Genomic DNA, 904,760 nt, shown 5'->3' on the forward strand with positions numbered 1-904,760 from the left:
CGGCATCTTTCGCGGCAGCGCGGAAGCCATCGCACCGGGCCAATGGGATCTGGTGCTCGAAGGCGCCGCGGCGGGGCAGCGGCTGTTTCTGTCCAAGAACCGCGTGTTGTTGAACTAGCGAGGCCGGATCATGCAGCCGACGCGGGATTTTTCACACTATGTCCGCCATCTCGGATCGGGCTTGTCGCATATCGATCTGGCGGTGGAGGGCGTCAGTTGCGCCGGCTGCATGTCCAAGATCGAGCGCGGGCTTTCCGCGCTGCCGGATGTGACACTGGCGCGCGTCAACCTGACCGACCGTCGGGTGGCGTTGGAATGGAAGGAGGGCGCGCTCGACCCGGCCCGTTTCATCGACCGGCTGGCCGAGCTTGGTTACAAGGCCTATCCGTTCGAGCCGGTCCGCGCCGAAGCTGACGAGACCGAGCAGGCGAGCTTCCTGCTGCGCTGTCTCGGCGTCGCCGCCTTTGCCGCGATGAACATCATGATGCTGTCGATCCCGGTGTGGTCCGGCAACGTCTCAGACATGATCCCGGAGCAGCGCGATTTCTTCCACTGGCTGTCGGCGCTGATCGCCTTGCCGGCCGCAGCCTATTCGGGGCAGCCGTTCTTCAGGTCCGCGCTTCGCGTGTTGCGGGCGCGCACGACCAACATGGACGTGCCGATCTCGATCGGTATCGTGCTGGCGCTCGCGATGTCGGTGATGGAGACGATTCACCACGCCGAACATGCCTACTTCGACGCCGCGCTGATGCTGCTCGCCTTCCTGCTGGCCGGCCGCTATCTCGATCAGAGCATGCGCCGCAAGACGCGGGCGGTCGCCGGAAACCTCGCCGCGCTGAAGGCGGAAACCGCGACGAAGTTCGTTGGCGCGGATGAAATCAGCGTCGTGCCGATTGCCGCCGTGCAGACCGGTGACATCGTCCTGCTGCGTCCGGGCGAGCGCTCCGCCGTCGACGGCGCCGTGGTCGAGGGGCAGTCCAAGATCGACCAGAGCCTGATCACCGGCGAGACCTTGCCCGCAAAGGCGGGGCCGGGCACGGCCGTCTATGCGGGCACGCTCAATCTGTCGGGCGCCTTGCGGGTAAGGGTGTCGGCGGCGTCCGAAGGCACGCTGCTGGCGGAGATCAGCCGGCTGCTCGACAACGCCGTACAGTCGCGCTCCCGCTACGTGCAACTCGCCGACCGCGCGTCGCAGCTTTATGCGCCCGTCGTGCATGCGGCGGCGCTTCTGACCATGCTGGGCTGGGCGGCCTACGGCGCGACCTGGCACGACGCCATCGTCACCGCGATCTCCGTTCTGATCATCACCTGTCCCTGTGCGCTCGGACTGGCGATCCCGGCGGTGCAGACCGTGGTCTCGGGCGCCATGTTCCGGACCGGTGTGCTGCTCAATTCCGGCGATGCCATCGAGCGGCTGGCCAGTGTCGATCGCGTCGTATTCGACAAGACGGGCACGCTGACCTTGCCGGAGCTCGATGTCACGAATGCCGTCGATGCTCCGAAAGACGTGTTCGAACTCGCCGGGCGGCTCGCACTGGCCAGCCATCATCCGGTCGCCGCCGCAGTGGCGCGGGCCTCCGGCGCAAAGGCGCCATTGGCCGGGGTCGAGGAGATAGCAGGCGAGGGCGTGCGCGGCTTCGTCAACGGGCTCGAAGTGCGGTTGGGCAGGCCGTCGTTTTGCGGCGCGGACCAGATCGCCAACGACATCCTGTGCAGGGATCCCGAGGCTTCCGTCGTCGCCTTCCGCCATGGCGAAACGCGGCACGTCTTTGCGGTGCGGCAGCGCCTGCGCACCGATGCGGCCGGCGCCGTTGCCACGCTTCTCAAGGCCGGGATTGAAGTCGAGATTCTGTCCGGCGATCGAGAGCCTGCGGTACGCCATGCGGCCGGGACGCTCGGCATTCATGAATGGCGCGCAGGCGTCACGCCGGCGGACAAGATTGCCCGCATCGAGGAATTGAAGCGGCGGGGCGTCAAGATCCTGATGGTCGGCGATGGCATGAACGACGCGCCGGCGCTTGCTGCCGCGCACGTCTCGATGTCACCGGTCAGCGCCACCCATTTGAGCCAGGCGACCGCCGATCTGGTGTTCCTCGGCAATCGCCTCGCGCCCGTCGTCAAGGCAATCGGCTTCTCGCGGAAGGCACTGCTTCTGATGCGGCAAAACCTGTGGCTGGCTGCGGGCTACAACCTGCTCGCCGTGCCGCTCGCGATCGCAGGCCTCGCAACGCCGCTGGTCGCCGCCGCCGCGATGTCCGGTTCGTCACTGCTGGTGATCTTGAACGCGCTGCGCGCGCATCGCGGCGCGAGGGAGTTTTGCTGATGGAAGTTCTGGTGTTTCTCGTACCCTTGGCATTGACGCTCGGCGCCCTCGGCCTGATGGGCTTTCTCTGGTCGCTCAAGAACGGCCAGTACGACGACCTCGAGGGAGCAGGCTGGCGCGCGATTGCCGATGACGAGCCTGCGCATCCGAACTATTGCCGTCCAGCGGGGCCGGATGTCGGCAAAACGAGTGGGTGAGAAACTGCGGCGTTTGCACTGCACAATGGTGAATGCTGTCCGTAGCGGGTGAAGTTGTCGTATTTTTGTAGCTCGTGATCTGTCGCCTTCGTTGTTGAGTTTCGGAGGAGCCGGAAGGCGTGGACGGTTTCCTCCGGGTTGGTCATGCCACGGATATTGCTGCCGGGTTAGCCCTCCTGGTCGGTTTCTTTGTTCGACTTGAAGCCCGTTTCTCCGCCCCGACCCGCGCTATCTCGACGGCGGCGCGCGCAGGGGCGGTCAAGGACGCGCGCTTGCGCGCCCGCAAGGGCTTGTCCTTGACGGCTCCGAGCACGCTGCCAGGCTGAGGCGCGTCGGGGCTGATCTGGTGTCCGTCGGCGGCAAACGTCGCCAATCGGTGCGGGCCAAGGAACACGCTCGCGGTGCCATCGGGATACTCATGGACCCGCACCAGGGCTTTGACGAAGTGGGGCCTGAGCCGGCTCTCCGGCAGCTGCAGCCGCCGACCGTTCCATGCGATCGTATTGTCGTTGGCGACGGTTCGGTCTTCGATCACGCACAGCGCTTCGCGCCAAGCCTCGTGGCGATCGGCGACGAACGCCGTGCCCGGCTGTTCGGCCTTGATCGCAAACGCCGCGTTATGCTCGGCCATGTAATGCGCCCTCAGCCACGCATTGGCGGCTTCGACCGTCCTGATCCCGGCGAGCCGCAGGTCCTTCGGCAGCCGGCCCTGCAGCGTGCCGAACATCCGCTCGGAGCGCCCGCGCGCCTCCGGCGAATAGGCTGCGATATGCTCGATCCCAAGATGCGATAAAGCCCGTCCCACCTGGGTTTGTTGCGTCTTCGAGACCTTCTCGCCAGCCTTCGGGGTGTAGAAATAATGGCTGCCGCGATCGGTGTAGAGCGCGCAGAACAGGCCGCGCCCGCCAATCACTTCGCCCAAGGCCTGGAACGTCGACGCCGTGCCTTCTTCCTCGACCAGAAACATCGAGTAGATCTCGCTCGTCGCATCGTCCAGCGTGACGATCAGGTCCATCGCCGGCAGACCTTCGATCCAGGCGTGGCGCGACCCGTCCTGATGCAGCAGCATGCCCGGAAGCGGCCGGCGCGGACGCTTCTTGCGGTGCGCCGAACGCTTCGGCGCCTTCCGCACCAAGCCCGCCGCGTGCAAGGCCAGCTTCGTCACCGTGTAGCCAAGCACATAGCCATGCCGCTTTTGCAGCTGCTCGTGGAAGTGCTTCACCGTGAAGTCCGCGTACCTGTCCCGGAACAGCCCCAGCATCCGCTCAAGCTCTTCCTCCGGCGCGCGCCGCGGCGATCGCCGCCCCATACGGAGGTCGACAAGCCCGTCATCGCCCTCCGCCTCATAGCGTTCCGCCCAACGTTGAAACGTCCGCACGTTGATCCCGAGAAGCTCAGCCGCGGCCACCTGCGTCAGTTCCTTCGCCTCCGTCCGATCCAGCAAATCCGAAAACCGCATCCGTCGTACACCCTCGTGAATGGATGCCGTGCCCATCGTGCCCCCTTTGTTCCAGGGCACCAAAAACACGACACTTCACGAGCTACAAACACACGACAGATCACGCGCTACTGACAGCACAATGGTGAATGCTTGGCAGGCTTTCACAATTCGCGCACTCTTCCGCACGAGTCGGTCATGACATCGGGGATGCGCATGGACGTCGCGGAAGTCGTTGTTGTCGTCTTGCTGGCGATTTGGGGCCCGCCGCTGCTGTTCGTGGCGTTTTTGCTGCGGCCAATCAAAATAGCCGGCTCACGACCCAAACGATGAGGAACAGCCAACCGGCCATCGCAAGCACGATGGCGATCAAGTAACTCACCTTCCTCCACGTATAGCGCACCGGCGGTCCTCAAGAACAAAGCCGCCAAGCGGAATATATTCGCTTGACGGCCCTGCCGGGTGTGGGCCCGGACTCTTGGGGAATTGTCCGGTGCGCAATCCATATCCCGGTTCGAGAACGGCGCAACCGAACTCGCAATTTAACCTAACCGGTCAACCTTACCGTCCGCGATGCGTTGACTTTGGGTCCGCGACGATCGTGACTCAACCGTGACTTGGTAATGGTCGGAATCGTGTGGGGTGGCAACCGACCTTGGCCGGCCCTAAAGTCAGGTCATGAAAGACACTGCGGATCCGAATCTGTCCCTCTGGAAGAAGGGACTCGGCGTCGTCCCGGCCTGGGTTTGGGAGCGGACCGAACTCGAAACCCTCGTCCTGGCCGACAATGGACTATCGGATCTTTCGGACCGCATTGGAGGTCTAAAGAAGCTGCGTATGCTCGATCTCGGTCACAACAAGTTTGCGGGGCTGCCTGACGCATTGGGCGGCCTCAGTGGCCTAACCGACTTTCTCTATTTGCACGACAACAGACTGACCGCGCTGCCTCAGTCGCTTCGGCAACTTGCGAAGCTGCGCTACCTAAACCTCAGCGAGAACGCATTCGAGACGATCCCTGAGGTTGTCACGCATATGGAGAGCCTGATTGAGCTTCGGGTGACCGACAACAGGCTTACCTCGATCCCCGACAGCCTTGGACGGCTGTCTCGCCTGCGGGAACTTCACCTCCGGAACAACAAGCTCATGTCGCTGCCGGACAGCATCGGCCTGTTATCGGAGTTGAGGCAGCTAGACCTGCGGGGGAATCCGCTGAGATACCTTCCCGCCAGCGTGGCGGCCCTACCTCGCCTGGATAAGCTGGATTTGCGGTGGGTCGAGACGCTCGCGCCCCAAGCATGGTTCTCAGACCTTGAGGCACGCGGCTGCGCCATCTACCGCTAAGGAAGCTCGGCGCGGTTCCCCACCTATCTCTCGCACAGTCCGGTTGGCGGCTGTCTTCGAGAAATCAACGGTGGCGTAAGATCGACGGCAATCGGTTAAAGCGGGGCGCGCGGTTTGGCGGAAGGGGTGGGATTCGAACCCACGGTACCCTTGCAGGCACGCCGGTTTTCAAGACCGGTGCCTTAAACCACTCGGCCACCCTTCCAATCCAATAGATTCAACCGCTTAACGGACGGCGGCACCGAACGCAATATGAACATGGACCCAATTTGGACCCAACCGCTCATTTCCCCAGGAGCCCCGATGCAAATTTCTCAATGGCATCGGTGAGGTTGGCGTCAGCCGCCTTGGTTCGCTTCCGCTTGGCGTAGTTGCGCAGCAGGATGGCAGGGTCATCACCGATCCGCTGCGCCACGGTGTGCACGGGAATGCCGGCATCGAGCAGCGCGGTTGCGTGAATGCCTCTCAATCGTGGAAGCGGGTCGCGCCGAAACCGAGGTTACCCGCCCGCCTGGCGAACTCTTTGGAGAAGTTGCGCGGGTTGCGCGGCGTGGTGAAATCGAACTCGCCCTTTTCCGGCGGTGCTGGAAACATGAGGGCGCCGGCTGGCAGGCGTATAGGCTCAGCTCGACGTCGTCGGGGATACCCACCTGGATGCGCTGGTGCCGTTCCCATTCCGCCACCAGCATCGATACGGTGACCCCATCGAGTGAGATTGTGCGCAGCCCTCACGCTGTTTTTGGCGGCAAATCGGCTCCGATGACGTGGGGAGCTGCTGTGATCTCCATGAGGTCAGCTCTCCAGGAAGCAGAACTGGGTCGGTTTCGGCCTCGTTCTTTATGCTGAATGCGAGCGCAATGGATGCCATCAGCACCAACAGGCCTCCTGCAATCATTAGCCAGGCGAGCAATTCCAATAATGGCATTGCGGTCCCCCCGCATTCATGTCCGGCGGTGTCCATAGATCGTTACAGGCACTCACTCTGCAATGACCGACAGAATTGCTTCGAGATAGTCGCGATGAATGGTGGTTGGTGACTTGTTTCCGTCGAGCAGGACGCGGGCGCAATTTACGTAGACGCTGCTCTGCCCGACGATAGTGCCCGTCTTGTCAGCAAGTCGCGGACAGCGTGATGCGCCGAGTGCGCTTAGTTGAACACGATCGCCAATCGAAAAATCTGACGTCATGGTGCCGATCCAGACTGCATGGGATCAGGCAATAGTGCTTGATCCGTGAGGCTGCTTTCCAGAATCGCTCAGTCGTTCAGTTCAAAGCCCATGCCAACTGATATGTCTAAATATTTAGTTAAAGCCGGGTTGCTTGCTCCCTGTTCACGCTGGCGGGTCTATTCCACGGGCCGCATGGTCCGGCGCCGTTTCATACGATCCAAAGCGCGAACGACTTCCTCTGTATCGAGAACGGCCAATAGCCGGTGCACCGTTTGAGCGGCGTCGCGCGGCCCTGGTGCGATGTATTCGGCAAGGATGCGCCTGGCATCCTCAGTTGCCTTCAATACGGTGTCCTCATCCGGAGTATTCATGGTGCACGCCTCTATTGTGCGGGCCCAAAAGCGCGAAATGAATTTCTTTTCTATTCTCGTTTTAGAAGGAGCAAACGGACCCTCTTTGCTGCTGCGCCAGGATCATTAGACATCGTGGTCCACTATCGGAATTGTCGTCTGTGAACTGATGGACATATGAGCAAGATTCTTCGCGTACTTCATGCTCGTTCAGCAATTGACAGCTTCTTTGGTTACTAAATCATTGGGAAAAAGTGGCAAGGCGTCCCAGTTCTGGACGCCGAATACCTAACAATTTAAAGCCAGCCAAGCGTAAGCCCTTCAAGGGTGCCTCCAATGCGGTTCACTCCAGAACCTCATACTCGAACGCCACGCCTTCGGGATCGTTTCCTCAAACCATTTTTTCGCACGAGAGGAGGTTGAACCATGCAGGAGTGCCAGCCTCACTCTTTAGCTGACAATCTCCCTGATCTTGATGCCCCGCAAGCTCTCGATGCAGTCAGCTACCAAATGCAAGAACTCTTGCCGCTTTATGCTTTTCACCTGACGCCCTTCCATATTGATGAGAATGAACCTCGCCATTTCGTAGGCGACTTCAAACTGCGATTTGCCGGTAACCTCAACGTCTATTCTCTCAGCCATTTCGCTCTCCGCTAGTTGTAATTGGAAGGCAGCCGTTCACTCCAGAACCCTCATACTCAAAGGCAACGCCTTCGGGGTCGTTTTCCTCAAACCATTTTTCAGCGGCGTCCACATCGGCGAAGACCTTGATGTGCTCAGGATCGCCAACCTGTTTGCTGGTGTTGACGTATACAAAAACGGTCATTGGTCTCTCTTCAGCTTGCGCTTGCCCCAACGATGACTTTTGCGCTCGGGATCAAAAACCCGTTCGACGTGACGGTTCAATGCCCGCATGACGCCGATCCGGGCCAACATCGTAGGGCCGCCGGTCTCTGCAACGAGGATCAAGCGCCTCCATGGCAGCCTGCCATTCGGGCGCGGAGTGTCCGCCTTCGGCAGCTTCGTGATGTAGTTGGCGGCGTCCCTCAGGGTGAGAAGCCACCGGCCATTCGGAAGCGGTATTGGATCCTCAAACGAAGTCGACCGAGGCAATAGGATTACTCAGACAATGATCTTGGGTGTTCCACACCAGCACCGCCTATTCCTAGCGGCCCGCCAACTCGTTCACGGTTTGTGCTAAAGCCGTATAATGAAAAACGCCCATGAAATCGAGATCCTGTTCAGGCGGCTTCGCCTGTACGACCAGCTCGGGCGCCGCGCCGAGGGACTCGTCCGAACGATCCAGAGGGTAATGAAGGAACGCTATGGACCTAGATCACGTCCGTTCGGAAATCGAGCACATGCGCGTCCAAGTCGGAAGGCAACGTAAGGAAATCCTGCATCTTCAGCGCGCCGGCATTTCGACTGCATCGGTTGAGCTTTTGCTGGGCAGGATGCTGGGAAGATCGACGGCCTTTGTGACGAGCGGGACCGGCTGAAGAAGGAGCAGGGCGGTCCGATGAAGGGGCGCGTGCTCGGCGGCCGGCTGGTGATGGCAGAGACGCTACGATGGTACGACGAGGAGGCGGAGAGCTCGCCGTGGATCAAGGCGCTTGCTGAATTGCGCCAGCGAGCCACGCGCGAGGGCTACTGCTATCAGCACGTCCAGGCGATCACTGTTGCGATCGACCAGTACGCTGAGAAGGCACTGGGCAACCGCGACTACTTTCTCAACAAGCCGTATGGCGTCGGCTAAGCGAAATGCGGTGCCCGCCCGTGTCAACGAGCGGCATCCGTTCCCTTTGGGCGGGCAGCCTCTTTGGCTCGCTCGGCTTGCCACGCATCATAGGCCGGGGTGCCACGTCTCGGGGGCGCGTCGGCTGGCAGCCCGCCCATCCACGCTGGCATGTCCGCAACGGGGTTGCTGCCGGGAGGCGATCGAGGGCGCGGCTGACGCGCCGCTCCCGCAACTGGCAGTACGAGCTAATCAATTGGAGTGGACGCTTGTCTAGCCGAACGCCGCAGCCAAAAGGCTCGAGCACAGGAGCATGAAGCTGGCCGTCGTCAGGACAAGAAATCCGTTGGAGACAATGTCGTGGTTGCGCATGATACACCTACCACTCTGATGCTCGTCCGAATTTGTTAAAGCTTTCCGAAACCCTGGTCGGAACTACCGAGCTATTTCTCTGTCTGAGGCCCGGGCGGATTACCCGAACCCCGTGGCCGTCAAGACTCAAGCTCTGGAACGATAGCCTTCAAATGCATGGGCTAAGAAAATGCCTGCGCTCACCAGGCCCATCACCGCTGTAACCGTCTCGATCATCGCACAAATCCTTTGCGCCCCTGCAATCCACAGAACGACTCCACCGTTGCACAGTCAAAAAGATTCACAGGCTGGAATCGCAGATCGGTCGTGAGTGATGATTTGGTGCAACAGATTGCCTGAAAGCGGCACAGGACGGATGCGACGAAGGGCGCATACACAGTGAATCGAGGCGCTGCGCCCGTAAATCAACGGAAATGCAAAGCAACCATTCATTCACCACGCGGGAGCGGACCCCATTTCCGCCGTGTTCCGGTTGCGATATCTTCACGACGTGATGCGGAGGTGGGCCGCATCGTGGGGGTAAGGCCGCAACGCTTCAACGTAGGCAGTCGGCCGCTGAAAATGGTAATTGGGGACGATGGGGATTCGACGGCCAAAAACGATCGTCCTGGCGGCGCGTGGTACCGTTGCCGTGGCAACGTGCCTTCTCCTTGCCAACTGCGCCTCGTCCGACAAATTCGCCAGCCGCGTCGATCCCAAATATGGCGTCTCCTCGAGCCCCCGCGTGGTGGGGTTCGGTGAGCCCGTGCCGAAGGGCGGGGGAACCTACCGCATCGGCAAACCCTACACCGTCGCCGGCCGGGTCTACGTGCCGGAAGAGGATCCGAACTATCGCGCCGAGGGCATGGCCTCCTGGTATGGCGACGACTTCCACGGCCGGCTGACCGCCAATGGCGAAGTCTTCGACATGACCTCGCTGACGGCGGCCCATCCGACGCTCCCGATCCCGAGCTACGCCCGCGTCACCAACGTCCGGAACGGCAAATCGCTGATTGTGCGGGTCAACGACCGCGGCCCCTATCACGGCAACCGGCTCATCGACGTCTCGAACAAGGCCGCGGAACTGCTTGAATTCAAAGCCAATGGCGTCGCTCGTGTGCGGGTTGAATATGTCGGCCGGGCACCGCTGGAGGGTTCCGACGACCGGCAACTCCTCGCCACGCTCCGGACCGGCGAGCCTGCGCCGTCCCCGTCCACGGTCCGGGTCGCTTCGGCCCGTCCGTTTGTGCCCGAGATATCGTCGTCTGCGGGCCGAATCCGGGGCGAGGTTCCGATGCCGGAGGGACGACCCTACAGCCTCGGCAATAGCTCGGCCGACTACGCCTCGATCAACGCCACGTCGGAAATGTCCGCCTCCAGCCGTTCGCGCGGCCGCGCCGCGGAAAACCCGCGCGCCGTGTCCTACGAGAATGATGCCCGCTATGCGGCGCCGAGCCAGGCTTACCTGCCGGCCGATTCGCGGGGTCCAAGCGAAGTGCTCAGCGGGCGAGGGCTTTACTAGCCCTTCAGGAAGTCGATCAGGGCTGTGTTGACCTCGTCGGGCCGCTCCTGCTGAATCCAGTGACCGGCCCCGTCGAGAATGAGCTTTTGCCGCAAGTTCGGCAGCACGCGCTCCATCTCGTCGACCAGCTTGGCGCCGATCAACCCGGTAATGACGCCATCCTTCGATCCCGCGATGAACAGCGATGGTTGGTGGATTTGCGCGCCCTGCCACGGCGCGGTCAGTTCCCAATTGCGGTCGATGTTGCGATACCAGTTGAGCCCGCCGCGAAAGCCGGCCTCCTGGTAGACGGCCGCGAAATAGGCGAGGTCGGCCTCGGTCAGCCAGTTCGGCAACGGCCGATTCGGATCGGCGCCCGCGAGGAATCCCTTGCCCGCCTGAACATATTGATGGGCTGCCGGATCGGAGAACCCGCGCCCGGCCAGCACGATTCGCATGGTCGCCGCGACATCGCGTTCGAACTCGGCCTCCGCCACGCCCGGCGCCTGAAAGTACTGCCAGTAGAAATTGGTGATGCCGCTTTTCCGCAAGGTTTCGAGCGGAAGGCCGCGTCCGCGGGAAGGGGGTGGAACGCTGAGGCCCGCAACCCTGGTGAAGATATCGGGACGGAACATCGCGGCATGCCAGGCGACCGGCGCTCCCCAATCGTGCCCGACAATGACGGCCTGCTTTTCGCCAAGTGTGGCCACCAGCGCGACCATGTCGCCGACATTGTGGAATATGGTGTAGGCGCCGACGTCGGCTGGCGCGCTGGTCCGGCCGAACCCGCGCATGTCGGGGACAACGACATGGAAACCGGCTTCCGCGATGGCTCCGATCTGGTGGCGCCAGGAATAGGATAGTTCGGGCCAGCCATGGCAGAGCAGCACCAGCGGACCCTGACCCTGCTCAGCGATAAAGAAATCCAGCCCGTTGGCGGAAATGGTGCGTGAGGATGGCATCGCGTTTCCGCCCTGTTTTTCGTATCTTGTCGGGAAATTGCAGCATCCCCACGATACGTTCCTTCGTCCGGGGTCGCAATCCGATCGACGCGGCGGCGAGTCCAAAAGGCAAGTCCAAAACCTGTGTTGTTTGCGATACTTCCAACTGTTAGAACGCAGGGATTCAGGACATCGCCGATGGCAGCAGAGACCTCCGTTTCCCGCAAATCCGACGCCGCGGCCATCATCCCGTGGCGCGGCCTGATGGCCGCTGTACTCGCGCTTGCGGTCGGCTGGGGCGGGATGGTGTACGCCGCCAACAACAGCGTACAGGGCGCGCCGAAGAAGGAAGATGGCGGCTTTGACGGCGACGCGCCGACTGCGATCCTGGTCGAGGCTTCCAGCGGCAGCGTGCTGTTCGAGAAGAACGCCGACGAATTGCGGGCGCCGTCCAGCATGATGAAGCTGATGACAGTCGAGGTGGTCTTCAACGCCATCAAGGAAGGCAAGATAAAGCTGACGGACGAATATCGGATCAGCGAGAATGCCTGGCGCAAGGGCGGCGCGCCGGCCGGCGGCTCGACCATGTTTGCCATTCTCAACAGCAAGGTGTCGGTAGACGATCTGTTGAAGGGCGCGATCATCCAGAGCGGCAATGATTCCTGCATTGCGCTCGCCGAAGGCATGGCCGGCAACGAGCGGATCTTTGCCGCCGACTTCATGACCAAGCGAGCCCGCGAACTGGGCCTGACGAAGTCCACCTTCGGCAACTCCAACGGCTTGCCCGACCCCGCCAACAGGATGACGGTGCGGGAGCTGGCAAAGCTCGCCCGCCACCTGATCCTGACCTATCCCGACATGTACAAATTGTTCGGCGAGCGGGAGTTCACCTGGAACAAGATCCGGCAGCAGAACCGCAATCCGCTTCTGAACTCGCTCAACGGCGCCGACGGGCTAAAGACCGGCTACACCAAGGAGGGCGGCTACGGCATGGTCGGTTCCGCCGTGCAGAACGATACGCGGCTGATCGTCGTGATCAACGGGCTCGAGGATCCCGACGATCGCGCCTCTGAGGCCAAGAAGATGCTGGAATGGGGCTTTCGCAATTTCGAGACGCGCACGCTGTTCGCGGCTAACCAGCAGGTCGGCTATGCCAAGGTGTTTGGCGGCGAAAGCCGCTCGGTGAAGCTTGCAAGCCCCGAGCCGATCAAGGTGATGGTGCCGAAGAACGGCAGCGAAAAACTGATCGCGCGCATTGTTTATAATGGCCCCGTGCGGGCGCCGGTGCAGGCCGGCCAGCCGGTCGGGGTCGTCAGGGTGTGGCGCGGCGCAAATATCGCCGTGGAGTCGCCGGTCTATGCCGCGGAAGCGGTCGGCACCGGCTCGACCATGCGCCGCGCGATCGACGGCGCCAGCGAGCTCGTCATCGGCATGTTCCGCGCGAGCGCAGAGAAGCTCTGAGCATGAACCAGGCAACGCTGCAGCGGCCCTCCGGACGCGGGAAGTTCATCACGTTTGAAGGCGGCGAGGGCTCCGGAAAGTCCACGCAAATCAAGAAACTCGCCGAGCGCCTTGCGGCCGCAAAGCTGCGCGCCATCGTTACCCGCGAGCCGGGCGGTTCGCCGGGCGCGGAAATCATGCGGCATCTCGTGCTGTCGGGAATGGGCAAGCTGCTCGGACCGGATGCGGAGACGCTGCTGTTCGCTGCCGCCCGCGACGATCACGTTCGTACCGTCATCCAGCCCGCGCTTGGCCAGGGAACATGGGTGCTGTGCGACCGTTTCGCGGATTCGACTCGCGCCTATCAGGGCAGTCTGGGGCGGGTCTCGCCGATCGTGCTCAACGCCATGCAGCGCGTCACCATCGGCGATCTCAAGCCGGACCTGACCATCATTCTGGATATCCCGGTTGAAGTAGGTCTACAGCGCGCGGCCGCTCGCCGCGGCAGCGGCGTGCCTGACCGGTTCGAGTCGGAAGATCTGCAGTTTCATCAGGATCTGCGCGACGCCTACCGGCAGATCGCCGCCGAAGACCCGCAGCGCTGCGTGCTGATCGACGCCAATGCCGATGCCGACACGGTTGCTGCCCGCGTCTGGACTGCACTGCGTGAACATGTGTTCGCGGTCCCGAGCCCGGCAGGTACGGCATGAGCGCACGCAAGACCGAGCAGGAAGCGGCGGTCAGGCATCCCCGCGAAACAGCCGATCTGTTCGGCCACCGCGAGGCCGAGATGGCGCTGCTCAATGCCTATCGCAGCGGGCGCATTCCGCATGCCTGGCTGATCGGCGGTCCGCAGGGCATCGGCAAGGCGACGCTGGCCTATCGCATGGCCCGCTTCGTGCTGGCCAATTCCAATCCCATGTCGCCGTCCGTGCAGCGCGCCGAGACGCTTGCGCTCGCTCCGGGTGATCCCGTCGCACGCCAGATCACCGCCGGCGCGCATGGCGGGCTGCTGGTGCTCGAACGCGGTCTCAACGATCGCGGCGTGATGCGGACCGTGATTACCGTCGACGAGACGCGGGAGACGATTTCGTTCTTCGGCTCGACCGCGGCGGTGGACGGCTGGCGGGTCTGTATCGTCGACACCGTCGACGAGCTCAATCCGAACGCCGCCAACGCGCTGCTCAAGATCCTCGAAGAGCCGCCGCAACGATCGCTGTTCCTGCTCGTCAGTCATTCGCCGGCGCGGGCGCTCCCGACGATCCTGTCCCGTTGCCGCAAGCTGCCGCTGCGGCCGCTCGCGACCGGCGACGTCATTCGCGCGGCCGCGAAGGCCGCTGACATCGCACCCGATGATCCGGCGCTATCTGAGGCGGCCGACGCCGCGGAGGGGAGCGTGTCCCGCGCGCTGACGCTGCTCGGCGGCGACGCGCTGAAGCTGCAGCAGCGGACCGCGGCGCTGCTGGCGACGCTGCCGCAGGTCGATCCGCGCGAGCTGCATGCGCTGGGCGATGCACTGGGCACCAGCGACCGGGTGGCGCTGGCGGCTTTCATCGACGGCGTCGATCGCTGGATCGGCGAAAAGCTGCGCACTGACGACGCCAACGCAAATCTGCCCCGCCTTGCACGGCTGGCTGAGGTATGGGAAAAGATCGTCCGCGCCGCGCGCGACACCGAATCCTACAATCTGGAGCGAAAACCGCTGGTTTTCTCGGTGTTCGGGATGCTCGCGGAAGCGACACGGTAACCATCCACCTGACAATAATCTCGACAATCGTTGTGTTGAACTAAAGGAATTCGTGGTGGCGAAGGCTGGAAAGAAAGCTTCAAAAAAGCGCAAGGCGAAGAAGCCTCGTAAAGCGCTGCCCGCCCGCGCCGGCAAGAAGGCCGCGGGGAAAAAGCGTGTTGCCAAGAAAGGTACGACCAAGACAAAGCGCGCGGTGAAGAAAGCCGGCAAGGCCGCGAAGAAGGCTGCAAAGAAAGTCGCGCCGAAGTCACCCAAGAAGGCTGCGAAGAAAGCCGCCACGAAGTCGGACAAGAAATCCGCAAAGAAATCCGCGAGCAAAACGACGAAGGCGCGCGCGGCAACGTCGCAGGAAGCCAACCCCGCCGTACCGGCAGCCTCCGTAGCTGAACGTGCAAAGCCAACCAAGCCGCGCGCGAAGCCGGCTGCTGCCGCCCGGCCGGCGGTGGCTGCCGAGCGCAACACCTACTTCATCACCACCGCAATCGCTTATCCCAACGGCATTCCGCATATCGGCCACGCCTACGAGGCGATCGCGACCGATGCGCTGGCGCGGTTTCAGCGGCTCAACGGCAAGGATGTGTTCTTTCTCACCGGTACCGACGAGCACGGCCTGAAGATGGTGCAGACCGCCGAGGGCGAGGGAATGAGCGTCGCTGATCTCGCCGCGCGCAATGCCGGCCGGTTCAAGGAAATGGACGAGCGGCTCAACGTGTCGTTCGACCGTTTCATCCGCACCACGGAGCCTGACCATCATCGCTCGGTCCAGGTGGTCTGGAACAGGATGCAGGAGAACGGCGACATCTATATCGACACCTATGCCGGCTGGTATTCGGTGCGCGACGAGGCCTATTACGCCGAGGAGGAAACCGTCGTCGGCGAGGACAATGTGCGCCGCGGCCCGCAGGGCTCGCCGGTCGAGTGGGTCGAGGAGAAGAGCTACTTCTTCAAGCTCTCCGCCTATCAGGACCGGCTGCTGGCGCTGTACGAGAGCCAACCGGACTTCATCGGACCGGATTCACGCCGCAACGAAGTGATCAGCTTCGTCAAAGGCGGCCTGAAAGATCTGTCGATCTCGCGCACGACGTTCGATTGGGGCGTCAAGGTACCGAACGATCCCGAGCACGTGATGTATGTCTGGGTCGATGCACTGACCAACTACATCACCGGCGTCGGCTTTCCCGACGAGAGCAATCCGAACTGGCGCTACTGGCCCGCGGACGTGCACGTCATCGGCAAGGACATCATCCGCTTCCACGCGGTGTACTGGCCGGCGTTTTTGATGTCGGCCGGCATTCCCGTGCAGAAGCGGGTTTATGCGCACGGCTTCCTGTTCAGCAGGGGCGAGAAGATGTCGAAGTCGGTCGGCAACGTCGTCGACCCCTTCAATCTGGCCGATCAATATGGCGTCGACCAGATGCGCTATTTCTTCCTGCGCGAGGTCCCGTTCGGGCAGGATGGCAACTACAACCACGAGGCTATTGTCGCACGCATCAATGCCGACCTCGCCAACGATCTCGGCAATCTCGCGCAGCGCTCGCTGTCGATGATCGCAAAACAGTTCGGCGGCGTGCTGCCCGAGCCCGGCGAGTTCACCGACAACGACAAGGAGATCCTGGCGGAAGCAGATGCCATGCTGGCGGCGTCGCGGACCGCGATGGCGACGCAACAGATCCATCAGTGGCTGAACGCGGTGTGGTCTGTGGTCGCGGAAGCCAATCGCTATTTCGCGGGCGAGGCGCCGTGGGCGCTGGCCAAGACCGACCCTGACAGGCAGAAAACCGTATTGTACGTGACGGCGGAAGTCGTGCGGCAGGTCGCCATCCTGACCCAGCCGGTGATGCCGGATGCCTCAAGCAAGCTGCTCGACAGTCTCGGCGTTCCCCAGGACGCACGCGACTTCGCAGCGCTCGGCACGCGGATCAAGGCCGGCGCAACGCTACCGCCGCCGGTCGGCGTATTTCCGCGCTACGTCGAACCAAAGGCGGATTAAGCCGTTTGCAAGCCATGCTCGTCGACAGCCATTGCCACCTCGACTTTCCGGATTTTGCGGAGGATCTCGACGCCATCGTCGCGCGCGCCGAGACGGCGGGTATCGGCCGCATCGTCACCATCTCGACCCGGGTGAAGCGGCTCGGCGGGCTGCTGACCATCGCCGAGCGGTTTCCCAACGTCTATTGCTCGGTCGGCACCCATCCGCACCAGGCCGATGAGGAAGACGGCATTCCTGCCAGCGAGTTGATCGAACTGACCAGGCATCCGAAGGTCGTGGCGCTGGGCGAGGCAGGGCTGGATTATTTCTATGAGCACGGCTCGCGCGAGGCGCAGGAACGCGGCTTTCGCGCGCATATCGCGGCGGCACGGGCGACAGGATTGCCGCTGGTGATCCATACCCGCGAGGCGGATGACGATTGCGGCCGCATCCTCGAAGACGAGATCGCCAAGGGACCGTTTCGCGCGGTGCTGCATTGCTACACAGGTGGGCGGGAACTGGCGATGAAGGCGATTGCGCTGGGGCTGTCGATTTCATTCACGGGCATCCTGACGTTCAAGAAGTCCGAGGCGTTGCGCGAACTCGCGGCCGAACTCCCGGCCGATCGCATCATGGTCGAAACCGACTCGCCTTATCTCGCGCCCGGAAAGTTTCGCGGCAAGCGCAACGAGCCGTCCTACGTGGTCGAAATCGCAAAAGTGCTGGCAGAGACGCGCGGCGTCTCGCTGGAGGAGATCTCGCGACAGACGACGGAAAACTTCTTTCGCCTGTTCTCCAAGGTCCCGGCGCCAAAGGCCGCGGCATGACGGTGACGCTGACGATCCTTGGCTGCGGCTCCTCCGCCGGCGTACCGCGCCCGGCGCTCGGCTGGGGTGCCTGCGATCCCAACAATCCAAAGAACCGCCGCCGCCGCTGCTCGCTGCTCGTCGAGCGCAACGGCGCGCACGGCACCACGCGGATCGTGATCGATACCTCGCCAGATCTGCGCGAGCAGTTGATCGACGCCGAGGTCGATCATATCGACGCGGTGTACCTGACCCATGAACATGCCGACCAGACCCATGGCATCGACGATCTGCGTTCGGTCGTGCTGCACCAGCGCCGGCGCATTCCCGTCTACTTCAACCAGTCGACCGCCAAAGACATGATGGCGCGGTTCTCCTATTGCTTCATCGCGCCCGAGGGCAGCGACTACCCGCCGATTCTGACGCGGCATTCGATCGAAGCGGGCCAGAGTCATGAGACCGAAGGGAAGGGCGGACCGGTGAAACTTTCCGCCTTCCTGGTCCACCACGGCAGGATTCCCGCGCTGGGCTTCCGGGTCGGGGCCGCCGCCTACACGCCCGACCTCCACGATATTCCTGAGGAAAGCTGGCCGGCGCTGGAAAACCTCGACCTCTGGATCGTGGACGGACTGCGCTATGCCGGCCACCCCAGCCATTTCAGCGTCAGCGACGCGCTTGGCTGGATCGAACGCTTCAAGCCGAAGCGCGCCGTCATCACCAACATGCATTCCGACCTCGATTACGAGGTGCTGCGCCAGAGCCTGCCGGCCGGCGTGATCCCAGCCTATGACGGGATGAGGCTGGAGCTCGGCTAAGGACCCGCAGCGCTGGATCTCGGCAACCGTGGCAGGGTCCGGCACGATCGAGCGCAGGTCCACGTCGCGGGCCCCAGTTCGCTTGTCGCGGCTGATGACTTCGACCAAGAGGTGACACGGCAGGGCCTTCCGCCGGACACCATGCTGGCCTATGACGGCATCAGGCTGGTGCTGGAGAACCCAGACCAAGCCCGCCGGTCGCGCCGCAAACCCAATCGCAGGTCGCGGAGGAATTTCGATGATTGGCCTGTTCTTTGAAGTGCAGACAAGGCCCGGGCACCGCAATCAATATCTCGATCTTGCGGCCTCGCTGAAGCCTGATCTCGAGGCGATGGGTGGCTGCCGCTTCATCGATCGCTTCAGGAGTTTGACGCGGGAGAACCTGCTGCTGTCCTACCAGATCTGGCAGGACGAGGCAGTTTTGACGGCGTGGCGGGCCCACGCTCGCCATCATGATGTCCAGACCATCGGCCGCGAAAGGGTTTTTTCGGATTATCGCATCCGCGTCGCCCAGGTGATTCACGAGGCAAGGCCCGGACAACCGGTCTGGCAGCCCGAACGGCGCACGCCCTATAATGATCCCGCAAGGCGCAAGCCGACTTATGTCCTTGCATCGGAATCGGGGAGCGCTACGTTGGCGGCCGAGACCGGATGGCGCCGTGACGCTTTCGTGAGCGTCTATCGTGAGGGGCATTTTGCGCACCTCGTCGATCTACCGGACGATCGCGCCGGCATCGAATTCGGCCCCCGCCTGTTTGCCGATCCGACAACCGAATATTTTCGCATTTTCGAGGTCATGCGCGACTACGGAATGTACGAACGCGCCGAGGCGCCGCAATATTACCCCCCGGTCACGCCTCGCTCGCACTGACGGTCAGGCCGAAATCGCCTTCGCCGAATCCACCTGGTTGCGCAGCATGAATTTTTGGATCTTGCCTGTAGACGTCTTCGGGATAACTCCGAACACCACCGCCTTCGGTGTCTTGAATCCCGACATGTGGGTGCGGCAGAAGGCGATGATCTCGGCCTCCGTCGCCCTGGCGCCTTCCTTCAATTCGACGAAGGCGCAGGGCACCTCGCCCCATTTGGGATCGGGCTTTGCGACCACGGCCGCGAACAGCACGGCCGGGTGCTTGTAGAGGACGTCCTCGACTTCGACGGAGGAGATGTTCTCGCCGCCTGATATGATGATGTCCTTGGAACGGTCCTTGATGATGATGTAGCCGTGCTCGTCGAGCACGCCGAGATCGCCGGTGTGAAACCAGCCGCCGGCGAAGGCTTCTTGCGTTGCCTTCTCGTTCTTCAGATAGCCCTTCATCACGATATTGCCGCGGAACATGACCTCGCCGACGGTCTCGCCATCGCGCGGCACTTCCTGCATGGTTTCGGGATCGAGCACGGTCACCGCTTCCTCCAGCGGGTAGGGCACGCCCTGGCGCCGTTTCAGCTGGGCGCGCTGGTCGGCGGGCAGTTCGTCCCACCCCGGCTGCTCGGCGCAGACGGAGGCGGGGCCATAAACCTCGGTCAGCCCGTAGACATGCGTCAGCTTGATGCCAATGCTTTCGGCGCCTTCAAGCACGGCGACCGGCGGCGCGGCGCCCGCGATCAGTCCAATCACGGGGCGCGAGGCTTTGCCCTTCGGGGCGCCGGGCGCGTTGATCAGCGTGTTGTAGACGATCGGCGCGCCGCACATGTGGGTGACGCCGTGCTTCGGGATCAGTTCGAAGATTTTTGCCGGATCGACCTTGCGCAGGCAGACATTGGTGCCAGCCGAGGCCGCGACCGTCCACGGAAAGCACCAGCCGTTGCAGTGGAACATCGGCAGCGTCCACAGATACACCGGATGCTGGCCGAGATTGCCCGCCAGAATATTGCTGACGGCATTGAGATAAGCGCCGCGGTGATGGGTAACGACCCCCTTGGGGTTGCCCGTGGTGCCCGAGGTATAGCTCAGCGCAATCGCGTCCCATTCATCGCCGGGCGACCTTGCGACGAAGCCCGGATCGCCCTGCGCAACCGCCGCCTCATATTCGAGTTCGCCGATCCGCTTGCCGCCTGCAAAGGCAGCGTCGTCGACATCGACGACAAACGGTTTCGGTCCCTTCATCAGCGTCAGCGCTTCGGAGATCACGCCGGAAAATTCCGGATCGACGAGAATGATTTTCGCGCCGCCATGGTCGAGTTGGAAAGCGATCGAGGGCGCATCGAGCCGGATGTTCAGTGCATTCAGCACCGCGCCCGCCATCGGGACCGCAAAATGCACCTCGTTCATGGCCGGGATGTTCGGCAGCATTGCCGCGACCGTGTCGCCGTTTCCGATACCACGCCCGGCGAGCCAGGACGCAAAGCGTCGGCAGCGCTCGTAGGTCTCGGCCCAGGTGAAACTGCGGCCTTCATAGACCGTGCTGATGTGATCGGGGTAAACGGCGGCGCTGCGTGCGAGGAAACTCAGCGGCGTCAGCGGCACGTAATTCGCCGGCGTCTTGTCCAATCCGATCGAATACTGGTTCTGGGCTGCGCTCATCGGCTGTGTCCCATCTGAAAAGTTAGACTTACAAGAACCCGATGGAAATCCACGGGAAGATCGCCACGATAATCAGGCCGACCATCAGCGCCAGCAGATAGCCCCAGATCGGCCGGATACCCTCGGCCGGGTCGACGCGTCCGATGGCGCAGGCGGCATAATAGCCCACTCCGAAGGGCGGCGCGAATAGCCCGATACCCATCGCGAGAATAACGATCATCGCATAATGGACCTCGTGGACGCCCACGGCGCGGGCGATCGGAAACAGCAACGGCCCGAACAGCACGATCGCCGGAATCCCCTCGAGCACGCTGCCGAGGATCGTGAACGCCACAATCGACATGGCGATGAACGTCGCCGAACCACCGGGCAGGCCGGTCATGGCGGCCGCCAGCGTCCGCGAAAAGCCTGATTGTGTGAGGCCCCAGGCCATGCCGGTGGCGCAGCCGATGATCAGCAGGATCGCGCCCGACAGGCACGCGGTCTCGACCAACATTGGCATGATCCGTCGCCAGTCGAAATTGCGATAGATCAAGAGGCCGTAAATTAGGTAGCCGACGATGGAGGCATAGACGATGCCGATCGTGGAAACTTCGGTCGCGGTCGCAATGCCCTCGACCACGGCGTAGCGGATCACGAACGGCAGCGCGATGGCGGGCAGGGCGATGGCAAACGCGCGGACGACCTCGCCGGCGCTTGCCCGCGTGACATGACGCAGGTCCTCGCCCCGGTAACGCCACCACACCAGCGCCGACAATGTGATCGCCAGCACCAGGCCGGGCAACAGGCCGCCGGTGAACAGCGCCGCGATCGAGACGCCGGTGACCGAGCCGATGGTGATCAGCACGAGACTTGGCGGAATGGTCTCGGTCTGTGCGCCGGTCGCGGAGAGGAGGGCGACCAGATCGCCCGGCTTGGCGCCCCGCGCCTTCATTTCCGGAAACAGCACCGGCGCCACGGCGGCCATGTCGGCGGCCTTCGAGCCTGAGATGCCCGATACCAGATACATCGCCCCGACCAGCACGTAATGCAGCCCGCCGCGGACATGGCCCAGCAGGCTCGCCAGGAACGCCACCATGGCGCGCGCCATGCCGGTCATCTCGATCAGCAGGCCGAGAAATACGAACAGCGGCACCGACAGCAGGATCAGGTGGCTCATGCCCTCGTCCATGCGGCCGACCAGCACCATCAGCGGCGTGCCCGTGGTCAGCGCCAGATAGCCGTAAGTCGCAAGCCCGAACCCGAACGCAATCGGAACGCCGGCAAAGACGCAGAAGCCGGCGACGCCGACAAAGAAGATGATCAGATTGAGATTGCCGAGCGGCTTCAGCGAGCCCCTGAGCAGCCAGAAGATCGCGATGATCAGCGCAACAGACAGAATAGCGCCCAGCATCGTGCGAAAGTTGCTTGCGCGGGCCAGCCGCAGGAAGGCAAACAGCGCCATCAGCGCAATGCCGACCGGCAGCGCCGCGGCCCGCCAGATATTGCTGATCTGCAGCGCCGGCGTCGTGATGTAGCTTTCCTCGTAGGCGTATTCGTAAGCCGGCCAGGCGATCAGGACCAGAAACGCCAGCGCGGCTACGGTCGCCACCAGATCGAGATAAGCGCGCATGGCGGGCTTCGCGCTGGCGACCACCGCCGTCATCCGCATATGCTCGGCGCGGCGGAATGCGACCGCGGCGCCCAGCATCGCAAGCCACAGGAACAGGATCGACGCCAGCTCGTCTGACCAGATCAGCGGCCGGTGCAGCGCATAGCGCGCTACCACGCCGGCAAACAGGATGATGATTTCGGCGACGACGAGCAGCGCCGCCGGGATCTCGACCAGCATTCCCAGCGCATGTTCGATCGACGCGAGACGAGATCGGCGGCGAGGGGGCCGAGCCGCCTCGCCGCCAACAGCTTCGGTCATTCCGGCATGAGCCATGACGGCCTTCAGATGCTTAGGACAGCTTGCCGACGGACTTTTCCAGCAGCTCCCAGGCCTGATCGCCGTATTTACCCTTCCATTCCGCGTAGAAGCCGGCGGAGCGGAGCTTGTCGCGGAACGGCGTCACGTTGGGCTGGTTGAAGGTCAGGCCCTTGCCGGCCAGCTCCTGCTGCAGCCCGGCGTTCAGCTTGGCGACGTCCTCACGCTCCTTGACGGCCGCCGCGTTAATATTCTTGGCGACGATGGTCCTGACATCCTCAGGCAGCTTTTCCCAGGCGCGACGGTTCGCCAGGAACCAGAATCCGTCCCACATATGGTTGGTCAGCGAACAGAATTTCTGCACTTCATAGAGCTTCGCCGTCGAGATGATTGCTAGCGGATTTTCCTGGCCCTCGACGATCTTGGTCTGCAGCGCGGAGTAAACTTCGCTGAAATTGATCGAGGCGGGCGCCGCATCGAATGCCTTGAACATCGAGGTCCAGAGCGGCGACACCGGCACGCGGATCTTGAAGCCCTTGAGGTCATCCGGGCCGTTGATCGGCTTGGTCGACGACGTGGTCTGCCGGAACCCATTGTCCCAGATCTTGTCCATCACCACGAGGTTCGCCTTGGTGATCTCGCCACGGATATGGGCGCCCAGGCCCCCGTCCATGGCCTTCCAGACCGTATCGTAATCAGGGAACGCAAAGCCGATGCCGCTGATCGACGCCGCCGGCACCAGCGTCGCCAGAATCAGGCCCGACAGCGTGAAGAATTCGACACCGCCCGAGCGAATTTGGCTCAGCATGTCGGTATCGGAACCGAGCTGGTTGTTCGGGAAAATCTGCAGATCGAACCGGCCGTTGGTCTCGGCCTTGATCGCCGCCGCCATTTCCTTGGCGCGGGCGTTCATGGGATGTCCGTCAGGAAGGTTATTGGCGTACTTGTAGGTAAATTCGGCGGTCTGGGCCCGCGCCACCAGCGGCGCGCCGATGCCGCCCAAAACCGCTGACGCAGCGGATGCCTTGAGAAGCGTGCGTCGTGAAAAACTCATCTGGGGGTCTCCCTTGGGGTTATTGTTTTTGCGATGACCCGATGTCGCGAGTCATCTGCGTACTCGCGCGCTTATTGCAGCGTCCGCACGCGGCGGCAACACAGGCTTTGGCGGATCAGGATTGCCCGGGGCCAAACGAACGCCCATACAGCCGCCGGGCTGGCTTGGTTTGCCAGAAGGTTCGCCTAAATATCTGATCTAATTGTAGATATAGATATTCCATAATATACCTTATGCGAATTACAGATATCCAGGCGCTGTCCGGCCGAGGATCAGGAGGCTCTCTTCAACCAGTCTCTGCACCGGATTCTCGATCAGGTATCCAGCGGCAAGACGCGCCGAGATGAAGCAAACGACGATTACGAGCGAGCGGCGACCGACCCGGAAAAGCTCGTTGAGTTCGCGGTAGACGGCAACGGCGCGGCCGGCGAAATAGCGATGAAATGCCTCGTTCAGCTCCTTGGCATTTGCGTCGAGCGCATCGTCATCCGGGATATGGGCGAGATCCTTTTCCCGGAACGGAAACGGATCGAGCGAAAGAGCTGCGCGAGACGGTCGACGCGGATTTCGATCAATGCTCCGCGTTTTCCGTTGCCATGGCGTCATGAGTCCAGATATGCGGCCTGCCCTGCACGCAGCATTTTGCTGGACTCTAGATTGACCTCAGTGCCCCCATCTTGCGCCACGTCAAGGCGGAGCGCCGCCTGGGCGCCGTTCAGGCCTTTTCCACGTCTCCGCCCGCCTCCAGCCAGCCCTTGAAGCCGCCGAGATTGCGCACGTTGGAATAACCCATTTCCTTGAGGGTCTTGCCGACGAGCGCTGAGCGTCCACCTGAAGCACAATACGCGATTACCGTCTTGGCGCGGTCGAAGGCTGCGTCGTGCATCGCCGAGGCGGGATCGGCGCGGAACTCGACAAGACCGCGCGGCACGGCAAGGGCGCCGGGCACCTTGCCCGAGGTTGCCACCTCCGCAGGCTCCCGAACGTCGAGGAACAGCACGTCAGCCCTCCCCAGCAATCCCTTGGCTTCATCCGGACTGATGCGCGGTACTTCGGCATCAGCTTCAGCAAGCATCGCCTGGACTGTTTTCATTCTGTCTCCTCCCTGGACGCGCAAAGCGCGATCAGCCGCGACCGCACAATTGCGGCCACGGTGTATAGCTTCTTGGATTGGATTTCGTTCGATCGAAATCCTTGAGGAGTCCGCCATTTTTTCGTGACGCCGCTGTGGCGCGAGCCGCACGCCGAGCGATGTTCGTTGCGGTAGTAAAATGAGGTAGTAAAATTAGCCGTCCGTCCCGGTCAGGCCCAATTGCATCTCGGCGGGCGTCGGGAGGATAGCACGACGGTCGGAGAGAACAACCCGGTTACGTCCCTGCCCCTTGGCCTGATAAAGCGCGGCGTCGGCGGCGGCAACCAGCGCATCGCCTCTCGCGACATGGAGCGGCATTGCCGCAACGCCGATCGACGCCGTGATGTGGTTCAGCGGCGCGCCGTTGGGGATCGAGACTTCCATGGCGCGTACCGCTTCCAGCACCGCGAGCCCGCGCGACTGCGCCACGTCCACGCTGGCGCCCGGCAGCAACATCAGGAACTCCTCGCCTCCGAAGCGGCCGACGATGTCGGTCTTGCGGATGGTTTTCAGCAGCACCTGGCCGAGTTCACGCAAGACGGCGTCTCCCGCCTCGTGGCCATAGGTGTCGTTGATCCGCTTGAAGTGATCCACGTCGAGAATGGCCACCGCCACCGGCTCACCGCTGCGGGCGGCACGGCCGGTCTCGCGTGTCAGCGCGTCCTCGAGGAAGCGGCGGTTGTAAAGCCCCGTAAGCTGATCGCGGATCGCCTGGCTGCGCAATTGCTCGCGCAGGTCCAGATTGGCGAGCGCAAGCGACACCTGCTCGGCCAGCATGGTGGCGAGTTGATCGGCGCCCTCGGCAAAGGCCGGGCCGCAGGCTTCGCGATACAGCAGTCCCATGAGATTGTTTTGCGCGACCAGCGGCTGGCAGACGTACCCGCTGCCGAATCCACTGCCATGGGTCTCCCGACAAGCGGCGTGACCGCACACGAGCCCCTGGCTGGCAGGCGAAATCGGGAACGTGGTGCCTCGCCGCAATGCCCAGCAATCTTCCAGCGGGAACGACGTCACAGCCGACGTCAGTTCGCCCCAATGCGGGCCGCGCGTCACGGCGTCGCGCGTTTCGTTCATCAGGTAGAGCGCCCCCGCCTCCTCCGGGAACAGGAAGCCGGCATAGTTCTGGACCGCTGCGAAAATTTCATTCGGCGCCTGGCACGATTGCAGGACGCCACTGAGTTCGGTCAACAATACGATCTCCTTGGCGCGGATTTCCGCAGCCTGGAGCGACGACGTCAGCCTGGCATTCGACTCCTGCAGCTCGCGTGCATGCTCGCGGCGCTCGGCGTCCATCTGCATCGCGTCGGTCTTGTCCTGGACCACCCAGAGAATCTCGCCGGCCGCCAATGGCTTGCCATAAGCTTCGATCAGCAGGGCCGACCCGTCCTTTTGGCGCAGATGCAGTTCGGCCTCGGTCGCCATGGCGCTGTCGCGGATCGTCGTCAACGCTGCGCCGAATGCTGTGCTGTCGGCCTCCGTCGCCAGCAGCGAGTCGACCGAATTTTCCGGCAACTCGTCCGATGACGCGCCACAGAGCTCGGCCATCCGCCGGTTGCCGCGGAGGATGCGGCGCCCTTCGGTAAACAGGATTCCGGCGAGCGGATTGTCGACCAGCGCGCGCTGCTCGGCGTCGAGCGCGCTGAGATTGCCCGACAGCTGGCGTGAACGCAGGCCAATGATGGCGAGCAGTGCGATCAGCAGGCTGATAATAACGCCGCTCGCCAGCACCAGATTGGGCACCAGACGATCGACTTCATAGATCGACCCCGGACGCGCGCTGAACACCACGCGCCAGACCCGTTCTCCCACGACAAGCGACCGGTCGGCGGTAATGCCGGCCGACCAGGCGACCTGCGAGACCAGGTTCAGATTGGGCTCAAGGCTGTTGTACATCAGCGTCGCGGCGCCCGACGGATCTTCCGGTTCGCCACTCAACGTGCCTTCCGTCTGCTTGGCGTAGCCGCGGTCGACGATCTGCACCTGCATTTGCTGCAGCGTCCACGGATCGAGAACGCCACGCATCAGATCGTTCATGCGATAGACCGAGGCCACGAAACCGCGCAACGCGGCGACGCGCTGCGAGATTGTTTGAGCCGGCTCTGCGGTACGGTAGATCGGGGCGCGAAGGATGAAGCCAAGGCCGCCTGACATATCCTGCACCAGCTTGACCGGCGGGGTCGCGACGATCCGGCCGGTTTCAGCCGCGCGGCGCAGCGAATCGAGTTGGGCTGGATTGGCGCCGGCATCGAAACCAAGGGCATCCTCGTTGCCTCGCATCGGTTCGACAAACTCAACGATGTTGTAGGACGCACGTTTGCCCGGCGGACGCACCGTGAACTCCGGCTGGACGCCAGCATCGACGCTGGCGTCTCCGCGCATTTCCGCCACGAATGCATCCAGCCCATCCGGCCCTACCTGGCGCAGGGATTGCAGCGCCTGGAAGCCGGGATAGCGGCGCGAGAGATCGAGCACATCGATATAGCGGCGGAACTGGGCGCGATCGACCTTCCCGCCGATAGAGGCGTAAAGCCCCTGCATGCTGACCAGCACTTCGGCATGGGTGCGCAGGCGATCGCCGACGGCGGTCGAGATGTCGGCTGCATCGGCGCTGAAGCGGCGTTGCGTGTCGGCTGCGATCATCCGTTCCGACAGCAGCCGCGCTGCAAATGTCGCCGCGAGACCGGAAATCAGGATCGCGCTTGCAGCGGCAATCGTCCGCCCCTTTGCTGATGCCAGCACGCCGCGCAATACCGTCATTTCTGCAAATTCCTTAACCATGCATAGCGCCATGCCGGGCGCGAAAATTACCCTCCAGATATCCGATGAGAATTGAGATTCAGTTTCGGCACCTTGGTTAGCTTTGTGTTGGCGCAGTCCAAACCATTCGCACTATCTCCCCTTGAATCGAGCCTTCCGCCGCTCCAGAAACGCTGCGACGCCTTCCTTGTGGTCCTCCGTCATACTCGCCAGTGCAAACTGGTCGACGTCCATATGGCCAGCAAGATCATCGAGCGCGTGCGCGAGGCGATTGACCGTCAGCTTGGTCATGGCGACCGACAGCGGCGGCTGCGCGGCGACCTTGGCGGCCAGCGCCATCGCGGCGTCGAACGCTTTGCCGGGCTCCGCCACCTCCTCCACCAGCCGCCATTCGTAGGCTTCAGTGGCCGAGATGCGCTGGTCGGCCAGGATGACCGCCTGTTTGGTGCGGGCCGGCCCGATCAGGTGCAGCATCCGCGGCACGCTCTGCCAGCTCATGTTCATGCCGAGCCCGATCTCGGGCACGCGCATATGGGCATCTCTGGCCATCACCCGGAAATCCAGCGCGACCGCAAGCGCCACGCCGCCGCCGACGCAGAATCCCTCTATGGCGGCGATGGTGATCTGCTCCATCTCCTGCCAGGCCCGCGTCAGCCGCGGTCCAAGTTTCAGGTGCCGGCGCAGCGCGCCGAGATCCATGGACTTGCGAGACCGGCCTTCCGGGTCCTTCAGGTCGAAACCCGCGGTGAATGATTTGGCGGCGCCGGTCAGCACCACCACCGAGGTCTCGCCATCATCCTCAAAGCTTCGGGCGGCGTCCGTGAGCTGGCGCATCGCCTCCGGCGACATCGCATTGATGCCATCGCCACGGTCGAAGCGCACGACCGCGATGCGGCCATCCGGCCCCAGGCCCTTCTCGATCTTTACAAAATCAGCCAACGCATTGCCTCCCTGCCCGTCATTTTTCCGAAGTCTAGCTCAGAAATAAATTTGGCGGACCGGTATCCTTCGCCGGTTCCCATTCGTCCTGTTCGAGAAAACCGCATCCGCATCGCGTGGAGCGGATCGAACATGGAGCATTTTACGCATGGGACCGTCATATCGCTGGGTGATCGTAGGCGCGGGCGCGCTGATGACGTGCGTCGGCATCGGCGCAATGTTCTCGCTCGCCGTGTATCTGGAGCCGATGTCTGCGGAAACGGGCTGGTCACGCGCCGGAATCTCGGGCGCGATGACCATCGACTTTCTGACGATGGGAATAGCCGGCTTCGCGTGGGGGGCCGTCAACGACCGGTTTGGGACGCGTCCTGTCGTCTTGAGCGGCGCCCTGCGCCTGGGCCTGGGACTGTTTCTCGCCAGCCGCTCGACCTCACTGATCGGATTTCAGCTCACCTACGGCATTCTCGTCGGCCTCGCCGCGGGCGCTTTCTTCGCGCCGATGATCGCGGCCGCGACGGTTTGGTTCGACAACAACCGCAGCCTTGCAGTCTCGCTGGTTTCGGCAGGGATGGGCGTCGCGCCGATGACCATATCGCCATTCGCGCGCTGGCTGATCTCGACCTACGATTGGCGTACCGCGATGATGACCGTGGGCCTGATGGCGTGGGCGCTGTTGATACCGGCGGCGCTACTCGTGCGACGGGCTCCCGAACCGGCTCCATCGGGTTCGCCGGCGATGAACGTGCCGGGTGAATCGAGAGCCGGATGGTCCGTCGGCGGCGCACTGCGCTCGCCGCAGTTCCTGGTGCTGGCGTTGACATTCTTCGCCTGCTGCGCCGCGCATTCAGGACCGATCTTCCACATGGTCAGCTACGCGATGCTCTGCGGCATCCCGGCGATGACCGCGGTCAGCATTTATAGCGTCGAAGGCCTGTCCGGGCTGGGAGGCCGCCTCCTCCTTGGCATCCTCGCCGATCGGCTCGGTGCGAAGCGGGTTCTTATCGGCGGGCTGCTGGTGCAGGCGTTGGCGATCGGGACCTATCTCTACGTGAGCAAGCTAGGCGAATTCTATGCGCTCGCGATCGTGTTTGGGACGGCTTATGGCGGCGTGATGCCGCTCTATGCGGTGCTGGCGCGCGAATATTTCGGTCCCCGTATCATGGGAACAGTGTTTGGCGCCGCCACCATGGTATCGAGCCTTGGCATGGCCCTCGGCCCCTGGGCCGGCGGTATGATCTTCGATAGCTTCCACGACTACCGGTGGCTCTACATCGGCGCGCTCAGCGTCGGGCTCGGCGCGATGGCGATGGCGCTCGCCTTTCCGCCGCTACCTTCGAAAGCTCGCGAAAGGCTGCAGCCGGCATGAGCGCCGGCCTACAGGTGGCCCGTGCGATGGTGCTCCGGCTTGCCGCCGGGCACCGGGAAACGGATGGTGGTGCCGAGCGTGATCCAGTTGGCGTTCTCACCCGAAATGTTGCGGCCGTAGATCAGGTCGACCGAGAAAATCTCGTTCGGCCGGTAACGCACGCCGGTCTGAAACCGCGGCTGGACCACGCTCGGCGTATCCGATTGGCCCGCCTGCCCAAAGGCTTCGATGGTCCACTGCAAGGTTTCCGTGAACTTCCAGTCGAAGCCGATCCCGTAGGCCAGATAATGGCGATCGACGCTGCGGTCCCACAGCCAGCCGCCGTTGAAATTGAGGCGCATGTTTTCGTTGAGGCGGAACGTCGCCGGGATGACGGCAAAGGCCGTGAGGTTTTCGCCCGTCAAGGCATCGAAGGAGCCGCCGGCGTAAATGGAAAAACCGAGTTTTCCGATACCGGTCGGCGCGATATTCATCTTGGCTTTCGGCTGGATCGTGGTGCTCCACTCGCGGTCGCTGCGCGCGCGGTTGGTGAGCATGCTGAGTTCGACCGGCTTGAACGGGTTGACCACACAGGACGGGTTCGCCACGGCCGAAAAATCGGTGTTGGACGCGGCCGACAGCCAGCTCTCGATCTTGCATGATCCGGCTTCGGAAATGTCGGCGGCGTCGACCGCATAGGCGCCGTTGGCCGCCCGCGCCTCTCCGGCCGGAAGCCAGGCCGAAATGGCCGCCGCAACCGCTATTGCCGTGCACCCTGCCCTGCTCCCCATCGGCAAATGCTAGCAGAGTCTCTGCCTCGACATAGCCCGGATTTTGCGCCTATCCTGCTGCCATGAGCGACCATAATCACGATCACCATGACCACCACCACCACGATCACGACCATTCCGAGCTGTCGGAGACCGAACTGCGCGTGCGTGCGCTGGAATCGATCCTGATCGAGAAAGGCTATGTCGATCCGGCGTCCCTCGATCTCCTGATCGACCTCTACGAGAAGAAGATCGGACCGCGCAACGGCATCCGCGTGGTCGCGAAGGCCTGGAGCGATCCAGCCTATCGCGAACGGCTGATGAAGGACGCGACCGCGGCGATCGCCGAACTCGACTATTCCGGCCGCCAGGGCGAGCATATGGTGGTGGTCGAGAACACGCCCGAGCAGCACAACATGGTCGTGTGCACATTGTGCTCCTGCTATCCGCATCCGGTGCTGGGACTGCCCCCGGTCTGGTACAAGTCCGCGCCCTACCGCTCGCGCGCCGTCTCCGATCCGCGCGGCGTGCTGAAGGATTTCGGCGTGACGCTGCCGGACACCACCAAAATCCGGGTCTGGGACTCCACGGCCGAGATCCGCTACCTCGTGCTTCCGATGCGGCCTAAGGGCACCGAGGGCTGGAGCGCCGAGCAACTCGCCGAACTCGTGACCCGCGACAGCATGATCGGCACCGGCCTGCCGAAACAGCCGGGCGAGATCGCCTGATGGACGGCGCACATGACATGGGCGGCGCCAAGGGCTTTGGCCCGGTCGTGCCCGAGCCGAACGAGCCGGTGTTTCACGGTGACTGGGAGCGCCGCGCCTTTGCGCTGACGGTCGCGATGGCGCGTCCGGGTGGCTGGAACATCGACATGTCGCGGTTTGCGCGCGAGAACCGGCCGCCGGAGGATTATCTCAGCAAGAGTTATTTCCAGATCTGGCTGGCCGGGCTGGAAACGCTGATGATCGAGCGCGGGCTGGTGACGCGCGAGGAAATCGAGGCCGGCAAGGTGCTGTCGCCGCCAAAGCCCGGCGTCACGCCGATCGCGCCAAATGAGGTCACGCCGGCGATCCGGCGCGGCGGCCCGACCGAACGCGAGCCGAAAGCCCCCGCGATGTTTGCAGTCGGCGAGACCGTGCGGATGAAGGACATCCACCCGGTGACACATACCCGGTTGCCGCAATACGTCCGCGGCCATCTCGGCGCCATCGAGCTCAATCACGGCTGCCACGTCTTCCCCGACAGCAACTCGCTCGGCAAGGGCGAGGACCCGCAGTGGCTCTACACCGTGCGGTTCGACGGGCCGGAGCTATGGGGCAAGGATACCGACCCCACGCTCCGCGTCTCCGTCGATGCCTGGGAACGCTATCTGGAGCGCGTGTGATGAATTTGACTCCGCAGCAGGCGATGCGGGCGGCCGTCGCCGTCCCCGGCGTGCCCCGTGATGAGGACGGACCGGTGTTTCGCGAGCCATGGGAGGCGCGCGCCTTCGCCATGGCGCTGGCGCTGCATGAAGCCGGCGTCTTCACCTGGAAGGAATGGGCTGAGACGCTGGGCACGCAAATCAAGCGCGCGCAGGCCGAAGGCGATCCCGACACCGGCGAGACCTATTACCGGCACTGGCTCGCCACGCTGGAAACGCTCGTCGCCGCCAAGGGCGTCGCGACATCGGATCTGTTGCATCGCTACCGCGACGCCTGGGACCACGCCGCCGACCGCACGCCACACGGTGCGCCGATCGAGCTGGCGCCTCAAGATTTCGGGAAGTAGCTTTCCATCACCCCACGGTGTCATACCCGCGAAAGCGGGTATCCAGTAGTGTGCCGAGTATGAACGACAGCTTGGAGGTGGAAGTCCTCTATCCAGCCTGATGGCGGCGAAGGATTAGCGAAGCGCAAGGGCGTCATCGCGAGGTGGGGTCTGAAGACAGCGTGGAGCAAAGCCGCGGCCCGATGGACAAACACCGGATAACGAGGCCTACCCGGCCGGACGAGCGAGCTACTGATCGCGAAGTCCACAGTCATCAAGGACCGGGGTGGTAGATCCGGCGGGCGTGCGGTGAAGGCGGTCGGTCTTACCTCGGGAGATCTGCGCTGTGTCCCGGTAACGGGACTGAGGTCGTCGCAAGGCGGCCTGACCGCAGTGCAGAAGTCAGCAGAGGGCATAGTGGGCGGCAGCGCGCCGCCGAAGGCCTGAACGGTGGAAGTGGTTAGTAGAACGGCGATCTCGTGCGAGCCATGCGGCAGAAGAATCAGGTCGAGCTGAACTTGGGCACCGGGGCGGAGGGTGAAGCCCGAAGCGCCGCCGCCCGAGAGCCCGAAGCCTGCACGGCGGAAGCCTGTCTCGAACACCCGGCGGTCGCAGGGCCGTCGATGGAAGCAGTTCTCGAGCGTGAGAATCTGAAGAAAGCGTTGGCGCAAGTGAAGCGCAACAAGGGTGCGGCGGGCGTTGACGGTATGAGTGTCGATGCTATGCCGGCCTACCTGAAAGAGCACTGGCTCACGATCCGGGCTCAGCTGCTTGACGGCACTTACAAGCCGCAGCCGGTGCGGCGGGTGGAGATACCGAAGGCGTCGGGCGGCCTGCGGCCGCTCGGCATCCCGACGGTGCTCGACCGCTTCATCCAGCAGGCGGTAATGCAGGTGCTGCAAGTTGACTGGGACGGAACGTTCTCCGAGACGAGCTTCGGCTTCCGGCCGAAGCACTCGGCGCATCAGGCGGTGGAGCAGGCGCAGGCGTATATTGCGTCCGGCTATGCCGTCGTCGTGGATATTGACCTGGAGAAGTTCTTCGACCGGGTCAACCACGACATCCTGATGGGGCTTGTTGCCAAGCGGGTTGCTGACAAGCGCGTCCTGAAGCTCATCCGCGCGTTCCTGAATGCGGGTGTGCTGGAGGGAGGGCTGGTCAGTCCGACGGAGGAGGGTACGCCGCAGGGTGGGCCGCTCTCGCCGCTGTTGTCGAACCTGATGCTGGACGTGCTGGACAAGGAACTGGAGAAGCGCGGTCATCGCTTCGTGCGCTACGCCGACGACTGCAACATCTATGTGCGCAGTCAACGCGCGGGCGAGCGGGTGATGGCCGGGCTCGAACGGTTCCTCGAAAAGCGCCTCAAGCTCAAGGTCAACAAGGCCAAGAGTGCGGTCGCCAAGCCGAGCGTCCGCAAGTTCCTGGGCTTCAGCTTTACAAGCGAGCCGCTGCCGCGACGGCGCATTGCGCCGCAGGCCGTCGCCCGCTTCAAGGCGAAAGTTCGGGAGCTGACGCGGCGCACGGGCGGGAAAAGCCTCGCGCAGGGCATCAAGGAGCTGTCCGTCTACCTGATCGGGTGGCGCGGCTACTTCGGCTTCTGCCAAACCCCGTCGGTGTTGCGCGCACTTGACGAATGGATCAGGCGGCGGTTGCGCGCCGTCGCCTGGAAGCAATGGAAGCGTGGACCTGCTCGCTTCGCTGAGTTGCGACGCCGCGGCGTCGGCCGGGTCCTGGCGGCAAAAGCTGCCAGCAGCCCACGGGGCCCTTGGCGGCTCAGCAACAGCCCCGCGCTCAACATGGCTTTGCCAATTGCTCTCTTCGGTTCGCTCGGCTTGGCTTCCATCGCGGCACGGCGGCCCGCATGATCTGCCGAACCGCCGTATACGGACCCGTACGTACGGTGGTGTGGGAGGGGAGGAGTCGCGAGACTCCCCCCTATCCCGATCGCCGAGGCTTATCGGCTCAAGCGCAGGTCTCTGGAATACTGGATCGCCCGCCCCAGTGCGCAACTGCGCACAAGGCGGGCGATGACGAAATGAATGTGCGGCGCGTAACGCGCTACGCCGCCGCGTATTCCCGCCAGCCCTTCGCCCGTAGCGCGCAAGCCGGGCATTCGCCGCAGCCATAACCCCAGTCATGCTGCGCACCGCGCTCGCCGAGATAACAGGTGTGGGAGTGCTCGCGGATCAGGTCGACCAGCCCTGCCCCGCCGAGCTCATGCGCCAGCTTCCAGGTCGAGGCCTTGTCGAGCCACATCAGCGGCGTATGCAGCTCAAAATTCTTCGCCATGCCGAGATTGAGCGCCGACTGCAGCGCCTTGATGGTCTCGTCGCGGCAATCCGGATAGCCGGAGTAATCGGTCTCGCACATGCCGCCGACGATGTGCCGGATGCCACGCCGGTACGCCAGCGCCGCCGCGAAGGTCAGAAACACCAGGTTGCGGCCGGGCACGAAGGTATTGGGCAGTCCGTCCTCGCCCATGGCAATGGCGACATCGCGCGTGAGCGCGGTGTCGGAAATCTCGGCCAGTGTCGGGATTTCCAGCGTATGGCTCTCGCCGAGCTTTGCGGCCCAATCCGGCCGCAACGATTTCAGGCCGGACAGCAGGCTGTCGCGGCAAGCAAGTTCGATCGCGTGGCGTTGGCCATAGCTGAAGCCGAGCATTTCGACGCGCGGAAAGCGTTGCAGCGCCCAGGCCAGGCAGGTGGTGGAATCCTGCCCGCCGGAAAACAGCACCAGCGCGGTTTCGGATTGAAATTGGTCGTTCATCAGGTGCCCTTAGCACCGCAAGCCGCTCCCGCCAACCAGGGCGGCGATGCCGGCGGACAGCCGGCGCAATCGCGTTGGCGCTGCGGCCGGCCGCGTCGTGGTCCTACATCACGCCGCGAACGCTTCGTTGATCTTGGCCTTCAGCGTCTCTGCGCTAAACGGCTTGACGATATACGCGTTGACGCCGGATTCTTTCGCCGCTTGGGTGTTCGCGGCGTTCCAGGTGGCGGTGACGATGATGAAGCGAGTCTTTTTGAGTTTCCGATCCGCTCGAACTTCTTTCAGGAGTTCGTAACCGGTCATCGGCTCCATGCTCCAATCCGAAATCACCAGCTCGTATTCCTTCTCGCGCATCTTCGTCAGCGCCGACGGGCCGTCTTTGGCCTCGTCAACGTCGCTGAACCCGAGTTTTCTCAGCAGAGCCTGTAGAATAAGCGCGGTCGCGTTATGATCCTCGACCACCAGGATCGACATCGACGGTTCCACGGTTACTCCCTCATCCTGGCCCGCGGTAATGCACTCGGAGGTATGCAGGTGATGAATCCGTTACATCCGGTTCAACCTGTATTGGACCTCGTCGCGCACGCAGGCACTCAAAATCGTGACGCTTTGTTAACTATATGGCGATCTAATACTACCACTAACGGTAGCCTCTGCGGAGCGGCGAGTAAATCGTAATTCCACCCTTAAGGAACCGCGAACGGTCGCCTCACCCATCAGATGCACGCTGGGCCGCTGGCGGGCGCCGATCGCAACAGGCGAGGAAGGCGGCATTTTCAGATGAGCGGACGTATTCGAACGCGATTGCTCGTCCTCGTCACGGCAGCCGCGCTGCCGTTGCTCATCCTCGCGGCGATTTTTCTCTGGGACCGATTCAACGAGGATTACGTCAGCAACCGGACCGCGGCCATTCGGGCAGCGCGCACGGCGGCGGCGCGCGTCGATGACCACATCAACGACGTGAATACCTTGTTGCTCGTTATCGGCAGAATGATTTCCACCAATCCGGCGGATGCCGAAAAGAACGATGTGATTCTTTCCAAGGTAAAGACCGATCTGCCGTCCTATTTGAACAACGTTCTGCTGTTCGACCTGGCAGGCAACAACATCGGAACGTCGCAGTGGCCTGTCGAGGATCGAAGCAAGCTTTCCGGAATCGGGCGGAGCTACTTCAAACCGGCGCGCGAAGGAAAGCTCACGATAAGCGAGCCGATCGTAAGCCGGTTGAACTCCGAGTGGGTTGCCGTTGTGGCGCGTCCGGTTCTTGACGATGCCGGCTCGGTACGGGCCGTCATCGTCACGGGTATGAGACTGGCGCGCATCGCCGAAATCGTGGGTTCGGCAAAGCTGCCGAGCGGAAGCATCGTCAGGGTTCTAAACGAGAATGGTATCGTCATTGGACGCACCGATCGTCCTGATTTGACCGGGCGTGACCTGAGTAACGATGCGACCGTGCGCGATCACCTCGGCCGTGGGCAGACAGGCGATGAGGCGATTTGGTACGATGGCAAGTCGCGCGCCACGGCAACCGTCACAGCACAAATCGTTCCCTGGATTGTGACGGTCGGCCTGCCCGGCGTGCAACAGTCCAGCGCCTTCCAGCATACGCTGTGGGCATTTATCCTGACCTTGCTGGCGGTCGTGTCGGTATATCTGCTGGCCTGGTTTCTTTCATCGGGAATCGTCCGCCCGATACGGCAACTGCAGCACGACGCCGCCACCTTCGGTTCCGGAAAGACCGAACACCGTTCGGCTGTGAAGGCCAAGGGCGAATTGGGCGAGCTGGTGAATGGCTTCAACAATATGGCGGCTTCCCTGCAGCAGCAATCGGTTGATCTGAAGCGGGCAAACACGCGGCTCGATGCCGCCATGACCAATATGTCGCAAGGCCTCTGCATGTTCGATGCGGACAAGAGGCTGGTGATCTCAAACGATCGCTTCCGGCAAATGTACAATTTGACGAAGGAACAGGTCGAGCCCGGCACGCCGCTGGCCCAACTTCTACAATCTCACGTAAAGAACGGTGAGAACAGCGAGATGTCGGTCGAAGAGCACACCAAGAGAATGCCGACGTTGCCGACCGAGGTCTTCACGCTTGCCGATGGTCGCGCGATTTTCATCCGGCGGACGCCGACGCCGAATGGCGGCTGGGTAGCTACGCATGAAGACATCACCGAGCAGAAGCGCGTTGAGGCGATGTTGGTCGAAAAAGCCCGCGAAGCGGAGCAGGCAACGCTTGCCAAGTCCGAATTCCTGAGCGCCATGAGTCATGAGATCCGAACGCCGCTCAACGGTGTGATCGGCATGACAGGGCTGCTGCTGGACACCAACCTCGATCCGCGGCAGCGCAGCTATGCAGAGATGGTGAGGCAATCGGGAGAAGCCCTGCTCTGCGTGATCAACGATGTCCTGGATTTTTCCAAAATCGAGGCCGGCAAGGTAGAGCTCGAAATCATCGACTTCGATCTGTACGACGTTGTCGAAGGCGTCACCGGGGTGGTGGCCGTAGCTGCCGCCGCCAAGGGGTTGGAATTGGCGAGCCTGATCGATCACGATCTCCCCGGGGCATTTCGTGGCGATCCATACCGCTTGCGCCAGGTTCTCACGAACCTGGCCGCCAATGCGGTCAAGTTCACGGAGCACGGCGAGGTGGTGCTGCGCGCCCGGCTGCAGACGAAGAATGACGATGGCGCAACCATCCGCTTCGAGGTCCGCGACACGGGAATCGGCATCTCGCCGGAACAGCAATCTCACCTCTTCGACGCATTTACTCAGGCCGACCTTTCGACAACGCGCAAATACGGAGGGACCGGACTCGGCCTGGCCATCTGCACGCGGCTCGTGGAACTGATGGGCGGCGAGATCGGCGTGGAAAGCGAACCGGGAAAAGGCAGCACTTTCTGGTTTTCCGTGCCGCTCGCCAGCGCATCGCTGCCAGCCCCGCGGCAGTACATGGATCTCCGCGGCTTGCGCGTGCTTGCCGTCGACGACAACGCGGTCAACCGGGCGATCTTGCATGAGCATATCGTCGGCTGGCATATGCGCAACGGCAGCGCGGAATCCGGCGCCCGCGCCCTGGAAATGCTACGCGCCGCCTGCGCCCGCGGCGAGCCGTACGATGTAGCGATCATCGACATGCAGATGCCGGGCATGGACGGGCCGGCACTTTCGCGGGCCATCAAGGCCGATCCCGCCATTGCCGGCACCCGGCTGGTCCTCCTGACATCGATCAGCCAAGGCGGCTCCGCGCCGAACCTTGGCGAATTGTTCGATGCATGTCTCACCAAGCCGGCGCGGCAATCCGTTCTGTATAATTGTCTGATGGAGGTCATGGCGGGGTCTGATCTTGCCGGCAAGGAACTTTTTCAGGTCGCAATCCCCGACGGCACTCGCGGACAAACCACCGGGCCGGCAGCACGACGAGATGCACGCATCCTGGTCGCCGAGGACAGTATCGTGAACCAGCAAGTAGCGATCGGCATGCTCGCGGCGCTCGGCTACCGTGCCGATGTCGTGGCGAACGGCCTCGAAGCTGTTGAAGCTGTCGGCCGGATCCCCTATGCGGCGATCGTGATGGATTGCCAGATGCCGGAGATGGATGGCTACGAGGCGACCCGGGCGATCCGGCTGCGCGAAGGATCCGGTCGGCATACGCCGATCATCGCGTTGACAGCCGACGTCATGAAGGACGCGCGCGCCAAGAGCCTGTCTGCGGGGATGGACGACCACATCACCAAGCCGCTGAAACGTGCCGAACTCGCCGCCGCGCTCGAACGATCGCTGCCAAAACTTGCCGTGGTCGAATCTCCGCCTCTCGCGGCGCAGATGCAATCCGATGACGTGATCGATCGCACCGTGCTGGATGGACTGCGCGCGCTGGAGAGCGCTGGGGCGCCCGGCCTTGTCGAAAAGCTGCTGGACAGCTTCCTCGAGGAAACCCCGCGTCTATTGGCTGATCTGCGGCAAGCAGCACAGATGGGCGACGCGGTGCGTCTGACCAGGCTCACCCACAAGCTGAAGGGGAGCGTTGCCAATCTGGGTGCCAACGGCATGGTTCGGGCCTGCATCGAACTGGAAACGCGTGGAGGAAATGGCGATACGGGTATCGCAACGCAACTGGTCGCGGAGATCGATCGGCAGTTCGATCTGGTCAGCACTATGCTGCGATCTGAAGTTGCAAAGGTGTGAGCCATGCGCGTTCTCGTCGCAGAAGATGATACGACGGCACGGCTGATCATCGAGGCTGCCGTAACCTCGCTGGGCCATGAATGCATCGTGGCGACGAACGGTGAGGAAGCATGGCGTTTGTTTGAGACGGCCGACGTGGAGGTCGTCATCAGCGACCGCATGATGCCAGGAATGGACGGTATTGAACTGTGCCGCCTGGTTCGAACGGCCAGCAAGGACACCTACACTTATTTCATCTTCCTGACGATCTTCGACGAAAGGCCGGACGTCATAAGCGGCATGGAGGCCGGCGCGGACGATTACCTCATCAAACCTCTCGATCCCGGCGAATTGAAGCTGCGTCTGCATGTCGCCTCGCGGGTCACGGCGCTTCATCGGCAATTATTCCGGCAGGCGGCAGAGCTCGAGCAGCTCAATCATCGGCTTTTCGAGCAGTCGCGCACGGATTCGCTGACCGGGCTGGGCAGCCGCCTCAAGCTGAACGAGGATCTCGACGCGATCTACACACAGGCGGAGCGCTATGGGCGCAACTATTGCGCAATCATGTGCGACGTCGATCACTTCAAAGCTTACAACGATAGTGAGGGCCATCCTGCCGGCGACAAGGTGCTCCAGGTTGTGGCACGAACAATGTTGAACCTGTGCCGTGCCAGCGACCAAATCTATCGCTATGGCGGAGAGGAATTTCTGATCCTGTTGCCCGAACAGGATATCAAGGCTGGATTGGTCGCGGCTCGCCGCTTTCGTCAGGGGGTCGAGGAAATGGCGATCCCGCACGATGGCAATCCCGGGAGCGGGATCGTGACCATCAGCGCCGGGGTAGCGTTTTTCTCGGGCCCCGAAAACAAGTCGATAGAGGCTTGGCTAAAGGAGGCTGATGCCGCGCTCTATCGCGCAAAACAAGCAGGGCGCAACCGCGTCGAGGCGCATGAGCCACCATCGGCGATGCCCGAGCCACCGAGCCAGCCTTCGCTCGCAGGCATCGGAACTTCGTAACGCAACGGTCCTCCAGATTGTCGAATCGGGGCCGGGGCGTGCCGCCCTCCTGGCTGGCCCAATCGGTGGAAATCGAGCTATTTCCGCCCGTTCCGCTGGGATCGCTGCGCCGCTTGCGGCATAAAGCGGCTCGTTCTCCCAAGCGACGGAAATCCCATGACCCCTTCCCGCGATATTTCCCGCCTCATCGAGATCATGGCGGCGCTGCGCACGCCGGTAACGGGCTGCCCGTGGGACCTCGAGCAGAACTTTGCGACGATCGTGCCCTATACCATCGAGGAGGCCTATGAGGTGGCCGACGCGATCACGCGCGGCGACTTCGATGATCTCCGCGAGGAACTGGGCGATCTCCTGCTGCAGGTCGTCTATCACGCCCGCATGGCGGAAGAACAAGACGCCTTTGCCTTCGGCGACGTGGTCGAGGCGATCACAAGGAAGATGATCCGCCGCCATCCGCATGTGTTCGCCGACAAGGATGGCAATATCGCTCCCGCCGGCGTCAAGAGCGCCTGGGAGCGCATCAAGGCCGAAGAAAAGGCCGAGCGTACGGCACGGCGGCCGCCGGAAGAGACGGCGCACAAATCGCTGCTATCGAGCGTCAAGGCGGGCCAACCTGCGTTGACGCGGGCGATGGAATTGCAGCGCAAGGCCTCCACCGTCGGCTTCGACTGGAACGATCCGCGCGCGGTGCTCAGCAAGATCCGCGAAGAGGCAGATGAAATCGAGGCGGCCCTCGACCGCAACGATGCCGACGAACTCGCGGAAGAAACTGGCGACCTTCTGTTTGCGTTGGTCAACCTGGCGCGCCATGTCGGCGCCGATCCCGAGACAGCGCTGCGCGGCACAAACGCGAAATTCGAGCGTCGCTTCGCTTATATCGAGCGCGCGCTGGCAGCGAAGGGACGTTCGCTGGAGGACGCGTCGCTGGAAGAGATGGACGCGTTGTGGAACGAGGCCAAGGGCTCGGAGCGGCCGGTGGTGATTGAATCGACGCAGGTCAAAAGCGATCGCTGACTTCTCGCGACCCTGAGAGCATGCACCAGCGCGGCATCACGCCACGCGCGGCACGGCGTCGAACCTGGACACCACGATGTCGCGCTTGGTCTCGTCGACGCGGACGGTCATGTCGAAGCGGCCGTCGTGCAGTTCCTTGTTGAGCACCTCGGCATTGCGATGCAGCCAGCTGATGCCGGCTCCGTCGGAGGCATCGATCGACAGATCGAGCGTTGTGCGTGTTGCCGCCAGCCGATCCTCGATCGCGGTCAGCAGCTCATTGATCCCCTCGCCTGATACGGCGGACACCAGGAAACACGGCCGCTCCGGCGGACGGCGCGTGGCGATGTTGCGCAGGTTCTCGCGCTCCTCGGGATCGAAGCGATCGATCTTGTTCCAGACTTCGAGAATGCGGGCGCCGGAGTCGGGATCGATGCCGAGCTGACGCAGCACGGCGTCGACGTCACGCTCCTGCGCCTCTGCGTCTTCATGCGAGATGTCGCGGACGTGCAGAATGATATCGGCCTCCAGCACCTCTTCCAGCGTGGCGCGAAACGCGGCGACGAGCTGTGTCGGCAGGTTGGAAATGAATCCGACGGTATCCGACAGCATCGCCTTGCCGCCATGCGGCAGGCTCAGCGCGCGCAAGGTGGGGTCGAGCGTCGCAAACAGCATGTCGGCCGCCTGCACATCGGCGCGTGTGAGCCGGTTGAACAGCGTCGACTTGCCGGCGTTGGTGTAGCCTACCAGCGCTACCACGCGGTACGGCACCCGCTGGCGGCCGGCGCGATGCAGCCGCCGCGTCGCCTGTACCTTCTTGAGCTCGTTCTCCAGCCGCGTGATGCGGTCGCCGATCAGGCGGCGGTCGGCTTCGATCTGGGTCTCGCCGGGGCCGCCCATGAATCCAAAACCGCCGCGCTGGCGCTCCAGATGGGTCCAGGACCGCACCAGGCGGCTGCGCTGGTAATTCAGATGCGCAAGCTCGACCTGCAGCGCGCCTTCCTTGGTCTTGGCGCGGCGGCCGAAGATTTCCAGGATCAGGCCGGTGCGGTCGAGAACCTTGGCATTCCACGCCTTCTCGAGATTGCGCTGCTGGATCGGCGACAGCGCGCAATCCATCACCACCAGCTCGATGTCGTGGCCCGCGATCAGGCCGGTGATCTCCTCGACCTTGCCCTTGCCGAGATAGGTCGCAGGCCTGATCTGGCTGATCGGCGCAATCAGCGCGTCTGATATCGTGAGGTCGATGGCGCGCGCCAGGCCCGTCGCTTCCTCGAGCCGGGCCTCGGAATCGCGCACAACATCGCTCGCCTGCGCATCGGCGTCGCCGCGGCGCATGCGCAGATAAGGGCCGATGACGATCACCCGCCCGCTTTGCTTACCCTCCGCCGACCGCGGACGGTCGGCGCTCCCTTCACGGTTGAGGGGTTCCAATCAGTTCACTCTCAAGCCGGGGCATCCTCGCCGCCTTCGAACAACTGAATCGGAGCTCCCGGCATGATGGTCGAGATCGCGTGCTTGTAGACAAGCTGCGAATGACCGTCGCGCCGAAGCAGCAAGCAGAAGTTGTCAAACCAGGTAACAATCCCCTGCAGCTTCACTCCGTTGACCAGAAAGATCGTTAGTGGCGTTTTTGTTTTACGAACGTGATTTAGGAAGGTGTCTTGTAGATTTTGTGCGCGGTCTGCCGCCATTGTTTTTATCCCGCCGTCTCGTGCTTCTTTTTTGTTAAGCCGGTTGTTGCTCTCTCACGGAGCCTGCCCCGACTCGCCGGCGTCCCCTGAGATCCCCCTCCGGTCGGCTCGGCAGGACGATTAGAGGGTACGCGCGGTTTTAAGGCAAGCCGGTTCGCGTTCCGCTTAGCAGGAACCCAGTGGCCATTCTCCGTAAAAGTGCGGAAAGAGATAAATATTCCAAAGCAAGTGCATGGATCGGCTCAAAGCGAGCGAGATGAGCCGAAGGGTCCGGCGTAGCGAACAAGCGATTCACTTAAGACTTCAGCCAACCCCGAGCGCCTTGAGCTTGCGGTGTAGCGCCGAACGCTCCATGCCGACGAATTCGGCGGTGCGCGAAATGTTGCCCGAGAACCGGCTGATCTGCGCGATCAGATAGTCACGCTCGAACACTTCCCGCGCCTCACGCAGCGGCAGCCCCATGATGTGCTCGCCATTGTTGCTGGTCGGCATCGCCGGCACCATCGAGCCCACATCCTGCGGCAGCATGTCAGCGGTGATGATCGCTTCAGGACCGCCACCGGCCAGAATCATGACGCGCTCGACATTGTTGCGGAGCTGGCGGACGTTGCCGGGCCACACATGCGACTGCAATACCGCCATCGCATCCTGGCCGATCTGCCGCTTCGGCAAGCCGGTTGCCGCCGAGATCTGGTCCATGAAATAGTCGATCAGTTCCGGAATGTCCTCGCGGCGTTCCGACAGCGGGGGGACGCGGATCGGCACCACCGACAGCCGGTGGTAGAGATCCTCGCGGAAACGCCCTTCCGCGATCTCTTCCTCCAGGTTGCGCGCCGTCGAGGAGATGATGCGGACGTCGACATGAATCTTGCCGGTGCCGCCCGAGCGCTGAAAGGTCTGATCGACCAGCACGCGCAGGATCTTGTTCTGGGTCTCGCGCGGCATGTCTGCGATTTCATCGATGAACAGCGTGCCGCCGTGCGCCTCTTCCAGCGCGCCGGGCTTGCGTGGATGTTCGCCATTCGACTGCTCGATACCGAACAATTCGACCTCCATCCGCTCCGGCGTGATCGCCGCGGCGTTGATGACGACGAACGGTCCTTCTGCACGGCTGGATGCATTGTGCAGCGTCCGCGCTGCCAGTTCCTTGCCCGAACCGGAGGGGCCGACGATCAGGATGCGGCTGTTGGCCTTGGCCGCCCGGTCGATGGTCTGGCGCAGCTGGTTCATGCAGGCGGAGCGGCCGGTGAGAACGCTGGCGGTGGGAGCCAGTTGCTTGAGTTCCTTTACCTCGCGCTTGAGCCGCGAGGTCTCCAGCGCCCGCGTCGCCACCAGGATCAGTCGGTCGGACTTGAACGGCTTTTCGATGAAGTCATAGGCGCCGCGCTTGATCGCAGCCACCGCGGTTTCGATGTTGCCGTGGCCGGAGATCATCACCACGGGAACGTCGGCATGATCCTTCTTGATCTGCTCGAGCAATTGCAGGCCGTCGAGCTTGGAGCCCTGCAGCCAGATGTCGAGAAACACCAGATGCGGGCGGCGGTTGGCGATCTCGCCGAGCGCCGAATCGCTGTCGCGCGCCGTCCGGGTATTGAAGCCCTCGTCCTCCAGGATGCCCGCAACGAGGTCACGAATATCGGCTTCGTCGTCGACAATCAGAATGTCACTGGCCATGGGTTACACCTGTCTTGTCAGTTGCCGGTTGCGGCTTCGGTTTTTGTTTCATGATTGGTCGCGGCTGCCGCCTCATTGGTTTCGCCTGACGGCGCTTTTGTTTCGTCAATCTGCGGTTTGGCTTCCGCCTTCGGCGCATGGCCTGACACGGCGAACCGCAGCCGCATCCAGGCGCCGCGTTGCCCGGGCCGGAAATCGGAGGCATCCTTGAGTTCGATGCGGCCGCCATGGTCTTCCAGCACGCGCCCGACGATGGCGAGCCCGAGCCCGGTGCCCTTCTGGCGCGTCGTCACATAGGGCTCCAGCAGCCGCGCCCGGCTCACCTTCGGCAGACCGATACCGTTGTCGATCACGTCGATGACGATGTCGTCGTTTTCGCGCGCGGCGATCACATCGATGCGCCCCTTGCCGAGTTCTTCCGGCGGCACCTGCTCGATCGCTTCCGTCGCGTTCTTGATGATGTTGGTCAGCGCCTGCGAAATCAGCCGGCGGTCGAACTGCGCGCGCATCGGATCCTGCTTGATATCGGCCTCGATATCGAGATCGGGATGCCCGACCTTCATCAGGAATACCGCCTGCCGCACGGTGTCGGCGACGTCCTCGCCTTCCATGACCGGTTTTGGCATCCGTGCGAAGCGGGAGAATTCATCGACCATTCGCCTGATATCATCGACCTGCCGCACGATGGTGTCGGTACATTGTTCGAAGATGCCCTTGTCTTCGGTGATGACCTTGCCGAATTTACGGCGAATGCGCTCGGCCGAAAGCTGGATCGGCGTCAGCGGGTTCTTGATTTCGTGGGCGATGCGGCGCGCAACGTCGCCCCACGCCGATGTCCGCTGCGCAGAGACGAGCTCCGTGATGTCGTCGAGCGTGATGATGTAGCTGTCGCGCGACTGGCTGGTCTGCTCGGCGCTGACGCGAACCGACAGGTTGCGCTCATGGCCGTCGCGCGAGATCGTGATCTGGCCCTGCACCAGCCGCTGCGTGCCCTCGCGCGCGGTTTTCATCATGTCGTCGAGCTCTGGCAGCACGTCCGACAGCGGATGGTCCAGCGTCTCGGACTCGGCATGGCCGATAAGCTTCTCGGCCGAACGGTTCAGAATGCCGACGCTGCCGGAGGCGTCGACGCCGATGATGCCGGCACTGGCCGACGACAGCACCGCCTCGATGAATCGCCGGCGGCTGTCGATCAGGTCCGAGGCGTTCACCAGTTCATCACGCTGGGTGCGCAATTCGGCCGTCATCTTGTTGAAGGTCTCGCCGAGCTGCGCGAGGTCACCTTCAGACTTGTGCACCGGCACCTGGACATGCAGATCGCCGGTCGAAACGATATTGGCGGCGCTCATCAAATTGCGGATCGGCGACACCAGCCAGTTGGCGAAATTCAGCCCGATCAGCACCGACGCCATCAGGATGGTGAGCGCGATCACCGCAAACATCAGCGCGAAGGCGACCTGGATGCCGAGTCGGCGGGATTCGATCTGGGCATATTCGGCGACGCTGGCCTCGGTCTGCTTGAGCTGCGCGACTACGCGCGGATCGAGCAGCCGCGCCACATACAGGAAAGTATCGTTGAAGGCGTGCAGCCTGATCACCGCCGCCACGTAGTTCGCGTCGGGGAAGACCGCAATCTGCGGCTCTTCTTCATTGACGTTGCTGAGAAAGTCCTGCGGCGGCGTCGTGAACTCCTGCTTGATGCCGGTTTGCGCCGTCTCCAGGATGGTGCGATCCTTGTCGATCAGCATGGCTCCCGGCAAATTCCGGGATGTGGCGCTCATCGTCAGCAATTCGCGAAACGACCGGCGGTCCTGGTCAAACAGCGGCCTCGCACGGGCAATGTCGTTGGCCATCCCCAGGATATCGCCGCGGATCAGCTGCGCATGTTCATAGGTGTAGGCTCTGGCAACGATCAGCGAATTCTGCATCACCTCGCGCGTCGGACCCGAGAACAGCCGGTCCAGGCCACGGTCGATGGTCACGTTGGCGACGATCGCGACCAGGACCGCCGGCAGCACGGCGATGATCGAGAACAGGCTGACGATCTGGACGTGCAGCCGTGCCGCGGCCCGGCCACGCCGCCGCGCCTGAATCACCAGCCAAACTTCGCGGACGATGATGCCGACCAGCAGCAGGATGGTCGCCGCATTGATCAGCAGGAACGAATAGACAACTTGGCGGGTCGGCTCGATCGGCGTCAGGCCGCTCAGCACCATGAAGGTCAGGAAGGCCGACAGCAGCGCGATCGCGACCGCAAACGGCGCCACCCACTTCCGCAGGATTCCCCCTCCGGATTCGGCAAGCGACGGGTCGAACGGTGGTGCCGAGGTCGTTTCTGCGGTGGTCATTCCGACAATCAGTGATCTGAAAGGGCTTGTGCCCGCCTGCCGCGGACTGATGCTTTCATATCACAATGTTGCCGAATTGCGACAATTCCGCGACCACCCGACCGCTAAAGCGATCGATCCCCAGCCGTCCACCCGTCTTCATTGCGGAAGGAGGCGCGCGCAATCCCTAGCCGCCGCTCCGGTAGACCTGAATATCGAGATCCCTGATCTTCTTCCGCAGCGTGTTGCGGTTGAGGCCGAGCAGGTCGGCCGCGCGGATCTGGTTGCCGCGCGTGGCCGCCAGCGCCGCGGTGAGCAGCGGCACCTCGATCTCCTTGAGGATGCGGTGGTAGAGGCCCGGCGGCGGCACGCCGTTCGGGAAGCCGGAGAAGTGCGAGGACAGGTAGGCTTCGACCGCGCCCCCGAGGTTTTCCACGCCCATCGGGGCATTGCTGCCCGACGTGACCGCCGGCGGCGCCAGTTCGCCATCGATCACCGAGGCCGTAATGACGTCCTGCGGATAAAGCGCAGCCAGCCGGCGCGCGAGGTTTTCAAGCTCGCGTACGTTGCCGGGCCAGCGGTGCTGCTTGAGCCGCTCCAGCGCCAGCGTGTCGAGTTTTTTGGGCGGCAAACCGTCCTTTTCGGCAAGCGCGAAGAAATGCCGGATCAGATCAGGCAGATCCTCGATTCGCTCCCGCAACGGAGGCAGGCGCAACGGCACCACGTTCAGGCGGAAGAACAAATCTTCCCGGAACAGGCCCTGCTGGATCAGGATGCGCAAATCCTTGTTGCTCGCCGCCACGATCCGCACGTCGGTCTTGATCGGCGTACGGCCGCCGACGGTGGTGTATTCGCCCTGCTGCAGCACGCGTAGCAACCGCGTCTGCGCCTCCATCGGCATGTCGCCGATTTCGTCGAGAAACAGCGTGCCGCCTTCGGCCTGTTCGAATCGGCCGGAAGCGCGGGTATTGGCGCCGGTGAACGCGCCGCGCTCATGGCCGAACAATTCGGATTCGATCAGGTCGCGCGGGATCGCCGCCATGTTGACGGCGACGAACGGGCCGTTGCGGCGCTTGCCGTAGTCATGGAGCGCGCGCGCGACCAGTTCCTTGCCGGTGCCGGACTCGCCGGAGATCATCACCGTGAGGTCGGTCTGCATCAGCCGCGCCAGCACCCGGTAGATTTCCTGCATCGCCGGCGAACGCCCCACCAGGGGGATCGAATCGAATTCGGAATCGTCCGCCGCACTCGCCACCCGTTCCTTCGGCTCGGCCAGCGCGCGGCCGACGATGGTGATGAGCTCCTTCAGGTCGAACGGCTTCGGCAGATATTCATAGGCGCCGCGCTCCGAGGCCCGGATCGCCGTCATGAAGGTATTCTGCGCGCTCATGACGATGACGGGCAGGTTCGGCCGCATCTTCTTGATTCGCGGCAAGAGATCGAACGCGTTCTCGTCGGGCATCACCACGTCGGTGATCACGAGATCGCCCTCGCCCTGGCTTACCCAGCGCCACAGCGTCGCGGCGTTCCCGGTCAGGCGAACTTCATATCCGGCGCGCGAAAGCGCCTGGTTGAGAACCGTGCGGATGGCGGTATCGTCATCGGCAACGAGAATGCTACCTGCGGGCATCGTTATTCCTCATCTTGCGTCCTGTGAGGCAGGCGGCAGCGTACCCGGAACGCCGTCGCGGTTGCTTTGGTCGAACTGTTTGGTGGGATTGAACATCGGCATCAGCACGCGGAACGTGGTCTTCCGCGGCTGGGATTCGCATTCGATGATGCCGCCGTGATCGCCGACGATCTTGGCAACCAGCGCCAGGCCGAGCCCGCTGCCGGTTTGCTTCGTCGTCACGAAGGGATCGAACAGGTTCGGCAGCAGGTCTTCCGGCACGCCGGAGCCGTTATCCTTGACGCAGAATTCGAGCGGCAGCGACACCCGCGATTTCTTGCCCGGCACCGACAGGCGGACGCCGGGACGGAAGGCGGTGGTGAGCTGGATTTCGGCGTCCGAGCCGAGATCGGCCACCGCTTCGGCGGCATTCTTCACGAGATTGAGGAACACCTGGATGAGCTGGTCCTGATTGGCCAGCACCGGCGGCAACGACGGATCGTAGTCCTCGATGAAGCGGATGTTGCGGGCGAAGCCGGACTGCGCCAGCCGTTTGACGTGGTCGAGCACGGAATGGATGTTGACCGCACCACGCGCCACCGGGCGATCGTCGCCGAACACCTCCATGCGGTCGACCAGGGTGACGATGCGGTCGGCCTCGTCGCAGATCAGCCGGGTCAGCATGCGGTCTTCGGATGAGGCCGCCTGCTCCAGCAACTGCGCTGCGCCGCGGATGCCGGACAGCGGGTTCTTGATTTCATGCGCCAGCATCGCCGCCAGCGCGATCACCGAGCGAGCCGCGCTTCGATGCGTCAATTGCCGGTCCATCTTGTCGGCGATGGTGCGCTCCTGCAGCATCACGACGATGTGGCCGGGCCGTTCGGTGAGCGGGGCGACGTGCAGGTCGACCTGGCGGTCGCCGCCGATGCGGGGCGTACCGAGATCAACCTTGTATTCGTTGACCGGCGAGCCGCTCGAGCGCACCTGGTCGATCAGCGCCAGCAGCGGGCTGCCGAACGGCACCAACTCCTTCAGCGACTGCCGGCGCAAAAATTGCGTCGAAATCTCGAAGAACGATTCGGCGGCGATATTGGCGTCGACGATGCGGCCGTCGGGCGCCACCAGCAGCACCGGGTTGGGCAGCGCGTTGAGAATGGCCTCACTGTCGGTGGGCACGGCGCGGCGGTGTTCTGCGACTGAACTCATGCAGCAGCACTCCATGCAAAATCGTCGAACGCGTCCTGGAGCGAGCGATGCACGCGATGCGGATCCTCGGCCGTCAGAATCCTTTGCCGCCAGCCCTTCAACGTCTCGGCCGGCGCGCGGCTGCACTGGGCTGCGGTCTCCAGGGCCCAGCCGAGATGTTTTCGCGCATGCTTGAGCCCGATGCGCAGCCCGTAATGGCTGCAGACTTCGTCGTAGAGCGCGCGCACATGCGCGAGTTGTTCGGTGAGCGACGGCACAGTCTCCGCCTGTCCGGTTTCGAGCCGGCGGCCGATCTGCCCGGGCAGCCAAGGCTGGCCCTGCGCGCCGCGTCCGATCATCACGCCGTCCGCTCCTGATACTTCCAGCGCCTGCACCGCCTTCTCGAATGAAGTGATGTCGCCGTTGACGACAAGTGGCACGGAAACCGCGTCCCTCACCGCGCGCACGGCCCCCCAATCGGCTGTGCCCTTGTAGAACTGGCAGCGCGTGCGTCCGTGCACGGTAATCATCCGCACGCCGGCGCCTTCTGCGCGGCGCGCCAGTTCGGGCGCGTTGAGCGAATGATCGTCCCAGCCGAGCCGCATCTTCAGCGTCACCGGCACTTTCACCGCCGCGATCGTCGCTTCGATCAGCTTGAGCGCATGATCGAGATCGCGCATCAGCGCCGAGCCGGACTGGCCGCCGGTGACATGACGTGCCGGACAGCCCATGTTGATATCAATGATGTCGGCGCCGGCCGCTTCCGCAACCCGTGCGCCCTCCGCCATCCAATGCGCCTCGCACCCCGCGAGCTGAACGACGTGCGAGCCGATGCCGGCTGCCTCGCAGCGCAGAAGCGACATCGGCCGGCCGTGCACGAGTTCGTCGCTGGCGGTCATCTCTGAGACGACCAGTCCGGCGCCGAGGGTGGCGGCAAGACGTCGAAAGGGAGCGTCGGTGACGCCGGACATCGGCGCCAGAAGAACCCGGTTGGCGACAGCAATTTCGCCTATTTTCAACGGCTTAGAGCGTGAACTTTCCGGGCCGGTCACGGCGTTCTCATGGTTAGGGCGGCGGCGTCATTGCAACCGTCGGCGCATATTGTGAGCACAAATCTTGGGCAGTCAAGCTTCTTGCCTACACTTTAGACAGATCTATCATTTGTGCAAGTGCACTGCAACAAAAACCGCTTTTCCCACAGGTGATGGGAATCACTCTGTTTTCCGTATTCGGCATGGTAAGGGCTGTGCGCCAGGCGCGGCCTGACGCCCCCTCCTCAACCCCGATTCGTTCGTATTTGAGTCCAGATGCCCAGACCTGAGCGTACCGCAGCCATCCTCGTCGCAGCCGGACGCGGGCTTCGCGCCGGCGCCGGTGGGCCCAAGCAATACCGTGAGATCGGCGGGCAAACGGTCATCTTCCGCGCCATGGAGGCGTTCTGCCGGCATCCGGACGTGTTTGCCGTACAACCGGTGGTGAATCCCGATGATGCCGTCATCTTCAATGCGGCCGTCGCAGGACTGCGTCACCAGCCCCCCACCAATGGCGGTGCGACGCGTCAGGCTTCCGTGCATGCCGGTCTCGAGGCGCTGGCGGCGGAGAAGCCCGACATCGTCCTGATCCACGACGCCGCACGGCCCTTCGTAACGCCTGCGGTGATTTCGCGCGCGATCGACGCCGCCGGCCGCACCGGCGCGGCGGTCCCTGCGATTCCGGTCACAGACACGATTAAGCAGATCAGCGAAACCGGCGACGTCGAGGCGACGCCTGAACGCGCACGGCTGCGAATCGCGCAAACACCACAGGCGTTTCGCTTCGATGTGATTCTCGATGCCCATCGCCGCGCTGCGCGCGACGGCCGCAGCGATTTCACCGACGATGCGGCGCTCGCCGAATGGGCGGGATTGACGGTAGCAACCTTTGAAGGCGATCCTGCAAACATGAAACTGACCACATCAGAAGATTTCGTCCGCGAGGAAGCCCGCCTCGCCGCCCAGCTCGACGACATCAGGACCGGCACAGGCTATGACGTGCACGCCTTCGGCGACGGCGATCATCTGATGCTCTGCGGCGTCCGTGTGCCGCACACACGCGGCTTTCTCGCCCATTCTGACGGCGACGTCGGCCTGCATGCCCTGGTCGACGCCATCCTCGGCGCGCTGGCGGACGGCGATATCGGTTCGCACTTTCCGCCGAGCGATCCGCAGTGGAAGGGCGCCCCATCCGATAAGTTTCTCAAATATGCCGTCGACCGCGTCACCGCGCGCGGCGGCCGGATCGCCAATCTCGAAGTCACGATGATCTGCGAGCGACCGAAGATCGGCCCGCTGCGCGATACCATGCGCGCGCGAATTGCCGAGATCGCCGGGCTCAGCATCTCACGCGTTGCCGTCAAGGCAACGACCAGCGAACGGCTCGGCTTTACCGGCCGCGAGGAAGGCATCGCCGCGACCGCGAGCGCCACCATCCGCCTGCCCTGGAGCGAGTAAGCCATGAGCGGCAGCGACGCCCGCGCCCTCTCCCGCTCGCTGCTCGACCTATGCCGGATGCGCAAGTTGACGATCGCGACGGCGGAGTCCTGTACCGGGGGCTTGGTCGCCGGCGCGCTCACCGACATTCCCGGCTCGTCAGACGTGATCGACCGCGGCTTCGTCACCTACTCCAACGACGCCAAGCGCGCGATGCTCGGCGTCAAGGCCTCAACGCTTGCGACCTTCGGCGCGGTCAGCAAGGAAACCGCGACCGCGATGGCGATCGGCGCCCTTGAAAAGGCCGGCGTCGATCTCGCGGTATCCATTACCGGCATCGCCGGCCCCGGCGGCGCTACGCCGGGTAAGCCGGTCGGCCTCGTCCATTTCGCGGTCGCCTCGCGCGACGGAAAGATCCTGCACCGCGAATTCCGTTTTGGAGCCATTGGCCGCACCACCGTGCGCCAGCGCTCCGTGGTGGAGGCGCTGCGCATGCTGATGGAACTGGCGCGCGGACCGCAGCCGCCCGTCAAGCCGCGACGTGAAACGATGAGCCGGCTGCGCCCACGGGTAGCGCGAACGCCACGGCGCAGCGCCGTCAAGCGGCGTCGGCCGACGCGGACTTAATCAGCCCTGCGCAGCCAAAGCCTTGGCGCGCGTTTCGCTCAGCGAGCTTACCGGCGTCAATGCTTCCGGGCTGATCGAAAGCTCGATGATGGCAGGAAGCCCGCTCGCCACGGCTTCGTCGAAAGCGCGCGCGAAATCCTCGGTCCGCTCGACACGGGCGCCGAAGCCGCCGCAGGCGCGCGCAAGCGCCGCGAAGTCGGGGTTGGCGAGATCGGTGCCGGAGACACGGCCGGGATAGGTCCGCTCTTGATGCATCCGGATCGTTCCGTACATGCCGTTGTTGCAGACAATCACAATCAGCGGCAGCCGGTTTTCGACTGCGGTCATGAACTCCAGCCCGGTCATCTGGAAGCAGCCGTCGCCGGCGAACGCGATGACCGTGCGCTCGGGATGCTGCAGCTTGGCGGCCACCGCCGCGGGCAGGCCATAGCCCATCGAACCCGAGGTCGGCGCCAGTTCGGTGCGAAATTGCCGGTAGCGCCAGAACCGATGCACCCAGACGGCATAATTGCCGGCGCCGTTGCAGATGATGGTGTCGTGAGGCAAGCGATCGCTCAAACCGCGCACGATCTGCGAGAGTTGCACATCGCCGGGCGAGCGCGTGGGCTCGGTGAAGGCCAGATAGTCGGCATGCGCCGCTTTGACATAGTCGGCGCGCGATCGATGCTTCGGCTCCAGCCGCTTGATCGCGGCCGCAAATTCCGCGCTGCTCGCGACCACGCCGAACGTCGGCGAATAGACGCGGCCGATCTCTTCAGGATCAGGATAGATGTGAACCAGCGGCTGCCTTGGCTTCGGAATATCGAACATCGTGTAGCCGGATGTGGTGGCTTCCCCCAGCCTCGCGCCAAGCGCGATCACCAGATCGCTGTTACGGATCCGGTCGGCGATCTTTGCGTCAAGGCCAATGCCGACATGGCCGCCATAGCAGGGATGCAGATTGTCGAAATAGTCCTGACAGCGGAACGAAACGCCGACCGGCACTTCATGCGCCGACGCAAACGCCTCGAGATCGCGGCGTGCCTGCTCGCTCCATCCGCCACCACCGACGATCAGGAACGGCTTCTTCGCCTCCGAAAGCAGCGCATGGAACTGCCGCAGGGCGCCGTCATCAGGCGCGACAGGAAGCGGATTGTAGGGCGGCGCATCCGGCACCTCGGCGGTGTCGGTGAGCATGTCCTCGGGCAGCGCCAGCACGACCGGGCCGGGACGGCCCGAGGTCGCGGTGAAGAAGGCGCGCGAGATGAATTCCGGAATCCGCCGCGCGTCATCGATCTGGGCGACCCATTTCGCCATCGGGCCGAACATCAGTCGATAGTCGATTTCCTGGAACGCTTCGCGCTCCATCATGTCGCGCCCGACCTGGCCGAGGAGCAGAATCAGCGGCGTCGAGTCCTGGAACGCGACATGGACACCGGCGGACGCATTGGTGGCGCCGGGCCCGCGGGTGGCAAACGCAATACCCGGGCGGCCCGTCAGCTTGCCATAGGCATCCGCCATCATGGCGGCCCCGCCTTCATGCCGGGCGTTGATGAACCGCACGCGCTGGCTCTGGTACATGCCGTCGAGCGCGGCCAGAAAGCTCTCGCCGGGCACGCCGAACACGGTGTCGGCGCCGTGCAAGGCCAGTTGCTCGATGAGAATATGCCCACCGGTTCGAAGATTTGCGTCCATCGCCTCGCCCTTCCGTTATGGGATTACGGATTTGAACCCGGCTTAAAGAATGGCGTCGGCACCAGCAACCGGTTTTCCTGCAAGGTCAGATATGCCGACCGTCATTTTCCTTGTTCCTGTTGTTGCTCTTTCGGTGCCACCCTCGCCTCCACCCCGGTCACGGCTTCATAGGCCTTGATGACGGCGGTGCAGGACTCGCCGTCGTGCCCCAGCAGCGCCGCCTGCCGGTAGGTCTGATGCACCGCCTCCGCCATGAAGCCCGGCAGGCCCGCCTCCTCCAGCCAGCGCGCGTAATAGCGGACGTCCTTGCGGGCGTTCGCCAGCGACATCAGCGGGGTGAAGTCGCCATCGAGTGTGGCCTGGCCGTAGAGATCGAGCATGCCGCTCTTGGCGCCGGCGGCCGAGATGATGCCGATTACCTGGGAAAGATCGAGCCCGTCCTTGGCGGCAAGCGCAAACCCCTCGCACCATGCCGCCACATTGGCGAAGGCGATGTAGTTGTGAATAACTTTTAGGCGGATGGCGTGCCCCAGCGGGCCGATGTGGAAGATATTTTCGGCATAAAGCTCGAAATAGGGCCTGAGGTCGTCGAGCAGGTCGCGCTCGCCGCCAAACAGCACGTTGACCTTGCCGATATCGGCGTGTTTCGGGGTTCGCGTCATCGGCGCTTCGGCGTAGCGCCCGCCGGCCGCCCGCACCATGCGGTCGAGCTTCGCGACCATTTGCGGACTGCCGGTGGTGTGATCCACGATGATGAACCCTGGCGCCGGACCGGCGAGCAGCCCGTCGCGACATATCATCAGCGCTTCGACGTCCTCGGCTTCATTGACGCAAATCATGATGATGCGGCAGTTGTCGCGAATTTCCTGAAGGCCGGTAGCGATGGTCGCGCCAAACGATTTGGCGGCGGCCACGGCGGCCGGGTTGAGGTCATAGGCGGTAACCGCCACGCCCTTGGCGACCAGATTCTTCACCAAACCCCGTCCCATTCCGCCGAGGCCGATAAAGCCAACGCGCTCGAGTGTCGTCATCTCCGGCCTTCCCTGTGATTTGACGGTCCCTTGGAATCGCTGTCATTCGGATGATGGCAGTATCGCTCTGCCGCCAGCCTTTTCTGCTCGGCTACCATGCCCGCAGGCTGTCCGACAACCTGATTGGTCCATTGCACCACCAGTCTTATTTGGATATGCCTGCCTGCTGATTGGCGTGGATCGCAACGGCGGCTTCCGCCGGTGACGCCATCTCGGACAGGACCAACTGGTGAAATTCAAATCCCTCGAGCGCGGTCCTTCATTGCCGGAGGAGATTGTCGCCAGCCTGACCAGCGCCCTGTTCGCGGGCGAGCTTCGGCCCGGCGATCGCCTGCCGTCCGAACAAGCGCTGGCGACCGAATTCGGCGTGGCGCGGACGGTGGTGAGAGAGGCGATCTCGCAGCTCAAGTATGACGGCATCGTCCAGAGCCGCGTCGGCGTCGGTGCCTTCATCGCCCAACCGCAAGAACGCACCGCTTTTCGCATCAGTCCCGCCTGCTTCCAGAAGCGCAAGGAGCTGCTGAAGCTGTTGCGCCTGCGCAATGGCGTCGTCATCGAGGCCGCGGCGGATGCGGCGCTGGCGCGCTCCAACCGCGACATCGCCCGCATGGAGGCCATTCTCAAGGAAATGCGGGAGGCGATCGGCGATCACAAGCATGGCGCCGAGCGTCATTTCGAGGCCGAACGTCAACTCATCCACGTCATCGCCAAGGTCGCTGACAATGAGCACGCGCTCAATTTCATCGTGATGATCGACAGCCAGATTGCCGAGAAACTTCGCTCGGTCGCCGTCAAGAACACCAAGGCGACCGAACTCGCCGCGGTTGCGATCGAGGAGCAGGCGCGCCTGGTCGAGGCCATCAAGCGCGGCGATCCCGGCGCGGCGCGCGACAAGGCCCGCAAACATTATGACAACGCCGCGCAGCGCCTGGCCGATCGCGCCGATCTGGCCGACGTCTAGCCGGCCCTGACCGGACCCGCACCACCTTTCCCATAAACCGCATCCGCCCGCTTTTCGAACGCGGCGGCAAAACGCTGGAACGCGGTGTCGAACATCGTGCCCATCAGCATCGCCAGCATCCGGCTTCTGAATTCGTAGGACAGGAAGAATCCGACGTCGCAGTCGGTTTCGGATTTCGGCTCGAACGTCCAGCGGTTTTCGAGATTGCTGAACGGGCCCTTCAGATATTCGACCGTGATCTTCAGGTTCGGCCGGTCCAGCGTCACTCGGCTGGTGAAGGTTTCCCGCACCAGCTTGAACGACACGGTCATGTCGGCGACGATGATTTCAGTGCCGTCTCCCCGCGACGTGCGCTGGCGTATTCGCAGCGACTGGCACAGCGGCACGAATTCCGGATAGCGCTCGATATCGGCGACCAGATCGAACATCTGCGACGCGGTATGATGAACCCGGCGCTTGCTGGAAAAGCGCGGCATCAGTGGATACTCGCCCGGTTCTGCCTGAGCGCGATTTCGCTCAGATAGTCGTTCGCCTGCGTCCGGTGGGTGAAGCAGACCAGCGATTGATCGGCGCGCAGTCCTTCAAAATAGCTCAACAGCTTCGGCCGCTGTTGCCGGCGATAGGTCCAGACATAGCGAAAAAATTCGAAGTCGATCTTTTCCGGGCAGCCTTCGGCCATTTCCGGGCGGACTTGGCCATAGCTGCTGGCGATCCGCTTCATGACGCCGAACATGCAGCTGCTGCGCGGCAGGTCGAACCAGATCACGGTGTCGCTGACCTGGCGGCGCAATTCGCCCGCGCCGTGCCTGGTGTAGTTGCCGTCGATGACCCATTGCGGCTGGCGCACGACCGCGGCCACGCGTTCTCCGAACTCGGCCTTGTCGGATTCGACCCAGCCCGGTTTCCAGTACAGCGCATCCAGCGAGACGAAGGGAATGCCTGTCATCTCCGACAGCCGTCGAGCAAATGTCGACTTGCCGGACCCCGACGATCCCATCACAAGAACGCGTTGCATTGGTTCGACCCGAGGCTAGCGGGCTTGCGCTAGGCGCGCCGCCTGCAGCTTGGCAAAATCCTCGCCTGCATGGTGCGAGGAACGCGTCAGCGGGCTCGCCGACACCATCAGAAAACCCTTGGTGTAGGCGACCTTCTCATACCCTGAGAATTCATCCGGGGTCACGTAACGCATGACGGCGTGATGCTTGCGGGTCGGCTGCAGATATTGCCCAATGGTCAGGAAATCGACCTCGGCCGAGCGCAGATCGTCCATCACCTGCAGCACCTCATGCCGCTCCTCGCCAAGGCCGACCATGATGCCTGATTTGGTGAAGATGGTGGGATCGATCTCCTTGACCCGCTGCAACAGCCGGATCGAATGGAAATAGCGCGCGCCCGGGCGCACCGTGAGATAGCGCGCCGGCACGGTTTCGAGATTGTGGTTGAATACGTCGGGCTTGGCCGCCGCGACCACCTCCAGCGCACCTTCCTTGCGCAGGAAGTCGGGGGTCAGGATTTCGATGGTCGTGGTCGGGCACCGCGCGCGGATCGCGCGGATCGTTTGGGCAAAATGCTCCGCGCCGCCGTCGACAAGATCGTCGCGGTCGACCGAGGTGACCACCACATGCGACAGTCCGAGCTTGAAGGTGGCTTCCGCAACATGCTCCGGCTCGGCGGCCTCGAGGGCGCCGGGCATGCCGGTCTTGACGTTGCAGAACGCGCAAGCCCGCGTGCAGGTGTCCCCCATGATCATGAAGGTGGCGTGCTTCTTGTCCCAGCACTCGCCGATGTTCGGGCAGCCGGCCTCCTCGCATACCGTGACGAGGCCGTTCTCTTTCACGATTCTGCGGGTGTCGGCGTAGCCCCGCGTATTCGGCGCGCGCACCCTGATCCAGTCCGGTTTCGGCGGCGACAGTGCATCCGGCCGGTTCACCTTTTCGGGGTGACGCGGGCGAACCTGGTTTACGGAGACGGTATCGACGAGGACGACCATTTTAAGTCCGGATATTGCGAGAAACACTAGCTAATCGGTGCCGCCGGTGGCTGCAACCCCGATTGCGGAAGACCACAATCCAGTTGCGGAAGACTCGCTGAGGCTAGCAGAAACATGCAAGATATTGGCAGTTTTCACCTGTTCCGCCGTGATTCCCACCTCAAAATGGTTCAAAACCCGAAGCCGGCCGATGCCGCCGCCCCTCGCCTCGGCAAGCCGCTGAAACGCTCGTTCTTTGGCCGTAGCGTGCACGAAGTGGCGCCCGACCTGCTCGGGGCGACGCTGCTGGTAGACGGCGTCGGCGGCATCATCGTCGAGGTCGAGGCCTATCATCATCTGGACCCGGCCGCGCACTCGTTTCGCGGCCCCACGCCGCGCAACCGCGTGATGTTCGGCCCGCCAGGTTTTGCCTATGTCTACCGCTCCTATGGCATCCACTGGTGCGCCAATTTCGTCTGCGAGGCGGAAGGCTCGGCCAGCGCCGTGCTGATCCGCGCGCTGCGGCCGACCCATGGAATAGCGGCGATGCGCCGCCGCCGCGGCCTGCAGGACGAGCGCGCGCTGTGCTCGGGCCCGGGCAAGCTGTGTGAGGCGCTCGGCATCACCATCAAACACAGCGAACTGCCGCTGGATACGCCTCCGATCGCGCTGCATGCGCGGATCGGCAAGGCCGACATCATCGCTGGCGTACGGATCGGAATTACAAAAGCGGTCGACCTGCCGTGGCGATATGGATTGAAGGGATCGAGGTTTCTGAGCAAGCCGTTTTGACGGGGGGCTTGTGTCAACATCAATAGCTGTTATGCCGCGATCTCAGGCTTCGGGGTCGGTGATCTTCACTCTGGAGGAACGAATGGATGTGCAGCGGATCGCAGCCTTTTCACACGGAACGAACGGGGGCAATCCTGCCGGCGTCGTGCTCTGCGAAGCGCTTCCTCCTGCCGACCAGATGCTGACGATCGCGGCAGAGGTCGGATATTCAGAGACGGTGTTCGCTGCACCGAGCGAGGACGGCTGGCGGGTGCGCTACTTCGCACCAGAGATCGAGGTGCCGTTCTGCGGCCACGCGACGATCGCGCTCGGGGCAGCGCTCGCTCTTGCCCACGGCGACGGCACCTTCACGCTCCAACTTAACGACACCCGGATCACGGTAACAGGATGGCGGAAGAATCCCGCGCTTATGGCGGCGCTGCAATCACCGCGCACGCGCAGCGAGCAGGCTCAGCGGGAACTGGTTGAGGCTGCGCTCGGCCTTTTCTCGTACACCGTTGCTGATCTCGACCCACGCCTGCCTCCCGCGATCGCCGAGGCTGGTGCTCGGCATCTCGTCCTGGCCCTGACCAGCCGGCAAAAGCTGGCCGCGATGCACTATGACCTAGAGCGAGGGCGGCGGTTCATGATGGCAGCCGGGATCGTCACCATCAGTCTCGTCCAAGCGGAAACCAACACGCTCTTCCACGCCCGTAATCCATTCGCAGCAGGAGGCGTCTACGAGGACGCCGCGACGGGAGCCGCGGCGGCGGCCCTCGCAGGATATCTGCGGGATCTTGGATGGCCTCATGGTGGTATGATCGATATCCTTCAGGGGGAGGACATGGGTGTGCCGTCGCGTCTACGAGCCGAGATCACCTCTGAACCCGGTGCGAGCATTCGGGTGTCCGGGGCGGCTCGGCAGATGTAGCCAACTGGTCGGAGTATGTAGATTCGGAGACATCCGCTGCGGCAGGAACTCTACTGTCGTAGATGCTAATGGAGGAAATGCTCGTTGATCAAGTTGCGGCGACAGTGGTCATTGCATTCGAATCAACAGGGTCCGGCGCAGTCTCCAATTTCCGTTCGAGCCTCATCAATCATCAGGCCGTCATTTGAAAGGACCACCATGTCGCGTCCCGCCCGGTTGGCTCTGCTTTTCCCGCTGGCCTGTATCGCCGCCTGCAGCCTGGCCCTGTCGGCCGTGCCCTCGCGGGCTGCGCCGGAGGGGCGCATCCATGAGCTGGCGCAGCAGGAAAAGGCCCCGCTGCTCGATACGCTGCGCGATCTCGTGAACATCGAATCCGGCAGCAAGGACGCCGAGGGCCTGGCCCGGCTGGCAGCGTTGATCGGCGAACGCCTGACCCGGCTGGGCGGCAAGGTCGAGGTCATCGAACCGGCTGACATCTACCGGATGGACGACACGCCGGAGAAGCCGGGCGCCATGGTGCACGCCGAATTCAAGGGGACCGGAGCCAAGAAGATCATGCTGATCGCCCACATGGACACCGTCTACCTGCGCGGCATGCTGAAGGATCAACCCTTCCGCATCGACGGCGAGCGCGCCTATGGGCTCGCCATCGCCGACGACAAGCAGGGAGTAGCACTGATCCTGCACACGGTTGCGATGCTGCAATCACTGAAGTTCAGGGATTACGGCACGCTGACCGTGCTGATCAACGGCGACGAGGAGATCAGCTCGCCGGGCTCGCGCAGCACCATCACCCGCATGGCGGGCGAACAGGACGCGGTGTTCTCCTACGAAGGCGGCGGCGAGGACGGCCGCCTGCGCCTGGCCACCAGCGGCATCGGCGCGGCGTACCTGACGGTGGGCGGCAAGGCCTCGCACGCTGGTGCTGCGCCGGACAAAGGCGTGAACGCGCTGGTCGAGCTGTCCCACCAGGTGCTGCAATTGAGCGACCTGTCACGGCGCGACCAGGGCGTGAGCCTGAACTGGACGGTCTCGCAGGCCGGCACCAACCGCAACGTGATCCCGGCACAGGCCACCGCGCAAGGCGACGCAAGGGCGCTGAAGGTGTCCGATTTCACTGAGCTGGAGGCCACGCTGCAGCAACGCGTCAGGACGCAGCGGATCCCCGACGCCAAGGTGCAGCTCCGGTTCGAGATGCGCCGCCCGCCGCTGGAAGCCACGCCCGCCTCGCGCCGCCTGGCTGCCCACGGCGCCGCCATCTACGGGGAATTGGGGTTGCCATTGAAGGTGATCGACGTGGCCTCTGGCGGCGGTACCGACGCCGCGTTCGCCGCCCTCAAGACCACGGCCCCCGTCATCGAGGGCTTCGGCCTGAGCGGCTACGGTGCCCACTCGAACGACGCCGAGTATGTGAAGCTGGAGACGATCGTGCCGCGCCTTTATTTGTCGACGCGCATGATCATGGATCTGTCGCAGGACAAGGTGAAATAAGACCAGTGCTGCGAGTAGCCCGCATGAGCGGAGCGATATGCGGGACAGACCAAGCCCCGGATGTCGCTTCGCTCATCCGGACTACGTGCTACTCGAAGTTCCCTTAGCAAGCCCTTCAGCTTGAACAAGTAACGATGCGGCAACGACGAGCATCGCTTCTTCAACAATCGCAACATCGACTCAATCCTGCCACGACACGCTCACGTTGAACACGTAAGTGTGGTCTGCTGTTTCGCTTTGCGCAGCGAAGTGCTCACAAATTGTGCTGCGTCCAACGTGCGGAACACGCAGAGTGGTGAATTTGCGCAGACGAAGGAGCCACCAAACAGCAGAAACTTCAAAAGAAAAGGAGCTGTACGATGGCGGGCGTGTTTCCTGTTCAAGGATTTGGATTCCTCTCCAACTACAATGGTGCATTCGTCGCCAGTTCCGCGCTGGCCGCCATGCAGGCGATTGCGGGCACCAATGCAAACTCGATCGAACTCGCTCCGCGGCTGTTTATGCAAACCAGGACGTCGAATGACGTCTTCGCCGATCCCAACAAGACCGAGAGCGACGCCAATATTCTGCAGGCCATTGCAAATGCGCAGGCGCTCGGGCTTTCGGTCACGCTGAAGCCCATGGTCTCGGCCCTCGATGGCTCGCTTGCATACGTCCTCAATCCGAGCGATCCCGCCGCCTTCTTTGCTTCCTACAAGAACCAAATGGTTCATATGGCTGAAATCGCCGAACAAGCAGACGTCAGCATGCTTGTGATCGGCAATGAGCTGGGCAAGCTCTCCGGCCCTGAAAACCGAAGTTATTGGGTCGACCTCATCGATTCCGTACGCGCCGTGTTCCACGGCGAGATCACCTATGCAGCCGCAACCGACGAAGCCATCAATGTCAGCTTTTGGGACAAGGTTGATGTCATCGGAATCAATGCTTATCCGCCGCTGACGACGAAAACGGACCCGACCGTCGAGGAGATGGTCAATGCGTGGAACAGCATGTCCACCGACGACTACTGGGCGAAGGTGATGAACCACATGTCGCCGGTCGATTTCTTCCATTCCCTTGCCTTGCAGTACGACAAGCAGGTGTTCTTCACCGAAACCGGCTACCGCAGTGTCGACGGAACCAATATCAGTCCGGGCGGCTGGGCCGACAGCACGACGCAAGATGTCCAGGAGCAATACGATGCCTTCAACGCCTTCTTTCAGGTGTGGGGATCGGAAGGCGGAAGCTGGTTCAGAGGCGCGTCGATCTGGAACTGGGATACGAACAACAAGTATTCGCCGATCGGCTATTCGCCCGAAGGCAAGCCAGCACAGGGGTTGATTACTGAATGGTATGGAGGTCAGCACCAGCCGCCCGGTCAAACCCTAACGGGTTCTCCCTCCGTCGATTTGATGGATGTCGGCAGCGGCAATGACGTGCTGTCGGGCGGGGTCGGCAACGATACCATCAAGTCAGACGGGGGCGACGACACCATTACCGGCGGCCCCGATACAATTCCGAAACTCACGGAGACCACCGTCACGGTGACGGGCTACAGCTCCGTCGTCGACGGCGTCGGCGCCAAAATGCAGCTCCTAATCAACGGGCAGCAGATCGGCAACACAGTCGAATTCCACGGCGCGACCGACCCATCGGGCTTCCAGACCTTCACATTCACATTCGCCAACCCGGCTACCGTCTCCAGTCTCGATCTCGCCTTCATTAACGACGTCGCTAACGCCAATGGCGACCGCAACCTCTACATCAAGGATATCACCGTCAATGGCGAACACCTTGCCGTCTCCGATGGCGTCAATCCAAGTTCGCCGGGAACCTGGAATCTCTATCAGAACAAGTCCATCCACTACGACATGACCGGTCACCAGGACCTGTTCTTCGGCGCCTCGACCGATGACGATAGCCTTGAAGGAGGCACGGGCAAGGATGTGATAAACGGCGGCGCCGGGGCAGACGTGATCCAGGGCGGCGCGGGCAACGACACCATCACCGGCGGCCCCGGCGCGGATGTGATCCACGGCGGGGCGGACGACGATACGATCAACAGCGGCGCCGGCATCGCGACCGCAACCGATCAGCTCTATGGCGACGACGGCAATGACATCATCAAGGCTGGCAGCGGCGACACCGGCGCCCTACTCGACGGCGGCGCTGGCAAGGATCAGTTGTATGGCAGCTGGGCGGCGAACGTCATGAACGGCGACGACGGCAATGATTATTTGTCCAGCGGCGGCGGACTGGATGTCATGCATGGCAACGCCGGTGACGATCAGCTAAAGGGCGGCGCCGCGGCGACCAGGATGTACGGCGACGATGGCAACGATAGTTTGCAGGGCGTCACCGGCAACGAGTTCCTGTACGGTGGCAGCGGCAACGACCGGCTGACCGGCGGCGCCGGAAACGATTATCTGGCCGGCGGGACGGGCAACGATACGTTTGTGTTCGCCCCTGGCTTCGGCAAGGACACCGTTGCCGACTTCCAGAATACCGATGGCGTGCAGGACATCATTCAGTTCGACAAGACCGTGTTTGCCGACTTCAGCGCGCTCCAATCGCACATGGCCGAGGTTGGCACCAGCGTCGTGATTACGATCGACGCCAACCACACGGTCGAGATTCAGAACAAGACAATGAGCCAACTCCACGCCAGCGATTTCCTGTTCGTCTAACCGGGCAAGCGCCCGGTGCCGACAACCATCGCGCGGTTAGACCGCGCGATGGCAGATAGCAAGTAGCTGATCGCGTCGTAGAAGCGTTCGGCGGCGGCGAATTCGAATACCGTGATGGAGACATGGTCCAGCATCGAGCCATCCTTCGATGATGACTCAAGCTACTTCAGCCGTCATTGCGAGCGCAGCGAAGATCCACATCTCGGCATAACGGATAGATGGATTGCTTCGCTTCGCTCGCAATGACGGGGATAATTCCGCGCCTCGCGTCAGTCAGGCGTCCGTCAGGACGCCATCTTCAAACGCTCCAGCGCTTCCTGCAGCTTGGCCTTGCGCGCCACCGCCGCCTCGCGCTTTTCCTTTTCTTCTTCGACGATCTCCTCGGGCGCGTTCGCCACGAATTTCTCGTTGCCGAGTTTGGCGTCGACGCGCTTGATGTCGGCGTCGGCCTTGACGATTTCCTTGTCGAGCCGCGTCTTTTCCGCGGAAAGGTCGATCACGCCTTTCAGCGGCAGCGCCACCACCTCGCCGCGCACCAGCAACTGCACCGCGCCCTCCGGCGGGCGATCGGCAAAGGAGATATCCGCCAGACGCGCCAGGCGTTTCACGGTGTCGTTCCAGCGCTGCGCGCGCTCCTTGGTCTCGGGGGATGTTCCCGACAGCACCAGCGGGATCAACGTGGCCGGCGGAATGTTCATTTCCGAGCGCACCGAACGGATCGCAGTGACGAGATCGACCACCCAGCCGATTTCGGCTTCCGCGGCGGGATCGCTGAAATCGCCGGCGTCGAGCGCGGCCATGACCGGCGCGATCAGCGGATCGCCGGGACCCGCCATCGCCACCGCAGCGATCTGCTCGGCCGTGATCGAACTCGCCTTGCGCGGCCATTCGGCGAGCACCAGCAGGCCCTCGCGCTTGGCCGTCACCGCCCAGAGTTCCTCGGTGATGAACGGCATGAACGGATGCAGCAGTTTCAGGATCTCGTCCCGCGCCCAGGCGGTCATGGCGCGGGTCTCGGCCTTGGCCGCCCCCTCCTCGCCCATCAACACGGGCTTTGCGAGTTCGACATACCAGTCGCAATAGACGTTCCAGACGAAGCGATAGATCGTGTTGGCCGCATCGTTGAAGCGATAGCCCTCGATCGCCTCGGTCACCTCGCGCGTGGCGCGCGAAGTCTCGTGCGCGATCCAGCGGTTCAGGATCTCTTTCGCCGCGGTCGGATCGAAGCCCGCTGGCTGCTCACAGCCGTTCATCTCGGCAAAGCGGCAGGCATTCCACAGCTTGGTCGCGAAATTCCGATTGGTTTCGACGAGTTGCGGCGACAGCTTGATGTCGTGGCTGTGGGCCGCGCCGCGCGCCAGCGCAAAACGCAGCGCGTCGGCGCCAAAGTCGTCGATGACGCCCAGGGGGTCGATGACGTTGCCTTTCGACTTCGACATCTTCGCGCCCTTTTCGTCGCGAACCAGGCGGTGGATGTAGACGGTCGAGAACGGCGCCTCCTTCATGAAGTGCAGGCCCATCATCATCATCCGGGCGACCCAGAAGAAGATGATGTCCCATCCCGTGACGAGGACGTTGGTCGGATAATAGCGCTTCACCTCCGGCGTTTCGTCCGGCCAGCCGAGCGTCGAGAACGGCCACAGTCCCGAGGAGAACCAGGTATCAAGCACGTCCTCGTCTCGCGTGATGAAGCCCTCGCGCCTGGCAGGGTCCTGCGCCATCTCGCGCCCCTGCTCTTCCGTGATGACTTCCTGTTCGACATAGTAACCGAGCGCGTTGCCGACCGCTTCCTCTTCGGTCTCGGCGACGAACACCTTGCCGTCGGGGCCGTACCACGCGGGAATCTGGTGGCCCCACCAGAGCTGGCGCGAGATGCACCAGGGCTGGATGTTCTCCATCCATTCGAAATAGGTCTTTTCCCAATTCCTGGGCACGAAGGTGGTCGCGCCCGAGCGCACGGCCGCGATCGCCGGCTGCGCCATGGTTTTGGCGTCGACATACCACTGGTCGGTCAGATAGGGCTCAAGGACCACGCCGGAGCGGTCGCCATGCGGCACCATATGCGTATTCGGCTCGACCTTTTCCAGGAAGCCGAAATCCTCCAGCCGGGTGACGAGCTTCTTGCGCGCGGCGAAGCGTTCGACGTTGTTCAGCTCTTCGGCCAGTTGCTCCGAACCTTCCGGCAAGCCGCGCAAATAATCCTCGTTGCCCACGAGGTTCATGCAGCCTTCCTGATCAAACACGTTGATCCGCGGCAGGCCATGCCGCTTGCCGACCTCGAAGTCGTTGAAGTCGTGCGCCGGCGTAATCTTGACCGCGCCCGAACCCTTCTCGGGATCGGCGTAGTCGTCGCCGATGATCGGGATGCGGCGGCCGACCAGCGGCAGGATCACATGCTGGCCGATCAGATGTCCGAGGCGTTCGTTGTCCGGATGGACCGCAACGGCGGTGTCGCCGAGCATCGTCTCGGGCCGCGTCGTCGCCACGACGACAAAAGTCGAGGCATCATCGGGGCTAAACGTCTTGCCCTCGATCGGATAGCGCAGGTACCAGAGACTGCCCTTGACCTCGATCTGCTGCACTTCGAGGTCGGAGACCGCGGTAAGCAGTTTCGTATCCCAGTTCACCAGCCGCTTGTCTTTGTAAATCAACCCTGCGCGGTGCAACTCGACGAACACCTTCACGACCGCGCGCGAAAGGCCCTCGTCCATCGTAAAGCGCTCGCGTGACCAGTCGCAGGAAGCGCCGAGACGCTTGAGTTGATTGACGATGGTGTCGCCACTCTCCGCCTTCCACTGCCAGACGCGCTCGAGGAATTTGGCGCGGCCCAGGTCGCGGCGGCCCGGCTCCTGCCGTTCCATCAATTGCCGTTCGACCACCATCTGGGTCGCGATACCGGCATGGTCGGTGCCGGGCTGCCACAGCACATCGCGGCCGCGCATGCGCTCGAAGCGGCAGAGGATGTCCTGCAGCGTGTTGTTCAGCGCGTGGCCCATATGCAGCGAGCCCGTCACGTTCGGCGGCGGGATCACGATGGCGAACGGCGCGGCGTCTTTTCGTTCCGGGCGGCCGGCTTTGAACGCGCCGCTCTCCTCCCAGATCCGGGACATGCGGCTTTCGATATCGGCGGGCTGGTAGTTTTTCTCGATCATGGCACTGCAATTGGGATGTAGGGGGCGGTCTTGAGCAGATCCGTCGCCGGTCCGCTCAAAGAATGTAAATCAAATCAACGTGGTAGCGCCCGGTTTGGATGCGATGGCGCCGGGCCGCGCCCTAGAAAGCCGCCACAGCGTCTCAAGTCAACCTGACAACTCCGGTTCAGGGCAGCGGGAGCCCGCGGTAACGCCGGTTTGAAGGTACGAATAGGTCCACGATCGACGCCTGCCGAGGCGGCCTCGATGCTGCCTCGCCCCAGCCTTGGCGCGACCTTTGGGACTAGCGCCCGCCGCGCGAAACCCGTTCGATTTCGGCCTTGACGATCCGCTCCACCAATCCCGGCAAATTGTCGTCGAGCCAGGATTTCAGCATGGGCCGCAGCATTTCCTTGACCAGATCTTCCAGCGTCCGCGCATTGTTGCTCAGCACGGTATTGGCCAGCGAATTGAAGGCAGATTCCACGGCGGAGACGGTCGAATGCGATAACATTGGTCGCGCTGGCGCGGCCTCGAACGGCGGCTCATAGGCCGGCTGGCGACGTGACGCCTTGGCTTCGGTGAATTCGAGGTCGTCCTGCGGTTCGACCTTGTTGAATGTTGCCGCGGCAGGGGCTGGTGCAGGCTCCGGCAATGCCATCTCGTCGGTGAGTTCGAAAACATCGGCCTCGGGCTGCGCCGGCCTGATGTCCGCCTCGGGCGTCGCCGCATCGAGGCTCGCCAGCATCGCGTCGATGTCATCCTGGTTGTTGCTGGCGGGGGGTTCGGGCGCAGGCGGCGGTGGTGGCGGCGGGGCTGGCTTCGGCGCGGCAACCGGCTTCGGGGCCGGCGCAATCGCCGATGGCGGGATATCTTTCATGACGGCCGGCTTTGCGGCAGCCGCCGGGCTCGCCGGCTTTTCGGCAGCCGCAGGCTTAGCCTCGTCGTCGGCAATGATGCGACGGATCGACGCCAGAATCTCCTCCATCGAGGGCTCTTGGACCTTTGCAGGTTGCGTCATTTCCGACTCCACATCGAAACCATTTTACATCAAAGCCACGAAGGAATTGCCGGTTCCGGATATCGAGGCCGGGATTTTCATCGCACAAGCCCGACTTGTCCCCAGATCCAGCCTGCCCGCTGCATCGCGCGCAGGTCCTGCTCCCCTCAAGGCGTCCCCGACGCGCGTCCCTGCGATGCAAAGACGCGGGCCACGAATCGCTCAGCTCGCCACAGAAACGGTACGTCATGGCCACAATTGATTGCAAGCAAAGCGCCCGGCGCTTCAGGCGCCGGGCGACGATTTCATCCCGCCTGTGCGGAAATAGACTCGGAGATCAGCGGCCGTCGGGTGTGCGAACGCCGGCCCAGCTATCGCGCACCTGATGATAGTGCACGCTGGGATCGTAGACCGTGGTCGGCAGGTTGAGCACCAGCGGCGACAGCCGCCCGATCGTGTTCAGAACCGAGTACGACGCAACCACGCGATCGTGCTGCGCGGTGACGAGCGCGACGCGCGCATTCACCAGCGCCTGCTGGGCGTTCAGCACGTCGAGCGTGGTGCGCTGTCCGGCCTTGGCCTCCTCGCGCACGCCGTTCAACGCGATTTCGGACGCCTGCACCTGCGATTGCGCGGAGGCGACCTGCGCCTTGCCGGCGACGAGCTGTCCCCATGCGGTGACCACGTTGGCACGAGTCTGGTCACGGGTCTGGTCGAGAACGAGGCGCTGCTGTGCCACCGTTTCCTTGGACTGGCGGATCAGCGCGTATTCGGCGCCGCCCTGATAGATCGGCACCGAAAGCTGCGTGATCGCCGACGCACCGAACGACCTGTATTGTATCAGGCTCTGCTCATAGGACTGCTGCACCGAGGCCTGAAGCGTGACGGTCGGCAACAGCGCGCCTTCGGCCACCTTGACCTGGAGGTAGCTGACATCGATGCCGAACATCGCTGCGGTGACGTTCGGATTTTGCGTCAGGCCGAGCTCGACGGCGGCCGGCAGCGTTCCCGGCAGGAAGCGATCGACCGGCGAGCCCGGCGCAAGCGCTTGCGGCTCGTTGCCGATGATGCGGCGGAAGTTCGATCGCGTCGTCGTCAGATTGGCTTCCGCGGTCAGGAGCTGCGTCTTGCCGGCGGCGAGCTGCGCTTCCGACTGCGCAACGTCGGTGCGCGTGACTTCGCCGACATTGAAGCGGTCGCGCGTCTGTTTCAGCGTCTGCTCCAGCACGCGAACGTTGCTCTTCTGCACCTCGACGATCGCCGAATCACGCAGATAGTCCATGTAGGTCGTGGCGGCGCTGAGCAAGACGGTCTGTTCGAGTGCACGCAAAGCTTCGCGCGCGCCGGAAACCTGCCCCTCAGCCGCTCTGGTCCTGTTCGCGGTCTGCTGGCCGTTATAGAGCGTCTGCGTGATGGTGGCGCCGACGCTGCGCGGCGGATTGGAGCCATGAATATTGGTGTGAAGGACCGCGGTGGGGGTGCCGCCCTGCGTGCTCAGCGTATCCGTATATTGGTAGCCCGCGCTCGCCGTGACCGCGACCTTCGGGCGGTAGCCCGACAGCGCCTGCGGCACGTTCTCGTCGGTGAAGCGCACCTGCGCGCGCTGCGCATTGAGCTGCGGATTGTTCTGATAGGCGCGCACCAGCGCCGCCTCTATCGTGTCGGCCAAGACGGGCGTCGAGCCCATGCACGCTAATAGAAGGACCGAAGCCGCAGCCCCGGCAAATTCCTTCACCCCACGCATCCCAAGCAATCCAATCATTTTTGATCGCCCGACCCATGACCATGATCACACATGATCATTAACCGAACGTCGCTTCACTCGAAGTGAGTCCCAGCTCACCTTATTCTGCACGTGGGCCGGACGAAACTACCCCGTAAGGATAGCCCGTCGAAACTCTTCACGTGGGGCAATCCGGCCACACTTCTGATTTCGAAGAGGATTTAGACGGCGACGAAGGGCGAATATTGGGCGTGGAAAGGGCTGAAACGCTAGAAAACGAAGGCCGGAACAAGTTCCATGCCGGGCAGCACCGGGGCAGCGGCATCGAACAGCGTCCGGTGACCGAAATCGCCATGCGCAGCGGTCACGATGGTAGCCCGTGCCGGCCGCGACATTGCAAAAACGCCCACCAACCGGCCGCCACTGCGCAATTGCCCGTAGAGCTGTTCCGGCACGATCTCGGTCGCGCCGTTCAGCACGATGACATCGTAAGGCGCGCCCGCCGCGTCGCCATCGGCCGGCGCCGCGGTGCGGACGGTGACGTTTCCACAGCCATTGCGGGCCAGGCTAGCCTGCGCCTTCGCCGCCAGCGCCGAATCGCTCTCGGTTGCGGTCACCTGGGGAGCGAATTGGGCGATCACGGCGGCGGCGTATCCGGTGGCGCAGCCGACCACCAGGACGCGGTCGCTCTGCTTGATGTCAGCCGCCTGCAGCATCTTCGCCAGCACGGCCGGCTTGATCAGGAACCGCTTCGCCGAGTTGCCGTCGCTGACGTCGAGATCGAGGTCCAGATAGGCCAGAGCCTGCTTGTTTTCGGGAACGAAGGCCTCGCGCGGCACCGCCAGCATGGCATCGAGAATTCGGATATCGGTCACGTCGCTCGGACGCACCTGACCATCGACCATTTTCTGGCGCGCGGTCGCGGTGGCGGAACTTTGCATTGGCGAGACCCCTAAAAGTCGAGCGGCGTCGCCACCCGGAGAGCTAGAACCGGGTGATCTTTGGTACAGGCCCCGCCAAAACGCAAGATCGCGATGATGCGTGGTCAGATGCTCGACTGCGTTTCTTGAGCGGATGACCATTCCTTGGCCTTTAGGTCTTGGTCTCGGTGTTCCGGATAGCTGCGTACTGCGCCGCCTCTTCAGCGTGGTCAATGAACTTGCCGTCACGGTCGAACAGCAGCGTGAACTTTCCAGCCTTGATGGCCGCCATGGTCTCTTCGTCGTATGAGAAGAGGCCTCCGAGAGCGTGCTCGTACAGTCGGCCGCGCAGTCCGTAATCCAGTTCGATAAGTTCTGGTTTCGGAGGTAGGTCCGAAGTGAGGCGGCACATCTCAATAGCCGGATCAATTTCAATATTAAAAACTGGTCGATCTTTCAGATGCATATTCAACCAAGTCATCTCAACGAACAGTTCGCGGAACTGAGGCTCAGAGACTGGTCCAGTAATTCTTTGCAACTGTCTTTCCATTAAACCAAGCACGCCTCCACAATCGTCGAAGACGGCGAGCAGGCCGACATCGTCAAGCCGAAGGAGCATCGTCTGTCCAATGAAGTTGTCGGCAAAGTCAAACCGGTGGTGTGCTGAAAACGTGGGCTTCACAGGAAGCACCAGCGTTCCACCAAAATTGTCGCGGTGTACCTCATAACCAGCGTAGAAGCACCTCGCAAACGTGTGGGTGTAGTGAAGTTGCTCCCACTGGTAGAAGTCACCAATCTTTTGTTGGCCCTTCCGCGCATCCAGATGGAAGCGCATCGTGCGGTCTTTCAGATGGGTTTTTATGAAAATCAATCTCATCCAAACCGCCAGTGCCAGCGGATGGCCTTTGAGGAGCTTGACTAGTCCATCAAGGCCCGCGCCAACAGCCTGACTGACTGGCGTTTCGACTTCATCACCCATGAGGGTGTTGCACTCGGTGCAGCATGGGACTGTGAACCTGTCGTACCGCACGGTGGCTTTGTTGAACAGCGTGATGGATTTGTCGAACAGGTCTAAACGGCGCAGCAGCCACTCAGGAAACACGTGTTCGTTGTTAAACGGCTTCTCTCCGGGTCTCGCGCCGCAGATGAAGCAGCAGTCCCCAAGGCAAATATCGTCCAAAAATCGCTGCAGGCCAAAGTAGATTATCTTGCCAGTTGCATCGACGACTGTGTCGTCGGCATGTCTCGTCCACATTTAGACCACACCGATCTCATCCTCGAACAACTGCATAACTTTGCTCGGAGTTGTCTTTAGCGCCTTCGACAACTTTAGAAGTATCGCAATTGTGGGAGATTTCAGCCCGCGCTCGATTTGGCTGACGTAAGTGCGATGGATAGATGCCCGCTCAGCCAATTCCTCCTGCGACAGCCCGGCTGCTTGCCTGAGGCTTGAAATGACTTTCCCCAGTTTGGAATTGATTTTGTCCACATCGTCATAGTCCGAACTTGAACACTAAAGTTCCACAGACTATAGTATTCACGGCTGTTCAGTCGGGGCGGCTTATCCGGAGGGCTGGCTAACCGTGACCAAGACGCGACCGAATGATGTGCCGCTGCCTCCACCGGAGCAGTTTTTCCTGACCCGGTTGGAGGCCTGCCGGGTGGCGCGCATCGGCCTCAACGCTTTCGACAACGCGGTGAAGGACGGTCGCCTCGTGGTTCGTCGCAACGGCACCCGCATCATCGTCACACGCTCCAATCTGTACCGCTTCATGGGCGTGCCCAGCGAAAGTTTGCCTTCCACGCGGAAGACGCGCGCCCCGGCAGCCCCCGGCCCCGGCGCTGGTTGGTGACCATTTTTTCTGTGTTTTGGAAGGCCATCAAGGGCAACGACCTGAAGAAACAGGCGTTCTAGGGCGAAGTCTGGCGCGCGGTCGCAAAACCGGACATAGGCTAAGACCCTGAGAGCATGCGGCGCGGCCGCAAGAGAACTGGAACCGAGAGCTGAAACCGCGGTCATCTTTGGTACAAGCTTCGGCAAAACGCAACATGCCGGCGCCCGGCGCCGAACCGCTCCGGTAGCGGGGGGAAAAGCCGCCTACTCGATCGCCACGGCGAGCCGGGCGATCAGCCGCGCGACTTCATCCAGGTGCTCGGCATCATGCGCTTCAACGGCTTGCGCGAGCCGAACCAGGCATTCGTCGTCACTCATGGCGGGAATGTCGCTTGGAACGATCGAAGGTACCGCGCGGATCAGGTCGGTCGCAATGGCTGGCATCGAATCAGCTCCCGTGAAACCCAGCGTGATGGAGCCTCCGGACCGATTGAGTCGAATTGGCGGCCCCGTCCGTCACGCCTGATATGACGAAATAGCCCGTGCCGGGTTCCGCCTGCCGCTTGCCCCGGACGCGAAAACGACGACAAATCATTGTGAGGCAGGGACTTTCCCGCCCCGCTTCTAGCCGGAGCGCAGCCAGCGATTTGGTCCTTTGCAAGCCCGAAAGGCTTTGTTATACGCTCCCCGCTCGCGAACCTTGTTTCGCCTGTTCCTCGGTAGCTCAGCGGTAGAGCATTCGACTGTTAATCGAATGGTCGCTGGTTCGAATCCAGCCCGGGGAGCCAAACGATTTCAACCACCTAGACCGAAACTTCCTCCTCGAATCTCCGCTTAATTTCCTGCCCTGCACACTCTGGCGGGGCGGGTCATGGACACGGACACCATCGGCCTTTTCGTCACGTTGATCGCGCTGGCTGCGCTTTTCATTGCAGCGAAACGGCAGCGGCGTTAGCCGACGCCATAGGGCTGACGCCATAGGGCTTGTTGAGAAAGTAATCGCGGTTGATCTTGCGATGGCTGGAACCGCGGACCAGCCAAGGCGTCGAATCTTCACTTCCGGCCGATGCCCCCAACGCTCTGACCGGAAGGAGACCTCCCAAGGTTGGCGGCCCAGGTCGAACTCCTGGGGCCGTTTAGAGTTCGCTGGATCGTGGAATGGCCCTGCATTTCAGCCGCGTTGCTCCCGCGACAGAGGAACTAGAGATTTGGAGCGCGAGTGAGCTCGGCTACTCATTTGTAATCAGCAATGAGAGCAGGAGTGGCCCTGGGCTCCATGGGCAGCCCGGCTTTGTAGCTTCTTGGCGTTCCATCAATTTCAACAGGCCGGCCATCAGGATAGGCGGATCACCATTCAGGACGTTTGCCGAAGCCGAGACGGCCTGTAAGGCCATGCTGGTGCACCTGATCAAATAGCCTCGGATTGGATATTCCAGGGCGCGGAGATGGCAGAGCGTACATTCTGGAATGAACCGGGCTGGCCAGCGTTCCAGAATTAACCCGCAACACGGACATCAAGCTTAACACGCGAGTTTAATTGCGGCCGATCTAAATAGGTCTAGCGTGGCTGCAAGTCACGCAGATTGGCCGCCCCCCAGTTTGGCCTGCGTACTGCGCGATCAGGGGTCGCTTCGTGCCCAAGAGGCGGCCCCGCCCCCATTTTTGAAAAAAGCTTTTCCTTGCCCTGGTCGACTCTGTTTGAGGATCCAATACCGCTTCCGAATGTCCGGTGGCTTCTCACCTTGAGGGACGCCGCCAACCACATCACGGAGTTGCCGAAGGCCGAACACTTCGCGCCCGAATGGCAGGCGCTCGGGTCGCTGTAGACCGTAAGACGCTGCCAACTAAAATACGGCCCCAGCGGGGGGCTCGGGCTGGGGCCGTAAGTGAGATGCGTCTCCTGTGCCGAGAAACAAACTGGCTTCGGCACATCCCCTTGATAGCTAATGGCAGGCTGCCTCGTATTTGCGCTTTAGGGTGTCCAGTCGGATATTTTGGGGTGCCCCATTAGTGGCCCGCCAGCATTGAACCGACGGAACTTGGGAACTTCCTTCGGGAACTTCCTTGCAGGCGAACACCTTCACCATACAACCAGGGGATTGATATTTAATTTTGAAAATTTAAATATATTCCCTTGACTCGTTATATAATAACTGAGACGGTTCCATTATAATAAATCGTTAAAAAACTGGGGTGTCCCGCCATGGGCAACGTATTTAAAATTCTGACCGCAGGCTTGCTCGCCGGTCTCGCGCATTCACCGGCCAATGCAGCGCTGGTGAGCTTCACCGGCGACGGCAATTTTTCCAACGTCACGAATTGCAGCGGCGGCAGCCCCGGCTGTTCCATTACCAATAACGGCAATGTGCTCAACATGTCGGGCGCATCCAACTATCAGAACAAGCCGAGCACGCTGACCATCACGGACATCGTCGGCACCAACGTCCCGACCAATGCGAACGATTACGTCATCGGCAAGATCACCTGGGTGAACCTGGCCACCTACAACACCGACCAGAACTTCAACGTCAAATACACTTTCTCGCTGAACTTCACCTCGCCGAGTAATGCGTTCGATGCTCAGGTGTTCAACCTGAACATCCAGCAGACGACCAACCCGTCGCCTGACAACGTGTTCAACATCACCCAGGCAACGCTCAACAACCTTGGTCCGTTCACCCTCAATGGCGTTACGGTTTCCGACATTCACTTCGTTGAATATGGCGATGGATGGTACGACGGAAGCAAATGGGTGAATCCCGAGGGCGGAACGTCGACGCTCAAGATCATGGCAGACTTCAAGGACGTGATAGCGGCTCCCCCGGTCCCGGAACCGTCGACCTGGGCGATGATGATCCTCGGCTTCGCCGGCGTCGGCTTCATGGCCTATCGCCGCAAGCGGAATGGAAGCGCTCTCACGGCCGCCTGATCTCACGCGCTGAAAACAATTCGAAAGCCGCTCCCTGATCCGGGGGCGGCTTTTGTTTGTCGGCATCTTTGTCGCCTTATCGCGCCGCAATCGCGGCAATAAACAGCGCGCAGGCCGCCGTGGACGAGACCGTCCGCACGTGGTTCCACAACGTCCAGTTCGTCAGATAGCGCGCCCACAGCGAGGACGCCTCGTGGCTTGCGGGTTCGGCCGCGGCAAGCGCGTTGTTCAGGGGCACGTTGAAGATCATCGTGACGACGAACATGCCGAGCACATAGAGCGCGCCGCCGGCCACCATCGCGATCGCGCCGGGCTCGCCCCAGCGCAACAGCGCAGTCACCGCCAGCGCGGCGCTCGCCGCCGTCGTCGCCAGGAAGATCGGCAGGAACAACGACTGGACGATCGCGATGTTGATCGCATTCATCGCCGCGATGCCTGCCGCCTGCCCGATGCGGCCCAGCGCCGTCATGATGAAGGCTGAAAACGCGAAATAGAGACCGGCGAGCAGGCCGCAGCCAACAGCTGAAAACCACAGCAGGCCAGTAATCAACATCTGCAGCATGATCATGCCCTCCAGACACCGGTCGCCGCGGTTCGGCGGGCATAATCGGCAAAGTCCCGCGCGGGACGGCCGAGCGCCTGTTCGACGCCGTGCGCGACATCGGAATTGCGCCCGTCGAGCACGACGGCGAATAGTTCCAGCATGAGCTCGATGACATCGTCGGGCGCATGGGGCCGCATGCGGGCTGCAAAATCTTCCGGCGCGACCTGCCGGTACTCGACCGGCCGACCCGCAGCGGCGGCGATCTCCGCGACGGCCTGCGCAAACGTCAGCGCGCGCGGCCCCGTCACCTCATAGGCCTTGCCGGCATGACGCCGATCCGTCAGGGCGGCGACGACCACCTCGGCGATGTCATCGGCGTCGATGAACGGTTCGGGTACGGCCCCCGCCGGCAAGGCGATCTCGCCGGCCAGCACGCCGTCGAGCAGATAGCCTTCGGAGAAATTCTGGTCGAACCAGCTTGCGCGCACAATGTTCCAGGGAACGCCGGATTGCTGCAACGCCGCCTCCGCCCGTTGCGCCCCCGGCTCGCCGCGGCCCGACAGCAATACGACGCGTTCGAGTCCGTTCTCACGCGCCAGCCGGCTGACCTCCGCGATCGCATCGGCAGCGCCTTCGACCGCAATATCCGGCTGGTAGGTGACGTAGGCCGTCGAGACGCCGGCAAGCGCGGCCGGCCATGTCTCGGGCCGGCTCCAGTCGAACGGAATGGGCGTCGAACGCGACACCGGCAGCGTTGGGACGCCGCTCGCCCTTAGCAGCGCATTGACGCGCGCCCCGGTCTTGCCGGCGCCGCCGATAATCAGGATCGGAAGTTCTGACATGATCATCCTTTCGGAACATAATACGAGGATATCTCGTATTTGCCAAACCCGATAAACTCTCGTATTGATGACGTCAAGCCGCTTTTATGTGAGAGTGCCCGATGCCGAGAGGAAAAGCCGGACAGAAAGCCGCCGAAGCAGGCGCGTCCGCGTTGGCGCGCCTCGTCCCGACCCAGCAGCGCAGCCGGGAGCGGTTCGAGAAAATTCTCGCATGTGCGGCCGAACTGATGGCTGAAAAAGGCAGCGAAGCCTTCCGCATGAGCGACGTCGTCGAGCGCAGCGGTGTGCCGTTCGGCTCGCTCTACCAATACTTTCCGGACAAGACCGCGATCATCGGCACGCTGGCGGAGCGCTACAACGCGGTTGGCCGCGATTGCGTCCGGCGCGACCTCGCCGCGGTCAGGAATGCGAGGGATCTGCATCCGGCTTTGTGTCGCATTACCGACAGCTATTATCAGATGTTCATGGACGTGCCGGTCATGCGCGACATCTGGCAAGCGACGCAGGCTGACCGTTCCTTGCAAAAACTCGACGAGGAGGATGGTGTCTATCTCGCCGGGCTGCTCGGCGACGCGCTGCGGCGTATCGCACCCGACGCGCCCGCAACCGCCCTCGCCTCGTTTTCCCAACTGATCATGACGCTGATCGCAGCAACTGTCCGCCACGCGATCACGCAGAACGCGAAGGAAGCCGTCCGCATCCTCACTCTGTTCAAGCGGATGCTGCCGAAGAATCTGGCCGCGCTGGAAATGTAAGGAAGCGGCCGAGACTTACTGCTCGAATACCGCCGCACAAGCCGGGCTCAGGTTCGGGCGCCGGCCGAGCCGCTCGCGATCAGGGTGAGCAGAAAACCGAACGCCGAAGCCCGGCGATAACGATGGAGCAGTGCCGCGCTTCGCGCAAACCTTGCCTTCATGGCCGCGTCTCCCTGAATCCTGCCCGCCCTGACAAGGCAGGCGTTATCCATGCGAATACGCGAACTAAATTTTGCAAGAAGTGATTTTTCTCACACTGGACCCCGCCTGCGCGGGGTAAGTGTTTTCTCGGGGAACTCAACACTTCAATAACCAGCTTTGCCGCGGTCGCCGAATCGTTAAAATTCGAGCGATCCGCTCAACCTGGAAAAAAAATACTTTTGCGACCATCGCCTCCGGAACCCCGGAGAGCGCGATGAGCGAAGCTGAATACAATTTGCTGCTGGACGTCGTTCAAACGGCTATTGCGCCAGCCCCGGAGGATGATTTCGTGGTCCAGACCCAGCGCTCTTATCCGTCGCCGCGTGCCGCCAACGATAACCGGGCCCCTTGGCCGTTGGTTCCGTTTCCTGATGGCTGGTACGCCGCCTGCTGATCGCGGCTGGCCTCCTGCGGCCTCTCATATAATCGGTCTAAGCCATTGATTATATGGATGGAGGCCACGACCAGAATTGAACTGGTGTACACGGTTTTGCAGACCGTTGCGTAACCACTCCGCCACGTGGCCCCATCGGGCGAACTCATATACGCCCTGCCCCGGATAGGCAACCAAGCAGCGCTGGTCCTGTGCCGTACTGGTTAGCAAACAGAGCCCGGATTGTGCAGCCCGGCCCGGCCATCAGTCGGCGGACGTATCGCCGAGACGGTTGTTCCGAAGGCCCAGCTTGGCCGTCCTTGCGCGAATGCCCCCGACCGTCCGCTTCATTTCGAGCGCAATGGCTCTCGGCGGCTTGCCGCTACCGATCAATGATCGCAACAGGGCATCGTCTTCCGCAGTCCATTCAGCACCACTCAGTTGAAAGCGATCTTCGCGGCTGGCTTCCGCGGCTTGCGGCGCAAACCTCACCCAATCCAGCGTCTCATGGAAAATGACAACGGATCCACAGAACGATCGCCCGCCCCTCGGACAAGGCGGCGGATTTGAGATGTCCCGCGCTGAACGTCGCCGGCAAGAATGCGTTCAGAGCGGGCCAGATGTCTCTGGCGATCGCATTGACGACATGCACATACAGCGACACGAACGGGCACGAAGCGATGGCGCCGACGGCAGCAATCTGCCAAAGCGGCAGTCTTCGCCCAGCTAGCTTGCTCACTAACTGGGTGACAAGGCCGGTCAGGCACCAGGGCACAATGGCGAGCGAGAGGACATAGACGGTCGCGCCGGCGCCTCCCATGATGGCTTTGTACGGCCCGAGAACGGCCGAAAGCATCGCCAGCACGATCGGAACACCGCAGAAGAAAACGAGATCGATCAATGCCTGTTTCGACAGGCGCAAATGCGCAACCAATTCCATCCCGTTGCTCCGCTTGCATCCGACGCACCCTCATAGGGCGGACGAAAGAATGGAGCAACCTTCAGTCGCGCACGTCACGAGACGTCACCGAGTCTCAGATCGGAACATCCGACCTGCCATTTGGCGCGTCCCGTCATCGACAGCTCGGTGACGGCCGTGCGACCTAGAATACCCAGCTTATGGCCGCAACGACGAATGGCGCGGCCATCGCCAGGACCGGCCGCAGCCGGAACATCAGGCGGCGAGACTGCTACCTGCGGCAATTTTCTTTTTGAGCGTCTCGCAGACGCTGCGGACCTCGGATGTCATCAGCGAACAATCCTCGATCTGCAGGAAGTAGCGCTTGCCTTCCTCGCGATAATTCGCCGCCAACTCCTTGATCTCGCTCACCGTGGCGTGAACGCCGGCAACCATCGCCTCACATTTCCTGGCGGCCTCGGTCAGTTCGGCACCGAGGGCTTCAATCTCTTTCACTGCCGCGTCGTACTCGCGGACCACGGCTTCGGCTGAGAGCTTGCCGACCTGGTTGACCCCTTCCTTGTGCTCGACGTAATCGGGCATCGGGCCTTTCGGCAACGGACGATCGTGGCTCTCGGACACTCCTCGGAGGACGGGCCCTCGCCGAGTTCTGTTGATTATGTCGCCAATTTCACCTTCGAGTTCATCAGCGCTGAGTAATGGAGAGCGCGTGAGAATTTCTGTGCTTAAAGTCATCGACTAAGCTCCAAATTGTTACGCGGAGGTAAGGAATTTATCACCGTCAAGAGCCGTGTCACCACTGTCCACAGCTGTTTCCGGGCAAACTAGGATTACCTATGTCTTGATGCCGACATTGGAACCTGGCGGGTAACGGTGCAACACTGGACACCCAGCGAGACACACGCATCTCGTCGGCAGCCCTCTGGTTGAAAGGCCGGAAGTCAGCCCCGCTTGCGCCGCCGATAATCCCGCTTTTTTGGCTTCGGCGCGAGTTCCGGCATTTCGGCCTGCACTTCCCGATACCGCGCCAGCATACGGTCAAAGCTTGCGTTGAGCGTTTCCGCGATTTCAGGCCGCTTTTCGAGCCCGGCCAGCAGCAGGCCGGCGGCCTCGATGGTGGAAAGACCGTCGCCGCGCGGCTCCTTGCGGAGCTTGCCGTAACGCGACGGGCGTTTCGGGCCCAGAATGACCCGCTGGCACTTCAGCATCCACGCATTGCGCCACCACAGCGCCTTGGCCTGGCTCCAGGTTCCGTCGAGCAGAACGATGCCTTCGATATCGGAGAGGATGGCGCGCTGGTGCGGCTCCACTTCGCCCTTGCGGTCGATCGCGACGATCTCGGCATCGGTATCGAGATCGGCGACCTTGGCGGAGCCGAGATAAAGCACCGCCCAGCGAGAGGGATCATCGACCTTCCGTCCCAACGCCTTGGAGAGGCTTGGCCAGGACAGGCCGATTTTGACGACAGCATCCTCAAAATGCATCGCCGTCAGCCGCGCCGTGCCGAGCGCCCTGTCCTGCTCCTGCGGGTGCTGCAGGATCAGCAGCGAGATGCGGCTTTTGACCGGCGTAACGCTGTCGCAGATGCAGAGCGGCAGCGGCTTGCCGCAATGCGGACAGTCCGGGATCGCCTCTTCGGCGACGCCGGACTTGGCGACGCCGGACCTGGGATTGGCTTGTTCTGACATCCGCCCGCTATACGCTTCGTGGCCAGTAATTCAACTATTCGGCGGGCGCGGCGACCGCGGCCGGCCGGGATCGCTGCCGCAGCCGATCGATCAGGAGATAGATCACCGGCGTGGTATAGAGCGTCAGGATCTGCGAAACGAACAGGCCGCCGATGATGGTGATGCCGAGCGGCCGGCGCAGTTCGGTGCCGGGGCCGGTGGCAATGACCAGCGGGATGCCGGCAAACAGCGCCGCCATCGTCGTCATCAGGATCGGCCGGAAGCGGACGCGGCACGCCTCGAAGATCGCGTCCGCCGACGACAGGCCGCGGGTGCGCTCGGCGTCGAGCGCGAAATCCACCATCATGATGCCGTTCTTCTTGACGATGCCGATCAACAGGATGATGCCGACAAAGGCGATCACGGTGAGCGGCGTATTCGTCACCTGCAGCGCCAGCAGCGCGCCGAGCCCTGCCGACGGCAGGGTCGAGATGATCGTGATCGGATGGGCGAGACTTTCATAGAGCACGCCGAGCACGATATACATCGCCACCAGCGCGCCCAGGATCAGCAGCGGCTGCCGCCCGCTGGTCTTGTTGAAATCGCCGGCATTGCCATCAAAACTGCCGCGGATGCCTTCCGGCATATGCAATTCCTCGACCGCGCGCTGAATGTTCGAGGTCGCGACCTCCAGCGGCACATCGGGCAAGAGGTTGAACGAGACCGTCGTTGAGGGAAACGACTGCGAGTGAAATACCGCAAGCGGCGACAGGCCGCGCTGGTAGCGCACCACGGCCGATAGCGGCACCTGGGCGTCGTTGGCGCCGGCCACGAAGATGCGCTCCAGATTGGACGGATCAGCCTGGAATTTCGGATCGATTTCCAGCACCACCATGTACTGGTTGCGCTGGGTATAGATGATCGAGATCTGGCGCTGCGCGAACGCGTTGTTCAGGGCGTTGTCGATGTCCTGGACGCGAACGCCGAGGCTGGATGCGGTCTTGCGGTCGATCACCAGCGACAATTGCAGCCCGCCGGGGTCGCGGTCGCTGGAAATGTCGGTGATGCCCTCCACCGTCTCCATACGCTTGGCGACCAGCGGCGCCCATTTTTGCAACAGTTCGAGGTCGGTGCTCGACAGCGTATATTGATAGTCGGAATCGCTCTGCCGTCCGCCGGTACGGATGTCCTGCGCGGCGAACATGAACAGGCGGATGCCGGCTACCCGGTAGAGGTTCCTGCGCAGGCGATCGATCACCTGCGCGGTCGATAGGCCCGCCCGCTCCTCCGGCGGCTTCAGGCTGATGAACATCACGCCCCGATTGGACCCTCCGCCGCCCGGACCGCCGGGGCCGCCAAGCGAAGAACCGACGCCGGCCACCGCCGGATCGGCCATCACGATATCGGCCAGTTGCTGCTGCAGCCCGAGCATCGCCTGGAACGAGGTGTCGGGGGATGCGCGCGTCGCGCCGATCACGAACCCGCTGTCATCGGTCGGGAAGTAGCCCTTCGGCGTCTTGATATAGAGCACCACCGTCAGCGCGATGGTGGCAAAGAACACGAGTAGCGTGAGGAACGGGAACCCCAGCACCGCCCGCAGCGTCCAGGTGTAAAAAGCGACGATGCGCGACAGCGTGCCCTCGACTAGGCGATCGAACCAGGTCGCCCGATCCGACGTCGCCTCCTTGATGTAGTGCGCGCAGATCATCGGCGTGATCGTGAGCGAGACCACGGTCGACACCACGATGGCGAAAGTCAGCGTCAGCGAGAACTCGCGCAACAGCCGGCCGACGATGCCGTCCATGAAGATCAGCGGCGTAAAAGCTGCGATCAGGGACAGGCTGATCGACAGCACGGTAAAGCCGATCTGCTTGGCGCCCTCGAGCGCAGCCGGATAAGGCGCCATGCCGTGTTCGAGGTTGCGGTACATGTTCTCGATCATGACGATGGCGTCGTCGACCACGAAGCCGACGGAAATAGCGAGCGCCATCAGCGACAGGTTGTCGATCGAGAATCCGGCCAGCCACATCCCGGCGCAGGTGCCGGCCAGCGCCAGCGGCACCGAGACGCCGGCGGCAATCGTCGGCGTCAGCCGCCGCAGGAATGCGAACACCACCACCATCACCAGGAACGCAGTCGCCAGCAGCGTGTACTGCATGTCGAGCACGCTGGCGCGGATGGTGCCGGTGCGGTCGACCAGGGTCGATATCTCCACCCCGCCGGGCAGCCACTGCTTCAGTTCCGGCAACAGTGCCCTCACCCGGTCCACGGTGTCGATCACGTTGGCGTCGCCCTGCTTGGTGATCTGGATCAGGACCGCCGGCTGCTTGTTGAACCAGGCGATCGAGCGGCTGTTGCGGACGGAATCCTCGACGTCGGCGACGTCGGCCAGGCGAACGAAATTGCCGGCCGAACTCTTGACGATGATGTCGCGGAATTCGGCCGCGGTGCGCATCTGCCTGTTGGTCGAAATCGTCTCGCTTTGGCGGCCGCCGTTGAAGATGCCGACCGGGCCGAGCGGATTGGCGTTGATGATCGCGAGCCGCACGTCGTCGGTCGCGATCCCGGCATTCGACAGCGCCACTGGATTCAGCGCAATACGTACCGCCGGCTGGTCGGCGCCGGTGACGTTGACTTCGCCGACGCCCGGAACCTGCGAGATGCGCTGCGCGATCACGGTGTCGGCGACGTCGTACATTGCGCTGGTCGTCAGCGTCTTCGACGTCAGCGCCAGCACGAACACCGGCGCCGCTGCGGGATTTGCTTTGCGGAATCGCGGCAGCGACGGCAGATCGCTCGGCAGGTCCGCCAGTGAGGCGTTGATCGCCGCCTGCACGTCACGCGCGGCGCGGTCGATGTCGCGGCCGATCGAGAATTGCAACTGGATGCTGGTGGTGCCGAGCGAGCTGGTCGAGGTGATCTGGTCGAGGCCGGAAATCTGGCCGAGCCGGCGTTCCAAGGGGGCTGCGACCGTCGACGCCATCACGGAAGGATCCGCGCCGGGTCGGGTAGCGGACACCCGGATCATCGGGAAGTCGACATTGGGCACCGCCGAGACTGGCAAAAAGATATAGGCAACCATGCCGACCAGAAAGAGCCCGATCGCCAGCAGCGTGGTGCCAACCGGCCGCCGAATGAAGGGCTCCGAGATCGATGCCATCTATTGCATCCCCTCGGTGGCGCCGGCAACCGTCGGCCCTGGAGGCCCTGGGTCCGGCACAGCCTTCTCGATTTTGCGATTGATCCGATCAAGCGCCAGATAGATCACGGGCGTCGTATAGAGCGTCAGCAACTGGCTCAACAGCAATCCGCCGATGATGGAAATACCGAGCGGGAAGCGCAACTCGGCGCCGGTACCGCTTTCGATCGCCAGCGGCAGCGCGCCGAACAACGCGGCCAGTGTCGTCATCATGATCGGCCGGAAACGCAACAGGCAGGCCTGCACGATCGCGTCATACGGCGACATGCCCTGATGCCGCTCCGCCTCCAGCGCGAAGTCGATCATCATGATCGCGTTCTTCTTGACGATACCCATCAACAGAATGATGCCGATCAGGCCGATCACCGACAGGTCCTGCCCGAACAGCATCAGCGCCAGAATGGCGCCGACGCCGGCGGATGGCAGCGTCGAGAGAATGGTGATCGGGTGGATGTAGCTCTCGTAGAGCACGCCGAGAACGATGTAGATGGTGACGATCGCCGCCAGAATGAGCCATGGCTGCCCGGCCAGTGATTTCGAGAACTCGGCCGCGTCGCCCGCATAGACGCCGACGATGCTGCCGGGCATGCCGATACTGGTCTCGATCTTCTTGACCGCGTCGACGGCATCGCCCAGCGCCTCGCCAGGCGCGAGGTTGAAACTGAGCGAGACGGCTGGAAATTGCGCGAGATGCGAAATCGCCAGCGGCGCGGTGGTGCGGGTCAGCGTCGCCACCGCCGACAGCGGCACCTGGGCGCCGGGCGCGCCTGCGGTTGTACTCGCGGCCCCCGGCAGATAGAGCTTTGACAGGATTGACGGATCGCGCTGGTACATCGGCATCGCCTCCAGCACCACGCGATACTGGTTGGCCTGGCCGTAGATCGTCGAAATCTGCCGCTGCGCGAAGGCGTCGTTGAGCGTGTCGTTGACCGCCTGGATGTTGACGCCGAGCTGGCCGGCGCGCTGCCGATTGATGTCGAGCGCGGCGCGCAAGCCGCCCTCCTGCGCTTCCGAGGAGACGTCGCGGAACAGCGGATCCCGGCGCATTTCGGCAATGAGCTTCTGCGACCACAGCGTGACCTGCGCCGCATCGGTGCCGGTCAGCGTATACTGGTACTGCGAGCGGCTCGACTGGGTCGAGATCTGCACGTCCTGCACCGGCTGGAAATAGATGGTCATGCCGGGGATCGACGTGGTGCGTTGTTTCAGCCGGTCGACCACAACGGAAACATCATCGTGCCGCTCGCCGCGCGGCCTGAGCGTCATCACCAGACGTCCGACATTGGTGGTCGGATTGACGGACCCGGCGCCGATCACGGAGACCACGCCGACCACATCCGGATCGGCCTTGATCGCAGCCGCCGCCGTCGCCTGCCGGCTCTGCATCTCCGCAAAGGACACGTCGGGGCCGGCCTCGGTCACCGCCGTGATCGAAGCGGTGTCCTGCAACGGCAAGAAGCCCTTCGGCGCGATTACATACATGAAGAGGGTCGCTGCGATGGTGGCGAACGTCACCGCGAGCGTCGCGCGCTGGCGCTGCAGCACCCACAGCAGCGTGCGGTGGTAGAAGGTGACCATGCGGTCGATGAAGCGGCTGACCGCGGCGAGCCCCGGGACCGTCATCTCTTCACCGACATGCTTCAACAGCCGCGAACACATCATCGGCGTCAGTGTCAGCGACACGATCGCCGAGGTCACGACCGCAATCGTCAGCGTCAGCGCGAATTCGCGGAACATGCGTCCGACCAGCCCGGACATGAACAATAGCGGGATGAAGACCGCGATCAGCGACACCGTCAGCGAGATCACGGTGAAGCCGATTTCGCTGGCGCCCTTCAGCGAGGCCTCCATCACGGATTCGCCGTTCTCCATGTGGCGGACGATGTTCTCGATCATCACGATGGCGTCGTCGACCACGAATCCGGTACCGATCGTCAGCGCCATCAGCGACAGATTGTCGAGGCTGAATCCCGAAAAATACATGATGCCGAAGCTCGTGATCAGCGACAGCGGCAGCGCCACGCCCGCGATCAGGGTCGCGCGCAGCGACCGCAAGAACAGCAGCACCACCAGCGTCACCAGCACCACGGAAAGGATCAAGGTGAACTGGACGTCGTGCACCGAGGCGCGAATGGTAACGGTGCGGTCGGAGACGATCGTCAGGTTGACGCCGGCCGGGATCGCGCGCTGCACCTTGGGAATTTCCGCGCGGATCTGCTTGACCACCTCGATCACATTGGCGCCGGGTTGCCGCTGGATATCGATGATCACGGCCGGCGTGCCCTGATACCAGCCGCCCGTCCGGTCGTTCTCCAGCCCGTCGACGATGATGGCCACATCGCCAATGGTGACCGGCGATCCGTTGCGATAGGCGATGATGATGGGTTTGTAGGCCTCCGCCACCGCGATCTGGTCATTGGCGGCGATGGTGTAGGCCTGCTGCGCGCCGTCGAGCGATCCCTTCGGCCCCGACACATTGGCGCCCGCGATGGCGTTGCGCAGGTCCTCCATCGAGATGCCGTAGGCGGCGAGCCGCGCCAGATCGGCCTGCACCCTCACCGCGGGCTTGAGCCCGCCGAGGATTGCAACGCGCCCGACGCCGGAGATCTGGCTGAGCCGCTGGCCCAGAATCGTGTCGGCGATATCGCTCATGGCGCGCAGCGAAATCGTCTCCGACGTCAGCGCCAGTGTCAGAACCGGTGCATCGGCCGGGTTCACCTTGGCGTAGGTCGGCGGATACGGCAGATTTTTCGGCAAGATTCCGGCGGCGGCGTTGATCGCGGCCTGCACGTCCTGGGTAGCGCCATCGATGTCGCGGTTGAGGTCGAACTGCAGCGAGATCTGGCTGACGCCGAACGAAGAGGTCGACTGCATCGACGACAGCGACGGAATCTGTCCGAGCTGGCGTTCCAGCGGCGCCGTGATCAGGGATGCGATCACGTCGGGGCTCGCGCCCGGCAGTTGCGTCGTCACCTGCACTGTCGGGAAATCGACCTGTGGCAGCGCCGATACCGGCAGCGCCCAATAGCCGAGCGCGCCGCCGATCATCAGCGCGATCCCCAATAGCGAGGTCGCGATCGGCCGGCGGATGAACGGTTCGGAGACGCTCATGGTTGCGTGCTCACTTGCGAATTCATTTTCAGGCGTGTGGCGCGTCGATCATGGCTGCGACTTCGCAGCGCCGCCCGACGGCGCGGCTGGTGCCGGGCCGGTTTGTCCCTTCTGGTCGCCCTCGCCGCGGTCGCGCTTGCCGCGGTGTTCGCCGTCCTTGCCCGGACCTTCCTTACCTTGCCCCTCTTTGGCCTGGCCGTCCTTGGCCTGACCACTCTCTTTACCTGGGCCTGCCTTGGCGTCCGGCGAACGGCTGCGCTTGCGTGGCGCCAAATCGGCGGTCGGCGCCCGGTCGTCGGTGCCGATCAGAACCTTGGCGCCGTCGGACAGATTGGCAAAGCCTGTCGTCACGACGCGGTCGGAGACCGAAAGCCCGCTGGTGATGACAGCGTCGTTTTCGTTCTGCTGCGTCACCACGACCGGCTTGGCGGTCGCGACATTGTCGGGGCCGATCACATAGCTGAACGTGCCGACAGGGCCGCGCTGCACGGCCGACGACGGCACCACGATCGCCTTTTCCAGCGTTTCAACCTTCAGCCGCACATTGACGAACTGTCCGGGCCAGAGCTGGAATTTGGCGTTCGGAAACTCGGCTTTCAGCTTCAGCGTGCCCGTGGTCGGATCGACCTGGTTGTCGATGCCCTTGAGGCTACCTGTATCCACGACGGTGACGCCATCATTGCCGAACACGTCCACCGCCAGCACGCCGTTGGCGGCGGCGGCGTTGACCCGCACGATCTGCTGCTGCGGCAGGCTGAACTGCACCGCGATCGGCTGCAACTGGGTGATGATGACGAGGCCGGTTACATCAGCCGCGCGGATGATGTTGCCCTGGTCGACCTGGCGCAGACCGACGCGCCCCGTCAGCGGCGCGATGACCTTGGTATAGCCGAGCATCGCGCGCGCATTGTCGATCACGGCCTGGTCGGCCTGCACCAGCGCTTCCTGCTGGGCGACCACCGCGCGCTGCGTATCGGCCTGCTGCTTGGAGCCGGCATTCGACGCGGCAAGCTGCTGATAGCGCGCCAGATCAAGCTTCTGGTTGGCAAGCAGCGCCTCATCCTGCGCCTTCTTGGCCACCGCCTGATCGTACTGCGCCTGATAGATCACGGGATCGATCTCGGCCAGCACGTCGCCTTGCTTGACGTCCTGGCCTTCGACGAAATTCACCTTGATCAGTTTGCCGTCGACCTGAGCACGCACGATAACGTTGTTCAACGCGCGGACCGAGCCCACCGCGTCGAGATAGACCGGGACATCCTGCGTGCGCGGCGTTGCTGCCAACACCGGCACCGGAAGGTCGGGGCGCGCGCCGGGGCCATTGCGGCCCGTCTGTTTCTGCTGAAACGCGTTCCAGCCGAGATAGCCGAGGCCGCCCAGGATCAGCAGCGTGATCGTCAGCGATACGAGGCGGCGGCCAATGCCCCGCGCCACACGCTTGCCCGCCGCTTTGGCGTCCTTCACTTCCGGCTTAAAGAGCATCGACCAGCCTTTCCATCCTGGGCTCCCAGCCGCCCCCCAGCGCCTGATAGAGGCTGACGATCGCGAGCAGCCGGGCCAGTTGGGCCTGCGATAGCGCGTCTTCAGCTTGAAATAGTGTCAGTTGCGTATTTAGCACAGTCACGATGTCGGCAGTGCCGGCCCGTAGCTGCTGCTCGGACAATTGAAACGCCCGCCGCGAGGCCGCCACCACCTCGCGCTGCAGCCGCAGCTTCTCCGTGGTCTGGCGGATCGACATCAAGGCGTTGTCGACATCGGCAAAGGCCTGGACCACCGTCTTGCGGTAGGTCTGCAGCAACTCATCCTGCCGCGCCTTGGTGAACTCGAAATTGCCCAAAATCCTGCCACCATCGAAGATCGGCTGGGTCAGGCTGCCGACCATGCTGAAGAACGCGGCATGGGGCTGAAACAGCGACGTCAGCGCCGAGCTTTGATAACCGCCCTGCCCGGTCAGTTGAATGCTCGGAAAGAACTGCGCGCGGGCGTTGCCGACATTGGCGGTCGCCGAGGCCAGCTGGGCTTCCTGGCGGCGGATGTCCGGACGCTGCGTTAGCAATTCCGACGGCAGGCCGGGCGTGACGCGCGGCGCGGCGATCTGGTTCAGCGATCCGCCGGTCACGCGCACCGCTTCCGGCGGGCGCGATACAAGCGTCGCCAGCGCGTTGAGGTTCTGGTCGAGCGTCTGCCGCAGCGGCGGCACCAGCGCGCGTTGGTTCGCCACCACGCTTTCCTGTTGCGCGACATCGAGGTCGGTGCCGGTGCCGGCCTTGAAGCGGTCCTTGATGGCGTTGAGGATGCGCTCGGCGCTGGCGATGTTCCGCTGCGCGGTGCGAATTCGGTCCTGCGCGGCCAACACCTGGAAATAGGCGTTTGCAACTGTGGTCAGCGTGGTCAGCGCGACGACGTCGCGATCGAAGCGGTTGGCGACCGCGGTCTCTTCCGCGGCTTGCGCGGCGTCGCGGTTTTTGCCCCAGAAGTCCAGCTCGTAACTGGCGCTCAGCGAGGCCGAATAGTTGACCACCTCACGGCCGCCAATGCTCAGGCCGCTGGCGCTCGATCCGGAGGTGCGGGAATAGCTCTCCGAGCCGCTGCCGCTGAGAGTGGGCAACAGCGCCGCTCCGGCGATTCGCGCCTGCGCATCGGCCTGTTTGAACCGCGCGGTGGCGGCGGCAATGTCCAGATTGACGGTCTGCGCCTCCTCCATCAAGCCCGTCAGCTCCCGCGAACGGAAGCCGCGCCACCAGTCGAGCGTCGGCGGCGCGTTGGCAGGCTTCGAAAGCCGGGCTGCCTTGTAACCCTCGGGCACGTCGAGCGCGGGATCGGGAAGGTCCTTGGTCAGGATGCAGCCGGAGGAGCTGGCAACGAGGCCAAGCACCGCAAGCGACCGCGCCAGCCGCCTGCCGCCGGAGACGAGAGCAGGCCAACCTTCCATCGCAGCAGTTGCAGTTCGCTGGGTCACACCCGTTCTCCACCGGGCAAATCCCGGCCCGGCGCATAACGAGCGCTTCTCCTGATGGCCTGCGATACGTTCACGGGGTGATGCTTCCGTTGGGACCTCGGGAATCATACTAGCCTTGGGACTGGGGCGCGGACAGCCCTGCGCGGCGCTGCGCCGAGCGTCGGTTCGGGTGCGCAAAACAGGCAGTAAATCGCTCGCTTTCCCTTGTTTTATAGGGCTTGGAGCGACGTGGGGACGCGGCAGGACCGCCGAAATCTTACCAAGATTTCATGCGATTTTCCTTCCGTTTTCCCCCTGTTCTGACGTCCCGCATCGTCCCGTCCTGCAGCGAATCCCGCGCCTGTGGCCGATTTGAAACCCCGGGAACAGCCCCCCGTATCTGGCAGCGTGCCATGGAGGGCCAAAAATGCGGGTTGCGGTGGTCGGGACGGGAATCAGCGGCAATGCCGCCGCCTGGACCTTGTCGAAACATTATCCGGCGAGCTCAGGCCCGGCGGCCACAGCCACACCGTCAGCATCGACTATGACGGCACTCAGCTTGCGGTCGACATCGGCTTCATCGTCTACAACGAACTGAACTATCCCGACCTGAAGGCGCTGTTCGCCTATCTCGGCGTCGAGACCATCGAAAGCTGCATGAGCTTTGCGGTGACGGCGGACACCGGCCGCTTCGAGTGGAAAGGCGGCGGCAACAACTGGTTCGAGACCGCGCGCGGATTGTTCGCGCAAGCCAGCAACCTGCTGTCGCCCTCCTATCTCTGGATGCTGCGCGACATCATCACCTTCAACCAGCAGAGCCTATTTCTGCTATCGCGCTGATGGCGAACTGGCGCTGCTGATTTACGAAGTGCGCAACACTTTTGGCGACATCCATCCTTACGTCCTGCCGGTGACACCAGGCGAAATCAGCGACGCCGGCGTGCGGCAGCAGCACGACAAACTGTTCTACGTCTCGCCCTTAATCGGGATGGCGATGCGCTACCATTTTCGCGTGCTGCCGCCGGGCGAGCGCGTGCAGTTGCGAATTCTGGAAACCGGCCGCGACGGTCCCGTCCTCGCTGCAACTTTCAATGGTCGTTGTCGCGCGCTCAACACCAAGGAGTTGCTGCGCGCGTTTTTCGCCCTCCCGCTGGTAACGATGAAGATCATGGCGGCGATCCACTGGGAGGCGCTGCGGCTCTGGCTGAAGGGTGCGCGGCTGGTGCCGCGGAAGGACGCGGCCCTCAATACCGGCTTGGCGAGCGGGAAAAGCAACGATTATACTTCGCCGACGTTGTCCACCCCGTGCCAAGGATTGAAGCAGGGTCGATCGACCATGCGAGGCCGGGTAAACCGCCATTCGATGGATCGCCCATGTCCGAGTTGATTTCGGTCACATCGGAAACCGTAGACGCGACGTTTCCGGAATTGCCGCGCCTGGTCCGGCTGGCGCTGGGCTTTGGTTCAAAGCTGCAACACGGCACGCTCGACGTAACGCTGGCCGATGGCCGCATGGTCCGGCTCGGCGGCAACGGTCCCGGACCCGCCGCGGCCATGACAATCTATGATTACGGCTTCGCCTCGCGGCTGCTGCGCGGCGGCGACATCGGTATCGCAGAAGCCTATTTGCGCGGCGAATGGGACACGCCCGACCTCACGCAATTCCTCTATCTGTTCTGCGTCAATCAGGACTGGATGCAGACCATGCTGGTCGGCAACCCGCTGACACGCGCTTTCCAGGCCGTCAGGCATTGGCTCAACCGCAATACGAAGCGGCAGGCCCGCCGCAACATCTATGCGCATTACGACATCGGCAACGCCTTCTATTCGGCGTGGCTCGATCCCAGCATGACCTATTCGTCGGCCCTGTTCGAGGACGATACCCCCGACTTAACCGCAGCCCAGCACAACAAATACCGCCGGCTGGCCGAGGCTATCGATCTGCGGCCCGGTCAGAAGCTTTTGGAGATCGGCTGCGGATGGGGCGGCTTTGCCGAATACGCAGCCAAGACGTTCGGCGCCAAAGTCGTCGGGCTCACCATCAGCAAGGAGCAGCGCGATTTCGCGCAGGCGCGCATTCAAAACGCCGGGCTCAGTGACAAGGTCGAGATCAAGCTGCAGGATTATCGCGACGAGCGCGATCGCTATGACCGCATCGCCTCGATCGAGATGATCGAGGCGGTCGGCGAGCAATTCTGGCCGAAATATTTTTCACAGTTGCGCGACCGCCTGCTGCCCGGTGGGCTGGCCGGCATCCAGGCGATCACGATCCAGGACAGCCTGTTCCAGACCTATCGCCGCGAAGTCGATTTCATCCAGCGCTACGTGTTTCCGGGCGGCATGCTGCCCTCGCCGCAGATCCTGAAAACGCTCGGCGAGCGCTTCGGCGTTCCCGTCATCCGCGAGCGCATTTTCGGGCAAGATTATGCCAGGACGCTTGCGATCTGGCGAAGCAATTTCCGCGCGGCCTGGCCCAACCTGACACCGTCAGGCTTCGACGACCGTTTCCGGCGGCTTTGGGAATACTATCTCGCTTATTGCGAGGCGGGGTTCCTGTCCGGAAATATCGACGTGCGTCAGGTGGTGTTTGCGAAATCGAGCTAACCGCCCTGCCCCAACGCTGGCTTGTATGCCCTGCGGCGGTCCTTTAGGGTCGCCCAACGATTGGGCAAACAACCGGCAATTTCAAAACATGGCCTTCAACAAAGACGTCATCGAAGCGATCGGCAACACGCCCCTCATCAAGCTCAACCGCGCTTCCGAGCTGACCGGCTGCACCATTCTCGGCAAGGCCGAATTCATGAACCCCGGCCAGTCGGTCAAGGACCGCGCGGGCAAATGGATGATCCTGGAGGCCGAGAAACGTGGCGACCTCAAGCCCGGCGGGCTGGTGGTGGAATCGACCGCGGGCAATACCGGTATCGGTCTCGCCGTCGTCGCCAACGCGCGCGGTTACCGGACCTTGATCCTGATCCCGGAAACGCAGAGCAAGGAAAAGAAGGACATGCTGCGGCTGTGCGGCGCCGAGCTGATCGAAGTACCGGCGCTGCCCTATTCCAATCCGAACAACTATCAGCATGTCGGGCGGCGGCTGGCCGCCCAGCTTCGCAAGACCGAGCCGAACGGCGTCTTGTTCGCCGACCAGTGGAACAATCTCGACAATGCCAAGGCGCATTACGAGTCCACTGGACCGGAGATCTGGGAGCAGACCGGCGGCAAGATCGACGGCTTCATCTGCTCGGTCGGCACCGGCGGCACCCTGGCCGGCGCCAGCCGCTATCTAAAGGAAAAGCACCCGGGTATCGTCAACGCCTGCGCCGATCCGCACGGCTTTGCGATGTACGAGCTGTTCAAGCACGGCACCGCCAAATCGACGCCGGGCGACTCGATCACCGAAGGCATCGGGCTCGGCCGCGTCACCCCGATCATCGAGACCGCTGTTGTCGACGACGCTTTCCTGATTTCGGACGAGGAAGCCGTAACGGTGATCTACGAATTGCTCGAGCACGAAGGCCTGTGCCTCGGCGGCTCGACCGGCATCAACGTGGCCGGCGCGATCCGGCTTGCGAAGCAGCTCGGGCCCGGCAAAACCATCGTCACCATCCTCGCCGACTCCGGCAACCGCTATCAGTCAAAGCTGTTCAATCCGGAATTCATGCGCTCGAAGAACCTGCCGGTGCCGGCATGGCTGGAAAAGCGCACCCAGATCGACGTGCCGTTCGAGAAGGTTTAGGAGGCGAATTGCGAGTAGCGAATGGAAATCCCCTATTCGCTATTCGCCACTCACCATTCGCCCACTGCCCTAATGCCGCAAAATCTGGCTCAGGAACAGCTTGGTCCGCGCGTGCTGCGGGTTGGCGAAGAATTCCTGCGGCGTGTTTGACTCGATCACCTGCCCCGCGTCCATGAACACGACGCGGTTGGCAACTTCGCGGGCAAATCCCATTTCGTGGGTGACGACCAGCATGGTCATGCCTTCCCTGGCGAGATCGACCATGGTGTCGAGCACTTCCTTGACCATTTCGGGATCGAGCGCCGAGGTCGGCTCGTCGAACAGCATCACCTTCGGGTTCATGGTCAGCGCGCGAGCGATCGCGACGCGCTGCTGCTGACCGCCCGACATCTGGCCCGGATATTTGTTGGCCTGATGCGGGATCTTGACCCGCTCCAAAAATTTCATCGCGGTCGCTTCGGCATCCTTTTTCGGAATGTTGCGCACCCAGATCGGCGCCAGCGTGCAGTTCTCCAGCACGGTCAGATGCGGAAACAGGTTAAAACTCTGGAACACCATGCCGACCTCGCGCCGGACTTCGTCCACGCGCCGCAGGTTCGGACCCAATTCGATGCCCTCGACGACGATCTGACCTTCCTGGAATTCCTCCAGCGCGTTGATGCAGCGGATCAGGGTCGACTTGCCCGAGCCCGAAGGACCGCAGATCACGATGCGCTCACCCTTGGAGACATCGAGGTTGATGTCGCGCAGGACGTGAAACTCGCCGTACCATTTATTGAGGCCCTGTATGCCAACGATCGAGTCTGTGCTCATGGTCCCACACTCAGTTGCGGCGATGCGCGTTCAGCCTGTTCTCGACGAACAGGGAGTAACGCGACATGCCAAAGCAGAAGACGAAATAGATGATCCCGGTGAACGCAAAACCGGTGAACAACGTGGTCGGCGTCGACCAGTTTGGATCGGAAAACGACGCGCGCAACGATCCCAACAGATCGAACAGCGCGACGATCGAAACCAGCGAGGTGTCCTTGAACAGGCTGATGAAGCTGTTGACGAGGTTGGGGATGACGTGGCGCAACGCCTGCGGCATCACGACCAGCGCCGTGGTCTTGCCCCAGGACAGGCCGAGCGCGCTCGCCGCCTCACCCTGCCCGCGCGGGATCGCTTGCAGGCCGCCGCGGATGTTTTCGGCCTGGTAGGCGCCGGTAAACAGCGCGATCCCGATCAGGGCGCGCACCAATCCGTCGATGGTGAAACCGGTCGGGACGAACAGCGGCAACATATAGGTTGCGAAGAACAGCACCGTGATCAGCGGAACTCCGCGCCAGAACTCGATGAAGGAGATCGAGAAAATCCGGATCAGCGGAATCGACGAACGCCGCCCGAGCGCGAGCGCAATGCCGACCGGCATCGACGCGACGATGCCGGTAACCGACACCACGAGCGTTACCAGCAGGCCGCCCCACAGCCGCGTGTCGACGACAGGCAATCCGCCCCGGTCGAGCCCCATCACCGCGATGACGATGCCGATACCGGCGAAAATCGCAAGACAATTGACCAGCAGACGTAAACCGTCGCGTTTGCCGGCGCCCAACCAGAACACCAAAGCGGAAGCGATAATGGTGGTAAGCACAAAATCCGCCCACACCGGACGGCCAAAGGCCTGGATCTGGTCGCGCAGCCAGGTCAGCGGCAGCAGTACCCATCCAATCAGCGTGCTCACCAGCACGATCAGTTTTCCGAGCAGCCACAGCAACGGCCCGATCACAGCCGTCGTCTCGCCCGCGGCCGCGAGCTTGCGCCCGCCGTCGCCAATGCTGTCGTTGAAGCCCGACAGAATGCCGGCTGTCCAGCTCACGCCAAGCCCGCCCAGCCCGCCGCCATGCAGCAGGAAGAAGGCTATGACGGGCAATGCGCCAAAGAAAAGCCCGGCATTGAGGCCCTTGGCCGGCAGCCGCGGAATCAGCAGCGGCAGCAGCAGGATAGCCGCAAGAATGAAGGTCAGGTCAACCCGCCACCGTTCCTGTTCCGGATAGAATCCGTAAATGAACTGCGAGAACTTCGCTTGAATGAACGGCCAGCAGGCGCCGACCACATGCCCGGCATTTTCAGCGAGACAGGCGGTGCGATCCTTGCCGGTCCAGACGGCATCCACCAGCAGGAACCGCAGCGAGGGCACGAAGATGAACCAGAGCAGCAGCGCGCTGACGATCGTGATCAGGATGTTGGTCGGCGAATTGAACAGGCGCGTGCGCAGGAAGCCGACAAAGCCCGTAGTCTTCACCGGTGCTGGGCGTTCGGCGACGAGGTCCTGGCGGACAAAGCCGGATGGTGTGGTGCCGCTCATCAGCCCATACTCCGGCTGATACGCCAACTGTAGAAACTCATGATCGCGCTCGTCACCAGCGAAATCAGCAGATAGACGCCCATGGTAATGCCGATGATCTCGATCGCCTGCCCGGTCTGGCTCAGCGTCGTGCCTGCGAACACCGACACCAGGTCGGGATAACCGATCCCAACCGCCAGCGAAGAGTTTTTGGTCAGGTTGAGATACTGGTTGGTCAGCGGCGGCAGGATCACGCGCAGCGCCTGCGGGATCACGATCAGCCGCAGCACCGAACCGCGCTGCAGGCCGAGCGAGGAGCCGGCTTCCATCTGCCCCTTATGCACGGACAGAATGCCGGCCCGCACGATCTCGGCGATAAAGGCCGCCGTGTAGGTGGATAGCGCCAGCGTCAGCGCGACGAATTCAGGAATGACCCGCGAGCCGCCGGCGAAGTTGAAGCCTTTGAGTACCGGCACTTCAAACGTGACGGGTAGACCAAAGATCAGCGCGCTGGCCAGCGGCAGGCCGACGATCATGCCGAGCGCATAGGGCCAGACCTTGATCACCTTGCCGCTCTGGAATAGTTGCCGGCGGGAGTAACGCCACAGCACAATCGCCGCCACGATCGCCAACAACAGCGCAACCACAAACGGCTCGAACCCGGGCGTGCCGATCGGCTTCGGAATCACCAGACCGCGGTTACTCAGGAAGAAACTGTCAAAAACCGAGATGCTCTGCCGCGGATTGGGCAATGCGGCGAGCACGGCGAGATACCAGAACAGGATCTGGAACAAGAGCGGCAGGTTGCGGATCAGTTCGACGTAGCCGCCCGAAATCCGCGACAGCAGCCAGTTCGGCGACAGCCGGCCAAGGGCGACAAGGAATCCGATCAGCGTCGCAAAGAAGATGCCGATGACCGAGACCAGCAGCGTGTTGAGCAAGCCGACCAGAAAGACGCGCGTGTAGGGATCGGATCCCGAATACGGGATCAGGCTCTGGCTGACGTCAAAGCCCGCATTGTTGGCAAGGAAGCCGAAGCCCGCGGTGATCCGCTGCGCCTGCAGATTGGCGCGGGCATTGGCGACGATCTCGTAGGCAATCCAGGACAGCGCCGCGACGAACAGGATCTGGACGACAAAGCCGCTCCAGCCTGCACTTCCACCGAGCAGCCGCTGCAGTTTGGCAACAAACTGCGACGGTGGTTTTCGGGGTTCGATGGCCATCGCAGCCGCCCTCGTGCCGGCGATCAGCGGATCGGCGGCGCGTACTGGATACCGCCCTTGTTCCACAGCGCGTTGAGGCCCCGGGCAATTCCGAGCTTGGAGCCGGAGCCGACGTTGCGGTCGAAGGCCTCGCCGTAATTGCCGACGGCCTTCACGATCCGCGACACCCAATCCTTGGTCAGGCCGAGCTGTTCACCGAGATTGCCGTCGGTCCCGAACACCCGTTTCATCTCCGGTTTGTCCGATTTGGCCATCTCATCGACGTTCTTCTGGGTAACGCCGAGTTCTTCGGCGGTGACCATTGCGAACAGCGTCCACTTCACGATGTCAAACCACTGGTCGTCGCCATGGCGCACCATCGGGCCCAGCGGCTCCTTCGAAATGACTTCCGGAAGCACGACGTGATCGGCCGGGTTGGCAAGCTTCAAACGGTCGGCATAGAGGCCGGACACGTCGGTGGTGAAGACGTCGCAGCGTCCGGACTCGTAAGCCTTGACGGCTTCGTCGTTGGTACCGAACGCGATCACCTCGTACTTCATGTTGTTGCCTTTGAAGTAGTCGGCGAGGTTCTGCTCGGTCGTGGTGCCGGTCTGCACGCAAACGGACGCGCTGTTCAGTTCCAACGCCGAATTCACCTTGAGCGACTTCTTCACCATAAAGCCCTGACCGTCATAATAGGTGACGCCGGTGAAGTTGGCGCCCAGCGACGTATCGCGCGACAGCGTCCAGGTGGTGTTGCGGGACAGCACGTCGATTTCGCCGGATTGCAGCGCCGTGAAGCGGTCCTTGGCCGACAGCGGCACGAACTTGATCTTGGAGGCGTCGTTGAAAATGGCCGCCGCGATCGCCCGGCAAACATCGACGTCGAGCCCGGTCCAGTTACCCTTGTCGTCCGGAGACGAGAAACCCGGCAGGCCCTGGCCGACGCCGCAGGACAACATGCCCCGGTCCTTGACCGCCTTGAGGGTTTGCGCCGAGGCGGCCTGGGCCGAGAGACCGGCGGCCAGGGCAAGGGTAACAACCAGAGATACGCGTTTCATGAGCAAGGCCTTTCAAGGGGATCGTCGGGGACCGTTTTTTAGGCAACGCCTCACGTTGTGGGCCAACCTGCTGATCCCCCGCTGAAAAGCGTCATCCTGACCGTGCATTTGACGTGCCATTCCGGTCAGGCCATGGATCTGATATCGCGGCAGGCCCCTCAACTTGCAGCGACTGTTAGTTGGCGCGTATCTCAGAACGACTGGCGTGCCGGGTCAAGGGGTTGACTGCCGTCTTGTGTGTCTTGTTATTAACGGACCCGGCCTCGCCCCGCCTCCCGGCGGTGTTTTCGCGATCAAGTTGTGGCTGCGGCATAACGTCTTGGATAATGCAAACGCATGAGCTTTTCGAACGACGGCCCGTCCAACCCGCAAAAAGCCGAAACCCGACTGGTCACCGCCGGCCGCGACACCAAGGGACAACGGGGGTTCGTCAACCCGGCGGTCTTCCACGGTTCGACCGTGCTCTATCCAACTGCCGAGGACCTGCACGCCCACCGCGCCGAATTCTCCTACGGGCGTCACGGCTCTCCGACCACGCGCGCGCTGCAGGACGTGCTGATGTCGCTGGAAGGCCCTCAATGCGCCGGCGTCGGGCTGACGCCGTCGGGACTCGCCGCCATCACCACCACCCTGCTCTCGGTGCTGAAGGCCGGCGACCATCTGCTGGTGACCGACAACGTCTACCGCCCCTCGCGCAATTTCTGCAACGGCATGCTGGCCCGCTACGGCGTCGAGGTCGGCTATTTCGATCCGCTGGTCGGCGCTGGAATTGAAAAGCTGTTCAAGCCCAACACCAGGGCGGTGCTGGTCGAGGCGCCCGGCTCGCAGTCGTTTGAAATGAGCGACATTCCCGCCATTGCCGAAGTCGCGCATGCAAAGGGTGCGCTCGTCATCGACGACAACACCTGGGCGACGCCGTTGTTTCACCGCTCGCTCGACCAGGGCGTCGACATCAGCATGCAGGCCGCCACCAAATATATCGGCGGCCATTCCGACATCATGTTCGGCACGATTTCGGCGAACGCCAAGGCGTGGCCGCTGATTGCCGAGGGCATCCGCCTGCTCGGCGTCTGCGCCGGGCCCGACGACGTGTTCCTGGCGCTGCGCGGCACCCGCACGCTTTCGGTGCGGCTCGCGCAGCATTATCGCGCGGGCCTCGAAATGGCGCGCTGGCTCGCCGACCGTGCCGAAGTGCTGCAGGTCTTGCATCCGGCGCTCGAAAGCCACCCGGGTCATGCGATCTGGAAGCGCGACTTCACCGGCGCCTCCGGCCTGTTCAGCATCGTGTTGAAGCCGGTGCCGCAGAAGGCGGTCGACGCCCTGCTCGATACCGTGAAGCTGTTCGGCATGGGCTTTTCGTGGGGCGGCTTCGAAAGCCTCATCATTCCGTTCGACTGCAATGAATATCGCACCGCGACCAAATGGTCCCCCGGCGGGCCGACGCTGCGGCTCCACATCGGCCTGGAGAATGTCGACGACCTCAAGGCCGATCTCGAGCGTGGTTTTGCGGCGCTGAACGCCGCCGCTTAAGCGGGCACCTCACGCGGCCCGATTTCCGGCCCTGGCCGCGCCCGCCATCTCCGCCGCGAGCAACAAAGCCGCCCGGCTGGCGCCAATCGAGGCGACGCCCTGGCCTGCGATGTCATAGGCCGTGCCATGCGCCGGCGTGCAGATCGGAAACGGGAAGCCGCCCAGGATCGTCACCCCGCGATCGAAGCCCATCAGCTTCATCGCGATCTGGCCCTGGTCGTGGTACATCGTCAGCACCGCATCAAAGGCGCCGTTCTTGGCGCGCAGGAAAACCGTGTCGGCCGGAAACGGCCCTTCCACGGCTATTCCTTCGGCCCGGCCGGCCATCACGGCGGGTTCGATCACATCGATCTCCTCGCGGCCGAAATTGCCGCCGTCGCCGGCATGCGGGTTGAGCCCGGCCACCGCGATGCGGGGCTCGGCAAAGCCGGCCCGCCGCATGCAGGCATCAGTCAGTTTCAGCGCGCGATGGATGCGTTCGACGGAGAGCCGTGAGGCCACGTCCCTGAGCGCGATGTGCGAGGTGACGCGGGCATTCCAGAGCCTGTCGAGCACGTTGAATTCGCTGGCCGGCGTTTTCAGGCCGGCGATCTCGGCGGAGAACGCAATCTCGTCGTCATACTCCGCACGCGCGAGCCGCATCGCCTTCTTGTTGAACGGCGTGAAGCAGACCGCATCCGCCTGCCCATCGCGCGCCAGCGTGAGCGCGCGACGATAGTTCTCCAGCGCGAACGCGCCGCCGGCCCGGCTGGCGACACCACGGTCGATGGTCGCGGGATCGAGATGGCCAAGATCGATAAAGGCGGCGTCCCCGGCGATGGATCGAGGGTCCGCCGCCGGCGCCACATTCGGCAGGTCCACCTTGACACCGGCCACACGCGCGCCTTCGTCAAAAACGCGGCGGTCCCCGATCACGATCAGGCGTGCGCGGGAGCGGATTTCGTCGAGGCAGGTGAGCTTCGCGGTCAGCTCCGGGCTGATGCCGGCGGGGTCTCCCATTGCCAGCGCAATCAGCGGCTTGCCGAGGCTGTGCACGTTCATATGATCCTCACCTTTTCATGAGCGGCTTCGTCCGGCTTTCGCAGCAGGCGCGCGATCTGCAGGGCGAGCGGAAGCGCCAACAACGCCACCCCGGCCAGGACGAGGGTTGTTACCAGCGGGTTCGCAAAGAATATCCCGAGCGATCCCTTCGACATCAGCATGGCCTGCCGAAAGGCGTCCTCGGCCTTGTCGCCGATCACGATCGCAAGCACCAACGGGGCCAGCGGATAGTGCAGCTTCTTGAACAGATAGCCGACGACACCGAAGCCGAGCATCAAGACGACGTCGAGATAGGAATTCGAGACCGAATAGGCGCCGACGACGCAGATGATGACGATCAGGGGTGCGATGACGGCGAAGGGAATGCGCATCAGGGCGGCAAACACCGGAACGGTGAGCAGCACGAGCGCAACCGCAACGATGTTGCCGACATACATCGAGGCGATCAGCCCCCAGACGAAATCCTTCTGATCGACGAACAGCATCGGTCCGGGGTTCAATCCCCAGATCATCAGCCCGCCCATCATGACGGCGGCCGTCGCCGAGCCGGGAATGCCGAGCGAGAGCATCGGCAATAGCGCGCTGGTGCCCGCGGCATGATCAGCGGTCTCCGGCGCGATGATGCCCTCGGCCTCGCCGCTGCCGAAACGCGCGCCATGGCGCGAGAAGCGCTTGGCGATGCCATAGCTCATGAAGGAAGCGGCGGTCGGACCGCCCGGCGTAATGCCCATCCAGCAGCCAATGGCGGCACTGCGCAGCAGCGCAACGCCGTGGTGCGGCAAACGGGCCAGCGCTCGGAACACTTCCTTCCAATCGACCCTCGACGATACCGCGCGGGCCTGGAACTCCTCCTCCACCGCAATCAGCAATTCGCCGATGCCGAACAGCCCCATGACGGCGACGACGAAGCTGACGCCCTTCACCAGCTCGTCGATACCCATGGTGAGCCGCACGCTGCCCGAGACCGTATCGATGCCGATCGCAGCGATGGCAAAACCGATCGCGAGCGCCACCAATGTCTTGACCGGCGCCGCACCGCCCATGCCGACGAAACTGGAGAAGGCGAGGAAATAGACCGCGAAGTATTCGGGTGGTCCGAAGGCGAGCGCCACCTGCGCTACCCAGGACGCCAGAAACGTAATCAGAATCACGCCAACAAGCGCGCCGAACGCCGCCGAGCCGAAGGCAGTGGCCAGCGCCGTCGTCGGCCGGCCGTCGCGCGCCATCGGATAGCCGTCGAAGGTGGTGGCAACCGACGAAGGTTCGCCCGGGATGTTAAACAGGATCGACGTCACCGAGCCGCCGAACAGCGCGCCCCAATACATGCTCGAAAGCAGGATGATCGCCGACACCGGCTGCATGCCGAAGGTCAGCGGCAGCAACAGCGACACCCCGTTCGGCGCACCCAGGCCCGGCAGAACGCCGACGAGAATGCCGAGCAGGACGCCGATCACCATCAGCGTCAGGTGCGGAACGGTGACCGCGATGGTGAAACCATGCAGCAGCGATTGAAGGTTTTCCATCGCCCGTCCCTTCAGAAACCGAACGCGGCGCCGAGCGCGCCGTGCGGCAGCGACACCTGGAACATGCGCTCGAACACGACGTAAAGCGCAAGCGGCGTAGCCACGGCGATGACAAGCGCGCGAACAACCGATTGCCGTTTCGGCAGCGCCAGTACCGCGAAAACATAGCCCGCCGATGCGACGTACATCCCAACCATGGGAATGACGGCAACGAAAATCGCGGCAGGAATGAACAACCCGGCGAGGCGGCCCAACTCGGATGCCGTCACGGCCACCCTGACAATTGCGAGGGTGCCACGTCCGAGCGCGCCCTGCCCCATGTTGTAAAGGCTGCCGAGCGCGATGATGATTCCGGTCAGGAAAGGAAACGTGCCGGCATCGACGCCGGCGCTCGACCAGCCGATGCCGTTGTCGATGCTGGATACGACAACCACGACGCCGAAGATTCCGGTCAGCGCCGCCGTGGATATCTCAAGCGCACGTCGTGATATCATCGCGGCCCGCCCTACTTCACCAGCCAACCCTGTTCGCCCGCGACCTGCTTGACGTGTTCGAGATCCTGCTTGATGAAATCGTCGAACGCAGCGCCGGTCAGGAAGGTGTCGACCTGCGAGGTCTTCTCGATGTAGTCCTTCCATTCGGATGTCGCCTGCACCTTCTTCATCAGATCGATGTAGAACGCCGCCTGCTCCGGGCTGACCTTGCCGGGCAGCCACACGGTTCGCGGCTGCTCATATTGCGAGATCGCCAGCCCCTGTTCGACGCAGGTCGGCACGTCGCTCCAGCCCTCGGTAGTGGTGACCTTCGGCCCCTGCGGCAGCCGCTTCGGGCTGAAGGCACAGAGCGGGCGCTGGGTACTGCCGCGCCATTGCCCAAGGCTCTCGGAGGGATTGTTGACGTGGGCATCGATATGGCCACCGGCCAGTTGCACGGCAGCCTCGGCGCCGCTCTTGAAGGGGATGTAGGTGAATTTGACGCGCGCCGCCTTCTCGATCATCCGCGTCAGTACCTCGTCGGTATCCTTGGACTGCGCGCCACCCATCTTGAATTCGGTCGCGGCCGCCGCCTTGAGGAAGTCGCCCGCTGTCTTGTAGGGCGCGTCCTGTTTCACCCACAGCAGGAATTCGTCCTGCGCCATGGCGGCAATCGGGGTCAGATCGGTGTAGTTGAAGGCGACCCTGGAGACGAGCGGTTGCTGCCACGCGTTCGAGGTGCCGAAGATCACCTTGTAGGGATCGCCGGCGGACGCCTTGCCGTAGACATAGCCTTCCGCGCCGCTGCCGCCGCCCTTGTTGACGACCACGACCGGCTGATCGGTCAGTTTGTATTTGGTGACGATGCTCTGGACCGCGCGCGCGAGATTGTCGGTGCCGCCGCCCGGCCCCGCGGTGGCGACGAACTCGATCGGCTTCTGCGGCTGCCATGCGGCGGCTGGAATCGCGCCCGCGAGCATGAGCCCCGTCGTGGACAGCAGGAGTTTTGCAGCGATCTTCATGGTTTCCTCCGGGTGGGCATTTTTTGTTTCGTTGGTATTTTCGTTTTCTTGTCAGGCGACCAGATCCTTGCGGCCGGCCGAGGCGGCAACGATCGCGCCCTCCCGCTCGAACGTGTCGATCTGGGCCTGGTCGAAACCATGTTCGCGCAGCACCTCGCGCGTATGCTCGCCATAGACGGGCGCGCCCGAACGCACCTTGCCGGGCGTCGCCGAGAATTTGACCGGCAGCCCGATCGTCTTCACCGGTCCGAGCGTCGAATGCTCGATCTCGACCACCATGTCGCGTGCGAGTGTCTGCGGATCGTTCAGCGCTTCCAGCATGTCGTGAACCGGGCCGCAGGGCACGCCCTTCTCGTCAAGTGCCGCCAGCCAATGCGCCCGCGTCTGCTTGCGGAAGCGGGCGCTCAGTTCGGATTCGAGCTCCTTCAAATGCGCCATGCGATCGGAGCCGTTGACGAAGCGCGGGTCGGAGGCCAGTTCCTGCGCGCCTAGCGCTTCCAGCATCAGCAGCCAATGCTTCTTGTTGGCGCCGCCGACCACGAGCCAGCCGTCGGACGCCTCGAACGCTTGATACGGCGCGTTGAGCGGATGGGCCGAGCCCATGGCGCGCGGCGCCACATTGCTGGCGAGCGCAATCGTCGACTGCCAATAGGTCTGAACCAGCGCCGCCTCGTAGAGCGATGTCTCCACCCATTGCCCTTCGCCGGTCTTGAGCCGGTGCGAATAGGCGGCCAGGATGCCCATGCTGGCCAGGAGTCCGGCCGTGATATCGGACAGCGGCGGACCGCATTTGACCGGCGGACCGTCCGGCCGTTCGCCGGTGAAACTCATGATCCCGCTCATCGCCTGGGCGACCAGATCGAAGCCGCGGCGATGCTTGTATGGCCCGGTGCGGCCGAAACCGGACAGCGAGCAATAGATCAGCGCCGGAAAATCCTTGTGCAGATCCTCATAGCCGAAGCCGAGCCGCTCCATCGCGCCCGGCGCGAAATTCTCGACCAGCACGTCGGCGCCTGATATCAGCCGCCGCAGCACTTCCTTGCCGCCCGCGGTCTTCAGGTCGAGCACGATGCCGCGCTTGTTGCGGTTCATCATCAGGAAGGAAGCCGCCTCGTCACCGATCTTTGGCGGCACCGAATGCCGCGTGTCGTCGCCATTCGGCGATTTCTCGATCTTGATGACGTCAGCGCCCATGTCGGCGAGCATCAGGGTGCAGGTCGGCCCCGCCATCACGTGGGTGAGATCGATGACCTTGAGACCGGCAAGCGGTCCTGAACGCTGTGTCTTGTCGTTTTGAACGGACATGCGGGCTCCTATTGGCCACGCCATTGCGGCGCGCGCTTGGTGAGAAACGCGTCGAGCCCTTCGTGGAAATCCTGGCTGGTGTAGCACATCAGAATCAGGTCCTCGCCCTCCTCGCGCGTCAGCCGTTTCTGCAACCGTGCGACCGCCTGCTTGGTCGCGCTCAAAGTCAGCGGCGCGTTGCCGGCAACGAGCCTTGCGACCTCATCGGCGCGCGTGTCGAGCGCGGCCAGATCATCGACGACTTCGTTAAGCAGCCCCACGGCGGCCGCCTCCCCGGCTTCGACAAGACGTGCGGTAAAGATCAGATCCTTGACACGCGCCGGGCCGATCAATGCGGTAATGCGGCTGACATTCGACATCGACAGGCAATTGCCGAGCGTGCGCGCGATCGGAAACCCCATCCGCGTGCTCTTCGTGCCGATCCGCAGATCGCAACTGGCCGCGATGCCAGCGCCGCCGCCGGTACAGGCGCCGTTGATGGCGGCAATGGTCGGCACCCGGCATGTTTCGAGAATGCCGAGCACGCGGTCGATGCGGCTCTCATAGTCGAGCGCGTCCTGCGGCGTCTTGAAGGCACGGAACTGGTTGATGTCGGTGCCTGCGGCAAACGCCTTGTCGCCGGCCCCCCGCAGCAGCAGCACCTTGATTGCATGGTCGCGGTTGGCGAGTTCGCATATCTCGGCGAGCCGCTCATACATCTCGAATGTGAAGGCGTTGCGCGCCTGCGGCCGGTTGAAGGTTACCCGGCCGATGCCGTCATCATCGACGGTAAACAGGAGGTCGCCCTCCCGCACCGTTACTCCCTGATCCATGTCACCCGGCCCTTTCTTAATTGATCTTAACTAATTCTGAATGCAAAAATACGATTTATCAAGCTGGAACTCGTCAGAATACGGTGATATAGCCATTTTTGCATTCAAATTGGATTTTTAACGGCGATGCTGCACGAGGAAGTGGTAGGCCGCGTCCGCACCATGCTGCTCGATGGCGAGATTCCGCCGGGCGCGCGGATTCCCGAGCGCGACCTCTGTGAAAAGCTGCAGATTTCGCGTACGCCGCTGCGCGAAGCCCTCAAGGTGCTGGCCGCCGAGGGCCTGGTCCAGTTGCTGCCGAACCGCGGCTCGCGCGCTGCCAGGCTGACCGACAAGGACATGCGCGACCTGTTCGAGGTGTGCCAAGGGCTTGAAGCGCTGGCCGGCGAGCTTGCCTGCGAGCGCATCACCGATGCCGAGATCGCCGACGTCGCCGCCGCCCACGCCGCGATGGTGCGGCACTACGGGGATCGCGACCTCCTGCAGTACTACCGCTGCAACCGCCACATCCACGAGGCGATCATCGCCGCGGCCGGCAACCCGGTGCTGTCTGGCCTCTACGATTCCGTCACGGCCCGCATTCGCCGCGCGCGCTACGTCACGCCAATGACGCCGCAGCGCTGGGCGCTGGCGGTGCAGGAGCACGAAGCGATCCTCAACGCGCTACAACGCCGCGACGGCGTGGGGTTGTCGCATATCCTGCGCGCCCATCTGCGCCACAAGCGCGACGAGGTGTTGCAGGCAGGCTTCGCGGAGATCGAGCCTCAAGATCAGGCGCGCGCCTCGTAGCCGCGCCAGGCCGGATGCCGATCGGCATCCGCATCACACGTCCATCTCCATTGGCGAATTCGACCGCTGACACGCCTGCACCGAGCGGTTCAGGGCTTTTGCGGAGTGGTTTTCTCAAAACGATAACCACCCGTTCACCATGACGGCGAAACCCGCGGTCCAACGCGGCAAAAATTTCACGCCTCAAGTTCCCTTATACCTTTGATGCCTAGTCATACCTCCGGGGATGGCTGTCGTTACCGTGCAGTTGGGGCATCCCTGCGTAAGAGTAGTAAAGCGTATGAATATCGCACGTGTCGTCGTTCTGATCATCGCCTTGAGTGCCGGCGGTGTCGCCGCCTATCTCGCCCGTGGCACGGAAGATAAATCGCCCGTGGCCGAACCGGTCGCGCAGTTGCCGACGGCGGAGATTCTGGTCGCGAAGTCCGACATCGGGCTCGGCCAGCCGGTCAAGCCTGAAGACCTGCAATGGCAGACCTGGCCGGCTTCGGCCGCCGGCAGCAATCTGGTCAACCGCGCCAGCAGGGCCGAGGCCATCAAGGAAATCGCCGGTTCGATCGCACGCTCTCCCTTCATCGCGGGCGAGCCGATCCGTGAGCAGAAGCTGGTCAATGCCAACGGCTCCGGCTTCATGGCGGCCATCCTGCCGACCGGCATGCGGGCGATCTCGACCGAAATCTCGCCGGAAACCGGCGCCGGCGGCTTCATCCTGCCCAACGACCGCGTCGACGTCATTCTCACCAAGCGCGAAAAGACTCCGGGGAGCAGCGGAGGCGACGCCGTCCAATCCGAAATCATTCTCTCCAACATCCGCGTGCTGGCGATCGATCAGGCGCCGAAGGAAAAAGAGGGCATCAACACCCTCGTCGGCCGCACCGTCACGCTCGAACTGAAGCCCGAGCAGGCCGAGACGCTGGCGCGCGCGCGCCAGAGCGGCACGCTGGCGCTCGCACTGCGCAGCATCACGGACGTCAACGCGGCCGAAGGCCGTTCCGAAGATCAGGTTCAAAAACGAAGCGTGAGCGTCAACGTGGTTCGCTACGGGGTCGCCAATCCAACGACGGCACAGAAGTGACCGAAAGGACGTCCGAGATGAAGTTTGGGGAAAATCAGTCAGCGATGCGAACCGTAGCGGCGCGCACCCTGTTATTGTCGGCCGCCGCCGCGCTGACGCTCGCTCCGCTGCTGCCCGTCGTCGCCGCCGAGTCCGACAAGGATCCCGTGACGACCTCCGCCATCGGCCCGGTCAAGATGCGCTTCCTGGCGCTCGGCATCGGCAAGTCGGTGGTCGTCGACCTGCCGCGCGACGTGAAGGATGTGCTGGTTGCCGACCCGAAGATCGCCAACGCCGTCGTTCGTTCCTCGCAACGCGCCTATATCATCGGCGGCGCGGTCGGTCAGACCAACGTCGTGTTTTTCGATGCCGAAGGCCAGCAGGTCGCCTCCTACGACATCGCGGTCAAGCGTGACCTCAACGGTGTGCGCGCCGCGCTGAAGCAGACCCTGCCCGGCATCCAGATCGAGGGCGTCGGCGACAGCGTCGTCCTGACCGGCTCCGTATCCTCTCCAGTCGAGGCCCAGCAAGCCGGCGAGATCGCGGCGCGGCTGGTCGGCGGCGCCGAAAAGGTTGTCAACTCGGTCGTCGTCCGCGGCCGCGACCAGGTGATGCTCAAGGTCACCGTCGCGGAAGTGCGGCGGGACATCGTCAAGCAATTGGGTGTCGATCTCAGTGCCAGCATGAACTACGGCACCGCGGCGGTCGTTTTCAACAATAGCAATCCGTTCACCGCCAACAGTGCTCCGCTCGTCTCCGGCAACGGCTTGGCTGCGGCGGCCTTGAACAAAGCTGGTCTGCCATCGGTCACCGCGACCCTGCGCGCGATGGAGAGCGCGGGCGTGGTGCGGACGCTGGCGGAGCCAAACCTGACGGCGATCTCCGGCGAGTCCGCGACATTCATTTCAGGCGGCGAATTTCCCATTCCGACCGGCGTAACCTGCCAAACGTCGACGACGGGTGTGATCGGACAGTGCGTCCAGACGGTCAGCTTCAAGAAATTCGGCATCTCGCTCAACTTCACCCCGGTGGTGCTAACCGAGGGACGGATCAGCCTGAGGGTGATGACCGAAGTGTCGGAAGTCTCGACCGAAAACGCTTTGCAGGGCGGTGCCGGCGGAACAACGATTCCCTCGATCAAGACGCGTCGCGCGGAAACCACGCTGGAAATTCCGTCCGGCGGCTCGGTCGCGATGGCGGGACTGATCCAGGAACAAACCAAACAGGCCATCAACGGATTGCCCGGCGCGGACCAGATACCGATTCTTGGAGGGCTTTTCAGAAGCCAGGACTACGTCAACCATCAGACCGAGCTGATGGTCATCGTGACGCCCTATGTCGTCCGCGCGGTGGCACAGAAGGAATTGTCGCGGCCCGATGACGGCTTTGCGCCGGCATCCGATTCGCAGTCCGCTTTGCTCGGGCGCATCAACCGGATCTACGGGGTCGCCGCCCGCGTCGATCCCGTCGCCGGGATGCAGGGCAATTTCGGCTTCATCATTGATTGAGACGCAGGACTGTTCACCGAGTGGGGACGAGGACAGAACGATGACAACGAAAATTCCGCTCCATCGCGCCAAGGCCTTGCCGACGCTTGGCGCCCTGCTCGGCCTTTCGGCGGCGCTCGGCGCCTGCGTGCCGCACACCACGGAAATCGTCACCTCCAGCGTTGATTACCGCCACCGTCATCCGATCGCGGTGACCGAAGCCGACCGCTCGATCGTGGTGTTCGTCGGTCATGCCCGCGGCGGCCTCTCCGGGTCGCAACGCACCGACGTCATGGGACTGGCGCAGACCTGGGTGCGTGAAGGCACCGGCGCTGTTATCGCCGATGTCCCGATCGATACGCCGAACGCGCGCGCGGCCGCGGCGTCGTTCCGGGAAATCCAGTCGGTGCTGATGGCGGGCGGCGTGCCCTCGCGCGCCATCACGCTGCGTCACTACCGCCCCGACGATCCCCGTACGCTGCCGACGATCCGGCTCAGCTATCCGAAGATTACAGCCGTGGCCGGACCTTGCGGCCTGTGGCCGCAAGACCTCGGACCGAACATCGACAATGTCGCTTACAGTGAAAATCGCCCGTACCACAATTTCGGCTGCGCCACCCAGCGCAACCTTGCTGCGATGATCGACAATCCTGCCGATCTCGAACAGCCGCGCCCCGAGAGCCCCGCCTATACGCCACGGCGCGATATCGCCTTTGAAAAATACCGCAAGGGCGTTCCGACAGCGACCACCTATCCCGAAGCCGACAAGGCCAAACTCAGCGATTCAGGCAAATGATCAGCCGCGTCTTTCAAAACTCAGACGATCAACTCGACGACACGCCGGCGCAGCCCGAGGAATACATCTCGCCGGCGCCACGCGTATCGGTCCAGGCCTTTTGCGCCAGCGTCGCGATCGCAACCGCCGTGCGCGCGGCGAGCGAAGACCGCCGTCTCGGCAAGGCCCACCTTTCGGTTCACATGGGCGGCCTGGCCGCCGCCATCGAGGCCTACCACACGGCGCCGACTCCGAACGTCATTTTGCTGGAGACCGAAGCCGGCAGGGACATCCTCGAAGGGCTCGATGAACTTGCGACCGTCTGCGACGCAGGAACCCGCGTCGTCGTGATCGGCAACGCCAACGATGTCACGCCCTATCGTGAACTGGTGCGGCGCGGCGTTAGCGACTACGTGACCGGGCCGGTCCAACCGATCGACGTGGTGCGCGCAATCTGCGGTCTTTACGCGGCCTCAGAGGCTGTGGCCGTCGGCCGCATCATCGCCGTGGTCGGCGCCAAGGGCGGCGTCGGCGCCTCCACCGTCGCGCACAACGTGGCCTGGGCGATCGCCCGCGATCTCGCGCTCGATTCCGTCGTGATCGATCTCGACCTTGCCTTCGGCACCGCCAGCCTCGATTACAACCAGGATCCCGTTCAAGGCATCGCCAACGCGGTCTTTCAGCCGGAACGTCCGGACTCCGCCTTCATGGAGCGCCTGCTGGCGAAATGCACCGACCGCCTCGACCTGCTGGCGGCGCCCGCATCATTGGACCAGGTCTATGATTTCGGCGCCGATGCGTTCGATGCGATCTTCGATACGATGCGCATGACCACCCCCTGCATCGTGCTCGACGTCCCCCATCAATGGTCGGCGTGGACCAAGCGCACGCTGGTCGGCGCTGACGACATTCTGATCGTCGCCGAGCCAGATCTCGCCAACATGCGCAACGCCAAGAACATGCTGAACGTGCTGAAGGCGGCGCGGCCCAACGACCGGCCACCGCTCTATTGCCTCAACCAGGTCGGCATGCACAAGCGTCCGGAGATCTCCACGCGCGAATTCGCCAAGGCGATCGAGAGCCAGCCGATCGCGGCCATTCCGTTCGACTCGAAGATGTTCGGCACCGCCGCCAACAACGGCCAGATGATCGCGCAGATATCCGCCAAGCATCGCACCACCCAGATGTTCCTGCAGATGGCGCAGCGCCTGACCGGCCATGCCGTGACCAAGCGATCCCGGACTTCGTTCCTGGCGCCGATCCTCAAGAAACTGCAAGGCACGAAGGCTCGCAGGGCCTGAGCAAGAGCGGCAGCGACCGGGGCCGTTGCCGACTTTTAGCGTTTCCGTTGCGATGGAATCGGAACGGGGCTCTAGATTTCTGATTTGACGCGTTTTCTTGACGCTTCGCTGGAAAACACTCTAGTCGGTGCGTCCGGCGGCCGCGATCGGCATCTTCGCGACTTCGGCTCGCGCATTCTCTTTTTCCTTGCGCGACAATATCTGCTTCAACAGCGCGACATTGGCTGCAGCCTCGGCGGGCGGCAGATCGGCCTTCACGATCTTTTCGGCATCGGCGAAACGGCCCTGCAGGCCAACCACCAGCGCCAGGTTGGCACGTACGCGCGGATCGGTCGGCGCAAGGCCGTGGGCGCGGCGCAGCGTCTCCTCGGCCTTTGGCAGCTCTTTCGAGAGCACGTAGGACAGTCCGAGATTGGACAGCACCGACGGCTGGCCGGGCACGATCTTCAGCGCGCTCGAATAATATTGCCGTGCCTCCTCGTAGCGGCCGAGCTGGTCCAGTGTCGCTCCCTGCGCCGAGAGCAGCCGCCAATCGGGATCGTCGGGGCTGTGGGCACGGCCGAGCACGTCGAAGGCCTGCTGGAAATTGCCGTTGTCCGCCAGCGCGCGGCCGTAGGCGGCGAGCAGCAGCTTGTTGCCGGGATGGGCGATGGTGGCCTGTTCGAGCACCGCAACCGCCTGCGCCCGCTGTCCTGACGCGCGCAGCGCCTTGCCGTATTTCAGCGCGGCGTCAGCATCCTTCGGATTGGCGCGATAGCGTTCCTGGTAGAGCTCGGCGTCGCGGCGCGGATCGCTGGCGCGGCCGGTGTCGGCCTTCTCGTCGATCGAGCCGGTAATGTCCGATAGTCCCGAGGTCTGGCAAGCGCCAAGCCCCAACGCCAGGATCAGGGTCGATGTGCACGCAAGAAGTCGCGCAACGCGGGATGGATAGAGCAACTTCTGTCGCATGTAGCTGGACTCACGGCGGGCAACTGTCCAGGAACACTCACAGCTTAACCCTAAGTTCAGGTTAAGTTCGCCCACTTTTGCGGTAATCGGTGACCTTTGCGGCCCGCTACGCACCGGCCAGGCGCTGGCGCTCCGCCCGCGCCATCCCCCACCCGCGCCGCCGAGCGACCTAGTCGACGAATTGCGCGCCGAGCTCGTAGCCGATCCGCCAGGCCAGCCGGCACTGGCGCGGCCTGCCCTCCGAGAAGATCACCGTAAATTCGGAAGGAATTTCGGGATATTCGGCGATGATCTTCACCCCGCCATCCGACACGTCGGAAATCATGCAATCGCGCGGCAACCCTCCGGTCGCGAACTGTATTTTTGCAAAGCTTCTGCACGCCCGTCGTTCGCTGCTGCGGCGATTCGCATACATGTCGATCCCTGGCCTTGTTAGATGTGATCCACCCGTTGGTGCACCAGCTTTACCGAAGAATTGTTGGAATTGGCCTATCGCAACGGCTCGCAATATAACGGTCGCGTTCGAATTCCGTTTACCGAACCTGGCGTCCTGGCTGAAGGCCGAGCTCATCGAACGTGCCCGCGCGGCGCAATTTTCGGCAAATTAAAGGGTTGATCCCCCCTCGTGAGGCGATAGCCTGATCCCTCGACTCGATTTGACGGAAATGAAAAGCGCATGGGAAGTCTGGTTCTGCTCGACCTGATGGGCGGCGTCGCGTTGCTGCTGTGGGGCCTGCACATGGTCCACAGCGGAATCCTGCGCGCGTTCGGACCGAACCTGCGGCTGTTGCTGGCGAAGGCGCTGAGCAACCGCTTCACCGCCTTTGGCGCCGGCCTTGGTCTCACCGCCCTGCTCCAAAGCAGCACCGCCACAGCGCTGATCACCAGTTCGTTTACGTCGGAGGGGCTCGTCAGCCTGGTGCCCGCGCTCGCCATCATGCTCGGCGCCAATGTCGGCACCACGCTGATCGTGCAGATCCTGTCGTTCAACATCTCAGCCGTCGCGCCCGTGCTGTTCATCATCGGTCTGGTCGCCTTCCGCAGCGGGCCTCGCTCGCGGGTCAAGGACATCGGCCGCGTCTTTATCGGGCTCGGCCTGATGCTGCTGGCGCTGCACATCCTGCTCAATACGCTGGCGCCAGCGGAGAATGCTCCGGGCGTGCGCGTGTTCATGAACGCCATCACCGGCGATCCCGTGCTCTGCATACTGTTCGCCGCGATCGTGACCTGGCTGGTGCATTCCAGCGTCGCCAGCGTGCTGCTGGTGATGTCGCTCGCCTATGCGCATTTCGTCACGCCTTACGCGGCGCTGGCGCTCGTCCTCGGCGCCAATCTCGGCAGCGCCATCAATCCGATCGTCGAGGGCGCGCGGCGCGACAATCCCGCGAGCTACCGCCTGCCGCTGGGTAACCTCGTCAACCGGCTTGCCGGCATCCTGCTGGTGGCGCCGTTCCTGCAGCCGATCGCGGACCTTCTGATTTCGTGGCAACCGGATGCAGCCAAGGCAACCGCCCTGTTCCACATCGCCTTCAACGTCGTGACCGCACTTCTCTTCATCGGCCTGCTCGACGGCATGGCGCGGCTGCTGAAGGCGTTGCTGCCCGAACGTGTCAAGGAGGCCGACGCGTCAGGGCCGCGCTATCTCGACGAGAGCGCGCTGGAGACGCCGTCGCTCGCGCTGGCCGATGCCGCCCGCGAGACCCTGCATATGGGCGACCACGTCGAAATCATGCTGCGCAAGGTGATGGCGGCGATGATGACCAACGACCGGGCGCTGGTCGACCAGGTCTCGCAGATGGACAACAGCGTCGACAGCCTCGATGAGGCGATCAAGCTCTATGTCACGAAACTCACCCGCGGCAGTCTCGACGAGCGCGAGGGTCAGCGGGCGATGGAGATCGTCTCATTCGCCATCAACCTCGAGCATATCGGCGACATCATCGACAAGAACCTGAGCGAGCTCGCGACCAAGAAGATCAAGCGCCGGTTCCAGTTCTCGGCCGAGGGCGCCGAAGAGCTTTTCGCCTTCCATAAGCGCACGATGGATTCGCTTCGGATCGCGTTCGGCGTATTCATGTCCGGAGACGTCAACGAGGCGCGAAAACTTCTGGCGGAGAAAGCCGCGCTGCGTAATGCCGAACTGGCCGCGACCGAACGGCACCTCGACCGCCTGCGCGAAGGCCGGCCCGAAACCATCGAGACCACCTCGCTTCATCTCGACGTGCTGCGCGACCTCCGGCGCATCCACTCGCACATCTGCTCGGTCGCCTACCCCGTGCTGGATGCCGCCGGCGAACTCGCCGCCTATCGCTCGACTGAGAGCGATCTGGCGGCACTGCCGGCGCCGGTGCACGGCCGGCCCTGATCAGCGATCCAGCGTCTTCGACGCCTTGCCGCGATGCTTGACGATCAGCATGATGTTTCTGATGTAGATGATCGTGGCCATCGACTGGCCGACGATGATCACAGGCTCGCGTTTGGCAATGCCGTAGATCAGCGTCATCAGCCCGCCTCCCATCGAGAAGAACCAGAACGCAATCGGTATCACGCTTCGTCCGGCGCGCTCGCTCGATATCCACTGCACCAGGAAGCGCGCGGTGAACAGCAATTGCGCGACCAGGCCGAAAGCCAGCCAGAAGTCGAACCTGGCAACGAAGACGTCGTAGAGATAATCGCCGAGCGCCTGCCCGAACTGGATGAACATCAGAAAACCTCGGTGACAGCGGGCGTGGACTTCTTGCGGCGGATCAACCACCACACGCCGGCGAGATCCATGATCCCGATCCATAGGCGGTCGAAGAAGCCGTAATTTGATACGCCGGAATGGCGCGGACGGTCCACAACGTCGACATAGGCAATGTCGAAGCCTTCACGGCGCACGAGCGCCGGCAGGAAGCGATGCAGCCCGTCGAAGTATGGCATCGAAAGGAACACCTCGCGCGGAAACGCCTTCAGCCCGCAGCCGGTGTCGCGGGTACCGTCACTCAGAATCGCCTTGCGCACGCCGTTGGCGATTTTCGACTGCAGCTTCTTGAAACCGGTGTCCTTGCGCCCGACCCGCTGGCCCGCCACGAGACCCACGCGGCCGCCGCCGCTTTCGACCGCCGAGATCAAGTCGGGCAGGAACGCCGGATTATTCTGACCGTCGCCGTCGAGCGTGGCCACGATGGCGCCGCGCGCGGCCCGCACCCCGCTGCGCACCGCCGCCGATTGCCCGCAAGAGTTGGCATGTTTCAGTTGCCGAAGCTGATTGTGCTGCTTCATCAGATCAGCCAGCCGTTTGGCGGTCGCATCCGTCGAGCCATCATTGACATAGATGATCTCGTAGACCCAGCGGCCGTCGAGTGCGTCAATGATTTCCGCAACCAGCGGCGCGACGTTCTCCGCTTCGTTGCGCACCGGCACAACGATGGAAACGGCGACAGCACCTCTGTCGGAAGTAGTCAAATCGGCACTCATCTGGTTGGTTTGGAAAGGCCGGAACCGGGCATATCGGCCGCCTGGCGGCGTCCGCTTTTATGGGGCGAAAGCGCCGCGGGCAACCCTTTTGAGGCGCCCGGACGAGGGCCCTACAAGGGACACAATGGTGCCGTCGCGCTGGATCGCAAACCCGAGCCGGCGGGCCGCAAACCAGTAACGCACGAACATCGCGCCGATGATCCCGACCAATGCGCCGGCGACCACGTCGCTTGGATGGTGGGCCAGCAGCACCAGGCGCGTAGCTGCGATGACGACGGCATAAACGGCCATCGCCATCCGCGTCCCGGGCCAGATGGCCGACACTGCAAAGGCCAGCGCGAAGGCGGTGGTGGCGTGCCCCGAAGGAAAACTGAAATAGGCCGGGGTTCCCGCGAAATGCGAGAAGTTGAAGACGTTGGCCTCACCGCCGACAAACGGGCGGCCGCGACCGACGCTCACCTTGATCACTTCGGTGACGAGAACGGGTACCAGCACCGCGCAGAACAGGAACTGCACGCGCGTTCCCAATCCAAGCAGCAGCGAACGTTGCATTCCCTTCACGGCCGGCGAGACGATCGCAACTATGATCAGCAGCCCGGCCAGCACCGACAGCACATATTCGTCCTTGCCGAAATCGGTGAGAATGCGAACCCACCACAGCGAGGGGGTGCCGCGCGGCGGCATCTGGCCGATTTCCCACGCATCGAACGCGTACATCAGCACGATGATCGTGGCGCCGAGACCGGCTGTAGTCCACAACACATGACGCGCCGCCCGTCGCGCAGCCTCGGCACGCCGCGAATGCGATGGCGAGCGTACAAGTTGAGCGAGCGACAACCACGCCAGCGTCGCGAAGCGCGAAGCATAATTCCTCGAAGGGTCGACAGCAGGAGGCGCAGCCATCTTACTCCGTGCCTTCCGAGCGGAAGATGGCGATCGAGATCGCCTTGCCCTGCGAGATGTTATGACCCTCGATCCGCTTCGCCACGTTGTAGCGCAGCCCGATCGCTTCGGCGCGCTGGACGAAGGCGCGCTCCGTGCGCGATTCAATGAGCGCGAAACGGCAACTGCCCTGCCCGAGGAAATCGGCCGCGCCCGATCCGTCGGTGAGCAGCGTCGCGGTGCCGGTCATGAAGACAAGGCTGGGCTCGTGAAAGCCGGCTGCCGCGGCCTTCGGTCCGACGCAGACCACGTTGCGGAGCGCACGCGCGATCTCGGCGCTTGGAAATAATGTCGTCAGCGACGGCATCACGATGCCGTAGATTCCGACCGCCAGAAACATCGCCGCGACCACCGCATTCAGCAGCGAGCGCTCGGCGCGGCTGTCCTCGAACATCCACCACGCGATCAGGCCGAAGATCATCGCCGCCGCGAGGAAGGGCCAGGCCGGAAAGGCCGGGTAATGCGTCAGCTTGATGGCTCCGATGACGGCGATCACGGCTGCTCCCGCCGGAATGACAAACCACCAGGCCGCCCCGCGCCTCAGCCAGGATCGCGACAGCACGCGGCGCTCCAGCGCGCCGGCGGTAAGGATCGCAATCGCCGGATACAGCGGCAGCACGTAATGCGGCAGCTTGGTCAGCACCAGTTCGAACACGATCCAGGACGGCACCAGCCACGCCAAGAGATATTGCGCGCCGGGCTCACGCCGCGCGCGCCACACGGCCGGCGCCGCCATCCCGGCCAGCGCCGCCCCCGGCCAGAACGTGACCCAGAACAGCAGCAGATAGAGGCCGGGCGGCGCGCCATGGGATTCCTGCGCGCCGAGCTTGCTCAGCATGTCGCCGCCGAGCGAGTTGGAGAAGAATGCCTCGCCCGCGCGCCAGAAGATGGCAACGAACCATGGCAGTACCAGCACCAGCGTCCACATCAGCCCCCAGACCGGGCGCAGCCGCCACAGCCATGCCGCCGAGCGGTCGAGGATCGCGAGCGCAAGGATAGTCAGTCCGACGAACATCAGGATCAGCGGGCCCTTGAGCAGAATGCCGCCGGCCAGCGCCGTCCAGAAGATCGCGGGCGGGCTCCAGGACGGATGCACCGGATCCTCGCCGCGCTGCCAGGACAGATAGACCCGCGCCATCGCCCCCATCGCGGCAACCACAGTCAACAGCAGCATCGCGTCGGTTTTGGCGAGCCGGGCTTCGGCGCCGAGCAGGACGGAACTGCACATCATCAGCGCCGCCAGCGCGGCCCCGCGCCGCGTGACGAAGGCGAGCGCCGCCCAGTAGGTCAACAGAACCGCGCCGATGGCGCCGATCAGGGAGGGAATCCGGTAGAGCCAGATGCGCAACTGCGCCCGCGGCAGGCCGAGCGACGAGGCGGTTTCGACCACGGCGGCCTGTAACCAATAGATGCCCACCGGCTTCTTGTAGCGGACGTCGTCCTGGAAGCGGATGTCGACGAAATCGCCACTTTCGACCATCTGCTTGGTCGCCTGCGCGAACCGCGCCTCGTCGCGATCGATCGCGGGAATATTGAAGAAGCCAGGCAGGAACAGCACGATGCCGCAGAGCAGCAGGAACACAATGGCGCGAAAATGGCTCGCGGTCGCGTAATCGAACGCCGCGGCCAGCCTGCGGCTGGAATGCGTAGGTTTTACAGGCTGTTGGCCCGCTCCGAAGCGTGGGGGTTGCAAGGTTTCAACCATCTTGTTCGCATACGATGAAACCGCACTGCAAACAACACCACAGATTTGCCCTATCTGGCTGTCCCCGGACGCTTTTTCGTCACTGTACCCGGATCACCACGGTGTCGGCCGCCCCCGTCGCATCGATCACCGTGAGCCGGGCAAAGCCCGGCCCGGGCGGATCGACCAGGCGCTGGCGCCGGCTGTCGATCTCGCCGACCGAGGTACCGTTCAGCATGATGGTCAGCGGCAGAACGCCGCCGGCCACCTTGACCGGCATCGGCGCGGCCTGCCCGCCGGCGGAACGATCGACGTCGATCCGCGAGCCGTTCAGGGGAAACTGGATGCGCGGCACCTGATCGCTGCCGGTCCGGATCAGTTCGCCGACGGGGCGGAAGCGCCGCAGCGGCAGCGGCAGTTTGGCGTTGCTGGCGATCAGCGCGCCCTTAGGCGGCTTCGGCAGCGCCACCGGGATCTTTCCGGTGCGCGCAAAGGCGTCGAACAGGATCGGGGCTGCGGCAGTGCGGCCGACCAGGCCCGGCACCGGCGCGCCGTCGGGCCGCCCGACCCACACGCCGATCGTGACGCGACCGTCGAAACCGACCGACCACGCGTCGCGATAGCCGTAGCTGGTGCCGGTCTTGAACGCGATCTTGTTGTGAACGCCGTTTTCCGGCGGCGGCGTCCCAAGCAGCACATTGCCGACCTGCCAGGCCGCGGCCTGGTCCATCAGCCGCAGCGGCTCACGGTCGTCTTTCGCCAGCATGATCTCGCGCAGCGGCCGCGCCGCGCCGACCCGCGCCAGCCCGGCATAGAGCTGTGCCAGATCCTGCAAGCTGACGCCGACGCCGCCCAGGCCCATCGCAAGGCCGGGCGCTTCATCCTTCGGCAGTACCAGGTTGCCGCCGGCCTGCTTCAGCCGCGACGACAACCGGCTGGAGCCGACGCGGTCGAGCAGCGCAATCGCCGGCACGTTCAATGAAAGCTGCAGGGCCTTGCGCACCGGCACCGTGCCCTGGAATGTCATGTCGAAATTTTCCGGCGCATAGGAGCCGAACCGAATGGGACGGTCGTCGATCAGGCTTTCCGGGTGCACAAAGCCGTCCTCGAAGGCGAGGCCGTAGATGAACGGTTTCAGCGTCGAGCCCGGCGAGCGCACCGCGCGGGTCATGTCAACTTGGCCAGCACGGCGCTCGTCGAAATAATCGGATGAGCCGACGCGGGCCAGCACGTCGCCGCTTTCATTGTCGACCGCGATGATGGCGACCGAAATATTCGGCCCCTGCGCCACCGCGCGGTCGCGCGCCAGCGCCTCCAGCGTTTTCTGCAAGGCCGAATCCAGCGTCAGCTTGATCTGCGGCGTATCCTTCACCGTCGCCATCGCGGCATCGGAGGAATGCGGCGCGAGGATCGGCATCGGCTTGCGTAGCCGCGGCACTGTCACCGCCCTCGCCTGCGCCGCGTCCCCTTTCGACACGACGCCATCCTCGACCATCCGGGCCAGCACGCGGTCGCGCGCGGCGTGGGCGACTTGCGGATAACGATCGAGCCGGCGGTGTTCCGGCGACTGCGGCAGCGCGACCAAAAGCGCTGCTTCCGCGAGCGAAAGCCGCTTCGGCTCCTTGCCGAAATAGGCGATGGATGCGGCGCGGATGCCTTCGAGATTGCCACCGAATGGCGCCAGCGCCAGATAGAGATCGAGAATTTCGTCCTTGCTGAGTTGCCGCTCGATCTGGACCGCGCGCACCATCTGCCGCAGTTTTGCGTACACCGAGCGCTCGCGCCGCGGCTCCATCAGCCGCGCCAGCTGCATCGTAATCGTCGAGCCGCCGGAGACGATGTGGCCGCTGCTGCCGAATTGCAGCGCCGCGCGCCCGAGCGCCAGCGGATCGACGCCGCCATGCGACCAGAATCGGCGGTCTTCATACGCCAGCAGCAGCTTGAGATATCCGGGGTCGACTGCCGTCTTCGCATCGACCGGCAGGCGCCAGCGACCATCGGCCATCGCATAGGCGCGCAGCAATTTGCCGTTGCGATCGACGATCGTGGTGGAAACCTTGCGCGCCTCCTCCAGCGGCAACGGCCCGAGCGATACGACCCAGGCTGAGAAGGTGGCAGAGACGACGAGGAGCGTGACCGCAACGGCCGACGCAATACGGAGAAGGCCTCGCTTCCGACCGCCGTCATGGCCGGGCTTGTCCCGGCCATCCACGTTCTTGTCCATCGCAGCCAAGGGCGTGGATGCCCGGGTCAAGCCCGGGCATGACGACTGAGAGTCTTTTCTGCCTGGCGCACTCATTTCGCCGCGCGCACCTCGACCGTGCCGGTGCCGGTGCGGCCGTAGCGCGAGGGGTTGTACATGTCCTCGACATAGGCCTGCGGCAGCACGTATTTGCCCGGCGATACCGCCCGCACGATGTAGGCCACCGTGAACACCGACTTGTCGTCGTTGGCGCGATCGATCGCCGCGGTGAAGCGGTCATCGCGGAACTCGGTATGCTCCGGCTCCTCGCCGTCCTCGATCCAGTCCAGCGTGCCCGAGTCACCCGACGACACCAGCCGCGGGTTGTCGATCTCGAGGCCGGCCGGCAGATAATCGGCCACCATGATGTGCCCGTATTCCGGCTTGGCCTCGGTGATCTTCAACACGACCGCAAAGCGGTCGTTCTGCTTGGCCTTGCTGACGTCGGCCGGCTTGCCGTCGAGCGTGAAGTAATTGCGCTCGATCTTGAAGCCGTTCGACGCCGCCGGCTCCGGGGTAACGGGCGAGCCCGAGACCGAGACCACCGCCTGCACCGGCGCGTCGCCGGTATTGGTGATCTTGACCGGCTTGCCGGCCACCGCCTCCGCCTTGTAGCTGCGATAGAGCGCGGCCTTCACTGGCGATCCATCGACATCCAGCGCCAGCGTCTCCTTCGACAGCGCACGCGCGGCCAGCACCAGCCAGGCGTTCTCCTGCGTCGAGGTGTATGGCGAAAGTCCCCGCGCCACTTCGACCCGCTGGACGGCCTGCGTCAGCGTCGCCCGCGGCGCGTTGCCTTCGCTCGCGAGCGAAACCAGCGCCGCCGCATCGCGCAGCACGGAGCCGTAGTCGACGCGGCCGAACTCGAGCACGGGTTTGGGCGCCAGCGCATCGAGTGCCGCGCCATAGACCCGCTCCGCCCGCGTCTTGTCGCCGACCAACGCCAGTGCGGCCGCGAGCTGCGATTTCGCAATCGGGGTGGCGAGATTGGCGAGCTTGGTGTCGGCGAGATAGCGCAGGTCGCCGATCGGCGCGGCACCATTGCGGGCGAGCACGTAGAGGCCGTAGGCGAGATCGCGGCCGCCGTCCTTTTCCGGCTCGTTGGCGTTGACCACGGAGTTACGGATGCGGTCGAGCGCGTTCTTGAACAGCACGTCCGGCACCGCAAAGCCCTTTTCGCGGGCGCGGGTCAGGAAGTCGGTCACGTAAGCGTCGAGCCAGGCGTCGTCGCCGCCGGCCGACCACAGGCCGAACGATCCGTTCGAGCCCTGCCGTGCCAACAGCCGTTCGATGGCATCCTTGATGCGCTGGTCAACCGCGGTATCCATCGCCAGATGCGCGCCCGCCGCGAGGTCGTTGACATAGAGCAGCGGCATCGCGCGGCTGGTGATCTGCTCGGAACAGCCATGCGGATAGCGATCGAGCGCCTTCAGAATGGTCGCCGCATCGAGCGCGGTGGACAGGCCGACCGACAGCGAGACGCTGCCGGTGCCTGACACCAGGTCGGAGAACATGTCCGACGTCAGCGTCAGGCTCTCGCCTTTTGCCAATGTCCGGATCGAGCGGCGCGCCAGCACCTGCGTAGCCGCCTTGATGTCGAGCGCATAGCGCCGCGCCAGCGTCAGGCCGTTCGGCCCCTTGATGTCGACGTCGAGATTGGCCGTGCCGGCGCCGCCGGCATCGAGCACCAGCGCCATCGAGGTCCGCTGCTTGGCAGCGAGATTGACGGTGGTCGTCGGATTACCCGTCACCTTTACCGGGCCCGATGTCTTGACGCTGATGCTGTAATCGCCGGCCGCGCCCTCGACATTGTCGAGATCGAAACTCATCGTGCCCTTGTCGCCGTTGAGCAGGAAGCGCGGCAGCGTCGCCGTCAGCACCACGGGGTCGCGCACGGTAACGTCGATGGTGGCCCGGCCGAGCTTGCTCGAATTCCACGCCACCGCCATGACGCGGGCCGTGCCGGCGAATTCCGGAATATCAAAACTGATTTCCGCGGTGCCGTCGTCGCCGACCGTGACGATCCCTGAATAGAGCGCCAGCGGTTTTTGCGTCGGTGGCGACCCCTGCAGCTCGGCGCCCGCGGAATCGCCGCCGGTCCGGATCTGACCGCGTGTACCCTGCATGCCGTCGATCAACTGCCCGTAGAGGTCGCGGATTTCGGACGTGAGCCGGCGCTGGCCGAGATAGTAGTCGTCCGGCGCCGGCGGCTTGTAATTGGTCAGATTGAGAATGCCGACGTCGACCGCAGCGACGACGATCTTGGCGTCCTCGCCGGGATTGAGCCCGCCGAGTTTGACCGGGATCTTCAACGCGGTGCCGGGCCGAACCAGCGGCGGCGGCGAGAGCGCGACCTGCAGCGTGCGCATCTTCTTGTCGATGCCGAACCATTTTAGCCCAATCGCCCGTCCCGGCATCCGCAACGCCGCCGCATCGAGGGGACGGCGCAGCGTCGCCAGCACGTAAGCACCGGTGCCCCAGTCCTTGCCGACCGTCAGCTTGACCTGCTGGGTGCCTTCCTTGACGTCGATGGTCTGCGTCGTCAGCAGGCGGTCGCCGAGCACGTTGATGGTGAGCTTGCCGGCGGTACGGGCATTGACCGACACCACCATGGTGTCGCCGGACGCATATTCCGGCTTGTCGATCGAGGTCTCCAGCAAATCAGGCGTATCGGCGCTGCCGTCGGAGTACCAGCCGACGTCGAACTGCACTGACGTCACAGGTCCGTCCGCCTCGGTCGATTTGACGTCGAGGCGATAGCGGCCCGGCTGCGGCGCGAGCGACACCCGCGCCGCCTTGTCGGCTGCAAGCGTCAGGTCGCCATCGGCGACGCGCTTGGTCGACTTGACCGGCTCGTACTCCCAGGACGAGTTCTGGCGATACCATTGATAGCGCGACTCCATCTTCAGGAGTTCGTAGCGCAAGCCATCGCGCGGCAGTTGCTTGCCGTCGGGACCGACGAACACGACGTCGAACTCGGCCTTGTCGCCCTCGGCCACGCTCTTGTCAGCGAATAGCGGCTTGATGCCGATCAGCGCCGCCTGCGGCGCCACGGGGAGCACCAGCTTGCGCTCGACGGCGCGGCCGCCGGTCTCCACCATGCGGATGAATATCTGCGCTTCCTGCGGACGGGTCGAGGCCGGCGCCTTGGCCAGCGACACCGGGAAGGTCGCCACGCCATTGGCATCAGCCTCAGGCAGGTTCTCGATCGGGGTGCGCTCGTTGGAGGCGGTTTCCTCATCCGCCACGCCGAACTGGTAGCCGGGATAGCCCGGCCGCCCGGAGGCTGCGGGAGCGACCAGCATGTCGCCCTCGAGCTGCAGGCCCGAGGCCGGGGCGCCATAGAGGAACTTGCCGGCGACCTTAAGCTCAACCGGAGTCTCAGCCTTGATCATCTTCTCCTTGGCCGAGACGTCGAATTCGATCCGTTCGGGGATGTAGTCCTCGACCATGAAGGTGGTCTCGCCGACGGACGAGCCCTTGGGGTCGGTAAAGGCTCGCACCCTCCACGTCCCGGTCGGGACCGCGGAATTGAGCGGCAGGACAAGAGACCGCCCGCCCGCGCCCTGATCCGGCAGCACAGCGCGGCGGAATTCGACGCCATCGGGCCGCTCGATCACCAGCGTCAGCGGTCCGCCGGCCATCGCGTTGCCCTGCCCGTCGCGCAGCAGCGCGGTCAGATAGACGGTTTCGTTTGAGCGGTAGACCCCGCGCTCGGCATAGACGAAGGCGTCGGCGCCTGCCGGCACCACCCGCCCCGACACGCCGCGGTCGGTGAGGTCGAAGGCATTGGTCTTCAGGCTGAGGAAGGCATAGTCCGCCTTGTCGCTCATGACCGTCAGCAGCGCCGGCGAAAGCCCGCCCTCGCCGCGCGCCAGCCCCACCTCGAACAGCACGTGGCCGGCATCGTCGGTCTTGCGGGTGGCGAGGATCTCGTTGTTGCGCGCGACCAGCCGCACGTCGGCCTTCGCGACGGCTTCCGTCGAGGCCAGCGAATTGACGAACACATGGATGCCGTCATTACCGGAAAACGCCGTCAGGCCCATGTCGGAGACGATGAACCATTGCGTCGCCAGCGAGCCGTCATCGTCGCCGCTGCCGGGGCCTTTTGCCGACGCCGTCATCACATAGACGCCCGGCTGCAGGTCACCCAGCGCCTGGTCGACCGGGAACGCCGTCACGACGTCCTGGTTCAGCGTGGTCGCGGTCGCAAGTTCGCCGGACCAGACCTTGACGCCGCGCTCATTGCCCAAATCCGAGAGCTGGTAGCTGGAGAGCGTCTTCTGGAAATCGCTGTCGACCACCGTGTTGATCAGATTGCGGTCGCCGATCCGGAACACGTTGACGTTCACCGACGGCGTATTGACGCTGACCAGCGGGATGCCGCGCTGGCCGGTGCGCGGCAGCACATAGGCGCGGCCCGTGAAGCGCACGAACGGCTTGCGGTCGCGCACATAGATGTTGAACTCGGCCGATTTCGGCAGGCTCTCCTTGACGGTCGATGGCAGGCCGGCGCGCAGATTGATATTGTAGCGTTCACCGTGTTTCAGCCCGTCGACGCAGAGCTGCTTGCCCTCACTGGTCAGCGCCGGCTTGTCGGTGCCGGCCAGCGCCAGGAACGGCGCGAAGTCGACCCGCTTGGCGAGGTCTTCGGAGAACTGGAAACAGGCGCGCGGCGAAGCCCCGTCTGAATCCACGGTATAATCCAGCAGGCGGAAACCGTGCTGGTCGCGCAGTTTCTCGTACTGGCCGCGGACCTCGGCGACCTCGCGCATGTCGAGCGACAGCCGCAAGCTATCCAGCGCCGGACGCCACAGCTTGCGTTCGGACATCGCCCGGCCGAGCACGGCCAGCGCATCGGCCTCCTCGGCCTGGTTGCCAGCGCGCTGATAGGCGATGTAGGCCGCGGTCGAGGCGCGCTCGTACAGGAAGGTCTGTTCGCTGGAACTGGCGGAGCGGATCTGGAAGATGGTTTTGGCGAGTTTTAGCCAGTTGGCGCTGTCTTCGGGCGTGGTGGCGGCGATCTGGCCGAGGATCTGCAGGCCGACGCGGAAGTCGGCGCGCCTGAAGGCGGCGTCGGCGTCGTTACGCAGGGTCGCGGCGGATTTGGCGACCGGCCCCGCCTCGCTCTTGATCTGGGCTTCCAGCTTGACGGCCGAATCGGCCAGTTCGTCGCGCTTGAACGCCTTGTCCGCGGCCCCTGCCGCCGTCAGGCCAAGCGCCAGTGTGGCGCAAATCACTGTGGCGCGAACCAAACCGATCATGATGGGCTCCTTGCCGCGGACATCAGCCGCGTAACGTCAAAAAGTGCGCGAAAAGGTGACGGACTGATGGCAGTGGTTTCGGCTTGCGAAAAGGTCGCATGCATGGCGCTGGCAGTCCAAACGGTCCCGGCCGCACCGCCCGGCGGGGGTGCCGGCGGCTGGCCTTATGTCAGGGCGGACCATTGGCTTTAGCCCACCGTCTGCCTTAGTCGCGAACCCAAAGAAATCGGTTCGACCGTCTTGGCGGGAAAGCGGATTTTTCATATTGGCAGTGTTAGATAAGGAAGGCCTATACAAGGCGGATACCAAGGGTGGCTACCCGCCCGGACGGTCCCATAGCTCAACTGGATAGAGTAACGGATTTCTACTCCGTGGGTTGCAGGTTCGAATCCTGCTGGGATCGCCATTATCGCTCAGCGGCGGCGATTGGGACATGTCCATCGCGCGCCCCGCAACCGTAGCCCGGACGAGCAAAGCTCACATCCGGGTTTCCTGCCTCTCGCTCCGCTCATGCGGGCTTACGTTTGCAGTTTTGGCGCGGTCATTCCGGGAGGCGGATGCACGATCCCATTAATATAAGTAATTCGAAGACGATGCATCTGATGTTGCACGGATAGCACTGCACGTCCCAAAAGTGGAACCACGATCGATCTTCGCGCGCGCTGTATCGCACCGACACTAGCCGACGACCCGACAAGGGCGCACCTTGATGCGCGGGGAGAGTTCAGGAAGGGGCATCACGATGGTGGCGAGAGCAGCGCACGGCAGAACCAAACGACGTCCGTCAGCCTCAAGGAAGCCACGCCGTGAAGGGGCCGCAAAGCTCGCCAGACGGCTGGCCGAGGTGCAGGCACTGCGCAAGCAGGTTCAGAAAGCCGAAGCTGCCCGACTTTAGTGATCGCCTATGCTGCGTGCCTGATCCGAAAGTCGTCGATCCGCTTGCCGGACTTTAGTTGTGCGGCCAGCCAGCGGGGCTTCTTGCCGCGTCCCGCCCAGGTCTCCGACGGCCGGTCCGGATTCCGATATTTCGGAACGACCGGAGGATAGGGCCGGCGCTCCGTCGACGACTTGGCACCCGAAGACTTGGCACCTGAAGACTTGGCACCCGAAGACTTGGCACCTGAAGACTTGGCACCCGAAAACTTGGCATCGTCAGTTGCATGTTGAGTTTCAATTCCGCGCTGGAGTCTCCTCAAGCGGTTTTCAAGCACGCTCTTTTCCGCCGTCAGTGCCGCAGCAAGCCTGGCGGCAATTTCCTCATGGAGCGCCCACAATTCGTCGGTGGACATCGACTTGAAGTCATTCCGGTTCATGACGGTCCCCAATCATGATTCGAAGTTTTGAGCTCTCATCGTCGGCCGATAACTCATAACAAGGCCGATTCAAAACGCTCTATTGCATCAGGTTAGATGGAGTCGTGCTTCCACGGAAGAAATATGCGTTGTGCAACGCAAGCTTGACCGAAGAAATTTTCCTAATTCCGATAACACAACCCAAGATTGACCGCATCATCCAGCCGCCGCGGAGGAACCCGTGGCGCGGACTTCGCCGCGCATCGCTCCGCTCAGGAGAATAATTTGTGCATTAAAGGCCAAGGAAAACCGACGCGGCACGGGTGACGATTGGCGGTTTGGGCTTATAATGCCGGCCGGAAATTGCTTCCGTTGCCTGACAAAGGATGCGGATCGTCATGCCAAAAAAGGGAATTACCGGCCACGACGAATGGGTCGTCACGGAAGCGCTGGCAACGGCACTGATCGCGCTTGAGCAACTCGAGCCGACCCAGCAATCGCGCCAGCAGATGGACGACATCAGGAAACTTCTGGCAGCCAATTGTCAGCCCGGAACCCTTAACCTGCATCTCGCCCAGGCAAAGTGCCGGCTAAACCCCCACGCCGATCGCGCCGTCATCTATCGAGAGTATGGATTTGAGGATCGGGAAGTCTGAAAAGCGGGCTCGTGGTCAGCGTAGCGGGAAGCGTAGCCGGATGAGCCAACAGTTCGCGCGTATGCGCGCCACAGTGACGAGCGCAAATTGCGCTCGCACAGTAGTGACGAACGCAATTGCGTGCGCAGTGAGAGGCTCCGCGACATCCGGGATCCTGTTTGCTATGTCCCGCATGTCGCTCCGCTCATGCGGGCTACTTGCTCACAGTATTGGGAGGATTTCAGGATGAAGTTGCCACATGCGCCCGCCTGCGCAACGGCTTTGACGCTCATGGCGGCGACGATTGCCCTGACCTCACCTGCCCGTGCCCAGACCTACGATCCGAGCTATCCCGTTTGCCTGCAGGTCTACCAAGGCGGCATCGCGGACTTCTATTTCGAGTGCCGCTATCAAACGATGGCGCAGTGTATGGCGTCGGCCTCGGGCCGCTCCGCCCAATGCGTGGTCAATCCATATTACGGCGGGCCGAAGTCCGGGCGCAGCAAGCGGCAAAAGCGGTCACAGGAGTATTGAAGCGTGCAAGCGTAGCCCGGACGAGCGGCCTCGCCGCCGCCCCACCCGCCCGATCGTCCCGCTCATCACCAGCCGTAAGTGCCGAGCGCGAGCGGCCTCGATGGGGCCTTGGCGGTTCGCGTCGTGTCGGGCCTCAGGCAGCGCCGGGCTGCTTCGATCTCGGCGTCGCTCGCGCCTTTGCCGCGGGCCCACTGCTCGGCGGCGGACGCACTGTATTGCGCCACGTAGTAGCGCACGACAGGGCATGAAATTCGACGCAAAACACCAGACTGTTCGCCCGCAAAGCCAGCGCTTGGCGTTCCCAGGCAGAGCGCCAGCACACACATCCAACGTAAATGCATTTGATTCCCCTCTACACACCAAGAGAGGCTGGCTTTCACCGGCGCATCAAGCCCGATTGTGAGTTCCGCATACGGAACTGGCGGAGCTGTGCTTAAGCCGCAACTGCACCCTCCAGATCCCGGCTGTTTCGCCCGTGGAACCCGGCTTTATGCGATGATTAAAATTGATTGTTTACGAAGAAGACCGAACCTGATTGCCGCCTGAGCGTAATTCGCTAGCCTCGGCCTGCCAGGGGCCTGGCTCGAACTGCTGGAAACTCCGATGGAATGCGAACGCCGATCTATTGCGAGGACGACGATTTCGAAAGACGCGCGGCTATTCTTTGACGCGCAGCGCGGTGTCTTCACTTGCCGCGTTCAGGACGTCACGAATTCCGGGGCCGGAATCGAACTCCACGCCCTCAATTTGCTGCCGCTGGATTTCGAATTGAGCTTCGACAATTTTCATACCGTTCGCGAATGCCGCGTGATCTGGCGGCAAGGCGATTTCGTCGGCGTTGCGTTTCAAAACTGATCGATCTGAATCCAGGCCCAATCAGGAGATCGCTGGCCGATACGGACGGCTTGCCGGAAATCTTCAACTCCTCGACGCCGTCTTCCGCCTTCAATATTCAATCAATCCGGCCTGCAGTTTTGTTGCTATCTGGCAAGTGCGGAATCCGAGGCAAGGCGGCCACCGATTCCGACGGAAAGCGGTCACCGATTCCGATCGAAAGCGGCCAGCCAATCCGAACGAAGGCGGCCACCCTGTTGATAGGGTGAGACGGGGCGCGTTGTCGGCAATCTGAACGGGGCAAGGTCCTCCTTTTGCGGTCCACGCAATGGGAGGTCTGATGCCCGCCGAGAGATTGCCGATGCGGAAGATTCGAGAAGTTCTGCGCCTGAAGTATGCCTGTGGGGCGAGCGATCGGGTGATCTCCCGATCGGTCGGGATCGGCCGCACGGCGATCGCGGAGTATGTCCGCCGCGCCGCGGTGATCGGCATCACCTGGCCGATACCGGAGGAGCTCGACGACACCGCGCTGGAGCGCAAGCTGTTTGCGCCGGCTGGCTATAACCCACCGCGATCGAAGCCGCTTCCGGAGTGGGGACAGATCCATGCCGAGCTGCGCCGCCGCGGCGTGACGCTGGCGCTGCTGTGGGAGGAATACCGCGGTCATCATCCCGACGGCTACGGATACAGCCGGTTCTGCGACCTCTACGTCGAATGGCGCCACGGGGTCACGGCGACCATGCGACAGACCCACGCGGCCGGCGAAAAGCTGTTCGTGGACTTCGCCGGCGATACCATGCCGGTGTTCGACGGGCTCACCGGGGAGGTGCGCGCCGCCAAGATCTTCGTCGCGGTCATGGGAGCGTCGAATTACACCTTTGCCCAAGCCCGGTTCAGCGAGACGCTGCCCGACTGGATCGGCGCCCATGTGGATGCGCTTAGCTTCCTGGGCGGGGTGCCGAAGGCGCTCGTCTGCGACAATCTGAAGGCCGGGGTGACGGTGGTGAGCCGCTACGAGCCGGGCGTCAACCGGACCTACCAGGATCTCGCCGCCCATTACGGCACCACCATTATGCCGGCCCGGCCGCGCAAGCCGCGCGATAAGGCCAAGGTCGAGGCGGCGGTTCTTATCGTCCAGCGATGGATTTTGGCCCGGCTGCGCAACCGGCGCTTCTTCTCGCTCGCCGAGTTGAACGTCGCGATCCGCATCCTGGTCGACGAACTCAACGCCCGCCTGATGCGCAAGCTCGGTGCCAGCCGCCGCGAGTTCTTCAACACCATCGATCGTCCGGCGCTGATGCCGCTGCCGGCCGAGCCCTATCAGTACGCCGAATGGCGTCGTGCCCGCGTGGCACCGGATTACCACGTCGAAGTTCAGGGACACTTCTACTCGGTGCCATCCCGCCTGATCCGCCAGGTCGTCGAGGTGCGGGCCACCGAGGCTACCATCGAGGTGTTCCATCGCGGCACCCGCATCGCCAGCCACGCCCGCTCGGGCGTGAAGCGCCGCCACACCACGATCCCCGAGCACATGCCGAGCGCGCATCGCCGATACGCCTTCTGGACGCCGGCGCGTCTGCTGGCCGCCGCCGAGCAGATCGGTCCGTCCACGATCGCGCTGTGCGAGGCGATCATGCGGACAAAGCCGCATCCCGAGCAGGGCTTCCGATCCTGTCTCGGCATCCTGCGGTTGGAAAAGACCTATGGGACGCAACGTCTCGAAGCCGCATGCCGCCGTGGGATCAGCATCGGCTCAGCGAGCTATCGGTCGATCGCCTCGATCCTCAAGACCGGCCTGGACAAGGCCTTCCTTCCCGACACCACCCCCGACGCCGATCCCATCCAGCACGGCAACATCCGTGGCCGCGGCTACTACCACTGACCAGCAACAAGGAGACCTTATGCTCAGCAACCACACCCACGAACGTCTCGCCGCTCTCGGGCTCGCCGGCATGGCCAAGGCCTTCGATGATCAGCAACGCCAACCGGACGTCACCGCGCTGACCTTCGAGCAGCGCCTCGGCCTGATGATCGATCGCGAAGCAACCGAGCGAGAGAACAAAAGGCTCATCGTGCGCCTGAAGTTCGCCTCGCTACGGCAGACCGCAATCGTCGAAGATGTCGATCTGCGCGCTCCGCGCGGCATCGACCGCGCCTTCTTTGCCAAGCTCGTCGATGGCGATTGGATCGGCCGCAAGCAAAATTTGCTCATCACCGGGCCGACCGGCGTCGGCAAGAGCTGGATCGCCTGCGCGCTCGGCCACAAGGCATGCCGCGATAATCGATCGGTCTTATACCATCGCCTGCCAAGGCTGTTCGAAGCTCTGGCCCTTGCCCGCGGCGACGGACGCTACGCGCGGCTCCTTAAGACGCTATCGAGGGTCGATTTACTCATCCTGGATGATTGGGGCCTTGCCCCGCTTACTGGCGAGCAGCGCCGCGATCTCCTCGAAGTCGTCGACGATCGCCACCAGCGTGGATCGACCATCATCACCAGCCAGGTGCCGATCGAGCATTGGCACGAGGTCATCGCCGACCCGACCATCGCCGATGCCGTCCTCGATCGCCTCGTCCACAACGCTCACCGCCTCATCCTCAAAGGAGACAGCATGCGAAAAATAGCTGCCCAACGTGCCAATCTTGACGCCGCCAAGAAAAGCTGACCCAACTCCTCACGCCGGCAACGACACCCCGGCCGCCTTCGTCGGAACAGGTGGCCGCATTCGATCGGACCGCATGGTCGCGTTCAATCGGAATCCCTGGCCGCAATCCCCGGAATCCGCAGCAAGCGCAAGACGCCCCCGTACGGCAGCGGACTCGGGGAACCGCCCGCGGGTAAACAAAACACCCTTGGGGCGATGGAACTAACATCGAAACCCGGCGTCGAATCTCGATGGTTCCGTTTCCTCCGGAACACGACCCAAGCAAGTTGACCGTTCTGGCGCGTCCCTTCTGCGCCGGACCGTTCGGGGTCCATGACGGGAGTTCAGCATGTCCTGGGATCGTCCGTTCGCTCAGCCTGTCCCACTTCCGGAGGGGCCGCCTGCGCAAACCTTGCGAGACGCCGCCGCCTACATCAGGAAGCTTCCTCAGCCAGAACGCGATTGTCAGGAATGGCGGCTTGCCGTCCAGATGCTGATTGATGCCGCCGAAGATCGCGGACCCATGCTGTTTGCCCGCATGGGAATTGTCCGAGCCCTGGAAGCGTACGTCGAAAGGACACTTAATCCCGAGCGCCAAAGTCCAGGCCAGGATCGAAGTCAAGGCAATCTGAAGTGCGACCGTGACGCCAGCATCTGAATCCAGATCGACATCGTCAGCGATGTTGCCGAAACGCCTGACGGCTTTCCAAGCCGAACAGCCGGAAGCTCACGCGGATTGGCACCCTGCAGCAGATCGGCGCAGCACGCCCGCACGCTTCATGGCCAATTGGCGGATTGGCCGAAGTATGAGCACGCCGCAACGGCCGGCTGCAAATCTTCTTAGGCTACCTGCCTGATTCGAAAATCGTCGATCCGCTTGCCGGACTTCAATTTTGCAGCAAGCCAACGCGGCGTCTTCCCTCGTCCCGCCCAAGTTTCGGACGGCCGGTCCGGATTCCGAAACTTCGGAACGACGGTTGGATATGGGCGCTTCCTTGTCGACGAACTCTCGCGCTCAGCTTCGACGCCCCCCTTAAGTTGCTTCAGGCGATTTTCGAGTACGCGCTTCTCCGCAAGCAGCGAGGCGGCAAGCCTGGAGGCGATTTCTTCGTGGAGTGCCCACAGCTCATCCGTGGACATCGATTTGAAGTCATTCCGGTTCACGACCGTCCCCAATCATGATTCGATGTACCTTTCATCGTTGGCAGAAAACTTGAGCAGAATAAGGCCGATTCAGAACCTCTTTCGGGCCGAAAAGTTCCAGTCGGCTGGCTTCGTCTCACAACACAACCATCACGAATTTTCTTGATGGCGTACCTCAATTTCCTCTTACAACCGGTGATAGATTGGCCGCGCGACGCGCGAGGCATGTTGACGATCAGAAGTTAAGCGCCTCTCGTTGACGGTTCCCTAATCGTGCGACCGCATTTCGATCCGCCGTTCGCGCATCATCCCGTGTATGCGAGTTCGCTGCGCGGCGGCGAAGCACATATTATTCTCGTTATTCTCGCCGTGCGATATTTCATCCGGGTTACCCAATTCGACGCAATGCCGCCCTACCCCCGCCACGTCAGCGCCAAACTCGAACAGGAACGTGCGCATGGAACCTCCGGCGGGCGCTAAGCCCGCCCGCAACAGAATGTTGGCGTCATGGCAGGGTATCGCCACCGCAATGGCCGCGGTGCTTCCAGGCTGCCGTTTGCGGCGCTGGCGCTGGCGCTGACCTCGTCGCACGCATGCGCCGACACCTTTCAGGAAAAGTGGATGGGGCGGATCGCTCGGCCGCCTGCAGACGATCAGGAAGCCTCCGTCTACTGGGGGGACAGGTGGGACGCGCGCGGCAAGCGCTTCAAGGCCAACGAGGTCTCTTGCGCGCATCGCACCGAGGCGTTTGGCACCATCTTCGTCGTCACCAATCTCGAGAACGGCAAGAAGATCCGCTGCCCGGTGCAGGACCGCGGCCCGTTCGCACGCGGCCGGGTTCTCGACTTCTCGCTCGGCGCCGCGCGCCAGATCGGCTGCGATGGCTTGTGCCGCGTCACCGTGCGTCGCGCCGGTTACGAGTAGCAAGCGTATTCCAGCTTGCCCCCAGGCTGTAGCCTAAACTTGGCGGCTGCCGGGTGACAGCGTTCGCGCAAGAATCCGATAGTGAGGTGCCCACAATAGCCGAGCGCTCGTCTCCCTGGGGTAGTGAAGGGGCGGCGCCCGGCTATTCGGGCCGCGCGGCGGTGCGGCTTGATAAGGAACTCATTTTTAACTTAAAGAGAATTTAAAAGGCCATTGAATTATAACGATTTATAGCCGCAGTCGATTGGTGACGCTGGCATCCGGGGCTTTAGAGGAACCGAAAAAGGGGCAAAACGGGCCGAATGCTCCCTCGGGCCTGACTGGCGGCCCATTGCCGGCGTTGGGCCCTGGCACCCCTGCAGACCAAATGTCAGCATCGGTTTTCACGCACGCGAAGCCAAAAAGGGAAAGGGCGATGGGCGGGATCGGCCGCAAGATCATCTACGTCATGCTCGTGATTGTGGTGCTGCCGATCATCTGGCAATTTTCTCGGATCGCTTTGATCGTCGGCACGCAGGCCCAATGATCGCGTGCCGCATGGTGCTTTTCCGAGTGTGACTGTGCCGATGATGAGGGTCGAGCGGCAAAAAGCGACCCGGCCACCGCGATGATGCGATGAGGAGTAGACGAGGCCCGGAGTGCCTAGGAGTCCGGGCCTCGTGGCCTCCAGTGGTAGCATTCGTCGTGATGAACGAACGCCCTGCCCCCCGCTGCAAGCGACGTCGTTATAGATGCGCCGTGCTCGCGCAGCCAATCCGTATGAGTACGGTGCGGGACTCCTGTGCATATTCCCTGCGTGAGTCCCGTACGCGCGATCGCAACACTCTGCCCGGCCGCCATTGCGAGTTCGTAGATCCTGGGGGTGGCAGGTAGTCAGGGGTAAGTTGAGTTTGCGACCACCCACTCACCCAGAGGATCTACAAGGCCTGTGCAACGGCAAGCGCAGCGTTCTACCGCTTATCGAACGGAATATACTGATGATACTCTTTTGGCACCGAGTTCCGGTAGCGCGCGGGGACGGTGCCACGATCGAGCGAACGGTCGATCTCCTGCTGCCGGGTCATCCTGGCCGGCTTCTTTTTCTTCGGCGCTGCCTTCTCCTTTTCAGGAGCCGTGTTTTGAGCAGCCGTGTTTTCAGGAGCCTTGTTTTCAGGAGCCTTGGCTTCCGGCGCGGCAGTGGACGTTGCCGGTGGCGCGGTTCCGTCGCCCGGCGCACCCTGCGCCAGCGCGACGCCGGCCGGCAGGAATACCAGGGCCGCCGCCGACGCGGCCACCACAACACGCGACAGTTTTTGCATCGGAAGCTCCGGTTCTGGCCAGCGCCGTTTCCAGCCCGACCCTATTACGTCCGCAGCCGTCCGCACACCGGGATTTTGGCGACGCGGATGGGCATGGACTGGGTATGCTTGGCCCGGCTGCAGGTCGTGAAGACGAAGGCCAGCCTGCTGCACTGCCAGTCCGGACCGAGAGCGGCGCTGGCGGCTGGCTCGGGATAGGAGACGCCCATCACAACGAAGCCCATGAAGGCCAGCGCGACGATGGCGACGGCGAGGACGAGGTTCTTGCGGGTCCACCAATTATGGGGCATGGCGGTCGCTCCTGTTTGAGAAGCCCGGAAGATAGGGTCGTCCTCTGCCAGCTTGTGTGAACGGCTTCACAGTATAAAGATTTTTAATAGAGCCCTATCGGCGCAGGAATGGAGGTATGGAATGGGTATAACTTCCTCAAACCCGTTGCGCGCGAAGAGACCTTGATCGAGACTTGCTGTTCGGGGCGAGCGCGTGTGCGGGGCGTGCGATGGACAAGCAGGAAACGGGCTACGACTACATCAGGTACAAGCAATTGCTGGCGGAAGCGGTCGACGAGACCAGGCGGCGCGAGCTGATCGAGATCATGATCAGGGAAAATGCCCGCGACAGGCTGGAGGCGCAGCGGATCGCGGATCGGGTCGCGATGACGGCAATGACGGTCGCACGCGTTCTCGGCCCACGGTAGCCGTCGCGATCGCTTCTAGAGCATGATCCGGACCCGAGGGGCCGCGTTAGCGCAAAAGTGGGTGCCGGTTTTCCCACGCGCCAACCGCGGAACGCGTTTGCACGGAGATCACGCTCAAATCAAAGAGATGGAGTGAGACGACGATTCGAAGAAGCGTCATCTCGCTGCAGCGGTCACTTTTCCGAAGCGAGCATCGCCAGCGAGCCGACCAGGCCAATCAGCGCACAGGCGAGAAGCCCATATTGCAGGATCGCCAGCGCCCGGCTTGGGGCTTCGGTCGCCCCGTTGCCATCTCGTAGAGCAGCCAGGCCGAGGTAATCCCGCTCATCAGCATCAGTTTGGGCCATTTGCTGTTCACGCAAGTCTCCCCTGCTCTTCCGGCCCCCCTTCGACGCTGGTATTTTGCCGCGGGTTCACTTACCAAAGGCGCCATTCCGCGCGCCGCGCGCGCCCAACCCCCGAGAGTGAAAGCGACAAGGCCTCGTCTATGAGTGGATTCAAGGAACCGAGCTTCGCGGACCGCCAAAAGGCTGCGATGCAGGCGCGACAGGACATTTTGAACAAATTTCGCGCCAAGCCGGGACTCGACGATCCCGAGGTGAAGCGCCGCCAGGCCGAGCGCGAGGCCCAGGCGGCCGCGCGCGCCAAGGCAAGAGAGGCCAAGGAAGCGGCAAAGGCGGAACAGAAACGCCTTGAGGCCGAGGCCGCCGCGGTGGAGGCCGCCAGGATCGCGCGTGAGAAGGAAGAAGAGGCCGCCAGGCAGGCGGCGCTGGAGGCCGAGCAGAAGGCCAAGCGCGACGCGCGTTACGCCGCGCGCAAAGGCAAGGGCAAGAAGAAGTAGGCAAGAGAGAGCGGGCAAGATGCGCGCCGCCGTCTCTTGCCGATGAGGGATCAAGCCTTCCCGTCATTCCGGGCTGGTGCGAGAGCGCCAGACCCAGATGCCTCCAGACCCCCGATGCATAATGGCGCATTGGGGAATCTTGAACCTCCGGAGCCGATGTTAAGCATCACTCGCTTGCGCAAACGCTTTGCGTTTGTCGCAGGGAATGACGGTGCGGCTCAGTTCTTTTTCATGCCGTCGTCTTTTTTCATGCCGTCTTTCATCATGCCATCGTGCTTCATGCCGTCCTTCTTCATCATGCCGTCGTCTTTCTTCATCGCGTCCTTGGACATCGATTCCTTCTTCATGCCGTCGTCCTTGCCCATCTTGTCCTGAGCGAAGACGGCGGGCGCGAACGCAAGGCCGAGCGAAACGAGCGCGGCAGACAGGCCGAGGCCGATACGGGTCGTGATGGTCATGGGGTGGTCGTCCTTTGGGTTTAAGTTGGCTTCTCGAAAGCGACGTCTGCCGCTTCCCCCAACGACGATGCTGCGGCCGGGTTTGTTACCAGCCACACCCCAAAGTTCTTCCCTGGTCACGGATAGTTGAAACGGGCAAATTGATGGCGACTAACGCTCCGCGAGTGTGCAGGTTGGACGTATTATTGTCGGAGTCTTCTGCGAACGGCTGTTCCCGGGGTGTGCGCCGCAGCGATATCAGGTTTTGGTCTCAGGACCGGAATCTGGGCTTGCCGCCACGGGCCGCCTCGACCTATCACACAGCCTCGAACTATCAGACTAGAGATACTTCGGACGAAGACCGGCTAACATGGGCTGAAGCCGGTCGGGATCGCCGACCCAAGAACCAATTGCAGGGGGATAAACCATGCTCACACGCCGTCATGTCATCGCATCCGCACTTGCCGCGCCCGCCGTCCTTCGTTTCGGCACCGGCACCGCCCATGCCGCCACGACACTGAAAATCTCGCACCAATTCCCAGGCGGCACCATCGACAAGGGTGATTTCCGCGACCGGCTCTGCCGCATGTTCGCCGCCGAAGTCACCAAGCGCTCCGGCGGCGAGATCGCCGCCGAGATCTATCCGAACTCCTCGCTGATCAAGACCAACGCGCAGTTCTCGGCGATGCGCAAAGGCGCGCTCGATATCAGCCTCTATCCGATGCCCTACGCCGGCGGTGAATTGCCGGAGACCAATATCGGCCTGATGCCGGGCCTGGTTGCGACCTACGATCAGGGCCTGCGCTGGAAAAAGGAGCCGGTCGGCAAGGCGCTGACCGACTTCCTCGCCGACAAGGGCATCATTCTGCTGACCTGGGTCTGGCAGGCCGGGGGCGTCGCCAGCCGTTCCAAGCCGATCGTCGCCCCCGAAGATGCCAAGGGGCTGAAGGTGCGCGGCGGCTCGCGCGAGATGGACATGGTGCTGCAGACCGCGGGCGCTGCCGTGCTGTCGGTGCCGTCGAACGAAATCTACGCCGCGATGCAGACCGGCGCCTGTGACGCCGGCATCACCTCCTCCACCAGCCTGATCTCGTTCCGCCTCGAAGAGGTCGCGAAGGCACTGACCTCGGGCGCCGGCGCCTCCTATTGGTTCATGTTGGAGCCGCTGATGATGTCGAAGGCAATCTTCGACAAGCTGCCCAAGAACCAGCAGGACATCATCCTGTCCGTCGGCAGCGAACTGGAAGCGTTCGGCCGCAAGGGCGCGCAGGACGACGATATCGAGGTCGCCAAGGTTTATGAGAAGGCCGGCGCCAAGGTCAGTAAGCTCGACGTGGCGACCGTCAACAAGTGGCGGGATATTGCGCGCGATACCGCCTGGAAGGACTACAGCGCCAAGACGGCGACCTCAGCCAATTTGCTGAAGCTTGCAAGCGACGTCGCCGCATGATGCATGGTCCGCTTCCGGATCAACAAGACCATTCCGAGGCCGTCACGGGCAATCCGCTCGTGGCGGCGCTCGGCCAGGCGCTGGCGCTGTGCAACAACGTCATCGTGGTCTTCGCCGCCGTCGCGCTGATCGCGGCCTGCGTGATCCTCAGTTACAGCGTGCTCGGCCGCGCCCTCTTCCACAGCGCCAATTACTGGCAGGACGAAGCCGCGGTGTTTCTGCTCGTCGGCGCCACCTTCATGACCGCTGCCTATGTGCAGGGCCAGCGCGGCCATATCGGCATCGAGGCCTTTGTCGGGCTGATGTCGCCGCTCGCCAACCGCATCCGGCTGTGGCTGGTCGATGTGGCAAGCCTCTTGTTCTGCGCCTTCTTTGCCTGGAAATCCTGGACGCTGGCGCATGAGGCTTACGTCGACGGCCAGGTGTCGAACTCGATGTGGTCGCCCCCGCTTGCGATCCCCTACGTGCTGATGGCGTCAGGCATGACGCTGTTGTGCCTTCAAATCCTGTTGCAGATCATTATTCCCTTTGCCGGTGCTTCACGTCGATGAGCGTTCTTGGAATTGGTATCAGTTACGGCGTTGCGACCTTGCTTGCGATGTTTTCCGGCATGCCCATCGCGTTTGCGCTGGGCGCGGTCGCCGTCGCCTTCATGGCCATCTACATGCCGACGGCCTCCCTCGATACGGTCACGCAGAACGTCTACGAGGAAATGGCTTCGATCACGCTGCTGTCGATCCCGCTGTTCATCCTCAAGGGGGCGGCGATCGGCAAATCCCGCGCCGGCCAGGATCTCTATTCGGCGCTGCATGCCTGGCTGCATCGCGTGCCCGGCGGCCTCGGCGTCGCCAACGTCTTCGCCTGCGCGCTGTTTGCGGCGATGGCGGGCTCCTCGCCGGCGACCTGCTCGGCGATCGGTTCGGCCGGCATCCCCGAGATGCGCAAGCGCGGCTATTCCGGCGGCTTTGCCGCCGGCATCATCGCCGCCGGCGGCACCCTCGGCATTCTGCTGCCGCCGTCCATCACCATGATCCTGTTCGCGGTCGCCGCGGAGAAATCGCTGGGCCGGCTGTTCCTCGCCGGCATCGGCCCGGGGCTGTTGCTGGTGACGCTGTTCGGCATCTACGCGGTATTCCGCTTCCGCAAGGAATATGCGGTGGCGAAGACACTCTACGAAAAGACCGGAACGGAATCCGCAATACTGCAGCGCGACGAGTTCACGATGGCCGAGCGCTTCACCATGCTGCCGCGGGTGATCCCGTTCGTGCTGCTGCTCACCGGCGTGATGATCGCACTCTACGGCGGCTACGCGACGCCATCGGAAACCGCAGGGCTTGGCGGCCTGCTCGCGCTGGTGCTGATCGCGGTGATCTACAGCGTTTGGCGGCCGAGCGATCTGTCGCCGATCCTGAAATCCACCATCCGCGAATCCACCATGCTGATGATGATCATCGGCATGTCGCTACTCTATTCCTACGTGATGAGCTATCTGCACATCTCGCAATCGGCGGCCGAAGCCATCGTCGCCATGCATCTGCCGCGCTGGGAATTGCTGGCCGCCATCCTGCTGATGGTGGTGGTGCTCGGCTTCTTCCTGCCCCCGGTGTCGATCATCCTGATGACCGCGCCGATCATCCTGCCGCCGCTGCGCGCCGCCAATTTCGACATCATCTGGTTCGGCGTGGTCATGACCATCGTGATGGAGATGGGGCTGATCCATCCACCGGTCGGGTTGAACATCTTCGTCATCCGCAACGTCGCACCCGATATTCCCCTGAGCGAGGTAATCTGGGGCACCCTGCCCTTCGTGCTGCTGATGATGCTGGCGGTGCTGCTGCTGTGCTTCTTCCCGGGGATTTCGACCTGGCTGCCGGACCTGGTGATGGGCTCGGACGGGGGACGGTGAGATGGGCGAATGGTAGCGAATGGCGAATAGACGCCTCTACTCGCTACTCGCCATTCGCTATTCGCCGCTTCGGCCGGAACGCGGCACCATCGATCCGCCACCCACGACCTGCAGCAGGTCGGTCCGCACCGCCTCGATATGCTGCTCCAGAAACCGGCAAGCCTCATCGATCTGCTTGGCCCGGCATAGCGCGATCAGATGGGCGTGTTCTTTTTCGGCCGTCCCCATCGCCTTGGTATTGGAGAGCTGCAGGCGCGTGTAGCGGTCGCTGGTCTGCAGCAACGCGATGACGATCGCCTTGGTGCGCGGCCGCCGTGCGTGAACGTACAGCGCCATATGAAAATCGGCATTGAGCTGGCCCCACTCACTAACGTTGCCCGCCTTGATCGCCTTCTCGAAACGCTTCTGGATGTCGTCCAGCCCGGCAAAGTCTTGTTCCGTAAAGTGCGGCGCCGACTGCGCCAAAAGCCGCGGCTCCATGATCCCGCGCAGATCGAACACGTCGTTGATTTCGTCCAGCGACAACTCCGAGACGATTGCACCCTTTTGCGGGACGATACGCACCAGCCCTTCGGCCTCGAGCTGAAACAGCGCTTCGCGCACGGGAATGCGGCTCACGCCATAGGCATCGCCCAGCGCGTCCTGCCGAAGCTGCGAGCCGGCAGGATAAGTCCCGTCGAGAATCGACTGCCGGAGCTGATCGACGATCGCAGCCGACAGCGTCCGGTGCTTCAGAGGGCCCTTCATTTGATCTTCCGTCGTCATGGCCGGCCTTTCCGATCGAGGCGGCCCCAATTTCGCATGTTGAAGTGGTCCCGACCCAGCAAAAGCTAAGCGACCCCGCAAATCTCATTTGACAATATTGTATAAATTATACATTTTTGAAGTGCACGATAAATCTCAGGGGTAGCGGGGCTCTTTATGATCGAGCAGACGATTGCGGATGCGCCGGCGCTCAGCGCCCGGCGGATCGTTGTCAATGCTTCTAGCCTCCTGCTCGCTTTTGAGCGCATCGCCTTGATGGGCTTGATGTATCTGCTGACGGCCTTGATCCTGGTGAACGTCGTCACCCGCTATTCGCACTTCCCGATCTACTGGATCGACGAATCGGCCGTTTATTGCGTGGTCTGGCTGACCTTCATCGGCGCCTCCGCCATGACGCGGCTGCGGCTCGATTTCGCGGTCACCATGATGACCGAGCGCCTCTCGGCGCGGAATCAGAAGATCGCGAAGGTGATCGCGACGGGCATGGTCGTGGTGTTCGGCGTAGCCCTGATCGCCACCTGCTTCCTCTGGATGGATCCGATCGGTCTCGCCCGCGCCGGCTTCGATGCGCGCAAGCTCGCCGCCGAGACCTTCAACTTTCTCTACACCGAGCGCACGCAGACGCTGAACTGGCCGACCTGGGCCGTCTACCTGACGCTGCCGATCTTCGCGGTGTCGATGACCGTTCACGGGCTGGCTAACCTGCTGGAGGATCTCGAACTGGTCCCGCGAACCCCGCCGAAGGGCTTTCAGCTCTCCGAACTCGACGGGGTCAACTGATGCTCACCTCGGCCGCCTTTATCGCGATCATGCTGGTCGGGGTGCCGATCGGGTTGTGTCTTTGCCTTGCCGGCTTCGTCTACATCATCGCATCGGGCAATCCGGTGCTGTTCCAGTCCTACCCGCTGCAGCTGTTCGGCGGCGTCGACAGCTACGGCCTGATCGCCATACCGCTGTTCATCCTGATCGGCGAGATCATGAATGGCGGCGGCATTACGCGGCGCATCGTCGACATGGCGATGGCGTTTGTCGGCTCGCTGAAGGGCGGGCTGGCCTACGTCAATATCCTCGCCAACATGTTCATCTCCTCCATCCTCGGCTCGGCAACCGCGCAAGTCGCGATCATGGCGCAGATCATGGTGCCGGAGATGGAAAAGAAGGGCTACGACAAGACTTTCGCCGCCGGCCTCACCGCCTATGGCGGCATGCTCGGGCCGATCATTCCGCCATCGGTGATGTTCGTCGTCTACAGCGTGCTGGCGCAGGTGTCGGTCAGCGACATGCTGATTGCCGGCATCGTGCCGGGCGTGATTCTGACCGCGATGTTCTGCGTGGTCATCGCGCTGATGGGATACGTCTACAACTATCCCAAGGCCGACTATCAGACGCCGCGGCAGCGGGTGGCGACGATCCTGCGGACGTCGCCGACCCTGCTGATCCCGATCGTGATCGTCGGCAGCATCCTGGGCGGCCTCGCCAACGCGACGGAGTCAGCCGCCGTCGGCGCGGTGGCGGCGGCGCTGGTCGGAAAATACTGGACCAAGGAGTTCAAGTTCTCGCAATTGCCGCAGATGATGCTGCGCGCCGGAATCTACTCGGCCATCGTGCTGTTCCTGGTTGCCGCGGCAGCCGTGTTCTCCTGGGTGCTGATCTTCGGCAAGGTGCCGCAGGAGACGGCTGGCTGGATCCAGTCGGTCGCCAAGGATCCGGTCAGCTTCATGCTGATCTGCAACGTGATCCTGCTGGTGATCGGCACGGTCATCGACGGCATTCCCGGCCTGATCATGACGGTGCCGATTCTGCTGCCGGTCGCGACCGACATCTATCACATCGATCCGCGCCAGTTCGGCGTCGTCGTGGTGATCAATCTGGTGCTTGGATTGCTGTCACCTCCGGTCGGTCTCTGCTTCTTCGTCGCCGCGGCTGTCACCGGGGCCAAGCCCGGAAAGATGTTCATGGTGACGCTGCCGTTCTTCGTCATCAGCTGCGTCCTGCTGGTGCTGCTCTCGCTCTATCCGTCCCTCTCCCTCGTCCTCATCAAGTAGCCCCCCAAACTCTTCAGGAGCCTTGCCATGTCCCTATCGCGTCGCCGCTTCCTTGCCGCCAGCGCAGCCGTGCCGCTGTTCGCGCCGTCGCTGGCGCTTGCCCAGGCCAAGGAATTTCGCCTTGGTCTGATCACGCCCAATGGCCATTCCTGGAACAAGGCGGCGCTGAAACTCGGCGACGATCTCAAGGCGGCCACCAACGGCCGCCTGACCATGACGGTGTTTCACTCCGGCCAGCTCGGCAATGAACCTGCGATGATGCAGCAATTGCAGTCCGGCGCGCTCGACATGGGCTTCATCCAGGCCGCCGAGCTTGGTTCGCGCGTGCCGCATATCGCCGCGATCAATGCGCCCTACATCGTACGCTCGACGCCGTCGGTCGCGAAATTCGTCCGCCATCCCGCAGCCATCAAGCTGTTCGACGTGCTGCCGCAGGAAACCGGAACGATCGGATTGGGCTGGGGCATCACCGGCATGCGCGCGGTCTTCTCGTCGAAAGACCTGACGAGCCTTGCCGACATCAAGGGCATGAAGCTGCGCATCAACCCGACGCCGGTCTATCGCGATTTTTATTCGTCGCTCGGCGCGGCGCCGACGCCGATCCCGACGCCCCAGGTGTTCGACGCCATGGCGAACGGCCAGGTCGATGGCCTCGAGGCGGATCTGGAATTTTCCTGGAACCAGCGCTTCGACAAGGTTTCAAAAGTCATCCTGCAGATGAATGCTGTCTTCATGCCGATGGCAGCCGTCGTCTCCGGCCGCGTCTGGCAGTCGTTGCCGGCGGCCGACCGGGAGCTGATCGCCAAGACCGTCAAGTCGACGCTCGACGCACAGATCGACGAACTGGCCGGCAACGAACCCAAGCTGGTCGAGAACTTCAAGAACGCGCCGATCCCGATCCGCCAGGTCGACGCCAAGGATACCGAGGCGGTCATCGCCGAGTTCGACAAGCTCTGGCTGCCCAAGGCACCCGTACTCGCCGAGCTGCGCAAGGTCGGCGCGACGCTCTGATCTCATCCAACGTTTTCAAGCCAAAGCCCGGCCGATTCGACCATCCGCCGGCACAATTCCAATCGGAGCCAAACAATGAGCCCACGCATTTCCTGGGAAGGCGTCTTCCCGGCCGTTACCACGCAATTCAATGACGATCTGTCGCTCAATATCGACGCAACGGCGAGGGTCATGGACGGCCTGATCCGCGACGGCGTTTCAGGACTGATCGTCTGCGGCTCCGTCGGCGAGAACACCTCGCTGGAGCGCAAGGAAAAGATCGCCATCATGGAGACGGCCAAGTCGGTCTCGGCCGGCCGGGTGCCCGTGCTATGCGGCATCGCCGAGTTCACCACCGCCTTCGCCGTCGAGACCGCCAAGGAAGCCGCCCGCGTCGGCATCGACGGCGTGATGGTGATGCCCGCACTGGTCTATTCGTCCAAGCCGCACGAAACCGCCGCGCACTTCCGCTCGGTTGCCAGCGCGACTGATTTGCCCGTGATGCTTTACAACAATCCGCCGATCTACAAGAATGACGTGACGCCGGACATTCTCGCGACGCTTGCCGACGTCGAAACCGTCGTCTGCTTCAAGGATTCCTCCGGCGACACGCGGCGCTTCATCGACACCCGCAACATGGTCGGCGATCGCTTCGTCCTGTTCGCCGGCCTCGACGACGTCATTGTCGAGAGCGTCGCCATGGGCGCCGTCGGCTGGGTGTCCGGCATGTCGAATGCCTTCCCGCGCGAGGGGGAGACCCTCTTCCGTCTCGCCAAGGCGGGACGCTATGCCGAAGCCATGCCGCTGTACGAATGGTTCATGCCGCTCTTGCACCTCGATGCCCGTCCGGATCTCGTCCAGTGCATCAAGCTTTGCGAGCACATCATGGGCCGCGGCACCGCCCTGACCCGTCCGCCGCGCCTTGCGCTGCTGCCAAACGAGAAGGCAGAGGTGGAAGCCATGATGGCCAAGGCGCTGAAGAACCGGCCGCTGCTGCCGAACGTTGGCCTCAAGGCCGCGTAAGCGGCCTACTTCGCGGCCCGCATCTTCGCGTTCAACGCTGCCGCCACGCGGCTGACCGGCGGCCGGCCGATCAGGCCGCTCACGACATTGGTGGCCGCGACCAGTTTTGCCATATCGACGCCGGTCGCGACGCCCAAGCCTTCGAGCATGTAGACTACATCCTCGGTTGCGACGTTCCCCGTCGCGCCGGGGGCGTAGGGGCAGCCGCCGAGGCCGCCGGCGGCTGAATCGATCACGCGGCAACCCTCCTCCATCCCGGCATAGAGATTGGCGAGTGCCTGGCCGTAGGTGTCGTGGAAGTGCATCGCCAGATTGGCCATTGGCACGTGGCCTGCCACTGCGCGCAAAAGCTGCCGCGCCTTCAACGGCGTGCCGACGCCGATGGTGTCGCCGAGCGAGATTTCGTAGCAGCCGAGGTCCCACAGCACCTTGGCGACATCGACCACCGCCTGCGGCTTGATCTCGCCCTCATAGGGGCAGCCGAGCACGGTGGAAATATAGCCGCGCACCCTGACGCCGTCGGCCCTGGCGCGGGCCAGCACCGGCTTGAACCGCTCGATCGATTCCGCGATCGAGCAATTGATATTGGCGCGCGAAAAACTTTCCGACGCCGCGGCAAATACCGCGATCAGTTTGGCGCCAGCGGCCTGTGAGGCCTCGTAGCCTTTCTCGTTCGGCACCAGCACCGGCAATTCGCAATTCGCCTGGTGGCTGACGCCGCGCAGCACCTCGGCCGATCCGACCATTTGCGGGATCGCTTTGGGTGACACGAACGCGCCGACCTCGACGGTGCGGAGGCCCGCAGCGATCAACGCCTCGATGAACGCGATCCGGTCGGCGACGCTGATCGGCGTCTTCTCGTTCTGCAGCCCGTCGCGCGGGCCGACTTCAACGATATGGACGCGATCGCTCATGACACCGCCGCAGGCTCAACTTCGGCGAGTTCGACACCTTCGCCAACGATATCGCCGACCTTGCACTTGATCTTCTTCAACACACCCGCGAAGGGCGCGCGCAAGGTCTGCTCCATCTTCATGACTTCCAGCGTCAGGATCGCCGCCCCCTTTTCCAGCGTTGCGCCCTCCTGGGCCAGCAGCGCCACCACGGTGCCGGGTAGCGGCGCCACAATCTTGTCTTCGCCGACCTGCTCCTCGGTCTCGCCGCCGAACGGATCAACCCAGTGCAGGTCGAAGCGGCCATGGCGGGTGCGCAAATAAAGCTCATGGCCCTCGATCACGGCAGTGACGCGCGATTTCATGCCGTCGATTGTCAGGTCGAAACCGCCGCCATCCGCAGGCGAGGTCGTGAAAACGAACCGGTGCTTGCCGATCGATATCGTCGACGCTCCATTGCCATATCGCAGCGTCACCTTGGTTTCGGCGCCCAGCCCCTGGCGGAACGAAAATACCCGCTGGCGCTGGCCCACCGGCATCCAGCCAAAAGTCTGCCACGGAGAATGCGCTTCCTTGCGCGCCGACTTCTGTTCGTCGTTCACGATGGCGGCCACCGCGGCGCAGAGCTCGAGATCGCCCAACGCGTGGGACGCTTCCGTCAGCTTCTTCAATTCGCGCTCGATGAAGCCGGTATCGATGGTGTTGGCGCGCACCTGCGGGTGCGTCACCAGCGCCGACAGGAACGGGATGTTGGTGACGATGCCGCGGACGTCAGTCTCTTCCAGCCCGCGGTTGAGCCGCTCGATCGCGGCCTGACGGGTCGGCGCCCAGGCGATCACTTTTGCCAGCATGGCGTCGTAATAGGGCGACACCGCATCGCCCTCGCGGTAGCCGGCATCGATCCGCAGGCCGTCGACGGCGTCCGGTGTGCGCCAGGTCTTGATCCGGCCCACCGAAGGCATGAAATTCTTCTGCGGATTTTCGGCGTAAACGCGCGCCTCGATGGCGTGGCCGTTCAGCCTGATCTCGTCCTGCTTAAGCGGCAGCTTCTCGCCGAACGCCACCCGCAACTGCCATTCAACGAGGTCGACGCCGGTAATCAGCTCGGTCACGGGATGCTCGACCTGCAGGCGGGTGTTCATTTCGATGAAGAACACCTCCTTGCCGTCGGAAACGAACTCGATGGTGCCGGCGCCGACATAGTTGACGGCACCAGCCGCCTTGCGCGCGGCGGCGCAGACCGCTTCGCGCTGCGCGGCATCAAGCGTCGGCGACGGCGCTTCCTCGATCACCTTCTGGTGCCGCCGCTGCAGCGTGCATTCGCGCTCCCAGAGCGAGAGCAGATTGCCATGGCTGTCGCCGATGATCTGCACTTCGATATGCCGCGGGTTTTGCACGAATTTTTCGATCAGCATCCGGTCGTCGCCGAATGCCGCCTTGGCCTCGCGCTTGGCGCTGACGATCGCCGCGGCAATCTCTCCGGCCGAATTGACCACGCGCATGCCGCGCCCGCCGCCGCCGGCGGAAGCCTTCACCAGCACGGGAAAGCCGATCTTGTCGGCGGCCTTCGCAAGCGTTGCCTCGTCCTGCGCCTCGCCGTGATAGCCCGGCACCAGCGGCACGCCGGCCTTTTCCATCAGCGCTTTCGAGCCCGATTTCGAGCCCATCGCGGTCATCATCGCGGCGGTCGGTCCGACGAATACCAGGCCGGCGTCGAGACACGCCTGTGCAAACTCGGCGTTCTCAGACAGAAAGCCGTAGCCGGGATGCACCGCCTCGGCGCCGGTCTGGCGCGCGGCTTCGATCACGCGTTCGATATTGAGATAGCTATCGCGCGCCCGCGCCGGCCCGAGCAATACGGCCTCATCGGCCATGGCGACGTGCATGGCGTCACGGTCGGATTCCGAATAGACGGCAACGGTGCGCAAGCCCATGGCGCGGGCCGAGCGGATCACGCGGCAGGCGATCTCGCCGCGGTTGGCGATCAGAAGGGTGCGAAAACGCCGGTAAAGTTTCGAGCGGTCCATCATCACATCCTGAACAGGCCGAATTTCGTCGGTTCGATCGGCGCATTCGCTGCTGCTGACAATCCAAGACCGAGCACCAGCCGCGTGTCGGCGGGATCGATCACGCCGTCGTCCCACAGCCGCGCGGTGGCGTAGTAGGGATTGCCCTGATGTTCATATTGCGCACGGATCGGCGCACGGAATTTTTCTTCCTCTTCCGCCGACCAGGTCTCGCCCTTGGCTTCGATATTGTCGCGGCGGACCTGGCTGAGCACCATCGAAGCCTGCTCGCCTCCCATCACCGAGATGCGGGCATTTGGCCACAACCAGAGAAAGCGCGGACTATAGGAGCGCCCGCACATGCCGTAATTGCCGGCGCCATAGGAGCCGCCGATCACGACGGTGAATTTCGGCACGCCGGCGGTCGCCACCGCCGTCACCAGCTTGGCGCCGTCGCGCGCGATGCCGCCGGCCTCGTATTTCTTGCCGACCATGAAGCCGGTGATGTTCTGCAAAAACACCAGCGGAATATTGCGCTGGCAGCACAGTTCGATGAAATGCGCGCCCTTCAAGGAACTCTCGCTGAACAGGATGCCGTTGTTGGCGATGATGCCGACAGGGTAGCCCCAGATATGGGCGAAGCCGCAGATCAGCGTAGTGCCGTAGAGCTTCTTGAACTCGTCAAACTCCGAGCCGTCGACGATCCGCGCAATGATATCATGGACGTCGAACGGCTTGCGGCCGTCGGCGGAGACCACGCCGTAGATTTCCTCGGCCGGAAATAGCGGCTCCCGCGGCTCGCGCGTGTTCAGCGCAGCCCGCGTCGGCTGTTTCAGCGTGGCGACGATGCGCCGGGCGATCCCGATCGCGTGCGCGTCGTTCTGCGCATAGTGATCGGTGACGCCGGAATGCCGGGAATGCACGTCCGCGCCGCCGAGTTCTTCGGCGGAAACCACCTCGCCCGTCGCGGCCTTCACCAGCGGCGGCCCGCCGAGGAAGATGGTGCCCTGGTTGCGCACGATGATGCTCTCGTCCGACATCGCCGGCACATAAGCGCCACCGGCGGTGCAGGAGCCCATCACGATCGCGATCTGTGGAATGCCCATGGAGGACATCTGTGCCTGGTTATAAAAGATGCGGCCGAAATGCCGCTCGTCCGGAAAGATCTCCTCCTGCATCGGCAGGAACGCGCCGCCGGAATCGACCATGTAGACGCAGGGCAGATTGTTCTGCCGCGCAATGTCCTGCGCCCGCAGATGCTTCTTCACGGTCATCGGATAATAGGTGCCGCCCTTGATGGTGGCGTCATTGGCGACGATGACGCATTCGCGCCCCGATATGCGCCCCACCCCGGTGATGACACTGGCGGAATGGACGTCGCCGCCATAGAGGCCGTTGGCGGCGAGCGGCGACAGTTCGAGAAAGGCGGTGCCGGGATCGACCAGCAGATCGACCCGCTCGCGCGCCAGCATCTTGCCGCGCGCCGTATGCCGCTTGCGGGAAGCCTCGCCGCCCCCGCCGGACACGACCTTGAGGTTCTCGCGCAGTTCAGCCACCAGGCCGCGCATCACGTCGGCGTTGCGGGCAAACTCGGACGACGTTGGATCGATGGTGGAATGAAGCGGCATGATCGACGTTTCTTTGGATGCTGGAGTGTCCTGGGTGGCTTCAAGGCGATCGGGACAGGGCACTCAAATGGATATCGTAGCCTGTACCATCTTGGCCTCGATGTGAAGTTCAGGCGGTCTTTTCAAACAGTTCCCGCCCGATCAGCATGCGGCGGATTTCGCTGGTGCCGGCGCCGATCTCGTAAAGTTTGGCGTCGCGCAGCAGCCGCCCGGTCGGATAGTCGTTGATATAGCCGTTGCCGCCCAAAAGCTGGATGGCGTCGAGCGCGCATTGGGTGGCCTTTTCCGCCGCATAGAGAATGGCGCCGGCAGCGTCCTCGCGCGTGGTCTCGCCGCGGTCGCAAGCCTTTGCCACCGCGTACACATAGGCGCGCGAGGCGTTCATCGTGGTGTACATGTCGGCGATCTTGCCCTGCACCAGTTGGAAGCTGCCGATCGGCTCGCCGAACTGCTTGCGCTCGTGCACGTAGGGCAGCACCACGTCCATGCAGGCCTGCATGATGCCGATCGGGCCCGCCGCCAGCACCGCGCGCTCATAATCGAGGCCGCTCATCAGCACATTGACGCCGCGGCCGACCTCGCTCAGCACGTTCTCCTCGGGCACCTCGCAATCCTCGAACACCAGTTCGCAGGTGTCGGAGCCGCGCATGCCGAGCTTGTCGAGCTTCTGCGCGGTGGAAAATCCTTTCATGCCCTTTTCGATGATGAAGGCGGTCATGCCGCGCGGGCCGGCGTTGGCGTCGGTTTTGGCATAGACCACCAGCGTATCGGCCTCCGGGCCGTTGGTGATCCACATCTTGTTGCCGTTGAGCACGAAGCGGTCGCCCTTCTTGTCGGCGCGGGTCTTCATCGAGACCACGTCGCTTCCAGCGCCGGGTTCGGACATCGCCAGCGAACCGACATGCTCGCCGGAGATCAGCTTTGGCAGGTATTTCCGCTTCTGCGCCTCGTTGCCGTTGCGGCGGATCTGGTTGACGCAGAGGTTGGAATGCGCGCCGTAGGACAGGCCGACCGCGGCCGAGGCCCGCGACATTTCTTCCAGTGCGATGCAGTGCTCGAGATAGCCGAGGCCAGACCCGCCATATTCCTCCTCGACGGTGATGCCGTGCAGGCCGAGCGCGCCGATCCTGGGCCAGAGATCCCTGGGGAACTGGTTGCTGCGGTCGATTTCGGCGGCGCGCGGCGCGATTTCGTTCTGCGAAAACGCATGTACCGTCTCGCGGATCGCATCCGCGGTCTCGCCGAGATCGAAGTTCAGAAGCAACGCCCTGTTTGAGGCCATCATCTCCCCCGGTGTCATTCTTGGAATTAAACGATCATACGTTTTTTTAACTTACCTGCAAGCGGAACCTATTAGAGCTCAGAGGAGGGGTACAGACGATTGAAACTACTATCATTTCGTGTCAGAGTTATACGATCGACCGCTCGTTTCCAGAGCGGCTAAATACCCACCCTCGGAGGCCCCATGGCGCGGACGATCGGCTCGCACGGCCCCACGACGATGGAGGCGATCCGCAAAGCCGGGCTGCGCCTGATCTTCGAGCACGGCTACGCGGCCATGAGCCTGCGCCAGCTCGCGGCCGAGGTCGGCATCCAGTCGGGCTCGCTTTACAATCATATCAGCACCAAGCAGGAATTGCTGTTCGAGCTGATACGCGACCACATCAACGAATTGCTGCGCCAGCTCGATCGCGCCCTGCAGGGGAAGCAGGGACCGGCCGACAAGCTCCGCGCTTTCGTCGCTTTCCACGTCAGCTACCACATGACCAGAAAGCGCGAAGTCTTCATCGCCAATTCCGAGTTGCGCAGCCTGGAGCCGAAGAATTACGAAGAGATCGTGGCGCTGCGCGGCGCCTATGAGCAGCGGCTGGCGGAAATTCTTGCCGAGGGCGTCGCCGAAGGTGAATTCGAGGTCGTGGATGTCCAGGTGGCGACATTCGCGATCCTAGCCCTGTTGACCGGCCTCACCACCTGGTACCGGCCCGGCGGGCGGCTCACCAAGGAGGCGATCGTCGCCGCCCACGAAAAGCTGGTGCTGTCGAGCGTCGCCCCCGGCGCAACACCCAACCGGGCTCAAGCCAAACGCGCGGCCTCCCCTGACGTCGCCACGCCCGGCAGGCTGGAGCGTTGATGAGATGCCCAGGAGGAGCCTATGACGGAACGCCAGCCCCTCGACGACATCGACCTGAAGATACTGTCCGAGTTGCAGAGGGATGGGCGCATCCGCAACAACGAGCTGGCTGAGCGGGTCGGCCTTTCGGAGCCTCCGTGCCGGCGGCGCGTTCGCGCGCTCCGCGAGCGCGGCTATGTCAGCGCCATCAGGGCCACGCTCGACGAAACGCTGCTTGGCTACGAAGTCATTTCCTTTGTCCTGATCCAGTTACAGAGCCAAGCCCAGGCCCCGCTGCAGGCGTTCGAAAGATCGATCGCGGCGGTGCCGCTGGTCCTGCAGTCCTGGCGGATTTCGGGCGATGCCGACTATCTGCTCAAATGCGTGGCGCGAAACGTCGAGGGCATGCACCAGCAGCTTCTGCAGTTTGCTGCCATGCCTGAGGTCCGCAACATCAAAACCTTCCCGGTGCTTGGCGTCGCCAAGGACGCGCCGCTGCCGTTATCGAGCGATCCGGCCGCCCCGGTGCGGTAGCCCTCGCCCGCAACTCCCCGCGTCGAGCGGCTGGAAAGCACGCCGGTTAGGCTAGTGGGTCCAGGGCTCGACGCGCTTGAAGGCAAAATTGTCGGCGTAGGCTACCGACCGCTGCACCGAATCCTTGGGCTCGATCACCTGATAGGCAATGCCCTTGCGCTCGCAATAGGCGATCGCGTCTTCCTTGGTGTCGAACTGCAGGGTGAGCTGCTGCTTCATGTCGCCCGACGAGGTCCAGCCCATCAGCGGCTCGACCGCCCGGGGCTGCTCGGGCTCATAATCAAGCTGCCATTCCCGGGTCTTGGCCCTGCCCGATTGCATCGCGTTTTTGGCGGGCTTAAAAATGCGTGCAGTCATGGATGGTTGGATCCTCAAGCGATATGCGACATGGTAGCGGTTGGTGGAAACGGCCGGGATAGTATAGATACACCTTTCAGGAAATTTGATCGGTGATTCCGTAAAACCCGAATGTACCATTTCCGTACCGGTATAGTCATTATGCCGTACTGTGACAATCTAGGGCTATCCGGCGCCCGGGACCCCGCCTTGCGGCGCCATCTTCCCGAAAGTCTCACTGCGAAGCGGCATCCATGAAAATCAACGCCACCCTGCCCGACAAAGGACGCGATCTCCGGCTCGACCTGTTTCGCGGGGTTGCGAACTGGGCGATCTATCTGGACCACATCCCCGACAACGTCGTGAACTGGATCACCACCCGCAATTACGGGTTCAGCGACGCCGCCGACCTGTTCGTTTTCATTTCCGGGTATACCGCCTCTTTCGTCTATGCCCGGATGATGCTGGAACGCGGCTTCATCGTCGGCGCCACGCGGCTGACCAAGCGGGTCTGGCAGCTCTATGTCGCCCACATCATCCTGTTCGTGATCTATATCGCCTCGATCAGCTATCTGGCGCTGCGCTTCGGCGATTCCGAGCTGGTCAACGAGTTCAACGTCGTCGGCCTGGTCGACAACGCAACCGAAACGCTGCGGCAGGGTCTGTTCCTGAAGTTCAAGCCGGTCAACCTCGACGTGCTGCCGCTCTACATCGTGCTGATGGGACTGTTCCCGCCGGTATTGTGGATCATGCTGCGCCAACCCAACTGGACCATGCTGGCCGCCATCGCGCTGTGGCTGGTGTCGCGGCAGACCGGCTGGAACCTGCCCGCGTACCCGCAGGGTACCTGGTACTTCAACCCGTTCGCCTGGCAGGTGCTCTTCGTGTTCGGCGCATGGTGCGCGCTCGGCGGCGCACGGAAGAATCTGGCCATCATCAACGCGCCGGCCACGCTGTATTTCTGTATCGCCTACATGGTCCTGGCGCTGGTCATGACCATGGCCGGCAAGTTTCCGGCGTTCGGCGAGATGTTCCCGCAGTGGCTGTATTCGACGTTCAACCCGAACGACAAGACCAACCTCGCGCCCTATCGCTTCCTGCACTTCGTGGTGATCGTGATCCTGGTCATCCGTTTCGTGCCAAAGGAATGGCCGGGCCTGGAGTGGAGGATCTTCGATCCGCTGATCGTCTGCGGTCAGCAATCACTGGCCGTGTTCTGCGTCGGCGTGTTCCTGTCGTTCGTCGGGCATTTCGAACTGTCGATGAGCTCGGGCTCGCTGTTCGCGCAGATCTTCGTCAGCGTGACCGGCATCGCGATCATGACCATCGTCGCCTACTACATTTCCTGGTCGAAGCGTCAGGACAAGCCGATCAAGCCGCCGGCGCCGAAAGCCGCCTGAGCGGCTCACGGCTGGTCTCGGGCAACAGGGTTCAGGCCGGTTGCGCGGTCGAGGCCACCAGCGTCCGCACATCGGTGTAGATATTGACCAGCGGCGCGACCACCTTGTGCATGGCGGCCTTCGAGACGATCGTGTCGTGGATGACGAGATGATCGACGCCCGTGGTCAGAAAGCAGTTCACGGCATCCTGCGGCGTTTCCACGATCGGCTCGCCCTTGATGTTGAATGAGGTGTTGATCAGCACGGGAACGCCGGTCAGCGCCTCGAATTCCTTCAGCAGCCGGTAAAGCATCGGGTTGGTCGCTTCGCGCACGGTCTGAACGCGCGCGGTGCCGTCGACATGCACGATCGCCGGGATTTTGTCCCGCCATTCGGGGCGGACCGGCTTCGCAATCAGCATGAAGGGCGAATCCTCCTCGCCCTCGAATATTTCCTTCATGCGCTCAGCCAGCACGATCGGCGCGAACGGGCGGAACGCCTGCCGGTGCTTGACGCGGCTGTTCAGGATGTCCTTCATCTCGGGCTTGCGCGGATCCGCAATCAGGCTGCGGTTGCCGAGCGCGCGCGGTCCAAATTCGGACCGGTCCTGAAACCAGCCGATCACCTTCTGCTCGGCGAGCAGCTTGGCGGTGTCGCGGCAGACATTGTCGCTGCGTTTCGCCTCGACCTGGATCCGCACCAGAAATTTCTGCAATTCCTTGGCGGCGTCCTGATCGCTGTAGCGCCTGCCGACGTAGGAATGGTCCATCACGAAGGACCGGCGTTGCTTCAGAATTTCGAGCCAGCCGTAATAGGCGCAGCCGATCGCAATCCCGTCATCGCCCGCCGCGGGCTGGATCCAGACGTTATCGAATCCGGCTTCGCGGGCGACCCGCCCGTTCGCGACGCAGTTCAGCGCGACGCCGCCGGCCATGCAGAGGTTCTTCGCGCCGGTGGTTTCGCGCAGCCAGCGGGCGCGGGCAAGCAGCACGTTTTCGGTGTCGTCCTGCGTGCGCCAGGCCAGATCCTCCCAGTGCCGCATCGCGGGGCTCTTTTCCCAGTTGCTGCCGGGTTCGAACACGTACGGCTGCTTGAAGTCGGCGGTCCAGTGCGGCACGTGCAGCTTGCCGTCGTGCAGTTCGAGCAAATGCTTGACCTGATCGCGGCGGCCATAGGGCGCCAGCCCCATCAGCTCGCCGCATTTGTTCCAGTCGCCGAAAATGTAGGTGGAGGCGCGGCTGTAGAGCGCGCCGAGCCCGGGCATGGTGTAGAACTCGTCGCTGAGGAAACCGCGGTCCGGCTCCATCCAGACCTTCTTCAGACACTCCAGCTTCGTGCCGCTGAATGTGTAATAGCTCTCCGACTCCCGCGCGAGTGGCGTAGCAACATCGGTGGCGGGAAAGGGCTCCATCACGTCGGAGCGATAGCTGCCGACGCCGTCGACGATCATCACGACGCCATCCTCGAACGGCGACACCGCGAACGCGCTGTAGGCGTGCGCCAGATGGTGGGAGATCGTGACCACCTTTTCCTGCCGCGACAGATACAGCGGGTGCTTGGCGGCGTCGCCGCGTTCGAATTCCGGGAGAAAGCCCGGAGCGTCGAAATAGACCAGCCGCTCCTCCATTTCCTGGACCGGCAGGATGTAGCAATTGCGCACGACCAGATCGACGTCGTCGAGCGTAATGCCTTCGGCTTCGAGGCAATAGTCGATCACTTCCTTGTAGAAGCCTGACGCGTGCTTGGCCCGCGTGATCCGCTCCTTGGCGATCGCAAAGGCGATGGCGCCGTCGCGCAACAGGCAGGCGCTGACATCATGGTCATAGGTGTTCAGGCCAAGGACATAAGTGTGTTTTTTGGGCATGGGGACTCGTTAAGGCGAGGTGGTCTTATGCTGAAAAAATGGAAATCGTGTCGAGATCAAGTTGCCGGCGTGGCCTTGCCGTAGCTTCTCTCGAAATTCTGCAGCGCACAATCATCGGCGTTCAGCATGCATTCAGGAAGATGAACGGCGCAACGCAAAAACCCTCGACAAACCGGCTGTAACTTGACCTTACCTGCCCTTCTTAATAAAGTCCCGAAAGCCCGAAAGAACCTTAGTAAAAATATTATCTTAGCGCATCTGAACCGAAAGCTGTCTCGCGCGTCTAAGTGAGACAGTGCCGAAGTCCAGGTGTTTCGGAAGTGACCGGGAGATCCTCGAATGGCTAAACGCTACAACGTCCTGACTCGCTGCCTCGCAGCGTTGGCTTTGTTCTTCGTCTACTTCGTCAGCACGTCTGTTGTCCTGGTAGGCGCGACGACCTCGCCGGCACAGGCATACCGAGGCGGCAGAGGCTTTTATGGCGGCCGTGGTTATGGTCGAGGCTATGGCAGAGGCTGGGGCCGCGGTCGCGGCTATGGCTTCTATGGCGGCCCCGTTGTCGTCGCCCCGGGTCCGCGCTGCTGGTGGACCCCCTATGGCGTTCGCCGCTGCCGCTGGTGACATAGGCTTGATCGCCGTCGCATAACGCGGCAGCAAACACGAACCAGGCGTGCCGGGCGACCGGCGCGCCTTTTTCTTTTGGGTCAATTGATTCTGCCTTGGGCTAGCTGGCTTGGGTTAGCTGGCCAGGCGCGGGATCAGCTTGAGCGCATTGCCGCGCTCGATCGCCGCGACCTGTTCTTCCGTAAACACACCCGCCTCGCGCAAGCCCTTCACGTGATCGATGCCGGTCCGGTACGGGAAATCCGTTCCGAACACCATCTGCGACGGCGGAATGATCGCCGCCAGCGCCGACATCGCGCCGCGGTTGGAGGTCTGCGCGGTGTCGTAGAAGAACCGCTTGAGTTCGGTGAGCGTGCCGTCAGGCACCGTCTCCTTGGCCTTCGGCACCAGCAGCGGATGGCGGACGAAGCGCTCGATCAGGAACGGCATCGTCCCGCCGGCGTGCGAGAAGATCCAGCGGATGTCGGGAAACCGCCGTGCATTGCCGGAGAAAACGATGTCGGCGATGGTGCGCGTCGTGTCTGTGCCGAACTCGATCATGACGGGCGGCTGCGTCGGCGCCAGGTTCACGCAGCAATTGGCCGCGGTCGGATGGGTGTAGACCAGCGCCTTGCGGCGGTTGAGTTCCTCCATGACAGGCAGGAATAGCGGATCGCCAAGCCACTTGTCGCCATAGCTCGTCATCAAGGCGATGCCGTCGGCCTTGAGCGTATCGAGCGCATAGGTCAGTTCACGCAGGCTGCCTTCGGCGTCGATGAGCGGCAGCATGGCGAAATTGCCAAACCGTCCGGGATAATCCGCAACCAGTTTTGCGCCATACTCATTCGACTCGCGGCAGAGCTTTCGCGCCGCATCGCCCTTGGTGAAATTGACCGCGGGCGTGGTGACGGAAAGCATCGCAGTGGCGATGCCGGCCTTGTCCATGTCGGCCAGCGATTTCTCGATGCTCCAGTTCTTCATCAAGGGATCGCCAAAACCGCTGTCGTTCGACGCGGTCACGTAGGTCGGCGGCGATAGATGATGGTGGACGTCAATCCGGAACGGCTTTGTGTCGGCGCTTTGTGCCGTTGCCCGGCTGCTACCTGCCGCCGTCGTCAACGCCAACGCGCCGGCACCGAGCATGAAGCCGCGCCGGCTTGGGTTGGAGAGCGACGGACTTGACTGGCCACAGCAGAAGCACCCCCGCAGCGAGGGCGTACGCAAATCCGTCATTCGTTCTCTCCCCGTTTGTTTGTTGTTGTCGCATAGCCTTCAGCCGTCGAGAATGGCGACCGCCGCGGGTCCAGCCTGCGGATGCCCGCTCGATCTTCACCGGAAAGCACGACACCATGAATCCGGTCGACGGCAATTGCTCGAGATTGTGCAGCTTCTCGATGTGGCAATAGCCGATGTGGCGGCCGGCCTTGTGGCCTTCCCAGATCAGGCTGGCATCCCCAGTCTCGGCGTATTTCTTCGCCGTGTAGACGAACGGCGCATCCCAACTCCAGCCGTCGATGCCGGTCAGCCGCACGCCGCGCTCCAGCAGATACATCGTCGCCTCGTAGCCCATGCCGCAGCCCGACGTGACGTAATCGGGCCTTCCGTACTTGACGCCGGCGCTGGTGTTGACCACGACGATTTCCAGTGGCGACAGCGTATGCCCGATGCGCTTCAGTTCTGCCTCGACATCCTTGGCGGTCGCAACATAGCCGTCCGGAAGATGCCGGAAGTCGAGCTTCACGCCCGGCTGAAAACACCATTCCAGCGGCACCTCGTCGATGGTCCAGGCGCGCTCGCCGCGATTCATGGTGGGATGGAAGTGCCAGGGCGCATCCAGGTGGGTGCCGTTGTGGGTGGAGAGCGATACCTGCTCCACCGCCCAGCCCTGGCCATCAGGCAGATCTTCCGCCTTCAGCCCGTCGAAGAACTGCAGCATCCGCGGCAGCCCCTGCTGGTGATCGATATACTGGATGGTCGGGTGATTTCCCGGCGGATCGGCCGGCACGTCGTTTTGCAGGGGAACGGAGATATCGATCAACTTGCGCGCCATGGCGTTTCCTCGCTGGTGTTCTTGTTTTGCCGACCTGTGCGGAAGCGGCTACTGCCGCTCTACCCGGTTCTTCAACGTGCCGATCTTTTCGACTTCGAGTTCGATGGTATCGCCGTGCTCGAGATACCAGCCGAGTTCGAGCCCGCAGCCGTTGCCGACAGTGCCGGATCCGATGAACTCGCCGGGCATCAGGGTCTCGTCCTTGCTGACATGGGCGATGATCTCCTCGAACGAGAATAGCATGCCTTCGGTCATGCCCTGCGAGCGCATCTTGCCGTTGACGCGTGCTTCCATCTTCAATTTGTAGGGATCGCCAATCTCGTCCGGCGTGACGATCCACGGCCCCATCACATTGCCGCCGTCGAAACTCTTGCCTTTCGCCGGGCCCAGCCGCCCCTCCATCTCGATGCGCTGGGCGTCGCGCGCGGAAAAGTCGTTGAAGATGGTATAGCCGAAGATGTGATCCCTGGCCTTGGCGGCGGTGACGTTGGCGCCCTTGTTTTTGGTGATGACGCCGAATTCGAGTTCGTAATCCATCACCTGGCTGTAGCGCGGCCATTTCACCGTGGTGTTGGTGCCTCGCACGCTGAAGCGGTTGGTGATGTAGTAGATCGGTTGCTTGCGATAGACCTCCGGCAATTCGCCGAGCGGTTCGGCCTCGATCCGCGCCAGCTCCGCCATGTCGTTCTTGGCGCGCGCGGCAAGCTTGAGCTGCCCGCGCGGGGCTTGCAGGATGTGCAGCGGAAACGACATGCCGTCCCGCATCTGCCGCGGCTCCGGGACCGGCGCGAGGATCTCGGCTGTCTCGGTCTTTGCCGACAACGTCTCGTCCTTGCCGTGCTTGTCGAACACCTTGGCCGCCTGTTCGAGTGCGCCCTCGCCGGCGTCGATCAATGCCAGCATCGATGCGAAGGCCGGATTGGCGCTTCCGCTTCGGTTGGCGGCGGCTGCGAGATCGAACAGAAGGGTATCGCCCGTATGCACGATTCCGATCTTTTCCTGTCCGCCGGATTTGAATGTCGCGAGTTTCACTGGATCACCCCTTGTTTTCCGATGAAATATATGATCAAAAAAAATATCGATAAACAAGACAGAAAAATGTGAGTGGGGAAAACACCGTGAAAAAGGCTCTTGCCGCCCTTGCGGTCAGCGTGGCGCTGACCGGCACCGCTTTTGCCCAGGCCAAGATCCAGGTCGGCTGCACGGCGACCTCGGACTGCGCTTCCGCGATGGTGGCGATCGACGAAGGCATCTTCAAAAAGCACGGGCTTGAGGTCGAGATGACGCCTGTTGGCATCAACTCGAATATCCCGGCGGCGATCCTGTCGAATTCGATCCAGATCGGCGGACCGACCTCGACCGTGTTCCTGCAAGCGGCCGACGGCGGCCTCGATCTCGTTGCAATTGCCGGTGCAACCGTGATGAGCCCGGTGTCCAACGGCAACATCACCGCCTTCGTCCGCAACGGCATCACCATCAAGGAGCCGAAGGATTTCGTCGGCAAGAAAGTCGGCGCGCCCGGGCTGAACGCCTTCCTGCACGTGCTGTTCGTGAAATGGCTGGTGGAGAAAGGCGTCGATCCCAAGAGCGTCAATTTCGTCGAAGTCACCTTCCCGACCATGGCCGACATCATCAAATCAGGCGGCGTCGACGCCGTACTGACGGCCGAGCCGTTCGTGACTCGCATGACCAATGCCGGATTGGGCTCGGTCGGCGCGCGCTATGCCGTCGAACTGGCGCGCACCGATCCCATCATCTTCTATGCGGCGTCGCGCGAATGGGCGGAAAAGAATACCGCGGCGATCAAGAAATTCCGCGATGCGCTCGCCGAATCCGCCGTCATCGTCAACAACGACCGCGAGAAGGCGTCGACCTCGATTTCAAAATTCACCAAGCAGCCGATCGAACTGGTCAAGGCGACGCCACCGAACCGCTCCGAGCCGGTGCTGAAGCCTGAGCAACTCGCCTGGTGGATCGAAGTGATGTCGACGCAAAAGATGCTGCAATCCAAGCTCGATACTTCGAAGCTGGTCTTGAAGTAGAGGGTTTCGCGATGCCGGCCTCCGAGCGCCAACCGAACCGACCGGTGACCGAGGCCGCCACGCTGACCGAGCGCGCGGCCATGCTGGTCGAGCAGGATATCCTGGCCGGTCATCTGGCGCCGGGATCGCGGCTTGGCATTGTGGATCTCGTGCAGCGCTACGAGATCGGCGCCACGCCATTACGCGAAGGCCTGTCGCGGCTGATGTCGCGCGGGCTGATCGTCGGCACCGGACAGCGCGGCTTTCGCGTGGCTGACATCAGCCGCGAGGACCTGCTCGACATCACCACCATGCGCACCGCGATCGAGGTCGAGGCCATCAGGCTCGCCATCGTCAATGGCGACGATGCCTGGGAGGCGGGCATCGTCAGTGCGCTGCACCAGATGCGCCGCCACATCGAGCGCACCGGCGATGAATTCCGCGAGGGTGCGGAGGATTTCGACCGGCTGCACAAGGGCTTTCATACCGCGTTGCTTGCCGCCTGCGGCTCAAAGCGCCTGCTCGCGGCCCATTCCGATCTCTACGACCAGGCGTACCGATATCGCCGCGTGATGATGCGCTCCTTCGACAGCGGCAAGAAATTCGTGCGCGCGCATCAATTGCTGGCCGATCGGGTCATCGGACGCGACGTTCAGGGGTCGCAAGCGATGCTATCGGCGCATCTGCGCTCGACCATGGACTTCGTCTATCCCTCAGGCAGCGAGAGCTGACATCATGGCAAGCGCCGCAAAACGCCTCGAAGCCGTATCCGGCGCTGTTGCGCCGCAGATTGCGTTTGACGGGGTCACGCTCGTACTCGGCGGCAAGACCATCATCGAAAATCTGAACCTTGGCGTGCGGCCCGGCGAATTCCTCTGCATCGTCGGCGCCTCCGGCTGCGGCAAGACCACAGCGCTGCGTCTGGCGGCGGGGCTCTACCAGCCGACCGGCGGCAAGGTGAATTTCGACGGCCAGCCGATCCGCGAGCCGCGCCGCGAGATCGCGATCGTGTTCCAGGATTACGGCAAGGCACTGCTGCCGTGGCGCACCGCGTCGGGCAACGTTTCGCTGGCGCTGGAAGCGGGCGGCATGCCGTCGGCCGAGCGCCCTGCCCGCGTCGAGGAGTTATTGCGCACCGTCGGCCTCCCCGGCCACGCCGGCAAATATCCGTCCGAGATGTCAGGCGGCATGCAGCAACGCCTGCAGATCGCCCGCTGCCTGGCGCAGGAGCCGAAGACGCTTCTAATGGACGAGCCGTTCGGCGCGCTGGATGCGATGACACGGCAGGGTTTACAGGACGAGGTGCTGTCGCTGGTGGCGGCCAGCGGCGCCACCGTGATCTTCGTGACCCACGACCTCGACGAGGCGATCTATCTCGGCGACCGCATCATCGGCCTGTTGCCGCATCCGGGACGGATCGGCATCGAACTGACCGTCAACCTGCCGCGCCCGCGCGATCAATTGTCGACCCGCGAGCATCCGGAATTCCTGCGGCTGCGGCGGCAATTGTTCGACTTCATCAAGGCGACCGAGCAGTGACGGCCAATTCCGCCAAGGCGCTGGCGCTGCCGCTCGCCTTGCTGGTCACGTTCGAAGTGTGGGCGCGCGCCACTCATCTGCAGAGCGACAGCCTTGCGCCGCCGAGCGAGATTGTCATGGCGCTCTTTGGCGCCTTCGCCGATCTCTCGATCCTGGCGGCCACGCGCGACACGCTGTTTTCGGCCTTTGCCGGGCTCGCGATCGGCACGATCATCGGCCTTGCGCTCGGCATTGCCTTCGGAATTTCGGATACGCTCAACCGGCTGATGGAAGTCACGGTCGAGGCGATCAGGCCGATCCCCTCGATTGCGCTGCTGCCGATCGCACTGATTGCGCTTGGTTTCGGCTACCGCATGGAAATCGTAATCGTGGCGTTCGCCTGCGTCTGGCCGATTCTGATCCTGTCGCGCGCCGCCGTGCGCAGCATCGAGCCGCGGCTGATGGAGGTGGCGCGGGCGTTACGCTTGGCCCCGGCGCAGCGGGTCTGGAAGATCATCATCCCGGCCGCGCTGCCGCGGATCTTCGTCGCCTTTCGGCTGTCGGCCGGCATTGCCCTGATCGTCGCCGTGACGGTCGAAATCGCCATCAACCCGCTCGGCCTCGGCGCCGGCATCATGCTGGCGCAGCAGGCGCTGCGTCCCGACCTGATGCTGGCCTATCTGGTCTGGATCGGCATCATCGGCTACGCGCTGAACATCCTCCTGACCGTGGCCCAACAGCGCCTGTTCGGCCGCGCCGCGTTGAGCGGAGACGGCCAATGAAGCGGGCTGCCATCATCTGGCGGGTGGCGAGTTTTGCGGTCGCAGCCGGCTTCATTGCGCTCTGGCAATTGATCGCCAGTTTGAAACTGGTTTCGCCGGTATTCCTGCCGGGGCCTGATAGGGCCTGGGCCGCGCTGGTGCGCGGATTTTCCTCCGGCGATCTCTGGAGCAAGCTCGCGGGCACGCTCGAACACATGGCCTGTGGCTGGCTCGCCGCCTCCATTGCCGGCATCGCGATCGGCGCGATCATCGGATCGTCGCGCACGATGCGGACCTATGTCGCACCCTCACTGGAGTTTTTACGGCCGCTGCCGGTCTCGGCGATCATTCCGGTTGCGATCGCCATGCTTGGATTGACGCAGGCGATGGCGCTGTTCGTGATCGCCTTCGGCGCGATCTGGCCGATCATGCTGGCGACCATCCATGGGTTTGCGGCGGTCGAGCCCCGGCTCTACGAGGTGGCGCGATCGCTGCAGATGTCGCGCCTCGCCGTGATCTCAAAGATCGCGCTGCCCTCCGCCAGCCCCGACATTCTCGCCGGCATGCGCCTCAGCCTGACAGTGGCGCTGATTCTCTCGGTGGTCTGCGAAATCCTGGCCGGCCTCGACGGGCTCGGCCACTGGGTGCTGCTCTCGGCCCGCGCGTTCCGCTCGGCCGACCTGTTCGCCGGCGTCATCCTGCTTGGCGTCACCGGCTACGTGACGTCGGTGGCGATGTCGCTTGCCGAGCATCGGCTGTTGGCGTGGCAGGCTTCGCAGCGGTGAGGTAACCGCTACGGCTGCGAAGCATTCTCCGACATGCGTTCCGGCATCCGTTCAAGCCAGGCCGAGCTCTTCTTTGTCCTGACCGCATCCCTGCGAACGTGGCCCATCCAACGCCAGGCGGCCTTGAGGCTGAAGGTGACCAGCACCTCGTGGTGCCGCATCCCCTTGCCGCCCTTGACCAGCCCGAGATCGCGGATGACGCAGTACGTCCCGCTGCTCATGCGGGCGAACTTCGCACCTTGAAAATGATTGCGCACACGCGACAACATGCGTGCAGCATGCACCACGCGTCGATTCCGTCAATCTTGACGACCGCCGAATCGACCTCGCAGCGTGCGAAGCCGTCAAAGCGTTGCGTTGTTGCCGCGCTCGCCGATGCGATACACCTGACCGGTTGGAACTCGCACGCGGCTCAACACCTCGCGGCGATCGCTCATCCGCGTGCTCGATGGCTCGTGCTGCGCAAAGCATTCAAGAATCTGGATACGGATTTCCTCCGCGAGCGGACCCTCGACCCGGCGCATGCGATTCCAGAGGCGGATGATCTCCCGTTGCTTCTCGACGTCCATTGGTCACCTCCGAAGAACGACCAAAGAGAACATACCGAGAACAATATTGCAAGCCCACTAAGTTGCAACGTCTACAAACAAAGGCTGAGAATCTTCAGTCGGCAACTCTCAGTCGCGCGCGCTTTAGGCCTTGCGGCGGTTGCCTGCTTTGAATCCTTCGGCGAACTCTTTGGCGAACCCTTCGGCTTCTTGGGACGCTCATAGTCGCCTGCGATCACCATGGCCCAATACATGCGGCCGGTCTTCGCGCTTTTCACGCTGGCTACACCGACGCGCGTGGCGCCGGGCAGCAGCAGGTTTTTTCGGTGCCCTGACGAATTGATCCACTGGTCGAGGGTTTTGGGAAAGCCGTCATAGCCGTACGCAATGTTCTCCGCGGCTCGGCCGGCCCCCGCCGGGCTGACACGCGAATTGAATCGGCCGAGGACATCGTGATCCAGTTGGTCCTTTGCCGCCATCGCCTGGGCTTGATCGTGTGCAATCCGTGTGAGAGCAGCATCCAGGGTTACGCGCTTCTTGTGTCCGCAAAATCTGCCAGAATATGCGAACGGGCGGCTCAGACCAACCGCCCGTCGCTGGATCTGAGCCCGTTCGCGCTCAAAGGCCTTGAGAGCCTGTCGGGGAGCGAGGGACAGATCCGGTGTCTTCCTCAACCCGAACAGTTGCATGGGCTGCGAGCCCGAACCGAGCAAGGAAGGGAGTGGATGATGGCACAAAATGAGGTCGTTGTCGTCGGTGTTGATGTGGCCAAGGACAAGGTGGATGCATGCATTCGCTCGCTGTCTCAACGGCAGACGTTCCCGAGCACCGCAGAGGGGCGGCACGCATTGATCCGCTGGCTTCGCAAACACAAGGTCGGCAAGGCAGCCATGGAGGCTTCCGGCGGTTATGAGCAGGACTGGGCCAAGGCGCTGCGCGAGGCCCGCATCGAAGTCCGGATCGTTGACCCGAAGCGGGTGCGCAGCTTCGCCCGCTCGGCCGGACGCCTCGCCAAGAACGATCCGATCGATGCGGAGATGATCGCCTGGTTCGCCGAGACCTTCACCGACGCGCCGGGCCAGGCCTTCGACGCGGCACGCGAGAGGCTGGTCAAGATCGTCAATGCGCGCCAGGGACTGCTCGATCTGCAGACCAGCTTGAAAAACAGTGGCGAGCATTCTGTGCCGGACGTCGTGCAGAAAATGCAGGCGCGGCTCTTGAAGAAGATTGCCGTCGAAGTCGCCAAGCTCGAGACCGCGATCTCCGCCATGGTCAAAGCGACGGCGCATTTTGCCGAGCTCGCCGAGATCATCGAGAGCGTGCCGGGACTTGGTAAGATCACGTCCGCCGGACTGATCGCGACGATGCCGGAACTGGGCCAGGTGAACGACAATATCGCCGCGGCCTTGCTGGGGGTAGCACCTTACGATGACGATAGCGGCCAACGGCGGGGCAACCGCCACATCAAGGGCGGGCGCCGCAAGGCCCGCAACCTCTTCTACATGCCTTGCATGGGAGCTGCGACCCAGCACAACCCCGTGCTCAAGGCGTTCTATGATCGCCTGATCGCCAAGGGAAAGGAGCCGAAGGTTGCGCTCACCGCCTGTATGCGCAAGCTCATCGTCATCCTCAACACCATGATCGCGCGACGCCAAAAATGGGACGCCAACCGTTACAAACCGAGCGACCCCGCTCGGCTTCCGCCGAGCGCATGCCCAGCCTAACGACCGGTGAGCGGACGGGGTCAAGGCCGTCAGCCGCCGGAGGCGGTGGCGCGTAGCGCCAGCCTTGAGCCCGGCCGATCACAGGTCTACGTGTAAAAACACAGTTGCTCCCCGTGCTTGAGCCGAAAATCAGAAATCATCTGCGCGGGATTGGCCGCGGCCGTTCGGCTCAGGACTGTGGTGGCAAGACAAAGCGCCAGCCCCAGCAAAAGAGCCTGCCGCGCCAAAATGGCTGTCTTCCTGCCCGTCACAAGTATTCCCCTGCCCCTTCCCAATTGAGACCGCTGGCAAGATTCAATCCGAAAAATACGCAGCAAGTCATTGAAATTATTGGTCGGGGCAACAGGATTCGAACCTGTGACCTGCAGTACCCAAACCAATTGCATTTGCATTCTATCGGTGATGCTGACACGCGCTGCAAGGGTTAAGTGCCTGAAATTTAAGAGTTCCACCTCGTCAGCTCATTCGCTCGAATGCAAACAGTGTCACGATTTAGGTGCCCCCGGGCACCTAAGTTCTGGGGGACGATCGCGCTAGGGTCCAGACTCAATTGACTAAAGCCAGAATGCCACGGCGGCAACGAGGCACAGGGCTGAGAAGTAGTTCCGAGCGAGTTTGTCGTAGCGCGTTGCGATGCGCCTGAAACCAACCGCCTCGCCAATGGGGAGATGTTCTTTTCCGAGGGCCGTTAGCGTGCCTGCTCGCGGCGCCGGTGAAGCGTCCGAGACCGGTCGCGAGCAGCGGCTCGCACAACCGCGGGCCACCGATCATTTCGACCGCCATGGGGTCATCCGCGGTATCCAGCGCGGGACGGCGGCGCGGAACGCCTCGTACTCTCTCCCAAACGTCCGCTCGAGCGTGGGTTCTTCGTACGCCACGACGAAGACGTGGAAGGCGAGCCAGAGCAGCGCGCCGTAGACGATGAGGCGCCAATCGCCCATCAGCACCGCTTGACCCAGGATGATGGCAACGACCGCGATGTATATTGGATTACGCACATAACGGTAGAGACCGGTCACCACGAGATTCCGGGTCGGCGCGATGGGCGCGGGGGTGCCGAGACCCTGCAGCGCGAAACGCGCAAATGCGTCAACGAGCCCAGGCACGCCTGCGAGAATCATTATCGCGCCGATGCCGCGCGTCAGCTCCAGACCAAGGAACGGCGGCCGGAGTTGCCAACCCGTGATCGACCATGGAACGAGCCCCGCCAGCGTACATGGGGCGACCACGAAGAAAACCGCCGAGCCCAGGACGGCAATGGTTCGTTGCACAGCGGTTCCCGACACTCGCTGCGAGCTCATTCCAACCTCCCCTTCATGGTTTCCCGTCTAGAGCAGTCGGCATACGGAAGACGGATGCTGGCCTGATTGTAGGGGAGACGTTCAAAAATCCAAGGCATCCGGCCCCATCTTATAACCGCTGTATTGCGCGCACTCAGGGTATTGCGCCTCCCACGCGCCGCCTCGTCTCTTGTTCAGCAGCCACCCTTCTTCCCTAAGGTTGGAGGGGATCAACCGCACTTCGTCCCAAGACGCGCCTTTCCGTCTTCGACGACCGCTTGATGCTCGCAGACGTCACAAGCGAAGAAATGTGACCGACCTTCCTTCCAAACGGGCATCGTCGCTTCCTCGACGGCTTTCGACCAGACAAACTGCCATGACATAAACCGATACCGGCCAAACTGGGCCGAAAGAAACGATTGCTTCAGACGATCATTCCAATATGACTTCGAAGTCATATACTTCTGAGTCGCACTCTATGCAGGCTTCCTTCCGCATGTCCCTTGACCATTTCAAATCCATCGACTCCGTCGGGCTGCGGCTTCGCCACCTTCGCGAGTTAGTCGGCCTTACTCAGCTTGATGTTGCGGAACGCCTAAAAGTCGGGCAAACCGTCATATCTAGGATTGAGAAGCGATCCGATCTGCTCCTCTCGACAATCCGATCCTACCTGATCGCGATTGGCGGCTCATTGGATATGCGCGCAGTCTTGGAGACGGGCGCGATCGTTCAACTTGATGCAATCGCGTCGAAACTGAGCGAAGCCGATCCGTCATCAGACCAGCAGCTGACCTTGCCCGGTTTCCCAGCTCCGTCCGAGGCACCGAATAGAGACGTAGTTTTTAGCATCCACCCCGAACATGCAGACAAAATCTTGAAAGGCGAAAAGACAGTTGAGTTACGGCGTCGATTTGCGGAGGAGTTTGAGCCCGGCGGATTGGCCATGATCTATACGACCAGCCCCGTGAAGGCCCTGACTGGCGTGGCCAAAATCCTCGACGTAGAACGACTCAAACTCCCAACGCTCTGGAAGGAGCACAAGGAGAAGTTTTGCGTTCAGAAAAACGATTTCGACAGCTACTTTGCTGGACTTGAACGCGGCTACGCGATCCATTTGAACGAAGCGCAGCCGTTGCCACGTCCGATTTATCTCGACGAGTTAAGAGTTCGATGCGGCTTCGCTCCCCCTCAATCATTCCAGTACGCATCAGCCTCGCTCCGCGGTCTGGTGAGTTATGAGCGGGCACAAGGTCCTAATTGATACCAACGTCATCATTGAGCTTGAGGACCACAAAGAGGTCTCGCCTATCTTTGCGCGTTTTCTCCAGCTGTGTGCGCAGCATGGAGTCAGGGTATTCGTCCACGAGCGAGCCCTCGCTGACATAGAGCGCGACAAAAACGCCGAACGTCGCGCTGTCACCCGAAGCAAGATAAAGAAATTCGAGTTGTTGAGCGGGATCAAAACTCCTCCTCAAGACGAGCTTGTTGCGCGGTACGGCACAATCAATAAAGAGAACGACGAGGTCGACGTCGCCCTGTTGTACGCGCTCGAACTGGGCGCAGTCGATTTCCTTGTCTCTCAGGATCAGGGCATACACAGCAGGGCGCGCAGGAGAGAGCCCGGCCTAGCGGATCGCGTCCTAGTCGTCGCGGACGCACTGCAGTGGCTTGAAACCACTTTCGAAGCCCTCCCCGTGCGATTGCCTTTGATTGAAGAGGTGCCTGCACATGCGATCGCCCCCGACGACGACATTTTCGAAAGCCTCCGTGAGGGCTACCCCGATTTTGACGGCTGGTGGAAAACCAAATGTGTCGGCGAACACCGTCCGTGTTGGGTTGTCACGATCAACAACGAATTAGCCGGATTGATCGTTCGCAAGACCGAAACTCACGATCAGGCAAAAACAAAATTCGCCGGTAACAGGATTCTCAAGATTTGTACGTTCAAGGTCAAACCTCAATTCAGAGGTGAGAAGCTAGGCGAACTTCTGCTCAAACAGGCTCTTTGGTTCGCGCAGAAAAATCAGTTCGACCTCGTTTATGTGACGACGTTTGAAAACCAGACCTCCCTGATCAGCGTCTTGGAATATTTCGGTTTCGAGAACACGGGCGCCAACGCGCGCGGTGAGCTTGTGTTCGAAAAGCCGCTTCCGCGCACCATCTTGAACGCGGCAGAGGGAGAGGACCTGTTCGATCTCGCGGGCAAAAACTATCCAAGATTTGTCGCGCGTCCACCTGCAGAAGCCTTCTGCATCCCGATACAGGGCCAATACCACGACACTCTCTTTCCCGAACTTGCGATGCCTGATCAGCCGGACTTCTTCGGTACGGCGGGGTCGGTCGGGGGAGCACGGACACCCGGCAACACGATCCGAAAGGTCTACCTCTGCCGTGCAAAATCGCAGGCAGTCGGACCGGGATCGATAATCCTGTTCTACCGATCAAATTCCCCTGGCTATCGGATTTCTCAATGCATCACGAGCGTAGGGATCGTAGAGCGCGTATCCCACGCCGAGTCTGTAGAGGACCTCGTCAGGCTCACGGCGAAGCGATCCGCATACACAACGGAGCAACTCTCGGCGATTGCAGATGCAAGCAGCACTCCCGTGAAAGTCATAGATTTCTTGCTAATGGGTCATTTCGAGCCCGCTATTCCGTTCGAGGAGCTACTAGCAACCCGCGTTCTAAGAGGCCCGCCTCAGTCGATTACGCGGCTGGATGAGGAACGCTTTGCGAAAGTGCGCGAGCGCATGAACTTTGGGTTTGATGTCTGACAAAACAACGGGGCACGCCAGGTTGTTTCTCTATGGTTGCTTACTTCGACTTGGCGCGTCGGCCACCTGAAAGAGGCTTCGGAGGTCTTTCACCCCGAGAGGGCACTCGAAAAAATTCCGAAATCGGGATTGAAAGCGCCTCTGCAAGCCTATCGAGCACAGACACGGTCGGATTTTCGATCCCGCGCTCCAAGCTGCTCACATAAGTGCGATCTACCTGGGCATCCACGGCAAGCTTTTCTTGTGAAAGCCCGCGATCGACGCGATGCCTCCGCAAATTCCAAGCAACGAGTCGCCGCCCATCCATGAAGAGAAGCGAACATTTGGCTGTTTATAAAACCACGGTCCATAGTCGACATATTTCTTTGGATAGACTTCACTGTTTTGTGGCTGCGTCGATTCTCAGCCCGCGTTTCCGGCAAGAAGCCGGGTTCACTCGCGACCGTTCTTGGCTGCCGTCGAGAGCCCTAAATCGGTTGCGCAATTAGGAAACTGGGATGAACGAACCAGAACCGGATACCGCGCCGGGCGTGAGGCAAATGGTGTCGATCAGTGAGGTCTTGAAACGGCTGCCCGTGAGCCGAGCCACGCTGCACCGGATGGTCAAAGAGAAACGTTTTCCACAGGCGCATGAACTGTCGCCTATGCGGGTGGGCTTCTTCCTAGACGAGGTGATCGCTTGGCAAGACGCCCTCGTCCAAAAGCGAAATCAGCCAACAGAGGAGACACTCACGACAGGTCAAACCTAGAAAAAGGTGCCCGAGAGGTGCCCCGAATACTGCCGTGCGAAAAACAGGACTGTAAGTGATTGTAAATAAAGGGTTTTGGTCGGGGCAGCTGGATTCGAACCAACGACCTGCAGTACCCAAAACTGCCGCGCTACCAGGCTGCGCTATACCCCGATCTGTGCTGGGAATGCGTCGATACACGCTTAAACCGCGGCCATCAAGGCGATCTGAAGGGCTCAGCGCTTATTGAAGAGCGGGTGCGCCACCCGGTCGCCGGGTTGAATTCCATACTTTTGCGCTGTGCCCGCGATCACTTCGAGCACACCCTTGGCCAATCCCCCCGAGGAGATGATTTTGGTGGAAAGCGGCTCAGTATTTTCGGCGATGCGCAGGATGCGGCCGTCGGCGCGGATGAAGATCATGTCGAGCGAGATGTAGGTGTTCTTCATCCACATCGAAATCTGCTGCTCCGGCGAGAAATCGAACAGCATGCCTTTGCCATCGGGCAGTTCCTTCCGGTACATCAGCCCCGTCGTCTTCTCCTCCTCCGTCGTCGCCATCTCGACCGAGAACACCTGCACGCCCGATTTGGTGACGATTTCGAGCGGCTGAACGCTCGCCGCCCGCGCGGGCGGATTGGCGTAGACGAAGACGAACATGGCGGATGCCGCGGCCAGCGACCTCATCAGTCGACCGCCGATCCGAAGCCGCGCAACCATCAAAGCGAAATTCATCAAAGCACTCATGCCGGATATCTGGGAATTGCCTGGGAACCCTAACCCGACGATTGCGGCAAATGCCAGAGGACGCCACGCGGGTGCGCGGCGTCCGGCTCACGTTTCCGTCAGCAGCGCGGCAAGAATTAGTGCGACGACAACGCCGACGGGCCGGTCTCGGGATGGATCTCGGCCGCCATCATGCCCTTGGACCCGGGCCCGAAGCGCACCAGCACATACTGGCCGGGCCGCAGCTCGGTCATGCCGAAGCGGCGCAGCGTTTCCATGTGGACGAAAATGTCAGGCGTGCCCTCGCCGCAGGTCAGGAAGCCGAAACCGCGCAGCCGGTTGAACCATTTGACCTGGGCCCGCTCCAGCCCGCTGGTCGGCGTGACGCTGACATGGGTGCGGGGGGGAAGCATCTGCGCCGGATGGATCGCGGTGGACTCGTCCATCGAGACGATCCGGAACGCCTGATAGCCCTTGGCGCGCTGCACGCATTCGACCACCAGCCGCGCGCCTTCATAGGCGGTCTGATAGCCGTCGCGCCTGAGCACGGTGACATGCAGCAGCACATCGGGCCAGCCATTGTCCGGAACGATGAAGCCATAACCCTTGGAAGCGTCAAACCATTTGATGACGCCGGATATTTCGACAAGGTTGGCCGCGGCATCGCCGAGCCCCGACAACGCATCCACCGCCGGATCGCGCTGCGCGCCGGTTGTGTATTCACCTGGTCCAAGTCTGTTTTGCCCCGTCCCGCCTGACGGTGGCCCCCCGAGCTTCTTGGACCCAAATTCGTCCGACCCCATGACCCCGGACCTCACACTTCAAAATCGGTCCACTGTCGCCGTCGCGGACCGGAACACGCGCCCTACCATGACCATCACGATAACGCAGCGCGAATCTCTCGAATCAAAGATAACACTACCGACTGCGGCGCATAGCTAAAAAAAACAAAATTGCGGGGGCTATGAACAGGCTTGCACAACCGCGAATCAATTGGCGATCAATTGCCTACGAAAGGTCCGAGCGTTTCCCCGATGTCGTAACGGATCACCAGATCAGCGACATCGTCCTGTTCTGTCGGCTCATTGTTGATAATGACCAGCTTCGCGCCGCAGTTCCTGGCCATCAGCGGAAAACCTGCGGCAGGCCAAACGACTAGCGACGATCCGATCGCCAGGAACAGGTCGCATTGCTGGGCCAGTTCGGTGGCGCGGCGCATCGCGTCTTCCGGCATCGCCTGTCCGAACGAGATCGTCGCCGTCTTCACCGGCTCCTCGCAGATGGTGCAGTCAGGCGCGCTGCCGGTCTCTTCGAAACACGCCTTTACCCAAGGAAGATCATAGGCATGTCCGCAGCCGATGCAGCGGGCATAGGTGGTATTGCCATGCAGCTCGACGACGTCATCGGCCTTGAAGCCCGACGCCTGATGCAGATTGTCGATGTTCTGGGTGATGATCGCAGGCGTCTTGCCGGCCTTGTAGAGCGAGGCCAGCGCGCGATGCCCGCGGCTGGGCCTGGCCGCTGCAAAGGTCTCTTCCATTGCAAAGCGCCGCCGCCAGGCCTCGGCCCGCGCGTCGGCGCTGGAAACGAATTCGTCGAACGCGATCGGGCGGTTACGGGTCCACAGGCCGCCGGGCGAGCGGAAATCCGGAATGCCGCATTCGGTGGAAATGCCGGCTCCGGTAAAGGGAACGATACACGCCGCTTCGGCGATCATGTTGCCGAGCCGCTCGACGCCGCTGCGCAAATCCTTGGCGATCACCGCTGACTCCGAAACTGTTGGGCCGCGCGGACTATAGCACGGCCGTTCGGATTGCCAGATCGATGCGCCCTGCCCGGCGGGCAGCATGCGCATCTTCAGGACGGTCGTATCAAGCCACCTTGGGCACGCGTATCAGGCCGCCCTGATCATGCTGCTTTGGCGACCTGTTCCTTCGGCTCTTTGGCTTCTTCGGTCTTCTTCGCCTTGGGCGCGGGTGCGCTTTCCGCCTTCTTTACCGGCTTGCCGTATTGGGCCAGTTTTTCCAGTTCGGCTTCGAGCTCGGCGCGGCGTGCAGCGACCTTCTCGAACAGCTTGTCGGTGGCGTTCTCGCGCAGGCTTGCGAGTTCTTCGATACCAAGTGAATCCAGATCGATCTTTGCCATTGGAACCTCCCGTTTGATCTTTCGCTAACGGGAACCCGCATGAGCGACAAGAATGCGCCACAGCTTATCCACCGCCTTCGCTTCGCAATGGCCGGCGATCACAATGCAGCAACCTCGCTTCCGCATTCACGCCCCATTCGCGCGCGCCAATGATGGCGGGCGCGAATCAAACATGACACGGACGGGCGATGACGGAGAAGGAAGAAAGACTCGCGCGCGACCGCGCCGAAATCGCAGCGCGCGTCGCGAGCTTCAGGGAAACCCAGCAGAAATTTGAACGCGAGCGCGAGGAGTATTACGAGACGACCTTGGCCAATGCGCTGAACGGATCCAGCCGGCCCTCGTTCTGGCGTTGAGGCGGAACTGCAGAAGCTTGCTTCGCTGTCATCGCGGAAAGAGGTCAGGTGGAACCGCAAAAGAATTTCGCCAGGAACTTTGCGATAGCGGGAACGAAGCCGATGTCTCGACTTTTTTTCAAGTGCCGTAACCTTGCGAGAGGTGAAAGCACGAGTGACCCCGTCCACATTTTCGAATGTGGGCGGGGTTTTTCGTGAGCAGACGGTCTGCGGCCACACGTGATCGCGAGCCATGCGATCGAGCGGGTCTGATCATCGGATTACGCGGGAACTAACCCGGCCCTTGCGGAGTTTATTTCCGGGGAGAGGTGCGTCATGCCCGTGTGGTTGGAAATTCTGATCAATGTGATGGGTTATGCGGGCTTCATCGCCATCGCAACCTATCACCGATCGCCAAGCAACAAATTGCCGGACCGTTGAGCGCCGAGCCGTCGGTTTGCCCGCGTTGTGAAGCCATCCCTATCGCAACCTCAATTCCACACAACGCGATTTGGGTTTTAACCTAACCGAGTAGGGTTATCCGCGTTTCCGCAAGGGAAGCGTTGCGGCGGCGGTCGCCGCGTCCGCTTCGGTTATCCGCAGCACCGCGTGCCCGAGATGAAGCGCAGCAACCCAGCCCCGATCACGGCGGCCGAAAAAAAGACTCCTTTTGTTCTGCTGGAACGAACAGGGGGCGCATTTTCCGGTGCGGTCTCCCCGTTAACATACCGTTACCTCGCCGCCTCCTCCCTCAGCCATCCGATCGATCCCGCGCGGATTTGCCGTCCCTCATCCCGCCATGTCCGATCCCGTGCCGAACGTCGAACCTTTTTGGCGCCATCCGTACTCATCTAAAAAGGTGCTGCGATGACCCAAGCCGACCACTATCGAGAGCAGTCCAACAGAGCCCGCCAGCTCGCCGAGGCCGTCAAGGATCCGGAAGCCTCGAAGAAGCTGATTGAGATGGCTGAAGAGTTTCGCCTCTACGCCGAGCGGCTGGAAGAGACGCACTAGGCTATTTCGGTGCCGACTGACGTTGCGTGGGGCCTTCAGGTTTTCGTTTTTGCGCGTGCGCCTGACGCGACCGCGTGTCCTCCGGATCAGGCTTTCGCTCGAAAACGCCATAAGTTTTTTGACGCCGGTCATGGAAACTTAAGCCTCCATTTACCGAACCTCCCTGAAATGCTGCGCCGTTAACCCAACCTCTTTACAAAGCGTAAATAGCCGCCTGACAGGGTTTGGCCCAGGAGGGTCAATCCATGGTCATTTATCCAGTACCGGTTGAAGTGACGCAGGCCAGAATACAACTCGTCGTCGATCAGAACGCCAAGGCGCCACCGACGACGATCAACCAGGATCTTCAGGCCGTCTATCACGCCAAGGCAGCCGCCGTGGAAGCGGCCCTTGCGGACGTGCCGCCCGATGAACCGTCCCTGCTGGACGTCAAGGTTTGACCTGACGGGAAATACCAATCTTGCGCCGAGGGCCAGACTGCGTCCGGCGCTTCGCTCTCACGCTCGCCATGCAAGCTGTTGCGCGTGCACCACGCCGAGCGTCAGCAGGCCACCTATGCCGGCGAGCACCACCAACCCTGCGAACCAGATCCATTGCGGCCTCTCCTTGTAAGCGAGGAAGGCGGAGCAAATCGTACACACAATCGCCGGCATATTCGCGACCAATAAACCCATGCCAGCATTTCAACCTCCCGAAGTGAAGCGGATGTGCAGAAGGGCTAGCGCCCCATTCCGATGAAATCGGAACGGGACTCTAGCATCCATCGCAATGGCTTTCCGTGCACCATCGGGTTCTGGCAGTCGACATGCACGTCATGCGAGATGCAGCCCGGCTCCTTGCGGGAGCGCTCAACATGCTCCAGGCACGAGCGGAGCACATCGTCGAAAGTCTCCTCGCGCGCCAAAATGCTGCCAGTTACGAGAATCATGCCGAGCCCCGTCCGCGTCCACCAACCGCCTGTCCTCGGAAAGGCTCCGGTCATTGCGCATCGAGGCAGGCAGATGCTTCGTTAATGCAACAGGCGCGGTACGACAACCGATACCGCCAGCAATACGCCGAGGCTGCTCACCACGGACAATTTCATCAGAGCCGTCCTGGCGTCGGTAATCGGAAGCACGAAAAAGAAAATCATCGCGAGAATGAGCACGCCGTAAAGCAAGTACATGGTTGATCCCTCCGTTGGCGCCACGATGGAGGGAGAGCCCAATCGCGTATGTGTGAGGGATCACGCTGGTGACGCAGCGCTCGAGCTCGGCAAAAGACATCGGCCTGAAAACAAGGCCGCGCCCGAACGCGATTGAATTGCAAGTCGGCTCCGGGGGCCGCAACTCCAATAAATCTTGCAATTTTACGCTTTTGGTTGTCTTGACAGCAACTTGGGAGTGCCACGCTATTTCCGTCAAAATTCGAGAGAAAATGAATGCTTGGAAAGTTTCTGCGCAACGAGTCCGCCGCCACCGCAATCGAATACAGCCTCATCGCCGGATTTATAGCCCTGGCCATTATCGCTGGCGTCGGAATGACCGGCGAAAGGCTCCTCGCACTGCTCGGAAGTCTCCTGACTGCGTTGACGGGCTAGGTTACGACTAAAATCCTGGAAAGGATGGGGATGCGAGACCGGCCCCTTTTCTGGACGGTCGAAAAAGCCGTAGTCGTTGAATTTCAGCGCGACGGCGTTACGCAGCCGGAGAGGTTACGACAGCGGCTGTCGCAAGCGCAGCAACGGTATCTCGGGCCATAGTAGTAACCGTTGTTGTAGACATTGGCCCCAAAGCAAGAAGAACAGCGCCGTAACGCATGGCACGCAACACCCTGCCCCTTCCTGCATTTTGCTGCTATTGAGTGCCCCGAGCGCCAATCCAAAGCAAAATCTCTGACTGTTCTCAGGAGGACAACAAACATGCGCTATCTCCACACCATGCTGCGCGTCCGCAATCTCGACACCGCGATGAAGTTTTACCGGGATGCGCTGGGGCTGAAGGAAGTACGCCGGGTCGACAACGACAAGGGCCGGTTCACGCTGGTGTTCCTGTGCGCGCCCGAGGACGAAGGCCTGTTCAAGGCTGCTCCCCAGAACCGCGGCGCGCCGCTGGTCGAACTCACCTACAATTGGGACGAGGAGAAATACGGCGAGGACCGCCATTTCGGCCACCTCGCCTACGAGGTCGACGACATCTACGCCACCTGCGACCGCCTGATGAAGGCCGGCATCACCATCAACCGGCCGCCGCGCGACGGCAATATGGCCTTCGTGCGCTCGCCGGATCTGCATTCGATCGAGCTCTTGCAGAAGGGCGAACCGAAGCCGCCGGCGGAGCCGTGGGCCTCCATGCCGAACACCGGCCACTGGTAGGCCGCGTGCCTATTCCGGTGATCATTCTGCTGTGGCTGTTCTTCGGCCGCTGACCGGCCGAAATAGCCACGCGTTAGGCGAAGACGGGCTCTGTCGCACTGCGGCGGAGCCTGATTTTTGCAGGTCGTGTTTTTGCAGGTCTTGTTTTAGGTCTTGTTTTTGTAAGTCTTGAGCCCGCGCGAAGTGCGCGCTTTTTCGTCAATCTTCAGCTATTAACGGCCAATCGGAAGATCAGCGGGAGAGACAACGCGTGACCGACAACAAGAAACAACAACTCACGATCTGGGGCCGGGCCAATTCGGTCAACGTGCAAAAAGTGCTGTGGTGCTTAGCCGAGCTCGATCTCGCCTATGAGCGCATCGACGCCGGCATGCAATTCGGCAAGAACAACGAGGCGCCCTACCTGGCGATGAATCCGAACGGCCGCGTGCCGACGCTGGTGGACGGCGATTACGTGCTGTGGGAATCCAATTCCGTGATGCGCTATCTCTGCATGGCCTATGGCGCGAATTCGCCAATCTACCCCTCACAACCGAAAGCACGCGCCGGCGTCGATCGCTGGCTCGACTGGACGCTGTCAACGCTGCAGCCGGTCGACCGGCCGGTGTTCTGGGCGCTGGTGCGGACGCCGGTCGAAAAGCGCGATATGGTCGCGATCCAGAAGGATGTCGACGCCGAGGCGGTGGTGTGGCGAATCGTCGAGGCGCAACTGGCGACGCGGCGTTTCATCGAAGGCGATCAGTTTACGGTCGCCGATATCGCGCTCGGCGCCTATGCGCGGCGCTGGCTCGGCGTCGAAGGCGTCACCAAGCCGAAACTGCCGAACCTCGATCGCTGGTTTGCGCAGTTCGCGGCCCGCCCCGGCTTTACGCAGTTCATCGCGCCGCCGATGACGTAAGCGCTTTGAATCTCGTCGTGCCCGAGGCAAAAGCGCGAAGCGCGTCTTCGCGCAGATGTTCCAGGCATGACGAAAGTTGCGACGCTTGTCAGCGCGAGCCGCTGGACACGCCGGCGCCGACGCTCACCGCGCCACCGATTTTCATGCAAGTGTTGGTGCCTTCGATCTTGACGAAGCCCGCGCCGTACTCCGCGCAGGCGTTGGCCGAATTTGAGCGCTTCAGCGGAAGCTGCTTGCCCGAAATTGCCGTGTCGGGCTTTTGGGAGCGGGGCTGCTCGGCGGCCGCGGCAACCGACGGCAACACCACGGCAATCATTACAAGGAGGGATTTTCGCATCCCGCCTTTTATCGCCGCTTGCGGATCGATGCCAGATTAGCGGACGAACTTGACGCCGACCGATTTGCCGCGGCGCCAGACCACTTCGCAGCGGCGTCCGGTCCTGGCGTCGCGCGAAAACGCCAGCCGCAACTTTGTCGGCAGCGAGTTGGGGTCGCCGATCGTGACCTTCGCCCCCGTTGCGGACAGATCCTGCACCACGCACTGCCGCGCGGCAAAACCGCCCTCGAGCGTGATCCACCCGGGCTGACTCAATGATTTGCGCGATTCGCGCTTTTTGCTCGATAGCAAGGCCATGTCGGAACTTCCCCCGACACCAATCCTACGCCCTGCGGCTTTAAAATCCGTTGCATCCCGCTATCGCCCCTGGGCGTCGAAGGAGCCGAAAGACGCCATTTTCGAGCGACTTGCCCACCCGGCCAAACGCCACTATACGTTCGCCCGTCGCCGCCTCCATGGAACATGGACGGCAGGCGGCCAACACGGCCTATCAAGCACATAACGCATTGATTTTCCGGTTGTTTTTGCTCCCTTCGTCTATCGGTTAGGACGCCACCCTTTCACGGTGGAGAGAGCGGTTCGATTCCGCTAGGGAGCGCCATCACGTTCCAAACACTTTCAAAGCCCAAGGCCACCATTTTCAAGGCTTAAGGGAACCATTTTCCCAGCCCAAGTTCCATCCGCTGCATAAGTCCGGAAAACGGACATCAGTGCGTAAGAGTGAGGGACAGGAAAATGGATATGGCCGCTATTGCAATCACAACATGCGTCGCGCTTTACCTCGCACTCCGCCTGACGTTGCGGGTCTACTTTCCGCCAGATACCTGATCACGCCTCCTCGCGAGGCTCGGGGATCATTTGTGCGGGGACTGAAAATTGCCAACCTCCCCAAGGTCGTTGACCCGCCAGCGGCCTCTCAAAAACAAGCTCGCGACAAAACAGGGATATCCTGACGTTTCCGCTGTTGCCGGCGGCTTGATTGCGCCGGCCGGTGCATCAGGGGGGACTTTACTCTCCTTCAGGCCGCGCCTCTGCGCGACCGCCCGCGAGCACGCCATTTCCTGGCGATCAGATAAGAGGGACAGCCAAGAAAGAGCCCAACGTCGCCGATGTATATCGCGACCAAGAGCGTGAATTCGAGCGGCGCGCTGGCAAGCGAGACAGGGGTCGAGCCCGAAATGGCATGCGGTGTTCCTCTCAAAACCATGGCAAGCAGCTGACTTCCTGCAAAGAGACCTATCGGTAAGCCGATTCCCCGCGCGACGCGGCCCTTCCCAGCGGGCAGCTTTCGCCCCGGCCTCGCTCGCGCTCTTCAATGGGGCGCGTGTTTCCGGCTGCGCGATATCTATCACAAGGCAGCAGCACCGACAGCCCCCCGCTGAAGGAACGCTCGATCGCACGCACAACGGGAAGATTGTGTATTCATTATAGGGCGCCTTCGCATTTAATATCACATCCCAAACGGGCTAATTAAATAAACGCCAACGGATTGCAGTAGACGCGAATACACCTAGAGCGAGCGCCCATAGTCAGACGCAAGAAAGCTATAAAACAACCTACAATCGCTTAAATATATTTCTGGTGCGGTACGATGGTAGAGTTAAACTCCTTTATTAAATTTTAATGAATGCTATAACTCGGGAAAAGCTGGCAAAGAAAGCCGGCAGGGAATATTTGAATTTCGGTTTATTGGCAGGAGTAGGCGATGAAAAATCTTCATAAGGCGATGGTCGTAATTTCAATCTCGGCGGCGGCCATGGTCAGCGTTTCGGCGGCTCGCGCCGACATTGTTTCGAGCACCGCGTCGAGCTGGCAAACCAGCAGCACATCGTGGAACGTCGACACCAACAACGACAACGTCAGCAGCTTCACTGCCCATGTGGGTACCGAACTCATCAACATTTCCACAGTCGGTATCGTGGACACGGGAAGCGGGAACGCAACGGCCACGCCGGGGACTAAAGATACTCTCTTCACATCGATAACGTTCGACCCCACCAACAACGTGTTCACGTCGTTTTCCTTCCAGGGGCAACTCGCCATCCTTGGCGATATCTTTGTCGAGGTGAATGACAACTTCGGCAATACCTTCACCTTCACCAACGTCCCCAAGAGCTCAGTCTTCGGACCGTTTGGGGCGGCCGCCGTTGCGGGCACCGGCCAGTACATCGACAAGGTCAAGGTCTATACTACGCTCCCCGAAAACTTTAACTCCATCAAGCTGGTCGATTTCGGCAACTACACGGTAGCCGGCGCGGTGCCGGAGCCGTCGACCTGGGCAATGATGATGCTCGGCTTCTTCGGCGTCGGCTTCCTGGCTTATCGGCGGAAGAATCAAGGCAGCGTTCGCCTGGCCTAGCTCTGCACGTCATATTGTTGGCTGTGGGCAGGCCGCCGGCAGGCGGCCTCTCTACGGTCAACGAATTCTGATGCGTTGCACTACCGTCCGATACACGTGCCCTCCGGCCCCGGCATCGTCCTGGGAGGATCGTATGCATCGAGACCCCCGCGCGAAAGAATTGGCTAATCTTAAAGAAGCGCTCGCGAACTTCGAGCACCAGCTTGATGCATTCGAAGCCCGGGTCGGATACCGATCGAAGGCCCCTCGAGTTCAGTGTCTGGCGTCGATCGATCCTCATCTGGCGTCGACCAATCCTCAAATTGCGTTTGCCAGTGCGGTCGTCGCGGCGATGAAGAATCGTCTGACCGAAGGCCGTGCCATGGCCAGCATGCGGCAAGGCGAACTCTCCCAGCGCCGCTAGACGCGACTTTCCTTTACGCCTTAGCAAGGTCGCTTCGGTTCGCGCGCCGCCCGCGGTCGAATACCACTGGCGCGCCGCCGCCGTTCGGCCGATCGGCGGCCATGGCGCTCCCACGACGTCAGGGCCATTTCCTGCACACACAGCACTTTTCCGCCCGCACAACTCGAACTATTTCCTTTATGATGCGGTTGAGTGATTGAGTATCTTCCCGCAAGGGCCTGAACCTCTCACACGTTCACGGAAAAAATGCGCAGCTACACGCTAAAGGAAAAGGCGAAGATAACCGCTGGCGCGGTGGCGGCGCTCGTCATCGTAGCATGGCTTGCGATTTTCGCGTTGGCGTTGTTGTCGGGGTGATTAATCAACGCGGCTGGCGACGATCACGGAACTTTGTTCTACTTCCGCGAAGACGTCAGGAACTTTGTTCTCCTCCGGAGAACTACGGAAGAACAAGAAACCGCAGGTACGCGAATCCATGAACGACAATCTCTCACGCGCCGATGGCGCGCGTGTTCTTGCCGATCTGCACGCGCTGCGCGCAATCGGCACGTACAAGACCGGTGTCCACAAGCCGACGTTTTCGGAACCGCATCTGCGTTCCCTGCAGTGGCTGGTGCAGCGCCTTCCCGAGGCCGGCCTCATGGGCGAGATCGACGGCATCGGCAATGTCCTCGGCACCAGCACGAAGCCCGGGCCGAAGCTGCTGGCAGGGTCGCATCTCGAAAGCCAGAACCACGCGGGCTGGCTCGATGGACCGCTCGGCGTGGTCTATGCGCTCGAAGCTGCCCGCGTCATCAATTCCGATCCGAACACGAACGGCGCGGTAGAAGTTGCGTCCTGGTGCGACGAGGAAGGGCACTTCGGACACTTCCTCGGCAGCCGCTCCTATGTCGGCGGCGTCACCGAATCCGATATCGATGCGGCTTGTGACCGCAACAGCGGCAAGGGCATGCGTGACGCACTGCGCGACGCCGGCCTCGCCGGCCGCGGCCGCGCGCGCTACGAACGCGGCCGGCATATCGGATATCTCGAAGCCCATATCGAACAGGGCGAGACGCTCGAAAGCAGCGGCTTCGGAATCGGAGTAGTCACGTCCATCGTCGGGATCTGGCAATACCGCATCACGTTTACGGGCGAACAGAACCACGCCGGCACCACGCGGATGGCCATTCGCAGGGACGCAGGCCTCGCGCTCGCCAGATTTTGCGTCGAGATCGACGAGCGCTTCCCCGCGGCCTGCGGCCCACGCACGGTGTGGACCACCGGCCGCATCACCCTCGATCCCGGCGCGCCCAGCATCATCCCCGGCGCGGCGGAAATGCTGTTCCAGATTCGCGACGACGATCCGGCCGTGATTGCGCGGCTGGAGGATCTCCTCCGCAGCATCGCCGCGGAGGTCGACAAGCAGGGCCGCTGCAGCGTCGCGGTGGAGCGCATTCGCACCGGTGCCCCCGCGCTGATGGATGGATCCTTCCAGCAGGCTATCGAACAGGCCAGCGCAGCCTTTGCCGGCGGCAGGTCACTGCGCATGCCGAGCGGCGCCGGCCACGACGCCCAGATTCTCGCGACCGTGATGCCGGCAGGCATGCTGTTCGTGCCCTCGATCGGCGGCATCTCTCACCACTGGACCGAAAACACCGCCGACGCCGACATCGTCACGGGGGCCGAGGTCTTTGTCGAAGCGTGCCGGCTGCTGTTGGCGCGGTGAGACCGAAGGACGACATGGCTGCTGGCACGAAGCCGACTTATTCGATCAGGGATATTCCACCGAGCGTATGGGTCCTCGGTTTCGTCTCGATGCTGATGGACGTCTCGTCGGAGATGATCCACGCCCTGCTCCCGATCTACCTGGTTTCGGTGCTTGGCGCGTCGATGGTGACGGTCGGAATCATCGAAGGCATCGCCGAGGCGACCGCCTCCATTACAAAAATATTCTCAGGCGCGCTCTCGGACTGGCTCGGCAAGCGCAAATGGCTCGCGGCCGCCGGCTACGGTCTCGCGGCTTTCACCAAGCCGGTCTTTCCGCTGGCGCCAACCATCGCCTGGCTGGTGGCGGCGCGTTTCGTCGACCGGATCGGTAAGGGCATTCGCGGCGCCCCCCGTGACGCGCTGGTGGCGGACCTCTCGCCGGCCGAGCTGCGCGGCGCGAGTTTTGGATTGCGCCAATCGCTGGACACGATCGGCGCCTTCACAGGCCCCCTGCTCGCCATTGCCCTGATGTGGTGGACATCAGACAACTTCAAGGCCGTGTTCTGGGTTGCCGTGATTCCCGCCTTCCTGGCGCTGGCGTTGATCGTCTTCGCCGTGCGTGAGCCCGAGCGGCCGGGGGAGCTGCGCACCGTGCGCAATCCGATCAGCCTGCCCGAGATCAAAAACCTGGGGGCTGCCTATTGGTGGGTAGTGGCGGTGGCGAGTGTGTTCACGCTGGCGCGCTTCAGCGAGGCGTTCCTGGTTCTGCGTGCCCGGAATGTCGGACTGCCGATCATGCTCGTGCCTGCCGTGCTGGTGGCCATGAACGTCGTCTATGCCGTCGCGGCCTATCCCGCCGGCGTCATCTCGGATCGCATCAGCCGCACCGCCGTGCTGGCGGGCGGCATGCTGTTGCTGGTTGCCGCTGATATCGCGTTGGCCCTGCTGCCGTCGCTCGGCGGGGTTGCGCTGGGCGTCGTTCTCTGGGGTCTGCACATGGGCCTGACGCAGGGGTTGCTGGCCGCGCTCGTGGCGGACACCGCGCCGGCCGAGTTGCGCGGCACGGCTTTTGGATTCTTCAATCTGCTCGGCGGTCTGGCGATGCTCGCAGCCAGCATCATTGCCGGCAGCCTCTGGGACATCGCGGGGCCGCAGGGAACATTCCTGGCCGGCGCAGGGTTCGCACTGGTCGCGCTGGCGGGGTTGCTGATGGTCCATGGCAAGATCGGCAGCAAGGCCGCATAGCCGGAGGCCCGGATTTCGAAATTAGGCTTGGCGACAACGAGTCGCGTTCGGCTTTTCTTGCAAACAACTGAATTTGCGGCCATTTGAACGTCTGACGAGGTAAAGTGTTCCCCAGATGTTGTTGCTTCAGGCCCTCCCCACATCGATCGGCGTTGCCGCCATTGCGCCGGCGTTGCTGGTGCTCTGGCTCGTCATTGCCGCCGACGAGCGCCCCGGCCCGCCCACGCGGGTATGGCTCGCTTTCATACTCGGGGCCGCCAGCATTTCCTTATTGGGAATTGCGCGCGCCCCGTTTGCCGCGATCCTTGCGGTGCCGGGAAACCCCTGGATGACGCAGGCCCTGCGTTCGATCTTCGGCGTCGCCGCACCCGAGGAGATCGTAAAAGTCCTCGTGATCATTGCGGTGTCGGTGCGGCGGCGTATGTTTGCGGACCCGATGGATACCGTGGTCTACGGCGCGGCCGCCGGCCTCGGCTTCGCGGCTTACGAAAACCTCGCTTATCTCGTGCAGCACTCTGACATGTGGCGATCGCTGGCCGCGTTGCGCAGCGTGCTGACGGTACCGTTTCATGGGGCGCTCGGCATTATCGCAGGCGCCTATATCGCGATCGCGCGAGCCGGAACGGCGCTGGGCGCACACCGCCATCATCGCGACTGGGCCCGTATCTCGAGCTGGTGTCTGGCGCTGTTCGCGCCGGTCGCATTGCATGCCGCATTCGATTTTCCGCTGCTGACATTGCAGAAGCATCCGGATCTCGGCCCCACCACGCGAATGCTGCTCGGCGCAGCCAGCCTGCTGATCGGATTCAGTTCAATCGGATTTGCCATTCGGCTGGTGCGGCGCGTCGGCCGCCACCATGCGCCGCGCACCGAGATCGCGCGTGAGCGGCTGAGCCAGTTGCGGCGAATGTGGGCCCTGCTGCTCGTGGGCAGCGGTGCGGGCTTTGCCGGCGCGGCTTTCGTGCTGACCTCGCTCCATCACTGGTTCGTCAATCCCGACCGCAACGCCTCGCTGCTTCTGATTCCACTCGGCCTGACCTCCATTCTGATCGGCTTGGCGTTGTTGCTGGCGACGTCGGCGGTTTATGTGTTCGGCCGTAACCGCATCAGGACGTCCTCGGAGGGATTTTCGTCCGCGCCCGAGCCGGGCTGAACGTCACCCCTTCGTCGTTGATCTCGCTCAAGGCCTGCGAACAAATTTTACCCGCGGGCGGCGTACGGGCTATATTGGACACTCCATCGGCGCGGCAGGCATCGGGAGTTTCCAATGACCCTTCCCCAGGATATCCCGCCAGACATCGGCAAGCTGCAGTCTGAGATGAACGCCGCGGTGAAGGCGCACTGGAAAGCCTTCCTGTTCGAAGGCATCGTGCTCGCTTTGCTCGGCCTCGCTGCGATGATCGTGCCGCCGCTGGCGAGCCTCGCCGTCACCATCTTCCTCGGCTGGATGTTTCTGATCAGCGGCATTGCCGGGCTGTTCGTCACCTATTGGGCGCGGCAGATGCCGGGCTTCTGGTGGTCCTTGTTTTCCGCGGCGCTCGCCGTTCTCGCCGGCGGGATTCTGCTGGCGCGGCCGGTGCAGGGCATCCTCACGCTCACCATCGTGGTCGGCGCGTATTTTCTGGCCGAAGGCGTCGTCACCATCATGTACGCGCTGGAGCACCGCCGCGAGTTGTCGGGGCGCTGGTCCTGGCTGCTGATTTCAGGGGTGATGGACCTGTTGATCGCGTTCATCATCGTCGCAGGCCTGCCGGGTTCGGCGGAATGGGCGATCGGCCTGCTGGTCGGGATCAACCTCGTGCTCGGCGGCGCATCGCTGGTCGGAATGGCGCTCGCCGCGCGCCAATCCTGACGCCGCCGATTATGGGATGACAAGCCCTGATAGCTGCGCTATAGAACCGGCCATGATCATGATCGCCACCAGCAGCTTTTGGTATTTTAGCTACGACAGCTCGCTGGCGGTGGGAGGATCGCGCTCAATCTGACGAATTGAAGCATAAAGTCCGAACAGCCGCCAAACCTGGCGGCTTTTTTATTGGCCGGCAGGTTCCCAACGAACAGGAGCCACAGCCGTGTTGAGCACCACCGACGATCTTCGAATTAGCGAACTGAAAGAGCTGAGTACGCCGCAAGAGGTGATGCGTGAGATACCACGCACCTTGACCGCGACGCGGGTGGTGATGGCGGCGCGCAACGCCATCCACGCCATCCTGAACGGCACCGACGACCGCCTGCTGGTCGTCGTCGGCCCCTGCTCGGTCCACGATCCCGTGGCCGCCGTCGAGTATGCCGAGCGGCTCGCCGCCCTGCGGGAAAAGCTCGCCGACCGCCTCGAAATCGTGATGCGCGTCTATTTCGAGAAGCCGCGCACCACGGTCGGATGGAAGGGGCTGATCAACGATCCCAATCTCGACGGCAGCTTCGATATCAACCGGGGCCTCAGGCTTGCCCGCAACGTGCTTTCGGCCGTGAACAATCTCGGCCTCCCCGCCGGGACCGAATTCCTCGACATGACGACGCCGCAATACATCGCCGACCTGATCGCATGGGCGGCGATCGGCGCGCGCACGACGGAGAGCCAGATCCATCGCGAGCTGGCTTCCGGGCTGTCGTGCCCGGTCGGCTTCAAGAACGGCACCGACGGCAATGTCCGCATCGCCGCCGACGCCGTGAAGTCGGCCTCGCATCCGCACCATTTCATGGCGGTGACCAAGGGCGGCCGCTCGGCGATTGCGGCAACGACCGGCAACGAGGACTGCCACATCATCCTGCGCGGCGGCCACACGCCGAACTACGACCGGGACAGCGTCGATGCCGCGTGCCTCGAACTTGCCCGTGCCGGCGTGGCGCCGCGGCTCATGATCGACAGCAGCCATGCCAACAGCAGCAAGAAGCCGGAGAACCAACCGCTGGTCGTCGCCGATATCGCCCAGCAGATCTCGAACGGCGAGCAGCGCATCGCCGGTGTCATGATCGAGAGCAATCTGGTCGCCGGCCGCCAGGACGTGGTGCCGGGCAAGCCTTTGACCTACGGACAGAGCATCACCGACGGCTGCATCGACTGGGAGACGACGGTATCCACGCTGAACGTGCTGGCCGATGCGGTGGAGACGCGAAGGAATGCGCAGTCGCAGGAATTTCGCGAGCGGACAGCCTAGCGTGCAGGACGAATGAACGTGAAGCAGGGTACGCATTTGCGCGCCCTGCTCCAGTTCCCATGGAAGCCGCGCTGTAGCGCCGATACGGAGACCCGGCGGTCGTTCTTGTGTGAAATGATGTGGTCCCTCCCTCATGTTACCTCTTGCAAAACGCATCAGCGCCCCTGACAAATTTCGTTCATCGGCCAAAAAACTTTCAACACTATCTGCCAAAGCAGAAATTCTTTCTCGCTCTGCGTGTCATGCGATCTGGCCTTCTCGCGCGCCACTGCCGCTTCGATACCCGATCGGTTTGTGAAACCTCCACGCGTTCATAATTCGTGAATTGTGTTTGCTCTTGATAGGATCATGGTGCGGGCAATCGATCAGGTCGCGTGTGGCTGACTCTAACGTGCAGCCAATGGATGCCTCGTTACGCATCTCGCACTACTCGCTCGACAACGCAGCGACACGCAAGGATTCGAGCCGAGCTGACACGGTTCCAAAGGGTATCAGTCAGCCCCACCTGGCATCTTTTCCACGACACGTCCGCGCGGCTGCTTGAACCCGTTCCCGATGGTGCGGCATCGTCATTAGCTACTCATCGAAGTTTCGGGCTTGGTACGCAGGCAGTTGCAGCGATCGGCGTTGGTGGTGAATGACCACATTTCGCCGTCAGGGTTCTGCGACGTCGCGACGCCACGATGGCCGCCAATGTCTCCTCTCCGGGAGGAAAAGACATTATGAAGCGTTCGCCTGTCTTCTTCCTGGTGGCGGCTGCGAGCTTCGTCGTCATATGGCTGGCTGCCGGGTTTGTTCTGGATGCCGATCTGCATTTTGCAAAGCCGGATGCCACTACACCAACAGCCGTACCTTCCAAGGCCCTAGCTCCCGAGCCTTTCAAAACGACGCACACCGCTAGCCCAATGTCGACCAGGATACTTGCACTGGATCGGGCCAAGCATCTCGATTTTTGGACCTCCGTTCTGAAATATAAAAAGCAGGCCTGCAATGTTGTCGTTCGGACCAGGTATCAAGGCAGAACCGAATCTGGGGTCGATAGCTGGAGCATTGGCTGTCGGGACGGCAACAAATATTCGATAAGTATTAACCCGGACGCGCAGGGCCCTGAAGCGGAGTTTCCGTTTGCACTCTGCTTTGGAAACGCTTTCACCCGAACTGCTGAATAGCGCCGGGTCAATGAGGTGCATTTCGGCGTTTCCGACATCGCCTTTTCATGCCAGCGCAATCCGCTGCGGCGGCGCCTCGTCGCCCAACGCACGAGAATGATCATGACGATGACCCGATCGCGGCGCGAAACGGTGGTTTTCAAGCACCCATTCCGGATCGCAAGTATCGAACGACTATTACCGGCGGGCTCATATGAGGTTATTACCAACGAAGAGTCGATGGAAGGCTCGTCATTTCCGTCCTATCGGCCCGTCACCACTATGATGATGGTGCCTGCGTCGGCGCCCCGCAGCTCTTTCGAGATGGTAACGATCAGTTCGCTAGATCTGTCCCATTCTCGGCAGCCGATGCGATGGCGCCCCGATAGTGACGCACCTTTCGACCTCGACAAGCATCGCGGTAGAGTTGCGCCGAACACTGACACTTGCCAGACGCCGGCGGAGATCGAACGCAATGCCAAGGTGTTGCGCGGTCGGCATCTGCAACTTCAACCCGAGCTGCTCGCGACACCTGCGAAGCCATTGGTTGGCGCGCTACCGGAGCTGAAAGAGCCTGGCCGGGACCTGCGCATCGATGCTTGCCGCGGCATCGCGCTCTGGTTCATCTATCTCGACCATATCCCCAACAACATCGGAAGCTGGCTGACGCTGCGGAATTACGGCTTCAGCGATAGTGCGGAAGTGTTCATGTTCGTCTCGGGTGTGACCTGCGCGCTGGCCTACGGCAAGGCACGTTCGCGCGACGGCTGGACCGGCGTGATCAGTCGTACGCTATGGCGAAGCTGGGACATATATGTCGCATTTCTGCTGCTCACGCTGGCTTGCGCCATCATGGTTTACCTCGCAGGCGGCGGCAGGGTTGCCGACGAGAGCAATACGCGCATTTTATTGGAACATCCCGGTGCGACGCTCGCGCATGCGGTGATCCTGCAATACCGCCCAGTCAATGCCGACGTCTTGCCGATCTTCGTGGTTTATCACCTTCTTTTCGCGCCGCTATTGTGGCTGCTGCTGCGAGCGCCGAACCTGACGCTCGGCGCCTCGTTGTTGCTCTATGCGCTGGTGCACGTCTTCGGCTGGACCGTTCCGGCATGGCCAAACAACGTCTGGTTCTTCAATCCGCTAGCCTGGCAGTTGCCGGTTGTGCTTGGCGCGTGGTGTGTCACGGGGGGCAAGAGATTCTGGCCGTTGGTGACGTCGCGCACGGCGCTTGTACTTGCCGTTCTCTATTTGGCTTTTAGTCTGATGATCGCATTGAGTTGGAGCATCAAACCACCGGAAGCGCTGGTCCCACAAGTGCTGCCGAAGCTACTTTATCAGGTGAACAAATCGGATCTCGATCCGTTGCGATTGCTGCATTTTTTTGCCCTTGCTATTTTGGTGGTAAGGCTCATACCTCGTAATTGGCCAGGATTGATGACGCCGGTGATGCGCGGGGCGATCCGCTGTGGCGAGAACTCCCTGGCAATTTATTGCCTTGGCGTTCTGCTGGCGCTTGCCAGCCACATAGCGCTGCTCAATATCTCAGATGCGCTTGCGATGCAGATCGCGCTTAGCCTCGCTGGCATCATGGTGTTGATCGCGGCCGCAGCGCTGCTTAACTCGATTAGGGTCAAACCCAAGTAGCAAACAACCGTTGGTTTGAAGACGACGATTTCTGATGGCAATGAGGGCTGTAATCTTGATCCGGAGCGTGGAGGCATAAATCCGGGTTATTTCTCCTCCGAATGGATGATTACCCAGGCAAGCCCACGTCGTACACTTCGTGAAAATCGACGAGCCTGTGGCGTACTTCACATTAGAAAACAGCACTTCGGAATATTGCCTTGTCAGGGCTGCTGTCTCGAACGAGGTCCACATGAAACCACTTCCGGGCACCCTGAATGCAGACGACCTTCGTGCCTACCGCCGGCAGACCGGCGGCTTATACCTGTCCTATCTGGCCGCCATCATCGTCGCGGTTGGCCTTACTTTCACGAACAGGCCCGCAAGCGAACTCAGAGCGTCGAACGAAATCCAGATGGCGCGCTTGAAGGGCTCATCAGCATCTATCAACGTTCCGGCTGCGGCCAAGCCTGTTGCGAAGCCGTAAGCAGCCTCGGGGCCGGCATCATTTAATTTTTTTGGAAACAGCGCGATGATTAAACCGATCATTCGATTACTCCTGATTTCAGCCCTGTTCGCTCCAACCCTGGCATTTGCCGACGCCGGGCAGGCTCACGTTCAATTTTGCTGGGCGATGGGAAAGTTCGACCATACCATCTACTTCGCCGAAGTTGAGAACCGAGAAGACCGGCAGGTAAGCTTCGATGAGTTGCTTGAGATTTCAGGCATCGACCACCACGCGGTGAAATGCAGCACTTCCGACTCTGCAACGCATCGCTTGGCGCGCGCGAAATTATTGAAAGATTGGCGCGAGTCCGAGTTCGAGATCGTGAACACCACGTTCTTGTCGGATCTCGATTACTAGCTGCGGTGACGACGACCTCGAAGGCGACCGGAGAAAGGCCGCTCCCCTTATCTTCCGATCGTCACGCCCGCGGTTGAACGCAAGGCGTCCTTGAGGCTCGTGGCCTTCATGTCGTCGAGCACTTCCCGCGTCAGGACGGTGGTTTGCCCGGGGATGTTGGGGATCGGTTCGCTCGCCCGTGGCGACGAAAGGCGATTGGCTTTATATGGCGCCGCTGGGTCGATATAGGAATCGCGGTCGGCTTTCCGCGTCCGCTCGGCATGTTGCTTCAAACCTGACGCACGCCGGGCTGCCGCAAGCGTGTCCATGGATCGAGCCGAAATAGCCGGCCCCTGAACTAACGCCGGCGCATGGCGCGGCTGTCCGGCAGCGACGGCAAGGGCGCCGTCGCAGAAACAGACGGCGACAACCGCGATCATTCGCAACGTTCCAGCGGGCATGCGACCTCCCATGTCCGATTTGAGTATGCGCCTAGCAGCCGCGGCAGATGCTCTTGATCTTGCGGTCGAGGGCTGCGTTTTCCTTGCTCAGCGGATCGTTCGGATCGCTCAGATTCTTCTCGTTGGGCACGTCGCTGGCGCGTGGCTGGCGATGACCGACCGGCGCCTGGATCACCCCTCCGCCGCCGGCGTTTCCACTTCCGCCCGAATTCTTCGAAACGGACGAGGACCCTTGCGCGAACGCATCTGCCCCGCCGATCAGAACCATCAGCGCCATCAAGAGGATTGTTTTTCGCATGTTGGTTCTCCCGTCTTTCTGTTTCTTCCTATCGCACTGGCGCGTCGATCGTTGCGCAATTGCGGCGTCCCTGGGCGGCGCAGTCCTGCGCCTTTCGTACATCGGCCATGGTGGCGAGTAACCAGATTCCGGCGGCCACCAGCACCAGGAAGAAGGCGAGCAGCACGGCGTTTTCGATGCCGCGATGGCCCTCATCTTCCGGCGGCTCCCGTTTGCCCTCGCCGTCCTCCGCCATCGCAGGTCACGGCTTTGGCGGGTAGAGGTGAACGTCGCCGCAATAGTCGATGATACGATACTGCATTTCCAAGGATAGATCACATTCCCTGGAACTTGCATGCGACAAATAATTCGGGCCAATCGGCGACTTTCCGTGGCCGCCGGGAATATCGAGCACATAATCCGGCTGGCACAGGCCGGAGACGCGGCCCCGCAAACGGCGCATCAGTTCCTGGCCCTCCGCGATCGTGGTGCGCAGATGCGCGGTTCCCGGCGCCAGATCGCCATGATGCAGGTAATACGGTTTGATCCGATTTTCGACAAAAGCCCTCATCAGCGCTTCCAGGACATTAACATCGTCATTGACGCCGCGGAGCAGCACCGTCTGGCTGACCAGAGGAATGCCGGCATCGGCCAGCCGCGCGCAGGCCAGGCGCGCCTCATCAGACAATTCGCGCGGATGATTGGCATGAACGGCGATCCAGGTCGTCGCGCCGTCAACGCGCAGCGCTTGGACCATGTCCTCATCGATGCGCGCAGGCGCCGCCACCGGCACGCGGGTATGGATGCGGACGATTCTGACGTGATCGATGGCTGCGAGGTCCGTCATGATCTCGGCCAGCCGCCGTGGCGACAACATCAGCGGATCGCCGCCGGTCAGGATGACTTCCCAGATTTCATGGTGACCGCGGATATAGTCCAGCGCGTCGCGATAGGCCGCATCCGACAGCGCCGTTGCCTTGCCCGGCCCAACCATCTCGCGGCGGAAGCAGAACCGGCAATATACTGCGCAGACATGCACCAGCTTGAACAGCACGCGATCGGGATAGCGGTGGACGATGCCGGGGACCGGCGAATGCGCGTCGTCGCCGATCGGATCAGCGTTTTCGCCGGATACGCTCACCAGTTCCAGCGCGTTCGGAATGAATTGCCGCGCGATCGGATCGTCTGGGTTTTCAGTGTCGATCAGGCCGGCGATATCGGGCGTCACGGCGATCGCATAGCGCGCGGCGACCCGTTCGAGGTCGGCGAGATCGGCCACCTTCGCCAACCCGCGCTCGACGAGATCGGCGGGCTGCCGCAGCGTTGCCGCCAGTTTCGGATCTATCCTGTTCATGTCTCTCCTGCCGGTGGCGTCCACACCACCTGATCGACCCGCAGCGCGCCGCTGGCCAGCATCACCAGCCGGTCGAAACCGAGGGCGACCCCGCTCGACGGCGGCATCGCGGCAACCGCTGCGAGAAAATCCTCATCCAGCGGATAGCGCTCGCCATAGCGGCGCTCCTTCTCGTCCATATCAGCGGCGAAACGGCGGCGCTGTTCGGCGGCGTCGGTCAATTCGCCAAATCCATTGGCGAGCTCGACGCCGCAGGCATAGACCTCAAAACGCTCGGCGACCCGTGGATCGGCCGCCTTCGCCCGCGCCAATGCAGCCTCCGGCGCCGGATATTCGAACAAGACGGTCAAACGCCCCTGCCCCAGGTTCGGTTCGACATGCTCGACCAGCACCTTGCTGAAAATGTCCGACCAGGTGTCGTCGTCCGTGACCCGCACCCGCGCGCCTGCGGCGGCCGCAAGCGCCGCGCGATCGCCCTCGCCGTTCGCGATCGTGGCCAGGAGATCGATTCCAGCAAAGCGCTCGAATGCCTGCGCCACCGTCAACAGTTCCGGCTCGGCGAAGGGATCGGCCGTTCGGCCCCGAAACGAGAACCGGCCGATACCGGTCGCCTGCGCCGCATGTGCGATCACGACGACGGTATCGGCCATAACGGCCTCATAGCTTGCGTCGGCGCGGTACCATTCCAGCATCGTGAATTCGGGCAGATGCAGATCGCCGCGCTCGCGGTCGCGGAACACGCGCGCGAACTCGAATATCTTGGCTTCACCGGCGGCGAGCAGTTTTTTGGCGGCGAACTCCGGCGACGTCCGCAAGTAGCGTGTCGCGCGGGTGCCGTCGCCGCTTGTCAGCTCGGTGCGAGGGGCATGCAGATGCGTCTCGTTGCCCGGCGAGACCTGCAGGATGCCGGTCTCGACCTCGGTAAAACCCTGCTCGTCGAACCAGCCCCGCACCGCGCGGGCGATCGCGCTTCGCGCCATCAGGAACGGCTTCCGGTCGGCGTGGCAGCCGGGCGACCACCATGGCGAGACCTGGTCGGTACCGACCATCAGCAATCCTTAGCTGGCCGGCGCAGAGCATTCTCCGGCAAGCCTGAAAAGGCACTCAAGGAATCGGCAAATACCATTGAAATCGTTCGACTTTCTCTGTGACGCCGCCTTGAGGCGGCAACATCCCGCGCTTAATCCATTCTGTCATGGCGAAACCCGCTCACCTTGTCCATTCCACCCGACAGCCGCGGCCCGAGTGCTGGACCTTGTGGCCGGCTCCACAGTCCAATGGCCAGAATTTGCAACAGGATACGAGCATGTCTGGCGGCCTGCTGGGAAGAACTGCAATCCTTTTGTTAGTCGGCCTCGTCACGATGGCGTCAGCCAGCGCGGATGGTCCCGGCCGGAACTTCAAGCATTTGACGGAGGAGATCTTCACCTCGCCCGATCGCGCCGACCACAATTGCGAAGGCGGTCAAGTTACCGGACCGGCGCTCTCAACAAGCGGCCAGAATCGGACCGCTTATGGCCTCAGCCTGTCCGTTCGAAATGGCCGTAAAACGCTGGCATCGACGGGCAAAATCAGTATGTTGCAGCCCGAAACCGCCCGATCGGCCCCACGGACGCCCATGTCCGGTTTGGCCGAGGGCCAGAAATTCAGGAAAACAGCTTTGAAAGTCATCGCCAGTTCTATTCGCAAGGGCAACATCATCGAGCAGGACGGCCGGCTTTACGTCGTCCTCACCGCCGAAAACATCCATCCCGGCAAGGGAACTCCGGTCAGCCAGATCGAAATGCGCCGGATTGGCGATGGCGTGAAGATTTCGGAACGCTACAAGACCACCGACCAGGTCGAGAAGGCGACCGTCGAGGATCACAATTTCAATTATCTGTATGAAGACGCCGACGGCTTCCATTTCATGAATGCCGAGACCTACGACCAGGTCCAGGTCTCAAAGGAAATCGTCGGCTCGTCCGCGCCCTATCTGCAGGAGAACATGACCGTGAAGCTGTCGCTTCACGACATGAATCCGGTCGCGATCCAGCTCCCGCAGCGCGCGACGCTGGAAGTCGTGGAAACCGAGCCGGTCACCAAGGGACAGACCGCGTCTTCCTCCTACAAACCTGCTATCCTCTCCAACGGCGTTCGCACCGCAGTGCCGCCGCACATCGGAACGGGAACGCGGATCGTGGTCATGACCGAGGACGGCTCCTACGTCGAGCGCGCAAAGGATTAAGATCGCGCGCTATAGCGTTTTCAAGCGAAGTGGGCGCCGGTTCGCGTGAAGAAAACGCGTCAAAACTAGAAATTGGAGTTTCGGTTCAATCAGAACCGAAACTCTGGAATTAAGGGGCACGCCGGGGGGCGATTGCATTGAATACGATGGCTGTCCGCTTACTCAGGCGTTGGCTGGCAGTCCTTTGTTTGCTCCCGGCCGGGCTCACTGCAGCCGCCGACGAGTTCCGGACGCCGTCGATCACGGCCGTCCGCGTCGAATGGCGGGCGGTTCTCGATCAGCTGCGCACCGAGATTGCCACCCAACCGGGGATCGCTTCCCGATTTACGTTCGGCCAGCGGCGCGTGCCGGCGTGGGATCCGCGCTCGACGCCTGCGCTGGTGCAACTGAACGCCATCAACGCAAGCCTGTTCGCCGGGATCGGACGCAGTCCGGTGCCGGTGCTGTTGCCATTCGATACCGCCAGCTACCTCGACGACCAGGCCGACGGCACATTGCTGCCGCTGTCACGCTACCAGGCCGATTTCCACCCCGCAGACCTTTTTCACACCGGTCCGGCCGGCTACGACGCGGTGTTCTCGCTGCTATCAGGCGCAGGCGCGGGTCTGCCGTCGCGGATCTTCGCCAGGCCGGTCGAAGTGCAGATCACGGGTTCGATCCTCGTCTACGACCTCGCCGATCCGCTCGGCGGCAAGGGCGAGCCGGTCAAGGCGCTGGCGGCGCAATTCCCCGACCTGCGCCGCTTCATCCGCGAAGGCTATGTTCGCTACGCCTTCACCCGCTTCGGCGTGCCCTATGTGGTGTCGATCCAGTGCCTCGATTCAGCGCCGCGGCCGCGCCGGCTGGCCTGCCGCGAGGCCTATCCTATAGCCGAGCGCTTCCTGAAAGCGTTGCGCATTGCGGGCGGGCAACCGGCGCGGCCGCGCCACGACATTTCGCCCGAGATCGTTGAACGGCCGACGGCGGTTTCGCCCGACTTCAGCTATTACCCGGGCGGCGACATCGTCGCCCGCAGCAGCGTGCGTCGGCGCGGCGGACGCCCCGATTTCGCCGCCTATTCGCAAATCCGTTTTCCGCTCGAGAAAGCGCCGACCGCCATCCGCTCGCAATCCTTGGGCAGCAAAAAATCCGAGGGGGGCCGCGGCATCTATCCGTGGCGGGACAATTTTTGCGAAGCCCGCAGCTTCCAGGTCGGGCAATGCGCCACCGGCTTCGGGCATCAGGGCCAGGACATCCGTCCTGCGCCCTGCCCGCCGAACAGCAACAGCGAAAGCAGCTGCCATCCGAGGAAGCAGGCTGTCGTGGCCGTCCGCGACGGCATCCTGATCCGCTCACTGAAGCAGCAGGCGGCAACGCTGCAGATCAACACCCGCAACGAGCACATCCGCTTCCGCTACATGCACATGAATCCGTCAGCGATGGATGCCGACGGCATTCTCAACGGACGCCGGGTCGCCGAGGGCGAAAAGATCGGCGTCGTGTCCAACTATCTCGATTTCCCCAACGGCACCTCCTACCACCTTCACTTCGACGTGCAGGTGTTCACGCGCGACGGCTGGATCTGGGTCAATCCCTACACCACCCTGATCGCGTCCTATGAACGGCTGATCCGCGGCCGCGGCCGCGAGATCGGCACCGAACCTCCGTCCGTCGCCGCCGTGGTGCAGGCGCTGCCGGTGGATGTGCTGCGCCATGGTGCCCGGGGAGGCCGCCGCGAAAACTAGCGACATTGGCGATAGTCTTGGCAATTACTCGATTTGAGCTCGCCGTCTGGCGGCCTGTTCTATGAGTTCCCCGAGCCGCGTGGAGAGAGGGGAAGCATAGGCATTGGCGCGCCGGATGACGGCAATCCGGCGCTGAAGCCGCAGGCCGCCCACGTTCAGCATTTCGAGGCCGATGCGTTTCAACCCGCGAAGGGCGTCCTCCTGACAGACCGGCGTGAACTAGGAATCTCCAGCCGAAAAAGCCAATCAGGCATCGTGGATGCAAGGCGGCCGATTGTTCAAGGATTCGCGATGAGCAACGGCTGCACGTTTGCGCCGCCAGCCATCAGGGGATTCGACGGCTCGAAGTGCTCGCGCAGCTCTCGCTTCCGGACGAGCGCGCGCGCAACAACAAAGGCTTCCTTCAGGCTTCTGGCTCGCCGGAGCGCAACGTTGAAAAAGGCATCGCCGAAATAGGTCCACTTGGCCTTGTCCTGGCAGCCGAACGATGGACGGTCGGCATCGGCCGCGGTGATGACCAGGACATCGGGGTTAGCGAGACGAGGGATAAAGACTCCGGAATAGCAGGCCGAGATAACCACCACCTTGTGTCGTACGCTCGTGCGCGCCAACATATCGGCGAGATTGGACGGCGTGAGCGTTTGGGTCAGTCGCCCCGCTTTCACTGCAAGACCGGCGCGGGAGCCATGCGAGGTCAGAATCAAAAACAGAACGTCGTTCTCGGTGTCCATTCCATTAGCTGCTACTCGCAACGACATGGTCAGGGCCTCGATCGTTGCGCCTCCGCCTTTCTTCGAATTGTATTGCACGTTGACTGGGCCGCTCCCGAAACGGCCCGCCACGACCTGTGCTGCGCCGGTCGCCTCGCGTCTAAACACGCCTTGATCGCCGAAAAGGCCAAAGGACACCACGCTCACCCTGGGAGCGTCCTCAACCGCGTGCGTCGGCGAAACCGACGCCACGACCGTCAAAACAAGCGCGATGAGCGGTGCGCCGAGCCGGCTGATCCAGGAGTTGGACGTCATTGCGAACCTTGTCTCGTCAGCGCCACCATAGCATAGCGGCCCAATCCGCGACACGCGCTGGTGGCCAACCATCCGGCCTTCATCAAGCCCAGACCAATCGGCATCCTGTTCCGCGCGAGTGAGTCCGCGTCCTGAATTCTATGATGCCGCCGCGCCTACAGCCTTTTGCCGCGCTGGTGGCGTCCAGCGGAAGGCGGCGCCGAACCTGTTCCAGACATTGATCGACGCCACCGCCGACGTGAGATAGGCGAGCTCTTTCTCGGAAAACTCCGCGCTCGCCGCTGCATAGACCTCGTCGCTGACGCCCTCGCTGAGCAAGGTCAGCGCCTCCGTCCAGGCCAGCGCGGCACGCTCGCGCGCGGAAAACTGCGGCGCCTCGCGCCAGACCACCACCAGATTGAGCTTGTCGGTGGGCACGCCGAGCTTCTCGCCCTCCAGGATGTGATACTGCACGCAGAAGGCACAGCCGTTGATCTGCGAGGCGCGCAGCTTGATCAGTTCGAGCAGTTGCTTGTCCATGCCGGCCTTGCCCGCGACCTGGCTGAGCGCCAGCACGGCGTCGTAGGCGTCCGGCGTCAGCGCCATGAAGTCTTTGTATTCTTTCCGGGCGTGTGACATCTCTGGTGCCTCATGTTATCAGTGCTCTGATTTATTATAAGAGCACTGATATGTTGTGCAAGGCACTGCGGAACACCACGGCACGGTCGCGAAATGCACCGGCGAAAAAATTGCGAGAAAAATCGCAAGGATGGCGAAAGCCGTCGGCCGGAAGTGTCGGCCGGCAGTCGCAGCAAACGTCCGCCGAAAATTCCGCGCCCCAACTGCCGCCGCCGCCCGGCGAAGGCAAACGCGGCGAGCAGGGCTATCTCGCCTATCTGCTGCGCCAGGCCCAGGCCGCGACGCGGCTGGCGATGGAGCGGTCGCTGGCCGACCTGGGCGTCACCTCGCCGCAATTCGTGGTGCTGACGATGCTCAAGGCCTATCCCGGCCTGTCCGGCGCAGACGTCGCGCGGGTGGCGATGCTGACGCCGCAGACCGTCGGCGTCATCATCCGCAATCTCGAGCGTGACGGCGCCATCACGAAGACCCCGCATCCCGTTCATGGCCGGATGCTCCAGTGGATGGTGACGACGCGGGGCGCTGCTTTGCTCGACAGGTGCAAGCGACACGCGCAAATGATCGAGCAACGGCTGACGGCCGGGCTGTCCGCCAGGGACCAGACCATGATCCGTCGCTGGCTGGCCAAAATCTCCGCGGATTTGTGAGTGAATCGCCGGTTCCCGCGGCGTCTTGGCTTTTGGCGCAGGCCCGCCGGGCCGCTAGAATGCGGGCATGAAACAGCCCGATTCTCTGACGAACCCGACCCGCCGCGCCCTGTTGCAAGGCGGCATCGGTGCCGGCGCCCTGCTCGCGGCGCGGCTTCCCGCGTTTGCCGCCCCGCCCGGCTTCGACCAATGGCGCGACAATTTTCGTTCGCGCGCACTTGCAAAAGGCATTTCGGACGCGACCTGGACGCGGGTGATGGGCCGCATCGAGCCCGACATGAGCGTGTTCCGGCAGATGCAGAAGCAGCCGGAATTCCACGAGCAGATCTGGCAATACATCAACCGTCGCGTCTCGGACTGGCGCATCATCAACGGCCGCGAAGCCCTGAAGAAGCACGAGGCGCTGTTCGCCCGGATCGAGCAGGATTTTGGCGTCGAGCGCGGCACGCTGCTGGCGCTGTGGGGCGTTGAATCGGCCTATGGCGATCCGCTGGTGCAGCAGAACCATATGCGCCCCATTTTTCCAGCGCTCGCCGCACTCGCCTGGAACGAGCCGCGCCGCCGCGCCTATTGGGAAACCGAACTGATCAACGCGCTGAAGATCGTCGACCGCGGCTGGGGTACGCCGGAGGAAATGCGCGGCTCCTGGGCCGGCGCGATGGGCCATACGCAATGGATGCCGGAAGTCTGGCTCAATGTCGGCATGGATTACGACAAGGACGGCCGCGTCTCGCCGTTCGGCAAGCCCGACGATGCGCTCGGCTCAAGCGCGCGCTTTCTGCTCAACCGCGGCAAGTATCACCGCGGCGAGCATTGGGGCTATGAGGTCAACGCGTCCGGCGCGGCGTCGAGCGGCAACCGGACCTACGCGGCATGGACCAGCGCCGGCGTGACACGCGCCGACGGCAAGCCATTCCCGCAGCCGAATGCGTCGGCGCAAATGTGGGTGCCGGTCGCCGGCGGGCCTTCGTTCCTGCTGGGTCCGAATTTCTATTCGGTGAAAAGCTACAACCCGTCGATGAACTACGCGCTGGCGATCTGCCATCTCGGCGACCGCATCCTGGGCGCGCCGCCGTTCATCCACCCATTCCCCGGCTCCGAACGCGCGCTGACGCTTGCGGAGGTGCAGGAGGTGCAGACCCGGCTGACAAAAGCCGGCTTCGACACCGGCGGCACCGACGGCCGCGTCGGCAACGACACGATGAAGGCGGTGAAGGACTATCAGACCAAGATGGGATTGTTGCCGGCCGACGGCTATGGCGGGCTGAAGGTGCTGACGCGGTTGCGGCAGGGCGGTTAGTTCACCGTAGCGACCAGCCCCATCGTCATTGCGAGCGAGGCGATCGCCTCGGTCTATCCGCAGTCCGTGGTGCAGACCTGCATCGTGCACCTGACGTCGCCGCACTGCTGTCGAAATAGCAACCTGCTCGCGCCAATGCGCAGACGCGCTTCGGTCCAACTTTTGCCGGCATACGCAACGTATGGTTAACCCGCAAGCGATCGTTCTTACATCCGCCAGACGTCGCTTGCAGACGGCTCTCCGAAGGGCGCGTTCGCGCCCGCTTCCACAACGATGCGTCACCATGCCGGTGCGATCGGTTCGCTATCGAGCCCGCAGGGGGTTATACGAATGTTCAACTTTAGGGGACAAAAAATGAAAAGACTACTTCTAGCTGCTGTGGCCCTTTCGGTCGCGACTGCGGCCTCGGCCGCCGACATGCAGGCGCGGCCCTACACCAAGGCGCCCCCGGCAGCGGTGGTTGCGGCATATAATTGGTCCGGCTTCTATATCGGCGCGATGGGTGGCTATGGCTGGGACAGCGGGAACAGCAGCGGCGGGTTCGGCGGCGGCACTATCGGCTATAACTGGCAATTCCCAGGCAGTCAGTTTGTTTTCGGTATCGAAGTCGACGCCGCCGGCGCCAGCATCAAGGACAGCCTCACCGCAGACATCGGCGGGGGTGTCCTGGCCACGGAGGAGCTCAAGATCAACTCGTTCGGCAGCGTGACCGGCCGCGCGGGCTTCGCGATGGATGCGGCCCTCATCTACGCCAAGGGCGGTTTTGCGTGGGCCAACAGAAAGGACTCCGTTTCAGTGCCAGGGCTCGGCGCGTTTTCGGATAGCCAGTCTCATACGGGATACACCCTCGGCGGCGGCCTCGAATACCTGTTCACGCCGAACTGGTCGGCCAAGGGCGAATACATGTACACCAGCCTCGGCAGCAAGACCTACAATCTGGGCGGCGACCTGTTTGACTCCGGCACCATCGACTTCCACACCATCAAGGTCGGCGTGAACTATCACTTCAGGTGAGACGACTCGTGTCGCTGCGTAGATGGGGTAACGGGCCCCGGCCCGCCTTCCAAGCAAGCCGCGCTTGCTACGGCGCTGTTGGGTAGCGCGCTTCGCGCGGCTTGCTTGGAAGGCGGGCGGTCGTCCCTCACATTGATGGTGTTACGGAGTCAGAGGGATGAGCCTCGCTCCAAGCATCGAGGAGAGACGACCATGAACCACTATGCCGGAATCGACGTGTCATTGGAATGCTCGAGCGTGTGTGTTGTTGACGCAAGCGGCAAGATTTTGCGCGAGGCCAGGGTGGCCAGCGAGCCGGAGGCGCTGATCGCCTGGTTCCGGCAGTCTGGCTTTGAGTTTGAGCGGATCGGGCTGGAAGCCGGGCCCTTGTCGCAATGGCTGTTTGCGGGGATGAAGGCGGCCGGCCTCGCCGTTGAGCTGCTCGAGACGCGGCACGTGCGGAAGGCGTTCGAGGCGATGCCGGTCAAGTCGGATCGCAACGATGCACGCGGGATTGCGCAACTGATGCGGCTGGGCTGGTTCCGGCCGGTGCACTGCAAATCGATCAGTGCGCAAGAGACCCGATCGCTGTTGACCGCCCGCAAGCTGGTGCAATCGAAGCTTCTCGACGTCGAGAACAGCCTGCGCGGGATCCTGCGCGGTTTTGGCCTCAAGGTTGGCAAGACGACCGGGCAGACTTTCGCGGGACGGATCGAGGAACTCGTGGACGGCCATCCGCACCTGCAAATGATCGCCAAGGCGCTGCTGGCGGTGCGAGCGGTGCTGCGGACCGAGTTCGCAGCTTTCGAGAAGCATACCCGCAGGATGGTGCGGTCCGATACGCAGGCACGGCTGCTGACGTCAGTCCCGGCGGTCGGCCCGATCGTGGCGCTGACCTATGCCAGCGCAATCGACGATCCGACCCGGTTCAAATCGTCGAAGCAGGCAGGAGCCCATTTCGGGTTGACCCCGAAGAAGCATCAATCCGGTGAGACCGACTACACCGGCCGGATCAGCAAGATCGGTGACGCCTCGGTGCGCACGGCGCTCTATGAGGCTGCCAACGTCATGCTGACCAAGCCGCTCAAGGGCTGTTCGCAATTGAAGAGCTGGGCCATGCGGATCAAAAAGCGCGCCGGCATGAGCAAAGCCAAGGTGGCGTTGGCGCGCCGGCTCGCGGTGATCATGCACCGCATGCTCGCCGACGGAACACCCTTCAACGCCGCTGCGGCGGCAGCCTAACAGGGAGAAACAGCAGTTTTCGGGCGGGTCACGACACCAGGCCTTCTCGAAGCGAAGTCCCTTCGCCGGGACGATGGATCAGGTCAGGCCGTTGCCCACCAGGTCGCCTCGTGAGCACGCTCAACGTAGATTGGTCGACCTATCCTCTTCCAACCCCATCAGGTGGCGGCCCTGCGCCGACCCCGTACAGAAGCGAGACCCCGGCGGGCGGACAACGCAAAGGGATTGACTAATCGAGGCCCGTTACAGAAGCGTGGGCAAAGCGCAAGCGTGCCCACCATTCAGCATGACGCTCTTCGAGAGATGGTGGGCACGGCGCTAACGCGCCTTTGCCCACCCACGGATTTACGAAAAACTCAGATCACCTCGAGCACCAGCTCCATCGTCATCAGCACCGGATTGTCGCCGCGCATCAGCCGTCCCTCGGCGATGCCGCCGAGATAATCGACCAGCGCGATATCGAGCTCTGCCTGCAGCGTGCCGTCAGCGCCGGGCGCAATGGTGCCGGCCTTGATCGCAAGCTCGGTCGCAAACGGCACGACGGTCCGGCCATCGGTGAAATGCGCGCCGATCGTGGAGCCGACGCCGCCGTGAATCCGCGCGCGCAAAATTCCGTGCTGCCGGCAGAAGGTCTCCAGCGCCGCAGCAAAATCCTGATTCGGCCGCAGCCGCAGCGCGAACGCCCGGCTCTCGGCCTTCACATCGGTACCGGCGAGCGCGACCGGACCGAACAGTTTGAAATTGGTCTCGGGATCGGGTTCGGCCGTGAAGATCGCGCCGTCGATGCCGAACGCTTCCACCGCGAACGATTCGGCGACGATGCTCTCCTCGGGAAGAATGTGGCCGCCGTGCAGATGTCCGTCAGTCTCGGTCCACAGCCCGTGGCAATGAAAGAACGGCGCGCCGTCACGCTCGCCGAGCGTCATCGCGCCGAGCTTCAGCCGCGTGATGCCGGAGGGTCGGAACGTGTCGCTGTAGAACGCCGCATTGTCGCCGGTCTTCGACAGCGCCGGCATCACATAGGCAAAGGGCCCAAGCGCCCCTCCCCGCATGCTCAATACGCCGCCGGAAAATCCGGCTTCGGCAAAGCCGCGGCGCGCGGCCTCGAGCAGCGGCAGGCCGGCGGCAAGCCTGAATGAAAACGCCCGCCCCCGCCCCTCGACCCATTGGATGCGTTCAGGCGCAGGCGGCCCGGGCTGCGCGATGCTGCGCATCGCCTCAGCTACCCGTCTTGGATATGAGCTCAAGCAACCCTCGCGCCTCGAGTTCGTCGCGGACCAGCCGCTTCGGAATCTTGCCGTAGCCGGATTTCGGCAACGCGTCCCAGAAGAAGAAGCGCTTCGGCATCTTGTAACGCGGCACCTTCGGCGCCAGGAACGCGGCCAGCTCCGCCTCGCTCACCGCGGCTGCGCCCTCGCGCGCGACGCAGACGGCGACGCCAACCTCGCCCCAGAACGGGTCGGGCACGCCGAGTACGGCGACCTCGCCGATCGCCGGGTGCGTGAGAATCTTCTCCTCGACCTCGCGCGGATAGATGTTGGAGCCGCCCGAGATGTACATGTCCGAGGCGCGGCCGGTGATGTAGACGAATCCCTCCTCGTCCATGTGGCCGAGATCGCCGGTACGAAACCAGCCGTCGCGAAATGCCTTCGCGTTGGCCTCGGGGTTGTCGTAATAGCCGGCAAACACGGCGGGACCGATCACGCAGATTTCGCCGGTTTCGAACGGTTTCAGCTCGCGCCCGTCGTCGCCCTGGATCGAGACCTGCATGCCCGTGCGCTCGAAGCCGCAGGTGCCAATGCGGGCCTGCGGACCGTCCTCGGCGTCGTGCAGACTGGCCGGCATCACCGTGATGTTGCCGGTGACCTCGCCGAGACCGAAATATTGCACCAAAACCTTGCCGAGCTTGCCCAGCGCCGCCTTCTGATCCTCGCGGTACATCGGCGCACCGGCGTAGATCACAAAGCGCAGCGAGGAATGATCGAACTTATCGACCGCGGGATGCTCGACCATCATCTTCAGAATGGTGGGCACGGTAAAAATGTTGCTGACGCGATGCGCCTCGATCAGCCGGAACGCTTCGGCGATGTCGAATTTTTCCGAGGGCAGCAGGATGGTCGGCACGCCGCGCGCGGCCTGCACGAGCTGGTGCACGCCGGCGCCATGCGACAGCGGCGCGACCACCAGCGAGGCATCCGTCTCCGTCGTGCCCGGCATCAGGTCGGCGAGATGATTCGTCACTACAAAGGCCATCTGGCCATGGGTGAGAACGGCTGCCTTGGAGCGGCCGGTGGTGCCGGAGGTGAAGAAGAACCAGCAGGGATCGTCGTAGTCGACCGCGGCGTTATCGATCCTGGCGCCGGCCTGCGACGCGATCACCTCGCTCACCGCCCTTTCGCCAAACGTCCCCTCGCCGATCCGCCAGATGAATTCCAGCGCGGGGTTGGCGGCGGCCTTGGCGTGATCAGGAAAATCGCCATGGCACAAAAACGCCTTCGCGCCGGAAGCGGTGGCGAGATAGGCGACCTCGTCCGGCATCAGGCGGAAATTGGTCGGCACCCAGACCGCGCCCAGCCGAAACGCCGCGAACATCGACCAGAACATCTCGTCGCAATTCTTGGAATGGACCAGGACGCGGTCGCCCTTGACCACACCCCGCGCGGTGAGGCCCGCCGCCAGCGCCGAGACGTGGCCGTCGATCGCGCGCCAGGTCCAGGATCTGTCGCCCCAGATGAAGCCCGTGCGGTCGCCGTGCCGCCGGGCATTCTGGGTCAGCATATGCGAAAGGTTCATCACCCGGCGCGACATCCGCGCCAGGCCGCCGCGCGGGGTGGGATCAGTCACGGTTTCAGTCACAGGGAATCAACCATCACGCTTGGAAAAACAGACATGGAACACCTCATCGCAACGATAGCAGAAAGCCTGCCGCCTGCTCAAATCCGCAGGTCCGGGCATGATAGTCTGATGGCCGGCGGCCGGCATCACCATGGTCCAGCCACGCATTTCCGTCCATTAGCCGCGCGCGAATGATTTAGAGGAACAAAATGGTTACCCGCCGAGAATTGATATTGTCAGGCACAGCCGCCGTGCTGGCCGTTACCTTGCCGCACCACGCGTTCGCGGCTGACGACCCCGCCGGCATTCTCACCGCCATCTACAGCCGCGCTGCCAAGGGCAAGGGCGACCGGACCATTCGCTATGATTTCGTCCACGAGCCCGGCAGATGGAAGATCGACGAGATCAACGGTGTGGTCGACGGCGAGGCGTGGTCGCTCCGCGCCATCATCACCGACTTCCTCAAATACTAGAACCTTGAGCGATGGCCTGCCGATCCTGCGACCGGCAGGCTATCATCGTAAATTACTGCGGATGGTTGGCCAGTTCCTGGTCGCTCAAGCGCCAATCCTGCCAAAGCTGAAGCGCACCCACCAGGACCACGATTGCACCGAGGGCGACATGCCAGGCCCGAAGGATGTCGTCACCGGAGTAGCCGAGGACGAACGGCGAGGCCATCAGCCAGAGGCCGAGCGCGATCTCGCCTATCTCCTCCCAGCGCTGCAGTGCGACATATTCGAGCTGGGCCAGACCGAAGACCAGCATGCCGACCACGAACGTGTTGAGGATCATGGTGCTGCGTTCGGCGTCCATTACGTCGTGGCTGGAGAAAGGAAACCACGGCGACACCACGATCAGCAGGCCAAGCAGCATGCCGAACCAGTCTTCCCACGTGCGATGTTTGCTGAAGAAACCAAAGCCCGACATTGCAGACCTCCCCTTGAAAAGAGGCATACGTCGGCGGCCGCGATCACAGCATTACCGATATCGAACGAGACTCGGCCGCCTTGGCGCCGTATGTCATTCAAAAGACGTAGGAACCCCGCCCCCCGTTGCAAGACCCGGCCTGCAAAGATCCCGCGAGGGCGCCCCCCAGGCACCCAACCCTATTGCGCCGCACCGAGCCGCTTCAGGCTATCGCTCGCCGTGCTCAACCCCGGACTGATCTCCAGCGCCTTACGGAAATCGGCAATCGCGCCGGCCTTGTCGCCGAGCCGCATCTTGGCCTGGCCACGATTGTTCCAGGAATAGGCGTCGGCCGGATCGTATTGCAGCGCCTTGTCGTAATCGGCCAGACCGGCTCTGGTGTCGCCCTGGAACAGTTTGATCATCCCCCGATTGCGCCAGCCCCGCGCGTCCGTCGGCGCCAGCTTGATCACCTCGCCGTAGTCGGCTGCGGCACGGTCGAGCTGCTCGCTGTCGCGATAGGCGTTGCCGCGATTGATGTAGGCCAGAACGTCGGGCCTGAGCTTGATCTCCATGGTGTAATCCGCCACCGCACGGGCCATGTCACGCTTGCGGTGATAGGCGTAGCCGCGATTGCCATAGGCTATCGCAAGCGATGGATTGTGCTCGATGGCGGCGCTGAAATCGGCGATCGCGCGGTCGAGGTCGCCCTTGTTGACCCAGGCGTCGCCGCGATTGTTGTAGGCCAGCGCGAACGCCGGGTTAATGCTGATGGCTTCGTCGTAGTCGGCTATCGCACGATCGAGATCGCGCTTGAAGGCGTAGACGCGGCCGCGGTTGGTGAGTGCGCAGGCCGAGAACGGATCGAGCCGGATCGACTCGTTGAGGTCGGAAAGCGCCGCATCGTACTGCCGCTTCTCGGTCAGGCCGTGCCCGCGGAAGCAGTACGCCGCCGCAAGCTTGCTGCCGGTTTCGCGTTTGGCATCGATGACCGCGCTGCACGCGGCCACCTTGTCGTCCGGGGGCGTGGTCACGCCGATGCAGGTTTGCCAGCTCTGGTCGGCTTCGGCGAACGCGGCGGGCGATTGCGCTGATATCGCCGCGACACCCAGCAATGCAGCGGTCAGGCAGGTCAAAACACGCATATCAGCCAATCCCCGGCGAGCCAGTTCGCTCTTCGTCGCCGGTTTGCATCGTTGGGTTCATGTCCCTAAATGAAAGGGTGAATCATCCAGGAATCATTGGCATGGCCGCCGTCCGCGACAACAAGGCTCAAAACCGCTTCGAACTCGATGTCGAGGGCGCGGTGGCGTTTGCGAACTATCACGTCGCGCCTGCGGCGGTCATCATCACCCATACCGAAACGCCCCGCGCGCTGCGTGGCCGCGGCATCGCTTCGGAATTGGTCAGGGGCGCGCTCGAGCTGATCCGCGCCGACGGCCGCAAGGTCATCGCCGGCTGCGGCTTTGTCGTGGACTATCTGCGCAGAAACCCGGAATTTGCCGATCTGATGGGGTAAGCGAGCGCATTCCCCGCAAACTCGCCGTCGTCCCTGCGAACGCACATCGGCGCTAAAATAGTGTTGCGGGTCGGAATCGTTTGTGATTCCAGCGTGTCATGAGGCACGAATCACTGGTGAATGAGGACTGGGCGAACGTTGTCGCCCGGCTTGGCGGGGTGGAAACGCTTGAAGTTACGGCGCGTAAGACGAGAGCGTTTTTGCGTCCGCGTGAGATCACCAATGCGGTGGATTTGCTGAGATTGATCTTGGCTTACTGTCTGGGCGAGCGCGGATTGCGCTCGACCGTTGCATGGGCGACATCGGTAGGTCTTGTCGATATTTCCAACGTGGCTCTGCTATATCGACTGCGTCAGTGCGGGGACTGGTTCGCAATGCTGGTGGGTCAGGTACTTGCGGCCACTGCCCCGTCAGCGAGCCGGGGACGAATGATCCGCATCATCGATGCCACTTCGGTGCCGAAGAAAGGATCGGAGGCCAGGAAGAAGAACAAGGTGTGGCGCATCCACAGCGCGTTCGATCTGCCGCAGGAACGCTTTGGCCACTTCGAACTGACCGATCAGCGGGCGGGCGAGACGCTCGACCGGATACCGGCGGTGGCTGGAGAGATCCGCCTTGCCGATCGCGCCTATTTGCAACCGGACCGCATGGCGACCCTGCTCGAAGCCGGAGCGGACCTCGTGATCCGGGCCGGCTGGAAGAGCGCGCGCTGGCTCGATGCCGAAGGTGAGGTGTTCGATCTCCTCGCCGCGTTGCGCAAGGCGGCAGTCCGCGGGCTGATCGATCGGCCGATCTGGGTAAAACGCAAGCGCGGCGCACCTCTCGCCTTGCGTCTGGTCGCCATCAAGAAGCCGGTGCAGGCGGCTGCCGACGCGCGACGCAAGGCGCGCCGCGACGCACAGCGAGGCGGTCACCAACTCTCGAAGCAAACGCTCGAGGCCGCCGAATGGGTGATCCTGATCACCTCACTCAAGCCCAAGGACTTCGCAACCGCCGATGTCCTGGCCCTATATCGCCTTCGATGGCGGATCGAACTCGGCTTCAAACGATTGAAGAGTCTGATCGGCCTGAAGGGACCGCCAGGAACCGATGAAGGCTCCGCCAGACCCCACGTTCTGGCTCATCTATTGGCCATTCTGCTGCTCGAGCCGTTCATCGACGAACTCGAGGTCTCTCCCCGCTTGGCCGAAGCCGCCTGACGCCGCCTGGCGCTTGGCGTCTGCTTCAGAATCTCGTCGCCTCGCTGCTTCAGGCGATTATCCCACAGCCCACAATCGCCTGCCTGCGCCGGTCAAAGTCGGCGCTCCAGCGCCATCTTCGCGAACCCCCAAGAAAACGCACGTATCAAACAATGATCCAACTACCTTAGCGCCTATGTGCGAACGCAGGGACCCATACTCCGTGCAGTTAATTTTGTGCTCGATCAAAGACAACGTGGGCGATACCCTCGCCTATCATTGCCTTCCGTGGTTATGGGCCCCTGCTTTCGCAGGGGCGACGGCGGTGGATGTGGTACTCTCAAACAATCCGGATCGACATATCCGGCAGGCCCTCGAGCTTGCACAACAGCACGTCGCCCTTCACCACCGGGCCGACATTTTCCGGCGTGCCCGAATAGATGATGTCGCCCGGCTTGAGTTCGAAGGCTTCCGAAAGCTTGGCGATCTGCTCCGCCACGCTCCAGATCATGTTGCGCAGATCGGAGTTCTGCTTGACCGTGCCGTTCACCGCCAGCGAAATCGCGCCCTTGGTGAAATGGCCGGTCTTGGCTGCGGGGTGAATCGGCCCGAGCACGGCGGAACGATCGAAGCTCTTGCCGATTTCCCATGGCTTCTTCTCGTCACCCATCGCGCGCTGCAGATCGCGCCGTGTCATGTCGAGGCCGAGCGCATAGCCGTAGACGTGGTCGAGCGCCTGCTCCGGCGAGATATTGGTACCGCCCGATTTCAGCGCTGCTACCAGTTCGACCTCGTAATGATAGTTCTTGGTGAGCGAGGGATAGGGATGATCGCCGACACTACCGATGGCGACATTCTGGATCGCGTCGGTCGGCTTCTGAAAGAAGAACGGCGGCTCGCGATTGGGGTCCGAACCCATTTCGCGCGCATGCGCGGCATAATTTCGCCCGATGCAGTAGATCCGCCGCACCGGAAACACATCGGTCTCACCCACGATCGGGATGGTCGTCGTGCCAACCGGAAAAATCGATTTCGGACCAGCCTGCGCCGCGGCCGTGCCGGCCTCCACGCCAGCACCGGCCAGCGCCAGCGCGCCCGTTGCCAGGATGGTCCTGCGATCGACATTGCTCATCGGCGTTCTCCTTGTTTTGCTTAGTGTCGTTGTCCGCCTGTACTACAGCGTTTTCTCCACGAAGTGGATACCGTTTGCGCGTTGTTGCATTGCAATCGCACAAAAAAGGAAGGCCCGCGTCGCCGCGGGCCTTCGCATGTGTGAACCGAGCGAAGCGTCAGTGCTTGATATCCGGCGGCAGCTTGCCGCCATTGGCAGCCAGCTTGGCCATGACCTGCTTGTGCAGCCAGATATTCATGCTCGCGGAATCGTTGCTGTCGCCGGTATAGCCGAGCTCCTTGGCGAGCTCCTTGCGCGCGGCGAAGCTGGAATCGATGTCGAGCGCCTTCATCAGGTCGACGATCGAAGTGCGCCACTCCAGCTTTTCGCCCTTGGCCTTCACCGCCTGGTCGAGGATGGGAGCGACGTCAACGGTAGCGGCTGCCGGTGCGGCGGCGCCCCCGGACGATCCAGCGCCCGCGGCCGCACCGCCGCCGGCCGGCGCGGCGTCCGCCTTGCTGCCGAAGATCGCGCTCATGATTTTTCCGAAAATGCTCATCGTTCGCTCCCAATAATCTGAGGATGGGGTGAGTTTTTTGGCGGCACTGTTTGGCCGGCAGCACCACGCCGGGATCGTTTGCAAATCTAACCAGCCGGATAAAGCTTGCCAATGAAACATTCACCGAAGCGTGAGTGCTATTGTCGCTGTTTGGCGGTAGGCTGCAAGAACAGTTCGCGACATGGCCAGTTCCACCACCCTGTCTTCGCGTCCGGCCCGATCGTGATCTTTTTTGGAGACGGCACGTTTGCGCCCTCCCGCCGGCGCGAAATGCGGCTGCCGAAGGGAGAAAGCAACCATGGCCACTTCATATCAAGGCAATGTCACATCACTGACGCAAAGCGGAAGAGACGCCGCTGCTGCGCCAGTCATCCGAACGATCGGCCTCGCCGAGCTCGGCCGCGCGTTGCGACGCGGCTGGGAAGATTTCAAGGCCGTGCCAACGCACGCCATCATCCTGTGCGTGATCTATCCTGTGCTCGGGCTGGTGCTGGCCCGCGCCGTTCTCGGCTATTCCGTCATACCGCTGTTGTTTCCGCTGGCCGCCGGCTTCGCCCTGATCGGTCCGTTCGCGGCGCTCGGCCTCTATGAAATGAGCCGCCGCCGCGAGCGTGGTGAACAGGCAACCGCCTGGGATGCGCTCGAGGTGCTGCGCTCGCCGTCATTTGGCGCGATGCTTGGCCTCGGCGTGCTGCTGCTGGCGCTTTTCGTGACCTGGGTGGCCACGGCGCAGGCAATCTACATCGCTGCGTTCGGCTATGAGGGCGCGACCGGCATTTCCGATTTCGCCTCGCGCGTGCTGACGACATCGCAAGGTTGGTGGCTGATCGTGGTCGGCTGCGGCGTCGGCTTCCTGTTCGCCCTCGTCGCGCTCTGTATCAGCGTGGTGTCATTCCCGCTGATGCTCGATCGCCATGCCAGCGCCGGCGATGCGATGGTGACCTCGCTGCGCGCGGTCGCACGCAATCCGGCGCCGATGGCGGCCTGGGGATTGATCGTCGCGGTGCTCCTGGTGGCGGGAACGTTGCCGTTCTTCCTCGGCCTTGCCGTCGTCATCCCCCTGCTCGGGCACGCCACTTGGCATCTCTATCGGGAGACGATCGAGCCGGAACTCAATCCGCAGCCGCTTCCGCCCCGCGCGCACCGCGAACGCAAGCCTGCGGCCGATTTCCCGGCCAATCTGTTCCCCTGGCGGCGCAAGGATGGCGCATAAGCCTGCACGGAACCCGATCGATCACACCGCCGGCCGACCCGACCGGCGGTGTCGTCGTTCACTGCTCACTAACGATGAATTGAGCATCTTCAGCGGAAAGGCATTGAAGGCCACGACATCAGCCTTGTTTTGGCCGATCTTGCTTCGAACATTCGACGTGACGTTGACACTAACCATCGATGATGCATCGATCGTGGAGCGAACGGCACGATGATCTCTCGCCTTTATCTGCGCGCTCTGACCCTGGGCGCCCTGTTGCTGACTTCTGCGGCGCCCGCGCTTGCAGCGCCCTGCGGCACGGGACCGTTCGAAACGTGGCTGGAAGATTTCAAGAAGGAAGCAGCCGCCAAAGGGATCTCGGCGTCCGCCATACAAGCCGGCCTGACCGGCGTCACCCTCGACAAGAGCGTGCTGGCCCGCGACCATTCGCAGAAGGTCTTCAGCCAGACGTTTGAGGAATTCTCCGGCCGCATGGTTCCGCCCCGGCTGACCCGCGGCGCCAACATGCTCAAGCAATATGGCTCGGTGCTCGGCCGCATCGAACAGGCGTATGGCGTGCCCGGCGAAGTGCTGGTGGCGATCTGGGGCCTGGAAACTGATTTTGGCGTCAACATCGGAAAATTCCCGACGCTGCGCTCGCTGGCGACGCTGGCCTATGATTGCCGCCGCACCGACCTGTTCAAGGCCGAGTTGATGGATGCGCTGCGCATCGTCGAGCGCGGCGATATCGCGCCACAGGATTTGCGCGGCGCATGGGCGGGCGAAATCGGCCAGACCCAGTTCATGCCGTCGTCCTACATCAAGTTCGCGGTCGATTTCGACAGCAACGGACGCCGCGATCTCCTGCGTAGCCCCCCGGACGTGCTGGCCTCCACCGCCAACTTCCTCGCCAGCCACGGCTGGCAACGCGGCAAGGACTGGGAGCCCGGCAGCGCCAATTTCGCGGCGATCAAGGAGTGGAACAAGAGCGAGGTCTACGCCAAAACCATCGCCTATTTCGCGACGCAGCTTTCGCGGGCGCCTTAGCAAGAACTCAAAGGGCCGGCCATAGCGACCGGCCCTTTGTCACATGGTCTATTTCGCTGTGCTTGCTTGCATCGCCTTGCTCAGATGCGCGGCGCAGACACCCGCCTTGCCGCCGAGCAGCGCATCCTGCGCAGCCGCGATTTCCTTCTGGGCGACGATCTTCCCCTCGCCGTCCGCCATGTTCTCGATCATCGTTTCAGTCTTGCTCAGATTGTCGCCGCTGCAGCCCGCTTTGACTCGCGCGGCGTCGGCGGGAGAGACGGCGTATGCCAGGGCTGCTATCGCAGTGGCTGCGAGTAATTTCTTGAGCATGGTAACTCCCTTTTTTGTTTTTGGACAGACGGCGTCATTGCCGCCTGCAAAAGCGATTGTTCGCCGAAGCGGGAGAACTTCAGAATGAACTTCGCGCGAGGTTGTGAGCGCAGCACGCAGAGGCCTTATGCGGAATCATGCTTTTTCATTACGGACCTGTAACGAGGGGAGCGCGGCGTGCGACGATCATCTTCAGTCGCGTTACCAATCATTCCACCGCAACGATAGTCGACAGCGGCAAGCGCACTTTCGCGTCAACGCACACGACGAGGCCGTTTGAGCCGGGCCTACCTCGTGCATGACACGCCGCCAACGCACCGCGCACATGGTCCGTTACGCGTGGGCCGTTTTGACATACTGGCCTGTCAGACACATTCGCCGTCGCTGTCGAGCCTTGAATTCAGTGGTTCGCCAACTGTAATAATGAATATTAATTCATTACTAAACGATGGATTGCATGCGATTCTCGCATAACAAAGTTTCAAAAATACCGTACTTTGAAGCACATTTCGTGCGCGCCCGGCGCCTGGGGCTTTCTGCAGAGCCTTCCTGATCGCCACTTGGCAGACGGCAAGGGTCAACTCTTGAAATTTCAAAAGCCCACAAATTCACTGCATAACTCGCGTGAGGGGGCGCGCTGGCCAAGACGCGGGCCGCCTGATCCAACAGCCATGCGCAAAGGTTAAGCGGACCCTACCGTAGTCATGCGTTTTAGGATTAGCTGCATCGCAACATCGGAACTTCTGCACTGCGGTATCTAAGTCTATATTCATTTCAACGATGAAGCGGCCCTCCAAGGACTGAATCGTAACTGCAAGGAGATTACAATGTTACTCTCGCTCATCCGCATGATCCAGGCGTTCCGGGATTATCAGCGCAATGTCAGCGAACTGTCCCAGCTCAGCGATCGCGAACTGGCCGATATCGGCCTCGATCGTTCGGACATTCCGCGCGTTGCCGCCGGGACCTATGCCGGCTGATCTCTGTTCAGCCGCCTGACGAACGGATAACGCCCGCCCCGCTGCGGGCGTTGTCGTTTCTGGCCTTAGTTTGACGCGTTTTCTTCAAGCAAACCGGCATCCACCCACGGATCAAGTCCGAGGGCATGCTTCGCTCGAAAACGCTATGATAGGTGCGCTTCGCTTGAAAACGCGCTAACCCTGCGCGCATGATTTCCTCCACTCCCCAAACTGACACCGTCCATGTGATTGGCGGCGGCCTTGCCGGCTCGGAAGCCGCCTGGCAGGTCGCCAATGCCGGCATCCGCGTCGTCCTGCACGAGATGCGCCCGTTGCGGATGACCGAGGCCCACCGCACCGAAGGCCTGGCCGAGCTCGTCTGCTCCAACTCGTTCCGCTCCGACGACGCCGCCAACAACGCCGTCGGCCTGCTGCATGCCGAGATGCGCCGGCTGGGCTCGCTGATCATGCGCTGCGCCGACGCCAACCAGGTGCCCGCGGGCGGGGCGCTGGCGGTCGACCGCGACGGGTTTTCCGCAGCCGTCACCCGGACCCTGCACGACCATCCCCTGATCGAGATCGCCCGCTCCGAAATCGCTGGCCTGCCGCCGGCGGAATGGGGCAACGTGATCGTCGCGACCGGCCCCCTCACCTCGGCGCCGCTGGCGGACGCTATTCGCGAGCTGACGGATGAGAACGCGTTGGCGTTCTTCGATGCGATCGCGCCGATCGTGCACAAGGATTCCATCGACATGTCGGTGGCATGGTTTCAGTCGCGCTACGACAAGGTCGGGCCGGGCGGCAGCGGCGCGGACTACATCAACTGCCCGATGACGAAAGAGCAGTATGACGCGTTCGTCGCAGCGCTGCTGGCCGGCGACAAGGTGGATTTCAAGGACTGGGAGACCAACACGCCCTATTTCGACGGCTGCCTGCCGGTCGAGGTCATGGCCGAACGTGGCCCTGAAACCCTGCGGCATGGACCGATGAAGCCGGTCGGGTTGACCAATCCGCACAATCCGACGGTCAAGCCCTACGCCATTGTGCAGCTGCGCCAGGACAACAAGCTCGGCACGCTCTACAACATCGTCGGCTTCCAGACCAAACTGAACTACGGCGCGCAGCAGCGCGTGTTCCGCACCATTCCGGGCCTCGAGAACGCCGAATTCGCCCGGCTCGGCGGCCTGCACCGCAACACCTTCCTGAACTCGCCAAAACTCCTCGATGGGCAGTTGCGCTTGCGCGCGCAGCCAAGGCTGCGCTTCGCCGGCCAGATGACAGGCTGTGAGGGCTATGTGGAATCCGCCAGCATCGGCCTGATCGCAGGCCTCTACGCCGCGGCGAACGCCCGGGCGCAGTCGCTCGAACCACCGCCCGTGACCACGGCGCTGGGCTCGCTGCTCGGACATATCACGGGGGGCCACATCGAGACGTCGGAGGCCGGAACGCGGTCATTCCAGCCGATGAACATCAATTTCGGCCTATTCCCGCCGCTTGCGAGCTTGCCTACCAAGAAAGCGGACGGCACAAGGCTGCGCGGCAACGAGAAGTCGGTGGCAAAAAAGCAGGCGCTCAGCGCCCGGGCGCTGGCCGATCTTGATCGCTGGATCGCCGAGCATCTGCGCATAGCAGCGGCGGCGTAACACCATGAGCTTGCCCAAAGACGACGCCGCCACCCTGTCGGCGCGCTGGACCGAAGGCGTGCTGTTGAAGCGCGACGTGTTCTCGACCGTCGAACGCGGCCGCTTTCGCGATGATGCCAGTGAGCTTGACGCGGTGCTGCGCCGGCTCGATCAGGTGCCGCTGTGGTCCTATCCGCTCGCCCGCCATCTGTTCGCCCGCGAGCGCCGCGCGCTGGCGCTAGCGCGCGATCTCGACGTCGGCCCAAAGCTGCTCTGGGCCGGCCGAAGAGCGCTGGTGCGCGGCTTTATCGATGGTGTCGCACTGCATCTGGCAAAACCCCATGGCGACCTCGCCTATTTCCGATCCGCCAAACTCGCGCTTCGCAAGCTGCACCGCGCCGGCATCTGCCATAATGATCTCGCCAAGGAGCAGAACTGGCTCCGTGGCAGCGACGGCCGGGCCTATGTTACCGATTTTCAGCTTGCCGCCTGTTTCAAGACAAGAAGCCGCCTGTTCCGGATCGCGGCCTATGAGGACCTGCGTCATCTGCTGAAGCACAAGCGCAGCTACGCGCCACAGGCGCTGACGCCGATGGAGCGCAAGATTCTCGCGCGCAAATCCTTTGTCGCCAGCATCTGGCTCAAGACCGGCAAGAAGGTCTACCAGGCCATCACCCGCGGCCTGTTCAACTTCACCGATCGCGAAGGTGGCGGCCGCCGGCTGGTCAACGACGCGCCTGTGCTGATCGAGCTGATCAGGAAGAACCCTGAAGTGCGCGACACCGCCATTGTCGCTTTCGCCGACCGCCGCACCGGCGTCGGACTGTACGCCTTTGTCGAGGCCGACAAGGTCGCGCTGGAAAAGCAGTTGCGCAGCGAACTTTCGTCCGCCAAGGGCGTCAAGCCGCCGGAGCATATCCAGGTGGTGCATGCCCTGCCGCGCGATGCCGCCGGCAAACCGCGCACGGAAATATTGCAGCTCGTCGCCATGAACCAGCTCGACCTGATCGGGCCGCTGATCACGAGCGAGATCGACCGCGCGTTCATGAAAGACATTCTGGAGTCACGGAAGAATTTGCGGGACCGATTCAATTTTGAGTCCGCGGATATGGATAGGCCGTCAACTTGACGTTTGCTGTCGTCACCCGCCAACGGGTCGCGCGAATGCGCGCCCGATGACAGGCTCCGGCGGGTGACCCAGCAGAGACTTTGGAGATAAATCGAGGGGCCGCGGCGATCGGGATAGGGGGGGAGTCTCGCGACTCCTCCCCTCCCACACCACCGTACGTACGGGTCCGTATACGGCGGTTCGGCAGATCATGCGGGCCGCCGTGCCGCGATGGAAGCCAAGCCGAGCGAACCGAAGAGAGCAATTGGCAAAGCCATGTTGAGCGCGGGGCTGTTGCTGAGCCGCCAAGGGCCCCGTGGGCTGCTGGCAGCTTTTGCCGCCAGGACCCGGCCGACGCCGCGGCGTCGCAACTCAGCGAAGCGAGCAGGTCCACGCTTCCATTGCTTCCAGGCGACGGCGCGCAACCGCCGCCTGATCCATTCGTCAAGTGCGCGCAACACCGACGGGGTTTGGCAGAAGCCGAAGTAGCCGCGCCACCCGATCAGGTAGACGGACAGCTCCTTGATGCCCTGCGCGAGGCTTTTCCCGCCCGTGCGCCGCGTCAGCTCCCGAACTTTCGCCTTGAAGCGGGCGACGGCCTGCGGCGCAATGCGCCGTCGCGGCAGCGGCTCGCTTGTAAAGCTGAAGCCCAGGAACTTGCGGACGCTCGGCTTGGCGACCGCACTCTTGGCCTTGTTGACCTTGAGCTTGAGGCGCTTTTCGAGGAACCGTTCGAGCCCGGCCATCACCCGCTCGCCCGCGCGTTGACTGCGCACATAGATGTTGCAGTCGTCGGCGTAGCGCACGAAGCGATGACCGCGCTTCTCCAGTTCCTTGTCCAGCACGTCCAGCATCAGGTTCGACAACAGCGGCGAGAGCGGCCCACCCTGCGGCGTACCCTCCTCCGTCGGACTGACCAGCCCTCCCTCCAGCACACCCGCATTCAGGAACGCGCGGATGAGCTTCAGGACGCGCTTGTCAGCAACCCGCTTGGCAACAAGCCCCATCAGGATGTCGTGGTTGACCCGGTCGAAGAACTTCTCCAGGTCAATATCCACGACGACGGCATAGCCGGACGCAATATACGCCTGCGCCTGCTCCACCGCCTGATGCGCCGAGTGCTTCGGCCGGAAGCCGAAGCTCGTCTCGGAGAACGTTCCGTCCCAGTCAACTTGCAGCACCTGCATTACCGCCTGCTGGATGAAGCGGTCGAGCACCGTCGGGATGCCGAGCGGCCGCAGGCCGCCCGACGCCTTCGGTATCTCCACCCGCCGCACCGGCTGCGGCTTGTAAGTGCCGTCAAGCAGCTGAGCCCGGATCGTGAGCCAGTGCTCTTTCAGGTAGGCCGGCATAGCATCGACACTCATACCGTCAACGCCCGCCGCACCCTTGTTGCGCTTCACTTGCGCCAACGCTTTCTTCAGATTCTCACGCTCGAGAACTGCTTCCATCGACGGCCCTGCGACCGCCGGGTGTTCGAGACAGGCTTCCGCCGTGCAGGCTTCGGGCTCTCGGGCGGCGGCGCTTCGGGCTTCACCCTCCGCCCCGGTGCCCAAGTTCAGCTCGACCTGATTCTTCTGCCGCATGGCTCGCACGAGATCGCCGTTCTACTAACCACTTCCACCGTTCAGGCCTTCGGCGGCGCGCTGCCGCCCACTATGCCCTCTGCTGACTTCTGCACTGCGGTCAGGCCGCCTTGCGACGACCTCAGTCCCGTTACCGGGACACAGCGCAGATCTCCCGAGGTAAGACCGACCGCCTTCACCGCACGCCCGCCGGATCTACCACCCCGGTCCTTGATGACTGTGGACTTCGCGATCAGTAGCTCGCTCGTCCGGCCGGGTAGGCCTCGTTATCCGGTGTTTGTCCATCGGGCCGCGGCTTTGCTCCACGCTGTCTTCAGACCCCACCTCGCGATGACGCCCTTGCGCTTCGCTAATCCTTCGCCGCCATCAGGCTGGATAGAGGACTTCCACCTCCAAGCTGTCGTTCATACTCGGCACACTACTGGATCGCCCGGTCAAGCCGGGCGATGACGATGCATGAACGAGCGCATCCCTACCCGCCGAATTGTCGTGATCTCGACGCCCGCCACAACGTCCACAAGGTCCGCAGCCGCGATGTCGCCTGCGGCACGAAGGGATCGAAGTCAGCGCGTGACATGCGCTTCAGGTCGCGGCGGACCAGCGCCAGCGGAAGGAACACCGGCCGCGCCTGTGGCGGCACATGTATGAGCAGATCGAAGGCCGTGCCGAGATGCTTTAGGGCGTCCCCCGCCAACTGATCGATCGCGGCACGCGACCGCGGCGTCTGCTTGCCCGAAAAAACTTCTTCCATCCCGCTGCCGTGTTGCTGCAGCAATTGCAGCGGCAGGAATAGCTGACGCCGCGCGGCATCGAGCGGCAGCGCCGCGATCACCTGCGCCATGCCCTGGGCCAGCCCGGCATGGCGCGCGAGATGGTCGATCACGGCCGACGGCTGTGCCGCGATCCGCGCGCCGAGCGAGAACAGCGCCGAGGAGGTTTCGGTGACATAGCCCTCCAGCGCCGCCATCGACGGCATCGGATCGTTGTAGAGGTCGAACTGATGCTCCTCGATCAGCCGCGACAGCGGTTCGGCCGGCAGGCGGAATTCGCTGATCGTCTGCAGGAGTTCGGCCGCGACCGGATTGCCCTCGACGCCGCCATGGCCGTCGCCTTCCAGCATGTCGGTCCACCATTGCAGCCGCATTTCGCCCGGCAGCGGCTGGCTGACCAGCTCGCGCACGCGCGATATCTCGACATTGAAGGCGTAGACCGACAGCAGCGAGCGGCGTTGCGCCGCCGGCAGGAACAGCGTCGACGCATAGCGGGCGAAGTCGTACGTGCGCACCAGATCGGCGCAGAACGCGGCGGACTCCTTCGACGTCGCCGCCGCGCTCATGGCACTGCGATCAGCGCCGCCGCGACCCGCCGGCGCTCGCCCAGCATGATGTTGTAGGTGCGGATCGCAGGCCCCGTCTGCATCGCATCGAGCACCACCCGCACGGCGCGCAGCGCCTCGCGAAGGCCCCGCGGCGGCATCCAGACTTCCGTGCCGGTGCCGACGATCAGCGTGTCGATGGAATTGGCGGCCTTGAACACGCGCGAGAGCGAATATTCGTCGATCTCGGCAGGCTTCGTCACCTGCCAGGCCCAGATCGCATCCGGCAGGCACAGCAGCGAGCCACGATGCGACATGTCGGCGAAGGCGAAGCCGCCCTTGCCGTAGGCTTCGATCGGCGCCGACCTCGGAAGATGGGGAGCGTCCGAGGATGTGGTTGCTCGATTTGGCATGATCTTTTTCCGAAAACCGGTTCCCACCCTCGGGTCAAGCCCGAGGGCGTGCTTTTCGGACCGTGCCCTACTTCTTCGCAGGCTTATCCGGCGCGTCGCGATGCTCACCGACGCCGAGATAGATCAGGATCGGCGCGGCGATGAAGATCGAAGTGTAGGTGCCGACCAGCACCACGCCGAACATCATGACCGCCGTGAAGCTGTGGATCGCGTGGCCGCCGAACACCAGCAGCGCGAGCAAGGCCAGCGTCACCGTGACGTGGGTGATGATCGAGCGCGACAATGTCGAATTGATGGATTCGTTCAAAAGCTGCGGCATCGGCATTTTCTTGTAGCGCCGCAGCATTTCCCGGATGCGGTCGTAGATCACGACCGTGTCGTTCAGGGAGTAGCCGAGGATGGTCAATAGCGCCGCGATGCTGGTGAGATCGAAGTCGACCTGGGAAATCGACATGAAGCCGATCGTCAGCACGATGTCGTGGACGTTGGCGATCATGGCGCCCAATGCGAACTGCCATTCGAACCGGAACCAGAGATAGATCAGGATCGCGATGATCGCGAGCATCAGGCCGATCATGCCATAGGCCAGCAGTTCGCCCGAAACGCGCGGTCCCACCACCTCGACACGGCGGTAGTCGACGCTGTCGCCGAGCGCGCCGCGAATCTTCTGCACGGCCGCCTGCTGCGCGGCGTCGCCACCCGGCTGCTCGGCCACCCGGATCAGCACGTCGTTCGGACCGCCGAACTGCTGCAACTGGATGTCGCCGAGCCCGAGCGTGCTCAGTGTCGCGCGCATCGCGCCGATATCGGCGGGGCCGGACTTGTTCTGCACTTCCAGCAGCGTGCCGCCCCTGAAATCGATGCCGAAATTCAGCCCGTGGGTGAAGAACAGCACGATCGCGAGGATCGAGAGCGCCGCCGAGATCGGAAAGCTGATGCGGCGAAATCGCGTGAAATCGAAATGCGTGTCGTCGGGGACGATGCGCAACGGCGGCAAGAGATCGAGCACCGCAACCACGGTCAGCACGACAATCAGAATGCCAAGCCCAATGAGAACGTAGTGAGTCACGAACCAGATTCCTAGATCGGCACGGTTTTGGGCCGCTTCCACCGCACCCAGCCGGCGACGATCAGGCTGGTGAGAGTAAAGGCGGTGAAGACCGTGGTGATGATGCCGATGCCGAGTGTAACGGCGAAGCCGCGGACGGGGCCGGTGCCGATATAGAACAGCACCGCGGCGGCGATGAAGGTGGTGATGTTGGAGTCCAGAATGGTCGACAGCGCCCGCCGGAACCCGGCGTCGATCGCCGAGATCGCGTTGCGGCCGCCGCGCAATTCCTCGCGGATGCGCTCATAGATCAGCACGTTGGAGTCGACCGCGATGCCGACCGTCAGCACGATGCCGGCGATGCCGGGCAGCGTCAGCGTGGCGTTCAGGAGCGACAACAGGCCGAAGATCATGGCGACGTTGATGGCGACGGCGATATTGGCGAACACGCCGAACAGGCGGTAGGTCACCAGCATGAACACGATGACCATGATCGAACCGACATAGGCCGCAAGTTCACCCTTTTCGATCGAGTCCTGACCGAGGCCCGGACCGACGGTGCGTTCTTCCACCACGGTCAGCGGCGCCGGCAGCGCACCGGCGCGCAGCAAGATCGCGAGATCGTTGGCGGCCTGAACGGTAAAGCTGCCGGAGATTTGCCCCGAGCCGCCGGTGATCGGCTCGCGGATCACGGGCGCTGAAATCACTTCATTGTCGAGCACGATCGCAAAGGGCAGACCGACGTTTTCTGACGTCGCCTGGGCAAACTTGCGCGAGCCCGAACTGTTGAACTTGAAGCTGACGATCGGCTCGTTCGTGCGCTGGTCGAAGCCTGGCTGGGCGTCGATCAGGTCGCCGCCTGACACCAGCACCTGCTGCTTGATGACATAGGGGACCTTCGGCGAGGTCGAACTCATCAGCACTTCGGATCCCGCCGGCACCCGGCCCTGCTGGGCCTGGTCGGGCGACACCGAGGTGTCGACCATGCGGAATTCCATCTGCGCAGTCTTGCCCAGCAGCTCCTTCAGGTGTGTCGGATCCTGCAGGCCCGGCACCTGCACCAGGATGCGGTCGGTACCTTGCCGCTGGATGATCGGCTCGACCGTACCAAGCTCATTGACGCGCTTCTCGACGATCTGGATCGATTGCTCGATGGTCCGACGGAGAAGGTCGGTGATCGCGGCCTGCGGCACCGAGAGGCGGATCAGTCCGCCGCCGGCATCGGAAACCTCCAGGCTACGCTGGCCGCTCGAGCCGACTAGGCCGCCGAGCGGCTGCGACAGCTCTCGCAGTTTGCTGAGAGACGCCTGCTGGTCGCTATCCTTGACGCGCACTTCGACGGCGTCGCCGCGGATGGCCAAGCCGGTATAGCCGATCTTGGCGTCGCGCAGCACCCGCCGTGAGTCGTCGCGGATCTGCTCGAGCTTCTTCTTTTTCACGTAGTTGGAATCGACTTCGAGCAGCAGGTACGAACCGCCCTGCAAATCCAGCCCAAGCACGATGTGGCGTTGCGCCCACGCCGGCCAGGTCTTCACCCGCTCCTGGGAAAAAAAGTTCGGAACCGCGCACAGGCAGACCACAAGCGCGGTCAGAATGATCGCCAGCGCCTTCCACCGCGTGAAATACAACATCGAGTAGACCCGTCAGATCCAGGAAAATGCGCCGCGGGAAGCGGCGCGGAAAAACTCAGCTCGCCGACGTCTCGTCCTTGGCCTCGCTCTTTTCCTTGGCCGGCTCGCCCTTGGCGCGGACGCCCGAAATCATCTGCCGCATCTGCCGCACGCGGACGCCGTCCGAAATCTCGAACTCGATCTGGTCCTCGTCGACCACCTTGGTCACCTTGCCGACCAGGCCGCCCGAGGTCACCACGGTGTCGCCACGGCGGATGTTTTTAACCAGTTCCTGATGATCCTTCACCTTCTTCTGCTGCGGACGCAGAATCAGGAAGTACATGATCACGAAGATCAGCGCGAACGGCAGCAACGACATCAACATGCTGTTGGCATCGCCGCCGGCCGCAGCCTGGGCGTACGCAGGGGTAATCAGCATTCGAACAATCCTCGTGAGACGGAAAAGAACCGGCCATGCCTGAGCTTAGCGCCTTGGGCAAATCGCCGGTCCCGGGCAAATTCGCGCGGACTATAGCGGCGGCGGGCCCAATTGCAACGTGGCCAAGCCTCTCATTTAGGCCGCTTGCGGGACCTTCCAAGGCCCGTTAAGGCTGCGCGGTCAGGAACTGCAAAAATGTCGAAAAAAGCCAAGAAAACTGCGGCTCAAACAGTGGCCCGCGCGGCTCCCAAAGCGGCCTCGCGAGCCGTTGCAAAAACCGCGACAAAACGTCCGGCAAACAGCCTCAACGGCGCCACCGCCGAGCGGATCGCCACGGCGCTGGAAGCCATCGCCGGCCACCTCTCCGCAGCCTCCCCGGCGGCCGGAAATGGTGAGTCGTTCGGCTCCGCCGACGCCTTTGTCTGGCATCCGGACGGACGCCTGTCGCCGGTGCCGCGCGTCAGCCGCGTCGACCTCGGCCTGCTCAAAGGCATCGACCGGATGCGCGACATCCTGATCGAAAACACCGAGCGCTTTGCCGACGGGCTGCCGGCCAACAACGCGCTGCTGTGGGGCGCGCGCGGCATGGGCAAGTCGTCGCTGGTGAAGGCAACTCACGCCAATATCAACATCGACCGCAAGCCGGCCGACCGGCTGAAGCTGATCGAGATCCACCGCGAGGATATCGAAAGCCTGCCCGGCCTGATGGATCTGCTGCGCAGCTCCGATTTCCGCTTCATCGTGTTCTGCGACGACCTCTCCTTCGACGGCAACGACGCCTCCTACAAATCGCTGAAGGCGGTGCTGGAAGGCGGTATCGAGGGACGTCCCGACAACGTCATCCTCTACGCCACCTCGAACCGGCGGCACCTTTTGGCGCGCGAGATGATCGAGAACGAACGCTCGACCGCGATCAACCCGGGCGAAGCGGTCGAGGAGAAGGTGTCGCTGTCGGACCGTTTTGGTCTCTGGCTCGGCTTCCATCGCTGCAGCCAGGACGAATATCTGGCGATGGTGCGCGGCTATTGTGGCCATTACGGCATCAAGATCGCCGACGACGAGCTGGAGCGCGAGGCGCTGGAATGGTCGACCACCCGCGGCTCCCGCTCGGGCCGCGTCGCCTGGCAGTTCACGCAGGAACTGGCAGGACGGCTGGGTGTGAGGCTTTCGGGGAAGTAGGCGTTTCGCGACTGCCGTCGCCACGCTCTCCGCTCGTCATCCCCCCGCGAAGGCGGGGGACCCAGTACGCCGCGGCTTCGCGGTCAATCGCAAGTACTCTGGAATACTGGATCGCCCGCTTTCGCGGGCGACGACAGGGTGCTTGTGGGTCTAGTGCAAGCGGCCGCTACGGCCTCACGCCCCGTTCAGGAATTGAAGCGGGTCAACCGGAGAAGATCCCTTGCGGATCTCGAAGTGGAGCTGCGGCGACCCCACCTCGCCCGATTGACCCGATTTGGCAATGATCTGGCCGCGCTTGATCGTATCCCCGCGCTTCACCATCAGTTCACTCGCATGGGCATATGCGGTGACATAACCGTTGGAGTGCCGCACCAGAACCAGATTGCCGTAACCCTTGAGCTCGTTGCCGGAATAGGCGACCACGCCGTCTTCGGCGGCTTTCACCGGCGTGCCTTCCGGCACCGCCAAGTTGATTCCGTCATTCGATTTGCCGTTGGTCTTGGCGCCGTAGCTCGTGATCACCTTGCCGCGCACCGGCCAGCGGAAGGTCGGCAGCGCGCCGGTGGCTTCGCTGGGCTTGATGGAAGCTTGCTCGACGACAGGCTTTTCCTCCGCGACATTCGTGGTGGCGGAGGCCAGCCGCGCGGCCTGCGGCGGACCGCCGGCGGCGGCCATCTTGGTGGCCGGCGCCGCAACCGGGGCGACCGGCTGGGCAGGTGCTGCGGCGACGACGGGCTGCGCCACCGGCGCAACGGCCGCGGACTTCGAACCGGGCACGGTGAGCTTCATGCCGAGGCTGAGCTTGGCGGACTGATCGAGATTGTTGGCCTTGGCGAGTTCGGCAACCGGGACATGATTCCGGCGCGCGATGCTCATCAGCGTATCGCCACGATTGACGATATGGACGCTCGACGGTGCGGCCGCAGCGGCAACCGGCTTGGTGGCCGCCGGCGCGGCCGCAGCCACCGCCGTCTGCCGCGGAATGATCAGTTGCTGGCCGGGCGACAGCACGCGCGGGCCCTTGTAGCCATTGGCCTGCAGGATCGCGGCCGATGAAACGTTGTAGCGCTTGGCCAGAATGTCGAGCGTGTCGCTGGTGCCGACGATGATCGTGGTGCCGTTCTGTGCAGCCGGGCGCGCGGCTGCGACTGAGCGCGGCGGTACCGTGGCGGTGGTCTCGATCGGCGGTTGGGACGGCGGTGCATAGGACGAAATCCCGCGCCCTCCTCCCGACACTCCGCCCGAACTGGCCGGATAAGCGGGCGGCGCAGCGACGGCGGCCGGCGGCAAGGCCTGGGACTGGAATTGCGGCGCGGATGCCTGCGGCCGGGCGTATTGCGGCAGTTCGCGGCGTTCTGCGGCGGGCGAGCGCACCGAACCGGTGGCTTCGGGCTGCGAGGCAAAGGGATTGGAGAACGAGCTATCGGAAAAGCGCGTCTGCATATCGGCGCTGCAGCCGGCAAAGCCGACCGACATCAGCGCCAGTACCGCGACCTGCGGCATCCGACGCGAGCGAAGCAACTCGGCGACACGGGACATGGTTACTCACTCGTACGCAACAAAATACTGTTTTGAGTAAACACGTACCGAGTAAATAACCGCTTAACCCTTGGAATAAGATGTTGGCGGGAACCGCCAATCCGGGATTCTACAGTTCGCGCGCAATTCCCGGCAGGGCCGGGACGAAGCGGACATCGACCAATTCCTTGCGCTCGAACCCGCTGCCCGTCCTGGTCACCCTGACCAGCGTCTGGGTGCCGTGATGCGGGCCGACCGGTGCGATCAGGATGCCGCCGGGCTCGAGCCGCTCCAGCAGCTTTTCCGGGATTTGCTCCATCGCGGCGGTGACGATGATGCGGTCAAAATCGCCGGCGCCCGGTGGTATGTCGAAGCCGTCGCCGTTCATCACCTCGATATTGTGATAGCCGAGCGCTTCGAGCCGGTCGCGGGCCGTGTCAGCCAGTGTCCGGTAGCGCTCGATGGTGAGGACGTGCGCGCATAACCGCGACAGCACCGCGGCCTGATAGCCGGAGCCGGTGCCGATCTCGAGTACCTTGTGGTGCTTCTGCAGCTGCAGCTGCTCGGTCATGTAGGCGACCACGAAGGGCTGGCTGATGGTCTGCCCGCAGGCGATGCCGAGCGCACTGTCGCGATAGGCATGCCCGCGATCGCCAGCCGCCACGAAAACCTCCCGCGGCACCTCTTCCATGGTGCGCAGCACGGCCTGGTCGCTGATCCCCCGCCGCCGCAGGGTGAGCTGAAACATCATCTTCTCGGGCGGTTCTTGCGACATTGCGGTCTCGCGGCGGGGCACAGGCCTCGCCGAGATGTAATAGCCTCCGCGCACTTAAGGAAGAATTTCCTCAATATTTTGGTTCCAGACAGCGGAACCGCTGTCCACCCCCGGCGTTGGGGCAGCGGCAAATCCGTCGCCGGTGGCTTTGCTTCCAAAAGCGTGCCGGTTCATGTCGACGTTGCGCCCAGGGGTGTTTTTTGCGAACCTCAAAGCCTTGGAAGGGCAAGGATTCCCCTCATGATGGCGACACGGCCGGCGGGCTGTTCTGTATTCCTCGTTGAAGACGAGGTGATGATCCGGATGATGGTCGCTGACATGCTGGAAGAGCTGGGCCACAGCGTAGCTGCCGAGGCCGGCGAAATCGGCGAAGCGGTCAAGCTGGTGCAATCGACCGAATTCGATCTCGCCATTCTCGACGTCAACGTCAACGGCAAGGTGATCACGCCGGTGGCCGAGCTGATCACGGCGCGCAACCGCCCGTTCATCTTTGCGACCGGCTACGGCTCTTCCGGCCTGCCGCAGGAATATCGCGACCGCCCCGCCCTGCAGAAGCCGTTCCAGCTGGAGACGCTGGCGCAGGTCATCGCCGCCACGATGAAGAGCGCGACGGTTTAGGTGTTTTCCGCGCGCTCGGCCGTCATCATCCGCGTACGCGGATGATCCAGTATCCCAGGACCTGTGATTGAACCGAGAGGCCGCGGCGTACTGGATACCCGCTTTCGCGGGTATGACGAATTTGGCTGCGGCCACTACTTCAACGTCGTCGTCAGCTCTTCCGAAAATGCCTCGTCAGTCCGATCGAGCCGCAGCGGCGTGACCGATACGTAGCGGGCCGCGAGCGCCGCAAGATCGGTGCCTTCGGCCGGCGTATCCATCATCGCGGCGCGCTCGAAGCCGATCCAGAAGTAGGGATTGCCGCGGCCGTCGTGGCGCTTGTCGACCTTGAGGAAGCCGAGGTTGCGCTTGCCCTGCCGCGTCACGCGGACACCTTTGACCTGATCGGCCGTGCAGGCAGGGAAATTGACGTTGATCACCGTGTTCTTCGGCACGCCCGCCTCGATTACCTTGCGCAGGATATCCGGACCGAATTTCAGCGCGGTGTCCCACAGCGGCGCGTGGCGGGTCTCGATCGAAAATTCCTGGCTGAGCGCGAACGACGGGATGCCCAGGATCGTGCCTTCAAGGGCGCCGGCGATGGTGCCGGAATAGACCACGTCCTCGGCGACGTTGCGGCCCTTGTTGACGCCGGACAACACGAGATCGGGCATCTTCTCGCCGAGGATATGGCGCGAGCCCATGATCACGCAATCGGTCGGCGTGCCGCGCACCGCGAAATGGCGCGGACCGACTTCCCGCAGCCGCAACGGATCGTTCAGCGACAACGAATGCGAGACGCCGGACTGATCGAGCTCCGGCGCCACGATCCAGACGTCGTCGGACAGCGCGCGGGCGATCTCCTCGACGATCTTCAACCCCGGCGCATGGATGCCGTCGTCGTTGGTGCAGAGAATTCGCATCCGTCAAAATGCCTTCTGGTTCAGGTCGAGGCAGGCTCCTGCCTTTGGGCGTCGTCTTATCCGGCTATCGCGGCTGAGGCAAACCGGCCCATTTCCTCATGTTTTCTTCATCCAGACACGCCAGGGGCGCGCGAATTTGGCGCCGCCGTCGATTTTCATCTGCAGGTCTGGCGACTCCTGCTTTGGCGTTTCAAACTTTGGCGCTTCCGGATTCGCAGCCGGCAGAGGTGGCTCGACCGACTCGATCGCTGGAACCGGCGGCACAACTACCGACGTCGATACCGCCTGCTCCCGCGGATGTCGCGTTCGCGCAACCGCCAGCCCCTTGTCGAAATCCGCGGCGTTGAGCCACTCCTTGGCGCGCATGCGCCCGATCAGCTCATCGTCCCAAAGGCGCGCCGCTTCGATATCGAAGGCGCCCATCAATCTCTGGTCGATCAACTGCATCCCATGGCCGGTAACAGCCCATTGCCTCCCGATCCAAAAGATGTCGCGATGCAATGCCATTTTTGCTTTGCGTTATTTGTCCCGCTCGATCGTCTTGAGCCCGCCCATATAGGGCTGCAGCACGTCGGGTACCGCGATGGAGCCGTCTTCCTGCTGATAGGTTTCCATGACCGCAATCAGCGCGCGGCCGACCGCCGTGCCGGATCCGTTGAGCGTATGAACGAAACGCGGCTTGCCGTCGGGCCCGCGCGAACGCGCATCCATGCGGCGCGCCTGGAAGTCGCCGCACACCGAGCAACTCGAGATTTCGCGATAGGCGCCGCCCTCGCCCTGACTCGAAAATTGTCCCGGCATCCAGACCTCGATGTCGTAGGTTTTTTGCGCGGAAAAGCCCATGTCGCCGGAGCACAGCGTCATTACGCGGTAGTGCAGGTCGAGCCGGCGCAATACCTCCTCGGCGCAAGACAGCATGCGCTCATGCTCGTCACGGCTGGTCTCCGGCGTCGCGATCGAGACCAGTTCGACTTTTGTAAATTGATGCTGCCGGATCATGCCGCGGGTATCGCGGCCCGCAGCGCCCGCTTCGGCACGGAAGCATGGCGTCAGCGCGGTCAGCCGCATCGGCAGTTCTTTTTCATCGACGATGGATTCGCGAACGAGGTTGGTCAGCGAGACTTCGGCGGTGGGGATGAGACCGAGGCGCTCAGTTTTCAACCGCTCGTCCGGAGCCACCAGCAGTTCGCCCTTGATGGCCCAGAACTGGTCGTCCTCGAATTTCGGCAATTGGCCCGTGCCGAACATCACGTCGTTGCGCACCAGTAGTGGCGGATTGACCTCGGTGTAGCCATGCTCGCCCGTGTGGAGATCGAGCATGAACTGGCCGATCGCGCGCTCCAACCGTGCGAGACCTTTCTTCAACACGACGAAACGTGCGCCGGATAATTTCGCCGCCGCCTCGAAATCCATGTAGCCGAGCGCGCCGCCGAGATCGTCATGCGGTTTCGGCGTGAAGGCATAGTTGCGGATCTTGCCATAGACGTGGCGCTGCACATTGCCGTGCTCGTCTGCGCCTTCGGGCACGTCGTCGAGCGGCAGGTTCGGAATCGCGGCGAGTTCTTTCGCCAGCTCCTCATCCGCGGTCTTCGCGGCCAGCTCGAGCTCCGGCATCGTGGTCTTGAGCTCGGCGACTTCCGCCATCAGTCTGTTGGCACGCACGTCGTCCTTGGCCTTCTTGGCCTCGCCGATTTCTTTCGACGCCGCATTACGCCGGGCCTGCGCCTGCTCCGACGCCAGGATCGCCGCACGGCGTTTTTCGTCGATCGCCAGCAGCCCAGCCGACAGCGGCGCCAGCCCGCGGCGCTTCAGTCCGGCGTCGAACGCCTGGGGGTTGTCGCGGATCGATTTGATGTCGTGCATGGGCGGTCAGTCCTGGGGCGCTTGCGTCGAATGACACAGATCACGTTGACATTTAACGTTCATGTTGGCGCATCCCGTACCACATCCGTCGTCGCCCGCGAAAGCGGGCGATCCAGTATTCCAGAGACGCCAGTGCTGAATCGGGGAGGCCTCGGCGTACTGGATTCCCCCCTTTCGCGGGGAATGACGGCCGATTGCGGGGCGAGAACGGCGCCCTATTCCGCCGGGTTGGCTTCCGGGGGCGGACTGGCGGGTGGAGGCGTGGTCGAGGCCTGCGCGGCGGCGGCCTTCTTTTCCACCATGCGGACGGCGATGATCGCGCCCTCGTAGAGCGCCAGCAGCGGTATCGCGAGCGAGGCCTGGCTGATCACGTCGGGCGGCGTCAGAACGGCTGCGATCACGAACGCGATGACGATGAAATAGCGCCGCTTCTCACGCAGCATCTGCGAGGTGACGATGCCGATCCGCCCCAGCAAGGTCAGGATCACCGGAAGCTGGAACGCGATGCCGAAGGCGAAGATCAGCGACATCATCAGCGACAGATATTCGCCGACCTTCGGCAACAACTGGATCTGCGCGCTCTCCTCGCCGCCCATCTGCTGCATGCCGAGCGAGAATCGCACCAGCATCGGCAGCACCACGAAATAGACCAGCAGTGAGCCCAGCACGAAGAAGAACGGCGTTGCGATCAGATACGGCAGGAACGCGCCGCGCTCGTGCTTGTAGAGGCCAGGCGCCACGAATTTGTAGATCTGCGTCGCCACGATCGGGAACGAGATGAAGCCGGCGCCGAACAGCGCAAGCTTCAATTGCGTCAGGAAATATTCCAGCAGCGCGGTGTAGATGAATTTGGAGTTCTCGGCGCCCGCCACCCAGACGAACGGCCAGACCAGCACGTTGTATATCTGCTTTGCGAAGAAGAAGCAGAAGATGAAAGCAATGCCAAAGCCCAGCAGCGCCTTGATCAGCCGCGAGCGCAGCTCGATCAAATGATCCATCAATGGCGCCTTGCTGGCCTCGATGTCCTCGATGGTCATGACGCTTTGGCGTCCTTGAGAACGTCAGGCACAGCCGGCGCGACATCCTGCGCCGCCGCCTGAACTTCGCGTGTGATCGCGAGCGGCTCCGAGGCCGCCGCATGCGCCTCAGCCTCGGCGAAGGTTTCCGGCGTTGGCGCCGCGGGCGTGGTCGGTGTTACGGGCTCGCCGATCGCGGACGCCACCTGTGCATCTACGGGCTTGTCGGCGGCAGGCTTGTCTATGTCGCCGATCTGCAGGGCGTCGCCGACATCCTTCTGCAGCGAGGTCATGAGGTTGCCGGGCGACAGCGCTGTCGCGGTGTCCTTGACCTCGTCAAAGCTCTTCTTGAGGTCGGCCATTTCGGCCTCGCGCATGGCTTCCTGGAACTGGCCCTGGAATTCGGCGGCCATCTTGCGCGCCTTGCCCATCCATTGCCCGACCATGCGCAGCACGCCCGGCAGCTCTTTCGGGCCGATGGCGATCAGCGCGACAACCGCGATGACGACCAGTTCACTCCACCCGATGTCGAACATGAATTCTTCCGCTCGCGCGAGACGTCCGCGCCCAAATCCCTATTTAGCAAGATTTGGGGCTGGCCGCGCCTTTTCTCAAACCGGCTTTCAACCGATGTCCGGCTCAGACAGCCTTGCTGCCGACATCCGTTCGTGCCGCCGTCGGCGCCGGCGTCGCATTGTGATCGATGGTCTTCACCGGCTCGGCGGGCTTTTCGGCCTCCTTGGTATCGTCCTGCATGCCCTTCTTGAAGGCCTTGATGCCCTGCGCGACATCGCCCATCAGGTCCGAAATCTTGCCGCGGCCGAACAACAGCAGGACCACTGCGATCACGACGATCCAGTGCCAAATGCTAAGCGAACCCATCCTGCAACCCTCCAAAAGAGACGGCCGGCTTCCGGCCAAGCTTTGGCGGAAGGTAGGCCCGGCGGGTGTCAAAAACAAGGACCCACGCCGCGGCAAATCGCTGTCACGGCTACGTATTATGGCTATTGTTAACCCCGCTTGCGGGACTAGCCGGCTGAGCCCTCAGAACCAGCTCCACCGCTCTCTTCGGGCTCGGCGGCCGGCGCCAGCAGGAGTTCCAGAGTATCGCCGGCGTCGAGCGGATCCTCGTCCTCACGCAGCGCCGCGTCGTCCGATGGCGTCGGAACACTGAAGCCGGAAGGCAGCCGCGAATCCAGTAGTCCCGTACCCTTCAGCTCTTCCAGCCCTGGCAGGTCGCCCAGCGCCTCCAGGCTGAACTGCGACAGGAATGCTTCCGTCGTGCCGAAGGTCAGCGGCCGGCCCGGTGTCTTGCGGCGGCCACGGGGGCGGATCCAGCCGGTTTCCAGCAGCACGTCCAGCGTTCCCTTGGACGTGATCACGCCGCGGATCTCCTCGATCTCGGCACGCGTCACCGGCTGGTGATAGGCGATGATCGCGAGCACCTCGATGGCCGCACGCGACAGGCGCCGCGTCTCCGTGCTTTCGCGCGTCATCAGCCACGACAGATCGCCGGCGGTGCGGAACGTCCATTTGTTGGCGACACGCACGAGGTTGACGCCGCGCGGGGCATATTCCGCCTGCAGTTGCGCCAGCGCCGCCTTGACGTCGACGCCATCGGGCATGCGCTTGGCCAGCGCCGCTTGATCGATCGGCTCGGCGGAGGCAAACAGCAGCGCTTCGAGAAGCCGCAATTCCTCGGGCCGCGCCGCTTGGTCGGTCGTTTGGTCGACGGAATGATCCTCGGCATCTTCCATGCGTTTTTCCGCCAGGCTTGCCATGGCTAGGTCTCCTTCCACTTACTCGACCGTCATATCCGGCGCGGGCATCGCTGCCTGCGGCGGACGCTTACGAAAATACAGCGGCGCGAACGCCTCTTTCTGGTTCAATTCCATCTCGCCTTCGCGCACCAGTTCGAGCGCCGCGGCAAAGCTCGACGCAAACACCGTCGCCTTCTGCGAGGGATCGACAATGTAGCTGAGCAGGTAATCGTCGAGGCAGCTCCAATCCTCGGCATCGGCCATGCCGACCAGCCGCTCCAGCGAGGCGCGTGCTTCGGCAAGCGACCACACCGTGCGCTTGGCCAGATGCACGGTCGCCAGCACGCGCTGCTGGCGCTGCACGGCATAGGCGGTGAGCAGGTCGAACAGGGTGGCGGTGAATTTGGGATGCTTGATTTCGGCGATCGATTCCGGATTGCCGCGCGGAAAGATATCGCGTTGGAACTGCGGCCGGTTCATCAGCCGGTTGGCGGCTTCGCGGATGGCCTCGAGCCGGCGCAGCCGGTTGGCGAGCGCGGTTGCCATTTCTTCCGCGCTCGGTCCGTCCGGCGTCGGCGGTTCGGGCAGCAGCAGGCGCGATTTCAGGTATGCAAGCCAGGCGGCCATCACGAGATAGTCGGCCGCGAGCTCAAGGCGGATCTTTCGCGCGGCCTCGATGAACGTCAGATACTGATCGGCCAGCGCCAGGATCGAAATCTTGGCGAGATCGACCTTCTGCTGCCGCGCCAGCGTGAGCAGCAGGTCGAGCGGGCCCTCATACCCCTCGACGTCGACCACCAGCGCCGCCTCGCCGTCGGTGATCTCGGCGGGCCGTCCGGTTTCAAACGATAGAATCTCAGCCGTCATGCCGTTCCTACCCGATCCATCAACGTCTCAAGTTCAGCCCGCGCCGCCTGCCGATCCGAGGGTTCTGGCTGCTTTCGCAAGGCCAGTGCCCGCCTGGCGCGATCCAGCGCTTCGTCAGCCAGTTCCGGCGCTTCGCGCGCCACGTCGCGCATCTCGTCGAGCTTGCCGTTGCAATGCAGGACCAGGTCGCAGCCGGCGTTGACGATGGCGCGGGTCCGCTCGGCGATCGATCCCGCCAATGCATTCATGGACACGTCATCACTCATCAACAAGCCTTGGAACCCAATTACGCCGCGAATCACCTGCCGGATGATTGTCGCAGAAGTCGTCGCGGGTTGGGCGGGGTCTAATGCGCTAAACACAACATGTGCGGTCATCGCCATCGGCAGGTCCGCCAGCGGTTGAAAGGCGGCGAAATCTGTCTTTTCGAGCTCTTCCCGCGACGTATCAACGGTTGGGAGCCGGAAATGGCTATCTGCTGTGGCCCGGCCGTGGCCGGGAATGTGCTTCAGCACGGGCAGGACGCCGCCCTGCTCCAGCCCCTCGGTGATGGCGCGGGCGATCGCTGCGACCTTGCCCGGCTCGGTTCCATAGGCCCGGTTGCCGATCACGGCGTCAGCCCCGGCCACCGGGACGTCCGCCAAGGGCAGGCAATCGACTGATATCCCGAGGTCGATCAGGTCAGCCGCGATCAGACGCGAGCTCAGCCGCGCAGCCTTGAGCCCCAGCGCCCTGTCGAGGTCGTAGAGCGCCCCGAAGGTCGCGCCGGGCGGATAGACCGGCCAATGCGGCGGCCCCAGCCGGGCCACCCGCCCGCCTTCCTGGTCGATCAGGACCGGGGCATCCGCCTCGCCCAGACAATTCCGCAATTCCTCAACCAGCGCAGATACTTGATCTGGCGTCTCGACATTGCGCTTGAACAGGATGAAGCCCCATGGGCGCTCAGCACCGATGAATTCGCGCTCCGAAGCGCTGAGTTCCAGTCCCGATACGCCCGTGATGAATGCGCGGCTGCTCATGGGGGCCGATTAGGCCCCTCAGAGCTCCGGGGTCAAGGAAACCGGAGATAATTCTACGGGATAAAGCACTGTCCCCCGGCGGCCTTCAGCTCGGTGCAGAACTGGACGGCCTCCTGCCGCGTGCGGTATGGCCCAACCATCGCTCGATACTTGGTCTTCCCGTCGGCCAGATCCACCCGCTTGATCACCGGCGAACGGGAACCGAGCACTGACGCGTACTTGCCCTGCGCCACGCGGAACGACTCCCTGGCGGCGGATTCGCTGTCCTGCGACGTCACCGATACCAGAAAACTGCCGCCACCCTCGGAAGCTCCAGCCGGCGCGGTTTGCGTCGGGTTAGTCGCAGCCACGCGGGTCTGCGGCTCCGATTCGGACGCCTGAGGCGCGAGCGACATCGGCGCATTGGCGCTGGCATTGGCTGATGCCGGGTTACGCGCCGGCGGGGCGGCGGGAGCCGCGGCCGGGGCAGCGGCGCTTCGCGTCTGCGGCTTCGGCGGCGGCGCGCTGGCGCCTGCCGGGATGCCGCCATTGTCGGCTGGATCGCCCTTGACGGCGAGCGTCCTGACTCTGCGCGGCTCGTTGTTCGGCATCGTGCCGTTGGCGGCCGCAGGCATCGGCGCCGACGGCGAAACACTAGAGGCCGGCGGCGGGTTGGCGTTCTGGTTCAGCGGCGGAAACACCACGCGGGGCGCCCCCGAGCGGGAATTGACGTCGACCGGCGTCTCTTCGCGCGACACCAGCTTTTCGCCGCCATCGCCCGGCAGCATGCGGTCAGGGTTCTTGGCGGCGCTTGCGTCGGACTGCGCCGGCACCACCTTGGTCGGGCTGTTGTCGGCCCTGATGATCGGCGGCTCACCTGAGCGGGGCGAACCGACGAAGGTGCGATAGGCAAAGGCAGCCCCCGTCCCGACCACGGCCAGCGCCAGCACGGCGGCAACCGTCATCAGGCCGCTCGAGCGCTTCTTCGGCGCGGGCTCTTCCTCATATTCGCCCTGGTAGGCGTAGGGATCGTCCGGATAGGCCGGGTCGCGCTGATAGTCGTGCTCGCCGGTTTCGAGCCGCCCATACAGAGCATCGTCGTAGCGCGACGGGTCGTGCTGCGGCTCATCGGCGTATTGCTGCGGAGCCTCGTCATAGTCCTGCGCGGGCGCCTGATAGCCCTGCGCGGGCGCCTGCGGCGGCTGGGCTGCATAGCGGTGCAAGGGATGCACCGGCGCCGGTTGCTGGTACTCCGGCTCGTCATCGTATTTCTGATCGTATTCTTGCGGCAGAGGCGGCGGCGGCAGCGGGGTTTCGTGGCGCGCGCGCTGCATCCATGCCGGCGGGCTCGGAGGAGCCTCGGGCTCCTCTTCCGGCAGATCATACTCCTGCTGTGGACGCACGTTGGCCCGCGACTGCAGCGGGCGCGGCGCGGGTTTGGCCGGGGCCCCCAACGGATCATTCTGCCCGATCAGCCTTGCGAGCTCCGCAAGCGGATCACTCTCGCCGCGAGCTTCGTCGGCGGAGGGAAAAGGTCGGTCCTGATATCGATTAGCCATCGTGATGATGCATCCCCTACGGGACAGCGCCAACCCGCCATGTCAAACAAACCATGACGAGCGTGGCCCCTGCCAGATACCCCACGAACCCCCATTCGTGAAGGCCTTCGCCCCTGCCTACCGCATCTCGGTCGGAGCGTGGACGCCGAGAACGGCTAAGCCCGATGCCAGAACCGAGACGACGCCCTGGACCATAGCCAGTCGCGCCCTCGTGATCTCTGCATCATTAGTTATAATGAAGCGTAAATAGGGCAAATCCCGCCCTTTCGTCCATAACGCGTGAAATTCACTGGCCAAATCATATAGATAAAAGGCGATTCGGTGGGGCTCATGCGCCACCGCCGCCGACTCGACCATTCTGGGGTAGAGCGCCAGCCGTTTCAAGAGGTCGAGTTCCACCGGGTCAGTCAATCGCTCCACCGGGGCGTCCACCAGCCAGGCGGTCCGGGCCGCATCGTCCTCGGGCAGCTCCGGAACCACCTCGCGGGCATTCTTGAAAATCGAATGGCCGCGGGCATGCCCGTACTGGACGTAGAAGACGGGGTTGTCCTTCGATTGTTCGCGCACCTTGGCGAGGTCGAAATCGAGCACCGCGTCGTTCTTGCGGAACAGCATCATGAACCGCACCGCGTCCGAGCCGACCTCGTCGACCACTTCGCGCAGCGTGACGAAATCGCCGGAGCGTTTCGACATCCGCACCTGTTCACCGGCGCGGAGCAGCCGGACGAGCTGCACGACCTTGACGTCGAGCGCGGCCTTGCCGTCGCTGACGCCCTTCACCGCCGCCTGCATGCGCTTGATGTAGCCGCCATGATCGGCGCCGAACACGTCGATCATGTCGAGGAAGCCGCGATCGACCTTGTTCTTGTGGTAGGCGATGTCAGAAGCGAAATAGGTGTAGGAGCCGTCCGACTTGATCAGCGGACGATCGACGTCATCGCCATAGGCGGTGGCGCGGAACAGCGTCTGGACCCGGTCCTCGTAATCCTCGACCGGTTTGCCTTTCGGCGGCGGCAGGCGGCCCTCGTAGATGTCGCCCTTGGCGCGCAGGAAATCGATGGTCTCGGTGACCTTGTTGTTGCCGGTCTCGAGCAGCGACCGCTCCGAGAAGAACACCTCGTGCGTGATGTTGAGCGCCGCGAGATCGCCCTTGATCATGTCCATCATCATGGCGATCGACTTGGCGCGCACGATCGGCAGCCATGCGGTTTCCGGCATCGCCTTGAGCTTGTCGCCATGCTCGGCCGCGAGCGCCTGCCCGACCGGCACGAGGTAATCGCCGGGATAGAGTCCCTCCGGAATCTCGCCGATGTTTTCGCCGAGCGCTTCGAGGTAGCGCAGGAATGCCGAGCGCGCCAGCACATCGACCTGCGCGCCGGCATCGTTGATGTAGTATTCGCGCGTGACGTCGTAGCCGGCAAAGTCAAGCAGACCGCACAGCGCGTCGCCGAACACCGCACCGCGGCAATGGCCGACATGCATCGGCCCGGTCGGATTGGCCGAGACGTATTCGACATTGACCTTGGCGGCGTGGCCAATCGCGCTTTTGCCGTAGGCCGCGCCTTCGCGCAGCATCGTGAGCAATTCGGCCGTCCAGACCTGCGGCTTCAAGGTGAGATTGATGAAGCCGGGACCAGCGACTTCGACGGAAGCCACCAGATCGTCCGCGCGCAATTTTTCCGCGATCTTGTCGGCGAGATCGCGCGGTTTTGCCTTCGCGTCCTTGGCGAGCACCATCGCGGCATTGGTCGCCATGTCGCCATGGCTGGCATCGCGCGGCGGCTCGACCACGACGCGGGAGAAATCGATGCCAGCGGGCCATTGGCCCTCGGCGGCCAGCGTCGCGCAGATCGCGTGCACGCGCGCGAGCACATCGGAAAACAGGTGTTGTGAAGCTGGCTTGTCGGACATGGCCGCCGCCTAACGCAAATCCGGGGTCGAGTCAAAAAGCCTTTGGTGCTCGATTAAGGCGAAACGGTCGGTCATTCCGGCGATGAAATTGCCGATCCGGCGGGCGCGTTCCCCCTCGCTCTCACGTTCGGTGCCCTCGACCCATTCGGGCGGCAGGTCGCCCGGGGAGGCCTGGTAGCGCGCGAACAGGTCGAACAGGATCCCTTCCGCCTCGCCCATCACCCGCATGACGCGGTGGTGGCGGTACATGTGTTGTTTCAGGAACGCCTTGATCGCGGCCTCCTCCTCCGCGACTGCGGGCGGAAAGGCGATCAGCGGCTGATGGTGGTGGCGGACATCATGCGCCGATTGCGGCTTCCCCGCCGCAAGCCGCCTGCCCGCCTCCGACATGACCGCCCCGATCATGTAGGAAATCAGCTCGCGCACCAGTTCCGCGCCACGCCTGGCATCGTCAAGATTGGGATAATGCCGGTCGATTTCGGCGATGATCGCTGCGGTGAGCGGCATCACCTTGAGATCGTCGACGCCAAACAGGCCGGCGCGCAGGCCGTCGTCGATATCGTGGGCGTCGTAGGCAATGTCGTCGGCGAAGGCTGCGACCTGCGCCTCCAGCGAGGCGTAGCTCCATAGCTCCAGATCGAATTTTTGATTGAAGTCGGCGATACCGACGGGAATGCCACTTTCGCGGTATGGCCCGGCCGGGGCCCCGCCCCGCTCGGTCAGCGGGCCGTTGTGCTTGACGATGCCCTCGAGGGTTTCCCAAGTCAGGTTCAGCCCGTCGAATTCGGGATAGCGGTGCTCCAGCGAGGTAATGACCCGGAGCGCCTGCGCGTTGTGGTCGAAGCCGCCATGGGCGGCGAGGCATTTGTCGAGTGCCCGCTCGCCGGCATGGCCGAACGGGGGATGGCCGAGGTCATGGGCCAGCGCCAGCGTTTCCGTGAGGTCCTCGTCGAGGCCGAGCTGGCGTGCCAGCGCACGCGCGATTTGCGCCACTTCCAGCGAATGGGTCAGCCGCGTGCGGTAATGGTCGCCCTCGTGGAACACGAACACCTGCGTCTTGTGCTTGAGGCGGCGGAACGCGGTGGAATGGATCACCCGGTCGCAATCGCGCCGGAACGGGCTGCGGGTTCGGCTCGGCGGCTCCGCAAACAGCCGGCCACGGCTGGAATCGGGGTCGCAGCCATAAGGCGCGCGGGGGGCAGCCATTCCGACCGACACGGTTTTTTAGTCCTTATCCATTTGATTCCGCGAGATTACGCACTTAACTATGTCTGAGGCACCATACCAAATGAATTGGGTATGACGCCCCCGGAGACCATGCCATGAGCACTGCCATCACCGTCAGCGAGCGGGCCGCCCGCCGCATCGGCGAAATCCTCAAGAGCGAAGGCGACGGCGCCATGCTGCGCATTTCCGTCGAGGGCGGCGGCTGCTCCGGCTTCCAGTACAAATTCGACGTCGACCATGCCAAGGCCGAGGACGATCTGGTGATCGCGCGCGAGAGCGCGGTGGTGCTGGTCGATCCGGCCTCGGTGCCGTTTCTCGCCGGTTCCGAAGTCGATTTCGTCGACGATCTGATCGGTGCCTCGTTCCGCGTGGTCAACCCGAATGCCACGGCGTCGTGTGGTTGCGGGACCAGTTTTTCGGTCTGATTTCGGTCTAGGAACAGGCCGACTTCTTCCTCCAACCGTGATCGTCATATCCCGCAAAGGCGGGGTATCCAGTACGCTGCGGCTTATCGATCACCCGCCTTTGCGGGTGATGACAGCTGTGGCCACTGAGACATCTACGCCTCCCGCGCGTAGCGCGGCAGATCGGCTTTCAGCATCTCCAGCACGGCATCGCGCATCGGATCGCGGGTGCCGCGGGTGAAGGCTGCCGCCAGCGGCAGCTTGTTCATGTCGGAGGCGGCAAGGCGGATGAAGCGGACGCCGCGCGTTGCCATTCGCGAGGTCCAGCGCGGGACGATGGCGACGCCCAATCCTGCGGAGACCAGATTGACGATGGTCTGCTTCTCGTCGGCGATTTGCGCGACGCGGGCCTCACACCCGGCTTCTGCGAACAGTTTCATGGTGAGATCATGACTGTGCGGACGCGAGCGGCGTTCGGGCACGATCAGCGGCTGATTTTCGAGATCGGCGATGGTCACGCGCTTGCGCGACGCCAGCGGATGACGCTCGGCAACCGCGACGACGGCGGTCTCGTGCAGCAGGAACAGGAACTCCAGCCGCTTGTCGGGCCGCTCCGGCGGGCGCACGAAGGCGAGATCGAGCCGGCCGGACAACAGACGCGGCAGCAGGCGGACCGTCTTTTCCTCGACCAGTTGCACGGTGACGTCGGGTTGGCGCTTGCGGAAATCATGGAGCAGCCGCGGCAGCAGGCCAGCGGCGGCGCTGTCGATGGCGCCGATGCGAATGATCGCGGCCCGCTTGCGGCCGCGCGTGCGAAATCGGCCGGCGAGCGCATCGGCCTGCACCAATAGCGCCCGCGCTTCCTTTAGCAGCACGGCGCCGTCGTCGGTCAGCGCGACGCTTCGCGTCGTGCGTGTCATCAGCCGCGTGCCGAGATCGTCTTCGAGCAGCCGGATGAACCGCCCGAGCGCCGACGGCAGCATGTCCAGCCGCTGAGCTGCCCTGCCAAAGTGCAATTCCTCGGCCGCCGCCACGAAGCAGCGCAATTGGTGTAGATCCATTCGTCCTCCCGGAGGGGATTATATCAATTTTTTGTATAAACGTGAGGCAATTGCCTCTCGCCCGCCACGGCCGCAAGCTGCATTCAGGCCTTCAAAGGCTGCGAAAAACCACAGGGAAGAGACATGCGTGAATATTCAATCGCGGCGATTCCGGCCGATGGGATCGGCCCCGAGGTCATCGCCGCCGGCGTCACCGCACTCGAGAACCTCCAGAAGCGCTTGGGCGACGTGAAGTTCAATGTCGAAACGTTTGACTGGGGTTCCGCCTATTACCGCAAGCATGGCGTGATGATGCCTGCGGATGCGCTCACCACGCTGAAGAAATTCGATGCGATCTATTTCGGCGCGGTCGGCGCGCCCGATGTGCCCGATCACATCACGCTGTGGGGCCTGCGCCTGCCGATCTGCCAGGGTTTTGACCAATACGCCAATGTCCGGCCGACCCGAATCCTGCCCGGCATCACCTCGCCGCTGCGCCATGCCGGCCCCGGCGACCTCGACTGGGTGATCGTCCGCGAAAATTCCGAGGGCGAATATGCCGGTTGCGGCGGGCGGGTGCATCGCGGCCTGCCGGAGGAAGTCGGCACCGAAGTCGCGGTCTTCACCCGCGTCGGCGTTCAGCGCATCATGCGCTACGCCTTCAAGCTGGCGCAGTCACGCCCGCGAAAATTCCTCACCGTGGTTACAAAATCGAATGCGCAGCGGCACGGCATGGTGATGTGGGACGAGATCGCCGACGAGGTCTCGAAAGAATTCCCTGATGTCAGCTGGGACAAGATGCTGGTCGATGCGATGACGGTGCGGATGACGCTGAAGCCGCAGAGCCTCGACACCATCGTCGCGACCAACCTTCACGCCGATATCCTGTCCGACCTCGCCGGCGCGCTGGCTGGCAGCCTCGGCGTGGCGCCGACCGCGAACATCGATCCCGAGCGGCGCTTTCCATCGATGTTCGAGCCCATTCACGGCTCGGCGTTCGACATCACCGGCAAGGGCATCGCCAATCCGGTCGCGAGTTTCTGGACGGCATCGCAGATGCTCGATCATCTCGGCGAGGCGGAAGCCTCGGCGCGGCTGATGCGCGCTGTGGAGAAGGTGACCGGCGCCGGCATCACGACGCCCGATGTCGGCGGCACCGCGACGACAAAGGATGTCACAGAGGCCGTCGCGGAAGCGATCCATAGCTCAAACGTGTGACCGCCTGTCACTTGAAGGCCGGATCGATCGTGGAAAAAAAGCCCACGACAAAATCAGAAAAGAATTTTGGGAAGCGCACATGCAAATGATGAAGACTGCCACCATCACGCTCGCGTTCGCCATGATCAGTTCCGCGAGCCTGGCGCAGAACTATCCGACCCGGCCCCTCACGCTGCTGGTCCCCTTCGCCGCCGGCGGCGCCACCGACACAGTGGCGCGGGTCACCGCGCAGACGATGTCGAAACTCCTCGGCCAGCCCATCATCATCGAGAACGCAACCGGGGCCGGCGGCACCATCGCAGCCACGCGCGCCTCGCGTGCGGAACCCGATGGCTATACGCTGATGATCCACCACATCGGCATCTCCACGGCCGCCACGCTGTACCGCAAGCTCGCCTACGACACCAAGACCGCGTTCGCGCCTGTTGGACTCGTCACCAACGCGCCGATGACGATCATCGGCCGGCCCGATCTGCCACCGAATACGCTCGCCGAACTGGTCACCTACATCAAGGCCAATGGCGACAAGATGACCTTTGGCAATGCGGGCCTTGGCGCCGCGTCGCATCTCTGCGGCATGCTGTTCATGACGGCGGTCGGCAGAGAAATCCTCACCGTGCCCTACAAGGGCAATGCGCCCATCATGAACGATCTGATCGGCAAGCAGATCGACCTCTCCTGCGACCAGACCACCAACACGACAGCGCCGATCGCCTCAAAGCTGATCAAGAGCTACGCCATCACGACGAAGACCCGTCTCGCCTCCATGCCGGATCTTCCAGCCGCCGATGAAGCCGGACTGAAGGGGTTTGAAGTCGGCGCCTGGCACGGCATCTATGCGCCGAAGGGAACGCCCGACGACATCATTCAGAAGCTGTCCAAGACATTGCAGGAGGCGTTGCGCGATCCCGACCTGGTGAAACGGTTCAACGACATCAACACCGAACCTGTGCCGCAGGATCAGGCCACGCCCGAAGCGCTGAAGGCACAATTGATCAGCGAGGTCGACCGCTGGGCGCCGATCATCAAGGCGGCCAATCAGTTTGCGGATTGAGGAGAAACGGTCCGCTCGCGCGCCCCGCCGCTGAGCGGGCCGCGCGTGATGTCAGTCGTTGGTTTGTTATCAGCAACTACAAGCAACACGCCGCGCCGCCCAACTCGCCGGTTCGCTGGGCCTGAATGGGCGGACACGGTATCGACCCGTAAGAACAGAACACGCAACAATCGCCCGCCTTCGGCTTCAGCGTTGTGCCACAGCCCGTGCATTCATAGAAAAACTGGCAGGCATCGGTGGGCATCGTCTCCGTTTTCGAAACGGCGCAGTGCGGACATGTGATCGTCGATTCAAGAATCATGGCATCAACTCTTCGGCGCGGACGGATAGCCGGCGTTGGTCGTCGCCGACATCAACCGGCTCACATCGGTTTTGGCATCGTCATAGACGATCGTTGCCGTCTTTTCTTTGAACGACACGGCAACCTTGGCGACGCCGGGAACAGCTTGCAAGCTGCTCTTGACGATGGAAGGGCATGCGGCGCAGTCCATGTTGCTCACCGCCAGGATGATCGTTCTGTCTTCGGCCAATGCTGCCGGCGAAGCGATGATGCCGATTGCAAACGCTGTGCGGGCGAACACCTTATGCATGGCAATTCTCCGTTTACGAATTGAGAAAGAGTGGCGCGATGAGGTCGAGGCCAAACGCGGCGGCGACGAGGATCGTCGCCAGGACGAGCGCCGTTTTGACGATGCGATCCGAAACCGGGCGCGCGCACGCTTCCAAATCGGCGCAGGCGCGCGTTGAAGGTCGGTAGACCAGCCAATAGCCGTATCCGAGCAGCATGAGCGTCGCAGCGATGAAGAAGGGCTGATAGGGGGCGATCCGGGTGAAATTCCCGATCCATGCGCCGCTAACGCCAAGACCGAACAGGACCAGCGGGAGGATACAGCAGGAGGACGCTGCCAGCGCGCCAAGTAGGCCGCCCGCGGCCACCAGACTTTGCCGCCGTCGGTTATCGTCAAAGTGATCAACTTCGTTGAATTTCATGGGCTAAAGCATGCATCCTGTAGTCACTACAGGATCAAGGACAATAACATGCCCCCCATCACGTCTTCGCGAGCCGAAAATCTTTCAATCGGCGAGCTGTCCCGGCTTAGCGGCGTGAACATTGAGACCATCCGCTACTACGAGCGGATCAAGATGCTGCCGACGCCACCCCGAACGGCGAGCGGCCGGCGGGTTTACGGTCCAGCCGAAAAACGGGCATTGGGTTTCATCCGGCGTTCTCGCGAGCTCGGCTTCACGCTGGAGGAGATCCGGGCCTTGCTCGCCTTGAGCGGACCGGAGCGCGCCTGCTGTGCCGACGTACACAAGATCGCAAGCGCCCATCTGAAAAACGTTCGCAGCAAACTTGCGGACCTCGTTAAGCTCGAGTCCGTTTTGGCGGAAACGGTTGCGCAATGCAGTGACGGAACGAGCCCCGATTGCCCGGTGCTCGATATTCTGGATGCAGACAGGTAAGGCGACCTAACTCCTATGTCGGAGCCGTCGGCCTGACATTCCATTCAACTCGCTGTTGGCTTCTCATCGTTGGTCGGGTCTCTTGCTAGCTGGAGGTCGATGTCAATGACCCGCAGAGTAGTGCATGATCAGCGAGGTTGATCGCTGGGCCCCGATCATCCGCGCGGTCAATGATCCAACGGTGATCGTTCGTCTACTTCAAACCGTATTGGGATTTACCGACCAGAAGGTCGTTCCGAAATGCTGCCTTCGCGGTTGCACCGAAAGAACCCGAGCCCTTCCACGTGGCCACGTACGTTGTCGAGCGGCCGGCGGTGACTGAGGAGGTTTGGATTCCGGCGCAACCGATGTCCCGTTCGATCTGGAAGTATGACATCCCGTCTTTCATGGCATTAAACTTTTCCAAATTGACAAGGCAAGGCGGCGCTCCGCTCGTCTTCGCCATCGCCTGCGTATAAGCGGGCTTCGATGCATCCTTATTGCCGAGGCCGCTGGCCAATCCCACGACGATGATGCCGATAGCGACGTAAAGGAACTTCCTCATGGAAATTCTCCCTTTTCCCCATCGTATAGAGCGTGAAAAGCTAATCAGGGCTCAACCGTCGCAAAGTTGCGACACGCGTGGTGAGTAACTTCCACCCGCAATCCTTAAAGTTGTAGGGAATAGGCTGACCCTTGCCGAGTTCCTGGTCTCACCGCCCCGCGCCGAACAGCGCCCCGCGCATTGCCGTGCGCAATCTGCGCCGCGATCTTTGGCGGGCAACTGCGCGAGCCACGCCCGATAGCCGGCCACGATGTCGCCATAGCTCTGCCAGCGCTCGTTGATCCAGGTATCGGAGCCGAGCAGGAAACGGTCGGATAGCGCTCGAACAGCGCACGCCATTCGTCGGTCAGCTTGCCGGAATCGAGCCGCGCCTCACGGCACTAGAGTGGCGGAGGCGCGTCTGGGTGTAAGGTATCTTACGTACCGGGCGTTCTGACGACCAGTTTTATGTTCAAGAGGTTGACGCCCTTGAACGGGTTTGGCGCACTTTCGATGGTGCCCGTGCCCGTAGCGTTCGCATAGGCACCCGTGCCCGAGAGGATTGTATATTCGCCGTTTGACCGGCCGTCCTTGACCGCGCCGGTGTAACGCGCCGTGATCGAGCCGTCCTCGAACGTGTAGGTGCTGTAGCCGTAGAAGGGGCCCGAGCCTTTGAGCAGATCTGAGGAATTAACGAACTCTTTCACCCCGATACGGCCGTCCTTGAAGACGGCGACGCCGAACAGTCTGCCGGACGCGACGGTCTGGCCTTCGATGTTTGCAGCTTCTGTTATTTTGTAGTCGATCGGCTTGGTAACGAGCTTGAATTCGAGTACCTGCTCTCCGGCTAGAGCGGTCGACGCCGCAATGGCCAGAGCCACGCTAGAAAGGAAAATGGCGAGAGACTTGCGCATGTGCTCCTCCTGCGTTCGCTGGATTTAAAATGTGGGATGCTTGCCGTGCCTCGCCAGCGGCTGACATTCTTGGGATCGTCCAGCATGCAGGCTCGGACACAACTGTAGGTCTTGGCGACGGAAGAAAGGTTCAGCGCTTGATCTCGTGATCTTCACCAGCCGGAGGGCGGTCCCAAGTAGCAATTCCATGCCAATTCCAAGCGCGCCAGCGCAAATTCTGATGCTTTGTCAGAAACCGGAGCATGATCGCCGTCAAAGGCCCAGGAAACCTCCGGGAACCTCCTGCGCCCCCATTTTCGGCGATGTAACCCGCCTTCCGCGTGGGAACTGCCGCGCCCATCGTCGTCCCACAGAACGTCGCTTCAAATCACCTCGAAATTTCGCTTCGACGATATCCCCGGATACGAGCTTTTGGCTGCGAGTTTACGGATTGAGGCGACCTTCACGCCTCGCGCTCAGCGCCCGGCGCCGAACAGCGCCTTCGCATTGTCGTTAGCAATCTGTGCGGCGATCTCTGGCGGCAACTGCGCGAGCCAGGCCCGGTAGCCGGCCATGATCTCGCCGTAACGCTCCCAGCGTTCATTGATCCAGGTGTCGGAGCCGAGCAGGAAGCGATCCGGGTAACGCTCAAACAGCGCGCGCCATTCCACCGTCAGCTTGCCGCTGCCGTCCACAATGCCGCTGCGGTAGGACAGTTCGCCCCACAGCTTTGGATATTTTGACAGCATTTCGGCAACGCGGTCGATCGACAAGCCAAAGCCGGTATGGGCCCAGATGATGCGGGCGCGCGGATTGTGCCGCATCAGGATTTCGACGGCGACATCGTCGGCATGGGCGTGCAGATAAAGGTCGTTGGCGACGGCGAAGTCGACGGTCTTCTTGACCCATTCGCCTTCGGCTGCCTTGCCAGAGATGTGAAACTCGCCGATACCGCGGTAATAGCCGCGCTTGAACTCCTCCTGCACGAGGTCGAAGATGAAGGGATCGCCGAACCAGGTCTGGATGTCCGCGCGCACGCGGTAGGGCCGGATGAAGGGGACGATCTGCAGGCCCGGCGCCTTCGCATCCATCAGGGCGTGCGTGCCGGCGTTGGGACGGCTGGTCGCGAGGATGCCGGTGACGCGATGTTCTTTGAACAGCGCCAGCACCTCATCGACGCTGTAATAGGGCTTCGGCTCCCAATTGTAGTGCATATGGGCGTCGAAGATTTCGATCGGCTCGTCGGCGCGGGCCGGGCTGGCGATGAACGCCAGCGCGATCAGGACAGCTGCGCCCCGCGCAGCCGACCGCATCGCACGCCCGAACGGCATCATTCGGCGGCGACCACGTGCGGCCGCTCGCCCTCGCCGGTCTCGGCCAGTTGCGGTTCGAGCTTGCGCCGCAGGCGGCGGTCGATGCGGTCGAGATAGATGTAGATCACCGGTGTGATGTACAACGTCAGCAGTTGCGACAGGCAGAGGCCGCCGACCACGGCGATGCCGAGCGGCTGGCGCAGTTCGGCGCCGGCGCCCGCGCCGAGCGCAATCGGCAGCGTGCCGAAGATCGCAGCGAACGTCGTCATCATGATCGGGCGGAAACGCAATAGCGCCGCTTCCCGGATCGCGTGCTCGGCGCTCAAGCCGACGCGGCGGCGCTCCAGGGCAAAGTCCACCATCATGATCGCGTTCTTCTTGACGATGCCGACCAGCATCACGATGCCGATCATGGCGATGACCGACATCTCCATTCCGAACAGCATCAGGGTGAGGATCGCGCCGATGCCAGCCGACGGCAGGCCCGAGATGATGGTGATCGGATGGATGAAGCTCTCGTAGAGGATGCCGAGAATGACGAAGGCGGCGAACACGGCCGCGAGGATCAGGACGCCCTGCCCGCGCAACGAATCCTGGAACACCTGCGCGGTGCCGGAGAAGCCGGTGGCGATCGTCGCCGGCAGGTTCGACGCCTGTTCGAGTTCGGTGATCTTGTCGACCGCATAGCCCAGCGAATTGCCGGGCGCGAGGTTGAAGGAGATCGTCACCGCCGGCTGCTGCGCCTGGTGGTTGATCTGCAGCGGACCGACGGTCGGAACCAGTTTTGCCACCGCCGACAGCGGGATGGTCTGGTTGTTCTGCGTCTTCATGTAGAGCTTGGAGAGATCCGACGGATCGACCCGGAACTGCGGCTGCACTTCCAGGATGATCTGGTAGTCGTTCGACGGCATGTAGATGGTGCCGACCTGGCGCGAGCCATAGGCGTTGTAGAGCTGGTTGCGCACCTGATCGACGGTGACGCCGTAGACCGCGGCCTTTTCGCGGTCGATGTCGACCGTCATCTGCGGGTTCTTGATGTAGAGGTCGGTGGTGACGTCGAGCAGGCCCGGCAGCTTCTCGATCTTGTCGCGCATCTCGGGCGCCAAACGATAGAGCGATTCGGTGTCGCCGCTCTGCATCACGTATTGATACTGGCTCTTGGAAATCCGGCCGCCGATATTGAGGTTCTGGATTGGCTGGAAGAACGCCTGCATGCCGGGGATCTGCCGGGCCCTTTCGCGCAGCCGCCCGATGATCCGATTGAGATGGTCGCGCTCCTTTTTCGGCTTCAGCGCGATGAACAGGCGGCCGTAATTCGCCGTCGTGTTGGGGCCGCCGGCTCCGACGGTGGAGTTGATGTATTCGATCGCGGGATCGGTTTTCAGCACGTCGACCAGCGCCTGCTGCCGGTCCTTCATCGCCTCGAAGGAAGTATCGGTGGCGGCTTCGGTCACGCCGATCAGGAAGCCGGTGTCTTCCTGCGGGAAGAAGCCCTTCGGCACGATCATGTAGAGATAGATGGTGCCGCCAAGCGTCGCCAGCGTCACCATCAGCATCAGGAATTTGCGGGCCAGCACGACATCGAGCGTCCATTCATAGGCGCGCAGCCAGGACTCGAACATTGCCTCGAAGATTCGGAGCACGATGTTCGGCTTCTTGGTCGCGTCATGGGCCCGCAGCACGCGCGCGCACAGCATCGGCGTCAGCGTCAGCGACACGAATCCGGAAACAATGATCGCGACCGACACCGTCACCGCGAATTCGCGGAACACGCGGCCGACGATGCCGCCCATCAGAAGCACCGGAATGAACACGGCGATCAGCGAGAACGTGATCGAGATGATGGTGAAGCCGATTTCGCGGGCGCCCTTCAGCGCCGCCTCGAACGGCCGCATGCCGTGCTCGATGTGGCGGACGATGTTCTCCAGCATCACGATGGCGTCGTCGACCACGAAGCCGACCGACAGCGTCAGCGCCAGCAGCGTCATGTTGTTGATGGAATAATCGAGCGCGTACATCACCGCGCAGGTGCCGAACAGCGAGATCGGCACCGCCAGCGCCGGAATGAAGGTCGCGGACGCCGAGCGCAGGAACAGGAAGATGACCAGGATCACCAGCGCGATTGCGATCAGCAGCGTCTCTTCGACGTCGGCCACCGCCTGACGGATGGAGACCGAGCGGTCCATCAGGACGTTGATCGAGACCGATGGCGGGATCTGCGCCCGCAGCGCCGGGAATTTCGCCAGGATGGAGTCCACCACCGCTACCGTGTTGGCGTCCGGCTGTTTCTGGATGCCGAGCACGATGGCGCGCTCGCCGTTCAGCCAGCTCGCGATCCGCTCGTTCTCGACACTGTCGTAGATCCGCGCGACCTCGTCGAGCTTGACCGGGAAACCGTTGCGCCAGGCCACCACGATCTGGCGATAGTCCATCGCCTTGTCCATCTGGCCCGAGGCCTGCAGCGCCACGTCCTGTTTCGGCCCGTTCAGCGTGCCGACCGGGGTCGAGGAATTGGCGCGGGACACCGCCGCCCTGATGTCCTCGAGCGACAGCCCGCGCGCCGCAGCGGCCTCAGGGTCCGCCTGGACGCGAATGGCAAATTTTCTGCGCGCCGTAGACACTGACCTGGGCGACGCCCGGAATCTGCGAGAGCGTCTGGCCGATGGTGATGTCGCCATATTCGTGGACCGCCGATAGCGGCAGCGTCGACGAGTTGAGCACGACGAACAGCACCGGGAAATCGGCCGGGTTCACTTTGCGGAAGCTCGGCGGGATGATCATCTCGACCGGCAACCGGCGCTGCGCAATCGTCAGCGCGGTCTGCACGTCGAGCGCCGCGGCATCGATGTTGCGGTTGAGATCGAACTGGATGGTGATGGTGCTGGTGCCCTGCGACGAGTTCGACGACATCGAGGAGATGCCGGCAACCGTCGAGAGCTGGCGCTCGATGACGCCGGCGACCGAGGCCGCCATGGTGTCCGCGCTCGCGCCCGGCAGCGTCGCGGTCACGGCAATGGTCGGAAAATCGACCCGCGGCAGCGCCGAAACCGGCAGCAGGCGGAAACCGAAGATGCCGAACGCGATGATCGACGCCGTGATCAGCGTCGTCATGACCGGCCGGCGGATGCAGAGTTCGGAGAGCGTCATCGGTTACGCCCCGGCCTTCTTAGCCCGCGGCTCGACCCGCGATCCGTCCGACAGCAGCAATTGGCCGTCCGTCACGACGCTCTCGTCGCCAGCGAGTCCTTCGGAAATCACCGACATGCCCTGCGCGGTGCGGTCGACCTTGACCGGCTGGACCTTGGCCGTGCCGTCCTTGACCACGAAGACGAAATTGCCGCTCTGGCTGCGCTGCACGGCGACCGTCGGCACCACGACCGAATCCTCGGTGCGGATGACGAGCTTGGTCGCAACCAGGGTGCCCGGCCACAACGTCTCGTTCTCGTTGGCCATGATGCCGCGCACGGTGACCATGCCGGTGGCCATATCCACGGTGTTTTCGACCATCGCGACTTTGCCGCTCTCGGAGCGCTGATGGCCGGGAATGGTCGCGGTCACGCCCGAGACGCCCTTGGCCATGGCCTCGCGCAGGTCCACCAGCACGCGCTGCGGAACAGAGAAGGTCACATAGACCGGCGCCATCTGGTTGATGACTGCAAGCGCGGTGGTATCGGCCGGCCGCACGAAATTGCCGACCTTCACATTGGCGGCGCTGATGCGCCCTGCAAACGGCGCGCGGATCGTGGTGTAGCTTTTCTGGACCTTCAGATTGTCGAGGGCGGCCTGATCGGCCTTGATGGTGCCGGTCAGGATGTCGGACTGCGTCCTGGCGTTGTCGACATTGACCTGCGTGGTGGCGCCCTTGGCGACGAGATCGTTGAAGCGGCGGAGGTCGCGTTGCGCGCCCTCGAGCTGCGCCTGGTCCTTGGCGAGCACGCCCTCGGCCTGCTCGATCTGGGCGTCGATCTGGCGGCTGTCCAGCGTGAACAGCAGATCGCCTTCGCTGACCTTGGCGCCGTCCTCGAAATGAACCGCAACGATGGTGGTCTCCAGCCGCGACTTCAGCGCCACGCTGGAGATCGGCGTCACCATTCCGATCGCATCGACATCGACGGGCATGGATTTGCGCTCCGCCTTGGCCAGTTCGACGGAAACCATCCGCTGCCGCTGCGGGCCCTGGGCGTTGCTGCTGCCGCCCATCCACGAGGAGCGGGTGATAAAGCCGGCCGCCGTGGCAATGGCGATGGCGCCGACAAGAACTATCAAGGTACGCTTTTTCATAGTTTTTCACGCCCGCCAGCCCGAAAGGACGGAACGGTTCTCCTCTGCCCCTTGACGGCGACTTTTGCGCCTTATTTCTAAACGGTTATCACAGCCTTCCTGCACATGGTATGCCACTGCTGGAAAATGTGTAGTTACTTCTTGTTCGAGCACGAAAAGCCGGGATTTCCCGGGATAAGCTCCAGCCTGGGTCTCCTCATGCGTATTGCCACGTGGAACGTCAATTCGATCCGGCAGCGGCTCGACCATCTCCTGACCTGGCTCAAGGAGTGCTCGCCGGACGTCGTCTGCCTGCAGGAAATCAAATGCGTCGACGAGGCGTTCCCACGGCTGGAGATCGAGGCGCTCGGCTACAACGTCGTCACCCACGGCCAGAAGACCTTCAATGGCGTCGCACTCTTGTCGAAACTGCCATTCGACGAGACCAAATTGGGTCTGGCCGGCGACGACGAGGACGCCCACGCCAGGTTCCTCGAAGGCGTGGTGACGCTGAAGACCGGCGTGATGCGCATCGCCTGCCTCTATCTGCCCAACGGAAACCCGCCGGACACGGACAAATATCCCTATAAACTCAAATGGATGTCGCGCCTTCTTGAGTATTCGAAGGAGCGCCTTAAGGCGGAAGAACCGCTGGTGCTCGCAGGCGACTTCAACGTCATTCCGGCCGCTCGCGACGTCTATAACCCCACGGCCTGGGCCAGCGACGCGCTGTTCCGCCCCGAGACGCGCGAGGCCTTCCAGTCGCTGCTCGGCCTCGGGCTGACGGACGCGTTGCGCGCGGTGACCGACGAGCCGAACCTCTACACGTTCTGGGACTACCAGGCGGGCGCCTGGCAGAAGAACTGGGGCCTTCGAATCGACCACCTCCTGCTGTCGCCGCAAGCCAGCGACCGCCTGACCCATGTCGGCGTCGACAGCTATGTGCGGGCCTGGGAGAAGCCGTCCGACCACGTGCCGGTGTGGGCGGATTTCGACCTGGAGACGGCTTGAGCGCCACCGGCGCGGCGGCGGTGGCGATTCGGGATGCTGCACCGACGATGCCGTCGCGGCCTGCCGTGTCCTGAGGGAATCGATTTCCCGCTTATGCGTTGCCGATCACCGCAACGATCCGGCGATTCTGAATGCGTGGCTGGCCAACAAGCAGCCGGAAATCGTGGCCGCGTGGGCCGTGCAGAAAGGCAACTCGCTGCTGCTCGCCATCGAGGGCGATGCCGTCCTCGGGGTGGGATCGGTGACGGACCCAGGCGAGATCACGCTGAACTATGTGGCACCCGATGCACGATTTCGCGGCGTCAGCCGTGCCTTGCTGAAGGCGCTCGAAGCCAGGGCGGTGGCGCGAGGCAACACGCGTTGCACGCTCACCAGCACCGAGACGGCGCATCGCTTCTATCAGTCGGCTGGTTATGTTGACGACGGAGTGCCGACAGGCAAGTTCGGCACGCGCGCTGGCTATCCGATGTCGAAGCAGCTTGTCGCTGCGCCATAGCAAGGGTGGGCAAAGCGGAAGCGTGCGCACCATTGATGCCAATGATTTCGGAGTGATGGTGGGCACGGCGCAGGAGCGCCTTTGCCACCCTACGGCTGCTGCTACGCAGCCGTCAGTCCTTCTTGCCCTGCACCCAGTGCTCGAGCATCTGCAACGCCACGGCGCGGTCCTCGTCGGAGGCCTTGGTGAAAGCGCGGTTATAGCTTTCGCGGATCCAGCTCTCGTCGGGGGCGGCGTTGTCGCGCGCCAGCGTCAGCCACATCAGGCCGCGCGCCGCCTGCCGCGGCAGCCGGTCGCCGTTGAACAGCATCTGGCCGAGCATGGCCTGCGCCTGATGCTGGCCCTTCTGGGCGGCCAGACCAAGCCAGCGCGCGCCATAGCGGAAATCATCCCGCGAGGCGTCCGGCGTCTTCAGGTAAAGCCGCGCCAGATCGTATTGCGCGTCGGCGTTGCCGAAATAGGACGCGGCATAGGAGAACATCTCCCGGGCGCGATCGGTATCCGGCTTGATCTTGGAATTCGGGATGCCGTTGAGGTAGTAGCGTCCCAGCGCCACGAACGCGTTGGCGACGATCGTCGCCTGCGGCGCCGACGGGCTGTCCTCCGCATGCGCGTTGGCGATGCGGCTGAAATATTCGAAGGCGCGCAGGTCATCCTGGATGACGCCATCGCCATCGGCATACATCCGGCCGAGCTTCCACTGCGCCACGGGATGGCCGCCCTCGGCGGCGTATTGCAGCGAGTTCAGAGAGGGCGCGGCAACCGCAGTTGCTGTCGCAGTCGCCGCTGCCGGCGGGACCTTCTTCAGGGCCTGGGCCGTGACGGCTTGCGCGGCGGCGGGCTGGCTCCCCATGGGCAGCGTGGCGTCCGGCTTCACCGGCGCGCCATCAAATGCGAATCCGGGAGCCGCCACCGGCGTGGCCCCTAGCATCAACGCAAATATGATACGCCTAGATGTCCGCATAACACTGTTTCTCGTGCGCACCGCCAGGATGGGTCACAGCCCCGTCCACCGCCGGCCCAACCTGTTGGGCATATTTCCACAGCGCACCCGACGCATGGTTAGTCTGTCGAGGCGCCCATTTGGTTTTACGTTCGGCGAGTTCGGCGTCGGTCAATTTTACGTTAAGGAATCCAGCCTCGGCGTCGATCTCGATAATGTCACCATTCTGCAACAGGGCGATCGGTCCGCCCACAGCTGCCTCCGGTCCGACATGGCCGATGCAGAAGCCGCGGGTGGCGCCCGAGAACCGGCCGTCGGTGATCAGGGCGACCTTGCCGCCCATCCCCTGCCCGGTCAGCGCCGCCGTGGTCGAGAGCATCTCCCGCATGCCGGGACCGCCGCGCGGCCCCTCGTAGCGGATCACGATGACCTCGCCCTCTTTGTAGGTCCGCTTCTGGACCGACTCGAAGGCGTCCTCTTCGCGATCAAAGCAGCGCGCCGGACCGGTAAATTTCAGCTTCGACATGCCCGCGACCTTCACGATCGCACCCTCCGGCGCGAGATTACCCTTCAGCCCGACAACGCCTCCCGTGACGGTGATCGGGTTGTCGGCGGACCGCACCACATCCTGGTGCGGATTCCATTTCACGCTCTTGAGGTTTTCGGCGATCGTACGGCCCGTGACGGTGATGCAATCTCCGTGGAGGTGGCCATTGTCGAGCAGCGTCTTCATCAGAAGCGGTATGCCGCCAACCTCGAACATGTCTTTGGCAACATAACGGCCCCCCGGCTTCAAATCCGCGACATACGGTGTCTTTTTGAAGATTTCGGCGACATCGAATAAGTCAAACTTAATGCCGCACTCGTGCGCGATGGCCGGCAGGTGCAGCGCAGCATTGGTCGATCCGCCGGAGGCGGCAACGACGGCGGCGGCGTTTTCCAGCGCGCGTCGGGTGACGATATCGCGCGGCCGGATGTTGGCTGCGATCAGCTCCAGGATCTTCTCGCCGGCGGCGGCGCAAAACGCGTCGCGAATCTCGTAAGGCGCTGGCGCCCCGGCCGAATAGGGCAGCGCCAGCCCGATCGCCTCGGACACCGTCGCCATGGTGTTAGCAGTGAATTGTGCGCCGCACGCCCCGGCCGAGGGACAGGCCACCCGCTCGATTTCGTCGAGGTCGGCATCCGACATTTCGCCGACCGAATGCTTGCCCACGGCCTCGAACATGTCCTGCACCGTGACCTGCTGGCCACGGAAATTGCCCGGCAGGATCGAGCCGCCATAAATGAAGATCGAGGGTACGTTGAGTCGAACCATCGCCATCATCATGCCCGGCAGCGATTTGTCGCAGCCGGCAAGCCCGACCAAGGCGTCATAGGCATGGCCGCGAACGGTCAGTTCGACCGAGTCGGCGATGCACTCGCGGGACGGCAGCGACGAGCGCATGCCGTCATGGCCCATGGCGATGCCGTCGGTAACGGTAATGGTGCAGAATTCGCGCGGGGTGCCGCCGGCAGCCGCGACGCCCTTCTTGACCGCCTGCGCCTGGCGCATCAGCGAGATATTGCAGGGCGCGGCCTCGTTCCAGCAGGACGCGACGCCGACGAAAGGCTGGTGGATCTGCTGGGTGGTCAGCCCCATCGCGTAGAGATAGGACCGATGGGGGGCGCGTTCCGGCCCCTCCGTCACGTGACGGCTCGGCAACCTCTTCTTGATGTCGGTCTTGGCGTCCATCCGCGAAACCTGTTTCCCCAGCCATCTCCTTGTCGGTCGCGGGAGCAATTTCCCGTCACCTTCGCCGACGCTGAGGCCAATCAGCTATGAAAGAAATGGTTTCATGGAGGGGTGTGGCTAAAAAGCGGCGCAAGCAAGAGACGGGCGGGGTGGTTAACCAAATGTTCGCTTACTGTTGCGGTCACGCAACAATCGTGGCCCGGCGGCAACCATTGTTTGGGTTTATCGAGCCGCCAGCGGGCCCCCCTCCGGGCGTCGATTTCGGGAGCCCGCGCCTCGGCCGGTCACAACCTCAGGGCGATCGATAGAGAGTTTGCTCGATGCAGATTCGCCTCATCACTCGGCCAAACTGAATTTGGCAAGCATCGGCGAGAATCTTGTCGTGCGTTCGTCAACATCGGTGCTCATCGCTTTCTGTCTCCGATGGGTTGCTGCGCAGCACTGCGCGGCAATCCAGCCTTCGCGGCGAGCGGCTGGCGGCTCATGTGGCCGAAATCTCGTTCGAGGCTTGCACCTCGGCGAAGCGGCGCACGCGGGCGCGGCTCGCGTAGTATTCAAAGGCGTGCTGTGTGATTGCTTCGTAGGCGCGCTGTATGATTGCGGCGCAACATGCGAGCGAATTAGCACCTCTGAATGGTGCGCGGCACCTGCCTCGATTGACACGCCGCGCTGTTCTGGAGGTAAGTACGGAGTGCGTTCGGAGCGATGCGACGCGGCTCGCGACATGGATCGAGCGGCGAGTGTGAGAGGAAGGCGGATCAGTTGTCGACGCGGTCACGCCTGTCCTCCTGGTTGTGCTCATCGGCCATCCTTGGCGGCGCCTGTCTCGCGCCAGCGGCGACGTCGTTGCCGGCCGCGGCGCAATCCACCGACTGGACCGGTGCCGCATCCAGCAATTGGTTCGACGCAAGCAACTGGACGAACGGCGTTCCGGTCGCTGGCGGAGGAGCGGCAGCCGTCGACGCGACTGCACCCAATGCTCCAGTGGTGAATGCGCCCGGCGCTGCCGCGGACGTCATTGCGGTCGGCGTCGGCGCCCTGGGCGCGCTCACCATGACGGGCGGCGGTACGCTGAGCAGTGTCGATGGCTATGTCGGCTACACCTTGGGGTCTCATGGCACGGTGACGGTAACCGGTCCCGGATCCAACTGGAGCAATTCCCAGGACCTTTACGTCGGCTACTTCGGCACAGGGACGCTCACCATGGAGGGCGGTGGGACGGTGAGCAGCCTCTATGGCTATGTCGGCTGGGTTCCCGGCTCCGAGGGCACGGTGACGGTGACCGGCGCCGGCTCCACCTGGACCAACAGCCAAAATCTCTTCGTCGGCGGTGCCGGCACGGGCACGCTCACCATCGCGGACGGCGCAACGGTGAGCAGCGTGAACGGCTATGTCGGCTCCATCAATATCGGCGGCGGAACCGTAACGGTGACCGGCACGGGATCCACCTGGACCAATTCCGGAAATCTCTTCGTCGGGGATGACGGCACGGGCACGCTCACCATCGCGAATGGCGGAACGGTGAGCAATATGGACGGCTATATCGGCCGCAACGCCTTCTCTTATGGCACGGTGACGGTGACCGGCGCCGGCTCCACCTGGATCAATTCCGGAAATCTCCTTGTCGGGGATGGCGGCACCGGCACGCTTGCCATCGCGAATGGCGGAATGGTGAGCAATACGGACGGCTATCTCGGCCGCAGCGCTGCGTCCCATGGCACGGTGACGGTGACCGGCGCCGGCTCCACCTGGACCAACAGCGGAAATCTCGTCATTGGCGATGCCGGCACAGGCACGCTGACCATCGCGGCCGGCGGCCGGGCGAGCGGCGCAATCGGAATTGTCGGCAACGATACCGGCTCCCACGGTACGGTGACGGTGACAGGCACCGGCTCCACCTGGACCAACGGCGGAAATCTCTTCGTCGGCAACGCCGGCACGGGCGCGCTTACCATCGCGGACGGCGGCCGGGTGAGCAACGCGATCGGTTTCGTCGGTTTCGGCGCCGGTTCGCAGGGGTCCGTGACGGTGACGAACGCCGGCTCGGCCTGGAGCAACAGTTCCTCCCTCACGATCGGCGGCGGCGGCACGGGCGTACTCGCCATCGAGAATGGCGGAGCCGTGAGCAACACGTCCGCAATTGTCGGGTCGGCCAACGGCTCGCAAGGGAGCGTGACGGTGACGGGCGTTGGCTCCACCTGGACCAATTCCTCACAGCTCTCGATCGGCTACTTCGGCGTCGGGTTGCTCGCTGTCGCAAGCGGGGGGAAGGTCAGCAGCACATATGGGATGCTCGGCGACTTTGCCGGCGCGCAGGGCACGGCCACGGTCACGGGCGCCGGCTCTGCCTGGGCCAATTCTCTGGACCTTTACGTCGGCAACGCCGGTACGGGTTCGCTCGCGGTCTCGAATGGCGGCACGGTGAGCAATGCGAACGGCTACGTCGGTTACGACACCGGCTCGCAAGGCACGGTGACAGTGACGGGTCCGGGCTCGGCCTGGAACACCAGTGCCTCCCTCACAATTGGCGTCAGCGGCACTGGCGTGCTCGCCATCGACAACGGTGGATCCGTGAGCAGCGCGTCCGCCATCATCGGATCGGCCATCGGCTCGCAAGGAACCGTGGCGGTGACGGGCGCCGGCTCGACATGGACCAATTCCGGGGACCTGTATCTCGGATTCGACGGCATCGGAACGCTCAGCGTCGCGGAGGGTGCGACGGTGCACGCCAGCACCGTGCATGTGGCGAGCCAAGCCGGCTCGCGTGGCACGCTGAACATCGGCGCGGCGGCAGGCAGTCCGGCGGCGGCCGCCGGCACGCTCGACGCGGCAAGCGTCGCGTTCGGCGCTGGCATCGGCACGATCAACTTCAATCATACGTCCGCCAACTACGTGTTCGGGTCGACGATGACCGGCAACGGCAGCGTCAATGTGCTGTCCGGCACCACCATCCTGACGGCTGCCAACAGCTACACGGGTCCCACGACTGTCAACGGCGCCACGCTCATCGTGAACGGCTCGATCGCCTCGTCACCGCTGACGGTGGATGGCGGCGGTCTTGTCGGGGGCACCGGTTTTCTTGGCGCAACGACCATCGGTGCCGGGACGCTCTCGCCCGGCAACTCGATCGGCACCATCACGGTGCAGGGCAACCTCGTGCTGTCGGCGGCCTCGACCTACCTGGTCGAGATCGCGCCGACGAGTGCCGATCGCACCGATGTCACGGGCGCGGCGCAGCTCGCCGGTGCCTTGCGTGTGGTCGCAGCGCCCGGAACCTACGCGCCGGGCACCACCTACACGATTCTCACGGCGACCGGCGGCATCGCCGGCACGTTCGACAGCGTGACTTCCAACCTCACGTCGTCCGCCTTCATGGCGCCGACCGTGTCCTACAATGCCGACCACGTGTTCTTCACCCTCGCACGCACGGCGAGCTTCGCGAGCGTCGGCTGGACGCGCAACCAGATTGCCACCGGCACCGGCGTCGATTCGCTGGGCTTCGGCAATCCCATCTTCAATACGGTGCTCTACGGCACGGCCGCGCAGGCACGGCAGGCGTTCGATGCGCTCTCGGGCGAGTTGCATGCGAGTACGGCGGGCGTGCTCGTCGACGAATCGCGCGATCTGCGCGACGCGGTGCTCGGCCGCTTGCGCCAGGCGTCCTTCGACAACGCGGCAGGCGGGACGGCGTCGCGTGCCGCCCGCCCGGCGGCCCTTGCGGGGACGGAGACGCACGCGTCCGGCCTGACCTTCTGGGCGCAGGGATTCGGCGCGCGCGGTCGCATCGACGGCGACGGCAATGCGGCAACGGCCGGTCGCCGCCACGCTGGCGCCGTCGCGGGGTTCGACGGCGCTGTTGATGACTGGCGCTTCGGCTTCGCGGCGGGCTATTCGGACTCCGCGGTCGGCGTGGACGCGCGCGCGAGTTCGGCATCGATCGGCAGCGGCCACGCGGCGCTCTACGGCGCGGGCAGTGCCGGCGCCTGGAACATGCGTGCCGGCATGGCCTATTCGTACCACCAGATCGACACCACCCGCACCGTCGCGTTTCCGGGCTTGGTCGAACGCACCACGGCCGCCTATCACGGCGGCACCACCCAGGTGTTTGGCGAGATCGGCTACGGCGTCGGGCTCGGCCCGGTCGCGCTCGAGCCGTTCGCAGGGGCTGCCTGGGTGCAGGCGAGGACAAGCGGTTTCACGGAGAAGGGCGGCATCGCGGCGCTCACGGGTGCGCGCGACCGCGAAGAGGCGGGCTTCGCGACGCTTGGCGCGCGGCTCGCCACCAGCGTCGCGGTCAGGGGAATGATGCTGGCGCCGCGCCTCTCCGCCGCCTGGCAGCACGCGCTCGGCGACGTGACGCCGGTCACCACCCTCGCCTTCACGAGCGGAGGGACTGCCTTCGAGATCGCGGGCGCGCCGCTCGCGCGCGACAGCGCGCTCCTCGAAGCCGGCGCTGACCTGTATCTCAATGCGCAAACCACGCTCGGCATTCTCTACCAGGGCCAGGTCGCACGCAACGCCGAAGAACACGCCGTTCGAGGCCGCCTCGCCGTGAGATTTTGACACGTTCGGTCAGTCCAAAGCAGTGCAGCGGATTCCTGCGCCCGTTCGAAGTCTGCCAGGACCAAGCCCCTAGCGTTGCGCCACCGCGCAGGGGGCAATCGTCGCGATCAGGGATGCAATACAACTCGAACGACATCCCTGCAGCATCTGATCGTCCGATCGCCATGCCGCGGCTGCGCGCACCAAATACAGCGCCTGACATTTATCGTGTTCGAAAGGGATCGCGTCATTTTTGTGCGGCCGGCACTTTTTGTGCCAGCTTTCGTCACGTGAGGGCGCGGCCCGCGACACGCGCAGTCCGCGGACTTATCGTTCATACGCAAGACAGAACAACGCTGTGCGCAATTTGTCGCACGTTTTGATCGCCACCGAAATTGAGGCGCGTGCTGAAGGATCGACCGCACGGATGCCTTACGCGTCACCATATTGCCCCTAGCCTGCGCAAATCCGCCGCTTGCACGTCCAGTCACGGACCCGTTTTGCTGTTCTTCCTTCGATGCGGGTAAGGAGTCACGCCTCACGTCTTGCCCGCGCGCATCACTTCACGATTCCCAAAATCCGTAGTGGTCGTTTGTAGTTCGTGAGGCCTCTGAGTAAGAGGTTTGAATAATGGCACGCTTCAATCTGAACGGCTTCCTCGACAATAGCCGCTTCGAGGATTTCTTCGCGAGGTTCGGCGGCGGCAGCGCCGACCATGATCATCTGAACGGGACGACGAGCAACAACACCTTGTTCGGCGGCGCCAGCGAAGACACGCTCGCCGGCATGGCGGGCAACGACACGCTCAACGGCGGCTCCGGCGCCGACAAGCTCTGGGGCGGCTCGGGGAACGACAACCTCGCGGGCGGCACCGGCGCCGATCTTCTCGTCGGCGGCTTCGGTGCCGACCGAATGGACGGCGGCGCCGGCAACGACGTGTTGCTGAGCCGCTCAGACGCCGGCGAGATGGTCGCGGCCCAGGACGGCACGACGCAGATCTTCGCGACAGAAACCGCAGCGTTCAAGGCCGTCAACGATACGCTGACCGGCGGCGCCGGCGGCGACACCTTCCGCTTCGAAGGCATGGTGAACGCCAAGGACGAGATCGTCGCCAAGCACGTCAATGCCGACGGCACCATCGACTGGGTCGGCGTGACCGGCGAGAACGGCGCCACGCACGACCACTGGGTCGACGGCTTCGGCAACGACGTGATCCGCGACTTCAACCGCGCCCAGGGCGACAAGATCGAAATCTCGGCGCACACCGCCGAGGTCAAATCGATCGAGTACAAGGACAGCAACGGCGACGGCAAGAACGACTACAGCGTGATCACCGTCATCAGCCAGCAAGGCAATGCCGGCGCGCATGACGAGGATCTGCTCGGCACCATCACCGTCTACGGCAACCTGGTGAAGCAAAGCGATATCGCCGTTACCCAGACGGTGTACGGCGCTTACGAGAAGGTCGGCGAACTCAACGGCGCGCACTTCGAACTGGAGGACGACGGCGTGCTGGCCGGTGGCGGCACCGACGGCGGCCACCACAACGAAGCGACCGCGATGGCCAACATGGCCATACACGGTTAAGCCGGAAGGTAAGCCTCAATCAGTTGCAAGGGGCGGCCTCCCGGCCCTTGCTGCCTGGAGTTCGGTTCTGACTGTTTCAGGATCGGCTCCAGGTTTTGCTTTGACGCGTTCTCTTTACGCGATTTCGTCCGCGGTCGAAGGGCGATGCCACGCGCCGCTATCGATGGCGTAAGTCTTAAAATTCCTTATTCGCACGACTGCGCGCGCGATACCGGGAACTTTTTTTGGTTCCATTCGCCTCATTTTGCGCGGGTTTGTTGCCTTGAAGTGACAATTGCGCCTCGGGCGTTGTGGCATCTTTCGAACAGGTCAGGACCACGCGCATCATGCGATCTCTCGGTTTTGACGGTGTTTATGACGTGGGTTTCGCAAGGGGACCATGGAATGAACCGGTGCTTGCGCTCGCTGTCTTGTTTTTTCACGCTAGCTGGGCTCGCCCTCTTCTCGACGGACGCGACCGCGCGGGCCAGCCATAAGCCACACGCCCACAAGGCGCACGACGCGACCAAGAAGTCGCACGCGGGGAAGGAAGCTCGCCCCCATCGCGCCGCGCTCGGAAAAAAACGGCACGCCAAACACACTTCCGCACAACGCAAGCCGAAGCCGTCGAAGGCTTCGCCTGATCCCCGGGAGGCGGCCGCTCCGCTGACGGGCGATCTTGCGCTGGTGAAGGAAGCCATCGATCTCGCACGCAAGTCAAAGACCGAAGAGGCGACGGACATCAGGAACAGGATCGCGGATCCGGCAGCGCAAAAGCTCATCGAATGGTTCATCCTGCGCCACCCGGCGACGACAGCGGCTTTCAGCCGCTACGCGGCGTTCATCGCCGCCAATCCGCAATGGCCGAGCACCGCGTTGCTGCGCCGGCGCGCGGAGGCGCGGCTGTGGGAGCAGCGCAGCGATGCGGCGACGGTTCGCGGCTTCACCGGCGACCGGCCCGCGACTGCCAAGGGCAAGCTGGCGCTGGCGCGCGTGCTGCTCGCAGAGGGCGATCGGGACGGCGCGGCCAGGCTGGCGCGCGACGCATGGCGATCAGATGAATTGTCGGAGCGCCTGGAGACCGACGTGCTCGAGACGTTCCGCGACCTACTCAATCGCGACGACCACCGTGCGCGCATGGACAGGCGTATCGGCGCCAAGGATCTCGCCGGCGCGAAGCGCGCCGCGCAGCGCCTTGGTGACGACGAGCTTGCGATCGTGAAGGCTTGTGCCGCGGTCAGGGGAAAAGCGGACAAGGCGAAGGATGCGCTCGACGATGTCGCGGTCGAGGCGCGGCAGGATCTCGGCTATACCCTTTGCCGCATCCAGTGGTTGCTCGCCCAGAACAAAATTGACGACGCCGCCCGCCTGATGGTGGCGGCGTCACCGGAGACCATGGCGCTGCAGGACACCGATCAATGGTGGCGCGAGCGGCGCACGCTCGCCCGCAAGCTGCTCGACGACGGCAAGTTCCAGACCGCCTACGATGTGATCCGTCCCGCCGCGGCGCCGGCCAATGAATATTACCGGGCCGACGTCCACTTCATGTGCGGCTGGATCGCACTCCGCTACCTCGACAATCCCAAAGCCGCGGCCATGCATTTCGCCCACATCGACGACGGCGCGACCAATCCGATCGTGCTGGCGCGGGCGAACTACTGGCGTGGACGCGCGGCCGAAGCCCTTGGCCAGACGGATGCGATGGGTGCGAGCTATGAAGCGGCCGCCCGCTACCCGACCGCCTATTACGGCCAGTTGGCGCGCGCCAGGCTTGGCCGTGACCAGATCGAACTGCGCGCGCCCTCGCCTGTTCTCGCGTCGTCCGCCGATGCTTCGGCCACGGACGAACGCGTGCGCGCCGCCGAGATGCTCTACGAGATCGGCGAACGCGATGTCGTGCTCTATTTTGCCGCCGATCTCGGCGAACAAAGCACCGACGTGGCGCTGCTCGAAGCGCTCGGCGAGCTCACCGGCCGCCGCAACGATGGCCGCGCGATGCTGCAGGTCGGAAAACCCGCGCTCGGCCGCGGGCTGGCGCTCGACCATTACGCGTTTCCCACCATCGGGATTCCTCCGCATCGCCAGGTCGCGCCCGAGATCGAGCGCAGCGTCATCTATTCGGTGGCGCGCACGGAGAGCGCATTCGACCAGCGCGACAAGTCGGCGGCGAATGCGGTCGGCCTGATGCAGGTGACGCCGGAAGCGGGACGCGATACCGCCAAGCGCTTTGGCGTCAGCTATGACTGGGACCGGATGGTTTCCGACCCGGTCTACAACACGCAGATGGGCGCCGCCGAACTGAGCGCGCTGCTGAGCGAATACAAGGGCAATCACATCATGACCTTTGCCGGCTACAATGCCGGCCGGGGCCGGGTGCGGGACTGGGTCAAGGCCTATGGCGATCCGCGTGATCCCAAGGTCGATGCGGTCGACTGGGTCGAGCGGATTCCGTTTTCCGAAACGCGGAACTATGTCCAGCGGGTGATAGAGAATTTAGCGGTGTACCGCGTGCGGTTCGAGGGCAGCACGGCGGTGGCGGCGAAGACCGACGCGCTCGCTGTTACACAGGAGACGAACGCGGCGCCAGTGCCGGCGGCGAGCGCGGCGCAATAGGTTCACCGCATCGATAGGCCATGTGCGGCCTGCCGAATAGCAGATGCGCCGGCCGGTCAGCGGACTGCAACCTCACGCATCCCCGTTTCCTTTATCGTTGGCATCCACAGTCTTGCTAGCACCGGGATGACCAGCAGGCTGCAGATCGGGGACAGCAGCATCCCGCCAACGATGACGCACGCCAGTGGCTGCTGAACCTGCGAACCGATCCCTGTCGAGATGGCCGCCGGGACCAGGCCGATACACGCCGATAGCCCTGTCATGAAGATTTGCCGCATCCTTGTTTCGGAAGCGCGGATGATGGCGTCCTCCGTCCCCATACCTTCCTCGATGTCCCGGCGGATATAGGACATCAGCAGGATGCCATCCATCGCCGAGACGCCGAACAGCGAGATGAAGCCAACCGCGGCCGAGACGCTGAAATTCAGGCCGCCGATATAGAGCCCGAGAATTCCGCCGGCCACCGCGAACGGAATGCCCGACAGCGCCAGCAGGCTGTCCCGTATCGAATTGAACAGGCTGTAGAGTAGCATCAGGATCAGAAGCAGGCTCAACGGCACAATCAGCGCGAGCCGCTTCTTTGCGTCAACCAGAGCGCCGTATTCGCCCGACCATTCGAGCGAATAGCCCTGTGGGAGCGGAACGTTCTTCTGAACCCGCTCCTGGGCCTCGACCACGGTCGAACCGAGATCGCGGTCGCGGACGCTATACTTCAGCGGGATAAAACGCTGGCTGTTCTCGCGGTAGATATAAGCCGCGCCGCTGACGAGCTTGATCTCGCCAAGATCGCCAAGCCGAATATAGGCAGTCGGTGTCTTCGAATCCGAGTTTGGAAGTGCTACCGGAATCGCGCGAATGGCGTCGACATCCATGCGGTATGCCGGTGCCAGGCGGACCGTTAGCGCGAAGATCATCTCCCCTTCATAGACCTTGGAAACTTCCTGGCCGCCGATCGCGGCCTGAACCACGGAATTGATGTCGCTGATCGAGAAACCGTAGCGCGCGGTCTTGGCGCGATCGATCTGGACGATCAAATTGGGCTGGCCGAGCAGATTGAAGCTGGCGGGATCGGCGACGCCGCGGACTCCCGCGAGTTCGGTTTTCACCGACTTGGACAGCCGCTCCAGCTCATTGAGGTCCCTGCCGAAGATCTTGATCGAATTCTCGCCCTTCACGCCGGAGACGGCCTCCTCGATATTATCCTGGATGTACTGCGAGAAGTTGAAATCGACGCCGACGAATTCCCGGTTGAGCTTCTCGCTCATCTGCTTGACCATCTGCTCCTTGGTCAGCCCCGATGGCCACGTGTCGGCCGGCTTGAGCGGAACGAAGAACTCGGCGAGAAACGAGCCGTCGGGATCGGTGCCTTCTTCACCGCGTCCCTGCTCGGAAAACACGGTCTGGACCGGGGGGTAGCTCGATATGATGGCACGGATCTTGGCCACTGTTTCCATCCCGGCCTCGAGCGTGATGGTCGGCGGCATCACGGCGCGGATCCAGAGGTTGCCCTCCTCCAGCTTGGGCAGAAACTCGGTGCCGAGCCGGAACCCGAGACTGAGGCACAGCACGAGAAACACTGCGGCGATGGCTGCGGCGCGGCGATAGTTGCGGACCGCGCGCACCAGAACGGGCTGGTAGAGCTTGCGGATGTGGCGAACCACGAAGGTTTCGACTTCCTGGACATGGGCCGGCAGCAGAATTGAGGCCAGCACCGGTGTTATCGTGAAGGTCGCGATCACGGCGCCGAGCAATGCATAGGCGTAAGTCCGCGCCATCGGCCCGAAGATCTGGCCTTCCACACCCTGCATCGTGAAGAGCGGCAGAAACGCTGCGATGGTGATGATGACCGAAAAGAAGATCGCCTTGTCGACCTCGACCGCGCCGGTCAGGATCCAGTTAAGTTTGTCGCTGAGCGTGGCGCTGCGTCCCGGCGGCAGCCGTGGCGAGTGATGGGCGATCTGGCGGAAGATATTTTCCACCATGATGACGGTGCCGTCGACGATGATGCCAAGATCGATAGCCCCGACCGACAACAGGTTCGCGGACTCGCCCCGCATCACCGTGATCATCACCGCAAGCAACAGCGCCACCGGAATTGTGGCAGCGACGATCAACGCGCAGCGGAGGTCGCCGAGAAACACCCACTGGATAAGAAAGATCAGCGCTACTCCGAACAGCAAATTATGCAGAACGGTCTGCACCGTGATCGCAACGAGATCGCCGCGGTCATAGAATGGCACGATCTTGACGCCGGCCGGCAGCGATCCGTCGGAGTTGATACGCTCCACCGCAGCGCGTACGCGCTTGACCACGTCCATGGTGCGTTCGAGTTTCTGCATCAGGACGATGCCGGTAACGACGTCGGTCCTGTCGTCACGGCCGGCGAGACCGAGCCGGGGCGCGTAGCCGATCTGGACCTTGGCTACGTCGGACACCAGTACCGGCACGCCGCCCTGCTGGGTCAATACGATATTGCCGATATCGTCCATCGAGGTGACGACGCCGATGCTGCGGACGTTGACCGATTGTTCGCCGATCGCGATGGTGCGGCCGCCGACATTGGAATTGCTCGCCGAAATCGCGGTCATGATCTGCGGCAGCGTCAACCCATAGGCCATCATGCGGTCGAGATTGATCTCGGCCTGGAATTCCCTGGTCTTTCCGCCGAGCACTGCGACGTCGGCGACACCCGGCACGATGCGCAGCTTGCGTTCGACCACCCAGTCCTGCAGCGTCTTGAGCTTCATGACGTCCATGCCCGGAGGCCCGGTAAGCTCGTAGCGAAAGATTTCGCTGATGCCTCCGGCGGGCGAGATCACCGGCAGCACGCCGGCCGGCAGAACCGCATCCTTCAGCCGGTTGATGGTCTGCTGACGAACGAAATGATAGTCGCGGCCGTATTCGAACTGCAGACGGATAAAACCGAGCCCGTAGACGGTGTTGGAGCGGATGAACTTCAGGCCCGGCGTGCTGGCGACCGCGATCTCGATCGGAATCGTGATGTAGCGCTCCACTTCTTCGGGGGATTGGCCCTGCTGCTGGGCGATGATCTCGATGATCGGCGGCGCCGGATCGGGATAGGCCTCGATGTTCAGGGCCAGGAAAGCAACGCTGCCGAGACCGAGAAAGGCCACGAACGCGACCATCACCAAAAGCCGCCGCGAGAGGCAGAATGCGATCAGACTACGCAGCATCAATCGCCCCGTATCGCCGACTCATTGGCGCCACTCGTTGTCAACGAAGATCGCCCCTCGCGCGACCACCAATTCTCCGAAATCGAGACCGCTGCGAATCTGCGTCAAACCGTCCTGCTGGATACCGATGTCGACCACGCGGCGTTTGAACAGCCTCGGCTCGGTCTCGACCCAGACGGTGGCAACGTCCCCCTCGCGGATCACCGCGTCCGTTGGCACCGCCGGGCTCGTCGATCCATCGCCGATGCTGATCTTGAACATCGCGAACATCTCGGCCTTGAGCAAACCATCGGCATTCTCGATCTCGGTTCGGACGACAACACGGCGCGTCGTCAAGTCTGAAGCCGAGTTGATGGCGTTGATGCGGGCTTTGAAGATCCTGTCCGGCACAGCAGAAACCCTGGCCTCGATCTCCTGGCCGATACGCACCTGCGCGATATCCTGCTCGAAGATCTGGGCCTTCAACCACATCGTCGAGAGATCGGCGATCGTATACAGTGCCTCGCCCGAATCGGCCTTGACATATTGTCCTGGTCCTACCTTGCGTGAAACGATGGTGCCGCTGATCGGCGCCGTGATCGTGGTCACGCGGCTGAGCGTACCGCTCTGCTCGAGTTTCAGGATTTCCGCATCGGTACGGCCGAGAATCCGCAGCCGGACGCGCGCGGCTTCGAACGCCGTGTCAGCCGACCGCAGGTCATTTTCGGCGCCGGCAAGCTGCGCCTCGGCCTGCTGCAGATCCTTGAATGGGGCAGCCTTGCCTTCATGCAGACCGCGAACGCGCTGCTCGAGGATCTGTGCCAAATTGTGTTGGGAGCTCGCTTTGCGTTTTGCGGCCTGTGCTGCGATGAAGTCGTTCTGCTGGACGAATTGCTCAGGGCTGTCGATTTCCAGCAGCGGATCACCCCTCTTGACCTGATCGCCGAGCCTGGCAATCAAACGGGTAACCCGGCCGGAGAATGGCGACAGAACGATCGTGCTGGCATCCTCATTGTATCCGATCTGACCGATTGCCGACGTTTGCGCGCGGAACGCATAAGTCCCGACCTTCACGATCTGCAGCTGATGCATTTGATCCGGGACGACACGCAAAAAGTCGGCCCCCTTCATGGGGCCTTCAGCCACGGCGAACGATGCCATCAATGTCCCACCGAACAGCGGGGCAAGCAGCCGAAACAAAAGCGCTTTCGCGGTCATTGACATGCCCTAAACAATACCTCTGTCGCGCAACCCAAGACAAAGAAAATCGCGCAGCCGCGCCCCGCAGCTCTACGCGCCCGCCGGCCAAGAAGCCCCCACAAGCCGCGCGATACAATGGGGGATCAAGGCATGCGGGCCGAGCGCAGCCAGGGACCACGAAGTTCATATCGCGCGGAATGCCCATCCCCCGGTCATTGGTGCCAATTTTGGCGTGTCCGGTCAGGGGGAATCTTGGAAATGCGGCTGTCCGGTTTCGGCCGTTCACTCTACCTTGACGTTGGCGGCCTTGATCATCGGCCACCATTTTGCAATTTCGGCCTTCTGCCAGGCGCCCAGCGCTTCAGGCGTGAGCTTGTCCTTTGGCGGCATCTGTAGCCCGAGATTTTCGAGCTGCTTGCGCACCGCCGGATCGTTCAGGGCATCGACGGCCACGGCGTTGAGCTTTGCGACGACGTCCTTTGGCGTGTCCTTGGGCACCCAGAGGCCGGACCACAACGTCATGTGAAATCCGGGCAGTCCCGCTTCGTCGACGGTCGGGATGTCAGAGGCGGACTCGACGCGCTTGCTGTCGGTGATGGCATAGGCGCGGATGTTGCCGGCGCGCACCTGCCCGATCGAGTTCGAAGTCTGGTCGACGATCAGATCGATCTGGCCGGCGACGAGATCGTTCATCGCCGGGCCAGTGCCGCGATACGGCACGTACTGCAGCTTGATGCCGGTGATGTTTTCGAAATAGAGCCCGGCGATATGGGTTCCGGAGCCGGCGCCCGCAGTGCCCGCCGTCGGGGCGGCGGGCTGCGCCTTCAGCCACGCCAGAAATTCCTTCAGCGACGTTGCCGGGACCGCCTTCTTGCTGACGATGATCATCGGGTTGCTCGGCAGCAACGCGACCGGTTCGAGATCGGAGACGAGATCGTAGCCGAGCTTGTAGATCGCGCCGTTGGCGACGTGGGTGCCGAGATGGCCGAAGCTGATCGTGTAGCCGTCAGGCGGCGAACGCACCGCGCGGCCGACGCCGATCGAGCCGCCGGCTCCCGTCACGTTCTCGACCAACACCTGCTCGCCGAGCGTGACCTTCATGCGCTCGGCGAGAATCCGCGCCATCGCATCCGACGGACCGCCGGCGGAGAACGGCACGATGATGGTCAGGGGACGCGAGGGAAAATTCTGCGCGACCGCGGCACTGCCGAACGCCAACACTGCAGTCGCGGCCAGAATGATCTTTCGCATCTCGTGCTCCCATCACATTCCGCCGCGCGATTGTCAGAGTTTTGCGTAGTCGATCGGTTGGTGTCGATCGAGCGTACGCGTGACCGGCGGCAGCGGATATTTAAGCCCTGTCGCGCAATTGAACAGCATGACGCGATCGTTTTTCGTCACGCGGCCGTCGGCAAGGCTTTGCTGGTAGGCAGCATACGTCGCCGCCCCTTCCGGACACAACAGCAGGCCCTCTTCGCGCGCCACCTCGTTGAGCGCAGCAGAAATCTTCTCGTCCGACACCGCGATCGCAAATCCCTTGCTCTCGCGGACCGCGCGCAGGATCAGAAAATCTCCGACCGCCTGCGGCACGCGGATGCCGGACGCGATGGTGTGCGCGTCTTCCCAGCGCGGCGCGTGCTCGGTGCCTGCTTCAAAAGCACGCACCATCGGCGCGCAGCCGGATGCCTGCACCGCGACCATCCGCGGCCGCTTCGAACCGATGAGGCCGATCGCTTCCAGTTCGGCAAAGGCTTTCCACATGCCGATCAGGCCGGTGCCGCCGCCGGTCGGATAGAAGATCACGTCAGGCATCTCCCAGCCGAGCTGTTCGGCGAGCTCCAGCCCCATCGTCTTCTTGCCTTCGATCCGGTACGGCTCCTTCAAGGTCGAGGTATCGAACCAGCCCGCCTTGGCCTTGCCCTCGCCGACGATCTTGCCGCAATCGTCGATCAAGCCATTGACGCGATAGACGGTGGCGCCCTGCAGTTCGATCTCGCTGACATTTACCTCGGGCGTGTCGGCCGGGCAGAAGATCGTGGTCTTGATACCGCAGGAAGTCGCATAGGCCGCCAGCGCTGCGCCGGCATTGCCGTTGGTCGGCATCGCCATGTGCTTGATGCCGAGCGCCTTGCCCATCGACACCGCCATCACGAGGCCGCGGGCCTTGAACGAGCCCGTCGGCAGGCGGCCCTCGTCCTTGACGATGATCTCACCACCGCCGAGCTTCTTGGCGAGTTTCGGCAGCCGGATCAGCGGCGTCATGACTTCGCCGAGGCTGACGATGTCGGTGACCTTCCGCACCGGCAGCAGTTCGCGGTAGCGCCACATGTCCGTAGGGCGCTCCGCGAGCGCGTCCTTGGTCAGCGCCTTCTTCACGCCCGCGAGGTCATAGCGCACCAATAGCGGCTTGCCGGCTTTCGAGAGATTGTGGATCTGGTCGGCAGCGTAGTGATCGCCTTCCATCGCGCATTCGAGATGGGTCACGAACGTCGGGCGTTCGATGGTCAGATTGTCGTTGTCTTTCATGATTGCTCTTTCGTTTCTTGTTGGGCGCGACCGGTGGGATCACGCCTTACATGTTCAGCACGCGCCCATAAGCATCCAGCACGGCTTCCTTCATCATCTCCGACAGGGTCGGATGCGGGAACACCGTGTGCATCAATTCTTCTTCCGTGGTCTCCAGGTTCATGGCGACCACATAGCCCTGGATCAGCTCGGTTACCTCCGCGCCGATCATGTGCGCGCCGAGCAACTGGCCGGTCTTCTTGTCGAAGATCACCTTGACCAGTCCCTGATCCTCGCCAAGCGCAATCGCCTTGCCGTTGCCGACGAAGGGGAAACGGCCGACGCGGATTTCCCGGCCGCCCTCTTTCGCTCTCGCCTCGGTCAGGCCGACGGACGCGACTTGCGGGTTGCAATAGGTGCAGCCGGGAATGAGGTCCTTGTCCATGGCATGCGGGTGCAGGCCCTTGATCGCCTCGATGCAGACCACGCCTTCATGCTCGGCCTTGTGGGCGAGCATCGGCGGTCCCGCGACGTCGCCGATGGCGTAGATGCCGGGCACGTTGGTCTTGCCGTAGCCGTCGATCACGACAACGCCGCGATCGGTCTTGACGCCGACCTTCTCCAGCCCAAGACCTTCGATATTGCCGACCACGCCGACCGCGGAGATCACCCGCTCGAACTCGACCGTTTGCGGCTTCTTGCCGTCGTCGATGGTGGCGACAACGCTGTCGGCCTTTTTCTCCAGTTTTGTCACTTTGGTGTCGGAGAGGATCTTGATGCCCTGCTTCTCGAATCGTTTTCGCGCCAGCCCCGCGATCTCCGCGTCCTCGACCGGGAGGATCTGCGGCAGCACCTCGACCACGGTGACGTCGGCGCCCATGGTGTGGAAGAACGAGGCGAACTCGATGCCGATCGCCCCGGAGCCGACCACCAGCAGCGATTTCGGCATCCGCTCCGGCACCATCGCCTCGAAATAGGTCCAGACCAGCTTCTTGTCGGGCTCGAGTCCCGGCAGCACGCGCGGCCGCGCCCCGGTGGCGATGATGATGTGCTTGGCCTGATAGGCGCCCTCGCCCAGCACGCCCTTCGGCGCCTCAACGGCGGATTTCTTTACGGTGACCTTGCCGGGCGCGTCGATCGAAGCGTCGCCCCAGATCACCGTGACCTTGTTCTTCTTCATCAGGAAGCCGACGCCGTCATTCAGCCGCTTCGAGACACCGCGCGAGCGTTGCACCACGGCCTTCGGGTCGAACGACACCTTCTCCGCGGAGAGCCCGTAATCCTTGGCGTGCTGCATGTAGTGGTAGATCTCGGCCGAGCGTAACAGCGCTTTGGTCGGGATGCAGCCCCAGTTCAGGCAGATGCCGCCGAGATAGGATTTCTCGATGATCGCGGTCTTGAAGCCAAGCTGGGCGGCGCGGATCGCGGTGACGTAGCCGCCGGGGCCGGAGCCGATGATGATGACGTCGAAGGATGTGTCGGCCATTGGCTACTCGCTCGTTTTCATCGGGCGACCATCACGGTTCTCCAGTCATTGCGAGGAGCCCTTGCGACGAAGCAATCCACATTGTCGCCGGTGAGATGGATTGCTTCGCTGCGCTCGCAATGACGGCTATCACACCATCATCATCACGGGGTTTTCGATCAACTGTTTGAACGCGCCGATCAGTTCGGCGCCGAGCGCGCCGTCGATGGCGCGGTGATCGCAGGACAGCGTCACGCTCATCATCTGCGCGATCTCGATCTTGCCACCGCGCACCATCGGGCGCTCCTCGCTGGTGCCGACGGCCAGGATCGTTGCTTGTGGCGGATTGATCACGGCGGTGAAGTGGTTGATGCCGTACATGCCGAGGTTCGACACCGCCGTGGTGCCGCCCTGATATTCCTCCGGCTTCAGCTTGCGCGCCCGCGCGCGCGCCGCAAAGTCCTTCATCTCGGATGAGATGGTCGAGAGCGTCTTGGTTTCGGCCTTGCGGATGATCGGCGTGATCAAACCGCCCGGCATCGCCACGGCGACACCGATATCGGAATGCTTGTGCTTGAGCATGCCGCCTTCGGTCCAGCTTACATTGCAATTCGGAATTTTTTGCAGCGCGATCGCCATGGCCTTGATGACGAAGTCGTTGACCGAGAGCTTGTAGAGCGGCTTCTTTTCCTTGTCCTTGGGAGCTGCGGCATTGATCTCCTCGCGGGCGACCAGGAGCTTGCCGATGTCGCAGTCCATCGTCAGATAGAAAACCGGCACGGTCTGCACCGATGCGGTGAGCCTTTGCGCGATGGTACGGCGCATGCCGTCATGCGGCACGACCTCGTAGGAGCCTTCCTCGAACAAAGCGAGGATCTGCTTGTCGGACATCCCGGGCGCAAGGCCCGGACCCGCCGCGGGTGCAGCGGCCGGGGCTTTCAGACCCTTGCCGGATTTCGCGCCCTCGACGTCGCGCGCGACGACGCGGCCGTGCGGGCCGGAGCCATTGATGCGCGACAGGTCAATGCCGGCGTCCTTGGCGAGGCGGCGGGCGAGCGGCGACGAGAAGATGCGGCCGTGACCGTTGGCCTGCGAAGCGGAAGCCGCCGCCTGCGGCGCGGCAGCCTGCGTCGGCCCGGTCGCTGCGGGTTTTGGCGCGGGCGCGGCGGCAGGTGCCGGCGCCGGTTTCGCGGCGGAGGCTTCGGCGGCCTTTGGTGCGGGCGCGGCCCCTGCTCCGGCGCCGGCCGCCTTCACGTCCTCGCCATCGCCGGCCATGACCGCGATGATATCGTTGACCGGGACATCCTGCGTGCCTTCCGGCACCAGGATTTTCGCGATCGTACCCTCGTCGACGGCTTCAACTTCCATAGTCGCCTTGTCGGTCTCGATTTCCGCGATCACGTCGCCGGACTTGACCTTGTCGCCCTCTTTCTTGAGCCACTTGGCAAGGTTGCCCTTTTCCATCGTGGGCGACAGCGCGGGCATCAAAATGTTGATCGGCATTGTCAGTGACCTTGTTGCGACCGGGGCGTGGTAGAGCCCGTATCGGTCGGCCGGTTGATTTCGGCTTCGAACATCTCGACGATGCGCGCGAGCGCCTCGTCCTCGGTGTATTCGGTCTCGCGCGCATAGGCGCGGGCGGCATGGCGGGCGATATCGACCAGCAGCAGGCCCCACATGTCAGGCTCTTCGAAGGCGCGCTGGAACGCGATCGAGAGGCCGCCGTCGACCACGAAGGCGCGCAGGACTTCGGTGGCATCCTCGCGGCCAATGACGTCGGGCGGCAGTGGCTGTTCCTTGGGGCCGGCCATGGAGCTTACCGATAGGAAACGGCTTTGGCGGCCGCGACCACCTCGGCCACGTTGGGCAATGCGAGCTTCTCCAGGTTTGCCGCATAGGGCATCGGCACGTCCTTGCCGGAGACCCGCGCGACCGGCGCATCGAGATAGTCGAAGGCGTGCTCCATGATGCGGGCGGCGATCTCGGCGCCGACGCCGCTCTGCTGCCAGCCCTCTTCCACCGTCACCGCGCGGCCGGTCTTCTTGACGGATGCCACGATGGTCTCGGTGTCCATCGGGCGCAGCGTGCGCAGATCGATCACCTCGGCTTCGATGCCTTCCTTGGCCAGTTCATCGGCGGCCTTCAACGCGTAGGTCATGCCGTTCGACCACGAGATCAGCGTCACGTCCTTGCCCGACCGCACGATCCGCGCCTTGCCGATCGGGATCACGTAATCGTCGAGCTTCGGCACCTCGCCGGTGTGGCCGTACAAGACCTCGTTTTCGAGGAAGATGACCGGGTTGGGATCGCGGATCGCGGCCTTCAAGAGCCCCTTATAGTCGGCGGCCGAGAACGGCGCGATCACCTTCAACCCCGGAATCTGCGAGTACCAGGCCGAGTAATCCTGGCTGTGCTGAGCGGCGACGCGGGCTGCGGCACCGTTCGGTCCGCGGAACACGATCGAACAGCCCATCTGGCCGCCCGACATGTACAGCGTCTTGGCCGCTGAGTTGATGATCTGGTCGATCGCCTGCATGGCGAAGTTGAACGTCATGAATTCGACGATCGGCTTCAGTCCCGACATCGCTGCACCAACGCCGACGCCGGCAAAGCCATGCTCGGTGATCGGGGTATCGATCACGCGCCGCGCGCCGAATTCCTGCAGCAGCCCTTGCGTGACCTTGTAGGCGCCCTGATATTCCGCGACCTCTTCGCCCATCACGAACACGTCGCCGTCGCGCCGCATCTCCTCGGCCATCGCGTCGCGCAGCGCTTCGCGGATGGTCTGGGTGATCATCTCGGTGCCGGCAGGGACTTCCGGATCGGGTTCGGCGACGGCGGCCGGCGGCGCCTTTGCCTCGGCCTTCGGCTGGGGCGCCTCCGCCTTGGCTTCGGCGGGCGGCGCTGATTCCGCGGCCTTCGCCGCTGGCGCGGGTGCGGCTGCCTTGCCGAGATCGGCGGCGCTCTCGCCGTCGGCCAGTATGGTCGCGATCGGCGTATTGACCGCGACGTCGGCGGTGCCTTCGGGGATCAGTATCTTGCCGAGCGTGCCCTCATCGGTCGCCTCGACCTCCATCGTCGCCTTGTCGGTCTCGATCTCGGCGATGACATCGCCCGACTTGATCGTCTCGCCTTCCTTCTTCAGCCACTTCGCAAGGTTGCCCTTTTCCATGGTGGGCGACAACGCAGGCATCAGCACTTGAATGGGCATATCAGCTCCCGAAATCACTCTTAGTTTGTTCTGCGCGTGTCTTGAAATTTAGCGGTAGATGTCGGTCCAAAGCTCCGATGGATCGGGCTCTGGATCGCGCTGGGCGAAATCCGCCGACGCGTTGACGATCTCGCGCACCTCGGCGTCGATGGCCTTCAATTCCTGCTCGGTGACCTTGGCGGCCAACAGCCGGTTGCGCACCTGCTCGATCGGATCCTGATCGGTGCGGATCTTCTCGACCTCTTCCCGGGTCCGGTACTTCGCCGGGTCCGACATCGAGTGGCCGCGGTAGCGATAGGTCTGCATTTCCAGGATGAACGGCCCCTTGCCCGCGCGGCACCAGGCGACCGCCTCGTCGCCCGCAGCCTTGACGGCGCGGACATCCATGCCGTCGACCTGCTGGCCCGGAATGTTGAAGGAGGCGCCGCGCTTGGAAAAATCGGTCAGGGCCGAAGAGCGCGTCACCGACGTACCCATGGCGTAGCGGTTGTTCTCGATCACGTAGATCACGGGAAGCTTCCACAGTTCCGCCATGTTGAAGCTCTCGTAGACCTGGCCCTGGTTGGAAGCGCCGTCGCCGAAATAGGCGAGGCTGACGAAATCATTGCCGCGATAGCGGTTGGCGAAAGCAAGCCCCGTCCCGAGCGAGACCTGGGCACCGACGATGCCGTGACCGCCGTAGAAATTCTTTTCCATGCTGAACATGTGCATGGAGCCGCCCTTGCCCTTGGAATAGCCGCCACGGCGTCCGGTGAGTTCGGCCATCACGCCGTTGGCTTCCATCCCGCAGGCCAGCATGTGGCCGTGGTCACGGTATCCGGTTATGACCTGATCGCCCTGCTTGAGGGCCATCTGCATGCCAACCACCACGGCCTCCTGGCCGATATACAGATGGCAGAAACCGCCGATCGCACCCATGCCGTAGAGCTGGCCGGCCTTCTCCTCGAAGCGGCGGATCAAGAGCATGTCCCGCAGCGCCGCAAGTTCCTGCGCCTTGGTGAACTCTGGTGGGGACCCGTTTGCCTTCTCCTGCCCTGTTTCCTTCGCGACGACGCTTTTCTTGGGTGCAGCCATGGCAATTCCGGGTGAGAGAGACGGATCAGCCCCTCTCTAACCCAACTCAAACCGCCGTGAAAGGATTGCGTGCGCTGGAGAAAATATTGCTATGCCGCACTGCAGCGCAGCGAGACATTTTCGAAATTGATTTCGCTGTTTTTTGAAATTTGCGGACCGGCGTGCTCGCATCCTCTGGACGGCGGCGCCGTTCGCGACAGCGGTTTGAAAATCAGTTCGGCTTGATGGTCCGGACCAGATCGCGCGGATTGGCGTAGTCGAGTTGGAAGCGCGCGCGCTCGTCGAGTATGTCGGGATCGACCCGGTTCGACCGCAACAGCGACACCCGCTGCTCGCCCTGCGCCCGCTCCCGCTTCAGCCGCGCCAGTTCGGAAGTCAGCGCGACGATCTCCTGATCGAGTTCCTGGCGCGCGTTCAGCCCGTATTTGCCGGTATAGGCGTTGACGCCGAAATAGCCGACCATCAGCGCCGCCATCGTATAGAGGGCGAGGCCTGTCAATATGGATTTTAGGCGCGTGCGGGAGACCATGCGCCAAGATGCGACGGTCAGGTTAATGAAATCCTAAGAGCACGAGTGTGGGCGATGAGGGCACCGCTCTCTCGCATTGCGAGCGATCTACCTACCGTTCTGCTTCTCGATGAACGCGGCAAAGGCGCCGATGTATTGCTGCAGCACCTTCTGCACCGCTTCCTTGGTGAGCTGGCCCTTGTCGTCGAACGCGTCGCCGATGCCGTTGAGATAGATTTCGGGCTGGCCGAGGATCGGGCCGGCAATACCGGGCAGGATGTTCTGCAGATGCTTGGCCGCGTTGACACCGCCGAGCGCGCCCGGGGAGTTGCTGATGATGCCGACCGGCTTGCCGAGGAACGAGCTCTTGCCGTAGGGGCGCGAGCCGACGTCGATGGCGTTCTTCAACACGCCGGGGATCGAGCGGTTGTATTCGGGCGTGATGAACAGCACACCGTTCGACTGCTGCAGCTTTTCGCGGAACGCCAGCCAGTCGGCCGGGGGATTGGCTTCCAGATCCTGGTTGAAGAAGGAAATGCTTTCGAGCGTGGTCACGTCGAGCTTCAGCGAGGCCGGCGCCAGTTTTGCGAGCGCATTGGCGATCTTGAGCGAAAAGCTCTCCTTGCGAAGAGAACCTACGATCGTGACGATGGTGTGGGTGGCCATTGGATGTCCCTTGTGAAGCAAAAGCGCCTGCCCTCCCTTACGCCAGATCGACGAAAAGATGCAAGTGCATCAACTTATCTTTATGACCGGCTCGGGAGAATTCCTTGCTGTCCCTCACGGTTTGCACGCCAAGCAAAAAAAACAGGCCGCCTAAGGGCGGCCTGTTCGCGCAGACAAACACGGGCTTATCAGCCCTTGTTCGGATTGATCAGGAATTTCTCGCCGGTGGAGCGCTTGTTGTAGATCGCGATGTTGGGGAGTTGCAGCGTCTCCTGCAACGACACCACCTGCGTGTAGTGGCTGGCAAAGGTGGTCTTGAGTTCGGAAGCGACGCGCTGGCGCAAGCGGCCGATTTCGGCGGGGCCGATCTTCTGCAGGAACGGCGTCAGGAGCCAGCCGCCGACCCCCCAGGTCAATCCGAACGCCCGGCTCAATTCGGTCGGACGGTTATCGAGGCTGCCGTAGATATAGACCTGCTTGTACACGTTGGAGCCATAGCGGCTGTATTCCTTGGAGGTCTTGTTGGCCGCGCTCTCCATGCAGGTGAGGATTTGGCCCGCGAGCTTGCCGCCGCCGATGGCGTCGAACGCAATTGTGGCGCCGGTTTCCACCAGCGCGTTGGTCAGATCGTCCATGAAGCTATCTGCGGTGGAATCGACGACATGCTTGGCGCCGATCTTGTGCAGGATATCGGCCTGCTCCTTGCTGCGCACGATGTTGACGAGGCCGATGCCGTCCTTGATGCAGATCTTGTTGAGCATCTGGCCGAGATTCGACGCGGCGGCGGTGTGCACCAGCGCCTTGTGATTTTCGCGCCGCATGGTTTCGGTCATGCCGAGCGCGGTTAGCGGATTGACGAACCATGACGCGCCGTCGGCGGGCGTGGTGCCTGATGGCAGCTCCATGACGTCCCTCACCTTCATGGTGCGGTACTGCGAGTACATCGCGCCGCCGATCATCGAGACATTCTTGCCCATCAGCGCCTTGGCGGCATCCGAGGATCCGGTCCTGATCACGACGCCGGCGCCCTCGTTGCCGACCGGCAGCGACTGGTCGAGCCGCGCCGCCATCATCCGCAGCGCCGCTTCCGGCATCTTTGCCGTGACCACGGGCGCGTCCTGGGTACCGGAAACCTTGGCGGTCGACATGTCGGCCGGGCCGATCAGGAGCCCGAGATCGGACGGGTTGATCGGCGTCGCCTCGACCCGGACCACGACTTCGTCGTCGGCCGGCTCGGGAGTCGGGACATCCACCAGCGACAGTTCGAGTTCGCCGCTCTTCTTGAGCAGCGAACGCAGTTGCAGCCCGCTTTTGCCGTCACTCATCGCAATCCTCCCCCGTTTGTGTTGGTTATATCTGGATGCGCGGACGCGTTACGCCAGAGCCTTGAGCGCCGCCTTGCCGGCATATTTCGCCTGCTCGCCGAGCTGCTGTTCGATGCGCAGGAGCTGGTTGTACTTGGCGGTGCGGTCGGAGCGCGCGAGCGAGCCGGTTTTGATCTGGCCACAATTGGTTGCGACCGCAAGGTCGGCGATGGTGGAGTCCTCGGTTTCGCCGGAGCGGTGCGACATCACGGAGGTGTAGCCGTATTTGTGGGCCAGTTCGACGGCGGCGAGCGTTTCCGTCAGCGTGCCGATCTGGTTGACCTTGATCAGGATCGAGTTGGCGCGGCCGTTCTTGATGCCGTCGGCAAGGCGCGTGACGTTGGTGACGAACAGGTCGTCGCCGACGAGCTGGCACTTCTTGCCGATGAGATCGGTCAATTCCTTCCAGCCTTCCATGTCGTCTTCGGACATGCCGTCCTCGACAGTGACGATCGGATAGCGCGAGACGAGATCGGCGAGATATTTCGCCTGTTCCGAGCGGGAGCGGGTTTTGTTCTCGCCGCCATAGACGTAATTGCCGTCCTTGAAAAACTCGGTCGCCGCGCAATCGAGCCCGAGCATCACGTCGTCGCCTGCCTTGTAGCCGGCCTTGCCGATCGCGCTCACCACGAAGTCGAGGGCTGCATCCGCCGACGGGATATTCGGCGCAAAACCGCCCTCGTCGCCGACATTGGTGTTGTGGCCGGCTTTCTTCAGTTCACTGCGCAGCGTATGGAAAATTTCCGAGCCGCAGCGCAACGCCTCGGCGAAGGTCGCGGCGCCCACCGGCAGGATCATGAATTCCTGGAAGTCGATCGGGTTGTCGGCATGCACGCCGCCATTGATGATGTTCATCATCGGCACCGGCAGCGTCCGCGCCGAGGTGCCGCCGACATAGCGATAGAGCGGCATGTCGAAGGACTCCGCCGCCGCCTTGGCGCACGCCAGCGAGACGCCGAGGATGGCGTTGGCCCCTAGCCTGCTCTTGTTTGGCGTGCCGTCGAGATCGATCATGATCTGGTCGATCTGGATCTGCTCCTCGACGGCCTGGTCGCTCAGCGCCTCGAAGATTTCGCCGTTGACGGCCTCGACCGCCTTCTGCACGCCCTTGCCGAGATAACGCTTCTGGTCGCCGTCCCGCAGTTCGACCGCCTCATGCGCGCCGGTCGAGGCGCCAGAGGGAACCGCCGCGCGGCCGATCGAGCCGTCTTCCAGCACCACATCGACTTCAACGGTGGGATTGCCCCGGCTATCGAGAATTTCACGGCCAATGATGTCGACGATGGCGGTCATGTCTAAACTTTCCTGGGAATGGTGGGTCAGGCTTCGGGGGCGTCTTACACGGCGCGCAAGCAAATGTGAACGCTTTGGCTGCGGCCTTTTCCGGACCATGGAGCCGGGTCAGGATAGACTGCTCCAAGGTTGATATCAGCGTCCAAACCTTCACATTGATAGAACGGGGTAACGCGATGAATCGCCGCAAGTTTCTTGGAACCGCCGCCATTGGTATCCTCGCCGCGCCCGCCCTGCTGCGAAGGGCCGCCGCCGCCCAGGAAGGCCCGTTCCGCGTCAAATATTATCCGCTCGACTCCGGCGTGGGGGTGCATGACGTGACACCGGCCCCCGACGGCGCGGTCTGGTTCACCGGACAGCGCAACGGAACATTGGGACGGCTGGATCCGCGGGATGGTTCGTCCAAACTGATCAGTCTCGGCAAAGGCGCGGCGCCCCATAACGTCACCATTGGCCCGGACGGCGCACCGTGGATCACTGAGGGCGGACAGAATGCGATTGCGCGCGTCGACCCCGGCGATCACAAGGTGACGCTATTTCGACTGCCCGAAAAGGCGGCTTATGCCAACCTGAACACCGGCGTGTTCGACAAAGGCGGCATCTACTGGTTCACCGGCCAATCCGGCATCTATGGCCGACTCGACCCGAAATCGGGTGACATGGCCATATTCAAGGCGCCCCGTGGTGTCGGGCCTTACGGCATCACGGTCACCCCGAAGGGCGAGGTCTGGTACGCCTCGCTCGCGGGAAATTACGTTGCGCGGATCGATCCGACGAGCGGCGAGGCGACCGTGTTTGAGCCGCCTACGCCCAAGCAGGGCGCGCGCCGCGTGTGGTCGGATTCGAAGGGCCGGATCTGGGTCAGCGAATGGAACAGCGGCAACGTGTCGGTGCACGATCCCGCTGACGGCTCCTGGAAGGCTTGGAAACTGCCGGGCACAAGCCCGCGCGCCTATGCGGTCTACGTCGACGACAAGGACAAGGTCTGGCTGACTGATTTCTCGGCCAATGTGATCGTGCGCTTCGATCCCGTGACCGAAAAGTTCAACGCGTTCCCGAGTGACAAATCGGGCGCGAATGTGCGCCAGCTCGACGGCCGGCCCGGCGAAACCTGGGGCGGCGAATCCGGCAACGACCGCCTCGTCATGATTCAGACGACGGCGCCTGCGTGAGATTGCTTGCCGTTCTGCTGCTGTTGCCCGTTCTACTGCCCGCCTCCGCCACCGCGGAGGAAAAAGGCGCGCAAGCGTTCGCGCCCTGCCGCGCCTGCCACAGCCTCGACCCGGCCGAGCGCAACCTGCCCGGCCCCAATCTGTCCGGCGTGATCGGACGTGCGATCGGCGGTGACGCTGCGTTCGACTATTCGCCGGTGCTGCGCAAGGCGCGCGACGAGGGCCTGCGCTGGGACGCAGAGCGGCTCGCGACCTTCCTCGCCGATCCTGCAGGCATGTTTCCGGGATTGTGGATGTCGATGCGCGGGATCGAGGATGCCAGCGAACGGCAGGCGCTGGTGCGGTATCTCACGGATCCCCGATCCCGCTAGCAGTTGACGGCCACGCTGGTTGCGTCCATGTCAGCCATCGCAAAGGACGATCAGATGGCCAAAAAATCATTGCAGAAATCATTGCAACTCGGCCGCGCCGTGGAATGGCCGGACAGCCCGGAAAAGGCGCAGCTCGACCGCGTGCCCAATCCGCAGGCGGATACCAATTATCTGGTCCGCTTCACCGCGCCGGAATTCACCTCGATCTGTCCGGTGACGGGCCAGCCTGATTTCGCGCATCTGATGATCGACTATGTGCCGGGCCAGTGGCTGCTGGAATCCAAATCGCTGAAACTCTATGTCGCCAGCTTCCGCAATCACGGCGCCTTCCACGAGGATTGCACGGTCATGATCGGCAAGCGGATCGCGGCCGAGATCAAGCCGAAATGGCTTCGCATCGGCGGCTACTGGTATCCGCGCGGCGGCATCCCGATCGACGTGTTCTGGCAGACCGGCAGATTGCCGAAGGGCATGTGGATCCCCGACCAGGGCGTCGCGCCGTATCGCGGGCGGGGTTAGGCACGCCAACGTTCGTGCATGGCTTGAACGCCTGCCGCGCGCGGAACTTTCAGAAGACGCCTCTAGTGAGGCTCAATAGAGAAATAGACGGCCGCGACAATGATGATTGCATACATCGCAGGCGCAGAAAATTCGCGGCTGAGAAAAAAACTCTCGAACGATTGACGCCACAGATTGGTCAACTGCCGGGCACAGATTGTCCGCATGTTCCCAACATCAAGTTCCTGAGGCCGCCATGATTGCTCGGAAAACCGCCCGCTTCCTCCTGAAATATGCATCGAGCGATCCGCTCAGGCTTGCCGATATCGTGCACCGCCGCGCGATCGAGCAGTTCCGAACGCCGCCGACGGGCGTCGCGACCACGCGCTTCAGCGGCGTGCATTACGAGATCGACATGTCGTTGCATCGCATGATGAAGAAGTATTTCTTCCATACCCACGAAATGTTTCTTGAACGCATCTTCAAGCGCTGCCTCGCTGCCGGCAAGACCTTCGTCGATATCGGCGCCAATTGCGGCTACTGGTCGGCCTATGCCTTGTCGCTCGTGGGCCAAAGCGGAGAGGTGCACGCCTTCGAGCCGGTGCCGCAATATTTCACCTTTGTCCGACGGCTCGCGGAGCTCAATCCCGATTATCGGATCGTCGCCAATCAGATTGCCTGCGGCGCGCGGCCCGGCGCCTTCCCGATGGCCGTCGTCGCGCCGCGCGCGGAGAATTTCGACAATTACGATACCAATATCGGGTCGAGTTCACTTGCTGCCGGCTTCCTCGACCACGCCAGCGAGCTCACGGAAAATATCACCGTTGAGGTTATCGCCTTCGATGATTATGTACGCGAGCGGAAAATCGATCTCGATCGCGTCGGCCTTATCAAGATCGACGTCGAAGGTTTCGAGGCTGCGGTCTTCGACGGCATGCAAGGCGTGCTGGCAAAGAGCGGTCGCAAAGTGCCGATCCTGTGCGAGGTCCTCACCGATCTGAATCGTCCCGAGCCGCTGGACGGCAGACGGATCATTGAACGCCTCGAGGATTGTGGCTACCGCTGCCTCGATGCCACGCATTTGCGACCGATCGATCGCGATGCGCTTGGTTTTGAGGAGAACATTCTCTGCCTCTGACACTCAACTATCTTTCATCAAACTTGCATCAATCCGGCTGCGTGCTGGTGGCGCGGGTGATGTTCAGAGCTTCGCGGGCTCAATGCCCGCTCAGCACCAGCGTCTTGATCGGCAGCAGCAGGGCCTGAATCCGCAACAGCATCGCGTGCACAAGTCCGACGGCGTCGACGACATGCAACCCGAAGCTCTTGAACGAACCGATTTCCCCTGACGAGATCAGTTCGTGATTGCTGGTGTAGGCGTTGGCGATACAACTGCTGCCGGGCGTCACGCCCTCCAGCCCGCCCTTGTAGATCGGCTCCATGAAAACGAGAATGGTGCCCGGACGCAGAACCTGCTGCGCCTCAACCAGTTGCTCGCCGCCCCTGAACTGACCGGCCGCGATGTAGTCCTGGACATTGGTCACCACCATCGGGATGACCGTCCAAGGCTTGGAAATGCAGGTCGCTTCGGCCACCATTCCGACCTTCATGACCTGGGCCTCGATCTGCCCAAACCCTGCCATGAGAGTACGCCGACCCGCCGCCTCCGGAATCAGAACGCCGGCCGACCGTATCATCGGATTGACGATATCGCCCGGCTTGAGCGCGAACTGCTCGACCCGCCCGTCGACACCAGCGCGAATAACGGTCTTGTCCAGATCGACCTGCGCTTCGGCCAGCGCCGCCTCCGCGCTCGCCTTCTCCGCCGGCAGAAGCGCGCTGAGCCGCGTCGTCACGGATTGTTTGGAAGCGGTAGCGGCGTCGAGAGAACCCTGGCGACCCGCGGCGGCCACTTCGAGCTTTTCGATGTCGCGTTGCGGAACAATGCCGGGGTTGCGCTTCTGCAATTCGCGTTTGGTGTCGAGTTCGTCGGTTGCCTGCTGCAGCGCGCCTTTGGCTTCCTGAAGCTGGCCTTCCGCCTTCATGATGTCGGCCTGCGCCGCCAGCATGGCGGCATCGATTTCGGCGATCTTGCGCCTGGCGGTCAGTAGCGACGCTTCCTGCTTGGCGCTGTCGAGCCTGAAAAGCACGTCACCTTTCTTGACGGGCGCGCTGACATCGAGGCCAACTTCCGCCACCCGGCCGGTTATTTCGGGCACAATCGGAATGGTCCGATAGAACAACGTCGCCGACGAGGTCGACGGATGATAGTAGAAGATCATCGTGATCAGCGAGACCGTGAGCATCAGGCAGGCGATGATGCCAAATCGCAGTTCGAACCAGACCGAATAGAGCGTGATTTCGTGGCCGACGCGCTTTCCCTGCCGATAGCGGCGATAGAGATAGTCCGGAAAAATCGTCACCAGCGAGCAGAGGAGCAGCTCAAGCATGGCTGTGCACCTCGCTCTTGGCGCCACCCGCCTTTTCGATGCGGGCCTTGGCCTCGTCGGCGTGCGCCGCGTCTCCAACTTGCGGCTCGGTTGGGTCCTGTTCAGGCGGAACGCCGGCCATCTTTTCGACCGATCCGGCAATCCTGCGCAGCGGCGTGCTGAAGTCCGGCAGGTCGATCATGGCGAGGAACAGACCGATCACCCAGAACAGGTGGTTGTGCGTGAACAGCGACAGCAGGCCCAGCACGGCCACAATTTCAAACTGGAACTTCTGCGACTTGTGGGCCATCCGCTCCGGCAGCGAGTGCAGGTGCAAATAGAAGTTACCGACCGCGAGAACGGCGACGATCAGAAAAATGCCGACGACGACCATCATAACGTCGGTGTCACCCGGTGCGGTGATGAAGGAAGGCAGGTGATGCGGCGCGCTGGGGTGAATCGGCTCGCTCAAGGCAACCCTCCGTTCACAACGGGACTAACGCACTGGGGCGGTCAACCCGTTTAATCTTTACACAATGTGGAAGCTTGGCAAGCATTAAGGCGCGTCCTGCGACGTGAGAGAGGTTGATCTCGATCGTTCTCCTTGAACCAGACGGCGCCTGCGGCCGACCACCGCACATGCACAATGCCTTCTCCGCCATTCTCGGGCTGATGGCCCCGCTCTGTTTCGCCGCCACAATCTCGAGCGCGACCGCCGCACCGCCGGCAAAAGCGGCTGAAGACCGCTACATCGCCGCGCGCGACGCCGCGATCGAGAAAATTTCGGCGATCTACGATGCCGGAAACACCGACGATGCTGCCCGGAAGGCCGAGGAAGCAGCGAGCGCCGATCTCGCGGCGCAGATGCGCGCCATTCTCAACGAAGCCGCGCGTGAGGGCTTTGGCCCGCCCAAGCTCCACATCGACACTTTCAACAGGGGCGACGAGGGTTTCGGCATGCTCGACGGGCTGCGCTTCGAAGCCGTGGTCGGGAGGAACGGCGAAAAGGCCGGCCAGGACGGCGCCGACGGGAAGTATGTCGAGCCACGGGCGCATATCATCGTCACGACGCAAACGCTGTTCGAACGATGGCTGCACGCCCACAAGGAGTGGTGGAACAACAACGTCAAGAACGTGCCGCAGCAGATCGGCGCGGCGCTGAAGGACGAGAGTTTCTATACTCAGGCGGTATCCAGCGGCTCCGCGGTGGTGAATTTCAATTCGCTGCCCATCGCAAAGCCTGCCGGCGCGACCTTCGCGTATGGGATGCTGGCGGGCCGAACCCAGTCGGACATTCCCAACGCCGCCGACACCGTCTTCGTCGCTGCGATCACCAATGGCAAGGTGTACGTCGCCTACGGATCGATCGATCCTAAGGTGCAAGTTCCCGCCTGCATCGCCATCCGAACCAGCTACAACAAAAAGGCCGAACAGCCCGAAGACGATCTCCGCTTCGAGAAAATCGACAGGAAGACCTACGACAAATTGGGAAAACTGCGCCAGAAAGGCGAAGACGGATACAAGCGCTGCTTCACGCTGAATGCGCCAAAGCAGGCTTCGTTTGCCGAGGCGACCCGACAGGCGCAGGCGCTGCTTTCTGCGGCACTCAATACGCGCTGAGCAGGTCGACCTTGGCATTGGCGAGGATCAGGCGTCGCGCCAGCAGAGCGGAAAGATTGCGCATGATCTTCATCGCGATCTGCGGATGGAGCCGGCGGTAGTCGGCGAAACTGTCGAGCGGCAGTTCAAGGCATTTCACGGCCGTGTCCGCCCAGACATCGGCGCTGCGATGCCGTTCGATAATCGCCATCTCGCCGAATTCCATGCCGGGCCCGAGCGACGCCAGCCGCACCCCGCTCGGCAGCTTCACGCTCACCATTCCGCTTTGCAGGAAAAACAGCGAATTGGCGGGCTCGCCTGCGCTGATGATGCGCTGGCCAGCTTCATAGCGGCGCATGGTCGACAGCTCGGCGAGTGCCGCGATTTCCTCCGGTGCCAGTTCGGCCAGCAGCGCCTGCTCACCGAGATGGCTGGTTTCCTTTGACGAGGTGAAACCGCCATAACGATAGATCACCTGATCCTCCGCCCACTCGATGCCTTCGTCGAGAAGCGCGAAACGGCGCAGCCTTTGCGGTACGGCGGTACGCGCACGAATCTCCGTCCATACCGCCGATGTGGCCTCCAGGCCGGTCAGGATCGCGGTGACGCCGGCGTTGCCAAGCATGGCGAGGTTCTCGCTGAGCAACTGTGCGCCCGCCGCGGTCAGGTCCGGCACCCGCCGAAAATCGAGAATTAGCAGCGCCGCGTTCGGCGGCTCGCCGGCCAGCCGCCGTGTTACATAGTCGATCGCGGCAAAATTCAGCGCGCCGACCAGTTCGATCACGCGGATATCGCGGTGGCGTTCGTCGAGGATCTGCTGCTCGTGCGGCTGGCGGCTGCGGCGAGATGAAATGCCGAAAATGTCGTAATCGGCAATGACGCAGGTGCGGACATCGGCGCTGCGGTTGAGCATATGCAGGTCGAAGCGCGACGACAGCGCTTCGCATACTTTCAAGCCACGCACGCTGTTGCCATGGCTGTCGAGGCATGGCGAAAACGTACCAAGCCCCATCTGCGACGGAAGTGCAGCCACGATGCCGCCCCCGACGCCGCTCTTGGCGGGGATGCCGACGCGGTAGATCCATTCGCCGGCGTAATCATACATGCCCGAACTGGTCATGACCGAGAGCGTGCGCGCCACGATGTTGGGTGAAATGACGGGAACGCCCGTCACCGGATTGACGCCGCGATTGGCGAGCGTCGCTGCCATCACCGCAAGATCGCGCGCGGTGACCAGGATGGCGCATTGCCGGAAGTAGGTGTCGAGCACCGCATCGACGTCGTCCTGCAGCACCAGATAATTCCGCAACAGCCAGGCGATCGCGCGATTGCGGTTGCCGGTCAGCGCTTCGGATGCGTGCACGGCATCGTCGACGCCAAGCTCGCGCCCGGCAAACTGGCTGAGCTTCTCGCGGATGCGCTCGAACGCGTGAGCGCCGTCCGCTTGATGGATCAGGCCTGAGCAGGCGATCGCGCCGGCATTGACCATCGGGTTGAACGGCCGGTTATCGTTGGTCAGGCGGATCGAATTGAATGCCTCGCCGCTCGGCTCGACGCCGATTGCGGCCGCGACGCGATCCTCGCCAACCATGTCGAGCGCAAGCGCAAACACGAAGGCTTTTGAGACCGATTGAATGGTGAAGGGCACGGCGCTGTTGCCGACCTCATAGACATGGCCATCGATGGTGACGAGGCCGATGCCGAAATGCGCGGGGTTTGCACGCTTCAGCTCCGGAATGTAATCGGCAACCGCGCCGGAATTGTCCGATTTGAATTCCTCGTAGCAGGCTGTCAGGAAACGCTGCAACGGAGGCTCGTTGGCATAACCGGTATTGCGAGCGGCTATATTGTCTTTGGCCGGGTGGCTAATCTGGGCGTCCACGTTCTCACCTTAAATGGCAAGAATCGAAGCAATCCCCGTGCCATGGGTGGCTACCTGACCTCGGCGCCTGAACCCGGTCACACGCAGCAGATGTGCGTCATCCTGCCGCTAGCCCACCATTTCCTGCTATTCGAGCCGGATTTACGCCATGGTCGATCGGCCGGGGGAAATCAGCGCTGCCAGGTTTGCGGCGCGCTACGGCGTGAGCAATCAGCATGACCAAGGAAACGACACCCCTGTGGGTATGGCTGTCGGTTGCCCTGTTGGCGATCGGCACCCTCGCCTATGTGACGACAGTCTATCTCGTCGAATACGTCATCGGGTTTTTCTAGCTGCAGGCTACGTCGCCGCGTCCGCCGGCCGCGTCTGGCGCAGCAGCCTTGCGCAGACAAAGCCGAGCGCGATCATGATGGCGGCTGCGGTAAGCAAGGTCGGGACCTTGCCGGCATGCTGGATGCCGAAACCGTAGGCGATCGGGCCGATGGTCTGGCCCATGAAGAAAAAGAACGCGTGCAGCGACAGCGCGGTCGCGCGCGCTTCCCCCGACAATTCGCTGGCGAATACCTGCAGGCTGCCGTGGATCATGTAGAACCCCCAGCCCATGAACATCAGGCTGAGCGTTTGCAGCTTCCATTCCGGCCCCATCGCCACCGCGATGAGTTGCACGCCAACCAGCGCCGCGCCGCCGATCATCATGCCGTTGACGCCGATCCTCGGCAGAAGCCGCGACACTGTCATGGTGTAGAACAGCCCGCCGACGGCGAAGCCCGCGATGACGATGCCGGCGATCGACAGCGAGGTTTCGCCGAACTCGAACAGGAAGGCCGCGATGAAGGGAAACAGGCCGAGCACGCAGCAGCCTTCGATGAACACGGCCCCATAGCAGATGCGCGCATTCGGATTCGTGAAAATCGTGCGATAGCCTTTCAGGAGGACTGACAGACTCGTGCGCGGCGGACGCGTCAGCGCGGCACCGCGAAACCCGGCGGCCACCGCGAGCGAAGCCAACACGACAAGCACGCCGAGCACGGCGAGCACGCCGCGCCAGCCGAGAACGTCTCCGATCAGGCCGGACGCGGAAGCCCCGAGCAGATTGCCGGTCATCGCGCCCGCCAGCGTGCGACCGATCGCGACCTGGCGTTTTTCCGGGCCGACGAGATCGCTGGTCAGGCTGAGTGAGACCGGGAATACGCCGCCGGAGCCGATGCCGGCGAGAATCCGGCTTGCAAACAGCAGCGGGAACGAGGTTGCCATCGCGCCGAGAATGTTGGCAAGCCCGAGCAGCACCAGGCACACGATCATCAGCCGGGCCTTGCCGAACATGTCGGCCATGGCGCCAAGCACAGGCTGGATGATGGCAAAGGTGAAGGCGAAGACGGCGGCGAAGCTGGCGGCGGTGGCGATGCTGACGGAAAAATCCTCGGCCACGTGCGGCAGCACCGGATCCAGCGCGCGGGCGGACAGGGCTGCCGAAAAGGTCGCGAGTGCAATGATATTGAGCGCCGGCGGCATGGCGCTGGTGGCGCTCACGGCGCAGCGTGCTTGGCAAGTGCGTCGAACGCCATCAGCCTCTTCACCAACGCTTCGAACTCGCGCAGCGGCACCATGTTGGGCCCGTCCGACGGCGCGCGATCGGGATCGGGATGGGTCTCGATGAACACGCCGGCGACGCCGACCGCGACCGCCGCCCGCGCCAGCACGGGAACGAATTCGCGCTGGCCCCCGGATGAAGTGCCCTTCCCGCCCGGCTGCTGCACCGAATGGGTGGCGTCGAAAATAACGGGCGCGCCGGTGGTTTGCGCCATGATCGGCAGCGCGCGCATGTCGGAGACAAGCGTGTTGTAGCCGAACGAGGCGCCGCGTTCGGTCACCAGCACATTTGGATTGCCGCCGCCGGTGACCTTGGTGACGACGTTCGCCATTTCCCATGGCGCGAGGAACTGGCCCTTCTTGACGTTGACGACCTTGCCGGTCGCCGCCGCTGCCAGCAGCAGATCCGTCTGCCGGCACAGGAAGGCCGGAATCTGCAACACGTCGACCGCCTGTGCGGCTTCCGCGCATTGCGAGGGCTCGTGCACGTCGGTCAGCACGGGCAAACCGAGCGAAGAGCGGATCTCGGCGAAGATTGGCAAGGCCTGCGCCAGGCCAATGCCGCGACCGGCTGAGCCTGAGGTGCGGTTGGCCTTGTCGAAGGAGGTCTTGTAGACGAGGCCAATCTTAAGGCGGCCCGCGATCTCCTTCAGCGCGGTCGCCACTTCAAGGGCGTGCGCACGGCTCTCAAGTGCGCAAGGGCCGGCAATGATCGAAATCGGCAAGGTATTGCCGAATTTGACCGGGCCGACCGAGACGACCGGGGCTGCATCGAGTTTCGCGTTCAAGGGATTTTCCTTCGTATCTGACGCGGACCATGCCGGTCCGCGACCTCAGGATCAACCCCGTTTAACCCCAAAATATCAGGGTTGCGCCGGCGGCTATTTTACCGCGGAGAACGCCGTCGGCACCAGCAGCTGGCTGACGATGTTGTCGATGATCTGGCCGTCCTCCTCGCTCTTGGCGCGGCCGGCGATCCAATCCGGATCGGACTGGAATGCGGTCCATTTCTTCTCGCGATCGGCAAGCGAGTCCCAGGCGACGAAATAGGTCAGTTCCTGATTGGAGGTGCCGATCAGCGTGGTGTAGAAGCCGGCCTGCTTGATGCCGTGCTTGTCCCATAGTTTCAGCGTCAGCGTATCGAACCGCTTCATCAGCGCCGGCAGACGGCCCGGCAGACAGCGATAGACGCGCATTTCCATGATCATCGGTGGCACTCCCTTTATTGTTTTTGCAGTTCAGGGAGCGGTTTGTCGCAACAATTGGCGCATTCGTCAAAGGTGCAGGCAAAGGCGCGCTCTTCGCGCCGTGTCTCGAATGTTGGGCACGCTTCCGCCTTCGCTCGTTGAGCTACGGCGGACAAGTCGCTTTGCCCACTCTACGATTCTCGCAGCCTCAGGAAAACCGCTGCCATGCGGCTTGCCGGGAGACGCCGAGCGCTTTGCCGATCGCCTCCCACGTCACATCGCGTTTGCGCAGGGCGTCGACGTGGCTGTTGAGCATCTCGCCGGCGCTATCGGCGATCGCCGCCGTTCGCCCGAGGAGACCGATCAGGTCCTCGTCGGGATATTGATCCCAGTCGGTGCTCTGCACCGGTACCGGTCCGCCGCCCAGACACTGGTTGCAGACCGCGACGCATTCGTCGCAAATGAAGACGGTGGGCCCAGCGATCAGGGCTTTCACGCTCGCGGAATCCTTACCGCAGAACGAGCAGTACAAGGACTGCTGCGACGCTTTTTCAGCCCGCTTCACCGCCATGGCGCTAGCCCCTCCTGTCAAGGAAGGCTTGACAATACTCGGGCGGGAACCCTTGTCAAGGAACCCTTGACAACTACACCAACCGGCTCTGCACCACCGCCGCCTGAATGAACGATGCAAACAGCGGATGCGGTTCGAACGGCCGCGACTTCAGCTCGGGGTGGAATTGCACGCCGATGAACCAGGGATGGTCCTCGTATTCGACGATCTCCGGCAGCACGCCGTCGGGCGACAGGCCTGAGAAGCGCAGCCCGTGCTGTTCGAGCCGGTCCTTGTAAGCGGTGTTGACTTCGTAGCGGTGGCGATGACGTTCCGAAATCTCGGTCGCGCCGCCATAGACTGCCGATACCCGGCTGCCGCGTTTCAGCGTTGCGGGATACGCGCCGAGGCGCATGGTGCCACCGAGGTCGCCCGACTTCGACCGCTTCTCCAGCTCGTTGCCGCGCAGCCATTCCGTCATCAGGCCGACCAGCGGCTCCCTGGTCGGGCCGAATTCGGTGGAGTTCGCTTCCTCGATGCCGACGAGATTGCGCGCGGCCTCGATGACCGCCATCTGCATGCCGAAGCAGATGCCGAAATACGGCACGTCGCGCACGCGGGCGAACTGCGCCGCGCGGATCTTGCCTTCGGCACCGCGCTGGCCGAAGCCGCCGGGCACCAGGATGCCGTTGACGTGTTCGAGGAACGGCGCGGGATCTTCGTTCTCGAACACCTCGCTCTCGATCCAGTCGAGATTGACCTTCACCTTGTTGGCGATGCCGCCATGGGAGAGCGCCTCGATCAGCGATTTGTAGGCGTCCTTCATGCCGGTGTACTTGCCGACGATGGCAATGGTCACCGCGCCTTCGGGGTTGCGCACGCGCTCGTTGATGACGTTCCAGCTCTGCAGCGCCGGCGGAATTTTCGGCGTGATGCCGAATGCAGCCAGCACCTCGTCGTCGAGACCGGCGGCGTGATAGGCCTCAGGGACCGCGTAGATGTTGTCGACATCCCTCGCCTCGATCACGGCGCTTTCGCGCACGTTGCAGAACAGGCCGAGCTTGCGCCGCTCTTCCTTCGGGATTTCGCGGTCGGTACGGCACAGCAAAATATCCGGCTGGATGCCGATCGAGCGCAGTTCCTTCACCGAGTGCTGGGTCGGCTTGGTCTTCAGTTCGCCGGCGCTTGGAATGAACGGCAGCAGCGTCAAATGAATATAGACGGCGTGATCCCGCGGCAGTTCGTTCTTGAGCTGACGGATCGCCTCGAAGAACGGCAGGCCCTCGATGTCACCGACGGTGCCGCCGATCTCGACCAGCACGAAATCATATTCGTCATTGCCGGAAAGAACGAATTCCTTGATCGCGTTGGTGACGTGGGGAACGACTTGAATCGTCGCGCCGAGATAATCGCCGCGGCGTTCCTTGGTGATGATGTCCTGATAGATGCGCCCGGTGGTGATGTTGTCGGCCTTGGTGGCCGGCCGCCCGGTGAAGCGCTCGTAATGGCCGAGATCGAGATCGGTCTCGGCGCCGTCATCGGTCACGAACACTTCGCCGTGCTGATACGGCGACATCGTTCCGGGATCGAGGTTGAGATAGGGGTCGAGTTTGCGGAGACGGACCTTGTACCCGCGAGCCTGCAGCAGGGCACCGAGTGCCGCCGAAGCCAAACCCTTTCCGAGCGAAGAAACCACGCCGCCGGTGATGAATATGTACCGCGCCATGGGACTCAACCTTTAAGGCCACTGGCCCGATTCGCCAAAACGAATCGCATGCACGGGCGAACATTCTGCCGGGCTGTGGGTGACGAGAATTTTAAAGCGATATCAGAGCATTGATGGGAAGTTCTGATGCAGGACGGTAGAGGCCGTCCTGCATAGCCACCCTGCTTTATTGCGAACGCGGGGCCTGCGGGCCCGACTGGCCCTGCTGTTCATCCACCTTCTTGAGCGTATCGAGCACGCCGCCGGAGGTCGGCGGAGCGACCGGCGTGGCGCCACCCGGCTGGGATTGCGTCGCCGGCGCGGTGCCGAGGATCGAGGCCGGCTTGCGGTCGACGCCGGCGAGCCAGGCCAGCGCCATGCTGGTCAGGAAGAAAATCCCTGCCAGGATCGCCGTAGTCCGCGTCAAGAGATTGGCGGTGCCGCGGCTCGACATGAAGCCGGCGCCGCCGCCCATGCCGAGGCCGCCGCCTTCGGATTTCTGCAGCAACACGGTGCCAATCAGCACCGAGACGATCATGAGGTGAACAACGATAATGACGGTCTGCATCTTAAAAACCTTCCGTCACAAGCTGACAGCGCCGGGCTTCGGCTGCACCAAGAGCTTGCGGGTTTTCCTGAAGTTGCGCGGTGTTACACGATCGGACGGGGCATTGTCACCCCCAACCGCAGCCCCGGAGATAATTGCCGCAGGGGCGATGGCAAGGCTGTCCCCAGCTCCCGACCGACTTCGAATCCAGAGGCTTGAGGTTGCGCCAATTTCTCTTATAATAGACATATGGATACTATAATAGACGATCTCAGCGCCCGGCTCGCCCACCGCCTGCGGCTCGAGCGCGACAGCCGCGGCTGGTCCCTGGCCGATCTCGCCGAGCGCTCCGGGGTTTCCAAGGCCACCATCAGCAAGATCGAGCGCGCCGAGGTCAGCCCGACCGCAGTCGTGCTGGTTCGGCTCGCCAGCGCCTTCGACCTCACCCTCGCCGGCCTGATGCTGCGCGCCGAAAGCCAGCAAGGGCGTCTTTCGCGCTACGCGGAACAGCCGGTGTGGCGCGATCCCGAAACCGGCTATCTGCGCCGCCAGGTGTTCGTCCGGCCCGATCATCCCATCGAAATCATCAGGGTCGAAATGCCGGCAAAGCAGCGCGTGACGCTACCGACGTCATCCTACGCCCATATCCGCCAGGCCCTATGGGTGCTGTCGGGCGCGCTCGTGATCATTGAAGGCGGCGAACGCCACGAACTCGGCACCGGCGACTGCCTCGGATTCGGTCCGCCGGCGGAAGTGACCTTCGCCAACGAAACCAATTCGCCCTGCACCTACGTCGTTGCCCTTGCCCGGAGCTAGCCTTCGATGTCGGAGATCGAAATCAGGAGCTCTCCGGCTGACCCGACGAGCCCGGCAAACGCCGCTCCCACCGGCCACAATGGCGGCCCGCCGCTCGACGAAGAGCATCGGCCCGAATGGGGCGACGGGGGAATCGGAAACTACTTTTATTGGAAGGCGGCGCATCGCGCGGCCTGGAAGAACCCCTCGCCCGGCATCGTCGCGTTTCGCATCAGGAAGGCCGAGCGGCTTGGGCTCACCTACGAAGAATACACATTGGAAATTCTCGAACGCGGCCGTCACCTGCAGATCGAGGATGTCGAACGGATTGCAGAGATCAAGCAGCGGCGGGCCGCCCATGCGGCTACCGATCGGAACAACCCGGAAGGCCACTTCATTCGCCCGGAGCCATTATTGATGCCGGATATCCAGATCAGAGCATTGCAATCCTCGCCCGATACCTGCGCGATGCTCAGTGAAATGTTGGTCGAAGCCGTCGCAAATGGCGGATCGGTCAGCTTCATGCACCCCCTTCCATTGCAGGAGGCCAAAGCATTTTGGCGCGACTCGCTTGGCTCGGCCGACCGCGGCGAGCGGATCGTTCTGGGCGCCTTTGATGGCGCAGAGCTGATCGGGACCGTAACCCTCCTGCTCAAGCTCTCGCAGAACCAACCGCATCGCGCCGAGATCGCTAAAATGCTGACACGCCTCAGTCACCGTCACCGCGGCGTCGCCACGGCGCTGCTACGCGAAGCCGAACGAGCGGCGATCAAGCACGGGCGCTGGCTACTGGTGCTCGACACCGCCGAAGACGAGGGCGCAGCCGGACTCTACGAGCGGGTGGGATTTAAGCTCGCCGGATTGATCCCGGATTACGCCTTCAAGCCTTACGGTGGGCTCACGGGCACGCTGATCTACTGGAAGCGATTGCAGGCAGGCGTACCCGTTTGAGCTAGCACGCCTCCGCAATCGCCAGAAAATCCACAGCCTTCAGGCTGGCGCCGCCGACCAGCGCGCCGTTGACGTCGGCGACCGCCATCAATTCCGCCGCGTTGGAGGGTTTCACCGAGCCGCCGTAGAGAATCCGGATCTTGCCACCTTCAGCCTTAAATCGGCTGGTGAGAACACCGCGGATAAAGCGGTGAACTTGCTCGACATCTCCAGGCGTCGGCGTCAACCCGGTGCCGATCGCCCAGACCGGCTCATAGGCCACCACCAGATTGGCCGCCGTCGCGCCGTCCGGTAGCGAACCCGCAAGCTGGCTGCCGCAGACATCCAGCGTCTGGCCGGCATCGCGCTGCTTCTGGGTCTCGCCGATGCAGACGATGGCCGATAGCCCCGCCCGCCAGGCCGCTTCCGCCTTCTGCCGGACCACCGCGTCGGTCTCGCCATGGTCGGCACGCCGCTCCGAATGCCCGACGATAATGGCGCTGGCGCCGGCATCCGCCAGCATTTCCGCCGCGAGATCGCCGGTATGAGCGCCCGACGCCTTGGCGTGGCAATCCTGGGCGCCGATGGCCAGCTTTGAGCCGAGCGCCTTGTCGGCGAAACCCGCGATCAGGGTTGCCGGGGGGCAAACCAGCAGGTCGGCCTTGCCGGCCAGCGCGCCTGCTCCCGCGATCATGGCCTCGAACTCGACCAGGGAGGATTTCAGTCCGTTCATCTTCCAGTTGCCGGCGATCAGCGGCCGGATGGCGTCGGTCATGTCAATTATCCCGCAAATGTCAGCGTTGCAGATGCGCTAGCAGAGGCGCGCCGCCAGTTCCAGATACCGGTTGGGCGGTCCCCAAGCCGTTAACCGCTTCAAATGGCCCACGCTGCCGAGGTTGCGAGGGGGGCCTTGCCACTTTATGATGCGTTTTCAACTCGGTGACGCCCTGTTGCGGAAGTCGATCCTGAACGGAATCGAATTTTCTTAAGGGCACGAGCCGGTTCCCCTCTCCTGCAAAAACAAGTTGGACCTATGCTTCGAGGAATTCGGAAAGCCTCATCAAACTGGCTCGGCAAGGCTGTGATGGCCGTTGTGATGGGCGTTTTGATTGTCAGTTTCGCAGTTTGGGGCATTGCCGACATCTTCAAGGGGTTCGGCCAGTCGTCGCTCGCCAAGATCGGCAAGACCGAGATTTCGACCGAGCAATTCCGCCAGATCTATACCGAAAAGCTGCAGCAGCTCGGCCGCAGTTTCGGCCGCCCGCTGACCTCTGAACAGGCCCGCGCCTTCGGGCTCGATCGGCAGGTGCTGCAACAGACCATCGCCGAAGCCGCGCTGGACGAGGAAGCCCGGCGCATGGGGCTCGCCCAGTCCCAGGAAGAAACCATGCGGCTGATCTACAGCGATCCCAATTTCAGGGGGTTGGGCGGCAAGTTCGACCCGCAGCGCTTCCAGGCCACGATCCGCCAGTTCGGCTACACCGAACAACGCTATCTCGCCGAACAGCGGCGCGTCGGGCTGCGGCGTCAGATCGCCGGCGCCGTCTCGGCCGGGATCGAGCCGCCGAAGGTCTTGATCGACGCCATGACCCGTTTCCAGAACGAGCAGCGCTCGATCGAGTACGTCAAACTCGACGCCGCGCAGGCCGGCACGATCGACCCGCCCTCGCCCGAGGCGCTGGCGGCCTATTTCGAGGACCGCAAGGCCCAGTTCCGCGCACCCGAATATCGCAAATTGTCCTTTGTCGTGATCAGTCCCGAAGAGATCGGCAAATGGACCGAGGTCACCGACGAGGATGCGAAGAAGATCTTCGAGCAGCGTCGCGACCAGATCGGCACGCCGGAAAAGCGCGAAGTGTCGCAGATGTTTTTTCCGAACGAAGGCGAAGCGCTGGCCGCGCGCGGCCGCATCACGTCGGGAACATCGTTCGACGACGTCGCCAAGGAGCGCAATCTCAACCTGGCCGACGTCGACCTCGGCATGATCGCAAAGAACGCAATCATCGATCCCGCGATTGCGGATGCAGCGTTCGCGCTGCCATCGGGCGAAATCAGCCAGCCCTTGCAGGGGCGCTTTGGCGTGGCGCTGGTCAAGATCGGCAAGATCGAGCCCGGCACGACGCCCAGTTTTGAAAGCGTCGCCGCCCAGGTGAAGAAGGAGATCGCGACCGAACGCGCGCGCGCCAAGGTCAGTGAAATCCAGAACAAGATGGAAGACGAGCGCTCTGGCGGCGCCAATGTGGTCGAGGCCTCGCAGAAGCTCGGCCTGACCGCGATCACGATCGACGCCGTCGATCGTTCCGGCCGCACGCCCGACGGCCAGCCGGTGGCCAACATTCCGCGCGGCCTCGATGTGGTCTCGCAGGCCTTCAACAGCGACGTCGGCGTCGACAACGAACCGATCCAGTTTGCCGGCGGCTATGTCTGGTACGACGTGCTCGGCGTCACGCCCTCGCGCGAGCGCCCGCTCGACGAGGTCCGCAGCCAGGTCGAGGCGAAATGGCGCGAAGACCAGATTTCCAGCAAGCTGCGCACGAAGGCAACCGAGATGGTGCAGAAGGTCGAGCAAGGCGGCACGCTCGCGGCCGAAGCGGCTGCGGTCGGCTCGAAGGTCGAGACCGCGACCGGCTTCCGCCGCGACGCCTCGCTCTCGGGCGTCCCTTCGGCCGCGATCACGGCCGCATTCCGGACCGCCAAGGACGGCGTCGGGCAGACGCCGGGCGCCGGCGGCAGCGAGTGGATCGTGTTCCGCGTCACCGACGTGACCGTGCCGCCGGTCGACGCCGCCTCCGATGAGCTGAAGAAACTGAAGGACGTGTTGCAGCGCGGCCTGACCGACGAACAGGTGGCGCAATACGTGACGAAGATCGAATCCGAGATCGGTACCTCCATCAACCAGGCCGCCTTCGCGCAGGTGACGGGCGCTAACAACTGAGCATGATCGGCCGGGACTGCCGGCATGCTTCAAGAAGACACCCAATCCTGAAAGCCCAAGCGATGGACGACCTCAAATCTATCATCGGAAAAGTCGCCACCGGCGCGACGCTGTCGCGTGAAGAGGCGTCCTCCGCCTTCGACAGCATGATGTCCGGCGAGGCCACGCCCTCGCAGATGGGCGGGCTGTTGATGGCGCTGCGGGTGCGCGGCGAAACCGTCGACGAGATCACCGGCGCGGTGTCGGCAATGCGCGGCAAGATGCTGCGGGTCAACGCGCCCGCGGACGCCGTCGACGTGGTCGGCACCGGCGGCGACGGTTCCGGTTCGGTCAACGTCTCGACCTGCGCGGCCTTCATTGTTGCGGGCGCCGGCGTGCCCGTCGCCAAGCATGGCAACCGCGCGCTGTCGTCGCGCTCGGGCGCGGCCGACGTGCTGGCTTCGCTCGGCGTCAAGATCGATCTGACACCCGATCAGGTCGGCCGCTGCGTGGCCGAGGCCGGCATCGGCTTCATGTTCGCGCCTGCGCATCATCCGGCCATGAAGAACGTCGGCCCGACCCGGGTCGAGCTCGCCACCCGCACGATCTTCAATTTGCTCGGACCGCTCTCCAATCCGGCCGGCGTGAAGCGGCAGATGGTCGGTGTGTTCTCGCGGCACTGGGTGCAGCCCTTGGCGCAGGTGCTGAAAAATCTCGGCTCCGAATCTGTGTGGGTCGTGCACGGCTCCGACGGGCTCGATGAAATCACCCTCACCGGGCCAAGTTTCGTCGCCAGCCTCGACAACGGCAAGATCACCACTTTCGAGGTGACGCCGGAGGACGCGGGCCTTACCTGTTGCAGTGGCGACGCGCTCAAGGGTGGCGATGCCGATGCCAACGCGGTGGCGCTGCAAAACGTGCTCAACGGCAAGCCCAGCCCCTATCGCGACGTCGCGCTGTTGAACGGCGCGGCAGCGTTGATCGTGGCCGGCCGCGCCAAGGATCTGAAGGAAGGCGTCGCGATCGGCGCCAAATCGCTCGACAGCGGCGCGGCGGCGGCCCGGCTGAAACACCTGATCGCGGTCTCACGCGGCTGATCCGAGGGGCGGTAAGAGATGTCCGATATCCTGACCAAGATCGAGGCCTACAAGCGCGAGGAAATCGCCGCGGCCAAGCGGGCGCATCCGTTGTCCGAGGTCGAAACCCGCGCCAGGGCGGCATCGCCGCCGCGCGGTTTTCAGCGCGCGATCCGCGACAAGCTTTCGCGCGGCGACTATGCGCTGATCGCGGAAGTGAAGAAGGCATCGCCCTCGAAGGGACTGATCCGCGCCGATTTCGATCCTCCGGCGCTTGCCAAGGCCTATGAGGCCGGCGGCGCGGCCTGCCTGTCGATCCTGACCGACGCGCCCTCGTTCCAGGGCCACCTCGACTACATGGTCGCGGCGCGCGCGGCGACCAACTTGCCGGTGCTGCGCAAGGATTTCCTGTTCGACACCTATCAGGTGCTGGAAGCGCGTGCCCATAACGCGGACTGCATCCTGATCATCATGGCCGCGCTCGACGACGCCATCGCCAGGGATCTGGAGGACACGGCCATTGCGTTTGGCATGGACGTGCTGATCGAGATCCACGACCGCGCCGAGCTCGATCGCGCGCTGAAACTTCGCTCGCCGATGATCGGCGTCAACAATCGCAACTTGCGGACCTTCGAGACCACGCTGGCGACCAGCGAGGCGCTGGCGCCGCTGATTCCGAAAGACCGCCTGATGGTCGGCGAAAGCGGCATATTTGCGCCTGAGGACCTGGCGCGGCTCGAGCGCGTCGGCATGTCGACCTTCCTGGTCGGCGAAAGCCTGATGCGGCAGGCCGACGTGACGGCCGCGACCCGCGCGCTGCTGACGCGCGCCGATAGCCCGCGCGCGACCGGGACCGGCTGAGAGATGGCCGGCAAGGCATCCAAAGACAGGGCTTCCAAAGGCGGCTCCGCCCTCACCCATATCGATGCGTCGGGCGAAGCGCGGATGGTCGACGTCTCGGCCAAGGCGGCGACCGAGCGCACGGCCGTTGCCGAGGGGCGCGTGGTCATGGCCAAGGCGACGCTTGATTTGATTGTCTCCGGCAACGCCAAGAAGGGTGACGTGCTGGGCGCGGCCCGCATCGCCGGCATCATGGCGGCCAAGCGCACATCGGAACTGATCCCGTTGTGCCACCCGCTGGCGCTGTCGAAGGTCACCCTCGACATCACGCCCGACAAAAAACTGCCCGGCTGCATCGTCCGCGCCACCGTCAAGGTCACCGGCCCTACGGGGGTCGAGATGGAAGCGCTGACGGCGGTGTCGGTCGCCTGCCTCACGATCTACGACATGATCAAGGCGGTCGAGCGCGGCGTTCGTATCGAAGGCATCCATCTCATCGAGAAGATCGGCGGCAAATCCGGCCATTATCGCGCTGAGCCTTGAGTCCGGCGACCGCGTTGCCGTCGTCACGCTTGTGTGACCGGCGCGGCGAGGAATGCGCTCCGAGCGCGCGGGGTTGTTTCCTTCAGGACCTTCACAAGGAGGAAACCGATGTCGATCTACGGGCTTGTTGGCGCGGTGGTTGCGTTGGCCGTGATCTCGGCGCCTGCCATGACTCCTGCAACGGCACAGCAGGTGATTTACGAGCCCGGCTATTGCGCATTCTTCTATCCGAACGCCAATTGCCAGAACATAGGTCCGGGCAATCCCTATACCGACCCGCGGCGGTTCAACCAGGGCTACGTGACGCCGGACGGCTCCCCAGCGGCGCGGATCATCGTGAAGAAGCACGCGCATAGATCCCGGACGTCCATGCAGTGACGACAGCGCCGGTTTCGTAAAGCCTGCAGCTCTCGCAACCTCTGCAACCGATCGGCGGACCGTCAACATCCGTTCGCCCGATTTTTGCGGTCACGCCAAGCCGGTTCCATCGTCGAACGGCGCTCCCCTGTGATTGCCGGCGGAACCCTCTACCACCGGCTAACGCTAACGCTTCATTAACCAGACTTGCTAACGTCACATCCATTTGGCTGCGGTATCGAAGTTATGAACCCGGGGGTTGTGAGAACTTCGCTTCCGGCAGTTCATTTCCCGGCAGCGATTGCGTTCAAATGGCTTCAACCGGCACCACCTCATTCAGGATTGCATCCACCTTTCGCGGCGGCCCGATCCGCTGGTTGATCCTGGGCGGCACGCTCCTGATCGCCGCCATCGCCATCGGCGCGACCGTCATGGCCGGCAATTTCCGCGAGCGCGCGCTGCGCAACAGCGAACGCGAGCTTGAAAACACCGTGCTGCTGCTGGCCCGTCATTTCGACCAGCAGCTCGAAGACTTCCAGGTCGTCCAGAAGGACCTGATCGCGTTCATGCGTTCCAGCGGGATCGCAACCGTCGAGAACTACAAGCGCCGGATGTCCGGCCATGACATCCATCTGATGCTGAAATCCAAGATCGACGCGTTGTCCTATGTCGGCGGCATCAACATCTTCGACGCCGACGGCAATTTGATCAACGCATCGGCCGTCTGGCCGGCGCCACCGGTCAACTCGGCAGACCGCGCCTTCTTCAGGACCTTCAAATCCGGCGCGCAATCGCCGGAGATGCTGGTCGAGCCGGTTTACAGCCGCATCACCGGCGCCTGGACCACGGTGATCGCGCGCAAGGTCACCGGGCCGAAGGGCGAATTCCTCGGCGTCATCGGCCGCGGCATCGAACCCGTCAACTTCGAAAAATTCTTCGCGACGGTAGCGCTCGGACCCGGCGCCTCCATCGCCATGTTCCACAGCGACGGCACGCTGCTCGCCCGCTACCCGCACGTCGCCGATATGATCGGCAGGAACTTCAAGAACGGCCCGGCCGCCCAGCGGCAGGCGTTCGAGCTGGCCCACAGCACGTCGCGCCTCACCAGCCCGATCGATGGCGAGGACCGGCTGATCTCGTCACGCGCGCTGACGAATTTTCCGCTTCTAATCATCGCTTCGACGACGATATCGGTCGCACTGGCCGATTGGCGCGAGCAGATCGCAATCCTGATCACGGTCACCGGACTTTCGGTGCTCGCGATCGCCATCCTGTTGTTCGTGGTCGTCCGCAAGCTGTCGCATCAGCACCGCGCGTCCAAGCAGCGGCTGTCGCTGGAGAAGCAGCGCCTCGACACCGCCGTCAACAACATGACGCAGGGCCTCCTGCTGTTCGACTCGAAGCAGCATCTCATCATCTGCAACCGGCGATATCTCGAAATGTACGGCCTCTCGGCCGAAATCGTGAAGCCGGGTTGCAGCTTCCGCGAGGTGATCGCCCACCGCAAGGAAACCGGCTCGTTCGTCGGCGACATCGATCAATACGTCGAGGTGGTGATGCGCGACATCGCCCATCGTAACGCCATGGTCATCTCGACGCCCGACGGACGCTCGATTCAGATCGTCAACGAGCCGGTGCCGGACGGCGGATGGCTGGCAACGCATGAAGACATCACCGAGCGCCGCCGCGCTGAGGAACGCATCACCCACCTCGCCCATTACGACGCGCTGACCGATCTGCCGAACCGCACCCTGTTCCACGAACGGCTCAAGCGCGAACTGTCCCACGCCGCGCCGGACCGGCAACTGGCGGTGCTCTATATCGACATCGACGAATTCAAGAGCGTCAACGATTCGCTCGGCCACATGATCGGCGACGAGCTTCTTAAATCGGTCGCGTCGAGCATCGCCGCCTGCGCGCGCAAGACCGACTTCGTGGCCCGGCTCGGCGGCGACGAGTTCGCCATCGTGCAGACCGGGATCGAGGATACCGACGACGTGATGATGCTCGTCAGCCGCATCTTCCAGGCGATCCGCTCGCCCTATCAATGCCTCGGCCATCAGGTGACCACCGACGCCAGCATCGGCATCGCGCTGGCGCCGCGGGACGGTTCCGATATCGACCAGATTCTGAAGAACGCTGATCTGGCAATGTACGCGGCCAAGGCCGCCGGCCGCCGCACCTATCGTTTCTTCGAAACGGACATGGAGGCCGAGGTCCGCGCCCGCCGCAGCCTGGAAATGGATTTGCGCCAGGCGCTCGTCGACGGCGGCTTCGAGGTCTACTATCAGCCCTGCCTCGACCTGCAGACCAACGCGATCACCGGCTGCGAGGCGCTGGTGCGCTGGCGCCATCCGCAGCGCGGCATGATTTCGCCCGCCGAGTTCATCCCGCTTGCCGAGGATACCGGCCTGATCAACCAGCTCGGCGAGTGGGTGCTGACCACGGCCTGCAGAGAAGCGGCGAGTTGGCCCGGCAATATCCGGCTTGCGGTCAACGTCTCGCCGGTCCAGTTCAGGAGCGGCATGCTGGCGCTGAAGGTGATGGCGGCGCTGGCCGCATCCGGCCTCGCCGCGAGCCGGCTGGAGCTCGAGATCACCGAGGCCGTGCTCATCAGGGACGACGAGGCGGCGCTGGCCGTTCTGCACGACCTCCGCGCCATCGGGGTCCGCATTGCGCTCGACGATTTCGGCACCGGCTATTCCTCGCTGAGCTACCTGCAGCGCTTTCCGTTTGACAAGATCAAGATCGACCGCTGCTTCATTACCGGCATCGCCGAGCCGGAAGGATCGTCCAGCATCGTGCAGGCCGTGGTGACCATCGCCGCCGACCGCCACATGACGACGACGGCCGAAGGCGTCGAGACTGAGCAGCAACGCGAATTGCTGCGCGAGCTCGGCTGTTCGGAAATGCAGGGCTACCTGTTCAGCCCACCGAAACCGGCGGCCGAGATCAGGCCGCTGCTGTTTGCGGACCGGGAGAAACCCGACTTGGGACAACCGAGCCGGGCGCGCAGACGCAAGCCGGTGGCGAGGACTGCGTAGGCGCTCGCTGCGTTTTTGCGTGACGCTTCCTGCAACTATCATTGCGAGAGAAGCCTCCTCCTCGTCGTCCCTGCCTGGTGCGCAATTGCGCACGTGTTGAATAAAATCGCGCAAACGCGCAGCGATTGGGGCTACAGAAGCGGGGCGGACGCGGCCCACACAGCCATCTAGCAGTCCGGACCAGAGCGCCGTCAACGAGCACAGTCATCGAAAGAGATAAGTGCACCGTAATACCAATCGCCAAATCCAGACCTACCCGGCCACCCTCCGCCAAATGAATACCAATGGCGAACGGACGCCTGCCGAAGTGGTTCCATGACCAACTATGGCGATTATGTGAGTAGGCCGAAATGCGCACCGGTGGATCAAAACAAGCGCACTCCGGATTCGGCGGTAGTGAAGCGGCAGAGGCGCAGAGGCCATTCCCCTCCGTCTTTCGCTGAGACAGCTTTTCCACTTGGGGTTCCATTTAGGTGCCTCTCCAGGTCGGCGAGCGCTTGCCGGAACGTCGTCTTGATTGAGGCGTTGCTTTAGGACCTCCACTCAGAGGAGAGGAACATGAGAAAGCTGACACTGACATTGCTCGCCGGCGCCGGTGCACTCATAGCCTCGAGTGCATATGCGGCCGATGAGATTCAAACTGGAGGCGGTTCCCCCCTCCTTCATCAGGCACGGGTAATCTGTGACGACGCCGGCCGATGCTGGAATACCCGGAGTCGCGCGATCGTCAGAGACGGTTACTATGCAGCTCCGCGATACTATGACGACTACGATCGCGGCTACTATCGCAGGCCGGGCGTAGGCGTTTATGGGCCGGGGTTCAGCTTCGGCATCGGCCGAGACTGGTAAAGCCATCAGCATCCACCGAGCGATTCTATTTCGCTCGGTGGATCGCTGCTCGTAACGAGGCACAGAGAGGGTCAGCGCGCGACCGTCCTGCAGCTACCGGCGAACTCGCAGTTCGGCAAGGCGGATGAGGGTCACCACCATCACTTGACCGATGAAACCTCATCTCCAAAGATTGCTCATGCGACATAGCGTGCGACATAGCGTGCGCGATATTGGCGTGGCTTGGCTAACAACCGTCGGGGTCAGTGGAGAATGTGAACGCGCGCAGCGAACCAGGTAAACTTGCCGTCGTGTTTGGCGGGACAGGCTTTCTTGGCCGCCGAGCAGTCCGCCATCTACGCAGGCGCGAGTTTTCCGTTCGCGTTGCGTCGAGACATCCCGATCGAGGCCGGGAGCTGTTCGGTTCCGACGATTCCCGGATTGAATCGATCGAAGTGAACATACATAGCGAGCCATCAATCGCCAGAGCTGTTGCCGGCGCTTATGGCGTGGTGAATGCAGTTAGTCTTTATGTCGAGCGCGGACGGGAGACGTTTCATTCCGTACATGTCGAAGCTGCTCACCGCATAGCGGCGCAGGCGCAACAAGCTGGAATCGAGCGGCTCGTACACGTTTCCGGAATCGGCTCGGATGCGACCTCGTCATCGCTCTACATTCGCAAACGCGGCGAGGGCGAGCTGGCAGTCCGGGAAGCGTTTGCTGGCGCGATCGTTGTTCGTCCGGCGGTAATGTTCGGCCCTGATGACACATTTATTACCACTATAATCGCGCTCCTCCGGCGCTTCCCCATTTATCCAATATTCGGACAAGGACTGACGAGATTGCAGCCGGCCTACGTGGAAGACGTGGCAGAAGCGATTGCGCAGGTACTGCAAGGGTCTGAAACGGGTGCCACGCTCGAGTGCGGCGGCCCGCGCGTCTACTCTTATAAGGAACTCGTCCAAGCCCTCGCGCGCGAAGCCGGAGCTAAGCCTGTTCTTCTTCCCGTTCCCTTCGCCGCCTGGCATGCATTGTCGCGGATTTTAGCAATATTGCCGAACCCGCCAATTACTCGTCATCAGGTCGCGCTTATGCAAGTCGACAATACGCAATCGCCGGAAATGCCGGGGTTTGAACGGCTCGGAATTTCACCGCGTGCGGTCGAGGAAATAGTCAAGACCATGCTGAGAGGCCGCTAAACAGGGCGAACGCGCCCGACCCCACATTAAATCGCCCGGACTAGATTCGATCGCGTAGACCTTTAACGCCTTCGCCTTGGGCGCAATGCTCGCAACAGTAAAATGTGCCGGCCTTCTCGAGACCATGCCCGACGATTCGGATTCCGCAATGATCGCAGGTTGGTGCGAGCGCATGAATGGCGCATTCGAAGCTATCAAAGGTATGCGCCTTGCCGCTCATCGTGACCTGAAACGCCTTGTCGTAGTCATTGCCGCAGGTTTCACATGTAGCCATGATGGGTCCACCTTCGCCGATATGTCGCAGATGTATATTGAAGTCTGCCAATGGGCATCCGGTTCCGACCGCGGAGGCCGCCAAACTTCGGTCAGAGGAAGCGAGAGCAAAATACGATGCGCGCCTCAACTAATTCGAAGCAACGTCGGATGGGAATACCAACCTATATTGGCCGCAGATCTTACGCTACGTCGGCTATTTCAGCGTATCGGATGGTTATACCTTCGATCGCGTCGCCATTTCTGAGATTGATTTGGTTGATATAGGTCAATCGCCGGGAAAACGTTTGTCAACCGGCTGCCCCGCGCTGGTCGGTTGATCGGCGGATCGCGAGACACTTGTGAAGATGGCTGACACAGCAATAAGCCAGCACCGGCCGCCGTGATTGAAGCCAAGAACTGAATATCCGGCCGTTGTGCGGGATCGTGCGCGACTGCTGCTGCTTCATATTGAAGTCTTGCATTGCAGGCGCAGCTCGGGAGGTCATTGAAACGCCCGCAGGCGTCGTGACGCATACAGGCAGCATCCAAAGCATCAACGGGCCGAGTTCCTGGTCGGCTACCCGGGCCACAGTAATTCCCATGAAATAACAACCCGTCCTGATCGATGTGATGGCCGTCGCCGCCAATCGATTGCCTGCTATGAAATTCCCCAGAGCGCGCTTCCGCCATTGCGGTTAAGACAACACAGGCGCAAAGGACGAAAACCACGCACGAACGCTCCAACCGGAAATACATTGCATAAGGCCCTGTCATGCTTGAGCCATCCAAAATTGCGACCGATTGGAAAATCCATTGAAAGTATAATGTTCAGGGCGCGCTCCAGTTCCAGATGGAGTAGCGTTAGAGCGACCGCTTCGCTGATTTCTGGCACGCTGGCGGCGGCAAGGCGGCCTGGTCTTTCCGGCAGGTCACGTCGCAGCCCACTTTGGACTATTGACCTCCGGATGCCAGACCGCCGCTTTATCGCTCGATCGTGCCTATACGGCGAATCTTCTTTTGCAGAAGCATGACTCCGTAGAGCAGCGCCTCGGCGGTGGGCGGACAGCCCGGCACATAGATATCGACTGGAATGATCCGATCGCATCCGCGGACGACGGAATACGAGTAGTGATAGTAACCGCCGCCGTTGGCGCAGGATCCCATCGAGATCACGTAGCGCGGCTCCGGCATCTGGTCGTACACCTTGCGCAAGGCCGGCGCCATTTTGTTGCACAATGTACCGGCGACAATCATCACGTCGGACTGGCGCGGCGAGGCACGCGGTGCAAAGCCGAAGCGTTCGGCGTCGTAGCGCGGCATTGCCATCTGCATCATTTCGATCGCGCAGCAGGCGAGACCGAATGTCATCCACATCAGCGAGCCGCTGCGCGCCCAGGTAATCAGGTTCTCCGCGCTCGTGACCAGAAAGCCCCGGTCCGACAGCTCGTGGTCCAGTTCGCGAAAGAAACGGCCGTCCCCGCCGACTTGCGGGTCGGCATAGCGATGGATGGTCCCGACGGGCGCGGTCATCGTCATGGCTGGATGTCCGCCTTGCACTATGAGTTGACTATTGCCCATGCGGATCTCCTGCCGGCCCGGCACTGCCGATGCACGACCCAATTCAATGGGCAAATCGCGCAAAGGCGAGAAGCAGCGCCAACACTACGGCTCCCACCAACCCTGCGATAAAGATGGCGCGGCGCAGGGGAGTGCGGAGAATGATCTCGCCGCCTCTGGCCTTCTCGGCCGGATAAGGCGCTGTCGGCTGCTGTTCGTTCCTTTCGGTCATCGCTGGATCGGCTCGTTTTCCATGCATCTGGTTGTCTCGCGACAAATGCACGCCTCTCGCGCCCTGTGGGCCAAACCAATGCAAGACGAAAGGTTCCTGGCCGCCCGCCTCCAAAAATGTCGCGGGCGGTCGCGCCTGCGGAACCGGCGATGGTGCCGGGCGTTTCACCGATGGCTCCGGCAAATGAAACGAGGCGCGCAATGGCCGACGCTGCGCTCCGCAATTTCACGATCAATTTTGGACCGCAGCATCCGGCAGCGCATGGGGTGCTGCGCCTGGTGCCTGGAACTTGACGGTGAGGTGGTCGAGCGTGTCGATCCCCATATCGGCCTGCTCCATCGCGGCACCGAAAAGTTGATCGAGCACAAAACCTATCTGCAGGCGTTGCCCTACTTCGACCGGCTCGACTATGTCGCGCCGATGAATCAGGAGCATGCGTTCTGCCTGGCGACCGAAAAGCTGCTTGGCATCGCCGTTCCCAGACGCGGTCAACTCATCCGCGTGCTCTATTGCGAAATCGGCAGGCTGCTCTCGCACCTGCTCAACGTCACCACACAGGCAATGGACGTCGGCGCACTGACCCCGCCACTATGGGGTTTCGAAGAGCGCGAAAAACTCATGGTGTTCTACGAGCGCGCTTCCGGTGCACGCATGCACGCCAACTATTTTCGTGTCGGCGGCGTGCATCAGGATTTGCCGCCCCGCCTGGTCGACGACATCTGGGCGTTCTGCGATCCGTTTTTGCAGGTGTGCGACGATCTCGAGGGGTTGCTGACCAACAATCGCATTTTCAAACAGCGCAATGTCGGGATTGGCGTGGTCAAGCTCGCCGATGCGTGGGCCTGGGGATTCTCCGGCGTGATGGTGCGCGGCTCCGGGGCGGCATGGGACCTGCGCAAGGCGCAGCCCTATGAATGCTATCCCGAGTTTGATTTCGACATCCCGATCGGCAAGCATGGCGACTGCTATGATCGCTACCTCGTGCGCATGGAAGAGATGCGTCAGTCGGTACGGATCATGAAACAATGCATCGAAAAGCTTCGCGAGCCCGGCGGACAAGGGCTGGTTGCCGCCGGCGACAACAAGGTCGTTCCGCCGCGACGGGCCGAAATGAAACGTTCGATGGAGGCGATCATCGAACACTTCAAGCTCTATACCGAAGGGCACCGCGTCCCGGCCGGCGAAGTCTATGCCGCCGTCGAAGCGCCCAAAGGCGAATTCGGCGTCTACCTCGTCTCCGACGGCACCAACCAGCCCTACAGATGCAAGATCCGCGCGCCCTCCTTCGCGCATCTTTCGGCGATGGACTTTCTGACGCGCGGCCACATGCTGGCCGACGTTTCCGCCATCATCGGATCGCTCGATATCGTGTTCGGGGAGATCGATCGATAAGCGCTGGAAGAGAGACACAAGCGCCGCGAAGCGGTTCGCGCCGCCACGTTGCAGGACCAATTTGAGGACGGAGGGACGCCATGCCCCACATTCAGACAGGCAATCAGATAGTCACGCAGATCACCGTCATTGAGGCAGAGCCGGAAAAGCAGAATGAGGCGCTGTCACTGATGGCAGAGCGAGCACGCTTCATGGCGCGCCAGCCGGGCTTTGTCTCAATCAGCCTGCACCGAAGCCTCGACGGTCGGCGCATCGTCAACTACATCCAGTGGCAAAATCGCGAGCTGCTGCATTCCGCCCACCAATCGCCGGACTTTCGCAAGGCCTGGCGCAAGTTCGACGACTTGACCGATCAAATCGATCCCCACCTCTACGAAGTTGCCGAGGTTCTGGACGCTCGCTGAACATGGCCCAATTCACGCTTCCCAAGAACTCGAAGATCACCGCAGGTAAGATGTGGGCTCGTCCAGCGGGCGCGCGGAACCCACGCGAGTACTGCGTCTATCGCTGGAATCCCGACGACGGGAAGAACCCGCGCATGGACACCTACTTCGTCGATCTCGACGATTGCGGGCCGATGGTGCTCGACGCGCTGATCTGGATCAAGAACGTCATCGATCCGACCCTCACCTTCCGTCGCTCATGCCGTGAGGGCATCTGCGGCTCGTGCTCGATGAACATCGACGGCACCAACACGCTCGCCTGCACCATGGCGACGGACGAGATCAAGGGCGTGGTTCGGGTCTATCCGCTGCCGCATCTGCCGGTAATCAAGGATCTCGTTCCCGATCTCAACAACTTCTACGCCCAGTACGCTTCGATCGAGCCGTGGCTCAAGACCGTCACACCGACGCCGGAAAAGGAATGGAAGCAATCGCCCAACGACCGCGCCAATCTCGACGGCCTCTACGAATGCATTCTCTGCGCTTGCTGCAGTACCGCGTGTCCCAGCTATTGGTGGACCAGCGAGCGCTTCCTCGGGCCGGCCGCCCTGCTGCAAGCGCACCGCTGGATCATGGACAGCCGCGACGAGGCGAGCGGCGAGCGGCTCGATGATCTTGAGGACCCGTTCCGGCTCTACCGCTGCCACACCATCATGAACTGCGCCAAGGTCTGCCCGAAGGACCTCAATCCCGCCAAGGCCATCGCGGAGATAAAAAAGCTCCTCGTCGAGCGACAAATGTGACCGCACTGCGTGTCCTTGGTCCAGATTTCGAGGTCGGCGATCGTAGGGATGGTTCGTTGCAACCAGGCGGCGGATTACGCCTGCGGCTAATCCGCCCTACGCTTGCTAGAGTCGCGCCTTCTGTGCGAGCGGAATCCGAAACGTCCTGAAGCCTTCGATGTCGGGAAACCACGCGGCGGCTTCGCGCGAAGCCAGCGTCAGGACCGCGGCCGGGACTTCGCCGCTGATCAGCCGCTCGACCGCGCCGGCTTTTGCTTCGCTGAACTGGACTTCCGCGGCGCCTGCCGCCATCAGCGCGGCGCTGACGCTGCCGCTCGCTGCGGACTGCTTCTCCTCGATCGCAATGCTCTTGTTGTTCAGGTCGGACAACGAATTGATCTCCGGACGCGCCAGGACCAGCGCCACCAGATTGTCGCGGTTGTCTGGCGATGCCGCCTTGTCGGTATCGCCGGCCTCACCGGGCCCTACTGCCACAGTGTCCGATTTGTTGGCCGCTTCCCGTCCCGTCCCGATGGCGGTGACGAGATCGGCCATTCCCGTCGCTTCCACAACCTGCTGCTGAATGGTGCGGGGCGCCGAAGCGGGAGCAGCGCCGGCCGTGGCAGGCGACGCGGCGATGTCGGGCGAAGCTGGCGCCGCGGCAATCTCGAGCGTAGCAGGCGGCGGCAGGGCGACCTCGGACTTCACCTCGGACTTGACCTCGGATTTGGAGGGCTCCACGGGCTGCGACGCGGCAATGGAGGCTCCCTGCGCCGGCTCTGGCCTGTCGGCGCTACCCAATTTGCGCTCCGGCGTTTGCGTTCCTGCGACGGCCTTCTCCACGGCTTTTTCAGGAGTCACTGTCGCCGTGGCCGCCGGAATTTCCTTACCCGTTGGTTGAGGTGCGGAATTGGGGGCGGCGATCTTTTTGGTGTGCGACGCCTTGTTCGGCGCCCTGCTATTCGACGCCGCCTTGCCGGCGTGCGGCGCGGTGCGGGAAACCGGTGCGGGCTGCCTTGCCACGCGTGGGCGGGCCGCTTGTTCAACTCTTTCTGTTTCCGCCTCGGCCGGCGCCAAGACATTGGTCTCGCGTTCCTCGCGATGCCGCGCAGACAATGCTTGATAAGACCAGGCCATATAGGATTGACACGCACGGTTGCACGGCAGCCCGTCGATATAAACGACGCCGGGTGAATCGAGCGGATTTGCTTGCAGGGCTCCACTTGAACCGAGGAACAGGATCAGGGTCAGCAAAGTCCAATTTCTCGACATGACTACTCCGTTTGAACGCGCAGGGAGCGGGAACCGGCCTGGGAAAGATCTCGCGCGCGAGCTACGGTTGGGTCAGAGGCGGAGTTTCAAAAAAAAGACCCATTCTACTTTGCATGGGGTTGTTTTCGAGATTTTGCGTCTGGGCCTCGCGGTGTGCCGAAGACATCTGCAGTAAGCGGGCGAAATCTCCCGCGTAGATCCGGATGGAGCGCAGCGCAATCCGGGATCAGCTCGACAGGTTGCGCGACCGCACCCGGATTTCGCTGCGCTCCATCCGGGATCTACAGGCTGCGCGTGCGCGTTGCCGTTGTTGGCTGCGACTAGTTCGGCACCGCCCGCTTCGCAGCCGCCGGCGCGTTCGCATTCACCGTCACGCCGCGCAGCAGATTGAACGCCGCGTTCAGCGCCTTGTCGTCCTTCTCGTTCGGCGGAACCCAGGCTTGCGAGCCGGCCTGCTCGGCGCCGTCGGCGGCGAGGTGGCCGCGCATCGAGGCTTCGCCCTTCAGTTCGGCGCGGGTCTTCAATTCGTCCGGCACGTCCTGCAGCACCTCGACGTCGGGCGCGATGCCCTGGGCCTGGATCGAACGGCCCGACGGCGTGAAGTAGCGCGCCGTGGTCAGCGCCAGCGCGCCATTGCCTGATCCGAGCGGGATGATGGTCTGCACCGAGCCCTTGCCGAAGGTGCGCGTGCCGATCAGGGTGGCGCGCTTGTGGTCGCGCAAGGCGCCCGCCACGATCTCGGAGGCGGAGGCCGAGCCGCCATTGATCAGCACGACCAGCGGCTTGCCCTTGGTGATGTCGCCGCCGCGCGCGGTGAAGCGCTGGGTTTCCTCCGCGGTGCGGCCGCGGGTCGAGACCACTTCACCCCGGTTCATGAAGGCGCTCGACACCGACACCGCTTGGTCGAGCAATCCGCCCGGATTGTTGCGGAGATCGACGACATAGCCCGCGAGCTTGTCGGCGGGGATCTCCTTGGCGATGCTGGCGATGGCCTTTTTCAGGCCCTCGGTGGTCTGCTCGTTGAAGCGGGTGATCCTGATATAGCCGATGTCGCCGCTGTCGGTCTTGTAACGGACCGGGCGCACCCGGATGATCTCGCGGATGATGGCAACATCGATCGGCGCGGCCGAACCCTTGCGCGCGACCTTCAGCTTTATCTTGCTGTTGGCCGGGCCCTTCATCCGGCTTACCGCCTGTTCGAGGGTCATGCCCTGGATGGCCTCGTCATCGATCTGGGTGATCACGTCGCCCGACAGCATGCCGGCCTTGGCCGCGGGCGTATCGTCGATCGGCGTGACCACCTTGACGAGGCCGTCTTCCATCGTGACCTCAATGCCGAGCCCGCCGAACTCGCCATGGGTGGTCTCCTGCATGTCGCTCCAGCCCTTCTCATTCATGTAGCGCGAATGAGGATCGAGCGCGGAGATCATGCCGTTGATGGCGCCTTCCATCAGCTTGGAATCGTCGGGCTTCTCGACGTAGCTGGTCTTGATCCGCTCGAACACATTGCCGAACAAATTGAGCTGGGTGTAGGCGTCGGAACGGGCCGCAGCCTTTGCCGCCGCCACCAGATTCGCGCCCTGCGGTGCCATCACGACAAAGGTCAGACACGCGCCCGTCACCGTGCCGAGAAGAAAGGCAAAATTCCTGCGCATCGTGGGGCGTCCCTTTTCCCTTGCGGACGCCCGCGATTTCAGTGAATCGGCGCCCCTGTCCCGGCGCCACCAACTCACAATGGCTTTTTGGTCGGATCAAGGCACGCCGGCCCCCGGGCCATTACGGCTTTTTATCGGCTTCCGGCTTGCCCGGTAGCCCGATGAGCGGAGCGATACCCGGAGCCCCATTTTACCCCGCATCGCTACGCTCATGCGGGCTACGGATTCGAAGTCGACTAATCGGCTTCCTGCAGCCTGTTTTGCCAGGTGGAGGGCCGGGTTCCAAAACCACGCTTGGCGCAGGTGCCCAGCCAGTAGCCGAATTGCGGCGGAAGGTTGCGGAATGGGCCCTCCACGCCGAGCTATGAGCAGGTCGATTCCACGACCACGAGGCCGGCGCCGCCTTCTTTTACTTTGCGGCGCCCTCGGCGGATTTGGCTTTTGGCTTGGCCGGCGGCGCCTTGGCCACCGCCTTCGGCGGCGCGCTGTCGCTGCGCACCGTTCCCCAGGGGTCCGAACTCTTCTGTTCCGGGATGTTGCCGAGCGACCGCCGGTAGGCTTTCTCGGCTTCCTTCTCGGCCGCGATTTCCGACGGTGTCTTGACCTTGTCGGGATCACCGTATTTCGGAACACTATTCTGAGCCCAGACGGGCCCCGCCAGCGCGACGATCACGACGGTAGCGCGCAAAATTCCGCCCAGGATTTTCATGCCATCACTCCCCCATTTCGACCCAAGGCTCTAATTTTTGACGCGTCTTCCTGATGCGAACCGGCGTCCAGGTCGCCCGAAAGCGCTATAGCACAGCTCGCGCACCGGCTTAAGCGCCGGATCGGGCCGAATTCGGTCCAGCCCGTTGCCGATACCTGACCAGTTTTGTAAACGATGGCCATGAATTTGCCGCCAGCGCCCTCCTCCGCCGACGTTTTGCTGTTCGACCTCGGCCGTGTCGTGCTCGACATCAGCTTCGATCAGGTAATGGCGAACTGGGCGCAGCACGCGGGCTGCGCGCCCGCCGACCTCGCCGGGCGTTTTGTCGTCAACGACAGTTTCAAGCATCACGAGATCGGCCAGATCGATGACGCCGCGTTCTTTGCGAGCCTGCGCCAGTCGCTCGGCATCGGCATCACCGACGCGCAGTTCCTGGAAGGCTGGAACGCGATCTTCACCGGCGAGATGCCGGGCATTGCGCCTTTGCTGGCCGGCGCCGCCAAACGCATGCCGCTCTATGCTTTCTCCAACACCAATCCGGCCCATGTCGCGCATTTCTCGCAGGCCTATGCCGACGTGCTCAGCCATTTCCGCCAGATATTCCTGTCCTCGAGCATCGGTTTGCGCAAACCCGACGCGGAAGCCTATGATCATGTGGTAAAAGCGATCGGCGTGCCGGCGTCGCGAATCCTGTTCTTCGACGACTCGGCTGCCAATATCGAAGGGGCGCGGGCTCGCGGCCTTTGTGCCATCCACGTGACATCGACGGATGACGTGGCAAGGGCAGTGACCGCACTCGAAGTCTAGCCTTTTCCGTTCCGATGGAAATCGGAACGGGGCTCCAGGTTTTTGATTTGACGCGTTTTCTTGACGCGAACCGGTTTCCACCTCGCTGGAAAACGCTCTAGGAGGTCTGCCCGTGGCCTTGATGCCTGTCGCCGATGCGCTTGCTGCGATCCTTGCCGGCGCCGAACCGTTGCCAGAGGAGATGGTGGCGCTCGATGCCGCCTATCATCGCGTGCTGGCGCGCGACGTCGCGGCACGGCGGACGCAACCGCCGCAGGCGATGTCGGCGATGGACGGCTATGCGGTGCGCGCGGCGGATGCCGCCGACCTCAGCGCGCGGCTGAAGGTGATCGGCGAGGTCGCGGCCGGCCGCCCGTTCGAGCGCAAGGTCGGCCGAGGCGAAGCGGTGCGGATCTTCACCGGCGGCGTGATCCCTGATGGCGCCGATGCCGTCATCATCCAGGAAGACACCGGCGTCGACGGCGATCATATCACCATCACGGACGCCGCCGTTTCTGGCCGGCATATCCGGCCCGCCGGCGTCGATTTCAGTGAAGGCGACGTCTTGCTCAAGCGAGGGCGCCGGCTCGCCGACCGCGATTTGTCGCTCGCCGCCGGCATGAACTATCCGGAGCTAGCGGTGCACCGCCGCCCAAAGGTCGCCGTGCTTGCGACCGGCGACGAGCTGGTGATGCCGGGGTCGACCCCGGGCCCGGGCCAGATCGTCTATTCGAACGGCTACGGAATCCGTGCGCTGGCGCGCGCCGAGGGCGCCGAGGTCCTCGATCTCGGGATCGCCGCCGACACGGTCGCCGCCACCGCGCAAGGCATCCGCCGCGCCCGCGAGCTTGAAGCAGATATCCTGATCACCATGGGCGGGGCCTCGGTCGGCGACCATGACCTGGTCAAGCGGTCGCTGGAGGCCGAGGGCACGGCGATGGCGTTCTGGCGCATAGCGATGCGGCCGGGCAAGCCGATGATGCATGGCAGGCTGGGTGCAATGCGGGTGATCGGCCTGCCCGGCAATCCCGTCTCCTCCTATGTCTGCGGCTTCCTGTTTCTGGTGCCGTTGATTCGTGCATTATCGGGCCGCGACACCGTCCATCATCCGCGCGAAGGCGCCGAACTGGGGCGCGATCTCGCCGCCAACGACCAGCGCGAGGACTATCTTCGGGCCCGCCTAGAAGCGCGCGAAGACGGCACCCTGATCGCGGTTCCGGTGAACCACCAGGACTCATCGCTATTGGGGAATCTCGCTGCGGCACGGGCACTTGTGATACGTCCGCCGTTCGCGCCGGCTGCGGCAAAGGGTTCGCGTTGCGAGCTGCTCCGGCTGCCGGAATGACGCCCTGAACGGCACGTTTAAGGGTGTCTTCAGCCGAAGCCGCAATGCGTTCACTTGAAATTAAGTGGTTGCGGAACACATATCGAACATATAGTGTCCGTTCATGATTTGTTTCGACTGCTAGTGTCCATGGTTGGGAGTTTTGACGACTCCCGCGATGGACCCTGGAGATTCGGGACCGAAAGACGACGCCAACCGGGGGATTGCTCGCGATGCTTACGCGCAAACAGTATGAACTTCTGCGTTTCATCAATGAACGGTTGAAGGAAGCCGGCGTACCGCCCTCCTTCGACGAGATGAAGGACGCGCTCGACCTGCGCTCGAAATCCGGAATCCACCGTCTCATTACGGCACTGGAGGAGCGCGGCTTCATCCGCCGCCTGCCCAACCGCGCCCGCGCCATCGAAGTCATCAAGCTGCCGGAGCTGGCTGCCGCCGGCAACGGCCGCCGCGGCTTCACGCCGAGCGTCATCGAAGGCACGCTCGGCAAGCGCACGGTGAGCGCGCCGGCCACCGAGGACGACGGCAACCGCCCGGTCGCCGTGCCCGTGATGGGCCGGATCGCCGCCGGTACGCCGATCGAGGCGCTGCAGACCCGCAGCCACACCATCAGCGTGCCGCCCGATATGCTCGGCTCCGGCGAGCATTACGCGCTCGAAGTGCGCGGCGATTCCATGGTGGATGCCGGCATTCTCGACGGCGACATGGCGCTGATCCAGCGCAACGAGACCGCCGACACCGGCGACATCGTGGTGGCGCTGATCGACGAGGAGGAAGCCACCCTGAAGCGCTTCCGCCGCCGCGGCGCCTCGATTGCGCTGGAGCCCGCCAACACCGCCTATGAAGTGCGCATCCTGCCGCCGAACCGGGTCCGGATTCAGGGCAAGCTGATCGGGCTGTACCGAAAATATTGAACCGTCGGGTTGCAGACACGACCGCGACAACAGCCCCGGCCTTCGGCCGGGGTTTTTTGCGGCATGCCGGGAACCAAACTGTGTTAGCGCGTTTGTGATTTAGACGCAGCGCGCCGGTCGCAGAAATGCCCAGAAGCAAGAAAACGCTCTGCGCCAAGTCAGCTCTGATAGAGGCCTGTGCCTCCTTCCAGACACGGGGCGCTATCTCAAACGAGGGAGCCATCCGATGTGTGACTATAGCCTGCACGCTGTGGCGACGCGGCCTGCCAAGGTCGGCGAGACGCTGATCACCACGACATTCCGCGGTACGTCCACCCGCGGCTTCGCGTCGGAACGCGAGCCCGCAGTAGCGGTCTGCATGCTTCCCGGCACCGAACTGGCGTTCGCCGAAGACGTCAAATACGACAACCGGTGGATCTGGACGCGGACCACCGACTGGCGGGTCGGCAAGTTCAACCAGATCGAACCGGAAGTATCCGACCGTCATCATGACGCGATCGAATTTCCGGACGGAAGCCATGTGCTGGTGACGCAGCTTTGCGAAGGCCAGCGCGCAACCGTGCTGCAATTGCCGGTAACCGAGGGCGAACGTGCGCCGAAGGTGACGGAAGCGCCACCGGCCGAATCCATCGTGACCGGATAGAATACGATCCACATGCGATCCGCCGGTTCAGGCCGGCGGATCGCGGTGATATGGTTTTTTGAGAAACTCGGCACCGGGGCGGTCGGTGGTCAACAAAGTCACATGGCAAAGAGCCGGACGCGTCACGGAGCCCGGACGGTACATGTTCCGGTACGGCTGGCTCACCATCACGGCTGAAGATCTCGCGATCTGGCAGCAATTCCCCGAGGCGTCGTTCACGCTGGTCAACCTCCCGTCGTCTCCCGACGCGCCGGAGGAATTCCACCTCGGCGCGTTCGAAATACCAGCCAGTCGCTCAAGTCCCTCGGTCGACGAGCACTGAAGGTCGTCTACTCCTCCGCCTGAAGGTCTGCCTCGGCCGGCGTGGCGTCGACCGCGCGAGGCGGCACAACACGCGGCGCAAGAACGGTGGCGTCTGCCTCGCGCTCCTCGGCTGCGGCCGGCGACCACGGACGGTCAATGCCCCTCGGTTTGGCCGCTTCGACGACAAACCCCTCTCGGCTGCGTTGCAACGCCATTGCGCCCTGCCGCCGCAGCCGGTCGGCATCGATGACCGAAGCCGCGCATGACGCGGGTGCCTGCCGTAGCGTCACAATGAGCGCCGCGCGCTCGCAATCGTCCGACAGCGCCTCGGGCCTGAGCGCCTGCGCGACCAGGCCGCCAGCGGATTGCATCACGCAGCCAAGGTCGTCGCATGAGACGCCTGCGGTGAGCGACGCATCGGCCGCCGTACGCGCGTCCGCATCCGCCGCCAGCCACTCCTTCAGCAGGAAGACATCGCGGGAGCCTTTGGCCGCATGCATCAGATGGAGCTGGCCGTCCTGGCCGCGGACGCCGACATGGCGGCCGTCGGCAGAGATCAGAATATCCGGCTGCGGCACCCTCGCCGCCCACAGCGCCGCCGATAGCACCAGTACGGCGCCCGACCAGCGCAACGGCGTGCGCAGCAGGCCGAGCAGGATGATGCCGAGACTGGCGGCAATCAGCGGGCCGATGCCGAACGCCGGCACCCGCCCGACCGCGCCGGGCAACGCCGCGACCCATTGCGTCACCGCGATCATCCAGTCGATGCCTGTGCCCATGATCATCCAGAACAGGCGATCGAAACCGAACGGCATCGCGACGAGGCCGAGCAGGCCCGCCGGCATCACCACGGCTGAAACCACCGGCATCGCCGCCAGATTGGCGAGCACGCCGTAGGGCGTGACCCGGTGGAAATGAAAGGCCGCGTAAGGCATGGTTGCGAGCCCCGCCACCAGCGAGGCCAGCAGCAGCATCGTGAGCTCGCGGCCGCCCCACAGCGCCGCACGCGCGGTTGCGGTATGATCTGCGGTTGCAAGCAGACGCGGCATGCCGATCTGCACCAGCGCCACCAGGCCCAGCGTGGCGGCAAACGACATCTGGAAACTCGGATGCACCAGCGCTTCCGGCGCGACCGTCAGCACGATCAGGGCCGCGACCGCGAGCGTGCGAAACGTAACCGCCCGGCGATCGACCATGACCGCGATCAGCACCACCGCCGTCATGAAGAAGGAGCGCTGCGTCGCGACCTCCGCCCCCGACAGCAACAGATAGAACGCGGCGGCTGCGAGCGCCGCCGCCGCCGACCATTTCTTGATGGCGTAGCCGACGGTGAGCGTTGGAAACAACGCCAGCAGCGCCCGCACCGCGAAGAACACGACGCCGGCGACGACGGCCATGTGATAGCCGGAGATCGAAAGCACATGGCCCAGACCTGAGATGAACATCGCGTCGTTCACCGGCTGAGAGATCGCGTCGCGCCGCCCGGTCAACAGCGCGGTAGCAATCGCGCGCTTGTCGCCGTCCAGCGCGGTCCTGATCCGCGCGTCGATGGTGTCGCGCAGGCCCTGCATGAACGCCGAATAGCGCAGGCGCAGCCCGCCGCCGGTGGCAGGCGGCTCCGCGGCCTTGATCGCGCCCATCACGAAGCCGGAAGCGCCGATGCCGGCGAAGAACATGTCGCGGCTGAAATCGTAGCTGCCCGGCCGCACCGGGATGAGCGGCGGCAACAGCCGCGCCTTCAATTCGACAAAGCTGCCAACCTCGGGCGCCGTGCCCTTCTTCACCGACAGCCGCACGCGTTCGAGCTTTATCGTCCCGCGCGCGCTTTCCATGGTGACGACGCGCAGGACAAAGCGGTCGGTACGCTCGCGGATGTCGCGGGTCTCGACAAAACCGGTCAGCGATACCGAAAACATCGGCCGCGCCAGCACACCATGCGCGATCCGCGCCGTCTTCCAGGTCGCGATCGCAAAGCCGGCCGCGACCGCCGCAATCATGACGGCGATGGGAAAGAATTTTTGCCGCCGCAACAGAACCGCCACCGCGCATAGCGCGATGGCGACGACGGCGGCGGCTGAGAGCACCGGTTCATGGTCGGCGGCGAAATAGAGCGCAATCCCGGTGCCGAACGCCACCGGCACCCAGGGCAGCAGCCGCCCGGCGCCAGCTTCCGCACGCACCCACGCGCGCAAAGTTTCGATCAACGGCGGCCAGAACGCAGGACGCGACGGCGCAAGGCCGCCGATAGGCGCCGTCGCGCGCGGCGGCCAGGTCCCGGCATAGCCCCGCTTCCGGCCTGACGTGTCGCCCTGCTCCGCCACGTGGTTACACCTTACGATCTCGTGGAGAGCACAAGACTACCGGACGGTGTATTGCGGCCGCTAGCGGAACGGATGCAGAAACCTGAAGAAATGCACCACGGCTGGCGCTACAGTGCTGCACGAGAATCTTGAGCGCGAGCCACCGTATGAAACTTGCTGCCTGCCTTTCAGTTGCTGTCGCGATAGCAGCCCCGGCATCCGCTGCGGCGGCAGAGCAATGCCGCTTCATCGAGGCGAGAGCCGAACGCGAGGCCTGCTATCAGCGGCAGGAGACCGCGCGGGCCGCGCGGCAAAAGGCCAATGAGGCCCACCAGGCCGCACAGCAAAAGCCGTACGAGCCCTTGACCCAAGAAGATGCACAGCTCGCCAAATCCATGCGAGGCATCTGTCGGGGGTGCTAGGCGGCCGGCGCCAGACTCTGCGCAAACCCATCGGCGCAGCGTGTCGATGAAGGGCGGCCAGGCGCTGACGCTGATCCGCGCAGCCGTCACGCTCAAGACAACGCCCGTCGCGGCCGACCGCTACCCGATAGCGGTCGGCCGACGGGGCGACTAACTCCCATCCTCAGCCGGCGCCGTGATGCCAGCGATCGTGCCACCAGGTGCTGAAATCACGATCCGTCATCAGCTCCCAGACAGCAAACAGGATCACCAGAAGGCCCGACAACACGCTGCTCACCGTAGCTGCGCCCGGCTCGTAGCCGACCGTCCACGGTGCTACCATGAGCGCCAGACCCAGAAGCATCTCTCCCCATTCCTCCAGGTAGGAAGGAATGACAAATGCCTCGACGGCAAACAGGATGACGCCCAACCCGAGTGCGATGGTTAGCCAGACGGCTGCCCCGGCCATGCCCAGGACAAACGGCGAAACGACCAGCCATGCACCCACCACCAGGCTGGCAACGTCCTGCCAGTGTTGAATGCGCATGATACTCACCTCCCCTCTCCCATGGATATGGTGGCGCGGCACTCAAAGCGTATCCGTCCAGCCTGCGTTGTGTTGCCGCTGCTCCGGGCCCCGGAGCCACCGCCCAATTCCGGCAGCCCACCCCTGGAAAGCGCTCTTGCAAGTGCGCCGCAGCAGGATGCACACTGTGTGCGCATGACCAGGTGTCAACGTCTACAGCTCTCGGCTCGACTGGAATTAACGGTTGCGCTCAGAACGAGAGGAGAATGACGCCATGCGAGAAATCGAAATTCACGACTATGCGCGGCAGTTGCTGGAAGCACATGGCGCCAAGGCCATTGCGGAAGCCGCTCAGAACGCCATCGAACTCGAGGCAAAAGGCGAAGTCGAACTGGCCAGAACCTGGCGACATATCGAAGACGCGATGAAGATCATGCGCGGGCCCCACCAGAGCTGAGGCTACCGGCGCGGCAACGCAGAACGTGGCCCGGACCCGTCGCAAGCCGCTTCACCGCGGCTGAATGGCAACACGACCTCCAAGATGCGGCTCTCCATAACAGGAGTGAAGCCATGTTTCCGAAGTGTGCGACAGCCGAAGATCTCGTGAAGGCGATCAAGGACGAGGAGGTGCAGATGATCGATCTGCGCTTCACCGACTTGCCTGGGGTGTGGCAGCATTTTTCCGTCCCACCCAGTGCAGCAAGTATCGATGCTCTCAGCGAAGGCATTGGATTCGACGGTTCATCCATCCGCGGCTTCCAGGAAATTCAGGAAAGCGACATGCTGGTCGTGCCGGACCCGACCACGGCCTTCCTCGACCCGTATTCCCCTGCATCGACCCTGGTCCTGATCTGCAACATCAGGGACCCCGTGACCGGTCAACCCTATAGCCGTGATTGCCGTTACATCGCCCAGAAGGCCGAAACCAACCTGAGGGGCTCTGGCCTTGCCGATACAAGTTACTTCGGCCCGGAGGCGGAGTTCTTCGTGTTCGACGACGTGCGCTACGGACAGGGCATCAATTACGCCTTCCACGAGATCGATTCCAGCGAAGGCAGTTGGAATACCGGCAAGGAGGAAACGCCGAATCTGGGCCACAAGCCGCGCCCGAAGGAGGGATATTTTCCCGTTCCCCCGACCGACAGCATGCAGGCGCTCCGCACCGAAATGGTGCTGACGATGGAACGGCTGGGGATTGCGATCGAAGCCCATCACCATGAAGTCGCGACCGGCGGCCAGAACGAGATCGACATGCGCTTCACGACGCTCACCCGCATGGCCGACAATCTGATGATGTACAAATACGTGGTGAAGAACACCGCCCGCGAGCATGGCATGACCGCAACGTTTATGCCGAAGCCGCTGTTCGAGGACAACGCCTCGGGGATGCACGTTCACCAGTCCCTGTGGAAGGGCGAGACCAACCTGTTCTACGACAAGGGCGACTATGCCGAGTTGAGCCAGCTCGGCCGCTACTACATCGGTGGCCTGCTGACCCACGCCTGGGCGTTGTGCGGGCTTTGCGCGCCCACCACGAACTCCTACCGGCGTCTGGTGCCCGGCTATGAGGCTCCGATCAATCTGGTCTATTCCCAGCGCAACCGCTCAGCCTGCTGCCGGATTCCGATGTATTCGCCGAACCCGCGGGCAAAGCGGGTTGAGTTTCGCTCGCCGGATCCCTCCTGCAACCCCTATCTGGCCTTTGCCGCGATGCTGATGGCCGGTCTCGACGGCATCACCAGCCGGATCGATCCGGGCAGCCCGATCGACAAGAACCTCTATGACCTGCCGCCCGCCGAGGCGAAGGACGTGAAGTCGACACCGGGATCGCTGGATCAGGCGCTTGATGCGCTCGAGCGCGATCACGCCTTCCTGCTCCGCGGCGATGTGTTCACCGCCGACGTGATAGAGACCTGGCTCGACTACAAGCGGAGGAAAGAGGTCGATCCGATCCGGCTGCGCCCTCATCCATACGAGTTCCATTTATATTACGACATCTAGGGCGTGAACTCATCCGCAGGCATGGGCGGATTTCGGCTTCGGCGGGTCCGGAAAAGCGCCAAGAAAAGGACTCCTGCCGCGCTGCAATTGCCATTGCTACTCGCTCAGCTTCGGCGGCGAGCCGAGGCGCTGTGGCTTCGGGGTGGAACCTATCGCAACATGACACGTTCTCTCCGCCAATGAGCAGCGCCGTTGCCCCGGCGCAGCGAGCGCCGAGGCCGAGGCGTTGCGCTGGTCGGAGGAAATGCTCATGAGACTCACCCTTTCGGTCATCAAGGCTGACATAGGCTCCGTCGGCGGCCACACGAAACCGTCTACACGCATGATGGCGGCTGTCGAGGGCGCGGTCGCGAAGGCGATCTGCGATGGCCTGCTGATCGACGGTTTCATCTGCCACACCGGCGACGACATTGCGATCATCATGACGCACACACGGGGCGAAGGGAGCTCCGAGGTGCATCAACTTGCCTGGAAGGCGTTCCTCGCGGCCACCTCGGTAGCGAAAACCTCCGGGCTTTATGGCGCCGGCCAAGATCTTCTCGTCGACGCACCGTCTGGAAACGTCCGCGGCGCCGGCCCGGGCGTCGCCGAGCTCAGCTTCGACCACAGCCTCTCGGGCACGAGACCCGCGGAGTCCTTCATGGTGTTCGCCGCCGACAAATGCGGTCCCGGCGCCTACAACCTGCCGCTCTACCTCGCATTTGCCGATCCCATGTATTGCGCCGGGCTGATGCTGCCCCCGATGATCCAGGGCTTCCGTTTCCATGTCATCGACATGGACAATACGGCTGGCGACAGCGTGATCGAACTCGACGCGCCCGCGGACAGCTACCACATCGCCGCGCTGCTCCGCGACAACGAGCGCTTTGGCATTGATCGCATCACTTCCCGCAAATATGGCGAGGCCGTCGTCGCTGTTTCGGCGCAGCGTCTTCACGCGATCGCAGGCAAGTACACCGGCAAGGATGATCCGGTCGCGATCGTCAGGAACCAGGGGATTTTCCCGGCGCCGGAAGAAATCATCTCGCCGTTTGCCAAGGCACACTTCGTGGGCGGCGATGCGCGCGGCTCGCACGTGATGCCTCTTATGCCCGTGCCGCTTAACACGCCGGTGACCGGCATGTACTGCCTGCCGATCGTTTCCTGCGCCGGCTTTTCGATCGACAAGGATGGCCGCTTCTCGGAGTCCTATACCGATTTCTTCGACAACCCGGCGTGGGACGAGGTCCGTCGCCGCGCCCAGAGCAAAGCTATCGAGATGCGCAGCCAAGGCTGGTCTGGTGCAGCGATGCTGCCCTATTCCGAGTTGGAGTATGGCGGCTTCCGCGACACCGTGTCCGCGCTTTTGAAGCGCTTCCAGCTGCGCGAGGAGCGCAAGCCGGAAGCGGCCGAGTAATACGGCGTCACGATCGGACCGCCTGCAGGCGGGTCATCCCAGTCTGTGCCGCTATTCACGAACCATGGCCCACCGCAGGTGCTAGGCATGCCAATCTTGGGAGGTCGGTATGGCAAGAAAACGCATCGGCATTCTCACGGGCGGCGGCGACGTCCCCGGCCTCAACGCCGTCATCAAGAGCGTGACATATCGCGGCAGTGAGGACGACATCGAGGTCGTCGGCCTCCGTCGTGGCTGGGAGGCCCTCACCCACCTGAACCTCGAGGCCCCTGCCAGCAAGGCCCATTACATCATCCCACTGAACCGTGCGAACACGCGCGTCATCGACCGGCGCGGCGGCACCGTGCTGCACTCGAGCCGTACCAATCCGTCCAGGATGAAAAAGCTGCCCGATCATCTCGTCGCGAAGGACTTTCCAGTCTCCTCGAGTACCAACGACGGCATCGCAACCAGGACGTGGGACCTCACGGGCCAGGTGCTGGCGAACCTCTCGGGGCTCGGCATCGAACATCTGATCGCCATCGGCGGCGACGACACGCTCAGTTACGCGGCAAGGCTCAACGAGCTCGGCGTCAGGATCATCGCCATCCCGAAGACGATGGACAATGACGTCCGAAATACCGAGTACTGCATCGGCTTCTCGACCGCGATCACCCGCGCCAGCGACGCCATCCAGCGGCAACGCACCACAATCGGCTCGCACGAGCGAATCGGCATTTTCCGCGTCTTTGGCCGCGATGCCGGATTTACGGCGCTCTTCAGCGCATACGCGACCTCGATACGGTGCGTCATACCGGAGTACAGGATCAATCTCGACAAGCTGATCCAGTTGCTCCTCGAGGACAAGCGCACCAACCCGAGCAACTACGCGCTGGTCGTGCTCAGCGAGGGGGCCGCGTGGGAGGGCTACAAGGTACAGGAATATGGCGAGCCTGATGCCTATGGTCACCGCAAGAAGGCGAGCGTGGCGGAATCGCTTGCTGATGAAATCAAGCGGCGTGTTGGCGAGGAGACGATCACCTCCGACCTCACCTACGATCTGCGATCGGGCGATCCGGACTTCATGGACAAGCTGGTGGCCCTGACCTTTGGCAATATGGCCTACGACGCCATCCTGGAAGGAAAGACCGGCCTCATGTCGGCGCTGGTGGAGGGGCGCTATGAACTGGTCCCCATCCCCGACGCCAAGCTCGGGCCGCGCAAGCTGGACGTCGCCAGCACGTACAACACGGAGCGCTACCGTCCCATCTACGCCAACAAGCGCGGGCTGCCGATTTTTCTCAACCTCGCGTCATAAGGTGGCGGGCCTACGGCTCGATCAGCGGGGTCTTGGACGAGACATGATGGCTGGCGATCTTCCAGTCGCCGTCCTCGCGAACGATCACCCAGGTGATTTTGACCGACAGCGGCGAGGCCTCTTCGCCGAGATCGAAATTCGCGATCCCGGCGAAATTGATCAGATCGGAGCTGACCTGTGCGGTCCTCACATCGGTGAACTGCACCGTCGGTGCACGCCAGCGTGGAAGCGCATTGAAATAGGCCGCAACGCCTTCATTGCCGCGGTAGAGCGTGGGGTTCGATCCGTAAAAGAACGCGTGTCGCGAATAAAGCGCAGCAAGCGCGTTCGCGTCGAGCTTGCCGAACGCCACCGACCATTTCTCGATGATGGCGGATACCGCATCGTCGGCCGCGCTTTGCACCGCTGGTCTATCCCTTCCCGCCGACTTCCTTCGCAAACGTATCGCGCAGGCCGATGGTGCGGTTGAACACCGGTTTGCCGGGCGCCGAATCCCTGTCGCGCACGAAATAGCCCTGCCGCTCGAACTGCATCACCTCGCCGGAATTATCAGCGGCGACCGACGGCTCGATCCGGGCGTCGGGCAAAATTTCCAGCGACTCCGGATTGAGATCGGCGGCGAAATTCGCGGCGTTCGGGCTGGGGTTCGAGAACAACTGATTATAGACGCGGATTTCCGCCGGCACCGACTGCGCGGCCGACAGCCAGTGCATGGTGGCCTTGACCTTGCGTCCATCGGGCGCGTTGCCGCCTTTGGTGGCGGGATCGTAGGTGCATCGGAGTTCGACCACTTCGCCCGCATCGTTCTTGATCACGCCGGTGCATTTGACGAAATAGGCGTAGCGCAGCCGCACCTCATTGCCGGGCGACAGGCGGAAGAATTTTTTCGGCGGGTTCTCCATGAAGTCGTCGCGCTCGATATAGAGTTCGCGGCCGAACGAAATCTTTCGCGCGCCTGCCTCAGGATCGTCCGGATGATTGATGGCCTCGAGCTCCTCGACCTGGCCTTCCGGATAATTCTCGATCACGACCTTCAGGGGGCGCAGCACCGCCATCCGCCGCTGCGCCGTCTTATTGAGGTGCTCGCGAATGCAGAATTCCAGCATGCCGACATCGACCACGCTGTTGGCTTTCGCCACACCGATGCGCTTGACGAATTCGCGCACCGCCGCCGGCGGCACGCCGCGCCGCTTCAGCCCCGCAATGGTCGGCATCCGCGGGTCATCCCAACCCGAGACGTGACCGTCACGCACAAGCTGCGTCAGCACGCGCTTGGACAGCAGCGTATAGGTCAGGTTCAGCCGGGCGAATTCGTACTGGCGCGGTTTTGATGGCACCGGCAGCTTGTCGAGCAGCCATTCATAAAGCGGCCGGTGATCCTCGAATTCCAGCGTGCAGATCGAATGCGTGATGCCTTCGATGGCGTCCGACTGGCCGTGGGCATAGTCGTAGCTCGGATAGATCGACCATTTGGCGCCGGTGCGCGGGTGCTCGGCATGCAGGATGCGATAGAGCACGGGGTCGCGCAGGTTGATATTGCCCGCGGCCATGTCGATTTTGGCGCGCAGCACGCGGGTGCCGTTCGGAAATTCGCCAGCCTTCATGCGGCGAAACAAATCGAGGTTTTCGTCTACCGCGCGGTCACGGAAAGGCGAGTTCTTGCCGGGTTCCGTCAGCGTGCCGCGGTTGATGCGGATTTCCTCCTGCGACTGGTCGTCGACATAGGCATCACCGGCCTTGATCAGGCCCTCCGCCCAGTCGTACAGGCGCTCGAAATAGTCGGAGGCATAATAGAGATCGGTTCCCCAGTCATAGCCGAGCCAGTGCACATCGGCCTGGATGGAATCGATATATTCCTGCTCTTCCTTGGTCGGGTTGGTGTCGTCGAAGCGCAGATGGCACTTGCCGGCAAATTCCTGCGCGATGCCGAAATTGAGGGCAATCGACTTGGCATGGCCGATGTGCAGATAGCCGTTCGGCTCCGGCGGGAATCGGGTCACGATCCGGCTGTGCTTGTTGGAGGAGAGATCGGCCTGCACGATGTCGCGGATGAAATCGCGCCCCGCCTCTGCCGCTACCGGTTCTGTGGTCATCCTGAGTTCCTGTTAGGGATTGGCGAACCTTCTGCCAAATTCGCCTCGGTGAGCCAAGCCTACTTTGCCAATGGCTAAGGCTTTAGTTATGCACCGTTCCTGCTATACACCACCGCCAATTCACCTCAGCCCGCTCGGTAAATGACTGATTCCGTGGTCACACGCTTCGCCCCCTCGCCCACCGGCTTCCTCCACATCGGGGGAGCCCGGACCGCGCTGTTCAACTGGCTCTACGCCAAGAAAACTGGCGGCAAGATGCTGCTGCGGATCGAGGATACCGATCGCGAGCGCTCCACAGAACCGGCGATTGCGGCGATTCTGGACGGGTTGAAATGGCTCGGGCTCGGTTGGGACGGCGACGTCATCTACCAGTTCAGCCGCGCCGCCCGCCACCGCGAGGTCGCCGAGCAACTCCTGGCCAGCGGCAAGGCCTACCGCTGCTATGCCACGGCGGAGGAGCTGACCGCGATGCGCGAGAAAGCGCGCGCCGAGGGCCGCACCCGGCTTTATGACGGGCTATGGCGAGACCGCGATCCGGCAGAGGCGCCTGAAGGCATGAAGCCGACCATCCGCCTCAAGGCGCCGCAGACCGGCGAGACCGTGATCGAGGACCAGGTTCAGGGCCGCGTGGTCTGGCAGAACGAGAACCTCGACGATCTCGTGCTGCTGCGTGGCGACGGCAACCCGACCTACATGCTGGCGGTCGTGGTCGACGACCACGACATGGGCGTCACCCATGTCATCCGCGGCGACGACCATCTGATCAACGCCGCGCGCCAGAAGCAGATCTACGACGCGCTCGGCTGGGACATTCCCAACATGTCCCACATCCCGCTGATCCACGGGCCCGACGGCTCGAAGCTTTCAAAACGCCACGGCGCGCTCGGCGTCGATGCCTACCGCGCCATGGGATATCTGCCGGCGGCGCTGCGCAATTATCTGGTCCGGCTCGGCTGGAGCCATGGCGACCAGGAAATCTTCTCGACGCAGGAAATGATCGACGCGTTCGATCTGCCAGCGATCGGACGCTCCGCGGCGCGGTTCGATTTCGCGAAACTTGAGAACCTCAACGGCCACTACATCCGCCAGGCCGACGACCACGAGTTGGTGTCCCAGTTCGAGAGCGTGCTGGATTACGTCCCCGACGGCGCCGAACTGAAGGCAAAACTCAACGACACGACGCGCGGCCAACTACTTCGCGCTATGCCGAGCCTGAAGGAGCGCGCCAAGACGCTGATCGAGCTGATCTCGGGCGCCTACTTCATCTTCGCCGACCGTCCGCTTCAGGTCGAGCCGAAGGCCGCCGCGCTGCTGACGCCGGAGACCCGCAACCTGATCGGCCAACTCCGGACGGCGCTCGAGGCCGTCACCGACTGGCGCGCCGAAACCGCGGAAGCCGCCATGCGGAATTTCGCAGAGCAAAATAACCTCAAGCTTGGCGCCGTCGCCCAGCCACTCCGGGTGGCGCTGACCGGACGCACGACTTCGCCGGGTATTTTCGATGTTTTGGCGGTGCTGGGGCGGGAGGAATGCCTGGCCCGTCTGGCCGATCAGGTGGCCAGCTAGCCCCTACCATATGGGGGGCTGCGGCCATCTTGCAGTGCACAGGGCAATAAGCTACGCCTTTGGCGCCGCTTCTAGACAATCCGGCTTCCCTGCTGCCGCCGCGAAAATGGCACCAGGGTCGGCGCGGTTTTTCGTAACGATTTCATCGGGGATTCACGATGGACGCAAAATCCAGCAACAAGACTGCAACGCTTACGGTCGGTAACAAGACCTACGATTTCCCGATCCTCAGCGGCACGGTGGGGCCAGATGTCATCGACATCGCCAAGCTCTACGCCCAGGCCGGGATGTTCACCTACGACCCCGGCTTCACCTCTACCGGCAGCTGCCAGTCGAAAATCACCTATATCGACGGCGATGCCGGCATCCTCGAATACCGCGGCTACCCGATCGAGCAGCTTGCCGAGCACGGCGACTTCCTGGAGACCTGCTACCTGCTGCTGTACGGAGAACTGCCGACCAAGGCGCAGAAGCAAGACTTCGACTCGCGCGTCACCCGCCACACCATGGTGCACGAGCAGATGGCCCGCTTCTTCCAGGGCTTCCGTCGTGACGCGCATCCGATGGCCGTCATGGTCGGTTGCGTCGGCGCGCTCGCGGCGTTCTATCACGACTCCACCGACATCAACGATCCGCAGCAGCGCATGATCGCCTCGATGCGGATGATCGCGAAGATCCCGACGCTGGCGGCGATGGCCTACAAATACACCATCGGCCAGCCCTTCATCTATCCGAAGAACGCGCTCTCGTTTGCCGAGAACTTCCTGCACATGTGCTTCGCGGTGCCCTGCGAGGAATACAAGATCAATCCGGTGCTGGCTGACGCGCTGGACAAGATCTTCATCCTGCACGCCGACCACGAGCAGAACGCCTCGACCTCGACGGTGCGTATCGCCGGCTCCTCCGGCGCCAACCCGTTCGCCTGCATTGCTGCCGGCATCGCCTGCCTGTGGGGCCCGGCCCATGGCGGGGCCAACGAAGCAGCCCTCGCGATGCTCGCGGACATCGGTTCGGTCGACAACATCCCGGAATTCATCGCCAAGGTGAAGGACAAGAACAGCGAAGTCCGCCTGATGGGCTTTGGCCACCGCGTCTACAAGAACTACGATCCGCGCGCCAAGATCATGCAGAAGATGTGTCACGCCGTGCTGGCCGAGACCGGCCACGGCAACGATCCGATGCTGAACGTCGCAATGGAACTGGAAAGGATCGCGCTCTCCGATCAGTACTTCATCGATCGCAAGCTCTATCCGAACGTCGACTTCTATTCGGGCATCACGCTGAAGGCGATGGGCTTCCCGACCTCGATGTTCACCGTGCTGTTCGCGGTCGCCCGCACCGTCGGCTGGATCAGCCAGTGGAGCGAGATGATCGAGGACCCGCAGCAGAAGATCGGCCGTCCGCGCCAGCTCTACACCGGCGTCGCGCGCCGCGATTACGTGGCGATGGACGAGCGGAAGTAAGCGACGTCGGGCATGCGACAGATTGGAAGCCGGATGCGGTAGTCGCGTCCGGCTTTCTGCTTTTGTGGATGGGTGGAATGAAGCGATACCCATCGCCGTCGCAGGCTCGCATTGATGGGTATCGCTTCGCTCCACCCATCGAACTCTAACTTCCCCGCCGCGCCTGCCACATCGTCGCCAGCACGATGTCGGCGGCACGCGCGCTCGGCGGCTGGTTGCCGGTCGACATGATCCCGTCGATTTTGCCGAAGGCCTCGAGTTGCTTTCGACGCAGGTCGCTGTCGCTCAACACATCGCGTAGCGCGGCGGCGAGCTTTTCCGGGGTGCAGTTTTCCTGCAGGAATTCAGGAATAACGTTCTCGCCGATCACGAGATTGGCCAATATCACCGAGTTCACCTTGATGGCCCGGCGCAATATCCAGGCCTCCACCGAGCCGGTCCGGTAGGCCGTCACCATTGGCACGCCGGCCAGCGCCAGCTCCAGCGTCACGGTGCCCGATTTGGCGAGCGCCGCATGCGCAATCCGGAACTTGGCCCGCTTCTCCTGCTCGCCGATCACGACCTGGGGCTGCACCGGCCAGGTCTTCACCGCGTCGACAACCGCCTCTTGCAGATGCGGCATGGTCGGCAGCACCAGTTCGAAAGTCACGCCCTGCTCCTGCAGCCGCGCCACCGCCTGGCCGAACACCGCCATGTGGTGTCGGATTTCGCTGCGCCGGCTGCCCGGCAGCACCAGCAGCACCGGCGGCGACTGCGCCCGCCGCGCAGCTTCATCGGGGTTCGGGCGCAGCGAGGCCAGTTGCTCGGTCAAGGGATGGCCGACATAGCTGCAGGGCGGCCCGTGCAGCCTGCGATAGGCCTCGGGTTCGAACGGCAGCAGCGCCAGCACGTGATCGACATATTTCAGCATCGTGCGCGCCCGCCCGGGCCGCCACGCCCAGACCGAGGGCGACACATAGTCGACGATCGGCAGCCGGGGATCCTTGGCGCGGACGCGTTTGGCAACGCGGTGGGTGAAGTCCGGGCTGTCGATGATGACGAGAATATCCGGCGCGGCTTCCGTCACCGCAATGGCAGTTTCCTTGATCAGTCCGAGGATTTTTGGCAGGTCCTTGACGACGGCCGCAAGCCCGATGATCGAGAGCTCTTCGATCGGAAACAGCGACTCCAGGCCTTCGCGCGCCATCGCGCGGCCGCCGACGCCTTCGAACCGCACCCCGTCGCCAAGGCGCTGGCGCAGCACTTTCATCAAATTGGCGCCGAGGCGATCGCCGGACTCTTCCGTCGCGATCAGAAATACCCTCCGCTCCATCCCGGCGGTGGCGCGAGACGGCGTCACGCTGATAAGCCCTGGATGAACAGGCCGGACCTGTCTGCAAGTTCGATCATGGCTTGCGAGTCCGCGGCGATTGTATTGCCGGCAATCACGGCGATGCCGGCAAGCCCGGCCCGGGCTGCGCCCTCGATGGTTTTAGCGCCCACGGTCGGCAGGTCGAAGCGCAAATCCTGCCCGCTCTTCGGCGCCTTCACCAGCACGCCGCGGCCGGACCTGGCGCGAATGCGCCCGGCCTCGCGCAGCCGCGCCACGCGCGCGAGCAGCCCATCGGTGCCCTCGATGTCCTCGACCGCCACCACATGCCCGTCGATCACGACCACGGCCTGGCCGATATCGAAGGGCCCAAGCGCGCCGAGCACCTCCCGCCCCTTGGCGATATCCGCCTCAGCAGCGGCATCGGGCGCGGCGCGGGCGATGTTTCCCTCCGGCATCAGAATTTCCGGGGCGACATCCCGGATGCCGACCATCCGAAAGCCGTCTCGTTCGAGGATGCGGCCGATCCCCGACAGCAGATGATCGTCACCGCCGCGGAACGCAGCCCAGACGCGGCCGAGGACGCGGATCGTTCCCCAGTCCAGCCTGATTTCCGACAGCGCCGGGCGCAGCAGCGTGCCGATAAAAATCAGGTCGCGGCAGCCCTCACTGCGAAACAGCTTTGTCGCGCGGCCGAGTTGCCCGACCGAGATCCAGTGATGGCGGAAACGTCCGACGCGGGCCGGATCGCAGGCGCCGCGCAGCGCGAACAGCACCGGCGCGATCCCGCGCCGGCTAAGCGAATCCGCCACCGCGAACGGCATGGCACCACCGCCTGCGATGACGCCGACGGGCGATGAAATGTCAGAAGCCGCTGAGATCATGGCTGCGGCGATCCCGTCATCAATGCCTGTTGCCGTCGTCGGCGGGAAGGCAGAGCGCGCGGTGCTTGCCTTGCGCGATGAAAGCGAGGATTTCGGCGATCGCCGGATCGTCTGCGGCGAGCGGCTGCACCGCGTTCAGCCGTTCGGCAAAGATGCCGGGACCGTGAAACAGCTTTTGGTAGAACGCGCGCACCGTCGCCAGCCGCTCCTTGGTGAACTTGCGGCGCTTCATGCCGATGATGTTCAACCCTTCGAGGCTTGCATACTGACCGTTGGCGAGCCCGAATGGAATGATGTCGCCGCGCACGCCGCAGACGCCGCCGACCATTACCTGCGGCCCGATCCGGGTGAACTGGTGAACGGCCGATAGCCCGCCGATGAAGACGAAATCGCCGATCTCGCAGTGACCACCGAGCGTGGCGGAGGTTGCAAAAATCACGTCATTGCCGACCTGGCAATCATGCCCGACATGGCTGCAATTCATGAAGTAGCCGCGCTCGCCGACCCGCGTCACGCCGCCGCCGGCAACCGTGCCGGCGTTCATGGTGACGGATTCGCGAATGGTGCAGCCGGCGCCGATCTCGAGCCGGGTCAGTTCGCCCTTGTAGCTCAGCGATTGCGGCGGGGTGCCGAGCGAGACGAACGGATAGATCGTGCAGCCGGCTCCGATCGTGGTCTGCGCGGTAACGTGAACATGCGCGATCAGGTTGCAGTTGGCGCCGATAACGACGTTGCGGCCGATAACGCAATAGGGACCGATTATTGTCCCCTCGCCGATCACAGCGCCATCCTCAACCCGCGCGGTTGGATCGATCGTACCCATCAAGCAGCCCAGCCCATCCGTTGCACGCGAATATCCCGCATTTTCCGGTGGTTAGCGCGGCGTATCAAAGCTGTCCAGTGACGTATGGTTACGTCGTGTGTCGAATGGTCCGGCTGAAAATTCACCTGCCGCCGGGCCGACTCCCGTGCCGTCGCTAGATCATACTGCCGGGCAGGAAGCAGCGGATCGAAATACCGGACGCCCCTCTTACGGGCCAGACCATGGTACGGCCGAAGCGATTTGGCACGGTGATGACGGCATCGTCGGGCACGTCGATCCACTGGCCCTCGAGCCGGACGCGATAGTGACCGTCCTTCGATTCCCAATCGACGTCGGAAATGACGGAGCCGTCGGCGTCCGAACAGCATGGCCCCTTCCCGCTTCTGAGGCTGTCGAACCAGGGCTTGAGCGGAGAGTTGGCGTAGCGGCCATCATCACGGGCCGTTGCGCTTCCTGCGAGAACGGCGGCTGAGATAATCAGCGCGGCGGCGGTTCTGAGAATCTTCATGCGGCCCGTCTCCCACGGGAACTACAAGCCTGTGGGTGGGCGGAAGTTCCTTTGCGGTGGAGCGATTCGGGTCACCTGATCGCGCAGAGTTGATATGCGAAGGCCGAGCGATGCCGATCAGTCGACAATCCGACATGGCCGCGTTTGACCAACTTCCGGGCAAGACATGTTCTCGCGATGGCTGATACCGCGCATGTGACGGTAACCGCGCATTCCGCGTAGGCACCTGCCCGTGGACCTGCTCTAGCTGCCCGCCAGTGCGATCCATTCGCCGGGCTGCACGCGCGCGATCAGGACGGCCGGGCCCGAGGCGCTGGTCTTGTAGACGAGCGCCTCGCCTTCGCGGATATCGGCAATTTCCTTTCCGAAGGCATCGGCGACGTTGGTCTTGTGCGTTACCGCCAGATTATTGAGGCCGGTCTTGGGCGGCGCGTTCACCAGATCGCGCACGGCACGTCCGACCTTGGCGTTCTTGCCGTCCGGGTTAGCCATCGAACTGCCCGCGCCGCTGTCGGTCAATGCGTCCACCGGAGAGACGTCCTTGCCGCCAAGCAGCCTGCCGGTCTCAACGGCGCGATTGAGCTGGCTCACATAGACTTCGCCGATCGGCACACCGAGCTTCTTCAGCGCTTCGCCAAGCTCACGCGCGATGTTGCGGCCTTTTTCGCTCAATTGCCGTTGCGCGGTCATGTCGTCGAGCTTGAAGGGATAAACATCCTTCTGGCTGTCGTCGGTGGCACCATGTCGAAATACGAGGACGTAACCACCGCCCTTGAGCGACGATACCAGACCGTCCAGATCAGCCGCGTAACTTTGCGGCGACATCGCCAGAAAAATGATCAAACATGAAATGATGGATGCAAGCCTGTTCACGGACGCCTCCGTTGAAAAAGCGTGGGCCCCAAACCGGACCTATTCGGCAAATTTCGTCAATCGACCCCGGCGTGGGTTCCACTACCAGCGATTGAGCAAAAGACATCAGGAAGACGTCGGTTGTGTGGCGAATGAATTCAATCCGATTCAATCCGTCAGCATCGCGCCGACGTCGGCCTCCGCGACCACGCTGCCATTCACCTTGGCGTCGCCGTGAAACCACCACATCGCCTTGCGGCGGCCGATCGAGCGCATGTGGTACTCGATGGTGTCGCCGGGCATCACGGGCTTGCGGAATTTGCACTTGTCGATGGTGAGGAAATAAACCGCGCGCGGCTTCTCGGTGCCCTCGACCGACTTGATGCCGATGACGCCGGCGGTCTGCGCCATCGCCTCGATCATCATCACGCCGGGATAGACCGGACGCTCGGGAAAATGGCCGAGAAACGGCGGCTCGTTGAAGGTAACGTTCTTGATGCCGATCCCGCTGTAATCAGTCCGGATCTTGATCACCCGGTCGATCAGAAGCATCGGATAACGGTGCGGGAGCGTCTTGAGGATCTCGTTGATATCCACGAGCTCAAATCTGACTGGTGCTTCCTCCATCACTCCCGCCCCTCGCCTTTCGGATCGGCCGTGCCGCCCTGCACCAGTCGCTCCACCGCAATAATCTCCCTGAACCACTGCTTGGTCGGTTTGGCAAAGTGACCGCCCCAGCGGCCATTGGGCGGTATGTCGTCCTTGACCGCGCTCATGGCCGTTACCTGGGCGCCGTCGCCGATCTTGAGGTGGTTGTTGATGCCCACCTTCGCGCCCAGCGCGACGTTGTCACCGATCGTCAGGCTGCCCGCGAGCCCGATCTGGGCCGCGAGCAGGCAGTGCCTGCCGATGGTCACATTGTGGCCGATCTGGACCTGATTGTCGATTTTGGTGCCCTCTCCGATCACCGTATCCCGCAGGCTGCCGCGGTCGATGGTGGTGCCGGCGCCGACCTCGACATTGTTCTGGATCAGGACGCGGCCGGTCTGCGGCACCTTGATGTGGCCCTCGGGGCCGAAGAAGATGAAACCGTAGCCGTCCTGCCCGATGCTGCAGGCAGGATGGATCAGGACGTTGTTGCCGATCAGGGAGAACTGGATCGCGGTGCGGGCGCCGACATTGCAGTCGCGGCCGATCTTGACGTCGGCGCCGATCACCGCGCCGGCGCCGATCACGGTCCCGGCGCCGATCTCGACCCTGGGGCCGATCACCGCCAGTGGATCGACGATGACGCCGTCCTCCAGATGGGCGGACGGATCGATGATGGCCGAGGGCGCGATGCCGTCATTGTCGAACCAGGATTGCGGCCGAAGCGCATCGGCGTGCCATTCGCGCGCCAGCTTGACGAAGGCGCGGAACGGCTGGGTGGCCCGCAGCACGGCCACATGGGCGGGCACCTGGGCCTCGAAGCGCGGGCTGACCAGGCAGGCGCCAGCCTTGGTCGCCTTGAGCTGATCGGCGTATTTGAGGTTGTCGAAAAACGCCAGATGCATGGGACCGGCTTCGTCGAGCGAAGCGAGGCCCCTGATCACCAGGCCGCCGCGAGCGGGGTCGACCAATACCGCTCCCGTCAACGCGGCCAGTTCGGCGAGCGTCGAGGAAGGGTGTTGCTTGAAGAATATCGGCTGCGCCATTCCATCCGTCGCAGTCCGGCAGGCAATCACGCCGGACGTCCGGCTCCGAACAAACGGAGCCGAACCATGTTTTTATTTCCGGGGCGTTCTCGCTACGCGGACCTTACATCCGTTTCGCATCAAGACGCCTTAGAACGATGTGCCGCCGCCAAACTTGAATTGCTGCACGCGGTCAAACTGACCCTTCGTAAGCGGAACCGCATAGTCGAAGCGCAGCGGTCCGAACGGCGAAGCCCAGATGATGCCGACGCCCACCGAGGTGCGGACCACGTTGCCGTCGTCATACTGCAGTCCCAGACAGGTTCCCGGAGTGGCCCCCGTCGTCGCTGTCGCCTGGGTCGGCTTGATACAACCGGGCACGTTGACCTCACCCGTCGCCGCCCACGACGTCGGCCCCTTGTAGTCGAACAGTCCACCGGCGTCGGCATAGACCGAACCCTTGAGCCCGACTTCCTTCGGCAGGAACCAGAACGGCATCTGCAATTCGAACGAAGCGCCCCAGTACTTGGTGCCGCCGAGCGCGTCACGCGTGCCGAACGGGTTGATATCGCGCGGACCGATGCCGTTCGGCGCAAAGCCGCGAACGAGGTTCGGACCCATCTGGAAGTGATCGAGCATGCGCAGCTCGCTGCCGCCGAACTGGTTCAGCATGCCGCCCTGGAGATGGATCAGGCCGACGATATCGGCGACCAGGGGGGTGTAGTACTTCGCGTCGATCGCGGACTTGATGTACTTCACGTCGCCGCCGACGCCGGCGAAGTCCTGCTTCCAGTCGACCAGCAAGCCGTCGGTCGGGTTCTTGTTGTTGTCCAGCGTGTTGTAGTTCAGCGAGTAGCCGACCGACGAGGTCAACGCCTTGCCGCTCTGCAGTTCCCTGCGGACCGGCAGCGAGGCTTCGCCGTCGCTGTAGCACCACAGGCCGATGCCGGAGGCGTCAGTCGCCGGAGCCGGCAGAACCCCACCGACCGAGTTCACAAACGCCGGTGACGGGTTGAATGCGAGCAGCCCATTGTTCGGATTGTTGTTACAGTTCGCGAGTTGGTTCGGCAGCGAGATTTCCTGCTGATAGATCGAGTAGCGCAACTGAAGCGCGAGATCTTCCCGCAAGGTGAAGCCGAGCCGCGGGCTGAAGCCGAGCGTCTTGGTGCCGTAAGCAATATAGCTGTTGGCCAATTGCTCGCGATAGAACAAGTCGAGGCCGAGCGCGACGCGATAGTCGAACAGATAGGGGTCGACGAACGACAGCGAACCGCCGCGCGCGTACTGACCGTAGGTCACGGCCGCCTTCGCATACAGGCCACGGCCGAGGAAGTTGCGCTCGGAAATGCTGACTTCGGCCAGCGCACCGTCGGTGGTCGAATAGCCGCCCGACACCGAGAAGTCGCCGGTCGACTTCTCTTCGAGATCGACAACCAGAATCACGCGATCGGTCGACGAGCCGGGCTCGGTCAGGATCTTCACGCTCTTGAAGAAGTCGAGGTTCTTCAGCCGGCGCTCGGCACGATCGACCAGAGCGCGGTTGTAGGCGTCGCCTTCGGACAGGTCGAACTCGCGGCGAATCACGTAATCGCGGGTGCGGGTGTTGCCGCGGACGTTGATGCGCTCGATATAGGTTCGCGGCCCCTCATCGATGGCGAACACGATCGAAACGGTGTGCGCTTCGAAATTGCGATCGCCGCGCGGGCGCACCACGGCAAAGGCGTAGCCGCGCCGCGATGCCTCGATCTGCATTTCCTCGACGGATTTCTCAAGCGCCTCGGCATTGTAGACGGAGCCAACGCTAACGCGCGAGAAGCTGCGCATCGAGGCGGTATCGAGGGTTGCGATGGAGGTCTGGAAGTCGACGGAGGCCACGCGATATTGCTGCCCCTCCTCGATCTTGAAGGTGACGAGGAAGCCCTTCTTGTCGGGGTCATACTCGGTCAGCGCGGCGATCACCTGCACGTCGGCGTAACCGTTCTTGAGGTAGAAGCGGCGAATCAGGTCGCGGTCGGCCTCGACCCGGTCGGGATCGTAGACGTCGGCGCCGCCGAGGAAGCTCAGAAGGTTGGATTCGCGCGTCTTGATGACGTCCTTCAGGCGATAGGACGAATAGGCGACGTTGCCGACGAACTCGATCGACCTGACGCCGGTCTTGGTGCCCTCGGTGACCGTGAAGATCAGGTCGACGCGATTGTTGGGCTGCTCGATGATTTCAGGGGTCACACGCACGTCATAGCGGCCTGAGCGGCGGTAGATTTCGGCGATGCGCTGGGCGTCGGACTGAACCATCGGGCGCGAGAATGTGCCGCGCGGCTTGGACTGGATTTCAGCCGAAAGCTGCTCGTCCTTGACCTTCTTGTTGCCTTCGAAGGCGATGCGCCCGATCACGGCGTTTTCGACCACGGTCACGACCAGCCGGCCGCCCACCTGATTGATTCGCACGTCCTGGAACAGGCCGGTCTCGATCAGGGCCTTGAGGCCGTCGTCGATCTGGGCCTGCCCGAGCCGGCCGCCGGGGCCTGGCTTGAAATAGGAACGGATGGTCTCGACCTCGACGCGCCGGTTCCCCTCGACGGATATAGACGCCACCGTCTGCGCCGCAGCCGGCACAGACATAAGCGCGCCCCCCATCGGCACGGCAACCATGATCAGAGCGCCCAGCAGAGCCCCCCGCACTCGCATTCCCAACATCATGCGCAACGCGCCCTCGTCATTGCATGCCGGCCCGTACCCCTACGAACCGGCAGATTCCCAAAGTTGCACTGCTTGTAGCCAATTTCGAGAGGGCGGCAAACCAGACATCGCGGTGCGATTCCATTTTCATTCCAAGACGTTGCCAATGGGCAACGTCACAAAAAAGCCTCTTCTACGATCTCCCGAACAGCCCCTTGAGCCACGGCACCTGATGGAAGTCATTATAGAAGGCGAAGACCATCAACATCAGCACCAAAATCAGCCCGACTCGGAACCCGTATTCCTGGGACTTTTCCGACAAAGGACGCCCCCGGAGCACCTCGGCCGTGTAGAACAAAAGATGGCCGCCATCGAGCAACGGCACCGGGAACAGATTCAGCAGTCCGATCGAAATGGACAGCACCGCTGCCAGATGAAGCAACGGAATCAGTCCCAGCGTGGCCACCTGACCCGAAATCTGCGCGATCCGAATCGGCCCGCCGATCTGGTCCGCGCTCGCCCGTCCGGTAAAGATGTTGCCGATATAGGAGAGCGTCTGGTCGACGACGAACCAGGTTTCCTTGATTCCCAGCCAAAGCGCGGTGGCCGGATCGACCTTCTCGGTCGTCACTTCGCCCGGCGAGGTTGCGCGGGTGATGCCGAGAATCCCGAGGCGCTGTGTGTTCCCAAAGGGATCCTTCACCTCGCGCAGTTCCGGCGTGCCCTTCAATTGCAGCGTGGAATCACCGCGTTTGACGGTGAAGGTCAGGGTGTCGCCGGCACGAACGCTGACGGAGCGCTGCATGTCGGAGAAGCTGCCGATCTTCTTGCCGTCGATTGCGGTGACGATGTCGCCAACCTGAAAGCCTGCCCGCTCGGCGGCGCTGCTGGCTTCGATCTTGTCGACGCGCGCCGTCGTGCTCGGTTTGCCGAAGAAGGTGAAGAGACAGGTGAAGATGACGATCGCCAGAATGAAATTCGCGATCGGACCGGCGGCAACGATGGCCGCCCGCGCGCCGACTTTCTTGTGATGGAAACTGCCCGCCCGCTCCTCTTCAGTCATGCCGGCGAGCGATTCGGCTGATGCGGGCGTCGACGCTTCCGATTCGTCGCCGAAGAACTTCACATAGCCGCCAAGCGGGATCGCGGAAATCTTCCAGCGCGTGCCATGACGGTCGTTGAAGCCGACAAGTTCCGGCCCGAAACCGAGCGAGAACGTTAACACCTTCACGCCCGCCCATCGGGCGACCAGGAAGTGGCCGAGCTCATGGAAGAACACGACGATGGTCAGGACAAACAAAAAGGGAATGATGTAGCCAACGAGCCCGTGGCCCAACGTATTGAAACTATGTAGAAAAAACTCTGACATCAGGTTCCCCTCGACAAGAGCCAAAGGCTCCGTCCCCAACCCTCTAGGATGCCTTTAACGGCAATTTGAGGCAATAGGGAGGCGGCTCGGTTTCGCGCGTTATGGTCAACAGCAATCGCGTCGTCGGCCGAGCTCAAAGGTGCAAGGTTCCCGGCGCGAATCCAGTCGTTGACGGTGGCTTCGACAAGGCGTGCGATCGACCCGAATCTGATCTTTCCGGCAATGAACGCCGCCACCGCCACCTCATTGGCAGCGTTGAATACCGTGGTCGCACCACGTCCCGTACGTAACGCTTCGTAGGCCAGCCGCAAGCCCGGGAACCGCCCGAAATCCGGCGCCTCGAAGGTGAGCTGTCCGATTTTGGCGAGATCGAGCCTCGCCGACGGGCCAACGATTCGTTCCGGCCATCCGAGGCAGTGCGCAATCGGAATGCGCATGTCGGGCGCGCCGAGCTGCGCCACCACGGAGCGATCGGAGAATTCGACCATACCGTGGATGATCGACTGCGGATGGACAAGAACGTCGATTTCGTCGGCCGAGAGCGCGAAAAGGTAGGACGCCTCGATGACTTCGAGTCCCTTGTTCATCATCGACGCCGAATCGATGGTGATCTTCTGGCCCATGCTCCAGTTCGGATGCTTCAAGGCCTGTTCCAGCGTCGCCTGCTCGATGTCGGCCGGCGCCCAGGTGCGGAACGGCCCGCCCGAAGCGGTGATGATCACGCGCACCAGCTCCTCGCGATTGCCGGAAGAGAGCGCCTGAAACAACGCGTTGTGCTCGGAATCCGCCGGCAGGATGCAGGCGCCGGCTTTCGCCGCGCGCTGCATGAAGAAATCGCCGGCACAAACCAGGCATTCCTTGTTGGCGAGCGCCACGGCCGCGCCACGGTCGACCGCGGCGAGCGCCGGCTTCAACCCGGCCGCACCGCTCACCGCCGCCATTACCCAGTCGGCGGGACGCGCGGCGGCCTCGATGATCGCGCTTTCGCCGGCGCCGCATTCGATGCCCGTGCCTGCCAGGGCGTCCTTCAGTTCGCCAAGCCGCGCCGGGTCGGCAATCGCCGCGAATCGCGCGCCGAATTCTTTCGCGAGCTTGGCCAGCGCTTCGACATTGGAATTCGCGGTCAGCGCCTCGACGGAATAGCGATCCCGCGCGCCGCGCAGCAGATCCATGGTGCTGTCGCCGATCGAACCAGTGGCGCCCAGCACCGTGACCGTGCGCGCGGCTGCCGCCACGGGCTTGTTGTTACGCAATGGAACTGCGCTCATCGTTTCACCAAACCATAAGACCGCGGCCGACGCCATCGGCGCCGCCCCGCAGAAGACCGAAAAGAGCCGCCACGACGACGGCTGCGATAAATCCATCCAGGCGATCCATTAGCCCGCCGTGGCCGGGAATAATGTGACTTGAGTCCTTTACGCCAAAACGCCGCTTCACGGCGGATTCGAAGAGATCGCCGAGCTGCGAAACGACCGAAAGGGCTCCGGAAAGCATCAATAACGGCCCGATTTTGCCCAGATCGAACGCGGCAAATCCGCACGCCACGGCGAGGCTCGCGGCCAACCCGCCGACGGCGCCCGCCCAGGTCTTTTTCGGGCTGACGCGCGGCCACAGTTTCGGCCCGCCAATGCCGCGGCCGGCGAAATAGCCGCCGCTGTCGGTCACCCATACTATCAGCAGCACGAACATCAGCGCGGCGAATCCCTTGACGGGATCGAGACGCACCAGCACCGAGGCGATCTCGGCCGCTGCCGCGTACAAAAATCCCGCCGCCGCCCAGCTTCGCCGCTCCGGCGCGATCGACACCACCGCAACGAAGCCGACGCCGAGCACGATCAGCGCGGCATCGAGCCGGCCAATCGCAAAACAAAGCCCGGCGATAGCAAGCGCGGCCACACCGGGCACCGTCACGCGAGTAGCACCGGCGAGACCGACGATCGCGAGCCATTCGACGAACAGGCCGATGGCAGCCAGCGTCACCAGCGCAGCCCACAGCCAGCCGCCCGCATAGGCGATCGCGACCGCAAGCGGAATCAGCACGGCGGCGGCGGCGATGCGCATTGAGAGATTGCGCGAATCGGGCGGGCTTGCTGCCGCCGGCGCGGCCTCGCGTTCGGTCACGATCCGGTTTTCGCGGCCAGACCGCCGAAACGGCGTTCCCGTCTGGCGTATTCGGCAATGGCGCTTTCCAGCGCGGCCTTGTCGAAATCCGGCCAGTGGATCGGCACGAACACGAGTTCGCTATAGGCCGCCTGCCACATCAGGAAGTTCGACAGCCGCTGCTCGCCGCTGGTGCGGATGATCAGGTCAGGATCGGGAATGTCGGGCGCATCGAGATAGCGGCCGAGCGTATCGGCGTCGATCGATGCCGGATCGCGCTTGCCCTCCGCCACTTCGCGCGCCAGCCGTCGCGCGGCGCCCGCGATCTCCTGGCGCGATCCGTAGTTGAAGGCGACCACGAGATTGAGCTTGGTGTTGGCCCTGGTCAGTTCCTCGGCTTCGTTCAGGAGCGTGCAGATATCGGGCTCCAGCCCTTCCCGCTCCCCGATCACGCGCACCCGCACGCCGTCGCGATGCAGCGTTGCCAGATCGTTGCGGATGAAGCGGCGGAGCAGTCCGAACAGGTCGCCGATTTCGGTCGCCGGCCGCGACCAGTTCTCTGAGCTGAACGAAAAGATCGTGAGGTAAAGCACGCCGAGTTCATGGGCGGCGCGAACCACGCGGCGCAGCGCCTCGACGCCGCGGCGGTGGCCTTCGGCACGCGGCAAGCCGCGCGCTGCCGCCCAGCGCCCGTTTCCGTCCATGATGATCGCCACATGCAACGGGACGGATCGATCCGGTCCTTCCGTGGCGGGGGCGGCGGCGTTCGGCATTATCTGAATTCCAGACCAATCTCGATTCTTGGACGTTGCCGTCAAACGGTGAGGATTTCCTTTTCCTTCGCCGCAAGCAACTGATCGATTTCCGCAATCGTTCCGTCGGTCGCCTTTTGCACCTCGTTGGCGAGCCGCTCCTGATCGTCTTCGGAAATCTCGTGATTCTTCTCGAGCTTCTTGACGATATCCAGCCCGTCGCGACGGACATGGCGGACCGCAACCTTGGCGGCTTCGGCATATTTATGCGCGACTTTCACCAGTTCCTTGCGCCGCTCCTCGTTGAGTTCGGGAATTCGCAAGCGCAGCACCTGCCCTTCGGTCGCCGGCGACAGGCCGAGGTTGGAATCGACGATCGCCTTTTCGACGGCCTTCACCATCGACTTGTCCCATACCTGCACGGAAAGCAGGCGCGGCTCGGGCACGCTGACGGTCGCGAGCTGGTTGAGGGGCATGTGGGAGCCGTAAGCCTCGACCTGCACCGGCTCCAGCATGGACGCCGCCGCGCGGCCGGTCCGCAGGCCGCCCAGCTCATGCTTGAGCGAGTGAGTCGCGCCCTGCATGCGGCGCTTCAATTCGTTGATGTCAAAACCGGGCGTGGGCATAACACTCTCCCCTCCTTGGAAACCAGCCGCCGGCGCCTTAAAGCCCGCGGTTCGAAGCAGCACTGGCGCATTAGCCAGCGACCACCGTGCCGTGGCCGGTCCCGCGCAGGATCGCGCCGATCGAACCCGGCTCGGCGATCGAGAATACGATGATAGGCAGTGACGTCTCGCGGGCAAGCGCGAATGCGGTCGCATCCATCACCTTGTAGTCGCCGGCGATCGCCTGCGAATGCGTCAGGCGATCGAAACGCTTGGCCTGCGGGTCCTTTTTGGGGTCGGCGCTGTAAACGCCGTCGACATTGGTGGCCTTGAGCACCGCCTGCGCCCCGATCTCGGCTGCCCGCAACACCGCTGTGGTGTCGGTGGTGAAGAACGGGTTGCCAGTTCCGCCGCCAAGCAGCACGATTCGCCCGTCGGCGAGGTATTTGTGCGCTGCACTGCGGGTGAACAGCTCGGAAATCTCGGGCATCACGAACGCCGACAGGGTCCGCGCCGGCGTCCCCTTGCGCTCGATCGCCGCCTCGAGCGCCAGGCAGTTCATCATGGTGGCGAGCATGCCCATGGTGTCGCCGGTCGGGCGCGACACGCCGCGCGAGGAGACTTCCACGCCGCGAACGATGTTGCCGCCGCCGATCACGACGGCCACCTCGACGCCGAGCTTCTTGGCCGCGATCAGATCGTCGGCGATGCGGTCAACGGTAGGCTGGTCGATACCGAAGAAGTGGCTGCCGGCGAGATACTCGCCCGAGAGCTTGATCACGACGCGACGATAGACCGGCTCAGCCATTGCTTATCGCTTCCTTGTCCCGCGCAGGTGACTTCCGGCGCAATTGCGCTGAAAGATTTTGACCGCAGCGGTTACTTCTTGCCGCTGGCGGCTGCGACCTCGGCTGCGAAATCGGATTCCTGCTTTTCGATTCCCTCGCCGAGAGCATAGCGCACAAATCCGGCAATCTTCACCGGCGCACCGATCTTGCCTTCGGCTTCCTTCACCGCCTGCGCGACCGACTTGCCCTTTTCGTCATGGATGAACGCCTGCTCCAGCAGGCAGACTTCCTTGTAATAGGTCTTCAGGCCAGACTCGACGATCTTCTCGATCACGTTCTCCGGCTTGCCCTGCTGGCGATACTTGTCGGCCAGCACGTCCTTTTCGCGCGTCACGATCGCCGGGTCGAGGCCGGACGGATCCAGCGCCTGCGGATTGGTCGCGGCCACGTGCATCGCAAGCTGACGGCCGAGATGGGCGAGCTCATCGGTCTTGCCGGCCGATTCGAGCGCGACCAGCACGCCCATCTTGCCGGCCCCGTCGGTCACGGCGCCGTGGACATAGCTCGACACCACGCCCTTGCCGACTTCGAGCGAAGCCGCACGGCGCAGCGACATGTTCTCGCCGATCGTCGCGATCGCGTCCGAAATCGCGGTCTCGACCGTGACGTCACCGACCTTGGCGGCCTTGATCTTCTCGACGTCGGCGCCGTTGTGCAACGCGACCTGGGCGATCATCTTGACGAGGCCCTGGAACTGCTCGTTGCGCGCAACGAAATCGGTCTCCGAGTTGACCTCGACCACGACGCCCTTGACGCCTGAGGTCACCACGCCGATCAGGCCTTCCGCCGCGACGCGGCCGGCCTTCTTGGCAGCCTTCGACAGGCCCTTCTTGCGCAGCCAATCCTGCGCGGCCGTCATGTCGCCGTTGGTTTCGGTCAGCGCTGCCTTGCAGTCCATCATGCCTGCGCCGGTCGACTCGCGCAGTTCCTTGACCATCGCCGCAGTGATCGTTGCCATCGTCGAATATCCTTCTTGCCTGTTAGCCGCGGGCGCGGCGCGCGCTTTGCGCCGGGCCGCCGTCAGCTTCAGGGAATGTCGTAATCTTTAGGAGCGGAACCGGTGGCCGGAAGACCCGGCCACGCGGCGTACCAATTATTCCGCTTCCGCGGTCAGCGTCTTGGCCTGGGCAACCCAGGCATCGGCGCGGCTCGGAAGACCAACCTCTTCACCGATCTTGTGCGCGGTATCGTGGTCGAGCTCGGCAAGCTGCCAGTAGTGGAAGATGCCGAGGTCGTTGAGCTTCTTCTCGATCGCACCCGATACGCCGGTGAGCTTCTTGAGGTTGTCGGCGGTGCCACGCGGACCGGCCAGACCCTGGAAGCCGGTCGGCTGCGCAGCTGCCGGAATTTCCTCGCGGGCCGGCTGAACGGCGGCGCCAATGTCGATGCCGTGGTCGCCCTGCGCGCGCGAGATGCCGTCGATGGCGGCGCGGGCAATCAGGTCGCAATACAGCGAAATGGCGCGGCCGGCGTCGTCATTGCCCGGCACCACGAAGGTGATGCCCTTGGGGTCGGAATTGGTGTCGACGATCGCGGCAACGGGAATGTTCAGCCGCTGCGCTTCCTGGATCGCGATGTCTTCCTTGTTGGTGTCGATCACGAAGATCATGTCGGGAAGACCGCCCATGTCCTTGATGCCGCCGAGCGAGCGGTCGAGCTTGTCGCGCTCGCGCTGCAGGGTCAGCCGCTCCTTCTTGGTGTAGGAGTTGGCTTCGCCGGACGAGAGCACCTCATCGAGATGACGCAGGCGCTTGATCGAGCCCGAAATCGTTTTCCAGTTGGTCAGCGTGCCGCCGAGCCAGCGCGAATTGACGAAATACTGCGCGGAGCGCTTCGCAGCCTCGGCAACACCGTCCTGCGCCTGGCGCTTGGTGCCGACGAACAGGATGCGGCCGCCCTTGGCGACGGTGTCGGATACCGCCTGCAGCGCGCGATGCAGCATCGGCACGGTCTGGGCGAGATCGATGATGTGGATGTTGTTGCGGGCGCCGAAAATGAACTCCGCCATTTTCGGATTCCAGCGGTGCGATTGGTGGCCAAAGTGCACGCCAGCTTCAAGCAGCTGACGCATAGAAAAATCGGGTAGCGACATAGTGATGATTCTCCGGTTGGTTCCTCCGGAAACGTGTGAGCAAACGAGCCTTATGGCCCGGCTGCCACCGGACGGCCTTTTGAGCCATGTTTCCGTGTGAGATGGCGCGCTGTATAGCCGGATTCCAACCAGAAGCAAGGAAATAAGGCCGGATTTTCGGCCTTCCAGATCACCGATTCAGGGCCGCTCGGGCCAGATCCGGAGATCTGGCCCGTTAACAATCAGCACCGAGCACCCGGAGGGCATTTCCGGGCGGCGGCCGCCGGAGCCGGCGCCGGACGCGGCGGAGGCGCAGCCATCCGAGCCTGCGGCGGTGGCGCGGCCATGCGAGGGGGTGGCGGGGGCGGCGCGGCCATACGCGGTGGCGGTGGTGCCGCCATCCTTGGTGGAGGCGACGGCGCAGCCATCCTGGCTGGGGGCGGCGCGGCCATTCGCGGCGGTGGAGCCGTTATACGGGGCGGTGGTGGGGACGGTGAAGCCACGCGGGCGGCGGGCGGCGGTGTAGGCCTTGCCACGTTTGCCGCGGAAGGCGGCGGCGCTCGCCGAAGTTCGGGCTGCAACTGGGGTTTCGGAGCTACAGCCGCGGCCGGCCTCCGAGGCGCGGCGGTGGTGCTGGGTGCAAGGCCGGAAACGCCCGGTTTCGGCGGAACAACCGGAACTGTGGGGGCCGTGGCCCCGATGGCGGGCCTGGCGCCAGTAGCAGCCGGAGCCACCGATCCCGGCGGCGTCGCGCGCGGCGCAGGCCTCGCGTTCGGATTGACGGCGGCACTCGGGGCCGGCGGCGCGCCCTTGGCGCCGGGAACCGGCAGGGCATTGGTCCTCGGCAAGGGCTGTGTCGTCGTCAGCCCGGCCGGCGCATTCACCGGTTGCCTCGCATTCGGCACCCCGGTCTGCCCCGCTCCGGGCAAACCAGCTCTCGCGGCGGGATTGATCGTGGCGCTCGGCGGTACCGGCGCTTTGCCCTGCTGGATCAGCGTAGCCCGCTGCGCCACGGCAGGCGGCAGCCCAGGCGCAGCGCCACCCCGCCCCGGCGCAACCGTTCCGGCCGGTAAGCCCGCGGCTCCGACAGGCCTGGCGCCAGGTCCGGCCGCGGGCGCAGCCGGCGGCCGGTTGATCACGTTGTTGATGACGGTCGTGTTGTGGATGTTGGCAAAGATGATGTTGTTCGGCGGCGGCGCCACATAGCGCGGAGGCCGCACATAGACCGGTATCGGCACAAAGATCGGCTGCGGCAGGATGAACAGCCCGATCGGTGGCGGCGGCGGTTCCAGCACCACGAAATCGTCCGGCGGCGGCGGCAGGTAATAGACCGGCGCCGGTGGCGGCGGGACAAAATCGAACTCGGGATCGCCGAAGGCCAGCACGGGACGATCGACATAGATGAACTCTTCCGGCGGCGGCGGCGGCACGTCGTAGTCGATGACGTCAAATGTCGGCGGCGGCTCGATCGGCGCGGTGAGAATGGCGAGACGACGGCGCGCATCGGCCGCATGAGGCCCGTTCGGGTAGCGCCGCAGATACGACCAATAGGCGTTCGGGGTATCGGCGCGGTAAGTGCGGCGCCACGTGATGGCTTCGCGCCGCGCCGCCGCGATCGCCCTCACCCGCTTGGCCATCGGATCGTCGGGATAAGCGCCGAGAAAATCCTCATAGCCCTGCAGCGTGTCGCGCTCCAGCACCTGCGCGTAGGCGTCCTGCACACCGAGTTCGCGGATCGGCTTGCTGCGGACGGCGGCGACCTGATCCGCCGACGGCTGCGCCGGCGCATCCGGTGCGCGCTCGAAGAACGTGAAGGCCGCGTCGACCTTCTGGCTGTCCCAAGGCACCTGCGCGCCCTTGCTGGCTTCGTTCACGCGAAGCCGCAGGCGATTGAAGACTTCCGGCAGCGGCAAGCCGCCGGTCCGGATCATCTCGGCCAGCGACTGGGCGTAGATGCCATACGGCCCCTGCTCGGCCGGCGCCACGGTTCCGGGCGCGGCGTTGAACGCGATCAGCATATGCGGGTCCGCCTCGACCAGCGCGAGACCGCTTGCGATCTGGCCGCTGACGAACGGCTGCTGCCGCGCCGCGTCCAGCACGACAATTCCGGCCTTCAGCGGCAGCGAGGCGAGTTGACGGATGTAGTCACCGGTCCGCAGCGCCTCGATCGGAACGTCGGAATCGCGGTTGATCGCGGAATCGACCGGCACGAAATAGTTCTCGCCAGCCAATTGCAGCCCGTAACCGGCCAGATACACCATCGCGACCGTGTCCGGCCCCGAGCTTTCGGCTTTCTGGATGAAGTCGCGAAAACTCTTGCGCAGTGTGTCGCCATCGAGATCGCGGGCGCCGATCACGTCGAAGCCGGCCGCCTGCAAGGTCTGCGCGATCAAGCCGGCATCGTTTGCCGCCGTCGCCAGCGGCGATTTCGCATAGGCGGCGTTGCCGACCACCAGCGCGATGCGCTTTTCCGGCTGCTGCGCGGCGGCGGTGTTCAAATGTCCAGCCAGTCCGGACATCACGACCAGACACATCGAGAAGATCGACAAACTTCTTGCTAACCGCATGGTTTCCACCCTGTCGCCGCCCAAGCGCCGCATGGAACGCGCGTTAAGATGAACATGTCTTGAACAATTGCGCTCTCAGCAAGGCATTGCGCGGTCAAATCGCGCCTTGTGTCCCCGCTCCGCCCGGTTCCTGCACCGAAATTCACATTGTCGCGGTCGCCTGGCGGGCGTATCCTCTTGTCTTAATCGTGTTCGCCCGCATCGTGAGGCGACTGCGCGAGTTCCTCCCGGTGTGCGGATTGCCCAGCAATGGAGGAACTGCCATGACCGTTTCCCCGACCTTGCAAAAATATCTGGATCAGAGCGTCACTTACGACCTGATCCCCCACGCCCCTACCATGTCATCGACGCGCACAGCCGAGGCTTGCCACGTGCCGGGCGAGGCGCTGGCCAAGGCCGTCGTGCTGCGCCGTGACGGCGGTTACATGATGGCCGTTCTTCCGGCCTCCCATCACCTGCATCTGTCGGCGCTGAAAAGTCAGCTCGGCCACAAGGTTGATCTGGCGAGCGAAGAAGAAATCGAGCGCCTGTTCGAGGACTGTGACCGCGGGGCCGTACCGCCGCTCGGTGAATGCTACGGGCTGGACGTTATCATCGACGACAGCATCGATGCGCAGCGGCACGTCTATATGGAAAGCGGCGATCACGCCACGCTGATCCGCATGGAAGGCGAGCAATTCGCGCGACTGACGGCGAAGGCCTGGCGCGGCCACTTCAGCACGCACGATTGAAGCCGCTCGATCCCGTCGGCGGCCCGCGTCGATTTCGACGCGGGCGTTATTGCTCGTTAGCGCGAGGGCTGCCGCGCGTCAGTGATGGGCCGCAACGCTCTTCACGTACTCGGACACCAAATCACCTGATGTAGCATGGCTAGAATGGCTGATGTCACCCAGGCTGATCATGCCGACCATCCGCTTGCTCTTGTTGATCACCGGTAACCTGCGGACCTTCAGCGTCTCCATGTGATGCACCGCTTTCGCAAGATCATCGTCCTCCCGGCAGCAGTGGATGCCGTCGGTCATGACGTCGCGCGCCTTGGCGCGGCTGGCATCGAAACCGTTGCCAGCAAGCCCTTTGCAGACGATGTCGCGATCGGTCACCATTCCGACCAGCTTGTCGTCCTCTCCGATCGGAATGCAGCCGATATCGTGCGCTCGCATCAGTTTGGCGATTTCAGTGATGGGCGTGTCGGGGCTGACCCAGTCGACGCCCTTGTGCATTGCGTCTTTGACTTTCATGGCGGATCTCCGTTGCTGCGATTTCAGGTGGAATTCACGTGATGCAGAACAGTTCCCCCTTTGGCGCGATTATACGACGGATCGGGCACGACGGCATCGCAAAAAAGCAATGATAATTTCTTGAAATTGGCGTTGGCGTCGTTGCGCGCGGCTTGAAGCGGCCCGCGCGCAACGCTGTCGCAAGTCAGAACAGATCAGAAGAAACCAAGCTTCTTCGGGCTGTAGCTGACCAGGAGGTTCTTGGTCTGCTGGTAATGATCCAGCATCATCTTGTGGGTCTCCCGGCCGACACCCGATTGCTTGTAACCGCCGAACGCGGCGTGCGCCGGATAGGCATGGTAGCAATTGGTCCAGACCCGACCCGCCTGGATGGCGCGGCCGAAGCGGTACAGCCGGCTCGCATCCCGGCTCCAGATACCGGCGCCGAGGCCGTAGAGCGTGTCGTTGGCGATCGAGAGCGCCTCGTCGTCATCCTTGAAGGTTGTGACCGAAACCACGGGCCCGAAAATCTCCTCCTGGAACACCCGCATCTTGTTGTTGCCCCGGAACACCGTCGGCTTGACGTAGAAGCCGCCGGAAAGGTCGCCCGGCAGTTCGTTGCGCGCGCCGCCGGTCAGCACCTGCGCGCCCTCCTCGCGGCCGATGTCGATATAGGACAGGATCTTCTGCATCTGCTCGGAGGACGCCTGCGCGCCGATCATGGTGGCCGGATCGAGCGGATCGCCCTGGACGATAGCCTCGACGCGTTTCAAGGCCCGTTCCATGAAGCGGTCGAAGATCTTTTCGTGGATCAGTGCGCGGCTCGGACAGGTGCAGACCTCGCCCTGGTTGAACGCGAACATGACGAAGCCTTCGATCGCCTTGTCGAAGAAATCGTCATCCTCGGCCAAGACGTCATCGAAGAAGATGTTGGGCGACTTGCCGCCGAGTTCGAGCGTCACCGGAATCAGGTTCTGGCTGGCATACTGCATGATCAGCCGGCCCGTCGACGTCTCGCCGGTGAAGGCGATCTTGGAAATGCGCGGCGATGAGGCCAGAGGCTTGCCGGCCTCGAGGCCAAAGCCGTTGACGATATTCAGCACGCCCGGCGGCAAAAGGTCGCCGATCAGGCCTGCCCACACCATGATCGCCGCCGGGGTCTGTTCGGCCGGTTTCAGCACGACGCAGTTTCCGGCGGCCAGCGCCGGCGCCAGCTTCCAGCACGCCATCAGCAGCGGAAAGTTCCACGGAATGATCTGGCCGACGACGCCGAGCGGCTCGTGGAAATGATAGGCGACGGTGTCGTGGTCGATTTCGGAAAGGCCGCCTTCCTGGGCGCGGATGGCGCCGGCGAAGTAGCGGAAATGATCGATGGCGAGCGGCACGTCGGCCGCGGTGGTCTCGCGGATCGGCTTGCCGTTGTCCCAGGTCTCGGCGAGCGCGAGCAAGTCGAGGTTTTCCTCCATGCGGTCGGCGATGCGGTTCAGGATCAGCGCGCGCTCGGCGACGCTGGTGCGGCCCCAGGCTTCCTTGGCGGCGTGGGCGGCGTCGAGCGCGTCTTCGATGTCGTTGGCATCGGAGCGCGCGATCTCGCAAAGCAGCCGGCCGTTCACCGGCGAGAAATTCTCGAAATAGCGGCCCGAGCGCGGCTCGGCCCATTTTCCGTTGATGTAGTTCCCGTATCGCCTTTCGAACGGGGCCTTCGCAGTTCGTGAAAATTCGACCTTGTTCATGGCTGTTCCTCGCTATGGCGTCGCTGGATGCGGCGCTCGGGAAAACCATGGCGAAGGCGGGCTTTACTGTCTGCCCGTCGAATCCTGATCGCGGGCGCGTGTGTCGCAGAACTGCGACAGTGGATCGGACAAACCGTCAATGCGCGCGATTGAGCTCCAGGCGCCGCAGCTTTCGGTGCAGCGTGGCGCGGCTGATGCCCAGCGCCTCGGCTGCGGCCGAAACGTTGCCGTCGCTGCGCGCCAGAGCCCGTTGGACGGCTGCCCGCTCGGCCTGGTCGAGATCTCGCGCCGGGCTGGACGCGCCGCCGAGCAGATCCGCCGCCGGCAACGGCTTCTTGAGAAAATTCCGCGTCACGCCAAGCGCCACGCGCGCCGACCGCGTCGCGCCGATGACGAGGTCGTCGGCATCGACCGCGATGAACCCGCCGCCGCCACGGTTAATATCGGGCGCGAACAGAAAGCGAGCGTTCGGAAACGCGAGCCGGAAGTTCTCCATCTCGATCCGGCGGGCGGCATCGCCGACGGCGACCGCAATGAGATTGACGAAACCTTCCGTGAGGTCGGCGCGGCAAGATGATACGTCGAGGGCTGCGGCCAGCCTGCCCTCGTGATCGTAGATCGGCGCCGACGTGCAGCTCAGAAGCGTGTTGCGCGCGTAGAAATGCTGGTCGCGATGGACGGTGAGCGCGCGTTGCTCGGCCAGACACGTTCCGATGCCGTTGGTGCCCTCGCACTCCTCGCTCCAGACCGTTGCGGTCCACAAGCCCCACGCCTTGAACGTCTCGTTATCGGACGCGGCGCCACGCCGGTCGACCGGCACGCCGTTGCGGTCGGCCAGCAGCACGCAGCAGCCGACGCCGCCGACCGCGAGAAACAGCCGGTCGAGGTTGGATTGCGCGGCCCGGAGCAGCGGCTCGATTTGCTGCCGCGCCAATTCGAATTCGGCCTGGCTCAACCGGCGCGGCAGGTTGCATTCGGCGGGGTCGAGGCGATGAAAATTGGATGACCGGCGCCAGGACGCGACGACGGCGGATGTTGCGGCCGAGCCACGCGCGACCGTCGCCTGCACCTGATCGGCATGGTGTTTGGTGGTCTGCGCCACGCTCATTCCTCCCGCGCAGCAAGATATTCGGCCCGGGGCGGTGGGCGAATTGATCCAGATCAAGCGCGCGCGACGTTACCTCGCCCCGCTTCCCCGTCTCAAGCCGGCAACGAAATGATGCTGACATGTTTTGGCAGCATGCCCTGATAGACTTTAGTCGGCTTGGTAACGGGACGGATCAATGTCGCGCGCGCAGCGCCTGCTCGATCTCATTCAGCTTTTGCGTGGCTATCGGCGTCCGGTCAGCGGCGCGGTACTGGCCGAGGCGCTCGGGATTTCGCTGCGCACGCTCTACCGCGACATCGAAACACTCAATGCGCAGGGCGCGCGGATCGATGCCGAGGCGGCGATACGTCGGGCCTCCTGATCGGGCCGGGAAAAGCATCGCCACCGGCGATGCCGAACTGCCGGTCATTCGCCAGGCGATCCGGACCGAGCGCAAGTTGCGCATCTTCTATCAGGACGGCAGCGGACGCAGTTCAAAGCGCAACATCTGGCCTTTTGCGCTGGGCTTTTTCGAACGGGAGCTCGGCGGCCCTTCGGGTTTCCGCAGCGCCGCACTCCCTGGCTTGCGGACTAATCTGCCAATTGCAGCTCCGCGAGCATCGTTCTCGCGGCCGGCTCGTCCATCGGAATAAATTCGCCCGGCCCGAGATTATCGCTTCCGGACGTTGCGACAGCCGCAACCGCCACGCCGGCCAATCCCCCGACCAGTGACATTCCCGACACCGCATCATGCCTCGCGCTCGACTTGACGAGAAAGAAATAGGTACGGCCAGGCGCCGTGGTGAAGTCACGCCTGGTCTCGCCCGGAAACAGCGTTTCGCTCGCGACAAGCTGATGCGGACCTGCCGGGAGATCGGCATAGGCGTAGGTGCCTACCAGCACCTTGCCCATCGGCCTGCCATCCACCCTCACCTCACAGGCACAAATGGCCATGGATAGCCCGTCGCGCTTTTTTTGAAGCACCACCACTCGGGACTGCCCCGGTTTCGGCGGCCCGATCTTTTGCGAGATCGCCGCATAGTCGGTTCCGACCTTGGCTGTCATGCAGCCCGACAACAGCAACGCACCCGACAGCAACGCAATTCCACGCCCCAACATAACGCCCCCAAAACTTTCCCCTGAAAGGGCATAGCCGGGAACACGGTGAGGTTGCAATAGAACTTCGTTTGGTTTGGAGGCTCAGATGAATTGGAGCGGCACCAGAGAACCGCGAGGGAACGGATGACGGCGAGAATTTGCAGCTTCTTCCCTGGCGTGACCACGCCCAACACTGTGCTGGGCGCGGCGGCGCGCGCGTCGCGCCCCGTCCAGTCTGGTCAACTCAACAGCTCAACCTTGCCGGTTGCAAGCCGGTAGATGCCGCCGACCACTTTGAGCTTGTTCTGCTCGACGGCTGCGTTGAGGATCGGTGCGGCCGATTTCAGCTTAGCGACGTTATCAATCACGTTCTGGCGGATGGCGTTGTCGAGCGCATTTCCGCTCTGCTGTGCTGACGCCTTCACCGAGGGCGCAATCGCGGCCACGAGAGACGGAATGTGTCCCGGCGGCGGCTTGTTGTCCTTCAGAGATTTGATCGTCGCGTCGACCGCACCGCAATTGTCGTGACCAAGCACCAGGATCAGCGGCGTGCCAAGCACGGCGACGGTGTATTCCATGCTGGCAACCGTATCATCATTAGCGAAATTGCCGGCCACGCGGCAGACGAACAAGTCACCGCGAGCGCTATCGAAGGCATATTCGGGCGCTATGCGCGAATCCGCACAGCTCAGAACGGCCGCGTAAGGGTTCTGACCTCCAACCAATACTTCCCTTTCATGCTTGAAGTCGTGACGCCGCGATGTGCCGTCAACATAGCGCGCATTTCCTTCCATCAATTTCTTGAGGGCGGCATCCGGCGACAACACGTTCTGCGGCTTAGGAGGGGTCTTCGTATCCTTGGCGTTAGCTGCGTCGGCGAGCATCAGCCCAAGCGCCGAGGCCGCGAAAAGAACTACGGAACGCCGCGAGGGCGCCGTCGGATGAAGCTGATTTGAGACGCATTTTTCGCACATTGCACTTTTCCTTTGCGGCTTGCGGCGTCCGTGTCGCCGACGCCTGATCCGACACAACGGCTATGATTGCGCGGCGAAACTTTCAGGTTGGTTAAGCTTTGGCTCTATAGGCCGCCGTAACAGACGCGAGGAATCCCGCGCACGATCAACGATTGGCGGAGGCGAATTCTCTGCCCGACTTCGCGAAGATGTTGGCGTGCGCCATATCCAGGCGTTGGTTATAGCGTCTGCACGTCGACCACGCCGGCGACTGCCTTGATCGCGCCGGCGATCTGCGGCGAGACCTTGAAGCGGCCCGGCAGTTTCATTTCCACCTCGGTCTGCAGGTCGAGCATCATGACCACCGAGACGTCGCCATCGGCGCCGCCCGATGGCGCGGGCGCAGGCTTTGCCGGCAAGCCTTTGGCCGGACCGTTTGGCGCTGATGCTTCCGGCATGTTGAGCCGCCGCGCGATCGAATCCAGCGGTTTGGTGTCGCGAACGAAGATGCGCAGGCCCTTTTGGGTTTTGGCCGCTGCATCATCCAGCGGCTCGGCATGCAGCACCCGCGCTCGCACGTCCTCGCCCTGCAACTCCGCGCCGAGCTGCAGCAATACGGCAGCCCCCGGCTCCAGCACGTCGCGGTATTGCGCGAGCCCCTCCGAAAACAGCACCGCCTCGAAATGGCCGGTCGGGTCGGATAGCCCCATGATGCCCATCTTGTTGCCGGTCTTGGTGCGCCGTTCCATCCGCGACACGACAGTGGCCGCGACCTTGCCCGCGGTCGCGCCGGTCTTGACGGCGCGCGAGAATTCCGCCCAGGACTGCACCCGCAGCCGCTTCAACACGGTCGCATAGTCGTCGAGCGGATGGCCGGACAGGAAAAAACCGACGGCGTCGTATTCACGGCGGAGTTTTTCGGCCGGCAGCCAGGGCTCGATCTGCGGCAGCATGATGGTCGGCGCGTCGGCAGCATTGCCGAACATGTCGTTCTGACCGATCGTTGCCGCCTCATGGCTGCGCTGGCAGGCGGCGAGAACGGCATCGGCGCCGGCAAAGACACGGGCGCGGTTGGATTCGAGCGTGTCGAATGCGCCGGCCGCGGCCAGGCTTTCGATGATGCGCTTGTTGATCGCGCGCGGATTGACCCGCGCCGCAAAGTCCGCGAGCGAGGTGAAGGCGCCCTTCTTGCGCTCCTCCACGATCTGCTCGACCGCCTGGATGCCGACACCCTTCAGCGCGGCCAGCGCATAATAGATCGTGTTCTCGCCGACCTCGAAGGTGGCGCCCGAACGGTTGATATTCGGCGCCTCGACCTTGATGCCGAGCCGCTGCGCCTCGGCGCGAAATTCCGACAGCTTGTCGGTGTTGTTGAGTTCGAGCGTCATCGACGCCGCCAGGAACTCCACCGGGTAATGCGCCTTCATATAGGCGGTGTGATAGGACACCAGCGCGTAAGCCGCAGCGTGGCTCTTGTTGAAGCCGTAGTCGGCGAATTTTGCGAGCAGTTCGAAGATCGTATCGGCCTGCCCCTTCGGCACGCCGTTCTTGACCGCGCCGGCGACGAAGATCGCGCGCTGCTTTTCCATCTCGGCGCGGATCTTCTTGCCCATCGCGCGGCGCAGCAGGTCGGCGTCGCCGAGCGAATAGCCGGCCATCACCTGCGCGATCTGCATCACCTGTTCCTGATAGATGATGACGCCGAACGTCTCCTTCAGGATCGGCTCCAGGATCGGATGCAGATATTCCGGCTCCTCATCGCCGTGCTTGCGCGCGCAATAGGTCGGGATGTTGGCCATCGGACCCGGGCGATACAGCGCCACCAGCGCGATGATGTCCTCGAAGCGGTCGGGGCGCATGTCGATCAGCGCCCGCCGCATACCCTGGCTTTCCACCTGGAACACGCCGACCACATCGCCCCGCGCCAGCATCTGGTAACTCGGCGCATCGTCGATCGGCAGCGTCGGCAGATCGACCTGGATGTCGCGCTGCCTGAGCAGCTTTACCGCGACGTCGAGCACGGTAAGCGTCTTCAGGCCGAGGAAGTCGAACTTCACGAGCCCCGCCGGCTCGACCCATTTCATGTTGAACTGGGTCACCGGCATGTCGGATTTGGGATCGCGGTAGAGCGGCACCAGTTCGCTCAACGGGCGATCGCCGATCACGATGCCGGCGGCGTGGGTCGAGGCGTGGCGCGTCAGCCCTTCGAGGCGCTGGGCGATGTCGAAGGCGCGCGCCACCACCGGATCCTCGTCGCGGAACGCCTGCAGCTTCGGTTCACTCTCGATCGCCTGCGCCAGCGTCACCGGCGCAGCCGGATTTTGCGGCACCAGTTTGGTCAGTTTATCGACCTGCCCGTACGGCATCTGCAGCACGCGGCCGACGTCGCGCAGCACGCCGCGCGCCTGAAGGGTGCCGAAGGTGATGATCTGCGCTACCTGATCGCGGCCGTAGCGCTCCTGCACGTAGTCGATCACCTCGCCTCGGCGGTCTTGGCAGAAGTCGATGTCGAAGTCCGGCATCGACACGCGTTCGGGGTTGAGGAAGCGCTCGAACAGCAGGCCGAAGCGGATCGGATCGAGATCGGTGATGGTCAGCGAATAGGCGACCAGCGAACCGGCGCCGGAGCCGCGGCCCGGACCGACCGGAATGTCGTGGGCCTTGGCCCATTTGATGAAGTCCGAGACGATCAGGAAATAGCCCGCATAGTTCATGCGGTTGATCACGTCGATCTCGAAGGCGAGACGCTTTTGGTATTCCTCTTCCGTGGTGCCGGGCGACAGGCCGTGAACCTGCAGGCGCCTTGCGAGCCCCTCCTCGGCCTGGCGCTTCAGCTCCGCCGCCTCCTCAGCTGCCGCATCGGAGCCTGAGCCGGCGCCGACCGTGAATCGCGGCAGAATCGGCTTTCGCGTCTTCGGGCGAAACGAACAGCGCTCCGCAATCTCGACCGTGGAGGCCAGCGCCTCCGGAATATCGGCGAACAGCACCGCCATCTCGGCGCGGGTCTTGAAGCGGTGATCGGGCGTGAGTTGGTCGCGATCGGTCTCGGCGATCAGCTTGCCGCCGGCAATGCACAACAGCGCATCGTGGGCTTCGTAATCGTCATTCGATGCGAAATACGGCTCGTTGGTCGCGACCAGCGGCAATCCCTTGGCATAGGCGAGATCGATCAGGCCGGTCTCGACGCGGCGCTCCTTGTCGATGCCGTGGCGCTGCAATTCGACATAGAGGCGATCGCCGAACAGATTCGCCAGCCGGTCGCAACGCCCTGCCGCGAGCGCGGTGTGATCGGCATGCAGCGCCAGCGAGATCGGGCCGTCGGGGCCGCCGGTCAGCGCGATCAAATCCTCGGCATCGCCTTCCAGCCATTCGAGCTTGATATGCGGGGATTGATGCACCGGCGTCTCCAGAAACGCCCGCGAGTTCAGCCGCATCAGGCTGCGGTAGCCGCGCTCCCGCGCCGCCAGCAGCACGATTCGCGACGGCACTGCTGCCATCGCGTTGCGCGCGTTCGGGTCCTGGTCGCCGAAATCGACGGCGAGTTCGCAGCCGACGATCGGCTGGATGCCGTAGCCGGCCATCTTGTCGGAGAATTCCAGCGCCCCGAACATGTTGTCGGTGTCGGTCAGCGCCAGCGCGGGCTGGCGGTCGGCCTTCGCCAATTCGCCGAGCTTGGCGATCTTGATCGAGCCCTTCAGCAGCGAATACGCCGAATGAACGTGGAGATGAACGAATCCGGCACTGGACATGGTCGCTTAACGGGCTCTTGCATCATGATGGGGAGCGATCATCGGCCGCTGGTGCACGCCGACTCGCCGCCGCAATGGTGATGCCTTGGCCCTGCCGAGTCCACGCGGAACGCGCGATGCGCGCCCGCCATCCGGCTTTTCCCCAACCCGTCCGCGGAACGGCCTGGATCAGGTTTCCGATCCCGCCTCAAAGCTGCGGAATCACCTGCGCCCAGACCGCAATCATCGCGACAAACAGCGTAATCGACGCCAGCGCCGCCGCTTCTTCCACAAACATCCGCAACATCGTCCGACTCCCTACGATATGAGAACATATGAGGAACATTGTTCCTTTTTTGTTCCGGGAGTCAAGGGCCGGTAGTGGGGCAGTTTGAAGAATGACCCCGAAAGAAATCGCTTGGTTAATGGAGGTCGGTAAGATGGGACTGGAGCATCGGCGACCTGCCCTCCGCAACGTCGATGATCGACTTGGCGAGCTGGTTGGGGTCCCTTAGGGCGTTTTGGGTGGCTCGTCCTGCCGACTTTCTGTCTGTGGACGTTCAATAAGTTCGTATGAGGGAACGTGGGTGGCCTCCAACCACGATTCCAGCGCAGCGCCGCAGACTGCGCAGATCGCGTCACCCGTTTGCGGTACCAAGAACTTCTCTTCAGTGCGTCTGTACTCGGCGCCGCAATTGCATTGAACAATTGTCGCCATCCCCGAAATATGCGCCCGGAACCGCCCGTTTTCCAGCCCGGAATTTTTCCATAGCCAAACTGACGCACGACCCAAGGGCCTGCGGGCGGCTATTTTTGCGGACAATCGCGATCGCTAAGCGGCTTCCCGCCCCCAACAAAAAGCCCCGGGACATGCCCGGGGCTTTCGTTGTTAGCAAGGTCGCTGCGAGATCAGTACTTCGCGATGACCGGGCCGCCGAACTTGTAGTTCAGGCGGGCGGTGACGAGATCGACGTCCTGACGGACGCGCTCGGCGCTGAAGAAACCGCCGCCCGGCGCGGTGAAGGTGTAGGTACGGTCCTGCATGAACAGGTGATTGTACTCTACGCCAACCGACCAGTTCGGGGCGAAGGCGTATTCGAGGCCGGCGCCAATCGTGCCGCCCCAGCGGGTGTCGTCGCCGGTGACGCCAGCGAGCGCGCCTCCAACGGTGTTGATGCGGTAGCTGTTCGAGGTCACGGCAGCACCGCCCTTGACGTAGAGCAGGACGTTGTTGACGGCATAGCCGACCTGACCGGTGAACAGGCCGAACGCATCGACGTTCGTGTGGTTGCGGAAGCCGGGGAACACCAGGCTCGTGTTGCTGCCCGAGAAGTCCGCCCAGTTGCCCTGGGCTTCAAGGCCGAACACCCAGGTGCCAGCCTGCCAGCGGTAGCCGACCTGACCGCCGACGGTGCCGCCGGTCGCGTCATGAGAGCCCTCGGGGCCAACCAAAATGTTCGGCGCAACCGAATCCCAGGAGTTGCGGCTCGAACCCCAGCCGCCGTTCGCACCGATGTAGAACCCGGTCCAGTCATACACAGCAGCGACCATCGGGGGCGCCTTGGTGTAAGGACGCGCAGCGAGATCCGCAGCAACAGCCGGCGCAGCCGCGCCGAGCGCGATCAGACTGGCCGTAACAAGCAAAAGCTTCTTCATTCTTTTTATTCCCGTTCCTTTTTGACAGCCCCCAAGGCCGTGGCATGCTCATAGCATTGTTCGCTTGATTTGCTGTAACCTCGCTGCAACAGCGCACACCAAATGGCCTCAGTGTGAACGTAAGTTAATGTTGTGCTGCAGGCGTTTTTTCGAAACTTTGCACCGGAACCCGCCGCAAAAAATGCACATTCAGCTTTGCGGCGGTATTACACGGCGGAACGGCTTGACGAGCGCGCGCCGGTGCGGCTTGTGTCGATGAAAAGGGAACCGGCAAAGCGCGGCACTACGATCAGGAGATTCGAAATGCATAAAGCGATTCTAGCCGTACTGGCCGCAACCGGATTGGCCGCACTTGGCGTCGCGCCTGCCGAAGCGGTCGGCACCCGATATCCGTTCTGCCTTCAGGGAGACGAGTATCCGGGGCTTAGCTACTGCACTTTCACAAGCTACGAGCAGTGCCAGGCGACCGCTTCGGGACGCTTTCTCTATTGCATCGCCAATCCTTATTATGTCGGCGAGAGCGAACCGCCGCCCTCCGCGTATCGCCCGCTGCGGGGCCGCGCGCTGCCGCCCGCCCCCGGCCCCGGCAGATACTGAGCGCCCACCGAGGGCGCATTGCGCCGCGCATCCGCACGCCGAAGCGACATCCAACGCGCGAACGTGATTTGACGCGGGCGTGGGTGGATCGTCTGCTTAGCCACCGAAGATTGCAGTTAGGATTCCTGGGGCTACCGGCGGAGGATGCATGCGAAGGGCGTGGCTGGCGCTGATGGCGGTCGGTGCGGTGTCGGCAGCGTTTGCGGTGCCGGCCGTGGCGCGCGAGTTTCCCTACTGCATCAAGGGCTGCGATTTCGGCGCCGGTGCCGGCGATTGCAGTTTTTCGTCGCTGCCGCAGTGCCAGGCGACCGCCTCCGGGCGAGATGCGAGTTGCGCTGCAAACCCCTATTTCAACGCCAAGGCGGACATGCAGACCGATCGCAGCCGCCAATCCCGAAGGAGATTCTGATGCGCATTCTGGCTTTGGCAATTTTGGCAATCGGAGCCGCCTCGGCGGCGGCACCGGCGCAGGCGCAGACTTACGATCCCCGCTATCCGGTGTGCCTGCATGTTTATGGCAGGGTCAGCTATTACGAATGTACCTATACCTCGCTGCCACAATGCAACATGTCAGCGTCGGGCCGCTCGGCGCAATGCGTGATCAATCCGTATTTCGCACATGCTCAAGACCCCTCGGCACGCCGCTACAAGCGCTACCGCAACGGCTACTGAGCGTCGGTCCATCTCTTTGATGTGAGCATGATCTCCGCGCAAACGCGTTTTCGCGTTTGTCGCGAGGGAAAACAGGATCCGCTTCCTTCGCGACAAACGCCAAGCATTTGCGCGGAGAGCATGCGCTACTCCAGTTCGACGACCCGGCCGTCGACCAGCGACACCCGCCGGTCCATCCGGCCGGCCAGTTCCATGTTATGGGTGGCGATCAGCATCGCGACCTGCGTCGCCTTCACGAGTTGCATCAGCGCATTGAAGACGTGATCGGCGGTGTGCGGATCGAGATTTCCGGTCGGCTCGTCGGCCAATAGCGCCCGCGGCGCATTGGCGACCGCGCGCGCGATGGCGACGCGCTGCTGTTCGCCGCCGGATAGCTCGGCCGGCCGGTGCGTGATGCGGTCGCCGAGGCCGAGATAGGCCAGAATCTCCTCCGAGCGCTTGATCGTCTCGGCGCGTTTGAGGCCGCAGATCATCTGCGGCAGCATCACGTTTTCGAGCGCGGTGAATTCCGGCAGCAGCCGATGCGACTGATAGACGAAGCCGATGTCGGAGCGCCGGATTTGGGTGCGATCGATGTCTGATAATTGCGAGGTCGGCGTGCCCGCGACATAGACCTCACCATCATCGGGGCTTTCGAGCAGGCCTGCGATGTGCAGCAATGTCGACTTGCCCGAACCCGACGGCGCCACCAGCGCCACCGACTGCCCGGCCCACAGCGCGAGCTTGGCGCCGTTGAGAATGGTCAACGTCGCCTCGCCCTGCCGGTACTCACGTTTTATCTCGTGGAGATAGATAACCGGTACGTCTTCTGCCTCCTCGGCCATCGCGTCCTCACTCGTACCGCAGCGCGTCGACGGGATCGAGGCGTGCGGCGCGCCAGGACGGATAGAGCGTCGCCAGGAACGACAGCGTCAGCGCCATGATCACGACCGCGGTCGTCTCGCCGAAATCGACCTCGGCCGGCAGCCGGGAGAGAAAGTAGAGTTCCGGCGAGAACAATTCGGTGTTGGTCATCCAGGACAGAAACTGCCGGATCGATTCGATATTCAGGCAGATCAGCATGCCGACGAAGAAGCCGGTCAGCGTGCCGACCACGCCGATCGCAGCGCCCGTGATCAGGAATATCCGCATGATCGAGCCCTGCGAGGCGCCCATGGTGCGCAGGATCGCGATGTCCTGCCCCTTGTCCTTGACCAGCATGATCAGGCCGGAAACGATGTTCAGCGCGGCAACCAGCACGATCATGGTCAGGATCAAAAACATCACGTTGCGCTCGACCTGAAGCGCGTTGAAGAAGGTCGAATTGCGCTGACGCCAGTCGACCAGGAACACCGGCCGCCCCGCGGCCTCCGTTACGCTCTTGCGGAACGCGTCGATTCGATCGGGGTTGGTGGTGAATACCTCGATCGCGGTCACGTCGTCCTTGCGGTTGAAATAGGCCTGCGATTCCGGCAGCGGCATGAACACGAAGCTGGCGTCATATTCCGACATGCCGATCTCGAACACGGCCGCCACCTTGTAAGGTTTGATGCGCGGCGTGGTTCCCATCGGGGTCACCGCGCCCTTGGGCGCGACCAGCGTGATGGTGTCGCCGGCATGCAGCGACAATTGATCGGCGAGCCGGCGTCCGATGATGACGCCCTGCCCCTCGTCAAACCCTTCCATCGTGCCTTGCTTGATGTTCTTGGCGATCGAGGTGAGGTTGTTCAGGTCCGCGGACCGCATGCCGCGCACCAGCACGCCGGCGGCGTTGAAGGCCGAGGACGCCAGCGCCTGACCGTCCACGACCGGCGCGGCAAGGCGGATGCCGTCGACCTGGCTGATGCGCTCGGCGACGTCCTGCCAGTCGGTCAGCGGCGATTCCAGCGGCTGCACCAGCAAATGCCCATTCAGCCCGAGGATCTTGTCCAGGAGTTCCTTGCGGAAGCCGTTCATTACAGCCATCACGATGATCAGCGTAGCGACGCCGAGCATGATGCCGAGGAACGAAAAGCCGGCGATGACCGAAATGAAGCCTTCCTTGCGACGCGCGCGCAGGTAACGTCCGGACAACAGCCATTCGAAGGGCGCAAAAGGCGGGGTTCGGGCTGTGTCGTTCATGGTCTCATCCATTACTCGATAATCCCATGATTCGGGCCAAATGTGGCCTTAATGGCCAACATTACAAGCGCGGTGGATATCTTATCCCGCTATCTTTGCCACCACTTCCGCCGGGCTGAGATTCTCGCGCGAACCGTCGCTGCGCCGCTTGATCTCGAGCTTGCCTTCGGCGAGGCCCTTCGGCCCGACCAGAATCTGCCAGGGGATACCAATCAGGTCAGCGGCCGCGAATTTCGCGCCGGCGCGCTGGTCGGTATCGTCATAGAGCACGTCGACGCCCTTGGCCTGAAGTTCCCGATAAAGCTTCTCGCAGGCGCCATCGACGGCCGCATCCCCCTGCTTCAGGTTCAGGATCACAGCCGTGAACGGCGCCACCGCCTCCGGCCATTTGATGCCGGCATCGTCGTGGCAGGCCTCGATGATGGCGCCAACCAGACGCGAGACGCCGACGCCGTAGGAGCCGCCATGGATCGGCACGTCGACGCCATCAGGGCCGGCGACCAACGCCTTCATTGCCTCAGAATATTTGGTGCCGAAATAGAAGATCTGGCCGACCTCGATGCCGCGCGTATTGACGCGCTTGTCGGCGGGCACTTCGCGTTCGTAACGCGCAGCATCATGGACGTCCTCGGTCGCGGCATAGACCGATGTCCATTGCTTGATGATGTCGGTGAGATTGCCGTCATAATCGACATCATCGGGCGGGATCGGCAGATTGAGCACGTCGCTGTTGCAGAACACGCCGGATTCGCCGGTTTCCGCGAGCACGATGAATTCGTGGCTGAGATCGCCGCCGATCGGGCCGGTCTCGGCGCGCATCGGAATCGCCTTCAATCCCATCCGCGCAAAAGTGCGCAGGTAAGCCACGAACATCCGGTTATAGGACCGGCGCGCCGCCGCCTCGTCGATGTCGAAGGAGTAAGCGTCCTTCATCAGGAATTCGCGGCCGCGCATCACGCCGAAACGCGGGCGCTGCTCGTCGCGGAACTTCCACTGGATGTGATAGAGATTGAGCGGCAGGCTCTTGTAGGATTTGACGTAAGCGCGAAAGATCTCGGTGATCATTTCCTCATTGGTCGGCCCGTACAGCAATTCGCGCTTGTGGCGATCGGCGATGCGCAGCATCTCCGGACCATAGGCGTCGTAGCGGCCGCTCTCGCGCCAGAGGTCGGCAAGCTGCAGCGTCGGCATCAACAGTTCCAGTGCACCGGCGCGGTCCTGTTCCTCGCGAACGATCCGCTCGATCTTCTTCAAAACCCGAAAGCCCAGCGGCAGCCAGGCGTAGATGCCGGCCGCTTCCTGCCGCATCATGCCCGCGCGCAACATCAGCCGATGCGAGACGATCTCCGCCTCTTTCGGGTTCTCTTTCAGGATGGGTAGAAAAAACCGCGACAACCGCATGGGACAACTCAAGGAATCAGTGGGATACCGGAAGAGGTGCAGTGAAACCGGATCGGGTGCGAAAATACAAGGCCGGGGCCGGTGAAAAGCGGCCGAAAAGGCGGATTTTCGGCCCGTTTTTGGACCTCGTGGTGCTCGTATCTTCACAACGGCGTCATACCCCCCGCGAAGGCGGGTAGCGGCAGTTCGCAGGATGGCTGGAGCGCAGCGATACTCATCGATGCCGGCAGCACGGGCTCGATCGATAATGGGTTTCGCTTCGAGCCACCGCACTGATGAGACCGATGACCGTCGATCCCCTCGGGCCCTGCCCAATCCAGACTGCGAAGAACGCCCCTCTCTTACTTCTTCATGCCGGAATGATCGTGCTTCATGTCCCCGCCCGCGGGCGCCTGCGCGCCAACGCCCTGCACGTCGAGCGACAGCGCGACCTTGCCCGCCTTCTCGAATTCGAGCGTGACCGGCACCTTGTCGCCCTGCTTGAAGGGCTGCTTGAGATCCATCAGCATCAGGTGGTAGCCACCCGGCGCCAGCTTGACGGTCTTGCCGGGCTCGATCACGAGGCTCTTGTCGAGCGGGCGCATGGTCATGACGCCATTGTTCATCGCCATCTCGTGAATTTCGACCTTGCCCGCGATATCGCCGGCCCCGCTGATCAGCCGGTCCGGCGCCGCGCCCTTGTTCTCGATCGTGAGAAAGCCACCCGCAATCTTCGCGCCGCCGGGCGTCGCCCGGCTCCAGGGCTGCGTGATGACGAGATCGCCGGCCTTGACTTCCTGGGCTGGCGCGGGCGCGCTCAGGAGTGCAAACAGGGTGGCGAGGGCGAAGAATTGCAGAACGGGTTTCATCGTATGTCTTTCGATTGATGAAGTATGGCCGGCACAGCGGACGACGGGCCCGCTGTTGCCTTAACTTGAGAACGCAACGTTAATATTCACAATATCGGGAGTATCTTTATTTGCTCGCGACTTTTTGCTGAACCAGCCATTTTTCGAGGTCCGGTATTTCGGCCGAGCCTTCGATCGTGGTGACCGTTCCGTCCCGCGCGATCAGCAGCGTGCGCGGGATATCACCTTGCCAGGCCGGGTCGATCTCGAATCGGAGGCGTTCGACGAAACCGTCGCTGAAAATCCAGTTCTCCGCCGCCCCCAGCCCGGCCTTCTCCAGCATCGCGCGCGTCGCAGCCGGAAGATTCGGGACGAGATCGGCGCTGATCGTCACCACGTCGAGTTCGGAATGGTCCTTCATGAATTGTCCGAGCAGCGGCAATTCGACCTTGCAAGGACCACAGGTGACGCCCCAGAAATGCACCAGCGTCGGACGCCCCTTGTGCGAACGCAGCATTTCCTGCCAGCTTCCCCGCACGAACGGCTTGAGTTCGGACGGCGTCTCGCCGGCCGGCGCGGCGGCGAGAGATGCAATGAGGAATATCGCGGCGAGCAGCAGTCGCTTCATGATCCGTCTCCGATTGGCAGAAGGCGATAGCCGTCGGCCTTGGTCATCCAGGAAAGGAAGGTCTTCTGTCCGTTGCTGACCAGCAGCGGGTGGTCGGACGTATCCGTCGTCGTGGCGATGGTGACCGGCGTTGACCAGCTCTTGCCCTCGTCATGCGAGGTCATCGCGTTGACCGAGGTCTTCTCGCCGTCGAACTCCTTCCAGACCATGGTGGCGCCGTGCGGGCCGGCAAGAACATACGGCCGCGTGGGGTTGCGGTCGGATCGGCCGAGCGGAAGCGGATCGGAGAACGTGCGGCCTTGGTCGTCCGAGCGGGCATAGAACAGCCCCTTGCGGACCTTGCCGTTGGTGTACCAGCTCACGTGATAGGTGCCTGCAGGCGAGATCGAAAGACTGGGCCCATGATGCGGGCAGGCCGAAATCTGCCAATCATCGTTGCTGACGCGGCGAACCTCGCTTGGCGTCGCCGGATCAGCGAATGTCATGACCGCGTGATCCCGCACGCCGCCTTCGAAGATGTTTCTGAACACCACCACGGGACGGCCGGAGCCTGCGAATGCCAGACCGAGCCGGCAGCATTCGCAGGTGTTGTCGCTCGCCAACTGCGCCTCGGAGTAAGTCGCGCCGCCGTCTTTCGATGACGCAAAGAACAGCCCTGCGCCTTCGTACTTCTTGCCCTCCTGCTGCGCGGGGACCCGGTTGCGCTTGTCGATCCAGGCCGCAAACACCGATCCGTCAGCATCGAGGCCGAGCGCCGCGAAACGCTGGCTCTCGTTGCTCGCTGTGATCGGCCGCAACTCGGCAAAGCTCTGGCCGCCATCGGCCGACCGGGTGGCAAGCACCTGGCCGTTGAACGCCTTGTCCCTGAAGATCGAAAACGCCAGCGCGATGCCGCCGTTTTTCTCGACGACGATCTGGGGACGCGCATCCGGGCCCCAATCGAGATTGAGCTTTTCCTTGGTCACCTGAACCGGCGCCGAAAAGCTGCGCCCCTCATCCTTCGAACTCGCCACCGATATCCGGCCGCCCGCCATCCAGGCGAGCCACAGCGTGCCATCTGAGGCGAAGGCCGGCGTCACTTTCGACGCACAGCGCAAGTCGACCTCCTCGCACGCCGCTTCCGAGGCATGCTGATGATGGTTCATTTGCGCATGCGCTGCGGTTTGGCAAAGCGAGAAAGCGAGCGTCGCGAGCAAACTCATTCGCAGCATGGCCTTACTCCTCCTGCAGTGTTGTCCGATCATTTGAACGCCAACTTCATTCCGGCGATGAACGCGCGCGGCGAACCGGCGTAGATCGAATTGGGCGTACCCGCCAGAGCGATCGCTCCGTCCTGGACTCCCGTAGCTTGCACCGTATTCGGAATATTGTTCGCCGAAGCTACATAGGTCCGGTCAAACACGTTTCTAACTTCAAAATAGACGTTCAGTGACTTGAAGTAGTCGGATTGGAGATCCGTCTTGTAGTGCACGTTGAGATTGACCAATTCGTAGCCGGGCGCCTTCAGCAAATTGGCGTTGTCCATGTAGAACGAGTCCTTCCACTGCACCTCGACGAACGCACCGAGACCTGCCAGGGGCCCCCACATCTGGTCATAGCCAAGCCGCGCCGTCAGCTCATGCGGCGAGATGCCGGGAATCTTGTTGCCTGCGCGATTGAAGCTGAAGACCGTCCCGGCCACGCCGGGGCTTCTGAGGTCTTCCGTATACTCGGTGTAAAATTGATCGAGATAGGTATACGCCGCCGTGAACCGCCAGCCCGGATAGAATTTCCAGTCAACGGCTAGCTCGACCCCGCGATGCTCGGACCGCGGCGCGTTGAATGTATAATTGACTCCTGATTTCTGCGTCGCCTGCGTAACCAGCTCGTTCCTGAAGAATTCGTAGAAGCCGGTCGCGCTGAATTTGAGCGCCTGGTTTGGAGTCCAATCGAAGCCGAGGTCGTAGCCCAAATTCTTCTGCGTCTGGAGTTGCGTGTTGTTGCCAGATGTACCGTCCGAAAGGACGAAGAGATTCCCTATCTGTGGCGTGCCATAACCGGTGGCGACACGCCCGCGGAACTGCCATTCACTGTTCGGCTTGTAGAGCAACGCGAACTCGGGCGCAGTATTCTGGAATTGCCGGTCGGCAAGTATCGGCACTCCAGGCGTCGCGATTGGGACATTGACCGTGTTGTAGAAGTAGGAGGTGCTGATCCCCTTCAGATGAGTGGCTTCCCATCCGATTCCGGCCACCGCCGTCAGGTCCGGCGTCAGCTTGAGTTCTTCGCGCGCGCGAACGCCATAGTTCGACGTATCGTTGAAAGCGTTGCTCGCCAGAAGACCGAGCCTCGCGTTGCCGCCCGGCATGACGTTGCGGTTGTCGCTTGACGCCGTCAGCGTGTTGTAGAATGCGCCGAAATACGTTGTCGATTCCAGCCCAAATATCTCACCGCGCTTGGTTACGTCGCTCATGTAGTTGTAGGACGGAAAATCGCCGATCGAGCTGGTTGCTCCCGTTGGCTGGCTGATGTTGCGATCGTCGAACACGAACTGGTTGCGCCAGGTCGTCGTATTGTCGAAATCATGCTCCCAGCGGCCGCCGACGATGGTGCGGCGATCCTCGCGGCCAAGTCCGGCCTGCACGGCGGTGACCGAACTCTTAAGACCGTTGAAGCCGTTGTTGAAGAGCGACACCGATCCGCAGCCCGTCACACCCGCCATGTCGCAGCCCTGTTGGAACGGGTTTTGATAGTACTGGTTGAGCGACAACCGGGTCGGAAGGCGGGTGTCGAGATTGTTGTTAATGAATTTGAGGGTAAAGCGATCGTCGGGTGTGGCCTGCAAGGTCCCCAAGAAGTTCACGGTCTGGGTATTGAACCAGCTATTCTGGATAAATCCGTCACCCCGCGCGTCGCTGGTAAACAGCGAGTACTCGAAATTGCCGACCTTCTTGCCTGCGGCGAGGTAGTTGTTGAGATAGCCAAAGCTGCCGCCCTCGACGCCGTACTCGACCCCATCGATGGTGCGGCCCGAGCGGGTGCGGAAATTGAGCGCGCCGCCGGTGGCGTAATTGCCGAACAGCGCTGACGACGGCCCCCGGATGACGTCGATCGCGCCATAGGCCTTGGGATCGATCAGGTCGCTGCGGGAAAGCCCGTCCGGCTGGGTGACCGGAAAACCGTCGTCGAAGATCACGAGGTTGCGGATACCAAAACCGTTGCGGGCGTTGGAGCCGCGGATCGAGATGCCGATGTCGCGGGGTCCATTGCCCTGCTTTACCGATATGCCGGGGCTCTCGCGCAGCACGTCGGCCACGGAGAACGCCGGCCGGTTGTCGAACTGGCTGCGATCGACGGTCGTCGCGATCTGGCCGTTGGGCGCCTGGTAAAGGAGCGCGCGCGCCACGCTCGGGGTGATGCCCGCTGTTAGTGACGCGGCAGGCGCGGGGTTGGCCGAAGACGGCCGCGCCTGCGTCCGGGCTGACGAGCGCACGGCCGGCTTTCGGGCCAGCGGTCTGGCCGCTGTGACGCGTGGCGCCTCGACGGTCACCGCCGGCAGCGCCGTTTGAGCGTCTGCGGTCGACGGCATGAGCGAGAGCGCGCTGCCGAGCACAGCTAAGCTCGCGCCACCCAAGGCATGATAACGATACATAAGATATTCCTGACGCCAGCTCTCTGGCCGGCTTGAATGACTGCACCAACCGGCACGGCTGTCGCCGCACCGATCATTGGGTGTTCCAGGTCGTCAGGAAATGGCGGGAGGGGCGCGCGCCTGCGCGTGCGAACCGGCGCGAGCGTTCGTCAGCCGGAAGGCAAAATCGAGCCAGGCCACCCGCTCGGCAACCCGATCGACGGCGACGGCCGCGATCTGCGGCACATCGACCGGTGCGCCGGTCTGCAGCACGCTGCAAACCGAACAGCACCCGTCATGGGCGCGGTGGCCGGTCTGATCGGTCTGCCCTGAACCGGGCGCCGCATTGCCGTGGCAGATGACGGCGCCGGCGAGCGGATCGGAGGCCGCGATGCTCACCGCCCAGCATGCGCCGATCGGTGCAAAAATCTGCACCACCAGGGCAATCAGGACTATGGGCAGAAATTTCTTCAGCCGTCGCATCGCAAACCATCCGACTCGGACCTAATCACCATGAGAGTCCGAAGTCGAGAACAGGTTCCCGGAACTATGTTGCAGCTTCAAGGAGTAAACTTGGCGGAAAGCGATGCATTTTACGCCGCGGGCAAGGCACCCTACCCTGATACCAAGCCTCGGGGGTATTGCAGGTAAATCCACAACCATCAGTAGCAACTTCCCAATCATTTCGCAGACTGCTGGAATTTTGAACTAACGTTGCCGAAAATGGTGACAAGACGAAAAAGATGGTCTACCAATTCGGGCTCAGGCTGGCCGAGAGGCTCAAGCTTGGTGGTCCAAGTCTCGGGAGGAGCCCTGACGCGCACAAGCAGCGTCGCCTCGACAATCAAGATCAAATCTAAGTTTTCGAGGAAATTAAGGGTCGACACAATTTTTGAGCAGGGCTCCGGGCCCTGCTCTTTTTTTCGAGTCTTGTTTCACGACTCTTTTCTTCCGACTCTTTCCAATCACATGGCCGCCTCATCCAATCCGATCGAGCGAAGTTTTGAAATCGCCGGCGCGCGTTGCGAAGATCTGACGCCGCTGGTCTATCGCCGACTGTTCGATGCGCACCCCGAGGCGCAAACGATGTTCCGCACCGAGGGCAGCGAACTCGTCAAGGGTTCGATGCTGGCGCTCACCATCGACGCGATCCTGGACTTTGCCGGAGCGCGCACCGGCCATTTCCGCCTGATCGAATGCGAAGTGGCTTCGCATGATGCTTACGGCACGCCCCGCACCTTGTTCGTCGCGTTCTTCGGCATCATCGCGCAGGCGCTGCGGGAAGTTTTGGCAGACGACTGGTCTGCCGAAATCGATGCGGCATGGCAGCAATTGCTCGGCGAGATCGAGCGCCTCGTTGCAGCGCAAGAGCGCCAGGATTCTCCGGATCGGGGATAACCGGCTACAAAAAATTTCCAGACACGACCGTTGCAAGCCGCTAGCTCGACCGGTGGACATTCGCACCGAGTGTGAGAGACTGCCTCGTTCAGCGGTGCGTGCAATCGACGCCGTCGGCGATAACAAATGACAAACGAGGGAGCGAGCGATGTCCGGGACTGAGAAATCCTCAACGACAAGGCGTAATCTTCTTCAAGCGGCGGCGACTGGCGGCGCGGCAACCGCCCTGCTCGGCGGACTGGGCATCAACCCGGCGCTGGCGGCAGCGGCACGATCGGAGAAACCGCTAAAGGCGGCATTCTCCAATGCAGGCCTGCAGGCCACCTGGTGCGCCCAAGGCAAGCAGGCGGCCGAATGGTGGGGCAAGCTGTTCAACGTAGAGGTCACCTGGTTCGACGGCCAACTCGACGCGGTTAAGCAGCGCGCCGCGATCGACAACATGGCCTCACAAAAATGGGACTTCGTCGCCATCCAGGCGTTCGGCATCGGCACGCTGACCCAGCCGGTGCAGAAGATGATCGACGCCGGCACGCCCGTGATCGACATGGACACGCTGATCGCGCCGCTCGACCAGATCAAGGTCCATTCGTTCCTGGCGCCCGACAATGAATTCATGGGCGCTTCGGTGACGCAGGCGCTCTGCAACGCCATGGGCGGCAAGGGCAAGATCATCATGACGCAAGGCGCGCTCGGCCATACCGGCGCGCAAGGCCGCGCCAAGGGTTTCGAGTCCGTCGTGAAGCAATTTCCCAACATCGAGGTGCTCGACACCCAGCCGGCCGATTGGGACGTCTCGAAGACAGCTCGGCTATGGGAGACCTATCTGACGAAGCATCCGCAAATCGACGCGGCGTTCTTCCACAATGACGACATGGCGCTGGCCGCCTACAACATCATGAAGGCGCGCAACCGCACCAACATCCTGATCGGCGGCGTCGACGCCATGCCGCCGGCGATCCAGGCGGTAAGCGAAAGCCGCATGTTCGCGACCGTCCGTAACCCTTCCTGCCGCATCCATGGCGGCGCCATCATCGCCGGCGTCGCCGCGGTGACCGGAGGCGAGAAGAGCGGACAGGGCATTCCGAAGCATGTAATCACGGACGGCCCGGTGGTGACGAAAGCCAATGCGGCCGGCATGCAATGGATGGAGGATCACTTTCTGATCTGATCCAGCATGTCCAGGGGACTTAAGCCCATCCTCGCACTACACGACATCACGAAGGCCTTTGGCGGAGTCGAGGCGCTTCGTGGGGTCGATTTTGCGCTCACCGCCGGCGAGATCCATGGTCTCGTCGGCGAGAACGGCGCGGGCAAAAGCACGCTGATGAAGATCATCGCCGGTGTGCATGCGGATTTTTCCGGCCGGTTCGTGCTGGACGGAAAAGAAACCCGCTTTCGGTCGGTGCGCGACGCGCATGCGGCCGGTATCGCCATGGTCCATCAGGAACTTAGCGTTGCGCCCGACCTGACGGTGGCCGAGAACGTGTTTCTGGGCAACCAGCCGACCAACCGTTTGGGCCTCGTCCAGTGGCGGCGGATGGCGCGCGAAGCGGGCGAACAATTGAAGCGGTTCGGCATCGACGTCGATCCGATGTCGCGGCTCGGCGACCTGCCGATCGGGCTGCAGCAGTTGATCGAGATCGCCCGCGTGCTGTTCTCGGGCGCCCGCATCGTCATCCTCGACGAGCCGACCTCGGCACTGTCGCCGCCGGAAGTGGAGCGGCTGTTCGCGACGCTGAAACGTTTGCGGGACGAAGGCACCAGCATCGTCTTCATTTCGCATTTCATCGAGGACATCCTGCGCGTCTCCGACACCGTGACGGTGTTCCGCAACGGCAGGAAGGTCGCGGAGACGGCCGCGTCGGAGACGAACAAGCCCGCGCTGATCGAGGCGATGATCGGCAAGGGCCGCGAGGCGCTGGAGGAAACCTACATCCACGACATCATGCTGCCGCCGCCGACCGATCAGCCAGTGGTGCTGAATGCAAACGGGCTGACGCTGGCCGGCCGCCTGCGCGAAGTTTCGTTTGAGTCCCGCGCCGGCGAGGTGCTCGGCATCTACGGCTTCATGGGATGCGGGCAGCTCGAACTGGCCCGTATCCTGTTCGGTAAAATAAAGCCCGATCTCGGCACGCTCGCGGTCGCAGGCAACCAAAAGGCCTTTCGCAGCACGGCGGACGCCAGGCGCTCCGGGATCGCCTTCGTGCCCGAGAGCCGGCGCGACATGCTGTTCCACCAGGAGCCGGTCTACAAGAACGTCTCGATCAGCATCCTCGATCGCATTTCGTCGCTGCTGCTCAAGCCGTCGCGCGAGCGCGCGATCGCGACCCGGCAGGTCGAGCAGTTGCGGATCAGGCCCGCCGTCGTCGATCTCGACCTCGGCATGCTCTCCGGCGGCAACCAGCAGAAGGTGGCGCTGGCAAAATGGCTGAGCTACCCGCCCCGGCTCCTGGTGCTGTGCGAGCCGACCCGTGGCATGGATGTCGGCGCCAAGAACGACGTCATCCACATCATCCGCGATCTGCGCGCCAAGGGGCTCGCCATCATCGTGCTCTCCACCGAGCCCGAGACGGTGCTGTCGCTCGCCGACCGCGTCATCGTGCTCAAGCGCGGCGCTGTCGTGCGGGAGTTTGCCAACGAACGGATCAGCAAGGATCGCCTCTTGGAAGCGGCGTGAGGAGACCGACATGACTTCAGGTCAAAGCGTGACAGTCGCCGCGGATCGCAAACGCCCGCACCGGCTCGCCGCGATGATGCGCTCCCAGATGCGCAACATCGCGCCGTTCCTGACGCTGATCTGCCTGTTCGGCTTCTTCGCTGCCGCCAGCCCCTCGTTTGCGACGCTCGACAATCTCGGCAACATCCTCACCCAGATTTCGGTCACCGGCATTATCGCCGTCGGCCTCACCTTCGTGATTCTCTGCGCCGAGATCGATCTCTCGATCGCCGCCATCGCCAACGTCACCGGCATCGCCGTCGCTTATTTCACGCTGCAGGAATCCTACGTCAACATCGCCAACGTGCCGATGCCCGGATGGGCCGCGATCCTGCTGGCGCTGGCGCTGTGCGCCCTGCTCGGCCTCGTCAACGCCTTTGGGCTGACGGTCATCGGCATCCCCTCCTTCATCATGACGCTGGCGATGATGCAGATCGCGGCCGGCATCTCGGCGCTGCTGGTGCGCGGGCAGATCGCCTACAAGGTGCCCCCGCTTGTCACGACGCTGGGCTCGACGTCGATCGGCGGCATTCCCTGGATCGTGATCGTTGCAGCGCTAATGCTGCTCGGCGGCCATCTGGTGCTGACCTACACCCGCTTCGGCCGCTACGTCTACATGGTCGGCGGAAACCGCGAGGCGGCGGAATATTCCGGCCTCAACGTCAAGCTGATCCTCGGCAGCGTCATGGTCATCTCCGCCGTGTGCGCCGGCATCGGCGGCATGCTCGGCGTGGCTCATTTCGGCAGCGCGCAGCAGAACGAGTTCGACACCTATCTGCTTGATTCCATCGCCGCCGTCGTGGTCGGCGGCACCAGTCTCTTTGGTGGCCGCGGCGGCATCGGCAACACCATCGTCGGCCTGTTCGTGCTCGGCGTCCTCAACAACGGGCTTGATCACGTCAACATCGACAGTTTTTTGAAAATCCTGATCCGCGGCCTCATCCTGCTCACCGCGCTGATCATCAACGTCTATGCGCAGCGATTGCGCGAGCGGACTGCCGTTTAAGGCCGCCCGCCGAGACCGACATGCAGCGCCACTTTTCAGGTCAGCCCGCCCTCGAGAAACTTCAGCACGCGGCCGTCGATCAACAGCAGCGCGCTGCCGATCACCAGTGCGCCCGCGATTTCACGCGGCGAAATCTGCTCGCCGAGCACGAGCGAGCCGAGGAGGATGGCTGTGACCGGCACAAGCAGCGTCACCAGCATGACATTGGTGGCGCCGGAGCGCCGCAGGATCTGGAAGAAAACAATATAGGCCAGCGCCGTCGACAAGCCGGCAAGACCGAGCACCGCGAACCATGTCACCGCGCCCGGCATTGGCAATTGCCAGGGACGCTCGAAAATGCCGGCGACGAGGGTCATCATCAGGCTCGATGCGATCAATTGAAACGTGGCGGTGGCAAGCGGCGGCGAATCCGATAGCGCGCGCCGCGCTATCAGCGCGGAGATGCCGTAGCTCAGCGCCGCCGCGAGACACAGCAGGACGCCGAGCCCCTGCCCGCTGGCAAAGTCCAGGCCGCTGCCGCGGAGGATCACGACGCCGACAAGGCCGACGATCACACCGGCCACACGCCTGATGACGAGCTTCTCCTCGCCCGCCGCCGTCATCACCGCCACCGTGAACAGCGGCGTGGTGGCATTGAGGATCGAAGCCAGCCCGCTCGGGATGTACAACTGTCCGGTGACGATCAGCGAGAACGGCAGCACATTGTTGAACAAGGCGACGAGGAAGAATGGCCGCCAGCCCATCCACCCCTTCGGAAACGGCAGTCGCTGCACGCAAAGCACCGGCAGCAGGATCATGGCGGCCAGCAGCACGCGCAACAGCACGAGCGTGAACGGCGGCAATTCCCTCAGCACCACGCCGTTGAAGAAGAACGACCCGCCCCACAGGATCGAGAGCAGGCCGAGCAGCGACCAGTCGCGCGTGTCAATCGAGGCGTCTTTTGTGCTCATGGCGGCTCAAATCAGGAGGCTACGGCTCTATTCCGCGGCGCCGGACTTTGCCACCCGATTTCCGGACATCGGTGGCTATTTCGGCCGCGACACGATCTCGATCATCCTGCCCTCGTCGTCGTCGGGCATCTGAGCTTTCGCCTTTGCATAAGCTTCGACCGCCGCGTGCCCGATCAGCGGTGCGTCAGCAAGCAGGCTCTCGGCCAATTTCACGGCATAAACTGCATCCTTATGACGGAGCGCTGACGTGAACGACGCGCCGGAGAAGTCGCGCGCTACCATTCGCTTGGAGTGACGGATCACCTGCGGGCTTGCTACCGCGCCGGTCGCGAGCGCTTCAGCCACGAGGTTCCTGTCGAGGCCGGCCTGCTCGGCGATCGCGATGCCTTCGGCGAGGCTCGCGATCTGCACCGCGCCCATCAGATTGTTGATCAGCTTGAAGACGGTGCCGGTGCCGACGGCGCCGAAATGCCTGATCACATCGCCGATCGGTGAGAGATAGGGTTTTGCGCGATCGAGATCAGCCGCATCCGCGCCGACGAGCAAGGTCAATTTCCCGCTGGCCGCCGCTTGCGGCAGGCCGGTGACGGGGCAGTCGATGTAGGTAAGCCCACGGCCGCGCAGTTCGCGCGCCATGTCGAGCGCGTGCTGGTGCGAGACGGTTGAGCATTCGATCGCGAGGCATCCCGCCTTCATCCTTGCGGCGGCGCCATCCTTGCCGAGCCAGACGGACCGCGACGCCTCGTCATCGGCAACCATGGTCACGACGGCATCAGCGCCATCGGCGGCATCAGCCGGTGACGAAGTCCAGCGCGCGCCGCGCGCGATCAGGTCTTTGCCCTTGGTCTTGCTGCGATTCCACACCGCAACGTCAAAACCTGCATCGAGATAGCGGCCCGCCATGCCGTGGCCCATGCGGCCGAGCCCGATGAAGGCGACTTTGGTCATGGATTAATCCACATCCTCGACCTGGCCGGGGGCGGTGCCGAACGCACGCTGCGCCAGCGTCGCGGCCATGAACTCGTCGAGGTCGCCGTCGAGCACACCCGATGTATCGGAGGTCTGCACGCCGGTGCGCAGGTCCTTCACCATCTGGTAGGGCTGCAGCACGTAGGAGCGGATCTGGTGGCCCCAGCCGATATCGGTCTTGGCGGCCTGATCGGCGGCGGCCTGCTCCTCGCGCCGCTTCAGTTCGATTTCGTAGAGCCGCGCGCGCAGCATGTCCCAGGCTTGCGCACGGTTCTTGTGCTGCGAACGGCCGGCCTGGCAGACCACCGCGACGCCGGTCGGAATATGCGTCAGCCGTACCGCGGATTCGGTCTTGTTAACGTGTTGGCCGCCGGCGCCGCCCGAGCGCATGGTGTCGGTGCGCACGTCGGACTCGGCGATGTCGATCTTGATGCTGTTATCGACCACCGGAAAAATCGCCACTGACGAGAACGACGTGTGCCGGCGCGCGTTGGAATCGAACGGCGAGATCCGCACCAGGCGGTGCACGCCCGCTTCCGTCTTCAGCCAGCCATAGGCATTGTGCCCGCTGATCTGGATGGTGGCGGATTTGATGCCGGCTTCTTCGCCGGGAGTCTCTTCGAGATACTCGATCTTGAAGCCATGCTCCTCCGCCCAGCGCGTATACATGCGCAAGAGCATCGCGGCCCAGTCCTGGCTTTCGGTGCCGCCGGCGCCGGCATGCACCTCGAGGTAGGAGTCGAACCGGTCGGCTTCGCCCGACAGCAGCGCTTCCAGCTCGCGGCGCGCGACTTCCTTCTTCAGGGCCTTTAGCGCGTTCTCGGCCTCGACCACCACGCCTTCATCGTTCTCGGCCTCGCCGAGCGCGATCATCTCGACATTGTCGTCGAGTTCGCGCTCGACCTTGCCGATGCCCTCGAGCGCATCCACCAGCGAGGTGCGCTCCTGCATCAGCTTCTGGGCCTTCTGGGGATCGTTCCAGAGATTGGGATCTTCGGCGAGCTTGTTCAGCTCGGCGAGCCGAGCCGTTGATTTCTCGACGTCAAAGATGCCTCCTCAGCAGCCCGACTGACTGCTTGATCTCTTCTACGAGGCGTTCGACTTCGGCGCGCATGGTCTCTTCTGTCTGCGGTCGGAACCGCTACTGGATTACGTGAGAGGGATGTAGCGGCCTGCGCCGCAAAGCGCAATCCGCAAACCAGCCGCTAGTAAAGCCGGCCGGTTCCGGGACGCATGATGTTGCCGGCGTCGGGCGGGACTTCCTGCTGCACGCGTCCATCCTGGTCGGCGGCGCCCATGACGGAGTAATTGTCCGGCGGCGCGGTGCCGGGCTTGAAGGCTTCCAGGATGGTGCGGCCGCCCTCGCCTTGACCGGGGCGCATGCCGCTCTTGGCATCGATGCGGACCAGCCTGATGCCGGCGGGTATCTTGAACGGCGTCGCCGGCTTGTCGGCGAGCGCGAGCTTCATGAAATCTCTGACGATCGGCGCAGCGGTATGGCCGCCCTGCGCGGCCCTGCCTAGAGTACGGGGCTTGTCATAGCCAAGATAGAGACCGACGACGAGATCCGGCGAAAAGCCGATGAACCAGACATCTTTTCCGTCGCTGGTGGTGCCGGTCTTGCCGGCGATCGGCTTGCCGACCTCGCGCATGACCGACGCCGTGCCGCCCTGCACCACCCCCTCCAGCATCGAGGTGATCTGGTAGGCCGTCATCGAATCGAGCACCTGCTCCCTGCGGTCGACAAGCTGGGGCTCGGGCTGATTCTTCCAGCCGCCCGGCGCGTCGCAGCCGCGGCACTCGCGCGCATCATGTTTGAAAATCGTTCGTCCGTAGCGGTCCTGGATGCGGTCGATCAGGGTCGGCTTCACCCGCCGGCCGCCATTGGCGAACATAGAATACGCCGTGACCATCCGCATGACAGTGGTTTCGCCTGCGCCGAGCGAATAGGAAAGATAGTTCGGCAACTCCTCATAGACGCCGAAGCGTTTGGCATATTCACCGATCAAGGGCATGCCGACATCCTGCGCCAACCGCACCGTCACGGTGTTGACCGACCATTTGAGGGCTTCGCGCAGCGTAATGGGGCCGCGATAACTGCCAACCGAAAAGTTCTCCGGACGCCAGACGCCGGCGCCCTGCCCCTGATCGATCTCGATCGGCCCGTCGATCATGATGGTCGCCGGGGTGTAGCCATTGTCCATTGCCGCCGAATAGACCAGCGGCTTGAACGTAGATCCCGGCTGTCGATAGGCCTGCGTCGCGCGATTGAACTGGCTCTGGTCGAACGAGAAGCCACCCACCATCGCAAGCACGCGGCCGGTCAACGGATCCATCGCGACCATGGCGCCAGATACTTCAGGCAATTGCCGCAGACGATACTGGCCTTCGACCGGGTTGCCATCCTTGATCAGCGGATCGGCGTAGATCACGTCGCCCGGCGAAAGAATTTGCGAGACCGCGCCCGGCGCCTTGCCGCGGGCTGAGGCGGAAGCCGCCCTCGCCCAGCGGACACCTTCCAGCGTGATGAGGCCGGTTTGCCGGTCCTTGGAGATCGTGCCTCCCAGTTCGCGGCTCGGCTGGAATCCGATGCGGGCCGACTGGTCAGAGGTCTCGAGTACCACGGCCATCCGCCACGGCGAGATGTCGCTGAGCGATTTGACTTCGGCGAGCTTGACGCCCCAGTCACCGGAAATGTCGAGCTTGCTCATAGCTCCGCGCCAACCCTGGGCCTCGTCAAAATTCACCAGGCCGGCGGCCATGGTCTTGCGCGCCATCACCTGCAGCTTCGGATCGAGCGTGGTGCGGACCGACAGCCCGCCTTCATAGAGCTTCTTTTCGCCGTAGCGCTCGAAGATGTCACGCCGGACTTCCTCGGCAAAATACTCGCCGGCAAAGGTATGCGCGGCGTTGGACCGGCTGGTCACGGTCAGCGGCTCCTTGCGGGCCTTGTCGGCATCGGCCTGCTTGATCCAGCCGTTTTCCAGCAGGCGGTCGATCACGTAATTGCGCCGCTCGATCGATCGATCGCGGTTGCGCACCGGATGCAACGTGCCCGGCGCTTTCGGAAGCGCTGCAAGATACGCGGCCTCCGCAACCGTTAATTCGTTCACCGATTTGTCGAAATAGACCAGCGACGCTGCGGCGATGCCGTAGGCACCGAGGCCGAGATAGATTTCATTGAGATAGAGTTCGAGGATGCGATCCTTCGAATAGGCGCGCTCGATGCGCATCGCCAGCAGGGCTTCCTTGATCTTGCGCGTGAACGAGACCTCGTTGGTCAGAAGGAAGTTCTTTGCGACCTGCTGGGTGATCGTCGAGGCGCCCTGCGGACGCTTGTTGGAGCCGAAGTTCTGCGCAAACACCACGGCCGCGCGCGCCATGCCCGTGAAGTCGATGCCGCCGTGCTCGTAGAAGTTCTTGTCCTCGGCCGCGAGGAACGCGTTGGTGACGAGTTTTGGCATCGCCTGGATCGGCAGATAGAGGCGCCGCTCCTTGGAATACTCGCCGAGCAGCGCACCATCGGATGCGTGGACGCGCGTCATTACCGGCGGCTCGTAATCCTGAAGTTGCGAATAGTCCGGCAAGTCCCTGGAGAAATGCCAGATCGCGCCCGCGACACCGGCCACGCCGACCAGGAACACGACGGTCCCGGCGGTAAACAGGAAACCCAAAAACCGGACCACAAAGCGCATTAGCGAAGTTCCATTCCAACCCTGGCACCGTAACAGCCGGCGCTTGTCCTCGTGTCCATCGGACATTTCCTCTCCCGCGACACGGATCGCTCAGATCCGCCGGGCCCAAACATTTTTATAGCGCGATGTCCGAAGATGCGCCTTGAGGTTGTGAACACTTCGTGCGGATCAGTAAAGCCCGCCGGTTCCGGGACGCATGATATTGCCGCCGGCGTCGGGCTGATACCCTTGCTGATACCCTTGCGGGTATCCCTGCTGCGGCATCCGGCCGTCCGCATCGGCCACGCCGATGACCGAATAGTTATCCGGTGGCGCGGTGCCCGGCTTGAAGGCTTCCAGAAGGCCGCCACTGCCCGGACCGGCGCGCATGCCGCTCTTGGGGTCGACGCGAACGAGCTTGATGCCGGCGGGCACCTTGAAGGGAATCGCGGGCTTGTCGGCGAGCGCGAGCTTCAGGAAGTCCTTGGCGATCGGCGCGGCCAGATGACCGCCGGTCATGCCGCGGCCGAGATTGCGCGGCTTGTCGAAACCGACATAGATGCCGACCACGAGGTCCGGCGAGAAGCCGATGAACCAGGCGTCCTTTTCATCGTTGGTGGTGCCGGTCTTGCCGGCGATCGGCTTGCCGACTTCCTTGACCACTGTCGCGGTGCCGGCCTGCACCACATATTCCATCATCGAGGTGATCTGGTAGGCCGTCATCGGATCGAGCACCTGCTCCCGGCGGTCCACGAGCTGCGGCTCGGCCTGATTCTTCCAGCCGCCGGGCGCGTCGCAACCGCGGCATTCGCGGGCGTCATGCTTGAAGATGGTGTGGCCGTAGCGGTCCTGAATACGGTCGATCAGCGTCGGCTTCACGCGGCGGCCACCATTGGCGAACATCGAATAGGCCGTCACCATCCGCATGACCGTGGTTTCGCCGGCGCCGAGCGCATAGGACAGATAGTTCGGCAGGTCGTCGTAGACGCCGAACCGCTTTGAATATTCGCCGATCAAGGGCATGCCGATGTCCTGGGCCAGCCGCACGGTCACGGTGTTCAGCGAATTCCGCAGCGCGTTACGCAGCGTGACCGGCCCATTGTATTTTCCCGACGAATAGTTTTCCGGACGCCAGACGCCGGCGCCCTGCCCCTGGTCGATTTCAATGGGCGCGTCGACCACGATGGTCGACGGCGTATAGCCATTGTCCATCGCCGCCGAATAGACCAACGGCTTGAACGACGAGCCCGGCTGCCGATAGGCCTGGGTGGCGCGGTTGAACTGGCTCTGGTCGAACGAGAAGCCGCCGACCATCGCCAGCACGCGGCCGGTCCATGGATCCATCGCGACCATGGCGCCGGACACTTCAGGCAATTGCCGCAGGCGATACTGGCCTTCGACCGGCTTGCCGTCCTTGTCGAACAGCGGGTCGGCATAGATCACGTCACCCGCCGACAGCACCTGCGCCACCGAGGTCGGAGTCTTGCCTCTCGCAGGACCCGAGGCCGCCTTGGCCCAACGCACGCCGTCGAGCGTGATGATGCCGGTCTGCCTGGCCTTGCTAACCGCGCCGCCGAGTTCGCGGCCCGGCTGGAAGCCGATCCGCGCCGACTGATCGGACGTCTCCAGCACCACGGCCATCCGCCACGGCGCGATATCGCCGAGCGATTTGACATCGGCGAGCTTGACGCCCCAATCGCCTGATATGTCGAGCTTTGAGGGCGCACCGCGCCAGCCGCTCGCCTCGTCATATCTCACGAGCCCGGCGACCATGGTCTTGCGCGCCATCACCTGCATCTTCGGGTCGAGCGTGGCGCGGACCGACAATCCGCCTTCGTACAGTTTCTTTTCGCCGTAGCGCTCGAAAATGTCGCGCCGGACTTCCTCGGCGAAATATTCGCCGGCAAAGATATGTGCGCCGTTGCCGCGGCTGGTGACGTTGAGCTGTTCCTTGCGGGCCTTGTCGGCGTCGGTCTGCTTGATCCAGCCGTTTTCCAGCAGGCGATCCACCACGTAGTTGCGCCGCTCGACCGCGCGATCGCGGTTGCGCACCGGATGCAGCGCCGCGGGCGCCTTGGGCAGCGCCGCCAGATAGGAAGCTTCCGCGATCGTGAGTTCGTTCACCGATTTGTCGAAATAGACCAGCGAGGCGGCCGCGATGCCGTAGGCGCCGAGGCCGAGATAGATTTCATTGAGATAGAGTTCGAGGATACGGTCCTTGGAATAGGCGCGCTCGATGCGCATCGCCAGCAAGGCTTCCTTGATCTTGCGGGTGAAGGAAACCTCGTTGGTCAAAAGGAAGTTCTTCGCGACCTGCTGGGTGATCGTCGAGGCGCCCTGCGGCCGGCGGTTGGAGCCAAAGTTCTGCGCATACACCACGGCAGCGCGCGCCATGCCGGTGAAGTCGATGCCGCCATGCTCGTAGAAGTTCTTGTCCTCAGCGGCGAGGAAGGCGTTGATGACGAGCTTTGGCACCGCCTGGATCGGTACATAGAGGCGGCGCTCCTTGGAATATTCTCCGAGCAGCGCACCGTCGGACGCATGGACGCGCGTCATTACCGGCGGTTCGTAATCCTGAAGCTGGGAGTAGTCGGGCAAGTCCTTGGAAAAATGCCAGATCGCGCCCGCGACGCCGGCCACGCCGACCAGGAACACGACGGTCCCGGCGGCGAACAGGAAACCCAAAAACCGGACCAGAAAGCGCATTGTCGAAGTTCCGTTCCAACCCTGTGCGCCGAAATCTGCGGCGTCTATCCTAATACGGCAATCCCACCGAACGAGTTGCCGCCACGCGGTCGAACAATAAAAGGTCCGGCGGACAATATTGACCGATTCCGAAGACCAGCAGTCGATTTTCTATACCGTTGCCGCTGTGGCCAAACTAGGGCTTGGGCCACCGGACGGCACGCTTTTCAGCCGGCGCTTACGTAATGCGCACTGGACTTTTCACTTGCCCGGTCCGGCAGTTGCCAGCCGTTTGGCTAAAAACGTATCAATTGCCTGCGCTATCGATCCGACCGTCCGGTTCCGCCAGTTTTCCGACACCAGACGCTCGAGGTCGCCCTTGTTCGAGACGTAGCCGAGCTCGACCAGGACCGAGGGGACGTCGGGGGCCTTCAGGACCCGAAAACCGGCCGATTTCAGCGGATGCTTGTGCATCCGCACCGTGGTCTTCATTTCGCCCATCAGGATCCGCGCGAACCGGTTTGAGAAGGTTTTGGTTTCCCGCTGCACCAGGTCGATCAGGATATCAGCGACTTCGGTCGGCTCGTCGGCAAGACTAACCCCGCCGATCGCGTCCGACTTGTTTTCAGTGTCCGCCAGCCGCTCGGCCTCGGAGTCGGAGGCCTTATCCGACAGCGTATAGATGGTGGCGCCCTGGGCGTCGCCCTCGCCACGCCGCAGGGCGTCGGCGTGGATCGAGACGAACAGCGCCGCCGATTCGCTGCGCGCGATCTTCACGCGGTCGCCGAGGGGAATGAAAGTGTCGTCCGTCCGGGTCATCACGACGCGATACTTGCCCGACTTCTCGATCCGATCGCGCAGCGCGAGGCCAAAGCCCAGCACCAGATTCTTTTCCATGATGTCGCCGCCGCCGGCCTGGGTACCGTTGTCGACGCCGCCATGACCGGGATCGATCACCACCACCGGCCTTTTGTCTGGCGGCGACAGAGGCGCGGCGGGCGCGTCCGCCCGCGCAACCGCGGCGTTGGCCTCGGCGATCGCAGGCCGTAGTTCGGGACGGCTTTCGGGCGCCAGCGACTGGACAAAGGCGGTGCGGTCCACCTCTTCGAATTCGAGCACCAGCCGCGGCGGCTGGCCGTTGGCCGCCTCCAGCACATAGGATTTGGCGATCTTGGCAGGCCCGGTCAGGTCGAACACGATCCGCGATCCGCCCGGCATGACGAGACCGTAGCGGTACGCCTTGACCAGTCCCCTCCCTGTGACACCGACCCCGGCCGGAAGCTGAAAACTGACTTGGGGAAGATCGACGATCACGCGATAGGGGTCCGCCAAGGTAAAGGCCCGAAACTGGATCGGCTTGTCGAGATCGAGGATGAAACGGGTCTGTTTGGCATCGCCCGCCAGGCGAGCGTCAGACGCGACCGGGAAATTCGATACCCCCGCCGGGCTCGGAATGGCGGCCGGTCCTTGATAAAGCGGTGTTTGATAGGCGGGCGGCGCTTGATAAGCCGGCGCCTGGGCCACGCTGGGGCCAATCATCCTGGTGCACAGCAATGCTGCGGCGCACAAAAGGCCACATCCCAGCAAAACAAGGTGATTTGCGCGGCTCGCCAACGATTCGGTGCCTCCGGAGGAGCCTTCCCTTACCGCATTAGAACCGCAGGGTTAATCGGACCTTAAGGCCTAATCGGCGAAAAGGAGCAAGTGTTGCCGCGCTGCGACGCTCGGTGGAGGGTTCCCTTGCGCTTCCCTTGCACGCAGCCTCCAATCCACGTATGTACGAGGTGCTGACGGCTAATACTCCCGGTTGTGTCGCGTTCAGCCTCCCGGTGCAGCGCTGGAGCCTTCCAAGTCGAAGGAACCTGCGTCTTTCCCGATCCCTCCACAGCCAGCGCCGCGCGCGGCTGACACGGAGTGGCGGTTTCGAGCCCGAGCGGCGTCCGGTCCCAGGTACCTTTTCCAGGGACGGTTTGAGACACGGCAAAACTGATTGTCCGGACCCAAAACGGTCCGATATGCGATGGCCGGCGGGCGTTTAGGCGCCGCACCGGGCCTTCAGCGATAGATGCGGCGGTATCCTTTTCCGCCAACATGTTTAGACGGGCCGACGCTTGATGCGCCAGACTGTGTTGCCGACCAGGATCCACGGAACGATCGCGCCGACGCGAGGCGAAAGCTTCGCACGTCGCCTCGCTCTGGTGGCTCCCCGTTCGGCGCGGCGCCAAGAAGTGCGTTTTGGCCTTCCCCTCACCCCCGAATCAGGTGGACCGTCGCGTCACCGGGCCGCGCAATTTGCGCGCGCCATGCACCGCGCCCGCCGCCGTCAAGAGTTCCAAAATGCCCAACAAGATGTTGATCGACGCCACTCACCCGGAAGAGACCCGGGTCGTTGTGGTCCGCGGCAACCGCGTCGAAGAGTTTGATTTCGAGACCGCCCAACGCAAGCAGCTTCGCGGCAATATCTATCTCGCCAAGGTCACGCGCGTAGAACCGTCGCTGCAGGCGGCGTTCATCGAGTATGGCGGCAACCGCCACGGCTTCCTGGCCTTCAGCGAAATCCATCCGGACTACTATCAGATCCCGGTCGCCGACCGTCAGGCGCTGATCGAGGCCGACGAGCGCGCCCATCGCGAGGCCGAGGAAGAGAGCGAGAACCGATCCTCCAGCCGCCACCGCGGCCGCTCGCGTCACCGCAATGCGCGCCGCCGCGGCCATGGCGACCGCGTCCAGAGCGGCGTCGTCGAGAACGCCGGCCAGGATCCCGCACAGGCGGCCCAGCCCTATGAAGGCGAGGCGCATCAGCACGAAGGCGCGTATGCCGGCGAAGCGCATCCGCACGATGCCGAGCATCACGATGAGCATCATGAGGATACGGCGCATCACGACCACGATGCGCATGATCACGAGACGCATGGTCACGATCACGACCATTCGCATGATCACGATCCTCACCACGACCACGATCACGATGCGCAAGGTCCTGACGAACGGGCAGATGCCGCGGGCGCAGCGCCGGTCGCAGAATTGGAATCCGGCGCGCCTGCCATGGCGCCCGTCGAAGCGGCCGCCCCCGAGGCTGCGACTGAACAAGCTCATACTGAACACGCTCATGATGAGCATCATGACGAGGAACAGGCGCGCGAAAACGCTGCCCATGCCGACGACGCGCCGCATATCGAGCACGCCGGCGAAGGCTACGCCGTTGCTTCTTCCGACGAGCTCGCCCCGGCCTCCGAACGCGACGACGGTCACGACGATGAGGACGACGCCGAGGACGCCGAAGAGGAAGTCGTCGAATCCGTCGGTGGCGACGACGTGCTGGAGGAAGTACCGGAACGCCCGTTCCGCCCGCGCCGCCAGTACAAGATCCAGGAAGTCATCAAGCGCCGCCAGGTGATGCTGGTTCAGGTCGTCAAGGAAGAGCGCGGCAACAAGGGTGCGGCGCTGACGACCTACCTGTCGCTGGCCGGCCGCTATGCGGTGCTGATGCCCAACACCGCCCGCGGCGGCGGCATCAGCCGCAAGATCACCTCGGCCCAGGACCGCTCGCGGCTGAAGGAAGTGGTGCAGGATCTCGACGTGCCGGAAGGCATGGGCATCATCCTGCGCACTGCCGGCGCCTCCCGCACCAAGCCGGAGATCAAGCGCGACTTCGAATATCTGATCCGGATGTGGGAAACCGTCCGTGACATGACGCTGAAGTCGCAGGCCCCCACCCTCGTCTACGAGGAAGGCTCGCTGATCAAGCGCTCGCTGCGCGACCTCTACAACAAGGAAATCGACGAAATCCAGGTTGCCGGCGAAGCCGGCTACCAGGAAGCGCGCGACTTCATGAAGATGCTGATGCCCTCGAACGTGCGGGCGGTCAGGCAGTATCGCGACGGCCAGCCGCTGTTTTCGCGGATGGGCGTCGAGAGCCAGTTGGACGCGATGTTCTCGCCGACCGTGCAGCTTCGTTCCGGCGGCTACATCGTCATCAACCAGACCGAGGCGCTGGTCTCGATCGACGTTAACTCCGGCCGCTCGACCCGCGAGCATCATATCGAGGACACCGCGCTCAAGACCAATCTGGAGGCTGCCGAGGAAGTCGCGCGGCAATTGCGCCTGCGCGATCTTGCGGGCCTGATCGTCATCGACTTCATCGACATGGACGAGAAGCGCAACAACCGCGCGGTCGAGCGCAAGCTCTCAGACTGTCTGCGGCAGGATCGCGCGCGCATCCAGGTCGGACGGATCTCGCATTTCGGCCTTCTGGAAATGTCGCGCCAGCGCATCCGTGCCAGCGTGCTGGAGAGTTCGACCGAGCCCTGCGCGCAATGCGGCGGCTCTGGTCATGTGCGCTCGGTCTCGTCGGTCGCACTGCAATTGCTGCGCGGCATCGAAGAGATTTTGATGAAGGGCGCGACCCACAATCTGGTGGTGCGCACCCGCACCGATGTCGCGCTCTATGTGCTGAACCACAAGCGCGGCCATCTGCGCGACCTCGAAAACGCCTTCAAGGTTACGCTCGCGGTGAGCGCCGATCCAACCGTCGCCGGCCAGCAGTCGTTCATCATCGACCGCGGCGAGCAGGTGCACACGCTGGAAGCCGCCAAGGCGTTGCTGGCGGCGCAGGCTGCCGCCTTCCCGCCGCAGGTCGAGGAAGCCTATGACGACGACGAGGCGTTCGATATCGAAACCGAATCCGAGGTCGAAACCGAGGAGACCGAAGGGTTGATCGACGAGGCCGCCGAGGCGGCGGCGGGCGAAGGCGAAGGCGACGGCCACCGCCGCAAGCGGCGCCGCCGCCGGCGCGGCCGTGGCGAGTCCCGTGAAGTTGGCGCCCCGCGCGAGGACGGTGACGCGATGCGCGTCGCGGGCGAGGCCGTCGAAGGCGCGACCGCCGAGGACGGCGAAGCCGACGAGGACGAAGGCGACGAGCAGCCCGGCATCGCCCGCGGCGACCAGCCTGCCAGTGGCGAGCGGCGCCCGCGCCGTCGCGGCCGTCGCGGCGGACGACGCCGGCGCGGTGCCGAGCTGGAAGACGGCCTTGCCGGATCGATCGCGGACGAACTCGGGCCGACCTCGGCTCCCGAAGCGACCAGCGCGGTTGCCGATTTCGACGGCGGCGCATCCGAGCCCGCACCGTCGCTGGTGCAGGCCGACGTTCCGCACGAACCGATCTCGCAGCCTGCGGAGATGCAACCTGCGGCCTACGCGCAGCCTGAGCCGGTTGCGAGCGCGGCTGCGTCAACCGCTGAAGAAGCCGGGCAAGAGGCCGAGCGGGCCGCGGCACGGCGGCGTTCGACCGTGCGCGAGAAAGTCAGCTTCGTGAGCAGCGCTCCGGCTGAACCGGCGCCCTCCGTGAGCCAAAGCGCGCCAGAGCCGGTCGCGTCTCCCGCACCCGCTCCGGCCGAACCAGCGCCGGCCGCATCGGGCGAAGCCGCGCCACGCAAGGCGGGCTGGTGGTCGCGGCGTTTCGGCAGCGGCGAGTAAGCAAATCGAACCAAAAAGAAACCGCCCGGCAAAACCGGGCGGTTTTTTATTCGCAATTTCGATTGGATCCGGAGGGCCTCAGCCCGTCGTGATCGCGGTCTCCACGTCGGTCGGATCGATCTGCTTGTTCAGATTGGCGATCAGCCTGTCGTGATCGAGTTCACCCTCCCACCACGACACCACCACGCAGGCAACGCCGTTGCCGCACAGATTGGTCAGCGCGCGGCACTCGCTCATGAACTTGTCGATGCCGAGGACGATGGCCATGCCCGGCACCAGCCGCGGATCGACCACGGCGAGGGTCGCGGCCAGCGTGATGAAGCCCGCCCCGGTGATGCCGGAGGCGCCCTTCGAGGTCAGCATCGCGACCAGCAGGATGGTCAGTTGCTGGCTGAAGGAGAGATCGAAGCCGAGCGCCTGCGCGATGAACAGGGTCGCCAGCGTCATGTAGATATTGGTGCCGTCGAGGTTGAACGAGTAGCCGGTCGGCACCACCAGGCCCACCACCGATTTGGAGCAGCCGAGCCGCTCGAGCTTTTCCATCAAGGACGGCAGCGCGCTTTCCGAGGACGACGTGCCGAGCACGATCAAAAGCTCGTCCTTGATGTAGGCCAGGAACTTGAAGATCGAGAAACCGACGAACCGCGCGATCACGCCGAGCACCACGAACACGAACAGCGCGGCGGTGACGTAGAAGGTCGCGATCAGCCCGATCAGGTTCAGGATCGCGCCGGTCCCGAATTTGCCGATCGTGAACGCCATCGCGCCGAACGCGCCGATCGGGGCGGCCTTCATCACGATGGCGATGACGCCGAACACCGCATGCGCGGCGTCGTCGATAAAGGCGCGGATGGTATGGCCGCGCTCGCCGAGGCCCATCAGCGCAAAACCGAACAGGATCGAGAATAGCAGGACCTGGAGGATTTCGCCCTGTGCGAACGCGCCAACGACCGTATCGGGAATGATGTGCAGGAAGAAATCGACGCTCTTCTGCGCTTCAGCCTGCTTGGCGAAGCCGGCCACTTTCGTCGCATCGGCCATGCCGCCGCCGAAACCCGCGCCGGGCCTGACCAGATTGCCGACGAGCAGACCGATCACCAGCGCAAAGGTGGAGACGACCTCGAAATAGACCAGCGCCTTGACGCCGATCCGTCCCACCTTCTTGGCATCTTGTATATGGGCGATTCCGGATACCACGGTGCAGAAGATGATCGGCGCGATCACCATCTTGATCAGCTTGATGAAGCCGTCGCCAAGCGCCTTGATCCAGTCGTTGGTCGCGAGCGCAGGCCACAGCCAGCCGAACAGCGCGCCGAGCACGATCGCAATCAAGACCTGAACGTAGAGAATCCGGTACCAGGGCTTTGCCGCACTCACCGGTGCTTCAGCCGCAATCGTTGCCGCCATGACGCTTACTCCCTCAGAGATCGCGGACTGGTCGCGCATGTGCCAATCCGTCGCACACAGCCAAAATACTTTGGGCGAGCGGAGTCAATGGGGTTGGCGGACGCGGCCGCTTAGCCGCGCGGGTCGAATATCCGACGAATCGCCGGCACGAGGGCAGCGCCTAGCGCATTCTTGATCAAGGACGCCGCGATGAATGGCGCAATGCCGACCAGCCACGCCTTTACGACGCCGAGTTTCATTCCGAACGCAAGCCAACCAAATCCGGCGGCGAGAATGAGAATGTGTCCGAGCGCCATCGCAACGAACAGCCTGAGCACTGATCGGTCCCAGCCGCGCTCGCTCAGCCATCCCGTCGCGAAGGCCGCCGCCAAGAAGCCGAAGAGATATCCGGCCGTCGGACCGATCAACGGCGCAAGGCCGCCGACCGGACCTGCGAATACCGGAAATCCAATAGCCCCCTCGGCCAGATAGACCATGAGCGTAGCGCTGCCGAGCCGCCAGCCATAGGCCGCACCGATCACCAGCACAACGAGCGTCTGCAGCGTCATCGGCACGTAGGGCAACGGCAGACTGACCTTCGCCGACAAGGTCAGCAGCGCCGTTCCCAGCGCGACCAGGATCACGCTGCGCATCAGGCCGGACGATCCATCAGCACGATGCGGCCACAGCAGGGCGGCGAGCGGGAAATGCGACGGCGCGACGGTTTCAGGCATGGTTCTGACGGACACGGATGGCTCCCGATTGTTGATAGGTTAAGGATGGGGTGGGTGATAGGCCGGAGGTACTATCGCAGCCAGCGCGCGATGCGCGTTACGGCCTCGCGCATCTCGTCAGCCGAGCGCGCGTAGGAGAAGCGAATGAAGCTGCGGCCATGGATCGGATCGAAATCGACGCCGGGCGTCGCCGCCACATGCACCTTCTCAAGCATGCGGCCGGCAAATTCGAAACTGTCGGAGGTAAAATCCGATACATCAGCGTAGAGGTAGAAGGCGCCATCGGCGGGCAGGAACCTGGTGAGACCGGCCTTCGGCAGTCCCTCGATCAGGATGCGGCGGTTCTCCTGATAGCCGCGCTTGATCGCCTCCATCTCTTCGCGGCCCTCGAAGGCCGCTTCGGCCGCGATCTGCGACAGCGTCGGCACCGAGATCGACAGGTTCTGCTGCAGCCGTTCGATCGGCCGCACCAAGGGCTCCGGCACCACCATCCAGCCGACCCGCCAGCCGGTCATGCAGAAATATTTCGAGAACGAATTGATCACGAGCGCATGCGGCGAAAGCTCGGCCGCCGTCACCGCCGGAAACGCGTAGTCGAGGCCGTGATAGATCTCGTCGGAGATGAAACGGATGCCCGCGCCTTCTGCCGCATTGATCAGGCCGGTGAGCGCCTCGCGCGACATCATCGTTCCCGTCGGATTGGCGGGGCTGCCGACCAGCACGCCCTTCAGCGGCGTCTTGCGATGCGCAGCCAGCAAAGCCTCGCCCGTCAACGCATGACGCGTCGCGCTCGATGTCTCGATCAGCACCGGCTCGCAGCCGAGCGCGGTCAGGATATGCCGGTATGGCGGATAGCCCGGCACCGTGACCGCCACCCGGTCGCCCGGCTCGAACATCGACAGGAACGCCAGAATGAATCCGCCGGACGAGCCGGTCGTGATCACGATGCGTTCGGGATCGACCGCGCAGCCGTAAGTATCGCGGTAGTGTTTTGCAATCCGCGTGCGCAGCGTGGGAATGCCGAGCGCGGACGTGTAATCGATCCGCGCCGCGTCGAGCGCGGCATGCGCGGCCGCGATCGCGACCTTGGGGGCTGACGCCGCCGGCTGCCCCACTTCCATGTGAATGACATGGCCGCCGGCCGCCTCGATGCGGGCCGCGGCCGCCATCACGTCCATCACCATGAAGGGCGGAACGTCGCTCCGTGCCGAGGGCGTCAGCAGCGCTGTCGCACGGTCTCTAAGTGTCGATTCCAGCATCGATATCTGCTATTTGCACGGGCGCGCGCCGAATTCAGGTTCCCGAACCGGTTACCGCCCCAGACTGGCCGTATTCGGTGGCTTGTTATAGCTTTTTCCAGCGAAGTGATACCGGCTCGGGCGAAAGAAACGCGTTGAAACCACAAACTGGGACCCGCTTCTGGTCTGGTCGGAAACCGCATCCGGGAAATCCGGACGCATCACCAATCGCCAAAGATCGCTCATGCTGCTCCGCATCGCCTTCCGCAAGAAACCACTGAAATTGACTGCGCTGATGACGGCCGCAGCCTTTGCCGTTGCGCCAATGGCCGCGCGGGCGCAGGAAAACAAGGGGCCGCCGGTACTCCGCGACACCGAGACGGAACAATTGCTGCGTGAATATACCCGGCCGATCCTGCGCGCTGCCGGTCTGGAAAAACAGAACATCCAGATGGTGATCATCAACCAGGGCGTCTTCAACGCCTTCGTTGCCGACGGCCGCCGCATCTTCGTGAACTACGGTGCGATCCTGCAGTCGGAGACGCCGAACCAGATCATCGGCGTGATGGCGCATGAAACCGGCCACCTTGCCGGCGGCCATCTCGCCAAGATGCGCGAGCAGATGGCGCAGGCCCAGACGCAGATGATCATTGCCATGCTGCTCGGCGCCGGCGCGATGGTGGCGGGCGCGAAGACCGGCGGCAGCAACAGCGGGCTGTCCAACGCCGGCGCCGCCATGTTCTCCGCTCCGGGAGAAATGATCCGCCGCAACCTGCTCTCCTACGTGCGCCAGCAGGAGGAAAACGCCGACAAGGCCGGCGTAAAATTCCTGACCACCACCGGCCAGTCCGCCCGGGGCATGTACGAGACCTTCAAGCGCTTCACCGACGAAAGCCTGTTCGCCGCACGCGGCACAGATCCTTACGTTCAATCGCATCCGATGCCGGCCGAGCGCGTCAACGCGCTGCAAGAGCTGGCACGGTCGAGCCCCTATTGGGACAAGAAGGACGACCCTGCCCTGCAGCTCCGTCACGACATGGTGCGCGCCAAGATCTCGGCCTTCATGGAGCGGCAGGAAACCGTGTACCGGCGCTATCCGATGTCCAACAACAGCCTGCCTGCACGCTATGCCCACGCGATCGCGACCTATCTGCACGGCGACCTGCGCAGCGCACTCGCCCAGATCGACGCCCTGATCCAGCAGCAGCCCAACAATGCCTATTTCCACGAGGTGCGCGGCCAGGCGCTGCTGGAGGGCGGCAAGCCGCAGGAAGCGATTGCGCCGCTGCGCAAGGCGGTCCAGCTCTCCAATAATTCGCCGCTCATCGAGATGCTGCTTGGCCAGGCGCTGGTGGCAACCGGCAACAACGCCTACACCGATGAGGCGATCGCCATCCTGCGCGCGGCCGTGGCGCGCGAGAGCGAAGCGCCGATCGGCTACACCCAGCTCGCAATGGCCTATGGCCGAAAAGGCGACTACGCGCAGGCCGATCTGGCGTCGGCCCAGGCCGCCTACCTTCGCGGCGACACCAAGACGGCGCGCGATCTTGCATCGCGCGCGAAAACGCGCTTCGCGATCGGGACGCCGGGATGGGTCAAGGCTGACGACATTGTGAGCGCCAAGCCGCTGCCGGGCCAGAAGAGCAACTAGAAATAAGCCATGTTCCGCTATAATCGGACCTGACCACCGAGAACCGAGATATCTCCAGGAGCCGGCCTTCAGCAGAATTGCCCGGGAACCGCCGCACAAGGATTTACCGATGCCCTCGTTCCGTATTCTCATCCCCGCATTGTTCGCTCTCGCGTTCTGCGGCGCGCCGATGTCCGCTTCCGCGCAGAGCTTCACCGACACCCAGCGCGGCGACATCGAGACCATCGTCCGCAACTACCTGATCGCGCATCCTGAAGTGCTCGAAGAAGCGATGACCGAACTCAGCAAGCGTCAGGCCGCGGCGGAATCCGCCAAGCACGAAGCCGGCGTGGCCAACAACGCGGATGCGATCTTCAACTCGCCGCGCGGCGTGACGCTCGGCAACAAGGACGGCGACGTCACCTTCGTCGAATTCTTCGACTACAATTGCGGCTACTGCAAGCGCGCGATGGCCGACATGATGGAGCTGATGAAGGCCGATCCAAAGCTCAAAGTCGTGCTCAAGGAATTTCCGGTGCTGAGCGCGGGCTCGGTCGAAGCCGCCCAGGTCGGCGTCGCGGTGCGCATGCAGGATCCGACCGGAAAGAAATATCTCGACTTCCACCAGAAGCTGCTCACCGGCCGCGGCGCCGCCGACAAGGCGCGTGCGATGGCGGTTGCCAAGGAGGTCGGCCTCGACATGGCGAAGCTGGAGAAGGACCTTTCGAGCGCCGAAGTGCGCAACACGCTCGAGGAGAATTTCAAGCTCGCTGAAGCGATGGGCATGAACGGCACGCCGAGCTACGTGATCGGCAAGCAGGTCGTGATCGGCGCGGTTGGCGTGGAAAGCCTGCGGGAAAAGATCAGCAACGCCCGCTGCGGCAAGGCGACGTGCTGAAGCGGGCTGCACGCATTGCGATGATAAGGCCGGTTCAACAGCCGGCCTTTTTCTTTGGGCATTCTGCGGCGCAACAGTTCATCCCGCGTTCACAAAACAATGCCGCCCGGAACCGCTAAAATACAGGAACATCAGGCAATTCCTTTCGTTGTCGGCGCGGGCAATGCAGACACGTGAGGAGACATTCAATGAGTAATCGCTTTTTGATTTCGGTCGCGACTGCGGCCCTGATCGCCGGAACCGGCTTTGCGAATGCGCAAGGTACCGGAATGGGTCGCGAGGCACCGTCGGCCGGTTCCACGACGCAGCAGAGCGCGCCTTCTTCTGAGCGCGGTGGTCCCTCGTCGGGCACGATGCAGCGCGATCGCGATAGCGGCGGCAAGTCCGACATGAAGGGCGCCGAGTCCGGGCAGAAGTCGATGGGCGCTGAAAAGAACCAGCGTGCCGAAGACCAAAAGAAGGGCGGCAAGGACATGAAGGCCGAGGGTAAGGAAGACCGCGGCGGCATGAAGGGCGAGCAAAAGGGACAGACGACCGGCCAGGGCACGATGCAACGTGATCAAAGCACGACCCAGCAGCGCGACCAAACCACGACCCAGGGCCGCGAGCAGACTACGCCGCAGAAGGACCAGAAGGCCCAGGGCCAGCAGGACCGCATGCAGACCCAGACGCAGGGCGGAGCCGCGGGCCAAAGCACGACCACGACGGGCCAGGCCGGCGCGGCCGGGAAGCTCTCGACCGAGCAGCGCACCCAGATCACCAGCGTGATCAAGGAACAGCGCGTTTCGCCGGTGACGAACGTGAACTTCTCGATTTCGGTCGGCACTCGCGTACCGCGCGACGTAGCCTTCCACACGCTGCCTGAGCGGGTGGTGACGATCTATCCGGAATGGCGCAGGTATAAGTTTATCCTCGTCAAGGAGCAGATCGTGATCGTGGATCCGAACACCTACGAGATCGTGGCGATTCTGGAATCCTGACAACAGGCTTTTCGCAAGTATCAGGGCGGGCAGGAATGCCCGCCCTTTTTGCGACCCTGGGCACCACCCAACGAGATACCCGGCTTCACTTCTGCAGAAGCAGCCGCACCAGTTCGGCCTGGCGACGTGAACCTGTCTTGTCAAAGATGCTGGATAAATGGCTGCGCGCCGTTCCGACGGTGATACCTAACCTGTCGGCGGCTGCCTGGCGGCCATCACCCTTGACGATCTCAAGCGCGAACGCTGCCTCTGCCGGAGTGAGGCCGAAACGTTGTCGTAAGTCCTCGACGCGCGCCTGGATTTCCTCTTCGGGATCGGAGACGAGCACGATCGCGACTGCACGCTGCGAGAAAGTCCAGGGGATGATGGCCGTTGCCGTATCCTGCTTTACCGGCGTCACGACAACATCAAGCGGCAACCGCGCTCCGCGCGCCAGCGCGACTTCGCCGCCAGAACCGGTTACGGCACTGGCATCGCCAGCGCATGACTTGATCAGCCCGCGCAACGCTCGCCCGCCGTCAGCGTCGGATGCCGACAAACCGCCCGCTTCGAGCCGCAGGCCATCGCGACTATCGAGCAGCGCACGAGCCGCGCGATTGACAAAGATCGCCCGCGCCTCCGCATCGACAAGCAGGAAGCCCTGTTGCAACCTGTCGAGACCGATCAGCGCGCTCTCGTTCGTGACCGTCAGGCGATACATCCGCCGTTGCAGCGCGACCGCGCGAACGAGGTGTTGCGCCAGCGCCGCGAACAGTCGCTTCTGGCGACTGTCGAATGGCGTGCGGTTCAGCAATCCGTAGCTCGTGAAGATCCCGGAAGCGGCACCATCGACAAGCAAATTGGTGGTGAGAGGCTCGGTGTCGTAGCCAGCGGGCCGCCACCATTCGTGATAGAACGCGGTGCCGGTGAATTCTTCCTGCGTGATGAAATCGCCGCAGGTGAAAACCTTGCCGGGCGGCTGGCCAATGCCGAGCGGCAAGAGCGGGTTACGGGGGGCCCAGTCGAAAAGGCTGCGCGTCAGTTCGGGATCGACACGAGGCGCGAGCAGGTCTAGGAGCCCGATCGCCGGATCGTAAACTCCGAACATGACCTGCGGTCCGCCGACGACGTCACCAATCCTGTTCAGGATGTCTGGCCACAGTTGAGTGTCGAGCGCGGCCTCGTAAATCGACCCGACAAGGTCCAGCACCTGGTCCTCGCCGGAGAGTCCCCCCACAGACATCAGTTTACCCCAAGCTCCGTTTCAAATTCTGGTCCAGGTCCGACCCGTGCTGCAAGAGCCGATTGTGGGCATTCTGCACAATGTTGCCCCGAGGCCTCACCTGGCAACAATCGGCAACGTTCATGCGGAGCCTCCTGCTTTCGTTCGCCGCATCTGACGAACGTCAGATGCGGCCGACGCACGACTTGGCCAAGGTCGCATCCAGGCAGATCGACGCAATGGCCGTCGTCAGCCGTGGAGGCCCGTATGTTTGATAGCCAGCGTCACGAATTCCCTATCCGGATCGGTGGCGCGCCACGCTGCACCGACTGCCGGACGCGCCTGCTTGCTAGCAGCATCCTGTCAGCCCGAACGTTGCCGTGGCTAGCGCTAGTCGCCGGCGTCGTGGCGGGTGCGTCGTTCGGCGCAGGCTTTGCCTCCGCCGCGGCATCGCAGCCGCGGTCGCCACCGCCAGCGCGCCGATGCCGTCGGCGCCCGGCAAGACGGCATGGCAGATCCGCGGCTCCACGTTCCAGAGCCAATACGGCCTCGGCGTCGGTTTTGCCTACCGCCTTCGTACCAGCATGCCGCTCAATGTCGTCCGCGGCTACGGCAATGGCGGCGGCAAGGAACACACCGCCTATGTCGGGTTCGGCGGCGAGTTCTGATCAATGACGCCCGATTGTTGCCCGAAAGACGCACACTGGTGGATTCGGCCCGAAGCATCGCCAGACACAGCCGCGCCTCCGTCGAACGTCAGATGCCGCGACGGCGGGACTTCGCCAAGCTCAAGCCATAACAGGTGAATTACGCAGCCACGCCTGGCTTGCGAAATTTTTTTCAAGGGGCGGCACATGAATATGAATTGGCGGACGTCGCGGATTGCATTTGTCGTGGTCTGCGGACTGGGGACTTGGCTGGCTGAACCGCGCGCCGCCGTCGCTGGATGCGCCTCGGGCGCTGCGGCGATTACGAATCTTCTCAGCGACCCAGCCTGTCAGGCTATTGCCTCTGGCACCAACAGCACGGCGGTTGGCGGGGTCGCCGCCGCATATGGCAACAATGTAACCTCAATGGGGGCCAACAGTGGCCCCAGTCTATTCGCGCCTTTGGTGGACGGAGCTACTTCGCTCGGGACCTACAGCAACCGTGGCGCCGACCCTGGTGCCTACTCGACAGCAATCGGCGCGGGCGATACGTCCGCTGTCGCGCCCCAATCTACTGGAGCTTTCAGCGTCGCTATCGGCGGCGGCAGTGTACTTGGCGGGATGGGCGCTGTGGCGGGGGGCACAGGTTCTGTTGCGATAGGGAACCAGAGCCAGACATCGAATAGCTTCGCGATCGCCGTGGGCGAGGCTGCGACCGCCAGCGGCCAACAGGCCACGGCAGTCGGCACCGGCGCCCAGGCGACAGGTCTTTTTAGCAGTGCGTTTGGTACCAATGCGGCGGCCACCGCAGGTGGTGCGACAGCGATAGGCAGCAACGCCACTGCGGGTTTCACGAATTCGACTGCCATCGGCAATGGCGCGACCACCACCGCTGTCAATCAGATTGCGGTTGGGACGGCATCGAACACTTATACGATGTCCGGCATCACCTCGGCGGCTAGCACCGCGGCCCAAACAGGACCGACCAAGATCGTGACCACCGACGCCTTCGGCAATCTCGCGGCGGCGAACTTTTCCCAGCAGGACATTTCAACGTTGCAGTCCAACGTTGGCGGCTTGCAGCAGAATGTCAGCCTGTTGCAACAGAATGTCGGCGTGTTGCAGACGCAGATGCGACAGGGATTTGAAGGCACCGCCATTGCCATCGCGCTGGGCGGGGCGGCGCTGCCATCGGACAAGCGGTTTGCGATCTCGACCAACTGGGGCAATTTCCGCGGGCAAAATGCCGTCGGCGTAGCTGCCCAGCTCCGCCTGACCAACTATGCCGTAGCGAACGTCGGCATCGGCGGCGGCTTTGCGCAGGGTGGCATCGGCAGCCGCGCAGGCGTAACGTTCGCCTGGTAATGCCTGGAAATCGTCGCCACCTTCAAATCCTCCTGCTGGTTGCGGCAATTTGCGCGAGCTTTGGCGCAAGCCAAGCGCAAGTCCAGAAACAGAAGCCCGCGCCGGTGGAATCGGCGGCGCCAAAGCCGGCGCAAATTGACCGCAATGGCGTTCTGGTTCTGGTGCGATCCGCGTTGCTCGCCCTCGATCAGGCCAACAAGACCGGCAACTACACGGTGCTGCGCGACCTCGGCGCGCCTGGCTTTCAGGTCAATACCGCCGCACGTCTGAGCGAAATTTTCGTCAAACAGCGCAACGACAATCTTGATTTGTCAGGTGTTGCCGTCATCGAACCCCAGCTCAGCCTGCTGCCGCAGATTGAAGCGAACGGCTTGATGCGGATGGCCGGGTTTTTCCCGTCCGTGCCGTCGCAGGTCAATTTCGAACTCGCGTTCGCGCCGGTGAACGGGCAATGGCGGCTGTTTGGCATCTCCGTTTCGATCGGCCAAATGGCGCCAGCCGCGCCTGACAGTTCACCCGCCCCGTCCACGCCGCCCCCCGTGGCGCTCGCGCCGACGCAAGCCCCGCCGAGCGCTCAAAAACAACCGCCCACCAATGGTGCCAAGCATCCGGGGGCGAAGCCTGCGCCGGCGGCCAAGCTCAGTGCGGATGACAAGCCCGCTGGCGGAGAGCAACCGAAGTAAGGCGAACCGCGGATGTCGGGCGCACCCGCCGTTGGTCCGCGGCATGTTCCCGTCTGATTCCGCGCGGAACGGAGGGAACGCCTCCTTCAACATTGGTTAATCAGCGATTTCCGTAGGTTCCATGCGGGTTTTTACGAACCGGATGAGGTATTTGGGCGGCATTCCGGCAGGCCTAAAGGCTTCCCCTGCGGCTCGTTGTTACCTATAACCCCGCGACCTGCCCGCCCCCCATTTTGCTGGAATCTGGATGGCCCAAGCTTCTGCCACAACGATCTATGTGCTCAACGGCCCGAACCTCAACATGCTGGGGACGCGCGAGCCCGAAACCTACGGCCATGCCTCGCTCGCCGATGTCGAAAAGCTGTGCGCGGAAACCGCCGCGCAATTCGGCCTGAAGGCCGATTGCCGCCAGTCCAACCGCGAGGGCGAGCTGATCGACTTCATCCACGAGGCACACGCCAGGAAGGCGGCCGGCATCATCATCAACGCCGGCGGCTATTCGCACACCTCGATCGCGTTGCACGACGCGCTGGTCGCCGTGAAAATCCCGACGGTGGAAGTGCATATCAGCAACATCCACGCTCGCGAGAGCTTCCGTCATCACTCCTACACGGCCATGGCCGCCTTTGCATCGCTCTGCGGCTTCGGCATCGACGGCTACCGGCTCGCCATCAATGGTCTTGCCGCCAAACTCGGCGCCAAGGCCAAAGCCTGACTTCAAAACCTGACGTCGACCGACACCAAGCCTGACGCCTAAGCCGTCACCCACACCGAGAATTCCGGATCAAGAGCATGGCCCGCCAGCCCGACAACAAGTCAGCGGACAAATCAGCCGCAAATCTGAAGAGCGATGACAGCGCGCTCATTCGCGAACTCGCGCTGTTGCTGGATGAGACCAGCCTGACCGAGATCGAGATCGAGCGCGCCGGCTTGCGGGTGCGGGTCGCGCGCAACGTCACCGTGTCGGCAGCGATGCCGGCGAGCTTCCAGCCGGCGGCGGCTGCCGCGGCAGTAGCCGTCCCCGCGGCGGGTGCCGATCTGGCCAAGCATCCGGGCGTGGTTCCCTCGCCAATGGTCGGTACCGCTTATTGGGCGCCCGAGCCCGGCGCCAAGCCGTTCATCGACGTCGGCACCAAGGTATCGGCCGGGCAAACGCTGCTGATCATCGAAGCGATGAAGACGATGAACCAGATTCCATCGCCGCGCGCGGGCACGGTGACGCAAATTCTCGTCGAGGACGGCCAGCCGGTCGAATTCGGCGAGCCGTTGGTCATTATTGAGTAGATGGCGAATGGCGAGTAGCGAATAGCGAATGGTTTTTCTGCACTAACCATTCGCCACTCGCCATTCGCTACTCGCCTGCGGGAGCCGCATGTTCGACAAGATTCTGATAGCCAATCGCGGCGAGATCGCGCTCCGCGTCCTGCGCGCGTGCAAGGAGCTCGGTATCTCCACTGTCGCGGTGCATTCCACTGCGGACGCCGACGCCATGCACGTGCGGCTCGCCGACGAAAGCGTGTGCATCGGGCCGCCGCCGTCCAAAGACTCCTATCTCAACGTCCCCGCGCTGCTCGCGGCCTGCGAGATCACCGGCGCGGATGCCGTGCATCCCGGCTATGGCTTCCTGTCGGAGAACGCCCGCTTCGCCGAAATCCTCGCCGAGCACAATCTGCATTTCATCGGCCCGAAGGCCGAACACATCCGCCTGATGGGCGACAAGATCGAGGCCAAGAAGACCGCCAAGCGACTCGGCATCCCCGTCGTTCCGGGCTCCGATGGCGCGGTCTCGCCCGACGATGACGCGCTCGCGATCGGCAAGGCGATCGGCTTCCCCGTGCTGGTGAAGGCGGCCGCCGGCGGCGGCGGACGCGGCATGAAGGTGGCGCGCTCGGCCGACGATTTGATGATGGCGTTGTCTACCGCGTCCAACGAAGCCAAGTCGGCGTTCGGCGACGCATCGGTCTATCTCGAAAAATACCTGCAGAAGCCGCGCCACATCGAGATCCAGATTCTCGGCGACGGCCGCGGCGGCGCGATCCATCTCGGCGAGCGCGACTGCTCGCTGCAGCGCCGTCACCAGAAGGTCTGGGAAGAAGGCCCCTCGCCGGTTCTCGCTGCCGCCGCCCGTGCCAGGATCGGCGAAACCTGCGCCAAGGCGATGCGGGACATGAAATATCTCGGCGTCGGCACCATCGAATTTCTCTATGAGGATGGCGAGTTCTATTTCATCGAGATGAACACCCGCATCCAGGTCGAGCACCCCGTCACCGAGAGCATCACCGACATCGACCTCGTGCTGGAGCAGATCCGCATCGCCGCCGGGGGCGACCTGCCTGCGAAGCAGGAAGAGATCGCCATCATCGGGCATGCCATCGAATGCCGCGTCAATGCGGAAAACCCGCAGACCTTCCGCCCGTCGCCCGGCAGGATCACGCAATTCCACCCGCCCGGCGGGCTCGGCGTGCGGATCGATTCGGCCGTCTATCAGGGCTACGTCATTCCGCCCTATTATGATTCGCTGGTCGGCAAGCTCATCGTGCACGGCAAGACCCGCGCCGAATGCCTGATGCGGCTGCGCCGGGCGCTCGACGAGATGGTGGTCGACGGCATCGAAACCACCCTTCCGCTGTTCCGGGCGCTGGTCCGGGAGGCCGACATTATCAACGGCGACTACCACATCCATTGGCTCGAGCAGTACCTTGCCGGCCAGCCGGTGGACGGCAAGACCTGAGCAAAAAACTCCTGAAATATTCGACAGCGCATGGAACCGATGGTTCCATCGCACGTTAGAGTGCAAAAGGGGTTGCCGGGGGCGCTTGTTCGTTTGTTTATGACGCGAGATCACCGTGACCGCTGATGCCCAGCGCAAGCGCGCCGTGGGGCACATCCTGCTGCTTGCGGCGGGGCTCCTGGTGTTGACCGCCATCAGCGCCGGTTCGGTCCATCTCGTGAACAAGGCGCGCGAGGACGCGCGCAAAGTTCTGCACACCTTGGAGGTTGAAAACCAGATATCGCTCGTCCAACTGCAGTTGCGGCGTGCCGAAAGCGCGCAGCGCGGCTACCTCGCGACGTTGCGGCCTGATTTTCGGACCGACTTTGAGCAAGCCCTGTCCGAACTGACGCCGGCGCTGACGCGGTTGAGCCAGCTCATCAGCGATGATCCGGTTCAAAGGGCGCTCATCAACGAGATGATGCCGCTCTACGACCAGCGGATCGAGGAATTTCGAACGACCATTGAACTGGCCCGGTCGCAGCGCATGAGCGACGCCACCAAGATCGTGCGCGAGGGCATCGGGCGCGACACCATGAAACATATCGACGGTCTCGCGGTGCGGATGCGGGCGGAGGAAGATCGTCTGTTTGTCGAGCGCACGACCAACGCCGATCGCAGCCAGACGCTGGCGGCCTCGATCACCGGCATCGGCTCGGGTTTCGTCGTGGTCCTGGCCGGCATCGCGATCTTCCTGGTCCGACGTTCGTCGCTCGCACGCGACCAGGCCGACGCCCGGCTGCGCGACAGTCATCTCAACCTCGAGGCCACGATTGACGAGCGCACCGCTGACCTGCGCGAAGCCAATGACGAAATCCAGCGCTTCGCCTACATCGTCAGCCACGATCTGCGCTCGCCGCTGGTGAACATCATGGGCTTCACCAGCGAGCTGGAGGAATTGCGCGGCGATATCTTCAAACGGATCGCAGCGCTTTCCCGCGAGCAGTCCGCCGCACCATCAGCCCCGGAAAACGCCACCGATACCGCCGAACCCGTACTCGAAGGCTCCGACAAGCAGCTCTCGGAAGATTTCTCCGAGGCGCTCAGCTTCATCAAATCGTCGATCGGCAAGATGGACCGGCTGATATCGGCGATCCTCAATCTCACCCGCGAGGGGCGGCGCGAGTTCGAGCCGGTCTGGATCGACACCAGGGAGCTGATCGAGGGCATCGTGGCGACCGTGGCGCATCAGGCCGCGGAAGCCCAGGCCGAGATCCGGATCGACGCGCTGCCGAATATCGTCAGCGATCGCCTTGCGCTGGAGCAGATCTTCTCCAATCTGATCGACAATGCGCTCAAATACCTCAAGACCGGGGTCCCCGGCGAAATCGCGGTGCGCGGCCGCACCAAGCTCGGCTTTGCGATTTTCGAATTATCGGACAATGGGCGTGGTATCGATCCCAAGGACCATCAGCGCATTTTCGAGCTGTTCCGCCGCGCGGGAACCCAGGACAAGCCTGGACAAGGCATCGGCCTTGCCCATGTCCGCGCCTTGGTGCGTCGCCTGGGAGGAACCATGTCGGTCGCGTCGGAACTTTACCAGGGCAGCACGTTCACGATCACGCTGCCTATCAATTGGCCAGTGGGTAATCGGAACACACGGACATGAGTAATCCAGTCACCATCATCATGATCGAGGACGATGAGGGCCATGCCCGCCTGATCGAGCGGAATATACGCCGATCCGGTGTCAACAATGAGATAATGCCGTTCACCAGCGGTACAGCCGCCCTGGACTACCTGTTTGGCAAGGACGGGACGGGTCTCGACCACAAGGGCAGCGCCCTCCTGATCCTGCTCGATCTCAATTTGCCCGACACGACCGGCATCGACATTCTGAAGCGGGTCAAGGAAAACAGATATCTCAAAACCACGCCGGTGGTGGTGCTGACCACGACCGACGATTCTCACGAGATCAAGCGCTGCTACGAACTCGGTTGCAACGTGTACATTACCAAGCCTGTGAACTACGAAAGCTTCGCCAACGCCATTCGCCAGCTCGGCCTGTTCTTTTCCGTCATTCAGGTACCTCCAGCCGCCACATGAACAAAGCGACGACCCTTTTGTATATCGATGACGACGAGGCCCTCGCCCGGCTGGTCGACCGCGGCCTGACGCGGGCCGGTTTCAAGGTTGTCCATGCTGCGGGTGGCGACCAGGGATTGGCGCGGCTGGCGCAAGGCGGCATCGATGTCGTGGCGCTCGACCAGTACATGCCCGGGCTCGACGGGCTGGAAACGCTGGAACGGATCATGGCGATCCCGGACGCGCCGCCGGTGGTGTTCGTCACGGCGTCGCAGGATTCGGCGATCGCCGTCACGGCGCTGAAGGCCGGCGCCGCCGACTATCTGGTCAAGGACACGCAGGGCGATTTCATTCCGCTGCTTCAGGTCGCCGTCAACGGCGCGCTGCGGCAGTCCGAACTTCAGCGCGCTCGCGACGAGGCCGAAGCCGAGGTTCACCGTTCGCGCGACCGCTATGCGGCGCTCGCCGCCGAACGCGAAGTGCTGCTGCGCGAAGTCAACCACCGTGTCGGCAACTCGTTGCAGATCATCGCCTCGCTGCTACATTTGCAGGCCAATTCGGCCACCCAGGACGATGTCAAGGCGGCGCTCACCAACGCGATGGGCCGCGTCGCCGCGGTCGCCCAGGTGCATCGCCGCCTCTACACCTCGCATGATCTCAAGAGCGTGTTGCTGAACCAGTATCTCGAAGCCCTGCTGGAAGACCTCCGGCGTTCGGCCGAGGGCAACAAGATGTCGCGGCTGACGCTCGAGGCCGAACCGATCGAGATCGACCCGGACCGTGCGGTGGCGATCGGCATCATCGTCAACGAGCTGGTGATGAACGCCGTCAAATACGCCTATCCCGACGGCGCCGGTCCCATTCACGTCGAGCTAAAGCCTGAGGGCGACGACCTCGTGGTCGCGATTGCGGACAACGGCGTCGGCCTCAACGCCAAGGCCGATCCGCGCTCCACCGGCATGGGGCAACGTATCGTGAGCGCGATGGCCGCCAAGCTGGACGCCAGCGCCGAGCGCGATCCGGACCATCACGGCACCAGGATCGTGCTGCGCTTCCGCCGCATCCCGGCGGCGGCGCCGAAACCGACCAACGCAGCAGTGGGCTGAAGCCCTCGGGTTGGGCGCGTCCATCCTCCCTCGATAGCCGCATTACCTGCATCGTAAGCTGTAAGGCGACGAGCTGCGCCTAGCGATCAAACGAGGTTATTACCGGCGTAGATTTTAAAAACCTTTTATTTTCATATTCTTACATTACAAAATTGCATGATTTTTCACTGATTAAACTTGCATTTTGGCGGTTTTGGCCTATTTTGCCTCCCATGACAAAGCTCAAAGAGCTTAAAACCCACCTGAAGCCGGGTGAGGCGTACCGGCGCGCGGACTTGGCCCGCTGGTCGACGTCGGTTGACCGGCACATCAAGCAACTGGTCGAAAGTGGCGTGCTCAAGAAGCTTTCCGGCGGACTTTATATTTACCCGAAAGAGACGGCATTCGGCCCGGCGCCCGCAAGCGACAAGGATATCGTAAGCGCCTTTCTCAAGGATCATCGCTTCCTGCTGGCGTCGCCGAATGCCTACAACAGTCTCGGTGTCGGCACGACGCAGCTCTATGACAGGACGGTCGTCTACAATCACAAACGGCACGGCGAATTTCAGCTTGGCGGCCGCAAATATGCGTTCCGCGTGAAACCGCGTTTTCCGAAGTCACTGACGACGGAGTTCCTGCTCGTCGATCTCGTCAACAACCTCGACCAGCTTGCCGAGACAAAGAATGATGTCTTGAAGCGCGTGATGGAGCGTGCGGTGGCGGCCGACAAGCCGCGCCTGCGTCGCGCCGTTCGCGAATACGGAAACGAAAGAACGAAGCGATTGTTCGAACACGCGCGGGAGAGCGCGTGAATTCCAACATGCCGCGCGAATATTTGCACGACCACCCGCAGTTCGCGGATCTAATCCGGATCGTCGCGGACGAAAAGGGTATTGATCCGGCGCTGGTCGAAAAGGACTATTGGATCGTGCACTGCCTCCATGGCCTCCAGCAACTTGGATTTGCATTTCAGTTGAAGGGCGGCACGTCGCTTTCAAAGGGTCATCAAGCTATCAACCGGTTTTCGGAGGACATTGATATCCTTATCGAGCCTCCGCCTGGTCACGACGTGAAAACGGGGCGTAATCAAAACAAGCCGGCACACATCCAGACAAGAAAGGATTTCTACGACTGGCTCGCGCAGACGATCAAGATTGACGGCATTTTGAAGGTCGAGCGCGATACGGCTTTTGATGACACGCCGAACCATCGAAGCGCGGGCATCAGACTGAACTACGAAAGCGTGACCGACGCGCTGGAGGGGCTGCGCGAAGGTGTCCTGCTTGAAGTCGGCTTCGATACTGTCGCTCCCAACACGCCGAAGGACATCGGCGCCTGGGCCTACGACTACGCCGCCGACAAGGTGGACATCATCGACAACCGGGCGAAAGCTGTTCTGTGCTACGATACCGGTTATACCTTCGTCGAAAAACTTCAGACTGTCTCTACCAAGTTCCGCAAACAGCAGGCCGGCGATGGCGACCCCATAGAGTTCATGCGTCATTACTACGATATCTGGAGTCTGCTGAAGCGCGCAGAAGTTCAGACGTTCATCGGCACTGAGGCCTACAAGGCTCACAAGCAGATGCGCTTCCGGCAAGATGACAATCAGAACATCGCCGAAAACGAGGCCTTCATTCTCAACAACGCTGCAACGCGCGCGCTCTACGCCAAGGCCTATGAAGATAGCGGTGCGCTCTACTATGCCGACAGACCGGCCTTCGCAGAGATGATGGCCGAGATCGGAAAGTGGATCAGCCGACTTTAGGACGCCTCCCTCGACGCCTCCGCTTCGATCGCACGCGCAGCCGCGACAAGAACGTCCGCCGCTTCGATCGCGCGTCGCGGGCTCAACCTGCTTCGCACGGCGGAGAGCGTAATCGCTGCGGCAGGCTGGCCGTCCGGCGTCCGGATCCAGGCCGAAAGCGACTTCGTCCCCTGCACGAGACCGACGTCACGGAGATTGTAGCCCCGGCGGCGCGCGAGCTGGACCTGTCCGAGTACGGTGGCCGTACCGGTCCGGTAGGCGCCAAATCGTGTTTCGTTGGCGAGCACGATCCTGCGCGCCTCCGCAGCAGGCATGGCGGCCAGTATCGCCACCCCCGCGCTGCTCACGCCGAGCGGACGCCGCACACCGACCTCAATCGACAACACCTGGATCGGATAGCTGCCGATGCGGCGCGCCACGCATAAGGTGTCGAGCCCGGTGCGCACCGTCAGGAACAAGGTATCGCCAAGTTGCGCCGACACCGCCGCGAGATGTGGCTCTGCTGCAATCAGCAGTGGCGAACGCGAGGGACGCGCCAGCGCCAGTTCGGGCACCTGGCGGCCGACGACGTAATTGCCTGTCCGCTCGCTGCGCTCGACAATTCCCTCCTCGATCAGCACATGCACGATGCGATGTACCGTAGGGCGCGCGAGCGAGGTCGCCTGCACGACTTCCGCCAGAGGTACGCCTCTTTCCCCGCCAATCGCGAGCGTCCGCAGCACGGTCAACGCGCGACGGATCGCCTGCCCGCCCTGAAGCGGGTGCCTGCGCGCCCTTAACCGACCGTTTGTCATATGCGTTGTCCGCTGTCCACAATGTGGACAAAAACACCACAATTTGGTCGACAGCGGAAGGGCCGTGCGCAAGATCGCGGCGCGGAACAAGACATGCGCGTGCCGCTGGGACGGGGCTCGCGCAAAGCAAGAATCTGGCGGGACATATGCCCGCTTTTCGGGAGAATGCGATGAAATTTTTCGCGATCGCAGGCGTCGCTGTATCGGCACTCTTCACGGTGGCGTTGAACACACCGGCCGACGCCCAGCAATGGCCGGCGCGGCAGGTACGCCTGATCGTCCCCTATCCGGCAGGCGGCAATGTCGACAGCGCGGCGCGCGTTATCGCCGACAGGCTGCAGGCGAAGCTGGGTCAGCCATTCATCGTGGAGAACAAGGCCGGTGCCGGCGGCCTGATCGCCGGCGAGGCGTTCGCGAAAATGCCTGCCGACGGCTACGCCTTGTTCGTCGGCGCCAACGGCCCGGTGCTGTTCGCGCCCGAGATCGCCAAGCGCGACGCCTATAACTGGAAACGGGATTTCGTCCCGATCACCTCGATCACGATGACGCCGCTGGTGCTCGAAGTGCATCCGTCGGTGGCGGCCAAGGATCTGAAGGAGTTCATCGAGCTTGCCCGCCGCGATCCCGGCAAGCTGACGATGGCTTCTCCCGGCCAAGGCACCACCAACCATCTGCTCAGCGAGCTGATGCAATCGACGCTCGGCCTGGAATGGCTGACGGTGCACTACCGCGGCAACGCCCCTGCGCTCAACGACCTGATCGGCGGACAGGTGCAATTCGCGCTGGACCAGATCTCGGTCGGACTGCCCTCCATCAAGAGCGGCATGCTGCGTGCGCTTGCCGTCACCGGCAGCCACCGCGCCTCCTGGCTTCCTGATGTCCCCACCTTCACCGAACTCGGCTACAAGGAATTTGACGGCCAGACCTTCACCGGCCTGTTCGCGCCCGCCCGCACGCCGCCCGAGGTCGTGACCAAGCTCCACGATACGCTCGCGGAGATCCTGAAAGATCCCGCCATCGTCGAGAAGTTCAACGCGCTCGGCGCCGAGGCCGTCTCGATGACACCCGCGGAGTTCACGAGCTACCTCGAGCGCGAGGATGCCAAGTGGATTCCCGTGGTCCGCAAGGCCAACATCAAGGCTGACTGAGGCGCATCCCGATGCGGATCGATCCTGCATATCTCGACGCTGAAACGGCCTACCGGCTGATCACCGGCGTCGTGGTGCCTCGCCCGATCGCCTGGATCACCAGCCTGTCGGCCACCGGCGTGCTCAACCTCGCCCCGTTCTCCGCCTTTACCTTCGTTTCGCCGAAGCCGCCGATGCTGGCCATCAGCGTCGGCCGCAAGGGTGGAATCTACAAGGATACCGCGCAGAACATCCTCAACAACGAGGAGTATGTCGTTCACATCGCGGATTCGAGCCTGATGACGGCGGTGCATGAGAGCTCAACCGAGCATCCGCCAGATGTCAGCGAGGTCGAGGAATTGCGGCTGTCGACGCTGCCGGGAGAACTCATCAAGGTGCCGCGTCTCGCTGCAGCGCCGGTTGCGATGGAATGCCGTTTCCGGCAGTGCCTCGAATTCGGTGAGACCCGCAGCCGGCTCATCGTCGGCGAGGTGCTGGTCTTCCATATCAGGGATGGATTGCTGAACAACGGCAAAATCGAAACCGAGGCGCTCGATCCGATCGCCCGTATCGCGGGTCCGCGTTACGCCACGCTCGGCGAGATCGTCACCCTGAAACCCGTGTTCCAGACCTCGAAAACTGAATCCTGAAGCGTCGAAAGGCGCGCCGTCGCCCGCGTGAGCGGCGCTGATCCGGAGATCCACCGCATGCATCTCTTAAGTTATCTCGCAAACGGCGAGCCGCGCTTCGGCGCGGCCGTTGCCGGCGGCGTGGTTGACCTTACCCAACGGCTCGGACCGAAATGTCCTGACCTTCGGACCCTGATCGCCAAGGAGGGCCTGGAAGTTGCGCGCCAAATGGTCGCCAGCCTCAAGCCAAGCCATGCGCTCGACGATCTTGTGCTGCTGCCGCCGATTCCCAATCCGGAAAAACTCTGGTGCATCGGCGTCAACTACAAGGACCGCAACGCCGAGTACAAGGACAATTCGGACCTGCCGAAATATCCGAGCCTGTTTGTCCGCAATCCCTCCTCGGTCGTCGGCTCCAACCAGCCGATCGAGAAGCCGAAAATCTCTGAACAGCTCGATTATGAGGGCGAGCTCGTGATCGTGATCGGCAAGGAAGGACGGCACATCCCCCGCGAGCGCGCCTGGGACCACATCTTCGGCATGACGCTGTGCAATGAGGGCAGCGTCCGCGACTGGCTGCACCACGGCAAGTTCAACGTTACGCAAGGCAAGAATTTCGATCGCTCGGGCAGCATCGGGCCGTGGATCGTCACGTCGGACGAATGCGATCCGCGCGGGCCTCATGACATTATCACCCGCGTCAATGGCGAGGTACGCCAGAGCGATTCCACCGAGCGGCTGATGTTCCCGTTCGATTTCCTGATCGCCTACCTCTCCACCTTTGCCACCCTCAAACCCGGCGACATGATCGCGACCGGCACGCCGACCGGCGCCGGCGCTCGTTTCACGCCGCCGCGCTGGCTCAAGCCAGGCGACGTCGTCGAGGTGGAATCCGCTGGGATCGGCATCCTTCGCAATACCGTGGCGGAGGAGCAGTAGCCGATGCTCGATCAACAAACCGTCGAACGGCTGGCGCAGCGCCTGGATGAGGCCGAACGCAGCAAGTCGCTGATTACCGCGTTCACGCGCGAATATCCTGATCTCACGATCGAGGACGCCTACGCCATCCAGCGCGCCTGGACGAAGCTGCAGCTCTCCCGCGGCCGCGTCGTTCGGGGGCACAAGATCGGCCTGACATCGAAAGCAATGCAGAACGCCGTCGGCATTTCCGAGCCGGACTACGGCGTGCTGTTCGCCGACATGTTCTACCCCGACGCGTCGCCGATCCCGTTCGACCGCTTCCACGCGCCGCGGATCGAGGTCGAACTGGCCTTCGTTCTGAAGACACCGCTGAAGGGCCCCGACTGCACGCTGTTCGACGTTCTCAATGCCACCGACTACGTCACGCCGGCGCTGGAAATCCTGGAAACCCGGATGCACCGCATCGATCCCGTGACCAAGGCGCCGCGCAAGGTGATGGACACGATTTCCGACAACGCCGCGAATGCGGCGCTGGTCGTCGGTGGCCGGCCCATTCGGCCGCTCGATTTCGACCTGCGCTGGATCGGCGCGCTGTTGTTTCGCAACGGCCAGATCGAAGAGACCGGCATCGCTGCCGGGGTACTCAATCATCCCGCCAACGGCGTGGCCTGGCTCGCCGACCGGCTGGCCGCCCAGGGCGAGCACCTCGAAGCCGGCGAAGTGGTGCTGGCGGGGTCGTTTACCCGGCCGGTCGATATCGCCAGGGGCGACACGTTTCATGCCGACTACGGCCAGTTCGGATCGGTGTCCTGCCAGTTCGTCTGAACAAGAAAGCGTCCCAGGGAGAGAAGCGATGACAAGGCGCAAGAGCATTCATATCGGCGAATTCAAGCACGCCAATCCAATTCCGAACGCCTGCCGCATCGGCAATGTCCTGATGTCCGGAGTCATCCTTGGCCGCGACCCAGCGACCGGCAAGATGCCGGAAAAGATCGAAGACCAGTGCGCCAACATGTTCGGCCACATGAAGGCGATCGTGGAGGCCGGCGGCGGGACCACTGACGACATCATCAAAATGACCGTATGGCTGCAGGACCGCACGCAGCGCGCACCTGTCAATACCGAGTGGCTGAAGATGTTTCCCGATGAGCATTCCCGCCCCGCTCGTCATGCCCTGCAGATGGACATGGAGAACGGCGCGCTCGTGCAATGCGACTTTACGGCCGTGATCGGCTGACCCCGCTCGAACAAGGAACCCGACATGCCGACCTATCTTCCCTTCGATCCGAACCCGCGCCGTCCTTCAAAACTGCCGCCGCCAAAGAGCATCGACAGCCAGTTTCACGTGCTGGGTCCGTTGGACAAATATCCGGTGCGGCCCGGCGCCGCCTACCAGATGCCGACCGCGACCTGGGAAGCGGCACTTCGCGTCCACAAGGCGCTCGGCATCGAGCGCGGCATCATCGTGCAGACCACGACCTATGGCGCCGATCATTCCGTGGTCCTCGACGGCCTCGCCGCGATGGGACCGAACTACCGCGGTTGCGCCAACGCGCTGGTGTTTGCCGAAGCCGACGATGCCTATCTCGCCAAACTTCACGACGCCGGCGTGCGCGGCGCCCGCTTCAGTTTCCGGCAGGAACTGGGCGCGGTGCTCTCGGACAAGGATTTTGCGCGCGCGATCGCGCGCATTCGCGAACTCGGCTGGTACGCAAAAATCCAGCCGGAGAAGGACGGCATCGTCTCGAGCGTTGCCAAATACGAAGATCTCGACGTACCCGTGCTGATCGACCACATGGCCCGCCCTGACCCTGTGCGCGGCAAGGAAGATCCGAATTTGCAAAAGATGCTGGAGCTGCTGTCGAAGGGCAATTTCTGGGTCATGCTGTCGCTCGGGGAAAAGACGTCGAAAAAAGGCCCGCCCTGGGACGACGTCATTCCGATCGCGCGCGCCTATATCGACGCCGCCCCCGACCGCTGCGTGTGGGCAAGCGACTGGCCGCATCCGGTTTCGGTGGTGCAGCCGCCCAATGACGCCGACCTGCTCGAACTGCTCTATCGCTACGTTGCTGACGAGGCCGAACTGCGGAAGATCCTGGTGAGCAATCCGGCCAAGCTGTTCGGCTACGAGAACTAGGGCGTGGCGCTCATAAGCGCGTAGCCAGATACGAGATGCCTTCCGCTTTCGGCGGCACAGCGGACATAGCCCGAATTGCTGCTGGCTCGACCCGATCGCGAATGACCCATTGCGGATGTTAGCTGCTGCGCCGACCGCTTTTCCGCGCAAAGAGGATCAGGAGAGGATACGTCAGAGCGAGAGCGAAGATAACGTCGAACAAGTAGAGCAAAAGCGTGAATTCTCGACTAAACGGTGCACTGGCCCCGAAAAGAGTAAACGTTTGCGCGTAGGAGAATAGTATCGGCAGGTTGAGGACGATTGCGATCGAATGACCGACCCAACCATCTCCGCAGGTGAAGCTCTGCAGGCCCTCGGTCCAACTGCACCCAGTTGATTTCAATAGAATGGGATAAGCGACAAGCTCTAGGAGTGCCACGATAACGGCAAATCCCAAGATGCATAAGCAAATCAGGCACACACCTCGAAATGTCGTGAGCATTGCCGACCTTGCCATCCACTAAGAGTACCAATGTTGATATCGACTTGCGACCGTGGCTAGTTGGCTTACGAAGCGACAGTGAGATGCTGGTAAACGGACCCTTTCACGGGGTGAGCTTCCGCTTCTGTGAAGGTTTGCGGACGCCGGCCCCGTGCCCGCGGCGCCACCTTCATGGGGCCGGCATCCGAAAACCTTCACAATAGCGGACATCGATTGAGGCTCACCAATCAATCTCGATTTACAAGTACGCGCCCCAGGGCGCTCGATCACACCACCCGCAGCCACGGCATCACGATCAGCAGCAGGCCCGCAAAATAGATCACGCCGAAAATCAGGCCGAACTTCCAGAAATCGCCCTTCCCGATATAGCCGCTGCCGTAATACATCGGCGCCGGTCCCGTCGCATAGGGCGAGATCACGCCCATCAGGCCGAGCGAATAGACGCAGAGCAGCGTCAGCGTCGGCATCGACAGTCCGGGAATGCTGCTGCCGACCGCCAGCACCACCGGCAACACCGCCGCCGCATGCGAGGTGATGCTGGAAAAGAAATAGTGGACCCAGAAGAAGAACGAGACGAGCAGGATCATCCCGACCGTCGGACCGAGGCCAGCCAGCTCCTTGGCGTAGCCTTCCGCCACCCATTTGATGAAGCCGATTTCGTTCAGGCCCGATGACAGCGTCAACAGCGAGGTGAAATAGAAGAACACTTCCCACGCGCTCTTTTCGCGAACGATGTCCTCGAACTCAATCACTCCGGTCAACAGCATCAGCGAGATCACGACAAAGACCACCATGGTCGCGTTGATGAAGTTCGACCCTACTAGCGGCAGGCTGATGGTGGGATTGGAACCGCAGATCCACAGGAACATCGCCAGCAGCACCAGCGCAGCCATGATCCATTCGTTGCGCGACAGCGGCCCCATCGTCTTGAGCTCGTTCGAACTCCATTCGACGATTTCGGGGCTTTCCTTCACCTCCGGCCGGCAGATCATGTAACTCAACAGCGGCACCAGGATCAGAAGCAGGATACCGAGCGGCGCAAAGCCGATGAACCATTGCGACCAGCCGACGTCGACGCCTGCGATCTTCCTGGCGATGGAGAGCGCGGCCGCATTCGGCGCCAGCGCGGTCAGGAACAGCGAGCTCGTCACCGCGGTGGTCGCAAACGCCGTCCACATCACATAGGTGCCGATCCTGCCCGCCGTCGGCCCCGGTTCGGAGCCGTAGATGCGCGGGATGTTGCTGACGATCGGATAGATGGTGCCGCCGCTACGTGCGGTGTTGGACGGCGTCGCCGGCGCCAGCACGAGGTCGGAGAAGGCGACCGCATAGCCGAGCCCGATGGTTCGGCGGCCGAGACTATGCACCAGCAGAAGCGCGAGCCGGCGGCCGAGCCCGCTCTTGCGGTAGCCGATCGAGAACACGAAGGCGCCGACGATCAGCCACACCGTGCTTTCGGAAAAGCCGCCCAGCATCCAGCGCAGCGCCTTGTTGGGGTCGTGCTCGACATATCCCGAGATCCCCGCGAACGTCAGACCGATCACGCCGACGGCGCCCACCGGCATCGATTCCAGGATGAGTGCGGCGATCACGGCCGCAAAGATCGCAAAATAATGCCACTGATTGGCGTTGAGGCCGGCTGGAACCGGCACGAGATAGAGCGCCAGCCAGATCAATAGCGGTACAACGGTCTTCCAGGTGATTTTCACGCGTCCCTCTTTTCCTCCCGGCGCTCTCCGGCCGTCCGGGACGCACCGTCTTTTTTTTACGTACGTAGCATAGGCCCTCGGCCTCCTGCTATCCTCCCACGCATGACATCGCGCGAGTCAGCCGTTTCCGAAATCACCCCCGAAGTGCTGCTGCGGGCCTATGCCTGCGGCATCTTCCCGATGGCCGAGAGCGCCGGCGACCCGACGCTGTTCTGGGTCGAGCCGGAAATGCGCGGCGTGATTCCGCTCGAGGGCTTCCGCATCGCCTCACGGCTGGCCCGCACCGTGCGCTCGGATACCTTCAGCGTTACCGTCGACACCGCCTTCAAGGCAGTCATCGCGGGCTGCGCGGCGCCGCAGCCGGGCCGCGACGACACCTGGATCAACAAGCGCATCAGGGATCTCTATATCGGGCTCCACGAGCTCGGCCATTGCCACAGCGTCGAGGTCTGGCAGGACGGCGACCTCGTCGGCGGCCTCTACGGCGTCAACCTGGGGCGCGCCTTCTTCGGGGAGAGCATGTTCCATCGCGCCCGTGATGCGTCGAAAGTGGCGCTGGTGCATCTGGTGGCGCGGCTGATCGCAGGCGGGTTCGAGCTGCTCGACACCCAATATGTCACCGAGCATCTGCGCAGCTTCGGTGCGGTCGAAATTCCAAGGCGCCGCTATCGCATGCTGCTCGACAAGGCGATCGCGGGCGAGCCTGCGGATTTTATGTGGTTACCGTCCTGCATCAGCGGCGCGGACGCGCTCGCGATTATTGCACGCAGCCCGTAGCCTAATTCCCGAACAATCCGCCAAACAGTCCACCCGGCCGCTGCTGCGGCGGAGGCGGCGGTGGAGGAGCCTGTTGCGGCTGCGGCTGGAATTGCGGCTGCGGCGGCTGACCTGGCGGGCGCGGCGCCGCCTGCTTCGGCTGCGGCGGACGTTTTGCGGCCGGCGGCGGCGCAGCCTTCGCGGGATCCGGCTGTGCGCTGACGATGGTCTGGTCGGGGCCTTTGCAGTCGGTCAGCCAGATGTCGTAGACCGGGTGCTCGACGCCATGAAGGCCGGGGCTTGCCGCGTACATCCAGCCCGAGAATATCCGCTTCACCTCGCCCTGCAGCGTGATCTCGTCGACCTCGACAAAGGCGTCGGTGTTGGCGGCTTCCGTCGACGGCCGCGTGTAGCAGGCACTGGTCTTCACGCGCAGCGCGCCGAACTGCACGGTCTCGCCAATATCCTCGTCGAAATTGATGATGCGGCCGGTGATCTTGTCGAGGCCGGAGAAGCTCGCCTTCTTGTTGGTGATCTTGGTGGCTGGCGGCTCGGACACGACCTCGTCGCCGGGCTGCAGGGTCGCTGGCGATTGCGGCACGCCCTTGGCTGGTGGCGGTTGGCGCTGGCCCGGCGGCGCATTGGCGACGCCCGGCTGGCCCGGCTGCGGCGGCTGAACCGCAACACCCGGCTGCGTGCCCTGGGGAGCAACGGTCGTTCCCGGCGGCGGCGGCAGCGGCTGCGACTGGAAGCTTCCCGGCGGCGGCGCGCCCTGCCCCGGCGGCGGACGGTTCGGGGTCGGCAGCAGGCGGCCGCGCGGCAGTTCCGGCACTTCCTCGTCGTCGTCGGGGAATGGTTGCTGCTGCTGATTACCGCGCGGAATGGCGCCCGGCGGCCGCAGCGGCGGATCGGAAAAGATATTGCCGATCTGCGCCTGCGCCGGCGGCACAAGCGAGGTCGTAGTGGCGGCGATCAGGGCCGCAAGACCGGTCAGGGCAATGGTTCGAAGCATCTCGCGGCTTTTACAGGCGAATCGGGCTCGCGACATAGTACAGACTTATCCGCCGCTCGCGTCCCATCCGGTTAACACGGCGAATACGGCGCGGAAAGGGCGGCTTGCCCCCTTCCCGCCGCACTCGACCGTGGCCCCGAAAGGCGGAAACCGGCTTTCGATAGTCGCGCCATGATCTCGATCATGGCCCCGAAAGGCGGAAATCGGCTTTCGATAGCCACGCCATGATCTAGTCACGCCCCGTTTCAGATGAAATAGTCGCTCCGGTTCGCGCGAGGTGCCCATCCTTGGCGCGAAAACCACCAAAATCCGGGATAACCGGAGGAGCGAGAGGAAACCTTAAGACATGCCCGATCGAATTCGCCTCGATGGCCGGGTTGCCGTCGTGACCGGCGCGGCCGGCGTCATCGGAACCGCGACCATTCGCCTGCTGGCCGAACGCGGCGCCCGCATCGTCGCCGTCGACCGCAGGGAGCAGGATCTTGCGGCCGCCATCAAGGACCTGCCCGCCTCCGCCGAAGCGCTCGCGGTGACGGCGGACGTCACAAGCGAGGACGAAGTCGCGGAATATGTCCGCGCCACCGTCGACAGGTTCGGCACGATCGATGCCTTCTACAACAACGCCGGCATCGAGGGCGACATCAAGCCGATCCCGGAATATTCGCTGGAGAGTTTTCGGCGCGTGCTCGACGTCAACGTGGTCGGCGTCTTTCTCGGCATGAAGCATGTGCTGCCGGTGATGCTGAAACAGAACAAGGGCAGCATCATCAACACCGCCTCGATTGCCGGCTTGATCGGCTCGCCGATGATCGCCGTCTACAGCGCCAGCAAGCACGCGGTGATCGGGCTGACCAAGAGCGCCGCCTGGGAATGCACCGGCACCGGCGTGCGGGTCAATTGCATCTGCCCCGGCCTGATCGACAGCCGGATGCTGAGCACAATCCTGGAGGGCCGCAATCCCTGCAATGAGCCGCCGCCGAACGAGAAGATCGTCGACCGGATTCCGGCGCGGCGGCTCGGACAGGCGTCCGAAGTCGCCTCCGTCGTGGCGTTCCTGGCCTCCGACGAGGCGAGCTACGTCTCAGGCTCCGCCTACACCGTCGACGGCGGCCGCACTGCAGCCTAGCGTCGTCATTCCGGGATGGTCCGAAGGACCAGACCTCAGATGTGCAATTGCACATCGGGGAATCTCGAGATTCCGGGTTCGCATCTTCGATGCCCCCCGGAATGACATACCCAGAAACAGAGGTTCATTCCCAGTCATGCCCGTCACGCTCGATCCCGATGCCGCCGCCGTCTACAAGGCTTTTCAGGAGGCGGGCCGTCCCGCCTATGAGACACTGACCGCACCGGAAGCGCGCGAGTACTATCTCAACGCCCGATTCGTCAGTAATCCCGAGCCGCCACAACTTGAAGCGATCGACACGCTGTCGATCCCCGCTGCCCACGGCGCGATCCCGGCCCGCATCTACACGCCGAAGACGCTGCGCGAGACGAATGGTCTCGCGCCATGTCTCGTGTTCTTCCATGGCGGCGGCTGGGTGATCGGCAATCTCGAGTCCCACGATGTGGTCTGCCAAATGCTCGCCCATGAAGGCGAGTTGATCGTGATCTCGGTCGATTACCGTCTCGCGCCCGAGCACAAATTCCCCGCCGCCGTCGATGATTCCATCACCGCGACGAAATGGATTGCCGCCAATGCGAAACAGCTCGGCATCGACGCCACGCACCTGCTGGTCGGCGGCGACAGTGCCGGCGGCAATCTCGCCGCCGTCGTGGCACTCGCCGCACGCGACGGCGACGGCCCAAAACTCGCCGGCCAGGTATTGGTCTATCCCGCCACCGACTTTGCGATGAGCCATCCATCGCACAGCGAACCCGAGACCAGCATTTTGCTGACGCACTCCGTGATCAAATGGTTCTGCAACCATTATCTGAGCGGCGCGGCAGACATCGATCACTGGAAGGCCTCGCCCGCGCGCGCGAAAACGCTCGCAGGCTTGCCGCCGGCCTATGTGCTGACGGCGGGCGCCGATCCGCTGCGCGATGAGGGCGCCGAATATGCCGCGCGGCTCAAGGAAGCCGGCGTGCCCATGACCTACCGCCACTTCCCCGGCCAGTTCCACGGCTTCTTCACCATGGGCAAACTGCTGCAGCAGGCCAATATCGCGGTCAGCGAAATCGCCGGCTGGCTGAAGGCGCTGAAATAACGCACATTGCAGATTGCGACCTGAACCCGTGAATTTCTCTCGCGCTTATCCGAGGCCGTTGTGATCGAACCCATCCTTGTATTCGGGATACCCGTCGACTTCATCCTGTTTGCGTTGATGCTGCTTGGCGTCGCGCTGTTCCATCACAAGACGCTTCAGGTCGCACTTAGCGGCCTTGCCGCGATCATCGTCTACAAATTGGTCTTCACCGGCTTCAAGCACGGTGCGGGCCTGGCCGGCCTCGGCCACCACATGGCGCACGAGTGGGTCACGCTGGGCAATCTGTTCCTGCTCCTGATGGGCTTTGCGCTGCTGTCCCGGCATTTCGAGGAGAGCCGGATTCCGGACGAGATGCCGGCGCTGTTGCCGGACGACTGGAAGGGCGGCGTTGTCCTGCTCGTCCTGGTGTTCGTGCTGTCGAGCTTCCTCGACAATATCGCCGCCGCCTTGATCGGCGGCACCGTTGCGCGGCACGTGTTCCAGGGCAAGGTTCACATCGGCTATCTCGCTGCGATCGTCGCGGCCTCCAACGCCGGCGGATCGGGCAGCGTCGTCGGCGACACCACGACCACCATGATGTGGATCGCCGGTGTCAGCCCCCTCGCCGTGGTGGAAGCTTATATCGCGGCGGTCGTTGCGATGCTGATCTTTGCCGTGCCGGCCTCCATTCAGCAACAGCGTTACTCGCCAATCCAGAAGGATCCGTCGAAAGGCCTGAAGATCGACCCGGTGAGGGTCTTCATCGTTGCGGCCATCCTGATTGCCGCGCTCGCCGCGAACATCATCGCCAACGTCAAGTTCCCGGCCCTGCTCGACGTCCTCCCCGTCCTCGGCATTGCCGTCTGGGCCGCCATTCTGCTGACGGCGGGATTGCGCGCGCCGGACTGGAAGGTGATGCCGGAAACCTTCAAGGGTACCGTCTTCCTGCTCGCGCTCGTCACCGCGGCCTCGTTGATGCCGGTGGAGAAGCTGCCGGCCGCTTCATGGCCGACTGCGCTCGGCCTCGGCTTTGTCTCCGCCGTGTTCGACAACATTCCCCTCACCGCGCTGGCGTTGAAACAAGGCGGCTACGACTGGGGCTATCTGGCCTATGCCGTCGGCTTCGGCGGATCGATGATCTGGTTCGGTTCGTCGGCGGGCGTCGCGCTGTCGAACATGTATCCGGAAGCCAAATCCGTCGGCCGCTGGATCAGCCAGGGCTGGCCGGTGGCTTTGGCCTATGTCGTCGGATTTTTCGTGATGCTGGCGGTGCTGGGCTGGCACCCTGACAAGCCGGTTTAGCGCGCCCGCATCCACGCCGCGCAAAATATCCAGAGCGCGCAACTTCCTGAAGAGGCACAACTGAGCGCTGCCGTCTCAGCCCATGTGCACCGCAGGTGATGGCCGGCCCCTCGCCGGCCATCACCCAGTGACGGCGCTGTACCGACTCAAGCCGCAATGTTATCCAAGTTTCGTACTAGCTTTCACACACAACGATCGGCCGGATGATTCGGCATACGATCGCAAGGAGAGAGCCCATGGCATTTTTCAAGCGCGAGCTCGGTCCGATCGAGCGCTTCGAGAATGCGCTGAAGGAAAAGTTGGCAGCGCGGCAGAAGTTGGCCGAGCGATTGGGCGTCGCCGAAGCGGAACTTGCAGAAAAGCGCACCGCCGCCGAACGGTTGGCGGTAGCCGGTGCCGCCAACGCGCGGCTCGATCGCGCGGAAGCGGCCATGCGCGCCGTCGAGGACCGCACCAAGACAATGCGCGCCGAACTGCTGGAATTCGACGAGCAGGTCGCTTCAGCCGAACGCGCGCTGGCTGATGCCAAAGCCCAGCGCGACCGCGATGCGATGGCTGACCAGATCGAAGCGATGGCTGCAGCCATCGAACGGGCGGCGCCGGGATTTGATACCGGCGCCACCGCCTTGGCCGACGCCGTCACCAAGAGTGCGATGTCGATACCGGAAGCGACCAGGTTTTCGAGCAACGTCGATGCCGTGCGCCGCGAAGTTCTCGCGGCGGCAGACTTGATCTGTTGGGAGCTGCGATCCGCAGCCGTACGCACCCGCGCGGGCAACGCCAACCTCGCCAGCCTCACGCTATCAGAGTCGGAGCAAACGCCATCGGCGGAGATCGGTCGGCAGTTGATTTACACCCTCCATCCCCTGCTTTGGCGTGAGGGCGACGAGGTGCGCAGGGTTCCGGCCTTTGCGCTGGTCGGGTTGCCCAAAACGCTGCTGCCGGTCGCGCTGCAGCATCAGCATGTGGATCATCTCAACGCCCGCCGCGTGCAGACCCTGATGCATCTTCACGGCAGCGCAGGACTCGGCGAACCCGAGTCTGACGATCCGCAGCTCGTCGATCTCGATGCCTTGCTCGCGGAGGAGACGCCGAGCACGCAAGCCGACGTTGCGTGAATTCAATCAACGGCGCTCGGTCGTTGAGCGGCGGACGTCCACCAAGCGCTGAACCAACGCTCCTGGCGAGCATTATCCGGGTTCATGACCCCGGGTTTCGGCGATGTGGCTGCCGGGCGAAGGCGACCTTCTGTTTATCGCGGCCACGACGTCGCGGCGGCTCGCCGCGGAATCGGCCCGCGATCGCCAGGCTGTCGCGCTGACGGATCTCGATGCGCGTCACCGGCAAGCAGCGGCGCTCCCTCCGCGTGAGGAGCTACCCTGCCCGTGCCACGCATACCGGAAAAGTTCTTTCGGAAATCGGGTGGCCGCCACGCCTCTTTCCTGCGACCCCAAGCATCGCGAAGCAAGGCCATTCCTGCTGGAGAGACCAATGAAATCCGAAAGCGCACAGCGCAACGCTGCGACCGACAAGGACTCGGCAACTCGAAATCCATTCGGCGTCATGGACGTGCCGCATCCCAACGACGATGACGTGACGCAGTTCGCCCGCAACACAGCGCCGGAGGAATCTGCCACCGACGAGAATGCAAAGCCGTGGAGCGCTCACGATACCGGTCACCCGCACGGCACCATCGAAGGTCAGTGGTCGAGCCGCTGGAAAGGCGCTGCTGATCCCACCATACCGGGCGATACCCCGGATAAATGGAAACAGGGCCAGGGCGAGGCGAGAATCGTCGGAGACCGCGTGTACCTGCTATTCGATTGGGATTCCGGCGCGCGCAGGGGACTCATCGACGCACGGCGCGAGGGTCCGCGCCGCCTGGTCGGCAAATATATCAACCTGAACAACCCGGAGATCACCGTCCCCTGGGTCGGCCTGGTGATGAGCGACCAGCGAATAGACGGTTACTTCGCGCAAGGCCGGGTGGATTTTCGGAGATAATTTTTTCCCGAAACATCTACCCTGCCCTAGCCGCGCGGCGCAGCGATTGCGGGGGCTGGCCGAAGGCGCGGATGAAGGCGCGGCGCATCCGCTCCGGATCGCGGAAGCCGGTGGTTTGCGCGACACGCTCGATCGCCTCGCTGGAGGACTGCACACGCTGCCGCGCCACCTCGATGCGCAACCGCTCCACCGCTTTTGATGGTGTAGTGCCGGTCTCCGCCATGAAGGCGCGGGTGAAATGCCGCGAGCTCATGCCGGCCTGCTCGGCAAGGTCCTCGACGGTGAGCGGCGCATCGAGATGCTCGCGCGCCCAGGCCAATAGCGGCCCGAAGCGGCCGTTCGGCGCTTTCAATTCCAGCAGCGAAGAGAACTGCGACTGGCCGCCGCTGCGGCGGTGATAGAGCACCAGTTGCTTGGCGGATTTCTGCGCGATCTCGTCGCCATAGTCTTCGGCGATCATCGCCAGCGACAGATCGATGCCGGCCGAGATCCCGGCCGAGGTCCAGATGTCGCCGTCGCGCACGAAGATGCGGTCGGGCTCCAGCTTCACCTGCGGATAGGCTTTGAGAAAATGCCGCGTGCGCTGCCAATGCGTGGTGGCGCGGCGGCCGTCGAGCAGGCCGGCCTCGGCGAGGATGTAGGCGCCGGAGCAGACGCTGGCGATGCGGACGCCACGCTTGGCAATAGCGCGCACGAAGCCGAGCGTCTTCTCGCAGGTCGCCGCCTGCCGCACGCCCTCACCGCCCGCGACGATCAGCGTAGTGATCCCGCCCGACGGCTTTAATCCGCGCGCCACTATCTCGACGCCCGACGACGAGCGCACCGGCCCTGGCGTCACCGCCAGAACCCGGATCGCCGGCGCGCCCTCGGCAAAGCGCGCCGCGATCTCGAACACCGAAATCGGACCGGCGGCGTCGAGCAACTGGAAATCCGGAAACACGAGAACGCCGATCATGCTGCTGGCCCGTTTTCGGTTGATGTCCTAAAATGAGGGAAAAATGCCATTTCGGACACGAAGCGACCATGTCAGGATACCTCCCGTCAAGCCAAATTTTCCGGAGGTCACGATGTCCGCGCCGTCTCCAACGCCCACGCTGCTTCAGATCGGTCTCGTACTGTTCCCAAAGGTCACCCAGCTCGACTTCACCGGTCCATTGCAGGTGTTCTCCAGCCTGCCCGGCGCCAAGGTGCATTTGGTATGGAAACGGATCGAACCGGTCACGAGCGATTCCGTGCTGATGCTGACGCCGACCACGACCTTTGCCGACTGCCCGCAACTCGACGTCATTTGCGTGCCCGGTGGCTTCGGCACCGACGACATGATCAACGACGAGGAAATGCTGGCCTTCCTGCGCCAGCAAGCGCCCGGCGCGAAATACATCACCTCGGTCTGCACGGGATCGCTGGTGCTGGGCGCGGCCGGACTGCTGAAAGGCTACCGCGCGGCGACGCACTGGACGGCGATGGATTTTCTTTCGGCCTTCGGCGCAATCCCGACCAAGACGCGCGTCTGCGTCGACCGAAACCGCGTTACCGGCGGCGGCGTCACTGCAGGGATTGATTTTGCCCTGACGCTGGTCTCGCTGCTGCACGACAGGCGGACTGCGGAAGCGATCCAGCTCCGGCTCGAATACAACCCGGCGCCCCCGTTCAATTCCGGCTCACCCGACACCGCGCCGCCGGAAGTCTTAGCCTTCATGAAAGACAGGATTGCGCCGGCGCAAATCCGCCGCGGCGAAATGATCGATCGAGCCGCCGCGCGGATGGGGTGATGCTGTCGCATCTGTGAGTCAGCGAGATCGCGATATCCCAGTCGTGTCCCGGACGCGGCGCGGCACGAAGTGACGCGACGCAGAGCCGGGACCCATCTGCGTGTAGGTCCCGGCTCTGCGGTGCACCGCTGAAGGGCGCTGCACCGCGTCCGGGACACGCGACTGTCGCCACAAAAGAAAAAGGCCGCCTGGTTTCCCAGACGACCTTTCCTGTCTCACGACAGCACCACATTGACGGGCGATTTCAGAACCTCTGCACCGGGGGCCTATCTCCCAGCCGTATTCTGATCGGGTGCCGCTGCTCGTCGGGGCAGTCGCGAACTGGAGCCCGACACCGACGCGATGGTTTCCCATCTCCGTAAGATGTCCCTATTGAGCCGCGATAACGCGATCAGCGCAAGACGGCCGTGATAGATGTCCCCGCTGTTACCGTTGTCCACAGGTCTGGAGTAAGATCAAATCAGCCTCTTGGCGCATACAGACGGCCGACTTTCTGGTCATGGTTGCGACGCCTCCTTGCGGGCAAGCTGCGCGAAAACGACAGCGTGCACGATCAGGAACATCGGCACCAGGACCGTCGGAATCAGCGACCACGGCAGCCCCTGCACGCCCGCCGAGCCAACGCCAGCGTGGATGATCTGCAGCGGCGAGCCATTCGCCGAGGTGATTCCGAGTGCAAGCGCGACCACGAGATCGAGCATCCCGAACGCATTCCAGCCCCAGACCAGCGCTTTGCCTTGCCCGCGTAGTGCGAGCCATGCCACCGGCAACGCGAGCGCGCCGGTGATGATGTCGCCCCACCCCGCTGAGTATGGAAATGGCCCGGCAAGCCGGCCTTCGGCCGCGAGGAGCAGGAAGAACCCTCCGCCCAGGCGCCAGACGTTGAGACCGATCAGGAAGGACATTGGCATCCCGAGCAGCGCGGCGCGCACCGATGGAGAGATCGAAGCCGCAACGGCAGCCGCGACCAGTGGAGACGCGATGACCGTACCGATCATCACCGGTCCCACCGTCTTTGAGCCAAGGAACAGGTTCGCGGCTGCGAGCGCGGCGGCCAGGCCCGTCCAAAGACCGGCACCGACCGAAAGGGCAAGACGTTGTGATGTGCTGATCGGCATCGCGCCGGTGAGCGCATTGATGCTGACGATGATCGCGGCAACGAGAACGATGATTCCGATGAAGTCGAGCATGACGTCTCTCCTTTATGTGTAGTTACACCTGTTGGAGCGAACGAAGTGCCGGACGTAAGCCCGGTTCGTCTCACTCCAAATTCCGGGAACCCAAAAGCTTCAACGCGGCCTGGCCGTCGGCGCCGAGCAGCTTGCCGACATGCGCCTGCGCCTTCGACCAATAGGGAAATCCGCGGCGAACGAGACCGCGTCCCTGTGTGGTGATCTCGATCATGCGTGCGCGCGGATCCTGGCCGGCGCTGATCGAAATCCAGCCCTTGCCTTCCAAGAGCGTCAGGTTGCGGCTCAATGTGGTGCGCTCCATCCCGAGCAGACCCGCCAGCTTGCCGATCGGCATTTCACCGCGGAGCATCAACTGCGACAGGATGGTGAACTGCGTGACGCGAACGCCTGACCCCTGCATATGGGAATCGTAGAGCCGGGTGATCTTCCGCGCGGCCTGCCGCGACGCGAGGCAGAAGCAGCCGCCTGCGGCCATGTAGTCGGAATCGTGATCGGACGATTGTTTCATTGTCATGAGTGTATATACACCTATAATGCCCGACAAGATGGCGGCAGCAAAAGCGGAGTAAACTTATCGAGAGTTCAGCTTCCCGGCGTCCAGGCCTGATAATCGCCGGTGGCCTTGGGGCGGCGGCCGCTGACCAGCGTCGAGCCGGAGGGGCGATAGGCCGCGGGCGTGCCGGTCAGGTTGGGAACATGCGGCTTTTCCCATTCCCGCGGCGTGTAGCTCTCCTCGGTCGGGGCAACATCGACGGTGTGATGCAGCCAGCCATGCCATGACGGCGGCACCCGACTCGCCTCGGCATACCCATTATAGATCACCCAGCGCCGCTCGAAGCCGAGCGTCGGATCGATCTTGCGGCCTTTGGTGCGATAGTAGCGGTTGCCCTGCTCGTCCAGGCCGACCAGTTCGCCGAATCGCCACGTCCACAATTGCGTGCCGAACGTCTGACCGCTCCACCAGGTGAAAAATTTCAGCAGAAACAGCTTCATGAGGGCTCGGCCGGTTCGAGATGTCGTGCCGCTCTGATGCCACCGGAGCGCCGGATTGTCCAGACAAAGGCTGATATTGCAGCCCTGCCGGACCGGTCCTTGCACGGCCCGATCGCGCCCGCGCATGGTCGCGGAACCGGCGCAATCCGTTCACTCCGCGTACAGTTCCGGTCTGACAGGTTCGGCTTGCGCGCAATCAATACGCGGGCTCGGGAACGTCCGCCCGCTGAACGGGTTAGGGCCTATATCCCGCAAATGGAGCCAACAATGATCAACCTGAAAGTTTTGAGTACAGCGGCGGCAATTGCGCTTGTGTTGCCGATAGTCGCGTCGAGCATCAGCCCCGTCCAGGCGCAGGATTCCGGCAGAGGCGGCGCGGCGGCCGGTGGCGGCGGTGCCAGGGGCGGCGGCGGCGGTGCAGCTATTGGCGGTGGCGGTGGCTCTAGAGGCGGTGGTGGCGGCGCCGTCGCACCCGGCGGTGGTGGCGGCTTTAGAGGTGGCGGCATGGCCGTTGCACCCGGCGGCGGTAGCGGCTTCAGAACTGGCGGGGCGGCCGTTGCACCCAGCGGTGATCGCGGCTTCAGATCCGGCGCCGTTGCCGGCACTGGCGTTGGCGGAGGTCCCGTCGCGGGCGGCGCGTACTCAGGCGGCGGCCGCTATTACGGCGGCGGCTATCGGCACCACCGTGGCGGCGGTTTCTGGCCGGGCTTCGCGATCGGGGCTGGCGTCGGGTCGGCCTATGGCTATTACGACAACAGCCCCTACTACTACGATGACTCGGCCGGCTATTACGACGACAGCGTAGTCGCCGAGGCACCGCCGGCCGGTGATGATTCTGTGGCGTATTGCATGCAGAGGTACAAATCCTACGATCCGGCGTCAGGAACCTATCTTGGCTATGACGGACAACGGCATCCCTGCCCGGTCCAATAGCGCGATATCTTGAGTTCGAAGGGCGGCGCATTCCCCTGCGCCGTCCTTTCGTTTGCGAAATTGCGCGCGCAGCGCCACCGTCACCCCGCCGAGCGTGAACACCTGCGCCGCGATCTCGCGCAGACCGAGCGGCTCGCGCAGCATGGCGCCGCCGCAAGCACCCCGATGACGGGGACCAGCAAGGTTCCAATCGAGGCGGTGGCCGCCGGCAGCCGCTCGAGCGCGGCAAACCAGCACATAGCACAGGCAGAACTGGATCAGCGTCGTATAGAGCAGCGACGCCCAGCCGACATATGACATCGCGGCCGGTTGCGGCTGCTCGACCGCAAGCCGCCAGCGCCGCGGCGCCGACGATGCCGCACAGGCCGCGCGAGGACAATGGCCGCCATTCCGTCAGCAAATGTTTCATGATCGGGAGTTGAGGCCCCACCCGACCGACGTAACCGCGAACATGATGAGCCCGAGCGGCGACAACCGGTCGCGGCCCGCGTGATGGATTGGCGGCATGGCGGGCTTAGATCCGGAACCGGGAGCGCATTTGTTCTCGTTCTGACACAGCGAAACGCAATTGCCCTCAACAACTTTTATGTGCACTCTATCATACAGACGACCTGTCGGCGTTTCGACTTAATCGTCAGATGGGATGTGCTGGTCACCTGGCCGCCGCCCGAGGAAGAAGGGATCATCGTGCCGCGCGTTCTCGTGGTCGATGACGACCCGATGGTATGCGTCGCCATCGAGGTTTGTCTGACGCGCAAGGGTTTCGAGGTCACCGTTGCCGACGGTGGTGAAGCGGGAATGCGCGCACTCGAATCCTCCGATTTCGACGTCATGCTGGTCGACGTATTCGTGCCGCATATGCGCGGCTTCGAATCGATCCGGATGTTTCACGAGCGCAGGCCGGACCTGCCGATCGTCGCGATGTCGGGCTACGCCTTCGCCAACACCGAACGTGCACCGGATTTCCTGCGGATGACCATCGAGCTCGGCGCGGCATGCTGCCTGCGCAAACCCTTTACGCCGGACGCGCTGTTGACCTCGGTCAATCAGTGCATCACCACACCGAAAGCTTCCGCGCGCCACTCAAAATAATGAAGTAAGCAACTGGCAATGCCCTCGCAGCGTATCATCCTTGGAATTGGCCTCGCTATCCTCCTCGTTATCGGCGCTGCCTCGATCGGTTTGGACCTCAAGTCGCGGTCCGATAGCGCTTCCGTCGACCGTGCGCTTGGAATACTCGCGAAACTCTCCGACATGCGCCCGCAGCTGCGCCGGGCGGAAAGCGCGGCGCGCGCCTTCGCACTTACCGGCGATCAGCAATTCGCCAAGGAATACCGCGAGGCCAGCGACGCGATCCTGCTGGCGGTCGCGGCACTGATTGAAGCCGTCAAGGCCAATCCCACCGAAAGGCAGTTGATCGAAGAGACCAAAGCGCTGGTGGAGCGCCAGATTGAAATCAATGGCGAGTTAATCAGGCTCCGGACCACGGGAGACAACGCCGCCGTCGCGGCGCTCGTCGGTCAGGAGGACCGGGCGGCCACGGCCGCGATCGCCGGAAATCTCGAAAAGGCGGTGGGCGGAAGAGCGTCGGCTGCTCTTCGCGAGGCGCGCCGAATCCGAAACCAACGGGACGTTCCTGCTGGCGATTGATCTCGCCGGCGTAGCGCTGATCCTGATCCTCGCCACCGTGCTGACGCTGTCGACCCGCCGCTCGCGCCGGGAACTGCAGGATTCGCTGAGCGCCACCCAGGCCACCAACGAGGCGCTGGAGGCCGCAGTCGCCGAGCGCACCGAGCATCTGGTCGCCGCGCATGACGAACTCAGGCTTTCGGCCGCGGTCCTGCGCAGCACCTTTCACAGCATGGCGGAGGCGGTGCTCGTCATCGACACCAAGGGGGAGGTTTTGCTCTCCAACCCGGCCGCCGAGAAGATGCTGCGCTACCGGCCGGGCATGACGGTCGAGTTGCTGCGCTCGCTCAGCACGGTTTTTCATGCCGACGGCGTCACCCCGCTGCTGGTCCAGGACATGCCCGCGTCGCGGGCGCTGCGCGGCGAAGCGTTCGATGCGATCGAAATCGTGGTGCGCCCCGTCAGCGGCAATCCTCCCGCTCATCTCGTGATCAGCGGCCGGCCGCTGCGCGATGCCTCGGGCGCCATCAGCGGCGCAGCGCTGGTCTACCACGACGCCACCGCCTCGCGCGAAACCGAGCATAAGCTGCAGCAGGCGCAGAAGCTCGACGCCATCGGCAAGCTCACCGGCGGCGTCGCGCACGACTTCAACAACATGCTGACCGTAATCACCGGCACCACCGAGTCCCTGGTCGCAGGCCTGAAGGATCAGCCGGCGCTGCAAAAGACCGCCGAGTTGATCGACCAGGCGGCGGAACGCTGCAGCGAACTGATCCAGCATCTGCTCGCCTTTGCCCGCCGCCAGCCGCTGCAGCCACGCAACGTCGACATCAACGCCACCGTGCTCGATATCGCCAAACTGCTTCGGCCGACGCTCGGCGAGCAGGTCGAGGTCAATTCGATCCTCGAGCAGGAAGTGGCGACCGCCCATATCGACCCCTCGCAGCTCGCCAACTCCCTGCTCAACATGGCGATCAATGCCCGCGACGCGATGCCGAACGGCGGCAAGCTCTTGCTGGAGACGCGCAACGTCGTGCTCGATGAAGCCTATGCGCAGGCCAATCCAGATGTGAAGCCCGGCCCCTATGTGATGCTCGCCGTCAGCGACACCGGCGCCGGCATGCCTCAGGACGTGCTCGACAAGGTGTTCGAGCCGTTCTTCACCACCAAGGAAGTCGGTAAGGGCTCAGGCCTCGGCCTGAGCATGGTCTACGGCTTCGTCAAACAGTCCGGCGGACACATCCGGATCTACAGCGAGGTCGGCCACGGCACTACGATCAAACTCTATCTGCCGCCCGCCCGCGGCCAGGTCGAGGCGGCGCCAGCCGCCGTCGCCGCGCCGCTGCCGCACGGCAACGAGACCGTCCTGGTGGTGGAAGACGACGCGCTGGTGCGCAACTTCGTCGCTGCGCAGTTGCAGAGCCTTGGCTACCGCACGGTGGCCGCCCGCCAATGGACCGGCGGCGATGGTCATGATCGACAACGGCGAGAGGTTCGACCTCTTGTTCACCGATGTCATCATGCCGGGCAGCATGTCCGGGCGCGAACTGGCGGAGAAGGTGTTGAAGCTGCGGCCCGGCATCAAGGTGCTCTACACGTCAGGCTATACCGACAACGCGATCGTTCACCAGGGCCGCCTCGACCCCGGCGTGCTGCTGCTGACCAAGCCGTATCGGAAATCACAATTGGCGAACATGGTCCGCCGCGCGTTGTCGGGGTAGAGGGATTCTGGGGAAGAGGCAATTCTGGGATGAGCCAATGGCCGACGTGATATACAAGCGCTGCTATTTCGATTGGGGCGGACGATGCGCCTATTGCGACGTTGCACTCTCCCGGCAAAAGACGGGCGGCAAGGTCAAGGCCAGCATCGACCATTTCATCCCGCTCGCAAAGGGAGGTCCGAGTAGCAGGAGCAATCGCGTGCTGTCCTGCTACCCCTGCAATCTCGCCAAGGGCGACACCGATCCGCGCGAGACGAATCAATGGTCCCATGTCGAACAGCGGCTTGCCGAGATCGCCGCTTCGCCGCTCATCAGTCACCGGCGCCTCAAGGAGCTTATTCCCGAACTGGTGAAACGAGTCGCCATCTAGGGCAGGATCGAGGGAATCCGTGTCGGGCCGCCATTCTCGAACCACCCTTCCCCGCCCCTCACTACGAGCCCGACCCGCCCGCCACGATCTTCTCGTTCAGTTTCTGATCGACAGTCTGCACCGTGCGGTCGATCTCGGCATTGGGCGCGCCAAGCTCATGCGAAATCAACTTCACCAGAAGGTCGACCCGCTCGATGAAGGGCGCTCCAGCAGCAACCGCGCGCGCCGCAGATGACGGCTTGAGCAGGCTTTCCGCCGCCTTGGCATATTTCTCGAAAGGCACCTGATCCGCCGGGTCAGCGCCCAGACGGCGGGCGATGCCGTCGACATGGTCATAGATCGACTGCGAGAGTTTCAGGTCGCCGTGCACGGCGTCGCGGATCGACTGCGGCTCGTGCGGCGTGATGCAGCGGTAATTCCCGGTCAGCAGCATCGACCATTTGGCCAGCGGAACGAACAGCGAGTCGAACACCTTGAGTTTTACCGGAACGTCCTTGCCGTCCAGCGTCACCGCGTCGATATCGGCTTCGAGCTCGCGAAGCATCTTGTTGTGCTGCTCGTCTGCAAATGCCGCGGCCTTGAAGTTGGTCGGCAGGCCGACGTGAAGGACGTTCGCCGCCTCTTCCGGCGGACGGAAGGCCTGCGGATCGGGCGAGCACAGCGACACCAGTCCCGGCTTGAACCGCTCCCATACCGATGCATTGGTATAGGCCTCCTCCAGGTCCATGTCCGCCAGCGCCGGGATGCGCTTGAGATAGGGCAGCGGCGGCATGTTCATGATCGAAAGACAAGGAAGCCCCGCCGTAGCGATCTTGATCATCAGAACCCGGATCGTGTGGTTGGTGTATTGCGGCTCTTGCATCGCAAGGCCGACCAGCTCGTAACGGGAAAGGTCGACTTCGGCGGGCGTGGTCGCGTCCAGTTTGCCGGGCAGATCGCGCGAGAAGATCGCGCGGTGCACCGCCTCGTCGCGCAGCTTGATGCGAACTTCGGTACCGTCGCGATTGATAAGGTCCGCCGTCTTCCTCCGGCAAACCAGGGTCACGTTGTGGCCCGCCATCAAAAGCTTCGTCGCCAGCAAGGAACCGTAGGAGGCTCCAAGGATCAAAATGTTGCGCGCCATACTCTCTCTTTCACGTATTATACCAGATACAGGTATACCAGAATTACTCCGCCCGATGCCTACTGCAAATGGCGGGGTATTACAATCACACAACGGGTTCTCAATTTCGTCCTCTACGCATGCTATCGTATTCACCGCACTTGGTGGCACTCCAACGCCATCATGCTTTGCGCTTCGCCTGTTACGACCGCCGGCCCCAGCACCGCAAAGATGGGATTGTTGCGGCAGACGTCTGTGACGCTGCGGAAGAGCGCCCCCCTCTTCCCAAGAGCGCGCTTCACTAGTCTCGACCTAAAGAGGGTCCATACGGCGAAGCGATCGATCGCCGCGTTCCGATTCAATCGATCCGGCTCTAGACCGGTCTCCCCCAGGCTCCTGCCACCTTTCGCCGATCACGACGATTGACTGGACTGGTGCGCGGCGGCGCCCCAGCCTGTGCTCCGAAGTTGTACGAATGGTCTCCTTGAACTTCGATTCCTCGGTCGACGCCACGAACGAACCGGCCTGCCCGCCGCCGGTTTGGCCAGATCCGATTTGCGGCCAGCAGCGGCCGTTCTCACGTTACAATCTTATTGATACTTGAACGCTGGCTCACATCGATAGCTTGCAAGTTCTCGGGCAAATGCTGCATTGCAAAGCGTGAATTAGCGTGTTTCCGCTAAAAATTTCCGATCCTCATTGAAGCCTCCTTAAGTCGACTGCATCAACCTGTATCGGGAAAATTATGCAATTGCGCGCAGGAGAGGTCATGAGCCTTGGAAATATCTGCAGCCGCATCGGCCGAATTCCACACCAATGGTCGCAGGATCAAGTTGGTCAGCGCCAAAACCGCGGCCATCTATTTCGTCACTTCATTCGTGATGAATCGGGCAGCTATGTGATCCTCTCTGCGTTGATGATGCCCGTCCTGGTTGGTGCCGCCAGCCTTGGCACCGAGGTCGGGTGGTGGCTCTACAAGCACAAGAACATGCAGAGCGCGGCAGATTCTGGCGCGGTGAGCGCAGCGACCGCTGGCAGCAACCTGATGGCTGAAGCCAATGCGGTCACCGCAACCTATGGCTACGCAAATGCGGTGAACAATGTCACCATAACCGTCAACCAGCCACCGAAGACGGGCAACTATGCTTCGAACGGGCAGGCCGTTGAAGTCATCGTCAGCCAGCCGCAGCAACGGCTCTTGTCCTCGCTATTCGGATCCGATCCCGTGCTCATCACGGCGCGCGCGGTGGCCCTACAAAATTCCGGATCGGGCTGTGTGCTAGCCCTCAACTCGACTGCCAGCCCTGCTGTGAATGTAAGCGGCAGCAATAAGCTTAATTTGATCAACTGCAATCTCTACAGCAACTCAAGCGCAAGTCCATCGCTGAACGTCAGCGGCAGTGCCACGGTTTCTGCCAATCAGGTCGGCGTAGTTGGCGACGTGTCGGGGGCGGGCAACATCACGGCAACCAACGGCATCCGCACTCATGTGCAGCCGATCGCTGATCCCTACGCGAACGTATCCCCACCCTCGCAGCCGAGTTGCACCAGCGCCAAGATCACCGTGAACGCCAATGGCAAGACCAACTACCTCAGCCCGGGTTGTTATCGCGGCGATATCACCGTTAATGCAGGAGCGACGCTAAACCTGGACCCTGGGATTTACTACTTGGACGGAGCGAACCTGAGCGTGGCGGGCAATGCCACGATCACGGGTACAGGCGTGACCCTGGTCTTTACAGGTTCGGGCAGCAGCTGGGGCACAGCTTCGATCGGCAGCAATGCGATCATTGATCTGACGGCGCCAACCTCAGGAACGACGCAAGGCATTGTCCTGTATGGCGACCGCAAAATGCCCGCAGGTACGGCCTTCAATCTGACGGGCGGCGGCACGCAGAATTTCGGTGGCGCCATTTACCTGCCAAAAGCGAACCTAAGCTTCAGCGGCGGAAATGGCACGACCACCTCCTGCACAAAAATCATCGCCGATACTGTCACCTTCACCGGCATGTCAAATGTTCAGGTCAATTGCTCCGCGCTTGGCACCGCGGCCATCGGCACACTGACCGCGCAACTGGTTCAATGAGGTTGCCTCACATGAGCGCTCGAAACTCGTCATGCCATACCCGATTCCGACCATTTGGCACACTTCATCGCCTTTTTCGAAACGCCCTGCGCGGTACAGGCGGCGCCGCGGCGATCGAATTCGCAATCATGATCCCGCTATTCTCCCTGATGGTGGTCTCGGTGACGGATATCGGTCTCGCCGTCTACCGCAAGATGCAAGTTGAGAATGTTGCGCAGGCTGGGGCTCAGTACGCCATTGCGCGCGGCTTTAACAAGACCGGCATCTCCAACGCCGTGACCAGCGCCACGAATTCCTCCGCGATCTCTGCATCACCCGAGCCGGTTCAGTTTTGTGGCTGCCCGACGAGCACAGGGGTCAGCACCGTGAGCTGCGGTACAGTCTGCTCGAGCGGCGCAGTGGCCGGAACATATGCCAAAGTTTCGGCGCAGGCGACGTATTATACGCTCATCAATTATCAGATCGTTGCTAGCACCTACGGCTTCAACGCGCAGTCCACGGCGAGGCTGCAGTGAAGCTCACAACGATATGGCGCGACAATCGCGGAACTACAGCGCTCGAATTCGCGTTGACCGCTCCGGTTTTCTTACTGTTCATATTTGGAATCATCGAGTTTGGGCTGCTGTTGTGGACCCAGATCGGCCTGCAACACGGGGCCGAAATGGCGGCGCGCTGTGCAAGCGTCGATTCCACGCTTTGCCCTAATAGCAATCCAGGCGCTATTACCAGCTACGCTGCCCAGCAAGCGTTCGGCCTCACTCTCCCTTCACAGACTTTCACCTACTCGACGCCGGCTTGTGGCAATCAGGTAAGTGCAAGCCATGCCTTTCAGTTTCCGGCAGTTCTCAATCTCTCGCCCTTAACGCTAACCGCGCAAGCATGCTTTCCAAGTTAGGTTCGTTCGCGCGGCCCCCGGGCCGAGAGCGGACCGGTCCACGATGGTGCAGCCTGACTGACGCAAGGGAGCAATTGCTTCTACGACCTTGTCGCCAGCACCACGCCGGCCAGTGTGAACACCAGCGCCACGATCTGCGTCAGCCCGAGCGGCTCGCCGAGCGCGATCGCGGATGCGACGACGCCGATGACAGGCACCGCCATGGTGCCGATCGCGGCGACCGAGGCCGGCAGGCGCGCGAGTGCCGCAAACCAGCTCACATAAGCGATGCAGAACTGGATTACCGTCGAATAAATCAGCAACCACCAGCCGAGCTGCGTCACGTCATCGATATGCGAGGTCTCGATGGCGAAGCCGATGATGACGATCGGGAAACAACCAAGACCGATCTGCCAGGCCGCGGCCGGGATCGGCGGCAGCGGCACCGGCAGCTTCTTCGCCAGCACGGTGCCGAGCGCAAAGCCGAGCGCGCCGCCGAGCGCCATCACCATGCCCGGCAGTTTTGCAGCCGTCGCGCTAAAGCCGTTACCGCCCATGATGGCGGCAAGCCCGGCGAATGCCATCACTAGCGCCACCGTGCGCAAAATGGTCGGCCGCTCGCCGAGCACCGGCCAGGCCAAAAGCGAGGCCCATACCGGCATGGTGTAGGCGATCAGCGCCGCCTCGCTCGCCGGCAGCCACAGCAGGGCCAGCCCCATCAGCACCATCCAGCCCGTGACGTTGAGCAGCGCCGCCAGCATCAGCCGCGGCCACAAATGCCGCTCGACATTCAGGCTCTGGGAGCGCGCCAGCGCCAGCACCGCCAAGAGCGCAGCGCCGATCACGCCGGTCGTGCCGCGCAGCGTCAGCGGCGGCAGCTCGCTCAGCAGATATTTCGTGACGGGCCAGTTAAAACCCCAGCCCACCGAGGTGATCGCGAGGAACATCAGACCCGCGGGTGCAATCCGCCCGGTCGCAGTCGGTTTTGATTCTGTCATGGAGCCCGGCAAAGGGTGGAATCGGCCCTCACCTTGCCGCCTATCGACGCGTCAGACCACGGGCGCGCGGACATGCCAGACCTGCCGCGTCCAGGGAGAGACGGTAAAATGGGCACGCTCTGGCGGCCGGACGTGAAGCGGCTCAGGTGGACAGATCTGGCGCTAATCTCCCGACGCAAAGCGTTGCAACCCGCCGATCATCTCGCGGGATTTGATGGTTGCCATCCCATGTTGAAATTCATTGAGCAACGCGTCACGTACAGCGAGCGGCCACTGTTCGTAACAAGACATTCTGTCACTGCGCATGGCTGCTTGCGGAAGCGTCGAGAGTTTGTGGGCCATGGCCAGCGCCTCGGCCAGCGCCTGGCCGGACGGGACCAGCCGATTGACCAGGCCCATGCGGTGAGCGTCCTCGCCGGAAACGCCCCTGCCCGTCAGGATCATATCCAGCGCATGACATCCGCGAAGGTTTGCGGATGCCGGCCCCTCAGTGGCGGCTCTCATTGGGAAAGTCGGGCTGCCAGTCGCGTGCTTCCCACGCCGCCTTCGTCACGGCGCCGATGCTGCCGAACGAAGCCGTATCCACCATCATGGCACGCGCGAGCCGCAGGCTGCGCGCCTCGCAAATGGCCCGCTGCTTTGGATCCTCGATCAGTTCGAAATCGGCATTGTGCGCCAGCCCGAGAATGCGGCGGATGATTTTTGCGGCCGAAAATCCCACGGTGTCGCCGAACAGCCGCTCCATATAGGCCTGCCGCTCGGCCTCCAGACGCGCCGCACCGGCCGCGCCGGGAAACAGCGTCTGGGGGTAGGCGTCGCCGTGGGCTTCCGTCCGCCAGAGCTCGAGGAACTCGCGGGCGAACTCCGTCCAGACGTTTTCGATCGTTTCCAGCACCCAGACCTCAAACAGCCGCCGTCCGCCCGGCGAACGTTCATGACCGGCGGAGGCCAGATAGCTCATCAGGAGATTGGCGATGACGGCACCGATATCGAACCCCATCGGTCCGTAGAACGCGAATTCGGGATCGATCACGACAGTCGAGCCTTCCGTCACCATGATCGAGCCGGTGTGGAGGTCGCCGTGGATCAGCGCTTCCGGCGCGTTCAGGAACTTGTGCTTGAGGCGCGAAATCGCGGCGTGCAGGTCGAGGTCTTCGCGGAAAGCGGCCGCTGTCGCATCGAGCCAAGGCTGCGTCCAGCGGTTCTGCTCGGCCACGCGGTAAGGATCGGTGAAGATCAGGTCTTCGGTGATCTTGCACAGCGCATGGTTGCCTGCGAATGCCGCGATCTCCTCCTTCTTCCTGGCAGCAGGAAGCGCGAGGTCGGAAGAGAAAAACAGCGTGCGCGCCAGAAAGGTCGCGATGTCCCCGACAAAGCGCGGGTAGAGCATGCCGTCAATCAGCCCCTTGCGCATGATGATATGAGGCTCGATCAACTCCATGACGACGAGCGCGAGCCCCTCGTTGTGGTGCAGCACCGCGGGCACCAGCCCGGGCGCCAGCCGCGCCTGATGCGTCAGCGCCAGATATTCGTAATGCGAGCGCGACAGCGGCAGCGGCCAGCTCTCGCCGACGAGGCGTACGTAAGGCAGCGCCTGCTTGACGGCGATGCCGCCCGCGGCCCCTTTGACGATGAACACGAGATTGAGATTGCCGTCGCCGACCTCGCTGATCGACCAGGAAGCGGGAGCGCCGCCAAGCCGGGCCGCGACCGACGGAAGCCTCGCGAGGTAACCCCGCAGATCGGCTTCATGAAGAATTCGATATTCGTCCTGCCGTGGACCAGCCGACGATCGCTGCTGTGAACTCATCCCCTCTGCCCCCCCTGCCGGTGCGGGAGGCGCGGTTCACTCCCGTTCCAGGAAATTCGATCCGATATTGGCCTTTTTCTTGACCGGATCATAATCGCAAAAGACGCTATCGGCGACCAGCGTGTAGCTCGGCAGGATCGTGTCCTTGTCGAGCTTGACCGAACTCACGCCGATGACGGCGGTCTGCTTGCCGACGGTCCATTTGAATGGGGTGGTGCTCTGCGCCCTCTCACAGGCCGCTACCGCGTCGGCGAAGACCGAGCCCTCGACAAAAGCTTTCACCGTCCGAAGCTGCCCCAGCGTCTTCCAGTTCATATAGAACGATCCCGCAAGGCCGGCCGCGAGCAGGACCACGAGCGCCATCAGGATGCGTTGAACGGTCATTTCTCTCCCCCGCCAGATCGAAACCCTAAAACGGCAGCCCCATCAGCTTCGACAGCCGCTCGATGTTCAGATAGCCTTGGTGATACGCCCACATACCGATGCCGAAAACCACGGCCGAGATCAGCGTGGTCCACAGCAGCTTCCAGCCCATCCGCGCCATCACTGGCGCCCCGGGATCGGTGCCGGGCGCGCCCTCGCCGTCCTCGTGCTGGCTGCGGACGCCGAACGGCAGCGTCACGAACAGCACGACCCACCAGAGCACGAAGTAGATCGCCAGAGATGTGGAGACGCTGTAAGCCATGGGGTTCAGGCCTGTTCGATTTCGACCAGCGCGCCCGAAAAATCCTTCGGGTGGAAAAACAGCACCGGCTTGCCGTGGGCGCCGATCTTCGGCACGCCGTCGCCGAGGACGCGCGCGCCCTCGCTGACAAGCTTGTCGCGTGCCGCGATGATGTCGGGCACGTCATAGCAGATGTGATGGATGCCACCGTCGGCGTTGCGCTCGACGAATTTCGCAATCGGCGAGGCCTCGCCGAGCGGCTGGATGAACTCGATCTTGGTGTTGGGCAGGGTCACGAATACCGTGATGACGCCATGCTCCGGCAGCGCCACCGCGCCGGAGATTTCAGCCCCGAACGCGCCGCCATAGATCCTGGCAGCCTTTTCCGCATCCTTGACCGCGATCGCAACATGATTGAGCCGGCCCAGCATGACACTCCACTCCCTGCTTCCTGCATCTTCCCGGCATGTCCGCTCGGTCAGAAAATGCTTTTACCTCAAACCGTCAGAACATGAACGAGGCAAATCGGCTTCTTGCCCCACTGCTCGTTGATGACGGCCCGCACCGCGCGGCGCACCGATTCCGCCGTGGCGTCCGCATCGCGCCGCCGCGCCCGCGGCAGGTTTTCCACCGTGGAAACCACCGTATCGAACACGATTTCGTCGATCACCTCGCCGGCCGCATTCTTCTCGGGGACGCCGACGAGATCAACCTCGGGATCGTCGGCCAGTTCGCCCTTGTCGGTCACGGCGATCGCCACAAAGGCGCAGCCGGCAAACCCCATCCGCCGCCGCTCGACCACGGCGCGGGACTTGGAATCCTCCAGGATATTGCCGTCCTTGTAGAGCCGCCCCGACGGTAGTTCGTCGATGATGCCGGGATCGCCGGGCCCGAGCTTGACCAGATCGCCATTGCGGCAGGTCAACACCTTCGGCACGCCGGCGGTGCGCGCCAGACGGGCGTGCTCGGAGAGGTGCAGCGCCTCGCCATGGACGGGGATCAGGATCTGCGGGCGCACCCATGAGATCATGTCGCGCAGTTCGTCGCGGCGCGGATGGCCAGAGACGTGGACGAGATCGGTGCGGTCGGTGATGACCTCGATGCCCTGCACCACCAGCCCGTTGATGATCGCGCCGACCGCCTTCTCATTGCCGGGGATGGTGCGCGAGGAAAAGATCACGCTGTCGCCCTTGTTCAGCGTCACCTGCGGATGGTCGTTATTGGCGATCCGAGCCAGCGCCGCCCGCGGCTCGCCCTGGCTGCCGGTGCACAGCGCCAGCACCTTGTCCGGCGGGAAATGCCCGTAATAATCGGCGCCACGGAAATTCTGCACGCCGTCGAGATAGCCGGTCTCGCGGGCGACCTGCACCACGCGCTCCATGGCGCGGCCGACCACCACCACCTCGCGATCGGCGGCTTTGGCGGCATCCGCCACCGCTTTCACGCGCGCGACGTTGGAGGCGAAGGTCGTGACGGCGACCCGGCCCTTGGCCGCCTTCACCAGCTTGGCGATGGTGGCGGCAACCTCGGTTTCGGAGGGCGAGCGCCCTTCCCGCACCGCGTTGGTGGAATCCCCGACCAGCGCCAGCACGCCAGCATCGCCAAGTTCGCGCAGCCGCCGCTCATCGGTCGGCAGGCCGATGATCGGCGTCGGGTCGATCTTCCAGTCGCCGGTGTGGAGCACCGTGCCGGCGTGAGTGTGGATCGCCAGCGCATGCGATTCCGGAATCGAATGGGCGACGGGGATGAACTCGACGGTGAACGGCCCAAGTTCGACGCGGCCGCCCGACGGCACCACGGTGACGGGGATCTTCGGCGGGTTGCGCTCGGCGGCGCATTTGGCCTCGAACAAAGCGGCGCTGAACTTGGTCGCATAGACCTTGCATTGCAGCTTCGGCCAGAGGTCGATAATCGCGCCGAAATGATCCTCATGAGCATGCGTCAGCACGAGGCCCATCAGGTTCTTGCGCTCCTTCTCCAGGAAGCGGATGTCGGGCATGATGAGGTCGATGCCCGGCAGATGCTCCTCGTCGCCGAAGGAGACGCCGAGATCGACCGCGAGCCAGGAGCGCTGATTGCGGTTGCCGAGCCCGTAGATCGACAGGTTCATGCCGATCTCACCGACGCCGCCGAGCGGCGCAAAGGTCAGTTCATCCGGCCGCGCCATCAGGCCGCTCCCACTGACGCCGCGGCGCCGAAATAGACTTCGCCCGCGGTGACGGCCGCGCGCTTGCCCTCGGCTGTACGAACGATCAGGCAGCCGGATTCATCGATGGTATCGAACGCGCCTTCGACGGTTGCGGTTCCCGTCCGGATCGCAACCCGCTCGCCGAGGCCAAAGGCGCGCTCCAGCCACAGTTTTCGGATGTCGGCAAAGCCGCGGCCACTGTCCCAGATGCCGCGGAATTCGACCCAGGCGTCCGAGAGCGCCGCGAATAGTTCTTCCGCGCCGATCTGAACGCCGAGCGCAGCCAGCGAGGTCGCCGGCGTCGGCGTGCCCTCGGGCGCGGCAATGACGTTGGTGCCGATGCCGACCACCACGGCCAGGCGATTGCCGGCCACGGCCTCGGCCTCCAGCAGGATGCCCGCAAGCTTCTGCCCATCCGCCATGACGTCGTTGGGCCATTTCAGGGCGTATTTTATCGGGCCCGCCCCGGCCCGCCGCAGATTGGCTTCGATGCTGAGCTTCTGCAGCGCGCTTTCCAGCGAAAGCCCCGCGGCAAAGCCTAGCGTCGCCGCAACCGCCGGCGACACGTCCATGACTTCGAGAATGCTGCTGGCAAGGTTACCGCGGGGCGCGACCCAGGGGCGTTGCCGGCGGCCGCGGCCGGCCGCTTGTTCCGTTGTCACAAACCAGGTTGGGCCGCGCTCGCCATCGCGGGCGCGTGACATGGCTTCGGCGTTGGTCGAACCGATCTGGTCGAAGGCGGCGAGACCGTAGCCCGCCGATCTGGCTTTGGGGCCGAGCGTGAAGGTCATCCTAGAACAGCGACTTCGCCGCCGCCGTGGCGACGCTGACCAGCGGCCCCGGATAGACGAAGAAGAAGGTGTTGAAGATACCGGCCACCGCCAGCACCGTGCGCAGTTCGATGCGCATCGGCTCGATCTGGCCGGCCGGCTCGTCGAAATACATCACCTTGATGATGGTGAGATAATAGAACGCGCCCACGACGCTGGTCAGCACGCCGATGACGGCAAGCGTGAACAGGCCCGCCTTGATTGCGGCCACGAAGACGTACCATTTGGCAAAGAAGCCCGCGAGCGGCGGAATGCCGGCCAGCGAGAACAGCAGCATGGCGAAAAAGAAAGCCAGCATCGGATTGGTGCGCGACAGGCCTGAGAAATCGCTGATCTGCTCCATCGGCTGACCATCGCGCTTCATGGAAAGGATGACCGCGAAGGTGCCGAGCGTCATCGCGACATAGATCGCGATATAGACCAGCACGCCCTGCGCGCCCTCCACCGTGCCGGAGGCGAGCCCGACCAGCGCAAAGCCCATATGGCCGATCGATGAATAGGCCATCAGGCGCTTGATGTTCTTCTGCCCGATGGCGGCGAACGAACCCAGCGCCATCGAGGCGATGGCGACGAAGACGAGGATCTGCTGCCATTGCGGGACGATGCCGGGAAACGCGGTCAACGTCACGCGGGTGAACACCGCAAGGGCTGCGACCTTCGGGGCGGAGGCAAAGAAGGCCGTGACGGGCGTCGGCGCGCCTTCATAGACGTCGGGCGTCCACATGTGGAACGGCACGGCGGACACCTTGAAGCAGAGCCCGGCCAGCAGGAATACGAGGCCGAACACGATGCCGACGCTACCGGTCTTCACTGCGGCGGCGATGCCGGCAAAATCGACCGTGCCGGTGAAGCCGTAGATCAGCGAGGCGCCGTACAGCAGCATGCCCGAGGACAGCGCGCCGAGCACAAAATACTTCAGGCCGGCCTCGGTGGACTTGGCGTTATCGCGGTTAGAGGTGGCGACCACGTAGAGCGCAAGCGACATCAGCTCGAGGCCGAGATAGAGCATGATCAGGTCGGCGGCCGAGATCAGCACCATCATGCCGAGGGTGGAGAGCAGTACCAGGATCGAATACTCGAAAATCCGCCGCGACGGGTCGGATAAAAACTCCGTCGACAGGATCAGCGTCACCGCCGAGCCGATGATCGCAAGGATCTTCAGGAAGCGCGCAAAATCATCGACGATGAAGCTGCCGCCGAAGGTCGTGAGCTTGCCGGCCGGCAGCATCAGTACCAGCCCACCAGTCACGACCAACAGCACCACCGCAAGCGTGGTGACGAGCCTGGTCGTCCCCTCGCCGCGATAGGCACCCAGCATCAGCAGCGCCATGGCGCCGACGGCCAGCACCAGCTCCGGCAGCACCGGCAGCAACTGATAACCTGCACTCGAGAAGCTCATGGCGGTGGCCTTACTGGACGACCAGCGCAGCTGCCTTCACGGCAGTCACGGCGGCATTGTAATTGTTGACGAGTTGCTGGACCGAGGCCGCCGACATGTCGAGCACCGGCTTCGGATAGACGCCGAACAGGATGGTCAGCGCGACCAGCGGGAACAGCGTCAGGCTCTCGCGGAACGTCAGGTCCTTGATGCTGGCGAGCGACGGCTTGGTCAGCGCACCGAACACCACCTTGCGATAGAGCCACAGCGCATAGGCCGCCGACAGGATCACCCCGAGCGTGGCAAAGGTCGCCGTCGGGATCGAGACCTTGAAGGTGCCGACCAGCGTCATGAATTCGCCGACGAAGCCGCTAGTGCCGGGCAACCCGACATTGGCCATGGTGAACACCATAAACACCAGCGCGTAGAGCGGCATCCGGTTGACAAGGCCGCCATAGGCCGTGATCTCGCGGGTGTGCATGCGGTCGTAGACGATGCCGACGCACAGGAACAGGGCGCCCGAAACGATGCCATGCGACACCATCTGGAACACGCCGCCGGCCACGCCCTGCGTGGTGCCAGCGAAGATGCCCATGGTGACGAAGCCCATGTGAGCCACTGACGAATAGGCGATCAGCTTCTTGATGTCTTCCTGCATCAAGGCCACCAGCGAGGTGTAGACGATGGCGATCACCGACAGCGAGAAGATCAGCGGCGCAAAATCCTGCGATGCCAGCGGAAACATCGGCAGCGAGAACCGCAGGAAGCCGTAGCCGCCCATCTTCAGGAGGATCGCGGCCAGGATCACCGAGCCCGCCGTCGGCGCCTCGACGTGCGCATCGGGAAGCCAGGTGTGCACCGGCCACATCGGCATCTTCACGGCGAACGAAGCAAAGAACGCCAGCCACGCCCAGGTCTGCAACGAGCGCGGCACGGCGGTGTGCATCAAGGTCGGGATGTCGGTGGTGCCGGCATTCCAGTACAGCGCCATGATCGCCAGCAGCATCAAAACCGAGCCGAGCAGCGTGTAGAGGAAGAACTTGAATGACGCGTAGACCCGGCGCGGGCCGCCCCAGACGCCGATGATCAGGAACATCGGAATCAGGCCGCCCTCGAAGAACAGGTAGAACAGCACGAGGTCGAGCGCCGAAAACGTGCCGACCATCAGCGTTTCCAAGAGCAGGAACGCCATCATGTATTCGCGCACGCGCATCGTGACCGATTTCCAGCTCGCGATGATGCAGAACGGCATCAGGGCGGTGGTCAGGATCACGAACGGCAGCGAAATGCCGTCGACGCCCATGTGATAGGTGATGCCGCTGGCGAGCCAGTTCGCCTTTTCGACGAACTGGAAGTCCGGGTTGGCGGCGTCGAAACGCCAGACCAGGATCAGCGACACCGCAAAGGTGACCAGCGTGGTCCACAGCGCGATCCAGCGCGCATTGCGCCGCGCGGCCTCGTCGTCACCGCGGGTGAAATAGATCGCCAGCGCGCCGATGACCGGCAGGAAGGTGACGACGGAAAGAATCGGCCAGGTTGTCATCACTGGGCCCCCAAGCCGAACATGAACCAGGTGATCAGCCCCGCGACCCCGATCAGCATCGCAAAAGCATAGTGATAGAGGTACCCGGTCTGGATCTTCACGACATTGCGGGTGACATCGAGCACGCGCGCCGAAACGCCATCCGGGCCGAAGCCGTCGATGACCATGCCATCGCCCTTCTTCCACAGGAAGCGGCCGAGCCACTTCGCCGGGCGGACGAAGATGAACTCATAGAGCTCGTCGAAATACCATTTGTTGAGCAGGAACTGGTAGAGCATCTGGTGCTGGTTGGCGAGTTCGACCGGCAGATACGGCCGGCGGATGTAGAACAGCCACGACACCAGGAAGCCCACCACCATCATCACCGTCGGCAGGAACGCGACGATCGGCGAGATGTGGTGCATCTCGTCGATGATGTGCGGGTGCATCTTGAGCGACTCGCGGAAGAACTCTTCCACGCCATGGCCCGCGAACACTTCCTTGAACGGGTAGCCGGCCAGGATGGAGCCTGCGGCGAGGATGCCGATCGGGACCAGCATCCACATCGGCGCTTCATGTGCCGCGTCGTAATGGTGCTGGTCGTGCGGCTCACCGTGGAACGTCTTGAAGATCAGGCGCCACGAATAGAATGACGTCAGGCCCGCTGCGACCACCGTCATCGCGAAGCCGTAATACGCGAACGGGTTATGCGCGACATAGGCGGACTCGATGATCGCGTCCTTGGAGAAATAGCCGGCCGTGAGCGGGAAGCCGGTCAGCGCCAGGGTGCCGATCACCATCACGCTGTAGGTGTAGGGGATCTTGTCCTTTAAGCCCCCCATGTTGCGGATGTCCTGCTCGTGATGCATCGCGTAGATCACCGAGCCGGAACCCAAAAACAGCAGCGCCTTGAAGAAGGCATGCGTGAACAGATGGAACATGCCGACCGAATAGGCCCCTGCCCCCATCGCCACGAACATGTAGCCGAGCTGCGAACAGGTCGAATAGGCGACGATGCGCTTGATGTCGTTCTGCACGAGGCCGACGGTCGCGGCAAAGAACGCGGTGGTGGCGCCGAAGAACATGACGACGGCCTGCGCGTTGGGCGCCAGTTCAAACAGCGGCGACAGCCGCGCCACCATGAACACGCCGGCCGTCACCATGGTCGCGGCGTGGATCAGCGCGGAAACCGGCGTCGGGCCTTCCATCGCGTCCGGCAACCAGGTGTGCAGCAGGAACTGGGCCGATTTGCCCATCGCGCCCATGAACAGCAACAGGCAGGTCAGCGTCAGCGCATCGGCATGCCAGCCGAAGAAGTTGATGGTCTTGCCCGACAGCCCCGGCGCACCGGCGAAGATCGTCTCGAAATCGGTCGTGTTGAGCAGCATGAAGATGGCGAAGATGCCGAGCGCGAAACCGAAATCGCCGACGCGGTTGACGATGAAGGCCTTGATCGCCGCCGCGTTCGCCGAGGGCTTGTGGTACCAGAAGCCGATCAGGAGATAGCTGGCGAGACCGACGCCCTCCCAGCCGAAGAACAGCTGGACCAGGTTGTCCGCGGTCACCAGCATCAGCATCGCGAAGGTGAACAGCGACAGATAGGCAAAGAACCGGGGCCGATACGGATCCTCGTCCATGTAGCCGATGGAATAGAGGTGCACGAGGGAAGAGATGGTGTTGACCACCACCAGCATCACGGCGGTCAACGTGTCGACGCGCAGCGCCCACGCCACCTGCAGATCGCCGGAATTGATCCACGGGAACAGCGCAATCCGGGCGTCGTGGTGCATGAAGCCGACATCGACCAGCGTCACCCAGGATAATGCCGCGGAAACGAATAGTAGGCCGGTCGTGATCAATTCCGCCGCGCGCGAGCCCTGCGCCGGCGGCTCGGAAACGTGATGGTCGTCATGGCCGTGGTCATCATGAGCATGATCGTCATGGGCATCAGCCGCATGGGCGCGAGCTCCATGCCCGTCGTGATGATGTTTGACCTCATCGCCGCTCGGGTTGCGCTCATGCGCGCCGAAGATCGCGATCAGGCCGGCCAGAATGGCGCCGAGCAGCGGCAGAAAGACAATTGCCTGAACCATAGCTGCTTTAGCCCTTCATCAAATTAACGTCTTCAACCGCGATCGAACCGCGGTTGCGGAAATAGACCACGAGTACAGCCAGACCGATCGCAGCTTCAGCCGCCGCGACCGTCAGCACCAGGAGCGCGAACACCTGGCCAACGATGTCGCCGAGGAAGGTCGAGAACGCCACCAGGTTGATGTTGACCGCGAGCAGGATCAGCTCGATCGACATCAGGATGACGATGATGTTCTTGCGGTTCAGGAAGATGCCGAGAATCCCGATCGTGAACAGGATGGCGGCGACCGCGAGATAGTGCCCCAGACCGATCGTCATTTCACCCACTCCGCCGCGTCCGCGTCCTGCAGCCCCTGCCCCGACGCCACCTTGCGCACGGCCATCGCGAGCTCCGGCGTCCGCGCGTTCTGCACGTTGATGTCCTGCCGCTTGACCTTCGCCTTGTGGCGCAGCGTCAGCACGATCGCGCCGATCATGGCGACCAGCAGCACCATGCCGGCGATCTGGAAGTAATGGATGTACTTCGTGTAGAGCACCAGCCCGAGCGCCTCGGTGTTGCTGACATTGGTCGGGATCGCCGCCGTGATCTGCTTGGCGGTATCGGGCTTCATGACCCATCCGCCCGCTACCAGCAGCAGCTCGGCGAGGAAGATGCCACCGATCACAAGGCCGATCGGCAGATATTCCAGAAAACCCTCTTGCAGCTCGGTGAAATCGACGTCGAGCATCATGATCACGAACAGGAACAGTACTGCGACCGCGCCGACATAGACCACGATCAGCATCATGCCGAGGAACTCGGCACCCATCAGGATGAACAGGCCGGACGCGTTGACGAACGCCAGGATCAGGAACAACACGGAGTGCACGGGATTGCGCGAGGCAATCACCATGACCGCCGACGCCACGCAGACGCCGGCGAACAGATAGAAGAACAGCGCGGGAAGGATCATGCGAATGTTCCCCCCGTCATTCTCCGATGCGCAATTGCGCATCGGAGATGGTCCGAAGAACCAGACCCGGAATCTCGAGATTCCGGGTCGCTTCGCGTGCCCCGGAATGACCTGGAAATTTGAATCATGCCCTCACCTCACCGGTACGGCGCGTCGAGTTCGATTGCTTTCGCAATCTCGCGCTCCCAGCGGTCGCCATTGGCGAGCAGTTTCGCCTTGTCATAATAGAGTTCCTCGCGGGTCTCGGTCGCGAATTCGAAATTCGGTCCCTCGACGATGGCATCGACCGGGCAGGCTTCCTGGCACAGGCCGCAATAGATGCATTTCACCATATCGATGTCGTAGCGCACCGTGCGGCGGGTGCCGTCGTTGCGGCGCGGGCCGGCCTCGATCGTGATCGCCTGCGCCGGGCAGATCGCCTCGCACAGCTTGCAGGCGATGCAGCGCTCCTCGCCGTTCGGATAACGGCGCAGCGCATGCTCGCCGCGGAAGCGCGGCGAGATCGCTCCCTTCTCGAAGGGATAGTTCAGCGTCGGCTTCGGCTTGAAGAAATAGCGCATGGCGAGAAAGAACGCCGATACGAATTCGCTCAGCAGAAGCGCCCGGGCGGTTGCGTTGACGTTGACACTCATGACGGCCTCACTTCGGCGCGATGCCGGCGAATTGCAGCACGCCGGCCACAATCACCACCATCGCCAGCGACAACGGCAGGAACACTTTCCAGCCTAGCCGCATCAGTTGATCGTAGCGGTAGCGCGGCACGATCGCCTTCGCCATCGCGAACATGAAGAACATGAAGAACACTTTCAGCGCGAACCACACCACACCTGGGATCCAGGTGAACGGCGGCAGCGCCACCGGCGGCAACCAGCCACCGAGGAACATGATCGTCGCCAACGCGCACATCGTGGTGATCGCGACATATTCGCCGAGCATGAACAGCAGATACGGCGTCGAGCCGTATTCGACCATGAAGCCGGCGACCAGTTCGGATTCAGCTTCCACCAGATCGAACGGCGGACGGTTGGTCTCGGCCAGCGCCGAGACGTAGAACACCACGAACATCGGGAACAGCGGCCACACATACCAGTTCAGGATGGTGAGCTGCGGCAGCCCGATCAGGCTGGCGAAGCCACGGGCATTCTGCGCTTCCACCACGGCCGAGAGATTGAGCGAGCCGGCGCACAGCAGCACCGTGATGATGACGAAGCCGATCGAGACTTCGTAGGAGACCATCTGTGCCGCGGAGCGGAGCGCCGCCAGGAACGGATATTTCGAGTTCGACGACCAGCCGGCCATGATGATGCCGTAGATCGACAGCGACGAGATCGCGAAGATGTAGAGCACGCCGACGTTGATGTCGGAGATGACCCAGCCGAGATCCATCGGGATCACCGCCCAGGCCGCCAGCGCCAGCACGCAGGACACCAGCGGCGCCAGCAGGAACACGCCCTTGTTGGAGCCGGATGGGATGATCGGCTCCTTCAGCACGAACTTCAGCAAGTCCGCGAAGGATTGCAAAAGGCCCCATGGGCCCACGACGTTGGGACCCCTGCGGATCTGCACCGCTGCCCAGATCTTGCGATCGGCGAGCAGGATGTAGGCGATCGCGACCAAGAGCACGACGAGCAGCAGAACGCTCTGCGCGACCATCACGATCAGCGGCCAGAGAAAACCGGTCCAGAACGAGCTTGCGAAGAATTCAGCCATCAGGTCACGCTCACTCCGCTGCCGTCAGCATTTTCCCGGACGCTAGCCGGGAACATTCCGCCATCACCGCCGAGGCCCGCGCGATCGGGTTGGTCAGATAGAAATCCTCAACCGAACTCTTGAACGGGGTCTTGTCGACCTTGCCGCTCTTCTTGCCCGCCAGCGCCTTGACGTCACTGGCCTTGCCGGGCTCGATCTGGTCGATCCGCATCAGATGCGGCACGGCCTTGAACAGGGCCTGGCGCAACGCCCCGAGGGAATCATAGGGCAGCCTCTTGCCGAGAACGTCCGACAACGCCCGGACGATCGCCCAGTCCTCGCGCGCCTCGCCCGGCGGGAACGCCGCGCGGCTGGCGATCTGCGCCCTGCCCTCGGTGTTGACGTAGAGGCCGGATTTTTCGGTATAGGCCGCGCCCGGCAAGATGACGTCAGCGCGATGCGCGCCGCGGTCGCCATGGGTGCCGATATAGACCACAAACGTGCCGTCGGGCACTTTTACTTCATCCGCGCCGAGCAGGAACAGCACGTCGAGCGTGCCGAAGGTCGTCATCTGCGCCAGGCTGAGGCCGCCCTTATCAGGCGCAAAGCCGATGTCGAGCGCGCCCGCGCGCGAGGCGGTGTCCTGCAGCACGGCAAAGCCGTTCCAGCCGTCCTTCAGCGCGCCGACACCCGCCGCGACCTTGGCCGCCAGCGCCAGCACCGCCGCGCCGTCATGCCGCGAAAGCGAGCCGGCGCCGACCAGCACGATCGGGTTCTTGGCGCCCTTCAGCACCTCGGTGAAGGAATGCTTGCCGCTCGCGAGTTCGCTGAGCGTATCGGTGCCCGCGCCGAGATAGTCGTAATCGTAGGTGAGATCGGCCTTGGCGCCGATCAGGCCGACCTTGAGCTGGCCGGTGCGCCAGCGCTTGCGGATGCGCGCGTTGAGGACGGCGGCTTCCTTGCGCGGGTTGGCGCCGATGATCAGGAGCGCATCGGCCTGCTCGATCCCGGCAATGGTCGGATTGAAGATCCAGGTCGCCCGTCCCGCCTTGGCGTCAAAGGCGTCGCCGCCCTGCACGGCCAGATTGGTCGAACCGTACTGGCCCAGGAGATCCTTGAACGCGAACATCTCCTCGACCGCGGCCAGATCGCCGGCGATGGCGCCGATCCGCTTGCCGTCGCTCAACCTGACCTTGGCCGATATCGCCGCAAAAGCTTCCTGCCATGACGCGGCGCGGAACTTGCCGTTGTCCCTGATGTAGGGCCGGTCGAGCCGCTGCGTGCGCAGGCCGTCGACGACGTGGCGGGTCTTGTCGGAAATCCATTCCTCGTTCACGGCCTCGTTGATGCGCGGCAGGATGCGCATCACCTCGCGGCCGCGGGTATCGACGCGGATCGCGGAGCCGACACCGTCCATGACGTCCACCGACTGCGTCTTGCCCAGCTCCCACGGACGCGCGGCGAAGGCGTAGGGTTTCGAGGTCAGCGCGCCGACGGGGCAGATATCGACGAGGTTGCCCTGCAGTTCCGAGGACAGCGCCTGCTCCAGGTAGGTCGTGATCTCCATGTCCTCGCCGCGGCCGGTGGCACCCATTTCCGGGACGCCGGCGACTTCGGCGGAGAAGCGGACGCAGCGCGTGCACTGGATGCAGCGGTTCATCGAGGTCTTGACCAGCGCGCCGAGATACTTGTCTTCCACGGCTCGCTTGTTCTCGGCGAAGCGCGAGGTATCGACGCCGTAGCCCATCGCCTGGTCCTGCAGATCGCACTCGCCGCCCTGGTCGCAGATCGGGCAATCCAGCGGGTGGTTGATCAGCAGAAACTCCATCACGCCTTCGCGCGCCTTCTTCACCATCGGCGAACGCGTCGAAATTTCCGGCGGCTCGCCCTTCGGGCCGGGCCGGCAGTCACGCACGCCCCAGGCACAGCTCGCGACCGGCTTCGGGCCGCCCTTGATCTCGACGAGGCACATACGGCAATTGCCGGCGATCGACAGCCGCTCGTGGTAGCAGAAGCGCGGAATTTCGGCGCCCGCGGCCTCGCAGGCCTGCAGCAGCGTGAATTCCGCAGGCACATCGATCTCTTTGCCGTCGATGATCAGTTTGGTCATTGCTTCTACTCCGCCGCGACCATGTTCACGGGATCGCGGACGCCGATATCGTCGATATCGGCCTTGTGCGAATACTGGTCGATGCGCGCCTCGATCTCGTGACGGAAATGCGCGATCAGGCCCTGGATCGGCCAGGCCGCGGCGTCGCCGAGCGCGCAGATGGTGTGGCCCTCGACCTGTTTGGTCACTTCCAGCAGCATGTCGATTTCGCGCTTGTGGGCGCGGCCTTCGGCCATGCGGGTCAGCACGCGCCACATCCACCCCGTGCCTTCGCGGCACGGCGTGCACTGGCCGCAGCTCTCGTGCTTGTAGAAATAGGAGATGCGCGCGATCGCCCGGATCAGGTCGGTCGACTTGTCCATCACGATCACGGCGGCGGTACCGAGGCCGGAGCGCAGCTTGCCGAGGCTGTCGAAGTCCATCGGCGTGTCGATAATCTGCTCGGCCGGCACCATGCGCACCGACGAGCCGCCGGGGATCACGGCCTTCAGGTTGTCCCAGCCGCCGCGAATGCCGCCGCAATGCCGCTCGATTAGCTCGCGGAACGGAATCCCCATCGCCTCTTCGACGTTGCAGGGCCGCTCGACATGGCCGGAGACACAAAACAGCTTTGTGCCCACATTGTTCGGCCGTCCGATCGCGGCGAACCACGCCGCGCCACGTCGCAGGATGTCGGGAGCAACCGCAATGGATTCGACGTTGTTGACGGTGGTCGGGCAGCCATAGAGGCCGACATTGGCCGGGAACGGCGGTTTCAGCCGGGGCTGGCCCTTCTTGCCTTCAAGGCTCTCCAGGAGCGCGGTCTCTTCGCCGCAGATATAGGCGCCGGCGCCGTGCGCGACATAGATGTCGAACGGCCAGCCATTAAGGTTGTCCTTGCCGACCAGCTTGGCGTCATAGGCCTGATCGATCGCGGCCTGCAGATGCTCGCGCTCGCGGATGAACTCGCCGCGCACATAGATGTAGCAGGCATGCGCGCCCATCGCGAAGCTCGCCAGCAGGCAGCCTTCCACGAGCAGATGCGGATCGTGCCGCATGATCTCGCGGTCCTTGCAGGTGCCGGGTTCGGATTCGTCGGCGTTGACCACGAGATAGCTCGGCCGCCCGTCGGTGGATTCCTTGGGCATGAACGACCATTTCAGCCCGGTCGGGAATCCGGCCCCGCCGCGGCCGCGGAGCCCTGAGGCCTTCATCTCGTTGATGATCCAGTCGCGGCCCTTGTCGATGATCGCCTTGGTGCCGTCCCACGCGCCACGGCGGCGCGCGCCTTCAAGCCCCCAATCGTGGAGGCCGTAGAGGTTCTTGAAGATGCGATCCTTGTCGTCGAGCATGACTTGAAGCTTCCTAGCGGATCAACGATTGGATTGCGCGTAAGCGAGGCCCGCGGCGCATCCGCCGAAGGTCAGCGCCCACAGCAGGCTGGATTCGAGCGTTGCGCTCAGCGCGTAGCGCTGCAGCAGAAAAATGAACGCGGCCGCCGCGACGGCGTGCATGCCGATATAGCGCCAGTTCTTCATCGCGCTGACCCTTCCCTGCCCGATCACGGGCAATGTGCCGTTACGCGTCATGTGGTTTCCTTCAGCGTCGTCGGCCCGCCCACCGGCGCCGAGAACTGACGGTCGATCTGCGGTCCCGGCTTCGGCGGCTTGCCTGACGCAAAACCGTCCAGCACCTTGCCAAAGTTTTCCTTGGTCAGGTCCTCGTAGGTGTCCTTCCAGATGAGCACCATCGGCGCGTTCACGCAGGCGCCCAGGCACTCGACCTCTTCCCAGCTGAAATTGCCGTCCTTCGAGAGATGGAACGGCTCGTGATGGATGCGGCTCTGGCACACCTTGATGATGTCCTCGGCGCCGCGCAGGCGGCACGGCGTAGTGCCGCAGACCTGCACATGGGCCTTCTTGCCGACCGGCTGAAGCTGGAACATGGTGTAGAAGGTCGCCACTTCCAGCACGCGGATGTAGGGCATTTCGAGGAGGTCGGCGACGGCGCGGATCGCGGCTTCCGACACCCATCCCTCATGCTGTTCCTGCACGCGCCACAGGATCGCAATTACCGCTGACGCCTGCCGTCCCGGCGGATACTTCTCGATCTGCGCTTTCGCCCAGGCGAGATTCTCATCCGTGAACGTGAAGCTCGCGGGCTGCAATTCCTTCGGGGCGAGGCGGCGGACGGACATCGTTCAGTCTCTCATTGCACGCGGTGCGCGGTCTTCGCATTGAGCGCATCGATCCGGGCGAGCCAGAATGCGCTTGCGGTGCCGAACACGTTGTAGCCGACATGGGTTGAAACCTTGATCCGGTCGAGGATCGAAAGATCGGTCACGGTTTCAAGGCGATGGCTGCGCGGATCGTAGACGATCAGCTTCAGCGGGGTCTGATCGAGGATGTAGCGCGACACGGTGTGCGCGGGGTCGTTGCCATGCTCCTCGCACAGCAACACGCTGTCGGCCTGCATCAGCCGCGCGCCGCCCTTCATGGCCTCGATCTCGACGCCTTCGACGTCGAGCTTGATCAGATATTTGCCGCCGGGCGCGATCTTGCCGTCGTCCAGCAGGTTGTCGAGCGCAATGACCGGCACTTCCTCGCCGGCCGACTGGTCGCCGGCGATGCTGAAGGCCTCATGCTTGGTGCCGGACAGACGCGCGGTGCCGCGCGCAGCGCCGATCGCGCATTTCATGGCCTCGAATCGATTGCGGTTGATCCTGGCGTTGTTGGCAAGTTTTGGAAAATTCTGCCCCGACGGCTCGATCGCGATCGCCTTGTGCGAACCGAACGGCTTGCTCGATACCAGGACCGACCAGTAGCCGTAATTGGCGCCGCAATCGAGCAGCGTGTAGTCGACGTCGGCGGAGTCCTGAAACAGCAGTTCGAGTTCGTTCTCGTAACTGTAGGTGCGGTTGAGCAGCTTGCTCCAGTAGCCGTCGCCGTAGGGAAATTCGAAGACGGCGTCGGGATTGAGTTTGATCTGGATGCCGCGCTCCGGAAGCGTCGTGCGCAACAGGTTCGCGCACATGTTGTAGCCGCGGTGCGAAAAGTTCGACGCCACCTTTGATCCCAGCACCAGCGCAACCGCGGCCAAACGCTCCCACGCGTTCGCGCCTACGAGCGCGCCCGAAGCCCGGTCAAACTGGATGGGCGCCTGCGCCATCACCGATCGACCTCTCCAAACACGATGTCGAGCGAGCCGAGAATCGCCGAGACGTCGGCGAGCAGATGGCCGCGGCAGATGAAATCCATCGCCTGCAGATGGGCAAAGCCCGGCGCGCGGATTTTGCACTTGTAGGGCTTGTTGCTGCCGTCCGAGACCAGATAGACGCCGAACTCGCCCTTCGGCGCTTCGACCGCGGCATAGACCTCGCCGGCCGGCACGTGCACGCCCTCGGTATAGAGCTTGAAGTGATGGATGAGGGCTTCCATCGAGCGCTTCATCTCGCCGCGGCGGGGCGGCGCGATCTTGTTGTCCTCGACGACGACCGGGCCCTGCCCGTCCGGCGCGCGCAATTTCGCGATGCACTGCTTCATGATGCGCACGGACTGGCGCATCTCTTCCATGCGGATGCAGTAGCGGTCGTAGCAGTCGCCGTTCTTGCCGATCGGAATGTCGAAATCCATCTCGGCGTAGCATTCGTAGGGCTGCGCCTTGCGCAGGTCCCAGGCCGCGCCCGAGCCGCGCACCATCACGCCGGAGAAGCCCCACTCCCAGGCCTGCTGCAGCGTCACCACGCCGATATCGACGTTGCGCTGCTTGAAGATCCGGTTGCCGGTCAGAAGCGTTTCGAGATCAGCGACGACCTGCAGGAACGGGTCGCACCACGCCTCGATGTCGTCGATCAGTTTTGGCGGCAGGTCCTGATGCACGCCGCCGACGCGGAAATAGGCCGCATGCATGCGCGAGCCGGAGGCGCGCTCATAGAACACCATCAGCTTTTCGCGCTCTTCAAAGCCCCACAGCGGCGGAGTCAAGGCGCCGACGTCCATCGCCTGCGTGGTGACGTTGAGAAGATGCGACAGGATGCGGCCGATCTCGCAATAGAGCACGCGGATCAACTGGCCGCGGCGCGGCACGGTGATGCCGAGCAGCTTCTCGGCTGCGAGACAAAACGCATGCTCCTGATTCATCGGCGCTACGTAATCGAGCCGGTCGAAATACGGGATCGCCTGCAGATAGGTCTTCTGCTCGATCAGCTTTTCGGTGCCGCGATGCAGCAGGCCGATATGCGGATCGACGCGCTCGACAACTTCGCCGTCGAGCTCTAGCACCAGGCGCAACACACCATGCGCGGCCGGATGCTGCGGCCCAAAGTTGATGGTAAAATTGCGAAGGTTTTGCGGTTGTTCGTTCATGGTCAGGCCTTCGGTTCAGCCTTCTCATCGCCGGGCAGCGGATAGTCCGCGCCTTCCCATGGCGAGAGGAAATCGAATTTGCGGAATTCCTGGTTGAGGCGAACGGGCTCGTAGAGCACCCGCTTCTCCTGGTCGTCGTAGCGCACCTCGACGAAGCCGGTGAGCGGGAAATCCTTGCGCAGCGGATGGCCGTCGAAACCGTAATCGGTCAGCAGGCGGCGCATGTCGGGATGGCCGGTGAAGATCACGCCGTAGAGATCGTAGGCCTCGCGCTCGAACCAGTCGGCGCCGGGAAACACGTCGATGATCGACGGCACTTGCGTGGTCTCGTCCGCTTCGGCGCGCACGCGAATGCGCTCGTTCAGCGTCGGCGACAGCAGATGATAGACCACGTCGAAGCGTTTCTCTCGGCTGGGATAGTCCACAGCCGTGACGTCGGTGAAGTTGACGAAACGCAGCGAAGGATCGTCGCGCAGGTACTTCATGACCTCGACGATCTTGCCGGCCTCGACCGTAATGGTGAGTTGGTTGAACGCGACCGAATGGGCGCTGGCCGCGCCGCCAAGCGCGCTAACAATCGTCTGCCCAAGAGCGTCGAGCTTACCGTCGTCCATTGCCAAAAACCTTAGCGTTCGATGGTCCCGATGCGCCGGATCTTCTTCTGCAGCAGCAGCACGCCGTAGAGCAGCGCCTCCGCCGTCGGCGGGCATCCGGGCACGTAGATGTCGATCGGCACGATGCGGTCGCAGCCGCGCACGACCGAGTAGGAATAGTGATAGTAGCCGCCGCCGTTGGCGCACGACCCCATCGAGATGACGTAGCGCGGCTCGGGCATCTGGTCGTAAACCTTGCGCAGCGCCGGCGCCATCTTGTTGGTCAGCGTGCCCGCGACGATCATCACATCGGACTGCCGCGGCGAGGCGCGCGGCGCAAACCCGAAGCGCTCGATGTCGTAGCGCGGCATCGACACCTGCATCATCTCGACCGCGCAGCAGGCGAGACCGAACGTCATCCACATCAGCGAGCCCGTGCGCGCCCAGGTGATCAGGTCGTCGGCGGCGGCAACGAAGAAACCCTTGTCCGAGAGCTCGTGGTTGACCTCGAGGAAATACGGATCATTGGCGCCGACCGGCCTGCCGGTGGCGGGATCGAGAATACCCTTCGGCGCCGGCGCGATCACCGGCGAAGACGCGGAAGTTACTGTCTGGCTCAATCCCATTCGAGCGCGCCTTTCTTCCACTCATAAGCAAAGCCGACCGTGAGGACGGCGAGAAACACCATCATTGACCAGAAGCCGGTGGCGCCGAGCTTGCCGAACGCGACCGCCCACGGGAACAGGAACGCCACTTCGAGGTCGAAAATGATGAAGAGGATCGCCACCAGATAGAAGCGGACGTCGAACTTCATGCGGGCGTCGTCGAATGCGTTGAATCCGCATTCATAGGCGGAGAGCTTTTCCGGGTCCGGCTGCTGGAACGCGACCAGGAACGGGGCGATCAGGAGCGCCAGACCGATCAGGCTCGCCACCCCGATAAACACCACAAGTGGAAGGTAATTTTGCAGGATGCCGGTCATCGGCGGTGCCTTTTCCTGCGGATTTGGCCGCAGATTCGTTGATTGGAATTATTCTTGGCTTAGCGCAGCGCAACAAAGGGCGCAAGACAAGCCGACTTGAGGGGTCCGCCCGCGTTTGACGCATCCGCAGAACCCGAAAAAGTGTTGCGTTCCTGCCTCGCTCGACCAACGCGCGCCAGGCCGCAAGGTGCCGAATTTCAGTTCAAATCCTTTTCATCCGCGAGCATCCGGGCAGCCGTGTCGGTCAGGCGATCGATCTGGTCCAGGAGCACCTTGAGCTCGTCCTTGCTGAGCTGTTCCAGGAGGCGCCGGTTGCGTTCCTGCGCGCCCGCCACAATGGTGTCATGCGCCGCCAGCCCGGCCTTGGTCAGGCAGACCAGCGTCTCCCGGTTGTCCCGCGGATTGGCCTCCTTGGCGACCAGCTTGCGCGTGACCAGTTCCGCCAACGCGCGGCTGATCTGCCCCTTGTCCATGCCGACCGCTTCCGCGAGCCGGATGACGCTCATCGGCGGCCGACGCCCCAGCGAGGCCACCAGGCCGAACTCCACCGAGGACAGCTCCGCCAGCCGCTTGTAGCGCAGGATCGCACCGCGCTTGAGCAGATTGGCCAGCACCATCAGCCGCGACGACATCATCACGGTGATCGGCGCGAGCTCCGCATCGTTTGCTGCCGCGGGCGGAGACGCGGCCTGCTTTCCCGATTTATGGCTCATAGAAAACCTCTGCCAACAAAGTAGGCCGGTGCCAAGCTCGCCGGCGATGGCGATCGAACAAGGCAATCGACCGATACGATATGACGATACGATATGACGATCGTTGACATTGTCATCGATTTACATTTCACTGCAGCTTCAAACGACCGCGACGCCAAAAGCCGCGGCGGGAGGAAACGGCATGACCATCACGCAGCGGGATCGCGAGCTCGGGACCGGCTATGCCATGAAGCCGTCCACGACCCGGACCGAGCTGACCTCGGTCGGGCGCGGCACGCCGATGGGCGAATTGCTCCGGCGCTATTGGCACCCCGTAGGCCTTATCGGCGACGCCTCCGATATCCCCAGAAAACTACGCGTACTCGGCGAAGATCTCGTGCTGTTTCGCGACAGGCACGCCCGGGTCGGCCTGCTGCACGCCCGCTGCTGCCATCGCGGCACCACGCTCTATTACGGCAAGGTCGAGGAAGACGGCATCCGCTGCTGCTATCACGGCTGGAAGTTCGACACCGAGGGCCATTGCCTCGAACAGCCGTGCGAGCCCGAGGGCGGCCGGTTCAAGGACAAGGTGAGGCAGCCCTGGTACCCCGTGCAGGAGCGTTATGGGCTGATCTTCGCCTATCTCGGACCGGCCGAGAAGAAGCCGGCGCTGCCGCGCTACGAATGCCTGGAAAAGATGGACGACGGCGAATTCGTCGAGGCGGATGATTCTTCCATCGGCGGCGGCGGCCCGACGGTCATTCCCTGCAACTGGCTGCAGCATTTCGAAAACGTGGTCGACCCCTACCACGTCCCGGTGCTGCACGGATCGTTCTCGGGGCCGCAATTCACCAACATGATGGCCTCGATGCCGGAGGTGAAGTTCGAGACCTCGCCGCGCGGCGTCACTGTACGCTCGATCCGCCATCAGGACGACGGCAAGGTGTTTTACCGGGTGACGGAAGCCGCCCTCCCTACGCTGCGCGTGGTGCCCAATCCGCGGGTCGCGCAGTTCGCCCGCGTCGAGTCGATCGGCTGGACGCTGCCGATCGACGATACGTCCTTCCGCATCTATGTCGCGGGCCGGGTGAAGAACTCGGGCGACATCGGACGGATGCGCTCCAAATTCAACGGAAAATTCTGGTGGGACATGACCGAGCGGGAGCACCAGCAATTCCCCGGCGATTACGAGGCGCAGGTCGGCCAGGGCCCGGTGACGCTGCATTCGGAAGAGCACTTTGGCCAGAGCGACCGCGGCATCCTGATGATCCGGCGGATGCTGGGCGATCAGCTCGAAGCCATGGCCGCGGGCCGCGATCCGATCGGCGTCTCCTTTGATTCAAACGCGCCGCCGGTCGAATTCGAGGCGGGGAATTTCATTCGCGAGGCGTGAGACGTTCGGCAAAACAACATCCAGGGGGAAAGCATGGTCGATCTCGCGCCGCAGGCGGCTGTTCAAGCGGCGGCCGCCGCAAGGCCCTCGATCCGGCGCTATTACGTGCTTGGCCTGCTGACTGTCATCTATGCGCTGAACTTCCTCGACCGCACCATTTTCAACGTCCTGATCGAGCCGATCAAAAAGGAATTTGCGCTCAGCGACACCACGATGGGCCTATTGGCGGGTTTTGGCTTCGTGCTGTTCTATTCGTTGCTTGGCATCCCGATCGCGCGCCTCGCCGACCGCTTCAACCGCCGCAACATCGTAGCCGTTGCGCTGGCGTTCTGGAGTGCGATGACGGTCTTTTGTGGCATGGCGCAAAGCGTGGCGACGCTGGCGCTCGCTCGCATCGGCGTCGGCATCGGCGAATCCGGCGGCACACCCGCCTCGCAGTCGATCATTGCCGATCTCTTCAGCAAGAACGAACGCCCGCGCGCGCTCGGTGTCTACGCCATCGGCACTTATCTTGGCGTATTCCTCGGCTATTTCATCGGCGGCTATATCAACCAGTACTGACGGCTGGCGGATGGCATTCTATACCGCCGGGCTCCCCGGCCTCGCGCTCGCCGCGGTGCTGTGGCTGACGATATCAGAGCCGAAGCGCGGGGCGATGGCCGAGACGTTCACGCCGGAGCCGATCGGGCCGACGCTCGGCTTCCTGGCCTCGCAGCGGACGTTCGTCATTTTGCTCGCAGGCTTTTGTCTCACGACCTACACCAACTACGCGACCTCGGCCTGGATTCCGCCGTTCCTGGCGCGTGTGCATCATCTCTCCAGCGCCGAGATCGGCACCTATGCCGGCACCTTCAAGGGGCTGTGCGGCATCGCCGGCACGCTGCTCGGCGGGTTCGTGGTGGCCCAGATCGGCCGCCGCGACGATCGCTGGAAATTGTGGGCGCCAGCGATGACGTCGGGCCTCGCAGGACCTGTGTTTGCGCTGTGCATGCTGACATCCGATTTCACCACCATGGTCGCCACGCTGGCCGCGACCTCGTTCCTGGTCGGCTTTCATCTCGGCCCGATCTTTGCGATCGCGCAAACCGTTGCAAAACCGAGCATGCGGGCGCTGGCATCCGCCATCATGCTACTGACGGCCGCCGGATTCGGCCAGGGCGTCGGCCCGCTGGCGGTCGGCATGCTCAACGACGCCCTGAAGAACGATTTTGGCGCCCAAGCCGTGCGATATTCGCTGCTATCGGCTGCGGTCACGACCACCCTCGGGGCCCTGTTGTTTATCTGGGCGGCACGGTCGATACGGGGCGATATCCAGCGGGCGAGCTAAACCACAGCGGCTCGCCGCCGGCGGTTCCCCATTTGCTTTTAGTATTTGTTTTGATCCCGACCCGCGTCCCGGCGGCCCGCATCGCTGTCGGTCGCACGATCCGTATGTGATCTACATCACGGATGCTTTGGCAGAAAGCGGGCGAAATACCGGCCGAATGAAACCATTTTGCCGAAACCGCGAAACCATCTTGAAACACACGGGGCGTACATCCCTAGCCAACACAGGACGTCAAAGGCGTCCGGGAGGCATCACATGAACCACTCAATTCATTCAGCGGATCGCAGTACCCACCTGAAGATCGTGGTCGTCGCGTTGGTGGCGGGTATCGCGGTTGCAGCTTTCGGCATTTCCGCCCGGACCGGCGCGGATTACAGCCAGACGGCGCAGGTCGTGAAGGCCGGCAAGGCGGTGGTCGTCACCAGTTCGAGCACCTCGACGGTGCGCTAAACGGTATCGATCTTATTGGAATAAAAACGGCCGCCTTCGGGCGGCCTTTTTGTTTGCGGCTGGTCGTGAAGAGATCGGTATCAAGCCATCCGAAAAATGGCGCGAGAGACGGGACTCGAACCCGCGACCTCCGCCGTGACAGGGCGGCGCTCTAACCAACTGAGCTACTCCCGCGGATGCCGTAATCATGTTCTGATCCGCGCAGAAACGAGGGCATAAAGGGCCGCTCCCGCTTAGTCAAGGACGTTGCGAATCCCTGCGCCAGACGGGGGTTTCTGCGATTGTGATGCAAATAACGCCCTGTTTTCAGGCAAAACAGCGTAGGCAGCAATCGCCAGAATCGTTTATGGCCTGATATGTATGGGTTTCTTGAAGCCCTCCCCCGCTCTGGTTGCACGGACTCTTAGGGTTTCAAGTCACCACGCAAGGCATTTTCCGGCGCGGACCGGTTTCACAAACGCGCTCAAAGCCATTCAACCAACGAGGAGGGCCAGATATGGCGAAGAAAGCAGCGACCCCAGCCACCATCACACTCAAGCATCTGGCGGCAGCGCTGGCCGAGGAACATGACCTGTCGAAGAAGGCCGCCGAGGCGATCCTGACCGACATGGTCGGCAAGATCGCAAAACACCTGAAGAAGGGCGAGCGGATCCGTATCGTGGGGCTCGGCATCCTCCAGGTCCGCAAGCGCGCCGCCCGCACCGGGCGCAACCCGGCCACGGGCGAGCCGATCCAGATCAAGGCCAGCAAGAAGGTCGCCTTCCGCGCGGCCAAGGAACTCAAGGAAGCCGTTTGATCCGACGCGTCTCCCGATCCGACCAAAAGCGCCATCCCGGCGGGGACCCGGAATGGCGCTTTTCTGTTATAGAGCGCTTCCCTTGCTCATCTTTTTGCGGATCGTCATGCCGGCCTCGCCCATCACCTTCACCCACGATGTCACCGAGCGCTTCCTGCGCTATGTCGTGATCGACACCCAGTCCGATCCGGCGTCGCCGACCTGCCCTTCCACGGCGAAGCAGAAGAATCTGGGCCGCCTGCTGGCTTCGGAGTTGCTGGCGATGGGGCTGAAAGACGCCCATCTCGACGAGCACGGCTACGTCTATGCGACGATCCCGGCCAATACCGACAAAAAGGTCCCGGTGATCTGTTTCTGCTCGCACATGGACACTTCACCTGATTGCAGCGGCGCCAACGTCAAGCCGCAGATCGTGAAGAATTATCAGGGCGGCGACATCGTGCTGCCGGCCGATCCTACGCAGGTGATCCGCTCAGCCGACCATCCCGCGCTCGCCGACCAGATCGGGCACGACATCATCACGACCGACGGCACCACGCTGCTTGGGGCCGACAACAAGGCCGGCCTCGCTGAGATCATGGATGCGGTGCGGTTCCTGATTCAAAATCCGCAGATCAAGCATGGCACCATCAAGATCCTGTTCACGCCCGATGAGGAGATCGGCCGCGGCGTCGACAAGGTCGACCTGAAAAAACTCGGCGCCGACTTCGCCTATACGATGGACGGCGAAACCGCCGGGAATATCGAGGACGAAACCTTTTCGGCCGACGGCGCCACCATCACCATCGAGGGCGTCTCGACTCATCCCGGCTTTGCCAAGGGCAAGATGGAACACGCGATGAAGATCGCGGCGGCCATCATCGACCGTCTGCCCAGGGACACCTGCTCGCCTGAGACGACTGAAGGCAAGGAAGGCTTTCTGCATCCGGTTGGCATTTCCGGTGCACTTGAGAAGGCCACCATCGGCTTCATCGTCCGCGACTTCACCGACGAAGGGCTGCAGCAAAAGGAAGCCCTGCTCGAAGGCATCGTCAAAGAGGTGATGAAGGATTATCCGCACTCGACGTACCGGATGGACGTCAAGGCGCAATACCGCAACATGAAGCAGGTGATCGATCACCACCCCGAAACCGTCGACTACGCCATCGAGGCGATCAAGCGCGCAGGGCTAACTCCGGTGCGAAGCTCGATCCGCGGCGGCACCGACGGCTCGCGGCTGTCGTTCATGGGCGTGCCCTGCCCCAACATCTTCGCCGGCGAACACGCCTTCCACTCGCGACTGGAATGGGTCAGCCGCCAGGACATGGAAAAGGCGGCGGAGACGATCGTACATCTGGCGATGATCTGGGAAGAGCGGGCTTAGGTTCTCACAAAACCGCGAAAACAACCCCATGCAAAGTAGAATTCCGGCTCGCAAGGCGCCGCCGAGCCTATCCGGCGTGCGCGGTCACGATCCAGACCGACGCCGGCAACAGCACCGCGTCGCCCTTGGCGAACGGCGTCAGCGCCTCGCGGATCGAATTGGCGGCGGCCTTGCGGAGTTCTTCCGGCTGACCCTCCAGCGCGCGGCTCACCGGGCCGATCTCCAATGCGCCCCGCACCGCCCCATCGAGGCCGCGGCCGATCGCGGAATCCAGCAGCAGCGGACAAGCCTCCATCTCGACGCCGGTAAAGCCGGCCTCGCCAAGGATCCGGCGCACGCGCGCCTCCGAGGCGAACGCAAACGGCCCGGGATCTTCCGGCCCCTGCTGCGGCAGTTTCGGCACGTGTTTGTAAGCGGCAGCAAGCGGCGCCATGAAGAACGGGTTTTCGCGCGGCTCGCGCCAGCAGGCGAACGCAATCCGGCCCGAGGGCCGCAGCGCTTTCCGCATATTGGCAAACGACAGCGCGGGATCGGCAAAGAACATCACGCCGAAGCGCGAGGCGAGCACGTCGAAACTGGCGGGCTCAAACGGATAGACGGTAGCGTCCGCCAGCGCGAATTCGACCGGCAAATCCTTCGGCGCGCTCTGCCGCGCCCGCTCCAGCATCGGGCCGGATACGTCGATGCCGAGCACATGGCCTGATGGTGCGACCTCTCGCGCGAATGCGATCGCCGTGGCGCCGCTGCCGCAGCCGACATCGATGACGCGCTCGCCCGGCTTCAGCTTCGCCCGATCGATCACGAGATTGGCGACCGGCCCGAGCACGACGTCCTGCTCCGCCTGCCGCGCGGCCCAACGCTGTCCGGCAGGACCGTTCCAGTAGGCGACCTGGTCGGCGTTTTGATCGTGGCCTTGGCTGGCGTCCATTTGCGCGGTCCTTTTTGGTCGTTTTGGAGTGTTCAGGCTTTCGGGACCAGTCCACCTACGCTCTTCGAGCTTCAGCGAGACAGCCTTCGCCCTGCGCGCGGAACGTATGTGGCATGGCTGCCCCGAAGGCTGGCCTGCCGAGCCGAAGCCCGCCGGGCGAAGGCTGGTAGGCGGCGACGGATTCGAACTGCCGATCTCCTCAGTATAAACGAGGGTACGAAAGTTTTCATCACATGTCATCCCGGCACACCAATGTGTGCATCATCGGGAGATGCAGGCATGAGCAACATCATCGATTTCCAAAGAGCATCCGCGCGCCGCCGACGCCGATCACAAGGAAAGCGCAACCGACGGCGGCTCGCAGTTCATGCCGAACGACCGAGGCGCTAACGCGGAATTAATCCCATCAGCCTATTATCTCAGGCAGTTCTAGCTGGGTGCCGCGTAAAGAAGCCGTCGCGGATCCAGCGATGGCTCCTTTTTTGTTCACTCATTTGAGAGTAATGCGCGTGACAGAGACATCGGAAAAGCAGAGCCTAACTGAACAACCCGAACCTACGGCACCGACCAAGAAATCGAGCCGGAAATCGATCCTGGCGCTGTCGGTGCTCGCTCTCGGAATAAACTCTACTGCGGCCGTCTATACGATGTCGCCTTCCGGCTTTGCTCTGCCGAATATCAGCGATTTTGCTCTGCCTGATATCAGCAGCTTGGCAGAACTGCTTCCGCACCAGAAAGCTTCCGATCCGATACCGGATCCGGCTGTCGCCGCATTGAAGGATATTCAGTCGGCCCAGCGGCAACACGTTGCCTCGCTGCAAGAGAATAACGTCTTGTTGCAGCAAAACACAGCTCTTCTTCAGCAGGATTCAATTGCGCTTGCTTCTCTAAGACAGAGCGTCGTGGATGAGCAAGTCGGTGTGAAGAAGATATCCGCTCAGATAGCGGATGAGCATGAAGACGTGAAGAAAATCTCTGCGAAGATCTCCACGCTCATAGCGAAGGTCGACTCGCTGCAAAATGCAATAACTCCGGAAGTAACTTCCTCCATTGCAACAAGGCGCGCTCATAACCGGCTATCCCGAGTAGTGCGCAAAAAGATCGCTCGGCAGCCTAAACCTGTGGGGCCTGTTTCGCTTGGAGGAGCCCCCCTAAGTCTCCCAGCCACCACGCCAACCCCACAAGGCTGAAGAACAAGAGCGAGGCGTGGGGCTTCGGTTCCGCGTCTGGACAGTCCACCTACGCTCTTCGAGCTTCGGCGCGACAGCCTTCGCCCCGCGCGCGGAACATATGTGGCGACACTGCCGCGAAGGCTGGCTTGCCTAGCCGTAGCCCGCCGGGCGAAGGCTGGTAGGCGGCGACAGATTCGAACTGCCGACCCTCTCGGTGTAAACGAGATGCTCTAACCAGCTGAGCTAGCCGCCCTTGAGCCGCCTGTTTAGCCCTGCGGCCCCGTTCGGCGCAAGGGTTCGATACTGCAAATGGCCGGGTCGCGCTAATCGCCCGATCGCCCGGGTAACGCCTTGATATCGTTGATCCAGGGTGCGGCGGACTTGCACCAGATTTGCCGCATGGGCCTGAGCTGGCCGCGCTGGCGGATGCTGCCCCATCGGATGCCCCAGTCGTCCGGCCCGCCCTCGCCGCTGGTGAACAGCGGGGAACCACAGCCCTCGCAAAAATGCTGGAAGCGCGTGCGGCCGTTGTCGCCGGTCTTTGCGTAAATCTTCGCCGGCGCGCCCGTCATCCGGACCTGCTCGGCCGAACAGATCACCGTGACCCGGTACGGTGAGCCCGTCAGGTTCTGGCAATCGGTGCAGTGACAGATCGACACTTTCTTCGGATCGATGTCGGCCCGATAGGTCACCCGCCCGCAATGGCATTGCCCGTCGATTTCCATCCCTTCAACTCCGCTTGCCCGCAAAAACGAAAACGGCGCCCGAAGGCGCCGTTTTATCACTTTCAAACAGGATCGATCACTGGTGACTGATCGGGATCAGTGGTGACTGATCGGGATCAGTGGGCCGTCAGGCCACCGGCCGCTTCGTCGGCACCGTCAGGCTTGACCGGCACCTTGGTGTCCTCTTCCCAGACGATCGGCACCGGTGCACGGACCAGCGCCTTGGCGACGACGTCATCCAGCCTTGCGACCGGGATGATGTCCATGCCGCCCTTGATCGCATCGGAAATCTCCGTGAGATCCTTGGCGTTGTCCTCGGGGATCAGCACCGTCTTGATGCCGCCGCGGGCGGCAGCCAGGAGCTTCTCCTTCAGACCGCCGATCGGCAGAACTCTGCCGCGCAGCGTGATCTCGCCGGTCATCGCGACATCGTGGCGAACCGGAATGCCGGTCATAACCGAGATGATCGCGGTCGCCATCGCCACACCCGCCGACGGTCCGTCCTTCGGGGTTGCCCCTTCCGGCACGTGGACGTGGATGTCGCGCCGGTCGAACAGCGGCGGCTCGATGCCGTAGTTGATCGCCCGCGAGCGGACGTAGGACGCCGCCGCCGAGATCGACTCCTTCATCACGTCGCGCAAATTGCCCGTAACCGTCATCTTGCCCTTGCCGGGCATCATGACGCCTTCGATGGTCAGCAGCTCACCGCCGACATCGGTCCAGGCCAGGCCGGTGACGATACCGACCTGCGGCTCGCTCTCGATCTCGCCGAAGCGGTATTTTGGCACGCCGAGGAAGTCCTCCAGGGTCTTCTCGGTGACCTTGACCGACTTCTTCTTGGAGATCATCAGCTCCTTCACCGCCTTGCGGGCGAGTGTGGAGAGCTCACGCTCCAGATTACGCACGCCCGCTTCGCGGGTGTAGCGGCGGATCATCAAGAGCAGCGCATCGTCGTCGATCGACCATTCCTTGGAATCGAGGCCATGCTTGGCGATGGCGTTCGGGATCAGGTGCTTGCGCGCGATCTCGACCTTCTCGTTCTCGGTGTAGCCGGCGATCCGGATGATCTCCATGCGGTCCATCAAGGGACCTGGAATATTCAGCGTATTCGCGGTCGTGATGAACATGACGTTCGACAGGTCGTAGTCGACCTCCAGATAGTGATCGTTGAAGGTCGAGTTCTGCTCGGGGTCGAGAACCTCAAGCAGCGCCGACGACGGATCGCCGCGGAAATCGGCGCCCATCTTGTCGATCTCGTCCAAGAGGAACAGCGGGTTCGAGGTCTTCGCCTTGCGCATCGACTGGATGATCTTGCCGGGCATCGAGCCGATATAGGTGCGGCGGTGACCACGGATTTCGGCTTCATCCCGCACGCCGCCGAGCGAGACGCGCACGAATTCGCGCCCCGTCGCCTTCGCGATCGACTTGCCGAGCGAGGTCTTACCAACGCCGGGAGGTCCGACCAGGCACAGGATCGGTCCGGTCAGCTTGTTGGCGCGGGACTGCACCGCGAGATACTCGACGATGCGATCCTTGACCTTCTCGAGCCCGTAATGGTCGGCGTCCAGCACCGCTTGCGCAGCCTCCAGATCCTTCTTGACCTTGGACTTCTTGTTCCACGGAATCGACAGCAGCCAGTCGAGATAGTTGCGCACGACAGTCGCTTCCGCAGACATCGGCGACATCTGACGCAGCTTCTTCAATTCGTGCTGCGCCTTCTCCCGCGCTTCCTTGGAAAGCTTGGTCTTGGCAATCTTCTCTTCCAGATCGGCAAGCTCGTCACGACCTTCGTCGTCGCCGAGCTCCTTCTGGATCGCCTTCATCTGCTCGTTCAGGTAATATTCGCGCTGGGTCTTCTCCATCTGGCGCTTGACGCGCGAGCGGATGCGCTTCTCGACCTGCAGCACCGAGATTTCGCTCTCCATCAGGCCCAGCACCTTCTCCAGGCGCTGCGTGACGGACAACGTCTCCAGGATGCCCTGGCGATCGGCGATCTTGACGGCGAGATGCTGCGCGACCTGATCGCTCAGCTTGGCGAAGTCAGTGATCGCCTGAACCACGCCGACGACTTCGGCGGAGATCTTCTTGTTCAGCTTCACATAGCTTTCGAAGTCGGACACGACCGAGCGCGCCAGGGCTTCGGCTTCAACCGAGTTGGCGTCGGTGTCAGCGAGCGCGACCGCGCTTGCTTCGTAATATTCGCTGCGGTCGGTGTATTTCTGCACGCGCGCGCGCTCGAGCCCTTCGACCAGCACCTTCACGGTGCCATCGGGGAGCTTCAGGAGCTGCAGCACGCTGGCAAGCGTACCGACCTCATAGATCGAATCCGGGCTCGGATCATCGTCGGACGCGTTCTTCTGCGTAGCCAGCAGGATCAACGCGTCGTTCTTCATCACCTCCTCGAGGGCGCGGATCGATTTCTCGCGGCCGACGAACAGCGGCACGATCATGTGCGGAAAAACGACGATGTCGCGGAGCGGCAGCACCGGATAGGAGTGGCTTTCGCCGAGAACGATGGTTGGCCGGGTTTTTGGAGTCGTCATGGCCTATTCCTTTTGTTTTGCCCCCTTGCACGCAGTCCGCTTCGCTTGCGCAACCGCCACAAGGTGCCGGGAGTTCCGGGTCGCTCGGCCGCTTTCGCTGCCGCCTCTCACCGGATGATATTGCGACGAATCTCGAACGTGATTTCCGCCACCATTCGCATTAGGTGGCTATCGGGTATGGGGGTGTCAAGTCACGGAAAAATGCCCACAAATTGGGGCTAAACGCGTGCAAAACGCTGACGCAACAACGGCCGCCGGGAACGTCCGGCAGTCGTCCTTATCGAGGTAGTCCAAGCGAGGTATGGCGAGGCGCGATCAGGCGCTGGCGCTGCTCTCGACGGCCCGGTCCGAACGGTCCGCATAGATGTAGAGCGGACGGGCGGTTCCCTCGACCACTTCGCGCGAGATCACAACCTCTTCGACGCCTTCCAGGCCCGGAAGATCGAACATGGTCTCGAGCAGGATGCTTTCGAGGATCGAACGCAGTCCGCGCGCGCCGGTCTTGCGCTCGATCGCCTTGCGGGCGACCGCGCCAAGCGCCTCGTCGGCGAAGGTGAGTTCGATGTTCTCCATTTCGAACAGCCGCTGGTATTGTTTCACCAGCGCATTCTTCGGATCGGTCAGGATCTTCTTCAGCGAGGCCTCGTCGAGGTCCTCCAGCGTCGCAACCACAGGCAGGCGGCCGACGAATTCCGGGATCAGGCCGTACTTCAGGAGATCTTCCGGCTCGACATGGCGGAAGATCTCGCCGGTGCGGCGATCTTCGGGCGCCAGAACCTGGGCGGCGAAACCGATCGAGGTCGAACGTCCGCGCGCGGAGATGATCTTCTCAAGGCCAGAGAAGGCGCCGCCGCAGATGAACAGGATGTTTGTCGTGTCGACCTGCAGGAACTCCTGCTGCGGATGCTTGCGGCCGCCCTGCGGAGGCACGGAGGCGACCGTGCCTTCCATGATCTTCAAGAGGGCCTGCTGCACGCCCTCACCCGATACGTCGCGGGTGATCGACGGATTGTCGGACTTGCGGCTGATCTTGTCGATTTCGTCGATATAGACGATGCCGCGCTGCGCGCGCTCGACATTGTAGTCGGCCGACTGCAGCAGTTTCAGGATGATGTTCTCGACGTCCTCGCCGACGTAACCGGCTTCGGTCAGCGTCGTCGCATCCGCCATCGTGAACGGCACGTCGAGAATCCGCGCCAGCGTCTGCGCCAGCAGCGTCTTGCCCGAACCGGTCGGACCGATCAGCAGGATGTTCGACTTCGCGAGTTCGACGTCGTTGTGCTTGGTCTGGTGATTGAGGCGCTTGTAGTGGTTGTGAACAGCCACCGAGAGCACCTTCTTGGCATGGTTCTGGCCGATCACGTAATCGTCCAGTACCTTGCAGATTTCCTTCGGCGTCGGGATGCCGTCGCGCGACTTCACCAGCGAAGATTTGTTCTCCTCGCGGATGATGTCCATGCAGAGTTCGACGCACTCGTCGCAGATGAATACGGTTGGACCCGCGATGAGTTTGCGGACTTCGTGCTGGCTCTTTCCACAGAACGAGCAATACAGCGTGTTCTTGGAGTCGCTCGTGCCAACCTTACTCATTCTTGTCTCCGTCCGCCGTTCGATCCATTACCCGATCGACCCATTCCGGCACTCACACCGGACCTCAAGGTAGATAGAGCAAATTCCGTACCAGAAAAGACCCTAACTCAATTACGCACCGTGCGAATCACGGTTTCTAGAATCCCCCGCGATCTTAACCTATCCCACACAGCCAACCATGCTGACACCCGACTATCAAGAATTCGCTAATCGGGGCCGGAATGGCTACCCGTGACAATACCGTGATTTGTGGCGTTCGCACGGGGAGAAGTTGACGAAATCGACCGAGCGTTGCGCAACTGCCACGCAGCAAAACCGGCACGAAAGCGGAACTTTCTGTCCATGCGGGGGCATGGACAGGCCGCCGGCGGCCACATTTTGCCGATTCAACTCAACCAGCCGTTAAGGTCAACGCGAAAGACGCTATCCCGTGTCCTTACGGGGTCCTTACCGTCACCGCCGCCTCTTCGGGACGCTTGTCGATCACCTTGTCGACGATGCCGAAGTCGCGAGCCATATCGGCGGTCAGGAATTTGTCGCGCTCAAGCGCGTCCTCGATTGCCTTGTAGGTCTGGCCGGTGTGCTTCACGTAGATTTCGTTGAGGCGCTTCTTGAGATTCAGGATCTCCTGCGCGTGCAGCATGATGTCGGTGGCCTGGCCCTGGAAGCCGCCGGACGGCTGATGCACCATGATGCGCGAATTCGGCAGCGAGAAGCGCATGTCCTTTTCGCCGGCGGCAAGCAGGAGCGAACCCATCGAGGCCGCCTGCCCTGTGCACAGCGTCGAAACTGCAGGGCGAATGAACTGCATGGTGTCGTAGATCGCAAGCCCCGATGTCACCACGCCGCCGGGCGAGTTGATGTACATCGAGATTTCCTTCTTCGGATTGTCGGCTTCCAGGAACAGAAGCTGCGCGACAACCAGCGTCGACATGCCGTCTTCGACCGGACCGGTCACGAAGATGATGCGCTCTTTCAGAAGGCGCGAGAAAATGTCGTAGGCGCGTTCGCCGCGGTTGGTCTGCTCGACCACCATGGGCACGAGGTTCATGTAGGTTTCAACGGGATCGCGCATTAGTCACCCAAGGGTTAGTAGAGGGTTAGGTAGAGAGCAGCGGAGGCGAACATCCATCGGCAAGGCAGGCCAGTCGGCATGATTGCCGCGCGCGGACGAACGTCCCGTGATGCAGGACTTCAACTCAGAACTCGCGGGTAAGCGAGCCACTCACAGATATGAGCCAATTTCCCGGCGACAAGACCGGACCATTGCGAGCCGAACTCGACGAGTTCAAGCTGATTCGCAGGCGATCTCATAGCGACCGATGCCGCAGCCCAGCCGCTTTCGCCGTTCATCATTAACGTCAGCCTGACCAAGCCGGTCAGGCTGCGCTCTTTTCGTCGTCTTCCTTGAACAGGTCCTCGCGCGAGACCTTCTTCTCGGTCACGTTGGCGAGTTCGAGGATGAAATCGACCACCTTGTCTTCATAAATCGGCGCACGAAGCTGGGCCAGCGCATTGGCATTGTTGCGATAGTAGTCCCAGACTTCCTTCTCGCGACCCGGCATCGATCGCGCACGCTCGATCACCGCGCGGCCGACTTCGTCATCGGTCACGGTGATCTTGTTCCTTTCGCCGATCTCCGACAGCACGAGGCCGAGCCGGACGCGGCGGTCGGCGATCTTCTGGTACTCTTCCTTCGCCGCCTCTTCGGTGGTGTCCTCGTCGGCAAAGGTTTTCCCTGAGGATTCCATCTCGGCCTTGATCGAGTTCCACATCAGGTTGAACTCTTCCTCGATCAGCGACGGCGGCGCCTCGAATTTGTGGCTGTCGTCGAGACGGTCGAGCAGCGCCCGCTTGACGCGCTGGCGCGTGGCCCCTGCGAACTCGGCGACCAGCCGCTCACGCGCGGCTTCCTTCAGCTTGTCGAGCGACTCAAGGCCGAGCGTTTTTGCAAACTCGTCGTCGATCTTGGTTTCACCGGGCGCTTCGATCAGGGTTGCCGTGGTTTCGAACTCGGCCGGCTGGCCGGCGAGCTTCTCGCTGGCGTAGTTCTTCGGGAACGACACTTTCAGCGTCTTGGTCTCGCCCGCACCGATACCGACGAGTTGTTCCTCAAAACCCGGAATGAACTGGCCGGCGCCGATCACGACAGGGATGCCTTCGCCGGTGCCGCCGTCGAACAGTTCGCCGTTGATGCTACCCTTGAAGCTGATGGTGACGCGATCGCCGGTCTCGGCCTTGGCGCCCTCGGCCTTCGCGGCATAGGGACGGTTCTGGTCGGCGATGCGCTTGATGGCCTCATCGACCTCGGCATCGGTCACCTCGACCACCGGCTTCTCCACCGAGAAGGTCTTGAAATCGACGAGCTGGATGGTGGGCACCACCTCGATCGCGACCGTGTAGGTCAGGTCGGTCTTGCCGGCGAGCAGCTCCTCGACCTCTTTTTGCTCGGTCGGCATGGTGATCTTGGGCTCGGTCGCGAGACGAAAACCGCGATCGGTGAAGATCTGCGTGTTGGTGTCGCGGATGGTCTGATCGATGGTCTCCGCCATGACAGAGCGGCCGTACACCTTCTTCAGATGGCTCACCGGCACCTTGCCGGGACGGAAGCCGTTGAGCTTCACCTTGTCCTTGAGGTCGACCAGCTTGGCGTCCGCCTTGGCATCGAGATCCGATGCGGGAACGCTGATCTTGAACTCGTGCTTCAATCCCTCGGCGAGGGTTTCGGTGACCTGCATGGTGTCAATCTTCTTCCGCTTGCGCCGGGCCAGAGCGGCCCGGCAGTGTCAAATGTTCGAGGCGTAGCCTTGCAGCCTGCGCCGGTGGTTCGGCGGACCTTGACTCCCCCGACGGGGAGACCGGCCCTCCAGTATTCGTCATGCAAACGCTTGGATAGAGCGCTTGGTGCGGGCGGAGGGACTCGAACCCCCACAACTTTCGTCACTGGAACCTAAATCCAGCGCGTCTACCAGTTCCGCCACGCCCGCGTGAAAAGCATCCATACCCGGCCGCGATGCCGCGGGCGGCGGGCTTATAACATGAGCCTACACCTCCGCAGCAAAAAAATGGCCGTTTTTGACAGCGCCGAGGCAAGGCGTCACAGCTAGGACAGATACAACAAAAAATGGTCCGGGTCGGTCCGATGGCAAGCCCCGAATTCCCGCTGAATCGACGCGAACTGATGGCCGGTTTGGGGGCGGCTGCGCTGGCCCCGATATGGCCTGTGGCAGGCCGGGCCCAAGGTAGTCCCCAAGGTAATCCTCAAGGCCGGCCCTCGCTGGCATTGCAGGCCAAGCCCGACAGCCTCGCACTCCACCAGGGAAGTGCGGCCACGCCAATCTGGTCGCTGCAAGGGCCTGAACTCACCTTCAAGCGCGGCGATACCGTCGCGGTCGACTTTGGCAATGGGCTGCCGGTGCCCGCCGTCCTCAACTGGCGAGGGATCGATGGCGCCCCGGCAACCGAACCGCTGACGGGCCGGCCTCCGCTCGCGGCCGGCGGCAAGGACGCCGCGCAACTGCCGCTGCACCACGCCGGGACCTTCCTCTGCGAATCCGGGCTGCTTGGCGATGGTCAGGCTCAACCATCACGACCACGGCCATTGATCGTCCGGGAAACCGAGCCTGTCGCTGTCGACCGCGACGAGGTTCTCCTGATCGAGGACTGGCGGGTGAGACCGAATGGAACCGCGATGGCACCGGGGACCGATCCCGGGGACACCGTGCCAGTCCATACGATTAACGGCCAGACTTCGCTCGATTTCTCAGCGAGAACCAATGAACGGGTCAGGCTCCGGATCATCAACGGCTGCCAACGCTCTGTTCTTGCGATCAAATTGGAAGGACTTGATGTTCGGGTTGTGGCCATCGACGGCCAGCCATCCGAGCCGTTCCAGGCCCGCAACGGCGCGCTGGTGCTGGCGCCGGGCGGCCGGGTCGATGCGTTTATCGATGTGACGAACCCAGCGGGCAGCGTGTCCCCGATCCTCCTCCATGACGGCAAGGAAGCTCGCCCGATCGGCAAACTCACCGTCTCCACTGAAGCACCGATACGTCCCGCGCTCCTGCCCTCGGCCCCGCCATTGCCCTCCAACGGCCTCCCCGAACGGCTCGACCTCAAGAACGCCACCCGGGTCGAACTGCCGCTTGGCGGACCATCGGGGGACTGGGTGACGTCGGCCAAATTCGTCGCCACCGCCGCGCCCGCCTTCCGCGTCAAAACCGGCCGCACCGTCGTGCTGGCGCTCACCAACCGCGCCGCCATCGCCACCGTCTTCCATCTGCACGGCCACCATTTCCGGCTGCTGGACCGGCTCGACGACGGCTGGAAGCCGTTCTGGCTGGATACGCTGGCGATCGAGCCTGGCCAGACCCAGCGCATCGCCTTCTTGGCCGAATATGCCGGGCGCTATTTGATCGAATCCGTCGCCACCGACTGGGCAGCGCCGCGGCTGGTGCGGTGGTACGCTGTCGAGTGAGGAGCACGCCATGAGCAAACCGGTTCCCGCCATCCGCAGCGTCAAGGCGCGAGGCCTCGTCGTGCCGCTCGCGCGCCCCGTCAAGAACGCCTTTGGCGTGATCGATGTCGGCCCGCTGGTCCTGATCGATGTCGAGACCGATCAGGGCGTTGCCGGCCGCGCCTACATTTTTGCCTACAGCAAGCTGACGCTGAAGCCGCTGGTCCATCTAATTGAAGAAATTGGGCGAGAGCTGATCGGCAAGCCGCTCGCGCCCTACGACCTGATGGCGGCGATGGACGCAAAATTCCGCCTGCTCGGCTGGCAGGGCCTTGTCGGCATGGCGGTGTCCGGCCTCGACATGGCCTATTGGGACACGCTCGGCCGGATCGCCGGTCGGCCGGTGGCCGAATTGCTCGGCGGCGCGCCGAAGCCGATCAGGGCCTATGACAGCTATGGCGTGGTCGATCCTGTGGCCGACGAGAAGGCGCTGCGCCGTTCGCTGGAGCAGGGTTTTCGCGGCATCAAGATCAAGGTCGGCGACGGCGATGCCGCCAACGACGAACGGATGGTCAGGAGCGTGCGCGCCCTCATCGGTCCCGATGTCGCGCTGATGATCGACTTCAACCAGTCGCTCAATCCCGCTGAAGCCACGCGCCGGATCGCCCGCCTCGAACCCTACGATCTGCACTGGATCGAGGAGCCCGTGCCGCAGGAAAACCTGTCAGGCCACGCCAAAGTGCGCGAGACCTCGCCGACGCCGATTCAGGCCGGCGAAAACTGGTGGTTCCCGCGCGGCTTTGCGGAGGCGATCGAAGCCGGCGCCAGCGACTTCATCATGCCCGACCTGATGAAGTGCGGCGGCGTCACCGGCTGGCTGCAGGTCGCAGCGCAAGCGGAGGCCGCCAACATTCCGATGTCGAGCCATCTGTTTGCGGAGGCCAGCGCCCATATGCTGGCAGTGACGCCGACCGCGCACTGGCTCGAATTCCTCGATTTCGCCAGCGTGATCCTCGCCCACCCCGCCGAGATCGTCGATGGCACGGTGACAGCAAGAGGGCCTGGGCTCGGGCTGAAGTGGGATGAGACGGCGGTGGCGAAATATCTGGTGACGTAGCCGTACGGATTTAATACTCAATCCCAAATTCATCATAGAGTCGTCGGAACACCGCCGGCAGCACTTCCGACAAATCTTCCGCGATCAGGCCCGGCCCCGCCTCGCGCGCGGCCTCGCCGTGCATCCACACCCCGATACTGGCGGCCTCGAACGTCGGCACGCCTTGCGCCAGCATCCCCGCGATCATACCGGCCAGCACGTCGCCGGCGCCGGCGGTGGCGAGCCAGGGCGGCGCGTTGGAGGCTATGGTGGCGCGTCCATCCGGCGAAGCCACCACCGTATCCGGTCCCTTCAGCAGCACCACCGCGCCGGAACGTCCGGCGGCGTCGCGCACCCGCTCCAGTTTGGAGCGGCCGGGATGCTTGTTGCTGATATCACTGAACAGGCGCGGAAACTCGCCCTCATGCGGGGTCAGGACGACGTGGGCGTCCTTGGCAGCCTTGATCGATTCAAACAACCGCTCGGGCGCCTCGGCAAAACTCGTCAGCGCGTCGGCGTCGAGCACGAGGCCGCGTTTCGCTGCGAGCGCCGTGTGGACGAAATCGCGCGTGCGGGCGCTGACGCCGGCACCCGGCCCGAGCACAATTGAATTGAGCCGCTTGTCGTCGAGCAGTTCGGCAAACTGGATCACATTGTCGATCGCGCGCACCATGACCGCCGTCAGCGCCGCGGCATTCACTGCGAGTGCCTCGCGCGGCGAGGCCACGGTCACGAGCCCTGCTCCCGCCCGCAACGCGCCGCGCGCCGCCAGCCGCGCCGCGCCGGTCGATGCCAGTTCCCCTGACAGCACGATCGCGTGGCCGCGGGCATATTTGTGGCCGTCGATGTCAGGCACGGGAAAGGATTTTTGCCAGGTCGGCGGCACATTCTCGAATGTGTGCGGCGCGATCTCCTCGAGCACCTGCGCATCGATGCCGATATCGGCGACGCGGACACGGCCGCAATGCTTGCGACCCGGCATCAACAGATGCGCCGGCTTGCGGCGGAAGAACGTCACGGTCTCCACGGCGTTGATCGCAGCGCCCATCACCGCGCCCGAGGTGCCGTTGATCCCGCTCGGCAGGTCGACGGCGAGCACCGGCGCGCCGTTGGCGTTGACCGCCTCGATCATCTCGAGCGGGTCGCCCTTGACGGGCCGATTGAGGCCTGCGCCGAACAGCGCATCGATGATCAAGGCCGGCTTGCCGATCGCTTGCGGGTTGAACGGCAGCACCGGATATTTCCAGCCACGCGCGGCGAGCGCGGCATCGCCCTGCAGGCTGTCGCGCTCGCATAGCAGGATGACCGAGACGTCACGGCCACGCGCCGCCAGTTCGGCCGCCGCGACAAAACCGTCGCCGCCATTGTTGCCGCCGCCGGCGACGACCACGATCGGCCCCTCCTCGACCAGATCCATCGCGGCCTCGGCCACGGCTTGCCCCGCGCTCAGCATCAGCGCGAAGCCGGGCGTGCCGGCGGTGATCGTCAGCCGGTCGGCACGCTCCATCTCAGTGGTGGTCAAAACTTCCATGCCGAATCCCCGATCCGTCAGCCTTTTCTGGAGGCATATCGCCGTCATATCGCGGCCCGCGTCGCCCCGCCTGCACACGAATTGATCGGTTTGCCTATTTTGCAGGCTTCGCTATCGTGCAGCGTCCGGCTCAACCTCTTTCACTTGCCTGTTAAAAGTCTGATAACGTTCCGAAATCAGCCTCATTAACAACTTGGCATAGACCCTGCTTTTGAGGAAGCCGGTTAGAAAACCGAGCTTATGATCGTCGCAGTCCGCGTCAATTATGAGCAACCCGGCTTTGCCGGATGCAAGGATCAAACCAGACGGCGCCAGGGGAAAATCACCAGGCTGCGACATCGAACCATCTACACTCTGAATTTGGAAATGCCCGGGAGGCGCTCAGTGAAGAAGATTGAAGCCATCATCAAGCCATTCAAGCTCGACGAGGTGAAAGAGGCGCTTCAGGAAGTCGGACTGCAGGGTATCACGGTGACCGAAGCCAAGGGTTTCGGCCGGCAGAAGGGACACGCCGAACTCTATCGCGGTGCGGAATACATCGTCGACTTCCTGCCCAAGGTGAAAATCGAGATCGTGATCGGCGACGACCTGGTCGAGAAGGCGATCGACGCGATCCGCCGCGCCGCCCAGACCGGGCGCATCGGCGATGGCAAAATCTTCGTCTCCAACATCGAGGAAGCGATCCGGATCAGAACCGGAGAATCCGGGCTGGACGCTATCTAAGCCGGGTGCTATCCCGAATTTTGCGACTGAAAAACAAGAAAAGGGCTGCCTCTGCGGCCTGATTTCGTTCGCGATACCTCCACAGATCGTTTGCGAAGTCTCGTTGTCGCTCAAATTCCTGGAAACCGTCCCGCAGCCAAAAGGGGTATTCATGAAGACCGCCAAAGACGTCCTGAAATCGATCAAGGACAACGACGTCAAATACGTCGACCTGCGCTTCACCGATCCGCGCGGCAAGTGGCAGCACGTCACCTTCGACGTCAGCATGATCGAAGAGGATACCTTCGCCGAAGGCCAGATGTTCGACGGCTCCTCGATCGCCGGCTGGAAGGCGATCAATGAATCCGACATGTGCCTGATGCCCGACCCGGTGACCGCGACGATCGACCCGTTCTTCGCCGAGACCACCATGGTCATCGTCTGCGACGTGCTTGAGCCGACCACCGGCGAGCCCTACAACCGCGACCCCCGCGGCATCGCCAAGAAGGCCGAGGCGATGGTGAAATCGTCGGGTGTCGGCGACACCGTGTTCTTCGGCCCCGAGGCCGAGTTCTTCGTATTCGATGACGTGCGCTACCAGACCACGCCCTACAACACCGGCTTCAAGCTCGACTCCTCCGAACTGCCGATCAATTCGGACACCGAATATGAGGGCGGCAATCTCGGTCACCGCATCCGCACCAAGGCCGGCTACTTCCCCGTGCCGCCGCAGGACTCCGTGCAGGACATGCGCTCGGAAATGCTCGGCGCCATGGCCAAGATGGGCGTCAAGGTCGAAAAGCATCACCACGAGGTCGCTTCCGCCCAGCACGAGCTCGGCATGAAGTTCGACACCATGACGCTGATGGCCGACCAGATGCAGATCTACAAATACTGCATCCACCAGGTCGCCCACATCTACGGCAAGACTGCCACGTTCATGCCGAAGCCGGTCTACGGCGACAACGGCTCGGGCATGCACTGCCACCAGTCGATCTGGAAGGACGGCAAGCCGGTGTTCGCCGGCAACAAATATGCCGACCTCTCGGAGACCTGCCTCCACTACATCGGCGGCATCATCAAGCACGCCAAGGCGATCAACGCCTTCACCAACCCGTCGACCAACTCCTACAAGCGTCTGGTCCCGGGCTATGAAGCCCCGGTGCTGCTCGCCTACTCCGCGCGCAACCGCTCGGCCTCCTGCCGCATTCCCTATACGGCAAACCCGAAGGCCAAGCGCGTCGAAGTCCGCTTCCCCGACCCGATGGCCAATCCCTATCTCGGCTTCGCCGCGATGCTGATGGCCGGCCTCGACGGCGTCAAGAACAAGATCGATCCGGGCCCCGCGATGGACAAGGACCTCTACGACCTGCCGAAGGAAGAGCTGAAGCAGATCCCCACCGTGTGCGGCAGCTTGCGCGAGGCTTTGGAAAATCTCGACAAGGACCGCGCCTTCCTCAAGAATGGCGGCGTGTTCGACGACGACTTCATCGACAGCTTCATCGAGCTGAAGATGACCGAGGTCGAGCGCTTCGAGATGACCCCGCACCCGGTCGAGTTCGACATGTACTATTCGCAGTGATCTCGCGCGGCGTTCCCGCCGCCGGTATCACCGTCCAACGATGCGAAAGGCGCTCCTTGCGGGGCGCCTTTTGTTTTTGCGAAGGAAAGTCAGGCGTTTCGGCCGCCTGGTTCGTGCCGCAAATTCCGCTCATGTGGCCCGCCAGCGATCGATGGACCATGTTTCCACGGCCCGCCGCCGACCAGCACATCCACGATTTGCCGCCTGTAAGGCCATTATGGCCCGGGAAACGAGACTTGGAACAGGAACATCGCAACGCCGCTGCGCGTTGAGGGGGTCCATCAGAATGCGTCGATGGAGGGACGCCCATGAACAAAGCAACGCTGAATAGAACAACGTTGAATAGTCTCGCAACCGCATGCGCCGCTCTGGCGCTCGCTATCGCCATGGCTCCGGCCACGGCTCAGGACCGGACGAGGGTCGGCACGCTCTCCTGCAACATATCGCCCGGTGTCGGCCTCGTCGTCGGGGGGCAGCGGCAACTGAGCTGCATCTATGCGTCCGCGAGAGGCAGGGCCCGCGAGGCCTATGAGGGCACCGTCAGCACGCTTGGCCTCGATATAGGTGCCACGACCGGCGGCCAACTGGCCTGGGCGGTTTTTGCGCCGACCACGCTGCCCCGGGCGGCATTGGCGGGAACCTTTACGGGTGCGACCGCCGGCGGCACAGTCGGCGCCGGAGCGAGTGCCAATGTCCTGGTTGGAGGCCCGGACCGCCGGGTCATCATGCAGCCGGTATCCGTGCAGGCGCAGACGGGCGTGAATATTGCCGCAGGCGTATCCACAATGGAGCTGCGGCCGGCCGCTGCACCCGCACGCCGCATGGTCCGGTGACGACATCATCGCTGGTGAACTTGTGGTAACCTCGACAAGGACCGCGCCTTCCTCAAGAACGGCGGCGTGTTCGACGACGACTTCATCGAGCTGAAGATGACCGAAGTCGAGCGCTTCGAAATGACCCCGCACCCGGTCGGGTTCGAGATGTATTATTCGCAGTGATGCTTCCGGCGGGGTTCCCCGCCGGCGTCACTGCGCGACAAATGCAAAAGGCGCTCCCGATAGGGCGCTTTTTTTGTGGCGGCCACTTCCGCCCACGCTCAAAGCAATCCGGGTTCCCGCGATCTTGTGGTTCCCGAATCCCAGTGAAATCAAAACTTCTCCTAAATCGTGGCGGCGATTGTCGCTTTTAGACCTCGCTGGCGCGGTAATGATGGACGCGAACAATAAGAGGCGGCATCAACCAAATGGCGACAAAAGATGGTTTCCAGCCGGATCGTTCTCCTATCTTTCTCTCCGAGTATGCGGAAAAAACCGAGCCGCTGGATATCGGGAAGACTTGGAACATAGCGGTTATCTCGTCGCGAATCCTCAAGGCGAGTATTTGGGCTGTAACGGCGACGGCGATCGCTATCGCGATCCTATCGGTGGGAGATCCAGTCGCGCTCGTTGAGAACGTCACTGCTACGTGGGTCGAAAAACCGGCGCTTCAGCCTGACGCCGATCCGTCGCCGCCGGCAATTCAATCGATCGCCGGCACTCAGGATTTGCCGACGACGACAAGCGACGCGCCGGCGCGCGACGACATTGCTGCAGCTTCTGAACCTGCCGATCAGAATCAAACCGAGATCGGCCAGCCGCCAGCCGAAGCCTTGTTGAAGGAATTCGAAGCCTGGGCGGCCAAGCAAGATTCACGGGCACAGGCCGAGCCCGTACAGCCCGCGCAAGCTGCCCCAGCGCAGGTTGCGCAAGATGCCCCAGTTCAGGCCCAGCCAACGAAAAAACATCGACGGGCCCGGTCCGTCCACAATTCGCGAGCAGAGATCCGAACCCAGCGAAATCATCGAGCAAGGGTCCGGGAAGAGCAAAATGCACGGGTCGAGGTCCCGGCCGTACCGGACGCCCGAGCACAGGAGCAGCCAGTGCAAAATGCCCAGACACCATCGCTCCTGCAAAGCTTGGGTTTGCGTTAATGCAGCGTCACCGCAATCGCGCTTCGCCACGACCTCCGATGCAGCAAGCGTAGATCCTATGGGGTGGCAGGTGGTCAGGTCAGGGGTAAGCTGAGTTTGCAACCACCCACTCACCCAGAGGATCCACGATGCGCACAGATCACACTGACACACCCGCCGGCTGCGAGTATGGCACGGTTTACATTGCTTTCGAACTGAGCAAGGCGAAATGGCAGCTAGGCATCATGATGCCTGGCGGCGAGAAGATGAGCCGTTACCGGATTGATGGAGGCGACCTGGCGGCGCTGTCGGGTTTGCTGGTCAAGGCTCGGGCGAAGGCGGAGCAGGCGGGGAAGCCGGTTCGTATTCTGTCCTGCTATGAAGCGGGTCTCGACGGTCATTGGCTGCACCGCTGGCTGGCCGACAACGGGGTCCTCAATTACGAGATCGATGCGTCGAGCATCGAGGTGAACCGGCGGGCACGGCGTGCCAAGACCGATCGGATCGACCTGGCGCAGTTGATGCGCTCGTTTCTGGCTCACCAGCGCGGCGAACCGCGGGTTTGCAGCATGGTTCGGGTTCCCACGCCTGAGGACGAGGATCGCAAACGGCGCACGCGCGAGCGCGAGCGGCTGCTGAAGGAGCGCACCGGGCACAGCAACCGGATCAAGGGGCTGCTGCATGGCCAGGGCATCCGCGATGCCATGCCCTTGAAGCCGGGTTTTTTGTCGGGTCTGGATGCGATGCGTACCGGCGATGGGCGCGTTCTGCCGCCCCGGCTGAAGGACGAGATCCATCGCGAGCATGAGCGGCTGGTCTTGGTGCACAAGCAGATCAAGGCGCTCGAGGCAGCGAATGCAGCCGCGCATCGGGCACCGGCCAAGGACTCGGTCGAGGCAAAGGCGGTTCAGCTTGCCCAACTCAAGGCGATTGGCCCGCACATCGCCCAGCTTCTGGCCAACGAGGTCTTCTACCGTGACTTCAAGAACCGGCGTCAGGTCGGCAGTTGCGTCGGACTGACCGACACACCCTACGACAGCGGCGCCCGCCGGCGACAACAGGGCATCAGCAAGGCCGGCAACCATCGCGCGCGAACGACCGCCATCGAGCTCGCCTGGCTGTGGCTGACGCATCAGCCCGATAGCGAGCTGAGCCGCTGGTTCCGCGAGCGGGTTGGCAACCTCAAGGGCCGCATCCGCAAGATCGCCATCGTGGCGCTGGCGCGCAAGCTGATGGTGGCGCTGTGGCGCTATCTGGAAACCGGCCTCGTGCCGACCGGCGCGGTGATGCGCCCAAGCCTTTAACGGACGCCGGTGCGCCAATGACGGCCGACGTGACCCAGGACAGACGCGTGACCGAACCCGGGCTTGGGTCTTCGGATTCCGCTTTCGTAGATGGGTCCCGTCTCTTCTGGGCCTTACCTTCACCCGTGCATGAAAGATTGGGGTCCGGGTCACCACACCCGACCGGATACAAGTTGATGCGGTGTCTGCCGCATAACAACGACACGGCCCAGTCCAGGATATCGCGTCGCCCCGCTCACGACGCGCACCAAAACGTTCCGATCCGAAAGCCTCGCGCCAGCCGTGCCGCCGTCAAGGTCGCTACGCGCCGCCTCCGGCGGTGGCCTGTGGCCAACCTTGACCGCGGCCGCGCCTGGCGCAGCGATCAATCATCGGAACGAAACCGCCACTGCGAGCGCAGCGCGCTCCACGACAACGACCAGGAGCAACACATGCCCTGATCAATCATTCCCCTTGACAACTACAACCCCATACAAGCCCGGGTGAGCGCAGCGACACCCGGGGCCACGTCGAAAGAATGCCGCATATCGCGGAGCCTCTCATCACTACGCGAGCGCAATTGCGCTCGTCGCGCGGCGACGCCCTCTGAACTAGAGGGCGGGAAGTTCCAGCAAACCTCGGGCAATTCATGTCGCGAGATCGTGAAGTCATGTTCAGTCGTCGTCACCCGCGAAAGCGGGTGACCCAGTATCCCAGAGGCAGCAGTGTTTGACCGAGAGGCCGCGGCGTACTGGATCCCCCGCCTTCGCGGGGATGACGGCGGTGTGTTGCGTCGCTATCTCCACGTCATTGCGAGCGCAGCGAAGCAATCCATTGTCACCTCGTACGCGGAAAGATGGATTGCTTCGCTGCGCTCGCAATGACGCCGAGGCCAGCCGAGATGGCCTAGCCCGGCTTCGGCGGATTTTCCCGCAGGAAGCGCTCCAGATCCTCCTGCACGGAATACGGCAGCGGGATCGGATCGCCCATGCGGTCGATCGCGCGGTCGAGGCAGAGGCGCACCATGCGCGCGAGTTCGGCCTTGCGGTATGGCTTGGTGAGAAGCAGTACGCCCTCGCCGAGGCGCCCGCTTGAATCGAATGCACCGAACGTGTGGCCCGAGGTGTAGAGCACCCGGAGCGGCCGGCGCAGTTCGGCGACCGTTTGCGCGAGCTGCCGGCCGTTCATGGCGCCGGGCATGACGATGTCGGTGAACAGGAGATCGAACGCCACGCCGGAATTCACCAATTCGAGCGCCTCAGCCGCGTTGGAAGCGGTAATGACCTTGTAGCCGAGACTTTCGAGCCGGCCGGTAACGTGCGCCCGCACCACATCGTCATCCTCGACGCACAGGATGGTTTCCGATCCGCCGCGCGGTTCGTCATCATCAGGCGGCGAGGCGTCGCCCGCCGGAAATAAGTCCACAGGCTCGATGTCGGCCTTCGGCAGATAGATGCGGAAGCAGGCGCCCTCGCCCTCCTCACCGTCGACCACGACGCTGCCGCCGGATTGCTTGGCAAATCCGAACACCATGCTGAGGCCAAGTCCGGTGCCGGTGCCGAACTGCTTGGTCGAAAAGAACGGCTCGAAAATCCTGTCGCGGATGGCAGAAGGAATGCCGGCGCCGCTATCGATGACCTCGATGGCGACGTAGTCGCCCGCGCCGAGATCGTCCACCTCGGCATCGCATGCATCGCGCGAGAAATTGCCCGTCCTGAACAGCAGCCTTCCGCCCTCGGCCATGGCGTCGCGGGCGTTGATGGCGAGATTGACCAGCGCCGAGGTGAGCTGGCTGCGATCGACCAGGGCCGGCCAGGCCTGGTCGCTCAACGCGGTCTCGATCTCGATCTGCCTTCCGAGCGTCGGCGCCAGCAGCTTGACCACCTCCTCGATCAGGGCATTGACGTCGGTCTCGAGCGGCCGCAGCGGCTGCTTCCTGGCAAAGGCCAGCAGGTTCGCCGTGAGCTGGGATGCCCGGTCGGCGGCGTCATTGATCAACTTGGCGATCGACGCCAGCGCCGGATCATGCTTGACGCCGTCGGCCAGAATCTCGATCGTGCCCGTGATCACGGTGAGCATGTTGTTGAAGTCGTGGGCGATGCCGCCGGTCAATTGCCCGACCGTTTCCATCTTCTGCGCCTGGAACAATTGCTCTTCCGCGGCGCGCTTGGCGGTGATGTCCCTGACGAAGGCGTTGATGATGTAGCCGTCATTGCGGCGCAACGCTGTCAGCGACACTTCGGCGAAGAATTCGCGTCCGTCCTTGTGCAGCAGCGGCGTTTCGTAACGCCCGCCCGTGGCATCGCCCGTTGCCTCGCTCAGGAAGCGGTCGACCCATTGCCGGTGCACAGGGCGTCGCGCTTCCGGAAAGACCAGCTCTTCCACGCTCCTGCCGACCGCCTCCGCGCGCGTCCATCCCATCAGAGCTTCGGCGTGCGGGCTCCAGTTGAGGATGACGCAGTGTTCGTCGGTCTGGACGAAGGCATCGAGCGCGCTTTCGATGATGGCCTGCGCCATTCTCTCGCGATCGGCGAGCGCCTGATAGGCCCGCGCCTGCTCCGTTCCCTCGCAAGCCATCGCGGCCTCGGGTGCCGAGGCCGGTGGCTTGAGCAGAACATTGGTGATGCCGACGGCAAGCGCGCTCGCGAGCGCCGCCGCAATTCCACCACCGGCCAGCGCTGCGCTGATGATCGACATCAACGCCGCGCGCGGAGGTGCTTCGGCAACGAAATAATAGGCGAATGCGCCAACCATGCACGACGTCACGACGACGAGCAAAACCATCGCGAGCGCGAGGCGGCTTGATATCTCCATAGCCTCCCCCGGTCTCGAAGTGATGAACAAGCACCGGCTTTTTCAGGCCATATCGGTTGCAGCGCAATGCTGCAGCGTCTTCTCGTTGCTTACCCAACTTCAGATTTGAGAGCCCACACTTTCGAGCCCCGTAAAAGTACGGAGAATGCTTGGTACGGGTCGCCCTTATGATTCGTCCAGAAAGTCGCCGGTTGTGTATTTGACCAACGATTCCTTTCAGTTGCAATCACTTTCGGGCGAATTCCAGCCCTCGAGGATACCGGCATCACACCCCGAAGATTTTAGCGTAGCGTGCCTTGATCGCCTCGCTCTCAGCCTGCACCTGGGCAGGATCGGCCTTGAGCAGCTTCAGGCTGGAAAGCGGACCCTTCTCCTTGACCTGCCGGTGGAACGAGCGGTGCGCGAAGACATCGACCAGCATCTGCTGGACCTCGGCGCTGAAGAAGAAGCTCTGGAAAAGCCTTGCCGCATTCGGATTGGGCGCGTCGCGGAAAATACCCGAGGGAACGATGATCAGCGGCGAGCCTTCGGCCGGATAGATCACCTCGACCGGTTTGCCCTGATCCTTCAGCAGCACCAGATTGTAGTCGTTGCTGTCGGCCATGACGGCGCGTTCACCGAGCAGGATCTTCTTGGGCGCCAGCCTACGCCGCCCGCTTGTGCGTCTTGAGCGCTTCGCCGAACGCTTCGAACAGCTTTCGGTTGATCGGGTTGCGCTGCGGGTCGTACTCGGCGTGCCACTGGACACCGAGTGCAAAACTCGCGGCGTCCGCGATCCGGATCGCCTCGATAGTGCCGTCTTCGGCGATGCCTTCGATCACGACTCGCGCGCCGGGTTCGAGGATGCCCTGCCCGTGCAGCGAATTCACCCGGATGGTTTCGCAGCCGAGCAGGCTGGCAAACGCGCCGCCCGGCGTGAGGTGCACGTCGTGGCGGTCGGCAAACACGACTGTCGGATCGGGATGGATTTCGCCGTTCTCCAGCCGCGGCATGCGGTGGTTCATCCGGCCGGGGATCTCGCGGATTTCCGGGTGCAGCGAGCCGCCGAAGGCGACGTTCATCTCCTGCAGGCCGCGGCAGATGCCGAAGATCGGCACGCCGCGGGCGACGCAGGCCTCCGTCAGCGCCAGCGCGATGTCGTCGCGGTGGATGTCGTAGGGCTCGTGCCTCTCATGCGGCTCGGTCTTGAAACGGGTGGGATGAACATTGGCGCGGGCGCCGGTCAGGATCACCCCGTCGACGACGTCGAGCAGCGCGCCGATGTCGGTAATTTCGGGCGAGCCTGCAAACATCAGCGGCAGCGCCCCCGCCACGTCGGTGACCGCACGCAAATTGCGCTCTCCGACCATCTGGGTCTGGAAACGATTTTCAACGCGATAGGCGTTCCCGATCACACCGACCACGGGCCGTCTCATCGCAAGAATTCCGCTGTCATCGTCCTGTGCAAGGATCTTCTGGGTTGGGCCATGATTGCGGAAGATAATGCCTGCGTGGGCGCCGCGGATCAATATCCGCAGAGCGGCAGCGGAGCTGCCCTGCTATTTCCGCGTGAAAGCCTCCCGGGCGTCGATCCCGTCGATTCCGGGCAAACCCGCGGCGCGGAGCGCCGTGGCCGCCAAATCGCCGGCGCCACTCAGCCATGGCAATTTCGCCTGGATTCCGCGCGTCACCGGCTCGCCCAGCGCACCGCCGAAATCGAGCGGCCAGTATCCGTTCGGCACCACTTCGGCCGAGATGCCTTGGAGGCGATAACCCTTGCCGAGCACCGCCTCGGCGTCGCCGGGCGGCACCAGCTTCGCGCGGCCGGGCGTGGCCGGATCCGCAAAGGCTATCAGCACCGGGATCAGTTCGTCCTTCAGCGGCACGACACCGGTCATCCGGCTCATCTCGCTGAACGGCACGCGCTTGCCGGCCGCCGCCGCATAGGCGCGCAAAGCCACGTAGTTCATGTCGTCAAGGACGAGCTTGTTGTTGTCGACATGCGCGAGCAGCGCGACGAGGTTCTTGCCCTGCCCGAGATCGACGAAAACGGCGTCACCCAACGTGCGGGTCTGGCCGCGGCGGGTGTAGCTGCGATCCGGATGGACGGCCATCACACCCGAGGCCGATTTGCGCCCCTCCGGCGTCTCGACCTCGAGCGTCAGGCGATATTTGTGGGCCGGCCGGTTGATTCTGATCTGGTCGCCGATCACCAGCGCCGCCAGCAGCGCAAGCGGGCCGAACCATTTGAAATTCATCTCACCCTCGCCGGTCCGCCCTATCAGATCTATGCACCGCTTGGCATACCGGACGCGGCAGCGTCAAACCGGCGCGCGCTCGCCCGCTTGATCCCGGCGGCGTTTTGGCGAAAGACTGGCCGGGCAATAATTTCGCGAGAAGGAATCAACGTGACAGGTTCGGCTGACAATCGCCTTCAGGCCCGCAACGATCTGGCGTGGGCGATATCGGTCGGCGGCATCGGCGTCGTGCTGTTCGCCGCCCTGCTCGCGTTCACCTGGCAGTTCGCCGCGACGCTGTTTCTGATATTTTCCGGCGTCCTGCTCGGCGTCGCCCTCAACGCCATGAGCAACCTGCTCGGGCGCGTCGTGCGGCTGCCGCATGCGCTGCGGCTGACGGTGGTCTGCCTGGTGGTCGCGGGCATGCTGTCGGGCATTGTCTTTCTCGGCGGCACCACGATCGCCCAGCAGACCACGGCATTGAGCAACACGCTCAAATCGCAGCTCGTCAACGTCAAGGGTTTTCTGGAAAGAAACGGCATCGACACCAGCTTCTTCGACTTCGGCACCCTTTCCTCGCCGTCGGATGATGCCGCACCTGCAGCCGCAACGCCGACGCCCCACGCGCTTCCGAGCGCCGGCACCATCGCGGCCAGCGGCGGCGCCATCTTCAGTCAGAGCCTGAAACTGATCCTGGGCACCGCCAGCGCGGTCGGAAACTTCTTCATCGTGCTGTTTCTGGGAATAGCCTTTGCGACCCAGCCCGGCGTTTACCGCGATGGCCTATTGTTCATGGCGCCGGCCAGACATCGCACGCGCGCGATCATGATCATCGACCGGATCGGCGAGACGCTGGAGCGCTGGCTGATCGCGCAGATCATCACCATGGTCGCGGTGTTTCTGGTGACCTGGATCGGGCTTTCAATCATTGGCATCCAGAGCTCGTTCATCCTGGGCATCCAGGCAGGACTGCTCGCCTTCATCCCGACGGTCGGCGCGATCCTCGGCGGCCTGATCGTGGTGCTGGCCAGCGTCGCCTCGGGATGGGTCGCAGCCCTCTCCGCCTTCATCCTGTTTCTCGGCGTGCACGCGCTGGAAAGCTACGTACTGACCCCGATCATCCAGCGCCAGGCGCTGGATATTCCGCCGGCGACGCTGTTTGCGTTCCAGATCCTGCTCGGCGTCGTCTTCGGCATCTGGGGGCTGGCGCTCGCGCTGCCCCTGATGGCGATCGCCAAGGTGATGATCGACCATTTCAAGGCGGAAGCGGCGCCTGCCGCCATCACGACGGCCTGAACGATATCAGCCGGCTGTCGTCAGCACCGTCTCGGTATGCTCGACCTCGGGCGGCGAAGCAAAATACTGCCCGACGAGGGCGCGCCAGGCGGTGAAATCTTCCGAGCCGCGAAAATCCACGGTGTGGTTTTCCAGCGTCTCCCATTGCGCCATCAGCCGGTAGCGCTGCGGCTTCTCGATCGATTTGTGCAGCTCAAAACCCTTGCCGCCCTTGGCGCGCAGGAACAGCGGACGCGCCTTGGCAACGGCGGCCTCAAAATCCTTCTCGGTGCCGGGCTTGACGTCGATCTGTGCGATTTCGGTGATCATCGGAGTTACGCCTTCTCATGAGAATTCGCGTGTCTAGCCCAGTCGCCCGTAAAGCAAAAGACATATGCGACGCTTGTGCGTTGCTGCGACGCACGCTGGCCGTTGGCGACATCAAGCATGAGGAAATCGCGCGCGCGACATGCTCTCGCCTCAACCCTGGTTTGGTGTAGGCTCGCGCCAAACAATGAGCGGCAAGCTCGCGGCCACGGGGAGAGAAACCATGAACCTCAATCGGATCCTGTTCTCCTTCACCCTGGCCGCGGCGGCGGGCGTGCTCACGCTGGCGGCGCCATCGCGCGCCCAGCAGCCGGCGGCGGTCGCAATCGACAATGATGACATCGGCGGCGTGGTAACCGGACCCAACGGCCCGGAAGCCGGCGTCTGGGTGATCGCGGAGACCACCGAGTTGCCGACGAAATTCGCCAAGATCGTCGTCACCGACGATCAGGGCCGTTACGTGATCCCGGACCTGCCGCCGAATGTGAACTACGCCATCTGGGTGCGCGGCTACGGGCTGGTGGATTCGCCCAAGCTGCGCGCCAAGCCCGGCCAGCAGGTCAATCTCGCGGCGGTGCCGGCGCCGAACGATGCGGCGGCGGCTCATTATTATTCGGCGATCTACTGGTACACGCTGATGAAGATCCCGCCGGCGAAGGAATTCGGCGGGACTACCGATATCCCGAAGGAGATCACGCAGGATATCTGGCGCCAGCGTATGAACAATGTCGACTGCATCGGCTGCCATCAGCTTGGCCAGGAATCCACGCGCACGATCCCGGGCGCGTTCGGCGAATTCAAATCGGGCGAGGAAGCCTGGATGCGCCGCGTCTCCTCAGGCCAGACCGGCGAATGGATGGTGAACCGGCTCGCGGGCCAGCTCGGCGGCGTGCCGTTCAAATATTTCGGCGACTGGACCGACCGGGTCGCCAAGGGCGAACTGCCGAAATCCAAACCGCCGCGGCCGGCAGGCATCGAGCGCAACGTCGTCGTCACGTCATGGGAATGGGCGACGGAGAAGCACTTCGTCCACGACCTGATTTCATCGGACCGGCGCAATCCGACGGTCAACGCCTACGGGCCGCTGTACGGCGCGAATGAATACTCGTCCGACGACATGCCGATCCTCGATCCGAAGACGCACAAGGTGACGTTCTCCAGGATGCCGGTCGCCGATCCCAGTGCGCCGGAGTCGTTCGGCCCTCCGCTTCATGGCACTGCCGTCCTCAATCCGGTCAGCCCCTCGGCCTATTGGGGTGAGGAGAAGATCTGGAGCCAGCGGGCCAACAATCACAACAGCATGTTGGACAAGAAGGGTCGTCTGTGGCTGGCGGCGGCGGTGCGCGGCATCGAAAATCCGGCCTACTGCCGCAAAGGGTCGGATCATCCGTCGGCCAAGGCCTTCCCGCTCGAACGCTCCGGCCGGCAAGTGACGGTGTTCGATCCAAAAACCCAGAAATACAGCTTCATCGATACCTGCTTCGGCACCCATCATCCGCAATTCGGCTACGACGCCGACGACACGCTTTGGCTGTCGGGGACCGGTCCGGTGGCCGGCTGGATCAACACCAGGCTATGGGACGAGACAGGCGATGCCGTCAAAGCGCAGGGCTGGGCGCCGTTCGTGCTCGATACCAACGGCAACGGCAAGGTCGACGAATACACCGAGCCGGGCGCGCCAGCGCAGGCGGACAAGGACATGCGGATCGCGGGCTCGGGCCCCTACGCCGTGATGCCGCATCCGACCGACGGCTCGGTCTGGTACACCGTCAACGTGTTCGTCGGCCAGCCCGGCTTGATGCGCTTCGATCCCAAGACCAAACTGTCGGAGTTTTATGCCATTCCGAAGGAAGGCATCGGCGTTCGCGGCGGTGACATCGACAAGAACGGCGTGCTTTGGGGCTCGGGCTCGAACGGCAGCCTGATCCGCTTCGATCGCAGCAAATGCAAGGCGCCGCTGAGCGGGCCGAACGCGACCGGCAACCATTGCCCGGAGGGCTTCTCCTACTTCAAATATCCGGGCCCCGGCTTCGAAGGCTTCGAGAGCTCGAGCGCCGAGGCGAGCTACTACACCTGGGTCGATCACCACAACACGGTCGGCCTCGGCGAAAACATTCCGATCTCCACCGCCAACCTCAACGACGGCTTCGTTGCCCTCAAGGACGGGCAGATGGTGATGCTGCGCATTCCTTATCCGCTCGGATTCTTTGCCAAGGGCCTCGATGGGCGCATTGACGATCCGGGCGCGGGCTGGAAGGGCCGTGGGCTGTGGAGTTCGAGCGGCGACCGCACACCCTGGTTGATGGAAGGCGGCAAAGGCTCAAAGCCGCGGGCGGTGCATATTCAGGTGCGGCCCGATCCGCTGGCGAAGTGAAGATCGCACCCAGCGGATGTCCGGCCGCGTCAGCGGCCACCAGCCGGGCCGTCGTCCTTGGAGACGCCGCTTCGCGCACTTAGGCCGCGCCGCCGGCGGCCTCATCGCGGGTTGGGATGGCCGTCGAGGCGAAGCTGATAGACAAAATAGGTCGGCGTGCAAAATCCGATCTTTCCGCTCTTCAGAACGTTCAGACTCTGCGGGCTGACGTTGAACTTCGCAGCCGTCAAAAGATCCGGCATCTCCTGGCAGATGTAATCTTCCCGGCAAAACCGCGAGGGCGAACACACGTTCAGCAGGCCACGGCCGACGCCGACGGCAAACGCCGCGCTGTCGAAATAGCCCTTGGCCATCTGTTCAAAGCCCTTGCCGCCGACGATCGCGCAGATTTCGTCGGGTATCCTTCCCGGCTGGATCGCCGCGAGCCTGGATTCCTCGGGTTTGCACGGACGGGTGACGCGGCCGAGCGGCACGCCGATCTTGGCCGGGCGGCAATTGTAGTCGTAGCCGCTCAATTTCCCTTCCGGCATCTTGTAGATCAACTCGTCCCGGCTCACCCGGTCGTTGAACGAGCGCAGGCTGAAGCTCAGCAATTCCCTCGTTCCGCCACTCGCGGTCGAATCATCGATCACGTTCGCGCGGCAGGTCAGGCCCGCGTAGGTGTGCTGCGGGGCGGGCGTGCATTGGCCGAGATGGAAGGACGCCGAAGCGTTCGTCACCACCGCCTGGCAACTGAGATTGCGCGAGGCGTTGCAGCTCCACTTGGCGGGACCGGCGATGTCAGCGCTCAGCGGACATGGCATGTTGTCGCCGGCAGTCGAGTAGGCCGGGATCGCGCCCTGCCAGGCTGCGGCGGGCGCGGAGGGGTGCGGGCGGAATCGGTTCGGCGGCTGGCCCTGCGAAACCCTCTCCAGATAGTTCTGCCGGCGCGCAAGCTCCGCATGGACGTGCGGCGAGAACGGTAATTGCAGCTTGTTGCCGTCAAGCGCGGCCTTGACGGCATCGGCGCTGCTGCCGAAATCAAACCGGTCCACGCCGAGGAAATGAAACCCGGCCGTCGACGAGGATTGATGGCAGCCCATGCAGGACGACGTGTTCAGACGTTCGAGCAGGCCGGCGCCGGATTGCACGAAGGACGCCGCCGGAATTGCGGCCGTGGTGACGATGTGGTCCGCCTGCTCTTTCCTGACCAGGAGATCGAACGGCCGGTTCGCCACGCGCGAACTCCCAGCGGTGGAAAAGGAGAGCGCAACGTCGGCCAAAAGGCTCTCCGGCAGCTTGAACACGCCGTTGTCGATCTCGGCCATATGGCTCGATAGATATTCCAGGAGCTGTTTCTGTCTGGCAGTATCTTTCAGGATCGCCTGCACGTCCGGGGTGTTTTCCAGTTTCGTCGGCTCGAATTTGCCGCCCCTGAGTCCGAATATCCGCATCCAGTAGATGGCCTGGCCTGCGAACTTGCGGTTCTCCACGTTTTCGAGATCGGACGGAAAGCGTACGACTTGCGCGTTGATTTCCATCTGTTTGAACGTCAGCTTCGAAAAATCCAGGGGGCCCTGCAAGAGGCGGGTTGCAGTGGCCGACGCATCGTCCTTGTCGATGCCGTCGATGCGCCAGAGCGAGGCGACGTCCTGGCAGTTCTTCCCGTCGTCGCCGTAGCTGAAGACCATGTTCACGGTGAACGGCATGCGGGACGCGTAGGTCTTGCCGTTCATCGTCACGTCGTAACCGAGCCGGTAGATGAAGCGCAGCTCGCCGCAATGGGCGGGATCGAAGTCGCGGCGGTCCATGCGGTTGACCACGCCCGACAACAGGAACAGGCCGTCGGGTGAGCCGAGCCATTTTTCGTTGAACACCCGGGCGACGTTGCCGTTCAGTCGCAGGGGCTTTCCCGCATTGGTCCTGGCCGACTTCGGATCGTAGGTCCTCAGGATTTCCTTTTCCCAGTCGATGCCGAGACCAGAGATGATGCGACCGATGTCGGCGGACATCAGGGATGCGAACTGGGCGTAGGTCTCCTTGAAGCCCGTCAGATCGCTCGCGCGCGTCCGGCCCGCCCCGACCGGCGGCAGCGGCAGTTTCTCGGCCGCGTGAATCCTCCTGAACAGGTCCACCAACGACAGCGACGATGAATTGTCATGATCGAGCGCCGCGAGCAGGATGGCCTGGTCGATCAGCGTCGTGACCGGGGCGGAAGCCCGCGGCGTCTGGGCGAAGCAAAGCGGGGCTGCGAGAATCAGCAGGCAGAATATCGAAACGGCACGCATCCGCTATTGGTACTATGGCAGGAGATGTTTTACAATTTAGCAGCCAGGGCGGAGCGTCGATGAAGTCTTTTGGAATCCTGTTGCTGATGCTGACGGCCGCCTACTCCCGTCGGCCAGATCGAGCCCGACGCAAGCAAAGTCGCGGTGCTCATGAACAGGAATTTGGCGAGCCTGATGAATCCTCTGGCCGTCGCCAGGGATGTTCCGGGGCGCTAAACTAGCCGAACAGCAGCACCGTGCCGGCGATCATCAGCGCACAGCCGATGAATAGGATGGCAGGCCAGCGCATTCTGCGCTGATCATAACGCCCCTGCGCACGACGCTCCGTGATGAGCGCCCTCTCGAATTCTTCCGAGGTCGAGAACATGCAGCCAAAACCGCCGCGGGCTGACGCTGCGGCCGCTTCGAGCGACAGCAGGGCGGCGTGCGGGTTTCGTCTGCGAGGTGAATCCATGGCGCAGATGATATGGACGGAATGGTAAACGGGAGGTTACCGCGCGATCTTCCTCCGCAGACCAATTCAAAAGTATTGAATTAATCTCCGGAGGTATCGTCCTGTTTGCACGCAATATTCCGGAAAGCCGGCATTTTCCTTATCCGCCCCTCCGAAGCATCCCTAGCTAGTCCATCTTGATGTTGGCGGCTTCGATGACCTTTTTCCACCGCGCCGTCTCGGACGCGATGTAGGCAGTAAACGGTTCGGGCTCCAGCGCCACGGCGACGGCCCCGAGTTCGGCCATCTTCTGCACCGTCTCCGGCTGCTGCATGAAGGCCCTGATCTCCGTCGACAGCTTTTCGACGATCGGCTTCGGCGTCGCGGCCGGGACGAAGAAGCCGTGCCAGGCGACAGCCTCGAACCCCGGCAGATACTCGGCGACAGTCGGGAGATGAGGATCGAACGACGCACGCTTGGGCGTTGCGGCGGCGATCAGCGCAAGCTTGCCGTCCTTGGCTTGCGGCAACAGCAGTGGCACGTTGTCGAAGGCAAGGTCGATCTGGCCGCTGATCAGGTCCGTCAGCATCGTGCTCGAACCCTTGTAAGGCACATGCACCATCTTGGTGCCGGTCATCTGCTGGAACAGTTCGGCCGCCAGATGCTGCGAGGTGCCTACTCCGGCGGAACCGAACGAGACCTTGTCCGGATTGGCCTTCAGGTAGGCGATCAGGTCCGGCACGGTCCGCGCCGCGATCTTGTCGGGGTTCACGACCAGAACGTTGGGCACGACGCTGATCTGGACAATCGACTGCAGATCCTTGTCGGGCTGATAGCTGAGCTTTTGACCATACAGCGACGGGTTGATCGCAAGCGCCGATGTGCTGGCGAGGCCGAGAGTGAGCCCATCCGGCGCCGCCCGCGCCAGCCGCGTCACGCCGACGATGCTGCCGGCCCCGCCGACATTTTCGACCACGAACGGCTTGCCCAGCTTCGCCTGAAGATGATTGGCGACCATGCGCGCGAAGATATCCGCGCTGCCGCCGGCGGCGAAGGGAACGATCACCGACACCTGCCTGGAAGGATACGCATCCTCCGCTTTCGAGGGAGCCGCCGCCAGCAGCATCGCCGACGCAACAACAAGCCATATTGATTTCATCGAGGTTTCCTCTGTTTGCTGTCTATTATTGTTTTGGTGCCGTGGGTCGTAGCCGGGTGGCTAGAACGCCGTCTCGTACATCGTCAAGATTTCGTCCCGGCTCAAATCGCGCGGGTTGTTGTCGAGCAGGCGGCGAATGGCATGGGCCTCGTCCGCCATGACGCCGAGATCGTCCTTGGGAACGCCGAGCGCGGACAACCGCATCTCGATGCCGAGATCGGCGCAGAAGCGATAGGTGGCATCGAACGCAGCCGCCGGAACGTTGCGCTCCGGCAGGCCGAGCGCATGCAGCACCGCGATCGTCTTCGTCGAGGCCGCCGGCATGTTGAACGCCAGCGTATGCGGAAAGATCACCGCGCAGGCGAGGCCATGCGCCACATGATGCCGCGTGCCGAGCGGATAGGCCACGGCGTGCCCGGCCGTCGTATTCACCGGGCCGAGGCAATAGCCGCCATAGAGTGACGCCAGCGAAAGACCCGCGCGCGCTTCGCGATCACTGCCGTCGGTCACCGCGCGCCGCAGATAGCGTCCGACCAGCCGCGCGCCTTCGATCGCGTAGAGGTCGATCGCAGGATGCGCCTTGCGGCTGGTATAGGCCTCGACGCAATGCGCCAGCGCGTCGACACCGGTGGCCGCGGTGACATCTTGCGGCACAGTCATGGTGAGGTCAGGATCGACGACGGCGATATCGGCCAGCATGAAGCGGCTCTGCACCGCAAGCTTGTTGCGGCTGGCCGGATCGGTCACGAGCGCGCGGGTGCCGGCTTCGCTGCCGGTCCCCGAAGTGGTCGGAATTTGCATCAGCGCCACGCTGCGGCCCGCAACCTTCTCGGCGCCCACGATGTCGGCAAAGGCCGTATCGCCGGTGCAGAGGACGGCCACCAGCTTGGCGAGGTCCATCGCGCTGCCGCCGCCGAAACCGACGATGAGGTCGGGCGCAATATCGCGCGCCATCGCCACCGCCTTTTCGAGGTTGGGCAGATCCGGCTCGGGCTTCACGTCGCCGAATACCTTGACCACTCCGGGCAGTGCCAGCTGATCGACGCGGCGCGCGTTGAAGGGATCCGAAATCACCAATGGCCGCCGTGCGCCGATCCGCTCCGCGAAGCGAGCCGCGGCGGCAATCGTCCCGCATCCGAACTCGACGGCATTGGGACGAAGGATCTCGATCGGCGTGAAGGAATTGGTCATCGGACGTCCGGTGTCATTGCTTTGGAACTGCGGAGGTGCCGGCGGCCAGGCGCTCGGCGTAGTCGATGGCCTCGATCAGGCTGTGTTCGTTGGCAATGCCCTTGCCTGCGATGTCGAAGGCGGTGCCGTGATCGACGGAGGTGCGGATGATCGGCAAGCCCAGCGTGATGTTGACGCCGGAAAGTTCTTGCCAGCGGCCGGTCGCGGGATCGACCTGGAAGCCGAGCAGCTTTACCGGAATGTGCCCCTGGTCGTGATACATCGCGACGACGGCATCGAACTGGCCGGCGCGCAGCTTGACGAAGATGGTGTCGCCCGGCACCGGCCCGACGACGTCGAGGCCATCATCAACGGCTTTAGCGATGGTCGGCGCCGAGACGTCGATATCCTGCCGCCCGAACAAACCTCCCTCGCCCGCATGCGGATTGAGCGCCGCAACGGCGATCCTGGGGCGCGCGATGCCGAGCCGGCGCAGCGCGTCATTGGTGAGATCGATCACCTGACGGAGCCGCTCAGGGGTCAACCGCTTCGGCACGTCCTCCAGCGCCACATGGGTCGAGACATGGCTGACGCGCATGTTGCCATGGGCCAGCAGCATCACCGAGCCGCGCACGCCGGTGAGATGCGCCAGCATCTCGGTATGTCCGGGATAGTGGTAACCTGCCTTGTTGAGCGCCTCCTTGTTCAGTGGCGCCGTGACGATGGCCGCGGTCCGGCCGGCCTGTGTCAGCCGCACGCCCTGCTCGATCGACTTGAACGCAAACCGTCCGCCATCGGCACTCAGCACGCCCGGACGGATCGGCGCACCTTCGGCGTCGGCCTGCAGAAAACAGAGATTGGGCCAATCGCGATCTTCGGCGCTCACCTGCGGTATAGGGAGGCCGGCGCCGAGTGCGGCCTTTGCGTCGTTCAACGCGGCGCCGCTGCCGATAATCAGCAGGCGCAGATCGCCCTTTGCGATCCTGTCCTGCAATCCGATGCAGGCCTTGATGATGATCTCCGGTCCGATCCCCGCCGGATCGCCCATGGTGATTGCCAGATGGCGAGAGGTCATGTCGGTTTCCCTGTGTTGAGCAATTGATTGTCCCGGAGCAGATCGCGCCACAGCTCCCTTGTACCAAATGCTCCGGATTTTGAGATCACGTCGACGCCGGCCCAGCGGCCGCCCTGCAAAATCGAGCGTGGCAACCCCGGCACGAGACGCCCGGCGACCTGCAACGCCTGCGCACCGAGCGCGACGCAGACGGCCTTCAGGGTCTCGCCGCCGGCGACGATCAACGTGCCGGGAGGATCAAGCGCTCCGATCAGCGTGGTCATTTCACGCGCGATCCGACGTGCCGCCTCTGCGCGCGACAATCTCCCGGAAAGCGAAAATTTCACCAGCGCCACGCCGTCATCGGCAAGCTTGCGGTGCACCCGCGCTGCACCCCCGGCGTCGCCTTCGGCAAGCGCCATGGTGGCTGCGCCGCATGCCTCAAGCTGGGACGCGGTGACGACCTGATCGGACCCGAACAATCCCAGCACCGGCTTCTTCAAATGGCGCGGCACATCGGCACGGCTGCCGCGTGCCAGTGCACCGGCCAGTCCGCCGCTCCCGCACCACAGGACAGGTGCGGCCAGGCGTCGTCCCATCTCGACCACGCGATCGAGATCGCGGTCGCTTTCGGCATCGAAAACTTGAACGCCGCCATGAGACAGCGTGTCGAACCGGCCCTGCCGGGCGTCGATGTTCTCGGCTTTGAGTTGCGCCAGAAGGTCTTTACCGACCGGATACCAGTCGCCCTCCGGTGTGCGGGCGAATTGCTGGCCGTCGCGGGTGCGGCGTCCCTGATAGTCGAAGGCCGGCGCGATGACGCAGGACGCCCAATGGCCGCTGCGCAGGCAAGCGCCGAGTTCCGCTGCCCATGCCCCGCGCAGCAGGCTGTCGACTTTCTTGTAAGCGATCGTGCCTTCGTGCAGCAGCGGCGCCAGCCGCCCGACGATCCCGGCGCTCTCAGCCCTTGCGAGCTCGCGTGTGCCGCTGTCGATCGCAAGGCTCGGCGCGCTGTTCGCCGAAAGTGCCTCCCGCCAGGTCACATCGAACGGGCCGCACAGCCCGACGAACTCGGCCGCCGTGTCGAGCGCACCAGTCAGGTCGTCGGCAAGAAGGCGAATGCTCGTCATCGTCATGCCGCTCCAGCGCTGCCGGTTCCACCGCGCTCGCCCACGAAGATCTTGCCCGGATTCATCAGGCCGTCGGGGTCGAGCAGTTGCTTGAGGCCGCGCATCAGGTCGATATCGAGCGGATCGGCCACGCGCGCGAGCCGGCCGCGATTGGTGATGCCGATGCCGTGCTCGGCGCTGATGGCGCCGCCCTGCGCCGCGGTCTCGTCGTCGACAATCTCATTGATCCGCGCCACGAGCACGGCGGTCGCAGCAGGGTCACGGCAGCGATCGCGGTCGATCAGGGCGACCACGTGAATATTGCCATCGCCGATATGGCCATGCATCACCACGCGCGCATGCGGAACGGCTGCCATGATCCTGGTCTCGACATTGGTAGCGAACGCGGCCTGGTTCTCCAGTGGAACCACGCTGTCATGCGACACCACGTAGCCGCTGCGCTTGTTGCCTTCGGACACGCTGTGCCGCACCGCCCAGATCGCCTTAGCCTGGGCAAGGCTCGATGCCAGCACGGCATCCTCGGCCAGGCCTGCATCCATCGCCTCCGAAAGCACGGCGGCGAGCGGTTCGTTGAGGTCGATCCCGGTCAGCGTGTCGGTCAGTTCGACGATCAGGTACCACGGCGTGGTGAGCGCGAAGGGAATGGCGACTTGCGGCACGGTCGCGGCGATCGCCTCGATCTGGCTGCGTGACATGATTTCGAGGCTGCCGAGCCGGTCCCCGACGGCGCCGCGCAGCCGCTGCATGATCTGCAGGGCCTGCTCGACATCATGCAATTTGAGCAGCGCCAGAGCCGAGCTGCGCGGCGGCGCGAACAGCTTCAGCACCGCCGCGGTGACGATACCGAGCGTTCCTTCGGCGCCGATGAAGAGTTGCTTGAGCGCGTAGCCGGTGTTGTCCTTGCGCAGCGCGCGCAGGCCGTTGAAGATGCGTCCGTCCGGCAATACCACTTCCAGCCCGAGCACCAGATCCCGCATCGGTCCGTAGCGCAGCACCGCCGTGCCGCCCGCATTGGTCGAGATGTTGCCGCCGATCTGGCAGGAGCCCTCGGCCCCGAGGCTCAACGGAAAATAGCGGTCCGCCGCCGTGGCCGCGGCTTGCACCTCGGCGAGGATGCAGCCTGCCTCTACCGTGATGGTATTGGCGAGCGGGCTCACGTCGCGCACGCGCCGCATGCGGTCAAGCCGGATCACGACATTGCCCGCGCCGTCGTCCGGCGTGGCAGCGCCGCACATGCCGGTGTTGCCGCCTTGCGGCACAATTGAGAGCCGATTGTTGGCGCAATAGCGGACGACCGCCGCCACCTCGGCGGTCGAGCCGGGCTTCACGACCGCAACGGCGCGACCGCGATAGCGTCCGCGCCAGTCCACCACATAGGGCTCCTGATCGCCGGCGGAATCGATGACGTAATTGTCGCCGACGATATCAGCCAATCCAGCAAGCACATCCTGGAAGGATTCGGACATCGGATCGCCTCGTCGCCGGCGCCGCGCTAGGCGACCGCCGCGGCATTCGCGCCGGCGCTCGCAAGCAGCTCTTTCAAATATGAAGCCGGCAGAGACTCCAGCGGTGGCCGGAGACGTTGCCATCCGGCATGGCCGGTGCGCTGCGCAACCAGCGCCTTCAGCGATGCCATCTGCGAGAAACGTGAGACAAGCTCGCGGGCCTTCACGATACGTGCCTGCGCGGCCGCGAGCTCGGCGTCATCGTCGCCCTTGCCGAAATGCCGATAGACATGGGCAAGGTCGCGCGCGACGAGATTGGAGGTCGCGGTGATGCACCCCGCACCGCCCTTGCGCAGCAGCGGCAAGAGCAGCGGATCCGCGCCGGTCAGCACCGCAAAGCCCGGAAAGCGATCGACCATTGCGGTCATATTGGCGAAGTCGCCGGAGGAATCCTTGATGCCGACGAAGGTCGTCGGATAGGCCACGCGCAGCCGCTCGATCAATGCATGCGAGATCGGCTGCATCGACATCTGGGGAATGTGGTAGAGCACGATCTTGAGCCGCGCATCGCCAAGCCGCTGCACGACCTCGCTGTAGGAGGCATAGATACCGTCATCGGTGACACCCTTGTAGTAGAATGGCGGCAGCATCACCACGGTATCGACGCCGACGGAGAGCGCGTGACGCGTCAGCGCCACCGTTTCGCTGAGCGCTGCGACGCCGGTTCCGGGCAGCAGCCGGCTCGGCGCGATGCCGTCCTGCACCACCGCCTCGAGCAGCGCGGTGCGTTCGGCAGCCGAGAAGGAGTTGGCCTCGCCGGTGGTGCCGAGCAGCGCGATGCCATCGCAGCCCTCGCTCAGGAGATAGCGGCAATGCGCGACAAAGCGCGCGTGATCGGGGGCGAGCTCGGCGTCGAGCGGCGTCAGCGCCGCACTGAACACGCCATGAGGATGCAGGGACGATGTTGACAAACTTCCTCCGATCGTCGAAAAGGCATTGTTCGGAATGCGAACATTTGTTGTATTTTATGTATCTTCGTAGGACCGGGCCTGCGCCACGTCAAGGGCCGCCGGCCGTCGTTATTGCAAAGCAGGCATCGAGATGGCCAAGGCACCCAAAGCAGCCGCCAAGCGCGCGTCACCGACACTGCCGAAGAATCCCAAGAATTACGTTGCATCCGTCGGCAAGGCCTTCGCGGTGCTGCAGAGCTTTTCCAGCGAGGCCTATGAATTGACGCTCAGCGAGATTGCCGCGCGCGCCAGTCTCGATCGCGGAACGGCGTTCCGCCTGATCCAAACCCTGATTGAACTCGGCTATCTCCAGACCATTCCGCAGAGCCGCCGGTTCCGGCTCGGCGTCGCCTGTCTCGATCTTGGCTACACGGTGCTATCGGGCGGAACGCTGCGCGCTTTGGCCGAGCCATTGCTGCGCGACCTCGTGCCATCAGTGAGCGACGCGGCGTCGCTCGGCGCACTCGACGGCGGCGACGTGATCTATCTCGCTCGCCTCGGCACCGGCCTCGACCGCCACAAGATGGACCGCCGGCCTGGCACGCGTATTCCAGCTTACAGTGCAGCCCTCGGCCATATCATGTTGGCGCATCTGCCGCGCGACGAGCAAATCCGCCGGCTGGAATTGCGGCCGCGAATCAAATTGTCGGAGCGAACGCTGACCGAGCTCGACGCCCTGCTCGACCGGCTCGACCTGGTCAGGCAGCAGGGCTACGCGGTCTCCGACGGCGAAAATGCCTACGGTCTCCGCACGCTGGCAGCGCCGATCTTCAGCGCGCAAGGCTCGGTAACTGCCGGTTTGAGCGTGACGGTCGATGCGACACGTATGGATATGGCCGCCTTCCGCGACCAGGCCCTGCCCCAACTGATGCGTGTCGCGGCTGTCGTGCAAGAACTCGCGATCAAGGCTGGCCTGTCGCACTAGCGACGCGCTTCGTTAGGTCGCCGCCGGCACCTGGCGTTGCGAAGCCGCGCGGCCGGCGGTCTTGCGCCGCCATTTCTCCAGCGACAGCGGCAGCTCTTCGGCGGCCTCGACCCGGTTACGGCCGCCGCGCTTGGCCTGATAGAGCGCGGTATCGGCCGCCGCCAGCAACACGTCGAGCTCCGTGCCCGCCGGTCCGCCGGCGACGCCGATGCTGACGGTAGTATCGACCGGACCTTCCTCGCAGGCGATGTTGGACGCCTCGAACGCCTCGCGCACGCGCTCGGCCACGATCACGCCCTCTTCCAGCGGACACGCCAGCAATGCCGCGAACTCCTCGCCGCCGATCCGCCCCGAGAGATCGCTGATGCGCAAATTGCTGACCACGACGGTGGAGAACAATTTGAGGATCTCGTCGCCCGCCGGATGGCCGAAGCGGTCGTTGATGCTCTTGAAATGATCGATATCGAAAATCATCACCGTCACCGGCTGCCCCGCGGCGGCCTCGCGTTCGATCACCCGGTTGCTGGCTTCCGTGAAACCGCGGCGGTTCAACATTCCGCTTAAGGGATCTACCGAAGCCGCGGTCTTGTGCACCGTCACGGCGCGGTCCGACACCAGCATGAAGATGACGAACACGGTGCCGATCGCATACAGCACCAGTTCGATCGAGAACGCCGTCACCCAGATGCTGCTGGTGAAGGTTTCGTCATGCGGGCGCAGCAGACTGCCGAGCATAATCGGCAGCGCCAGCACGCAACCATGCATCACGGGCACGACAATCGTCGGCCAGCGCTTCTGCATCGTCCGCCGCCGCTCGCTCCACAATTCGGAAGCCGTCAGCCCCGCATAGATCGCGACGATCGCCGCACCGACGATCAGCCGCATGGCCGGATTCAACGATGGCACAGCCAGCACCATGCCGATCCAGGTGATCGCGCCAAACAACAACCCCGGCAGATTGGGCTTACGGCCGAGGAATACGCGCGCGGCGTTCCAGACCATGCCGCAGGCCACGAAGCCGAGCGCATGCAGCGCCAGCAACAGCGGCTCGCCGAGTGCGGCGCCGCCGATGGTCCAGATCGCCACCGACGATGCGCCAAGCAGATAGGCCGTCCCCCACCACTTCAAGGCTGGAATGTTTTCCTGCTTGCCGAACAGCAGCAGCATGGCCCCGAGCATGCCTGCGACCATCGTGGCAAACAGGTATAGCGTGGAAGTATCGAACGACATGGGCTCACCCGAACGCGTGTGATGCAACTTGTTCGGCGCACTCTGAAATGCAATTTCGCGCCAGCGCATCGTGGACACTAAGAAGCCCGTGTTCCAATTTCGTTTGTGCGGGTAAGCAAGTTTTCACGAAAATCCGTGGTAACCCATCACTAAATAGTAAGCAAAAAGGGCGCCCGATCGGGCGCCCTTTTTCGTTTCGCGAATGCAGCAAGCGCTGCAAATTTTAGCGAAGCAATTAGCGCTTCGAGAACTGGAACGACTTGCGCGCTTTCGCACGGCCGTACTTCTTGCGCTCCACGGTGCGGGAGTCGCGGGTCAGGAAGCCGCCCTTCTTCAGGACGCCGCGCAGATCCGGCTCGAAGTTCGTCAAAGCCTTCGAGATGCCGTGACGCACGGCACCCGCCTGGCCCGACAGACCACCACCGGCGACGGTGCAGATGACGTCGTACTGGCCGGCGCGCGCGGCTGCGACCAGCGGCTGCTGGATCAGCATCCGCAGCACCGGGCGGGCAAAATAGACCTCGACTTCGCGGGTGTTGACCACGATCTTGCCGGCGCCCGGCTTGATCCAGACGCGGGCGACCGCGTCCTTGCGCTTGCCGGTGGCATAGGCGCGGCCGTACTTGTCGACCTTCTTGACGTATTTCGGCGCTTCCGGAGCGGCCGTCTTCAGCGACGCCAACTGGTCGAGAGACTGCATGGTATCCGACATCTTATGCGGCCCTCATGTTCTTGCGGTTCATCGAAGCAATATCAACCTTCTCGGGCTGCTGGGCTTCATGGGGATGTTCGGCACCGGGGTAAACGCGCAGATTGCCCATCTGCACGCGGCCAAGCGGACCGCGCGGGATCATGCGCTCGATGGCCTTCTCGACCACGCGCTCGGGGAAACGACCCTCGAGGATCGACTTTGCGGTACGTTCCTTGATGCCGCCGATGAAGCCGGTGTGCTTGTAGTAGACCTTGTTGTCGCGCTTGCGGCCGGTCAGCACGACATGCGCCGCGTTGATGATGACGACGTTGTCGCCGCAATCGACGTGGGGCGTGTAGGTCGGGAGGTGCTTGCCGCGCAGGCGCATGGCGACGAGCGTGGCGAGCCGGCCGACCACCAGACCCTTGGCGTCGATCAGCACCCACTTCTTCGTCACCTCGGCGGGCTTTGCCGAATAGGTTTTCATGTGAGGAAATCCGTGAAAATGGAAATCGGCGCCAGATGCGCCGAACTGGCGGGTTTCTAGAGAACGGCGCCGTTTCCGTCAACGCCAATTCGCACAAATTACTCTAGCAAAAACAAACGCTTGAAAATATGGTGCGATATTACCGTTAGAAACCCTACGTATTTGGAATGGAGTAGGTCGCCGTCACATGGGCGATCGGATCGGGCGACGAACCCGACAGCAGGTTCACCTCGCCGACCGCCAGCCGTTTGCCGAGCTTCAGCAGCTTCGCCGCGGCCAGCACATCCTGACCTGGCAGCCCCTTGCGCAGGAAATTGATGTTGAGATTGGTCGTTACCGCCAGCCCCACCGGGCCGATCGCCGAGAGCAGCACCACATACATCGCGAAATCAGCCATCGCCATCAGCGTCGGCCCCGACACCGTGCCGCCCGGACGCAGCATACGCTCGTCATAGCGCCGCCGCAGCAGGCAGGTCTCGCCGTCGGCGCTCTCGATGGTGATGTCGCCATCGCTGAAGGCCTGGGGAAATTCCTCGCGGAGGAACTTCTCCAGCTCGGCGACGCTCATTTTCGGTGCCGCCATGCCGCCCCTGCCCTCGATTCAGGGTGCCTGTTACATTAGATTGTCATCAAAGCCCAAATGAAAATCTCGGAGTGGAAACCTCGGAAATGCCCGCCCAGACTGCTCGCGCACCTACGCCACAACCTCCGATCCTGCTGCAGGAAAATGTCGGCAGTATCCGCCTGCTCACCCTCAACCGGCCGGCCGCGCGCAACAGCCTGTCGGAGGGCCTGATCGCCCAGCTGCACGGCGCGCTGAAGCAAATTCACGACGACAACAGCGTCCGCGCCGTCGTCATTGCGGCCAACGGCCCGGCCTTCTCCGCGGGCCACGACATGAAGGAGCTGACCGCGCGCCGCAGCGACCCCGATCGCGGCCGGGCCTATTTCGGGCAGATCATGAACGCCTGCAGTGCGATGATGCAGGCAGTCGTGCTTCTGCCGAAGCCCGTCGTCGCCGCCGTGCAGGGCATCGCGACCGCCGCCGGCTGCCAGCTCGTGGCAAGCTGCGATCTCGCGGTCGCTTCCGAGGCCGCCGGCTTCGCCACTCCCGGCGTCGATATCGGCCTGTTCTGTTCGACGCCCATGGTGGCGCTGTCGCGCAACATCCCGCGCAAGCAGGCGATGGAGATGCTGCTCACGGGCGAGCCGATTTCGGCGGCGACGGCGAAGAGTATCGGCCTCGTCAACCGCGTCGTCGCCGCCGGCACCGAGCGCGATGCGGCGATCGCGCTGGCGCAGAAGGTCGCGCTCAAATCCGCCTACACCGTCAAGCTCGGCAAGGAGGCGTTCTATCGGCAGGCCGAAATGAGCCTTGCCGACGCCTATCGCTATACGGCGGAAGTGATGACCGAAAACATGATGGCGCGCGACGCCGAGGAAGGCATCGGCGCCTTCATCGAGAAGCGCGAGCCGAAGTGGCAGGATAAGTGACGACGCAGTTTCTGCGTCGTCATTCCGGGGCGATGCGCAGCATCGAACTATGGTGCGCAATTGTGCACCTGAGAATCTCGAGGTTCCCCGATGCGCAATTGCGCATCTGAGGTCTGGTGCTAGCGCACCGTCCCGGAACGACGAACTGGAAATCAAATGAACCACGACGCCTACGACGACAACTACATCCGCAGCATTCTCAACGGCGTGAAGTCGATCGCGATGGTCGGCGCCTCGCCCGTCAATGTGCGGCCGAGCTACTTCGCCTTCAAATATCTGGCGCAGCGCGGCTATGACATGATTCCGGTCAACCCCGGCCATGTCGGCAAAAGCCTGCTCGGCAAGCCCTTCGTCGCCTCGCTGTCGGATATCGGCCGTCCTGTCGACATGATCGACATCTTCCGCAGTTCGGCGCACATCATGCCCGTTGTCGACGAGGCCCTGACATTGTCGCCGCCACCGAAGGTGATCTGGATGCAGCTCGGCGCGCGCGACGACGCGGCCGCCGAAAAAGCCGAAGCGGCCGGCCTCAAGGTTGTGATGAACCGCTGCCCGAAGATCGAATATGGGCGGCTGTCGTCTGAAATTTCATGGATGGGAGTCAATTCGCGCACGCTGAGCTCGAAGCGCGCGCCGATTCCGACCCAAGGCATGCGGCTGTCGCTGAACCGGACGAGCCTCGGCGGCGGCGCGACCGCAGCATCGGATCGCGCCGCAAAGAACAAAAGCGAGCCGACGTGACGCAATGAGAAACAATTATTTCGAAGACGCGGCCTGACGAAGCAAACCCGCTTCCAATCCGCCAGATGTGAAGCCTCGCCTTGACGGCGGACGCGGCTGCGATCAGCATCTTCGACGCATTTTCGAGCCAGCTCAAGAACAAGCCCAAGAACAAGCCAAAGAACAGGACGCAAAGAATGACCGACCGTCTCCCGGGATTTTCGACCCTTGCCGTGCATGCCGGTGCGCAGCCCGATCCCACCACCGGCGCACGGGTGACGCCGATCTATCAAACCACGTCCTTTGTGTTCAACGATGCCGACCATGCCGCCTCGCTGTTCGGGCTGCAGGCGTTCGGCAACATCTATACCCGCATCGGCAACCCCACTACCGCCGTGCTGGAAGAGCGCATCGCGGCGCTGGAAGGCGGCACCGCGGCGCTCGCGGTCGCCTCGGGCCACGCGGCGCAGGTCGTGGTGCTGCAGCAGTTGCTGATGCCGGGCGACGAATTCATCGCCGCGCGAAAACTCTACGGCGGCTCGATCAACCAGTTCACGCACGCGTTCAAGAGCTTTGGCTGGAACGTGGCGTGGGCCGATCCCGACGATATCGGCAGTTTCGAGCGCGCCGTGACGCCGCGCACCAAGGCGATCTTCATCGAATCGATCGCCAACCCCGCCGGCAGCATCACCGACATCGAGGCGATTGCGGAAGTGGCCCGCAAGGCCGGCGTGCCGCTGATCGTCGACAACACGCTGGCGACGCCGTATCTGATCCGGCCGATCGACCACGGCGCCGATATCGTCGTGCATTCGCTGACCAAATTTCTCGGCGGCCACGGCAATTCGCTCGGCGGCATCATCGTCGACGGCGGCACCTTCGACTGGTCGAAGGACAACAAATACCCGATGCTCAACGAGCCGCGGCCGGAATATCACGGCATCAGGATACAGGAGACGTTTGGCAATTTCGCCTTCGCGATTGCCTGCCGCGTGCTGGGCCTGCGCGACCTCGGCCCGGCAATCTCGCCGTTCAACGCCTTCATGATCCTGACCGGCATCGAGACGCTGCCGCTGCGCATGCAGCGGCATTGCGAAAATGCCAAGGCGGTCGCGGAATTTCTTGCCGGCCATTCCGCGGTGGCGTCGGTGAACTATGCGGGGCTTGCCAGCGACAAGTACAACAAGCTCGCGCGCAAATACGCGCCGAAGGGCGCCGGTGCGGTATTCACCTTCAGCCTGCGGGGCGGCTACGACGCCGGCGTCAACCTGGTGTCGAACCTGAAACTGTTCTCGCATCTGGCCAATGTCGGCGACACCCGTTCGCTGGTAATTCACCCCGCCTCGACCACCCACAGCCAGCTCGACGACGCCGCCAAGGTGAAATCCGGCGCTGCGCCCGATGTGGTGCGGCTGTCGATCGGCATCGAGGACAAGGAAGACCTGATCGCGGATCTCGAGCAGGCGCTGACGTAAGGGACGCTCGACCCGTAACGCGAGCACACGTTGTGTAGCCCACAAAAAGTCGTCATACCCGCGAAGGCGGGTATCCAGTACGCCGCGGCTTCTCGGGCCAAGCCCGACTTTCTCTGGAATACTGGATCGCCCGCCTTCGCGGGCGACGACGACCGAGTGGCGTGTTGGACTCCGGCCGCCATCAGCCCCCTTCACAAGCCTCTCGTTAACGCTCGTTCCGGCATAAAGTGGCGCTGAGCCGCCCTCGATGATTCGGAGCTGACGATGCTGCGCTGGATGACGCCATTTCTGACCGCGATTTTCGCGATCGGCACCGCCGCCGCCGGCGACACCTCCGCCACCAAAAGCCCCGAGGTCCCCGCCGTCATCAAGCGCGCCGACAGCACCCCTGCCCGCAAGAGTGCTGCGGTTCGAGCCGCCAGCCAATTGCCGCCTGGCCTCCCGCGACCGCACTACAAGTACCGGACGACCGTTGCACCTGCCGCGGCGCCGCTCTATGTGCGTCGCGGCCGCACGCTGGTGGTCGAGGAAGAGGATCCCGACGTGCTGTTCACGCCGGTGGGCGTTGTGCCCTACGCGCCGCGCGTCTACGGCACGCCGCTGCTGCCGGGGTCATCGACGTTACCCGGCTACTACGGTACCAACCATTCCTACAGCTATGACGGCCCCTATTACGGCGGGCCGTCCTATGGCCCGTATTGGAACCGTCTGCCGTACGCTTGCGGCGTGTACGGATACTGCTAAACGCGCGTTAGACCATAACGGAGACGGACGACCGACGTGGCAGGGGCACCGCGGAAAGCCAGCAAAACGGGCGCTGCCAATGCGACCACGGCGGATCTCGTTGCCGTCCTCGTCGCCGTCACCGACGGCGAGCCCAAGATCATGACCATCGCCAACGACGGCGCGCTGCCGAGCGGCCCGTTCGAATTTGCGCACCGTTCGCTGCAGACGGGATTGCGGGCATGGGTCGAGGCGCAGACCGGCCATCCGCTCGGCTATGTCGAGCAGCTCTACACGTTCGCCGATCGCGGGCGGGCCGGAGGTACCAAGTCGCCGCATTCGATCTCGATCAGCTATCTGGGCCTCACCCGCGAAGACAAGGTCGGCCAGGGTTTTGAGGCGCATTGGTCCGGCTGGTACGAATATTTCCCGTGGGAGGACCACCGTGCCGGCCTCCCCGCGGCGCTGGCGAAGACATTGGCATCGCGACTGCGGGCGTGGGCAAAGTCCGCATCCACCGCCGGCCTGCAGCGCGAACGCTGGCAGCGCGTCGCCATCACCTTTGGCCTCGACGAGCGCGAATGGAACGAGGAACTGGTGCTGCAGCGCTATGAACTGCTGTACGAGGCGGGCCTGATCCCTGAAGCCGTGCGCGACGGGGCAAGCGCCACTGCTGTCATTCCCGGCCGGCCGATGAGTGGAGATCATCGCCGCATTCTCGCCACCGGAATTGCAAGGCTGCGCGCCAAGATCAAATACCGTCCCGTGGTGTTCGAGCTGATGCCGGCGGAATTCACCCTGCTGCAACTGCAACGCAGCGTTGAGGCGCTTGCAGGCCGGCTGGTGCACAAGCAGAATTTTCGCCGCCTGATCGAGCAGCAGCAACTCGTTGAAGAAACTGGCGCAATCGCCGCCGATACCGTCGGCCGCCCGGCCAAATTGTTCCAGTTCCGCCATGCCGTGCTGGCGGAACGGGCGGTCGTCGGCACCAAGCTCCCGCTTTCGCGCACTTGACATCGATTATGCTCAGGATAAGTATAAGCCAATATATACTCAAGGAGAGTATAAATGGCGAACTTCAGCTCCACCGCAATCGCGCGTTCCGCAGAGCTTTACGACCGGGTCAAACGGGTCATTCCGCCGCCTGAATGGGCGGTTTTCGCCGAGGACGTCGACGCCATCCTCGAACTGAAGCGAAGCCGCAACGCCGTCGTCCTCGCGCACAACTACCAGACGCCTGAAATTTTCCACGGCGTCGCCGACATCGTCGGCGACAGCCTGCTGCTGGCGCGCGAAGCCACCAAGGTCGATGCCGACATCATCGTGCTGGCCGGTGTGCACTTCATGGCCGAGACGGCCAAGCTGTTGAACCCGGAAAAGACCGTGCTGATCCCCGACCTTGCGGCGGGTTGTTCGCTGGCCGACTCCATCACCCCGCAGGACGTGCGGCTGATGCGGCAGCGCTATCCCGGCGTTCCCGTCGTCACCTATGTCAACACTTCGTCGGCGGTGAAGGCAGAGTCCGACATCTGCTGCACCTCGGGCAATGCCCTGAAGGTCGTGGAGTCGCTCGGCGTCGAGCGCGTGATCATGCTGCCGGATGAATACCTCGCGCAGAACATCGCCGAGCAGACGGACGTGAAGATCATCGCATGGAAGGGCCATTGCGAGGTGCACGAGCTGTTTACGGCGTCCGACGTCCGGCAACTGCGCGAAAATCACCCTGACGTGACCATCCTGGCGCATCCGGAGTGTCCGCCGGAAGTGGTCGCGGAAGCCGATTTCTCCGGCTCCACGGCGGCGATGTCGGACTTCGTCGGCCAAAAACGCCCGCCCCGGGTCGTGCTGCTGACGGAATGCTCCATGAGCGACAACGTTTCGGTGCTCCACCCCGACGTGGAGTTCATCCGGCCCTGCAATCTGTGCCCGCACATGAAGCGGATCACGCTGAAGAACATCCGCCACGCGCTGGAGACCGGCCGGCACGAGGTGACGATCGATCCCGCCATCGCTGTATCAGCCCGTCGCGCCGTCGAGAGGATGCTGGCGATATGAGCCCGGAAATTTCAGCGCTCAACAACCGTCCCGTCATCATCGGCGGCGGCGCCGCCGGATTGATGACGGCGCTGCAGATGGCGCCGGAACCGGTGTTGCTGCTGTCGAAGGCGCCGCTTGGCGCGGAGGCGTCGAGCCTGTGGGCGCAAGGCGGGCTTGCCGCGGCGATGGGCGGGGATGACGACCCTGCCCTGCATCTGGCCGATACGCTGGCGGCAGGCGCAGGCCTGTGCGACGAGGCCGTCGCGTCCCGGATCGTTCATGCGGCCCCTGCGGCCGTCGAGCATATCGCGAGGCTTGGCGTCGCCTTTGACCGCAGGCCCGATGGCGGCTGGCGGCTTGGCCTGGAGGCCGCGCACGGCCGCAACCGGATCGTGCACGCCACCGGCGACGGCACCGGGCGCGAGATCATGCGTGCGCTAATCGCAGCGGTGCGCCGCTGTCCGTCGGTCACGCTGCTGGAGGGCGTCGAGGCGCGGAGCCTGATTGTCGAGGACAACGCCATCAAGGGCGTGCTCGCGGTGAACGCGCAGGGGCCGCTCGTGATCGATACCGGCCGCGTCGTGATCGCCACAGGCGGCATCGGCGGGCTGTTTTTGGACAGCACCAACCCTTCCGGCTGCTTCGGCCAGGGGCTGGCGCTCGCGGCACGCGCGGGCGCAAAACTCTCCGATCTCGAGTTCGTCCAGTTTCACCCGACCGCCTTCGACGGGCCGTCGCGCCCGATGCCGCTGGTCACCGAAGCCGTGCGTGGCGATGGCGCAATCCTGATCGACGACACCGGGCAACGCTTCATGGCGAACCAGGCCGGCGCCGAGCTTGCGCCGCGCGATATCGTCGCGCGCGCGGTCTGGCGCCGCCGCGCCGAGGGACATCGCGTCTTGCTCGATGCGCGGAAACATCCCGGAGCGGAATTTGCAAAACGCTATCCCGTCATTTCCGCCTTCTGCAAAATGGCAGGGATCGATCCCGCGACCGATCCGATACCGGTCCGGCCGGCGGTGCACTACCACATGGGCGGAATATCGGTGGATATCGAAGGCCGCAGCACCGTGGACGGGCTTTGGGCCTGCGGCGAGGTCAGCCACACCGGGCTGCATGGCGCCAACCGGCTCGCCAGCAATTCGCTGATGGAAGCGATCGTCTGTGCGCAATGGGTCGCGCAAAGCGTCCAGGGCGCGAGCCGCGGCCCGCTGAAAACGCGCGTTGCGAATTCGCCTCCACCCGCGTCCGATCCTTCGGCTGTGCGGCCGATCCTGTCGCAAGGCCTCGGCGTGCTCCGCGACCGGCACGGCATCGAACGGGCGATCCGCGGCCTCTATCCAATCGCGAGCGGCAGCAGTGCAGCTTCCGATCCCGCGCTGGTTGGACTGATGATCGCGGTCGCTGCCTGGCGGCGCGAGGAAAGCCGCGGCGGGCATTTCCGCAGCGATTTTCCGGACGCCCTGCCCTCGGCGGTGCCGTCTACCACCTCGCTTACGGAGGCGCTCGACTTCGCGCGCAACGTCTTTGAAACCGGATCTATGTCTGTCGGGAGTGCCCAGCCGTGACGCTTACGCCGCTTCTGCCCCTCATGTACGAACCGCTGGTTCGAACCGCCCTGCTCGAAGATTTAGGCCGCGCCGGCGACATCACGGCCGATGCGATCGTGCCGGCCGACCGGCAAGCCTCGCTGGTGCTGCGCGCGCGCCAGCCCGGCGTCGTCGCCGGGCTCGACATCGCGCGCTGTGCCTTTCAGCTCGTGAATCCTGCCATCCAGCTCACCGCCGAACGGCCTGACGGGAGCGTGGTGGCGCCGGGAGATCTGATCGCCGCGATCGAGGGGCCGGCGCGTGCGCTACTGACCGGTGAACGAACGGCGCTGAATTTTCTCTGCCATCTCAGCGGCGTGGCCACCGCGACGGCCTCGCTGGTGTCGGCAGCACAAGGCACCAGGGCGCGCATCGTCTGCACCCGCAAGACTACGCCCGGACTACGGGCGCTGGAAAAATACGCGGTGCGCGCCGGCGGCGGCAGCAATCACCGTTTTGGCCTCGACGACGCCATCCTGATCAAGGACAACCACATCGCGCTGGCCGGCGATGTCAGAACCGCGATCGAGCGCGCGAAAGCTCATGCCGGCCATCTCGTCAAGATCGAGATCGAGGTCGACACGCTGGCCCAGCTTGAACAGGTTCTCGCGATCGGCGTGGATGCCGTCCTGCTCGACAACATGACGGTCGAGCAACTGCGGCAGGCGGTGGCGATGACCGGCGGCCGGGCGATCATGGAAGCTTCCGGCCGCATCACCGCCGAGACCGCCAGGGCGATCGCCGCCACCGGCGTCGATCTGATTTCCGCGGGCTGGCTGACGCACAGCTCCGCCGCGCTCGATATCGGGCTCGACTATCTCGGACTCAATCGGCAGGCAGCGTAGCGCGGCGAACTACTCGGCCGCGCGCATTGCCGCCTTCTCCTCGCGCATCAGGCGGTTGTTGCGCTGGACCACCGAATAGGTCGCCAGCGCAAACAGGATCACCAGGCCCTGGATCGAGAGCGCTTCCATCGACGGATTGAGGCCGATCGCGCTCAGGAACGCCGAGCCCTTGACCTCGGTGACCGTGATGATCGCCTGTTCCTGGAACTCCTGCACGGCCTCGCCGATGAACTTGATCGCCATCACGAACAGGAACGCCGAGGTGATGATGAACAGCGGCCGCAGCGGAAGTTTTCGCGCAATCAGGTTGATGAAATAGAACAGCACGGCAAGGCCCGCGGTCGCGGCGGCCAGGCCCGCGAACAGGCCAGCGCTCCAGCCGCCTTCGGTCGTCGCCAGCGCATTGATGAACAGCACGGTTTCGGCGCCCTCGCGGAACACCGCGAGGAAGGCCAGCGCGCCGACCGCCCACACCGTGTCCTGCGACAGCGCTGAATCGGCCTTGTGCGCGAGATACTCCTGCCAGCCGCGCGGATCCTGCTTCACCATCAGCCAGCCGCTGACATAGAGCATCAGGGCGGCGGCGACGAGAATGATGATGCCTTCGAGGACATCGCTGTGCTCGCCCGAATTGAGCACCGCAAACAGCCAGGCGGCGATAATGCTGGCGCCGACGGCCGCGAGCGCGCCGCCATACAGCGCCTGAATGCGATGCGTCGCGCCGGCTTTGGTCAGGTAGCCCGCCAGCGCTGCGATCACCAGCATGGCTTCGAGCCCCTCACGGAGCAGAATGACGGCGGCCTGGATGAATGCTGAGGACATGGAACGAACCTGTTTTGGCTCGTTTTATCGCGCAGTCCATCCAAGTAAAGCGGTCCGGCCCCACACAAACGCGTCAAGGGCGGCGTGCAACAGGAAATCCCTGCAAATCGGGCGCTTTCCGGATTGGCGGCAGATTAGAATCGCTCAATTTCAGCCGGGTTGCTCGAGCGGCATTACCAGCTTCTGCGGGTCGTGCTCGGTGCGCCGCGCAGCCAGACGTTCGGCCTGCAAGACCGCAAGCGTCAGCACCACGATGGCTGTGGCCTGATGCGCCAACGCGAGATCGATCGGCGCTTGGTGCAGCAGCGTGAGGATGCCGAGCGCAGCCTGCAGGCTGATCGCCGCCGCCAGCGACCAGGCACCGCCGATCACGGCTGTACCGGCCCGTGACCTCACGCTATCGATCGCATGAAGGATCGCCAGCGCCAGTAGCGCATAGGCGGTCATGCGGTGCTCGAACTGCACGGTGAGCGTGTTGTCGAACAGATTGCGCCACCACGGCTCCTCGAAGAACAGCCGCGCTGCGGATGGAATGAAGGCGCCGTCGATCTCGGGCCAGGTGTTGTACACCCTCCCCGCCCGCAGGCCCGCAACCAGCGCGCCGAAATAAAGCTGGACGAAAGTCAGGGCGAGCAAAGCCACCCCGGAGACCTTCAGCCGCCCGGGGACAACGGACTGCGGACGCGCGGTCATCCGCCGCAGCGTCCAGACGATTGAGGCAAAAATGATCAGGGCCAGCACCAGATGCGTCGCCAGCCGATACTGTGAGACCTCGGTCCGTTGCGCGAGGCCCGACGCGACCATCCACCAGCCGACTGCGCCCTGCAGCGCGCCGAGGGCGAAGATCATCCATAGCCGCCGCTTCAGCTCAGCGCCCAGCGCGCCACACCACAGGAAGTACAGGAACGGCAAAAGATAGACCGCGCCGATCACGCGCCCGAGCAGGCGGTGGCTCCATTCCCACCAGAAGATGGTCTTGAACTCCGAAAGGCTCATGCCGGCGTTGAGTTCGCGGTATTGCGGGATGGCCTTGTAGCCCTCGAACGCCTGCACCCATTGCGCCTCGTTGAGCGGCGGCAGCGTGCCGGTAACCGGCTTCCACTCCACGATCGACAATCCGGATTCCGTCAGCCGCGTGGCGCCGCCGACCAGCACCATGACCGCGATCAGCACGGCGACCGCGATCAGCCACCATCTGACGGCGACGGCATGCGGCGCCTGCTGTGCGGAACTACCGGTCATAAAACCCGTCTTGAAATCCGTCTTGAAAGCTATCCTGGCTCGCCCCGAAGGCGCGCTTGATTGAATTGGCGCGCCCCTTATAGTCCGCCCCTTCCCGCGCGCAACCCGCCACGAGCCTGACATATCCGCCATGACGATACGCACCCGCAAATTCTTCGGAACCATCGCACTTCTGGTGCTGGTCGTGGTGTGGTCGCTGCTCGGAATGACCATCGCCCAGACGCCGTGGCTGGCCAATTCCGGCCTGCTGCAGGCGATCTTCTATGTCGTGGCGGGGCTCGGATGGGTGCTGCCGGCGATGCCGATCGTCAGCTGGATGTCGCGGCCGGACCGCGCTGCTTAGAATAGGGCGTGTACTCTAAAGCAGACGTGCCTTGTCACTCGCGAATTTCGTCCCATGACCCAGAACGGACCTCGTGTTGCACAGCTCAGTATCTACGGAAATCCCCGAGATTTTGAGAATTTTTCTTCACACGCGCCGTTCAATTAGCCATCGGTTCACTGCCTGATGGAAATTCAGGGGACCGGGGACCGTCATGTGTGTCTTAACGTACTTGAAGCCAGCCCGTTGCAGGGTTCGATTTGGACCGACGTTAAATGCGTTCGGCTCGCAGAACAATTGCTTGATCTCCAGCATCTGAAAATAGATATCGACGCTTTGGCGGACGCACTTTTCGCCGACCCCCCGCTGCCGCTGCGCGGGCTCCGTCACGTGTAGATGCATATTTGCCTGCGTGCCGAATACGATCTTGTCGCAGCTTGAGAAGCCAATTGGGCGACCATCCGCCAACCAAATGAGGTAAAAACCTCTCCGTTCTGCAAGCGGAAGACCATACAGAGACTTGAACAAGGATCCCCAAACATCCCTTGGAGGAAGGCGCGTTGGATCAACCCCAAGCATCTCCAAATGCTCGGGCGTCGATGAATGGAAATAATCGATAACAAGTGACGTTTCCTCATGCCGCATTTCGCGAACATGTAGCTCCATTGGGTTCCTCCTGCCTCTCGTCAGAGAAATGTTGCTCTCGCTCCACGCCAGTTAGGGACCGCAACTCGCGCAAATCAAATTCGGCTATTCCACCAGATTAGCCAAGGCCGAAATCCTGTGCCAAGCGGCTGTCCATGCACAAAGGAGACGTCCTAAAGGCACTCCGGGTTTATGAACTCACACCCTAAACCCAATTATCCCGGGTCGGCCTGACCGACGGAAACATGATTCCTGACAGCATCACGCGCATCATGCGCAGCGAGCCGTGCCGTCCGTCCCAGGCGATCCGCGGCAGCGCATGCAGGTTGGTATATCCCTTGGCCTCGACGACCCCCGGAATCGTCGATACCGCGCTGGCGAAACCTGCCTCCTGCGCCATGACGACATGCTCGCGGCGCCAGGATTGCCGGTCGCCGAACGGATAGGCGAAATGCCTGACGTCGCGGCGCAAGGCGGTCTCCGCGACCGCCTTGCCCATTGTCATTTCGCGTTGCGCGTCGGCCGCTTTCAGATTGGACAGCGCGGGATAGTTCACCGTTGCGCTGCCGATCGTCACCAGCGGATCAGCGGCGAGCTTCGCCAGATCGTCCCAATCCATCGACGCAGCGCGCGACAGCGCCGCGAGATCGACGGAGTAGCGCGTGCAGAGGTCGTGAATCGCGAACGAAAGATCCGGCGGCGGCAGCGTCCGCAGCCAGCTCGTCAGAAATTCGAAAGTGTCATATTTCTCCGGCGTGCTGCCTGTTGCGAAACGCCGCTCCTTGCGGTCGATCACCAGGCTGATGCGATCCTCGCGCGCGATCATGTCTTCCAGCGCGAGCCACCAGGCTTCGCCGAGCCCGTCCGGAAACCCTGTCGGCAGGTATACGGTGAACGGCACGCCATGTTTCGCCAGCACGGGATAGGCCTGCGTGATGACATCCTTGCAGCCGCCGTCGAAGGTCAGGCAGGCAAATCGGTTGGCCTTCGGCAGCGTGACCGCCCGCTGGCACACTTCGTCCATCGTGATCAGATCGAAGTTCCAGCGCTTCAGCGCACGGATCGTCCGGTCGAGAAATTGCGGCGTGATTTCACGCCATCGGTTCGGCTGAAACGGCCGGGAATTGCGCGGACGCACGCGCTCAAACCGCAAAATGACCCCGGCGCTGCCGGTCTCCCGCTGCTTCAGCCTGAAGTAGCCGCTAAAATAAGCGAGCTCCATCCCGGCCCGCCGCAAAATTCCGATATCCGACGCCAACGTCCCGCCCTCAATCATACGGTCGCGCTGCCCCCGCCGCGCACCGATTGTATTACCCTTTGTTGACATTTCCCTGCGAAGGTCGGCTCCCTGCGAAGGCCGGCCTAAGCCGAAAATTGTAAACAATTTCATATAGCACGGGCTCTGCGATGACCATAGCTGCCGCGATTGAAGACCGGACGGCGGATGCTGGAACGTGGTCGAAGGCGAACCGCATCGCCGGCATCGACATCGTCCGCGATCTCGCCGCCGCGGAAGGCATCTGGCGCAGCCTGGAACGCGCGCAAACCTCTTTCACGCCGTATCAGCGGTTCGACTTCCTCAGCCCCTGGCAGCGGCAGGTCGGCGAGCGCGAAGGCCTCATTCCCTTTATCGTGATCGCCTACGACGCGGAACGCCGTCCATTGGCCCTGCTCCCGCTCGTGCTCAGGCACGCCTACGGCGCGCGTTGCGCCAGTTTCATGGGCGGCAAGCATTCCACCTTCAACATGGCGCTGTTCGACCGCGATTTCGCCGCAAGCGCAACGCAAGCCGATCTCGAAGGCCTGATATCGGCGATATCGCAGCGATCCGAAGCCGACGTCCTCACACTGCATCAGCAACCGGTTCGCTGGCGTGATCTGCGCAATCCGCTTGCCTTGCTGCCACATCAGCCGTCCGCCAATGATTGCCCGCTCTTGGTGATGGAGCCCGGTGCCGCGCCCGCAGCGCTGGTCAGCAACTCGTTCCGGCGCCGCCTCAAGGGCAAGGAACGCAAACTGCAGTCCCTGCCCGGCTACCGCAGTCACGTCGCGTCGTCACAGGCTGACATCACGCGGCTGCTCGACTGGTTCTTCCGCGTCAAGCCGCTGCGGATGGCCGAACAGAAGCTGCCGAACGTCTTCGCCGATCCCGGCATCGAGGATTTCATCCGCGGCGCCTGCACCGCGCCGCTCGCGGGCGGCAAGCATGCCATCGATATCCACGCGCTGGAATGCGACGAGGAAGTGATCGCAATCTTTGCCGGCGTCGCCGACGGCCACCGGTTCTCGATGTTGTTCAATACCTACGCGATGTCAGCGAATTCGAAGTACAGCCCCGGCCTGATCCTGATGCGCGACATCATCGATCACTATGCCGCACAGGGTTATCGCGCCCTCGACCTCGGGATCGGATCGGACGACTACAAGCGGCTGTTCTGCAAGAGCGACGAACCGATCTTCGACAGCTTCATCCCGCTCAGCCAGCGCGGCAAGCTCGCCGCCAGCGTCATGTCGGGCCTCAACCGCACCAAGCGGCTGGTGAAGCACAATCCGGCGCTGTTCGAAATGGCGCAAAAGCTGCGCAGCGCGTTCGGCTAGATCTGCATCAGAAATGTAGGGTGGCAAAGGCGCGCTTGCGCCGTGCCCACCATCTATCCGATTTCAAGTCGTTGAATGGTGGGCACGCTTCGCTTTTGCCCACCCTCATATGAGGGCTTTTGAGTCAAGCATCCCGACGGGGCTTGGATGTGATTTTTACGTTCGGTGGAGCGGCGGCGCGCGGAGCCATGCGTAGCGCAGCGTGCCGCCGCGGTCGGTGCGCTCAGGGAGTGGCTTCCGGCGATTTATGCAGCAGCTCACTGCATCACCTCATATCCGGTCGGACCGCTGTCGTCCGTACCCACATTCCGCATGCATGCGGCAAGGAAGCCACGAGGATGAGACCCATCTACGAAACAGCCTGTTTGCTGGCCCAAGGGTGGCACGGTCATCATCCATCCCGCGCTGACCGCGGCAGATGCCGCGACGCTGACGCGTTCGTTGAAGGGGTTACACCTTTATCGTCTTGAGCACCGCGCCGTCGGGCACGAGGCCGGTCGTGAGATAGCGCCAGAGCGCCACCACCAGCTTGCGCGCCAGGGCGACGATGGCGACGCGCTTGATGCGCTTGCCGGCATCGAGCGTGCGCTTGCGGTACTCCAGCGTCAGCTTGCTGTCCGGCTGATGCCGCAGCCACAGCCAGGCCAGTTCGATCGCGGCACAGCGGGCGCGTGGATTGCCCGCCTTGCTGATGCCCTGGTCGCGATCGATCCCGCCGCTCTGCCAAGGACTGGGCGTCAGACCGAAATAGCTCCCGACCTCGCGCCGGTTGCGGAAGTCCTTGTAGAACACCTCGCTGGTCAGCGTCGTCGCGAACGCCGGACCGAGGCATTTGAGGCGGCGCAACAGCTCGCTGCGTTCGGCCATCTGCGCCGCCGCGGGGGTTGGATCCGCCTGGGCCGGTGTCTTGGCGAGCGCATCGAGACGCTCCCGCACCAGCATCAGCCGCGCGTGCTCGTGCCTGATCTCGCTCAGCATCTGCGGCGGCACCGCCTGGCCTTGCCAATCCCGCTGCATCGCCAGCCAGCCCAGCCAGCCGCGCCGGCGCGGGTTCCCGATCGCCATGCCCAACAGCCGCAGCAGCGCCTTGATCCGGTTGGTGTGCCCGGTTTGCTCCTTGACCAGCCGGTCGCGTTCGCGGCTGCCGCGGCGGGCATCCTCCTGCTCGGCAGAAGGCACCCGGACAATCCGCACCACCCGCGGCTCGCCGCGTAGAAACGCCATCAGCGTGCGCAGCATCCGCTCGCCATCGATCCGGTCGGTCTTCACGCGCCGAGCCCGCTGATCCACCGCAATGCTCGCAGGGTCAAACACGTAGTTCGTGATCCCGGCCGCCAGCAGAAGCCGGTGCAGCCAGAACCCGTCGTAGCCCGCTTCGTAGCAGCTCACCACCGCCGGAACCGCTCCCAGCGCCCGGGCCGCCCGTTCCCGAACCCGATCGATCAGCGCCAGCAGGTCGGCATGATCGCCACTCTCCAGCTTATGGTGGGATATCTTATCCTTGTCCGGACTGTGCAGCGTCACCAGCCAGCTCTTCTGGCTCAGTTCGATCGCAACGAAAATTGTGCCACAATGGCCGGCGGTGGGCGTGCCTACGGTCGATGCTTGCATCTGACTCTCCGATGGTTCGAGTGTGGAAACCCAAACCTACCGGAAGGGCTCGCTCACCGCCCCATGGAATCTACGAATCCTATTACGCCGCTACCACGCGCGGGCCCGGCTCGACCGCGTGTGAATTCTGGCACGGCTTGCTCAGCATCGTCACTTCGGAGAAGCCGACCGCCCTGAGCTGGTCGCACATCAGCGCGCGCGCGTCCTGCGCCATCGAGGCTTCGGGCACCACGACCGCCCGCGCCTGTGACGTCAGCAATTCGGCCGGCAGATCGGAGGCCGTGCCGGCATCCAGCAGCACATGGTCGTAGACCCGCAGCAGCGCGTCGATCGCGAGCGTCAACCGCGGCGATTGGAGCTGCGCGCGGTCGAAACCCGGGCGTCCGGCGCTAACCAGATGAACGCGCGACAGCCGGTCCTTCGTGATGATTTGCGAAAACGACGCCTCGCCCTGCATCAGTTCGGCAAGCCCGGGCGCGACCGGATCGGCCGTCGCCGCGGCAATCGTCGGCAAGGATGCCACGAGATCGACGACCACGACTTTCGCCTGCTGCGCCATCAGCCGCGCCAGCGTCAGTGCGGTTAGCGTGATGCTCTCGCTCGATGCCGTGCCGAGCACGGTCACTTTGCGCACGCCTGCCCCGACCAGGACATCCGCCAGCTGCTCGATTTCACCTATTTCCACCACGGAATCCATCCGGGGGGAATCTACCCTGGGCTCGATCAGCACCGGCTCGGAAATGTCGTCGGTTTCGACGGTTGGCGCTGCGGGAAGCTCGGGCGCGATCGCCGGCGCGCGCACCGGTTCCGGCAGAGAAGCCGAGACAAAGGTGGGCGCAGCCTCAGGCTCAATTTCCCGCGAAAACGCAACCGCGGCCCGCGGCGCGGTCATGCGCAAGAGTTCGCCGGTCGCAATCGCACCGGAGGTGAGCAGCAACGTCGCCAGCGTCGCGATCAGCACGATCGGCAGCTTCTTCGGATAGGCCGGCGTGTTGGAGACGGTGGCACGCGAAATGATGCGGCCATCGGCCGGCGCCGCCTCGATGCTCTCGCGGGCGCTGGCCTCGCGGTATTTGGCGAGATAGGATTCCAGCAGGTCGCGCTGCGCCTTGGCCTCGCGCTCGAGCGCACGAAGCTGCACATCCTGACCGTTGCTGGAGGACGCCTGCTTCTTCAACTGATCGAGGCTGTTCATCAGGCCTTCGACCCGGCCGCCGGCGAGGCGCGCGTCATTCTCGAACGAGCGCGAGATCTTGCTCGCCTCCTCGCGCAACTGACGATCGATATCGGCGAGCTGCGCCTTCAGTTCCTTGATGCGGGGATGGCCGCCGAGCAGGGTCGACGACTGCTCGGCCAACTGTGCGCGCAGCGTCACCTGCTGCTCGGACATGCGCCGGATCGAATCGGAATTGAGCACTTCGGTCGCCTCGATCGGCCTGCCGCCCTGAAGCATCTCCTTGATCAGCCGCGCCCTTGATTCCAAATCCGATTTCAGTGCGCGGGCGTTGTTTAACTGTGTATTGAGCTCGCCCATCTGCTGGTTGGAGAGCGTGGTGTTGTTGGTGCCGACAAACAGGCTCGACTTGGAGCGGAAATCCTCGACGCGAGACTCGTCTTCGGCCACCTTCTTGCGCAGTCTTTCGATTTCACCCGACAGCCACTGGCCTGCCGACTTAGCCTGCTGCTGCCGCGCATCCTGCTGCAACACCAGATAGCCTTCCGCGATCGAGTTGGCGACGCGCGCGGCAAGTTCAGGATCGCGCGACTGGAATTCGATGACGATGACGCGGGACTTGTCGACGGCATAGGCCGTGAAGCGATCGTAATAGGCTTCCAGGACACGCTCTTCCGGCGTCAGCGAGAGCGGGTCGCGTCCGATGCCGACCAGGGCCAGCATTGATTTCAGCGGCGAAAACCCCTGCAGCACCGGATCGAATTCGGGGCGCTCGGCAAGCTTGTTCTTCTTGATGATCTCACGGGCCAGGTCACGCGACTGCACCAGCTGCACCTGACTGGTCACGGCTTCCGCATCGAGCGCGCTGCGCTCCTCGTTGCGCTCGCCGGTCGGACGCAGGAACACGTTCTCGCGGCCATCCACCAGGATGCGCGCTTCCGACTTGAACCGGGGGGTGATCATGTTGACCGCGGCGAGCGACGCCACCAGCGCCAGCACCGTCGGGACGATGATCAAGCTTCGCTTGCGCATCAGCGCCTGGCCGAGCGCATGCAGATCGAGATCGCCGGATTCGGAAGCGGCGACGGGCTTCGGCGCCGAAGGCGCGGGCCTTGCCATCGCCCGCTGCACTACCGGCTTGTCCTTGCCTGCACGCCAGAACGCCAAACGCATCGCAAACTCCCGCGGACGCAACTGCTGGTCCACTCGACCTGACTGACTACACTTCATTATGGTTGCCGCTGGGTTAACTTGCCCTGTTCGAGCCCAGAAATGGCGGCCCGTGCACGCCCGGTCATTTTTTGTTAACCATCAAAGCCCTTAATCGCGGCAGACTTTTTCAGGACTCCCGTAATGCGTGGCGTATTTTTCCCAACTCCATGTCTGGTTGCTGCGCTGGCGCTTGCGGGCTGCATGGGACGGGCCACGCCGGCCGCGTTCACATCTGAAGGCGGTCTCGATGCCTCTCGTTGACGGTCAGCCGCTTCGGATCCTGCACGCCACGCGCGCGCCGGTCGGCGGCATTTTCCGCCATATCCTCGATCTCGCCAACGGCCAGGCCGACCGCGGCCATCACGTCGGCATCATCGCCGACAGTCTCACCGGCGGCGAGCGCGCCGAGCAGGCGCTGGCGGAAATCGCCCCGCGTCTCAAGCTCGGCGTTCACCGCACGGCCATTCGCCGCGAGCCGCTGCCGACCGACATGCTCGTCTGGGCCCGATTCCAGCGCATGATCGGCCAACTGAAGCCGGACGTGCTGCACGGTCACGGCGCCAAGGCCGGCGCCTACATGCGTTTGCGGACCGCTTCCCGCGACAGGATCCGGGTCTACACCCCCCATGGCGGCTCGCTGCACTATCCGCTGTCGACGCTGAAGGGCAGCATCTATGCCCGTGTCGAACGCGCGCTGATGAACGATACCGACCTGTTCCTGTTCGAAAGCGCGTTTGCGCGCGACACCTATCAGCGCACCATCGGCACACCGAAGGGGCTGGTGCGATGCGTGTTCAACGGCGTCACCGCCAATGAATTCGACGCGGTCGTGAAGGCCGATGACGCCACCGACCTGATCTATGTCGGCGAGTTCCGGCATATCAAGGGCGCCGACCTCCTGATCGACGCGGTGGCGCGGCTGCGCGCCGGCGGCCGTCCGGTGACGCTCACGCTCGCCGGCGACGGCGAGGAAAGCGAAAGCCTCAAAGCCAAGGTGCAACAGCTCGGCCTCGGCGAGGCCGTGCGGTTCATCGGCCACGTCAAGGCGCGCTACGGCTTCTCCAAGGGCTCGCTGCTGGTGGTTCCCTCCCGCGGCGACTCGATGCCCTATGTGGTGATCGAGGCGGCGGCTGCAGGGATTCCAATGGTCGCCGCCAATATCGGCGGCATCCCCGAGATTTTCGGCCCGCACGGCAATGCCTTGTTCGCTCCCAGCAACGCCGCCGCCATGGCCGACGCCATCCAAACCGCGCTGAAGGATCCGGCAGCGGCGACGGCGCGGGCGAAATCGCTGCGCGAGCGAATCTTCATGCATTTTTCGCAGAAGGCGATGGTCGAGGGTGTCTTTGCCGGTTACCGCGACGCGTTTGCCAATCGTTAACCGTTCTTTACCAACGTAACCGTTTCTTCCGATTTGTCCCGTAAGCCGTTTGTGTGGGGAATTCCGCACCGGCAGGCACGTTCCTATGTGCATGCTCCAGAACGGACGTGGACCAGTGGAACCGATTAACGCACGCTCGATGTTCGACTCCGCGGCAACGGCCGCGATGACCGCCACCGCCGATCGCCCGCAGATCGAACGGCGCCGCAGGCTTACCCCGGCCGCTATTGCCGTCAGCAACCAGAAAGTCGGCCGCGCCTATTCGCCGATCGTGATCGCGGGCGCGGTTCGCGTCATCGATTTTGCGATGCTCAGCGCGATCGGCGTCGCGCTTTATTTCGGATATGTCGTCCCCCTCTCCGGCTTCTACTGGGAATTTCTCGCGGCGATCTTCGGCGTGGCCGCAACGGCCGTGATCTGCTTCCAGGCCGCCGACATCTACCAGGTGCAGCTATTCCGCGGCCATCTTCGCCAGATGACCCGGATGATTTCATCCTGGGCGTTCGTGTTCCTGCTGTTCATCGGCGCATCCTTCATCGTCAAGCTCGGCAGCGAAATTTCGCGGCTCTGGCTTGCGGCGTTTTTCTTCAGCGGCATTGCGGCGCTGGTGACCGGGCGGGTGTTCCTGCGCTCGCTGGTACGCAGTTGGGCCCGTCAGGGCCGGCTCGATCGCCGCACCATTATCGTGGGCGCGGACGAGAACGGCGAGCAACTCGTCCAGGCGCTCAAGACCCAGGATGATTCCGACATCGAAGTGCTCGGCGTGTTCGACGACCGCAACGACGACCGCGCGCTGGATACCTGCGCCGGCAGCCCCAAGCTCGGCAAGGTCGACGACATCGTCGAATTCGCGCGCCGCACCCGCATCGACCTCGTGCTGTTCGCGCTGCCGATCTCGGCCGAGACCCGCATTCTCGAGATGCTGAAGAAACTGTGGGTGCTGCCGGTCGATATCCGGCTTTCAGCCCATACCAACAAGCTGCGCTTCCGCCCCCGCTCCTATTCCTATCTCGGCGAGGTGCCCACCCTCGACGTGTTCGAGGCGCCGATCACCGATTGGGACCTGGTGATGAAGTGGCTGTTCGACCACGTCGTCGGCTTCGTGATCCTGGTGCTGGCGCTGCCGGTGATGGGACTGGTCGCGCTCGCGGTCAGGCTCGACAGCCCCGGGCCGGCGCTGTTCCGCCAGAAAAGATTCGGCTTCAACAACGAGCGCATCGACGTCTTCAAGTTTCGCTCGATGTACCACCATCAGGCCGACCCGACCGCCTCCAAGGTCGTGACAAAAAATGATCCGCGCGTCACCCGCGTCGGGCGCTTCATCCGCAAGACCAGCCTCGACGAACTGCCGCAGCTCTTCAACGTCGTGTTCAAGAGCAACCTCTCGCTGGTCGGCCCCCGCCCCCACGCCGTGCAGGGCAAGTTGCAGAGCCGGCTGTTCGACGAGGCCGTCGACGGTTATTTCGCGCGCCACCGCGTCAAGCCGGGGATCACCGGCTGGGCCCAGATCAACGGCTGGCGCGGCGAAGTCGATACCGACGAGAAGATCCAGAAGCGCGTCGAGTTCGATCTCTACTACATCGAGAACTGGTCGGTGCTGTTCGACCTCTACATTCTGCTCAAGACGCCGCTGGCGCTGATGACCAAGAGCGAGAACGCGTATTGAGTTGAGGGAAGCCCCACCCGTCATTGCGAGCGGAGCGAAGCAATCCATCGCGCCGCACTGGGATAGATGGATTGCTTCGTCGCTATCGCTCCCTTGCGCAAACGCTTCACGTTTGTCGCAGGCAATGACGAGGCTAGAAGTTCGATTGTTTTGTTGCGTTGCGTGAGTGTGTAATGGCGTATGCGGCGACAGCCGGGGGATCGCTCCCATCGATGACGGCCGCGCCCGGCGTGCTCGCGCTTCAGCGCGCGCTGGTATGGCTGGTCGGTGCATGCGGCGCCATCGTCTTCATCGAACCCAGCCCTTACGAATTGGCGACGCTTGCCGCCGCGCTGGTCTTCTTCGCAACGGGGTTACGGATGCGGCTGGTGTTTGTGCCGCTGTTGTTGCTCCTGTTGCTGATTAACATCGGCTACAGCATCGCCGCGGTCGCGGTGATGGACCGGCCCAACGTCCCTAACTGGATCGCGACCTCCTGGTACATGGCGGTCACGGTCATCTTCTTTGCGATGGTCATCTCCGAGGATGCCGCGGCGCGGCTGGACATGCTTCGGCGCGGCCTCGTCGTCGGCGCCGTGATTGCGGCGCTCGCCGGGATCGCGGGTTATTTCAATCTCGTCCCCGGCGGGCGTGATCTGCTGACGCTGTACGACCGCGCCCGCGGCACCTTCAAGGATCCGAACGTATACGGTGCGTTCCTGATCCTGCCGGCGCTGTTCGCGCTGCAAAGCATCGTCTCGGACAAGTTCGGCAAATCGCTGCGCAGCGCCATCGCGTTCGGCATCATGTCGCTGGCGATCCTGCTGGCGTTCTCGCGCGCCGCGTGGGGCATGCTCGTCATCACCTCCGCCGTCATGCTGGCGCTGATGGTGCTGACCAGCCGCTCGCAGTCGCAGCGGTCGCGCATCATCATCATGGCGCTGGTCGTGGTGGTGCTCGCAGCCGCGCTGGTCGCGGTGCTGCTGTCGTTCGATTCGATCGCGCAGCTATTCAAGCAGCGCGCCAGTTTCGACCAGAGCTACGATGAGGGCCGTTTCGGCCGTTTCGGCCGCCATATCCTCGGCGCGGAGATGGCGCTCGGGCTGCCATTCGGCATCGGGCCGCTGCAGTTCAACCGCTACTTTCCCGAAGACACCCACAACTCCTACCTGAACGCATTCATGTCGGGCGGCTGGCTATCCGGCGTCTGCTATCCGGCGCTGGTCTTCGTCACGGTGCTGACGAGCTTCCGGTATGTCTTCGTCCGCGTGCCCTGGCAGCCGACCTATCTGGCAATCTTCGCGGCCTTCCTCGGCACTGTCGGCGAGAGTTTCATCATCGACACCGACCATTGGCGGCATTTTTGGATGATGCTGGGCACCATGTGGGGCATGTTCGTCGCCGCCGAACGCTGGAAGGCGGGCGCCGATTCAGGGTTCAAGGCACCGCGCGGCATGGCCTAGCCGTCACGCCGCGCGGCTGTGCAGCTCCTACTTTTCAGCCGCAAACGTCAGGCCGGCATGATCGACCAGGCGCGTGATCAGCTTGTGCTGCATCGCCGCCCCCGGCGTCCAGATGCCGGCGGGCACATCCGGCATATCGCGCAGCAGGCAGATTGCGCACTCCGAAATCATCTTTGACGTCGAGCCGTAGCCGGGATCGCGATCGCCCTTGACTACCGCGCGGGCCTGACGGCCATCCGGGGCAATCGCCACGAACAGCAGATCATACATGCCGTTCTCGCGTTCTTCCTTCGATGGGCCCTCGCCGGGCTTCGGCCCGCCGGAGCCCATTTTTTCCGCGGTATTGGCCGTGGCGATGGCCTTGGCTTTGGCCTCGCCCTGTTCGCCGGGACCGGTCAGCATCATTTCGTCGTAGACAAAGTCCTTCCCGTACGGAAAGCCCATCAGAAGGTTGGAGCGATGAACGTTGCGTGTGTTGATCGTCGCCATCACGAACGGGGTCGTCCAGGACTCGAGCTCCTGGTCGAACGCCGGCCGGTTGCCCGGCGGCTGTTTCGGGCCTTCGAAACCCGGCGTCAGCGCGAACGGGCTCCTCAATAGCGGCACCATGCTTGGATCATTCGCCGCGGCTGCGAAAGTAGCCCGCATGCTGGCGGCAGTGCCGCCGGAAAACGTACCGCGCATGTCGCGGACGCGACCCTTGACGCGGCTGGCCGGCGCTCCGAATATCTTCTTTGCTTCCTCCTGCGCGCAAAACACGCCGAGTTCGAACGGTAGGGAATCGAAGCCGCAGGAAAACACGACCCGCGCGCCCGACGATTTCGCCGCCGCTTCGTGCGCCTCGATCATCCGGCGCATCCAGACCGGCTCGCCGCAGAGATCGAAATAGTCCGCGCCAGAGTCAGTGCACGCCGCGACGAGGTCGGAACCATAGAGTTGATACGGACCGACGGTCGAGATGATGGACTTGGCCTGCGCCACCATCGCTTTCAGCGAGGCTGGATCGCTGGCATCGGCCACGATCAGCGGCGTATCGGCCGGCGCGCCGATCGCGTCGCGAACGGAGGCGAGCTTGTCCTTGCTGCGGCCGGCCATCGCCCATTTGAGGGTGGCGTCGCCCTTGTAATGCGTCGCGAGATATTCGGCGACGAGCTGGCCGGTGAAGCCGGTGGCGCCATAGACGACGATATCGAATTTCGACGAAGACATACCTGAATTTCCTTTAGTACTTCTCGTCATTGCGAGCGGAGCGAAACAATCCATCTCTCCTGTTGCAGCAGCATGGATTGCTTCGCGCCGCTCGCAATGACGGTTTCCTTTTGCTTTCGCAAGCCTATTTCTTCGCGTAGGACACGCCCATCCCGGCGCGAACGTCGGCCTGGATGCCATAGGGCGCGATCGGATAGCGCAAACCGTTCTTGGCAAGCTGCTTCATACCGACAACGGCCTTGGCAAGATGCTCAGGCTTCAGCGCCATCAGCATCTCTTCGTCGGGCACGCCGCCATAGCGCCGCTCGGCAAAGCACGGCAGCGAGAGCGACGGCTCGCCGGTCTTGAGCGCCCTGCCCCAGGAATCCGCGCACGCCGTCTCGCCGACCACGCCCCATTCGAACTTCCTGTAGCCGGTATATTGCAGGCCGTTGATCAGGATAATCATCTGCCCGGGCGTAGCGTAGACCAGGCAGATGTCGGGCGGGTTGAGCCGGCCGCTGGTGAGCGGGCTCACCGCCATTGCCTGGTACCGGCCGAAGGGCACGACGTCGAGCGCTTCCTGGCGCTTGCGCGCATCCTCGGCCGTGCCGTGCCAGACGCCGACATAGTTTTCGCCGGCGAGAAACTTTTCGTCCTGCGGCGCCAGCCCGATGACCGCGCGGCATTGCGCGCCGACGAGATCGTCACCGGTGATGCCGACTGTCCAGCCGAGCCGCGAGGCCATGCTGACGATCTGGTCGGTGGTATGCACTGCCGAGGGACGGCGGATCTTCGGGATTGCGGTCATCTCCTCGACGCGGGCAAACATCTTGATGCCGATCACCGTCGTCTTCAGGCGAAGCAGACTGTTGAGGTCGGCCACCATGCCGGCCAAATCGAACGCTTCCGGCGTCTGCTGTTGCATGGCGTCAACTCCCAAATCGGCGCGGTGAACAAGCGCGTTGCTTCGATTGTAGCGCGGATGCCTCTCCGCTTCTACTTCGCCGCCGGACCCGGCAGCAACTCATCGATCTTGCCGGTGGCCCAGTACGCAATGAGACCCATCCATTCGCGTATCGCGAGGTCGGTGCGCGCCAGCCCTTCGACGGCGACGTTTGAAAGCGCCATCAGGTCATCGCGGCCGCCGACGCGCCAATCGACGGGATAGGGCTCCACCGCAAATCCCGCTTTTCGGAACAAGCCGACCGATCGCGGCATATGAAAAGCAGAGGTCACCAGCACCCATCGTTCGCCGTCCCTCGGCTTGACCAGCGCCTTGGAGAACTCGGCATTCTCCTTGGTGTTGCGCGATCCCCGTTCCATGATCAGACGCGACTTGTCGACGCCGAGGCTTTCGAAGATAGCGCCGGCGAAATCGGCTTCCCTGGCATCGTTGGAGACGAGGTTCGCGCTGCCGCCGGAAAACAGCACGCGCGTGTTCGGATATCGCCTCGCCAGCGCGGCGGCCGCGATGATCCGGTCCGGCGCGCCCCGAACCACCGGCGTATTGTGCGCGACGGAGAGATCGGCCTCGATCGAGGCGCCGAGCACGATGATGCCGTCAGGCGCGCCGCGGGCGGCGTCCCATGATGGGAAGCGCTGCTCCAGCGGATAGAGCAAAGCTTTTCCGAGTGGCGACAGCCCGCAGATCACGAGCAGCAGCACGGCCGCTATCACGAGCTTGCGGCCGAGCGATGCAAAGCGCGTCACCATCAGAATGGCGCCGACGAACCCGATGGCGATCAGAAAATTCGTCGGCAACAGCAGGTAGCCGAGCGTTTTGGAGAGAACAAAAAACAAGGGGAAGCCTCGGAATTGACCGAACTCGTCATACGCGGGCTTGACCCGCGTATCCATCTATCTTCACAAAAGCCTTGTTTGAAAAGTGATGGATTGCCGGGTCAAGCCCGGCAATGACAAATAGACTACAACATCGCCGGCAAGAAAGCCCTCCTCATGCCCCACCATCACCTGGATTCCAGCCCCGAAACCTGCCACTGGGGCTTCTTTGAAGCCAAATTGAAACCCGTCTTGACCATCGCCAGCGGTGACGAAGTCACCATCGACACCGTGAGCGGCGGCCCGGATGTCGTGCCGGACCGCAGCAGGTTTCATGTTCCTCCCGAGCTTGCCGACATTCACGCCCGGAGCGAGCGCATGGTGCCGGGCCACATTCTCACCGGCCCGGTTGCGGTTGCCGGCGCTGAACCCGGCGACGTGCTGGAGGTCGACATTCTCGATGTCCAGCTCCGGCAGGACTGGGGCTACAATCTGATCCGTCCGCTATCGGGCACCCTGCCCGACGATTTCCACGAGACGCGGATCCTGAACATTCCGCTCGACCGCGAGCGGATGGTGGGCCGGATGCCATGGGGCCTCGATCTGCCGCTCAAGCCATTCTTCGGCGTGATGGGCGTGGCGCCGCCAGCCGCCTGGGGCCGCATCACCTCGCTGATCCCGCGCGCGATGGGCGGCAACCTCGACAACAAGGAATTGGGCGCCGGCGCCAAACTGTATCTGCCGGTATTCGTGCCGGGCGCGCTGTTCTCCTGCGGTGACGGCCACGGCGTGCAGGGCGATGGCGAAGTCTGCGTCACCGCGATCGAGACCGCGCTGCAGGGCCGATTTCGCCTGACGCTGCGCAAGGATCTGCAGCTCGGCTATCCCCGTGCGGAAACGCCTGATCATTACATGACGATGGCGATGGACCCCGATCTCGATCAATGCGTGGTGCGTGCGTTGCGCGACATGATCGTGCTGCTGGGCGAAAAGCGCAATCTGTCACGCGAAGACGCCTACACGCTGTGCAGCCTTGCCGCCGACCTTCGCGTGACGCAAACCGTCAACGGCTCCAAGGGCATTCACTGCATGATCGCGAAGACGGTCGTACACGGCTGACGCCGCGTTCAATATTCCGAACGCAACTGCAGCCTGGCGTGAAACACGACGCTGGTTTTTCCGACCAGCGCCGTTCCATTCACTTCCGCCGCGTCGGCGGAATAGGCGCCGGTAAAGCCGCAGGTGACTTCGCGCCCGCCGAACAGCGGCAGGCTGCCTGCGGACTTCGTGTGCTCGTTGGTGATCAATTCGCCGCGCCATTTGCCGTGATCGGCGCGATAGGACCCCGTGTAATAGAAATATGAGTCGCCGCCGGCGATCTTGCCGTCGTGCAGCACGATCACGCCGTTGGCCCGGCCGTGCCCGCCGTCCGTCATCTCGATCTGGATGGTGTAGAGACCGTTCGTTACCGTCATTGCGCCCTTGCCGTCGTCCCCCGACATCATCGGCATTCCCTGCGGCGCGAGGCAATCAAGAAATGGGCGCGCGGTGGATCGTTTCGCCGCGGCGGCGAACGCTACCCAGGGCCTTCCGGGAGCCCTGCGCAACAGGTGTGCAGCCAGTCCACAGACCCAGCCCCGGGTTTTTAACTGCTTTTTCAATCGGATAGGAAACTATCCACAAGCCGTTTGACTCATGTGTGCAAAACTAAATAGAGTCGAAATAGTAACTTTTCAGTACATCGTTTAAAAGTTAGCGTTCCCCATGGCTACTGAAAAAGCCGAAACCGACCGCGTTCCCGTTACGTTGGCGCTCTCGACCATCAATTATCTCGAAAGACTGGTGAGACAGGGCACCCACGGCACCAGCGTTCCCGGCGTCGCAAGGACTTTGATCGAGGAAGGCATTCGGCTCGCCATCAAGGACGGGCTGCTTGCGATCCGCGACAACGGAAAGGCGTCCTGACGGGAATTTTCGGAACGCGGCGGTTCACACAGAATGTGGAACCGAGAAACATGCTTACGAATCTACCGACCTGGACCACCGATCGCATCGAATTGCTGAAGAGTCATTTTGAAGCCGGCCTCACCTGCCGCGAGATCGCAGCCAGCATCGGCGTCAGCCGCAACGCGGTGATCGGCAAACTTGCCCGCCTCCAGTTGACGCGCGGCCCGGCCCGTGCCGAACCGCGCCCGACCAAGGCCGCCCGAGAGCGCTCCCGAAAGTCCATTCCGCGCCTGCAATATCAGATACTGCAGGCCGTCTATGAAAACGCGCAGCCGCTCCAGGAGGAGCCGATCGCAAGCGAACGCCGCTGCTCGCTGTACGAACTCAGCAACGAACGCTGTCGTTGGCCGATCAGCACGCCCGGCGCTGAGGATTTCTGCTTTTGCGGCAATACGCCGGTGGAAGGCATGCCGTATTGCTCCGGGCATACCCGCCTCGCCTACCGTCCGGGCTCGCGCCAGCGCGTGGTGCGAGGACAAGGCAACCGGTTCGCGTGAAGAAAACGCCTTAACACAGGAGCCTCCGTTCTGATTCAATCAGAACCGATCGGCCCTAGCCGAGCCGCCAGCCGACCTCTTCCGTAAAGCTCTTGTAAAACTCCGGCGTGTAGGCCTTTTCCGGGGCCTGCCGCACCCGTTCGTCGAGCTTGTGGGCGTCGTCGCCGACGAGAATACGCCAACGCTCGGCCTTGACGCCGTCGAGGATGATCTTTGCCGCGGCCGCCGCCGTGGTCGGCGCCTCGTCGCGGAAGGTGCGCGCGCGGTCGAGCGCGATCTGCTGAATATCGGCGTCCGACATCGGCGCGGTGTCGATGCCCATGCCCTTCAGGCGCTGCCGCGTCGCCAGGATTTCATTCGGGCTCAGTTCTTCGGATTCCGATCCGCTCTGGATCTTGCGCGAATTGGAGACGATCGACGTGCCGATATGCCCGGGCATCACGACCGAGCATTTGATGTGCGGGGCGTTGAGCCGCAGGTCGGTCATCAACGCTTCGGTAAACCCTTTCACCGCGAACTTGGCGGCGCTGTAGGCGGTGTGCGACGCGCCCAACCCGACCGACGCCCAGAAGCCGTTGACGCTCGATGTGTTGACGATGTGGGCCTCGTCCGCCTTCAGCATCAGCGGCAGGAAGGTTCGGACGCCGAGATAGACGCCGCCCCAGCAGATGTTGAAGGTGCGCTCCCACTGCTCGCGCGTGTTGGTGAACAGGCTGCCGCCGCCGCCGATGCCGGCATTGTTGAACAAGAGATGGATCTTGTCGGTTGCCTGCTGCTCGATCAGCTCATCGCGAAAACGCTGGAGATGAGCCTCAATCGAGACGTCAGCGACATGCGTGGTGACGCGCAACCCCTGCGGAAGTTTTTCTGCCTCGCACATGCGCTTGGTCTCGGCCATCGCCTCCAGGGAAACGTCGCACATCGCGACGTTGCAGCCTTCGGCCACGAGCTGGCGCGCGAGTTCGCGGCCCATGCCCGTGCCGCCTCCGGTGATCACGGCAAACTTTCCGGCAAAGTCCTTCATTGAGATCGTTACCTCGGTTTTCGTTTTTGAATTGGAGCTCATGCCAACGGAGCCCGTGCGTAACTGGACAGTAGCAGGTGAGAACCGCGGGTAAAGCGCAGCGACGTTTCGTCCGGCGGAATTACTCCGCCGCTTCGGTTTGACGGTCCGACGCACCCAATCCCTCCAGCGCCTTGCTGATGGCGGCCTGTTGCGCGGGCGATGCTTCCGGCATCGGTGCGCGGGAGAATGTCGTGGGCAGGCCCTGCAGCGATTGCGCATAGCGCGTGCACGCGGGCAGATTGTCCGAGACGATCGCGTTCCACAACGTCAGCAGTTTTTGGTGCAGCTCCAGCGCGCGAACATGGTTGCCCGCCTTGACCCCGTTCCAGAGTTCGACGGAAGCGTGCGGCGCGGCGCTCAGGATCGCCGCGATCGAACCGTGCGCGCCGAGCGCGTAGGACGGATACATCAGCGCGTCGACGGCGCTGTAGATCAATTTGTCCGGCGCCATCATCATGAGATCGGCAAACAGCTTCAGATCGCCCGCGCTCTGCTTGACGCCGACGACCAGCGGCACCTCGTTCATGATGCGGGTCAAAAGCGCCGGTGAGAGATAGGACCACGGCACCACGTTGTAGATGATGATGGGCATGCCGGTTTCGTCAGCCATGCGGCGGAAATGATCGACCATCGCCTGCTCGTCCGGCTTGAACAGATAATGCACCGGTGTCACCTGAAGTGCTGCGACGTTCATGTCGCGCACCAGTTTGCCGCGGCGGATCGCGTCGCGGGTGGAATCGACGATGATGCCGGCGATGACGGGTACGCGCCCATTGGCGGCTTCCACCGTCGCCGCCACCAGGTCGCGATACTCCTCATGGTCGAGCGTATGCCCCTCGCCGGTCGACCCGCCCGCCGCCATGCCATGGCTGCCGGCGCCGATCAACCAGTCGACCTGGGGAGCAATCAGGTTGAAATCGATCTCGCCGTCTTTCCGGAACGGCGTCGTCATCGGCGGTATCACGCCGGTGGGACGTGTTTTCATGGGCTGGCCCTCGCGTTTCGATTCCCTGATAACGGGTGTATCCCCGTCTTTCCCGACATGCCCGCCGGTTGCGGCAAGCCTATTGAATGCCAGGATCGCGATCCAGTTGCGGAATTGACAGGGCTGGGCATCTGAAACGCCGTGCAAGTTCCCGCGTGCGGCACAGCCAGGTCCGGCGCGACGCATATTCGCTGGATTCACCGCAGGCGAGCATGTTGGGGCGGTAATTGTAGAAGCACATTTGCGGCGGTCGGTCCCCGATGCAGCGGCGAACGGGTGCGGCAGTCTGACCTCGCAGCCAACAACCGTTAGTTGATTAACCATTTACATCCCGTGAAGTTGTATTTCAGAATCAATACTATCTTCACGTTTCATCGTTATTCGGGTCTCAGCTGAATACGGGACCCGTATGGCCAAAGACGTAGTTGAGCTTGTGAGCTCCCGGTATGGCGTTCGCAACCTTGCGCGTCGATTTGGAGCTACAGCTCGAAAGGGCCTGCGGCCCAAATCAAGTCACGATTTTCCCGAGCACGGCCGCATTCCGCCGATGACTTCCCCACCGCTCGCACCGACGGACGGCGCACCGATCGTTTCCTCGTTCGACCCGCGGCTCGAAAGCCTGCGTGGCCTCGCGGCGCTGATGGTGTGCGTGCACCACGGGATGAGGGTGTTCGCCGACAATGCGAGTCTTGTTGCCATGGACGCGCTGCTGTTTGCCTTCAATTCGGCGGCGGCGGTAATCTTCTTTTTCGTGCTGAGCGGTTACCTGCTCGGCCGCGCGTTGGAGCGCGACGGCGCATTCGTGGCCTATCTGGTACGACGGCTGTTCCGGTTGCTCCCGCCCTTCGTGGTCGTGGTGCTGTTCACTTTCGCCTGCGAGCGGCTCTTCCGTATCGAGCCCGTCCCGTCCGGCTTGATGCCGGGCTTCCAGCGCATGTTCTGGCCGCAGCCGACCTGGGATGCGCTGTGGGACAACCTGCTGCTCAGGTCGGCCACGGTGAACGGTCCGACATGGACGCTCCTTGTGGAACTGCTGGGCGCCCTGATGCTGCCATTTGTGGTTGCCGCGCACGTCAGAATCGGGCCGCGGTGGCGCTGGGCGCTGTTCATCGCGACCACGACGCTGCTCGCGATCAGCCCTTACCACACGCTGTTGTGGTTCTATTTCGGCTATTTTCTCGCCAAGGAGGTTGGAGTGTTGCTGACGGAATGGCGGCAGCTTGCCGCAGTCACGTTCGTCGTCGGCCTGATCGGCCTCGAGATGGCCGGCACCAATTCCGAATTCTATACGATCGGCATCGTCATCCCGTCAGCGATCGCAGCGGCGCTCATGATCGGCGCGGTGGCGGCATCGCGCGAGCTGCTGCAGTGGACGATGGTTGCGCCGCTGCGGTTCCTCGGACGAATCTCGTACAGCCTCTATTTGGTGCACTGGCCGATCTTCTACGTCTGCGCCTTACTCGCTATAATTTGCCGCCCGATCGTGCCGACCCATACCTGGGGGAATCTGGTCGTGACGGTGACGTCCGCGATCGTCGCGATCGGCCTCGCCGCGCTGTCATATCGATTTGTCGAAGCGCCGTCGATCAGAGCGGGCAAGTCGGTGTCGCATGTCCTGGCGCGGACATGGACGAGGATTGGGCGACCGCAAGCCGAGGCGGCTGAAGCGGCGGCCGGGCCTGGCAGGTCAAGCGAGGCCTTTAAGGGCGACATTGCGAAGGAGATCGTCGCCAAGATACGGAAGCCCATCGCCTCATGCGGACGAATGGGCCAGCAAACAGAAACTTTAGGGAATCAGTAGGCTAAATGGTCGGAGCGAGAGGATTTGAACCTCCGACCCCTAGTCTCCCAGACTAGTGCGCTAACCGGGCTGCGCCACGCTCCGATGCCGTTCCATTAGCTGCGATCAGCGCCCGGCGCAAGACGCGCGAACGGCCTCATTGAGGCGACAGCCGGACAGTTCCCCTGCCCCGCGCCTCAGCCGTCCTTCAGGGCGGTGTCCAGCAATTGCCGGCAGGCGACCAGGTCCTGCAGCACCCGTTCCAATCGTTCGCGGTCTGCGTCGGAGGGTCCGGGCTTGCCCTTGGCGAACGGCAGCAAAATGCCGTCCTCGTCGGTATCGGCAAAGCGGTAGTCGATTTCTTTCTCTTCGGTCTCGTAATCCTCGTCGTCGGCATCGACGGTCCGGGTCTCGCCCTCCTCCGGCTCCTGCAGGCTGAGACCGATCGCCTCCTCGACCGCGCCGAAGGTGACGGCGGAAGTCTGGTCGGCAAGACCTTGCACCGATTTGATGCCGTGCTCTTTGAGGATCCGCTGCACGCCGCGGATGGTGTAGCCCTCGCCGTACAGTAGCCGGCGGATGCCCTTGAGCAGGTCGACATCGTCGGGGCGGTAATAGCGCCGCCCGCCGCTTCGCTTCATCGGCTTGATTTGGGCGAACCGCGTCTCCCAAAACCGCAGCACGTGCTGGGGAATGTCGAGCTCTTCAGCGACTTCGCTGATGGTACGGAACGCATCCGGCGCTTTGTCCAAATGCTCGCTCCTCTCAACTCGTGTTGTTTGTGAAGACGATTACGCGGTCTTGCTACGCGGCCTGCATACGCGGTCGTGGTACCCGGTCTTACTATTCAGCCTTGCTTTCGCCATTGCCAACCGCATGACCGTTGATGCGCTGCTTGAGAATGGCCGACGGCTTGAACACCATCACACGGCGCGGCGAGATTGGCACTTCGGTACCGGTCTTCGGGTTACGTCCGATCCGCTGACCCTTCTTGCGCACCATGAAGGAGCCGAACGACGACAGCTTCACCGTCTCGCCCTTCTCCAGACAATCGGTGATCTCTTTCAAAACGAGTTCGACAAACGCCGACGACTCCGTACGCGACAAGCCTACCTTCTGGTAAACCGCCTCGCACAAATCGACACGTGTGACTGTTTTTCCGGTCCCGGTCATCGCCTGCCCCGCACTCTCGGCGAACAATTTATTCCCTGAAATTAGGAGGTTAGCACGCAATGGTCAACAGTGAGCATCATGCAGAAGCATGGAACACGCTGCAATTTTAATCGGTATTTTTACGCAGGGCTTACCAGCGCACGAGCGCGGATCCCCAGGTGAAGCCGCCGCCCATGGCCTCAAACAGCACCAAATCGCCTTTCTTCACGCGCCCGTCCTTGACGGCAACCGCGAGCGCCAGCGGGATCGACGCCGCCGACGTATTGCCGTGCTGATCGACGGTCAGCACCACTTTCTGCGGCGCAATATGAAGTTTGTGCGCTGAAGCATCGATGATTCGCTTGTTGGCCTGATGCGGGATGAACCAGTCGATGTCATCGGCCGTCAGACCGGTGGCGTTGAAGGCATCGACGATCACGTCGGTGATCATGCCGACCGCGTGCTTGAACACCTCGCGGCCTTCCATCCGCAAAAGGCCAACGGTCTGGGTTGAGGACGGACCGCCATCGACATAGAGCTTCGACTTGTGGCGGCCGTCGGAACGCAAATGCGTCGTCAGCACGCCGCGGTCGCTCGATTTGCCCTGCTCCGTCTGCGCCTCCAGCACGACCGCGCCGGCGCCATCGCCGAACAGCACGCAGGTGCCGCGGTCGTTCCAGTCCAGAATCCGCGAAAAGGTCTCGGCGCCGATCACCAGCGCACGTTTGTAGGTGCCTGTGCGCAGGAAATTATCGGCGGTTGCCAGCGCGAAGACGAAGCCGGAACAGACCGCCTGCAGGTCGAAAGCAGCGCCGTGGTTGATGCCGAGGGCCTCCTGCACCGCGACCGCAGTGGCCGGAAACGTGTTGTCCGGCGTCGAAGTCGCCAGCACGATCAGGTCGATCGCCTGGGCGTCGAGCCTCGCATGATGCAGCGCGGCGCGTGCAGCCTTGATCGCCAGATGCGAGGTGAACTCGCCCTCGGCGGCGACGTGGCGCTCGCGGATGCCCGTGCGCTGCACGATCCACTCGTCGGACGTATCAATGCGGCTCGCCAATTCGGCATTGGTCAGAATCCGCTCCGGCAAATATGAGCCGCAGCCGAGCACGACCGAACGTATTGCAGTCACGAGCCAACCTCCTGCGCGATCTGCGCCTGTACCAGCGCACTGATCTTGGTGAGGAGATCGCAGCGGACCATCTCATAGCCAACATCAACTGCGTAGGCAAAGCCTTCGGCGTTGATTCCGCCGTGGCTCTTGACAACCACACCTTTCAGTCCAAGCAGCACACCACCATTGGATTTGTTCGGGTCGAGCTTGTCCCGGAGCGCCTTGAAGGCGCTGCGGGCGAACAAATAGCCAATCTTGGATTGCCAGCTGCTCGCCATCGCATTGCGCAGAAAATCGGCCATCTGGCGCGCGGTACCTTCCGCGGCCTTCAATGCGATGTTGCCGCTGAAACCTTCCGAGACGATCACGTCAGCCGCGCCCGCACCGATCCCGTCACCCTCGACGAAGCCGATATAGTCGAGCTCCGGAAGATTCATCGCGCGCAACTGTTCCGACGCCTTGCGAATCTCCTCGCCGCCCTTGACCTCCTCCACACCGATATTGAGCAATCCCACGGTCGGACGCTTCAGGCCGAACAGCACGCTCGCCATCGCGCTGCCCATGATCGCGAGCGATACCAAATGATGTGCGTCGCCGCCGATGCTGGCGCCGAGATCGAGGACGACGGAATCGCCGCGCGCCGTCGGCCATACGCCGGCGATGGCCGGCCGGTCGATGCCGGGCATGGTGTGCAGATGGAAGCGCGCCATCGCCATCAGCGCGCCGGTATTGCCGGCGGAAACCACCGCGTCGGCATCGCCCTTCTTCACCGCGTCGATCGCAAGCCACATCGACGAGTTCTTGCGGCCGCGGCGCAGCGCCTTGCTCGGCTTGTCGTGCATGCTCACGGTGACGTCGGTATGGACCACACGAGAGACCTTTTTCAGCGCCGGATAATTCGCAAGCTGCTCGTCGATCAGCTTGCTGTCGCCATAGAGCAGGAATTCGCTGTCGGGATGACGTTTCAAAGAGATGGCGGCGCCGGGAATGACGACCGATGCGCCGACATCGCCACCCATGGCGTCAAGCGCGATTCGAACCTTTTGCGGCATGAACGTCCCGGAAACCTGATCTCTTGCGGCCCTCGTAGAGCGCGGCCGCGCACTGGAAAGGCACCGCCAAAGCGGTGCTCGGCAAGACGCATCCCCGCGCCTCCGCCGGGCCGCGACAATAGCGTGTCCCCGTCCCGACACAACCTCTTGACCACGGTCTTTTGGCGAAAAGGCAAGCGCTGTGGCCCGAAATCCAGAAGGTAAAATATCCCGATATAATTCAATATCTTACGCGAGATTCCTGGCGGGATATGACAACCACTTCGAACCGATTGCAGCTTCGCCGGCCACTTTAACCGCCGGCTACTTGCCCTTGGGCTTCCCGGTGCCGGACTTTTTCGGTTCTGCCTTCAACGCCTTGAGCGCCGCGAACGGGTGATCCTCGGGATCGGCGGCTTCAACCACCGGCTCAAATACGGCGCCGGGTTTGCGCGGATATGGATCGACCGCGAGATACAATGCGTCGGTGGCGACCCGGCCGAGATCGATCAGGCCGTTCTCGATCGGCTCGGGCGGATCGGGCGTCTCCTCGTCGCCTTGCTCGGCCTCATCGACCAGCGCGGCCATCTGCGGGATCTGCTCGGGCGGCGCGAAGATCAGATCGATCGGCTCATCGATGTCGTTCTCGATCTCCTCCAGCGTCACCACGCAGGTCTGTCCGACCCGCGCCCGCACGTGGCCGGCCACCTGGAAGCGGCCACCGCTCTTTGGCGTGACGTCGAACGAGGCCTGCACCGAAAGCACCTCACGCAGGCCTCCAACATCGGCCACCGCGTTGCGAATGGCCTGATCGGCCTCGAGGTCGCGATGCAGGCCCGTCTCCGGTATCTGCGCCACCGCGACGGGGACGCGCCACGGGTCGGGCTTCTCTGTCGTGCCAGTCTTGGTCATTGCTGCGCGCCATTCTCCGGCAAGGAAAACTCTGGCAAGGGAAACTTGGCCGAACCGCTCACCAGCGCCGCCTCGTCGATTCTGTCGAGAGCGGCCATCGCCGCCTTGGCATAGGCGGCAAGCAGGCGGGCCTTTTCGATGTTCTCGCCGTTCAGGATATTCTTGCACATCGCCTGCGCCAGTGCCTCGCGGCCCTCCGTCAGCGCCATGTCATAGGCCGCCGTCCGGCCATAGAAGGCCTCGCCGAAGGCCTGCATGCGCTTCGGCACCGTGAGGTCGCCAACCCCCATCTCGCGCAGATTATCGTCCATATCGTTACAAAAATGGTCGAACAGCCCCTGCGACAGGGCCGTGCCGCCCTCCGCCGATTTCAGGCACCGCAAGAACAGCCACAAATGCAGCAGAAGCAGGTCAAAACGGCCGTTAACCGTGTCCGGAACCCCAAAGTCCCGATAAAACAACGGTTCTCGCGCCTGCGTCACGATCATGCCATAGATGGCCTCGATGGTGCCGCGCAACGGCGTCCGGGGTTTCCTGAAGTGATTGAACGGCCAAAGCATCGTGGGTTCCGCAAGCGAGCCCTCCAGATTCTTTGTCCGGGGCCCGCGCATGTTGCATTCAAGCGTGCTGCCCGGTACGTCAACGCACCGCGCGATGCAAGAGGACGGGCTAATTCCTGAGATGACCGAGATGAGCCACCTGAGCACCTGCGTGCCCTCGCCGCGCCGCCTGACCGTGCGCCGGCGCGGTTTTCGCGCGGCTGCAGCCGTGGCACTGATTTGCGCAGCGCTGGGCGGATGCACCGGCGAGCAGTTCCAGAAGGGCTATATCCTGCCGCCCAACGCACTGGAGCAGATTCCGATCGGGGCCAGCCAGGATCAGGTGCTGATCGTGATGGGAACGCCGTCGACGGTCGCGACCCTGAACGGCGAGGTGTTCTATTACATCTCGCAACGCTCCGAGCGCAAAGTCGCGTTCATGAATCAGCAGGTCGTCGACCAGCGCGTGATCGCGATCTATTTCGACAAGAATCGCCAGGTGCAGCGGCTTGCCAATTACGGATTGCAGGACGGCAAGATCTTCGACTTCATCAGCCGCACCACGCCGACTTCCGGCCAGGAACTCAGCTACCTGACGCCGTTGTTCAAGCTCTTGAGCTTCAACTAGAGCTCAGTTCCGCCACGCGGAAATCCTGCCCAAGTCGCCCGCTTGCCCTGCACGCGCGCGCTGCCTACGCTTCCCGCAAATAATGATTCAGCAGGGAGTGAACTTGTGACGATTAAAGCTATTTCTCGACGCCGCGTTTTGACCGGAGCTGCGGCCGTTTCAGCGGCGGCAATCTTGCCTCGTGCGAGCTACGGCTCCGACTGGCGGCCGACCGAGACCGTGCGTCTCATCGTGCCGGCGGCGGCTGGCGGCAGCACTGATGTGATGGGACGATTGCTGGCCGCGCATCTGCAGACCGCGTGGGGCCAGTCAGCGGTGGTGGAAAACCGCTCGGGTGGCGGCGGCACCATCGGCACCGCCGAAGTCGTGCGGGGCAAGGCGGACGGCCACGTCATCCTGGTCGGCAATCCCGGCCCGAACGCGATCGCCTACAGCATCTTCCGCAACATGCCCTACAAGGCCGACCAGTTGCAGCCGGTCAGCAACATGATCCGGATTCCGAACATCGTGTCGGCGCATCCCTCGACCGGCATCAAGTCGATCCCGGAACTCATCGCCTATATCAAGGCCAATCCCGACAAACTGACCTACGCCTCCTCCGGCGTCGGACAGAGCCCTCACCTCACCGGCGCCTGGTTCCTGCAGCTCACCGGCCTGAAGATGGTGCATGTGCCGTTCCGCGGCGCGGGTCCGGCGCTGCAGGCGGCGCTGGCCGGCGATATCCAGATTCTGTTCGACAACCTCTATCCCTCACTGCCGCAGACCCAGGACGGCAAGCTGAACGCGCTCTGCGTCACCACGACCGAGCGCAGCGCGCTGGCGCCGAACATTCCGACCATGCGCGAGAGCGCGCCCGAACTTTCGAAATTCGACGTCTCCTCCTGGTTCGGAATCTTCCTGCCGAAAGCGACGCCCGCTCCCGCCGTCGAATCGCTCAACAAGGAGATCAAGGCGATGCTGGCGCGCGAGGAGATCAAGAAAACCATCGCCAACATGGGCGCCACCGCCGACTGGGGCACGCCGCAGCAATTCTCCGATTTCGTGCAGGCCGAGACGGCGAAATTCGGCGAGATCATCAAGCGCGAAGGCCTGCAGATGGACGTGAATTGAGGGGGCGCGCGAAGACGCGTGCCTAGCACTACGATGACTTGTTGATCTTCTTGACCTTGGCATCGGTGGCTTCAATTGACAAAGCCAGTTCCAGGATGGCCTGGGACAGCAGTTCGATGGCCTCCTTCTGATCCTGCGACTTGGAGGCGCGGAGTGCATAATTCCGGGCAGATGAGAGCGACATAGATTGATCTCCGTGTTGTCCGCGTACAGCGAACGAGATTCATGCCAAGCAAAAACCCCGCGGCTCGCACCGCGGGGTTTTTCTTTTCGTTGAGCTTATCGCCGCTCAGTGCGCCAGGATTGCCAGCAGTAGCAGCGCCACGATGTTGGTGATCTTGATCATCGGGTTGACGGCGGGACCGGCCGTATCCTTGTAGGGATCGCCGACGGTGTCGCCGGTTACCGCCGCCTTATGGGCGTCGGAACCCTTGCCGCCGAAATGGCCGTCCTCGATGTACTTCTTGGCGTTGTCCCAGGCGCCGCCGCCCGAGGTCATCGAGATCGCGACGAACAGGCCGGTCACGATCACGCCGAGCAGCATCGCGCCGACGGCGGAGAACGCCGCCGACTTGCCGGCCGCGCCGCCGCCCGCGATCGCGTAGATCACGAAATAGACGAAGATCGGCGACAGCACCGGCAGCAGCGACGGGATGATCATTTCCTTGATCGCCGCCTTGGTCAGCAGGTCGACGGCCTTGCCGTAATCAGGCTTGTCGGTGCCCTGCATGATACCGGGCTTCTCGCGGAACTGGCGACGCACTTCCTCGACGATCGCTCCGGCTGCGCGGCCGACCGCGGTCATGCCCATCGCGCCGAACAGATACGGCAGCAGGCCGCCGAACAGCAGGCCAACCACGACGTAGGGGTTGTTGAGCGAGAAGTCGGGCAGCACGCCCTGGAAGTACGGATGCTTCGTGGAGTTGGCGATGAAGAACTTGAGGTCTTCATTGTAGGCCGCGAACAGCACCAGCGCGCCGAGACCGGCGGAGCCGATCGCGTAGCCCTTGGTGACCGCCTTGGTGGTGTTGCCGACCGCGTCGAGCGCGTCGGTCGACTTGCGGACTTCCTTCGGCAGGCCGGCCATTTCGGCAATGCCGCCGGCATTGTCGGTAACCGGGCCGAAGGCATCGAGGGCGACGATCATGCCGGCCAGCGCCAGCATCGTCGTGGTCGCAATCGCGATGCCGAACAGGCCGGCAAGGCTGTAGGTGATGAGGATACCGGCGATGATGACGATCGCGGGCATCGCGGTCGATTCCATCGAGATCGCCAGACCCTGGATCACGTTGGTGCCGTGGCCGGTGACCGAGGACGATGCGATCGACTTCACCGGACGATACTCGGTGCCGGTGTAGTATTCGGTGATCCAGATGATCAAGCCGGTGACGGCGAGGCCGACGACGCCGCACTCGAACAGCGCCATGCCGGTGTATTTCACGCCCTCCAGCGAGCCGAAACCGATCAGCCAATTGATGACGGCGGCAACGCCGAGCAGCGACAGCACGCCGGTCGCGATCAGGCCCTTGTAAAGCGCGCCCATGATGGACTGGCTGGCGCCGAGCTTGACGAAGAAAGTGCCGATGATCGAGGTGATGATGCAGACGCCGCCGATGGCGAGCGGCAGGGTCATCATGTTCACCAGCAGCGGCGAAGTCGCGAAGAAGATCGCGGCGAGCACCATGGTCGCGACCGCGGTCACCGCATAGGTCTCGAACAGGTCGGCCGCCATGCCGGCGCAGTCGCCGACGTTGTCGCCGACGTTGTCGGCGATGGTCGCCGGGTTGCGCGGATCGTCCTCGGGAATGCCGGCTTCGACCTTGCCGACGAGGTCGCCGCCGACGTCAGCGCCCTTGGTGAAGATGCCGCCGCCGAGACGGGCGAAGATCGAGATCAGCGAGGCGCCGAAGCCGAGCGCCACCAGCGCATCAACGACGACGCGGTCGTTGGCCTTCAGCCCTATGCCGTGGGTGAGAACGGCGAAATAGATGGTGACGCCGAGCAGCGCGAGACCGGCAACGAGAAGACCGGTGATCGCACCCGCCTTGAAGGCGAGCTCAAGGCCACCCGCCAGCGAGGTGGTCGCGGCCTGGGCGGTGCGCACGTTGGCGCGAACCGAGACGTTCATGCCGATAAAGCCCGCAGCGCCCGACAGCACCGCGCCGATCAGGAAGCCGATCGCAACCAGCGTGCCGAGGAAGTAGGCCAGAAGGGCGAAAATCACGACGCCGACCATGCCGATCGTCATGTACTGGCGCTTGAGATAAGCCTGCGCGCCTTCGGCCACCGCAGCGGCGATTTCCTGCATGCGCGGGTTGCCGGCATCCGATTTCAGAACGGAAGACGTCGCCCAGATGGCGTAAACGATCGAAAGCGCTCCGCAGAGCACAATCACCCATAATGCTGTCATAGAAGTTGCCTCAGATGCTGGTTTTCCGCCCCACGCCATCCCGCGAGCGCGGCCGGCGCATATTATGGAGGCCTTCCCTGCCCAAAAGGGTGACCTCAAATCGGCGGGACCATGCCAAAATCGCCTCCCCGGCGCAACGCCGCGGGGGCCAGAATCCGTCGATTTTTGAAAGGATTCACCGCTAACCGGGCCTGCCAACTTGTCGCCCGCGCGGCGGCGGACGCTGGCCCTGAGGTTGGGGCTGGGCCCAAAATACAAGAACCCGCCCAATCCAATCAGGATCGAGCGGGCTCACTAGCCATTCCAGTACATCCGTGAAACGACCGTTTCGAGGCCTTAGACGAGCGACAGGTTTTCCGCGCTCACCTTGCCCCGCATCTTGTCGGTCTTGAGTTCGAACTGAACCTTCTGACCTTCGGCCAGTCCGCCGAGGCCGGCGCGCTCGACGGCCGAGATGTGCACGAACACATCCTTGCTGCCATCGCTCGGCTCAATGAAACCGAAACCCTTTTGTCCGTTAAACCACTTCACTGTTCCCGTAGCCATTTTCTCTTCTCCAAAGCACATAGGCTTTCATTCCGCACGGCGATCGCACGGATTCAAATCCAATATCGACGATGTCTCTGGAAGAAGCTCCTTAAGGAGCGCGTTCGAAAAGGCACGACGGTAATCGAATGGCAATACACCTATAGGTTTTTCGCCGAAATAGCAATGGCCGGCGGGAAATAAAGGCCGACGGCGTTAACGACCCCACCTTCAAAAATGGCTGTAAGACAGCCGTTCCAGCACGATTTCCCTGCCTTGCCCGTCGATGAACTTCGGAACCGCGTCTCCCGCGACTACCGTTCCTATGGAACTCGCGACGACGCCGGCAAGCTTTGCAGCTTGCGCGAACGCCTCGACGCGGTCTTCCGGTAACGTGCACAGGATCTCGTAATCATCGCCACCGGCGATCAGTGTCTCCAGTCCGACAACGCCGCGCGACACCAGATCCTGCGCCGCGCCGGACAACGGGATCGACACGAGATCAATCACCGCGGATACGCCGGACACGCCGCAGAGCTTGGTGAGATCGCCGGCAAGGCCATCCGACACATCCATCGCCGCGCTGGCATAGCCGCGAACGATCTCAGCCATGGCCACGCGCGGCTGCGGCACCCGATAGCGTCCGATCAGTGCCTCGCGCGCGGCCTTGTCGGATGCGGCCGCATGCACCTTCCCGCCGTGCAGGATGGCAAGCCCCAGCGCGGCGTCGCCGATCGTGCCCGTCACAATCACGCGCTCGCCGACCTTTGCCCCGCTGCGATGAATCATCTTGCCCGGCGGCACGCGGCCGAAGGCGGTAACCGAGACCATCAGCGGCCCGGGCGTAGAGACGGTGTCGCCCCCCAGCAGCGGACAATTGAACTGCGCGGCGTCCTCGCCAAGCGCCGCCGCGAACGGCTTTAGCCAGGCCTCGTCAGCGTTGCGCAGCGCCAGCGTCAGCACGAAGCCGGCCGGCGCGGCCCCTTTTGCCGCGAGATCGCTGAGGTTCACCCGCAGCGCCTTGCGCGCGACCGTATCGGGGGGATCGTCGGGCAGGAAGTGCACGCCCTCGACGATGGCGTCCACCGTCACCACGACGTCGTTGCCGTCAGGCTTCAGCGCCGCGGCGTCGTCGTCGAGATGAAAGGCGCCCGGGTCAGTTGCAAGCGGCCGGAAATAGCGCGCGATCAGCGAGTCTTCGCCGGACGCGGGTTTTCCGCTAGCCACGCGCGAACTCGTCGGCGCGGAACTGGCGCGCAATCTGGTCGAGCACGGCGTTGACCATCCCGGTCTCGTCCTTCTCCACAAAGGCGTGCGCGACGTCGACATATTCGGACACGACCACGCGGCCTGGCACATCTTTGCGATGCTCCAGCTCGTAGGAGCCTGCCCGCAGCACCGCGCGCAAAATCGCGTCAATCCGCTTCAGCGGCCAGCCTTTCTGGAGCGCATCGTCGATCAAGGGATCGAGCCTGGCCTGGTCGCGCACCACGCCGGCCACCACATCCTTGAAGAACGCGGCTTCCGCCGGCAGATATTTGTCGCCTTCAACCTCGTTGCCGAGCCAGTGGCTTTCGAACTCGGCGAAGATGTCGTTGATCCCGGCGCCGGCGATATCCATCTGGTAGAGCGCCTGTACGGCGGCAAGCCGCGCCGCGCCACGGCGGTTGGCTTTCTTGTCCGGACTTTTCGCTGGCTTCTTCTGATCTGCCATCGCCTAAGCCTTCGTCAGCCGGCGCTTGATCCGCAGCATCGCCAGCGCGGCGCGCGCGGCGTCGCCGCCCTTGTTCAACTCGCTGGCGCGCGCCCTCGCCCAGGCCTGTGCGTCGGTATTGACGGTTATGATGCCGTTGCCGAGCGGGAAGCCTCTGGCGACCGCGAGATCCATCAGCGCGCGCGAGGATTCGATCGAGACGATTTCGAAATGGATGGTGTCGCCGCGCACCACGCAGCCGAGCGCGATTGCCGCATCATAAGGCTTGCCGTTCTTTTCGGCAGCATCGAGCGCGATCGCGATCGCCGCCGGAATTTCCAGCGCGCCGGGCACCGTGATGACGTCGTGCGTCACGCCGGCAGCCTTCAGCTCGGCAACCGCGCCTTCCATCAACGCATCCTGGATGTCGTCATAGAACCGCGCCTCGACGATCAGCGCGCGCGCGCCTGAAATGTCGGTCTGGTCTTTTAGAGGGGCGCGCCGCGCGTCTGCCATCTTTCAATCCGTTTCACTCAGGTACTGGCGAGCTATGTAGTCGCCGCGAGCGGCTAAGCCAAGCACGAACTCGGTACATCGTCATTCCGGGATGGTCCGAAGGACCAGACCTCAGGGGTGCAATTGCACCCCCGGGGAATCTCGAGATTCCACAATGTGCAACTGCACATTGGGGTTCGATGCTAACGCATCGCCCCGGAATGACGGCTGTGCCGTCACTTCATTTCCGACAGCCGCGCCGCATAGCGGGCCATCAGATCGACCTCGATATTGACCTCGCTGCCGGCGCGCCAGCCGCTGAGCGTGGTGACGCTGAGCGTATGGGGAATGATCAGCACCGAAAACGTGACATCCTCGACCGTATTCACGGTCAGCGACACGCCATCCAGCGTCACCGAGCCCTTGGCGGCGATGAAACGCGCCAGCTCCCGCGTGGTGCGCAGTTCGAACCGCGCCATGTCGGGCAGATCGTCACGCTTGACGATGGTCGCAATGCCATCGGCATGTCCCGCGACAATATGGCCGCCGAGTTCGTCGCCGATCTTCAGCGCGCGCTCGAGGTTGAGTTTGGTGCCTTTGACCCAACGCTTTGCGGTGGTCATGCCGAGCGTCTCGGCGGCGGCGTCAACGTCGAACCAGGTCTTGCCGCTTTCGATACCGGAAGCGACCACGGTCAGGCAGACGCCGTTGCAGGCGATCGATGCGCCGTCAGCAATCGTCGTCTGGTCGTAACGGCAGATGATCCGCATGCGGTGCAACTGGCCCTGCGCCGTTGGCGTGAGGCTCGCGATCTCGCCGATGTCGGTGACAATTCCGGTAAACATTTTCCACCACCGTCATGGCCGGGCTTGTGCCGGCCATCCAGGTCTTCCTTTTTCATTCCGCCGCCAAGACGTGGATGCCCGGGACATTTATCGCGAAGACGTGCTTCGCACTCTTGCCCGGGCATGACGAGCTTAGACAGCGCGCTCACAAATAGTCAGTGTGTCTCTTTGCAGCGTTTCGCTAGCACGTGTCTTGAAGGCAGGCGACCCGGTGATTGCCGACAGCGGCAATGCGTCCAGCGCGGGAATGCCGTCCGTCCCAACCTTATCAGGCCCACGCAACAGCCAGATTTCATCCACCAGGCCGCTGGCGGCAAAGGACGAGGCGACCCGCGAGCCGCCTTCCACCATCAGCCTCGTAATGCCCTTGTCGGACAGCGCGCGCAGCACTGCCGGCAGATCGAGCCCCGGCGGCTGCGCGGTAGCCGCAACGCGCATCACCTGCGCTCCGGCCGCGCCGAGCTTCATGGCCGCGGGGGCCTCGGCGAAGTCCGACGTCATGACCCAGAGCGGCGTCTGGCGAGCGGACTGGACCAGCTTGCTGGTCCCGGGCAGCCGCAGCGCGCGATCCAGCACCACCCGCACCGGCGACCGCGCTTCCATGTCAGGCAGGCGGCAGGTCAGAACCGGATCGTCCGCCAGCACGGTGCCGATGCCGACCAGGATGGCGTCGCATTGCGCGCGCAACAGATGCACCCGCGTCCTGGCCGCCTCGCCCGTGATCGCGACCGGCTTGTGGCCGGCGGCGGCGATCTTGTCGTCGGCGGACACCGCGAGCTTGAGGATGACATGCGGTCGCCTGTCGCGGATGCGGCGGATGTGTCCGGCGTGATCGTGCGCAGCTTCCGCGGCACAAAGGCCGACATCGACTGAAATCCCGGCCGCGCGCAGCTTGGCATGCCCCTGCCCGGCCACTTCAGGGTTGGGGTCTTCAATCGCCGACACCACGCGCGCGATGCCTGACGCGATCACCGCATCGACGCAAGGCGGCGATTTGCCGAAATGCGAACAGGGCTCGAGCGTCACATAGAGCGTGGCGCCCCGCGCGGCCTCGCCCGCCCGCCTGAGTGCCTCCGGCTCAGCATGAGGCCGGCCGCCGGGTTGGGTCCAGCCGCGGCCGATGATGATGCCGTCTTTCACCACGACTGCACCGACGGCCGGGTTCGGCCAGGTACGGCCCAGCCCGCGCCGGCCGAGCGACAGCGCAAGCTGCATGAAGCGCTGATCCGCGGCTTTGGCCTCTTTGGATTTCTGCGCGTACTGGTCTTCCAGAATGCGGAAGATCATTTGCGTAACGTGGCGACCCGTGCGGCGTCTTCCGCGGAGAGTTCGCCGAGCACGGCCTCAAAATCCTTGGCCTCGCGGAAATTGCGGTACACCGACGCGAAGCGCACATAGGCGACGTCGTCGAGCTGGCGCAGATGCTCCATCACGATCTCGCCGATCGCCTCCGAGGATACTTCCGCCTCGCCGCCGCTTTCGAGCTCGCGCACGATTGCAGAAACCATCTTCTCGACCCTTTCAGGATCGACCGGCCGCTTGCGCAAACTGATCTGCAGCGAGCGGACCAGCTTGTCGCGATCGAACGGCACCCGGCGGCCGTTGCGCTTGATCACGGTCAGCTCGCGCAACTGCACCCGCTCGAAGGTCGTGAAGCGGAAGTTGCAGGCGATGCACACCCGCCGCCGCCGGATCACGGCCGAATCCTCGGTCGGACGCGAGTCCTTCACCTGCGTATCGAGACTGTTGCAGCTGGGACAGCGCATCCAATGAAGCCTTTACTGCAAGAACTTACTGATAAATCGGGAAGCGGTCGGTGAGCGCCTTGACGCGCTCCTTGATCGCGGCTTCGACCAGCGGCGCCTTGCCGTCCTCCGACTGCGCCAGTGCGTTGAGCACTTCGGCGATCATGCCGCCGACCTGCTGGAATTCGGCAACGCCGAAGCCGCGCGTGGTCGCCGCCGGCGTGCCGAGACGCAGGCCGGAGGTCACGAACGGCTTTTCGGGATCGAAGGGGATACCGTTCTTGTTGCAGGTGATCGCGGCGCGCACCAGCGCCTTTTCCGAGACGTTGCCCTTCAGGCCTTTCGGCCGCAGGTCGACCAGCATCAGATGGTTATCTGTGCCACCCGAGACGATGTCGAAACCGTGGCCGCGCAGCGTTTCCGCCAGGGCCTTGGCGTTTTCGACGACGTTCTTCGCATAGACCTTGAAGTCGGGGCGCAACGCTTCGGCAAACGCCACCGCCTTGGCCGCGATCACATGCATCAGCGGGCCACCCTGCAGGCCCGGGAAGATCGCCGAATTCAGCTTCTTGGCGATCGTCTCGTCATTGCAGAGGATCAGGCCGCCACGCGGGCCGCGCAGCGACTTATGCGTGGTGGTGGTGGTGACGTGGGCATGCGGCACCGGTGAGGCATGGACGCCGCCGGCGACGAGGCCGGCGAAATGCGCCATGTCGACCAAAAGATACGCGCCGACAGAGTCGGCGATCTCGCGGAAGCGCTTGAAGTCCCAGGCGCGCGAATAGGCCGATCCACCGGCGATGATCAGCTTCGGCTTCACCTGCTCGGCCTGCTTCGCCACCTCGTCCATGTCGATGATCTGGTCCTCACGCCGCACCGTGTAGTGCGCGGCCTTGAACCACTTGCCGGACATGTTGACGGGCGAGCCGTGGGTGAGATGGCCGCCGGCGGCGAGGTCGAGACCCATAAAAGTGTCGCCGGGCTGCAGCAGCGCCAGAAACGCCGCCTGGTTCATCTGGCTGCCGGAGTTCGGCTGCACGTTGGCAAACTGCGCGCCGAACAGCTTTTTGGCGCGCTCGATCGCCAGCGTCTCGGCGACGTCGACCCATTCGCAGCCGCCGTAGTAGCGCGCACCCGGATACCCTTCCGCATACTTGTTCGTCATCACCGAACCCTGCGCTTCCAGCACGGCCCGGCTGACGATGTTTTCCGAGGCAATCAGCTCGATCTCGTGCCGCTGACGGCCGAGTTCGCCCTTGATCGCGGCAGCGATTTCCGGATCGGCCTCGGCGAGCGTGGCCGTGAAGAACGAGTCGGGCGCGGAGGCGGTTTTGGAGCTGGAGGACGAGGAGGTCATTGGGCGAAATATCTCCACCGCCGCAGGCCCTTAGGGGCGAAACGGTCGGCTATGTGTGGCGGTCGAAAGAAGTGCTTGCGAGATACCACATCGGCCGGAATTGGCCAAGCGCTTGCGGTACAGGGCTGATATTTATGCAAGATATGGTGGGAATGAAGCCCCCTCCCTCGTCGCCCCGGCCTTGAGCCGGGGCCCATACCCCCGGGAAGGTCATTGGGAGACGAAGGCGTCGGCCAGGGCGCCCCTTCCCACGGCCGCGGCGTATGGGTTCCGGCTCGCGCTTCGCTTGGCCGGAACGACGGGAAGCTACGCAAACCGGTACGCCCCGCCCTTTTCGATGCTCCGCTGGAACGCCGGCCGGGCGTGCATCCGTCCCAGCCAGGCCGCGAGGTTCGGGTATGGCTCCAATTTCCCGAACACTTTTGCCATCTCGCCGACAAAGCTCATCTGGATGTCGGCGCCGGTCAGGGACGCCCCGACAAAGAACTCCCGCCCCTTTAGCGCGCCGTCGACGTAGCCGAGATGGTTGGCAAGCTCGCTGTCGATACGCGGATGCAGCGGCGCGCCCGCTTCCTTCAGCCGGGACACGTAGAGGTTCAGCATCAGCGGCAGCATCGCCGAGCCTTCCGAATAATGCAGCCACTCGTTGTAGGCCTCATGGTCCGCGCTTCCCGGCGCCGGCATCATCGCCCCCTTGCCGTAACGGCGGATGATGTAGTCGACGATGGCGCCGGATTCGGCGATCGTCGTGTCGCCGTCGGTGATGACGGGCGATTTGCCAAGCGGATGAACCTCCTTCAACTCCGGCGGCGCGAGCCGGGTCTCGGCGTTGCGCTGATAGCGCTTCATCTCATAGGGCGTGGCCAGTTCCTCCAGCAGCCACAAAATCCGCTGCGAGCGAGAGTCGTTGAGGTGATGAAGCGTGAGCATGGGGGGTTTCCTCTCGTTGTCCTTGGCTAGCACGATTTTCTTGAGAGTGTCACTGCGCGCGAAGCGTTCAGCGAATTGAAGGCCGACGTGAACAGACTTGCGACGGAAGACTACGACGATCAATCATTTGTTTATTCGGCGAAGCGCAATTAGCAGCGTGCGCCGGGCGTGTGGTCCGGCATCATTGAAATTTGCCGTAAGTGATCCAGTTCACAGTGCAATGCCTCGGCTGGGTCCATAAACGCCTGGGGCTGATTGATGGATTTCGCAAATGCCTGAATCACGCTCACATTGCGAACAAAAGGCTAGATCGAAGCGCTGGCTGACAACGGCCTTCCTGATCTACGGAGTGATGGTCGGCCTGCTCGGTTTCTTTATCGTATTTCCAGATATGAAGAACCACGGGACGCAAGGCGAAGGCGCGCCCGTCCAAACTGCAGCGAAGGCGGTCAGATATGAGGCCGTGATCGCCAACTGGAGCCGGTTTCGCAACAAGGACGCGAGGGCGGACGCGCGATAACGCGAGCCGGGTTCAATCGAGAAGCAGGCGGCCGACAGGTTCGGCGCTGCCGCTACCGCCGCGCACAACAACGATCTCGCCGCTGGCCGGCGAAATCGTCGTCAGCGCCGCGATGTTCGCGCCGTGCGTCACGACAAGCAGGTTTGATGGCCCGTTCCATTTGGCGATGAGCGCGCGGGCGCCTCCGGTGAGCCCTTCCCTCTGATCGCGCAGCACGACCACATTGCCAAAGGTCGCTTCCGTCTCGACGGGTCCGAGGTTGAGCAGTGCGGCCGTGTCCGTGCAGCGGCACCATGGCGAGCTCAGGATTTTTCCGAATGCAATTCCTTCCCGCTTGAGCCGCGCGCCGATTTTTGCCGCGTCCACCCGCCCCTTGTCGCTGAGGTTGCGTTGCGTGGCACAATCATCGACACGGAATCCCGGCGGATCGCCGGCGCCACCCGGCGCATCGGCATGGCGCATCAGGGCGACGTGGCCGCCGGCCTGCAACGCCTTCCAGGCATTGGCCGCGTCATCGGCACAGGCGACGTCCACCGTGCTGCAGAAGCCGAGAAGGACCGTGAAGATGACGAAGCGCACGCGGCGCATGGCGGCCTCCATCAGAAATACGCGATCAGACGGCCGGCGCAGATCGCGCCGAGCCACAGCACGAGCGAGATCAGCGCCGTGGCCTTGGCGCCGCCGGAGGCTTCGTTGCGCCAGCTTTCAACATGACGCCATGGGCCTGCATGTGCGATCACGACGTTGACCAGCGCCGCCGCCATCAGCAGCAGCTTGCTCTGAAACGCCGGGTTTTTCACGACATGCGACGCATCAGCGCTAAACAGCAAAAATCCCATGCTGATCGCGAGCACAAAGCCTGCGCGCGACAACGGCAACAATAATTGCGCCATCGGCGAAATCGCAATCGCGCGCCCGAACCCCAGCATTCTCAAATCGAGCGCCAGGATCGACCCCACCAGCACGACGAAGCCGATGATGTGCAGGATCTCGACTGCGGGATAAAGCGCGGGTGATGAGCGCATCGTGTGCCCCAGCGCGCTTTCCTGCAAGGTCAGGAATATCGATGGGGCCGCCTGGTGCTCCACGCTGCCCTACCGCAATTCGATGCGCTTGCCGTCGAGAACGATGTACTCGATGCGCGCCTCGTCGGGCTTGCTGGTATGGGGATAGCCGAACACCGTGCAGGTCTTGCCCGGGGCGATCAGGTCTGCGGTTGCGCCCCGCGCCTGCATGCGTGAGGGCGGCGCCAGGACGAAGTGCCAGAGCTTGCCGTCGACCTCCATCTGGATCTCGCAGTGCGGGTTCTCGAAGGTCGATTTCAGGATCTTGCCGGTGACGGTGAACGATTTCGACGTATCGTATCCGCCCCAGCCGTGATGGGCGATGGCTGTGGCCGGGGCAAGGCTGGCTGCCAGCGACAGGAACACGCGACGGGAGATTGAGGTCATGGCGAGCCTCCTTGGAGCGGCAGTCGTGCCCTAATGAGTTTCCCATTCCTTTTTCCAGAATCCCTCATTGGGCATCGTGCCGGCCGGATCAGACGAGAATTCCGGTTTAACGCGATTGAGGAAGTACATATTCACCAGACCCTTGTGCTTCACCTCCACAGCGCCGCGGGGTTCCGTCTCGAACCGCCCCTTGATGTGGTGCCAGGTCGCTTCAGAAATCGTGATGCGGCCCGGAACGCCGGCGGCTTCGACACGCTCCGCAACGTTCACCGTGTTCCCCCAGATATCGTAGGTAAATTTGTGTTTGCCGACGACGCCGGCAATAACTGGTCCGGTATTGATACCGATCCTCGCCAGCCAGGCCGGCAGGTGCAGCTTCTCCCGTTGCCGGTTCAGCTTGGTCAAGTGATCAAGTATCTGCAGCGCACACAACGCGGCGTCGATCGGGTGCGAGCGATTGTGCTCCGGCACGCCGCCCACGGCGAGATATGCATCGCCGATCGTCTTTAGCTTTTCCAGACGATGCTTTGCCATGATATCGTCGAATCTGGTGAAGTGCTGGTCGAGCTGATCGATGACGCTCGCGGGCTCCATTGTTTCGACGATGCGGGTGAAGCCGCTGAAATCAATAAAGATGACGGTCGCAGAGTCAAAGAAGCGCGGCTGAACACGCTGGCTCGCCTTGAGCTCGGCCGCGATGGATGGCGGCAGGATGTTCAGGAGCAGTCGCTCCGATTCACCTTTCTCGGCTACTGCTCGGTCGCGCGCCAGCTCCAACTGGCGCAGCATCTCGTTGCGCTCAATCAACTGCCGACGCAATTCCAAGTGCACCATAGTTTGCCGTGACAATCGCCGTAAGGCTTCCCGTTGCTCGAAACTGAGTTCGCGCGACTTGAAGTCAACCACGCACAAAGTGCCCAAGGCATAGCCATCTTGGGTAATGAGCGGGACACCGCAATAGAAACGGAGTTTCAAACCGGTCGTCACCAGCGGGCTGGCGTTGAATCTCTGATCGCTGACGAGATCGGGAGCGTACACGATATCGTTGTTGCAGATCGTGACCTGGCAAATCGAGATTTCTCGGGGACACTCGGAAAGATCTGGAGGGAGACCGTATTTTGCCTTCATCCACTGGCGCGATGGATCGATGAAGCTGATCAGCGCGGCCGGGCAACCGCAAATCTGCGCCGCCAGTTCGGTGATTTCGTCGAAGCCGATTTCCGGAAGCGTATCGAGAATGGCGTAGCTTTTCAGCGCGTCAAGCCGCTCAGGCTCATTGGCTGGAATAGCTACGTCCATGACAAGCCCCTCACGCCAGATCAGATCAAGATATGGCGGAGCGTACGTGGCAGGCAAGCCCCCTTCAGGAGGACCTGAGTGCGCGCCGGGTCAGACTCAGCGCGCAGCAGGACGGCGTGCGTTTCTTACAGCCCCGTATATCCCGCCTTCACCGGATCGTTGCTGCCATCGAGCTGGCGCAAATAGGTCAGCCCGCACACCGTCAGCCGGTGCGGATCCGTCTCGCCCGCTTCCACCAACGTGGTGAGATATTCCGTGACCTTGACGCGCGCTTCGTCGTTGGCCGCGGCAGTGCGGTTCACAAGCAGATCATAGGTCTGCATGATGCGGTCGATCGCGGCTTCCATGGATTTCTCCTGAGTTGCGTGATGCGGGTGATGCGGTCAGGCCGGTATGCGCGCTTCGAATTCGGCGATTGCCTTGTTGGCGAGCCGGAGCCTGTTGAATTCGCCCTGCTGGAACATCTTCACGATGATTGAGAGCAACCGCTCGTCCGTGACGAGGCTGTCGGCAATGGCGCCGGTCTTGCGGAGGTAGTACGACGCGATGGCATAGGCATCGCCCACCACCTCGAAGTTCATGACCTGAATTCCGCGCTCGACCAACATGCCTCACCTGTTCCGTGACAGGCCCGACAATGCGCGAGGTCCGGGATGGTTCCATCCTTTTTTGGAAACCGGGCCTTTTGGCAGCAAAAACAGGACGTTTCGGCCCGTTTCACCCCAAAATCGGCAACTCGCTCTCGGGATCGAAGAAATGCAGGCGGCCAGCCTGCGCCGACAGGCGAACCTGATCGCAGCGCGCAATCGCGGTTTCCGCGGGCACGCGTGCGGCGGTGACGCTGGCGCCGCCTACCCTTGTCTCCAGCAAAATTTCCGAGCCGAGCTGTTCGATGACCTCGACGCGGGCGTCGAAACCAAGGCCCGGGGCGCCATTGCCGAGCACGAGGTGCTCCGGCCGCACGCCCAGGATCACGCGGCGACCGCTGTGGGCTGCGAGCGCCGACGCGTCCGCAGGCCCGATCGTAAGCCGCAGGCCTTCTGCCTCGACTGACGTCACACCCGCTGCACTGCGCACGCTGACGTCGATAAAATTCATCGCAGGCGCGCCGATGAAGCCCGCGACGAACTTGTTGGCCGGCTTGCCGTAGACCTGCAGCGGCGTGCCGATCTGCTGAACCCTGCCGTCGCGCATGATCACGACGCGGTCGCCCAAGGTCATGGCCTCGACCTGGTCATGGGTCACGAACACCGACGTGGTCGGAATTTCCGCATGCAGGCGCTTGATCTCGATGCGCATCTGCGCGCGCAGCTTGGCATCCAGGTTCGACAGCGGCTCGTCGAACAAAAACACCTGCGGATTGCGCACGATGCAGCGGCCGAGCGCGACGCGCTGCTGCTGGCCGCCCGAGAGCTGCCTGGGCTTGCGCTGAAGCAAATCATGCAGCCCGAGCATGCCGGCGGCGCGGTCGATCGCCGCCTTGATCTCGGCTTCCGCTGTCTTCTTGTTGCGCAGGCCGAACGCCAGATTGTCGTAGACGCTCATGTGCTGGTAGAGCGCGTAGTTCTGGAACACCATGGCGACGTCGCGGTCGCGCGGCGGCAGATGGTTGACCAGCTTGCCGCCGATCCGGATGTCGCCGCTGGTGATGTCTTCCAGCCCTGCGATCATGCGCAGCGTCGTCGACTTGCCGCAGCCGGACGGGCCGACCAGCGCCACGAACTCCTTGTCGGCAATCTCGAGATCGACGTCCTTCACGGCGTGGAACAGCGAGCCATAATGCTTGTTGAGCTTGCTGAGTGATATTGCTGCCATTGCCCCGCCGCACCCGAACCTGAAGCCTTTTCAAAAAGCCCGCCGCGCGCTGACGCGGCGGGCTTCGCGTTCTCGATTATTGTGCGGCCTTGCTCACCAGCGGCGCGCCCTCGGCCAACACTTTTGCGATGTCCTCGCGCTTGCCGGTGACGGCCTTGGTGACCGCGTCGTTGAACGCCTTGTGCACGGCGGGCCATTGCGGGAAGTAATAGGCGCCGCGCACCTTGTCGGGAGAATCCAGCACTGACTCTTTCAAGAGCTTCATGAACTGATCCTGCTCGGCGATCTTCGGCCAGAACGAGGTGTTGGGCGGCGGCGCGCCGGTCGCCTTCCAGAGCTTCATCTGGCCTTCCTCGTCGAGCATCATCGCTTCCAGCATCTGCTTGGCGAGCTTCTTGCGCTCGGGCGCGATCGATTTCGGGATCGCCCAGCCCCAGATATCGTCCCAAGCGAACGGCCTGGTGCGGTTGGGGCCGAGCGGAAAGCGCGCGGCGGCGATCTTGCCCGCGATCTTCGACTTGGCGGGGTCGTTGAAGGTGCCCCACCACAGCGTGTCCGCCACGGTGAAGGCGGCATCGCCGGACATGAAGATCGCGTTGGCCTCGTTGCGGTCATAGGCCGGCATGCCGCGCGGCACGATCTTGTGGGTGTTGATCGCGTCCCACCAATATTCGACGGTCTGCTGCATGCAGGGCTCGGTCAGGCCCGACTTCCAGCCGGCTTCCGCAAGCTTCTTGTTGTCGCGCTCGTAGGCCGGCATCAGCACGTCGCAATTGTTGCCCCACATCGACCAGAGCCAGCTGAACCAGGTGTGGTTCATCGCCATGCCGGCGACAAAGCCGAACTTGACCTTGCCGTCCGCCTGCAGCTTCTTGCTCATGGTGACGAGCTGTTCCAGCGTCTTCGGCACCTCCTCCGGCTTGACGAGATCGGAGCGGTAGAAGAACACGCTGAACGTCTGGCCCATCGGCACGACGGTGTTCTTGCCTTCCGCATTGGCAAACACGACCGGGGCCATGCTCCACTTGTCGGCGTATTTATTGGCCTCGACGTCGTCCATCGGCTCCAGCAGATGCGCCCAGGTCTGTCCCCAGTCGTCATTGTGCCAGATGACATCGTACTGGTCGGCGTTCGAGGTCAGCGAGGCCGTCATTTTCTCGACATAGACGCCGTAGGAATTCGGCACCTTGACGATCTTGACGCCGTTCTTGGCGCCCCAGGCCTCGAACATCGCGATCGAAGCGTCCTGGATCGGGCTCGGCTGGTAGCCGATCCGCAGCTCTTTCACCTGAGCGGCAGCGCTGCTGGTCGCGGCCACCAAGGCCGCGGTCGCCGCCATCAACCATCTCGCCAGTCCCTGCATCGCCTCTCCTCCTCGTTTTTGTCGTTGTGTCGTGCCTCGGTCTTTCCTCGCCTAAATTCTCAAACCCCGGATCACGTATTTCTGTCCGAACAGCGCGATCAAAAACGCCGGCACCAGCGCCATGACCGCGGTCGCCGCCATCAGATTCCAGCGCAGCCCCATCTCGGTGACGAATTGCGCCATGACAACCGTGATCATCGGGACGCGGTTGCCGGTCAGGATCAGCGCAAACAAAAACTCGTTCCAGGTGAACAGCCAGCATAGCACGGCGAGCGCGGAAATCGCCGGCAGCGCCGACGGCACGGCGACGCGGATGAAGGCGCCCCACTCGTGTGCAGCCGTCGATCATGGCGGCGTATTCCATCGACGGGTCGATGCCGTCGAAAAAGCCCTTCATAAGCCACGAGAAGAAGCAGATGTGCACGGCGACGTGCGGCAGCAGCAGCCCGGTATAGGTGTCGTAGATGCCCCAGCTCTGCGTCACGAAATACAGCGGCAAGACCCAGGAGATATAGGGCACGCAGCGGAACACATAGATCGTTCCGAACCAGATCCGCGAGGCCGGCCCGGTGAAGCGCGACAGCATGTAGCCGCTCGATACGGTGACAAGCAGCGAGAACACGGTCGCGAGTGTGGCGATCAGTGCGCTGTTGAGGAAGGCTTCGACAATTCTTTCTTCGCGCAGCACCTCGGCGAAATTGCCGAGCGTAAACTCCGTGCCGCGATGGACATAATAGACGCCAGATTCCGGCCGCAGCGAAGTCAGGACCAGCCACAGCACCGGAAAGGCGAACGCGAAGCAGATGAAAGCGAGCGCCAGCGCGAACAGCGCCTTGCGGCCGATCGGCGGCAGCCACGGCAGGAATTCGGAGCGGCTCACCATGGGCATCGGGTCAGGCCTTTGCGATGCGGTCGACGAGGCGATAGAGCACCACGCCGATCACGAGGATGATCAGCCCGCCGATGATCGCCGCCGCCGAACCACGGCCGAGATCGAGGTTGAGGAAGGCGTGGACGTAAGCATAGAGGCTGAACAGTTCAGTCGAGCGTCCCGGCCCGCCGCCGGTCAGCGTCCACACGATATCGAAGGTGCGGAAGGCGTCGATGGCGCGGATCACCACGCAGACCACGATGACAGGGCGCAGCATCGGCAGCGTCAGGAAGCGAAACACGCGCCAGGTCGTGGTGCCGTCGATGGCGGCGGCCTCGAACGGCTCCTTCGGCAGGCTCTGCAGGCCCGCAAGCAGCAGCAGCGTGAACCACGGCGTCCACAGCCAGATGTCGGTCAGAAGGATGATGCCGAACGCGCTCCAGCGCTGCACCAGCCAGGGCTGCCCCTCCAGGCCAATAGCTTCCAGCACCACATTCACGATGCCGAATTGGTCGTTGAATATCCAGCGGATCATGATCGCGGCGATCACAGGCGCCACCATCAGCGGTACCAGCAGGATGGTCTGCACCAGCTTCTGGCCGCGGAACGGACGGTTGAGCAAGAGCGCCAGCGCAAGGCCCGCCACCAGCGCGCCGGCGACGCTGAGCACCATGAACAGGAAGGTGTTCGGCAGCACCACATAGAGGAACGCCGGATCCGAAATTACCGCGGCGTAGTGGTCGAAGCCGATCCAGGTCTTCTTGGGATTATAGAGCGCCCAGTTGCGAAAGCTGGCGTTGGCGCCGATCACGATCGGCACGACCTGAAACAGCAGCAGCAACAGCGCAGCCGGCGCGATCAGGAGCAGCACGAAGCGCTGTTGCTCGCCGAACATGGGACGCCGCGATGCCGACAAGCCCGTTTTCCCCATTTGGGCATCAGGCCGTCACGACTCTTGTGGCCGGTACGCGCGTGAAGCCTTTATATTTTCATGGATTATGGGCGGGGCGTCGGAGGCTAGTCAATCCGGATTGTGCAAGCGGCACAATCGGATTGGTGCAAGAGCACAATCGGATTGTGAAACAGGCAAGCGATCGGACAGGCGCTTATTCAAAGGCATCAACTTGAGGTTTGCAAAAAGCAAAACGCACCGGACCCGGAGAACCGGGGCCGATGCGTCTCGAGCAGGGCTTACTGCCTTGCCAGTTCATTGTCCGCTGTTGGCTTGCCGGTCTTCTCGTTCATGATCCGAGAGGTCGGATCATGATCTGGCCGGCTTGGCCGCTAGACGAACGAAATTCTCAGAGCCGATACAGGATCTGGTCGGTCCAGAACCGCTCGAGGCGGTGCAGCGACTTGTTCAGGGTCGCGAACTCCTCGTTCGAGATGCCGCCGACCTGCTCCACCGTCTTGACGTGCTTCTGATAGAGCGCATCGACGATCTTGCGGATTTCCTGGCCCTGCGCGGTCAGGCGAATGCGGACCGAACGGCGATCGACGCGGGAGCGCTGATGATCGAGGAAGCCGAGTTCGACGAGCTTCTTGAGGTTATAGGAGACGTTGGAGCCGAGATAGTAACCGCGCGTGCGCAGCTCGCCCGCGGTCAGCTCCTTGTCGCCGATGTTATAGAGCAGCAATGCCTGCACCGAATTGATGTCGGCGCGGCCGCGGCGATCGAATTCGTCCTTGATGACGTCGAGCAGCCGGCGGTGAAGCCGCTCCACCAAAGTCAATGCTTCCAGATAGAGCGGCTGCACCGGAGTTTGACCGGCAGAGCGTTCAGCGGTTTCCACCGCCGTTGCAACGGCTTTGATCATGACACTTCCCCTGTCGTCGTTTTTCGACTTATTTCGACGAAACTTCTGTCCCGCCTGATAGCTTCAACTTAAGGGGGCGGTTTGAAGATCCGCTTAAATAAGAGAATAAAGAGATCATGAATTTAACAGAGTGAATTGTCGATTAAGCCCGGTGGATCAAGGCTTTTTGCAATATTTCATTGACGGTGAGAGCGCGTTGTTCACGCTTCGTCTGCATGCCCTGTCGCATTCGGAAACAGGTGCGTCTGAAATCGAAACGCTCGCGTAAGGTGTGTGGTGGAACCCTTTACGGCCCTTAACGGTGACTGAAGCGTTACCGGGAAAATTTCGGAAAATTGCAGGGGATCGCGTCGCGGTTTCTGCACGGAAGGAATTATGGCGGGAAACTGACGCGTTGTACTTCTCCTTCTCTCCGCAAGAGCAGGGCGAGGGAGCCCGTCGGGGTAAGCGTCCTACGGCGGGCGTTCACGCGCAGCCATCCAGGCGAGCGCCAGATACGCCGCCAGCATCACAGCCTCGATCCCCACCACCGTCAGGCTGCCGCCGTAGATGCCGGGAAACATCAGTTCGATCACCGCCATCGACACCACGGTGGTGAGCCACACCACCGCGCCCCAGGGCGTCGCGAGCCACAGGCCAACGGCGGCGACCAGTTCGATGACGGCGAAATAGACGGTCGCGGTCTGCCAGGCCATCGACTGGTTCTCGAACGCCTCCTCCTCGCCGCCGATGAAACCCGTCACCTGTGCCCAGTGGTACAGGCCCTTCAGGATCGAGATGACGGCCATGATGCGCAGGAACAGCACCAGCCGCCGCGTCCAGACATTGTCGTCGGGCTCGATCCGCTCCGACGACATCGCCGCCATCGACATGGCCTTGTCCCGCCCCTGATCGCGCGCTGACGTGTCAGACATGGCAGTTGTCCTGGGAGCACACCTGGAAGCCGACCTCGGAATCGGGACTCAATGCGGGCTGGAATGGCCTCATGGCCTGATGTCTTGGCCCGCCCGGACGGCAAAATCAATTGCTGATGAGATAGATCAAGGCTCGGTGACGAGCGGCGAGCAAGGTGCTAGAATTGGAACAAATCGAAATCTACCCGCCGCCTCCAGGAGTACCCATCACATGGCGATCAAGTTCGGGCGTCCGATCGAAATGCGCGACGCGCCGCAGCGGCCGACCGCCCTCGCCTCCACCCCGCTGGACCTGATCATCCGCCCGCGCCGCAACCGCAAGGCGGAATGGGCCCGGCGGCTGGTGCGCGAAAACGTGCTCACCACCAACGACCTGATCTGGCCGATGTTCGTGGTCGACGGAAGCAACACGCGCACGCCGGTGGCCTCGATGCCCGGCGTCGACCGCCTCACCGTCGATCAGGCGGTGCGTGATGCCGAGCGCGCGATGAAGCTCGATATCCCCTGCATCGCGCTGTTCCCCTATACCGAGCCGTCCCTGCGCGACGAGAACGGTTCCGAAGCGCTCAACCCGAACAATCTGGTCTGCCAGTCGGTGCGCGCGATCAAGAAGGAGTTTCCTGATCTCGGCGTGCTCTGCGACGTCGCACTCGATCCCTTCACCAGCCACGGCCATGACGGGCTGATCGAGGGCGGCAAGATCCTCAACGACGAGACGGTGGCGGTGCTGGTGCGGCAGGCGCTGGTGCAGGCCGAAGCCGGCTGCGACGTCATTGCCCCCTCCGACATGATGGACGGCCGCGTCGGCGCCATCCGCGAGGCGCTGGACGAGGCCGGTTTCCTCGACGTGCAAATCATGTCCTATGCCGCGAAATACGCGTCCGCCTTCTACGGCCCGTTCCGCGACGCCATTGGTTCCGCGAAGACGCTGACCGGCGACAAGCGCACCTACCAGATGGACAGCGCCAATTCCGACGAAGCGTTGCGCGAGGTCGAACTCGACATCGCCGAGGGCGCCGACATGGTGATGGTGAAGCCCGGCATGCCCTATCTCGATATCGTGCGGCGGGTGAAGGACACGTTTTCGATGCCGACATTCGTCTACCAGGTATCCGGCGAATACGCGATGATCGCGGGCGCCGCGAATAATGGCTGGATCGACGGCGAGCGCGCGATGATGGAAAGCCTGCTCGGCTTCAAGCGCGCCGGCGCGGACGGGATTTTGACGTATTTTGCTCCGAAGGCGGCGGAGAAGCTGAAGGCTCAAGGGTAACCCACCGGCCCCTCCGCGGCATTGCCTGCGACAAACGCGAAGCGTTTGCGCAAGGGAGCGAAAGCGACGACGCAATCCAGCCATCCGTTATGCCGCGCGATGGATTGCTTCGCTTCGCTCGCAATGACGGGGTGAGAGCGCCCTCAAATCACCCCGAATATTGCAGCGTGTTAATGGTCGCAGGCCCTTGGCGAGTGCGCGGCCGGTTCCCATGTTCCGTTCGGGAAATTCGGCCTGGAGGACGGACCATGTCTTATAGCGGCTCTGGCAATACCGGCGGCGGCTCTTCAAGTGCTGGCGGCGCTTCGAGTGCTGGCGGCGCCTGGCGGAACGACGGTGGGGTGCCGCCGCATGCGTTCGATCCCGATCTGCAGCCGGAACTGTTTCGCGGCGTGCTGACTCGGCGCGTGTTTGCGTTCCTGATCGACCTCATCGTGCTGTCGGTTCCTGTCATCCTTGGCTACATCTTCATTGCCGTGTTTGGCGTGATCACGCTCGGGCTCGGCTGGATGCTGTTCTGGCTGGCGTGGCCGGCTACCATCGTGTGGGCGATCGTCTATTACGGCTCCTCGATCGGCGGCCCGCATTCGGCCACCATGGGCATGCGCGCAATGGATCTGGAGGTCCGCACCTGGTACGGCGCCCCGGGCTATTTCGTGCTCGGCGCCTGCCATGCCGTGTTGTACTGGGTCTCGATCTCGTTCCTGACGCCGCTGGTGCTGCTGGTCGGCCTGTTCAACGGCCGCCGCCGGCTGTTGCACGACATCGTGCTGGGAACCGTGGTCATCAACAGCTCGATTCGTACTCAGGTAGCGCCTTCGGCACGCAGCAGCTACTGAGCGAGCAGCAAACTGTAATTGACCGTCAGCCCGCGGGGCGCGATGTTAGAGCTGATCCGGCCCCGAAATGAATCGGGGTCGGGCCGGCGCTTTGTCGTTTTGAGGCGTTTTCTTAACGCCAAAACGCTATGGTCGATTGTTTCGGAGGCCTGACGACCCGACGTGACCCAGCACTCGCGTGACACCCCGCAATTCTACCTGACGGCGCCCTCGCCTTGCCCCTATCTGCCGGGCCGGCACGAGCGCAAGGTGTTCACGCATCTGGTCGGCGACAAGGCCGGCGACCTCAACGACCTCCTGACCCATGGCGGCTTCCGCCGCAGCCAGTCGATCGCCTACCGCCCGGCCTGCGACCAGTGCCGCGCCTGCGTTTCCGTGCGCGTGATCGCCAACGAATTCCGCCCCTCGCGCAACTTCAAGAAGGTCCTGGCGCGCAATGCCGACATCGTCGGCGAACAGCGCAGCGCCGTGCCGACGTCGGAGCAGTATTCGGTGTTCCGCGCCTATCTCGACAGTCGGCACCGCCACGGCGGCATGGCCGACATGACCGTGCTCGACTACGCGATGATGGTGGAAGACAGCCATGTCGAGACCCGCATCATCGAATACCGCAAGCGCGGCGTCGATACCGGCATCACCGGCCGTGGCGAGGAGCTGATCGCGGTGGCGCTGACGGACGTGCTCAGCGACGGGCTGTCGATGGTGTATTCGTTCTTCGAGCCGTCGCAGCACAGCCGCTCGCTCGGCACCTTCATGATCCTCGATCACATCACCCGCGCCCGCCGGCTGGGCCTGCCTTACGTCTATCTCGGCTACTGGATCGAAGGCTCCAAGAAGATGGACTACAAGGGCCGCTTCCTGCCGCAGCAGCGGCTGGCGCCGTCGGGCTGGCTTCGGGTCGACGCATCGGGCGAAATGCTGTCCGAACCGCAGGATTAGGCAAAGCCTGCAATCACCCACCACTTGTCATCACCCGCGAAGTGCAGGTGAACCAGTATTCCAGAGACGGCAATGATTGAATCGAGAGGCCGCGGCGAACGCCCGGTCAAGCCGGGCGATGACAGTGTTTTGTGGGCTTATCCAAAGAACGTCTCGAACAAGAGCTTCACGTTCAGCGCGACGATGATGCCCGCGACGATCCACGCCACCGCGGCGACCGAACGGGAGATCGCGAACTTGCCCATCTTGCGCCGGTCGGAAACGAATTTCACCAGCGGGATCACCGCGAATGGCAATTGCATGGACAGGATGACCTGGCTGAAAACCAGCAACTGGCTGGTGCCGCGCTCGCCGTAAAACGCCGTGACGATCACGACCGGCACGATCGCAATGCCGCGCGTCAGCAGCCGCCGCGCCCAGCTTGGCAGCCGCAGATGCAGAAAGCCTTCCATCACGATCTGGCCGGCCAAGGTCGCCGTGACCGTCGAGTTCAGGCCGGAGGCCAGCAGCGCGACCGCGAACAGGGTCGAGGCAATGCCGAGGCCGAGCAGCGGCGACAGCAGCTCAAACGCTTGGCCGATCTCGGCCACTTCCGTGCGGCCGGTCGCATGGAAGGTGGCGGCGGCGACGATCAGGATCGCGCCGTTGATGAACAACGCCAGCATCAAGGCGATGGTCGAATCCGTCGTCGCCCATTTGATCGCCTCGCGGCGGCCCTTGTCGTTGCGTTCATAGGCGCGGGTCTGCACGATCGAGGAGTGCAGATAGAGGTTATGCGGCATCACGGTGGCGCCGATGATGCCGATGGCGATGTAGAGCATCTCGGGATTGGTGACGATCTCGGTCGACGGCATAAAGCCCTTCAGCACCCCGGCCACCGGCGGGGCGGCAGCCACGATCTGAATGCCAAAGCAGACCGCGATGACGATCAGGAGCGAGATGACGAAGGCTTCGAGGAAACGGAAACCCTTGTTCATCAACAGCAGCAGCAGGAAGGCATCGAGCGCGGTAATCAGCGCGCCGCCGATCAGGGGAATGCCGAACAGAAGTTTTAGCGCGATCGCGGTGCCGATCACTTCGGCCAGATCGCAGGCGATGATGGCGGCCTCGCAGGCCACCCAGAGCAGGAAGTTGACGGGTCGGGAAAAGCTGGCACGGCAGGCCTGCGCGAGGTCGCGGTCGGTGACGATGCCGAGCCGCGCGGCGAGCGCCTGCAACAGGATCGCCATCAGGTTCGACAGCAGGATGACCGAGAGCAGCGTGTAGCCGAACTTCGACCCGCCCGCGAGATCGGTCGCCCAGTTGCCCGGGTCCATGTAGCCGACAGAGACCAGGTAGCCGGGGCCAAGGAAGGCCAGCAACCGGCGCGACCAATGCCCGCCAAAGGGCACCGAGATGGTCGAGTTGACTTCAGGCAGGCTGCGCTGGGCGCCAGCGGCGGCATCGGCGCGCCAACCGGCAGCAGTCGTGTCGGTCATCGGTCCACTCTCAATCGCGGTCTTCGGGCCCAATGCGGGCGTTCGGGCGTCCATTTCGACAAAATGGCTGATATCCAACTTTATTGCAACTCATTTGCAACTGCATCTAGCAATCAGGTGCAATTGCATCTGGCCAATCACGAAAATGATACCGGCACCCAGTTGTAAAGTACTGAGGAAGTGCTTTATGCTGAGAGCATGATCAAAATCCCGGTCGAAACGCCCACGGCCACGCTGCGATACGCCCTCGCTCCCGACGAGGCCGGCATCGCCGCCATCGAGGCGACCTTTGTCGCCTACGACCGGATGATGGCGATCCTCGCGGAGGTTGCGCCTGTCGGTGCCAACCTCGTCTCGCTTCATGCCCAGGCCTACGAAAAGATCCGCACCGAGACCGGCCTGCCGGCCCGCCTGGTGACGCTCGGCCTGCGCGACCGCGCCGGCTATGTGGCTGATGCGCCGGTCCGCAGGATTCCGCTCGACGACAAGTTGTTTGCGATCAAGGGCCCAACTTCACTGACCATTAGCACTGTTCAGGGACGCGTCTTGGTTCCGTTCGACGTCCCCGGCTATGTTGCCGGCTGGGAGAGTCCCTTCCCGGCTCACTTGGTCTCAGACGGCCACGCCTACGAAATCCAGATCGCCGTCAAATCGAAATCAGTACAACCGGAGGAGAAGACCATGCTTCACGAAGGCATCCTTGCACGTATGGGCCGGCTTCTTGCCGCCATCGCCAGCCAGACCATCGACAATGCCGAGAACAGCAACAAGGTCGCGCTGGTCAAGCAGGCGATCCGCGAGATCGATGCCGGCGCCGACGAAGCGCGTTATGCGCTCGGCAAATCGCGCGCCGAGGAATTCCGCCTCAAGCGGCGGCGCGAGGAGTTGGACGCCGAAGTTTCGGCGTTAACGGAAAAAATCCGTCTCGCAATTGCGGAAAATCGCGAGGATCTGGCGCGTGCCGGCGTCGCACGGCAAATTGATCTGGAGTCGCAGACCATTGCGCTCGAACGCGCGATGGATTTCGTCGAACTCGAAATCGATGAGCAGACCAAGGCCTTGCAGGCGATGCTTGGCGCGCGACGTGAAGCCGAAACCCGTCTCGCCGATCTCGAGGCGAGCCTCGTGCAGCAGGCGCCGCTTGAACCCGGCCGGGCAGTTCCCACGACTAAAACAATGAGTGCCGACCGGGCCATGGCGGCGATCGCACGCGTCACCGGCGTGCCCGCTTCCAGCGTGCTCGGCGACAAGGAGCTCGACGAGCTCGACCGGTTGCATCGCGAAAAGGAAATCGCGGCGCGGCTTGAAAGGATCAAATCGCAACAATGAGTGCCCTGACCGACCTCCTGCTGGCGCCGGACGTGCGGCCCTTCACTGTGGCTGCGGCAATCATGATGACGCTCGGCGGAATCGAATTGCTGACGACGCTGGTCGGATTTTCGATCAGCGAACTCCTGGGCAAGGATCTCGCGGTCGAGGCCGACAGCGACAGCGGCCTCGGCGGCATGTTTTTATGGATCAACGCGGGTCGCCTGCCGCTGTTGATCCTGATCATCCTCACGCTCGGCGTGTTCTCGATCGCGGGATTCTTCCTCCAAGGCCTCGCGCACGGTGTGGGGATCTCGGTACCGGTCTCGATCGCGGCACTCGCCGCTGCGGCCTGCAGTATTCCGGCAATCCGGGTCACCAGCCGCGGCATCGCCCGCATCATCCCGCGCGACGAGACCTATGTGGTGAACGAGGCCGACTTTATCGGTCACGTCGCCGAAGTTTCGATCGGGCCGCTCGACCAGGGACTGCCCGGCCGCGTCCGTCTCAAGGATGTCTTCGGCAACTGGCACTCGCTCGTCGCACGCGCCAGTCCTAAGTCAACGCCGCTTCCGGTCGGCGCCAGCGTGCTGCTGGTCGACCGTGACGCCAAGAGCTTCATCGCCATTTCCGCACCCGCCGACCTCATTGCGCAACAACGTTCAGACAGGGCTTAAACATGTGGGAACTTGCAGTACCCGTCGCTATCGGCGTTCTCGCCATTCTCGTTATCGGCCTCTTGCTTGCAAAACTTTATCGCCGTTCGACGCGTGACGAAGCCTATGTCCGCACCGGCCTCGGCGGCCAGAAAGTCGTGCTCGACGGCGGCTCGCTCGTGCTTCCGGTTTTTCACTCCACGGCCGCGGTCAACCTGAAGACGCTGCGGCTCGAGGTCGCCCGCGGCGGCCCCGACTCGCTGATCACCAAGGACCGCATGCGCGTTGACATCGGCGCCGAATTCTATCTCCGCGTCAAACCCGATAGCTCATCGATCGCGCTCGCCGCGCAGACGCTGGGCAGCCGCACCAACAATGCCGGCGAACTGCGCGAGCTGATCGAGGCCAAATTCGTCGACGGCCTGCGCTCGGTGGCCGCCACCATGAATCTCGAGGAGCTGCAGGAGCAGCGCGCCACCTTCGTGAAATCGGTGCAGGAGGCAGTCGGCGCCGATATCCAGAACAACGGCCTCGAGCTCGAGTCAGTGTCGCTGACGCGGCTCGACCAGAGCGACATCAAGCATTTCAACCCGAGCAATTTCTTCGACGCGCACGGCCTGACGACGCTGACCAAGATCACAAGGGAACGCGAGCAGGAGCGTAACCAGATCGTCCGCACCACCGAGGTGAATATCGCGCAGCAGGACCTCGTCGCCCGCCAGACTACGCTGACGATCGAAGCCACCAAGCGCGAGGCGGAACTGGCACAGCAGCGCGACATCGCCAACAAGACCGCCGCGATGCGCGCGCAGACCGCGCAGGTCGAGCAGACCGCGGTGCAGAACGAGGCCGAATACCGCATTCAGCAGGAGCTGGCGGTTGCCAACAAGCAGACTGAAGCGAACCAGTTGCGCGATACCCGAAAGATCGAAGCTGATTTGGCGGTGAAGCGCCGCAACACCGAAATGGAACGCGACCTGCAGATCGTCGCCCAGGAAAGCGCGATCGCGGTCGCCACCAAGAGCAAGGAGCAATCGGAGGCGCAGACGGTAGCCGAGACCGCACGTGCGCTGGCGATCGCGGCCGAGGAAAAGGTCACGACCGCACGCGCCACCGAAATCGCCGAGCGCGACAAGATCATCAACGTGATCGCGGCGCGAAAGGCGGCCGAAACCGAGGCGATGCCAATCACTGTCATGGCGGAGGCAGAAAATCAGGCAGCCAACAACAAGGCTGAAGCCATCAATGTACTGGCACAGGCGGATGCCAATGCGGCCACCACCCGGGCCGCCGGCGTCAAGGCGCTCGGTCAGGCCGAGGCGGAGGTCGCCACGCTCAAGGCCGAGGCGCGCAACAAGCTCAGCCAGGAAATGATCGACTACGATCTCAGTCTCGCCCGCATCAACATCATTCCGAGTGCGCTGGCCGAGGCGGTCAAGCCGATCGAGAAGATTTCCGACATCCGGATCTTCGACACCGGCGGCATGCTCGGCCGCGGCGGCGGCAATGGCGCCATGAATGGACACGGCAACGGTCTTGGCCTTGGCGATGGCCTTGCGGCGCAATTGCTGTCGGTCTCGGCGTTCAAGCCGATCATCGACAAGATCCTCGCCGAGGGCGGCTTCGCCGCCGGCCCTGATGCACTGACCAGCCTGACCAACGCACTGGCCGCGCAGCAATTGGCAAGTCCCACCGAGCCGCCTGCCGCGCTTGATGTAGATGAAGATGACGTGGTGACGCCGCCCGCGACGATCTCGGGAACGGGCAAGGCGACGCTCGGCCCCAAATCCTGATCAGACCGGCTGATCCGCCGAACTGAAATCGAAACAGGCCCGCCGCAGTTCACGCGGCGGGCTTTTTGTTGCGCAGTTTCCTCCCGCCCCTTGTCGGGAAACGGGTGGGTTCGATCGTCCTGCAGTCAGACAATGAGGCGAGAATCGAATCTCAGGGAATTTTGCCAAGGAATCCTGCCATGTCCGCCGCCGACACGCCTCTTCTGCCCGCAACGTTCAATCGCCTGGCCTGGTCCAATCTCGCCGCGCAATCGGCCGAGCAGATTGCGCTTGCCGCAGCGCCGATCGTCGCGGTGCTGCTGCTCGGCGTCGGCGAAGGCCAGACCGGCCTGTTGCAGACCGCGCTGACGCTGCCCTTCATCCTGTTCGCGATCCCCGCCGGCCTGCTCGCCGACCGCATCTCACGGCGCTGGGTGATGGCGGGCTCCGAGGCGCTGCGGGCGGCGGCGCTGGCCGGCATTCTGCTGCTGCTCTGGCTGGGCCAAATGACGCTGCCGCTGCTTTCCCTGCTCGGCTTCATCGCGGTCTGCGGAACGGTCGCTTACAGCGTCGCGGCACCCGCTTTGGTGCCGTCGCTGGTGACCTCGCAACAACTGCCCGCAGCGAATGCACGGATCGAACTCGCACGAACGGTGGCCTTTGCAAGCGGACCGGCGCTTGGCGGCGTGCTGGTCGGATGGGTTGGCGCGGCTCCCGCGTTCGGATTCGCCGCTGCGCTATCCGTCGTCGCGGTTGTGCTGCTGTCCGGCATCTATGAGCCGGCGCGCGCGCCTGCAGCGCGCCGCCATCCGCTGCAGGAGATCAAGGAAGGCGCCGCGTTCGTGCTGCATCACCCGTTGCTGCGGCCGGTGTTCATCACGCAGTTCATCTTCAACACCGCGTCGTTCCTGCTGCTTGCGGTGTTCGTGCCCTACGCGGTGCGCCATCTCGGCCTGTCAGCCACCGGCGTCGGCGCGACGCTTGCGATGTATGGCGTCGGCATGGTGGTTGGCGCACTCGCGGCCACGCGGGTGATGAAACGGCTGGCCTTCGGCACCGTGATCGGGCTCGGACCCGTCACCGGCTTCGTCGCCGCGGCCGTGATGGCGCTGACCACGATCGTGCCAACGCCGCTACTGGCGGGCCTAAGCTTCTTCCTGCTCGGCGTCGGCCCGATCCTGTGGGTGATTTCGACCACGACGCTGCGGCAATCGGTAACGCCGCCATCGCTCTTGGGTCGTGTCTCCGCCATCAACATCATGAGCTACGGCGCCCGCCCGCTCGGCTCCGCGCTCGGCGCCATCGTCGGCGGCCTCTACAGCGCCGAAGCCTGCCTCTATCTCGCGGCCATCATCTTCGCCGCGCAGGCGCTGGTAATCCTGCTGTCGCCGGCAGTCTCGCTGGCGCGGCAGCCGGACATGGTCGGCGAGCCGGCCCGCTGTTAGCCATCATAGTGGGACGGAAGCAATCTATTCTCTCTGTGGCGGGATGGATTGCTTCGCTTCGCCCGCAATCACGGTAAAAACGAACAATTTATTCCAAAGCCGCTCCGGCCCACTGGCGCTTTTTCAATCCGCTTTATATGATGACCATCATCTTCTTGAAAGCGGAACCTGCCATGACCGACCAGACCGCCGCGATCGATGCCAGCCCCCGTACCGAGGCCTCCTCGACCGTCCTGCAGATCGCCGTGCTGGCAGGCCTTGCCGCGACCGGTACGCTCGCCACCAACATCCTGCTGCCGTCGCTGCCGCAGATGGCTGTGTCGCTGAACGTCACAAGCGCGGCGGTGACCTCGGCAATCACGATTTTCCTGGCCGTGTTCGCCGTCGGTCAGCTTGCGGTCGGGCCGATCTCTGACCGTTACGGCCGCCGTTGGCCGGTGCTGATCGGATTCACCGTCTTCTTTGCCGGCAGCGTCTGGTGTGCGCTGGCGGCCGACCTGACCAGCCTCCTGATCGGGCCGCGTCATCCAGGCGGCGGGCGCCTGCGCCACGTCGGTGCTGTCCCGCGCGATCGCCCGCGACATGTTTTCGGGCGCCGCATTGGCGCGCGCGATGGCGCTGATCATGATCGCGATGGCGGCCGCACCCGGCTTCTCGCCGCTGCTCGGCGGCGCGCTCGACCACGCTTTCGGCTGGCGCTCCGAGTTTGTCCTGGTCGCCGCCTTTGCCGCGCTCGGCGCGTTGGCCTATGGGACGGTGTTAGGCGAGACCCATCACGCCACGCGCACCCCGCTCGATCCGCTCGCCATCGCCAGAAACTATTTTGGCCTGATCGCCGACCGCCGCTTCCTGGTGCCGGCTGCAACCGTCAGCCTGATCATGGGCGGGCTGTTCTCGATGTTCTCGGCTGCACCGCGCATCCTGATCGAGGCGATGCACCTCACGCCGATCCAGTTGGGCCTGTTCTTCGCAGGCACTGTCTTGATCGTGTTCGCCGCCGGCATGCTCGCGACCAGGCTGGCCCCGCGCTACGGGCTCGCCCGCTCGATCCGGGGCGGGCTGTTGGCGGCCTTAACCGGCAGCATCGCGATGCTGCTGGTCGCATTGTACAGCCCCACTCTCCTTTCGTATCTGGGTGCGCTGAGCGTGTTCCTGCTCGGCATGGGCATCGTCAATCCATTGGGGACCGCGCAGGCACTCTTGTGTCCGCAAAATCTGCCAGAATATGCGAACGGGCGGCTCAGACCAACCGCCCGTCGCTGGATCTGAGCCCGTTCGCGCTCAAAGGCCTTGAGAGCCTGTCGGGGAGCGAGGGACAGATCCGGTGTCTTCCTCAACCCGAACAGTTGCATGGGCTGCGAGCCCGAACCGAGCAAGGAAGGGAGTGGATGATGGCACAAAATGAGGTCGTTGTCGTCGGTGTTGATGTGGCCAAGGACAAGGTGGATGCATGCATTCGCTCGCTGTCTCAACGGCAGACGTTCCCGAGCACCGCAGAGGGGCGGCACGCATTGATCCGCTGGCTTCGCAAACACAAGGTCGGCAAGGCAGCCATGGAGGCTTCCGGCGGTTATGAGCAGGACTGGGCCAAGGCGCTGCGCGAGGCCCGCATCGAAGTCCGGATCGTTGACCCGAAGCGGGTGCGCAGCTTCGCCCGCTCGGCCGGACGCCTCGCCAAGAACGATCCGATCGATGCGGAGATGATCGCCTGGTTCGCCGAGACCTTCACCGACGCGCCGGGCCAGGCCTTCGACGCGGCACGCGAGAGGCTGGTCAAGATCGTCAATGCGCGCCAGGGACTGCTCGATCTGCAGACCAGCTTGAAAAACAGTGGCGAGCATTCTGTGCCGGACGTCGTGCAGAAAATGCAGGCGCGGCTCTTGAAGAAGATTGCCGTCGAAGTCGCCAAGCTCGAGACCGCGATCTCCGCCATGGTCAAAGCGACGGCGCATTTTGCCGAGCTCGCCGAGATCATCGAGAGCGTGCCGGGACTTGGTAAGATCACGTCCGCCGGACTGATCGCGACGATGCCGGAACTGGGCCAGGTGAACGACAATATCGCCGCGGCCTTGCTGGGGGTAGCACCTTACGATGACGATAGCGGCCAACGGCGGGGCAACCGCCACATCAAGGGCGGGCGCCGCAAGGCCCGCAACCTCTTCTACATGCCTTGCATGGGAGCTGCGACCCAGCACAACCCCGTGCTCAAGGCGTTCTATGATCGCCTGATCGCCAAGGGAAAGGAGCCGAAGGTTGCGCTCACCGCCTGTATGCGCAAGCTCATCGTCATCCTCAACACCATGATCGCGCGACGCCAAAAATGGGACGCCAACCGTTACAAACCGAGCGACCCCGCTCGGCTTCCGCCGAGCGCATGCCCAGCCTAACGACCGGTGAGCGGACGGGGTCAAGGCCGTCAGCCGCCGGAGGCGGTGGCGCGTAGCGCCAGCCTTGAGCCCGGCCGATCACAGGTCTACGTGTAAAAACACAGTTGCTCCCCGTTCGGCGACAAAGCGGGCGCGGCATCCGCGCTGGTCGGCTTCTGGCAGATGATGACGGCCGCTATCGGCGTCTGGCTCGCGGCGACGATCTCGCACGAGGCGCTGTTCGCGCTCGGCGTGGTGCTGACGGTGTTCTCGCTGCTGGCCGTGGGCCTGTACACGCTGCGGGCGAAGGCCGGCAACGCCGCCTAACCCGCCAGATAACGCTCGTACTTCCCCGCGACGACTTCATCCGCGGCAATGTCCGGATCAAGCGTATACAGATCCTGCGCGCGGCCGATGCCGCGCAGCGCATAGCGGCCGGTGGACACCAGATAGTTTCGTCCGGCGGCATCGAGGCCCGCGCGGAAGGCCGAGGACATCAGCAATTCGCGATCGACCGAGCGGCACATCGAGGCGATGCGGCTGACCTCGTTGACGGCCGGGCCCACCACGGTGAAGTCGAGCCGGTCATCGCTGCCGATATTGCCGTAGAAGACCTCGCCGACATGCAGGCCGACATGGGCTGACGTCACCGGCCGGCCTTCGGCGGTGCGGCGGGCGGTGAGCGCCTTCATGTTGCGGCGGAAGCGATGTTCGGCGCGTAGCGCGGCGCGCTTTGCCTTCGCCATGTTGTCATGGGTGAACATCGCCAGCACGCCGTCGCCGATCAGCTTCATCACCTCGCCGCCGGCATCATGGATGGCGTCGATCGAGGCCTGCGCATAGTCGTTGAGGAACGGGATGATCTCGCCGGGTTCGATGCTCTCGCTGATCGCGGTCGAGCCGCGCAGGTCGGAGAACCACAGCACCGCGTTGATACGCTCGGTAACGCCGCGCGCAATCCGCCCGCGCAAGACCTGTTCGGCGGTATCGCGTCCGAGATAGACCCGGCCCAGCGTCTTGGTGATATCGGCCTGCGCGGCGGATTTGATCGCCAGTCCCAGCACCGGCACGAGATCGCGTAGCGCCGCCAGCCCCTGCGCGCCAAATCCCTCGTCGCGCCGGGTCACCCAATAGGAGTAGACGCAATCCATCTGGCCCATGGTGCCCGCCTCGCCGAACTGATGCACATAGGCCACTAGATGCTTGTGGCCCTTTTCGGCGAGTTCGTTCACGAACTTGAACCTGTGAGTCCCGCCATCGGCGAGGTCGATCGGCAGTTCCTCATGACCGTTTTCGAGCATGTGGTAGAAGATCGAGCTGCGCCAGGCCTGCGCGGCTTCGCCCTCATTGGTCGAGCCATACTCGAAGACGTCGCTTTCGTTGGTCTCGGCGTCGTTCCAGCGAAAGCCGCGGCCCTCGAAAATCGGGTGCAGCGTATCGATGAAGACCATCCCGCGCGATACCGGGAGGCCTTCGGCGCAGCAGCGTTCGCAGAAACCGCGGATCAGGTCATTTTCGGGCAGGCCTGTGAGGCCCTGGCTGACCAGCCAGTTCATCAGGCGTAGACGGGGCGTGAGTTCCATTGGATGATTATGCCGCGCAATGATGACGGGCGAAAGCCTCGCGCCCTTCAACGTTTTGCGCGCGTAATGGCCTCGCCGTCCTCCTTGACGAAGGATTGGACGGGGTTGTCGAGCAGATCAAGCACCAGCTCCGACGGCCGGCACAGCCGCACGCCCTTCGCCGTCACCACGATCGGCCGGTTGATGAGGATCGGGTGTGCCATCATGAAGTCGATCAGCTCGTCGTCGCTCCATTTGGGATCGGCGAGGCCTAGCTCGGTGTACGGCGTGCCCTTTTCGCGCAGCAGCTCGCGCGGGGAAATGCCGAGCGCCTTGATCAATTCGACCAGCCGGGCGCGGCTTGGCGGCGTCTTCAGGTACTCAATCACCTCGGGCTCCTCGCCGCTCTGCCGGATCATCGCCAGCGTGTTGCGCGACGTGCCGCAGGCGGGGTTGTGATAGATGGTCACGGTCATAGCCGGGCTTCCCTGGTCTTTGCCACCTCGCCTGCCCCACGCAGCAACCAGTTCATGAAGATCAGCGCCACGACCGCACCGCAGAGTTCGGCCGCGATAAAGCCGGGAAGATCGGCGGGGCGAATGCCCGAAAACGTATTGGTCATCGAGCGCGCGATGGCAACAGCGGGATTGGCAAACGAGGTCGAGGCCGTGAACCAGTACGCTGCCGTGATATAGAGGCCGACCAGCCAGGGCACCGCGGCGCGGTTGAACCTGATGCCGGCGAGGATGGTCGCCACCAGGCCGAAGGCGGCGATGCCCTCGGCGAACCATTGTGCGCCGCCAGTTCGCATTTTCAGCGAGGCGTCGATCAACGGCAGCGCGAACATCGCATGCGCGATCATGGTTCCGGCGATTCCGCCGGCCACTTGCACGGCAACGTAACCCAGCGCATCGCGCGGCGTCAGTTCGCCTCTCAAGGCAAAGACCAGCGATACCGCGGGATTGAAATGCGCGCCCGAGATGGGCCCGAGAATGGTGATGAGGACCACGAGGATCGCACCCGTCGGCAGCGTATTGCCGAGCAGCGCCAGCGCGACGTCTTTGGTCAAAGTCTCGGCCATGATGCCGGAGCCGACCACGGTCGCAACCAATAGCGCGGTGCCGAGGGCTTCGGCAGCGAGCCGGCGTGTGAGGTCAAAATTCTGCATGATGTTTCTGGCAGGCGTTATGGACCATATCCCTTATGCCGATTCCTTTGGCGACCATCACGAACTCAACCCCGACGTTGACGCCCAGCCATCGCCTTGGTGGTCGGATTGGCGCTGTTCGGGGCAACCTTCTGGCATTCCTCTTTCCGGCGTGCTGTATCAGGTCGCCGTATCACGGGCTGCCTCGGTCCGATCCAGAGCTGCTCTTTCATCGGCTTCTCCCGGACGTCTTGTGGTTTTCTTCACACCTTGGAACACATCCGCTGATGGGCCGTCGCAATCGCCGAAAGGTCCGACGCAGCATCGCGTTGCAGACCTGCGGCCGCCTTGCGCTCGGAGTAGCGGTCCGTCAAGGTCGTAACGTGGGGCCGGAGCAGGACCGTGAAGCGAACGAGCTCTTCGACGACGTCGACGATCCGTTCGTAGTAGCTCGATGACTTCATCCGGCCGGTCTCGTCGAACTCCTGGAATGCCTTTGGGACGCTCGACTGGTTCGGAACGGTGAACATCCGGAGCCAGCGCCCCAGCAGCCGCAGCGTGTTCACGGCATTGAAAGACTGCGAGCCGCCGCAAACCTGCATGACCGCCAGCGTTCGGCCCTGGGTCGGCCGCATCCCGCCCATGTTGAGCGGCAGGTGATCGATCTGCGCCTTCATGACACCTGTGATTTGGCCGTGCCGCTCCGGACTGCACCAGATTTGCCCCTCCGACCATATCGACAGCTCACGCAGCTCCTGCACCGCCGGATGATCGTCGCCCTTGAACTGATCCGGCAACGGGAGGTCTGATGGGTCAAAGATGCGCGGTTCGGCTCCAAAGAAGCGGACGAGACGGGCCGCCTCTTCGATAACCAGACGCGAATAGGAGCGCTCTCGCAGCGACCCGTAGAGAAGCAGGATGCGCGGCGAATGCCGGCGGTCGGCAGCGAGGCCGCTCGCCTGGCTTTGCGGCACGTGGCGCCTGTCCAGGGCGGGCAGGAAGTCGGGATCGAATAGTGTACGAACTCTCATACGCGTTCAGCCGTTGATATGGGAGCCAAAGGAACGAGCGCTGTTTCCGCTCCACGGACCGTTGCGGGTACGCTCAGACATCGGCCCTCCCCCTCGGCCTAGTAGGCTGGCAACACGGCGTGAGGTCTTCGATGACCGGCGCACAAATTTCCGGCCGCCCGTCGCAACAATCCCGGAGCATGAACAGCACGACATCCTGCAGACGGCTCAGATCGGCGCGATAGACGATCGAGCGGCTGAACCGCTGCGCCGAGACCAGCCCCGCGCGCGACAGCACCGACAAATGCGAGGACATGGTGTTTTGCGGGACCGCGAGCGCCTTGGCGATGTCGCCAGCCGAAAGCCCGTCCGGCTCGTGTCTGACCAGCAAGCGGAACACATCGAGGCGGGTCGATTGGGCGAGTGCCGCAAGCGCAGCAATGGCGTCCGTTGTTTCCATATATCTAGAATTAGCGATATATAGGCGCCTGTCAAGTCGACGCGGTGATATTTCCGTAATTCTAGAAATATAGTTGACATCGTAGGCGAAGCCTGAAATGTTGCTTCCATGAAACTCGACGACGCCGCCGCCCATCTCGAAGCGCTGGGCAATCCGACCCGGCTCAAGATCTACCGCGCGCTGATCCGCGCGGGAGGCGCGGGGCTTGCGGTTGGGCGTCTGCAGGAGAAACTGAAGATCGCGCCCTCCACCCTCTCCCACCACATCAAGGCGCTGGTGGTGGTCGGCCTTGTGACCCAGGTGCGCGACGCGACCACGCTGATCTGCCACGCCAACTACCAAGTGATGCGGGAGCTGGTGGGTTTTCTGGTCGCGGAATGCTGCACTGAAAGCGCCGAGACCGCCCATGCCAAGACCATCAATGCCAAAACTGCTGCATAGCGCGCCGCGTTTTTTTGGACCGTTATTTCGATATTTCTAGTTTTATGGGAGAACGCCATGAGCAAAGTCAAGACCGTCGCAATCATCGGAGGCGGGCCGGTCGGCCTCGCCGCCGCCGCCCATGTTCTGGAACGCGGCCTGCAGCCGATCGTGCTGGAAGCCGGCGGCACTGTCGGCCACACCATGCGGCAATGGGGCCATGTTCAATTGTTCTCGCCCTGGGAGTACAACATCGACAAGGCCGCAGCGCGGCTGCTGGCGACGACGGGCTGGAATTCTCCCGAGCCCGACCAGTACCCGACCGGCGCGGAGATGGTTGAGCGCTACCTCGAACCGCTTGCGGTCCACGCCGCGCTCAAGCCGCACATCCACACCTCGAGCCGCGTCACCGGCATCAGCCGTATCGGCTTCGACAAGCTGAAAACAAAAGGCCGCGAGGCTGCGCCGTTCGAAATCCGGTACCAGAACGGGCAAGGTCCGAAACTCGTCAAGGCCGATGCGATCATCGATGCCTCCGGCACCTGGCATTCACCGAATCCGGCAGGCGCCAATGGCCTTGCCGCCATCGGCGAGCAAGAGGTCGCGGACCGGATCGCTTACGGCATGCCTGATGTGCTCGGCAGAGACCGCGCTCGCTATGCCGGCATGACGGTCGCGGTGCTGGGATCAGGACATTCCGCGATCGGTACCCTGACCGATCTGGCGCAGCTCGCGGAACAGGTGCCGGGGACCCGGCCGGTTTGGCTGTTGCGCGGCAGCGATCCCGCCAAGGCCTTTGGTGGCGGCGCCAATGACAAGCTGGTCGCCCGCGGCGAACTCGGCGCCGCCTTCGCCGCATTGGTAACGGCAGGCCGGATCAAGCTGGAAAGCGGCTTTCGCGTTTCGCATCTCATCGCCGACGGCCCCCGCCTCGTCGTGGGCGCCCTCTCCGCCTGCCCGACCCGGCGGGTCATCGTCGACGAACTAATCGTCGCGACAGGCTTCCGGCCGGACCTCGACTTTGCGCGCGAGTTGCGCATCCGGCTCGATCCGGCGATCGAATGCCCGGTCGCGCTGGCACCGCTGATCGATCCCAACGAGCATAGCTGCGGCACAGTGCGGCCGCACGGCGCGCGCGAACTGGCGCAGGATGAACCCCGCTTCTACTTCGCGGGCATGAAATCCTACGGTCGCGCGCCGACCTTCCTGATGCTCACGGGATACGAGCAGGTGCGCTCGATTGCCGCCGACATCGCCGGCGACCGCGAGGCCGCGGAGCGCGTCGAACTGGTGCTGCCCGAGACCGGCGTCTGCAGCCGGTCACTCGCGCCAGATGCCAGCAATTGTTGCGGCGGCCCTGCGTTATCGGATGTTGACGCGTGTTGCGTCGCGGATGAGAAAGCAAAGCAGGACGGCAAGACGGGGTGCGGCTGCGCCTCCTGATCAATAGGGAGTGAACGGAATTTTTTTGGAAGGCCGATCCGTCATTGTCGCGATGTGCCTGGGGCAGCTCGGCAGCCTGCTCCCGCACGTCGTCGTGCCTTCGATTCTTGCCGCGTTCCTGATTCCGGAATGGCATCTAAGCGGCGCGCAAGCCGGCCTGCTGGCGGGCTCGGGTGCGGCAGGTTACATGCTGACTGTGCCGTTTTTGGCGACGCTCACCGACCGTATCGACGCGTGCAAGATCCTGATTGCAGGCTCCGCGCTCAGCGCGCTCGGCACGCTGCTGTTCGGCATGTTCGCCACCGGCCTCTGGTCGGGCGCGCTCTTCAATGCGATCGCCGGCGTGGGCTTTGCGGGCGCCTATATGCCGGGCCTCAAGGCGCTGACGGATCGTCTCGCGCCGGGCGATTCATCCCGCGCGATCACCCTTTACACGTCGAGCTTCTCGTTCGGGGTCGGCCTGTCGTTTCTGGTTTCGCAACTTGTCGCGGAAGCCTGGGGTTGGCGCAGCGCATTTTTCGTCACCGCCGCCGGGCCGCTCATCATGCTCACCGTCTGCTTCCTGTTGCGGCCTGTTGAACCGAAACCAGCGTCGGGGCGCCTGCTGGATTTCGCGCCGGTGTTCCGAAATCGACAAGCGATGGGGTTCGTCCTCGGCTACGGCGCGCATTGTTTCGAGCTCTACGGCATCAGAACCTGGATCGTAGCGTTCTGGACCTTTGTCTCGCTAAGAAATTCAGACGCCTCGATCCTGACGCCGATCGTGGTCAGCGTCGTGTTTTCGCTGCTCGCGATGCCCGCGAGCATTCTCGGCAATGAATTCGCACTCCGGTTCGGCCGCCACCGCGCCGTCACAGCGGTGATGTTCTCCTCCGCCGCCGGAGCGCTTCTGATCGGCGTATGCGCCGACAGGTCACCCTGGCTGCTGCTGCCTTTGATGCTGATCTATGCCATCACGGTTCCTGCCGATTCCGGCGCCTTGACCTCGGGCATGTCGATGGCTGCGGACCCGCAATATCGCGGCGCCACCATGGCGATGCATTCGACGGTCGGCTTCAGCCTGTCTGCGCTTGGCGCGTGGGCGGTCGGCGTAGCGCTGGACGCCACAGGCGGGCCGCAGAATTCATCGGCCTGGATGGCCGCATTTTTGGTGCTGGCGGCGGGGATCCTGCTTGGACCGCTGGCGCTATTCTGGTCGAGAAAAGAGACGCCACAGCCGTGAACCGAACTCAGCTTTCCATTATTGTCGCGCTCGGCACCACGCAGACCCTGGCCTGGGCTTCGAGCTACTATCTGCCTGCGATCCTCGCCGATCCCATCGCGCGCGATCTCGGCGTATCGTCGAACTGGGTCTTCGCCGCTTTTTCCGCTTCGCTTGTCATCTCGGCTATGCTCGGGCCGCGCATCGGCCGGCAGATCGATCTGGTCGGCGGCCGGTCCGTGTTGTCGCTTTCCAACCTCGTGCTGGCCGCGGGGCTGGCGTTGCTCGGCCTCACCTATTCGATACCGGTCCTGCTCGTGGCCTGGCTCCTGCTCGGAATCGGCATGGGCGCGGGCCTTTACGACGCTGCCTTCGGCGCCCTCGGCCGCATCTACGGCGACGCGGCGCGGCGCTCGATCACCGGCATCACCCTGATCGCCGGCTTCGCCTCGACCGTCGGATGGCCGCTGACCGCGTGGGGGCTGGAGACGATCGGCTGGCGCAACACCTGCTTTGCGTGGGCGGCTGCGCACATCCTGATCGGTCTGCCGATCAACTGGCTGATGCTGCCGCCGGTCGCGGGCGCAAAGGCCGCGGTTGCCGCCGCGGTCAAGCCACACATCCCGCTCGACCGCACCATGATCCTGTTGGCGTTTGCCTTTGCCGCGGCGTGGTGCGTCACCGGCGCAATGGCCGCGCATTTGCCGCGGATTCTGGAAGCCGCCGGCGCGACATCGCTGCAGGCTGTCGCGGCCGGTGCGCTGATCGGTCCGTCGCAGGTGGCGGCGCGCATCTTCGAGGCAAGTTTTCTCTCACGATATCACCCGCTGGTGTCGGGACGGCTGGCCTGCCTCACCCATCCGATCGGCGCGGCCATCATTGGACTATTGGGTGGCGGCGCGGCGAGCGTGTTCGCCGTCTTTCACGGCACGGGCAACGGCATTTTGACCATTGCGCGCGGCACCATGCCGCTTGCGATCTTCGGCCCGCAGAACTACGCCTATCGCCTCGGGATCATCGGCGCCCCGGCACGGATCGCGCAGGCCGGCGCCCCGCTGGCGTTCAGCCTGCTGATCGACGTCATGGGTAGCCGCATCCTGATCGTGTCCTCTGCGCTCAGCATCTCCGCGCTGCTGGCGCTGTTGCTGCTGCGCACACCGCCACCTCGAAGCGTGACGAAAGAAGGGGACGTCTGAATGATCACCCGCATCAATCCGCCTGAACTCGGCTCGCCGCCGGGCTATTCGCAGCTCTACGGTCCGGATTTCCTGATCGAGATCGAGCCCATCGCCGCTGCGTGAGCATCACGCTTTCAAAGGTTCCTGACCTCCGACGTTGCGATCCAGATCCCGGCGAACACCGCGACAAGCCCGAGCACGAGATTCGGCGTGATCGGCTCTCCGACCAACTGCGTGGCAAGCAGCCCCGCCGCGAGCGGATTGACGGTCATGGTGCTGGCGACGCGCGTCGGCGACGCCCGTTCCAGCGCCAGCACCCACAGGATGAACGCTAGCGCACCGCCGGCAACGCCAAGATAAATCCCGGCGATCCATTGCGGCGTGCTGAACTGGCTCAATGCCACCACGCTCCCCGTCAGTGACCCGACCAGGATCAGCGCCGCGGCGCCCGTTCCCATGCCGACCGTGAGGAAGCCAAGCGCGCTCGATCGCTGGATGAAGGGACGAGACCAGACGTTGTAGAACGCCATGCACAGGACTGCCGCGGTCATGATCAGTTCGCCGCGCCAGGCTCCCGGCGGCGCGGCCGACAATCCCGTCGCAAGCGCGGCGGCGACACCGAGTACCGCGACGCAGACCCCGATCGACTTCCGTTTCGTCAGCGGCTCGATGCCGAGCAACGCGCCGACCACCATCGTGTGCAGCGGCAGCGTCGCCAGCGCGAGGCTGGCGCGCGCCGCGGTCGTGTAGGACATCGCGATGTTGTAGAGAACGAAGAACACGCCGAAGAAGCAAAAGCCCAGCGCGGCGACGGCCGGCAAATCCCGCTGTTGCGGCCATCGCGCCTTCAGCGACAGCGCCGCCGGCAGCACGCAGCAAAAGCCGATTGCCCAGCGCAGGATCGCAAGCGTGATCGGATCGGTGTTGCCGGCAAGATAGCGCGTGATCGCCGCTGCGGTCCCGCCGAGACAACTCGAGACCAGCGCGATCGTGACCCCAACCCATTCGCCCACGCCGTCTCTCCGCATTCAACGCGCCATCGGCTGCAGCGCTTGGCTGAACATATGGTCGCGACCGCGCAGCGCGCGAGTAAAAAGCGTTTGTCGCGCGAATCTTTCTGCTTGATGGCGACAACTGTCAGCATGGCGGCAACAAGCAGGCCAGGCGATGCATCTTGCGCCCGAGGCCATGCCAGGCATAACCTGAACGCGGGGATATCGCAGCCTCCCCGTCAAATGGCGATCCCATTCAAGCGCTGCTCGCTTTTCTGTGGAGCGGGCACATGGATGGAACGACACTCGAACTGCCGCTGTTTCTTCTCGCGACCTTTGCCGGCGCGCTGGTCGCTGGCCTCTCCGGCTTCGCCTTCGGCCTCGTCGTCTCTGCGATCTGGCTCTACTTCCTTACTCCCCTGCAAACGGCGACGCTGATCATCGCATTCGGGCTGATCGTGCAGGGCTATTCGGTCTGGAAGCTGCGCGGCGCGCTGGACTGGCGGCGACTCTGGCCGTTCATGGCCGGCGCCGCGCTCGGCGTTCCCGTCGGCGTCGGTATCCTGACCTGGGCGAACCCCGCCCATGTGCGCATGGGCGTTGGCGCTTTCCTGGTGCTCTACAGCCTCTATGCGCTGCTGCGGCCGGCCATCCCAGCGGTGAAAGCGGACGGCGCCGCGGCCGACGCGGGTGTCGGCTTCCTCAACGGCGTGCTCGGCGGCATCACCGGGCTTGCCGGAATTCTCGTGATCATCTGGTGCGGCTTGCGCGGCTGGTCCAAGGACGTGCAGCGCGCGGTGTTTCAGCCGGTGGCGGTTGCGATCTTCGTCATGAGCGCGTTGTGGATCGGCGCCAGGGGCGCGATCACGCCTGAGGTGATCAAGCTGTTCCTGGTCGGATTGCCGGCCCTGTTCGCCGGCACCTGGCTTGGGCTGAAACTGTTCGGGCGGCTCGACGAGGCCGCATTCCGGAAAATCGTGCTGGTGCTGCTTCTGACGTCGGGCGCCCTGCTGGTCGTCTAGGCAAGGCATTCGCGAGCAATATCGCACGGATCGACGCGGCACCGGTCACATCAGCGCATTATCGCGTCAATCCATTCCTAAATTTCAATCAATTGCGTCGTTCCTGCATAGCAGGCCGTCAAGAAATTTTTGCCATAAGATGGTACCGGAACCCGGGTTTCGGTGGTTTTGGGCTCCGGTAGATTGGTGCTTCCAGGCTCTGGAATTGGTAATGCAAGAAGCGATCCGCTTACGTGAATTGGAAGCCGAGTGCCGTCAGCGCGCGCTGAACGAGCCGGGCAAGAAATGGTACTGGCTCGCGCAGGCCGCCAAATACCAGGTGCAGGCAAACCAGAAACTCGCCTTTCACTCGGAAGAGGCCAACGCGCCCGATTCTCCGGAGATCAAGCTGGCGCAATGGTCGCACGTTCGGGATGAGCGACGCGTGATGGAGCCCCTCCCCGACGGACGGCGATCGCCGTGGTAGTCGCGCGACCCGCGTTGGTCATGATCTGACAACCCCCTCAACGCTGAAACCGAAGAACACGTATCCAACCTGCATTGATCAATTGAAGGTGAACGCAAGGTTCGTTTCTACGGATGTCCCGCGGGATTGCGCTTGAAATAAAGGCTTTCGCGCCATCTCGTGACACAGTTGCAGTTGGCGGCGCCTGAACACGTTGACAGTCCACACCAGTGTGGCTGAATACGTCTATGGGGGTTTGCGATCCCCCCACGAGGCGACATGCCCAAGTATCGCGTCCCGGTTTCCCGGAGGCGCATACGCATGCCCGAATACCTGCCGTTACTCAAAAAAATCCGTCAACGCTCGGCCGCGCTGCGCCATGGCTCGCGGGAACATTTCCGTGTGCGACCGAACGTCGGGCGCAAGAAGGAGAACGCCATGAAACAATCCCTTACGCTACTCGCGCTCGGCACAGCGCTGCTGCTGTCACACGCCGCCCGCGCCGATGCTATCGACTGGAAGAAGGTAGACGCCGCCCTCGGGAAGACCGCCACGGTAAGCGGCGAAGTGCATCGTTACGGGCTGCCGCGATCCGATCTGCACGTCACGCTGGACGGCGTCGCAATCAAGCCGGCGCTGGCGCTCGGAGGATGGATCGCCTTCGCGCCCATGCAGGGAGAGGCTATGTTGATGGGCGACCTGGTGCTGCTGGATACAGAAATCACGCCCGTCATGACCAAATTGCTGGACAGCGGGCTGGACATCACTGCGATCCACAATCACGTGCTGCGTGGCTCTCCTGCGACCTTCTACATGCACGTGGCCGGACACGGCGACCCCGAGAAGATGGCAAGCGCCATCCGCGCGGCGCTTTCGTCGGCAAGCAAGACGCCCTTTGATCCGCCGGCCACCACCGCCACCGCAGCGCCGGCCATCGACCTCGACACCGCAAAAATCGACGAGGCGATGGGCGCCAAGGGTACCGTCAATGGCGGCGTCTACCAGTACGGCATCCCCCGCCGCGATCCGGCCAGGGAAGGCGGTATGGCCGTCAACGGCGCGTTGGGCGGCGCTAACGCCATCAACTTCCAACCCACGGGCAACGGCAAGGCGGCCATCACCGGCGACTTCCTGGTGACGCCCAATGAGGTCAATCCGCTGATCCGGGCCTTGCGTGCCGGCAGCATCGAGGTGACGGCCATCCATAGCCACATGCTCGACGAGGAGCCGCGTATGTTCTTCATCCACTTCTGGGCCAACGACGATGCCTTGAGGCTGGCACACGGCGTTCGCGCAGCCCTCGACAAGACGGCGGTTGCGCAGCACTGAACATTCGCGCCGCGCTAGCCCTGCTCCTCCGGCTGGTGCTAGCCGTGCTCGTGCGGGCAGGTCTCCACCTCAATGGTCACGTGGCTCAACCCGTGCAAGCCGCCGAGCCGACGCTTGTAGGTCGCCGGCGGCAGCGGGTGATCGGAGATGACCGAAATCACTGCGGCGCGATGCCCGGGGCCGACCTGCCACAGATGCAGATCGGTGACACGATCACCCCTGGTCTCGAGCCGGTCGCGGATCACCATTTCGAGATTCTTGTCCGCGTTGACGTCGAGCAGAACGGCGCCGGAGGCGCGCAGCAACCCGTAGGCCCAGTTCGCGATCACGAGGCTGCCGATGATTCCCACCGCCGGATCAGCCCACACCCATTGCGCGTACATCGCCACCAGCAACGCCGCGATGGCCAGGATCGAGGTCGCGGCGTCGGCCATCACATGGACATAGGCAGCCCGCAGATTGTTCCGGAAAGCCACCCGACGACGATCTCGCCGACCATCATGACAGTGGTCAGCGCCACCACGAACCAGATCCGACGCTCGTGACGGTCATGGCGGGAACCCAGGAACACGTGATCGTGAGTCCACTGATCGATGGAATGTGAGTGCATGGTCCTTCCTCGGCAAACATCGGACGATACCGCTCGCCCGAGTATAAACCCTGCCCGCGCGCGCATTAAGCCGTCAGGGGGATGATTCCTCCGGCGGCTTGATATGGCGGAACGAGAACAAGAGCGCGAGGTCGTAGGCGATCTTGAGCGTGCCGCAGACCACCAGCGGTAGCCCGGTAAACGACGTCATCAGCAGTGCGCCCGAGATCGCCGGGCTGATCGCGGATGCAAGGCTGCGCGGCACGGCGGTGACGCTGGCAGCCGCCGGCCGTTCGGCCGGCGTCACCACGGCCATGACGTAGGAGGTGCGGGTCGGCACGTCCATCTGCGAGAGCGCCGAGCGCAACAGCAGCAACCCGAGCGCCAGATAGAGGTTCGGCGAGAACGCCGCCAGGATCAGGAAGATGCTGGAGGGAATATGCGTGAACACCATGGTGTTGACGAGGCCCGCGCGTTTGGCGATCCAGGCCGCGACCGGATAGGAGAAGGCGCTCAGGGTGCTCGACCAGAAGAAAAACAATCCGGCCGCTGATAGCGACAGGTCGAAGCGCTCGAACAGCCAGAGCACCAGCAGCGACTGCGCGACGAAACCGCCCGCGAAGGCATCGATGCTGAACAGCGCCGCCAGCTTGTAGACGGTGCCGCGCGACGGGCCGAGCGGCGTCTGCGGCGCCCTCTCCTCGCCGCGGGTGTGCGGCACGTAGCGATAGAGCGCGGCGCAGGCGATGCCGAGCGCGGCATAGGCATAGAACATCAGGCGGAACGCGGCGAGGTTGGTGCTACCGCCCGCGACAAGGAGATCGGGCAATGTAGCCGCCAGCGAACCCGTCGCGGTGCAGAGCGCGCCAATCAGGCTATAGCGCGCGAACACCTGCGTGCGGCGCTCATCGGCAGCACTATGCGCCAGCACCGCATGCTCGAGCGGCACCAGCACGCCGAGATCGCCGCCGGATGGATTGATGGTGCCGATGAACGCGACCAGCGCGATCAGCACAAAATGCTCGACGCCGGGAAAGGCTATGCCGGTGGCTGCCATCAGGCCCGCGCCCGCGATCAGCAGCGGCCGCAGATCGTGGCGCGGCGCGATCCAGCCTGTGATCAGGGTCAGCAGCGCGGTTCCCAATAGCGACGCCGTCGCGACAATGCCGACCGCGACGGCGTCGTAACCGAGCGCGGTCATGTAGGCTGGCAAGATGATGACTGCAAAACCGTCGCCAAAGCCGCGCAGGCCACGGGCGACATAGAGCAGCGAGATCAGGGCGGACCCGGTCGACGCCTTCGGTTCGGTCACGACATCAGTCATCCCCGGCATCCTCACGGCAAAGTGGTGATCGTTACTTGATCGAAGCGCGTCACGCTGTCCGCCTTGGTCCATAGCGCAATACCGCCTGCATCCCTGAACGTATCGTCCTTGACCTCGAACAGGACCGCTCCGTCATAGCTCACCGTGAAGCGGTCGCCTTCGGCCCGCAGGGCGAGAACGTGCCATTCATTCGAGGTCACGCGAATGTTTGACGTGCCGAGCTGCTGCCGCCGGCCGGCGACGACGCGATAGAAGCGAACATTATTCTCAAGCGCGTTGGCCCGGGCGACGTAGTAATTGTCAGGGTCCGCAAGCCGCACGACAATGCCGCCGGCCTGGTCGATCCTGCCTGCAACGGGCTTGAAGCGCACCTGCATGATGAGATTCTTCGCCGAAAAGCTTTCGTGGAGAGCGAGCGGAAAGCGGTAATCGGTGCGGTCGGTACTCTGCTGCTCGATGGCGCGGCCCGCCTTGGCGGTCGGGTCGGCGACAACACTCCATTTGCCCTCCGCGCCGAGGCCGGTCCGCGCAAACGAGAATCCGGCCGGCGGGGAACCTATAGTCATGCGGTCGATGGCAATCATGAGGGCTTCTCCCGCCGTGGACGCCGGGAATCCAGCGCATGCCAAGGCGGCCGCGGCGAGCGCGACGCGCAGTGTTGACCTGATGGAACAAAAAAATATCGGCCCTGAACCATCCATGTGCGCTCCTCCCGACAGGTCGGGTGTGCGCAGAGCTTGGACGGTGGGCCGTCTGACGGGGAGCCTGCTTTGTCCCCGGTGAATAGACTAGGCCCGATTGTGGACACGCGCAAGCACAAGGCGCGAGACCTGTCAGTAGCGCGTGATCTGTCGTGTGTTTGTAGCTCGTGAAGTGTCGTGTTTTTGGTGCCCTGGAACAAAGGGGGCACGATGGGCACGGCATCCATTCACGAGGGTGTACGACGGATGCGGTTTTCGGATTTGCTGGATCGGACGGAGGCGAAGGAACTGACGCAGGCGGCCGCGGCTGAGCTTCTCGGGATCAACGTGCGGACGTTTCAACGTTGGGCGGAACGCTATGAGGCGGAGGGCGATGACGGGCTTGTCGACCTCCGTATGGGGCGGCGATCGCCGCGGCGCGCGCCGGAGGAAGAGCTTGAGCGGATGCTGGGGCTGTTCCGGGACAGGTACGCGGACTTCACGGTGAAGCACTTCCACGAGCAGCTGCAAAAGCGGCATGGCTATGTGCTTGGCTACACGGTGACGAAGCTGGCCTTGCACGCGGCGGGCTTGGTGCGGAAGGCGCCGAAGCGTTCGGCGCACCGCAAGAAGCGTCCGCGCCGGCCGCTTCCGGGCATGCTGCTGCATCAGGACGGGTCGCGCCACGCCTGGATCGAAGGTCTGCCGGCGATGGACCTGATCGTCACGCTGGACGATGCGACGAGCGAGATCTACTCGATGTTTCTGGTCGAGGAAGAAGGCACGGCGTCGACGTTCCAGGCCTTGGGCGAAGTGATTGGCGGGCGCGGCCTGTTCTGCGCGCTCTACACCGATCGCGGCAGCCATTATTTCTACACCCCGAAGGCTGGCGAGAAGGTCTCGAAGACGCAACAAACCCAGGTGGGACGGGCTTTATCGCATCTTGGGATCGAGCATATCGCAGCCTATTCGCCGGAGGCGCGCGGGCGCTCCGAGCGGATGTTCGGCACGCTGCAGGGCCGGCTGCCGAAGGACCTGCGGCTCGCCGGGATCAGGACGGTCGAAGCCGCCAATGCGTGGCTGAGGGCGCATTACATGGCCGAGCATAACGCGGCGTTTGCGATCAAGGCCGAACAGCCGGGCACGGCGTTCGTCGCCGATCGCCACGAGGCTTGGCGCGAAGCGCTGTGCGTGATCGAAGACCGAACCGTCGCCAACGACAATACGATCGCATGGAACGGTCGGCGGCTGCAGCTGCCGGAGAGCCGGCTCAGGCCCCACTTCGTCAAAGCCCTGGTGCGGGTCCATGAGTATCCCGATGGCACCGCGAGCGTGTTCCTTGGCCCGCACCGATTGGCGACGTTTGCCGCCGACGGACACCAGATCAGCCCCGACGCGCCTCAGCCTGGCAGCGTGCTCGGAGCCGTCAAGGACAAGCCCTTGCGGGCGCGCAAGCGCGCGTCCTTGACCGCCCCTGCGCGCGCCGCCGTCGAGATAGCGCGGGTCGGGGCGGAGAAACGGGCTTCAAGTCGAACAAAGAAACCGACCAGGAGGGCTAACCCGGCAGCAATATCCGTGGCATGACCAACCCGGAGGAAACCGTCCACGCCTTCCGGCTCCTCCGAAACTCAACAACGAAGGCGACAGATCACGAGCTACAAAAATACGACAACTTCACCCGCTACGGACAGCACAAGGCGCGAGACCCCGTTGACAGTGAAAGCGGCAAGCAGTTAATTCGGCCCATGGGGATGTTGCGATCTCCCCACGAGGCGACATGCCCAAGTATCGCGTCCCGTTTCTTTTGACGAGGGCGCAGCCATGTCATCCTACACCACGATATCTCCCGACAAGCTTATCCGATTGATCGGCACGGCGAACACGCCTGCGCTGATCGACGTTCGGACCGACGAGGATTTCGCTGCCGACCAGCGGCTGATCCCCGGCGCGGTCAGGCGCAACCATGAGCAAGCCGCCGAATGGGGCGAGGAGTTTTCAGGCCGCTCGGCCATCGTCGTCTGCCTGCGCGGCCAGAAACTCGCGCAAGGCACCGCGGCCTGGCTGCGGCATCTGCACGTTTCGGCCGAAGCACTCGAAGGCGGCTTCGAAGGCTGGAAGGCGGCCAAACTGCCGCTGGTGCCGGCCGCAAAACTCCCGGCGCGCGACGCGCAGGGCCGCACCGTCTGGGTGACCCGCGCGCGGCCGAAGATCGATCGCATTGCCTGCCCGTGGCTGATCCGCAGGTTCGTCGACCCGAACGCGGTGTTCCTGTTCGTCACGCCGCCGGAAGTGCTAGGGGTCAGCGAGCGATTCAACGCCGCGCCCTTCGATGTCGAGAACGTATTCTGGAGCCACCGCGGCGAACTCTGCACCTTCGACGTGATGATCGAGGAATTCGGCCTGGCCACGCCGCCTTTGCTGCGGCTGGCGACGATGGTCCGGGGCGCCGACACCGCGCGGCTCGATCTGTCGCCGGAAGCGCCCGGCCTGCTCGCCGCTTCGCTCGGCCTGTCGCGCATGTTCGACGACGATCTCGAGCAGCTCGAGGCCGGCATGACGCTGTACGACGCGTTCTATCGCTGGTGCCGCGACGCGACTGGCGAGACGCACAATTGGCCGACCAACAAGGCGAAATCGTAATGGATGCGACGATCGACAAGGCGGCCGGGGCCGGCGCCGCCCGCGACCTCGGTCACGGCATCAGCTTCGGTGAAGCGTTCCGGGTCTGGCTGCGGGTCGCCGTATTGAGTTTCGGCGGCCCGGCCGGGCAGATCGCGGTGATGCACCGCATCCTGGTCGAGGAGAAGAACTGGATCTCCGAGAGCCGGTTTTTGCATGCGCTGAACTATTGCATGCTGCTGCCGGGGCCGGAGGCGCAGCAGCTTGCGACCTATATCGGCTGGCTGCTGCACCGGACCGCCGGTGGCATCATGGCCGGCGGCCTGTTCATCCTGCCCGGCATCATCGCCATCATGGGACTGAGCTACATCTACGCGGCCTACGGCAACGTCGGCTTTGTCGAAGCGGTGTTCTTCGGGCTGAAGGCCGCGGTGCTCGCCATCGTGGTCCATGCGGTCGTTCGCGTCGGCAAGCGCGCGCTGCGCAATCGCGTCATGATTGCGCTCGCGGCAATTGCCTTTGTCGCGATCTTCTTTTTCGACGTCCCGTTCCCGATCATCATCATCGCGGCTGGCGTGATCGGCTATCTCGGTGCGCGCAGCGGACGGCCGGAATTTGCGGCGATCGAACACGGTGGCGGCGGCGAGAAGTCGGCCGCGGCCGACAGCCTGCTCGGCGAGGAATTGCCCGACCACGTCCGCCCGAGCGTCGGCCGCGCGCTGCGCGTAAGCTCGGTGTGGCTGTTGCTGTGGGTGGTCCCGGTGGCGGCGCTGCTGATCGGGCTCGGCCAGGCCAATGTGTTCAGCCAGATCGCGCTGTTCTTTTCAAAGATGGCGATGGTGACGTTCGGCGGCGCCTATGCGGTGCTGGCCTATGTCGCGCAGCAGGCGGTGGAACATTATCACTGGCTGCAGCCGCGCGAGATGCTCGACGGCCTCGGCATGGCCGAGACCACGCCGGGTCCGCTGATCATGGTGCTGCAGTTCGTGGGCTTCATGGCCGCCTACCGCGATCCCGGCACGCTGTCGCCGATGCTGGCTGCCACGCTTGGCGGCTTGCTCGCGACCTGGGTCACCTTCATCCCCTGCTTCCTCTGGATCTTCTTAGGCGCGCCCTATATCGAGACGCTGCGCGGCAACAAGGGGCTCGCCGGCGCGCTCTCGGCGATCACCGCCGCCGTGGTCGGCGTGATCCTGAACCTTTCGATCTGGTTCGGATTGCACACGCTGTTCCGGCAGACCACGCCGGTTCGCTCGTTCGGGCTATCGTTCGACATGCCGGTGTGGGGAAGCCTCGATATTGCAGCCTTCGCGCTGGCGGCGGCCGCGGCGACGGCGATCTTCCGCTTCAATATCGGGATGTTGTGGGTGCTGGCGGGGTCGTGCGCGGCGGGGGTGATGATGCGGTTTGCGGGGTGGGCTTGAGCGTAGCCGCGATCTCGTAGAATGGGTGGAGCGCAGCGATACCCATCAATACCGGTTTGTGACGGTGATGGGTATCGCTTCGCTCCACCCATCCTACATTCCCTACACCCGTTCCGCCGGCGCCAGCTTGCACACCTCCGCGGCGGCTTCGATCTGCAGCGTGGAATGGTGGATGTTGAAGCGGTGCGAGAGCTCCTCGCAGACGCCGTGCAGAAAGGCGTCGTCGGTGCCGCCGGGCCGCACCAGATGCGCGGTCAGCGCGGTCTCGTTGGTGCTCATCGCCCAGATGTGGAGGTCATGCACTTCCGTGATACCCTCCAGCCCGGCGAGATAATCCCTCACCTTCGCAAGCTCGATGCCGCGCGGCACGCCGTCGAGCGCGAGGCTGACGCTGTCGCGCGCCAGCTCCCATCCGCTCCAGATCACCACGGCGGCGATCACGAGGCTGATCGCGGGATCGAGCCACAGCCATCCCGTCATCATGATGATGAGAGCCGCAACCACCACGCCGAGCGAGACGCCCGCATCCGCCGCCATGTGCAGATAGGCACCGCGAATATTGAGGTCGCCGTGGCGGCCGCGCATGAACAATAGCGCGGTGAAGCCGTTGATCGCGACGCCGAGCGCCGCAACCACCACGACCGTCCAGCCCGCGACCGGCGCAGGGCTGTAGAGCCGGTTGACCGCCTCGACGACGATGCCGCCGACCGCGACCAACAGCAGACCGGCGTTGAACAGGGCCGCCAGGATCGAAGCGCGACGATAGCCGTAGGTGTGCCGCTGCGTCGGTTGCTTCTGCGCCAGCCATGCCGCGCCCCATGCCAGCAGCAGCGCGATCACGTCGGAGAGATTGTGAACGGCGTCCGAAATCAGCGCCAATGAATTGGCGGCGTAGCCGAAGATCAGTTCCGCAATAACGAAGGCGGTATTGAGGGCGGCGCCGATGGCAAAGGCCCAGCCGAAGCTATCGGGCGCATGGCTGTGGCCGACGTGACCATGGGAATGATCATGCGCGTGGGAATGGGAGTGATGAGAGTGATCGTGCGCCATTCCGCCTCGATACTTTCGATGGCGACTTATATAGCGCGTGGAATTTCGAATACTATTACAGGCGGGAATCGTAGGCTGGGCAAAGCGAAGCGTGCCCACCATTCTCGATGAACATGCCGATAGATGGTGGGCACGGCGTTAGCGCGCCTTTGCCCACCCTACCATCTGTCCCTACTCCACCCCGCGCAAAAACTTGTTCGACTTCGGCAGGCCGTGCGCGAGGCGGCCGGCGTCGGCGCGGTTGCCGCGCCAGTCGGACAATTCCTTGGCGCTCATGCTCTGCTCGCGGCCGGCGGAATCCTTCCAGGTCAACCCCGCCTTGAGCTCGAAAACGGCGACATCAGACAGCTTGGCGCTGGAATACTTTTGCAGCCGAACGCCGCGGCCGCGGGCCATCTCGGGCACCTGGTCGAGCGGGAACAGCACCATCTTGTGGTTGGTGCCGATCGCAGCAACGGTGTCACCGTGCACGGTCGCGATCGCGCAGGCCTCGTTCGGCATGGTGACATTGAGCACCTGCTTGCCCTTGCGGGTGTTGCCGACGCAATCTTCTTCCTTGACGACAAAGCCCTGCCCTTCGCTGCTCGCGATCAGGAACTTGCGTTCGCCCTTGTTGACGAACAGCGAGACGATCGCGGCGTCCTGCTCCATGTCGATGAACATGCGGATCGGTTCGCCATGACCGCGGCCGCCCGGCAGTTTTGCGACATCGAGCGAATAGAATTTGCCGTTGGTGGCAAACAGCAGCAGCTTTGAGGTGGTCTCGGCGAAAAACGCATGGTCGAGCTTGTCGTCGGTTTTGAAGGCAAGCCCCGAGATATCCTCGACGTGGCCCTTGAGCGTACGCACCCAGCCCTTTTCGGAGATCACGACCGTGCACGGCTCGCGCTCGACGAAAGCTTCCTCGATCGCGGCGAGATCGTGCTCGGGGGCGTCGGCGAATTGCGTGCGGCGCTTGCCGAGCGGCGTCTTCGGTCCAAAAAGGTCGCGGACTTTTCGGACCTGCTCGCCGACCTTGGACCATTGTTCGGTCTCGGAACCGAGCAGCGACTTGATGCCCTTCAATTCGTTGCGGAGGTTCTTGTCCTCGGTGCGGATTTCGAATTCCTCGAGCTTGCGCAAGGAGCGCAGGCGCATGTTGAGGATGGCATCGGCCTGGATTTCCGTGAGCTTGAACGCCTTGATCAGCGCCGGCTTCGGCTCGTCCTCGGTGCGGATGATCTTGATCACCTTGTCGATGTTCAGATAGGCGATCAGGTAACCGCCGAGCACTTCGAGTCGGTTCTCGATCTGCGTCTTGCGGTAGTTCGAGCGACGCACCAGCACGTCGCGCAGATGGTCGAGCCATTCGCGCAAACATTCCGCAAGCCCCACCACTTTGGGGATCTTGCCCTTGATCAGCACGTTGAGGTTCAGCGAAATCTTGCTCTCGAGCTCAGTGAGCCGGAACAGCGATTCCATCATCAGCGCGGGATCGACCGCGCGGGATTTCGGTTCGATCACGAGGCGAACGTCTTCGGCCGATTCGTCCCTGACGTCGCCGACCAGCGGCAGCTTCTTCTCGTTCAGGAGCTCGGCGATCTTCTCGACCAGCCGCGACTTCTGCACCAGCCACGGAATCTCGGTGATCACGACGATCCAGGTGCCGCGCGCGCCCTCTTCCTGGGTCCACTTGGCGCGGGTGCGGAACGAGCCGCGTCCGGTCATGTAGGCTTCGGCGATGCTTTCCTTGGAGTCGACGATGATGCCGCCGGTCGGGAAATCCGGGCCCTTGACCCATTTCAGCAGCGACTTCGACTTGGCGTCGGGCTTGTCGATCAGATGCAGGGCGGCGTCGCACAGTTCGGCCGCGTTGTGCGGCGGGATCGAGGTGGCCATGCCGACCGCGATGCCCTGCGCGCCGTTGGCGAGCAGGTTCGGGAAGCCGCCGGGCAGAACCACCGGCTCCTTGCTCTGGCCGTCGTAGTTCGGGCGGAATTCGACGCCGTCCTCGTCGATGCCTTCCAGCAGCAGCCGCGCGACATCGGTCATGCGCGCTTCGGTGTAGCGGTAGGCGGCGGGATTATCGCCGTCGATATTGCCGAAATTGCCCTGGCCGTCGACCAGCGGATAGCGCGAGGCGAAATCCTGCGCCAGACGCACCATGGCGTCGTAGATCGCCTGGTCGCCATGTGGATGGAACGAGCCCATCACGTCGCCGACGATCTTGGCCGATTTCTTGAACGGCGTCCCGGGGTCGAGCCGCAGCAGGCGCATGCCGTAGAGGATGCGCCGGTGCACCGGCTTCAGCCCGTCGCGGGCGTCCGGCAAGGCGCGGTGCATGATGGTCGAGAGCGCGTAGGCGAGATAGCGCTCTTCCAGCGCATCGCGCAGCATCACCTCGTGGATTTCGGCCGGTTCTTCCGGCGGCAGCTGTCGTTTTCCCATGGGGAGGCGTTAAACTTTTCGGCTGAATCGGGCAAGAATTGAATCAGGGCAGCCGTCGCCCCTGCGAACGCAGGGGCCCATAACCACAGGGGTTTGCGGCAAAAAATGGCACGGGCCGCAGTGCCATGGATGGGCCGCGGCGTATGGGTGCCTGCTTTCGCAGGAAGAGGATGGAGCGGTTCAGGCCGACGAACTGATTCGCGCCCGATTCCGCGTCACCGCGTTGATGAACCCGTCCCGGGCGTCGGAATGGCGCTGCCCGCGCGGTTCCAACACGTGGCGAAGCAGGAACAGCCCGGTCAGCCGAAAACCGTCCTGCAGGTCCTGATCCGACCAGCTATTCGCCCCGCCCTCGCCCTCGCGCAGAAAGGCCGGCAGCCGCAGCAGTCGGTCCCGATACGGCTCGCCGGCCCGCCGCGACACCGCGCCGCCGGATTTTGGGGAGACGTAGATCAGGTCGGCGGTCTCGCCGGTGGCGGCGCAGTTTTCCAGATCGAGGCCGAAGCCGAGCTCGGCCAGCATCGCGAGCTCGAACCTGATGAGATGAGCGGCGGCAACGCCGGCATCGTCAAAATCGTCCAGCGTGCGGTCGAGCATCTCAAAAATGTCCTCGTGGGGGTCGCGCTCCGGCAACAACCGCACCAGCGAAGCCAGATGGGTGACGCCATAGGTCGCGTGCGCCGACGCCAGCAGGGTGGCCGCGCGCAAGCGCGTGCCCTCAACGGCGTAATATCCGAGATGCTCGTCGAGCCGCGCCCGCCACACCGTGGTGACGCTGTTGCCCGGCTGCAGCAACGGCCGCATCCGCTTGCCCGCACCGCCGCGCACCAGCCCGAGATGACGGCCATGCTCGCGCGTCAGCAGCTCGACAATGGCAGAGGATTCGCCATGCCGCCGCACGCCCAGCACGATGCCTTCGTCGGTCCATTCCATGGGCGGAGTTTACAGGATTTCGGAACATGTAGGGTGGGCAAAGCGCAGCGCGCGCACCGACGATCAACAAACTGTGTCGCCTGGGATGGTGGGCACGGCGTCAAAGAGCGCCTTTGCCCACCCTTCTGTAACGGGCCTCGATTAGTCAATCCCTTTGCGTTGTCCGCCCGCCGGGGTCTCGCTTCTGTACGGGGTCGGCGCAGGGCCGCCACCTGATGGGGTTGGAAGAGGATAGGTCGACCAATCTACGTTGAGCGTGCTCACGAGGCGACCTGGTGGGCAACGGCCTGACCTGATCCATCGTCCCGGCGAAGGGACTTCGCTTCGAGAAGGCCTGGTGTCGTGACCCGCCCGAAAACTGCTGTTTCTCCCTGTTAGGCTGCCGCCGCAGCGGCGTTTAAAGGGTGTTCCGTCGGCGAGCATGCGGTGCATGATCACCGCGAGCCGGCGCGCCAACGCCACCTTGGCTTTGCTCATGCCGGCGCGCTTTTTGATCCGCATGGCCCAGCTCTTCAATTGCGAACAGCCCTTGAGCGGCTTGGTCAGCATGACGTTGGCAGCCTCATAGAGCGCTGTGCGCACCGAGGCGTCACCGATCTTGCTGATCCGGCCGGTGTAGTCGGTCTCACCGGATTGATGCTTCTTCGGGGTCAACCCGAAATGGGCTCCTGCCTGCTTCGACGATTTGAACCGGGTCGGATCGTCGATTGCGCTGGCATAGGTCAGCGCCACGATCGGGCCGACCGCCGGGACTGACGTCAGCAGCCGTGCCTGCGTATCGGACCGCACCATCCTGCGGGTTTGCTTCTCGAAAGCTGCGAACTCGGTCCGCAGCACCGCTCGCACCGCCAGCAGCGCCTTGGCGATCATTTGCAGGTGCGGATGGCCGTCCACGAGTTCCTCGATCCGTCCCGCGAAAGTCTGCCCGGTCGTCTTGCCAACCTTGAGGCCAAAACCGCGCAGGATCCCGCGCAGGCTGTTCTCGACGTCGAGAAGCTTCGATTGCACCAGCTTGCGGGCGGTCAACAGCGATCGGGTCTCTTGCGCACTGATCGATTTGCAGTGCACCGGTCGGAACCAGCCCAGCCGCATCAGTTGCGCAATCCCGCGTGCATCGTTGCGATCCGACTTGACCGGCATCGCCTCGAACGCCTTCCGCACGTGCCGCGTCTCCAGCCGCTCAACGGCGAGGCCGGCCGCCTTCATCCCCGCAAACAGCCATTGCGACAAGGGCCCGGCTTCCAGCCCGATCCGCTCAAACTCAAAGCCAGACTGCCGGAACCAGGCGATCAGCGCCTCCGGCTCGCTGGCCACCCTGGCCTCGCGCAAAATCTTGCCGCTTGCGTCAACAACACACACGCTCGAGCATTCCAATGACACGTCGATTCCGGCATAGTGGTTCATGGTCGTCTCTCCTTGATGCTTGGAGCGAGGCTCATCCCTCTGACTCCGTAACACCATCAATGTGAGGGACGACCGCCCGCCTTCCAAGCAAGCCGCGCGAAGCGCGCTACCCAACAGCGCCGTAGCAAGCGCGGCTTGCTTGGAAGGCGGGCCGGGGCCCGTTACCCCATCTACGCAGCCCTGGCGATCACGCGTCGAACCATCCCACCGCATCGCCGGTGAAGGAGAAGTACAGCCCCGCCGCGGTCAGCGCGCAGGAGACCACCTCGATGCCGCTGTCGAACTCCAGGCCCTTCTCGCCGATCACCTGCACCAGGGAAATCACCGAGAGCACCAGCGCCGCGGCCAGCACCCAGCGCGGCCAGTTCTTGCGGCGTTGGGCGGCGAGCCAGACGAAATAAACCAGGAGCAGGATCAGCCCGCCCGCCATCACGGTCGCCACGTTGATCATCTGCGCCGTCATGTCGGCCTTCGGCGTGCGGTCCTGAAACGCCACCGACACCGCATCCAGCGTCAGCGACAGATACAGCAAGACCTCAAACCACAGCACGTTCCTGGGTGTATTCATCCGGCTTATTATTCCTTGGGGAATTCCAGCCCCATTTCCCGGTAGCGGTCGGGGTCGTCGCCCCAGTTCTCGCGCACCTTGACGAACAGGAACAGGTGCACGGGCACGCCCAGGATCTCGGCGATCTCCTTGCGCGAATCCGCGCCGATCGACTTGATGGTGGCGCCGCCCTTGCCGAGCACGATCTTGCGCTGGCTCTCGCGCTCGACAAAGATCGTCTGCTCGATCCGCACCGACTTGTCCTTGCGCTCGGTCCAGGTGTCGGTCTCGACCGTCGATTGATACGGCAGCTCCTGGTGGAGCTGGCGGTAGATCTTTTCGCGGGTGATTTCGGCTGCCAGATGCCGCAGCGGCGCATCCGACATCTGGTCCTCGGGGTAATGAAACGGTCCCGGCGGCACGCTCTTCGCCAGCGTCTTGCGCAAATCGGCGACGCCATCGCCCGACAGCGCCGAGATCATGAAGGTGTGTTCGAATTTCATGCGCTCATTGGCGGCCTGCGCCAGCGCCAAGAGCTTCTCGCGCGGGATCAGGTCGATCTTGTTCAGCACCAGGATTTTCGGGTGTTGGACCGTCGCAAGCTTGTTGAGGATCGCATCGGCCTCCTCGTCGATGCCGGCCTTGGCATCCAGCAGCACGCAGACGAGGTCGGCGTCATGGGCCCCGCTCCAGGCAGTCGAAACCATGGCGCGGTCGAGCCGGCGCTTCGGCAAGAAGATGCCGGGCGTATCGACCAGGATGATCTGCGCATTGTCCTCGATCACGATGCCGCGGATCAGGGCGCGGGTCGTCTGCACCTTGCGCGACACGATGGTGACCTTGGAGCCGACCAGCGCGTTGACCAGCGTGGACTTGCCGACATTGGGCGCGCCGATCAGCGCCACGAAGCCGCAAGCGGTCTCGGCGGGCACGGCAGCGGGTGACGATTCAACTATCATTGCCGCCGACGCCTTCGCGTTCGATCATCACGGAGGCCGCGACCTTCTCGGCGGCGCGCTTGGAGCCGCCGACGCCTTCGGCGGGCGCCAGTCCCGGCAGATCGACGGCGACGCGGAACTGCGGGTCGTGGTGCGGCCCGGTGCGCTCGATCTCGCGATAGACCGGCGTCGGCAATCCCTTGCTCTGGGCCCATTCCTGCAGCACCGTCTTGGGATCACGCAGCGGCCGGCGCGGCTTGCGCATCCGCTCCAGCCAGTTGCGCTCGACGAATTGCGACGCCGCCGCATAGCCGCCGTCGAGATAGATCGCCCCGATCACGGCCTCGCAGATATCGCCGAGCACGGATTTGCGTAGGCGCGCGCCCGCCCCTGCGCCTACCGCGCCGAGCTTGATGTCATCGAGCAATCCCAATGATTTTGCGACGTCGGCGCAGCTTTCCTTGCGCACGAGATCGGCGAGCCGCTTCGACAATTCGCCCTCGTCGGCCCGCGGATAGGCCCGATACAGCATGTCGGAGATGATCAGCCCGAGCACATGATCGCCGAGGAATTCCAGCCGCTGATAGCTGTCCGCGCGATGACGCGTGGCGGGCTTCAAGGCCGAGACATGGGTAAAAGCGGTCGTCAGCAGCGCGGGATCGGAAAATTTGTAGCCGATGCGTCCCTCGATCGCGGCCGCGGCCGCCTTGGCCCCAGCCTTGCCGCGCTTCTTTTTCGGCGCAGCGACGCCGGCGGCTTCGGCCTGCTGGCCCGGCTCGCCCGAGGTCGATGTGTCAGGAATGGTCGCTGTCTCGTCGATCATCGCACGATTGTGAATAAACGATTCCAGCGCACGGCGGTCGGCCAGCGCCAGAACATCCAGGCATGTTCGCCCTCGGCAATGGAGAAGAAGATCATCTGCGCCCGGCCGACGATGTTCTCGAACGGCACATAGCCGACCTGCGACAGCACGCGGCTGTCGGTCGAGTTGTCGCGGTTGTCGCCCATCATGAAGAAGTGGCCGGCGGGCACGGTGTAGACGTTGGTGTTGTCGTAGAAGCCGTTGTCGACGCAATCGAGCGATTCATAGCTGACGCCGTTGGGCAGCGTCTCCTTCCAGCGCTTGACGCGCGCGGTGGCGTCGGAGCCGCAAGGGTCCTCGCCGATGAAGTCGGAAAGCCGCTCGCGCTTGACCGGCTTGTCGTTGATGTAGAGCAGGCCTTCCCGCATCTGGATGCGGTCACCCGGCAGGCCGATCACGCGCTTGATGTAATCGGTGGAGTCGTCCTTGGGCAGGCGGAACACCACGATATCGCCCCGGTTCGGCTCCGAGCCGAAGATGCGGCCCGAGAACAGCGGCGGCGACAACGGAATGGAGTAGTGGCTGTAACCGTAGGAATATTTCGAGACGAACAGGTAGTCACCCACCAGCAGCGTCGCCTTCATCGATCCTGAGGGGATGTTGAACGGCTGGAACAGGAAGGTGCGGATCACGAGCGCGATCAGGAGAGCGTGGATGACGACGCGGATGGTTTCACCCAAGCCGCTTTCAGATTTTGTGCTGGAGGTCACGCTCATCGCTTTCCCAATTCCCGCAGGCCTTTGCCCGCACGGTGGCAGAACGTTTTCCGCACGCGAATCGCCTGGTACGTTCGCGTCAGGAAAATGGTCTCGATACTGATGTTGAAGGCCTATTCCGGCGCTACCCTGAATCGGCCCTGGCTCGAACACGTCGTTCGCGGCGTTTTAGACGGTTGTTCGTGAGCGCGCAATCAAGCGCCTCGTCAAAACTTTATAATCCATTGATATGTCAATGATTTTTAGTTTTGTCCCGCTTCTCCGGCGCAAACGCCTGCGCGGCTCATGATTTGCCGGGAACGACCGCCGAAATTATGACGAAGGCCTGTGCCATCGGCCAGTCGTCGGTGATCGACAGATCGATCCGCGCCTCGAACCCCTCCGGCGTCAGCGCCTCCAGCCGGGCCAGCGCGCCGCCGGTGAGTTTCATGGTCGGACGGCCGCCCGGCAGGTTCACTACCCCCATGTCCCGCCACCAGACGCCGCGCCGGATCCCGGTGCCGAGCGCCTTGGAACAGGCCTCCTTGGCAGCGAATCGCTTGGCGTAGGTCGCGACCACCATCTTTTCGCTATTGGCGCGGCGCGCCGCTTTGGCGCGCTCGGCGTCGGTGAAGATGCGGTCGAGGAAGCGGTCGCCATGGCGTTCGATCACCCTGGCGACCCTTGTGATGTCGATCAGGTCGGAGCCGATGCCGATGATCATGGCCGGCCCGCGATTTTCTGGCGGCCGCGGTCCATCGCCGCCCGCATCTGCAGCACGGTCTCGCCAAGGCCGACAAACAGCGCCTCCCCCATCATGAAATAGCCGATGTTGAGTTCGGCGATCTCGGGCAGTGCTGATATCGTCTCGGCCGTCTGGTAGTCGAGGCCGTGGCCGGCATGGACCTCCAGCCCCGCTGCGCGCGCCAAGGCGGCCCCCTCCACGATCCGCCCTGCCATTCCGCCTCGGCCTTTGCGGTGTGGCCATCGACGACGGCGTCGCACCAGCCGCCGGTATGGATCTCGATCACGGGCGCGCGCAATCTTGCCGCCATCTCGATCTGTTGCGGGTCGGCGGCGATGAACAGTGACACCCGGATGCCGGCATCGTTGAGCCGCGCGATGAACGGTGCCAGCGCATTGTGCTGGCCGACCACATCCAATCCGCCCTCGGTAGTGAGTTCCTCGCGCCGTTCCGGCACCAGGCACACCGCGTGGGGTTTTGTTGCGAGCGAGATCCGCAGCATGTCCTCGGTGGCCGCCATCTCGAAATTCAGCGGCTTCGATATCTCGGCCTTCAGGCGGGCCATGTCACTGTCGCGGATATGGCGACGGTCCTCACGCAGGTGCGCGGTGATACCGTCGGCGCCGGCCTCGATCGCGGCGAGCGCCGCGCGCACCGGATCCGGCCGCTCGCCGCGGCGTGCATTGCGCAAGGTGGCGACGTGGTCGACATTGACGCCGAGGCGTAGCGGAGGAGCTTTTGACATATTCCGACTCTCGAACCGAGAAATCCAATCGTCATGCGCGGGCTCGACCCGCGCATCCATCTTCTTGAGAACGATGGGTTGCCGGGTCAAGCCCGGCAACGACAGATCGGCTACCCATTGACGCGCTCAACCTTGGCCACGACGGCCTTGGCGCGCAATTGGGCGATAATTGCACTGAGATGCTTGAGGTCATAGACCTCGAGATCGATGGTCAGTTCGGTGAAATCAGGCGAGCGGCGCGACATGCTGATATTGTCGATATTGCCGTCATGCTCGGCGATCACGGTGGCGACCTGGGCGAGGCTGCCGGGCTCGTTGACGTTATGGACCAGGATCCGCGCCGGGAAACGCTGCGGCATGGTCTCGTCGATATCCCAGCGGACGTCGAGCCAGCGCTCCGGCTCCTCCTCGAAATCCTTCAGCGCCGGCGACTGGATCGGATAGATCGTGATCCCCTCGCCCGGCGTGACGATGCCGACGATGCGGTCGCCCGGCACCGCGCCGCCGTTCGGCGCGAACTTCACCGGCAGATCGGAATTGATGCCGCGCACCGGGATGACGGACGCGCTGCGCGCCGGATGCGGCGGCGATTTCAGCTTCAATTTGACCGCGAGGCTCTTCTTGGCCCCGTAGCGCACCATCCGCTCTTCCTTGTAGTCCGGATACATGGCGCGGGCGACGTCGGAAGCCTTGAGTTCACCACGCCCGACGGAGGCCATCACGTCCTCGATCGAGGCGCGCGCCAGCCGGGGAAGCGCGCCCTTCAGCTTATCGTCGGCGTATTCGATCTTGGCGCGGGCAAACAGGCGATCGATGATGCGGCGGCCGAGGCCGGCATATTGATCGCGTACCGCGGTGCGCGTGGCGCGCCGGATCGCGGCGCGGGCCTTGCCCGTGACCGCAAGCGATTCCCAGGCCGAGGGCGGCGCCGACTGGGCGACCGAGGTCAAAACCTCGACCTCGTCGCCGTTCTGCAGCTCGGACGACAAAGGCGCGAACTTGCCGTTGATCTTGCAGCCGACCGCCGAGTTGCCGACATCGGTATGCACGGCATAGGCGAAGTCGATCACATTGGCCTGGCGCGGCAGCGCGATCAGCTTGCCCTTGGGCGTGAAGCAGAACACTTGGTCGTGGAACAGCTCGAGCTTGGTGTGCTCCAGAAACTCTTCCGGATTGGCGCTTTCGGACAGGATGCCGACGGTATGGCGGAGCCAGGCAAAGGCGTTGGATTCGTGCTTGAGCCGCTCGGTCGGCGAGCCCACGCCTTCCTTGTAGAACGCGTGGGCGGCGATGCCGAATTCCGCGATCTGGTTCATTTCCTCGGTGCGGATCTGCAGCTCGACGCGCTGATTGCCGGGGCCGATCACGGTGGTGTGGAGCGAACGGTAATCGTTCTGCTTCGGCGTCGAGATGTAGTCCTTGAAGCGGCCGGGCACCACCGGCCAGGTTGTGTGCACCACGCCGAGCGCGGCGTAGCAGTCCTCGACGTCGCTCAGGATGATGCGAAAGCCGTAGATGTCGGACAATTGTTCGAAACCGACCGATTTGCGCTCCATCTTGGTCCAGATCGAAAACGGCTGCTTGCGGCGGCCATAGACGCGCGCAGTGATGCCGTTCTTCTGCAAATTCTTGGAGAGCTGGCTTTCGATTTCGCCGATCAGATTGCGGTTGCGGTCGGCGAGCGCGTCGAGCCGCTGCTTCACCACCGCATAGGCTTCAGGATCGAGCACGTGGAAGGATAGATCTTCCAGTTCCTCGCGCATCTCATGCATACCCATGCGACCGGCGAGCGGCGCATAGATGTCGAGTGTCTCTTCCGCAATGCGACGGCGCGAGGCCGGCGGCACGAATTCCAGCGTGCGCATGTTGTGCAGGCGGTCGGCGAGCTTGATCAGGAGCACGCGGACGTCGTCGGCGATCGCCAGCAAAAGCTTGCGCAGGTTCTCGGCCTGCTTGGCCTCGCGCGAGACCAGCTCCAGCCGCTTCAGCTTGGTGAGGCCTTCGACCAGCGCGCCGATCTCGTGGCCGAAGACGTTGTCGATCTCGGCCCGCGTCGCCTCGGTGTCCTCGATGGTGTCGTGCAGCAGGGCAGCGACGATGGTGGCGTCATCGAGCTTGAGGTTGGTCAGGATCGCCGCCACCTCGAGCGGATGCGAGAAATAGGGATCGCCGGATGCCCGGGTTTGCGTGCCATGCGCCTTCATGGCGTAGACATAGGCCCGGTTGAGCAGGTCTTCGTTGGTATCGGGATTGTACGAACGGACGCGTTCGACCAGGTCGTATTGCCGCATCATGCGCGAGCGCGATTTCGGCTTCTCCGTCACAGGCGAGGTCGGCGCGACCGCGACCTGGCCGGTTGCGGCCTGCATTTGCCGGGAACTGCGGCGCCAATACGCCATCCAATTACTGCCTTCTTCCACCAGACCCGGACGGGTCCCGCCGTTACGTATCTAATGCGTTTTCGAACGGCGATGCACGCCGCTCGGGCCCGAAACGGTTCAATTTCGCTTGGGCCAGCGCCCACCCCGGTGACCCGCCGGTCAGGCGAGTCAGCCGATTTCTGCCGCGCCGGCCAAGGACGCATTGTAACCGCAAAATTGTCAACAAAAGCAAAGGCCCGGACGGATGTCCGGGCCTTTGGCAGATCAGGGAGTTTGGGACGACCCGGGATGTTCCCGGATTACTCGTCCTCTTCGGGCTGCTCTTCCGGCGGCGCCAGGCCTTCCAGGCCCTTGAGGAGCTCTTCCTCGGTCATGCGCTCGACCGCGACCTCGGTGTCGTCGGCATCGACGCTGGCGCCGGCCGAGCCGATCAAAGGCACGGTATCGGGCTCTGGCTCGTCGACTTCGACGAATTTCTGCAGGGAATGAACCAGTTCCTCGCGCAGGTCTTCCGGGGAAATAGTGGAATCGGCGATTTCCCGCAGCGAAACGACCGGGTTCTTGTCGTTATCCCGATCAACCGTGAGTTGCGACCCGGACGAAATCATTCGGGCGCGATGCGCCGCCAGCAACACCAGGTCGAACCGGTTGTCGACCTTGTCAATGCAATCTTCCACGGTGACGCGCGCCATAGACTGTCGCTCCGTTATCTGGGGGCCAAATATGTCTGATATGGGCGCTAGTTATAGCGGTAAAGGGCGTTTCGCAAGACTAAATTTGTGATTTGCCTTCCCAATGGGCTCTGATAACCCACCCTGGGGGCCAAAACAGGCCGGAGCGTCCAGACGCGGCAGGGTTGCCGTACGGGACAAGTAAATCTCTTCATTGCACTGTCAAAAGTATAGGTTTTTCGCCCTCGCCTCACCATAATTGCAGTGGTGACTGTCGTGGGGCACGATTCACTGAACTTTAGGCAACAGAACTGGAAAGTGCGCGCGGTCGATGGCCGCTGCGCTAGAAAAGCTAACAACAACGTGAGAACCATTTGATGTCACCCGCTTCCAACAAGATTGCGCTATTCATCGACGGCGCCAACCTCTACGCAACGGCCAAGACGCTCGGCTTCGACATCGATTACAAACGCCTTCTCAAGGAATTTCAGAGCCGAGGGACGCTGTTGCGTGCGTTCTACTACACGGCGATCATCGAGGATCAGGAATACTCCTCGATCCGTCCGCTGATCGATTGGCTCGACTACAACGGCTACACCGTCGTCACCAAGGCGACCAAGGAATTCATCGACGCTTCCGGCCGGCGCAAGGTGAAGGGCAACATGGACATCGAACTCGCCGTCGATGCCATGGAACTTGCCGAGCATGTCGACCAGATTGTGCTGTTCTCGGGCGACGGCGATTTCCGCTCGCTGGTCGAAGCGGTGCAACGTCGGGGTGTTCGCGTCACGGTCGTTTCGACCATTTCGAGCCAGCCGCCGATGATCGCCGACGAACTGCGCCGCCAAGCCGACGTCTTCACCGACCTCGTCGAGCTGCAATCAAAACTGGGCCGCGATCCGTCCGAACGCCCTGCACCGCGCGAACCGCGTCATCACGCTCCGCAATTCCTGCAGCGCGCGACCACCATGGCGCCGCGGACCGCCGGCGACGACGAATTCGACGATTGAGAATGAGCCAGCACGCTGCTAGAGCCTCGGTTCTGATTGAAACAGAACCGGGGCTTTTTGTTTGACGCGCTTTCTTGACGCGACCCGGCATCGATCCCGGATCTAGGTCCGTGGCCGGCTTTCGCTCGAAAACGCTTTGGACACATGGCTAGCCTCCTCGCCCCTGCTTCTATCGAACCCGGCCGCAATTGCCCGCTCTGCCCGAGGCTCGCCGAATTTCGTGCGCAGGCGCGCGCAAAAGAGCCGGATTGGCACAATGCACCGGTCGCTTCGTTCGGCGATGCCAACGCGCAACTGTTGATTGTCGGGCTGGCGCCAGGCCTGCAGGGCGCCAACCGCACCGGACGCCCGTTCACCGGCGATTACGCCGGCGACCTGCTGTATGCGACCCTGCTCGAATACGGCTTTGCCAAAGGCGTCTATCAGGCACGTCCCGACGACGGACTGAAGCTGGTCGATTGCCGGATCAGCAACGCGGTGCGCTGCGTGCCGCCGCAGAACAAGCCGCTGCCTGTCGAGATCAACACCTGTCGGCAATTCCTGGTCGCGACCATTGCGACCATGCCGAAGCTTCGCGCGATCGTGGCGCTCGGGCGGATCGCCCATGAATCGACATTGAAGGCGCTCGGGCTTCGCAATGGCGCCGCCCCCTTTGCGCACGGCGCCGTGCACAAGGCCGACACCATCAAGCTCTACGACAGCTATCACTGCTCGCGCTACAATACGAATACGCGGGTACTTACGCCGGAAATGTTTCGAAACGTGTTCGCGAAGGTGCGGAAGGATCTGGATTCGTAGATTCGAGGGTGGGCAAAGCGTAAGCGTGCCTACCAATATCCGCGGTGATCTGAATGGTGGGCAGGCTTCGCTTTGCCCGCCCTACACATCAACAACTCAAGCCGGATTTTCCCTCAGCCACGCCAGCACATCGCCGGCATTCCGGTCCGGCGGAAACACCGGATAGAAGACGTGCGTGATACGGCCGCTATCGATGATCAACGCCAGCCGCTTGATCAGCGTCAGTCCGGCCACCTGCATGGTCGGCAGCTTCAGGGCGCGGGTCAGCGCCAGCTTCTCGTCCGACAGAACCGGGAACGGCAAATGCAGCCGTGACGCCATCTCGGTCTGGTAGACATTGTCCTGCGTCGAGAGGCCGAACACGTGGTTCGCGCCGGCGGCCTTCAGCTCCGCAAACAGGTCACGGAACGAGCAGGTTTGCGGCGTGCAGCCGCGTGCGCCGGGAATCATGTCCCAGTCGTCGACCAGGCTGATCTTGCCGGGCTCGCCGGTGCGGGGATAGGCGAATACGACGGTGCGGCCAGAAAGCGCTGATAGCATCACCGAGTTGTCGTCGGTGGCGAGGAGCGTGACCGGTGGGATCATCATGCCGACGAGATGCGCCGCCGCGCCGTCATCCGTCGGCGCCGGGATCTTGCTCCAATCGACTTCGAGCAGGTTTTTCTGGTTCATGGACACCATTCTCCATCAGCCGTCATTGCGAGCCAACGGGTCGCGCGAATGCGCGCCCGATGACAGGCTCCGCGAAGCAATCCATACTTCCTCGCAGCACAATGGATTGCTTCGCTTCGCTCGCAATGACGGATAAACCTTTCTATCCCCGCGCCCGCATCAGGCGGCTTTTTTCCCGGCCCCAGTCGCGTTTCTTTTCGCTCTCGCGCTTGTCGTGCAGCTTCTTGCCTTTGGCGATCGCCAGCAAGAGCTTGGCGCGCCCGCGTTCGTTGAAATACAGCTTGAGCGGAATCAGCGTCATGCCTTCGCGATCGACCGCGCCCATCAGCTTGTTGATCTGCTTTCGGTGCAGCAAGAGCTTGCGTGGCCGTTTCGGCTCATGGTTGAAGCGGTTGGCCTGCAGATATTCCGGAATATTGGCGTTGATCAGCCAGATCTCGCCGTCCTTGGAATCCGCGTAGGATTCGGCAATCGTGGTCTTGCCGTTGCGGATCGACTTCACTTCCGTGCCGGTCAGCGCAATGCCGGTTTCGATGGTGTCCTCGATCGCGTAGTTGAACCGGGCCTTGCGGTTTTCGGCGACAACCTTGATCGGGCGCTCGTTCTTCTCGGCCACGTTAGCCCTTCTTGAGGAGATCTCGGATCTCGGTCAGCAGTTCCACCTCGCGCGTCGGCTTCGGCGGCGCCGGCGCGGCTTCGTCCTTGCGCTTCAGCCGGTTTATGGCGCGAATGACGATGAATAGCACGAAAGCTATGATGAGGAAGTTCAGCGTCAGCGTCAGGAAATTGCCCCAAGCCAGTACGGCACCCTGCTTTTTGGCGTCGGCCAGATTGGTCGCCGTCACCGACTTCGACAAGCCTGTGAAATAGTTGGAGAAGTCAAGACCGCCGGTGATTGCGCCGATGATCGGCATGATCACATCGCCGACCAGCGAGGTCACGATCGCGCCGAAGGCCGCACCGATGATGACGCCGACGGCGAGGTCGACGACGTTACCCTTCATCGCAAATTCGCGGAATTCCTTCAGCATGTTGGCTTTCCCTCTTCGTTCTTCAGGCGAAGTGAGTCGCAGCCCTTAATTGATCAGACCGGCATGCACCATGGCGCTGCGCACGGCGACCCGCGTCGGCTCGGATACCGGCACCATCGGCAGCCGCAGCTTCTCGTCGATCTTGCCGAGCAGCGAGAGCGCGTATTTCACCGGCGCCGGATTGCTTTCGATGAAGAGGTTGTTGTGCAGCGGCATCAGCTTGTCATGCAGCTTGAGCGCGGTGGCATGGTCGCCCTTCTGCCATGCCATGTGGAATTCAGAACAGAGCCGTGGCGCGACGTTGGACGTAACCGAGATGCAGCCATGGCCGCCATGCGCCATGTAGCCAAGGATGGTGGCGTCCTCGCCCGACAATTGGTTGAAGTCCTCGCCCATCGCCGCGCGCTGCTGCGACACCCGCACCATGCTGGCGGTCGCATCCTTCACGCCGGCGATGTTCTTCAATTCGAACAGCCGCGTCATGGTCTCGACCGACATGTCGATCACCGAACGGCCGGGGATGTTGTAGATGATGATCGGAATACCGATCGCGTCGTTGATCGCCTTGAAGTGCTGGTACATGCCTTCCTGGGTCGGCTTGTTATAGTACGGCGTCACCACCAGCACGGCATCCGCGCCTGCCTTCTCCGCGTGCTCGGCGAGCTCGACGGCCTCCTTGGTTGAATTGGAGCCCGCGCCTGCGATGATGGGCGCCCGCCCCTTGGCCTCGTCGATGCACCATTCGACGACGCGCTTGTGCTCGTCATGGCTCAAAGTGGGGCTTTCGCCGGTCGTGCCCACCGGCACCAGGCCGTGGGTGCCCTCAGCGATTTGCCAGCTCACCAGGCCGCGAAAGGCGGCCTCGTCGAGCGAGCCGTTCTTGAACGGCGTGACCAAGGCGGTGAACGAGCCCCGGAATTTTGTCTTGGCTGCCATGGGCTTCCTCCAAACGCTTAAGAAACGGCACGACCGAAACTGGATTTCAATTCATATCGGGTCTGGCGATCAGGCGAAAGGGCTGTGCCGTATGGCGCTAGCGCTTTGTTTCGACGCTCTTTCTTAGGCTTGACCGAGCCGCCCTCCTCGACAAGGCGACAGCCGCGATTTTGCCGCGGTGATGGCGCAAACAGGTCCGGACGCGACGTTTTAGCATTTTGTCCACATATTCAATCAAATAGATCTAAGGCTCGAGCGATTGAATGATTCGCCGCCGCAGAGGAAAGCCGTGATCCCTTCCGCCCGCGCCGCCGCCTTGCGATCGACCGCGCTGGCCACGAGCCTGGCGCTGGCCGTGCTGGCTGCGTTCCCCCTGGCTGCCTGGGCCAAGCCAAAAGTTCCCCTGCCGAAGCCGCGGCCGATCGCCCGCAACGTCGCTCCCAAGTCGACTGCGCAGTCCGCGCCACATACCAGCGCAGCACCAGCAGCCCACGCCGCGGCGGCCCCTGCGGCGCCGGCCGCGCCCGCTCCTGCGCCGCCAGTTCTCGCGCCTGCGACCCGCCAGCATGCCGCCTTGCCGCCCCCGCGCAAGCACGTGGCGCCGGCAGCGGTAGCCTCGACGTCCTCGACGTCGCAGGCCGACAAGGACGCGCTGGAGAACGTCATCGAACTGATGCGCAAGCAGAAGCCGGGGGACGCCGCGCAGGCGCAGGCCGCGATATCGGATCCGGTCGCCCGCAAGCTTGCGGAATGGCTGATCCTGCGCAGCGACAACAATGGCGCCTCCGTGGAGCGCTACCGCGCGTTTGTTTCGGCCAATCCGAGCTGGCCATCGCAGACCTTTCTGCGCCGGCGCATCGAAGCCACCCTTTGGGACGACCGCCGCGACGACGCCACGGTGTGGGCGTGGTTCGGAAACGAATCGCCGATTTCGGCCAAGGGCAAGTTCGCGCTGGCGAAGGCCATGCTCGCGCGCGGCGATCGCAACAATGCCGAACGGCTGGTCCGCGAGGCCTGGCGCAATGACGGCATGTCGGAGGACACCGAGACCGCAGCGCTCGATATGTTCGGCCCATTGCTGACGGCAGGCGACCACAAGGCGCGGATGGACACGCTGCTTTACGGCACCGAGCAGGAAGCCGGCGGCATGCGCGCCGCCAAGCGGCTCGGTTCGGGCCACGTCGCGCTGGCCAAGGCGCGGATCGCGGCCAACAAGAAATCCTCCAACCTCAAGTCGCTGCTCGATGCGGTGCCGCAGGAGCTGCACAGCGATCCCGGCTATATGTTCGCCAGGATCCAGTGGCTGCGCCGCGAAGAGAAATTCCACGAGGCCGCACGGCTCATGCTGGCCGTGCCGAAAGATCCGAACCGCCTGCACAATCTCAACGAATGGTGGATCGAACGGCGCCTCCTTGCGCGCAAGATGCTGGACGTCGGCGAACACCGCACCGCCTATCTGATTGCGCGCGACGCCGCACTTCCATCCCGCGACATCTACAAGACCGAGCAGGAATTCACCGCGGGCTGGATCGCCCTGCGCTTCCTGAAGGATCCGGCGGTCGCCGCCCAGCACTTCGCGCGCATCGGTGTCGGCAGCGCGAACCCGACTGCGCTGGCGCGCGCCGGCTATTGGCAGGGCCGTGCGGCGGAAGCGGCGGGCCGCGCCCAGGAGGCCCGCGCCGCCTACAGCCGGGCAGCCGAGCAATCGACCAGCTATTACGGCCAACTGGCGCGCGCCAAGCTCGGCCTGCCGCAGCTCCAATTGAACGGCGTCCCGAGCGGCCGCGGCCGCGGGGCTGAACGGCTGGAGATCGTCCGCGCCGTGCAATTGCTCTATGAACTCGACGAGCGCGAGCTCGCGATCCCGATTTTCGCCGACATGGGCGAGAATGGCGATCCCGATGCCCTGGTCGGCCTCGGCGAACTCACCTCGCGCCATAGCGACGCCCGCGGCATGCTGCTGCTCGGCAAGGCCGCGCTCAACCGCGGCCTGCCGTTCGATCACTACGCCTATCCGGTCAACGGCATTCCGTCGTTCAAGCAGATCGGCCCCGAGGTGGAGCCCAGCGTCGTCTATGCGATTGCGCGGCAGGAAAGCGCCTTCAACCCGGCCGTGGTCTCGCCGGCGCAGGCCTACGGACTGATGCAGGTGACGCCGGACGCCGGACGCTACGTCTGCAAACGGGCCGGCGTCAGCTTCGACCTCAACCGGATGAAGACCGACTCGGTCTACAACGCCATGCTTGGCGCCGCCGAGCTCGGCGGGCTGCTCGAGGACTACCGCGGCTCCTACATCCTGACCTTCGCCGGCTATAATGCCGGTCGCGGCAGCGTCAAGAAATGGATCGAGCGTTACGGCGATCCGCGCGATCCCAAGGTCGACGCGGTCGATTGGGTCGAGCAGATCCCGTTCTCCGAGACGCGGAACTACGTGCAGCGGATCATGGAGAACCTGCAGGTCTATCGCGCGCGGTTCGGCGGCGGGACCAGGCTCCAGATCGAAGCCGACCTGCATCGCGGCGCCAGCGTCGAATAGCGATTTTCCGGCAAAAGCCGGCCTGAGCTGAATTCCGGCGACAGTCCGCAAGTCCGGACGGCGGCGGCACCTTTCACAACCGCTTCTTCAAGCGTCGAAAGACGGCCTTCCTCCGTGCCTTCCTCGAACCAGCGCCCGCAATGAAAAACCCCCGGCGGTTGCCTGCCGGGGGTTCTCCTTAGTGTTTCAAGTCTTTCGGGATCAGAAGTTACGCTGAGCGCGAACGTTCAGGAAGACGGTGCTCTGGTCCTTGAACTCGTACACGGTGGTCGGCTTGGGAGCTGTGGCAGCCAGGACGGCAGCGCCCGTGAACTTCTGATCGAGGAAGAACGCACCGACTTCAGCCGAGAACGTCAGGTTCTTGACGGGAGTCCAGCGGGTGACCACACCAACCTGGGCAAAGTTGAAGTCCGGGTTGCAGGAATAGTCTGCAGACACGACCTTGCCAGTGTTGTAGTTGGCGCACCAGGCACCCTTCGCCGAGGTGATGTCCAGAGCGTTGCCGCCGTAGCGGACCTGACCATAGCTGCCCCAGAGGCTGGTCGACCAGTAGGGATCCCAGTTGTGGTTGAACGCACCACGGATACCCCAGGCATCCACCAGCTTGATGCCGTCGGTGGCACCGGGCAGGTACACACCGTCAGCGGTCTGGCCGAAGCCGACGCTCTGGTAAGCGCCCAGACGACCGGTCGAACCGAACATCACGAAGCTCGGCGAAGCGCCGCTCGTGGAGACCACCGACTTGGTGGAGCCCTTGGCGTAGGTGGCGTCGATCTTGAAGTCGTCGCCCGGACCGGTCGGCAGGTTCTTGATCTGCAACGCAGCCATCACCGCACCGCCCCACTTGTCTTCGGGGTGACCGGAGATTTCCGACAGAGCCGTCGGAACGCCGCCGGCGCCAAGGATGTTGTAGGAAGCGTTCACGAGGTGCGCCAAACCACCAATCTGGAACAGACCCCAGGCCTGGTCGACGCGGATGTTGCCGACGATGTCGGGAGCATGCACGCCGCCGTAGGATTGAGCGCCCGCCGTGGCGAAGCCGCTCGGAAGAACGCTGAGGTTCAGCACAGCGGTGCGGTCGTACACGGTCGGTTCATCCAGACCGATGGTGCCCGACACGCCGTTGCCGAACTGCGCGGTGTACTGGATGTTGTTGACGCCGGTGACGTAGTCCGGACCGCCCATCAAGAACGAGTTGTTGTTGCCCGGATAGCCGTTCCAGGGGGTTGCGAAGGCCGAAACCGACTTACCGAAGGTGAAGCCAGCGAACTGCAGGAAGATCTGGTCGACCGCGACATAGCCAGCGCCAGCTTGATCAAGCAGGTTCGTGTTGTTGCCCAGGTTGGTCGCGAGCACGTTCGGATTGAAGCTGTTGTTGCCGAGCGTGCTGAACTGGATGTTGGCCTGACCGAAGGTGCGGACAACGCCGTATTCAGTGGCGGTACGGGTATCAACCGTCAGCGCCAGACGAGAACGGGCCGCGAAGTAATCGCGGTAGCGGTTGCCCTGACCGATATCGCCGCTCCACGCCGGGCCGCCGTAAATGCCGCCGTTGAACGTGGTGTCGATGCGCAGATAACCACCCAGCTTGATGCAGGTGTCGGTGCCCGGGATATAGAAGAAACCCGCGCCATACAGGGAGCAGATCCTCACGTACTCGACCGCTTTGGCCTTGACGGGAAGATCGGCCGCCTGGGCTCCACTCATGGCGATCAGACCCGCCGCTGAGCCGAGAATAAGGCTCTTAACCATCTTCATGTTAAACCTCCAAGTTGCTCTGTAGGGAAGGTTCCGGATCCGCTGGGTGAATCACCCTAAGGTTGGTTCCCTTGTCCCCTGAAACCCGCTTAGTCGCTTCGCGCCTTCGGACACTCCCGCATGAACGCGAGGGACTTAAGCGAACCACCTAAAACGGGACGACCTCGGGATGCCCCCCTCCGTCGCCCGATCACAATTACCGAGGACTTCTGCACACGCAACAAAGGAACCGCCTCGAACGGCCCGACTCCGCCCCTTTTCCGAAGGGTGTTGCACAAATAACACGCGTTTGTGATTGAAGTTTCTTCGCAAGGCGCTGTTTCTATTCGGTATTTTCGAATAGCTCTGATTGACACCGCGATTTCGGTGTGGGCACCGCAACAACCGGCTCGCGCCCGCCAACGCGCCTTCTTTCAGCATCGAATCGAGGCCGAGGCCGCCGAATCCGCCGCGAGCGATTACGCACCTATTATAGAGTGAGCTCATCGGAGACAGGCGCAGGCCGCGACGGGCGTCTCCCCCTCTCCGGACGCCCAACCAGGGCAAAAAACCGGCGAAAAAGGATGGAAGCCCGGTATTTCGCGAGATCGGAAGGCCTTTTTATAGAGCGCCGAAACTTGGCACTTGCGCGCGGCGTCTGGAACCGTGACTCGCGGAATCGAATCGGCCCACCGGTGCCATCGAATCAATTTCACGCGATTTCGACGCGCCGCGCGGAAAAACTCCCCGCGGAGGTCAGGTCTCGCGTCACGCGCGCCGTGCCGATTGCTGAGTCGTCTGCGCGTCATCGAGACCGCAGAGCCCGGAAACATGCGTCTAAACGCGCGATACGGGATATCGGCCGTTCGTGAGGATTGCGTGCGAAGCGCCGGCGCCTCCAAATGGCCTCGGCGTAATCTGAATCTGCCGCTTGCGGCTGGCCCTCGCGTCAGGCATATCCGCGCAGATGGAGCTGTGGCCGAGTGGCTGAAGGCGGCGGTTTGCTAAACCGTTATAGGGTTGTAAAGCCCTATCGAGGGTTCGAATCCCTCCGGCTCCGCCATCCCGCTCCTTGTCCAGACCGGAGACATGGGTAACAGGTGATGCCTGCCGCCGCACACCGGGCCATTGCGCCATTTGCGGCGATGGATCGTCTCTTGCGGGTTGGAAGCCATCCGATCGGCATCACCTCTGCAACACGCCGCGGAGCGCAAGATGAAGAAGGAAGAACTCGAGGCGATCCTTGGCGATGGCGACAACACGCCCGATCTCGGTCCGATCGAAGAACATCTTTATGCCGTAGCGACGGAGCCGAAGCTGCCGGATTTCGCGGTCGGCATGTGCGTGGCGAGAATCGAGGAATCTGCGCCGGCATTGCGCGCCGTTCTGCTGCGGGCTGCGGATGGCGAGGCATTGTCGGACGATGAAAGCCTGCTGCTGTTCCGCGGGCTGCATATCCTGGGCGGCGCACGTGACCGGGAAGCGTGCCAGCCGCTCCTGCGCCTGCTGCGGCGCCCCTTTGAGGAGCTCGACGATCTCATCGGCGATACCGTCGCTGAAAGCCTGGCCAACATCGTCACCGGCGTGTTCGATGACGATGTCGACGCCCTGTTCGCCTTGATCATCGACAGCTCGATCGATGGATTCATCCGTGAAGCATTGTTCGGCGCGGCGACTTTCCTGGCATGGGAGGGCCGCATCGAGCGCGATCGGTATCGGGGATTTCTTGTCCGGTTCCATGAGGAGCGGCCGGCCGAAGACGGCGATCAGGCCTGGGCGGGCTGGCTGCAGGCGATTGCCCTGCTCGGCCTGCGCGACCTGGTGCCGCTCGTCGACAATGCCTTTCGTGAAGACCGCATACCCGAGGAATGGATTGATCGTCGCCAGTTCGACGACGACATTGCCGGAGCCGAATACGCGCCCGACGACATCGAACGGCTCACGCAATACAACCTCGGTTACATCGAGGACGTGCTGGTATCACTGGATTGGACGCGCGGCACCGAAGACGTCTTCGACGAGGACGGCGAGGAAGCCCCGTGGACCGATTTCGCGTATCCGAACGAGCCGGTCAGGAACCCCTGGCGTAACGTCGGACGTAACGATCCATGTCCGTGCGGGAGCGGCAAGAAGTTCAAGAAATGCTGCCTTGCTGTGGGCGAGCCGCCGGCCTGACGCCGGCCGCTCCGGGCCTCAATGCGCGGTCATCCACGCACGCGCTTCGCGCTGTGCGGTGGCGATTTCGGCGTCCGACATCATCGCGGCGACTTCGCGGCGCATGGAGATCGCATCCGCGCGTCCCTTCAGCGCGGCGAGGTTGAACCATTTGTGGGCCGCGACGAGGTTCACCACCCCGGAACGGCCGCTCGCCCAGTAAAGGCCGCGCTCGAACAGCACGTCCGGGATCGCTGTCGCTTCCACCGGAATTGCCTTATCCAGATCAAACTGCCCCTGAAACATCTGTAGCTCCCCTTTTTATCGTTGCCGCCCTCCCCCGAGCGCGGCCCCTGTCCACTGTTAAACCCTGTCATCCGCAACGCCGTTTACCGGTCTGTTGTTGGGATGATCATGACCGATCAAATTTGAAGGGCAGTTTAAGGTTCGCGATGAACGGGATGTAAACGCGCGCATCGTGCCGTCGAACGCGAAATTGCAGAAATGCCTGCGGCACAGGGAGAAGTTACCAATCGTGAAATTCGGTTTACCCTGCGGTTTCGCAGAACGATAACCATTGCCGCAAGGTCGGGGTCGCCACTATTCGTCACCGGGCAGGCCGTAACGCGCCGCGCGATGACGGGTTCCAACCAATGATCGGGCGTCGAGCAGTTGCTACGACCATTCGGGAGTTCACGGCGCGGCCGATACCGAATTCGCGAACGACGACACGCCCGGAACAACAGGCGGAAGCAAGACAACCGACGCCTGCGAACGATCAACGATGAATCGGGGAAAACTTGGTGCCGGACGCCTGATGCGTCGGCTATCGGAGCGCTCCGGTGAAAGCGGGCGTTCCAGGGAACGAGGGCGTTCCCGGGGGAACGAGGGCGTCGGCGAACACGTCAGGACCAGATTTCATGGCCGGGCTTTTGGCCCGGTGAAATTGCGGGCGTTAAGGACACCCGCACCGAACGAAGAAAAACTTGTTTCTTCTGCCGGACCGGTTTTGAAAGAGCGAAGCTTTTAGAAAGAACGCTCTTCCGAAATACGATCCAGCCGTTTGACCTGATGTCTCGCCGACACCCTCTTTTCGTCGACCAGAGCCTTCAGACTTTTATCCGGGGCTCTAATGACGTGCCGGCATCAAGTCGCCGGCAATCTTGGAGAAGCGAAGTTACTTCTTCTTCTTGGCGACCTTGCGGGTCTTCTTCGCAGTCTTCTTCACTGCGCTCTTCGCCTTCTTTGCCTTCTTAGCTTTCTTGGCCATGTTGCCCTCCTAATGTTAGTGAGATGGCTTAATCGCTGCGTGCACTCGGGAATCGAGATGCACTACATCCCGAATACACCAACGCATTCAAAAAAACAGCGTCCCGCTTAAGGAAGTGTTGACGCAGCAATGTGAGAGCGCGCGAAGTACTTCATTCGACGGCACAACGACAAGCGCGCGCGCCGATGCAAAAAGTGCCGCAACGACCGACATCGGCGCTTGTCAATAGTGAAGGAAGCGCCTGTGCCGCAGCACTTTCTTTAATTCCCTCATGCGACGATCAACGCGCGATCAGTGTCGTTGCGACTCAATGATGCCGCAAAAAGGCCGTGCGCTCGGACTCTGAGTCGCAGAGTTTGGCAATAAAAAAATTTTCGTGGTCACAGCGTTGGCGTCTCGTCGGCGCTCGCCAAAACCGAACTTCCAGGCGAATCGCGACCACCGATTCGGACGCACGCTTTTGGTCGCGATGTGAATATCGGATCGCGATGAACGAGAGATGCGCGCTCGCGCGCATCTCTCGTGGCGTCATCGACGACGAGAGTCGTCCCGTTACGGGACGCTTTAGATACCGAGCTTCGCCTTCAGGAGATCATTCACAGCCTGCGGATTGGCCTTGCCGCCGGACTGCTTCATCACCTGGCCGACGAACCAGCCGGCGAGTTGCGGCCTGGCTTTCGCCTGCGCGACCTTGTCCGGATTGGCCGCGATGATGTCGTCGATGACCTTCTCGATCGCGCCCAAATCCGTGACCTGCTTCATGCCGCGTGCTTCGACCAGCTCGCGCGGGTCGCCGCCTTCCGTCCAGACGATCTCGAACAGGTCTTTTGCGATCTTGCCTGATATCGTGCCCTCGCCGATCAGGTCGACGATCGCAGCCAGTTGCGCCGCCGACACCGGCGAGTCCGTGATGCCATGGCCTTCCTTGTTGAGACGGCCGAACAGCTCGTTGATCACCCAATTGGCCGCGAGCTTGCCGTCGCGCGCCTTGTCGGCAAGACCTGCCAGCACGGTTTCGTAGAACTCCGCGCTCTCGCGCTCGGCCACCAGCACGCCGGCATCGTAAGGCGACAGGCCGAGGCTCTCGATGAAGCGCGCCTTCTTCTGGTCCGGCAGTTCCGGCAGCTTCGACTTGAGCTCGTCGACATAGCCTTGCGTGAACTCGAGCGGCAGCAGGTCCGGATCCGGAAAATAGCGATAGTCATGCGCTTCTTCCTTGGAGCGCATCGAGCGCGTCTCGCCCTTGTTCGGGTCGAACAGCCGCGTTTCCTGGTCGATCGTGCCGCCATCCTCGATGATCTCGATCTGGCGCCGCGCCTCGTACTCGATCGCCTGGCCGATGAAGGTGATCGAGTTCATGTTCTTGATCTCGCAGCGGGTGCCGAGCGGCCCGCCGGGCTTGCGCACGGAAACGTTCACATCGGCGCGCAGCGAGCCCTTCTCCATGTCACCGTCGCAGGTGCCGAGATAGCGCAGGATCGAACGCAGCTTCGTTACATAGGCCTTGGCCTGTTCGGCATCGCGGATGTCCGGTTTTGATACGATCTCCATCAGCGCCACACCGCAGCGGTTGAGATCGACACAGGACATGGTCGGCGACTGGTCGTGCAGCGATTTGCCGGCATCCTGTTCCAGATGCAGCCGCTCGATCCCGATCGTCGCGGTCTTGCCGCCGTCCAGTTCGACCACGACCTCGCCTTCGCCCACGATCGGCGACTTGTACTGGCTGATCTGGTAGCCCTGCGGCGAATCCGGATAGAAATAATTCTTGCGGTCGAACACCGAGCGCAGGTTGATCTGCGCGTTGAGGCCGAGACCGGTGCGCACCGCCTGACGGACGCACTCTTCATTGATCACGGGCAGCATGCCCGGCATCGCGGCGTCGACCAGCGAGACATGGCTGTTCGGCTCGCCGCCGAATTCGGTCGAGGCGCCCGAGAACAGCTTTGACTTCGAGGTGACCTGGGCGTGAACCTCCAGCCCGATGACGACTTCCCAGTCGCCGGTCTGGCCCTTGATCAGTTTTCCCGGTTTGACTGACACGTTCATCGATGCAGGCTTCCGAACAGGTTGAGATGTGGGACGGCTTGGGCTTCGCGCAACGGATGGCGTCAGTCAAGCCGCGGAAATCGGCGTCCGGATGGTCAGAGACCGCGACAGAACGCCTGGTGCAGGCGGCCCGGCCCACGCCGCTGCACAATATCTCCTGAAGACTTCATTCGCCGCAGCATTGACGCGCAGTAGAATTGTACCGTAGAGGTTGCATGAGGTGGGGGATGAAATGCTTCGTGTTTTGTTTGTAGCGGCCGTCGCCGTCAGTCTTGCGTCGTGTGCAACTCCTTACGCCCAGCAGGGCCTGACTGGCGGCTTCGACGTCCAGGAACTGAGACCGGACGTCTTTCGCGTGAGCTTCCAAGGCAACGGCTACACCACACGCGAGACTGTTCAGGTCTATTGGCTTTATCGCTGCGCCCAACTGGCCATCGAAAAGGGTTTTAACGGATTTGAGATCCTGTCGGACATGCAATTCGTCATGCGGCGTCCGCCGGCGGACGATCGCCAAGGTCCAAGGCTGAGCAGCTCGGTGGCATCGCTCCGCACCAGTATTCCCGTGTCGGCGGACGAAGTCTCCCAGGCCGCGGCGTGGCGGCCCAAGGGCGACCTCGCCAGCCGCTCGGTTGAACCGATCAGGATGGCGCGGGGCGGCGGCGCCCCGATCTTCATCTATACCGGCGGCGGGGCGGCGATCCCCAAACCGGCGATCGAGGGCGATGTGCACTTCCTTGCGACGCCGGTCGTGTCGGCACCGCCAAAAGTGTTCAATGCCAAGGAGTTGCTCAGCCAGCTGGAGCCGCTCGTCAAGGCCGAGAAATGCGGCGTCGGCAATGTGTGTCCGCACGTGCATGAGTATTTGCTGCCGAAAGGAAAGCTGCGGTAACGGCCGGTAGCGACCGGCCGTTCACCGCGCCGAACCGGCACTGAGCAGCGCGGACACGATCCGCTCCCATTCGGCTTCCAGAGAATCCTTTGCCACCGGCTGGCCGGCCTGGCGGTACCAGTAGCCGGCATTGCCAAGATCGCCTTCCACCCGGTGCAGGTAGGCATGCACCCAGGCCGAATTCACGTCACTCTCGTCCTGCACGATCTTGTGCGCACGATCCCAGTCGCCCTTGGCGGCCCACCATAACGCAGCCAGCGGTGGTTCCAGGCCAGGCGCCGGCGCAGCGTCCGCGAGAGTGGCGCGGAAATCCGCCATCGCTACCACCACCTCTGTGGCGTGAACCGGCCGGCCGCCTGCTCCACGACTTCGCCGAGCGAGAACAGCGTCTCCTCGTCGAACGGACGGCCGATTAGTTGCAGGCCGAGCGGCAGGCCTTGTGCGTCCTTGCCGGCCGGCACCGCGATGCCCGGCAGTCCCGCCATGTTCACCGTCACCGTAAAAATGTCGTTGAGATACATCTCGACCGGATCGGCGCCGCCCTTCTCGCCGACGCCAAAGGCCGCCGACGGCGTCGCCGGCGTCAGGATCGCGCTGACGCCTTTTGCAAAACAGTCCTCAAAATCCTTCTTGATCAGGGTGCGGACTTTTTGCGCGCGCAGGTAATAGGCGTCGTAATAACCGGCCGACAACACATAGGTGCCGATCATGACGCGGCGGCGCACTTCGTCGCCAAAGCCTTCGGCGCGGGTGTTCTCATACAGTTCGCCGATCGAGCGGCCGGGCACGCGCAGGCCGTAGCGCACGCCATCGTAGCGCGCGAGGTTGGACGAGGCTTCCGCCGGCGCCACGATGTAATAGGCCGGCAGCGCGTATTTGGTATGCGGCAGCGACACCTCGACCAGTTCGGCACCGGCTGCCTTCAGCCACGCCGCGCCTTCGGCCCAGAGCTTTTCGATTTCCGCCGGCATGCCGTCGAGGCGGTACTCCTTCGGGATGCCGATCTTCATGCCCTTGACGGATTTCCCAATCGCGGCCTCGTAGTCCGGCACCGCGCGATCGACGGACGTCGTATCCTTCGGGTCATGCCCCGCCATCGAGCGCATCAGGATCGCGGCATCGCGCGTGGTGCGCGCGATCGGCCCTGCCTGGTCGAGCGAGGACGCGAACGCCACGATGCCCCAGCGCGAGCAGCGGCCATAGGTCGGCTTGACGCCGACGGTCGCGGTGAAGGCTGCAGGCTGGCGGATGGAGCCGCCTGTGTCGGTCGCGGTCGCGCCCATGCAGAGCAGCGCCGCCACGGCGGAAGCCGATCCGCCCGACGAGCCGCCCGGCACCAGCGTGGTGTTGGAACCTTCGCGCCGCCATGGATTGACCACCGGGCCGAAGCACGAGGTCTCGTTCGACGAGCCCATCGCGAACTCGTCGTTGTTGAGCTTGCCGAGCATCACCGCGCCGTCGCGCCAAAGCTGCGAGGTCACGGTGGATTCGTAAGGCGGCACGAAATTGCCGAGGATCTTCGAGCACGCAGTGGTGCGCACGTCTTTCGTCGCGAAAAGGTCCTTGATGCCGAGCGGAATACCGGCGAGCGGCCCACCCTCGCCCTTGGCGATCTTCGCGTCGATCGCGCGCGCCATGGCGCGCGCCTGATCCGGCGTTTCCAGCACGAAGGCGTTGAGCGAACGCGCCGCCTCGATTGCCGCGAGATGCGCATCCGTCAGTTCCAGCGAGGTGAAAGACTTGCTCGCGAGGCCGGCTTTGGCCTCGGCGATCGTCATCGATGTCAGGTCGGTCATTTATTGATCGGGCTGCAGAAGAAGGGAGAGAGCGTCTTGTCGTTGGCGGGATTATTCGATTCCTGGGCGCGCGCCTTGTCGGCGGCCTCGAGCTGGTCGAGCACGGCGTCAACAGCCTTGTCGGGATCGGCGGCCTTGCCCTGCCGCGCCATCGCGTCGAGGTAGTTCATGTAGGCCTGATAGGCCTTTTCATCGTCGCAGAGCAGACACATCGGACTTCCGATCTCTAGAAAGAATTACTCGACCACCTTCGGCACCAGGAAGAAATGGTTTTGCGTTTCCGGCGCATTCCCAACGATGTCGTCGGGGATCTCGCCGTCATTGACCACGTCGGCCCGCTTCTTCATTTCCATCGGGGTCACCGAGGTCATCGGTTCGACGCCGTCGACGTTCACCTCCGAAAGCTGCTCCACGAAAGCCAGCATGGCGTTCAGCTCGCCCTGCAGATGGGGAACTTCGGCCTCGGTGACCGCAATTCGCGCGAGCTGCGCGATGCGGCGGACGGTGGCAGCATCAACGGACATAAATATAGGCCTCAAATGGAGAATTCGCATCTGCCGTATAGCAGACGCGGCTTTTGCGCCGCAACCGCGGGAACAGGCGGAGCCGGCTTGGGGACCCGCCTTTTGGAGATCAAAAGTCGACCCGGCCCCGACGCACCAGATTTTGAGCGCCTAGCGCCCGTTTCCTGCGCAAACCAGCCCTGACGAAACCATTTTTGCCGCCTTACGTAGTCGTCTTGAAACAGTCGGGGGATGTAGTCGCGGCCAGAAGATCGGGAGGCCGTGTCATGTCCATCCAAAATGACAGCGCCGGATCGGAAAGCTGGGATCCTGCCCTCTGGTCCATCGGGACCGTGCTTGGCGTCGCGATCGTCTACCTCGCCTGCTTAACCTGACCAACGGGAGGGAGAGCCATGTCTCAGGCCCAGGCTAAAATCCTGCAGGAAAAGGCGGAAATGTTCGAGCGCCGCGCGGAAAGCGCGACCGATCCGATCTCAAAGCAGCACTACAAGGAGATGGCGGCGCATTACAGGTCGCTGGCGGTTGAACATCTTGAGGTCCATCGCGACGAACCGGCACACTAGCCCGGAGGCCCCGCGCATCTTATGCGGTGGCCGGTTCGGCCGAGAGCTTTCAGCCCAAGCCGCAGCCACCCTCGCGTCGCCAACAGACGCCAAAAAACCAACGTGACTTCCTGCAGCAGCCCCACACCTCGAGAATTTGAGATTTGTGTCGTCTCCGGTATCGTGGACCTCGGATTTCGAGGCTGACCGGTCAGTCGCTCGCCGTGACAAACAAGAAGACCAAAAGAACCCGGAGGGCGCAGGATGGATTTCATTGAAGCCAACGGCGTCGGGCTGCGCTGCGAGCTGAGCGGCGAAGGCGACCGCACGCTGGTGCTGGTTCACGAAATGGGCGGCTCGCTGGAGAGCTGGGACGAGGTCGCGCCAAGGTTCGCGAAATCGCGTCGCGTGCTGCGCTACGACACCCGTGGCGCCGGATTGTCGCAGAAGGTGCGCGGCGAGCTTACCCTCGATACGATGGCCGACGACATCGCAGCCCTGCTCGATCATTTTGGGATCGCCGGCAAGGTCGCGCTGGCAGGGATCGCCGTCGGCGGTGCGATCGCCCTGCACTTCGCAGCCCGATACAGCGAGCGCACCAGCGCCGTTGCGGTCGGCAGCCCGGCTACCGGCATCGCAGCGGAGCGTCGTGCGGCGGCGCTGGAGCGCCTCGTACGAATCGAAGCCGCCGGCATGGCGGTCGCGGTCGAGGATTCGATGTTGAACGGCTACGCGCCGGAGTTTCGCGGCGACATCAAACGGTTCGAGCGCTTCCGAACGCGATGGCTCGGCAACGATCCCTCAAGCTATGCGACGATCTGGCGAATGCTGGCCGCAGCCGACATGCAGGACGAACTCGCTCGCCTGACTTGCCCGGTCCTCGTGATCGGCGGCAGCCTGGATCGCGTACGCCCGCCGCCGCTGGCGCAAGGCGTGGCCAAAGCCATCCCCGGTGCCCGCTACGTCGAAATCCGCACCGGGCACTACATGGCGGTGCAAACGCCCGATCTGCTCTCCGATTGCATCGACGAGTTCCTGCGATCGGTCGACGCCTGATCGAACCTGACTATTCCCCAACAGTCCCAAGGTCTTCCCATATGAACCCGCAACCAGCAGCGCAGATTCCCGGCGTCTATCATCGCAGGATCGGGGACATTGTCGTCACCACTATCAGTGACGGCTATCTGGACGGCACCCTCGAGGTGATGCGCAATGTCGATGTCGAGAAGGCCCGCCACATTCTGACCGACGCGTTCCGTCCGGCGCGGCGAACCAGCGTCAACACCTTCCTGATCCACTCAAAAGGGCGCACCGCGATCGTCGACACCGGATCGGGCAACTATTTGCAGCCCACCGCCGGCTTCGTTCAGCGCAACCTCGCTTCCGCCGGGATCGATCCGACGACGATCGATACGGTGTTGCTGACCCACATGCATCCGGATCATTCCGCCGGCCTGACCGACATGTCGAACGGGCAGCTGCTGTTTCCGAACGCGGAACTTGTGATGCACGAGAACGAGCTGGCGCATTGGTTCGACGACGGCGCGATGGCGAAGGTCGACGAGCGATCGGCACAACTCTATTTTCTGGCCGGTCGTGAACAGGTCGCGCCCTACAAGAACCGGACGCGATTGTTCAGGGAGGGTGAGGTGTTTCCCGGCGTGACCGCGGTGCCGAGCCTCGGGCATACGCCGGGCCACACCGCCTATCTCGTCGCATCGGGCAACGATCAGTTGATGATCTGGGGCGACACGGTGCACGTGCCGGAGGTGCAAACCGCCTTTCCCGAAGCCGGCATGGCCTTCGACACCGATCTCGCCGCAGCCGCGGCCGCGCGAAAGCGCATGTTCGATCGCGTCTCCGCCGACGGTATTCTCATAGCCGGGATGCACCTGCATTTCCCGGCGTTCTCGCGGCTGGCACGGCGAGGCGAAGCCTACGCGCTTTATCCCGAGGCCTGGGTTCACGCGCTGTAGCGGCTCAAAGCCGGCACCGCGCTATCCGCCCAACGCGCCGAGCCGCGCCAGCGCGGCGCCCGCAAGCGCACGGGTCAGCTCTGCCGCCGGCATCTCGCGGCCCATCCGCACCGCCTGGCCGGCCCAGAGATTGGTGAAATCGACCTTGCCGAGCTTTTCGGCCGCCGCCTTCAGCGGCCCCAGCGCCGTGGCGGCGTGCGGGAACGCCGGCGCGTCCGGCGAGATTGGGCCAACCTCGCGCATGACGCGGTTGGCGACGCCCCTTGCAGGCCGCCCGGTCATAACATTGGTGATGACGGTGGAATCGTCATGCGCCTGCGCCAGCGCCGTGCGCGCAGGTCCGATCACCTTCGATTCCGGGCAGCGCAGATAGGCGCTGCCGATCTGCACGCCGGATGCGCCCAGCGCGAACGCTGCCGCGATGCCGCGCCCGTCGGCAATACCGCCGGCTGCGATCACCGGCACCCTCACCGCATCGACCACCTGCGGCACCAACGCAAACGTGCCGGGCTGCTGGGCGATATTGTCGGTCAGGAACATGCCGCGATGGCCGCCCGCCTCGGCGCCTTGCGCGATGATGACGTCGGCGCCGTTCTCCTCCAGCCAGATCGCTTCCTTCACGATCGTCGCCGACGACATCACGATGCAGCCGGCCGCCTTGACGCGCTTGACCAGCGCCGCATCCGGCAAGCCGAAATGGAAGCTCACCACTTCCGGCTTCAACTCCTCGACGACAGCGCACATCGCCTCATCGAACGGCGCGCGGTTGGCGGCGTTGACGGGTGCGGCGGGATCGAGCGCCAATTCTTTGTAGTAAGACCCGAGCCTGGCCTTCCATCCGGCTTCGCGCGCCGGATCGGCATCGACCGCCTTGTGACAGAAGAAGTTCATGTTGACGGGTGCCGTAACCCGCTGGCGGATGATGCTGACCTGCTCGCGGGCTTTCTCGGCCGAAATCATCGCGCAGGGCAGCGAACCCAGCGCCCCGCCCTGCGCCGCCGCGATCACCAGTTCGGCGTCCATGATGCCGGCCATCGGCGCCAGCACGATCGGAAATTCGGTCTTGAAGAGGTCGATGATCCGGCGGTCTGGCCACATGGTTCTGCTCGCTTGAATGAATTGAAGGGACGTAAAGATCAGGCAGCGAAGGAGTTCCGCCGCCCGCCCAGTATCTGCTCTGCCTCGGTGACGATCCTGTCAACGATCTCGGCCGCTGGCGGGATATCATGGATCAGCCCGACTGCTTCACCTGCGATGACGGCGGCGATATCGAAATCGCCTTGCGGCCTTCGCCGCCGCATATTCGGCCGCGACCGCTTTGACATTCTGCAGCAGTTCGACCTCGCGTCCCATCCAGCGCCGCGCATGATCATTGATCAGGCAACGGCCGGTAAACGGCGCCGGCCAGACATTGTTGCGCGAGAGGTCGAAGATGATACCGCGGACGCTGTTGCCGCTGGTCGCGGCACAGATGCGCCGTTTCGCTTCCTCTGGGCCGTCGCATTCCTGACTGGCATAGAAGCGCGTGCCGAGCAGCACGCCGGAAGCCCCCAGCATCATCATCGCGGCGAGCCCGCGGCCATCGCCGATGCCGCCGGCGGCCGCCACCGGCACCCGGCCGGCTGCGAGATCGACGATCGCCGGCACGATATCGATGGTGGTGCGCGACGCACCATGGCCGCCGGCCTCGGTTCCCTGTGCGATCAGGATGTCGGCACCTGCATCGAGCGCCTGCCGCGCCATCGCCTCGTCCTGCACCTGGCAGATCAGGAGCGCGCCCGACGATTTGATGCGCGGTGCGAACGGCTTTGGATCGCCGAACGAAAGCATGATCGCACGCGGACCCGCTTCAAGCGCGACGTCCAGCAGAGCCGGCTGCCTCGCAAGGCTCCAGGTGATGAAGCCGATGCCGAAGCGATCGGATGCATCGGCAAGCTTGGCCGTCTCCTGCTCGAGCCAGGCTCTGTCGCCGTAGCCGCCGCCGAGAATCCCGAACCCGCCGGCGGCGCTAACCGCCGATGTGAGCCGTGCGCCGGCAATGACGTCCATCGGCGCCGACACGATCGGGTGCCGGATGCCCAAACGTGCGGTCAACGGCGTGGAGATTGGCATGTCCATTCCCTGCAATCTGGACAGCGACGTTATGCCGAACTATCATTCTCTAAAAATGAATACTAGAGAATGCAGACATCTCGAAAATGAAACGGTATGCCCCATGGAGTTGAGCGATCTCCTGACCTTCTCCACCGTTGCACGGCTGGGCGGCATCACCCGCGCCGCCGACGAACTCAACACGGTGCAGTCCAACGTCACGCAACGGGTCAAGGCGCTGGAGGCCGAGATCGGCACCGCGTTGTTCGAGCGGCACAGCCGCGGCATGACGCTGACCGGCGCCGGCCGCCGCCTGCTGCCCTATGCGCAGCGGATGGCGGCGTTGTCTCGTGAGGCGCTGCTGGCCGCGCGCGACGATGGCGAGCCGAAGGGGCCGCTCGCGATCGGCTCGATGGAGACGACGGCGGCAGTGCGCCTGCCTTCCCTGCTCGCCGAATTCCATCGCCGCTTCCCGGCGGTGCGATTGAGCTTGCGGACGTCGACGACGGCCGAACTGGTGGCGGGCGTGCTCAACGGCACGTTTGACGGCGCATTCGTCGCAGGTCCCATCGATCATGCCGAACTCGATGCGACGGTCGCCTTCCGCGAAGAACTGGTGCTGGTCACTGCGCGGCGATGGGTGAGCCTCGCCGCCCTGCGGGCGGGCACGCCGGAGTCGGGGCCGACCGCGCTTGTGTTCCGCACCGGCTGCACGTACCGCCAGCGCCTCGAGCAGGTTTTTTCGGAATTCGGCTGGCCGTCGTCCGCGCGGTTCGAACTCGGCACGCTCGACGGCATGATCGGCTGCGTTGCCGCCGACATGGGCGTGACGATGCTGCCGCGCGCCGTGGTCGGGCGGAACGACACGGTCAGCATTCACACGCTGAACCCGGCGCAGTCCAAGGTCGAGACGCTCTTCATCACCCGCCGCACGGCCCATCAATACAGCGCCCTGCAGGGTTTTGCGTCCTGCCTGGGCAGCAATGGCGAGGTTATTGCCGCCTGACATACCAGCGTGCAGCGCGACCACGGCATTCAACCAACAAAGATACGTTCGACCAGCCAGTAGGTGCCGATCGCCGCCACCGCCAGCGAGGCGATGCGCGGGGTCAGCCGCGCGCCGCGACCACGCGACAGCCACAGCAGCGCCGGCAGGAAGGCGGCAACGAAAATCAGCTGCCCGATCTCGACCCCCACATTGAAACCCACCAGCCCACGCACCAGTGTCGCCCCCTTAAGGCCGAGCTCGCCAAGTACGGAGGCAAACCCGAAGCCGTGCACAAGGCCGAAACCGAAACTCCAGATCCACCGCCTCCTGTCGGGCTCGGCCGCGAAAAGATTCTCCAGCGCGACCCAAACAATCGTAGCCGCAATCAGCGGCTCGATAATGCGGTCGGGAATCGTCACAATGCCCAACGCCGCGACCGACAGCGTCACGCTGTGAGCCAATGTGAAGGCCGTGACGATGCGCACTACCGACCACGCCCCCCGCGCGGTGGCCAGCAGCGCGACCAGGAACAGCAGATGGTCATAGCCGGTCAGAATGTGCTCGATGCCGAGCTTGACGAAGTCGAACCAGCCCGTCGCGACGGTGCGGTCAATGTCCACCGTGACGGACCTCGATTCCTCCCCGAAGATCACCTGTCGCTCGCCGCTCGGCGTGCGGAGATTGCCGAGGGTCTGGTAGTGCTCGCCCAGAAAGGCGCGCCAGTCCTCCGTGATGTCGAGACGGCCATGGGAAGAGTCGCAGGTGAAGTCGATCTCGATTGTTGCGCGGGTCTCGTTGGTGCCGGCGCCGCCAATGCGCACTCGTCCGGCCCGGCAGCGTCCGCCATCGAGGTCCACCGTGACGCTCCTGCGCGCCGCTTCGGCCGCCACTTCTGCCGCTCCACGGTCGGCATTGGCGGCGGCGGTGAGGATCTCCGCCGAGGCCGCCGGCAATTCAGGCAAGGCCAGCGAGAGCGCGTAGAGCATCCGGCCGCCGGTGAATTCGATGCGCGATAGTCCTGTGGTGGTTACGTGCGCAAGCGCGCTGCAGCAGCCAATAAGCGTCAACCAGAGGAGTGCCCATGGCGCAAGCCTCATCGTCACGGTGCGCCTCCCGCCCGCTCCCATTCTTCGACAACGAAGGCCGGCAACAGTGCGATCTCCTGACGCCCGTCGAGCCTCGCATAGTGCGACAGGCCCATCGGATTGGTGCCACCGAACGAAATCGCGAACACCGAAGCGCCGGGTCCGCTGACAACGACGCGCAGCCGGGGTGGCGCGAGACCGAACTGCGCCACGCCGGCCCGAGCGACTTCCGCTTCGGTCAGGACGCGGTCCGGTCCCGAGTTTCGTAGAAGCTTGAGCGCACTGTCGAGGCGCGTCTCGAAGGTCGCAGCGGGTGCTCCCTGCGTCGCGCGCCAGCCGGCTTGCGTGCGCACAAAATGCCAATGGCCGTGCGAGGCGATCACATCGACCTCCCGCACGTCCTCGACCGGAATCGTCATCAGCCCCTTCGGCACGAAGGGCTCGAGCCCTGGACCGCCGCGTCCGCCGGTAAACGCCAGCGCCGCGAGGAAACCGGTAGCGCCGAGCGCGGCAACTGCCCAGGCCAGCCGGTTCATCGCCGCCACCACCACATCGCGCTGCCGGCGAATGCTATGAGCCCGGGAATAAGCAGCACCGTGACCAGGAAGATACCGCGCATCTGTTCACCGGTGAGCGAGACCGTTGGAAGCACTTCGACGGGCGGTTTCATCGCCGGCGCTCTTTCCTCACGCGTGAGCCACGCGAGTCCGGCCAGCACGGCGTCGGAGTTGGCCAGATAGGGAAAGAAGGAATTGGAGGCGAAATCGGCATCGCCCACGACAATCATGCGGAAGGCCGCTGCCGATCCTTGCGATCGTCCCTCGGCGGCGAGCGCGATCATCTGTGATGCACGCGGGCCGGACTTGGCGCTTGTCCGTTCCCCGATACGATTTGCGATGACATAGCTGTCCGCGCTGCTAGCGGCTAGAGGCGTCACTTTGACGCCCGGCGCCGGCAAGACCTCCAGCGGCCGCGCGCCGGGATAGAACGATAGCGCCAGCCCACGTGTAGCAGGATGGGAACCGTAGCGCGATACGGCAATCATCTGCTCGTCGATGAAGTAGTGCTCGGTCGGATCGACGATCACGCCGTCACGCACTGCGATGCCGGCGCTCGCAAAGAGAGCCGCGATGCTCTCGTCGAGGGCATAGTCCGGTTCGATCAGGAACATGGCAGAACCGCCGCGCTCCAGATAACTGCGCAGCACGTCAGTTTCGCCGGGGCCGTAGCGGGTTCGCGGGTTGGCTTCGACCATCGCCGCACAATCGTCCGGGATCGGCTGGCCCGTGGCAAAAGAAACCTTGCGGGCGACCAGGCCGAGCTTCTCGATGGCAAGCCTCAGGCGGCCGAGACCGTGCTGTTCCATCAGCACCACACCGGTGCCGGAGGCGTCGTGGCTATGATTGTGGGCACCTTCGAAATGCGTGTGGAACTCGAAATTGTCGATGTCGTATTCGCCATGGCCCGAGGCGAAGCAGATCACGACCTCACGGGTCCGCAGCAGCCGCAACACACCAAGCGCGACCTCCCGATCGTCGGTGGTAATTACTTCGATGCGGCGTTCGCCAAGCCGCAGCACGGCGGAATTGTAGGTCCGCACGCCCTGGCTGCTGGCCAGCGCCGGATTCTGGTCTGCGTCGATCAACTGCACGCGAAAATTCCCGTTCTGCCGCTCGAGCTGCCGCAGCATCGCGCCTAGTGCGCGCGCCCCCGGGTTCTGCTTCTGATAGAAATAGACCACCTCGATGGGTTCGCTGAGCCTGCGCACGACCTCGCGCGCCTCCACCGACGGCGTGAAGGCTTTTTCGTGGGTGAGATCGAGATGGGCGTCGTGCCGAAACAGCGCCACATTGGCGAGGATCGTGACCGCCACGGCGGCAGCGGCGACAAACGTAGCAGAGGCGATGCGGCTGGCGAAAGCAAGCCGCGCCGGCACCTTCAGCCCGGCTGCAAACAGCACAGCCAGTGCGAAAACTACTCCGGCAAACCAGCCCAGATTGATCCAGTCGAGCGCTTGCAGCGGCTCGAGCAGATTGTGAAGAAAGCTCGTGTCCTCGGCCGGCAGGTCGTTCGAGCCTTGCTGGTCGCTCATCGTTGCGCGAGCCCCCAGGCGGTGAGGAACAGCGCAAGCATGCTCGCGGTGACGAAATAGCCGATGTCCGACAGGAACACTGAGCCGCTGACCATCGGTTTGAAATGGCCGATCAGGGAGAGGTTGATCGCAAAGCTGTCGAAGGGCGGCGGCAGCAGATAGGACACCGAATCGGCAAACCAAAGCATCAGGAACGCGCCGATCGACAACGCCGCGGCCACGACCTGGCTCTCGGTAATGCTCGACATCAGGAGACCGACGGCGACTAGCAGCGAGGCGTGGAGCGCGAGCGCCAGATAGCCGGCATAGATCGGTCCCCAATCCGGCTCGCCGTAGCGGTCGAGGATGACGGCGTAAATAAGCGTTAGCGCGAAAATTCCGAGCACGAGCGCCAGCGTGGCGGCATATTTTGCCAGCACGACCGAGAGTTCGTGAACCGGCGCCGTGAGCAGCAACTCCAGCGTTTCTGATCGCCGCTCCTCGGCGAAGGTGCGCATGGTCAGCACCGGCACAAGCAGGATCGACAGCACATACATCTGGTGAAAGATATATTGCAGGTTTGCCACTTTGGTGACGAACAGCGTCAGGCTGAACGTATAGCCCAGCACCAGCAGGAATACGGCCGCAACGGTATAACCGATCGGCGACGTCAGCGTCGCGTTCAGCTCCTTGGCGAACAGGATGCGCAGCGTTCTCATGTCAGCGACAAAAACCAGCTTTCGAGGTCCGGAGTGTCCGTGATCGCCCGGACCCCCAGCAATCGGCCGTCGAGCATCACCGCTACCCGGTCTGAGGTCTTCTCCACCTCGCTCAGGATATGCGAACTCATGAGCACGGTGTGGCGCCCGGCAAGCGAGCGGATCAGCTCCCTCATTTCGATGATCTGGCGTGGATCGAGCCCGTTGGTCGGCTCATCCAGGATGAGGATGTCGGGATCGTGGATCAGAGCCTGGGCGAGAGCGGTCCGCTGCCGATAGCCGCGCGACAGCGCCCGCGTCGGCTTGTTCACCACGGCGCCCAACGCGAGCCGGTCGATAACCCGCTCCGTGGCGGCCGCGACTGCCCGATCGGACAGCCCGCGAAGCCGGCCCATGAACGCAAGGAATTCACCAACGCGCATCTGTCGGTAGAGAGGCGCCGATTCCGGCACATAGCCGATAATCCGTCGCACCGCGAGTGAATCGCGCACAGTGTCGAGCCCTGCCACCGTGAGCCGCCCCGCAGAGGGCAGCAGATAGCCCGCGAGCAGTCGCATGAAAGTGGTCTTGCCGGAGCCGTTCGGCCCAAGCAAACCGAACACCTCGCCGCGGCGGATATCGAGCGTCAGCTGGTCGAGCGCCGTGACGGAGCCGTAGCGTTTGGTGACGCCGACAGCCGAGATGGCGGGAATATCCGTCGCTCGGGTTGGCGCATCACCCGGCGGCGCCGCGTCGATTGACGAGATGGTCATGCAGCGTCCCGAAACAGCAGCGCCTGCCTTGCAGACAAGCTTGCTGCTGCGTCGGCCTCGGCGGGCTCGCCTGGAAGTCTGGCGCGGGCGCTCTACGTGCGAGAGCTCGCGCCGGTTCAACTCTCAATCGTAGAATTCGGGCGCTTTCTTCGTCGCCTTGAAAATCTCCGGATCGTGCCCGTAGAAAATTTGCGCGTTATTGGCGTCGCGCACCAACCGAATGCGCTGATAGCTGCGATAGGCGTCGCCCGGATTCACGGTGCCCGGTATCGGCGGGATGAGGTTCTTGTCCAGGTTTTCCTTGAGATAGACCACGTCGCTCGTGAGGATCACCGTGCCGGTCTTGGGCAGCTTCACGGTCACGAACTGGCTGCCCGGGGTATGGCCGGGCGCACGCATGACGCGCACCGAACCATCGTCGAACAGATCGAGGTCACCGTTGAGACGGATGATGTTCATTTTCTTGGTGTCGGCGAAATCGCCGGGAATGTAATAGACGGAGAAGCCGACATCCGGCCACCAGGCGGCCTTCAGTTCGTCGTCCTGGGCCACGAGCGTGGCATTTGGAAACTGGCCGACGTTGCCGCCGTGATCGAGGTGCAAGTGCCCGACCACCACATATTTGATGTCGTCGGTCTTGAGGCCGATTTTGGCGAGCTGCGCCGGAATCGCATCATCCTTCGTCATCTTGAGGCCGAAGCCCTTTGCGAGCGGTCCCCACCATCCCTCGGGATCGGTTATCGTCTTGTCGTTGTTTCCGGTATCGATAATGACGTTGCCCTTGGGATGTTTGAGCACGTAGAAGCTCACCGGTGCCCAGTCGATATTGCCTTGGCCACCCATCTGCAGAGCCGCCTTCGGGAAGCCGCCCAACGAGCCGGATGAGAAGACGTAAAGTTTCGGGCCATCCTGTGCGGGCGCCGGCGCGGCAACTGCCGCAAGGCCGAGCGCGATAGCTAGACTCAAGACAACATGCTTCATCGTCATAGCGTGTCCTCCTTCGCCTTCATTTTACGGGCTGTCTATGCAGCCACGAAGCGTCGCCCCGACGCGGTCGAGGCCGGCCGCCCGAGAATAGATTGGGCCCCACCAAAAGCAAGTTGGGAATGCCATTTGAGAACAGGCCCCTCTCGGTCAACGCCGCTTTTTGCCGGCCTTTTTCTTAGCCTTCAGCACCTCCGCCCGACTGTGATAGGCCTTCGCCACATTTCAAAAAAACTTGGGAAACCTCGGCGTCTGAAGCGGACCGCGCCATCCCGCCGACATAGCAGGCAAGAAAAGCGCCTCGGTCGAAGGCGGATAAATCCGACTTCGATCGGGAGACGTAAAGTGGGCGCTTTGCCTGACAGGCATACCGCGTGTTAAGCGGGGTGATGCCCGCCCCTATCCTCCCCTTGATCGATGCCGTCACCCACTGGCCCGAACGCGGCGCCCTCGTCGGCCTCGATCTCGGCACCAAGACCATCGGCGTTGCCGTGTCCGATCCCGACCGCCGCCTGGCGACCGGCGTCGAGACGATCCAGCGCAAGGCCTTCAAGGCCGATGCGGCGCGGCTGCTGGCGATATCGGGCGAACGCAACGCAGTCGGCTTCGTGCTCGGCCTGCCCATCAACATGGACGGCAGCGAGGGTCCGCGCGCGCAATCGACCCGGGCCTTTGCCCGTAATTTTTCCAACCTCACGGGACTCGCCATCGCGCTATGGGACGAACGGCTCTCGACGGCGGCCGTCGAGCGCGAGCTGATCGGAATGGACGTGTCCCGCGCCCGCCGCGCCGAGGTGATCGACGAGCATGCAGCCATGTTCATCCTGCAGGGCGCGCTGGACCGGCTTTCGAAGCTGCGCGGGGACGCTTAAGCGATGGCGGTCGTCATTGCGGCGCTGCTGCCGGTGTTCTTGCTGATCGTGCTCGGCTTCATCTTGAAGCGGACCCTGATACGGCCCGAGACGCAGTGGCATGGGCTGGAACGGCTAACTTACTACGTGCTGCTCCCGGTCTTTCTGGTACAGACGCTGGTCAAGGCCGATCTGAGCACGGTGCCAGTTGGCGGCGTCGGAGGCGCCCTGCTGCTATCGGCGCTCGCGATGTCGCTGCTCTGTCTTGCACTACGCCCCCTGCTCGCTCGCGCCGCCGTTGACGGTCCCGCCTTTAGCTCGATGTTCCAGGCCGCGACACGCTGGCAGACCTATGTCGCACTCGCCGTGTCCGGCAGCCTGTTCGGCAATCTCGGGCTGGCGCTGGCATCCGTCGCGATGATCGCCATCGTCCCGCTGGTCAACGTGCTCAGTATTGCGGTGCTTGCCCATTACGCCTCGCCGGAAAAGCGTCCGGCCGCGTCAATTGTCATGACGGTGGTGCGCAATCCCCTGATTTGGGCCTGCGCGATCGGGCTGGCGCTCAACGTCACCCACATTCCGCTGCCCAGGCTTTGGCACGAGGTGGCGGACGCGCTCGGGCGTTCCTCCCTCGCCATCGGCCTCCTGGTAACCGGCGCCGGCCTGCATCTCGAAGGCCTGTTCAGGCCCAGCCTCGCCGCCAGCGTCGCCGTGTTCCTCAAGCTGGTGCTCATGCCGGTGATCGCCGTCGCACTGGCGTTGCAATTTGGAATTGCCGATTCCAACCTCGCCGTCGTGACGATTTGTTCAGCGGTACCCACAGCATCAAGCTCCTATGTGCTGGCGCGGCAAATGGGCGGCGACGCACCGCTGCTGGCGCAGATCATCACGCTGCAGACGATTCTGGCGGCGGTGACGATGCCGGTTGCGATTGCGCTCGCTGCGATGTGCTAGCCCGATCCGGCCAGCCAAAACGTCTGAATCGTCGCGGCCAGATTATTGATGCCGTGCAGGACGATCGTCAGCCAGGTCGAATTGGTGCGATAACGCAGATAGCCCAGCAACAGGCCGATAGAAAACACCTCGCCAAAGCAGAACCAGTCATACTGCAGATGCAGCGAGGTCCAGGCCAGCGACGACAGGAAGATGGCGCCGGCGACGCCGAGCCTTGATTCCGACCAGCCACGATAGAGGAAGCCGCGTGCAAATATCTCTTCCCACATCGGCGCGGCGACGCAGAACGCGATCACGAGCAGCCATAGCGCGCCGTCGGCTTGCGCGGATTTCAGCACCTCGCCCATGAAGCCCGGTGTCACCTCGCGCCCGAGCGCCCGCGACAGCAGGTCCCAGCCGCCGACAAGGATGACCAGCGCCGCGACGCCGATGAAGAAATTGCGCCATGAGGTCCAGCGCAGCGCCAGATAATCGGTGAAAGATATCCGCGTTGGACGGATCGCGATCCACGTCGCCAGCAGCACGGCGGGCAATCCCAGGATGACCGAGAGCGAGATGGTCAGACCGCCGCCGACGACATGGATCGCTTCGGCGACGTCGAACGATCCGCCCTTCCGCAACACAAAGTAGACGATGACCGCGACCTGGCCGAGGAACATCCCGACAAAGATGAACAAGCCCCACAGCGCGGTGCCCCAGAACTTCCAGACGCGCGGCGGCCGCTGATCGGGAATCGCTTGTGGAACTGCAACGGCGCTTGCGGGAGTGAGGGAATCCATCAGATGGCTTTCATTGGTGAGACCATTCTCTCTTTGTCATGCTGGCCGTGACGGCGGGTGCGACGTATTCACGGCAGCGCGCGCTCCAGCAGGCCTCTTATATCGTCATTGGCCAGATCGACCGCGCCGTACATGCCGGCGTGATTCCCGGCAAGGCGCGTGGCTGCGAACAACTGCGCATGCCGCGGCGACACGGCATTGAGCGCTGCAGAAGCCGCTAGCAGCGCCAGCTTTTCGACCGCCAGCCGCGCCACACGTTCGCTGTCCGGCCGGCGGAACGCCTTGCCGATGAAGGTGATCACCTCACCCGCGCCCGGCAATCCGAGCGTCTCACCGGTCAGTTCATGCACGATGCTGGACGCCACTTCCGGATCGCGCGACAGCGCGCGGAGCACGTCGAGGCACATCACATTGCCGGAGCCTTCCCAGATCGCATTGACCGGCGACTCCCGGTAGTGCCGCGCCAGAATACCCTCTTCGACGTAGCCATTGCCGCCGAGGCACTCCATCGCCTCATAGAGAAAGCCCGGCGCGCTCTTGCACACCCAGTATTTGATGGCCGGCGTCAGCAGCCGCATATAGGCGGCTTCCTTGGCGTCAACGGGCGCACGGTCGAACGACCGGCACAGCCGCATCACCAGCGCGACAGACGCCTCGACATGCAGCGCCATGTCCGACAGCACCGCCTGCATCAGCGGCTGATCGGCGAGATGCTTTTGGAACACGCTGCGGTGCCGCGCATGATGCAGCGCATGCGCAAGGCCCGATCGCATCAGGCCGGCGGAAGCAATCGCGCAATCCTGCCGCGTCAACTGCACCATCTGGATGATGGTGCGGATCCCCTTGCCCTCGGCGCCGACGCGTTCGGCATAGGCGCCGTGAAACTCTACCTCAGAGGAAGCATTCGAGCGGTTGCCGAGCTTGTCCTTCAGCCGCTGGAACCGGATCGCGTTGATCGAGCCGTCGGGCGCAAAGCGCGGCATCAGGAAGCAACTCAGTCCCTCCTCCGCCTGCGCCAGCACCAGGAAGCCGTCGCACATCGGCGCCGACATGAACCATTTATGCCCGATGATACGGTAGGCGTCCCCGTCGCGCTCCGCCCACGTCATGTTGGAGCGGACATCCGTGCCGCCCTGCTTCTCGGTCATGCCCATGCCGAGCGTCATGCCCCGCTTGGTCCACCACGGCGCAAAGGCCGGATCGTAGGACCGCGTGCCGAGCACCGGCATCACCCTGGCCAGCAGATCGGGCTGTTCCGCCAGGGCGGCGACGGAGGCCCGCGTCATGGTGATCGGGCAGAGATGTCCGGTCTCGACCTGCGAGGCCAGGTAGAATTTCGCCGCGCGGATCACCTCCGACGCGCCACCGGCCGGCTTGCCTGCCGCACTCCACGTCGAATTGTGCACGCCGGCATGCGCGCTATGCGCCATCAATTCGTGATAGGCGGGATGAAACTCGACCTCGTCGCGGCGGTTGCCTCTGGCATCGAAGGTGCGCAGTTTCGGGTTATTCTCGTTGGCCATGCGGCCGCGCTCCGCCATCGCCGCCGAGCCCCAATGCCTGCCGAATTCTGACAACCCGCTCTCGGCCGTAGCGCCGCCATTGGCGGCGACCGCCTCGACCAATGGCCGGTCGACCGCATAGAGATCGACATCTTCGAACGGCGGCGACTGGTTGAAGACCTCGTGGGTCGCAAATGTTGCCTGGCTCATGGCTGGTCCTGGAACCCTGAATCACTTCCGCGGTGTGATCGGGAAATCATAGGCCTGCCCGCCCGCTCCCGGCAGCGAAAAGTGCCACCACTCCTTCGAATAGTTTACAAATCCTCGCCGCGCCATCACCAGAACCAGCTTCTCCCGCCAGCGGCGCTGGGCCGCGGTGATGGATTTCGCCGCCGTGTGTGACTTGACGTCGGAACAATCATAGCCGGTGCCCATGTCGACGCTGCCGTCCGGCGCGCGAAGGCTCACGTTGGCGGTGCAGTCGCCATAATTCTTCGCAGGATCGAACACGGCCGAGTTATCGGCTTTCAGATCGACCAAAGTGAGGTCGAGCGCGGCGCCGGTGGAATGGCCCGAATGGGTAGCGATGTACCCCAGCCGAAACAGGTCGGCCTTGCTGAAAGCCGGATTGTAGCGCTTTCCGGCCACCGTCTCCTTGCCATCGCGCGACCAGGTCACCATGTCGGCAACCGCGCGCGTCGGCCGGTAGCAATCGAACATCTTCAGCGACAGGTTCTGCAGCGCAAGTTCTTCCTGAACGCTCTTCAGCAGCACGCCTACCTCGCGCTTCACCACGCATTCGGCGGCTTGATACCCCTTGAGGGGACGGCCGACGAAATTGTTGGCGCCGGCGTAGCGCATGTCCTGAATGATGGTCGGATCGATATCGCGCAGATAGACGAAGCCGGCGGGCAGTTTTGGCGCCTGCGCGGCGGCGCTCGCCAGGCAACCCGCCGCGAATATCGCCGCGAGTGCCATCCGCCTTCCCGCAGCCCTGCCGACGATCGCCAATGCCCGCAACATCCGGACGGATTGAATGAAATGCCGCGCGTTCTTCAGGGCTTGATGCATCGCGGCCACCCTAGCGGAAACCAGCGGCACGAAACACCGGCAGGCGCCGTTTACCCTGTCGCCGAAGCGCTAGTGGATAAGTCCGCACGCGGGATTTGACGCTTGCCCTGCGTGGCATCTCTGCCTATAGCAAGGCTTTAATGACCCCTGCATCGAAATCGACCTTCGTCCTCGGGCACCGGCATCTGCTGGGAATCGAGGGGCTTTCCGCTGCCGATATTACCGGCCTGCTCGACCTTTCCGAGGAATATGTCGAGCTCAATCGCCAGGTGGACAAAAAGCGCACTAGCTTGCGCGGTCGCACCCAGGTGAACCTGTTTTTCGAGGCCTCGACCCGAACCCAATCCTCGTTCGAGCTGGCGGGGAAACGGTTAGGGGCCGACGTCATGAACATGTCGGTATCCTCATCCTCGATCCGCAAGGGCGAGACGCTGATGGACACGGCTGTCACGCTCAACGCCATGCACCCCGACATCCTGGTGGTGCGGCACCACGCCTCCGGCGCGGTGGAACTTCTGGCGCGCAAGGTTGACGGTTCCGTGATCAATGCCGGCGACGGCGCTCACGAACATCCGACCCAGGCGCTGCTCGACGCGCTGACCATCCGCCGCAACAAAGGCCGGCTGGAAGGGCTCGTGATCGCGATCTGCGGCGACGTGATGCATTCCCGCGTGGCGCGCTCCAATATCCTCCTGCTCAACACCATGGGCGCCCGCGTCCGCGTCGTCGCCCCCTCCACGCTGCTGCCGCGCGGCATCGAGCGGATGGGCGTCGAAGTCGCGCGCGACATGCGCGAAGGCCTCAATGGCGCCGATATCGTGATGATGCTGCGGTTGCAGCGCGAGCGCATGAACGGCTCGTTCGTGCCGTCGAGCCAGGAGTACTTCCACTATTTCGGTCTCGACCAGAAGAAGCTCGCTTACGCCAAGCCGGACGCGCTGGTGATGCATCCGGGGCCGATGAACCGCGGTGTCGAGATCGACTCGATCGTGGCGGATGGCGCCCAATCGCTGATCCGCGAACAGGTGGAAATGGGAGTGGCGGTGCGGATGGCGGTGCTCGAAGCACTCGCCCGCAACCTGCCGAATGCTTAAGATGCTGACCGAACGACGCCCGATCCTGCTTGCCAATGCCCGCGTCGTCGATCCCTCAAGGGATTTCGACGGCCCCGGCGACGTCCTGATTGCCGACGGCACCATCCGCGACTCCAAGCGCGGCATCGGCGCGGCCGGCGTGCCAGAGGGCACCGACATCATCAATTGCGCGGGCAAGATCGTCGCCCCCGGGCTGATCGACATGCGCGCCTTTGTCGGCGAGCCCGGCGCCAGCCACCGCGAGACGTTTGCCTCCGCCAGCCAGGCGGCAGCCGCCGGCGGCATCACCACCATCATCTGCCAGCCGGATACTTCGCCCGTCATCGACAATTCGGCGACGGTGGACTTCGTGCTGCGCCGCGCCCGTGACACCGCGATCGTCAACATCCACCCGATGGCTGCGCTGACAAAGGGCCTGGGCGGCGAGGAGATGACCGAGATCGGGCTTCTGAAAGCCGCCGGCGCCGTCGCTTTCACCGATGGCGACCGAAGCGTCACCAACGCCCAGGTGATGCGCCGTGCCCTCACCTATGCCCGCGATTTCGACGCGCTGATCGTGCACCACACCGAAGACCCCGACCTGGTCGGCGAAGGCGTGATGAACGAGGGCGAATTCGCAGCGAGGCTCGGCCTGGCCGGCATTCCCAACGCCGCCGAAGCTGTCATGCTGGAGCGCGACATGCGCCTCGTGGCGCTGACCGGCGGGCGCTATCACGCCGCCTCGCTGTCCTCGATCGAGTCGCTGGAAATCCTCAAGCGCGCGCGCGACGCCGGCCTCTATGTCAGCGCATCGGTGTCGATCAACCACGTCACGCTGAACGAAAACGATATCGGGCCCTACCGGACCTTCCTGAAACTGTCGCCGCCGTTGCGCACCGAGGAGGACCGCCTCGCGCTGGTTGCGGCCGTCGCCTCCGGCCTGGTCGACGTCGTGATGTCCGATCACAACCCGCAGGACGTCGAGGTCAAGCGGCTGCCGTTCGCCGAAGCGGCGGCCGGCGCGGTCGGGCTGCAGACCATGCTGCCGGCGGCCCTGCGGCTGATCCACAACGGTGAGATGGATTTCAAGACGCTGATCCGGGCGATGTCGACACGGCCTGCGGAACTGCTTGGCCTCCCCGGCGGCTCGCTGCGCGCGGGTTCCCCGGCCGACGTCATCGTGATCGATGCCGATACGCCCTGGGTGCTCGATCCCGCCGACCTGAAATCGCAGTGCAAGAACACGCCGTTCGATGAAGCCCGCTTCTCGGGGCGCGTCGTGCGTACTATCGTGGGCGGGCGGACGGTCTATGAACATGTCTGATTCGTGCGAAACGGGCCGCGGTGGGAGCTACCGCCATGTCTGACGCATTCCTCATCGTCGCCTTCCTGCTCGGCTATCTCTTCGGCTCGATCCCGTTCGGCCTGGTGCTGACCAAACTCGCCGGCACGCAGGATCTGCGCTCGATCGGAAGCGGCAATATCGGCGCCACCAACGTGCTGCGCACCGGCCGCAAGGGCCTCGCCGCGGCCACCCTGATCGGCGACATGCTCAAGGGTACGATCGCGGTCATCATCGCCGGCTATTGCGGCGGCGCAAACGCGGCGATGCTGGCCGCGCTCGGCGCCTTCCTCGGCCACCTCTTCCCGGTCTGGCTCAAATTCAACGGCGGCAAAGGCGTTGCCACCTATATCGGCGTGCTGATCGGCCTGTTCTGGCCGGCGGCCCTGATGTTCTGCCTGATCTGGTTGGCTACCGCCTTCACCACGCGATACTCCTCGCTCTCGGCGCTGGTGGCAGCCTTCGTCACGCCGCTGTTCCTGTGGTGGTTCGGCCACCCCGCGCTGGCGTCACTGTTCGTCGTGTTGACGTTGCTGCTGTTCTGGAAGCACAGCGAGAACATCAAGCGGCTGCAGGCCGGGACCGAAGGGCGGATCGGGGCGAAGTAGGACGGGCGCCCCGGGCCCTACTCGGCCGGGCTCGGCGCGAGCTGCCGCTCTTCGCGGAGCGGCTCGATCGCCATCCGGTACCCGCAGAGCTTCGCCACCGGCGCCAGCACTGCGAAGATGAATTTCTGCAGGAAGATCGGCGGGCCCGCGAGATAGAGGTGGTCGCGATAGGTGTGCAGCACCAGCGCGATCATGAGAAAATTCGGATCACCCTTGCTGGAAAACCACTCGGTCCGATGCGCGGCAAGGGTTGCGAAATTCGCGAAGAAGCGAAGCTGCTGCTGCGCCGGCCTGAACTCGATCTCCAACTCGGCCGCACCGTCGCCGGCATTGGCAAAGAAGTGCGGCTTGCCGCGTGGCACGACCGCGGTTTCGCCGCTCTCGACAATCTGTTCCCTGCCCTCGACGACAATTTTGATGCGGCCCGACTTCACCGCAAAATGCTCGTCCGCACCGGGATGGACATGAAGCAGCGCGTTCCCGCCGCCCGAACCGCCTTTTTCCAGGATGACCTCGAAACGGGCCACCGCCGGGTCATCGACCGGGCCTGAGAACACGAACGTCTCCTTGTTGAAGGCGTTGCGCAGCTTCGTTCCGCGCTTGATTTCGGTCAGCATTATCCATCTCCTCATTTCATGCCGTCCACCGGCCCCGGAGATGCGCTGCCTAATGAGCTAGGTTACGAATGTATTGTAAAAACCCGACACCGCGAGTTGTGCGTTCCAGCCGCGGCGTTCGGCAGCCAGCGTGCCGCGAAAGAACGCTTGGGGCGGTGCACCGACCAGCGACCTGAAGTCGTTGGTCAGATGCGCCTGGTCGTTGTAGCCGGCCGCATAGGCGACGTCGGCCCAATCGTTGCCCTTCAGGCGCGTGGCGATGACCTTTTCCATCCGCGCGACACGGGCGAACTGCTTCGGGCTGATGCCGGTCAGCGTCTTGAAGCGGCGCTGCAGGCTGCGTTCGCCGACGTCGAGACGCGAGGCGAGGTCTTTCATCGAGACCGCTGGATCCTGCTTGAGCGCACGGATCGCGCGATGGACGACAGGATCGAACCGGTTGGCGGCGACCCGGTCGCGCAGGAACTGCCGCATTCGCGCCACGCGCGCTTCCGCATGCTCAGCTTCCGCAAGCATTTCTTCCAGCAAGGATGCCTCGCGGTCTCCAAAAATGTCTGACAGTTCCACGCTGGCATCGGTCATATCGGCCAGATCGCAGCCGAGCACGCGGCAAGACTCTTCGGCCTTCAGCCGGACCAGCACGACGCCGAGCGGACCACTGGGACGCAGGGTCATCGCCCTGGTTTGCATCCCATTGGCGGTGCGCTTGTACCGAGGCCGATGCGCCGCCGTCATCGCCGCACGATAGTGCACGATCAGGACGGGCGACGTCGTCGGCAAGACCTTTATCGTGAGTGCGCGGGCCGAGCGCGCATCGTCGAAATCGGCGTCCCAGATCGCTTCGGCGAAATCGCCGAGCGCCTCGCCTGCCGGAAAGAAGTGAGATTGAGGCATGCCTGATTGTCGTTCCTGCCGAAAAAACCGTCCTTGTGAGCTCTGTTTGTCGGCGTTCCCTCAGTCAGGTTGCGTCGTTTTGCTCAAATAAATTTGGATTGACTTCCCGAAATCGACGGACCACGCCCGGCGGTCTCATTGCCGCTTTAGCGCGTCCTCGACGAAGCGCGCCGCCGCCAGTGCCGCGGCATCAGCGCCATATCGTGCAATGACCTGCACGCCGACCGGCAATCCGCCGTCCGCGATGAGCGTGGGAACATTGACGCAAGGTACGCCCATCAACGTCCATAGCCGGTTGTAACGGGCGTCGCCGGTCGAACTCAAACCCTGTGGCGCAGCGCCGGGCGCCGACAAGGTCAGCAGCACATCGACCTCTTCGAACACTTTTGCCAGTGCGTGTCTGGCGCGGCTCGCTATGCCCATCGCCTCGTCATAGGCGGCCGGTGTCGTCCCCTTGCTCTCGTCGAGCCGTGCGCGCAGCAGCGGCGCCATCGCATCGTAATTTTCGCGGTATTCCCAAGCCAGCGCCTGATGCGCCTCGAATTCCTGAATCACCGGATGGGCCTGCCACGCCTCCGCAATGATCTCAGGCAAATCAAGCGCCCGCACCGAAGCGCCGGCGCGTTCCGCCGCGCGCGCCGCAATCTGCAGTGCCTCCGCGCCTGACGCTTCCGGCGCACCCGCAAAATCCTGCGTCACGATGCCGATGCGCGGCGTCGAAATGCTGGGCGGCAGCAGCAATTCGGGCCGGCCCGTCATTGCGGAAAGCCCGCGCGCCACGTCGTCCACGCCGGCCGCGAACAGGCCGACCGTATCGAGTGTCCACGAATAACACTTCACGCCAACCGTCGGCAGCAGGCGGTACGACGGCTTGATCGCGGCGACGCCGCAAAACGACGCGGGGCGGATCACCGAACCGCCGGTCTGCGTTCCCAGTGCGAGCGGGATCATGCCGGCCGCCACCGCTGCCGCCGAACCGGACGATGATCCGCCGGGCGTATGACCGTGGTTGTGCGGGTTGAGCGTCGGCGTCGGGTCGATGGAGGCGAATGCGGTGGTCGTGGTCTTGCCCACGATGGTCACGCCCGCCTGCTTCAGCATCATCACCACAGCCGCATCGCCGCGCGGCCGATATCCCCGGTAGATCGGCGAGCCCATTTCGGTCGGGAAATCCGCCGTATCCATGATGTCCTTGATGCCGACCGCAATGCCGCGCAGCGGCCCGGCGCTTTGCGCGCGGACGTTTTCGGCACGGCAGACGAAAGCGCCGATAGTCTTCTCCTGCGCGGCGATCGCTTCCAGCGACTGCGCGACGGCGTCGGCGGGTGAAAGTTCGCCGGCATCGATGCGGCGCTGGAGGGCAGCAAGTGAGATCATGGTATTGCCTAACTAGGTGAGAGGCGCCTCGCTGAACGGAAGAGGCAATTGGTGCTCGACCAGGACTGTCTTGTAGTGGGTAAGCGAGGCCCACAATGCATTTCTCAGTTCATTGGCCGCGTCGAAACCCGGCGCGCCACGCCCGATCGATGCACACACTTCGTCGGCGCGCCGGCAGAGAACGTAGAGGCTGTCGCCCTGAATCAAGAAACCCGGAAAATGGCGGCCCGGATATCGCATGACCGCCGCGTTCGTCGTATCCGAGTATATTTCGACGGGTTCAACGTGCATTCCTGACATCCTGACTGATCGGGACACATTCAATGTGACCGGGTGCTCTGCCCCTTGCAAGACCATTGCCCACGCGCTCAGGTTGCTTCATGCTGCCGAAGCACGGAGCTGAATTTGGACGCGATCAGCATACCCCACCTCTCCGAGACCGACCGGGTCGACCGGCTGCGGTTGATCCGCAGCGACAATGTCGGGCCGCGAACCTTTTATTCGCTCCTCAATCATTTCGGCAATGCGCGCGCGGCGCTGGAGCGGCTGCCCGATCTGGCGCGGCGCGGCGGCGCTAATCGTTCGGGGCGCATCTGCAGCGAGGAGGAAGCGCGGGCTGAGATCGCCGCGGCGAAAAGGATCGGCGTCACGCTGGTCGCGCCCGGCGAAGCCGCCTATCCGCCGCGGCTGGCAACGCTTGAGGATGCGCCTCCCTTGCTCGGCGTGCGTGTACGCGCTGCGCCCGACGTCCTGATCCGGCCGATGATCGCGATCGTCGGCTCGCGCAACGCTTCCGGCGCCGGGCTGAAATTCGCCGGCCAACTGGCGCGCGATCTCGGCGACGCCGGCTTCGTCGTCATCTCAGGCCTGGCGCGCGGCATCGATCAGGCCGCGCATCGCGCGACAGCCGAAAGCGGCACGGTCGCGGTGCTGGCCGGCGGTCACGACCGGATCTATCCGCCGGAGCATGAGGACTTGCTCGCCGCCCTGCTCGATCAAGGCGGCGCGATTTCAGAAATGCCGCTCGGCCACGTGCCGCGCGCCCGCGATTTTCCCCGGCGCAATCGCCTGATCTCGGGCGCGTCGCTCGGCGTCGTCGTGATCGAAGCCGCGCACCGCTCTGGCTCGCTGATCACGGCGCGGATGGCCGCCGAACAGGGCCGCGAAGTCTTTGCGGTGCCCGGCTCGCCGCTCGACCCGCGCGCCGCCGGCACCAATGATCTGATCAAGCAGGGTGCAACCCTGGTCACCGAAGCCAGTGACGTCATCAATGCGGTGGCGCCGATCATGGAGCGGCCGATCGTGCTCGAGGCGCGTGAAGGCGATGACGCGCCGCTCGACTTCGACACCGATCCGGGCGAACGCGAACGCGTCGTCGCCCTGCTCGGGCCAAGCCCGGTCAGCCTCGACGATCTGATCCGGATGTCGGGGCTATCAGCCACCATCGTTCGCACGGTGCTGCTCGAACTCGAGCTCGCCGGCCGGCTGGAGCGCCATGGCGGCGGGCTGGTGTCGCTGCTCTAACCCTTCTCATTGCGCGCGTCGAAATTCGTCCGCGCGCCCTCGATCTCCGGCAGATGCGCGAACGCCCATTGGCCGAGCGCCTGCACCGGCTGCGCCAGCCCGCGGCCGAGATCGGTTAGCTCGTAGTCGACCCGCGGTGGGATGGTCGGAAAGATCGTGCGCGTGACCAGCCCGTCGCGCTCCAACCCGCGCAAGGTGAGCGTCAGCATCCGCTGCGAAATGCCGCCGATCTTGCGCTTGAGCTCGTTGAAGCGCATCGGCCCGTCGATCAGCATCATGATCACCAACACGCTCCACTTATCGCCTACGCGGGCCAGCACGGAAGCTACCGCGCGGCAGCTGCCCTCGGCATGCGGGCCCGGAGGCATGGCAGGCACATTCTTGTGCTCGGGTCTCATGGATGTGCTCGGGTGTAAAAAATGTGCGTTCTTGCGGGGGTTTGCCACGGTCACTCATATAGCGCCAGTTACAAATCTATACCAAAGGGTGACATCAACCATGAAACTTCTGCACATCGACTCCAGCGTTCTCGGCCCCCATTCCGTCAGCCGCCAGGTTTCTGCCGCCATCGTCGAACGGCTGCGCAAGGCCAATCCGGGCCTGGACATCAGCTATCGCGACCTCACGCTCGTGCCGTTGGCGCATCTCACCGGTTCGCACCTCGCCGCCGGCCAGGGCGCTGCGCCGGAGATCGCCCTGCAGGCCGACATCGCCGCGGGTCAGAGCGCGCTGGAGGAGTTTCTTGCGTCAGACATCATCGTGCTCGGCGCACCCATGTACAATTTTACGATTCCAAGCCAGCTCAAGGCCTGGATCGACCGCATCCTGGTCGCGGGCAAGACGTTCAAGTACGGCGCGCAGGGCGTCGAAGGTCTGGCAGGCAACAAGCGCGTCATCGTCGCGATCTCGCGCGGCGGCTTTTATGGCCCGGGCACGCCGACCGCTGTCGGCGAGCATCTCGAAACCTATTTGCGCTGGGTGTTCGGCTTCATCGGCATCAAGAGCCCCGAATTCATTTCCGCCGACGGCATCCAGATCGGTCCCGAGTACCGTGAAAAAGCCGTGGCTGATGCATTGGAGGCGGCAAGCAATCTCAACGCGGCATGATCCATTGCTGCACAGCCCGCCGTCGCCAGACGGCGGGCTGGCGTCGCGGATCCAGTGCGGAGCTAAGCCCAGAAATTCTGCATGCTCATCAAAACCACGATGAGCGAAACCAGAAGGCCTGCTCCCGAAAACAACGCGACCGACACAAGTTCGTGCGTATCGGAGTGATGCGAGGCGGACGAAACAGGGGTCGACGGCGAGATATGAACGGCGTTGGGCATATCGGCCTCCCTCTACAAACGCCAAGCCCTATTCTGCTCCTAAAAGGTGTCCTCGCACCTGCGACAAATATTCACGCGACATGACCGACCGGCGCGACCGCCGGGCAGAAGCGCGAAGCGCGTCTTCGCGCCAGATGTCCCGGCCATCCACGTCTTTCTTGCACGATGGCGGAAAGACCGTGGAAGCCCGGCACCAGGCCGGGCATGACCGAGCACTCACGACAGCTTGTGTTTGCTCCGGGTGCGCAGGCGCTCTTCCGCCTCGAGCTGCGCCATGCCGAGCAGATGGCTGAGCACCTCCAGCCGGTGGCGCTCCGCCAGCTTGACCAATTCGGCAACGGTCTCCGCGATGAAGGCCACGGCCTCGTCGGGGCCGCCCTCCTCACCTCGTTCAGCGGTGCGTTCCTCGGGTGGCGAGTCCCGACGTTTGCCTGAAGCTTTCCGCTTCCGGCCGCCTCCAGCCTTGCTCAAAAAACTTGCATCCAATTAAATACAATATTGCCCAAAAATAACCCCTTTGGTGGCGCAACTCTAGCGCGTATTTCGCAACCCGACAGATTAAAAGTCGCCCCCAAAGGTTCCCTGACGGCATCTATACATTTGACAGGGGCCGCCTCACTACCCATGTTCGGGTCCAATCGGTGGGCCGCGAGTCTCGCGGAACCCACCTTTATCTTTTCCCGCAAGCCATTGGAATGACATGAATATCGTCATCGTGGAGTCGCCGGCGAAAGCCAAGACTATCAACAAGTATTTGGGCGCCTCCTACGAGGTTCTGGCCTCGTTCGGCCATGTTCGCGACCTCCCCGCCAAGAACGGTTCCGTCGATCCGGACGCGAATTTCCAGATGATCTGGGAGGTCGACCCGAAGGCTGCCGGCCGACTCAACGACATCGCCAAGGCGCTGAAGGGCGCCGACCGACTGATTCTCGCAACCGACCCTGATCGCGAGGGCGAAGCGATCTCCTGGCACGTACTGGAGGTGATGAAAGAGAAGCGCGCGCTGAAAGATCAAAAGATCGAGCGCGTGGTGTTCAACGCCATCACCAAGCAGGCGGTGACGGATGCGATGAAGGCGCCGCGCCAGATCGACGGTGCGCTGGTCGACGCCTATATGGCACGCCGGGCGCTGGATTATCTGGTCGGCTTCACGCTCTCGCCTGTCCTCTGGCGCAAGCTGCCGGGCGCGCGCTCGGCAGGCCGTGTGCAGTCGGTCGCGCTGCGGCTGGTCTGCGACCGCGAACTCGAGATCGAGAAATTCGTCCCCCGCGAATATTGGTCGCTGGTTGCGACGCTGACGACGCCACGCGGCGACAGTTTTGAGGCGCGCCTCGTCGGCGCCGACGGCAAGAAGATCCAGCGGCTCGACATCGGCTCCGGCGCCGAAGCCGAGGACTTGAAGAAGGCCATTGAAGCGGCGAACTTCACGGTTTCGACCGTGGAAGCAAAGCCCGCGCGCCGCAATCCGCAGGCGCCCTTCACCACCTCGACGCTGCAGCAGGAAGCGAGCCGCAAGCTCGGCTTTGCGCCGGCGCACACGATGCGGATCGCGCAGCGGCTCTATGAAGGCATCGATATCGGCGGCGAGACCACCGGCCTCATCACCTATATGCGAACCGACGGCGTGCAGATCGACGGTTCCGCGATCACGCAGGCCCGCAAGGTGATCGGCGAGGATTACGGCAACGCCTACGTGCCGGACGCGCCGCGCCAGTACCAGACCAAGGCCAAGAACGCGCAGGAAGCGCATGAAGCGATCCGCCCGACCGACTTGTCGCGACGGCCCGCCGAGATGCGCCGCCGCCTCGATACCGATCAGGCGAAACTTTATGAACTGATCTGGATCCGCACCATCGCGAGCCAGATGGAGTCGGCCGAACTCGAACGCACCACCGTGGACATCGCGGCGAAAGCCGGTTCCCGCGTGCTGGATCTGCGCGCCTCGGGCCAGGTCATCAAGTTCGACGGCTTCCTCGCGCTCTACCAGGAAGGCAAGGACGACGACGGCGACGACGAGGATTCGCGCCGCCTCCCCGCCATGAGCGAGGGCGAAGCGCTGAAACGGCAGGCTCTTGCCGTCACGCAACACTTCACGGAACCGCCGCCGCGCTTTTCGGAAGCGTCGCTGGTCAAGCGGATGGAAGAGCTCGGCATCGGCCGTCCCTCGACTTACGCCTCGATCTTGCAGGTCCTCAAAGACCGCGGCTACGTCAAGCTGGAAAAAAAGCGGCTGCATGGCGAGGACAAGGGCCGCGTCGTGGTCGCGTTCCTCGAAAACTTCTTCTTGCGCTATGTCGAGTATGACTTCACCGCTGATCTGGAAGAACAACTCGACCGCATCTCCAACAACGAGATTTCCTGGCAGCAGGTGCTGCAGGACTTCTGGCGCGGCTTCATCGGCGCCGTCAACGACATCAAGGATCTCCGTGTCGCCGAGGTGCTGGACGCGCTCGACGACATGCTGGGGCCGCACATCTATCCGCCGCGCGCGGATGGCGGTGATATCAGGCAGTGCCCGACCTGCGGCACCGGCAGGCTCAATCTGAAGGCCGGAAAATTCGGCGCTTTCGTCGGCTGCTCGAACTATCCGGAATGCCGCTACACCCGTCCGCTCGCCGCCGACAGCGAGGCGAGCGCCGATCGCGTCCTCGGCAAGGACCCGGAAACCGATCTCGACGTGACGGTGAAGGCCGGACGCTTCGGTCCCTACATCCAGCTCGGCGAGCAGAAGGATTATGCCGAGGGCGAAAAGCCCCGGCGCGCCGGCATCCCGAAGAACATGTCGCCCGGCGACATGGAGCTCGAACTGGCGTTGAAACTGCTGTCGCTGCCGCGTGAAATCGGAAAACATCCGGAGACCGGCGAGGCGATCACCGCCGGCATCGGCCGCTTCGGCCCGTTCGTGCGCCACGAAAAGACCTATGCGAGCCTGGAAGCCGGTGACGAGGTATTCGACATCGGGCTCAATCGCGCGGTGACGCTGATCGCGGAAAAGATCGCCAAGGGACCGAGCGGCCGCCGCTTCGGCGCTGACCCGGGCAAGCCGCTCGGCGAGCATCCTAGCCTTGGCGGCGTCGCGGTGAAGAGCGGTCGCTACGGCGCCTACGTCACGGCCGGCGGCGTCAACGCCACGATCCCGAGCGACAAGACGCCGGAGACGATCACCCTTGCCGAGGCCATCGCGCTGATCGACGAGCGCGCGGCCAAGGGCGGCGGCAAGCCGAAGCGCGGCGCCAAGAAGGCTGCAGCGAAGAAGGCCGCGCCGAAGAAGGCCGCAGCCAAGGCTGCCGATCCCGACGCGCCGAAGGCTGCCAAGAAGGCGCCAGCGAAGAAGGCTGCGGCGAAGCCGAAATCGGATGCCGTCAGCAAGGCGCGCGCGCCGGTCGCGTCCGCCGCCAAGACGTCGGCGGCGAAGCCCGCCACTGCACCCAAGACGCCTGCGAAGAAGAGCGCGGGCAAGGCCCGGGGATAAGTGAAGAGAAAACACGACCCTGGCTTTCCGAGCCGGGACGCCATCGTTGCCTTTATCCGTGCCCATCCAGGCAAGATCGGCACACGGGAAATCGCTCGCGAGTTCGGCCTGAAGAATGCCGACCGCGCCGAGCTGAAGCGCATCCTGCGCGAGCTCGCCGACGAAGGCGCCATCGCCAAGCGCGGGCGGAAGATCCACGAGACGGCCGTTCTGCCCCCGACCGTGATCGCCGACATCACCGGACGCGACACCGACGGCGAATTGCTCGCCGCTCCCACCGAATGGGACACAGAAGAGGGAGGCCCCGCGCCGAAGATCCGCATCCATGTCCCGCGCCGTCTGCAACCGGGCACCGCTGCGGGTGTCGGCGACCGAGCCCTGTTGCGGATCGAAAAGGCTGATGAGGGCGAAGGCGCCCCCTATCGCGGCAGAATCATCAAGATCATCGATCAAGCCCGGACGCGCCTGCTCGGCATCTTCCGCAAGCTGCCTGGTGGCGGCGGCCTGCTCGTTCCCGTCGACAAGAAGCAGGCCGGGCGTGAACTAAACATTGCGCCATCGGACACCGCCGGCGCCGAGGACGGCGACCTCGTGAGCGTCGATCTGGTTCGCTCGCGCGGCTATGGCCTCGCTTCCGGCAAGGTGAAGGAGCGGCTCGGCTCGCTATCGAGCGAAAAGGCGATCAGCCTGATTGCGATCCACGCCCACGAAATTCCGCAGGCCTTCTCTCCTTCCGCCTTGCGCGAAGCCGAGGCCGCCGAGCCTGCGGCGCTGAAGGGCCGCGAGGACTGGCGCGATTTGCCGCTCGTCACCATCGATCCACCCGACGCGAAAGACCATGACGACGCGGTGCACGCCGCGCCTGACCTCGACCCGAACAACAAGGGCGGCTACATCGTCCATGTCGCCATTGCCGACGTCGCCTTCTACGTTCGGTCGGGCTCGGCGCTGGATCGTGACGCGCTGACGCGCGGCAATTCGGTGTATTTTCCGGATCGCGTGGTCCCGATGCTGCCCGAGCGCATCTCCAACGATCTCTGCTCGCTGGTGCCCGGAGAGCCGCGCGGCGCGCTCGCGGTGCGGATGGTGATCGGCCCCGACGGCCGCAAACGGTCGCACAGCTTTCATCGCGTGCTGATGCGGTCGGCCGCCAAGCTGCATTATGCGCAGGTACAGGCTGCGATCGACGGTCGGCCCGACGATACCACCGGCCCGCTGCTCGAGCCGATCCTGAAGCCGCTCTACGTGGCCTATGCGCTCGTGAAACTCGCCCGCGACGAGCGCGACCCGCTCGATCTCGATCTGCCCGAGCGAAAGATCCAGCTGAAGCCCGACGGCACCGTCGATCGCGTCATCGTCCCCGAGCGGCTCGACGCCCACCGTTTGATCGAGGAGTTCATGATCCTCGCCAACGTCGCCGCAGCCGAAATGCTTGAAAAGAAAGCGTTGCCGCTTATCTATCGGGTGCATGACGAGCCGACGCTGGAGAAGGTTCATAACCTCCAGGAGTTTCTGAAAACGCTCGATCTGCCGTTCGCCAAGACAGGTGCGTTGCGCCCTGCTCTGTTCAATCGGGTACTCGGCCAGGTTCGCGGCGAGGATTACGAGCCGCTGGTCAACGAGGTGGTGCTGCGCTCGCAGGCGCAGGCGGAATATTCGGCGGAGAATTATGGCCATTTCGGCCTCAACCTTCGCCGCTATGCGCATTTCACTTCGCCGATCAGGCGATATGCGGACCTGATCGTGCATCGTGCGCTGATCCGTGCGCTCGGCCTCGGCGAAGGCGCGTTGCCGGAGACCGAGACGCTGGAAACACTCAGCGAGGTCGCGGCGCAGATTTCCGTGACCGAGCGCCGCGCGATGAAAGCGGAGCGCGAGACGGCCGACCGGCTGATCGCGCATTTCCTCGCCGATCGCATCGGCGCGACGTTTCAGGGCCGTATTTCCGGCGTTACCCGCGCCGGGCTGTTTGTGAAGCTTTCGGATACCGGCGCCGACGGACTGATCCCGATCCGCACGCTCGGCACGGAGTACTACAATTACGACGAGACGCGCCACGCGCTCGTCGGCTCACGCAGCGGTGCCATGCACCGGCTGGGTGACGTTGTCGACGTGCGTCTGGTAGAAGCAGCACCAGTGGCCGGCGCGTTGCGGTTCGAGCTGTTGTCGGAAGGCCAGGTCATTCCGCGCGGCAGAAAACGCGACGGCTCGAAAGCGTCGACACAGCCGTCGAAATCGCATCCGGGCCGCAGCCCGCGCGACAAGGTTCGCAAGTCCCACAAGGGCAAGTCCGGTAAAGCCAAGCCCGGCAAATCGAAGAAAGGCAAGTCATGGAAACGGTAAGTCCCACGACATGGACCCGCGATTCCGCGCACGCCGAAAAGCGCGATCTCTGGACGGCGATGAGGCGCGGCTTTCGCTGCCGCTGTCCGCGGTGTGGCGAAGGCAAGATGTTTCGCGCCTTCCTGAAAACCGCCGATCATTGCTCGGTCTGCGGGCTGGATTTCTCGCCGCACCGCGCCGACGATCTGCCGGCCTATCTCGTGATCGTCATCGTCGGCCACATCGTGGTACCGGCGGTGCTGTGGATCGAAACCAATTATTCGCCCGCGGTGTGGCTGCAACTGGCGATCTACCTGCCGCTCACTTTCATTTTATCGCTGCTGCTGTTGCAGCCCATCAAGGGCGCGGTGGTCGGCTTTCAATGGGCATTGCGCATGCATGGCTTTGATGAGAATGCCCCTGGCGACATTCCGCCCGTAAAGCTAAACCGAAAAGAACAAGAGCATCAAACGGGGATGGAATGACCGAAGCTGCGACCGCCGTACAAGAAGGAAAAGAAGCCGATCACCATCCCTATTTCCGGCCCAAGGATGCAGCCACGCTGATCCTGATTGATCGCTCGGGCGACAAGCCGAAGGTGCTGGTCGGGAAGCGCCACGACAAGGTGGTGTTCATGCCGGGCAAGTATGTTTTCCCCGGCGGCCGCGTCGACAAGTCGGACAACCGCATTCCCGTTGCCGCTCCCATCTCCGCCGAACTCGAAGCCAACCTTCTGAAGGGTAGTCCGAAGATCGCGCCATCCCGGGCGCGCGCGCTGGCGGTTGCCGCGATCCGCGAAGCCTGCGAGGAAACCGGCCTTTGCCTTGGATGCAAGGTCGAGAAGCCGGTCAAGCTCAAGGGCGCTTGGCAACCGTTTGCGGAAGCAGGCCTGCTGCCCGATCCATCCGGCCTGTTCCTGATCGCGCGCGCGATCACCCCGCCCGGCCGCGTCCGCCGCTTCGACACGCGCTTCTTTACCGCTGATGCTTCCAGCATCGCCCATCGCGTCGAAGGCGTGATCCATGCTGATGCCGAATTGGTCGAACTGGTGTGGGTCGAGATCGGCTCAAAACCGCTCGCCGACGCGCATGCCATGACCAAGAACGTCCTCGCCGAACTCGACCGCCGCCTCGCCACCGGTCCGCTGCGCCACGACGCACCGGTGCCGTTCTTTCATTTCTACGGCGGCAAGATGCAGAAGGACGTGTTGGGGACGTAAGCCTCCGCTCTCTCCCGTCATTGCGAGCGAAGCGAAGCATTTCTCCGCACGAAGAAGGAATGGATTGCTTCGTCGCTTCGCTCCCTTGCGCAAACGCTTCGCGTTTGTCGGAGGCAATGACGGTATCGATGTCGCGGCAAATATCCTCCCCCAGTCCCTTTAATTGCAAAATTCTTCTCACGCTGACTTGATGGCGCTGCCCTGATCGCCTCCCTATCTCTTCCCCAACAATAACAGCTACGGAATGCGGCGATGGTACAGCGGCAACTCAAGCTCGGCGCGTTCATGCGGCCGGTCTCCATTCACACCGGCGCGTGGCGCTATCCCGGCGCCTGGCCCGATGCGAACTTCAATTTCGCGCGCATCAAGCAACTGATCCAGAAGCTGGAGGCCGGCAAGTTCGACGCCTTCTTCATGGCGGACCATCTCGCCGTGCTGAACATGCCCGTCAATGCGCTCAAGCGCAGCCACACCGTGACCTCGTTCGAGCCGTTCACGCTGTTGTCGGCGCTGGCCGGCGCCACCGAACATATCGGCCTGATCGCGACGGGATCGACGACGTTCGACGAGCCCTACCATGTCGCCCGGCGTTTTGCCTCGCTCGATCACATCTCGGGCGGGCGCGCGGGCTGGAATATCGTCACCACCTCCAATCCGGACGCTGCGCTCAATTTCGGGCTGGACGACCACATGGAGCACGCCGAGCGTTACAAGCGGGCGCGCGAGTTCTATGATGTGGTCACCGGCCTCTGGGACTCTTTTGCCGATGACGCGTTCGTGCGCGACGTCGAGGCCGGGCTTTATTTCGACCCCTCAAAGATGCACGTGCTCAATCACAAGGGCAAATATCTGTCCGTGCGTGGGCCGCTCAACATCGCCCGCCCCGTGCAGGGCTGGCCGCTGATCGTGCAGGCCGGCGCGTCCGAAGACGGCAGGCAGCTCGCGGCGGAGACGGCGGAAGCCGTGTTCACCGGCGGCGGCAGCCTTGCCGACGGGCAGAAGCTTTATGCCGACATCAAGGGCCGCATGGAGAAGATTGGCCGCAACCCCGAGCATCTGAAGATCCTGCCCGGCGCCTTCGTAGTGGTCGGCGACAGCGTCGAGGAAGCCAAGGAGAAGCGGGCAAAGCTCGACAGCATGGTGCATTACGACTCAGCCATCGCCTCGCTCTCGGTACAGCTCGGCACCGACGCCTCCGGCTTCGATCCCGACGGGCAGTTGCCGCCGATCCCCGAAACCAATGCCTCCAAGAGCGGCCGCCAGCGCCTGGTCGACGCCGCCGCGCGCGACAAGCTCACGGTGCGCCAGCTCGCCCAGCGCGTCGGTGGCTACGGCGGGCTATCGTTCGTTGGCACGCCGCAAACCATTGCTGACCAGATGGAGGAATGGCTGATGAGCCGCGGCAGCGACGGCTTCAACATCATGTTCCCGTTCCTCCCCGCGGGGCTCGACGATTTCGTCGACAAGGTGGTGCCGGAACTGCAGAAGCGCGGGATTTTCCGGAAAGAGTATGAGGGCCGCACGCTGCGGGAGAATTTGGGGCTGCCAAGGCCGAAAAACCGGTTCTTTGAGGGTTAACGCGCGGTATTTTCGCAAAAGTGGACACCGGTTTTGCGATCAGAATACGCGCAACAGGATCGATTCTACCCCGAATCTGGCCGGTTTCTGCCCCGAAAACCTTGACTTTGGGCGATCAGAAGCTAGGTTGCGCGGCAAATGCAGGCCGGTTTGGCCGGCGCCCGATATCCCCCTATTTGAGGTTCTGAACATGGCCAAAGCGGTCACCATCAAGGTCAAGCTCGTTTCCACGGCGGATACCGGCTTCTATTACGTCGCCAAGAAGAACTCGCGCACCATGACCGACAAGCTGGTCAAGAAGAAGTACGACCCGGTCGCGCGCAAGCACGTCGAGTTCAAGGAATCGAAGATCAAGTAACGTCGCAAACCATGCGGACGGATTTGAACGGGGCCCTTTCGGGGCCCCGTTTTTGATTCAGGCGCTTGCGGAAATTACGCCGTCTGCATCTGCGGCGGCCCGCTCGGCCGGATCAGCGCGAACGCGACCTGGATGATGCCGCCGGCCAGGCCGAGCGCGACGCCGATCCGCCATGCCATGGTGTAGGAGCCGAGCGAGTCGTAGATCAGCCCTCCTCCATAAGCGCCGAGGAACGAGCCGATCTGGTGGCTCATGAAAGCGAGACCCTGAATCATCGCCTGCCATTTCAGGCCGAACATTTCGGCGACGGCGCCGGCAACCAGCGGACCGACCCCCATCCAGAGAAAACCCATGATCGCGCCGAACAGCAGTGTGGTCGCTGGCGTCGCCGGCAGCACGAAGTACCAGGCCAGCGCGAGCGAGCGCAGGATGTAGATCATCCCGAGCAGCGCGAGCTTGTTCCAGCGCTGGCCGGCCCAGCCGAAGAACAGGCTGCCCAGCACGTTGAAGCCGCCGATCATGCCGAGCGTCTGCGCATTCAGCATTCTCGGCACCTTCGATTCGCTGGAGCGGCGTTTTTCGGCAAAGGATTTTCGCGGCTGCCCGTTCGTCAATGCAGTCGCCGAACTCGGCGAAGACCGGTCGGTCCGAAAGGTTGCCGTCGCCTTCAAGGAAAGCCGCCGCCTCTGGTTTCGCAACCTGCTGGTGCAGCTCGGCGTCGCACAGGCAGAAGCGCTTGCAACCCAGCTTGCCTTGCTCGTCGACGGCTCGATCGCGCAGGATCTCGTCCGCAACGATCCGGCAATGGCGCGCGCGGCAAAGGAAGCGGCGACGGTGCTGCTGAGGAATGCCGGGGTGAAGGTTGCTGTTGGCGGCGCCACGCCGAAGCCGAAACCCGCAGCCAAGATGCGCCGATAGGCACCCTCCATCGTCGTCCCTGCGAACGCAGGGACCCATACGCCGTGGCCTTTCGATATGCCGATGTGCTAGTTACCTTTTCCTACAAGCAGCATCGGTGGTTATGGGTCCCTGCGTTCGCAGGGACGACGCCAGAGAAAGCGGCGATAGAGGAATCGAAAATGGAAGACCTGAAAATCACCGCCAACGGTTATGACTTCAAACCGGCGCAGGCGGCGATGCAGCGCTACGTCGACAACAACCTGCTATCGGGCATTTCCTGGGCGGTCATGGTCGGACGCGACCTCGTCGACGTGAATTGCGTCGGATGGGCCGACAAGGAAGCGCAGACGCCGCTCCGGACCGACCATATCTTCCGCGTCTTTTCCAACACCAAGCTGATCACCTCCTGCGCGGCGCTATTGCTGTTCGAGGAAGGCAAGCTCAAGCTCGACGATCCCATTGAAAAGTTTATTCCGCAGCTTGGAAATCGAAAAGTCCTGCGCGCGGGCGCAACATCGCTTGATGACACCGAGCCGGCGAAGAGCTCGATCACCATCCGTCAGCTGCTCAGTCACAGTTCCGGTCTGAGCTACGGCTTTTTCGATCCGGGCACCGCCATCTACAAGGCCCTCAACGAGCGCGGCGTGCACAATCCCATGACGACGCTGGCTGACATGGTGGACGTGCTGGCCGGCTTGCCGCTGATCTATCATCCCGGGACGTCCTGGGAATATTCGCTCGCCACCGACGTCGTGGCGCGGCTGGTCGAGGTCATCAGCGGCCAGAGTTTTGACAAGTTCATTCAGGCGCGAATTCTCGATCCGCTCGGAATGGTCGATACCGGCTTCGTCGTGCCGGAAAACGATCAGGGACGGCTCGTTGCGTACTATGCCGGCGCCGACCTGATGGAGCCGATGAAGCCGGGATTGACCCGAACCGACAACTCGCCCTTCCCCGGCGCCTATCTGCGCCCGATCGCGAGGCTCAGTGGCGGCGGCGGACTGGTTTCAACGCTGCCCGATATGGTCGCATTGATCCGAAGCCTGCTGTCCGGCGGCAAGACCCTGCTCAAGCCGGAGACGATTGCGCAGATGATGACCAACCAGTTGCCGGATGGCCAGTGGATCCGCTTTGCCTTGATGGGCGAACAGCCCGGCAAGGCGTACAGCGTCGCCGGCGGATTGATCCAAAAACCCTCGGCGTTCGATCACCCCGACGCTTCAGGCGAACTCTATTGGGGCGGCGTCGCGGGCACGCAATGGTGGATCTCGCCGAAAAAGAACATGGCCGGCGTGATGATGGCGCAGCGCCAGATGGCGTTCGTTCACCCGTTCTCGTTCGAGTTCAAGCGGCTGGCGCATGAGGCGGTGAAGCAAGACGCCAAGGTTGTTGCTTGAGGCAATCACCAATGCACCGTCGTCCCTGCGAACGCAGGGACCCATACCGCGTGATCTTTCATTAGAGCAGAGTGGCAGACGCCGTTCTACAAAGCATCCGCCGGTGGCTATGGTCCCTGCGTTCGTAGGGACGACAGTTAAGCCGCCGTCGAAACCACCCTGTTCCGCCCGTCGTGCTTGGCCTGATACAGCGCCAAGTCGGCGCGCTTGAGCACGTCGGCGACCGGCTCGCCCTTGTGGTCCAGCGTCGCCAATCCGATTGAAATCGTGACGTCGATCCGCTTGGTACCCTTGTTGACCGCAAAGGTTTCGCCGGCGATCGAGCGGCGCAGGCGCTCGGCGACCATGCCGGCGACGGTCAGGTCGGTTTCCGGCATCACGATCACGAATTCCTCGCCGCCGTAGCGGCAGGCGAGATCGATGCCGCGGATCGACTTGCGGATGCGGACCGCGAATTCGCGCAACACGTCGTCGCCGGCGTCGTGGCCATACGTGTCGTTGATCGATTTGAAGAAGTCGATGTCGAGGATCATCAGCGCGAGCGGCTTGCCGCGGCTCGAGGCCTGCTCGGCCAGCGTCGCCAGATGGGTTTCCATATAGCGGCGGTTATGCAGGCCGGTCAGCGCGTCGGTGATCGCCATTTCGATCGAGTTCTGCACATTGTCGCGCAGATGGTCGGTATAGCGCCGCTTGCGGATCTGGGTGCGCGCCCGCGCCAGCAACTCGTTCTTGTCGACGGGACGCAGGAGATAATCGTTGACGCCGATTTCGAGCCCGCGCAGCAGCCGCGCATTGTTGTCGGCATCGGAGATGGCGAGAATCGGCAACTGGCGGGTGCGCTCCAACGAGCGCGCCTGGCTGCACAGCCGCAAGCCATCGTAATTTTCCAGGCTGAGCGAAACGATCAGCAAGTCGTAATTGCCCTCGGCGGCGTGAAACAGCGCCTCCGCCGGATTGGTTTCGACGTCGATGGTGTGCTCGGCGGAAAGGATCGGCGCCAGCCGGTCGTAGGACGATGGCCGGTCGTCGACAAGCAGGATCCGCCCGCCGACGCCCTTGTCGGCGATCGCGCTGCGTTCGGGCGCCTCCATGCCGATCTCGAGCGAGGTGATGGCGCGCATCCGCAGCTCATCAGTCATCATCTTGAGCCGCGTCAGCGAACGGACGCGCGCGATCAGGACGATGTCGGACACCGGCTTGGTGAGAAAATCGTCGGCGCCGGATTCCAGCCCGCGGACGCGATCAGACGGACTGTCCAGCGCGGTGACGATCACGACGGGAATGAAATGGGTGGCCGGGTTGGATTTCAGCCTGCGGCAGACCTCGAAACCGTCCATGTCGGGCATCATGACGTCGAGCAGGATGATGTCGCATTCGGAACGCGAACAGAGGTCGAGCGCCTCGGCACCGTTGGATGCCGTCAGCACGTCGAAATATTCCGCCGACAGACGGGCTTCCAGCAGCTTGACGTTCGCTGGGACGTCATCGACGACGAGGATACGCGCAGACATCGAAACTCACTCCTACCCCTACCCGATAAAACGCCGCACGGTTTCGATAAACTTGCCGACGGAAATTGGTTTGGACAAATACGCCTCGCAGCCGCCTTCGCGGATGCGCTCTTCGTCGCCCTTCATCGCGAATGCCGTGACGGCAACCACCGGAATGGCGCGCAACTCCGGATCGTCCTTGATCCAGCGCGTCACTTCGAGCCCGGACACTTGCGGAAGCTGGATGTCCATCAGGATCAGATCGGGGCGCAGCTTGCGGACGAGATCGAGCGCCTCGAAACCATTGCTGGTGCCCGAGGTCTGATAGCCGTGCGCTTCCAACAGGTCGCGAAAGAGCTTCATGTTGAGCTCGTTGTCCTCCACGATCAGGACGGTTTTTGCCATCCCGTCCCTCCCCTCGTCCGTAGGAAACAGATCCGGCCTTTCAGTACGCTTTTGTACCGCCGCCGGGCTGTCGAAAAGTGAATTCAACTAGCGTCAGATTTCGCTCTAAGCCGTTAAATCGGTGCCCAACTTTTGCGGTGTGGTTTCCACTTGCTTGAACACACTGAGCAGACTCGGGCATGATGGTTCCAAACTAGACACCATAAGTTAACGGAAAGGCAAACCCATCTGTTGAAAAAGCCCTGTTCACAACCCCCGCGAAGTGGCTGAAATCGTTGCAGTTCAGGCGCTGAGTTTCATTGCCGGCGATCCTGAAAGGCTCGGCCTGTTCCTGGCCGAAAGCGGCATCGGTCCTGAGACGCTGCGCACCGCCGCGGCCGACCCGCAATTTCTGGCTTCGGTGCTGGATTTTGTGATGCGGGACGATGCAACCGTAAAGGCGTTTGCAAACGCCTCGCAACTGCATCCGACCAATATTGCCGCCGCCCGCCAGGTGCTCGGCGACCCGCATTGGGAGCGCGACGTGCCGTGAGCGCGCCCGCGCCAGCCTTGGACGGTCCGCGCGCGTTCTGCCGGGATTGTCTCGGCGATCTCGATATCAAGGCCAGGCGGTGCGGCGAATGCGGCTCCCCTCGCCTCGTCCGCCACCATGCCCTTCCCTCCCTGACGCTGGCGCATATCGATTGCGATGCGTTCTACGCCACCGTCGAGAAGCGCGACAATCCGGAACTCGCCGACAGGCCCGTGATCATCGGCGGCGGCAAGCGCGGCGTGGTGTCGGCCGCCTGCTACGTCTCGCGAACCTATGGCGTGCGCTCGGCGATGCCGATGTTCAAGGCCTTGGCGCTGTGCCCGCAGGCTGCCGTAATCCCGCCCGACATGGCGAAATATGTCCGTGTCGGCCGCGAGGTCCGGCACGCCATGCAGACGCTGACGCCGCTGGTGGAACCGCTGTCGATCGACGAGGCGTTCCTGGATCTGGCCGGCACGCAACGCGTTCACGGCATGATTCCGGCAAAGGTGCTGGCGCGCTTTGCCCGCGACGTCGAGCGCGACATCGGGATCACGGTGTCCGTCGGCCTGTCCTGCAACAAGTTTTTGGCCAAGATCGCCTCCGATCTCGACAAGCCGCGCGGCTTTGCCGCCCTCGACCAGGTCGAGGCGCGCGAGATGCTCGCGGACAAGCCGGTCGGCTTCATCTACGGCGTCGGCCCCGCGACCCAGGAAAAGCTGGTGCAGCGGGGCTTTCGCACCATCGCGGACCTGCAGCGCGCCGACGAAGTCGAGCTGATGAAGCAGTTCGGCGGCGAAGGCCGCCGGCTGTGGCGGCTGGCGCGCGGCATCGACGACCGCAGCGTGGTGGCGGATCGCGGCGCCAAGACCATTTCCAACGAGACCACCTTCGAGAACGACATCAAGGATTTTGCGACGCTGGAAAAGGTGCTGTGGCGGCTGTCCGAAAAAGTGTCGTCGCGGCTGAAGAGCGGCGATATGTCAGGCCTCACGATCACCTTGAAGCTGAAGACCGCGGATTTCAGGCAGCGCACCCGCTCGCAATCCATCCACGCGCCGACGCAGCTCGCCGCGAAGATTTTTGCGGTGTCGCGCGAAATGCTGGCGAAGGAGATCGACGGCACGGCCTTCCGCCTGATCGGCACCGGCGTCAGCGCGCTGCGCGAGGGATCGCAGGCCGACGACACCGACATGCTCGACCGCCGTTCGGCCCATGCCGAGCGCGCAATGGATGGTTTGCGGAAGAAGTTCGGCAATGCCGCTGTCATCCGAGGCATTGCGTACAAGGGGCCGGCGAAGGAAGAGGATGAGGAGGGGTAGCCCGCTCTCATCCCTCCTCCGGGTACACGCAGAGACGTCAATCGACGACGGCCACGGCCTCAATCTCGATCAGCCATTCAGGGGCCGCAAGCGCGGTTACACCGACGAGCGTGCTCGCCGGCGGCTCCATGCCTTCAAAGAACGTCGAGCGCGCCTTGCCGATGATGGGACGGAGTTCCGGCTTGTAGCCGACAACGAAGGTCGTGATCTTCACGATATTGGCATAGCTCGCACCGGCGGCTTTCAGCGCCAGGCCGATATTGTGCATCACCTGTGTCGTCTGCGCGGCGAGATCACCTTCGCCGACCACCCGTCCCTCCTCGTCGGTGGACACCTGTCCCGCGATATAGATCGTGCGCGCACCTGACGCGACGACGACGTGGGAGTAAGCCGGATTGTGGTGAAGGCCGCTTGGCCGAAGCTGTTCGAGCTTGCTCATGTTTGTGCCTCCCTGGCGTGCATGGTTGGGCCGAAGCGTATCCGGGTCCGGCGCTGTCGACCAGACCGGTCCTCACAGGATGCTCAGCGAGCCCCGGGGCCTGGAATCCCTGACCTCGAATTGCCCATCCCTCAAGAAAAATACTCAACCATGCGGTCTTGAACCGGCAAGGAACGATCAGATTTCTATCAAGTCTCCAGCTTGTATGGGGCCCATAGGTCCGGATGCGTTCCACGAACCCTACGCGGAAGGAGCGAAAGATGGCCTTTTTGAAACGGGAGCTGCATCGGCAGGTCAAAGGCCCGGAAGTCACGGAACTGGATTTCTGGAACCTGGTCTTCGACACCGACACCAAGCGCTTGTACGTCGAACACGAGTGGACCTACCTGGATTCGCGGATCCGCGGGGCGGCGGATTATCGAACCGACGTCATGGATATCGCGGCGTATCTGACGCAAGGCGGTCAAACGGCCGGCCACCGTGAACTCTGGCGGTTGCTGCGAGGGATCTTCAAAGATCAGTTCGAGCCCGAGGAGTACGACCACGAGGTACCATTTTCGGGACAGGCCTTGGCTCGGAACATCGAGCAGCAGGCGCCAAATCGTCCTTGACGAGCGGCTGTCAGAGCATCTTCTCGACAACCTTGGTCATATCCGCCGCCGAAAAGGCTCGCAACGACTCGGTGCGAACATTGCCCAGGGCGCCAAGACTCAAGCTAAGCGTCATGGCGGAAAATTCATCTGGCGCTTCGAGGACCGTCACAACGTCATATCGCCCCTGCGTCCAGAACAGCTCCTTTACGGTGATCCCGAAGGTCTCGGCCATTTTCTTGAAAGCCTCTGCCCGCTTCGGCGAGTCCTTGGCGGCGCGGATTCCCTGGTCGGTGAAGTTGCCAAGCACGACATAAGTTACCATCGTGGCTCTCCCTGGTTGTCGGATTCAGTCGAACCTTCCAACTCGGCTGCATCGATAGATCAGCGCTCTTGATCCCTCGGGCGGCATCAAGATTGGCTCCTTGCCGGCAACGACACAAGTCACGTTGGTTCGCTCCGCCGCTCGGCCAGATGACCGAGCAAATCCATCGGCAGCGGAAACACCACGGTCGAGGATCGCTCGCCGGCAATGTCGTGCAGCGCCGCGAAGTAGCGCAACTGCATCGCCTGCGGCTCCCGCGCCAGCGTTCGGCCGGCCTCGACGAGCTTCTCGGCGGCTTGCTGCTCGCCCATCGCATTGATCACCTTGGCGCGCCGCAACCGCTCCGCCTCGGCCTGCTTGGCAATCGCGCGCACCATGGTTTCATTGAGATCGATATCCTTGATCTCGACGGTGGTGACCTTGATGCCCCAGACGTCGGTCTGCTGATCGAGGATCTCCTGGACATCGGCATTAAGCCGGTCCCGTTCGGCGAGCATCTCGTCCAGTTCGTGCTTGCCCAGCACCGAGCGCAGCGTGGTCTGCGCCAGTTGGCTGGTCGCAGCCATGTAATCGCCGACCTTGATGATCGCGCGTTCGGGATCGATGATGCGGAAGTAAAGAACGGCATTGACCTTGACCGAAACGTTGTCGCGCGAGATTACGTCCTGCGGCGGCACGACCTGTACCATCACCCTGAGATCGACCTTCACCATCTGCTGCACGACCGGAATCAGGATGATCAATCCCGGGCCCTTCACGCCGGTGAAGCGGCCGAGCGTAAACACGATGCCTCGTTCATATTCGCGCAGGATGCGAATGGCCGAGAACAGAAACATGATCGCGACCACCGCGAGCACCCCATAAGTCAAATAATCAAGCATCATGACGTACCTCCTTCACGGGTGGTGAGCGCCGGTCGACGCCTTACCACCAGCGTCAAATCTGTTATGTTGGCCACCTCGACCACCTCTCCGGGTTTGAAGGCTTCGGTGCCGCGCGCCTGCCAGCGCTCACCCTGGGCGAAGACGTGGCCTTCGCTCTCGGACCAGTCGAGGATTTCGGCGGACAGGCCGCGCATGGCCTGTGCGCCGAGCCGTATGGGGCCTTTTCGGGCACGTCGAAGCGAGCCGAGGACAACCAGGATCAGGCCGATGAACATCGCCGCCGTGATGCCGATCACCGGCCATGACAGCCGGAAGCCGGGCTCTTCGATCTCGAACAGCATCACTGCTCCGAGCACGAATGCGATGACCCCGCCGAGACCGAGAACCACGGTCGGGTTGAAGGCTTCGATGACCAGAAGCGTGATCCCTAACAGGATCAGGCCGAGGCCGGCATAGTTGATAGGCAGCATATTGAGCGCATAGAGCCCCAGCAGCAGACAGATCGTGCCGATCACTCCGGGCGCGACCGCACCGGGCGAGGAAAGTTCGAAGATCAGGCCGTAGATGCCGACCAGCATGAGAATGAAAGCGACATTGGGATCGGTGATCACCCTCAGAAATGCTGAGGTCCATCCGGGATCGATCGCTTCGCGCGCTGCGTCCCTGGTCGCCAGATGCCGCGTATCGCCACCCGCAACCTCGACCGTGCGACCATCGATCTGCCTGAGCAGTTCGGCCTGGTCGCGTGCGACGAGATCGATGACTTTCGCCTGCAAGGCGGCATTGGCGGAAAGGCTTTCGGCCTCCCGCACCGCCTTCTCCGCCCAATCGGCATTGCGGCCGCGCAGTTCGGCAAGACTGCGGATCAAGGCGACGGCGTCGTTCGTCGCCTTCGCCGTCATGGCATCCTTTGTCTTCGGCTGCTGATCGCTGCCCTCCTTCTTGTCCTTATCCTTCCCAGGAGTAGTGTCCGGCAGACCCGGCAACGGGCCGCCAATCTGCACCGGCGTCGCCGCTCCGAGATTGGTGCCCGGCGCCATGGCCGCGATATGCGTGGCGTAGAGGATATAGGTCCCGGCGCTGGCCGCATGGGCCCCGGAGGGCGCAACGTAACCGACGACGGGAACGCGCGACGCCAGCACGTCTGAAATAATCTCGCGCATGCTGGTTGAGAGGCCGCCCGGTGTATTCATACGCAGAACGACAACTTCGGCATGCCGTTCGCTTGCCTTGGTCAGAGCGTCCTTCACGTAACGGGCGGTTGCCGGCCCGATCGCTCCGTCGACCGAGATGGTCAGCGCAAGTTTGCTATTGGCCTCCCCCGCCGAGGCGACAAGGGGTGACACAACCAGAGCTACCGCTGCAGCAGCCGCAACAAGAGTCGCCTGTATGTTCTGCACAGCAAGGACTCCCTTATCGAGATGATATGGGGGTGGCCTCCCCGAACCTCAATATGCCCGGGATTGGCGGCCCGCGGCCCCCCGATCAAGTCCTAAGGCATGCTGGCTTATCTCAGCCAACGTCAAACTTGACGCCTTGGGCAAGCGGAAGGTCGCTGCCGAAATTGATGGTGCTGGTGACCCTGCGCATGTACGCCTTCCAGGCGTCGGAGCCGGCCTCGCGCCCGCCGCCGGTTTCCTTCTCGCCGCCAAATGCGCCCCCAATCTCCGCGCCCGACGGTCCTATGTTGGCGTTTGCGATGCCGCAATCCGAGCCGGCCACGGAGACGAATTTCTCGATCTCATGCATGTCGGTCGAAAAAATTGACGAGGAAAGGCCTTGCCGCACTTCATTGTGCAGCGCCAGAGCTTCGTCAAAGTCGGAATACTTCACGACGTAGAGGATCGGCGCGAAGGTTTCCTGCAGTACCGGACCGATCTGTCCCGGCATCTCAACCAGCGCGGGCCTGACATAATGGGCGGCGGGATATGGCACCGTCTCGAAGCGGTCGCCGCCGACCACCTGTCCGCCGAGCTTTCGGGCCTCTGCCAGGACTTCCTGCATTCGGTGAAAGGCTGCTCCGTCGATCAGCGGGCCGACGAGAACGGCGCTACTCGTGAGCGGGTTGCCGATCTGCACCGTGGCATAGACCTGTTTTAATCTGGCGACGAGAGCGTCATAAACATCACGATGCACGAACAGCCGGCGCAACGACGTGCAGCGCTGGCCTGCAGTGCCAACCGCAGCGAAGGCAATCGCGCGAAGCGCGAGGTCGAGATCGGCCGACGGACACACGATCGACGCGTTGTTGCCGCCCAACTCCAGGATGGCTCGTGCAAAGCGCCGCGCCAGCCGCGGACCCACGATCTGGCCCATGGCCGTGGAGCCGGTCGCCGAGACCAGCGGCACTCTCGCATCATCGACCAGCATCTCGCCGATCTCCCGTCCGCCGATCAGCACCGTCGACAGGCCGGCCGGTGCGCCGCCGAACCTCTCCACCGCACGCCGGACCAGCGCCTCCACGGCGAGCGCCGTCAGCGGTGTCTTCTCCGACGGCTTCCAGATCACGGGGTCGCCGCACACCAACGCAAGGGCGGCATTCCACGACCAGACCGCTACAGGAAAATTGAATGCGGTGATGATGCCCACCGGCCCCAGCGGATGCCATTGCTCCATCATCCGATGGTGAGGACGTTCGCTGGCGATGGTGAGGCCATAGAGCTGACGGGAGAGACCGACAGCAAAGTCGCAGATGTCGATCATCTCCTGGACCTCGCCGTGACCCTCGGACAGGATTTTCCCGGTTTCGATGGTGACGAGGCGGCCGAGCGCGGTTTTGGCTGCGCGCAACTCCTCGCCAAGAATCCGGACGAACTCGCCACGTCGCGGCGCCGGAAGCGACCGCCACGCGAGGAACGCTTTTTCCGACTGCCCGATTGCTTCGGTGACGCTATCAGGGTTCGCGTCCTCGACCTGGGCAATGGTCTCGCCCGTCAACGGCGATTGCACCACGCGTTCCCCGCCCCGATACCGGTCGCGGTAAACGCCGACGCCCTGGAGAATTGCATCAACGTCGGCCGAGAGATTCATTTGGATGCCCTGCGCACAGCTATGTTACGAAACCTGCTCAAGATCCGATTTGAGCGCCACCAGGAAGCGAGCGGCTTCGCCGCCCGTCACGACCCGATGGTCGAAGGTGAGCGACAACGGCAGCACGCGCCTCACCGCCGGCTGGCCCAAATGCGCAACCACCCTTTGGGCAATCCGGCCGGCGCCGATGATCGCCACTTGCGGCGGTACGACGATCAGGTTGGCGAACCGGCCTCCGATCATGCCGAAGTTCGACAGCGTAATGGTCGCGCCGCGCAATTCGCCCGGAGGTATTGAGCGCGCGAGCGCGTCAGCCCGCATCCGGTCGAGGCCGGCTCGCAAATCCGATGCGTCCCGCTCTGCGACATTGCGCAAGACCGGAACGATCAGCCCACCCCCGGTATCAACTGCGATGCCGAGGTCGACGCGCTCGATCAGACGCCGCTCTGCCGCGCCGGCATTGTACCAGGCATTGAGCGCGGGCTCCGCCTTGCAGGCGGCGGCGATCGCGCGCACAAGCCGGATGGTCGCATCCTCGCCCTTTCGCCAATCGTCGATATCGGCGTCATCGGTGACGCTGGCGGGGACGATCTCGGCATGAGACGCCGTCATGCGTTGAGCCATCGCGCGCCGCAAGCCGCGCAGCGGCTCGGCGGGTCCGCTGTGGGACAAGCTCTTGGCGGCCCGTTCCACATCCGCACGCGTGATGAAGCCGCCGGGTCCCGTGGCTTCGACCAGTTCGAGATCGACGTCGAGCTTGCGTGCAAGCGCACGCACTGCCGGAAACGCCTGAGTTTTCTGTCCAACCGCCGGCTCGGAAAGTGTTGCTGCAGCCGGCGGCTGCTCGCTGGCGCCAAGTTCGCCGACAATTGTGCCGGTGTCTTGCTCGGGGCCTTCGGCAAACTCGACGAGCGGCCCGCCTACTTTCACCACATCTCCCTTGGCGCCAAACAGGTGCAGGATGCGTCCGCTCGACGGTGACGGCACCTCGACGACGGCCTTGTCAGTCTCGACGGAAACCAGCGGCTGATCGGTGACGACGTGATCGCCTTCGTTGACATGCCAGTTGACGATCTCCGCCTCTTCGAGGCCCTCTCCCAGATCCGGCAATACGAACTGGCGCATGGGACAAGTCCGCTGAAAATCAACTGAACTGGCAGGCTTTGCGCGCGGCCGTGACGATACGACCGACCGATGGCATCATGTGCTGCTCAAGGCGCGCCATCGGAATGACCGTATCGTAGCCGGTGACGCGGGCCACGGGTGCGAGCAGAGAGGTCAGGCCGCGTTCGGCGATCAGCGCGGCGATCTCGGCTCCGAATCCGCCGGTGCGCGTCGCCTCGTGCACGATGACGCAGCGCCCGGTTTTTGCGATCGAACCAAGCACCGTGACTTCATCGTAGGGTTTGAGCGTGGCGAGATCGATGACCTCGGCGGCGATGCCCTCCGCAGCCAGCGCGTCGGCGGCCGCCGTGGTTTCCTTCAGCATCGCCCCCCAGCTGATCAGCGTGACGTCGCGGCCTTCCCGCAGGACAAAGGCGACATCGAGCGGCAAGGCTTCACCGTTGTCTTCCACCTCGCCTTTCGCGGCGCGGTAGAGACGGGTCGGCTCCAGAAACACCACCGGGTCGGGATCGCGGATCGCGGCGAGGAGCAGGCCGTAGGCGCGTTCCGGCGACGAAGGAATGACAACACGCAAGCCGGGGATATGGGCGAGCATCGCCTCGGTGCTTTCGGAATGATGCTCGGGCGCGCGAATGCCAGCGCCATGAGGCGTGCGCAGAACCATCGGACAGGTGAGCCGTCCCTGGGTGCGGTTGCGGATTCGGGAAGCGTGGTTCACCAGTTGGTCGATGCAGGGATACAGAAATCCCATGAACTGGATCTCGCCGACGGGCTTCAACCCCTGCACCGCCATGCCGACGCAGAGTCCGCTGATCAGGAGTTCGGCAAGCGGCGTATCGAGGACGCGCTCCGCGCCGAAACGCGTTTGCAGCCCGACGGTCGCGCGGAAGACGCCGCCATTGATGCCGACATCCTCGCCAAGCACGACGACATCAGCATCATCCTCCATCGCGCGGGCGAGCGCCAGATTGACGGCTTCGACCAACGTTACCTCAGACATCGCCCTCTCCTGCGAGTTGGCGCCGCTGCGCGACATAAGCCTCGGGTAGATCGGCATAGAGATGATCGAACATGGTTTCGGGTCGGCGCGGCTCCGTTGCCAAATAGCGCTCGACCGCAGCCTCGACGCGCTCATGACATTCCGCAGAGAGCTGCTCCTCGTCCGCTTTGCTCCACATCTTCTGGCCGGCAAGAAAGGCTCTCAACCGCGCGATCGGTTCTTCTTTCCAGCGAGCCTGGACTTCTGCCTCCGGACGATAGCGTGAGGCGTCGTCCGAAGTTGTGTGATCGCCGAGCCGGTAGGTTAGCGCCTCGATGAAGCGTGGCCCCTGGCCGTCGCGGGCTGCGCAAATGGCCTCTTCGGCCGCAGCGCGCACCGCGACCACGTCGCTGCCGTCAACCTGTTCGCCGATGAACCCGGCGGCGATGGCTTTCTGCGCCAGGGTTTCGGAAGCGGTCTGCAACCGTAATGGTACGGATATGGCCCATTGATTGTTGGTGGCGACGAACACGACCGGCAATTTGTGTACGCCGGCAAAATTCATCGCTTCGTAGACGTCACCCTTCGACGTGGCGCCATCGCCGAACATGCATACGGCGACACGCGGCTCCTTGCGCAGCTTGAAGGCATAGGCAACGCCAGCGGCATGCGGCGCCTGCGATCCCACGGGAACACAGAACGGGAAATCCTGGACCGGTCCGGAGAAGTGATTGCCCCGCTCGTCCCCTCCCCAGAACAGCAGAATCTCCTCCGGCTTGACGCCACGCCAGATCAGCGCCCCATTATCCCGATAGGAGGGCAGCAGGACGTCTTCGTCCCGCATCGCACTGGCTATGCCGACGGAAACCGCCTCCTGGCCGAGCGAAACGGCATAGGTCCCAAGCCGGCCGGTGCGCTGCAATGCAACAGCCTTTCGGTCAAAGTTGCGCAGCAGCACCATCGCCCGATAGAGCGAGGCGAGCAGGCTTGCATCGGAGGCGAACGCAGGGAGCGGCCTGTTTATCGAGCCGTCCGGCGCGAGGTAATTGCGGTGGCGCACCTCAAAGCGTGCGATTACCGGGAGCCCGCCGTCTGCCATTTTTTTGCTGGCCACGTCCTCGCTCCCTGAGCGATTCTGCATCCCACCGTTCGTAATTGGTGCTGGGCCGGAACAATACAAGATGGGTGCGCCCAATCTCGCATTGCCGTTGCTGCACCGCGGACCCGCGGAGATCAGCCCTCACCATCGTGGAAGCGGCACCGCGTCAGTGGTACATTAAAGCCATGGCAAATGGTCAGGTTGTCCTCGTAACAACTGAACCGTTGGGAGGCGGTTCGCCTGTCCGCTCGGTCTACTATGTGGCTGAACAGGATCCGGCAAAGGCCGAGGCAATTATCGCCGCAATGATGGCCCCGAACGAAAGGGTCGAAGCCTGGGGGGCGCTTCCGGAAGTAGCCGTCAAAGCGCTCGGATTGAAGCCCGGCGACTTCACGCGCGGATGACCGGCTGGACGTGCCGTCACTTACACGGCTTGGAATCCCTGACGTCGAACTTGCCCATCGCGCCCGCAATCACGAAATCATTGTAGTCGAGCACCAGCGCGCGGGAGACGCCGTTCTCGAACAGCTCGAACGACATCGCGTAAACCGGCGTCTGCTCGCCTTCCTTGGTCTTGGCGTCGCGGTCGTAATAGCTCACGGTGACCGGCCAACGCGTCAGCGTCTTCATCTGGTCGTTGGCGGTCGAGGGATCGGGGGAAGCGATGCTGCGGGTGCCCGGGATAGGCTGCCCGATCACCGACAGCGTATTGTAGACCTTTTCGCCATTGTCGGAGCCGTCATAGACCATCAGCTCCAGCACCGATTTGCCCTCGCGGGCGGCAGCGATGATGTGCTGGATCTGCTCGGTCGGGAACACGATCTTGCCGTCGAGGTTGAATGTCTTCGCCACCGGCTGTTTCAGTTTGACCGTGATGCGGTCGCCGACCCGTTCCGCCACGCCGTCAACCGGTACGGCGTCGGTGTCGTTCATTCGTGTGTCGATCTTGAAGCGGTAGCTCTTGCCACCGGCATCTTCCCAGGAATGCGAGCGCAGATCGCTCAGCGTCAGCTTGCCCTCGCCGCTGTCGAGTTCGGACACCTGGCGGAATTCGGACGTGTAGCCCTCGCAGGCGCTGCCCGAAAAATTGTAGAGGATGCGCCCGCGCGCCCCTGATATCGCGTTGGTCCCGCGCGACTTGACGAGCTTCAATTCATACAGCGCCTGATGGGCGAGAAACGGCCCGCTGGCGCCCGCCAGCACCGGGCCGCTTGCGAAGCCGGACAACAGGGTCGCGGCAGCCGAGAACGCCAAAGCACGGACCGGAATCGGGAACGAGCTAGCCATGTCCAGTTTTTTCCTCGAGGGGAGATTCGGCTACATTAGTGATGGCTCCATTGCGTCGCAACTAGGGCGGCGTCACCAAAACGCGGGAACTAGATACCAAAGCGCCCTGTTTTTCGGCATTTCCGGCAGGATCCGCTCGATCCCCACACGGCGGGCGCAGATCCACCGTCCCTTGCAAGTAAAAGCGCGATGCGCGAAACAATGCGCGCTTGGCCGATGGTCAGGCGCAGTCACATCAATCGGGGAAGAAAAACATGGCGGGTACGGTCGAACAGAAGCTGGCGGCGCAAGGCATCGTCCTGAACGAGCCGCGCACCCCGATGGCGAATTACGTCGGCTTCGTGCGTACCGGCAATTTGCTGTTCGTCTCCGGCCAGGTCTGCGCCGATGCCGAAGGCAAGCTGATCGCCAAGGGCAAGCTCGGCGCCGGCGTCACCATCGAACAGGGCTACGCCGCGGCGCAGGGCTGCGGCGTCAACCTGCTGGCCCAGGTCAAGGCTGCGCTCGGCGATCTCGACAAGGTGGTCCGCGTGGTCAGGCTCGGCGGCTTTATCAATTCCGCGCCTGATTTCCTCGACGGACCCAAGGTGCTCAACGGCGCCTCCGACCTGATGGTCACGGCGTTCGGCGACAAGGGCCGGCATGCCCGCACCACCGTCGGCGTCGCCTCCCTGCCCTCGGATGCCGCCGTCGAGGTCGACGCCATCTTCGAGGTGTCCTGAGCGGAGTAACGCACGTGCGTGCCCCGGACTGGCTGACGGCGCGGCCGGTCGCCCATCGCGGCCTGCATGATATTGCGCGCGGCATCGTCGAGAACATGCCGGCGGCCGCGCAGGCCGCCGTCGACGGCAATTTCGCCATCGAATGCGACATCCAGCTTTCGTCCGACGGCGAGGCGATGGTGCATCATGACAACGCGCTCGGGCGGCTGACCGAGGGCACCGGCGCGTTGCTGGCCAAGACCGCGGCCGAACTGAAGGCGGTCAGGTTCAAGAATACCGACGAGCGGATGATGACGCTCGGCGATCTCTGTGCGCTCGTTGCCGGCCGCGTGCCGCTGGTGATCGAGGTCAAAAGCCATTTCGATCGCGACCGCCGGCTGGTGAAGCGGATGGCTGATGTGCTGGCCTCCTATTCCGGCCCGGCCGTCGGCATGTCCTTTGATCCGGACCAGGTGGTGGCGCTGCGCGAACTGATCCCCGGCCGCGCCCGTGGCATCGTGGCGGAGCGCGAATATGCCGCCGAGGAGTGGCCGGAAGCGTCCCCGGAACAGCGCCAAGGCATGACGCATCTGCGCCATGCCTTCCGCACCCGGCCGCATTTCGTCGCCTATTGGGTGGATGAGCTCCCGGCAGCCGCCCCCTGGATCGCCCGCAACATTTTTGGGCTGCCGCTGCTAACCTGGACCGTGCGCACGCCGGAGCAGCGCGCCCGCGCCGCGCGCAACGCCGACCAGATGATCTTCGAGGGGTTCCTGCCGGGAACCTGATGCGCGCAGCGCCACCTTGAACTCGCCCGTCCGATGCACGATCTTTGCAGCGTTGGCCACCCTGCGCGATGGCTGATCGCACGATGGGACCGGTCCGAATTTCTAGATGGCGTCATCCGAAATCACCCTCGAAGCCGTTCCCTCCGCCAGCGACATCAAGGCTGCGGACTGGGACGCCTGCGCCAATCCGAAGCCTGCTCCAGACAGTCTCGAAAACCTCGACACGCTGGCCGCAAGCGGGTCTCAAAGCGATCCCTGCAAGCCCGCCTATAACCCCTTCGTTTCCCATGCATTTTTCGCAGCCGCCGAAGCCTCCGGCTCGGCCTGCGCCCGCACCGGCTGGGGTCCCCGGCACCTCCTGGCACGGCTCGACGGCAAAATCGCCGGCATCGTGCCCTGCTATCTCAAATCGCATTCGCAAGGCGAATACGTCTTCGACCGCGGCTGGGCGGATGCCTATGAGCGTGCGGGTGGACGCTATTATCCGAAATTGCAGGCCTCGGTGCCGTTCACGCCCGCCACCGGCCCACGGTTGTTGATCCGCGATGGCGTCGATCGCAAGCAGATCGGAACTGCGCTGGCGAGCGGACTGATGGCGCTCTGCAACGCGACCAACGCCTCCTCCGTACATGTGACCTTCGCGCCGGAGGCGGAAGCGAAGTTTTTAGGGGCGCACGGCTTCCTGCTGCGCAACGACCAGCAGTTTCACTGGCACAATGAAGGCTACGGGACTTTTGACGATTTCCTGACCTCGCTGAACTCGCGTCACCGCAAGGCGATCAAGCGCGAACGGCGCGAGGCCACCGCCGCCGGGATCACGATCCATCACCTCACGGGAGCCGACATCACCGAGGATGCCTGGGACGCGTTTTTCGCGTTCTACATGGAGACCGGCTCGCGCAAATGGGGCCGGCCTTATCTGACCCGAAAATTCTTTTCGCTGATCGGCGAGAGCATGAGCCGCGACGTGCTGCTGGTGATGGCCAAGCGCAACGGCCGCTGGATCGCCGGCGCCATCAACTTCATCGGCTCCGACACGCTGTTCGGCCGCAACTGGGGCGCGGTCGAACATCATCCATTCCTGCATTTCGAGGTCTGCTACTATCAGGCGATCGATTTCGCGATCCAGCGCGGGCTAAAAATCGTGGAAGCCGGCGCGCAGGGCGAGCACAAGCTGGCGCGCGGCTATCTGCCGCAAACCACCTACTCCGCGCACTTCATCGCCGATCCTGACTTGCGCCGGGCGATTGCCGATTATTTGAAGCGCGAGCGCGCCTATGTGGCGGCGGCCGGACGCGAACTGACCGATGCCGGCCCGTTCCGCAAGGCCGCCGACGAGGCTTGACCTCGCGCGGCGGCCGACATGAAATTGAAAATGAACCTCGAGGGAACAACCATGCCCGCCTATGACACCAACAACCCCTTCGCAAAAATCCTGCGCGGCGAGTTTCCCTGCCACAAGGTCTACGAGGACGACCATGTGATGGCCTTCCTCGACATCATGCCGCGTTCGCCGGGCCATACGCTGGTGATCCCGAAGGCCCCTGCCCGCAACATCCTCGACATCACGCCAGACGATTACGCCCACGTCGCGCGCGCCGTCCACAAGATCGCCGCCGCCGCCATGAAGGCGTTCAACGCCGACGGCATCACCGTGCAGCAATTCAACGAGCCCGCCGGCGGCCAAGTCGTGTTCCACCTGCACATGCACGTCATGCCGCGCTACGACGGCGTCGCGCTATTGCCGCCGGCGAGCCGCAAGGAAGATGTGAAGGTGCTGGAGGACAACGCGACCAAGCTCGCCGCGGCGCTATAACGCGGGTCATCCGGGCTACGTATCCGCGCTCACTCCGTCTCGAAATCCCCGGGCTGCGGCGACGCCAGCGGCGAGAACTCGCAGCGATCGGGCTTGACGTCGAGCAGCGGCGTTTCGTCGAGGCAGTCGAGGCCGCGCACGAGGATCGTGTTGCCTTCGATGCCGACGAATTTCACGATCGAAGTGCCGATCGGATTCGGCCGTACCGGCGAGCGCAGCGAGAAGGTGCCGCGGGTTTTCTGGTTGTTCTTCGGGCTCTGCAGCACCAGGTCGCGGCGCGACTGATGCAGCCAGTAGATTACTTCGAGATTTTCATAGAAGTCGACGCCCTTGATCGCGGGCACCCAGGGCTCGAAAATCTCGAGCCGACAGACCGGGCCGTCATGGCGGCCCTGCCGCGGCGTTTCCAGCCGCGATTTCCAGGGCGTGCGGATGCGACCGATGAAGACGAGCCCGGCGTCGCGGGCCGGCGGCATGTCGACGGTGATTTCGCCCTCGCGGATTTCACTTTCTCGAACCATGTCCTAATCCAGTGAGATGTTGAGGGCTTTTATCACGCCCGCCCACCGCGCGCGATCGGTCGCCACGAATTTGTCGATCTCGGCCTGGCCCTGCGGCCGCAGCGGCGGGAAGCCGACCTTGTCGAGCGAAGCGCGGAACGCGTCATCGCTCAGCGCCTTGTTCAAACTGGCGGTGAGTTTTTGCGCGACGTCATCAGGCAGTTTGGCCGGCGCCGAGACGCCGTACCAGACGCTGACACCGTAGTTCGGATAGCCGCTCTCGGCCATGGTCGGGACATCGGGCAGATCGGGGATGCGTTTTGCCGATGAGACCGCCAGCGCGCGCAGCAATCCACCTTTTACCGGCGGCAACGCCGTGCCCAGCGTGTCGAACATCAACTGGATATTGCCCGACAGTAGATCGGTCAGCGCGGGGCCTGCGCCCTTGTAGGCGACGTGGACCATGTCGACGCCGGCCATCTGCTTGAACATCTCGCCGGCGAGATGAATGGTGCCGCCGGTGCCGGCCGATCCGAAATTGAGTTTTCCCGGGTTCTGCCTGGCGTAGGCCACGAACTCCGCGACCGTCCTGGCCGGCACGGACGGATGAACCTCCATCACGACAGGCAGATCGGTGATCAGCGCCAACAGGCGAAAATCCCGCGTGGGATCGTAAGGCAGCTTCTTGTAGAGCAGCGGATTGAGCACGAAGATCGACGCAGCCGTGAAGAACAGCGTGTAGCCGTCGGGCTCGGAACGCGCCGCAGCTTCAGCGCCGATCGCGCCCTGCGCGCCGGCCTTGTTCTCGACCACGACAGCCTGTTTCAGGTCGCGGCTGAGATATTCGCCGACCATGCGGCCGAGCACGTCGGTCGGGCCGCCCGCAGCATAGGGCACGATCAGCCTGATCGGACGTACCGGATATTCCGCCGCATGGGCTGGCGGCGCGGCACAGACGAGAGCGCCCACCAGCGCCGATAATTTCAGCCAGTTCATCTTGTTTCCTCGGCGTTTCCCGGTGCGGCGGAGAGTACCCAATTATCCGCCGCCTGCAATCAACCGAGCCACCATTTCCCGGCCAGCAGCACGATCTCGCCGCAGACCACGCCGGCAAAGATCGAGCGCCGCGTCAGCATGAACATCGCAAAGCCGGCGGCGACCGCGCCATAGCGCAGCCCGTCCGGCACGCCGGCCAGCGCACCCGGCGGCTGCACCAGGATCTGGGCGATGACGCCGGCCAGGACCGCGGTCGCCACCGCCCTCACCCAAACCAGAACTTCCGAGCCCTCGTCAACGCCGGCGCCGAACCACAGCCCGGCCATCCGCCAGACCTCGTTGGGCAGGAAGCCCGCGAGCACCAGGATCAATAACGCGTGGGGGCTGCCGAAAAACTCGCTCATGCGCGCACCCTCTCCCGCCACCAGTGCACGCCATAGGCGATGGTGCCGGCGGTGACGCCGCTGATCAAAATATCGACGCCGGTATGCAGCATCGTCACCAGCGGAAACAGCGCGATCCCGAGCACCAGCGCCAATATGTCCGATATCTGCCGGCAGTTGCGCGCGGTCGAAAGCAGGAATGCCAGCGGCGTCAATAGCAGGATCGCCGCCGCAAACAGCGGTGGCAGATTCGCGGCAAGGCCGTAGCCGAGCGTGGTGGCGACCATGCAAACGGTGACAAGCCCGCAGCCGAGCCCATGCGTGAAAACAATCCGTCGCTCGCGCGGCACTTTCGGCAGCAGCCGGTAGCATTCGACCCACAGGGTGACGGCAATGAAATGCGTCGCCAGCACCAGATGACGGCGCTTTGTCTGTGGCGTCTTCATCAGCGGCAGCACCGACACCACCATTGGAAACAACCGGATCGCACTCACCGTCACCGCAATCGCCGCCTGAACCGCGGTCGCCCCCGACCCCAGCGTCGAAATCAGGATGATCTGCGCCGGCCCCGCCCATACCAGCAGCGTGCTGCCGAGCACCCAGCCCAGGCTGAACTGGCTGTCATGGGCCAGCGCACCGATGCCGAGATAGGTCGCAAACAGCACCAGCGTGAGCACGATGGAAGCGACCGAACCGATGCCCCATGCGAAGGCGCGCAACGGGCTTTTCCAGTTAGGGGAAGTGATCGGAGGTAGCGCCAATTGAGACCGGTGGAGGTTTGACTCGTCGCAGGCATAGGGCTGGCGAAACAGCATTCCGTCAAGGAATGCTGGCTACAGAGCTGTTATGCAGGAGTAATGCCCGCCTGCTCCGCCTTCGCCCGAACCTTGACCAGCAAACCCGACAACGCCGCCAGGTCGCCTCCATCAATCCGGTAACGGCTCATCTTCTCGCCGCTAGGCATCATGATGCCTAGCTGCCATTTCGCCTTGCTCAGTTCGAAAGCAACGTAAACCGTGCCATACTCGCAGACGGCGGGTGTGTCAGTGTGATCTGTGCGCATCGTGGATCCTCCGGGTGGTTGGGTGGTCGCAAACTCAACTTTCCCCCTGACCACCTGCCACCCATAGGATCTGCGATTCCCTCAACCCGGCACGCCCTTATTCCGCAGCACGAAGCACGCCCCGCCGGCTTTGCGGATGCGGTTGCAGAGATCGTCGGCGGCCGGCCGCGTGTCGGCGCCGATCCGTACCTGATAGAAGGCGCGCGTGCCGCGGCTGCGCATGACCGACGAGAGCAGGCTCGGATCCTGGTCGCCGATCACGGCGCTGAGCCGCTTCATGGCGCGGGCATACATCGCGAGCGCCTTGTCGCGGCTGAAGCCGGCGGCGAGTTGCACGCCCCACACTTTGGCGGCGCCGAGCTTGATGCGGTTCTCGAGCTCGGTGATGAAGGGACTGGGGGCCTGCTTCAGCAGCGCCATCAAGTCGCGACAGCTCGACGTCGGTATCCGCTCCGGCGTCCTGCCGCCCTTCTGCGCACTTGCCCAATCCTCGACGGTGGAGCCCGTGATGGCGATAACGTAGCTGCGCGTCTCCTGCGGCATCGCTCCGGTGCCGGCGAGCCACTCCTGAACCCGACGCGGGCCGGCGTTATAGGCGGCGGCCGCCAGTCCGAGATTGCCGAACTGCTCGCGCAGCTCGGCCAAAAACTCCGCCGATTTCGGCAGCGCCTGCACGGGATTGAAGGGATCGAGCAGGCCGCGCTCGTTCGCGGTGCCGGGCATGAACTGCGCAATCCCCTGCGCGCGCTGGCCGCTGCGCGTCACCGGCCCGATCGCGTCGGAGCGGAAGCGGCTCTCCTGCCAGATCACGCGGGCGAAAAACTCCAGCGGCAGACTCGAGGCTTTCGCGGCCGACTCGATCATCAGGCACATCGCCTCGCGCGTGTCGCTCTCCCGCGTCGCGTCAGCCGGCTTCGGGGCCGGTATCGCGCGTGGCTCGACCTTCAACTGGTTAGCCTCATCCGCGTCCTCGGCGCAGGCAGGCGTAACCGACGACAAGAGCGACACCGTGCAGCTCAGGGCGCGAAGAAATCGGGTTCTTTGCATGGCAGTTGAAATCCGAGAGCGCGCAGGGCGGTAAAAAACGTTAATCAAAACGATCACGGCGGCAGGTGGATCCGCGGTTCCACCGCAGCACGTCGCCTTTTTGCGCTGCAATTGTCCCGAAATCCGCGCCATCGGAACCGCCGTTAATTTACGTTAATGCCGCATTTTGCGTCAGCCGGTCTTTTACGCGGCACAAAGCGGGGTAAAAGTCTCCTTCTTTGTTGGGAGACATTCAATGCGGGACCGGCGCGAGAGCGTGCGCGACAAGGTGATGTATGGCGGCGTCGCCGAGATCGGTGAACGCGGCGCGACGCGCGAATGCATCGTCCGCAACATCTCCGACAACGGCGCGACCATCGAATTCAGCAATGATTTCCAGTTGCCGAAAGAGCAGCTCTCGCTGCGCATCGCGCGCAAGGGCCGCTCCTTCCTGGCCAAGGTGGTCTGGTGGCGCGACAATTTTGTCGGCGTCGCCTTCAGGGCGGAAAGCCCTGCCGAGCCGGTCTCCGATCTCGCGGAACGGCTGCGGAGAAGCGAGATCAAGAAGCGCCAGCTCGAGCGCCGCATCGACGAACTGCTCAGCGAGCGCTGAAGCCTTTTTGGCGATCTACTCGGCAGCAAGCTTCGCTGCCGGTGGCGGCGACCATGCGACGGTGCGATTACGGCCCGCCGCCTTGGCCTGGTACAAGGCCTGATCGGCGGCATGCAGCAAGGCTTCAAATCCCGACATGCTCGCGGTCGCGGCCGCAAAGCCGACGCTGGCCGTTACGTTGAAGTGAATCCCGTGCGCCTGCAACGCGCTGGCGGCAACCCTCTGGCGAACCCGTTCCGCCACGATTTTCGCCTGGTCGAGATCGGTTTCCGGAAGCAGCATCGCGAATTCCTCGCCCCCAAGCCGTCCGACGAAGTCGGAACTGCGCTTGCCTTCCCGACAGGCATCGGCAACAGCGACCAGCGTTTCGTCGCCGACGGCATGTCCGTAATGGTCGTTGACCGCCTTGAAATGATCGACGTCGATCATCAGCACCGATAGCGGCCGGTAGTAGCGCTGAAACCGGCTCCATTCGGCCGCGGCCAGCGTCCAGAAATGCCGCCGGTTGTACAGGCCCGTCATCGAATCGATGGTCGCCAGTTCTTCCATCTGCTGCGCATTGCGAACGAGGTCGGTGACGTCACAATAGGTCAGCATCCGGCCGCCGTTCTTGAGCAGCGTGCAATGCGCCCGCATGTTGCGGCCGTCGGTGGTTCGCAGATCCCGCAACGGCTCGCTGCCGTCCCGCACGGCGGCAACCCGGCTGGCGTAGAACGCGTCCAGTTGGTCCGAAGTCATCCCGCGATCGTTTGCATGCGGCGAATTCCTGATCAGCGACTCGTAGGACGGACGCCTTGAGGCCTGCTCCTCGGTAACGCCCCAGAGGGTTCGCATCTTCCTGTTCAGGAACTGGGCGTTGAGATTGCCGTCCAGCATGACGACGCCCTCGGAGACGTTGTCGAGCGCACTGTGCAGCACCTCCAGTTCATCGGCGTGGCGAACGATATCCGTCACATAGGTATAGCTGATCATCCTGCCGCCGTTGGGCAGGTTCGCGCACTGCATCCGGATCACCTCGCCATTGGTGCGGCGCAGATCGAGCGGCCTGGTGTCGCCTGCCCGCACCAGACGGACGCGCTCGGCGACATAGGCGTCGATACTTTTGGCCTCGATCTCGTAGGCGTTGGTGTCACGGCCATGATACATCAACGCGACGAATGCCGGATTCCGGTCGGCGACGGCGTCCGGCAAGGCCCACATGCGGCGGAACGCGCGGTTGATGAATTGCGATTTCATGCTGGCGTCCAGCAGCAGCACGCCGACGTCGACCACATCGAGCGCCGCGCGCAGCGCCAGCAACTGGCCCCGCACGATCTGATCGCCGCTCTTCGCCTCCTCGGCGCTGTTCCGGGCAGCTTCCTCCCTGGCGGCTTCCGCCGTCTCGAACACGAGGCCGACCTGCTTCTCCGACTGCCATGCGCGTTTGCACGGCTCGGGCGCGCCTTCGCCCGGGATCAGCAAATGGAAATGCAGGGGAATGCCGAGCGCGCTTTCAACCTCGATGACGGCGCCGACATCGGATATCTGACGGACGGTGCAATCGATCGACGACCAGCCGTAATTCGAGATGATCTTGCCGGCCAGGAAGGTACGACCACGGGGCATGGATTTTTGTTCGCTCATTGCGGCGATTCCAGTTGGTTTCAGCCCGCAATATCCAACCGGGTGATCTAAACTGGCTTAACCGGGATGATCCAGCCGGGCTCCTACGGCCACGGTTTTTGGCACGTTGCTAACAGGCAGTTAACGCGCCGCCGGATTGAACGCCCTGCGCCACCCAGCAAAAAGCCGGCGGTCTCGCGACGCGCCGGCTTATCAATTCGCTTTATCCGCCGCTCAGACCTTGACCAGCGGCCCCCGCGAGGCAGGGCCCTTGGAGCCGCCGCCCCCGTTGGGGCCGCCCGGCTTCGGCTTGCGCTTGCGAGCGCCGGGCAGCTTTTCCGGCTTCGGCGTGACCGGTCCTTCGACGAACTCGAAGCCGATCTTGTCCTTGCCGTCCGCGCTCGCCTCGTCCTTGACCAGCACGACGCGGACATGGCCGCCGCCCTTCAGGTGACCGAACAGCACTTCATCCGCGAGCGGCTTCTTGATGTACTCCTGGATCACGCGTGCCATCGGCCGCGCACCCATCTGCTCGTCGTAGCCATGCTCGATCAGCCAGGCCTTGGCGGGCTCCGACAACTCGATGGTAACATCGCGATCGGCGAGCTGCGCCTCTAGTTGCAGCACGAACTTCTCGACCACCATACCGATGACGTCAGCATTGAGATGGGCGAACGAGACGATCGCGTCCAGCCGGTTGCGGAATTCCGGCGCGAACTGGCGGTTGATCGCTTCGTGGTCGTCGCCTTCCCGCTTGTTGCGCGTGAAGCCGAAGGCCTGGCGCGCGAGGTCGGCGGCACCCGCATTCGTGGTCATGATCAGGATCACATTGCGGAAATTGACCTGCTTGCCGTTGTGGTCGGTCAGCCGGCCATGATCCATGATCTGCAGCAGCACGTTGTAGAGATCCGGATGCGCCTTCTCGATTTCGTCGAGCAGTACCACGCAATGCGGATGCTGATCGACACCGTCGGTCAACAGGCCACCCTGGTCAAAGCCGACATAGCCGGGAGGCGCGCCGATCAGGCGCGACACCGTGTGCCGCTCCATGTATTCGGACATGTCGAAGCGGATCAGCTCGACGCCGAGCGAGGCTGCAAGTTGCTTTGCCACTTCGGTCTTACCGACGCCGGTCGGTCCGGAGAACAGATAGGAGCCGATCGGCTTTTCCGGTTCACGCAAGCCGGCACGCGCCAGCTTGATCGACGCCGACAGCGCCTCGATCGCCTTGTCCTGGCCGAACACCACGCGCTTCAGCGTCTGCTCGAGATGCTTCAGCACCTCGGCATCGTTCTTCGACACGCTCTTGGGCGGAATCCGCGCCATGGTCGCGATCGTGGTCTCGATTTCCTTGATGCCGATGGTCTTCTTGCGCTTGTTCTCGGCCACCAGCATCTGTGCCGCGCCGGACTCGTCAATCACGTCGATCGCCTTGTCCGGCAGCTTGCGGTCATGGATGTAGCGCGACGACAATTGCACCGCCGCCTCGATCGCCTCATTGGTGTATTTCAGCCGGTGGTAGTCCTCGAAATAGGGCTTTAGGCCCTTGAGGATCGCGATCGCGTCCTCAACCGTCGGCTCGTTGATGTCGATCTTCTGGAAGCGCCGCACCAGCGCGCGGTCCTTCTCGAAGTGCTGGCGGTATTCCTTGTACGTCGTCGAACCCATGCAGCGGATCGTGCCGGAGGCGAGCGCCGGCTTGAGCAAATTGGACGCGTCCATCGCGCCGCCGGAGGTGGCTCCGGCGCCGATCACGGTGTGGATTTCATCGATGAACAGGATGGCGTTCGGATGCGCCTCCAGTTCCTTCAGCACCTGCTTCAGCCGCTCCTCGAAGTCGCCGCGGTAGCGCGTGCCGGCGAGCAGCGTGCCCATATCGAGCGAGAACACGGTGGCGGCCGCCAGCACTTCCGGCACCTCGGAATCGACGATGCGCTTGGCGAGCCCTTCCGCGATCGCGGTCTTGCCGACGCCGGCCTCGCCCACGAACAGCGGGTTGTTCTTCTGCCGGCGGCACAGCACCTGGATCGCGCGGTTGATCTCGGAATTGCGCCCGATCACCGGATCGATCTTGCCGTCACGCGCCTTCTTGTTGAGGTTGACGCAATAGGTCTCGAGCGCCTCGCCCTTCTTCTTGGCGTCCTCGTTGCCCTTGGTCTCGGTCTCCTCGTCGACGCCGCGCACGGGTCGCGCTTCGGAAATGCCCGGCCGCTTGGCGATGCCGTGGCTGATATAGTTGACCGCGTCGTACCGCGTCATGTCCTGCTCCTGCAGGAAATAGGCGGCGTGACTTTCGCGCTCCGCGAAAATCGCGATCAGCACGTTGGCGCCTGTCACCTCTTCGCGCCCCGAGGACTGGACGTGAATCACCGCGCGCTGGATCACGCGCTGGAAGCCCGCGGTCGGCTTGGCGTCGTCGGCGCCGTCGGTGACCAGATTTTCGAATTCGGTTTCGAGATAGTTGACGAGGCTCGTGCGCAGCTTGTCGAGATCGACGCTGCAGGCGCGCATCACCGCCGCCGCATCCGAGTCATCGATCAGCGACAGCAGAAGGTGTTCGAGCGTCGCGTATTGATGATGACGCTCGTTTGCAATCGCCAGTGCACGATGCAGGGATTGTTCAAGGCTTTGGGAAAAAGTTGGCATTCTCGTCCTCTGTGGCCCCCGGTCATCATGATCGCCATTACCCGGTCAGGCAACAACAACCTTCGTCATTACTTGTCATATAGTTACGCACGATCGTGGCGAAAGACCGGTTCCGGAAACGTGGTTTTCCTCTAAATTCACGCACCCTTCCCCCGAAAAACTACCGGGAATACGATCGGCTTTCGTCAACGCAGTCAATGCAAGACCCGTTCCCCTCTCCGGCCGGGTCGAAAGCCATGCGCGGCTATTTCTTTTCCATCACGCATTGCAGGGGATGCTGGTGCTTGCGCGCAAAATCCATGACCTGCGTGACCTTGGTCTCGGCAATCTCGTAGGTGAACACGCCGCACTCACCGATCCCGTGGTGATGCACATGAAGCATGATCTTGGTGGCCGCTTCGGCGTCCTTCTGGAAGAATTTCTCCAGCACATGAACGACGAACTCCATCGGTGTGTAGTCGTCGTTCAAAATGAGGACGCGATACAGGTTCGGACGCTTGGTCTTCGGCTTGACCTTGGTGATGACCGACGTCGACGGCCCGCCGGTTCCGGGGTTGCGGTTCTCGTCATTGCTCATTCGGGGAGCAGAAGCAGACGACTTTGCCGGCACGGACGAACAAGCTTTGAAGGTTGATTGCAACATGGCTCAGGCGTTCGAAATTCCAAAGGGGTGACCGGAGCGTATCCTGGTCCACTCGCGATCGGCCCTGACGTAAGCCACCGCAAACTATCCAGCAACGCTTTTCCAGATCGCCGCGCCCGGTCCGACCCGTTGGCCGGATCGGCACCCGGAATATGGGTCCGGCGCCGGGTCGCCGCAAGCGCATTGACACTGCCCTGGCACGACCAGCGACCGGTCCGATTCCCGGCTCGGCTATCTGGACCAAGGTTAATCGTTTCTGCCGGATTTGACAAAGGACCGCGACTGCCCGTTTAGCCGGGCCGAGGACAGAAGGCCCTTTTGGCGGCCGGTTCGGGCGATGCACCGGTTTTGACCCGCTTTTTTCGCGGAACCGGTTTTCGCATGTTTAGCCCGGATATCTCACACCACTCCGGCGTCCGAGGTGATCGCTCCGCTGGGCAGCAACCTGCCGCTCAACGCGCCGGCTGCGGCAACGCCAAGGCAGCCAAACCGCTGGCGCAATATTGCAGCACCGATCGAAGTCGGCAGTCGCTGGCCAGGCTGCGCGTCGCGAAATTACCGTCGACGCCAGGAATTCAAGCGTCAAGAAAAAGCCCGGCCGCAACGGCCGGGCTTTTTTATTGTCGAAGTGTCAGATCGCGAACGAATTAGTGCGCGGCCGGCGTGAACTTCGAGACCAGGCCCTCGTAGGGCTTGAAGGTCTGCTTGGCGAGATCGGTGTAGAGGCCGGCGATCTTCTGCGACTCCGCGACGAAGGTCTCGTAGGACGAGCGCGCGAATTCGGTCTGCGCTTCGAGCGCCTTGTCCAGCGACTTCACGCCGGAGAGCTTTTCAACGAACGATTTGGTGTCTTCGAATGACTTCTTGGCGTAATCGCCATAAGCGGTCGCGATCGCCTGAACGCCGCTTTGCAGGTTGCTCGCGGAAGCAGCAACCGATTCGAGATGCTCTTTGCCGTAGTTCTGAATGTCTTCAACCTTGACCATCATGGAGTCCTTTCCCAGACTGCAGGTGTAAACCGATTGCCGGGAGGTCCCCGGCCCCCTGACCACCATCTGTATATGTGCACCGCACAATAAAGTCAATAAATATTGTGCGACGCACAATTGTGGCCAATTAGCGCAAAATCCCGGGGTCTTACGCAACGGTTAATTAATCTTTTGGAAACTCGCTCGGCCTAACCTGATTCCTGGACTTGTTCGCCTTCCGACAGACAGCCTGAAAGCTGTTTGTGAACAGCATCTTAGCTAGAACAGCGACCTGATCGGCTAACCCGGCCGCGCCTGATGGCCGGATCGGTACTTCGAACGGGGGAGCATCAGCGGTTGGTGGGCACAATTTTGCCTCACGAGCCGGTGATCAAGACAGAAATTGGGACGGGGAAGTAAATGCTTCGTACAACCTTGGCTTGCTCGCGCGCTTTGCGCGTGTGCGCCCTCGGACTCATTACCTTCACCACGGCGATCCTGATCTCGAGCGAGAGCGCCGAGGCTCGCCGCTACAAGCACCGCCGGCACCACCATGTCGCGCGCGAAAGCTACAGCCCGCAGTTCTCCTCCATCGTCGTCGACGGCAATTCCGGCGCGGTGCTCAGTTCCAACAATCCCGATGGTATCCGGCGCCCGGCGTCGCTGACCAAGATCATGACGCTTTATCTGCTGTTCGAGCGCCTCGACGCCGGCAAGATGAAGCTCGACACCGAGATGGAAGTCTCCGAACACGCCTCCGAACAGGCGCCGACCAAGCTCGGTCTGAAGCCCGGCCAGACGCTCAAGGTCGAGGATGCTATCAAGGGCCTGGTGACGCGTTCCGCCAACGACGCCGCCGTCGTGATCGCGGAAGCGATCGCCGGCGATGAAACCGAATTCGCCAAGCTGATGACGCGCAAGGCGCGGGCGCTCGGCATGAGCAAGACCACCTACCGCAACGCGTCGGGCCTGCCCAATGACGAGCAACTGACCACGGCGCGCGATCAGGCGACGCTGGGACGCGCTATCCAGGATCGCTATCCGCGCTACTACCGTTATTTCGCGACCACCGTGTTCAATTATCGCGGCCAGTCGATCCGCAACCACAATCGCCTGCTCGGCAATGTCGAAGGCGTCGATGGCATCAAGACCGGCTACACCCGCGCCTCCGGCTTCAACCTCGTGAGCTCGATGCGCCGGGGCAACCGCCACCTCGTCGGCGTGGTGCTGGGCGGCCGCAGCGGCGGTTCGCGTGACGCCACCATGCGCAACCTGCTGGCCGAGAACCTGGAGAAAGGCGCGACCAAGCGTACCGTGGCCGCGATCACCGAGCGCAATCCCGCCGACGGCACCGTCGATGTGGCCGAAGCCGAAACCGCTTCGCGTCCGGCCGAAACGGCTCAGCCTGCCAGCGCCCTCGCCGCCGAACCGGGGCTCGCAGCCATGCCCGTAACCCGCTCGATCGCGCCGGCAAAGCCGTCGCTGATGGCGGCGGCCGCCGCTGCCCTGCCCCCGCCGGCCAAGATCGAGCAGAACAAATTCGAGCCGCAAGCCAAGCCCGAACCCGCGCCGCTGACCAGCGGGGTCATTCAGTCCCAGTCGATATCGGCGATCCCGGGCTCGGCTGAGCCGATGAAGCCGGTCAAGGTCAAGACGGTCCAGGTCAAGGCCGGCCCGATGAAACTGGCGGCCGCCGGCCCCTCGCAGCCCGTGGCGCCGCCGATCACCAGCGCCATCCCTGCCCGCCCCGAAGTCGCCGAGACCTCCGGCGCCGTTGTCGCAAACGCTGCCGAGGCCAAGGCCGAAGCCGCCCGGGAAGCCCTCAGGGCAGCCATGCCGCAGCAGCCGGCCGGGCACGGCACCGGTAACGGCGTGCTCGGCGTGCTGCCCGCTTCCAGCCTGGCGCAGGCGCAAGCCACGCACGCGCAGACGCTCGCCTATGCCGATCCGGCGCCCCGTACCCAGCCGCAGCAGGCCGTGCAACAGAACGACGCCGTCAAGCCGGCCGCGCCGGCGGTGGTTCGCACCGGCTGGATCGTCCAGGTCGGCGCGCTCGAAAGCGAAAGCGAAGCCAAGCAGCGGATCGATCTCGCACGCACCAAGGCCAGCGCCCTGCTCAGCAAGGCCGATCCCTTTACTGAAACGACCGTGTCCAAGGACAACCGCACGCTATACCGCGCCCGTTTCGCCGGTCTCGATCGCGATTCTGCCGAAGCGGTATGCCGCACGCTCAAGCGCGCCGACATTTCCTGCATGACCGTTCGCAACTGATCCGGACTTTCCCGTTGAAGTTCGCAAGGCCGGCGCCGCAAGCGCCGGCTTTGTTGTTTTCCAAACACGGTCGCAACGGCTCTCGCACAATCACGTCCAATGCGGCCGGCGAAAACTTCTCGTCAAGAATTTACGGTTAAGTTTCCCTGCAATGGACGATCGACCACGCCGGACAACGGCGGGCGATGTGGGGCGTCAGTCAGAGAATGGCACGGAAGCAGCTCTCGGTTTGTAGCGTCGGTGGCGTGAGCCGGAGTTAGCTAGAGATGCGTGCGAAGAAGGGTATCCTTGGCCTCGTTTACGCGGGCAGCGAGGTACGTCGAGCCCCCCTGATCGGGATGCAGTTTCTTCATCAGGGCGCGGTGCGCCCGGCTGATGTCGTCACGCCCCGCCCCCGGCTGCAGGCCAAGGATCTGATAGGCCTCCTCGTCCGTCATTTTTCCACCCGGCGCCGCGCGGCGCTGCCCCCCTGCCGTGTCGCCTTGCGCGTTCTGACGCCAAGCGGGAAACCGGCGGTCAAGATAGCTTTCAAGTAAGGCGACGCTCTCGGCGTCGAAGGCCGCTATCATCGCGATCAACTGCGGCAGGTCGAATTCGCCGAGCGAGCGCCCGGCATTCGGTCCGTCCACGATCCGGCCCGACAATTCGCCGCTGTCGTGATCGAGGCTCATATCGAGAAACTGCGAGCGGACGCGCGAGGCCTGCCCCGACGAACGCTGCCCGCCGCCGAAGATCCCGCCGATATTGCTGAAGCCACCCGGCCCGAACGGCGACCAGCCGAGCAGGCCCGCACCGAAGATGCCGAGCGGAATGGCCACCGCAAGTTCGCCGCGCAGGCCGGTAAAGGCTGCGACCGCCAGCGCCACGACGCCGCCCACGATCTTGATCGCGCGCGCGAGCACGACCGGGTTCGCCGCACGAAACATCTGCAGCAGCAAGTAGAGAAGGACAACGGCGACGACGCCGGCAATCAGGGTTGGCATGGTTCCAATATAGGCCGCCCGCCGGCAAAAATCATGGTCGGCGATTGTCGGGTTCAGGCATTAGATGCCGCGCCCGAACACCTCCAGCACCTTCAGCAACTGCTTGTGACCGGACGGACCGACCTTTTGTCTCAGGCGTTCCTCGTGTTCTCCAACCAAGGCGTTGGCGCGGACGAGCAACGTCCTACCGTCGGCGGTCAAATACAAGGCGTGAGACCGCCGGTCCGTGGTGGACGCGGACCGCTTGAGCAGCCCGCGGCCTTCCAGGCTGTCGAGCAGCGGCACCAGTCCGGATCGGACGATGCCGAGAACCCGCGACAGTGCCATCTGGGAAAGACCGGGATTCTCGCCGATCAGCGTCAGTATCGAAAACTGCACCGGCCGAACGTCCAATGGAGCCAGGGTCTCGTTGAAGTCCTGGAACACCCATAACTGGGCCTGGCGGATCAAATAACCCGCAAGCCGGTTGAGCGGCGCAAGGCTGATGGGCGCGCCCGGTTCGTTCGCAGGCACGGCGGAGCGCCGTTTTCTCTCGGCGCTTCGAGCCTTCTTCGGACGGGACGGCTGACGCGGCACGCGGAGCGCTTGATCGGACACACTGATTCTCTCGTCAATCGACCTGATCCCCTTTCATCGCCCGGTTGCCGGGCCCTGTGCAAATCATTTGTCAGACTGTTATTGACATGAACAGTTCATAGTGTGAACAATATTTGCAACGGCGGGGAACGCCAGGTCATCATGGAGGGGCGCTATGAGAACACGCGGACAGCGATTTATTGGGCGGGAGCCTATTTCGGCCATTCGGCGGGGTTTGCGGCGGGCGCTTCTTCCAGCGCTGAGTGCCATGCTGACTGCGGGGGCTCATACGCCATTGCTGGCCCAAAGCACGCCATTCACTTCCATCACCGGCTTTGGTGACAGTTACGCCGACACCGGATCCGCACCGGGAGGCGCGTTCCGCCTGCTCGGCTTTCCCTGCCCCGCCGGCCCGCCGACCTATCCGACCTGCCGCTTCAGCGGCGGCACGAACTTCGTGGACACGCTGCGGACCACCTACAATCTGCCGACGCTGACGAACTACGCGATCGGCGGCGCGCAGACCGGCAATACCAATGTGATTCCCGGGCTGCCGGGATTTGCTCAGGAGATCGCGACCTTTGCGGCGAGCGGCCAGCGATTTGGTTCGCGCGATCTCATCGCGTTGTCCATCGGCGGCAATGATCAGGCCCAGTTCACCAGCGCCAACAGCCTCGCGCAGATCAGCGCGCTGGCGACCACCTCCGCCACCAATGCGGTGACCGGCGTTCAACAACTGATCGCACTGGGCGCGCATAATATCGCCTGGGTCAGCCCCGGCAATCCGTTCTACTTCCCTGCCCCCTTTGGCGATCCGGCCCTGACATTCGCGCAGCGCGAACAATGGGCCCAAACCTACTTTCAACAGCTCCAGCAACAGCTCGCGCCTGCCGCCCGTTCTGGCACGCGCATCTTTCTGTTTGACTTCGAAACCTTGCAGGCCCGAATAGCCGCCAATCCCGCGCAATATGGCTTCGCCAGCGCCAGCGGTTGTCAGGTCGCATTGGGGATTCCGGGTTGCCTTGCGGCTTCGGCGGCCGTTCAGAACGGCTATTTCTATTGGGACACGATTCATCCCACCAGCGCAGGTTTTGCATTGATCGCCCGCTACATGGCCAACCAGATCGACGCGCCGCTCACGGTCGCGCCGCAAGGCGACGTAGCGATGGCGATGGCCATGGGTTTTGCGAGCTCGGTATTTGGCCGGCTCGACGCGTATCGCTCATTCACACCTTACGCGATGGGAAATGCCATGAACGCCATGGCAGCCTACGGTCCGACCAAGGCGCCGCCGCGCGCGGTGGCGGAGAACCGGTGGTCGGTTTACGGTGACGTGAACTATATCGGCGGCAGCCGTGACTCACAGACCTTCCTGTCGAGCTACGACTACCGTTCGGTCGGCGGCACACTCGGCATCGAGTACAAAGTCAGTTCCGAGTTGCGCGCCGGATTGGTGTTCGGTTACTCGCAGCCGAACGTCAACCTCGCGGTTCAGAACGCGCACTACAGCATCGACGCGTATCAGATCGGCGGTTACGCGTCCTATACCCGCGCCAACTGGTTTGCCGACGGATTGTTCGCCTATGGACGCCAGGCTTACGCGATGGATCGCCAGGGCATCATCGACACCATCCGCGGCTCGACCCATGCGGATACCTTCACGCTCGCGGGAAAGGCCGGTTACCTGTTCGACGCCGGGTGGCTGCGCGTGGGCCCGATCGCCGGGCTCGCCTACACCAACGCACAGATCGCAGGATATACCGAGGCCGGCGACATTCTGCTCACCAACATCGTCAACGCGCAAAGACTGGAGAATCTGACCGGCAGCGCCGGCGTACAGTTCCGCACGCCCTTTGCGATGGGCAATGGCATTTGCAGCCCGTTCGTGAATCTAACCGCCGAGCATGACTTCATCGGCTCGGGTCGCACGCTGATCACGACGCAGGTGACGACGCCGTTATTGCCGGTGCTGACGCCGATCGACAGCCGCAGCCGGACCTATGGCAAGGTTGCTGCCGGCATCGCGGCGGCGATTACGGGCAATGTCAGCGCCACCGTCAACGCTGTCTCCACATTTGCACGAACCGACGGCAATGATTTCGGCGTCAGTGGCGGCATCAAGGTAGCGTTCTGAGGTGGGGGATCGCTGAACGGTCGATCTGGAGCCGACTGTCAGCGGTGGAGCGCTGCCTTGAATCTGCGTTGTCGCTCAACCAGGGCAACGCAGATCACTTCATCTGGCCGATCAGCGCGGCCGCGCCGCTTGCGGTTTTCGACAGCGCCAGCAGCGCTTCGCGACCGCCCGCGGCATAGGCTGCTGCGGCGCGCAGGAGCTCGCGCAACTGCGCCGCGGCGCCGGGATCGAACCTGCACCATGCGCCGCCGGTCAGCCGCGCAATCTCGCGGAAGGCCTGTTCGGCTGTGGGGTCGTGGCCTTCCTGAAACATGAACACCGGCACCTTGAGCAGGCCGAGCTCGCCGGCCTTGGCGCAGAGATGGTCGACCGCCTCCTCCATGGCGTCGCCGACGAACACCACGGCGCGCACGCCGGACGCCACCGCCTCGCGGCGCGCCTCCGACAGCACCTTGCCGATCTGGGTGTTGCCGCCCTGGCAATCGATCTTGCCCATCAACCTTGCCAGTTGCGCGGAATCGGAGATCCAGCCGGTGGCGCGGCATTCGTTGAAGCCGCGGTAATAGACCAGCCTTATATCGAGGCTGCCGAGCGAGGCCGCCTCGCGAAACATGTCGGCCTGCAGCGCGCAGGCCATGTCCCAGGTCGGCTGCCGGCTCATGGTGGCGTCGAGCGCAAACACCAGCCTGCCCCTGGCGCCCGGTCGGTGCGGCGACATCGCCCGCGCCTTCGCCACGAAGGCTGCGATATCTTCCGCCGCCGACGGCTTGGTCTGCGGCAACGGGCCGCCTTTAGCCGCCTCGGCCTTTGCCGACGCAACATCGCCTGCCGATTTCGGTTTGATGGGTTCGCCGGCCATGAGCGCTCGCTTGTAAGCAGCAAGCTCTATGTGGGACGACGCCTGGCGCCGGTCAATGCGCCGGGTGGTGACGCCGCCGCAAACGCAGGGTGATTGCCGCCCGCCTAGTTCGTAACCGGCTTGTTCGGCACCGGATTGCTGGCCAGCGGGACGGACAGCGGCACCGGTCCCGGGCTGGCGGTCAGAATATCAGGCACCTTGGTCGGCACCGGCTTCAAAGCGCCGCTCTTGTCGGACTCGTCGAGGAACCTATCGAGCATCGACTGGATCGAGGATTTGGCGGCGTCAGGCCCGGTGTCCCGCATGTCGTTATGCTGGAAGCCGGTGTTCACGACCGTGATCCCGGCCTGCTCGCACTGCTCGTCGTCAGGCACGACGCCAGGGTCCGGCTTGAAATGCGTATCTTTGGAACGGAACGACAGGATCTTGAACTTGCCCTCGGTCAGGAACGGCACGCGCAGATTGTCCAGCGTCACGACCTTCTTGATTTCGTCCGGAAACTCCTTGGCGAAATACATCGTGATGTCGCCGCCCATCGAATGGCCGACCATCGTCACCTTTTCATAGTCGGCGTTGGGCTGGACCTTCTTCATTTCGTGAATGGCGAAATGGATGTTGGCAACGCCGCGCTGAATCTGCGGCAGACGGCCGACATAGGGTTCACCGACCTTGGTCACCATAGGCGGATCGGTCGGCAGATCGTGCTGCGGACTGATCGCGAGGTAGCCGCGCCAGGCGAAGACGTTTGCGAGGAAGGAATACTCGGTGTTCTTGACGGTGTTGCCGTGGTTGAGGATCGCAACTGGCAGTTTGATCAAGCCGCTATTGGCCTGCATTTCCTTGTCGCGGCGAACGGCAACGCTGACCGCCACCAAGCGGTTGTCGCGGGCGGGATCCCGGAACGCGATGGTCTCGTGCTTGATCGCCCATTTGCTCGCGGTGAAATACCCGGCAGTGGCCAGCACGGAGAGTGAAAGCAGAACGAGAATTCCACGTTTCATATTCGTCTTCGTCCTCGCGCCCCGCTAGGGGCCAACCCTGTTTGAGACTCTTTCGGTCCCTTGTTGATGATATATGTCACGATGGCGTGACATAAAGGCCAAATGTTGTGTATCGACCGCCTGATCGTTGTGCGATGCACCTATCCATTGTGCAGCGGCTCAATCCCGACAATTTGACCCCGTTCTTCCTTACGACGTCTCCCATCAAGCTTTGGTTCGAGGGCTAGATAAAAGTCTAGTGAAAACCAGCAAATGCAGAACTGGTTCCCGGGAACAATCGCCCGCTGGTGCGACAGTACCGGCAACGTTCCGAGAGTTCAGACCGTGGTGTAGATGACGAGCTTCAATGCCGGGTCGTCATTGGCCTGGAAGCTCGCATACTCCAGTTTGAGCCGACCCTTCTTGGGATGGGTCAAGGATTTGCGTCCTGCCGCCACGCCGCTGACGTCGTGGGCCTCCCACCAGCTCGCGAATTCGGGACAGCCTTCGCGCAGACGCGCCAGCAGGTCGCGAAAGGCGGGATCGCCGGCCCACAGGTCATGCGTCGTGCGAAACTGGGCGACGATGCGTCTGGCCTCATCCGCCCATGATGCGCCAAACAGCCGCCGCGTCGCGGGGTTGGTCAGTACCGACAGCAGGCTGTTGCGATCGGCTTCCGCCAGCCGGCTGAAGGCAAAGATTTCCTCCGCAGCCGCATTCCACGCGAGAATGTCCCAGCGTCGTCCGGTGACATAGGCCGGCAAATTGAGCTGTTCGACCGTGCGCCGGATCGCCGGAGGAACGGTCTCGCGGACGAAGGGGCGCCGGTCGGCATTTTGCGTCAGCTCCGTCAGATGCCGGTGTTCGGCTTTGGTCAGCCGCAACGCGCGCGCCAACGCGTCGATCGTCGCAACCGACGGGCTGACGGATCGTCCCTGCTCGAGGCGGACGTACCAGTCGACGCCGATGCCGGCGAGCTCGGCCACCTCCTCCCGCCGCAGGCCGGGCGTACGCCGCCGCCGGCCCACCGGCAGGCCGACCGCCTTCGGCGTCAGCTTCTGCCGCCGCGACCGCAGGAAGTCGCCAAGTTCGCTTTGCCTCGAATTCATGCCTGATGCCGCCATGCGCGCCGTGCCTGAGAGGGTCCAACGGTCCCAGGATAATACCAGGTCTTGTTGAGACCCTGAAGGCTCGCGAGAATGCGGTTTCATCGAAATGAGGAGATCCCATGAAGGCTGCCGTGCTGAATGCATTCGGATCGCCGCTTGCGATCGAGACCGTCCCCGACCCGCATCTCGGCACCGGCGAGGTCATTGTCGACGTCGCGGCGAGCCGCGTGCTGGCCTACGCCAACGAGGTCCTCAGCGGGGAGCGAAAATACCTGCTGGAACTGCCTGTGGTGCCCGGCCCCGGCGCGATCGGCCGCATCCGCGCCACCGGCCCCGATGCGACCCGGCTTCGTCCCGGCGACTGGGTCTATTGCGATCCGACCGTGCGCTCACGCGACAATGCGCTATCGCCCGACATCGCCCTGCAGGGCCTCACCGCCGGCAGCGAAGGAGGCCTGCGACTGCAGCGATATTTCCACGACGGCGCCTGGGCCGAACAAATGCGGCTGCCGACGGAAAACGCGGTTCCGATCGGCGACATCGACGCGAAGGACGCCGCGCGATGGTGCGCGCTCGGCACGCTGCTCGTGCCCTACGGCGGCTTCCTCGCCGCGCAACTGCAAGCCGGAGAGATCGTGCTGGTCAACGGCGCCACCGGCAGTTTCGGCAGCGCCGCGGTCGCCGTTGCACTTGCCATGGGCGCGCAATGCGTGGTCGCGACCGGCCGGAACGAGCAGGCGCTGACCGAGCTGACGCGGCGGTTCGGCGCCCGTGTCCGGGCCGTGCCGATGCGCGGCCACGAGGCCGACGATCGCGCCCGCATCCTGCAGGCGGCGCCCGGCCCGATCGACTGCGTGCTCGACATCCTCCCGCCCGCAGCCAATGCCATGCAAGTACGGACCGCCATCCTGGCGGTGCGGCCTTACGGGCGGGTGGTGCTGATGGGCGGTGTCGGCATGCAAGGCGGCGCCGGCCTCGACCTGCCCTACCCATGGATGATGCGAAACTGCATCACCTTGCGCGGGCAATGGATGTACCCGCCGCATGCGGCCACCCTGATGGCCGGCCTGATCCGCGCAGGCCTGGTCGACCTCGATCATTTCGAGATCGCAGCCTTCGGTCTCGACCGCGCCAATGAGGCGGTCGCGCATGCCGCCGCCCATAGCGGTCCCTTCAGGATGACGGTGATCCAGCCGTGATAGGCCGGGAAGTCGGCAAGTTGTTGGAGGTCAGGCGCTGATGATGTCGCCGATGATGTCGTGGACTTCGAGCGGCTTGTCGACCTGGGTGAACCATTCGGCGCGGTTGGCGGCCCGGCGGCGGCCGCGTTCGTCGAGCGGCAGTTTCAACTGACGCAACAGGCTGGTCACTTCCTCGCGCGCCGTGACATGGCCCATACTGGGGCGCGTGCCGAGGGTGGCCTCGTCGAGGTCGTCCAGTGCCGTCAGTCCACGCGGGAAGAATTCGCGGTAGACCACCCGCTCGGCAAATCCGTCGATCGAACGGAAGCCGAGCCGCAGCGAAAGGTCCTTCAGGCTGTCAGCGACCAGCTGCTTGTTCCGCGAGCCGATCATCGACAGGCGGTTGCGCACCACGATCCAGTCGGTGGTGGCGCCGTCGATCTGGCGCCGCTTGCGCCTGACGTCGCGCACCATCTCCGCATAATGGCTCTCGCCGGTCACGGAATAGGTCGCGGGATCGACGGTGCCGAGCACGTCGAAATCGAGGAAGCTGTCGTTGATCGGGGTCACCAGCGTGTCGGCCATCGAGTGCGCCAGACGCATCAGGTAGGAGTCGGAACCCGGCGTATCGATGACGATGAAATCGAAGGCGCGCTCGATGGCGCTCACCGCCTCCATGAACTGCTGGAACTCGGAATTTTCATTGTCGGCGATCTGCATCGTCTCGCCGAGCTTGACGCAGTAGTGCACCGGAATTTCGAGGTCGAGACCGGTGCGGCGCGCCCACGCGCTCCGATTGCCGATGTAGCGGGTAAAACTCTGCTGGCGGCAATCCAGATCGATGGTGGCGACACGCTGTCCGGCCTTCATCAGGGCAACGGCGATATGCAAGGCAGAGGTGGATTTTCCCGACCCGCCCTTCTCGTTGCCGAGCACGACGACATGCGCCGAACCGAATTGACCCTGACTCGCCTGAACCAACATGATTCAACCCCCGCTCGATATCTTCAAATCACACGCGGCTGCGCGTCAAGTGAAATGCGCGACGACGCATTCAATTCACTCGCAGCGTGTCTTTAATGATGAATCCCGACAGTGCGGAGTTCGTTCCGTCGCCGCGATCAGCCCGCGGACTTTTCAACCAGCAGGGCGCGCGTCCGGCTTTCGCGTTGAGCTGGCCACAGCCTTGCCATTCCCAAGCAACCTTGCCCAAGCAAACTTGGCGGCAAAGCTCCGGCCTTATAAGGTCGGCGCGCCCGCCGAAAGGCTCGGGGCCGGCCGGCCCCCTCACCCCATCAGAAGCTGCAAGAGATCGAGGCCAGATGTCGCGAAGTCCCATGGTCGTCCGTACCGTTCCCGCATTGCGCCGCGCCGTCGAGGCCTTGCGCACCCGAAAGGCCGCCGTCGCGCTGGTGCCGACCATGGGAGCGCTCCATGACGGGCATGTGTCGCTGGTGCGGCTGGCCAGACGCCGCGCGCAAAAAGTCATCGTTTCGATCTTCGTCAATCCGACGCAGTTTGCACCGACGGAGGATTTCGGTTCGTACCCGCGCACCTGGAAGGCCGACGTCGCCAAACTCACCGCCGAGAAGGTCGACCTGATCTGGAATCCCGACGTCAAGGCGATGTACCCGAACGGCTTCGCCACAAGGATCGTGCCGGAAGGTCCGGCCACCGCCGGCCTCGAGGATCGTTTCCGGCCGCATTTCTTCGGCGGCGTCGCCACCGTGGTCGGCAAGCTGTTCACGCAAGTCCGGCCGGACGTGGCGATTTTCGGCGAGAAGGATTTTCAGCAATTGCGGGTGGTGACGCGGATGGCCGCCGATCTCGACCTCGGCGTCAAGGTGATCGGCTCGCGCACTGTGCGGGAACGCGACGGGCTGGCGATGTCCTCGCGCAACGTCTACCTCTCGCCGGAGGAACGGCAGACGGCGCCGACGCTCTACCGCGCCATGAAGGAAAGCGCCAAGCGGCTGAAGGCCGGCGAGGATTTGGCGGCCGCGATGGAAACCGGCCGCGAACTGATCAGCGCCGCCGGCTTCGCACTGGACTATTTCGAGGCCCGGCACGCCGAGACGCTGGCGCCGATCACCTCGATGAAGGACGGGCGGGTGCGGATCCTGGTCGCCGCAAAACTCGGCACGACGCGCCTGATCGATAACATCGGCGTGTAAGTAGCCGGGACTGCCTTGCACGCTGCAAGCACAGGATCGAAAATCCCGCGCCGAGGGATTTGCCGGATCTTGCAGGGAATGCCATGTCGCTACGCGCTGCCATCGTCGGAGGGCTGATCAGTCTTTCTGCGGGCGGCCACGCGCAGGCTCAGGACCCTCACCGGCCGGCAGTCGGCGGCATCGGTTCGCCGGTCAATGCCATGATCTTTTACGTCGCGCACGGTGCGGACGGCGCCTGCGGGAAAGGCTGTTCCGAATGGATCGCCGCCGAAGGCACCGTTCAGTGGGACACCCACAAGCGGCTGATCGCGATCCTCGACCGCCAGGCCGGACGCAAGCTTCCCGTGATCATCCATGCCTGGGGCGATTCCAATCTCAACGTCGCGGCCAGCCTTGGGCGTATCCTGCGCGACCATGGCATCGACACCTCAGCGGGGACGACCGACGTCGAAGCCTGCAATGGAAAAAACGAGACGGAATGTTTCGCGCTCAAGCGTCCGGGCGGGCCGCTGGATGCCAAGGTGACCTTGACCGACACAAGTTGCGATCTCGCCTGCGTGCTGACGCTGGCCGGCGGCGTACACCGGACCCTGCCCGCCGGCACCAGGATGGTCCTCGGCGGCATGTCGATCCGAAACCGGCTGGCGCCCAATGTCTCCGAAGAACGGCGCCAGGGGCTGACCGTTCAATATGGCGAGCAGTTGCGTCACTATCTGCGGGACATGGGCGTTGAACCGGAACTCGTCGACATCGTCGACCGGAATTCGGAAACAAGACGTCAGACCGAAATGCCGCCGTCCGAATGGATCAGGCTGCACATCGTGACGTCAGCGTCGCCGTAGCGCGCGCGTACCGCTTCGCGTGCAGAAAACGCGCGAAAACAGGAAGCTAGAGCAGGCCCAGATCGCGCAATTCGCGCCGCATCGGTTCCGGCATCGCGGCCACGCTGGCGGCTGAGGATTTGGTGAGGTCCTGCGGCGCGGCGTCTTCGGCGAGATAGCGCCAGCCCTGGAACGGACGCATCGGCCGCGGCGAGACCGCAAACACCTTGGGCTGCATCACCAGACGGCACCGCCCGATACCGTCCTTGTCGCGGAACGGCTCGATCGCGATGATCTTTTCGCGCGCGGCGATTTCGCCCTTGATCACCCAATAGAGCGAGCCGCCCGCGAGGATTTCCGCGTCGCGCTTCGGCGTCATCCGCGTGATGTGGACGTGGCGAAGCGGCAGGCCCTTTTTCTTGGCGGTCGCCATGCGTTCGGCAACCCAGCCCTTGAGTTCCTTGACTGACTCGCAGCCGACGGCAAGCTTGATGAGATGAAGCGGCATGATCCCGCCGATGTAGCGGCCCGCGCGCGCTTTGAAAAGATCACTCGTTGTTATCAGCTGTGGGCGCCGAACCCGACGGCGCAAGCTGGACCGGCGCTGCATTAGACGGCCGCTTCGGCGCAGGCGGCGGCTTCTTGGCGGCGGTCTGCGCCGGCGGCGATGCCGGCGGTGTCGCCGCGGCCGGACGCGGCGCGGCAGGTGACGCCGGCGCAGCCGCAGTTGCAGACGACGGCTTCGGCGCGGCGCCTAGCGGCGGCTCGGGCGTCATGATGTTGACCGGCGGGGTGGAGGCCGAGGTCGGGAATTCGGCGTTGGTGGGCTTGCCCGTGGGGACCGACGGCGGCAGCGCCGCGATCATGCCCGCCGCGGCCTGCGGCGTGTTCCACGACGCCGCGTAGCGCATGACCAGGCTTTCATAGACGCGGTCTTCCATGTTGGCCGCAATCTGGCGCGTCTCGGTCAGCGAGCGGAACGCGCGGCAATTCGATGACGTGCAGCGGTCCCGCGCCGTCAGCACATAGGCCATCAACCCGTAACGGTCGCGCTCGACGGCGCGGCGCAACGCCAGCAGGTCGGAGCCGGCACCCTTGTTCGCGGTGGCGACATCTCCGAGCGAGGTCAGCAGCGTGATCTGCGAGGCGGCGTAGGCCACGGCCGCAGCCACCGCCTCAGCCGAACCGAACAGAGCCTTCTCGCACGCGGCGAGGACGGCATCGCCGGCCAGTTCGTCAATACAGGAAAGCTGCGGCAACGGCGCGGTCGCTATCTGAACCGGACGCGCCTCCGTCGACGGAACCACATTTGCCGTGCCGAAGCCGCGGAAGCTCACGGCCCCGGCGACCCCGACTGCGAGCAGCGTGATGAGCGCAAGCACGCCGTTAGCCACGGATCTCTCCGAGCGCAGCAGCGTGATCAGAACGATGATCCCGACAAATCCGGCCGTGGCCAGCGTCAGGTACAACGGAAGATTCGGCGAGTGCCAGATTTGATCCAGCGAAGCAGCCCATGCCCAGTTCATGCGCGGTGTCCCTTAACGCAGCATCAAACGCGATCGAAAGACGAATGCGGCTTTGTCGCATTCGCTTTTCGGCAGAATGGTTCTGCGAACGGGGCCTTTTGACGGCAACCCAAGGTGGAACTCCGTCAGCCGGCTACTTGCACACAACTGTTTCAGGAAATTGCGAGCTGGCTTTCCTTGGCGACCCGTTCGAAAGCTTCGGTCGAGCTTTTGATGCGATACTGACAGTCGTCGCCATCAGTCGGCAGCAGCCGGATCACCTCATAGGTGCCGCTGGCGGCCGGACGGGCAACGTTGCTGGCAGTAAAATAGACAGTCTCTCCAACGGAGTACTTATGCTTCAACGCCCTCTCCATTACGCAAGAACGCCGGCCGCGCTCACGGTCCCGCTAGCTTTCGGCCGACTTGAGAACCCTGCGGCAACCTAGCACAGCCGGCCCCCCAAAAGCCAGTAACATCGAGGCATGGCAAATGCGCAAATTCTGCATGTTTTTCAGGGCGATAAGCGGCAATTCTTGCGGTTCCCGAGAATCCCCCTGCCCAATATTCAGGCCGCCTTTCCCGATATAGGACAGTTCGGCGGGTGACAGATCGAATGCCGCAGGCTGCGGGGAGCCCTGGCGCGCCCCGCCCGACTGCAGGCAGGGCGCGCGAGATCAGACTGTCTCGAACCGTTCGATGACGAGCGTTTCGGCAAGGCCGGCGCGGGTCCATTCCTGGAATGCCGGCAACGACATCATCGCATCGAAATAATGCCGCGCCTCGCCCCTCACCTCGATCGCATAGGTGCGGAAGCGATGCACCACCGGCGCGAACATCGCATCCGCGCCGCCGAACGCGCCGAACAGGAACGGTCCTTCCTTGCCGTAACGGCTGTGGCAATCGGCCCAGATCTCCTGAACGCGGGCCACATTGGCGCGTGCGTCGTCCGACAGATCGATCGCGCCGACCGGGCGGTGCAGGTTCATGCCGCATTCATTGCGCAGCGGCACGAAGCCCGAATGCATTTCCGCCGAAATCGAGCGCGCATGCGCCCGGCGGGCACGGTCTTCCGGCCACAGCCTCACTTGCGGGAATTTCTCGGCGAGATACTCGATGATCGAAAGCGAGTCCCACACCGTGACGTCGCCATCGATCAGCGCCGGCACCTTGCCCGCGCGGGAAAAGCCGAGGATACGGTCCTTGTCGGCCTTGTCGTCGGTGTAGAGCGGGATGAACACTTCCTCGAACGGAATGTCGTTGGCGCGCAGCGCCAGCCATGGCCGCATCGACCATGACGAATAGTTCTTGTTGCCGATGACCAGTTTCAACATTTTCGGGGGAAATCCTGTTGCGACCGGCATCTTGCCATAGTGCACCGCACCCGTTCAACCTGTACATCACGATTGCCTAGCCATCACCGGGGATCTCGCCACATGGGCGCCTATCGGGTCGATATCGCCGCCGTCGCATTCTTCGTCGTCGAATGGCTGGCCTATGGTTTCACGCTCGAGCATACGGCCTATGGCCGCGACAGCCTGTCGGCGCGCATGAACCGCTTTCGCGAGGTCTGGGTGCGGAACATGCTCGATCGCGAGGCGCGCATGGTCGACATGCAGATCATGGCCTCGCTGCAGAACGGCACCGCCTTCTTCGCCTCCACCAGCCTGATCGCGATCGGCGGCGCGCTGGCGCTGTTGCGCGCGACCAACGATGCGCTGGCCGTGCTGCGTGAACTGCCGGTCGACCTCACCCCCTCGCCTGCGCTGTGGGAAGTCAAATGCGTCGGGCTGATCCTGATCTTCATCTACGCCTTCTTCAAATTCGCCTGGTCGTACCGCCTGTTCAACTATGTCGCGATCCTGCTCGGCGCGATGCCGCCGTCGTCACAGCGCGACACCGCGGAAGCCGAAGCCCATGTGATGCGCACGACGCGGCTGTTCGAGGCGGCGGGGCGGCACTTCAACCGCGGCCAGCGCGCGTTCTTCTTCGCGCTCGGCTATCTCGGCTGGTTCGTCAGCCCCTGGGTATTGCTGGCGACGACCGCGCTGGTCGTGATCGTGACCTGGCGGCGGCAGTTCGCCTCGAACGCGTGGCGGGCGATGGGGAGTTAGCGAGCCGAACTCCGCATTCCAGAAAGCCAGATTAATTGAGAACGCGGGGCGTGAGTTCAAGCGCGCCGTTGGTCAGCGTGACGTTGAAGCGGGCCAGGAATGTCATTCCGAGGCTGGCGCGGCCACTCCTCAATCCCATTTCGGCGCAAATCCGAAATCCGTGAGCCGGCCGCCGGCGCTGCCCATGGCGGAAATCTGCTGCATGTCCGCTTCCGACAGCTCGAAATCGAAGATCTCGATGTTCTCCGAGAGTCGCTCGAGTTTCGACGTTCGCGGTATCGCCGCCACGCCCTGCTGCACCAGCCAGCGCAGGCAGATTTGCGCCGCCGTCTTGCGATAGCGGTCGCCGATCCGCAGCAAGGCGCGGTCGCTCTTGATGCGGCCCCTGGCGACCGGACTATAGGCCACCAGCGCCATGTCGTGGCGCGCGCAGGCCTCCCTCACCTTGCTCTGGTCGAGATAGGGATGGTACTCGACCTGGTCGCACACCAGCGGTTCCGGACATAAAGCCACCGCCTCCTCGATCAGGGCCACGGTGAAATTGGACACGCCGATATGCCGCGCGAGCCCCTGCTGCCTGACCCGCGCCAGCGCGCCCAGCGTCTCCACCAGCGGCACCTGCGGGCTCGGCCAGTGCAGCAGCAACAGGTCGACCTCGGTCAGGCGCAGTCGCACCAGGCTTTCCTTGGCTGAACGCTCCAGATCGTGGGGCGCGAAATGCGAGGGCCAGATCTTGGTGGTGAGGAAGACCTGATCGCGCTTGACGCCCGCAAGGCGCAGTCCTTCGCCGACCTCGCGTTCGTTGTCGTACATCTGTGCGGTGTCGATATGGCGATAGCCGAGCCGCAATGCCTGCTCGACGAGGCGCGCGCAGGCGCGTCCGCGCAATTCCCAGGTGCCCAGCCCGATCGCCGGAATTTTTGCGCCATTGGCTTCGACAAACAGCATCGGTTGTATCCGCGGACCGGCCCCATTATGGGCTGTGGAAACGGCCGTGCCAACAGATAGGGTTTTCGAGCGAGATCCTGCGCTGGACTTGGTCCGGAATGGATGCGGTTGCGGAACGCGTCAAACCGCGAACTAGACGGGCTCCGGTTCCGTGGCAAGCGCTGCGAAGACGGTTTCCGGCGAATGGGCGATCACGGCGAGCAACGCCCGCGCCGGCCCTCGGGGCACACGCTTGCCCTGCTCCCAGTTCCGGATGGTTTCGACGGGCACGCCGAGCCGTGCCGCGAATTCGATCTGCGTCAGCTGCGCGCGGCGGCGCAGGTCACGCACGGCCGGCAGCGTGCCGGTTTCGCCCGGCGTTGCATCAGGCAAGGCTGAAAGCGTCGCGGGCTTGGACTCGGGCATCATCGGCGCAAGCGGGAACTCCTGCCCGTCCCGCAGTTCGACGATCCGTCCATCCGCTTTCAGCCGCAAGCGCTGCATGTTGACCTCGTGAGCCAACATCATCGGGCAAGCGCGTTAAGACCCGATTAACGATAAATGAGGCGCTACCTGAGTCCGAACCACAACGTGGCAATACCGAGAAACGAGAAGAAACCGACCACGTCGGTAATCGTCGTGACGAAGGTTCCCGACGCCACCGCCGGATCGGCGCGCACCCGCTCCAGCACCATCGGGATCAGGATGCCGCCGAGCGCGCCGGCCACCAGGTTGCAGATGATGGCAAGGCCGATCACGATGCCAAGTCCCGGGATCTTGAACCAGGCCACCGCGGCGACGCCGGTGATCACGGCAAAGGCGAGCCCGTTGACGAGGCCGACCATCGCCTCACGCAGCACCACGCGCAACGCGTTGTTGGAGCCGAGCTCGCGGGTGGCCAGCGCCCGCACCGCCACCGTCATGGTCTGGGTCGCGGCGTTGCCGCCCTGGCTCGCCACGATCGGCGCCAGCACGGCGAGCGCCACCATCTTCTCAAGCTGGCCCTCGAACAGGCCGAGCACGGAGGACGCCAGAAACGCGGTCGCCAGATTGACCAGCAGCCAGTTGAAGCGGGCGCGCGCGATGGTCCAGACATTGTCGGACAGTTCTTCGTCGCTGGTGACGCCGCCGAGCGCTTTCAAATCCTCGTCGGCCTCTTCCTCGATGACGTCGACCACGTCGTCGATGGTGATGACGCCGACCAGCCGATTGGTGGTGTCGACGACGGGAGCCGCGACCAGATTGTACTTGCCGAACATCCGCGCGACCTCTTCCTGGTCGTCCAGCACGGAGACGCGGCGGCGGTTTTCGTCGATCAGATCGGCGATCGGCACCGGCCGGCGCGCCCGCAGCAGCGTGTCGAGCGAGACCGCACCCTGCCAGTGCTTTTCGGAATCCACCGCGTAGATCTCGTAAAACCGGTCCGGCAGATCGGGGGTGTCGCGCATGTAGTCGATCGCCTGCCCCACGGTCCAGTCCGGCGGCACCGCGATGAACTCGGATTGCATCCGCCGGCCGGCGGAATTTTCCGGATAAAGCAGGCTCCGCTCCAGCGCGACGCGCTCGGACGGCGGCAGCTTTTCGAGGATCTCCTCCTTGTCCTCCTGGTCGAGACCTTCGAGCAGTTGGACGGCGTCGTCGGATTCCAGTTCGCGAACGCCCTCCGCGACCGTCTCCGGTTCGAGTTCCTCGAGGATTTCCTCGCGGACGGAATCGTCGACCTCGTTCAGCGCCGAGAAGTCGAAATCGGTACCGGTCAATTCGACCAGCGTGACGCGGTCGTCGGGTTCGAGGGCCGCGATCAAATCGCCGAGATCGGCCTCGTGCAGTTCCGCCACCACCTCGCACAATAGCGGCCGGTCGGCGGCGCGGATGGCGCGCGTGATCTCCTCGACAAACTCGTGGCGGAGCTGGTTCTCGTCATCCCGCATCAGGAGATGGTCGAGTACGGAGCCCTGCGCAGGTCGCGCCTCGGCTTGGGCAACGTCGATATTCTCGGCCATGCCACGCCTCGCCGGTTTGACAGATTGAGGGAACTTGTCTGAGTTACGCTGCACGCTTACCTAATCGGCAACACCCAGCGCAATGCCAAATATGCCCGACCGCAAATGACCCGAAATTTTAGCCCGGCGCTGTGCGCGGCGGTCGCGGCATTGATGACCTTCGTTGCGGCGGCTGAGGCTGCCGAATGCAGCCGCAAGGACGCGCTCGGCACCTCACGTGTTCTCGCGGTCGACGCCGCCACCTACCCGCGCGTGGGCCTCAAGAGCTTTCCTCAAACGCTGCCGCTGGAAGACCACGAAGTGATTCTGACCTTCGACGACGGGCCGTGGCCGGCGACGGACCGCAAGATATTGGCGGCGCTCGCGCAGGAATGCGTGCGCGCGACATTCTTCCTGATCGGCAAGCCCGCTTCGGAACATCCCGAGCTGGTGCGAAGAATAGCGGCCGAGGGTCATACCATCGCGCACCACACCTGGACCCACCACAATCTCAAATACATGAAGCCGGAAGCGGCCATCGGCGAAATCGACAAGGGCATCGCGGCCGTCGAAACGGCGCTTCACGGAACGGCCACGACCACCCCGAGCACGCCGTTCTTTCGCTTTCCCTTTTTCGACATGACACCGGCGACGCAGGACGCCTTGCAGAAGCGCGGCATCGCCGTGTTCGGCGCCGACCTCTGGGCCAGCGACTGGAATCCGATGACACCGGCACAGCAGTTGAAGCTGCTTACCGAGCGGCTGCAAGCCGCCCGCAAGGGCATCATCCTGCTGCACGATCCCAAGGGGCAAACCGCTGCCATGCTGCCGGCCTTCCTGCGCTACCTCCGCGACAACCGTTACCGCGTAGTCCATCTGGTTCCTGCCGGTGCCAAAACCGTGTCCGGCAAAGCACATTAGATCACGATTTCTTCGGCTGACGCTGGTTCTGTGGCCTGGATCACGCCCCGAAGCCAAATTAAGTGTAGAACTCAGGTGATTAAGGCGGCATTCATGGTGCCAGATGTAAGCCGTTGCGTGCTCTTGGTGCGTGCTCTTGGAATGAAGCCGGGGTTCGATGATCGCTAGCGTATTTGGGGAGCTTCGGCGACGTCCTTGGACCGCCGTCTGTGTGGGCCTGCTGACCTCTGTCGCCGCGCAGGCTGTGTCGGCCGCCGATTGTCCAGGTCATCCCGACGCCATCGGTACGTCACGCACCATCGTGGTCGATCCGCGCGCCCATCCCCTCATCGGCACCATGCAATACGGCAAGACGCTGCCGCTCGAAGACCATGAGGTGGTGCTGACCTTCGACGACGGCCCGCTGCCGAAATACTCTAACCAGATCCTCGACATTCTCGCGGCGCATTGCGCGAAGGCGACGTTCTTCCTGGTCGGAAGCCAGGCGCACGCCAATCCCGAAGGCGTGCGCAAGGTGCGCGATGCCGGCCACACGGTGGCCACCCACAGCCAGAACCATCCGACCGGCATGGATCGCCTGCCGCTCGACCGCTCCAGGCAGGAGATCGAACAGGGTATCGCCTCGGTGACCGCGGCGCTGGCCGACGGCACCGCGCCCGCGCCGTTCCTGCGCATTCCCGGCCTGCGCACCAACGACGGGATCGAGGAATTCGCTGCCTCCAAAGGACTTCAGGTCTGGAGCGCCGATTTTCCCGCCGACGACTGGCGCAACGTGTCCGCAGCGCGCGTCTATGAGCTCGCGATCAAGCGGCTGGAGGCCAAAGGAAAAGGCATCCTGCTGCTGCACGACATTCAACCGCGCACGGTCACCGCGCTGCCGAGGATCCTGCACGAGTTGAAGGTGCGCGGCTATCGCATCGTCCATGTGGTGCCGGCGACACCGGAGCGGCCGGCAACGCCGACCGAGCCGCAGCAATGGCAGCTGCATCCACCGTCGGAGACGGTGGCGGTTTCGCGCTGGCCGAAGGTTCGGAAATTCGCTTCTGCCGGCCCTGCAGCGCTCCCGGTCCCGGCATTGTCGCATCTCGATTGGCACACGAGCGATCTTGGCGCGCGCGTACCGCGGCGCGGGCGCGGCGTTCCCCTGCCCCCAGTGGCGCCGTGGCCGCGGCAAACGACGCTGCCACCAGCCGGCACACTGGCCGCGCTGCCGGTTCCAACAGCGAGCCTTTTCAAAATCCCGGAATCGGCGCGCATGACCCTGCTGGCCGCGTCCGCGCGCCGAGCGGCGACGGCGCAAGCCCGTTCAACGGAAGTCTCCTCCGCAAAGCTCGCCGGCAAATCTCGTCGCCACGGCCGTGTGGCCGTGGCCCAGCCGCCGGCGTCCGCCGGAGAGGCCGCGCAGGCGCCGCAAAGCGCTGCCGCGACCGCCCCCAAGCCAGCGGCGCAAGCCAAACGGAACGGGCGATCGGTACGGGTTGCAGGTTGGAAGAAGCGCTGATCGGCCGGTTCTGATCGAATGGATCACGATCATCAGCCAGTCATTTGTTTTGATGCGTTTTCCTTACCCCAAGGCCCTCTCGGCGATCGGGACAGGGCTCAATTCGTCACGATCTTGGCGACGCAGAGCAGGATGACGATGGCGAGGAACAGCAGGTCGATATAGGCCTTGATCTCGCCGGCATGGCGGAGCCCGCTGACCTCGGTGATCACCTGCTTGCGCGTTGACGTCGAATTCGGCCCCTCGCCAAGCGCCGCCACCAGGCGGCGCGCTTCCAGCTCCAGCCGTTCGATGCGCTGGAAGAAGTGAAACGACCGCAGCGCCGACGCCGCATGCATGCCGGCATAGACCAGCACGAGAACCGCGACCACCACCCGGTGCTGGTACTTTTCGAGGAAATTCAGAGCGAAATAGACCAGCGCCAGGAACACGAAGTTGGAGAGGAATCGATAGGCGTAACTAAGAAACAGCATGAAGATGCTCCGGGTGGTCTTGATAGTGTCGAACTTCCTGGAGGCGCCGAACGGCGGCGGAGCCAGCAGGAATCAGCAGCCGGCGGGCCCGTTCAGTTTACGCGAATGGTGCGACTGTAGGGGCAACAACCCGCCCCCGCCGCAAAGGATTCGCGCGCCGTGGCATCGCGGACACGCGCACACCTCACTGAGCCGATTGTATTAAACCCGAACTGCAACGTTATGGTGCGCTCGGAGCGCATCGGATCACCCCAAGCATACGAACAAGTATACGAAGCCCCTACAAACGGGTGCGGACCTGCGTGACCAGCCACTGCGGCCACCACAGGATCGCTGGGAGGCTATTCTGACTGTCGGATACCGTAAAAGAGGACCCGCCATTTGCGGCGGGTGAGTCTAGGGAGGAGGTACAAACTAAGCTGATTCGCGGCGCTGGCATGTACCGCAATTCACACACGCTATTAGAAAAACATGGTCTTCCGTCGGGACGGCAAACCTGAACGATGTTCCGGACGGCGGCTATATTTTGCCTTCGATCATCTTGAGTTTGACGGTCTCGCAGGTCTTCCGGACGTGCTCGGTAAAGATCGCGCATTCCTCGATGCGCTTGAAGATCTTTTTGGCTTCCTCACGATACGAGGCTGCGGTATCGCGCATGAAGGCAATGGCATTATGCACTTCGGCGGTCATCGCCTCGCATTTCTTCGCCGCGCTGATCAGCTCTGCGCCCATGGCTTCGATTTCCCTGGCGGCGGCTTCATAGTCGCGCACCACGGCCTCGGCAGTGAGCGCGCCGACGCGCGTAACGCCCTCTTCATGCTCGACATAGTCTGGCATCGGCCCCGATGGGGCCGCCCTGATCGCAGGAAGACTCCCTACAACATCTTCTTCAAGCTTGGCTAAATCCAGCGGCGCAGTTCTGTGAAGTCGTTCGATACTCGCCATAGGCCGTTCTCCATCACTCGATGAACAACCCCCAGCGCGCAACCATAGCGACCGATTCGTGGCGAAATCCTGCATCAAAGGAAGCGACGAGAAGGCGGGCGTGTGAAATGCAGGCACCATCATCGGATGGCGCCGGGGCGCTTCAATTAATGCGCGCTTAACAGTTTTGCATCAATGATTGACGATCCAGCGCAACTTCCTTCACGCCGCAAGAATTGCGGGCCGCACTCAACCTCTTCAGGAGGATCGATTGAGGACGCTTCTTATTTGCGTGCTGGCTACTACCCTGGTCGGTTGCAGCAGCCAACAATCAACACAGCCATCATGCGTTGGCCTGAATCCGTTCGCCTGCCTGACCGCGGTTCATGTGCCGATTGAACCCGAACCGGATGACAGCGATTCCGCCATAGCGAAACCAGTGCCCGCCGTCGCCTGGCGCGGCGACAGGCCAGTCCGAACTCACGCGGACCACACCGTCCGTCGAACACCCAGGCCAATCAAGGTCGCGGCAAAGGCCGCGCCTGCCATTCCCATTCCGCTTCGCTCTCCGCAAGCGAACCAGCAGACGACAGGCAATGCCGTTGCTTCCGACGCGACTCGCGCTTCCGAAGCTGCTCGCATAAGCGCCACCGATCCGCAGTCAACGACCGACGCTGCGCAGACCCGAACGACACAGGAGCAGGTGGCGGCCGCCTCCGCGGTCGCGGAGCGAATGTCGGTCCCGACGCTGGATGCGTCGCTGGATGCTCTCGTGGCCGTCCTTGTGGCGGGTCCCGACGTCAAATCGGTCTCCGACCTGGCCGGTAAGACAATTGCGATCGACGATAGATATTCCGAGCAGTCGATCAGCCGCGTCAGGACCGCGATGGCGGCGGCGGGCGCGCTCGAAGTCCAACTTAGCAAAGGTCAAACCACTGCGATCAATCGGCTGGTCGGCAAGGAAGTTGCGGCCGCGGTCGTCGGGCTGGTCTCCGCCAGCGCCGCGGATAGCTTTCCTGAGCTCCCGCGATTCAGGACCTTTCAAGTCCCGCTCTCACCTCGATCGAGCCCGGCCAAGCCGTGACGGGTTTGTCCCTCAAAGATTCCGCACCTGTGACAAGGTGCGGGCCGCGGAGCCAAAAACCCAGCAAAAACAAAACTGATTTTTTGAGGTGATGCGCTCGGAGGGCGGTCGCATGTGCTGCGATTTCAATGGCTTGCGGAAATTGGCAAAGAGTTTAGGTGCATTTCGCGCCAATCGGTGCTTTTCAGGCCCAGCACCAGCGCGCTCCGCTGTTCCGGCATCTGGACCGAATCAGGCGCGACCGCGGCACGAAGTCTAAAACGATCCCAGTCCTCCACTTGGGTCAACCGGCTTTCTAACCTGTCAGCCGCCGAGCTTGGCTCGACCTTCCTTCGGAAGATGTCGGCTTGCCACGCCATTCTTGAGTGCATCACGGAGGAAGTCCGAAGCCCGCGTGCGCCTCATCCTTTTGCGATCACATGAAGCCGGGGTTGCGCGGCAGATACTGGGCCCAATTACCGAATTCTCGCGACGACATCAGCAACATGGGAAACTTGATCCGCATTCCGTGCTCCATCGCGACGTTGAGAGCCGCCTCGCCTGCGCCGGGCAAGAACGCCGATATCCGCGACGAGCCGCTCTCGGCCGCCAAGTGCAGCGCTGTTCTTAAGGCGGGAGCGACAGCGTGGACTTCCATGACTGCGAGCGGTCCGATATGTCCGCCGGCGTCCACATAGGCGTAGCCGGCCCAATCGTTTCCGTCGTAGAGATTGAACCCTCTCGCCCCGCCATCATTGATCAGGTAGCGGTGATGCTTTTCGCGCGAGATGCCGAGGACCCGCTCATCCGCTTGCGCGAGGCGACGCAGGGTCGAAGCTTCTTCCTTGAGCGGCGTGACGTCGTATCGCGAGCCCCGCATGCTGCCGATCAATTGCTCTCGCGATGCACTGACACTGTAGATGGGAAATCGCGGAAGCAGTCCGTGGCGGATGTAGAGTCCTTGCGAGACGGTGTTGAAGCTGAAGGTGATGAGCACTCTGTTGGAAGCGCCCGATTTCTCGGCGTGCTCGAGAGTTCGCGCGATCAGTTCGTTGCCGATGCCCCGCCCCTGATGATCGGGCGACACGAACAGCTGCGCCAGAAACCACATGTCGCCGCAGACCCAACTCCAGGCAAAGCCGAGGATCCGCTCGCCCTCCTCCGCCACCCAGAGACCGTCGGCATCGTCCTTCAAGGAAAACAACTGAAATTTGGGAGGGGAGCAGACAGCCATGGGCCCGAAGCCATGCCGCTCTGTGAGATCGTTGATGCTGGAGACGACAAGAATGTCGGCGAATTCCAGATCCCGCGCACGCGCTGGCCGGCAAACCACAGACATCGGGCAACTCCGTTGAGTGGTCGCGTTACTTCAAAATCTCGCCGCGCCGGGATCGAGCCCGAGGGCCAGCCGGCCCGCGATGATGTAGTTGTTCGGACTCATCGCGATATGCTTCGCCGCGGCGCGCATATCGCGCACCGCACGCTCCAGGACGCAGGTCTCGAAGATGGCGACGGTGCCCGCGCTGGCGGCCAGCATGTCGGTGACGGACATCGCAGTCTCGGCCGCATGTGCGTTGGCGATCCGAATGTCCGCGCGCGCCTTCACCAGCCGTTGGCCGCCCGTATCGGTCGCGGCCATCAATTCCACCATGGCATCGATCAGGAAGGCACGGGCGGCCTGAAGCATCGCTCTCATCCGCCCGACCGTCGCCTGAACGGTCTCGCGATCGCGAAGCATGGCTCGGGTGCCAAGGCGGCCTTTCCGGCAGGCAAGCTCCGCGAACGAGGTAATGGCGCCGGAGGCGATGCCGAGCGGTACCCCGCAGATGCTCCACGCGAACACTGATGATGGCGGCATGCGATACAGCAGTCCGGGCTGGGTCGGTTGCAGTCCGAGAAACGGATGGGCGTGAGCGGCTGGCACGAAAACATCCCGTGCCTCGAAATCGCAACTTCCGGTGCCGCGCAGTCCGGACACATGCCAGTTGTCGAGGATGATCACGTCTGCCCGGCTGAGATAGCAGCAGAGAAGAGGCGAATCCGGATCCTCGGGCCTGACGCTGGCCAGCACCATGAACCGCTTCGCGTGATGCGCGCCGCTGCCAAATGGCCATCGTCCGTTGACACAATAGCCGCCATCGACGGGGGTCGCCGTGCCGACCGCACCGGTCGAACTGACGACGAAGGCATGCCGGTCGGCGAACCAGTCGCGTGCGACGGCCTCACCGAGATAGCCACCGATCCGGCTCATGCCGCCGCCGTTGCCGACGAGCCAGCCGACCGAGCCGTCGAGCGCCGAGGCGGCCTCGACTATTCTCATGAACTCGAAGGGAGACAACTCGGGCCCGCCGAGTGCTTCGGGCAGCCACAGGCGGAATAGGCCTGCGTCGGCGAGCGCCGCGAAAACCGCCTCCGGCAATCGGCGGCCGCTGTCGAAGTCGTCGCGCTGCGCGGCGATCAGCGGGGCCAGCGCCCGGACGGCCTCCAGCATCCGGCAAACCCGGTCGGGCGCACCGGCAATCATGGCCGGGACGGCACAGGCCATCAGATCAGACTGTGCCATGACCATCGGCCTCCACCGCACTGCAGAAATCGCACATTGGGCACCCTCGAAGTCTTTTCAGCACGGTTGCAGCATGATCGCCCGTTCCCCGGAGGTCCTGAATCTGTTCCGAAAAAGTTGCAAATTCCGCCGAACATGTAGTCTCTAGGCCATGGCGACGATCCACGAATTCGGCCCCTACCGCCTCGATGCGGACGCCGAGATGCTGTTTCGGGGCTCCGAACCGGTCGCGCTCGGACGGCGCGCGGTGACGCTGCTCCGACTGCTTGTCGAACGGGCCGGAACGCCGGTGTCCAAGGACGCATTGATGGAGGCCGCCTGGCCGGGGCTTGCGATCGAGGAGAGCAACCTGACGGTGCAGATCGCCGCCTTGCGACGGACATTCGCCGAGAGCGACGGGAGGACGACCTGGATCGAGACGTTGCCGCGCCGCGGCTACCGCTATATCGGACCGCCGGTCGCGACCGGATCCGAAGCCGGCCTGCCCGCGTCACCGGCGCCAGCAGTGTCCGACAAGCCGTCGCTCGCGGTGCTTCCGTTGTCGAATCTGAGCGGCGATCCCGCGCAGGACTATTTTTCCGACGGGATCACGGGAGACATCATCGCCGAATTGTCGCGGTTCCGGTCGCTGTTCGTCGTCGCGCGCCACTCGAGCTTCGCCTACAGGGGCAAGACGACCGAGATCAAACGGGTCGGCCGCGAGCTCGGCGTCCGGTACGTGGCCGAAGGGAGCGTGCGCAAGATCGGCAACCGGGTGCGGGTGACCGTCCAGCTTCTCGATGCCGCGAGCGGTTATCATCTCTGGACCGAGCGCTACGAGCGTGAACTCAACGACATCTTCGCCCTGCAGGACGAGATCGTCCGGGCGATCGTCGCCGCCCTGCCCGGCCGGCTGGAGGACGCCGGCCGCGAGATCGCCCGACGCAAGCCGACTTCGAGCATTACCGCCTATGATCTGGTTCTACTGGGGAACGAGCGGTGGCGCCAGTTGAGCGTAAAGGGGATGGCAGAGGCCAGGGAATATTTCCGGAGCGCCGTCGCACTCGACCCGCAATATGCTCGCGCTCACGTCAACATCGCCTGGACCATCGTCTGCGACGTGTTTCTCGAATCGCCTGCCACCGCGACCTTGGAGGAGGCACTTCGCGAGATCGAGACCGCGCTCGACATCGACGACGGCGACGCCTGGTCTCATGGCGTCTTCGCGCAGCTACTGTTCCTGCTGAACGAAGACGCCAAGGCCGAAATCCATTTCAGCCGCGCGCTCGCGCTCAATCCAAACGATGCCGATGTCGCCGCCGTTTTCGCTAACATCCTGGTCTACTGGGGACGGTGGCGCGAGGCGCTCGCATGGATCGGGACAGCCAAACGGCTCAATCCCTTTCCGCCCAACCTGTACCACTGGTATCACGCGCTCGCCCTTTTTTCGGGGCGCGAGTACGAGCGGGCGGTCAAAACGTTGATGGAGGCGCGAGCCCTCGATAGGTGGTCGCACGCCCTCCTTGCGGCCTGCTTTGCGCAGATGGATCGCCTCGGCGAGGCTCGGTCCGAAGCGGAGGCGTTCGTCAGCGAACGGTGTCGTGAACTGAATGCGAACGGCAAAGCCGCGCCCGCGAAGACTCTCGACCTCGCTCGGGCCCGAGCCGAAAGATATCGCGATCCCACCGACCGCGAACACTTCCTCGACGGATTGCGCAAGGCGGGTCTCACCAGTTGACGGCCCGCAGCCGTTCTCTCTTGATCGAACCCGCAGCAATAATAATGTGGGATTGGAAGGATCGAGAAATCGCTTTCCGTATCAATGACTTATGCCCTTGGCGCGCTCGGAGGGCGGTCGCATGTGCTGCGATTTCAATGGCTTGCGGAAATGGGCAAAGAGTTTAGGTGCATTTCCTGGTCTGCCGGCACTAAGCAACGTCCATCTCTCCTTCCTCGGCGTATTTCGATCGTGGAATCGGCTTGCGATACCTTCCGCTCAGCGTAATTTTCAACTACACGTAGTTCATTCGAAAGCAATCTATCGGGTTCGGCCTTGCGGGAGAGAGCGATGGCGGACGTCTCATGGCACCTTTCCGGTGACTATTTCGAGAATTGCAGTTGCAGCATCGTGTGTCCCTGTCTCGTGTCGGCGGCCCCCCCGTTGACCGCACGACCGACCGAGGGCTTCTGTAACGTACCGCTGATCTTCCACGTCGAAAGCGGCCGCTATGGCGGCATCGCGCTCGATGGGCTCAATGTCCTGATTATCCTCCACGCACCTGGGGTCATGGCAGACGGAGATTGGTCGGTGGCCGCCTATATCGATCAGCGCGCCAACGATGAGCAGACCGAGGCTTTAGCTGCGATCTTCACCGGCGCCGCCGGTGGTCCGATGGCCGCGTTCACACCGCTGATCAGCAAGAACCTGGGGGTGCGCAAGGTCCCGATCACATTCCGAATCGACGGCAAGACGCGGTCCGCGGAAATCCCTGACATTCTGCACATGTCCGTCGATCCATTGCCGACCATGCATCCGAGCGGGGAAATGTGGGCGAACATTGGCCATCCGGTTAGCCCCGACAACATGGTGATGGCAGTCGGCGCCCCCGGCAATACGTTCAGCGATCATGGCATGCGCTGGGATAATTCCGGCAAGAACGGCCTCTATGCGCCGATCCGCTGGTCGAACCAGGCTTGATGCAACTCCTGATACCGGCGCCTTGCGACAAGGCCGGCAACGTCAATCGCAAATGACCGACAGCCCCCTGGAAACCGTGCTGCGGCGCGATCGCTGGGTCGTCGGCGGCGCGATCGGCATCATTTTCGCGCTGGCATGGAGCTATGTGCTCTGGCTCGCCAACGACATGGACATGGGCGGCATGGACATGACCGGGTTCCGCATGATCCCGGCCGGGATCGGAATCATGTTGCCGGCCAACGAGCCATGGCGAGCGATCGAGTTCGCGTATGTGTTCCTGATGTGGGCGGTGATGATGGTCGGAATGATGGCCCCCTCGGCAGCGCCCATGATCCTCATGTACGCCCGCGTGGGTCGACAGTGGAAATCGCAGGGCAAGCCGTTCGCCGCGACCGGCTGGTTTGCGGCCGGTTATCTCCTCGCCTGGAGCGGCTTTTCGCTGGCAGCCACTTTTCTCCAATGGGTGATCGAGCGGACAGCCCTGCTGGATTCGCGGATGGCGATCGCCAGCAACCTGCTCGGCGCAATCGTACTGATCGCGGCGGGAGTCTATCAATGGACACCGCTCAAGGACGTCTGTCTCGCCCAGTGCCAGTCGCCGCTTCAGTTCCTGATACGCCACGGCGGCTTTCAGAACCACCTGCGAGGCTGCCTGCTGCTGGGGCTTCGACACGGAGGCTATTGCGTCGGCTGCTGCTGGGTTTTGATGGCGCTTTTGTTCGTAGGCGGGGCGATGAACGTGCTTTGGATTGCGCTTTTGGCACTGCTTGTCCTTTTGGAGAAACTTACGCCGGTCGGACGATGGATCGCGCGTGTTGCCGGCATTGCATGTGTGGCCGCGGGCGCCTGGCTACTGGTGTCCTTGCCGCAGTGATGAGCAACCTGCTTAATGTTCAGTTCGAATTGCCATCGGCAACACCGCAAGTGTAGCTCGACCTTACTGTCCCCCAATTACGTTCTGTCCGCGCCTACGAGGTGAGAGCATGGCAATGCCTTTCGGAGCGAACCCGCGGTTGCCAACACAATCGAGATGAAGCTCCAGGTCATCGTCATCCCTGTTCGGAGGTCGATCGCGCCAAGCCGCCAGCTAGGCGCTGCCTGGACGAGATCGCCTGGCCCGCCGATTTCTACTCTAGGCTACGCCACTGCCCTCTCGTCACCAAACAGCGGTGTTCCTTGGCGAGGCATTGGTTCAAAGAAGGCTGCGACGATTACGAGAGCAAACGCTCGGCCAAGAAGTCAAACATGGAAGATTAGCGGAAGGAGCATTCTGCGGGTAACAACGTGGGAATAGAAAGATCGCGAAAAAATTTTTCGTATCAATGGCTTATGCCATTGGTGCGCTCGGAGGGCGGTCGCATTTGTTGCAATTTCAATAACTTATCCGAAGCAGGCAATCTGTAAGGTGCGTTTCAAGCCTATGGGGTGCTTTTAAATTGGATGGTGATCGAGACGCCCCTCGTAGGGGACCAGAGTGTCAGGGTCATTGTGACAAGCACGCATGGAAGGGCCTCTGTGGCGTTTTTTGTGTTGGGAAGTGCCGTTCACGTGACCGGCACTTCGCTCGCACTGTGCACCCCTTCCATACATTCTGCTTGAGGAGGTCTTGCACTTATTGGCGGCACGACAGCGCTGCGGCTAATGCCGCGGTAGCGCCCTGCCCAAAGCTGGCCGTGTAATCGGCAGCACCTCGCGCATATAGGCCGCGAGCGCATCCCGGAAGCTTCGGACATAGGCCGGCATCAGACGCCTCTTGTCCCACTGAATGACATAGCGGTCGCGGAGCGGCTTTCGCCGGTGTGTCACGCGCACGATCTTCAACCTGTAGCGGTCGGTCCGCAACAGGGACGGAATGATAGCCACCCCCTGCCCGGCTTCGGCGAGCGCGAGCAAGGTATGCGGTGCCCGGCTCTCGATGAGGATAGCGGGTTCGGTGCCGGCGACTCGGCAGGCGGCATCAAACAGGCGACGCACCGAATAGCCGTCGTCCGGAAGCAAGAGGGGGTGATCGGATAGTGCGACGATGTCGACCATCCCGTTGCGGCCGACGGGCAACGACGGCGGGCATGCGGCCAGCACATCGTCCGGCGGCATTGCGAGGCTGTCGAACCACGGGCTGGCACCCTGGTCGTGACGGATCCCGACATCGACCTCGCCTCGCTCGAGGAGCGACACTTGGTCCATACCGAGCGCTTCGATCACTTTCACCCGCACGTTCGGGAAGCGTTCGGCATAGCGCGGTAGGAAATTCGCCAGCACGCTTTCGATCGTCTGCGGCGGCGCCGCAATTTTGACTTTGCCGGAATCTCCGCGCTGTAGCAGTTCGATGCGCTCCCCGAGCGAGTCCATTTGCCCCAGCACGCCCCTGCAATCGCCCAGGAATTGCTCGCCCCGGGTCGTCAGGAATAAACGTCGGCCGATCCGGTCGAACAGCTTGAATCGGCATTCGTGCTCGAGATCCGCGATTTGCCGCGACAGCGCAGACTGACTTATGCGTAGACGCAGTGCCGCCTTTGTCACGGTGCCGAAGTCGGCAACGGTCACAAACGTCCGCAAGCGCTTCGTGTCCACTCTTATCTCCAAATTGCATAAGCAATAGTACAATTATGTGTTGGACGGTAGAGCAGTTCTAGTCCTAACGTCCGACCCGACGCACCTGATCGGCCAATCTCTCTTGCTCAGATCTGGGCCGCAGCCGCGTCGGAGCTGGAGGCGAATCATGAAAGTGAGATCGCTTGTTCTGCTTAGCGCCCTCTTCACCATGCTGCCTCCGATCGCAGACGACTCGTTAGCGCAGCAGCCGGACGCATCTGCCAAGCGGCGCGTCATTGTTTTCGTCTGGGACGGGCTGCGAGCCGACGACCTGAAGCCAGAAATCACGCCCAACTACTTTGCGCTTGCGCGAACCGGCGTCGTCTTTGCCGACCATCACGCGGTCTATCCGACCTTCACGATGATGAATTCCGCCTCCATCGCCACCGGCACGTATCCGGGCGCACATGGGTTCTACGGCAACGTTGTGTACGCACCACACGCTAGAGGAAAGAACGCGAAAGGCACCGACCTCGACTTTTCGGCGCCGGCCTTCATCGAAGATTTCGGCGTGGTGGAGGCTGTGCGCGAAGCCTACCAGAGCAGGTTGACTCTGGTTCCCACACTGCTGCAGGCGGCTCAGGCCAAGGGCCTAACCACGGCAGCGGTGGGCAAGTTTGGCGCCGCCTTCATTCAGGACTACCGACGCGGCGGCATCATTCTCGACGAGGATGCGGCGATCCCGCTCGCTTTCGCCAAGGAACTGCAGAACGCCGGCTACGCGCTACCACGCAACAGCGTAAATGCCCATCCGGAGGGCGCATTGACGCTTGCCAAGGACAATGGCGATCCCACTGCGCCGATACCGATCCAGCGACTCAAGGACGGGCAGACCGCCAACCCGCTCGATCGCAGCGGCGCGCTGTCGCGGCGCGGCTTCCGCTACCTCACTGATCTGTTCGTCGACTACATCTTACCGGCGAAGCAACCCGACCTGACCGTGTTCTGGTCCAAGGAGCCGGACGCCACCAATCACGCCTATGGACCGGGGACTTTCAATTCAATCGACGCCACCCGGATGAACGACGAGATTCTTGGACGTGTTATGGACAAGCTTCGCCAGCTCGGCTGGGAGCGGTCGACCGATATCATCATCACTCAGGACCACAATCACAGTACGGTTTCGGGCGACGTCGGGCATTTCCCACTGCGCGATATCGTCGACGGCGGCGTCGGCCCACCCGATCCGCACGGCTACTCCGTGTCGGGCTTCGTGCGTACGGCCGAGCTGCTGAGACGTGACGGGCTCAAGGCGTATGACGGAGCCGGCTGCCGTGCAATCCCAATCCTGTCAGGCATCCTGCCCGATGGCACGCATCTGCAGCCAATGCGGCGTGACGAGGACGGAAGTGTTTGCGGTAAGCCACAGCTACTCACCTCGTCCGCCTTTGTGATACCGAAGCCAGTCCCGGCGGGCGCGATCGTCGTAGCCGCCAATGCCGGCAGCGACTACCTCTTCGTTCCGGACGGCGACCGCGAGGTGGTAAAGGCCGCTGTCGCCAGCCTACAGAGCCGCCAGCAATTCGGCGCGATCTTCGTGAGCGACCGCTACGGCGATATCGCTGGCACGTTGCCCATGAGTCTCATCAACACGGAACCGAACGTAACGGGACGGGCGCCGGACATGATCGTCAGCTTCAATTACGACGAAACCATTGCGGTGGCGGGCAAGCCGGGCATCAGCTACGCGAGCTCGGTGAACCGTCGCGGCGACCACGGCAGCTTCTCGCCAACCGACACGCGCATTTCGCTGCTGGTTCGCGGGCCCGACTTCAAAGCTGGTCTTTACGACACTTTGCCGACGGCTAACGTCGATATCGCCCCGACCGTCGCACATATCCTCAAGCTTGAAATGCTGGACACCCAGGGCCGTGTGCTGGAGGAGGCACTGCAGGGTGGCCCGCCCGTCGCCGACTTCAGCGTGCTTCGCAAGACACACCGATCTTCGACCCGGACCGGATTGGCCGTAAAGCAGCCCACCGATCTCGACGGCGGCGCTATCGATGTGAGACTGACCACCTATGCGGTCGAGCTACAGACCAAGGTGCTGAGCTACGGCCATAGGAGATACACCTATTTCGATTATGCGAGAGCGATCCGGGAGTAGGGTAGCGACCTGCTTTGAGTCAAAAAGGTCGTTAGCCGGCACCCTGCCTCATGTCGGCGTCGGGTCCTTCTAGGTGCGGATATGGCACCGGTAGGCCTCGATGTTCGCCGACGGAGCCTTTTGTTGATCAAACCTGCGAACCGCCGCAAGAATTCCGACCCGCCCATGTCTACGCTGGGCTACGCCCCTGCCCTTTCCTGAGCAAATAGAGGTTTTCAGACACGAGCGCATCATTCAAACAATATTGCGCGACGTAGCAAGAGCACGACGCGCGAGGAAAAAGGAATTCTGCGCAGAACAAGTACTAACGTTCGCTGTGGGTAACAATGTGGGAAAAAACTCTTAGCGTATCAATGGCTTATGCCGTTTGGTGCGCTCGGAGGGACTCGAACCCCCACGATTTTACTCACTGCCACCTCAAGGCAGCGCGTCTACCAATTCCGCCACGAGCGCTTGGGATACCGGCTGGAAGGACTAAGCGTCCGCCGGATCAACGGCGCCGATGTAACAAATCAGGGATGGGGGGACAAGGAAGTTTTGCGCTTCGATAACTACCTGACATCAGGCGATTTCGGCAGCATTTGCTTGACTTCGACCGCGATGCGGTTGCGATCCACCAGCACCACGCCGGAAGCCACCGGAAGGTTGTTGGCGAGGATCTTGACCTCGTCCTGTTCGGTGGCGTCCAGTTCGATGATGGCGCCGCGGGAAAGCCGCATCACCTGGTGGATGGGCATGGTCGTGGTGCCGAGCACCACCATGAGATCGACGCTGACTTTATCGAGGGTGGCCACTTCGAAACCGCCAAAGGGGGACTAAATTGATCTGGTTCCACCTGACCACGTTATGGTTAGCCAATGGTTAATGACCGCCAAAGCCTTGATTTGACGACGTTCGCGCTAGCGAAAGGCGGCGCCGCGGTCGAATGGCGGATTTCGGCTAATCCTGTGCCCTACCCCGAGGCCGTGACGGAGATGGAATCACGCGCGGCCGATATCGCCGATCAAAGGGCAACTGAGCTGGTCTGGCTGCTGGAGCATCCCCCACTCTACACTTCGGGCACCAGCGGCAAGGAAGGCGACCTGCTCGACCCGCGCTTCCCGCTATTCACCACCGGCCGCGGCGGGCAGCTCACCTATCACGGCCCCGGCCAGCGGGTGGCCTATGTGATGCTCGACCTGAAGCGGCGGCGGCCGGACGTGCGGGCCTATGTGGCGGGCCTTGAAGAATGGATCATCCGCACGCTCGACGCCTTCAATGTGCGCGGCGAGCGTCGCGAGGACCGCGTCGGCGTCTGGGTCAGGCGGCCGGACAAGGGCGCAGGCTACGAGGACAAGATCGCAGCGATCGGCGTGCGCCTGCGGCGCTGGGTGTCGTTCCACGGCATCGCCATCAATGTCGAGCCGGATCTTTCGCATTTTTCCGCGATCGTGCCCTGCGGCGTCGCCGACCCGCGTTACGGCGTCACCTCGCTGGTGGATCTCGGCCTGCCCGTGACGATGGAGGATGTCGACGTCGCGCTTCGGCGGGCATTTGAAGACGTGTTCGGCGCAACAGCTGCGCACCTGCCGGAAGCAACGGTGTAGCCTTTTTGCAGGCCGGACGATGCAGGTCGATCTTCCGCTTGGGACGCGCCCCACTGACATTCACGCCGCGGCCTTGAGGAAATCAACAAAAGCGCGAACCCGCGGGATGTTTTGCCGCCCGGGCAGGATCAGGGCCGTGATCGGTTGCGGGTCGGGATCGTGGCAATGCGACAGCACCGGCACCAGCCTGCCATCCTTCAAGGCCGCCTCCCCCAGAAAGTCGCCGAACCGCACCAGACCCGCGCCCGCCAGCGCGAGATCGAGCAGGAAGTCGGCACTGTCAGAGCGGATCGACCCCTTTACCGGCATCATGACCCGCTTGCCTTGCTCGACGATCGGCCATTGCGCCAGCCGCGAGAAGCCGCTGAGCTGCAGGCAATTATGCCGGGCTAGATCGGCGGCCTGCTCAGGAATGCCATGACGCTCCAGATATCGCGGGCTGCCGGCAATGACGCGCCTGACTTCGCCGAGGCGGATCGCGATCAGCTCGCTATCCCCGAGCGGCCCTACCCGGATCGTGACGTCGACTTGGTCGGCGATCGGATCGATGCGATGATCGCTCACCGAAAGATCGACGGTGATTTCCGGAAACTGGTCCATGAATTGCGGCAGCAGACGCGCGAGCCGGTGTCTTGCGAACGCGGTGCCGCTGTTGATCCGCAGATGCCCGCGCGCCCGCCCATGGACGGAGGCGACATCGGCTTCGGCGGCCTCGACCGCAGCCAGGATGCTCCTTGCATGAACAAGAAAGGTTTCGCCTTCCTGGGTCAGCACCAGCCGCCGCGTCGTCCGATGCAGAAGCTTGGCCCCGAGGCGGCGCTCCAGCCTGGTCACGATGCGGGAGACGCCTGAGGCCGTCAGTTCGACCTCAGTGCCCACGGCCGCAAAACTCCCCAGATCGACCGTCCGGACAAAAACCGCGAGGTCTGACACCGGATGCATCAGCATATTCATGACTTCTAGGTATGAGTGATTATCAAAAACGAGGTTTATCTCGATTCCTAGCATGAATAGGACGGAGGCCCCAGAAAACCCGGAGACCTTCCCCATGCCCCTCGCCCGCATTTCCGTTCCGGCCCATCTGGCGCCGGCCCAAATCCGCGCCCTTGCCAACGCCGTGCACGAGGGTCTCGTCGAAACCTGTGGCGTGCCGCCCAAGGACCGATTTCAGCTCGTTTCGGCCTATGCGCCGGAGATGATGCTCATCGACCCGACCTTCCCTGACGTCGCGCGCACGCCGGACGCCTCGATCATCGAGATTCTGTTTCTCGAGGGACGCACGATCGATCAGAAGAAAAATCTGTTTCGGCGGATCGCGGACCGGGCCGTCAGCGCCGGATTTTCCGGAGACGACGTGATGATCGTGCTCACCGAAAATGCGCCGGTGGACTGGTCGCTCGGTCGTGGCCTTGCATTCGGCGACCACCATGCGCCGATGGTGTCCCGCTGACAGCGCATGCCGGACGGCGCCGCAAGCGCCGTCCGCAAGTCAGGCTATCTTCACGCCGCAGCCTTCCGCGGCGCGACCTCGAGTTGGCCGGCGATGTAGCGGCGCTCCTGGGTGAGGCCGCCGAAGCCGTAGGCATCGCCCTTCACTTCATCGACATGGGCGTAGCTTTCCTCGTGCAGCGGCCCGAGCAGTTCGCCCATGCGCTGGAACAGCGCGGCGAGATAGGCGGCCTTCTCGTCCTTGGTATTGGTGCCCTCGCTGACATGAACGTCGAGCCAGAAGCTGGCGAGGCTCTGCTCGGCGAGTGACTTTCCGCCGGCAAACCAGTCGGCGGCATCGACCGATTTCACGATGATGGCGGTGACCTTGGGATCCTTGCGCAGGATTTTTGCGGTGAGATCGCTGACGGCGGACGCAATCTCCGCCTTCAGCGACGGCGACTTGCGGACGCTGGAATAGGTGACGGTAACAAGCGGCATGGTCGTTCTCCTTCGATGGGGCGCGCTGGCATCGCGCTGCCATTCATCTAGACCCGCGCCCATCATTTTGGTATCTTATCTATGTTCATAACAGTGATAACTAATATTTATGATGACATGAGCACGCTGGATATCGACACGGTGCAGGCGTTCCTGCTGGTCGCCGAACTGCAGAGCTTTACCCGCGCTGCCGAGGCGTTCGGCACCACGCAAGCGTCCGTCAGCATGAAGCTGCAGCGGCTGGAGAGCGTGGTCGGCAAGCGGCTGGTCGAGCGCTCGCCGCGGGCGGTCGCGCTGACCGCCGCGGGTGCTGCGTTCCTGCCCCATGCCCGCGCGCTGATCGAGGCGCATGACCGCGCGCTGTCGGGCGAGATGCCCGCGCGCCAGCAATTGTCGCTCGGCATCTCCGATCACGCCGCGGGACCGGAACTGGTGCCGCTGCTCGAACGGCTGCACGCGATGTCGTCGCAGCTGGCGCTTTCGGTGACGATCGGCTTTTCGCGCGCGATGCTGGAGGCCTACGATGCCGGCGAACTTGATGCCGTCGTGGTGCGGCAGGAAGGCAGCCGCCGCGGTGGCGAGAAACTGACGGAAGACGCCTTCGGCTGGTTCGCCGCCAAACGCCTGGTCTGGCGCCGCGGCGAGACGCTGCCGCTGGCGACGCTGGCGCCGCCCTGCGGCGTGCGCGCGCTCGCCATCCGCGCCCTCGACAAGGCCGGCATCGCCTGGAGCGAGAGCTTTGTCGGCGGCGGCGTCACCGCGGTGGCCGCGGCGGCATTGGCCGGCCTTGCGATAGCGCCGCTGGCCCGGCGGATCGCCCCGCCCGGCCTTGTCGATATCGGGCCGGCCGAAGGGCTGCCGCGGCTGCCTTCTTCGAAGGTGGTGCTGCACTCGAAGGTCAGCGATCCAGCCAAGCTCGCGGCGTTGCGGACACTGGCGGCGACGTTCAGGAGCGTGGTTGCCTCGGCGAAACGTTCCGTTTCGCCGGCGTAACGGACCGTTTCGTTAAAAAGTCCGATTTTTCGGGAACCAGTTGGGACCTTGTGCGTTTGCGCCTCTTAAACGGGCAGTCGGATGTTCACGAAAGATCAACAACGGCAAAGGTATCTATTCGAATCCGAACGTAATTTCCGACTCCTGGTTGAAGGCGTTGCCGACTACGCGCTTTACATGCTGGATCCAAGCGGCGTAGTGACGAGTTGGAATATCGGCGGCCAGCGGATCAAGGGTTACTCGCCCGCCGAGATCATCGGGCACCACTTCTCCCGCTTCTATGCCGAAGTCGACCGCGCGAACGGCAAGCCGCTCCGCGCCTTGCGCATCGCCCGCGAACAGGGCCGCTACGAGGAGGAAGGCTGGCGCGTCCGCAAGGACGGCACCTTCTTCTGGGCCAGCGTCATCATCGACCCGCTCTACGAGGACGGCAAGCTGGTCGGCTTCGCCAAGATCACCCGGGACATTACCGAGCGCCGCGAAGCCCAGCTCAAGCTCGAACAGATGCACCAGCAGCTTGCGGAAGCGCAGAAACTCGACGCGCTCGGCCAACTGACCGGCGGCGTGGCGCATGATTTCAACAATCTTCTGATGGTCATCAGCGGCAGTCTTCACACACTGAGGAAAGCGGTTGGCGACGATCCCAAATGCCAGCGGGCGCTATCGGCAATCGATGGGGCAACCAAACGCGGCGCCTCCCTCACCAGCCAGTTGCTGACATTCGCCCGGCGACAGAGCGTCAACCCGCAAGCGGTCGATGTCGCCGAACGCGTCGATGCGGTGCGCGAAGTGCTCGATGCCGCCGTCGGCAGCGCGGTGACGCTGCAATTCGAGGTCGACCGGGGCGTCTGGCCGGTCATGGTCGACGTCGCCGAGTTCGAGACGGCGCTGGTCAATCTCGTCGTCAACGCGCGCGACGCCATGACCGGCGACGGCGTCATCACGATATCGGCGCGTAACGACACGCTCAGGGACGAGGTCAACGCCGGCGAATATGTCGCCATTACCGTCGAAGACACCGGCGCCGGCATCGCGCCCGATATCCTCAGCAAGATCTTCGACCCCTTCTTCACCACCAAGCCGATCGGCAAGGGCACCGGTCTCGGGCTGTCGCAGGTTCATGGCTTCGCGCATCAGGCCGGCGGAACGGTCAAGGTGGCGAGCGAACTCGGCAAGGGCACCAGGATCACGATCCTGCTGCCGCGAAAGGAAACCGCTGACACCGCCGAGGACGCCAATGCGGTGGATAGCGGCGGCAGCGGCACCGTGCTGCTGGTCGAGGACAATCCGGAGGTCGCCTCCGTCAGCGCCGGCCTGCTCGAACAGCTCGGCTACACCGTCCGCAGGGTGGCGGATGCCGAAGCGGCCTTGCGCGAAATCGAACTCGACGGCATAGACCTCGTCTTCTCCGACATCGTGATGCCCGGCAAAATGGATGGGCTCGGTCTGGCGCGTCACCTGAAGGCGACCAAGCCCGGACTGCCGATCCTGCTGGCCAGCGGCTACAGCGATGCCGCGCTGAGCGTGCGCGGCGATTTTCCCATCCTGCGCAAGCCCTACGAAATCCACGAACTCAGCCAGGCGATCGCGAAACTGCCGCGGTGATGGGGCAGGCGTAGCTGGAGCAGATCTCGCCCCCCTCACAGAATCGCCTCGAACGCACTGCGTAGCGTTTCGTGCCGGAACACGAAGCCGTTACTGAGTGCCTTGTTCGGCAGCACGCGCTGGCCGCCCAGCAGCAATTCATTGGCGAAGTCGCCGCCGACGCGGCGCAGCAGCGCGCCGGGAATCCGGAAAATCGCCGGCCGGTGCAGCCGGCGGCCCAACTCCTCGGTGAACTTTGCATTGGTCACGGGGATCGGTGCGGTGGCGTTGATCGGCCCTGCCAGTTCAGGCTTTGCGATCACATGGGCGATCAGGCGGATCAGATCGTCGCGCTCGATCCACGACATCCACTGCCGGCCCGAGCCCAGCGGTCCGCCAAGGCCGAACTCGAACGGCGTCAGCATCCGCGTGATGAAGCCGCCATCGGTGCCGATCACGAGGCCGATCCGCAGGCAGATCACGCGCACGCCATGCGCTTCCGCCGCACGCGCCGCGTTTTCCCAGGCGTCGCAGAGCTCATGGCTGAAGCAGGCATGTGATTTTGCCGACTCCGTCAGCACCTGATCCTGCCAGAGCCCATACCAACCAATGGCCGAGCCGCTCACCAGCACCGCCGGCTTGCGTTCGAGCCGCGCGATCAGCTTGACGATGTCGCCGGTCATGTTGATCCGGGAGTCGAGGATTTTTCGGCGCTTGGCGTCGGTCCACAGCCCGTTGCCGATCGGCTCGCCTGCGAGATTGACGATGGCATCGATGCTGGTGTCCGTCGGAAGCTGGTCGAGGCTCGTGATCAGCGTGATCGGCGGCGGCAGCATGTCGGCCTTCGCGGGGTTACGCACCAGCGCGATGACCTGATGGCCCGCCCCGCTCAGGCTTGCCACCAGGCGGCTGCCGATGAAGCCGGTGGCGCCGGTGACCAGCACCGTCTGCCGGACGGGCAGTTTTTCGACCAGGCCCGCCGCGGGCGCGCTGCTCATTCGCGCCAGACGCTTCGACGCCATGAAATCGCGCAGGCCACAAAGCGCCGCACCGACGGCCGAGGCCGCCGCGACCATGCTGAGCCAGCCGGTGTAAGCCGATTTGACGCCGGTCGGCTGCGCTGCCCAGCCGATCAGGACCGGCAGCAGCAGCACCAGAATGGCGCCGTAGTTGATCGCGAGCAGCGTGTGATTGATACGTTCGCTGGCGGGCAATTTCCGGCTCATGTCCTCCTCGACGAAATCCATCAGCGTGATGACGATTTCGGCTGCCAGCACGGCGATAATCAGCATCGCGAGGATGCCGTGCACCTCGAGCCAGCCCAGCACCAGGAACAGCAGCGCATAGAGCATGTTGCGCAGGCTGTGGAGCTGCAGCTCGTAGCGCTGCGAGGGACGCCATGCGAGCCGCTCGGTCAGTTCATGGTGATAGAACGTGTCGAACACGCCCATCACGATCTGAATGGCGATCAGGGTCCACAGCAGCGACGTCATGATGCGGCCTCCCGGAACAATGCGGATTGACGAATGAGCTTGCCGAAGCGCGGATGAACGATTTCCAGCGTGAAACGGAACGTGCCGCCACCGAGATCGGAATGGGTCACGGTGAGATCGCCGGGCGTGAACCGCATCGGCAGCGGCAATCTCAACGGCCCGATCTGAAAGGAATAGCCGACGCCGCGAAACACCAGCGCTTCGTGCTCGACGGATATGACCAGCGCCATGCTGATGCCGTAGCCAACATATTCCTCGAGCCCGGTCGGCCCGGCGAAACGTTTTGCGGAATGAATGACCTGCGGAAATCCGTTGCTGCGCGCGCAGATGCGGGTCCAGATCTGCCCACCGCTCGCCGCGTCCTCGGTCACCGTCACGACCATCGGGACACCGGTCTCGGCACCCGTCGGCAACGGCCCGCCGATCACGCGCGCAAGCTGCGCCAGCCACCAGCCGGCGCGGCTGAAGCTTGCCTCCTCGATCGTGCCGACATAGACGACGGTCTCGCCATCGGCGAAGCGCTTGGAGAAGCGCCGCCATATCGCCAGCGGCAGCCGGCCCCACTCCTCGTCGGGCAGCAGATCGTGGAAGCGGTGGTCGTCGAGCAGGATGGTGTTCGAGGCGGGCGTTGCGGGAAGCCTTGGTACTCTGGTGGACGCCATCACACGCTCCTGCTCTGCCCCTATCTGGGTTTCCCTGCCGGCAAGAAACTGACGATCTTCTCGCCGAGCTTGATCAGCGCGACCAGCCGCGGCCGCGGCACGTGGAGCATCTGCGTGTACCAACGGTCGACCAGTTCGGTGAACGCCAGCATTTCCTTCAACCGCTTGCTGGCGACCGGGCTGATGGTCGGATCGTCAGCCGCGTCGGAAACGCAGGCGCGCAGCGCATCGACCGCGGGGTCGATCTCACGCTCCTTGCGGCCGGCGGCGATCCGTGCCGCCACTTCCCAGATGTCGGTCTCCGCCTCGAAATGATCGCGGCGGTCGCCGAGGATCGGCACCCGGCGGATCAGGTTCCAGGCCAGCAGCTCCTTGATGGAGTTGGAGACGTTGGACCGCGCCATGCCGAGCGTCTCAGCGATGTCCTCCGCGGTCATCGGCGCCTCGGCGAGATAAAGCAGGCCGTGGATCTGGCTGACGGAGCGGTTGACGCCCCACTCGTCCCCCATGTCGCCCCAGTGCAGGATGAACCGCTCGACGACGGCCGGGAGTTTCTTCTTGGCTGTTGTTTCTGTCATAACAGAAATATCTGACGGAACTGTTCGAATGTCAAGTCCCGTGCACCAAGCCGGCGTCGCGCTGGCAAAACCCGCGGCGGAATAGCCGTCCTGCCATGAGCATCGCACCCCTGCCCGTCAGGGTTCCCGGAATGGAACCCGGACGAAATCGCGGTTCCGTTGTTTCCCGGATCGATCCGTTAACCCTTTGGCACCGGCCGCCTCTTAGATTCCTCTTCGCGCGTTGCCGGCAACGAGGTCCGGCGCGGTCATCAAGGCACGGCATGCCCCATCGAAATCCCCCAGACCCCGGCGGGCCGCTGCGGCGGGTACCATCGACGGCGGTGGTCATCACGTTTGCGCTGGTCATGACCGCCTGCGTCCTGGGCGTCATGGCCTGGAAGGCGCTCGACGCCAAGAAGGCGGCGCTGGCGAGCGGCAGCTCCGAGATCCAGAACCTCGCGCATTCGCTGGCCGAACACGCCTCGCACACGCTTCAGGCCGTCGATATTGCGATGGCGGGAATGGTGGACTTGCTGAAGTACCGAGATCCCGAGCCGGACCGGTTCAACAAATACCTGGCTGAAACGGCGAAAACGCTGCCCCAATTGCGCGGCATCGGCGTCGCCGATGCCAAGGGCAACTGGGGCTATTCGTCATTTCCGCAAAACCCGCGCCACAACGTCTCGGACCGGAGTTATTTTGCCTACCATCGCGATACACCGGACAATACGCTTCGGATCAGCGAGCTGATGCAGTCCCGTATCGACGATCGATCTTCAATGATCGTTCTCTCGAAACGTATCACCAAGCTCGACGGCAGCTTCGGCGGGGTCGTCGCCGCAGCGATCGACAAGGATTATTTCGACGGCTTTTACCGGACATTCCAGCTCGGCCCCGACGGCGGCATCAGCCTGATACGCAATGATGGTACGCTCCTGATACGCTGGCCGCTGTCGGACAAGAGCACCGATCTTTCCAGGACCGACCTGTTCTCAAGGCATCTCAAGCTGAGCTCTGTCGGATGCTACAAGATCGTCTCCCCGTTCGACGGCATCGCGAAATACTTCGGTTACGAGGAAACGCCGCATTATCCGGCAATCGTCACCGTGGCCGTGTCGGAAGACTGGATGCTGGCCGACTGGCGGAAGACCCTGCGGACCGATGTCATCGTTGGCAGCGTGCTATTGTGCATGATCCTTCTGCTGGCGGCATTGCTCGCCCTCCAGTTCCGCTTCCGCAGCAAGACCGAGCGCGTGCTGCGCGAGCGCGAGGCGCATTATCGCCTGCTCGCGAACAACATCGCCGACATCATCATCCTGATCGATGCCCGCAGTCTGTTGCGCTACGTTTCGCGGTCGGCCGAGCCGGTGCTGGGATTGCGCCCGAAGGATCTTCTCGGCAAATCATGCTTCGACCTGGTGCATCCCGGCGACAGGGAGAGCGTGAAATCGGCGACCGCACGGCTCAATGGCGTCGACTGCGTCAGCACCGTCATATTTCGACACTATCGCGGCGACGGAACGCTGGCGTGGGTGGAAAGCAAGTTCAAGCTGGCGTCGGAACCGAGCGCCCCTGCCCGGACGGAATTCCTCTGCGTCATCCGCGACGTCACCGAACGCAAGCGGATGGAAGACGAACTGACCCAGCTCAACCGCCGGCTCACCCAGCTCGCTGCAACCGATGGACTGACCAGCCTCACCAACCGCCGCACCTTCGACGGCTTCCTGCGGCGCGAATACGAATTCTGCGAAGAGATCGCGGTGCTGCTGTTCGATATCGACAATTTCAAGGGCTACAACGACACCTACGGACACCAGGCCGGCGACCGTTGCCTGCAGGCGGTGGCGAAAGCCATCGGCGATGCGACCGCCAATACGTCAGGCCTGTCCGCGCGCTATGGCGGCGAGGAATTCGCCGTCGTGCTGCCGAATACAACGGAAGACGCCGCCCTGAAGGTCGCTGAATCCATCCGGCTGACCGTGCGAGCCCTGGGCATTCCGAACACGGCCTCCAGCCGCGGATACATCACCATCAGCGCGGGCGTCGCCGCCAAAAACCGCTCGACGCTAGATGAGGCTGCACTGGTGGGAGAAGCCGACACCGCGCTCTATGAAGCCAAGCGTCTCGGCCGCAATCGCAGCATTGTGTATTCCTCCCTCGACCTGCAATATGTCGAGAGCGCCTCCATCCAGCACGATGGTGAGCTTGCGCCGGGTGAACAGACGCAGCAATGAGATCTCCAACGCGATCAAAATTCGTCGTCCCTGCGAACGCAGGGACCCATACCGCGTGATCTCTCGATGACCTTCGGTGGCTGACGCTCTGCCAACTACCGTCGTCGCTTGCTGAACCGAAGCCGTCTCCTAATGTGCCCCTTCCGCCGGCCGCGGCGTATGGGTCCCTGCGTTCGCAGGGACGACAAGTTGATAGATTCTCGCACTTCCCGCGGTCTTCCCTGCGGACGCACAGGACGACGATGTGGGCAAGCGCCGCTAAATCGTCGGCAACACCGAGAACCGCTCCCCTGCCTCCCGCAGCTTCAGCATGTCGGGATTGGCGGCTTCGTCCTGCAGCGCCTCCACCCGCGCCGATGACGGCCCGCGGCGGCATGCCGCGATCATGGCAGCAACCATCTCCGCGGGACCTGCGAACAGCGCCTCGACGCTGCCGTCCCTGCGGTTGCGCACCCAGCCTTCGAGCGCACGCGACCGCGCCTCGTGGTCGACAAAGGCGCGGTAACCGACGCCCTGCACCCAGCCTGTTATCGCGACATGACGGATCGCCTTGCTCATCTTACTTTTTCAGCCCGAGAAATTCGCCACTGCGCGCTTTCACTTCCGCTTCGCGCATGGCTCGGCCAGTCAACTCGGATGAGGCCAAACCGTTCAAATTCTTCGGCGAGGTTCCCTCACGCAGGGCCATCAGCGTGTCGTAGACGGCCTGCGTCGCGGCGGCGAACGGCGCGTGGCCCTGCAGCGCGATCCGCACGCGCTGACCAGCGAGATAATCCAGCGCGGTCATCTCCTCGGGCGCACCGCCGAGCACGATCGGCAGGCTCGTTGCGGCGGAAATGGCCTCGAGTTCCTCGCGATTCCTGATGCCGGTGAAGAACAGCGCATCGACGCCGGTGGCTTCATACGCCTTCGCGCGCGCTATGGCGTCGTCGAGACCGCTAACGGATATCGCGCCAGTGCGGCCCATGACGACCAGCGAGGCATCGCCGCGCCCGTCGAGGGCAGCCTTCATCTTGCCGACGCCCTCCTCCAGCGGGATCAGTTGCGTCTTGGCCTCTCCGAACGCCTGCGGCAGCAGCGTATCCTCGATGGTCAGGCCCGCGGCGCCGGCCGCCTCCAGCTCCTGCACCGTGCGGCGGACATTGAGCGCATTGCCATAGCCGTGGTCGGCGTCGACCAGCACCGGCAAAGTCGAGGCGCGCGAAATCCGGCGCATCTGCTCGGCCAGCTCCGTCAACGTGATCAGCGCAATATCGGGATCGCCGAGCACGACCAGCGAGGCCACCGAGCCGCCGAACATGCCGAGCTCGAAACCAAGGTCTTCGGCAATGCGGATCGAGGTCGCGTCGTAGACCGATCCGGGCCGAATGCAGGCGCGGCCGTTGAGAATGGAACGCAATTTCTCGCGGCGCTGATGGAAAGCCATTCGCTATTCCCTACTCTCTGTCATTCCGGGATGGTGCGTTAGCACCAGACCCCAGATGCGCAATTGCGCATCGGGGAATCTCGAGATTCTCAGGTGCGCAATTGCGCACCGTAGCTCGATGCTTTGCATCGCCCCGGAATGACGGTTCTACGAAAACTCCAGGATCAGCGCGTCGACCGCCAATGTCGCGCCGGCTGCCGCATGAATCTTCTTCACCGTGCCGTCGCGCTCGGCGCGCAGCACGTTCTGCATCTTCATCGCCTCGACCACGGCCAGCGTCTCGCCGGACTTGACCTCCTGCCCCTCGCTCACGGCAATCGATACCACCAGCCCCGGCATCGGGCACAGCAGCTTCTTGCCGGTATCGGCGGCGGAATTCACCGGCATCAGCCGGGCGGCGGCCGCCTCGCTTTCGGTGAAGACGTTGACCGCAACGTCAAAGCCCTGATGCGCCAGGCGGATGCCGTTCGGGATCGCGCGCACCTGCATCGCCACGAAGTGGCCGTCGATGGTTCCCTGCCAGACCGGTTCGCCCGGCGTCCAGGCCGAGACCAGATTGTGCGGATTGCCGGGCAGAGCGTCGGCGCCGATGAAGCGTACCGCGATGCCCTCGGCCTCGCGCGCCACATCGAGCGCGATTTCGTCGCGATCGAGCCACACCGCGCGGCGGCGCTCGCGCTGCACCAGCCGGCCGATCATCTGTCCGGAAATCCGCCGCTTGCGCTCGCCCAGCACATGGTCGATCGCGGCGCCCACGGCGGCCAGCCGCCGCGCAATCTCGCCTTCCGGCGGATGCGCGGAAAAGCCCTTCGGAAATTCCTCTGATATGAAGCCAGTGGAAAGCTTACCCTCGCGCCAGCGCGGATGGTTCATCAGCGCCGACAGGAACGGAATGTTGTGCCTGATCCCGTCGACGTAAAACGCATCCAGCGCGGTTGACTGCGCCTCGATCGCCGCCGCCCGCGACGGCGCGTGCGTGACGAGTTTTGCGATCATCGGATCGTAATGGATCGAGATTTCGCCGCCTTCCTGCACGCCGGTATCGTTGCGGATGGTGACGCCGTCATGGCTCGCTTCCGCGGGCGGACGGTATTTCACCAACCGGCCAATGGATGGGAGGAAATTGCGGAACGGGTCCTCGGCATAGACGCGCGATTCCACCGCCCATCCCGTCAGCGTGACGTCCTTCTGCGCGATCGAAAGCTTCTCGCCGGCGGCCACGCGGATCATCTGCTCGACGAGATCGATCCCGGTGACGAGCTCAGTGACGGGATGTTCGACCTGCAGACGGGTGTTCATCTCCAGGAAGTAGAAGCTCTTGTCCTGGCCGGCGACGAATTCGACGGTGCCGGCGGAATCGTAGTTCACGGCCTTTGCCAGCGACACCGCCTGCTCGCCCATCTTGCGGCGGGTGGTCTCGTCGAGCAGCGGCGACGGCGCTTCCTCGATGACCTTCTGGTTGCGGCGCTGGATCGAACATTCGCGCTCGCCGAGATGGATCACGTTGCCATGCTTGTCGCCGAGCACCTGGATTTCGATGTGGCGGGGATCGACGATGAACTTTTCGATGAAGACGCGGTCGTCGCCGAACGAGGATTTCGCTTCGGCCTTGGCGAGATTGAACCCCTCGGCGACTTCCTTCTTCGAATGCGCGATCCGCATGCCCTTGCCGCCGCCGCCGGCGGAGGCCTTGATCATCACGGGATAGCCGATCTCGTCGGCGATCTTCACCGCATGTTTTTCATCTTCGATGACGCCGAGATGCCCGGGCACGGTCGAGACTTTTGCTTTTGCGGCGGCCTTCTTGGATTCGATCTTGTCGCCCATCGCGGCGATGGCGCCCGGATTGGGACCGATGAAGACGATGCCCGCCTTGGCAAGCTCGCGCGGGAAGGATTCGCGCTCGGACAGGAAGCCATAGCCGGGATGCACGGCCTCCGCGCCGGTCTTGCGGCAGGCATCGATGATCTTGTCGATCAGCAGATAGCTCTCGGCCGCCGCCGGCGGGCCGATCAACACGGCCGCATCGGCCATTTCGACGTGGAGCGCATCGCGGTCGGCCTCGGAATACACCGCTACCGTCTCGATCCCCATACGGCGCGCAGTCTTGATGACCCGGCAGGCGATCTCGCCGCGATTTGCGATCAGAATTCTCTTGAACATGTTCTTCTTGCTTGAGCTTTGGGCGGGATCCTCGCCCGCAATGTGACATGCGGGGACGCGGGTAACAAACCCGTCGTACAGCAAAAATCGATAGAGGCAACGGTCTCGTATCGGCTGGTTGCGCCGGCCGGCGGCAATTCACCCCGAATAGGAGCTGAACCGCCCCCGCGCATAGGCGCGGGATACCGCCTTCATCAGCTCGCCGACCTCGGATTCCAGATACTCATTGGCGACAGTCAGCGCGCGGATCGTCGCCCTCAAATCGCCGCCGCAGGCTGAAATCGCTTGATCCACCGCGGTTTCCAGCTCGTCGTTCTCTTCGAATTTCGGCTGCGAAGAGGACGACATGGCATTATCCGTGTTGAGCGACGCTGCCTATGTTCCTATTTTGTTCTCGAGAAGTCAACGGGCCGTTCGGCATGTGGCCGCAGCGGCGCTGACGGTTTTCCCCAACCCGTTTCCATGCGCGATTAGCGCCAGCGCCTTGGTTCAATCACCTCACCTTATGCTAGAAGGCGCTCGCGGGAGTGGAATTGATTTGAAATGAAACAGATGCGGTCACGAATTTTTCTGGTTGCGGCGTTGCTATCGATCGTACTTCCGGCCAGCCAGAGTTCGGCCGCCACCGCCATCGTCCGGGATGGCAGCACGCTTCAGCTTGGCAACCTCACCTACCGGCTCGACGGCATCGATGTCCCAACCATCGACCAGCTCTGCATCGACGAGCACGCCGATAGCTGGACCTGCGGTATCGAGGCGCGCGATCAACTGGCCAAATTGACCAGCGGCAAGCAGGTCCGCTGCGACGATCTCGGTCCCGATCCCGCCTACAAGAAACGGCACATCGGCGTCTGCAAGATCGAGGGCGAAACGACAAGTCTGAGCCAGTTGCTGGTCCGCAATGGCTTTGCCCTGAATGTCGAAGCCTCCGCCAGCGGGCGCTTCCAGGCGGACGAGGCCCGCGCCAGGGACGACCGCCAGGGGTTTTGGAAAGGCTGCTTCGTCGCGCCGCACGAGTTTCGCGCAGGCAAGAAGGACGGCGCCCTGCTCGGTGCCTCCTGCCGCGCCGACCGCGACCGCGAAATCCGCGAGGCCTTGTTCCCCGAAGATCTCGTGATGCCGGCGAGTTGCAACATCAAGGGCAAATACGCCGTCCGCGCGCGCGTCACCGGGAACCTCGGCATCTACAACCTGCAGATGTGCCGCTCCTATCCGGGACTGACGAAGCCGGATCGCTGGTTTTGTTCCGAGGAAGACGCGCAAGCCGCCGGGTTCCGCAGGGCCTATAACTGCCGATCAACCACGAAGAGTAAATGACGCTGGCAAAACCGCCGCTTCCTGTGTGAAAGTGCAGGCAGAGGTTGCCGGCACGCATGACCCCTTCCGACGCTGCAAACGTTTTGCCTGAAATTGCCGCCGCCGAACGCTTGCGGCAACATCTGCAGGAAATCGCGAACGAGCGCGACAGGGCTCATCGCGCCTTGCAGGAACGCGAGGCGGAGCTGGCGCGGATCCAGCGCATCGCCGGCGTCGGCGGTCTCGAAATCGATTTCCGTGACGGCGTCAAGAACCGCCGCTCGCCCGAATACCTGCTGGTTCACGGCTTGCCGCCCGAGGCGGCCAACGAGACTTACGAGGAATGGGTCAGCCGAATCCATCCCGAGGATCGCGAGCGAACGGTCCAGCATCTGTTCGGCGTCCTAAAAAGCGAGAGCGAGGATTATTCGGCCGAATACCGCATCGTGCGGCCGAATGACGGCGCGACCCGCTGGATCCGCGTCGTCGCCAAGATCGAGCGCGACCGCGACGGCCGCGCGCTGCGCCTGGTCGGCGCCGATTGCGACGTCACCGCTCAAGCGCTGGCGCAGGCCACCTTGCGCGAAAGCGAGGAGCGCTTCCGCCTGATCGCCAACAGCGCGCCGGTGCCGATCTGGGTCACCAAGCTCGATCGAACTCGCTCTTTCCTCAACCAGGCCTATCTCGATTTTCTCGGGCTGCCGTTCGAGGAAGCCATCGTGTACGACTGGCGCAAGATGCTGCATCCGGACGACCTGCCCCGTTTCCTGCAGGAATTGGTCGCGGGCGAGGCCTCGCTCAAGCCGTTCGCGCTGGAAGCCCGCTACCAGCGCGCCGACGGCGACTGGCGATGGATGCGATCGGAATCCCAGCCGCGCTGGGATCCGACCGGCGCCCACATCGGCTTCATCGGTGTCGCCCACGACATCACATCAGCCAAGCAGGCCGAGCACGATCTGCGCCGGCTGAACGACATCCTCGAATTGCGGATCAACGAGCGGACGGCGCAGCTCGAATCCAGCGAAGCCCAGATGCGGGCGATCTTCGAGACCAGCCATCAGTATCAGAGCCTGCTCGACCTGCACGGCGACGTACTGTATGCCAACAAGACGGCACTCGCCGGAATCCGCACGGACGCCGGCGAGGTGATTGGCAAGCCGTTCTGGGAAACGCCGTGGTTTTCCGCAACCCCTGGCATGCGCGACACCGTCCGCGACGCCTTTATCGCCGTCATGCGGGGCGAAGAAATCCAGACCGAGATGCGGCTGCATCTGCCGATCGGCGACCGCTATTTCGACTTCGCAATGCGTCCCTTGCACGACCAGCACGGCGCGATCATCGGCGTGGTGCCGGAGGCCATCGACATCACCGAACGCCGCAAGGGCGAGGAAGCGCTGCGGCAGTCGCAGAAGATGGAAGCGGTCGGACAATTGACCGGCGGCGTGGCGCATGATTTCAACAATCTGTTGACCATCATCCGCTCCGCGACCGATTTCCTGCGCCGCCGCGAGCTGCCGGAAGAGCGGCGCCGGCGCTACATCGACGCGATCGGCGAGACGGTGGAGCGCGCCTCCAAGTTGACCGGACAATTGCTGGCGTTCGCCCGCAGGCAGCCGCTGAAGCCGCAGGTGTTCAATGTCGGTACCCAGGTCGAGGCGGTGGCGCAACTGATCCGCCCGCTGGTCGGCGCCCGGATCAGGATCGATATCGACATCGCCGATCTCAACTGCTTCGCGATCGCCGATGTCGCGCAGTTCGAGACGGCCCTGATAAATTTCGCCGTCAACAGCCGCGATGCCATGAACAGCGAGGGCCGATTGATCATCAGCGTCCGCAAGGTGGATGCCATTCCGCCGCTGCGCGCCCAGCCCGCCCGTAGCGGCGACTTCATCGCCATCACCGTGACCGACACCGGTACCGGCATCGAGCCCGCCCTGCTCGAGACGATCTTCGAGCCGTTCTTCACCACCAAGGAAGTCGGCAAGGGCACCGGCCTCGGCCTCAGCCAGGCGTTCGGGTTTACCAAGCAGTCCGACGGCGACATCGCGGTCGCGAGCGAGCCAGGCCAGGGCGCGACGTTTACGATCTACCTGCCGCAGGCCGCGGTGCCAGCCGGTGCCGACGAGGCCGCCGCGACCGGCACCGAACCGGCCGCGCGCGGCCGCGGCTACCGCGTCCTCGTGGTCGAGGACAATGACGACGTCGGGCAGTTCTCCACCGAGCTGCTGGAAGATCTCGGATACACGGTCCGACGCGTCGTCAGCGCGGATGCGGCGCTCGCGATCCTTGCCGAGGACGAGTTTTCCGCCGATCTGGTGTTTTCCGACGTCATCATGCCCGGCATGAACGGCGTCGAGCTCGCTGCAATCGTGCGCGAGCGCTATCCCGGCCTGCCCGTGGTGCTGACCAGCGGCTACAGCAACGTGCTGGCGGAGAATGCCCACCGCGGCTTCGAGCTGATCCAGAAACCCTATTCGGTGGAATTGCTGTCGCGGATTCTCAGGAAGGCGATTTCCGAGGCGCGGCCGCAGGCATGATGAATCCATGTGATCCGTCATCTTGGCGCCGGCTATCGGGGTTGGCGTGGCCAAGCAACACTTGGTGCTAGCGATCGCGTTTGCTCTTGGTTGTGGGCAATGGGCAATTCGTACAGACCCTATCGTCGCACATCCGGCAGATCGTGAAGCGATCCAGCTCGGATGTGTCCTGCCTTGCCAGCAACTCGCGTATCAGCGTTCCAAGTCGCTTCGTTTCAGCCGGCGACAGCACATCCAGAAGTGACGCAACGGCTGAAATCCGGGAAACCAACAGATCGTTCCGGGTCGCAGCGCCCGTGGCCGTCAGGTACAAAGCGACCTCCCGACCGTCTTTTCCCGGCCGGCGTTCGACAAGCTGATCCGAAACCAGACGGTCCACCAGCCGGACGGTTCCGGAATGCGATAGGCCAAGGATCCGCCGGAGCGTGTCGTTGGTCATGCCCTGACCATACCCGATGACGATGAGTGCTGCAGGCGTCTCGCCGCCACGGCCGACGACCTCGCGCGCTCCTTGCTCGATACGATCCATGACGGCGAGCGATAGCGCCCCCAGCAAATTCGCGATTCCGTTTTCCATGCGATGAATAATATGTGCGTAGCGCACAAAAAACAACTTGACCTAATATGTGCGCTGCGCACATATTAGGTCAAAGGAGCGACGCATCACTCTGGGCAGCGCGAGGCCAAAGCGGCGGTTCGTGACCGTGCCTGTCATGCGCGACCGAACACGAAGAAACATGGAGAATAGCGATGAATACTCGAAGTGCCGCATTGGCATCCCCGAATGCCGCCGCCAGCGAACCCGCGCTGAAATACGTGCAGGCCAATGGAGTGCGGTTTGCCTACCTCGAACAGGGGAGCGGGCCTCTTGTCATGTTCATGCATGGCTTTCCCGACAATGCCTGGTCGTATCGAAAGCAAATGCAAGTCTTTGCGGATGCGGGGTATCGCGCGGTCTCGCCGTTCTTGCGTGGCTATGCGCCGACCGAGATCCCGGCGGACGGAATCTTCGATCCCATCGCACTGGGCAAGGATCTCGAAGCGCTCATCGCGGCGCTGAGCGATGACGGACAGGCACGCGTCGTTGGCATGGATTGGGGCGGCACGTCGACCTTTCAGGCGCTGGCCACCGTGCCATCGGCGATCAAGGCCGCCGTGGTCATGAACACCGCGCACCCGATCACATTTTCAAGCATCAGGAAGGATCCCGAAGCCGTTCGATCCCTCTTCCATTTCTATTTTTTCCAGCTACCCGGCGCTGAATCATCGGTGAATATCGAGGGAATTCCCTTCGTCGACTATCTTTGGAAGCTGTGGTCGCCGTCGTTCAAGAATGACGAACATCTCCGCTCGATCAAGGAGACGCTCAGTTCTCCCGGCACCATGGCGGCGGCGCTCAAATACTATGGAGGCCTGTTCAATTCGGGAATTGCGGGCCGGCTGCCGATGAACGAGATGAATACGCCGACGCTGACGATTTATGGCAGCAACGATCCGACAGCGCGGTATTCGGTAAAGGAGGAGCCGCTCTTCAAGGGGCCACATAAGCGTGTTGTCCTGCCCGATGTCGGTCACTTCCCGCACCTCGAGCGTGAGGCCGAAGTCACCGGTCTGATCATGGACTGGTTCAAGACGCACGCCCCTGACTGAATGCATGTGCCGCAACCAAGGGCCGCGTTAGGTACAACATCTTTCAGTTTCTCTGACCAGGAGTGTGGGCGATGGACGCCAAGACACAGCAGCAATACGCCGAGACGTTTCACGGTCTTCACAAGAAGGGGGATCCGCTCGTCCTGTTCAACGTCTGGGACGTCGCCACCGCCAAGGCCGTCGCGAAGACGTCTCTGGCCATCGCGACCAGTAGCGGGGCGGTCGCGTCCGCTCTCGGGTACGCGGACGGAGAAAATGCCCCGTTTGATATGGTGGCAGATCTGGTATCGCGGATGACTGCTTCTGTGTCGATTCCGGTATCGATCGATCTGGAGGCAGGATATGGCGACACCCCGGACGCCGCCGCGAATTCGGCGACCAAGATCCTGAAAGCCGGCGCCATAGGCATCAATATCGAAGACGGGCTCTCCGGGGGAAAGCGGCAACTCGTCAGTCCCGAGCAGCATGCAGCGAAGATCAGAGCAGTGCGGGACACTGCGCAAAAACTCGGAATTCATCTGTTCATCAATGCGCGAACTGATCCGTTTCTGCTGAAATTCGGATCGCCGGATGAATGCCTGAATGAAGCGGCAAGGCGCGCGAAGGTTTATGCCGATGCCGGCGCTGATGGAATTTTTGTACCCAGCCTCACCGACCTCCCTCTCATCGAGAAGTTCGTTCAACTCACGCCTCTGCCGGTCAACATCATGGTGACGCAAGGTGTTCCCGAAATCCCGGATCTCGCCCGCGTCGGCGTTCGGCGGGTGAGTCTCGGGCCGTGGCCCATGATGGCGGCGATGCGTGTCATTGGACAGGCCGCCGCCGCGGTCGCCGCGAGCAAGCAATACGGCACGTTCCTGCAACCGAATGCCTGAGCGCGGAAATCACCAGCCCAAAGTAGAATGAGTGGAGAGCGCGTCGCCGATCGATGCCGTCTCGTGCAGTTCGCCGGCCAAGTGGATCAGCAGCCGAAGCTCACGCCGCGGCCTCGACGCCGGCCTCCCTCGCGCCGAGCAGCGCGCGGACTTCTTGCGCCGGACGCGCCGCGCTGAACAGATAGCCCTGCATCTGGGTGCATCCGAGATTCTGCACGGTCTCGCGCTGCTGCAGCGTCTCGACGCCTTCCGCTGTCGTGATCATGTTGCGGTCGGCGGCGATGCTCACCACCGCGCGGATGATCGAGGCTGACGACGAATTGCGCGTCACTTCCTTGACGAAGGAGCGATCGATCTTGATCTTGTCGAACGGGAAACGCTGCAGATATTGCAGCGAGGAATAGCCGGTTCCGAAATCGTCGAGCGCGATGTGAACCCCGAGCGCGCGGAGCTGGTTCAGCGTCGCCAGCGCAGCGTCGTCGTCCGCGATCAGGACGGCTTCCGTGATCTCCAGCTCGAGCCGGCGCGGGTCGAGCCCGGTCTCGGAGAGCGCTGCCGCGACCTTCAGCGACAGCGTTTCCGACCGGAACTGGATCGGCGAGACGTTGACGGCGATGCGGACATCGGCCGGCCAGGTCGCAGCTTCCACGCAGGCCGTGTGCAACACCCACTGCCCGATCTCCTCGATCAGGCCGGTTTCCTCGGCGACCGGCACGAAGTCGGCCGGCGAGACCATGCCGCGCACCGGATGCCGCCAGCGCAATAGCGCCTCGCAGCCGGTGATACGATCGCTGCGCAGATCGACCTGCGGCTGATAGTGCAGTTCGAAGGCGCCCTGCGCCAGCGCCGCGCGCAAATCCGCCTCCAGCTCGCGGCGATGATTGGCCTGCTGCTCCATCTCGGGATCGAAGAAGCGATAGGTTCTGCGGCCGGCCGCCTTCGCCGCATACATGGCAAGATCGGCGTTCTTCAGAAGGTCGAACAGATCCGAGCCGTCGCGCGGGGCGATCGCGATGCCGATGCTGGCGTCGCTGGAAAGCTGGTGACCGTGGCAGTCGAACGGCGTGCGCAGCGCCTGATAGATCCGCGCGACCAGGCCGTGAACATCCTCGGCGCTCGCGATGCCGTGCTGAAGGATGGCGAATTCATCCCCGCCAAGGCGGGCGATAAAATCTTCCGGCCCGACCGCCTGCCGCAACCGCTCCGCCACGCCCTTCAGGAACTCGTCGCCGATCAGATGTCCCAGCGTGTCGTTGATGCGCTTGAACTCGTCGATGTCGATATAGAGGATCGCGAATTCGCGCCCCTCGGTTTCCAGCAGCAACCCTTCCGCATGGCGCTGGAACAGCGAACGGTTCGGCAGATTGGTCAGCGCGTCGTAATGGGCGAGATGCTCGATCCTGGCCTGGTCGCGCCGCCCTTCGGTGACGTCTTCCAATGTCGTGGCCCAGCCGCCGTCCGGCGACCGCTTGAAGATCAGCCGGATCGTGCGCCCGTCGGGCGTCGAGGTTATCGTGTCCTGCACGAGGCTGCCGTTGGGATCGAGAAACCGGGCGCAATAGGCATCGACATCGCCGACAAAGGAGCCGCGCTCCTGACGGTGCCGGATCAGGTTGCTCAGATGGCAGCCGGGTTTAACCACGTCGGGCGAGAGGCCGAACATGTCGATATATTGCCGGTTGCAGATCACGAGGCGCCCCGAGGAATCGAACAGCAGCAGGCCCTGCGTCATGTTGTTGATGGCGGTGTCGAGATGCCGGCTCTTCTCTGACAGCTTGCGCTGCGCGGCGGCATGCTGGTGGCGTAGCTGGCGCACGATCAGGATGACCATGCCGATCACGATCAAGACCGCCAGGGCTGCGGCGAAAAATTGCAGCTTGGTCTGCGCCCGCCAGTCGGCAAGCGCGGTCTCCGTCCTGGTGGTCGCGACGATCAGGATCGGAAAGTGCACCAGCGACTTGACCGCGCCGACCTTGTCCTCGGTCAGCCTCTCGCTGGTAAACCGTCCGTATATACTGCCGTCCATCGCCAGCGCGCGCTGAAACGACGGCGTATTGGCGACGTTCAGGCCGATCAGCGTGTCGTCCTTGGGATAGCGGGCGATGATGGTGCCGTCGCGATGGATCATCGAAATCGCGGTGCCGGCGTCCAGCGCCAGCGAAGCAACGAAATCCTCGAAATGGGAAGGCTCAACGCCGCGGACGGCAATGCCGATGATCTCGCCGTTGCGGCCGATGATCTTGCGTGCAAACACCGTTGTCCAGACTTTGGTGACCCTGCTCACGACCGGCTCGACGATCACGTCAGGCGTCGACGTTCCCGACATGAACTGCTTGAAATAGCCCCGGTCGACGACGCTCGCATCCGGCACCGGCCACATCTCGGAAGAATTGACCAGCGAACCGCTGGCGCTCCACAGGTTCAGCGCGCCGACATGGGGCAGCACGGCAAGCTTCGTGCGCAGCATCTCATGCGCGCTCAGCGTCGACATCTTTCTTTCGAACTCGTCCGCCGTATGGACCCCATCGGCCCGTAGCTGCGACACGACATCCTCATGCACGTGCTGGAGATCGCTAAGTTGCTGGTCGAAATGCCGCGACAGCAGCAGCGCACTGTTGTTGAGTTCGCGCTCGGCGACTTCCAGCGCCCGCTCGCGATACTGCATCGCGAAATAGCCGGTGCCGAGCATGATCGCGATCACGAGCACCGCGGCACTCAGGATCAGCCACTGGATGGCACTCAGCCTGATCCGCCACGGCATGCCGCCGCCAAACAGCGGCCGGCTCTCCGCGACGATGTCTTGCGATGAATTATTCAGCATTCCGCTGCCCCCACAGGCGCTTGTTGTAGGGAACACAAACCAAAAAGGGCGTTAGCAAAATGAGTTATCGCGAGGTTAAGGCGGCCCCGAAATCAGGCGCTTTCCGCCAGTTCAGCTTCCTTGAGGCTGCATTCGATCAGCGCCCCGCCGATCGTGAACTCCGAGAACGGCGACAGCTCGGTCGCGGCCAGCAGTGGCGCGAAGAACTGCGAATCCCCGGGGCTCTTCAGAAAGAAGCGGATGTGGCTGGCAGTCATCGTATCTCTCGACAGCCATACGATGCCGGAGAACAGCGCCACCATCATCTGGGCGTATTGGCCGGCGTCCGCGATCCCCAGTTCGTAGATCGGCGACACCAGGATGAAGCGCGCACGCAAGATGGGGTTCGGAAACTTGCTCATCATCAGGCGGCTGACCTGGCAGGCCGCATGGATCCGCTCGCCGTCGGAAAGGCAGTACAGGCTGGGGTGGTCGCCGTCCCTGGTCAGGCCGTCATAGGCCGTAAAGCTTCCCGTCGAAAAGGTCGAAAAGTCCTCGCCGACGCTTTCGGCGTCCTTCTTCCACTGGCCCTTGATCGACCGCCAGGACCTGTCCGGCTCTTTCATCGGCAGAAGGCGCATGACTAACCAGAGGTTAATGCAAAAGTTGATGCCGGTATTTTATGGGCGGCGGCTAAACGTTTGCTTACGTTAGCGCCCGCCAGGCAAATATTTGTTTGGCCTCGTAAAATTACTACCTTGGCGGGCGTTTTTCGATGGCATTTCCTCGCGGGATCGGCCTCGCTGCAGCCAAGTGAAGCGTGAGGCGCGAACCGACCACAGGAACGATCGGGCCTGATGCGGGTTTTCCGGGATCGACGTTTCCCTCCCCCGCGACGTCGAACTCGAGCCCCGCCAAACATCCCATGAAAATCCTTTGGACGGGGTTGGCGGGGCTCCTTTTATTCCGGTTGAAGGACGGATGATGGCGCTGTTTCGGATACGGCCAACCCAGGCCGACATCGAAATCGCGGAACGGATTTCGGATCACACCTCTCCGGCAGTCGAACAGATGGCCAAGGTCCTTACCTGGGGCGCCGATGAGCACGTGGTTTGCGCGCTCGCCGCTGGCTGGTGGCTCTACTGCAGGCATCGAAGCGCGCACCATCGCACCGGCAGCAACCATATCCTGCTGACGACGGTTGCCGTTACGCTGCTGCCGCATCTGTTGAAGTCGATCTTCGACCAGAAGCGCCCCGACCGTCTGATGGTCCGCGGGCACCTTCGCGGCGTGCCGTTTTCGGGAAGACCTCTCGACGCCTTTCCATCCGGCCATGCCGTCCATGTCGGCGCGCTGGCATCGGCTGCTACGGTGCTGCCGCCCGCGAAACGCAACCTGGCCTGGTCGATCGGCGCGGTCCTGGTCCTGACGCGGATCGTTCTCTTGGCGCACTGGACCAGCGACGTGATCGCCGGCCTTGCGATCGGCGCTGCGGTCGAACGGCTGCTCCGGCGCTGGACCGGTTTCGGATTATCACACCGGGAATAGTCGAAGCTTGCGGTGTGGCCCTGCAGGCAGGGCCAACGGCGCTCGCCACAGCGCCGCCAGCCGGCTTTCGGTCTTAGGCCGCGGCCTCGTAATTGACCTCGGTCTCCGCGATCTTGGTCAGGGTTTCGTCGGTCTTCTTCTCTTCGGCCAGGGTCTGGTCGATCAGCTTCACGGCTTGCGGGTTGTTAAGCTTGGCCGCCCAGGCTTTCAGGGTGCCGTAGCGCGAAATCTCGTAATGCTCGACCGCCTGGGCTGCGGCCAGCAGGCCGGCATCGAGCGCGGGCGTATCAGCATACTCCTCCATGATCTCCTTGCCTTCATCGAGAATGCCCTCGATCGCATCGCACTTCTTGCTGCGCGCGGCCTTGCCGAGCAACTCGAATATCTGTTCCAGCCGCTCGACGTGCCCCTCGGTCTCGTCGTGGTGCTTTTCGAACGCCGACCGCAGCTTATCCGAATTCGCCGCCTTCGCCATTTTCGGCAGCGCCTTCAGGATCTGCTTTTCGGCGTAGTAGATGTCCTTGAGCGTATCGAGAAATAGTTCGTTGAGGTCTTTCTCAGCCATGTCGTCCTCCATTGTTGGCGGGCGGACAACATTGAATCGAGCGGAATGGTTCCTAAAGCCGCGCGCGACGCTTTAGCTGCGCGCCGTCGCAAGATCAATTAGCGCAATCCCGAGGTCCGCCCGCTTCCTTCGTCGAAGCATTGCCGGGACTTCGGTCAAGACCACTTCGAGCGTCGGCCTCACCATGCCTGCCAGCAGATGGCCGCCGCGGGTCGAACCGTCGGCGAGCCCCAGCACGATGTGGACATGAAGGCTCGGCTTGTCGTCATCGCCGACGGCTATGTCTCCGATTGCACTGAGCACTTCGCATTGCTCATTGACCTCGATCTTGCGGTAGCTCTTCGAGGCGATGTCGAACCAGCCGACGGTGGCCCGCTCGAAGGCGCCGATTGCGGTCAGGGAGGCCGCGGAAATCCCTGCTTCATTGGCGAAGCGGGTGAGCGCTGCAAACGCCTCCTCGCCCGAATCCAAAATGATGACGTGAACCCGCGCCTCCTCGTCGGCGCCGATGCGTTGGCTCTTCATGGGTAACCTCGCAATTGCCGTTCGGGCGGTACCACGTATGCAACTCAACGGTTGCGCCCGCCTCTTTTGAGTTGGTCGCGCAGCACTCCCGGTCAATCGGCGTCGGCAGACATCGTTCCAAGCGGTCTGAATCAAGCCCCCTCGCGGTGCCGCAGGCGCGACGGTTTGGAACTCCGCTATCCGAGGGAAGTTCACTTGGCGGAGATGGCGATGGATGTCGAAAGCCGCCTGAAGACTGCGCTCGATGAATCAAGGCTCCTGATCCTTGGAGCCCAGGTGCTGTTCGGATTCCAGTTCGAGGCCGTCTTCCAGGAGCGCTTCCCTTACGTCTCCGACACCGCCCGGCATATGCATGGTGCGGGGCTTGCGATGATGTTGATCAGCATCAGCCTCCTGATTGCCCCTTCCCTGTTTCATCAGATCATCTTCGCCGGAGACAGCCGGGTTGGAGCGATCGCAACGGCGACGAGGCTGGCAGGCATCAGCCTGCTGCCGCTGACCGTCGGATTGGGCATCTCGGCCTTCGTGGCCCTCGAACACCTTTTCGGCCGCACCTTCGCTATCGCTGCCGGCGCCTCATTCACCGCCGTCGGCCTGGCGCTGCTTTACGGGCTCGGTTTTGCGCTGAGACGGGATCGGAAAAACCAGATGCAGGAAATATCCAACAAGACCTCGCTGAAATCCAAGATCGAGCAGATGCTGACGGAGGCCCGGGTCATCATTCCGGGCGGCCAGGCCCTGCTCGGATTTCAATTTATCGCCACCTTGACGAAGGCGTTCAACGAGCTGCCTGACCTGTTCAAATATGTGCATTGTGCCGCGCTATGTGCGGTAGCGCTGGCCGTCATTCTCTTGATGACGCCTGCGGCGGTTCACCGCTTGGGCTTTCAAGGTGAAGACGATCCGGAATTCTTCAACATCGGATCTCGTCTTGTGATCGCCGCCTCGATACCATTGGCCATAGGCATCGCGGCTGACGTCGCAGTGGTGTTCTTCAAGACCACCGACGATACGGTCACAGCGCTGAGCGCCGGTTCGATTGCGCTGGTCGCGTTGCTTGCGTTCTGGCTGGTTTATCCGCTCTGGCACCGCGCTCGCTTTTCAGGATAAAGCAGCTGAAAGCGAATTTTGCAGTTGGAACGCCATGTTACGCTTTCGGGAACGCGAGGCGTAGCTGAAACCTCACATCCGTGTCTATCATCGGAGCAACGGGTTCTGGCCGGGTGAAGTAGCCGCCGGCGTGGTTGGCGGCGCCAGCCCTGGCGCTATGCCGCGAAGCGGGCTTAGCGCCGCTGCGCTGCTTTGATTCCACCTGCTTTTTGGATCAAAAAACAGCGCGCCGCGTTGAGTCATCTAACCGAAGCCGAGAACCAGATGATTAGAAATCGCACCTTCGAGCGTCGAGAGACGACTCCGGCCGAGCGCGAAGCCCGCAAGGCGTTCAGGGAGGTTATCCCCGGAAAGGCCATGACTGATTACGCAAAGGCGCAGAAATCCTTCCATGAAAATCGTGAGCGCCTGAAGGCAGAGCGGCTGGCCCGAGAGGCAAAAGCGAGGGCCCGATCATCTTCCGATTGATGATTTAGTCGACGCGCATTCGCGGTTGCCTAATTTTCCCGATTTTCCGATTCCTGTGTAACTTTGTGCACAGACCGCGCGAGCGAATGTTGGTCTGGTGTCCGCATTATCGACCCTTGAAATATATTCGCGATCAGCCCGGCATTCGTGTCGGGTTTTTTCGTGTCGTCCTGATTCCTGTTTTCCGTCGGCCATCGGGACGGACGGCTTGGTTGGAATTGATAGTGGCCTGTTTTGAATTACGAGCGCATAAAGTGGAATGGCCGAATCTCATCACCGATCGTGTCAGTGCGGCGCGGTTTACAACCGAACGGAATCCATGGCCTCCGGACGCCAGATAAGCAGCTTCGAATGCTTGCTGTGCGGTACGACCATGGAAAACTGGAATACGGCTTGGGTGCCCTCTTACCGCTTGGTCGCGGGGCCGGCCGTGATGACCGAGAAAGCCGCGCCAGAATCTCCGGCCAAAGGCTAACGCCCCAGTTCGCGGACCTCTAATTTATTCCAGGTCCGCGCATCGGCTACTTTGAACGACCTAACCCTTTTTCTTTTTTCCAGGCGGGTCGCCGCCGCGGTCGACTCGGCTCACGCGCTGGGCACGCTCCTTGTCCCGCGGCTGCTCTTGTCCGCGTTCGTCGCGGACGATGCCTTGGTCATGGCCGCCCTGGTCATGGTGACCGCGTCCCGGCGCGGTCGCTTCTCGTTGCTGCGCTTTGCCCTCTTCCACCAGCAGCTCATCGCCGAGCATTTGGCCGATGATCTGTTTGGTCTGGGCTTCGGCCTTCTGTTGGAACTTGCTCATGGCTGGCCTCCTGGCAAGGAGAACGGCGCCGGAGCCCCGATGTTTCCTGCAATAAGGCCTAAACCTTTGACCGAACGCGGCTGCTTGTATCTCGACGCCGCTCTTGAGGCCGGTTCCACACAATGTAACAATCCTGTCGCAGAGCGAAACTAAACGGGAGCCACGGCGGATCGCCGGAACCGCTGCCTGTGGGGAGAACCTGATGCGCCGCACAATTGTATTGCTGTCCGCCAGCCTGATCACATTTGCCGCAGGCTCGGCGTCCGCGCAAAACGCCAATCCGCGTAACCTGATCCTGTTCGTGCCGGACGGCCTGCGCGGGCGCATCGTGACGTCCCAGACCGCGCCTGCGATGGCCGAGGTGCGCGACAAGGGCGTCAATTTCAAGAACTCGCATTCGCTGTTTCCGACCTTCACCATGGCGAACGGCTCGGCGATGGCCAGCGGCCATTACCTCGGCGATACCGGCACCTTCAGCAACACGATCTATACCGGCCGTCCCATCGCCCACTCCAACAACACCGTGACGCCGTTCCTCGAGGTCAACCCCGTCCTGCTCGAAGTCGACGAGCATTTCGGCGGCGACTACCTGAATGAAGAAACGCTTTTGAAGATGGCGCGCGAGAAGGGCTACAGCACCGCCGCCATCGGCAAGCACGGCCCCACCTTCATCTTCGACCATACCGACAAGGTCGGAACGGCCGGATTGCATTCGGTCATCATCGACGACGCCACCGGCAGCAAGAACGGCGTTCCGCTCTCGGAGGAAATGAAGGAGGCGCTGACCAAGGCCAACCTGCCGCAGGCGACACCTTCACGTGGCGAAAACGGCAAGGCCGGCGACGCCAAGACGCCGGGCACGACGAGCGCCAATGTCGCCCAGCAGGCCTACATGGCCGACGTCGCCTCCAAGGTCGTGCTGCCGATGTTCAAGGCGCGCAACAAGCCGTTCGTGCTGGTGTTCTGGTCGCGCGACCCCGACGGCAGCCAGCACAACACCGGCGACAGCCTGAATACCATCACCCCCGGTATCAACGGCCCGACCTCGATGGCCGGCATCAAGAACGCGGACAACAATCTGGCGCAGCTACGCAAGGCGCTGGACGAACTCGGCCTCGCCGCGTCGACCAACATCATCGTCTCCTCCGACCATGGTTTCTCGACGATCTCGAAGGAGAGCAAGACCAGCCCGGCGGCAACGATCTCCTACGAAGACACGCCGAAGGATTTCCTCCCCATGGGCTTCGTTGCCATCGATCTGGCGAAGGCGCTGAACCTGCCGCTGTTCGACCCCAACGACAAGAACGCCCGCGTCGCCGACAATGCCCATCCCAAGGCAGGCAACGGCCTGTTGGGCAAAGACCCGGCGAAACCCGATCTCGTGGTCGCAACCAACGGCGGATCGGACCTGATCTATATCCCCAGCAAGGAGCGCAAGCTCGCTGACCGCACCATCAAGGCGCTGCTGGAGCAGGATTACGTCAGCGGCATCTTCGTCGATGACGAGTTCGGAAATTTCCCCGGCACGCTGCCGATGTCGCAGCTTGGCCTCAAGGGCAAGGCGGTCGTGCCGCACCCGTCGATCGTGGTCAACTTCCGCTCCTGGTCGTCAGGGTGCGACGAGCCGACCAATTGCTCGGTGCAGATCGCCGACACCGTGCTGCGCCAGGGCCAGGGCATGCATGGCAGCTTCAGCCGCGGCGATACCTTGAATTTTACGGCGGCGATCGGGCCCGACTTCAAATCGGGCTATGTCGACGCCCTCCCCGTCAGCAACGCCGACGTCGGCGCCACCGCAGCGAAGATCATGGGGCTCACGCAAAAAGCAAAAGGCAAGCTGATCGGCCGCGTCATGACCGAAGCGATGCCCAATGGCGCAACGCCGACAGCCCATGCCGGCACCGTGAGGTCGAAACCGTCAGCGAACGGCCAGCGCACCGTGCTGAACTTCCAGCGCGTCGGCTCGCAGCGCTATTTCGACGCGGCGGGTTTCCCCGGCCGCACCCTCGGGCTGGATGCGGAAGGCGGCAAACAAAAGACCGCGGGGAAGTAATCGCGGCAGAATGCAGGGTGGACAAAAGCCAACGGGCCGCGCGAATGCGCGCCCAGCGACGAGCGCAATTGCGCTCGCACAGTGATGACAGGCTCCGCGTGCCCACCGGTGAGAATGACGCTCTTCGATGGATGGTGGGCACGGCGCAAGCGCGCCTTTGCCTACCACGCATCTAAGCGCCGCAGTTATCTTTGCGATATTCGGCCGGCGTGATGTTCATGTACCGGCGAAAGACCCGGTTGAGATGGCTCTGATCGGAAAAGCCGCTCAGAAGCGCGATTTCCTTGAGCGCCAGGCGATCTTTGCGCAGATGCCGGCACGCACGTTCCACCTTGCGTTTCAAGACATAGGCATGCGGCCGGGTTCCGTAATGCGATTGGAATTTGCGCGCAAACTGAACCGGCGTGCAGTTGCAGATATTGGCCAATTCCTCGAGCGTGATATTCCGGAAGATGTTTTGTTCGATGTAATCCTCGATCAGCCGCGCATGGGCCGGCCTGAAGCGCCCCTGCGAGCGTGGCATTTTGAACTGGACGGAGGCGTATTTTCGCAGGATGTGCACGCTGGCCTGAAGCGCCAGCGCATCATAACAGAGCCGCCCGCCCGGACCTCCCGCGGCCACCTCCTGAATCATTTGATCGCTGATCCAGGCCAATACCGGATCTTCCGCCCGCACCAAATCATGGAGTTCAACGCGCTCCGCGTCGCGGTCGAAAGCCTCGCTTGCCGTCTTCATCATGAGCGCCGGCGAGATATAGAAATGAGACACTTCGATATCGTGTCGCCAGACCCAATTCGAAGGCTCCGCGCGCGTTAGCAATGTCGTCACGCCCCGGCCGACGTGATCCTGCTTCCATGGGCCGGTTACGCGGCGGTTCATGGATGTCGCGCCTTCCCGATAATTGACGATCAGGAAGTTCTCCGACGGGGGCACCGAGATGTCGGATGGGGCGTAGCGGAACACCCGCATTCGAAATTCCGGCATTCCCGTCGCCACGCTGTCCAAGTTGAGGTCGCCACCGGCGTATTGCGGGAGCTCCTCCACCGTGATCAACCGGCCCATCGCGCAACCTCCCGCGTCTGGAATTCGTGGGGGCGGTTGACCGCTCTATATTCTTTCGCCAGACGGCAGCCCGCGAGCATAAGGCCGTTTCGCAATTTGCCAAGGGCCAATGCGGAACACAGTGCAATGCCACCATTTTCGTTCAAAAGAATGCGCAATTCATCCAAGCCGGGAACGCCGGACGGCGACTAGCTTCCTCGTCCGACACGGCTAACAGCACGGGCAAGCCAGAAGAGACGCAGCAGCGAGCGTCCAGCCGCCTGTTCTGCCGTGAACGATACCACGATGTGCGCGCCGTCCGTCTCACGACGGACGAACGAAGTCGCATGTCTTCAAACAAACGCCAAATGGAGGGAAGCATGACCCAAGCAGCAGCAGAGTCAAAAAGAGGCAACGGGGCGCAGAAGACGGCGAGCTTCGATGCCGTGGTCGTCGGAGCCGGTGTCGCCGGGCTTTATCAACTGTATCTTCTGCGCGAGCAGGGATTAAACGTCAGAGTGATCGAAGCCGCCTCCGGCGTCGGCGGCACGTGGTACTGGAACCGATACCCTGGCGCGCGTTTCGATTCGGAGGCCTATATTTATCAGTACCTGTTCTCCGAACAGCTCTACAAAGGATGGAGTTGGAGCGAGAAATTCCCGGGCCAGCCCGAAATCGAGCGTTGGCTGAATTACGTCGCCGACCAGCTCGACCTCCGCAAGGATATTCAGTTCAATACGACCGTCGAGCGCGCGCATTTCGACGAGGCGACGAAGCGTTGGACGGTCGTAACCGACAAGGGTGAAACGATCCACGCCCAGTTCCTGATCACCTGCTGCGGCATGCTCTCGGCACCGCTGACATCGAGGTTTCCGGGCCAAGAGACGTTCAAGGGTCAGCTATTCCATACGGCGCGCTGGCCAAAAGAGGGCGTCAATTTTGCCGGCAAGCGCGTCGGCGTGGTGGGCAACGGGGCGACCGGCATTCAGGTCATCCAGACGATCGCCGCCGACGCGGGTCATCTGAAGGTCTTCATCCGCACGCCGCAATACATCATCCCGATGAAAAAACCCCAAATACACTACCGCTGATGTCGATGCCTACAAGGCGAAATTCCAGTTCTTCGCCAAGCAGCTACCCAGTACGTTCACCGGCTTCGAGTATGATTTCGAACATGCCTGGGCCGATCTCACGCCCGCTCGACGCCGCGAGGTGCTGGAAGACTGCTGGAACGACGGTTCTCTGAAGCTGTGGCTCGCCTCCTTCGGCGAGATGTTCTTCGACGAGGAGATCAACCGGCAAATATCTGAATTCGTGCGCGAGAAGATGCGTGAGCGGCTGCAGGATCCGAAGCTGTGCGAACTACTCATTCCGGCCGCAACCGACTACGGCTTCGGAACGCACCGCGTGCCGCTGGAACAGAACTTCCTGGAAACCTTCCATCGTCCCAATGTCGAGATCGTCAGCGTCAAGGACAATCCGATCGAGCGCGTGACCCCTGACGGCGTACAGACGGCGGACGGGACGGTCCACAAGCTCGATGTCATCATTCTGGCAACCGGGTTCGACGCCGGAACAGGCGCGCTGACGCGCATCGACATCCGCGGTCGCGATGGCAGGGCATTGAAGGATGATTGGAGCGCGGATATCCGCACCACCATGGGTCTGCAGATTCATGGCTATCCGAACCTGTTCACGACGGCCGTGCCGCTCGCGCCGTCGGCCGCCTTGTGCAACATGACGACCTGCCTCCAGAAGCAGGTCGAGTGGATCGACAACTGCATCAAGTACATGCGCAGCAGAAATCTGGAAGTCATCGAGCCGACAAAGGATGCGGAAGACCAATGGGTGGCGCATCACGACGAGACCGCCAATGCGACACTCATCGCCAAAACCAACTCCTGGTATCTCGGCTCGAATGTCGAGGGCAAGCCGCGCCGGGTGCTGTCCTACACCGGCGGCGTAGGTACCTATCACGGCAAATGCGACGAGGTCGCAGCAAGCGGCTACCGCGGCTTCGCCATGCATTGAGAGCGGCGCCGCCAGGCTTCGTAACAAGCCTCGTGACAACGATCCTGTCGCACGCGACCGCAGCCGTCGCGTGCGACCGAACGCAAGCTCCAGGCAGCGATCGAAAGCATTCATCACATAAAGGGAGGAAGACAATGAGCACTGGTTTCAATGCGTCGGCAAACGCCGTTCTCGATGGGGTCGTTGCGTCAAACCCGCGCGTCCCCGGCGTGGTCGCAATGGTCACAGACCGTCATCGCAATATCTACGAAGGCGCGGCCGGCAAGCGTTGTCTCGATCAGCCGGCCGAAATGACGACGGACAGCGTTTTCGCCATCTTCTCGACGACCAAAGCGATCACCGGCACGGCGATTCTGCAGCTCGTCGAACAGGGCAAGCTCGATCTCGATGCGCCGGCCAAGGTCTACGCCCCCGACATCGGCAAGCTGCAGGTGATCGAGGGCTTCGACGCCAAGGGCGAACCGAAATTACGCCCCCCGAAGCGCGACGTGACCACGCGCATGCTGATGGTTCACACCGCCGGCTTTGGTTATGATTTCTTCAGTCATACCTATAATCGCCTGGCGCAGGAGAAGGGTCAGCCCAGCGTCATCACGTCTTCCAAGGCGTCGCTGATGACCCCGCTTCTGTTTGATCCGGGCGACAAATGGGAATACGGAACCAATCTCGACTGGTGCGGTCAAATCGTCGAGGCCATCACCGGAAAGCGGCTCGGCGAGGTGTTCAAGACGCGCATTTTCGAACCCCTCGGAATGAATGACACGAGCTTCGACCTCACGGATGCGATGCGCAGCAAGCTCGCCGGGGTTCATGCAAGAGGCGCCGATGGCTCGCTCACGCCAATGGACTTCGAGCTTCCCGCCAATCCCCAAGTTCACATGGGCGGCCATGGCCTTTACGCCACCGTCGGCGATTACATGCGCTTCATCCGCATGTGGCTCAACGATGGTGCGGGCGACAATGGCCGGGTGCTAAAGCCCGAGACCGTGCGCATGGCGGCGCAGAACCATCTGGGCGACAAAAAGGTGACGGCGCTTCCGGGAGTCATTCCCTCGCTGTCCAATGACGCGGAGTTCTTCCCGGGCCAGTCGAAGTCCTGGGCGCTGACGTTCATGATCAACGACGAACAGGCCCCGACGGGACGTCCGGCCGGTGCTCTCGGTTGGGCCGGCCTCGCCAATCTCTTCTACTGGATCGATCGGGCGAATGGGTTCGGTGGATTCTGGGCCACACAAATTCTGCCCTTCGGCGATCCGGCTTCGTTCGTCGGTTACATGAACTTCGAAACGGCGTTTTACGACAGCCTGAAGCTACGAAAGGCGGGCTAGAATTCGTTGGGAGCTTTCGCTCTCTGGAGCGGCCTCCCGCTTCCGGGATCGAAGTCGGACGTTTTGCGACTTCGATCGCCGCGGAGTCGCACCCGCCTCAGCACCGCTGGCTTTCAGCGCGATGCCTTGGTCTGCATGGCAAATGCAGGGAACTTTCGGTTCCTCTCGGCGTCATCTAAAGTGACGCGATAAGGCTTGGCGCGGGAGGGTGCATGTCGAGGACCCGCATTGGAATTGCTGTTGTCGTTCTGGCAACCCTGCTGTCGAGTCCGGCCCTGGCCAGGGTGCGTCTTGGCATTGGTCCCCTTGGGGTCGCGAGATTCGCAGTAACCCGCGTATTGTCACTGGGGGGACTACATCACGGTCGTGCTCTTGCTCGTCACGGCCAAATCCGAACGACCTCCCTCAGATCGCAAAACGTGCGCAACGCCATGGATTCCGGGCTTGGCAACCCGGCGGTGCGCAGGCAAATTGTCGCGGCTGCAGCGCTGGCGGGCTGGCAGGGCGGTCACATCGCGAAGGGGTGGTGGCGACACGGCGACGGCGGATATGGATGGGTCGGGCCGCTGTTTTGGCCATTCGCCATTTACGACATCTACGACTACACCATCCGGGGTGACGGCATCGGCTTCTGGGACTACGGTTATCCTGACATCTATGCCGCGATCTTTGCGCCTTACGGCCATAATGATCTCGCCGCCTATACGGGACCGAGCCCACACGGCCCAAGACATCGCAGAGTCCCTCCACTGCAGCAGCTCTGCGGCGATGACAGCCGCGAAATTGCCGGCCTCCCCATCAATCAGATTCAGCAGGCGATACAGCCGAATGAGGCGCAGCGCGCCGCTTTGGACGATCTTGCCAACGCATGGATCTCGGCCGCCCAGATGATTCGGGCGTCGTGTCTGACGCAGACGGCGTTCACAGCACCGGACCGATTGGCCGTCATGCACCAGCGCATCGGGGTGATGATCGAGGCAGTGTTAGCCGTGCGGCAGCCGCTGGGGAAATTCTATGACCTGCTGGAAGACGAACAGGAAGCACGGCTCAATGCACTCGCCGAGGATCGACGCAAGACGTCCGCCGCATATCGGGCCACGGAAGCGCCTGCCCAAGGTTGCGGCGCGGCGCAACCAGCCGTGTTGCAATGGCCGGCGGACGAGATCGAGGCCAGGCTACACCCGAACGACACTCAACGCGCGGCTCTTAAAGTGCTGCAGGACGCCAATGCCAGGGCTGTCGACATCCTGACTGCCGAATGCCAGCCGAAAGACGCGATCACATCACCCGCTCGCCTTGACGCAGTGGACGGGCGGCTCGTTGACATGCAGCAAGCGATCTATCTGGTGAGCGCCGCGCTCGAGGCCTTCTATGCTACGCTAAGCGACGAGCAGAAGGCGCAGTTCGAGGCAATCGGTCAAAAACGAACGGCGTAATTTCCCGATCGGTTGCCATCGCTGAGCCACAGCCCGATCCAGAGGACTGGTACGTCACCACGGTCACGGCAGCAAAGATTTTGCTATCGAATTGGCTGAACTTCGAGTGGGTGCCGGATACGCTGCCGGATTTCTTCCGGGCCGGATGCGGCGGACGGCAGACAAAAACGGCGGGAAACATCCCCGCCGCATGTATCTGACTATCCGATGAGCCATAGCCCCTTGTGGATGTCGAATTTCACCAGACCTTCGTCGCGCATTTTCAGAAGCAGGGATTGGCAGGCTTCCTCATTCGGAAGATTGGCGCGCCGCATGAGTTGGTAGGCCTTGAGCGGCTTCTCGCGGAGCGCACTCAGGATATTCTCACGATCTTTCAGCATAACTGCTCCTGCAATCCAAAACTGGCGTTGATGATGAACGGCTCAGGCGATGACGAGTTTGATCTGGCCGTCTTCAAGATTTCCCGCCGCGAGCGCGTCGCGTGCCATCTTTTCGATAGCAGACCAGTTTGCGAGAAGATATTTTTGGGCCAGCGCCTTCGTCGGCAGCTCGGTTTGCAGAATGCAGCGCTGCCGCACGTTCCCGTTCGCGATCTGAAACGATACCGCTTGCGGCCCCTCGATGATCTCTTGTTCGGTGGGCTTGGCAGCAATCCGCATCCGCTATTCCTTTGTGAACGTCCGATTGGGCCAAGCTGTCAGCATCGGCATCAGCCGCCGCGCCTTGTTCCGTTTTTTGGCTATTGCGAATGAGCGGCGAGCCGCTGGCGGCCAGCTAGGGCTGATCGTCCTCGGCCTTTGGGGAGCCTTTCGGCCCGTGATCCGCGATTGGCTTCGTGTTGCGGACCGCTTCGGCCAGCATCAGGCGCAACTCATCCTTTGTCATCGGTGGTTGCCGCGTGGTCGATGATTTCCATTGTGCCATGCGCTCTATATGGGGTGCCCGGGCGAGAATTAAAGCCCCGGAACCAAAGAAGCCGGGGGCGCGGACATGCCAAAATCGACGCAAATGACCCAAAGCGACGTGGTAACCGACTCTCAGGCAGGCAGTGGCCAACTGATGTCCTTGCCTTTCAGTTCCTTGTAGCGTCGCGCGTGAGCACGGATGTTTCCGAGATCGGACATGCCGCGCGACAGCCAATCTCGATCAAGGCGAGCGGCGTTATCGATTGCCGCCATGGTGGTTGCCTGTAGCGCGCGTTTCGAAAAGGCATAAGCCGCATAGCAGTCCGGCGGCACCAGGGCAGCCCAGGCGATGGCCGCATCTCGCAACTTATCCGGTGCGACCGTCTGCTGAACAATGCCCAATCGGGTCGCAGCCGCGAGATCATAGATTTGGCCGAACAGGGTCAATTCAAATGCCGCGCGCGGACCAACCGCGTGCTTGATGATCTCGCAGTAGACAGCTGGCATTGGGATACCGATGGGCACCTCGTTCAATGAGAACTGGAGGGGACCTTCGCCAGCTATGCGGTGATCGCAATCGAGCGCGGTTATCAGCCCGCCAGCGTAGGCGTGACCGTTGATTGCTGCCACAGTGGGCCTTGGGTACGTGAACAGAAGCAGGTTCGTAGCGCGGTAAGCGTCGAACCAGGCGTCGATCTCCTTGAGCGAGCGGCGCGCGAACAGCGGGAAGTGATGGTCAAAGTCGAGACCGGCCGTGAAAACCGCACCCGAGCCGGTCAAGACGACAGCGCAATCGCTGAATTCGGTTTCGAGACGGTCGAATGCTGCATGGAGATCGGCGAAGAAAGCTGGATTTTGTGCGTTGACCTTATTGGTGTTCATGGTCACCACAGCCACATGCGGGCGCTGGCGTTCGATGGTCCAAGGCATCGGACTATCCTCCAATATTCAGGGTAACGTTCAGTGAACGAACCGAACGTCAGGCTAATTTGAATAAGCGCCGTGCGTTGTCCGCCAGGAAGGCTGACTGGGCTTCGACACCAAGGTTCAGATGATCAAGTCCGGCGATACATTCACTCGCGGGCCAGAACGGGTGGTTAGATCCGAAGAGGACCCGATGTCTCTTGTTGCCGCGCATATACTCGACAAGCTCAGATGGATACCGGCTGACCTTGTAAGCCGACGTGTCAATGAAAACGTTCGGGTATTTCATGACGAGTGAGAGCATCTCGTTGAGCCATGGCACGCCAATATGGCCACCGAGAATGCGAAGCTCGGGAAACTCCAGCGCGACCCGATCGAGATAAGGGATAGGCCGCCCTGGCTCCGACTCGCGCAATGGCCCTGCGTGCCCGACCTGCGTGCAAAATGGGACGTCAAGCTCGCAGCACTCTGCAAACAATGGGTAGTAGCGGCGGTCGTCCGGCGGCAGGCCCCAAACCCAGGGCAGAACGCGCAACCCCTTGAAACCGTCCCTCTTCACCCGAAGCCTCAACTCCCGCACAGCCTCCATAGGACGGAAAAGATCAACGGATGCGATACCGATAAAGCGATCAGGATATGCCCGACAGTATTGCGCGACCTCGTCGTTGCTGATCATCGGGCCGCCCGGACCGTGCCACGCGCAGAGCATACCGACGGAGACGCCTGCACGATCCATCTCGGCAAGCGTGTCTTCGATGGGAGGTGCTGTTTCCGACCACTTGCCGGGTCTCCATCGACGCAAGGATTCGAACATCGGATTCCCGATCCAGTCGGCATTCGGGTGCTGCATCCAAGCATCGATGATCATGTGGCGTTGCCCGCGTCGAACGAAGGATCGAGCCTATTGCGCACCCTGACCAATGGGGAAATCGAATGGCTCAACCGGATTTAGCTGTGGTCTCAAGAGGCCACACAGCCATCCTTAGACGGGTGGATTGACCGGTGTCTTGAAGAAATCGGACAGCCCGCGCGTGACGCCCTCGCCATGTCTGCTTGAATGCACCGGGCGTAACACCGGCGTGCCGCCTAAACTCCCTGGTCAGATGAGCCTGGTCGGAGAAACCCAGATTAAAGGCGATCAGTGACAGCCCAGCGCTTCGGGTCGCAATTTCATAGACCGAGCGACGGAACCGCTGCATAGCTAAGAAGCGCTTTGGCGGAAAGCCAGTTGATGTTCTCATTTGCCTGTGAAGCGTCCGCACCGATCCACCTACGTGACTTGCAAGGTTGGCCACGCGGTCGTGTGACGTCTCAAAATAGTCGCTGCTGATGATTGGTTCGTGCTGCGTGTGTTGCGAGAACGCGAACAAGAGTTGGTCTAAAGGATCAAGGATGTCGAGACACGATGGACTCGCACCTACGACGCGCGCCAAGGAATTCTGGCAAGCCTCGATCATAGGATCCTCGGTGTGCAACGGACCCGCCCACGTCGGCTTGAACTTGATGCCGATAATCCAGCCGAAGAATGCCCTGCTTTTCTTCCGATGACCAAAGCTTGGTTCGTTCACGACAACTTTGCCGCTATATCCGGAGCCTGGGACAGATTCTCGAAAGCCGAAGGCGACTTCCCTTAGCGGCGAGGCAAACGCCACGCGGTTTGCAGTCAGCCGTCCACGATCTTTCAGGACGTAGATCGAATCCACAAAGTTGCTGTGGTCCTCCAGCGGCGCAAACTCGGCATAAAAGGATGGTTGCGCGAACAGGTGTTCGACATCTTCTGCTATCTGAACGGGCCGGTTCGCCAATGTTCGATCCCTTGCAGGTATTAGCGCTTTGCAGGTCAGCAAGCCGCCATCTTATCGCCGGCTACTAACCCGGAGACCAGCGCCACTGGTCGGCTTATGGCACTTTCGGACCCACGCGATCTCCGATTTAAGTCGTTCAAGCGGACGTCCGCCGGCCACTCCGAATTTATGGGTTCATGCCCTTGGCTCCAAGGCTCGCGCGACCGGCGAAGTGAAGCATTCCCGCATATCGCGGCGGGCGTTCGCGCGCCCCGGTGGCTTTGCTCACCTTACGGACTGCGAACTGATTTGCTTTGTGCGCAAGCGCAATTTCATGCAGCGACTGCGACAAACTGGCACGACGGGCAAATCACCCAGAACCTGTCCAGTCCCTCGCGCAAAAATATTCCGCTTTCGTTCTCGGGCAAATCATCGGCATAACTCCGCCCGTCTCACCCAATTGAGGGACGCTCGCGATCGTCACGAACGTGCGGTGAGATGCGATGGACGTGAATGGCGCGAGACGTACGCGCCTGAAGCGTACGGCGAAGTCGTGTGGTCCTGACGCCGCGGTGCTGGCGATAAGTTGGCGGGAAGTATCCCGCCGGCGACGGTGGCAAGAAAGCCGTTCACCGGGGAGAGCTCGAAGTAAGCCGTAAAGCCATTGCGCAGGGAAGGCCGGAGTGTTCCCGCTGCCCTGTATGCTCGTGTGCACTTTTGTTTGCGCAAATCGCACGCGAGACCGCGGGTGCAGCAAGCACCCGGTCTTCCCTGCGCCCTCTGATTTCGAAGAGGGCCAAACGAAGATGCAAACCTCGGGCGACCAGCGCCGCGAGATCGCGGAATTATGGCTTCGTAGGATGGGTGGAGCGAACAGACTGGGCAAGAATCGCACAGTTACGCGGCAGTGCTGAAGCGGAAGCAGATGATCGCCGAGTTTCGGACCAATTTGGCTGAGAAGGCTTTGATGGAGGCGTTGGCAAGGCCTATCGCGGACGTGATGGCGCGCAAGACGCGCAAAATCGCCCGCTCGGCCGCCCGACGGGCAAAGAATGCGACAAATTCGTCGAAGCCGAGGATGTTCAGCACGCGGGCGAGATTGTAGCAGAGCGCCATCAGACTCCATTCGCCGCGCACCTTGTCGAAGCCGCGGACCAGGAAGTGGCGATAGCCGGCGCGGCATTTGAGCGTGCCGAAGGGATGTTCGACCAGGCAGGCCCGCTGGCGCATCATGGCCCCGGCCTCTTTCATCCGCTCCCGGTGACGATCGATCACCGCTTCGTGCACCCAGCGGTAGATCGTGCGCTTGTCCGCCTTTTGACCAAGGCATCGCTCGCGCAGGTGACAAGCCTTGCAGACGGATTTCAGGCTCACATAGCGGACGTCTTGCCGACCAGCCGGGCTGATTTTGACGCCGTTCATCGGTTTCAACAGCGCGCCCGCAGGACAGCGATAAACGTCGGCTTCGGCGTCATAGCTGAACGCTTCATGGGTGAAGCGGCCTTGCTCTTCCAGGCCCCCCGTTCGTTTGGGCGGCGGGACGTAGGCAACAATGCCGCCTTCCTCGCATTCTTTCAGGGTCGCGCCATTGTAATAGCCGGTGTCGGCGACCGCCTCCAGCGCCTCCACTCCCAGCGCCTCTTTTGCCGCCTCGGCCACCTCGTATAGCTGGCCCGTATCGTTGCCGTCGTTGACGACCTCGCTCGTGGCGATGAGCTTGTGCTTGGCATCGACCGCGATCTGAACATTGTAGCCGGCGACGACATGGCCTCTCTTCGACAACAGCCGGGCGTCCGCATCGGTGGTCGACAACTGGGTCTCGCCGCTCTCCTTCAGTCGATCAAGATCAGCCTCGGCCTTCGCCCGCCGCTCCATCAATGCCGCGAGCTTGTCCGCAACCGCGCCGCCATTCCCCCTCCCGCCTTCTTCGTTGCTGGACGAATGCACCTCTTCGGTGGCGTCGTTCGATGCCAGCGCCTTGCCATACTCCTCGATGTCGCGGTCGAGACGAGCAAGCTGCTCAGCCAGCCGCTTCTTCGTCTTGATGCTCGCCTTGCTGGCATCGCCGTGGAAAAAGGCGCCGTCGATCGCCACGAGCTCCCCGCCCAGAAGGTTGAGTTCGCGCAGCAGAAGTACAAATTCCCGGTTCGCCGCCTTGAGCGCCGCCCAGTTGTCCCGGCGGAAGTTGGCGATGGTCCGGTAGCCGGGCGTCAGCCCCTTGAGCAGCCACATCAGTTCCAGATTGCGCTGCGCCTCCTGTTCGAGGCGACGCGAGGAGCGGACCCGATGAAGGTAGCCGTAAAGATAGGCCTTCAACAGATCCGCCGGATCGTAGCTGGGCTGTCCCGCCCCAATACCACCTCCGGCATGCCGGAACCCGAGCTTCTCAAGATCGAGCGCGCAGACATAGGCCTCGATCGCCCGAACCGGGTTATCTCGCCCAACATAATCCTCGACGCGAGGCGGCAGAAGGCTCAATTGCTCCCGGCACGGACCGGTCTTGTAGCTGCGATTCGTCATAAACCGAATCGTACAGCATCCGGATTCGGGTGAGAAAAATTCTTGCCCAGCCTCGAAGCGATACCCATCGCCACACGCACCGGCATTGATGGGTATCGCTTCGCTCCACCCATCCTACAAAACTACCAAACAAAAACGGCGGGGAACTACCCCGCCGTCCTCAGATCAGTGATCCGCCGATGAACCTACAGCATCCCCATATCCAGCATGCCCGGCAGTTGCGCGAGCGGCAGCGCTGCGGCGCCGATCAGGGTTGCGACCAGCGCGGTGAGGCGATGGTTGATGCGGCGCTTGCCGCGCATCTGGCTGGCAAGCCATTCCAGCACCTTGGTATCGATCTTGGCGGCCTGCGTCGGCGCCCAGCTCTCGATGTCGGTGTCGGGCGACAGCGCAACCGTGCGCGGCGGCACCGGCAGGCCGGACTCGGAGGCCGCATGATGGGCGACCGCCTTGGCCAGCAGATCGTCGAAACGTCCGTCGTCGGTACGCTCGGCGGCGGCATCGGAGATTTCAAACAGCGCCTCGACTTCGGCGCGGCTCACGGGCTGATGCTCGACCGCGCTGACGGTCAGGATGCGCGCGCACCAGGCGGCGTCGTCGGCATCGAGTGCGCGGGAAAAATGGATACGGCCCCTGGTGGTGGGGCCCTCGCCGGTGATCACGCCGTCGCGCACGATGGTGAGCGCGTGCGCCGCGGTCCGGCGGCAGGATGGTTGCGGGACGTCAGACGTTTCAGCGGCTTTGGCAGTCGGGGCAGGCATAGTTGCACTTCTCAATTTCTTTTTTTCAGGTCCAGCATTTCCATACGGGGCATGAACGAGCGGTTAACGATTCGAAACTCGCATTTCGAGATTTTTAGATGGTTGCCAATTGGTCGCTGTGAGGTCAGTCACGGTTCAGGACCAAGGCCTCCGGACGACGGCCGGGCGTGATGAGGGGCATAAAAGGCAATATCGGGGCAGATCGGCTTATTTCCACCACGGTGGTTTTTCGTCGCAGGGGCGCCGATCAAAAGAAGATGCTAAGGTCCCCACCTTGCAGAGAAGGATCTCACCTTTTACCTGAACGGGTTCTACTAACCGCCGTCAGGGCCTATAATGTTTAGAACGAATTCCCCCGTAAACTGAATAACATGAGGTAAAACCATGGCACTCCCGCTAGGCACCGTCGCCCCCGACTTCGAGGCGGAAACCACCGAGGGCAAAATTAAATTCCACGACTGGATCGGAAATGGCTGGGCGCTGCTGTTCTCGCACCCCAAGGACTTCACGCCGGTCTGCACCACCGAGCTCGGCTTGCTCGCCAAGCTGAAGCCGGAATTCGACAAGCGCGGCGTCAAGCTGATCGGCCTGAGCGTCGATCCGGTCGACCGCCACGCCAAATGGTCGGAAGACATCAAGGAAACGCAGGGCGCGGCGCCGAACTATCCGATGATCGGCGACACCGATTACAACGTCTCCAAGCTTTACGAGATGCTGCCGGCCTCAACGTCGGGCGATCCTCTCACGCGCACGCCCGCCGACAACCAGACCGTCCGCAACGTGTTCGTCATCGGTCCGGACAAGAAGATCAAGCTGGTGATGGTCTATCCGATGACCACCGGCCGCAACTTCCAGGAAATTCTGCGCTCGATCGATTCGCTGCAGATGACAGCCAAGCATCGCGTCGCGACGCCGGCCGACTGGAAGCAGGGCGAGGACGTCATCATCGCCGGCTCGGTGTCCGACGACGAGGCGAAGACGATCTATCCGGCAGGCTGGAAGGCGCCGAAGCCCTACATCCGCATCGTGCCGCAGCCGAAGTGACGGTTTCGATTGCGACGCAATCGAAACCGTCATCCCGGAATGGTCCGAAGGACCATATCCGGGGATCTCGAGATTCCCCGGGGGTGCAATTGCACCCCTGAGGTCTGGTGCTAACGCACCATCCCGGAATGACGAGTTAAATCTTCGGCACTAGCTGTGAGCCACAAGCAATCCAGCGGTCGAGGAGACCGCCGTCACGAACGCGCCCCAGGTGACGTCGACTATTGCAACCGGCCAGCTCCACTGCTTGAGCAGCGCCAGCGCTGTGCTCCGATCAGGCCGCGCGGACGCGGTCGAGGAATTTTTCGACTTCCGCCTTCAAATGCAGGCTCTCGCCCGACAGGTTCTGCGCGGACGCAAACATCCGGCTCGAGGTCTCGCCGGTCTCGTCGGCGCCCTGCGCGGCGTTGCGGATGTTGGCCGCGACATCAGCCGTTCCGCTCGCGGCTGCGCGAACGCTCTGGGCGATGTTCTGGGTGGCGCCGCGCTGCTGCTCGACCGCCGCCGAGATCGAGGTGGCGATATCGCTGATGCGTTCGATGGTCTGGCCGATCGCCTTGATCGCGCTGACCGACTCTTCGGTCGCAAGCTGCATGTTGCCGATCTGGCTGGAGATCTCCTCGGTCGCTTTGGCGGTCTGGCCCGCGAGGCTCTTGACCTCCTGCGCCACCACGGCGAAGCCGCGGCCGGCGTCCCCTGCCCGCGCCGCCTCGATGGTGGCGTTGAGCGCCAACAGGTTGGTCTGCTCGGCAATCGAGGTGATCAATTTCACCACGTCACCGATCCGGGAGCCTGCTTCCGACAGTTCGTTGATGCGCTGGTCGGTAGCGGCCGCCTGCTTGACGGCATCGGCCGCGATCCCGTTCGATTCCTGGACCCGGCGGGTGATTTCGGCGATCGAGCTGGAAAGTTCGTCGGAGGCGGTCGCCGCGGTGCGGACATGCTCGGAGGCGGTCTCGGAAGCACCGGCCGACTTGCCGGAGAGCCCGGCGGTGGTCCGCGCGGTCTCGGTGAGCTGCCGCGCGACGCGCTCGAATTCGCTGGAGGAGTTCAGCACCCTGTCGAGGATGCTGCCGACGCTGGTCTGGAATTCGTCGACGAAGCTCCGCAATTCAGCCTTGCGCTGCTCGACTGCTGCTGCTGCGGCGGCGGTCTGCTCGTCGCGCATCCGGCGACGCTCGACCGAATTGTTCTTGAAGACAGCGAGCGTACGCGCAATCTCGCCGATCTCGTCCATGCGCTCTTCGCAATCGATCTCGACATCGGCGTTGCCGTTGGCGATTGCGGTGAGCGAGGCTGTGACCGACGTCAGCGGCTTGGTCACCCGGCGCACGATCAGCATGGTCAGCAGCATCACGAGCAGCGCCGCGACGCCGGCGGCGATCGCCATGTTCTGGATGGCACGCGACAGCATGGTCTCGTAGTGCGCCATCGGAATTCCGACATAGAGCAGCCCGATCACCTTTCCGGCCGGATTCACGATCGGGTAATAGGCCGTCATGAACGTCTTGCCGAACAGCGTCGCCGGCCCCTTGTAGGCCTCGCCGCGGCGGACGACCGCCTGTCCGGGGTGGTCGGGCGCGAGCTGGGTGCCGACGGCGCGGTCGCCGTTCTCCTTCTTGACGTTGGTGGTGCGGCGGACAAACTGGTTGCTCGCATCGTCATAGACGAACAGCGTCGCGTTGCCGCCGGTATAGCCGACCGCACGATCGACGATCGCGTGGTCCTTGAACTCGGGCATCTTGGGAATTTCGGCGCGGACGACCGCCCCGTCCTTCATGGTGATTTTGGCGTCGCTGTAGGTCTCGGCGAACGCCAGGCCCAGCGTGCGCAAATTGACCTCGATGTCGCGCAGCGCCCGGTCGCCGAATTCTGATGTCAGCGACCAATGGGCGGCGCCTACAACCAGCGCGGTATTCACTGCAATCAGGAGGATGGCAGAGATGACAGCCTTGGTACCGAGCCGCAGCTTCAGCGCCGGCAGGAACTTTCCAACAGATCGCGTGGTCATAATCAAGAATCTCCCAAAATCGGGCCCAATCTGACGCGTTTTGCTTACGATCGCCTTAATGGATGCAACCCTCGGCAAAGTCGGAGAAATTCGATTTAACCTATGCGCGTATCACCGCCATCGTTTGATGATGCGACGACTTCCGTATTTCGCACCCTTCCGCCCTGCATGTATCTACCAATACACACGCATCGGTTGCTCGCACTTACATCGTCGACGACAAGGCGCGGAGGCTTCGGTTGCTCGGGTGCGCGCACACGCACTCCGCTAGCTCTTTGCCGGCGCGTTTCGATTGACCAGCAGCACGGCGGCGGCACAGGCGATCATGCCGGCAATCGCGACGGCATCGAGCCGCTCGTCGAACAACACGAAGGCCATCAGCGAGGTCACGGCCGGCACCAGGTAAAACAGGCTCGCCACCGATGTCGCGGCCTGGTGCCGGATCAGCCAGTACAGCAGGCCGATCGAGCCGATCGACAGCGCCACCGCGAGCCAGGCCAGGGCGAGAGTGAATTCGGTGGTCCAATGCACCACGCGCGCTTCGAACAGGAAGGCGCCGATCGTAAAGAACACGGTCACCGCGACATATTGCACGAGGTTGCCGCTGCGCCAGTCGATGCGGCTGCAATAGCGCCGCTGGTAGAGCGTGCCAAGCGTGATGCTGACCAGCGATATCGCCGACGCAATCCAGCCCCAGCCGGCCTGCCCGCCCATCGGCCGGTCGTGCAGGATCAGCGCAACGCCTGCAAGCCCGATCAACAGCCCGCCCCATTGCATCGCGGTCACGCGCTCACCCAGCCAGCGGTTCGCAATGGTGGACGTCAGGATCGGCTGCAGGCCTGGAATCAGCGCCGAGAGGCCGGCGGGAATAGACAGCGAGATCGCGACCGCCGTGCCGCCGAGGTAAATCCCGTGTACCAAAATGCCGGCGACGATGCTGTGCCCGATCTCGATACGGTTCGGCCACGCCGGCCGGGCGATGGCGCAAATGATGCCCATCAGCACCACAACGATCGCCATGCGGATCGCCAGATACGTCAAGGGATCGGCATTGTTGACAACGTATTTGGTACCGATGAAGCCAGTGCTCCACAGCAGGACGAAAATCGCCGGTGCCGCGCGGGCGGCGAATTTGTCGAAGTCCGGAGTCATCTGCCGCCCCTGTTGCCCGATCATATGCAATGCGGCAAGCACCGATCGCGCGGGGAGACCTGCGCGATTTTACATATCGAAGCCAGCTATCGCAGTTCTCAAACGAGGAACGCGATGGATGTTCGCGCCGCGGCCGGGGCCAGTCGATCGTGATCGGCGTGACGCCGGCGGGCGCCGAGATTTCGACGAGGCTATTCCAGCTCGTGACCGGCCGGGTCTGGAAAGGCACCGCCTTCGGCGGCGCGAAGGGTCGGACCGACGTGCCCAAAATCGTCGACTGGTACATGCAGGGCAAGATCCGGATCGACCCGATGATCACGCACGTGATGCCGCCGAGGCGTTCGAGTTGATGAAGCGCGGGGGAATCGATCCGCGGCGTGGTGACGATCCAGGGCGCTATGCACGGCGCAAGGCCGGAGGGTTCGGGAACCTTCCGGCGCCCTTCCCCGTTGAGACGGTCTAATGGGGAAATGACCGATGCGATGGAGAATTCTCCAGTCGCTGTTTTGGGCAGGCGTAGCGCTTCTCTTGACGGTCACGATGGCAGGCGCCGCGGGCGACAAAGCCGGACGGCCGTCGGAGTTCCTTTTGCTGGTGCAGATATCGCTCTTGATCGCCATCGGCCGCGGTCTCGGTGAGCTGATGCAGCGCATTGGCCAGCCCTCGGTCATCGGCGAGTTGCTGGCCGGTCTGCTGCTCGGACCCTCTTTCTTCGGCTGGATCTGGCCTGAAGCGCAGCACGCGCTCTTTCCGCCCTCCCCCGAACAAAAAGCCCTGCTCGACGGCATCGCGCAGTTCGGCATTCTGCTGCTGCTGTTGCTGACCGGCATGGAGACCGATCTCAAGCTGGTGCGCAAGGTCGGCCGGGCCGCGGCCGCGATTTCGGTCACCGGGATCGTTGTCCCCTTCATCTGCGGTTTTGCGCTCGGTCAGTTCCTGCCGCAAAGCCTGCTGCCGCATCCGGAAGCACGCCTGGTCGCCTCGCTGTTCCTCGGCACCGCGCTGTCGATCTCTTCGGTGAAGATCGTAGCCGTCGTGGTGCGGGAGATGAACTTCATGCGCCGCGATGTCGGGCAGATTATCGTGGCCACCGCAATCATCGACGACACCATCGGTTGGATCATTATCGCCATGATCTTCAGCCTGGCCTCGCAGGGCACGCTCGATGTCTATTCGGTCGGCAAGGCCCTGCTAGGCACGCTGGCCTTCGTCGCCATCAGCTTTACAATCGGCCGGCGCCTGACCTTCCGCCTGATCCGCTGGGCCAACGACACCCTCGTCAGCGCGGCCGCAGTCATCAGCGTGATCCTGCTCATCATGAGCGTGATGGCGATGATCACGCACCTGATCGGTGTGCACACCGTGCTCGGAGCCTTCATGGCGGGCGTGCTGGTCGGAGAATCGCCGATCCTGACCAGGCAGATCGATGAGCGGTTGCGCGGGCTGATCTCGAGCCTCTTCATGCCGGTGTTCTTCGGGCTCGCGGGCCTGAGCGCCGATCTGACCGTGCTCAAAGACCCCAACCTGCTGATGCTGACCGCGGCGCTGGTGCTGATCGCCAGCATCGGCAAGTTTGGCGGCGCTTTCGCAGGCGGTGCGCTGAGCGGCCTCACCCGACGTGAATCCTATGCGCTTGCCAGCGGCATGAATGCGCGCGGCTCGACCGAGGTCATCATCGCCACCATCGGCCTGTCCATGGGCATGCTGAGCCAGAACCTGTTCTCGATGATCGTCACCATGGCGATCCTCACCACCATGGCAATGCCGCCGATGCTGCGCGCAGCCCTCACACAGTTGCCGCTCAAGATGGGGGAGAAGGAACGCCTCGAACGCGAAGAGTTCGAACAGAAGGGTTTTGTCGCCAATCTGGAGCGACTGTTGCTTGCGGCCGACGAGAGCGCGAATGCGAGATTTGCCTCGTACATCTCTGGCCTGCTTGCCGGCAGGCGCGGCCTGCCGATTACGGTGCTTCACGTCGCGCCTCCGCGCGACCATGACCCAAAGCACGATGGCAAGGAAACGCTGGAATCCATCGTCAAAAGTGCGGCCTGTGCGATCGCGGAAACCGACGAGGACAGTAGCGGCCAAATCGACGTCGTGACCCGCGTACCGAAGGGGAAGCCGCTCGAAGCCATCGCTGAAGAAGCCAAAAAGGGCTTTGATCTCCTGGTCGTCGGGATGGACAAGACGCTCGACGACAAGGATGGATTTGACCGCAAGATCGAAGACATCGGCGCAAGCTTCAAGGGACCGATGGCGATCGTCGCCGCAAGGGGCGCTCACCTCGAACAGCCGGTAGCCCCCGACCTGAAAATTCTCGTGCCGGTTTCCGGCAGTGCCGTGTCGCGGCGCGGTGCCGAAATCGCGATTGCGCTGGTGCGCGTCAGCCCCGACCCGCTGAAAGTGGTCTATGTCTCGACAACGAGGGACCGCGGCGCGCGGCGCGGCAGCGCCAGCCTTTCACTCGCCAGGGAAGAAGCCATCCTGAAGGACATCGCTGCCGTCGGAGCGCGCTACAATGTCGACGTCAGTACCGCGTTGCGCGCCAACACGGCGCCCGAGCAAGCGATCCTGGAGGAAATCCGCGCCAGCCGCGCGAACCTCGTGGTACTCGGCGTCGACCGCATCTCAGGAGACAGGCTCAACTTCGGCAGCGTGGCGCATGCCGTGCTGAGCAAATCCAGCGTGTCGGTGTTGCTGGTGGCAGACGGAGAAGCCAGCAAGGCGGAGCCGTAGCGGCGATCACCACTCTTCCGGGCAGGGATCGACGATCTTCCAGAGCTCGCCACCGTTCTTGATCTTCTTCATCTCGGTGGTGAGCCCGCCATTGCGGCGGATCCAGTCCTTCACGGTGTCCGGATAATAGGACATCAGGTCCGACGTCCCTTCCAAACTCGTGACCTTCATACCGAAGGTGAAGGCCTTGTCGTAATAGGCCTGGTGGAAACCGAGGCTCGCCTTCGGGGTCACGCAGATCTTGTTCATCGGCACGATGCCGAACACCAGCGTGCAGGCCGAATTGCAGATGCCGTCGATGATCACCCGCTCCTTGCGGTCGCGGATACGCTTGTACTTGGCCTTGTACTCCTCGACATAACCGCCGTGATCGCGCGTAATGTGCAGGTCGGCGCGCGCTGGCGTCGCGACCAGAACCGAGAGGGACAGCAGGGCAAGGGGCGTGATGCGCATGGGTCGATCGGGAACCGGATAGCCTTTGTCAGACGCGGGATAAGTCGGCCCGTAGGGTCAGGACCGGACAGCAAAACTTTGGCCGGACTGTGTTGGGAATTCGTTAAGCATCCCTTGAGGCCAAAAATGGGCGCGTTAGGATGGTTTTCCGCAGCTTTTCTAGCCGTTTCTCCTGGAATGCGAGATCAGATCGGCCAAAATGAGGGAGCGCCGGCTTCGACCGAATCAGAGGTTCAGCGTCTATCATGTTGTTTTGGCGCGCTTTCTTCACAGGAACAGCTATCCGCTCAGCCCGAAATCGCTACTCTTTCAGTGAGACTTCCGGAGAATCGAAATGACCAACGCGAAGTTTTTCGTTGCCGCCGCCCTCCTCGCCACCGCGACCCTGGCCCCGAACCTGGCCGATGCCCGCCATAATCGGCACCACCTGCACAATTGGGGCCTGCCCTACCCGATCAGCTACCTGCACAATTACGGCCCCGGCCTGCAGCCCGGCACCTTCGCCTACTACGACGGCCCCTCCACCATCCTCTGCCGCCAGGGCGCGGCAGCCTATATAGGCCAGGACCGCCGGCGGCATCCCTGTTACTGACATTCCGCTGCTGGCCCTGCCGGGCCAAGTCTGATAATCGGCAGGCCGCACGCGCTCGTAGCTCAGCTGGATAGAGCATCGGATTTCGATTCCGAGGGTCGGGAGTTCGAATCTCTCCGAGCGCGCCAGCCCCACCTTCGCCGCACTTCGCCCGCCATTGCCGGTCGTCGCCACAACTTCCAATAAAGCGAGGTAAAATAGGGGTTTCTCGCTTAATCGGCGGTCGCTGGGCGTTGCCGGCTGTTGCCGACGGGCCTCCGCCGGAACGTCCCTTTGACTGTCCCTCGATCTGAGTTAGAATCTCCCTTACCTCCGGAAGCGCCGTTCCCGCGCGAGGAGTCGGGAGTTCGAATCCCCCATGCAGCTCAGAACCGAAAAGCCCAATATTACCGCAAAGAACTATCTTACCGTTGGCCCCGGCGAATACCCGTGCGGCAACAACCTCTATCTGATCGTCACGCCAAGTGGCGGCCGTCGCTGGGCGTTCCGCTACCAGCGCAACGGCGTCGTGAAAAAGATGGGTCTCGGATCAGCCAAGCCAGCGGGCCTTAAGCTCTCTGAGGCCAAGGACAAAGCGATTGACGCGTTGCGACTGCTCGCCAAGGGAACCGATCCGAGAGAGCACCGCGATGACCAGAAGCGCCGCGAAGGATCGCGCCTGTTTGGCGAGTTCGCCGAGGAATGGCGGCAGTCCTATGAGACCGGCCTAAAACACAGGGCCGCGCGCAACAAGCTCAAGCGCATCGTGCAGGTGATCACCAAACCGCTGCACAAGCTGCGGCTCGACGAGATCGAAACCGAACACGTCGTTGCCGTTCTGCGGAAGGTCTGGCATCAGCGCGAGATCTCGCGCGACACGCGCCAGCGGCTCAAGAAGATTCTGGACGCCGCTATAGCGCTGAACCTGCGGCCGAAACACAACCCGGCCGATTGGGACAGCCGACTGAAGCCGATCATGCCGAAGCAATTGAAGCGTGGCACTATACGCGGCAGCCACAAGGCCTTGGACTACCAAGATCTGCCCGTGTTCATGCAGAAGCTCGCCGCCAATCCCGAACAAAGCGCGCGGGCGCTTGAGGTCACCATCCTCTCGTTAGCGCGAACCATCGAGGTACAGAACATGCGCTGGCCGCAACTCGACCTCGAAAGTGGACTTTGGGATTTGGGCAACCCTGACACCAAGAACGAGCGACCTAAGCGCACGCCCCTCCCAAAGCAAACGTTGATCTATCTACGCGAGGCCTACGATAGCCGCGTGAGTGACGAGTTCGTGTTCGCCGGCCGCAGCCTGGACAAATCGATCTCCAACATGACGATGCTCAAGCATCTGAAGGAGATCACCGGAGACAAAACCCTGACTGTGCACGGCTTCCGCACCACATTCCGGACCTGGGCGCAGGAAGAGACCGACTTCGAGGAGGAGATCGTCGAGCATTGTCTGCACCACATCACAGGCGATGATGCGGCGCGTCGTGATGCAGGCATTCGCTAACTTCGCGACGCGGCCACCGAACAACCAGGTGACGCCGATGAGGGCCGCCTGAGCGTTCGCGCTGTCCATTTGGACCGGGCGGCACGTCATCATTCATCGGGCAGATTTTCCAAGAAAGACGCCAGATCGGCGCGCGTGATGATGGTGCGTGTACCGTACTTTCGAATCCGCAAGCGCCCCTCCTTGATCGCCTTGTAGATTGACGTCTGGCCGAGTGAGGAAAGTACCGCAGCCTCCGGGACAGTCAGGCCGAGCTTTTCCATGGTAGGTCGGAGCATCGACGATTCGCGTTCTGCCATCCTCATGGGTCTCGCTTCACTTGCGGTAGGTCATAGTGCCCTGCTCTCCTGTGACTGCTCACGGCGCAAGATGACCTTCGTCGATGACATGCGGACTCGGTTGCTAGGGGCGAAGCGGGTGCTCGGCAACATGCGAAATTCTGGTCGTCGCAATTGCGGACGCGATTGCGTACAATTTGGCTGATGGAATATCCAGGGTTAGTTAGCGTGGTTTCGATCATCCTCCCTGACGCCAGCGGACGCTCTGCTTGGCTATCTCAGGATGAGGAAGCGCTCTGTTTCCGATTAAGCCTTACCTGCTTGGCAAGCCCCTGCCGGGCCAGCGACAGCCGGTCAAGGCCGCAAGCCGCGAAGCGGGGGTGCGGAACGCGCCAGCCTTGACGGGATGGCGCTGGTCCGGCCTGCTTGGCTTCAAACCAGCAAGGCCTGCTCTTCCGTTCACAACCCCAGCCCGCGCTTTTTACCCAAGCTCCATTCCATGCCGCCGTCATTGCGCATGAGGCCGGAGATGTGCTGCCCGATGCGGTTGTCGAGCACGGGCTGCCACGGCACGAGGCTGAAGCCGAGCCCGCCATCGCCGTTCAGGGTTTCGAGCATGACGAACCGGCCGCTGGATAGCTGGGTGGAGCCGACGAGTTGGCCGCTGACATGTTTGCCGGGAACCGTGGGCCGCCATTGCAATCCGCGTTCGGCGGCGAGCGCCTTGCCGGCTCGTTCGATGTCGGCAGCCTCGAGCCGCTGGATCAGATCCTTGGGCGCGCGGACGCGGCCGTCGCCGAGATCGGTGACGTGACCCATGTTTGCGAGCGCCTGTTTGCGCTTCTCCAGCGCCGCCCTCACCTCCTGGCCGAACCCCTCACTGGCGAGCGCGACGCGCTGGCGAGAAACCAGCTCGCGATCGAGCCAGGTCGCTCCGTCATAGCCAATCTGCGTGTCGAGGCCGGTCGGAGATAGGACGCCGATGCGGATGTTCGCGCGGTCCCGCGCCAGATCGTGGGCCTGGCCGCGCTCGGGAAGATCGGCAGGGACGCGCCAGTGATCCGCGTCGATCCGCTCGACATGGCGGGCCCGGCGCAGGGCCTCCAGCCGACGGACATGGGAGCGAACGAAGGCCTCTGGGTCGCCGCCGATGCGGTCGATGGCGGTGCGCGCCCGCTCCAGATGCTCGGACGGGCGATAGACGCCTTCTTGACCCGCGACGTCCATGATATTGCGGTCTGCGGCGCGGGGCCCGGGAGGGACGGAGCCGGCCACGACGATCATGCCCCGACCGACCTCCTCGGCGCGGGCGGCGTCCATCTCGATGTGATGCACGCGCCCATCCACGCCATCGATCACCAGCCGGACCCGCTCGCCCATCTCGTCGCCGCCAAGCCCTTTGTCGAGCACACGGCCAACGATGCGCTCGGTCGCGTTCTCGCGGTGCAGGACGTAGCGCGCCGGATGGCGGTCCTCCGCCAGCCCTTCGCGCTCCAGTGCCCGGTGCATAGTCTTTATGATGTCGCCGCGCTCGCCAAGCTCCCGCAGTGCCGGTTCGGCCTTTGGCGATATGATCCATTGCCCGGTCTCGACCTCGGTCGCCAACCCCATACGCTCCAGCTTGCGCGCCCGCTCGATCAGCAGGGCGCGGTTTTGGCGGAACGTGTCCCGCATGTCCTGGTCAGGGCGCAGGTCGGTAAACTCCTTCCCCTGCTGCTCGGCGATCAGCATCCGGTCGAGCTTGGTGAAGCGGTCGGCATCCACCTCACGCTCAAGGTGTTCTGCCACCTCAAGCTCGGTCTGCCGGCCCAGTTCCAGTGTGACGATTTCGCTGGCGCGCTCGCGAATGCCGTAGGCGATATAATCGCCGGCGATGTTAAGGGTCCTGCCGTCATCGGTAATGCCCCGAACGATGATGTGGGTGTGAGGGTGACCGGTGTTGTGGTGATCAACCGCGATCCAGTCGAGTCTCGTCCCAAGGTCGGCTTCCATCTGCTTCATCAGATTGCGGGTGGTCTCGCGCGGATCCGCCAGCTCCCCCCTTCTTCGGCGGAGACGATGAAGCGAAACTGATGGCGATCTTCGCGGCCCCGATCGAGGAAGGCGCGGCCATCCTCGACATCGCGCTCGGCCGAATAGACCTGACCTTTCTCTCCGTCTTTCGTCACGCCATCCCGCTCAAGATAGCGCAGGTGGGCGTCTACCGCTTTGGCGCTGACGAACCCACGGCCCCGCATTGCTCCGCGCTGCGGATTGAGCTTCACGACGCGGGCCTTTACCGCCACGCGCCGCGCCCGTGTGCGCACCCCGCTTGCGTCCCGGCTCCACGCGCTCCGATCCTTCAGCATCAGCGCTGTCGCAGCGCCACGGCCCCGCGCATTGAACCGGCCGCTTCCCTTCCCGGTCCTGATCGGGGTTGCCACCGGCCCGACGTATGGCCTGTTGGACCTCGCCGAGGAAGCTGGCCGGTCGTCGGCGGATGCCGCCAAGCCGGCGCGCACGTGTCCTTGCACCGCCACGATCCCGGACCTTGCCGGGACGGATGCGAAAGTCGTCTTCGTTGCTCGCCATGAGATGACGATCGGAGGTCGAAAAACACCGAGCAAGCGCCGAATGCTCCGTCGCATGGGAGCGCAGAAATACGTGCATCGGCGTAAACACTGCGGTCTCTCATTCCCCGCACATTGCGGGCGATGGCGCTTGGATCATTGCAAACAAAAGAGAAAATGTCAGCGGCGCCCCCGGGAACACCTTACCGCACAACGAGCGAACTCGACAAAACCAATGTGCAGACAAAAACTTAGGAACGAAGTTCCGGCAGCGAGGAATCTCGCTTTATCTTGCCTTCCTAATCGGGCGTGCAAAGTCAACTCCCTCCTACGCTTTTTTGCGGCTTCTCTAAACAAGCAGCGCTCCTTATCTCGCTGCTTCGATTGCGAGCAGCGTTCGCCAACAGCACGGTCGCGACTTGCATTCTCCAGGCGGGGTCCATGCGTTCCTTCGCGTTCAGCACCAGGGCTGTCGCATGCTCTTCATCAGGTTCGTAAACAGGGCTGTCCAAGCAGTCTGGCGCTCTCATCACGAGGGACGGAAGCAGGCAAGAGATAGCGGACATTCCCCGTTTCGCGGCCCCGCCAGGGGACGCTCACCGCGCGCGCGGATCTTTAATCTTTGCTCCTCCTCAACATGCTGGGTGCAACACCAGCGCTAATCTTTCGTGCTCCTGCAGCAGTTACTGTGCAGGCTTCAATCGCAATCGTTGCGTGACCTTGGCGCCGAAGCCGACGTGGAAGTCGGTTTCGCTGACCCACATCCTGTGCAGGATACCGGCAAGCTTGCGCGCGACCGCGACGATCGCGCACAGCATGCTCGACCGTTGGGCGATCCGCAGGCCCCAGGCCCGCAATGCCGACCATTTCCTGACCCGTAGCAACAGGCTTGCGGCCGCCTCGCATTGCGCCTCCCGAACCGCAACGTCGCCCTGCCTGCTGATGCGGCCCTCGTAGTCGATCGACGTTCCAGACTGATGTCGCCTCGGCGTCAGGCCAAAATGCGCTCCGACTGTTCGAGATCGCGCAAAGCGTCTGGGATCATCTACCCCCACTTTGAACGAAAGAGCGGCAACGGGACCGACGCCAGGCACCGTCATCAAACGGCGGCAAACAGCGTCGTGCTGAACCACCTGAAGAAGCACGCGATGCAATCTTTCGTAGCCCTCGAAGATCGCCCGCCGCACGTCCAGCATGGCCTCAATCATCACAGAAAAGATTGGATCGCCGTGTTCGAAGAGCTCCCGGACGCGTGCTTCGTAGCCGCCGCGACCAACGGCTCCCATCAGCAAGCCATACGCTAGCAGCGTTCCACGAATGTGATTTTCTAAGTCGATCAGCTTGCGCTTGAAGAGCTTCCTGTTGGCCAGAAGTGAGTGCATTTCTGCATGTCGATGTTCTTGACATGAACCGCACGGTACCAGCCCAAGCGCATCATCTGTGCGATGCCGCGTGCATCATTCCGATCGGTCTTGTTGCGCATCGTCGACAGCGACACATACCTTGCCGCCATCGATTGCGGGCTATCTTCGGCTGCGCGTCGTGCGGACTGCCCGCCACTCTCGACGATCTGGCCTTTCGAGACAAGTAGTACAATTCGACTTTGCATGAGCGAGAATCGGCAAGTCGGAACCGGCGATCAGTCTAGAGACATTTGCTTTCAGCGGCCACTTGACCCCCAGCGTCGAAAGCCATCAGCCGAGAGCGCTTCAATGCCTGTGCTGGCTCGAGGATGGTTTGACGTCAATGACTTCCGCTCCTTCGAAGCGCAACATCGCAATCACGCGGTCGCGCACGGCGCCGCGCAGATCGATCTGCACCGCCCAGTCGCCGTGCATCTCGAGCTCGAGCCGGACGTGATAAACGCCTTTTTCCGTCTGCTCGGTCGCCTTCACAGGGCGTACGTTGTGCATGCCGGGCATCGAGGGCATGTCCGCTCCGACGGATACGGTCAGCCCCGAGAGCGGTTCGCCGGAACGCGCGTTCGCAAGCCTGATGGTGCAGTCGTACTCCAGCACCTGCCCGGCCGAGACGCAGGTCACAGCGGCCTTGGCGCGCACCTGGCCGTGCGCAGCTTGCGGACAACCGGCCATCAGTGCCGCCACGGCAACAAGCATGCAAGTGATCGTTCTCATCGCGGTCCTCGTCCGCTTCGGGGCGTTCCGGATATCGTATTCCGGAACAATCGGCCAATGCTGTTCACCAGTCGCTCATCGAGCAGGCCGCGCGGACGAACAATCAGCAGCAACGCAACCAGGCCGCCGAAAATGATCATGCGGTAGCCCGCAAAAAGTCGCACTGATTCGAGGAGCCCGATGTCGATGACGACCCCGAGCAGCGGTCCAAGCGCAGTGCCGAGCCCGCCGATCAGACCGTAGGCGAGAGAATGGACCCCGAGCATGACATCGAAGGTTCGCGGCTCGACATAAGTGGTCAGGTGGGCGTAGAGGCCGCCGCCGACCGCCGCGAGCGCGCCGGCGATGCCGGCCGCGAGAACCTTGTAGCGGGCGACCGCAATCCCCTGCAGCGAGGCAAGCGTCGCATCCTCACCGATCATGCGGAAGATGACGCCAAGCCGCGAGCGTTCGAGCAGCATGAAGCCGCCGAGCGTGACCGCCAGCACCGCATAGATCAGCATCATGAAATCGAAGGCTTCGATGTTGTGATCGAAGATATAACGGATATTGCGAAAGCCGTCGGTGCCGTTGGGGCCAACTGGTTCGCCGTCGAGGTCGATCTGATAACGCAACAGCTCGAACAGGATCCGCACCATCTCGGCGAACGCAAGCGTCGCGATCGCGAACTGAAGGCCGCGAAGCCGCAACGTCGGGATGCCGAGCGACACGGCGCAAGCTGCGCCCGCCGCTGCGCCCAAGGCAATGCCCAGCGCAAGCGGCCAGCCCCACATCGCGGTAGCCACGCCGGCCGCATACGCGCCGATCGCAAAGAACGCCTGCTGGCCGAAGGAGATTTCCCCGGTGAGCAGCAGCAGATAGGCCGACAGCGCGACGAACGAGATGACGCCGATGTTGGACAGTACGCTGACCAGATAGTCGTCCATTGGTTACGCCCTGTGTGACAGCTCGACGTCAGCCATGCGGCCGAACAGGCCGCCGGGACGCGCCACAAGGAAAGCGAACAGCACGAAATAGGCAAACAGATCGCGCACCTGCGGACCGAACAGCCAGTGGCTGTGCACCTCGACGACGCCGAGCAGCAGTCCGCCGAGCAGCGCGCCGGGTATCGATCCGAGGCCGCCGATCATCATCGCGATCAGGCCCTTGAGCGTTGCCCACATGCCGAACATCGGCGTCACCTGCTGGTCGACCGCCAGCACGAGAAAACCGGCCACGCCGCCGATAGCCGATGCCGCAGCGAACGCCAGCGTGACCGAGCGCCTGACATCCACGCCGATCAGGTTCGCCGCAATCGGGTTGGCGATCACCGCACGCAGGCCAAGGCCGAAGCGCGTGTGATAGAGCGCAAGCTGCACGACAGCGGCGAGCAGGAGCGCGCTCGCCAGCATGATCAGGTGATCGGGACGGACGAGCAATGAACCGATCTCGAGCGCTGCGCCGGTCGCGAGCGGCGGAAACGGGTAGGTGTGACGCGGCAGGACCAGGACCGCAGCCTGCTCCAGCTGCATCCAGATCGCAAAACTCGACACCATCGACGCGATCCCGGCACCCGCCTTCATCGGCGCGAAGCAGAGCCGCTCCACGTAGATGCCGGTGATCACCGCTCCGGTGACAACGGCGGCAGCGACCGCAAGCAGCCCGGCGCCAAGGTCCAGATAGAGCACGGTGCCGAAATAAGCGCCGATCATGACAGTGGGCCCGTAGGACAGGTTGAGGCGCCGCATGACGCCGAAGATGACGGTGAAGCCGAGCGCGAGAAGCCCGTATGACGAGCCGATCATCACGCCGTCGATCGTATTCTGGATGAAATCGATCATCAGCTCTTGACCTGCCGGCTCATCCGGCGGCGCGGCGGGTACCGAGATAGGCCCGCTGGATCACCTCGTCTTCCGCCAGCTGACCGGGCGTGCCCTGGAAGGTGATGCGGCCTTGCTCCATCAGGAAAAACTGGTGCGCCACCTTCAGGGCCATATGCGCATTCTGCTCCACCAGCAGGATGGTGGTGCCGTCGCGATTGAGCGCAGCGACGATATCGAAGATCTCCGCCACGATAAGGGGCGCGAGGCCGAGCGAGGGCTCGTCCATCAACAGCACGCGCGGACGCGACATCAATGCGCGAGCAACCGCCAGCATCTGTTGTTCGCCGCCGGACAGCGTGCCGGCAAGCTGTTCCCTCCGCTCCTTCAGCTGCGGGAAGCGCGCGTACATGCGCTCCATGTCGGCGGCGATCCCGCTCTTGTCCCTGCGCTGGTATGCCCCCGCCAGCAGGTTCTCGCGCACTGACATCTCCGGGAAGACCAGCCGGTTCTCCGGCACCAGCGCGACACCGCGCGAGACGATTTTCGCGGGCGACAGGCCGACCAGCTCGGCGCCTTCGAGCCTGATCGAGCCGCGGCGGGGCCTGAGAATTCCGGCGATGGTCATCATCAAGGTCGTCTTGCCGGCGCCGTTCGGTCCGAGCAGGCAGGTGATCTTCCCGCCCTCAACCTGCAGCGACACGCCCTTGAGCGCTTCGATCTTACCGTAAGTGGTGACGATGTCCGATACGTTCAGCATGATTTCACCTCACCGCGTGCCGAGATAGGCTTCGCGCACGGCAGCATCGTCCTGCACGGCAGCCGGCGGCCCCTCGGCGATCTTGCGGCCAAAGTTCAGAACGGCGATCCGGTCAGCGACCGACATGACCAGCTCGACGTGATGCTCGATCAACAGGACGGTGAACCCGTCATCGCGCATCTTGCGGATGCGGGCATCGAGCTGATCTACCTCCTCGGCATTCATGCCCGCCGCCGGCTCGTCGAGCAGCAGCAGGCTGGGCCTGGCGGAAATGGCGCGGGCAAACTCCAGCCGCCGCTGCTCGCCGAAGGAGAGATTGGCGGCGAGCTCGTGGCGCTTGTGCGCAAGGTCGAAGAATTCGAGCGTCCGCTCGATTTCCGCCTGCACGTCTGCGGAGCCGCCGAACCAGCGCTTGAAGAACATTTCCTGCCGCTGCAGGCGGGAATTCTGCGCGACCCAGAGGTTCTGCCAGACCGACAGTTGCCCGAATAGCCGGATATTCTGAAAGGTTCGTGCAATGCCAAGGCTCACCCGCGCATGGGACGGCAGGGCCGAGATATCGTCGCCGTTGAAGAGAATCCGGCCTGAGGTCAATGGAAACAGGCCGGAGACCAGGTTGACGATCGTGCTCTTGCCGGAGCCGTTCGGCCCGATCAGGCCGAGAATCTCGCCGCGCTTCACGGTCAAGTCGATTCCGTCCACCGCGTGGACGCCGCCGAAATATTTGGCGATGCCCTGAAGGTCAAGCACCGGAGCTCTCCTTGCCTGCGAACAGCATGCGTTTCAAGGACGCGATGCCGCCCGCGTCGAGAAAACCGCGCGGTCGCAGGTTCATCGCAAGCACGATCAGCGCGCCGAACAGCAGATTGCGCCAATCGCCGAGAAAGCGCAGGCCCTCGATCAGGAAGCCCTGGATGAAGATGACAGCGAGCAACGTGCCGAACACGTTCGAAAGCCCGCCGAGGATCGGATAGGCGATGGCGAAGGTAGCGAGAATGACGCCGAACTGTGCATGTTCGATGTGCGTCGTGTAGTGCGCGAAAATGCCGCCGCCGATTCCGGCGATGACGCCGCCGATGGTCATCGCAGATACCTTCGCCGCCGTGACGTTGATGCCGGCGCTGTGCGCCGCAACCTCGTCTTCACCAACCGCGCGCATCACGGCACCGGCGCGCGATTGATCGAGCCACCACAGGCATGCCATGACGATCGCCACCATCAGCCAGATGAACACGAGGACGTCGAAGGTGGACCAGCCATGCTCCGGGAAGTAGCGGATCTGGCGAAAACCTTCGGCGCCGTGCGGACCGATCTTCAGCTCGCCCGCCTGGATCTGGTAGGTGAAATTGAAGAAGAACAGACGCACGGCCTCGCCGAAGGCGAGCGTGGCGACGACCAGCATCAATCCTTTCACGCGTAGCGCGGGGAAGCCGACGGCGCAGGCGGTCAGGCCGGAAACGACGGCGGAAACGCCGAGCGCGGCGAACAGATGCCACTTGAATATGACGGTGAGGATCGCCGCGACATAGGCGCCGACAGCGAAGAAGGCCGCCTGCGCCAGGCTCACCTGGCTGGTGAGCAGCACGCAATAAGCCGAGAGCCCCAGCAGCGTATGGACGCCGATGACCTGCGCGAGACCGAGATAGAAATCCATGCCTGCCCCTCTCAGTCGCGCCCTGGCGCCTTAGCGAAGATGCCTCCCGGCCGGAACACGAGGAAGGCGAACAAGAGCATCATAATGTAGAGGTCCCGTTCGGTCACACCGCGCAGGAACTGGAACAGGCTCTCCAGCCCGCCCACGATCAGGCCGGCGATGATCGCCCCCGGTATGCTGCCGAGGCCGCCGATCACGGTGACAATCAGGCCCTTGACGGTGAGCGGCTGGGCCAACAGCGGCGACAGCATGCCGATCGCCGCGCCGCTCATGGCACCGGCAATGCCGCCCAGTATGCCGGTGACCACGAAGGTCAGGACGTTCACCTGCAGGATACTGATGCCGCAGAGCTGCGAGGCGACCGGCTGCTGCGAGACGGCACGCGTGGCGATGCCCAGCCTGGTCCGATAAAGCAGCAGCAGGAACAGCACCATGCAGGCGCAACCAAGCACGAAGACGAACATCAGGTCTCCGCGCAGCATGAACGGGCCGAGCCGGACGACCACGTCGGAGTACAGCGCCGGATAAGCCAGCGGCACGCCTTGGGTCGTGTGCACGATAATCTCGTCGATCAGCAACAGCAGGCCCACGGTCGACATCAAGGTGGCCAGCGGATTGGCGACGGGGATGAACTTGAAGCCGATGAAATAGACGAGCGCGCCGATCACCCCGCCGCACAGCGCTGCGGCCATGAAGACGACGATGGCCGGCGCGGTGAAGCCGCTGAGAAGCAGCAGGCTTCCGTAAGCAGCACCGATCGACGCTGCGGCATAGGAAAGGTTAATCTTGTGCATCACACCGAAGATGAGTGTGAAACCTATTCCGAGCAGCGCGTAGGTGGAGCCGAACAGCAATCCGTCGGCGACGGACTGCACGGCATCGATCAGATCAAGCAGGTCCACTGCGGTGCCCCCACACTACAGGGTCAAGGTTGACAGGATGCGGCGGGCCAGCCGGGCCCGCCGCATCATTGACGGCGATCACGACGAAGGCTTGTGGAGGACCTGCCAGCTCCCCTCCTTCGCATGCACGTAGAGGTACGGCTTGATCGCTTCGCGGTCGTTGGTGCGCCCGACCGTGCCGAGCAGCCCTTTTGTTTCCTTCAACGCGGCCAACCCCTGACGCATCTTGTTGCGGTCGGCCTGGACGGTGTCGGGCTTTGCCATGATCTTCTGGCTCTCGATCACGTCCTTGAGGATGAACATGATCTCGTAGGCCGCCGCGCTGTGCAGATCCATGCTGCCGCCTTGCTTGGAAACGTTCTCGGCCGCGGCTTTCGCCTCCGGGGTGACGGGCGCAAAACTGGTCGGTATGATGATGCCCTCCGCCTGCTTGGCGCAACCCTGCAGCGTCTCGATGCTGGACGAACTGGTCAGGCCGATCAGGAGTTTCGGCTTCACGCCCTGGCGGTCCATCTCACGCAGCACCCCGCAGGTCGTGAATGGGTGGGCGGAAATGGCGACGATCTCCGGATTGGCACGGCGCATTTCGCGCACCTGCGTCGAGAAGGTCGTGTCATTCAGCAGCCACTCGCCGGTCCCGAGCACCTGGAAGCCGTTCTCCTCGGCCTGCTTCTTCATCACGCCGTACGTGGCATTCGAATGCGCAAAGTCCTTTTCGACGCCGCCGTAGATCGTCTTCAGATTGGGATGCTCCCGCTTCAGCCACGCGAACAGCGACTTGTACATTTCGAGCTCACTCGGGACGTTGCGAAACGCCCACTCGGAAATCGCAGCGAGGCCGCCCTTGGCAGCGACGTCGGCGAAAACGGGAAATTGCAGGCCGCTGTCGGAGGCATCGCCCACCTTCTTCTGCAGGATGCCGAAAAGCGACTCGGCAACGTTCGAGCAGGTCGGTCCGACTGCCACAAAGGCATCCGACGAAGCGATGCGGCGGATGACGGAGATTCCCTCTTCGGCATTGCAGCGATCATCGAGAAATTCGGCCGAAAGCTTCGCTTTCGTGCCGTCGCCCAGGGTGACGCCGCCCGCCTTGTTGATCTCCTCGGCCGCCGCCTTCATGGCCGCCTCGCTGTTGACGCCGAACACGCGGACGACGCCGGATTTGGCGCCGAAGCCGGTGATCTTGACTGTACGCTCCTGGGCCAGAGCGCCGCCCGAAAGACCGGTCATCGTGCCGGCAAGCAGCGCGGCCACCGCAACATTGACAATTCTCATGGTGTCTCCTCCTGCTGAAAAGCGGGCGGTTTTTCCGCCTCCTTTGTGATTGAGAATTTGCAAAGGCCGGTCCCGCGTCGCACCCCCCATGCTTGACCGTCCGCGGACAATGGTGAGCCTGAGGAATGTCACGCCCGTTTGCAAGTGCCTTGTCTTCCGGCCCGGGCTTATGCCGTGCCGCAGCAATCGAATGGCAGGCGAGCCGTCGCCCGAAACGCGCGCTGCCGTCGTTCGGGCTGCCCGCGACCTTGTGGCAGCCGTCAGCTTCGGCGACGCGCAAATGGCCGCGGTGGCCGAAGCAGTCGGTATCGCGCTCCGCGTGAAGTGTAGCAAGGCCGACGCCGCCGGCATCTGGAGCCGCCGGCATCCGGATCGGCATCATCGACGGCCTGGTCAGGCTGGTCAGCCTTGCCAAGGCGCCGCCAGCGATCAACAATGTCGCCTTGCCGGCAAATGGGGGGCGCGGTTCGGCATATGCTCAGCGTCCTGGTCCAAGAGAACCGGATCGGACGGCGCGCGCTGACGCTTCACAAAAGGCGCGGGCGCCGCGGGAGGAGCAGCGATGGTACGATCACCGCAAGGTAAGCGCGCAGCGCGCCCAAAGCGAACGATCTCCAGGCCAGCACGCAAGACGCGTGCGGCGAAGTCCAATCGACGGTCGCCCGACAGCGCCGGCAACGGGGTGTTTTCCGGTCTCGGCCGCAGCGAAGCAAACTTCTCCTCGCTCACGCCCGTTTCCTTCCTGCCGCGCTCGGCCGAGATCTATCCGGATCGGATCGCGGTGATCCACGACGAGCGGCGCTACAGCTATCGCCAGTTCTATGAGCGCGTCCGTCGCCTCGCGTCGGCGCTCGCTGGCGCCGGCGTCAAGCGTGGCGATACCGTCTCGGTCATGCTGCCGAACGTACCGGCGATGGTCGAGGCGCATTATGGTGTGCCGATGCTCGGTGCGGTGCTGAACGCCATCAACACCCGTCTCGAGGCGGCAACGATCACCTATATTCTCCAGCACGCTGAGGCGAAGGTGCTGATCACCGACCGCGAGTTCGCGGCGCAGGTTGGTCCCGCGCTTGCGGCGCTGAAAAGGCGGCCGCTGGTGATCGATGTCGACGACGAGCTCTATACCGGGCCCGGCGAACGGCTCGGCAAGGTCGAGTACGAGGCGTTCATCGCCAAGGGCGATCCGAACTTCGCCTGGAGTGCGCCGGCCGACGAGAGCAGCGCGATCGCGCTCAATTACACATCGGGCACCACCGGCAACCCGAAGGGCGTCGTCTATCATCACCGCGGCACTTTCCTCGAGTCCGTCGGCAACATCATGGCCTGGCCGATGCCCCCGAAGCCGGTCTATCTTTGGACTCTGCCGATGTTCCACTGCAACGGCTGGTGTTTCCCTTGGTCGGTGGTGGCGATGAGCGGCACGCATGTGTGCCTGCGCAAGGTCGATCCGGCGCTGATCTTCCCGATGATTGTCGAGAACGGCGTAACGCACATGTGTGGCGCGCCGACGGTGCTGACGATGCTGACGTCGGCGCCAGCCGAGCAACTTCGCCGATTCAACCATGTGGTGGAAATCCAGACCGGCGGTTCGCCGCCGCCGGCCAAGGTGATCAAAGCGATGGAGCAACTCGGCTTCCGCGTCACGCACATCTACGGCATGACAGAGCTGCAGGGTCCTTCGACCTATTGCGCGCCGCAGGATGACTGGTCGGTGCTGCCGCTCGCAGAACGCGCCGGCTTCGTCGCGCGCCAGGGCGTCCGCTATCCCGTGGTCGAAGGGCAGATGGTGGCCGATGCTAGGACGATGAAGCCGGTGCCCCGCGACGGCCGGTCGATCGGCGAGATCATGGTTCGCGGCAACACGGTGATGCTCGGCTACCTGAAGGAGCCGAAGGCGACGTTCGACGCCTTCCGCGGCGGCTGGATGCACACCGGCGACCTCGCGGTCGAACATCCGAACGGCTACGTGGAGATCAAGGATCGCGCGAAGGACATCATCATCTCGGGCGGCGAGAACATCTCCAGCGTCGAAGTCGAGATCGCGCTCTACAAGCACCCGGCGGTGCAGCTCGCCGCCGTCGTCGCGCGGCCGGATTCGAAATGGGGCGAGACGCCCTGCGCCTTCGTGCAGCTCAAGCCCGGCGCTCAGGCGACCGAGGACGAGATCATCGCCTTCTGCCGCGACCGGCTCGCGCACTTCAAGGCGCCGAAGTCGGTGGTGTTCGGGCCGCTGCCGACGACTGCAACCGGCAAGGTGCAGAAATTCACGCTGAGGGAGCGCGCGCGAAGCCTATAAGAAGTAGTGGAGGACATGGTCTTTCCACACGCCAAGGTCTTCTGGCCCGGATCGGGGCAGCAACTCAGATGAGATACCGCAGCCTTACAAGGACCGTCAGGTCCATGGGTCCAATCAGACCGACAATGAGGAGGAGGAAACAAATGCGACCATTATCGAGCTTCGGGTTGCGCGCGGCCTTGGCCGCGTTCGTCTTTCTGCTGGCGGTGCCGGCTTCGCTGGCGCAACAGCCTATCAAGGTCGGCATCGTGACATTCCTGTCCGGTCCGGCCGCTGGTCCGTTCGGGATTCCCGCCCGCAACGCGGCCGAGCTGACGGCCGAGTTGCTCAACGCAGGCACCGTACCCGCACCCTATACCCAAAAGGGCTTCGGCGGAACGCCGATCGAGCTCGTCATCATCGACGAGGCGGGTGGCCCGCAGAAGCAAGTGGCCGAGTATCGCAATCTCGTGCCAAGAGTCGACATCGTGATCGGCTATATCTCGAGCGGCGATTGCCTTGCGATTGCGCCCGTTGCCGAGGAGCAGAAGAAGCTCACCGTCCTGTTCGACTGCGGCACGCCGCGCATCTTCGAGGACGCAAGCTACAAACATGTATTCCGCACCGGTCCGACCGGCACGATGGATAACGTGTCCGTCGCGCTTTATCTGGTGGAGCGCACCCCCAACGTAAAGTCGATTGCAGGCCTCAATCAGAACTATGCCTGGGGTCAGGACTCCTGGGCGGACTTCGAGAACGCCATGAAGACCCTCAAGCCTGGCATCGAGGTGAAGACCTCGCAGATGCCGAAGCTTTTTGCGGGTCAGTTCGGCGCCGAAATCACCACGCTTCTCGGTAGTGGGGCGGAGGTAATCCATTCCAGCATGTGGGGCGGCGATCTTGAGGGCCTCGTGCTGCAGGGCGCACCGCGTGGCCTGTTCGAGAAGCACAAGGTGGTGCTGTCAGCCGGCGAACCGGCCATCAACAGGCTGGGCACGCGGATTCCGGACGGAACCATTCTGGGGGCGCGTGGTCCGTTCGGGCCGTTCGCACCGGACACTGATCTCGCGCGCTGGCTGAAGACCACCTACCAGGACCGCTACCACGTTCCGCCGAACTATGCGTCCTTTAAGATGACGCAGGCAATCCTCGGCGTGAAGGCGGCCTACGAGAAGGCCAAGGGCAACGGCAAGGAGGCACCCGACCAGGACAAGATCATCGCCGCGCTCGAGAACCTGACCTTCCAAGGCCCCGGCGGGCCGGTAAAGATGGCGCTCGGCAAGGGCCATCAGGCGATCATGGATGCCGCCGTCGGCACGACCAAGGTCGAGGGCGGTGAGCTCAAGATCGTCGATATCGCGCGCTATTCCGCGGCCAAGGTGAATCCACCCGACGGCGTGAAAAGCGAAGCCTGGATCAAGTCTGGCCTCAAGAAATAACAATTAGGGACGGCAGCCTTGGGGCTACCGCCGTGTCGCTTCCGATGAGCAGTATCCTGCCCATTGCCTTCGACGGCATCGCCTATGCGTCCTGGCTGTTCCTGATCTCAGCCGGGCTGACGCTGATCTATGGCGTCATGCACATCCTCAACGTGGCCCATGGCAGCCTCTATGCCCTGGGCGCCTATGCGGCCTGCTCGCTTGCCGGCGCATGGCTCGGTGGCGGGCTGCCGGCCGCCGGCAGTTTCGCCATGCTGCTGCTCGCGGCCATCCTCGTCGGCTCCCTGGTCGGTCCGCTGATCGAGCGTGGCCTGCTGCAGTGGATGTACGGCAAGGACGAGGTGGTGCTGGTGCTGATCACCTATGCTGTCTTCCTGATCATGGAGGACGTGATCAAGCTGGTGTGGGGCGTGGACTCGCTGCTGCTGCCCGAACCCTACGCGTTGCCCGGAACTTTTCAGCTCGGCGGCCTGCTTTACCCCGTCTACAACGTACTGCTGATCGCATTGGCGCTGGCGACCGGGCTCGCCGTTGCCTGGGCGCTCTATCGCACACGCCAGGGCAAGGTGCTGCTCGCCGTCATCCACGACCGTGAGATGAGCATGGCCATGGGCATCAACGTGAGCCGGGTCTATCTCGCCACCTTCGCCGTCGGTGCGACGCTGGCGGCGCTCGGCGGAGCATTCACGGCGCCGACGATAGCCGTGACGCCCGGCATCGGCGTGGAGGTGATTGTGCTCGCCTTCGCGGTGGTGGTGATCGGCGGTCTCGGCAGTCTCGGCGGAGCGGCGCTCGGCGCGCTTCTGGTCGGCCTCGTCCGCTCGGCCACGGTGCACTACTGGCCGGAGGCCGAGCTGTTCTCCATCTACGCGGTGATGGCCATGGTCCTCATTGCGCGCCCGAAGGGACTGTTCGCGGCGCAGGAGGCGCGCAAGATATGAAGGCTGCAATCGTCGCAATCGCTTCTCTCGTCGCGCTGACAGGGTTGGCTCTGCTCTCGCCGCAATGGCTGGTATTCATGGCCATGCTGGCGCTCGCCAAAGGCGTGGTGGTGCTTGGGCTTCTTGTGCTGATGCGCACCGGTCTCGTGTCGTTTGGGCAGGGGCTGTACTTCGGTATCGGCGCCTATGCGGCTGCGCTGCTCTCGCATCATCTGCATGTTGCCGATGCGGCCGTGATGCTGCTCGCGGGCGCCGCAGCCGCCGGATTGATGGCCGCTCTGCTGGGCCTGCTGCTCGCCAGGTATCGCGACATTTTCTTTGCCATGCTGTCGCTGGCATTTTCGATGATCCTGTACGGCGTGCTGGTGAAGAGCGCCACGCTCGGCAGCACGGACGGGTTCAATCTACATGCGCGCACATTCTTCGGAGTAGCCTTGGCTCCTGGCGTGGAACGGCGGGTGTTTCTCATTGCCGGCGCGGTCTGTGCAGTGGTTGTGGCGCTGCTGATGCACAGGCTGTTCCGTGGACACTGGGGACGGTTGGCCACCGGCGTGCGCGACAACGAGTTGCGGGTAACCTACCTCGGCGCCTCGCCCTACCGCGTGGTGTACGTCAACTACCTGATCGCGGGTGCCATGGCGGGTCTGGGCGGCGCCCTGGCGGCATTGGCGATCGGCCATGTCGATCCCGAGATGATTTATTGGACGACTTCGGGCGAGTTCGTGTTCATCGCCATCTTGGGCGGCACCCAGAGCATTCTGGCACCCTTCGCGGCTGCCGCCATCTTCGAGGCTCTGCGCACGGTCGCCAGCCAGTACGCGCCCAACGTGTGGCAGATGTCGCTCGGCCTTGCCATGCTGGCCATCATCATGTTCCTGCCGGCCGGCCTGTGGACGCTCGCCGAGCGGCGGCGGAGGTCCGCATGAGTGCGGTGCTGACTGCACAAGGGTTGCAGAAGAGCTTCGGCGCCGTGAAGGCGGCAGCCGACATCAGCCTGACGTTCGATCCCGACACCGTCGTCAGCCTGATCGGTGCCAACGGCGCCGGCAAGACGACCTTTCTCAATATGGTGACTGGCTACCTCAGGCCCGACAGCGGGCAAATCCTGTTCGGCGAACGCGACATCGTGGGCCTCAGCCCGCGCCAGATCACCAAGCTCGGCATCTCGCGCTCGTTTCAGATACCGCAGCTCTTCAATTCGCTGAGCGTTCGCGAGAATCTGCTGGTCGCCGAGAGTATCGCCGCGACTGACAATCCGCAGGCGGCGACCGATGAGGCGCTGGCGCGGTTCGAGCTCGCTTCCTATGCTGCACAGAAGGCCGGCCTGTTGCCTGAAGGAATCCGCAAGCTGCTCGACGTTGCCATGGCGCTCTCCAGCCGCTCCAAGCTGCTCCTTCTCGACGAGCCGACCAGTGGCGTCTCCGCCGATGAGAAGTTCGCCATCATGGACGTCGTGATGGGCGCGGCACGTGCTGCCGGGGTGACGGTGATCTTCGTCGAGCACGATATGGACATCGTCGCGCGATTTGCCGGGCGCGTGGTAGCGTTCTACGATGGCGGCATCATCGCGGGCGGATCGCCCGACACCGTGCTGCGCGCAGAGAACGTGCGCCGCTACGTGATCGGCGAGGAGATACCCCATGCTGCGGCTTGACGGCGTCTCCGTGTCGATCGAGGCGGTGGCGATTCTGCGCGGCGTCGACCTCGAGGTCAGCGCCGGGGAGTTCGCCGGCCTGATCGGGCGCAATGGCGCAGGAAAGACCACCCTATTGCGGACCATCATGGGGCTGCAGGCACCGGCGTCCGGAAAGCTCAACTTCGAGAGCCGGGAGCTGACGGACTTGCCGACTCACCGCCGCGCAGGGCTCGGCATCGGCTACATGCCGGAGGACCGGCGGCTGGTGCCGGGCCTTTCGGCGGAGGAGAACCTCCTGCTGCCCGCCTGGGCCGCGAACGCGGAAGACGCCAAGGTGCAGCTCACGCGCATCTACGAGACCATCCCGGAACTGACGGGCTTGCGTGCGCGCAAGGCCTTGCAGCTCTCGGGCGGCCAGCAGAAGCTGGTGGCGCTGGGTCGGGCGATGATGGCCGGACGCAAGCTTCTCTTGCTCGACGAACCGTTCGAGGGCGTTGCGCCGGTGCTGGCCCGGCGTCTGGCCGAGGTGATGTCGGGCCTGCGCAAATCCGGATTGTCAGTGATTCTCGCCGAATCCAGCATGACGCACGCGCATGGCCTGCTTGATCGCGTGTTCACCATTGACCGCGGATCGGTAGGCGTGAGGAGTTGAAGAAGAGCGCGCATGCCGGCACTGCGAGTGGCGCGACAGCCATCGCGCCGTACGGCACAGGGCGGCGGAGCACGTGGAAAGCCGCAAGCACGGCAATTCGGATCGCGTATTTGATCGGCTTGTCCGTTACCACCCGTCGAGCCATCGCGGGCGTCGCCTGTGCATCGAAGACAGCGCAGCTGTTATCCAATATTAGCCGTCATAAGACTTTTCTTGATCTCCCGGTGCACACGTCGTGCACACGCGGCTTTCTATCTCATTGAGGAAATTGTACTTTCGTTCCCATCCATCATGGGGGCGCAAGAAAATTTCCAGCGTAAGTCATTCATTTCGCTGACCTATTTTTCCTCCATTCGATCCTATATGTGATTGGACCGACTGAGGAATTTCGCGCGACCAAGCTTCCGCACACTGGTTTTTCTAGGATGATATCCGATGAGATTGGAAGCGAAAATCGCGCTTTCGCATTCTCAGTGCACACACAGCGTGCACATGAAAGTCGAAGTGCACACGCGTGGCGCCCACGGCGGATGCCCAATTGCCATCGACGACAACGCGTTCGTTGACCGGCGTCGCGCCGAAGAGCTGGCGCCCCCGGGGAAAGATTCGAAGTTCTGCGCCTCGATCGCGGTCCGGCGCGACCCTTAAAATCGTTCCGACTGCTGTCAGTCCGGACCGGCCGCACGGTAGTGCAGCCAAAATAAATCAGGCTATCCGCACAGTCCGATCTCTGCAGTGCCGCCACCACGCGGCAAAACAGCACGCCATGCTTATCCACATTAGCGACATCGATGATGCGGCAATCGAAGGCGGCCGCGCTGTCGGCTAGAACCGGCGCACCGGTTTCCGCCGTCGACCGGAATCCTGCCGCCGAATTGCCGCGACACTGCCCGGCATACTGGGACTTCTGCAACACAATCTGCCAAAAGCTGACATGGTATGTATGACGAAGAGCATATTTGGTTTCGCGCGTTACTTGATCGCGCCCATGGTAAAGCCAGCCACGAAACGAGCGACGAAGAAATTATAGATGATGGCAATTGGCAGGCTCGCGATCAGGCAGGCCGCCATCATCGAACCCCAGAAATAGACATCGCCCCGCACGAGAAAGGTCGGCACGCCGACACTCACCGTATAACTCGACGACGCAGTGATGAACGTGACGCCATAGACAAATTCTTGCGTCACCAAAGTAAAGGCGAAGATCACCGCCGTCAGTATTCCAGCGACCGAAATCGGCATCACCACCTTGATGAATGCGCCAAAGCGGCTCAGCCCGTCGATCATGGCCGCGTCCTCAAGGTCGCGCGGGACCGCCTTGAAGAAGCCCATCAGAAGCCAGGTGCAAAACGGCACGGTGAAGCTCGGATAGACGAGTACCAAAGACCAAAGCGAATCCTGCAGGCCAAGCGTCGCGATGATGCGCGCGAACGGAATGAACAGGATGGTCGGCGGCACGAGATAGGTGAGAAAGATAGCGATGCCCAGCGTCTGCGCCCAAGGGCCGGTCATGCGCGCGAGCGCGTACCCCGCCGGCACCGCCAGTACAAGCGTGATGAAGACGACCGCGATCCCCACCGCGCCGGTATTGATCAGCCATTGCAGATACTGGGTGTCCTGAAACAGCACGGCGAGATGCTCAAGCGTCGGCGGCTCGTTGAACAGGAACGGGTTTTTGCTGACGTCGTGCAGATCGATCGTGGTCTTGAACGTCGTCATCAGCATCCAGTAGAACGGAAATGCAAGGAAGATGATGAAGAAGACCAGGATGCCGGCATGTCCGCCGGCCCTGGCGATCCGCACCAGCTTGAACGGGCGGCGCGTCATCACGTCACCTCCGAACGCCGCGCAAGCAACAGGAACACGATCGCCACCGCCACCAATACCGGGAACAGGAACAGCGACACCGCCGCACCTCCCGCAAGATCGCCGCCCTGAATGCCGGTGAAGAAGGCCCAGGTTGCGAGCACCTGGGTCTGGTCATAGGGGCCGCCGCGGGTGAGCAAGAACACCACGATCATGTCAGTGAAGGTGAAAATGATCCCGAACAGCACGGCGACGAGCGTGATCGGCAGCAGCAGCGGGAATGTGATCTGCAAGGTGCGGCGCCAGAAGCCGGCGCCGTCGACAGCGGCGGCGTCATGGATGTCCTGGGGAATCGAGGTGAGCCCGGCAAGCAGGATCACGGTGGCGAGCGGCACGATGCGCCAGATCTGCACAACGATGATCGAGGCCATGGCGAGATTGGGCTGGCCAAGCCAGATTGGCCAATCGTTCGGTCCGAGAATGCGCAAGGCCTGCCCGGTCCAGTTGATCACCGAATAGATCGAATCGTAGATCCACAGCCAGCCGATTGCACCTAGCGAAATCGGAGCGACCCAAGGTAACAGGATAAGCAGGCGCACCAGCCACTTGCCGCGGAAATCGGCCGACAGCGCCATCGCAAGGATATTGGCGAAAAAAAGCACGAAGAATTGTGAGACGATCGTGAAGATGAGGGTGTTCTTGAGCGCGGTCCAGAACGTGTTGGATGCCACCACGCGGTGGAAGTTCTCCAGGCCTACGAAGTTCATGCTGCGGCCGCCGACGGTGATATCGGAGACGCTGTAGAACAGCGAGAGAAGAAACGGAAAGCCGACCAGCAATACGATGTAAAGGATCGCCGGCGCGAGCATCAGCGGCCACAACAGGCGCTCGTTGTCGGCAAGCCGCGTGCGCCAGCCCGCTTTCGCAGCGAAGGCGTTAGCGTTTGCCGTCGTCATCGCCCGCTCCCATCGATGTGCCGGCCGCTGTTCCGGTCGAAGCGATGGATCTCGCGCTTACGCACCACGAAATCGTAGCGCTCGCCTGCGACGACTTCGGCGCGGATGTTGTTCGGCAGCTTCGAGATCACGTGCGCCTCGGCCGTGCGGCCTTCGAGCACGCCGTAGACCAGCCGATCGGCGCCCAGATATTCGACGCGGGTGACACGGAAGGGAAAGCCGATGCTGTCGTCCGAATTGCCTACCTCGCGCGGCAGAAACGCCTCCGGCCGAAAGCCGACATAGGAGGCGCCATCCTCCACCAGATTCATCGGCGGCGAGCCGATAAAGGTGGCGACGAAGGTGTCCATCGGCTTACCGTAAATCTCCTGCGGCGTGCCGATCTGGATCACCTGGCCCTGGTTCAGCACTGCAATGCGATCGCCGAGCCCCATGGCTTCGGCCTGATCATGGGTGACGTAAATGGTGGTGGTGGCGAGGTCGCGCTGGAACTGCTTGAGCTCGTCGCGGGCGGAATTCCGCAACTTGGCGTCGAGATTGGACAGAGGCTCGTCGAGCAGGAACACCACCGGTTCGCGCACCACCGCGCGTGCGAGCGCCACGCGCTGACGTTCGCCGCCGGAGAGCTGGCGCGGCTTGCGATCGAGGAAGCGCTCGATCCCGAACATGCGGGCCGCCCAGTCCACCTTCTTGCGGATCGCGTCCCTTTGCATGCCGACCGCGCGCAACGGAAACGAGATGTTCTTCGCGACGGTGAGATGCGGATATAGCGCGTAGCTCTGGAACACCATCGCGACATTGCGCGCGCGCGGCGGTAGGTCGGTGACGACGCGGCCGTCGATGACGATGTCGCCCGCAGTTGGCTGTTCGAGTCCGGCGATCAGCCGCATCAACGTGGTCTTGCCGCAGCCGGAGGGGCCGAGCAGGACGAGGAATTCGCCTTCGCGCGCGAGGAGGTCGATGCCGTCGACCGCGCGCACCTCGTCAAAATGCTTCGATATGTGCCGTGCTTCGACCGTCGCCATGAATGCCTCTCGGCTCTCTCGCGTCGGCGTCAAACGGGGCCGGGCCGCCGCCGGGCCCCGCTGATCACAATGCGCGCGCGATCAGATCATCCCGCGCTCTTTCCACTTGGCCCAGATCGCCTTCATCTTGGTATCGAGCTTCTTCAAGGCGTCTTCGGGCGTCTCCGCGCCGGTCGCCGCCTCGGCGAAGGCGGTGTTGAGCAGCCAGGTCTGGTACGTGTCGGAAATGGGCGCAGTGGAGTAGCCGGGATAGCCAATGTTGGTCGCCCAATCGAGCACGTCCTCGAGCACCGCGTACTTCTCCGGCGGCACGGCCTTCTTGTCGTTGGAGATGAGCTGCTTGAGGTCTGCCACGGTCTGAGGGAAGCACGGGAAGTTGTAGAACTCGCTGGCCAGGAAGGCTTCCTTGAAGTTGGCAATGTAGTCGACCAGGAATTTCTGCGCGCCCGGGATATTCTCCGCGAACTTCCAGATCACGTAGCAGTCCATCACATGCTCGAGGCCCATGCGGCGCACCGGACCCCTGGCGGCCTTGGCCACGGCGATCTTCTCGTGAATCGCCATCTTCTGATTCTCTCCGGTGCGCGTCACCGAGATAGCGTTGAGCACCAGCGAGGAGCGGCCGGCGAGCATCTGCCGGTTGTTGGAGGAGGCATCCCAAGCCAGAACTTCCGGCGTCATGCAGTCCTCAAAGAGCCCCTTGACGAAGCGCAGCGCCTCCAGCGTGTTCTTGGAATTGATGGTGAGGTTGCCGGCCTCGTCCTGCTCATGCGCGCCGAACGAATACATGATCGCGCGCATGGCCACGCCAGTGTCGATCTCGGCGGATAGACCGATGCCGACCGGAATACGGGTCTTGTCCTTGATCTTCTTGCCGCCGACACGGATGTCGTCCCAGGTGTCCGGCTTCATGCCAATGTCACCCCAGAGATCGGTACGGTAGTTCACCGGGTCCGGTACGTAGCTGTCGGAGAAGGCGAAGTATCTCTTGGTCTTCGGGTTGTATGTGCTCTTGATACCGAGATCGATCGCCTTGCCATTCGCCTTTTCGCATTCAGCATAGACGTCGTTCATGGGTACAACCTGATCCTCGAACACCGAAGGCGGCATGAGGAGCATGAAGAGGTCGTGGCCCTTCTGGGCCGACACCTCTGCTGCGGCGCGCGACTCGAGAAGAGCAAGATTGATGTTGTCGACGATCACCTCGGTGCCATTTTTGGCACCCCATTCCTTGGTGTAGGTGTTGTTGAACCACTTGTCGTAGGCGGGGACGAAGTGACTCCATTGCAGGATCTTCAGTGTCTTGGCAGCGCGAGCTGGCGTAACGTGGAAGAACGGTCCGACGGCTGCGGCTGCACCCACAGCGGTCTTGATGACGTCGCGGCGCGACAGGCCGTAGCGACGAGATGCACGGGATTGCATGTTTTCCTCCCATTGCTTGATCGTTCAGCGGGAGGTTTTGTGCCGGTCAACAGCAGAGACGAGCTCCCGCTGACTTTAGCTGATAATAATTATCCCACGAACAGGCAATGTTGACAACGCGGCAACGGTGCTCTCATCCAGGAAGAACTCTGTTGCCCGATGGCAGCGGAATTTGTCCCTGACAATCAGGCCCGGCTAGTCGCACAGTTCCTCGCGCCGTGGTGGCGCGCTTGATTTTCGGCTGCGGGTCTGCCGCGTCGCAATCTTACAAAGGTGTATATGGTAATCAGCGGAATTAATCCCACGCAATCGATTTCATGAATTAGCTCGATTTTTCAATAGCATAGGACTAGGCTTCCTGGTCTGAGCGGTGCGCCATTCCGGACGCGGGTTGCACTAGGCGCAGCTCTGGATCAATCACGACAAGGCGCAGGGCTGTGGCCATCGGAACGCAGCCCCCGGGACGCGGGAATGGTGCACCAGCCGGGATAAAGATAGACGCTGGAATTTGGGGAGATGCGCGATCACCTAACTGGAGGCAGACACATGATCAAAGATATTCTTGTCAACCTGTCTTACGGGACATCGCAAGATGGCGTTTCCAATTACGCTGTATCGGTTGCGGAGACATTCGGCGCACACATCATGGGGACCGCCTTCTATCCGGCAGTAGTCGGTGGCGTCGACCTGTCGGCTAACTTTATTCGAGCCCAGCAAGCTGAAGCCCGAGAACACGCAGAGTCCGTGGCCACCGCGTTTGACGAGGCGACGCGTCGCGCCGGGGTTTCAGCCGAAACACGCAGAATTGAAACTGACGTCGGCGACGTACCAACCCAGTTTGCGCATATCGCGAGACGATTCGATCTTTCCGTCATTGGCCAATTTGAAAGGGACCGGGATCATCGAACCACGAATATCGTTCTTGAGGCAGCGCTGTTCGAATCCGGAAGACCGGTGCTCATCGTACCTTTTATTCAGAAGGATCGCCTCAAACTCGATCATATCATGGTGTGCTGGGATGGCAGCCGGGCAGCCGCCCGAGCGGTCGCCGATGCCATGCCGTTTCTTACCCGCTCCGGCACGACGAGTATTGTTGTTGCCGACACTCAGAGCGCCAAAAGCGCAGACCTTCCGGGTGCGGATATCGCGACCCATCTGTCCCGTCACGGAGTAAATGCCACGATTGAGCGCATTCCCGTCAGCAAGATCGATGTTTCAAATACAATCCTGTCATATGCAGCCGATGCAGGTGCCGATCTCATTGTCATGGGCGGGTACGGGCATTCCCGGCTGCGGGAATTTATTCTTGGCGGGACGACACGTGGTATGCTTGCCTCGATGACCAAACCGACATTGATGTCGCACTGATCAACCGACGAGCATCAATGTATGTCGCGACACATCGCAAAATGTCGGCGCAACGCTGAACGTTTCCTCAATTGACGGCCCGACCACCAGATTCCGGGAGAACCAATCCTTACGACCACGCAATCATCGATCGGATGCAATGGCGACAGGAATACGCCGGATATCCGGATTCATGACATTGCCGTTGACCGCGATGACGGCAAGCATGGTGTACTGGCCAGCCGGCAGCCGGCCGCCCAGATCGATCCGGAATGTCGCGTCGTCGCCGAGCAACGCGACATCGGCGAGCACGACTCGATCCTTGTCATCGGTCACCACATAGCGACACTGCGGTGCGGCACGATTGCGCACGACGGGTGCGATCAACGGCAATGGCGTCCGCACCAGGCGATAGCTTCGCTGGAATCTATCGATCATTTCGATCTCGCCCGAGAGCGTGACGCGGTCGCCGTTCCATTCCACCTTGGTGACATAGCCGTGCCGCGGGATCGCGTAGGCGTCGTATGATCCCACGCCCAGCGGGTAGGTCAGATCCCGGAAAGCCTCGAGCGCGACATTGTCGGCCGACCATTTCTTCAGCCGGTACGGTCCATTGGTGACCAGGAAGTGGCCGTGCTCACGGTAGAAGACCGCGAGCGCCGCCCATCGCTTGCGCGCCTCGTCGGCGGTCACCAAGGATCGCAGCGAGGCGGGACGGTATGCGTCGCGCTCGAATGCCTCGACCAACGGCACGAGCTTGCGTTTGAGTTCGTCAGAGCGGACCAGGTCGAGCCACTCGACATTGCGGCGCATGGCCTCTGCTTGCGAGAACGCCGCCCAGCCCCGGCTGACCGCCTCCTCCATGAGCACGACCAGATGCCACGGCAGCGTGCTCCAGGGCGGCGCCGCCAGAGCCTCCTGGTCTGGATTCTCCAGCACCACCGTCAGATAGACGTCGATGACCAGCAACTCGCGAACGAAACTGACATCGCCGACGCGGAAGCTCTTGGAGGTGATGTCCGCGTCCGCGACCCGCAATCCCGCAAGTGCCCGGCGCAGGGGTTCCGTTGCGGCGTCGACGACGGGGTCGTAATGCCCCTCATCGCCCTCGCGGCGAACGCCCCAGCGATACGCGAATATATAGGCATAGAGCAGATCGGCGACGGTCATGCGTGAACCGTCGTGGAAAGCCGAGCCGAGCACACGATAGGTCAATTTCGCAGCAGCGGACGTTTTTGCGCCGATCGGCTGCAGCCGGCCGTCGCCCGGCTCAGGCAACACCGCGTCAGCAGGGACGTGGATCACCTCCGTCACGGCGGATGGCTGGGCGGATTCACGCTGCTCGACGATGGGCTCCGCTGTGATGGACAGGCCAACAAAGGTGTAGACGACCATGAGCGCGGTCAGCGGAACTTGCGAACGAAGCGCGGCTCCACGTACCGCTATCACACGCATCGCCTTGGTATGGCCGAGGTAGACCGCCGTGACATGGCCCGTCACGATCGCCGCAACCGCCGCGTACCAGGCAAAGCGCGCTCCGACGATCGCGATATCAACGCGGTAGCCGGCTGTGCCGAAGAGATTCCAGCCTTTGCCGAACGGATCGGACGCGAGCGGCACGATGTACTGGCCCTGGATCAACAGGAACACCAGATAATGTGCCACGTGATAGCCGATGGCGATCGGGACGAGCGTCAATGCGAAGCTGCGGGCAAGCCCCATCGGCGAGCGAGCCATAGGCGTCGGCATGATCGCGCAGATCGCCAGGTAGGCGCCGAGGAACAAAAGCCAGAACCCCACGAGGCCGGCTGTCTTGATCGCGACCGGGGCGTGCTCGCCCAAGCCGGGGAGCGTGGCGCGAAGCCAGCTTTCGAGGTTCGACCATGTCGAGGTGCCGATGAGCCCGTCATAAAGCACGGTCGAGAGCAGGAGCAACACGAATGCCATCATGGACGTCGAGACGGGCTCGTCGTCGAGCAGCCCTGCCCCGAATGGTCGAAGCAACAACTTCCGCCCTTGCGGCTGAACCTTCGCCTGAGTTGGCGCAAAACGGGCGAAGGTGCCGAACACGATGGTGAACACCTCGCCGTGCTGCATCCAGATGTCACGACCGAACACGAACATGCCGATCACGGTGAGGATCGAATACGCGGCGGCGAAACCGGCAATGTGAGCTGGCACGGCGGGGCTTGGGTAGACAAGCTCGATCCACGCAAAGGCGAGCAGCAGCAAGCACGCCGGCCAGACACCGAGCACCGGCCAGTACGGCAGCCGTCGCGACAGTTCGGTGCCGGTGGCCAGCCGATAGAGCCGCTCCGCCCCTTCGAACAGCGTCCGCCACGGATTGATCAGCTGCCACAGGTCTCCAGCGAAGGCCGAAACATAGGCAAGGCCGACCCAGAAGATGATCCACACAAGCGTTGGCGCAAGGTTCCGGTATGGATTCTGATCGCCGATGAACCCGGCAAGTACCGTGACAATGAAAACGCCAAGCGCGACGAGCCGGAGCAGGAGAACAACACCAGGCTGTACGATCAGCCGGCCGGGCGCGGTGGCGAGCAGATCGACATGCGGGCCGCGACGGGTGACGGGGGCATGACGAACGAACAGCCCGAAGACGACGAATGACAATGCGACCGCGGCGGCACCTCCGAAGAGATAGAGCGAAAGCGGCAGCGGCAGATCATAGCGCTGGCCGAAGCCGTGGGCGGCAGCAGGTGCCGCGGTGCCGAGAGCGACACAGGCCGCTGCTGCAAGCGTCCGCAACATGGCGGCGCTATTGCGGATAGACCTCGACAAGGACAAGCGGTGGCTCATGATGGGAAGGGCTGCCTGCGCGGTCGCGCGCATCATGGAGGTGGATGGGGAAGCGTCCGGTCGCGCGTGCCGTGAACTTCATTTCGGCGATCGTGCCGGCCTCGACTTTCTGCTCGATGTCATAGCCGTGCAGGTGCAGGGTCAATGGCTGGTCCGTGCCCCAGCGCAGCTTGACTACGTCGAGCTGTTTGACGCGGATCAGGCGCATGTTCTGCGCCACCTTCCCGTGCTCGATCTTGAGGTCGAACGTCAGCTCCGCGGCTTGCGCGCTTACGCTCGGCGCGAGCGCACCCACCATTGGTATCAAGAGGCGTCGGCCCAGTGTAAGCGGAATTCGCAGCATGGACCTGCTCCGACCCATTCATCGACGCGGCTTGGACTCGACATCCGCGATCCGGTTGAACACCCAGTTCTCGTCATATGGCGACGGCACAGCTGCCGGATCGCCGAGCGCGAACCACGTCAGGCGGCCGAACGGGTCCGTAAAGCCTGCGATCGGATTCCACGCTGCCTGCGGCCGCCCGTCGACCCCAAGAGCGAGCCAGCCATTCCAAGGAAAATCCTTGAGCTTCACCGTGCGGATGAACATCGGCGAATTGAAACCGTCGTGGGCGTCATACGCGATGTTCTCAATGCCAGCCGAGAATTCGGAATTGAAATATTCCCGCTTGACAGTGTAACCGGCAACGGTCTTGTGGCAGCTGCCGACGAGCATGCCGACGAGGCCACGTTCCAGATTGATGCGCTCGACCGCGCCGTTATAGTCACCGGTCCGCAGGCGTTCGACATCGGATTCGATGCGACGCAGCCGCTCTGGATCGACAATTGCATCCCCGAGCAGCCGATAGGCGGCGAACCAGCCGGTCCTGACCCAGCGCGGACCAAGCCAGCCGTTCAACGCCTCCCTCGCCGAGGCCACAAGGTCGGCGGCGTTCACCTCATGGATCGCGACATCCCAGTCGGAATCGCCTGCCTGCCATTCGGCGCGAACGAGGCTTCTTGCGAGCGCGCCTACCGCCCTCACCTTCAACTCGCCGACGATCGCACCGGTTGCCTCAGTGAGGCTGCCGAGAAGGCGCGCCTTCGCGGCTGCCGCCAGATCGACATGGTTGAGAAAATCGCCGTGAAACGGCGTGACCGGATAGGGATGCGTGATCAGCTCACTGGCCTTGCCACCGATCTCGCGGATCGCGGCCCGGGTAAGCGCACAGATGGACGCCTCGTCCTTCGCCAGCGGCGATGCCGGATTGACGCGAACAATCACAAACGAGCCAAACGACTCGACAGCGGTGATGGTCTCGGGCATCGCACCAGCAAATCGCGGCGTACCGCCAACATAAGCATGCATCTTGCCGTCGCGCAGGAGGTCGGCCGCTCGCTCGGACGCCACCGTCGCGATCTCGATCTCATGGGGATAATAGGACGGATAGACCGGCAACTCGTGGCCGCTGCGGGCCACGGTGATCGCGATGGACGTCATCGCGGCGATGAGAAGGCTGCATCTGGTCATTTGCCATCCGGAACGTTCAGACACGGCGTTTCGCAGTCGTGTCGGCTTGCGCGCAACTAGCCGCGCAACGCCTTCATCACTTTTTCGTCGGCGAGCGCTTCCCTCGGCGACCCGTGGAAGATGATCTCGCCACGGTCGATGGCGTAGAGCCGGTCGCCGATGCGCGTCGCCGCACCCAGATTCGATTCCGCCATGAGGATGGAAACGCCCATCGCCTTGATTTTCATGACCGCCTCGGTGAAGCGATTGACCACGACCGGCGCCAGGCCCTCGAAGGCTTCGTCGAGCAACAACAGCGACGGCGACAGCATCATGGCGCGCGCGATCGCCACCATCTTGCGCTGACCGCCGCTGAGGTGCAAGCCTTGACGCTGCAGCAGGTTCTGCACTTCGGGAAAGAGGCTGAACGTCTGGGCTTCGGGGTCTACCCGCTGACCGCCGTTACGGCGCTTGGCGACCTCATCGCCGAGCCAGCGACTGATCATCAGGTTCTCGCTCACCGACAAATCAGGAAAAACCCCGCAATCCTCGGGCGAATAGCCGATGCCACGTTTCGCCCGCTCGTGCGGCGGGAGCCTCGTCACGTCCTCGTCATCGAACAGGATCTGTCCGGCCCGGACGGGGAGAAATCCCATGATGCTCTCGATCGTGGTGGTCTTGCCCGCTCCGTTGCGCCCGACGAGGCATACCACTTCCTCCTTGTCGACGCGCAGCGACACGCCGTTGAGGATGTGGGCCGGGCCGCGGTAGGTGTCGATCGCATTGACATCGAGCACGATCAATCCTTTCGTGAGAAGGCGTCGGTACCGGAAGAGCCGATCAGGATCATTGCGACCTGCTCGTTCTTCCTGATCTCGGCGGGGGTACCTTGCGCAAGAATCGCGCCCTGGTGCATCACGACGATGCGATCGGAATATTTGAACACGACGTCCATGTCGTGCTCGATGACCACGGCTGTTATGCCCTCGCCGCGCACGACCGAAGCGATCGTGTCCATGATCTGGCCCTTGTCGCGCGTGCTCACCCCGCTCGTGGGCTCGTCGAGGAACAGGAGCTTGGGCCGCAGCGCATAGGCGAGCGCTACGTCGAGCAGCTTGCGCTCGCCTTGCGCGAGGCCGCGCGCAAGCTCGTTGTGCTTCCCGGCGAGCCCGAATTGGTCGAGCACCCCGTCGGCTTCCCGCGTCACCTTGCCGTCGCGGCGGGCGAGCGCCGCAATGTTGCGGGTCTTGCCTTCGCGGGAAAAGATCGCCAGCGCGACGTTGTCGAAGGCGGTAAGGTCGTCGAACAGATTTACGAGCTGGAAGCTGCGCGCAATTCCTGCCTTGACGCGCTGGGTCACCGAGGCGTTGCTGACGTCCTGGCCCTGGAAGATGATTTTTCCGGAATCGGCGCTGTAATATGCGCTCACGATGTTGCAGAACGAAGTCTTGCCGGCCCCATTGGGGCCGACCAGCGATATGAACTCGCCCTCCTCAATGGTCAGATTGACGTCGTCGACAGCATGCGTATCGCCGAAGTACTTCTTGAGATGGACCGTCTCGAGCAGGCTCATGAGGTCCCCCTGGTAAACCTGGTCGCAAGGCGCGCGGCCGTCCCCACGATGCCCGACGGCAGCGCTAACACCAGGACCACGAGCACCACGCCGAGCAGGAGCTGCCAATATTCCGTGCTCGCGACCGCATAGGTCTTGAGATAGTTGAACACCACAGCGCCGACGATCGGCCCGGTGAACGTACGGAACCCGCCGAGCACGCTCATGAACACGATCTCGCCCGAGAACGGCCAATAAAGGATGTCGGGCGTGGTCAGCCCATTGAGCGGAACCCAGAGGATGCCGGCAAGACCGGTGAACGCGCCCGATATCACGAAGGCGATCCAGCGGTAGCGCCGCACTGATATGCCGACGAAGCTCGCGCGCGTCTCGTTGTCGCGAATTGCCTGCAGCGCTTTGCCGAACGGCGAGTGCACAACGACCCACATGATGACCGTCGCCAACGCGAACAGGCCAAGTACATAATAATAGTAGGCGAAAACGAAGCGTTGGAACGAGCCGGGGCCGGCGAAGTTGACGAGACCGCCGAGCAGCGTGAGCTTGGCAGAGGCGACGCGGATGCCGTCGGTGCCGCCGGTCACCCAGAAAAACTTGAAGGCAAGGCTCCACAACACCTGCGACAATGCCAGTGTCAGGATGCTGAAGAAGATGCGCGTGTGCCGTACGCACACGAACCCGAACAGCGCGGAGATGAGCAGCGTGCCCAGGAGCCCGCCGGCGATGCAGAGCTCCATGGATTGCGCGCCGAGGTCGCGTACGATGAACGCAACCGTATAGGCGCCGGCGCCGAAATAGGCAGAATGGCCGAACGACAAGAGTCCGGTATAGCCGAGCAGCAGATTGAAGCCGAGCGCCGCGATGGCCATGATCAGACCATAGGTGAGCAGCACCGTCTGGTAGGGATCGACCAAACTCGGCAGCATCGCGAGCACAAGGAGTATTGCGAGCGCGACCACAGCCGGCCGCCAAGCAGACGGGCCAGTGCTCGTGATCGCGGCTTTTTTTGCGACGGTGAGGCTCATCGTCATGCCCTCCCAAACAGTCCGGTCGGGCGAATGAGCAGGACCGCGGTCGCGATCAGGTAGAGCACGGCAAGCTCGATCTCAGGGAAGAACTGGATGCCGGCGGTGCGGACGAGGCCGACGATCAGTGCACCGGCCAGTGCGCCTTCGAGGCTCCCGAGCCCGCCGATCACCACGACAACGAACGCCAAGATGAGGGCCTCAATGCCCATGCCGAGCACGGCGGCCTGCGCCGGCACCACGACCGCGCCGCCCAACCCTGCCATGAAGCAGCCGATGGCGAAGGCTTGCACGTAGACACGGCTGACATTGATCCCGAGCGCTGCGGCCATGCGCCGATCCTGCGAAGTGGCGCGCAGGATGACGCCGAACTTGGTACGGTAGATGAACCACCACAGGCCGAGAGCGGCGATCAGCCCAATGGCGATGACGAACAGGTTGTAGGTCGGATAGAGCAGCCGGCCGATCGGGATGCTGCCCATGTGATCCATGATCGATCCGGCGGTGAGCGGCGTGCCGCCGAACAGGAACTTCATGGCGTCTTCGAGGATCATGAGCAGGCCGAACGTGACCAGCAGATGGTACTCCTCCGGCCGTCGGTAGAGCGGACGCAGCAGCGTGGGCTCGATTACCGCGCCCACGACCGCGATCGCGACGGCGCCGACGGGCAGCAGGAGCAGGAGGCCGGCAAGGCCGAGCGTACCGCTCGCCGCATGGCCGACCGCCCCGCCGACGACCCAGGCCGAGACGTAGGCACCGAGCGCATAGAGCGTCCCATGGGCGAGATTGACGATGCGCATGACACCATAGATGAGGCTCAGGCCCGCGGCGATCAGAAACAAAACCGCTGCGTAGAAAAATGAATTGAGCAATTGGATGATGAAGATCGTCATCGTTCTTCCTCACGCGATCTGTGGCGTCTCAGATCTTCTGACGCGAACTGCGGCGCCTCGGATTTCCCTCCACTGTCTCAGTTGCTCCGAAAGTCCATGCGGCCGATGGTCGGATTGATCGTGTTGCCGTCGAGAAAGATAGCCGTGAAGACTGTGTAATTGCCTGCCGGGAGATTCGGCGGCAGCGACACGGCAAAGCGTTCGTCGCCTTCCCGGCTCGCGCCCCCGGCTGCGACCACCTTGCCAGTCTCGCCGAGGAGGACATACCGTGCCACCGGCCGGATTGGCAGCATCTCGCGCAGCGTGTCGCGCTTGAGCGGCACGCGAACGATACGGCGATCGCGCTGCTGCTTGAGCGCGATCTCGGCGTCGGCCGTCACCAGAATGCGATTGCCGATGTGCTCGACCCGCGTCACGAACGCCTTGGCTGGATAGGCATAGAAGTCGAACGTGCCAAGGCCAACCGGATAGGTGAACTCGCGAATGACGTCGAATGTGTAGACGTCGGGCGAGAAGCTCCTGAGCCGGTAGGGACCATTGGTCACGAGCAAGTGGTTGTTGGCTTCGACGAATTGATCGAGCGCCTGCCAGCGTGCGGTCGCGGCTTGCGCGCTCACCAGGCTTTCGAGCGCCGCCGGTCGGTAGCCGGCCGTGGCGAATTCCTTGATCAACGCGCGCAGCTTGTTGCGCTGTGCAGGATCGCGCGCGAGGTCGAGCCACGGCAAATTGCGCCGCTTGGCCTCGCTTTGCGAGAAAGCCGCGATTTCGCGCTCGACGGCGGCTTCCATCAGCGCCAGCACGTGCCACGGCATCGAGCTCCACGGCGGCGCCACCAGCGCATCCTCATGCTCGTCGGTCGGGATGGCGTCGACATAAACCTCCACTATTGGCGAGCGATAGGTGAAGACGAGATCGGCGATCGGGAGCTTCGATTCCTCCACGCGAATGACGCGGACACCCTTGAGGCGGCCCCGCATCAGGTTGGTCGCGGCGGAAACCTCGGCATCGAAGGTCGCGGCGGTCGGCGAGCTACCCCATCGGTACGCAAAGGCGTAAGGGTAGATCAGGTCGGCGGTCTCCATTTCGCTGCCGTCCTGGAATGACGATGCCAGGACGCGGTAGACGACTTTGGTCATCGCGCTCCCGCCAACGCCGATCGGAACGAGCCGGCCGGTGCCGGGCTCCGGCACGAGGGCATCGGCGGGGACACGGATGGATTGCCGCGTCGATTGCTCCGTAGGCCGAACCTCCGCGCGATTGGGAGCCCACAGACTGTTGTACGGGACGGCTAAAAACGCATCGTCGCCGACGATCGCCCACACCAGCCGGCCGGGCGCGTCCGTGAACCCGGCAACCGGGTTCCAGGCTGCGGTTGCGCGGATGTCGATGCCCAGTCGGAGCCAGCCATTCCATGGCAGGTCCTTGAGCTTGAGCGTCCGCAGGACGACGGCTGAGTTGAATCCGAACTGCGAGTCGACCGCTATATTCTCGATCCCGTTGGAAAAGTCGTCGCTGTAGAACTCGCGCCGGAGCCGATAGCCAATCACCGCGCGGTCGCAACCGCGGGTCAGCTCCGTTATCAGGTCGCGTGCGATGTTGAGGTGATCAGCGGGGTCTCTGTAATCCGCTTCGACTAGCCGCCCATAGAGCTCGTCGGCGTGTTTACGATCAACCTCGCCGCTGACGGCGGGATACAGCAGGTGATAAGCTTGGAACCAGCCCTCCTTGATCCAGGGCGGTGCTGGCCAGGCATTAAAGCCAACATTGGCGGCGCGCAGCACCTCGTTGACCGCAACCTCGTCGAAGCGGACGTCCCAGTCTGTCGGATGAAGCGCAAGTCGGTGAAGTACCATGTCCTCGCTGCCGGCGTCTTGCGCGCGCACGGTCACCGGGGCATCGACGTCAGCGGTAATCAACGCGGAGGGTTTCGTGTCTGCGCCGCGATCCGCATGACCGATGTAGTCCGCATGATACGGCGTGATCGGGTAGCGGTGCGGAACCACGTCCGGATCTGACACCAGAGCATTCGCGGCATTTTCGATCGCGCGACAGCGCGCTTCACGCACCTGCACGCGCTGCGGATTGACGCTGACGGTGATGAATGAGCGCAGTGAAACGACTGACTTGAGGTGCGACGGCGTTTCTCCTGAAAACTGCGGGGTGGCGCCGAGATAGGCGTGGAGCGGGTCCTTGGCGTTGCTGAATTCTCGGGCCGCCGCTCCGGGATCGAGCGGCTCGATGCGGATTTCCTGCGGGTAGAACGAGGGATAGTACGGCACCTCATGCCCGGCCTGCGCCGCCGGCGCAGTGGCGCACAGCAGCATCGCTGCGAGCGTGCCGCTTTGCATGAGGGGTCTTCGCACGGACATCACGACCCTCGAGGCAACGCCGGCCCTGAAACAAACCGACCACGCCCTCGCGGAACGAAGGCATGGTTGGTGGATGGGCAAGCTTCAGGCCACCTGTGGCCAAGTCTCCTTGATCCAATTGTAGGTCGACGTCGGATCGTTGTGCGAGGTGCCCGGCTTCGGCCAGTTCGGCGGCGCCGTGATGTTGCGGATCGGGATTGTGATCATCCTGCCCGGATCGAGTATCTGGAACGGGTACTCGGCCACGTTCTTGCTGAACCCGGTCACCGCGTCCTTGTAGCCCTGGTGATTGTCGGGCCGGATGTAGAGATAGCCCGCTGCGGTCTCGAAATACATGCCTTCGAGCTGGCTGATGATCGCCTCTTCGTCCGGCCAGCCGCCGACGAGCCTGTTCGCTTTCTCGACCGCCGTACGGTACATATGAAGCGTGTGGTACGCGCCATCCGACTGGAAGTTCGGATACTCGTTCCAGCGCTTGAAATACTTCTCCACGAAGGTCTTGTTGGCCGGCCAGCGATTTCCCGGCGGGAAGGTGAAGTAGTAGTTGGAGTGGACGCCAGCGATGACACCTTCCGGGTGATCCTTGCCGATGGCGTGCGGCGCGACGCCGAAGGCGATCGTGCTGGCGAACTTGGCAATGTTGAACATGCCGTAGCGCAGCGCCTGTTTGTAGAGCGCCACATAGTCACCGCCCCACACCGACGACATGATCAGGTCCGGATTCGAGGACATCGTTTTTGTGATGTGCGCCGTGAAGTCGGTCGTGCCGAGCTTCGGCCAGGCTTCCGATACGACCTCGGCGCCGGGCACCAGTTTCTTGTAGGCGATCATGAAGTGGTCGAAGGCGTTGCGGCCGTAAGAGTAGTCGGGATGGATGTGGGCGATCTTCTTTGCGGTTGGCCAAGTCTGCGCGGCCGCGACCGCGCAGGTCACGCCGTCGGCCGACTGGATGTTGGTGATGCGGAACGCGAACTTGGGGTTCGGCACCGCCTTGTCCCACAAGAAGTCGGTGCAGCCGTCAACGAAGATGGTGAGCAGACCGAGTTCCTCGGCGACCGGTCCGAGCGCGGGGGTATTGCCGCTCGATATGACGCCGGTGAACATGTCGATCTTCTCGGAGAGCTTCATGCGGCGAAGCTCTTTCACGTTGGCGTCGGTGCCGGCGTTCTCGTCCGCCGTGATGGTCTCGATCTTACGTTTGCCGAGAATTCCGCCCTGCGCGTTGATCTCCTCGGCGGCCAGCATGTGGCCCTTGAGCGAGGGCTCTCCGAGCACTGCCGCGGGGCCGGTAAGGAAGGTCATGTGGCCGAACTTGAGCGGGGTGGCGGGAATATTCCCCTTCGGAGGCCTGTCGACCTGCGCCACGGCCGGAACAATCGCCGGCACCGTTGCTGCCGCGGCCCCTACCGTAATACCTAGACTATTCAGGAAATTTCTGCGATTCAGCTGCTGCTGCGTCATGGACCGTCCTCCGTTTCGAGGGTCGGGTGCGACGCTCCCGCCACGCGCGGAGCACACACCTCCGGCCTTTTCGTGGCTTATTACAACATCTTAGTCTCGCGGCGCCTCCGAGTAAATCAACTTCCGCCGATTTCGAGCGCAATCGCGAACCGGCGATGTCGGAGCTTAACGCGAGGCTACACCTTGAAGCGTGGATCGAGGCAAGCTGTCGCCAAACAAATTGAAGGCGAATACTGCAATGCTGATGGCAACGCCCGGGACAAAATCATCCACGGCGCCTGACGGTAAAAGTCAGCGGCGTTACCCGACAGCATCAGGCCCCAGGCCGCGGTCGGCTCCTGCACGCCGAGCCCCAGGAAAGACAGCGATGCCTCCGCCAGGATCGCTGAACATCGATCAGGTCTCTCGCACCTTCCCTGCGCGTCAGGGCAATGTGCCGACGCGGGCTCTGGAACCGATTGATCTCAGCGTCGGCGATAATGACTTCGTCACCATCCTCGGCCCGTCGGGCTGCGGAAAATCAACGCTGCTCCTTCTCGACGGTCCGATGGACGGAGTATCCTTCCTCGCCTGGGTCGAGCAGATGTTGGCGCCAACCTTGCGGCCAGGCGACATCGTCGTCATGGACAATCTGTCCGCCCACAAGGTCGCGAGCATCAGGCAAGCTATTGAAGCCTGCGGCGCCGAACTCCACTATCTGCCGCCTTACAGCCCCGATCTCAATCCGATCGAAAATGCCTTCGCCAAGCTCAAGGCGCATGCGCGAAAGTCCGCCGCGCGAACCCTCGACGCACTCGATCGAGCCGCCGCCAGCGCATTGCGACGCTTTAAATCCGGCGAATGCGCTTCGCTCACGCCGGATACGGCTTGGATTGAGAGGAACCTGCTCTAGGCTAGCCGATCACTAACTCTCGCGCACAATTCCACGAACCCAAGGTCCGCTTCAATCCGCGCCGAGATATGCCGCCTTGACCTTCGGATCGGACAACAGCGCCGCCGCTGCGCCGGTCGATGCGATTCGGCCGGTCTCCAGCACGTAGCCGCGGTCGGCGATTTCGAGCGCCGCGGTGACGTTCTGCTCGACCAGCAGCACGGTGATGCCGCTCGCCTTCAGCGCCACGATGGCGGCGAGGATCTGGTCGACGAGAATGGGCGACAGCCCCAGCGACGGCTCGTCGAGCAACAGCAGTTTGGGTTTTCCCATCAGCGCGCGGCCGATTGCCAGCATCTGCTGCTGACCGCCGGACAACCCGCCGGCGGCGAGGTGGCGCTTCTCGCGCAGCACCGGGAACATCTCAAACACCCGCTCGCGGTCCTGCTCGATCTCGCTGTCGCGGCGCATGTAGGCGCCGAGCCGCAGATTATCCTCGACGCTCAAGGGGCCGAACACCTGCCGCCCCTCCGGCGACTGCGTCATGCCGCGCTCGACGCGGCGGTGCGGTGGCAATTTGTCGATGCGCGCGCCGAGGAAGCGGATTTCGCCTTCGCTAATCGGCTGCACGCCCGACAGCGCGCGCAACAGCGTGGTCTTGCCGGCGCCGTTGGAGCCAATCAGCGCCACCACCTCGCCTGTGCGCACCTCGAGGCTGACGCCCTTCAGCACCTCGATGCGACCGTAGGCGCTGTGTAGGTTCGAAACCTCAAGCACGTGCCGCCTCCCCCGCCCCGTGTTTGCCGAGATAGGCCTCCAGCACCGCCGGGTTGTCGCGCACTTCGCGCGGCGTACCTTCTGTCAGCGGCCGGCCGCGCTCCAGCACCAGGATCCGGTCAGAAATCTTCATCACCAGCTTCATGTCGTGCTCGACCAGCACCACCGCGATGCCTTTTGCAGCAACCCGGCGCACCAGCTGATCGATCTCTTCAGTTTCCACCGCGTTGCAGCCGGCCGCCGGCTCGTCGAGCAGCAGCACGCGCGGCTCGGCGGCGAGCGCGCGGGCGATTTCGAGCCGCTTACAGGCGCCGTACGGCAGCGATCCGGCCAATTGATCGGCGCTGCCACGCAGGCCCACACTGTCGAGCAGTGCCAGCGCCGCCTCGCGTGTTGCGCGGTTCTGCCGCGTCACCGACGGCAGCCGGAACAGGTCGGAAAGCAGATGACACCTTTCGCGCAAATGCCGTCCGACCATCACGTTCTCGGCGGCGGTCATGCGCTGGAAAATCTGTAGGTTCTGGAAAGTGCGCGACAGGCCAAGGGTGGCTAGCGCCTCCGGCGCACGCCCGGTCACGTCTTCTCCCATCAGCTCGACGCGGCCCTGATCCGCCTCGTAGAGACCCGACACCACATTGAACAGCGTGGTCTTGCCTGCGCCGTTCGGCCCGATGATGGAGAGAATCTGGCCCGCATCGACAGCGAAGCTGACGCCGTCGATGGCTTTGATGCCGCCGAACGAAATTCCGATGTTGCTGGCAGCCAGGATCGTCATGCGCGCACCCGCCTTGCCAGCCATTTCGACGCGGTGGGCACGATGCCGTCGCGCATGAAGATCATCGACACAATGATGATCAGGCCGAGCAGCACATGCTCATACTCCTGGAACACCGTCAGCACCTGCGGCAGCGTGATCAGGACAGCGGCGCCGATGATACTGCCGACCACCGAGCCGAGCCCGCCCAGCACCACCATGGTGACGAGCTCGACCGAGTGCAGGAAGCCGGCCTGATCCGGATTGATGAAGCCGTTCATCATCGCGAGCATGGAACCCGCCAGCGACGCATAGACCGCCGCAATGACGAAGGCCTGTAGCTTGAAGCGGGCGACGTCGATGCCGGCGACGCGCGCGGCGACTTCGCTATCGTGCAAAGCGCGAAAGGCGCGGCCGGTCGGCGTCTCGCCGAGATTGAGTGCGATCCAGGTGCCGACGACCAGCACGCTGCCGGAGATCCAGTACCAGGTGCTCGATCCACTGGCGCGCCATCCGAACAGCGACAATTTTGCCACCGACATGCCGTCCGGCCCGCCGGTCCAGCGGCTTTCGGTGGTGATCACCAGCGCCACCAGCACGCCGAGGCCGAGCGTCGCGATCGCGAGGTAATGCCCTTTCAGGCGCAGGATCGGACGGCCGACGAGCCAGGCCGACGCTGCCGAGATCACCGCGCCGATGAGCAGCGCACCCCACGACGGCAGGCCGAGATGCGCCGGCCCGATCGCGACCGCATAGGCACCGATGCCGAAGAACCCGGCATGGCCGAGGCTGACCTGGCCCGCCTGCCCCATCAGGATGTTGAGGCCGATAGCCGCGAACGCCGACACCCACACCAGCGATGCGACGCGAAAGTAATAGCTGGACGGAAACAGCAGCGGCAGCACGATCACGATCGCGGCCAGCACGATCAGCGTCACACTGCGATGGCCGAACCATGCCGGCATCAGACCCTCTCCACCACGCGCCGCCCGAACAGGCCTTGCGGCATGGCGAACAGCACGACGAGAATGACGATGAAGGCGAACGCATCCTTGTAGGTCGAGCTGATGTAGCCTGCCCCGAACGCCTCGAGCAGGCCGAGCAGGAGCCCGCCCGCCACCGCGCCGAGCGGATTGCCCATGCCGCCGAGCATCGCCGCAGCAAAACCTTTCAGCGCGAGCAGTGTACCGACGTCATAGCTCGTCAGGGTGATCGGCGTGATCAGGATGCCGGCGATGGCGCCGATGGCCGCCGATCCGCCGAACGCCAAGGCCATCACCGTTGCGGTGTTGATCCCGACGAGGCGCGCCGCCAGCCGGTTCGCCGCGGTGGCGAGCACCGCCTTGCCGAGCACAGTGCGTTCAAGAAACGCGTACAGCAACAAGACGATCACCGCGGTGCCGCCGAGCACCCAGAAACTCTGCGGCTGCACCGCGGCGCCGAACAGATTGACCGGCGTGTCGCCGGAGAACGACGGCAGCTTGTGGAATTGCTTGTCGAAAAGGATCTGCGCCGCGCCGCGCAGCAGGATCGAAGCGCCGATGGTGATGATGATCAAAGTGACGGCGGAGGCGCCGCGCGCCGGCTCGATCGCAAGCCAATACAGCAGAAGTCCGACGGCAACGGCGGCGACAACTGCAATGAGCGCCGCGAGCGGCAGCGGAACGCCGGCGGCGGTAACAAACACCGTCACCATGCCGCCCAGCATGACGAACTCACCCTGCGCAAAATTCACTACGTCGGAGGCGTTGTAGACCAGCGTGAAGCCGAGCGCGACCAGCGCATAGACCGCGCCCACGGTCAGCCCCGACATCAGGAATTGGAAAAATTCGGCCATGACCCTCAGCGGCTCGCGTTGCCGCGCGTTCAAGCATTGCGGTGGCCTCATCCTTCGAGACGGCGCTTCGCGCCTCCTCAGGATGAGGGTCTGGTGTCATATTTTCTGCGTCATACGCGGGCTTGCCCCGCGTATCCATTTCTTGCAGCGCGCATCTATCTCCTTGAATAAAGATGGATTGCCGGATCAAGTGCAGCGCGCTCCCTCTTCCCTCATGGTGAGGCGCGCGGCGCAGTCGCGCGTCTCGAACCATGAGGCCGTTAGCCCTGGAGTCTCGAACGCGATCATGCCTCAGGTCCCCGGCGCCAGCAGGCTCCAGTCGCCGCCCTTGATTTCGAGCGTGCGGAACGCCGAGAGATCGAGCCCGAGGTGGTCGGTAGGCGACATGTTAACCACGCCGCCGGTGCCGACAAACCCCTTGGTCTTCTCGATTTCGTCGCGCAGCTTTTTCGGGTCGGTCGAATTCGCCCGCTTCATGGCCTCGACCAGGATGAAGAGGCCGTCATAGGCATGGCCGCCGAAGGTCGAGACCGGCTGCTTCGTGGTGTCTTCATAGGTCTTCTTATAGTCGACCACGACCTTCTTCTGCGGATCGCTGTCCGGCAGCTTGTCACCGACAAGCAGCGCTGCCGCCGGCAGGCGCACGCCTTCCGCCGCCGGGCCTGCGAGCTCGATGAAGCTCTTCGAGGCCACGCCATGGCTTTGATAGAGCGGCGTCGCGGTCATGCCGAGCTGGGCGTAGTTGCGGGTCACGATCGCCGGGCCCTGGCCGAAGCCGGCATTGACCACCGCCTGGATCCCGGCGGTGTTCTTGATCTTGGTCAGCTGCGCGGTCATGTCGCTGTCGCGCGGACCGTAGGTCTCTTCGGTGATGATCTGGATGCCGTAGTTCGGCGCCACCTTGGTGCACTGCGCCCGCATCGACGTGCTAAAGCCTTCAGTGCCGGAGATCATGGCGATCTTCGTCAGGTTGCGCTGCTTCAGGTTCTCGAAGATTTTTTCGCAAGCCATCCTGTCGGTGTGCGGCGTCTTGAAGACATACTTGCGGACCGGCTCGATGATTTCGATCGCGCCGCCCAGCGAAATGAGCGGCACCTGCGCTTCCTCGAACACCGGAATCATCGCCATGGTGGTGCCGGTGGTCGATCCGCCCACCATCGCCACGACCTTGTCGTCCTCGATCAGCCGGGTGGCAAAGGTGCGTGCCTTGTTGGCGTCGCCGCCGTCGTCATAGATCACGAGCTCGATCTTCTTGCCGCCGACGCCGCCGGTGCTGTTGATCTTGTCGACGTACATCCGCAGCGTCTTGTCCTCCGGCTCGCCGAGGAACGAGGCCGGGCCGGTGATCGAGAGGATCGAACCGATCTTGATGGTCTGCTGCGCAAATGCGGGAAGGCACAGCGCCAGGCCGAGCGCGCCGGCCCCAACAAGACGTTTCACGGCTGAGAGTGGTGTCATGAGTTCCTCCTGGTTTCGGGGTGCTCGTTTTTGCAGAGGGCTTGCCCGGCGCATCCATTCGAGGGATGAGCGGCTTCCCTCCTCAATATATTCGACCGAACGGATCAGCGCCGTCAGAAACTATCACGGTGGGCGGACGTATTTCCTTATGTCAACGGCGGCCTGTTCGCCGGCAGCTCAGGATGTCCGCGCTTCAGTCGCATCGCCGGCTTCATTCCCACCCGCAACTGAATTCACGAAAGCGATATATTCATTTTACCACCGCGCGCGGTGCGCGCGAAGTGCCGACTCGATTGCACCTGCCCGGAGACGAGCTATTCAGGCGACGAACGACGCAGGTGCACCGCGCACACTGCGGCGCAGCAATTCATGAACTCATTAGTGAAGTCAGTGGTTCGAGCTGAGCGCTGGCTGTCCCTGTCGGAAATAAAGGCTCACCTATCACTACACGAACCAAGAAAATGGGATTGGTCCTGCGCCGCTACTGTACCAACGCCTGCCAGAGCTGCGCCCTCAAGCACGACGGATCACCCGATGAGAGCAGGAACACGTTCCCGAGGCGGTCCAACGCCGGCTCGACGAACATCCGCAGAAGATGCGTCAGCGCCGCGAAACCGTCGCACCCCTTCGGCAACGATCAAGGCCCGGATGGGAGCGACCCACTTCCTGGTGACGTTGCCCCCGGGTTGCTGCCGAGATGGCCTGCACGTATTGGCCTACAACCTCACGCGCATCATGAACATCGTGGGCGTCCGACCGCTGCTGGCGGCGATGCGGGCATAGTCGTCGCAGAGCCGATCAAGACGGCTGGAATCTGCATCAGGAGCCGTTCCAGACAGAAAAGGCCGCCAAACACGGCAAGATGACCAAAGACGGCGCTTCGCTGAAATCGCGAGTCGTCAGTGCTTCTGCCAGGGCGTTTTCACACAACCAAGACCCCAAGCGGACGCTCCGCGCAACTTAGTGCATACAGTTGGCGTCACCCCTGAGTTGCTCCAATAGCGCCTTGGCTTCCTTCAGAACCGGCATGTCGAAGCCTTCGGCGAACCCAGCCGTAGATCGGCTACCTGGCTATGCTGCCGCGGGTTTCATCTTCCGATTGGCTTCCAGCCTTCGATCGACCAGTGCCACTATTGCATCAACGGCGGGGTGCCTCATGCCCTTCTGCTTCGCGGCAAGTTGAACGAGCTTGTCCGCGCGCTCGATATTCGGGGCACCGTTGTTCAGGGCGCGGGCGGCAGAGGCGGGACGCGACAGGCTCTCCGCCGCCGCGTACTTTTCGAAAGGCACCAATTCGTCACGCGAGGCACCAATCCTGACACATACGTCGAGCACGAAATCGTAGATGGAGCGCGACGCTTCCAGATCCGAATGAACGGCCTCCCGGGCGGTCCGCATCCCGTTCTCGGTTATGCACCGGTAGTTCCCGGCCATCAGCATGGCCCACTTGGCCAAGGGTACGAAGATCGAGTCATAGAACCGCAACTTCACCGGCAATTGTATCCTGCCCTCGGGAGCATCGAAGCGCGCAGCATCGATCTCCTTCTCCAACCGCCGCACGATCTCGTTCCCCTTCTCGACATCGAAGCGGGCGACCTTGAAGTTCGTCGGCAGAGTCACTTGCAGTACGTTGGCCTTTTCGTCCGGCGGCCTTATTGCCTGGGGATCGGGACTGCAGAGCGTCAGGGTAGCGGGGTCAAATTCCTCCCAGACTTCCGGCGCCGTATAAGCGGGCTTAAGCAGTTCGGAATCTATCCCAGGAACGCGCCTCATATAGGGAAACGGCGGCATGTTCATGATCGACATACACGGCACCCGCGATGTCGCCACAGCGTTCATAAGCTCCCGCACTCCGGGCGATCCATATTGGGGCTCCTGCATCGCAAGGCCGATGAGATCATATTCGCGAGGGTCGACGTCCGTCGCTCCCGCCGCCGACACTCGGCCGGGCATCTTGCGAGCTCGATGGGTTCGCTCCAGCCGCGGATCGGAATCCGAACACGAAACCCTTCGGAATTGATCAGATCTGCCTCGGCCGGAAGACAGACAAGTTTCACCGAATGCGCGCCGAGCAGAATCTTCGACGCGAGCAACGAACCGTATGAAGCGCCTAGGATGAGAATGTTGTATGTCGACATCGTCGGGTTTCCTTTGAGATCTTAGCTCGGGTTTATTGCGGCCTGCTTTGTGCCATCGGCCGGCTCGATGCCACGGGTGCGGTGACGACAAGCGGCACATCCGGCCGAACCGTGACGACTGCAGCTGCGCCGGCCAACCGGATTCCTAGACCCGAGGCGAACAGTACGGTCCCGTTGGCGGTTGGATCAACGCGCCAGCCTAACGCCCCTAGAGAAACGACGCCCGCGAAGCCGATACTCATTGATGACGTACGGCTGGTGACGCCTACCCGGGTACGGACGACCGTTTTCGACAAGCGCCGAGAGTCCGCGCACGCGATAATCCGGCGTCAAGCAGAGCTCATCCATTTGCTCCGTTCGCGTACTGAGCACAAGCACCCGAATTTCCGAATGTGCCTACCCCGGAGCTCATCCAAGGATAGTTCTTCGTCAGGTTCGTGTTGGCTTCCGGGGATGGAATAGCTCTTCGACGGACTGTTTCGGTTCCTTGATTCGAGAGCGGTCCTTGCGATCGTTCTTCTGTGCTTCGAGCTTCTGCAGGAAACGGAAACGCGGCGATCGGGTCGCGTGCCCCGATCGGCCGTGCTTGGTCATGCCGAAACCCTTTTGGCCGCCATGCGTCATTTGATCACCAACGAAAGCTGTGCGGCTCATTTCTTGCACCGGGAGCCGCCACCGGGGCCAAGCTTCATGCGGTTCGCCGAAAGCACAATTAGGGGGAAAGGATAGCCCTGATCGTCAAAAGGCGCGAGGCTGGGACTGGTGACTGACCGCCCGGAATGGAAGCCGCTGTTGGCCGAGATGGAGGCCAAAGGTGTTCCCCGTACCGTCGCGGACGTGCTCTCGATCGGGTTGATCGTTCGCAGGTGCAACCAATACTCAGGCGGGAAGTCGTAGAACGCCACGAGGGCGTCGCGATCCTTGATCGGGCAATCGACGGCCTTCTGGCAGCCCTCCTGCGTCGCGCCATTGATGACCAGGTGCATTGCGCCTGGTCCGCCAGCCGGGCCGACGCGTTGAAGGCAGTGGTCCAAATTGTCTCAGTACTAAAGGAATGGTTTGACTTGCGACCAAAAGATTCGAAAAATCAAGACCCTAAAAGGAAGGCGGGTCAGGTCAACGGCTGAAAGGCCGTCTGTGCGTGACCGATGATGAGAGGCGCGAGGTGTCCAGGCTTCTCGAGATAGACAGTTTGCAAACCTACTTCCTCTCGGCGGCCGGTGTGGTCAAGGCCGTCGACGGTATCAGCTTTGATGTCAATCAGGGCGAAACAATCGCCGTCGTGGGCGAGTCCGGATGCGGCAAGTCCGTCAGTGCGCTCTCGATCCTGCGGCTGGTCGCCGATCCGCCCGGCCGCATCATTGGTGGCAGCATTCGCTTCCAGGACAGAGACCTTCTCAAGCTGAGCGATGAGGAAATCCGAAGGGTCCGAGGCAAGGACATTGCCATGGTATTTCAGGAGCCGATGACCTCGCTCAATCCAGTACTGACGATCGGGCGACAGCTCACCGAGACCATGGAGCAGCACCTCGACGTGACCCGAGACCAAGCGGTCGCGCGTGCGATCGAGCTGTTGGGCATGGTGGGGATATCGGATCCGGAGCGTCGACTCAGGCAGTACCCGCACCACTTCAGTGGTGGCATGCGCCAACGCGTGATGATCGCTATGGCCTTGTGTTGCGAGCCCAAGCTGATCATTGCCGACGAGCCGACAACTGCGCTCGACGTGACGGTTCAGGCGCAGATTCTCGAGCTGATGAAGGATCTGACGCGGCGTCTGGGCGTGGCACTGATCATCATCACCCACAATCTTGGTATCGTCGCGCGCTATGCTGACAGGGTCAATGTCATGTACGCGGGCAGGATCATCGAGAGTGGAACTGCGCACGACATCTATCACCATCCCCACCATCCATACACGCTGGCGCTGCTGCGTTCGGTGCCGCGCATGGATCAGCCGCGCCGGGCTCGGCTCGATCCGGTGCAGGGACAGCCGCCCGACCTTTCGCGCCTCGGCCCCGGCTGCTCGTTCCAGCCGCGCTGCGGCTTCGCCGTTGCGCGCTGCGCCAGTCAGTCGCCTCCATTGGAGCAGGTCGATGGCGGCGATCACCTTGCCGCATGCTGGGAGGCGGGCACGGTGGCACGATCCCTGATGAGGTCGTCATGACCAACTTGGAATCAACCGGCGCGGTGCGGCAGAGCGCGGAAGCGGCTGCGCAGGCATCGGCCCTCGCGCAGGACGTCGCGCTCGAGCACAGGCGCCAATCGGAACGGCGCATCGCCTCGGCGCCGGCATTGGTCACGATTCGCGACCTGAAAATGCACTTTCCGGTGGCTGAGGGCGCTCTCTTCTCGAGCGTCGTCGCTCACGTGAGGGCTGTCGACGGAATCAGCTTCACCATCCGCAAAGGAGAGACGCTCGGATTGGTCGGCGAGTCGGGTTGCGGCAAGACGACCACGGGCCGGTGCATCCTGCGGCTCGAGCATCCGACCGGAGGCGAAATCCTGTTCGACGGCAAGAATCTGGTCGATCTCGATCAGAAATCGATGCGGGCGCTGCGGCAGAAGATCCAGGTCATTTTCCAGGATCCTTACAGCTCCCTCAATCCCCGCATGAAGATCGGGGAGATCATTTCCGAGCCGATGAAGGTGCATCGGACCGAGCCGAACAAGGCAGCGCGCGATGCGCGGGTCACGGAATTGCTCAGCCTGTGTGGCCTGGACCCCAAGTTTGCCGACCGCTATCCCCACGAAATGAGCGGCGGCCAACGCCAGCGCGTCGGCATCGCACGTGCCCTGTCGGTACGTCCGGAATTCATCATCTGCGACGAGGCGATCTCGGCACTGGATGTGTCGATTCAGGCGCAGATCATCAACCTGCTGGAGGACCTGCGGGACCAGTTCGGACTGACCTATCTGTTCATCGCGCACGATCTCAGCGTCGTCCGCCACCTGTGCCATCGCGTCGCAGTCATGTATCTCGGTAAGATCGTCGAACTGGCGGATTGCGACGAGTTGTACAGCAATCCTCTGCACCCCTATACTCAGGCGCTTCTCGCGGCCGTGCCGGTGCCGGATCCTGACCTGGAGAAGGCGCGCGCCCACCGGATCGTGAAAGGCGAAGTGCCGAGTCCGATCAATCCGCCGAAGGGATGCGTGTTTCATCCGCGATGCCCGCTTGCGGTCGACAGCTGTGCGAAGAATGTCCCGGAGTTCAGGGAATTGCGGCCCGGCCATTGGGTGGCTTGTTCCGTGATTTGAAATGAAAGCCCCGTAAGAAGGCGACCAGGCCCGGGGCGTAAGACCCCGGTCCTTAAAAACCAGGAGGAATAGGTTCCAGAGGAGGAAAGGTCATGAACCTGTCGAAATATCTGAGAGCGGTATCGATCGTGGCGATCGGCGCGGCCGTTGCCTTCTTTTCCGAGGTTCCAGCGCAGGCTGCGCCGAAGAAAGGCGGAATCCTGAATTTCGTCGTGCCGGACGAGCCGCCGAGCTGGGACGGTCACCGCGAGACGACGTTCGCGCTGATCCATCCCTTTGCGCCGTTCTACAGCCTGCTCATCAAGGTCAATCCGGAAAATCCCTCCTCACCGACGGACTTCGTGTGCGACCTGTGTACGGGGATGCCGACGCCGGCCGATGGCGGCAAGACCTACACATTCAAGATCAAGCAGGGCGTGAAATTCCACGACGGTACGCCTTTGACGGCGCACGACATCGTCGCGTCATTCAACAAGATCATCTTCCCGCCGGAAGGCACGACCAGCGCACGCGTCGCCTATTTCGTCATGGTCGAGAGCGTGAGCGCGCCGGACGACCACACGGTCGTGTTCAAGCTCAAGTATCCATCGGGCGCGTTTATCCCAGCGCTGGCGACGCCCTTCAACTTCATCTACTCGAAGGCAAAGCTCGCGGGAGACATTCGCTGGTACGAGAAGAATGTCATGGGCTCGGGACCCTTCAAGTTCGCCGGACGCGAGGCCGGCGCCTACGTGCGGGGCGAGCGCAACAAGGACTTCCACGTTGCCGGGCAGCCCTATCTCGACGGCTTCGAAGCGATCTTCTCCAACAAGCAGGCGGTGCAGGTGCAAGCGATCCGCGGCGACCGGGCCGCAATCCAATTCCGCGGCTTCCCGCCGAAGAGCACCGAGGACCTCGTCAACGCGCTCGGAAAGGACATCACGGTTCAGGAGAGTGACTGGAACTGCGTGCTGCTGTTTACCCCCAACCACAAGAAGAAGCCGTTCGACGATGTCCGCGTTCGCCGCGCGCTGACGCTGGCGGTCGATCGCTGGGGCGGATCGCAGAGCCTTTCGCGCATCGCGATCGTCAGGGCGGTCGGTGGTGTCGCGTTCCCGGGTCATCCGCTGGCGGCGGCGAAGGCGGAGCTCGAGCAGCTTCCCGGCTACTGGCCCGACATCAACAAGTCGCGTGCCGAGGCCAAGCGGCTGTTGCAGGAGGCCGGAGTCCCGGGCCTGAAGTTCGAGTTGTCCAACCGCGCCGTCGACCAGCCCTATACGATCGTGGGCACGTGGCTGATCGACCAGTGGCGGCAGATCGGGGTGACGGTCGAGCAAAAGATGGAGCCGACCGGTCCATTCTACGCGCGGCTCAGGTCGGCTGATTTCGACGTGACGGTGGACTTCAACTGCCAGTCGGTCATCAACCCGCTGCTCGACATCGGCAAGTTCCTGTCGGAGGACATCGGCAACGAAAGCTACGGCGCATACGTCGATCGCGACCTCGACAAGATGTTCGAGGCGATGAACCGCACGTCCGACGAGGCCGAGCAGCGCAAGCTGATGCGGCAGTTCGAGAAGCGTGTGCTCGATGAGCAGGGGCATTCGTTCGTCACGCTGTGGTGGAACCGGATCATCCCGCACCGCTCGTACGTGAAGGGCTGGAAGATCAGTCCGAGCCACTACCTCAATCAGGACCTCGCCAACGTATGGCTCGACAAGTAAGCGCCCGACGGCGGTCGTTTCCGCGTCCCCTGCCATAGCAAGGCGGTGAACGGGAAACGGCCGCGGGGACGGGCAAGAGTGGTGCAGGAACGATCATGTACCAGTACGTTCTGAAGCGACTCCTGTTGATGATCCCGACGCTGCTCGGCGCCGCGCTGCTTGTCTTCCTGCTGCTGCGGCTGGTGCCGGGCGACGTCTGTGTGCTGCGCATGACGGGCGGGGCTGGATACGTCGATCCCAAGGCGATTGCTCTCTGTCGCTCCGAGCTTGGTCTTGATCGTTCCCATGTCGTGCAGTTCCTGACCTTCATCTGGGACTTCGTCCGGTTCGACTTCGGCAAGTCGATGTGGACCGGACGTCCGATCAGGGAAGAGGTCGGACTCCGCTTCGAGCTCTCGCTGCAGATCGCGATCATGGCCACGATCACCGCCATCATGCTCGCGATCCCGCTCGGAACGATCTCCGCGGTCAAGCAGAACACCTGGATCGACTACATGGTGCGCGGCTTCAGCATCGCCGGGATCGCAATGCCTTCGTTCTGGCTCGGCATCCTGATCATCCTCGGCCTGCTGATCACCACGAAGTCGCTATTCGGAATCCCGTGGATGCCGCCGATCAAGTATGTGCCGATCTGGGTCGACCCGTTGTACAACCTAAGCATGACCATCTTCCCGGCGCTGGCGACCGGCTACCGCTATTCCGCCGTTGCGACACGCATGACGCGTTCGGCGCTGCTCGAAGTGCTGCGCGAGGACTACGTCCGCACGGCGCGCGCCAAGGGGCTCGTCCATAAGCTCATCATCCGGCGGCATGCGCTCGGAAACGCGCTGCTGCCGGTGGTCACCATCATCGGCATCGAATTCGCATTCCTGATGGGCGGCCTGGTGGTCACCGAGCAGGTGTTCAATCTCAACGGGCTCGGCAAGCTGTTTGTCGCGTCCGTGAGCAATCACGATTACACGATGACACAAGCGCTGGTCATGCTGGTGGTGACGATCTTCGTCGTCACCAACTTCGTGGTGGACATCATCTACGCGTGGCTCGACCCGCGGATTCGGTACAAATGACGGTTGGAATCGGAGGTTTTGCATGACTGTCGCGACCGACCTCGGGACGAGAGCCGAACTGACGGAAGAGCGGAAGCCGCGGAGCAGGCTTTCGGCCATTGGCCGGTTCGCACGCCGCAACCCGCTGGGCGCCGCCGGCGCCGCAGTCATCATCGTCATGGTGGTGGTTGCCGCGTTTGCCGACTTCATCGCCCCGTACAACCCGGTCGCCAACGCCTTCGACCGCATGCACGAACCGCCGAGCCTCGAGAACTGGCTCGGCACGGATCAATACGGACGCGACGTGTTCTCGCGCATCGTCTATGGATCGCGCACGGCCCTGCTGGTCGGCTTTGCGTCGTCGTTCGTCGGCGCCACCCTCGGCCTCGTGCTCGGCGTGGCGAGCGCCTATTTCGGCGGCAAGATCGATTTGATCTTCCAGCGTATCCTCGATGTATTCATGGCGTTCCCGCTGATCATCCTGGCACTCTCCGTGATCGCAATCTTCGGAACGGGGGCGGAGAACGTGATCATCGCAATCACTATACCGTTCATACCGCGCTGCGCCCGCGTCGTGCGTTCGAGTGCGCTGGCGATCCGCGAACTCCCCTACATCGACGCCGCCCGCGCCAATGGCTTTAGCCATGCCCGCATCATTCTGCGGCATATGGTTCCGAACGTCATGGCGCCGTTTCTCATCATGATCACCGCCTTCGTCGGTCAGGCGATCCTGCTCGAGGCATCGCTTTCCTATCTCGGTCTCGGAGTGCAGGAGCCAACGCCGGCATGGGGCCTGATGCTTCAGGGCGGCGCCGAGGAATACGCCGAGAGCGCTCCCTGGATAGCGATCTTTCCGGGCATTGCCATCAGTCTCGCGGTGTTCGGTTTCAGCCTGTTCGGCGATGCGGTACGCGACGAGTTCGATCCCAGGCTACGATCCCAGTAAGCAGCAGGCGACACGCCTCGGGCACGGATCGCTTTTTTGTAGCGTTGCTGCAGGGTTACAAGCTGCAGGGATACGCGATTGTCCGCCTTCGTGACGGACAGCCCGGCGACAGGGCGGTTTTTGGTGAATTTCGCGGCCCAGCGCCGCGACAAGTTCTGATTTAAGGTTGTAATTTTAGCGTTTCGGAGACCCTGGTAGTCGGTCGCAACGACGGCAAAACCCAGTTCCAGCCCAGTTGTTGATATACGCGGCGTCGCGGGGCCGATGCCTGCTTCAGGACGGAGCACACCTGTCGGAAACGCCGAGTGTGCCATGTGCCCATGCAACGAGCGGCCAAGAATGACAAAGCGGGGCTCCAAATCTTGTCCAGAATGGGCGTCACCCGGTGACGACCAGAGATTGTCAGAGCCAAGCTGCGCTTTGGTTCGATTGTGTTGGGCATTGCGCAACGTCTCCGGTAGCGATGCCGATACGATCCAATGCTTCGCAGGTTGCTACCGCCGGACTTTCGGCCGCCGGAGGCTGGTGCTATGCTGCCAGCGTTCGCTTGACACTCATAGCTTCCTTCACCCCCGTGATGATCTGGGAGGCAGCGCATGTCACAGCAGGGAACCCCAGAAGCGTCTGAAGCCGAGATCGCGGTCCACTGGCAGGAAGAGGTCAACGTCAGCCCGCCAGAGAAGTTCGTTGTTCAAGCCAACCTGACCGACGAGAAGGTCCTTGAACGATTCGGTCTCGACAACTTCCCGGACTGCTTCAAGGAATACGCCGATCTTCTCGACTGGTACAGGACCTGGGACGTTACGCTCGACGTGAGCAATCCGCCGTTCTGGAGATGGTTCGTCGGCGGCAGAATAAACGCCAGTTACAACTGCGTCGATCGCCATCTCGCCAAGTACAAGAACAAGACGGCGATCCACTTCGTTCCCGAACCGGAGCAGGAGGCTATCCAGCACGTCACTTACCAGGAACTCTTCGTGCGCGTGAACCAGGTTGCCGCGCTGTTGCGAGAGTTCTGCGGCTTGAAGAAAGGCGACCGGGTGACGCTGCACATGCCGATGGTGCCCGAGCTTCCGATCACGATGCTCGCGTGCGCCAGGCTCGGCGTCATTCACTCGCAGGTCTTCAGTGGCTTCAGTGGCAAGGCCACGGCGGACCGCATCGTCGATTCCGAAAGCCATGTGCTGATCACGATGGACGCCTATTACCGCGGCGGCCAGCTGCTCGATCACAAAGAGAAGGCGGACGTTGCCGTCAACGAGGCGGAAAAAGAGGGCGCTAAAGTCGAGAAGGTGCTCGTATGGCAGAGGTACCCCGGCCGGTATTCGAGTTCAACGCCATTGGTTGTGGGCCGGGACTTCGTCATGAATGAGGTGTTGTCCGGTTTTCGGCGCCACTGGATCGACCCGGTGGAGATGCTGGCCGAGGAGCCGCTGTTCCTGATGTACACGAGCGGCACTACCGGACGGCCGAAGGGCTGTCAGCACAGTACCGGTGGATACCTGTCCTACGTCGCCGGGACGTCGAAATATATCCAGGACATCCACCCGGAGGATGTCTATTGGTGCATGGCCGACATCGGCTGGGTTACGGGTCACTCCTATATCGTCTACGGGCCGTTAGCGTTGGCCGCTTCCTCAGTGGTGTATGAGGGGCTTCCCACCCATCCGGACGCCGGACGGCCGTGGCGTATCGCCGAAGAGCTTGCCGTCAATATCTTTCACACCTCGCCGACTGCGATACGGGCGCTTAGGCGTGCCGGGCCTGACGAGCCGCGAAAATACAATCAACGCTTCAAGCATATGACTACGGTGGGCGAGCCGATCGAGCCGGCGGTGTGGAGGTGGTACTACGACGTCGTAGGCAAGGGCGAGGCGGTCATTGTCGACACCTGGTGGCAAACCGAGAACGGCGGTTTCCTGTGCAGCACGGTCCCGGCACTCCACCCGATGAAGCCGGGAAGCGCCGGGCCGGGCGTGCCCGGCATTCATCCGATCATCTATGACGAGGTCGGCAACGAGATTCCTCCGCGCTCCGGCCGCGCTGGGAACATCTGTATCCAAAACCCCTGGCCGGGTTCATTTCAGACGATCTGGAGAGATCCCGATCGCTTCGTCCAACAGTACTACGCGCGCTACTGCAAGGACCGAACGAGTCGTGACTGGCGCGATTGGCCCTACATGGCCGGCGACGGCGCTCTGCAGGCGGCGGATGGCTATTATCGCATCCTGGGCCGAATCGACGACGTCATCAACGTGGCCGGGCATAGGCTCGGGACCAAGGAGATCGAGTCCGCCAGTCTGCTTGTTGAGGAGATCGCCGAGGCGGCAGTGGTTCCCGCTCGAGATGAGATCAAGGGCAAGGTCCCAGACCTCTACGTATCGCTGAAGCCCGGGCTCGCCCCAAGCGAGGACATCCGCAAACGAGTGGAAGACTCCGTGATCCGCGAGATAGGGCCGATTGCCCGCCCGCGCCGTGTCGTGATCGTCCCCGACATGCCAAAGACCCGTTCCGGGAAGATCATGCGCCGCGTCCTCGGAGCGATTTCGAACAACGAGGATGCCGGCGACATCTCGACATTGGCCAATCCTGAAATCGTCGATGAGATTCGGAAGATCAAGGCCTAGGTCGAGGTCGTCGAATGTTGTCCTGAGAAAGGAATCATACGGAGCACAGGGAAGCGATCAATTATCCTGGAAAGCTGGAGGACCGACGAAATGGTCGAACGCATCCGATCATTGCTGGCGAGGTTCTCGGAGAATGAAGAGACCGTGCGCCAGCTAGTGGCGACAGACCCAGGCTTCGACGCGCTTTGTGACGCGTATCGCGAGGTCATCGAGCGCCTCGATGGTCTCGAAGGACTCGATGGTCTCGAAGCGGAAGTTGAGCGGCTCGAGGAGCGGAGAGCTAGGCTGGAAGAAGATCTGCTGATGCACATCGAGGGATATCAGCCACAATAGCGCAAGTTCTGCGAGACGCGGAGCGGAACGGCGTGGTCGTCTTTCCGCTTCGGAGCGAGCATGGCTGCAGTTCCGCACGTCTGGCGAGTCGGACTCCAGAAGCCACTCGGCCAATGATATCTCGAAAGAGATCGCAGCGTTGAGCGAGCGTTGCGCCGCCCGCCAGCCCATGCGGCTGCCTCGCACGCACTGCACCGCAGCATTCCTGCCGGATGCCCAGGTTCGGAAAAGGGTGGAAGGACAAACAGGGGCGGAGGATGTAAGGTCAGTCCGCGCGACCTTGGATGCCAGCAGTCTGACTTGCTGCGCGAATCGGCGGGTCGCTGTGTCATCGGGCGGGCTCGGCTGAGGTTTGGGAGGGCGAGAGCGAAAACGGAGGAACCGATGAAAAAGGATATCTGGCAAGAAAACAAAGAGCGCTACTTCGAGTGGAACCCCATCGAAAGTCTCGGTGCCAAGTTCACATGGGCTGCGATCGGGGCAGCCGTGGCTGTCGTCGCCATGTACCTGCTGCGCTAGAGCCGCGACGGGATCGACTTGCGATCGCGCTCGAGGTTTTTGATTGAGCATGATCTTTTCGGAAAACCGGTACCCACCCCCGACCACGTCGAGGGCAAGCTCTTCCGGATCATGCTCTAGCTAGGTGGCGCGGAGTTTGGCGGAGCGCACTTTCGCTTGCCGCGCTCTCGCGTGGTCGAGCAAGGCGACCCCTGGAGGATGCAATGCCGCAAAGCGTGCTCGTGGTCGATGACGAGGCCAACATCCTGCTGTCCCTCGAATTCCTGATGAAGAAGGCCGGCTACGAAGTTCGCCTCGCCCGCGACGGCGAAGAGGCGCTCGCGGAGATAGGCAAGGCGCGGCCAGATCTCGTGCTCCTCGATGTCATGATGCCGAAGCGCAACGGTTTCGACGTGTGCGAGGCCATCCGGGCCAATCCAGAGTGGCGACCGGTGCGTGTCATCCTGCTGACGGCCAAGGGCCGCGACATCGAACGCGAAAAGGGCTTGGCGCTGGGCGCCGACGACTACATCACTAAACCGTTCTCGACGCGCGAGGTCGTTGAACGGGTCACCGCTTGGATCGGGCCGGCCAAGTAACCGGGCAACAAGGGCGTGCGATGCAGGCTGCCGTTGCGATACCAATCCTCCTCGCAGCGTTGGCGCTTGCCGCCTTCGCTGTGTCCGGCGTTGCGCTGTGGCTGGCGGTGCAAGGTGGCGGAGCGGTCGGCGTTTACATGTCCATCGCATTTGCCGTCGTCGCCGCTTTGGTTGGGCTGGCTTGGGCTCTGCTGCATGTCAAGCTCCTCAAGCCCCTGGCCGCTCTGAAGCGGGAGCTGCTGATGCAGTCGCAGATACGCGTCGATCGACCGCTCGCGGTCGATCGCGGCCACTTGCTCAATGGACTCCCAACGGCGGTCGACAAAATACTCGGCGCGCTCCGAGCCGCGCGTGGCGAGACACAGGAGGCCGTGGATGCTGCCACGCGGCGTGCGGAGGAACAGAAGAGCCGGCTCGAGGCCATCCTGCTCGATCTCTCCGAAGGTGTGATCGTCTGCAATCTCGAGCACCGCATACTCCTCTACAACCAGGTCGCCACCCGGATCCTCAAGGCGCGCGATACGCTTGGGCTTGCCCGCTCATTGTTTGGCGTGCTGACGCGAGAGCCCGTGCTATTGACGCTCGAGCTGCTCCTGCAACGGTCAGAAGATGCAGCCGGCGATGAAGCCCAGTCCACCGGAGAATCGACGCTCGATTCCACGACGCGCCGCTTCGTCTGTGCGTCGGTCGACCTTGCTACTTTGCTGCAGGCGAGGCTCAGCTTGGTGCGCGAACCTTCGGGCCGCGCCTCAGGCTACGTGTTGACCTTTGCCGATGTCGGCGCCGAGCTCGAAAACGTGGCCCAGCGCGATGCGCTCTTGCGTGAGGTCGCCATGGAATGGCGACGGCCACTTGCAAGCTTGCGCGCCGCTGCCGAAATGCTGGCGGGAGAGCTCGAAGCGGGCGAGCGCCGCGTCTTTCAAGAAGTCATTGGCAAGGAGGTCGGAACGCTCGATCGGAGCTTTGCCGACGTTGCGCAGCGTTACGAACGCCTTGCGACGGGTCAGTGGCCGTTGGCCGACATCTACTCGCTGGATCTGTTCCGCGCCGTCCGCAGGCATTTGGCAGACGCCGACGGCATCCAGGTCACGCCCGTGGGTGTGCCGGTCTGGATTCATGCCGACAGCCACTCGCTGGTGCTTGCGCTCGAGCATCTCATCCGCGCCGTTGCCAGGTACACGGCGAAAGCCGCCTTCGATATCGGCGCCGTGGTGCGAGACGAGTACGTCTACGTCGAGGTGGTTTGGGACGGCGCACCGCTCGCCTCGGCGATTATCGAAGCCTGGCTGGCGGAGCCGCTGAAGGGCACGATCGGCAACCGCACAGTCCGCCAGATCGTGGAGCGGCATGGCAGCGAGCTATGGAGCCAGGCGCTGCCAGAGGGGCGCACATGCCTCAGATTGCCGCTAAGGAAGACCGAGCAGCCACGCGCCCCGGAACGGTCGGACCGCGTTGCGCCGATGCCGGAACTATATGACTTCGACCTGTTTGCTCCTTCGACTGAGGCAATCAGGGACACGCCGTTGCGCAAGCTCAACCTGGTCGTCTTCGACACCGAGACCACCGGCCTCAGGCCCAACGAGGGCGATGAGCTCATCTCAATCGGAGCGGTTCGTGTGGTCAACGGTCGCATCCTGACGGGCGAGACGTTCGAGCGGCTGATCAATCCGAGCCGCGTTATCCCGGCCAGCACCACGCGAATTCACGGCATCACCACCGAAATGGTGCGCGACAAGCCCCCTGCCCATGTCATCTTGCCACAGTTCAAGTCCTTCATCGGCGACTCCGTGCTCGTCGCCTATAACGCCGCGTTCGACATGAAATTCCTTGAGAACGGAGCGGAGCAGGCAGGCGTCAAATTCGACAATCCGGTGCTCGATGCCCTGCTTCTGTCCGTGTATCTGCAGCCGGATGTATCCGATTTTTCGCTGACTGCCACCGCTGAACGACTGGGTGTCGAGGTCATTCGCAGGCACACCGCAATCGGCGACGCCATGACCACGGCCGCGATCTTCGTAAAGCTCCTGGATCTGTTGAGAGCCCGCGGGATCGAGACGCTCGGTCAGGCTGCCAGGATTTCCAGCCGGATGATGGAGCATCGCCGTCAGCAGGCGCAACTCATATGATTCCGCGCTGTCGCGGCAGGGACGCAGCGAAGCGCACATCGAGGTGATACCATGCCAAGGCGAGGATTGACCGGCGAGCGCTTGATCGGCTTGTTCCTGTTCGGTTTGCTTCTGCTCACACCGCCGCTGATCGGCGCCTTCGACAAGGCCACCTTAGTGGGCGGGATACCGTCGCTTTACCTCTATTTATTTTTATCATGGGCGTCGCTGATCGCCCTCACGGGCTTGATCGTCGAGCGGCCGGACCCCGACGAGGAGATTGCCGAAAGCGAGCCTGGCCCGAATTCCGACCAGGGTCCCAACCGCAGACCGCGAGCCTGAGCCATGCTGGGCGGGTACGTCATAGTCACGGTCTCCTTCCTCTATCTCTCGATCCTGTTCGCCATCGCCTACTATGGCGACCGCCGCGCGGATCAGGGTCGGAGCATTATCGCGAGCCCCTACATCTTTGCGCTGTCCATTGCCGTGTACGCCACAGCCTGGACCTTCTACGGCAGCGTCGGACGGGCCGCGTCCTCCGGCGTCAGTTTCCTGCCCATCTATCTTGGCCCGACGCTGACCTTCATCCTTGGCTGGTTTCTGATCCGCAAGATCATACGCATCAGCAAGGTCAATCGCATTACCTCGATCGCCGACTTCGTTGCCTCGCGCTATGGCAAGAGTTCCTTTCTGGGCGGGCTGGTGACCATCATCGCGGTCGTCGGCATCATGCCGTACATCTCGCTGCAGCTGAAGGCGATCTCGACGAGCTTCGCCGTGCTCCAGCACTACCCGGACATCGTGATGCCGGCCAAGCTTGGCTCGACTCCGGTCCTGCAGGACACAGCGCTCTACGTCGCGGTGATCATGGCCGCATTTGCCATCCTGTTTGGCACGCGGCACATCGACGCCAGCGAGCGTCATGAAGGCATGGTGGCGGCGATTGCCTTCGAGTCGGTGGTCAAGCTGTTCGCTTTCCTGGCGGTTGGGCTATTCGTCACCTTCGGCATCTATGGCGGCTTCGGCGAAGTGTTCTCGCGCGCGGCCACCGATCCAGCCCTCGCGCGTCTCTTTACGCTCGAGGCAGCCGGCGGGTACACGAGCTGGATTTCGCTGACGCTGGTCTCGATGGTAGCCATTGTCTTGCTGCCGCGCCAGTTTCAGGTGCTGGTGGTCGAGAATGTGGATGAGCGCCACATCAAGAAGGCCATCTGGCTGTTCCCGGTCTACATGTTGCTCATCAACATTTTCGTCTTGCCGATCGCTTTTGGCGGGCTCCTCCACTTTCCCGGAAATACGGTCGATACCGACACCTTCGTGTTGACCGTGCCGATGGCCGAGCATTTTTGGACCGTCGCGTTGTTCGCATTCATCGGCGGCCTCTCCGCGGCAACGGGCATGATCATTGTCGAAACCATTGCCCTGGCCACCATGGTGTCGAACGATCTCGTCATGCCCCTGCTGTTGCGCTTCGGCCGACTGCATCTCTCGGAGCGCAAGGATCTGTCTGGCCTCATGCTCGCCATCCGCCGCAGCGCCATCATCTTCGTGATCCTGCTCGGCTATGCGTATGTCCGGTTGATCGGCGAATCCTACGCGCTCGTCTCCATCGGGCTGATGTCATTCGTCGCTGCCGCACAGTTCGCGCCCGCTATCCTCGGCGGCATCCTGTGGAAGGGAGCGACCCGCCTCGGCGCTATGGCTGGAATGAGCGCCGGGTTCCTGGTGTGGATCTACACCCTGCTGCTGCCTTCGTTCGCACGATCGGGGTGGATCTCGGAGAGCTTCGTGCAGGACGGCCCATGGGGGCTTGCGCTGTTCAGCCCCTATGCGTTGCTCGGGCTTTCCGGCCTCGATCCCATCGCGCACGCCCTGTTCTGGACCATGGTGATCAATGTCGGACTTTATGCTGCTGTATCGCTTATGACGACGCAGACCATGATCGAGCGCAGCCAGGCCGTACAGTTCGTGGACATCTTCAAGCAGCCGTCCGAGGGCGCGCGCATTTGGCGCGGCAGGGCCACTATTGGCGACCTCCGTCGCCTCTCGAATCGCTTCATCGGTGAGACCTTGACGGATCAAGCCTTCCAGCGCTTCGAGCGCGACCGAGGGCGCCGGCTCGACGATGCGCATGCGGCGGACGCGGACATCGTGCATTACGCGGAGCGGCAACTCGCCGGCGCCATTGGCGCGGCCTCCGCGCGAATTATGATCGCCTCAGTGTTGAGGGAGGAGATGCACGACATCGATGAGGTCATGCAGATCCTCGATGAGGCTTCTCAGCTCGTTGTCTACAGCCGTCAACTGGAGGAGAAGTCGCAGCAGCTCGAGGCTGCGACGGCCGAGCTCAGGGCCGCTAACGAGCGGCTCAAGGAGCTCGACAAGATGAAAGACGACTTCGTCTCGACGATCAGCCATGAGTTCAGGACACCGCTCACCTCGATCCGCTCCTTCAGTGAGATCGTGCACGACAATCCGGACATTCCCGTCGAGCAGCGCAAGATGTTCCTCGGTACTATCGTTCAGGAAACCGAGCGGCTGACCAGGCTTGTCAACGACATCCTCGATCTCGCCAAGATGCAGGCGGGCCAGACGGATTGGCAACTGGCCAGGATCGAGCCAAGGAAGGTGATCGACAACGCGCTCGCCGCAACGGCCGGCCTCTTCGCCAAGAACCCGCGCATCAAGCTTGAGTGCCGCGTGGCCGAGGATCTGCCGAGGATTCTCGTTGACGCCGATCGGATCACGCAAGTGCTCGTCAATCTGATTTCGAATGCGGTCAAGTTCTGCGACAAGGACAATGGTTTGATAACCATTGTTGGGCGAGCAGAAGAAGCGGGGTCCGTCCTGGTCAGCGTGCATGACAATGGTGTCGGCATCGCGAGGGAGGATCACAAGAAGATTTTCGAGCGGTTCCGCCAGGCGGGCGACACATTGATCGGTAAGCCGCAGGGCACCGGTCTGGGGCTGCCGATCAGTTTGCATATCCTTGAGCGCTTCGGGGGTACCATCTGGGTCGAGAGCGAACTCGGCCAGGGTGCGACTTTTTTCGTCCGCATCCCTTCGGCCGCCTCTTCGGCCGAGCTCCCCCACCCGGCCACGGCCGCTGGCGAAATCACTTGACCGCAACGTGGCGGGTTGCGCGCCAGACTAGAGCGAGCGTTCCGCGAATTCCATATTCAGTGTTGCACGCAGGTTTTCGATGGCGCGGAAAGACGCCACGAGATGTTTGTTATCGCGTTGTGAGAGATCAGCCACGGGGACATAGTTGGTGATCTTGCGCCCGGCCTTGAAGTCCTCCAGCTGCTGGCGCAGCAGGAGACGGGTGATATGCCTGAACGCGTCGGCAAGATCCTCATGATCTCCAGCGCTGATGGCCCCCTTCTCCTTGAGGCAGTCAAGCCGGGCGAGAGTCGACGTGGCCGGAATGCCGGCTTTAAGCGCAAGCAGCCGCGCACCTTCCACGAGCGGTAGCGTTCCACGAAGCTTCAGGTTCACCACACCCTGCCGATCCTCTCCATGGTACTCCTTGCGCAAGCGTCCGAACCAGCCGAGTGCCACCTTGTGCTCGGCTTCGATGGCGAACAGGTGTCGGATGAACTGAGGGTACTCCGACGCTACTGCGGTGACATGGGTGCGGAGCTCGCTCGAGAGTGCGGGATCGCCGAACGCATGACGGAAATCGAAGAAGATATCGCAGTTCAACAGCATCTCGGACTCGCGCCGCCTGATCCAGCTGTCGATCTGCCGGCGCCAATCCGACAGGCTCTTGCGCCAGACGGGATTGGTGGCCATAACATCGCCGACGCAGAGGCGAAAGCCGACCGCGTCAAGCATCCGCGTCATGCGCTCGGCAAGTTCCAAGAAATATGCGTCCGCACGCTTGCCCTGGCCGCCGACGTCGTCAGCGAGGATGAAGCCATTGTCCTGGTCGGGCGCCAGAAAGTTTTCGCCGCGCCCACCCGACCCCATGATAATGAGAGCGAACCGCGCAGGAGGTTCCCCCCAGCCGTCGTCGCGCATCGCCGCTTCGACCAGTCTCAAGACACGCTGGTGGATATCGTTGTTGATTTCCGTGAGCAGCGATTGCACCTCCGGTGCCGGAACGTTGTTGTCCAACAGTGCGCTGGCAAGCTGGGCCTGCGCCTCCCTTATGAGGTGCAGGCCCTCGACGCTCTCCTCGTGCGTGAGCTGCTCGATGAGCGACATACTCTCGCTCGACAAAGAGGCGAGCGCTTCGTCCAAGGCGAGCATGCCGATCATCGCTCCGCTCCAGTCCACGACGGGGACATGCCGAAGCTTGCTACGGCGCATCAAGGCGACCGCCTGGAAAAGGTAGTCGTCGGCCCCCGTCACGACGACCGGCGACGTCATCACCGACTCGACGCCTTGATCGGGCTCCGTACGCCACGCGATCCGGCGCACGACGTCCTGTTCCGTCACGATGCCCCTGGGGCGGCCCGCACCATCGATGACGACAGCACAGGACGCAGGCGTCGTTGTCATCAGGCTTACGACCTCGCTCACCGTCGCGCTCGGTGCAACGCGCACAGGCGGCGGTCGCATATGGTCGCGTACGAGGCGCCGGAAGATCTCGGTTTGCGTACTCAAGGGTGGCTTGCTCCGCGGACCCACATGCTCCCAGCACGTCCATCAGGCTTCCATCTCACGCCGGCGTTCTGCGCGTGCGCGATCAAGGAAGCCAACGCTTGCGCCGCTCGTAGCGCTTCACGTCGCGATAGGATTTGCGTGAGCCGGCCTCGTTCAGTCCCAGATAGAAGTCACGAATGTCGGAGTTCGAACGCAGCTGTTCGGCGCTGCCCTCCAGAACGATGCGGCCGGTCTCCATGACGTAGCCATGATCGGCGACCTCAAGCGCCATCGTGGCGTTCTGCTCGACCAGCAGCACGGCGAGCTTCTCCTCGCTCACCAGACGGCGCCCGATGCCGAAGATCTCCTCGACCAGCATCGGCGCCAGGCCGAGCGACGGTTCGTCCAGGAGGATGACCTTCGGCTCTGACATCAGCGCACGACCGATCGCCAGCATCTGCTGCTCGCCCCGGAGAGGTACCCTGACACCTTCGCGCGCCGGTTCTTCAGGACGGGGAAGTAGGCATCCACGCGCTCGATCCCGCTGTGCACCTTCGCCGCGTCGCGCTGCAGATGTGCACCAGCGATCAGGTTCTCCTCCGTGGTGAGGTGCTCGAAGACGCACCGGCCCTCGAACACCTGCGAGATTCCGAGCTTCGTCACCTCGAACGCGGGCATGCTTCATCCAGCCACTACAGCTTGTAGCCGATCTTGCGCAGCAGGTCTTTCCGCCACGCAATGTCGGCGTCGGTTTCGATACCCAGCGGCGAGGCGCCATCCACCACGCCGAGCACGCCGCGGCCCAGCTCCGTTTGTGCGACGATCACCTGTGTCGCGTTGGCCGTCGCGCAATAGATGCGGCAGACCTCCGGCACCGCGCGTACCGCTGCCAGCACGTTGACGGGAAAGAACCCGTCGCCCAGGAAGATCAGGAAAGTGTGGCCGGCGCCGATGGCCGATGCGCTGTCGCGTGCGAGTGCGAGGGCGGGTTCGTCATTACCCGACCAGCGCACCAGCCGCTTACCAGAGGCCTCGCAGAAGACCAGCCCGAAGCGGATGCGCGGAACCGCGCCCACCAGCGCCTCGTGGAGGTCTTCCACGGTCTTGATGAAATGCGACTGGCCGAAGATGAAGTTGGCGTCGTCCGGCTTGACGATGGGCACCACGGTGAGTTCCATGGCTTCGCTCCTGCAGCGCGAGCTACGCAATCGATGGTAAGCCGCCGGAAGGTGATTGCAAGCCGCACAGGCGGCCGATTTCGTCCCTTACTGCCCTGCCATCATGTCAACCAAAGGCACCGTCGACAAGTTTCATCGGCGATGCCGTGATGGGCGATGTGGAACGCCGGCGGCGGATCCCGATCACGTTAGGCTTGCATGTCGGAAACATCGTGGTCGGCAATATCGGTTCAGCCGATCGCAAGAATTACACTGTGCTCGACGCCACGGTGAATCTGGCGGCACGGAAGGCCCTGGTGAGTGATCAAATCATATTGCGGGCGGAGGCTCATTTTCTGTTTCGCAGTGTCGATCGCATCAGCCCGAAGGGCTTCGCGGAAAAAATCCCAATCTTCGAGATCAGATGCACGCGCGAATGCGCGTCAGAGTCGGAAGACAGTTCTGCAACGAGTGGGAAGGAATCTACGCGACGTTCGATGCCGGAAATCTCGCGCACTCGCTCGAGCTGGTGGAAGAATTCCTCCGGCGCCATGCTGACCATGGCGTGGCCAGCTATCACGCCAATGATATCCGGATAGGCCTAAGCAGTGCTCCCAGCAATTCGAAGCTCTCGCCATCGGGAACTCCGGCAACCGAGCCTCTGCAACGGGCCAAGGTGCGGTGGCTGGAAATGATGTCTGTGATCACTTGATGGGTGAGAAGCTGACTGGCACCACGATCTTGTCCTCCTGGTAGAGCAGCGCCCCTAGTTCTTCGTTGCGCCGAAGAAACTCCTGCCAGTCGGGGTCGATGGCCATAGCCGCCCGGCGGCGCTGCCGCTCATCAAGCGTATCGAAGCCCCAGAGGTGCACGACCTGGTTCAGCGGACCGATCTCGGTCTGAAAGAAGCCGATCAAGTTGCCGAGGTGTCGAAGCTGGACCGGCAAGCCGAATTCCTCATAGAGCTTGAGCCATTTGCCAAGTTTCAGGGGATGCATCGTGTAGGTGCGATGATCAATGACCATAGGATGTCCTCGCGATAGTCAGATGGCGAACCGGTGCGCATGTTCCGGTGCCGCGGTGTCGCTTTCGAGCGGCGGCACCACGCGTTCGGTCTGGGGATCGATCAGGTGCATATGCCGAAGCTGCGCGCATAGCCGTAAAGGCTCGCCGGCACCGCACACGCGGCCAGCGTCGCCGATTGCAATATAGGCGGCGCCAGCGAGCGTGAAGGTGATCAGGCTTGTGGCCCCCATCGGCTCGATCACGTCGACCACGCCATCCAGAAACTGGCAATCGCCATCTGGCGGCTCCGCACGGTCGGTGAGATGCTCGGGGCGCAAGCCAATCTCAACTTCAGTTCCCGCATAGGCGCGATAAGAGGCGAACCGGTCGCGCGGCAAAGCGATCGCAGCGCCGTTGCGCAGTTCAGCCGCCAATTCGCCCTTTTCGAGAACAAGTCGCGCCGCGATGAAGTTCATTTTCGGCGAACCGATGAAGCCGGCCACAAACTTGTTCACCGGCGCCCGATAAACCGACATGGGATCGCCGACTTGCTCGATGCGCCCGCTGCGCATAACGACAATCTTGTCAGCCAGCGTCATCGCTTCGATCTGATCGTGCGTGACATAGACGACGGTGGTCTTGAGGCGCTGATGAATGCGCTTGATCTCGATCCGCATCTGAGCCCGCAATGCTGCATCGAGATTGCTCAGGGGTTCGTCGAACAGGAAGGCACGCGGCTCGCGCACGAGGGCACGACCCATCGCCACCCGTTGGCGCTGTCCGCCCGAAAGTTGCCGCGGTTTGCGATCGAGCAAGGATTCGATCCCCAGCATTGTCGCCGCCCGCTGCACCAGGCGTTCGCGTTCCGCCCGTGGAACGCCCTTCATTTTGAGGCTGAAGGCGAGATTGCCGCGCACTGTCATGTGCGGATAAAGCGCGTATGACTGGAACACCATCGCGATGTCGCGATCTTTCGACGCCAGATGCTCCACCGCCTTGCCGTCGAAACGAATCGAACCCTCGCTGACGTCCTCCAGCCCGGCAATCATCCGCAGTGTCGTCGTCTTTCCGCAGCCCGAAGGACCAACGAGGACCGCAAATTCGCCCTCTGCGATGTCGAGGTCGATGCCATGGATCACCGGGACACTGCCGAAGCGCTTCGTCAGTTTCTCAAGCCGAATCTCGGTCATACGTTTTCGGTCCCTAGCCTTTCACGCCGCCGCTGCCCCAGCCGGCGACGAGAAACTTCTGAATATAAGAGAACACGATCACGACGGGAACAATCACCAGCATCCCGCTAGCCATGATCATTCCCCAATCGATGACGCTGGAATTGTAGAGATCGGCAATGCCGATCGGCAGCGTCTTCAATTCGTCGGAGGTGATCAGGATGCGCGCGAAAATATAGTCGTTCCAGGCGAGGATGAACGTAAAGATGCCGGTCGCGATAATGCCCGGCAGCGCCATCGGAAGAACGACGTACAGAACAGCGCGTCCACGATCGGCGCCATCAGTCAGCGCCGCCTCTTCCAGATCGAGCGGGATACTCTGGAAGAAAGTACGCAACATCCATAACGCAAACGGCATGCTGAATGCCGTGTATCCGAGAACAAGGGCGAGATGGGTATTGGCGATGCCGAAATAGCGCACCATCACGTAGAACGGAATGATGATCATGATCGGCGCGAACATGTAGGTGAACAGTATTGTCGCCGCCAGCGTCTCGCGGCCGCGGAAGCGGAAACGTGTCAGGCTGTACGCGCCGGGCGTGGCCAGGGCGAGCGTCAACAGCACCGTTGCAGACGCGACAACGACGCTGTTGCGGAAATAGTCGAGGAAGCGCGTCTCCTCAAACAGCCGCACGATATTGGATAGCGTCGCCTGTTCGGGGAAGAAGCGCGGCGGCCAGTAGAACACCTCTTGCGACGGCTTGAATGCCGTCGCCGCCATCCATGCGAACGGGAACGCCGTGAACAGGAGCAATGCGATAATGGCAATGGTGAGCGAAAAACGCTGCAAAAAAAGCGCGGAACGGCGATTCATAGCTGCTCCTCTCGCCTGAACATCGCGAAATAGACGGCAGCGAAGACCACCAGCAGCAAGAACATCACCACCGAGGCAGCCGCTCCCGTGCCCGCTTCATAGTAATGGAAGGCGCGCAGATAAGCGTAAACCGGCAAGGTGCGGATATATTTTTCCGCGCCGCCGCCCTGGGTCATCAGCCAAACGGTGTCGAATTTGGTGAACATCCAGATCGTGCGAAGCAGCACGACGATGAAGAGAACCGATGCCAATTGCGGCAACGTCACGTGAAAAAAGCGGCTCAACGCGCCCGCTCCGTCCACACACGCCGCTTCATAGAGCTCGGTTGGAATGGTCTGCAGGCGCGCCAGAACCGCGAGAACGACAAACGGAAAGAACTGCCATACCGAGATCAGGATGAGGGACGTCATGATGTAAGTGTGGCCCATCCAGTTGATCGGCTCGTCAGTCAGGCCGAGCTTCACCATGCCGTAATTGACGAGGCCGAACTGGTTGTTGAGCAGCCATTTCCAAAGGATCACGGCCACGACGGTCGGGATCACGTACGGGAAAAGAACGATCCCGCGCACCAGACTACGTCCGGGGAAGTACTGATTGAGAACGAGCGCCGCCCCCACGCCGATAATGATTTGGAGCGCAATCGTCGAAACCGAATAGACGACGCCGCGCCAGACGCTCTCGCTGAACTCAGGATCGGCGAGCAGGAACCAGTAGTTCTCCAGGCCGGCCCAGCTTTGCTGGGGAAAGAACGAATGCTTGTGATGCAGGCTCAGCCAAACCCCGTAGAGGACAGGATAGAGTGTCAGCCCCGCGAGCAGGAGCATGGCCGGCAGCAAGAGCAGAATACCAAGTCTCGCTTGGGAAATCTGCATGCTGGCCGTTCGTCTGTGGTGCGGCGAGTGCATGGTGTGGGACTCAAGAGCGCGAGGAGAAACATGACCGTGCCCGTGGCGGGGTGGCGCCTTCGCCCCCGCCGTTCCGGCCTCACGCGTGCTTTACCACTTGGCGTAGCCGGCTTTCTTGATCAACGCCTCGGCACGAGTCTGCGCCTTGGCTGCGGCTTCTTCCGATTTCTTTCCTTCCACTGCTGTTTCGAGCACCATGTCGCGGATGATGCCGGAGCCGAGAACCTGCATCAGGTAAGGTTTGGTGTTCAGATCCTCGTATTCCACGACCAATGTCGGCCTGGCGAGGTCACCGTCGAGCGCCTCTTGCTGCACTTGCAGCCAGCCGCCCCAGCGCTTCACCATCGGGAGTTCCTTATAGGCAGCCGACTGTCGAAGCGATTTGGTGATCGGGAAGAAGTGGATCGGCACCGACTTGATGTACTCGATATAGTTCTCGTCCTTGTAGAAGAACTTCAGGAATTCCTTCGCGGCTTCCGGATTCTTCGAGCCCTTGAACAGCATCCAGGGCTCCTCATCGACCTGGACGGCGGGCTTGCTGCCGCTCGGTCCGATTGGCTTCATCCAGACATCGAAGTGATCCGTATTCTGCATCTCCTTGGGAACGTACTTCTCGATCAGCGACGCGCCGCGGCCATAGCCCTGGAACATCATTGCCGCCTTTTGACCGTACATATTCGCGAATGTGTCGAGATAGCCGTGACCTTCCCATCCCGGCGGCAGCGCCGTGGTGAGCTCTTTCCAGAAATTCAGCACCTCGATCATTTTCTTGTCGGTGAACAGCGGCTTGTTCTTGTCATCGAAGAGTTGACCGCCATTGGCCGCGATCAGCTCGCCAACGAGGATGTTGATGAACAGGTTGTCGCCCGGAATGGTGAGACCATACACGTCCGGCTTGCCATCGCCGTTGGTGTCCATCGTCAGCGCTTTCGCGTTGGCGATGAGGTCGGACCAGCTCTTGGGTGCTTTCAAACCTTTTTGCTTTGCCCAATCGGCGCGATAGATCAGCAGTGATGTGCCGGCGGCATGGACGAGACCATAATACTTGCCGTCAGCTCTGCACACCTTCTTGATCTGATCCCAGACATTGCTCTCGCCGATGGCCTTCACCACGTCGTCAAGCGGCAGCAGCAGACCTTGTTGCTGCAGCGCTGTGCAGGTGATGGGTTGACCGTGTGAGAGCTCGGGTGGAGCGCCCGCGGCGAGTGCGGCCTGTATCTTTGGCTCCAGGTCACCCCAGGCCAATGCCTCGGCCTCGATCTTGATGTCCGGATGCGCCTTCGCGAAGCGCGCGACGATCTCCGCCATCGCTTTCACCGAGGCCGGGTCGGTCTCGGTATGCCAAACCCGCACAACCTTGGTCTGAGCGACCGCCGCACCGGCCACGGCTCCCGCGAGCAGAATGGCGCAGATCATGCTCAGAGCCAGTTGTCGAACCCTTTCAATGCTCTGCATTTTCTCCTCCCATTTCTTTTCGGCAATGACGCTGCCAGTGCGGTCGTCGGCGTTTCTGGTGCCGGTCTCGCCTGCGAGTGGACAAGGCTTGAACCACTTCGCATGCTCATCATCGGTCTTGCCTTCGTTGACGACGATGTTAGGCGCAGATCCTCAATCGGCTGGGCGCGCCTTTGGCCGCAATCAGCGTCAGCGTTCCGCGCTTCCGGCTGCGCGAGGATCGGCAGAATGCCTACATGCGGCCCTGGCTGCAGAGCTGCGATCGAATCTCGAGACTGCTGGTGCTCCCAGCGCGATCACAGAGCATAGCACAGCGTATTGAGGTTCGTTGTGCCGGAGGAAGTCCCGGCCTTGCCGAGATGACGCGGTGTCGCGGTCCTTCGGTAGTGGCCAAACGCGCCTGGTCAGAATGCGACATGGGTTGAGGTCCTTCGGCGAACCGATTAATCGAGACCCGACGCCGGTGATATTGTTGCGGAGATGGCGCGCACCTCGATCAGGCAGTTTGCCAAATCGAGAAAGTTACCAAGCCATATCAATATGTTATGAAAAGCTTGGCGCTGCCTAGGGGGGACCAACAGCGCCGCTGTGATTTGGGAGCGGCGGCCGAACGCGACCACGAAGGATTCGTGCTTCAGACGGGTAGGAATTGGGCGCTTGGGGCGAAAGAACAGGCTCGGCGCGGGATATTTCCGGGTCCCTTCCTGGACCGCCTAACAGGAAGGACCGCACCACCAGCTGCCATAGCTACGGCCTCGGCGGCCCGACTTGATCGAGGAACCGTTGGCAAGATCAACAACGACGTGACCCGGCGATCTCGATAGCTGCCGGAGGGAGAGCCGCTCGACGCCGTCGGCGTCAAGCGATTCCGCCATGCGGGCTTCGAGCCGCGGCCGATCGATGCCAGCCCGACGTTCCCTCCTGGCGAAACGTGTCGCGCCGCAGCGCTGCGTCGCCCCATAGGACGCCGAGCGGGGGCAATCCGCCTATCAGGATGAGGTCCGGCTTGAGCTCCTTGATCTTGGTGAGCTCCGCGGTGAAATCCTGCTGGTCGGGGCTGACCGGGAACGTCGCAACGATCTCGCCACTGTGGGCTTGAGATACTCACTGAAATACTTGTTCTGGCCCTTGCCGTAGTCGGTGGTGTCGTGGACGACAACAAATTTCTTGTACCCCTGCTTGGTGAGGAAATCCGCGGCCAGCTTGCTCTCGTTGATCATGGTGCCGTTGACGCGATGGATCTCGCGGTAATCGTTGCCGTAGGTGATCTCGGGGAGGATCGCACCCCACACCACCACAGGGAGACCGAAACGTGAATAGGTATCGACCGTCGCGATACCGACGGCTCAGTTCGGTATTAGGTATGGATTTCAATTCCAATTCACGACAAGCGCGGTCCAATAGCCGCCATAACGTTCGCTGCTGACACACGCAGTTCGCAATTTCAAAGTGCGATTGACGAGCACGAGCGGTTTCTTCAACTAATGGCTATGTATTCTCCTGCGTGTGCCAGCCGCAAGCTTAACCTCGCGGCGACTGCGCAAGAAGGTCGAGATGCGCTCCGCCCACCTCAAACGCATCCTCAAGCTGGGTCGGCTGCGACTTCGCGGGCCCTGCGGCGCACGCGACGAGTTCCTACTCCCCGCCACCGCGCCGATCCTGGCCACTCGAACGGCTCCCGCCGCCATCACCCTGCGCAGCTCTCGCTGCAGCGCGTTCAGTTCAGCCTGCTCACGTTGGTTGCCTCTAGATTTTCTTTGATCTCCCGGTGCACACATCGTGCACACGCCGGCCTCCAACTAATTGAAAGAACTAAACTCTCGCTCCAATCCATCACTGGACCGTTCGCCGCCGATTGACCCAATTTGATCACCACATAGCGCGCAACTCCGCCGAATCTACGCTGCGACTTTCCTCCTGGAGCTTCCACGAACGACATTGCTGGTCAAATTCTCGACAGCAAAAAGCCCTTGAAAACATCATGTTTTCAAGGGCTTTGACTGGTTGCGGGGACGGGATTCGAACCCCTGTTTACCCGGGTTCTGGCGCAACACACCGAGCAAATCCAGAGGCACCCTCCGCCCTGCCCCTAGACTTGTCCCTCGGACCAAATTCTAACGAAAAACTCTTGATATATTAATATGTTGGTAGAGGAGTTCGAATCTCTCCGAGCGCGCCATTTCGGAATAAGCTACGGGCGCCAATTAGCGCCGATTTCCGCACCAGCCGAGACGCTATGCTGCCGCCTTTCTTCCGCGCGATCGCGGCGGTGCGATCAATGCTTCCGCCGGTATGCCCCACTCGCGGTGCAGCCGCCAGGCCATCCTCATTGTGAGGGGACGCTTCCTCGTCAGGATGTCGGATGCGCGCTGGCGCGAGCCGAGCAGTCGGCCGAGGTCGGCTTGCGTATAGCCGCCCGTCTCCATCCGGTAACGGATCGCGTCGATCGTCTCAGGCGGTTCGATTGGCCAGCGCCTGCGCTCATAGTCCTCGATGATCAATGCGAGAAGATCAAAACGGTCGGCCTCCGGCGTCCCGGGCTTCGGTTCGTTCTCGAAGTACCGTTCGATCTCGTTCAGCGCTACGTCGTAGTCCGCTTCGGAGCGAAGTGGACGGATTATTTTCTTCGCCATGACACGGTCTCCGGATCGATGCGGTCGTACTCAGCGTGAGTACCGATGAACTTCACGAGCAAGCGGCCGAAGGAAAATGACACGCGGACGACAAGCCGGTATTTGTTGCCGCCCAGATCAAAGATGACCCGATTGTCGCCTGCGAAGTCGACGGTGCTACCAAACTGCCGCTTTATCTCGGCGGGATTTGCCCAACGCGCTTTCGCTGCAACGGCCACCCATGCACGTATCGGACCCTCAGCATGCGGGTAACGCGCCCAAAATTCCCTCAAGGTCCGGCGGGCGATCACCTGCATGTTGGAATCATACCATGTCACCATTCTGGTGACAACCGGATTTGAGGCCAATCGAGCGCCGACGCGCCGGGCAATCGCCCGCGAGGCGTAGTGCAATATCGCAGGGTGTCCCAGCTTTGCCGATTGGAGCGCGTGGCAGGCGGCATCATCATAGCGCTACGGCGAACGAATAGTGCCCATCTTCATCGGCCGCGGCGCGCCATTTCGGTCGGGAACAAGCTCTGTCCTGGTGCTGGGTCAAACCTGGCACACCGGCTCCGCGCGTGGCGTCAAGGCCACGATGAGGGCGGCCAGGATATTGGTCGCGGCGCTGGCGACGATCGGGAGCTCGTAACTGTGGCTGAGATCGAAGGCGAATCCCGCGGCGCTCGGGCCGATCAGCGTGCCGAACGCGACGCTGGTGTAGAGCACGCCGATGATGCCGGAGACATTGCGACCGCCGAAATAGTCCGTCACGACCGCGGGAAGCACGGCCACCCAACCGCCGTAGAACACGCCGAAGACGAACGCGAAAACGGCCAGGGACCAGACGTTGGCCGAAAGCGCCCAGATCGAAAGCGAAGCCGACATGCCGATGAACATCATCAGCAGCGAACGCTCCCGCCCCATGCGGTCGGCGATTGCTCCGAGGAAAAAGCGGCCGGCGGTGCTGCCGATTCCGATCACGCTGAGCAATAGGGCGGCCGTGGCCGCGGCGATATCGTGATCCCGCGCAAAAGGCACCAGATGCACGAAAGGCACGAACACGCCGAATGAGCAGATCAAGCAGGCCGCATAGAGGCTGATGAAGCGCCCCGATCGGATCGCGTCGCGAACCGAAGTGCCGCCCGCTTGCACAGATTGCGCCTGCTCATCGCCATCAGGATTGAGACCGCGGCCGCGCGGGTCATTCTCGATCAGCAATGCCATCCCGCCGCCGACAACGAGCGCGAGCACGGCGAGCACGAGATAAGCGCCGCGCCAGCCGAGAGCGCTGATCAGGAGCGAGGCCAGCGGCGGCATCACCAGCGTGCCCACCCCGATGCCGGCAACTGCCAGCCCGGAGGCAAAGCCGCGGCGGCGCACGAACCAGCGCTGCACGGCCCCGATCGCGGGCACATAGGCGCAACCGCAGCCAAGTCCGACACCGAGGCTGTAGGCCGCATAAACCTCGACCAGATTCTGCGCCGCGCTGGCAAGCGCCAGCCCGACGCCAAGCAGGACCATGCCGATCACAGCGAACGGACGCGAGCCGAAGCGATCGGCCAGTGGGCCGCTGATGATCCCCAGCCCGAAATACAGAAAGCCGGCCAACGAGAACACCAGCGACACCGAACCGCGCGAGGCGCCGAAGTCGCGCTGAAGCTGCTCGAGGAACGCGCTGAAGGTGTAGGCGCTGCCAAAGCCCAAGAACGTGATTGCGAAGGCGGCTGCGACCACCCACCAGCCATAGAAGATGCGCGGTTCCGCGCGGGGCGTTCGGAGGTTCATGATGGACTCCCGCTCCGGTTGCACACGAGTAAACATACTATACCGGTGTCTGTTGCATGAAACCAGTAAAAGTGATTTGATGGTGTTCGATGTCGAAGCAGTCGCGACGGTTCCAGGTTCCAGATGCGCTGGCCAATCTCTACGATTTCGCCAACACGCTCGACGTGCGGCATTTCACGCATCACGGCGTGCCTCACCGGCAGGACGATGAGCTGACGAGCGCGGACGATCTCGCCGCCTGGATGGCGCAGCGCAAGCTGGCGCGGCCGGCCGCGAAAATCACGCCGGCGATGTTCGAGGCTGCGCTCGGCTTGCGCGCGAGCCTGCGGGATTATTTGCAGCACGATCCGGCGGAACGGCGGAGCAGGTGCGCAACGCGTGCGCTGAACGCGGCGATTGCCTCTTTTCCGCTTCGTGCCGAGCTCGGCGACGAGGCAGGGGTTGCACTGCGGCCGACTCGCGACGATGCGCTTGCAGGACTGTCCGCGGTCGCAGCCGAGCTCTATGACGGCGCGCGCGATGGATCGTTGGATCGGCTGAAGATGTGCGCTGCGGAAGAGTGCCGGCGGGTGTTCTTCGATCGCTCCAAGCCGGCAACGCGGCGCTGGTGCATGTCAAACTTGTGCGGCAACCGCATCAAGACCAGAGCCTATCGCGAGCGCCAGCGCGGCAGGAAATAGACCAGAAGCGTCCTGCAAAGCGCGTCAGCGCGTTGCAGGCACGAGTTGCAAACTGGCCACATCACGTCGATCCCGGGTGATCAGCACAAAGGGGGAAGCGAGCACATTGCGATATTGGCAAGACGCCCGCCCTCGAGGTGTAGCGTAAGATCGCAGGCCGTCGCAGATTCCCCGATTGGAGCGCGTGCCTGGGCGCGGCATCATGGCGCCACGGCGAACGAGTAGTGCCCATCTTCATCGGCCGTGGCGCGCCATTTCCCCGCGGTCAATGCTGCGCCGGTGTTGCCGTTCAGGTTTCAGCGTCAGGACTTTCTGCGGAATCCCTGTTCGGTGAGTCGCAGCTGCGACATGTCGATGCCGACCTGCGCCACCAGCATTGCGGCCACTGACTGTCGGACCTGCTTGAGCCGCGCGGGATCGCCGCTGCGCAGGGCCTCTTGCCTGGCGATAGTGCTGAGCACGGCCTGATAGGCAATCTGCTCGGCCCAGTCCTGGCGCTCGGCATTGGTCATCGCGCGCAGCGCCGGCGTGCCGAGAAAGATGTCAAGCACCTGCCGGCGGATTCCCTTGATCTGTGCCTTGCTGGCCGTGCTGCCGCTGATCGTCTCCCACGAGACCTGCAGCAGAACCGCCATGTCGTCGGCGAGGTTGCGGCTCGAAAAGCCGTTCGCGGATATGACGCGTTCGAACTGCTTGAGCACGGCGTCATCGGCGAAGGCTTTTTCCAGTTCGGCGCGCAGCGCAGCGTCCGGCCCACTGATGACCTCGATCACCCTGGCGCGGGTGCGCTCGGTGCGCTGGGGGTCGGGCGTATAGCTCACCGCCGCGTCGATCTGCGCTGATGTCGTCAAGGCCGGCAGCGAGGCAGCAGGGCGCGACGGCGCAGCATCCCCGAGCCGCCGCGTGCCGCTGAGGATCGATTGGCTGAGCGCAAGGCTTCCGTAGCTGCGCCCCATGCTCGCCGTGGCGCGCCCGCTCCGCTGGGCGAGGGCCTCATCGCTGCAAAGGCACGCGGACAGGATCGAGAGGAGAGCAATCGAGACGACGCGATTCATGTCAGGCTCACATTTCGCTGTGTGGAGGGCTCACGGGATTGCGTAGATCAGCGCGTCGTTAGCGCTATTGGTGGAACAGATGGCGGCAAGCCGGCGTGCATCGTGCGACCAGCCGATCCGATAGCCGACGTTGCCTCGGATCGGAAACGAGGCAAGCCGCTCCATCGAGCCTCTCACGTCCCAGATATCGATCAGGGTGCGCCACTCGCCATGCGGCTTCTTGGCGGCATAGACGATCGCAAGCCGGTCATTGTTCGGCGAGAACGACGCAAATAGCGCGGTGACGTCCTCCCAGCCGGCGGGTCCGACGAGCACGCCCACCGAACTCGTGCCGCAGATCGCCGCCGACAACTCGCGGCTCGGGGCGGATCGACCAACCTGAACCGGTGCGCCGGATATGGCGGTCGGTAGCAGCACGACGGTTTTGCCATCGCGGCTGCGGACGCTCCCGAGATTGCTCTGCCCGACATGGCCCTGCGGGCGACAGCTGTCGGCCGGATCGAAGCCAGGTGCGGGACTGGATTCGGATGCCGCCCCGGCGAGGCGAAAGCTTCTTCGCCGCGAGGCATCGCCTGTCAGGATGTCGTTTCCATTCTCCGAGAACGCCACGTCAAAAAACAGACGGTTGCCGAGCGCTTCGGCCGGTACGGTGATGACGGGCGTGCCGCTCGGCAAATTCAGGACGCGAATGCCGGCAGCGCCCCAGGCGGCGGCCTTGTCGCCGGTTGCCGAGACGGCGACCCTGACGTCTGGTCCGAAATCGTCGAGCGACGTGCGCCATGTCTCCCGTCGTTCCGCGATATTGAATCCCGCCAGGATGACTTTTGTCGTGTCGCTGCGAAGCGGGCCGCCGAGCAACAGCGTGTCGCCATTCGGCGAGAGCCGGACTGTTCCGGTGATCGTCACTGCGATGCCAGGGATGAGCAAGGAGGCAATACATCCGCCGCCACGTTTCGGGTCACGGACCGGCGACGAGCAGGACGGCTCGTCGAACGAAAGATTGGGAGCGAACTGAACCCAGGCCGCTCCCCCGATTGCGCCGATGAGCACGACGAGTGCGAGGCAGATCAGAAGTCGACGCCGCAACATCGATGCGTTGCCGCGCCCGGTCCGCGCGTCCTGGCGATCGACCGGCAGGCCCTCCGTATCGGCCGTTTCGCCACCTGCTGATAGGGGCATTCGGAAAAGCTCGCTACGCCTCGACCCGAGAAATGCGATCCCAACTCTTGATGATCATCGATCACGAATGGCGCAGGATCATGGCGGCGGCCGCAGGCAAATGGTTGCGTGCGAGCCACACTCGCGTACGTTGAGTTGTTCGACGCCGTCAGTTGCCTCTCCTTGCCATGCAAATGCCAGGATCCGTGCGGTACGAAAGTCGCCATGAGTGATGCTCAGGGCTCGGCACAGGCTGTGTTGCTCAAGGGCTGGATGGCAACCGTCCGGCAGATCGCGACGCGCAGCGCGCATGCGATCGTGCAGTGCCCTGCTCCACCGGCGCGATTGACGCGTGACGACTGCGCGGCGGCCGGCTTCAGAATGCTCGGACCAATGTGCGCCTGCTATCACTCGGATGTCTTCTTTCAGGTGAATTTTTCGGCTGATTTCGTGCACCGGACGATGTTGATCGAGAGACGAAGGCGGTGGGGACGCGCGGGCTGGCATGGCGCATTGCTGTGGATCGACGGCGAGCCGGTTCCTGTCCCCGTCGATCTGAATGGTCATCCGCAGAGCGCAACCCTGTCGCGCTGGCTCAACCACCGCTTTGCGACGGATTTCCCGACGGCCGAAGACAATCCGCTGCGGGCGCTGTTGCTCTGGGCCTGGCAGAGCGAGGTCGCACTGATTGCGGATGAACAGCGCAGCTTCACGAGGGATTTTCCGGCGCCGCCTCGTTTGCTGACATGCGAGGATTGCGAAGCGATCGGTTACGAATTCCATGATGAACGCAGCGCCTGGAATTTCCTGGACGGCACGGCAAGGAGTACGGTTCGCGTCGATTTCTCGCCCGACCTGCGACATGCCGCCGTGTCTGTCATGGGAGCGGATTGGTGCGGCGCGCTGTTGTGGGTCGACGGCGAGCCGGTCCCGGTCCCGCGTACCCGGGACGGCGAGCCCGTGTGCGAGCAATACCCGGCCTGGCTGGACAACCGCTTTGTCTACGCGCAGATCGGCGGCCTGTGGGACCATCCGTTGCTCGACCCGAGCAAGATCAATTTGCTCGGCAACATCCGTGGCATACTCGTCTGGGACGCCGTGAAGCGTATGCTGCACGTCGAACGTCCTGAGCCCGCCCAGGCGTGGACCAGTCCGCTGGCGGATGCGCAAGACGGCTCGTTGCGCATCTACGCCAACGGCGAGGCGTTCAGGCAGAGGCGCCACGACCGCGTGCTGTCCGTCCCTGACTGAGTGCTACGGCTTGTCCATACCGGACCCTCCCCATTTTGGCGGCAGGGGGCGAGCACGTCCTCGTGGGCCATCGGAGATGGGCATGACCACAAGAACCTTTTGCACGCTTGCCGCCGCCATCTTTGCCCTGATCGCAGTTCTGCAGTTGATCCGGATTGTGATGGGGTGGTCCGTCACCTTGAATGGCGTCGATGTGCCGCTCTGGGCAAGCTGGATTGCCGTCACCGTGGCGGCCGCGTTGAGCTTCATCGGCTTCCGCGCCGCCATGCGTGGCTAAAGGCCTGGCAGAATCCGCCCCAACCAGCAAGCCGCTCGAGCGCGCCGGCATGCTTCTGCGACACGACGAAAACGGACGCACGTTTGGCGGCATCCAGCTTGCCCGGGTCGCGGCCATCGGCCTGGTCCTGTACACGGTCGTCGTCACGATCGCGTTCCACGGTTTCTGGGGACTGGAAGGCGCCGCGCGCTTTGCGCGGTACATCCATTTCATGAAGAACGTCGGTTTGGCCGGAGCGTTCATCATCATCGCAGGCGTCGGCGCAGGCGCGTGTTCGCTCGACGCGCTGCTCGGCAAGCGGCGGCAGGCGAACGCCGGTCTGGCAAAAAAGGCGAGGAGACGTCAACCTTTTGGTTTTGCCGCCTTGCGCGCCTTGTTCGCTTCCTCGATCTCGGGTTCGAGCGATTTCAGGCTCTCGTAGATCTCCGCCAGAATTGTCTTCAGGTCCGAAATGTTCTTCGACGGAAAATCGCGCACCGCAACCTCCTCGAAGTGGATGGCGATCGGGATCAGTTCTTCAACCAGTGTCCGCCCCTTCGGCGTGAGATTGATCGCAACGGTGCGGCCGTTGTCCTTCAGCCGCGCGCGCGTGACGAGGCCACGCCGTTTCATCTCGCCGACCAGCCGCGACAACGTCGATATCTCGACCGTCGTCATCGCAGCGAGATCGCCGAGCCGCTGGTCGCCGGTTTCCCAAAGCGCGGCCATCACGCGATACATCGGCAGGGTCACGCCATAGCCGGCAATGCGCCTGGAAAACAGCTCCCCCATCTGCACGCCGACGCGGTTGAGCAAATAGGGAAAGGAATTTGTCAGCCTGTACAAAGTCTTGCGTCCTGCCCTGGTGCAACTTTTGCAATCCTCCCATAGCCGGACGCCGATCGCTTTTCAAGGCAATTGTTGCATTTGAAAATTTCTCTTGACCGATATTTGCAAATGCAATTATTGTTTGAGAAAGTTAAGCCGCCAGACGAGAGCGGATTTCAGTGGAGGAAACCATGTCGCTGGATTCGGCATCCGACGAATTGCGTGAAACGTTCAAGCGCGCATTGCGGCGATTTCCCGCGGCGGTGTCGGTCATCACCTCGGCCGACCAGGATCGCCGGCACGGGATGACGGCGACCGCCGTGACGTCGCTGTCGCTTGATCCTCCTTCCCTGATCGTTTGCATCAACCAGGCAACGCTGCTGCATGACATCATGCTTCTGGCACGCCGGTTTTGCGTCAACGTGCTGCGCCGTGATCAAGTCCCGCTTTCATCCGCCTTCAGCGGCGCGCTCCCGGCCGAGGAGCGGTTCGGACTCGGCGACTGGAAGACGTCGGCCGAGGGCGTCACCTACCTCGCCGACGCGCAAATCAACATCTTCTGCAAGAAGGCAGCCGCCGTGCCCTACGGCACGCACACGATTTTCATCGGCGAAGCCGAGACCGTGAACGTGCGCGATCCGATCGAGCCGCTGATCTACCAGGATGCGACCTATTGTTTCTCGGTGCCGCACGACAGCCAGGCTGCATGAACTGCAGCCGGGCTGCGTGAACCGCGCCCGCCACCTGTTCAACCAATCGAAGACACGGAGCAAACCAATGGTATCAGTCGCCCAGTTGAAGGACGTGCCGGCGTCACCGTCGCTTCGCCCTGATATTGCCGAGTTGCGCAGCCGCGTGGCGCAGATCGCACCGCAGATCAAGGCGCGCGCCCACACCACCGAAAAGGCCGGCCGCGTTCCCGAAGAGAACATCATTGCGCTCCGCAACATTGGTTATTTCGACATCGTCAAGCCGGCGATGTTCGGCGGCTACGAGCACGATTTCGACGTGCTGGTCGAATTGAACATCGAGCTTGCGAAAAGCTGCGCCTCGACGGCATGGGTCGGCGGCCTGCTCGCGGCCCATCAATGGCTGATCGCGGGATTCCCCGAAGCGGCGCAGTGCGACGTCTGGGCCAGCAATCCCGACGCGGTGGCCTGCGGCTCCTACGCGCCCGCCGCCAAGGCGATCGAGGTCGACGGCGGCTATTGCCTGACCGGACGCTGGTCGTTCGCGAGCGGCTGCGACAACGCGCAATGGTCGTTGTGTGCGGCGCTGTTGCCATCGAAGACCGAGAGCGGCCAGTTCGCGCCGGCCTTCCTCCTGGTCCCCGCTATCGACTACGTCATCGACGATACCTGGAACGTCGTCGGCCTCAGCGGCACCGGCAGCAAGACGCTGGTGCTATCGGACGTATTCGTGCCGGCGCACCGCCTGCTGTCGTTCGCCGACACCACATCCGGAAAGACGCCGGGCGCCGCGCTCTATGCCGCCAACCCCACCTTCTCGATCCCGATGCTGTCGAACATTCCCTCCTGCCTGGCATCGGCCGCGGTGGGCGCCGCTGCCGGCGCGCTGGAAGACTATCTTGCCGTCACCTCCAGGCGAATTACCCGGGGCGCGGTGGCCGGCCACAACAATCGCATGGCGGATTTTCCGACCATCCAGTTGCGCGTCGCGGAAGCGGCCGCCTCGGTCGATGCAGCCTGTGAAGTGCTGCTGCGCGATCTCAGGGATCGTGCAGCGACAATCCGCGGCGGCAGTCCGGTCTCGGTCGAGGATCGCATCGTCAGCCGCCGCGGCCAGGCCTTTTCGGTCGCACTCGCCATACGCGCCACCGAAGCGCTGAACGCATCGACCGGCGGGCTCGGCCTCGATCTTTCCAACCCGGTGCAGCGCGCCTGGCGCGACGCCAACGCCGTCGGCCGCCATATCAGCATGAACTGGGATGCCGTCGGCACCATGTACGGCCAGCTCGCGCTCGGGCTGACGCCGCAAGGTCAATATTAATCAACATCAGACATCAGCGAGGACGACATGCAGGGCAAGATCGCACTAGAGGAACATTTCGCCATTCCGGACACGCTGATGGATTCGGCAGGTTTTGTGCCGGACTCCTATTGGCCGGAATTGAAAGGGCGCTTGTTGGACATCCAGGACAAGCGGCTGGCCCAGATGGACCGGCACGGCGTCGAGATGATGATCCTGTCGCTGAATGCGCCCGCCGTGCAGGCGATTCCCGACGTCGCCCGCGCCAACGAGATTGCGATCCGGGCCAATGATTTCCTCGCCGAGCAGGTCGCGAAACGGCCGTCGCGCTTTCAGGCCTTCGCCGCGCTGCCGATGCAGGACCCTGATCTCGCGACCAAGGAACTCGAACGTTGCATCAACACGCTCGGTTTCCGCGGCGCGCTGGTCAACGGCTTTTCGCAGATCGGCGACGGCAAACGCCCCGTTTATTACGACCTGCCGCAATACTGGCCGTTCTGGGCCGCCGTCGAGAAGACCGGCCTGCCCTTCTATCTGCATCCGCGCAATCCATTGCCGGAAGACTGCGCGATCTATGAGGGACATCCGTGGCTGATGGGCCCGACCTGGGCGTTCGGACAGGAGACCGCGGTACACGCGCTGCGCCTGATGGGCTCGGGCCTGTTCGATGCCTATCCAAAACTCAAGATCATCCTGGGCCATATGGGCGAAGGCCTGCCCTACAGCATGTGGCGCGTCGATCACCGCAACGGCTGGGTCAAGGCGCCGCCGAAGCACAAGGCGAAAAGGAAGATCTGCGACTACTTCAACGCCAACTTCTTCCTGACCACTTCTGGCAATTTCCGCACCCAGACGCTGATCGATTCCATTCTCGAGATCGGAGCGGACCGCATCCTGTTCTCGGTCGACTGGCCGTTCGAAAACGTCGATCATGCCTCCGACTGGTTCAACAGCGCCAGCATCAGCGAGAACGATCGCCACAAGATCGGCCGACACAATGCGATCGACCTGTTCAAGCTTGACCTCGGCGAAGCCACCGTCGCCGGGCACGGCATCCATCAAGCCGCGGAATAAGCGGTCTCATACGACATAATCACCATCTGGGAGGGATACCGCGATGACTGCGAAAGCAATCGATCTTCACGAGGAACTAGCCGAGGCAAAGGTCGGTAAATTTCACTGGCGTCTCGGCGCCATCATGGGATTGCTCACGCTGTTCGACGGATATGACACGTTCAATCCGGCCTACGTCATTCACTATGTCGCAAAGCCATGGGGCCTGCAGGCCGGCCAGGCGGGATTGCTGATCTCAAGCGGACTGGTCGGATTCCTGCTCGGAGCTGCCATTCATGGCATCATTGCCGACCGTCTCGGCCGCCGCGGCACCCTGCTCGGGGGCCTGTGGATCACCAGCATCTTCACCCTGCTGACCGCGACGTCCGCGGACTCGTTCCTGTCGTTCTGCATCCTGCGGCTTCTGACCGGCATAGGGCTCGGCGTGCTGTTGCCGCTTGCGACCACCTACATCAACGAGCTGGCGCCGCGGCGGGTGGCCAACACCTTTGCGCTGTGGGGCGTAGCCCTCGGCTGGGCGCTCGGCGGAACCCTCGCCGGTGTCGCCGGCGTGTTCGCAACGCCTGTGTTCGGCTGGACGGCATTGTACTGGCTTGGCTCGCTGTCGTTCCTGCTGCTTCCCTTCATGCACCTGATGCTGCCGGAATCGCCCAAGTTTCTGGCGCTGCAGGGCCGCGTCGACGAAATCCGCGACATGCTGACCAAGCTCCGTCCGGAGCGTGCCAATGTCTACAAGTCGGCCGAAATCGCCGTCGGGGAGTCCGAGAAGCCGGTCAATTCGGTGGCGGTGCTGCTCCAGGCCAAATATCGCCGGACCACGTTTGCGATCTGGGCGTCGGCGTTCCTCAGCCTGTTCTGCATCTTCGGCCTGTCGGGTTGGATTCCCACCGTGATGATGCAGCGTGGAGAAACCTTTGCGGCAAGCTTCGGCTTCGGCGCGCTGATGCAGATCATGTCGTTCGTCGGCGCTCTCGTGCTTGGGCATCTGGTCGACAAGTCCGGCAGCAGCCGCGGACTGATCGCAACCTGGTGGGCGATTGGCGGCCTCGCCGTGCTGTCGCTCGTGGTGCTGAATGATCACATCGTCAACATCACGTCGGTCGCAGCCGCCGGCTTCTTCATCATCGGTGCCCAGTTCGTGCTGAACAACTTTACCGCGGCTTCCTACGAGACCGGCGTGCGCGCCACCGCGGTTGGAATGGAACTCGGGGTCGCGCGCGTCGGCGCCATTCTCGGACCATTCGTCGCCGGGGCGCTTCAGCAATATTACCAGAGCCCGACGCCGATGTTCCTGTCGATCGGCATCTCGGCGATCGCGGCCGGAGGCATCATCCTGCTGGCCCGGCGGCCAGCGAGCGCAGATAGCCTTGAAGAGACGGCCGGCTTGCGCAAGGTTGCACAGCCCGCCTCCTGAAGCGGGGTGTCAATGCGGAAAGTCCGGCTCCGGAAGCGATCCGGGGCCGGCTGTCTCTGCCGCAAAGGAGCAGCCATGCAAGACTTCGTCTACCAGAGCGCGCCGATGCGGGTGGTGTTCGGCACCGGCACGCTACGCCAATTGCCCGACGAATTGTCCCGCCTCGGCGTCGTCAGCGCCCTCGTGCTGGCGACCCCGCGACAGAACGACCTGGTCGCCAGTATCCGGGAGATGATCGGTGAACGCTTCGCTGGCGTCTTCACGGGCGCGGTCATGCATACGCCCGTCGAGGTGACGGAACGGGCGATGGAAACCGTGCGCGACGTGCGGGCCGATTGTCTCGTGGCGATCGGCGGCGGCTCGACCACCGGCCTCGGCAAGGCGATCGCCCTGCGCACCGATCTGCCGCAAATCGTGCTGCCGACCAGCTACGCCGGCTCGGAAATGACGCCGGTCGTCGGCCAGACCAGCGGCGGAATCAAGACCACGCAGTCGAGCCCGAAGATTCTCCCCGAGATCGTCATCTATGACGTCGACCTCACTATGACGATGCCGCCCAAACTATCGGCGACGTCAGGCATCAACGCCATCGCGCACGCCGTCGAGGCGCTCTACGCGCGCGACCGCAATCCCGTGATATCGCTGATGGCGCAGGAGGGTATCCGCACGCTGGCGCAGGCGTTGCCGAAAATCTGCGCTCAACCGGACGACAAGACCGCGCGCACCGACGCGCTGTATGGCGCCTGGCTCAGCGGCATCTGCCTCGGCGCCGTCGGCATGGCGCTGCATCACAAGCTCTGCCATACGCTGGGCGGATCTTTCAATCTGCCGCACGCGGAGACCCACACCGTCATTCTCCCGCATGCCCTCGCCTACAATGCGCCTGCCGCACCTGAAGCGATGGCGCGCATCGCCACAGCACTCGGCGTGCCCTTCGCCGCGCTCGGCCTCCATGATCTGGCGAGAAAGCTTGCGGCGCCGACATCGCTGCGCGAAATCGGCATGCCCGAGAGCGGCATCGATCAGGCCGCCGATCTCGCCGTGAAGAACCCCTACTGGAATCCGCGCGCCATCGCGCGCGAGGCGATCCGCGAATTGATCGCACGCGCCTGGCGCGGCGACGCACCGCAAACAACCTCATGATCCCCTGAATCGGACATCTGGTCGATCAGGCCGGCGGCCTGTCCGATCCCCCATGACGGACCTGTCGGCAAAATGCTCGAGGCGCAGGGCCGCCACCCCTGGCGCCCGGCCCATGTTCATTTCATGATATCAGCGCCCGGTTACGCGAACCGATACCCACCCCCGGATCAAGTCCGCGGGCATGCTTCGCTCGAAAACGCTATGGCCGTTCACGCCGCGACCAGCGCCGCCGCGCGGTCCTCGACCAGCGCGATCGCATCGCGCAGCACGTCGACGCCGGCGCCCGGCTTGACGCCCTTCTCCGCGAGATGGCGGCGGAAGGCGCGCGCGCCGGGCACGCCGTGAAACGCGCCGACGAAGTGCCGCGTCATTGAATGCAGCCTTGCTCCTTGCGCGAGCTGGCCTTCGATGTAGGGAAACATCGCTTCGAAGACGTCCTTCATGGTGGCGCAGCGTGCCGCCTCGCCGAACAATTGCGGATCGACGTCGAGCAATCGCCACGGCTCCTGGTAAGCCGCCCGCCCCAGCATCACGCCATCGACATGGTCGAGGTGCCGCGCAGCCTCTGCAATACTGCCGATGCCGCCATTGATGATGACGGGGACATCCGGCAGCGCGGCCTTGAGCCGGTAGACCCTGTCATAATCGAGCGGCGGGATGTCGCGGTTTTCCTTCGGCGACAATCCGTTGAGCCAGGCTTTTCGGGCATGCACGACCAGCGCGTCCGCGCCGGCCGCGACCACGCCGCGCGCCAGCACGTCGAGCGCCACTTCCGGATCCTGGTCGTCGATGCCGATCCGGCATTTGACCGTGACGGGAATTTTGACCGCGCGCTTCATGGCGGCAACGCCGTCGGCGACCAGCGCCGGCTCCGCCATCAGGCACGCGCCGAAGCGGCCGTCCTTCACGCGGTCGGACGGGCAGCCGACATTGAGATTGATTTCATCGTAGCCAAATTCCTCGCCGATCTTCGCGGCGGTGGCGAGATCGCGCGGATCTGACCCGCCAAGCTGCAGCGCCACCGGATGCTCGCTCGGATCGAAGCCGAGCAGCCGCCTGCGGTCGCCATGAACGATGGCGCCGGTCGTCAGCATCTCCGTATAAAGCCGCGCGCGACGGCTCATCAGACGGTGGAAGACGCGGCAATGCCGGTCGGTCCAATCCATCATGGGGGCTACAGAAAAGCGATAGTCTTGATATTTCAACAGTTTATTTTACTCTTCAATGGGATGAACCGCGAACGTGTGCACTCCAAACTAGACGAAATTGCACACGTTTGTACCCGTTTTGACCTCTCAGTGCACACATAGTGCACACGAAAGTCGGAGTGCACACGCGTGGCGACCTTCACACAATTGGCATCCGGAAACTGGCGCGTCCAGGTCCGCCGCAAGACCCGTTATGTGGCTGAGACGTTCCGACGGCGCAAGGACGGCGAAGAGTGGGCGCTTGAAATGGAGCGCAACATCGACCGCAAAGGATCGTCCAAACCACGAGCGGCGCGCAACGTCCGTACGTTTGGCGATCTAATCGACCTGCACGATGAAGACATGCACGAAGTTGGAAAGCCCCCTCGCCGGTCAAAAGCTGCCGCGATGGCGTCGCTAAAAGAGGCGCTTGGCAGTGTGAAGCTTCCAGCGCTCAATCGAGAGCGGCTGATTGAGTTCGGAAGGAAGCGAGCAAAACAAGGCGCTGGTCCCGCAACTTTGGCGATCGATTTTTCGTTCATCCGCACAATCATAACTCACGCCGCCGCTGTGCACGGCATCGAGGTTTCAGCCGAGGAAGCCCGCCTTGCACGTGTTGCTTTAAGTCACCTCAATTTGGTTGGAAAGAGCCAAGAGCGTGACCGACGGCCCACACAAGATGAACTCGACGAACTAATCGAATACTTTGAGACGAACCCTCGGCAATTCATACCCATGGGACGGATCGTCCGATATGCCGTGGCAACGACATTGCGCCAGGAAGAAATCTGCAAACCCGAGTGGTCGCTGGTTGATATGAAAAAACGATTGGTGGTCATTCAAGACAGAAAGGACCCAAGGAATAAGGAAGGAAATGACCAGAAAGTACCCCTGCTCAATTTGACGGGCTACGACGCGTGGGAGGTCGTGCTCCAGCAGCGGATTGTCACTCGAGGCTATGGACGGATCTTTCCCCATAACCACAGATCCGTAAGTGCGGCATTCACCCGGGCATGCGATGAACTGAAGATCGAAGACCTCCACTTTCACGACCTGCGCCACGAGGGAACAAGCCGTTTGTTCGAGGCAGGGCTTCCGATCGAAAAGGTAGCACTGGTCACCGGCCACAAAGACTGGCGACAGCTCCAGCGGTATACCAATCTCAAAGTTGAAGATCTTCTCAAGCTGCAATACGCGAAGCAGCCGTCGATGGACGAATTCATCGCGACGTTGGCGGCCTCATAGCTGATCTACTCTGCCTTGCGGCAGCAATGCCGGCCGCTCATAACGGTCTGGTTGCAGGTTCGAGTCCTGCCGGGCCCACCAGTAAAATCAACGATTTGCAGTTTTCGCGAAAAAGCCGGTGGACTGGTTGGATTTCTGTTGGAGCAATCATGGGGAATGCTATCACGCTCGCCCATTGCATTAGCGATCTCAACAACAGCGCTCGCACAGAGCCCATATCCCACCCCAAAATCTGATGGTACCCAGCGCATCCAGCGTACAGGCACTTGTCCAACCGGCTACCTCGGCGTCGCGACTTTTGCAACAATATCGGGCACTTAGCGGACGTCGCAAGCTGGCGCAGCAATGTCCGTTGTTGAGGAGGGGGAAAGCGGACGTCAGACGGATCGATTCGCTATGTCCGTTTTGAACGCAGCGGACATTGTCCTGATTCCGTTGTGGGGCGGAGTCGCGATCCTGATCGATCAGCGGCCGCGCTTCGGCAATTTCGGCAGTTTGTCAGGATCGAACTTTGGCGGCGGTGCGCTCGGCTCTGGCGCGACGGGCTGCTCTTCACTGAGAATGAGCGTCCCCTCAAGCAGCACACCCGGGAACTGCTCAGCCGTGCCAACGTAACGAGCGATCTTGCCGGGACACGTTCCATCCAGCTTCAGCTGGAGTTCATCGTTGCTGCCGAAGACGGTGGGCCCTTCGGTATGCCTTTTAGTCGTGATGGTCGCCGTGAATCGATCTCCGTCGACCGTGCACGTGCCGCTGTAGGTCATGACGCTGTCGCGACCCCAAATTTTGCCGTCAGCGACATGGGCAATGCCGGTGCCTTGGCCCTGCGGGGTCTTGAACCACGCCGCATAGGTGCCGTCTTTGAGCACGGGGGTTCCTCTGCCTCGGAGTTAACAATAGCCCAGATGATCGACACGGTTAGGGCTAAGACTCGGTTAATGGCGGCGTCCGTGCAAACCCGGGGTACGGCGATTGCTCTCGGGCTCGCTCGATTTAGCAGTTCAGTTGCTCGAAGAGGACCGGAAGTTGCCGCACGGTCAGATTCACGCGAATGACTGAAGGACATAGGCTCTGAGAGGTCACTCTCCAATTTTTTGAAGGAATTCTTTAATACCTGGCGCTCACATTCATTGGGCGCGGATCAGGTATTGCGTACCGCGTCAATTATAGTTTGCACTACCAATGAATTTTACGATTCGAGCGGTCAAAGACGGCGACACCACGGTATTGGTCCGAGCAGGACCCACCTTGGCCGTTGCAAAAGCGCGAGCACTTTCAAAAACGGGGTGGATCGTCGAGATCATCGATGCCGATGGCGTGTCGTATCCAGCATCGAAGTTTGATCAGTTGCTGTCATTTGATCGTCCTCGTGCCAGTCAAATGAAATCGCGCGACAATGTTCTGGATGTGGTCAGTGATATTCTGAAAAAGCGCTTCGAATGACGGTCACTCTCCGCAAGGTCATTTACCTCCATGCCGCCCTTTCGAAGCATGATGGCGAACGGTCGAGCATGGTCAGTTGGGGAAGCTTTCTTACCAGCGAAATGGCGAGTGTTGAAACGAAGCCGTTCGTGCCTGCACGCGATTTCGAGCAGTCGGAGCAATTCTATCAGCATTTAGGATTTGAACTCAGTTGGTCTGATGGGAGCCGAACGCATTTCCGGCATGGCAACTCAAGCTTCCTGCTGCAAAAACTCCACGACAAAGAGCGTGCCGATAATGTCGTAATCCATTTGCTCGTAGTGGACGTCGAAGCTTGGTGGCAACACGTTCAAGCTCAGGACTTGAAAAGCAAGTACGAGATCAACGTAGATCCCCCAAAGGATAGGCCTTGGGGCATCCGCGAATTTGTGATCGTCGATCCAAGCGGCGTTTTGTGGCGCATAGGACAGAGCATGGGTTAAGGAGAAATTCGCAGCTTCGAATGCTACAAAATGCGAAGCTCCAGTCCATCACTGGTGGGAAGCATGCGCTTTTCGCGATTTGTCCCCATCCCATGAGCCAATTTCAGTTCGCGAATCAGAGTTCGAATTTTTGTGGAGCTATTTCCCAACCTCTGTGGCCTGCAAGCAGATAATTTCTGTCCCCCGCACGTCCACCGCTCTCCAACCGTAGAACTACGGATTGTTCCTAATTCACGCTAGGAACAAATCGCAGTCGTTGCAAGAACGTTTGTTCGCTACTCAACGGCGATCTCTGCCAGAGGTACGCTTCATACCGAGCCCAACGTCTGCTGTTCGCACTTTTCGGACCTAAATTGACGTCCAACCTGAATCCGAATTGGGTGTGAACGGGACATTCACGGGACCACCTCAAGTTGGCACAACTAAGCACATACCGGAGCAGTTCTGATCGGTACCGCCGAAATGCTTAGGCTGAAGCCAAGGTTGAAATGCTGAAAGCTAACAACCACCGCCTTACAAACAACCGAGTCGCTCATGGCAAGCAAGGAGCCGAAGCTCCCCAAGCATCACTACATCCCGGTTTTTTACCTGAAGCAGTGGGCCGGCAGCGGTAAGGTCACGGCCTTCCGGCGCTTGCATGACAAGGTTGTCGCTACTCCCAAGCCTCCCACTCACACGGGTTACGTCAGAGGTCTGTATTGGCTTGAAGGTGCAGAGCGCAGCTTGGCCAACCGGATCGAAACGTTGCTAATGGGCCAAATCGACAATAACGCTGCCATCGCGCACCGAATGATTATGAACGACCAAATCCACAGCCTTTCCAAGGTCGTCAGGCTGGCTTGGTCCAGGTTCATTGTTGGGCTACTCATCCGCTCTCCAGCAACGGTCAAGAACATCTACGACCGGATGACCAACCCAACCGCCAAGGAATACAAAGAGCTTAGCCGGGAGTTTGAGCGTGACTTCCCGGGCAAGAAGTACAAGGACATCTCACCGCTAGAGATGAAGCGTGCAGCAATGTTTTCCCTCGTCAAGCTCATGCAGAATCCTCAGGTCGAGGACATGCTAAACAGCATGACATGGACAGTGTACGACCTGGGACTTCCCGAACTCAGGTTCTTCACTTCCGACAGACCCGTGATAATGACCAACGGACTAGCGACGAAGAACGGACATCTGGCCCTACCCCTAAGCCCCCGGAAAATGTTCTTCGCCTTCGCGAACAAGGACATTCAGGCCGAAATAAAAGCGCTTTCTCCTTGGCACATTGCTGACCAGGCTAATGAGGTTGTTATTCGCAGCGCAATTGAAGTCGCTTGGGACACGAACGCTTCCCGGTTGCCCTACGTTGAGAAATTCCTGTCCAAGGACGCGGCCGACGATCGCAAGTTCTTTGGTCCTTAGACCGCCACTCTCACCGTAACTCCCTCGTCGTTAGCATACCGCTTGGTCACGTTCAGCCTGACCACCTGCTTATCGTCTTTCCACACCCCACCCTGTGTTCATCGCATCCAGAACTGCCTTAGCGACGTTGTCATTGTCAGCAGCGGGGTACTTTTGACCGCTCAGGGCTTCCGCACGTTCACTCTTGCTGTACGACTTGAGCACCGACCAAGTCGCATCGATAGAAACGCTCACAGGCCCCGTCAAACCAGCTTTGCACCCATACGGGATGCAGCGGATGAAGTCGTCTTTCCCATTTCTTATAGGCTGAGGGCATGTAGGCAATGCCGCCGCGCGTCACCCGAGGCCGGGGACACGGCATAGGACGCATGGGCACCGTGAATTGCGCTCGGCTTTTCATTCAGTTTGCCGACGACAATCAGAGGCAGCTCGCGCGGAGCTTTGCGGACAAGCGCTTCAACCTCGCCCACGAATTTTGCTGGCACTCGAATAGGTACAGTGGCCTCGCCGTACTTTGACGGTCGACCTACGCGATGACGCTTCTGTTTGTGCATGCTGAATCGTGAGCCGGCACCGCCACGCAGTCAAATTATTTCCGATGTGCTGATTCCGCTCGATGTCGCCCACCATTCCGGAATGATCTCGCCCACCGTTCCGATTTGATGTCGCCCGCCATTCCGAGATGATCTCGCCCGCCATTCCGGGATGATGTCGCCCGGGGTGACGCGGCCTCTTCTGGCTCCGATACGGTCCCACCTTTCGGCTTTGCGAAGGGGGACCAGGATGCCAACGGAGAGGCTTGCGATGCGCCATGTGCGCGATGTGATCAGATTGAAGTCGGCCGGGATGCCGACCCGCGAGATTGCGCGGCGGATGGGGACAGCCCCGTCGACGGTGCGGTTGACGATCCGCCGGTTCGAGGCGGCGGGGCTGACCTGGCCGTTGCCCGATGACGTCACCGACTCTGAGCTGGAGGCTCGGCTGTTCGCCAGCGCGGGAGCCGGTCCCGGTACCCGGCGGGGCCATCGCCGGCAGGCCGAACCGGACTGGACAGCCGTGCACCGCGAGCTCCGGCGCAAGCACGTGACGCTGGCGATCCTGTGGGAGGAGTACATCGCCGGCGAGCCCGGCGGGTATCGCTATTCGCGCTTCTGCGAGCTGTACCGCGCCTGGGAAGGCCGCCTGTCGGTGACGATGCGCCAGTCGCATGCGGCCGGCGACAAGCTGTTCGTCGACTATGCGGGCGACGGCGTGCCGGTGGTAATCGACCGGCTCACCGGCGAGCGGCGCGCCGCGCAAATCTTCGTCGCGGTGCTCGGCGCATCGAGCTTCACCTACGCGCAGGCGACCTGGACGCAGGGGCTCGCCGACTGGATCAGCGGCCATGTCGGCGCCTTCGAGGCGATCGACGGCGTGCCGGCGCTGCTGGTACCGGACAACACCAAGGTCGCGGTGATCAAGGCCTGCCTCTACGATCCGCAGATCAACCGCAGCTACGCCGACATGGCGGCGCATTACGGCACCGCCATTCTGCCGGCCAGGCCGCGACGGCCACGGGACAAGGCCAAGGTCGAGCAGGCGGTGCTCATGGTCGAGCGCTGGCTGCTCGGGCGGCTGCGCCGCCGCACCTTCCACAGCCTCGCCGAGGTCAACGCGGCGATCGCCGAGTTGCTCACCCGGCTCAACGAGGAGCGGCCGATCCGGCGGCTCGGCGTGACCCGCCGCAAGCTATTGGAGGAGATCGACCGACCGGCGCTCAAGGTCTTGCCGGAAAGCCCTTACGTGTTCGCCGCGTGGCGGATCTGCCGGGTCAGCATCGACTATCACGTCGAGGTCGAGGCGCATTACTACAGCGTCCCGCATCGCTTCGCCCGCGCCGAGGTCGAGGTCCGCTTCACCGCCCGCACCGTGGAGATATTCCACAAGGGTGAGCGGATCGCCGCGCATCAGCGCATGAGCGGCAACCACAAACACACGACCGTGCCGGAACACATGGCGTCCAGTCATCGGCGCTACGCCGGCTGGACCATCGAGCGCATCCGCAAGGATGCCGCCACGATCGGGCCGGCCACCGCGGCGCTGTGCAACCTGATCCTCGATGAGCGCGCGCATCCGGAACAGGGCTTCCGCGCCTGCCTCGGCATCATCCGGCTCGTCCGATCCTACGGGGCAACAGCGGCTCGACGCCGCCGCCATGCGGGCGATCGACATCGGCGCGCGCACCTACGGTTCGGTCAAATCGATCCTCGCCAACAATCTCGATCGGCGCCCTTCATCCAAGCGCTCCGCGGACGACGCGCCGATCCTCCATCCCAACATCCGCGGGCCGCGCTACTACAATTAGGAGATTCCATCTTGCTCACCCATCCGACCCTCAATCAGCTCCATGATCTCGGCCTTCACGGCATGGCCAAGGCCTTCGCCGACATCGAAGCCGGCGGCGAGGCCGCAAGCCTCAGCCACGCCGAATGGCCGGCACTGCTGCTCGAACGCGAAGCGTCGCTACGACGCGACAAGCGGCTATCGAAGCGGCTGCAATACGCCAAGCTGCGCCAGCAGGCCTGTGTCGAGGACATCGACTATCGCGCCCCGCGTGGCCTCGACCGCAGCCTGCTGACGATGCTGGCCGAAGGTGGATGGATCGACGACCACGCCAACCTGCTGATCTGCGGGCCCTCCGGCGTTGGCAAGAGCTGGCTTGCGTCTGCGCTCGGCAACAAGGCCTGCCGCGACAATCGCTCCGTGCTCTATCAGCGCGTCCCGCGGCTGTTCACCGATCTCGCTCTGGCGCGCGGCGACGGCCGCCACCCCCGTCTCCTGCGCGCGCTTGGTCGCGTCGATCTCCTCATTCTCGACGACTGGGGCCTCGAGCCGCTCGACGCCGCGGCCCGCCACGACCTCCTGGAGATCCTCGAGGACCGCTACGGCCGCCGCTCCACTATCGTCACCAGCCAGCTCCCGGTCGATCAATGGCACGCGCTGATCGGCGACCCCACCTACGCCGACGCCGTCCTCGATCGCCTGGTCCATAACGCCCACCGGATTGATCTCAACGGGGAGAGCCTGCGGCGAACCCGCAAACCCGGCCGAAAGGCCTGAGCCAGTGGCGCTGTGGACATGCCGCTACGCTTGGACAACGCGAAGGGCGTTGCCCACATGCCCACAGCAGAAGCAGCAGAAAACAGGCCGTCGAGCCGCGATTCAAGATTGACCACGCGGCGTCGCCGATGCCAGAACCAGACAGCCAGAACGCCTCGCGCCCCGGGCGACATCAAATCGGAAGGGTGGGCGAGATCATCTCGGAATCCTGGGCGAGATCAAATCGGTACACCCGGGCGAGATCATCGGAATCAGCACCGATGTTCACGTTGACTGACCTAGTGGGTACTTTTTTCAGCCGATACCGTCCGCGCTCTTTCAACAGAGGGACGGCGAAATGAGAACAGTATTCATTGTTGCAACCATGATTGCCTTTACCGGCACCGCTCACGCTGGACTGCGTGACCGTTGCGCAGCCTCGTCAGGAGCAAGGTCAGGCCCAGCATTCAGTGCCTGTGTGTCCGCTGGCGTGGCCCGCGGCGAGGGGCGGGAGAACGGACCACGCCGAGAACGAGCCTTAGCTACAGCCGCAACAACCGTGCGGGCTGTAAGATGTCCGGCACATGCTGATTAGTTTCTTTTCAAGCCTTTAGACGAACTCGGAAAAGAACGAGGGCTCCACCCAGGCAGTCCTCGACTTTTTTTACTCCTCACAGAAAGATACCAGATGAAATTCCTTCTTCCCGCCGCAGCTTTGTTGCTCGCATCCTCCCTCGCCTACGCTCAGCAGCAGACCCCGCCGGAATGTTATGGGCTTTTCCCTGGAGCAAAGGGCAAAGCTTGTCGCGACAGGTCCTACAATGCGGTCCCCAGAGGTCAGATGGACAATGCGTCCCGCCGCTCTCAACTGGAGGCCTGCGCCGATAAGCCCTCGAAGAAGTAAGAGGCCTTTACGGCCTCAGCCAATGCGCTGGGGCTTATCCAGGAAATCTGCGCGGTTGCCGGTGGCGGCTTCCGCGTATTGGTCGATCGCGACGATAAGAGCCTGGACGTGCTGGTACACCAGCCTTGCCGGGCGGCGAGACGGCGGGTTCGGCCAGCGACTTCAGCCAAGGGTCGGTCACCGACTCGTCGTACCATTTGGGAGCCACCACTTGCGGCCTCCCAGCACTCTACGCTCCGGTGGCTGTTCTTTCTTGAGCTGGTCCCGCTGCTCGCAAAGCCCGTCGATTTTTGCGAGCATTCTGCCGAGCAGCAGTTCAGCCGAGGCCGTTGAGATACCGGCCCGCTGCGGTGAGAGGATGTCCTTGCGCTGGCGCCCGACCTGGACGCGCATGCGTTCGATTTCAGCCCTGACAAAGTCGAGGTCCGGCATGGTCCGCCCGGCGAAATGTGATGCGCCGGACTAGAACAACAAAACGGGAACATCGAGTCAATGGGGATTAGGATGGAACTTCGCTTCCATCCTTGGTTGCGCCATGTATGCTCCAGCACTTTCCCGGATCAGCCATGCCCTACACAATTGCCGACTCTTTCCAGCGGTTCAAATCGAACCTCGAAATCACTAACCCACAGACGACGATTGTCTCTGTGCGCCAGCAGAACATCCGCAAGGTGCTGGCCAATGACTTCCAGATCGTGGACGACTTTCTGACCGGCTCGTACGCCCGCTCTACGATGATCGCGCCGTTGGCCGAGGCTGACATCGACATTTTTATTTGTCTCCACCCCACCTACTTCAACGCCTTCAATGGCTCAAACGGCGGCCCCGCCGGCTTGCTCGATCGCGTGAAGAATTCCCTGCGCAAGACCTACACCACTACGCCGAATATGAGCCGGAACGGACAGGCGGTGACGATCAGGTTTTCGGATTTCGTTGTGGATGTGGTCGTTGGCTTCAAGCGGAATGTTGACGGATACATCATCGCGAACTCGGTCAATAACTTCTGGCTGGAAACCGACCCGAAGAAGCACGTGGAGATCTTCAGCCAGGCCAATAAAACGCATGGCGGAAATCTCGTTCCGCTCATTAAAATGATCAAGGGCTGGAACAAGGGCAACGGCTCGTTCTTCCGCTCTTTCCACCTCGAAGTGCTTGCGCTTGAAGCATTGCACGGCGTCACCATCACGGACTTTCCGTCCGGCATGAGGTTCTTTTTCCAAAAGGCCCAATCGCTGGTTAGGGGTAAGAACCTGGACCCTGCCGGCTACGGCGACGACATCGGCCGCTACATCACCCAAGCCACGGTTGACGAAGCGTCCCGCAAATTCCAAGGCGCGTTCAATTCGGCGGCGGCTGCCGAGCAATACGCCAACCGCAATCAAATTCCCCAAGCCATTGAAATATGGCGTCACCTCATCCCAAACTATTTCCCCGCCTATGGCTGATGTAGCAACAAGCGACCGCCCGCCGTCGAAAGTGCGGGACGAAGTCATCCTTGAGGCTCAGCGCCTTGAGGAGCGGACGGGAGATTCCGCCAAAGGGCACCACGTCGCGGCAGAAGGATGGGAGAAGCGCGGGTTTCGACTCGGCCTGCCCACAGCGCTCATATCCGGCGTCACCAGTTTGGCAGTGTTCGCGCAGGCATCGAAGGATATTTGGTGGGTTGGCTTCATCGCAGTCGGCCTTTCCATCCTTGTCACCATTCTCACAACCCTCACGACCTTTCTCAATCCCAATGAGAAGGAAAACGCCCACATCACCGCAGCGCACGCTTACGACCGGCTCAATAACGACGCCCGGATGTTCAGCACGATTGAGTGCTGGAGAGACAACGCGACCGAGGAGGCGTTGACCGCGAAGCTGTTTGAGCTAGTCGAACGGAGGAACAAGCTCAATGCGGACAGCCCGCAGATACCGCCGTGGGCTTGGGCGAAGGCTCAAGAGCGTATCAAAAAGGGCGAGACCACTTTTGCGGTCGACAAGAAGCCTGAGTCAGCACCGGTCGAGAATACTCCCCCAAAGCAGCTTACGTTCTCTCATGGCCGAACGAAGACAGTCGTGGTCAACAAAAAGCTGGAGAAGTGATCAGTCGAACCTCATATGCGCAGGCCATGGCACCAGCTCTACCGGCAGCCGCTTTGTTGCTGCTGGCGCGGTCACGCGCGCAGCCTTCGCCTTATGCTTCACGGGCGGAGTAAACCCTTTCAACTCCTCTTCTAGGCGAGCGACATGCATATCGTTCTCGCCGAACTCTTCGAGCAGCAGGCAGAGTTGCCGGTCATCACGCTTTTTCATGCCCTCTTCCCCAGCAGCTCATCACTCCTTTGCCGGGCCTCCACCAAACCGAAATCTCATAATGTTCTCAAGGGAATAGGAAACATGCGTTATCTCCACACAATACCGCGCATCTGGATCTTCGAACGCGTCACTAATCGATCTTAAAAAACAAAACTGGACTAACGTTCAACGCAATTGCCAACTGTTCGAGAGCGTCAACTGTGGGCGAGTTCTCTTCACGTTCTATCATCCCAACATAGTTCCGATTTAGATTAGCGCGATCCGCAAGCTCCTCCTGTGTGAGGCCGCTTTGCTTCCGAAGCCTTCTAAGATTCCGAGCTACCGTCCGCCGCAGTTTCATGCGGCAAGACGGCATCAACAGTTGCACTTACTCCACCTAGTATACTAGGTATTACACGAGTGTGCTTATCGTATCCTGAGCTATGGATTCGGCAGATGCCTGGTCGAGGAATTCCGCCTATCGAGCCCTTCGTCGAGCGAACTGAGCTTGGACGGAACGGGGCTGGCGCGCGAACGTATCGATTTGGATACAGACTAGAAGGAACGAAGGACGTTCTATCTGTGATAGATATTCCTGCAAAAGCGGTCGAATTTGCACTAACAGATGGTCTTTCGCTGGCGGTTAAAATGACCCCTACAGGGCACGTCTGTCCGATTCTTAACGGCCGTAACGAGCCCGAAATTGCATCTAGTGCCGTTTGGGCCAATACAACTATCGACTGCTTAGTGGCGCAGGCTCTAAGCTCGGAGAACCTTCGTCTTGAAGAAGCCGGAAGCGCCGAACTTAGCATTCTCCAACAGCAGCTAGAACGCGCGACCAGCCTCGTGAAGAGGACTATTGAACGTCTGACAAATCCGAGCGAGGGCATTTCCGAAAACTAAGCTTTGCCGCCGCCCTGTCTTCTACGAGCCTTGGCAGATCTTTTTGGTAATAGCCTAATTGGGGTTTCGCGGCGCTCTGCATGAAGGTGCCTTTGCCGCCCGGCTCGCCCGCCGGAAATCCGCGTCACCATCCAGAAACGCCTCCAGCATGAACGGCACCAGATCGGCCACTTCTTCGCGGCTGCCGTAGGTCTCGGCGTAGAAATCGGCGTAGTCTCGCAGCCGCGCAGCGAGATTGGGCGACAATGTCGTGCTGATCTTGACCGGGGTGCGGTCTGGCAGTTTCGAGAGCTTCATCGGGGTCATCTCGTTTTCGCGACAGTCTGAAACTCCCGATAGGGTTTCAGCGCCAGGTCCTTTGAGACAATCACGCGCAACGGCCAGCCCGGCCGTACGGTAATGGTTGGCTGAACATCAAGTTCTCGCTCGACTAGTCGCTGACCGGCGCGATTGGTGGTTTGTTGAATGCTCTCACGCAACGCCTTGACGAGATCGCCCTCATCGTTACCAAGTGAGAGCTGCGTCCCGACACCAAGAAGAGTCGCGAGGCCAATTCCCTTGAGCAGTTGCCACGTATGGAAATCAACTTCGTCCTCGAGACCGGCATAGCCCGCTACGTCGGTCGCCGGTAGATTCTCTATGACGATTGAATTGCCGTTCGGCAAGATCAGCCGCGTCCACACCACCAGCGCACGCTTCTGTCCAAAGGCAACGACACTGTCGTATTTGCCAAACAGCCGTGTTCCCTGTGGGATCAGGAGATGTTCACCGGTCACCGTGTCGTAGACGTTCTCGGTCACTTGAGCGATCGTCGATCCAGGCAGATCAGAATTCAAGCCAGTGATCAGGCTCGCCGGAATGATCGATCCCGCCATGATCGCGAAAGGCGACGGCGCGGCTGCGAGGGCGTGCGGGTTGGTGGTTTCCTTGTCGGCTTTGGCGCTAACAAAGGCGAGCTTGCGCGCCTGAGACGATGGAATAATTTCACTGGACCGATCGTTCAGGCCTTGGGCCTTTGCAAGGAGATCAGATGCCATTGGAGCATTGTCGGCGGGTGCCGGGCGAAATGCCGAAGGCTGCTCAGCGGTTGTGACCGCAGCCACCGCCTGCTTGCGTCGGTCCTGCTTGTCGGACAGGCGAAACAGCAGGCCCGACTCCTTGGCCTGCTGCGCAATACGGGCCTGGCGGATGCGCTCCGCCCTCTCAACGTCCTGCTCCGGGTTAGCCTGAAACGGCGTTTCGGATGGGCTTGCCCCTAGTTTCTTCTCACTCTCGGCGAAGGCGCGACCGACATCGCCGGGCGACGGTGGGCCAAGTTTTGGTGTCAAGTCCTGATAGGATTTAGGCAGCTTTGTGAGCCCGTCGGCCGTCTGCTTGCGGTCGGTATTGTACAATTCGGTTCGTTCGGTGGGTTTGAACATCCGAGGCGGACTGAGCGCGATGATCATCGCACCCGCGATGAACAACGCGGCGACTGCGCAGCCAATCATGAGGGTGCGTTTGTTTAGACGACGGATCGGCCGCGGCCTTGCCCGCAATTCCAGCCGTTCCGGTGGCACCTTGTCGGAATCCTCGGTCACGATGCGCCTCCGGTGCTGAAGATCTGTGAGACCGGGCGCGCATCGGTGCGGATGATCCGGACCGTGCGCTGGGGATTCTCGCCAAGGCGAAGCTCGGCGGCGCCGAACATCCGGTCGACGATGTAGTAGGAACCTCGCACGCGATAATTGACGAGGTTAGGCCGGCCATCGGCGCCGGCGATGAACAGCGGCGGCGCTTCGCCTTGGGAGAGGCCCGACGGCATCTGAATGAAGACTTTATGGCCATCGTCGAACGCCCGCAACGGCCGCCATGGCGGATCGTCCCCCTCGATACGGTAGCGGAAGTTCAAGCTGTCCAGCCGCACGCCGCGATCAGCAACACGTTGCTCGGTTTCCAGCGCCGCCTGATTCTGCTTGTGAAGTGCGACCAGACTGTCGGTCGGATAGGTCCAGGAGATTGAAGCCATGTAGGTCTGCTTGGTGGAGACGAGCTCGAGGTGGTAGGTGCGTCGGTCGGTTAGCACCACGAGATTGGTCTGAATGTCCGGCAGCGTCGGCTTGACCAGGATATGAACCCGCCGTGTGCTCCCCTGCCCGCTTATGGTGTCAGCGATGACCCAGCGCACTGTGTCGCCAGTCGAGACATCGATCAGCTCTTCGGCTGGCTGCAGCACGATGGTGGAGACCTTCTCCGGGCTGAGGTAGAGCCGATAGAGCGCGCCTTCGGTCCAGGGATAGACCTGAATGGCATTGATATAGCCTGCCCGGGTCGGCTCGATCCGCGCGGCCTTGTTGGCATTGGCAATGGCCTGCTCTGGCGGAACCTTCTCGCCTTTCTTGCCTTTGGTCGGCCAAGGCTTGAGTTGGCCAGGCAGAGGCAACACCTTGGGTATCTCCACAATCTCGACCGGCTTAGGCGGATCAGCCTCCGGAAGAGCCTTCTCAAAACTCAACTCGTCATACGGCGCCTCGATATTCAATTTCGTGGCGCAGCCCCCAAGTGCGAGCGCCAACGCGAGAATGCTCACCGACGCGCAGCTCTTCATGGCAAAGGACATCATTTTGCGTCTCCGATCAGGTCGCGCGACCAGTTGAGGGAATGAACGTAGAGACCTAGCGGGTTTTTCCGTAACGTCTCGGCGCTGGTTGGAGGTTTCAGGATGACTGTCACTACGCCGGTGAAGCGCTCGGTCTTTGCGACCGCGCCGTTCTCGTAGGTGCTCTCCTTCCAGCGAATCTCGAAACTGTCTCCGGATGCACGGACGACGGAGATCACGTCGGCGGTCGCCGTTTTTGCGCCGATCTTGGTAAAGGGGTCGGCTTCGCGGGCGTACTCGTTAAGAGCCTGCGCCCCGCGATCGGTGACAAAGTCATACGCCCGAAGCCAGTTCGTTCGCACGATGACCGGGTCAATCGGCAGCGAGCGGACGTTTTCGACGAAGCGCGCCAGGAAGTGCGCGATCTGGGCATCGGACGGCTGGTAGGTCTCAAATGCCGGACCGACCGCGCGCACCTCGCCGAGGCGATCAACCTCGACCACATAAGGCACAATGCTGGACCGGCCGATCACCGTTGAGAGCGTGAGACCCAACACAGTTGAAAGCGCTGTAGCGGCCAGAGCGGCAAGCCGCCAGTTGCTGGCCTGGACACGGGCCGAGCCCAACCGATCGTCCCAGACCTGCTGCGCCTTCTGATAGGGCGTGACCGGCTCGGGCGTATTGCCATAGCGAACCGATGGGCGGTGGTAGGGATGAGACGCCATACCGTTAGTCCTCCCCCAGCTTGGGACCGGAAGAGTGTCCACCTTTGTCGCCTTCCTTCAGGGTTTGGCTGGCAACTCGCGCCGCATCCTTGACCTGCTGCCCCCGACGGAGTTGGCCGGCCAGACCTGACGGCCTGCCACTGGATGAAGCGGAGCCGTCACCGCCAGGCATGCCCGATTTCGCAGGCTGAGAACCCTGGCGAGTGGCTGCCACATCTGCAGCCGAGCTTGCCTCACTTGCCGACGTGCCAGCCAGTGAAGCAGCGGAACGGAGTGCGCCCACCGATCCACCCGCCGCTATCCGCAATCCGCCGAGCGCCATCGCACCGCCACCGATCGCGACCGCTGCTGTGCCCGCAACCGTGCCGGCGGCAGCACCGGCCCCAAGTTGGGGCGCGCCCGACACCAGACCTGCCGCGATGCCTGGACCAAAGATGCCGAGCCCGAACAAGGAGAGCGCGGCAAGCAGCAGGCTCATGGCGGAAACAATATCGACTGGCCGGGTTAACGTCGTGGAGAGTTCACCGAAGATGGTCGATCCAATGCCGATGATGATCGCAAGCACCATCACCTTGACGCCGGATGCGATCACATTGCCGAGCGTCTTTTCGGCGAGGAACGAGGTCTTTCCCCAGAGCGCGAACGGTACGAGAATAAAACTCGCAAGCGTTGTCAGCTTGAACTCGATCAAGGTGACGAACAGCTGGACCGAGAGGATGAAGAACGCGAGCACGATCACAATCCAGCAAAACAGCAGGATCAGAATGGTCGGCAGATTGGTCAGTATGTCGAAGCCCGAGAACTGGCCGGTTTCCTCAAGCAGCGGATGAGCTGCGGTGAATCCTGTCGAGGCCACGAAGCCCGGTCGCATTAGATCCGCCGCGCTCAGCGACCCGCCGCTTGCCTTCAGTCCGATGCTTGAAAACGAGCTGAAGACGATGCCGGCAAGCGACTTGAAGTTGCCAATGATGAAAGCGAATGCCCCGACATAGAGCACCTTCTTGGCAAGCGTAACCATGATGTGATCGTCGGTGCGCAGGCTCCACGCAAGGCCCGCAAGCGTCAAATCAATGACAACCAGCGTTGAGCTCAGAAACGCAACGTCGCCGCCAAGAATTCCAAAGCCGGAATCGATATAGCGAGAGAATGTATCGGTGAAACGGTCGATGACCGCGAGATCAGCCATGGTCCCCTCCTTTACCGTCCGCCGGTATAAGCGCGACCGTCTCCGATGAAGCGGGTAAATCGCTCGCGCCCGGCCTCCGCGGAGGCCTGCTGCTCGACCGCACGCAAGGCTTCGGTCCGGGCCTGCGTCGCGACGAGTGCCTGGGCCTGCAGCGACTGCTTGACCTGAAGCGCCAGCAGCTCGTTGCCGGACTGCTGAGCCTGCAGGGACCCGACGGCGCCCGAAGAATTGGCCATCAGTGTACGGAGCGTCTGCCCGTCCTGGTCGAGCGCGGAGGCAATCATCGCCTGGGTCACCAGCGTTTGCTTCAGCGCCTGATAAGTGTTGTCCCAGCGGGCTGTCGCGTCCTGCACCATCCGGTTTGTGGACATGGCTGCTGTATATTGACGCGGATAAAACCGCTCAAAGTCACCTTGGGTTTTCTGGACGTCGAACGAGATGCCCTTGGCCTGGGCGATCAGATTGTTGATCTCGTTGATCTTCGAAGCGAGTTGGCCAACGACGCTGCTTGGCAGGCTCGTCAGGTTTCTGGCGCCGTTGATCAGCATCTGCGCCTCGTTTCCGAGGCTCTTTATCTGATTGTTGATCTGATCCAATGTCCTCGCGGCGGTCAGAATATTCTGGCTGTAGTTCGACGGATCGAACACCACGATTTGCGCCCCAAGCCGTCGCGAACCATTGATCGCAACGACCAGTGCCAGTCCGATTGCGACGACGCTGGTCGATATTTTTCGTGGAACGGATTTGCCGAATAGCTTTTCCAGCATCAGATGGACTCCGGACTAGAGGGAAGGAAAGATTGCAGGCAACGCGCGGAATCACGCGTCTCTGACATGTTGGAAGGTGCTGATCAGATTGGCGGCCCACTGAAGATCTCGGGCAGCGAGGTAGCGTTCCGCGAATTGGCTGGGGCCGTTGGCGAGTAGTGCCTTGATCAGTCGCTGATCCTCGGGTGATGAAGCCGCCGCGAAAGCAAGCGCAATTGGACCGAGCCCAAGCTCGAACAGGCGATTGCCGGCGCGAGATTGCAGGTAGTAGTCCCGCTTCGCAAAGGCTTCCGCGATCAGGCGCACTTGTGTGTCGTTAAGGCCGAAACGGCGGTAGGTCTCCGACTGCGCTGGCTCTAGTGCCCGAGGGTTTGGCAGAAATATCCGGGTTGGGCAGGACTCAATGATCGCCGGCGCAATCTGGCTGTCGGCAATGTCACTGAGTGACTGGGTCGCGAAGACCACGGCGACGTTCTTCTTGCGGAGCGTCTTCAGCCATTCGCGGATGCGATCGGCGAACAACGGATCATCCAGGAACAACCACGCCTCATCCAGGACCAGAAGCGTCGGCCGGCCATCAAATCGCGCCTCGAGTGCATGAAACAGGTAGGTCAGCACGGGCGCCACCAATCCAGGCAGCGCCATCAGTTCTTCCATCTCGAACGTCAGCACATCGGCGCTGGACAGCCTGTCCGCGTCGGCATCAAGGAAGCGCCCGTAAGGGCCTTCCAGCGTATAAGGCGTCAGCGCCTGACGCAGTGCGTCGCGTGCGAGCAGCGCCACAAGCCCGGTCATGGTGCGCTCGGCAACTGGCGCCGACCCAAGGCTCTTCAAGGCCGACCAGATCGTCTCCTTGACCTCGGGCGTGATCAGTACCCGTTCATGGGCAAGAACGCCGCACAACCAGTCAAGCGCCCAGAGCCGCGCTCCCTCGTCGTCGACATCGCGGAGTGGCTGGAACGCTAGTCCGCCCTTCACCCCCAACTCATACCAGGCGCCGCCGAGCGCAAGCGTTGCCGCTCGGGCCGAACGACCCTTGTCGAAGATCACGAGCTGAGATCTTTGATAGCGGCGGAATTGAAGAGCCAATACCGACAGAAGGACAGATTTACCGGCGCCCGTTGGCCCAACGATCAGGCTGTGGCCGACATCGCCGACATGCAGCGTCAAGCGAAACGGCGTCGCGCCCTTGGTTTTTGCCAGGAGAAGCGGCGGTCCATCCAGATGTTCGCAGCCCGCCTCGCCTGCCCAAACGGCAGACAAGGGGCACATATGGGCGAGGTTGAGGGTATGGACGATCGGCTGACGTAGATTCGCGTAGGCCTGCCCGGGCAGGCTGCCGAGCCAGGCTTCCACCGCGTTGACGTTCTCCCGGATCGTGGTGAAGCCGCGGCTGTTGATGGCTCGTTCGACCGCGCGAATCTTTTCGTCGGCGGCGTAGGAATCTTCGTCGTGAACCGTGACCGTCGTCGTGATGTATCCGAATGCCACGAGATCATCTCCGAGTTCCTGGAGCGCCGCGTCAGCGTCGACTGCCTTGTTGTCGGCGTCGGTGTCGAGCAAGGCTGCCTGCTCGTTGAACATCACCTCCTTCAGGATGGCGCCCAGGGATTTGCGCTTGGCGAACCATTGCCGCCGGTAGCGGGAAAGTGCTGCCTGGGCTTGCGTCCGGTCGAGCGGCAGGAAGCGCGTCGCCCATCGATAGGCGACGCCGAGCCGGTTCAAATCGTCGAGCACGCCCGGAAACGTGACGGCCGGAAAACCTAGCACGGTCACGGTACGAAGATGGCTGCGGCCGATTGCTGGCGAAAGTCCTCCGGTCAGCGGCTCATCGCTCAGGAATGCGTCCAGATAGGCGGGAATCTCGGGAACACTGACGGGATGCCGTTTCGTCGAGACACAGCTGTGCAGATAGGTCAGCGTGTCCTTGTCGTTGAGCGCGGCGATTTCCGGCAGAACCGACGAGAGCAGATCGATCGCCCTATCGGTCTCCTGAATGAAGCGCTGGAGATGCTCCTGGTACGGGCCCGCGCGGTCCGGCCGCGCTGCGCGTTGCGCCGGCTGACCATCGCTCACGCTATTATGTCCCGACGCATTGTGGTCGGCCGCGTGCTGCGAGCGAGCGGCGTGCTCTCGCCGAAATAAGCGAGACAACAGCTTCGGGCCGGCCGTTTGATTCCTCGGATTTTCCAGAAACAGAGCCTCCAGCCTTGAGACCCGCTCGGCCGGCGGCAGGTACATGAATGTGAGATGCGAGACGCTCTCAAAATGTTGGCCCCCGTGACGGGAGGGGTCACCCCACGCCGTATCAACCGTTCCCTCAAAGGACGCGCGTCGCTCCTCGTCGACCAGCCAGGACACCGCATCGGGAAATTGCGACCGCGGGTAATCCGAGGCCGGTATGCGGGTGGCATCGAAGAACAGCGCCCAGCCTGAGCCAAATCTTTTCAGGACATTGTTGACGCGGGACGCCGCGCTCATCAGTTCTGCTTCGGTCGCGCTGTCGAGATCTGGACCGCGGTAACGAACTGTGCGCTGGAAACTGCCGTCCTTGTTCAGGACAATTCCGGGCGCAACCAGACAGGCCCAGGGCAGCCAGTCGGCCAGCCGATGTGCGTGGGAGCGGAATTCGCGCAAATTCAGCATGCGAGCCATCCCTTGTGTTTGGTGTGGCGGACAGCGACTTCCACAAAGGCCGGATCGCGCTTGGCAAGCCAGACGGCGACGCCGTGCCCTACGATCCAGAGCACGAGCCCCGCGAGCCAGAGCCTTAAGCCGAGCGCGAGCACAGCCGAAACCGTGCCAAGCAGGATCGCGGCAGCGCGCGGGGCGCCCCCAATCAGGATCGGCTCGGTCAGCGAGCGGTGAAGAACGAGTTCAAAGCCCTCGCGCCGCATCAGATCAGCGCTCCGCCGCCGAACGAGAAAAACGACAGAAAAAACGAACTGGCCGCAAAGGCGATGGACAGGCCGAACACGACCTGGACCATCTTTCGGAAGCCGCCGGACGTATCGCCAAAGGCGAGCGAGATCCCCGTCACCGTGATGATGATGACAGCTACGATCTTTGCGACCGGTCCCTGCACGGATTCCAGAATGCGCTCGAGCGGAGCTTCCCACGGCATGCCGGAGCCCGCCGCCCAACCGGCCGACGTCGTCAGTAACGTGACAACGGCGCCGGCGCCGATGTCGACGATGATGGGCTCGGCAACATAGCGAAGCCGTGCAAGGCAACCACCCGCGGCTAATACTTGCAGTCTGAACGTCATGAACTCTCTCCAGGTCCTGATCAGGGATGATTGGCGGGGGTCGGCAGGCCGGGCGGTATCTCCAGGACGTAGTCGCCTGAAAGATCGAGGCCTTTGACCTCAACAGTTGTCTCAATGCGGCGTCCGGGGCCCCGTCCCTTGATGAACACGACGAGATCGATCGCTTCTGCGATCAGCCGGCGGGGAACGGTCGTTACCGCTTCCTGGATAAGTTGTTCGATCCGATAGAGCGCCGCACGCGCGGAGTTAGCGTGTACGGTTGCGATTCCACCGGGATGGCCGGTGTTCCAGGCTTTCAGCATGTCGAGGGCTTCCCCTCCCCGGACCTCACCGACGACAATCCGGTCGGGACGCAGCCGAAGGGTCGAGCGCACGAGATCGGCAAGCGTTGCGACGCCGGGCTTGGTCCGCAGCGCGACCGCGTCCTTGGCGTCGCATCGGAGCTCGCGGGTGTCCTCGATGATGACCACGCGCTGGTCGAGACCTGCGACCTCGGCCAGGAGCGCATTGGCAAGTGTGGTTTTGCCCGAACCGGTCCCGCCAGCGACCAGGATGTTCTGCCCCTCCGCGACTGCCTCGGTTAGGATTTTTGCCATCGCCGGCGAAGCAATCTGCGCTTCGACATAATCTGACAAATGGAACGTGGTTGTTGCGGGCTTGCGGATGGCGAAGCAGGCCGCCAGCGCTACCGGCGGCAACAGACCCTCGAAACGCTCGCCGGTTTCGGGCAGTTCGGCAGAGACGATCGGAGACGATCCGCTGGCCTCGGCGCGGACGTGGCTTGCAACGAGACGGATGATCCGTTCCGCTTCGTGCGGCGTCAGGACCACGCCGGTGTCGGCCCTTCCGGAACCATGGCGGTCGAGCCAGAGCCGGCCGTCGGGATTGACCAGAACTTCAACAACGTCCGGCTCATCAAGCGCTAATGCGATGGCAGGACCCATGGCGGTACGCAGCATGTTGCGGCGGCGCTCACGGGTCTCGGGCGAGAGGAGATCAGACATTGCCGACCTCCTCTCGTCCTTCCGGAGGATGCTCCGGCGGCTCACCCGTTGCTTCAGTTGCACGGGGATTGGTTTGGTCTCCTGCCGTCGGCTGGCCCAACGGTGCTCCCTCCTCGACATTCCGGAGGAACAGATCCGGATTGGACGAACTGACGCGCTCCATCACATCAGCGACGAGCCTTCCGCCCGAAGCAACGCGTTTGCCGATCTGGGCCACGAACATCTCAAAGCGTTCGCGCCCTAAGGCCCGCGCGGCGTTCTGGTCACCCGATGGCAATGGCGGTGTGATAGTGAGGTAGTAGCGGACAAATAGCGCAATGGTTTCCGCCGTGATCGAAAGATCGCGATCCATCCGGTCGAGCTGGCGGCTCATGCGATCGAGGCGGCGCACGAGGGCTGCGTCGCCACTTTGGTCACGCTCCGGGTTGAGAAAGCGATCGAGCGCTGCGTCAACAATCGCCGACTTGTTGGTTCCTGGCCGGTCGGCTGCCTGCGTAAGCCGCTTGGCGACATGATCGGAGAGATAGACGGACAGTTTCGGTTTCATGGCTTGGTCCATCAAAAAGCTGGAAGCAGATCGTCGTCGTCGCGCGTGACCGCATGGGCGCGGCGAACCGTTTCGGACTGGCTGGCGGCCCGCTGCATCTGGCTGCGATCAGAGGCCGCGTCGGAATCGTCTTCAAAGAGGCTTTCCTCTCCTGGAGGACCCTCGCCGACGCCACGCGCAGGCTCATCGAACAGGGGCAGCTGCTGCTTGAGCCCGCCCTCTTCCTCGGCCTCCTGCAACAGGTCGCGGAACGGAAGCGTTGCCAGCCGGAGATCGACCTGCCTGAGCTGGTCCTGCCAATCATGGGCTCTCGCGGGTGGGCGATCAGCGTACAGGCCGCTATCAAGCCGTGGCGTCGGAAGCAGCCGTCCGGTGAAGTTTGCGTCCTCATAGTGCCGCAGCTTTTTAGCGCGGACAGGCGCAAGCCCCGACACGAGAACGATTGCCTCATCCTGAGGGAGCTGCATCACTTCGCCCGGCGTCAGCAGCGGACGCGCCGTCTCCTGCCGGCTGACCATGACGTGCCCGAGCCAAGGCGCGAGCCGATGGCCGGCATAGTTGCGTTGCGCCCGCAGTTCCGTGGCGGTGCCGAGTGCATCCGAGATGCGTTTGGCTGTACGCTCATCATTGGCGGCAAAGGCAATCCGCACGTGGCAATTGTCGAGGATGGCGTTGTTCTCGCCATAGGCCTTGGCGATCTGATTGAGCGACTGCGCGATCAGGTAGGCGCGGATGCCGTAGCCCGCCATGAACGCCAGCGCGCTCTCGAAGAAATCAAGCCGTCCCAGCGCCGGGAACTCGTCTAACATCATCAGGAGTTGCCGCTGCCTCGGCGCTCCGTCATTTGTGTTCAGTGTTTCGGTAAGGCGGCGGCCGATCTGATTGAGGATCAGCCTGATCAAGGGCTTGGTCCGACTGATGTCGGAGGGCGGCACCACGAGATAGAGCGTGACCGGCCTGTCGGCGGCAACGAGGTCGGCAATCCGCCAGTCACAGGCCTCGGTATTGCGGCCGATGGTCGGATCCCGATAAAGCCCGAGGAAACTCAACGCGGTCGACAGAACGCCGGAGCGTTCGTTCTCGGACTTATTGAGCAATTCCCGCGCGGTCGCAGCGACCACGGGATGAACTTTTGGTGTGTTCGCCGTACCAAGATGGTTGGTCGCCATCATGATCCGTAATGTTTTCTCAAACGATTGGGCGGGGTCAGCGAGGATTTCGGTGACGCGGGTTAGAGTCTTGTTCTCCTCGGCGTAGAGGACGTGAAGGATCACGCCGACGAGCAGCGCATGGCTGGTCTTTTCCCAATGGGTGCGGCGTTCAAGCGCGCCTTCCGGATCAACCAGAATGTCGGCGATGTTCTGAACGTCCCGGACTTCCGCAGCGCCCTTCCGCACCTCAAGCAGCGGATTGTACCGGGCACTCCTGGTGTCGGTCGGATCGAACAACAAGCAATGCGAGAAACGCGACCGCCAACCGGCTGTGAGGTGCCAGTTTTCGCCCTTGATGTCGTGAACCACGACCGACGAAGTCCAAGAGAGCAACGTCGGCAGCACCAGACCGACACCCTTGCCCGAGCGCGTCGGCGCAAAGGACATCACATGTTCTGGACCGTCATGGCGGAGATAGTCGCCGTCGATGCGGCCGAGGAAGACGCCTTTGGCCTGGAACAGGCCTGCGCCAGCGATCTCCTTTGGCGTTGCCCAGCGCGCCGAGCCGTAGGTCGTGACCAGTTGATTTTGCCGGGCGCGCCAGACGGAATTGACGACCGCAAACAGCGCACCCGCAATTCCCCCACCGGCAGACATAGCGCCGGCGCGCTCGAAGATCTCGGGCGCGTACGCTTCGTAGGCGTACCACCACTCGAACAGTCGCCATGGCAGATAGACTGGATAGCCCGACAGCGTGAACCAGGGCGAGCCAAGGCCGTCCTGATAGCCGAGCGCGCTGGCCGTCCATTGTGTCGCGCCCCACGTCGAGGTGACGACGATGCCGAAGACAACGGCAATCTGTCCTACGTAGATTTTTGCCGGAAACATTCTCTGCCCCATTCACAGCGCGACGTGAACGGCGCGATGAAAAGGACGAGAACGATGCACATTCAATCGAAATAAAAATCGGGCTCCGCAGCGAAATCCGCGATGATCAAATGCGAACCGAAGGGATCATGCGCGCTCTAACGTCAGCGTGTGTCAGGAAACACCTCAATAGAATGTGAGCAGTGTGACGACGCTGGCTCACGCTTCCAGCATCCACGTGGCGGACGATGGACTGCTGGCACATTCCCATCGGAATATCCCGACTCGGTGTTCTCCACGACCCAGCGATCTTCCGATTCTGTTCGGCCATCCTGGATTGAGGCGATTCGATCTATTTAGCGCTAGCAAGTCGGGCCGGCACGCAGGACCCGTAATCCGCGCGTCATTTGGGGCGGAGCGTAGAGGCACCGGTTGGCTTATCTGCAAGATCGTAATCGGCAGGGTTGGAGCCGAGTTCGGTTACGCCCCTCGCAAGTTCGGTCCGGAACGAATTCTGGAAGTCGTCGTCATAGGTCGCGATGCTTGTCCGGATCGCGGCTCTCCAATGATCGCCGCGGTTCCAGGCTTCCGTAAAGGCCGAAGCAAGATCGGCATGCTGCCGGTTCGCGATCATCGCTTCGATCATTGACCAGGCCTGAAGCCGGTCTTTCGAGCTCTTTGCGGTTGCGTCGCGATCCTCCTTCCGGCGGGACCCCACAATGAGTTTGTGGATGGCGTATCGCTCCGGTGATGGGATGAGAACTGACACGCCTGCACCGTGCAGTAGCACCGCGCGGATCGGCTCGTAGATCAGGTAGTCGAGAAAGCGTAGCGGCAATGCCGCCGCGCCGCCCAATGCTGGCATCGGGACTGGCTTCCCTGCCTGGTCGTCCGACCACTGATTGGGCGTCAGGAATTCCACCTTGAACTTGTCCCTCGAGACGAACTGGGTGGAGACCCTGCCGTCGACCTGGCTCGGAATCTCGCGAAAGGTCGGATCGACCTGTCGAAGCACCTCCAGGATGGGTGGCATGGAATCCTTGATAGCCACCGAGATTTCGTGGAACTGCGCAAAGTCAGCATCGCCGGTCTGCATGGCGACCGCATCAAGGCGTGTACCGAGCACGGCGGAGTAACATTGGTAGGCAACGGTGCCGACGAGCACTCCCCGCAAGCGGAAGAAGCCGGCCTTCGCCAACCCTTCCACCACTTGGCCAGTCATCGGCAGAGGGCGCGGCAGATATGCCTCGCGCGTCAGTGTGGAAACGAGACGGCGGCGTCCTTTCAGGTCGGCCTTCAAATCCTTGAACGCCTCGACCCTCTTGGTGATTTCAGGATCGTCAACAGGACCGACGTAGCGGCGATCCTGGGCGCCGCCCTCGGGCCTGGGCGTGTCGAAGTACCAATACTTCTTGCCCTTGACCTCCACGGCCACGAACCTGCCGTTCGAGGAGAACTCGGAGGTGAAGCTCTCGTCGAGGCTGCGCTGGACCAGCTCGGAATAGAGCGTCTGATAGGTGATATCGAGACGTTGGGTGGGAGCCATGGCAGATGATCCGTTATACTATTTTCGCAGAAATAGTATAACGAATTGGAACTCAACGCAAGACGGTTATACTAAACCCGTAAAAATAGTATAACCTCCATATATATCAGTATCTTATATAACAATCCTAACACTAATGTAGATTATAAGCCCAGGGCGCGCTTTTGTCCGACTGACCAGGAAATCCCCTCGCCGCCGACGACGCCGGTGACCGCCTGCCCCTTGGCCCGCTCAAGCACTGGCCGCCACGGCACGAGGCTGAAGTCGCGCGCACGTTCAATCAGCGCGAAGCGGCCGCTGTTCAGCGTCAGCATGCGCCGGTAAGTACCTGCGATCCGGTCGCCCGGTTTGGTCTCGGAATAATCAAGGCCGGTCTCGCGCGTCATGCGTGCGCCGAGCTCGGCTAGCTCCCGCCGCTCCAGCGTTTGAAGCAGATTGCGCGCGTAGGCGATCCGTCCGCCGTGCTCGCGCGCAAGGCCCTGCTCCAACAACCACTGGCGTCGCAAACGAAGCGCGCCCTCGAATTCCGCGCCCAGTCCCGTCGATGCGATCATCTGCGGCGACCTGGCGACGAGGTGCTTGTCGAGCCAGGTCGCGCCGGACGCGCCCGGCAATTCGTCAAGACTTTGCCAGGATATCACCGTGATCCGCGCCGGGCTCTGCGATCGACGCGCCGCCTCGAACTGAGCTGCGCGTTCAAAATGATCCGCACCAACGGACCAGTCGCCGCTATTTGAGCGTTCGACCAGACCTTGCCGCCGCATCGCTTCCAGCCGGCGGACATGCGCCTGAATGTACTCCCCGGCGGCCTTCGGATCGAACGCTCGATGCAGCTCAGTGCTATAGACGCCATGGTTGCGGCGAGCGACGTCGGCGACGGTCCGGTCGACGTCGCGCGGGCTGACGTCGCGCGCTCGAACCTCGACGATCGTGTTTCGGATCAAGGGTTCGTCGGTCGCTTGCCGGACTCCGAGATCGGCGTAATGCGTTCGCCCATCGAGCCCGTCCACGATCACGTATCGGCGGTCGTGCAACTCGTCGGAGACCCCTTCTGCGACCAGCCGCCCGATCACCCGCGCGGCGCCGGCCTGCCCGTCGAAGATCACATGGTCACCGGCCTCATGGTGGACTCCTGCGGCGGCCAGATCGCGATGCATCGTCTTGATGATGTCGCCGCGTTCGCCCATCCGCCGCAGCGCCGGCTCCATCTCCGGCATGACCTGCCAAACGCCGGGCGCGGTTTCCTGCGCCAGGCCCATCTGCTCCAGCGTTCGCAGCCGTCCCATGCGCATGGCGTGCCGCCACGGCTCGCGCTCCGGTTTGGCGGCAAGCCTCAAGGTTCCCCCATCCACGTCGCGCAGGATGGCACGATCGAGCCGGGTAAACCGCTCAGCGCCGACTTCGTTCTCAAGCTTGCGAATTGCCTCCAGTTCGCTCTCCGGTCCCAACTCGCGGGTGATGAGCTCGCTGGCGCGCGCGCGGATGCCATGGGCGATGTAATCGCGCGCGATCACAAGATCCTTGCCCTGGTCGTCCTTGCCGCGCACCACGATGTGGCTGTGCGGATGACCGGTGTTGAAGTGATCCACCGCGGCCCAATCAAGCCGGGTGCCGAGGTCGGATTCCATCTGCCGCATCAGGTCACGCACGAACGGTTTCAGATCGGCAAGCTCATTGCTGTCTTCCGGAGCAACAATGAACCGGAACTGGTGGCGGTCTTCCCCGCCCCTCTCCGTGAACGACTTGCCGTCGGCACTATTGCTGCTGGCGTCATACAACTCGCCAGGCTCCCCTTCCCGTGTGACGCCGTCGCGCTGGACGTAGCGCAGATGCGCTCTGACGGCGCCGTTGTCGCCCGCCTTGATGCGGACAATGCGCGCCTTGATGACCACCCGGCGCGCTCCCGCCGGACGTCGGCTCGCGGACAATGTTCCCTGGGCATGGCCGCGGCCAATCCGCGACCCCATGAATGCCGAGCTTTGGCGCTGTCGTCCCGCTCCCGCCTTCGCGGCGATCTTCCGCAAGCGTCTTAGGTAGCCGACGGCCTTGCGGCCGCGGCGGTTACCGATCCGCCCGAGCCTGACCCTGAATTCATCATCGGTGTCCGACATCGCCGCTCTCCGCCTTCGCGCCGGAGCATGTGCGTGCTCTCCTGCATTGCCGCAAGACGCAGGCGTGTTTCGTCAATCGCGCCAAGGCGCTGCGGCCTCTTTGGCGACAATGCCGTTACGGCTGGCGACAAATCTTGGATGTGCAGACAACGACTTAGGCGCGCGTTGGCGCCAGTGCTTTTATCTTGCCCTCGCGTTGACCTTGACAGTTGTTTCTCAATATTGGATCAATTATCAGTTGAGTTGGCAAATTGCATGAAATGTATTGTTCGCGTCCCTGAACACTGCAGCCGAGAAGGAGGCCTTGGAACGCGCATCAGAGCGATGATTTTGGGGGGCCGGCATCTGCATCACCAACGCCGCGTTTGCCTTGGATCGGCCTAGCAGATCAACTGAACCGTCGTCGCGATGCCGTTCGGATTTCGTATTTTTTTTGGACAGCTCTGCTTCAGATTTGGCGAGAAAGATCGGTCTGGCAATTGCAAAGAATGCTTCCCATGCAAAACAGGCCGGCGACGTTGCCGTTCAGATTGCCGAGCCAAGAATAGAGTTATCGACGACTGCAGTAGCGGCCTAACTCGACATTTTTGAGGAGATTATCAGTGGCCGTGCGTTCAAAAATTATCAGGAAGTGTCGCTTGTTTCAGGGAGATATTCATGGCGATTCCGCCTCTTAATAAATACGGCCGTTACCCTCGTATGGCGCACTGGTTCAATCCGATTCTGCTTTTCAAGTTGCTCGTGAACGTAATCCTCTCTTCGATCTTTGGTTCTTACGCCGACCGTCGGTTGATGATCGCAGCGCTCGATACCCCGAACCCTCAGGTGCTGCTCGATCGTGCCAAAGCTTTCAAAGACACCCTTGCCAAGGGAGCCGATGACGCAATCTGGCTCGACTTCGTCGCCGATCTCGGCGACGGTTTTGATAGCACCTATGCCGTAGCAAGCCTTCTTGCTAAAGAATCCCTGCAACTGGCTGGCCAGACATTGCCGCGAGGGCAAGTCTTGATAATGGGCGGCGACGAGGTCTATCCGAAGGCCAGCGAGAACGCCTACCGCTATCAGTTGCGTATGCCTTATGTATGGGCCTTTCCCGACCCGAATCCCGACTCGGAAAAGGGTGTTCCTTTATTTGCCGTCCCGGGCAACCATGACTGGTACGATGGACTAGTCCTGTTTCTGGCTTACTTCTGCGGCCACAAAGCGACGCGTTTCGGTGGCTGGCGCGCTGAGCAGCGACGCAGCTATTTCGCGATTCAGGTTACAGAAACATGGTGGCTCTGGGCGATCGATATCCAGCTAGCGGACAACATTGACCAGCCACAATTCGATTATTTCACCATGATAGCGCAGGGAATGCCGCCAGACTCAAAGATAATCCTTTGCAGCGCTGAGCCGGGATGGCTCTACACTGACACCAATTCCAAGTCGTGGGACATTACCGACTATGCACTTGGAATTGCGAGCGAGGCCAACAAGAACCTTACAATTCCGGTCCTGTTGTCAGGCGATACGCATCACTACAGCCGATATGTCGGGCCGAATAACACGCAATTCATTACATCCGGCGGCGGCGGTGCCTTCCTCCATCCTACGCATCAATTGGAGTCGAGTGTAGTAGTCAATTGGGTCGGTACTTCGCGCACACTTGGTCTCGCCGCGGCGTATCCATCATTCGACGTCAGCCGCCAACTCGTGTGGCGCAACCTGCTCTTTGCAATCAAAAACTGGGACTTTTCGGTCTTGATGGGGCTTGTCTACTGGCTTCTTGCAATTGCAGTGACGCTGCGTGACCAATGGGACATGTATTTGTTTATAGCAGTCGTCTTCGGCTGGTCGCTGACCGGCTATACAACAAACCAGGAAAAATCATATCGGCCGGCCGTGCTGATCACGAGCGCCCTGCACGCGCTTGCTCATATCCTGGTTGTGATCAGCGCGGCGCGGTGGTTCGCCACGTACAACGACTCGCATTTTGCTCTGACCGGCGCCTGGTACAGCAACTGGAAGTGGCTCGGGCTCCTCCTGGTCGAAATGTTTCCGATTGGCTTCCTTGTGGGCGGGAGTTTCTTCGGTTGGAACATGATGCTCACATGCAGATACCTGCGCATGAACCGCAACGATGCGTTCAGCGCCCTCCGCATCGGCGCCTACAACAACTTTATGCGCCTGAAGATCAAGGAAGATTCGATTGAGGCTTTTGCGGTAGGACTTGAAAACGTACCGGACAGGGACGACTGGATGCTCAACCCGAAACACAAGCCCAACATACCCAACGAGCCTCGTTTTATTCCGCGGACACCGTTGCAGCCGCACCTGATTGAGAAATTCAGAATCTAGCGTTTCACAAATGATCCTCGATCGTTAGCGACCACTTGAGGAACCGGCGAGCGCGTCAAAACCAGACAGCAACGCGCTTTTCGGCCATCGAAGATTGGGGTCGAGCTCTTACCCCGGCGGGCAGATCGGGCGGAGGCGGATAAAAGAAATGCGCATTTATCGTGTCAGCGACGAACTGCGCTATATCCTGATTTGCCTTCCGGTTGCCCTGCGTTGAATAGTCAATCGCACGCCCCCCGGACGGATCCTCGTCCTGGTCTTCGCCACCATAGGTAAGCCCGGCCTCCGTCAAAATGGCCTTGAGCTTGGTCACGTCCGGCCGTTTCGTATGAACGAAGACTGTGTATGCGGTACGAGCTGTTTCAAATGCGGCTATCGATGGCAGTTGGTTACATTCCCGATATTGGGTTGGCGCGAGTATTGGCAGTGACGACGCGCGGAACTGTTCTCTCTGGGTGTCCAACAGCTGCTCTATCTGGCTGAGTACTTGCAATGTCCGATCGGAATCCTTCCTTCCTTCGGACCATGACCGTACTTGGGTAACTGTTGAGCGTATCCAATAAGAATTATCGCGGGTGGAAAAAGTAGAAACCACTTTGGCGGTCTGAAGCAGATTAAATCGCGCAGCTGCATCGATATTTCGGTCCAGAATTTTGTCCAGGACCACGCAAAGCGTAGTGTTGTCCGTTACGTTGGCTAGAATGGAGGCTGCATTGAATCGAAGTCCTGAGTCTTCTGCCGACGCCAAAGATGCCAGTCGAGAAATCACTCTTTGATCATCGTTGCGGCGGAATTCTTCTATGTTGCTCGAAGCGCCAAGGTAGAAACGCATCCTCTCCAACATTGCCAGCGAACTACTTGGATCGTTTGAATTTGCTCCTCCCCTGGCAGCATCCGAAAGCTGTCTCATCCAATCTTTCATGTCAGTTGCACTAAGGGTCGGAATATTGGATTTTCCGTCCTGACCAAGGACGGAGGGCAGCGAGCCAATGAAGACGATGCTCACAAGCGTGAAGAGGCTACACCAGGTTTTGGCGGTCATTGAGTTTTTGCCCCTGCTTGCACAGTCAGATCGTACTCCACCGTGACCGCCGCGGCCGGCGGCGGCGCGCTACCCGCCGGTGTTGGGATAACCACTGTCGCCGATGTGGTGACCAGTCCGTTCGGATCACGCACCCCGAAAAAATTCAACGAATACACTTTCGTCCTTGCTCGGTCTTCGCTGGAGACTTGCCCCTCCAGGCGAAGCGCCGATAGCGGACAAACTTGCTCGGAGGCGCCTTCGAAGGTCGCGCAATACTGGGCATTTGGTTCTTTGGGCCCTAACCGCACCGGCAAGGTCAGCGTTTTGCGAAAGTCCGTTCGCTCTTGATTTTTGTTTCGCTTGATTGTCAGCCAAAAGTATTTGCTGTTGCGCGTATCTTCCGAAAGAAGCACCAAGCGTATGCGGCGGTCGTCTCTCACCATTGGTATTGGCGTCCCGTTATCCATGGACGCACTGATATCATAGTCACCGAGCGTAAACTCACTTAGCGTGGAGTCTTTTGGCAGCTCATCGAGATTACAGACGGGTTTATAGGCCGCACAAGCGCTGATGTAGATTTTCTCGTAATTGTCATCCCGGCTGAAAACCTTACGGATGTCAGGACTGAAGTGGATTATGCCCCAACCGAACAAGGCTGCGAGAACTGCTGCGCCACCGGCAACCGCAGCATTCGCCTTGACTGGCCCCCAGTCACCGCGTTCGGTCGACAAAGGAATTGAAGGTCGTTTTGATGCCGCAAGCCGGGCTGCCTCAGCCGCCTTAACGGCCAAGTTTGCTGGATCTACGGCAGCGCCTAGCCCCGCCACTTTTTCTGCGTCAGTCGCTTTGGTATTAGCGGCTATGATGCCCGACTGTACCGTCTTGATGCTCTCCTCGGCGACCACCGCGGGATGATCCGGTGGCAAAAGAATGTCCGACTTCCCGGAATTCGCTACTTCACCATTCGAGTTGTCGGAGGAACTCGGCAGCGCGGCACCGCCGGTGGCGATTGCACCCTTCGATTGGGATCCGGTACCGAAAAGCAGAATAGCCACGCCAAGGATTGCCAATAGAAACAGAAGCGATGGATGAAGAGACGTGCTGGATTCCTGCTGAACATGAGCCGCATAGAGCAGGAGTGTGAGGCCGGCGAAGAAATAGAAGGTCCCCGATTGAAAAAATTGGCCAATCGCACTCCCTACGCTTTTGAGGGCGGAAATAGACGATCCTACGGAGGATGAGGGTTGATAATCCAGCAGCGCCCTCAATAGCGGGGCAAAATCGCCGCTGTCATACTTATCTTTCAGGTCTTTTTTTCTCGACTCGAGATCCTCGGCAACTTTGCGATAATCTGACGCTTTCTTGATAAATTCTTCTGCCGTGCCCGCCATGCTAGCCTCGAAGAAAAATAGTTGTCCGCCAGGCTCATGCGAAGCGGAAAGCAAAGTCGCGACAGTAGATTTGCTTCAAATGACGTAGGGAAAATATATGCCAAGCCAGCTCTATCTTTAGATGACACAGGCCCGGAATTCAACTGGACTATTCGCAAGCCCTCTGAAAGCTCGACCAGATGCGATTGAGGTAGCCGCCAAAACGTTGGCGAGTGGCAAAACTTAACGTCCGACAAGGCGACAGCTAGCTGCGGACCTCGGCTAGGGATGCCGCCACCACAAGTGAGCGACATTCGATCCGAGTGCCAAGTATCCGCAGCAAGTCGTCGCGCACCGGCACGTCCGGGCATGATCACCCTTGCCCGCCCCGATTCCAAGTCCAGATCGGCCGCGCCACACCCAGGACATCGCATCGCAAAACCGGCCCGAAATACCTCGAATCGAATGAAAGCGGATGCGGCTGCAACAGGAAGAACTCCCCATCGATCAGCCTCATGCATCCTTCCCAGGCCGGCAGCGGACGTCCGTCGCGCCCCTTCTCGAAGGTCACGGCGACCACCTTTCCGTTGATGGTGAGCACCCCGCCCGACTCCTTGGAGCGGCAGACTTCGTCGCCTCCAACCGCTGCGATCTGCTTGATCAGCGGGACCGACGGCGGCAGGATTCCGCGGGAGACCAGCATCAATCCAATCAGCGGCGGCGGCTCAATCACCGCGGTTTCGCCGCGCTGGGGCAATCTGCTCTCGACGCGATAGAATCCGAACGGCGCGCTGCCCGAGGCATTGTAGACGATGAGCGGCGCATGCGGCGCCAGCGACACGATGGTCGAAACGACCGATACAGAAATCACAGCCAGGACCGCCGCCTTACCGCGCAAACGGGCCAATCTAGGTGCCATCGGAGGTCGATCTCCGCTTGTTCGCGTTCGAATAATCGACGAGGTCTTCGATGTGGTAGCGAACGTAGCGGCCGTGCTTGCGATAGATCGGCCCGGTACCGTTGACCCGCATTTTCTCAAGTGTGTTCTTGGTGAGCCGCAGCCAGGCGGCGGCCTCCTTGGTATTGAGGAACGGCTTTTCGCCGTCCTTCGCATCGTCCCCGGCCATCGCCAAAGCTCCACCGTCGCGCCGCCGGATGCGAGCGCGAGCGGCAACCTCGTCAAATGAGAGCGCAGAGGCGAGTGTCGGAAGCAGCGCGGCAGACAATCGCCACCCCGCGAGGGGCAACGCGGTCCAATCAGGTGAGAAGATCGCGGTAACCGCCGGTCATCAACTCGTGCCCTTTGGAGACCAGGCGCCGGGTCCGGTCTTTCAGGAACTGGCTGGTGCCTCCCCACTCCTCGGCGACGCATTTCTCGCCGTAAATCGCAATTGCGATCTGGCGATAGGTCTTTCCTGCCATGCTTTCATCGAGCGCGATGAGTGCGTGATGGAGCCGCTCGTCACAGCCAAATGGCGAGCGGCTATCGCTCCCGGCCTGGGTTCTGGTGAAGCGCTGCAGGGTCTTGAGACACTCGATCCGCCCATTGAGATCGTTCAATCCGTCCAGTTCGAACACCAGCCGCAAGGGTTGCGTGAGGACGGCAAGGCCGTGAAGTTCAAGGGCGACGTGGGTGCCCTGCCCTTTCAAGGTCACGACGGGAATGCCATCGACGCCGATGGCGGCGGAGCGGCTGACCTTGAAGGCTGCAAGGGGCGTGCTTGCATGGTCGTCGCTACCGTCAAGTTGCGTGCAGCGGGCACGAACCAGACGGCTGTTGGCCGAAGCGAGCCAGAATACCGGTGCCTCCCGCGCCGCTTTGAGCGGATCGGCAAAGGCGTAAAGCCCCCATCGTTCGGCACGGGGATAGCGCCGCCGCAGACGCAGTATCTGCGTGCCGTCGCTCAAGGTCACATGAGGCAGACGCCTTGGGACCGCGCTGCGCCAGTCGGTGCGATAGTCCGGATTGCGGCGCAGGAACTCCCAGGCCCAGTCGCTTGGATCATAAATTTCCGTGGCCTTGCGATCGCGCATTGCAAGGCCGTTGCGCGCGGGCGCGCCAACAGTTTCACGATTCAACGTTGCCCCCGCACCCGGTCTCGGCCGCGATCATCGTCGGAAGAGATTGAGGCATGAGAGAGGCCCCCGCGCTGGTCGCGCGGGGGCCGGACATCTCTAGTCCGCCGGGTTCCAGATCACGGCGAAGACGCTGTCGTCGTCCTGGCCGGCCGCGCGGCCGAGGTTGGCGTACAGCTTGCGCGGTCCGAACTCGGGCGCTGCGAGCGACAGACTCACATAGTCCTTGCCGCTGGTCTCACCGCGCCTGATCCAGCCCGCACCGATCTCGACGCCTTGCGTGACGACCCTGAAGTCGGGGTGGGTCTCGATGCTCTTGTCGCGGTTCGGGATGATATCGATGTCGGCGCGGATCGAGACGGTCTTGAGCTGGCCCTTGTAGCCGCCATTGTCGTTCTTGGTGACGTATCCAATTGCAGTCATGGTCTGTCCTCCTGTTGTTCGCGAGGGGCCGATCCCCTGCGATGGCGAGACCGTGATGGGGAGCGCAACACCGATGAACCGGCTTCGGGCGCAGCGCAGCGGAGCACCTGAGCGGACGCCTTTTTTGGAGCGAAGCGCGCGCGAGGAGCCGGAGCCACTTTGGTCCGGCGGGGAAAAAAGGAGGCCGCGATGGTTTCATCAGGGGGACGATTCCCATAGGTCGTAACGCCAAGGAGCAGGAGATCGGAGCCACCGACACCAGTTGGACAGACCTTGCTCGATCGGGCGCACAGAACGATACGACGCTACAGCCAGCCAAAGACCGTCTCGATCAGGACCGACATCGATATCGTCTCGAACCGCGACAACAGCACCGAGCGCCTCCCGACTTCCCGGTCGCGATGCAAGGCGTCGAGACCGGCGCGGGCTGTATCCGGCGCGGCGAAAACAGCGGCAAGGACTAGTTGAGCCTCTCGCTCGCGGCTTTGCAGGTTCGGCCCCCGCAAGCTGTCAGCCAATCTTTTTGCCGCGCTGCCGGCCAGAACGATGACAATGCCTTTGCCGTGATCTGGAATCCGTCGCACCAGACAAGTCCGGCTCTGCGCTGCCTGTGCGGGGGCCGTTCTCTCGCTCCATTTTGTTTCGGTGATATCGCGTGGGAGCGATCATGCTTCCACGCGACGGCGCGGCAAGACGCGACGATGCGTAGCGCCATATCTATTTTACGATTGTAGTGTAGACTTAATATGTGCATGCCGATTCCCGGCCAGCACTTTCGTTGAACTCGTTTTCAAATTGATGGAGGGCACCATGGCCAAGAAAGCAAAGAAGGCTGCAAAGAAGAAGACCGCCAAAAAGAAAAAGAAGTAACTTCAGCCGAACCTCTTTAGCTTCCTGACATCGTCGCTATCGCCTGACGGACTCTGCGCAAGCAGGTGCGGGTGGTCTTTTCGATGATGATCGGTCGCGCTCACTAAAAGCCGGACCTTGGTGCAGCTGATTGCTGCATCAAGGTCCGGTTTTTTTGTGGGGATATTCGACGGTGGCCCCGGCTCACTCCCGCCAGGTCTTAAAATTCAGCGGTCGGCGGAGCGAAACAGCAATGACCCTACGGAAAGCCGTGCATGAGCGGGGGCAAAACCTGCATAAGCAGGACTGCCGTGGAAGCCAGCGCCGACAGGCCGACAATCACCTGGCTCAGGCAGGTCCGCTTCAAGGTCGCATCGTTCGCGTTCATTGCGTCGTAAGAATTCGGCATCGGTTTAGCTCGCTCAAGTACACCGGGTGCGGATCGTTCTTCGACCTATAGGCTGAGTCGCCGATCGCGCTATCGATCACATTTCGCCGGCGCCGATTGACTCTTTTGCGACTCGGCGACTCCCGAATTCGAGCGCGGAGCAAGCGTCCGCGCCCGAATCGTTTGCTTTATCCGCCGGTAAACAAAGGCTTAATAACTTCCCAATCCGTCGCGATTTGCAGGGTTTTATTCGGGTCATAATTGCCGACCGGAAACGCCATGTAGAGCGGCACCCGCCACGTCCGGTTTGACCACGACGCCCGCAGCCTCCACCAAAGAAGACCCAGCCGCGAGGGTCTCGGCCATGACCAAGGTGAGAACCTTGAGCACGGCCCCATCCGGAAGAGCCAGCAATCGCGCGAACACTGGCGCGCCCCAATAGGGTTCGCCGTTGCCGCGCGTTACCGTGCCAAGATAGCCCGCCTCTAGGTCAAGCAACTGCAGCACCGATTGCCGTTCGGCCTCGAATGCGGCCTGAGCCCTGCTTGCCGTAACGGTAGCTGCGATCTCCTCTCTGTCGGCCCATTGTGGATCGGGCTTGACGTTCCACAACGGCGATCCGGCGACCATGTGGGCGACGGCGAGCCGCAAGGCGACGCCGGGACGCGAGAGCAGTTCAGCGCGAACGACGGCATGGCGGTGCAGAGCAAGATAGTTCTCGGCGGCCTTGGTGAGTTCAGGCTTTGCCCTGGGCTCGGTCACCTCATCAGCGCCTTCGCTGTTGCGACGCGCGCGGCGTTCGTCGTGGGCGAGATAGCCTTCATGAACCTCAACCTCCCCGGTGTCGCGGATTTCGATGAAGGCGTGACCGCCGTCCTCCTTTGGCGTTTCGACATGTTGCCATGCCTGAAACCGCTGCCCCTTCTCGAGCACCGACACTTTCCAGCCCTTTGAGGCGAGCTCGTCCCTTAGCCGCGCGATGGCGGCATTCTGCAACGTCCAGAAAGCCTCACGGTCGGCAAAGCAACTGGCATCGCCAAACAGGTCGGTGATGATCTCACCCTTGTAGTCCTCGATTGCGAACAGCGCCGCGCCGGTCGCAATCTGCTCGCCGCCGAACAGCCACTGTTTCAACCGATAGCCGCGCGGCGCGCCTTCCGCCTCGTCATTTTCCGGGTCGCTTTCCTGCTCAAAGGCAGCAATCCATTCCTTTTGCTGGCGGCGGGTGGCGGAGGTGAGAAGCTGGAGGTCCTCAGGTCTGATATCGCCGTCGCGGTAAGCATCCTTGATCCTTGAGTGCAGCGTGGCGAGCGCGAACCGCTGCTTCACATACAGTTCGGTAACGCCGAATGTCAGGGCGATATCGGCGACATCGCGTCCCTGCTTCAAGAGCTTGGCGAATGCTTCAAACTCCTCAAGCTCATCCATCGGCGCACGTGCGACGTTCTCGATCAGGGATGCCTCCATCGCGCCGGCATCGTCGCCTGTCTCAGTGACGGCACAGGGTAGCAGCATTTCGTCTGCGGCGACGCCCTGCTCTTCCGCCACCTTGGAGGCTGCGAAGTAGCGCCGCCGTCCGGCGACGATTTCGAAGCCCTCGCCGTTGGGCCGAACCAGCAGCGGCTGCAATACGCCTCGCGCGCGGATCGATGGCAGATGTCAGACACATCCGGCGGTTTGCGGCTGTGCCGCACGTTGACGGTCGCGACTTTTAGATGGCTCAGGGGGATGTGTTGCAGGTCCATGATCTTTCTCCTTCGGTTTAGAACAGGCTCAACTGGTTGCGTGCGGCCTCATCGAAGAGCCCGATGTCGAGAGGCTTTTGGGGTTTGCGGGGTATAAGCGGCTGCGCCATCAGATGGTCGAGCCGCTGGCGCACCGAGACCGGCGACAGGAAGGGCGCGAGCAACTGCTCGCCCGCTTCGGTTCGTTCGGTCACGGTGTTTGCTAGTTCCGATGCCGGGGCATGGGTTACCGCGCGGCCTCGCCGTCCGGCAACATGGCGGGTTCTGACTTTCTGAACGCGAGGAGGAAGTCGGCGGCCTTCGAGGCCCTGCTGGCGGCGCGAAAGATGGCGCGATTGTCTGCGCGCAAAACGCTCAGCCAGTTGCCGAGATAATCGGCATGGCGGACAGTTGGCTGGATCGACAGCGCGGCGCAGACAAAGGCGGCAGTGATCTCGGCGACCAACTCCTCGTTTGCGTACGCCTTCGATCCGAAGGAACCGGTGAGATCGCGGCCCAACCGGCTCGAATGCCCGATCCAGTGCCCCAGCTCATGAAACAGGGTCCGGTAATAGTTGATTTGATCGAAGAATGCGGGCTGCGGCGGAATGTGGACCGCATCCACCGAGGGCCGGTAGAACGCGCGCGTGCCGCCGGTGCGAATATCGGCTAGCGTCGCTGCGGCGAGCGCCTCGGCCTTCGGTATGATCTCGCGTTCCGGTGAAGCGGGCGCGGCGGCAACGCAGTGATCCGGCAGGTTGTCGCATTGCGCGACGTTAAAGACAGTATAGCGCCGCAGGAACGGCACCGCCTCGACCTCGTCGTTTCGGTCACCCTTGCCCGACGACTCGTCGCCCGCGCCGCCTCTTCGATCACGTTTGGGGATGAACTTGTCGGCGTAGCAGACGGTGACACCGTGCTCGCCTTTGCGCACATTTCCCCCAAGGCTGAGGGCTTGACGAAAGGTGAGCCAGCTTTGCGAGGCGAAGCCCTGATCGAATAGCCGGCCCCAGAGGATCAGGACGTTGATCCCGGAATAGAATTTTCCGGTTGCGGCGTTTCGCGGCAATCCGAGCGCGGCGTTCCCCGGGCCCGCGCCCCAAGGCTGCGCCCAAGGGAAGGTGCCGGTTTCCAGATCGGCGATAATCCGGGCAGTGATCTCCTCGTAAAGACTTGCCTTGGGAGCTGCTGACTCGGGAGCTGCCTTGGGACTTCCCTTGGGCCTCTCCGCGCGCTCCCGGTGTAGATGGTTGGACATGACAATCTCCGCTCGCTCTCCTCTTCCGCGCTCTGCCCCCGGAAGGCGGGGTGGGCGGCGAAGAGCGACCGGACAGCCGCGAACGCAGAGGCGGGCTGCACCTGTAAGGCCGGAGCATAAGCGGAGGACCGCGAGCCGTACCCAATCGTCATTTCGAACATTTGGCGGCTCGCGGTTGCGGCTCGCCGGTTCGGGGCTATACGGGAGCGCCGCCCACCCCGCGTTCTGGGGGCGAACAAAAACCGGCCGGCCGTTCAGGCCGGCTCCGCAGATCTTTCTGCTACGAGTTAGCGCACGTACCCGATGGTGTGGCGATGCAGGTGCAAACGCCTTGTCGCAAACAGACGATACCGCCCCTCGCTATGTCTGCGCCAGGGATCGAAGCCGAAGGCCGAGACCGCGCCAGCGGGCTCGGTTCACGAGAGCCCGGCCCGCCTGCGAGGCGCACGCGGGCGGCGCCCGGTTACGACAAGAGCTTCCGAACCTTCTCTTTCAGATCGGGGGCATCCAGGCATGCCGCCCATTCCAGCAAGGTCTGTCGGACAGTCGTTGTCAGAACGCCGTGGAGTGCCAAGCGGTCGAGAACAAGCGGCCGGTCAGCCTCAAACCGTGGGATGGAGAGATCGGCAAGCAACCGCACATCGTATCCACGTCTGACCCCTTCGAGCGCCGCAATCAACAGCTCTTCTTCAAGCCAGGCTCCGCCCAGAAAGATGAC

General features: G+C 62.8%; 850 protein-coding genes, 13 tRNA genes and 23 pseudogenes (2 of these 886 cut by a window edge). 358 read left to right on the forward strand and 528 right to left on the reverse strand.

Annotated elements, in window-relative coordinates:
- The 3 genes in view from V1293_RS05055 to ccoS are tightly spaced (at most 12 nt apart) and all read left to right on the forward strand, a layout consistent with a single transcriptional unit that may run on beyond the window.
- Window positions 1-118, forward strand: the 3' portion of a protein-coding gene (locus tag V1293_RS05055) for a FixH family protein (RefSeq protein WP_334507237.1). 380 nt of this gene lie to the left of the window's left edge; only the last 118 of its 498 coding nucleotides appear in the window; its start codon lies beyond the left edge, outside the window; it ends in the stop codon at window positions 116-118.
- Between the two features lie 12 nt (window positions 119-130).
- Window positions 131-2,323 carry a heavy metal translocating P-type ATPase gene (locus V1293_RS05060; RefSeq protein ID WP_334507238.1) on the forward strand — a complete coding sequence of 731 codons (2,193 nt, stop codon included), beginning with the start codon at window positions 131-133 and terminating at the stop codon, window positions 2,321-2,323.
- Complete coding sequence (ccoS, locus tag V1293_RS05065; RefSeq protein WP_334507239.1) at window positions 2,323-2,520, forward strand: cbb3-type cytochrome oxidase assembly protein CcoS; 198 nt, start codon at window positions 2,323-2,325, stop codon at window positions 2,518-2,520. The genes V1293_RS05060 and ccoS overlap by 1 nt, the downstream gene beginning before the upstream one ends.
- Window positions 2,521-2,662: 142 nt before the next feature.
- On the opposite strand, the gene V1293_RS05070 is transcribed toward ccoS, so the two are convergent.
- The gene (locus V1293_RS05070) at window positions 2,663-3,979 is read right to left on the reverse strand and encodes an ISNCY family transposase (protein ID WP_334506553.1); all 1,317 of its coding nucleotides are present in this window, start codon (window positions 3,977-3,979) and stop codon (window positions 2,663-2,665) included.
- 657 nt (window positions 3,980-4,636) lie between these two features.
- Between V1293_RS05070 and V1293_RS05075 the strand changes: the two genes are divergently transcribed.
- Entirely contained in the window at window positions 4,637-5,299 is a 663-nt protein-coding gene (locus tag V1293_RS05075) for a leucine-rich repeat domain-containing protein (RefSeq protein ID WP_334507240.1), read from the forward strand.
- Window positions 5,300-5,414: 115 nt separating this feature from the next.
- On the opposite strand, the gene V1293_RS05080 is transcribed toward V1293_RS05075, so the two are convergent.
- From V1293_RS05080 to V1293_RS05105, 6 genes are all read right to left on the reverse strand, one after another.
- Window positions 5,415-5,504: transfer RNA gene (locus tag V1293_RS05080), tRNA-Ser, on the reverse strand.
- Between the two features lie 78 nt (window positions 5,505-5,582).
- Window positions 5,583-5,768, reverse strand: a complete 186-nt coding sequence (locus V1293_RS05085; RefSeq protein ID WP_334507241.1) for a hypothetical protein — start codon at window positions 5,766-5,768, stop codon at window positions 5,583-5,585.
- Window positions 5,765-5,893: a hypothetical protein gene (locus V1293_RS05090; protein ID WP_334507242.1), complete on the reverse strand. Its 129-nt coding sequence runs from the start codon at window positions 5,891-5,893 to the stop codon at window positions 5,765-5,767. The genes V1293_RS05085 and V1293_RS05090 overlap by 4 nt, the downstream gene beginning before the upstream one ends.
- A 383-nt stretch (window positions 5,894-6,276) precedes the next feature.
- Window positions 6,277-6,486, reverse strand: coding sequence for a hypothetical protein (locus V1293_RS05095; RefSeq protein WP_334507243.1), 210 nt, complete (start codon window positions 6,484-6,486; stop codon window positions 6,277-6,279).
- Between the two features lie 782 nt (window positions 6,487-7,268).
- Complete coding sequence (locus tag V1293_RS05100; RefSeq protein WP_334507245.1) at window positions 7,269-7,460, reverse strand: hypothetical protein; 192 nt, start codon at window positions 7,458-7,460, stop codon at window positions 7,269-7,271.
- A complete protein-coding gene (locus V1293_RS05105; RefSeq protein ID WP_334507247.1) occupies window positions 7,453-7,644 on the reverse strand; it encodes a hypothetical protein in 192 nt (63 codons plus the stop codon). The genes V1293_RS05100 and V1293_RS05105 overlap by 8 nt, the downstream gene beginning before the upstream one ends.
- A gap of 693 nt (window positions 7,645-8,337) precedes the next feature.
- On the opposite strand from V1293_RS05105, the gene V1293_RS05110 reads away from it, so the two are divergent.
- On the forward strand, window positions 8,338-8,574 hold the full coding sequence (locus V1293_RS05110) for a hypothetical protein (protein ID WP_334507248.1): 237 nt from the start codon (window positions 8,338-8,340) through the stop codon (window positions 8,572-8,574).
- Between the two features lie 928 nt (window positions 8,575-9,502).
- Window positions 9,503-10,426 carry a septal ring lytic transglycosylase RlpA family protein gene (locus V1293_RS05115; protein WP_334507250.1) on the forward strand — a complete coding sequence of 308 codons (924 nt, stop codon included), beginning with the start codon at window positions 9,503-9,505 and terminating at the stop codon, window positions 10,424-10,426.
- On the opposite strand, the gene V1293_RS05120 is transcribed toward V1293_RS05115, so the two are convergent.
- Window positions 10,423-11,367, reverse strand: coding sequence for an alpha/beta fold hydrolase (locus V1293_RS05120; RefSeq protein ID WP_334507252.1), 945 nt, complete (start codon window positions 11,365-11,367; stop codon window positions 10,423-10,425). The two genes, V1293_RS05115 and V1293_RS05120, sit on opposite strands and share 4 nt — an antisense overlap.
- Window positions 11,368-11,544: 177 nt before the next feature.
- Between V1293_RS05120 and V1293_RS05125 the strand changes: the two genes are divergently transcribed.
- From V1293_RS05125 to V1293_RS05155, 7 genes are all read left to right on the forward strand, one after another.
- Complete coding sequence (locus V1293_RS05125; protein WP_334507254.1) at window positions 11,545-12,807, forward strand: D-alanyl-D-alanine carboxypeptidase family protein; 1,263 nt, start codon at window positions 11,545-11,547, stop codon at window positions 12,805-12,807.
- A 2-nt stretch (window positions 12,808-12,809) separates the two neighbouring features.
- Window positions 12,810-13,496: a dTMP kinase gene (gene tmk / locus V1293_RS05130; protein WP_334507256.1), complete on the forward strand. Its 687-nt coding sequence runs from the start codon at window positions 12,810-12,812 to the stop codon at window positions 13,494-13,496.
- Window positions 13,493-14,533 carry a DNA polymerase III subunit delta' gene (locus V1293_RS05135; RefSeq protein ID WP_334507258.1) on the forward strand — a complete coding sequence of 347 codons (1,041 nt, stop codon included), beginning with the start codon at window positions 13,493-13,495 and terminating at the stop codon, window positions 14,531-14,533. Before tmk ends, V1293_RS05135 begins: the two co-directional genes overlap by 4 nt.
- 55 nt (window positions 14,534-14,588) lie before the next feature.
- Window positions 14,589-16,523, forward strand: a complete 1,935-nt coding sequence (gene metG, locus V1293_RS05140; protein WP_334507260.1) for a methionine--tRNA ligase — start codon at window positions 14,589-14,591, stop codon at window positions 16,521-16,523.
- A 14-nt stretch (window positions 16,524-16,537) separates the two neighbouring features.
- Window positions 16,538-17,329 (forward strand): TatD family hydrolase, encoded by a 792-nt coding sequence (locus V1293_RS05145; RefSeq protein WP_334516624.1) that lies wholly within the window; start codon window positions 16,538-16,540, stop codon window positions 17,327-17,329.
- Complete coding sequence (locus V1293_RS05150; protein WP_334507262.1) at window positions 17,326-18,123, forward strand: MBL fold metallo-hydrolase; 798 nt, start codon at window positions 17,326-17,328, stop codon at window positions 18,121-18,123. The genes V1293_RS05145 and V1293_RS05150 overlap by 4 nt, the downstream gene beginning before the upstream one ends.
- A 238-nt stretch (window positions 18,124-18,361) precedes the next feature.
- Window positions 18,362-18,994 carry an antibiotic biosynthesis monooxygenase family protein gene (locus tag V1293_RS05155; protein WP_334507264.1) on the forward strand — a complete coding sequence of 211 codons (633 nt, stop codon included), beginning with the start codon at window positions 18,362-18,364 and terminating at the stop codon, window positions 18,992-18,994.
- 3 nt (window positions 18,995-18,997) lie between these two features.
- On the opposite strand, the gene V1293_RS05160 is transcribed toward V1293_RS05155, so the two are convergent.
- From V1293_RS05160 to V1293_RS05190, 7 genes are all read right to left on the reverse strand, one after another.
- Window positions 18,998-20,647 carry an acyl-CoA synthetase gene (locus tag V1293_RS05160; RefSeq protein ID WP_334507266.1) on the reverse strand — a complete coding sequence of 550 codons (1,650 nt, stop codon included), beginning with the start codon at window positions 20,645-20,647 and terminating at the stop codon, window positions 18,998-19,000.
- A 28-nt stretch (window positions 20,648-20,675) separates the two neighbouring features.
- A complete protein-coding gene (locus tag V1293_RS05165; RefSeq protein WP_334507268.1) occupies window positions 20,676-22,574 on the reverse strand; it encodes a TRAP transporter large permease in 1,899 nt (632 codons plus the stop codon).
- A gap of 16 nt (window positions 22,575-22,590) precedes the next feature.
- Window positions 22,591-23,610 carry a TRAP transporter substrate-binding protein gene (locus tag V1293_RS05170; protein WP_334507270.1) on the reverse strand — a complete coding sequence of 340 codons (1,020 nt, stop codon included), beginning with the start codon at window positions 23,608-23,610 and terminating at the stop codon, window positions 22,591-22,593.
- 240 nt (window positions 23,611-23,850) lie between these two features.
- Complete coding sequence (locus V1293_RS05175) at window positions 23,851-24,216, reverse strand: hypothetical protein (RefSeq protein WP_334507272.1); 366 nt, start codon at window positions 24,214-24,216, stop codon at window positions 23,851-23,853.
- Between the two features lie 109 nt (window positions 24,217-24,325).
- Window positions 24,326-24,703 carry a rhodanese-like domain-containing protein gene (locus tag V1293_RS05180; RefSeq protein ID WP_334507274.1) on the reverse strand — a complete coding sequence of 126 codons (378 nt, stop codon included), beginning with the start codon at window positions 24,701-24,703 and terminating at the stop codon, window positions 24,326-24,328.
- Window positions 24,704-24,895: 192 nt separating this feature from the next.
- Window positions 24,896-27,499 (reverse strand): diguanylate cyclase, encoded by a 2,604-nt coding sequence (locus V1293_RS05185; protein WP_334507276.1) that lies wholly within the window; start codon window positions 27,497-27,499, stop codon window positions 24,896-24,898.
- A 132-nt stretch (window positions 27,500-27,631) separates the two neighbouring features.
- Window positions 27,632-28,438 carry an enoyl-CoA hydratase/isomerase family protein gene (locus V1293_RS05190; RefSeq protein ID WP_334507278.1) on the reverse strand — a complete coding sequence of 269 codons (807 nt, stop codon included), beginning with the start codon at window positions 28,436-28,438 and terminating at the stop codon, window positions 27,632-27,634.
- A 148-nt stretch (window positions 28,439-28,586) separates the two neighbouring features.
- On the opposite strand from V1293_RS05190, the gene V1293_RS05195 reads away from it, so the two are divergent.
- Window positions 28,587-29,804 carry an MFS transporter gene (locus V1293_RS05195; protein ID WP_334507280.1) on the forward strand — a complete coding sequence of 406 codons (1,218 nt, stop codon included), beginning with the start codon at window positions 28,587-28,589 and terminating at the stop codon, window positions 29,802-29,804.
- Window positions 29,805-29,812: 8 nt separating this feature from the next.
- On the opposite strand, the gene V1293_RS05200 is transcribed toward V1293_RS05195, so the two are convergent.
- On the reverse strand, window positions 29,813-30,574 hold the full coding sequence (locus V1293_RS05200; RefSeq protein ID WP_334507283.1) for a hypothetical protein: 762 nt from the start codon (window positions 30,572-30,574) through the stop codon (window positions 29,813-29,815).
- Between the two features lie 62 nt (window positions 30,575-30,636).
- Between V1293_RS05200 and nthA the strand changes: the two genes are divergently transcribed.
- From nthA to ltrA (V1293_RS05220), 4 genes are all read left to right on the forward strand, one after another.
- Entirely contained in the window at window positions 30,637-31,281 is a 645-nt protein-coding gene (nthA, locus tag V1293_RS05205; RefSeq protein WP_334507285.1) for a nitrile hydratase subunit alpha, read from the forward strand.
- Window positions 31,281-31,940 carry a nitrile hydratase subunit beta gene (gene nthB, locus V1293_RS05210; protein WP_334507287.1) on the forward strand — a complete coding sequence of 220 codons (660 nt, stop codon included), beginning with the start codon at window positions 31,281-31,283 and terminating at the stop codon, window positions 31,938-31,940. The genes nthA and nthB overlap by 1 nt, the downstream gene beginning before the upstream one ends.
- Window positions 31,940-32,326: a nitrile hydratase accessory protein gene (locus V1293_RS05215; protein WP_334507289.1), complete on the forward strand. Its 387-nt coding sequence runs from the start codon at window positions 31,940-31,942 to the stop codon at window positions 32,324-32,326. Before nthB ends, V1293_RS05215 begins: the two co-directional genes overlap by 1 nt.
- A 467-nt stretch (window positions 32,327-32,793) precedes the next feature.
- Window positions 32,794-34,170: a group II intron reverse transcriptase/maturase gene (ltrA, locus tag V1293_RS05220; protein WP_334507291.1), complete on the forward strand. Its 1,377-nt coding sequence runs from the start codon at window positions 32,794-32,796 to the stop codon at window positions 34,168-34,170.
- A gap of 193 nt (window positions 34,171-34,363) precedes the next feature.
- On the opposite strand, the gene queC is transcribed toward ltrA (V1293_RS05220), so the two are convergent.
- Window positions 34,364-35,074: a 7-cyano-7-deazaguanine synthase QueC gene (gene queC, locus V1293_RS05225; RefSeq protein WP_334507293.1), complete on the reverse strand. Its 711-nt coding sequence runs from the start codon at window positions 35,072-35,074 to the stop codon at window positions 34,364-34,366.
- 108 nt (window positions 35,075-35,182) lie between these two features.
- Window positions 35,183-35,548, reverse strand: coding sequence for a response regulator (locus V1293_RS05230; RefSeq protein ID WP_334507295.1), 366 nt, complete (start codon window positions 35,546-35,548; stop codon window positions 35,183-35,185).
- A 330-nt stretch (window positions 35,549-35,878) separates the two neighbouring features.
- Here V1293_RS05230 and V1293_RS05235 point away from each other — a divergent pair, with 330 nt between their 5' ends.
- The 3 genes from V1293_RS05235 to mazG all read left to right on the forward strand — a co-directional run bounded on the left by V1293_RS05235 (window position 35,879) and on the right by mazG (window position 41,272).
- Window positions 35,879-39,262 carry a response regulator gene (locus tag V1293_RS05235; RefSeq protein ID WP_334507297.1) on the forward strand — a complete coding sequence of 1,128 codons (3,384 nt, stop codon included), beginning with the start codon at window positions 35,879-35,881 and terminating at the stop codon, window positions 39,260-39,262.
- Window positions 39,263-39,265: 3 nt separating this feature from the next.
- Window positions 39,266-40,258 carry a GGDEF domain-containing response regulator gene (locus V1293_RS05240; protein ID WP_334507299.1) on the forward strand — a complete coding sequence of 331 codons (993 nt, stop codon included), beginning with the start codon at window positions 39,266-39,268 and terminating at the stop codon, window positions 40,256-40,258.
- Between the two features lie 156 nt (window positions 40,259-40,414).
- A complete protein-coding gene (gene mazG, locus V1293_RS05245; RefSeq protein WP_334507301.1) occupies window positions 40,415-41,272 on the forward strand; it encodes a nucleoside triphosphate pyrophosphohydrolase in 858 nt (285 codons plus the stop codon).
- A 36-nt stretch (window positions 41,273-41,308) separates the two neighbouring features.
- Here mazG and hflX read toward each other — a convergent pair whose 3' ends face one another.
- The 7 genes from hflX to dusB form a co-directional block, all read right to left on the reverse strand.
- The gene (gene hflX, locus V1293_RS05250) at window positions 41,309-42,685 is read right to left on the reverse strand and encodes a GTPase HflX (RefSeq protein WP_334507303.1); all 1,377 of its coding nucleotides are present in this window, start codon (window positions 42,683-42,685) and stop codon (window positions 41,309-41,311) included.
- An 11-nt stretch (window positions 42,686-42,696) separates the two neighbouring features.
- The gene (hfq, locus tag V1293_RS05255; protein WP_006020546.1) at window positions 42,697-42,945 is read right to left on the reverse strand and encodes an RNA chaperone Hfq; all 249 of its coding nucleotides are present in this window, start codon (window positions 42,943-42,945) and stop codon (window positions 42,697-42,699) included.
- Window positions 42,946-43,248: 303 nt separating this feature from the next.
- On the reverse strand, window positions 43,249-44,619 hold the full coding sequence (gene ntrX / locus V1293_RS05260; protein WP_334507305.1) for a nitrogen assimilation response regulator NtrX: 1,371 nt from the start codon (window positions 44,617-44,619) through the stop codon (window positions 43,249-43,251).
- A 17-nt stretch (window positions 44,620-44,636) separates the two neighbouring features.
- The gene (locus V1293_RS05265; protein ID WP_334507307.1) at window positions 44,637-46,967 is read right to left on the reverse strand and encodes a sensor histidine kinase NtrY-like; all 2,331 of its coding nucleotides are present in this window, start codon (window positions 46,965-46,967) and stop codon (window positions 44,637-44,639) included.
- A 166-nt stretch (window positions 46,968-47,133) separates the two neighbouring features.
- Window positions 47,134-48,576, reverse strand: coding sequence for a nitrogen regulation protein NR(I) (ntrC, locus tag V1293_RS05270; RefSeq protein ID WP_334507310.1), 1,443 nt, complete (start codon window positions 48,574-48,576; stop codon window positions 47,134-47,136).
- A gap of 9 nt (window positions 48,577-48,585) precedes the next feature.
- Window positions 48,586-49,761, reverse strand: coding sequence for a two-component system sensor histidine kinase NtrB (locus tag V1293_RS05275; protein ID WP_334507312.1), 1,176 nt, complete (start codon window positions 49,759-49,761; stop codon window positions 48,586-48,588).
- Window positions 49,758-50,759 (reverse strand): tRNA dihydrouridine synthase DusB, encoded by a 1,002-nt coding sequence (gene dusB, locus V1293_RS05280; protein ID WP_334516625.1) that lies wholly within the window; start codon window positions 50,757-50,759, stop codon window positions 49,758-49,760. The genes V1293_RS05275 and dusB overlap by 4 nt, the downstream gene beginning before the upstream one ends.
- A gap of 288 nt (window positions 50,760-51,047) precedes the next feature.
- Here dusB and V1293_RS05285 point away from each other — a divergent pair, with 288 nt between their 5' ends.
- Together V1293_RS05285 and V1293_RS05290 are read left to right on the forward strand one after the other, a co-directional pair.
- Complete coding sequence (locus tag V1293_RS05285; RefSeq protein ID WP_334507314.1) at window positions 51,048-52,229, forward strand: bifunctional 2-C-methyl-D-erythritol 4-phosphate cytidylyltransferase/2-C-methyl-D-erythritol 2,4-cyclodiphosphate synthase; 1,182 nt, start codon at window positions 51,048-51,050, stop codon at window positions 52,227-52,229.
- A gap of 3 nt (window positions 52,230-52,232) precedes the next feature.
- Window positions 52,233-52,835: a CinA family protein gene (locus V1293_RS05290; protein ID WP_334507315.1), complete on the forward strand. Its 603-nt coding sequence runs from the start codon at window positions 52,233-52,235 to the stop codon at window positions 52,833-52,835.
- On the opposite strand, the gene V1293_RS05295 is transcribed toward V1293_RS05290, so the two are convergent.
- Window positions 52,836-54,509, reverse strand: a complete 1,674-nt coding sequence (locus V1293_RS05295) for a thiamine pyrophosphate-binding protein (RefSeq protein WP_334507317.1) — start codon at window positions 54,507-54,509, stop codon at window positions 52,836-52,838. It lies immediately after the preceding gene.
- 101 nt (window positions 54,510-54,610) lie between these two features.
- Complete coding sequence (locus tag V1293_RS05300; RefSeq protein ID WP_334507319.1) at window positions 54,611-55,540, reverse strand: NAD(P)-dependent oxidoreductase; 930 nt, start codon at window positions 55,538-55,540, stop codon at window positions 54,611-54,613.
- A gap of 229 nt (window positions 55,541-55,769) precedes the next feature.
- Here V1293_RS05300 and V1293_RS05305 point away from each other — a divergent pair, with 229 nt between their 5' ends.
- Complete coding sequence (locus V1293_RS05305) at window positions 55,770-56,501, forward strand: FadR/GntR family transcriptional regulator (protein WP_334507321.1); 732 nt, start codon at window positions 55,770-55,772, stop codon at window positions 56,499-56,501.
- Here V1293_RS05305 and V1293_RS05310 read toward each other — a convergent pair.
- The 3 genes from V1293_RS05310 to lipA are packed head-to-tail and all read right to left on the reverse strand — an operon-like array spanning window position 56,498 to window position 58,491.
- Entirely contained in the window at window positions 56,498-56,977 is a 480-nt protein-coding gene (locus V1293_RS05310) for a type II toxin-antitoxin system RatA family toxin (RefSeq protein WP_334507323.1), read from the reverse strand. The genes V1293_RS05305 and V1293_RS05310 overlap by 4 nt on opposite strands.
- Window positions 56,977-57,516 carry a DNA topology modulation protein gene (locus V1293_RS05315; protein ID WP_334507325.1) on the reverse strand — a complete coding sequence of 180 codons (540 nt, stop codon included), beginning with the start codon at window positions 57,514-57,516 and terminating at the stop codon, window positions 56,977-56,979. The genes V1293_RS05310 and V1293_RS05315 overlap by 1 nt, the downstream gene beginning before the upstream one ends.
- Before the next feature lie 15 nt (window positions 57,517-57,531).
- Window positions 57,532-58,491: a lipoyl synthase gene (gene lipA, locus V1293_RS05320; protein WP_334507327.1), complete on the reverse strand. Its 960-nt coding sequence runs from the start codon at window positions 58,489-58,491 to the stop codon at window positions 57,532-57,534.
- Window positions 58,492-58,656: 165 nt separating this feature from the next.
- Between lipA and V1293_RS05325 the strand changes: the two genes are divergently transcribed.
- The 4 genes from V1293_RS05325 to V1293_RS05340 all read left to right on the forward strand — a co-directional run bounded on the left by V1293_RS05325 (window position 58,657) and on the right by V1293_RS05340 (window position 64,329).
- Window positions 58,657-59,262, forward strand: coding sequence for a DNA-3-methyladenine glycosylase (locus V1293_RS05325; protein ID WP_334516626.1), 606 nt, complete (start codon window positions 58,657-58,659; stop codon window positions 59,260-59,262).
- Window positions 59,263-59,344: 82 nt separating this feature from the next.
- On the forward strand, window positions 59,345-60,172 hold the full coding sequence (locus V1293_RS05330; protein ID WP_334516627.1) for a PhzF family phenazine biosynthesis protein: 828 nt from the start codon (window positions 59,345-59,347) through the stop codon (window positions 60,170-60,172).
- A 198-nt stretch (window positions 60,173-60,370) separates the two neighbouring features.
- A complete protein-coding gene (locus V1293_RS05335; RefSeq protein ID WP_334507329.1) occupies window positions 60,371-61,663 on the forward strand; it encodes a M20/M25/M40 family metallo-hydrolase in 1,293 nt (430 codons plus the stop codon).
- Window positions 61,664-62,022: 359 nt separating this feature from the next.
- Complete coding sequence (locus tag V1293_RS05340) at window positions 62,023-64,329, forward strand: glycoside hydrolase family 113 (protein ID WP_334507331.1); 2,307 nt, start codon at window positions 62,023-62,025, stop codon at window positions 64,327-64,329.
- On the opposite strand, the gene V1293_RS05345 is transcribed toward V1293_RS05340, so the two are convergent.
- From V1293_RS05345 to V1293_RS05375, 7 genes are all read right to left on the reverse strand, one after another.
- Window positions 64,326-64,463 carry a hypothetical protein gene (locus V1293_RS05345; RefSeq protein WP_334507333.1) on the reverse strand — a complete coding sequence of 46 codons (138 nt, stop codon included), beginning with the start codon at window positions 64,461-64,463 and terminating at the stop codon, window positions 64,326-64,328. The genes V1293_RS05340 and V1293_RS05345 overlap by 4 nt on opposite strands.
- A 150-nt stretch (window positions 64,464-64,613) precedes the next feature.
- Window positions 64,614-67,481, reverse strand: a complete 2,868-nt coding sequence (locus V1293_RS05350; protein WP_334507336.1) for a valine--tRNA ligase — start codon at window positions 67,479-67,481, stop codon at window positions 64,614-64,616.
- Window positions 67,482-67,764: 283 nt separating this feature from the next.
- Window positions 67,765-68,481: a PopZ family protein gene (locus V1293_RS05355; protein WP_334507338.1), complete on the reverse strand. Its 717-nt coding sequence runs from the start codon at window positions 68,479-68,481 to the stop codon at window positions 67,765-67,767.
- A gap of 316 nt (window positions 68,482-68,797) precedes the next feature.
- Entirely contained in the window at window positions 68,798-70,204 is a 1,407-nt protein-coding gene (locus tag V1293_RS05360; protein WP_334507340.1) for a TolC family outer membrane protein, read from the reverse strand.
- A 248-nt stretch (window positions 70,205-70,452) separates the two neighbouring features.
- On the reverse strand, window positions 70,453-71,124 hold the full coding sequence (locus tag V1293_RS05365; RefSeq protein WP_334507343.1) for a protein-L-isoaspartate O-methyltransferase family protein: 672 nt from the start codon (window positions 71,122-71,124) through the stop codon (window positions 70,453-70,455).
- A gap of 151 nt (window positions 71,125-71,275) precedes the next feature.
- Complete coding sequence (locus V1293_RS05370) at window positions 71,276-72,358, reverse strand: hypothetical protein (RefSeq protein WP_334507345.1); 1,083 nt, start codon at window positions 72,356-72,358, stop codon at window positions 71,276-71,278.
- Window positions 72,359-72,592, reverse strand: a complete 234-nt coding sequence (locus V1293_RS05375) for a helix-turn-helix domain-containing protein (protein WP_334507347.1) — start codon at window positions 72,590-72,592, stop codon at window positions 72,359-72,361.
- A 94-nt stretch (window positions 72,593-72,686) separates the two neighbouring features.
- Here V1293_RS05375 and V1293_RS05380 point away from each other — a divergent pair, with 94 nt between their 5' ends.
- Complete coding sequence (locus V1293_RS05380) at window positions 72,687-72,956, forward strand: hypothetical protein (RefSeq protein WP_334507349.1); 270 nt, start codon at window positions 72,687-72,689, stop codon at window positions 72,954-72,956.
- A 245-nt stretch (window positions 72,957-73,201) separates the two neighbouring features.
- Here V1293_RS05380 and V1293_RS05385 read toward each other — a convergent pair whose 3' ends face one another.
- Window positions 73,202-73,381, reverse strand: a complete 180-nt coding sequence (locus tag V1293_RS05385; RefSeq protein ID WP_334507351.1) for a hypothetical protein — start codon at window positions 73,379-73,381, stop codon at window positions 73,202-73,204.
- Between the two features lie 269 nt (window positions 73,382-73,650).
- Between V1293_RS05385 and V1293_RS05390 the strand changes: the two genes are divergently transcribed.
- A tRNA-Asn gene (locus V1293_RS05390) sits at window positions 73,651-73,725 on the forward strand.
- Between the two features lie 1,415 nt (window positions 73,726-75,140).
- Window positions 75,141-75,866 (forward strand): choice-of-anchor K domain-containing protein, encoded by a 726-nt coding sequence (locus V1293_RS05395; RefSeq protein ID WP_334507354.1) that lies wholly within the window; start codon window positions 75,141-75,143, stop codon window positions 75,864-75,866.
- A 76-nt stretch (window positions 75,867-75,942) separates the two neighbouring features.
- Here V1293_RS05395 and V1293_RS05400 read toward each other — a convergent pair whose 3' ends face one another.
- Window positions 75,943-76,428, reverse strand: coding sequence for an anthrone oxygenase family protein (locus V1293_RS05400; RefSeq protein WP_334507356.1), 486 nt, complete (start codon window positions 76,426-76,428; stop codon window positions 75,943-75,945).
- Window positions 76,429-76,430: 2 nt separating this feature from the next.
- Window positions 76,431-77,252: an NmrA family NAD(P)-binding protein gene (locus V1293_RS05405; protein ID WP_334507359.1), complete on the reverse strand. Its 822-nt coding sequence runs from the start codon at window positions 77,250-77,252 to the stop codon at window positions 76,431-76,433.
- A gap of 101 nt (window positions 77,253-77,353) precedes the next feature.
- Between V1293_RS05405 and V1293_RS05410 the strand changes: the two genes are divergently transcribed.
- Complete coding sequence (locus V1293_RS05410; RefSeq protein ID WP_334507361.1) at window positions 77,354-78,007, forward strand: TetR/AcrR family transcriptional regulator; 654 nt, start codon at window positions 77,354-77,356, stop codon at window positions 78,005-78,007.
- Between the two features lie 415 nt (window positions 78,008-78,422).
- Entirely contained in the window at window positions 78,423-78,602 is a 180-nt protein-coding gene (locus tag V1293_RS05415; protein WP_334507363.1) for a hypothetical protein, read from the forward strand.
- 58 nt (window positions 78,603-78,660) lie between these two features.
- On the opposite strand, the gene V1293_RS05420 is transcribed toward V1293_RS05415, so the two are convergent.
- The 8 genes from V1293_RS05420 to V1293_RS05455 form a co-directional block, all read right to left on the reverse strand.
- Window positions 78,661-78,734, reverse strand: a tRNA-Cys gene (locus V1293_RS05420).
- A gap of 352 nt (window positions 78,735-79,086) precedes the next feature.
- Window positions 79,087-79,521, reverse strand: a complete 435-nt coding sequence (locus V1293_RS05425) for a hypothetical protein (RefSeq protein ID WP_334507365.1) — start codon at window positions 79,519-79,521, stop codon at window positions 79,087-79,089.
- 234 nt (window positions 79,522-79,755) lie between these two features.
- A complete protein-coding gene (locus V1293_RS05430; RefSeq protein ID WP_334507367.1) occupies window positions 79,756-80,235 on the reverse strand; it encodes a hypothetical protein in 480 nt (159 codons plus the stop codon).
- Between the two features lie 206 nt (window positions 80,236-80,441).
- Entirely contained in the window at window positions 80,442-81,188 is a 747-nt protein-coding gene (locus V1293_RS05435) for a tRNA-uridine aminocarboxypropyltransferase (protein ID WP_334507368.1), read from the reverse strand.
- A gap of 34 nt (window positions 81,189-81,222) precedes the next feature.
- Entirely contained in the window at window positions 81,223-84,327 is a 3,105-nt protein-coding gene (locus V1293_RS05440; RefSeq protein WP_334507369.1) for an efflux RND transporter permease subunit, read from the reverse strand.
- On the reverse strand, window positions 84,328-87,477 hold the full coding sequence (locus tag V1293_RS05445; protein WP_334507371.1) for an efflux RND transporter permease subunit: 3,150 nt from the start codon (window positions 87,475-87,477) through the stop codon (window positions 84,328-84,330).
- A 48-nt stretch (window positions 87,478-87,525) separates the two neighbouring features.
- Complete coding sequence (locus V1293_RS05450) at window positions 87,526-88,959, reverse strand: efflux RND transporter periplasmic adaptor subunit (RefSeq protein ID WP_334507373.1); 1,434 nt, start codon at window positions 88,957-88,959, stop codon at window positions 87,526-87,528.
- Complete coding sequence (locus V1293_RS05455; protein ID WP_334516628.1) at window positions 88,949-90,409, reverse strand: efflux transporter outer membrane subunit; 1,461 nt, start codon at window positions 90,407-90,409, stop codon at window positions 88,949-88,951. Before V1293_RS05455 ends, V1293_RS05450 begins: the two co-directional genes overlap by 11 nt.
- A gap of 433 nt (window positions 90,410-90,842) precedes the next feature.
- Here V1293_RS05455 and V1293_RS05460 point away from each other — a divergent pair.
- From V1293_RS05460 to V1293_RS05475, 4 genes and pseudogenes are all read left to right on the forward strand, one after another.
- Window positions 90,843-91,234 (forward strand): annotated as a pseudogene (locus tag V1293_RS05460) (NAD(P)-binding protein); the annotation flags it as partial.
- A gap of 1 nt (window position 91,235) precedes the next feature.
- Window positions 91,236-91,703, forward strand: a pseudogene (locus V1293_RS05465) (DUF1365 domain-containing protein); the annotation flags it as partial.
- An 86-nt stretch (window positions 91,704-91,789) separates the two neighbouring features.
- The gene (locus tag V1293_RS05470; RefSeq protein ID WP_334507375.1) at window positions 91,790-93,019 is read left to right on the forward strand and encodes a cyclopropane-fatty-acyl-phospholipid synthase family protein; all 1,230 of its coding nucleotides are present in this window, start codon (window positions 91,790-91,792) and stop codon (window positions 93,017-93,019) included.
- An 88-nt stretch (window positions 93,020-93,107) separates the two neighbouring features.
- Window positions 93,108-94,148: a cysteine synthase A gene (locus tag V1293_RS05475; protein ID WP_334507377.1), complete on the forward strand. Its 1,041-nt coding sequence runs from the start codon at window positions 93,108-93,110 to the stop codon at window positions 94,146-94,148.
- Window positions 94,149-94,217: 69 nt separating this feature from the next.
- Here V1293_RS05475 and V1293_RS05480 read toward each other — a convergent pair whose 3' ends face one another.
- From V1293_RS05480 to V1293_RS05495, 4 genes are read right to left on the reverse strand one after another with little or no spacing between them, the layout of a single operon-like run.
- Complete coding sequence (locus V1293_RS05480) at window positions 94,218-94,961, reverse strand: amino acid ABC transporter ATP-binding protein (RefSeq protein WP_334480680.1); 744 nt, start codon at window positions 94,959-94,961, stop codon at window positions 94,218-94,220.
- 10 nt (window positions 94,962-94,971) lie between these two features.
- A complete protein-coding gene (locus V1293_RS05485; protein ID WP_334507379.1) occupies window positions 94,972-96,495 on the reverse strand; it encodes an amino acid ABC transporter permease in 1,524 nt (507 codons plus the stop codon).
- The gene (locus V1293_RS05490; protein WP_334507382.1) at window positions 96,495-97,697 is read right to left on the reverse strand and encodes an amino acid ABC transporter permease; all 1,203 of its coding nucleotides are present in this window, start codon (window positions 97,695-97,697) and stop codon (window positions 96,495-96,497) included. Before V1293_RS05490 ends, V1293_RS05485 begins: the two co-directional genes overlap by 1 nt.
- 23 nt (window positions 97,698-97,720) lie before the next feature.
- Window positions 97,721-98,737, reverse strand: a complete 1,017-nt coding sequence (locus V1293_RS05495) for an amino acid ABC transporter substrate-binding protein (RefSeq protein WP_334507384.1) — start codon at window positions 98,735-98,737, stop codon at window positions 97,721-97,723.
- Between the two features lie 336 nt (window positions 98,738-99,073).
- Between V1293_RS05495 and metC the strand changes: the two genes are divergently transcribed.
- Window positions 99,074-100,267 carry a cystathionine beta-lyase gene (gene metC, locus V1293_RS05500; RefSeq protein ID WP_334507387.1) on the forward strand — a complete coding sequence of 398 codons (1,194 nt, stop codon included), beginning with the start codon at window positions 99,074-99,076 and terminating at the stop codon, window positions 100,265-100,267.
- Between the two features lie 9 nt (window positions 100,268-100,276).
- On the opposite strand, the gene V1293_RS05505 is transcribed toward metC, so the two are convergent.
- From V1293_RS05505 to V1293_RS05530, 6 genes are read right to left on the reverse strand one after another with little or no spacing between them, the layout of a single operon-like run.
- Window positions 100,277-101,308 (reverse strand): 4-hydroxythreonine-4-phosphate dehydrogenase PdxA, encoded by a 1,032-nt coding sequence (locus tag V1293_RS05505; protein ID WP_334507389.1) that lies wholly within the window; start codon window positions 101,306-101,308, stop codon window positions 100,277-100,279.
- The gene (locus V1293_RS05510) at window positions 101,305-102,831 is read right to left on the reverse strand and encodes a tripartite tricarboxylate transporter permease (protein WP_334507392.1); all 1,527 of its coding nucleotides are present in this window, start codon (window positions 102,829-102,831) and stop codon (window positions 101,305-101,307) included. Before V1293_RS05510 ends, V1293_RS05505 begins: the two co-directional genes overlap by 4 nt.
- 11 nt (window positions 102,832-102,842) lie before the next feature.
- A complete protein-coding gene (locus V1293_RS05515; RefSeq protein ID WP_334507394.1) occupies window positions 102,843-103,325 on the reverse strand; it encodes a tripartite tricarboxylate transporter TctB family protein in 483 nt (160 codons plus the stop codon).
- An 11-nt stretch (window positions 103,326-103,336) separates the two neighbouring features.
- Entirely contained in the window at window positions 103,337-104,326 is a 990-nt protein-coding gene (locus tag V1293_RS05520) for a Bug family tripartite tricarboxylate transporter substrate binding protein (protein WP_334507396.1), read from the reverse strand.
- 51 nt (window positions 104,327-104,377) lie between these two features.
- Window positions 104,378-105,631, reverse strand: coding sequence for a CaiB/BaiF CoA transferase family protein (locus V1293_RS05525; RefSeq protein WP_334507398.1), 1,254 nt, complete (start codon window positions 105,629-105,631; stop codon window positions 104,378-104,380).
- Window positions 105,632-105,639: 8 nt separating this feature from the next.
- Window positions 105,640-106,443 carry an enoyl-CoA hydratase/isomerase family protein gene (locus tag V1293_RS05530; RefSeq protein WP_334507400.1) on the reverse strand — a complete coding sequence of 268 codons (804 nt, stop codon included), beginning with the start codon at window positions 106,441-106,443 and terminating at the stop codon, window positions 105,640-105,642.
- 126 nt (window positions 106,444-106,569) lie between these two features.
- Here V1293_RS05530 and V1293_RS05535 point away from each other — a divergent pair, with 126 nt between their 5' ends.
- From V1293_RS05535 to V1293_RS05555, 5 genes are all read left to right on the forward strand, one after another.
- A complete protein-coding gene (locus tag V1293_RS05535) occupies window positions 106,570-107,232 on the forward strand; it encodes a GntR family transcriptional regulator (RefSeq protein ID WP_334507401.1) in 663 nt (220 codons plus the stop codon).
- A 280-nt stretch (window positions 107,233-107,512) separates the two neighbouring features.
- Complete coding sequence (cpaB, locus tag V1293_RS05540; protein WP_334507402.1) at window positions 107,513-108,307, forward strand: Flp pilus assembly protein CpaB; 795 nt, start codon at window positions 107,513-107,515, stop codon at window positions 108,305-108,307.
- A 17-nt stretch (window positions 108,308-108,324) separates the two neighbouring features.
- Window positions 108,325-109,794, forward strand: coding sequence for a type II and III secretion system protein family protein (locus V1293_RS05545; RefSeq protein WP_442894210.1), 1,470 nt, complete (start codon window positions 108,325-108,327; stop codon window positions 109,792-109,794).
- 40 nt (window positions 109,795-109,834) lie between these two features.
- Complete coding sequence (locus V1293_RS05550) at window positions 109,835-110,569, forward strand: CpaD family pilus assembly protein (protein WP_334507404.1); 735 nt, start codon at window positions 109,835-109,837, stop codon at window positions 110,567-110,569.
- Entirely contained in the window at window positions 110,566-111,849 is a 1,284-nt protein-coding gene (locus tag V1293_RS05555) for an AAA family ATPase (protein ID WP_334507405.1), read from the forward strand. The genes V1293_RS05550 and V1293_RS05555 overlap by 4 nt, the downstream gene beginning before the upstream one ends.
- Window positions 111,850-111,969: 120 nt before the next feature.
- Here the strand turns inward: V1293_RS05555 and V1293_RS05560 are convergent, their stop codons facing one another.
- The gene (locus tag V1293_RS05560) at window positions 111,970-112,797 is read right to left on the reverse strand and encodes a tetratricopeptide repeat protein (RefSeq protein WP_334507406.1); all 828 of its coding nucleotides are present in this window, start codon (window positions 112,795-112,797) and stop codon (window positions 111,970-111,972) included.
- Between the two features lie 169 nt (window positions 112,798-112,966).
- Entirely contained in the window at window positions 112,967-113,122 is a 156-nt protein-coding gene (locus tag V1293_RS05565; RefSeq protein ID WP_334507407.1) for a hypothetical protein, read from the reverse strand.
- A 351-nt stretch (window positions 113,123-113,473) separates the two neighbouring features.
- Between V1293_RS05565 and V1293_RS05570 the strand changes: the two genes are divergently transcribed.
- The gene (locus V1293_RS05570; protein ID WP_334507408.1) at window positions 113,474-115,162 is read left to right on the forward strand and encodes a Na/Pi cotransporter family protein; all 1,689 of its coding nucleotides are present in this window, start codon (window positions 113,474-113,476) and stop codon (window positions 115,160-115,162) included.
- On the opposite strand, the gene V1293_RS05575 is transcribed toward V1293_RS05570, so the two are convergent.
- The 6 genes from V1293_RS05575 to V1293_RS05600 form a co-directional block, all read right to left on the reverse strand.
- Entirely contained in the window at window positions 115,163-115,501 is a 339-nt protein-coding gene (locus V1293_RS05575) for a lipid-A-disaccharide synthase N-terminal domain-containing protein (protein ID WP_334507410.1), read from the reverse strand. It lies immediately after the preceding gene.
- Window positions 115,501-116,256 (reverse strand): glycosyltransferase family 2 protein, encoded by a 756-nt coding sequence (locus tag V1293_RS05580; RefSeq protein ID WP_334507412.1) that lies wholly within the window; start codon window positions 116,254-116,256, stop codon window positions 115,501-115,503. Before V1293_RS05580 ends, V1293_RS05575 begins: the two co-directional genes overlap by 1 nt.
- Window positions 116,257-116,313: 57 nt before the next feature.
- Window positions 116,314-117,159, reverse strand: coding sequence for a phosphatase PAP2 family protein (locus V1293_RS05585; protein ID WP_334507414.1), 846 nt, complete (start codon window positions 117,157-117,159; stop codon window positions 116,314-116,316).
- 1 nt (window position 117,160) lies between these two features.
- Window positions 117,161-118,903, reverse strand: coding sequence for an ArnT family glycosyltransferase (locus V1293_RS05590; RefSeq protein WP_334507416.1), 1,743 nt, complete (start codon window positions 118,901-118,903; stop codon window positions 117,161-117,163).
- A 79-nt stretch (window positions 118,904-118,982) separates the two neighbouring features.
- On the reverse strand, window positions 118,983-121,106 hold the full coding sequence (gene pbpC / locus V1293_RS05595; RefSeq protein WP_334516629.1) for a penicillin-binding protein 1C: 2,124 nt from the start codon (window positions 121,104-121,106) through the stop codon (window positions 118,983-118,985).
- A gap of 71 nt (window positions 121,107-121,177) precedes the next feature.
- Window positions 121,178-126,388, reverse strand: coding sequence for an alpha-2-macroglobulin family protein (locus V1293_RS05600; protein ID WP_334507417.1), 5,211 nt, complete (start codon window positions 126,386-126,388; stop codon window positions 121,178-121,180).
- Between the two features lie 329 nt (window positions 126,389-126,717).
- On the opposite strand from V1293_RS05600, the gene V1293_RS05605 reads away from it, so the two are divergent.
- Window positions 126,718-126,794: transfer RNA gene (locus tag V1293_RS05605), tRNA-Arg, on the forward strand.
- A gap of 496 nt (window positions 126,795-127,290) precedes the next feature.
- Here V1293_RS05605 and V1293_RS05610 read toward each other — a convergent pair.
- A complete protein-coding gene (locus V1293_RS05610) occupies window positions 127,291-127,701 on the reverse strand; it encodes an H-NS histone family protein (protein WP_334507419.1) in 411 nt (136 codons plus the stop codon).
- 377 nt (window positions 127,702-128,078) lie between these two features.
- Between V1293_RS05610 and V1293_RS05615 the strand changes: the two genes are divergently transcribed.
- Together V1293_RS05615 and V1293_RS05620 are read left to right on the forward strand one after the other, a co-directional pair.
- Window positions 128,079-128,336 carry a hypothetical protein gene (locus V1293_RS05615; RefSeq protein WP_334387579.1) on the forward strand — a complete coding sequence of 86 codons (258 nt, stop codon included), beginning with the start codon at window positions 128,079-128,081 and terminating at the stop codon, window positions 128,334-128,336.
- A gap of 225 nt (window positions 128,337-128,561) precedes the next feature.
- Window positions 128,562-128,849, forward strand: coding sequence for a DUF3551 domain-containing protein (locus V1293_RS05620; RefSeq protein ID WP_334507421.1), 288 nt, complete (start codon window positions 128,562-128,564; stop codon window positions 128,847-128,849).
- Window positions 128,850-128,914: 65 nt separating this feature from the next.
- Here V1293_RS05620 and V1293_RS05625 read toward each other — a convergent pair whose 3' ends face one another.
- Entirely contained in the window at window positions 128,915-129,190 is a 276-nt protein-coding gene (locus V1293_RS05625) for a hypothetical protein (protein ID WP_442894211.1), read from the reverse strand.
- Window positions 129,191-129,452: 262 nt separating this feature from the next.
- On the opposite strand from V1293_RS05625, the gene V1293_RS36100 reads away from it, so the two are divergent.
- The 4 genes from V1293_RS36100 (at window position 129,453) to V1293_RS05645 (ending at window position 132,983) form a co-directional block, all read left to right on the forward strand.
- Complete coding sequence (locus tag V1293_RS36100) at window positions 129,453-129,704, forward strand: PilZ domain-containing protein (protein WP_442894212.1); 252 nt, start codon at window positions 129,453-129,455, stop codon at window positions 129,702-129,704.
- A gap of 319 nt (window positions 129,705-130,023) precedes the next feature.
- Window positions 130,024-131,565 carry an IS21 family transposase gene (istA, locus tag V1293_RS05635; RefSeq protein WP_334507423.1) on the forward strand — a complete coding sequence of 514 codons (1,542 nt, stop codon included), beginning with the start codon at window positions 130,024-130,026 and terminating at the stop codon, window positions 131,563-131,565.
- Between the two features lie 19 nt (window positions 131,566-131,584).
- Window positions 131,585-132,346 carry an IS21-like element helper ATPase IstB gene (gene istB / locus V1293_RS05640; RefSeq protein WP_334507425.1) on the forward strand — a complete coding sequence of 254 codons (762 nt, stop codon included), beginning with the start codon at window positions 131,585-131,587 and terminating at the stop codon, window positions 132,344-132,346.
- Window positions 132,347-132,674: 328 nt separating this feature from the next.
- Window positions 132,675-132,983, forward strand: a complete 309-nt coding sequence (locus V1293_RS05645; RefSeq protein WP_334507427.1) for a hypothetical protein — start codon at window positions 132,675-132,677, stop codon at window positions 132,981-132,983.
- 182 nt (window positions 132,984-133,165) lie between these two features.
- Here V1293_RS05645 and V1293_RS05650 read toward each other — a convergent pair whose 3' ends face one another.
- Complete coding sequence (locus V1293_RS05650) at window positions 133,166-133,501, reverse strand: H-NS histone family protein (protein WP_334507428.1); 336 nt, start codon at window positions 133,499-133,501, stop codon at window positions 133,166-133,168.
- Window positions 133,502-133,735: 234 nt separating this feature from the next.
- Entirely contained in the window at window positions 133,736-133,927 is a 192-nt protein-coding gene (locus V1293_RS05655; protein WP_334507430.1) for a hypothetical protein, read from the reverse strand.
- Window positions 133,928-133,975: 48 nt separating this feature from the next.
- On the opposite strand from V1293_RS05655, the gene V1293_RS05660 reads away from it, so the two are divergent.
- Window positions 133,976-134,392 carry a septal ring lytic transglycosylase RlpA family protein gene (locus V1293_RS05660; RefSeq protein WP_334507432.1) on the forward strand — a complete coding sequence of 139 codons (417 nt, stop codon included), beginning with the start codon at window positions 133,976-133,978 and terminating at the stop codon, window positions 134,390-134,392.
- 950 nt (window positions 134,393-135,342) lie between these two features.
- Here V1293_RS05660 and V1293_RS05665 read toward each other — a convergent pair.
- Together V1293_RS05665 and V1293_RS05670 are read right to left on the reverse strand one after the other, a co-directional pair.
- Window positions 135,343-135,690, reverse strand: a complete 348-nt coding sequence (locus V1293_RS05665) for a hypothetical protein (protein ID WP_334507434.1) — start codon at window positions 135,688-135,690, stop codon at window positions 135,343-135,345.
- 44 nt (window positions 135,691-135,734) lie between these two features.
- Window positions 135,735-135,980, reverse strand: a complete 246-nt coding sequence (locus V1293_RS05670) for a hypothetical protein (RefSeq protein ID WP_334507435.1) — start codon at window positions 135,978-135,980, stop codon at window positions 135,735-135,737.
- A gap of 209 nt (window positions 135,981-136,189) precedes the next feature.
- Here V1293_RS05670 and V1293_RS05675 point away from each other — a divergent pair, with 209 nt between their 5' ends.
- Entirely contained in the window at window positions 136,190-136,387 is a 198-nt protein-coding gene (locus tag V1293_RS05675) for a hypothetical protein (protein WP_334507436.1), read from the forward strand.
- A 173-nt stretch (window positions 136,388-136,560) separates the two neighbouring features.
- Here the strand turns inward: V1293_RS05675 and V1293_RS05680 are convergent, their stop codons facing one another.
- Window positions 136,561-136,749, reverse strand: a complete 189-nt coding sequence (locus tag V1293_RS05680; protein WP_334507438.1) for a hypothetical protein — start codon at window positions 136,747-136,749, stop codon at window positions 136,561-136,563.
- 125 nt (window positions 136,750-136,874) lie between these two features.
- Here V1293_RS05680 and V1293_RS05685 point away from each other — a divergent pair, with 125 nt between their 5' ends.
- A complete protein-coding gene (locus V1293_RS05685) occupies window positions 136,875-137,228 on the forward strand; it encodes a DUF6481 family protein (RefSeq protein WP_334507440.1) in 354 nt (117 codons plus the stop codon).
- Between the two features lie 218 nt (window positions 137,229-137,446).
- Here the strand turns inward: V1293_RS05685 and V1293_RS05690 are convergent, their stop codons facing one another.
- On the reverse strand, window positions 137,447-137,686 hold the full coding sequence (locus tag V1293_RS05690; protein ID WP_334516631.1) for a pentapeptide MXKDX repeat protein: 240 nt from the start codon (window positions 137,684-137,686) through the stop codon (window positions 137,447-137,449).
- A gap of 406 nt (window positions 137,687-138,092) precedes the next feature.
- Between V1293_RS05690 and V1293_RS05695 the strand changes: the two genes are divergently transcribed.
- From V1293_RS05695 to V1293_RS05705, 3 genes are read left to right on the forward strand one after another with little or no spacing between them, the layout of a single operon-like run.
- Window positions 138,093-139,115: a TRAP transporter substrate-binding protein gene (locus tag V1293_RS05695; RefSeq protein WP_334507442.1), complete on the forward strand. Its 1,023-nt coding sequence runs from the start codon at window positions 138,093-138,095 to the stop codon at window positions 139,113-139,115.
- A complete protein-coding gene (locus tag V1293_RS05700; protein ID WP_334507443.1) occupies window positions 139,112-139,666 on the forward strand; it encodes a TRAP transporter small permease in 555 nt (184 codons plus the stop codon). The genes V1293_RS05695 and V1293_RS05700 overlap by 4 nt, the downstream gene beginning before the upstream one ends.
- Window positions 139,663-141,021 (forward strand): TRAP transporter large permease, encoded by a 1,359-nt coding sequence (locus V1293_RS05705; RefSeq protein ID WP_334507444.1) that lies wholly within the window; start codon window positions 139,663-139,665, stop codon window positions 141,019-141,021. The genes V1293_RS05700 and V1293_RS05705 overlap by 4 nt, the downstream gene beginning before the upstream one ends.
- Before the next feature lie 57 nt (window positions 141,022-141,078).
- Here the strand turns inward: V1293_RS05705 and V1293_RS05710 are convergent, their stop codons facing one another.
- The gene (locus V1293_RS05710; RefSeq protein ID WP_334507446.1) at window positions 141,079-141,768 is read right to left on the reverse strand and encodes a GntR family transcriptional regulator; all 690 of its coding nucleotides are present in this window, start codon (window positions 141,766-141,768) and stop codon (window positions 141,079-141,081) included.
- 174 nt (window positions 141,769-141,942) lie between these two features.
- On the opposite strand from V1293_RS05710, the gene V1293_RS05715 reads away from it, so the two are divergent.
- The 4 genes from V1293_RS05715 to V1293_RS05730 all read left to right on the forward strand — a co-directional run bounded on the left by V1293_RS05715 (window position 141,943) and on the right by V1293_RS05730 (window position 145,844).
- Window positions 141,943-142,566, forward strand: coding sequence for a TRAP transporter small permease (locus V1293_RS05715; protein ID WP_334507448.1), 624 nt, complete (start codon window positions 141,943-141,945; stop codon window positions 142,564-142,566).
- The gene (locus tag V1293_RS05720; RefSeq protein WP_334507450.1) at window positions 142,566-143,831 is read left to right on the forward strand and encodes a TRAP transporter large permease; all 1,266 of its coding nucleotides are present in this window, start codon (window positions 142,566-142,568) and stop codon (window positions 143,829-143,831) included. The genes V1293_RS05715 and V1293_RS05720 overlap by 1 nt, the downstream gene beginning before the upstream one ends.
- A gap of 27 nt (window positions 143,832-143,858) precedes the next feature.
- Window positions 143,859-144,842 (forward strand): TRAP transporter substrate-binding protein, encoded by a 984-nt coding sequence (locus tag V1293_RS05725; protein ID WP_334507452.1) that lies wholly within the window; start codon window positions 143,859-143,861, stop codon window positions 144,840-144,842.
- Window positions 144,843-144,917: 75 nt separating this feature from the next.
- Window positions 144,918-145,844, forward strand: coding sequence for a dihydrodipicolinate synthase family protein (locus V1293_RS05730; protein WP_334507454.1), 927 nt, complete (start codon window positions 144,918-144,920; stop codon window positions 145,842-145,844).
- Between the two features lie 5 nt (window positions 145,845-145,849).
- Here V1293_RS05730 and V1293_RS05735 read toward each other — a convergent pair whose 3' ends face one another.
- The 4 genes from V1293_RS05735 to V1293_RS05750 all read right to left on the reverse strand — a co-directional run bounded on the left by V1293_RS05735 (window position 145,850) and on the right by V1293_RS05750 (window position 151,653).
- Entirely contained in the window at window positions 145,850-146,758 is a 909-nt protein-coding gene (locus V1293_RS05735) for a hydroxymethylglutaryl-CoA lyase (protein WP_334507455.1), read from the reverse strand.
- Window positions 146,755-148,764: an acetyl/propionyl/methylcrotonyl-CoA carboxylase subunit alpha gene (locus V1293_RS05740; RefSeq protein ID WP_334507457.1), complete on the reverse strand. Its 2,010-nt coding sequence runs from the start codon at window positions 148,762-148,764 to the stop codon at window positions 146,755-146,757. The genes V1293_RS05735 and V1293_RS05740 overlap by 4 nt, the downstream gene beginning before the upstream one ends.
- Window positions 148,765-148,766: 2 nt before the next feature.
- The gene (locus V1293_RS05745; RefSeq protein WP_334507459.1) at window positions 148,767-150,371 is read right to left on the reverse strand and encodes a carboxyl transferase domain-containing protein; all 1,605 of its coding nucleotides are present in this window, start codon (window positions 150,369-150,371) and stop codon (window positions 148,767-148,769) included.
- Between the two features lie 109 nt (window positions 150,372-150,480).
- The gene (locus V1293_RS05750) at window positions 150,481-151,653 is read right to left on the reverse strand and encodes an isovaleryl-CoA dehydrogenase (RefSeq protein WP_334507461.1); all 1,173 of its coding nucleotides are present in this window, start codon (window positions 151,651-151,653) and stop codon (window positions 150,481-150,483) included.
- Between the two features lie 183 nt (window positions 151,654-151,836).
- On the opposite strand from V1293_RS05750, the gene V1293_RS05755 reads away from it, so the two are divergent.
- Together V1293_RS05755 and V1293_RS05760 are read left to right on the forward strand one after the other, a co-directional pair.
- The gene (locus V1293_RS05755; protein WP_334507463.1) at window positions 151,837-152,502 is read left to right on the forward strand and encodes a TetR/AcrR family transcriptional regulator; all 666 of its coding nucleotides are present in this window, start codon (window positions 151,837-151,839) and stop codon (window positions 152,500-152,502) included.
- Window positions 152,503-152,523: 21 nt separating this feature from the next.
- Complete coding sequence (locus V1293_RS05760) at window positions 152,524-153,015, forward strand: Lrp/AsnC family transcriptional regulator (protein ID WP_334507464.1); 492 nt, start codon at window positions 152,524-152,526, stop codon at window positions 153,013-153,015.
- Window positions 153,016-153,066: 51 nt separating this feature from the next.
- On the opposite strand, the gene V1293_RS05765 is transcribed toward V1293_RS05760, so the two are convergent.
- Window positions 153,067-153,372 carry an ETC complex I subunit gene (locus V1293_RS05765; protein WP_334507465.1) on the reverse strand — a complete coding sequence of 102 codons (306 nt, stop codon included), beginning with the start codon at window positions 153,370-153,372 and terminating at the stop codon, window positions 153,067-153,069.
- A gap of 233 nt (window positions 153,373-153,605) precedes the next feature.
- Here V1293_RS05765 and V1293_RS05770 point away from each other — a divergent pair, with 233 nt between their 5' ends.
- Entirely contained in the window at window positions 153,606-154,751 is a 1,146-nt protein-coding gene (locus V1293_RS05770; RefSeq protein WP_334507467.1) for an OpgC domain-containing protein, read from the forward strand.
- A gap of 31 nt (window positions 154,752-154,782) precedes the next feature.
- Here the strand turns inward: V1293_RS05770 and V1293_RS05775 are convergent, their stop codons facing one another.
- The 4 genes and pseudogenes from V1293_RS05775 to V1293_RS05790 all read right to left on the reverse strand — a co-directional run bounded on the left by V1293_RS05775 (window position 154,783) and on the right by V1293_RS05790 (window position 160,279).
- Window positions 154,783-156,594, reverse strand: a complete 1,812-nt coding sequence (locus tag V1293_RS05775; protein WP_334507469.1) for a carbamoyltransferase family protein — start codon at window positions 156,592-156,594, stop codon at window positions 154,783-154,785.
- Between the two features lie 738 nt (window positions 156,595-157,332).
- On the reverse strand, window positions 157,333-158,340 hold the full coding sequence (locus tag V1293_RS05780; RefSeq protein WP_334516632.1) for an amidohydrolase family protein: 1,008 nt from the start codon (window positions 158,338-158,340) through the stop codon (window positions 157,333-157,335).
- 129 nt (window positions 158,341-158,469) lie between these two features.
- Window positions 158,470-159,247 (reverse strand): annotated as a pseudogene (locus V1293_RS05785) (cyclase family protein).
- A gap of 48 nt (window positions 159,248-159,295) precedes the next feature.
- A complete protein-coding gene (locus V1293_RS05790; protein WP_334507471.1) occupies window positions 159,296-160,279 on the reverse strand; it encodes a fumarylacetoacetate hydrolase family protein in 984 nt (327 codons plus the stop codon).
- Between the two features lie 86 nt (window positions 160,280-160,365).
- Between V1293_RS05790 and V1293_RS05795 the strand changes: the two genes are divergently transcribed.
- The 5 genes from V1293_RS05795 to V1293_RS05815 are packed head-to-tail and all read left to right on the forward strand — an operon-like array spanning window position 160,366 to window position 164,332.
- The gene (locus tag V1293_RS05795; protein ID WP_334507472.1) at window positions 160,366-161,289 is read left to right on the forward strand and encodes an ABC transporter substrate-binding protein; all 924 of its coding nucleotides are present in this window, start codon (window positions 160,366-160,368) and stop codon (window positions 161,287-161,289) included.
- 11 nt (window positions 161,290-161,300) lie between these two features.
- Window positions 161,301-161,999 carry a GntR family transcriptional regulator gene (locus V1293_RS05800; protein ID WP_334507473.1) on the forward strand — a complete coding sequence of 233 codons (699 nt, stop codon included), beginning with the start codon at window positions 161,301-161,303 and terminating at the stop codon, window positions 161,997-161,999.
- 4 nt (window positions 162,000-162,003) lie between these two features.
- Complete coding sequence (locus V1293_RS05805) at window positions 162,004-162,807, forward strand: ABC transporter ATP-binding protein (RefSeq protein WP_334507474.1); 804 nt, start codon at window positions 162,004-162,006, stop codon at window positions 162,805-162,807.
- Window positions 162,804-163,568, forward strand: coding sequence for an ABC transporter permease (locus V1293_RS05810; RefSeq protein ID WP_334507475.1), 765 nt, complete (start codon window positions 162,804-162,806; stop codon window positions 163,566-163,568). The genes V1293_RS05805 and V1293_RS05810 overlap by 4 nt, the downstream gene beginning before the upstream one ends.
- Window positions 163,565-164,332: an ABC transporter permease gene (locus tag V1293_RS05815; protein WP_334507477.1), complete on the forward strand. Its 768-nt coding sequence runs from the start codon at window positions 163,565-163,567 to the stop codon at window positions 164,330-164,332. Before V1293_RS05810 ends, V1293_RS05815 begins: the two co-directional genes overlap by 4 nt.
- A gap of 8 nt (window positions 164,333-164,340) precedes the next feature.
- Here the strand turns inward: V1293_RS05815 and V1293_RS05820 are convergent, their stop codons facing one another.
- From V1293_RS05820 to V1293_RS05830, 3 genes are all read right to left on the reverse strand, one after another.
- A complete protein-coding gene (locus tag V1293_RS05820) occupies window positions 164,341-164,553 on the reverse strand; it encodes a hypothetical protein (RefSeq protein ID WP_334507479.1) in 213 nt (70 codons plus the stop codon).
- Window positions 164,554-164,676: 123 nt separating this feature from the next.
- Entirely contained in the window at window positions 164,677-164,901 is a 225-nt protein-coding gene (locus tag V1293_RS05825; RefSeq protein ID WP_334507481.1) for a hypothetical protein, read from the reverse strand.
- Between the two features lie 71 nt (window positions 164,902-164,972).
- Window positions 164,973-165,569 (reverse strand): CAP domain-containing protein, encoded by a 597-nt coding sequence (locus tag V1293_RS05830; RefSeq protein ID WP_334507483.1) that lies wholly within the window; start codon window positions 165,567-165,569, stop codon window positions 164,973-164,975.
- A 36-nt stretch (window positions 165,570-165,605) separates the two neighbouring features.
- Between V1293_RS05830 and V1293_RS05835 the strand changes: the two genes are divergently transcribed.
- A complete protein-coding gene (locus tag V1293_RS05835; RefSeq protein ID WP_334507484.1) occupies window positions 165,606-166,604 on the forward strand; it encodes an IS110 family transposase in 999 nt (332 codons plus the stop codon).
- 86 nt (window positions 166,605-166,690) lie between these two features.
- Here V1293_RS05835 and V1293_RS05840 read toward each other — a convergent pair whose 3' ends face one another.
- From V1293_RS05840 to V1293_RS05850, 3 genes and pseudogenes are all read right to left on the reverse strand, one after another.
- The gene (locus V1293_RS05840; RefSeq protein ID WP_334507486.1) at window positions 166,691-167,056 is read right to left on the reverse strand and encodes a hypothetical protein; all 366 of its coding nucleotides are present in this window, start codon (window positions 167,054-167,056) and stop codon (window positions 166,691-166,693) included.
- Window positions 167,057-167,158: 102 nt separating this feature from the next.
- Window positions 167,159-167,248: pseudogene (locus tag V1293_RS05845) on the reverse strand (IS5/IS1182 family transposase); the annotation flags it as partial.
- 123 nt (window positions 167,249-167,371) lie between these two features.
- Entirely contained in the window at window positions 167,372-167,905 is a 534-nt protein-coding gene (locus V1293_RS05850; RefSeq protein WP_334507488.1) for a methyltransferase family protein, read from the reverse strand.
- Window positions 167,906-168,362: 457 nt separating this feature from the next.
- Here V1293_RS05850 and V1293_RS05855 point away from each other — a divergent pair, with 457 nt between their 5' ends.
- A complete protein-coding gene (locus tag V1293_RS05855) occupies window positions 168,363-169,145 on the forward strand; it encodes a helix-turn-helix domain-containing protein (RefSeq protein ID WP_334507489.1) in 783 nt (260 codons plus the stop codon).
- On the forward strand, window positions 169,120-170,658 hold the full coding sequence (locus V1293_RS05860; RefSeq protein WP_334507492.1) for a GNAT family N-acetyltransferase: 1,539 nt from the start codon (window positions 169,120-169,122) through the stop codon (window positions 170,656-170,658). Before V1293_RS05855 ends, V1293_RS05860 begins: the two co-directional genes overlap by 26 nt.
- Window positions 170,659-170,698: 40 nt before the next feature.
- Here the strand turns inward: V1293_RS05860 and V1293_RS05865 are convergent, their stop codons facing one another.
- Window positions 170,699-170,965 carry a helix-turn-helix domain-containing protein gene (locus V1293_RS05865; RefSeq protein WP_334507494.1) on the reverse strand — a complete coding sequence of 89 codons (267 nt, stop codon included), beginning with the start codon at window positions 170,963-170,965 and terminating at the stop codon, window positions 170,699-170,701.
- A 190-nt stretch (window positions 170,966-171,155) separates the two neighbouring features.
- On the opposite strand from V1293_RS05865, the gene V1293_RS05870 reads away from it, so the two are divergent.
- Complete coding sequence (locus tag V1293_RS05870; RefSeq protein WP_334507496.1) at window positions 171,156-171,407, forward strand: helix-turn-helix transcriptional regulator; 252 nt, start codon at window positions 171,156-171,158, stop codon at window positions 171,405-171,407.
- A 76-nt stretch (window positions 171,408-171,483) separates the two neighbouring features.
- Here V1293_RS05870 and V1293_RS05875 read toward each other — a convergent pair.
- The 5 genes from V1293_RS05875 to V1293_RS05895 all read right to left on the reverse strand — a co-directional run bounded on the left by V1293_RS05875 (window position 171,484) and on the right by V1293_RS05895 (window position 174,256).
- A tRNA-Pro gene (locus V1293_RS05875) sits at window positions 171,484-171,560 on the reverse strand.
- A gap of 62 nt (window positions 171,561-171,622) precedes the next feature.
- Window positions 171,623-172,072 carry a DUF192 domain-containing protein gene (locus V1293_RS05880; protein ID WP_334516633.1) on the reverse strand — a complete coding sequence of 150 codons (450 nt, stop codon included), beginning with the start codon at window positions 172,070-172,072 and terminating at the stop codon, window positions 171,623-171,625.
- A 176-nt stretch (window positions 172,073-172,248) separates the two neighbouring features.
- Window positions 172,249-172,914, reverse strand: coding sequence for a cold-shock protein (locus tag V1293_RS05885; protein ID WP_108519489.1), 666 nt, complete (start codon window positions 172,912-172,914; stop codon window positions 172,249-172,251).
- Between the two features lie 197 nt (window positions 172,915-173,111).
- Complete coding sequence (locus V1293_RS05890) at window positions 173,112-173,873, reverse strand: SIR2 family NAD-dependent protein deacylase (protein ID WP_334507498.1); 762 nt, start codon at window positions 173,871-173,873, stop codon at window positions 173,112-173,114.
- Between the two features lie 146 nt (window positions 173,874-174,019).
- A complete protein-coding gene (locus V1293_RS05895; protein ID WP_334507501.1) occupies window positions 174,020-174,256 on the reverse strand; it encodes a hypothetical protein in 237 nt (78 codons plus the stop codon).
- A gap of 188 nt (window positions 174,257-174,444) precedes the next feature.
- On the opposite strand from V1293_RS05895, the gene V1293_RS05900 reads away from it, so the two are divergent.
- From V1293_RS05900 to V1293_RS05910, 3 genes are all read left to right on the forward strand, one after another.
- Window positions 174,445-174,612 carry a hypothetical protein gene (locus V1293_RS05900; RefSeq protein ID WP_247521254.1) on the forward strand — a complete coding sequence of 56 codons (168 nt, stop codon included), beginning with the start codon at window positions 174,445-174,447 and terminating at the stop codon, window positions 174,610-174,612.
- Window positions 174,613-175,458: 846 nt separating this feature from the next.
- A complete protein-coding gene (locus V1293_RS05905; protein WP_334507505.1) occupies window positions 175,459-175,605 on the forward strand; it encodes a hypothetical protein in 147 nt (48 codons plus the stop codon).
- A 245-nt stretch (window positions 175,606-175,850) separates the two neighbouring features.
- The gene (locus V1293_RS05910) at window positions 175,851-176,045 is read left to right on the forward strand and encodes a hypothetical protein (RefSeq protein WP_334507507.1); all 195 of its coding nucleotides are present in this window, start codon (window positions 175,851-175,853) and stop codon (window positions 176,043-176,045) included.
- Window positions 176,046-176,102: 57 nt separating this feature from the next.
- On the opposite strand, the gene V1293_RS05915 is transcribed toward V1293_RS05910, so the two are convergent.
- The 3 genes from V1293_RS05915 to V1293_RS05925 form a co-directional block, all read right to left on the reverse strand.
- Window positions 176,103-176,258 (reverse strand): hypothetical protein, encoded by a 156-nt coding sequence (locus tag V1293_RS05915; RefSeq protein ID WP_334507510.1) that lies wholly within the window; start codon window positions 176,256-176,258, stop codon window positions 176,103-176,105.
- 65 nt (window positions 176,259-176,323) lie between these two features.
- A complete protein-coding gene (locus tag V1293_RS05920; RefSeq protein WP_334507512.1) occupies window positions 176,324-176,533 on the reverse strand; it encodes a putative quinol monooxygenase in 210 nt (69 codons plus the stop codon).
- Between the two features lie 81 nt (window positions 176,534-176,614).
- Window positions 176,615-176,770 carry a hypothetical protein gene (locus V1293_RS05925; RefSeq protein ID WP_334507514.1) on the reverse strand — a complete coding sequence of 52 codons (156 nt, stop codon included), beginning with the start codon at window positions 176,768-176,770 and terminating at the stop codon, window positions 176,615-176,617.
- A gap of 255 nt (window positions 176,771-177,025) precedes the next feature.
- Between V1293_RS05925 and V1293_RS05930 the strand changes: the two genes are divergently transcribed.
- From V1293_RS05930 to V1293_RS05940, 3 genes are all read left to right on the forward strand, one after another.
- Window positions 177,026-177,184, forward strand: coding sequence for a Flp family type IVb pilin (locus tag V1293_RS05930; RefSeq protein ID WP_334507517.1), 159 nt, complete (start codon window positions 177,026-177,028; stop codon window positions 177,182-177,184).
- A gap of 321 nt (window positions 177,185-177,505) precedes the next feature.
- A complete protein-coding gene (locus tag V1293_RS05935) occupies window positions 177,506-177,958 on the forward strand; it encodes a VOC family protein (protein ID WP_334507518.1) in 453 nt (150 codons plus the stop codon).
- Between the two features lie 250 nt (window positions 177,959-178,208).
- Window positions 178,209-178,856: a glutathione S-transferase family protein gene (locus V1293_RS05940; protein ID WP_334507521.1), complete on the forward strand. Its 648-nt coding sequence runs from the start codon at window positions 178,209-178,211 to the stop codon at window positions 178,854-178,856.
- 88 nt (window positions 178,857-178,944) lie between these two features.
- Here the strand turns inward: V1293_RS05940 and V1293_RS05945 are convergent, their stop codons facing one another.
- Window positions 178,945-179,193, reverse strand: a complete 249-nt coding sequence (locus V1293_RS05945) for a porin (RefSeq protein WP_334507523.1) — start codon at window positions 179,191-179,193, stop codon at window positions 178,945-178,947.
- 36 nt (window positions 179,194-179,229) lie between these two features.
- The gene (locus V1293_RS05950) at window positions 179,230-179,490 is read right to left on the reverse strand and encodes a PilZ domain-containing protein (RefSeq protein ID WP_334507525.1); all 261 of its coding nucleotides are present in this window, start codon (window positions 179,488-179,490) and stop codon (window positions 179,230-179,232) included.
- A 229-nt stretch (window positions 179,491-179,719) separates the two neighbouring features.
- Here V1293_RS05950 and V1293_RS05955 point away from each other — a divergent pair.
- The 10 genes from V1293_RS05955 (at window position 179,720) to V1293_RS06000 (ending at window position 190,842) form a co-directional block, all read left to right on the forward strand.
- A tRNA-Glu gene (locus tag V1293_RS05955) sits at window positions 179,720-179,794 on the forward strand.
- Between the two features lie 1,104 nt (window positions 179,795-180,898).
- Window positions 180,899-181,552 carry a PEP-CTERM sorting domain-containing protein gene (locus tag V1293_RS05960; protein ID WP_334507527.1) on the forward strand — a complete coding sequence of 218 codons (654 nt, stop codon included), beginning with the start codon at window positions 180,899-180,901 and terminating at the stop codon, window positions 181,550-181,552.
- Window positions 181,553-181,685: 133 nt separating this feature from the next.
- On the forward strand, window positions 181,686-181,955 hold the full coding sequence (locus tag V1293_RS05965) for a hypothetical protein (RefSeq protein ID WP_334507530.1): 270 nt from the start codon (window positions 181,686-181,688) through the stop codon (window positions 181,953-181,955).
- A 475-nt stretch (window positions 181,956-182,430) separates the two neighbouring features.
- Window positions 182,431-183,663 carry a Zn-dependent hydrolase gene (locus tag V1293_RS05970; protein WP_334507533.1) on the forward strand — a complete coding sequence of 411 codons (1,233 nt, stop codon included), beginning with the start codon at window positions 182,431-182,433 and terminating at the stop codon, window positions 183,661-183,663.
- Between the two features lie 14 nt (window positions 183,664-183,677).
- Window positions 183,678-184,889, forward strand: coding sequence for an MFS transporter (locus V1293_RS05975; protein WP_334507536.1), 1,212 nt, complete (start codon window positions 183,678-183,680; stop codon window positions 184,887-184,889).
- A gap of 115 nt (window positions 184,890-185,004) precedes the next feature.
- Window positions 185,005-186,042: a PrsW family glutamic-type intramembrane protease gene (locus V1293_RS05980; protein ID WP_334507538.1), complete on the forward strand. Its 1,038-nt coding sequence runs from the start codon at window positions 185,005-185,007 to the stop codon at window positions 186,040-186,042.
- Window positions 186,043-186,156: 114 nt separating this feature from the next.
- The gene (locus tag V1293_RS05985; protein ID WP_334507540.1) at window positions 186,157-186,741 is read left to right on the forward strand and encodes an HdeD family acid-resistance protein; all 585 of its coding nucleotides are present in this window, start codon (window positions 186,157-186,159) and stop codon (window positions 186,739-186,741) included.
- 220 nt (window positions 186,742-186,961) lie between these two features.
- On the forward strand, window positions 186,962-188,047 hold the full coding sequence (locus V1293_RS05990) for a 3-deoxy-7-phosphoheptulonate synthase (protein WP_334507542.1): 1,086 nt from the start codon (window positions 186,962-186,964) through the stop codon (window positions 188,045-188,047).
- A gap of 683 nt (window positions 188,048-188,730) precedes the next feature.
- A complete protein-coding gene (locus V1293_RS05995; RefSeq protein ID WP_334507544.1) occupies window positions 188,731-189,216 on the forward strand; it encodes a hypothetical protein in 486 nt (161 codons plus the stop codon).
- Window positions 189,217-189,477: 261 nt separating this feature from the next.
- A complete protein-coding gene (locus V1293_RS06000) occupies window positions 189,478-190,842 on the forward strand; it encodes an OpgC domain-containing protein (protein ID WP_442894332.1) in 1,365 nt (454 codons plus the stop codon).
- A 309-nt stretch (window positions 190,843-191,151) separates the two neighbouring features.
- Here the strand turns inward: V1293_RS06000 and V1293_RS06005 are convergent, their stop codons facing one another.
- Window positions 191,152-191,370, reverse strand: a complete 219-nt coding sequence (locus V1293_RS06005; RefSeq protein WP_334507549.1) for a hypothetical protein — start codon at window positions 191,368-191,370, stop codon at window positions 191,152-191,154.
- Between V1293_RS06005 and V1293_RS06010 the strand changes: the two genes are divergently transcribed.
- Window positions 191,354-191,686, forward strand: a complete 333-nt coding sequence (locus tag V1293_RS06010; protein ID WP_334507551.1) for a hypothetical protein — start codon at window positions 191,354-191,356, stop codon at window positions 191,684-191,686. The two genes, V1293_RS06005 and V1293_RS06010, sit on opposite strands and share 17 nt — an antisense overlap.
- A 47-nt stretch (window positions 191,687-191,733) precedes the next feature.
- On the opposite strand, the gene V1293_RS06015 is transcribed toward V1293_RS06010, so the two are convergent.
- Genes V1293_RS06015 through epmA form a run of 5 tightly spaced genes read right to left on the reverse strand, consistent with a single transcriptional unit; the run spans window position 191,734 to window position 194,806 of the window.
- Complete coding sequence (locus V1293_RS06015; protein WP_334507553.1) at window positions 191,734-192,105, reverse strand: Plug domain-containing protein; 372 nt, start codon at window positions 192,103-192,105, stop codon at window positions 191,734-191,736.
- Window positions 192,106-192,157: 52 nt separating this feature from the next.
- Window positions 192,158-192,424 (reverse strand): hypothetical protein, encoded by a 267-nt coding sequence (locus V1293_RS06020; RefSeq protein WP_334507555.1) that lies wholly within the window; start codon window positions 192,422-192,424, stop codon window positions 192,158-192,160.
- A 28-nt stretch (window positions 192,425-192,452) separates the two neighbouring features.
- The gene (locus V1293_RS06025) at window positions 192,453-192,659 is read right to left on the reverse strand and encodes a hypothetical protein (protein WP_334507557.1); all 207 of its coding nucleotides are present in this window, start codon (window positions 192,657-192,659) and stop codon (window positions 192,453-192,455) included.
- A 6-nt stretch (window positions 192,660-192,665) separates the two neighbouring features.
- Window positions 192,666-193,757: a lysine-2,3-aminomutase-like protein gene (locus V1293_RS06030; protein ID WP_334507559.1), complete on the reverse strand. Its 1,092-nt coding sequence runs from the start codon at window positions 193,755-193,757 to the stop codon at window positions 192,666-192,668.
- Window positions 193,754-194,806 carry an EF-P lysine aminoacylase EpmA gene (epmA, locus tag V1293_RS06035; RefSeq protein WP_334507561.1) on the reverse strand — a complete coding sequence of 351 codons (1,053 nt, stop codon included), beginning with the start codon at window positions 194,804-194,806 and terminating at the stop codon, window positions 193,754-193,756. Before epmA ends, V1293_RS06030 begins: the two co-directional genes overlap by 4 nt.
- A gap of 611 nt (window positions 194,807-195,417) precedes the next feature.
- On the opposite strand from epmA, the gene efp reads away from it, so the two are divergent.
- Together efp and V1293_RS06045 are read left to right on the forward strand one after the other, a co-directional pair.
- Window positions 195,418-195,984, forward strand: a complete 567-nt coding sequence (efp, locus tag V1293_RS06040) for an elongation factor P (RefSeq protein WP_214489432.1) — start codon at window positions 195,418-195,420, stop codon at window positions 195,982-195,984.
- A gap of 146 nt (window positions 195,985-196,130) precedes the next feature.
- Entirely contained in the window at window positions 196,131-197,708 is a 1,578-nt protein-coding gene (locus V1293_RS06045; protein WP_334507564.1) for a M23 family peptidase, read from the forward strand.
- Window positions 197,709-197,732: 24 nt separating this feature from the next.
- On the opposite strand, the gene V1293_RS06050 is transcribed toward V1293_RS06045, so the two are convergent.
- The 3 genes from V1293_RS06050 to V1293_RS06060 form a co-directional block, all read right to left on the reverse strand.
- Window positions 197,733-197,891, reverse strand: coding sequence for a hypothetical protein (locus tag V1293_RS06050; RefSeq protein ID WP_334507565.1), 159 nt, complete (start codon window positions 197,889-197,891; stop codon window positions 197,733-197,735).
- Between the two features lie 95 nt (window positions 197,892-197,986).
- Window positions 197,987-198,733 carry a C13 family peptidase gene (locus V1293_RS06055; protein WP_334507567.1) on the reverse strand — a complete coding sequence of 249 codons (747 nt, stop codon included), beginning with the start codon at window positions 198,731-198,733 and terminating at the stop codon, window positions 197,987-197,989.
- A 138-nt stretch (window positions 198,734-198,871) separates the two neighbouring features.
- A complete protein-coding gene (locus V1293_RS06060) occupies window positions 198,872-199,351 on the reverse strand; it encodes a carboxymuconolactone decarboxylase family protein (RefSeq protein WP_334507569.1) in 480 nt (159 codons plus the stop codon).
- 110 nt (window positions 199,352-199,461) lie between these two features.
- On the opposite strand from V1293_RS06060, the gene V1293_RS06065 reads away from it, so the two are divergent.
- From V1293_RS06065 to V1293_RS06080, 4 genes are all read left to right on the forward strand, one after another.
- Window positions 199,462-199,998, forward strand: a complete 537-nt coding sequence (locus V1293_RS06065; protein ID WP_334507571.1) for a MarR family winged helix-turn-helix transcriptional regulator — start codon at window positions 199,462-199,464, stop codon at window positions 199,996-199,998.
- Between the two features lie 67 nt (window positions 199,999-200,065).
- Entirely contained in the window at window positions 200,066-201,298 is a 1,233-nt protein-coding gene (locus V1293_RS06070) for a lytic murein transglycosylase (RefSeq protein ID WP_334507573.1), read from the forward strand.
- A gap of 354 nt (window positions 201,299-201,652) precedes the next feature.
- On the forward strand, window positions 201,653-202,312 hold the full coding sequence (locus tag V1293_RS06075; RefSeq protein ID WP_334507575.1) for an outer membrane protein: 660 nt from the start codon (window positions 201,653-201,655) through the stop codon (window positions 202,310-202,312).
- A gap of 192 nt (window positions 202,313-202,504) precedes the next feature.
- Window positions 202,505-203,533 (forward strand): IS110 family transposase, encoded by a 1,029-nt coding sequence (locus tag V1293_RS06080; RefSeq protein WP_334507577.1) that lies wholly within the window; start codon window positions 202,505-202,507, stop codon window positions 203,531-203,533.
- A 356-nt stretch (window positions 203,534-203,889) separates the two neighbouring features.
- On the opposite strand, the gene V1293_RS06085 is transcribed toward V1293_RS06080, so the two are convergent.
- Both V1293_RS06085 and V1293_RS06090 read right to left on the reverse strand, forming a co-directional pair.
- Window positions 203,890-204,747 carry a PCC domain-containing protein gene (locus V1293_RS06085; RefSeq protein WP_334516634.1) on the reverse strand — a complete coding sequence of 286 codons (858 nt, stop codon included), beginning with the start codon at window positions 204,745-204,747 and terminating at the stop codon, window positions 203,890-203,892.
- Between the two features lie 4 nt (window positions 204,748-204,751).
- Entirely contained in the window at window positions 204,752-206,326 is a 1,575-nt protein-coding gene (locus V1293_RS06090; RefSeq protein ID WP_334516635.1) for an acyl-CoA synthetase, read from the reverse strand.
- A gap of 251 nt (window positions 206,327-206,577) precedes the next feature.
- Here V1293_RS06090 and V1293_RS06095 point away from each other — a divergent pair, with 251 nt between their 5' ends.
- Window positions 206,578-206,841: a hypothetical protein gene (locus V1293_RS06095; protein ID WP_334507579.1), complete on the forward strand. Its 264-nt coding sequence runs from the start codon at window positions 206,578-206,580 to the stop codon at window positions 206,839-206,841.
- Window positions 206,842-206,893: 52 nt separating this feature from the next.
- On the opposite strand, the gene V1293_RS06100 is transcribed toward V1293_RS06095, so the two are convergent.
- Together V1293_RS06100 and V1293_RS06105 are read right to left on the reverse strand one after the other, a co-directional pair.
- On the reverse strand, window positions 206,894-207,295 hold the full coding sequence (locus tag V1293_RS06100; RefSeq protein WP_334507581.1) for an SPW repeat protein: 402 nt from the start codon (window positions 207,293-207,295) through the stop codon (window positions 206,894-206,896).
- A gap of 179 nt (window positions 207,296-207,474) precedes the next feature.
- Window positions 207,475-208,419 carry a tetratricopeptide repeat protein gene (locus tag V1293_RS06105; RefSeq protein ID WP_334507583.1) on the reverse strand — a complete coding sequence of 315 codons (945 nt, stop codon included), beginning with the start codon at window positions 208,417-208,419 and terminating at the stop codon, window positions 207,475-207,477.
- Window positions 208,420-208,520: 101 nt separating this feature from the next.
- Here V1293_RS06105 and V1293_RS06110 point away from each other — a divergent pair, with 101 nt between their 5' ends.
- Together V1293_RS06110 and V1293_RS06115 are read left to right on the forward strand one after the other, a co-directional pair.
- Window positions 208,521-208,793 (forward strand): GNAT family N-acetyltransferase, encoded by a 273-nt coding sequence (locus V1293_RS06110; protein WP_334507585.1) that lies wholly within the window; start codon window positions 208,521-208,523, stop codon window positions 208,791-208,793.
- A 248-nt stretch (window positions 208,794-209,041) separates the two neighbouring features.
- Complete coding sequence (locus tag V1293_RS06115) at window positions 209,042-209,992, forward strand: transposase (protein WP_334507587.1); 951 nt, start codon at window positions 209,042-209,044, stop codon at window positions 209,990-209,992.
- Between the two features lie 319 nt (window positions 209,993-210,311).
- On the opposite strand, the gene V1293_RS06120 is transcribed toward V1293_RS06115, so the two are convergent.
- The gene (locus tag V1293_RS06120) at window positions 210,312-211,103 is read right to left on the reverse strand and encodes a fumarylacetoacetate hydrolase family protein (protein WP_334507589.1); all 792 of its coding nucleotides are present in this window, start codon (window positions 211,101-211,103) and stop codon (window positions 210,312-210,314) included.
- A 157-nt stretch (window positions 211,104-211,260) separates the two neighbouring features.
- Window positions 211,261-211,641, reverse strand: a complete 381-nt coding sequence (locus tag V1293_RS06125) for a DUF3597 domain-containing protein (RefSeq protein ID WP_334507592.1) — start codon at window positions 211,639-211,641, stop codon at window positions 211,261-211,263.
- A gap of 298 nt (window positions 211,642-211,939) precedes the next feature.
- Between V1293_RS06125 and V1293_RS06130 the strand changes: the two genes are divergently transcribed.
- On the forward strand, window positions 211,940-212,854 hold the full coding sequence (locus V1293_RS06130) for a DUF2189 domain-containing protein (RefSeq protein WP_334507595.1): 915 nt from the start codon (window positions 211,940-211,942) through the stop codon (window positions 212,852-212,854).
- A gap of 210 nt (window positions 212,855-213,064) precedes the next feature.
- Complete coding sequence (locus V1293_RS06135) at window positions 213,065-213,880, forward strand: lytic murein transglycosylase (RefSeq protein ID WP_334507597.1); 816 nt, start codon at window positions 213,065-213,067, stop codon at window positions 213,878-213,880.
- Between the two features lie 48 nt (window positions 213,881-213,928).
- Here the strand turns inward: V1293_RS06135 and V1293_RS06140 are convergent, their stop codons facing one another.
- Entirely contained in the window at window positions 213,929-214,192 is a 264-nt protein-coding gene (locus tag V1293_RS06140; RefSeq protein ID WP_334507599.1) for a hypothetical protein, read from the reverse strand.
- Between the two features lie 827 nt (window positions 214,193-215,019).
- Here V1293_RS06140 and V1293_RS06145 point away from each other — a divergent pair.
- From V1293_RS06145 to V1293_RS06155, 3 genes are all read left to right on the forward strand, one after another.
- Complete coding sequence (locus V1293_RS06145; protein WP_247786347.1) at window positions 215,020-215,172, forward strand: DUF1127 domain-containing protein; 153 nt, start codon at window positions 215,020-215,022, stop codon at window positions 215,170-215,172.
- Window positions 215,173-215,360: 188 nt separating this feature from the next.
- Entirely contained in the window at window positions 215,361-216,794 is a 1,434-nt protein-coding gene (gene trmFO, locus V1293_RS06150; protein ID WP_334507602.1) for a methylenetetrahydrofolate--tRNA-(uracil(54)-C(5))-methyltransferase (FADH(2)-oxidizing) TrmFO, read from the forward strand.
- A gap of 4 nt (window positions 216,795-216,798) precedes the next feature.
- Complete coding sequence (locus V1293_RS06155) at window positions 216,799-217,902, forward strand: serine/threonine protein kinase (RefSeq protein WP_334507604.1); 1,104 nt, start codon at window positions 216,799-216,801, stop codon at window positions 217,900-217,902.
- 188 nt (window positions 217,903-218,090) lie between these two features.
- Here V1293_RS06155 and ltrA (V1293_RS06160) read toward each other — a convergent pair whose 3' ends face one another.
- From ltrA (V1293_RS06160) to yajC, 6 genes are all read right to left on the reverse strand, one after another.
- Window positions 218,091-219,467 carry a group II intron reverse transcriptase/maturase gene (ltrA, locus tag V1293_RS06160; protein WP_334507291.1) on the reverse strand — a complete coding sequence of 459 codons (1,377 nt, stop codon included), beginning with the start codon at window positions 219,465-219,467 and terminating at the stop codon, window positions 218,091-218,093.
- Between the two features lie 472 nt (window positions 219,468-219,939).
- A complete protein-coding gene (locus V1293_RS06165; protein ID WP_334507606.1) occupies window positions 219,940-220,803 on the reverse strand; it encodes a phytoene/squalene synthase family protein in 864 nt (287 codons plus the stop codon).
- Entirely contained in the window at window positions 220,800-221,195 is a 396-nt protein-coding gene (locus V1293_RS06170; RefSeq protein WP_334507608.1) for an Mth938-like domain-containing protein, read from the reverse strand. The genes V1293_RS06165 and V1293_RS06170 overlap by 4 nt, the downstream gene beginning before the upstream one ends.
- A gap of 67 nt (window positions 221,196-221,262) precedes the next feature.
- Window positions 221,263-222,264: a protein translocase subunit SecF gene (gene secF, locus V1293_RS06175; protein WP_334507610.1), complete on the reverse strand. Its 1,002-nt coding sequence runs from the start codon at window positions 222,262-222,264 to the stop codon at window positions 221,263-221,265.
- 11 nt (window positions 222,265-222,275) lie between these two features.
- Window positions 222,276-223,874, reverse strand: coding sequence for a protein translocase subunit SecD (gene secD, locus V1293_RS06180; RefSeq protein WP_334507612.1), 1,599 nt, complete (start codon window positions 223,872-223,874; stop codon window positions 222,276-222,278).
- A 55-nt stretch (window positions 223,875-223,929) separates the two neighbouring features.
- Window positions 223,930-224,292 (reverse strand): preprotein translocase subunit YajC, encoded by a 363-nt coding sequence (yajC, locus tag V1293_RS06185; protein ID WP_334507613.1) that lies wholly within the window; start codon window positions 224,290-224,292, stop codon window positions 223,930-223,932.
- Between the two features lie 195 nt (window positions 224,293-224,487).
- Between yajC and V1293_RS06190 the strand changes: the two genes are divergently transcribed.
- The gene (locus V1293_RS06190; protein ID WP_334507615.1) at window positions 224,488-225,471 is read left to right on the forward strand and encodes an ATP-binding protein; all 984 of its coding nucleotides are present in this window, start codon (window positions 224,488-224,490) and stop codon (window positions 225,469-225,471) included.
- A 174-nt stretch (window positions 225,472-225,645) separates the two neighbouring features.
- Here the strand turns inward: V1293_RS06190 and V1293_RS06195 are convergent, their stop codons facing one another.
- A complete protein-coding gene (locus tag V1293_RS06195; protein WP_334507617.1) occupies window positions 225,646-227,010 on the reverse strand; it encodes a peptidoglycan DD-metalloendopeptidase family protein in 1,365 nt (454 codons plus the stop codon).
- A gap of 109 nt (window positions 227,011-227,119) precedes the next feature.
- Entirely contained in the window at window positions 227,120-227,764 is a 645-nt protein-coding gene (locus V1293_RS06200; protein ID WP_442894213.1) for a protein-L-isoaspartate(D-aspartate) O-methyltransferase, read from the reverse strand.
- 240 nt (window positions 227,765-228,004) lie between these two features.
- On the opposite strand from V1293_RS06200, the gene V1293_RS06205 reads away from it, so the two are divergent.
- Complete coding sequence (locus V1293_RS06205) at window positions 228,005-228,382, forward strand: response regulator (RefSeq protein WP_334507619.1); 378 nt, start codon at window positions 228,005-228,007, stop codon at window positions 228,380-228,382.
- Between the two features lie 134 nt (window positions 228,383-228,516).
- Here the strand turns inward: V1293_RS06205 and surE are convergent, their stop codons facing one another.
- From surE to V1293_RS06265, 12 genes are all read right to left on the reverse strand, one after another.
- Entirely contained in the window at window positions 228,517-229,284 is a 768-nt protein-coding gene (surE, locus tag V1293_RS06210; protein WP_334507621.1) for a 5'/3'-nucleotidase SurE, read from the reverse strand.
- 96 nt (window positions 229,285-229,380) lie between these two features.
- Window positions 229,381-229,791: a hypothetical protein gene (locus V1293_RS06215; RefSeq protein ID WP_334507623.1), complete on the reverse strand. Its 411-nt coding sequence runs from the start codon at window positions 229,789-229,791 to the stop codon at window positions 229,381-229,383.
- Between the two features lie 12 nt (window positions 229,792-229,803).
- A complete protein-coding gene (serS, locus tag V1293_RS06220) occupies window positions 229,804-231,147 on the reverse strand; it encodes a serine--tRNA ligase (protein WP_334507625.1) in 1,344 nt (447 codons plus the stop codon).
- Between the two features lie 215 nt (window positions 231,148-231,362).
- A complete protein-coding gene (tatC, locus tag V1293_RS06225; protein ID WP_334507627.1) occupies window positions 231,363-232,184 on the reverse strand; it encodes a twin-arginine translocase subunit TatC in 822 nt (273 codons plus the stop codon).
- A complete protein-coding gene (gene tatB / locus V1293_RS06230) occupies window positions 232,181-232,699 on the reverse strand; it encodes a Sec-independent protein translocase protein TatB (RefSeq protein WP_334507629.1) in 519 nt (172 codons plus the stop codon). The genes tatC and tatB overlap by 4 nt, the downstream gene beginning before the upstream one ends.
- A gap of 103 nt (window positions 232,700-232,802) precedes the next feature.
- A complete protein-coding gene (locus tag V1293_RS06235) occupies window positions 232,803-233,045 on the reverse strand; it encodes a twin-arginine translocase TatA/TatE family subunit (RefSeq protein WP_057834624.1) in 243 nt (80 codons plus the stop codon).
- Window positions 233,046-233,191: 146 nt separating this feature from the next.
- Window positions 233,192-233,944: an SMC-Scp complex subunit ScpB gene (gene scpB / locus V1293_RS06240; protein WP_334507634.1), complete on the reverse strand. Its 753-nt coding sequence runs from the start codon at window positions 233,942-233,944 to the stop codon at window positions 233,192-233,194.
- Window positions 233,945-233,962: 18 nt separating this feature from the next.
- Window positions 233,963-234,790, reverse strand: coding sequence for a segregation and condensation protein A (locus V1293_RS06245; protein WP_334507636.1), 828 nt, complete (start codon window positions 234,788-234,790; stop codon window positions 233,963-233,965).
- Window positions 234,787-235,809 carry a beta-N-acetylhexosaminidase gene (nagZ, locus tag V1293_RS06250; RefSeq protein ID WP_334507638.1) on the reverse strand — a complete coding sequence of 341 codons (1,023 nt, stop codon included), beginning with the start codon at window positions 235,807-235,809 and terminating at the stop codon, window positions 234,787-234,789. The genes V1293_RS06245 and nagZ overlap by 4 nt, the downstream gene beginning before the upstream one ends.
- Before the next feature lie 53 nt (window positions 235,810-235,862).
- Window positions 235,863-237,347, reverse strand: a complete 1,485-nt coding sequence (locus V1293_RS06255; protein WP_334507640.1) for an SPOR domain-containing protein — start codon at window positions 237,345-237,347, stop codon at window positions 235,863-235,865.
- A 117-nt stretch (window positions 237,348-237,464) separates the two neighbouring features.
- Window positions 237,465-239,258: an arginine--tRNA ligase gene (gene argS / locus V1293_RS06260; RefSeq protein WP_334507642.1), complete on the reverse strand. Its 1,794-nt coding sequence runs from the start codon at window positions 239,256-239,258 to the stop codon at window positions 237,465-237,467.
- A 9-nt stretch (window positions 239,259-239,267) separates the two neighbouring features.
- Complete coding sequence (locus tag V1293_RS06265; RefSeq protein ID WP_334507644.1) at window positions 239,268-240,476, reverse strand: deoxyguanosinetriphosphate triphosphohydrolase; 1,209 nt, start codon at window positions 240,474-240,476, stop codon at window positions 239,268-239,270.
- Window positions 240,477-240,580: 104 nt separating this feature from the next.
- On the opposite strand from V1293_RS06265, the gene erpA reads away from it, so the two are divergent.
- Window positions 240,581-240,910, forward strand: a complete 330-nt coding sequence (erpA, locus tag V1293_RS06270) for an iron-sulfur cluster insertion protein ErpA (RefSeq protein ID WP_334507646.1) — start codon at window positions 240,581-240,583, stop codon at window positions 240,908-240,910.
- Between the two features lie 134 nt (window positions 240,911-241,044).
- Here erpA and V1293_RS06275 read toward each other — a convergent pair whose 3' ends face one another.
- Complete coding sequence (locus tag V1293_RS06275; RefSeq protein ID WP_334507648.1) at window positions 241,045-241,950, reverse strand: LysR family transcriptional regulator; 906 nt, start codon at window positions 241,948-241,950, stop codon at window positions 241,045-241,047.
- Between the two features lie 123 nt (window positions 241,951-242,073).
- On the opposite strand from V1293_RS06275, the gene V1293_RS06280 reads away from it, so the two are divergent.
- Window positions 242,074-243,147, forward strand: a complete 1,074-nt coding sequence (locus tag V1293_RS06280; RefSeq protein WP_334507650.1) for a tartrate dehydrogenase — start codon at window positions 242,074-242,076, stop codon at window positions 243,145-243,147.
- 85 nt (window positions 243,148-243,232) lie between these two features.
- Window positions 243,233-244,201, forward strand: a complete 969-nt coding sequence (locus V1293_RS06285) for a tripartite tricarboxylate transporter substrate binding protein BugD (protein ID WP_334507656.1) — start codon at window positions 243,233-243,235, stop codon at window positions 244,199-244,201.
- A gap of 76 nt (window positions 244,202-244,277) precedes the next feature.
- Here V1293_RS06285 and V1293_RS06290 read toward each other — a convergent pair whose 3' ends face one another.
- The 3 genes from V1293_RS06290 to V1293_RS06300 are packed head-to-tail and all read right to left on the reverse strand — an operon-like array spanning window position 244,278 to window position 245,191.
- Window positions 244,278-244,502: a GDCCVxC domain-containing (seleno)protein gene (locus V1293_RS06290; RefSeq protein ID WP_334507658.1), complete on the reverse strand. Its 225-nt coding sequence runs from the start codon at window positions 244,500-244,502 to the stop codon at window positions 244,278-244,280.
- A 4-nt stretch (window positions 244,503-244,506) separates the two neighbouring features.
- A complete protein-coding gene (locus V1293_RS06295) occupies window positions 244,507-244,791 on the reverse strand; it encodes a cation transporter (RefSeq protein ID WP_334507661.1) in 285 nt (94 codons plus the stop codon).
- Window positions 244,792-244,804: 13 nt separating this feature from the next.
- Complete coding sequence (locus tag V1293_RS06300) at window positions 244,805-245,191, reverse strand: mercuric transporter MerT family protein (RefSeq protein WP_334507663.1); 387 nt, start codon at window positions 245,189-245,191, stop codon at window positions 244,805-244,807.
- Window positions 245,192-245,239: 48 nt separating this feature from the next.
- On the opposite strand from V1293_RS06300, the gene V1293_RS06305 reads away from it, so the two are divergent.
- Window positions 245,240-245,665, forward strand: a complete 426-nt coding sequence (locus V1293_RS06305; protein ID WP_334516637.1) for a MerR family transcriptional regulator — start codon at window positions 245,240-245,242, stop codon at window positions 245,663-245,665.
- Window positions 245,666-245,858: 193 nt separating this feature from the next.
- Here V1293_RS06305 and V1293_RS06310 read toward each other — a convergent pair whose 3' ends face one another.
- The 5 genes and pseudogenes from V1293_RS06310 to V1293_RS06330 form a co-directional block, all read right to left on the reverse strand.
- Window positions 245,859-246,209 (reverse strand): hypothetical protein, encoded by a 351-nt coding sequence (locus V1293_RS06310; protein WP_334507665.1) that lies wholly within the window; start codon window positions 246,207-246,209, stop codon window positions 245,859-245,861.
- Between the two features lie 416 nt (window positions 246,210-246,625).
- Window positions 246,626-247,102, reverse strand: a complete 477-nt coding sequence (locus V1293_RS06315; protein ID WP_334507667.1) for a hypothetical protein — start codon at window positions 247,100-247,102, stop codon at window positions 246,626-246,628.
- A 455-nt stretch (window positions 247,103-247,557) separates the two neighbouring features.
- Window positions 247,558-248,394 (reverse strand): amidohydrolase family protein, encoded by an 837-nt coding sequence (locus V1293_RS06320; RefSeq protein ID WP_334507670.1) that lies wholly within the window; start codon window positions 248,392-248,394, stop codon window positions 247,558-247,560.
- A 17-nt stretch (window positions 248,395-248,411) separates the two neighbouring features.
- Window positions 248,412-251,541, reverse strand: a pseudogene (locus tag V1293_RS06325) (efflux RND transporter permease subunit).
- Window positions 251,542-251,544: 3 nt separating this feature from the next.
- Window positions 251,545-252,675, reverse strand: a complete 1,131-nt coding sequence (locus V1293_RS06330) for an efflux RND transporter periplasmic adaptor subunit (protein WP_334507673.1) — start codon at window positions 252,673-252,675, stop codon at window positions 251,545-251,547.
- Between the two features lie 198 nt (window positions 252,676-252,873).
- On the opposite strand from V1293_RS06330, the gene xth reads away from it, so the two are divergent.
- On the forward strand, window positions 252,874-253,665 hold the full coding sequence (xth, locus tag V1293_RS06335; protein WP_334507675.1) for an exodeoxyribonuclease III: 792 nt from the start codon (window positions 252,874-252,876) through the stop codon (window positions 253,663-253,665).
- Between the two features lie 163 nt (window positions 253,666-253,828).
- On the forward strand, window positions 253,829-254,161 hold the full coding sequence (locus V1293_RS06340; RefSeq protein WP_334507677.1) for a GNAT family N-acetyltransferase: 333 nt from the start codon (window positions 253,829-253,831) through the stop codon (window positions 254,159-254,161).
- A gap of 112 nt (window positions 254,162-254,273) precedes the next feature.
- Here V1293_RS06340 and V1293_RS06345 read toward each other — a convergent pair whose 3' ends face one another.
- The gene (locus V1293_RS06345; protein WP_334507680.1) at window positions 254,274-255,125 is read right to left on the reverse strand and encodes a tetratricopeptide repeat protein; all 852 of its coding nucleotides are present in this window, start codon (window positions 255,123-255,125) and stop codon (window positions 254,274-254,276) included.
- The gene (gene ilvD / locus V1293_RS06350) at window positions 255,112-256,836 is read right to left on the reverse strand and encodes a dihydroxy-acid dehydratase (RefSeq protein WP_334507683.1); all 1,725 of its coding nucleotides are present in this window, start codon (window positions 256,834-256,836) and stop codon (window positions 255,112-255,114) included. The genes V1293_RS06345 and ilvD overlap by 14 nt, the downstream gene beginning before the upstream one ends.
- A 762-nt stretch (window positions 256,837-257,598) precedes the next feature.
- Between ilvD and V1293_RS06355 the strand changes: the two genes are divergently transcribed.
- The 3 genes from V1293_RS06355 (at window position 257,599) to V1293_RS06365 (ending at window position 265,557) form a co-directional block, all read left to right on the forward strand.
- A complete protein-coding gene (locus V1293_RS06355) occupies window positions 257,599-261,399 on the forward strand; it encodes an autotransporter domain-containing protein (RefSeq protein WP_334507686.1) in 3,801 nt (1,266 codons plus the stop codon).
- A gap of 609 nt (window positions 261,400-262,008) precedes the next feature.
- Window positions 262,009-262,965, forward strand: coding sequence for a calcium-binding protein (locus V1293_RS06360; protein WP_334507688.1), 957 nt, complete (start codon window positions 262,009-262,011; stop codon window positions 262,963-262,965).
- A 384-nt stretch (window positions 262,966-263,349) separates the two neighbouring features.
- Window positions 263,350-265,557 carry a lytic transglycosylase domain-containing protein gene (locus V1293_RS06365; protein ID WP_334507690.1) on the forward strand — a complete coding sequence of 736 codons (2,208 nt, stop codon included), beginning with the start codon at window positions 263,350-263,352 and terminating at the stop codon, window positions 265,555-265,557.
- 56 nt (window positions 265,558-265,613) lie between these two features.
- On the opposite strand, the gene V1293_RS06370 is transcribed toward V1293_RS06365, so the two are convergent.
- The 13 genes from V1293_RS06370 to eno all read right to left on the reverse strand — a co-directional run bounded on the left by V1293_RS06370 (window position 265,614) and on the right by eno (window position 282,016).
- Complete coding sequence (locus V1293_RS06370) at window positions 265,614-268,751, reverse strand: efflux RND transporter permease subunit (RefSeq protein WP_334507692.1); 3,138 nt, start codon at window positions 268,749-268,751, stop codon at window positions 265,614-265,616.
- A 21-nt stretch (window positions 268,752-268,772) separates the two neighbouring features.
- On the reverse strand, window positions 268,773-269,948 hold the full coding sequence (locus V1293_RS06375; protein WP_334507693.1) for an efflux RND transporter periplasmic adaptor subunit: 1,176 nt from the start codon (window positions 269,946-269,948) through the stop codon (window positions 268,773-268,775).
- Window positions 269,949-270,212: 264 nt separating this feature from the next.
- The gene (locus tag V1293_RS06380; RefSeq protein ID WP_334507696.1) at window positions 270,213-271,181 is read right to left on the reverse strand and encodes a tripartite tricarboxylate transporter substrate binding protein BugD; all 969 of its coding nucleotides are present in this window, start codon (window positions 271,179-271,181) and stop codon (window positions 270,213-270,215) included.
- A gap of 33 nt (window positions 271,182-271,214) precedes the next feature.
- The gene (locus V1293_RS06385; protein WP_334507699.1) at window positions 271,215-272,456 is read right to left on the reverse strand and encodes a threonine synthase; all 1,242 of its coding nucleotides are present in this window, start codon (window positions 272,454-272,456) and stop codon (window positions 271,215-271,217) included.
- A gap of 46 nt (window positions 272,457-272,502) precedes the next feature.
- Complete coding sequence (gene lpdA, locus V1293_RS06390; RefSeq protein WP_334507702.1) at window positions 272,503-273,921, reverse strand: dihydrolipoyl dehydrogenase; 1,419 nt, start codon at window positions 273,919-273,921, stop codon at window positions 272,503-272,505.
- 129 nt (window positions 273,922-274,050) lie between these two features.
- Window positions 274,051-275,403, reverse strand: a complete 1,353-nt coding sequence (locus V1293_RS06395; RefSeq protein ID WP_334507705.1) for a pyruvate dehydrogenase complex dihydrolipoamide acetyltransferase — start codon at window positions 275,401-275,403, stop codon at window positions 274,051-274,053.
- A gap of 2 nt (window positions 275,404-275,405) precedes the next feature.
- Complete coding sequence (locus V1293_RS06400; RefSeq protein ID WP_334507707.1) at window positions 275,406-275,711, reverse strand: DUF5076 domain-containing protein; 306 nt, start codon at window positions 275,709-275,711, stop codon at window positions 275,406-275,408.
- 5 nt (window positions 275,712-275,716) lie between these two features.
- Window positions 275,717-277,111, reverse strand: a complete 1,395-nt coding sequence (locus V1293_RS06405) for a pyruvate dehydrogenase complex E1 component subunit beta (RefSeq protein WP_334507709.1) — start codon at window positions 277,109-277,111, stop codon at window positions 275,717-275,719.
- A gap of 48 nt (window positions 277,112-277,159) precedes the next feature.
- Entirely contained in the window at window positions 277,160-278,185 is a 1,026-nt protein-coding gene (gene pdhA, locus V1293_RS06410; protein WP_334507711.1) for a pyruvate dehydrogenase (acetyl-transferring) E1 component subunit alpha, read from the reverse strand.
- Between the two features lie 211 nt (window positions 278,186-278,396).
- The gene (locus V1293_RS06415; RefSeq protein WP_334507712.1) at window positions 278,397-278,714 is read right to left on the reverse strand and encodes an FtsB family cell division protein; all 318 of its coding nucleotides are present in this window, start codon (window positions 278,712-278,714) and stop codon (window positions 278,397-278,399) included.
- An 87-nt stretch (window positions 278,715-278,801) separates the two neighbouring features.
- Complete coding sequence (locus V1293_RS06420) at window positions 278,802-279,359, reverse strand: NADPH-dependent FMN reductase (RefSeq protein ID WP_334507714.1); 558 nt, start codon at window positions 279,357-279,359, stop codon at window positions 278,802-278,804.
- A gap of 188 nt (window positions 279,360-279,547) precedes the next feature.
- Window positions 279,548-280,684 carry a zinc-binding dehydrogenase gene (locus V1293_RS06425; protein ID WP_334507716.1) on the reverse strand — a complete coding sequence of 379 codons (1,137 nt, stop codon included), beginning with the start codon at window positions 280,682-280,684 and terminating at the stop codon, window positions 279,548-279,550.
- Window positions 280,685-280,732: 48 nt separating this feature from the next.
- Window positions 280,733-282,016, reverse strand: a complete 1,284-nt coding sequence (gene eno / locus V1293_RS06430) for a phosphopyruvate hydratase (protein ID WP_334507718.1) — start codon at window positions 282,014-282,016, stop codon at window positions 280,733-280,735.
- 176 nt (window positions 282,017-282,192) lie between these two features.
- Here eno and V1293_RS06435 point away from each other — a divergent pair, with 176 nt between their 5' ends.
- The 4 genes from V1293_RS06435 to V1293_RS06450 all read left to right on the forward strand — a co-directional run bounded on the left by V1293_RS06435 (window position 282,193) and on the right by V1293_RS06450 (window position 285,195).
- Window positions 282,193-283,188, forward strand: a complete 996-nt coding sequence (locus V1293_RS06435; protein WP_334507719.1) for a Vgb family protein — start codon at window positions 282,193-282,195, stop codon at window positions 283,186-283,188.
- Complete coding sequence (locus V1293_RS06440; RefSeq protein ID WP_334507721.1) at window positions 283,185-283,559, forward strand: c-type cytochrome; 375 nt, start codon at window positions 283,185-283,187, stop codon at window positions 283,557-283,559. The genes V1293_RS06435 and V1293_RS06440 overlap by 4 nt, the downstream gene beginning before the upstream one ends.
- A 54-nt stretch (window positions 283,560-283,613) precedes the next feature.
- Window positions 283,614-284,078: a preQ(1) synthase gene (gene queF, locus V1293_RS06445; protein WP_334507724.1), complete on the forward strand. Its 465-nt coding sequence runs from the start codon at window positions 283,614-283,616 to the stop codon at window positions 284,076-284,078.
- Between the two features lie 235 nt (window positions 284,079-284,313).
- Window positions 284,314-285,195, forward strand: a complete 882-nt coding sequence (locus V1293_RS06450) for an FkbM family methyltransferase (protein ID WP_334507726.1) — start codon at window positions 284,314-284,316, stop codon at window positions 285,193-285,195.
- Between the two features lie 79 nt (window positions 285,196-285,274).
- On the opposite strand, the gene V1293_RS06455 is transcribed toward V1293_RS06450, so the two are convergent.
- Together V1293_RS06455 and V1293_RS06460 are read right to left on the reverse strand one after the other, a co-directional pair.
- Complete coding sequence (locus V1293_RS06455) at window positions 285,275-286,507, reverse strand: HlyD family secretion protein (RefSeq protein WP_334507728.1); 1,233 nt, start codon at window positions 286,505-286,507, stop codon at window positions 285,275-285,277.
- Window positions 286,500-286,958 carry a hypothetical protein gene (locus V1293_RS06460; protein WP_334507730.1) on the reverse strand — a complete coding sequence of 153 codons (459 nt, stop codon included), beginning with the start codon at window positions 286,956-286,958 and terminating at the stop codon, window positions 286,500-286,502. The genes V1293_RS06455 and V1293_RS06460 overlap by 8 nt, the downstream gene beginning before the upstream one ends.
- 167 nt (window positions 286,959-287,125) lie before the next feature.
- On the opposite strand from V1293_RS06460, the gene V1293_RS06465 reads away from it, so the two are divergent.
- On the forward strand, window positions 287,126-288,106 hold the full coding sequence (locus V1293_RS06465; RefSeq protein WP_334507732.1) for a hypothetical protein: 981 nt from the start codon (window positions 287,126-287,128) through the stop codon (window positions 288,104-288,106).
- Here the strand turns inward: V1293_RS06465 and glsA are convergent.
- From glsA to secG, 7 genes and pseudogenes are all read right to left on the reverse strand, one after another.
- The gene (glsA, locus tag V1293_RS06470; RefSeq protein ID WP_442894214.1) at window positions 288,093-289,967 is read right to left on the reverse strand and encodes a glutaminase A; all 1,875 of its coding nucleotides are present in this window, start codon (window positions 289,965-289,967) and stop codon (window positions 288,093-288,095) included. The genes V1293_RS06465 and glsA overlap by 14 nt on opposite strands.
- Window positions 289,968-290,306: 339 nt before the next feature.
- Window positions 290,307-291,479 carry an MFS transporter gene (locus V1293_RS06475; protein WP_334516641.1) on the reverse strand — a complete coding sequence of 391 codons (1,173 nt, stop codon included), beginning with the start codon at window positions 291,477-291,479 and terminating at the stop codon, window positions 290,307-290,309.
- 14 nt (window positions 291,480-291,493) lie between these two features.
- Window positions 291,494-292,345, reverse strand: coding sequence for a 3-deoxy-8-phosphooctulonate synthase (gene kdsA, locus V1293_RS06480; protein WP_334507735.1), 852 nt, complete (start codon window positions 292,343-292,345; stop codon window positions 291,494-291,496).
- Window positions 292,346-292,438: 93 nt separating this feature from the next.
- Window positions 292,439-292,765: an NIPSNAP family protein gene (locus tag V1293_RS06485; RefSeq protein WP_057834587.1), complete on the reverse strand. Its 327-nt coding sequence runs from the start codon at window positions 292,763-292,765 to the stop codon at window positions 292,439-292,441.
- A 415-nt stretch (window positions 292,766-293,180) separates the two neighbouring features.
- Window positions 293,181-293,315, reverse strand: a pseudogene (locus V1293_RS06490) (ClpX C4-type zinc finger protein); the annotation flags it as partial.
- A gap of 73 nt (window positions 293,316-293,388) precedes the next feature.
- Complete coding sequence (locus V1293_RS06495) at window positions 293,389-295,020, reverse strand: CTP synthase (RefSeq protein WP_334507737.1); 1,632 nt, start codon at window positions 295,018-295,020, stop codon at window positions 293,389-293,391.
- 166 nt (window positions 295,021-295,186) lie between these two features.
- Complete coding sequence (secG, locus tag V1293_RS06500) at window positions 295,187-295,567, reverse strand: preprotein translocase subunit SecG (RefSeq protein WP_334507739.1); 381 nt, start codon at window positions 295,565-295,567, stop codon at window positions 295,187-295,189.
- 228 nt (window positions 295,568-295,795) lie between these two features.
- Between secG and V1293_RS06505 the strand changes: the two genes are divergently transcribed.
- The gene (locus V1293_RS06505) at window positions 295,796-296,362 is read left to right on the forward strand and encodes a helix-turn-helix domain-containing protein (protein ID WP_334507741.1); all 567 of its coding nucleotides are present in this window, start codon (window positions 295,796-295,798) and stop codon (window positions 296,360-296,362) included.
- Between the two features lie 396 nt (window positions 296,363-296,758).
- The gene (locus tag V1293_RS06510) at window positions 296,759-297,292 is read left to right on the forward strand and encodes a GNAT family N-acetyltransferase (protein ID WP_334516642.1); all 534 of its coding nucleotides are present in this window, start codon (window positions 296,759-296,761) and stop codon (window positions 297,290-297,292) included.
- A 1-nt stretch (window position 297,293) separates the two neighbouring features.
- On the opposite strand, the gene tpiA is transcribed toward V1293_RS06510, so the two are convergent.
- Window positions 297,294-298,046: a triose-phosphate isomerase gene (gene tpiA, locus V1293_RS06515; RefSeq protein ID WP_334507743.1), complete on the reverse strand. Its 753-nt coding sequence runs from the start codon at window positions 298,044-298,046 to the stop codon at window positions 297,294-297,296.
- Window positions 298,047-298,304: 258 nt separating this feature from the next.
- On the opposite strand from tpiA, the gene V1293_RS06520 reads away from it, so the two are divergent.
- The 7 genes from V1293_RS06520 to V1293_RS06550 all read left to right on the forward strand — a co-directional run bounded on the left by V1293_RS06520 (window position 298,305) and on the right by V1293_RS06550 (window position 308,072).
- The gene (locus V1293_RS06520) at window positions 298,305-300,206 is read left to right on the forward strand and encodes a peptidylprolyl isomerase (protein WP_334507745.1); all 1,902 of its coding nucleotides are present in this window, start codon (window positions 298,305-298,307) and stop codon (window positions 300,204-300,206) included.
- A 62-nt stretch (window positions 300,207-300,268) separates the two neighbouring features.
- Window positions 300,269-301,282: an anthranilate phosphoribosyltransferase gene (trpD, locus tag V1293_RS06525; RefSeq protein WP_334507747.1), complete on the forward strand. Its 1,014-nt coding sequence runs from the start codon at window positions 300,269-300,271 to the stop codon at window positions 301,280-301,282.
- Window positions 301,283-301,300: 18 nt separating this feature from the next.
- Window positions 301,301-302,122 (forward strand): indole-3-glycerol phosphate synthase TrpC, encoded by an 822-nt coding sequence (trpC, locus tag V1293_RS06530; RefSeq protein WP_334507749.1) that lies wholly within the window; start codon window positions 301,301-301,303, stop codon window positions 302,120-302,122.
- Between the two features lie 3 nt (window positions 302,123-302,125).
- Window positions 302,126-302,644, forward strand: a complete 519-nt coding sequence (gene moaC, locus V1293_RS06535; protein WP_334507751.1) for a cyclic pyranopterin monophosphate synthase MoaC — start codon at window positions 302,126-302,128, stop codon at window positions 302,642-302,644.
- 108 nt (window positions 302,645-302,752) lie between these two features.
- On the forward strand, window positions 302,753-303,022 hold the full coding sequence (locus V1293_RS06540; RefSeq protein ID WP_334507753.1) for a hypothetical protein: 270 nt from the start codon (window positions 302,753-302,755) through the stop codon (window positions 303,020-303,022).
- A gap of 290 nt (window positions 303,023-303,312) precedes the next feature.
- Entirely contained in the window at window positions 303,313-306,045 is a 2,733-nt protein-coding gene (locus tag V1293_RS06545; RefSeq protein WP_334507755.1) for a bifunctional diguanylate cyclase/phosphodiesterase, read from the forward strand.
- 1,103 nt (window positions 306,046-307,148) lie between these two features.
- Entirely contained in the window at window positions 307,149-308,072 is a 924-nt protein-coding gene (locus V1293_RS06550) for a complex I NDUFA9 subunit family protein (protein ID WP_334507756.1), read from the forward strand.
- A gap of 40 nt (window positions 308,073-308,112) precedes the next feature.
- Here V1293_RS06550 and V1293_RS06555 read toward each other — a convergent pair whose 3' ends face one another.
- The 4 genes from V1293_RS06555 to V1293_RS06570 all read right to left on the reverse strand — a co-directional run bounded on the left by V1293_RS06555 (window position 308,113) and on the right by V1293_RS06570 (window position 310,116).
- Complete coding sequence (locus V1293_RS06555; RefSeq protein WP_334507757.1) at window positions 308,113-308,346, reverse strand: hypothetical protein; 234 nt, start codon at window positions 308,344-308,346, stop codon at window positions 308,113-308,115.
- A 289-nt stretch (window positions 308,347-308,635) separates the two neighbouring features.
- Window positions 308,636-308,974, reverse strand: coding sequence for a hypothetical protein (locus V1293_RS06560; RefSeq protein ID WP_334507758.1), 339 nt, complete (start codon window positions 308,972-308,974; stop codon window positions 308,636-308,638).
- 334 nt (window positions 308,975-309,308) lie between these two features.
- Window positions 309,309-309,863: a NuoB/complex I 20 kDa subunit family protein gene (locus tag V1293_RS06565; RefSeq protein ID WP_334516644.1), complete on the reverse strand. Its 555-nt coding sequence runs from the start codon at window positions 309,861-309,863 to the stop codon at window positions 309,309-309,311.
- Between the two features lie 85 nt (window positions 309,864-309,948).
- A complete protein-coding gene (locus V1293_RS06570; RefSeq protein WP_334507760.1) occupies window positions 309,949-310,116 on the reverse strand; it encodes a peptide ABC transporter permease in 168 nt (55 codons plus the stop codon).
- A 200-nt stretch (window positions 310,117-310,316) separates the two neighbouring features.
- Between V1293_RS06570 and V1293_RS06575 the strand changes: the two are divergent.
- From V1293_RS06575 to V1293_RS06585, 3 genes and pseudogenes are all read left to right on the forward strand, one after another.
- Window positions 310,317-311,508: pseudogene (locus V1293_RS06575) on the forward strand (NADH-quinone oxidoreductase subunit D).
- 80 nt (window positions 311,509-311,588) lie between these two features.
- Complete coding sequence (locus V1293_RS06580) at window positions 311,589-311,912, forward strand: antibiotic biosynthesis monooxygenase family protein (protein WP_334507762.1); 324 nt, start codon at window positions 311,589-311,591, stop codon at window positions 311,910-311,912.
- 2 nt (window positions 311,913-311,914) lie between these two features.
- The gene (locus V1293_RS06585) at window positions 311,915-312,694 is read left to right on the forward strand and encodes a succinate dehydrogenase iron-sulfur subunit (RefSeq protein ID WP_334507763.1); all 780 of its coding nucleotides are present in this window, start codon (window positions 311,915-311,917) and stop codon (window positions 312,692-312,694) included.
- Between the two features lie 105 nt (window positions 312,695-312,799).
- On the opposite strand, the gene V1293_RS06590 is transcribed toward V1293_RS06585, so the two are convergent.
- From V1293_RS06590 to V1293_RS06600, 3 genes are all read right to left on the reverse strand, one after another.
- Window positions 312,800-313,945 carry a hypothetical protein gene (locus V1293_RS06590; RefSeq protein WP_334507765.1) on the reverse strand — a complete coding sequence of 382 codons (1,146 nt, stop codon included), beginning with the start codon at window positions 313,943-313,945 and terminating at the stop codon, window positions 312,800-312,802.
- Between the two features lie 320 nt (window positions 313,946-314,265).
- A complete protein-coding gene (locus V1293_RS06595; protein ID WP_334507767.1) occupies window positions 314,266-315,600 on the reverse strand; it encodes a S41 family peptidase in 1,335 nt (444 codons plus the stop codon).
- A 409-nt stretch (window positions 315,601-316,009) separates the two neighbouring features.
- Window positions 316,010-316,309, reverse strand: a complete 300-nt coding sequence (locus tag V1293_RS06600; RefSeq protein WP_334507769.1) for a hypothetical protein — start codon at window positions 316,307-316,309, stop codon at window positions 316,010-316,012.
- Between the two features lie 180 nt (window positions 316,310-316,489).
- Between V1293_RS06600 and V1293_RS06605 the strand changes: the two genes are divergently transcribed.
- From V1293_RS06605 to V1293_RS06625, 5 genes are all read left to right on the forward strand, one after another.
- Window positions 316,490-317,116, forward strand: coding sequence for an HAD-IA family hydrolase (locus V1293_RS06605; protein ID WP_334507771.1), 627 nt, complete (start codon window positions 316,490-316,492; stop codon window positions 317,114-317,116).
- A 112-nt stretch (window positions 317,117-317,228) separates the two neighbouring features.
- Complete coding sequence (locus V1293_RS06610; RefSeq protein WP_334507773.1) at window positions 317,229-318,440, forward strand: molybdopterin molybdotransferase MoeA; 1,212 nt, start codon at window positions 317,229-317,231, stop codon at window positions 318,438-318,440.
- Window positions 318,441-318,652: 212 nt separating this feature from the next.
- Window positions 318,653-319,354, forward strand: coding sequence for a transcriptional repressor LexA (gene lexA / locus V1293_RS06615; protein ID WP_334507776.1), 702 nt, complete (start codon window positions 318,653-318,655; stop codon window positions 319,352-319,354).
- 226 nt (window positions 319,355-319,580) lie between these two features.
- On the forward strand, window positions 319,581-319,997 hold the full coding sequence (locus V1293_RS06620) for a hypothetical protein (protein WP_334507778.1): 417 nt from the start codon (window positions 319,581-319,583) through the stop codon (window positions 319,995-319,997).
- A gap of 142 nt (window positions 319,998-320,139) precedes the next feature.
- A complete protein-coding gene (locus V1293_RS06625; RefSeq protein WP_334507780.1) occupies window positions 320,140-320,319 on the forward strand; it encodes a hypothetical protein in 180 nt (59 codons plus the stop codon).
- A gap of 7 nt (window positions 320,320-320,326) precedes the next feature.
- On the opposite strand, the gene V1293_RS06630 is transcribed toward V1293_RS06625, so the two are convergent.
- Window positions 320,327-322,621: a ComEC/Rec2 family competence protein gene (locus tag V1293_RS06630; RefSeq protein WP_334507783.1), complete on the reverse strand. Its 2,295-nt coding sequence runs from the start codon at window positions 322,619-322,621 to the stop codon at window positions 320,327-320,329.
- Window positions 322,622-322,767: 146 nt separating this feature from the next.
- Between V1293_RS06630 and V1293_RS06635 the strand changes: the two genes are divergently transcribed.
- Window positions 322,768-323,022: a hypothetical protein gene (locus V1293_RS06635; RefSeq protein WP_334507785.1), complete on the forward strand. Its 255-nt coding sequence runs from the start codon at window positions 322,768-322,770 to the stop codon at window positions 323,020-323,022.
- A gap of 163 nt (window positions 323,023-323,185) precedes the next feature.
- On the opposite strand, the gene V1293_RS06640 is transcribed toward V1293_RS06635, so the two are convergent.
- Complete coding sequence (locus V1293_RS06640; protein WP_334516645.1) at window positions 323,186-323,548, reverse strand: SPW repeat protein; 363 nt, start codon at window positions 323,546-323,548, stop codon at window positions 323,186-323,188.
- A 253-nt stretch (window positions 323,549-323,801) separates the two neighbouring features.
- Between V1293_RS06640 and V1293_RS06645 the strand changes: the two genes are divergently transcribed.
- The 4 genes from V1293_RS06645 (at window position 323,802) to V1293_RS06660 (ending at window position 328,221) form a co-directional block, all read left to right on the forward strand.
- A complete protein-coding gene (locus V1293_RS06645; RefSeq protein ID WP_212437336.1) occupies window positions 323,802-323,984 on the forward strand; it encodes a hypothetical protein in 183 nt (60 codons plus the stop codon).
- Window positions 323,985-324,097: 113 nt separating this feature from the next.
- Window positions 324,098-325,528: a type I glutamate--ammonia ligase gene (gene glnA / locus V1293_RS06650; RefSeq protein WP_334507794.1), complete on the forward strand. Its 1,431-nt coding sequence runs from the start codon at window positions 324,098-324,100 to the stop codon at window positions 325,526-325,528.
- A gap of 250 nt (window positions 325,529-325,778) precedes the next feature.
- On the forward strand, window positions 325,779-326,924 hold the full coding sequence (locus V1293_RS06655) for a fructose-1,6-bisphosphatase (RefSeq protein ID WP_334507796.1): 1,146 nt from the start codon (window positions 325,779-325,781) through the stop codon (window positions 326,922-326,924).
- Window positions 326,925-327,033: 109 nt separating this feature from the next.
- On the forward strand, window positions 327,034-328,221 hold the full coding sequence (locus V1293_RS06660) for a 6-phosphofructokinase (protein ID WP_334507798.1): 1,188 nt from the start codon (window positions 327,034-327,036) through the stop codon (window positions 328,219-328,221).
- Between the two features lie 10 nt (window positions 328,222-328,231).
- On the opposite strand, the gene V1293_RS06665 is transcribed toward V1293_RS06660, so the two are convergent.
- Together V1293_RS06665 and V1293_RS06670 are read right to left on the reverse strand one after the other, a co-directional pair.
- Window positions 328,232-328,624, reverse strand: a complete 393-nt coding sequence (locus tag V1293_RS06665; protein ID WP_334507800.1) for a YybH family protein — start codon at window positions 328,622-328,624, stop codon at window positions 328,232-328,234.
- A gap of 7 nt (window positions 328,625-328,631) precedes the next feature.
- A complete protein-coding gene (locus tag V1293_RS06670; protein ID WP_334507803.1) occupies window positions 328,632-330,314 on the reverse strand; it encodes a glutamine--tRNA ligase/YqeY domain fusion protein in 1,683 nt (560 codons plus the stop codon).
- 141 nt (window positions 330,315-330,455) lie between these two features.
- On the opposite strand from V1293_RS06670, the gene gltX reads away from it, so the two are divergent.
- Entirely contained in the window at window positions 330,456-331,880 is a 1,425-nt protein-coding gene (gene gltX, locus V1293_RS06675) for a glutamate--tRNA ligase (RefSeq protein ID WP_334507805.1), read from the forward strand.
- A 158-nt stretch (window positions 331,881-332,038) separates the two neighbouring features.
- On the forward strand, window positions 332,039-333,343 hold the full coding sequence (gene gltA / locus V1293_RS06680; protein ID WP_334507807.1) for a citrate synthase: 1,305 nt from the start codon (window positions 332,039-332,041) through the stop codon (window positions 333,341-333,343).
- Window positions 333,344-333,488: 145 nt separating this feature from the next.
- On the opposite strand, the gene lpxB is transcribed toward gltA, so the two are convergent.
- The 17 genes from lpxB to V1293_RS06765 all read right to left on the reverse strand — a co-directional run bounded on the left by lpxB (window position 333,489) and on the right by V1293_RS06765 (window position 352,380).
- Entirely contained in the window at window positions 333,489-334,655 is a 1,167-nt protein-coding gene (gene lpxB / locus V1293_RS06685; protein ID WP_334516646.1) for a lipid-A-disaccharide synthase, read from the reverse strand.
- Window positions 334,656-334,678: 23 nt separating this feature from the next.
- Window positions 334,679-335,536, reverse strand: a complete 858-nt coding sequence (locus V1293_RS06690; RefSeq protein WP_334507809.1) for an LpxI family protein — start codon at window positions 335,534-335,536, stop codon at window positions 334,679-334,681.
- A gap of 19 nt (window positions 335,537-335,555) precedes the next feature.
- Window positions 335,556-336,359: an acyl-ACP--UDP-N-acetylglucosamine O-acyltransferase gene (gene lpxA, locus V1293_RS06695; RefSeq protein WP_334507812.1), complete on the reverse strand. Its 804-nt coding sequence runs from the start codon at window positions 336,357-336,359 to the stop codon at window positions 335,556-335,558.
- A gap of 154 nt (window positions 336,360-336,513) precedes the next feature.
- Entirely contained in the window at window positions 336,514-336,867 is a 354-nt protein-coding gene (locus tag V1293_RS06700; RefSeq protein ID WP_334507814.1) for a hypothetical protein, read from the reverse strand.
- A gap of 243 nt (window positions 336,868-337,110) precedes the next feature.
- The gene (locus V1293_RS06705; RefSeq protein ID WP_334507815.1) at window positions 337,111-337,740 is read right to left on the reverse strand and encodes a histidine phosphatase family protein; all 630 of its coding nucleotides are present in this window, start codon (window positions 337,738-337,740) and stop codon (window positions 337,111-337,113) included.
- A gap of 147 nt (window positions 337,741-337,887) precedes the next feature.
- Window positions 337,888-338,346: a 3-hydroxyacyl-ACP dehydratase FabZ gene (fabZ, locus tag V1293_RS06710; RefSeq protein WP_057859038.1), complete on the reverse strand. Its 459-nt coding sequence runs from the start codon at window positions 338,344-338,346 to the stop codon at window positions 337,888-337,890.
- Window positions 338,346-339,413 carry a UDP-3-O-(3-hydroxymyristoyl)glucosamine N-acyltransferase gene (gene lpxD, locus V1293_RS06715; RefSeq protein ID WP_334507818.1) on the reverse strand — a complete coding sequence of 356 codons (1,068 nt, stop codon included), beginning with the start codon at window positions 339,411-339,413 and terminating at the stop codon, window positions 338,346-338,348. The genes fabZ and lpxD overlap by 1 nt, the downstream gene beginning before the upstream one ends.
- Before the next feature lie 129 nt (window positions 339,414-339,542).
- A complete protein-coding gene (bamA, locus tag V1293_RS06720) occupies window positions 339,543-342,089 on the reverse strand; it encodes an outer membrane protein assembly factor BamA (protein WP_334507820.1) in 2,547 nt (848 codons plus the stop codon).
- A gap of 172 nt (window positions 342,090-342,261) precedes the next feature.
- Window positions 342,262-343,437 carry an RIP metalloprotease RseP gene (gene rseP / locus V1293_RS06725; RefSeq protein ID WP_334507822.1) on the reverse strand — a complete coding sequence of 392 codons (1,176 nt, stop codon included), beginning with the start codon at window positions 343,435-343,437 and terminating at the stop codon, window positions 342,262-342,264.
- Window positions 343,437-344,705 carry a 1-deoxy-D-xylulose-5-phosphate reductoisomerase gene (gene dxr / locus V1293_RS06730; protein WP_334507824.1) on the reverse strand — a complete coding sequence of 423 codons (1,269 nt, stop codon included), beginning with the start codon at window positions 344,703-344,705 and terminating at the stop codon, window positions 343,437-343,439. Before dxr ends, rseP begins: the two co-directional genes overlap by 1 nt.
- Window positions 344,706-344,709: 4 nt before the next feature.
- Window positions 344,710-345,558, reverse strand: a complete 849-nt coding sequence (locus tag V1293_RS06735) for a phosphatidate cytidylyltransferase (protein ID WP_334507826.1) — start codon at window positions 345,556-345,558, stop codon at window positions 344,710-344,712.
- On the reverse strand, window positions 345,555-346,310 hold the full coding sequence (locus V1293_RS06740) for an isoprenyl transferase (RefSeq protein WP_334507828.1): 756 nt from the start codon (window positions 346,308-346,310) through the stop codon (window positions 345,555-345,557). Before V1293_RS06740 ends, V1293_RS06735 begins: the two co-directional genes overlap by 4 nt.
- A 41-nt stretch (window positions 346,311-346,351) precedes the next feature.
- Window positions 346,352-346,915: a ribosome recycling factor gene (gene frr, locus V1293_RS06745; RefSeq protein WP_108516164.1), complete on the reverse strand. Its 564-nt coding sequence runs from the start codon at window positions 346,913-346,915 to the stop codon at window positions 346,352-346,354.
- A gap of 70 nt (window positions 346,916-346,985) precedes the next feature.
- A complete protein-coding gene (pyrH, locus tag V1293_RS06750) occupies window positions 346,986-347,702 on the reverse strand; it encodes a UMP kinase (RefSeq protein ID WP_334507831.1) in 717 nt (238 codons plus the stop codon).
- 71 nt (window positions 347,703-347,773) lie between these two features.
- Window positions 347,774-348,700, reverse strand: coding sequence for a translation elongation factor Ts (gene tsf, locus V1293_RS06755; protein ID WP_334507833.1), 927 nt, complete (start codon window positions 348,698-348,700; stop codon window positions 347,774-347,776).
- 135 nt (window positions 348,701-348,835) lie between these two features.
- A complete protein-coding gene (locus V1293_RS06760; RefSeq protein ID WP_334507835.1) occupies window positions 348,836-349,834 on the reverse strand; it encodes a 30S ribosomal protein S2 in 999 nt (332 codons plus the stop codon).
- A 221-nt stretch (window positions 349,835-350,055) separates the two neighbouring features.
- Window positions 350,056-352,380: a caspase family protein gene (locus tag V1293_RS06765; RefSeq protein ID WP_334507837.1), complete on the reverse strand. Its 2,325-nt coding sequence runs from the start codon at window positions 352,378-352,380 to the stop codon at window positions 350,056-350,058.
- Between the two features lie 263 nt (window positions 352,381-352,643).
- Between V1293_RS06765 and V1293_RS06770 the strand changes: the two genes are divergently transcribed.
- Window positions 352,644-353,111 carry an aminoacyl-tRNA deacylase gene (locus V1293_RS06770; protein WP_334507839.1) on the forward strand — a complete coding sequence of 156 codons (468 nt, stop codon included), beginning with the start codon at window positions 352,644-352,646 and terminating at the stop codon, window positions 353,109-353,111.
- 78 nt (window positions 353,112-353,189) lie between these two features.
- Here the strand turns inward: V1293_RS06770 and V1293_RS06775 are convergent, their stop codons facing one another.
- From V1293_RS06775 to V1293_RS06785, 3 genes are all read right to left on the reverse strand, one after another.
- Window positions 353,190-353,618: a CBS domain-containing protein gene (locus tag V1293_RS06775; RefSeq protein ID WP_334507841.1), complete on the reverse strand. Its 429-nt coding sequence runs from the start codon at window positions 353,616-353,618 to the stop codon at window positions 353,190-353,192.
- A gap of 194 nt (window positions 353,619-353,812) precedes the next feature.
- Window positions 353,813-355,330: an aldehyde dehydrogenase gene (gene adh, locus V1293_RS06780; protein WP_334507843.1), complete on the reverse strand. Its 1,518-nt coding sequence runs from the start codon at window positions 355,328-355,330 to the stop codon at window positions 353,813-353,815.
- Between the two features lie 136 nt (window positions 355,331-355,466).
- Window positions 355,467-356,438 (reverse strand): helix-turn-helix domain-containing protein, encoded by a 972-nt coding sequence (locus tag V1293_RS06785; RefSeq protein WP_442894215.1) that lies wholly within the window; start codon window positions 356,436-356,438, stop codon window positions 355,467-355,469.
- Between the two features lie 175 nt (window positions 356,439-356,613).
- Here V1293_RS06785 and V1293_RS06790 point away from each other — a divergent pair, with 175 nt between their 5' ends.
- Window positions 356,614-356,799: an HTH domain-containing protein gene (locus V1293_RS06790; protein ID WP_334507847.1), complete on the forward strand. Its 186-nt coding sequence runs from the start codon at window positions 356,614-356,616 to the stop codon at window positions 356,797-356,799.
- Window positions 356,800-357,008: 209 nt separating this feature from the next.
- Here V1293_RS06790 and V1293_RS06795 read toward each other — a convergent pair whose 3' ends face one another.
- The 4 genes from V1293_RS06795 to V1293_RS06810 all read right to left on the reverse strand — a co-directional run bounded on the left by V1293_RS06795 (window position 357,009) and on the right by V1293_RS06810 (window position 363,852).
- On the reverse strand, window positions 357,009-357,536 hold the full coding sequence (locus V1293_RS06795; RefSeq protein ID WP_334507849.1) for a DUF2846 domain-containing protein: 528 nt from the start codon (window positions 357,534-357,536) through the stop codon (window positions 357,009-357,011).
- 218 nt (window positions 357,537-357,754) lie between these two features.
- Entirely contained in the window at window positions 357,755-358,489 is a 735-nt protein-coding gene (locus V1293_RS06800) for a carbonic anhydrase (protein ID WP_334507851.1), read from the reverse strand.
- 218 nt (window positions 358,490-358,707) lie between these two features.
- Window positions 358,708-362,217 (reverse strand): DNA polymerase III subunit alpha, encoded by a 3,510-nt coding sequence (gene dnaE / locus V1293_RS06805; RefSeq protein WP_334507853.1) that lies wholly within the window; start codon window positions 362,215-362,217, stop codon window positions 358,708-358,710.
- A gap of 888 nt (window positions 362,218-363,105) precedes the next feature.
- On the reverse strand, window positions 363,106-363,852 hold the full coding sequence (locus tag V1293_RS06810; protein ID WP_334507855.1) for an outer membrane protein: 747 nt from the start codon (window positions 363,850-363,852) through the stop codon (window positions 363,106-363,108).
- Window positions 363,853-364,155: 303 nt separating this feature from the next.
- Here V1293_RS06810 and V1293_RS06815 point away from each other — a divergent pair, with 303 nt between their 5' ends.
- The 3 genes from V1293_RS06815 to V1293_RS06825 all read left to right on the forward strand — a co-directional run bounded on the left by V1293_RS06815 (window position 364,156) and on the right by V1293_RS06825 (window position 365,121).
- Window positions 364,156-364,449, forward strand: coding sequence for a DUF3551 domain-containing protein (locus tag V1293_RS06815; RefSeq protein WP_334507857.1), 294 nt, complete (start codon window positions 364,156-364,158; stop codon window positions 364,447-364,449).
- 148 nt (window positions 364,450-364,597) lie between these two features.
- Window positions 364,598-364,858 carry a DUF3551 domain-containing protein gene (locus V1293_RS06820; RefSeq protein WP_334507859.1) on the forward strand — a complete coding sequence of 87 codons (261 nt, stop codon included), beginning with the start codon at window positions 364,598-364,600 and terminating at the stop codon, window positions 364,856-364,858.
- Window positions 364,858-365,121, forward strand: coding sequence for a DUF3551 domain-containing protein (locus tag V1293_RS06825; protein WP_334507861.1), 264 nt, complete (start codon window positions 364,858-364,860; stop codon window positions 365,119-365,121). Before V1293_RS06820 ends, V1293_RS06825 begins: the two co-directional genes overlap by 1 nt.
- Window positions 365,122-365,246: 125 nt before the next feature.
- Here the strand turns inward: V1293_RS06825 and V1293_RS06830 are convergent, their stop codons facing one another.
- The 8 genes from V1293_RS06830 to V1293_RS06865 all read right to left on the reverse strand — a co-directional run bounded on the left by V1293_RS06830 (window position 365,247) and on the right by V1293_RS06865 (window position 374,170).
- On the reverse strand, window positions 365,247-365,945 hold the full coding sequence (locus V1293_RS06830; protein WP_334507863.1) for an ABC transporter ATP-binding protein: 699 nt from the start codon (window positions 365,943-365,945) through the stop codon (window positions 365,247-365,249).
- Between the two features lie 7 nt (window positions 365,946-365,952).
- The gene (locus V1293_RS06835; RefSeq protein ID WP_334507865.1) at window positions 365,953-367,233 is read right to left on the reverse strand and encodes a lipoprotein-releasing ABC transporter permease subunit; all 1,281 of its coding nucleotides are present in this window, start codon (window positions 367,231-367,233) and stop codon (window positions 365,953-365,955) included.
- A gap of 69 nt (window positions 367,234-367,302) precedes the next feature.
- Window positions 367,303-368,622, reverse strand: coding sequence for a proline--tRNA ligase (proS, locus tag V1293_RS06840; RefSeq protein WP_334507867.1), 1,320 nt, complete (start codon window positions 368,620-368,622; stop codon window positions 367,303-367,305).
- Between the two features lie 341 nt (window positions 368,623-368,963).
- The gene (locus V1293_RS06845; RefSeq protein WP_334507869.1) at window positions 368,964-369,470 is read right to left on the reverse strand and encodes a copper chaperone PCu(A)C; all 507 of its coding nucleotides are present in this window, start codon (window positions 369,468-369,470) and stop codon (window positions 368,964-368,966) included.
- Window positions 369,471-369,576: 106 nt separating this feature from the next.
- The gene (locus tag V1293_RS06850; RefSeq protein ID WP_334507871.1) at window positions 369,577-370,077 is read right to left on the reverse strand and encodes a TlpA family protein disulfide reductase; all 501 of its coding nucleotides are present in this window, start codon (window positions 370,075-370,077) and stop codon (window positions 369,577-369,579) included.
- On the reverse strand, window positions 370,074-371,288 hold the full coding sequence (locus V1293_RS06855) for a sialidase family protein (RefSeq protein WP_334507873.1): 1,215 nt from the start codon (window positions 371,286-371,288) through the stop codon (window positions 370,074-370,076). Before V1293_RS06855 ends, V1293_RS06850 begins: the two co-directional genes overlap by 4 nt.
- A 29-nt stretch (window positions 371,289-371,317) precedes the next feature.
- On the reverse strand, window positions 371,318-373,708 hold the full coding sequence (locus tag V1293_RS06860) for a TonB-dependent receptor family protein (RefSeq protein ID WP_334507875.1): 2,391 nt from the start codon (window positions 373,706-373,708) through the stop codon (window positions 371,318-371,320).
- Window positions 373,709-373,801: 93 nt separating this feature from the next.
- The gene (locus V1293_RS06865; protein ID WP_334507877.1) at window positions 373,802-374,170 is read right to left on the reverse strand and encodes a DUF2946 domain-containing protein; all 369 of its coding nucleotides are present in this window, start codon (window positions 374,168-374,170) and stop codon (window positions 373,802-373,804) included.
- Window positions 374,171-374,656: 486 nt separating this feature from the next.
- Between V1293_RS06865 and V1293_RS06870 the strand changes: the two genes are divergently transcribed.
- The 4 genes from V1293_RS06870 (at window position 374,657) to V1293_RS06885 (ending at window position 378,807) form a co-directional block, all read left to right on the forward strand.
- Complete coding sequence (locus V1293_RS06870; RefSeq protein ID WP_334516647.1) at window positions 374,657-375,085, forward strand: globin; 429 nt, start codon at window positions 374,657-374,659, stop codon at window positions 375,083-375,085.
- Between the two features lie 148 nt (window positions 375,086-375,233).
- Entirely contained in the window at window positions 375,234-376,253 is a 1,020-nt protein-coding gene (locus V1293_RS06875; protein ID WP_334507880.1) for a sugar ABC transporter substrate-binding protein, read from the forward strand.
- A gap of 6 nt (window positions 376,254-376,259) precedes the next feature.
- Window positions 376,260-377,762, forward strand: coding sequence for a sugar ABC transporter ATP-binding protein (locus tag V1293_RS06880; protein ID WP_334507881.1), 1,503 nt, complete (start codon window positions 376,260-376,262; stop codon window positions 377,760-377,762).
- Between the two features lie 73 nt (window positions 377,763-377,835).
- Window positions 377,836-378,807: an ABC transporter permease gene (locus V1293_RS06885; protein ID WP_334516648.1), complete on the forward strand. Its 972-nt coding sequence runs from the start codon at window positions 377,836-377,838 to the stop codon at window positions 378,805-378,807.
- 35 nt (window positions 378,808-378,842) lie between these two features.
- On the opposite strand, the gene V1293_RS06890 is transcribed toward V1293_RS06885, so the two are convergent.
- From V1293_RS06890 to V1293_RS06915, 6 genes are all read right to left on the reverse strand, one after another.
- Window positions 378,843-379,757, reverse strand: coding sequence for a DMT family transporter (locus V1293_RS06890; protein WP_334507882.1), 915 nt, complete (start codon window positions 379,755-379,757; stop codon window positions 378,843-378,845).
- A gap of 75 nt (window positions 379,758-379,832) precedes the next feature.
- Entirely contained in the window at window positions 379,833-380,705 is an 873-nt protein-coding gene (locus tag V1293_RS06895; RefSeq protein ID WP_334507884.1) for an NAD(P)-dependent oxidoreductase, read from the reverse strand.
- 3 nt (window positions 380,706-380,708) lie between these two features.
- A protein-coding gene (prfB, locus tag V1293_RS06900) for a peptide chain release factor 2 (protein ID WP_334507886.1) occupies window positions 380,709-381,840 on the reverse strand; the annotation gives its coding sequence in 2 pieces (ribosomal slippage) (window positions 380,709-381,770 and window positions 381,772-381,840; 1,131 coding nt in all).
- Between the two features lie 91 nt (window positions 381,841-381,931).
- Window positions 381,932-384,421 (reverse strand): penicillin-binding protein 1A, encoded by a 2,490-nt coding sequence (locus tag V1293_RS06905; protein ID WP_334507888.1) that lies wholly within the window; start codon window positions 384,419-384,421, stop codon window positions 381,932-381,934.
- 168 nt (window positions 384,422-384,589) lie between these two features.
- Window positions 384,590-387,106: a penicillin-binding protein 1A gene (locus V1293_RS06910; protein ID WP_334507890.1), complete on the reverse strand. Its 2,517-nt coding sequence runs from the start codon at window positions 387,104-387,106 to the stop codon at window positions 384,590-384,592.
- Between the two features lie 240 nt (window positions 387,107-387,346).
- Window positions 387,347-388,699: an N-acetylmuramoyl-L-alanine amidase gene (locus V1293_RS06915; RefSeq protein WP_334507892.1), complete on the reverse strand. Its 1,353-nt coding sequence runs from the start codon at window positions 388,697-388,699 to the stop codon at window positions 387,347-387,349.
- 723 nt (window positions 388,700-389,422) lie between these two features.
- Here V1293_RS06915 and V1293_RS06920 point away from each other — a divergent pair.
- A complete protein-coding gene (locus V1293_RS06920; protein ID WP_334507894.1) occupies window positions 389,423-392,560 on the forward strand; it encodes an Rne/Rng family ribonuclease in 3,138 nt (1,045 codons plus the stop codon).
- 78 nt (window positions 392,561-392,638) lie between these two features.
- Here V1293_RS06920 and V1293_RS06925 read toward each other — a convergent pair whose 3' ends face one another.
- The 3 genes from V1293_RS06925 to V1293_RS06935 form a co-directional block, all read right to left on the reverse strand.
- Window positions 392,639-393,967 (reverse strand): dicarboxylate/amino acid:cation symporter, encoded by a 1,329-nt coding sequence (locus tag V1293_RS06925; protein WP_334507896.1) that lies wholly within the window; start codon window positions 393,965-393,967, stop codon window positions 392,639-392,641.
- A gap of 110 nt (window positions 393,968-394,077) precedes the next feature.
- Window positions 394,078-394,599 (reverse strand): biotin transporter BioY, encoded by a 522-nt coding sequence (locus V1293_RS06930; RefSeq protein WP_442894333.1) that lies wholly within the window; start codon window positions 394,597-394,599, stop codon window positions 394,078-394,080.
- Between the two features lie 152 nt (window positions 394,600-394,751).
- Complete coding sequence (locus V1293_RS06935) at window positions 394,752-395,939, reverse strand: pyridoxal phosphate-dependent aminotransferase (RefSeq protein ID WP_334507898.1); 1,188 nt, start codon at window positions 395,937-395,939, stop codon at window positions 394,752-394,754.
- A gap of 223 nt (window positions 395,940-396,162) precedes the next feature.
- On the opposite strand from V1293_RS06935, the gene V1293_RS06940 reads away from it, so the two are divergent.
- The 3 genes from V1293_RS06940 (at window position 396,163) to V1293_RS06950 (ending at window position 399,426) form a co-directional block, all read left to right on the forward strand.
- Complete coding sequence (locus V1293_RS06940; RefSeq protein ID WP_334507900.1) at window positions 396,163-397,569, forward strand: M48 family metalloprotease; 1,407 nt, start codon at window positions 396,163-396,165, stop codon at window positions 397,567-397,569.
- A 109-nt stretch (window positions 397,570-397,678) separates the two neighbouring features.
- Window positions 397,679-398,446, forward strand: coding sequence for a DsbA family protein (locus tag V1293_RS06945; protein ID WP_334507902.1), 768 nt, complete (start codon window positions 397,679-397,681; stop codon window positions 398,444-398,446).
- 188 nt (window positions 398,447-398,634) lie between these two features.
- Window positions 398,635-399,426 carry a DUF1236 domain-containing protein gene (locus tag V1293_RS06950; RefSeq protein WP_334507904.1) on the forward strand — a complete coding sequence of 264 codons (792 nt, stop codon included), beginning with the start codon at window positions 398,635-398,637 and terminating at the stop codon, window positions 399,424-399,426.
- Window positions 399,427-399,511: 85 nt separating this feature from the next.
- On the opposite strand, the gene V1293_RS06955 is transcribed toward V1293_RS06950, so the two are convergent.
- Entirely contained in the window at window positions 399,512-400,648 is a 1,137-nt protein-coding gene (locus V1293_RS06955) for a helix-turn-helix transcriptional regulator (RefSeq protein WP_334507907.1), read from the reverse strand.
- A gap of 359 nt (window positions 400,649-401,007) precedes the next feature.
- On the opposite strand from V1293_RS06955, the gene V1293_RS06960 reads away from it, so the two are divergent.
- From V1293_RS06960 to V1293_RS07010, 11 genes are all read left to right on the forward strand, one after another.
- A complete protein-coding gene (locus V1293_RS06960) occupies window positions 401,008-401,295 on the forward strand; it encodes a hypothetical protein (protein WP_334507909.1) in 288 nt (95 codons plus the stop codon).
- Between the two features lie 186 nt (window positions 401,296-401,481).
- The gene (locus V1293_RS06965; protein WP_334507911.1) at window positions 401,482-402,639 is read left to right on the forward strand and encodes a YadA-like family protein; all 1,158 of its coding nucleotides are present in this window, start codon (window positions 401,482-401,484) and stop codon (window positions 402,637-402,639) included.
- 104 nt (window positions 402,640-402,743) lie between these two features.
- Window positions 402,744-403,322 (forward strand): hypothetical protein, encoded by a 579-nt coding sequence (locus V1293_RS06970; protein WP_334507913.1) that lies wholly within the window; start codon window positions 402,744-402,746, stop codon window positions 403,320-403,322.
- 247 nt (window positions 403,323-403,569) lie between these two features.
- A complete protein-coding gene (gene aroQ / locus V1293_RS06975) occupies window positions 403,570-404,037 on the forward strand; it encodes a type II 3-dehydroquinate dehydratase (protein WP_334507915.1) in 468 nt (155 codons plus the stop codon).
- Window positions 404,038-404,114: 77 nt separating this feature from the next.
- Window positions 404,115-404,606: an acetyl-CoA carboxylase biotin carboxyl carrier protein gene (gene accB, locus V1293_RS06980; protein ID WP_334507917.1), complete on the forward strand. Its 492-nt coding sequence runs from the start codon at window positions 404,115-404,117 to the stop codon at window positions 404,604-404,606.
- 88 nt (window positions 404,607-404,694) lie between these two features.
- Window positions 404,695-406,053, forward strand: coding sequence for an acetyl-CoA carboxylase biotin carboxylase subunit (gene accC, locus V1293_RS06985; protein ID WP_334507919.1), 1,359 nt, complete (start codon window positions 404,695-404,697; stop codon window positions 406,051-406,053).
- 115 nt (window positions 406,054-406,168) lie between these two features.
- Window positions 406,169-407,701, forward strand: a complete 1,533-nt coding sequence (locus V1293_RS06990; protein ID WP_334507923.1) for a sensor histidine kinase — start codon at window positions 406,169-406,171, stop codon at window positions 407,699-407,701.
- Window positions 407,698-408,138 carry a response regulator gene (locus tag V1293_RS06995; RefSeq protein WP_334507925.1) on the forward strand — a complete coding sequence of 147 codons (441 nt, stop codon included), beginning with the start codon at window positions 407,698-407,700 and terminating at the stop codon, window positions 408,136-408,138. Before V1293_RS06990 ends, V1293_RS06995 begins: the two co-directional genes overlap by 4 nt.
- Window positions 408,135-409,223, forward strand: a complete 1,089-nt coding sequence (locus tag V1293_RS07000; protein WP_334507927.1) for a sensor histidine kinase — start codon at window positions 408,135-408,137, stop codon at window positions 409,221-409,223. The genes V1293_RS06995 and V1293_RS07000 overlap by 4 nt, the downstream gene beginning before the upstream one ends.
- 212 nt (window positions 409,224-409,435) lie before the next feature.
- A complete protein-coding gene (locus V1293_RS07005) occupies window positions 409,436-410,014 on the forward strand; it encodes a hypothetical protein (RefSeq protein ID WP_334507929.1) in 579 nt (192 codons plus the stop codon).
- Window positions 410,011-410,970: a nucleotidyl transferase AbiEii/AbiGii toxin family protein gene (locus tag V1293_RS07010; protein WP_334507931.1), complete on the forward strand. Its 960-nt coding sequence runs from the start codon at window positions 410,011-410,013 to the stop codon at window positions 410,968-410,970. Before V1293_RS07005 ends, V1293_RS07010 begins: the two co-directional genes overlap by 4 nt.
- Here the strand turns inward: V1293_RS07010 and V1293_RS07015 are convergent.
- On the reverse strand, window positions 410,967-411,764 hold the full coding sequence (locus V1293_RS07015) for an IclR family transcriptional regulator (protein ID WP_334507932.1): 798 nt from the start codon (window positions 411,762-411,764) through the stop codon (window positions 410,967-410,969). The two genes, V1293_RS07010 and V1293_RS07015, sit on opposite strands and share 4 nt — an antisense overlap.
- Before the next feature lie 170 nt (window positions 411,765-411,934).
- Between V1293_RS07015 and V1293_RS07020 the strand changes: the two genes are divergently transcribed.
- Genes V1293_RS07020 through V1293_RS07045 form a run of 6 tightly spaced genes read left to right on the forward strand, consistent with a single transcriptional unit; the run spans window position 411,935 to window position 416,578 of the window.
- Window positions 411,935-412,912, forward strand: a complete 978-nt coding sequence (locus V1293_RS07020) for a Bug family tripartite tricarboxylate transporter substrate binding protein (RefSeq protein ID WP_334507933.1) — start codon at window positions 411,935-411,937, stop codon at window positions 412,910-412,912.
- Between the two features lie 11 nt (window positions 412,913-412,923).
- Complete coding sequence (locus V1293_RS07025) at window positions 412,924-413,541, forward strand: flavin reductase family protein (protein WP_334507935.1); 618 nt, start codon at window positions 412,924-412,926, stop codon at window positions 413,539-413,541.
- Between the two features lie 57 nt (window positions 413,542-413,598).
- A complete protein-coding gene (locus V1293_RS07030; RefSeq protein WP_334507937.1) occupies window positions 413,599-414,459 on the forward strand; it encodes a fumarylacetoacetate hydrolase family protein in 861 nt (286 codons plus the stop codon).
- Between the two features lie 3 nt (window positions 414,460-414,462).
- Window positions 414,463-415,266 (forward strand): 2-oxo-hept-4-ene-1,7-dioate hydratase, encoded by an 804-nt coding sequence (gene hpaH / locus V1293_RS07035; RefSeq protein ID WP_334507939.1) that lies wholly within the window; start codon window positions 414,463-414,465, stop codon window positions 415,264-415,266.
- Between the two features lie 28 nt (window positions 415,267-415,294).
- Window positions 415,295-415,678: a RidA family protein gene (locus tag V1293_RS07040; RefSeq protein ID WP_334507941.1), complete on the forward strand. Its 384-nt coding sequence runs from the start codon at window positions 415,295-415,297 to the stop codon at window positions 415,676-415,678.
- Window positions 415,679-415,702: 24 nt separating this feature from the next.
- Window positions 415,703-416,578 carry an amidohydrolase family protein gene (locus tag V1293_RS07045; protein WP_334507943.1) on the forward strand — a complete coding sequence of 292 codons (876 nt, stop codon included), beginning with the start codon at window positions 415,703-415,705 and terminating at the stop codon, window positions 416,576-416,578.
- A gap of 747 nt (window positions 416,579-417,325) precedes the next feature.
- On the opposite strand, the gene V1293_RS07050 is transcribed toward V1293_RS07045, so the two are convergent.
- The gene (locus V1293_RS07050) at window positions 417,326-418,768 is read right to left on the reverse strand and encodes a DASS family sodium-coupled anion symporter (protein WP_334507945.1); all 1,443 of its coding nucleotides are present in this window, start codon (window positions 418,766-418,768) and stop codon (window positions 417,326-417,328) included.
- A 102-nt stretch (window positions 418,769-418,870) separates the two neighbouring features.
- Between V1293_RS07050 and aat the strand changes: the two genes are divergently transcribed.
- Window positions 418,871-419,545: a leucyl/phenylalanyl-tRNA--protein transferase gene (gene aat, locus V1293_RS07055; RefSeq protein ID WP_334507948.1), complete on the forward strand. Its 675-nt coding sequence runs from the start codon at window positions 418,871-418,873 to the stop codon at window positions 419,543-419,545.
- A gap of 1 nt (window position 419,546) precedes the next feature.
- Here aat and V1293_RS07060 read toward each other — a convergent pair whose 3' ends face one another.
- Window positions 419,547-420,536, reverse strand: a complete 990-nt coding sequence (locus V1293_RS07060; protein WP_334507950.1) for a DUF2155 domain-containing protein — start codon at window positions 420,534-420,536, stop codon at window positions 419,547-419,549.
- Window positions 420,537-420,882: 346 nt separating this feature from the next.
- Here V1293_RS07060 and V1293_RS07065 point away from each other — a divergent pair, with 346 nt between their 5' ends.
- From V1293_RS07065 to V1293_RS07085, 5 genes are all read left to right on the forward strand, one after another.
- Window positions 420,883-421,662 carry an SDR family NAD(P)-dependent oxidoreductase gene (locus V1293_RS07065; RefSeq protein ID WP_334507952.1) on the forward strand — a complete coding sequence of 260 codons (780 nt, stop codon included), beginning with the start codon at window positions 420,883-420,885 and terminating at the stop codon, window positions 421,660-421,662.
- 136 nt (window positions 421,663-421,798) lie between these two features.
- Window positions 421,799-422,746, forward strand: coding sequence for an alpha/beta hydrolase (locus V1293_RS07070; protein WP_334507954.1), 948 nt, complete (start codon window positions 421,799-421,801; stop codon window positions 422,744-422,746).
- 60 nt (window positions 422,747-422,806) lie between these two features.
- Window positions 422,807-424,027: an SLC13 family permease gene (locus tag V1293_RS07075; protein ID WP_334507956.1), complete on the forward strand. Its 1,221-nt coding sequence runs from the start codon at window positions 422,807-422,809 to the stop codon at window positions 424,025-424,027.
- Between the two features lie 236 nt (window positions 424,028-424,263).
- Complete coding sequence (locus V1293_RS07080) at window positions 424,264-425,145, forward strand: hypothetical protein (RefSeq protein WP_334507958.1); 882 nt, start codon at window positions 424,264-424,266, stop codon at window positions 425,143-425,145.
- 103 nt (window positions 425,146-425,248) lie between these two features.
- The gene (locus tag V1293_RS07085; protein WP_334507960.1) at window positions 425,249-426,031 is read left to right on the forward strand and encodes a hypothetical protein; all 783 of its coding nucleotides are present in this window, start codon (window positions 425,249-425,251) and stop codon (window positions 426,029-426,031) included.
- A 16-nt stretch (window positions 426,032-426,047) separates the two neighbouring features.
- Here V1293_RS07085 and V1293_RS07090 read toward each other — a convergent pair whose 3' ends face one another.
- Entirely contained in the window at window positions 426,048-426,986 is a 939-nt protein-coding gene (locus tag V1293_RS07090) for a GlxA family transcriptional regulator (RefSeq protein WP_334507962.1), read from the reverse strand.
- Window positions 426,987-427,098: 112 nt separating this feature from the next.
- On the opposite strand from V1293_RS07090, the gene V1293_RS07095 reads away from it, so the two are divergent.
- Window positions 427,099-427,803: a DJ-1/PfpI family protein gene (locus V1293_RS07095; protein WP_334507964.1), complete on the forward strand. Its 705-nt coding sequence runs from the start codon at window positions 427,099-427,101 to the stop codon at window positions 427,801-427,803.
- A 497-nt stretch (window positions 427,804-428,300) separates the two neighbouring features.
- On the opposite strand, the gene V1293_RS07100 is transcribed toward V1293_RS07095, so the two are convergent.
- The 3 genes from V1293_RS07100 to V1293_RS07110 form a co-directional block, all read right to left on the reverse strand.
- On the reverse strand, window positions 428,301-428,993 hold the full coding sequence (locus tag V1293_RS07100; RefSeq protein WP_334507966.1) for a hypothetical protein: 693 nt from the start codon (window positions 428,991-428,993) through the stop codon (window positions 428,301-428,303).
- Window positions 428,994-429,063: 70 nt separating this feature from the next.
- Window positions 429,064-429,510: a MarR family winged helix-turn-helix transcriptional regulator gene (locus V1293_RS07105; protein WP_334507968.1), complete on the reverse strand. Its 447-nt coding sequence runs from the start codon at window positions 429,508-429,510 to the stop codon at window positions 429,064-429,066.
- Between the two features lie 68 nt (window positions 429,511-429,578).
- The gene (locus tag V1293_RS07110) at window positions 429,579-429,989 is read right to left on the reverse strand and encodes an NADH:ubiquinone oxidoreductase subunit NDUFA12 (protein WP_334507969.1); all 411 of its coding nucleotides are present in this window, start codon (window positions 429,987-429,989) and stop codon (window positions 429,579-429,581) included.
- 267 nt (window positions 429,990-430,256) lie between these two features.
- On the opposite strand from V1293_RS07110, the gene V1293_RS07115 reads away from it, so the two are divergent.
- Window positions 430,257-430,922, forward strand: a complete 666-nt coding sequence (locus V1293_RS07115) for a BA14K family protein (RefSeq protein ID WP_334507970.1) — start codon at window positions 430,257-430,259, stop codon at window positions 430,920-430,922.
- Here V1293_RS07115 and V1293_RS07120 read toward each other — a convergent pair.
- Window positions 430,869-431,222, reverse strand: a complete 354-nt coding sequence (locus V1293_RS07120; protein ID WP_334507971.1) for a hypothetical protein — start codon at window positions 431,220-431,222, stop codon at window positions 430,869-430,871. The genes V1293_RS07115 and V1293_RS07120 overlap by 54 nt on opposite strands.
- 387 nt (window positions 431,223-431,609) lie before the next feature.
- Here V1293_RS07120 and V1293_RS07125 point away from each other — a divergent pair, with 387 nt between their 5' ends.
- The 3 genes and pseudogenes from V1293_RS07125 (at window position 431,610) to V1293_RS07135 (ending at window position 434,642) form a co-directional block, all read left to right on the forward strand.
- Window positions 431,610-432,014: a response regulator gene (locus V1293_RS07125; RefSeq protein WP_334516650.1), complete on the forward strand. Its 405-nt coding sequence runs from the start codon at window positions 431,610-431,612 to the stop codon at window positions 432,012-432,014.
- Window positions 432,015-432,032: 18 nt separating this feature from the next.
- Window positions 432,033-434,272: pseudogene (locus tag V1293_RS07130) on the forward strand (CHASE3 domain-containing protein).
- A gap of 37 nt (window positions 434,273-434,309) precedes the next feature.
- Window positions 434,310-434,642: an HNH endonuclease gene (locus tag V1293_RS07135; RefSeq protein WP_334507972.1), complete on the forward strand. Its 333-nt coding sequence runs from the start codon at window positions 434,310-434,312 to the stop codon at window positions 434,640-434,642.
- 61 nt (window positions 434,643-434,703) lie between these two features.
- Here V1293_RS07135 and V1293_RS07140 read toward each other — a convergent pair whose 3' ends face one another.
- Window positions 434,704-435,765 (reverse strand): ketopantoate reductase family protein, encoded by a 1,062-nt coding sequence (locus V1293_RS07140; RefSeq protein WP_334507974.1) that lies wholly within the window; start codon window positions 435,763-435,765, stop codon window positions 434,704-434,706.
- Between the two features lie 748 nt (window positions 435,766-436,513).
- Between V1293_RS07140 and V1293_RS07145 the strand changes: the two genes are divergently transcribed.
- The 3 genes from V1293_RS07145 to V1293_RS07155 are packed head-to-tail and all read left to right on the forward strand — an operon-like array spanning window position 436,514 to window position 438,725.
- Window positions 436,514-437,830, forward strand: coding sequence for a TadE/TadG family type IV pilus assembly protein (locus V1293_RS07145; RefSeq protein ID WP_334507976.1), 1,317 nt, complete (start codon window positions 436,514-436,516; stop codon window positions 437,828-437,830).
- An 11-nt stretch (window positions 437,831-437,841) separates the two neighbouring features.
- Window positions 437,842-438,345, forward strand: a complete 504-nt coding sequence (locus V1293_RS07150) for a TadE/TadG family type IV pilus assembly protein (RefSeq protein WP_334507978.1) — start codon at window positions 437,842-437,844, stop codon at window positions 438,343-438,345.
- Entirely contained in the window at window positions 438,342-438,725 is a 384-nt protein-coding gene (locus tag V1293_RS07155; protein WP_334507980.1) for a TadE/TadG family type IV pilus assembly protein, read from the forward strand. The genes V1293_RS07150 and V1293_RS07155 overlap by 4 nt, the downstream gene beginning before the upstream one ends.
- 80 nt (window positions 438,726-438,805) lie before the next feature.
- Here V1293_RS07155 and V1293_RS07160 read toward each other — a convergent pair whose 3' ends face one another.
- The 25 genes from V1293_RS07160 to V1293_RS07280 all read right to left on the reverse strand — a co-directional run bounded on the left by V1293_RS07160 (window position 438,806) and on the right by V1293_RS07280 (window position 461,568).
- The gene (locus V1293_RS07160) at window positions 438,806-439,702 is read right to left on the reverse strand and encodes a DMT family transporter (RefSeq protein WP_334507982.1); all 897 of its coding nucleotides are present in this window, start codon (window positions 439,700-439,702) and stop codon (window positions 438,806-438,808) included.
- Between the two features lie 162 nt (window positions 439,703-439,864).
- Entirely contained in the window at window positions 439,865-440,206 is a 342-nt protein-coding gene (locus tag V1293_RS07165) for an enoyl-CoA hydratase-related protein (protein WP_334507984.1), read from the reverse strand.
- Window positions 440,190-441,512 carry an S-methyl-5-thioribose kinase gene (gene mtnK, locus V1293_RS07170; protein WP_334507986.1) on the reverse strand — a complete coding sequence of 441 codons (1,323 nt, stop codon included), beginning with the start codon at window positions 441,510-441,512 and terminating at the stop codon, window positions 440,190-440,192. The genes V1293_RS07165 and mtnK overlap by 17 nt, the downstream gene beginning before the upstream one ends.
- Window positions 441,513-441,548: 36 nt before the next feature.
- Window positions 441,549-441,896, reverse strand: a complete 348-nt coding sequence (locus V1293_RS07175; RefSeq protein WP_334507989.1) for a hypothetical protein — start codon at window positions 441,894-441,896, stop codon at window positions 441,549-441,551.
- A 25-nt stretch (window positions 441,897-441,921) separates the two neighbouring features.
- Window positions 441,922-442,197 (reverse strand): DUF1467 family protein, encoded by a 276-nt coding sequence (locus V1293_RS07180; RefSeq protein ID WP_334507991.1) that lies wholly within the window; start codon window positions 442,195-442,197, stop codon window positions 441,922-441,924.
- 5 nt (window positions 442,198-442,202) lie between these two features.
- Window positions 442,203-442,607, reverse strand: coding sequence for a methylmalonyl-CoA epimerase (gene mce / locus V1293_RS07185; protein WP_334507992.1), 405 nt, complete (start codon window positions 442,605-442,607; stop codon window positions 442,203-442,205).
- Window positions 442,608-442,672: 65 nt separating this feature from the next.
- Entirely contained in the window at window positions 442,673-444,343 is a 1,671-nt protein-coding gene (locus tag V1293_RS07190) for a ribonuclease J (protein WP_334507994.1), read from the reverse strand.
- Window positions 444,343-445,155 carry a biotin--[acetyl-CoA-carboxylase] ligase gene (locus V1293_RS07195; protein WP_334507997.1) on the reverse strand — a complete coding sequence of 271 codons (813 nt, stop codon included), beginning with the start codon at window positions 445,153-445,155 and terminating at the stop codon, window positions 444,343-444,345. The genes V1293_RS07190 and V1293_RS07195 overlap by 1 nt, the downstream gene beginning before the upstream one ends.
- A gap of 1 nt (window position 445,156) precedes the next feature.
- Window positions 445,157-446,593 (reverse strand): NADH-quinone oxidoreductase subunit NuoN, encoded by a 1,437-nt coding sequence (nuoN, locus tag V1293_RS07200; protein ID WP_334508000.1) that lies wholly within the window; start codon window positions 446,591-446,593, stop codon window positions 445,157-445,159.
- 10 nt (window positions 446,594-446,603) lie between these two features.
- Window positions 446,604-448,115, reverse strand: a complete 1,512-nt coding sequence (locus V1293_RS07205; RefSeq protein ID WP_334508003.1) for an NADH-quinone oxidoreductase subunit M — start codon at window positions 448,113-448,115, stop codon at window positions 446,604-446,606.
- The gene (gene nuoL / locus V1293_RS07210; protein ID WP_334508006.1) at window positions 448,115-450,187 is read right to left on the reverse strand and encodes an NADH-quinone oxidoreductase subunit L; all 2,073 of its coding nucleotides are present in this window, start codon (window positions 450,185-450,187) and stop codon (window positions 448,115-448,117) included. Before nuoL ends, V1293_RS07205 begins: the two co-directional genes overlap by 1 nt.
- 7 nt (window positions 450,188-450,194) lie before the next feature.
- The gene (gene nuoK, locus V1293_RS07215) at window positions 450,195-450,503 is read right to left on the reverse strand and encodes an NADH-quinone oxidoreductase subunit NuoK (RefSeq protein ID WP_057840508.1); all 309 of its coding nucleotides are present in this window, start codon (window positions 450,501-450,503) and stop codon (window positions 450,195-450,197) included.
- Window positions 450,500-451,138 carry an NADH-quinone oxidoreductase subunit J gene (locus V1293_RS07220; protein ID WP_334508009.1) on the reverse strand — a complete coding sequence of 213 codons (639 nt, stop codon included), beginning with the start codon at window positions 451,136-451,138 and terminating at the stop codon, window positions 450,500-450,502. Before V1293_RS07220 ends, nuoK begins: the two co-directional genes overlap by 4 nt.
- 137 nt (window positions 451,139-451,275) lie before the next feature.
- Complete coding sequence (gene nuoI / locus V1293_RS07225) at window positions 451,276-451,770, reverse strand: NADH-quinone oxidoreductase subunit NuoI (protein ID WP_247837164.1); 495 nt, start codon at window positions 451,768-451,770, stop codon at window positions 451,276-451,278.
- Window positions 451,771-451,777: 7 nt separating this feature from the next.
- Window positions 451,778-452,848 (reverse strand): NADH-quinone oxidoreductase subunit NuoH, encoded by a 1,071-nt coding sequence (gene nuoH / locus V1293_RS07230; RefSeq protein ID WP_334508011.1) that lies wholly within the window; start codon window positions 452,846-452,848, stop codon window positions 451,778-451,780.
- Between the two features lie 10 nt (window positions 452,849-452,858).
- A complete protein-coding gene (nuoG, locus tag V1293_RS07235; protein WP_334508013.1) occupies window positions 452,859-454,937 on the reverse strand; it encodes an NADH-quinone oxidoreductase subunit NuoG in 2,079 nt (692 codons plus the stop codon).
- 5 nt (window positions 454,938-454,942) lie between these two features.
- Entirely contained in the window at window positions 454,943-456,268 is a 1,326-nt protein-coding gene (gene nuoF, locus V1293_RS07240; protein ID WP_334508016.1) for an NADH-quinone oxidoreductase subunit NuoF, read from the reverse strand.
- Between the two features lie 21 nt (window positions 456,269-456,289).
- Window positions 456,290-456,505 (reverse strand): hypothetical protein, encoded by a 216-nt coding sequence (locus V1293_RS07245; RefSeq protein WP_212419295.1) that lies wholly within the window; start codon window positions 456,503-456,505, stop codon window positions 456,290-456,292.
- The gene (gene nuoE, locus V1293_RS07250; protein ID WP_334508021.1) at window positions 456,502-457,113 is read right to left on the reverse strand and encodes an NADH-quinone oxidoreductase subunit NuoE; all 612 of its coding nucleotides are present in this window, start codon (window positions 457,111-457,113) and stop codon (window positions 456,502-456,504) included. Before nuoE ends, V1293_RS07245 begins: the two co-directional genes overlap by 4 nt.
- 11 nt (window positions 457,114-457,124) lie before the next feature.
- The gene (locus V1293_RS07255; RefSeq protein WP_334508023.1) at window positions 457,125-458,084 is read right to left on the reverse strand and encodes an FkbM family methyltransferase; all 960 of its coding nucleotides are present in this window, start codon (window positions 458,082-458,084) and stop codon (window positions 457,125-457,127) included.
- Window positions 458,084-459,280 carry an NADH-quinone oxidoreductase subunit D gene (locus V1293_RS07260; RefSeq protein ID WP_334508025.1) on the reverse strand — a complete coding sequence of 399 codons (1,197 nt, stop codon included), beginning with the start codon at window positions 459,278-459,280 and terminating at the stop codon, window positions 458,084-458,086. The genes V1293_RS07255 and V1293_RS07260 overlap by 1 nt, the downstream gene beginning before the upstream one ends.
- Before the next feature lie 2 nt (window positions 459,281-459,282).
- A complete protein-coding gene (locus V1293_RS07265; protein WP_334508027.1) occupies window positions 459,283-459,894 on the reverse strand; it encodes an NADH-quinone oxidoreductase subunit C in 612 nt (203 codons plus the stop codon).
- Window positions 459,895-459,905: 11 nt separating this feature from the next.
- Window positions 459,906-460,499, reverse strand: a complete 594-nt coding sequence (locus tag V1293_RS07270; RefSeq protein WP_334508029.1) for a NuoB/complex I 20 kDa subunit family protein — start codon at window positions 460,497-460,499, stop codon at window positions 459,906-459,908.
- Entirely contained in the window at window positions 460,490-460,855 is a 366-nt protein-coding gene (locus V1293_RS07275) for an NADH-quinone oxidoreductase subunit A (RefSeq protein WP_057856661.1), read from the reverse strand. Before V1293_RS07275 ends, V1293_RS07270 begins: the two co-directional genes overlap by 10 nt.
- 197 nt (window positions 460,856-461,052) lie before the next feature.
- Complete coding sequence (locus V1293_RS07280) at window positions 461,053-461,568, reverse strand: MarR family winged helix-turn-helix transcriptional regulator (protein ID WP_334508032.1); 516 nt, start codon at window positions 461,566-461,568, stop codon at window positions 461,053-461,055.
- Between the two features lie 181 nt (window positions 461,569-461,749).
- Between V1293_RS07280 and V1293_RS07285 the strand changes: the two genes are divergently transcribed.
- The 3 genes and pseudogenes from V1293_RS07285 to V1293_RS07295 all read left to right on the forward strand — a co-directional run bounded on the left by V1293_RS07285 (window position 461,750) and on the right by V1293_RS07295 (window position 464,717).
- On the forward strand, window positions 461,750-462,940 hold the full coding sequence (locus tag V1293_RS07285; RefSeq protein ID WP_334508034.1) for an aromatic ring-hydroxylating dioxygenase subunit alpha: 1,191 nt from the start codon (window positions 461,750-461,752) through the stop codon (window positions 462,938-462,940).
- Window positions 462,941-462,973: 33 nt separating this feature from the next.
- Window positions 462,974-464,267 (forward strand): annotated as a pseudogene (locus tag V1293_RS07290) (spinster family MFS transporter).
- 255 nt (window positions 464,268-464,522) lie between these two features.
- Window positions 464,523-464,717, forward strand: coding sequence for a hypothetical protein (locus V1293_RS07295; RefSeq protein ID WP_334388003.1), 195 nt, complete (start codon window positions 464,523-464,525; stop codon window positions 464,715-464,717).
- A 97-nt stretch (window positions 464,718-464,814) separates the two neighbouring features.
- Here the strand turns inward: V1293_RS07295 and V1293_RS07300 are convergent.
- Window positions 464,815-464,891, reverse strand: a tRNA-Asp gene (locus tag V1293_RS07300).
- 322 nt (window positions 464,892-465,213) lie between these two features.
- Between V1293_RS07300 and V1293_RS07305 the strand changes: the two genes are divergently transcribed.
- Both V1293_RS07305 and pepT read left to right on the forward strand, forming a co-directional pair.
- A complete protein-coding gene (locus V1293_RS07305) occupies window positions 465,214-465,513 on the forward strand; it encodes an HU family DNA-binding protein (protein WP_212419163.1) in 300 nt (99 codons plus the stop codon).
- Window positions 465,514-465,619: 106 nt separating this feature from the next.
- Entirely contained in the window at window positions 465,620-466,876 is a 1,257-nt protein-coding gene (gene pepT / locus V1293_RS07310; protein ID WP_334516651.1) for a peptidase T, read from the forward strand.
- A 67-nt stretch (window positions 466,877-466,943) separates the two neighbouring features.
- Here the strand turns inward: pepT and V1293_RS07315 are convergent, their stop codons facing one another.
- On the reverse strand, window positions 466,944-467,804 hold the full coding sequence (locus tag V1293_RS07315; RefSeq protein WP_334508036.1) for a class I SAM-dependent methyltransferase: 861 nt from the start codon (window positions 467,802-467,804) through the stop codon (window positions 466,944-466,946).
- Window positions 467,805-468,274: 470 nt separating this feature from the next.
- Here V1293_RS07315 and V1293_RS07320 point away from each other — a divergent pair, with 470 nt between their 5' ends.
- A complete protein-coding gene (locus tag V1293_RS07320) occupies window positions 468,275-468,994 on the forward strand; it encodes a hypothetical protein (RefSeq protein ID WP_334508038.1) in 720 nt (239 codons plus the stop codon).
- Window positions 468,995-469,152: 158 nt separating this feature from the next.
- Here the strand turns inward: V1293_RS07320 and V1293_RS07325 are convergent.
- From V1293_RS07325 to V1293_RS07355, 7 genes are all read right to left on the reverse strand, one after another.
- A tRNA-Val gene (locus V1293_RS07325) sits at window positions 469,153-469,229 on the reverse strand.
- Between the two features lie 70 nt (window positions 469,230-469,299).
- Window positions 469,300-469,701, reverse strand: a complete 402-nt coding sequence (locus V1293_RS07330) for a GFA family protein (RefSeq protein ID WP_334508040.1) — start codon at window positions 469,699-469,701, stop codon at window positions 469,300-469,302.
- Window positions 469,702-469,817: 116 nt separating this feature from the next.
- Window positions 469,818-472,244, reverse strand: a complete 2,427-nt coding sequence (gene lon / locus V1293_RS07335) for an endopeptidase La (protein ID WP_334508043.1) — start codon at window positions 472,242-472,244, stop codon at window positions 469,818-469,820.
- A gap of 315 nt (window positions 472,245-472,559) precedes the next feature.
- Window positions 472,560-473,834 (reverse strand): ATP-dependent Clp protease ATP-binding subunit ClpX, encoded by a 1,275-nt coding sequence (gene clpX, locus V1293_RS07340; protein ID WP_334508044.1) that lies wholly within the window; start codon window positions 473,832-473,834, stop codon window positions 472,560-472,562.
- 436 nt (window positions 473,835-474,270) lie between these two features.
- On the reverse strand, window positions 474,271-474,909 hold the full coding sequence (locus V1293_RS07345) for an ATP-dependent Clp protease proteolytic subunit (RefSeq protein WP_334508045.1): 639 nt from the start codon (window positions 474,907-474,909) through the stop codon (window positions 474,271-474,273).
- 304 nt (window positions 474,910-475,213) lie between these two features.
- Window positions 475,214-476,572 (reverse strand): trigger factor, encoded by a 1,359-nt coding sequence (tig, locus tag V1293_RS07350; RefSeq protein ID WP_334508047.1) that lies wholly within the window; start codon window positions 476,570-476,572, stop codon window positions 475,214-475,216.
- Window positions 476,573-476,736: 164 nt separating this feature from the next.
- A tRNA-Leu gene (locus V1293_RS07355) sits at window positions 476,737-476,821 on the reverse strand.
- Between the two features lie 296 nt (window positions 476,822-477,117).
- Between V1293_RS07355 and V1293_RS07360 the strand changes: the two genes are divergently transcribed.
- Both V1293_RS07360 and V1293_RS07365 read left to right on the forward strand, forming a co-directional pair.
- Entirely contained in the window at window positions 477,118-478,311 is a 1,194-nt protein-coding gene (locus tag V1293_RS07360) for a multicopper oxidase family protein (protein ID WP_334508049.1), read from the forward strand.
- A gap of 10 nt (window positions 478,312-478,321) precedes the next feature.
- Window positions 478,322-479,407: an enolase C-terminal domain-like protein gene (locus V1293_RS07365; protein WP_334508051.1), complete on the forward strand. Its 1,086-nt coding sequence runs from the start codon at window positions 478,322-478,324 to the stop codon at window positions 479,405-479,407.
- 10 nt (window positions 479,408-479,417) lie between these two features.
- On the opposite strand, the gene V1293_RS07370 is transcribed toward V1293_RS07365, so the two are convergent.
- On the reverse strand, window positions 479,418-480,917 hold the full coding sequence (locus V1293_RS07370) for an NAD(P)H-hydrate dehydratase (RefSeq protein ID WP_334508053.1): 1,500 nt from the start codon (window positions 480,915-480,917) through the stop codon (window positions 479,418-479,420).
- Window positions 480,918-481,301: 384 nt separating this feature from the next.
- Here V1293_RS07370 and V1293_RS07375 point away from each other — a divergent pair, with 384 nt between their 5' ends.
- The 5 genes from V1293_RS07375 to V1293_RS07395 all read left to right on the forward strand — a co-directional run bounded on the left by V1293_RS07375 (window position 481,302) and on the right by V1293_RS07395 (window position 486,453).
- A complete protein-coding gene (locus tag V1293_RS07375) occupies window positions 481,302-481,640 on the forward strand; it encodes a P-II family nitrogen regulator (protein ID WP_011441447.1) in 339 nt (112 codons plus the stop codon).
- A gap of 151 nt (window positions 481,641-481,791) precedes the next feature.
- On the forward strand, window positions 481,792-483,201 hold the full coding sequence (glnA, locus tag V1293_RS07380; RefSeq protein ID WP_334508055.1) for a type I glutamate--ammonia ligase: 1,410 nt from the start codon (window positions 481,792-481,794) through the stop codon (window positions 483,199-483,201).
- 308 nt (window positions 483,202-483,509) lie between these two features.
- Window positions 483,510-484,034, forward strand: a complete 525-nt coding sequence (locus V1293_RS07385) for a DUF992 domain-containing protein (RefSeq protein WP_334508058.1) — start codon at window positions 483,510-483,512, stop codon at window positions 484,032-484,034.
- Window positions 484,035-484,444: 410 nt separating this feature from the next.
- Window positions 484,445-485,170: a hypothetical protein gene (locus V1293_RS07390; protein WP_334508060.1), complete on the forward strand. Its 726-nt coding sequence runs from the start codon at window positions 484,445-484,447 to the stop codon at window positions 485,168-485,170.
- A gap of 128 nt (window positions 485,171-485,298) precedes the next feature.
- The gene (locus V1293_RS07395; protein ID WP_334508062.1) at window positions 485,299-486,453 is read left to right on the forward strand and encodes an IS110 family transposase; all 1,155 of its coding nucleotides are present in this window, start codon (window positions 485,299-485,301) and stop codon (window positions 486,451-486,453) included.
- 885 nt (window positions 486,454-487,338) lie between these two features.
- Here the strand turns inward: V1293_RS07395 and V1293_RS07400 are convergent.
- The 4 genes from V1293_RS07400 to V1293_RS07415 all read right to left on the reverse strand — a co-directional run bounded on the left by V1293_RS07400 (window position 487,339) and on the right by V1293_RS07415 (window position 491,483).
- Window positions 487,339-489,246 (reverse strand): PAS domain-containing sensor histidine kinase, encoded by a 1,908-nt coding sequence (locus V1293_RS07400; RefSeq protein WP_334508065.1) that lies wholly within the window; start codon window positions 489,244-489,246, stop codon window positions 487,339-487,341.
- 265 nt (window positions 489,247-489,511) lie between these two features.
- Window positions 489,512-489,850 carry an ABC transporter substrate-binding protein gene (locus V1293_RS07405; RefSeq protein ID WP_334508066.1) on the reverse strand — a complete coding sequence of 113 codons (339 nt, stop codon included), beginning with the start codon at window positions 489,848-489,850 and terminating at the stop codon, window positions 489,512-489,514.
- Between the two features lie 40 nt (window positions 489,851-489,890).
- Window positions 489,891-490,661, reverse strand: coding sequence for a gamma-glutamyl-gamma-aminobutyrate hydrolase family protein (locus V1293_RS07410; RefSeq protein ID WP_334508067.1), 771 nt, complete (start codon window positions 490,659-490,661; stop codon window positions 489,891-489,893).
- Window positions 490,662-490,784: 123 nt separating this feature from the next.
- On the reverse strand, window positions 490,785-491,483 hold the full coding sequence (locus V1293_RS07415; RefSeq protein WP_334508069.1) for a hypothetical protein: 699 nt from the start codon (window positions 491,481-491,483) through the stop codon (window positions 490,785-490,787).
- Between the two features lie 150 nt (window positions 491,484-491,633).
- Between V1293_RS07415 and V1293_RS07420 the strand changes: the two genes are divergently transcribed.
- Entirely contained in the window at window positions 491,634-492,758 is a 1,125-nt protein-coding gene (locus tag V1293_RS07420; RefSeq protein ID WP_334508071.1) for an AI-2E family transporter, read from the forward strand.
- A 6-nt stretch (window positions 492,759-492,764) separates the two neighbouring features.
- Here V1293_RS07420 and V1293_RS07425 read toward each other — a convergent pair whose 3' ends face one another.
- Entirely contained in the window at window positions 492,765-493,067 is a 303-nt protein-coding gene (locus V1293_RS07425; protein ID WP_334508073.1) for an antibiotic biosynthesis monooxygenase family protein, read from the reverse strand.
- Between the two features lie 220 nt (window positions 493,068-493,287).
- Between V1293_RS07425 and V1293_RS07430 the strand changes: the two genes are divergently transcribed.
- Entirely contained in the window at window positions 493,288-495,438 is a 2,151-nt protein-coding gene (locus V1293_RS07430) for a carboxypeptidase regulatory-like domain-containing protein (RefSeq protein ID WP_334508075.1), read from the forward strand.
- A gap of 101 nt (window positions 495,439-495,539) precedes the next feature.
- Here the strand turns inward: V1293_RS07430 and V1293_RS07435 are convergent, their stop codons facing one another.
- The 8 genes from V1293_RS07435 to V1293_RS07470 form a co-directional block, all read right to left on the reverse strand.
- Entirely contained in the window at window positions 495,540-497,705 is a 2,166-nt protein-coding gene (locus tag V1293_RS07435) for a hypothetical protein (RefSeq protein WP_334508077.1), read from the reverse strand.
- Window positions 497,706-497,922: 217 nt separating this feature from the next.
- Entirely contained in the window at window positions 497,923-498,159 is a 237-nt protein-coding gene (locus V1293_RS07440) for a hypothetical protein (RefSeq protein WP_334508079.1), read from the reverse strand.
- A 166-nt stretch (window positions 498,160-498,325) separates the two neighbouring features.
- Window positions 498,326-499,297, reverse strand: coding sequence for a Bug family tripartite tricarboxylate transporter substrate binding protein (locus tag V1293_RS07445; protein WP_334508080.1), 972 nt, complete (start codon window positions 499,295-499,297; stop codon window positions 498,326-498,328).
- A gap of 60 nt (window positions 499,298-499,357) precedes the next feature.
- A complete protein-coding gene (locus V1293_RS07450; protein WP_334508082.1) occupies window positions 499,358-500,488 on the reverse strand; it encodes an iron-containing alcohol dehydrogenase in 1,131 nt (376 codons plus the stop codon).
- Between the two features lie 13 nt (window positions 500,489-500,501).
- On the reverse strand, window positions 500,502-501,542 hold the full coding sequence (gene pdxA, locus V1293_RS07455; RefSeq protein ID WP_334508084.1) for a 4-hydroxythreonine-4-phosphate dehydrogenase PdxA: 1,041 nt from the start codon (window positions 501,540-501,542) through the stop codon (window positions 500,502-500,504).
- Entirely contained in the window at window positions 501,539-502,651 is a 1,113-nt protein-coding gene (locus V1293_RS07460; protein WP_334508086.1) for a four-carbon acid sugar kinase family protein, read from the reverse strand. Before V1293_RS07460 ends, pdxA begins: the two co-directional genes overlap by 4 nt.
- 2 nt (window positions 502,652-502,653) lie before the next feature.
- Complete coding sequence (locus V1293_RS07465; RefSeq protein ID WP_334508088.1) at window positions 502,654-504,117, reverse strand: FAD-binding oxidoreductase; 1,464 nt, start codon at window positions 504,115-504,117, stop codon at window positions 502,654-502,656.
- Window positions 504,118-504,143: 26 nt separating this feature from the next.
- Window positions 504,144-505,067, reverse strand: a complete 924-nt coding sequence (locus V1293_RS07470; protein WP_334508090.1) for a dihydrodipicolinate synthase family protein — start codon at window positions 505,065-505,067, stop codon at window positions 504,144-504,146.
- Between the two features lie 130 nt (window positions 505,068-505,197).
- On the opposite strand from V1293_RS07470, the gene V1293_RS07475 reads away from it, so the two are divergent.
- The gene (locus V1293_RS07475; protein WP_334508092.1) at window positions 505,198-506,031 is read left to right on the forward strand and encodes an IclR family transcriptional regulator; all 834 of its coding nucleotides are present in this window, start codon (window positions 505,198-505,200) and stop codon (window positions 506,029-506,031) included.
- A gap of 12 nt (window positions 506,032-506,043) precedes the next feature.
- Here V1293_RS07475 and V1293_RS07480 read toward each other — a convergent pair whose 3' ends face one another.
- From V1293_RS07480 to V1293_RS07495, 4 genes are all read right to left on the reverse strand, one after another.
- Window positions 506,044-507,261 (reverse strand): GGDEF domain-containing protein, encoded by a 1,218-nt coding sequence (locus V1293_RS07480; protein ID WP_334508094.1) that lies wholly within the window; start codon window positions 507,259-507,261, stop codon window positions 506,044-506,046.
- Window positions 507,262-507,496: 235 nt separating this feature from the next.
- Window positions 507,497-507,973 carry a 30S ribosomal protein S9 gene (rpsI, locus tag V1293_RS07485; protein ID WP_108513524.1) on the reverse strand — a complete coding sequence of 159 codons (477 nt, stop codon included), beginning with the start codon at window positions 507,971-507,973 and terminating at the stop codon, window positions 507,497-507,499.
- A 1-nt stretch (window position 507,974) separates the two neighbouring features.
- Window positions 507,975-508,439, reverse strand: coding sequence for a 50S ribosomal protein L13 (gene rplM, locus V1293_RS07490; protein WP_057858836.1), 465 nt, complete (start codon window positions 508,437-508,439; stop codon window positions 507,975-507,977).
- 154 nt (window positions 508,440-508,593) lie between these two features.
- Window positions 508,594-509,022, reverse strand: coding sequence for a PaaI family thioesterase (locus V1293_RS07495; RefSeq protein ID WP_334508096.1), 429 nt, complete (start codon window positions 509,020-509,022; stop codon window positions 508,594-508,596).
- A gap of 86 nt (window positions 509,023-509,108) precedes the next feature.
- On the opposite strand from V1293_RS07495, the gene V1293_RS07500 reads away from it, so the two are divergent.
- From V1293_RS07500 to nadC, 8 genes are all read left to right on the forward strand, one after another.
- On the forward strand, window positions 509,109-509,933 hold the full coding sequence (locus tag V1293_RS07500) for an enoyl-CoA hydratase (RefSeq protein ID WP_334508099.1): 825 nt from the start codon (window positions 509,109-509,111) through the stop codon (window positions 509,931-509,933).
- Between the two features lie 156 nt (window positions 509,934-510,089).
- Window positions 510,090-510,674 (forward strand): CoA-binding protein, encoded by a 585-nt coding sequence (locus V1293_RS07505; protein ID WP_334508101.1) that lies wholly within the window; start codon window positions 510,090-510,092, stop codon window positions 510,672-510,674.
- A 176-nt stretch (window positions 510,675-510,850) separates the two neighbouring features.
- The gene (locus V1293_RS07510; RefSeq protein WP_334508103.1) at window positions 510,851-512,128 is read left to right on the forward strand and encodes an O-acetylhomoserine aminocarboxypropyltransferase; all 1,278 of its coding nucleotides are present in this window, start codon (window positions 510,851-510,853) and stop codon (window positions 512,126-512,128) included.
- 276 nt (window positions 512,129-512,404) lie between these two features.
- Complete coding sequence (locus tag V1293_RS07515; protein ID WP_334508105.1) at window positions 512,405-512,872, forward strand: hypothetical protein; 468 nt, start codon at window positions 512,405-512,407, stop codon at window positions 512,870-512,872.
- Window positions 512,873-512,908: 36 nt separating this feature from the next.
- A complete protein-coding gene (locus tag V1293_RS07520) occupies window positions 512,909-513,865 on the forward strand; it encodes an NUDIX hydrolase (protein WP_334508107.1) in 957 nt (318 codons plus the stop codon).
- Between the two features lie 54 nt (window positions 513,866-513,919).
- Complete coding sequence (gene nadA, locus V1293_RS07525) at window positions 513,920-514,906, forward strand: quinolinate synthase NadA (protein WP_334508109.1); 987 nt, start codon at window positions 513,920-513,922, stop codon at window positions 514,904-514,906.
- Complete coding sequence (locus V1293_RS07530) at window positions 514,903-516,456, forward strand: L-aspartate oxidase (protein WP_334508111.1); 1,554 nt, start codon at window positions 514,903-514,905, stop codon at window positions 516,454-516,456. Before nadA ends, V1293_RS07530 begins: the two co-directional genes overlap by 4 nt.
- Window positions 516,453-517,322, forward strand: coding sequence for a carboxylating nicotinate-nucleotide diphosphorylase (gene nadC, locus V1293_RS07535; RefSeq protein ID WP_334508114.1), 870 nt, complete (start codon window positions 516,453-516,455; stop codon window positions 517,320-517,322). The genes V1293_RS07530 and nadC overlap by 4 nt, the downstream gene beginning before the upstream one ends.
- Before the next feature lie 9 nt (window positions 517,323-517,331).
- Here nadC and V1293_RS07540 read toward each other — a convergent pair whose 3' ends face one another.
- Both V1293_RS07540 and V1293_RS07545 read right to left on the reverse strand, forming a co-directional pair.
- On the reverse strand, window positions 517,332-518,144 hold the full coding sequence (locus tag V1293_RS07540) for an FTR1 family iron permease (protein WP_334508115.1): 813 nt from the start codon (window positions 518,142-518,144) through the stop codon (window positions 517,332-517,334).
- A gap of 150 nt (window positions 518,145-518,294) precedes the next feature.
- Window positions 518,295-519,386: a COX15/CtaA family protein gene (locus V1293_RS07545; protein WP_334508116.1), complete on the reverse strand. Its 1,092-nt coding sequence runs from the start codon at window positions 519,384-519,386 to the stop codon at window positions 518,295-518,297.
- A 130-nt stretch (window positions 519,387-519,516) separates the two neighbouring features.
- On the opposite strand from V1293_RS07545, the gene V1293_RS07550 reads away from it, so the two are divergent.
- Window positions 519,517-519,729: a DUF2842 domain-containing protein gene (locus tag V1293_RS07550; protein WP_212423118.1), complete on the forward strand. Its 213-nt coding sequence runs from the start codon at window positions 519,517-519,519 to the stop codon at window positions 519,727-519,729.
- 126 nt (window positions 519,730-519,855) lie between these two features.
- Here the strand turns inward: V1293_RS07550 and V1293_RS07555 are convergent, their stop codons facing one another.
- Window positions 519,856-520,374 (reverse strand): GNAT family N-acetyltransferase, encoded by a 519-nt coding sequence (locus V1293_RS07555; protein WP_334508118.1) that lies wholly within the window; start codon window positions 520,372-520,374, stop codon window positions 519,856-519,858.
- 184 nt (window positions 520,375-520,558) lie between these two features.
- Complete coding sequence (locus tag V1293_RS07560; protein WP_442894334.1) at window positions 520,559-521,611, reverse strand: polysaccharide deacetylase family protein; 1,053 nt, start codon at window positions 521,609-521,611, stop codon at window positions 520,559-520,561.
- Window positions 521,612-521,760: 149 nt separating this feature from the next.
- Here V1293_RS07560 and V1293_RS07565 point away from each other — a divergent pair, with 149 nt between their 5' ends.
- The gene (locus tag V1293_RS07565) at window positions 521,761-522,951 is read left to right on the forward strand and encodes a GNAT family N-acetyltransferase (RefSeq protein ID WP_334508122.1); all 1,191 of its coding nucleotides are present in this window, start codon (window positions 521,761-521,763) and stop codon (window positions 522,949-522,951) included.
- A 450-nt stretch (window positions 522,952-523,401) separates the two neighbouring features.
- Here the strand turns inward: V1293_RS07565 and V1293_RS07570 are convergent, their stop codons facing one another.
- Together V1293_RS07570 and V1293_RS07575 are read right to left on the reverse strand one after the other, a co-directional pair.
- The gene (locus V1293_RS07570; protein WP_334508123.1) at window positions 523,402-524,562 is read right to left on the reverse strand and encodes an IS110 family transposase; all 1,161 of its coding nucleotides are present in this window, start codon (window positions 524,560-524,562) and stop codon (window positions 523,402-523,404) included.
- Between the two features lie 82 nt (window positions 524,563-524,644).
- The gene (locus V1293_RS07575; protein WP_334508124.1) at window positions 524,645-526,909 is read right to left on the reverse strand and encodes a GumC family protein; all 2,265 of its coding nucleotides are present in this window, start codon (window positions 526,907-526,909) and stop codon (window positions 524,645-524,647) included.
- A 286-nt stretch (window positions 526,910-527,195) separates the two neighbouring features.
- Here V1293_RS07575 and V1293_RS07580 point away from each other — a divergent pair, with 286 nt between their 5' ends.
- The 3 genes from V1293_RS07580 to V1293_RS07590 all read left to right on the forward strand — a co-directional run bounded on the left by V1293_RS07580 (window position 527,196) and on the right by V1293_RS07590 (window position 531,437).
- On the forward strand, window positions 527,196-528,329 hold the full coding sequence (locus V1293_RS07580; RefSeq protein WP_334508126.1) for a glycosyltransferase family 4 protein: 1,134 nt from the start codon (window positions 527,196-527,198) through the stop codon (window positions 528,327-528,329).
- 139 nt (window positions 528,330-528,468) lie between these two features.
- Complete coding sequence (locus V1293_RS07585; protein WP_334516652.1) at window positions 528,469-529,995, forward strand: undecaprenyl-phosphate glucose phosphotransferase; 1,527 nt, start codon at window positions 528,469-528,471, stop codon at window positions 529,993-529,995.
- A gap of 173 nt (window positions 529,996-530,168) precedes the next feature.
- Complete coding sequence (locus tag V1293_RS07590) at window positions 530,169-531,437, forward strand: O-antigen ligase family protein (protein WP_334508128.1); 1,269 nt, start codon at window positions 530,169-530,171, stop codon at window positions 531,435-531,437.
- Window positions 531,438-531,464: 27 nt separating this feature from the next.
- Here V1293_RS07590 and V1293_RS07595 read toward each other — a convergent pair whose 3' ends face one another.
- From V1293_RS07595 to V1293_RS07605, 3 genes are all read right to left on the reverse strand, one after another.
- Window positions 531,465-532,646: a saccharopine dehydrogenase family protein gene (locus tag V1293_RS07595; protein WP_334508130.1), complete on the reverse strand. Its 1,182-nt coding sequence runs from the start codon at window positions 532,644-532,646 to the stop codon at window positions 531,465-531,467.
- Window positions 532,647-532,770: 124 nt separating this feature from the next.
- Window positions 532,771-533,553, reverse strand: coding sequence for a DUF169 domain-containing protein (locus V1293_RS07600; protein ID WP_334508131.1), 783 nt, complete (start codon window positions 533,551-533,553; stop codon window positions 532,771-532,773).
- 71 nt (window positions 533,554-533,624) lie between these two features.
- Entirely contained in the window at window positions 533,625-534,428 is an 804-nt protein-coding gene (locus V1293_RS07605; protein WP_334508133.1) for a YdcF family protein, read from the reverse strand.
- Between the two features lie 156 nt (window positions 534,429-534,584).
- Between V1293_RS07605 and V1293_RS07610 the strand changes: the two genes are divergently transcribed.
- The gene (locus tag V1293_RS07610; protein WP_334508135.1) at window positions 534,585-535,526 is read left to right on the forward strand and encodes an acetamidase/formamidase family protein; all 942 of its coding nucleotides are present in this window, start codon (window positions 534,585-534,587) and stop codon (window positions 535,524-535,526) included.
- A gap of 8 nt (window positions 535,527-535,534) precedes the next feature.
- On the opposite strand, the gene V1293_RS07615 is transcribed toward V1293_RS07610, so the two are convergent.
- On the reverse strand, window positions 535,535-535,912 hold the full coding sequence (locus tag V1293_RS07615; protein ID WP_334508137.1) for a GrlR family regulatory protein: 378 nt from the start codon (window positions 535,910-535,912) through the stop codon (window positions 535,535-535,537).
- 259 nt (window positions 535,913-536,171) lie between these two features.
- On the opposite strand from V1293_RS07615, the gene V1293_RS07620 reads away from it, so the two are divergent.
- Together V1293_RS07620 and V1293_RS07625 are read left to right on the forward strand one after the other, a co-directional pair.
- Entirely contained in the window at window positions 536,172-536,372 is a 201-nt protein-coding gene (locus V1293_RS07620; RefSeq protein ID WP_057839093.1) for a hypothetical protein, read from the forward strand.
- A 50-nt stretch (window positions 536,373-536,422) separates the two neighbouring features.
- Window positions 536,423-536,911 carry a GcrA family cell cycle regulator gene (locus tag V1293_RS07625; RefSeq protein WP_334508139.1) on the forward strand — a complete coding sequence of 163 codons (489 nt, stop codon included), beginning with the start codon at window positions 536,423-536,425 and terminating at the stop codon, window positions 536,909-536,911.
- Window positions 536,912-536,966: 55 nt separating this feature from the next.
- On the opposite strand, the gene V1293_RS07630 is transcribed toward V1293_RS07625, so the two are convergent.
- Together V1293_RS07630 and V1293_RS07635 are read right to left on the reverse strand one after the other, a co-directional pair.
- Window positions 536,967-537,935: an SDR family oxidoreductase gene (locus V1293_RS07630; RefSeq protein ID WP_334508141.1), complete on the reverse strand. Its 969-nt coding sequence runs from the start codon at window positions 537,933-537,935 to the stop codon at window positions 536,967-536,969.
- Between the two features lie 121 nt (window positions 537,936-538,056).
- Entirely contained in the window at window positions 538,057-538,962 is a 906-nt protein-coding gene (locus tag V1293_RS07635; RefSeq protein ID WP_334508143.1) for a dihydrodipicolinate synthase family protein, read from the reverse strand.
- 547 nt (window positions 538,963-539,509) lie between these two features.
- Between V1293_RS07635 and V1293_RS07640 the strand changes: the two genes are divergently transcribed.
- Window positions 539,510-540,763 (forward strand): acyltransferase family protein, encoded by a 1,254-nt coding sequence (locus V1293_RS07640; protein WP_334508145.1) that lies wholly within the window; start codon window positions 539,510-539,512, stop codon window positions 540,761-540,763.
- A 6-nt stretch (window positions 540,764-540,769) separates the two neighbouring features.
- Here the strand turns inward: V1293_RS07640 and V1293_RS07645 are convergent.
- The 7 genes from V1293_RS07645 to V1293_RS07675 form a co-directional block, all read right to left on the reverse strand.
- Window positions 540,770-540,847 (reverse strand) — tRNA-Pro (locus tag V1293_RS07645).
- A 92-nt stretch (window positions 540,848-540,939) separates the two neighbouring features.
- Window positions 540,940-541,494, reverse strand: coding sequence for a MerR family transcriptional regulator (locus V1293_RS07650; protein ID WP_334508147.1), 555 nt, complete (start codon window positions 541,492-541,494; stop codon window positions 540,940-540,942).
- 91 nt (window positions 541,495-541,585) lie between these two features.
- Window positions 541,586-541,915: an integration host factor subunit alpha gene (locus V1293_RS07655; protein WP_057858942.1), complete on the reverse strand. Its 330-nt coding sequence runs from the start codon at window positions 541,913-541,915 to the stop codon at window positions 541,586-541,588.
- A 130-nt stretch (window positions 541,916-542,045) separates the two neighbouring features.
- On the reverse strand, window positions 542,046-543,023 hold the full coding sequence (locus V1293_RS07660) for a beta-ketoacyl-ACP synthase III (protein ID WP_334508152.1): 978 nt from the start codon (window positions 543,021-543,023) through the stop codon (window positions 542,046-542,048).
- On the reverse strand, window positions 543,020-544,057 hold the full coding sequence (plsX, locus tag V1293_RS07665) for a phosphate acyltransferase PlsX (RefSeq protein WP_334508154.1): 1,038 nt from the start codon (window positions 544,055-544,057) through the stop codon (window positions 543,020-543,022). Before plsX ends, V1293_RS07660 begins: the two co-directional genes overlap by 4 nt.
- Before the next feature lie 303 nt (window positions 544,058-544,360).
- Complete coding sequence (locus V1293_RS07670) at window positions 544,361-544,948, reverse strand: YceD family protein (RefSeq protein WP_334508156.1); 588 nt, start codon at window positions 544,946-544,948, stop codon at window positions 544,361-544,363.
- Window positions 544,945-545,508, reverse strand: a complete 564-nt coding sequence (locus tag V1293_RS07675) for a ubiquinol-cytochrome C chaperone family protein (protein WP_334508157.1) — start codon at window positions 545,506-545,508, stop codon at window positions 544,945-544,947. The genes V1293_RS07670 and V1293_RS07675 overlap by 4 nt, the downstream gene beginning before the upstream one ends.
- Before the next feature lie 130 nt (window positions 545,509-545,638).
- Here V1293_RS07675 and V1293_RS07680 point away from each other — a divergent pair, with 130 nt between their 5' ends.
- Window positions 545,639-546,115 (forward strand): outer membrane protein assembly factor BamE, encoded by a 477-nt coding sequence (locus tag V1293_RS07680; protein ID WP_442894216.1) that lies wholly within the window; start codon window positions 545,639-545,641, stop codon window positions 546,113-546,115.
- A 105-nt stretch (window positions 546,116-546,220) separates the two neighbouring features.
- A complete protein-coding gene (locus V1293_RS07685) occupies window positions 546,221-547,225 on the forward strand; it encodes a Bug family tripartite tricarboxylate transporter substrate binding protein (RefSeq protein ID WP_334508158.1) in 1,005 nt (334 codons plus the stop codon).
- A gap of 28 nt (window positions 547,226-547,253) precedes the next feature.
- On the opposite strand, the gene V1293_RS07690 is transcribed toward V1293_RS07685, so the two are convergent.
- From V1293_RS07690 to V1293_RS07740, 11 genes are all read right to left on the reverse strand, one after another.
- Entirely contained in the window at window positions 547,254-547,409 is a 156-nt protein-coding gene (locus V1293_RS07690; protein ID WP_334508159.1) for a hypothetical protein, read from the reverse strand.
- A 105-nt stretch (window positions 547,410-547,514) separates the two neighbouring features.
- Entirely contained in the window at window positions 547,515-549,635 is a 2,121-nt protein-coding gene (locus V1293_RS07695) for a sodium-translocating pyrophosphatase (protein WP_334508160.1), read from the reverse strand.
- Window positions 549,636-549,971: 336 nt separating this feature from the next.
- Window positions 549,972-550,181, reverse strand: coding sequence for a cold-shock protein (locus tag V1293_RS07700; protein WP_028345703.1), 210 nt, complete (start codon window positions 550,179-550,181; stop codon window positions 549,972-549,974).
- Between the two features lie 210 nt (window positions 550,182-550,391).
- Window positions 550,392-551,387, reverse strand: coding sequence for a thiamine-phosphate kinase (thiL, locus tag V1293_RS07705; RefSeq protein ID WP_334508161.1), 996 nt, complete (start codon window positions 551,385-551,387; stop codon window positions 550,392-550,394).
- Complete coding sequence (gene nusB, locus V1293_RS07710; RefSeq protein ID WP_334508162.1) at window positions 551,380-551,874, reverse strand: transcription antitermination factor NusB; 495 nt, start codon at window positions 551,872-551,874, stop codon at window positions 551,380-551,382. Before nusB ends, thiL begins: the two co-directional genes overlap by 8 nt.
- A 3-nt stretch (window positions 551,875-551,877) precedes the next feature.
- Complete coding sequence (ribH, locus tag V1293_RS07715) at window positions 551,878-552,369, reverse strand: 6,7-dimethyl-8-ribityllumazine synthase (RefSeq protein ID WP_214492970.1); 492 nt, start codon at window positions 552,367-552,369, stop codon at window positions 551,878-551,880.
- Window positions 552,370-552,584: 215 nt separating this feature from the next.
- Window positions 552,585-553,193, reverse strand: coding sequence for a riboflavin synthase (locus tag V1293_RS07720; RefSeq protein WP_334508164.1), 609 nt, complete (start codon window positions 553,191-553,193; stop codon window positions 552,585-552,587).
- Between the two features lie 132 nt (window positions 553,194-553,325).
- Window positions 553,326-554,480, reverse strand: a complete 1,155-nt coding sequence (gene ribD, locus V1293_RS07725; protein WP_334508166.1) for a bifunctional diaminohydroxyphosphoribosylaminopyrimidine deaminase/5-amino-6-(5-phosphoribosylamino)uracil reductase RibD — start codon at window positions 554,478-554,480, stop codon at window positions 553,326-553,328.
- Window positions 554,477-554,959: a transcriptional regulator NrdR gene (gene nrdR, locus V1293_RS07730; protein WP_057849401.1), complete on the reverse strand. Its 483-nt coding sequence runs from the start codon at window positions 554,957-554,959 to the stop codon at window positions 554,477-554,479. The genes ribD and nrdR overlap by 4 nt, the downstream gene beginning before the upstream one ends.
- Window positions 554,960-554,984: 25 nt before the next feature.
- Complete coding sequence (gene glyA, locus V1293_RS07735; protein ID WP_334508168.1) at window positions 554,985-556,295, reverse strand: serine hydroxymethyltransferase; 1,311 nt, start codon at window positions 556,293-556,295, stop codon at window positions 554,985-554,987.
- A gap of 306 nt (window positions 556,296-556,601) precedes the next feature.
- Window positions 556,602-557,225 (reverse strand): glutathione S-transferase family protein, encoded by a 624-nt coding sequence (locus V1293_RS07740; RefSeq protein ID WP_334508170.1) that lies wholly within the window; start codon window positions 557,223-557,225, stop codon window positions 556,602-556,604.
- Window positions 557,226-557,496: 271 nt separating this feature from the next.
- Between V1293_RS07740 and V1293_RS07745 the strand changes: the two genes are divergently transcribed.
- Entirely contained in the window at window positions 557,497-557,745 is a 249-nt protein-coding gene (locus tag V1293_RS07745; RefSeq protein WP_334508172.1) for a hypothetical protein, read from the forward strand.
- Window positions 557,746-557,757: 12 nt separating this feature from the next.
- Here V1293_RS07745 and V1293_RS07750 read toward each other — a convergent pair whose 3' ends face one another.
- The 11 genes from V1293_RS07750 to V1293_RS07805 form a co-directional block, all read right to left on the reverse strand.
- Window positions 557,758-558,333: a histidine phosphatase family protein gene (locus V1293_RS07750; protein ID WP_334508174.1), complete on the reverse strand. Its 576-nt coding sequence runs from the start codon at window positions 558,331-558,333 to the stop codon at window positions 557,758-557,760.
- Between the two features lie 11 nt (window positions 558,334-558,344).
- Window positions 558,345-558,770, reverse strand: coding sequence for a hypothetical protein (locus V1293_RS07755; protein WP_334508176.1), 426 nt, complete (start codon window positions 558,768-558,770; stop codon window positions 558,345-558,347).
- Between the two features lie 69 nt (window positions 558,771-558,839).
- Window positions 558,840-559,196, reverse strand: a complete 357-nt coding sequence (locus V1293_RS07760) for a DUF6152 family protein (RefSeq protein WP_334508178.1) — start codon at window positions 559,194-559,196, stop codon at window positions 558,840-558,842.
- Window positions 559,197-559,226: 30 nt separating this feature from the next.
- Entirely contained in the window at window positions 559,227-560,495 is a 1,269-nt protein-coding gene (locus V1293_RS07765) for an adenylate/guanylate cyclase domain-containing protein (protein WP_334508180.1), read from the reverse strand.
- A gap of 125 nt (window positions 560,496-560,620) precedes the next feature.
- Entirely contained in the window at window positions 560,621-560,842 is a 222-nt protein-coding gene (locus tag V1293_RS07770) for a hypothetical protein (RefSeq protein ID WP_334508182.1), read from the reverse strand.
- Window positions 560,843-560,878: 36 nt separating this feature from the next.
- A complete protein-coding gene (locus V1293_RS07775) occupies window positions 560,879-561,103 on the reverse strand; it encodes a hypothetical protein (protein WP_334508184.1) in 225 nt (74 codons plus the stop codon).
- Window positions 561,104-561,212: 109 nt separating this feature from the next.
- Entirely contained in the window at window positions 561,213-562,310 is a 1,098-nt protein-coding gene (locus V1293_RS07780) for an ABC transporter ATP-binding protein (protein WP_334508186.1), read from the reverse strand.
- Window positions 562,311-562,386: 76 nt separating this feature from the next.
- Window positions 562,387-563,649, reverse strand: a complete 1,263-nt coding sequence (locus tag V1293_RS07785; RefSeq protein ID WP_334516654.1) for an extracellular solute-binding protein — start codon at window positions 563,647-563,649, stop codon at window positions 562,387-562,389.
- Between the two features lie 917 nt (window positions 563,650-564,566).
- A complete protein-coding gene (locus V1293_RS07795; protein WP_334508190.1) occupies window positions 564,567-565,460 on the reverse strand; it encodes a carbohydrate ABC transporter permease in 894 nt (297 codons plus the stop codon).
- Window positions 565,461-565,845: 385 nt separating this feature from the next.
- Window positions 565,846-566,361, reverse strand: a complete 516-nt coding sequence (ldtR, locus tag V1293_RS07800) for a transcriptional regulator LdtR (RefSeq protein WP_028345688.1) — start codon at window positions 566,359-566,361, stop codon at window positions 565,846-565,848.
- Between the two features lie 452 nt (window positions 566,362-566,813).
- Complete coding sequence (locus V1293_RS07805) at window positions 566,814-567,275, reverse strand: DUF6163 family protein (protein WP_334508192.1); 462 nt, start codon at window positions 567,273-567,275, stop codon at window positions 566,814-566,816.
- Between the two features lie 211 nt (window positions 567,276-567,486).
- On the opposite strand from V1293_RS07805, the gene hemB reads away from it, so the two are divergent.
- The 3 genes from hemB (at window position 567,487) to V1293_RS07820 (ending at window position 570,326) form a co-directional block, all read left to right on the forward strand.
- Window positions 567,487-568,548, forward strand: coding sequence for a porphobilinogen synthase (gene hemB, locus V1293_RS07810; RefSeq protein ID WP_334508194.1), 1,062 nt, complete (start codon window positions 567,487-567,489; stop codon window positions 568,546-568,548).
- Between the two features lie 248 nt (window positions 568,549-568,796).
- Complete coding sequence (locus tag V1293_RS07815) at window positions 568,797-569,387, forward strand: RDD family protein (protein WP_334508196.1); 591 nt, start codon at window positions 568,797-568,799, stop codon at window positions 569,385-569,387.
- A gap of 162 nt (window positions 569,388-569,549) precedes the next feature.
- A complete protein-coding gene (locus V1293_RS07820) occupies window positions 569,550-570,326 on the forward strand; it encodes an arginyltransferase (RefSeq protein ID WP_334508198.1) in 777 nt (258 codons plus the stop codon).
- 137 nt (window positions 570,327-570,463) lie between these two features.
- On the opposite strand, the gene V1293_RS07825 is transcribed toward V1293_RS07820, so the two are convergent.
- Complete coding sequence (locus V1293_RS07825; RefSeq protein WP_442894335.1) at window positions 570,464-571,858, reverse strand: Nramp family divalent metal transporter; 1,395 nt, start codon at window positions 571,856-571,858, stop codon at window positions 570,464-570,466.
- Between the two features lie 144 nt (window positions 571,859-572,002).
- On the opposite strand from V1293_RS07825, the gene V1293_RS07830 reads away from it, so the two are divergent.
- From V1293_RS07830 to V1293_RS07865, 8 genes and pseudogenes are all read left to right on the forward strand, one after another.
- Window positions 572,003-573,133: a PspA/IM30 family protein gene (locus V1293_RS07830; protein WP_334508202.1), complete on the forward strand. Its 1,131-nt coding sequence runs from the start codon at window positions 572,003-572,005 to the stop codon at window positions 573,131-573,133.
- Window positions 573,130-573,789, forward strand: a complete 660-nt coding sequence (locus tag V1293_RS07835; protein WP_334508204.1) for an OB-fold-containig protein — start codon at window positions 573,130-573,132, stop codon at window positions 573,787-573,789. The genes V1293_RS07830 and V1293_RS07835 overlap by 4 nt, the downstream gene beginning before the upstream one ends.
- 2 nt (window positions 573,790-573,791) lie before the next feature.
- Window positions 573,792-575,561: a flotillin family protein gene (locus V1293_RS07840; RefSeq protein ID WP_334508206.1), complete on the forward strand. Its 1,770-nt coding sequence runs from the start codon at window positions 573,792-573,794 to the stop codon at window positions 575,559-575,561.
- Between the two features lie 179 nt (window positions 575,562-575,740).
- Window positions 575,741-576,985: an MFS transporter gene (locus V1293_RS07845; RefSeq protein WP_334508208.1), complete on the forward strand. Its 1,245-nt coding sequence runs from the start codon at window positions 575,741-575,743 to the stop codon at window positions 576,983-576,985.
- Between the two features lie 311 nt (window positions 576,986-577,296).
- Window positions 577,297-577,440, forward strand: a pseudogene (locus V1293_RS07850) (MFS transporter); the annotation flags it as partial.
- Between the two features lie 100 nt (window positions 577,441-577,540).
- Window positions 577,541-578,254, forward strand: a complete 714-nt coding sequence (locus V1293_RS07855) for an MFS transporter (protein WP_334516655.1) — start codon at window positions 577,541-577,543, stop codon at window positions 578,252-578,254.
- A 119-nt stretch (window positions 578,255-578,373) separates the two neighbouring features.
- Window positions 578,374-579,372, forward strand: coding sequence for an IS110 family transposase (locus V1293_RS07860; protein WP_334507484.1), 999 nt, complete (start codon window positions 578,374-578,376; stop codon window positions 579,370-579,372).
- A gap of 162 nt (window positions 579,373-579,534) precedes the next feature.
- Window positions 579,535-579,678, forward strand: coding sequence for a hypothetical protein (locus tag V1293_RS07865; RefSeq protein ID WP_334508210.1), 144 nt, complete (start codon window positions 579,535-579,537; stop codon window positions 579,676-579,678).
- On the opposite strand, the gene V1293_RS07870 is transcribed toward V1293_RS07865, so the two are convergent.
- The 5 genes from V1293_RS07870 to V1293_RS07890 all read right to left on the reverse strand — a co-directional run bounded on the left by V1293_RS07870 (window position 579,675) and on the right by V1293_RS07890 (window position 583,530).
- On the reverse strand, window positions 579,675-580,934 hold the full coding sequence (locus V1293_RS07870; RefSeq protein WP_334508212.1) for an adenylate/guanylate cyclase domain-containing protein: 1,260 nt from the start codon (window positions 580,932-580,934) through the stop codon (window positions 579,675-579,677). The two genes, V1293_RS07865 and V1293_RS07870, sit on opposite strands and share 4 nt — an antisense overlap.
- A 47-nt stretch (window positions 580,935-580,981) precedes the next feature.
- On the reverse strand, window positions 580,982-581,389 hold the full coding sequence (gene arsC, locus V1293_RS07875; protein ID WP_334508214.1) for an arsenate reductase (glutaredoxin): 408 nt from the start codon (window positions 581,387-581,389) through the stop codon (window positions 580,982-580,984).
- On the reverse strand, window positions 581,386-582,081 hold the full coding sequence (locus V1293_RS07880; RefSeq protein WP_334508216.1) for an MIP/aquaporin family protein: 696 nt from the start codon (window positions 582,079-582,081) through the stop codon (window positions 581,386-581,388). Before V1293_RS07880 ends, arsC begins: the two co-directional genes overlap by 4 nt.
- A 242-nt stretch (window positions 582,082-582,323) precedes the next feature.
- Window positions 582,324-583,091 carry an arsenical resistance protein ArsH gene (gene arsH, locus V1293_RS07885; RefSeq protein ID WP_334508218.1) on the reverse strand — a complete coding sequence of 256 codons (768 nt, stop codon included), beginning with the start codon at window positions 583,089-583,091 and terminating at the stop codon, window positions 582,324-582,326.
- A 73-nt stretch (window positions 583,092-583,164) separates the two neighbouring features.
- A complete protein-coding gene (locus tag V1293_RS07890; RefSeq protein WP_334508220.1) occupies window positions 583,165-583,530 on the reverse strand; it encodes an ArsR/SmtB family transcription factor in 366 nt (121 codons plus the stop codon).
- 108 nt (window positions 583,531-583,638) lie between these two features.
- Between V1293_RS07890 and V1293_RS07895 the strand changes: the two genes are divergently transcribed.
- The 4 genes from V1293_RS07895 to V1293_RS07910 are packed head-to-tail and all read left to right on the forward strand — an operon-like array spanning window position 583,639 to window position 587,790.
- Window positions 583,639-583,971 (forward strand): ArsR/SmtB family transcription factor, encoded by a 333-nt coding sequence (locus V1293_RS07895; protein WP_334508222.1) that lies wholly within the window; start codon window positions 583,639-583,641, stop codon window positions 583,969-583,971.
- Between the two features lie 57 nt (window positions 583,972-584,028).
- On the forward strand, window positions 584,029-585,393 hold the full coding sequence (locus tag V1293_RS07900; protein WP_334508224.1) for an NAD(P)-binding domain-containing protein: 1,365 nt from the start codon (window positions 584,029-584,031) through the stop codon (window positions 585,391-585,393).
- Window positions 585,394-585,445: 52 nt separating this feature from the next.
- Window positions 585,446-586,615: an MFS transporter gene (locus tag V1293_RS07905; protein ID WP_334516656.1), complete on the forward strand. Its 1,170-nt coding sequence runs from the start codon at window positions 585,446-585,448 to the stop codon at window positions 586,613-586,615.
- Entirely contained in the window at window positions 586,612-587,790 is a 1,179-nt protein-coding gene (locus V1293_RS07910; protein WP_334508226.1) for an MFS transporter, read from the forward strand. Before V1293_RS07905 ends, V1293_RS07910 begins: the two co-directional genes overlap by 4 nt.
- 116 nt (window positions 587,791-587,906) lie before the next feature.
- On the opposite strand, the gene V1293_RS07915 is transcribed toward V1293_RS07910, so the two are convergent.
- Complete coding sequence (locus V1293_RS07915; RefSeq protein ID WP_334508228.1) at window positions 587,907-588,785, reverse strand: DMT family transporter; 879 nt, start codon at window positions 588,783-588,785, stop codon at window positions 587,907-587,909.
- Between the two features lie 269 nt (window positions 588,786-589,054).
- Between V1293_RS07915 and V1293_RS07920 the strand changes: the two genes are divergently transcribed.
- The 3 genes from V1293_RS07920 (at window position 589,055) to V1293_RS07930 (ending at window position 591,560) form a co-directional block, all read left to right on the forward strand.
- On the forward strand, window positions 589,055-589,786 hold the full coding sequence (locus tag V1293_RS07920; protein WP_334508231.1) for a sulfite exporter TauE/SafE family protein: 732 nt from the start codon (window positions 589,055-589,057) through the stop codon (window positions 589,784-589,786).
- Between the two features lie 211 nt (window positions 589,787-589,997).
- Complete coding sequence (locus V1293_RS07925) at window positions 589,998-590,252, forward strand: hypothetical protein (protein ID WP_334508233.1); 255 nt, start codon at window positions 589,998-590,000, stop codon at window positions 590,250-590,252.
- 417 nt (window positions 590,253-590,669) lie between these two features.
- On the forward strand, window positions 590,670-591,560 hold the full coding sequence (locus tag V1293_RS07930; RefSeq protein WP_334516657.1) for a DUF1259 domain-containing protein: 891 nt from the start codon (window positions 590,670-590,672) through the stop codon (window positions 591,558-591,560).
- A gap of 38 nt (window positions 591,561-591,598) precedes the next feature.
- Here V1293_RS07930 and V1293_RS07935 read toward each other — a convergent pair.
- The 3 genes and pseudogenes from V1293_RS07935 to V1293_RS07945 all read right to left on the reverse strand — a co-directional run bounded on the left by V1293_RS07935 (window position 591,599) and on the right by V1293_RS07945 (window position 594,057).
- Window positions 591,599-592,170, reverse strand: a pseudogene (locus V1293_RS07935) (cation diffusion facilitator family transporter).
- A gap of 73 nt (window positions 592,171-592,243) precedes the next feature.
- A complete protein-coding gene (locus tag V1293_RS07940) occupies window positions 592,244-593,473 on the reverse strand; it encodes an MFS transporter (protein WP_334508235.1) in 1,230 nt (409 codons plus the stop codon).
- Window positions 593,474-593,484: 11 nt separating this feature from the next.
- Entirely contained in the window at window positions 593,485-594,057 is a 573-nt protein-coding gene (locus V1293_RS07945; protein WP_334508237.1) for a hypothetical protein, read from the reverse strand.
- A 363-nt stretch (window positions 594,058-594,420) separates the two neighbouring features.
- Here V1293_RS07945 and V1293_RS07950 point away from each other — a divergent pair, with 363 nt between their 5' ends.
- The 3 genes from V1293_RS07950 to chrA all read left to right on the forward strand — a co-directional run bounded on the left by V1293_RS07950 (window position 594,421) and on the right by chrA (window position 598,196).
- Window positions 594,421-595,737 carry an ISNCY family transposase gene (locus V1293_RS07950; RefSeq protein ID WP_334508238.1) on the forward strand — a complete coding sequence of 439 codons (1,317 nt, stop codon included), beginning with the start codon at window positions 594,421-594,423 and terminating at the stop codon, window positions 595,735-595,737.
- A gap of 237 nt (window positions 595,738-595,974) precedes the next feature.
- Complete coding sequence (locus tag V1293_RS07955; RefSeq protein WP_334508240.1) at window positions 595,975-596,793, forward strand: chromate resistance protein ChrB domain-containing protein; 819 nt, start codon at window positions 595,975-595,977, stop codon at window positions 596,791-596,793.
- Window positions 596,793-598,196 carry a chromate efflux transporter gene (chrA, locus tag V1293_RS07960; protein ID WP_334516659.1) on the forward strand — a complete coding sequence of 468 codons (1,404 nt, stop codon included), beginning with the start codon at window positions 596,793-596,795 and terminating at the stop codon, window positions 598,194-598,196. Before V1293_RS07955 ends, chrA begins: the two co-directional genes overlap by 1 nt.
- Before the next feature lie 102 nt (window positions 598,197-598,298).
- Here chrA and V1293_RS07965 read toward each other — a convergent pair whose 3' ends face one another.
- The 12 genes and pseudogenes from V1293_RS07965 to rpoZ all read right to left on the reverse strand — a co-directional run bounded on the left by V1293_RS07965 (window position 598,299) and on the right by rpoZ (window position 611,615).
- Window positions 598,299-599,246, reverse strand: coding sequence for a cation diffusion facilitator family transporter (locus tag V1293_RS07965; protein ID WP_334508242.1), 948 nt, complete (start codon window positions 599,244-599,246; stop codon window positions 598,299-598,301).
- Between the two features lie 171 nt (window positions 599,247-599,417).
- Window positions 599,418-601,673, reverse strand: a complete 2,256-nt coding sequence (parC, locus tag V1293_RS07970) for a DNA topoisomerase IV subunit A (RefSeq protein ID WP_334508244.1) — start codon at window positions 601,671-601,673, stop codon at window positions 599,418-599,420.
- 180 nt (window positions 601,674-601,853) lie between these two features.
- Window positions 601,854-602,606, reverse strand: coding sequence for a DNA repair protein RecO (gene recO / locus V1293_RS07975; protein WP_334508247.1), 753 nt, complete (start codon window positions 602,604-602,606; stop codon window positions 601,854-601,856).
- Window positions 602,607-603,002: 396 nt separating this feature from the next.
- Window positions 603,003-604,010, reverse strand: a pseudogene (locus V1293_RS07980) (IS110 family transposase); the annotation flags it as partial.
- Between the two features lie 187 nt (window positions 604,011-604,197).
- A complete protein-coding gene (locus V1293_RS07985) occupies window positions 604,198-604,578 on the reverse strand; it encodes a hypothetical protein (protein ID WP_334508249.1) in 381 nt (126 codons plus the stop codon).
- Window positions 604,579-604,586: 8 nt separating this feature from the next.
- Window positions 604,587-605,516, reverse strand: a complete 930-nt coding sequence (gene era / locus V1293_RS07990) for a GTPase Era (RefSeq protein WP_334508250.1) — start codon at window positions 605,514-605,516, stop codon at window positions 604,587-604,589.
- Window positions 605,506-606,318, reverse strand: coding sequence for a ribonuclease III (gene rnc / locus V1293_RS07995; protein WP_334508252.1), 813 nt, complete (start codon window positions 606,316-606,318; stop codon window positions 605,506-605,508). Before rnc ends, era begins: the two co-directional genes overlap by 11 nt.
- Window positions 606,315-607,073, reverse strand: coding sequence for a signal peptidase I (gene lepB, locus V1293_RS08000; protein WP_334508254.1), 759 nt, complete (start codon window positions 607,071-607,073; stop codon window positions 606,315-606,317). Before lepB ends, rnc begins: the two co-directional genes overlap by 4 nt.
- 283 nt (window positions 607,074-607,356) lie before the next feature.
- Window positions 607,357-607,776: a holo-ACP synthase gene (gene acpS / locus V1293_RS08005; RefSeq protein ID WP_334508256.1), complete on the reverse strand. Its 420-nt coding sequence runs from the start codon at window positions 607,774-607,776 to the stop codon at window positions 607,357-607,359.
- A pseudogene (locus V1293_RS08010) lies at window positions 607,773-608,542 on the reverse strand (pyridoxine 5'-phosphate synthase). Before V1293_RS08010 ends, acpS begins: the two are co-directional and overlap by 4 nt.
- Before the next feature lie 110 nt (window positions 608,543-608,652).
- The gene (locus tag V1293_RS08015) at window positions 608,653-610,941 is read right to left on the reverse strand and encodes a RelA/SpoT family protein (RefSeq protein ID WP_334508258.1); all 2,289 of its coding nucleotides are present in this window, start codon (window positions 610,939-610,941) and stop codon (window positions 608,653-608,655) included.
- Between the two features lie 281 nt (window positions 610,942-611,222).
- Window positions 611,223-611,615 (reverse strand): DNA-directed RNA polymerase subunit omega, encoded by a 393-nt coding sequence (gene rpoZ / locus V1293_RS08020; protein WP_024512695.1) that lies wholly within the window; start codon window positions 611,613-611,615, stop codon window positions 611,223-611,225.
- A 356-nt stretch (window positions 611,616-611,971) separates the two neighbouring features.
- Between rpoZ and V1293_RS08025 the strand changes: the two genes are divergently transcribed.
- Together V1293_RS08025 and V1293_RS08030 are read left to right on the forward strand one after the other, a co-directional pair.
- Window positions 611,972-612,604, forward strand: coding sequence for a LabA-like NYN domain-containing protein (locus V1293_RS08025; protein WP_334508260.1), 633 nt, complete (start codon window positions 611,972-611,974; stop codon window positions 612,602-612,604).
- 144 nt (window positions 612,605-612,748) lie between these two features.
- On the forward strand, window positions 612,749-613,402 hold the full coding sequence (locus V1293_RS08030; RefSeq protein ID WP_334508262.1) for a uracil-DNA glycosylase: 654 nt from the start codon (window positions 612,749-612,751) through the stop codon (window positions 613,400-613,402).
- A gap of 96 nt (window positions 613,403-613,498) precedes the next feature.
- Here the strand turns inward: V1293_RS08030 and V1293_RS08035 are convergent, their stop codons facing one another.
- From V1293_RS08035 to dapA, 4 genes are all read right to left on the reverse strand, one after another.
- Window positions 613,499-614,074, reverse strand: coding sequence for a peroxiredoxin (locus V1293_RS08035; RefSeq protein WP_334508264.1), 576 nt, complete (start codon window positions 614,072-614,074; stop codon window positions 613,499-613,501).
- Window positions 614,075-614,216: 142 nt separating this feature from the next.
- Window positions 614,217-614,690, reverse strand: a complete 474-nt coding sequence (gene smpB / locus V1293_RS08040) for an SsrA-binding protein SmpB (protein ID WP_334508265.1) — start codon at window positions 614,688-614,690, stop codon at window positions 614,217-614,219.
- Between the two features lies 1 nt (window position 614,691).
- Window positions 614,692-615,105, reverse strand: coding sequence for a large conductance mechanosensitive channel protein MscL (gene mscL, locus V1293_RS08045; RefSeq protein WP_334508266.1), 414 nt, complete (start codon window positions 615,103-615,105; stop codon window positions 614,692-614,694).
- 45 nt (window positions 615,106-615,150) lie between these two features.
- Window positions 615,151-616,041 (reverse strand): 4-hydroxy-tetrahydrodipicolinate synthase, encoded by an 891-nt coding sequence (gene dapA / locus V1293_RS08050; RefSeq protein ID WP_334508267.1) that lies wholly within the window; start codon window positions 616,039-616,041, stop codon window positions 615,151-615,153.
- Between the two features lie 292 nt (window positions 616,042-616,333).
- Here dapA and V1293_RS08055 point away from each other — a divergent pair, with 292 nt between their 5' ends.
- Window positions 616,334-618,577 carry a lytic transglycosylase domain-containing protein gene (locus V1293_RS08055; RefSeq protein ID WP_334516660.1) on the forward strand — a complete coding sequence of 748 codons (2,244 nt, stop codon included), beginning with the start codon at window positions 616,334-616,336 and terminating at the stop codon, window positions 618,575-618,577.
- Window positions 618,578-618,778: 201 nt separating this feature from the next.
- Here V1293_RS08055 and V1293_RS08060 read toward each other — a convergent pair whose 3' ends face one another.
- On the reverse strand, window positions 618,779-620,335 hold the full coding sequence (locus V1293_RS08060) for a porin (RefSeq protein ID WP_334508269.1): 1,557 nt from the start codon (window positions 620,333-620,335) through the stop codon (window positions 618,779-618,781).
- Window positions 620,336-621,283: 948 nt separating this feature from the next.
- On the opposite strand from V1293_RS08060, the gene V1293_RS08065 reads away from it, so the two are divergent.
- Both V1293_RS08065 and V1293_RS08070 read left to right on the forward strand, forming a co-directional pair.
- Window positions 621,284-621,377, forward strand: a tRNA-Ser gene (locus V1293_RS08065).
- A 152-nt stretch (window positions 621,378-621,529) separates the two neighbouring features.
- Entirely contained in the window at window positions 621,530-622,489 is a 960-nt protein-coding gene (locus tag V1293_RS08070; RefSeq protein WP_334508271.1) for a DUF1186 domain-containing protein, read from the forward strand.
- An 18-nt stretch (window positions 622,490-622,507) separates the two neighbouring features.
- Here the strand turns inward: V1293_RS08070 and V1293_RS08075 are convergent, their stop codons facing one another.
- Both V1293_RS08075 and gatB read right to left on the reverse strand, forming a co-directional pair.
- Entirely contained in the window at window positions 622,508-622,774 is a 267-nt protein-coding gene (locus V1293_RS08075) for a hypothetical protein (protein WP_334508273.1), read from the reverse strand.
- 1,528 nt (window positions 622,775-624,302) lie between these two features.
- Window positions 624,303-625,787 carry an Asp-tRNA(Asn)/Glu-tRNA(Gln) amidotransferase subunit GatB gene (gatB, locus tag V1293_RS08080; RefSeq protein ID WP_334508275.1) on the reverse strand — a complete coding sequence of 495 codons (1,485 nt, stop codon included), beginning with the start codon at window positions 625,785-625,787 and terminating at the stop codon, window positions 624,303-624,305.
- A gap of 232 nt (window positions 625,788-626,019) precedes the next feature.
- Between gatB and V1293_RS08085 the strand changes: the two genes are divergently transcribed.
- The gene (locus V1293_RS08085; RefSeq protein ID WP_334508277.1) at window positions 626,020-626,676 is read left to right on the forward strand and encodes a CC0125/CC1285 family lipoprotein; all 657 of its coding nucleotides are present in this window, start codon (window positions 626,020-626,022) and stop codon (window positions 626,674-626,676) included.
- Between the two features lie 21 nt (window positions 626,677-626,697).
- Here V1293_RS08085 and V1293_RS08090 read toward each other — a convergent pair whose 3' ends face one another.
- Genes V1293_RS08090 through gatC form a run of 4 tightly spaced genes read right to left on the reverse strand, consistent with a single transcriptional unit; the run spans window position 626,698 to window position 628,996 of the window.
- Window positions 626,698-626,994 (reverse strand): hypothetical protein, encoded by a 297-nt coding sequence (locus V1293_RS08090; protein WP_334508279.1) that lies wholly within the window; start codon window positions 626,992-626,994, stop codon window positions 626,698-626,700.
- A 2-nt stretch (window positions 626,995-626,996) separates the two neighbouring features.
- Window positions 626,997-628,472, reverse strand: coding sequence for an Asp-tRNA(Asn)/Glu-tRNA(Gln) amidotransferase subunit GatA (gene gatA, locus V1293_RS08095; protein WP_334508282.1), 1,476 nt, complete (start codon window positions 628,470-628,472; stop codon window positions 626,997-626,999).
- Complete coding sequence (locus tag V1293_RS08100; RefSeq protein ID WP_334508284.1) at window positions 628,469-628,684, reverse strand: hypothetical protein; 216 nt, start codon at window positions 628,682-628,684, stop codon at window positions 628,469-628,471. Before V1293_RS08100 ends, gatA begins: the two co-directional genes overlap by 4 nt.
- Window positions 628,685-628,708: 24 nt before the next feature.
- A complete protein-coding gene (gene gatC, locus V1293_RS08105; RefSeq protein ID WP_334508286.1) occupies window positions 628,709-628,996 on the reverse strand; it encodes an Asp-tRNA(Asn)/Glu-tRNA(Gln) amidotransferase subunit GatC in 288 nt (95 codons plus the stop codon).
- Window positions 628,997-629,388: 392 nt separating this feature from the next.
- Between gatC and V1293_RS08110 the strand changes: the two genes are divergently transcribed.
- From V1293_RS08110 to V1293_RS08120, 3 genes are all read left to right on the forward strand, one after another.
- Window positions 629,389-629,559 (forward strand): hypothetical protein, encoded by a 171-nt coding sequence (locus tag V1293_RS08110; protein ID WP_334508288.1) that lies wholly within the window; start codon window positions 629,389-629,391, stop codon window positions 629,557-629,559.
- Window positions 629,560-629,802: 243 nt separating this feature from the next.
- On the forward strand, window positions 629,803-630,594 hold the full coding sequence (locus V1293_RS08115; protein WP_334508289.1) for an alpha/beta fold hydrolase: 792 nt from the start codon (window positions 629,803-629,805) through the stop codon (window positions 630,592-630,594).
- Window positions 630,595-630,635: 41 nt separating this feature from the next.
- Window positions 630,636-631,514 carry an MBL fold metallo-hydrolase gene (locus V1293_RS08120; RefSeq protein ID WP_334508291.1) on the forward strand — a complete coding sequence of 293 codons (879 nt, stop codon included), beginning with the start codon at window positions 630,636-630,638 and terminating at the stop codon, window positions 631,512-631,514.
- 21 nt (window positions 631,515-631,535) lie between these two features.
- Here the strand turns inward: V1293_RS08120 and V1293_RS08125 are convergent, their stop codons facing one another.
- Together V1293_RS08125 and V1293_RS08130 are read right to left on the reverse strand one after the other, a co-directional pair.
- Window positions 631,536-632,612 carry an NAD(P)H-dependent flavin oxidoreductase gene (locus V1293_RS08125; protein WP_334508293.1) on the reverse strand — a complete coding sequence of 359 codons (1,077 nt, stop codon included), beginning with the start codon at window positions 632,610-632,612 and terminating at the stop codon, window positions 631,536-631,538.
- Between the two features lie 38 nt (window positions 632,613-632,650).
- Window positions 632,651-633,626, reverse strand: a pseudogene (locus tag V1293_RS08130) (NAD(P)H-dependent flavin oxidoreductase).
- 103 nt (window positions 633,627-633,729) lie between these two features.
- On the opposite strand from V1293_RS08130, the gene V1293_RS08135 reads away from it, so the two are divergent.
- Entirely contained in the window at window positions 633,730-634,611 is an 882-nt protein-coding gene (locus V1293_RS08135) for a LysR family transcriptional regulator (RefSeq protein WP_334516661.1), read from the forward strand.
- Between the two features lie 29 nt (window positions 634,612-634,640).
- On the opposite strand, the gene V1293_RS08140 is transcribed toward V1293_RS08135, so the two are convergent.
- The 6 genes from V1293_RS08140 to V1293_RS08165 all read right to left on the reverse strand — a co-directional run bounded on the left by V1293_RS08140 (window position 634,641) and on the right by V1293_RS08165 (window position 640,207).
- Window positions 634,641-635,690 (reverse strand): HupE/UreJ family protein, encoded by a 1,050-nt coding sequence (locus tag V1293_RS08140; RefSeq protein ID WP_334516662.1) that lies wholly within the window; start codon window positions 635,688-635,690, stop codon window positions 634,641-634,643.
- A 2-nt stretch (window positions 635,691-635,692) separates the two neighbouring features.
- Window positions 635,693-636,214: a hypothetical protein gene (locus V1293_RS08145; RefSeq protein ID WP_334508295.1), complete on the reverse strand. Its 522-nt coding sequence runs from the start codon at window positions 636,212-636,214 to the stop codon at window positions 635,693-635,695.
- Window positions 636,211-637,614, reverse strand: a complete 1,404-nt coding sequence (locus V1293_RS08150; protein ID WP_334508297.1) for a GldG family protein — start codon at window positions 637,612-637,614, stop codon at window positions 636,211-636,213. Before V1293_RS08150 ends, V1293_RS08145 begins: the two co-directional genes overlap by 4 nt.
- A gap of 152 nt (window positions 637,615-637,766) precedes the next feature.
- A complete protein-coding gene (locus V1293_RS08155) occupies window positions 637,767-638,468 on the reverse strand; it encodes an ABC transporter permease (protein WP_334508299.1) in 702 nt (233 codons plus the stop codon).
- The gene (locus tag V1293_RS08160; RefSeq protein ID WP_334508301.1) at window positions 638,465-639,220 is read right to left on the reverse strand and encodes an ABC transporter ATP-binding protein; all 756 of its coding nucleotides are present in this window, start codon (window positions 639,218-639,220) and stop codon (window positions 638,465-638,467) included. The genes V1293_RS08155 and V1293_RS08160 overlap by 4 nt, the downstream gene beginning before the upstream one ends.
- A 123-nt stretch (window positions 639,221-639,343) precedes the next feature.
- On the reverse strand, window positions 639,344-640,207 hold the full coding sequence (locus V1293_RS08165; RefSeq protein WP_334508303.1) for an N-acyl homoserine lactonase family protein: 864 nt from the start codon (window positions 640,205-640,207) through the stop codon (window positions 639,344-639,346).
- A 386-nt stretch (window positions 640,208-640,593) separates the two neighbouring features.
- On the opposite strand from V1293_RS08165, the gene ruvX reads away from it, so the two are divergent.
- Window positions 640,594-641,076, forward strand: a complete 483-nt coding sequence (ruvX, locus tag V1293_RS08170) for a Holliday junction resolvase RuvX (RefSeq protein WP_334508305.1) — start codon at window positions 640,594-640,596, stop codon at window positions 641,074-641,076.
- Between the two features lie 3 nt (window positions 641,077-641,079).
- Entirely contained in the window at window positions 641,080-642,009 is a 930-nt protein-coding gene (locus V1293_RS08175; RefSeq protein ID WP_334508307.1) for an AEC family transporter, read from the forward strand.
- Here V1293_RS08175 and V1293_RS08180 read toward each other — a convergent pair.
- The 3 genes from V1293_RS08180 to V1293_RS08190 all read right to left on the reverse strand — a co-directional run bounded on the left by V1293_RS08180 (window position 642,006) and on the right by V1293_RS08190 (window position 645,268).
- The gene (locus V1293_RS08180) at window positions 642,006-642,788 is read right to left on the reverse strand and encodes a CPBP family intramembrane glutamic endopeptidase (RefSeq protein WP_334508309.1); all 783 of its coding nucleotides are present in this window, start codon (window positions 642,786-642,788) and stop codon (window positions 642,006-642,008) included. The genes V1293_RS08175 and V1293_RS08180 overlap by 4 nt on opposite strands.
- 68 nt (window positions 642,789-642,856) lie before the next feature.
- Window positions 642,857-644,500: an acyl-CoA dehydrogenase family protein gene (locus V1293_RS08185; RefSeq protein ID WP_334508311.1), complete on the reverse strand. Its 1,644-nt coding sequence runs from the start codon at window positions 644,498-644,500 to the stop codon at window positions 642,857-642,859.
- A gap of 21 nt (window positions 644,501-644,521) precedes the next feature.
- Window positions 644,522-645,268 (reverse strand): M15 family metallopeptidase, encoded by a 747-nt coding sequence (locus V1293_RS08190; protein WP_334516663.1) that lies wholly within the window; start codon window positions 645,266-645,268, stop codon window positions 644,522-644,524.
- A gap of 233 nt (window positions 645,269-645,501) precedes the next feature.
- Here V1293_RS08190 and V1293_RS08195 point away from each other — a divergent pair, with 233 nt between their 5' ends.
- The 3 genes from V1293_RS08195 to plsY are packed head-to-tail and all read left to right on the forward strand — an operon-like array spanning window position 645,502 to window position 648,384.
- Window positions 645,502-646,455: an aspartate carbamoyltransferase catalytic subunit gene (locus V1293_RS08195; RefSeq protein WP_214493129.1), complete on the forward strand. Its 954-nt coding sequence runs from the start codon at window positions 645,502-645,504 to the stop codon at window positions 646,453-646,455.
- Window position 646,456: 1 nt separating this feature from the next.
- Window positions 646,457-647,758: a dihydroorotase gene (locus tag V1293_RS08200; protein WP_334508313.1), complete on the forward strand. Its 1,302-nt coding sequence runs from the start codon at window positions 646,457-646,459 to the stop codon at window positions 647,756-647,758.
- A gap of 35 nt (window positions 647,759-647,793) precedes the next feature.
- Entirely contained in the window at window positions 647,794-648,384 is a 591-nt protein-coding gene (plsY, locus tag V1293_RS08205; RefSeq protein WP_334508315.1) for a glycerol-3-phosphate 1-O-acyltransferase PlsY, read from the forward strand.
- A 17-nt stretch (window positions 648,385-648,401) separates the two neighbouring features.
- On the opposite strand, the gene V1293_RS08210 is transcribed toward plsY, so the two are convergent.
- The 4 genes from V1293_RS08210 to V1293_RS08225 form a co-directional block, all read right to left on the reverse strand.
- Window positions 648,402-649,001 carry a cupin domain-containing protein gene (locus V1293_RS08210; protein WP_334508316.1) on the reverse strand — a complete coding sequence of 200 codons (600 nt, stop codon included), beginning with the start codon at window positions 648,999-649,001 and terminating at the stop codon, window positions 648,402-648,404.
- Window positions 649,002-649,058: 57 nt separating this feature from the next.
- Window positions 649,059-649,895: a helix-turn-helix domain-containing protein gene (locus tag V1293_RS08215; RefSeq protein WP_334508317.1), complete on the reverse strand. Its 837-nt coding sequence runs from the start codon at window positions 649,893-649,895 to the stop codon at window positions 649,059-649,061.
- A gap of 135 nt (window positions 649,896-650,030) precedes the next feature.
- Entirely contained in the window at window positions 650,031-651,272 is a 1,242-nt protein-coding gene (locus tag V1293_RS08220; RefSeq protein ID WP_334508319.1) for an amidase, read from the reverse strand.
- A 12-nt stretch (window positions 651,273-651,284) separates the two neighbouring features.
- Window positions 651,285-651,563, reverse strand: coding sequence for a DUF6959 family protein (locus V1293_RS08225; protein WP_334508322.1), 279 nt, complete (start codon window positions 651,561-651,563; stop codon window positions 651,285-651,287).
- Window positions 651,564-651,677: 114 nt separating this feature from the next.
- Here V1293_RS08225 and dprA point away from each other — a divergent pair, with 114 nt between their 5' ends.
- On the forward strand, window positions 651,678-652,796 hold the full coding sequence (dprA, locus tag V1293_RS08230) for a DNA-processing protein DprA (protein WP_334508324.1): 1,119 nt from the start codon (window positions 651,678-651,680) through the stop codon (window positions 652,794-652,796).
- Here the strand turns inward: dprA and V1293_RS08235 are convergent.
- Window positions 652,793-653,194, reverse strand: a complete 402-nt coding sequence (locus V1293_RS08235) for a winged helix-turn-helix transcriptional regulator (RefSeq protein WP_334508326.1) — start codon at window positions 653,192-653,194, stop codon at window positions 652,793-652,795. The two genes, dprA and V1293_RS08235, sit on opposite strands and share 4 nt — an antisense overlap.
- 100 nt (window positions 653,195-653,294) lie before the next feature.
- Between V1293_RS08235 and V1293_RS08240 the strand changes: the two genes are divergently transcribed.
- Window positions 653,295-653,903, forward strand: coding sequence for an FMN-dependent NADH-azoreductase (locus tag V1293_RS08240; protein ID WP_334508328.1), 609 nt, complete (start codon window positions 653,295-653,297; stop codon window positions 653,901-653,903).
- A 437-nt stretch (window positions 653,904-654,340) separates the two neighbouring features.
- On the opposite strand, the gene V1293_RS08245 is transcribed toward V1293_RS08240, so the two are convergent.
- Window positions 654,341-654,595: a hypothetical protein gene (locus V1293_RS08245; RefSeq protein ID WP_334438741.1), complete on the reverse strand. Its 255-nt coding sequence runs from the start codon at window positions 654,593-654,595 to the stop codon at window positions 654,341-654,343.
- Between the two features lie 229 nt (window positions 654,596-654,824).
- Between V1293_RS08245 and topA the strand changes: the two genes are divergently transcribed.
- The 6 genes from topA to rpmG all read left to right on the forward strand — a co-directional run bounded on the left by topA (window position 654,825) and on the right by rpmG (window position 663,073).
- Window positions 654,825-657,596, forward strand: coding sequence for a type I DNA topoisomerase (gene topA / locus V1293_RS08250; RefSeq protein WP_334508330.1), 2,772 nt, complete (start codon window positions 654,825-654,827; stop codon window positions 657,594-657,596).
- A complete protein-coding gene (rnr, locus tag V1293_RS08255; RefSeq protein WP_334508332.1) occupies window positions 657,597-659,939 on the forward strand; it encodes a ribonuclease R in 2,343 nt (780 codons plus the stop codon).
- On the forward strand, window positions 659,927-660,403 hold the full coding sequence (locus V1293_RS08260; protein ID WP_334508334.1) for a DUF983 domain-containing protein: 477 nt from the start codon (window positions 659,927-659,929) through the stop codon (window positions 660,401-660,403). Before rnr ends, V1293_RS08260 begins: the two co-directional genes overlap by 13 nt.
- The gene (locus tag V1293_RS08265) at window positions 660,400-661,137 is read left to right on the forward strand and encodes an NUDIX hydrolase (RefSeq protein ID WP_334508336.1); all 738 of its coding nucleotides are present in this window, start codon (window positions 660,400-660,402) and stop codon (window positions 661,135-661,137) included. The genes V1293_RS08260 and V1293_RS08265 overlap by 4 nt, the downstream gene beginning before the upstream one ends.
- 252 nt (window positions 661,138-661,389) lie before the next feature.
- Window positions 661,390-662,715 carry an LLM class flavin-dependent oxidoreductase gene (locus V1293_RS08270; protein ID WP_334508338.1) on the forward strand — a complete coding sequence of 442 codons (1,326 nt, stop codon included), beginning with the start codon at window positions 661,390-661,392 and terminating at the stop codon, window positions 662,713-662,715.
- Window positions 662,716-662,905: 190 nt separating this feature from the next.
- Window positions 662,906-663,073, forward strand: a complete 168-nt coding sequence (gene rpmG / locus V1293_RS08275; protein WP_027537094.1) for a 50S ribosomal protein L33 — start codon at window positions 662,906-662,908, stop codon at window positions 663,071-663,073.
- 74 nt (window positions 663,074-663,147) lie between these two features.
- On the opposite strand, the pseudogene V1293_RS08280 reads toward rpmG, so the two are convergent.
- Window positions 663,148-663,618: pseudogene (locus V1293_RS08280) on the reverse strand (MFS transporter); the annotation flags it as partial.
- Here V1293_RS08280 and V1293_RS08285 point away from each other — a divergent pair.
- A complete protein-coding gene (locus tag V1293_RS08285) occupies window positions 663,593-663,991 on the forward strand; it encodes a hypothetical protein (RefSeq protein WP_442894217.1) in 399 nt (132 codons plus the stop codon). The pseudogene V1293_RS08280 and the gene V1293_RS08285 sit on opposite strands and share 26 nt — an antisense overlap.
- Window positions 663,992-664,152: 161 nt before the next feature.
- Window positions 664,153-665,370 (forward strand): serine hydrolase domain-containing protein, encoded by a 1,218-nt coding sequence (locus tag V1293_RS08290; RefSeq protein WP_334508340.1) that lies wholly within the window; start codon window positions 664,153-664,155, stop codon window positions 665,368-665,370.
- Window positions 665,371-665,507: 137 nt separating this feature from the next.
- On the opposite strand, the gene V1293_RS08295 is transcribed toward V1293_RS08290, so the two are convergent.
- Both V1293_RS08295 and V1293_RS08300 read right to left on the reverse strand, forming a co-directional pair.
- The gene (locus V1293_RS08295; RefSeq protein WP_334508342.1) at window positions 665,508-666,881 is read right to left on the reverse strand and encodes a PleD family two-component system response regulator; all 1,374 of its coding nucleotides are present in this window, start codon (window positions 666,879-666,881) and stop codon (window positions 665,508-665,510) included.
- An 18-nt stretch (window positions 666,882-666,899) separates the two neighbouring features.
- Window positions 666,900-667,265, reverse strand: coding sequence for a response regulator (locus V1293_RS08300; RefSeq protein WP_027538546.1), 366 nt, complete (start codon window positions 667,263-667,265; stop codon window positions 666,900-666,902).
- Window positions 667,266-667,527: 262 nt separating this feature from the next.
- Here V1293_RS08300 and V1293_RS08305 point away from each other — a divergent pair, with 262 nt between their 5' ends.
- Complete coding sequence (locus tag V1293_RS08305; protein ID WP_334508344.1) at window positions 667,528-667,797, forward strand: DUF3572 domain-containing protein; 270 nt, start codon at window positions 667,528-667,530, stop codon at window positions 667,795-667,797.
- Window positions 667,794-669,098, forward strand: a complete 1,305-nt coding sequence (locus tag V1293_RS08310; protein ID WP_334508346.1) for a DNA polymerase IV — start codon at window positions 667,794-667,796, stop codon at window positions 669,096-669,098. Before V1293_RS08305 ends, V1293_RS08310 begins: the two co-directional genes overlap by 4 nt.
- 37 nt (window positions 669,099-669,135) lie before the next feature.
- On the opposite strand, the gene V1293_RS08315 is transcribed toward V1293_RS08310, so the two are convergent.
- Window positions 669,136-669,537, reverse strand: a complete 402-nt coding sequence (locus V1293_RS08315; protein ID WP_334508348.1) for a RidA family protein — start codon at window positions 669,535-669,537, stop codon at window positions 669,136-669,138.
- Between the two features lie 260 nt (window positions 669,538-669,797).
- Between V1293_RS08315 and V1293_RS08320 the strand changes: the two genes are divergently transcribed.
- Complete coding sequence (locus V1293_RS08320; RefSeq protein ID WP_334508350.1) at window positions 669,798-670,148, forward strand: hypothetical protein; 351 nt, start codon at window positions 669,798-669,800, stop codon at window positions 670,146-670,148.
- A gap of 10 nt (window positions 670,149-670,158) precedes the next feature.
- Here the strand turns inward: V1293_RS08320 and V1293_RS08325 are convergent, their stop codons facing one another.
- From V1293_RS08325 to pdhA (V1293_RS08355), 7 genes are all read right to left on the reverse strand, one after another.
- Window positions 670,159-670,452: a GYD domain-containing protein gene (locus tag V1293_RS08325; RefSeq protein WP_334508352.1), complete on the reverse strand. Its 294-nt coding sequence runs from the start codon at window positions 670,450-670,452 to the stop codon at window positions 670,159-670,161.
- A gap of 119 nt (window positions 670,453-670,571) precedes the next feature.
- Window positions 670,572-671,336, reverse strand: coding sequence for a slipin family protein (locus V1293_RS08330; protein ID WP_334508354.1), 765 nt, complete (start codon window positions 671,334-671,336; stop codon window positions 670,572-670,574).
- On the reverse strand, window positions 671,333-672,736 hold the full coding sequence (locus V1293_RS08335) for an NfeD family protein (protein WP_334508356.1): 1,404 nt from the start codon (window positions 672,734-672,736) through the stop codon (window positions 671,333-671,335). Before V1293_RS08335 ends, V1293_RS08330 begins: the two co-directional genes overlap by 4 nt.
- Window positions 672,737-672,848: 112 nt before the next feature.
- Complete coding sequence (gene amaB, locus V1293_RS08340; RefSeq protein WP_334508358.1) at window positions 672,849-674,366, reverse strand: L-piperidine-6-carboxylate dehydrogenase; 1,518 nt, start codon at window positions 674,364-674,366, stop codon at window positions 672,849-672,851.
- Between the two features lie 24 nt (window positions 674,367-674,390).
- Window positions 674,391-675,491 carry a dihydrolipoamide acetyltransferase family protein gene (locus V1293_RS08345; protein WP_334508360.1) on the reverse strand — a complete coding sequence of 367 codons (1,101 nt, stop codon included), beginning with the start codon at window positions 675,489-675,491 and terminating at the stop codon, window positions 674,391-674,393.
- Window positions 675,492-675,510: 19 nt separating this feature from the next.
- Window positions 675,511-676,491, reverse strand: a complete 981-nt coding sequence (locus V1293_RS08350; protein ID WP_334508362.1) for an alpha-ketoacid dehydrogenase subunit beta — start codon at window positions 676,489-676,491, stop codon at window positions 675,511-675,513.
- A complete protein-coding gene (gene pdhA / locus V1293_RS08355; RefSeq protein WP_442894336.1) occupies window positions 676,484-677,569 on the reverse strand; it encodes a pyruvate dehydrogenase (acetyl-transferring) E1 component subunit alpha in 1,086 nt (361 codons plus the stop codon). Before pdhA (V1293_RS08355) ends, V1293_RS08350 begins: the two co-directional genes overlap by 8 nt.
- A 185-nt stretch (window positions 677,570-677,754) precedes the next feature.
- Here pdhA (V1293_RS08355) and V1293_RS08360 point away from each other — a divergent pair, with 185 nt between their 5' ends.
- The gene (locus tag V1293_RS08360) at window positions 677,755-677,973 is read left to right on the forward strand and encodes a hypothetical protein (RefSeq protein ID WP_334508368.1); all 219 of its coding nucleotides are present in this window, start codon (window positions 677,755-677,757) and stop codon (window positions 677,971-677,973) included.
- A gap of 16 nt (window positions 677,974-677,989) precedes the next feature.
- Here the strand turns inward: V1293_RS08360 and V1293_RS08365 are convergent, their stop codons facing one another.
- Window positions 677,990-678,856, reverse strand: coding sequence for a cell envelope integrity EipB family protein (locus V1293_RS08365; RefSeq protein ID WP_334508370.1), 867 nt, complete (start codon window positions 678,854-678,856; stop codon window positions 677,990-677,992).
- A 254-nt stretch (window positions 678,857-679,110) separates the two neighbouring features.
- Here V1293_RS08365 and V1293_RS08370 point away from each other — a divergent pair, with 254 nt between their 5' ends.
- From V1293_RS08370 to V1293_RS08385, 4 genes are all read left to right on the forward strand, one after another.
- Window positions 679,111-679,578 (forward strand): RidA family protein, encoded by a 468-nt coding sequence (locus V1293_RS08370; protein WP_334508373.1) that lies wholly within the window; start codon window positions 679,111-679,113, stop codon window positions 679,576-679,578.
- A gap of 14 nt (window positions 679,579-679,592) precedes the next feature.
- Entirely contained in the window at window positions 679,593-680,345 is a 753-nt protein-coding gene (locus V1293_RS08375; protein ID WP_334508376.1) for a glycerophosphodiester phosphodiesterase, read from the forward strand.
- Window positions 680,346-680,451: 106 nt separating this feature from the next.
- Window positions 680,452-681,690 carry a GNAT family N-acetyltransferase gene (locus V1293_RS08380; RefSeq protein WP_334508379.1) on the forward strand — a complete coding sequence of 413 codons (1,239 nt, stop codon included), beginning with the start codon at window positions 680,452-680,454 and terminating at the stop codon, window positions 681,688-681,690.
- A gap of 51 nt (window positions 681,691-681,741) precedes the next feature.
- Window positions 681,742-682,161 carry an HIT family protein gene (locus V1293_RS08385; RefSeq protein WP_334516664.1) on the forward strand — a complete coding sequence of 140 codons (420 nt, stop codon included), beginning with the start codon at window positions 681,742-681,744 and terminating at the stop codon, window positions 682,159-682,161.
- 29 nt (window positions 682,162-682,190) lie between these two features.
- On the opposite strand, the gene tsaA is transcribed toward V1293_RS08385, so the two are convergent.
- The 6 genes from tsaA to V1293_RS08415 form a co-directional block, all read right to left on the reverse strand.
- The gene (tsaA, locus tag V1293_RS08390) at window positions 682,191-682,682 is read right to left on the reverse strand and encodes a tRNA (N6-threonylcarbamoyladenosine(37)-N6)-methyltransferase TrmO (protein WP_334508381.1); all 492 of its coding nucleotides are present in this window, start codon (window positions 682,680-682,682) and stop codon (window positions 682,191-682,193) included.
- 3 nt (window positions 682,683-682,685) lie between these two features.
- Entirely contained in the window at window positions 682,686-683,657 is a 972-nt protein-coding gene (locus tag V1293_RS08395; RefSeq protein WP_334508383.1) for a Bug family tripartite tricarboxylate transporter substrate binding protein, read from the reverse strand.
- Window positions 683,658-683,716: 59 nt separating this feature from the next.
- Window positions 683,717-684,061, reverse strand: coding sequence for an AzlD domain-containing protein (locus V1293_RS08400; protein ID WP_334508386.1), 345 nt, complete (start codon window positions 684,059-684,061; stop codon window positions 683,717-683,719).
- On the reverse strand, window positions 684,058-684,801 hold the full coding sequence (locus V1293_RS08405; protein ID WP_334516665.1) for an AzlC family ABC transporter permease: 744 nt from the start codon (window positions 684,799-684,801) through the stop codon (window positions 684,058-684,060). The genes V1293_RS08400 and V1293_RS08405 overlap by 4 nt, the downstream gene beginning before the upstream one ends.
- Before the next feature lie 83 nt (window positions 684,802-684,884).
- Window positions 684,885-685,103, reverse strand: a complete 219-nt coding sequence (locus tag V1293_RS08410) for a hypothetical protein (protein WP_334508388.1) — start codon at window positions 685,101-685,103, stop codon at window positions 684,885-684,887.
- An 81-nt stretch (window positions 685,104-685,184) separates the two neighbouring features.
- Window positions 685,185-686,150 carry a lytic transglycosylase domain-containing protein gene (locus V1293_RS08415; protein WP_334508390.1) on the reverse strand — a complete coding sequence of 322 codons (966 nt, stop codon included), beginning with the start codon at window positions 686,148-686,150 and terminating at the stop codon, window positions 685,185-685,187.
- 235 nt (window positions 686,151-686,385) lie between these two features.
- Between V1293_RS08415 and V1293_RS08420 the strand changes: the two genes are divergently transcribed.
- Entirely contained in the window at window positions 686,386-686,742 is a 357-nt protein-coding gene (locus V1293_RS08420) for a PilZ domain-containing protein (protein ID WP_334508392.1), read from the forward strand.
- A gap of 15 nt (window positions 686,743-686,757) precedes the next feature.
- On the opposite strand, the gene V1293_RS08425 is transcribed toward V1293_RS08420, so the two are convergent.
- The 3 genes from V1293_RS08425 to clpS form a co-directional block, all read right to left on the reverse strand.
- A complete protein-coding gene (locus V1293_RS08425; protein ID WP_334508394.1) occupies window positions 686,758-688,365 on the reverse strand; it encodes a sensor domain-containing diguanylate cyclase in 1,608 nt (535 codons plus the stop codon).
- Between the two features lie 213 nt (window positions 688,366-688,578).
- Complete coding sequence (gene clpA, locus V1293_RS08430) at window positions 688,579-690,990, reverse strand: ATP-dependent Clp protease ATP-binding subunit ClpA (RefSeq protein WP_334508396.1); 2,412 nt, start codon at window positions 690,988-690,990, stop codon at window positions 688,579-688,581.
- Between the two features lie 244 nt (window positions 690,991-691,234).
- A complete protein-coding gene (clpS, locus tag V1293_RS08435) occupies window positions 691,235-691,567 on the reverse strand; it encodes an ATP-dependent Clp protease adapter ClpS (RefSeq protein ID WP_334508398.1) in 333 nt (110 codons plus the stop codon).
- Window positions 691,568-692,054: 487 nt separating this feature from the next.
- Here clpS and V1293_RS08440 point away from each other — a divergent pair, with 487 nt between their 5' ends.
- Entirely contained in the window at window positions 692,055-692,300 is a 246-nt protein-coding gene (locus tag V1293_RS08440; protein WP_334508400.1) for a hypothetical protein, read from the forward strand.
- Here V1293_RS08440 and V1293_RS08445 read toward each other — a convergent pair.
- On the reverse strand, window positions 692,281-692,619 hold the full coding sequence (locus V1293_RS08445) for a phasin family protein (protein WP_334516666.1): 339 nt from the start codon (window positions 692,617-692,619) through the stop codon (window positions 692,281-692,283). The genes V1293_RS08440 and V1293_RS08445 overlap by 20 nt on opposite strands.
- Before the next feature lie 402 nt (window positions 692,620-693,021).
- Between V1293_RS08445 and V1293_RS08450 the strand changes: the two genes are divergently transcribed.
- The gene (locus V1293_RS08450; RefSeq protein WP_334508402.1) at window positions 693,022-694,872 is read left to right on the forward strand and encodes a D-alanyl-D-alanine carboxypeptidase; all 1,851 of its coding nucleotides are present in this window, start codon (window positions 693,022-693,024) and stop codon (window positions 694,870-694,872) included.
- Between the two features lie 260 nt (window positions 694,873-695,132).
- Here the strand turns inward: V1293_RS08450 and V1293_RS08455 are convergent, their stop codons facing one another.
- Together V1293_RS08455 and V1293_RS08460 are read right to left on the reverse strand one after the other, a co-directional pair.
- Window positions 695,133-695,855 carry a DnaJ domain-containing protein gene (locus V1293_RS08455; protein WP_334508404.1) on the reverse strand — a complete coding sequence of 241 codons (723 nt, stop codon included), beginning with the start codon at window positions 695,853-695,855 and terminating at the stop codon, window positions 695,133-695,135.
- Window positions 695,856-695,915: 60 nt separating this feature from the next.
- The gene (locus tag V1293_RS08460) at window positions 695,916-696,452 is read right to left on the reverse strand and encodes a MarR family winged helix-turn-helix transcriptional regulator (protein WP_334508406.1); all 537 of its coding nucleotides are present in this window, start codon (window positions 696,450-696,452) and stop codon (window positions 695,916-695,918) included.
- 247 nt (window positions 696,453-696,699) lie between these two features.
- Between V1293_RS08460 and V1293_RS08465 the strand changes: the two genes are divergently transcribed.
- The gene (locus V1293_RS08465; RefSeq protein WP_334508408.1) at window positions 696,700-698,565 is read left to right on the forward strand and encodes an autotransporter domain-containing protein; all 1,866 of its coding nucleotides are present in this window, start codon (window positions 696,700-696,702) and stop codon (window positions 698,563-698,565) included.
- A 94-nt stretch (window positions 698,566-698,659) separates the two neighbouring features.
- On the opposite strand, the gene V1293_RS08470 is transcribed toward V1293_RS08465, so the two are convergent.
- From V1293_RS08470 to V1293_RS08480, 3 genes are all read right to left on the reverse strand, one after another.
- On the reverse strand, window positions 698,660-699,424 hold the full coding sequence (locus V1293_RS08470; RefSeq protein ID WP_334508410.1) for a VWA domain-containing protein: 765 nt from the start codon (window positions 699,422-699,424) through the stop codon (window positions 698,660-698,662).
- Window positions 699,425-699,528: 104 nt separating this feature from the next.
- Window positions 699,529-700,425 (reverse strand): alpha/beta fold hydrolase, encoded by an 897-nt coding sequence (locus V1293_RS08475; RefSeq protein WP_334508411.1) that lies wholly within the window; start codon window positions 700,423-700,425, stop codon window positions 699,529-699,531.
- Window positions 700,426-700,742: 317 nt separating this feature from the next.
- Window positions 700,743-701,513, reverse strand: a complete 771-nt coding sequence (locus V1293_RS08480) for a helix-turn-helix transcriptional regulator (protein ID WP_334508413.1) — start codon at window positions 701,511-701,513, stop codon at window positions 700,743-700,745.
- A 119-nt stretch (window positions 701,514-701,632) separates the two neighbouring features.
- Here V1293_RS08480 and V1293_RS08485 point away from each other — a divergent pair, with 119 nt between their 5' ends.
- Window positions 701,633-702,712: a zinc-binding alcohol dehydrogenase family protein gene (locus tag V1293_RS08485; protein WP_334508416.1), complete on the forward strand. Its 1,080-nt coding sequence runs from the start codon at window positions 701,633-701,635 to the stop codon at window positions 702,710-702,712.
- A 30-nt stretch (window positions 702,713-702,742) separates the two neighbouring features.
- Here the strand turns inward: V1293_RS08485 and V1293_RS08490 are convergent, their stop codons facing one another.
- The gene (locus V1293_RS08490) at window positions 702,743-703,678 is read right to left on the reverse strand and encodes a division plane positioning ATPase MipZ (RefSeq protein WP_334508419.1); all 936 of its coding nucleotides are present in this window, start codon (window positions 703,676-703,678) and stop codon (window positions 702,743-702,745) included.
- Window positions 703,679-704,016: 338 nt separating this feature from the next.
- On the opposite strand from V1293_RS08490, the gene panC reads away from it, so the two are divergent.
- On the forward strand, window positions 704,017-704,868 hold the full coding sequence (gene panC, locus V1293_RS08495) for a pantoate--beta-alanine ligase (RefSeq protein WP_334508421.1): 852 nt from the start codon (window positions 704,017-704,019) through the stop codon (window positions 704,866-704,868).
- 83 nt (window positions 704,869-704,951) lie between these two features.
- Window positions 704,952-705,710, forward strand: a complete 759-nt coding sequence (locus V1293_RS08500) for a hypothetical protein (protein WP_334508422.1) — start codon at window positions 704,952-704,954, stop codon at window positions 705,708-705,710.
- A 46-nt stretch (window positions 705,711-705,756) separates the two neighbouring features.
- On the opposite strand, the gene V1293_RS08505 is transcribed toward V1293_RS08500, so the two are convergent.
- From V1293_RS08505 to V1293_RS08520, 4 genes are all read right to left on the reverse strand, one after another.
- Complete coding sequence (locus V1293_RS08505; protein WP_334508424.1) at window positions 705,757-706,197, reverse strand: DUF1489 family protein; 441 nt, start codon at window positions 706,195-706,197, stop codon at window positions 705,757-705,759.
- A gap of 40 nt (window positions 706,198-706,237) precedes the next feature.
- Window positions 706,238-707,215 carry a hypothetical protein gene (locus V1293_RS08510; protein WP_334508426.1) on the reverse strand — a complete coding sequence of 326 codons (978 nt, stop codon included), beginning with the start codon at window positions 707,213-707,215 and terminating at the stop codon, window positions 706,238-706,240.
- 152 nt (window positions 707,216-707,367) lie between these two features.
- Window positions 707,368-707,571 (reverse strand): hypothetical protein, encoded by a 204-nt coding sequence (locus tag V1293_RS08515; protein ID WP_108517906.1) that lies wholly within the window; start codon window positions 707,569-707,571, stop codon window positions 707,368-707,370.
- Window positions 707,572-707,871: 300 nt separating this feature from the next.
- Window positions 707,872-708,528 (reverse strand): glutathione S-transferase family protein, encoded by a 657-nt coding sequence (locus tag V1293_RS08520; RefSeq protein ID WP_334508428.1) that lies wholly within the window; start codon window positions 708,526-708,528, stop codon window positions 707,872-707,874.
- 102 nt (window positions 708,529-708,630) lie between these two features.
- Here V1293_RS08520 and V1293_RS08525 point away from each other — a divergent pair, with 102 nt between their 5' ends.
- A complete protein-coding gene (locus tag V1293_RS08525) occupies window positions 708,631-709,308 on the forward strand; it encodes a DUF599 domain-containing protein (RefSeq protein ID WP_334508430.1) in 678 nt (225 codons plus the stop codon).
- A 129-nt stretch (window positions 709,309-709,437) separates the two neighbouring features.
- Here V1293_RS08525 and V1293_RS08530 read toward each other — a convergent pair whose 3' ends face one another.
- The 3 genes from V1293_RS08530 to mgtE form a co-directional block, all read right to left on the reverse strand.
- Window positions 709,438-710,256, reverse strand: a complete 819-nt coding sequence (locus V1293_RS08530; protein WP_334508432.1) for an aldo/keto reductase — start codon at window positions 710,254-710,256, stop codon at window positions 709,438-709,440.
- 132 nt (window positions 710,257-710,388) lie between these two features.
- A complete protein-coding gene (locus V1293_RS08535) occupies window positions 710,389-710,739 on the reverse strand; it encodes a helix-turn-helix domain-containing protein (RefSeq protein ID WP_334508434.1) in 351 nt (116 codons plus the stop codon).
- A 65-nt stretch (window positions 710,740-710,804) separates the two neighbouring features.
- On the reverse strand, window positions 710,805-712,238 hold the full coding sequence (gene mgtE / locus V1293_RS08540; protein WP_334508436.1) for a magnesium transporter: 1,434 nt from the start codon (window positions 712,236-712,238) through the stop codon (window positions 710,805-710,807).
- A gap of 105 nt (window positions 712,239-712,343) precedes the next feature.
- On the opposite strand from mgtE, the gene V1293_RS08545 reads away from it, so the two are divergent.
- Window positions 712,344-713,138, forward strand: coding sequence for a polysaccharide deacetylase family protein (locus V1293_RS08545; RefSeq protein ID WP_442894218.1), 795 nt, complete (start codon window positions 712,344-712,346; stop codon window positions 713,136-713,138).
- A 211-nt stretch (window positions 713,139-713,349) separates the two neighbouring features.
- On the forward strand, window positions 713,350-714,639 hold the full coding sequence (locus tag V1293_RS08550; RefSeq protein ID WP_442894219.1) for a polysaccharide deacetylase family protein: 1,290 nt from the start codon (window positions 713,350-713,352) through the stop codon (window positions 714,637-714,639).
- A gap of 98 nt (window positions 714,640-714,737) precedes the next feature.
- Here V1293_RS08550 and V1293_RS08555 read toward each other — a convergent pair whose 3' ends face one another.
- Complete coding sequence (locus tag V1293_RS08555) at window positions 714,738-715,112, reverse strand: hypothetical protein (protein WP_334508440.1); 375 nt, start codon at window positions 715,110-715,112, stop codon at window positions 714,738-714,740.
- A gap of 519 nt (window positions 715,113-715,631) precedes the next feature.
- On the reverse strand, window positions 715,632-716,057 hold the full coding sequence (locus V1293_RS08560; protein WP_334508442.1) for a hypothetical protein: 426 nt from the start codon (window positions 716,055-716,057) through the stop codon (window positions 715,632-715,634).
- Between the two features lie 178 nt (window positions 716,058-716,235).
- On the opposite strand from V1293_RS08560, the gene V1293_RS08565 reads away from it, so the two are divergent.
- Window positions 716,236-717,120, forward strand: a complete 885-nt coding sequence (locus V1293_RS08565) for a hypothetical protein (protein WP_334508444.1) — start codon at window positions 716,236-716,238, stop codon at window positions 717,118-717,120.
- 415 nt (window positions 717,121-717,535) lie between these two features.
- Here the strand turns inward: V1293_RS08565 and V1293_RS08570 are convergent, their stop codons facing one another.
- Window positions 717,536-718,438, reverse strand: a complete 903-nt coding sequence (locus V1293_RS08570) for a GNAT family N-acetyltransferase (RefSeq protein ID WP_334508446.1) — start codon at window positions 718,436-718,438, stop codon at window positions 717,536-717,538.
- 30 nt (window positions 718,439-718,468) lie between these two features.
- Window positions 718,469-719,662 carry an acyl-CoA dehydrogenase family protein gene (locus V1293_RS08575; protein ID WP_334508448.1) on the reverse strand — a complete coding sequence of 398 codons (1,194 nt, stop codon included), beginning with the start codon at window positions 719,660-719,662 and terminating at the stop codon, window positions 718,469-718,471.
- A gap of 202 nt (window positions 719,663-719,864) precedes the next feature.
- Between V1293_RS08575 and V1293_RS08580 the strand changes: the two genes are divergently transcribed.
- From V1293_RS08580 to V1293_RS08590, 3 genes are all read left to right on the forward strand, one after another.
- Window positions 719,865-721,379 (forward strand): winged helix-turn-helix domain-containing tetratricopeptide repeat protein, encoded by a 1,515-nt coding sequence (locus V1293_RS08580; RefSeq protein WP_334516668.1) that lies wholly within the window; start codon window positions 719,865-719,867, stop codon window positions 721,377-721,379.
- Between the two features lie 330 nt (window positions 721,380-721,709).
- Window positions 721,710-722,339, forward strand: coding sequence for a DUF1326 domain-containing protein (locus V1293_RS08585; protein WP_334508450.1), 630 nt, complete (start codon window positions 721,710-721,712; stop codon window positions 722,337-722,339).
- Between the two features lie 52 nt (window positions 722,340-722,391).
- A complete protein-coding gene (locus tag V1293_RS08590) occupies window positions 722,392-723,213 on the forward strand; it encodes a DUF2182 domain-containing protein (protein ID WP_334508452.1) in 822 nt (273 codons plus the stop codon).
- Between the two features lie 764 nt (window positions 723,214-723,977).
- Here V1293_RS08590 and V1293_RS08595 read toward each other — a convergent pair.
- Window positions 723,978-724,910 carry a LysR family transcriptional regulator gene (locus V1293_RS08595; RefSeq protein ID WP_334508454.1) on the reverse strand — a complete coding sequence of 311 codons (933 nt, stop codon included), beginning with the start codon at window positions 724,908-724,910 and terminating at the stop codon, window positions 723,978-723,980.
- A gap of 148 nt (window positions 724,911-725,058) precedes the next feature.
- Between V1293_RS08595 and V1293_RS08600 the strand changes: the two genes are divergently transcribed.
- On the forward strand, window positions 725,059-727,038 hold the full coding sequence (locus tag V1293_RS08600; protein WP_334508456.1) for an alkaline phosphatase family protein: 1,980 nt from the start codon (window positions 725,059-725,061) through the stop codon (window positions 727,036-727,038).
- 368 nt (window positions 727,039-727,406) lie between these two features.
- On the opposite strand, the gene V1293_RS08605 is transcribed toward V1293_RS08600, so the two are convergent.
- Both V1293_RS08605 and V1293_RS08610 read right to left on the reverse strand, forming a co-directional pair.
- Window positions 727,407-727,491 (reverse strand) — tRNA-Leu (locus V1293_RS08605).
- A 98-nt stretch (window positions 727,492-727,589) separates the two neighbouring features.
- Window positions 727,590-727,832, reverse strand: coding sequence for a FliM/FliN family flagellar motor switch protein (locus V1293_RS08610; protein WP_057835618.1), 243 nt, complete (start codon window positions 727,830-727,832; stop codon window positions 727,590-727,592).
- A gap of 63 nt (window positions 727,833-727,895) precedes the next feature.
- On the opposite strand from V1293_RS08610, the gene lipB reads away from it, so the two are divergent.
- Window positions 727,896-728,624, forward strand: coding sequence for a lipoyl(octanoyl) transferase LipB (gene lipB, locus V1293_RS08615; RefSeq protein WP_334508460.1), 729 nt, complete (start codon window positions 727,896-727,898; stop codon window positions 728,622-728,624).
- Window positions 728,625-728,684: 60 nt separating this feature from the next.
- Here lipB and V1293_RS08620 read toward each other — a convergent pair whose 3' ends face one another.
- Window positions 728,685-729,572: a LysR family transcriptional regulator gene (locus V1293_RS08620; RefSeq protein ID WP_334508463.1), complete on the reverse strand. Its 888-nt coding sequence runs from the start codon at window positions 729,570-729,572 to the stop codon at window positions 728,685-728,687.
- A gap of 100 nt (window positions 729,573-729,672) precedes the next feature.
- Between V1293_RS08620 and V1293_RS08625 the strand changes: the two genes are divergently transcribed.
- Complete coding sequence (locus V1293_RS08625; RefSeq protein WP_334508465.1) at window positions 729,673-730,074, forward strand: tautomerase family protein; 402 nt, start codon at window positions 729,673-729,675, stop codon at window positions 730,072-730,074.
- A gap of 50 nt (window positions 730,075-730,124) precedes the next feature.
- Here V1293_RS08625 and V1293_RS08630 read toward each other — a convergent pair whose 3' ends face one another.
- Entirely contained in the window at window positions 730,125-730,553 is a 429-nt protein-coding gene (locus tag V1293_RS08630) for a tautomerase family protein (protein WP_334508467.1), read from the reverse strand.
- Window positions 730,554-730,670: 117 nt separating this feature from the next.
- Here V1293_RS08630 and V1293_RS08635 point away from each other — a divergent pair, with 117 nt between their 5' ends.
- A complete protein-coding gene (locus V1293_RS08635) occupies window positions 730,671-731,546 on the forward strand; it encodes a LysR family transcriptional regulator (protein ID WP_334508469.1) in 876 nt (291 codons plus the stop codon).
- Window positions 731,547-731,627: 81 nt separating this feature from the next.
- Entirely contained in the window at window positions 731,628-733,151 is a 1,524-nt protein-coding gene (locus V1293_RS08640) for a PAS domain-containing sensor histidine kinase (protein ID WP_334508471.1), read from the forward strand.
- 35 nt (window positions 733,152-733,186) lie between these two features.
- On the opposite strand, the gene V1293_RS08645 is transcribed toward V1293_RS08640, so the two are convergent.
- From V1293_RS08645 to V1293_RS08655, 3 genes are read right to left on the reverse strand one after another with little or no spacing between them, the layout of a single operon-like run.
- Window positions 733,187-734,623, reverse strand: a complete 1,437-nt coding sequence (locus tag V1293_RS08645; RefSeq protein ID WP_334508473.1) for a TIGR01777 family oxidoreductase — start codon at window positions 734,621-734,623, stop codon at window positions 733,187-733,189.
- On the reverse strand, window positions 734,620-735,285 hold the full coding sequence (locus V1293_RS08650) for a DUF4166 domain-containing protein (protein WP_334508477.1): 666 nt from the start codon (window positions 735,283-735,285) through the stop codon (window positions 734,620-734,622). Before V1293_RS08650 ends, V1293_RS08645 begins: the two co-directional genes overlap by 4 nt.
- Before the next feature lie 20 nt (window positions 735,286-735,305).
- Complete coding sequence (locus V1293_RS08655) at window positions 735,306-735,863, reverse strand: GbsR/MarR family transcriptional regulator (RefSeq protein ID WP_334508479.1); 558 nt, start codon at window positions 735,861-735,863, stop codon at window positions 735,306-735,308.
- A gap of 263 nt (window positions 735,864-736,126) precedes the next feature.
- On the opposite strand from V1293_RS08655, the gene V1293_RS08660 reads away from it, so the two are divergent.
- Window positions 736,127-738,079 carry a diguanylate cyclase domain-containing protein gene (locus V1293_RS08660; protein ID WP_334508482.1) on the forward strand — a complete coding sequence of 651 codons (1,953 nt, stop codon included), beginning with the start codon at window positions 736,127-736,129 and terminating at the stop codon, window positions 738,077-738,079.
- A 258-nt stretch (window positions 738,080-738,337) separates the two neighbouring features.
- Here the strand turns inward: V1293_RS08660 and V1293_RS08665 are convergent, their stop codons facing one another.
- The 4 genes from V1293_RS08665 to V1293_RS08680 form a co-directional block, all read right to left on the reverse strand.
- Window positions 738,338-738,637, reverse strand: a complete 300-nt coding sequence (locus V1293_RS08665) for an acylphosphatase (protein WP_334508485.1) — start codon at window positions 738,635-738,637, stop codon at window positions 738,338-738,340.
- A gap of 1 nt (window position 738,638) precedes the next feature.
- Window positions 738,639-739,505, reverse strand: coding sequence for an isocitrate lyase/PEP mutase family protein (locus V1293_RS08670; RefSeq protein ID WP_334508488.1), 867 nt, complete (start codon window positions 739,503-739,505; stop codon window positions 738,639-738,641).
- A gap of 147 nt (window positions 739,506-739,652) precedes the next feature.
- Complete coding sequence (locus V1293_RS08675; RefSeq protein ID WP_334508490.1) at window positions 739,653-741,668, reverse strand: acetyl/propionyl/methylcrotonyl-CoA carboxylase subunit alpha; 2,016 nt, start codon at window positions 741,666-741,668, stop codon at window positions 739,653-739,655.
- A gap of 138 nt (window positions 741,669-741,806) precedes the next feature.
- On the reverse strand, window positions 741,807-742,016 hold the full coding sequence (locus V1293_RS08680) for a hypothetical protein (protein ID WP_334508492.1): 210 nt from the start codon (window positions 742,014-742,016) through the stop codon (window positions 741,807-741,809).
- Between the two features lie 204 nt (window positions 742,017-742,220).
- Between V1293_RS08680 and V1293_RS08685 the strand changes: the two genes are divergently transcribed.
- The gene (locus tag V1293_RS08685) at window positions 742,221-742,985 is read left to right on the forward strand and encodes a thermonuclease family protein (RefSeq protein ID WP_334508495.1); all 765 of its coding nucleotides are present in this window, start codon (window positions 742,221-742,223) and stop codon (window positions 742,983-742,985) included.
- 56 nt (window positions 742,986-743,041) lie between these two features.
- Window positions 743,042-745,501 carry a hybrid sensor histidine kinase/response regulator gene (locus tag V1293_RS08690; RefSeq protein WP_334508498.1) on the forward strand — a complete coding sequence of 820 codons (2,460 nt, stop codon included), beginning with the start codon at window positions 743,042-743,044 and terminating at the stop codon, window positions 745,499-745,501.
- A 67-nt stretch (window positions 745,502-745,568) separates the two neighbouring features.
- On the opposite strand, the gene V1293_RS08695 is transcribed toward V1293_RS08690, so the two are convergent.
- A complete protein-coding gene (locus V1293_RS08695) occupies window positions 745,569-746,105 on the reverse strand; it encodes a MarR family winged helix-turn-helix transcriptional regulator (RefSeq protein WP_334508501.1) in 537 nt (178 codons plus the stop codon).
- A 146-nt stretch (window positions 746,106-746,251) separates the two neighbouring features.
- Here V1293_RS08695 and V1293_RS08700 point away from each other — a divergent pair, with 146 nt between their 5' ends.
- Together V1293_RS08700 and V1293_RS08705 are read left to right on the forward strand one after the other, a co-directional pair.
- Entirely contained in the window at window positions 746,252-747,151 is a 900-nt protein-coding gene (locus tag V1293_RS08700; protein WP_334508504.1) for an alpha/beta fold hydrolase, read from the forward strand.
- Window positions 747,152-747,222: 71 nt separating this feature from the next.
- Window positions 747,223-748,026 (forward strand): isocitrate lyase/PEP mutase family protein, encoded by an 804-nt coding sequence (locus V1293_RS08705; RefSeq protein WP_334508507.1) that lies wholly within the window; start codon window positions 747,223-747,225, stop codon window positions 748,024-748,026.
- Between the two features lie 100 nt (window positions 748,027-748,126).
- Here V1293_RS08705 and V1293_RS08710 read toward each other — a convergent pair whose 3' ends face one another.
- Complete coding sequence (locus V1293_RS08710; RefSeq protein WP_442894337.1) at window positions 748,127-750,787, reverse strand: bifunctional diguanylate cyclase/phosphodiesterase; 2,661 nt, start codon at window positions 750,785-750,787, stop codon at window positions 748,127-748,129.
- Between the two features lie 152 nt (window positions 750,788-750,939).
- Window positions 750,940-751,467: a hypothetical protein gene (locus tag V1293_RS08715; protein WP_334508511.1), complete on the reverse strand. Its 528-nt coding sequence runs from the start codon at window positions 751,465-751,467 to the stop codon at window positions 750,940-750,942.
- 340 nt (window positions 751,468-751,807) lie between these two features.
- Between V1293_RS08715 and V1293_RS08720 the strand changes: the two genes are divergently transcribed.
- On the forward strand, window positions 751,808-752,374 hold the full coding sequence (locus V1293_RS08720; protein WP_334508513.1) for a phosphatase PAP2 family protein: 567 nt from the start codon (window positions 751,808-751,810) through the stop codon (window positions 752,372-752,374).
- Window positions 752,375-752,447: 73 nt separating this feature from the next.
- Here V1293_RS08720 and V1293_RS08725 read toward each other — a convergent pair whose 3' ends face one another.
- Complete coding sequence (locus V1293_RS08725) at window positions 752,448-752,939, reverse strand: YciE/YciF ferroxidase family protein (protein WP_334508515.1); 492 nt, start codon at window positions 752,937-752,939, stop codon at window positions 752,448-752,450.
- A gap of 72 nt (window positions 752,940-753,011) precedes the next feature.
- Complete coding sequence (locus V1293_RS08730) at window positions 753,012-753,464, reverse strand: PPC domain-containing DNA-binding protein (protein ID WP_334508517.1); 453 nt, start codon at window positions 753,462-753,464, stop codon at window positions 753,012-753,014.
- A gap of 210 nt (window positions 753,465-753,674) precedes the next feature.
- Here V1293_RS08730 and V1293_RS08735 point away from each other — a divergent pair, with 210 nt between their 5' ends.
- Together V1293_RS08735 and V1293_RS08740 are read left to right on the forward strand one after the other, a co-directional pair.
- Window positions 753,675-754,574 carry a DUF6328 family protein gene (locus V1293_RS08735; protein ID WP_334508519.1) on the forward strand — a complete coding sequence of 300 codons (900 nt, stop codon included), beginning with the start codon at window positions 753,675-753,677 and terminating at the stop codon, window positions 754,572-754,574.
- A 264-nt stretch (window positions 754,575-754,838) separates the two neighbouring features.
- Window positions 754,839-755,042 (forward strand): hypothetical protein, encoded by a 204-nt coding sequence (locus tag V1293_RS08740; protein WP_334508521.1) that lies wholly within the window; start codon window positions 754,839-754,841, stop codon window positions 755,040-755,042.
- 535 nt (window positions 755,043-755,577) lie between these two features.
- Here V1293_RS08740 and V1293_RS08745 read toward each other — a convergent pair.
- Window positions 755,578-755,844, reverse strand: coding sequence for a hypothetical protein (locus V1293_RS08745; RefSeq protein WP_334508524.1), 267 nt, complete (start codon window positions 755,842-755,844; stop codon window positions 755,578-755,580).
- A gap of 202 nt (window positions 755,845-756,046) precedes the next feature.
- On the opposite strand from V1293_RS08745, the gene V1293_RS08750 reads away from it, so the two are divergent.
- Window positions 756,047-757,897, forward strand: coding sequence for an alkaline phosphatase family protein (locus V1293_RS08750; RefSeq protein ID WP_334508526.1), 1,851 nt, complete (start codon window positions 756,047-756,049; stop codon window positions 757,895-757,897).
- A 172-nt stretch (window positions 757,898-758,069) separates the two neighbouring features.
- On the opposite strand, the gene V1293_RS08755 is transcribed toward V1293_RS08750, so the two are convergent.
- Complete coding sequence (locus V1293_RS08755) at window positions 758,070-758,960, reverse strand: helix-turn-helix transcriptional regulator (protein ID WP_334508529.1); 891 nt, start codon at window positions 758,958-758,960, stop codon at window positions 758,070-758,072.
- 359 nt (window positions 758,961-759,319) lie between these two features.
- Here V1293_RS08755 and V1293_RS08760 point away from each other — a divergent pair.
- The 3 genes and pseudogenes from V1293_RS08760 to V1293_RS08770 all read left to right on the forward strand — a co-directional run bounded on the left by V1293_RS08760 (window position 759,320) and on the right by V1293_RS08770 (window position 763,734).
- Window positions 759,320-760,970, forward strand: a pseudogene (locus V1293_RS08760) (flavin-containing monooxygenase).
- Between the two features lie 134 nt (window positions 760,971-761,104).
- Entirely contained in the window at window positions 761,105-762,298 is a 1,194-nt protein-coding gene (locus V1293_RS08765) for a serine hydrolase domain-containing protein (RefSeq protein ID WP_334516669.1), read from the forward strand.
- 431 nt (window positions 762,299-762,729) lie between these two features.
- The gene (locus V1293_RS08770; protein WP_334508532.1) at window positions 762,730-763,734 is read left to right on the forward strand and encodes a Spy/CpxP family protein refolding chaperone; all 1,005 of its coding nucleotides are present in this window, start codon (window positions 762,730-762,732) and stop codon (window positions 763,732-763,734) included.
- A 200-nt stretch (window positions 763,735-763,934) separates the two neighbouring features.
- Here the strand turns inward: V1293_RS08770 and V1293_RS08775 are convergent, their stop codons facing one another.
- The 7 genes from V1293_RS08775 to V1293_RS08805 form a co-directional block, all read right to left on the reverse strand.
- Window positions 763,935-764,114 (reverse strand): hypothetical protein, encoded by a 180-nt coding sequence (locus V1293_RS08775; RefSeq protein WP_334508534.1) that lies wholly within the window; start codon window positions 764,112-764,114, stop codon window positions 763,935-763,937.
- Window positions 764,115-764,156: 42 nt separating this feature from the next.
- Window positions 764,157-764,393, reverse strand: a complete 237-nt coding sequence (locus V1293_RS08780; RefSeq protein WP_334508536.1) for a hypothetical protein — start codon at window positions 764,391-764,393, stop codon at window positions 764,157-764,159.
- 378 nt (window positions 764,394-764,771) lie between these two features.
- Window positions 764,772-765,569, reverse strand: a complete 798-nt coding sequence (locus V1293_RS08785; RefSeq protein WP_334508538.1) for an enoyl-CoA hydratase/isomerase family protein — start codon at window positions 765,567-765,569, stop codon at window positions 764,772-764,774.
- Between the two features lie 49 nt (window positions 765,570-765,618).
- Entirely contained in the window at window positions 765,619-766,431 is an 813-nt protein-coding gene (locus tag V1293_RS08790) for an amidohydrolase family protein (protein WP_334508540.1), read from the reverse strand.
- A 70-nt stretch (window positions 766,432-766,501) separates the two neighbouring features.
- Window positions 766,502-767,368, reverse strand: coding sequence for a helix-turn-helix domain-containing protein (locus tag V1293_RS08795; protein WP_334508542.1), 867 nt, complete (start codon window positions 767,366-767,368; stop codon window positions 766,502-766,504).
- Window positions 767,369-768,244: 876 nt separating this feature from the next.
- The gene (locus V1293_RS08800) at window positions 768,245-769,867 is read right to left on the reverse strand and encodes an IS1182 family transposase (protein ID WP_334508544.1); all 1,623 of its coding nucleotides are present in this window, start codon (window positions 769,865-769,867) and stop codon (window positions 768,245-768,247) included.
- Window positions 769,868-770,052: 185 nt separating this feature from the next.
- Window positions 770,053-770,628: a hypothetical protein gene (locus V1293_RS08805; protein WP_334508546.1), complete on the reverse strand. Its 576-nt coding sequence runs from the start codon at window positions 770,626-770,628 to the stop codon at window positions 770,053-770,055.
- Between the two features lie 384 nt (window positions 770,629-771,012).
- Between V1293_RS08805 and V1293_RS08810 the strand changes: the two genes are divergently transcribed.
- Complete coding sequence (locus V1293_RS08810; protein ID WP_334508548.1) at window positions 771,013-771,672, forward strand: peroxiredoxin; 660 nt, start codon at window positions 771,013-771,015, stop codon at window positions 771,670-771,672.
- Window positions 771,673-771,822: 150 nt separating this feature from the next.
- On the opposite strand, the gene V1293_RS08815 is transcribed toward V1293_RS08810, so the two are convergent.
- The 3 genes from V1293_RS08815 to V1293_RS08825 form a co-directional block, all read right to left on the reverse strand.
- Window positions 771,823-771,933 (reverse strand): DUF2177 family protein, encoded by a 111-nt coding sequence (locus V1293_RS08815; protein ID WP_334516670.1) that lies wholly within the window; start codon window positions 771,931-771,933, stop codon window positions 771,823-771,825.
- 13 nt (window positions 771,934-771,946) lie between these two features.
- Window positions 771,947-773,683: a methyl-accepting chemotaxis protein gene (locus tag V1293_RS08820; protein ID WP_334508550.1), complete on the reverse strand. Its 1,737-nt coding sequence runs from the start codon at window positions 773,681-773,683 to the stop codon at window positions 771,947-771,949.
- Between the two features lie 267 nt (window positions 773,684-773,950).
- Window positions 773,951-774,835 carry a DMT family transporter gene (locus V1293_RS08825; RefSeq protein ID WP_334508552.1) on the reverse strand — a complete coding sequence of 295 codons (885 nt, stop codon included), beginning with the start codon at window positions 774,833-774,835 and terminating at the stop codon, window positions 773,951-773,953.
- 131 nt (window positions 774,836-774,966) lie between these two features.
- On the opposite strand from V1293_RS08825, the pseudogene V1293_RS08830 reads away from it, so the two are divergent.
- Together V1293_RS08830 and V1293_RS08835 are read left to right on the forward strand one after the other, a co-directional pair.
- Window positions 774,967-775,167, forward strand: a pseudogene (locus V1293_RS08830) (S-(hydroxymethyl)glutathione dehydrogenase); the annotation flags it as partial.
- 145 nt (window positions 775,168-775,312) lie between these two features.
- Window positions 775,313-777,571, forward strand: coding sequence for a cation:proton antiporter domain-containing protein (locus tag V1293_RS08835; protein WP_334508554.1), 2,259 nt, complete (start codon window positions 775,313-775,315; stop codon window positions 777,569-777,571).
- Window positions 777,572-777,577: 6 nt separating this feature from the next.
- Here the strand turns inward: V1293_RS08835 and V1293_RS08840 are convergent, their stop codons facing one another.
- The gene (locus V1293_RS08840; RefSeq protein WP_334508556.1) at window positions 777,578-778,024 is read right to left on the reverse strand and encodes a hypothetical protein; all 447 of its coding nucleotides are present in this window, start codon (window positions 778,022-778,024) and stop codon (window positions 777,578-777,580) included.
- A gap of 334 nt (window positions 778,025-778,358) precedes the next feature.
- On the opposite strand from V1293_RS08840, the gene V1293_RS08845 reads away from it, so the two are divergent.
- The 3 genes from V1293_RS08845 (at window position 778,359) to V1293_RS08855 (ending at window position 780,108) form a co-directional block, all read left to right on the forward strand.
- Complete coding sequence (locus V1293_RS08845) at window positions 778,359-778,616, forward strand: hypothetical protein (RefSeq protein WP_334508559.1); 258 nt, start codon at window positions 778,359-778,361, stop codon at window positions 778,614-778,616.
- A gap of 51 nt (window positions 778,617-778,667) precedes the next feature.
- Window positions 778,668-778,744: transfer RNA gene (locus tag V1293_RS08850), tRNA-Arg, on the forward strand.
- 230 nt (window positions 778,745-778,974) lie between these two features.
- A complete protein-coding gene (locus V1293_RS08855) occupies window positions 778,975-780,108 on the forward strand; it encodes a tyrosine-type recombinase/integrase (protein WP_334508561.1) in 1,134 nt (377 codons plus the stop codon).
- Between the two features lie 89 nt (window positions 780,109-780,197).
- Here V1293_RS08855 and V1293_RS08860 read toward each other — a convergent pair whose 3' ends face one another.
- From V1293_RS08860 to V1293_RS08915, 12 genes are all read right to left on the reverse strand, one after another.
- Window positions 780,198-780,407: a helix-turn-helix domain-containing protein gene (locus V1293_RS08860; protein ID WP_334508563.1), complete on the reverse strand. Its 210-nt coding sequence runs from the start codon at window positions 780,405-780,407 to the stop codon at window positions 780,198-780,200.
- 438 nt (window positions 780,408-780,845) lie between these two features.
- On the reverse strand, window positions 780,846-782,387 hold the full coding sequence (locus V1293_RS08865; protein WP_334508566.1) for a DUF3363 domain-containing protein: 1,542 nt from the start codon (window positions 782,385-782,387) through the stop codon (window positions 780,846-780,848).
- Window positions 782,387-782,671 (reverse strand): hypothetical protein, encoded by a 285-nt coding sequence (locus V1293_RS08870; protein ID WP_334508568.1) that lies wholly within the window; start codon window positions 782,669-782,671, stop codon window positions 782,387-782,389. Before V1293_RS08870 ends, V1293_RS08865 begins: the two co-directional genes overlap by 1 nt.
- 947 nt (window positions 782,672-783,618) lie before the next feature.
- A complete protein-coding gene (locus V1293_RS08875; protein ID WP_334508570.1) occupies window positions 783,619-784,317 on the reverse strand; it encodes a transposase in 699 nt (232 codons plus the stop codon).
- Between the two features lie 327 nt (window positions 784,318-784,644).
- The gene (locus V1293_RS08880) at window positions 784,645-785,070 is read right to left on the reverse strand and encodes a FixH family protein (protein WP_334508571.1); all 426 of its coding nucleotides are present in this window, start codon (window positions 785,068-785,070) and stop codon (window positions 784,645-784,647) included.
- On the reverse strand, window positions 785,067-785,996 hold the full coding sequence (locus tag V1293_RS08885; protein ID WP_334508573.1) for a branched-chain amino acid ABC transporter permease: 930 nt from the start codon (window positions 785,994-785,996) through the stop codon (window positions 785,067-785,069). Before V1293_RS08885 ends, V1293_RS08880 begins: the two co-directional genes overlap by 4 nt.
- 3 nt (window positions 785,997-785,999) lie before the next feature.
- Window positions 786,000-786,890 (reverse strand): branched-chain amino acid ABC transporter permease, encoded by an 891-nt coding sequence (locus V1293_RS08890; RefSeq protein WP_334508575.1) that lies wholly within the window; start codon window positions 786,888-786,890, stop codon window positions 786,000-786,002.
- Window positions 786,891-786,909: 19 nt separating this feature from the next.
- Entirely contained in the window at window positions 786,910-787,629 is a 720-nt protein-coding gene (locus V1293_RS08895; protein ID WP_334508577.1) for an ABC transporter ATP-binding protein, read from the reverse strand.
- 9 nt (window positions 787,630-787,638) lie between these two features.
- Window positions 787,639-788,379, reverse strand: coding sequence for an ABC transporter ATP-binding protein (locus V1293_RS08900; protein WP_334508579.1), 741 nt, complete (start codon window positions 788,377-788,379; stop codon window positions 787,639-787,641).
- A complete protein-coding gene (locus V1293_RS08905) occupies window positions 788,372-789,283 on the reverse strand; it encodes a branched-chain amino acid ABC transporter permease (protein WP_334508581.1) in 912 nt (303 codons plus the stop codon). Before V1293_RS08905 ends, V1293_RS08900 begins: the two co-directional genes overlap by 8 nt.
- Window positions 789,284-789,294: 11 nt before the next feature.
- On the reverse strand, window positions 789,295-790,185 hold the full coding sequence (locus V1293_RS08910) for a branched-chain amino acid ABC transporter permease (protein WP_334508583.1): 891 nt from the start codon (window positions 790,183-790,185) through the stop codon (window positions 789,295-789,297).
- Between the two features lie 78 nt (window positions 790,186-790,263).
- Complete coding sequence (locus V1293_RS08915; RefSeq protein ID WP_334508584.1) at window positions 790,264-791,460, reverse strand: ABC transporter substrate-binding protein; 1,197 nt, start codon at window positions 791,458-791,460, stop codon at window positions 790,264-790,266.
- 562 nt (window positions 791,461-792,022) lie between these two features.
- Between V1293_RS08915 and V1293_RS08920 the strand changes: the two genes are divergently transcribed.
- The 6 genes from V1293_RS08920 to V1293_RS08945 all read left to right on the forward strand — a co-directional run bounded on the left by V1293_RS08920 (window position 792,023) and on the right by V1293_RS08945 (window position 798,403).
- Window positions 792,023-793,756 carry an acyl-CoA synthetase gene (locus V1293_RS08920; RefSeq protein WP_334508586.1) on the forward strand — a complete coding sequence of 578 codons (1,734 nt, stop codon included), beginning with the start codon at window positions 792,023-792,025 and terminating at the stop codon, window positions 793,754-793,756.
- A 143-nt stretch (window positions 793,757-793,899) separates the two neighbouring features.
- Complete coding sequence (locus V1293_RS08925; RefSeq protein ID WP_334508587.1) at window positions 793,900-795,174, forward strand: ABC transporter substrate-binding protein; 1,275 nt, start codon at window positions 793,900-793,902, stop codon at window positions 795,172-795,174.
- A gap of 32 nt (window positions 795,175-795,206) precedes the next feature.
- Window positions 795,207-796,115, forward strand: a complete 909-nt coding sequence (locus V1293_RS08930) for a branched-chain amino acid ABC transporter permease (RefSeq protein ID WP_334508588.1) — start codon at window positions 795,207-795,209, stop codon at window positions 796,113-796,115.
- Entirely contained in the window at window positions 796,112-797,041 is a 930-nt protein-coding gene (locus V1293_RS08935; RefSeq protein WP_334508590.1) for a branched-chain amino acid ABC transporter permease, read from the forward strand. The genes V1293_RS08930 and V1293_RS08935 overlap by 4 nt, the downstream gene beginning before the upstream one ends.
- Window positions 797,038-797,769, forward strand: coding sequence for an ABC transporter ATP-binding protein (locus V1293_RS08940; protein WP_334508592.1), 732 nt, complete (start codon window positions 797,038-797,040; stop codon window positions 797,767-797,769). The genes V1293_RS08935 and V1293_RS08940 overlap by 4 nt, the downstream gene beginning before the upstream one ends.
- The gene (locus tag V1293_RS08945) at window positions 797,756-798,403 is read left to right on the forward strand and encodes an ABC transporter ATP-binding protein (protein ID WP_334508594.1); all 648 of its coding nucleotides are present in this window, start codon (window positions 797,756-797,758) and stop codon (window positions 798,401-798,403) included. The genes V1293_RS08940 and V1293_RS08945 overlap by 14 nt, the downstream gene beginning before the upstream one ends.
- 64 nt (window positions 798,404-798,467) lie before the next feature.
- Here V1293_RS08945 and V1293_RS08950 read toward each other — a convergent pair.
- The 6 genes and pseudogenes from V1293_RS08950 to V1293_RS08975 all read right to left on the reverse strand — a co-directional run.
- Window positions 798,468-798,599, reverse strand: a pseudogene (locus V1293_RS08950) (MBL fold metallo-hydrolase); the annotation flags it as partial.
- A 129-nt stretch (window positions 798,600-798,728) separates the two neighbouring features.
- Window positions 798,729-799,319 carry a flavin reductase family protein gene (locus tag V1293_RS08955; RefSeq protein WP_334508596.1) on the reverse strand — a complete coding sequence of 197 codons (591 nt, stop codon included), beginning with the start codon at window positions 799,317-799,319 and terminating at the stop codon, window positions 798,729-798,731.
- Window positions 799,320-799,375: 56 nt separating this feature from the next.
- Entirely contained in the window at window positions 799,376-800,230 is an 855-nt protein-coding gene (locus V1293_RS08960; RefSeq protein ID WP_334508598.1) for a carbohydrate ABC transporter permease, read from the reverse strand.
- Window positions 800,230-801,165: a carbohydrate ABC transporter permease gene (locus tag V1293_RS08965; protein ID WP_334508601.1), complete on the reverse strand. Its 936-nt coding sequence runs from the start codon at window positions 801,163-801,165 to the stop codon at window positions 800,230-800,232. The genes V1293_RS08960 and V1293_RS08965 overlap by 1 nt, the downstream gene beginning before the upstream one ends.
- Window positions 801,162-802,190: an ABC transporter ATP-binding protein gene (locus V1293_RS08970; RefSeq protein WP_334508603.1), complete on the reverse strand. Its 1,029-nt coding sequence runs from the start codon at window positions 802,188-802,190 to the stop codon at window positions 801,162-801,164. The genes V1293_RS08965 and V1293_RS08970 overlap by 4 nt, the downstream gene beginning before the upstream one ends.
- Window positions 802,191-802,271: 81 nt before the next feature.
- Window positions 802,272-803,612: an ABC transporter substrate-binding protein gene (locus V1293_RS08975; RefSeq protein ID WP_334508604.1), complete on the reverse strand. Its 1,341-nt coding sequence runs from the start codon at window positions 803,610-803,612 to the stop codon at window positions 802,272-802,274.
- Window positions 803,613-804,158: 546 nt separating this feature from the next.
- On the opposite strand from V1293_RS08975, the gene V1293_RS08980 reads away from it, so the two are divergent.
- Window positions 804,159-804,980, forward strand: a complete 822-nt coding sequence (locus V1293_RS08980; protein WP_334508606.1) for a universal stress protein — start codon at window positions 804,159-804,161, stop codon at window positions 804,978-804,980.
- Window positions 804,981-805,103: 123 nt separating this feature from the next.
- Here the strand turns inward: V1293_RS08980 and V1293_RS08985 are convergent, their stop codons facing one another.
- Window positions 805,104-807,191 (reverse strand): hypothetical protein, encoded by a 2,088-nt coding sequence (locus tag V1293_RS08985; RefSeq protein ID WP_334508609.1) that lies wholly within the window; start codon window positions 807,189-807,191, stop codon window positions 805,104-805,106.
- On the opposite strand from V1293_RS08985, the gene V1293_RS08990 reads away from it, so the two are divergent.
- A complete protein-coding gene (locus tag V1293_RS08990; RefSeq protein ID WP_334508611.1) occupies window positions 807,129-807,587 on the forward strand; it encodes a hypothetical protein in 459 nt (152 codons plus the stop codon). The genes V1293_RS08985 and V1293_RS08990 overlap by 63 nt on opposite strands.
- 148 nt (window positions 807,588-807,735) lie before the next feature.
- On the opposite strand, the gene V1293_RS08995 is transcribed toward V1293_RS08990, so the two are convergent.
- The 9 genes and pseudogenes from V1293_RS08995 to V1293_RS09035 form a co-directional block, all read right to left on the reverse strand.
- Window positions 807,736-808,119 (reverse strand): hypothetical protein, encoded by a 384-nt coding sequence (locus tag V1293_RS08995; RefSeq protein WP_334508614.1) that lies wholly within the window; start codon window positions 808,117-808,119, stop codon window positions 807,736-807,738.
- Window positions 808,120-808,137: 18 nt separating this feature from the next.
- Window positions 808,138-809,286: a hypothetical protein gene (locus V1293_RS09000; RefSeq protein ID WP_334508616.1), complete on the reverse strand. Its 1,149-nt coding sequence runs from the start codon at window positions 809,284-809,286 to the stop codon at window positions 808,138-808,140.
- A gap of 56 nt (window positions 809,287-809,342) precedes the next feature.
- A complete protein-coding gene (locus V1293_RS09005; RefSeq protein ID WP_334508619.1) occupies window positions 809,343-810,062 on the reverse strand; it encodes an ABC transporter ATP-binding protein in 720 nt (239 codons plus the stop codon).
- A gap of 2 nt (window positions 810,063-810,064) precedes the next feature.
- Window positions 810,065-810,838, reverse strand: coding sequence for an ABC transporter ATP-binding protein (locus V1293_RS09010; protein ID WP_334508621.1), 774 nt, complete (start codon window positions 810,836-810,838; stop codon window positions 810,065-810,067).
- Window positions 810,835-811,860: a branched-chain amino acid ABC transporter permease gene (locus tag V1293_RS09015; RefSeq protein ID WP_334508623.1), complete on the reverse strand. Its 1,026-nt coding sequence runs from the start codon at window positions 811,858-811,860 to the stop codon at window positions 810,835-810,837. Before V1293_RS09015 ends, V1293_RS09010 begins: the two co-directional genes overlap by 4 nt.
- Window positions 811,861-811,862: 2 nt before the next feature.
- On the reverse strand, window positions 811,863-812,753 hold the full coding sequence (locus V1293_RS09020) for a branched-chain amino acid ABC transporter permease (RefSeq protein ID WP_334508625.1): 891 nt from the start codon (window positions 812,751-812,753) through the stop codon (window positions 811,863-811,865).
- A 77-nt stretch (window positions 812,754-812,830) separates the two neighbouring features.
- Window positions 812,831-815,101, reverse strand: a complete 2,271-nt coding sequence (locus V1293_RS09025; protein WP_334508627.1) for a hypothetical protein — start codon at window positions 815,099-815,101, stop codon at window positions 812,831-812,833.
- Between the two features lie 105 nt (window positions 815,102-815,206).
- Entirely contained in the window at window positions 815,207-816,583 is a 1,377-nt protein-coding gene (locus tag V1293_RS09030) for an ABC transporter substrate-binding protein (RefSeq protein WP_334508629.1), read from the reverse strand.
- Between the two features lie 165 nt (window positions 816,584-816,748).
- Window positions 816,749-816,972: pseudogene (locus V1293_RS09035) on the reverse strand (hypothetical protein); the annotation flags it as partial.
- Here V1293_RS09035 and V1293_RS09040 point away from each other — a divergent pair.
- Window positions 816,951-817,475: a transposase gene (locus tag V1293_RS09040; RefSeq protein WP_442894220.1), complete on the forward strand. Its 525-nt coding sequence runs from the start codon at window positions 816,951-816,953 to the stop codon at window positions 817,473-817,475. The pseudogene V1293_RS09035 and the gene V1293_RS09040 overlap by 22 nt on opposite strands.
- A gap of 51 nt (window positions 817,476-817,526) precedes the next feature.
- Here the strand turns inward: V1293_RS09040 and V1293_RS09045 are convergent, their stop codons facing one another.
- The 7 genes and pseudogenes from V1293_RS09045 to V1293_RS09075 all read right to left on the reverse strand — a co-directional run bounded on the left by V1293_RS09045 (window position 817,527) and on the right by V1293_RS09075 (window position 825,404).
- Window positions 817,527-818,231 (reverse strand): ABC transporter ATP-binding protein, encoded by a 705-nt coding sequence (locus V1293_RS09045; protein ID WP_334508632.1) that lies wholly within the window; start codon window positions 818,229-818,231, stop codon window positions 817,527-817,529.
- Complete coding sequence (locus tag V1293_RS09050) at window positions 818,224-819,006, reverse strand: ABC transporter ATP-binding protein (RefSeq protein WP_334508633.1); 783 nt, start codon at window positions 819,004-819,006, stop codon at window positions 818,224-818,226. The genes V1293_RS09045 and V1293_RS09050 overlap by 8 nt, the downstream gene beginning before the upstream one ends.
- The gene (locus V1293_RS09055; RefSeq protein WP_334508634.1) at window positions 819,003-819,950 is read right to left on the reverse strand and encodes a branched-chain amino acid ABC transporter permease; all 948 of its coding nucleotides are present in this window, start codon (window positions 819,948-819,950) and stop codon (window positions 819,003-819,005) included. The genes V1293_RS09050 and V1293_RS09055 overlap by 4 nt, the downstream gene beginning before the upstream one ends.
- A complete protein-coding gene (locus V1293_RS09060) occupies window positions 819,950-820,822 on the reverse strand; it encodes a branched-chain amino acid ABC transporter permease (RefSeq protein WP_334508635.1) in 873 nt (290 codons plus the stop codon). Before V1293_RS09060 ends, V1293_RS09055 begins: the two co-directional genes overlap by 1 nt.
- A 291-nt stretch (window positions 820,823-821,113) precedes the next feature.
- Window positions 821,114-822,280, reverse strand: coding sequence for an ABC transporter substrate-binding protein (locus tag V1293_RS09065; protein WP_334508636.1), 1,167 nt, complete (start codon window positions 822,278-822,280; stop codon window positions 821,114-821,116).
- A gap of 1,071 nt (window positions 822,281-823,351) precedes the next feature.
- Window positions 823,352-824,418, reverse strand: a pseudogene (locus tag V1293_RS09070) (hypothetical protein).
- Between the two features lie 650 nt (window positions 824,419-825,068).
- Window positions 825,069-825,404 carry a hypothetical protein gene (locus V1293_RS09075; RefSeq protein ID WP_334517071.1) on the reverse strand — a complete coding sequence of 112 codons (336 nt, stop codon included), beginning with the start codon at window positions 825,402-825,404 and terminating at the stop codon, window positions 825,069-825,071.
- 155 nt (window positions 825,405-825,559) lie between these two features.
- On the opposite strand from V1293_RS09075, the gene V1293_RS09080 reads away from it, so the two are divergent.
- The 12 genes from V1293_RS09080 to V1293_RS09135 all read left to right on the forward strand — a co-directional run bounded on the left by V1293_RS09080 (window position 825,560) and on the right by V1293_RS09135 (window position 840,659).
- Window positions 825,560-826,585 (forward strand): ABC transporter ATP-binding protein, encoded by a 1,026-nt coding sequence (locus V1293_RS09080; RefSeq protein WP_334508638.1) that lies wholly within the window; start codon window positions 825,560-825,562, stop codon window positions 826,583-826,585.
- A 152-nt stretch (window positions 826,586-826,737) separates the two neighbouring features.
- Window positions 826,738-827,679, forward strand: a complete 942-nt coding sequence (locus V1293_RS09085; RefSeq protein WP_334516671.1) for an ABC transporter ATP-binding protein — start codon at window positions 826,738-826,740, stop codon at window positions 827,677-827,679.
- A 92-nt stretch (window positions 827,680-827,771) separates the two neighbouring features.
- Complete coding sequence (locus V1293_RS09090; RefSeq protein ID WP_334508640.1) at window positions 827,772-829,382, forward strand: ABC transporter substrate-binding protein; 1,611 nt, start codon at window positions 827,772-827,774, stop codon at window positions 829,380-829,382.
- A 95-nt stretch (window positions 829,383-829,477) separates the two neighbouring features.
- Window positions 829,478-830,449, forward strand: coding sequence for an ABC transporter permease (locus tag V1293_RS09095; RefSeq protein WP_334508642.1), 972 nt, complete (start codon window positions 829,478-829,480; stop codon window positions 830,447-830,449).
- A 22-nt stretch (window positions 830,450-830,471) separates the two neighbouring features.
- Window positions 830,472-831,374 (forward strand): ABC transporter permease, encoded by a 903-nt coding sequence (locus tag V1293_RS09100; protein ID WP_334508644.1) that lies wholly within the window; start codon window positions 830,472-830,474, stop codon window positions 831,372-831,374.
- Between the two features lie 596 nt (window positions 831,375-831,970).
- A complete protein-coding gene (gene acs / locus V1293_RS09105) occupies window positions 831,971-834,001 on the forward strand; it encodes an acetate--CoA ligase (RefSeq protein WP_334508646.1) in 2,031 nt (676 codons plus the stop codon).
- Between the two features lie 90 nt (window positions 834,002-834,091).
- Window positions 834,092-834,334: a hypothetical protein gene (locus tag V1293_RS09110; RefSeq protein WP_334508648.1), complete on the forward strand. Its 243-nt coding sequence runs from the start codon at window positions 834,092-834,094 to the stop codon at window positions 834,332-834,334.
- A gap of 384 nt (window positions 834,335-834,718) precedes the next feature.
- Entirely contained in the window at window positions 834,719-834,853 is a 135-nt protein-coding gene (locus V1293_RS09115) for a hypothetical protein (protein ID WP_334508649.1), read from the forward strand.
- A gap of 215 nt (window positions 834,854-835,068) precedes the next feature.
- The gene (locus V1293_RS09120; protein ID WP_212375493.1) at window positions 835,069-835,431 is read left to right on the forward strand and encodes a response regulator transcription factor; all 363 of its coding nucleotides are present in this window, start codon (window positions 835,069-835,071) and stop codon (window positions 835,429-835,431) included.
- Between the two features lie 20 nt (window positions 835,432-835,451).
- Window positions 835,452-837,557 carry a 3'-5' exonuclease gene (locus tag V1293_RS09125; RefSeq protein ID WP_334508653.1) on the forward strand — a complete coding sequence of 702 codons (2,106 nt, stop codon included), beginning with the start codon at window positions 835,452-835,454 and terminating at the stop codon, window positions 837,555-837,557.
- A 66-nt stretch (window positions 837,558-837,623) separates the two neighbouring features.
- Window positions 837,624-837,878 carry a hypothetical protein gene (locus V1293_RS09130; protein ID WP_334364110.1) on the forward strand — a complete coding sequence of 85 codons (255 nt, stop codon included), beginning with the start codon at window positions 837,624-837,626 and terminating at the stop codon, window positions 837,876-837,878.
- A gap of 360 nt (window positions 837,879-838,238) precedes the next feature.
- Window positions 838,239-840,659 carry an ATP-binding protein gene (locus V1293_RS09135; RefSeq protein ID WP_334508655.1) on the forward strand — a complete coding sequence of 807 codons (2,421 nt, stop codon included), beginning with the start codon at window positions 838,239-838,241 and terminating at the stop codon, window positions 840,657-840,659.
- 27 nt (window positions 840,660-840,686) lie between these two features.
- Here the strand turns inward: V1293_RS09135 and V1293_RS09140 are convergent, their stop codons facing one another.
- From V1293_RS09140 to V1293_RS09155, 4 genes are all read right to left on the reverse strand, one after another.
- Window positions 840,687-842,102 carry a DUF294 nucleotidyltransferase-like domain-containing protein gene (locus V1293_RS09140; RefSeq protein ID WP_334516672.1) on the reverse strand — a complete coding sequence of 472 codons (1,416 nt, stop codon included), beginning with the start codon at window positions 842,100-842,102 and terminating at the stop codon, window positions 840,687-840,689.
- 127 nt (window positions 842,103-842,229) lie between these two features.
- Window positions 842,230-842,583, reverse strand: coding sequence for a hypothetical protein (locus tag V1293_RS09145; RefSeq protein ID WP_334508658.1), 354 nt, complete (start codon window positions 842,581-842,583; stop codon window positions 842,230-842,232).
- On the reverse strand, window positions 842,559-842,804 hold the full coding sequence (locus V1293_RS09150; RefSeq protein ID WP_334508660.1) for a hypothetical protein: 246 nt from the start codon (window positions 842,802-842,804) through the stop codon (window positions 842,559-842,561). The genes V1293_RS09145 and V1293_RS09150 overlap by 25 nt, the downstream gene beginning before the upstream one ends.
- Window positions 842,805-842,818: 14 nt before the next feature.
- Window positions 842,819-843,304 carry an adenosine-specific kinase gene (locus V1293_RS09155; RefSeq protein WP_334508662.1) on the reverse strand — a complete coding sequence of 162 codons (486 nt, stop codon included), beginning with the start codon at window positions 843,302-843,304 and terminating at the stop codon, window positions 842,819-842,821.
- Window positions 843,305-843,453: 149 nt separating this feature from the next.
- On the opposite strand from V1293_RS09155, the gene V1293_RS09160 reads away from it, so the two are divergent.
- Window positions 843,454-843,882, forward strand: coding sequence for an adenylate/guanylate cyclase domain-containing protein (locus V1293_RS09160; protein WP_334508664.1), 429 nt, complete (start codon window positions 843,454-843,456; stop codon window positions 843,880-843,882).
- 105 nt (window positions 843,883-843,987) lie between these two features.
- Here the strand turns inward: V1293_RS09160 and V1293_RS09165 are convergent, their stop codons facing one another.
- The 6 genes from V1293_RS09165 to V1293_RS09190 all read right to left on the reverse strand — a co-directional run bounded on the left by V1293_RS09165 (window position 843,988) and on the right by V1293_RS09190 (window position 849,989).
- Window positions 843,988-844,308, reverse strand: a complete 321-nt coding sequence (locus V1293_RS09165; protein ID WP_334508666.1) for an NIPSNAP family protein — start codon at window positions 844,306-844,308, stop codon at window positions 843,988-843,990.
- Window positions 844,309-844,326: 18 nt separating this feature from the next.
- Window positions 844,327-845,478: an ABC transporter ATP-binding protein gene (locus V1293_RS09170; protein ID WP_334508669.1), complete on the reverse strand. Its 1,152-nt coding sequence runs from the start codon at window positions 845,476-845,478 to the stop codon at window positions 844,327-844,329.
- Between the two features lie 13 nt (window positions 845,479-845,491).
- Window positions 845,492-846,331 (reverse strand): carbohydrate ABC transporter permease, encoded by an 840-nt coding sequence (locus V1293_RS09175; protein WP_334508671.1) that lies wholly within the window; start codon window positions 846,329-846,331, stop codon window positions 845,492-845,494.
- Window positions 846,328-847,167, reverse strand: coding sequence for a carbohydrate ABC transporter permease (locus tag V1293_RS09180; RefSeq protein ID WP_334508674.1), 840 nt, complete (start codon window positions 847,165-847,167; stop codon window positions 846,328-846,330). The genes V1293_RS09175 and V1293_RS09180 overlap by 4 nt, the downstream gene beginning before the upstream one ends.
- 159 nt (window positions 847,168-847,326) lie before the next feature.
- Window positions 847,327-848,691: an ABC transporter substrate-binding protein gene (locus V1293_RS09185; protein ID WP_334508676.1), complete on the reverse strand. Its 1,365-nt coding sequence runs from the start codon at window positions 848,689-848,691 to the stop codon at window positions 847,327-847,329.
- Between the two features lie 989 nt (window positions 848,692-849,680).
- Entirely contained in the window at window positions 849,681-849,989 is a 309-nt protein-coding gene (locus V1293_RS09190) for a hypothetical protein (RefSeq protein WP_334508678.1), read from the reverse strand.
- 223 nt (window positions 849,990-850,212) lie between these two features.
- Here V1293_RS09190 and V1293_RS09195 point away from each other — a divergent pair.
- Window positions 850,213-850,452, forward strand: a pseudogene (locus V1293_RS09195) (hypothetical protein); the annotation flags it as partial.
- A 473-nt stretch (window positions 850,453-850,925) separates the two neighbouring features.
- Here V1293_RS09195 and V1293_RS09200 read toward each other — a convergent pair.
- The 3 genes from V1293_RS09200 to V1293_RS09210 all read right to left on the reverse strand — a co-directional run bounded on the left by V1293_RS09200 (window position 850,926) and on the right by V1293_RS09210 (window position 853,090).
- Window positions 850,926-851,324 carry a helix-turn-helix domain-containing protein gene (locus V1293_RS09200; RefSeq protein ID WP_334508680.1) on the reverse strand — a complete coding sequence of 133 codons (399 nt, stop codon included), beginning with the start codon at window positions 851,322-851,324 and terminating at the stop codon, window positions 850,926-850,928.
- On the reverse strand, window positions 851,309-851,620 hold the full coding sequence (locus tag V1293_RS09205) for a type II toxin-antitoxin system HigB family toxin (RefSeq protein ID WP_334508682.1): 312 nt from the start codon (window positions 851,618-851,620) through the stop codon (window positions 851,309-851,311). The genes V1293_RS09200 and V1293_RS09205 overlap by 16 nt, the downstream gene beginning before the upstream one ends.
- A 237-nt stretch (window positions 851,621-851,857) precedes the next feature.
- Window positions 851,858-853,090 carry an MFS transporter gene (locus V1293_RS09210; protein ID WP_334508684.1) on the reverse strand — a complete coding sequence of 411 codons (1,233 nt, stop codon included), beginning with the start codon at window positions 853,088-853,090 and terminating at the stop codon, window positions 851,858-851,860.
- A gap of 89 nt (window positions 853,091-853,179) precedes the next feature.
- Between V1293_RS09210 and V1293_RS09215 the strand changes: the two genes are divergently transcribed.
- Window positions 853,180-853,770, forward strand: coding sequence for a CGNR zinc finger domain-containing protein (locus tag V1293_RS09215; RefSeq protein WP_334508686.1), 591 nt, complete (start codon window positions 853,180-853,182; stop codon window positions 853,768-853,770).
- Between the two features lie 302 nt (window positions 853,771-854,072).
- Here V1293_RS09215 and V1293_RS09220 read toward each other — a convergent pair whose 3' ends face one another.
- Window positions 854,073-854,825, reverse strand: a complete 753-nt coding sequence (locus tag V1293_RS09220; RefSeq protein ID WP_334508688.1) for a DUF6683 family protein — start codon at window positions 854,823-854,825, stop codon at window positions 854,073-854,075.
- Between the two features lie 30 nt (window positions 854,826-854,855).
- A complete protein-coding gene (locus tag V1293_RS09225; RefSeq protein WP_334508690.1) occupies window positions 854,856-856,004 on the reverse strand; it encodes a hypothetical protein in 1,149 nt (382 codons plus the stop codon).
- Window positions 856,005-856,208: 204 nt separating this feature from the next.
- Here V1293_RS09225 and V1293_RS09230 point away from each other — a divergent pair, with 204 nt between their 5' ends.
- The 3 genes from V1293_RS09230 to V1293_RS09240 all read left to right on the forward strand — a co-directional run bounded on the left by V1293_RS09230 (window position 856,209) and on the right by V1293_RS09240 (window position 857,932).
- Complete coding sequence (locus V1293_RS09230; RefSeq protein ID WP_334508692.1) at window positions 856,209-857,234, forward strand: hypothetical protein; 1,026 nt, start codon at window positions 856,209-856,211, stop codon at window positions 857,232-857,234.
- Between the two features lie 82 nt (window positions 857,235-857,316).
- The gene (locus V1293_RS09235; RefSeq protein WP_334508693.1) at window positions 857,317-857,511 is read left to right on the forward strand and encodes a hypothetical protein; all 195 of its coding nucleotides are present in this window, start codon (window positions 857,317-857,319) and stop codon (window positions 857,509-857,511) included.
- A 49-nt stretch (window positions 857,512-857,560) separates the two neighbouring features.
- Window positions 857,561-857,932, forward strand: coding sequence for a DoxX family protein (locus tag V1293_RS09240; RefSeq protein WP_334508695.1), 372 nt, complete (start codon window positions 857,561-857,563; stop codon window positions 857,930-857,932).
- On the opposite strand, the gene V1293_RS09245 is transcribed toward V1293_RS09240, so the two are convergent.
- Window positions 857,854-858,336 carry a MarR family winged helix-turn-helix transcriptional regulator gene (locus V1293_RS09245; RefSeq protein ID WP_334508697.1) on the reverse strand — a complete coding sequence of 161 codons (483 nt, stop codon included), beginning with the start codon at window positions 858,334-858,336 and terminating at the stop codon, window positions 857,854-857,856. The two genes, V1293_RS09240 and V1293_RS09245, sit on opposite strands and share 79 nt — an antisense overlap.
- Window positions 858,337-858,509: 173 nt before the next feature.
- On the opposite strand from V1293_RS09245, the gene V1293_RS09250 reads away from it, so the two are divergent.
- The 6 genes and pseudogenes from V1293_RS09250 to V1293_RS09275 form a co-directional block, all read left to right on the forward strand.
- On the forward strand, window positions 858,510-859,028 hold the full coding sequence (locus tag V1293_RS09250) for a flavin reductase family protein (protein ID WP_334508698.1): 519 nt from the start codon (window positions 858,510-858,512) through the stop codon (window positions 859,026-859,028).
- Window positions 859,029-859,095: 67 nt separating this feature from the next.
- Window positions 859,096-860,328: a flavin-dependent monooxygenase gene (locus tag V1293_RS09255; protein WP_334508700.1), complete on the forward strand. Its 1,233-nt coding sequence runs from the start codon at window positions 859,096-859,098 to the stop codon at window positions 860,326-860,328.
- Window positions 860,329-860,355: 27 nt separating this feature from the next.
- Window positions 860,356-861,381 carry an amidohydrolase family protein gene (locus V1293_RS09260; protein ID WP_334508702.1) on the forward strand — a complete coding sequence of 342 codons (1,026 nt, stop codon included), beginning with the start codon at window positions 860,356-860,358 and terminating at the stop codon, window positions 861,379-861,381.
- Between the two features lie 43 nt (window positions 861,382-861,424).
- A complete protein-coding gene (locus tag V1293_RS09265) occupies window positions 861,425-862,795 on the forward strand; it encodes an MFS transporter (protein WP_334508704.1) in 1,371 nt (456 codons plus the stop codon).
- A 75-nt stretch (window positions 862,796-862,870) separates the two neighbouring features.
- Entirely contained in the window at window positions 862,871-863,938 is a 1,068-nt protein-coding gene (locus V1293_RS09270) for a maleylacetate reductase (protein ID WP_334508706.1), read from the forward strand.
- A 12-nt stretch (window positions 863,939-863,950) separates the two neighbouring features.
- Window positions 863,951-864,082: pseudogene (locus V1293_RS09275) on the forward strand (dioxygenase family protein); the annotation flags it as partial.
- A gap of 65 nt (window positions 864,083-864,147) precedes the next feature.
- Here the strand turns inward: V1293_RS09275 and dusA are convergent.
- Window positions 864,148-865,143: a tRNA dihydrouridine(20/20a) synthase DusA gene (dusA, locus tag V1293_RS09280; protein ID WP_334508707.1), complete on the reverse strand. Its 996-nt coding sequence runs from the start codon at window positions 865,141-865,143 to the stop codon at window positions 864,148-864,150.
- 132 nt (window positions 865,144-865,275) lie between these two features.
- Between dusA and V1293_RS09285 the strand changes: the two genes are divergently transcribed.
- Window positions 865,276-866,370, forward strand: a complete 1,095-nt coding sequence (locus V1293_RS09285) for a site-specific integrase (protein ID WP_334508708.1) — start codon at window positions 865,276-865,278, stop codon at window positions 866,368-866,370.
- Between the two features lie 464 nt (window positions 866,371-866,834).
- On the opposite strand, the gene V1293_RS09290 is transcribed toward V1293_RS09285, so the two are convergent.
- Complete coding sequence (locus tag V1293_RS09290; protein WP_334508710.1) at window positions 866,835-867,239, reverse strand: hypothetical protein; 405 nt, start codon at window positions 867,237-867,239, stop codon at window positions 866,835-866,837.
- Window positions 867,240-867,552: 313 nt separating this feature from the next.
- On the opposite strand from V1293_RS09290, the gene V1293_RS09295 reads away from it, so the two are divergent.
- From V1293_RS09295 to V1293_RS09305, 3 genes are all read left to right on the forward strand, one after another.
- The gene (locus V1293_RS09295; protein WP_334508712.1) at window positions 867,553-867,813 is read left to right on the forward strand and encodes a hypothetical protein; all 261 of its coding nucleotides are present in this window, start codon (window positions 867,553-867,555) and stop codon (window positions 867,811-867,813) included.
- Window positions 867,810-868,274, forward strand: coding sequence for a VOC family protein (locus V1293_RS09300; protein ID WP_334508715.1), 465 nt, complete (start codon window positions 867,810-867,812; stop codon window positions 868,272-868,274). Before V1293_RS09295 ends, V1293_RS09300 begins: the two co-directional genes overlap by 4 nt.
- Before the next feature lie 534 nt (window positions 868,275-868,808).
- Complete coding sequence (locus tag V1293_RS09305) at window positions 868,809-869,678, forward strand: DUF4238 domain-containing protein (protein ID WP_334508718.1); 870 nt, start codon at window positions 868,809-868,811, stop codon at window positions 869,676-869,678.
- Here V1293_RS09305 and V1293_RS36105 read toward each other — a convergent pair.
- Entirely contained in the window at window positions 869,675-869,764 is a 90-nt protein-coding gene (locus tag V1293_RS36105; RefSeq protein WP_442894221.1) for a RusA family crossover junction endodeoxyribonuclease, read from the reverse strand. The two genes, V1293_RS09305 and V1293_RS36105, sit on opposite strands and share 4 nt — an antisense overlap.
- Entirely contained in the window at window positions 869,748-870,002 is a 255-nt protein-coding gene (locus V1293_RS36110; RefSeq protein ID WP_442894222.1) for a RusA family crossover junction endodeoxyribonuclease, read from the reverse strand. The genes V1293_RS36105 and V1293_RS36110 overlap by 17 nt, the downstream gene beginning before the upstream one ends.
- A 480-nt stretch (window positions 870,003-870,482) precedes the next feature.
- Here V1293_RS36110 and istA (V1293_RS09310) point away from each other — a divergent pair.
- Window positions 870,483-872,022, forward strand: a pseudogene (gene istA / locus V1293_RS09310) (IS21 family transposase).
- A gap of 11 nt (window positions 872,023-872,033) precedes the next feature.
- Complete coding sequence (gene istB / locus V1293_RS09315) at window positions 872,034-872,777, forward strand: IS21-like element helper ATPase IstB (RefSeq protein WP_334508720.1); 744 nt, start codon at window positions 872,034-872,036, stop codon at window positions 872,775-872,777.
- A 1,060-nt stretch (window positions 872,778-873,837) separates the two neighbouring features.
- Here the strand turns inward: istB (V1293_RS09315) and V1293_RS09320 are convergent.
- Window positions 873,838-874,092, reverse strand: coding sequence for a hypothetical protein (locus V1293_RS09320; protein WP_334508722.1), 255 nt, complete (start codon window positions 874,090-874,092; stop codon window positions 873,838-873,840).
- 134 nt (window positions 874,093-874,226) lie between these two features.
- Between V1293_RS09320 and V1293_RS09325 the strand changes: the two genes are divergently transcribed.
- Complete coding sequence (locus V1293_RS09325) at window positions 874,227-875,105, forward strand: CBASS oligonucleotide cyclase (RefSeq protein WP_334508724.1); 879 nt, start codon at window positions 874,227-874,229, stop codon at window positions 875,103-875,105.
- Window positions 875,098-875,745, forward strand: coding sequence for an SLATT domain-containing protein (locus V1293_RS09330; protein ID WP_334508726.1), 648 nt, complete (start codon window positions 875,098-875,100; stop codon window positions 875,743-875,745). The genes V1293_RS09325 and V1293_RS09330 overlap by 8 nt, the downstream gene beginning before the upstream one ends.
- Here the strand turns inward: V1293_RS09330 and V1293_RS09335 are convergent, their stop codons facing one another.
- Together V1293_RS09335 and V1293_RS09340 are read right to left on the reverse strand one after the other, a co-directional pair.
- Window positions 875,746-875,955, reverse strand: a complete 210-nt coding sequence (locus V1293_RS09335; RefSeq protein ID WP_334508729.1) for a hypothetical protein — start codon at window positions 875,953-875,955, stop codon at window positions 875,746-875,748.
- Between the two features lie 133 nt (window positions 875,956-876,088).
- The gene (locus tag V1293_RS09340; protein ID WP_334516673.1) at window positions 876,089-876,313 is read right to left on the reverse strand and encodes a helix-turn-helix domain-containing protein; all 225 of its coding nucleotides are present in this window, start codon (window positions 876,311-876,313) and stop codon (window positions 876,089-876,091) included.
- Between the two features lie 206 nt (window positions 876,314-876,519).
- Between V1293_RS09340 and V1293_RS09345 the strand changes: the two genes are divergently transcribed.
- Window positions 876,520-876,840, forward strand: coding sequence for a hypothetical protein (locus tag V1293_RS09345; RefSeq protein ID WP_334508732.1), 321 nt, complete (start codon window positions 876,520-876,522; stop codon window positions 876,838-876,840).
- A gap of 54 nt (window positions 876,841-876,894) precedes the next feature.
- Here the strand turns inward: V1293_RS09345 and V1293_RS09350 are convergent, their stop codons facing one another.
- From V1293_RS09350 to rlxS, 14 genes are all read right to left on the reverse strand, one after another.
- Window positions 876,895-877,146 (reverse strand): DUF2274 domain-containing protein, encoded by a 252-nt coding sequence (locus tag V1293_RS09350; protein ID WP_334508734.1) that lies wholly within the window; start codon window positions 877,144-877,146, stop codon window positions 876,895-876,897.
- Window positions 877,143-878,420 carry a TrbI/VirB10 family protein gene (locus tag V1293_RS09355; protein ID WP_334508736.1) on the reverse strand — a complete coding sequence of 426 codons (1,278 nt, stop codon included), beginning with the start codon at window positions 878,418-878,420 and terminating at the stop codon, window positions 877,143-877,145. The genes V1293_RS09350 and V1293_RS09355 overlap by 4 nt, the downstream gene beginning before the upstream one ends.
- Window positions 878,417-879,427 carry a P-type conjugative transfer protein TrbG gene (gene trbG, locus V1293_RS09360; RefSeq protein WP_334516674.1) on the reverse strand — a complete coding sequence of 337 codons (1,011 nt, stop codon included), beginning with the start codon at window positions 879,425-879,427 and terminating at the stop codon, window positions 878,417-878,419. Before trbG ends, V1293_RS09355 begins: the two co-directional genes overlap by 4 nt.
- Window positions 879,428-879,438: 11 nt before the next feature.
- The gene (gene trbF / locus V1293_RS09365; protein WP_334508738.1) at window positions 879,439-880,143 is read right to left on the reverse strand and encodes a conjugal transfer protein TrbF; all 705 of its coding nucleotides are present in this window, start codon (window positions 880,141-880,143) and stop codon (window positions 879,439-879,441) included.
- Window positions 880,144-880,147: 4 nt separating this feature from the next.
- Entirely contained in the window at window positions 880,148-881,329 is a 1,182-nt protein-coding gene (gene trbL / locus V1293_RS09370) for a P-type conjugative transfer protein TrbL (protein WP_334508741.1), read from the reverse strand.
- 11 nt (window positions 881,330-881,340) lie between these two features.
- Window positions 881,341-882,096 (reverse strand): P-type conjugative transfer protein TrbJ, encoded by a 756-nt coding sequence (trbJ, locus tag V1293_RS09375; protein ID WP_334508743.1) that lies wholly within the window; start codon window positions 882,094-882,096, stop codon window positions 881,341-881,343.
- 51 nt (window positions 882,097-882,147) lie between these two features.
- Window positions 882,148-884,742 (reverse strand): conjugal transfer protein TrbE, encoded by a 2,595-nt coding sequence (gene trbE / locus V1293_RS09380; protein WP_334508745.1) that lies wholly within the window; start codon window positions 884,740-884,742, stop codon window positions 882,148-882,150.
- Complete coding sequence (locus V1293_RS09385) at window positions 884,736-884,993, reverse strand: VirB3 family type IV secretion system protein (protein WP_247830988.1); 258 nt, start codon at window positions 884,991-884,993, stop codon at window positions 884,736-884,738. The genes trbE and V1293_RS09385 overlap by 7 nt, the downstream gene beginning before the upstream one ends.
- Window positions 884,993-885,364: a TrbC/VirB2 family protein gene (locus V1293_RS09390; protein WP_334508749.1), complete on the reverse strand. Its 372-nt coding sequence runs from the start codon at window positions 885,362-885,364 to the stop codon at window positions 884,993-884,995. The genes V1293_RS09385 and V1293_RS09390 overlap by 1 nt, the downstream gene beginning before the upstream one ends.
- Before the next feature lie 20 nt (window positions 885,365-885,384).
- Window positions 885,385-886,368 carry a P-type conjugative transfer ATPase TrbB gene (gene trbB, locus V1293_RS09395; protein ID WP_334508751.1) on the reverse strand — a complete coding sequence of 328 codons (984 nt, stop codon included), beginning with the start codon at window positions 886,366-886,368 and terminating at the stop codon, window positions 885,385-885,387.
- The gene (locus V1293_RS09400) at window positions 886,361-886,915 is read right to left on the reverse strand and encodes a CopG family transcriptional regulator (protein WP_334508753.1); all 555 of its coding nucleotides are present in this window, start codon (window positions 886,913-886,915) and stop codon (window positions 886,361-886,363) included. The genes trbB and V1293_RS09400 overlap by 8 nt, the downstream gene beginning before the upstream one ends.
- A gap of 11 nt (window positions 886,916-886,926) precedes the next feature.
- Window positions 886,927-888,954, reverse strand: coding sequence for a conjugal transfer protein TraG (locus tag V1293_RS09405; RefSeq protein WP_334508755.1), 2,028 nt, complete (start codon window positions 888,952-888,954; stop codon window positions 886,927-886,929).
- Window positions 888,955-889,336: 382 nt separating this feature from the next.
- Window positions 889,337-890,479, reverse strand: coding sequence for a nucleotidyltransferase family protein (locus tag V1293_RS09410; protein WP_334508757.1), 1,143 nt, complete (start codon window positions 890,477-890,479; stop codon window positions 889,337-889,339).
- Between the two features lie 143 nt (window positions 890,480-890,622).
- Complete coding sequence (gene rlxS, locus V1293_RS09415; RefSeq protein WP_334508759.1) at window positions 890,623-892,590, reverse strand: relaxase/mobilization nuclease RlxS; 1,968 nt, start codon at window positions 892,588-892,590, stop codon at window positions 890,623-890,625.
- A 657-nt stretch (window positions 892,591-893,247) separates the two neighbouring features.
- Here rlxS and V1293_RS09420 point away from each other — a divergent pair.
- Window positions 893,248-894,930, forward strand: coding sequence for a metallophosphoesterase (locus V1293_RS09420; protein WP_334508761.1), 1,683 nt, complete (start codon window positions 893,248-893,250; stop codon window positions 894,928-894,930).
- A gap of 55 nt (window positions 894,931-894,985) precedes the next feature.
- On the opposite strand, the gene V1293_RS09425 is transcribed toward V1293_RS09420, so the two are convergent.
- The 11 genes from V1293_RS09425 to V1293_RS09475 form a co-directional block, all read right to left on the reverse strand.
- The gene (locus tag V1293_RS09425; RefSeq protein ID WP_334508763.1) at window positions 894,986-895,972 is read right to left on the reverse strand and encodes a hypothetical protein; all 987 of its coding nucleotides are present in this window, start codon (window positions 895,970-895,972) and stop codon (window positions 894,986-894,988) included.
- Window positions 895,969-897,345: a hypothetical protein gene (locus V1293_RS09430; RefSeq protein ID WP_334508765.1), complete on the reverse strand. Its 1,377-nt coding sequence runs from the start codon at window positions 897,343-897,345 to the stop codon at window positions 895,969-895,971. The genes V1293_RS09425 and V1293_RS09430 overlap by 4 nt, the downstream gene beginning before the upstream one ends.
- Window positions 897,346-897,697: 352 nt before the next feature.
- Window positions 897,698-898,195, reverse strand: coding sequence for a S26 family signal peptidase (locus V1293_RS09435; protein WP_334508767.1), 498 nt, complete (start codon window positions 898,193-898,195; stop codon window positions 897,698-897,700).
- 37 nt (window positions 898,196-898,232) lie between these two features.
- On the reverse strand, window positions 898,233-898,451 hold the full coding sequence (locus V1293_RS09440; protein WP_334508768.1) for a helix-turn-helix domain-containing protein: 219 nt from the start codon (window positions 898,449-898,451) through the stop codon (window positions 898,233-898,235).
- Between the two features lie 130 nt (window positions 898,452-898,581).
- Window positions 898,582-899,403: a DUF2285 domain-containing protein gene (locus V1293_RS09445; RefSeq protein ID WP_334508770.1), complete on the reverse strand. Its 822-nt coding sequence runs from the start codon at window positions 899,401-899,403 to the stop codon at window positions 898,582-898,584.
- A 96-nt stretch (window positions 899,404-899,499) separates the two neighbouring features.
- A complete protein-coding gene (locus V1293_RS09450) occupies window positions 899,500-899,823 on the reverse strand; it encodes a DUF736 domain-containing protein (RefSeq protein ID WP_334508772.1) in 324 nt (107 codons plus the stop codon).
- A 305-nt stretch (window positions 899,824-900,128) separates the two neighbouring features.
- A complete protein-coding gene (locus V1293_RS09455; RefSeq protein WP_334508773.1) occupies window positions 900,129-900,407 on the reverse strand; it encodes a hypothetical protein in 279 nt (92 codons plus the stop codon).
- A 908-nt stretch (window positions 900,408-901,315) separates the two neighbouring features.
- Complete coding sequence (locus V1293_RS09460; protein ID WP_442894223.1) at window positions 901,316-902,689, reverse strand: ParB/RepB/Spo0J family partition protein; 1,374 nt, start codon at window positions 902,687-902,689, stop codon at window positions 901,316-901,318.
- Window positions 902,690-902,822: 133 nt separating this feature from the next.
- Entirely contained in the window at window positions 902,823-902,999 is a 177-nt protein-coding gene (locus V1293_RS09465) for a hypothetical protein (protein WP_334508774.1), read from the reverse strand.
- Between the two features lie 32 nt (window positions 903,000-903,031).
- Window positions 903,032-904,042, reverse strand: a complete 1,011-nt coding sequence (locus tag V1293_RS09470) for an ArdC family protein (protein ID WP_334508775.1) — start codon at window positions 904,040-904,042, stop codon at window positions 903,032-903,034.
- Window positions 904,043-904,505: 463 nt separating this feature from the next.
- A protein-coding gene (locus V1293_RS09475; RefSeq protein WP_334508776.1) for a hypothetical protein crosses the window boundary here: on the reverse strand, window positions 904,506-904,760 show its 3' end. Its footprint extends 282 nt past the window's final position; only the last 255 of its 537 coding nucleotides appear in the window; its start codon lies off the right edge, out of view — the gene reads right to left on this strand; its stop codon occupies window positions 904,506-904,508.

Origin of the sequence: Bradyrhizobium sp. AZCC 1693 (genome assembly GCF_036924745.1) — a bacterium.
GTDB lineage: Bacteria > Pseudomonadota > Alphaproteobacteria > Rhizobiales > Xanthobacteraceae > Bradyrhizobium.

Excerpts from the sequence above, each read along its gene's own strand:
- V1293_RS05060 (WP_334507238.1), top strand. The coding sequence starts at position 131 with ATGCAGCCGACGCGGGATTTTTCACACTATGTCCGCCATCTCGGATCG.
- ccoS (WP_334507239.1), top strand. The coding sequence starts at position 2,323 with ATGGAAGTTCTGGTGTTTCTCGTACCCTTGGCATTGACGCTCGGCGCC.
- V1293_RS05070 (WP_334506553.1), bottom strand. The coding sequence starts at position 3,979 with ATGCGGTTTTCGGATTTGCTGGATCGGACGGAGGCGAAGGAACTGACG.
- V1293_RS05075 (WP_334507240.1), top strand. The coding sequence starts at position 4,637 with ATGAAAGACACTGCGGATCCGAATCTGTCCCTCTGGAAGAAGGGACTC.
- V1293_RS05090 (WP_334507242.1), bottom strand. The coding sequence starts at position 5,893 with ATGTTTCCAGCACCGCCGGAAAAGGGCGAGTTCGATTTCACCACGCCG.
- V1293_RS05095 (WP_334507243.1), bottom strand. The coding sequence starts at position 6,486 with ATGACGTCAGATTTTTCGATTGGCGATCGTGTTCAACTAAGCGCACTC.
- V1293_RS05100 (WP_334507245.1), bottom strand. The coding sequence starts at position 7,460 with ATGGCTGAGAGAATAGACGTTGAGGTTACCGGCAAATCGCAGTTTGAA.
- V1293_RS05105 (WP_334507247.1), bottom strand. The coding sequence starts at position 7,644 with ATGACCGTTTTTGTATACGTCAACACCAGCAAACAGGTTGGCGATCCT.
- V1293_RS05110 (WP_334507248.1), top strand. The coding sequence starts at position 8,338 with ATGAAGGGGCGCGTGCTCGGCGGCCGGCTGGTGATGGCAGAGACGCTA.
- V1293_RS05115 (WP_334507250.1), top strand. The coding sequence starts at position 9,503 with ATGGGGATTCGACGGCCAAAAACGATCGTCCTGGCGGCGCGTGGTACC.
- V1293_RS05120 (WP_334507252.1), bottom strand. The coding sequence starts at position 11,367 with ATGCCATCCTCACGCACCATTTCCGCCAACGGGCTGGATTTCTTTATC.
- V1293_RS05125 (WP_334507254.1), top strand. The coding sequence starts at position 11,545 with ATGGCAGCAGAGACCTCCGTTTCCCGCAAATCCGACGCCGCGGCCATC.
- tmk (WP_334507256.1), top strand. The coding sequence starts at position 12,810 with ATGAACCAGGCAACGCTGCAGCGGCCCTCCGGACGCGGGAAGTTCATC.
- V1293_RS05135 (WP_334507258.1), top strand. The coding sequence starts at position 13,493 with ATGAGCGCACGCAAGACCGAGCAGGAAGCGGCGGTCAGGCATCCCCGC.
- V1293_RS05145 (WP_334516624.1), top strand. The coding sequence starts at position 16,538 with ATGCTCGTCGACAGCCATTGCCACCTCGACTTTCCGGATTTTGCGGAG.
- V1293_RS05150 (WP_334507262.1), top strand. The coding sequence starts at position 17,326 with ATGACGGTGACGCTGACGATCCTTGGCTGCGGCTCCTCCGCCGGCGTA.
- V1293_RS05155 (WP_334507264.1), top strand. The coding sequence starts at position 18,362 with ATGATTGGCCTGTTCTTTGAAGTGCAGACAAGGCCCGGGCACCGCAAT.
- V1293_RS05160 (WP_334507266.1), bottom strand. The coding sequence starts at position 20,647 with ATGAGCGCAGCCCAGAACCAGTATTCGATCGGATTGGACAAGACGCCG.
- V1293_RS05165 (WP_334507268.1), bottom strand. The coding sequence starts at position 22,574 with ATGGCTCATGCCGGAATGACCGAAGCTGTTGGCGGCGAGGCGGCTCGG.
- V1293_RS05170 (WP_334507270.1), bottom strand. The coding sequence starts at position 23,610 with ATGAGTTTTTCACGACGCACGCTTCTCAAGGCATCCGCTGCGTCAGCG.
- V1293_RS05175 (WP_334507272.1), bottom strand. The coding sequence starts at position 24,216 with ATGACGCCATGGCAACGGAAAACGCGGAGCATTGATCGAAATCCGCGT.
- V1293_RS05180 (WP_334507274.1), bottom strand. The coding sequence starts at position 24,703 with ATGAAAACAGTCCAGGCGATGCTTGCTGAAGCTGATGCCGAAGTACCG.
- V1293_RS05185 (WP_334507276.1), bottom strand. The coding sequence starts at position 27,499 with ATGACGGTATTGCGCGGCGTGCTGGCATCAGCAAAGGGGCGGACGATT.
- V1293_RS05195 (WP_334507280.1), top strand. The coding sequence starts at position 28,587 with ATGGGACCGTCATATCGCTGGGTGATCGTAGGCGCGGGCGCGCTGATG.
- V1293_RS05200 (WP_334507283.1), bottom strand. The coding sequence starts at position 30,574 with ATGGGGAGCAGGGCAGGGTGCACGGCAATAGCGGTTGCGGCGGCCATT.
- nthA (WP_334507285.1), top strand. The coding sequence starts at position 30,637 with ATGAGCGACCATAATCACGATCACCATGACCACCACCACCACGATCAC.
- nthB (WP_334507287.1), top strand. The coding sequence starts at position 31,281 with ATGGACGGCGCACATGACATGGGCGGCGCCAAGGGCTTTGGCCCGGTC.
- V1293_RS05215 (WP_334507289.1), top strand. The coding sequence starts at position 31,940 with ATGAATTTGACTCCGCAGCAGGCGATGCGGGCGGCCGTCGCCGTCCCC.
- ltrA (WP_334507291.1), top strand. The coding sequence starts at position 32,794 with ATGCGGCAGAAGAATCAGGTCGAGCTGAACTTGGGCACCGGGGCGGAG.
- queC (WP_334507293.1), bottom strand. The coding sequence starts at position 35,074 with ATGAACGACCAATTTCAATCCGAAACCGCGCTGGTGCTGTTTTCCGGC.
- V1293_RS05230 (WP_334507295.1), bottom strand. The coding sequence starts at position 35,548 with ATGTCGATCCTGGTGGTCGAGGATCATAACGCGACCGCGCTTATTCTA.
- V1293_RS05240 (WP_334507299.1), top strand. The coding sequence starts at position 39,266 with ATGCGCGTTCTCGTCGCAGAAGATGATACGACGGCACGGCTGATCATC.
- mazG (WP_334507301.1), top strand. The coding sequence starts at position 40,415 with ATGACCCCTTCCCGCGATATTTCCCGCCTCATCGAGATCATGGCGGCG.
- hfq (WP_006020546.1), bottom strand. The coding sequence starts at position 42,945 with ATGGCGGCAGACCGCGCACAAAATCTACAAGACACCTTCCTAAATCAC.
- ntrX (WP_334507305.1), bottom strand. The coding sequence starts at position 44,619 with ATGGCCAGTGACATTCTGATTGTCGACGACGAAGCCGATATTCGTGAC.
- V1293_RS05265 (WP_334507307.1), bottom strand. The coding sequence starts at position 46,967 with ATGACCACCGCAGAAACGACCTCGGCACCACCGTTCGACCCGTCGCTT.
- ntrC (WP_334507310.1), bottom strand. The coding sequence starts at position 48,576 with ATGCCCGCAGGTAGCATTCTCGTTGCCGATGACGATACCGCCATCCGC.
- V1293_RS05275 (WP_334507312.1), bottom strand. The coding sequence starts at position 49,761 with ATGAGTTCAGTCGCAGAACACCGCCGCGCCGTGCCCACCGACAGTGAG.
- V1293_RS05285 (WP_334507314.1), top strand. The coding sequence starts at position 51,048 with ATGCCCAGACCTGAGCGTACCGCAGCCATCCTCGTCGCAGCCGGACGC.
- V1293_RS05290 (WP_334507315.1), top strand. The coding sequence starts at position 52,233 with ATGAGCGGCAGCGACGCCCGCGCCCTCTCCCGCTCGCTGCTCGACCTA.
- V1293_RS05295 (WP_334507317.1), bottom strand. The coding sequence starts at position 54,509 with ATGGACGCAAATCTTCGAACCGGTGGGCATATTCTCATCGAGCAACTG.
- V1293_RS05300 (WP_334507319.1), bottom strand. The coding sequence starts at position 55,540 with ATGACGACACTCGAGCGCGTTGGCTTTATCGGCCTCGGCGGAATGGGA.
- V1293_RS05310 (WP_334507323.1), bottom strand. The coding sequence starts at position 56,977 with ATGCCGCGCTTTTCCAGCAAGCGCCGGGTTCATCATACCGCGTCGCAG.
- V1293_RS05315 (WP_334507325.1), bottom strand. The coding sequence starts at position 57,516 with ATGCAACGCGTTCTTGTGATGGGATCGTCGGGGTCCGGCAAGTCGACA.
- lipA (WP_334507327.1), bottom strand. The coding sequence starts at position 58,491 with ATGGTCGTCCTCGTCGATACCGTCTCCGTAAACCAGGTTCGCCCGCGT.
- V1293_RS05325 (WP_334516626.1), top strand. The coding sequence starts at position 58,657 with ATGGTTCAAAACCCGAAGCCGGCCGATGCCGCCGCCCCTCGCCTCGGC.
- V1293_RS05330 (WP_334516627.1), top strand. The coding sequence starts at position 59,345 with ATGGATGTGCAGCGGATCGCAGCCTTTTCACACGGAACGAACGGGGGC.
- V1293_RS05335 (WP_334507329.1), top strand. The coding sequence starts at position 60,371 with ATGTCGCGTCCCGCCCGGTTGGCTCTGCTTTTCCCGCTGGCCTGTATC.
- V1293_RS05340 (WP_334507331.1), top strand. The coding sequence starts at position 62,023 with ATGGCGGGCGTGTTTCCTGTTCAAGGATTTGGATTCCTCTCCAACTAC.
- V1293_RS05345 (WP_334507333.1), bottom strand. The coding sequence starts at position 64,463 with ATGCTGGACCATGTCTCCATCACGGTATTCGAATTCGCCGCCGCCGAA.
- V1293_RS05350 (WP_334507336.1), bottom strand. The coding sequence starts at position 67,481 with ATGATCGAGAAAAACTACCAGCCCGCCGATATCGAAAGCCGCATGTCC.
- V1293_RS05355 (WP_334507338.1), bottom strand. The coding sequence starts at position 68,481 with ATGACGCAACCTGCAAAGGTCCAAGAGCCCTCGATGGAGGAGATTCTG.
- V1293_RS05360 (WP_334507340.1), bottom strand. The coding sequence starts at position 70,204 with ATGCGTGGGGTGAAGGAATTTGCCGGGGCTGCGGCTTCGGTCCTTCTA.
- V1293_RS05365 (WP_334507343.1), bottom strand. The coding sequence starts at position 71,124 with ATGCAAAGTTCCGCCACCGCGACCGCGCGCCAGAAAATGGTCGATGGT.
- V1293_RS05370 (WP_334507345.1), bottom strand. The coding sequence starts at position 72,358 with ATGTGGACGAGACATGCCGACGACACAGTCGTCGATGCAACTGGCAAG.
- V1293_RS05385 (WP_334507351.1), bottom strand. The coding sequence starts at position 73,381 with ATGCCAGCCATTGCGACCGACCTGATCCGCGCGGTACCTTCGATCGTT.
- V1293_RS05395 (WP_334507354.1), top strand. The coding sequence starts at position 75,141 with ATGGGCAACGTATTTAAAATTCTGACCGCAGGCTTGCTCGCCGGTCTC.
- V1293_RS05400 (WP_334507356.1), bottom strand. The coding sequence starts at position 76,428 with ATGCTGCAGATGTTGATTACTGGCCTGCTGTGGTTTTCAGCTGTTGGC.
- V1293_RS05405 (WP_334507359.1), bottom strand. The coding sequence starts at position 77,252 with ATGTCAGAACTTCCGATCCTGATTATCGGCGGCGCCGGCAAGACCGGG.
- V1293_RS05410 (WP_334507361.1), top strand. The coding sequence starts at position 77,354 with ATGCCGAGAGGAAAAGCCGGACAGAAAGCCGCCGAAGCAGGCGCGTCC.
- V1293_RS05415 (WP_334507363.1), top strand. The coding sequence starts at position 78,423 with ATGAGCGAAGCTGAATACAATTTGCTGCTGGACGTCGTTCAAACGGCT.
- V1293_RS05425 (WP_334507365.1), bottom strand. The coding sequence starts at position 79,521 with ATGGAATTGGTTGCGCATTTGCGCCTGTCGAAACAGGCATTGATCGAT.
- V1293_RS05430 (WP_334507367.1), bottom strand. The coding sequence starts at position 80,235 with ATGACTTTAAGCACAGAAATTCTCACGCGCTCTCCATTACTCAGCGCT.
- V1293_RS05435 (WP_334507368.1), bottom strand. The coding sequence starts at position 81,188 with ATGTCAGAACAAGCCAATCCCAGGTCCGGCGTCGCCAAGTCCGGCGTC.
- V1293_RS05440 (WP_334507369.1), bottom strand. The coding sequence starts at position 84,327 with ATGGCATCGATCTCGGAGCCCTTCATTCGGCGGCCGGTTGGCACCACG.
- V1293_RS05445 (WP_334507371.1), bottom strand. The coding sequence starts at position 87,477 with ATGAGCGTCTCCGAACCGTTCATCCGCCGGCCGATCGCGACCTCGCTA.
- V1293_RS05450 (WP_334507373.1), bottom strand. The coding sequence starts at position 88,959 with ATGCTCTTTAAGCCGGAAGTGAAGGACGCCAAAGCGGCGGGCAAGCGT.
- V1293_RS05455 (WP_334516628.1), bottom strand. The coding sequence starts at position 90,409 with ATGGAAGGTTGGCCTGCTCTCGTCTCCGGCGGCAGGCGGCTGGCGCGG.
- V1293_RS05470 (WP_334507375.1), top strand. The coding sequence starts at position 91,790 with ATGTCCGAGTTGATTTCGGTCACATCGGAAACCGTAGACGCGACGTTT.
- V1293_RS05475 (WP_334507377.1), top strand. The coding sequence starts at position 93,108 with ATGGCCTTCAACAAAGACGTCATCGAAGCGATCGGCAACACGCCCCTC.
- V1293_RS05480 (WP_334480680.1), bottom strand. The coding sequence starts at position 94,961 with ATGAGCACAGACTCGATCGTTGGCATACAGGGCCTCAATAAATGGTAC.
- V1293_RS05485 (WP_334507379.1), bottom strand. The coding sequence starts at position 96,495 with ATGAGCGGCACCACACCATCCGGCTTTGTCCGCCAGGACCTCGTCGCC.
- V1293_RS05490 (WP_334507382.1), bottom strand. The coding sequence starts at position 97,697 with ATGGCCATCGAACCCCGAAAACCACCGTCGCAGTTTGTTGCCAAACTG.
- V1293_RS05495 (WP_334507384.1), bottom strand. The coding sequence starts at position 98,737 with ATGAAACGCGTATCTCTGGTTGTTACCCTTGCCCTGGCCGCCGGTCTC.
- metC (WP_334507387.1), top strand. The coding sequence starts at position 99,074 with ATGAGCTTTTCGAACGACGGCCCGTCCAACCCGCAAAAAGCCGAAACC.
- V1293_RS05505 (WP_334507389.1), bottom strand. The coding sequence starts at position 101,308 with ATGAACGTGCACAGCCTCGGCAAGCCGCTGATTGCGCTGGCAATGGGA.
- V1293_RS05510 (WP_334507392.1), bottom strand. The coding sequence starts at position 102,831 with ATGGAAAACCTTCAATCGCTGCTGCATGGTTTCACCATCGCGGTCACC.
- V1293_RS05515 (WP_334507394.1), bottom strand. The coding sequence starts at position 103,325 with ATGATATCACGACGTGCGCTTGAGATATCCACGGCGGCGCTGACCGGA.
- V1293_RS05520 (WP_334507396.1), bottom strand. The coding sequence starts at position 104,326 with ATGAAGATCGCTGCAAAACTCCTGCTGTCCACGACGGGGCTCATGCTC.
- V1293_RS05525 (WP_334507398.1), bottom strand. The coding sequence starts at position 105,631 with ATGTCCGTTCAAAACGACAAGACACAGCGTTCAGGACCGCTTGCCGGT.
- V1293_RS05530 (WP_334507400.1), bottom strand. The coding sequence starts at position 106,443 with ATGGATCAGGGAGTAACGGTGCGGGAGGGCGACCTCCTGTTTACCGTC.
- V1293_RS05535 (WP_334507401.1), top strand. The coding sequence starts at position 106,570 with ATGCTGCACGAGGAAGTGGTAGGCCGCGTCCGCACCATGCTGCTCGAT.
- cpaB (WP_334507402.1), top strand. The coding sequence starts at position 107,513 with ATGAATATCGCACGTGTCGTCGTTCTGATCATCGCCTTGAGTGCCGGC.
- V1293_RS05545 (WP_442894210.1), top strand. The coding sequence starts at position 108,325 with ATGAAGTTTGGGGAAAATCAGTCAGCGATGCGAACCGTAGCGGCGCGC.
- V1293_RS05550 (WP_334507404.1), top strand. The coding sequence starts at position 109,835 with ATGACAACGAAAATTCCGCTCCATCGCGCCAAGGCCTTGCCGACGCTT.
- V1293_RS05555 (WP_334507405.1), top strand. The coding sequence starts at position 110,566 with ATGATCAGCCGCGTCTTTCAAAACTCAGACGATCAACTCGACGACACG.
- V1293_RS05560 (WP_334507406.1), bottom strand. The coding sequence starts at position 112,797 with ATGCGACAGAAGTTGCTCTATCCATCCCGCGTTGCGCGACTTCTTGCG.
- V1293_RS05565 (WP_334507407.1), bottom strand. The coding sequence starts at position 113,122 with ATGATTTCCGACGTGTCGGATGGCGGGGTGAAGATCATCGCCGAATAT.
- V1293_RS05570 (WP_334507408.1), top strand. The coding sequence starts at position 113,474 with ATGGGAAGTCTGGTTCTGCTCGACCTGATGGGCGGCGTCGCGTTGCTG.
- V1293_RS05575 (WP_334507410.1), bottom strand. The coding sequence starts at position 115,501 with ATGTTCATCCAGTTCGGGCAGGCGCTCGGCGATTATCTCTACGACGTC.
- V1293_RS05580 (WP_334507412.1), bottom strand. The coding sequence starts at position 116,256 with ATGAGTGCCGATTTGACTACTTCCGACAGAGGTGCTGTCGCCGTTTCC.
- V1293_RS05585 (WP_334507414.1), bottom strand. The coding sequence starts at position 117,159 with ATGGCTGCGCCTCCTGCTGTCGACCCTTCGAGGAATTATGCTTCGCGC.
- V1293_RS05590 (WP_334507416.1), bottom strand. The coding sequence starts at position 118,903 with ATGGTTGAAACCTTGCAACCCCCACGCTTCGGAGCGGGCCAACAGCCT.
- pbpC (WP_334516629.1), bottom strand. The coding sequence starts at position 121,106 with ATGGACAAGAACGTGGATGGCCGGGACAAGCCCGGCCATGACGGCGGT.
- V1293_RS05600 (WP_334507417.1), bottom strand. The coding sequence starts at position 126,388 with ATGATCGGTTTGGTTCGCGCCACAGTGATTTGCGCCACACTGGCGCTT.
- V1293_RS05610 (WP_334507419.1), bottom strand. The coding sequence starts at position 127,701 with ATGAACCGGAATGACTTCAAGTCGATGTCCACCGACGAATTGTGGGCG.
- V1293_RS05615 (WP_334387579.1), top strand. The coding sequence starts at position 128,079 with ATGCCAAAAAAGGGAATTACCGGCCACGACGAATGGGTCGTCACGGAA.
- V1293_RS05620 (WP_334507421.1), top strand. The coding sequence starts at position 128,562 with ATGAAGTTGCCACATGCGCCCGCCTGCGCAACGGCTTTGACGCTCATG.
- V1293_RS05625 (WP_442894211.1), bottom strand. The coding sequence starts at position 129,190 with ATGCATTTACGTTGGATGTGTGTGCTGGCGCTCTGCCTGGGAACGCCA.
- V1293_RS36100 (WP_442894212.1), top strand. The coding sequence starts at position 129,453 with ATGGAATGCGAACGCCGATCTATTGCGAGGACGACGATTTCGAAAGAC.
- istA (WP_334507423.1), top strand. The coding sequence starts at position 130,024 with ATGCCCGCCGAGAGATTGCCGATGCGGAAGATTCGAGAAGTTCTGCGC.
- istB (WP_334507425.1), top strand. The coding sequence starts at position 131,585 with ATGCTCAGCAACCACACCCACGAACGTCTCGCCGCTCTCGGGCTCGCC.
- V1293_RS05645 (WP_334507427.1), top strand. The coding sequence starts at position 132,675 with ATGTCCTGGGATCGTCCGTTCGCTCAGCCTGTCCCACTTCCGGAGGGG.
- V1293_RS05655 (WP_334507430.1), bottom strand. The coding sequence starts at position 133,927 with ATGCGCACGTTCCTGTTCGAGTTTGGCGCTGACGTGGCGGGGGTAGGG.
- V1293_RS05660 (WP_334507432.1), top strand. The coding sequence starts at position 133,976 with ATGGCAGGGTATCGCCACCGCAATGGCCGCGGTGCTTCCAGGCTGCCG.
- V1293_RS05665 (WP_334507434.1), bottom strand. The coding sequence starts at position 135,690 with ATGCAAAAACTGTCGCGTGTTGTGGTGGCCGCGTCGGCGGCGGCCCTG.
- V1293_RS05670 (WP_334507435.1), bottom strand. The coding sequence starts at position 135,980 with ATGCCCCATAATTGGTGGACCCGCAAGAACCTCGTCCTCGCCGTCGCC.
- V1293_RS05675 (WP_334507436.1), top strand. The coding sequence starts at position 136,190 with ATGGACAAGCAGGAAACGGGCTACGACTACATCAGGTACAAGCAATTG.
- V1293_RS05685 (WP_334507440.1), top strand. The coding sequence starts at position 136,875 with ATGAGTGGATTCAAGGAACCGAGCTTCGCGGACCGCCAAAAGGCTGCG.
- V1293_RS05690 (WP_334516631.1), bottom strand. The coding sequence starts at position 137,686 with ATGACCATCACGACCCGTATCGGCCTCGGCCTGTCTGCCGCGCTCGTT.
- V1293_RS05695 (WP_334507442.1), top strand. The coding sequence starts at position 138,093 with ATGCTCACACGCCGTCATGTCATCGCATCCGCACTTGCCGCGCCCGCC.
- V1293_RS05700 (WP_334507443.1), top strand. The coding sequence starts at position 139,112 with ATGATGCATGGTCCGCTTCCGGATCAACAAGACCATTCCGAGGCCGTC.
- V1293_RS05705 (WP_334507444.1), top strand. The coding sequence starts at position 139,663 with ATGAGCGTTCTTGGAATTGGTATCAGTTACGGCGTTGCGACCTTGCTT.
- V1293_RS05710 (WP_334507446.1), bottom strand. The coding sequence starts at position 141,768 with ATGAAGGGCCCTCTGAAGCACCGGACGCTGTCGGCTGCGATCGTCGAT.
- V1293_RS05715 (WP_334507448.1), top strand. The coding sequence starts at position 141,943 with ATGATCGAGCAGACGATTGCGGATGCGCCGGCGCTCAGCGCCCGGCGG.
- V1293_RS05720 (WP_334507450.1), top strand. The coding sequence starts at position 142,566 with ATGCTCACCTCGGCCGCCTTTATCGCGATCATGCTGGTCGGGGTGCCG.
- V1293_RS05725 (WP_334507452.1), top strand. The coding sequence starts at position 143,859 with ATGTCCCTATCGCGTCGCCGCTTCCTTGCCGCCAGCGCAGCCGTGCCG.
- V1293_RS05730 (WP_334507454.1), top strand. The coding sequence starts at position 144,918 with ATGAGCCCACGCATTTCCTGGGAAGGCGTCTTCCCGGCCGTTACCACG.
- V1293_RS05735 (WP_334507455.1), bottom strand. The coding sequence starts at position 146,758 with ATGAGCGATCGCGTCCATATCGTTGAAGTCGGCCCGCGCGACGGGCTG.
- V1293_RS05740 (WP_334507457.1), bottom strand. The coding sequence starts at position 148,764 with ATGGACCGCTCGAAACTTTACCGGCGTTTTCGCACCCTTCTGATCGCC.
- V1293_RS05745 (WP_334507459.1), bottom strand. The coding sequence starts at position 150,371 with ATGCCGCTTCATTCCACCATCGATCCAACGTCGTCCGAGTTTGCCCGC.
- V1293_RS05750 (WP_334507461.1), bottom strand. The coding sequence starts at position 151,653 with ATGGCCTCAAACAGGGCGTTGCTTCTGAACTTCGATCTCGGCGAGACC.
- V1293_RS05755 (WP_334507463.1), top strand. The coding sequence starts at position 151,837 with ATGGCGCGGACGATCGGCTCGCACGGCCCCACGACGATGGAGGCGATC.
- V1293_RS05760 (WP_334507464.1), top strand. The coding sequence starts at position 152,524 with ATGACGGAACGCCAGCCCCTCGACGACATCGACCTGAAGATACTGTCC.
- V1293_RS05765 (WP_334507465.1), bottom strand. The coding sequence starts at position 153,372 with ATGACTGCACGCATTTTTAAGCCCGCCAAAAACGCGATGCAATCGGGC.
- V1293_RS05770 (WP_334507467.1), top strand. The coding sequence starts at position 153,606 with ATGAAAATCAACGCCACCCTGCCCGACAAAGGACGCGATCTCCGGCTC.
- V1293_RS05775 (WP_334507469.1), bottom strand. The coding sequence starts at position 156,594 with ATGCCCAAAAAACACACTTATGTCCTTGGCCTGAACACCTATGACCAT.
- V1293_RS05780 (WP_334516632.1), bottom strand. The coding sequence starts at position 158,340 with ATGCTCGGTGCCGGCGCGTTGGCGTTGACGACGGCGGCAGGTAGCAGC.
- V1293_RS05800 (WP_334507473.1), top strand. The coding sequence starts at position 161,301 with ATGCCGGCCTCCGAGCGCCAACCGAACCGACCGGTGACCGAGGCCGCC.
- V1293_RS05805 (WP_334507474.1), top strand. The coding sequence starts at position 162,004 with ATGGCAAGCGCCGCAAAACGCCTCGAAGCCGTATCCGGCGCTGTTGCG.
- V1293_RS05815 (WP_334507477.1), top strand. The coding sequence starts at position 163,565 with ATGAAGCGGGCTGCCATCATCTGGCGGGTGGCGAGTTTTGCGGTCGCA.
- V1293_RS05820 (WP_334507479.1), bottom strand. The coding sequence starts at position 164,553 with ATGAGCAGCGGGACGTACTGCGTCATCCGCGATCTCGGGCTGGTCAAG.
- V1293_RS05825 (WP_334507481.1), bottom strand. The coding sequence starts at position 164,901 with ATGGACGTCGAGAAGCAACGGGAGATCATCCGCCTCTGGAATCGCATG.
- V1293_RS05830 (WP_334507483.1), bottom strand. The coding sequence starts at position 165,569 with ATGCAACTGTTCGGGTTGAGGAAGACACCGGATCTGTCCCTCGCTCCC.
- V1293_RS05835 (WP_334507484.1), top strand. The coding sequence starts at position 165,606 with ATGATGGCACAAAATGAGGTCGTTGTCGTCGGTGTTGATGTGGCCAAG.
- V1293_RS05850 (WP_334507488.1), bottom strand. The coding sequence starts at position 167,905 with ATGAGCTCGCAGCGAGTGTCGGGAACCGCTGTGCAACGAACCATTGCC.
- V1293_RS05855 (WP_334507489.1), top strand. The coding sequence starts at position 168,363 with ATGCAGGCTTCCTTCCGCATGTCCCTTGACCATTTCAAATCCATCGAC.
- V1293_RS05860 (WP_334507492.1), top strand. The coding sequence starts at position 169,120 with ATGAGCGGGCACAAGGTCCTAATTGATACCAACGTCATCATTGAGCTT.
- V1293_RS05865 (WP_334507494.1), bottom strand. The coding sequence starts at position 170,965 with ATGGATGGGCGGCGACTCGTTGCTTGGAATTTGCGGAGGCATCGCGTC.
- V1293_RS05870 (WP_334507496.1), top strand. The coding sequence starts at position 171,156 with ATGAACGAACCAGAACCGGATACCGCGCCGGGCGTGAGGCAAATGGTG.
- V1293_RS05880 (WP_334516633.1), bottom strand. The coding sequence starts at position 172,072 with ATGAGGTCGCTGGCCGCGGCATCCGCCATGTTCGTCTTCGTCTACGCC.
- V1293_RS05885 (WP_108519489.1), bottom strand. The coding sequence starts at position 172,914 with ATGGGGTCGGACGAATTTGGGTCCAAGAAGCTCGGGGGGCCACCGTCA.
- V1293_RS05895 (WP_334507501.1), bottom strand. The coding sequence starts at position 174,256 with ATGGCAAAGATCGATCTGGATTCACTTGGTATCGAAGAACTCGCAAGC.
- V1293_RS05900 (WP_247521254.1), top strand. The coding sequence starts at position 174,445 with ATGACGGAGAAGGAAGAAAGACTCGCGCGCGACCGCGCCGAAATCGCA.
- V1293_RS05905 (WP_334507505.1), top strand. The coding sequence starts at position 175,459 with ATGACCCAAGCCGACCACTATCGAGAGCAGTCCAACAGAGCCCGCCAG.
- V1293_RS05910 (WP_334507507.1), top strand. The coding sequence starts at position 175,851 with ATGGTCATTTATCCAGTACCGGTTGAAGTGACGCAGGCCAGAATACAA.
- V1293_RS05915 (WP_334507510.1), bottom strand. The coding sequence starts at position 176,258 with ATGCCGGCGATTGTGTGTACGATTTGCTCCGCCTTCCTCGCTTACAAG.
- V1293_RS05920 (WP_334507512.1), bottom strand. The coding sequence starts at position 176,533 with ATGATTCTCGTAACTGGCAGCATTTTGGCGCGCGAGGAGACTTTCGAC.
- V1293_RS05925 (WP_334507514.1), bottom strand. The coding sequence starts at position 176,770 with ATGTACTTGCTTTACGGCGTGCTCATTCTCGCGATGATTTTCTTTTTC.
- V1293_RS05930 (WP_334507517.1), top strand. The coding sequence starts at position 177,026 with ATGCTTGGAAAGTTTCTGCGCAACGAGTCCGCCGCCACCGCAATCGAA.
- V1293_RS05935 (WP_334507518.1), top strand. The coding sequence starts at position 177,506 with ATGCGCTATCTCCACACCATGCTGCGCGTCCGCAATCTCGACACCGCG.
- V1293_RS05945 (WP_334507523.1), bottom strand. The coding sequence starts at position 179,193 with ATGCGAAAATCCCTCCTTGTAATGATTGCCGTGGTGTTGCCGTCGGTT.
- V1293_RS05950 (WP_334507525.1), bottom strand. The coding sequence starts at position 179,490 with ATGGCCTTGCTATCGAGCAAAAAGCGCGAATCGCGCAAATCATTGAGT.
- V1293_RS05960 (WP_334507527.1), top strand. The coding sequence starts at position 180,899 with ATGAAAAATCTTCATAAGGCGATGGTCGTAATTTCAATCTCGGCGGCG.
- V1293_RS05965 (WP_334507530.1), top strand. The coding sequence starts at position 181,686 with ATGCATCGAGACCCCCGCGCGAAAGAATTGGCTAATCTTAAAGAAGCG.
- V1293_RS05970 (WP_334507533.1), top strand. The coding sequence starts at position 182,431 with ATGAACGACAATCTCTCACGCGCCGATGGCGCGCGTGTTCTTGCCGAT.
- V1293_RS05975 (WP_334507536.1), top strand. The coding sequence starts at position 183,678 with ATGGCTGCTGGCACGAAGCCGACTTATTCGATCAGGGATATTCCACCG.
- V1293_RS05980 (WP_334507538.1), top strand. The coding sequence starts at position 185,005 with ATGTTGTTGCTTCAGGCCCTCCCCACATCGATCGGCGTTGCCGCCATT.
- V1293_RS05985 (WP_334507540.1), top strand. The coding sequence starts at position 186,157 with ATGACCCTTCCCCAGGATATCCCGCCAGACATCGGCAAGCTGCAGTCT.
- V1293_RS05995 (WP_334507544.1), top strand. The coding sequence starts at position 188,731 with ATGGCCGCCAATGTCTCCTCTCCGGGAGGAAAAGACATTATGAAGCGT.
- V1293_RS06000 (WP_442894332.1), top strand. The coding sequence starts at position 189,478 with ATGATGATGGTGCCTGCGTCGGCGCCCCGCAGCTCTTTCGAGATGGTA.
- V1293_RS06010 (WP_334507551.1), top strand. The coding sequence starts at position 191,354 with ATGATTAAACCGATCATTCGATTACTCCTGATTTCAGCCCTGTTCGCT.
- V1293_RS06005 (WP_334507549.1), bottom strand. The coding sequence starts at position 191,370 with ATGATCGGTTTAATCATCGCGCTGTTTCCAAAAAAATTAAATGATGCC.
- V1293_RS06015 (WP_334507553.1), bottom strand. The coding sequence starts at position 192,105 with ATGATCGCGGTTGTCGCCGTCTGTTTCTGCGACGGCGCCCTTGCCGTC.
- V1293_RS06020 (WP_334507555.1), bottom strand. The coding sequence starts at position 192,424 with ATGCGAAAAACAATCCTCTTGATGGCGCTGATGGTTCTGATCGGCGGG.
- V1293_RS06025 (WP_334507557.1), bottom strand. The coding sequence starts at position 192,659 with ATGGCGGAGGACGGCGAGGGCAAACGGGAGCCGCCGGAAGATGAGGGC.
- V1293_RS06030 (WP_334507559.1), bottom strand. The coding sequence starts at position 193,757 with ATGAACAGGATAGATCCGAAACTGGCGGCAACGCTGCGGCAGCCCGCC.
- epmA (WP_334507561.1), bottom strand. The coding sequence starts at position 194,806 with ATGGTCGGTACCGACCAGGTCTCGCCATGGTGGTCGCCCGGCTGCCAC.
- V1293_RS06045 (WP_334507564.1), top strand. The coding sequence starts at position 196,131 with ATGGCTGTCCGCTTACTCAGGCGTTGGCTGGCAGTCCTTTGTTTGCTC.
- V1293_RS06055 (WP_334507567.1), bottom strand. The coding sequence starts at position 198,733 with ATGACGTCCAACTCCTGGATCAGCCGGCTCGGCGCACCGCTCATCGCG.
- V1293_RS06060 (WP_334507569.1), bottom strand. The coding sequence starts at position 199,351 with ATGTCACACGCCCGGAAAGAATACAAAGACTTCATGGCGCTGACGCCG.
- V1293_RS06070 (WP_334507573.1), top strand. The coding sequence starts at position 200,066 with ATGAAACAGCCCGATTCTCTGACGAACCCGACCCGCCGCGCCCTGTTG.
- V1293_RS06075 (WP_334507575.1), top strand. The coding sequence starts at position 201,653 with ATGAAAAGACTACTTCTAGCTGCTGTGGCCCTTTCGGTCGCGACTGCG.
- V1293_RS06080 (WP_334507577.1), top strand. The coding sequence starts at position 202,505 with ATGAACCACTATGCCGGAATCGACGTGTCATTGGAATGCTCGAGCGTG.
- V1293_RS06085 (WP_334516634.1), bottom strand. The coding sequence starts at position 204,747 with ATGCGCAGCATCGCGCAGCCCGGGCCGCCTGCGCCTGAACGCATCCAA.
- V1293_RS06090 (WP_334516635.1), bottom strand. The coding sequence starts at position 206,326 with ATGAACCTTTCGCATATGCTGACCCAGAATGCCCGGCGGCACGGCGAC.
- V1293_RS06095 (WP_334507579.1), top strand. The coding sequence starts at position 206,578 with ATGGTTACCCGCCGAGAATTGATATTGTCAGGCACAGCCGCCGTGCTG.
- V1293_RS06100 (WP_334507581.1), bottom strand. The coding sequence starts at position 207,295 with ATGTCGGGCTTTGGTTTCTTCAGCAAACATCGCACGTGGGAAGACTGG.
- V1293_RS06105 (WP_334507583.1), bottom strand. The coding sequence starts at position 208,419 with ATGCGTGTTTTGACCTGCCTGACCGCTGCATTGCTGGGTGTCGCGGCG.
- V1293_RS06110 (WP_334507585.1), top strand. The coding sequence starts at position 208,521 with ATGGCCGCCGTCCGCGACAACAAGGCTCAAAACCGCTTCGAACTCGAT.
- V1293_RS06120 (WP_334507589.1), bottom strand. The coding sequence starts at position 211,103 with ATGAGCAATGTCGATCGCAGGACCATCCTGGCAACGGGCGCGCTGGCG.
- V1293_RS06125 (WP_334507592.1), bottom strand. The coding sequence starts at position 211,641 with ATGAGCATTTTCGGAAAAATCATGAGCGCGATCTTCGGCAGCAAGGCG.
- V1293_RS06130 (WP_334507595.1), top strand. The coding sequence starts at position 211,940 with ATGGCCACTTCATATCAAGGCAATGTCACATCACTGACGCAAAGCGGA.
- V1293_RS06135 (WP_334507597.1), top strand. The coding sequence starts at position 213,065 with ATGATCTCTCGCCTTTATCTGCGCGCTCTGACCCTGGGCGCCCTGTTG.
- V1293_RS06140 (WP_334507599.1), bottom strand. The coding sequence starts at position 214,192 with ATGCTCAAGAAATTACTCGCAGCCACTGCGATAGCAGCCCTGGCATAC.
- V1293_RS06145 (WP_247786347.1), top strand. The coding sequence starts at position 215,020 with ATGTTACTCTCGCTCATCCGCATGATCCAGGCGTTCCGGGATTATCAG.
- trmFO (WP_334507602.1), top strand. The coding sequence starts at position 215,361 with ATGATTTCCTCCACTCCCCAAACTGACACCGTCCATGTGATTGGCGGC.
- V1293_RS06155 (WP_334507604.1), top strand. The coding sequence starts at position 216,799 with ATGAGCTTGCCCAAAGACGACGCCGCCACCCTGTCGGCGCGCTGGACC.
- ltrA (WP_334507291.1), bottom strand. The coding sequence starts at position 219,467 with ATGCGGCAGAAGAATCAGGTCGAGCTGAACTTGGGCACCGGGGCGGAG.
- V1293_RS06165 (WP_334507606.1), bottom strand. The coding sequence starts at position 220,803 with ATGAGCGCGGCGGCGACGTCGAAGGAGTCCGCCGCGTTCTGCGCCGAT.
- V1293_RS06170 (WP_334507608.1), bottom strand. The coding sequence starts at position 221,195 with ATGCCAAATCGAGCAACCACATCCTCGGACGCTCCCCATCTTCCGAGG.
- secD (WP_334507612.1), bottom strand. The coding sequence starts at position 223,874 with ATGTTGTATTTCACGCGGTGGAAGGCGCTGGCGATCATTCTGACCGCG.
- yajC (WP_334507613.1), bottom strand. The coding sequence starts at position 224,292 with ATGCTGATTACCCCTGCGTACGCCCAGGCTGCGGCCGGCGGCGATGCC.
- V1293_RS06190 (WP_334507615.1), top strand. The coding sequence starts at position 224,488 with ATGTCGAAAAAAGCCAAGAAAACTGCGGCTCAAACAGTGGCCCGCGCG.
- V1293_RS06195 (WP_334507617.1), bottom strand. The coding sequence starts at position 227,010 with ATGTCCCGTGTCGCCGAGTTGCTTCGCTCGCGTCGGATGCCGCAGGTC.
- V1293_RS06200 (WP_442894213.1), bottom strand. The coding sequence starts at position 227,764 with ATGTCGCAAGAACCGCCCGAGAAGATGATGTTTCAGCTCACCCTGCGG.
- V1293_RS06205 (WP_334507619.1), top strand. The coding sequence starts at position 228,005 with ATGATGGCGACACGGCCGGCGGGCTGTTCTGTATTCCTCGTTGAAGAC.
- surE (WP_334507621.1), bottom strand. The coding sequence starts at position 229,284 with ATGCGAATTCTCTGCACCAACGACGACGGCATCCATGCGCCGGGGTTG.
- V1293_RS06215 (WP_334507623.1), bottom strand. The coding sequence starts at position 229,791 with ATGGCATTGCATCGCGACATCTTTTGGATCGGGAGGCAATGGGCTGTT.
- serS (WP_334507625.1), bottom strand. The coding sequence starts at position 231,147 with ATGCACGACATCAAATCGATCCGCGACAACCCCCAGGCGTTCGACGCC.
- tatC (WP_334507627.1), bottom strand. The coding sequence starts at position 232,184 with ATGACCATCGAGGACATCGAGGCCAGCAAGGCGCCATTGATGGATCAT.
- tatB (WP_334507629.1), bottom strand. The coding sequence starts at position 232,699 with ATGTTCGACATCGGGTGGAGTGAACTGGTCGTCATCGCGGTTGTCGCG.
- V1293_RS06235 (WP_057834624.1), bottom strand. The coding sequence starts at position 233,045 with ATGGGTTCGCTTAGCATTTGGCACTGGATCGTCGTGATCGCAGTGGTC.
- scpB (WP_334507634.1), bottom strand. The coding sequence starts at position 233,944 with ATGGCAAGCCTGGCGGAAAAACGCATGGAAGATGCCGAGGATCATTCC.
- V1293_RS06245 (WP_334507636.1), bottom strand. The coding sequence starts at position 234,790 with ATGACGGCTGAGATTCTATCGTTTGAAACCGGACGGCCCGCCGAGATC.
- nagZ (WP_334507638.1), bottom strand. The coding sequence starts at position 235,809 with ATGAGCAGCCGCGCATTCATCACGGGCGTATCGGGACTGGAACTCAGC.
- V1293_RS06255 (WP_334507640.1), bottom strand. The coding sequence starts at position 237,347 with ATGGCTAATCGATATCAGGACCGACCTTTTCCCTCCGCCGACGAAGCT.
- argS (WP_334507642.1), bottom strand. The coding sequence starts at position 239,258 with ATGTCCGACAAGCCAGCTTCACAACACCTGTTTTCCGATGTGCTCGCG.
- erpA (WP_334507646.1), top strand. The coding sequence starts at position 240,581 with ATGAGCACTGCCATCACCGTCAGCGAGCGGGCCGCCCGCCGCATCGGC.
- V1293_RS06275 (WP_334507648.1), bottom strand. The coding sequence starts at position 241,950 with ATGGATCTACACCAATTGCGCTGCTTCGTGGCGGCGGCCGAGGAATTG.
- V1293_RS06280 (WP_334507650.1), top strand. The coding sequence starts at position 242,074 with ATGCGTGAATATTCAATCGCGGCGATTCCGGCCGATGGGATCGGCCCC.
- V1293_RS06285 (WP_334507656.1), top strand. The coding sequence starts at position 243,233 with ATGATGAAGACTGCCACCATCACGCTCGCGTTCGCCATGATCAGTTCC.
- V1293_RS06290 (WP_334507658.1), bottom strand. The coding sequence starts at position 244,502 with ATGATTCTTGAATCGACGATCACATGTCCGCACTGCGCCGTTTCGAAA.
- V1293_RS06295 (WP_334507661.1), bottom strand. The coding sequence starts at position 244,791 with ATGCATAAGGTGTTCGCCCGCACAGCGTTTGCAATCGGCATCATCGCT.
- V1293_RS06300 (WP_334507663.1), bottom strand. The coding sequence starts at position 245,191 with ATGAAATTCAACGAAGTTGATCACTTTGACGATAACCGACGGCGGCAA.
- V1293_RS06305 (WP_334516637.1), top strand. The coding sequence starts at position 245,240 with ATGCCCCCCATCACGTCTTCGCGAGCCGAAAATCTTTCAATCGGCGAG.
- V1293_RS06310 (WP_334507665.1), bottom strand. The coding sequence starts at position 246,209 with ATGAGGAAGTTCCTTTACGTCGCTATCGGCATCATCGTCGTGGGATTG.
- V1293_RS06315 (WP_334507667.1), bottom strand. The coding sequence starts at position 247,102 with ATGCGCAAGTCTCTCGCCATTTTCCTTTCTAGCGTGGCTCTGGCCATT.
- V1293_RS06320 (WP_334507670.1), bottom strand. The coding sequence starts at position 248,394 with ATGCGGTCGGCTGCGCGGGGCGCAGCTGTCCTGATCGCGCTGGCGTTC.
- V1293_RS06330 (WP_334507673.1), bottom strand. The coding sequence starts at position 252,675 with ATGAAAAAGCGTACCTTGATAGTTCTTGTCGGCGCCATCGCCATTGCC.
- xth (WP_334507675.1), top strand. The coding sequence starts at position 252,874 with ATGCGTATTGCCACGTGGAACGTCAATTCGATCCGGCAGCGGCTCGAC.
- V1293_RS06345 (WP_334507680.1), bottom strand. The coding sequence starts at position 255,125 with ATGCGGACATCTAGGCGTATCATATTTGCGTTGATGCTAGGGGCCACG.
- ilvD (WP_334507683.1), bottom strand. The coding sequence starts at position 256,836 with ATGGACGCCAAGACCGACATCAAGAAGAGGTTGCCGAGCCGTCACGTG.
- V1293_RS06360 (WP_334507688.1), top strand. The coding sequence starts at position 262,009 with ATGGCACGCTTCAATCTGAACGGCTTCCTCGACAATAGCCGCTTCGAG.
- V1293_RS06365 (WP_334507690.1), top strand. The coding sequence starts at position 263,350 with ATGAACCGGTGCTTGCGCTCGCTGTCTTGTTTTTTCACGCTAGCTGGG.
- V1293_RS06370 (WP_334507692.1), bottom strand. The coding sequence starts at position 268,751 with ATGCTGCGTAGTCTGATCGCATTCTGCCTCTCGCGGCGGCTTTTGGTG.
- V1293_RS06375 (WP_334507693.1), bottom strand. The coding sequence starts at position 269,948 with ATGACCGCGAAAGCGCTTTTGTTTCGGCTGCTTGCCCCGCTGTTCGGT.
- V1293_RS06380 (WP_334507696.1), bottom strand. The coding sequence starts at position 271,181 with ATGCGAAAGATCATTCTGGCCGCGACTGCAGTGTTGGCGTTCGGCAGT.
- V1293_RS06385 (WP_334507699.1), bottom strand. The coding sequence starts at position 272,456 with ATGAAAGACAACGACAATCTGACCATCGAACGCCCGACGTTCGTGACC.
- lpdA (WP_334507702.1), bottom strand. The coding sequence starts at position 273,921 with ATGGCCGACACATCCTTCGACGTCATCATCATCGGCTCCGGCCCCGGC.
- V1293_RS06395 (WP_334507705.1), bottom strand. The coding sequence starts at position 275,403 with ATGCCGATCAACATTTTGATGCCCGCGCTGTCGCCCACGATGGAAAAG.
- V1293_RS06400 (WP_334507707.1), bottom strand. The coding sequence starts at position 275,711 with ATGGCCGGCCCCAAGGAACAGCCACTGCCGCCCGACGTCATTGGCCGC.
- V1293_RS06405 (WP_334507709.1), bottom strand. The coding sequence starts at position 277,111 with ATGCCCATTCAAGTGCTGATGCCTGCGTTGTCGCCCACCATGGAAAAG.
- pdhA (WP_334507711.1), bottom strand. The coding sequence starts at position 278,185 with ATGGCTGCACCCAAGAAAAGCGTCGTCGCGAAGGAAACAGGGCAGGAG.
- V1293_RS06415 (WP_334507712.1), bottom strand. The coding sequence starts at position 278,714 with ATGGTCTCCCGCACGCGCCTAAAATCCATATTGACAGGCCTCGCCCTC.
- V1293_RS06420 (WP_334507714.1), bottom strand. The coding sequence starts at position 279,359 with ATGGCCACCCACACCATCGTCACGATCGTAGGTTCTCTTCGCAAGGAG.
- V1293_RS06425 (WP_334507716.1), bottom strand. The coding sequence starts at position 280,684 with ATGAGTGACGGCAAAAGCGGGCTGCAACTGCGTTCGCTGCTCAAGAAG.
- eno (WP_334507718.1), bottom strand. The coding sequence starts at position 282,016 with ATGACCGCCATCGTCGACATCATTGGCCGTGAAATTCTCGATAGCCGG.
- V1293_RS06435 (WP_334507719.1), top strand. The coding sequence starts at position 282,193 with ATGAATCGCCGCAAGTTTCTTGGAACCGCCGCCATTGGTATCCTCGCC.
- queF (WP_334507724.1), top strand. The coding sequence starts at position 283,614 with ATGGCCAAAAAATCATTGCAGAAATCATTGCAACTCGGCCGCGCCGTG.
- V1293_RS06450 (WP_334507726.1), top strand. The coding sequence starts at position 284,314 with ATGATTGCTCGGAAAACCGCCCGCTTCCTCCTGAAATATGCATCGAGC.
- V1293_RS06455 (WP_334507728.1), bottom strand. The coding sequence starts at position 286,507 with ATGCTTGAGCTGCTCCTCTGCTCGCTGGTGACGATTTTTCCGGACTAT.
- V1293_RS06465 (WP_334507732.1), top strand. The coding sequence starts at position 287,126 with ATGCACAATGCCTTCTCCGCCATTCTCGGGCTGATGGCCCCGCTCTGT.
- V1293_RS06475 (WP_334516641.1), bottom strand. The coding sequence starts at position 291,479 with ATGCCGCCGGCGCTCAATATCATTGCACTCGCGACCTTTTCGGCAGCC.
- V1293_RS06485 (WP_057834587.1), bottom strand. The coding sequence starts at position 292,765 with ATGATCATGGAAATGCGCGTCTATCGCTGTCTGCCGGGCCGTCTGCCG.
- V1293_RS06495 (WP_334507737.1), bottom strand. The coding sequence starts at position 295,020 with ATGGCGCGGTACATATTCATCACCGGCGGCGTGGTTTCTTCGCTCGGA.
- secG (WP_334507739.1), bottom strand. The coding sequence starts at position 295,567 with ATGCAGACCGTCATTATCGTTGTTCACCTCATGATCGTCTCGGTGCTG.
- V1293_RS06505 (WP_334507741.1), top strand. The coding sequence starts at position 295,796 with ATGGATACTATAATAGACGATCTCAGCGCCCGGCTCGCCCACCGCCTG.
- V1293_RS06510 (WP_334516642.1), top strand. The coding sequence starts at position 296,759 with ATGCCGGATATCCAGATCAGAGCATTGCAATCCTCGCCCGATACCTGC.
- tpiA (WP_334507743.1), bottom strand. The coding sequence starts at position 298,046 with ATGACCGACGCCATCCGGCCGCTGATCGCCGGCAACTGGAAGATGAAC.
- V1293_RS06520 (WP_334507745.1), top strand. The coding sequence starts at position 298,305 with ATGCTTCGAGGAATTCGGAAAGCCTCATCAAACTGGCTCGGCAAGGCT.
- trpD (WP_334507747.1), top strand. The coding sequence starts at position 300,269 with ATGGACGACCTCAAATCTATCATCGGAAAAGTCGCCACCGGCGCGACG.
- trpC (WP_334507749.1), top strand. The coding sequence starts at position 301,301 with ATGTCCGATATCCTGACCAAGATCGAGGCCTACAAGCGCGAGGAAATC.
- moaC (WP_334507751.1), top strand. The coding sequence starts at position 302,126 with ATGGCCGGCAAGGCATCCAAAGACAGGGCTTCCAAAGGCGGCTCCGCC.
- V1293_RS06540 (WP_334507753.1), top strand. The coding sequence starts at position 302,753 with ATGTCGATCTACGGGCTTGTTGGCGCGGTGGTTGCGTTGGCCGTGATC.
- V1293_RS06545 (WP_334507755.1), top strand. The coding sequence starts at position 303,313 with ATGGCTTCAACCGGCACCACCTCATTCAGGATTGCATCCACCTTTCGC.
- V1293_RS06555 (WP_334507757.1), bottom strand. The coding sequence starts at position 308,346 with ATGGCTACATGTGAAACCTGCGGCAATGACTACGACAAGGCGTTTCAG.
- V1293_RS06565 (WP_334516644.1), bottom strand. The coding sequence starts at position 309,863 with ATGACGATGACCGCGCCCGTCGGGACCATCCATCGCTATGCCGACCCG.
- V1293_RS06570 (WP_334507760.1), bottom strand. The coding sequence starts at position 310,116 with ATGACCGAAAGGAACGAACAGCAGCCGACAGCGCCTTATCCGGCCGAG.
- V1293_RS06580 (WP_334507762.1), top strand. The coding sequence starts at position 311,589 with ATGCCCCACATTCAGACAGGCAATCAGATAGTCACGCAGATCACCGTC.
- V1293_RS06585 (WP_334507763.1), top strand. The coding sequence starts at position 311,915 with ATGGCCCAATTCACGCTTCCCAAGAACTCGAAGATCACCGCAGGTAAG.
- V1293_RS06590 (WP_334507765.1), bottom strand. The coding sequence starts at position 313,945 with ATGTCGAGAAATTGGACTTTGCTGACCCTGATCCTGTTCCTCGGTTCA.
- V1293_RS06595 (WP_334507767.1), bottom strand. The coding sequence starts at position 315,600 with ATGCGCAGGAATTTTGCCTTTCTTCTCGGCACGGTGACGGGCGCGTGT.
- V1293_RS06600 (WP_334507769.1), bottom strand. The coding sequence starts at position 316,309 with ATGAAAATCCTGGGCGGAATTTTGCGCGCTACCGTCGTGATCGTCGCG.
- V1293_RS06605 (WP_334507771.1), top strand. The coding sequence starts at position 316,490 with ATGAATTTGCCGCCAGCGCCCTCCTCCGCCGACGTTTTGCTGTTCGAC.
- lexA (WP_334507776.1), top strand. The coding sequence starts at position 318,653 with ATGCTTACGCGCAAACAGTATGAACTTCTGCGTTTCATCAATGAACGG.
- V1293_RS06620 (WP_334507778.1), top strand. The coding sequence starts at position 319,581 with ATGTGTGACTATAGCCTGCACGCTGTGGCGACGCGGCCTGCCAAGGTC.
- V1293_RS06625 (WP_334507780.1), top strand. The coding sequence starts at position 320,140 with ATGTTCCGGTACGGCTGGCTCACCATCACGGCTGAAGATCTCGCGATC.
- V1293_RS06635 (WP_334507785.1), top strand. The coding sequence starts at position 322,768 with ATGAAACTTGCTGCCTGCCTTTCAGTTGCTGTCGCGATAGCAGCCCCG.
- V1293_RS06640 (WP_334516645.1), bottom strand. The coding sequence starts at position 323,548 with ATGCGCATTCAACACTGGCAGGACGTTGCCAGCCTGGTGGTGGGTGCA.
- V1293_RS06645 (WP_212437336.1), top strand. The coding sequence starts at position 323,802 with ATGCGAGAAATCGAAATTCACGACTATGCGCGGCAGTTGCTGGAAGCA.
- glnA (WP_334507794.1), top strand. The coding sequence starts at position 324,098 with ATGTTTCCGAAGTGTGCGACAGCCGAAGATCTCGTGAAGGCGATCAAG.
- V1293_RS06655 (WP_334507796.1), top strand. The coding sequence starts at position 325,779 with ATGAGACTCACCCTTTCGGTCATCAAGGCTGACATAGGCTCCGTCGGC.
- V1293_RS06660 (WP_334507798.1), top strand. The coding sequence starts at position 327,034 with ATGGCAAGAAAACGCATCGGCATTCTCACGGGCGGCGGCGACGTCCCC.
- V1293_RS06670 (WP_334507803.1), bottom strand. The coding sequence starts at position 330,314 with ATGACCACAGAACCGGTAGCGGCAGAGGCGGGGCGCGATTTCATCCGC.
- gltX (WP_334507805.1), top strand. The coding sequence starts at position 330,456 with ATGACTGATTCCGTGGTCACACGCTTCGCCCCCTCGCCCACCGGCTTC.
- gltA (WP_334507807.1), top strand. The coding sequence starts at position 332,039 with ATGGACGCAAAATCCAGCAACAAGACTGCAACGCTTACGGTCGGTAAC.
- lpxB (WP_334516646.1), bottom strand. The coding sequence starts at position 334,655 with ATGGAGCGGAGGGTATTTCTGATCGCGACGGAAGAGTCCGGCGATCGC.
- V1293_RS06690 (WP_334507809.1), bottom strand. The coding sequence starts at position 335,536 with ATGATCTCAGCGGCTTCTGACATTTCATCGCCCGTCGGCGTCATCGCA.
- lpxA (WP_334507812.1), bottom strand. The coding sequence starts at position 336,359 with ATGGGTACGATCGATCCAACCGCGCGGGTTGAGGATGGCGCTGTGATC.
- V1293_RS06700 (WP_334507814.1), bottom strand. The coding sequence starts at position 336,867 with ATGAAGATTCTCAGAACCGCCGCCGCGCTGATTATCTCAGCCGCCGTT.
- fabZ (WP_057859038.1), bottom strand. The coding sequence starts at position 338,346 with ATGGAGGAAGCACCAGTCAGATTTGAGCTCGTGGATATCAACGAGATC.
- lpxD (WP_334507818.1), bottom strand. The coding sequence starts at position 339,413 with ATGGCGCAGCCGATATTCTTCAAGCAACACCCTTCCTCGACGCTCGCC.
- bamA (WP_334507820.1), bottom strand. The coding sequence starts at position 342,089 with ATGATGTTGGGAATGCGAGTGCGGGGGGCTCTGCTGGGCGCTCTGATC.
- rseP (WP_334507822.1), bottom strand. The coding sequence starts at position 343,437 with ATGTCAGAGTTTTTTCTACATAGTTTCAATACGTTGGGCCACGGGCTC.
- dxr (WP_334507824.1), bottom strand. The coding sequence starts at position 344,705 with ATGAGCGCAGTTCCATTGCGTAACAACAAGCCCGTGGCGGCAGCCGCG.
- V1293_RS06740 (WP_334507828.1), bottom strand. The coding sequence starts at position 346,310 with ATGCCGAACGCCGCCGCCCCCGCCACGGAAGGACCGGATCGATCCGTC.
- frr (WP_108516164.1), bottom strand. The coding sequence starts at position 346,915 with ATGCCCACGCCCGGTTTTGACATCAACGAATTGAAGCGCCGCATGCAG.
- pyrH (WP_334507831.1), bottom strand. The coding sequence starts at position 347,702 with ATGGCTGAGCCGGTCTATCGTCGCGTCGTGATCAAGCTCTCGGGCGAG.
- tsf (WP_334507833.1), bottom strand. The coding sequence starts at position 348,700 with ATGGCAACGATCACTGCGGCGATGGTCAAGGAACTGCGCGAGTCGACC.
- V1293_RS06760 (WP_334507835.1), bottom strand. The coding sequence starts at position 349,834 with ATGTCGCTACCCGATTTTTCTATGCGTCAGCTGCTTGAAGCTGGCGTG.
- V1293_RS06765 (WP_334507837.1), bottom strand. The coding sequence starts at position 352,380 with ATGCGGTTAGCAAGAAGTTTGTCGATCTTCTCGATGTGTCTGGTCGTG.
- V1293_RS06770 (WP_334507839.1), top strand. The coding sequence starts at position 352,644 with ATGACCGTTTCCCCGACCTTGCAAAAATATCTGGATCAGAGCGTCACT.
- V1293_RS06775 (WP_334507841.1), bottom strand. The coding sequence starts at position 353,618 with ATGAAAGTCAAAGACGCAATGCACAAGGGCGTCGACTGGGTCAGCCCC.
- adh (WP_334507843.1), bottom strand. The coding sequence starts at position 355,330 with ATGAACAAGGTCGAATTTTCACGAACTGCGAAGGCCCCGTTCGAAAGG.
- V1293_RS06785 (WP_442894215.1), bottom strand. The coding sequence starts at position 356,438 with ATGAGCGTGGCGCAGACCACCAAACACCATGCCGATCAGGTGCAGGCG.
- V1293_RS06790 (WP_334507847.1), top strand. The coding sequence starts at position 356,614 with ATGTCGCGCGCGCAGCGCCTGCTCGATCTCATTCAGCTTTTGCGTGGC.
- V1293_RS06795 (WP_334507849.1), bottom strand. The coding sequence starts at position 357,536 with ATGTTGGGGCGTGGAATTGCGTTGCTGTCGGGTGCGTTGCTGTTGTCG.
- V1293_RS06800 (WP_334507851.1), bottom strand. The coding sequence starts at position 358,489 with ATGTGCGAAAAATGCGTCTCAAATCAGCTTCATCCGACGGCGCCCTCG.
- dnaE (WP_334507853.1), bottom strand. The coding sequence starts at position 362,217 with ATGTCCAGTGCCGGATTCGTTCATCTCCACGTTCATTCGGCGTATTCG.
- V1293_RS06810 (WP_334507855.1), bottom strand. The coding sequence starts at position 363,852 with ATGAAGAAGCTTTTGCTTGTTACGGCCAGTCTGATCGCGCTCGGCGCG.
- V1293_RS06815 (WP_334507857.1), top strand. The coding sequence starts at position 364,156 with ATGCATAAAGCGATTCTAGCCGTACTGGCCGCAACCGGATTGGCCGCA.
- V1293_RS06820 (WP_334507859.1), top strand. The coding sequence starts at position 364,598 with ATGCGAAGGGCGTGGCTGGCGCTGATGGCGGTCGGTGCGGTGTCGGCA.
- V1293_RS06825 (WP_334507861.1), top strand. The coding sequence starts at position 364,858 with ATGCGCATTCTGGCTTTGGCAATTTTGGCAATCGGAGCCGCCTCGGCG.
- V1293_RS06830 (WP_334507863.1), bottom strand. The coding sequence starts at position 365,945 with ATGGCCGAGGAGGCAGAAGACGTACCGGTTATCTATCTCCACGAGATA.
- V1293_RS06835 (WP_334507865.1), bottom strand. The coding sequence starts at position 367,233 with ATGGATGAGACCATGAACGACACAGCCCGAACCCCGCCTTTTGCGCCC.
- proS (WP_334507867.1), bottom strand. The coding sequence starts at position 368,622 with ATGCGGTTGTCGCGGTTTTTTCTACCCATCCTGAAAGAGAACCCGAAA.
- V1293_RS06845 (WP_334507869.1), bottom strand. The coding sequence starts at position 369,470 with ATGAAACCCGTTCTGCAATTCTTCGCCCTCGCCACCCTGTTTGCACTC.
- V1293_RS06850 (WP_334507871.1), bottom strand. The coding sequence starts at position 370,077 with ATGAAGCGACTGCTGCTCGCCGCGATATTCCTCATTGCATCTCTCGCC.
- V1293_RS06855 (WP_334507873.1), bottom strand. The coding sequence starts at position 371,288 with ATGCTGCGAATGAGTTTGCTCGCGACGCTCGCTTTCTCGCTTTGCCAA.
- V1293_RS06860 (WP_334507875.1), bottom strand. The coding sequence starts at position 373,708 with ATGTATCGTTATCATGCCTTGGGTGGCGCGAGCTTAGCTGTGCTCGGC.
- V1293_RS06865 (WP_334507877.1), bottom strand. The coding sequence starts at position 374,170 with ATGCGACGGCTGAAGAAATTTCTGCCCATAGTCCTGATTGCCCTGGTG.
- V1293_RS06870 (WP_334516647.1), top strand. The coding sequence starts at position 374,657 with ATGGCCGCCTCATCCAATCCGATCGAGCGAAGTTTTGAAATCGCCGGC.
- V1293_RS06875 (WP_334507880.1), top strand. The coding sequence starts at position 375,234 with ATGTCCGGGACTGAGAAATCCTCAACGACAAGGCGTAATCTTCTTCAA.
- V1293_RS06880 (WP_334507881.1), top strand. The coding sequence starts at position 376,260 with ATGTCCAGGGGACTTAAGCCCATCCTCGCACTACACGACATCACGAAG.
- V1293_RS06885 (WP_334516648.1), top strand. The coding sequence starts at position 377,836 with ATGATGCGCTCCCAGATGCGCAACATCGCGCCGTTCCTGACGCTGATC.
- V1293_RS06890 (WP_334507882.1), bottom strand. The coding sequence starts at position 379,757 with ATGAGCACAAAAGACGCCTCGATTGACACGCGCGACTGGTCGCTGCTC.
- V1293_RS06895 (WP_334507884.1), bottom strand. The coding sequence starts at position 380,705 with ATGACCAAAGTCGCCTTCATCGGGCTCGGCCGCATGGGCCACGGCATG.
- V1293_RS06905 (WP_334507888.1), bottom strand. The coding sequence starts at position 384,421 with ATGCGCTTTGTGGTCCGGTTTTTGGGTTTCCTGTTTACCGCCGGGACC.
- V1293_RS06910 (WP_334507890.1), bottom strand. The coding sequence starts at position 387,106 with ATGCGCTTTCTGGTCCGGTTTTTGGGTTTCCTGTTCGCCGCCGGGACC.
- V1293_RS06920 (WP_334507894.1), top strand. The coding sequence starts at position 389,423 with ATGCCCAACAAGATGTTGATCGACGCCACTCACCCGGAAGAGACCCGG.
- V1293_RS06925 (WP_334507896.1), bottom strand. The coding sequence starts at position 393,967 with ATGGCGGCAACGATTGCGGCTGAAGCACCGGTGAGTGCGGCAAAGCCC.
- V1293_RS06930 (WP_442894333.1), bottom strand. The coding sequence starts at position 394,599 with ATGCGCAGCGTGATCCTGGTCGCGCTGGGAACGGCGCTGCTGACCTTG.
- V1293_RS06935 (WP_334507898.1), bottom strand. The coding sequence starts at position 395,939 with ATGCTGGAATCGACACTTAGAGACCGTGCGACAGCGCTGCTGACGCCC.
- V1293_RS06940 (WP_334507900.1), top strand. The coding sequence starts at position 396,163 with ATGCTGCTCCGCATCGCCTTCCGCAAGAAACCACTGAAATTGACTGCG.
- V1293_RS06945 (WP_334507902.1), top strand. The coding sequence starts at position 397,679 with ATGCCCTCGTTCCGTATTCTCATCCCCGCATTGTTCGCTCTCGCGTTC.
- V1293_RS06950 (WP_334507904.1), top strand. The coding sequence starts at position 398,635 with ATGAGTAATCGCTTTTTGATTTCGGTCGCGACTGCGGCCCTGATCGCC.
- V1293_RS06955 (WP_334507907.1), bottom strand. The coding sequence starts at position 400,648 with ATGTCTGTGGGGGGACTCTCCGGCGAGGACCAGGTGCTGGACCTTGTC.
- V1293_RS06965 (WP_334507911.1), top strand. The coding sequence starts at position 401,482 with ATGAATATGAATTGGCGGACGTCGCGGATTGCATTTGTCGTGGTCTGC.
- aroQ (WP_334507915.1), top strand. The coding sequence starts at position 403,570 with ATGGCCCAAGCTTCTGCCACAACGATCTATGTGCTCAACGGCCCGAAC.
- accB (WP_334507917.1), top strand. The coding sequence starts at position 404,115 with ATGGCCCGCCAGCCCGACAACAAGTCAGCGGACAAATCAGCCGCAAAT.
- accC (WP_334507919.1), top strand. The coding sequence starts at position 404,695 with ATGTTCGACAAGATTCTGATAGCCAATCGCGGCGAGATCGCGCTCCGC.
- V1293_RS06995 (WP_334507925.1), top strand. The coding sequence starts at position 407,698 with ATGAGTAATCCAGTCACCATCATCATGATCGAGGACGATGAGGGCCAT.
- V1293_RS07000 (WP_334507927.1), top strand. The coding sequence starts at position 408,135 with ATGAACAAAGCGACGACCCTTTTGTATATCGATGACGACGAGGCCCTC.
- V1293_RS07005 (WP_334507929.1), top strand. The coding sequence starts at position 409,436 with ATGACAAAGCTCAAAGAGCTTAAAACCCACCTGAAGCCGGGTGAGGCG.
- V1293_RS07015 (WP_334507932.1), bottom strand. The coding sequence starts at position 411,764 with ATGACAAACGGTCGGTTAAGGGCGCGCAGGCACCCGCTTCAGGGCGGG.
- V1293_RS07020 (WP_334507933.1), top strand. The coding sequence starts at position 411,935 with ATGAAATTTTTCGCGATCGCAGGCGTCGCTGTATCGGCACTCTTCACG.
- V1293_RS07025 (WP_334507935.1), top strand. The coding sequence starts at position 412,924 with ATGCGGATCGATCCTGCATATCTCGACGCTGAAACGGCCTACCGGCTG.
- V1293_RS07030 (WP_334507937.1), top strand. The coding sequence starts at position 413,599 with ATGCATCTCTTAAGTTATCTCGCAAACGGCGAGCCGCGCTTCGGCGCG.
- hpaH (WP_334507939.1), top strand. The coding sequence starts at position 414,463 with ATGCTCGATCAACAAACCGTCGAACGGCTGGCGCAGCGCCTGGATGAG.
- V1293_RS07040 (WP_334507941.1), top strand. The coding sequence starts at position 415,295 with ATGACAAGGCGCAAGAGCATTCATATCGGCGAATTCAAGCACGCCAAT.
- V1293_RS07045 (WP_334507943.1), top strand. The coding sequence starts at position 415,703 with ATGCCGACCTATCTTCCCTTCGATCCGAACCCGCGCCGTCCTTCAAAA.
- aat (WP_334507948.1), top strand. The coding sequence starts at position 418,871 with ATGACATCGCGCGAGTCAGCCGTTTCCGAAATCACCCCCGAAGTGCTG.
- V1293_RS07060 (WP_334507950.1), bottom strand. The coding sequence starts at position 420,536 with ATGCTTCGAACCATTGCCCTGACCGGTCTTGCGGCCCTGATCGCCGCC.
- V1293_RS07065 (WP_334507952.1), top strand. The coding sequence starts at position 420,883 with ATGCCCGATCGAATTCGCCTCGATGGCCGGGTTGCCGTCGTGACCGGC.
- V1293_RS07070 (WP_334507954.1), top strand. The coding sequence starts at position 421,799 with ATGCCCGTCACGCTCGATCCCGATGCCGCCGCCGTCTACAAGGCTTTT.
- V1293_RS07080 (WP_334507958.1), top strand. The coding sequence starts at position 424,264 with ATGGCATTTTTCAAGCGCGAGCTCGGTCCGATCGAGCGCTTCGAGAAT.
- V1293_RS07085 (WP_334507960.1), top strand. The coding sequence starts at position 425,249 with ATGTGGCTGCCGGGCGAAGGCGACCTTCTGTTTATCGCGGCCACGACG.
- V1293_RS07090 (WP_334507962.1), bottom strand. The coding sequence starts at position 426,986 with ATGATCGGCGTTCTCGTGTTTCCGGATTTCCAGTTGCTCGACGCCGCC.
- V1293_RS07095 (WP_334507964.1), top strand. The coding sequence starts at position 427,099 with ATGTCCGCGCCGTCTCCAACGCCCACGCTGCTTCAGATCGGTCTCGTA.
- V1293_RS07100 (WP_334507966.1), bottom strand. The coding sequence starts at position 428,993 with ATGCTCGACTTCATCGGAATCATCGTTCTCGTTGCCGCGATCATCGTC.
- V1293_RS07105 (WP_334507968.1), bottom strand. The coding sequence starts at position 429,510 with ATGACAATGAAACAATCGTCCGATCACGATTCCGACTACATGGCCGCA.
- V1293_RS07110 (WP_334507969.1), bottom strand. The coding sequence starts at position 429,989 with ATGAAGCTGTTTCTGCTGAAATTTTTCACCTGGTGGAGCGGTCAGACG.
- V1293_RS07115 (WP_334507970.1), top strand. The coding sequence starts at position 430,257 with ATGATCAACCTGAAAGTTTTGAGTACAGCGGCGGCAATTGCGCTTGTG.
- V1293_RS07120 (WP_334507971.1), bottom strand. The coding sequence starts at position 431,222 with ATGTCATATGTCGGCTGGGCGTCGCTGCTCTATACGACGCTGATCCAG.
- V1293_RS07135 (WP_334507972.1), top strand. The coding sequence starts at position 434,310 with ATGGCCGACGTGATATACAAGCGCTGCTATTTCGATTGGGGCGGACGA.
- V1293_RS07140 (WP_334507974.1), bottom strand. The coding sequence starts at position 435,765 with ATGGCGCGCAACATTTTGATCCTTGGAGCCTCCTACGGTTCCTTGCTG.
- V1293_RS07145 (WP_334507976.1), top strand. The coding sequence starts at position 436,514 with ATGAGCCTTGGAAATATCTGCAGCCGCATCGGCCGAATTCCACACCAA.
- V1293_RS07150 (WP_334507978.1), top strand. The coding sequence starts at position 437,842 with ATGAGCGCTCGAAACTCGTCATGCCATACCCGATTCCGACCATTTGGC.
- V1293_RS07160 (WP_334507982.1), bottom strand. The coding sequence starts at position 439,702 with ATGACAGAATCAAAACCGACTGCGACCGGGCGGATTGCACCCGCGGGT.
- V1293_RS07165 (WP_334507984.1), bottom strand. The coding sequence starts at position 440,206 with ATGAGAGCCGCCACTGAGGGGCCGGCATCCGCAAACCTTCGCGGATGT.
- mtnK (WP_334507986.1), bottom strand. The coding sequence starts at position 441,512 with ATGAGTTCACAGCAGCGATCGTCGGCTGGTCCACGGCAGGACGAATAT.
- V1293_RS07175 (WP_334507989.1), bottom strand. The coding sequence starts at position 441,896 with ATGACCGTTCAACGCATCCTGATGGCGCTCGTGGTCCTGCTCGCGGCC.
- V1293_RS07180 (WP_334507991.1), bottom strand. The coding sequence starts at position 442,197 with ATGGCTTACAGCGTCTCCACATCTCTGGCGATCTACTTCGTGCTCTGG.
- mce (WP_334507992.1), bottom strand. The coding sequence starts at position 442,607 with ATGCTGGGCCGGCTCAATCATGTTGCGATCGCGGTCAAGGATGCGGAA.
- V1293_RS07190 (WP_334507994.1), bottom strand. The coding sequence starts at position 444,343 with ATGGCGCGGCCGGATGAACTGACCTTTGCGCCGCTCGGCGGCGTCGGT.
- V1293_RS07195 (WP_334507997.1), bottom strand. The coding sequence starts at position 445,155 with ATGACCTTCACGCTCGGCCCCAAAGCCAGATCGGCGGGCTACGGTCTC.
- nuoN (WP_334508000.1), bottom strand. The coding sequence starts at position 446,593 with ATGAGCTTCTCGAGTGCAGGTTATCAGTTGCTGCCGGTGCTGCCGGAG.
- V1293_RS07205 (WP_334508003.1), bottom strand. The coding sequence starts at position 448,115 with ATGACAACCTGGCCGATTCTTTCCGTCGTCACCTTCCTGCCGGTCATC.
- nuoL (WP_334508006.1), bottom strand. The coding sequence starts at position 450,187 with ATGGTTCAGGCAATTGTCTTTCTGCCGCTGCTCGGCGCCATTCTGGCC.
- nuoK (WP_057840508.1), bottom strand. The coding sequence starts at position 450,503 with ATGACGATCGGTCTGGGGCACTATCTCGCGGTCGCCGCCATCCTGTTC.
- V1293_RS07220 (WP_334508009.1), bottom strand. The coding sequence starts at position 451,138 with ATGATCCTTCCCGCGCTGTTCTTCTATCTGTTCGCCGGCGTCTGCGTG.
- nuoI (WP_247837164.1), bottom strand. The coding sequence starts at position 451,770 with ATGAGTGTCAACGTCAACGCAACCGCCCGGGCGCTTCTGCTGAGCGAA.
- nuoH (WP_334508011.1), bottom strand. The coding sequence starts at position 452,848 with ATGGCTGAATTCTTCGCAAGCTCGTTCTGGACCGGTTTTCTCTGGCCG.
- nuoG (WP_334508013.1), bottom strand. The coding sequence starts at position 454,937 with ATGACCAAACTGATCATCGACGGCAAAGAGATCGATGTGCCTGCGGAA.
- nuoF (WP_334508016.1), bottom strand. The coding sequence starts at position 456,268 with ATGCTCGACGACAAGGATCGCATCTTCAAGAACCTCTACGGCCTCCAC.
- V1293_RS07245 (WP_212419295.1), bottom strand. The coding sequence starts at position 456,505 with ATGACGCGTAACGGCACATTGCCCGTGATCGGGCAGGGAAGGGTCAGC.
- nuoE (WP_334508021.1), bottom strand. The coding sequence starts at position 457,113 with ATGTCCGTCCGCCGCCTCGCCCCGAAGGAATTGCAGCCCGCGAGCTTC.
- V1293_RS07255 (WP_334508023.1), bottom strand. The coding sequence starts at position 458,084 with ATGGCGCAGGCGCCCATCCAGTTTGACCGGGCTTCGGGCGCGCTCGTA.
- V1293_RS07260 (WP_334508025.1), bottom strand. The coding sequence starts at position 459,280 with ATGAACGAACAACCGCAAAACCTTCGCAATTTTACCATCAACTTTGGG.
- V1293_RS07265 (WP_334508027.1), bottom strand. The coding sequence starts at position 459,894 with ATGGACGACGGTAAGCTCGACGCTCTTGGGCAGACGATTGTTAGCGCG.
- V1293_RS07270 (WP_334508029.1), bottom strand. The coding sequence starts at position 460,499 with ATGGGATTGAGCCAGACAGTAACTTCCGCGTCTTCGCCGGTGATCGCG.
- V1293_RS07275 (WP_057856661.1), bottom strand. The coding sequence starts at position 460,855 with ATGACCGGCATCCTGCAAAATTACCTTCCACTTGTGGTGTTTATCGGG.
- V1293_RS07280 (WP_334508032.1), bottom strand. The coding sequence starts at position 461,568 with ATGAGCCATAAATCGGGAAAGCAGGCCGCGTCTCCGCCCGCGGCAGCA.
- V1293_RS07285 (WP_334508034.1), top strand. The coding sequence starts at position 461,750 with ATGACCATCACGCAGCGGGATCGCGAGCTCGGGACCGGCTATGCCATG.
- V1293_RS07295 (WP_334388003.1), top strand. The coding sequence starts at position 464,523 with ATGAACCACTCAATTCATTCAGCGGATCGCAGTACCCACCTGAAGATC.
- V1293_RS07305 (WP_212419163.1), top strand. The coding sequence starts at position 465,214 with ATGGCGAAGAAAGCAGCGACCCCAGCCACCATCACACTCAAGCATCTG.
- pepT (WP_334516651.1), top strand. The coding sequence starts at position 465,620 with ATGCCGGCCTCGCCCATCACCTTCACCCACGATGTCACCGAGCGCTTC.
- V1293_RS07315 (WP_334508036.1), bottom strand. The coding sequence starts at position 467,804 with ATGGACGCCAGCCAAGGCCACGATCAAAACGCCGACCAGGTCGCCTAC.
- V1293_RS07320 (WP_334508038.1), top strand. The coding sequence starts at position 468,275 with ATGGCTCCTTTTTTGTTCACTCATTTGAGAGTAATGCGCGTGACAGAG.
- V1293_RS07330 (WP_334508040.1), bottom strand. The coding sequence starts at position 469,701 with ATGGAAATCGACGGGCAATGCCATTGCGGGCGGGTGACCTATCGGGCC.
- lon (WP_334508043.1), bottom strand. The coding sequence starts at position 472,244 with ATGACGACTCCAAAAACCCGGCCAACCATCGTTCTCGGCGAAAGCCAC.
- clpX (WP_334508044.1), bottom strand. The coding sequence starts at position 473,834 with ATGAGTAAGGTTGGCACGAGCGACTCCAAGAACACGCTGTATTGCTCG.
- V1293_RS07345 (WP_334508045.1), bottom strand. The coding sequence starts at position 474,909 with ATGCGCGATCCCGTTGAAACCTACATGAACCTCGTGCCCATGGTGGTC.
- tig (WP_334508047.1), bottom strand. The coding sequence starts at position 476,572 with ATGCAGGTCACCGAAACCCTCGCCGAGGGATTGAAGCACGAGTTCAAG.
- V1293_RS07365 (WP_334508051.1), top strand. The coding sequence starts at position 478,322 with ATGAGCAAACCGGTTCCCGCCATCCGCAGCGTCAAGGCGCGAGGCCTC.
- V1293_RS07370 (WP_334508053.1), bottom strand. The coding sequence starts at position 480,917 with ATGGAAGTTTTGACCACCACTGAGATGGAGCGTGCCGACCGGCTGACG.
- glnA (WP_334508055.1), top strand. The coding sequence starts at position 481,792 with ATGAAGACCGCCAAAGACGTCCTGAAATCGATCAAGGACAACGACGTC.
- V1293_RS07385 (WP_334508058.1), top strand. The coding sequence starts at position 483,510 with ATGAACAAAGCAACGCTGAATAGAACAACGTTGAATAGTCTCGCAACC.
- V1293_RS07390 (WP_334508060.1), top strand. The coding sequence starts at position 484,445 with ATGGCGACAAAAGATGGTTTCCAGCCGGATCGTTCTCCTATCTTTCTC.
- V1293_RS07395 (WP_334508062.1), top strand. The coding sequence starts at position 485,299 with ATGCGCACAGATCACACTGACACACCCGCCGGCTGCGAGTATGGCACG.
- V1293_RS07400 (WP_334508065.1), bottom strand. The coding sequence starts at position 489,246 with ATGGAGATATCAAGCCGCCTCGCGCTCGCGATGGTTTTGCTCGTCGTC.
- V1293_RS07405 (WP_334508066.1), bottom strand. The coding sequence starts at position 489,850 with ATGGCCGACAGCAACGACTACAATCTGGTGCTGCTGAAGGATCAGGGC.
- V1293_RS07410 (WP_334508067.1), bottom strand. The coding sequence starts at position 490,661 with ATGAGACGGCCCGTGGTCGGTGTGATCGGGAACGCCTATCGCGTTGAA.
- V1293_RS07415 (WP_334508069.1), bottom strand. The coding sequence starts at position 491,483 with ATGAATTTCAAATGGTTCGGCCCGCTTGCGCTGCTGGCGGCGCTGGTG.
- V1293_RS07425 (WP_334508073.1), bottom strand. The coding sequence starts at position 493,067 with ATGATCACCGAAATCGCACAGATCGACGTCAAGCCCGGCACCGAGAAG.
- V1293_RS07430 (WP_334508075.1), top strand. The coding sequence starts at position 493,288 with ATGAACCTCAATCGGATCCTGTTCTCCTTCACCCTGGCCGCGGCGGCG.
- V1293_RS07435 (WP_334508077.1), bottom strand. The coding sequence starts at position 497,705 with ATGCGTGCCGTTTCGATATTCTGCCTGCTGATTCTCGCAGCCCCGCTT.
- V1293_RS07440 (WP_334508079.1), bottom strand. The coding sequence starts at position 498,159 with ATGGATTCACCTCGCAGACGAAACCCGCACGCCGCCCTGCTGTCGCTC.
- V1293_RS07445 (WP_334508080.1), bottom strand. The coding sequence starts at position 499,297 with ATGAAATCAATATGGCTTGTTGTTGCGTCGGCGATGCTGCTGGCGGCG.
- V1293_RS07450 (WP_334508082.1), bottom strand. The coding sequence starts at position 500,488 with ATGACCAATTCCTTCACGCCGATCGAGATCCTTCGTCCCAATGCCGTC.
- pdxA (WP_334508084.1), bottom strand. The coding sequence starts at position 501,542 with ATGACCTCTCGCCATCTGGCAATCACCATGGGCGATCCGGCGGGGATC.
- V1293_RS07460 (WP_334508086.1), bottom strand. The coding sequence starts at position 502,651 with ATGACGAGCATTCGCCTTCTTGCCGACGACCTGACTGGTGCGCTCGAC.
- V1293_RS07465 (WP_334508088.1), bottom strand. The coding sequence starts at position 504,117 with ATGTCCGAATCCTTCCAGGATGTGCTTGCTGGATTGGCTGATATCGTC.
- V1293_RS07475 (WP_334508092.1), top strand. The coding sequence starts at position 505,198 with ATGGCCAAGGCACCCAAAGCAGCCGCCAAGCGCGCGTCACCGACACTG.
- V1293_RS07480 (WP_334508094.1), bottom strand. The coding sequence starts at position 507,261 with ATGTCGTTCGATACTTCCACGCTATACCTGTTTGCCACGATGGTCGCA.
- rpsI (WP_108513524.1), bottom strand. The coding sequence starts at position 507,973 with ATGTCGGATACCATGCAGTCTCTCGACCAGTTGGCGTCGCTGAAGACG.
- rplM (WP_057858836.1), bottom strand. The coding sequence starts at position 508,439 with ATGAAAACCTATTCGGCAAAGCCCGCCGAGGTGACGAAGAAGTGGGTG.
- V1293_RS07495 (WP_334508096.1), bottom strand. The coding sequence starts at position 509,022 with ATGGCGGCACCGAAAATGAGCGTCGCCGAGCTGGAGAAGTTCCTCCGC.
- V1293_RS07500 (WP_334508099.1), top strand. The coding sequence starts at position 509,109 with ATGCCCGCCCAGACTGCTCGCGCACCTACGCCACAACCTCCGATCCTG.
- V1293_RS07505 (WP_334508101.1), top strand. The coding sequence starts at position 510,090 with ATGAACCACGACGCCTACGACGACAACTACATCCGCAGCATTCTCAAC.
- V1293_RS07510 (WP_334508103.1), top strand. The coding sequence starts at position 510,851 with ATGACCGACCGTCTCCCGGGATTTTCGACCCTTGCCGTGCATGCCGGT.
- V1293_RS07515 (WP_334508105.1), top strand. The coding sequence starts at position 512,405 with ATGACGCCATTTCTGACCGCGATTTTCGCGATCGGCACCGCCGCCGCC.
- nadA (WP_334508109.1), top strand. The coding sequence starts at position 513,920 with ATGGCGAACTTCAGCTCCACCGCAATCGCGCGTTCCGCAGAGCTTTAC.
- V1293_RS07530 (WP_334508111.1), top strand. The coding sequence starts at position 514,903 with ATGAGCCCGGAAATTTCAGCGCTCAACAACCGTCCCGTCATCATCGGC.
- V1293_RS07540 (WP_334508115.1), bottom strand. The coding sequence starts at position 518,144 with ATGTCCTCAGCATTCATCCAGGCCGCCGTCATTCTGCTCCGTGAGGGG.
- V1293_RS07545 (WP_334508116.1), bottom strand. The coding sequence starts at position 519,386 with ATGACCGGTAGTTCCGCACAGCAGGCGCCGCATGCCGTCGCCGTCAGA.
- V1293_RS07550 (WP_212423118.1), top strand. The coding sequence starts at position 519,517 with ATGACGATACGCACCCGCAAATTCTTCGGAACCATCGCACTTCTGGTG.
- V1293_RS07555 (WP_334508118.1), bottom strand. The coding sequence starts at position 520,374 with ATGGAGCTACATGTTCGCGAAATGCGGCATGAGGAAACGTCACTTGTT.
- V1293_RS07565 (WP_334508122.1), top strand. The coding sequence starts at position 521,761 with ATGACCATAGCTGCCGCGATTGAAGACCGGACGGCGGATGCTGGAACG.
- V1293_RS07570 (WP_334508123.1), bottom strand. The coding sequence starts at position 524,562 with ATGCAAGCATCGACCGTAGGCACGCCCACCGCCGGCCATTGTGGCACA.
- V1293_RS07575 (WP_334508124.1), bottom strand. The coding sequence starts at position 526,909 with ATGCGTTTGGCGTTCTGGCGTGCAGGCAAGGACAAGCCGGTAGTGCAG.
- V1293_RS07580 (WP_334508126.1), top strand. The coding sequence starts at position 527,196 with ATGCCTCTCGTTGACGGTCAGCCGCTTCGGATCCTGCACGCCACGCGC.
- V1293_RS07585 (WP_334516652.1), top strand. The coding sequence starts at position 528,469 with ATGTTCGACTCCGCGGCAACGGCCGCGATGACCGCCACCGCCGATCGC.
- V1293_RS07590 (WP_334508128.1), top strand. The coding sequence starts at position 530,169 with ATGGCGTATGCGGCGACAGCCGGGGGATCGCTCCCATCGATGACGGCC.
- V1293_RS07595 (WP_334508130.1), bottom strand. The coding sequence starts at position 532,646 with ATGTCTTCGTCGAAATTCGATATCGTCGTCTATGGCGCCACCGGCTTC.
- V1293_RS07600 (WP_334508131.1), bottom strand. The coding sequence starts at position 533,553 with ATGCAACAGCAGACGCCGGAAGCGTTCGATTTGGCCGGCATGGTGGCC.
- V1293_RS07610 (WP_334508135.1), top strand. The coding sequence starts at position 534,585 with ATGCCCCACCATCACCTGGATTCCAGCCCCGAAACCTGCCACTGGGGC.
- V1293_RS07615 (WP_334508137.1), bottom strand. The coding sequence starts at position 535,912 with ATGATGTCGGGGGACGACGGCAAGGGCGCAATGACGGTAACGAACGGT.
- V1293_RS07620 (WP_057839093.1), top strand. The coding sequence starts at position 536,172 with ATGGCTACTGAAAAAGCCGAAACCGACCGCGTTCCCGTTACGTTGGCG.
- V1293_RS07625 (WP_334508139.1), top strand. The coding sequence starts at position 536,423 with ATGCTTACGAATCTACCGACCTGGACCACCGATCGCATCGAATTGCTG.
- V1293_RS07630 (WP_334508141.1), bottom strand. The coding sequence starts at position 537,935 with ATGAAGGACTTTGCCGGAAAGTTTGCCGTGATCACCGGAGGCGGCACG.
- V1293_RS07635 (WP_334508143.1), bottom strand. The coding sequence starts at position 538,962 with ATGAAAACACGTCCCACCGGCGTGATACCGCCGATGACGACGCCGTTC.
- V1293_RS07640 (WP_334508145.1), top strand. The coding sequence starts at position 539,510 with ATGACTTCCCCACCGCTCGCACCGACGGACGGCGCACCGATCGTTTCC.
- V1293_RS07655 (WP_057858942.1), bottom strand. The coding sequence starts at position 541,915 with ATGACCGGGACCGGAAAAACAGTCACACGTGTCGATTTGTGCGAGGCG.
- plsX (WP_334508154.1), bottom strand. The coding sequence starts at position 544,057 with ATGCCGCAAAAGGTTCGAATCGCGCTTGACGCCATGGGTGGCGATGTC.
- V1293_RS07670 (WP_334508156.1), bottom strand. The coding sequence starts at position 544,948 with ATGACCAAGACTGGCACGACAGAGAAGCCCGACCCGTGGCGCGTCCCC.
- V1293_RS07675 (WP_334508157.1), bottom strand. The coding sequence starts at position 545,508 with ATGCTTTGGCCGTTCAATCACTTCAGGAAACCCCGGACGCCGTTGCGC.
- V1293_RS07680 (WP_442894216.1), top strand. The coding sequence starts at position 545,639 with ATGAGCCACCTGAGCACCTGCGTGCCCTCGCCGCGCCGCCTGACCGTG.
- V1293_RS07690 (WP_334508159.1), bottom strand. The coding sequence starts at position 547,409 with ATGTCGCTCTCATCTGCCCGGAATTATGCACTCCGCGCCTCCAAGTCG.
- V1293_RS07695 (WP_334508160.1), bottom strand. The coding sequence starts at position 549,635 with ATGACAGCATTATGGGTGATTGTGCTCTGCGGAGCGCTTTCGATCGTT.
- V1293_RS07700 (WP_028345703.1), bottom strand. The coding sequence starts at position 550,181 with ATGGCTACGGGAACAGTGAAGTGGTTTAACGGACAAAAGGGTTTCGGT.
- nusB (WP_334508162.1), bottom strand. The coding sequence starts at position 551,874 with ATGGCAGATCAGAAGAAGCCAGCGAAAAGTCCGGACAAGAAAGCCAAC.
- ribH (WP_214492970.1), bottom strand. The coding sequence starts at position 552,369 with ATGGCAGACGCGCGGCGCGCCCCTCTAAAAGACCAGACCGACATTTCA.
- V1293_RS07720 (WP_334508164.1), bottom strand. The coding sequence starts at position 553,193 with ATGTTTACCGGAATTGTCACCGACATCGGCGAGATCGCGAGCCTCACG.
- ribD (WP_334508166.1), bottom strand. The coding sequence starts at position 554,480 with ATGATCTTCCGCATTCTGGAAGACCAGTACGCGCAGAAATCCAAAGAG.
- nrdR (WP_057849401.1), bottom strand. The coding sequence starts at position 554,959 with ATGCGCTGTCCCAGCTGCAACAGTCTCGATACGCAGGTGAAGGACTCG.
- glyA (WP_334508168.1), bottom strand. The coding sequence starts at position 556,295 with ATGACCTCCTCGTCCTCCAGCTCCAAAACCGCCTCCGCGCCCGACTCG.
- V1293_RS07740 (WP_334508170.1), bottom strand. The coding sequence starts at position 557,225 with ATGCTCACGCTTCATCACCTCAACGACTCTCGCTCGCAGCGGATTTTG.
- V1293_RS07745 (WP_334508172.1), top strand. The coding sequence starts at position 557,497 with ATGCCTGAATCACGCTCACATTGCGAACAAAAGGCTAGATCGAAGCGC.
- V1293_RS07750 (WP_334508174.1), bottom strand. The coding sequence starts at position 558,333 with ATGCGCCGCGTGCGCTTCGTCATCTTCACGGTCCTTCTCGGCTTCTGC.
- V1293_RS07755 (WP_334508176.1), bottom strand. The coding sequence starts at position 558,770 with ATGCGCTCATCACCCGCGCTTTATCCCGCAGTCGAGATCCTGCACATC.
- V1293_RS07760 (WP_334508178.1), bottom strand. The coding sequence starts at position 559,196 with ATGACCTCAATCTCCCGTCGCGTGTTCCTGTCGCTGGCAGCCAGCCTT.
- V1293_RS07765 (WP_334508180.1), bottom strand. The coding sequence starts at position 560,495 with ATGGACGTAGCTATTCCAGCCAATGAGCCTGAGCGGCTTGACGCGCTG.
- V1293_RS07770 (WP_334508182.1), bottom strand. The coding sequence starts at position 560,842 with ATGGAAGCCGCGATCGACCGCATCATGCAGACCTATGATCTGCTTGTG.
- V1293_RS07775 (WP_334508184.1), bottom strand. The coding sequence starts at position 561,103 with ATGTTGGTCGAGCGCGGAATTCAGGTCATGAACTTCGAGGTGGTGGGC.
- V1293_RS07780 (WP_334508186.1), bottom strand. The coding sequence starts at position 562,310 with ATGGCAGCAATATCACTCAGCAAGCTCAACAAGCATTATGGCTCGCTG.
- V1293_RS07785 (WP_334516654.1), bottom strand. The coding sequence starts at position 563,649 with ATGGCGGCGACCGCGGCCTTGGTGGCCGCGACCAGCAGCGCTGCCGCT.
- ldtR (WP_028345688.1), bottom strand. The coding sequence starts at position 566,361 with ATGATCAAAGCCGTTGCAACGGCGGTGGAAACCGCTGAACGCTCTGCC.
- V1293_RS07805 (WP_334508192.1), bottom strand. The coding sequence starts at position 567,275 with ATGTCTGACACGTCAGCGCGCGATCAGGGGCGGGACAAGGCCATGTCG.
- hemB (WP_334508194.1), top strand. The coding sequence starts at position 567,487 with ATGGCGATCAAGTTCGGGCGTCCGATCGAAATGCGCGACGCGCCGCAG.
- V1293_RS07815 (WP_334508196.1), top strand. The coding sequence starts at position 568,797 with ATGTCTTATAGCGGCTCTGGCAATACCGGCGGCGGCTCTTCAAGTGCT.
- V1293_RS07825 (WP_442894335.1), bottom strand. The coding sequence starts at position 571,858 with ATGGACGCCCGAACGCCCGCATTGGGCCCGAAGACCGCGATTGAGAGT.
- V1293_RS07830 (WP_334508202.1), top strand. The coding sequence starts at position 572,003 with ATGATCAAAATCCCGGTCGAAACGCCCACGGCCACGCTGCGATACGCC.
- V1293_RS07835 (WP_334508204.1), top strand. The coding sequence starts at position 573,130 with ATGAGTGCCCTGACCGACCTCCTGCTGGCGCCGGACGTGCGGCCCTTC.
- V1293_RS07840 (WP_334508206.1), top strand. The coding sequence starts at position 573,792 with ATGTGGGAACTTGCAGTACCCGTCGCTATCGGCGTTCTCGCCATTCTC.
- V1293_RS07845 (WP_334508208.1), top strand. The coding sequence starts at position 575,741 with ATGTCCGCCGCCGACACGCCTCTTCTGCCCGCAACGTTCAATCGCCTG.
- V1293_RS07860 (WP_334507484.1), top strand. The coding sequence starts at position 578,374 with ATGATGGCACAAAATGAGGTCGTTGTCGTCGGTGTTGATGTGGCCAAG.
- V1293_RS07865 (WP_334508210.1), top strand. The coding sequence starts at position 579,535 with ATGATGACGGCCGCTATCGGCGTCTGGCTCGCGGCGACGATCTCGCAC.
- V1293_RS07870 (WP_334508212.1), bottom strand. The coding sequence starts at position 580,934 with ATGGAACTCACGCCCCGTCTACGCCTGATGAACTGGCTGGTCAGCCAG.
- arsC (WP_334508214.1), bottom strand. The coding sequence starts at position 581,389 with ATGACCGTGACCATCTATCACAACCCCGCCTGCGGCACGTCGCGCAAC.
- V1293_RS07880 (WP_334508216.1), bottom strand. The coding sequence starts at position 582,081 with ATGCAGAATTTTGACCTCACACGCCGGCTCGCTGCCGAAGCCCTCGGC.
- arsH (WP_334508218.1), bottom strand. The coding sequence starts at position 583,091 with ATGAGAGTTCGTACACTATTCGATCCCGACTTCCTGCCCGCCCTGGAC.
- V1293_RS07890 (WP_334508220.1), bottom strand. The coding sequence starts at position 583,530 with ATGGAAACAACGGACGCCATTGCTGCGCTTGCGGCACTCGCCCAATCG.
- V1293_RS07895 (WP_334508222.1), top strand. The coding sequence starts at position 583,639 with ATGAAACTCGACGACGCCGCCGCCCATCTCGAAGCGCTGGGCAATCCG.
- V1293_RS07900 (WP_334508224.1), top strand. The coding sequence starts at position 584,029 with ATGAGCAAAGTCAAGACCGTCGCAATCATCGGAGGCGGGCCGGTCGGC.
- V1293_RS07905 (WP_334516656.1), top strand. The coding sequence starts at position 585,446 with ATGTGCCTGGGGCAGCTCGGCAGCCTGCTCCCGCACGTCGTCGTGCCT.
- V1293_RS07920 (WP_334508231.1), top strand. The coding sequence starts at position 589,055 with ATGGATGGAACGACACTCGAACTGCCGCTGTTTCTTCTCGCGACCTTT.
- V1293_RS07925 (WP_334508233.1), top strand. The coding sequence starts at position 589,998 with ATGCAAGAAGCGATCCGCTTACGTGAATTGGAAGCCGAGTGCCGTCAG.
- V1293_RS07930 (WP_334516657.1), top strand. The coding sequence starts at position 590,670 with ATGAAACAATCCCTTACGCTACTCGCGCTCGGCACAGCGCTGCTGCTG.
- V1293_RS07940 (WP_334508235.1), bottom strand. The coding sequence starts at position 593,473 with ATGACTGATGTCGTGACCGAACCGAAGGCGTCGACCGGGTCCGCCCTG.
- V1293_RS07945 (WP_334508237.1), bottom strand. The coding sequence starts at position 594,057 with ATGATTGCCATCGACCGCATGACTATAGGTTCCCCGCCGGCCGGATTC.
- V1293_RS07950 (WP_334508238.1), top strand. The coding sequence starts at position 594,421 with ATGCGGTTTTCGGATTTGCTGGATCGGACGGAGGCGAAGGAACTGACG.
- V1293_RS07955 (WP_334508240.1), top strand. The coding sequence starts at position 595,975 with ATGTCATCCTACACCACGATATCTCCCGACAAGCTTATCCGATTGATC.
- chrA (WP_334516659.1), top strand. The coding sequence starts at position 596,793 with ATGGATGCGACGATCGACAAGGCGGCCGGGGCCGGCGCCGCCCGCGAC.
- V1293_RS07965 (WP_334508242.1), bottom strand. The coding sequence starts at position 599,246 with ATGGCGCACGATCACTCTCATCACTCCCATTCCCACGCGCATGATCAT.
- parC (WP_334508244.1), bottom strand. The coding sequence starts at position 601,673 with ATGGGAAAACGACAGCTGCCGCCGGAAGAACCGGCCGAAATCCACGAG.
- recO (WP_334508247.1), bottom strand. The coding sequence starts at position 602,606 with ATGGAATGGACCGACGAAGGCATCGTGCTGGGCGTGCGGCGGCATGGC.
- V1293_RS07985 (WP_334508249.1), bottom strand. The coding sequence starts at position 604,578 with ATGAATACACCCAGGAACGTGCTGTGGTTTGAGGTCTTGCTGTATCTG.
- era (WP_334508250.1), bottom strand. The coding sequence starts at position 605,516 with ATGATAGTTGAATCGTCACCCGCTGCCGTGCCCGCCGAGACCGCTTGC.
- rnc (WP_334508252.1), bottom strand. The coding sequence starts at position 606,318 with ATGATCGACGAGACAGCGACCATTCCTGACACATCGACCTCGGGCGAG.
- lepB (WP_334508254.1), bottom strand. The coding sequence starts at position 607,073 with ATGAGCGTGACCTCCAGCACAAAATCTGAAAGCGGCTTGGGTGAAACC.
- acpS (WP_334508256.1), bottom strand. The coding sequence starts at position 607,776 with ATGATCATCGGCATCGGCTCCGACCTGATCGACATCACAAGGGTCGCC.
- V1293_RS08015 (WP_334508258.1), bottom strand. The coding sequence starts at position 610,941 with ATGGCGTATTGGCGCCGCAGTTCCCGGCAAATGCAGGCCGCAACCGGC.
- rpoZ (WP_024512695.1), bottom strand. The coding sequence starts at position 611,615 with ATGGCGCGCGTCACCGTGGAAGATTGCATTGACAAGGTCGACAACCGG.
- V1293_RS08025 (WP_334508260.1), top strand. The coding sequence starts at position 611,972 with ATGTCACCCGCTTCCAACAAGATTGCGCTATTCATCGACGGCGCCAAC.
- V1293_RS08030 (WP_334508262.1), top strand. The coding sequence starts at position 612,749 with ATGGCTAGCCTCCTCGCCCCTGCTTCTATCGAACCCGGCCGCAATTGC.
- V1293_RS08035 (WP_334508264.1), bottom strand. The coding sequence starts at position 614,074 with ATGAACCAGAAAAACCTGCTCGAAGTCGATTGGAGCAAGATCCCGGCG.
- mscL (WP_334508266.1), bottom strand. The coding sequence starts at position 615,105 with ATGCTGAAGGAATTCCGCGAATTTGCGATGAAGGGTAACGTCGTCGAC.
- dapA (WP_334508267.1), bottom strand. The coding sequence starts at position 616,041 with ATGGCAGCCAAGACAAAATTCCGGGGCTCGTTCACCGCCTTGGTCACG.
- V1293_RS08060 (WP_334508269.1), bottom strand. The coding sequence starts at position 620,335 with ATGAAGATGGTTAAGAGCCTTATTCTCGGCTCAGCGGCGGGTCTGATC.
- V1293_RS08070 (WP_334508271.1), top strand. The coding sequence starts at position 621,530 with ATGAAGAAGGAAGAACTCGAGGCGATCCTTGGCGATGGCGACAACACG.
- V1293_RS08075 (WP_334508273.1), bottom strand. The coding sequence starts at position 622,774 with ATGTTTCAGGGGCAGTTTGATCTGGATAAGGCAATTCCGGTGGAAGCG.
- gatB (WP_334508275.1), bottom strand. The coding sequence starts at position 625,787 with ATGAACGTGTCAGTCAAACCGGGAAAACTGATCAAGGGCCAGACCGGC.
- V1293_RS08085 (WP_334508277.1), top strand. The coding sequence starts at position 626,020 with ATGCTTCGTGTTTTGTTTGTAGCGGCCGTCGCCGTCAGTCTTGCGTCG.
- V1293_RS08090 (WP_334508279.1), bottom strand. The coding sequence starts at position 626,994 with ATGGCGGATTTCCGCGCCACTCTCGCGGACGCTGCGCCGGCGCCTGGC.
- gatA (WP_334508282.1), bottom strand. The coding sequence starts at position 628,472 with ATGACCGACCTGACATCGATGACGATCGCCGAGGCCAAAGCCGGCCTC.
- V1293_RS08100 (WP_334508284.1), bottom strand. The coding sequence starts at position 628,684 with ATGTGTCTGCTCTGCGACGATGAAAAGGCCTATCAGGCCTACATGAAC.
- gatC (WP_334508286.1), bottom strand. The coding sequence starts at position 628,996 with ATGTCCGTTGATGCTGCCACCGTCCGCCGCATCGCGCAGCTCGCGCGA.
- V1293_RS08110 (WP_334508288.1), top strand. The coding sequence starts at position 629,389 with ATGTCTCAGGCCCAGGCTAAAATCCTGCAGGAAAAGGCGGAAATGTTC.
- V1293_RS08115 (WP_334508289.1), top strand. The coding sequence starts at position 629,803 with ATGGATTTCATTGAAGCCAACGGCGTCGGGCTGCGCTGCGAGCTGAGC.
- V1293_RS08120 (WP_334508291.1), top strand. The coding sequence starts at position 630,636 with ATGAACCCGCAACCAGCAGCGCAGATTCCCGGCGTCTATCATCGCAGG.
- V1293_RS08125 (WP_334508293.1), bottom strand. The coding sequence starts at position 632,612 with ATGTGGCCAGACCGCCGGATCATCGACCTCTTCAAGACCGAATTTCCG.
- V1293_RS08135 (WP_334516661.1), top strand. The coding sequence starts at position 633,730 with ATGGAGTTGAGCGATCTCCTGACCTTCTCCACCGTTGCACGGCTGGGC.
- V1293_RS08140 (WP_334516662.1), bottom strand. The coding sequence starts at position 635,690 with ATGAGGCTTGCGCCATGGGCACTCCTCTGGTTGACGCTTATTGGCTGC.
- V1293_RS08145 (WP_334508295.1), bottom strand. The coding sequence starts at position 636,214 with ATGAACCGGCTGGCCTGGGCAGTTGCCGCGCTCGGCGCTACCGGTTTC.
- V1293_RS08155 (WP_334508299.1), bottom strand. The coding sequence starts at position 638,468 with ATGAGAACGCTGCGCATCCTGTTCGCCAAGGAGCTGAACGCGACGCTG.
- V1293_RS08160 (WP_334508301.1), bottom strand. The coding sequence starts at position 639,220 with ATGACCATCTCGTCAATCGACGCGGCGCCGCCGGGTGATGCGCCAACC.
- V1293_RS08165 (WP_334508303.1), bottom strand. The coding sequence starts at position 640,207 with ATGACGATGAAGCATGTTGTCTTGAGTCTAGCTATCGCGCTCGGCCTT.
- ruvX (WP_334508305.1), top strand. The coding sequence starts at position 640,594 with ATGCCCGCCCCTATCCTCCCCTTGATCGATGCCGTCACCCACTGGCCC.
- V1293_RS08175 (WP_334508307.1), top strand. The coding sequence starts at position 641,080 with ATGGCGGTCGTCATTGCGGCGCTGCTGCCGGTGTTCTTGCTGATCGTG.
- V1293_RS08180 (WP_334508309.1), bottom strand. The coding sequence starts at position 642,788 with ATGGATTCCCTCACTCCCGCAAGCGCCGTTGCAGTTCCACAAGCGATT.
- V1293_RS08185 (WP_334508311.1), bottom strand. The coding sequence starts at position 644,500 with ATGAGCCAGGCAACATTTGCGACCCACGAGGTCTTCAACCAGTCGCCG.
- V1293_RS08190 (WP_334516663.1), bottom strand. The coding sequence starts at position 645,268 with ATGGCACTCGCGGCGATATTCGCGGCGGGTTGCCTGGCGAGCGCCGCC.
- V1293_RS08195 (WP_214493129.1), top strand. The coding sequence starts at position 645,502 with ATGACCCCTGCATCGAAATCGACCTTCGTCCTCGGGCACCGGCATCTG.
- V1293_RS08200 (WP_334508313.1), top strand. The coding sequence starts at position 646,457 with ATGCTGACCGAACGACGCCCGATCCTGCTTGCCAATGCCCGCGTCGTC.
- plsY (WP_334508315.1), top strand. The coding sequence starts at position 647,794 with ATGTCTGACGCATTCCTCATCGTCGCCTTCCTGCTCGGCTATCTCTTC.
- V1293_RS08210 (WP_334508316.1), bottom strand. The coding sequence starts at position 649,001 with ATGCTGACCGAAATCAAGCGCGGAACGAAGCTGCGCAACGCCTTCAAC.
- V1293_RS08215 (WP_334508317.1), bottom strand. The coding sequence starts at position 649,895 with ATGCCTCAATCTCACTTCTTTCCGGCAGGCGAGGCGCTCGGCGATTTC.
- V1293_RS08220 (WP_334508319.1), bottom strand. The coding sequence starts at position 651,272 with ATGATCTCACTTGCTGCCCTCCAGCGCCGCATCGATGCCGGCGAACTT.
- V1293_RS08225 (WP_334508322.1), bottom strand. The coding sequence starts at position 651,563 with ATGCACGTTGAACCCGTCGAAATATACTCGGATACGACGAACGCGGCG.
- V1293_RS08235 (WP_334508326.1), bottom strand. The coding sequence starts at position 653,194 with ATGAGACCCGAGCACAAGAATGTGCCTGCCATGCCTCCGGGCCCGCAT.
- V1293_RS08240 (WP_334508328.1), top strand. The coding sequence starts at position 653,295 with ATGAAACTTCTGCACATCGACTCCAGCGTTCTCGGCCCCCATTCCGTC.
- topA (WP_334508330.1), top strand. The coding sequence starts at position 654,825 with ATGAATATCGTCATCGTGGAGTCGCCGGCGAAAGCCAAGACTATCAAC.
- V1293_RS08260 (WP_334508334.1), top strand. The coding sequence starts at position 659,927 with ATGGAAACGGTAAGTCCCACGACATGGACCCGCGATTCCGCGCACGCC.
- V1293_RS08265 (WP_334508336.1), top strand. The coding sequence starts at position 660,400 with ATGACCGAAGCTGCGACCGCCGTACAAGAAGGAAAAGAAGCCGATCAC.
- V1293_RS08270 (WP_334508338.1), top strand. The coding sequence starts at position 661,390 with ATGGTACAGCGGCAACTCAAGCTCGGCGCGTTCATGCGGCCGGTCTCC.
- rpmG (WP_027537094.1), top strand. The coding sequence starts at position 662,906 with ATGGCCAAAGCGGTCACCATCAAGGTCAAGCTCGTTTCCACGGCGGAT.
- V1293_RS08285 (WP_442894217.1), top strand. The coding sequence starts at position 663,593 with ATGCCGAGCGTCTGCGCATTCAGCATTCTCGGCACCTTCGATTCGCTG.
- V1293_RS08290 (WP_334508340.1), top strand. The coding sequence starts at position 664,153 with ATGGAAGACCTGAAAATCACCGCCAACGGTTATGACTTCAAACCGGCG.
- V1293_RS08295 (WP_334508342.1), bottom strand. The coding sequence starts at position 666,881 with ATGTCTGCGCGTATCCTCGTCGTCGATGACGTCCCAGCGAACGTCAAG.
- V1293_RS08300 (WP_027538546.1), bottom strand. The coding sequence starts at position 667,265 with ATGGCAAAAACCGTCCTGATCGTGGAGGACAACGAGCTCAACATGAAG.
- V1293_RS08315 (WP_334508348.1), bottom strand. The coding sequence starts at position 669,537 with ATGAGCAAGCTCGAACAGCTTCGGCCAAGCGGCCTTCACCACAATCCG.
- V1293_RS08320 (WP_334508350.1), top strand. The coding sequence starts at position 669,798 with ATGGCCTTTTTGAAACGGGAGCTGCATCGGCAGGTCAAAGGCCCGGAA.
- V1293_RS08325 (WP_334508352.1), bottom strand. The coding sequence starts at position 670,452 with ATGGTAACTTATGTCGTGCTTGGCAACTTCACCGACCAGGGAATCCGC.
- V1293_RS08330 (WP_334508354.1), bottom strand. The coding sequence starts at position 671,336 with ATGATGCTTGATTATTTGACTTATGGGGTGCTCGCGGTGGTCGCGATC.
- amaB (WP_334508358.1), bottom strand. The coding sequence starts at position 674,366 with ATGAATCTCTCGGCCGACGTTGATGCAATTCTCCAGGGCGTCGGCGTT.
- V1293_RS08345 (WP_334508360.1), bottom strand. The coding sequence starts at position 675,491 with ATGCGCCAGTTCGTATTGCCGGATCTGGGAGAGGGCCTCGAAGAGGCG.
- V1293_RS08350 (WP_334508362.1), bottom strand. The coding sequence starts at position 676,491 with ATGTCTGAGGTAACGTTGGTCGAAGCCGTCAATCTGGCGCTCGCCCGC.
- pdhA (WP_442894336.1), bottom strand. The coding sequence starts at position 677,569 with ATGGCAGACGGCGGGCTCCCGGTAATCGCACGCTTTGAGGTGCGCCAC.
- V1293_RS08360 (WP_334508368.1), top strand. The coding sequence starts at position 677,755 with ATGGCAAATGGTCAGGTTGTCCTCGTAACAACTGAACCGTTGGGAGGC.
- V1293_RS08365 (WP_334508370.1), bottom strand. The coding sequence starts at position 678,856 with ATGGCTAGCTCGTTCCCGATTCCGGTCCGTGCTTTGGCGTTCTCGGCT.
- V1293_RS08370 (WP_334508373.1), top strand. The coding sequence starts at position 679,111 with ATGGCGGGTACGGTCGAACAGAAGCTGGCGGCGCAAGGCATCGTCCTG.
- V1293_RS08380 (WP_334508379.1), top strand. The coding sequence starts at position 680,452 with ATGGCGTCATCCGAAATCACCCTCGAAGCCGTTCCCTCCGCCAGCGAC.
- V1293_RS08385 (WP_334516664.1), top strand. The coding sequence starts at position 681,742 with ATGCCCGCCTATGACACCAACAACCCCTTCGCAAAAATCCTGCGCGGC.
- tsaA (WP_334508381.1), bottom strand. The coding sequence starts at position 682,682 with ATGGTTCGAGAAAGTGAAATCCGCGAGGGCGAAATCACCGTCGACATG.
- V1293_RS08395 (WP_334508383.1), bottom strand. The coding sequence starts at position 683,657 with ATGAACTGGCTGAAATTATCGGCGCTGGTGGGCGCTCTCGTCTGTGCC.
- V1293_RS08400 (WP_334508386.1), bottom strand. The coding sequence starts at position 684,061 with ATGAGCGAGTTTTTCGGCAGCCCCCACGCGTTATTGATCCTGGTGCTC.
- V1293_RS08410 (WP_334508388.1), bottom strand. The coding sequence starts at position 685,103 with ATGCGCACAGATCACACTGACACACCCGCCGTCTGCGAGTATGGCACG.
- V1293_RS08415 (WP_334508390.1), bottom strand. The coding sequence starts at position 686,150 with ATGCAAAGAACCCGATTTCTTCGCGCCCTGAGCTGCACGGTGTCGCTC.
- V1293_RS08420 (WP_334508392.1), top strand. The coding sequence starts at position 686,386 with ATGCGGGACCGGCGCGAGAGCGTGCGCGACAAGGTGATGTATGGCGGC.
- V1293_RS08425 (WP_334508394.1), bottom strand. The coding sequence starts at position 688,365 with ATGAGCGAACAAAAATCCATGCCCCGTGGTCGTACCTTCCTGGCCGGC.
- clpA (WP_334508396.1), bottom strand. The coding sequence starts at position 690,990 with ATGCCAACTTTTTCCCAAAGCCTTGAACAATCCCTGCATCGTGCACTG.
- clpS (WP_334508398.1), bottom strand. The coding sequence starts at position 691,567 with ATGAGCAATGACGAGAACCGCAACCCCGGAACCGGCGGGCCGTCGACG.
- V1293_RS08445 (WP_334516666.1), bottom strand. The coding sequence starts at position 692,619 with ATGGTCAAGGTTGAAGACATTCAGAACTACGGCAAAGAGCATCTCGAA.
- V1293_RS08450 (WP_334508402.1), top strand. The coding sequence starts at position 693,022 with ATGCTTCGTACAACCTTGGCTTGCTCGCGCGCTTTGCGCGTGTGCGCC.
- V1293_RS08455 (WP_334508404.1), bottom strand. The coding sequence starts at position 695,855 with ATGCCAACCCTGATTGCCGGCGTCGTCGCCGTTGTCCTTCTCTACTTG.
- V1293_RS08465 (WP_334508408.1), top strand. The coding sequence starts at position 696,700 with ATGCTGACTGCGGGGGCTCATACGCCATTGCTGGCCCAAAGCACGCCA.
- V1293_RS08470 (WP_334508410.1), bottom strand. The coding sequence starts at position 699,424 with ATGGCCGGCGAACCCATCAAACCGAAATCGGCAGGCGATGTTGCGTCG.
- V1293_RS08475 (WP_334508411.1), bottom strand. The coding sequence starts at position 700,425 with ATGAAACGTGGAATTCTCGTTCTGCTTTCACTCTCCGTGCTGGCCACT.
- V1293_RS08480 (WP_334508413.1), bottom strand. The coding sequence starts at position 701,513 with ATGAATTCGAGGCAAAGCGAACTTGGCGACTTCCTGCGGTCGCGGCGG.
- V1293_RS08485 (WP_334508416.1), top strand. The coding sequence starts at position 701,633 with ATGAAGGCTGCCGTGCTGAATGCATTCGGATCGCCGCTTGCGATCGAG.
- V1293_RS08490 (WP_334508419.1), bottom strand. The coding sequence starts at position 703,678 with ATGTTGGTTCAGGCGAGTCAGGGTCAATTCGGTTCGGCGCATGTCGTC.
- panC (WP_334508421.1), top strand. The coding sequence starts at position 704,017 with ATGTCGCGAAGTCCCATGGTCGTCCGTACCGTTCCCGCATTGCGCCGC.
- V1293_RS08500 (WP_334508422.1), top strand. The coding sequence starts at position 704,952 with ATGTCGCTACGCGCTGCCATCGTCGGAGGGCTGATCAGTCTTTCTGCG.
- V1293_RS08505 (WP_334508424.1), bottom strand. The coding sequence starts at position 706,197 with ATGCCGCTTCATCTCATCAAGCTTGCCGTCGGCTGCGAGTCAGTCAAG.
- V1293_RS08510 (WP_334508426.1), bottom strand. The coding sequence starts at position 707,215 with ATGAACTGGGCATGGGCTGCTTCGCTGGATCAAATCTGGCACTCGCCG.
- V1293_RS08515 (WP_108517906.1), bottom strand. The coding sequence starts at position 707,571 with ATGGAGAGGGCGTTGAAGCATAAGTACTCCGTTGGAGAGACTGTCTAT.
- V1293_RS08520 (WP_334508428.1), bottom strand. The coding sequence starts at position 708,528 with ATGTTGAAACTGGTCATCGGCAACAAGAACTATTCGTCATGGTCGATG.
- V1293_RS08525 (WP_334508430.1), top strand. The coding sequence starts at position 708,631 with ATGGGCGCCTATCGGGTCGATATCGCCGCCGTCGCATTCTTCGTCGTC.
- V1293_RS08530 (WP_334508432.1), bottom strand. The coding sequence starts at position 710,256 with ATGCTGTTTGTCGAAGCCAATGGCGCAAAAATTCCGGCGATCGGGCTG.
- V1293_RS08535 (WP_334508434.1), bottom strand. The coding sequence starts at position 710,739 with ATGCAGCGCTTGCGGCTGAAAGCGGATGGACGGATCGTCGAACTGCGG.
- mgtE (WP_334508436.1), bottom strand. The coding sequence starts at position 712,238 with ATGGCCGAGAATATCGACGTTGCCCAAGCCGAGGCGCGACCTGCGCAG.
- V1293_RS08545 (WP_442894218.1), top strand. The coding sequence starts at position 712,344 with ATGACCCGAAATTTTAGCCCGGCGCTGTGCGCGGCGGTCGCGGCATTG.
- V1293_RS08555 (WP_334508440.1), bottom strand. The coding sequence starts at position 715,112 with ATGCTGTTTCTTAGTTACGCCTATCGATTCCTCTCCAACTTCGTGTTC.
- V1293_RS08560 (WP_334508442.1), bottom strand. The coding sequence starts at position 716,057 with ATGGCGAGTATCGAACGACTTCACAGAACTGCGCCGCTGGATTTAGCC.
- V1293_RS08570 (WP_334508446.1), bottom strand. The coding sequence starts at position 718,438 with ATGTCTGTGGTTTGCCGGCCAGCGCGTGCGCGGGATCTGGAATTCGCC.
- V1293_RS08575 (WP_334508448.1), bottom strand. The coding sequence starts at position 719,662 with ATGGCACAGTCTGATCTGATGGCCTGTGCCGTCCCGGCCATGATTGCC.
- V1293_RS08580 (WP_334516668.1), top strand. The coding sequence starts at position 719,865 with ATGCTGTTTCGGGGCTCCGAACCGGTCGCGCTCGGACGGCGCGCGGTG.
- V1293_RS08585 (WP_334508450.1), top strand. The coding sequence starts at position 721,710 with ATGGCGGACGTCTCATGGCACCTTTCCGGTGACTATTTCGAGAATTGC.
- V1293_RS08590 (WP_334508452.1), top strand. The coding sequence starts at position 722,392 with ATGACCGACAGCCCCCTGGAAACCGTGCTGCGGCGCGATCGCTGGGTC.
- V1293_RS08600 (WP_334508456.1), top strand. The coding sequence starts at position 725,059 with ATGAAAGTGAGATCGCTTGTTCTGCTTAGCGCCCTCTTCACCATGCTG.
- lipB (WP_334508460.1), top strand. The coding sequence starts at position 727,896 with ATGGTTAATGACCGCCAAAGCCTTGATTTGACGACGTTCGCGCTAGCG.
- V1293_RS08620 (WP_334508463.1), bottom strand. The coding sequence starts at position 729,572 with ATGCTGATGCATCCGGTGTCAGACCTCGCGGTTTTTGTCCGGACGGTC.
- V1293_RS08625 (WP_334508465.1), top strand. The coding sequence starts at position 729,673 with ATGCCCCTCGCCCGCATTTCCGTTCCGGCCCATCTGGCGCCGGCCCAA.
- V1293_RS08630 (WP_334508467.1), bottom strand. The coding sequence starts at position 730,553 with ATGCCGCTTGTTACCGTCACCTATTCCAGCGTCCGCAAGTCGCCGTCG.
- V1293_RS08635 (WP_334508469.1), top strand. The coding sequence starts at position 730,671 with ATGAGCACGCTGGATATCGACACGGTGCAGGCGTTCCTGCTGGTCGCC.
- V1293_RS08640 (WP_334508471.1), top strand. The coding sequence starts at position 731,628 with ATGTTCACGAAAGATCAACAACGGCAAAGGTATCTATTCGAATCCGAA.
- V1293_RS08645 (WP_334508473.1), bottom strand. The coding sequence starts at position 734,623 with ATGACGTCGCTGCTGTGGACCCTGATCGCCATTCAGATCGTGATGGGC.
- V1293_RS08650 (WP_334508477.1), bottom strand. The coding sequence starts at position 735,285 with ATGGCGTCCACCAGAGTACCAAGGCTTCCCGCAACGCCCGCCTCGAAC.
- V1293_RS08655 (WP_334508479.1), bottom strand. The coding sequence starts at position 735,863 with ATGACAGAAACAACAGCCAAGAAGAAACTCCCGGCCGTCGTCGAGCGG.
- V1293_RS08660 (WP_334508482.1), top strand. The coding sequence starts at position 736,127 with ATGCCCCATCGAAATCCCCCAGACCCCGGCGGGCCGCTGCGGCGGGTA.
- V1293_RS08665 (WP_334508485.1), bottom strand. The coding sequence starts at position 738,637 with ATGAGCAAGGCGATCCGTCATGTCGCGATAACAGGCTGGGTGCAGGGC.
- V1293_RS08670 (WP_334508488.1), bottom strand. The coding sequence starts at position 739,505 with ATGGCTTTCCATCAGCGCCGCGAGAAATTGCGTTCCATTCTCAACGGC.
- V1293_RS08675 (WP_334508490.1), bottom strand. The coding sequence starts at position 741,668 with ATGTTCAAGAGAATTCTGATCGCAAATCGCGGCGAGATCGCCTGCCGG.
- V1293_RS08680 (WP_334508492.1), bottom strand. The coding sequence starts at position 742,016 with ATGTCGTCCTCTTCGCAGCCGAAATTCGAAGAGAACGACGAGCTGGAA.
- V1293_RS08685 (WP_334508495.1), top strand. The coding sequence starts at position 742,221 with ATGCGGTCACGAATTTTTCTGGTTGCGGCGTTGCTATCGATCGTACTT.
- V1293_RS08690 (WP_334508498.1), top strand. The coding sequence starts at position 743,042 with ATGACCCCTTCCGACGCTGCAAACGTTTTGCCTGAAATTGCCGCCGCC.
- V1293_RS08700 (WP_334508504.1), top strand. The coding sequence starts at position 746,252 with ATGAATACTCGAAGTGCCGCATTGGCATCCCCGAATGCCGCCGCCAGC.
- V1293_RS08705 (WP_334508507.1), top strand. The coding sequence starts at position 747,223 with ATGGACGCCAAGACACAGCAGCAATACGCCGAGACGTTTCACGGTCTT.
- V1293_RS08710 (WP_442894337.1), bottom strand. The coding sequence starts at position 750,787 with ATGCCGTGGCGGATCAGGCTGAGTGCCATCCAGTGGCTGATCCTGAGT.
- V1293_RS08715 (WP_334508511.1), bottom strand. The coding sequence starts at position 751,467 with ATGCGCCTTCTGCCGATGAAAGAGCCGGACAGGTCCTGGCGGTCGATC.
- V1293_RS08720 (WP_334508513.1), top strand. The coding sequence starts at position 751,808 with ATGATGGCGCTGTTTCGGATACGGCCAACCCAGGCCGACATCGAAATC.
- V1293_RS08725 (WP_334508515.1), bottom strand. The coding sequence starts at position 752,939 with ATGGCTGAGAAAGACCTCAACGAACTATTTCTCGATACGCTCAAGGAC.
- V1293_RS08730 (WP_334508517.1), bottom strand. The coding sequence starts at position 753,464 with ATGAAGAGCCAACGCATCGGCGCCGACGAGGAGGCGCGGGTTCACGTC.
- V1293_RS08735 (WP_334508519.1), top strand. The coding sequence starts at position 753,675 with ATGGATGTCGAAAGCCGCCTGAAGACTGCGCTCGATGAATCAAGGCTC.
- V1293_RS08740 (WP_334508521.1), top strand. The coding sequence starts at position 754,839 with ATGATTAGAAATCGCACCTTCGAGCGTCGAGAGACGACTCCGGCCGAG.
- V1293_RS08745 (WP_334508524.1), bottom strand. The coding sequence starts at position 755,844 with ATGAGCAAGTTCCAACAGAAGGCCGAAGCCCAGACCAAACAGATCATC.
- V1293_RS08750 (WP_334508526.1), top strand. The coding sequence starts at position 756,047 with ATGCGCCGCACAATTGTATTGCTGTCCGCCAGCCTGATCACATTTGCC.
- V1293_RS08755 (WP_334508529.1), bottom strand. The coding sequence starts at position 758,960 with ATGGGCCGGTTGATCACGGTGGAGGAGCTCCCGCAATACGCCGGTGGC.
- V1293_RS08765 (WP_334516669.1), top strand. The coding sequence starts at position 761,105 with ATGAGCACTGGTTTCAATGCGTCGGCAAACGCCGTTCTCGATGGGGTC.
- V1293_RS08770 (WP_334508532.1), top strand. The coding sequence starts at position 762,730 with ATGGATTCCGGGCTTGGCAACCCGGCGGTGCGCAGGCAAATTGTCGCG.
- V1293_RS08775 (WP_334508534.1), bottom strand. The coding sequence starts at position 764,114 with ATGCTGAAAGATCGTGAGAATATCCTGAGTGCGCTCCGCGAGAAGCCG.
- V1293_RS08780 (WP_334508536.1), bottom strand. The coding sequence starts at position 764,393 with ATGCGGATTGCTGCCAAGCCCACCGAACAAGAGATCATCGAGGGGCCG.
- V1293_RS08785 (WP_334508538.1), bottom strand. The coding sequence starts at position 765,569 with ATGCCTTGGACCATCGAACGCCAGCGCCCGCATGTGGCTGTGGTGACC.
- V1293_RS08790 (WP_334508540.1), bottom strand. The coding sequence starts at position 766,431 with ATGATCATCGATGCTTGGATGCAGCACCCGAATGCCGACTGGATCGGG.
- V1293_RS08800 (WP_334508544.1), bottom strand. The coding sequence starts at position 769,867 with ATGACGAATCGCAGCTACAAGACCGGTCCGTGCCGGGAGCAATTGAGC.
- V1293_RS08805 (WP_334508546.1), bottom strand. The coding sequence starts at position 770,628 with ATGCCTGCCCCGACTGCCAAAGCCGCTGAAACGTCTGACGTCCCGCAA.
- V1293_RS08810 (WP_334508548.1), top strand. The coding sequence starts at position 771,013 with ATGGCACTCCCGCTAGGCACCGTCGCCCCCGACTTCGAGGCGGAAACC.
- V1293_RS08820 (WP_334508550.1), bottom strand. The coding sequence starts at position 773,683 with ATGACCACGCGATCTGTTGGAAAGTTCCTGCCGGCGCTGAAGCTGCGG.
- V1293_RS08825 (WP_334508552.1), bottom strand. The coding sequence starts at position 774,835 with ATGACTCCGGACTTCGACAAATTCGCCGCCCGCGCGGCACCGGCGATT.
- V1293_RS08835 (WP_334508554.1), top strand. The coding sequence starts at position 775,313 with ATGCGATGGAGAATTCTCCAGTCGCTGTTTTGGGCAGGCGTAGCGCTT.
- V1293_RS08840 (WP_334508556.1), bottom strand. The coding sequence starts at position 778,024 with ATGCGCATCACGCCCCTTGCCCTGCTGTCCCTCTCGGTTCTGGTCGCG.
- V1293_RS08845 (WP_334508559.1), top strand. The coding sequence starts at position 778,359 with ATGACCAACGCGAAGTTTTTCGTTGCCGCCGCCCTCCTCGCCACCGCG.
- V1293_RS08855 (WP_334508561.1), top strand. The coding sequence starts at position 778,975 with ATGCAGCTCAGAACCGAAAAGCCCAATATTACCGCAAAGAACTATCTT.
- V1293_RS08860 (WP_334508563.1), bottom strand. The coding sequence starts at position 780,407 with ATGGCAGAACGCGAATCGTCGATGCTCCGACCTACCATGGAAAAGCTC.
- V1293_RS08865 (WP_334508566.1), bottom strand. The coding sequence starts at position 782,387 with ATGAAGCAGATGGAAGCCGACCTTGGGACGAGACTCGACTGGATCGCG.
- V1293_RS08875 (WP_334508570.1), bottom strand. The coding sequence starts at position 784,317 with ATGCACTCACTTCTGGCCAACAGGAAGCTCTTCAAGCGCAAGCTGATC.
- V1293_RS08880 (WP_334508571.1), bottom strand. The coding sequence starts at position 785,070 with ATGAGAACGATCACTTGCATGCTTGTTGCCGTGGCGGCACTGATGGCC.
- V1293_RS08885 (WP_334508573.1), bottom strand. The coding sequence starts at position 785,996 with ATGGACGACTATCTGGTCAGCGTACTGTCCAACATCGGCGTCATCTCG.
- V1293_RS08890 (WP_334508575.1), bottom strand. The coding sequence starts at position 786,890 with ATGATCGATTTCATCCAGAATACGATCGACGGCGTGATGATCGGCTCG.
- V1293_RS08895 (WP_334508577.1), bottom strand. The coding sequence starts at position 787,629 with ATGCTGAACGTATCGGACATCGTCACCACTTACGGTAAGATCGAAGCG.
- V1293_RS08905 (WP_334508581.1), bottom strand. The coding sequence starts at position 789,283 with ATGGATTTCTATCTCGGTCTCGCGCAGGTCATCGGCGTCCATACGCTG.
- V1293_RS08915 (WP_334508584.1), bottom strand. The coding sequence starts at position 791,460 with ATGAGAATTGTCAATGTTGCGGTGGCCGCGCTGCTTGCCGGCACGATG.
- V1293_RS08920 (WP_334508586.1), top strand. The coding sequence starts at position 792,023 with ATGGTACGATCACCGCAAGGTAAGCGCGCAGCGCGCCCAAAGCGAACG.
- V1293_RS08925 (WP_334508587.1), top strand. The coding sequence starts at position 793,900 with ATGCGACCATTATCGAGCTTCGGGTTGCGCGCGGCCTTGGCCGCGTTC.
- V1293_RS08935 (WP_334508590.1), top strand. The coding sequence starts at position 796,112 with ATGAAGGCTGCAATCGTCGCAATCGCTTCTCTCGTCGCGCTGACAGGG.
- V1293_RS08940 (WP_334508592.1), top strand. The coding sequence starts at position 797,038 with ATGAGTGCGGTGCTGACTGCACAAGGGTTGCAGAAGAGCTTCGGCGCC.
- V1293_RS08945 (WP_334508594.1), top strand. The coding sequence starts at position 797,756 with ATGCTGCGGCTTGACGGCGTCTCCGTGTCGATCGAGGCGGTGGCGATT.
- V1293_RS08960 (WP_334508598.1), bottom strand. The coding sequence starts at position 800,230 with ATGACGCGCCGCCCGTTCAAGCTGGTGCGGATCGCCAGGGCCGGCGGA.
- V1293_RS08965 (WP_334508601.1), bottom strand. The coding sequence starts at position 801,165 with ATGACGACGGCAAACGCTAACGCCTTCGCTGCGAAAGCGGGCTGGCGC.
- V1293_RS08970 (WP_334508603.1), bottom strand. The coding sequence starts at position 802,190 with ATGGCGACGGTCGAAGCACGGCACATATCGAAGCATTTTGACGAGGTG.
- V1293_RS08975 (WP_334508604.1), bottom strand. The coding sequence starts at position 803,612 with ATGCAATCCCGTGCATCTCGTCGCTACGGCCTGTCGCGCCGCGACGTC.
- V1293_RS08980 (WP_334508606.1), top strand. The coding sequence starts at position 804,159 with ATGATCAAAGATATTCTTGTCAACCTGTCTTACGGGACATCGCAAGAT.
- V1293_RS08995 (WP_334508614.1), bottom strand. The coding sequence starts at position 808,119 with ATGCTGCGAATTCCGCTTACACTGGGCCGACGCCTCTTGATACCAATG.
- V1293_RS09000 (WP_334508616.1), bottom strand. The coding sequence starts at position 809,286 with ATGACCAGATGCAGCCTTCTCATCGCCGCGATGACGTCCATCGCGATC.
- V1293_RS09010 (WP_334508621.1), bottom strand. The coding sequence starts at position 810,838 with ATGAGCCTGCTCGAGACGGTCCATCTCAAGAAGTACTTCGGCGATACG.
- V1293_RS09015 (WP_334508623.1), bottom strand. The coding sequence starts at position 811,860 with ATGAGCCTCACCGTCGCAAAAAAAGCCGCGATCACGAGCACTGGCCCG.
- V1293_RS09020 (WP_334508625.1), bottom strand. The coding sequence starts at position 812,753 with ATGACGATCTTCATCATCCAATTGCTCAATTCATTTTTCTACGCAGCG.
- V1293_RS09025 (WP_334508627.1), bottom strand. The coding sequence starts at position 815,101 with ATGCAAAGCGGCACGCTCGCAGCGATGCTGCTGTGCGCCACTGCGCCG.
- V1293_RS09030 (WP_334508629.1), bottom strand. The coding sequence starts at position 816,583 with ATGACGCAGCAGCAGCTGAATCGCAGAAATTTCCTGAATAGTCTAGGT.
- V1293_RS09040 (WP_442894220.1), top strand. The coding sequence starts at position 816,951 with ATGCCTCCGCCAGGATCGCTGAACATCGATCAGGTCTCTCGCACCTTC.
- V1293_RS09050 (WP_334508633.1), bottom strand. The coding sequence starts at position 819,006 with ATGACGATCCTGGCTGCCAGCAACATCGGAATTTCGTTCGGCGGCATC.
- V1293_RS09055 (WP_334508634.1), bottom strand. The coding sequence starts at position 819,950 with ATGCCGGCATGGTTCGGCCATCGCAGTGTGACGCTGATCGTGCTGGCC.
- V1293_RS09060 (WP_334508635.1), bottom strand. The coding sequence starts at position 820,822 with ATGGCCGAATTTTTCCAATTCCTGATGTCGGGGCTGACCGTGGGCGCG.
- V1293_RS09065 (WP_334508636.1), bottom strand. The coding sequence starts at position 822,280 with ATGACACCACTCTCAGCCGTGAAACGTCTTGTTGGGGCCGGCGCGCTC.
- V1293_RS09075 (WP_334517071.1), bottom strand. The coding sequence starts at position 825,404 with ATGCACCTGGTCATCAATGGCGCGACGCAGGAGGGCTGCCAGAAGGCC.
- V1293_RS09085 (WP_334516671.1), top strand. The coding sequence starts at position 826,738 with ATGCACTTTCCGGTGGCTGAGGGCGCTCTCTTCTCGAGCGTCGTCGCT.
- V1293_RS09090 (WP_334508640.1), top strand. The coding sequence starts at position 827,772 with ATGAACCTGTCGAAATATCTGAGAGCGGTATCGATCGTGGCGATCGGC.
- V1293_RS09095 (WP_334508642.1), top strand. The coding sequence starts at position 829,478 with ATGTACCAGTACGTTCTGAAGCGACTCCTGTTGATGATCCCGACGCTG.
- V1293_RS09100 (WP_334508644.1), top strand. The coding sequence starts at position 830,472 with ATGACTGTCGCGACCGACCTCGGGACGAGAGCCGAACTGACGGAAGAG.
- acs (WP_334508646.1), top strand. The coding sequence starts at position 831,971 with ATGTCACAGCAGGGAACCCCAGAAGCGTCTGAAGCCGAGATCGCGGTC.
- V1293_RS09110 (WP_334508648.1), top strand. The coding sequence starts at position 834,092 with ATGGTCGAACGCATCCGATCATTGCTGGCGAGGTTCTCGGAGAATGAA.
- V1293_RS09115 (WP_334508649.1), top strand. The coding sequence starts at position 834,719 with ATGAAAAAGGATATCTGGCAAGAAAACAAAGAGCGCTACTTCGAGTGG.
- V1293_RS09125 (WP_334508653.1), top strand. The coding sequence starts at position 835,452 with ATGCAGGCTGCCGTTGCGATACCAATCCTCCTCGCAGCGTTGGCGCTT.
- V1293_RS09140 (WP_334516672.1), bottom strand. The coding sequence starts at position 842,102 with ATGCGACCGCCGCCTGTGCGCGTTGCACCGAGCGCGACGGTGAGCGAG.
- V1293_RS09145 (WP_334508658.1), bottom strand. The coding sequence starts at position 842,583 with ATGCTGGCGATCGGTCGTGCGCTGATGTCAGAGCCGAAGGTCATCCTC.
- V1293_RS09150 (WP_334508660.1), bottom strand. The coding sequence starts at position 842,804 with ATGCCCGCGTTCGAGGTGACGAAGCTCGGAATCTCGCAGGTGTTCGAG.
- V1293_RS09155 (WP_334508662.1), bottom strand. The coding sequence starts at position 843,304 with ATGGAACTCACCGTGGTGCCCATCGTCAAGCCGGACGACGCCAACTTC.
- V1293_RS09160 (WP_334508664.1), top strand. The coding sequence starts at position 843,454 with ATGGGCGATGTGGAACGCCGGCGGCGGATCCCGATCACGTTAGGCTTG.
- V1293_RS09165 (WP_334508666.1), bottom strand. The coding sequence starts at position 844,308 with ATGGTCATTGATCATCGCACCTACACGATGCATCCCCTGAAACTTGGC.
- V1293_RS09170 (WP_334508669.1), bottom strand. The coding sequence starts at position 845,478 with ATGACCGAGATTCGGCTTGAGAAACTGACGAAGCGCTTCGGCAGTGTC.
- V1293_RS09175 (WP_334508671.1), bottom strand. The coding sequence starts at position 846,331 with ATGAATCGCCGTTCCGCGCTTTTTTTGCAGCGTTTTTCGCTCACCATT.
- V1293_RS09185 (WP_334508676.1), bottom strand. The coding sequence starts at position 848,691 with ATGCAGAGCATTGAAAGGGTTCGACAACTGGCTCTGAGCATGATCTGC.
- V1293_RS09200 (WP_334508680.1), bottom strand. The coding sequence starts at position 851,324 with ATGGCGAAGAAAATAATCCGTCCACTTCGCTCCGAAGCGGACTACGAC.
- V1293_RS09205 (WP_334508682.1), bottom strand. The coding sequence starts at position 851,620 with ATGCAGGTGATCGCCCGCCGGACCTTGAGGGAATTTTGGGCGCGTTAC.
- V1293_RS09210 (WP_334508684.1), bottom strand. The coding sequence starts at position 853,090 with ATGAACCTCCGAACGCCCCGCGCGGAACCGCGCATCTTCTATGGCTGG.
- V1293_RS09215 (WP_334508686.1), top strand. The coding sequence starts at position 853,180 with ATGTCGAAGCAGTCGCGACGGTTCCAGGTTCCAGATGCGCTGGCCAAT.
- V1293_RS09220 (WP_334508688.1), bottom strand. The coding sequence starts at position 854,825 with ATGAATCGCGTCGTCTCGATTGCTCTCCTCTCGATCCTGTCCGCGTGC.
- V1293_RS09225 (WP_334508690.1), bottom strand. The coding sequence starts at position 856,004 with ATGCCCCTATCAGCAGGTGGCGAAACGGCCGATACGGAGGGCCTGCCG.
- V1293_RS09230 (WP_334508692.1), top strand. The coding sequence starts at position 856,209 with ATGAGTGATGCTCAGGGCTCGGCACAGGCTGTGTTGCTCAAGGGCTGG.
- V1293_RS09235 (WP_334508693.1), top strand. The coding sequence starts at position 857,317 with ATGACCACAAGAACCTTTTGCACGCTTGCCGCCGCCATCTTTGCCCTG.
- V1293_RS09240 (WP_334508695.1), top strand. The coding sequence starts at position 857,561 with ATGCTTCTGCGACACGACGAAAACGGACGCACGTTTGGCGGCATCCAG.
- V1293_RS09250 (WP_334508698.1), top strand. The coding sequence starts at position 858,510 with ATGTCGCTGGATTCGGCATCCGACGAATTGCGTGAAACGTTCAAGCGC.
- V1293_RS09255 (WP_334508700.1), top strand. The coding sequence starts at position 859,096 with ATGGTATCAGTCGCCCAGTTGAAGGACGTGCCGGCGTCACCGTCGCTT.
- V1293_RS09260 (WP_334508702.1), top strand. The coding sequence starts at position 860,356 with ATGCAGGGCAAGATCGCACTAGAGGAACATTTCGCCATTCCGGACACG.
- V1293_RS09265 (WP_334508704.1), top strand. The coding sequence starts at position 861,425 with ATGACTGCGAAAGCAATCGATCTTCACGAGGAACTAGCCGAGGCAAAG.
- V1293_RS09270 (WP_334508706.1), top strand. The coding sequence starts at position 862,871 with ATGCAAGACTTCGTCTACCAGAGCGCGCCGATGCGGGTGGTGTTCGGC.
- V1293_RS09295 (WP_334508712.1), top strand. The coding sequence starts at position 867,553 with ATGAATTTTACGATTCGAGCGGTCAAAGACGGCGACACCACGGTATTG.
- V1293_RS09300 (WP_334508715.1), top strand. The coding sequence starts at position 867,810 with ATGACGGTCACTCTCCGCAAGGTCATTTACCTCCATGCCGCCCTTTCG.
- V1293_RS09305 (WP_334508718.1), top strand. The coding sequence starts at position 868,809 with ATGGCAAGCAAGGAGCCGAAGCTCCCCAAGCATCACTACATCCCGGTT.
- V1293_RS09320 (WP_334508722.1), bottom strand. The coding sequence starts at position 874,092 with ATGCCGGACCTCGACTTTGTCAGGGCTGAAATCGAACGCATGCGCGTC.
- V1293_RS09325 (WP_334508724.1), top strand. The coding sequence starts at position 874,227 with ATGCCCTACACAATTGCCGACTCTTTCCAGCGGTTCAAATCGAACCTC.
- V1293_RS09330 (WP_334508726.1), top strand. The coding sequence starts at position 875,098 with ATGGCTGATGTAGCAACAAGCGACCGCCCGCCGTCGAAAGTGCGGGAC.
- V1293_RS09335 (WP_334508729.1), bottom strand. The coding sequence starts at position 875,955 with ATGAAAAAGCGTGATGACCGGCAACTCTGCCTGCTGCTCGAAGAGTTC.
- V1293_RS09340 (WP_334516673.1), bottom strand. The coding sequence starts at position 876,313 with ATGCCGTCTTGCCGCATGAAACTGCGGCGGACGGTAGCTCGGAATCTT.
- V1293_RS09350 (WP_334508734.1), bottom strand. The coding sequence starts at position 877,146 with ATGACCCCGATGAAGCTCTCGAAACTGCCAGACCGCACCCCGGTCAAG.
- trbG (WP_334516674.1), bottom strand. The coding sequence starts at position 879,427 with ATGAAGAGCTGCGCGTCGGTGAGCATTCTCGCGTTGGCGCTCGCACTT.
- trbF (WP_334508738.1), bottom strand. The coding sequence starts at position 880,143 with ATGGCGTCTCATCCCTACCACCGCCCATCGGTTCGCTATGGCAATACG.
- trbL (WP_334508741.1), bottom strand. The coding sequence starts at position 881,329 with ATGGCTGATCTCGCGGTCATCGACCGTTTCACCGATACATTCTCTCGC.
- trbJ (WP_334508743.1), bottom strand. The coding sequence starts at position 882,096 with ATGCTGGAAAAGCTATTCGGCAAATCCGTTCCACGAAAAATATCGACC.
- trbE (WP_334508745.1), bottom strand. The coding sequence starts at position 884,742 with ATGCTGAATTTGCGCGAATTCCGCTCCCACGCACATCGGCTGGCCGAC.
- V1293_RS09385 (WP_247830988.1), bottom strand. The coding sequence starts at position 884,993 with ATGCGGCGCGAGGGCTTTGAACTCGTTCTTCACCGCTCGCTGACCGAG.
- V1293_RS09390 (WP_334508749.1), bottom strand. The coding sequence starts at position 885,364 with ATGACGTTCAGACTGCAAGTATTAGCCGCGGGTGGTTGCCTTGCACGG.
- trbB (WP_334508751.1), bottom strand. The coding sequence starts at position 886,368 with ATGTCTGATCTCCTCTCGCCCGAGACCCGTGAGCGCCGCCGCAACATG.
- V1293_RS09400 (WP_334508753.1), bottom strand. The coding sequence starts at position 886,915 with ATGAAACCGAAACTGTCCGTCTATCTCTCCGATCATGTCGCCAAGCGG.
- V1293_RS09405 (WP_334508755.1), bottom strand. The coding sequence starts at position 888,954 with ATGTTTCCGGCAAAAATCTACGTAGGACAGATTGCCGTTGTCTTCGGC.
- V1293_RS09410 (WP_334508757.1), bottom strand. The coding sequence starts at position 890,479 with ATGGCTCCCACCCAACGTCTCGATATCACCTATCAGACGCTCTATTCC.
- rlxS (WP_334508759.1), bottom strand. The coding sequence starts at position 892,590 with ATGTCGGACACCGATGATGAATTCAGGGTCAGGCTCGGGCGGATCGGT.
- V1293_RS09420 (WP_334508761.1), top strand. The coding sequence starts at position 893,248 with ATGGCGATTCCGCCTCTTAATAAATACGGCCGTTACCCTCGTATGGCG.
- V1293_RS09425 (WP_334508763.1), bottom strand. The coding sequence starts at position 895,972 with ATGACCGCCAAAACCTGGTGTAGCCTCTTCACGCTTGTGAGCATCGTC.
- V1293_RS09430 (WP_334508765.1), bottom strand. The coding sequence starts at position 897,345 with ATGGCGGGCACGGCAGAAGAATTTATCAAGAAAGCGTCAGATTATCGC.
- V1293_RS09440 (WP_334508768.1), bottom strand. The coding sequence starts at position 898,451 with ATGGCCGGGGACGATGCGAAGGACGGCGAAAAGCCGTTCCTCAATACC.
- V1293_RS09450 (WP_334508772.1), bottom strand. The coding sequence starts at position 899,823 with ATGACTGCAATTGGATACGTCACCAAGAACGACAATGGCGGCTACAAG.
- V1293_RS09470 (WP_334508775.1), bottom strand. The coding sequence starts at position 904,042 with ATGTCCAACCATCTACACCGGGAGCGCGCGGAGAGGCCCAAGGGAAGT.